Genomic DNA, 922,746 nt, shown 5'->3' with positions numbered 1-922,746 from the left:
AGGAACACAGCCAGATCATCGCCAGCTTTCTGAGCCAGCCGCAGGGCGAAGCCCGCTTCAAGGAAGGCCGCTGGCACAGCAGCGAACACCAGTTGCCCGTGCTGAGCGATGCGCTGGCCAGCATGGAATGCGACATCGTCTGCACCCACACCCTGGGCACACACAAGCTGGTGGTCGGCAAGATCCGCAAGTCGTCGTGCAACAGCGCGAGCCCGGTGGTCAACTTCAACGCCAGCACCCACAAGCTGGTGCCCTTGGCGGCCTGATGCAGACCAGAAGGGCCCACGACATGGACTGGTTGCAATTGGACCAACGCATCTGCATCGTCACCGGCGGCGCCAAAGGCCTCGGCGCCGGCATCGTGCAAGCGCTGCTGGCCAGCGGCTGCCGTGTGGTGGTGCTGGACCACGACAGCGATGCGCTGGCGCAGCTCGCCGCCACCCATCCCGATGCCCGGCGCCTGCTGCCCATCCGCGCCGATGTCTCATCGCCCGCTGCCGTGGAGGCCGCCTTTCAAACGCTGCAGCAGCACTGGGGCGCCGGCCCCAGCGTGCTGGTCAACAACGCCGCCATCACCAGCGCCGCGCCGCTGGCCGAGCTGGACCCCGCTGTCTGGGAGCGCCAGCTGCAGATCAACCTGGGCGGCTACCTGCGCATGGGCCAGGCCTTCCACCGCCACTCCGACGCCAGCCTGCCGCGCGCCATCATCAACATCGCCTCGATCTCCGCCCAGAACGCCCAGCCGCTGAGCGGCGGCTACAGCATGAGCAAAGCAGGTATCCGCATGCTGACTGCGCAAATGTGCCTGGAATGGGGCCCGGAAGGCATCCGCTGCAACACCGTCAGCCCCGGCCTGTTTGTGACCCCGCTGAGCGAGCGCTTCTACCGCAACCCCGACGACCGCGCCCGCCGCGAGCAGGTCGTACCGCTGCGCCGCATTGGCCAGATCGACGAACTTGCCCAGGCGGTGGTCTTCCTCGCCAGCCCCCGGGCCAGCTACATCCATGGCGCCGATCTGGTGGTCGATGGCGGTTTCAGCCATTCGCTGATGACGCATATTTCTCGGGCTTATGGGCAAGGGGAGTGGAGCGCTGGGAAGGCGCAGCCTGGCTTGGAGCAAGCCACCAGTCCAGGTGTCAGCAACAGGTGATTCCGGTCAGGGCAGCGGGTCGCCCGCGCCCACCCGGTCCACAATCAAGCGGTAGTGCTCAGGCCTGCGGTGCTTGGCGAAATTGAAGACGTGCTGGCGGAAATGTTCACCCAGCGAGAGATCGGCGCTGACGCAAATCACCTCATCCTCTTCCGTCAACGTGCGCGCCACGATCTCACCGGTGGGAGCAACGATCACAGAGCTGCCAATCATGTGGTGGCCATCTTCCGAACCGCATTTAGCGGCCGCCGCCACCCATATTCCATTCTGGTAGGCATTGGCCTGCAATGAAACCAAATGGGTGGTTGTGCGCAAATGCACCGGCTCATTCCAATGGATATTGAGCGACGGCGTGTTGTAGCCCAGCATGACCACCTCTGCACTTTGCAAAGCCATCACGCGGTAGGTCTCCGGCCAGCGGCGGTCGTTGCACAGGCACATGCCGTACTTCACGGATTCGGACTCGAACACCCTGAATCCCAGGTTGCCCACATCGAAGTACTTTTTCTCCAGATGCTGGAATGGCGCCTCCGGCTTGTGCTCCATATGGCCTGGCAAATGGATCTTTCGGTACTTGCCGGTGATTTCTCCCTTCCGGTTGACCAGTACCGCTGTGTTGTAGGGTCGCCCGTCTTCTGCCAATTCCGCATAGCCCAGATAGAAGCCCACGCCCAACTCACGGGCGGCATCAAACAGCGGCTGTACCTCCGCGTTGGGCATCTGCGCTTCGAAGAATCTCGCTTGTGCATCCGCCTCCTCCATCCAGTAACGCGGGAAGAACGTCGTCAGTGCCAATTCAGGAAACACCACCATCTCAGCGCCACGGGCCTTGGCCTCGCGCAGCATGGCCACCAAGCGCTGAACCACAGCGCTCCGGCTATCGGACAAATGCACCGGCCCCATCTGGGCGACGGCCAAACCTAGTTTTCGTGTTGTCATTGTCCGCACTCCTTTTGCGTGTTTTGCTGAGGCGCTGCACGGCGCAGCACCTGCCCGGGCCGTGCACCGGTAGGTTGGTGGCCATCCCACACCCGGCGGCCATTGACCCAGACTTGTTCGATGCCCTGGCTGGCCTGCACTGGCGCTTCAAAGGTGGCCTTATCCGTCACACGCTGAGGATCGAACACCACCAGGTCGGCAAACCAGCCGGGGGCCAAGCGCCCGCGTTGCGCCAGCCCGTATTGCTCTGCTGCCAGACCCGTCATGCGATGGATGCCTTCCTCCAGCGACAGCAATCCACATTCGCGCACCATGCGCCGCAGCACACGGGTAAAGGTGCCCCACTGGCGTGGATGGGGATGCGGATCAAAAGGCAGGCCATCGGATCCGACCATCGTGAGTGGAAACGCAAAGATGCGGTCCACATCGTCCTGGTCCATCAAGAAATAGATGGCCCCTGCCGGTGACAGCCGCGCCAGCAGCGCTTCATCGTCCAAGTCCCATTCCTTCTGCAGGTCGGCAAAGTCCCGCCCTTTCGCTTCAGGACAAGCGCTGGACCAGGTGATCATGGAGCGGCTTGCCAGGCGAACCCGGTCGAGCCGCAGCATGGTGGACGTGGCGGGATAAGGATGGCAGTCCACACAAACGGGCTGTTTGCTGCTGGCCTCCCGGATCAGCGCCAGCGTCTCCTCCGACCGGCCGTGGTTGCGCTCCCCGGCCAGTTTGTGGTGGGAGAAAACCACCCGGCAGTCCGCCTCGCGCCCCACCGCCAATGCTTCTTGCATCGCGGGGACAATGTCATCCGCCTCATCCCGCAGATGGGTGGCATACACGGCCTGGCGGCCTCGCAGCGGCTGGCAGACTTCCAGCAGCTCACGGGTAGACGCATGGCGTGCCGGCGGATAGAAGGTACCAGTCGAGATGCCGAAAGCGCCCTCATCCAGCGCTTCCGTCAGCAGGTCACGCATCTGCGCACACTCGTCATTCGTGGCTTCACGCTGGTGGTCGCCCATCACCTTGACGCGCAAGGTCGTATGGCCCACCAAGGGAACCACGTTCACCGCCGCAGGCTGCGCTCGCAAGGCCTGCAGCCACTCCCCAAAACGCCCAAAGCGAAACAGCTCGGGAGGTCCCAGCAAGTCCAGGGGCTGCGGCAGGCTTTGCTGCACCAGCGGCGCGAGGCTGATGCCACAGTTGCCGGTGACCACGGTCGTAATACCTTGGGAGACTTTGGGCACCATGTCGGGATGCACCAACAAGTAGCCGTCGTCGTGGGTATGTGAATCGATAAAGCCCGGTGCAATGGCCAGGCCCTGCAGGTCGATAACGGTATCACCGGCTTGGGCCTCTACCGCTCCCACCTGGGCAATCCGCTCCCCATCGACCGCAAGGTCTCCGCTGAACGCCCGTTGGCCAGTCCCGTCGATCACCATCGCATTCTTGAATATCAGCACGTTTGCCTTCTCTTTCAGGGGCTGGTCAGTTCAGCTTCTCGATCTTGCTGGACTGGATGATGTCCGTCCATTTCTTCGTCTCGCGGGCAATCAGTTGCTTGAAATCTTCGGGCGTGCCCCCTACCGGCTGGGCTCCCAGGCTATTCAGGCTTTCCCGCACGTTGGATGTCTTCAACACCTTGTCCAGATCGGCCGCCAGCGCCTTGGCTTGCTCAGGTGTCATCTTGCGATTGCCCACCACGCCGCCCCAGGAGACGATCTCGTAGCCCTTGACACCCGCCTCGTCCATCGTCGGCACATCGGGCAACTGGTCGATGCGCTTGCCCAGTTGGGTGACCGCCAACGCACGCACCTTGCCAGACTTAATCAGCGGCACTGCTTCCGAGCTGTTGATGAACATATAGTCCAGGCGCCCGCCCATCAGATCCTGCAAGGCAGCCGGCCCACCTTGGTAGGGAACAAAAACCGTGTTCAGCTTTTCCAGGTGGTTGAGCAGCTCACCACTCATGTGGCCAGTGGTGCCGACGCCCGATGCCCCGTAAGAAAGCTTGCCGGGGTTCTTGCGCGCTTCGGTCAGCAAATCCTTGACGGATTGGGCGCTGGATGCCGCTGGAACGATCAGCACGTTGTAGAGGTTGAAGAGATGCGACACCGGGACCAGGTCCTTGTCTACGTCATAAGGCAAGGTGGAGAACAGGGCGCGGTTGACCGCGAGGGTGTTGATATTGCCGTAGCCCACGGTGAGCTCGTTGCCCCGGATTACCTGCACCATACCTATATTGCCTGCGGCTCCAGGCTTGTTTTCTACAATCACCGGACGGTGGGCGTTCTGCGACCATTGGTTGGTGATGATGCGGCTCAGCACGTCCGGAGAGCCGCCGGCAGCGGAGGGCACGACAAAGGTAATGGCTTGACCAGCGTTACCCTGGGCAGCGCTAGGGCCAGACTGCACAGCCCATAAAACAAGGGGCAACAGGAGGGCAAAACGGTTCAGAAGGCGGGGGTTCATGGCTTGGTTCTTTCATGGGTCTGAATATTGCTTGCAGCGTAAAGGACAAGCCGAACGCGCCCAAATTGAAAAATGTCGGTGCATTCACAAACAAAGTTATATCGACCAGGGGTTTACACCACATGCCAAGCCATTCGCCGGAAGCCAGCACGCCCGCCATCCGCGCCCGCGCACTGAACATGCGGCAGCTGGAGGTGTTCCACGCCATCATGACCACGGGCACCATCAGCGGTGCAGCCTTGGCCTTGCATGTTTCGCAGCCGGCCCTGAGCCGCGCGCTGGCACACTGCGAAGCCCGCCTGGGGTACTTGTTATTTGAGCGGCAAGGAAGGCGGCTGCAACCCACGCCCGAAGCCCAGCGCCTGCACGAGGAGGCGCGCGATCTGTACCGAGGTCTGGACCGCCTCAATACCCTGGCCCAGCGCATCGGTCAGGCGGGTGTGGCCACCTTGCACCTGGCCTGCAGCGCCACGTTTGCCAACACCTTGATTCCGCAGGCGCTGCAGCAACTGATGCGCTACAGCCCACAGTTGCGCGTTGACTTTCGCACCGCGACCTATGACGAATTGCCGGAGTATTTGCTGTCTGGGCAGGCCGATGTCGGCGTTTCCCTCGTGGAGTCTAACCATCCAGGCTTGAAATCCCGCTTGATCGGGCGCCAGCACCTGGTATGCGTACTTCCGCCACAGCATCCGCTTGCGGACAGGGCGCTGGTTGATCCCGTGGAGCTGTGCGAGACGGCATGGATCGGATACCCCCCAGACACCCCGCTGGGACGGCTTTGTGCCTCAGCGCTAACTATGGATGTCAGCTCGGCGAGTATTCAGGTACGGTCGCCCGCCATTGCACTCAGCTGCGTTCAGACCGGCTTGGGGGCCGCCATCGTGGACGCTTCGTGCATCCCACCCATTCCCCGAGACGACATCGTCGTCAGGCCGTTGACGGCTGACGTGTACTGCAACATCTGGGCCATCACCTCCGCCCGGCAGCCTTGCGCGGCAGCAGGCCAGCAGTTCATCGACGCGCTGCATGCGGTACTCAGGCAGCTGAGTGCCTCTGCAGCTCAACCGACTGCAGCCAGGAGGCCGGGCACTGCCTGAGGATTTTTTCAGGCCCCCGCGCCGGGATCGAAGGAGAGGCTCGGGGCTGGGCATCAAGAAAACGTCAAATCCAAGCCCATCGTTCGGACCAGCGTGAAAGTCAGCAGCCCCAGCAACATCAATGCCGCCATGAAAATGGCCGCCACCTTGCCACCAGCGCGCAGCACCGCGCGCGGGTTGCCGCCTTTTTTGCCCTGGTCGTAATGCCACTTGATGGCAAAGAACATGCAGGTGCTGAACATGCCCAGCTTGAAGATCACGAAGACTACGGGGATCCAATCGATCATTTTGCGAATTTCCAGCCAATGACTTGGCACTGTCCGGGCCTCTGCGAAGCAAGAGGCCTCCACGCCAGCGATTGCCATACCAGCATGGGCCGCTGCAAGTTCTGGTGCATATTACGCAAAAGCAATTTCCATACATGCGGACAAATTGTCCCAGGGACCGTTTGCAGTACCCTCGCCCAATGGGATGGATGCGGATCGCCGAGACCGCATTCAGACCGGGGCAGTGCGTTTTGCAGAGGATTCCTGCCGTCCATACATCCATACATTTCCAGAGCAAAACCATGCAAGAAGATGAGACCCTCCGCTGGCTGCCGCGATTGGCTGCGCGTGGCGGGCCGCGCTTTTTGCAGATTGCCGATGCCTTGCAGGGTGCCGTGGCCGATGGGCTGCTGAAACCCGGGGACCGGCTGCCGCCGCAGCGCCACCTGGCAGCCTTGCTGGATGTGGACCTGACCACCATCACCCGTGCTTACGACGAGGCCAGGCGCCGCAACCTGCTGGAAGGGCGTGGCGCCCGGGGTACCTATGTGGCGGCTCCCAAGGTCGAACTGACAGCGGTGCTCGACCTGGGCATGAACACCCCGCCGCCGCCAGCGGGCCTGGCTTTTGACGACCTCCTCAAGCAAGGCCTGTCGCAGGTGCTGATGGGGGCGGATGCGGCCCTGCTGATGACCTACCACCTGGGCGGCGGCAGCGAGGTGGACCGCCAGGCCGGCGCCCAGTGGCTTCAGCCGATGTTCGGGCCGGTCGATGCCGAGCAGCTGGTCGTCTGCCCCGGCGCGCAAGCGGCGATTGCTGCGTCCATCCTGGCGCTGACCGAGCCCGGCGATGTGATCCTGGCCGAGCCCGTGGGTTACCCGGGTCTGCGCTCGGCTGCCACGCAGTTGGGCCGGCAGCTCGTCGCCGTGCCCGCTGACCAGCATGGCATGCTGCCCGATAGCCTGGAACAGGCCTGCCGCCAGCACCAGCCGGCCCTGCTCTACCTCAATCCCACGTTGCAGAACCCCACCGCCATCACGATGCCGCTGGCCCGGCGCCAGGCGCTGCTTGCCGTCGCGCAGCGCTGCAAGGTGCGCATCGTTGAAGACGATCCCTACTGGCTGCTGGCCGAGGCGCCACCGCCGCCGCTGGCACGCCTGGCACCAGAGCAGGTGCTCTATATCTCCACCCTGTCCAAATGCCTGAGCCCTGGGCTGCGCGTGGCCTTTGTGCTGGTGCGCGATCCTGTGCTGCGCGAGCGCTTCCAGACCGCCCTGCGCTCCTTTGCGCTGATGGTCTCGCCGCTGTCGGCCGCGCTGGCCACACAGTGGATTCTGGGCGGCTCGGCCTACGGGCTGATGGAGGGGGTGCGCAAGGAAGCCCGCCTGCGCCACCGCATGGCGCGCGATCTTCTCGCCGGCCGCTACAGCGGCGCGGGCGATGGCCTGCACGTCTGGCTGGAGCTGCCCGCGTATTGGAGCCCTTCCCAGCTCGCGCAAGCGGCGCACAGCGAGGGCATCGCCATCACCCCGGCAGAGGCCTTCGCCACCGATCCAACCGGCACCCACACGGTCCATGCCATACGCATCTCGCTGGGCAGCATCAAAGACAGGAGCCGCCTCCAGGCCGGGCTGCAGCGCCTGTCGCAGCTGCTGGCACGGCGGCCGGATGCATTCAGCGCTGCGGTGGTTTGACGGCCTATCTATTGACATCCCATGAAGCTACGCCCCGCCAATGCCAGCGATATCTCCAGGCTCTTTGATAGCCACCGGCTCGCCGTTAAACGGATCCATCAGCTGGGCCAGCGCCCTCGGTAAATCGCCTCTGCACTGCCAACGCTATAATCCGCCCGTCGAAAAAGGCAGACTTGGTTTGGTAAGCCCAAGTCCTTCCGCACGGAAGCGCTGACTCTGCCCGCGCATGGGTCCCCGCGACGAACTTGCACCGCATCTTGATGCGGCCATCGGTTCGTCCCTGGGGTTCTCAAGACAAAGAATCACTCCGGCCGAACGGTCAACCGAGCGAGGACATGTCCATGCCTACGATCCCCCATTACGACGTCATCATTGTTGGCGCAGGCCCCGTGGGCCTGCTGCTCAGCTGCGAGCTGCGGCTCGCCCATTGCTCCGTGCTGGTGCTGGAGCAAGCGCCCGATCCGCACGCCGCCCTCAAGCAAGCGCCCTTTGGCATTCGCGGCCTCAATATCCCCTCGCTGGAGGCGCTGCAGCGCCGGGGCTTGCTGGATGCCGTTACCGCGCCCGTGCACAGCGACAGCGCCCTTGCTGCATCGCGCCCCCACTGGATGCAGCATGCGCGCCGGCCCGGCGGGCACTTTGCGGGCATGCAGTTCTTCCAGGACCAGATCGACTCCGCCGCCTGGCCCTACCGCCTGCCCAGCCGCGCCAGCGAAAGCATGCCCACGACGATGGAGCGCCTCGAATCGGTGCTGGCGCGGCGCGCGGCAGAACTGGGCGTGGAAGTGCGCCGAGGGGTTCGCGTGACCGATATGGCACAGTTGCCCGACGGCGTGCAGGTGCAAGCCGGTGGTGCGCAGCTGCAAGGCCACTGGCTGGTAGGCTGCGATGGGGGCCGCAGCCTGGTCCGCAAAGCCGCCGGTTTTGACTTTGCCGGCACCGGGCCCGAGTTCACCGGTTACTCGGTAGAAGCCACGCTGGACAACAGCACCGGCCTCAGGCCCGGCCGCCATTACACGGATACGGGCATGTACACCTTCCAGCCGCCCGGCACCATCGCGATGGTCGATTTTGATGGCGGCGCGTTCCACGGCAGCACCCCCATCACCGCCGAGCATGTGCAAACGGTGCTGCGCCGGGTCAGCGGCACTGATGTCAAAGTCCCATCGCTGCAACTCGCATCCACCTGGACCGACCGTGCCCGCCAGGCCACCCGCTACCGCCAAGGCCGCGTGCTGTTGGCGGGAGATGCCGCCCATATCCACTCGCCGTTGGGCGGCCAGGGCCTCAACCTCGGCATCGGCGATGCGATGAACCTGGGCTGGAAGCTCGGCGCCACCGTCCGTGGCGGTGCGCCAGCAGGCTTGCTGGACAGCTATACCGCCGAGCGCCACCCCGTTGGCGCCCAGGTGCTGGACTGGTCGCGCGCCCAGGTCGCCCTGATGCGCCCCTGCCCCGCCACACGCGCCCTCGCCCACATCGTGCGCGACCTGATCGCCACCCGCGATGGCTCCACCTATTTCGCCGACCGCGTCTGGGGCGCCACCCTGCGCTATGACCTGGGCGACCCCCACCCCTTGGTCGGCCGCAGCGCGCCAGACTTTGCGCTGGCCGATGGCTCGACCCTTGCGAGCCATCTGCAGACTGGTCAAGGGCTACTGCTGGAATTGGATACCGCTGCACCTTTGCGTGGCCTGGCCATGGGATGGCAGGGCCGGCTCCGCTATATCGCCAGCCGTGCCGCTGATGAACTGGGCTTGACATCGCTGCTGGTCCGCCCGGACGGTGTTGTAGCCTGGGTGGCTGACGGTGTGGCGCAGTCGGAACCAGCCGCAGCAGCTATCCAGCGCTGGTTTGGCACCACCCCATAGCACTACTGCACTGGCTGTGAGCCGGACCTCAATCCGGCTCCGGCCAGAACATCTTTCTGACTTTGTCGTTGAAGTAAGGCAGCATCAAGGTCAACCCACCCAAGGCATTGGCCAGAAAGTCCAGCACCTGGGCCCAGGACGACTCCACCGACAGCCAGTTGTTGCCGACGATGAACAGCAAGCCGCAGGCGGTCGTGACCAGGTTGAGTGCAGGCGCCCAGGGGCGAAAGCGCATGCAGCCATAAAAGCCCGCCGTCCAGCCCACAATGATCAGGCACAGCAGCACCACCATCTCCCCCTCCAGCGCCATCGGGTCCCGCAGCGGGTGTTGTGAGGACAGCAGCTCGGTGCGGAAATCCATGCGGATCGACAGCACCAACAGGAGGACGGTGGCGATGACGAGCAGGCGGTAGCGGTTTTGGGTCATGGGGTTCCAGCCAAGCGAGCAGGTTGGCCCGTGCCTCAGGCGGAGGGCGCATTCAACACCGCTTCATACTGCAGCAGATCCGCTGGCGAGAAGCAGCAGAAGACCACCTCTGCGATGGAGGTCTGTGGCGACAGGCTTTCCCGAACCGTGCGCACAGCCACTTGGGCAGCCAACGCCAACGGATAGCCATAAATGCCCGTGCTGATGCTTGGAAAAGCGATGGAAGTCACCGACTTTTCTTCGGCCAGTGCCATACAACGGCGGTAGCAAGCGGCCAGCAGCTCCGGCTCGCCATGGTCCCCGCCGCGCCACACGGGCCCCACCGTGTGGATGATGTAGTCCGCATGCAGCCGGTAGGCCTGGGTCAGCTTGGCGTCTCCCGTTTTGCAGCCCCCCAGCAGCCGGCATTCGTGCACCAGCTCCGGGCCTGCTGCACGGTGGATGGCGCCATCCACCCCGCCGCCGCCCAGCAGCGATGAGTTGGCGGCGTTCACCACCGCTTTCACATGGAGCTGGGTGATATCGGATTGGACGGCGTGCAGACGTGTGGACATGGGCGTGCAGTTCAAAGGGGAAAAATCAACGGCCTGGCAAAGGACAGAAGGCCCTGCAACAGAACAAGCCTCCTTTATAGCAATAGGCAGGGGCAGGCTGGCGCTTCGTGCCCGCCCGTGTCCCGGATCAGCGAGAAGCCATGCCCGGCACCATGCTGGCGGCCGCTATCCACGCCCCATACGCAGTAGAATGGCCCGCACTTGTTGCAAAGAAGCCGGTGACAATCCGGCACGGTCGCGCCACTGTATCGCTGCCGCAGGCCCCGGGCTCGCCCCAGGTCTGCGCTGCCAAGTCAGACCTTTGTGCCAAGCCACCCCCGAACCAGCTCCCACCGGCATCCGCCCGCTGGTTTGCCTAGGACGCGTTTTTCCTGGAGTTCCAATGCAGACACCTGCCCCCAGCCGCCGCTTGGCGCTGCCCCTTCCCCCTGCGCTTTGGCGCACCAGCCTGGCCCTGCCGCTGGCTCTGCGCTGCGGCCGCTAGGCCATCCGCGCGCCCCTTTTTTGTTCCAGACTGCCGCGCGCACCACGCCCACCGGCCCCGCCCCTGGCTTGCCCGGCAGCCCGCCCCCCTTTCCTTGGAGACCTCCCCATGCGCACCAGCCAGAAGATCCCTGCCACCATCGTCACCGGCTTTCTGGGCAGCGGCAAAACCACCTTGCTGCGCCACATCCTGTCCAACGCCAATGGCCGCCGCATCGCGGTGATCGTCAATGAGTTCGGCGAGCTGGGCATCGATGGCGAGATTCTGCGCGGCTGCGGCATTGGCTGCGATGACGACGGCACCGAGCAGGCCGGCCAGCTCTATGAACTGGCCAATGGCTGCATGTGCTGCACCGTGCAGGAAGAGTTCTACCCCGTGATGCGCAAGCTCATCGAGCGCCGTGGCGATATCGACCACATCCTCATCGAGACCAGCGGCCTGGCACTGCCCAAGCCCCTGGTGCAGGCCTTCAACTGGCCCGAGATCAAGAACGCCTGCACGGTCGATGCGGTGATCACCGTCGTCGATGTGCCCGCCGCCGCAGCCGGCCAGTTTGCCGCCAACCCCGCTGCGGTCGATCTGCAACGCAAGCAGGATCCCAACCTCGACCACGAATCGCCGCTGCACGAGCTGTTTGAAGACCAGCTCATCTCCGCCGACCTGGTGGTGCTGAGCAAGCTCGACCAGGCCAGCGCCGCCGACCGCGCCGCCGTCGAGGCGCTGGTGCGCGAAGACATTCCACCCGCCGTCAAGATCGTCGCCGCCGACCATGGCCGCATTGACCTGGATGTGGTGCTGGGCCTGTCCAGCGCGTCCGAGGAAAGCATCGAGTCGCGCAAGGGCCACCATGAGCACGAAGCCGGCCATGTGCATGACGAGCACGACCATGATGATTTCGACTCCGTCGTCGTGCAGCTGGGCGAGGTGGACCGCGAAGCACTGCTGGCCCAGCTGGCCGAGGTGGTTGCCGAGCAAACCGTCTACCGCATCAAGGGCTTTGTGGCCCTGCCCGGCAAGCCGATGCGCCTGGTGGTGCATGGCGTGGGCAAGCGCTTTGACAGCTACTTTGACCGCCCATGGCGCGCCGATGAAAAGCGCGGCAGCCACCTGGTCTTTATCGGCCATGACCTGGACGAGGCAGCGATCCGCGCCCAGCTCGCCGCCAGCCCGGTCGGAGCGCGCTGATGCATTTGCTCGCGGTCCAGCCCGGTGGTTTTGTCGACGACGAGGCCTTTGTCTCCAGCCTGGGGCAAAGCCCGGCCGACATCGTGATCCTGAGCGCCGCAGACACCACCCTGGCCCTGCTCGCGCACGCCTATGCGCAGCTGCGGGCCGGCATGGATGGCGAGCAACTGCCCAGCGTGCGGCTGGCCAATCTGATGTACCTGCGCCAGCCCGCATCGGTCGATCTGTATGCCGATGAGGTGCTGCAGCATGCCAAGCTCATCATCATCGACCACCTGGGCGGCGAGAGCTACTGGCCCTATGGCACCGAGCGGGTCATGTCGCTGTGCCGCGCCCACAAGATTGCGCTGGCCATGTTCTCGGGCGACAGCAGCGAGGATTTGAACCTGCTGCAAAAAAGCACGGTGCCGCAGCAAGACTGCCGCACCTTGTGGCGCTACCTGCGCGAAGGCGGCCTGGCCAATGCGCGTGAGCTGTTCCGTTTTGTCTGGCACGGCCTGCTGGGCGGCCCGCATGCGGCGCTGCCGCCGCGCCCTCTGCCAGCGGTGGCTGTGTACCACCCCACCAGCGACGAGGCCACGGCCGCCACCTGGCAGCAGCCGGGCCCGCTGCAGTGGCAGCCCGGCGCGCCAGTGGTCATGGTGCTGTTCTACAAGGCACACCTGCAGTCGGGCAACACCCAGGTGTTTGCCGATCTGTGCCAGGCCTTGCTTGCCCAAGGCATGAACCCGCTGCCGCTGGCCCTGCAGTCGCTCAAGGAGGCAGGTTGCCTGGCGGCCCTGCAGGCGCTGTGCGCCAGCGAAGAGGTCGCGCTGATCCTTAACACCACTGCTTTCTCGCAGGCTTCGCTCGATACCCCGGGCGACCATGCGCTGGCCGGCGATATCCCCGTGCTGCAGCTGATCCTGTCGGGCAGCAATGAGCAGACCTGGCTGGACAGCACCCATGGCCTGCAGCCGCGCGATATTGCGATGCATGTAGCAATGCCCGAAGTCGATGGCCGCATCATCACGCGGGCCATCAGCTTCAAGGGCCTGGCTCACCGCAGCGATTTGACGCAATCGGACGTCGTGCAGTACCAGGCCCATCCCGAGCGCATGGGCTTTGTCGTGGAACTGGCCCAGCGCTGGTGCCAGCTGCGCCGCAAACCCAATGCCGACAAGCGCCTGGCCTTGGTGCTGGCCAACTACCCCAGCAGCGAAGGCCGCATTGGCAATGGCGTGGGGCTGGATACCCCCGCCTCCGTGATCGAAATCCTGCGCGCGCTGGCGGCCGATGGCTATGCCGTCGATGCGATGCCTGCCGACAGCCAAGCGCTGATGGACTTGCTGCAGCAAGGCATCACTAATGCGCCCGATTCCTGGGCCACGCGCGCCGCCTGGCAAAGCCTGAGCCTGGACGACTACCTGCAGTACTTCAGCACCCTGCCAGCGGCCAACCAGCAAGCCATCACCGAGCGCTGGGGCGGGCCCGCGCAAGACCCGATGCTGCGCGAGGGCCGCTTCATGGTGTCCGGTCTGCGCCTGGGCCAGATCTTTGTCGGCGTGCAGCCGGCACGCGGCTACCAGCTCGATGCGCTGGCCGCTTACCACGACCCCGACCTGGTGCCACCGCACTACTACCTGGCCTTCTACCACTGGCTGCGCAGCCAGTGGCAGGCCGATGCGATGGTGCATGTGGGCAAACATGGCAACCTCGAATGGCTGCCCGGCAAGAGCGTGGCGCTGTCGGCCAGCTGCTGGCCCGATCTGGTGCTGGGCCCCCTGCCCCACCTCTACCCCTTTATCGTCAACGACCCCGGCGAAGGCACGCAGGCCAAGCGCCGTGCGCAGGCGGTGATCATTGACCACCTGATGCCCCCGCTCACCCGTGCCGAGAGCTATGGGCCCACGCGCGATCTGGAGCGCATGGTGGACGAGTACTACGAGGCCGCGACGCTGGACCACAAGCGCGCGCAAATCCTGCGCCAGCAGATCCTCGCCCACATCGTGCAGCACGATCTGCACCAGGACCTGGGCCTGCAAGCCCCCGGCAGCGACGAGGAAGAGCAGCAGCTGCTCAATCGCACCGATGCCTACCTCTGCGAGCTGAAAGAAAGCCAGATCCGCGACGGTCTGCATATCTTCGGCGTCTCGCCCGCCGGCCGGCTGGAGACCGACACCCTGCTCGCGTTGGCGCGCCACCCGGTGGGCGGTGGCAAGGGTGCGAACCAAAGCCTGGTGCGCGCACTGGCCCACGACCTGGGCCTGGACGTTGACCCGCTCGATGCCGACTGGGCCGCTGCCTGGACCGGCCCGCGCCCCGCCCTGCTTCAAGACCTGCAGGACCAGCCCTGGCGCCACCACGGCGACACGCGCGAGCGCCTGGAGCTGCTGGCCTTGCAGATCCTGGCCCCAGGCGCCGCCTTGCCGCCCGCACTGGCCGAGCTGGCCGATGGCCACACCCAGGCCGTGCTGCGCCGGGTGCAGCAGGATCTGCGCCCGCGCCTGGCCGCCTGCGGCCCGCAAGAGCTGCAGCAGCTGCTGCGCGGCCTGGCGGGGCGCTTTGTGCCCGCCGGCCCCAGCGGCGCGCCCACACGCGGCCGGCCCGATGTGCTGCCCACCGGCCGCAATTTCTTCTCGGTCGATACCCGGGCCATCCCCACGCAAACCAGCTGGGGCATGGGCTTCAAATCTGCGCAATTGCTGGTCGAGCGCTATACCCAGGAGCATGGCGAATACCCCGTCACCATCGGCCTGTCGGTGTGGGGCACGGCCACCATGCGCACTGGTGGCGACGATATCTCGCAGGCCTTTGCGCTGATGGGCGTGCGCCCCACCTGGGCCGATGGCAGCTGGCGGGTCAGCGATTTTGAAGTGCTGCCGCTGCATGTGCTGGGCCGCCCCCGGGTGGATGTGACCTTGCGCGTCTCGGGCTTTTTCCGGGACGCATTCAGCAATGTGATTCGCCTGTTTGACGCCGCCGTGCAAAAAGTGGCGGCGCTGGAGGATGAAGACGCCACGCAGAACCCGATCCGCGCCCGCGTGCTGGCCGAGGCCGCGCAGCTGCAGCAGCAGGGGCTGGACGCCCGGGAGGCGCGCCACCAGGCGGGCCTGCGCGTGTTTGGCGCCAAGCCCGGCAGCTATGGCGCCGGCCTGCAGGGCCTGATCGACAGCGGGCAGTGGCAAAGCGATGAAGACCTGGCCACCGCCTACCGCAACTGGGGCGCCTATGCCTACGGCCAGCACGACGAAGGCAGCCAGGTGCCCGAGACCTTTGTGCGCCGCCTGTCCGAGATGCAGCTGGTGCTGCACAACCAGGACAACCGCGAGCACGATGTGCTCGACTCCGGCGACTACTACCAGTTCCAGGGCGGCATGGCCGCTGCCGTGCGCCACTACAGCGGCCAGCAACCGGCCATGTACTTTGGCGACCACAGCAACCCCGAGTCGCCGCGCATGCGCAGCCTGCAAGAAGAGATCAGCCGCGTGGTGCGCTCGCGTGCCACCAACCCCAAGTGGATCGAGGGCGTGCAGCGCCATGGCTACAAGGGCGCGTTCGAGATTGCCGCCACGGTGGACTACCTCTTCGCCTTTGATGCCACCGCCCGCGTGGTGCGCGATGACCAATATGCCCGCGTGACCGATGCCTTTGTCGCCGATGCCACGACGCGTGCCTTTATGCAGCAGCACAATCCGCAGGCCTTCCACGGCATGTGTGAACGCCTGCTTGAAGCGATACAGCGCGGCCTGTGGCAAGAGCCTGGCGACTACCCCCAATTGCTGGAGACCCATTTGCTCGACACCGAACACCTGCTGGAGATGCGATGAGCGCCCCCACCGATCTGCATTTTCCCTTCAGCGCCATCGAAGGCCAGGCCGCACTGCAGCAGGCCTTGCTGCTGCTGGCGGTCGATCCGCAACTGGGCGGCGTACTGGTCGAAGGCCCGCGCGGTACCGCCAAATCCACCAGCGCCCGCGCGCTCGCCGAGCTGCTGCCCAGCGGCCATTTTGTCAACCTGCCGCTGGGCACCACGGAAGAACAACTGCAAGGCGCGCTGGATCTGGAGGCCGCCTTGCAATCGTCTGCCGTGCAGTTCCGCCCCGGCCTGCTGGCCCAGGCGCACCAGGGCATTCTGTATGTGGACGAGGTCAACCTGCTGCCCGATGGCCTGGTGGACTTGCTGCTCGATGTCAGCGCCAGCGGCACCAACCGCATCGAGCGCGATGGCGTCTCGCACCAGCATGCCGCGCGCATTGCGCTGATTGGCACGATGAACCCCGAAGAAGGCCAGCTGCGCCCGCAGCTGCTGGACCGCTTTGGCCTGTTTGTGCGCCTGCCCAATGTGCCCGATGTGGACACGCGCAAGCGCATCGTGCGCACCCGCATGGCCTTTGATGCCGACCCGGCCCAGTTCTGCGCCCAGCATGCGGAGGCACAGGCCCGGCTGCGCGCGCAGATTGCGGCGGCAAGGCAGCAGTTGGCCAGCGTCGTCTGGCCCGATGCCGTGTTTGATGCCGTTGCGCAGCTGTGCCAGCAATCCGGTGCCGAAGGCGTACGTGCCGACCTGGTGATGCTGCGCGCCGCCCGCGCCCAGGCAGCGCTGGCGGGCCATGACCAGGTGAGCCTGGCCGATGTGCAGGCCGTGGCCGAGTTGGCACTGGCCCACCGCCGCAGTGCCGATGCGGCGCAGCCGCCATCGCCCAGTGGCCAGGCCAACGATCCCAACGGTCAACAAGACCAACAGCAGCAGCAGCCGCAACGGCAACAGCCCAACCAGGCACCAGCCAGCAATACGGACGCCGCCAGCAGCAGTGCCAACCACAGCCAGCCCGATGGCTGGGGCGGCATGGCCGCGCCGCGCCACACCGGTATCGAGCCCGTCAAGGCCCTGCGGCCCTTTACCGCAAAAAAAGCCTGACGCGCCTCAGCCTGGCCGGCAAGGCCAAGCTGGGGCGCGCGCAGAGCACGCAGCGCGCCGGCCGCCTGCTGGCAACGGCCAGCCAGCGCATCGACTGGCCCCGCAGCCTGGCCGCCAAAGGCCAGGCGCCATTGGCGCGCCCGCACCTGCGCTACCGCAAGCAGCCGGCCGGTGCGCAGCTGATGCACTGCGTGCTGCTCGACACCTCCGCCTCCATGCTGCGTGGCCAGCAGCTCGCCCGCGCTAAGGGCTACCTGCAGGCCATTGCCGCGCAGGCCTACCGCCAACGCGACAAGCTCTGCGTGCTGGGCTTTAGCGGCGACAGCGCCTATGTGATCCAGGCAGGGGCCAAGGCGCAGGCCTTTAACGACGGCTGGATCCGCCCGATTGCCGGCGGCGGCGGCAGCCCGCTGGCCAGCGCCATCAGCCTGCTGGAGCGCCTGCTGCAGCACGCCCGCCGCCAAGGCCCCGTGCATGCCTGCGTCTGGCTGCTGACCGATGGCCGCTTTGCCCAGGTGCCCGAGCGCCCCCACGGTGCCGGGCAGATCACCGTCGTCGGTTTTGACCAGGGTGGCCTGCCCTTGCAGCTGAGCCAGCGCCTGGCAGCGCGCTGGCACGCGGATTGGGTGTCGGCCTGAGCCAGTGCGTTGCACCGCCGTAGCATCTCATTGACCTTACAAATCCTCTTGCTGCATGCGAATGGAGAACCGACGCTCACCCTGTTGTCGGTTATTTGTGCGTGTCGGTTCTCCGTGAGGTTTGAATTTTTCTCACTGAAGTTTGAACTTGGGGCGCTTTGAGCTCACCCAGAGGGCGTGCCGGAGCGACTTTCAGCCTGTCGCGACCCCTGAGCTTGCAGTGAGCTGCTGTTTCGCTTGGTCAATTTGAAGGTGGGATGGCTGCTATCGGCCAGGAGCAGACATTCATGGCTTGCCTTCACCTGCCCATTCGGAGCCAATGAGCGAAGGCGTGTAGTGAAAAATGGGGGGACGGCAAGGCAGTGCTACCTCTCGCGATTGAGAGCGCCGTGCGCACGGTATGCGAGAGCGCGATAGGACATTCTCTGGACCAACCTATTTTCAATCACTACTGCATGACCGAGATCATTTTGATCCGCAACAGGATGAACGAAAGGGAAGTTATCTGTATTTGCTTCAATATTCAGCGTGGCTACAAACTGACCTAAAACGCCTACGGTCACGCCGATGTTGACCGGGCCAGGCACGAAGTATATGCAAGAGCCACCAACCATTCCGCACAGAAACTCCTCCACAGCAACTTGCTGTAAGTCTTTTTCCTCTGGCAGGAGAAATTCCTCCACAACCTTGAGTTTGAAGGCAGAAAAATCTTGTTCTTCAGGGTTGCCGTTATAGTGCATGAGTGCGCGTACTTCAGCATGGTTTACATTGTGACGAAACCAATCACCGAACAAGAGGTATCCGGCTGCTAACGCGACTTTAGAGGCAAACCTGATTCGACTAAAGCGCTGCAAGTGAAATGAACTGATAAACGGTTGGCCAGCGGTCTCCTCTGGACCTAGGATACGGTTCTCGATGGGATCAAAAACACGGAGTCCGTTTTCCCCTTGAAACTCAATTTGGACTGGCCGCTTTTCTTCGCCCATGGTGGCATACTTACTCCGTACACTTGGCGCTCGCTTGCTGTGCCCTCGCGCATCAAAGTGACGGCGGCGAAATGCAATCAAGAAGTCGTTTGCAAGCGCACCATCAATCTTGGCCCCCGCACGAGAGTTAAAGTCTCGGGACACCGGCAGGCAGAAGTCGTCTGATCCGCCTAGTGAAAGAGGAAAAATGTGTTCCTTATTCGTTAGCGAACGCTCGACATCCTGATCTGTATAAGGGCAATAAATGGAGTCTGGCATAGGAGCTAACGTTGGATTCAAGCTACGGCGAGCCATCTGCTTTGAACGAATTTTTAGATGTTAGTGCGAAATATATCGAACGTGGCGACCGACCGCAACGGGTTGATCTGGATGCCTGCTCAAACATCAATCTGGCTAGTTAAAGGGGTATGACAGACCGCGCTATAGAGTTGATGGATGAATGTCTCTTGTGGGGCGTTCTGATGCGACTGCCTACCGGCCAAGAGTGGCTGATTTTTTACTGGAAAAGCTGAATACGAATTCGCTCAAGTGCCGCATCAACTTTATCGTTCCATCCTTCTGATAAATCCAGTACGAGACTCAGCTCAAAGCGTCCGTCTACAGGATTGGCACCAAGGGTTTGTGCAAAGAATGCAGGCAGCTTTGCTGCCTCATCAATAAATCGCCCTGCAGTTCCTGCTAATAAGTCTTGAAGCTCTTCAAATATTTGATCTAAAAATGCGAATCTTATGGACTCTTCCCATCTCAGAGCACTTTGGCACACTTCACTGTATAGCCGAGCCGTTGCGACTATTGCAGCATCATTTCCGGGAACACCCGGAGCACCCCAGGCAATAGAAAATTCCTTATTAATAATCTCAACCAAGGAGTGCGCAATAGTTCTTATTTCTTTCAGCTTTATCCCAATCCAAGAGAAGAAATCTTCTTTGGTTACTCTGGTGCTAGGGAGTGTGTAAAGCTCTTTTTTTAAAGCATTCCAGCGATGGAGCACGGGCTCCATCTCAAATCTTAAAACCTCAGCTGTTAGGCGATACTCCCAAAGGTCACCCTTCTCGAGAATCAAACGCTCGGATAGGTAGCTAAGACGACCAAATTCTTCGAGGTGGCGATCTTCAAACTTTTTTCTAATCAGCGCAGATGTTTTCCCGACCTTCTCCGCAATAACTTGCTCATGCGCACGTTGCCATTCAAATAAAAGACCTGAAGGATATTTTCCCGGGTCATCATCAATCAACTTGTGGCAGTTCCCACAAAGCCAGATTGCATTGGTGATTGCACTTCGGTCAACTGAGGTCATCGTCGGCTCGTAGCGAGCAGAGCCTGGATTAGCACCGTAGATATGGGCAGCTTCGCCTACATTGACTGAATCATGTGGGTCGTCAGATGGCCCACTGGTAAGGGCGCCGCAGTCTGGATTAGCGCACTGATTGGCTGATCGTCTCGCAAGGGTTGCAATGACAGCTTGTTTGAATCTATCTTCAGTTGCCATGCTAATGAGTTTTTATGTGGAATAAGATCGCAGTATTTTTGCAATTTGTTGATTTTATTCAATAAATTACAGAAATGTGACAGCTAAGGGGAAAAATCACGAAATCTCCCCCTATTTGAGCATCATTTGTACTCGGAGCCTGAACTCAATGACCGCTTTGGGTCGCAAGCCGCCATCGGGACGAGCTCGGCCAAGTGGGTAGGATCTTTACGCAAGCCGCCCTCCACCAGTCCGTTCGCAGAGCACGCTTGGATTGGCCTGTAGGACCTTTGCAAGAGTCTGAGAATGGCTGGATCAAACGTTATCACTGATTCTGCAAATGTCCTTGATCTACAAGGACACGCATTTGCAAGAGCCATGAGATCCTAGAGCTGAATGGCGCCGAAGCAAGGATGACGTCCTGTTGTCCACCCCGCCCGGCACCCTGCTACGAGTAGGGAGATGCCCCGCTTAGTTGCCCCAAAGCAACATACCGGCATAGGCCGCAAGTAGGTATTCACACGGGATCGCCGCTTTTTCGGCGCCAGCGGGGCCGGACGTGTAGGACAAGCCCCGCTTTTAAATACAATTCGTTCTCATTCCTAACATCCATCCCCTGGCCAACCTCGCTGCGGCGCCTCTGACTGGCGCCGTTGTGCTGTGCCCGCCTCGTTGTTCGCTGCCCTCACCATGTCCGCATTTCCCAGCACCTCGCGCAAGCCATCGGGCCCCCGTCCAGCCCTGAGCCAGATCACCGCAGCCGTCCTGATCAGCCTGGCACCCGCTGCCAGCGTGCTTGCCCAGACGGCCGATGCTGCGGCTGCAGCGGCTGCCGATGACGAGCCAGCCGCAGAAAGCACCTTGGAAACCATCCAGGTCTCCGGCGATCTGCTGGGCAGCGGTCTGCAGAACCAGCTCAAGACCTTTGCGGGGGCACGCACCATCGTCGACAAGGATGTGATCGAGAACAGCGGCGCCGCCAGCATTGGCGATGTGATGCGCCGCATTCCCGGCGTGCAAAGCAGCGACAACTCCGGCACCGCAGGCAGCGCGGTGTCGCTCAATATCGGCGTGCGCGGTTTGACCGGCCGCTACTCGCCCCGCTCCACCGTGCTGCTCGATGGCGTGCCGCTGGCCGTGGCGCCTTACGGCCAACCCCAGCTGTCGTTTGCCCCGGTGAGTCTGGCCAATATCGAATCCATCGATGTGGTGCGCAGCGGCGGCGCGGTGCGCTACGGCCCGCAAAACGTGGGCGGCATCATCAACTTCAACACCCGCGCCATCCCCACCAGCAAGGACATCACCGGCGATGTGACCCTGCGCTACAACGGCTTTGGCAAGGGCGGAGAGAACAACACGCTCTACAGCACCTTCCTGGGCTCTCAACTGGACAACGGCCTGGGCTGGGCACTGCTGTACTCGGGGATGACGGGCTCCGAATGGCGCAAGGACAGCGATGAGCGTTTGAACGACGTCGCGCTGAAGTTCCGCTATGCGCTCTCGGGTACTTCCGAGGTCTACGGCAAGCTGTCTTACTACGATGTGCGCTCCAACACGCCTGGCGGGCTGACGGTGGCCCAGTACAACGCCAACCCCTTCCAGAACACCCGCCCCACCGACATGTGGGATGGCGAGCGCAAGGGCCTGGACCTGGGCTATATCAACACCCTGTCGGACACGCAAGAGTTCGAGATCCGCGCGTACTACAACGACAGCGCGCGCTCCAGCCGCCTGATCAACGCCGCGCAGACCCAGATCAACTACCAGCCGCGCAACTACCAGACCCTGGGCATAGAGCCCCGCTACACCCAGCGCTTTGCGCTGGGCAGCAGCAGCCATGACGTGACCGTGGGCTACCGCTACATCCGCGAGCGCGGCGACGACAACAGCAGCCTGCTGAACCTTGCCACCGGCGTGATGGGTGCCACTACCTCGTTCGACAATGCCACCGATGCCCATGCCGGTTATATCGATGACCGCATCGCGATCGGCGCCTGGCGTATTACCCCCGGCGTGCGCTTTGAGCACATCCAATCCGAGCGCGATGACCGCAGTGCCGGGCAAAGCTTTGACACGCGCAACAACAAGTGGCTGCCCTCGGTCAGCGTCTCTTACCTCGTCAACCCCGCCCTCACGCTGTTTGCCAACTACACCACCTCGTTCGGCCCGGTGCAGAACCTGCAGCTGAACTCGCAAACCGCCGCCAACCCGCTGCGCCCCGAAGTCGCCAAGACCAAGGAGGTGGGTGCCCGCTGGCAAGACAAGCAGTGGCGCGCCGAGGCCACGGTGTTTGACCTGCGCTTTGACAACCAGATCCTGCAGACGCCCGGCGTCGTGCCGGTCACCTTTGCCAATATTGGCGCCACCAAGCACCAGGGGCTGGAGCTGGCACTGGAATACCGCTTTGACAAGGCCGGCGCGCTGGCGGGCACCACCGTCTACGGTAACTACACCTATACCAAGGCGATCCAGCAATCCGGCACCACCGCGGGTCTGGACGTGCCTTTCTACGCCCGCAATACCGACACCGTCGGCGTGCGCTATGAGCGCGATGCCTGGGGCTTCAACCTGTCGACCACGCACCAGAGCAAGCAATACGCGGACCTGGCCAACACCGAGGCCGAATCGGCCAATGCCAATGTGGGCCGCATCCCCGGCTTTCGGCTGTGGAACGCCCAGGTCAGCTGGAAGGTGCCGCAGTACAAGGGCAGCGAAATCATGGTCGGCGTGAACAACATCGCCGACCACCGCTACTACACCCGCAATGTCGACGGCAACCCCGGCCGCATGGTGGGCGCGCCGCGCACCTTCTATGTCCAGGGCCGCTACGCGTTCTGATCCACCCATACCCGGCCTCTGCAAAACAAGACCCTCGATACGGGTCTTTTTTGCCGGCGGCCCCGCCTGTTTGTGACCCTGTGATGACCCTTTCCCGCACCTCCGCCCGCTCCGTTTCCATCCACCCGCTGAGCTGCTTCAGCGCCATCCCGCTGGCGATCTCGCTGGCCATCGCCGCCTGGCCTGCAGCCGCCCAAACCGTGCCCGATGCAGCAGCCCCCGCCCCGGCCGCTGAGGCCGTGCTGCCCCAGGTCATCGTGCAAGAGAAGGCGCAGGAAGTGGGCTACCAGCCCAAGCGCGCCACCACGGCCACCCGCAGCGATGCCGCGCTGCGCGATGTGCCCCAGGCCATTGCCGTGGTGCCCGCGCAGGTGCTGCAGGACCAGCAGGTGCGCTCCATCGACGAGGCGCTCTACAACGTCAGCGGCATCACCCAGGCCAACACCCTGGGCGGCACGCAGGATGCGGTGATCAAGCGCGGCTTTGGCTTCAACCGCGATGGCTCCATCCTGCGCGATGGCATCCGCACCGTGCTGGCCCGCAACCTCACCTTCACGACCGAGCGGGTCGAAGTGCTCAAGGGCCCCAGCTCGGTGCTCTACGGCACGATGGACCCGGGCGGCGTGATCAACATGGTCACCAAGAAACCCCAGCTCAGCTTTGCCGGCCAGGTGGGCGCCTCGCTGTCGAGCTACGGCGGCGGCGGTGCCTCGGTCGATCTGACCGGCCCCCTCGGCGAGCAAGGCCTGGCCTACCGCTTCATTGCCGACACCAGCGATGTCGACTACTGGCGCAACTTCGGCAAGAACCGCCAGACCGTCATCGCCCCGTCGCTGGCCTGGTATGGGCGCGACACCTATGTGCGCATGTCCTACGAGCACACCGACTACGAGCAGCCCTTTGACCGGGGCACCGTGATCGACAGCCGCACCGGCCGCCCGGTGGCCACCGACCGCCGCGAGCGCTTTGACGAGGCCTACAACCGCACCCTGGGCGATTCGGACTTCTTCACCGTGCAGGCCCAGCACCGCCTGAACACGCAGTGGAAGCTCAATGCCGCCTACAGCTACAACCGCAACGGCTATGACGACTACCAGGCCCGGCCGGTGTCGCTCAACCCCACGACCGGCATCCTCACGCGCCGGCCCGATGGCACGCGCGGCGCACTCAGCCAGCAGCATGTAGGCCAGATCAACCTCGAAGGCAAGCTGCAGGCGGGCGGCATGGCGCACGAGATCCTCGCTGGCTTCGACGCCGAGGACAGCAATATCTTCCGCCGCGACATCATCCGGGGCAGCAACAGCGGCGGCTTCAATGTCTACGACCCGGTCTACGGCAACCTGCCCAACGCCACCAGCATCGACGAAGCGCAAAGCGCCCAGAGCGACAAGATCCGCCAGCAGGCGCTGTTCGCGCAGGATTCGATCCGCCTGTCGCCGCAGTGGCTGCTGCAGCTGGCCGGGCGCTGGCAGCACTACGACCAGATAGCCGGCAAGGGCCGGCCCTTTGTGGTGGGCAGCGAATCGGATGGCAGCAAGTTCGTGCCGCGCGCCGGCCTGGTCTGGCAGCCCAGTAGCGAATGGTCCATCTACGGCAGCTACAGCGAATCCTTCAAGCCGCAAAGCAGCATTGGCAATGTCATCGGCACCCTGCCGCCCGAGACCGCCAAGGCCTGGGAGCTGGGCACCAAGTGGGAGTCGCCTGCCGGCATCACCGCCACTGCGGCGCTCTACGACATCCGCAAGCGCAACGTGGTGGTCAGCGAGACCATCGACGGCCAAAGCTATGCCCGCGCCGTCGGCGGTGCCCGCTCGCGCGGCCTGGAGCTCGATGCCGCCGGCCGCCTGGGCAAGCAGTGGCAGCTGATCGGCACCTATGCCTATACCGATGCCGCCGTGACCGACGACCCGCAATACCAGGACAACCGCCTGGCCAATGTGGCCCGCCACACTGCCTCGCTCTTTGCCGCCTATGATTTTGCTGCCAGCAGCAGTGGCCGCTGGCGTGCCGGCGCCGGCCTGCGCCATGTGGGCCGCCGCGCCGGTGATGCGGCCAACAGCTTCAACAACGCCGGCTACACGGTGGCCGACAGCTTTGTGAGCTGGGAGCGCCCCTGGAGCGGCCGCATCGTCAAGCTGCAGCTCAACATCAAGAACCTGTTCGACAAGAACTATGTGAGCTCCTCGGGCAGCCCCATCTATGTGTCCCTGGGTGAGCGCCGCCAGGCCGTGCTGCGCGCGGTCGTCGATTTCTGATCCATCGCCGACAATCAGCAGCTATTGATAACAAAGACAGGCATGTGGAGTTTTAAAAATATCTGGTTCCAGATCCACTGGCTGATCGGCATCACCGCAGGCACGGTGCTGATCGTCATTGGCCTCACCGGCGCGACCTATTCCTTCCAGGAGGAGGTGCTGGACTGGGCCAACCCCGGCACCGCCAGCGTGCCGCTGCAGCCCGGTCCGGCACTGACGCCGCCCCAGCTGGTGGCAGCGCTGCAGGCCGCAGGCGAGCAGCGCCGCATCGACCGCATCACCTTGTATGCCGAGCCCGGTCGCAGCGCCCAACTGGCCTTTGTGCCAGAAAAAGGCGAGCGCCGGGGCCAGAGCGTCTACCTCAACCCCTACACCGGCGCGCTGCTGCCGGCCCAGCGCGGCCGCGAATTCTTTGAATGGAACGAACGCCTGCACCGCTGGCTGCTGCTGCCGCGCGACGATGGCAAGCCGATCACCGGCAGCCTCTCGCTGTGCCTGCTGCTGCTGTCGCTGTCAGGCCTGTACCTGCGCTGGCCGGCCAGGCCACTGTCCTGGCGCAGCTGGCTCACCTTCAACGTGCGGCGCAAGGGCCGGCCGTTTCTCTGGGGCCTGCACTCGGTGGCCGGCACCTGGGTGCTGGTCGTCTATGTGATGCTGACCCTCACCGGCATGTACTGGGCCTTTGATGCCGTGCGCACGCCAGTGGACCGCTGGATGGGCGCACCGTCCCGCGCGGCCGCCCGCGCCGAGCAATCGGCCGCGCAAGAAGCCGCCCGCAAGGCCCCGCCGCTGGAGCTGGCGCCAGCCACCCTGGAGCCTGCCTGGCAAGGCTTTGCGCAGCTGGCCAGTGGCTGGCAGTTCGTGCAGATGCGCCTGCCCCAGCGGGCCGACCAGCCGCTGCAGTTCAGCTGGTGGGCGGCCAACGCCGCGCATGACCGCGCCCGCAACCAGCTCAGCCTGAACCTCGATGGCGCGGTGCTGCGCGATGACCGCTTTGCCGACCTGCCCGCAGGCCGCCGTGCGCTGGCGGCGATCTTCCCGCTGCACACCGGCACCTATTTTGGGATCACGGGCCGCATCATCGTCACCGTTGCGGCGCTGATGATGCCGTTGTTTGCCATCACCGGCTGGCTGCTCTACCTGCAGCGGCGCCGCAGCTCGCGCGCCGCCGGCCAGGCCCAGCGCGCGCTGCTGGCGGGCGATGGCCCGCAGCCAAGCCCCGCCACCGGTGCCCCCGCTGGCGCCAGCATTGCCGTGGTCTATGCCAGTCAGGCAGGCCATGCCCAGCAACTGGCGGTGCGCACCGTCGCGCGCCTGCGCAGCGCAGGGCTTGCCGCGCAGCTGCTGCCCGCTGCCAGCCTGGACATGGCCCAGCTGCAGCCGCAGCGCCAGCTGCTGTGGGTGGCCAGCACCTTTGGCGAAGGCCAACCGCCCGACAGCGCCCGCCGCCTGGCCCGCCTGCTGCAACAAACCGAAGGCAAGCCCCTGGCCCACCAGCGCTTTGGCATGCTGGCCCTGGGCGACCGCCAGTACAGCCAGTTCTGCGGCTTTGGCCTGGCACTGGCTGCGCAGCTCGAACGCCTGGGCGCCCAGCCCGTGTTCGCCCCGATCACGATGGACGCCGAAGACGACGCCGCCTGGCAGGCCTGGCTGCAGGCCCTGGCTGCGCATTGGGGCGTGAACGCCGCGCCCGCCACGGCAGCAGACAATAACGCCGCCAGCGTGGCCGACTCCGATGCGCCCGATGCCCTCTTTCTGCCCGCCCAGCTGATCAGCCGCCACCACCTCAACCCCGGCAGCAGCGGCCAGCCGCTCTACCAGGTGGAGCTGGCCTTGGCGCCCGGGCAATCCTGGCAGTGGCAGGCCGGTGCGCTGGTCGAGGTCAAGGCCGCCCATGCGCCCGCCCAGGTCGATGCCTGGCTGCAGGCCCACCAGCTCGACGGCAACGCCGCCGTGCAGTGGCGGGGCAGCGCCAGCAGCCTGCGCGATGCGATCAGCGCCTCCGAGCTGCCCACGCTCTCGGCCCCTGCCACATCGGCCCAGGCTGTGGCCGACCAGCTGCATCCGCTGGCCCCGCGCAGCTACTCGCTGGCCTCCTTGCCCGCCGATGGCCGCATTCGCCTCTATGTGCGCCAAACCCTGCGCGCGCAGCCAGGCGCTGCGGCGCAGCTGGGCCTGGCCTCGGGCTGGCTCACCGCGCATGCGCCGCTGGGCAGCAGCATCGCGCTGCGCCTGGTCGACAACCCGGGTTTTGCGCCATTGCCCGGCGATGCGCGGCCTGCGATCTTCATGGGCAATGGCTCGGGTTACGCCGGCCTGCGCGGCCACCTGCGCCACCGCATCGCCCAGGGCCAGTTCGACAACTGGCTGGTCTTTGGCGAACGCCGCCGCGCCCACGACTCCTATGCCGAAGACGAGGTCTGCGTCTGGCAGGCCCATGGCCAGATCGCACGTGCCGACTATGCCTACTCGCGCGACGCCTGGGATGCCAGCCACCAGGCCCCCGGCCAAGGCCCGCACCGTTATGTGCAAGACGCCCTACGCGTTGCCGCCGAGCCCCTCAAGGCCTGGCTGGCCCGGGGCGCTGTCATCTACGTCTGCGGCAGCTATGACGGCATGGCCACCGGCGTAGACCAGGCACTGACCGAGCTGCTCGGTGAGGACGGGCTGAACGCCTTGATCGACGAGGGGCGGTACCGGCGGGATGTGTACTGAGCCGGATACGGCAGCAGACGGACTGCAGCGTAGATAAAAAGGCGTGGGCCCTCAGGTCCACGCCTTTGTGCTTTATGCGTACAGGTGCGTGCATGGTGCAGCGCCCACCCCGGTGCGCAGTTCAACAGCGCCGCAAGACACACATCCGTTTTCAGGTGTTTTCCCGGCCCGTCGTCCCCCAGGCGCCTTGCTCTGCCAGGTCTTCCACGATGCCGCGTAGCGCGCGCGCCACTTCTCTGGTCGCCAAGGTGGACGGCCGCTGCGTCGTCAGCTGCAACGTCAGCCAACGCTCAATGGAAGGCTGGGTGATCACACTGGCCTGCAGCTGCCCGTTTTGCAGCTGCGGCACAACCGCATGAAACGGAATGATCGTGTAGCAGCCTCCGCTGGCCACCAGCTGGAGCTGCACCTGTATCGAGTTGGCCTCGATGACAGGGTTGAGCCGTATGCGCCTGCGGTGGGCCAGGGCTTCCAATGCGACGCGCAGCGCACTCGGTGCCGAAGGGAGCACCAGCGGCAGGCCGTCGAGGCTGTCAAACGGCAGCTGCGCGCTGCTGGTGAGCGGGTCGCCGTGGCAGGCAATCAAACAGGCATCCACCGGCGCGAGCAGGTCCTGGTTCTGGGGGATACCCTTGCCATAGTGAAACACCACGGCCACGTCGATCTTGCCTTGGTCCAGCCACTCCTCCAGTTGCCCCGTATAGCCCTCATACAACGCCAGCTTGACCTGCGGAAAGCGGGACTTGACCTCGTGGAACAGCTGGTTGGCAATGACCATGGCCACTGTGGGCAGCAGGCCCAAGCGGACCTCGCCCGAGGGGATACCCGCCATCGACTGCGCCTCCGCCCGCATGCCTTCGGCTTCGGCCAGTATGCGCTGCGCGCGGGGCACCAGGCGCCGCCCCAGCTCACTGGGCACGACGCCACGGCCCGTGCGGTGGAACAAGCTCCCCGCGCATTCACGCTCGAGCTGCGCAATTCTTCTGCTCAGCAGCGAGGCGCTGGTGTCCATCACCGCAGCAGCCCGCGTCAGGCTGCCCTGCTCCAAAACCGTAAGAAAAAGTTTGAGTCCCTCCGTGTCCATCTGCCTCACTCCTTAGTAGGTGGATTCAACCAGTCTCAGGTGTGCAAATTGTGCAAATCTGATTGACGTTTCATTGCGTTGCTCGCTCTGCGCGGTTGGTTAAGACTGCGTCTATCCATCTGACGCCAGATGCAGATATCTCTACCAAGCAGGGGACTCCATGAACACAGCCGCATCGCCCGCATCCGCTTTTAGCCTCCAGGGCAAAGTCGCCATCGTCACCGGTTGCGGCGGTGGCCTGGGCCAGGGCATTGCCCAGGGGCTTGCCCATGCCGGTTGCGACGTGGTGGGTGTCGATCTGAAAGACATCACCGAGACGCAGCACCTGGTCGAATCCGAAGGCCAGCGGTTTCTGGGGCTGAGCAACGATATCTCCCAACTGCCCGAGATCGACGCCGTCATCGCACAGGCGGTTCAGGCCTTCGGCCACATCGATGTACTGGTCAACAACGCCGGCGCCATCCGGCGCGGCGATGCGCTCAGCTTCTCGCAAGCCGACTGGGACGAGGTGATGGATCTCAACATCCGCACGGTGTTCTTCTTTTGCCAGGCCGCTGCCAAGCAATTCATCGCGCAAAAGACCGGCGGCAAGATCATCAACATCGCCTCCATGCTGTCGTTCCAGGGCGGCATCCAGGTGCCGTCCTATACCGCCTCCAAAAGCGCGGTAATGGGCCTGACGCGTTTGCTGGCCAACGAATGGGCAGGCATGAACATCAATGTCAACGCGCTGGCGCCCGGCTACATGGCCACCCCGATGAGTGCCGACCTGCGCAGCGATACGGCACGCAACCAGGCCATCGTCGAGCGCATTCCCGCCGGCCGCTGGGGCACTCCGCACGACATGGCCGGGCCGGCTGTGTTCCTCGCCTCCAGCGCGGCCGACTATGTACAGGGCTACACCATTGCCGTCGATGGCGGCTGGCTGTCCCGCTAATCCACGCTGTGCACAGCCAAAGCCCAGCATGCCCATACCAAAGCCGCTCCGCCTCGCACCCTTCATCCTCGCCTGCATCATGGCCAACACCTGCCTGCCGGCGCTGGCCAGTGATTTCCCGGCGCGCCCGGTGCGCATCGTCGTGCCAGTACCTGCAGGCGGGCCGATGGACGCGATGGCACGCGCGCTGGCGACCGAGCTGGCGGCTACCTGGCAACAGCAAGTAGTGGTGGACAACCGCCCCGGCGGCAACGAGATCATTGCGGCCAACCTCGTGGCCCATGCACCCGGCGATGGCCACACCCTGATGCTCGCCAGCGACTCCACGCTGTCGCTCAACCCACAGCTCTACACCCAGCTGCCCTATGACCCCGTCAACGGCTTAACACCCGTCGGCCGGGTGGCCGTCTCACACATGGTGCTGGTGGTGCCGCCCTCGCTAGGCGTGCGGAGCCTGGATGCGTTCATTGCACACGCCAAAGCCCATCGTGGCGAAATCGCCTATGGCTCAACCGGGCTGGGCAATATCACCCACCTGTCGATGGAATGGTGGGCGCAGCAAGCAGGCATCCAAGTCCTCAACGCCCCGTACCAAGGCCTGGCGCCCGTCATCACCGGGCTGCTGGGCAACCAGGTGCAAGCGGCATTCGGCGCCGTGTCGGTCCTCGCCCCCTATGTCGACAGCGGCAAGCTGGTCGCACTCGCAGTGTCCGGGCCGAACCGCGCCCAATCCTTGCCCCACGTTCCGACCTTCAAGGACTCAGGCTTTGCCGATTTCGAAGCCAGTTTTTACATGGCCATCCTGGCGCCGGGCAAGTTGCCCACGCAGCTCAGAGACAAGATCAGCCGGGACATCCAGGCCATCACCGCCAGAGGCGATTTCCAGCAACAGCACATGGCCCCGTACGCGCTCCATGCGGTCAGCGAAACGCCAGCCCAGTTCAAGCACTACCTGCAGCAGGAGCGCGCTGTCGTGCAAAACAAGGTGAGGCTCTCGGGCGTGAAGCTGAACTGAACACCCCCACCGATTACCCCACAACAACCAGGAGCAGCATGATCGATTTCCATGGAAAAACCGTTCTGATTACCGGCGCGGGCGGGGGCATTGGCGCAGCCACTGCCCAGCTCCTGCACCGGGCGGGCGCCCAGCTGGTGCTGACGGACCTGAGCGCAGAGGTGCTCAAGCCCACACTGCAGGCCTTGGCAGAGCAAGGCGCATCCACCGACCGCATCCTGGCCTTGCCGCTGGATGTCTGCGACGCCAAAGCATGCTCCTCTGTGCTGGCCCAGGCGGCTGCCCGATTCGCCGGTATCGACAGTGTCATCCACTGCGCCGGCATCTATATCTACCGCGAAGGCCTCGTGGCCGACTTAAGCACGGAGCAATGGCAGCGCATGCTGCGCGTCAACCTCGATGGCTGCTTTCATCTGTGCCAGGCCGCCATCCCGCACCTGCGGCCCCACAGCGCCATCGTTTTGGTGGCATCCGTTGCCGCCAGCCGTGGCAGCGCCATGCATGCCGGTTATGCCGCCGCCAAAAGCGGTGTCATCGGCCTGGCCAAAAGCCTGGCGTTGGAGCTGGCCCCTGCCACCCGCGTCAACGTCATCTCTCCCGGCTTGATCAACACCGCCATGGCCAGCGCCATGGTGGCGCACCGGGGCAGTGCCGTCAAAGACGCCATCCCGCTGCAACGCTTTGGTGAGCCTGAAGAAGCCGCCTCGGTCATCGCCTTCCTCTGCTCCGGCATGGCCAGCTATGTGACGGGCGAAACCATCAACGTCAATGGCGGCATGTACATCGGCTGAATCGCCAGCCGCGCCGCCGCCTGCCCCTTGGTCCAGTTGCTCCCTACTCTGCTTTATTCCATGCCACTCCAACTCATTGGCTCCCATGCCAGCCCCTACACCCGCAAGGTCCGGGTGGTACTCGCTGAAAAAAACATCCCCTTTGAATTCACAATCGGCGACGTCATGGCGGAGGATTCCCCCATCTTCCAGTTCAACCCCTTGGGCAAGATCCCCTGCCTGGTGCTTGAAGACGGCACTCCGCTCTACGACTCTGCGGTGATCGCCGAGTACCTCGACGCCCTCTCCGACCGGTGCCCGCTCATTCCCGCGCATCCGCGCCTGCGCGCCGACGTTCGCTGCTGGGAGGCGCTGGCCAATGGCGTGCTCGATGCCGGCATCCTCGTGCGCTGGGAGGCCCATGTCCGTGAAGCGCATTTGCGCGACGCCAGCTGGACCCACCGGCAAAACACCAAGATATCCCACGCGCTGGCCACCATGTCAGAGCAGCTGGGCGAGCAGCGCTTTTGCATGGGCGATGTCTTCACCCTGGCTGATATTGCCGTGGGCTCCACGCTGGGCTGGCTGCTGTTCCGTTTCCCTGAGCTGGACTGGCCCAGCCAGCTGCCCAACCTGGCATCGCTGCACCAGCGGCTGCTGCGGCGCCCCTCGTTCTCCAACACCTTGCCCCGAGTCTGAAACATGCCCACTGTCCACCTGAACCACAGCCACATCCATTACGCGTTTGACGAGACGGCCGGCGCAGACAAGCCGGTACTCGTGCTCTCCAACTCGCTGGGCACCAGCATGGCCATGTGGGAGCCGCAGCGCCCGCTCTTCGCCCACTACCGTGTGCTGCGCTATGACACCCGGGGCCACGGCGCCTCGTCCGGCGAGCCGGGGCCTTACACGATGGCGCAACTGGGCCAGGACGTCATCGCGCTGATGGACCATCTCGGTATTGCCAAGGCGCATTTTTGCGGGCTGTCAATGGGCGGCATGGTCGGCATACACCTGGCCATCCACGCAGCCGATCGCTTTGACAAGCTGGTGCTGGCCAACACCAATGCCCATACCGCCTCGCCGCAGTTTTGGCAAGCGCGCATCACCATCCTGCGCAGCGAGGGCGGCATTGCCAACATTGCCGATGGCGTGATGGCACGGTTCTTCTCGCCCGAATTCACCCTCTTGCATCCCGATACCGTCGCACGTTTCAAGGCCGACATGCTCGCCACTTCTCTTGCGGGCTACACCGCCTGCTGCGCCGCTATTCGCGACATGGATTTTCGCGCCAGCCTGCCCAACATTGCCCATCCCGTGCTGGTCATCGTGGGCAACAAAGACCAAGCTGCCCCACCAGAGCACGGCCAGTTCCTCGCAAACCAGGTGCAAAGCGGCGCAGTGCTGGCGCTGGATGCCGCGCATATCTCCAACGTCGAAGCCGCTGACGCGTTCTCGCAGGCGGTGCAACGGTTTCTGGGTTGACACGCAGCGCTGCCCCCCACCAGGAAAGGCCCACCACCATGAGCAAATTTGCGTCCTATGCGGATCAGTATTCGATGATCAAGATGCGCCGCGAAGATGGCATCCTCGAAATGCGCTTCCACACCGATGAGGGCCCGCTGCACTGGAGCCTGGAGCCCCATGCGCAACTGGAGCAGGCCTTTCTGGATGTAGGGCGCGACCCGGACAACGAGATCATCATCCTCACCGGCACCGGTGATACGTTCAGCGGCCCGCGCGTCGGCGCCGAAGGCCACAACCACAAGCGCAAACCAGTCACCCCTACCGAGTGGTACCCGATTGGTTGGGAAGGCAAGCACCTGCAGATGAACCTGCTCAACATCGAGGTGCCCGTCATCAGTGCCATCAACGGCCCCGCCTACCGCCATGCCGAAATCCCGCTGCTGAGCGACATCACTATTGCCTCAGACACCGCTGCGTTCCAGGACTCGGCCCACTTCACCGCCGGCTTGCTGCCCGGTGATGGCGTGCATGTCGTCTTTCCCCACCTGATGGGTGCCAACCGAGGGCGCTATTTTCTGCTCACCGGGCAGACGCTGAACGCCGAGCAGGCGCTGGCCTGGGGCCTCGTCAATGAGGTCGTCGCGCCGCAGCAGGTCTTGCCGCGCGCCTGGGAGCACGCGCGCTTGCTGATGCAGCAAACCCCGTTGCTGCGGCGGCATGCCCGCGTGCTGCTGACGCATGGCCTGAAAAAAAAGATGCACGACCTGCTGGCCTACGGCCTGGCCCTGGAAGGCTTTGCCGCGTCACAGCAAAAAACTGCCTAGCCTGCAGGCCCAGCGTGCTTTCTACAACGGCGCGTTGAACCCGGCACCCACGCAGGCCCTCCGCCAAGGCCCCGCTGGTCCCCTTCTGCCAACGGCGCTGCCCTTTCACCACGGTCCACCACAAGCCCTATGCCCTTCCCCGCCACCACCGCCAAAGTCATCCATCCCGGCCCCGCCACGCTTGCCTACTTCGACGAAGGCAGTGGCCCGGCGCTGGTTCTGCTGCCATCGGTGGGGCGCGGCCCGGCGGATTTCGACCAGCTGACCCGCCTGCTGGCCGCAGAGGGCTTGCGCATCATTCGCCCGCTGCCGCGCGGCATTGGCGCGAGCCAAGGGCCCATGCAGGGGCTCAACCTGCATGACCTGGCAGCCGATGTCGCAGCAGTGATCGAGGCCGAGGCCCTGGCACCTGTGGCGGTGGCGGGCCATGCCTTTGGCAACTTTGTCGCCCGCACCCTGGCCACTGACCGGCCCGAGCTGGTGCGCGGTGTCGCCCTGCTCGCAGCATCTACCGGCAAGACGCCCGATGGCGGCTCTCCGTTCGACCCCGACGTGCTGCGCTCGGTCTACGCGAGCGGCGACCTGTCGTTGCCCACGGTGCAACGCCTCGAACACCTCCGCCATGCGTTTTTTGCGCCAGGCCATGACCCATCGGTATGGCTGGAAGGCTGGCATCCCCAGACCAAGGCCATGCAGCGGGAAGCCGAGGCCGCCACACCGGTCGATGACTTCTTTGCCTGTGGCAGCGCACCCATTCTGGATCTGCAGGCCGCGCAGGACACTGTTGCGCCGCGCCGCCTGGCGCAGTTTCTCCGGCAAAGCCTGGGCGAGCGGGTGACCATCCAGGTCATAGACAACGCCGGCCACGCACTGGTGCCCGAGCAACCCGAGCAGGTCTGCCAGGCGCTGGCAGCCTGGATCAAACGCTTGCACTGAAGCGGCTGCACCGATCCACCGTCCCCAGGAGACCACCGATGAAAACCATCCCGACATTGATTCTCAGCGCTGCATTGGCGGCGATGGCCGGCTCCGCCCTGGCGCATGCATGGCCCGCCAAGCCTGTCAGGCTGGTTGTATCCCAGCCTCCCGGCGGCACGATGGACATTGTCTCGCGCCAGATCGCCGATCAGCTCGGCAAGGTGCTGGGCCAACCCGTCGTGGTCGACAACAGGCCTGGCGCGAACGGCATCATCGCCACCCAGCAGGTTGCCCGCGCTCCCGCTGACGGCTATCTGCTGATGATGGGCACCGGGGCCACCCACACGATCAACCCCTATATCTACCCGAAGGTAGGTTATGACCCGGTCAAGGACTTCACACCCGTCGCCAACCTGGTGAGCGCGCCCAACGTGATTGCTGTCCATAGCCGTGTACCTGCCACCGGTCTCCAGGCCCTGATTGATGCGGCCAAAACCAAGCCGGGCGCACTGAACTACGCCTCCCCGGGTGTCGGCGGCACGGGCCAGCTGACGATGGAGCTGCTCAAGGCATCGGCGGGCATCGACATCACGCATATTCCCTACCCCGGCATTGCCGCATCCGTGCAAGACACCATCGCCGGCCGCACCGAGATCGTGGCGCTGCCCCCCACCGCGTTGCTGGCGCATTTTCAGTCGGGGGCGCTGCGCCCCTTGGCGGTCACCAGCCCGCAGCGAACGGCCTTGCTGCCCGATGTTCCCACCGTGGCAGAGTCTGGGTTCCAAGGCTTTGAGGGGGTCGCCTGGTTCGGTATCCTGGGCCCCGCCGAGCTGCCGCCAGAAGTTGTCAACACCCTGCAGCAAGGCCTGCGACAGGTGATGAACATGCCCGCGCTGCGCGAGCGCCTGGCATCCCAGGGCCTGGACATCATCTACTCGGAGGGCGCCGCCTTCGCCAGCTATATGCAAAAAGATGCAGACCGCTGGAAAGAAGTCATCCGCCTGTCTGGCGCGAAGGTCGAATAGACAGCGGCGACGGCTTCCCATTCACCCGCGCCGCCAAAGCCACATTGCGCGCATCGCCATACAGGCCAACGCCGGTGCAGGCCGGCAGATAACGATTGTTGGACAGCTACTTTAGCTTCAGCACAACGGGGAGGAGCCCATTGTTCGGCTATGACTTAACAAACCGTTGGCAGGTCTGTCGAAAGCAGAGACGCGCTTGCTGGCTGCCGCCGGACAGGTGCATGCCGCAGCCCATCCAGCGTGGATGCGTGGATACTCGGCCGGTGCTGAAGGCCATGGCGGGAAAAACGTAACAAACGCAGATCAGAGGCCTAGCCATGTGTTGTCCACCATCAGCCATGGCGGCTCCTCTTTGAGCCATTAGCCCACACTGAGCACCGCGGCTTCAACCTCCATGGCAAGGTACCAGCAACCCATCAGCGCCGAACCTGCCCAAGGCCTCACAGTGCTCAAACCTGACGCCCTCCCCCATACCCACCCGTCATGGGGCGGGTCAGCTGGTCAATCTTCGCATCAATCACCGACAGCCGTGCTCTGGCATGCGCATCGTCCTTGCCCGCATGCATCAACAGCTCGGCGCCTTCCGCCTTCAACGCCTTTAAATAGGAGTCCGGCGTTCCCTCATCTTCAGCAGAATCTGACATGCTTGTCTCCCAGGTCCCATGGACAGAAATGTTAACGGGCCTGCAACAAAATACAAGCATTACGCACACGAAATTTAAGCTAAATCAATAACTTATTTCATCCCTGATTGCTCGACAATCGCTACCGTTTGTCCGGTCGAAATCACTTGCTTGCGCAACAATCTGCAACGTCCACAGGCCCATCTGTAGGTATCTGCTGGCAATGGAATAGTGGCCCCTCTGGCCGCTGCAGCCCTGCACACCGTGGAGGATGTGATGGCGCATGGCATCCCAAGCCATGGACAAAGGAGACCCTTCATGTCCGACGACAAGACCAAGCCCGGCGGCCAAGACCGCACGCGAATCAATGTGAACGAAGACTACGAACTGCGAGACTGGTCGAAAAAATTCAACGTCAGCCCTGAGCAGCTGAAGGCAGCCGTTCAGGCAGTGGGAACCCGCGCAGCGGCGGTGGAGCAGCACCTGAAGCAGTCCCACAAGGGGTGACCGCTGAAGACGGCCGGTGGCCCGATGGCCGCTGGCACGCGCACGCGCATCCCCGCCCGCCCCCGCCTATACCTCTGGCGCACGCCGTCCGTTGCCGCCAGGCGGCCGCGCAGCTGGCTTCCAGGTGGCAGCGGCTCCGCGCATCAGCGCCCTGAAATGGGCAAGGATTCAGGCGTCAAAACAGCTTCAGCCACCACCATGCCCATGGGAACATGGGCTTTTTCAGGAGCATTCACCCCATGAAGGCTGTACGGATTATCGCTGTGGTGCTAGGTGCTGTTGCGCTCGTGATCGTGTCTGTGGTCGTGGTGAACGGACTGTATTCCGCATGGGCTTTGCTGGAGCTGGCCTGGTCGGCGGTTGTGCGTTTCGTCCATCTCTTGTGAGGGGAAGGCCCACAGCGGCCCGCCCTCCCGGCCCAACGCTGCCGTAGCGCAACACTGCCGTTCAACAGACCGTCGGGACATTGCTTGGCGAGCCCCTTTACTCGGCGGCAGCGCGCGCCGGCCAGGGGCACACATTCGCGATGGAGCCCACGCAACTATTGCGCTCTGGGCCTCCCTGTCACTCGCTTCGACGGCGATAGGCGATGACACCGAACAATGCCATCAGCAGACCGATGCCCCATGTGCCCAATGCCGGCACGGCCTTCACACCGCTGACGCTGGGCGTTTGCGCGGCGGTGATGGTAATGCGCTGCACCACCTGGCTGGCTGCCGGATATGTGACACCCCCCACAACGGCTCCGGGTTGGTCGGCCGCCACCGTGCAGGTGCCTGCGGCCAACGGGGTCACGATGTTGCCTGCGACGCTGCAAATGTCAGGGCTGAGGCTGGTGTAGCTGACAGGCAATCCCGCGTTGGACGTAGCGGCAAATTCGACCGGAAATGGGCCACCGTCTGTCTGGTGAGCAGTGGGTTGCGGCGGAAAAGTAAGGGTCTGGGCGCCAGAGAAGCTGATCTTCACCAGGCCCGGCTGACCCGGCTGGCCGCCCGCGCCGCCGTTGCCGGCGTCCGCACTGGGGCCTCCCGCACTGCCTCCATTGGCGCCAGCGCCATCGGCGCCGCCCAGTCCTTCACCGCTGCATGCCTCCACCGCCAGCGGCCCTGCCAGGGTCTCGCCGTCAGCGCCTGCGGTGCCAGGTGTGCCGTCCATACCTGGATTGCCGTTGGGCCCCCACCCCTCTCCTGGGGAGCCTTCACCCCCTGTCCCCCCGATCCGCCAAATCCGGCTGTTCCTCCGGCACCGCCTGCGCCGGGAACGGTACCAGCGCCCCCTGGGCCCCCATCGCCGCCATCGCTACCGTCTCCTCCATCCCCACCCGCAATACCTGGGCCTATAAACACCCCATCCCAAGGTCCGCCGTCAGACCCCTGGCCACCATTGATTCCCGCGCCACCCCTGCCTCCTGCCCCTCCGGTAGCGCCTGCTCCGCCGCCCCCGCCAGGAGCCGATTTGTACGGACCGTTGTTGCCTCCATCACCTCCTGCGCCTCCGCTCACTGCAGTTGCACCGCGTCCTGGTTGGCCTCTCCCAAAATCGTAGTCGCTCCAAACCGTGCTTCCACCACCGCCACCTCCCCCATTGGCTGTCACACCACTGACACCCACACCGGTAACGGCGGAAAGCCCGCCACCGGTACTGGAGGTGCCAGGGCGCATCCAATCACCCGTGCTGGGCATACCGGCAGTGCCGCCCGTGCCTACCCGCACCGTCAACGTGCTCCCCGGCGTGACCTGGGATGTCACCTTGCAGTAGGAGCCCCCTCCACCGCCAACACCATTGCTTGGCTGGCCAATGGAATTAGCGTCCTTCGATCCGCCCCCGCCGCCGCCGCCCCAAACCTCAAAGACGGCTGTGGTGGCGCCCGCAGGCACGGTGCAGGTGCCCGCGGCGTTCATGCCGACCACGCAATCGGCAGCCCATGCCTGGGAAGCGGCCCCCAAAGAAAGCAATATAAAAACCTTTGAGAAACTGGTATTCATCATTTTTTCCTAGCGTTTGAGTTTCGCGGCAACGAAAACAATTCAACCCTGGCGGGTTGACCAAGCCACCCACGGAGTCATATATATCAAACGCATGAAAATTTGCAACAATCATTTAGAAAATGTTGCAAACCTCGAACTGACCAGCAATAAATCCAAAGATTTTTAAATAAAAGCAAATGTTTTCCCGCCGCCGGAAGCCACGCCGATGGCGCGCATGCATGGTCACAGAGCGGTGTTCAAAACAAAGACTATCTGCATTAAACCAACGATCAATAATCTTCAGAAGGTATTGATTAAATAATATATTTCCGGTTGCGCCATAGAGAATGCACAAGGCTTCAGCGCGCCTGCCATCTGTTGTTTTCTTACTATTTTTATAGTCAGCCTCGTTAAAGCAAATCCTTTTGAATATTTCCAAACATTCACAACCCGGATTAGAAATACATATTACAGCGACAGACTATATGCGCTCAAAGGTGATGGCCAACCTGCTTTTGGACAAGAGAAATAGTCTCTGCCCCAAGCCTTTCCAAACGGGTTCTGTTTCTACCGCGAGACAGGGGCAGGAGGCCCCAGCAAGCGCCGCGATGGCTCCCGTCCGGTCTTGCGCCATCGGTTTGCAACTTTGGGCTGTCAACACTATTTTTTTCACGAGAGAGTAATGAATGAAGAATGCTCGAATCACAGGTGCGCCGACCCTGCACAAAGCGGTAGGACCGATCACGGTTACGGTTCTGGGGCTGTTCGCCATGGGGGCCGTGCAGGCCGCCACCTTGGCTTGTGGCGCACCGTTGCGGGTCAGCACCACGGCGGCATCGGGCTGGACCAGCGATGCCAAGTATGTGACTGATCCAGGCGGCAACCCCATGGCCACCGTGCTCGACAAGCGCTGGACGGGGTTGGGCACCTATTTCGATCCCACCGGTGTGACCCATGGCACGGGTGCGGGCACATTGGCCGGCCAGCCCTTGCAGGGTCACTGGCTGTCCTTCGGTACCGGCGGAGACGGGGATCCGGTCGTGAACGTCACCGGCGACACCGCCAATGGCGCCTGGACTGCCGGCCGCGTGGCATTCATCCGCACCGAACCCATTACCGTGGCCTCCGATGTGGACCTGGCCTCCATCAAGATCGTCGGCACGGGCGGCGCTGACTTTGATGGCCGCCTCCTCGTCAAACCCACGACATTGCCCGGCGGCGTCTCCAACACCACCAACTGGTTCAAGAGCACGGCCATGATCAATGGCTGGACATCGCCGCAGGCCATCAACATGGACGATGGCAACCTCGGCTTTTACTACGGTGACAACACCATTGCGATTTCTCTGGACGGCGATGGCACGACGGCGACCTGGCCCACCGGGATGATGCTCGACATGGAAATCACGGCGGACTGCCTGACTCCGCCGCCGCCGCAACCCACGGCAGCGCTGATCTGCCCTGCCGGCAATACCGCAGGCCAGACCGTTCGCGTCGGACCGTTCACCACCAACGCACGTGATTGGAAATGGACCTGGCGCACGAATGCAGCTGGCACCGCCCTGGAGAATGTCGAGCAGCCCTTGTTCGACGACTACAGCTGGGCGGGCGCCTACGTCAAGCCTTCTTCGCTGCCAGCAGGCCAGGAAACCAACGCGCGCTGGATCAGCTCTGGCACCACCAACCCGGCCGCCAGCGACGTGCCCGGACTGCCTTACCCCGCTGCGAGTGGGCAGGCCAAGGCCGGTTACCACGCCTCTGTGTTCGTGATGAACCAACCCATCAACGTAGGCAACAACGTCGATCTGGCGTCCATCAAGCTCGATGGCCGGTTTGCGTTTGACGACTATGGCAATTCCGTGTTTGTGCAGCCTGCAGGCGGCGCTCCGGTGTTCGACAACGCCAGCCTCTACCTGCCTAACGGCTATGGTTCGTTCCAAGCCACCACGACGCCTGCCATCCCCGGTTTCAGCCGTGGCCAGAACACCATCGGCTTGATGCTCGATGGTCTGCAAGCCACCAATGACTGCGCCAATGGCGTGTGCGCCATGGCGGCGATGGCCGACTTCTATGTGACGGCGGCGTGTACCGGAGAGCCGCCTGTTGCCACGGACCAGACCATCACCTTCCCCGCGCAAACCAGCCCACGCCGGATTGCCGATGGTGCTTTTCCGCTGAACCCGGTGGCCACGGCCAGCTCGACGCTGCCCGTGACCTACACCAGCTTGACGCCTGCAGTCTGCACGGTATCGGGCACGACCATCACGCCGGTGGCCGTCGGTGAATGCCAGATCGCTGCCGACCAAGGCGGTGGCACGGTAGGCTCCACCATCTATAACGCAGCTGCCCGCGTGGTGCAAAGCGTGACCTTGCAGACTGCGCCCGTGGTCTCGCCCGCTACCCCAGTCCCCACGCTGGGCGCTGCCGGCCTGGCCCTGCTGGGTCTGCTGAGCGCTGGCCTGGGCGGCCTGGCACTGCGCCGCCGCCAGCGGATCTGATCGCGCAGGTCTTCGCTAAAAAGGGAGTTGCAGGGTGCAACTCCCTTTTTTTATCGGAGGGCGGCCGGCCCGTCCGTATTCGCACTGGTACGCCAGACACTGCTGTAGGGAGGGCCAAGAAAGCGTCTACCGCCCCCTGGACACGCGCTGTTGGCGGCGCCAGGCCTGCTCTCCGGCATGCGGCAAGCCCCATAGCTTCATGGCCCCATAGCTTCATGGCCCCATGCCCCATGCCCTCATCGAGCGATGTGGGCCCGCGCTGGGCTTCCAGACAACGGCCCACCGCCCCCTCGGCGCCCTGCCCGCCTCCGCACCCCATGCGCAAGCCACCCTGCGGCGCTGCAGCCATCGCGCAGCGGCCCTGCATGGCCGGCCTCCACCCCATGGCGGCATCCAGCCGGTCTGGGCTGCCAAGATGGACCGGTCTGCGACTGCCATCACCCCCGCGCTGGCCTACCGCTGACGAACCCATAAAAAAAGAGCCACCTCAGGTGGCTCCAGAGAACTGCCCAACCCGCCCGTCCAACGGTGGGTTGCTGCATACCCGCAAGGGTTACAGCTGGCGCTGACGGCGGCGCAGTGCCAACGCACCCAGCAGGGCGCTCATGACGCCCAGCAGGCCAAGGCCCGATGCGCCCAGTGCCGGCACCGGCGTGGCAACTGTGGGTTGCTGGGGCAGCTCACCGCCCGCGCCAGACAGCGCAATGTCCGCCACCGTTTGCTGGGCCGGCGAGAACTCGCTATTGCCCGCCTGGTCGGCCGCAATCCGGCAGGTACCGGCCGCCACTGGCGTCACCACGCCTGCAGCGGTCACCGTGCAGATGCTGGGGGTCAAGCTGCTATAGGCCACGGGCAGACCCGAATCCGCCGTGGCGGGCGTGGTCAGCGGGAACGGACCTGCCGACACATCCTGCCCGGCTTGCGATGGGAAGCTGATGGTCTGGGCCTTCAGCAGCACAATGCGCAGACTTTGCGTCACCGGGGTGGCCTTGCTCACCTGGTAGGTCGTGCCACCCACCACCTGCTCGCCCGCTTCTGCATTCGCGGTGATTGTGCAATCGCCATCAGCCGTTGGCTTCGGAGTAGCCAAGGTCACCACGCCGGTATTGGCATCCACGGCACAGATGGCCGGCGTTGACGTGGTGTAGGTCACCGGCAGATTGGCGCTGCTCGTCACCGGTGGCGCAGACTGCCAATTGATCACAGCACCGGCCGCCGCCCCTTGCACCGAATACACAGAAGGCTGGGGCGCCAGGAACGGAATGACCTGGGTCGTCGGGTCCAGAGGCGCCAGACGGGCGATGCCGTGCCGCACCGTACCCGTCACCACATTGAAGGTGCCGCCGATGTAGACCTTGCCATCGTCGTTCGGCAGCACCGCCCACACCTTGGTATCGGTGCCGGCAGAGGTATCGAAGGTATCGTCCACGGTACCGTCTGCGTTGAAGCGCACAACGCCCCGGCGCGGCGAATCGGTGCCCACCACGGCGTCCGTGGCGATGGCACGCTGGCCTGCGACCGTGAAACTGCCGCCCACCAGAATTTTTTCTTCGCCGCCCACTGATTGAACGGCCACCGAGGTGCCCCAGTCATTGATGGCCGATTGGAAGGCGCTGTCTGCGGTACCGTCGCTGTTCAGGCGCGCTACGCCACGGTGCACCTCAGCACCGTATTTCAGCGTGCCGCCGGCATACAGGATCTGTCCGTTGCTCTGCAATGCCAACTGGTACACCGGCCAGCTGCCGCCATTGGCGCCATTCGGGCTCGCATTGGCGTTGAAGCTCGTATCCAGGGAGCCATCGGCCTTCAGCCGGGCGACACCCCAACGGGCGGCCGTTTGTACCGTCGTGAACCATCCGGAAATCAGAATATTGCCGGCCGCGTCCAGTTTCACATCTTCCACATAGCCATTGACGGCGGGTGTGAAACTGGTATCGAGTGAGCCATCTGCATTCAAGCGGGCGAGGTAGTTGCGCGCAACGCCATCAATCTGCGTGAAATAACCGCCAATGATGATCTTGCCGTCGGCCTGCACGGCAATACCGCGCACATTGTGGTTGGATTTGACCTTGCCTGCCGGTGCATTTTGGAAGCTGGCGTCCAAGGTACCGTCGGCGTTCAAACGGGTAATGCCCCAGAAAGTCGTATTCGTGGAGCTGCCCGTGGGGCGCACCCAATGGAACTGGCCACCAATCAGGATCTTGCCATCGGGCTGAATGGCAATGGCTTTGACGAAATCATCGGTCATTACCTTGAAAGCCGTGTCCAGCGAATCATCGGTATTGAAGCGCGCCACACCCTGGTAGCCGGCCTGGCCTTCGACGGTCGTGAACAAGCCTCCCACCATCACACGTTGGCTCGTGTCCTTGACCATGACCATCGTTTCCAGGTTGGTGCCACCGGCAGCAGCGAAGCTGTCCGGGGCATAAACCTCGCCATAGGCCATGCCGATCGAGCAGGCAAGTACGGTCGCGGTCAAGCTTTGAAGGACTGCCTTACGTCGGCGTGTGCGGTTCAAGGCATCATGCATAGTGTTTCTCCATTTTGCGTTGGTAACTAAATTCTCTGGAGATTGTGTTTGCAGGACCGGCTTTTCTCATTTTGCTTTTTTTAATTTCTCATTGGTTTTTGAAAAAGTTCTGGAAAAAAGATCAATTTAGTGAATGAAGTGGGATTTCTACCTGTTTGTTTTGGTTGACGGAAAGAATCCATGGTAGGGAGTGGCGCGCGGCAAAATGCAGCGCGCCCATGCGCAGTAATCGCTTGCGCCAACGCCAAGCCCTGGCAAGCACTGCAAATCCGTTGCCAGGGGCGTGGCTGTGTGATGAGTGGGCGTCAACCTATGGCGCACCCCGGCATGCGCCATGGACGGCGATGAGCGTTTGGCTGGATTCAGCCAGCGGCACGGCTGCGCAGCTTGGCCCACCCACCGCTGGCGGTCACTCCCAAGCACCTCTTCCCGTGACCCGCGATCCCACCCCGCCACTGACCCGGTGCAGACCGCCATCGACGCGTGTGCAGGCCAAACCTGGAGATGCCTATAATAAGAACCATTCTCATTTCGTAACCACCCGCCCCACCATGCCCTCCCGCAGCGGCCACCCGCCCTCTCCTTCCGTCGATCCGGTGCAGGCCCTGTACGAGGCACACCACAGCTGGCTGGTCGCCAGGCTGCGGCGCAAGCTGGGCTGCGCCTGGGATGCGGCCGATCTGGCCCAAAACACCTTTGTGCGCGTGCTGGGCACGCAGCGCCAGCCACTGCAAGCGCTGCTGGAGCCGCGCGCTTACCTCACCACCATTGCGCAGCGCCTGCTGTCCAACCACCTGCGGCGCCGGCAGATCGAGCGCGCCTACCTCGATGCACTGGCCCTGCTGCCCGAGCCCGTGGCCCCGCCGCCCGATGCGCAGCTGATGGTGCTGGAGACCCTGGTGGCGATGGACCGCCTGCTCGGCGGCCTGCCCGTTGTGGCTCGCCAGGCCTTTTTGCTGTGGCGGCTGGAGGATTTGACGCAGGAAGAAATCGCCCAGCAGTTGGGCATCTCGCGCACCAGCGTGCGCCGCCACCTGGCCGCAGCCGCAGAGCGCTGCTATTTTGCGGACCAGGCCTGAGATGGCCGCACCCGACGACCTGCCCGGCGCGCTGCCGCTGGGCGCAAGCCCGATGGCCGGTGCCATGCCCTCCACGATCCCCCCAGCCGTCGCCCAGGCTGCCGTGCGCTGGCTGCTGGATCTGGAGCCCGGCGACAGCTCCACCGCCCGCCGCAAGCGCCAGCAATGGCAAAGCTGGCTGGACGCGGACCCGCTGCATGCCCAGGCCTGGCAGCGCATCGCGCAGGTGGATGGCCAATTGCGCGGCGTGCCCACTTCAGTGGCGGTGCAGACCTTGGCCTTGCCCGCCTTGTCGCGCCGCCATGCAGTGCGTTTGGCGGTGGCGATCGGTGCCGGTGCCGGCGGCTTGCTGGCCCTGGGCCAGAGCCCGCTGGGTCAGCAGGCCTGGCGCAGCGCCAGCGCTGATCTGGCAACCGCCACTGGCGAGCAGCAGCGCACGGTGCTGGCCGATGGCACGCGCCTGCTGCTCAATACCGCTACCGCGGTGGACCTGCGCTACAGCAGCAGCGAACGCCTGATCGTGCTGCGCGCCGGTGAGATCCAGATTGAAAGCGCTGCCGACCCCAGCCCCGACCCGGCCACCGGCCAGGCCCGCCCTTTGCGCGTGCGCAGCCGCCAAGGCTGGGCACGGGCCATTGGCACCCGCTTTACCGTGCGCCAGTATGCGGACGACACCCTGGTGCAGGTGCAAGAGGGCCAGGTAGAACTGCAGCTGCGCAATGACATGCGCCAGACCCTGCGCCTGGCCGCCGGCGAGCAAGGCCGCATCGCCGCCGACCGATTGCTGCACGAAGCCGACGCCCCCGCTGCTGGCCTGGCCTGGACCCAGGGCATGCTGGTGGCCGACGATATGCGCCTGGGCGACTTCATCGCCGAGCTGGCCCGCTACCACTCCGGCCATCTGCATTGCACACCCGAGGCCGCCGCGTTGCGCGTATCGGGCAGCTACCCATTGGCAGATACCGGCCAGGTGCTGGCAGCGCTCAGCCGCACCTTGCCGCTACGCATCAGCAGTCGCACGCGCTGGTGGGTGACGGTCGATAAAAATTAGTGCCCTCTGCCAAACGCCCGGCCGTGGTCTGAACGTAGTCTCGGGCGATCCGCGCCCATCCCGCTTGGCAAGGGTTGCAGATGATCCCTCGCGTCCTCGCGCTGCCATTGCGCATTCAAAAAAAAAGTGGCCAATTGGCCCCGCCTGCGTGTCAAGCCCTGCAGAAGCGCCGCACAACCATTGCGGCGCGCTGTCAGCAGCTAGTACAACCCGGGACCCTCCGCATGCTCCGCCCTCGCTCCTTCGCCACCGCCCCCGCCACACTCCGTGGCACCGCGCTCTGCGCCCACCTGCTGTGCCTTGGTCTGGCCGCCCTGCCGCACACCGCGCAGGCCCAGCCCTCCGCCAGCACCTCTTCCAGCGCCCCTGCCACCCCAGCAGCCCGCAGCTACGCCATCCCCGCCGGCCCGCTGGCTGCAGCGCTCAACCGCCTGGGGCAAGAATCGGGCATGTTGATCTCCTTCGCGCCCGATACCGTTGCCGGCCTGCACAGCCCCGGCGTGCAAGGCGCCACCGATGTGGGCCAGGCGCTCGGCAGCCTGCTGGCCGGTTTGCCGCTGCAGGCTCAGCGTGATACCAGTGGCAGCTATCTGGTGCGCCGCGTGGCACAAGCCGCACCCCAGGCCGCAGCAGCCACAGCCGCTGCAGAAGGCGCAGACGGCGCGCCCAGCACCACCCTGCCCGAGCTGCGCGTGACCGCCCAGGCCGAGCGCAGCGCCACCACCGAAGGCACCGGCAACTACACCATCCGCAGCACGGCGGCGGCCACCGGCCTGCAGCTGTCGCCGCGCGAAACGCCACAATCGGTCAGCGTGCTCACGCGCCAGCAGATCGAGGACCAGGGCATCACCAGCATGGGCGAGGCCGCGCGCCACATCACCGGCATCTCGGCCATCAGCTCCGACAGCGACCGCACCGATCTGGATGCGCGCGGCTTCTACATCGACAACTACCAGTACGACGGCGTGCCGACCTATGTCGCCAATGACTTTTTTGGCGCATCGATGCTTGACCCGATCCTGTATGACCGCATCGAGGTGGTGCGCGGCGCCACGGGGCTGATGACCGGCGCGGGCAACCCCGGCGCCTCGGTCAACCTGGTGCGCAAGCGCGCCAGCAGCAAAACCTTCACCGGCTCGGCCACGGTCAGCCTGGGCTCCTGGAACGAGCGCCGCGCCACGCTGGACCTGAGCACGCCCTTGACCGACGACGGCCGCATCCGCGCCCGCGTGGCCGCTATGGCCGATGAGCGCGACTCGCATCTGGACCGCTACCACACCCGCAACCGTGCACTGCTGGCCACAGTCGAGGCCGATCTGACCCCCGACACCACCGCCTGGATCGGGCTGGAGCACCAGGCCAAGCGCCCCACTGGCGTTACCTGGGGAGGCCTGCCGATGGTCTACCAGGATGGCAGCGCCACGCACTGGCCGCGCTCCTTCAGCATTGGCGCCGATTGGACCGAATGGAACACCACCAGCAACACCACCTACGCCGGGCTGGAGCAGCGCTTTGACAATGGCTGGTCCATCAAGGCCAACGCCAGCCGGCTGGATGCCGACTACACCTCCAAGCTCTTCTACCTGCTCGACGAGCCCGACAAGAACACCGGCCTGGGCCTGGGCCCCTACCCCAACTACTCGCGCCAAAGCTTTGCGCAAAACAGCGGCAGCCTGCAGGCCAGCGGCCCGTTTGGTCTGCTGGGCCGCCAGCACGAGGCCGTCGTAGGCCTGACCGGCAGCCAGTCCACCTACGCCTATGGCAACCATGCCTACACCGCCACCCCGGTAGGCAATATCTTTGAATGGGATGGTTCCTACCCCGAGCCGGTCTGGGGCGCCTTCCGCCCGCTGGGCGATGACCGCACCCGGCAGACCGCCGTCTACGGCGCGCTGCGCCTGTCGCTGGCCGATGGCCTCAAGCTCATCATCGGTGGCCGTGAGACCCGCTGGCAAAGCCAGAGCCTGACGGAGACGCGCAAGCACAATGTCTTCACGCCGTACGCGGGCCTGCTGTATGACCTCAGCCCAACCTACACGGTCTACGCCAGCTACACCGACATCTTCCAGCCGCAGAACTACCAGGACAGCCAGGGCCGCTACCTGGACCCTGTCACCGGCAAGTCGTACGAGGCCGGCATCAAGGCCGCCTATCTGGATGGCAAGGTCAACGCCTCGCTGGCTGTGTTCCGCATCGCCCAGGACAATGTCGCCGTGCAAGACGGCGACAACATGATTGGCGGCACCGGCAACCCCGCGTACCGGGGCGAGAAAGGCGTCACCAGCAAGGGCTTTGAGGCAGAAGTATCGGGCGAGCTGACCCGGGGCTGGCAGCTGATTGCCGGCTTTGCCCGCGCCGATGCCCGCGCGGCCGACGGCTCGCGCCTGCAATCGCAGCGCCCCAACAACATGGCCCACCTCTACACCACCTACCGCCTGCCGGGCCACTGGAACGCCCTCAAGGTCGGCGGCGGCCTTACCTGGAAGGGCGGCACCTACGCCACCACCACCACCTCCACCGATGTGCAAGCACGCCGCGACCAGGGCGCAATCACCTTGGCCAGCCTGATGGCCAGCTACGACATCTCGCGCCAGCTCTCGGTGCAGCTCAATGTCAGCAACCTGTTCGACAAGACCTACTTCGACTTTGCCGGCAGCCAGATCTACTACGGCGCGCCGCGCAAGTTCACGTTGACGGCGAAGTACGAGTTTTAAAGGCCCTGCGGCCACACAACCGCCTGCGGAGAAACCAGGGGCTGAGCCATCAGCGGGCTGATGGGCTGCCGCCAAAGCACAGTTTCAGCGCAGAGTTTCTCGCGCAACGGAGCCAGCGGCGGGTCTCGGAGGCGGGATACAAATCAGAGTTTCGCAGCATTACAGTCATTTTCATAATGGACGCCACCATGTGCTGCTTGCAAAATGGCGCATACGCTGAAGATACTGGATAGCCACCGCGCCCAAGGCAGAAATATCACCAGCCGCATGCTTAAACATTTTGAATAACCAATATTCTTATAAAAATGTGCTTTGCATAAAAATCATAAGACTGACTTATTATTATCCACAAACGAAACCAATCGTTTAGCGGTTGATGCAGAAATTCCCATCCAAAATCAAGTCCTTGCAGAAATCTATAGCGCTTGCTATATCACATTGATTGCCACTGTTTTCATCTATTACACTGCAGAGGTTCAGGGTGGCATATGTTGGTATAAAACACATATCCGTTTGCCGCACCCGTACAACGCTGTGTATAAATCTAAGGCGAAGGCGACCGGGAGTGCGCAACATATACAACAGTGACCAATTATCAATATAGACAATTGATATCACCAGAACCTTGCCGCATCCCAGAATGCATGTCACCTCGATCGCAATCTTTTGAAATCTCCAAGGAAAGATATGTCATTCAACTACTTCAAAAAACATGTGCTGCTGGCTGGTATTGCATTTTTACCGGCGATCGCTTGGTCACAGTTTGTTGTACCACCCGCCTTCCGCAATGCCAGCGAGCCCCAATGGGAATTGACCGGTTCGGCGCAGCTGACGGCTGCGACGCCTCCGGGGTATGACGCCATCGGCTCGGGGTGGCTGAGGTTGACAGAGAACCTTGTATTGCAAAACGGTTCAGCGCTATACACAGGCGCAACTTTCTCTGCCGAGGAAGGCGTCATCATTGATTTTGATTACGTCATGTGGATGAAATACCCCAGTAACAACTTGGCTGCCGATGGTCTCTCCTTTTATCTTTATGACGCGGCGCTGGGTATGGGAGGGTCGAACGCGGGAGGAGACCTAGGGTATTGCGGGGGGGGAAGGCGGTTATCTGGGTGTCGGCTTCGATGCTTTTGGCTATTTCTCAACCGATGCATCTTGCGGCGGTCCCGGTGGCCAGGATGTTCAACGCATACCCAATACCATCGCAGTTCGAGGGCCGACATCAGCTGGCAACCCCTTTGTCGCCAACGTAGGGGTACCAGCCTTGAATAATCCAGATGCAACAGCACGCCCCGTGGACCGGTCTGCACGCATTATCTTGACCCCAACCGGCGACTCCAACTCTCCATTTTTAATCAGCGTGCTGGATGGCCCTTCTGGCATACCCGCTCCAGTCATTACCAACCAGCCCTTCCCCTATGCAGCACCTGAGCAGCTCAGCATCGGGTTTTCCGGCTCCACTGGAGGCGCTACCGAGATCCACGAAGTGCGCCTCAACAGTGTGGCGGTACCCGCCGATGTGCAAATCGACCTGGCCATGACCAGCCCCAGCATCCGGCGCCGGGGAGACACCGTCAGCTATTCGCTCAGCGTTAAAAACAATACTTTGAGCAATTCACCGCTGTCTGCCAAGATCGACGATCCCGCCAGTGCGCCGCTGATCAATGACCGCGTTGACGCGCTCGTCAACAAAACCTGGACCTGTACCGCTACGGGCGCTGATACCAGCTGCCCTGCAGCCAGCGGCAGCGGTGATATCGCTGACCTCGGCCATTACACGATGGGGCAGGATGGAGCGCTGAACTTTGTCTTCCAGGGCGAGGTGGTCCAGGACGCTGCCTGCAATGCATCGGTAGGCAATAGCGCCACCATCCACTTCGCAGACGACGCCGGCTTTATTGACCAGGACCTGAGCAACAACCGGTCCAGCAGCGCCGCGTTCGCGGTGGAATGCACAGAGCCACCCATCACCCTCAAACCACCCCACCGTATCCCCACCGTGGGCGCCTGGGGGCTGGGTCTGCTATCGCTGGGTCTGATGGGATGGGGTCTGCATAGCCAGCGCCGCACGCGCAATCGCTGAGTACATCCCCATGATCCCGTCGGAGAATTGAGCACCCATGAAAAAGCCCGCTGAAAAATCAGCGGGCTGTTCCGTCATGGGCACCAAACAATTGCTCAACCCATTTAGTGGGGCCAACACAGCGCTGGAGATCAGGCTTCCGGGCATAGGCCGTACGGCAAGTACAACAAGCCCGGACGACGACCTACCAAGTGCTGTCCCCCGCTACCTTAGATCCAAGGCACGCCGTAGTACTCATTGACCTTGCGGCCGTACTCGTCGTTGTAATCCTGCGTGGTTTCACGCGCATAGCGGGGGGCGCCTTCCAGCTGTTCCTTGGTCAGCGATACGACATAGCCGCCCAGGCCGGTGTCGTACTTCAGGGTTTCCCATGGCAGGGGGTACACATCGGTGCCCATGCCCAGAAAGCCGCCAAACTCCATCACTGCGTAGCGGACCTTGCCGGTCAGCTTGTCCAGCAGCAGGCTTTCCACCGAGCCCAGCTTGTCGCCATTGGGGTTGTAGACCTTGGTGCCTTGCACCTTGTCCGAAGAGATCACGCTCGATGCAGTGTTTACGGTGTTCATATCGTTCTCCTGTGTTGGAAAGAGTGATTGCAAAAGGGGCCGACTGGGGGTGCTTCGTGAAGCGGTTCCGCTGTGTACCGGCCTTGGAATCAATGCTAAACAGCTGCCTCGGTGTGGCAGGTAGTCATCGCCGTCCGATAGCCGTAGGACGGGCCGCACCCGGTTTGCAGGACGGCCAAAGCCACCCGGTGCACAGCGTTGGGGATAGACGCAGAACACGTGGGCGCCGGTAGATGCCCCCTTCGCTGAAGCTGCAAAGCCGACACGCTTGCACGCCCCATGGACCAGGCAAGCCGTGTGCCTGCGATGCTTCACGCGCGTCAGGGCACCAAGGCTGCCGTTGCCCACTGCGCCAGCCGCTGCCCTCTCGGCCTGACCCACCCCACAACGCATGGCACCACCCGCTGAATGGCCGGCTGCCCGCTCCCTACACCCCATCCCGTCTCCTGCCAGGGTGAATGGTGAATGGTCAGTGGCCAGTGGCCAGTGGCCAGTGGCCAGTGGCCAGTGGCCGTAGGTTATCGACCCGCAGAATATCCACCCGCCGACTGTTAATTCCACTGTATATATAAAAGCAGACGCCAACAATATTATTAATTCGCAGCAGAAATAATTTAACGCTAGCCCATTAAATCCACCGGTGTTATCTTGGCCTTTCACGATCCCCACCCGGTTCATAAACCATCCACTTCAAGAAAGAAGATTATTATGAATTCATACGGATTAGAGAAGAAATGCCCGGATAAACCCGAACGCCCCAAAAATACCGCCGTCATTCGCAGCGTGGCACGCCTGCCCATTTTGCTCACCAATGGCGCAGCGGCCCATGCCAAAATCATCAGCTTTCGCCACTTAAGCGATAACGGCGAGCATTTTGCACTGCAGTTTGAGCGCTTGACCACCGATGTACCGCTGGTGCGCCTGCATTCCGAATGCCTGACGGGCGACGCGCTCGGCTCTGCACGCTGTGATTGCGGGCCGCAGCTCCATGAAGCACTGCAGCGCCTGCACCAGGAGGGCGGCCTGCTGCTGTACCTGCGGCAAGAAGGCCGGGGCATTGGCCTTTACCGCAAGCTCGAGGCCTACTGCCTGCAGGAGCAAGGGCTCGATACCTTCAGCGCCAACCGTGCGCTCGGCCACAAAGACGATGAACGCAGCTACCAGGTAGCGGCCGACATGCTCTACGCGCTGGATATTCCCAAAATACGCCTGTTAAGCAATAACCCCGACAAGGCCAACCAGTTAATGGATGCCGGCATCCATATCGCCGCCTGTCTGCCCACCGGCGTTTACTGCAATGCCGACAACAGCGATTACCTGTCCTCCAAAGTCAGGTTCACATCGCATGCGATGGAATTACCCCGCATTTACAAGGACACCCCATGATTGCCCACCAATCCCCGATCAGCGGCGTTGCCGCCTATAACGGCCAATGGGTGGCCACCGCCGGTTATGACAACCAGATCATCCTGTGGGATGCAGCGCACAAAATAGCGCTGGCACGGGTGTGGCATGACCACCTCGCCAACCAGCTGGCTTTCAGCCCCGGCGGCCAATACCTCGTCAGCGCCTCCAGCGATACCAGCGCCCGGTTATGGTCGGTACCCAGCCTCAAACTCATCGCGGTATTGTCCGACCATGACGACGATGTCGAAATGGCCGCGTTCCACCCCACCGCAGCGCTGATTGCCACCGCGTCCCGGGACCACCTGGTGCGCGTATTCGACTTTGAAGGCCGGCTGGTGGCCCGCTTTGCGGGCCACACCGCCGATGTGATCTCCATCGCCTGGACCCAGGCCGGTGATGCGCTGATGTCCTCGAGCGACGACGGCACGCTCAAACAATGGTCACTGGCAACGCAAACGCTGGTCAGCGACATCGACCTGGGCGGAATCGAGACCGACACCATCGCCATCGCCAGCGGCGGCACCATCTACGCCGGCAATGACGAAGGCCAGATCATCGTGCTGCAGGGCTCCGGCACCCATAGCATCGCCGCGCATGACTCCGGCATCAAACAGCTCACCTACGACGAAGGCGAAAAACTGCTGGTCAGCCTGAGCTATGACCGCTTGCTCAAGCTATGGCACTGCGATGCGGGCCGCATCGAGCCGGTCACGCAGTCAGCCATTCCGCCACAGATATGGCCCCGGTCCTGTGCGTTCCTCGACAGAGACACCCTGGTCTTCGCCACCTTCGGATCGTCCTACGCCAGTTTTGACATAGGCAGCGGCACCTGGGACCTGCGTCTGGTCGAACCCACCCAAGGCGTCAATGCGGTGATCGCGCAGCAGGCTGACTGCATCAGCATTGGTGATGCGGGCATCCTGCGCATCAACGGCGAGCCCAGCAGCCACACCGGCAGCCTTTGCAACTTCCTCACTGCTGCCGGCGGCATGCTGTTTACGGGCGGCCAAACGGGGCAGCTGTTCAACGCCCGCACCGGGGAGGTCGTGCACCAGCACAAGTCGCCGTTGAACTGCGGCGCCGCCTTCACCCGCCACGGCGTGCCCCATATCGTCATCGGCACCTACACCGGCGAAGGCCTGGTTTTTTCCGTATCCGGGCAAGGCGGTGCATCGCTGGTGGCCCGCTTGCAGTTGCATGACAATGCCGTCAAGGCCGTCGCCGCCTCCGACAGCCTGCTTTTCTCGGTCTGCGCCGATACCAGCGCCGCCTGGTTCCAGATCGGTGATCTGCAGGAAAAAGCCAGAAAAAACCAGGCCCATGGCCGCATTGCCAACGGCTGCGCGGCCTTGCCGGGCGACCGCTTCATCAGCATCAGCCGCGACCGGCAAATGCGCATCTGGGAGGACTTCACCGCCACCGCCATCCCCACACCCCACAGCCATTCGATCAAGTGCGTGGCCGCATCGGCCGATGGTCGGTACATCGCATCGGGCTCCTACGGCGGCTGCGTGGCTATTTTCGATAGGCAGCACCGGCACTGGCTGCCCTACGCCCGCCCCACCGCTGCCGGTATATCGTCGCTGTGTTTTGATGCCGGCGGGCGGCAGTTTCTGGCAGGCTCGTATGACGGGCAGATTTACAAGCTCAAGATTTAACCAGGGCCTGCACCAGAATCTGGCCGCACCCAGGGCCAGCACCGCCACCCAGGCCAGGAGCGCAGCCGCAACCAGCAAAGGCCGCCCGCGCCACCGCGCTGCCATCCCTCACATCTACATCAACACCCACAACACCCCCCCACAACACAACGGGCAGCCCAAAGCTGCCCGTTGTGTTGGAACGGTCGTGCTGCCGGCGCGATCAATACGGCACAAAGATCGCTATCAGCAGAAAAGCCAAGATCACCGCGCCAATGATGGCAAAACGCTTGTTGGCGAATCGCCCAGCGCGGGTGTGGGAATTGGTAGGCTTGGTAGGTTTGGGGTCTGGTGGGTTCATAGCTGTGAATCTATCCAAGCGCCTGGCGCGCGTGCGTCAGACAAGGGGCAGAAAACATGCCAGCCCGGCAGTGGCTGGGCATGTCGGCAGCGGGGCCGTACACACCCGGCAGAGGACAGAGAGAATGCGCAGTTGGACGATAGCGGCAGCACTGCTGCTGGGCTTGGCAGCACAGGCAGGCATGGCGGTTGCCAGCGATGCGGCAGGCCAGCGCGGGCCGCAGGCTGAAAAGCCCGCTGCAGGCTCCGCGCCTGCGTCCGGCGCTACCCGCACCTCTACCCCCAGCTCCACTGCCCATTCCCGCTCGGATTCCCCATCCCGCCCCGATTCCGCATCCACATCCGCGTCCCATTCCGCGAGCGGCGACGCAGAGCCCGAGGCCGATGGCGCCAATAGCGCCGATGGTGCCGATAGCGCCGATGGCCGGCGGGCGCCGCGCACCGAGCGCTCCAGCCCCGCTGCCAGCCCGGCCACCGCTGCACCGCCCCCAGCGGTGTTTATCATCAGCTGCAATGCCAGTGGCTGTAATGACAACCAAGGCCGGTTTCTGACCCGCTCCGGCCCCCAGCGCCTGGTGGGGCCCAATGGCCTCAGCTGCCAGCTGATGGGCGGCAACTGGCAATGCAGCCCAGGCACCCCGCCTTGACGCTGCCTGCCTGGCAAGGTTGCTGGGGATAGAGGTCAGGCCCTCCCGGTCGCCCTGCCCGCACAGCCAGGCTCTTCTCATCAACCCATTGCGCAAGTCACGGCGCCGCCCATCGGCTGCGCCCGCACCGCGCTACGGGGCAGTACCAGCACACAGCCCCTCTCATCCGCTGTCACCCTTTCAGCCCCTCTCAGCCCCGGTTAGCGCCTGCCAGCCGCAGCGGTGGCAACAGTGGCAGCACCCCATGCTGCAGCAGCACTGCAGCGCTCTGAATTACTTCATATGCTGGGCTTTGTCTGTGGCTGTTACAGGCATTTTCATCAGCGCCTTCGCCACCACGCCTGCCCACCCCGTTGGGTGGTAGCGCATCGCATCACGCGGTTGCACCAACCGCTGCCTGGCCTGCCCTCACCCAGTTACTGGCGCAACCACGCTTTTCGTGGCGGGTCCCGCCATCGCACCAAGGCAGGTGTAAGCCTATCGCCCCGCGCTATAAACGGCCCTGTTTATAGGGATTGACACAAATTAATCCTTACAAAAAATCGCCTTATAAATCCCTACTCACCGATAGTTATAATCTATGAATATCCGCTTGGTTTGCATACAGTTGGTGCACACAGCAATTGCCGCCCGTAGCAGGGGCCGGTAAACGCTTGCCACCGCTGGTAGCAGCCTGACTGCCTCCAACAGCACCCCTTTTTGGAGGGCTGCCAGGTACGGGAATCGCCAGCATTTAGCCCCCAAGCCATGCAGCGCTTGATCCACCCAGGCGCAACACCATCATTCAATAGCCACTGGCAAAGTAAATTTCAATTGTCTATAAATCCACGCTATTTATAAAACCTCGTTAAAACCCTTATCGCGCCCCACTTTTACCCTCGCACCATCGGAGCCCCCACATAAAAAATACATCCTCTCCAAGTAATGAAACATAGTGAAACAAAATACCTGCTACCCCTACGCCATCACGCGCGCCGTTATCGGCCCCATACCACCCTCCTTTGCGATGCATACCTTGGCCTTGATGCGCATGGTTTTGACACTCCGCAATGCATAGCAAAAAATCTTCAAAAACAGCATCGCATCGCCAAAAACTATCGTTTTAAATAATCCCATATATACAACATTTGACATTTGCAAATGACATTAATTATTAATTAACGTTTATTGTTGATTTGCAGCCATTTTGCCTGGGAGGTGAAGCTGTAGGCCTCTTATAGTTCGTGCATCGATGCGATCAAATCCATAGTTTTTATTTTAAATGGAGAGAAAAATGCCAATTCCGACCTTCAACGTATTGCGCCGATATGCGGTTATCGGTTTTATGGCCTGTGCTGCATCTTGGGCGCCTTTGGCGTCGGCGCAGAGCCAGCCGCCTGTGGAGGTTATCAATAGCCTCCCGATTGATTCGCCAGCCTCTTACCAATTCACGGGTACTGAGCAGCGTGGCCCGGCGTTCCAAACGGGCACGGTGCCCACATTGATACGAGAGGTTGTATTCGGCTTCGATGTACAGGCTCTTCCCACAACTGCCACCCTCAGTCTGTACGCGCTGGACGGTACAACCAACTATCCCTCCGGTGCGGCTCTGGCTTCCGTTAGCATCAATATGCTGGGGTCGGGCGAAGCAACCACTGAGCACACTTACAACACAGCGCAATTGGGCGCCATTGCTACCACTACCCTTGAGGCCGGGCAGAAGTACGCACTTATTTTGTCCAATGCAAGCGACTATGCAGGACTGACCGACGGCGATACAGATCCAACCTATGTTTTAACGTATAGCCAAGGTTTCAGCGCTGCGGGTGCTGGCAATATCAACAGCTTTGACAGCGGAGCAACCTGGACTGACCAACCCACAACCCCCGCCTTCCGTCTGACTATCGTGCCCGTGGACCCCGTGGTCCCCCCCACCGCCACCCTCACCTGCACCCCCACCGAGCTGCTCGCCGTTGCCGGCCAGGTCTCCACCTGCACCGTCACCCTCAGCGCCCCCTCCACAACAGATACCCCCATCAACCTGACATTGCCAGCCACCAACCCGGGCTATACGACCACCTGCACCTCGCCGCTGGTGGTTCCCGCCAATGCCACCCAGGCCGCCTGCACGATCACGGCGGTGGCCAACACCACGCCGGGCGCACCCGATGTGACCGCTGACTTGGCGATTGCCCCGCCCACGACGCCTGATGCCTATACGGTCGAAGGTCCAGCCGCACAGATCACCATCCGCAGCAACGGCACTGTCGTTCCGCCCGCCAACCCGACGCCTGTTCCCACGTTGGGCGCTGCAGCGTTGGTGTCGCTGGTCTCCGTGATGGGCCTGCTGGGCCTGCGCCGCACGCGCAAATCGGCCTGATAAGGCAGGACACCACTACCCCAGGCGCATGGCGGTGGCCATGCCCCTGGGGTTTTTTGCGCTCCACGTGCGGTGCGGCAGTAGATCTGCCGGGCGGCGTCTCCGCTGGGCAGCACATGCCGGGCGGCGTATCCGCTGGGCAGCATCTGCAGGGCAGCATTCGCTGCTCGGTGCAACACACCCAGCGTGAAGCGTGAAGTGCGCAGATGTGCCCCCTACCAGTCCTTGCCCTTCCCCGGCGGCGCCCAGCAAGACGCCCTGCCGGGGGCTGAACGCCCGTTGGGGCATCCATGTCTGTTCATCCTGGTCAACCGCTGCCGCTGGGTGACACACAGGCCTGCGGCTCGGCGCGATTCACTTCCTACCGCCGGGCGGCGGTGGTGCAGAAGCACGCCCAGCATCGCGCGCCCCGGCGCCCATTGCAGGCGGCGCAACCTTAAGTGCGCGCTCGCTTAACGCACCACTCACTGCTGTGTCGCGTGCTGTTACCTGCGTTTTCATCTATGCCACTGAAGTGCCTCCCCACTTCTGGGTAGCAGCAACGGGGCCGGCATGCCTCGCGTGGGAAAGCTCATTACGGGTTCGCAGACGCCTCGCCCAGAACGCGCCGCCAGCAAGGCCTTCTGCAGCTCGCTGCAAATCAGTCCATTTCATAAAACTATAAGCACCGCTTTCAAAAAGACTCAGCGAAAGCAATATCCTATTCAAAATCCTGTTTTTATAAAAAATAACAATTCATAGTGATAGCCTATGCGAGACTTTGATCCGCTTGCATACATCAGTTGTCCGCATGCAGCATTGTGCTGGCGCATGGCGAGGTTCGATAAATATCCACAGTCCGCCAGTATCTGCATCCGATTTGATTTATAGCAATCATTCTCAATCAGGGCTTGGTCTGCAGCAGGTGCGCCCACTTTCGCAACCACCAACGTTTTCTACCGGGGAGGTCCATTGGCATTCTTAATCTCAGTAATAGCTTCGGCATAGCAACACTGGCGGCTAGATACACGTTTGTTATCAATCACATATAGGTAATTGCCCCAATCTATACACCTCATTGCTTTACATGGGCCTGCGGGGAATGGTGATTCCGCCGCAGCACACCTCGATAGGAAACATCATGAAGAAACAATTTCTCGATAACGCCTGGCGCCCCGCCAAGGGGATAGCGCGCTTTAACAGCTGGGTATGCGCCCTGGCTGGCGCTTCTGTGTAGAGCGCGCAAAGCAACTTTTAGCGTGGGCGCGCCAGCGCTCTTCTTTCAACGACTACTCCTCCCTCCAGAAGAGTGAGCGATGCAGCCAGAGAAGGCATAAGCCTCCGGTTGCATAGCTTTCTACAACAGAAGAACCAAAACATGATTAAAAACCCGATCCTCCCTCTCAGCCCCTGTGCGCTGCTGGTCGCCTGCTTTATCGCAGGCGCTGCACAGGCCCAAAGCATTAACTTCAGCGGCGATTCCACACCGGTTGGCAGCATGGCCGACCAGTACGCCACCGTCGATATCACGGTCGGCAACACCGGTACTGGCGCACTCGATGCCAACGCCAATGCCCGCTTCGGCAATACCGGGCTGGCGGTCATCGGCGCAAATGCTGGCAGCACAGGAACCGCTACATTGAGCAACGGTGTGAGCTGGGGCACCCGTGAAATCACCGTGGGCCAATCCGGCACCGGCACGGTCAATGTCAAAGATTCGTCCGTCAGCTCTTCGCTAGCCATCATTGGTCAAAACGCTGGCAGCACCGGCACGGTGACCGTGGACGGCGCCAATGCGAGTTGGAACATCCCACCGCTTTACCAGATGGACATGACGATTGGCAGCAATGGCGGCTCTGGCACGCTCAATGTGCGCAATGGCGGCATGGTAGCCACCACCGCCAGCATTACCACAGCGGCAACGGCAGGCTCTGCAGCCACCGTGCTGGTGGATGGAGCCAACTCCCAACTTAAAGCCATCTTCCAATGTTCCCTGGGCATGAAGGATGTGTCCACGGTACAGATCACCAACGGAGGCCAGGTGCAGTGCTACCAAGGCGCCTACCTGGGCTTTGGCAGCGTTTCGCTCGATGGCGCCGGCTCCAAGTGGGTCGTGGGTGCGGACCTCGACATTGGGTCTACCGAAAACGCCAGCCAGGCCGTGTTGAACATCGGCGAGGGCAGCCTGGTGGAGGTTGCAGCCCATCTGCGGCTGCCGAACGCCAGCAGCGCTGCTGCAGACAGCAGCGGCACGATCAATATCGAAGGCAGTACCACCCCAGGCGCTCTCACCGTTGGCAGCTTTGAGTTTGGCGCCAACGGTCTGGGCGTGATCAACTTCAACCATACCGATGCATCCGGCAACTACCAGTTCGCCATGCCCCTGGCCGGGACCGGCACGGTGAATGTCAGCAACGCCGGCACGACGGTCATCACAGGCAACAATACCTACGCAGGCACCACCGCTGTGAACGCTGGCACCCTGCGCGCGGGCTCGGCCACCGGCCTGAGCGCTGCCTCCGACTTTGTTGTGGCCAGCGGCGGCACGCTCGACACCAACACCTTCAGCCCCACCGTCAACAGCCTGCGCAACGATGGCCTGGTGACAATGCTGGCAGGCGGCACCACAGGGGTGTTGACGGTAGCGGGCAACTACGCCGGCAATGGCGGCAGCGTCGCGCTGAACACCGCCCTGGGCGGCAGCAGCTCGGCCACGGAGAAGCTCATCGTCAACGGCGATACCAGCGGCACCACGACGTTGAACATCACCAACCTGGGCGGCGCGGGCGCCGCCACCACCGGTGAAGGCATTCTGGTCGTGCAGGTCAATGGCGCATCAAACGGCAGCTTCAGCCTGCCAGCGCCAGGCTATGTGCAAGCGGGCAGCTTCCGCTACGACCTGGTCAAGACCGGCAGCAACTGGTACCTGGTCAGCGAATCGCGTGCCGAAAGCGCACCCACTGTCAGCGTGGTCTGCAGCCCGGCCGAGCTGAGCGATGCAGCCGCCGAGACTGCCACCTGCAAGGTCACGCTGAGTGCAGCGCTGACCACCGACCTGGGCGTGAACCTGACCCTGCCCGCCACGAGCGGACGCTACACCACCACTTGCACCTCGCCGATCGTCATTGCCGCGAACGCGACCGAGGCATCGTGCACGATCACCTCGGTGCCCAACAACACCGCCAACGATGGGGATGTGATCGCGGAACTGGGCATTGCACCGCCCACCACCGCAGATGCCTACACGCCAGGCCCTGCTGCCCAGGTTCTCATCAAGGACAAGGACAAAACCGGTGGCGACAACGGTGGTGGCGATAACGGCGGTGGCGACAACGGTGGCGGCGGCGACGGTGGCGGCACTGCCGTGCCGCACAAGGTGCCGACGATGGGCGCCATGGGCCTGATGGCGATGGCATCGGTGCTGGGCCTGCTCGGTGTGCGCCGCACGCGCCAGTCGGGGACGCCTCAGTCGGGGACGCGCCGCGCGCCCGGCACCTCGGCTTAAAGGCCTCTGTTCACCTCCCTCTCTCCTCCCTCCAGAAGAGCCCTGCTATCCGGTGCACAGAAGGCACAAGCCTCGCACCGGATAGCTTTTTACAACCTTTAAAACGTACCAATGATGAAAAAGGCGATCCTCCCTCTGCGCCCTTGCGCGCTGCTTGTTTCTTGTTTTATCGCTGGTTTGGCGCAGGCGCAAACCATCTCGATCACCGGTGATTCCACGCCGGCTGGCGAGATGGGTGCCAGCTATGACACGGCCCGCATCGTTGTGGGCAACACCAGCGCGGGGGCCTTGGCTGTGCGCGGTGGCGGCAAGCTGACATCCGCCGAAGTGTTTTTGGGTCTGGCTTCCGGCGGAAATGGAACGGCGACGGTCGATGGACCGGGGTCTTCCTGGATCATTTCATCGCCCGTTTTTGACCACAGCCTGATAGTTGGCCAGGAAGGGAATTCGGCTACTTTAAGGATTACCAACGGCGGCTCTGTGTCTAACAACAAGGCTCTTACGATGCCAAATTACCTTGATCGTAATTCATTGATCGAAGTAGATGGCGCTAACTCCATCCTGTCTAACGACGGGCATTGTGCCATAGGTGGATCGAACACTACCGCCATGCGCATTACCAATGGCGGTGTGGTCCGCTGCGGCGAGCATGGTGTTATGGGTTATGGCAGCGTAACGTTGAGCGGTGCTGGCTCGAAATGGGTGATGGGCACAGATATGTATGTGGCCGGCAGCTACGATATGCACCCCACTCTGAATATTGGAGATGGCAGCGCGGTAGAGATTGGCGGCACAATGCTGCTGCCAAGTTTCGACGACGGAACAATCAGCGCCACCGTCAATATTGAAGGCAGTACCACACCCGGCGCGCTGACCGCAGCCAGCCTGGTATTTAGTCCGAATGAAGCAGGCGTCATCAATTTCAACCACAGTGACACATCCGGCAACTACCAATTTGCGACGCCGATGACAGGCCCGGGCAGGGTCTATGTGCGGGGCGGTGGTACAACCACCCTGACCGGCAATAACAGCTACACAGGCCCCACCAGCGTGACCGAGAGCACCTTGCGCGCCGGATCAGCCACGGCGCTGAGCAGCAGTTCCGGGTTTTCTATTGGCAACCTGGGCACGCTCGATACGGGCAGCTTCAGCCCTACCCTGAGCAGCCTGCATACCGCAGGGGCGGTGACGATGCTGGCGGGCGGCACCAGCAGCAACTTGACCATCAGCGGCGACTACTATGGGCACGGCGGCAGCATGGCGCTGAACACCGTGCTGGGCGACAGCAGCGCTGCGTCGCAAAAGCTGATCGTCAACGGCAATGCGATGGGCGTGACGACGTTGAACATCACCAACCTGGGAGGCGCGGGCGCACAGACCACCGGCAATGGCATCTTGGTGGTGCAGGTGGCGGGCACGTCATTTGGCGACTTTGAGCTGCCCGAGCCTGGCTATATCCAGGCGGGCGGCTTCCGCTACAGCCTGGCCAAGGTGGGCAACAACTGGTACTTGCAGTCGGAGGAGCAGCTCGAAGCCGCCGCACCGGCCGCCAGCGTCGTCTGTGACCCTTCCGAGCTGAACGGTGCAGAGGGCCTGGTGGCTACCTGCAAGGTGTCGCTGAGCGCGGCCGCCACGGCCGACCTGCCCATCAACCTGACCTTGCCTGCCACCCACCCGCGTTACACGACGACCTGCAGCTCGCCGATCACCGTGCCGGCCAATGCCACCGAGGCATCGTGCACGATCACCGCCGCCGCCAGCGAGGGTGCCGATGTAACGGCGGTGCTCGCCATTGCCCCACCCACCGTGGCCGATGCCTACACCGTCACCGGCCCCGCTGCGGAGGTGCTTATCAAAGCCGTAGAAGGCAGAGAAGGCGGTGGCGGCGACAACGGCGGTGGTGACAACGGCGGTGGCGCCGTACCGCACAAGGTGCCGACGATGGGCGCCGCAGGTCTGATGGCGATGGCGTCGATCCTCAGCCTGTTGGGCCTGCGCCGCGTGCGCAAGGATCGCACACCGGTGTAACCGCTGCGGTGGCTTCGTCACTGAACCGCCCTGGCGCTGGTGGCTGGCTGGTATATAGCCAGCCTCTATAGCCCGCTTTTGAGCCCCGTTGGATACGGGGCTTTTCTTTTGCTTGCGCCTTGATGTCCACCCTCACCCCTGCCCTCTCCCGCCAGCGGGAGAGGGAGTTTGGGGGAGATCTGGGCTGGTTTTTTACCCTCACCCCCGCCCTCTCCCGCAAGCGGGAGAGGGAGTTTTGGGGAAGGGGGTTGGTTTTCTCCCCTCTCCCGCGAGCGGGAGAGGGCTAGGGTGAGGGTGACTGCAAGGGTGAGGGTGACTTCAAGGGTGAGTGCAAGGGCAAGCATGAGCGCAAGGCAGACCCAGTCTCTGCACTGCAGTTCAGGCTTTGGCGCACCGACCATTTATCGCACTTTCCAAACAGCAAGCACCCCGGCTGTTGCGGCCATGCCCCATGCACTAGGTTGACGCGGTTACAGCCTTTTGCAGAGATGTAAGTAATTCGCGCCGCTCCCCCTCGGTTAATCACACATTCCTGGCTGCAGACGTAGCAAATTCTTTGCAACGCCGAACCAACGATTCCAGCAATACCCTCTACAGAGGGCCCCTACACGCGCCAAGCCATATCCATTGACACCCATCAATTGATCAATATTGAATCATTTGATTTGCACTCCTTATTAGCACCAGAACCGCCTATCTCTGCACTGCGCATTAGTCCATCAAATTAGTAAAATTTATAATTTTTATCAATAACGAGTGTTAATCTTTGTCCCCATGCATGACTTGCATAGAAATGTGCATGACATGCATCAAACATATCTATATTTCCATTCAAGAAATAGAACTTTTATGATGAAAAACAAATATGTGGATGTGAGGGAAAAGGCGGTGATGGTCGGTGCAGTGCACCTAAGGAGAGGCTCGAAGTTAAGTTATTTATAAATTTATCTTAACTTTCTATAACTACTCGATAGATCATTGGACTGAGCTTATCGAACCACCTTCAGCAACTGTCCTAGAAAAACAGATTCCCGCGACGCTTTGCCGAGATCGAGGTTCTTTGACCTACATGCTGAATGCGTAGTGTTATCCAATATGCCTTGCCAGTGGAGTCCTTTTTTAGATATCTCCGCTAAATCGGTTTATTCACATTTGAGATGCAACAAAACCCCTTATATCAAGGGCTATGTCAAATGCATCGATAGCTTTTTACAACATTCAAATTAAATACGATGAGAAATTACCTATTCACCCCAACACCTATCCTGCTCGCTTGCTGGTTGATGGCCGGCAGCGCCAATGCGCAGAGTGCTCACTTCACGGGGGACACGGTTCCCACGGGAGACTTTAGAGGCGGGCAAGATTTCAATGCCAAGGTGTTCATTGGAGATTTGGGAGAGGGATCCCTGGATATCGTGTCCGACACTTTTTCCAATAGAAGGCAAGCATCTGAAATCGCGCGATCTGCAGGAAGTACTGGGACTGTTAATGTATCGTCAGGTGGCCAATGGAATACAGGACCGTTATATGTCGGCCGGGCAGGCACCGCAGTTTTTAATGTCACCAACGGGGGGAAAATAACCTCTGATCACACCTTTCTAGGGCAGTTGATGGGTGGGGTTGGAATTGCAACCGTGGATGGGCCAGGATCCGCGTGGAGTATTCCACCTGAATCCAACAGCGATTTCTGGATAGGTTCCGGCGGGGGAGCAGGTACATTGAGAATTCTTAATGGAGGTACAGTATCCACCTCCAGCGATATTTATACTTCTTATGATCTCGGCAGCTCTTCCACCATTGACATTGATGGTGCTAACTCGTCGCTCAGCGCTAATGCATGGTGCTACTTCGGAATGGCAGCTCCCAGCCATATAACGATTACCAATGGCGGGCAACTAAATTGCAATCGCAACACCTATTTAGCCTGGGGCAGCGTATCTCTTAGTGGAATTGGTTCCAAGTGGAAGGTAAACACCCACCTCGACATTGGCCGCAGCCAAATACCTACCAAAGGCACACTCAGCGTTGGAGAAGGAAGTACTGTGGAATTAGCCGGTAATTTAAGACTAGCAGCAGATAGCAATAACCGTGGTGGAAGTGGAACCTTAAATATTGAAGGTTCGCGTGCACCCGGTGTATTGCTTACCCAAAATGTGCTATTTGGAGTCAGCGGCTACAACACGATCAACTTCAAACATACTGACAGCACTGGGAATTATCAGTTCTCCCCATCCATTTCTGGCGGGGGCAATGTTAATATTCTCGGCACTGGCACCACAGTCATGATGGGCAACAATGCTTATACAGGCCACACGAGTATTCAGGCTGGAGTACTGCGAGCAGGATCAGCCACCGCACTATCCAGCACTTCTGGCTATTCTATAAGCCCCAGAGGCACACTTGATATCAATCGCCACAGCTCTACGTTATATAATCTAACCAATGCTGGCAATTTAATCATCGGAGCAGGTGATACCAACGCCACAGTTACCACAACCTATGACTATTCGGGCCTGGCGAGCACGATTCACATGAATGCGGCATTGGGTGGCAATAATTCTCCAACACAAAAGCTGATAGTTAACAGAAGCACCAATGGCTCGTCCACCCTCAATATCCGCAATCTAGGCGGCACCGGCGCCCAAACGACCGGCAATGGCATTTTGGTCGTGCAAGTGGGCTGGGAATCCAACGGCCAGTTCACCCTCCCGGCACCTGGCTATATCCAGGCAGGCGCTTACCGCTATACCTTGCACAAGGTCGGCCGCAACTGGTACCTGCAATCGGCGCCCGCCAATGCCAAAGCGGCAGCGGCCGATGACAGCGCTGCCTGCATAGCTGACCCGCTGGCACAGGGCTGCGCGTTGGCAGCAGGCCAGGGCGCAGTGGCAAAGGCCCAGCCGGCAGCATTGAAGGCGGGCACCGCGAACGCGGCGGCGGCTGCAGAGGCAGCAGCGCCTGCGGCCGATGCCTCGGCGCAGCTGGAGGCTACGCTGGGTGCGGACGACCTCAAAGACGATGGCGCCGTGGGCTTTGCCGGGGCGGTGCCGGTGCCCGGTTTGGGCATGGTGGGGATGGTGTCGCTCTCGTCCCTTATCGGCGTGGCGGGCCTGCGCCGCGGCCGCAAAGCGGTGTAAGCCACCCAAGGTGACAGTGATCTGATCACCGCGATAGCGGGCCAGGCCAGCTGGGGCGATGGCCCCGCTGGCCGGTGGCCCCCAACAAAAGCTGGCTGCATCTGCAGCCCGCTTTTTTTTGTGGCGTCAGCATGGCTGAACAGGCTGTTGCACCACGGGGGACGGTTCTGCGCTTCAATGCCTGGTGCCAGCCGTTTCCTTTTCACTTTGCCTGTGCCTTGGTTGGCACGGCTGCTGCTTGCACCAGGCAGCGATCCGGATGCCATAACCCCCCCGCCACGCATGCGCACAATGCCTTCGCTTTTGTACCCCTCACCACGGGCGTTACTGCTGGTCGTTCAGCTGCTCATTCCGCTGCTGGAGCCGGGCACTGCCCATGGCCAGGCGCTGGTGCTGGCAGGCGATACCCGCCCAACCGCCTTTGTGGGCACCATTGGCAGCGCGGGCAGCGTGGGCGCCCCCTTCAACGCCGAGCAGCTGGTGGTGGGCAACACCAGCAGCGGCAGCTTGCAGATGCACTCGGCTGCGGGGGTGTTGCATACCGGGGAGGCAGTGGTAGGCGCCCAGGCGGGCAGCAGCGGGCTCGCGACCCTCGCCACCGGGGCGCAATGGCATTCCCCTCTGATAACGATGGGCGATGTGGGCAGCGCCACGCTGCACATCCACAGCGGTGCCCAGCTTGTCTCGCGCGAGGCCATCATCGGCCACCGCGCCGGCAGCCAGGGCCTGGTGACCGTGGCGGGCCGCGCATCGGCCTGGCATAGCGATGCGCGGGCGGGCTTATTGGTGGTGGGCGATGCGGGCCAGGGCACGCTGCGGGTGCTCGATGGTGCGGCCGTCTCCAGCAGCCACCATCTCCGCACCGCCGAGCTGCCAGGCGCCACCGCCCGCGTCGACGTCGATGGCGCCGGTTCAACCCTGGCTGCCGGCTACTGTTTTTTCAGCACCCAGGGGGTATCGGCGGTGCGGGTCAGCCGTGGCGGGCGCATCCACTGCCGCAGCGAAGCCTGGCTGCGCTTTGGTGATTTTTCTGTGCAAGGCGCGGGCGCGGCATGGGCCGCGGGCACGCAGCTGACGGTGGGGGCCGACAGCGGCCCCGCCGCTGCGGTGCTCCGCATTGGACAAGGCGGCGTGGTGGAAGCGGGCACGGCCCTGCGGCTGGCGCACAACCCGGGCCACCGGCCGGCTGGCCGGGGAGCCATCCATCTGGAAGGCACGACCGCACCGGGCCGGTTGCTAACGCCCCAGGTGTTGTTTGGTGCGGATGGGCTGGGGGCGGTGCACTTTGACCATCACGATAGCTCGGGCAGCTATGTGTTTGCGCCCTCACTATCGGGTCCCGGCAGGGGCGAGGTATCGGTCAACCAGCCCGGCATGACCACGCTGACGGGCGATAACGATTACACGGGTGTGACGCGCGTCCAGGCCGGGGTGCTGCGTGCCGGCGCTGCCACGGGCTTGAGCCATGCATCGGACTACACCGTTGCCCGCGGGGCCACGCTGGACACCCAGGGCTACAGCACGCGCCTGAACAGCCTGGCCCATGCGGGCACCGTCACCACCGGGGCCAGCGGCACCAGCGCTACGCTGACGGTGCGCCACCACTACCGGGGCGACGGGGGCAGCCTCGCCCTGGGTACGGCCCTGGGCGGCAGTGATGCAGCCACCGAACGGCTGCAGGTGCAGGGCGATACCAGCGGAACCACCACCTTGCACATCCGCAACCTGCGCGGCAGCGGCGCCCCAACGACGGGGGCCGGCATCCTGGTGGTGCAGGTAGACGGGGCGTCGAATGGCAGGTTCCGGTTGCCCAACCCGGGCTATCTGCAAGCCGGCGGTTTTCGCTACCGGCTTGTTCAGCAAGGTAAAAACTGGTACTTGCAGTCCGAAGCCGTGGCACCCCGGCCTGCTCCGCATCACGGCGCCCACTGAGACCCGTCTGCCGATCCGGTGGGCCGCCCCGCCCCGGCTCGCGCGCTACCCGTGGAACCGTGCCCCAGGCTCACCTTTGCTTGCATACCCAGGTAGCGCGTCTACAACAGTCAGTTTGCAATTGCGCTGCAGGGGCAGCTGCTGGTCTAAGGCCTTGATCCGCAAACGTTTGCGGGCCCCCAGGAAGGGGCTTTACGGGGCGGGGGCGGCATTCTAGGCCGTTTACCTTACAAAAAACTTACATAATTCATAGCTATTGCCCGTGGTTAGTAATAATTTTAATTTATGATCGAACTTCCTCTGGAGGGAGGAAAAGTGCTTCTTAGGAAGACGACCTTTGGGCCCGCCTTGTGCGGGCCCCTTTTTTGCCGACTTGGTTGCGCATACAACTAGCTACATCCGTACATCTGCATACGGCTCGGCCGCCTGGCAGATGCGGTAGGCTCGGACAGCCCCGCAAAAACACCTGCGCGATACCGCCCGCGTGCCGTGCTGGATGGCCGCTTGCCGATAGGTGCATGGCACCGGCACCTATGCAGCGCAGCTGCAAAGCGCGGGTGTGCCTGCGGCCGAGGAGGTCCGGCCGGGCAGGTCCGGCCGGGCAGGTCCGGCCGGGTAGGTCCGGCCGGGTAGGCCCCGCCGGGCAGTCCCACGCGGTGGGAGCACCTGCTGGTTTGTAGGAACTCACTGACATCTTTGTAAACAATGGTACAAGTACAATTTGCGCGGCCCGCCCGCGCTTTGCGGCGGCCTGTTCCTGCCTTACTTCCTCCCTCCTCCCTCCTTCCATGCCCCATTCTTCTTCTCCGCAGCCGCGCAGCCTGTTCCCCTTGCCGCTGCCGATGCTGCTGGGGTTTGCCGCTGCAGCCATCGCCGCGCTGGTGATCGCCATCGTCAATGTCTACTCGGCCGATGTGCGCGCCCAGGCGGTGACCAGTATTGGCCGCATGACGGCGGCGATGCGCCAGCTCAATGAGTTTTCCGCATCGCTCAAGGATGCAGAAACCGGGCAACGGGGCTTTTTGCTGACCGGCGATCCTTCGTACCTGCAGCCCTACCGCCGCGCGCAGGATGCGCTGGAGAGCCAGTTGCGCGGGCTCGCGGCCAGCAATGACAATGCGCCGCTGCGCCAGGAGCGCGTGCAGGCCATCGATACGCTGGCGCACCAGAAGCTGGCCGAGCTGGAGGCCACGATCGACCTCAAGCAGGCCGGCCGGGGCGATGAGGCGCTGGCGCTGGTGCGCACCGACAAGGGCAAGCAGGTGATGGACAACCTCAACAACGAGGTGGCTGACCTGTACCTGCTGCAAAACAATGAGCTGGACCTGCGCCGCCGCGCCTGGGAGCAGGCGGCCACCACGTCGACCTATATCACCTGGGGCGGCTCGCTGGTGATGCTGGCGCTGGTGCTGGCGTCGGCGGCGGTGTCGATGCGCGAGTTCCGCGCCAAGGCGCGCCAGACCTGGGTGTCCGACGGGCTGTCGGGCCTGGGCCAGCGCCTGCAGGGCGACCATGGCCTCGAAGAAGTGGGCGCGCGGGCGCTGGATTTTCTGGCGTCGTACACGGGCGCCAAGGTGGGCGCCGGCTATGCGCGCCATGGCATGGATGACCGCTACCAGCTGTTTGGCGGCTATGCGCTGCCCAAGGATGCATTGCAGGAGCATCTACTGGCCGGCGAAGGCCTGGCCGGGCAGGTGCTGCGCAGCGGCAAGCTGCTGCGCGTGGGCGGGCTCGACCAGAGCCACTTGAAGATCAGCTCCAGCACCGGGCAGTCGCAACCGCTGGAGCTGGTGCTGGCGCCGGCCGTCGAGAACGGCAAGGTGCATGCGCTGATCGAGCTGGGCTTTGTGCGGCCGACCACGCAGGCGGAGCTGGAGCTGCTCGAAGGCGCGTCGTCGATCCTGGCGGTTGCAGTGCGCTCGGCGCTGGACCGCACACGCCTGGAGAAATTGCTGGAAGAGACGCGCCAGCAATCGGAAGAGCTGCTGGTGCAGCAAGAGGAAATGCGCGCCAGCAATGAGGAGCTGGAGCAGCAAAGCCAGGCGCTGCAACGCTCGCAGGCGCAGATGGAGCAGCAGCAATCGGAGCTGGAGCAGACCAATGCCTACCTGGAAGAGCAGACGCAGAAGCTGGAGCACCAGCGCGAGCAGCTGCTGCGCGCCAAGGATGCATTGACCGACAAGGCGCGCGAGCTGGAAGTGGCCAGCCAGTACAAGAGCGAGTTCCTGGCCAACATGAGCCATGAGCTGCGCACGCCGCTGAACTCCACGTTGATCCTGGCCAAGCTGCTGGGCGACAACAAGCCGGGCAACCTGACGGCCGAGCAGGTCAAGTACGCGCACACGATCTATGCCGCCGGCAACGACCTGCTGGCGCTGATCAACGACATTCTGGACCTGGCCAAGATCGAGGCCGGCCAGGCGACTGTGGTGCTGGAGCCGGTCAACCTGGGCACGGCGATGCAGTCGCTGATCGAGCCGCTGCGCCCGATGGCCCAGCAAAAGGGGCTGGCGCTGACCTGCCATATTGCGCCAGGCGTGCCGGCCTACACGCAAACCGATGGCCAGCGCCTGGGCCAGATTCTGAAGAACCTGCTGTCCAACGCGATCAAGTTCACCGACCGGGGCAGCGTGAACCTGCAGCTGACGCAAAACCAGCCCGGCACGTTGACATTTGCGGTGCATGACACCGGCATCGGCATTCCCGAGCATCAGCAGCAGCTGATTTTTGAAGCGTTCCAGCAGGCCGATGGCAGCACCCACCGCAAGTACGGCGGCACGGGCCTGGGCCTGTCGATTGCGCGCGACCTGGCGCAGCTGCTGGGCGGCCAGATCACCGTGCAGAGCACGCCGGGCCAGGGCAGCGTGTTCAGCTTCCACATGCCGCTGGTCAAGGCCGGCACCCCCGCAGCAGAGGTGCCGATGGCACCGAAGGCGGCCGATGCGCTGCGCCCCACATCGCCAGCGCTGGCGGCAGCCGGAGCTGCGGCAGCCGGAGCGGCGGCAGCTCCGCTGGCGGCGCCGGGCAAGAGCGGCGCGGCCGCTGTGGCCCCCCGCGCCACGGCGGCGTTCCAGCCCGCCAACACCGCAGATACTGCCACGGCCTTTGCAAGCACATCGGCCACCGCCAGCACGGCGGCCTTGGATGCGGCCGCGCACAGCATGCCTGCCAGCGCCCCGGCCACGGCAGCGGCGGCGGTGCTGGAGCTGCCAACGATCATCCAGGGCCGCCACCTGCTGGTGGTCGAGGACGACCCGCGTTTTGCCGACATCCTGCAGGAGCTGGCGCGCGAGATGGGCTTCAGCTGCCAGGTGGCGCGCAATGCGGCCGAGGGCCTGGCCGCTGCGGTGCAGTTTCTGCCCAATGCGATCGTGCTGGACATCAACCTGCCCGATTTCTCGGGCCTGGGCGTGCTGGACCAGCTCAAACGCAACCCGGCCACGCGCCATATCCCCGTGCATATCGTCTCGGTAGCCGATTACTCGCAAGAGGCGCTGGTGCGCGGCGCGCTGGGCTACGCGCTCAAGCCCGTGCAGCGCGAGGAACTGGCCCAGGCCCTCAAGCGCCTGGAGGCCAAGTTCACGCAGAACATCCACCGCGTGCTGCTGGTGGAAGACGACGAGCGCCAGCGCGACAGCGTGCACAGCCTGCTGGGCAACAGCGAGGTCGATGTGGTCTGCGCCGGCACCGCCGGCCAGGCGCTGGAGTACCTGGCCCAGGGCACCTATGACTGCATGATCATGGACCTGAACCTGCCGGACATGAGCGGCTTTGCGCTGCTCGAGCGCATGTCGGAGCAAGATGGCGTGTCGTTCCCGCCGGTGATCGTCTACACCGGCCGCGCGCTGTCGCGCGACGAGGAGACGCAGCTGCGCCGCTTCTCGCACTCGATCATCATCAAGGATGCGCGCTCGCCCGAGCGCCTGCTCGACGAGGTGACCCTGTTCCTGCACCAGGTCGAGTCGCGCCTGTCGCCCGAACACCAGCAGATGCTGGCCCAGGCGCGCAGCCGCGAGGCGGCGCTCGAAGGCCGCAAGGTGCTGGTGGTGGAAGACGATGTACGCAACGTGTTTGCGCTGACCAGCATTCTGGAGCCCACCGGCATCAGCGTGGACATTGCGCGCAATGGCCGCGAAGCGCTGGAGGCGCTGGACCGCGAGGACAGTGCCGTGGACCTGGTGCTGATGGACATCATGATGCCGGAGATGGACGGATATACCGCCATGCGTGAAATACGCGGCCGCCCGCACTTGAAGCGCCTGCCGATCATTGCGCTGACCGCCAAGGCCATGAAGGACGACCAGGAAAAATGCCTGGCCGCCGGTGCCAACGATTACATTGCCAAGCCGCTGGACGTGGAGAAACTGCTGTCCCTGGTGCGGGTGTGGATGCCCAAGTAAAACGCCGATGCCATTACGCAAGAAGGCCGAGATTGCCGAGATTGAGCAGCGCCTGCTGCTCGACGGTATTTATTACCGTTACCACTATGATTTTCGCGGTTATGCGCAGGGCTCGATCAAACGCGGGCTGGAGGCAGCGCTGGTCTCCTTTGGCTGCAAGACCCTGTCGCAGCTGCAGGACCGGATCATGCATGACCCGGCGGCGTTCACCGCGCTCCTGGGTTATCTGACGGTGCAGGTCAGCGACATGTTCCGCGACCCGGCGTATTTTCTGGCGCTGCGCCGTGAGGTGGTGCCGCTCTTGCGCACCTACCCATCGCTGAAGATCTGGGTGGCCGGCTGCAGCACCGGCGAGGAGGTGTACTCGCTGGCGATCCTGCTGCACGAGGAAGGCCTGCTCGAGCGCAGCCTGATCTATGCCACCGATATCAACTCGCAGGCGCTGCGCATCGCCGAGCAAGGGATTTTTGCGATCGAGCGCGCCGAATCATTCTCGCAAAATTACCTGCGCGCGGGCTGCAAGCATTCGCTCGCCGATTATTACACCGCGCACTACGGCCATATTGTGCTGGACAAGGAATTGCGCAAGAACATGGTGTTTGCCGACCACAGCCTGGCGACCGACAGCGTATTTGCGGAAATGCATTTGATATCCTGCCGCAATGTGCTGATTTATTTTGATTCGGATTTACAGAACCGGGCGCTGGACCTTTTCCGGCAGTCGCTGTGCCACCGCGGTTTTCTCGGCCTGGGGATGAAGGAATCGCTGCGATTCTCAAACCAGGCAGCAGCATTTGAAGATGTGGCGACGGTTGAAAAAATATACCAGAAGAAACCAGCCATCGAGTAGTTTATAAAATATCCCCCGGAGCGGTCGGCAGGCGCCGCAGGGTGCACCGGGGACTGTTTTGAGTTGTAGTTCATGAACACCACTGACGGCATCAAGTGCCTCATCGTTGACGACATTCCGCAGAACCTGGTTGCGCTGGAAGCGCTGCTGCAACGCGACGGGGTGCAGTTCCTCAAGGCGCACTCGGCCCGCGAGGCGCTGGAGCTGCTGCTGCAGCACAGCGATATCGCGCTGGCGCTGCTGGATGTGCAGATGCCCGAGATGAACGGCTTTGACCTGGCGGCGCTGATCCGGGGCAGCGAGCGCACGCGCCATATTCCGCTGATCTTCATGACGGCGGGCACGCACGAGCAGAACTGGCAGTTCCAGGGCTACGAGAGCGGCGCGGTCGATTTTCTGTACAAGCCGATCGACCCGGACATGCTCAGTGCCAAGGTCAGCATCTTCTTTGAGCTGCACCGCCGCAAGCAGGAGCTGGCCCAGCAGTTGCAGGAGCGTACCGAGGCGCTGCGCGTCAACGAGATGTTCATGGCTGTGCTCAGCCACGACCTGCGCACGCCGCTGCAGTCGATCAAGGTGACCGCCAGCCTTCTCAAGCGCCAGCCCGATGCCAGCAGAAACGAGGAGCTGGCCGAGCGGCTGCTGAGCAACAGCCAGCGCATGGGACGCATGGTGGAGGATCTGCTCGATGTGACCCGCATCCGCCAGGCCGGTGGCCTGCGGCTGACCTTGACCGACATGGACCTGGCCAGCCTCTGCGCAGCGGCGGTGGATGACGCGCGCCACAGCGCAGCAGACCGGGTGCTGCACTACGAGGCGCTGGGCAGCACCGAAGGCCGCTGGGACAGCGAGCGCCTGGCGCAGGTCATCGGCAACATTCTGGGCAATGCGCTCAAGCATGGCACGGCAGATGAGCCGATCTCCGTGACCATCGATGGCAGCGCAGCGGCCGAGGTGGTCGTGGGCATCGAGAACGGCGGCACGATCCCTGCGGCCTTGCTGCCCGACCTGTTCAAGCCGTTTCGCGGCGGGGAGCGCCAGCCCGGTCAACGCGAAGGTCTGGGGCTGGGCCTCTATATTGCGCAGCAAATTGCGCGGGCGCATGGGGGCGGCATCCAGGTGCAGTCCGCAGACGGGCGGACCCGCTTTGAGCTGCGGCTGCCACGCCAGCCGCTGGCATCGCACCGCCAGGCGCTGCTGTAAGGCGCCTGGACCCTAGGCGCTGCGCTGGCCTGAACAGGGGTTCGGGCCAGCGGCGGTCATTCGGGAGGGGGAGCAGGCGGCTGGGAGGCGGCAGGTCCGTGGCGGGTACCGCCCTCCGGGCGGGCGCCCGGCCGCAGCACCGGAGCGGTGCGCTCCGGCGGGTACTTATTGGAGGGTACCGGTGTGCTGGGTCTGGATGTGGCCGAGCAGATCCTCCAGCTCTTCGATCTCAAACGGTTTGAGCAAGGTGCGCACGTTCGGGCCCCACTGGCTGGGGTAGTGCCCCAGGTCATAACCGCTGCACAGCACAATCCAGCGCTGGGGCGCCTGCTGCAGCAGACTTTGCGCCAGATCGGTGCCCGACTGGCCGGGCAGGCTGACATCGGTGACCACCAGGTCAAACGGCGCCTGGCCATCGAGCTGCAGCGCTTCTTCCGCATTGGCGCAGCAGGTCACGCTGCGGCCAGGCCCTTCCATGAGACAGCCAATGGTCTCTCGCAGCTCGTCGTTGTCTTCTATGTAGACTATTCGCATTGCAAACCCAATAATCAATGTTAATTGCAATAAAAGCTATTGCCGACTGAGATTTGCATGAAGAAATTTATCCATGTAGGACATTTTCTTTTTATGCCGCTGGAATATAGCACAGGACGGTTTCAGAAAATATGCGTGGTACCACGAAAACCCCTGGCAAAAATCGGATTTGGCACTGTAGTCCTATTCTGACAATGACCGTATATGCGCACCCACAAACGGTTTGCAAACCATCGTTAAAATGAAGTCCTGGCCATTGAGGCTTTTGAAAAAAGGGTATGTAGCTGACCATTGCGGCCAATCCATACCCGGCATCAAATTAATAAATAAGCAATACGGCTCTGGATATTCTCGCAGCGCATTTTAGTCGCATTATCTGCAGGCCGAAATTACCAGGTCTGCGGCTCCCCATCTGCGGTTATCCGGTCCGGTTGCGCCGTTTCAAAGAAGACCGCGAGCAAGCCAGCCAACGCTGTGCTGCCGCCACCAAGGAAGACCAATGATCAACGTAGGACTTGTCGATGACCACGCTATCGTTCGCTCGGGGCTGAAGCAATTTCTGGCGGATTTCGTAGATATCCGCGTCGTAGGAGAGGCTTCCAACGGACGGGAAGCCATTGACCTGGTACGCAACGAATCGATTGACGTGCTGGTAATGGATTTGTCGATGCCGGGCCAAAGCGGTATTGATGCGCTGACGATGTTGCGCGCCAAGGAGCCCGACATGGGCATCCTGATCCTGAGCGGCTACCCGGCCGAGCACTATGCGATCAACCTGATACGCCAGGGTGTCAACGGCTACCTGAACAAGGAATGCGACCCGAGCGAGATTGTCGAGGCGATTCGCACCATCTCGCTGGGCAAGCGCTACCTGACGCCGATGGTGGCCAACCTGCTGGCCCAGCAGCTGGGCCGCAAGGACGATGCGCCGCCGCATGAGCACCTGTCCGAGCGCGAGTTCCAGGTGTTCCTGAAGCTGGCCCAGGGCGAAACCGCCAGCAATGTGGCCGAGCAGCTGTCGCTGAGCGTTAAGACCGTCAGCACCTACCGCACCCGCCTGATGGAGAAGATGACCCTGAACTCCAACAGCGACCTGACCTACTACGCGCTGAAAAATGGTTTGATCAGCTGATCGCCTTCCCCACCCCGTTCCAACACACGCCACCTTCGGGTGGCGTTGTCGTTGGTGGGGCGCGGCGCTTGCTTGGCCCTGTGCCGCACGCTGCCTTGCAGAGCGGCATAAAATGCGATTAATTCTCATTTGACATTGCTTGGTGCTGCGCGCATGCCCTCCCCGGATCTCTCCATCGACGATGACTTGAGCGGCCTCTATGCCGCGCACAGCTCCTGGCTGCAGCAGTGGCTGCGCAGGCGTCTGGGCGACAGCTTTGCAGCGGCCGATCTGGCGCAGGACACCTTTGTCAGCCTGCTGTGCAGCGCCACCCCCCGCGAAGCGATCCGCGAGCCCCGGCCTTTTCTGGCGACCATTGCCAAGCGGCTGGTGGCCCACCGCCACCGCCGCCAGCTGCTGGAGCGCGCCTACCTGGAAGCGCTGGCCTGCCTGCCCGAAGCGCTGGCCCCGTCGCCCGAGACCCAGCTGATTGCAGTGCAAAGCCTGCAGGAGATAGACCGGGTGCTGGACGGCCTGCCCCCCAAGGTGCGCGAGGCCTTTTTGCTGGCCCACCTGGCCGGGCTGAGCTATGCCGAGATTGCCGGCAAGCTGGCGGTGTCCGCCAGCTCGGTCAAGCAGTACCTGGCCCGGGCCAACCGCGAATGCCTGTTTGCGATCGCGCTGTAGCTGCATGCCTGCCTCCCCCACCGTAACCCTGCCCGGCGGCCGCGTGATCAGCCGGGCCACGGCCGATGCCGCTGCCGATTGGCTGACGGTGTTGATGTCCGGTGATGCCGGCGCTGAAGAGCAGCAGCAGTGGACCGCCTGGCGCCAGGCCCATGCCGACCATGAGGCGGCCTGGCAGCATATCGAAGCCGTGACCGGCCGCATGCAGGCCTTGGGCCCGCACCCGGCCTACACCGCGCTGACGGCCCGGGGCGCGCGCAAGCCGGTATCGGACGCGCGCCGGCGTGCCACGCGGCTGCTGCTGTGGGGCGGGCTGGCGACCGGTGCGGGCGTGCTGGCATCGCGCACCACGGCCTGGCAGCGCCAGGTGGCCGATTACCGCAGCGCCACCGGCGAGCAGCGCCGCCTGGCGCTGGACGATGGCACACAACTGCTGCTGAACACCGGCAGCGCGCTGAACCTGCGCTTTGACGCAACAGAGCGCCGCTTGGTGCTGGTGGCCGGGGAGATCATGGTGACGACCGCCCATGCGCTGGGCGCTCCCGCCGATCCGCGCCCGCTGCTGGTGGAGACGGCGCAGGGCAGCATCCGCGCGCTTGGCACCCGGTTTACCGTGCGCCAACAGGCAGCGCACACGGAGGTGGCGGTGCTTGAGAGCGCGGTAGAGATCCGCTGCCGCGATGGTGCGGGCAGCACGCGCTTGCTGCAGGCCGGCACGCAAACCCGGTTCAGCCACAGCGCCATCGATGCACCCAGCGCGGTAGATGCGCAAACGCAGGCCTGGACGCGGGGCCAGCTGATGGCCGATGCACAGCGCCTGGACGACTTTCTGGCGGAGCTGGGCCGCTACCGGCCGGGCGTGCTGCGGGCCGATCCGCAGGTGGCGGGGCTGCGGCTGTCGGGGGTGTTTCCGCTGGGCGATACCGACCGCATTCTGTCCACCCTGCCCAGCGTGCTGCCGGTGCAGGTGCGCACGCGCAGCCGTTACTGGGTGACGGTGCTGCCGGCCAACGCGCCCGCTTGAGAAAAAATATTTGCGCTCCACCCTGCCCGATTCGCTGGCTTGCGGCACCTAGCTGATGAGGGACCTGCATTTGCCCAGGCCCGCCCAGAGGAACCACATGCCGACATTGCCATCCGCCCGCCATGCAGGGCGCCCCCACCCCACCCCGATCGCCCTCGCCTGCCTGGCGCTGGCATTGGGCTTGAGCGCTGGCGCGCCCAGCCTGGCGAGCGCGCAGCCCAGCACAGCGAACGCCCCTACAGACAGCAACACCGCCGCCACGGCCACCGCCGAGCTGCGCATCCCCGCCGGCCCCTTGGCCCCTGCGCTGCGCCAGCTGGCCAGCAGCACCAACACGATGCTGAGCTTTACCGCAGCGCAAAGCGATGGCAAACAGACCGCAGGCCTGAGCGGCCGCCACACGGTGGCCGAGGCGCTGGCGCGGCTGCTGGCGGGCACGGGCCTGCAGGCGGTGCAGCTGGACAATGGCGCCTATGTGCTGCGGGCCAGCAGCACGGCAAGCGCGCCAGCGGCTGCCACCAGCGCCGATGCAACTGCCAGCTACACCTTGCCGCAGATCACCGTGACCAGCACGGCCCCGGGGCTGGGCAGCAGCGATGGCCGCACCGAGGGTACGCAGTCGTACACGACAGGCAGCATGCGCACGGCAACGCGCCTGGACCTGTCGATGCGCGAGACGCCGCAGGCGGTGACCGTGGTCACCCGCGAGCGCATCCAGGACCAGGGGCTGGCAACGGTCAATGATGTGGTGCAGACGGCGCCCGGCCTGACCTACCGGCGCTTTGGGCCCGAGCGCGCGTCGTTCTTTGCGCGCGGCATGTATGTGGACAACATCATGTACGACGGCCTGCCGGTGAGCCTGGACAGCTCCAACCTGTCGCAGGACCTGCTGGCCACCGACATGGCGATTTACGACCGGGTGGAGATCGTGCGCGGCGCCACCGGGCTGTCGCAGGGGGCAGGCAACCCGTCAGCCGCGATCAACCTGGTGCGCAAGCGGCCCACCCGGGAGCGGCAGATATCGGCCAGCGTCAGCGCCGGCAGCTGGGACCGTTACCGCGCCGAGCTCGATGCCGCTGGGCCCCTGTCGGACGACGGCAGCCTGCGCGGCCGGCTGGTGGCGGCCACGCAGGACTACGGCAGCTACAAGCGCGGCGAAAGCAGCCAGGGCCAGACCTTGTACGGCATTGTGGAGAAGGACCTGACGGCCCGCACCACCTTGACCCTGAGCGCGCTGCACCAGGAGAGCAAGCTGCATGGCAACGGCTTTACCGGCCTGCCGGTGGCCAGCGATGGCAGCGACCTGGGCCTGCCCCGCTCCACCTCGTACGCCAATGACTGGGAGCACTGGGACAAAACCACGAACTCGGCGTTCCTCGGTCTGGACCACCGCTTTGACAATGACTGGCGCCTGCAGCTGTCAGCCTACTACGCACAGGCCGAGATGGACATGCAAGGCCACTACCTGAGCCACAACCTCACCACCGGCCTCTACAGCCAGCTGGGCGCGCGCAATGCGCACCAGGAAAAGCAATCGAGCATCAACCTGTATGCCAACGGCCCGTTTGCGCTGCTGGGCCGCAAGCATGAGCTCGTGCTGGGCGCCAGCTACCGCCATATCGACTTTGATGGCAATAGCCGCCAAGGCCTGGTGCTCAACAGCAACCTCGATCTGCGCCACTTCAACCCCGGCGCCGTGGCCGACCCGCAGATTCCGCTGCGCGACTGGATGGACGCCAAGATCACCCAGCAAAGCCTGTATGCGACCACGCGGCTGAACCTGGCCGACCGCCTCAAGCTCATCGTCGGTGGCCGGGTGGACTGGTTTGACTACCGGGACACCGTCAACACCTACCCGAACTTTGCCGCCAACATGCCATCCGTCAGCGCCCACAACCGTTACGAGATCGAACACCGCCTGAGCAAGTACGCCGGCCTGGTCTACGACCTGAACGACCAGCATGCGCTGTACGCCAGCTACACCGATATCTTCAAGCCGCAGAACTACCTGGATGCGAACAACCAGCTGCTGAGCCCGGTGGTGGGCCGCAACTATGAGCTGGGCATCAAGGGCGAGTACTTCAACGGCAGCCTGAATGCGTCGGCCAGCGTCTTCCGCATGGACCAGCAAAACCGCGCCTACCGCGCCAGCGACCAGACCCAGTGCGCCAGCTACCCCGCCACCACCTGCTACGCCGCTGCTGGCGAGGTGCGCAGCCAGGGCGTGGAGCTGGAGCTGCAAGGCGCACTCACGCCGGACTGGCAGCTGGGCGCCGGCTACACCGTGGCCATTGCGCGCTACCGCAAGGATGCCAATGCCGCCAATGTGGGCGCGCTGTTTGATACCGACACGCCCCGGCATTTGTTCAAGCTCTCGACCATGTACCGACTGCCCGGCGCGCTGCAGGGCTGGCGCATTGGCGGCACGGTCTACCGCCAGGGCGGCATCTACAACCAGGGCACCACCAGCGGCGTGCCCTTTAACATCCGCCAGCATGCCTATGCCATTGCCGACCTGGTGATTGGCTGGCAGGCCACGCCACAGCTGGACCTGCGCCTGAACATCAACAACCTGTTTGACAAGACCTACTACAACGCCTTGTCCGGCACGGCGACGTTCCCCAGCAATGTCTATGGCGAGCCGCGCCATGTGATGCTGACTGCGCGATACCAGTTCTGAGGCTGGCGGATAGGCGGTCTGCGCTATGCTGCCCCGCATGACCCGCGCACCTGACAGCTCCTGCACCACGACGATTGACCTGCTCCTCTCCCGCCCGCTGCAGCCGGCGTTTGTAGCATTGGTAGAGGATGCGCTGGCCAGCCTGCAGCAGGCGCTGGGTCCATTGCTGCACAGCGTCTACCTCTACGGCAGCGTGGCCCGGGCGCAGGCCAGGCCTGGCGTCTCAGACTTGGATCTGACCTTGGTGTTGACCCGGCCGCTGGCAGCCGACGAGGCGGCTTTGCTGGAGCAGCAACGTCTGGCGCTGCAAGCGCGCCACCCGGAGGTGAGCAAGGTCGATTTCGATATCGGCGTGCTGGCCGATATACGCAATCCCGCCCATTTGTATAGCTGGGGCTACTGGCTCAAGCATGAATGCCGCTGCATCCATGGCGCGGATCTGGGCCTGCAGTTTGCGGCTTTTACGCCATCTGCTGCAGTGGCCCGGGCCGTCAATGGCGACTATGTGCAGGTACTCCAAGGCTACATCGCCAGCATCGCTGCCGCGCAGGAGCTGGCGACCCTCCGGCGGCTGCAAAAGGAAGCTGCCAGAAAACTGGTCCGCGCCACCAACGTGCTGCGCCCTGCAGAGGGTGGCGGCTGGCCGCGGTCGCTGGAGGACTATGTGCGGTATTTCTCGGAGCGCTTTCCGGCCATGGCCGAGCGGGCCGCGTTCTTTTTGCGGCAGGCCGAGGCGCCGACCGCATCGGCGGAGGACTTCAATGCGCAGTTGGAGGCCTTCATCGCGTGGATGCAAGGGCAGGCGCAAGCACCTGCTTCTGCCTGATCTGACCTGCAGCCGCCTGGCTCAGCGCATGCGCCAGGCGCGCAGTTCGCTGTTGACCAGCAAGCCATGGTCCGCCCCGTGCTTGGCAGCATCCAGCAGACTGCGCAAGGGCCAGTCAGCCTCGCCTCCATCCACCATAAAGAGCTCGGCTCCGTTGGGGGATGTAGAGCGGTGTGGCTCGGCGTTATCGGCCACTTGGCAGCCCATGCCTGGGTGTTAAGGACCCTCTGCAAAACTCCCTGCCGTGGTCTGAACGCGTGCTCAGGCGATCCGCATCCGTGCCGCTTGGCGAGGGGCCGGCAGCGCATCCCCAGCGCTGTGATTTATGCTGCGCTGCCTTTGTGCGCTTGGGCAGCTTTCTCATGGGCACGGTGCAGCACCGCCTGGGCATCCTCGGTCAAGGCATACAAAGCGCTGTGCAGACCCCCTTGCAGCCACCGGCTCAGCTTGAATGCGCCCTCCTCATCGGCGCCCACCAGCAGCGCCGATATCGCACTCATGCCATACAAGCGCGTGTTGATCGCTTGGGCTTCGCACTCGGTCAGTGCCAGGTCTTCCGTCAAGCCGCAGGCCCTGCGGCGCCTGCAAATGTCGTGAATGTCCAAAGGCGGCTCGCCCTGGTCTGCGATGGCCTGGAGGGCTTCGGCATGCGCCGCATCCATGCGGAAGGTATCCGAGCTGGCATCCGCACATGCGGCGGTTTTGGTCGCGCTGTTCATGAGGACGCCTCCATCAGCCACAGGTTGCGGCGTGCAGGCAGTGGGCGTACAGCCAAGTTCCGCGCGTGGTGCGCGTCGGCAGTCAGCTGGATATGGGCGGGTCCGCCTAGGGGGGAGGTGGGCGCAGAGATGCGCGCGGGGAAGGACTGAGTCATGAGGGATTCCAGGTTGTTCGGAAAGCCGCAGACGCTGCGAAACAGAGACCACGGCTTACGTCGCAGAGGATTCAACGGGAGACCAATCCCGGCTGCGCTTTACCGGCGCAGCGCCATGACTGTAGCACGGCAGAAATGGCATGGCTTAGCCAGGTCTGCATGCAGCGGCTGGGCGTTTTTGGTCATGCCTGTGCTCCCTTGGCTTCAGCCTGCGCCAGCAGATGGATGGCCAGTTCGCGCAGGCTGGATCGGGAAGCGGCATGGTGTTGGTGGGTGCGGGCGTCCACCTTACACCTTTGTGTAAATTTTGTCATTAAATGTGATTTTTGTTTTAAAATTGCTTTTTTCGATGGGCCTCACCCTTCGCGCATAGCCGCTGGCGCCCGCCAGCCCCGTGTTGGTGATGCCGCTTTTAACCGGATCCGGCGCCCCGCTGGTTCGGCCACCCCACCCCTTAGGCACCCTATTGACGATCGCTCGCCTGCCTCGGCGCGAGCGGGTTTTTTTCGCCCACATCGATACACATAAACGATCAGCACCGGGTGCTCTCTTTTTAATAATTTATGCGTTCTATCAGAAAAGTTTGCCAGGCTTCGTCCCTGGCCTGCGTTGCAGCGCTGGGCCTGAGCAATGCCCTAGCCAGTGAATTGACCCTCTACATTTCCCAGCCCGTTCGCAACGCAGCCCTCAACGCCGCCGTGCCCGAGGGCGCGCTGCCGTGGTCAGACACTTATGGCGAGTCCTACACCATCGAGACCTTCAACGGCGAGACGCTGGGCGCGAAAACGTCCGGCAACTGGGCCATCGGAACCTACCAGGTGGGCACCGGCGGCAACACCAATGTGGCCGCTGCCAATGTGTATGGCGGCGCAGGCACCGGTACGGCAGTGGGCAGCGGGGGTTCCAATTTCCTCAATGCAGGGACGACCGGCAACCCGTTAGGTGTCACGGTCACGTTGACCAACCCGGCGCGCTATGTCGGTTTCTGGTGGTCGGCAGGCTCGAACGGCAACAACGTCGAGTTGCTCGATGAGAACGACAACGTGCTGACGGCGATGACCACCGACGGTCTGATGGCGTTTTTGAATTCGCCCTCCAACCGCACGATGAAGGCATTGGACGGTACCACCACCTACAGCCGCGCCCAGTACAACGGCAATCCCTTTATCGAGGGCAACAACGGTGAGCCCTATGTCTATCTGAACTATGTGCTGAAGGACACCACGGCATTCGGCTCCACGACGATCAAGAAGATCCGTTTCTGGGGGGCGGGCTTTGAGCTGGACAACATTGCAGTGCGGGCAGAAAAGCTGCCCGGTCTGCCGGCAGAAACCGGGCTGCCGCCCAGCTGGGTGCCGACCGAGATCAAGAATGTTTTTGCCGATCCGCCGGCTACCGCCGACGACAACGCGAGCACGCGCATCAACACGCCCTCTGCGCCATTGGACCTGACCGCCAACGATCCCCATGCGCCAGCGGGCAGCTCGGTGACGCCACAGGCGTCGTCTGCCCACGGCGGCACGATTGCGGCCGATCCCGCCCATCCTGGCCAGTTCATCTATACGCCTGCCCCGGGTTTTGTCGGCACCGACACCTTCAGCTACCAGGTGTGCCTGGCGGCGCCTGACCAGACCAAGTGTGCGACTTCGTTGGTCACGATGACGGTCACCGCACCCGATCTGGCGATCGACCTGAGCGGCATCGGTGCTACGGCGACGGTTGGCATGGCTTACCAGGGCAGCTTCACTTGCAGCAACGTGGGCAATGCCGATGCGCTGACTGACACGGTTTGCACTACCGGCCCACTGCCAGAAGGCCTGAGCGTGCAGGCCTGCACCGTGAGCCCCGGCAATACCGCCTGGAGCGCAGGCAACCGCATTGCGCAAGGCGAAGTGGTGACCTGTGAAGTGGCGGGCACACCCGCCAACGTGAAGAAGACCACGACCACAACGGGCACGGCCGGCACTGCGGACGACAGCGATCTGCGCAACAACCTGGCGACCAAGGACATCACGGTCGTGGGCGCCCCAGATATCGCCATCGACCTGGGCGGTTTGCCAGCCACCGGCACCATCGGCACGCCCTACAAGGGCAGCTTTACCTGCACCAACCAGGGCAGTGCCGACCAGCCCGATGCGGCTTGCACGGTCTCGGGCCTGCCAGCGGGCATCCGCCAAGGCGCCTGCACCATCGTGACGCCAGCGGTACCCGCTGCCAGCAGCTGGACATCGCCCTCTGCGATCCCCGAAGGCGCGGTGGTGACCTGCCCTGTGGAAGGCAAGCCGACCGAAGCCGGAACGTCGTTGGTCAGCGGCTCGGGCCTGACGAGCAAGGCGAGCCGGGACATCACCATCACGGCCGTCCCCGTGCCCACCCCGGTTCCATCGCTGTCCATGTGGGCGCTGATGCTGCTGGCCGCCTGCCTGGGCGTTACCGGCATCGGACGCGCACGCAAGCAGCGCTGACCCCCGCGCCGCTGCCAGAGACACGCCAGTCAGTGCAACGCTGACTGGCGTTTTTTTGCGCGCTATGGGCTGGCTGCACTGCACACGTCATGCCGCTAACTGCGAGCCCCTTCCACCTGGCAAGAAACCGGGCGGACAACGCGATGCACGGGGTTTTTGCAAAAAAGCAAAGCTTTTTCAGATAAACCAAAGACAACATCGACGGGCTCCAACAGCGGGCCACAAGCGTCGTTGAACGCCCGCTGCAGCGCGCCCCCGAGAAGCGCACCTGGACGCCGATCCCGGAACACGCGGCGGCTCACCCCGCTCAGGCTGAATCGTCGCCAGGGGCGCCATCGCGGTTGTCCTCGGCGGGCGGCTGGGCAGCAGCGCTGCGGTGCCAGGCCACACGGTACTGCTTGGGTGACTTCTGCCAGAACTTCTTGAACTCGGTCGAGAAATTGGCCGAGTTCGGGTAGCCCACCTCGGTCGCGATATCGGCAACACCCAGCGTGGTTTGCTCCAGCATGCGCGCTGCCCGGGTCATGCGCTCGTTGCGGATGAACTCGAACACGGTGATGCCGTCGACCGCTTCAAACACCATGTTCAATCGGTGCATCGACAAGCCCAGCGTCGCCGCGACACCGCTGCCTTTGAGCGCCGAATCACTGATGCGGCTCAGGATGAATTCCGTCGCGATTTGCTTGATGGTCAGGTTGGCGGGCAGCAGCTCCGACACCGGCTGCGGCGCGGTGGGGCTGGCATCGCGCAAAGCCGCCGCACGTTTTTGCGCCAGGGTGATGTGGATGTGAATGCGCTCCTGGACTTCCTCGACATAGTAGGGCTTGAGGATGTAATCCACCGCCCCGGCCCTGAGCCCCATGACCCGGTCGTTTTCTTCATAAAGCGATGACAGAAAAATAAGGGGTATGTGGGCGGTCGCGGGGTTTTCCTTCAGCATGCGGGCGACTTTGAGGCCCTGGCGCTCCGGCAATCGCAGATCCAACACGATCAGATCCGGAAGCTGGTACTGCGCACGGCTATAGGCCTGGTTTTCATGCTCCAGCACCGTGATGTCATAAGGAATACTGCGAAGCGCCGCGACCAAAGGACGCAGCTGCTGCAAATCACGGTCAACGATCAGTACATGGGGTATTTTCCCCGCGCTATTACTCATATATGTTTTTACAGAACCATGGCTACAACTACAGCCATCCTCTGAAATCAATATCTGAGTCTCCAACCCCCTGCGCCAGATTCGAATCCATTCCGTTTCAGCGCCATCCGATGGCGCATATAAAACCGGTTCGGCACATAATAACCACCACCTTTTCAGCAGATGGCCAATTAATCATGGCGGTTTCAATAGCGAAAACGACGAAAGCGAGGCGAGTGCACACCGGCGAGCCATGCACTGGCGGGAGGGGGGGGCTGACCGGCAAATCAGAAGAGGTGCAGCGATTCGCGGTCAATATAGAGGGAGTCAGGCCACTAACATTACTATTTTAAAAATTACAATCAGAGACAGTCACCCATCGAATAATTAAATAGCAATAATCAAAAATGCGGCAAGAAACCAAATTGATTTAGATTTAAACAAAAAAACATTCCAGATTTAAATGCTAGATTGGGATGCGTTTATGCATATCTACACGCTCGATAGACATTTTAAATGATCACATTTTGATGATTGTTTGGATTGATATGGAGCGGCAAGTTTCCGTTTACTTGTCCTGGCGATGGAGTTTTATAGATGAGAGCAATGAATAAACAAACTGCATTTTTTTCGGTGTCGGTACTGGCGCTGGCCGCTGCCAGCAGCGTGCAGGCGGCCACGCTGGCCTGCGGCACGCCATTGCGGGTCAGCACCGCCAATGTGGCGAACTGGTCCACCGATGCACGCTATGTGAGCGCTCCCGCTGGCGCACCCGCGACCATCCGTGATGACTACAAATGGAACGGCTGGTTTGATCCCGCCACCCAGACGCATGGAACCAGCTCCGGCTCGCTCAATGGCCAGCCGTTTGCGGGCAAATGGTTGTCCTTTGGTGATTCTTCGTTTGTGGATGGCGCTGCCAACGGTGGCAATACCGGCAGTGGCACCTATCCGGCCGTGATTACCAACGGCGATACCGACAACGGAGCGTGGGTTGCGGGCCGCGTGACCTTTATCTACAACGAGCCCATCAATATCGCCAGCAATGTTGACCTGTCGACTATTCGTATCCGGGGTGCGGGCGGCTTTGACGACAATACTCAGTTGGTGGTGCGCCCTGCCACCCCGCCATCAGGCGCTACCGACTGGCTGAGAATGCAGAACCTGGGCGGCTCCTACGCTGCGCCTGGTATCGTGAATGAGGATGGCAGCCAAGTAGGCTTGGGCTTTTACTACGGCGACAACACCCTTGGTTTTGCGGTACAGAATACTTTTTCGGCCCCCACCACTTCGCAAGGCAATCCCACCGGTCTGATGGCCGATATTGAGATCACCGCCGATTGCGCGGCCGAGCCCGCTCCTCAGCCCACCACCATTCTGGCCTGCCCCGCAGGCAGCCAGGCCGGCGATGAAGTGCGCGTGGGCCCGTTCACCACCAATGCACGCGACTGGAAATGGCTCTGGCGCACGAACGCGGCGGGTACCGCGGTGGAGAATGTCGAGCAGCCCTTGTTCGATAACTACAGTTGGGCAGGTGCCTATGTCAATCCGGCTTCGCTGCCGGCGGGTCAGGAAACCAATGCACGTTGGATCAGCCCTGGCACGACCTCCCCGAGTGCAAGCGATATCCCTGGCGTGCCCTACCCTGCAGCGTCTGGTCAGTCCAAATCTGGGTTCCACGCTTCTGTCTTCGTGATGAACCAGCCCGTGACCGTGGGTAGCAACGTGGATCTGGCATCCATCAAGGTAGATGGCCGGTTCGGGTTTGACAACTATGGCAATTCCATTTTTGTGCAACCTGCAGGAGGAGCGCCCGTGTTTGATAATTCGGGTCTGTACCTGCCTAACGGCTGGACCTCACTCCAAACGGCCACGACCCCTGCCATTCCAGGCTTCGCGCGCGGCCCGAACACCATTGGGTTGATGTTGGATGGCGGGGAAGCTACCAATGACTGTGCCAATGGCGGCTGCGCGATGGCTGCGATTGCCGACTTCTATGTAACCGCAGCCTGCACCGGCGAGCCACCGAGCGCGGACCTGTCCATCACCAACACCAGTGCCTCCACCAGTGTGGCCCCGGGTGCCACGGTGACCTACACCATCACTGCAAGCAATGCCGGCCCGACGGATGCCACCGGTGCCACGGTGACCGCCACACTGCCAGCCGCATTGACCGGCGCCACGTGGACCTGCGCCGGCGCGGGCGGCGGCACCTGCGCCGCATCGGGCAGCGGCAATATCAGCGACACGGTGAACCTGCCGGTGGGTGCCACCGTGACCTACACGGTGACCGCCAAGGTGGCTGCCACTGCATCGGGTTCGCTGACCAGCACCGCCAGCATTGCCGCCCCCGCAGGCGTTGATGACCCCACCCCTGCCAACAACAGCGCGACCGCCAGCAGCGTGGTGGCCACGCCGGGCGCTGCAACGCCCGTGCCGGCCCTCGATCTGGCCGCGTTGGCCCTGCTGGGCAGCCTGAGCGCAGGTATCGGAGCCTTCGCGCTGCGCCGCCGCCAACGCGGACAGTGACCACGCTGATGTACGGGCCGGCCAGCCCGTAATGCCGGCCGCGAACCGCTTCCTTCGGGAGGCGGTTCTTTTTTTATACTCGCCGGTGGTGGGCCAACTCTGGCCCCAGAAAGGCAAACCATGCAGCGCAACGGCCAGGCCGTCGTCGGGTCTCCGATCGCCGATGTGATTTTTGAAGACAAGCGGGTATTGCTGCTGCTGGACGATGGCCGCCAGCTGGCCGCACCGCTGTCCTGGGTGGGGCCCAAGGTAGTCGCGATGAACGCGCGAGAACGGTCGCAATGGGTGGCTACCGCAGACCGGCGCGGCGTCAACTGGCCCGGCGCCGGCCAGAGCTCTGCCGATGGTGCGCTCCATGTCTGGATGCTGGAGCAGGATGCACTGTTTGAAGCGGCGCTGGCGGAGCTGAAAGCCTTGGACTGGAAGGCGGACCAGCTCCCTCACCGCAGCCGGGCGCTGGTGGCGCTGTGGCGGCTGGTAGCCGATGGCTATAACGGCGGGCTGCTGCAGTTTCTGGGCAACTGGGGCATCGCGGAGATGGAGCTGGCGCTGGCCGCGCTGGCGGAGATTCAGGCCAGCGCGACGCTCGATGTGGTGACGGAGTTCTGGCGGCTGGTGGGCCCCATCGCTCAGTCCGAAGAGGTCAACAGCATCGATGATGTGTACCGCGCCGTGACCGGTGCGCTGTCGGAGCGGATCGAGGCGCTGGACGAACAGTTCTGGGAGGCGGCTGAGGAGCTGGTCCAACGGGTGCCGGCGTTTTTTGGGCCCGCGCCGTCGGCTGCCTGATTCGCGACCAAGCACAAACCCACAGCCCTCAACGTGAAGTGAGGGCTGTTGTGCGCCTGGGCGCTAGTTGTCGTGGTTGGCGCTCAGGTTGTCCAGCAGGTCATCGAGCGACTTGAATTCGATGGTCTCCACACCGTCGTCCTCGTCGATGGAGATATCTTCCAGCGCCAGTTCTTCGCACAGCTGCGCGCGTACCCAGCACTGCGGAAACTGCTTGGGCGCGACAAAGGACAGCAGCACGGCATCGGCGAACACGGCCACCGAATGCAGGCTCAGGTCATCGCGCAGGTCGGTAGGCTCTTCGACCTCGTCTTCTTCCACGGCCTCTTCCACCTCCACCGCAATATCGTTGATCAGCCGCTTCCAGTCGTCGGCCGGCATGGCCAGAAAACGCTGGGTATTGGCGATCAGGGCCTCCACATCCATCTCGGGGTTGTCGGCCAGCTCCGGGTCGACATTGACATGGATATCGGCACCGGCCGCCTGGAAGTGCACGCTGCCAACCACAAAGCCGTCGTCGGCCTGCACGTCGTTGAGCAGCTGGCTCGCTGCCATGGCGTCACGAAGATGGGCAATCTGGTTCATGGGGGCCGTCCTTGCGTTGGAGTGAAGGGCCATCATAAGCGGCGGCTGGCGATGTAGCCACCGTGACCGTGAATGACTGTCATCCGGCGCACTGGCATCGGCCGCAAGGCCGTTATCTGGATCTCGTTCCTGGGCGTCGCGCCGTTTGCGCTGGCCCTGGCCTATGTGGCCCTGGTCTGGACCGCTGTGCTCGCCATCGTCATCGGCCTGGTGATGTCGTCGGCCTTTGCCGCGCTGGTGGTCTACGCGCAAGAGGCCTTGCCCGGCCGTGTGGGCCTGGTTTCTGGCTTGATGTTTGGGCTGATGTTTGGCATGGGCGGCGTCGGTGCCGCAGGTCTGGGTGAGCTGGCCGATGCGCATGGCATCGTCTGGGTCTATGGCCTGACCTCGTTCCTGCCGCTGCTGGGGCTGGCGACGGCGTTCTTGCCGGATACGCGGAAGATGCGGCGCTAAGGTATGGGCGCGCGCCCGGCATCGGGGGCGAGGGGCTGGTCGCCCGGCCCCTCATCGCAGGCACTAATCCAAAAGAATGTCGCCCAGCCCCATCAGGTTGCCGTGGCGGTCGCAGACCTGCAGCGCATAAGATCCGCGGTTGCCTGCTTGCTGGAACAATGACGTGCCGTAGACCTTGCCGTCGCGGTTCCACACGCGACTGCCCTGGGCGAGAAACCGTGGGTTAAACCGCGAGCAGCGCCCCGCCCCATCAGTTTGCGGGACAAATACTCTCGCATCAATCCATCAAGACAGCGTTGATTTGCTGCGACTACAGGTAAGACCAATCATGAACAAGATCAATTTTTCGCTGGATAGCCAAACGAATGATTTTGTGTCCGTCGTGCTGCCGAGCTTCCGCCCTGGGCACAACACCATACGCACCGGTAAGGCAAAGATCAATGTTGGTCGTCTGGTTTGTGCGGTGGATGTGGAGCTGTCCATAGATGCATTGACCTCATTCAGGATTGCGCTTCAAGAGTGTGCGACTCATTTGCGAGGGCGTTTCTCGCTCATATCCCTGGATCAAAACTTCATTCTGGAAGCGGAGATGGCGCCGCACGGGCATGCACGGATATCGGTACGTACAAGCTTTACGCTGCATCGTCAGCGCGATGAGCCTCAATGGTCTACATCAGCGCACTTTGCCTGTCCGGCCGACTCGCTGCAGAAAGCGGCGGCCGCCTTACAAGGCGAGCAGTAATAGGTTATTCATATTGATTGAGGACTCATTGGTCTCCGCAGTTAGAGCGCGAGCCTCCCCCGAAGAAAAACTCCCCTTCTTGCCCCACCCAGGGTCATGCCCGAAATACAACAAAAAGTTGCAGACGTAGTAGTTGACGAATACGATTGAGAATGATTCTTGTTTATTTTCTACAGCATCGTCACTCTCATGTCACAGCACCACCAACCTCGACACCAATCCAACCTGATCGTGATGGCCTTGATGGCGGCAGCCGCCGCTACCAGCGCCTCCGCCCAACAGGCCCAGCCTGCCGAGGCAACACCGGCGGCCGGCAGGGCTGACGAAGCAACCGCCAACGCCCCGGTCAACCTGCCCCAGGTAACCGTGCGCGATCGCTATGAGCGCGAAGACCTGCCCGCACTGGCCCCCGGGCGCAAGGCGGCCAAGGGGGCGCGGCTGGGCATTCTGGGGGCGACCTCGATCATGGAAGCGCCGGTCCATGTCAATGCCTATACCCGCGAGCTGGCCGAGGACTGGTCGGCGCTGTCGCTGCAGGATGTGCTGGAGAATGATGCGGCAGTGGTCTTCACGACCAACAAGGGCCACTTGCTGCAGAACTTCAACCTGCGCGGGCTCGATGTGACGGCGATGGACATAGCGACCAACGGGCTCTACGGCATTGCGCCAGCCAACTCGGTGCCGATCGAGATGTTTGAGCGGGTCGAGGTGATGCGCGGCCCCAATGTGCTGCTGTCCGGCATGCCGCCGCTGGCCAGCGTGGCAGGCTCGGTCAATATGGTGACCAAGCGCGCACTGGCCCAGCCGATTGCCGACTTGACCGCCACCTATGTCTCCGATTCCTACTACCAGCTGCATGCCGATGTGGGCAAGCGCTTTGGGCCGGAGCAGCGCCTGGGCCTGCGTTTCAATGGCGTTTACGGATCGGGCGATATGGGTGCCGAGGACGAAAGGCAGAAACGCAATGTCGGCGCGCTGGGCCTCGATTACCTGGGCGATAACTACCGCCTCTATGTGGATGTGTACAACAGCGTCAACAAGATCGACGGTGGCAGCCCCGGCATGTTCAGCTTTCTGGGCAGTGCGGCCATCCCTGGTGTGGGTTACCTGCTGCCGCCGCCCGATGGCGATGTGAACCTGTTCAAGGGCACGCATGGCAAGTACGACAACAGCGGCTTGCTGGCGCGGGCGGAGTTCGATTTCAACAAGGATTGGCAAGGCTATGTGGCGGCCGGCGGCTCGGAGGCCGAAGGCCAGGGCCTGCTGTTTGGCACGCGCGCCATCGTGACCGGCGCTGACGGCACCACGCGCGGCGCGATCTACAACGTACACACCAAGTCGGAGCGCCGCACCGCCGAGGCGGGCGTCATCGGCAAGTTCGGCACCGGCAGCGTGCAGCACCGCCTGCAGCTGTCCTTCAACATCCTCAAGCACAAGGAAGGCACGGTCAACACCGCCTGCAACTACTGCTACACCACCAATATGTACCGGCCAACCGAGCCGGCCTTCCCCGCTGCTCCCACCTTCAAGGACTACACGACGGAGAACGAATTCCGCTCGTTCGCGATTGCCGACACGATGGGCTTCTGGGAGGAAAAACTGCTGCTGACCCTGGGCCTGCGCCACCAGACGGTGAAGACCCCGCTGGTCAATGGCGTGGCCTCCAACTACAGCGAAAACCGCGTCTCGCCGATGGTGGCCGCCGTGGTGCGCCCCTGGGGTGACAACATTGCGCTGTTTGCCAACTACACCGAAGGCCTGGAGCCCGGCCGCACCGTGGGCGCGGGCTATGCGAATACCGGCGACACGCTGGCCCCCATGCAGACCAAGCAGGGCGAAGTGGGTGTGAAGCTGCAGGCGGGCGAGACCACGCACACCGTCAGCGCATTCCAGATCAAGAAGCCGTCGATCGTGACGAACAGCGCCAACTTCCAGGTGCTCGATGGCGAGCAGCGCTTGCGCGGCCTGGAATGGAGCGCCTTTGGCAAGCTGAGCGAGACGGTGGCCTTGCTGGGCGGAGTGGAATACATCCAATCCAAGCAGATCAACACCGGGCTGGAGAACTACGGCGTGCCCAAGCTGCGCACCCGCATCGGGCTGGACTGGGACACCCCCGTGCAAGGCCTGTCGGTGGGCGGGCGCCTGTTCCACACCGGCTCGCAATGGGCCGATTCGGGCAACCGCCTCAAGGTGCCATCGTGGAACCGCATCGATGCAATGGCCCGCTATGCCACCAAGTTCGGATCAACGCCTGTGCGCTTCAACGCCAGTGTGGAAAACCTGACCAACAAGAACTACTGGATCGGCATGTTCAACGATGGCTTTGTGATGCCCGGCGCGCCGCGCACCTACCGCCTGTCGGCCACCGTGTCGTTCTGATCACCACCAAGGCTCTGGCCGTGGCCAGGGCCCACCAACACCACAGCCCGCTGGCATGTACGTGCCAGCGGGCTGTTTTTATCAGGGGTGTGAAGCGCTTTACTTGGTCAGGATCAGCTTGCCCAGCTTGGTGGCCTGCAGGGTGTAGACCGAGCCGTTATGGGCGATCTGCACGGTCTTGTGGCCGGCCAGCAGGCTGGCGCTGTCCACGCTGCGCACCTGCAGGTTGGCATCGTTCAGCGGCCGGGACTGCAGCGCGATGGTGAGGGGCTCGGCAGCATGGGACCCGGCCTCGCAGGCAGCGGGCGTATCGGCTGCGTGCTGCGGCTGTGGCACAGCGGGGCGGCGGAGTTGCAAGGTACGGCGGGCGCTGGTGGCGGCATGCAGAGTGGTCATGGTGGCGCTCATGGCGGGTTGGAAGGTGGTCAGGCAAATTACTGGGAGCGAGTCTAGCATCAAATGAGATTGATTATCATTCATAACCATGCCAACGAAGCAGTTTGAGGTCCCACCCATCCCCTCGGCGAGACCCGGCAGCCCGCTGCGCCAAATCTTGCGGATCACAGGGTCTGTCGTAGACCGACGCCGAACTTGCGTTCCGCCGCAATGCGCCTATGGAATCAGGTAAAGATGCTCAGGTGCCTGACCTTCGCTGCTCCACCAAGGCAAGCGTATGAATTCCTGCAAAGTCGAACTGATCTAACAGCTCATGGAGCAAGGTCGCGAATTGGGATGCGGCAATCTCCTTGGCATGGCGTTCCATCCAGTTTTCTATGTCCGTCAGACGTCCGTGAAGCGCATAGCTGGCCAGTTCCTCGAGCGATTCATTGCCTACGTGGTCCTTGATATCAGTGGGGCTGAGAGATCTCGTTTCTACGGCATGTGCAGGGAACGGATCGGTCGGTTGAGGGGTACTTAAGCTGGCGTCAGGCCGGTAAGAACCAGTGCTGGAGACAGGAACGCGAAGGTCGAAGGAGAACCTGCAGCCATGACCGGGACTACTCTCCACGCTCAGAGTCCCTCCCATTTCTGAAACGATGCGCTGGGCAATAAATAGCCCCAGTCCGGTGCTATTGCTAGTGGCCTGGATTTGTTGAAAAGCTCCAAAGATATCGACCCCTTGTGTGAGATCGATTCCTGGGCCTGTATCACTGACAGCGAAGTAAAGCCTGCAATACCCACTGGTAGTTTCGGAGGTGACCGATAGCGTCACGGCCCCATCATGCGTGAATTTAGCGGCATTCGATAGTAAATTCAGGAGCACCTGTTGCAAACGATTGCCATCCATTTGGACTGCAACCGGAAGGCCTGGAAATGGTTCATAGTGGTAGCTATTGCGCTGTTGAGAGCACAACGCCAATGCATATTCCGAAATCTCGTTTAATAGACGTGGCAAATCCGTAGGTATAGGTTTGAGATGTAGCGGCTGCAGCTCTACCTTTGAGAATACCTGCAATTCATCGACCAAGCCGAGCTGATAATCAATACTGCGTTGGATGGACAGCAGCGACTTTCGCTGCTCATCGTTGGCATCCTTGAGGAGCATCGCTGTATAGCCAGATATCGTAGCCAGCGGAGCTCGTAAATCGTGGCTGATAAAACCAATCGTTTCCGTTTTTTGCTGGCTCTTCTTTTTTTCTTCAGAGATATATTTTTCTTGTAGCAAGTGGGCGCCATTGATCATCAAGCATATAGCTGTGAGGGGCACCACCGCAGAAAAAACGAAAATATAAGATATCTGGATAATTGAAAAAGCAACGGGGCTACTTGGAACCAGATGGGCAATAAATAAGGTGCTGAAGCGGATTAAATATACTAGAAACTCTATGCCCAGCGATGCCGACAAAAGCCGGTTTGTAAATGATTTACTACCATACCGAATGACAGTATAAAATTGAATAAAGACAAAAATCGCCAGGAAGAAAGTGAAACATTTCAACCGACTCGGATAGTGGGGATCTATACGGAAAAAATAGAAACCCAACACTTCAGATGCCAGGGTGCAGGGTACTATCAGCAACCACAGCGACGATTGGTTGTAGAATTTTCTAATACCGATAGTTTGTATAGCCACCCCCAGCGTTAAAAAATAGTTTCCCAATGAAAAAACAGAGTGGTCATTAAAAAAATTTGCGTAAAGAAAAAGCGCGAACGTTACGATGAAAAATCCTAATGCATAAATACCTATTTTCTTGATTCCGATCGGCCGAACGGAAAAAAGCAATGGAACAAGCACCAAGGATGAAACGAACGCGGATACTGCAAAAAATAGCTTGTGATTGATGACGATCATTTTGAGTTCATCGTTATTTTTGGAATTGCAATATCATAGGTCATGCCCCCTTTCACATGCCTATTCGATATCACAATTATTTGGGTGACCACACTACTTAAGTCGGCGCGCAGTAATTACACAGTAGGAGCCTGACTTTGGCAAAAGCTACCAATGCTAACGCTTCATGCAATGTATTTCTTACTCGGTTTCCCTCGGTCGCCAGGGTTTGACTGCGGATTGGTAGAGTGATGGCTATTGGCACAGGGCGACCACCACCCCTCCAATTTCGTCCAAATACCAGCCAAATCCCGCTACACCGCCCCGCAGCACCTAGCATGGACTACGATTCAGCCGCCATCCCCCCTGCCCGTGCAACCCACTGACCGACCGTGCAACATCCAAGATGTAGCCCGCGCGGCGGGCGTGTCTGCGATGACGGTATCGCTGGCGATCAACCACCCCGAGCGGCTCAACCCGGAGACCTTGCAGCGTGTGCGCGATGCCATCACCAGCATGCGCTGTGTGCCCAATGCGCAGCCCATGGCCTGGGCGTGATCCTGGGGCCCTTAGTGGGCACCCTGGTCTATGACCTGCACCCCGGCGCGCCTTATTTGCTGGTGGCGGTGCTGCTGGTGTTGGTAGCGCTGTGGCCGACGGATGCGCCGGAGTCGGCGCTGGAGGCGGGGCGGGTGGGCTAAACCGTCACGGCGTTTGAGACTCCGGCTGGATAGCGGTAAAGCAGCTACTGGTAATCGCTTTCCAGCTGGTGCCGGATGGCACCGATGATCACCGTGGTTGCATCGTGGATCTCGAAAAGCGCTACGTAGCCAGCGCCACCAAACGCAATGACTAACTCGCGCAAAAACGCGCTAGACCCGGCTTTGCGACAGCTGAACGGACTGTGCTCCAGGAAGCGGAAGGCGCGCCTGATTGCGTCAAGCGCACGTGCAGGTGTATCCAGGTCTCCTGTCGCACTGGCCAGCTCCCGCTCCAGGATGTGGTCAAACAAGCGTTCCAGATCTTCTGCCGCTTCCGGGCTGAATATCACCTGGTACTGGCTCATGCGCGTTGCTTGGCTGCTGCGAGTTTGGCCTCCAGCTTGGCGATCACGCTGTCGGCAGGGATGCCGCTGCCTGCCGCAACCGTGCTCTGAATCGATGCGAGACCGCGCCGCATGAACTCCGATTGGACTTGTCGGCGCTTGACCTCATTGCGGACAGCTGTTTCTACCAGCGAAGCCAGGCTTTCGTTGGTCTCCAGAGAACGCTCCATTTCCTGGCGGAACGAAGGTTCTACGCGGACGGGTGGGATGGTAGCGGTTTTCATCGGCAAATTGTATTGCATTTGTGATTCAGACCACAAGCCTGAGAAACCAGATCGCTGTAGGCATTGGGGGACTCTGGCCCGCTAAACGCGAGAGGAATCCCGCTGCACCGCCCCGCAGCCCCTGGCATGGACTACGATAGCGGCACTTTCAGCCACCATCCCCACCAGCCCGTGCAAGACAGCAACCGACCGTCCAAGATCCAAGATGTAGCCCGTGCTGCGGGCGTGTCTGCGATGACGGTGTCGCGGGCGATCAACCACCCCGAGCGGCTCAACCCGGAGACCTTGCAGCGTGTGCGCGATGCCATCGCCAGCATGCGCTATGTGCCCAATGCGCTGGCCAGCGGGTTGCGGCTGTCGCGGGCGCGGCTGGTGGCGGCCTTGCTGCCGACCTTGGTGGGGCCCGTGTTCCAGGAGCTGATCCAGTCGCTGGACCATGCGCTCAACCAGCACGGCTACCAGCTGATGATTGGCCGCACCGGCTATGACGCAGCGCAGGAGGCGGACCTGATCCGCGCCATCATCCAGCGCCGGCCCGATGGCATTGTGATGATCGGCATGGCGGCATCCGAAGAAGGCCGGGCGCTGTTGCAGGCCTCGCGCATTCCGGTGGTGGAGACCTGGGACCTGACCGATTCGGCCATCGACATGCTGGTGGGCTTTTCGCACAGCGCCATTGGCCAAGCGGTGGCGGCGCATTTCATTGGCAAAGGGCACCGGCAGCTGGGCATGGTCAGCGGTGACGATGCGCGTGCCCGGGTGCGTGTGGCGGCCTATGCACAAGCAGCGCAAGCGGCCGGCCTGCCCGAGGTAACGGTGGCCTATACCCCAGCCCCCAGCACCTTGGGTGGCGGGCGGCGTGGGCTGGCCGAGATCCTGGCCCAGCGCCCCGAGGTGACTGCCGTTTTCTGCAGCTCGGACACCCTTGCCTTGGGCGCCTTGATCGAGGCGCAGCACCAGGGCCTGCAGGTACCCCAGCAGCTGGCCGTGGTCGGCCTGGGCGACCAGGAGTTTGCCAAGGACACCGACCCGCCGCTGACCACCGTGCGGCTGGATGGCACGCGCATTGGCCAGTTGGCCGCCGACATGATCGTCGCCCGCACCTTGGACCAGCCGGTGGATGCGCCGCGTGTCGATATCGGCTTTTCCATCACCCAGCGCAGCAGCGGCTAGACAGCTCCCCGACACAATTCCCTGCCTCGCCCCACCGGAAATTTCGGGTAATTACTGATTTCTCAGCCAAAGTTAACGTTAACAATACGGCAAATTCAAATGTTAACGTTAACTATACGAAGCGAACCATCGCTCAGCCAGATTTCAGCAACGCCTTGAAAGCAGGAGACAAACATGACCACCACCCCCACCACCGGATGGAGAAAAATAGCGGCACTCGTCTGCGCCAGCGCTGCGGCCCTGGCCGCCAGCCCGAGCGCCTGGGCCTGGCCGGACAAGCCGATCACCATCATCGTGCCCTTCCCCGCAGGCGGCGCGACCGACACGGTAGCCCGCGCGATTGGCAACAACCTGGGCCAGCAGTGGGGCCAATCGGTGGTGGTGGAAAACAAGGCCGGAGCCACCGGCAGCATTGGCGCCGCGCAGGTGGTGCGCGCCCCGGCCGATGGCTATACCTTGCTGGTCTCGTCCTTGGCACCGCTGGTCGTCGCGCCCCATCTGATCAAGGGCCTGCCCTATGACCCGACGCGCGACTTCAGCTACATCACCGTGGCGGTACAAACGGCCAATGTGCTGGTGGTCAACCCCAGTCTGGCGCCCAAGGTCAACAACGTGCAGGACGTCATCGCGATGCTCAAGGCCAAGCCCGACACGGTCAGTTTTGCGACCTCGGGCGCGGGCTCGTCGGACCATCTGACCGCCGAGCTGTTCTGGCAGAAGACGGGCACCAAGGGCCTGCATGTGCCCTACAAGGGCGGCGCGCCGGCCACCGCCGATCTGCTGGGCAGCCAGGTGGACATGTCGTTCCAGAACGTGAACAGCGTGTTCCCGCATATCAAGTCGGGCAAGCTCAAGGCGATTGCGGTGACGGGCAACAAGCGCTCGGCCGTGCTGCCCGATGTGCCGACGATGGCTGAGGCCGGCATCGATGGCATGGACGTCTATGCCTGGCAGGCCTTTGCCGCCCCCAAGAATCTGCCGGCCGATGTCAAGGCCAAGCTCTACGACGGCATTGTCAAAGCGCTGCATGACCCTGCCGTCAGCAAGCAGTTCACCGACATGGGCCTGGAAGTGGTCGGCAACAGCCCCGAGGTCTTCACCGAGTTTCAGCGCAAGGAGTTTGCGCGTTGGAAGCAGGTGATCACCACCGGCAACATCACCGCACAATAAACACGGAACTGCCCCCGCAGCGGGCCAGCCCATCCGCCCGCTGCGCAACTCCCAACTTTTCATCTTTGCCCACCATGCAAGCCACCCCCACCGCCTCCCCCAGCTACACCCCCCGCATCACCGGCTACCGCGTGGTGCCCGTGGCCGGGCATGACAGCATGCTGCTCAACCTGAGCGGCGCCCATGCGCCGTTCTTCACCCGCAACCTGCTGATCCTGACCGACAGCGAAGGGCACACGGGCGTGGGCGAGGTGCCCGGTGGCGAGAGCATTCGCAACACCCTGGAAGATGCACGCGAGCTGATCCTGGGCCAGCCGGTGGGCCACTACAACGCGATGCTGAACGCGATGCGCAGCAACTTTGCGAACCGCGACAGCGCTGGCCGGGGTCTGCAGACCTTTGACCTGCGCACCACCATCCATGCGGTGACCGCTGCCGAATCGGCCCTGCTGGACCTGCTGGGCCAGCATCTGGGCGTGCCGGTGGCAGCGCTGCTGGGCGAAGGCGTGCAGCGCACCTCGGTGCAGATGCTGGGCTATTTGTTTTACGTGGGTGACCGCAACCTGACCGATCTGCCCTACCAGAGCTTTCCCGACGAGGCCGACGACTGGAAGCGCCTGCGCCATGAAAAAGCCATGGACCCTCAGGCCATCGTGCGGCTGGCCGAAGCCGCCTATGCACGCTATGGCTTTGAAGACTTCAAGCTCAAGGGTGGCGTGCTGCGCGGTGAGGACGAGGTCGAGGCGATCCGCGCGCTGCACGAGCGCTTTCCCAAGGCCCGCATCACCCTGGACCCCAATGGCGGCTGGTTGCTCAAGGATGCGGTGCGCATCACCCGCGATCTGCACGGCATCCTCGCCTATGCCGAAGACCCCTGCGGTGCCGAAGAAGGTTTCTCCGGCCGCGAGGTGATGGCCGAGTTCCGCCGTGCGACCGGTCTGCCGACGGCGACCAATATGGTTGCCACCGACTGGCGCCAGATGGCGCATTCGCTGTCGCTGCAATCGGTCGATATTCCGCTGGCCGACCCGCATTTCTGGACCCTGTCGGGCTCGGTACGCGTGGCCCAGCTCTGCCAGGCCTTTGGGCTGACCTGGGGCTCGCATTCGAACAACCATTTCGATGTGTCGCTGGCCATGTTCACCCATGTGGGCGCCGCCGCGCCCGGCAAGGTCACCGCCATTGATACGCACTGGATCTGGCAGGACGGCCAGGGCCTCACCAAGCAGCCGCTGCAGATCAACGGCGGCTACATCGCGCTGCCGCAAAAGGGCGGCCTGGGCATCGAGCTGGACATGGATGCCGTCGAACGCGCGCACCAGCTCTACCGGCAGCACGGCCTGGGCGCGCGTGATGATGCGATCGCGATGCAGTACCTGGTGCCCAACTGGCGCTTTGACAACAAGCGCCCTTGCATGGTGCGCTAAGCCGCTGCGGCAATCCCCCGTTCGGCAGGCAGCACGGGGGACGCGCCACGGGCATGCGCGCGGGACTCAGGGGTGCCAGTGGCTGGCCCGGACCAGGCTTGCCGAAGGCCCCGCATTGCCGGCCAATTCGTAGGAGATCTGGTTGGCGGCCGCGATGACGGTCTTGGACATTTCCTCCAGCTTGTGCTGCGGCAGGCGCGATGCAGGACCGGACACACAGACGGAGCCCAGCAGCCGCCAGTGCTTGCCGAACACCGGCGCAGAAATGGTGGCCACACCCTGCTCGCGCTCGCCAATCGACCAGTGGTAGCCGCGCTGGCGTATCGCTTCGTACAGATCCCCCGGCTCACCGGAGAACGCCAGAATCACCCGCCCGGGAGAGCCTTTGTCCAACGGCAGGCCCTCGCCCATGCGCGCATGGTGGCGCAAGGCCTGCGGGCCTTCTACCCGCACCAGGCAGGTGCGCACATTGCCTTCGCGCACATAGAAGGCAGCGCTTTCGCCGCTCGCCATCGTCAATGCGCGCAGCGCCGGCTCCAGCACGTTCTGCACATCAAAACCGGCCTGGTAGCGCGCGCCCAGCCAGCCCGCTGCCGGGCCCAGGCGCCAGTCGCCATCGTCGCGCTGCACCAGGTAGCCCGCCTGCGCCAAGGTGCGTGCAATGCGCAGCGCCGTGGTCTTGTGCAGGCCGCAGCGCCGGCTCATCTCGGCCAGTGGCAGATGGGATTCGCCCAACGCAAAGGCGTCTATCAATTGCATGGCACGCAGCACCGCCGTGACGGTGCTGGTGGACGAGGCACCCTCTTCCGGCAGTGCCTCGGCAGGGGCCGATTCCAGCACCGGCGGCGGCGCAGCAACAGGCGCGGTTTTGGCCTTGGGCCGGGGGCTTTTGGGGCGCTGAGAAGGGTTGCTCATCGTGCAATGTGTTTCATTGGTTGAAACGGCATTGTATCCCTTGAAACTTTTTTTTAAAGTGGCGCACCGATTGGTCATCGAGGCTTTGAACAGGTTTTGAACCAAAAGGAATAAATCAACAGAACGATACGGAGACAAGGTATGACGATCACGACACGAGCGATTTCGATCTCGGCGCGCCTGGGCAGCCTGGTGCTGGGTACGGCAGTGCTGGCGGCAGCATCCACCTGCGCCTACGCCCAAAGCAACTACCCGGCCAAGCCGATTCGTTTGCTGGTGCCCTTTCCGCCCGGCGGCGGCACCGACATGATCGCGCGCGCCGTCGCCCAAAAGATCACGGAGAAAAACGGCTGGAGCATCGTCGTCGACAACCGGCCCGGCGCCGGTGGCAACCTGGGGGTGGATGCCGCCGCCAAGGCCGCCCCCGATGGCTACACGCTAGTGATGGGCCAAACCAGCAACCTGGCCATCAACCCGGCGCTGTACAAGAAGCTGCCCTACGACCCGCTGAAGAACCTGACCCCGGTGGCCCTCGTCTCCTCGTCGCCGATCCTGATGGTCAGCGGCGCCGGCACCTCGCTGCATACGATTGCCGAAGTGCTGAAGGCCGCCAAGGCCAAGCCCGATACCGTCACCGTCGGCTACTCCGGCAATGGCACCGTCGCCCACCTGGCCGTCACCCAGGTTGAGCAAGCCGTGGGCATCAAGCTGCGCCATGTCCCCTACAAGGGTATTGCGCAGGCCATCACCGACCTGTCGGGCGGGCAGATCGACCTCTTTGTCGGATCGATCCCCTCGCTCATCGGCCAGGTGCGCAACGACAAGCTCCAGCCCTTGGTGGTCACCTCCAGGCAGCGCTCGGGCGAGCTGCCCTCCACCCCGACGATGGCCGAATCCGGCAGCGCGGGCTTTGAGGCCATTACCTGGTTCGGCATCCTGGCCCCTGCCGGCACGCCTGACGCCGTGGTGCAAAAGCTGAACCAGGCGATCAATGCCGCGCTGGCCGAGCCGGACGTCAAGGAAAAGCTGCGCTCCGAAGGCGGCGACATCCTGGGCGGCAGCTCGGAAGACTTCGGCAAGCTGATGCGCGCCGAAGTACCCCGCTGGGCCAAGATCGTCAAGGACTCGGGCGCCAGCCTGAACTAAGACTGCCGCACAGCCGGTCCGCACCACCGTCCTTTCCACCCTAGCCGCTGAGAGACCGCGCCATGCACTGCGCCAGCTTGGCTGTGCCCGTCCGTTTCTCGGCGGGCAGCACAGCGCCCTGCCCCCAAGCGCTGTGTGCGCTGCAAACGCCGGCTCCGCCAACGCAGTGCAGGCCATCCACCACGGAAAGACCCATGCGGCGCCCAGCGCCAGCCCAACCCCTTTTTTCTCCATCCCTCCCAACGGACCCACACCATGAGCCAACTTCCCGACATCATCCGTGACATCGAGCGCGTCAGCGCCGAGGTCGTTGCCAAGGCCGGCAGCTTCCAGGCCGCCATTCTGGCCGACGTGGCCGGCCGCCGAGGCACCATGCATGCGCGGGTTGCACCGGTGCAGCACAACATGCAGGTCGCCGGCCCGGCCTTCACCGTCGAAGTGCGCCCCGGCGACAACCTGATGATCCACGCCGCCATTGCACTGGCCCAACCCGGCGACGTGCTGGTGATCGATGGCAAGGGCGACCAGACGGCCGCGCTGATGGGCACCTTGATGCTCAGCGCCTGCAAGAAGCGGGGCCTGGCCGGCGTCATCGTCGACGGCGCCATCCGCGACAAGCTCGAGATCCTGGAGCTGGACTTCCCGGTGTTCAGCGCCGGCTTCAACCCCGCCGGCCCCACCAAGTTTGTGCCTGGCCGCATCAACCACCCCATCTCGGCCGGCGGCACCACCGTCAACCCCGGTGACCTGGTCGTCGGCGACGCCGATGGCGTGGTCGTAATCGAGCGCGCCAAGGCGCCTGCGATGCTGGCGCTGGCCGACAAGAAGGTCGCCGATGAAGCCGCCCGCATCGACGCGATTGCCCGTGGCGACACGGCATCGAAATGGCTGCCCGCTGCACTGCGTGCGGCAGGCGTGCTCAAGGAAGGAGAATCGCTGTGAACCCCCGCATCATCGTGACTGGCGCCGATCTGGCGCAGCAAGCGCTGGACCTGCTCGGCGGCTACGAGATCATCTACGCCGGTAAAACGCCGACCGAAGACGACCTGGTCGCACTGGCCAAACAGCATGACCCGGCCGCCATCATCGTGCGCTACGGCAAGGTGGGTGCGGCGGTGATGGATGCGGCGCCGTCGCTCAAGGTGATCTCCAAGCACGGCAGCGGCACCGACACCATCGACAAAGTCGCGGCCAAGGCGCGTGGCATTGAAGTCGTAGCCGCCGTGGGCGCCAATGCCGCCGCCGTGGCCGAGCAGGCCTTGGCGCTGCTGCTGGCCTGCGCCAAGTCGGTCGTGGCGCTGGATGCGCGCATGCATGCCGGCCACTGGGACAAGGCCACGCACAAGAGCCTGGAGCTGGGGGGCCGCACCGTCGGCCTCGTGGGCCTGGGCGCCATTGGCCTGCGCTTTGCCAAGATGGCCGATGCGCTGGGCATGCGCGTGATCGGCTTTGACCCCTTTGCCAAGAACCTGCCGGCCTATGTGCAGAGCGTGGACCTGGACACGATCTGGCGCGAGGCCGATGCGATCTCGCTGCACTGCCCGCTGACCGACGAGAACCGGGGCATGCTCAACGCCTCCACCTTGGCGCAGTGCAAGCGCGGCGTCATCGTCGTCAACACCGCGCGTGGTGGCCTGATCGACGAGGCCGCCTTGCTCGATGCCGTGCGCGCGCGCCAGGTAATGGCTGCCGGCCTGGACAGCTTTGCGGTGGAGCCGATGGCCGCCGGCCATCCTTTCCAGCGCGAGCCGCACTTGATCCTCAGCCCCCACATCGGCGGTGTGACCAGCGATGCCTACGTGAACATGGGCGTGGGCGCTGCCCAGAACCTGCTGGCGGTGCTGGCCAAGGCGCCATCCACCGCCTGAAGCGCTGGCGGGAGCACGGGCAAGCCAGCGTTGCTTGCCCGTAGCAAAGCGGGCCGGGCATGCACCCGGCCCCAGCAAATACCAAGAGGCCGCATGCATGCGGCCCGCTACCGAACCCCTGAGCAAGACAGGAGACAACCATGAAGCAGGTTTTTAACCGCCGCTGGCCGATGGCGCTAGCGGCCCAGGCGCTGGCCGCCGCCGCCGTCACAGCAGGCATTGCCGCTGCGCTGCCTGCCCAGGCGCAGAGCCCCTGGCCCGACAAGCCCATCAAGCTCGTCGTGCCCTACCCGCCCGGCGGCAATGCCGACAACACCGCGCGCCTGTTGGCCACCCAGCTGGGCAACCGGCTGGGCCAGCAGGTCATCGTAGACAACCGCCCCGGCGGCAGCGGCACCATTGGCGCGGCGGCGGTGGCCAAGGCTGCGCCCGATGGCTATACGCTGCTGCTCGATGCGACGGCCTTTACCGTCAACCCCAGCCTGTTCGCCAAACTGCCCTACCAGCCGGCCAAGGACTTCGCGCCCATCTCGCTGATCAACCAGGTGCCCTTGCTGCTGGTGGTGCCGGCCAACTCGGCACTGCATTCGGTGGCCGACCTGGGCCGCGCTGCGCAGGCCGCACCGGGCAAGCTCAGCTATGCGTCGGCCGGCAACGGCGGCGCACAGCATCTGGCCGCCGAGCTGTACAAGCAAGGCGCCAAGCTGGAGATGACGCATATCCCCTATCGCGGTGGCGCACCGGCGCTGACCGACCTGATCGGCGGCCAGGTGGATGTGATGTTCAGCGCCACCACGGCCAGTGGCCCCTTTGTCAAAGGCGGCAAACTGCGCGCGCTGGCCATCACCTCGGCCCAGCGCAGCGAAGGCTGGGAGCCAGTGCCGACGATGGCCGAATCCGGCCTGGCCGGTTTTGAGGTGAACGAGTGGAACGGCCTGTTCGCCCCGGCGGGCACGCCCCAACCGGTGCTGCAGCGGCTGGAGGCGGAAACCCGTGCCATCGTGGCCAGCCCCGAGATGCAGAAACGCTTCGCCGAACTGGGGGTACAAGGCGTAGGCTCCAGTGCGCAGGCATTCACGAGCTTTGTGCAGGCCGAGACCGCCAAATGGGCCGGTGTGGTCCGCGCCAGCGGCATTCGCATGGATTGAGAAAGAGACAAGCACATGTTCAAGAAGAAAAATCTGCCAGCACTGGCGCTGCCTACGCTGGTGGTAGCGGCAGCGCTGGCGGCCGGCGCCAGCTTTGCGCAAACCCCTGCCTACCCGGCCAAGCCGGTGCGGCTGGTGGTGGGCTTTGCGGCCGGCGGCCCCACCGATGTGGTGGCCCGCGCCTTTGCCGACTACGCCGGCCGCAGCTTGGGCCAGCCTTTTATCGTCGACAACAAGCCCGGCGCCAACACCATCCTGGCCGCGCAAGCGGTGGCCAGTGCGCCGGCCGATGGCTATACCCTGCTGTTTGCTGCGACCAACCACACGATGATTCCGGGCCTGTACAGCGGCCGGGTCAAGTTTGATGCGGTCAAGTCGTTCCAGCCGCTGTGCACCGTCAGCACCAGCCCGACGGTGCTGGTGGTGCCGCCGGGCTTGCCGGTCAAGAGCCTCGCCGATTACATGGCCCGCGCCCGCAAGGAGCCCGGCCGCACGACGGCAGGCACCGCCGGCATGGGCAGCTCCGGCCACTTTGCGACCGAGATGTTTGCCCGCGCCAATGGCCTGCAGCTGAACCATGTGCCCTACAAGGGCGCCGCCCCGGTGGTGACCGATCTGATGGGCGGGCAGCTCGACAGCTCGTTTGCCACCCTGGGCTCGGTGCTGCCGCAGATCAAGAGTGGCAAGCTGACCGCGCTGGCTGTGGCATCGCCCAAGCGGTCTTCGCTGCTGCCCGATGTGCCCACGTTTGCCGAGGCCGGTGGCGGCAAGTATGCAGCCGATGTCTGGTACGGCGTGATGGCGCCTGCCGGCCTGCCCGCCGCCATTGCCCAGCAGCTGGAAAAAGCCGCCCGCGACTTTGCCGGCAACGCCGCCACGGTGGAGAAGCTGCACAGCCTGGGCCTGGATGCCGACTCGACCTGCGGCCAGGCCTTTGGCAGCCAGGTGGCGCGTGAAGTGACGACCTATACCCAGATTGCCCGCGACCTGGACCTCAAAGCCGATTGACCCAGATCTCGTACCCCAGACACACCTAGACCCCTTCAGGAGACAACATGCCCCGCTTTATCCAACCGCTGATCGCCGCTTGTGCGCTGGCCGCCAGCATCGCCCATGCCGCCTTCCCCGAGCGCCCGATCACCATCGTCGTGCCCTACGCGCCGGGCGGCGCAGCCGATGCGGTGGCCCGCGTGCTGGCCACCCGCATGGGCGCCAAGCTGGGCACCAGCGTGATCGTCGAGAACAAGGCCGGCGCCAGCGGCACCATTGGCGCGAGCTTGGTGGCCAAGGCCAAGGCCGATGGCTACACCATGCTCTATGACGCGACGCCCTACTCGGTCAACCCGCACCTCTTCGCCAAGATGCCCTACGCCGCCAATGCACTGCAACCGCTGTCGCTGGTGCTGCTGGCGCCCAATGCGCTGGTGGTGAAGGCAGAGTCGCCGCTGAAGAACGTCAACGACCTGATCGCCAAGGCCAAGGCCGAACCGGGCAGGATCAACTTTGCATCGGGCGGCAGCGGCACGGTGCAGCGCCTGGCGGCCGAGCTGTTCCGCCAGAAGCTGGGCCTGGACATGGTGCATGTACCCTACAAGAGTGGTGGCCCGGCGATTGCCGATGTGATGGGCGGGCAGGTGGACTTCATGTTCGCCACCGTGGCCGCCTCCTCCCCATTGGTGAGCGGTGGCAAGCTGCGTGCGCTGGCCGTCTCTTCGCCCCAGCGCTCGGCCCGCCTGCCCGAGGTGCCCACGGTGGCCGAGTCTGTCATCCCCGGCTACGAAGCCTATGAATGGAATGGCGTGCTGCTGCCCGCTGGTACGCCAGACGCCATCTCCCAGCAACTGCACCAGGCGGTTGCCGAGGTGTTGAAGGAGCCTGAGGTGCAGCAGCGCCTGGCAGACCTGGGCGCGCAGCCGGTGGGCTCGACGCCGGCAGAGTTCAGCGCCTTTCTGAAAAAGGAAGATGCCAAATGGGGCGACGTGGTGAAGAAGGGCCATATCCAACTCGACTGAGCCACAACCCCTGCCACTGGCCGCCGCTGCTGCAGCGGCCAGCGCCGCCTTCATGAAACGCCTGCACTGCGATGACCTTGCCTGATCTCTCCACCCCTGTCCCGCATTCGGTCGGCCTGAACCGGCCCGCGCGCAGCCTGCCGGCGCTGGCCTGCGACAGCCATATGCATATCTTCGACACGCGCTTTGCGCCGTCGGCACATTGGCCGCGCAGGCCGCCCGATGCGCCGGTAGCAGCCTACCGCCAGCTGCAGCAGCGCCTGGGCACCTCGCGCACAGTGGTGGTCACGCCCTCCACCTATGGCACCGACAATGCCTGCACCCTGGATGCCCTCGACCAACTGGGCGACAGCGCGCGCGGCGTGGCCGTGGTCGATGCCGATGTGAGCGATGCCGAGCTGGCCCGCCTGGCCACGCGGCGCGTCTGCGGGCTGCGGGTGAACTTTGTCTCGCCCCAGTCCTGGGGCACCACCACACCCGGGATGCTGCAGACCTTGGCGCAGAAGCTGGCGCGCCATCCGGACTGTGCCGGCTGGCATATCCAGGTGTTTGCCGAGGCGGCGCAGATCATCGAACTGCAGCCGGTGCTGCAGCAGCTGCCGGTGCCCTTGGTGATCGACCATATGGGCCGCATGGATCCGGCCGAAGGCCCATCGGCCGAGGCCTATGGTGTGCTGCGCCGTTTGCTCGATGGTGGCCGGTGCTGGGTCAAGCTCTCTGGCGCCTATATGCGCTCCCAGGTGCAGGGCCCCAGCTATGCCGATACCGTGCCGCTGGGCCGCGCCCTCGTGCAGGCCGCGCCCGAGCGCCTGGTGTGGGGCTCCGACTGGCCGCACACCACCGAGCGGCCGGGCACCGTCAACGATACGGACCTGGTCAACCTGCTGCAGGCCTGGTCGGCTTCGGATGCGATGATGGACCGCATTCTGGTCGACAACCCCGCCCAGCTTTACGGCTTTCAGTCTTGAGTCGCTAACACAACCCTTGATACGTCGTTGCCTCGCCGGCCGCGCCAAGCCTTGCCGTACGCCTATACTGCCTGCGGCTTGGCGCCTAGTCGGGGACGCCTAGTCTCAACCGCAAACCTTCGGTTTGCTGGGCCGTGTTAGCGACTCTAAACTCTTGCAAGATCCTGCACACACCCCTCCCGTTTTTGATGCCAGGAAGGCCGCCCCATGTTTTTGCTGCAATCCCCTGAAGTCCGCACCCTGGACACCTTCAGCGCCATGCCCGAGTCCTTTCGCCGCCGTGAGCGCAGCGCCTGGGCCGATGCCAACCGGGCCGGCACGATTACCGATTCGTTTCTGGAAGGCCCGGTGTTTGACGAGGCCGGCAACCTCTATGTCAGCGATATCCCCTGGGGCCGCATTTTTCGCATCGATGCGCAAGGCCAGTGGAGCTTGGTAGCCGAGTATGACGGCGAGCCCAATGGCCTGAAGTTTCTGGCCCCCGGCAAGCTGCTGATCACCGACTACAAGAACGGCCTGATGCAGCTGGAGGTGGCCAGTGGCGCGGTGACGCCCTATCTGGAGCGGCGCAACAGCGAGCGCTTCAAGGGCGTGAACGACCTGATTTTTGATGCTGACGGCAACCTGTACTTTACCGACCAGGGCCAGAGCGGCCTGCATGACCCGAGCGGCCGCCTATACCGCCTGCGGCCCAATGGCCAGCTCGATCTGCTGCTGAACCATGTGCCCAGCCCCAATGGCGTGGCGCTGTCACCCGATGGCCGCGTGCTGTATTTGGCGGTGACGCGGGGCAACTGCGTCTGGCGTGTGCCCCTGCTGCCCGATGGCAGCGTTGCCAAGGTGAGCCAGTTCTTCACCTCGTACGGGCCCAGCGGCCCCGATGGCCTGGCCGTCGATGCCCAGGGCCATGTGCTGGTGGCCAACCCGGGTCTGGGCTATGTCTGGGTGCTGAACCACCTGGCAGAGCCGGTGCAGGTTCTGTGCGGCATCAAGGGCAGTTCCACCACCAACCTGGCCTTTGGGGGTGCGGAGCGCAAACAGCTGTTTGTCACCGATTCCACCTATGGGCGCATTTTGACGACGACCTTGGCCACCGCTGGTATGCCCATTCACCAAGGGGTCTGAACGCGGCCTCGGGCGATCCGCTGCGTTGTCTTTCTTGTCAATAGCGGGCTATTGACTGCAAAAGACGCCTTGCGGCTCATCCCGATCCGCGTCCATCCCTATGCGTGCAGGTTTGACAGAAGCGCCCTAACGCAAGGTAAACGCAAAGCGCATCGTGTCATTCGCCGCCTGCGCCGGCACGCTGGCATGTACTTCATTGGGATAGCGCTGCAGCCGCACGCGCAGGCCCCAGCCGGACAGCGCTTCCAGGCGCTCGGCCAGCATGCGGGCCGATTCGGGATCGCCATCGGCATCGCGGTCGCCCACAACCACCATCAGGCGGCTGCTGGCCCCCACCTTGCCGGCCTGCACCTTGTCGCGGAACACGCGCTCCTCGTCCAGAATGCTCTGGCCGTTCCACTCCATCGAGGGGCTGGCGGCCACAATCGCCTCAAAGGCCTGGGGGCGCTCGTACAGCGCATGGAGCGCAAACAGCCCGCCAAACGAATGGCCGAACAGCGACTGGCGCTCCAGGTTGACGGGGTAGCGCTGGGCGATCTCGCGGCGCAGCTTGCCGGTCAGGAAATCCAGAAACGGCGCGCGCGCACCGCTCTTGTATTGGGCAAAAGGGCGCACTTCGGGCGACAGCGGCTCGCGCAGCTGCGCCGTGTAGTCGGCCATGCGGCGCACATCCCAGGGCTTGTCGCCCGGGTAGCCCACGCCGACGATGATGGCCTTGCCAACAGGCAGGTAGTCCTGCACCCAGCGCGCCTGCGCGAACGAGCCAAAGTAGGCATTGCCATCGAGTACATAGAGCACCGGGTAGCCCCCCTTGGGGGGCTCGCCTTTCTCAGGCGCGGAGACAAAGATGCGGTAGACCTCGCCGTTGTCCGATGGCATGTCCCAGACCTGGGTGGCGGGCATCACATAGGGGCTGGCCGGGGTGGCAGCAGTGCTGGGCGTGGCCGCAGCGGCTGCATCGGCTGCAGCGCCCTGCTGGGCGGTTTGCGCCCTCGCCTGCGGCGCCGTGGCCAGCAAGCCGGCCAGCAGCGCCGCGCAGGCGCTTGGGTAGAGGGTAGTCAAGCGCATGGGAGCCTTAGAAATCATGGCGCAGGTTAGCACTGAACTTGCGCGGCTCGCCAAACGGCGCGTACTCGCGGCCATAGAGGTGGCGGTAGCTGCGGTCCGTCAGGTTGCTGACGACCAGGTTCAGCTGGGTCTTGGGGGTAATGCGGTACTTGGCGTTCAGGCCCAACAGCACCAGCGCGCCCTGCTCGATGGTCCAGGCATTGGCGCCCGAGCCGCCGTTCTTATAAGCCTTGCTGGTGGCAGACACATTGCCGCCAAACGACCATTGGGTGCCCGGCAGCTGGTAATTGGCGGCCAGGCGCATGCTGTGGCGCGGCTGCTCGGTGCGGAAGCGCTGGTCCTTTTGCGGGCCGGCCACATACTCGGCCGAGGTATAGGTATAACCCGCTGCCAGGTTCAGCTCGCGGCTGACCTGGCCGTTCACGCCCAGGTCAATACCTTGGCTGACGACCTTGCCCGCTGCGGTATAGCAAGCACCACCGCAGGCATTGCTGGGGTTGTTGGGCACCGAATCATCGAGCACCGCCAGGTTGGACTGCGCCAGGCGGAACAGCGCGGCCGACACATTGAGGCGCTTGTTCAGCAGCTCGCCCTTGATACCCACTTCGTAGTTGGCGCCGACCACCGGGTCGAGCACATTGCCATCCTGGCTGCGGTTGGTCTGGGGGTTGAAGATGTCCGAGTAGCTGAAGTAGGCCGAGTACTGGGAATTGATGTCATAGACCAGCCCGGCATAGGGCGTGACCACGCCCTTCTCCTTGGGCGCAACCACACCGGTCAAGCTGTTCTTGCGCTCGTAGTTACTGATGCGGGTGCCGGTGATCAGCTTGAGCGAGTCGGTCAGGCTCCAGCGCGCGACGCCATAGACGCCCATATTGCTGGTCTTGGTCTTGCTGGTCGATGCGCGCAGACCATCGGGGATGGGGCCCAGGCCTTCGGGGTCAAAGGTGTAGACATTGATCGGCGTGGTGGACGAATAGCCGGTGCCGGCATTCTCGTCGCGGTAGCTGGTGCCGTTGACGCCCAGGGTCAGCGCATGGCGGCGGCCCAGAAAATCAAAGGGGCCGGTGGCATAGACATCAACCACATTGGCATGCATCACCGAGGTGTAGTTGCGCTGGCGGCTGCCGATGAAGAGGCCATCGCCAGTCACAGGGTTCAGGCTGCCCGAGAGGCTGCTGAAGTTCTCGATGTCATTGTTGGTCTTCTGCCAGGCGTAGTTGGCCTTCAGGCTCCAGTCGCCGGCCAGCTGCTGAGCCAGGCCCACGGTGTAGATGTTGTAGTCGCGCACCGAGCGGTGGTCGGCATCGCCCCAGAAGGACGAGCGGGGCAGGCCAGCATCGCTGCCATCGGCCGCCAGCGGCACGCCAAAATGGCCCCGGCTGGTGTCCTTTTGCAGCTGCACGCTGGCGCTCAAGGTGGTCGTGGGGCCCAGGTCGGCCTCGACAATGCCGTAGCCCGCATAGCGGTCGCGGTAGACATAGTCGGTAAAGGACTCGCTGTTGTCCGACACGGCCACCAGACGGCCCCGGATCACGCCTGAGTCGGTCAGCGGGCCGGACACATCGCCCACCAGGCGCCGCTCTTTCCACGAGCCCAGCTGCACCTCGCCCTGCGCCTGGAAGGTATCGGTCGGGCGCTTGAGCACCATGTTGACCGTGCCGCCCGGGCTGCCGGCACCCGCCAGCAAACCGGCCGCGCCTTGCAGCACCTCGACCCGGTCGACAAAGGCACTGTCAAACTTGGGCGAGCGGTTGCCGCTGTCGATGCCCGAAGGCGTGGCCATGCCATCGACCTGGGCCTGCATGCTGAAGCCCCGGCTGTAGTAGTTGCTGCCAATGCTGCCGCCATCGACCGCAAACACACCGCTCACTGCGCGCAGCGCATCATCGACCGAGGTCATGCCGGCATCGTCCATCTGCTCGCGGGTGATTACCGTCAGGGTCTGCGGGGTTTCACGTTGGCTCAGGTTGAGTTTGGCGCTGGTGCTCGACTGGGTTGCCGCATAGCTGCCGGTACCTTCGGTGGTGCCGCTGCGGTGGGCCGCAGCCGTCACGGTGACCGTGTTCAGGGTCATGTCCGATGCCGCCGTGCTGGCCGCTGCCGCAGGGCTGGCCGCCGGCAGCTTGCGCAGCACATAGGTAGCGCCACCTTGCTTGACCACCTCAAAGCCGCTGCCGCGCAGCAGCTGGGCAAAGCCCTCCGCCTCGCCATAGCTGCCTTGCAAGCCGCTGCTGCGCAGGCCCGCCAGGGTGGACTGCTCAAACACCAGCTGCACACCGGCCGTTGCCGCGTACTGCGCCAGCACATCGGACAGCGGGCCCGCTGCAATCGCATAGCTCTTGGCGCCGGCTGCCGGCTCGGCCGCCAGGGCAAATGGCGCTGCCAGCGCCAGGCCTGCAGCGCTGCCCCCGACCAGGGTGGCGCGGATCGCGCCATGCAGCAAAGCCAGCGCAAAGCGCTCGCGGTGCCGGCTGCGGCGTTGAGAAGAGAGAGTCATGGTTCATCGTCCTGGTGATCTGGGAAAAGAAAGCGGCACTGCATGGCGCCATTGCCCTGTACACCGAACGAGATCCCAAAAGTGATCACCTGCACTGAAAAATAGTTGAAAAAATTTTCCCATCCCCAACACCAGCCGTCGTTGCGCCCCCTGTCCCCCAGGCGATGCCCCAGGCCAGCGCGTCAGCCAAGCGTAAGACCACAAAGATACATTTTGTAATACAAGGCATCTGGTGGTCTGCACTCAGCGTTTCACGCCACGCACGCCCATCCAGACAGGCATCCATCAGCAAACAACGACAGGGGGACACCATGGCAAGACGCAAGAAAAGCAGCGGGTTCGAAGACATGCTCGATCTGCTGGCGCGGCTTCCCTGGTGGATCTGTGTGGCACTGGCGGGGGCCAGCTATGTGTTTCTGCACGGTCTGGCGGTGGTGCCGCCAACGGCAGAGCTGGCAGGCCGCCCCAGCGACATGGTGGTGGCTACCGTTCAGAAGGGCCTCATCTTTGGGCTCGCTTCGATCGGCCAGTACCTGCTGCCCTTGATGTGTTTGATAGCGGCCGCGATGTCGGCCTGGCGCAGAAAGCAGCGCAAGGCCCTGGTCAGCACGGTGGCACAGGCGCAGGACGCCGCCGCGCTGGACGGCATCAGCTGGCGCGAGTTTGAATTGCTGGTGGGCGAGGCCTACCGCCTGCAGGGCTTTCGCATCATCGAGCTGGGCGGCAACGGGCCCGATGGCGGCGTGGACCTGGTACTGCTCAAGGGCAGCGAAAAATTTCTCGTGCAGTGCAAGCAGTGGAAGGCCCAGCGCGTGGGCGTTGCCACCGTGCGTGAGCTGTATGGTGTCATGGCGGCACGGGGCGCGACAGGCGGCTTTGTGGTCACCTCCGGGCGGTTCAGCAACGATGCGCGGGACTTTGCACGGGGCCGCAATATCAGCTTGGTCGATGGCCACCAGCTGTTTGCGATGGTGCAGCAAGCGCGGCAATCGCTGGTGAATGGGCCCAGGGCGGCCCATGCCAGCAGCACCCCGGCCGCTGCGCCCGCAAGCGCCGCCGTTGCGACTGCCGCTGCCACTGCACCTGCAGCGCCCCCAGCGCCAAGCCTGGCGCCGGCCCCACCGGCCTGCCCGCGCTGCAGCGCCGCGATGGAGTTGCGCACCGCACGCAAGGGGGCCCATGCCGGTAAATCCTTCTGGGGCTGCTCGACCTTCCCGGGTTGCCGTGGCACGCTTGCGGCGGCATGAAGGCTAGCTAAAGGTCTATCGATGCGCTTGTTGTCCAACCGTCGCCATGCAAGCCTTGGCCAATCCACGCGCTCGCTGCTATTGCTGGCCCTGGTCTGCTGCTCCGCCCCTGCCTTCGCGCAAAAGCCGGTCTACCGCTGCGAGACGGCCGGGCGCGTGGGCTACTCGGATGCGCCCTGTGTAGGCGCGAAGGAAATCGATGCCACTCCCACCCAGGGCATGGACAAGATGACCGGCAAGAGCCGCAAGGGCGAGGACGTGCAGCGTGCCGAACGCAACGCTGCCTTTGCGGAGGCCTTCCAGCCCCTGACAGGAATGAACGCCGATGAGTACCGCGTCTACCAGCGCCGCTTCAAGCTCAGCCCCGCAGACAAGCTGGAATGCGCGCGTTTGGACAGCCGCCTGCCCGGGCTCAAACAGGCCGTGCAAACTGCGGCGGCCAACGACCTGGCCCAAGCCGAGGTCGATCTGTACAAGGCGCGCAAGCGCTTCCATGATCTGAACTGCTAGCCGCCAGGACCTAGTTGCTGAGCGTCCGGCAAAACTGGGCAATGGCCTCGCCCGCCTGCCGCAGTGCCGCATCATCCAGCGCATAGGCCACACGGATATACGGCCCCATGCCAAAGGCACTGCCATGCACGGCCGCCACGCCGGCCTCATCGAGCAGCGCGTTGACAAGGTCTTCATCGCTGCGCAGCAGGGTGCCAGCGCGGGTGGTTTTGCCGATCAGCGCCTCGCAGGAGGCAAAGGCATAGAACGCACCCTGCGGTACGCCACACTGCAGGCCCGGGGCCTGGTTCAGCATCTCCACCACCAGGTCCCTGCGCCTTTGGAACACCGCACGCGCGCTGCGCACAAAGTCCTGCGGCCCCGTCAACGCGGCCAGCGCCGCATGCTGGGAGATGCTGCAAGCGCCGGAGGTCTGCTGGCCCTGCAGCTTTTCCATGGCCTCGATCAGCCAGGCCGGGCCCGTGCAAAAACCGATGCGCCACCCCGTCATCGCATAGGCCTTGGAGACGCCGTTCATCGTCAGCACCCGGTCGCGCAAACGCGGCTCCACCTGGGCCATGGTGTGAAAGGCGATGCCGTCAAACACCAGGTGCTCGTAGATATCGTCGGCGATCACCAGCACTTGCGGGTGGTCCAGCAGCACTTCTGCCAGGGCCTGCAGCTCGGCACGGCTGTAGACCGCACCGGTGGGGTTGGAGGGCGAGTTCAGGATCAGGCAACGGGTACGGGCGGTGATCGCGGCTTCCAGCGCATCGGCGCTGAGCTTGAAACCGGTCTGCGCCGTGCAGGGCACTGCTACGGCCTTGCCGCCACAGAGCTGCACGATTTCGGGGTAGCTGACCCAGTACGGTGCAGGGACGATGACCTCATCGCCCTCGTTCAACGTGGCTGCCAAGGCGTTGAAGATCACCTGCTTGCCACCGCTGCACACCAGGGTGTTGCGCCGCCAATCCACGGCCAGTCCGTTGTCCTGCTTGAACTTGGCAGCCACCGCTTCGCGCAGATCGCGCAGGCCAGCCACCTGCGTATAGCGGGTGTGGCCGGCACGGATGGCGGCAATGCCTGCCTCGCAGATATGGGCCGGCGTGTCGAAGTCGGGCTCACCGGCGCACAGCGATATGACCTGCGCGCCGGCGGCCCGGCGCATTGCCACGCGGTCCATGACCCGGTAGGTGGCCGATGGTTTGGCCTGGGCCAGGAAGCGATTCAAACCATGCGCAGGGGTATTCATTGCTGCATCCTCCAGCGGGTAAGGCCCATCAGCTCCAACGTGGATTGCCCGCCTTGCAGCGCCTGCATCATCCGCGCTTCCTTGTCGGCACGCAATTGGCCCTGGGCCAGGCAGCGCTCGGCGTGGGCAGCCGGTATCACCAGCACCCCATCGTCATCGGCCACGACCAGGTCACCGGCTGCCACCGGCGTGCCGGTAAAGCTGATGGGCTGCCCGACCGAAGGCGCACTGGCCTTGATGGTGCCGCGCATCGAGATGCCGCGCGAAAACACCGCGAAACGCCGGGCTGTGAGGGCTGCAATATCGCGTACGCCCCCGTCAATGACCAGGCCGGCAATACCTGCAGCCTCTGCCGCGACGGTCAATACCTCCCCCCAATAGCCAGCGACAAAGCCACTGGTAGAGATCACCAGGATGCTGCCACGCGGCGCCTGCTCCATCGCAATATGGATGGACAGGTTGTCGCCGGGTGCGCATTCCAGCGGATACGCGGGGCCGGCCACCGACGCACCCGCCCATATGGGACGGATGGCGGCATCGGCGGCACTGGTGGTCAGGCCCGAGGCCTCGAACAACGTAGAGGTTCCCAGCGTGCAGGCCTGGGCCAGTTGCTCTGCTGCGTAAAGCGTGGTCATGGCTCAGTCCTTGGTTTGCAGTTGGTGGTAGCCCAGCGCAGCACGCGCCTCGCGCAAGGACGTGCCCCCTGCGATCTGCGCGCGGATGCGCGATTCGCTCTCCTCGATCTTGCGGGCTGCAGCCGCCACATCCCGGGCGCGGTGGCGCGGCACAATGACGACACCATTGGCATCGGCGACCACGATGTCGCGCGATGCCACCCGCACCGTCCCGATGGCCACCGTGGTGTTCAGCGACTCGACCTGCACCCGGTCCTTTCCTGTGCGCATAAAGCGGCCCACGCTGAAAATCGGGTAGTTATCGCCCAGGGCCTTGCCCACATCGCGGCATACGCCATCGATCACCGTCGCTGCAATACCGCGCAGGCCGGCGTACTGGGTCATGATGTCGCCCCACACGGTACAGTCGCTGCGGCCATCGTTGTCGATCACCACCACATCGCCTGGAGCGACGTCATCGATGAAATCACCCACGGTGCCAGGCGGGTGGCTGGCCGGCACGTATTTGACGGTAAAGGCCGGGCCGACCACCGTTTTGCTGTAGTTCGCCAGCGGCATGATGCCCAGGGCCTGGCCGTGCAGGCCCAGCTTGTCCATGGCATCGGATACGCCGGGCGTATCCAGTCCTTCAAACAGGGCAACCAGTGCCTGGTCTTCCGGGCGCATCTTTGGGGGAAGGTTCATGGTGTGTATCGCTCGATAAAGAAAAGGGCCATCGCCCGGTGCTCACTGCGGCTGCGCGGCAATGGCTTCAAACTGCCGGTCGTGCATGACCTCGGCCACGGAGCGACCCGCGCGCACGGCGGCCACCATGCCCTGCTGGCGAAGGGCAATGCGCTCGCCCAGGCCCAGCACCTCGCCGATGCGCCCCGCCGGGATGAAGACCGTGCCACAGCGGTCGGCAATCACATAGTCGTCCTGCTGCACGGTGACACCGGCCATCTGCACAGGCTGGGCCGCATGCAACTGCACCACGCGGTTGCGGGCGCTGACCATGGTCAGCCCCCGCCCATAAACGGGATAGCCAATGTCTGCGCTGCCATCGATATCACGGCTCAAGCCATCGATGACCGTGCCGCGCACCTGCCTCGCAACCGCCGCATTGGCCAGGATGTCGCCCCAGCAGGAGATGCCATCGGCCCCGCCGGCAACCACGAGCACGCGGTCGTCGGAGACCACGGCATCGATGACCGGAGAGATCAAGTGCACGGCAGGCGCGGCATCGCTCTTGGGGCCCAGCTGGATGGTGCTGGCCAGGCCGACGATCTTGGGGCAGTGCCACAGCGGCAGCAGGCCAACGGTGGCACCGGGCAGGCCGAGGAAATCGAGCGCATCGGAGACGGTATTGGTGTCCAGCGCGCTGAGGCGTTCAAGGTGGAGATGGGAGTGGGTCATCGCGTGCATTCCAGGAAAGTGCTGGCATCATCACGGCCGCCTTCTGATATGTGAAATACTTATCAGATATCTCTGTGATACGAATACCAGAACAGCCACCTCTCCCCAGGAAATGCACCATGAGCCATATCGACTTTCGCCTGATTCGCCAGCTGTGGATGTTCCTGGCCGTCGCTGAGGAGCAGAACTTTGGGCGCGCCGCCGCCCGCCTGTCCATGTCGCAGCCGCCGCTGACCGAGCAGATCAAGGTGCTGGAGCACTCGCTCAAGCTGCAGTTGTTCGAGCGCTCCCGGCGCGGCACCAAGCTCAGCGCTGCGGGCGCGGCCATCTTGCCAGCGGTTCGGCAGTTTGCGCTGCAGGTCGAGCAGCTCGAGCGCGTGGTGCGCGAGGTGGCGGCCGGGCAATCGGGCGTGCTGCAGGTCGGCGCCATTACCTCAGCGATGCTGGACACCGTACCGCCGTTGCAGGACTACATGCGCCGCCAGCACCCGCATGTCACCGTATTTGTACGCGAGATCGACAGCGCCGATGCCATTCCTGCGCTGCAGGCCGGCGATCTGGACCTGGCCTTTGTCCGGCTGGAGGGCGATGTAGGCCAGGGCATTGCCACTTTGCCGATGATGGAAGACCGCCTGGCCGTCGCGTTGCGCAAGGACCACCCCCTTGCGGGCCAATCCCAGGTCCGCCTCAAGTCACTGAGCCATGAGCCGATGGTGATGCCGTCGCGCCAGGTCAGCCCGGACTACTTCGACATGCTGGTGGGGCTGTGCCGCGCCCAGGGCTTTGCGCCGCGCGTGATGCATGAGGTGCGCTCGGTCTCCTCACAGATCGCCTATGTGAGCTGCGGCCAGGGCGTGGCCCTGGTGCCTGCCTCCATGCGGCGCCTGGCACCCGAGAACGTAGTCGTCCGCCCGCTGCGTGAGAAAACCATGGTGGTCACCGCAGCCGCAGCCTGGAATGCGGAGCGCCACCATCCGCTGCTGGACGAGGCAGTCGCCTGGCTGCAGGCGCAACGCCCCTCCAGGATGACCCATGCAGCCTAGGCGGCCTTGTCAGCGCGTCACCTGGCTGCGCGGTGGCCCGTCAAAAGCCGCTGACGCAACACCGCGAACCAAAGGGTTGTAGGGCGAGGCTTCCAGCAGGCGCCAGCGTTGGGGCAGGGTTAGCGGCGTGCTGCGCCAGCTGTGCACCTGGAACTCGATCCAGCGCCCGGTTCCTCCTGTCTGGTCGATGTCGGCCTCGACACCAAAACGGGCGCGCGCATGGCCGGTGAGCTGCAACTGGCGCGCGCCTTCAAAGTCCGGAAAGACCAGGCCACAGCGCGGCTCCAGCTCCAGATTGCCCAGGGTGTTGAACATGCTGTTGCCGTTGAAATCAGGAATGCGCAGCACCTGGCCCTGTTGTTGCACAAAGCCAGGCCGGCCACCCCGGTGCGATACATCGGCGTCCCCGCTGGGGCCCAGGCTGGCGATGAACAAGGTGTCGGCGCCAGCAATCCAGGCGGATGTGGCCTCGTCCAGCACCGTGCCGGTGTTGGCATCCGTACCGGTGCTGCTGTTGGAAGTGGGTTCTGCCTCCAGCGGCAGCAGTTCGCGCTTTTGGATATAGCGGGGGCAGACCGGAAAGGCCTGGCCCACCGCCACCTCCAGCGCCTGCGCGGATGCCTGTGCCACATGGCCATTGATGCGCAGGCGCCTGCGGGTCTGCAGCTCGATCAACAGCACGGCGATGGATTGCTCGGGCTGCAGATCTGCTATGGGGGCCATGCGGGCCAGCACACCCTGCGGGTCGCTGCTGGTCACCTGCAGGCTGCGCAGGTCATCGCTGGCCTGCACAAAGCCGGGCTCGCCACTCAGCAGGCAAGCCCACATGGCGCCTGCCGCATCGGCCGCGCCCACTATGCACCAGCGCTGCTGGCCGACAAAGTTGCGTGCGGCCGCTGGGATGCCGGTGCTGATGCTGCGGCTGTTGATGAGCGCCGTGCCGCGCTCGCCCGTGCGCTCCTGCACCAGGCGTTCGCCAGCGTGAAAGATGTTGTCGTCCATAGGGGCTCCTGGTCAGGTACAGGCTCGCAACAGGTGTCAGCAAGCGGGCTTAGAAGGTGACCAGGGTGTGGCCCGCGTCCAGGTGGCGCGACAGATCCAGCACGCCGGTGGTGCCAGGGATGGTCTTGTCGCGCACCAGCGCAATGCCGGTGGGAGCCAGGCCTGCGCCCGCACCAAACACATCGGCGCAGCCGCCGCAGGCAACGATGTGGTCCAGCACGGCTTCGTACAGCGCATGGCCGGGGTGCTCGGGCTTGACCAGCTCGGCAGGCCAGCGCACGCCCGTGCCTTGGAACACCAGGTCGAAGTCCCGGCTCTTCTCCTTGAGCTCGTAGGCCAGGAACAGCGCGTTCACGACGCGGCCCAGCGCTTCTTGCGTGCCGGATTGGGGATCGGAAAAAACAACGATGACGGTTTTCATAAATAGTCCTTTCGAGGACGGCGTAGTGACAAAACTGGAGTTGCCGTCTCGGAAGTAAATTTATCTATTTACTCAAACGTGATAAATGCCAGAGAATTGATTTGATTCTTCCAGTTTTTGCAGCAATCACCCGCACCATGGACCGCCTCCACGCCATTGATGTCTTTCTTGCGATTGCCGATTTGGGCAGCCTGACCCGCGCTGCCGAAGCGCTGGAGCTGTCCCTGCCCAGCGTGGTGCGCACCCTCGCTGCGCTGGAGAAGCACCTGGGCGTGCGCCTGTTCAACCGCAATACCCGGCGCCTGGCCATCACCGATGAGGGCCGGGCCTACCGCGTGCATGCGCTGGCCATCCGCTCTGCGGTTGCCGATTCGGAGCAGGCGATGCGCCGGGCCCAGGCCGAGCCCTCGGGCAGCATCAGCCTGACGGCCTCGGTCAAATTTGGCGAGCTGCATGTGGCCCCGCTGGTGGCCAGCTACCTGCAGCGCTATCCGCAGGTGGAGGTGCAGCTCTTGCTGCTGGACCGCGTGGTCAATCTGGTCGAAGAAGGCCTGGACCTGGCCGTGCGCATTGCGCCGCTGCCCGATTCAAGTCTGGTGGCGCGCCATGTTGTGGACATCCACCAGGTGATTGCAGCCAGCCCCGCCCTGGTCGCCGCCTGCGGCATGCCCCAGCAGCCGCAAGACCTGGCCGCCCTGCCCTGCATAGAGTTTGGCGGGGTGGGTGATGCCAACCTCTGGGAGTTTGTCAGCAAGGGCCGGCTGGAACGGGTCAAGGTGCAGGGCCGCATGCGCTGCAACACCGTCGGCGGCAATATCGCCGGCTGCATCGCCGGCCAGGGCTTTGGCCGCTTTTTGCACTACCAGGTGATGGACGCGATTGCCCGTGGCGAGCTGGTCCGCATCCTGCCCGGCCTGGAGCCTGCGCCGCGCCCGCTGTCGCTGGTCTACCCCAGCAAGCAGCATGGAACGGCGCGGGTGGCAACGCTGGTCGAGCATCTGGCTGAGCATTTGCATGCGCGGCTGGGGGAGTTTGCGCTGCCTACAGAACCGCGCTAGCTGACGTGGCTGAAGCGCCACGGCTAGTTCGCCGTTGCGGTATCGGCCAGCTCCCCCTTGAAGCGCCCGGCCAGATGCTCGATAAACGCCCGCACCACCGGCGGCAAGCCCCGCCTGGTGGTGAACACGATGTGCACAATGCCGGTCTCCGTGCGCCACTGCGGAAACACATGGACAAGGCTTCCACGCTCGAGCTCCTTGCTGCAAAAGTGCTCGGGCAACAGCGCAATGCCCAGGCCAGCCAAGGCCGCTGAGCGCAGCGCGCCAAAATCGGCGCAGGTCATGCGGGGCGCGTGGCTGATGGCACGGGGCTGGCCATCGCCATCCCAAAACTCCCAAGTGATGGAGCCGGTCTGCTCGGTGCTGGCCAAGGTGGGCAGCTCAGCCAGCAGCTGCAGATCGCCCTTTTTGCACTGCTTGGCCAGGCTGGGGGCAGCCACCAGAATACGGCTTGAATGGCCCAGCGTGCGCATCACCAGCGCGGCATCGGTCGTCAAGCTGGTGCGCACGCGGATGGCCACATCGATGCGCTCATCGATCAGGTTGACGGGCCGGTCGGCGGCCACCATTTGCAGCTGCGCCTTGGGGTAGGTCTGCAAAAAATCGGTCAGGGTGGGCGAGAGGATTTCCATCAGCCCCAAGGGGCAGCTGCAGCGCACCACACCATGGGGTTCGCCCAGCGCATCGGACACCACAGCATCGGCCTGCTGCACATCGAGCACGATGGTGCGGCAGCGCTCGTAAAAGGCTTGGCCGACCTCGGTCACCCGAAAGCGCCGGGTGGACCGCTCGATCAAGCGCACACCCAAGCGCGACTCCAACGCTGCAATGCGCCGGCTCAACGTGGACTTGGGCATGCCCAGCGCACGGCCTGCTGCGGCAAAGCCGCTGTGCAGCACCACCTCGGCGAACAGCGCGTAGTCGTTGATATCTCGCATCGGCCTCGCTCCTGTTTTTTGTCTCAATATTGGAACAATGATATCCATTTTGGCCATCTACTCAAAACTTTGTTCCACCTGCATCATTGCACCACTGCGGCGAACGGTTCGGCGCACAACCCAAGGAGTAGGAAAAATGGAACGCAAGTTTGACAACAAGGTCGTCGTCGTCACCGGTGGCACCAGCGGTATTGGCCTGGCCACCGCCAAGAAATTTGCCAGTGAAGGTGCCTATGTGTTTGTGACCGGCCGCCGCCAGGAAGAGCTGGACAAGGCCGTCAGGGCGATTGGCCCACGCGCTACCGGTGTGCGGGCCGACATGTCCAAGCTGGCCGACATTGACCGCCTCTACGACGCCGTGCAGCAAAGCCACCCGCAAATCGATGTGCTGTACGCCAACGCCGGTGGCGGCTCGATGCTGCCCCTGGGCGCCATCACCGAGGAGCATTTCGACACCACCTTTGGCACGAATGTGAAGGGCCTCGTGTTTACCGTGCAAAAGGCCTTGCCGCTGCTGCGCGATGGTGCCTCCGTCGTGCTAACCGGATCAGTCGTCGGCTCCACCGGCACCGCTGCTTTCAGCATCTACAGCGCCTCCAAAGCCGCCGTGCGCAATCTTGCCCGCAGCTGGACGCTGGATCTGAAGGAGCGCGGCATCCGCGTCAATGTCGTCAGCCCCGGCCCCATCCGCACCCCTGGCCTGGTGGAGCTGGCCGGCAACGATGCCGCGCAGCAGCAAGGCCTGCTGGACTACATGGCCAGCCAGGTGCCGATCGGCCGTGTCGGTGAAGTCGATGAGATCGCGGATGCGGTGCTCTTCCTGTCCTCGCCTCAGGCAAAGTTCATCGCCGGTACCGAGCTGTTTGTCGATGGTGGCTTGGCGCAGGTCTGAGCCGCTTCTCTGAGACCCACCCGCGAACTCCAGACAAAAAAATGCCACCTCGGTTGGCTGAGGTGGCATAAGGCCGGTAAGCGAGAGAGCGCTTGTTCCACCGGCGAGGAGTCGGGCAAGCGGGCACCGGCCGCGCTTGCATAAGGGTCAGGTCAGGGCATCAGAAGGCGGCAGGCCGCCATTTGAGCAGGCGTTTTTCCAGGCGGGTCAGCAAGAAGTCGGCGCCCAGGGCCACCACGGCCAGCACGATCATCGCGGCGAACACACCGCTGGCGTTGAAAGCGCCCTGCGCGGTGGAGATCAGCAGGCCGATGCCCTCCTTGGCGCCGAGGAACTCGCCCACCACGGCGCCGACCAGCGCAAAACCAAAGCTCACATGCAGGCTGGCCAGAATCCAGGACATGGCAGAAGGAATCACCACCGACATGGTGACCTGGCGCGGCGATGCACCGAGGATTTGGGCATTGGCGATCATGTACTTGTCGGCCTCACGCACGCCCTGGAAGGCATTGGCAAACACCACAAAGAAGACCATCACGACAGCCAGTGCCACCTTGGACGCCATGCCCAGGCCCAGCGCAATGACAAACACCGAGCCCAGCACCACACGGGGGATGGAGTTGGCGATCTGGATGTAGATGGAGAACACATCGGACAGCAGCTTGTTGCGGCCCAGCACAATGCCGCAGATCACGCCGGCGATGGAGCCGATCAGAAAGCCGATGACCGTCTCTTCCAACGTGACCAGCACCTGCTGCCACAGCGGGCCTTGCGATGTGCCGTCGCGCACCCATTCCACAATCTGGTTCCAGATCATCGAGGGCATCGAGTAGAAGAAGGGGTCGATCCACTTCATGCGGGCCGAGACTTCCCAGCCGCCCAGCACGGTGACCAGCACCAGCAGGCGCAGACCAATGATGACGGCCTTGCGGCGTTTGATGGCCGCCTGTGCGGCCACCGATTCCTGCGCGAGCGCGGCATCGCTCACGGCAGCGGGGGTGTGGTCTGGCGCAGCCGGTGCGGGTGGCGGGCTGCGGGTGGCAGCGGGGTTCAGGGTGAGTTCAGACATGGTGTATTCCTTGCCTTGTATTACTGGATATGGACTTCTTCGCGCAGGTCATCCCAGATGCGCTTGGACAGGTCGATGAACTGCGGGTCGTAACGCACCTCGCTCATCACGCGGGGGCGTGGCAGGTCGATCTCGTACACGCGCTTCAACGTGGCGGGGCGGGCCGTCAGCACAAACACGCGGTCGGCCAGCGCAATCGCCTCTTCCAGGTCATGGGTCACAAACACCACCGAGCCGCCGGAGGCCGACCACAGGCGCAGCAGCTCGTCCTGCATCAGGGTGCGGGTCTGCATGTCCAGCGCCGAGAAAGGCTCGTCCATCAGCAGGATTTCCGGCTGGTTGATAAAGGTCTGCGCCAGCGCCACGCGCTTGCGCATGCCGCCCGAGAGCTGGTGCGGGTAGTGGTTGCCAAAGTTGGCCAGGCCCACGCGGTGGATCCACTCGTCGGCCAGCTTGAGCGCCTGCTCACGCGGAGTGCCGCGAAAGATGGGGCCGGCGGCCACGTTGTCGCGCACCGATTTCCAGGGGAAAACGGCATCGGCCTGGAACACAAAGCCGATGCGCGGATCGATCTGCTCGACCTTCTTGCCCATCACGCGCACCTCGCCCACCGTCGGTTGCAGCAAGCTGGTGATCAGGTTCAACGTGGTGGATTTGCCGCTGCCGGTGGGGCCGACGATGGCGATGAACTCGCCCTTGGCCACCGACATCGAAAAATTGCGCAGCGCCAGGGTGGCCGTGCCGTCTGGCGCAATAAAGCGCAGCGACACCTTGTCGAATTCAATGGCCGCATCGGCTGATTTTGCAGAGGCAGCGGCGTTTTTGGGCTGCAGGCTGCTGGACGGTTGCTGGCTGGCAACCGCCTGGGTGGCATAGGACATGGTGGTCTCCCGGATGTGGGTGGTGGGGCGCGCGGGCTGCAGCACGGCGGGGCCGCGCTGCGGGGCGGGTTGCGCCGCTTTTTTACTTGGCGCTCAGGTAGGCGTTGGAATAGGTCTTGGCCAGGTCAATGTGCGCGCTCTTCACATTGGGCTTGTAGGCCGACAGCACCTTGAGCACCGTCTCGGGGCCGCCTTCGGGCATCTTGCCGTCCTTGGTGTACATCGGCAGCGAGGCCTTCAGCGCCGCCACATACAGCTCCTTGTCATTGCCGTAGTAGTCCTTGGGCATCTTGTCGGCGATGTCTTCGGCGCTGTGGCTGCTGATGTACTGCATGGTCTTGCCAAAGGCGCGGGCCAGCTTGGCCGCCTGGTCCTTGTGGCTGGCGGCCCATTCGTTGCGCACATACAGGCTGGCAGCAGGGTACAGGCCGCCCAGTGCTGCCTGGGTGCCCTCTTCGCTGCGCATGTCGACGAGCACCTTGGCGTCGCCGGTCTTGAGCATTTGCGACACGGTTGGCTCGGTGGTCATGCCGGCCTGGATGCGGTCCTGCTTCATGCCGGCGATGAAGGAGTTGCCAGCGCCCACGGGCAGCAGCGAGTAATCCTTGCTGGCCACGCCCTGCTTGTCGACCAGGTAGCGGGTCAGGAACTCGGTCGACGAGCCCAGGCCGGTGACGCCCAGGGTCTTGCCCTTGGCATCGGCCATCGACTGAAAGCCGCCTGCGGCCGCCTTGGTGGACACCAGCTCCACCTCACCGGGCACCTTGCAGAACACCGCAATGGCCTGGATCTCCTTGCCCTTGGCCTGCAGGTCGATGGTGTGGTCATAGAAGCCCACCACGCCTTGCACGGCCCCTGCGATCAGCTGGTTTTCCGCATCCACGCCGGCCGGCTGTGATTGCAACTCGACCTTCAAGCCCTCTTCCTTGAAGTAGCCCAGCGACTCGGCCAGCTTGGCGGGCAGGTAGATGATCTTGTTGATGCCGCCCACCATGATGGTGACGGTGTCGTCGGCCGCCTGGGCAGCCGTGCTGGCCATGCAGCAGACAGCGGCAGCGGCAATGGCGGCCAGCGCGTTGCGGCGGGTAGCGCGGAATGGGGTCATGCAGTGTCTCCTTGACGTTGTGGTCCTGGCACCTTCAGCACAGCCGCCCTGGGCGACCGCATAATGCACCGGATAGGAACAGAGTCTAGAAACTGCACCCTTTCAGTGCGCTTTCGCTGCACTGCAGCATTTTTAGTGGTTATCCCTGATCTTTTTTGCTGGCCTTTGGTGCGCCACCCCCTCCGATGAAGATCCTTCTGGTCGAAGACAACCTGGAACTGGCCCAGTCCCTGGCCGGGCTGCTGCGCCAGCATGCCTTTGTGGTGGACCATGTGGACCGTGGCGACGCCGCTGACCAGCTGCTGAGCCAATCGCACTATGACCTGCTGCTGCTGGACCTGAACCTGCCCCAGCTCAGCGGCAAGGCGCTGCTGCGGCGCCTGCGCGAGCGCGGTGACAGCCTGCCGGTGATCGTGCTGACGGCGAGTGATTCGCTCGACCAGAAAGTGCTGTGCCTGGAGATTGGCGCCGACGACTACCTGGTCAAACCGGTGGAGGTGCGCGAGCTGCTGGCGCGCATGCAGGCCATTGCCAGGCGCCAGATGCCCGGGCGCGAGAACCATGTGCGCTGCGGCAACCTGCAGCTCGATCTGCGCACCCGTTTGTTCAGCGTGGCGGGCGAGGAGCTGGCCCTGCCCCCGCGCGAGCGCAGCGTGCTCGAAGCGCTGATGCTGCACAACGGCAGCGCGCTGCCCAAGCAGCGCTTGATGGACGTGATCTACGGCATGGACGAAGAGGCCAGCGCCGACGCGGTGGACCTGTACGTGCACCGGCTGCGCAAGAAACTGCAGGCGAGCGACACGACGATCATGACCTTGCGCGGCGTGGGCTACCTGCTCAAGCAAAAACTGGCCGGCGGGGACTGAATGCTGCACAGCCTGCGCGCACGCCTGGCCCTGTGGCTGCTGCTGCCGCTGGCGGTGCTGGTGGGCCTGTGCGGCTGGTTTGCCCATGAGCATGCCGAGGATGCCGCAGACTATGTGCAGGACCATGACCTGCTGTCATCGGCCAAGATCCTGGCCGACCGCCTAATCTGGGAGGACGGCGATGTACGCGCCAGCGTGCCGCCCTCGGCGCTCAGCCTGTTCATGTCGCCGGCGCGCGACCATGTCTACCTGAGCGTGATGGACGCGCAAGGCCAGCTGCTGGCGGGCCAGCAGAACTTTCCGCAGCCGCCGCAACTGACGCTGAGCGGCAGCGACAACGCCCAGTGGTATGACGCCCTGTGGCAAGGCCAGCCGATCCGTGCTGTGATCACGCGCCGGGCCATGTATGACGTGGCCGGCGCGCGCGAGATCACCATCCTGGTCGGCAAGACCACGCACAGCCGTGACAACATGGTCCAGACCTTGTGGTGGCCGACGATGGAGTACCTGCTGTGGGCGCTGGCCGTGGCTGTGCTGGTGAGTGCCACCGCGTTGACCCTGGAGCTGCGCCCGCTGCTGCGCATGGCGCGCCAGCTGGCCGGGCGCCCGGCTGGGGATGTGGATTTTCACCTCGACTCGCGCCAGCTCCACCAGGAGCTGCGGCCGCTCGCCGATACCGTCAACCAGTTTGCCCGCACCATCCGCGCGCAGGTGGCGCGCCAGCGCCAGTTCATCTCGGATGCAGCGCACCAGCTGCGCACGCCGCTGGCCATCCAGGCCCATACCTTGGAGCAGGCCTTGGGCCAGGCGCCCGCTGAGTTGGCGGCCTTGTCGGTTGCGCAGCGCCTGGCCGTGCTGCAACGGCTGCAGCGCAGCAACCAGCAATTGCTGAATGTGGCCAACCAGTTGTTGACCTTGGCACAGGCCGAGGCCGGCAATGCCGCACACGCGGCCCAACCGCCGCAATGGGTGGACCTGCGCGCGCTGTGCCTGCAGTGCCTGGAGGCGATGGCGCCGGCGGCCGACCTCAAGCAGATCGACCTGGGCTGGGAGGAAAGCCAGGCAGCTGCTGCTGCACCGGCAGATGCGGCCACCCGCGCTGCCGACCCGCATGTGTTTTCGCTGTACACCAGCAGCCGCCTGCTGCCCGAGCTGATTGCCAACCTGGTGGACAACGCCATCCGCTACACCCCGCCGCAAGGCCAGGTCACGCTGGGCCTGGAGGCGAGCGCCGACAGCCTGCTGTTGTCGGTGCAGGACAATGGCCCGGGCATACCGGCCCAAAGCCGGGATCGGGTGCTGGAGCGCTTTTACCGCCTGGCCCACGACACGGCAGGCACCGGCCTGGGCCTGGCGATTGTGCAGGAGGTGGCGCAGGCGACCGGCGCCAGCCTGCAGCTGACCGATGCCCAGCAGCGCTATACGCCGCCCTTTGGCCCGGGCCTGCGCATCAGCGTGCGTTTTGTGCGGGTGGCCGGCCCCGGCTAGGCTTTGTTGGTTGTAGCAGAAGCGGTGGTAGCACGCGGCTGGCGCGCCAGTTCGATAAAGGCGCGCACATAGTCGATGGCCACATCCGATTCCCGCGCGCCCAGAAAAATCTGCTTGGCAATGCCGTGCGGGCCCAGCCGCACCGGCACCACGTCCATCTTGGCGGCGTACTCCTCGACCAACCAGCGCGGCAGGGCGGCTACGCCACGGCCGCTGGCGACCATCTGAACCATGATGTCGGTGGTCTCAATCGCCTTGTGGCGGCGCGGCGTGACCCCGGCGGGCAGCAGGAACTGGTTGTAGATATCGAGCCGTTCGATGTCCACCGGGTAGCTGATCAGCACCTCTTGCGTGAGTTGCTCGGGCTTCACATAGGTGGCAGAGGCCAGCGCATGGCCACGGGGCACCACCAGCACCTGTTCATAGTCAAACACCGGCTCAAACCGCAGCCCGGGTTTGAACAGCGGATCGGGCGTGACCAGCAGGTCGATCTCGTAGCCGAACAGCGCACCAATGCCGCCGAACTGGAATTTCTGCTTCACGTCCACCTCCACATCCGGCCACGCGGCCAGATACGGCGAGACGACCTTGAGCAGCCACTGGTAGCAGGGATGGCATTCCATGCCAATGCGCAGCGCCCCCCGCTCGCCCTGCGCAAACTGGCCCAGACGCTCTTCGGCCAGATCCAGCTGCGGCAGCACGCGGTTGGCCACCGCCAGCAGGTACTGGCCGGCCTGAGTCAGGCGCAGGCTGCGGCCCTCCCGCAGCCACACCGCTGTGCCCAATTGCTGCTCCAGCTTTTTCATGCTGTGGCTCAGCGCGGATTGGGTCAGGTTCAGCACACCTGCAGCGGCCGTGAGCGAGCCCTGCTTTTCGACCTGCTGGACGATGCTGAGATGGATACGTTCAAGCATTCAAATGAACCATATTCATGGATATATGAGATAAAACCATTTTACTTCATGGATTGAGCGTTCTAACATCCGGCCCATCGACCTGAGCGGCGTGGGCTGAAACAGCCCATACGGCCCGAAGGCCCGCAGACATCCACGATCGGACCCGCATGAGCAGCGACTTTTCCTTCAGCATCGAGCGCCTGCGTTTTGATGAGCACTACCGGCCATCGGACAGCACGCGCATTACCACCAACTTTGCCAACCTGGCCCGGGGCGAGAACCGGCAGCAGAACCTGCGCAACACCTTGCGGATGATCGACAACCGCTTCAACGCGCTGGCGCACTGGGACAACCCGGAGGCCGACCGCTATGCGGTGGAGCTGGACATCGTTTCCGTGGCACTGCACTGGGACACGCAGCAGCACGGCGAGGCGTTTCCGCTGATCGAGATGCTGCAGACCCACATCCTTGACCAGCACACGGGCCAGCGCAGCGACGGCATCGTCGGCAACAACTTCTCGTCCTATGTGCGGGATTACGATTTCAGCGTGCTGCTGCCTGCGCACAACCTGAACCGGACCGGCTTCAGCACGCCCGCGCATTTTGGCCTTCTGCATGGGCAGCTGTTCCAGCAGTTCATCAGGTCAGACACGTACCAGGCCAGTTTCCGCAAGGCGCCGGTGATCTGCATCAGCGCGTCGACCAGCAAGGTCTACCAGCGCACCGGCAACCAGCACCCGGTGCTGGGCATCGAGTACCGGCAAAACGAGGCCTCGCCGACGGACCACTACTTTGCCAAGATGGGCATGCAGGTGCGCTTCTTCATGCCCGCCCACAGCGTGGCGCCGCTGGCCTTCTACTTCCACGGCGACCTGCTGGGCGACTACAGCAACCTGGAGCTGATCGGCACCATCAGCACGATGGAGACCTTCCAGAAGATCTACCGCCCGGAAATCTACAACGCCAATGCAGCCGCCGGCGCGCGCTACCAGCCCAGCCTGAAGCATGAGGACTACTCGCTGACGCAGATTGTCTATGACCGCGAAGAGCGCAGCGCGCTGGCCGTCAAGCAAGGCCGATTTGCCGAAGAGCACTTCATCAAACCCTACCAGCGCATGCTGCAGCAAGCGAGCGCTGCGGCAACGGTCTGACGGCAGGCCCCGGCGCGCTGGACCAGCCGCATCGCCTTGCCCTGCCTCGCCCTGCCCGGTGTCACCTATGGCACCCGGTTGCGCGACCGGGTCAGCACAATGCGCTGCACACAGGCCTGCCTGACTCCCCATTTTTTGAAAGGAAATCCTCCATGTTCGAAACCTCCATTGCCGGCAGTCTGCCCAAACCCGCCTGGCTGGCCGAAACCAACAAGCTCTGGCCCCAGTGGATGGCAGAAGGCGATGCGCTGCGCCAGGCCAAGGCCGATGCAACCTTGCTGTGGATCAAGGCCCAGGAAGATGCCGGTCTGGACATCGTTGGCGACGGCGAGCAGGCACGCCAGCACTTTGTGCATGGCTTTCTGGAGCAGGTCGAGGGGATCGACTTCGACAACAAGGTGAAGATGGGCATCCGCGACAACCGCTACGACGCGATGGTGCCGCAGGTGGTAGCGGCCTTGCGCCTCAAGGGCCGCGTGCATGCGTTCGAAGCGCAGCTGGCACGCGCCCATACCCAAAAAAAGCTCAAGTTCACCCTGCCCGGCCCGATGACGATTGTGGACACCGTGGCGGACCGCTTCTATGGCGACAAGGTCAAGATGGCCATGGCCTTTGCCGAGTTGCTCAACCAGGAGGCGCTGGCCCTGCAGGCCGATGGCGTGGACATCATCCAGTTCGACGAGCCGGCGTTCAACGTCTATATGAAGGACGCAGCCGACTGGGGCGTGCAGGCACTGGAGCGCGCCGCGCAGGGCCTCAGCTGCACCACCGCCGTGCACATCTGCTACGGCTACGGCATCAAGGCCAATACCGACTGGAAGAGCACCTTGGGCGATGAATGGCGCCAGTACGAGACGGTGTTCCCCGCCCTGGCGCGCAGCAGCATCGACCAGGTGAGCCTGGAATGCATCCACTCGCATGTACCGCCTGACCTGATGAAGCTGCTGGCCGGCAAGGATGTGATGGTCGGGGTGATCGATGTTGCCAGCGACACCATCGAGACGCCCGAGGAAGTGGCCGACACCATCGCCCGGGCACTGGAATTTGTGCCCAAGGAACGCCTCTTTCCCTGCACCAATTGCGGTCTGGCACCGATGTCCCGTGACGTGGCCTGGGCAAAGCTCAAGGCGCTGGCGGCGGGCACACGGCTGGCCAAGGAGCGCTTGGCCGCCGCTTGACCCCAGCCTAGCCTGCCGATGTAGGCCGGGCGATAGCGCAGCAGACACCAAGCGGGTTTTGGAGGCAGTGAAGCCCAGCCTCGTCCTACAGACGCTGGCAGGGCAATTGGCGAAGATGGCGGCCCACCATCACCGGGGAACCGCATGGATACCATCAACAACAACACCGCGGCCGATCCGACGCCTCCTTCGCCGCCCCTGATACCGACACAAAGCGGCACCCTGGAGCTGCACGACATCACCATCGTCGACAAGGTCAAGCTCAAGAAAGCCATCTCTGCAGCCGCATTGGGCAATGCGATGGAGTGGTTCGACTTCGGCGTCTACGGCTTTGTGGCCTTTGCACTGGGTAAGGTGTTCTTTCCCGATGCCTCGGCCAGCGTGCAGATGATTGCCGCGCTGGGCACGTTCTCGATTCCGTTTTTGGTGCGGCCGCTGGGCGGTCTGTTCTTTGGCGTGATGGGTGACAAGTTCGGCCGCCAGAAGGTGCTTTCGGTCACCATCATCATCATGGCCGCCAGCACCTTCTGTATCGGCCTGATACCGTCCTATGCCAGCATAGGCATCTGGGCGCCCATCCTGCTGCTGCTGTGCAAGCTCGCGCAAGGGTTTTCGGTCGGAGGGGAATACACCGGCGCTGCTATTTTTGTCGCCGAGTTTGCGCCGGACCGCAAACGCGGCTTTCTGGGCAGCTTTCTCGACTTCGGCTCGATCGTCGGCTTTGTCACCGGTGCCGGCGTGGTGGTCTTGCTGCAAAGCCTGCTGAGCGAAGCGCGCTTTCTGGAATGGGGCTGGCGGGTGCCCTTCTTCCTGGCAGCACCGCTGGGGCTGGTAGGCCTGTATCTGCGCCATGCGGCCGAAGAGACCCCTGCGTTTCAGCAGCAGCTCGACCAGATGGAAAAGGATGACCAGGAGGATGTGGAAAACCGCCCCCGCATCTCGTTCAAGGAAATCGCAACGCGTTACTGGCGCCCGCTGCTGGTGTCCGTGGGTCTGGTGCTCACCACCAACATCACGTACTACATGCTGCTGACCTACATGCCCAGCTACCTGTCGCATAACCTGCAGTACTCGGAGGACCACGGGGTGCTGATCATCATCGCGGTGATGATCGGCATGCTGTTTGTGCAGCCGGTCATCGGCCTGGCCAGCGACCGCTTCGGACGCAAGCCCTTTGTGATCTTCGGCTCCATCGGCTTGCTGGTGCTGGCCATCCCTGCATTCAAGCTGATCATCAACGGCCAGATCGCGCTGATCTTTGTCGGCCTGTTCATGCTGGCCATTGTGCTGAACTGCTTTACCGGCGTGATGGCGTCGACCTTGCCGGCCATGTTCCCCACCCGCATCCGCTACAGCGCGCTGGCGGCATCGTTCAACATCGCCATCATCGTCGCCGGTCTCACGCCCACGATCACCGCTGCGCTGGTCGATACCACCGGTAGCCTGTACCTGCCGGCCTATTACCTGATGTTCGTTGCGGTCATCGGTATCATCACCGGCATCTTCATGAAGGAAACCGCCAACCGCCCGTTGCGCGGCGCCACCCCGGCAGCCTCCAGCAAAAAAGAGGCCAAGGAGCTGCTGATCCAGACGCTGGACCATATCGAGCAAAGTGTCGAGGAGATCGATGGCGAGATCGCGAAGCTGCAAGCGCAGATCGCTGAGCTGGAGTTGCGCAAACAGAAGTACATCGACCTGCACCCTCGCCTGGATTGACAGCAGGCACTGCGCGTGGCGCGCAGTGGCCCGGTACCGCTGGTGGCAGATGCGGCGGTCGCTCAGCGATGGCGGCCTGATGGCCAGCATGGGCAATGGCTGCGGCAACCGCTTTGACGGCGGCGTGCCGCCAATCATCATGCGCCGCGCAGATGTTAGGTATCGTCGCCAACGCCCCTAGGCCGCAAAGGCGCGCGCCTGCTGCACCATCAGTCCGGCGCACCCAGCCCCGTCGCATTGCCAAATCGGTCGCGCAGGCGCAGGAATGGTCCTGAACGCCCCATGTCTGGCAGGTAGGTGGAATAGTGCGAACGCCACTGGTTGCCATCCGGCTCGCCACAGCTCATGTTGGCGCCGGGTGTCAGGCCCACAGGCAGACAAAGAAGTTTTCCATCCGCAGTGATGACACCCTCGCCTTGCACACGATCAAACCGGGTAACGACCTCGCCGCTTCGGGCATACCAGTCACCAAACATGCGTTCAGCAAAGCTGGCTGGCACATCGGTTTGCAGACGCCGGATCTTGACGGGCGGCTCACCGGGCAGTTGCAACTGCCCCTGCGTCCACCAGACATTGCGGTCTATGGCTCCGCTCTCCAAGGGGGGCTGTAGAACTCCACAATGGCATTGCCAGCCTCGGCCTCCAGCTCGGCCGCCTTTGCTGGGCCGCCCAGGCTGCGCCCGCCACGATATTCCCGCAAGGGAATCGTTGCCACGCTCGCCCGGCTGCCTGCACCTTTGCCCTGATAAATGGCGCTGCCCATGTGGAAAGTAGGCTGGCCATCTGCACGGTAATGGAACAGCTGCAGGATGACGGTATCACCTTGCACATCCAGCGCAATGCCACGACCGGGCTTACCCGTCAATTCATCTTCCACCACCCAGGTACCGTTCATCGGCATCAGGATGTTGGTAGTGACGGACGCATCACAGTACACCTGGCAGACGGGACCGTACCCGAAATTGGAAGCCAAATAGCTATGGTGCTGCACCGGAGTGATCGTGGTGCGGCCTTCAACGTAGGAGGCTTCACTCAGGGAAGCGCCCAGATCAAAACCAGTGATGATCCGGGTATGGGGATGGCTGCCGCCCATGCGCAACACGCCTTGGATATCAAAGCCCGCAAACTGCAACTCCATGCTCTCGATATCAGCGATGTCGGCAGGTCTTTGAGCGTCCTTTGGCGTGCATTGCATGCGAGCCGTTCCTGGCAGCACATCACATTGGAACAGGGGTTGGTAGTCAACCATCCCAATGACGCTGGGCTTGATCCATCCCATATGCGTGATGCCATCATCGGTTCGCCAAAGCTGCGCCTGGGTGGTGTAGTCAGGCTGCCCTTGTGCATCCAGCGTAAACAGCCGCAATGAGCGCCCGCCTTGTTGTGCCAGAGGGTTGGTGACGCTCGCTGCATCACTGGTCACTAAGAGGCGCTCAATCGCCACCGCTGACTCGCCCGGGAACTGTAGCGTTCCCCTCAGGCCATTGCGAAAGCTGACGGTTACCTGCCCTACGCTCCGGTCTTCCACGGCTTCCTGCATCGGCCCGGCGAGGCTGCGGCCATTCTTGTAGCGCATCAGCGGAGCGGTAATGCTATTGCCCTCCATCTGGCCCGTCGCAGTGTAAAAGGTCGCGTCGCCATTTTTCTCGTATCCGAAGACCTGCATAAAGAAGGTATTGCCCTGCACATCGATGGCTAAACCTCGGCCGGGTTTGCCATTGATTTCACTGCTCACGATCCAGGTGCCTGATTGCGGGGTGAAATCCCGTGCGGCCCAACTGCTCATGCAGGACAGGGCCAGCAATGACGCTATCAGCGTCGGGCGCCAGGATTGCAATAAACCAAATTTCGTCACTTCATCTCCTTGTATATGCATCCAAGCATGGATGCCGTTTCTGTTTAATCAAAAACGCCCTGAGTAATTAATGCAAAACGCCCGCCTAGCTGCTAGAGCGCGGATAGGCTTTGGCCGCCCGGCTCTTAAGACAAAGTAAAACGTTTTATGCAGCGGATCCTCAGTCGAGCGGAACCTGGCCCAGGCCCAGCAGATTCCCATAGCGGTCACGCAAACGGACGTAAGAGTTGGAAATGGCAAACGCATCTTGCAGCGCTATCGAACCTGAGGAACCTGACGTACCCGTGGCCGTGGGCCACTGACATTCGCCTCGCAGCAACTGCGTATTGAACTGGCACCGCACCGAGCCATCGTCGTTGGTCACAAACTCACCCTCTCTGCGGTTGAGGGTCACGGTCAAAGGCCTTCCTGCATACGGCAAGCCCTGGAAATACCATTCACCAAAGAACTGGTCTTCCAATGTCTGCCAAGGCTGAAGGGGCAAGCGGAGCATCCGTTTGGCGGGCTCGCCCGGGAATTGCACCATCGCCTCTGCCAAGCTGCCAGCCGGCATGCCGGATCCACCCGAGAGGCCGGATACCTGAACCACGACTTCGCCTTCGTCCCGAACCAGCTCGCCACTGGCAGCGGCACCGCCCACACTGCGCCCACCCCGGTACTGTTGCAAGCGAAAACGGGCACTGCTGACATCTCTCAATTCTGGATCGGGTCCGAAGTCGCCCACTCCCATAGCGAAGGTCGGCTGTCCATCGGCCCGGTAAGCAAATACCTGCATGACCATTTTTCCGCCCTGCACATCCAGACTCACGCCACGCCCGGGCTTGCCCGTCAATTCGTCCGCCATCACCCAGGTGCCATTGCTGGGCTGGTAGGCAGGCCGCTGCGCATAGCCAAACGTTCCTGGCATAAACGATTCAAGCCCATTGGCGCAGCAGCCGGTGATGACCCCCCCGCGGTACGGATAATCCGCGCGCGTATTGAGGCCCAATAACTGCAATGGCGCAGCACCTTCGGCTTGCAGGCTGACGGCGCCAGCAACTTGAGCGCCCAGCAGGCGGAACTGCACCTCTTTCACCACGGGCGTTTGCGCAGCATCTGCAGCATTCGCAGCAACGCAGCGGATGCTGTCGCTTGGCGTAGCGAGGCTGCACTCCAGCGTCTCGCTCGTCTGGTCGCCGGACAGCGTCAGACGCATGGGTTCAGTGGGACTGGTCTTGAGCATCGCGAACCAGCTCTTCTCGACCTGGCCCTGCGCGTTCAATCCAAACCAACGCGCCATCCGTGACGAAGTCTTCCACTGCTCCGTCTGGTAATAGGCGGCATCTGGTGCGGTAAAAACAAAGCGCTCGATGTCCTTGGCTGGCTCGCCAGGCAGCTGTATCGTTCCCTGCAAACCATTGCGAAAGCTGAGCGTGACATTGCCCATGCTTTTGTCTTCTTGCGCATCGCGCGGCTCGCTGCCAAAACTGCGGCCGCCTTGGTAGCGCATCAACGGGGCGGTGACGGTATCGCCCTCCATCTGGCCCGTGGCGGCATAGAAAGTGGCATCGCCATTTTTCTCATAGCCAAATACCTGCATATAGAAAGTATTGCCCTGCACATCGATCGCAAAACCTCGGCCTGGTTTGCCGTCTACTTCATCGCTGATGACCCAGGTGCCTGCTTGAGGGGTAAAACTGCGAGCTGCCCAGCTGGGAGATATGGACAGTGCCAATGCAGATACTGCGAGAATGGATGCCAGCTTTGGAATGCGCCTCTTGTGTGCCACTTTATCTCCTTGGATTGAATCAGCTTCAGATGCAAGTTGTTTGTACATACCATTTGGACGCCAGCGAACCGGATGAAGCCGGCTTCCATGACTACCATTATGAGTATTACATCTACCAATTTTCTGATGGCGAAGAAAGTTTTTTTGCACGCAGTTATAGCGATGAGCCCCACAGGGCGCACTTTCTCAGTGCGGAAAAATCCGGCAGACCGCGCCCATTGACCAACAAGGATTTAGACTCGCCACTATTCCTGGAGGCGCAGGCTTATTTGAGGCAAGCGGGAAAAACCGCGCTGAGTTGGCTCAGTGGCAGGGGCAATGGCTATGAGCCGCTGCCGAATCCGATAATTCAGCATCCCACCAAGCCGCGCTGATTCTCTCAGAGTGCACAGCGGGAATTGAATAAAGCAATTGAATGAAATGCCAGTTGCCAAAATAGGTAGACCGCGTATTCGCAAAACAAGTCAGGGGGCGATTCAAAGCGATGCATACCGCAGAGCTACCGCCCTATTCAACGCCCCACCACCCTCACCACCCCATGCGCCTCTCGCTCGATCCGCACCGGCAGCGATTGCGCCAGCAGCGCCAGGCTGGCATCTGTGTCTTTGAGCGACAGGGCGCCCGATAGCCGCAGTTGGGCCACCGCGGGATCGCAGTGCACACGGCCCATCCGATACCGGGCGATCTCGGCCACAACGTCGGCCAACGGCATGTTCTTGGCCAGCAGCATGCCCTGCTCCCACAGCGCGGCGCTGGCTTGCACATCGGTTGGCGGGCCGATGCTTTTGTTGCTGAAGTCAGCGGTGTGTCCCTCTTGCAGCAGCTGGGTGGCGCCTTGCTGGTTGGTGATGGCGACGGTGTGGCTGAATACGGCGACGCGGCTGGTGTCCGCATCCAGCCGGCGCACGCTAAAGCGCGTGCCCAGCGCCTGCACGGTGCCTTGCCGTGTTTCCACGACAAAGGGGCGGTAGCGGGGCGAGGGGTCGGCATGCGTCGTTACCAAAATCTCGCCCCCCAGCAGCCGCACCCGGCGCTCTTGCGCGTTGAAGCGGATGGCGACCGCGCTGGCGGTGTTGAGCGTCAACGTAGAGCCATCGGGTAGCAGCAGCGAGCGTGATTGCCCCACGGCGGTGGCCTGGTCGGCCATCCAGTCGCGCCAGGACAGCTCACGCCAGGCCAGCCAGCCGGCGGGGACCGCCACCAGCAGGCTACCCAGCCAGGCCAGGCTTTTGCGCCGGTCGGGCCGCTGCACGGCATTCAAGGTTTGCTGGCAGACCTCGGCAGGCACTTGGGCAAACACGCCCAGCATGGCTTCGGCCTTGTGCCAGGCCGCCTCATGCGCAGGGCTTTGGCTGCGCCATTGTTCAAAGCGCGCCTGCTCCTTGGCAGTGGGCGTTTCATAGCGCAGCCGGATCAGCCAGTCGGCCGCTTCGCTGAGCAAGCTGTTTTGCGCGGCAACGCCTGCCATCACGCGGCCTCCAGGCAGCGCAGCAAGGCCTTGTGGATATGGCGGCGCACGGTGATCACCGGCATGGCGACCTGGTCGGAGATCTGCTGCAAGCTCAGGCCATCGAGCTGCGCCAGCAAAAACACCTGGCGCGTGCGGGGCGCCAGGCCTGCCAGCAGCCGGTCGATCTGCACCAAGGCCTCGATGACCTGCAGCTGGGTCTCGGGCGATGGCGCATGCGGCTCGGGCAGGGCCTGCAGGGTCTCCAGGTAGGCGCGCTCGATCTCGCGCCGGCGCCATAAATCCACCACCAGGCCTTTGGCGACATGGGTCAGGAAGGCCCGCGGTTCATCAGCAGCGTCCACGTTGCGGGGTGCCAGCATGAGCCGCAAAAAGGTGTCGTGGGCCAGATCGGCCGCATCGCCCGCATGGCCCAGACGGCGCCGCAGCCAGGACTGCAGCCAGGCATGGTGGTTTTTGTAGAGCGCTTCGATGGGCGAAGCCAAGTATCCGGGAGATGCCATGCGATGTCCACGCCCTGCTGCCACAGTCAATAGTTGAGAATGACTCTCAATTATATTCAATGGCAAAGACCGTCTTTACACAGGACTTTCGAGGCCATCCGGCGCGCCCCATGCGCCCGGCAAATCAGCGTTGCGGAGCAGGCGGCGCGGGCAGCACGTACTGCCCTGTCCAGCCAACCAGACGCAGCGCCATCTGCGTCATCTCCTGGCACAGCGCCTCGATGGACAGCTTGCCGTTGGGCTGGTACCAGCGGTGCGTCCACTGCACCATGCCGCTGATGGCAAAGGCCGTCACCTTGGGATTGCTGACGTTGAAGACGCCGGCTTCCACGCCATTGACGATGAGCCGCGTCACCAGCGCATCAAAGCCGTGGTATTTGCTGCGGATATCGCTGATTTTTTCCGGGCTCAGGCTTTTTTCCTCTTCGAGCAGGATGGCCGAGAAGCTGCTCAGCTCGATCTTGCGGCGCGTATAGGTGTCGATAAAAAACGCAAAGCGCCGCACGGGATCCTTGTCTTCCAGCTGTTCGCACTGGCTCACGGCTTCATACAGGCCAGCAAACACCTTGTCGAAAAGCCGCTCCAGCAGCTCGTGCTTGGACTTGAAGCGCTTGTAGATAAAGGGCTTGGTCACGCCGATCGAGGCCGCTATCTCATCGAGCGTCGCGCTCTTGAAGCCGCGCTTGTAGAACAGCTCGGCAGCGGCATTGATGATCAAGGTGTCCTTGTATTCCTGGATCTGGTTCTTGGCATCGCCTGCGTTGGTGTCGGTGGGTGGTAGCTGCACTGCTGAAGGTCTCCTGGTGGGCGTGGGGCTGCGGCCGTAGCGCGCGCCGGCACGCTGTACACATGGCCCCAGCATAGTGGAAAGGCGGGCCGTTTTGCACAAGATGCGATTGCGTCAACCATGCGTGAAATCCCCAATGGTACCAAATGATACTGATCAGTATCTTTGGGTTTTTCCAACGCGCTGCAGCGTTCTGCGGCCCCTGCCGAAGCGCCGCGCCAGCAGCCATTGAGCCCCGTTGATTGAGGAGACAAGCGCATGTCGAACGCAACCGCCAGCCCTGGCGAACAGCTGAGTTACCAGGTCGTCGATTTTGGCCAGCCGCTGCAACTGGCGCGCCGCGCCATTGCTGCGCCTGAGGGCAGCGAGGTGCTGGTACGCATCAGCGCCTGCGGCGTCTGCCACAGCGACCTGCACATGGCCGAGGGTTTTTTTGACCTGGGCGATGGCCGCCATTTCGGCCTGGAAAAAGTGCTCAAGCCGCCCCGCACCCTGGGCCATGAGATCGTCGGCACCGTGGCCGCCAACGGGCCCGGCGCCGAAGGCGCGCTGGGCCGCTCGGTGATCGTCTTCCCCTGGATTGGCTGCGGCCAGTGTGCGCTCTGCGCCCGGGGTGATGAACACCTGTGCGCCCGCCCCGAGAGCCTGGGCACCACGCGGGATGGCGGCTTCAGCACCCATGTGCGCGTGCCCCACCCGCGCTACCTGATCGACCATGCCGGCATTGACGCCGCCTTTGCCGCCACCCTGGCCTGCTCGGGGCTGACGGCCTACTCGGCCCTCAAAAAAGTGGCACCCGCAACCGAACAGGCGCCGCTGGTCATCATCGGTGCGGGTGGCGTGGGCCTGGCTGCGGTGGCGCTGGCCAAGGCCTTGCATGGCCTGGGGCCCATCGTTGTCGATATCGACCCGGCCAAGCGCCAGGCCGCGCTGGAGGCCGGCGCCAGCCGCGTGGTGGACCCGGCCGAGGCCGATGCCGCCAAGACCCTGGCGCGCTCCAGCGCCGAAGGCGTGTCGGCCGTGCTCGATTTTGTCGGCTCCACACGCAGCTTCGAGTTTGCCCATGCCGTCGTCGGCAAGGGCGGCAAGATCCTCATCGTGGGCCTGTTTGGCGGCAGCGCCAGCATCCAGCTGCCGCTGATCCCCATGCGCGCCATCTCCATCGGCGGCTCCTATGTGGGCTCGCTGGCCGAGCTGCGCGAGCTGGTGGCGCTGGCCCAGCAAGGGGTGTTGCCGCCGTTGCCGCTCAGCAGCCGCCCGCTGGGCGAGGTGCAGACCGTGCTGGACGAACTGCGTGCCGGCAAGGTCACCGGCCGCGCCATTTTGCAAAGCTGACGCCAGAAAAACCAGGAGCACCGCATGAACTACCAAGTACCATTGCTGATCGACGGCCAGTGGCGCGACAGCAGCAGCCAGGAATGGCTGGACATCATCAACCCCGCCGATGAAAGCAGCATTGGCCGCGTGGCCAAGGCCAGCCGCGCCGACCTGGATGCCGCGCTCGCCGCGGCCCAGACCGGCTTTGCCGCCTGGCGCAAGACCTCGGTGATGGAGCGCTCGGCCTATCTGCGCAAGGCCGCGGCGCTGGTGCGCGAGCATGCCGAAGAGATGGCGCTGATGCTGGTGCACGAGCAAGGCAAGCGCCTGACCGAGGCGCGCATCGAGCTGTCGGGCGCCAGCGAGGTACTGGAATGGTTTGCCGAAGAAGCACGCCGCTGCTACGGCAGCATGATCCCCCCGCGCTCGCCCGAGCTGCGCCAGTATGTGCAGCATGAGCCGGTGGGCCCGGTGGCAGCGTTCACGCCCTGGAACTTCCCGATCAACCAGGCCGTGCGCAAGATTGCCGCCGCACTGGCTGCCGGCTGCTCGATCATCGTCAAGGGGTCGGAGGAAACGCCCGTAGCGCTGGCCCGCTTCATCCAGGTGCTGGAGCAGGCCGGCCTGCCTGCCGGCGTGCTGGGCCTGGTCTATGGCGAGCCAGGTGATATCTCCGAGCACCTGATTGCCTCCCCCGTGGTACGCAAGATCTCGTTCACCGGCTCGACCTCGGTGGGCAAACTCCTGAGTGCCCAAGCGGGCGCCGCGATGAAGCGCGTGTCGATGGAGCTGGGCGGCCATGCACCCGCCATCGTCTGCGACGACGCCGACCTGGCGCGCAGCCTGAAATTGCTGGGCGTGCAGAAGTTCTGGAACGCCGGCCAGGCCTGCATCTCGCCGTCGCGCTTTCTGGTGCAGGCGCCGTTGTATGACGAAGCCATTGCCGGTTTTCAGCGCATTGCCGAAAGCTATGTGATGGGCAATGGCCTGGACAAGGCCACCCGCATGGGCCCGCTGGCCAACCCGCGCCGCGTGGCCGCCATGCAGGCCCTGGTGGATGACGCAGTGGCCAAGGGCGCCCGCGTGGTGACGGGCGGCAAGGCGCCTGAGGGCAAGGGCTACTTTTTTGCGCCCACGGTGCTGGCCGATGTGCCGCAGGATGCGCGCATCTTCAACGAAGAGCCCTTTGGCCCGATTGCCGCGTTTGCGCGCTTTGACAGCGATGCGCAGGCGCTGCAAGAGGCCAACCGCCTGCCCTGGGGCCTGGCCGCCTATGTGTTCACCGGCTCGGCCACGCGGGGCGAGTGGTTCAAGAACGAGATCGAAAGCGGCCTGGTCGGCATCAACTCGATCGCGATGGGCTACCCCGAGCAGCCGTTTGGCGGGGTCAAGGAGTCGGGCTATGCCAGCGAGGGCGGCGCCGATGCGCTGGCCTTCTACCTCAGCAGCAAGTTCGTCAGCCAGACCATTTGAACGCGCAGGCCGGCGCCCAGGGCATGCCGGCCCGCTGCCGCGCCGATGTGGGGCAGCGTGATCGACGAGAGAGAAGGATTTCCATGCACAAGGTATTGATTGCCAACCGGGGGGAGATTGCGGTGCGCATTGCGCGCACGGCCGCAGACCGGGGCATCGCAAGCGTTGCGGTCTATGCCAGCGACGATGCAGCCAGTCTGCACCGCCGCACTGCCGACCAGGCCCGCGCGCTGGGCGCCCAGGGCGCAGCGGCGTATTTGAATGGCGCGCAGCTGATCGAGATTGCGCACCAGGAAGGCTGTGATGCCATCCACCCCGGCTATGGTTTTTTGAGCGAGAACGCCGCATTTGCGCAGGCCTGCACGGCCGCCGGCCTGCGCTTTATCGGCCCCTCGGCCCAGGCGCTGGAGACCTTTGGCGACAAAGCCCGGGCGCGCGCCTTGGCCCAGCGTGAGCAGGTACCGGTGGCACAAGGCACGCACAGCGCCACCAGCCTGGCGCAGGCCCAGGCCTTCATGCAGCAGCTGGGCGGGCCGGTGATGCTCAAGGCTCTGGCGGGTGGCGGTGGGCGGGGCATGCGCGCGGTGCTGCATGCCGCAGACCTGGCAGCAGCCTTTGACCGCTGCAGCTCCGAAGCGCTGAGCGCCTTTGGCCGCAGCGATCTGTATGTGGAGCAGCTCGTCAGCGGCGCCCGCCATATCGAAGTGCAGATCGTGGGCGACGGCAGCGGCGCGGTGCAGCACCTGTTTGAGCGCGATTGCAGCTTGCAGCGCCGCCACCAGAAGCTGCTGGAGATTGCGCCCAGCCCCTTCATCAGCCCCGCGCTGCGCGCGCAGCTGCTGCAGCATGCCTGCCGCCTGGGCGCCGCGATGCACTACCAAGGCCTGGGCACGGTGGAGTTCCTGGTCGACAGCCGCAGCGGCCAGTCCATCTTTATCGAATGCAATCCGCGCCTGCAGGTGGAGCACACCATCACCGAGGCCATCACCGGGCTGGACCTGGTGGCGCTGCAGTTTGCGCTGGCCGACGGCGCCAGCCTGCAGGACCTGGGCCTGGACCAGGCACTGCCGCTGCCCCGCCAGCTGGCGCTGCAGGCGCGTGTGAACATGGAAAGCATGCAGCCCGATGCCCAGGCTCTGCCCACGGGCGGCACCCTGGCACGCTTTGAGCCGCCCACCGGCCCGGGCGTGCGGGTGGACAGCTTTGGCTATACCGGCTACGAGACCTCGGGCAACTACGACTCCTTGCTGGCCAAGGTGGTCGTCAGCGGGCCCAGCCAGTTCGAGATGCTCTGCGCCAAGGCCGATCGCGCGCTGGCCGAGTTCCATATCCAGGGCGTGGAGACCAACCTGGACTACCTGCGTGCGCTGCTGCGCGACGCACAGGTACAGCACGGCAAGATCGACACCACCTATGTGGAACGCCAGGGCCCGGCACTGCATGCGGCAGCCACAGCGCTGGCAGCACAGCGCCAGCCTGGTCCTCAGACCGCCGGCCAGAACCCTGTGCCCAGCAGCGCCAACGACGAGCCCGCGCTGCCCGAAGGCGCAGATGCGGTGCGCGCTGCGATGCGCGGGCGCGTGATTGCGCTGGAGACCGATGCCCATACCGTGCTGGCCAAGGGCGCATCGGTGGCGGTGCTGGAGGCCATGAAGCTGGAGCACAGCGTGGCCTTGGGCCAGGGCGGCCGCTTTGTGGCGCGCAGCGCGCTGCTGGGCGAGGTGGTGGCGACAGGCACCCTGCTCGGTTGGGTGCTGCCCGATGCATCGGCCGATGCGCTGGCCAGCGGGCAGCAGCAAGCTGACCTCGATGCGATACGCCCCGATCTGGCCAAGGTGCTGCAGCGCCAGCAGGGCTTGATGGATGCGGCCCGCCCCGAAGCGGTGGCCAAGCGCCGGCGCCATGGCAAGAACACCGCACGCGAGAACCTGGACCAGTTGCTGGATGCCGGCAGCTTTGTCGAATATGGCGGCCTGACCCTGGCGATGCAACGCGGCCGCCGCAGCGAGGAAGAGCTGATTCGCCTGAGCCCGGCGGACGGCACCATCACCGGCCTGGGCCGCATCAACGGCCTGCAGTTTGGGCCCGAGCAGTCGCGCTGCGCAGTGATGGCCTATGACTACACGGTGTTTGCCGGCACGCAGGGCTTTATGGCCCACCGCAAGATGGACCGCATCGTGCACACCAGCGAACGCCTGGGCCTGCCCTTTGTGCTGTTTGCCGAAGGCGGCGGTGGCCGGCCCGGTGACACCGACTACGTGGGCGTGTCGGGGCTGGAGTTCACCACCTTCACGCACATGGCGCGGCTGTCGGGCAAGGTGCCGACGATCGGCGTGGTCTCGGGCCGCTGCTTTGCCGGCAATGCCGCCTTGCTGGGCTGCTGCGATGTGATCATTGCGACGCAGGATGCCAGCATCGGCATGGCCGGGCCGGCAATGATCGAGGGCGGTGGCCTGGGCGTGGTGGCAGCCGACGAGGTGGGGCCCGTGGCCGTGCAGACGCGCAACGGCGTGATCGACCTGCTGGCCCGCGACGAGACCGAGGCGGTGGCCCTGGCCCAGACCTACCTGGGCTTTGTGCAGGGCAAGCTGCCGCCCGGCGAGCATGCCGACCAGCGCCTGCTGCGTGCGCTGGTGCCCGAGAACCGGGTCAAGGGCTACGACATCCGTGCCGTGGTGCAGACCTTGTTTGACAGCGGCAGCTTTCTGGAGCTGCGCGCCCAGTTTGGCCGCAGCGTGGTCACCGGCTTTGCGCGGCTGCAGGGCCAGGCCGTGGGCGTGCTGGCCAACGATGGCAGCCACCTGGGCGGCGCACTCGATGCCAATAGCGCCGACAAGATTTCGCGCTTTCTGGAGCTGTGCGACAACTATGGCCTGCCGGTCGTATCGCTGTGCGATACGCCAGGCTTCATGGTCGGGCCCGAGAGCGAGAAGGCGGCAGCCGTGCGGCACTTTGCCCGCATCTTTGTCACGGCCAGCCACATCAAGGTGCCGGTGCTGGCGATTGTGCTGCGCAAGGCCTACGGCCTGGGCGCGCAGGCCATGCTGGGCGGCAACCTGTTGGTGCCGGTGGCCACGGTGGCCTGGCCTACCGGCGAGCTGGGGCCCATGGGCATCGAAGGCTCGGTGCGCCTGGCCTACCGGCGCGAGCTGGAGGCGCTGGAGGACGCTGCCGAGAAGGCAGCCTACTTCCAGGCCAAAACCGATGAGATCTATGCCCAAGGCAAGGCGCTGAACGTGGCCAGCTACAACGAAATCGACGATGTGATCGACCCGGCGCAGACACGCGGCTGGCTCGCCAGCATGCTCGCCAGCCTGCCGGCGGCCAGCCCGGGGCGGGCGGCATCGGGCGTATCGCCCTGGTAGGCACCAGGCACCCACCCAAAGACTGCGACCGAGACCCCAAAAAACACCAGGACCGTAGGAGACACCATGACCCCCATCGCGTACCGGCAACAAGAAAAGCCCTTGCATGAGTACCTGCGCCAGCATGCGCGCAGCCAGCCCGACAAGCCCGCCTTCATCTGGTATGGCAGCGCCCTCAGCTGGGCGCAGCTGGACCAGATGAGCGATACCTTTGCGCACCAGCTGCAGCAGCGCGGCGTGGTCAAGGGTGACCGGGTAGCGCTCTTCATGCAGAACTGCCCGCAGTACGTGATTGCGCATATCGGCATCCAGAAGCTAGGAGCGGTGGTAGGCCCCTGCAGCCCGCTGTTCAAGGGCCATGAGCTGGAGTACCAGCTCTCCGACCTGGGCGCCAAGGTGATCGTCGCGGCCGATGTGCTCTACGAGATCGTGCAGGCGGCGCGCCCCAAGACGGCGATTGAACATGTGTTCCTGACCCACTATGCCGATCTGCTGCCGGCCCAGCCAACGATCGACCTGCCCGCAGAAATAGACACGCCCAAGCGCTACATCGAAGGCACAGCCGACTTGCTGGACTGCCTGCGCATACCATTGCCCGCGCCCGATGTGGGCCCGCTGGACATGGACGATGTGGCGCTGATGACCTATACCTCAGGCACCACCGGCCTGCCCAAGGGGGCCATGCTGACCTACCGCAATGCGCTGTTCAAGGCCCATGCAGCGGCAGACAACAACCCCATCTGCGATGACGACACCATGCTGGCCGTGGCGCCGCTGAACCACATCGCGGGCATGCTGATCGGCCTCAATGTCACGCTCTACACCGGCATCACCTGCGTGCTGCTGTACCGCTTTGACCCCGTGCAGGTTCTGCAGGCGCTGGCGCGTTACCGGGTGACCTGGTGGTACAGCGTGGCCAGCATGAATGCGGCGGTAATGCAGGTCGAAGGCGCGCGCGGCTATGACCTCAGCGCGCTGCGCATCAACCCCAGCACCAGTTTTGGCATCACCATCAACCAGGCGCTGGCCGAGCAGTGGCGCGGCTTTGCACCGCAGTGCCAGCTTTTCGAGGTGACCTATGGCATGTCCGAGACCCACACCTGGGACACCTCGATGCCCGTCGATGCCATCAAATGGGGCGCGCACGGCATTCCTATCGAGGGGGTGGAATGCCGCGTGATCGATGCAAGCACCGGCCAGGATCTGCCCGCCGGCCAGGTGGGCGAGCTGGTCTTGCGCAGCCCGGGCAACTTCAAGGGCTACTGGAACAAGCCCGAGGCCACGGCCAGCACCTTGAAGGACGGCTGGGTGCATACCGGCGACATGGCCAAGATCGACAGCGATGGCTACCTGACCTTTGCCGGCCGCTTCAAGGAGATGATCAAGGTATCGGGCTACAGCGTCTTCCCGGAAGAGGTCGAGTCCATCATGATCAAGCACCCCTCGGTGGCGCAGGTGGCGGTGATTGGCATTGATGATCCGCACAAAGGCCAGGCGGTCAAGGCCGTCGTCATTGCCCGCAAGGGCGCGCCGGCGGTGAGCGCGCAGCAGCTGATCGACTGGTGCCGCGAGCAGATGTCGGTCTACAAGGCGCCCCGGGAGATCGAGTTTCGGGACGCGCTGCCTACCACGGGCACCGGCAAGGTGCTGCGGCGGCTGCTGAAGGAGCCGCAGAAAGCGAGCGCCGCATGACCGCAGCTGCCCACCCCGTGGCCGCACTGGAGAGGCAGGCCCTGCTGGAGCTGTTGCAGCGCGATGGCGAACTGGTCACCGAGCGCCTGGCGCACTGGGCGCGCACCAAGGGCGACCAGCTCTTCTACCTCTATGGCGAAGACGATGTGCGCCTGAGCTATGCCGAGTTTGACCGCATCACCGATGCCATCGCCGGCAACCTGGCCGCTGCCGGCATCGGCCGGGGCATGCCGGTATCGGTGTTCATGCGCAACCAGCTCATCAGCGCCTTGGCCATGTTTGGCATCTGGAAGGCCGGCGCCGTCTTTGCGCCGATCAACTTTGCGCTGACCGAGCGCCTGCTGGCCTACCAGATTGGCGACACCCAGCCGGTGATGCTGCTGGCAGAGCGCGCGCTGGTGCCGGCCCTCAATGCGATCCGTGACGAGCTGGGCCGGGTCGCAGCGCTGGCCCATGTGGTGGTCTACGAGCCGCCGGATGGCAGCCATGATGCGGTGGCGGACTGCGTGGCCTACAGCGGCCCGCATGCGGAGACGGACTGGGCCACGCTGCTGCAGCCCGCGCCCAAGCCGGATCTGGCGCTGGCCTATGACGACCTGTGCAACATCATCTACACCTCCGGCACCACCGGGCCATCGAAAGGCGTGGTGCAAAGCCACCGCTGGATGAACCAGTACACCTACCTGTTCCGCCAGATGCTCAATGGCCATGACGTGGTCTACAACGACCTGCCGATGTACCACGTGGGCGGCGCAGTGTTCAATGTGGTGCGGGCGGTGTGGGCCGGCAGCGGTCTGGCCTGCTGGGACCGCTTCAGCCCCCATGACTTCTGGCGCCGCATTGCCGTCAGTGGCGCAACCAGTGCGGTGCTGGTGGACACGATGATCTCCTGGCTGGCCAAGGCAGCGCCGGCAGCCACGGACCACCACAACAGCCTCAACAAGGTCTACATGCAGCCGCTGCCCCAGCGCCATGCGGAGATTGCGCGCCGCTTTGGTTTTGACTTTGTGACGGCCGGCTTTGGCCAGACGGAGTCCGGCATGTCCTGCTTCACGGTCATTGAAGAGACGGACGCCAGCTGCGAATCCCCGCCCGCCTACCGGCGCGGGCAGACGCGCGAGGCGATCCGTGCGCAGGCAGCCGCCCTGGGCCTGGAGCTGCTGGGCCCGGCGCAGGCCGGCCAGGTGGGCAAGGGCTACCTGGGCCACCCGAGCCTGTTTGTGGAGGCCGCCGTGCTGGACGAGCGCGACGGCGAATGCCCTGTGGGCGTGGCCGGGCAGCTGGCCTTTCGGTCGAAGCTGCCTTATTACCTGTTGGTGGAATACCTTGGCAAGCCCCAGGCGACTGCCAAGGCCTTTCGCAACCTCTGGTTCCACACTGGCGACTCGGCGCTGCGCCATGCCGATGGCAGCCTGAGCTTTGTGGACCGCATGGGTGACCGCATCCGGGTGCGCGGCGAGAACATCTCGTCCTTCCATATCGAGGACCTGGTCAACCAGCACCCGGCCGTCGAGATGACGGCCGCGTTTGCCATCCCCGCGCACGAGGGCGATGAGGACGATGTGGTGGTCTATGTGGTGGCGCGCGAGCAGCAGCAGATCGACCGCCAGGCGCTGCATGACTGGTGCGACCGCAAGATGCCCAAGTTCATGCGGCCGCGCCATATCCGCGTGGTCGAGCAGTTCCCGCGCACGCTGACGCAGAAGATCGAGAAGTTCAGGCTCAAGGCCATGATCCTGGCCGAGCTGCAGGGCCAGCCTGCCAACGAGACAGCTGCCACGCCAGCCACGAAGGAGCGCCGCATGACCTGACACCTCCGCCCTGCCCCAGTTTGCGCCAACCCCTTTGTGCGATCCGTTACACCGTGCCCACCAGGCTACCTGGCCGAGGCCCACGATAACAATACCAGGAGACCCGTTCCATGAAGTTCAGAACCACTTGTTTGACGACCCTGTTTGCATCTGCTGGCCTGGCCTCTGGCGCCTGGGCACAGGGCATATCCGACAACGCCGTGCGCATAGGGGTGATCAGCGACACCTCCAGCGCCTACGCCGATATTGGCGGCAAGGGCACGGTCGCGGCGGCCACGATAGCGATCAAGGATTTTGGCGGCACGGTGCTGGGCAAGCCGATCGAGCTGCTGTCGGTGGACCACCAGAACAAGGCCGACATTGGCGCCACTCGCGCGCGCGAATGGTTTGACCGCGAGAACGTGGACATGGTCATCGGCTTGGGCAATACCGCCGTGCACAACGCGGTGGCCACCGTGGCCAAGGAAAAGAACAAGGTGCTGATCAACACCGAAGCGGGTTCCAGCTCGATCACCGGCGAAAACTGCGCGGCCAACATCGTGCACTACACCTACGACACCTATGCCACCGCCAACAGCACCGTGAAGGCGGTGACCGAGGGCGGCGCCAAGAGCTGGTACATCGTGGCGGTGGACTACGCCTTTGGGCAGGCGCTGTCCAACGACATCACGGCGGCCGTTGACAAGAACGGCGGCAAGGTGATCGGTACGGTCAAGCACCCGCTCAATGCGCCCGATTTCTCGTCGTACATGCTGACGGCGCAGGCCTCCAAGTCCGATGTGATTGCGCTGGCCAATGGCGTGAACGACACCATCAACTCGATCAAGAGCGCGCGCCAGTTCGGCATCACCGACAAGCAAAAGGTGGCCGCTGCGCTGATGTTCATCTCGGACGTGCATGCACTGGGCCTGAAGACCGCCCAAGGCATGTATGCGACGACCGCCTTCTACTGGGACCGCACGCCCGAGAGCCGCGCCTGGTCGCAAAAGTACTTCAAGGTCATGAACAAGATGCCAACCATGGCCCAGGCCGGCACTTACTCGGCGGTCATGCACTACCTCAAGGCGATCGAAGCGGCGGGCACCGACGAGACCGGCGCCGTGATGACCGCGATGAAGAAGATGCCCATCAAGGACTTCTTCAGCGACGACGGCAAGATCCGCGAGGACGGCCGCATGGTGCATGACATGTACCTGGTGCAGGTCAAAAAGCCAGAGGAATCGAAGGCGCCCTGGGACTACTACAAGATCATTGCCACGGTTCCGGGGGAGCAGGCCTTCCGGCCGCTGTCCGAAGGCAAGTGCCCGCTGGTCAAATCCTGAGGGTGAGCGCGGCGCTTGAAAGAAGGAGCGCTTCTGCACCACGGCTTGCCCCGCGCTGGCCGCTGGCAACGCCATAAGCCACCCGAGCTGGGGGAACCGCGCACTCCGCCGGTGACCCCCGCCCGCTGCTCCTGCCCGAGCGGGATGCCCGCAGCGTTCTTTACAGGCAGTACAGCAGCCTTGCCACCCGCTCTGCTGGCGCAAGCAGGCTAGCGCTACGGGTTTGAGAGAGCTGGCCGAAGGCACCCTCTGCGGCGCCAGGCTTGTCCGGGGCCGGGTGGATCGGTCTCCTGCTGGTGCAAAAACCCGGGCAAGGATCGAACGGCATGCTTCCGGCATCGCAGATTGCCCCGTTTTGCCGCGCATGGCCGTGGCCGATTTTCTTCGCCGGATGCCCAAGTGCAATCGGAAGGGCGGAAGCGGCGGCCTTTCAGCGCCTCATCCGTATTCAGGGCAACGCACACCCGCAGCCAGTGCTGCTGTATTGCTGATGGTGGGTCGCGCCTTATGAGATTCTCCCCAAGCCACCATGCGTCCATAAAAAGGACAGCTTTAAAAGAAACCAAAAGTTTAAATCTGCTTGATCTGCGACATGGGCTGGACCCTCCGCACTGCCTTTGTCAACAATAGGGCACATGCCGATTTGGCAAGGGCAATGTAAGGATTAGTTATTAGAATGTAAAGATCTACAACGGAGCAATGATGATCTTGAAGAAATTTGCAGTGGTGGGCGCTTTGCTCGGTACAAGTTTGGCTTACGCGTTCGCGCCTCAGACCGGCACCTGGATCATGACCAGCGAGGTCAATGGCAAACCCGGCCGCGGCCTGGCCATTGATGTGCAAGACAACACCTTGGTCATGCAAATGTATGCCTACGATGCCAGCGGCAATGCCACGTTCTATATGACGAGCGGCACCTTGGCCAATGACCGCTACTCTGCGCCTTTGAACAAATACCGTGGTGGCCGTTATTTGGGCAGCGGCGATCTGTCGGGCAAGGAGGACGGCAGCGCAGGTACTGTATCGATCCGCTTTGAATCGGGCACCAAGGGCTATATCACCTTGCCTGGAGAGGCAGAGAAAGAAATTTCGCGATTCAACTTTGCCTATGGCAACAATCCCGAGGGCCTCAAGGGAATCTGGATTTTCAGCCCCCTGAATTCATTGACACCCACTTCGGACTTTTTCAGGCTCGAAAAGATGCAAGCGGCAACGGCCAACGGCAATGGGCTGATCACCACTGCCGCAGGCACCTTTGGCTGTGAATACCAGGTGTCTGGAGCCGCCGTGGGCACGGTGATTTGCGCAAAGGTGAGCACAGCGGGCAGATTGCTCGGCGGCTATCAATTCAGCTTCAGCGTGAATGAGGGAGAAGGCTACTACCTCAATAGCACTGGTGCACGAGCATCCATCGCAACCATGCACCGCTTGGCGAATCGCGCAGATACCGGAACGGGCATCGTCCTCAAGACCGAAGCCAATGACGACACCGTCGCTCCTGCGGTTAGCCCTGAACAGCTCCGCCTGGCGATCGAAAGCGTGGCTGCACAAGCTGAGTAAATGCCCTGGCTGGCCCAGGCTTTAGAACCAAAACCGTCTCAGGGCCAATGCCAGTCAGTTAAGCCCTGACTGGCATTTTCTTTGGTGGGTACTTGCCGCGTGTAGAGCGCTTGACTTCACGAGGAAAGCTGCGGCCGTGCCTGCGTGGCGGCAGCACGAAGTGCCGGGCCTCGTCCATCAGCCATTGCAGGTGTTGAGGGACCACACCCACACGGGCTAGGTGCACGCTGCGCAGTGCGCCCACGATGGCGTGGCGCGCCGTGTGAAAGCTGATGCGCACGGGCTCCACTTGCACATGCTGGGCCATCAGCCGCATGCACCGGCGCAGCAACGTGTGGGCGATCAAGACGCCCCAGACCTCCTGCATGACCAACTCGGGCTGGCGGCTGCGCAGCACGCTATGGCCTTGCTGCAGTGATTGCTTGATCTCCCGAAACCCCAGCTCGATCTCCCAGCGCTGGCGGTACAACTGCGCCAACTGTGGTGCTGCGAACCTTTGGGCATCGAGCATGGAGGTGATGAAACGCCTGGGCTTGCCATCGACCTGCGTCTGGATCATCCGGGCCTGCCAGTGGCTAGGCAGTTCCGCGCGCAGTTGCCTGGCCCGCTGCGAGACGGGCATGCGGATCAGCCAGTCGTCCTCTCCCAGCGTCTGCACCACCTCATGGCGCAGGTTGTCCCGCGCGCGCATGAGCCAATGGCGCTCTGCGCCGCCTTGCTGCCAGTCCAGCAGAAAAGCCGAGGAGAAGTAGGCCCGGTCGAACAGCGTGATCGAGTGGTCCAGCCCGCGCAAACCTGCAGCCAGCGTCAGCTCGCCACAACTGTAATCGCCCAGCTTGGCGTCGAGCAGCTCGTGGCTGTCGGTGTCCAGCAAGCACACGGCTCGCACCATGGGCCAGGGCTGCGGGCCGTACTGCGTCTGGCCACTGCCCAGCACCTGGCGGTTGTCCGTGCTGTCCGGGGCTGACCAGACCACGCCATCGACTGCCAACACCCGCAACGTCTCCTCGTGCACCGGGTGGACCCGTCCCCAGGCCTGGGTGAGCAGTCCGAACAGATGCTCCAGCGGCTCAGCACCCAGTCTCTGACGGGCCTGCACACTGGCGCTGGGGACGGGCAGCTCTTTGCCCTCCAGCGTCAGTGCCATCTCCTGCACAACTTGCCACAGAGGCATCTGACGGAACAGGGCCAGCCCGATCACCAGCCACACCGCGTGTTCGGCCGGCAGCTTGCGACGCCGGATGGACGCTTTACCGGTGGCACATAGAGCTTGTTCGATCCAGGCTGGATCAATCAACGCGCTCAACTCGGACACGCCGCCAGCAGGCAGGTCGGCCAAGGTCTCATTCAGGGTGGTTTGCAGCAGGCCGGCCAAAAGAAAAAGGGAACGCGTTGAACACGTTCCCTTTGTAGCCGCTATTAGCCTCGCCTGAGCTTAACTGATTGGCATTGGTCTCAGGGCGGTTTTTTCATGCCTTTATGGCAACGCTCAACCAGATACACCAACGACGGGTTTGCGCCGGAACGGCAGCGAGAAATCCTTTTTGCTCCATGTCTTGAACAGCTTCAAAGCAGGCTCTTCCACCAGCTTCCAGGACATCAGCGCGACGACCCAGGTCAAAGGTATCGCGATCACCGTCATCTGCAGCGGCGTGGCGGCAGGATAGAACTTGGCGATCAGCTGCTGTATCGGCCAGCCATACAAATAGGTGCCATAAGAGATATCCAGCAGCCAGCGCGGGGATGGCAGGCGTGGAACATAGGCGAGCCAGAAAACAAAATAAATGAGCGCGGCGGAACAGGCCAGCTCATAGTGAACCGTATGCCGGCAGGCCCATGCCACCACAGCCAATACGGCCACGATGGACAGATGCAAGGGGATGCGCGTTTTATGGATGTAGAACAGCGCGCCACAGGCAAAGAACAGGGTCAACCGGGCAGCCTCTTGCAAGGGGACGGATTGGAGCTGGGCAGACTGGTAGGTCCAGATCGCAAAACCCGCTATCAAGGCCGTGGTCAGCCAGCGCCAGGAAAAAATGCCCAATAGCCCGAGCAGGCCCATATAGAGGTACATGCTGCCTTCAATCGGCAGTGTCCACAGGGAGCCGTTAACGGCAGGGCTATAGCGGTTGCCTTCAAAAACCCCGGGCAGCAGCCACTGTATCTCCGCCAAAGAAGCGTTCGACCAGACATAGGTCCACGTCTGCGGAGACGACCAGTAATCGGCCTGCGATTGCACGGTAATCAGCGGACCCATCACCAGCGCGCAGACCAGCACGCAAACCCATAGCCCAGGGAACAGACGCATCGCGCGCGCCAGTGCAAACCGAACAATGGACTTGCTGCGCTCCAGACTGCCCGCAACCAGAAAGCCGCTGATCAGAAAAAATACCGCCACCGCGACATCACCGGAATAGCGGTAGCCGAGGTACTGGGTAAAAAAGTCGCGCTGGCCACTGCCCAAGGCCGCAAGCGCAAAGCCATGGCCGTAAATCACCAGCGTTGCAGCCACCAGCCGGATCAACAGGAAATTATCCTTGCGCCCCTCTGCGCCGCCGGCTGCCTCCAGGTAATGTCCGATGCTGTGTCTCATAGATATTCATAGTTCAGCCAAGCCGCGTTGGCATGCGTATTGATAGGGTGGTTCACCAAAAAGAAACCGGCCCAGGGACAGACCATTGACCAGCTTCCTGACACGCACTCCCGGCGTCGGCTGCACATGGCATAGGCAGCCATTCAGTCACTGGAGAGAGCGCCACCCAGCGCGACCCACGCAACTATGCCATGTTTACACCGCCTTTACAGGCTTATTCATGCGAATGCCACGGAGCCAGCCATGAAGAGATAGCCAGCTGCACTGGTGATGGGGCATATAACACGCAGCATGTGCACAAAACTTGGCGGCGGCACGGAGCCAGTCCCATCATCGCGCCACGCAAAAGAGGTGCTCCAGCCGAAACGAGGGGTTGCGCGTACAATCCGGCGCATGCGATTCATTCGGGTCTTTTTCATCACGCTGCTGTGCATGGTGCTTCCCATCAGCGGGATGGCGGCCACCGGCCTGGTGATGGACTGCCCGATCCCATCTGCCATGCAAATGCAGATGGCCGCAAAGATGGACGACAACGCCCAGATGGATTGCATGCAGGCCATGGACGAGGCCGCTGATGCGAGCGCATCGGCAGAACACCCACACGCCCCCATTGGCAAGAACGTGCATTGCAAGCTGGTGGTGCAGTGCCAGGTGAGCAGCCAATACGTTCCCGCACCCGCCACTGGCCTGGATGCCCCTCTGGTGCAGGCCCGCAAGGTCGTTTTCCATTACGCGCGCACCCTGTCAGCCCTGCCGCTGAACGATCTCTGGCGCCCTCCCCAATCCGCCTGACTCCCCACTGAAGAGCTTGCCGTCTGCACGGCAGGCGCCCTTTCATTCGGTCATCCAGAACGCCTGGCCCACACGCGGCCGCGTTCGGGGAGTTGGAATCATGTACACAGGTTTTTTTCGCGCGCCGAAGCACGGGCTTCAGCGCGCAGCATGGCGCGCATCCGCACTGGCTGCGGCGCTGATGATGGTTTTCCACGCGCATGCCGGTGAAGGCCGGCTGACACTCGAGACTGCACTGCGCGAAGCCACGACCCATTCGGCTTTGGCACAGGCAGCGCAGGCCGGCGAGCGCGCCAGTGCCCAGGCGGCCGTGCGCGCAGGGCAACTGCCCGACCCGATGTTCAAGGCAGGCATCGACAATCTGCCCGTCACCGGGCCGGGGCGCTTTTCCCTGCGCCGCGACGACATGACCATGCAGCGCATTGGCATATCGCAGGAATGGGTGTCTGCGGACAAACGCCGCCTGCGTTCGCAGCAGGCACAGCAGGTGGTGAAGCGCCAGCGCGCAGCCTTTCTGCAGCAGATCGCCAGCGTGCGCCAGCAGACAGCCAGCGCCTGGCTCACCGCCAGCTACGCGAGCCAGGCGCTGGGTCTGCAGCAGGCGCTGGTCGATCACATGCAGCATGAGCTGGAAGTCACACAGGCCGCTTACAAGGGCAACGCCGCACGCTCCTCTGACGTGGTGCAGTCCCAGGGCATGCTGGTGCAAACGCAGGACGACACGCTCAAGGCGCGCCAGCAATGGCAGAACGCACTGATCGCGCTGCAGCGCTGGACGGCAGGCGCCGTGGACGATGTACAGGGCGATCCACCCGCTCTGCTCTCCAGCGTGGAGACCATGGGCGCGGACCAGTTGCGCGAACGCCAGCCGGCATTGATTGCCGCAGCTGACGACGTTGCCGTGGCCCAGGCCGACACCGCCGTGGCCGACAGCGAACGCCATGCCAACTGGAGCTGGGAAGTGGCCTACCAGCGGCGCAGCCTGGGGTCGGACATGGTCTCGGTGGGCGTGTCGATTCCGCTGCAGTCCAACCAGGCAAACCTGCAGGACCGCTATGTGGCGGAAAAGGCCGCGCGGGCCACCCAGGCAGAGTTCACGCTGGACGACATCGAGCGCCAGGTGCTGGCCGACATTCGCAGCCAGGCCAACACCTTGAGCAGCGCCCGCGCACGCCTGGATTCGCTGCGCAAGCGCCTGCTGCCGCTGGCACAGCAGCGCGTGCAACTGGCCGAAGCCGCCTACCGTAGCGGTGCGGGCGCGCTCGCAGACGTGTTCGCAGCGCGCCGCGCCGATCTGCAGGCGCAGTTGCAGGTGCTGGATCTGCAGCGCGAAGCCGCACTCGTCTGGGCTCAGCTGGAATACCAGGTGCTGCCCATGGACGACATCACCACCGCACGGGCCGGCAGCGCGCTGCCAGCACCCCCATCCAACACCCCCTGATCCCCGAGGGAATGAACATGAACAACACATCGATGCGCACCTGGAGCGCAGCGCTGGGCGTGGTCGCGGCCGCCGTGGCGCTGCTCGCAGGCGGCTATCTGCTCGGCACACGCCACACAGCGCAAGGCGCGCCCAACTCCAGCGCAGCGCCCACGGATCAACCGGCCCGCAAGGTGCTCTACTGGCACGACCCGATGGTGCCGCAGCAGCATTTCGACAAGGCTGGCAAATCGCCTTTCATGGACATGCAGCTTGTGCCCGTCTATGCCGATGGAGACGGCGGTGACGGCGAAGCCGGCCACGGCGTGAAAATCGACGCCACCATGGCCCAGAACCTGGGCCTGCGGCTTGCCAGCGTGCGCCGCCAGCAGGTGAGCACGGGCTTTGACGCCGTCGGCTCCACGCAATGGGATGAATCGCAGAGCGACGTGATCCAGTCGCGCGTGGCCGGCTATATCGACCGCCTCTACACCAGCGCCCCGATGCAGCGCGTGACGCGCGGCGCGCCCGTGGCATCGCTCTTCGTGCCGGACTGGCTGGCCGTGCAGCAGGAATACCTCGCACTCAAGCGCAGCCAGATGAACATGGGCCATGGCCTGGATCTGCTGGACGCCGCGCGCGAACGCATGCGCGCCATGTCGATTCCTCCCGGCCTGATCGCGCAGCTGGACCGCACGGGCCAGGCACAGACCCATCTCACACTCACCGCGCCACGCACGGGCGTGCTCAGCGAGCTCAATGTGCGCAACGGCGCCATGGTCACCCCCGGGCAGACCCTGGCCAAGGTCGCGGGCACCGGCAAGCTCTGGCTCATCGTGGACATTCCCGAGGCGCAGGCGCTGCAGGTACGGCCCGGCATGCGGATACAGGCCAGCCCCGCAGGCGACGCCAGCACCGTCCTTCAGGGCCATCTGCGAGAGATACTTCCCGGCATCGACACTACCAGCCGTACGCTGCAGGCACGCCTGGAGATCGGCAATCCCAACGGTGTGCTCACCCCCGGCATGCTCATGCGCGTGCATGTGGCCAGCACCGAGCAGGCAACGCGCCTGGTGATTCCTTCGGAAGCCGTGATCGCCACGGGCAAGCGCTCCATCGTTATCGTGAAGAACGCGCAGGGACGGCTGCAGCCCGTGCAGGTACGCACGGGCCAGGAACTGGGCAGTGACACCGAAGTGCTCGAAGGCCTGAACGAAGGCGACACCGTGGTGGCCTCGGGCCAGTTCCTGGTGGACTCCGAAGCCAGCCTCAGATCCGTGCTGGCGCGCATGCTGCCCGAGGCTGGTGCCAGCAAGGAGATGCAGGGCATGCAAGGCATGCAGAAGATGGACAAGCCGGCCGGTCCGCCCGCGGCGACTGCTGCTGCACAGACCTACTCCACCACCGGCAGGGTCGAACAGGTCACGCCCGGGGAAATCATCTTCTCGCACCAGCCCATTGCCGCACTGAAGTGGCCGGCCATGACCATGGGCTTTGCCAAGCCCTCCGCCAACGCCTTCGCAGGCGTGGCAGCGGGGCAGACCGTGCAGTTCAGCTTCCGGCAAACGCCTGGCGGTTATGAGCTCACCGACGTGAAGCCAGCCACCGGAGCCGGCCAATGATCGCACGCACCATTCGCTGGTCGATCCAGAACCGCCTGCTCGTGCTGCTCGCCACCGTGGCGCTCGCTGTGTGGGGCGTGCATGCGCTGCGCCAGACGCCGCTCGATGCGCTGCCCGACCTCTCGGATACGCAAGTCATCATCAAGGCGTCATGGCCCGGCAAGGCGCCGCAGGTGATGGAAGACCAGGTCACCTACCCGCTCACCACCACGCTGTTGGGCGTGCCCGGCGCAAAAACCGTGCGCGCCTATTCCTCGTTTGGCGATGCCTTTGTGTATGTGCTGTTCGATGACCACACCGACCCGTACTGGGCGCGCTCGCGCGTGCTGGAGTACCTCAACCAGGTACAAAGCCGCCTGCCCCAGGGCGCCACGCTGGCGTTGGGGCCGGACGCCACGGGCGTGGGCTGGGTGTATGAATACGCCCTGGTGGACCGCTCGGGCCAGCATGACCTGGGCCAGTTGCGCGCGCTCAACGACTGGTTTCTGAGGTTCGAGCTCAAGGCCGTTCCAGATGTCTCGGAAGTCGCCAGCATCGGCGGCATGGTGCGCCAGTTCCAGGTGGTGCTCGATCCGGACAGACTGCGTGCCTACGGCATCACGCCGGCACAGGTGGCCGACGCGCTCAAGCAGTCCAACCAGGCAACGGGCGGCTCCGTCCTGGAGCAGGCCGAAGCCGAATACATGGTGCGCTCCACAGCCTATCTGCGCACCGAAGAGGACTTCCGCCATGTCGTGCTGCGCAGCAACGCGGCCGGCACGCCCGTGCTGCTTTCCGACGTGGCGCGCATCCAGATCGGTCCCGAAGCCCGACGCGGCATTGCCGAGCTCAATGGCGATGGCGAAGTGGTCGGCGGCGTGGTGGTGCTGCGCGCAGGCAAGAACGCGATGGCGGCCATCGAAGGCGTCAAGCAGCGCCTGGCAGAGCTCAAGTCCTCTTTGCCCCAAGGTGTGGAAGTGGTGACCACCTACGACCGCTCGCAGCTCATCGCGCGCGCCGTGGACAACCTGCGCGACAAGCTCATCGAAGAGTTCATCGTCGTGGGTCTGGTCTGCGCGGTGTTCCTGTTCCATCTGCGCAGCGCGCTCGTGGCCATCATCTCGCTGCCGCTGGGCGTGCTGGCGGCCTTCATCGTCATGCAGTGGCAGGGGGTGAATGCCAACCTCATGTCGCTGGGCGGCATTGCGATTGCCATCGGCGCCATGATCGATGCGGCCATCGTGCTCATCGAGAATGCGCACAAGCATCTGGAGGAATACGAGCAGCAGCATCCCGGCATACCGCTCAACGCCGAAGCACGCTGGCGCCTCATGGGCGATGCCGCGGCCGAGGTGGGGCCAGCGCTCTTTTTCTCGCTGCTCATCATCACGCTGTCCTTCATTCCCGTGTTCTCGCTGCAGGGGCAGGAGGGCAAGCTGTTCGCGCCACTCGCCTTCACCAAGACCTACACCATCGCCGCGGCCGCGGGCCTGTCGGTAACGCTGGTGCCCGTGCTCATGGGCTATCTCATACGCGGGCGTATTCCGCCCGAGCAGAGCAATCCCATCAACCGCATGCTGGTCACGCTGTATCGCCCGCTGCTGAATGCCACGCTGCGCAGTCCCTGGGCAGCCATCGGTATCGCGGCCATCGCGCTGGCACTCACCGCCATTCCGCTGATGCGCATTGGTGGCGAATTCATGCCGCCGCTCGATGAGGGTGATCTGCTCTATATGCCCACAGCGCTGCCCGGTATCTCCGCACAAAAGGCGTCAGAGCTGCTGCAGCAGACCGACCGGCTCATCAAGACCGTGCCGGAAGTGGCCACCGTCTTTGGCAAGTCCGGCCGTGCGGATTCGGCTACCGATCCCGCGCCGCTGGAAATGTTTGAAACCACCATCCAGTTCAAGCCCCGCAGCGAGTGGCGCCCGGGCATGACGCCGGAAAAGCTCACGCAGGAGCTGGATCGCACAGTGCGCGTGCCGGGCCTGTCCAACGTCTGGGTGCCACCCATCCGCAACCGGCTCGACATGCTCTCCACCGGTATCAAGACGCCCGTCGGCATCAAGATCAGCGGGCCGGACCTGGCCCAGATCGACCGCATTGCCACGCAGGTGGAAGCCGCCGTCAAACCCGTTCCCGGTGTGACGTCGGCGCTGGCCGAACGGCTCAACGGCGGCCGCTACATCGATGTGGACGTAGACCGGCTCGCCGCAGCGCGCTATGGCCTCACCGTCACCGAGCTGCAGTCCGTCGTGTCATCCGCCATTGGTGGCGAGGACATCGGCGAAGTGATCGCGGGCCGCGAGCGCTATGCCATCAACCTCCGCTACCCCCGCGAAGTGCGCGATTCGCTGGCGCGCCTGCGCGATCTGCCCGTGCTCACCAGCCGGGGGGCGCAGATCCGCCTGGGTGATGTGGCGCGCATCGCCATCAATGACGGGCCTCCGATGATCCGCAGCGAAAACGCACGCCTGGCAGGCTATGTGTATGTGGATCTGCACGGCGTGGACCTGAGCAGCGCCGTGCGCAACATGCAAAAGGCCGTGGCCGACCAGGTGGTGCTGCCGCCTGGCTATTCGCTGGGCTGGTCGGGCCAGTTCGAGTACCTCGAACGCGCCTCCGCGCAACTGCGCCTCGTGGTTCCGGTGACGCTGGTCGTGATCTTTGTGCTGCTGATGCTCACCTTCCATTCCGCACTCGATGCGCTGATGCTCATGAGCACCGTGCCGTTTGCCATGGTGGGCGGCTTCTGGCTGATCTGGCTGCTGGGCCACTCCATCTCGGTCGCATCGGCCGTGGGCTTCATTGCGCTGGCGGGCGTCGCCGCCGAGTTCGGTGTGGTGATGCTGCTGTATCTCAAGGGATCGCTGCAGCGGCGCATCGGTGCCGGCGCGCCCCTGACCGAAACACTGCTTCTGGAGGCCATTCGCGAAGGTGCCGTACAGCGCGTGCGTCCCAAGGCCATGACCGTGGCAGTGGTGCTCGCCGGCCTGCTGCCCGTCATGCTGGGCCACGGAGCCGGCTCCGAGATCATGCAGCGCATTGCCGCGCCCATGGTCGGCGGCATGGTGACTGCGCCGCTGCTGTCCATGTTCGTGATTCCCGCGGCCTGGCTGCTGCTGCAGCGCCATCAGTTGCGTCGCAGCAATCGGTCACAGGCACTACCCTTTTCCCCCAACGGCACGTCCGTGCCACTTCTTTCCATCCCTGGAGAAAAACCATGAAAGCACCCTCCCTGATCCGTACCGCGCTCGCATGCGCTGCGCTGGCATTTGCCTCTTCCGGCGCCTTTGCCGCCGACAGCATGGCCGGCATGAACATGCAACACATGCCATCCATGCCCGCCGCAAAGGAAAAGCCCATGGCATCGGCCTCTGCCACCCAGCAGCCCGTGCTCAGCAACGCCGTGATCCAGCAGATCGACAGCGCCACGGGCATGATCACCCTGAACCATGCAGCACTCGACAACATGGGCATGCCCGCGATGATGATGGCCTTCAAGGCGGGCGAGCCGTCCATGCTCACGCAGTTCCACGTTGGCGACAAGGTGCGCGTTCGCGTGGAGCCCGTCAACGGCAAGGCCACGATCGTCACACTGGTAAGGCAGTAAGCCTTCCAGACGGCGTTGCTGCCTGACCAAGCAATAGACCGGCGCGCCCCAAACCCCAGACGGATTTATGCAGCAGCGACCGTCTGGGGCGTGCCCGGAGCGGTAAATGGTTGAGGATTGACGTTCCGAGCGTGAGCGCAGCCGCGTGGCGCTCCAACGTACTGGCTATCAACGGGATGGCCGCACCTGCGAACTTCTGGCCCTGACCACGCTTGCCCCTGCCGGGCCAGCCGCTGCATGTTCCTGCCGAGCCAGATCGTCAGAGGTCGCCTCTGGCTTTACACGCTGCGTTGCAGGCCTTCCAGTTCGCTGTTCCCGACTTATTACGGCCCCGGCTGGTGTCACGCTTTTTCGCAAACCAAACCACCTCGGACCGGCATTTGTGCCATAGCGCCCTATGGATATCACAAAGAAAAAAGGCATTCACTGGATTTCAGTGAACGCCTTTAGACAGTATGGTGGTGGAGCTGGCGGGAATTGAACCCGCGTCCGTCAGCCTTCGTCGAGCAGATCTACATGTTTAGTGTTCTGGTTTGAATCTCGCCTGCAAAGCCGCGCAGACACACGCTGCATTGCAAGCCAGTACCCTTAGATCTTGCCATCTACCAAGGTACCCGGTAGACGGCCAGCTGATGTAAATTCCCTTGCAGCCGGGAGGTATTGCTACCCCCTTGCCCAGCCCATCAACATACTGTTGCAAGGCTCACCGGATTTAAGCGGCGAGTGCGAAACGTTCGTCGTTTGCAGTTAGTTTTTTGAACGGAGATTTACGAGCATCATTCAAGCTCGACATGCACCACACCGATCCCGAACCCACGTCGAAACCAGGACAGCCCCATGGCATCTATTTTAGGCCAGTTTCAGACGTTTCAAGAGCTCGTGTGGAGAATTGAGGACATCGTCGGCTTCCCAGTGCGCAACCGACTGCTTTTCGCCCAGGTAGCCGTACACGGCTGCCACGGTATGCATGCCGGCCGCCTTGCCGGCAATGATGTCGCGCTCGTCGTCGCCGACATAGACGCAGTCCTGCGGAGCCACGCCGATGCGGCGCGCTGCTTCCAACAGCGGCTCCGGATGGGGCTTGGCATGCGGCGTCGTGTCGCCGCTCACGACGGCACCGGCGCTGGCAAACAAGGCCATCTGGCGCGACAGCGGCTCGGTAAAGCGCTTGGACTTGTTGGTCACCACGCCCCAGTGCAGCTGGCGCGCCACAATGCTGGCGAGCATGTCGGAGACGCCGTCGAACACGGTCGTGTCCTGCGTCATGCGGCGTTCGTAGTTCTGGAAGAACTCCTCGCGCATCGTGGGAAACTCGGCATCCTCGGGCTGCATGCCAAAGGCCACGCGCAGCATGCCCCTTGCGCCCGATCCGGCAAACGGCCGGTAGTCGGCCATCGGCAACGACGGCAAGCCCCGGGCTACCCGCATCTGGTCTGCTGCGGCGCCCAGGTCGGGTGCGCTGTCAATCAAGGTTCCGTCCAGGTCGAACAGAATGGCGCGTATCGATCTTTGCATCAGCCGGGCTTTCGGGTAGCGATCATGTAGTTGACGCTGGTGTCTTCATTGAGCCAGTAGCGCTGCGTCAGCGGATTGAACTGCAGGCCCTTGCTGTGCTGCTGCACCAGGCTGGCACTGCGGCAGTAGTGGGCCAGCTCCGAGGGACGGATGAACTTGGCAAACTCATGCGTGCCCTTGGGCAGCATTTGCAGGATGTACTCCGCACCCACAATCGCCAGCGCAAAGGCCTTGGCATTGCGGTTGATCGTGGAGAAGAACACCCAGCCACCGGGTTTGACCAGGTCATGGCAGGCCTGGACTACCGATGCCGGATCGGGCACATGCTCGAGCATTTCCATGCAGGTGACGGTGTCAAAGCTCTCGGGCTGCAGCTGTGCCAGGGTTTCGACAGCGATTTCCTGGTAGCTGATATTGGGAGTCTGCGCTTCCAGTGCATGGAGCTGGGCCACGCGCAGCGCCTTGGTGGCCAGGTCGATTCCGGTCACGGTGGCGCCTTTGCGCGCCATCGAGTCACTCAGAATGCCGCCGCCGCAGCCCACATCGAGCACCTTCTGGCCATTCAACGGACTGATGCCATGGATCCATTCCAATCGCAGTGGATTGATCTGGTGCAAGGGTTTGAAGTCACTGTCCGGATCCCACCAGTGCATGGCGAGTTCGGAAAACTTGGCCAATTCGGCCGGATCGGCATTCACAGTCTGGTTCATGGCCTGATTGTCCACCATCTGCAGCCGGATTCGGGCATAAAAAAAGCCCCACGAATGGGGCTTTTTGCGCAGGGGCAGAAGAATTACTTCTGGGTGCCCACCACTTCGATTTCCACGCGACGGTTCTTGGCGCGGCCAGCTGCAGTCTTGTTGTCTGCCACTGGTTGCTTTTCGCCCTTGCCTTCGGTGTACACGCGGCTCTTGTCGATGCCCTTGGACACCAGGTAAGCCTTCACAGCTTCAGCGCGACGCACGGACAGCTTCTGGTTGTAAGCATCGGAACCGATGGAGTCGGTGTGACCCACAGCGATGATCACTTCCAGGTTGATGTTCTTCACCTTGGAAGCCACATCATCCAGCTTGGCCTTGCCTTCTGGCTTCAGCACCGACTTGTCGAAGTCGAAGAATGCGTCAGCAGCGTAGGTAACCTTTTGGGTCTGAGCGACTGGAGGAGCCACTGGAGCAGGTGCAGGAGCAGCTGGAGCAACAGCAGGTGCTGGAGCAGGTGCAGGAGCAGCCTTCACCAGGGCACCGTCGCAGCCTTCAGCAGCGGTAGCAGGGGTCCAGTTAGCATCGCGCCAGCACAGTTCGTTGGTACCGTTCTTCCAGACCAACTCACCGCTGCCGTTTTGCCAGTTGTCAACAACGTTGCCGCCGTCAGCAGCCTTAATTTGTGCTCCAGCGGCGGTTGCAAGCGCTGCAGAGGCAAACAACATCGCCACTTTGTTCAGTTTCTTCATGGTTCTCCTCTTGGGGAAAAAGCCGCAGCCGCGCTGCGAATCAAGACGTCGTCAGTGACCATCACCAAAAACGTTCTTACTTATTGTGCCATAGGCGTACCGGATCGCCATAGTTATCTGTAGCGCCAACGGTAAGACAAAAGCGCTTTGGGCCTAGAATGTTGCCGACATGCAACATCAGCTTGCGCCTAAAATGCCTCTTGTACTTCGTCACCCTATGCCAGCACTATGACCCAGTTTGCTAAAGAAACATTGCCGATCAGCCTGGAAGAGGAAATGCGCCGCAGCTACCTCGATTACGCGATGAGCGTGATCGTCGGCCGGGCTCTGCCAGATGCCCGAGACGGCATGAAACCGGTGCACCGCCGGGTTCTCTATGCGATGCATGAGCTGAACAACGATTGGAACCGCCCTTATAAGAAGAGTGCGCGTATTGTCGGTGACGTCATTGGTAAGTACCACCCGCACGGTGACAGCGCGGTGTACGACACCATCGTGCGCATGGCCCAGGATTTTTCGCTGCGCCATATGCTGGTCGACGGTCAGGGTAATTTCGGGTCGGTGGACGGTGACAGTGCTGCGGCCATGCGTTATACCGAAATCCGCCTGTCCAAGATCGCCCACGAGATGCTGGCCGATATCGACAAGGAAACCGTCGACTTTGGCCCGAACTATGACGGCTCGGAGAGCGAGCCGCTGGTGCTGCCCGCTCGCGTACCCAATCTGCTGATCAATGGATCGGCCGGTATTGCGGTGGGTATGGCCACCAATATTCCTCCGCACAACCTCAATGAAGTGGTGGATGCCTGCCTGCATCTGCTGCACCACAGCGATGCCACGGTCGATGACCTGATGGAAATCGTGCCCGCGCCCGACTTTCCAACGGCCGGCATCATCTACGGCATCAATGGCGTCAAGGAAGGCTACCGCACCGGCCGGGGCAAGGTGGTGATGCGCGCCAAGGTGCACTTTGAAGATATTGACAAGGGCCAGCGCCAGTCGATCATCGTTGACGAGCTGCCCTACCAGGTCAACAAGAAGACCTTGCAGGAGCGCATGGCCGAGCTGGTGCATGAGAAGAAGATCGAAGGCATCAGCCACATCCAGGACGAGTCGGACAAGTCCGGCATGCGCCTGGTGATCGAGCTCAAGCGCGGTGAAGTACCTGAGGTGGTGCTCAACAACCTGTACAAGCAGACCCAGCTGCAGGACACCTTCGGCATGAACATGGTGGCCCTGGTCAATGGCCAGCCCAAGCTGTGCAACCTGAAGGACCTGATCAAGGTCTTCCTGGAGCACCGCCGCGAAGTGGTGACGCGCCGTACCGTCTATGAACTGCGCAAGGCACGCGACCGTGGCCATGTGCTCGAAGGCCTGGCCGTTGCCCTGGCCAATATCGACGACTTTATCGCCATCATCCGCAACGCCCCCACCCCACCGGTGGCCAAGGCCGAGCTGATGGCCAAGAGCTGGGACAGCAAGCTGGTGCGCGAGATGCTCACCCGCACGCGCACCGATGGCGGCGTCGTCAATGCCGACGACTACCGCCCGGAAGGCCTGGAAGTCGAATTCGGCATGCAGCAGGACGGCCTCTACCGCCTGTCCGAGACGCAGGCGCAGGAAATTCTGCAGATGCGTCTGCAGCGCCTGACCGGCCTGGAGCAGGACAAGATCGTCGCCGAGTACAAGGACATCATGGCGGTCATCGAAGACCTGCTCGACATCCTGGCCAAGCCCGAACGTGTCTCGACCATCATCGGCGAAGAGCTGGTGGCCCTGAAGACCGAGTTCGGCCAGACCAAGCTGGGCGCACGCCGCAGCCAGGTGGAATACAGCGCGCAAGACCTGTCGACCGAAGACCTGATCACCCCGACCGACATGGTGGTGACCTTGTCGCACACCGGCTATATCAAGAGCCAGCCGCTAAGCGAGTACCGCTCGCAAAAGCGTGGCGGGCGCGGCAAGCAGGCCACGGCGACGAAGGAAGACGACTGGATCGACCAGCTCTTCATCGCCAACACGCATGACTACCTGCTGTGCTTCTCCAACCGCGGTCGCCTGTACTGGCTCAAGGTCTGGGAAGTGCCTGCCGGCTCGCGCGGCTCGCGTGGCCGCCCCATCGTCAACATGTTCCCGCTGCAGGACGACGAGAAGATCAACGTGGTGCTGCCGCTGACCGGCGAGTACCGCAGCTTCCCGGCCGATCACTATGTCTTCATGGCCACCCGCATGGGCACCGTGAAGAAGACCTCGCTCGACGAATTCAGCAACCCGCGCAAGGCCGGCATCATTGCCGTGGGCCTCGATGATGGCGACGTGCTGATCGGCGCGGCACTGACCGAAGGCCGGCATGACGTGATGCTGTTCAGCGACGGCGGCAAGGCCGTGCGCTTTGATGAAAACGATGTCCGCCCGATGGGCCGCAATGCCCGTGGGGTGCGCGGCATGAACATCGACGAGAACCAGAACCTGATCGCGATGCTGGTCGCAGAGCAGCACCCTGCAGAAGTCGAGGCTCGCAAGGCCAAGGATGCGCTGGACAATCTGCAGATCCGCGACAAGGAGCTGCAGGACGCCCAGGCCCCGGCCGCCGATATCGAAGCACTGCGCAAGCAGATCGACGAGGCACGCGCTGCGCTGGAAGCGGCTGACCTCGCCGCCATTGCGGCACTGGGCGAGATGCCGCGTGAGACGCTGCACAGCGTGCTGACTGCCACCGAAAACGGCTACGGCAAGCGCACCTCGATCGCCGAGTACACGCGCCACGGCCGAGGCACCAAGGGCATGATTGCGATCCAGCAGTCGGAGCGCAACGGCAAGGTCGTGGCTGCCACCCTGGTGAGCCCGGATGACCAGATCATGCTGATCACCGACACCGGCGTGCTGGTGCGCACCCGGGTGGCCGAGATCCGCGAGATGGGCCGCGCCACGCAGGGTGTCACCCTGATCGGGCTGGACGCTGGTGCCAAGCTGAGCGGCCTGCAGCGCATCGTGGAGAACGATGCACAGGCTGACGAAAACGCCGAAGCTGCCGATGGTGCAGAAGCGGCGGACGGCAACGACGCCCAGAACCCCGCAGACGGCTCCTGAGCCCCCACCGAAAAAGCCATGTTGCGACATGGCTTTTTCCTGCCCATTTTTGCTCCTTTTTTCATAGCTATCACTGCTCGCTGCGCGAGCCAACGAGGCCTTCCATGCAACGCCCCTATAACTTCTCGGCCGGTCCGGCCGCCATCCCTGAAGACGTGCTGCAGCAAGCAGCCAGCGAGATGCTGGACTGGCGCGGCAGTGGCATGAGCGTCATGGAGATGAGCCACCGGGGCAAGGAGTTCATCTCGATCTGCGAGAAGGCAGAGGCCGACTTCCGCCAGCTGTTGGCAGTGCCGCAGAACTTCCACATCCTGTTCATGCAGGGCGGTGGCCTGGCGGAAAACGCCATCGTGCCGCTGAATCTGTCGCAAGGCGGCGCGGTCGATTTTGTCGTCACCGGCAGCTGGAGCCAGAAGTCGACCAAGGAAGCGGCCAAGTTCTGCAACGCCGCCGTGGCTGCGACCGACGAAGCCCAGGGCTTTACCCATATCCCGGACCCCGCCAGCTGGAAGCTGCGCAGCGATGCGCGCTATGTGCACATCTGCAGCAACGAGACCATCAATGGCGTGGAGTTCCAGCAACTGCCCGATCTGGCCAGCCTGGGCTGCCAGGCTCCGCTGGTGATCGACTTCTCGTCGCATGTGGCGTCGCGCACGGTGGACTGGAGCCGCGTGGGCCTGGCCTTTGGTGGCGCGCAGAAGAACCTGGGCCCGGCAGGCCTGACCCTGGTCGTCGTGCGCGATGACCTGCTCGGCCACGCGATGGCCATGTGCCCCAGCGCGTTCAACTACCGTCTGGTGGCAGACAACCAATCGATGTACAACACGCCGCCAACCTGGGGCATCTACATCGCCGGTCTGACCTTTGAATGGATCTTGCGCCAGCAGGAAGGCGGCGCCAGCGGCGTTGCCGCGCTGGAGGCCCGCAACACCGCCAAGGCCGAGCTGCTCTACCAGGCCATCGATGGCTCGCAGCTCTACGAGAACCGCGTCGCACGTGTTTGCCGCTCGCGCATGAATGTGCCCTTCTTCCTCAAGGACGAATCGCGCAACCAGGCTTTCCTGGATGGCGCCAAGGCGCGTGGTCTGCTGCAGCTCAAGGGCCACAAGTCCGTGGGCGGCATGCGCGCCAGCATCTACAACGCCATGCCACTGGCCGGCGTGCAGGCGCTGGTGGACTACATGCAGAGTTTTGAAAAACAAGGCTGATCCCCAGCGTCCCCGGTTTGTACCGGGAAACACTCTTACGTTATCCTTACTGGTTGGCAGCCTTCTGAGGCGCTGCCCGCACTGCACACCCAGGCCACCATGAGCACTTCACCCCAAGCGTCCCCTGAACTCGCCGCGCTGCGCGTCCAGATCGACAACCTCGACACGCAACTGCTGACCCTGCTGAACCAACGCGCACTGGTCGCCGAACGGGTGGGCGAGCTGAAAAAACGCGAAGGCACGCCCTTCTTCCGCCCGGACCGGGTCGCCCAGGTCATCCAGAAGATCGAGAACGCCAACCCCGGCCCACTGAAGGCGGCCCATGTCTCGGCCATCTGGCGCGAGATCATGTCCGCCTGCCTGGCGCTGGAGTCCCCCCAGCGTGTGGCCATCCTGGGCCCGGCAGGCACCTTCTGTGAAGAGGCAGCGATCCAGTACTTCGGCGGTGCCGCCGATATCAAGTACTGCAACAGTTTTGAAGAGGTCTTCCACTCCACTGCCGCCGGCAGTGCGCAGTTTGGCGTCGTCGGTGTGGAGAACTCGAACGAAGGCGTGGTCACCCGTTCGCTGGACATGTTCCTGCATACACCCTGCCACGTCGTGGGCGAGGTGAGCCTGCTGATCCGCCACAACCTGATGCGCACGAGCAACTCGCTCGATGGCATCGAGGTTGTGGCCGCGCACCCCCAGGCGCTGGCCCAGTGCCAGGGCTGGCTGTCCAAGCACCTGCCCCATGCCGAGCGCCGCCCGGTCGAGAGCAATGCCGAAGGCGCGCGCCTGGCGGCGCTGCACCCCCACATTGCCGGCATCGCCAGCGAGCGTGCCGCCCAGCAATACGGCCTGCACATCATCAGCCACGCGATCCAGGATGACGCCTACAACCGCACGCGTTTTGCGATCATCTGCCTGCCCCACACCTTGGCCACGCCTGAGGCCAGTGGCAAGGACTGCACCAGCCTGGTCGTCTCGGTGCCCAACCGCCCAGGCGCCGTGCATGAGCTGCTGATGCCGCTGAGCAAGCACGGCGTGTCGATGACGCGCTTCGAATCCCGCCCGGCCCGCACCGGCCAGTGGGAATACTATTTCTATATTGATCTGGACGGCCACCCGTCGCAGCCCCATGTGGCCAAGGCCCTGGAAGAGCTGCGCGCGCTGTGCGCGTTCTACAAGGTGCTCGGCGCCTACCCTGTCGGGAGTTGAACCGGTGAAAAAGTTTGAACATATGGCGCTGATCGGCTGCGGGCTGATGGGCGGCTCATTTGCCCTCGCAGCCAAGCGGGCCGGGCTGGTCAAACGCATTGTCGGCTACAGCAAGTCGCCATCCACCACCAGCCGTGCGCGCCAGATGGGCGTCATCGATGAAGAAGCCAGCTCGGCGCTGCAGGCCGTCTCGGGCGCCGATCTGGTGCTGCTGGCCATCCCGGTCGCATCGACCGAATCCACGCTGGCCAATATCAAGCACCTGATCAACCCCGACACGCTGGTGATGGATGTCGGCTCCACCAAGATGGATGTCGTGGCAGCCGCGCGCCGTGCGCTGCGCGACCGCTTTGGTTGCTTTGTGCCGGCCCACCCCATTACCGGCAAGGAAGTGTTTGGCGTCGACCATGCCGATGTCAACCTCTACCGCGATGCCCAGGTGGTGCTCACCCCGACCGAGTTGACCAAGGTGGCCCAGCTGCGCCAGGCCGAAGCCATCTGGAAAGCGATTGGCAGCCATGTCACCAGCATGGCGCCCGAGCAGCATGATGCAGCGCTGGCCGCCAGCAGCCACGCGCCGCATCTGGTGGCCATGGCCTACATCAACTCGCTGCTGTCGCAAGACGGTGCGCACCGCATGCTGTCGCTGGCCGGACCGGGTTTTCGCGATTTCACCCGCATTGCTGCGGCCGAGCCGCAGATGTGGCGAGACATCTTCCTGGCCAATCGCAGCGAGATCCTCAAGCAGATCCAGTCGCTGCAGCATATGCTGGGCAGCTACGAAGCGGCATTGCTGACCGACGATCAGCCCGCACTCGAGCAGCTGCTGCGCGAGGCCAGCAGCACGCGCGCCCAGTGGAAGCAAGGCAAGCTCTACACCCCCGAGTCGCTCTCCAAGCACAAAACCACCGTCTGATCCGCCTACCAAAGGTGCCGGCGCAGCCGGTGGACCGATAATAGCCAGTGGCGCTGCCTGAGGACACGGGTAGCGCCACCTTCTTTTTGTGACACCGCGCCGCCTGCACTGCAGGCCAGGCGCCACCATCCCACCGCAGAGCCCGCCATGTTCTCCACTGCATTTCTCGATATCCCCGCCTTGCAAAGCGCCCATGGTGAAGTGCAGCTGCCCGGCTCCAAGAGCATCTCCAACCGGGTGCTGCTATTGGCCGCATTGAGCGCGGGCACGACCACCATCCATGACCTGCTGGACTCCGACGACACCCAGGTGATGCTGCGCGCGCTGGAGCAACTGGGCTGCGCCGTGGTGCGCAGCACCGATCCGGCCCACCTCAACAGCTACCACATCACCGGCATTGCTGGCCAGCTGGCGCCCGCGCTGGCGGCCCGCAGCACCGCGCTGTTCCTGGGCAATGCCGGCACGGCCATGCGGCCGCTGACCGCTGCGCTGGCCCTGCTGGGCGGCCACTTCGAGATGAGCGGCGTGCCCCGCATGCACGAGCGCCCCATCGGCGACCTGGTCGATGCGCTGCGCCAGCTGGGCTGCCAGATCGACTACCTGGGTAACGACGGCTTTCCGCCGCTGCGCATTCAGCCGGTAACAGCCGCGCAGCTGCAGCTGAACACGCCCATCACCGTGCGCGGCGATGTCTCCAGCCAGTTCCTCACCGCGCTGCTGATGGCACTGCCCTTGGTGGCCACGCGCCAGGACATCGTCATTGAAGTGGCCGGCGAGCTGATCTCCAAGCCCTATATCCATATCACCCTGGAGCTGCTCAAGCGCTTTGGCATCCAGATCAAGAACGAGCAGTGGCAGCGCTTTACCGTGCTGGCCGGCAGCCGTTACCAGTCCCCGCACGAGATCCATGTCGAGGCCGATGCCTCGTCGGCCAGCTACTTCATCGCGCTGGGCGCCATTGCTGCCAGCAAGGGCAGCAAGCCCAATGCGCAGGGCGGCACCTCCACGGTGGACCGGGTCGTCAAGGTCATGGGCGTGGGCGCGCAATCCATCCAGGGCGATATCCGCTTTGTCGATGCCGCGCGCGCGATGGGCGCTGCCATCACCAGCGGCCCCAACTGGCTGGAGATCCGCCGGGGTGCCTGGCCGCTGCAGGCCATCGACATGGATTGCAACCACATCCCCGATGCGGCGATGACCTTGGCGGCAATGGCGCTGTATGCCAACGGCACCACCACCTTGCGCAATATTGCCAGCTGGCGCGTCAAGGAAACCGACCGTCTGGCGGCGATGGCCATCGAGCTGCGCAAGCTCGGCGCCGTGGTCGAAGAAGGCGCGGATTATCTGCGCATCACGCCGCCGGCCAACCGCGAGGCCTGGAAGCCCGCCAGCATCCACACCTATGACGACCACCGCGTGGCCATGTGCTTCTCGCTGGCCGCCTTCAACCCGGCCGGCCTGCCGGTGCGCATTGAAGACCCCAAGTGCGTGGCCAAAACCTTCCCCGGTTACTTCGAGGCCATGTTCTCGGCCGTGCGCGCCGTGCCCGGCTCGGTCCCGGTGATCTGCATCGACGGGCCCAGCGCCTCGGGCAAGGGCACGGTGGCCTCGGCCGTGGCACAGCAGCTGGGCTACCACCTGCTCGACTCGGGCGCGCTCTACCGCATCACCGGGCTGGCGGCCCTGCGCGCCGGCATTCCGATCGATGCCGAGCATGCCAGCCAGATTGCCGCGTTGATTTCGCAGATGGATATCCAGTTCGGCGCCGACCAGCGCGTGCGCCTCGATGGCGAGGACATCAGCCTGGCCATCCGCAGTGAAGAAGCGGGCACCAACGCCTCCCTGGTCTCCGCGCTGCCCGCCGTGCGCCAGGCGCTGGTGCAGGCCCAGCACGATTTTCGCCAGCTGCCGGGCCTGGTGGCCGATGGGCGCGACATGGGCACCGTGATTTTCCCGCTGGCCCCTTTGAAGGTCTACCTGACGGCCAGTGCAGCCAAGCGCGCCGAGCGCCGCCATAAACAGTTGATTGAAAAAGGAATACCGGCTACAATAGCCGACCTTCGTGCTGACTTGGAGGCCCGCGATGCGCGCGACATGAACCGCGCCACCGCCCCCTTGCATGCTGCGCAGGATGCATTCTTGCTGGACAACTCCGAGATGAGCGTGGACAACGCGGTCGCTCAGGTGCTGTCCTGGTGGGAAAAGCGACAGCCGTTTGGCAAAGAACAGGCCTGAAGCGCCCCGTGCGCCTCGCACCTGCCTTTGGCGCCGGTGTTACCCGCCCCTGCAGCCTTCTACTGGTGGATCTAGCCGCCATGGGTTGCCGGGTTGTTTAACTTTGAACCCCGTGGCGTCACAACCACACAACCTGCACGGCCAGCCTTAAAAACGTCAGCAATGGTGCTGCCGGAAACCTGCCCGTGTCTAAGGAAATACATGTCTGAATCTTTTGCCGCCCTTTTTGAAGAGTCGTTGACACGCACCGAAATGCGTCCTGGCGAAGTGATCACTGCTGAAGTCGTGCGCGTTGAGCACAACTTCGTGGTGGTGAACGCCGGCTTGAAGTCCGAAGCCTATGTGCCAATCGACGAATTCAAGAACGACCAGGGCGAAATCGAAGTCCAAGTGGGCGACTTCGTGTCCGTGGCCATCGGTTCCATCGAAAACGGCTACGGCGACACCATCCTGTCGCGCGACACCGCCAAGCGTCTGGCTTCCTGGCTGGCCCTGGAAAAGGCGCTGGAATCGGGCGAATTCGTGACCGGCACCACCTCCGGCAAGGTCAAGGGCGGTCTGACCGTTCTGGTCAACGGCATCCGCGCCTTCCTGCCAGGCTCGCTGATCGACACCCGTCCGATCAAGGACCTGACCCCTTACGAAAACAAGACCCTGGAATTCAAGGTCATCAAGCTCGACCGCAAGCGCAACAACGTGGTGCTGAGCCGCCGCGCTGTGGTGGAAGCCTCGATGGGCGAAGAGCGCGCCAAGCTGATGGAAACCTTGAAGGAAGGCTCCATCGTTCAAGGCGTGGTCAAGAACATCACCGAATACGGTGCGTTCGTGGACCTGGGCGGTATCGACGGCCTGCTGCACATCACCGACATGGCATGGCGCCGCGTGCGTCACCCATCCGAAGTGGTGACCGCTGGCCAGGAAATCACCGCCAAGATCCTGAAGTTCGACACCGAAAAGAACCGTGTCTCGCTGGGTCTGAAGCAAATGGGCGACGATCCATGGATGGGCGTGTCGCGCCGTTATCCATCGAGCACCCGTCTGTTCGGCAAGGTCACCAACATTGCCGACTACGGCGCGTTCGTGGAACTGGAACCAGGCATCGAAGGTCTGGTGCACGTGTCCGAAATGGACTGGACCAACAAGAACGTTGCTCCTTCCAAGCTCGTGACCCTGGGCGACGAAGTCGAAGTCATGGTTCTGGAAATCGACGAAGACAAGCGTCGTATCTCCCTGGGCATGAAGCAGTGCAAGGCCAACCCATGGCAGGAATTCGCGCAGAACACCAAGCGCGGTGACCGCGTCAAGGGCCCGATCAAGTCGATCACCGACTTCGGCGTGTTCGTGGGCCTGGCCTCCGGCATCGACGGTCTGGTGCACCTGTCTGACCTGTCGTGGAACGAAACCGGCGAAGCCGCGGTTCGTAACTACAAGAAGGGCCAGGAAGTGGAAGCCATCGTGCTGGCCGTGGACGTGGACCGTGAGCGTATCTCGTTGGGCATCAAGCAGCTCGACAGCGATGCATTCACCACGTTCGCTACCGTGAACGACAAGGGCCAGATCGTGACCGGCAAGGTCAAGTCTGTGGATGCCAAGGGCGCTGAAATCGACCTGGGCGACGACATCGTCGGCTACCTGCGTGCTTCCGAAATCTCGGTGGACCGCGTGGAAGACGCACGTTCCGTGCTCAAGGAAGGCGATGAAGTGACCGCCGTGGTGACCAATGTGGATCGCAAGAGCCGCAGCATCTCCCTGTCCATCAAGCAGAAGGACCACGCTGAACAGCAAGAAACCATGGCTTCGCTGTCGCAGCAATCGTCCAAGGAAAATGCTGGTACCACCAGCCTGGGCGCACTGCTGCGCGCCAAGCTGGACGCCGACAAGTAATTGACGGCTCCGCTACCGGCTCATGCCTTGCCAGCCTTGGTATAGTCGGTAGCTTGCAGACAAGGTGGGCGCCCAGTGCGCCCACCAACGCTTTGACTATTTGATTCACGAAGATTCCACATTCGTATGACCCGATCCGATCTGATTGAAGAGCTTGCCGCTCGCTTCCACCAGCTGACACAGCGGGATGCGGAGCAGGCCGTCAAAACGATTCTGGAGGCCATCGAAGACTCGCTGGTACGCGGACAACGCATCGAGATCCGTGGCTTTGGCAGCTTCACCATCACCCACCGCCAACCCCGCCTGGGCCGCAACCCACGCAGCGGCGAAGCCGTGCAGGTGCCCGCCAAGCGCGTTACCCATTTCAAGCCCGGCAAGGCCTTGCGCGAATCGGTGGACGACCCCAGCAACATCCTGACCTCGACCGCCAGCCTCAAGAACAACGACGAATAAGCGCTGGCTGAACCACCCGGATGGCCCATCTGCCCCAGGCAGTTAAAAGCCAAACCAACGAACGCTCCTTAAGGAGCGTTTTTATGCCCGCCATTCCCCACGCTGCACTGATGTCACCGAGGTACCTGTGCAGCATGCTGCGGATCGGTGCCAGCGCTATGCTGCGCTACCAACCGTCACCTTATGCTGCAGCAACCACCACCCGGCCACCCGACCCAAGATGGGCACCCAGACCTGGCCCCGCACCCCAACCGGCGCCAATGGCTGCAAGGCCTGGGCGCCTTGGGCCTGGCCGCCCAGTTGCCGGCCATCGCGCAGGCGGGTAGCGATGCCCCGCTGCCCATGGCGCCTTGGCCGGTCTCGGAGCAGCTGTTTGGCCTGGGCGTGGCCAGTGGCGAGCCCGATGCCAGCAGCGTGGTGCTGTGGACGCGGCTGCTGCCCAGTGCCAGCACACCCCTGCTGCGCCCGATGGAGGTGCACTGGGAATTGGCCCATGATGCGCAGTTCCGCCAGATCCTGCGCCGGGGCGAGGCCATGGCCAGCCCGGACGGCGGCCACAGCGTGCATGTGCTGGCCCAGGGCCTGGAGGCCGGCCGCTGGTACTACTACCGCTTTCACTGCCAGGGCCAGACCAGTGCTACCGGCCGCACCCGCACTGCGCCTGCCGCCGGTGCTGCGGTGGCGCAGCTGCGCCTGGTCTATGCCTCCTGCCAGCGCTGGGAACATGGCTACTACGCCGCCTGGCGCCATGCCCGCGAGGACGATCCCGATCTGGTGGTCTTTCTCGGCGATTACATTTACGAATATGCCTCGCCCGCATCTGCGGCCAAGCAAAAAAGCAGCCACCTCGCGCGGCTGCAGCCGCTTGTCCATGCCGCAACACTACAGGATTACCGCGACCGCTATGCGCTGCACAAGAGCGATCCGGATCTGCAGGCCATGCATGCCCACTGCCCCTGGCTCGTGACCTGGGACGACCACGAGGTCGAAGACAACTATGTGGGCGACTATGGCGTGGGCAAGACCCAGGCCTTTGCCGCCAAGCGCATGGCCGCGTACCAGGCGTTTTACGAGAACATGCCGCTGCGCGCCTCGGTGGCCTGCAAACAGGCGGGGCTGGCTCTGCCCCCTGCCCACACGCCGCTGTACCGCCAGCAAAGCTGGGGCGCGTTGGCCGATATGTGGGTGCTCGATGCACGCCAGTACCGCGATGCCCAGGCCTGCCGCGCAGCGACAGAAAAAAGTCCGGCCTCGGTCAAGGCCGCAGACTGCGCCGATCTGGCCCGCAACAGCCGCAGCTTTCTGGGCTGGGAGCAAGAGCGCTGGCTGGCGGCGCAGCTAGCGGGCAACCGGGCGGACAAGCCCCAGAGCCGGCGCTGGAGCGTTATCTGCCAACAAACCCTGTTTGCCGCGCGTAACTTTGCCAGCGGCCGCAGCAGCGCCGATACCTGGGATGGCTACCCCGCCGCGCGCCAACGGCTGCTGCGTGCGGTGGCTGAGGCGCAGCTGCGCAACACCGTGCTGCTGGGGGGCGACATCCACCAGAACTATGTCTGCCGCATCCAGGACCTGGAGAGCGCCACCCCCGAGCGCGTGCTGGCCAGCGAATTCTGTGGCACCTCGATCAGCTCGCACTCCGGCACCACCCAGGCCCGGGTCGACGCCATCGTGGCCCGCAACCCCCATGTCTTGCTGGCCCGCTGCGATGAACGCGGCTATGGGCTCTGCGATATCACCCCCAAACTCTGGACCACCCAGCTGCGCGTCATTGACCAGCCGCAGTACGCGAACAGCGGCGCACACACCTTGGCCCGCTTTGTGGTGGAGGATCAGGTGGCTGGGCCGCAATGGGCCTGATCCTGTAGTCCTGCGCGGCCAACATTCTGCAACGTCCCAGCCGCTCTGTCCGCTACGCCTGCGGCGGCAAAGCGGTTAGCATGCCAGACATTGCCGCCACAACAAGGAGATCGCCATGCCACGACTGTCCCCGGGGTCACGCACCCGCCGCCCGCATCTACTGCCATCCCGCACGACGGCCAGCCGCTGGTCGCTGTCTCTGGCAGCAGTGGCAACGGCAGCGCTGCTGGCCGCCTGCAGCAGCCAGCCCCAGCTGCAATACCAGCCCCCGTCCGCATCTGACCAGCCCGAAGGCAGCTCCGGCTGGACCGACAAACCCGGCTGGGCCACCGAGCAGTACGCGGTAGCTGCTGCCAACCCCTTGGCCACCGATGCCGGCTACCAGGTGCTGCAGGCCGGGGGCTCGGCGATCGATGCAGCCATTGCGGTGCAACTGGTGCTGGGCCTGGTCGAGCCCCAGTCGAGCGGCATCGGTGGTGGTGCCTTCTTGCTGCATGCACAAGGCAGCCAGGTCGAGGCCTATGACGGCCGCGAGGTCGCGCCGATGGCGGCCGATGAGAACCTGTTCATGCGTGACGGCAAGCCCATGGCCTTCCACGACGCCGTCGTGGGCGGCCGCTCGGTCGGCGTGCCCGGCGCCATCCGCATGCTGGAGATGGCGCACAAGGAGCATGGCAAGCTGCCCTGGGCGAGCCTGTTCGAGCCCGCCATCCGCCTTGCTACCGATGGCTTCAAGGTCAGCGCACGGCTCAACGCGCTGACTGCGCAGGAAAAGTTTCTGGGCCAGGACCCGGTGGCCAGCGGCTATTTTCTGGATGCCCATGGCAAGCCCTGGCCCGTAGGCCATCTGCTGAAGAACCCCGAGTACGCCGCGGTGCTGCGCGATATCGCCCAGCACGGCTCCAAGGCCTTGCTGGAAGGCCCGGTGGCCGAAGCCATCGTGCGCAAGGTGCAAGGCCATGCCACCAATCCCGGCAAGCTCAGCCTGGCCGATCTGGCCGCCTACCAGCCCGTCAAGCGCCAGGCGCTGTGCAGCGATTACTCGCCCAGTGCCGCTGGCGCCCCGGCCAGCCAGCCCGCATCCACCCGCAGCTACCGGCTTTGCGGCTTTCCGCCCCCCAGCTCGGGCGGCATCGCGGTGGCGCAGATCCTGGGCATCATGGCCAACACGCCGGCCGGGCAAATGGGTCTGGACGCCGACGGCCTGCCCAGTGCCGACTGGCTGCATCTCTATGCCGAGGCCTCACGCCTGGCCTTTGCCGATCGCAACCAGTACGTTGCCGACCCGGCCTTCGTCGGCGCACCCGCCGGTGACTGGTCCAGCATGCTGCGCCCCGATTACCTGGCCCAGCGCGCCCGGCTGATTGGCGCGCGCAGCATGCAGCAAGCCCAGCCCGGGCGGCCAGGCAGCGTTCAGCTGGCCTATGCCAGCCAGCCCTACCAGCAGGAATACGGCACCAGCCACATCAGCATCGTGGACCGCTACGGCAACGCCATCGCGATGACCACGACCATCGAAGACCAGTTCGGCTCGCGCCAGATGGTCAACACCGGGCGGGGTCTGGCCGGCGGCTTCCTGCTCAACAACGAACTGACCGATTTCAGCCTGGCACCGCGAGATGCGCAAGGACAGCCCATCGCCAACCGGGTCGAGCCCGGCAAGCGCCCGCGCTCGTCGATGGCACCCACCCTGGTGTTCGACAAGGCAACCGACCGTCTGGTGATCAGCGCGGGCAGCCCAGGCGGCGCCTGGATCATCCACTACACCACCAAGACCTTGTACGGCATGCTCAACTGGGGCTTGATGCCGCAGCAAGCCATCAACCTGCCCAACTTTGGCAGCCTCAACGGCCCCACGGTGCTGGAGGAAAAGCGCTTCCCCGCTGCCACCGTGCAGGCCCTGCAGAACCGTGGTGCCGAAGTCAAGGAGCAGAACCTGACCAGCGGCCTGCAGGCCATCTCGCGCGGCGAGGCGCATGGCAAATCCTGGTGGTTTGGTGGTGCTGACCCACGCCGTGAGGGCATTGTGATGGGCCAGTAAGCGGGCCGCATGGGGTGGACAACGGGCCGCTTGCGGCCCGTTGGGGTGTCTGGCCATCGAGGATCGCAACACCTGGTCACATTGGCTGCGGGCTGTGCATTGCCGGGGTTGCGAGCCGCCCTCTACAATGCGGGCTCCACGCAAGACGCAGCATCCAAGCACTACACAAGCTGCGCCAACACAGTTTCAAACCGCAGAGGGGAAATACATGAAAAAACTAGGCATCGGCATTGCCGCAGCCGTGGCCGTGCTGGCCGCGGGCGGAGCCACCACCGGCTACCTGGTGGGCAACCGTATCGAAGAAGGCTTTGCCACCGCCGCCAAGGAGTGGAGCAAGCCGCCGCTGCTGGTGCAGGTGCAGGATTACCAGAAGGGCATCTTCTCATCGACCGCCCATACCTTGTGGACGGTGGATACCGGCGAAGAAAAGCTGCAGTTCACCGCCCAGCATGACATCAGCCACGGCCCGCTCCCGATTGCGCACCTGGCCGAAATCGTCTCCACCTTTGCGATCAATCCCGATGCCCCGCCTGAGTGGGTGGTGGCCTTCAAGGACAAGGCACCGCTGGTCTGGAAGAGCAAGGTGGGCTGGTCCAAGAGCACCCAGAACGAGGTGACCTCGCCCGCCTTCAATGGCGAATTCGGTGGTGACAAACTCGCATTTGGCGGCTTCAAGTCCGATTTCGAGATGTCCTCCGATTTCAGCCGCATCAAGGGCGATGCATCGATGCCCAGCCTGCTGGTGCAGCCCAAGCCCGGTGAAGAAGATGACGGCCAGACCGCCGATATGCTGATGAGCGGCAACACCATGCGCTTTGACATGCACCAGCCCAAGGGCCAGGAGTTCATGGTGGGCAGCATCGAATGGGCGCTGGCCAGCCTCAAGCTCACCCCCAAGAGCGGCGAAGGCCCGGCCGAGCTTGCCGACCTGAAGCTGGCCGCAGACACCCAGCTGCAAGGCGAGGTGGTCAACACCACCATCAACACATCGATCAAGTCCTTTGTGCAGAAGGACCACAAGATCGACGACATGGTGATGGACCTGGGCCTGCACAACCTCGATGCCGGCTGGCTGAACCAGTTCACCAAGGAGTCGCAGAAGACCCAGGGCGATCCGCAGGCCATGCAGATGCTGCTGATGCAGGGCATGCAGCAGCTGCTGGCCCGCAAGCCCGAGCTGGAGGTCAAGCGCATCAGCTGGCGCACCGCCGAAGGAACGGCCGAGGTGGCCGCATCGCTGTCCTACCAGGGCGATGCCGCCAAGCCGCTCAACCCGATGACCGATTTCAAGGCGCTGCTGCGCCTGGACATGCCCAAGCCCGTGCTGCAGTCGCTCTACGCCAGCAAGGTGCGCGAGACCTATGTGCTGGAGAACGAAGGCTCGGACGACATCGATGACAAGCAGATCGATAGCGCCGTGCAGCAGGATGTGGACGCGCGCCTGGCCGGCCTGGTGGACGCGGGCTTGTTGGTGGACAACAAGGACCGCATGGCCAGCGAGCTGCAATGGGCCGATGGCAAGCTGCAAGCCAATGGCAAGCCGCTGGACCAGAACGGCATGATGGGCCTGCTGTCCGCGATGCCCTGAGCGGCGGCAAACGGCGAAAATCAGCGAGGCCAGCAATGGCCACTGCAAAAAGACAAGCCCGCCATCTTCCACGATGGCGGGCTTGTCTTTTTGCTGCTTTGGCGACGCGGCACACCGGCCGCTGCGCCGGATTACTCGACGAACTCTTCGTCGCCGGTCAGGCTTTGCTGGCGCAATTCATCGTCTTGGCGCAGGTAGGATTTGATCAGGTCAAAAAAACTGTCGTAGAAGGTGGCTGAGCTCACGGTCTCGCTGGCCACCTTCACCATCGAATCGTTGCCGGCGGAAAAAGGCAGCGACAGCGAACCCAGGGCGCCGACTCCCACGCTGGCAGAGTTGCTGCTCTTCTTGAGGTTGTAGGTGTCCTTGAGCGCCGACACAAAGCCCAGGGTCACCTTGCCGTCCTTGCTGTCGGCTGCGCAGACCACGCGAATGGTGATGATCTGGTGGTTGTCCGTGGCGGGCTGGAAGCTCTTCTGCCCCTCCACCTCTTTGCCCTTGGCCACGTTGATCAGGTAGCCCTGGCTCAGCAGCGCACGGCGGGCGGCCTCGCAGGCCCGCTCGGGCGGCGCATCAAAAAGGCGCGAATAGGTGGACGACGATCCGAAGGTTTCGTGGGCTACGACGTTGTAGCGATGGCTGTCGGTGTCGCGGTCGAGGCTGCCACAACCCGAGACCGCGAGCGCCAGTGCCGCCACCAACGACCAGCCCGCCAAAGGGCGTTGAAGTTTGCAGCGGGTGGATGCAGCAAGTAAAAGTAGGTCTGAATGCTTGCCCAACATGAACGAAACGAACTCCCGAAACAACATGATGACCTGGATGACACAGACAGGCCCAAGCGCACCACTGTAATGGATAGAGCCGGTGCAGCCTGTCAGCCAACGTCTGTATAGCACGCCCGGTGCGAAGGGCAAAGCGGCATGCTACCAGCCGTGTCCCAGGGCGCTTATAGCGGCGCTCTGGTTTACCAAATTTTGCATATTATGCGCGGCATTTGCCCAGGATGGAAAAGCACAACGCGCTATGCTTTTAAAAGCACATGCCACCACCTAGAACAACACCGATGCCCATGCCAGAACCTGCCCGCCCTACCGAGTCACCGCGCCTGCAGCGCCGCCTTTTGCTGCAGGCCGGCAGTGGCCTGGCGCTGTTGCCCTGGCTGCCCAGCGCACAGGCTGCGGCAACCGATGGCTGGCCTGCCGACTCCCGCGTTCCCGGGGGTGTGACGCGCCTGTCGCTGGGCCCTGCGGCTGAGCGGCCGCAGGCCTATGCAGGCGATATTCCGCTGCTGGTGCTGGGCGATGCCATCGAGTGGACGGCGCTCGTCGGCATACCGCTGTCGGCCCCCACGGGCCCAGCAGAGATCAAGCTGCAAACGGCCAGCGGGCCACGCAGCATCGCCTACACCGTGCGCGACAAGAAATACAGCGAGCAGCGCCTGAAGGTTGCCCCCAAGACGGTCGACCTGTCTGCCGCCGACAATGCCCGCTATGAGCGCGAACGTGACCACCAACAAACGGTGATGGCCACGTTCAGCACGCCGCTGCCCGCGCAGATGCAACTGCCGGTGCCGGTGCCCGGCCGGCGCTCGAGCTCCTTCGGGCTGCGCCGGGTGTTCAATGGCCAGTCACGCAATCCGCACAGCGGCATGGACATCGCAGCGGCCACCGGCACGCCGGTCAAGGCGCCCATCGATGGCAAGATCATCGATGTGGGCGACTACTTCTTCAACGGCCACACCATCTGGATGGACCACGGGGGCGGCTTTCTGACCATGTACTGCCACCTGAGCGCCACCCAGGTGACCGTGGGCCAGAGCGTACGAGCCGGCGAAGTCATTGGCAAGGTCGGCGCGACCGGCCGGGTGACCGGCCCGCACCTGCACTGGGGTGTGATGCTCAACCGCAGCATGGTCGACCCTGCGCTCTTCCTGACGGCCTGACAGCCCGCCTGTGGTTATCCCAGATATCTGTGGGTCAGCATGTGGACAAGGCTCTGGACAAGATGGCAACCCATTGACTGGCTTGGATATTTTTCATGCGCCTAAGTTTTAGGCAGACACGGCTGCGACAGCCCGCATGGACTGGCTGCCAAGCGACAAGCTTGGCCTACATCCGCGCCTGCAGGCAGCCTCTACGATAGCAAGCTGAGATCGTAAACACGTTCAAGGTTTGCGTTCACCCACTGCAGCGCGCGCCCAGTGCGCTGCCTCTAATAAGGAAAACTTCATATGCAACGTTGGAAACTGATGAGCCTCAGCGCCGCGGCTGCCATGGCCCTGGCCGCCTGCAGCAGCAACCCATCGTCCACGCCTGCGGCACCTGCCCCAGGCAGCACCGCACCCGCCATGAACGCATCCTCCGCTGAAAAGACCCTGCAGGCCTACCACTGGGATCTGGAGCGTGCCGAAGACCAATCCGGCCGCCCACTGCCTGCCTTCACCGCATTGGCACCGAAGAAGGTGCTGCGCCTGGGCTTCAGCGGCGATGCCAAGACGGCGCACCGCGTGAGCATTGGCAACCTCTGCAATGTCATGGGCGCTGGCTACCAGCTCGATGGCGACAAGATCAGCATCACCAACCCGATCGGCACAATGATGGCCTGCGAGCCACCCCTGATGCAGCTGGAGCAAGCGGTGAGCGCACAGATCACGCGCGCCGAGAGCCTGCGCATCAGCCAGGACAACAACGCACCGCGCCTGACCCTGCAGTTCAACGATGGCAGCCGCTGGCTGTTGAAGTCGGTGCCCACCAACGAAACCAAATATGGTGGCGCGGGTGAGACCATGTTCTACGAAGTCGGCCCCCAGACCAAGCCATGCAACCACGGCGTTGCCAAGGGCGTGCAATGCCTGCAGGTGCGCGAGCTGCGTTATGACAGCAATGGCCGCAAAACCGTGGCCGGCGATTGGCAGCATTTCTACGGCAACATCGAAGGCTACCAACACGAACCCGGCTACAGCAATGTGCTGCGTGTGAAGCGCTACACCATTGCCAACCCGCCTGCCGATGCCTCGCGCTACGCCTACGTGCTGGACATGACCGTCGAGACCGCCAAGGCCCCCTGATGGGGCAAGCGAGTGCTGCTGACAGCGCTCGCTTACTCACCTGACATGGAGGTTTGGCAGCCCGCAGCTATCGCAGGTTGAAAGCGTCAAGCTCCATCTTCATCCCCCGCCCCCAGTCGCCCAACAGCGGTGACTGGGGGTTTGGTTTTTGCAGGCCGCATTGATTGGCGCGATGCCTGCACCACAACGCCCGCACATCCATGCCCCGCTTTTGGGCATGGCCTGCTTGCCGCATGGATAAGCCCAACTCTTATATAAGAGTTGGGCAGGCATGGCAGAATGGCGCCACAAACACCTATAGCCACTCAGCGGTTGCAGCAGCTGTATCTCTGCAGGCTGCGCCCCACTCCATGCCAGCGACCACTCACCCTGCCCCTCCGCCGCTGCTGCGCGACCAGCACAGCGGCTTTCTTATTTTTTTGATAGCGCGGGTCTTCGCTGTCGGCGCCACCCAGATCCAGGCCGTGGTCGTGGCCTGGCAGGTCTATGACCTCACGCGCAACCCCATGGCGCTCGCCTTTGTCGGCCTGGCGCAGTTCATTCCGATGCTGCTGCTGCTCTTGCCTGCAGGCGAGCTGATTGACCGGCTGCCGCGCAAGAAGGTGCTGGCCACCAGCTGGGCGCTGGGCAGTGTCTGCAGCGCGCTGCTGCTGTGGCTGTCGGGCCATGGCAACGCAGGGGTGGCCGGCATCTATGCGGTGCTGGTACTGTATGGCGCCACACGGGCCTTCTCGGGCCCGGCGCTGCAAAGCCTGTTGCCGCAATTGGTGCCGATGGCGCTGTTGCCCAAGGCCATCGCCACCAACAGCGTGGTGATGCGCTGCTCGGCCATTGGCGCGCCGATGCTGGGCGGGTTTTTGTATGCGGCTGGCGGGGCGGTGTGGACCTATGGCGTCTGCATGCTCGCATTTGCGATCGGCACCGGGCTGCTGCTGCGCGTCAAGGTGCTGTATGCGGCACCCAAGGCCGCCACCGAGCCGGGCGCTGCACGCGACACGATCTGGCAGCGCTTTGGCGCGGGCATCCGCTTTATCTTTGGCCGCCCCATGGTGCTGGGCACCATCTCGCTCGACCTGTTCGCTGTGCTGCTGGGCGGCGTGGTGGCACTGCTGCCCATTTATGCCCATGAGGTGCTGCACACCGGCCCCGAGGGCCTGGGCCTGCTGCGCAGCGCCATGGCCATCGGCGAAGTTTGTGCAGGCCTTTACCTGAGCAGCCGCCCCTTTGGCACCCACGTGGGCCGCCGCATGATGCTGGCGGTGGCCGTGTTTGGCATCGCCAACCTGGTGTTCTCGCTGTCGCACTGGCTGTGGCTGTCCTGCCTGGCGCTGGCCATCGCCGGCGCTGCGGACATGGTCAGCGTCTATGTGCGCGGCTCGCTGCTGCAATTTGCCACACCCGACAACATGCGCGGCCGGGTCAACGCGGTCAACATGCTGTTCATCGGCTCGTCCAATGAGCTGGGCGAATTCCGCGCTGGCAGCAGCGCCGCCCTGCTGGGCGCCGTGCCCGCTGCGGTGGCGGGTGGTCTGTGCTCGCTGGCGGTGGTGGCGTTGTGGACGCGGCTCTTTCCCAGCCTGTGGAAGGTGAACCGCTTCGAAGATGCGCAATACCAGTCTGCGGGCCGCTAAGACCGGACGCCACTGCCCCCTCAGAGCGCATCGACCGGCAGCTTGAGAAAACGCCGGCCCTGTGCATCGGCATCGGGCAGGCGGCCTGCGCGGATATTGACTTGCACCGAGGGCAGCATCAGCTGCGGCATCGCCAGGGTTGCATCGCGCGCCTCGCGCATCGCCACAAAGGCCGCCTCATCCACGCCATCGTGCACATGGATGTTGTGCGCACGCTGCTCGGCCACCGTGCTGCACCAGGCAGCGGCACGGCCGGCAGGCGGGTAATCATGGCAAACATACAGAGTCGTTTGCGGCGGATGCGCCAGCAGCCGGCCAATGGACTGGTAAAGCGCACGCGCATCACCGCCGGGAAAGTCACAGCGCGCAGTGCCCACATCGGGCATGAACAAGGTATCGCCCACAAAAATGGCGGCCACTGCACCTGCAGCCTCTACCGCATAGGCCAGGTCCGCCGGGGTATGGCCAGGCACACCGAGCGCGCGGATGCGGGTTGCGCCCAGCGCCAGCACATCGCCATCGCTGAGCAGGCAGTCAAAGTCAGCGCCTTGCGGGGCAATGCAGTCTTCCATGCCATAGATACCGCCAAATACCTTCTGCACCTGCGTGATCTGACGGCCAATGACCACCGGCGCGGCGATGCGCACTGCCCCTGCGGGCATTCGTGTGCGCAGCCACTGCGCGGCAGACAGGTGGTCGGCATGCGCATGGGTTTCCAGCACCCAGCGCAAGGTCAATTGCTCGGCATCCAGGTAGTCAGCAAGGCGCTGGGCCGATGCCGTGCTGGTACGGCCACTCTTCGCATCAAAGTCCCAGACCGGGTCGATGACGGCGGCCTCACGGCTGGCCGCATCGTGCAGCACATAGCTGACGGTGCCGGTCACTGCGTCAAAAAAGGCCTGAACACCAAAAGAAGTGGCAGAGTGCATGGTCAAACACATTCACACAAAACAATATATCTTTTAATATAATAAAAACCACCCTGTTCGGCAAGCCCGCTGTACCAAGTCTTCTGCCCATGTCTGTAAATACCAAGGCCGCCCCTTCCCCAGAGGCCATGCGCGAGGCCGCGCAGCATGCCGTATCCGCCCTCAAGCTGCTCGGCAATGAAGACCGCTTGCTGCTGCTCTGCCACCTCAGCCAGCGCGAATGCTGCGTCAGCGATATGGAGGCACAGCTGGGCATTCAGCAACCGACCTTGTCGCAGCAACTGGCGGTGCTGCGGCGAGAGAACGCGGTCAGCACCCGGCGCGAGGGCAAGAACATTTTTTACCAGGTGGCCGATGCGCGCCTGCTGGCGCTGCTGCAGACACTGTATGCACAGTACTGCCCGGCAGCCTGAGGCGGCGCCTTCACCCTCGTCTCCAGAAAGCCTTCCTATGTCGATCGATCTGTCTGCCTTTACGCCCTGACCGCCCTCGCTGGCGGTGCCTTGATTGGCCTGGCTGCCGTGCTGCTGGTGCTGTTCAACGGCCGCATTGCCGGTATCAGCGGCATCGTGGGCGCGCTGCTGCCACCGCGCCCCCAGCGCGGCGCCTGGCGCCTGGCCTTTGTGCTTGGCTTGCTGGCGGCCTCTTGGCTTTACCAGTGGTTTGCACCGCTGCCAGCGGCCGCCAGCCCCGCCGCTTGGCCGCTGCTGGTGCTGGCCGGCCTGCTGGTGGGCTTTGGCACGCGCCTGGGCTCGGGCTGCACCAGTGGGCATGGCGTTTGCGGGCTCTCGCGCCTGTCGCTGCGCTCCCTGGTTGCCACCTTGGTCTTCATGGCCACCGGTTTTGCGACGGTGTATGTGGCGCGCCATGTTCTGTAAGGAGAGAACGATGACTATCATGATGGCAGCCCTCGCAGGCCTGGTCTTTGGCCTGGGCCTGCTCGTGTCCGGCATGGCCGATCCGCAGAAGGTGCTGGGTTTTCTGGATATTGCCGGCGCCTGGGACCCTTCATTGGCGCTGGTGATGGGCGGCGCAATCGCACTGGGGTTGCCCGGTTTTGCACTGGCCCGCAGGCGCAGCCGCAGCCTGCTGGGCGCGCCCATGCAATTGCCCGCGCGCCAGACAATAGATGCCCCGCTGCTGTTCGGCTCTGCGCTGTTTGGCATTGGCTGGGGCCTGGCCGGCTACTGCCCCGGCCCGGCGCTGGTGGGCACGGCGGCGGGCCTGGGTTCCGCAGCGATTTTCAGCTTGGCCATGCTGGCAGGCATGCTGTTGTACGGGCTGTGGTCAAACCGGTCTTGAAACCCAGCCACTATAAAATCCATAGCTGAACACCCCAGCACCATCGCTCCACCTTCCCCCTCCCCGCGCTCCCATGTCTCTCGCCATCGACCCTGCTGTTGCGCATGCCCATGCCCAGGACTGCCCCCTGCCCGTGTTGTGGCGCGACGAGCATCTGGTGGCCATCTACAAGCCCGCCGGATGGCTGGTACACCGCACGGGCCTGGATGCGGGCGAGATGCGCTTTGTCGTGCAGACCCTGCGCGACCAGATGGGCCAGCATGTGTTTCCGCTGCACCGGCTCGATAAGGGCACCTGCGGCGTGCTGCTGCTGGCGCTGCATGCCGAGGCAGCCAGCCGCACGCGCCGCCAGTTTGAAAACCACCAGATGGACAAGCGCTACCTGGCCATGGTGCGCGGCTGGGCGCCGCTGCATGCGGAGGTGGACCACGCACTGCGCCCCGACGATGCCCCGCAAGACGCGCCCGCCCAGCCGGCCCAGACCCGCTTTGCGCGCCTGGCCACGCTGGAGCACCCCGAGGCTTACGATGGCCGCTTTGCCGGCACGCGGCTGTCCTTGGTGCAGGCCGAGCCACTCACCGGGCGCCGCCACCAGATCCGCCGCCACCTCAAGCACATCGCCCACCCCATCATTGGCGATGCCACGCATGGCAAGGGGCCGCTGAACCGCTGGTGGGCCGAGCGCCTGGGCCTGCAGCGGCTGTGGCTGCATGCCTGGTCGCTGTCCTTGCTGCACCCCTACACGCAGGCGCCGTTGCATATCGACAGCGGACTGCACTGGCCGAACGCAGAGCCGGCAGCGGGCACCTCCGAGCCGCAGTCTCACCCCAGCCTGCAGCAATGGCAGGCGCTGCTGCGCAGCCCGGACTGGTTGCACGACGACCCGGGAATGGCGCGATAGCCGCTGCGCCAAGACCAAGGGCGCACATTGTTTTTCTGATGCGCGCACACTCACGCTGTGCAAAATCAACGAACAACAACTTCTCCCGCCCGCCCCGGCACAGCCGCTTCCGCCACAACGCTCAGCCCTGCCGTGCTGCTGCTGATGGCCACCGCCTGCGGCCTGTGCGCAGGGGCCAATTACTTCAACCAACCGCTGCTCAACTCCATCGCCCATGCGCTGCAGGTGAGCGAGAGCACGGCCGGCATTCTGGTCACCTGCGCCCAGGTGTCGTATGCCATCGGCCTGCTGTTTCTGGTGCCGCTGGGCGATATGCTGGAGCGCCGCAAGCTGACCGTCGGCCTGATGCTGCTGGCCGCGCTGGGCCTGCTGGTCAGCGGGTTTGCCGGCCTGATGCCCTCGCCCTTCATCGCGCTGGTGCTGGGCACCTTGGTGACCGGCCTGTTCTCGGTCGCCGCCCAGGTGCTGGTGCCGATGGCCGCCAGCCTGGCGCCGCGTGAATCGAGTGGCCGCGCCGTGGGCCTGGTGATGAGCGGCCTGCTCACCGGCATCCTGCTGTCACGCACCGTTGCCGGTCTCCTGTCGGCCGTGGGGGGCTGGAGCCTGGTCTACAAGGTCGGCGGTGTCGCGATGGTGCTGGTGGCGCTGGCTCTGTACCGGGTGCTGCCCAAGGTGGCGCATAGCGGCGCACGCCTGCCCTATGGCCAAGTGCTGGGCAGCATGGCCACGTTGATCCGCACGCAGCCCCGCCTGCGCACCCGCACCTTGCTGGGGGGCCTGGCCTTTGCGTCGGTCAGCGTGCTGTTTTCTACGATGGCCTTGATGCTCGGCGGCCCGGAGCACGGTTTGAGTGATTCGTCGATCGGCCTGATTGGCCTGTCCGGTGTGGCCGGTGCGTTGATGGCCAATGCCGCAGGCCGGCTGGTCGACAAGGGCCTGGAGCGCCCGACCACCGCCTTCTCGGTGCTGCTGCTGGTCGTCAACTGGGCGCTCTTGTGGTACAGCCAGCACTCCGTATTTCTGTTCATCGCCGGCATGCTGGTCATCGAGCTGGCGCTGCAAGGCACCCATATCTGCAACCAGAACGTCATCTACCGGCTGGCCCCCGAAGCGCGCTCGCGCATCAATGCCTGCTATATGACGGGCTACTTCATCGGCGCATCGGCTGGCTCGGCCATCGGCGCCTGGGCCTGGCACCACGGCGGCTGGACGGGCGCCTGCATCGCCGGCGCGGTGCTGGCCCTGCTCAATGTGGCGGCCTTGCTGGCGGACCGCAGGCTGTCCCATCCGGGCGCAACGGCATCCCCGGCCAGCGCAGCGTGAAGACTCGCCTGCGACTGTCCGTTCGGCCATGTTGCCGGCAAGCGCTGGACTGATACGAGGACAATGGTAGGCTTGCAGTCCCTGCATGGCGGTCCGTCGCCGCCCGCATCGATACGAGAGAGAGACCATGTACCTCGACCAGCAACAAGCCCCCAATATCAACCAGCTCACCGCATTCCGCCGCGATCTGCACATGCATCCGGAGCTGAAGTACGAAGAGAACCGCACCGCCGACAAGATCGCAGCCTATCTGACGGCGCTGGGCATCCCGATGGTGCGCGGCCTGGGCACCACCGGCATTGTGGCCAGCATCCATGGCCAGGGGCGCGATGCCAGCAACCCCGGGCCTGCCATCGGCATCCGTGCCGACATGGACGCGCTGCCGGTGCAGGAGACCAACCAGTTCGGCCATATCAGCCAGTACCCGGGCCGCATGCATGCATGCGGGCATGATGGCCACACGACGATGGTGATGGGTGCGGCCGAGCTGCTGGCCGGCCAGCGTGATTTTGACGGCACCGTGCACCTGATCTTTCAACCCGGCGAAGAAGGCGGTGCCGGCGCCCGCGCGATGATGAACGACGGGCTGTTTACCCGGTTTCCCTGCCAGGCCGTGTTTGCGCTGCACAACTGGCCCGCTCTGCCGCAAGGCCAGATGGGGGTGCGCGTGGGGCCGATCATGGCGGCCGCGCTGCGCTTTGAGATTGTGGTGCGCGGCCGGGGCGGCCATGCGGCCCTGCCCCACACCACGGTGGACCCGATTCCGGTCGCCTGCTCCATCGTCGGCCAGCTGCAGACCCTGGTCTCGCGCGGCACCGATCCGCTCGATGCGGCCGTGCTGACCGTCGGCAAGATCGAATCCGGTACGGTGGAGAACATCATCCCGGATGAGGCGCGCATCTATGGCACCTGCCGCAACCTGACCCTGGCCTCGCAGCAGTTCCTGATCGATGGGCTGCACCGGGTCTCCAGCCACATCGCCGAGGCGCACTTTGCCAGCGCCGAAGTCATCATCAAACCCGGCTACCCCAACACCACCAACCACCGCAAGGAAGCGCTCTTCATGGGCGAGGTGATGCGCGAGATGGTGGGCGCCACCCATGCCCACACCGACGTGCTGCCGGCCATGACGGCCGAGGACTTTGGCTTCATGCTTGAAGAAGTGCCCGGTGCCTATGGCTGGATCGGCAATGGCGCCGATGGCCAGCCTGGCGTGGGACTGCACAACCCGGGCTATGATTTCAACGACAACAACATCGCCCTGGGCGCCAAGTTCTGGGATCGCCTGGCACGCCGCTGGTTCGATACCCAGGCGCAGCGCTAAGGTCCCATCGCTGCAAGGGCGCGCACATCCGCAAGCCCTTGCGGCCATGATCTGGAGCCCGTTTTGCAGCGTTCAGCCACCCTCTCGCCCCTCCCCCACCGCCGCGCACGCGGCCTGCGCCTGCTGCCGCCGCTGCTGCTGGGCCTGGCCTTGCTCGCCGGCGGCCATGCCGCCCAGGCCCGCACGCCGGCAGCAAGCTCGGCCACGCCAGCACCGCAGCTGGCACCAGCGGACAACCCCTCGTGCCCGGCGCCAGCCGCCAAAGATCCTGCGGTCTACCAGGCGGAATCGCGCGAGCCCCACCCGGACCGGGGTGTGCTGTGGGAACTGCGCAAAGGCGATGATCTCGCCTATCTCTGGGGCAGCATCCATGTGGGCCAACTGCCCTGGATCTTTCCCGGCCCGCGCACCGCGCAAGCGCTGCGCGCAGCCCCCGCGATTGCGCTGGAGCTGGACCCGCTGGACCCCGCCACCCTGAAGGCGCTGACCGAGGCGATGCGCGAAGACAATGACCGGCAAAAGCTGGTCATGCGCCAGAACCCCGAGCTGCAGACACGCATGGGCCGCATGGCCTTCGAATCCTGCGTGGACCAGACGACCTGGCACACCAATGCCGCCACCCTGGCCCGTCTGATCGCGCTGGGCATGCAGGACATTGCGCGCAGCGGCTACCACCCGGCCTACGGCATCGACCTGAACCTGGCAGCGATGGCGCATGCCGTCGGCAGACCGGTGCAGGCGATCGAGACGGCGCAGGAGCAGTTGCTGGCCATGGGCCTGGGCGGCGGCGGGGTGCCCGCGCAGCTGGCCACGCCCGATGACATCCGCAAGGCGCTGAACGACATCGACAGCGGCAAGAACCGTCAGGTCGCCCAGCAGCTCGCGACCTATTGGGAAAGTGGCGACCTCGCTGGCCTGCAGCAGCTGATGCAGGACTGCCAATGCCTGGGCGACGTGGGCATGCAAGCGGCGCTGCTCGATACCCGCAACCAGCGCATGGCCGAGCGGCTGCCAGCGATGATTGCCGCGCAGCCCAAGCTCTTCATCGCGGTGGGCATGCTGCATATGGTGGGTGACAACAACCTGCTGCAGCTGCTGCAAAAGCAAGGCTTTACGGTGCGGCAGTTGACGGGCAAGGGAGCCGATACTGCAGCCGTTGCCGGCACGCCAGCCAAGGCCCGGTAAGCGCAGACCAGCGCCCATAAAAAACGCCACCTGCTTTGCAGCGGGCGGCGTAAAAACATCTGCGTCAATGCTGGCGTACTCAGGCCATGTGGGGGCGCTGATCGTGCGTGGCCAGCATCTCTGCATAGGGCTCCAACACCCATTTTTGTTCGGCAGCGTCCGGGATCTGCGCCGCACTGGCGAGCACCACCTGGCCATGCTCGGCACACAGCTGCGCCATCGCGGCCGGGCTGATCAGGCCCTCCCGCAGCAGCAAGGCGGTCATTGCCATCAGCAAGGCGTTGTGCTGCACCAGCAGATCCTGCGCACGCAGCATCTGCGCTTGCAGCAAGGCTTCGATACCGGTATTGGTGGGTGCCACTTCGGTATTGGTGTTGTCGCCCGGCTCCTGGGCCACATCGGTGCGCGACAGGCGCGCACCAAAACCCAGGTGGCGCAGATAGCGTGCCGCGTCCGCCGTGGCCTGCCGGATGTCCTGCTCGGCGCCCGTGGTACAGGCCTCCTGGCCGAACACATGGCGCTCGGCCGCACGGCCGGCCAGACCCACGCAGACCATGTCCAGCATATTGCGCCGCGAGGTGGCCTGTAGCTCGGTAAAGCTGTTGTAGCCGCCTTCGAAGGTCGCGATATTGATCTTGAGCTCCTGCGGGGTGCGGCCAAACAGCAGCGCATAGACAAGACCGTGGCCCGCCTCATGCACCGCCAGCAGCGCGCGGAAATCCGCGCTGGTGCGCTGCTTGACCTTGTTCAGATCCAACGGCACCGCAAAGCACTGCTGCAGCACCTCGGGCGCATCCGGCAGCGCCAATTGCACCTGCAGCTGGGCCGCGCCAGCGGCCATCTGCACCTGCAACGGCTGGCCGGCCTGCGCGCCCTGCTCCAACGCCCACAGCGCCGCATCCACCAGCGCACTCGAGAGGATCGTGTGCACTGACGAGAACAGCGGCCGCGTCCCCTGGGTGGGGAAGACGGCGTTCTGGTAGATCTGCGCCAGCACATCGTGGCCGATGACAAAGCGCAGCCCGCAGTTGGCCTCGATGCCCTGCACATAGTTGTGCACCGTGGTCGCAATCAGCTGCTCGTAGGCCGCACGGCTGAACGACGGGTAGATTACATGCTGGTTGCCCAGCCGCGCGATCTGCTCGGGCTTGAAGCGCTCGGCCAGCGCACGCTTGACATCGATCAGCGACAAGCGGCTGGTGAGCCGGTGAAAAATGTCGGCGTCGGTGTCGCAGTCCTCGACGCGGCTGGCCGTCTCCGTGTACATCTCATCGAGGTTGCCACAGACAAAGACCAGCAGCTTGCTGTAATCGGTCTCCCAGGATTGCTGGGAGCTGCGAAACTGGATCAGCAATTGGTGAATGTAGTCATTGCTCCACTGCATGATCTCGAGCAACGGCGCATCGAGCTTGAGGCTGCGCTTGAGTGCCTGCGCGTCCCAGGCATCGATCTTGTAGCGCATCTTCTGCTTTTTGTGCCGCTCCTGCGCATCGTCCTCGTCGGCCCGTTCGGCGTCGTAGAGCGCGTCCGCCAGCTTGCGCTCGATGCTGTGCAACTCCGACAAGGCAGGCGGCAGCTTGCCATCCGACAACAAGGCCCAGACATCCTGGTAGCGCTCGACCTTGCTGTCATCGCCACGGCTGCTCACCGTGCGGTAACGCTGGAACTCATCGAGCACCAGGATGCCGGGCGCAGCTTCCACCAGCCCGGCACTCTCGAGCGTGCCGGAGATGGTCGATGCGCCATAGCTGTCACCGTTCTGGCTGAAGCCGTCCATCTGGACTTCGACAAAGCGATCATAAAAACCCAGCAGCTGCGCCAGGCGGCGCGTCAGCTGGGTCTTGCCCGTGCCTGTCAATCCCCACAGGCACACGATCACGGGGCGGGTAATGAGCTGGGGCATCACATACCAGGCGCGCACAGCGCCCGTCACACGGTCAATCACGTCATCAATACCGATCAATTCGGTTTTCAGCTGGGCCGCAATGGCCTGCAGGTTTTGCTGACGCTCATGCATCTGTACGCGAAGCAATAGCTCCGGGGAGGTTTTCATTTCTTTCATCTGATGGTTCTCTTCATCCGGCGCGGCCGCTCAATCCCCGCAGTCGGCGCGGCGCGTCATCTGTTGCAAGGCCATCCGGTCGGCACGGCGCTGGGCGCCTTGGCTGCGGATGTGCTTGCCCGCAGCGCCGGACAGACGCCGCTGGGCCATGGCCTTGGCAACAGGGTTGAAAGGAGTGGCATCGGCCACGATCAGCAACGCAATTGGTTGCTTCATGCGGCGCAAGGCCTTGACCCGGCCCTCTTCAAAGGCGCGGGAAACAGTTTTTGCACTCATCTGTGCGGTTCCTCAGGGGCCCCGCGCGCCAATGGCCTGGTGGCTGGCGCAGCAAAACCCCAAAACAAAAAGCCCCGGCGCAGTAGCCAGGGCTTTTGTCGATCCCGGCTGCAGTGTGCAGGCGGCGATCTGGGCCAAGGCTAAACCATATGAACATGGTTTAGCCGGGGCAGAAACCGTGTTCAGTGGAGAGGGTTGAACATGAAACAGGACATAGCAAAAACTCCCAATGGTGCGCTGCAGAAGGTCGTTCGTTACTGCAGCGATAAGAAGACGAAGGGTGGACTATAGCGGTAATTTGTTAATTACGCAAGCCCCATATGCAGACTGTTGCATAAAACTGACCGCCAACCGCTGGCTTCGGCCTCTTTTGCGCGGCTTTTTGCGCATAAAACGCGGCAACGCGTCAACGGCGGCCAAAACCGCCGCTGGAGCGATACGCGGATTAGTAGCGCTTGCGGCCAGCCTTGCGGTGCTTGGCGTGCTCGGCCTTCTTGGCCTGCTGCAAGGCCTCGGCCGCCTCGCCGGCCGCGCGCCATTGCTCAAACTCTGCCGGGGTCTCCACCGTGATGCGGCCCAGCATCTGGGTGCGAAAGTCGGTGATCAGCAGCTCAGCCGCCTTTTGCATGTTGATGCGCCCGCCGCTCATCACTGCGCCGCGCTTCTTGCCAATCAGCGTCAGCAGCTCGTCATCCGCGAGCGCCGCCATTTCCTCGTCACTCAGGCCCAGCTTGTAGCGCTCGTCCAGCTGGCGCGCATAGTGCTTTTGCAGGTACAGCAGCAACTCCAGCGCCACCAGCTCGTCGTCATAGGCATTGCGGCCCACCGACCCGCAGGCAGCGAGGTTGTAGCCCGACTCCGGCACGATGATCTTGGGCCAGAGCATGCCGGGGGTGTCCCAGAGGTAGAAGTCATCGGCCAGCACAATGCGCTGCTCGTCCTTGGTCACACCAGCCTCGTCGCCGGCCTTGGCCTGGCCCTTGCCGCTCATGCTGTTGATCAACGTGGACTTGCCCACATTGGGCACGCCGCAGATCAGCACACGCATGGGCTTGGCCAGGCCGCCGCGCCCGGGCGCCAGCTGGCGGCAGGCTTCCACCAGGCGCTTGGCCGGAGCCGGCTCGCTGGCATCGAGCGGCAAGGCCTTGGTTTCGTGCTGGGCCTCGTACCAGGCCACCCATTGCGCGGTGCGGCTGGCATCGGCCATGTCCTGCTTGTTGATGATCTTGAGCGTCGGCTTGTGGCCGGTCAGCTCGGTCAGCGCCGGGTTGGCGCTCGATCCTGGCATGCGCGCATCCAGCACCTCGATGACGACATCGATGTCTTTGATGCGCTCGGCAATCAGCTTGCGCGTCAGGTGCATATGCCCGGGGAACCATTGGATACTCATACTCTTGCTTTCGGGGGGAATGGCAGGCAGGCGGTGCGCAGGCAGGCGCGCTGTGCCGGATAATGCTGCCATGTCTTCTTTATCTCAACGCCAGTGGGATGCGCAGCGCAAATCCGATCAGGACCTGCTCATCAAAGGCATCATCTTGGTCTTGATAGGGCTGGTGATCGTGGTCTCGCCCTATGTCGCTCAGGGCGATATTGTGCAGGGAGTTTTCGCCAAGGCGCCGGCAGTGGGTTGGTTTTCCCTGGTATTGGGCGCGGCTTTTGTGCTGCGCTTTGGCCTGCGCCGCAAGGCCGTGCCACCCCGGCCCGAGCAGTGAACACTGCCCTTCCCAGCATCCAGCCACTGAGCAGCTTGCGGCAGGCACGCCAGTGCTTTGCCGCGCTGCAGGCCAGTGCCAGCGCGCGGCAGATCAGCCTGCGCGAGCCGCCTGCAGCGCCCACCACCTGCTGCGGCCGGGGCTGCAATGGCTGCGTCTGGGAAGGCTTTTTTGCGGCGGCGATGTACTGGCAGGAATGCGCGCTGGAAGCGCTGCAGCCCTAACGCCGCTGGTCCGCTAGAACCCTCAGGTCGATGAGGCCTGCGCAGGCTCGGCCTGCACAGGAGGCAAGGTCTCCTCACGCGCCAGCAACTGGCGGATCTGCGCTGCATCCTGCTGCAGCTGGCCGGCCAGGATGCGCGCAGTAGCCAGGCGCCGCATCAGCCAGGGAATGAGCTGGTCGCGGTCTTCGGGGCCCGGCACACGCTCGGGCGCCGGCATCTTGGCGGGGCGCTGGGCCTCGCCTTCGACAACGGCCGGTTGCTGAGGCGCCTGCAGCAGGCAGGCGTCGATGGTGGCCGCCGTGTCCTTGAGCTGCTGCACCGCAAACGGCGAGGGAGTCTGACCCCGGCGCATCATCAGCATGATCTTGACCGAGGACATCTGGCCCAGCAGCTGGTAGCAATGGGCCTGGAACAGCTCCAGCGCCTGCAGCGGTGGCTGCACGGCGCGCGGCTCCTTGAGCGAACGGTCCACGGCCTGGATCAGTGCAGACAGGCTGTCGTAGGCCTCGCGCCGGGCCAGGCGCCAGGCCAGCTCGGGGGCATTGTCGACGGCCTGCAGCTGGTCCACCGCCAGCGAGGTGCTCGCATGCGCCGCCTGGGCCTTGAGCACGCGCTGCACCAGCGCCGGCAGCTGCGAGCGCTCCCAGGACGGCAGCACGTAGGCGAAGGCCCAGGCAATGCCGGTGCCGATCAGGGTATCGACCACGCGCTCGAACATATGGAAGGTGGTGCTGCCACCGGCATGCAGCATATGGGCCTGCACCAGGCCCAGCACCGTGGCGCCCATCGCGGTGAACAGGTAACGGCGCAGCGCAAAGCCGTGCGACACGCCCTGGGCCAGGGTCAGGCACAGAATCAGGCCCAGCGGTGACAGATGCGCCGACAGAATGGCCAGTGCCGCTACGCAGCCCAGCAAGGTGCCCAGCACCCGCACCGTGCGCCGCTCCAGGGTCTGCGCCAGGCTGCCGCGCAGCACCACGACAATCGTCAGCAGCACCCAGTAGGCATGGGCATTCCAGGGCAGGACCTGCACGACCAGGTAGCCCACCGCAATGGCCAGCGCCGCACGGATCGCATGGCGCAGCGGAGGCGCATCCCAGCTCATCAGTCCCTTGAACGGCGTCCAGGACCAGGCAGTGGGGCTGACAAACATCTGCCAGCTGGCGCGCACCACGGCCAGATCGGGCTCGATCTCGTCGCGGCCCAGGCCGATCAAACGGTTGACCTCTTCATGGATGCGCACAATGCGTTCGCTCAGCTCACGCGACAGCGCCTGGGGCGACACATCCGTGTCGTAGTGGTCGGGCAGCGATTCCTCCAGCCGCTGGGCCGGCAGCTGGCTGGCCATCTGCATCGGGCGCAGCAAGGCATCCAGATTGCTCATCGGCCGGGGCTTGCGGCCCAGCAGCAGGCTGTCGGCCAGGTGCACCACCTCCATCGCCAGCGCACGCAGCATGGCCTGCTGGGCCAGCAGCATCGGCGCCTGCTCGGGCGCCTTGCGCAAATGCTCCAGATCCAGCTCGCAGGCCAGCAGGTGGTCGCGGATCTCCAGCATCTGCATCAGCATGCCGGCCAGGCGCTGGCGGCGTGGCGTGCGCGGGCTCTCCAGCACAATGTCGCGGGCGGCCTGCAACTGGTCTGCAAAGGCCGCGTGCCGGGCCATCAACTGGCCCATGTGCTGCAGGGGTGCACTCCCCCGCGAGAACTTGCCAAAATTGCGGTCCGCCAGGTTGTCGCCATAGGCCTCGCCGTCGACCGTCTCGCCTTCCAGGCCGACATGGCGGGCCGCCTCGGGCAGCACCATGCGGGCCTGCTCCAGCATCAAGGCAGCGAGCGACAGCACGGTATCGGCAATGAACTGCACGCGGTAGCGGAAATTGAGCAAGGTGTTGGCGATGACCGCATACACCAGGAACATGCCGGCACCGATGCTGAAGAACATCGTCGATTCGGCCGCTGCGGCCAGCAGCTGCCCCTCGGCTGGCTTGGGCACCGACATGCCCAGCACCATGGCCAGCACCACCGCAATCGCAATCGGCGCACCGCGCTTGCCCCAGGCCATCCACAAAAAGCCCAGAAAGGTCGACACCACGGCCACCAGGCCCAGCAGCACCAGGTGCTGGTGCATCAACTGCACCATGAAAAACAGCGGCGCGCCCAGCAAGGGCGCGGGCAGCATGCGCCAAAACTTGCCCCGGCGCGGGGCCGGATTGTCGACGACGATGGTGACGATGACCCCAACCGAGGCCGCCGCCGCATGCTGGGTGCCCCAGATCAGTTGCACCAGGGTTGTGACCAGAAAGAGGCCCAGCGCCACTTCCAGCCCGTTGAGCACATAGTGGTTGAGCAGGCCACGCTTGAAGGTGCGCCAGCTGCGGTCGGAAGAGAAATGCGCCATGGAACAACAATACGAGAAATCAATACCGAATGATGTCGGACAAATGATAGCCAACGCGGGAAGCTATCAAATCAGAAGCACCCAGACTCATGCAAACGTTTGCATTCTGACCGCATCCGCTGCGGTATGCCAGCCACAAAAAAGCCCGCATCAGCGGGCTCTGGGGCAGCAGACCGGTCAGGACACGACCAGGTGCTCAGGCGACATATAGCACTGGCGCCATTCCTCAAACGGACCCGTGTCGGCCGCTTCCATGTCTCTTTGGGCCTGGATCGATTCGGCCGCCCGCTGCTGGTACTTGGCTGTCAGTGCATCGTTCCAGGGGCGGGCCAAGGTCTGCTCGCGGGCCCATTGCGACTGGGCAGCGCCAAAGGCCTTGAACGAGGCGCCGAACTGTTCGCTGACCGCCGCCAGCACCTGGGCCGAGGGTGTTTGCTCAGGGTGGGCCAGCAGATGCTGGGAGTGCTTGAGCGCCTGGCTGTAGTCGGTGGTGCCATGGGCCTGGTCCAGCGCCGCGGCAATCGGCTGGCAGGCTTGCAGAACCTCCTGGGCCCAGTCGGTCAGCAACACCTCCTTGCCTTGGCGCTGCAGGTGCAGGCCAGGCTCGCGGCCGCGCTCGGCCACCATGTGCTGGTTGTGCTTCATCTCGGCGATTTCAGCCGGCGAATCGGGCGGGCTGTCGCTCAGCAGGCAGTGCAGCAGGAAGATGTCGAGCAAGCGCATGGTGGGGGCGGAGATGCCCATGCTGTCGAACGGATTGATGTCCATCAAGCGCACTTCGACGTATTCAACCCCACGCTCGCGCAGCGCATGCAGCGGGCGCTCGCCGCGCTGCACGGTGCGCTTGGGGCGGATGGTGCCGTAGAACTCGTTCTCGATCTGCAGCAGGCTGGTGGCCAACTGGTTGTACTCGCCACCGGGATTGAGGATGCCCACCTTTTCATAGGCCGGGTAGGGCTGGGTCAATGCACCGTAGAGCGAATCGGCATAGCCCTTGAGGTGGTTGTAGCTGACGTTGATGGATGCCTGGGCATCGCTCTGGTAACCCAGGCGCCCCATGCGCAGCGAGGTGGCATGCGGCAGGTGCAGCGCGCCCTGGCCGTCGCCCAACGGCTGCAGCTGGTGCGGGCGGCCCTGCACGAAACAGGGACAGAGCACCGGCGAGGCACCAAAGAGGTAGAGCAGCAAAAAGGCCTGGCGGCGGAAATTGCGGATCAGTCCGAAGTATTCCTCACTGCCGACGCCGGGCAGCGACCAGTTGTAATGGATGCCCGAGATGGTCTGCATGCGGCGGCCATAGCGGTGGCCCAGGCCCATGCGGTAGATGCTTTTGGAGCGGCCGATGTGCGAGGTGCCGAAACGGCCCAGCGGAATGTTCTCATCCGACGGCAGCGAGCAGGGCATGCTCGAGATCCACAGGCGCTCGTCGTTGGTCAGCAGCACCTGGTAGACGTACTGGTGCACCTCGGCGAGCTCGTCGAGGCAGGCCTGCACCCCTTGGTGCACGCCGGTGATGATCTCGATCTGCGACTCGCTGAAATCAGTCGTGATGCTGCTGTGCGTGAGCGCCGAGCCCAAGGCAGCCGGGTGCGGCGTGAGGGCCAGCGCGCCGTCATCGTTCACGCGCAAGCCTTCTTTCTCGATGCCGCGACCCATCTGCAGCAGGCGCTGCGCGCCAATGGCATCAATACGTTGTTGGATATGGTTCATCTGCGTTGTTCTTGTCAAAGCCGGGCTGCACGATAGCAGGTTGCCCGGCGACTGGCAGAGTATTGCACGCTCAGCCTGACCGGCCTTCGGGATTTAACCCAGGGACTGACGCATGCCCCGGCAAGTCATAGTAAGAAGCTGTTGCAATCGCGCTATCTGTTGCTTTATGCGCAAGCTCAGTGCAGCTTTTGCTGTGCCTTGCGGATTTCCAGATCGCCTTGCACAAAACCGTTGTCCGGCACGATGTCGCCGCGGCGGTCGGTCAGCTCGGCCCACTGCTGGGCCAGGTGGCTGTCCATCTCATCCACCGGCACACTGTCGGCGCTCAGGTGGACCCCGCGTGTCATCGTGATGTGCGCGGCCTCGAAACTGCCCGCGCCCGCGCAGACAATGGCCCGTGTCGGTGCGCTCTCGTGCACCAGGGCCAGCATCGCGGGGCTGACCAGCTCGGGCCGCAGCGCACGCAACATCTCGGGCGCCAGCAGGCCATCGGTCATGCGCGTGGCAGCCGTCGGCGCCAGCGCATTCACATGGATGTTGTACTTGGCCCCTTCCAGCGCCAGGGTCTGCATCAGGCCCACCAGCGCCATCTTGGCGGCGGCATAGTTGCTCTGGCCAAAGTTGCCGAACAGGCCCGACGACGAGGTCGTCATCAAGATGCGGCCATAGTTGGCCGCCTGCATATGGGACCAGACGGCCTTGCAGCAGTGCACGCTGCCCATCAGATGCACTTCCAGCACCGCGCGGAAGTCGTCCATCTCCATCTTGGCAAAACTCTTGTCGCGCAAGGTGCCGGCATTGTTGACCAGCACATCCACCTGGCCCCAGCGTTCCATCACCTGGGCAACCATGGCCTGCACGGCCGGCCAGTCGGTCACCGAGGCATGGCTGGCCATGGCGATGCCGCCCAGCGCCTCAATCTCACGCACCACTTTTTCAGCGGCGGACGAGTTGCCCTGGCCATCCACCGCGCCGCCCGGGTCGTTGACCAGCACCTTGGCCCCGCGCCGGGCCAGCGCCAATGCATGTTCACGCCCCAGCCCGCCGCCGGCCCCCGTCACAATCGCTACCTTGTCGCTGAAATCCAGACCCATACATTCGCACCTTTACGCCATGCGGGCGCTTTTGGCGCCCAATATTGGAAGAGGCCTGCTGCCTCTGATGCATTCGCACTGTACGTGTTCACATTTGCTTTGCACGGCGCTTGGGCGACAGACGCGGGGGAGACAACGCCGGCCGAGGCCGGCTACACGCTAGGGTTATCCCGAAAATGGCTGAACAACCATGTGGATAAGTGGCCATCGCGGGCCATTTAACCCGCTAAGCCCATGTTTTTATTAGCCACGTGTTACATTGCCCGCAATTTCAGCAAAACTGGCCTCATCCTTGCTTTCCAGCATCCATGCTTACCACACATGGCTGGGCAGCTATGCTTTTGATACAGGCCCGACTTTCCACACCGCCATGCCCATCACCCCCGAGCTCTACAACGCCCAGATCGACAACGAAGACATCCAGGTCGATGCCTGGGCAGATACGCCGCTGCTGCAGTCGCTGGAAGAAGGCGGCGTGGACTGGCCCAGCTCCTGCCGCAATGGCACCTGCCGCACCTGTGTCGGCCGGCTCAAATCGGGCAGCGTCCACTATGAGATCGAGTGGCCCGGGCTCAGCGCCGAGGACAAGGAAGCGGGCTGCGTCCTGCCGTGCGTGGCCTATCCGGATGGCAATGTCGTGCTCTTGCGCGGCGAATACTGAGCGCTGCCCGACAGCCAGGCTCGGCCGCAATTGACCCGGCACGCTACTCCCCAGAAGCGGCAAAGCCGCCCAGCAGGGGAGCAGCTGGTCTAAAATTGGGGTTTTTACTGTCTGACCTGCTGCAGATCTGCGGCCAGACATGACACAAGTTCTTTAAAGGCATTCCATGAGCAGCCCCCTGATCCCTGCGCCGATCTCTCCGGTGGAGGACATTGTTGCCGAGATGCGCGCTGGCCGCATGGTCGTTCTGGTCGATGAAGCCGACCGCGAAAACGAAGGTGACCTGGTACTGGCGTCCGACCATGTCACGCCGGAAGCCATCAACTTCATGGCCAAGTGGGGCCGGGGCCTCATCTGCCTGACCTTGACCCGCGAGCGCTGCGAGCGCCTGCAGCTGCGCCAGATGACCGCCAACAACGGTGCGCCGCTGTCCACCGCGTTCACCGTCTCCATCGAGGCGGCCGAAGGCGTGACCACCGGTATTTCCGCCGCCGACCGCGCCCGCACCGTACAGGCTGCGGTGGCACCCAATGCCCAGGCCAGCGATCTGGTGCAACCTGGCCATATCTTCCCGCTGCAGGCAGTCGATGGCGGCGTGCTGATGCGTGCCGGCCATACCGAAGCCGGTTGCGACCTGGCGCGCCTGGCAGGCTGCTCGCCCTCCTCCGTCATCTGCGAAGTGATGAAGGACGACGGCACGATGGCCCGCCTGCCCGATCTGCAGCTGTTCTGCGCAGAGCATGGCATCAAGATCGGCACCATCGCCGACCTGATCGAATACCGCAGCCGCCACGAATCGCTGGTCGAGCGCATCAGCAGCCGCCCGCTGCAAACGGCGCATGGCGAGTTCACCGCCCACCTCTACCAGGACCATGCCAGCCACGCCGTGCACATGGCCCTGGTCAAGGGCAGCGTGCAGGCCGACAGCGATGTGCCCGTGCGTGTGCACGAGCCCCTGTCGGTGATGGACCTGCTCGAGACCGGCCGCGCGATGCACAGCTGGACCCTGGACGCCAGCCTGGCCTACCTGCAGCAGCAAAGCTGTGGCGTCGCCGTGCTGCTCAACTGCAATGAAAGCGCCTCACAGCTGATCCGCCAGTTCGACGGCAAGGCACGCGCCGCGCAAGCCCCCGAGCGGGGCCGCATGGATCTGCGCACCTACGGCATTGGCGCGCAGATCCTGCGTGACTGTGGCGTGCAGAAGATGCGCCTGATGGGCGCGCCCCGACGCCTGCCCAGCATGGCCGGTTACGGGCTTGAGATCACCGGATACATCAACAAGGAATAACACATGTTTGGAGCAGAAAAAGGCAGCGCAGCAAACCTGGACGGCAGCGCGCTCGCCATCGGCATTGTGCAGGCCCGGTTCAACGAAAGCATCACCGACAGCCTGGCCCAGGCCTGCCTGCAGGAGCTGGCCGCGATGGGCGTGCAAGCCGAGAACATCCGCCATGTCAAAGTACCCGGCGCGCTGGAGGTGCCCATTGCACTGCAAGCCATGGCCGAATCCGAAGAATTCGATGCGCTGATCGCGCTGGGCTGCATCATCCGCGGCGAAACCTACCACTTTGAACTGGTGGCCAACGAATCGGGCGCAGGCGTCACGCGCATCGGGCTGGATTTCCAGATCCCCGTTGCCAACGCCATCCTCACCACTGAAAACGAAGCCCAGGCCATTGCCCGCCAGGTCGACAAGGGGCGCGATGCCGCCATCGTCGCCGTCGAGATGGCCAATCTGCTGAAAACACTATGAACGAAAACGACCAGAGCGAGTCCTCCTCCAGCCAGCGCCCTCCGCGCCAGGCCCGCAAGGGCCTTACCTCCACCGGCGCGCGCAAGGCTGCCTCCAAGTCCACCCGCAGCCGCTCGCGTGAGTTCGCGCTGCAGGCGCTTTACCAGTACATCCTGAGCGGCAACAGCGCCACCGAGATCGACCTGTTCACGCGCGACCTGGCTGGCTTTCACAAGGCCGATGCCGCCCATTACGACGCACTGCTGCACGGCTGCATCGAATCGGCCGAGCAACTCAATGCGCAGATCGTCCCGCACCTGGACCGCAAGATGGACGAGATCTCGCCCATCGAGCATGCCTGCATGTGGATTGGCGTCTATGAGTTCCAGCACTGCCTGGATGTGCCATGGCGCGTGGTCATCAACGAGAGCATCGAGCTGGCCAAGGAATTTGGCGGCACCGACGGCTACAAGTATGTGAACGCGGTGCTCAACGCGCTGGCCCCGAGCCTGCGCGCCGTTGAGGTGGCGGCCGACCGCAACAACGCTGCCTGATCGCGCTGACAACCGATGCCCATGCCTGCGCGCTGGCATCGGTTTTTTCTAGGGGCTTAGCCGCCGCCAGTTATACTTTTGATAGCACACTCTGTGCTGGCCCATATGCCGCCAACGCTGTGGGTGCCCTCTGATCCAAGCCGAAGACCATGAAAATCGCCACCCGAGCCGAGCGCATTGAGCCGTTTTATGTGATGGAGGTCGCCAAGGCCGCCCAGGCACTGGCGGCCCAGGTGGCGGGCAGCGCGGAGCCGATGATCTTTCTCAACATCGGCGAGCCGGACTTCACCGCACCAGCGCTGGTGCAGCAAGCCGCCGACCGCGCCATCCGCGAAGGCCGCACCCAGTACACGCCGGCGCTCGGGATCGAGCCTTTGCGCCAGGCGCTGTCCGATTGGTACCAGCAGCGCTTTGGCGTCGATGTGCCGGCGCGCCGCATCGTCATCACCGCCGGCGCATCGGCTGCCTTGCAGCTGGTCTGCCTGTCGCTGATCAACGCCGGCGACGAGATCCTGATGCCCGACCCCAGCTACCCCTGCAACCGCCACTTTGTCAGTGCGGCAGAAGGCCGGGCCGTGCTGCTGCCCACCACGGCCCAAGAGCGCTTTCAGCTGAGCGCCGACAAGGTGCAGGCCGCCTGGAGCGAACAAACCCGTGGCGTGCTGCTGGCCTCGCCCTCCAACCCCACCGGCAGCTCGATTGCGCCGCAAGAGCTGCGCCGTATCCATGAGGTGGTCAAGGCCCGCGATGGCGTGACCATCATCGACGAGATCTACCTGGGCCTGTCCTATGACGAGGCCTTTGGCCAGACCGCACTGGCGATCGATGACAACATCATCTCGATCAACAGCTTCAGCAAGTACTTCAACATGACCGGCTGGCGCCTGGGCTGGGCGGTGGTGCCCGAAGCGCTGGTGCCCGTGGTCGAGCGCGTGGCGCAGAACCTGTTCATCTGCGCCAGCACCATTGCCCAGCATGCGGCACTGGCCTGTTTTGCGCCCGAGAGCATGGCCGAGTACGAGCGCCGCCGCGCCGAGTTCAAGGCCCGGCGTGATTACTTCATCCCGGCGCTTGAAGCACTGGGCCTGCCCGTGCCGGTCGCACCCGATGGCGCCTTCTACGCCTGGGCCGACTGCAGCGAGGCTGCCAGGAAGCTCGGCGTTGAAGGCTCCTGGGACTTTGCCTATGCGGTGATGGAGCGGGCCCACCTGGCGATCACCCCGGGGCGCGACTTTGGCAGCCATGACACCGGCCGCTTTGTGCGCTTTTCCACCGCCAACTCGATGGAGCAGCTGCAAGAGGCCATTGCCCGGCTGCGCAAGCTGCTGGCCTGATGATGACCGCTGCGCGCCGCTCTCTGCCAGCATCCTCGCACGAGGATCCGCGCGGCACTGCGCTGTTTCTTCGTTATAGAGCCAATTTGAAAGGCTATATCCATGGCCTTTGAGTTCCCCATCCGCATTTACTGGGAAGACACCGATGCCGGCGGCATCGTCTTCTACGCGAACTACCTCAAGTTCATGGAGCGGGGCCGCACCGAATGGCTGCGCTCGCTGGGACTGGAGCAGCAGCGCCTGCGCGAGCAGGTCGGCGGCATGTTCGTGGTCAGTGAAGCGACTATCAAATATTTACAACCTGCTCGCCTGGACGATGAACTCATCGTCACCGCAGAACTCCAAGATGCGGGGCGCGCCTCCATGCAGATCACACAGCGGGTGCTCTTAAAACAGAAGCAACCAACAGATACACCTCAACTGCTGTGTGAGGGCACAATTCGTATCGGCTGGGTCGACGCTGTCAGCATGCGCCCGGCAAGAATTCCTCAAACCCTGATCCAAACCATCTCATGAATTCCCAAGAAATGTCCATTGCCAGCCTGGTCTTGCACGCCAGCTGGGTGGTGCAACTCGTGATGCTGATCCTGGTGGCCGCCTCGGTCGCCTGCTGGGCAACGATCCTGCGCAAGGTCGGCATGCTCAAAGCCATCAAGAACAAGAATGAGACCTTCGAGAGCGACTTCTGGTCCGGCTCCAGCCTCAACGAGCTCTACCAGAACGCGATGCACAACGTCAAAGCCTGCGGCCCGATGGAACGCATCTTTGCCAGCGGCATGCGCGAGTACCAGAAACTGCGCGAGCGCCACATCACCAACCCCGACACCTTGCTGGACGGCACCCGCCGTGCCATGCGCGCGAGCTTCCAGCGCGAGATGGACGAGATCGAATCGGGCCTGTCGCTGCTGGGCACGATCGGCTCCGTCTCTCCGTACGTCGGCCTGTTCGGCACCGTCTGGGGCGTGATGCACGCCTTCACCGGATTTGCCAGCATGGAGCAGATCACCCTGGCTACCGTTGCGCCCGGCATTGCTGAAGCCCTGGTGGCCACTGCGATGGGTCTGTTCGCGGCCATTCCCGCCGTGACCGCCTACAACCGCTTCTCCAGCGGCATTGACCGCATCGCCAGCCAGCAGGAAACCTTCATCGAAGAGTTCTCCAACATCTTGCAGCGCAACCTGGGCGCCCAGCCGCTGCACGCAGCGCACTAAATACAAAGGAAACAGCCATGCCGGCCGTAGCCTCCCGCGGTAAACGCAACCGCCGCACCGTCAACGAGATCAACATGGTGCCCTTCATCGACGTGATGCTGGTGCTGCTGATCATCTTCATGGTCACCGCCCCCATGCTGACGCCGGGCGCCATCAACCTGCCCAAGGCAGGCAAGAGCGAGCGCCCGCCCACCAAGAACATCGCCCATGTCCTGCTGGACAAGGACGGGTCGATCCAGCTCAAGACCGGCAATGTCACGCAGACCGTGGCCGCTGGCGATCTGGCCGACCGGGCCAAGGCCTGGCAAGCGGACAACCCGCCTGAGGACAGCGCGATGCTGATCGTGGCGGACAAGGACCTGACCTACCAGAAGGTGATCGATACGATGTCGACCCTGCAGAAGGCCGGTGTCAAACGTGTTGCCTTGCAAGTGGCAGGCGGCAGCCAGTAAGAAGAGTCGCCATGTCCCCTCGTCAAGAGCGCGATCAGCTTGCTCCACCCCGTCCACCGTCCCGGACCAAATCCTGGGCAGTGGCGACTGCCGCCCACCTGCTGGTGGTCGTCGCCCTGCTCTGGACCGTGCGCAACCCGCGCGACAGCGACCAGCCCTCGGTCGAGGCCGAGCTATGGGCGCCCACCAATGAGCAGGCTGCGCCCGCACCACTGACGCCGCCCCCACCGCCTCCGCCCGTGGCACCGCCACCACCGGCACCGGTGCCGCCGCCTCCCCCGCCCGCACCTGCCCCGGCCGTGACCACGCCCAAACCCGTGGCCGCCGTGCCGGACGAGGATGACCGCGAGTCCGAGATTGCGCTGCGCAAGAAAAAGGAGCAGGAAGCCAAGCAGCGCGAGCAAAAGGAGCGTGAACTGGCCCAGCGCAAGGAAGCCGAGCGCAAGAAACAGGCCGAGCAGGACAGGAAGGAGCGCCTGGAAGAAGAGCGCCAGGAACGCCTGCAAAAGGAAAAGGACGCCCGCGAAAAGGCCGAAAAGGCGGAGCGGGACCGCAAGGAAGCCGACCGCAAGAAGCAGGCCGAGCAGGACAAGAAGGACCGTCTGCAGAAGGAAAAGGACGCCCGCGAGAAGGCGGAGAAGGACAAGGCCGAACGCGAGAAGGCAGAAAAAGCCAAGGCAGAAGCCGACGCCAAAGCCAAAGCTGCAGCCGACGCGAAGGCCAAGGCTGCCGCCGATGCCAAGGCCAAGGCCGCGGCAGACGCCAAAGCCAAGGCCGCCGCCGATGCCAAGGCCGCCGAGGCCCAGCGCCAGGCCAATCTGGCACGTATGGCGGGCATGGCCGGTGCGGCAGGCGCCAGCGGCAGCAGCCAGGGCGGCTCGACCTCGGGCACCGCCAGCGGCCAGGGTGGCCCATCGGCCGGCTATGGCGGAAAGGTGGCCGCCAAGGTGCGCCCCAACATCACCTTCCCGGATGACATTCAGGGCAATCCGCGGGCCGAGCTGGAAGTGCGCGCCGCCCCGGATGGCACCATCGTGGGTGTGCGCGTCACCAAGTCCAGCGGCAACAAGGCCTGGGACGATGCCGTCGTCCGCGCCATGCACAAGACCGAGACCCTGCCGCGCGACACCGATGGCCGGGTGCCTTCCAGCCTGGTCATTGGCTTCCGCCCCAAGGACTGAAGACCTGTTCGTCTTCCTGAAAAAATGCCCTCGGCCACCTTGGCCGAGGGCATTTTTCCTTTCAAAGAGAGCGTGCAGCCACCGCCCTTGCGGGCGCCCGCCAGGGAAGGTGTTTACGCGCTCAGGTCACCATGTAGCCGCCATCGACCGGCAGCACCACCCCGGTCATGAAACTGGCCGCCGGCGTGCAGAGGAACACCGCTGCCTGCGCCACATCCTGCGGGGTGCCCCAGCGCCCCAGGGGCGTGCGCGCGAGGATGGGGCCTGAACGGGCCGGGTCGTCCTGCAGCGCCTGGGTCAGCGGCGTCGCAATCCAGCCTGGGGCAATCGCGTTCACCCGGATGCCGTCGGCCGCATAGGCAATCGCGAGCGACTTGGTCAGCTGGCCAATACCCCCCTTGCTGGCCGCATAGCCGGGCACCAGGCCGCCGCCGAAGAAAGTCAGCATCGATGCGGTGTTGACAATGCAGCCGCGCCGGGCACGCAGCTTGTCGCGCGTGGCGGTGCAGACCCGCATGGTGCCGGTCAGGTTCACCTCCAGCACGCGCTGGAAAACCTCCACATCGTGCTCCAGGCCGCGCTTGATGATGCCCGCGCAGTTGAAGACGATGTCGAGTTCGTCCAGATCGGCCAGCGCCCCATCCAGATCGGCCTGGCGGGTGACATCGGCCTGGCGCACTTCCACCCCGGCATCGAGCGTGCCGTCGCCGTCGCCCAGGCCCAGCGCAATCACACGCGCGCCCAGCGCGGCCAAATGGTTGGCAATCACCGCGCCAATGCCTTGGGTGGCACCAGCCACCAAGGCAGTCTTGCCTGTCAACAGGTCTTTCTGGTAGGTCGTAGTCATCACTCGCATCACTCGCTTGGGGCTCAGTTCTTCATGTCCAGCAGTTTGATCAGGTCTGCGAAATAGCTCGCATCCTTCATCATCTGGTTGCGGAAACCCTGGTCGTCGGCATAGACAAAGCCCAGGTTCTGCTTGGCCAGCACCTCCTGGAAGGCGGGCTCATCCACCGTCTTCTTGGCGGCCGTCTTGAGGTAATCCAGCACATCGGCCGGCAGCTTCTTGGGGCCGGCAATGCCGCGCCAGGTGCCAATGCTCAGGTCGATGCCCTTTTCCTTCAACGTGGGCACCTTGTCAAAGTTCTTGACGCGCTGGTCGGCCATCACGGTCAGCATCTTGAGCTTGCCGGCCTGCAGCTGCTGGGCCACTTCGGCCGGGCTCACCGCCACCGCATCGACGTGGCCGCCCATCAGCGCCAGCACGGCCGGGCCTGCTCCCTGGAATGGAATGTGGTTGAACTTGATGCCGATCTTGTCGCCCAGCGCGGTGGCTGCAAAGTGCCAGATCGAGCCATTGCCGGCATTGCCCACGCCCATCTTGCCGGGCTCCTTCTTCGAAGCGGCGAGGAACTCCTCAATCGTGTTCCACGGCGCATCGGCACGCACGGTGATCGCGGCCGGGTCGGCGTTGAACTGGATGATGGGCTGCACATCGTCGTACGAGAACTTGGCCAGTCCCATCGGCTTGAGGGTGACCAGCTCCACCGTCACCACGGCCAGCTTGTAGCCGTCGGGCTTCGCATTGATCATGTCGGTCCAACCGATGGCGCCGCTGGCTCCGGGTTTGTTGATCACCACCACGCTTTGCGGAATGTGCTTGCGCGCCGCCTCACCAAAGGCGCGGGCCACGCCGTCGGTGCCGCCACCAGGCTGGAAGGGCACGATCAGCTCGATCTGGCGCGCCGGAAAGTCCGCCGCCGCCGCCCAGCCGCTGATGCCCATCAGCACAGCGCTGGCACCGGCGGCGACAAAGCCCATGGCGCTGCGGCGCGTTTTGTTCATGTTCATACCGTCTCCTGCTTTTTACTTTGTCGTGCAGTTTCAATAGGTCGCACGTCCACCGGATACATCAAACACCGCGCCTGTGCTGAATGAGCAGGCATCCGACGCCAGCCATAGCACCTGGGCGGCAATCTCCTCGGGCTCGCCCAGGCGCCCCATCGGACTCTTGGCGACCATCGTGGCCACATGCTCGGGGGCCATCTGCTCCAGAATCGGCGTGCGCACCGCCGCCGGCGCTACCGCATTGACCAGCACACCACTGCCCGCCAGCTCCTTGCCCAGCGACTTGGTCAGCGCCAACACCCCGGCCTTGGCCGCGCTGTAGGCCGATGCATTGGGCGTGCCTTCCTTGCCCGCGAGCGACGCAATGTTCACCACCCGGCCATAGCCCTGGGTGCGCAGCACCGGCACCACGGCCTTGCAGACGTTGTAGACGCCCACCAGGTTGATCGCAATCACCCGCTGCCAGACAGCATCGTCAAACGCATCCAGTGCCATCGTGGGCCCGGTGATGCCGGCGCTGTTGATCAGCATGTCCACACGGCCCAGGCGGGCCAGGGTCTGCGCCAGCGCAGCCTGGATGCTGGCTGGCTCGGTCACATCGACCCGGCAGAACAGCGCGTCGCCGGCGCCTGCTGCGGCAGGCGGCTGCAGATCCCAGACCGCCGCCCGCGCGCCCGCCTGCTGCAGGGCCTGCACCAGGCTGGCACCAATGCCGCTGGCGCCGCCGGTCACCACGGCCACCCGGCCGCCAAATTGGTAGCTGCAATCGGCCATGTCAGCGAATGAACTGGTTGGTGTAATCCGCGCCCAGGCCAACGGCCTCGAAGTGCTTGCGGCACATCTCTATCTTGGTGAACACGTCCTCAAAGCCCATGCCCTTGCCCCAGGGATCGGTGTAATACATGACACCGTTGACCTGGAAGTAGGTGATCATTTCCTCGCAGTCTTCGGGCACGTACAAGGTGTGGGTCTCGCCGGGGGGTTCGAACACATAGCTGCCTTCCTTGGCCCACCAGTCGTGTTCCAGGTATTTCCAGCGGCCCTTGAGCACAAAGCCATGCACCGCCTGCGGGTGGCGGTGGCGGCTGAGCACGCCGGACTTGCGCACCTTGAGCAGGTTCATCCAGTAGCCCTGGCTGGCATTGAGGCACAGGGGACGGAACCAGACATTCTCCGCCTGCGGCACCCACAGCCGGTCATCGGTGGGGATGGCGCTCTCCACCACGATCTCGGGCAGCGCATCGGGCGGGTTCGGGTACTGGTAGGGCATCAACGGGGTCTGGTCGGGGCTTTCTACGGGCATTTATCCACCATATGGACAGAAGTTCATAATATGGATAATTGTAGAGATCACCGCAAGACCTGCAGCCCAGGCAAACCCCAGGCCTTGGAGGGCACAGACATGTTGGCGACACAGACCCGACTGCATCAGCGAGCAAACGGGCACAAAAAAGCCCGGCTGTGGAGCCGGGCTTCAGTGTGAAGAGGTGCAAGCCATTGCGCGATCAGGAATCCACCCAATTGACCATGCCGCTGAAGGCCGTCACCAGCACGATGATGCCAAACACGATGCGGTACCAGGCAAACGGCACAAAACTGTTGGAGGCGATATAGCGCAGCAGCCAGCGCACGCACAGCCAGGCGCTGATGAAAGAGAAGATGAGACCAGTCGCGAACATGGGGATGTCGGCCATCGACAGCAGTGCGCGCTCCTTGTAAAGGCTGTAGACCCCTGCGCCGATCAAGGTAGGGATCGCGAGGAAGAACGAAAAGTCGGTGGCCGCCTGGCGCGACAGGCCCATCAGCATGCCGCCGATGATGGTCGAGCCGCTGCGGCTGGTGCCGGGGATCATCGCCAGACACTGCACCAGGCCCACCTTGAGCGCATCGAGCGGCGTCATCTCATCGACGGTCTGCACCCGCACATGGGCGGACTGGCGCTTTTCGGCCCAGAGAATGACAAAGCCGCCCAGGATAAAGGTGGTGGCCACCACGACCGGCGTGAACAAATGCGCTTTGATGTACTTGCCAAACAACAGGCCCAGCACCACCGCCGGCAAAAATCCGATGAAGACATTGAGCGCAAACCGCTGCGCCTGGCGGCTCGATGGCAGGGCCACCACGGTGCTGCGGATCTTTTGCCAGTACACCAGGATCACCGCAAAGATGGCACCGGTCTGGATCGCAATGTCGAACACCTTGGCCTTGGCATCGTCGAATCCCAGCAGGCTGCCCGCCAAAATCAAATGCCCTGTCGAGGAGATCGGCAAGAACTCGGTCAGCCCCTCCACCACGCCCATGATGGCGGCTTTGATCAACAGCAAGGTGTCCACAACAGTCTTTCCAAAAAATCGGTGTGCCGATTATCCAGCGGCCCAACACGCGTCACAGCGCTGGCCCCGTAGCGCGCACGAAAATTTACACAATGCAGCGCCCTCCCCTGCCTGCCTGCTATGGCGCCGGCAACGCCACGACCTGCACGGCCCCGCCTGCCGGCAGCAAGGGCTCGTAATGCGCCAGAACCAGGTAGCGGCACTGCGCGGCCAGTGGTGGGGCTGCCGCTTGCAAGGCCTCGCGCAGAAAACTCAGCGCCGGTTTGTCCAGCCCCGACGTAGGCTCATCGAGCAGCACCAGCCGGGCGCCACTGGCCAGGCCCAGCGCGATGACCAGCTTGCGCAGACTGCCGGTGGACAGCGCCAGCAAAGGCTTGGCGCCATGCGGGGCCAGATCAAAGCCCGCTTGCCATTGCCCAAAAAGTGCCTCATCCCAGCCCGGGCAGTCGCGGCGCATCTGCGCGATCCAATCCGCCACCACCGTCGTTCCGGCTGGCATCGTGGCAGGCAGGCGCGGCTCATGCCAGAACACCAGGCCAGCGCTGTTGAGCGCCTGCGCTGTCTGGCCATCGATCCGCAGACTGCCGCCGCTGGCCTGCAACTGCCCGGCCAGCAATTGCAAGGCGGTGGTCTTGCCGGCGCTCAAGCCGTCGACCAGCTGCACCAGGCCGGGGGCGGCCTGCCAGTGCCAGCCGGCCAGCAGCGGGCCCGCTTGCGGGTATGAAAAATCCAGCGCATTCCAATCCAGGCTCATAGGGGTATCCGGCTTGCTTGCTTAACTCCTAAAAACATAGCATAAAATCCCGCCATATCGATGAAAAACCCGCACATGCTCGACTATTTGGACTTTGACACCAGCGATGACGGCGAGGGCATCAGCAGCCTGGATGCGATGGCCTATGCCAAGGCCGCCCAATGGCCCGCGCTGGCGGCTGAAGTCACGCAGTTGCTGGCCTGGTGCAGCGATGCCTTTGGCGCCCCCGGCGCGCTGGAAGAGGGCCATGCCTGGGATCTGGACCTGCAGCTGCAAAACGATGCCGGTGATGCGCTGGCCTTGCACTGGGATGCGCGCCAACGCCAGCTGCTGGCACCCCAGGCCGCGCAGCAGCCCGCACTGCAACTGAGCCTGACCCTCAGCGGCCCCGATCCCTTTGCCCAACAGGTAACCGAGCAGTTTCTGGGCGATAGCGCGTAAATACGCGACGCGGACCTAGGCCGCCAGCATCAGGTCCAGGTTCTGCACCGCCGCACCCGATGCGCCTTTGCCCAGGTTGTCAAAAATAGCCGCCAGCAGCACCTGGCCCTGCGCCTCGTTATGGAAGACGCTGAGCTGCATGGCATTCGTGCCGTTGAGCCGTTGCGGATCCAGCTGCGTGAGCGCTTTGGCCTCGTCCAGCGACAAGACCTGCACATCGGCCGCCTGCGCATAATGCCGCGCCAGGCAGGCCTGCAGCGCAGCGGCATCCACACCGGGCGGCAGCAGGCGCAAGGCCAACGGCACCGTCAGCACAATGCCTTGGCGGTAGGCGCCATAGGCTGGCACAAACAGCGGGCGCGCGGCCAGACCGGCGTGCAGCGCAATCTCCGGCGCATGCTTGTGCGCCAGCTCCAGCCCATAGACCTGGAAGGCCGGTGCCGGGGTATCGCCACCGCCCTCATGCGCCTCCACCCCAGCGCGCCCGCGCCCGGAGTAGCCCGATACCGCATGCACGCTGATGGGGTAGCTGGCAGGCAGCAGCCCGGCCTGCACCAACGGCAGCAGCAGGCCCACCGCGCCGGTCGGGTAGCAGCCCGGGTTGCTGACCCGGCTGGCTTGCGCAATGCGCGCTGACTGCGCTGCCGACATCTCCGGAAAACCATATACCCAATCGGCCTCGGTGCGGTGCGCCGAACTGGCATCGATCACCCGCACGGCAGGGTTGACGATGGACTGCACCGCTTCGCGAGCGGCTGCATCCGGCAGGCAGAGGATGGCGATGTCGCAGGCATTGATGGCTTCGGCCCGGAGCTGGGCGTTCTTGCGCTCCGCTGCAGGCAAGGTCAGCAGGCGGATACCGGAGCGCCCGCGCAGCCGCTCATGGATCTGCAGGCCGGTGGTGCCCTGGTCGCCGTCGATAAAAACAAGAGGAGTGCGCATATGCAGATGACTTCCGTGAATGCGGGCGCTGGCCCATCGATGAAGCCGCTATGTTCCGCCGCGCTCTAGAATAATGAAAGTTGAATTTCATAAACCAGACATTCAGCTTTTCTGAATTTGGAGCCGCGATGCGAGAAATCAGCCTGGACCGTTTGCGCACCTTGGTGGCGATTGCCGACCAGGGATCGTTCATCAAGGCCGCCCACCGCCTGCACCTGGCACCCCCCACGGTCAGCCTGCATATCGCCGAGTTGGAGGAGCGCATTGGCGCGCCGCTTCTGTCGCGCAAGCGTGGCCAGGTCAGGCCCTCTGCGATTGGAGAAGTGCTGGTCGCACGCGCCCGCCGTCTGCTGGGCGATGCCGAGCAGGCGTTGAGCGACATACAACGCCAGGTGCAAGGGCTGGAAGGGCGGGTGCGGCTGGGCGCCTCGACCGGCGTCATCGCCCATCTGCTGCCGCAGGCGCTCGCCGTGCTGCGCGACCAGCATCCCGGCATTGACGTACAGATCAGTGTCCAGACCTCGGAAGAAACACTGGCGCGGCTGGTCGATGGCAGCCTGGATGTGGGGGTGACGGCCCTGCCCCAGCCGGCCGTGGCTGGCCTGGTGATCAAACCCTGGCGCCGCGATCCTGTGATGGCCTTTGTGCCTGCCGATTGGAAAAGCCCAGCCCGTATCACGCCCCAGTGGCTTGCCAGCCAGCCCCTGATCCTCAACGATGCCAGCACACGCCTGTCAGGCCAGACCAGCGAATGGTTTGCCGCCGGCGGCCACCACCCGGTGCCACGCATTGCACTGAACTACAACGATGCCATCAAGAGCCTGGTCGCCGCCGGCTACGGCGCCACCTTGCTGCCGCACGAGGCCACTGCCCCTGCGCCGGATGCGCGCATCGCCATGCGCCCGCTGCGCCCAGCGCTGTGGCGCCGGCTGGGCATGGCCCACCGCGCCGGCTATGTGGAGCCTTCCACCCAGCATGTGCTGGATGTGCTGTGGGGGCTGCGCCTGCGGTGAGCGGCACACCGGCAAGGCCGGGCTGAAAAGCCAGGCCTGTGCAGCGGCCCAGCCGCCAAGTCACTCGCGCGATCAACCGGTCCTTGCACTGCCTGGCGCGATGCGCTTTGGGCGCTGCGCCATCCGCATGCGGCCCGCATTCATCAGCAGCATCCCGGCAATCGCCGCGCCACCGCCACGCAGCAAGGAAGCCGTGACCGGCTCAGCCAGCCACAGGCTGGACAGCAGCATGCCAAACAAGGGCACCAGCGACATATAGGCGGCCGCTGCCCCGGCGCCCAGCTCCTGCACGCCCTTCAGGTACCAGGCATAGGCCAGCGCGGTGGCCCCCAGCGCCAGCGCGACCAGGCTGTACCACACCTCGGCGCGCACATGCACCAGGCCTGCCCAGGCGCTTGGCCCCTCCGCCACCAGACTGGCGCCCAGCAGCAACAGCGCGCCGATACTGGCGGTCGCAGCCGTCGTGGTGAGCGGATCGATGCTGGCCAGCACCAGGCGGCCCAGCAAGGTATAGCCCACCCAACAGGCCGCGCAGCCCAGCAGCAGCCACTCTCCAGCCCCCGCAGCGCTAACCTGGGCCCAGCCCCTATGGCCACCGCTCAGGGCATACAAGGCGCCGCCCACCGCCAGCCCCAGGCCGATAAAAATGGGCAGATTGATGCGTTCACGAAACAGCAGCACCGCAAACAGCATCGTCAGCACCGGGTTGAGCGCAACCACCATCGCCGCCTTGCCTGCGGGCACGGTTTTGAGCGCCAGCAAGAAGAACAGCGAGTAGCCCAGTACGCCCACCGCCGACGCAGCCGCCAGCCCTAGCCACTGGCGCCCGGCCAAATTGCGCAAACGGCCCATGCGCCCGGTGCGGCCCAGCCACAGCAGCAGCACGGCACTGGCCAGCAAAAAGCGCAGGCTGGCCGCAGCCAGCGGCTGCATGGCCTGCGCCACAACGCGGCCCCAGGGCCAGGATGCGCCCCACAGCGCCGCCATGCCGATAAGACCCAGATGGGTGGAGTATTTGGAGGAGTTCATGCGCTGTTACTATCCGCTAATCACGATTGATGGTCGAATGAGCAAATACTCATAGGCCATGTACCCGGTTTCCGCCATGACCTTCACCCAGCTCCACGTGTTTGCCACCCTGGCCAAGGTGGGCAGTTTTTCCCGCGCCGCAGCGGCGCTCGGCATCTCGCAAAGCGGGGTGAGCCATGCGATCAAGCAGCTCGAGGCTGCTTGGTGCGTCAGCCTGTTCAGCCGCGACGGCGCAGCGGTCAGCCTGACGGAGGTCGGCAGCCGCCTGCTGGTGCGCGCCCAGGACATGCTGCAGCAGCAAGAAGCACTGCTGCAGGAAGCACAGGCTGCGCAGGGCGTGGCACGCGGGCGCCTGCATATCGCGTCGTTTGGCGCAACCTCCTCGCTGCGCCTGCTGCCGCAGTTGCTGACAGCCTTTCGGCAGGCGCATCCGCTGGTCGAGGTGCATATCGAAGAAGCGGTGGACAGTGTGGTGCTGCAGTGGCTGCTGGAGCGCCGCGTGGAGCTGGGCTTTGTGGTCTTGCCCGATGAGCGTTTTGACACCGTAGCGCTGCTCGAAGACGAGCTGGTGGCCGTGCTGCCTGCGGCGCACCCCCTGGCCCAGAAGGCCCGCATCAGCGCGCTGGATTTCCATGGCCAGCCCTTTATCCGCACCTCCGCAGGCTCGGGGCCCCGGGTCGATGCCTTTCTGGGCGAGGAGGGCTCGGTACCCAACACCTTGTACCGGTTTGAACAACTCAGCTCGATGATGGGCTTTGTCGCCCAAGGCGATGCGCTGACGATTGCCGCGCGCCTGGCACTGCCTGCGCCACCGGCCGGCGTCGTCTACCGCCCGCTGGCGCCGCGCAACCACCGCCACATCGCGCTGGCGGCGCTGCGCTTTGACCGGCTATCGCCCGCAGCGGCAGCCTTCGTCGAGTCCACCCGAAAAGCCCGCAAGCGCCTGGTGATGGAATAAAGCGCCTGGGTGCCAGAAGCAGGCCAGTTACTCCCCGCTCAGCGCAATCACCACGGCCGAGGGCTCCACCGTCACCTGCACCGCAGAACGCACACGCAGCGACGATGCCTGGCGGCTGAAACCCACCAGCTGCACGCCGGACTGCAGGCGCACGGCCAGCTCCTGGACCGTGCCACCCCGCGTGGCACGCGTGACGGCGCCCTGCCAGCCATTGCCGCCCGGCGCCAGCGCGGTGGCCCCGGATGCGGCCTGCACCGTCACTGCGGTGGCCTTGCACATGGCCAGCACCGGTAAGCCCTGGCGCAGGCCCAGCAGCTGCGCGCTCTCGTCGGTGATGTGGGATTGCAGCCCAAATTGCGCCCCGGCAGCGGCGCCCTGCAGCTGGACTTGCACCAGCGGGCCGCTGCGGCTGAGCTGGGCCACCACGCAGGGCCATTGGTTGCGCATGCTGGTCATCACCTGCAAACGCGCCAAGGTGGTGGCGACGGAGATGCCTGCAGCCCCGGCAGTGCGCGCCTGGGGGTCTGCGGCCACCGGCAGTTGCCGCGCATGCTCCAGCTGCACATGCAATTGCTCGCGGGCCTGGCCCATGGCATTGGCCGCTTCGAGCAGCAGCAGGGCATCGGCCGTGAGCTGGGCGCCCCCTCCCCCCTTGCCGCCCACGCTGCGCTGCACCAGCTCCACGCCTGCCAGGTTGGACAAGGTATCCAAGGCTTGCCAGGCCGCCTTGTAGCTGATGCCCACGCGGCGCGCGGCCTCCGAGATGGAGCCGCAATCCTGGATATGGCGCAGCACGTCGATGCGGCGGTCAGAGCGCTTCTCGGAGAGCGCGGCGGCGAGCGATGCTTGGGGAATCATGGCGCGAATCTTCGCATGCTTTACCACCCGGTGCAGATGCCCATATCGCCACACCAGACATGCAGCGCGCGCAATAGCGTGGCAACGCGGCGGCCTATGCCCCCCACCATTTGGCAGGTCCCCGCAATCTCGTTACACTCGCGCTATTCATTAACAGAATAGCGACCTGATGACTGCCATGACCGCACACCGCCTTGCCCCTCTCGCCCTGTCCCTGTTGGCAGCCTTCGCAACCGGTGCCCATGCCGACGAAGTCTCGGTGGCCGTCGCTGCCAACTTCACCGCGCCGATGCAAAAGATTGCCGCCGCGTTCGAAAAGGACAGCGGCCACAAGGCGGTGCTGTCGTTTGGTGCCACCGGCAAGTTCTATGCGCAGATCAACAACGGCGCGCCATTTGGCATTTTGCTGGCCGCCGACGACACGACACCGGCCAAGCTGGCCCAGGAAGGCAAGGGCGTGGCCGCCAGCCGCTTCACCTACGCGATTGGCCAGTTGGTGCTGTGGAGCAAGCAGGCCGGCTATGTGGACGACACGGGCGCCGTGCTCAAGACTGGCGACTACCGCCACATTGCCATCGCCAACCCCAAGCTGGCCCCCTACGGCCTGGCCGCGATGGAAACGCTCCAACACCTGGGCCTGACCGACGCGGTGACGCCGAAGATCGTGCAAGGCGAGAACATCGGCCAGACCTACCAGTTCGCAGCCAGCGGCAATGCCCAGCTGGGTTTTGTGGCACTGTCGCAGGTGATGGAAGACGGCAAGCTGCGCGAGGGCTCGGCCTGGATCGTTCCATCGGCCATGCATGAACCCATCCGCCAGGACGCGATCTTGCTCAACAGCGCCAAGGACAATGCTGCCGCTACTGCCTTGATGCAATACCTCAAGGGTGACAAGGCGCGCGCGATCATCCAATCCTACGGCTACGCGTTTTAAGAGACGGGCGGAGAACGCAGCCCGCCCGCACGCTGGCCGGTCCTGGTCAGCCAGACGGAAGCTGAGCGGCCAGCCTTTATGCCACCCGCGAGCCAGCGGCTTCAGCGCGTTGGCCCAGCTACACATTCCGCTTGCCGCGGCCGCGCTGTGCGTGCACCATGGGCGCAGCGCCCTCCCCCTTGTTGCCACCTTGCCAGCCCCCGCCTGCCGTGAGTACTTCCTTTCTCAGCCCCGACGATTGGGCCGCCATCTGGCTGACGCTTGAGCTCGCCAGCTTCACGACGATCTTGCTGCTGGTGCTGGCCACGCCGCTGGCCTGGTGGCTGGCACATACGCCATCGCGCTGGCGCGGCCCCATCGGCGCGGTGGTGACGTTGCCGCTGGTGCTGCCCCCCACGGTGATTGGCTTCTACCTGCTCATCACGATGGGCCCCAACGGCCCGCTGGGCCAGCTCACCCACGCGCTGGGCCTGGGCTATCTGCCGTTTACCTTTACCGGGCTGGTGGTGGGTTCGCTGGTCTATTCGCTGCCCTTCGCAGTGCAGCCGCTGCAGCGGGCATTCGAGGGCCTGGGCCGCCGCCCATTGGAAGTGGCCGCCACCCTGGGCGCAAGCCGCATCGACAGCTTCTTCAGCGTGGCGCTGCCGCTGGCGCGCCCCGGCTTCATCACCGCTGCCGTACTGACCTTTGCCCATACCGTCGGTGAGTTCGGCATCGTGCTGATGCTAGGCGGCAATATCCCTGGCAAGACGCGCGTGGTTTCGGTACAGATCTATGACCACGTGGAAGCACTGGAATACACCCAGGCGCACTGGCTGGCGGGTGGCATGGTGGTGTTTGCCTTTGTGGTGCTGGTGGCGCTGCAATGGCTGCAACCCCGGGACAAGAACCACGCGAGCCCGCTATGACGCACGTCCAGAACACTGATAACGGCATTCACGCGCGCCTGCAGCTGCAGCGCGCCTCGTTCCAGCTGCAGGTCGATCTGCAGCTGCCCGGCCAGGGTGTCACCGCGCTGTTTGGCCCCTCGGGCTGCGGCAAGACCAGTTGCCTGCGCGCCATCGCCGGGCTGGAGCGTGCCCAGGGCGAGGTCTCTGTCAATGGCGAGCGCTGGCAGGACGACGACAGCGGCCACTGGCTGCCCACCCACCAACGCGCGCTGGGCTATGTCTTTCAGGAGGCGAGCCTGTTCCCGCACCTGAGTGCCCATGACAACATCCGCTACGGCCTGCGCCGCACACCGGCGGCGCGCCAGCGCGTGCAACTGGAACGGCTGGTGGAGCTGCTGGGCATCGGCCCGCTGCTGGCGCGCAAGCCCGCGACCTTGTCGGGTGGTGAGCGTCAGCGGGTGGCCATTGCCCGTGCGCTGGCCACCAGCCCGCGCGTGCTGCTGATGGACGAGCCGCTGGCCGCGCTGGATGCCGAGCGCAAGGCCGAGGTGCTGCCCTACCTGGACCAGCTCAGCGCGCAGCTCCAACTGCCGATTCTTTATGTCAGCCACTCGATCGACGAAGTGGGCCGCCTGGCCGACCAGGTGGTGCTGCTGCAGGCGGGCCGTGTGGTGGCACAGGGGCCGGTGGCAGAGCTGCTGAGCCAGCTCGATACACCGCTTGCGAAAACCTTGCCCGATGCACAGCAGGCCAGCATCCTGGAAGGCCTGGTCTGCGGCCACGATACGCAGGACCACCTGTGGTCGATGCAGATACCGGGCACCCCCCCACAGCAATTGCACTGGACGCAGGCCGATGCCCACTACCAGCAAGGTGAGCGCCTGCGTCTGCGGGTCATGGCACGCGATGTCAGCCTGTCGCTGATGCCACAGGCGGGCAGTTCCATCCTCAACAGCCTGCCAGCCGTGGTGACGGCAATGCAGGCCAGCAGCCCGGGCCAGGTGCTGGTGCAGTTGCGCCTGGCGCCCGGTGGCGCCGACGGCGCGCCCCATCTGCTGGCACTGGTGTCTGCCCGCTCGGCGCGCCTGTTGCAGCTGACGCCGGGCCTGCTCGTGCATGCCCAGCTCAAGGGCGTTGCGGTCTTGCGCTGACCGCCAGAGCCTCTGGCGCCTGGCGCCAACAACAAAAAAAAGCCCGGACGCATCCGGGCTTTGTCGTTCCAGGTGGGCCGTTTAAGGGGCCAGCACCACTTCCACGCGGCGGGCTTGGGCATTGTTGCCAGCGTTTTCCACCGCTTCGGGCTTCTTCAGCTCCAGCTTGTCTTCGGTCACGCCCAGGGCCAGCAGCGCATCACGCACGGCAAAGGCGCGTTGCTTGGCCAGCTCGGCGTTCTTGTCAGCGTCGCCGGTGGCATCGGTGTAGCCCGAGATAACCGCACGTTGACCGGCTTTGACGCCAGCGATCACGTCCACCAGCGCTTCGTTGGCGCCCGCAGCCAGCTCGGCCTTGGCCGTGGCGAAGTAGAACTTGACCACACCGTTTTCGATGACCACGGCGGCGGCGTCGTCGGCAACCACGGCAGCGCCGTTGGCAGCAGCAGCGCCAGCCGCGCCAGCGGCATTGGCCGCCTCAGCAGCACGTGCGGCGGCTACGGCTGGAACGGTACCGCCCAGCACCGCACCGCGCTTGGCGCCATCCGCCGTGGCGGTCACGGCGGCGTTGCCGGACTTGGCACCATGGATGCCCTTGTAAGCACCGAACCAGACGACACCCAACACCACCAAAATGATCAGGGCAAAAACCAGGCCCAAGGCAAAGCGCTCATCACCGTCATTATTTTGCGAAGAACTCACGGTCAGACTCCAGGCACCCGTAGTGCGTAAAAAGACAGAAAAGGAAAATGTTTTGGCAGCAGGCCAGGCCCCCAAGAGCTCCGCCGCTACTGCCAGGTACGCGCGAGATTGTACATGGCGGCACCCCGCCTGCGTGTCGAACCGGCAGCGGCGGCGAACGCCCCCTGCGCCCGCGATCTACGGGTCTGACCGGTAGCGAACGCCCGCCAGTCGCTTGAAAATAGATAGCAGCACATGCCGACACCATGCCGCTCCACTAGTAGTTACCCTTGATTTTGCGGCAGGCGCACAAAAAAATTTTCTTCCTTGCTCCTGTTCACAACATCGACGCGTCAATTTGTAGGGCAAAAGGCATAGTTATTCGTAAAATCAGTGCTTTTCGAAAAAGTGCATTTGCTTACCAGCATTGAGCACTTATTACAGGACTAGCCAACCATTGGAGACACCATGCAGGCTTTACTCGCCCTATCCAGGGCCATAGACAGGCTCAACGCCTTCGTCGGCAAATATTCGATATGGCTGATCTTTGCCGCCACCTTCATCAGCGCGGCCAATGCCATTGTCCGCAAGGCCTTTGACGCCAGTTCCAACGCTTTTCTGGAAGTGCAGTGGTACCTGTTCGCGTGGTCCTTTCTGCTGGCCGCCGGCTACACCTTGCTGCACCGGGAGCATGTCCGCATCGATGTGATCAACTCGCGCCTGTCCAAGACCAAGCAGGTCTGGATCGACATCATCGGCTTTGCGCTGTTCCTGACGCCGCTGTGCCTGACCATTCTGTGGCTGAGCATGCCCGTGGTCATTCAGATGTACCAGTCCGGTGAAATGTCCGGCAACCCGGGCGGCCTGATCCGCTGGCCCGTATGGGCCGCCATTCCTGTCGGGATCACCTTGCTGATGCTGCAGGGCCTGTCCGAGCTGGTCAAGCGCATCGCTTTTTTGACCGGCGACGGCCCCGATCCAATGGGCAAGCTCAGCGACAAGAGCGCCGAGGAAGAGCTGGCAGAGGCACTGCGTGCCGAAGCTGAAATCAAGCAGGCGCAGGCCGCCGCAGCCCAAGCTGCCGCGCGCCAGGTCTAAGGCCGGCCAGAGGACCTCACATGGACTTTATCGTTACCAACTACGCCCCGATCATGTTCGCGGGCCTGATCGTCTTCCTGCTGCTCGGCTTCCCGGTGGCGTTCAGCCTGGGCGCTGCCGGCCTGATGTTCGGCTTTATCGGCATTGAGCTCAATGTCTTTCCCTCGTCGGTGATGGCCTGGCTGCCCCAGCGCCTGATCGGTATCATGGCCAACGACACCTTGCTGGCCGTGCCCTTTTTCACTTTGATGGGTTTGATACTGGAGCGCAGCGGCATGGCCGAGGACTTGCTCGACACGGTGGGCCAGGTTTTTGGCCCGATCCGGGGCGGTCTGGCGCTCGCCGTGATCTTTGTCGGCGCACTGCTGGCCGCCACCACCGGCGTGGTGGCCGCATCGGTCATCTCGATGGGCCTGATCTCGCTGCCCATCATGCTGCGCTATGGCTATGACCGGCGCCTGGCCTCGGGCGTGATTGCCGCCTCGGGTACGCTGGCCCAGATCATTCCCCCATCGCTGGTGCTGATCCTGATGGCCGACCAACTGGGCAAGAGTGTGGGCGACATGTACAAGGGCGCCTTCATCCCCGGCTTCATGCTGATGGGTCTGTATGTATTGTGGGTCGCGTGTTTGGCGATCTTCAAACCCAAGATGGTGCCAGCCTTGCCTGTTGAGGCCCGTATCTACCGCGAAGCCAATGGCAACGCCGGCTACACCTCGCTGATCGTCGTGATGGGCCTGTCGACCATTGTGGCGATCTTCCTGGCCAACCATATGGCTGACATCCACACCTGGTGGGAAGGCAAGCTGGTCACCGATGTGGCCACCGACGAAAAGATCGTGACGGCCATGTGCGGCGGTACGTTCATTGCGTTCGTGATCGCGTCGATCAACCGCATCTTCAAGCTGGGGCTGCTGTCCAAGCTGGCCGAGCGCGTGACCTTTGTGCTGATCCCGCCACTGCTGCTGATCTTCCTGGTGCTGGGCACCATTTTCCTGGGCATTGCAACGCCCACCGAAGGCGGCGCGATGGGTGCGATGGCTGCCCTGATCATGGGCTTTGCCCGCAAGCGCCTGAACATGAACCTGCTCAAGCAGGCGCTGGGCTCAACCACCAAGCTCGCCAGCTTTGTGATGTTCATCATGATTGGCGCGACGACCTTCAGCCTGGTGTTCCAGGCCGCTGACGGCCCCAAGTGGGTGGAACATCTGCTGACCAGCCTGCCAGGCGGCCAGACCGGCTTCCTGATCGTGGTCAACATCATGATCTTCTTCCTGGCGTTCTTCCTGGACTACTTCGAGCTGTCCTTCATCGTTGTGCCGCTGCTCGGCCCGGTGGCCGACAAAATGGGCATCGACCTGATCTGGTTCGGTGTGCTGCTGGCGGTCAACATGCAGACTTCGTTCATGCACCCGCCCTTCGGCTTTGCACTGTTCTTCCTGCGTTCGGTGGCGCCTGACAAGCAGTATGTGGACCGGGTCACGCACAAGGTCATCGAGCCGGTGACCACGATGCAGATCTACAAGGGTGCCGTGCCGTTTGTGCTGATCCAGCTGGTCATGGTGGGTGTGCTGATCGCCTTCCCCGGCATCGTCACCGGCGCATTGGATAAGCCGGTAGCCGTCGATATGCAGAAGGTCAATGAGCAGATGATGAACCAACTGGGCAATGCGGACGGCGGCTACGGGGACAACCCGTTTGCCACCCCGGATGCCCCTGCCGATGCAGGTGCAGCAACCGGTAGCGATGCAGGTGCAGTGCCAGCACCTGCCGCAGAAGGCTATGGCTCGGACGACCCGGCCAAGGCCCTGCAGGACTCGTTGGGCACCGCCCCCGCTGCCGAAAGCAAATAAAGGGCTCCCAGCCCATCCCCCCGAACCCTGGCTTGCCAGGGTTTTTTTTATGGCTGCCTGCAGCGGGGCCCAGCCTCTTCTATGCGCCGGCTGCCCGCCCCCCTGCAGCCCCTCTGAATACGCCAGCGGAGCACCAGCACCTGCCTGTGCCCCACAGACGCAAAAAAGCCGCAGCAAGCTGCGGCTCTCACCTTGCACTGCCAAGCCTCAAAAGGCCCGGCGCCAGTGGCTATCAGGGGAGTTTGACCTGGGCCATGTACTGGTTGAATGGGTACTCGGAGAAGCGGTTCCACAGGATCTGGTCCTTCTGGAAGGCGCGCATGTCCTGGTGGATCTTCTTGAACTCGGGCGAGCGCGCTTCGTGCTCGGCAAAGGTTTCCATAGAGGCCTTGAAGCCAGCGTCCATCAGCTCCTTCGAGAAAGGCTTGAGCTGGGTCTTGTTGGCCACCAGGTTCTTCAGCGCGATGGGGTTGAGCACCTGGTACTTGGCGGTCATGTCGGCCGCTGCCACGCGGGTGGCGGCATCCAGGATGGCCTTGTTCTCGGGCGACAGCGCGTTGTACTTCTTGATGTTGATGAAGAACTCCAGATCGGCCGAGCCTTCCCACCAACCGGGGTAGTAGTAGAACGGCGCGACCTTGTTGAAGCCCAGCTTTTCATCGTCGTAAGGACCGACGAATTCCACGGCGTCCAAGGTGCCCTTTTCCAGCGCCTGGTAGACGTCGCCGGCCGGCATGTTCTGCGCCACCACGCCCAGCTTGGCCATGGCCTCGCCGAACACGCCGCCGCCCATGCGCATCTTCAGGCCCTTCAAGTCGGCCACGGTCTTGATTTCCTTGCGGTACCAGCCGCCCATCTGGGTGGTGGTGTTGCCGGCCGATGCGGTCTTGAAGTTGTACTTTTCAAAGAAGGCATCAAGCAGCTTGCGGCCATTGCCATGGTCCTTCCAGCCCGCCATCTGCAGGGTGGTCAGGCCAAAGGGCACCGCGCAGCTGAATGCGAAGATCGGGTCCTTGCCGGTGAAGTAGTAGGCGGCCGTCTGGGCCATGTCGATGGTGTCGCCCTGCAGCGCATCAACCACGCCGAACGCGGGCATCAGCTCGCCTGCGGGGTGGACCGAGATTTCAAACTTGCCGCCCGACATGGCCTTGACGGCCGAGGACAGCTTTTCGGCAGAGCCGAAGATGGTGTCGAGCGACTTGGGGAAGCTCGACGCCAGGCGCCAGCGCACTGCTGCCTGCGCATGCACCGCCGGCGCTACGCCAGCAGCCAGCACGCCAGCAATACCGGCATTTTTGATAAGCGAACGACGATCCATGTATGTCTCCAATTATTTGTAGAAAGTAAAGGTAGCTATCCTGCCATAGGCGCATGCCGCTTTTAGCTTTGCAAATTGTAGAAATGGTTGCAGAAGTGACTTCAGCGGGTTTTCCCCAGCGTAGGACCCTGGATTTTGTTCGCATTGCGCCACAAGCGAGGCAGAACCAGCAGCGGTGCCGGCGCAGCGCTTTCGCAGGCAACAAAAAGCCCGGTACGCCATGACCGGGCTTGCCGCGATGCGCCAGGCGCGGGCCTGGCGGCAGATCAGGCGGCTGCGCTCTGGCCGGATGCGGCCTGCGGCACCGCAAAGCGCTCGCGAATGCTGCGCTCGATACCGGCGGCATCGAGGCCCTGCATGGCCATCAGCTTGACGGGGTCGCCATGCTCGATAAAGACATCAGGCAGACCCAGCTGCAGCACCGGCACATCGATGTGCAGTTGCTGCAGCGCCTCGAGCACGGCGCTGCCGGCACCGCCCATCAGGCAGCCATCCTCGACGGTGACCAGGGCCTCATGGCTTTGCGCCACCTGCTGCAGCAGCTCGGTATCGAGCGGCTTGGCCCAGCGCATGTTCACCACGCTGGCGTTCAGCGCCTCACCCGCCTGCAAGGCCGGGTAGAGCAAGCTGCCAAAGGCCAGGATGGCGATGCGCGGACGGCCCGCAACGGCCGGCTGGGCCTGGCGGCGGATTTCGCCCTTGCCAAAGGGCAGGCCCTCCAGTGATTCGAGCGGGGCCACACCGGCCCCGGCGCCGCGCGGGTAGCGCACCGTCACCGGATGGTTCTGGGCAAAAGCGGTGCTCAGCAGCTGGCGGCATTCGCGCTCATCGGCCGGGCAGGCCACGCTCATGTTGGGAATGGCGCGGGTAAAGGCGATGTCGTAATTGCCGGCATGGGTGGCGCCATCGGCACCCACCAGGCCGGCACGGTCCAGCGCAAACACCACGGGCAGGTTTTGCAGTGCCACATCGTGGATCAGCTGGTCATAGCCGCGCTGCAGGAAAGTCGAGTAGATGGCAACCACGGGCTTGAGCCCTTCGCAGGCCAGACCGGCGGCGAAGGTCACGCTGTGCTGCTCGGCAATGCCGACATCGAAATAGCGCTTGGGAAAGCGCTTTTCAAACTCGACCATGCCCGAGCCTTCGCGCATCGCCGGCGTGATCGCCACCAGGCGCTCGTCCTGCGCTGCCATATCACACAGCCATTGGCCAAACACCTGGGTGAAGGTCGGCTTGGGTGGCGTCGCGGGCTTGACCAGGCCGATGGCCGGGTCGAACTTGCCCGGGCCGTGGTAGGCCACCGGATCGGCCTCGGCCAGCTTGTAGCCCTGGCCTTTTTTGGTCACCACATGCAGAAACTGCGGGCCCTTGAGCTGGCGAATGTTTTCCAACGTCGGGATCAGCGAATCGAGGTCATGGCCATCGATGGGGCCGATGTAGTTGAAGCCGAAGTTCTCGAACAACGTGGCAGGCACCACCATGCCCTTGGCCTGCTGCTCCAGGCGCTTGGCCAGCTCCAAGAGCGGCGGTACCTGCTTGAGCACGCTCTTGCCCACGTCGCGCGCCTTGGCATAGAACTGGCCGCTCATCAGTTGCGCCAGGTAGCGGTTGAGCGCGCCCACCGGCGGGCTGATGCTCATGTCGTTGTCGTTGAGGATCACCAGCAAGTTGGCATCACTGACCCCGGCGTTGTTCAGCGCCTCGAAGGCCATACCGGCGGTCATCGCCCCGTCACCAATGATGGCGACGGCCTGGTGATCGCTGCCCTTGATCTTGAAGGCCTCGGCCATGCCCAGTGCCGCCGAGATGCTGGTCGACGAGTGGGCCGTGCCGAACGCGTCGTATTCACTTTCGCTGCGCAGCGGGAATCCCGAGATGCCGCCCCACTGGCGCAGCCCCTGCATGCGGTCGCGCCGGCCCGTCAGGATCTTGTGCGGGTAGGTCTGGTGGCCCACATCCCAGACAAAGCGGTCGTGGGGCGTGTCATAGACGGCATGCAACGCGATCGTCAGCTCCACCGTGCCCAGGTTGGAGCTCAGGTGCCCCCCGGTCTTGGACACGCTCTCGAGCACAAACTCCCGCAGCTCACGCGCCAGCGTCTTGAGTTCGGCGCGCGACATCTTGCGCAGATCCGCCGGATCGTTGACGGTGGCTAGCAGGGGAAAGGTCTTCGTGGACATACTATGGTTTGGTCACTTGCTACGCATACCTCGGAAGCATCCGCGCAGTTTTTTTACTGGAATGGCAAGGGGCTATGTTAGCGCCTTGACGCCGGTTAAGCGGTCACAGGCGCATTTGGCCTACTCAATGGCTGCGGCGCACCACCATGTCGGCGAGCGCCGCCAGCGCAGCCGTCTGCGGCAGGCCGCTGCCCGCCAGCGCCTGCTGGGCCTCGGCCAGCAACTCATGGGCGTAGTCACGGGCAGCCTGCAGGCCCATCAGCGACACATAGGTGGGTTTGCCGTGGTCGGCATCCTTGCCGGCCGTCTTGCCCAGCGTCGCAGAGTCGGCGACCACATCGAGCACATCGTCGATCACCTGGAAGGCCAGCCCCAGCGCGGCGCCGTATTGCTGCAGCGCGACCAGGGCCGCGCCCTGGATACCTGCGCAGGTAGCGCCCATTTCGACGCTGGCCTGGAGCAGCGCACCTGTCTTGAGCTTGTGCATTTGCTGGAGCTGCTCACGGCTGAGCTGCTTGCCGACGCTGGCCAGATCGATCGCCTGGCCACCAGCCATGCCGTTGTAGCCTGCCGCCAGCGCCAGCTGCCGGCACAGGCGCGCCTGCACTGCATCGGGGATGGCACTGCCCTCGGGCACCAGCAGTTCAAAAGCCAGCGCCTGCAATGCGTCGCCGGCCAGCAGTGCCTGGGCCTGGCCGAACTGCACATGGACCGTTGGCTTGCCTCGGCGCAGCACATCATCGTCCATGCAGGGCATGTCGTCATGCACCAGCGAGTAGGCATGGATCAACTCCACCGCACAGCCAGCGCGCAAGGCCGCCTCGGCGGGGCCTGCGGCCAGGCTGCCAGCGGCCTGGGCCGCTGCCAGCACCAGCAGCGGGCGCAGGCGCTTGCCGCCATCGAGCACAGCGTAGCGCATCGGCTCGCCCAGGTTGGCCGGGGCATCGGCAGCAATCCACAGTGTGAGGGCATCCTCCACGCGGGCAAGTTCCTGGCTGCACCAGAGTGCAAAATTATCGTGCGGTGATGTCATTGTTAGCGCTTATTCCTCGCTGGTCCAGGGCTTGAGCTGGCCCTCATCCAGTACTTTGATCTGGTCCTGCACCGCTTCGAGCTTGCCCCGGCAAAAGGCCAGCAGCACAGCGCCCCGCTGGTAGGCGGCCAGCATGTCGCCCAATGGCAGCTGACCCGATTCGATGCGGGCGACCAGGCCTTCGAGCTCCTGCAGCGCACTTTCGTAGTTGTCGGGTTCGGGCAGGTCCGGCGTGGCAGACGTCTTGGGAGCAGTGGCCTTGGGCATGGGCAAAGAGGGCAAACAGCTTGCCCTGGTGCATGGATGTAAAGGCTCGATTTTAGGCGCAGCAGAAGCACACGCGGGCGCAGCCGCCGCCGCCCGCCTGGCGGCGGACCCCAGGCCGGGGCCAATTCCCACAAAAGATCCCGGCGATCTATTGTGAAATATGAGGCCACAGCTATCAATTTGATAATATTGCCAGCCTGTCGATGGGAGGATGAGCCGTGGCCGACCCAGGTCACCATGGCTCAATTCACGCATGGACGGAACGGGAATAACCCCACTGGGTATAATCCCTTTTTTCGCGAAACCGGCCATCCTTTGTTGTTGCTGCCGGTTTTATTTTTTCTCAGCGTGCGCACACGCACCCTCCCTGTGGGGAGTCTTTAGGTCAGGTCACCCATGTCTGATTTAAGTCTTCAACTGCAGCAGGCCGCAAGCCAACTTCCAGTTTCAAGCTACTTTGATCAAGCGCTGTTCGAGCGCGAGATGCAAACCATCTTCCAGAACGGCCCCAAGTACGTGGGCCACCAGCTGGCGATTCCCGAGATTGGCGACTACTACGCCCTGCCCCATGAGAAGGAAGGGCGCGCGCTGGTGCGCAATGCTGCGGGCCAGGCCGAGCTGATCTCCAACGTCTGCCGCCACCGCCAGGCGGTGATGCTGAAGGGCCGTGGCTCGCTCAATCACCAGCAAAAAGGCAGCGCCGGCGGCAACATCGTCTGCCCGCTGCACCGCTGGACCTACAGCCCCAGCGGCGAGCTGCTGGGCGCGCCGCATTTTGCCCAGGACCCCTGTCTCAACCTGAACAACTACAAGTTGCAGGAATGGAATGGCTTGCTGTTCGAGGACAACGGCCGCAACATCCAGGCAGACCTTGCCAACATGGGCCCGGCCGCTGCACTGAATTTTGACGGCTTTGTACTCAACCATGTCGAGATGCATGAGTGCAACTACAACTGGAAGACCTTCATCGAGGTCTATCTGGAGGACTACCATGTCGGCCCCTTCCACCCCGGACTGGGCAATTTCGTCACCTGCGACGACCTGAGATGGGAGTTTGCCAAGGAGTACTCGGTGCAGACGGTGGGCGTGGCGCCCACCTTTGCGAAGCCCGGCTCGGATATCTACAAGACCTGGCATGAGGTGCTGCTGAACTACCGTGACGGAAAAATGCCCGAACACGGCGCAATCTGGCTGACCTACTACCCGCACATCATGGTGGAGTGGTACCCGCATGTGCTGACGGTCTCGACCCTGCACCCGCTGAGCGTGGACCGAACCCTGAATGTCGTGGAGTTCTACTACCCTGAGGAAATCAGCGCCTTCGAGCCTGAGTTTGTGCAGGCCCAGCGCGCCGCTTATATGGAAACCGCCATCGAGGATGACGAGATTGGCGAGCGCATGGATGCCGGCCGCAAGGCCTTGTATGAGCGGGGCGACAACGAAGTGGGCCCCTACCAGAGTCCTATGGAAGACGGCATGCAGCACTTCCACGAGTGGTATCGGGGTATGATGCAGGCCGCTGTTCCAGACAAGTGATCTGCCACAGCCAGGCACTCCCAACTGTCTAGACCGCTCTAGACTTATATAGCTGTCAGGGACGCTTTGCATAACCCTCGCCAAGCGGGATGGATGCGGATCGGGATGAGACGCTAGGCGTCTTTTGCAGTCAATAGCCGTAGCTATTGACAAGAAAGACAACGCAGCGGATCGCCCGAGACCGCGTTCAGACCACGGCAGGGAGTTTTGCAGAGGGTCCCTTCCGCTTTGCGATAGCAGCTTTTTTATTTAGAAGTTTCCCATGCAAGCCCTTTGGATGGTGGCCGCCGCGTTCATGTTTGCACTCATGGGCGTGTGCATCAAGTTCGCCTCTGTGTATTTCAATGCGGCCGAGATCGTGTTCTACCGGGGGCTCATCAGCATGGCACTGATCTGGTGGCTCACCCGGCGCCAGAATATCTCCCTGACCACCCGCTACCCCCGGATGCATGCCTGGCGCAGCTGCATCGGCGTCACGTCGATGGGCATGTGGTTCTATGCGATCGGCAAGCTGCCGCTGGCCACCGCGATGACCCTGAACTATATGAGCAGCCTCTGGGTAGCGGCCTTTGTTGTGGGCAGCGCCCTGCTCACCTGGCGCCCCAAGGGCGAGGGCGACCAGCCCGCGCTGAATATTCCGCTGGTACTGACGGTGATCAGTGGCTTTTGCGGCGTCATCCTGATGCTGCGCCCCAATATCGAGGCCGACCAGATGTTTGCCGGTCTGGTGGGGCTGATGTCCGGGCTGATCTCGGCCTTTGCCTACATGCAGGTGGTGGCCTTGTCGCGCATGGGCGAGCCCGAGCAGCGCGTGGTGTTCTACTTTGCCGTGGGTTCGGCCATCGCTGGCGGCCTGGCCACCTTGTTTGTCGGCACCTCCAGCTTCCCCGGCTGGCCCGCGCTGTGGCTGATCCCCGTCGGCATTCTGGCCGCCGGTGCGCAACTGGCGATGACGCGCGCCTACGGATCGGCCACGACGCGCCGCGCCACACTGGTCGTCGCCAACCTGCAGTATTCAGGCATCGTGTTTGCGGGCCTGTTCAGCATCGTCGTCTTTGGCGACCAGATTCCGGCCATCGGCTGGATGGGCATGGCCTTGATCGTCGGCAGCGGCATCGTCGCGACGGTACTGCGCAAGCGCTGATCCAGGCAGACGCCCTGCGGCATGGTAATGCCACCCAGGTTGGCTGCAGCGGGCGCGGCACTGCCACATAATGTTTGCAAGATTCTTCCTGGAGCTCTGCCATGGCCACCACCCCCCTTACCGCTGCCTACACCACCCTGATCACGGTCACCCAGTTGCAGGCGCTGCAGCAGTCCAGCCCGCAGCAGGTGATGGTGTTTGACTGCAGCTTTGACCTGACCAAGCCAACCGCTGGCGCCGAGCAGTTTGCCCAGGCCCATATTGCGGGCGCCGTCTACGCCAATCTCGACAAGGACCTGAGCGCCCCGCATGGCGCCCTGAGCCACGGCCAAAGCATTGCGGCCACCGACCTGGGCCCGCCAGCCTCCGGCGGCCGCCATCCGCTGCCCAGCCGGGAGCGCTTTGCGGTGTGGCTGTCGCAGGTCGGCTTTCGCAACGACATGCAGGCGGTCGTCTACGACCGCAATGGCGTGAACTATGCTGGCCGCCTGTGGTGGATGCTCAAATGGGCCGGCCACGATGCCGTGGCCGTGCTCGACGGCGGCCTGCAGGCCTGGCAGGCGGCGGGTGGTGCGGTGGAGGCGGGCGAGCCTGCCAGCCATTTTCAAAGCAATTTTGAACTGCGCCCGGCGCTGCGCACGCTCAAGACTGCCAGCGAGGTGCAGCAGGCGCTGGGCGCACAGCAGACTGTGATCGATGCGCGTGCGCCGGCGCGTTACCGCGGGGAAGTCGAACCGCTGGACCCGGTGGCCGGCCACATTCCTGGCGCGCTCAACCGCCCGTTCACAACAAACATCGGACCTGACGGCCGCTTCAAACCTGCTGCCGAACTGCGCGCCGAGTTCGAGGCACTGCTGGCCGGGCACGATCCGCAGACGGTGGTGCACCAGTGCGGCAGCGGGGTCAGCGCATTGCCCAATTTGATGGCGATGGAGATTGCCGGCTACGCGCCGACGGCGCTGTTCGCCGGCAGCTGGAGCGAATGGTGCAGCGACCCATCGCGCCCCGTCGAGCGAGGCTGATGAATCGCTGCTGATTCCCAGCCTTGACCACCCTCCAGCCGGCGGTCAGGCGCGGTCGGTGCAGCCGCCTTACTGGCTGCCCCAGACGTAGTAGGCCACGCCCTCGAACCTGAACTGTGGATAGGTCCGCTCCACAAAATCACGCTCTGCGCTATTGGTGGTGTAGAAGTGCGCACCGGTGAGGATATTGTTGAAACGGTACATGGGCACCGAGCCCTCTCCCGCTGCCTGGCGCGCATACCAGGCCTCCCCTTCTGCATTGAACTGCGGATAGTTCGCGATCACAAACGCCCGCTCGTCGGCGTTGATGGTATAGAAGTGCGAGCCCGAGAGGGTGTTGTAGAAGCGGTAGACCGCCTGTGGCGCTGCAGCCGTCTGCGTGGACGCATAGAAGCCGATATTTTCATACTGGAAGCTCGGGGCACCTTGGATCAAGGCGTCACGCTCCTGCGCGTTGGCAGTGAAGAAGTGCGTGCCATTTTGCGTGTTGTAGAAGCGGTAAACCGGAATGCGGCCCGATGCGGGAGGGGTGGTCGCGCCACCACCGGCATCCACCAGCCACTTGCGCAAGGCAGGCATCACGCTGTTCAGACTGGGGTAGAAGCTGTAGGCACCGGCACCATTGGCGCGGCAGCTCGCTTCCGATGCGCCGGTCAACACACCGGTCACGGCGCCGTTGTTGAACAGCGGCGAGCCGCTGCTGCCCTGCTGGGTCAGGCCCATGGACCAGGGCACATAGTAGTAGTTGCCGGAATTGGGCGCAGAGGTGCAGAACACACTCTTGCCATCGAGGTGGCAGTCATAGCGCGAGGACATGACCCCCATGCTGATTTTCTGCAAGCCGCCATCGGGGTGGTGCACACCGACCACAGGCGTGTTGTTCGGCACGATGCTGCTGTCCCAGCCCAGGAACACGGCGCCAGCCGGCGGTGTGTCATGGAGCTTGAGCAAGGTGACATCCGGGTTGGCGCTGCTGTAGAGCAGCTGGGCCCCATTGCGCAGGTTCACGCTGCTCGGGGAGAGGCTGTTGCTGGAGCAGCGGGTGGAGGTATAGAACCAGTCAGTCTCCAGCGCCGATGCCAGCGTCTGGGTCGACATGCAGTGCGCCGCCGTCAGGAAATACGGCGTCCTCGAGCTCTGGGCGTCATTGAGCAGGCTGCCGGTGCACAGCCCATAGTAGTAGCTGCCATCGGCCATGCGTTCGGTCACATAGGCCATGCGGGCCACGCCTTTGCGCTCCAGCTGCAGCTGGGGATAGCAGTTCACATCCAGATGGCAATCCACCGGATTGCCCAGCGGCAGGGACTTGGCGTCCTGCTGTGCAGCATCCACCTCATCCGTGCCCAGCGGCAGCGACAGGTTCTCGTAGATGTGCATGACCTGCGGCAGCGACACCTTGAGCTGCGCTGGCGAGGTGCCTGGAGGCAACTCGATCTCCAGGGTGACTTGCTCGCCGGAGCTGCTGGGTGTCCACCAGGTGCGGCCTGCTTCGCTGTGGTCACCCGCGTCCAGGTTGGCCTGTAGGATTTGCATGACGCGCTGGCCCGCGATCTCGAAAACCGCCGAAGGCTGGTGGTCGGTATAGAGGCGCAGCATCGCGCTGCCAGGCAACTGCTCCACCACCAGGCCCAGGCGCATGCCCTGGGCACCGCCAGAGCGCACGCTCAAGGCCGCCACGGCGCCGCCGTTGGCCGATGTGCGCCATTGCAGCAGCTGCGCCGTCTGCGTGGCCGACTGGGCTTGCGGCACGGTGCGCGAGGCCCCCATGATCCGCACAGGTAACTCAGGGGTGGATTTCAGGCCTGCCCACTCACCCAGGTCAATCGCAACGGGCTGGATGGCCAGACCGGCCTCCATGCTCTTGGTACGTACGAACTCCTGCGGCACACCCGCTGGCTGCTCCAGCGCCGGCACCTTGAAGACCTGATCGGTCGGGCCCGGCGAACCCGCCGCAGCAGCCAATCCCGCCATCGCGCCGCAGCTGACCAGACTGGCCACGCTTATTTTTGCCATCCGCCCCATGCCGGTACCCCTTCAGTGCTATCGATACAAAACCAAGCATTCTAAGATTTATTTTAGAAATCGCTAATGAAGTTTGCGAGTCAATAGCTGCGACCAGCGTATCCATGGACAACAAGCATCAATGCCCTGCCGACTTCGAGAACAGATTGATCACCAGCACCCCGGCAATGATCAAGCCCATGCCCGCCATCGCTCCGGCATCGAGCTTTTGCCCATGCAAGGCCCAGGCGATCAGCGAGATCGCCACAATCCCCACGCCCGACCAGATCGCATAGGCAATGCCGGTGGGCACCGTCTTCAAGGTCTGCGCCAGCAGGTAGAACGACAGCACATAGCCAATGCCGCAAATCAGGCTGGGCACCAGGCGGGTAAAGCCCTCGGACGACTTCATCGCGGTGGTGGCCATCACTTCCAGCGCAATGGCCCCACCCAGGTAGACATAGGCATTCATCACGATTCCTTTTTCGTTTCTCTTTCTGGTGGGCAGCTGCGCTGCAAAGGCAGACAAGCCAGCCGCCCCGTCAAAATAACAAAGGCCCCGGCGTGGCGCCAGGGCCTCGTCACGCTGGGGCAGACGCTTGCCAATGGCAAGGTGCCCCGCCCGGATCACCTCAACCGGTATTGCGCAGCGCAGCCGCGATTCCATTGATGGAGATATGGATACCGGTCTTCACCCGCTCATTGTCCTCGCCATTGCGCCAGCGGCGGATCAGCTCGACCTGCAGGTGGTGCAGAGGATCGATGTAGGGAAAGCGGTGGCGGATCGAGCGCTCGAGCGCCGGGTTGTTGGCCAGGCGGTTGGCCTCCCCGGTGATCAGCGCCAGCGCTTCGGCGGTGCTCTTCCATTCGGCCTCGATGGCCTGGAACACGCGCTTGCGCAAACGCGTATCTGCCACCAGTTCGCTGTAGCGCAGCGCCAGCGCCATATCGCTCTTGGCCAGCACCATGTCCATGTTGGACAGCAGGGTGCGGAAGAAGGGCCACTGCCGGTACATCTTCTGCAGCAAGGCCCATTGCAGCTTGGCGGTCTTGCCCTCCTGGTTGACAAAGGCCTGCACGGCCGAGCCAAAGCCATACCAGCCCGGCAAGGTCAGGCGGCACTGGCCCCAGCTGAAGCCCCAGGGAATGGCGCGCAAATCCTCGATGCGCTGGCTGGCCTTGCGCGATGCAGGGCGCGAGCCGATATTGAGCTCGGCAATCTCGCGGATCGGCGTGGAGCTGAAGAAATAGCTCTCGAAGCCCTTGGTGCCGTACACCAGATCGCGGTAGGCAGCCATGCTGGCGGCCGACAGATCAGCGGCCGCATCCAGAAATGCCTGGCTGGCAGGCTTGGTGGGCTGCAGCAACGTGGCCTCCAACGTGGCGGCCACGAGCGTCTCCAGATTGCGCCGGCCGATCTCGGGGTTGGCGTACTTGGAGGCAATCACCTCGCCCTGCTCGGTCAGGCGGATCTGGCCGCGCACGGTGCCTGGCGGCTGGGCCAGGATCGCCTGGTAGCTGGGGCCGCCGCCACGCCCGACGGTACCGCCCCGGCCATGGAACAGGCGCAGCTGCACCGGGTTGGGCTGGCTCAGCTCGTCAAACAGCGCCACCAGCGCCAGCTCGGCCTGGTACAGCTCCCAGTTGCTGGTGAAGATGCCGCCATCCTTGTTGCTGTCGCTGTAGCCCAGCATGATGTCCTGCTCGGCACCACTGCGCTGGATCAGCGCGGCGATATGGGGCAGCGCATAGTACTCGCGCATGATGGTAGCCGCATGGCGCAGGTCGTCGATGGTCTCGAACAGCGGACTCACGATCAAGGTCGCGCGCGACTGGCCATCGTTGATGCGGCCACTCAGCAAGCCCACCTCTTTTTGCAGCAGCAGCACCTCAAGCAGGTCGCTGACCGACTCGGTGTGGCTGATGATGTAGTGCCGGATGGCGTCCTGGCCGTAGAGCTGCACCGACAGGCGTGCACGCTCGAAGATCGCCATTTCGCTGAGGCAGCGCTCGCTGTAGCTGGCACCCACCACGCGCAGCGGGCGGGCATCGCTGAGCAACTGCAGCAGCAGCTCGCGCTTGGCTGTCTCGTTCAGCTGGCTGTAATCGGCCTGCAGCCCGGCCGTAGCCAGCAGCTCGCTGATCACGGCCTCGTGCTGGTCCGAGCTTTGGCGCAGATCGACCGTCGCCAGGTGGAAGCCGAACACCTGCACCGCACGGATCAGCGGTGACAGCCGCTGCTCGGCCAGTGCGCGGCCATGGTTGTCGCGCAGCGAGTCTTCGATGACGCGCAGATCGGCCAGGAACTCCTCGCTCGCCAGATAGGGGTTTTGCGGCGCCACCGCATGGCGTGCGGCCTCTCCGCCGCTGAGGTTCTTCAAGGTCGCGGCCAGGCGCGCATAGACGCCGATCAGCGCGCGGCGGTAGGGCTCGTCCTCGCGGTGCTGGCTGGTATCGGGGGAGCGTGACGCCAGCGCCTGCAACGCGGCGGTGGTGCCAGCCAGGCGCTGGGACATCGACAGCTCACCGCCCAGGTAGTGCACCTCGGTCAGGTAGTGGCGCAGCACCAGGTCGGACTGGCGGCGCAGCGCCTCCTGCAGGCTCTTGGCGGTGACATTCGGGTTGCCATCGCGGTCGCCACCAATCCACTGGCCCATGCGCAAGAAGGTGGCCAGGTCGCGCTCGCCCAGCTCGCGCTCCAGCGCGGCGTAGAGCTTGGGGATCTCGGTCAGGAACGTGGCCTGGTAGTAGCTCAGCGCGTTGTCGATCTCGTCCTCGACCGTCAGCTTGGAGTAGCGCAGCAGCCGCGTCTGCCACAGCTGGGTGACCTGCGCGCTCAGTTGCAGCTCGTTGTCGGCCAGCTGGCGCGGCGTCAACGTATCCTTGCTGCTGTTGAAGAGCTGGGCGCGCTGGGCAATATCGTCGCGCTCCACCAGCAACGCGGCAATCGCACGCTCGGCATCCAGAATGCTCTTGCGCTGCACCTCGGTCGGGTGGGCGGTGAGTACGGGCGAGATCAGGCTGTGCGCCAGTGTCTGTGATACCGCCTTGACGGGAATGCCCGCCCAGCGCAGGCGCGCCAGCGCCACCTCGATGCTGCCTTCTTGCGTGTTACCGGCGCGCTCATGGATCTCGCGCCGGCGGATGTGGTGGCGGTCTTCGGCCAGGTTGGCCAGGTGCGAGAAATAGGTGAACGCGCGGATCACGCTGACCGTCTGGTCGCCTGACAGGCCTTTGAGCAGCGATTTGAGCGATTTCTCCGCATCCTGGTCGTCATTTCGGCGGTAGGCCACCGACAGCTGGCGCACCTGCTCGATCAGATCGAAGGCGGCCTGGCCCTCCTGCTCACGGATGACATCGCCCAGAATCCGGCCCAAAAGCCGGATGTCGTCCATCAAGGGCTGGTCCTTGTCGGCGCGGCGGGTGACGGCCTGGGTGGCGGCAGTGCTGCCCGCCTTGGTTTTGCGCGCCGGGGGCTTGGCGACTGCAGGGGTGTCTTTTTTGCTGGCAGTGGTCATGGGCGAAGAAGCAAAGGGCTGAAAGATCCACGCCGCCCCAAAGTCGCACTGCGCCAAAGAGCGGCGCTGCACATGCTAGCATCAGCCGCCTGTTGTGAACCGCTTGTTGACCACGTATCGTGCCCGCCGCCTGTAAAGCGCAGACCGGCCAGGCGTGGCGCCCCATCCCATGAGCTCCTTGTCCCTGACCATCGCCACCCGCGAAAGCCAGCTTGCCCTGTGGCAGGCTGAACATGTGCAACATATCCTGCAACGCCTGGGCCACCAGGTCGGCCTGCTGGGGATGACCACCCTGGGCGACCAGATTCTGGACCGCACCCTGTCCAAGGTCGGCGGCAAGGGCCTGTTCGTCAAGGAGCTGGAGACGGCGCTGGAGACCGGCCGCGCCGATCTGGCCGTGCACTCGCTCAAGGATGTGCCGATGGAGCTGCCCCCGGGTTTTGCGCTGGCCGCCGTGCTCAAACGCGAAGACCCGCGTGATGCCTGGGTCTCCAACCACTACGCCAGCCTGCAGGATCTGCCCCAGGGTGCGGTCGTCGGCACCTCCAGCCTGCGCCGCCAGGTGCTGCTGCGCGCGCTGCGGCCTGACCTCGATGTCCAGCCGCTGCGCGGCAACGTCAACACCCGCTTGCGCAAGCTCGACGAAGGCCAGTACGACGGTATCGTGTTGGCGGCGGCCGGCCTCAAGCGCCTGGCGCTGGATGGACGCATCCGCCATGCTTTTGGCACCGACACCATGCTGCCGGCCGCCGGCCAGGGCGCGCTGGGCATTGAGGTGCGCAGCGACCGGCAGGATCTGCTGGACCTGTTTGCCGGTCTGGCCGACCAGGCCACCTGGCAGACGGTGACGGCCGAGCGCGCCGTCAGCCGCTGCATGGGCGGCAGCTGCTCCATGCCGCTGGCGGCACACGGCGAATGGCAAGGCGAACAGCTGTGGCTGCGCGCCGCCTGGGGGGATGAAATCAACCCGAATGCGCCGCTGGTGTCTGCCCAGGCCAGCGCCGCCGTGACGGACCTGGCCAGCGCCGATGCACTGGGCCAGCATGTGGCGTCCCTGCTGCAGCAAGCAGGTGCGCAGGTGCGCCGCTGAGCGCCGGTCCCGATTGCCATGGGTCAGCCGCAGCGCCGCATCATCATCACCCGCCCGCAGCCTGAAGCGGACGGTTGGGTGGCCCAGCTGCGCCAGCGCGGATGGGCGGCCGAGGCGCTGCCGCTGATCGACATTGCTGCGGCCGACAGTCCGGCCCACCAGGCAGCCCGCATGGATGCGCGTCAGCACTGGGCACGCTATGGCGCGCTGATGCTGGTCAGCACCAATGCAGCCCGTTTTTTTCTGGATCCGGCGCTGGTGCAGGCGCTGGCCGGGCAGCCGCGCAGCGCCTCCGCTACCCGGCTGTGGTGCCCCGGGCCCGGTACGGCACGCGCAGCCCAGGCACTGGGCATTCCCAGCGCGCTGATCGACCAGCCAGCGACCGATGCGCCGCAGTTCGACTCTGAATCGCTATGGGCCGAGGTGGGGCCCCAAGCCACCGCGATGGCGGCATCGGGCCGGCGCGTGCTGGTGGTGCGGGGTGCCAGTGCGGGCACTGCCATCGACCAACTGGTCACCGGCTCGGGCCGCGAATGGCTGGCCCGCCAATTGCAGAAGGCCGGTATCGGCGTGGATTTTGTCGGCGTGTACCAGCGCCAGGCGCCCGCGTGGACAGCGGCACAGCTGGCACTGGCCACCCAGGCGTTGGCCGATGGCAGCATCTGGCTGTTCAGCAGTTCCGAGGCAGTGATGCATTTACGCAACAGATTCGGCGTTGCCGCTCTGGCACCTGCCCAGGCGCTCGCCACCCATGCACGCATCGCCCAAGCCACCCGCGCGGCAGGATTTGTCCACATTCAGCAGTGCAGGCCTTCGTTGGAAGACGTGGTGGCGTCGTTAGAATCTGCGCTATGACGCTGCCCGAGCACGCACTGAACCCCACGCCTTCCCCAACGACCCCCGCCCCCAGCCCGGTCAGCCCTGCTGGTAGCCGCCTGCCGCAAGCCTGGGTCTGGACGTCCGTGGCCCTGGGCGTTGCTGCAGCGATAGCGATCATCAGTGCGGCCATGCTCTGGCAACGGCTCAACAATATCCAGCAGCAGCTGGCACTGCAAAGCGCCGACTCACGCTCCCAGGCGGTGGAAGCCCGCACCCTGGCCCGCCAGGCTGATGACGTCTCACGCGATACCGCCTCACGCATGTCGGTGATGGAAGCGCGTGTCGGCGAAGTCGCGCTGCAGCGCGGCCAGCTGGAAGAGCTGGTGCAAAGCCTCTCGCGCAACCGCGATGACACGATGGTCGGCGACATCGAAAGTGCCGTGCGCTTTGCGATGCAGCAAAGCCAATTGAGCGGCAGCCCCGACCCGCTCGTCAGCGCGCTGAAGATCGCCCAGCAACGCGTGAGCGTCTCCGCACAACCAAGGCTGGCCCCGTTGCAGCGCGCCATTGCCCGTGACCTGGACCGCATCGCCACCAGCAAATCGCTCGACACCGCCGGTCTGCTGGCCCGCATGGATGATGTGCTGCGCCAGATCGATGATTTACCGCTGCAAAACGATGTGCTGGATAAGAACGCGCGCCGTTCCGCACCTGCCCGGGGCCGGACGGGCCAGCCAGCGCCCGCCGCAGCCGCGACGGCCTCTGCCAGCGCCAATGCGACCGCGGACGATCCCGCCGCGCCTAGCTGGTGGCTTTCTGCGCTGTCCACCGCATGGGGCGTGGTGCATGAGGAAGCCCGCAGCCTGGTGCGCGTGCGCCGCATCGACTACCCCGATGCCGTGCTGCTCTCGCCTACCCAGGCATTCTTTGTCCGCGAAAACCTCAAACTTCGCATCATGAATGCCCGCATGGCCTTGCTGGGCCGCCAAATGAATGCGTCGCGCAATGACCTGGCCGCTGCCGCCGATGCAGTGCACAAGTATTTCGATGTCTCGTCGCGACGTGGCCAGCAGGCGGCCCAGCAGATCAACCAGCTCCAGCAGGCGATGCAGGATGTGGAAGTGCCCCGCGCCAATGACACCCTGGCGGCGCTGGCCACCGCTGCCGCAGGACGTTAAGCGATGAGAGCCGCAATTTGGTTGATCGGTTTGTTTGCCGTTGCAGTGGCGGCGGCGCTGTTTGCCGGCAGCAACCAGGGCAGCGTCACCCTGCACTGGCCCCCCTACCGCATAGACTTTTCGCTGAACCTGGTCGTTGTGCTGCTGCTGCTGGCCTTTGTACTGGTCTATGGCGCGCTGCGCGGCGTCAGCGCGATGTTCGAGCTGCCGCGCCAGGCCAAGCGCTGGCGCATCCAGCAGAAGGAGCGGGCGATGCATGGCGCCGCGCTCGATGCCGTCACCCAGTTGCAGGCGGGCCGCTTTGTGCGGGCCCGCAAGGCCGCGCTGTCGGCGCTGGCCCAGGAGCAAGCCTTGCAGGACAGCGGCGCCGCGATCCCCAATGGCCTGCAACTGCGTGTGCTGGGCCATGTGCTGGCTGCCGAAAGCTCACACGCGTTGCAAGACCAGGCCCAGCGCGACCAGCACTGGGAGATGGCGATGCAGGAAGCCACCGCCCCCCGCGCCAGCCACTTGCCTGAGCTGGCCGAAGGCACCCAGCTGCGCGCCGCCCAGTGGGCGCTGGATGACCACAACGCCCACAGCGCGATCGAACAACTGGCGCGCCTGCCGCAGGGCGCAGCGCGCCGCACCCTGGCATTGCGCCTCAAGCTCAAGGCCGCGCGCCAGCTGCGCCAAGCCTTGACCGCGCTGGACACCGCCCGGCTGCTGGCCAAGCACCGCGCTTTTTCTGCGGCTGCAGCGCAAAGCATCATCAAGGGCCTGGCTACCGAGCTGATCAACGACGCCCATGACCCCGAGCAGCTGATGCAGGCCTGGCGCAGCCTGGACACCGCCGAGCGCAATCTGCCTGAAGTTGGCATCCATGCGGCGCGGCGCCTGCAGCAACTGGGTGGCGACCCGCAGCAGATGCGCGAATGGCTGCTGCCCGCCTGGGAGCGTTACACCAACAGCAACAACGGCCTGCCCAGCCTGCAGGCCGAGCGTCTGGTGCGGGTGCTCGAAGACAGCATGGGTGCGCTCGAAGACAGCATGGGTGCGCTCGATGCCAGTTGGCTGGCCCGCATCGAAGCGGCCCAGCAGCGCCGCCCGCACGATGCGTATCTGCAGTACCTGGCCGGATGCGCCTGCCTGCAGCGCCAGCTCTGGGGCAAGGCGCAGCAATGGCTGCAGCAGGCAGCGCCTTCGCTGCAGGAGGAGTCGCTGCGCCGCCGCGCCTGGCAGCATCTGGCCCGGCAGGCCGAATACCGCGGCGATGCGGCGGCCGCCGCCCAGGCCTGGAAGCAGGCGGCACTAGCGGGCGAGCAAAGCTGAGGCACCGACCCTGCCGGGGCCGGTTTGCGCCGGCCGATGTACAAGGCGATACAAACTACCCGGTCTTAACTGTTGTAAGGACCGCGTTGAGAACTGCCTGTTTTAGCCTGCTCAGCATATGCTTATGAGGATTGGTTCTGGAACCATCCAGGGCAAGGTCGATCAATTCAATTAATTTGAACTTCGCCATCAATCGGGCTGAACTTCTACCGGTTGATCCGCTCCTACACTCGCTTCAAACAATTCCGCTGCATCCTTCGCTGCAGCGTTTTTTATGGCTACCACGACCAATAACACCCGCTATACCGGCACCGCGATTGCACTGCACTGGATTCTGGCCCTGGCCCTGATTGGCATCTTTGCCTTTGGCCTGTACATGACCAGCCTGCCCTTCTCCCCCACCCGCCTCAAGTACTTCAACTGGCACAAATGGGCCGGCATGACGATCCTGATCCTGTCGGCTGTGCGCATTCTGTGGCGCTTTACCCACCGCCCACCGGCACTGCCCGAAGCGACCGCCCGCGCGATGCCCGCCTGGCAACATGTCGCCCACCACGGCGTTCACCACCTGATGTATGCGCTGTTCTTTGCCGTACCGCTGGTCGGCTGGATCTACAGTTCTGCAGCCGGCTTTCCGATCGTGCTGTTTGGGGTGATGCCGCTGCCGGACCTGGTGAGCAAGAGCCCGGAACTCGCCGAGACACTCAAGCCCTGGCATGCTTACCTGGCCTACACGTTGGCGGCGCTGGTGGTCATGCATGTGGCTGCGCTGCTCAAGCACCAGCTGATTGACCGAGACGGCCTGCTCTCCCGCATGCTGCCCGGCCGCGCTTCTTGATTCGTACCGTTTTTTTACTGGAGTCTGATCCGATGTCCAAGCTCTCCCCAACCGCCCTGTTCGCTGCCGCGCTGACTGCGGCTGCCTTTGCCGCCCCGGTGATGGCCCAGCAAGCGCTGGTGCCTGCGCAAAGCGCCGTGAATTTCGAAGCCAAGCAAATGGGTGTGCCGATCAAAGGCCACTTCCAGAAGTTTGATGCCAAGATTGCGTTCGACACCGCCAAGCCCGAAGCCAGCAAGATCCATTTCTCGGTCGATACCGGCAGCGCCACGATGGGCGTCAAGGAAACCGATGCCGAGCTGCCCAAGGCAGAATGGTTCAATGTCGCGAAGTTCCCGCAAGCGACCTTTGACTCCACTGCCGTCAAGGCACTGGGCGGCGGCAAGTACCAGGTCGATGGCAACCTGACGATCAAGGGCAACGTCCAGAAGGTCAGCCTGCCCGTGACGCTGACCCAGTCGGGCACGACCACGACGGCCGCCGGCACCTTGCCGCTGAAGCGCCTGACCTATGCCATCGGTGATGGCGACTGGAAGGACACCTCGATGGTGGCCGATGAAGTGCAGGTGCAGTTCAAGCTCGCGCTGACCGGTGTTGGCAAGCTCTAAGCTTTTTTGTGTTTCCCTGTTCCTTTACCCCTTTAGGAGAAATCTGATGCGCACATCCCTGTTGGCCCTGGCCGCTGCTTCCCTGTTTGCCGGTGCTGTGCACGCGGCTCCAGCCACCTACGCGATCGACCCTACGCACACTTTTGCGACCTTCGAAATCGACCACAACGGCGCCACCACCAACCGTGCACGCTTCGACAAAAAAGAAGGCACCCTGACCTTGGACCGCGAAGGCAAGACCGGCTCCGTCGATATCAGCATCGACATCGCCTCGGTCAACTCCGGCACGCCCGGCTTTGACAAGCACCTGCAAAGCAAGGACATCTTCAACGTGGCCGAGCATCCCAAGGCGCGTTTCCAGTCCACCAAGTTCGTGTTTGACGGCGACAAGCTGGCATCGGTGGAAGGCAACCTGACCCTGCTGGGCAAGACCCAGCCCATCACCTTCAAAGCGAGCAAGTTCAACTGCTACCCCAACAAGATGCTGCAAGACCGCGAAGTCTGCGGTGGCGATTTCGACACCACGTTTGACCGCACCGCCTTCGGTCTGGACTACGGTGTGAACTGGGGCGCTGCGAAGAATGTGCGCCTGGTGGTACAGATCGAAGCGGTGAAGCAGTAAGCACGACGCGCGCGCACCCCTGTGCGCCACCGCACAGACTGCCAGCAGCCGATGGACGGCGGCTGGCAGTTTTTTTATGGGCGCGCCAGAGGCGCGGGCGGCGGAGATCGGTGCGACAAGCCCTCGCAGGCCAGTCATCGCTGCAGCCGGGCTAAAATCAGCTTATTCATTCCAAGCTATTCAACGGCATCCCGATCTGTGGTGCCGTTTTCCATTGATCACACCATGAGCGACACCAACAGCCAACCGATTTCCCAACCAGGTCTCGATAGCCTGTCCAAGTCTTTTGAGCCTTCGGCCATCGAGGCCCAGTGGGGCCCGGAATGGGAAAAGCGCGGCTACGGCAACGCCGGCTATCGCGGCACCGGTGCGTCCAATGCAGAATCGGTGGCGGCACACCGGAACTTCTCGATCCAGCTGCCGCCCCCCAATGTGACCGGCACCTTGCACATGGGCCATGCGTTCAACCAGACGATCATGGATTCGCTGACCCGCTACCATCGCATGAAGGGCTACAACACGGCCTGGATTCCGGGCACCGACCACGCCGGTATCGCCACGCAGATCGTGGTGGAGCGCCAGCTGCAGGCCGCCGGCCAAAGCCGCTATGACCTGGGCCGCGAGAACTTTGTCGCCAAGGTCTGGGAGTGGAAGGAACAGTCGGGCAACACCATCACCACGCAGATGCGTCGCATGGGCGATACCGTGGACTGGAGCCGCGAGTACTTCACGATGGACGACAAGCTCTCCAAGGTGGTGACCGATACCTTCGTCAAGCTCTACCAGCAAGGCCTGATCTACCGAGGCAAACGCCTGGTGAACTGGGACCCGGTGCTGCAATCTGCGGTGTCCGACCTCGAAGTGGAAAACCAGGAAAAAGACGGTTCGCTCTGGCACATCGCCTACCCGCTGACCAGCGGTGAAGGCCAGCTGGTGGTGGCCACCACCCGCCCCGAGACCATGCTGGGCGACGTGGCCGTGATGGTGCACCCCGAAGACACGCGCTACCAGCACCTGATCGGCCAGACGGTGACCCTGCCGCTGGTGGGCCGCCAGATCCCGATCATTGCCGACGACTATGTGGACCGCGAGTTCGGCACCGGCGTGGTCAAGGTCACACCTGCGCATGACCAGAATGACTACCAGGTGGGCCAGCGCCACAAGCTGCCGATGATCGTGGTGCTGACCCTGGAGGCGAAGATCAACGACGAGGCGCCAGAAAAATACCGTGGCATGGACCGCTTTGTTGCGCGCAAGGCCATCGTAGCCGACCTCGAAGCCCAGGGCCTGCTGGTCGAGACCAAGAAGCACAAGCTGATGGTGCCCATCTGCGACCGTACCGGCCAGGTGATCGAGCCCATGCTGACGGACCAGTGGTTCATCGCGATGAGCAAAGTCAGCGACCAGGATCCCACAGGCAAGAGCATTGCACAAAAGGCCATCGATGCCGTGGCGTCGGGCCAGGTGCAGTTTGTGCCCGAGAACTGGGTCAACACCTACAACCAGTGGATGAACAACATCCAGGACTGGTGCATCTCGCGCCAGCTGTGGTGGGGACACCAGATTCCCGCCTGGTACGACGAGGAAGGCAACATCTATGTCGCCAAGAGCGAAGCCGAAGCCCAGGCCCAGGCGCCGGGCAAGACGCTGCGCCGCGATGCGGACGTGCTCGACACCTGGTACTCCTCGGCCATGGTGCCGTTCAGCACGATGGGCTGGCCCGACCAGACGGACGCCGCCGATGACAACTACAACCTGTACCTGCCCTCGTCGGTGCTCGTGACCGGCTACGACATCATCTTCTTCTGGGTTGCCCGGATGATCATGATGACCACGCACTTCACCGGCCGCGTGCCGTTCACACATGTCTACATGCACGGCCTGGTGCGCGATGCGCTGGGCAAGAAGATGTCCAAGTCCGAAGGCAATGTGCTGGACCCTGTCGATCTGATTGACGGTATTGCACTGGAGCCACTGCTGGACAAGCGCACCGTGGGCCTGCGCAAGCCGGAGACCGCGCCGCAGGTGCGCAAGAACACGCAAAAGGAATTCCCCGAAGGCATTCCTGCCTATGGCGCCGATGCGCTGCGCTTTACCTTTGCCGCGCTGGCATCGCTGGGCCGCTCGATCAACTTTGACAGCAAGCGCTGCGAAGGCTACCGCAATTTCTGCAACAAGCTGTGGAACGCCTCGCGCTTTGTGCTGATGAACTGCGAAGGCCATGACTGCGGCCTGCTCGAGCACAGCAAGGACCAATGCGCCGCTGGCGACTACCTGCAGTTCAGCCAGCCGGACCGCTGGATCGTCTCGCAGCTGCAAAAGGCCGAGGCCGACGTGGCCAAGGGCTTTGCCGAGTTCCGCCTGGACAACGTGGCCAACACGATCTATGACTTCGTCTGGAACGAGTTCTGCGACTGGTACCTGGAAATCGCCAAGGTACAGATCCAGACTGGCAACGAAGCCCAGCAACGCGGCACGCGCCGTACCCTGATCCGCACCCTGGAAACCATTCTGCGCTTGGCCCACCCGATCATCCCGTTCGTGACCGAGGCACTGTGGCAAAAGGTCGCCCCGGTGGCCGGCCGCGAAGGCGCATCGATTGCGATTGCCGCCTATCCCCAAGCCCAGCCTGAAAAGATCGACAACGAGGCCATCGCCTATGTCGAACGCATCAAGCAGATGGTGGACGCCTGCCGTGCGCTGCGCGGTGAAATGGCTGTCTCGCCTGCCCAGCGCCTGCCTTTGCTGACGGTGGCCGGCACTGCCGATGGCGCTGCCTTCCTGCGCGCCAACGCCGACGTGCTCAAGAACCTGGCCAAGCTGAGCGAAGTCAAGGTGTTTGACGACGAGGCCACCTGGGCGGCAGAAGCCCAGCATGCACCGGTATCGGTGGTGGGCGATGCACGCCTCGCACTGTTTGTCGAAGTGGATGTGGAAGCCGAGAAGCTGCGCCTGGGCAAGGAGATCAAGCGCCTGGAAGGCGAGATCACCAAGGCCAACGCCAAGCTGTCCAACGAGGCTTTCTGCGCCAAGGCACCGGCTGCCGTGCTGGACCAGGAGAAAAAGCGCGTGGCAGACTTTGGCGCTTCGCTGGGCAAGCTGCAAGAGCAGCTCCAGCGCCTGGGCTGAAACGGCCGGGGCCGTGCAAAAATCAGCACATAATGCCCCTTGGCCCTGCACACAAAGGCGCAGCTTGCTGCGCCTTTGTCACATCCAAGTCCTGGAACCCAAGTATTTATGACTACACCGACCCGTGTCCGCAAAGCAGTTTTCCCAGTCGCTGGCCTGGGCACCCGTTTTTTGCCAGCCACCAAGGCATCTCCCAAGGAGATGCTGCCCGTGGTGGACAAGCCACTGATCCAGTACGCGGTGGAAGAGGCCTACGAGGCCGGCATCCGGGACATGATCTTTGTCACCGGCCGCAGCAAGCGCGCGATCGAAGACCACTTCGACACCGCCTACGAGCTGGAAAACGAGTTGGAAAACGCCGGCAAGCAGGCCATGCTGGACTTGGTGCGCAGCGTCAGCCCCGATGACATGAACTGCCTGTTTGTGCGCCAGCCGCGTTCCCTGGGCCTGGGCCATGCGGTGCTGTGCGCCGAGCCGCTGGTAGGCAACGAGCCTTTTGCCGTGCTGCTGGCCGATGACCTGATGACTGGCGCGCCAGGCGGCCCGGGCGTGATGGCCCAGATGACGGCTGCGTTCTCCAAACAAGGCCGCTCGCTGCTGGCCGTGCAAGAGGTGCCGCTGGAACATACCAAGCGATACGGCATCGTCAAGGGCGAGCCTGCCGGCGGCCCGCTGATGCGCATTGACGAGATCGTCGAAAAGCCCGCTCCGGAAAAAGCCCCGTCGCGCATGGGCGTGGCCGGGCGCTATGTACTGACCCCCGGCATCTTCGACGAGATCCGCAACCAGCCCAAGGGAGTGGGTGGCGAGATCCAGTTGACCGACGCCATCGAGCGCCTGATGCACAGCGAGACGGTGTACGCCTATCGCTACAGCGGCAAACGCTATGACTGCGGCAGTAAGGAAGGCTTCCTGCAGGCGACCGTGGAGCTGGCGCTGCAGCACCCTGATGTGGGCGATGATTTCCGAGCCTTTCTGAAAGAGCTGCAGATCTGAGTCTGCGCGGAACCTCACGCACTAAAAAGGCCTGCTGATGCAGGCCTGTGTTTGGGAATGCGCGAGCGCCAGGCTAGCGGCGGCGCAGAATATGGATGAACTCCTCACCCACGGTCTGCTGCTCCACCAGCTCATTGCCGGTCTGCTTGGCAAAGGCCTGGAAATCCCGGATCGAGCCGGTATCGGTCGCCACCACCTTGAGCAGTTGCCCGCTCTGCATCGTGGCCAAGGCTTTCTTGGCCTTCAAAATCGGCAGCGGGCAGTTCAGCCCGCGCGTATCCACTTCCTGGTCAATATCCATCGTGCTCATTCGTTGTTGATCGCCAGACTCAGTCCAGGCGGGGTGCCACCACAAAGCGGGCATCCTCTTCCCAGTAGTTCACCGGCCATTTGGCGGGATCGGGATCCGGGTTGGGATTGTTGGGGCGGAAGGCGCCAAAACGCACCGGCTCGCCCTTGCTCTTGACCCACTCAGCCATTGCATAGCCGGTGCCCGACGGCCAGCACAGCACGTCCTGCGCGGTCTTCCACTGGTACTCCACGAGTTCGGGCGACAGGCGCACGTCCTCTGGCCGACCTGCCACGCGCACATGGTAGGCAATCAGCACCTGGTTCATGCGCAAAAACTCCCAGCAGCCAATTAGGCGCAGGGCCTTGGTCTGCAAACCGGTTTCCTCGAGCACCTCCCGCGCAATGCCGGCCTCGGGCGATTCACCCGCCTCCATAAAGCCGGTGATCAGGCCAAACATGCCCGGCTGCCACATGGCGTTGCGCGCCAGCAGCACCTGGCCCTGGTCATTCTCGACGACGGCAGCCAGTACCGGCGTGGGGTTGCCCCAGTGGGTCCAGCCGCAAGCGGGGCAACGCAGCCGGCTGACCTCTCCGCTGTCCTCGGTCATCACTTTCCATTGCAGCGCCGTGGCGCAGTTCACGCAAAATTTCGTTTCGTATTGCATAAGGCTTTCGTGCCGGCACTCGCCGATCGGCGTGCGCGTTAGGCGGGAAATACGCCAGTGGACAGATAACGGTCCCCCCGGTCGCAGACGACGAACACAATGGTAGCGTTGCGTTCACGGCGCGCAATTTCCTGAGCGACATGGCAGGCGCCTGCAGCGGAAATGCCGGCAAAAATGCCTTCTTCGCAGGCGAGGCTGCGGGCCATGTCCTCGGCATCGTTCTGGGTTACGTACACCATCTCATCGACCGCGCTGGGGTCATAGATCTTGGGGAGGTACTCTTCAGGCCACTTGCGGATACCCGGGATGCGCGAGCCCTCGGTCGGCTGGGCACCGATGATGCGCACCGCCGGGTTCTTTTCCTTCAGGTAGCGGGACACACCCGTGATCGTGCCAGTCGTGCCCATCGCACTGACGAAATGGGTGATCTGGCCACCCGTCTGCTCCCAGATCTCGGGGCCGGTGGTCTCATAATGGGCGCGCGGGTTGTCCGGGTTGGCGAACTGGTCCAGCACAATGCCCTTGCCTTCGGCCACCATCTTGTCGGCCAGATCGCGCGCATATTCCATGCCACCACTCTTGGGCGTCAGGATCAACTGCGCGCCATAGGCCTTCATCGTCTGTGCACGCTCGATGGACAGGTCCTCGGGCATGATCAGCACCATGCGGTAGCCCTTGATGGCGGCAGCCATCGCCAATGCAATACCGGTGTTGCCCGAGGTGGCCTCGATCAAGGTATCACCAGGCTTGATCTCGCCACGCTCCTGGGCGCGCTGGATCATCGACACCGCCGGCCGGTCCTTGACCGAACCGGCCGGGTTGTTGCCCTCGAGCTTGCCCAGCACTACATTGCCATTGGCCTCGTTGTAGTCAGCACCAATGCGCTGCAGGGCCACCAGGGGGGTCTTGCCGATCGCATCTTCAATCGTTGGGTATTTCTTGGAGCTCATTATTTGTGCCATAATTGCGAGCTGCGATACAGACACAGCCCGGGTGGTGAAATTGGTAGACGCAGGGGACTCAAAATCCCCCGCCGCAAGGCGTGCCGGTTCGATTCCGGCCCCGGGCACCACACTCAAAGCCGTTAAGTTTAAACAACTTAGCGGCTTTTTCTTTGTCTGGTGTGGAGTGCTGCATGGCTAGGCGTTCGCGGTTGAAACAGGTTGCGCTTGTATAAAAACTATAGCAGCCGACATTCTAACCAGAGGGCAAGCCCCTTGTTACGTTGGTGTTGGGGGGTGCGGTGAGCGGCAGCCTTGACACGGCACCAACGGAACCCACTCCTCCCCCTCCGAATCAGTGGGGTCATCGATCTTTGCGCCCCCTCAACGCAAAAAAGAGCCTCCCCGGCAGCCGATGGCGCCAGAGAGGCTTTTTGCATGGGGGATCAAGGGGCAGCGCAGGCTTTGTCGGTATCGTCGCCTTCCAGCCGGCGCTCCGTATTGACCTGGCTGCACAGTGCAGCTACTTCTGCATCACGTCGCCTAAGATGGCCTCCGAGTTCTGCGACCACGCCGAGGCCTTGTGCAAGCTGTCGGTCGAGGGCTGCCGCTTTATCTGCAAGATCGCTGCGGGCAGCGGCGTCGGCCTGGGCTTGCGCACGATAAGTGGCGGCTCGGCTGTCGGTGTCGCGGTGCAGGCGCTCAGCGCGGGCAAGCTCAGCGCGCACATCCACATCAATGCCAGTCTTGAAGGCTGCCAGCTGGTCGGCGTTGTAAATCGTATCTTGGGCATGTTTGCGCTCCAGTTGGACGGTATGGGCCTCGTCTTTGCGTGCAGCCTCGGCCCGCGCCGCCAGCGCTCGCATATGGTCTGCACGCAGCTCGGCAACGCGGGCGCTTGTCTGCCAGCCTTTGGCGATCCAGCCCGTCGAAAAGGCCAGCGCGGCCATGATGGCCGCCAGCAACAGCTTGATCTGCAAGGTCATAAGCCCTCCTCGCAGATCTCGCCGTTGGCATTGCCGCGGCTTTGCAGGCCAGGCAGCACTACCGACACGCCATGGACCGTGCCGCGGCTCCAGCGCAGGTTTTCTCGGCAGGCACCGGCCACATCACCGGCATTGGCCTTGCGCAGCAAGGTCGATCCCGCCAACGCGGCCTCGCCCTTGTTGTGGATGAAGTCGATAAACACCGCTTGCTGCAGCACCGTGTACCGGTCCCAAAAACGAAAAAGCCGCTTTGCAGCGGCTTCTGATGCCAGGTAGCGGCTTTTTTCCAGTCCATAGCAGTCCACCGGTGAGTAATAGCGCCCGGCCACCACATCGGGCCCGGTGAGGCCATTGCAGACCGTCAGCGGCGCCCCCTTGCCCAGCCGGTCCACATACGGCCTGCCGATATGGCGGTAACTGCTTTCGTAAAAGCTGCCCATGACCAGAGCGATCTTGGCGGCATCCGAGGTGCCCGTGTCGGCCGCCACGGCCTGGATATAGGGGTTTTGCGCAGCCATCGTCTGGGCGGCCACTAGGTCGCGCTCAGCCACCACATAGCTGCCACCACCGGCCAGCAGCACACCCAAGGCCATCAAGCCGGTGCGCAGCGCATGGGGCACCCGGCTCATGGCTCCATCCTTGGTGTGTCACTCAGGTGCTGGAAGTCGTCGAGGGTCATGGTCACCAAGGGCTTGCGCGGCGCCAACCACCCCCAGCGCTCGAAAGCCGGGCGCCAGAGCTTTTTCCAGAACCACTCACAGATCAACAGCGAGGTGTAGAGCGCCGCCACGATCGAGGCGATCGCGCCCCAGGGTATTGCATTGACCCAGTGCCAGGTCTGGGCACTGGTGTTGACAGTGGCGGCCTGAACCAGCTTGTCCGCCATGTCCGTTTGTGCTGCGGTGGCCAACGTGACCGCACTGGTCGCCTTGGCCATCGGCATGCTGATGTCTGTGCTTTGCATCAGGCCTCCTAGAAATAAAAAGACCCGCCGAAGCGGGTAACGAATAGCTGATAACCCCTAGCTTTATACAAACGGAAGGATTCTTGTAGGGACGCAAAGTGATACTCAGTCTCGGACATTCATTGACTGCAAAGCTTGTGCGATGCTCGACCTAGAGCGCAGGGTCGCTGGCCACAGAAGACGCAAGGCAAACCGATGTTTTCCAAGCTTATCCACAATACTCAAGGCACCTAAGAAGGTTCGATCAGGACCCAATCGATTCAATGAATGCAGGCAGGGAAGATGATAATCACCTCAGAAAATTCCGCCTTGATAAGCGTAAACCAAGAGATTACTTACTCCATCCAAATTACGCGGCAATATCCAGAGCCACCGTTTCCGCCGTTAGAAGAACCTAAACTCACCCCACCACCACCTCCTCCAGTATTATTACTACCTACCCCACCGTTAGTACTAGCATTGCCGCCTAAACCACCACCTGGTCCGGATCCGCCGCCGGGATTCACGGATGAGGATCCGCCCCCGCCCCCGCCTGCAAAACCGTCTACACCTGATCCGCCAAGCCCTCCTAACGATCCACCAACCGCAGCCCCACCAAAATAGCCCAACATAGCTCCACCGCCTCCACCGGGAAAACCAGCTCCAGAGAAACCAGGCCCTCCGCCTCCGCCTCCGCCACCACCACCGCCGTTACCACCACTCCCGCCACCGTTACTACCAATGCTTCCCGTGGAAGCTCCGCCACCACCACCTCCACCGCCAGCAGAAGTAGAGCCAAAGTAAGTCGGAGAACCGTTGCTTCCATTGGTGCCTGCTGCGGTCGCACCAGCTCCACCGACCCCGATGACCACAGAGGTGTTTCCGGCCACAGACACAAGCTTTCGCACAACGCCACCACCGCCACCACCGCCACCTGCATTTGCATTCGCGTTACCTTTGCCTCCGCCACCTCCTCCACCAACAAGAAAAATCTCAACCACCCCACCATTATTCAAAAGCTTGTTGCTCGGTATAAATGTGCCGTTTGAGAAAAATTCTTGATAGCGCATTTTCCCACTGCCGCCAATGATCATGTTAGATAAATTTTGCATATAATGTCCTATTACGAGATGGTCAGCGTCCAAGCACCTGGTGCAGTGCAAGAGGCAATAATTCGGCGCGCAGAATCGGAATCGAACAACACGTTATCTGCCACGCCGTTGATGGTGTGCGCCGCGTTCGCACGGCCCAAAGTAAATAGGCTCGCGGCCCAGCCACCGGTGCTGTTGAGCACAATCTGATTTCCCGCGACACCTACGGGTAACGAGCGGCTATATGCGGAACCTGCGGAGAGGGCATACTCCGATCCCACTAGCAGTGGCTGCCCATTGTCTGCAGCTGTGGAGACACGTTGGATCAAGGCCTCCTGAAGACCCACCACAACACCATTGCGCCCGTTAACGGATGCAACGGGACCTGCCTTGATAGCATCCAATGCCTCTCTCACATCATTGACGGCTTCATCTACAGCAACACGGCTGGCATGGGCGTTGCTGGCTGACTGGCTCGCCGCCATGGCGGAGTCCTGCGCCTCCTGCGCTTTGGATTGCGCCCATTGGGAATTGGCATGCACTTGGTCCAGGGCGATGTTAAACGCCACCCGCTGCGGCTCATAAGAAGCCGCCAGCGCAAAGGCCTTGGTGCTGAAGCTGACACGGTCATCCGTGGGCTGTGGCGCAGGGGGATAGGCGGGAATGGGGGTTGGAACGACTAAAGGCATCACACCTCCTCAAGTTGAATTGCAAACATCGAGTAGTCGTGGTACTCGATCGCGACGGACCAATCCTTGGCGATCCCGAACACGTTCAAGGCCTCAATGTCTTGAGAGCCTAGAAACAGGATGGGCTTGGCCCGGTTTTTGGTCATATAGTTTTTGATGGCCATGATTTCCGTGCGCCTGATGGGCACGGACATATCTGCCCATCCGATGTAGGTGCGCTCAACCAGCACGCGGTTGCCGAACTCATCGAGCTCCTTGCGGGAAAAGTCCTGGATGCCCACCGAGGCACCGATCTCGACACCCAGGCCCCACTCCTTGGCATTGCCCAGAATGAGGTTGCCGACCTCCATGCCGGTCGTACCGACGAAGTCCACCAGCACATCCGCTTGCGGGAATGCCGGCAGCCCGGTAAAGAGCCCCAGCACACCTGTTGGCGTCCACTCGCCAAAGTGCCATTCCCACCAATCGGCGGTCTCTGGCGCAAGGCCGACCGTGAGCGCCTTGTCATAGACAGTGCCGTAAGTCGGGTCCAACACACGCACCCGCACAGAATGCACGTCGGCCATACCTATGGCACACACCGCATCCACCGCGCGTCCAAATCGGAACCGGTAGGATGCCGTCGCATTGAACTTGGAGCTCTGCGACGTGCGCCCATTAAAAAGGGCCCACGTATTGGTGGGCCCGACCTTGATCCAGAGCGTTGGGTTGTCCGGCGGCGGAATGCTGTCGTTGACATCGGCACCCGCCTGGTAGACGAGGTGCTGGTAGCGCACCCTGGCCCCTCTGGGCCAGGCCCCCGCCACCCAGACAGCCGCCGTGTCCTCCACAGGCGGCTGCGCAACGATCACGCCATCGCTGATCTCCAGCGGGCTGACGGTTCTCAATCCTGTCATGCGTTTTCCTCCTGTTTTCGCGTTGCAGGCATTCCATCGGCGTCCCACATGCGCAGCGTCTTGTTGAGTTGCTGCACCGCAGGCACGACCACTGTCGCCTCGGCCTTGCGGTTGGCGTCATGGTTGTCCAGCGACAAGCGCAGGGCCCGCACTTCCGCCACCAGTACCGGGTTGTCACTCGATGCCTGCAGCGCGCTCAGCAAAGCGGTGTTGCCACTCGCCTGAACCACACGCCCGGCAGTGGCAGCGCCCACCTCTGCGGTTTTCACATCGCCGATATCGACGCCGTATTTATGGGCGAGGAAGTTTCTCGTGTCCGCCAGCGATGCCAGCCAGGCTGACTGCTTGAGCAAGACATCGGCCTGGGACGTTGCACTGGCTTTTGCAAGCGCTTCCAGTGCCTGGATGATCGAGGGCAGCTCGTCAGCCGCGTCCTGATTGCCAGATCGGGCCTGGGCCGTCTTGATGGCAAAAAGAGACTCGTAGTAAGCCGCTCCCTGGTCCGGGCCAGACCCCAGCAACTGCCCGCGCAGCCGCTTCATTTCATTGGCCATGGCGTCAATGGTTTTGGACCACTGGTCAGCCAGCTTCTTGGCAGCATCAGCCGCGGAGTTGGCAGCCTTGGCGGACGAGTCGTATGAGCTACCCAGATTGGATACGCCTCCCTGGTAGCTGCGCATCTTGGGAACGCTCACGCCAATCGAGTTGCCCAACGATTTGACCGAGACCTTGAGCTTCTCCATGCCCTCCACGAACTCGGTGCTGGTGAGCAACGTGTTCAACGCCTGGATCGCCGCATTGGCATTGGAAATCATGTTGTCTATGGCTGCACCACTTACCGCATCCGCCACATTGGCTCCAGTAAGTGCCGCAGTCAGCATCGGCGTGATCATCCCATCGATCATGGACGACAGAATGGTGTTGATCGCCTGTTCGTACACGGCCTGTTCAAAGCCTGCCGAGATTTGGTTGGCCAACCAGCTGCCGGCTTCTGCACCCCGTCCCTCGTTGATCTCATTGATGAATCCATCAACCAGGCCGTCCATGGACAGCCCCAACGTCGACAGCGTCTCCTCACGGATCTGCTGAATCTCTTGCAGCTTCGCGGCAAGCGCGTTAGTTCCGTCTTCCAAGCTGGCAGTGACGGCATCAACCCCATTGGCAAAGTCATCCGCAAACTGCAACAGCCAGGCGAGCAGCTCCTCGTCCCTGTCAGCGATGGCTTTGTCTACCAGGGCGCGGTATTTCTTCTTCGCATCGACATCGCCGACACGCAGATCCAGCCCGCGCTCTTCCATACCATCATTGGCCACCTTGCTCGCACGGCTACGCTTCTCGTCATCGCTGTAATACAGATCGTAATAAGTGCTTGCGGCCTGTGTCAGCGCGTCCATGCTGCCGACTGCATCCACCAGCTTGCTGGCCCAGTCACCTGCCGAAAGCGAGCCTTCGAGCAATGTGGAGCCAAACAGCTCAAAGATCTGATTGACACCCACCAGGCTGGAGGACATGCGGGTCAAGGCATCCACGGCCTTCTCACCTGTGCGCACATACTCGCTCATCACGAAGATCTGCTCAGTGACCGTCTCCGTCACCTGGCGGCCGACACGAGCCCATTGCTCGGTGTCACTGTCGCCAGCAACTTGCACGTTGTCCCATACCATGCGGGTCACTTCGCGCGTCTGCTCCTGCCAGCTGCCGAGCACACTGCGTGCCAGCTCCTCATTGGCTTGCGCGAGCGCCTGCTGAATCTTGGCCGATGCTTCCTCCTGCGACAGGCCCGTCAACTGCAAGCCCTTGCCACCCGTATCCGGATGGATCTCATCGAGCCCCAGCGCCACCTTCATGGCACGGATGGCGTCTCCATTCAAGCCCAGGGTATCGGCCTTTTTGGCCGTATCCTCCCGCATGTCCTTGAAGGCATCCTGCAGCACCTTAATGGGGCCTTTGGAGCCTTCAATCGCCGTGCCATAGTTCTCCTGGAGCATCTCGACGCGCGAATACAGCTGCTGCAGCTGGCGCTCACGGTAGCCATTTTCCTTGGCCTCCGGGTTGGCCGCGATCTGGCCTTGGAGCGTTTCGATCTGCGCATTGGCCTTCTCGATCTCCTTCTCCGCCGCCAGATACCGGTACTTGGGCCCCCCAAACAAGCTGCCGCTTTCGCGCATCAGTTGGTAGCCGTACATGTCTCCGCCGAGCTCACCCATCAGGCCGCTGCCGACCTGCTTTTCTTCCTTGAACATACCACCCAGATAGGCTGCAGCCATGACCGCCGCCGCTGCCCAACCAGCCCCATATCCCAAACCTGCTCCACCTCCTCCAGCGGATGCAGCGGAGCTACTCCCGGTCCCCAGAAGCATGTCCAGGGTCGGCTTTGCCGTACCCCAATTGAGGTAATTGCCGATGGAAGTAGTCAGATTGCCGACCCCCAGATAGTTAGCTCCGGAGGCTATAGGCCCTTGCAGAAAGTAATTACCGAGGGAACCGGCATATGCGGCAGACCCTACGCTATAGATAGTGTTAATGTTCGAAGCAGTGCCAAGAAGATTCCCTCCACTGCTGTCATCTGAAGCGAAGCCACCTAGTAACCTGCCTACGCCACCCATCACTCCCATGAAGGAGCCTACCAACTGAACAACGAAAGGCTTGGCAAACATCGCATAGATCTCCTTCGCCACCATCGTGGAAAAAGAGGATTTAAGCGATTTGCAGAATGAATCCCAGCCTGACTTACCGTTATTCAGCATACCGGTGAGCCCAGAGACAAAAATATCTTCCACTTTTTGAACGGTAGAGCTCCATTCTTCGATGTAAGCTTGGCCTGCAATATTTGCTGCCTTTTGCGCGTAAATTTCTTCTACATTTGCTTCTTCTACTGCGCGAGCTTTCCTGGCATCTTCCACAGACCCCGGATAGGAAACATTGCGAACCAAGTCGAGCTGTTTTTGCTTCTCGATCTGTAAGTCGTAGAGCTGGATTGCGACCTTCCTTTCGGCATTTGAAGCTCCAATCAGGGACGCTTCTAGCTCCAGACGTTTTGTGTCATTCTCCGCAGCTTTTCGCAAATCATTTACGGCAAGACGAACTCGCGTTGCCTCATCGTATTGTTTGGCATAGGCCTTTGCGAGCTCTTCTTGGACTGCAAGCTGCTCTTTGTAGGCTTCAACATCACGCTTTATTTGCGCGCTCGTATCCTTGGTCGCATCCTTGAGTCTGGCCGCAACCTCAATATCATTTTCGCTGGCCTCAGTCTTCGACTGAATTGAGGTGCGCAAGCGCTGATATGCTACCTGCGCGTTTTTAGCAGCATCTGTTGATGCAGTGGCCCCTTGGGTAACAGCTCGACTGCTCGCCTGAGCAGTAGCCCCAAGTTGCGCAGCATTTTTGGTGACGGCCTCCGTCTGCGCTTGCACTGCCCTAGTCCCAACTTCAACGGCAGGCACGTCGATGCTAGGGATGATGGCGACGCCAGCTTGCTTGGCCATGCTGGCAGTGATTTTTTGCATCTCCAGACTTGCGCGGACCATGGTATCGCGCAAGCGCTTTGCTTCCTCCTGAAGCTCAACATTGTTTTTTCCAGGGTCCAAACGCAGTCGCGACTGCAGTCGATCGAGCTCGGTCTTGGCAAAATCAAATTGCCGCTCAAGAGATGCATGCTGAGCACCCTTAATGTTCATAGAGATGGCGTTAGCAAATTGGCCAATGACACTGATACCAGTGGCCGCGAGCTCGACAATGCCCGCAAGTCCGCTAATCACCGTTTGAAAGCCTGCGCGCGTCGCTTCGGAGGACAAGGTTTCGTTCAATGACTCAATGCTCTCGCGCATCCCTTGCAGGCTGCCGCTGTCACCCGTCATTGCAGTCGCAAAGCTGTTCTGCAGCGCCTCCAGGGCACCACCCAGCGTATCCCTTGCAGCAACCGCCGCACCACCATACGAGGTTTGCAGCGCATCCAGGATAACGGCCTGCGCCGCACCGACCTGGCCGGTTGCTTCCAACTGCGCAACCATCTCCTTTTGCTGGTCGGTGAATTGCACCCCCTTGTCCGCCAGCGCCTTGAGCCCTTCGGAAGGGGAATTCAACGCCTGCCCGATGGTCTCCGCAGAGCTGGTCACCGATGTGCCCATGCGCGACGACATATCCACCACGGCCTGCATGGCCTGCGGGAACTGTTGCCCCACGACATTGGAGTAAGTCAGCAGCTGCGTTTGCGCCTGGGTGATTTCCCCCGACGAGAACACGCTCGACTTCGACAGCGATGCGGCCATGCCGTTGAGCCGCTCCTGCGACCAACCCGCAGCCTCGCCGGTGGACTTCAACATGGCGGAGAGCTGGGCCTGCTGCTTTTCGGCGTTGATGGTTTCCGTAATGAATTTGCCAAAGAACGCAGGCGCCCCTTGCGCCAGGAGGCCGAACACCACCTTGGTGGACTCCGCCCAACGCTTGGCAGCGCCGTTCGCGTTCTCTTGCTCTTTCTGCACCGTCGCCAGATCCCGGGTGTAGGAGGTGAGGGCAACCTGGCTCGTTTGCTGCACCTGAACAAAGGTTTCGGAGAAGCGCTGGGTATCCCGGATCCCCACCTGGATCACCGATGACTGGCTCTGAAACGCCGAGGTCATCATCTCGAACGATTGTGCGGAATTTCTGGAGCCGGCCTCGACCGAACTCCAGAAGCCCTGAATGCTGTTGATGGCCTCATGGACACCCAGCTGGAGGTCCGAGAGGTCAACACCAATCTTGATATTTTTTTCTAGATCAGCCATAGCAGCACCAATAGAAATGGCCCGCCGAGGCGAGCATAGAAAAAGGAAAGCCCACCGAAGTGGGCTATTTCTGGCGGGATCGATCCTGTGCTTCCCTGCGCGCCTGCAATGCTTCGAGCGCGCCGCGCTCGAGCAGGCCCACTTCGCGCAGCACCTGGTTGCGTTTGCGCTTGTTGATGCCCTCGGCATCCAGCCAGCGGTAGATCACGTTGTAGTCCAGGGCATAGATACCGCCCATGCCTGCTCGCCACTGGCTGGCGTTGTCGATGAAGCAGCGGTAGGCCAGCTCGTGGTCGGGGTAGCACACCAGGGGCTCGCGTTCCTTGATCATCTCGGCAGGAAAGCCCATGGCCACCAGTTGTTGGGGACTGGACCGTTCGCCAAACAGCGCCCGGCCCAGCTCCATCAGTTTTTTGTCTTGGCGCCCGAATGAGCCTGGAAGAAGCCAGTCACGATCGCACCGAAGGCGAACGCATGGGTCACAAAGAACTGCGTGATGTTCTCGACGCTGAACTCATCGGTGAATTCCCAGGCAGACACGATTTTCATCACCAGCTTGGCCTGGTCGGTACGCATGTCCTTTTCTTGCTCATCGCTGAGAGGGGCCTCGGCCGTCGCCTTGTACTTGTCCTGCAAGGCGGTGAACTCGGCGGACAGCGCCTTCATCGCTTCGGTATCGTGGAAGCGGAAGGTCAGGCCCAGAGGCTGCGGGCCCTTGCCGGCGACGGGCACGTCGGCAGTGCCTTTGAAAGTGGGAGTGGGTGCAAACGATGCGAGAGACTTCGCCATGGTGGATATCCTTCTTCTGAAACAAAAAAGCCCGTGCAGGTGCTACCTGCCGGGCATGGAAAACCCGCCTTGGGTCAACCAAGGCGGGCGTGGCGACCTTTACTTGTAGGTCTTGATGGGGCGCAGCATGGACAGGGTCAGCTTGCCGGTGGTCACGGCGTTGGAGGCGACCACAGGGGTCTCCTGCACGCTGATATAGCCGTAGGCATAGCTGATCGAGCCACCGTTGGGCAGGGCCATGCGAATCGCCACCAGCCGGTTGGCACGCGATGCCTGGACAGCGGCCTTGTAGCCTGGCAGGGTGGGATCCCAGCCAAAGGTCAGCTCCCAGCTCATCGCCGAGCGGGTCGTCGGGATCTTGATGCCGTACTTTTGCGACAGGGGCGCGAACTCCGCGTACTGCTGTTCGCCGCCGGTAGGGCTGATTTCGCTGACCTGCTGCAGCTCGGTCCAGCCAGTGATGGGGCGGACCGTGCCGGCGCTCGAACCGCTGGGGAACTGGATCAGGTCGGTGGTGTCCTCGTCTTCCAACGTGATGGCACCCGTGGTCGCCGAGCCAACCCGCAGGATGGAGTCGTTCATGTCTTCCCAGCCGGTATTGAGCAGGAAGGGGTCTTTGGCGCTCAGGCCATGGGCTGCCGCTGCGATCACGGGAGGTGCCGCATTGGAGATCGTGGTCACGGAGACGGGAGCGCCAAAACCGGTCGAGATTGCAAAACGGGTGCCGGTCGATACTTCATAAGCCATGGTTGGGCCTTTCAAAAAAAGAAAATCCGCCTGCGTTGAGCCAAGGCGGATCGGTTTCGCCCTCGTCGGGCACAAAAAAACCGCCTCTCGGCGGAATGCAATGGTTGAAAAAGTCACAGCTGCTGGCGGCGTAGTGCACACCGGCAGTCTGTGCTCTCTCCTCAAGGGCTGCGGGGCCGGAGTTCCAGCGGCATGGGTACGCATGCGCGCCGAACCTGCCCTGCAGTCACTGACCAGGACAGCGCAAACACTGGCCTTCAGATCCATGCCCCATCAGACAACCCAAGCGGGCTGGGGCGGCTGTTCGCTTCTGCAAGCACTGGGAAGCTCTCAGCAGGAGATACCGCACCGTCAAACCACTCGGGTGCGGACTGCGCTTGCTGCAGCTGATATGCCAAAGCCCGCATGCAGCGGGCATCGACGTTGGAAAAAACCTGCAATGGCATGCGCCAGCAGGCAAGAGGAACTGCAGTTATGGCTGACGTGGTGCCACCACCTGATGGCAGCGCGCACAGCGCGGATGCCAACCTGCCCGGACATACCCCCGGCATGTTGACCCACGCCAGAAACGCAAAAGCCCCGCACGGGGCGAGGCTTGAAAAGGCTGGTGGCATAGCTCTGCCATCAAAGGCCTTGCGCTGCCACAACAGCAGCGCAAGTGATTCATGGTTAAGGACATGGACGGGCTTGCTTTCGCACCCTTCTCATCAATGTCTCAACGATTACGAGAATACCACACTTTTAGTCGGTTCGCAACAACTTATTCAAGTTATTGCTGTGCGTTCTTTTGCAGTCCATCACATAGTCGATCAGGAGCTGCACGTCCTTTCGGCTGGGCTCCTGGGCCAGCATCGCACCCTTGCATTTGAGGCATTTGTAGGTCTTGCCCTCCTTGGCCGTCAGGCCCGTTCCTTGGCATGGCTTGCATTTCTGGTCCAGCAACCAGGCCATGGCCTCCAACGCAGCATCCTGGGGGTCTGCCAGCTTTCCGGCCACGCCGTACTGGACCAACGCGTTGTACATCCGCTCCATATCCACCCTGCTGGGCTTGGTGATGATCCGCAGGTAGTGCAAAGCCACATTGGCTTTGCTCATCCCGCTGGCCTTGATCAGGTCCACCTGTCCCATGCGGTGCGACTCATCGGACAGATCGCGGGCGCTCAACGCGACCGTGTATCGCTCTGCTGTCATGCTCATGCTTGCTCCTTCAATGCCTTTGTGCTGGCAGGATTCCGTTGTCTGTGTCTGTCCGCGTGCCATCGCATGCCGCCACGCCTAACCGGTCCGCCCTGGGTGGCATGCAACCGGCCTTGGCTTTTGCCCCCATGTTGACGGCGAGCTGGTGCATCCCCAAAGGACCGGCATCAAGCAGAACGCCGCGCCCCTTGCGTCTGGGCAGTGGCATGCTCATACCGCCTCCCATACGCGGTAGCCGTCGCGCAGCAGATCCGCCCCCTCAAACTGCACCACCTGCGCGAGGCCGGTGCGCGCCAACTCGGGCAGGCGGCGGCAGATTTGCTCGACCGTCATGCCCGTGCATTCGGCCATCTCGCCCGCCGTCAGCGATTTCTCATCGTGCAGGGCCGCGAGGATGCGGGAAGCATGTCCGCCTGCAAGCCGGGCCGAATGCTCCGGGACACCGAAGCTGCTCAGAGGGTCACAGGTGCGGGCAAAGTTCATCGCAGTGTTCCTTTCAAAATACGTTGGGTTTTGTCGTGGGAAGCCTGGGCCTGGGTCCCGCTTTCGATGACGTAGCCGAGATACCGGGGATGGCGTTCCGTGCTCCGGGATATCCGCTGCGGGCCGAACTGAGACGCAATGGATTGCACCGGACGGCTAAATGCATTGGGTGGCTGCCCGTTGCTCTGAGGCGCAGCGAACGCGAGCCGATGGCTAGGGGCCCCGCCAACGCGCTCCGCCCTGCCCTCTTGGCGGCCCATGTTCGAACCCGCCGCCGCCGGGCTTGCCGCATCTGGCAGTGCCGCAGCGTCGAGGGCGCTCAGACCGGGGCTGGGTTGTGACTTTCGTATGAACATGCAATAATTAAACCATAGTTCAGACCACAAAGCAACTATAGTTATCAAAATTTCCGCGAGAATTTAAACCATGGTTGAATACAAAGACCGCCTGGTTCAGGCGATGACGGCAGCAGAGATGAAAACCGCGGACCTGGCCGACCGGCTGGGGCTGTCCTACCAAGCCATCAAGAAGGTGGTGGACGGAAATACCAAGGCATTGACGGCAGAGAACAGCGCCCGCGCGGCGCAGTTGCTCAATGTGTCTTCGGACTGGCTGGCCCTGGGGGAAGGAACCATGGCGCGCTCCAGTACCGTGATGCCCTACAGCGACCTGTCCCCTGCGCCCATTCCGGGGCGCCCCTCGATCGCAGTGCCCGTGTTGTCCAACAGCGCATCGATGGGATCAGGGGCCGAGCTGCTGGAGCACGACGTGCTGACCGGCGATCTGAAGCTGTCGCAGGAATGGGTCACACAGCGGGTCAAACCCTCCAACGTCCAGGCGCTGCGCTTCATCCATGCCTATGGCGATTCGATGAAGGGCACTTTCAATGATGGCGATATCTTGCTGGTCGACACCGGTATCCGCCTGGTCGACATCGACGGCGTCTATGTGCTGTGCGCACATGACCGGCTCTTTGTAAAGCGCGTGCGCCAGCGCTGGGATGGGCAGTTCGAGATCAGCAGCGACAACCCCAGCATCAAGACCTCTGACCTGCTCGATGGACGAGAGCAACTGGATGTGCGAGGCCGGGTCCTCTGGGCCTGGAACGGCCAGAAGCTCTGACGCCCTTCCGGGGCATCTGCAGTGAGGGCACGCGGGCCGGCGCAGGCATCTATCACTACGGTAACGACAGCATCATCCTGGAAGCAACAGGACGCGACGCCCTGCGCGAACCGGGATGCTTCAAGATTGCGGATATGAAGATAAGTTCAGCCTTCAACCTAAACCATAGTTATATACCCATCTTAACTATGATTTAAGTGGATGCAGCGGACAGGTTACAAGGCGGAACAGCGCAGCCACTTCACCGCCGGCCGGGCAACAGGGGACGGCAATCACAGACGCATTTCGCAGTCCGCAGCTCCACGCGAAGCCTGCTGCGCTTCTGCCCATAGCTCATCAATCGGATTAGACGAAGCAAAAAGATATCTTAAATGATCTTCTAATGGTTTTTGATATCTATAGTACTCAAATACTAGCAAGCATTGCTAGGCTTTCCGCCCGCTAATCCGGCTTTTTTGCGGGCGAGCCGCCACCGTACAGGCCCGTTGCAACAAGGGGCTATGCTGAGGGAGACCTTCCGTCAATCCGAAGCGGTGAAGGCATAGCAATGCAGACCCCAGCGCCACCCGAGAAACATGCCGTCACATCAACAAACGCAATATGTTATGAAAGGTTTCCTCTTGCGCGTGCACTGCTGTGCAACGCTCCACGGATACCTGCCCATTTCCAACTGGGCTCTCGTGGAGCCTAGCCTGGCAAGTAACAACACAGGCGGTGCCTATGCTGCTCCGCTTGACCCTTGAGAGCGCATGCGTGTGCGCCCGCCCCCCGATAACAATACCCCCACACCACCCTCGGAGTTACCTGCCCCGCGCGTACCGATCTGCGCGTGCTCCGCATGCGCATCTCAATTCAGTACCGGTGTTTGCCAGGTAAGCCAGCCAAGCCGCATCAAAACAGGCGCTGCATTATCTCTGTGCAGGCTGCGAGCCATCAGATCCGGCCCGAATTACTCATTATCGGCAGGTTTGGAGCGTCCACCCATTTGCTCCTCATAGAACTGCCCCAGACCCAGGCTACCTACATCACGTCGCAATTGAATATCGTAGATGAATATCTTGTTGAATACCCGGTCCAGACGCACATACTGGTAGGTCGCCACCGTCGCTTCATTGACAACCAGCTTGATGGGATCGGTTCGGTACACACCAAAATGGCTGGTAGGCCTCAGTTTGATCTTGGAAAAAGGCTCCGACGACAAATACACATAGAAGGGGGTGTACATGGGAATAACTAATGTCCTTGCAAAGTATCGGCGGCCAACCCATTCACCCGAGCATTATCCGCATCGGCCATCAAACCCACTGTGATACAGCGGCCTATTCGATGCACTCCCGTTATTCAATCGCACTCGTACAATGCATGCCGCGCCAAAACTTAGCCATAATTGATAGCTATATCATATTCGATTAAATCTATTTGACCTTGTCAATAATTATTGGTTTGCAGTTGTTTGCTATCTGCGTCGCCGCTGGCTGTTTTTCTTGACGGCGCACGTTGCCCCGCAATGCAGATGCGGATCAGCCACTCGCGAAGCATCGCGAGCCGGACGCAGGCATCCGCTGCGCAACTTGTGCCATATTTTTATACAGTACCTGCGATCCAAGCCGCCTCCAGGCATACAGACAGTATCCATCTACACTGCTTGGTGAATAGCTAAAAAATTCATAGCATCCAGCAAGCCAAAGGTAGCAATTTGCGCCACAATAGAACGGTTGTTATGCGTGCTGGCTGACGCCAGCACACCCCGGTTGTCAAAGTTCATGGCCTGCCCTCCTTCCCGTTCTGCCAAGCGCTCAGCCCAAAAGAAAAAAGCATCCAAATCAGCCCCCGGCCTGCTGCGTGGCTTGTTGCGCAAGTTGGTAGGCCGGGGCGCACTCGCAGGCTACAGCGCAGTGGCGGCGCTGGGCTCGGCCGCCTATGTTCCCCAGCTGGACCACGTTCGCCAATGGGCCATCCACAGCACCACGCAGTGGCTGCAGCAACAAGGCCCCGTCCAGACCGCGCAGCAGTGGTGGGGCGAGCTGCAATCCACTGCCGCAGACTGGCAAGCCCGCTTTGAAGACATTGCCCGGCAAAGCCGAGGCGGTGGTGCAGCGTCAGGCACTGGTCACGCGCCCTCTTCTGCACCGCCCTCGCCTCCAGTTGCAGGCTCATCCAGCCCAGCCGCTTCGGACAAAGCCAGCCAGGGGTTTGCCGACTGCGCCGAGCAATTGCCGCCGGACGCCCCGCTCAGTGCGGCCAGCGTGGGCCGCAGCTGGATGCCCGTGACCTTGTGTTCCACAGGGTTCGCGGTGCTGTATTCGGGGCTGTCCAAAACGCCCATTGTCACGGTGGAACGCCTCAGCCGCCAGCGGCTGCAAAGTGCTGCCGGACTGCCCCGCACCGACCATTTTTATGCCGATGCGCGCCTGCGCGCTGCCTACAAGGCGGAGCTGTCCGATTACCAGGCCAGCGGCTATGACCGCGGGCACATGGCGCCGGCAGCGGACCAGAGCACCGCCACGGGCATGGCCCAGTCGTTTGCGCTGTCGAACATGGTGCCGCAGGACCCCACCCACAACCGCCAGGTCTGGTCCAAGCTCGAAGCCGATGTGCGCAAATATGCCAAACGCGCGCGCGGCAATGTGTTTGTCTACACCGGCCCGCTGTTCGAAGGCCAGACGCCGACGATTGGCCGCAACCAGGTCTGGGTACCCAGCCATTTGTACAAACTGGTGTTTGACGAACAGCAGCAGCGGGCCTGGGCCTGGGTGCTGCCCAACCACGCCGACGTGCAACTGGGCGCGCCGATGAGCTATGCGCAGTTTGTGCAGCGAACGGGGCGCAATTTTCTGCCGCATCTGCACTGACGACGCGGGGAGACGTCCTCAGCCCGAAGCCAGAGCTAGGGCCAGGCCCAGCCTTCAGGTGCCGGGGTTCATCCAATCGGCATGCCAGCCGCCACCCAACTCCTGGATGAGCTGGGCCGCCGCCAGTTGCTGGTTCAGCTGCAACTGGATCAGCGAGCGGCGCGCTGACAGCGCCGTAGCCTGGGCGGTCACCACATCGGTATAGGGCACCTGTCCTTCCTTGTAGCGGTTGAGCATTTGCTGCTCCACCTTTTCGGCCGAATCCAGGCTTTGCTGCAGCAGCGGCTTTTGGGCATTGAGCGCGGCCACATTGCTCAACACATCTTCGACCGCCTGAAAAGCCGCCAGCACCGACTGGCGGTAACTCGCGGTTCGGGCCGCATGGGCGGCGCGCGCAGAATCGACCTGAGCCGTGGTGGCACCGGCGTTGAAAATGCTCTGGCTCAGCGATGCGCCCAGCGACCACAGCAAACCGGAGGCACTGAACAGGTTGCCCAGGTTCGAGCCGGATCGGCTGAGCGAGCCGCTCAGGCTCAGGCTCGGGTAATAAGCGGCCTGGGCCACACCGATCTGGGCATTGGCCGCAGCCACCGCCCGCTCGGCCGCTGCAATATCGGGCCTGCGCTCGAGCAAGGTCGACGGCACTACCACCGGGACCTCGGGCACCGTCACATTCCAGGCTTCAGGCGGCAGGTCAAACTGGGCCGGTGCCTGCCCGGTCAGCACCGCAATCGCATGCTCATAGGTCTGGCGCGACTGGCGCAGGGATTCGACACTGGCTTGCGTATTCGTCAACGTCGTCTGCGCCTGCAGCACCGCCGTGCGCGCCTCCACACCGACGTCGTAGCGGTTCTGGGCAATCTGCAGGCTGCGCTGGTAGCCCTCGATCGACTGCTGCAGGATCTGCATCTCGGCATCGGCCTCGCGCAGCCTGAAGTAGTTCTGCACCAGGCTGCCTACGGCCGACAGGCGCGCGGCGGCCAGATCGGCCTCGCTGGCCTGGGCGCTGCTTTGCGCAGCACTGACCGATTCGCGCAGGCGCCCCCACAGGTCTGCATCCCAGGCGGCACTGATGCCCAGCGAGGCACTGCCATTGCCACTGGATTGGCCGCCACCCTGGCGCGTCTGGCCCAGCGTGCCATTGACGGTCGGCAGCAGGCCGGCCTGCTCCACGCGCAGCGCCGCCTGGGCTTGTTGCACGGCCGCTGCGGCCGCTGCGATGTTCTGGTTGTCCACCTGCACCCGGGCAGCGAGCTGGTTGAGCTGCTCGTCAGCAAACAGTGTCCACCAGTCGCCCCGGTCCACGGCATCGTTGGGTTGGGCGCTTTGCCACAGCGCGCCGGCTTCCTTGAAGCTGGCCGGCGCGGGGGTGCTAGGTACCTGGTAGACGGGGGCCACCGAGCAGGCACTCAACAGCCCGGCGCAGCACAGCGCCAGTGCCAGGCTGCGCAGCACAGGCGCCGTCCGGGTCGGACGAAGGGAATGGGAAAAGGCGAGGGTTGGCATCATGGCGTATCAGTGTTCCAGGGTGGGCATGCCGTCGTTGGAGGCACGGCCCAGGTCGCGCTCGTTAGGGGCGCGGCGGCGCAGCTTGTCCAGCAGCACATAGACCACCGGCGTGGTGACCAGGGTCAGCACTTGGCTGGCCAGCAGGCCACCAATGATGGCAATGCCCAGCGGCTGGCGCAGCTCCGAGCCCTGGCCAAAGCCTATGGCCAGCGGCAAGGCGCCCAGCGCGGCGGCCAAGGTGGTCATCAGGATGGGGCGGAAGCGCAGCAGGCAGGCCTCGCGCACCGCGTCGATGGCAGACAGGCCCCGCGATCGCTCGGCCTCCAGCGCAAAGTCGATGATCAGAATCGCGTTCTTCTTCACAATGCCAATGAGCAAGAACACCCCGATGAGCGCAATCACCGTGAACTGCATGTTGAACAGCATCAGCGCAATCACCGCACCCACACCAGCCGATGGCAGGGTGGACAGCACCGTGATCGGGTGCACCAGGCTTTCATAGAGCATGCCCAGCACGATGTAGATCACCACGATTGCGGCGAGGATCAGGTAGAGCTGCTGGTTCTGCGATTTCTGAAAGCTCAGCGCCGTACCCTGGAAGCTGCCGCGCACATTGATGGGCATGGCGATATCGGCCTCGGCCTGGGCAATCACCTGCTGGGCTTCGCTCAGCGCCACGCCATCGTCCAGGTTGAACGAGATCGTCGTTGACAGCTCCCCGTCCTGGTGGTTCACGCTGGTGGGCGCGGGGCGTTCCACCACCTTGGCAAAGCTCGACAGCGGCACCATGGTAGCGACGCTGGTACTGATCACATTGCCGGTCGATGCGCTGCGCTGCGCCGGGTTGGCGGCCGTGCCCTCGGTGCCCGTCAGGTTGGAGGGCACATAGATATCCTGCAACGCCGGTGGGCCGCGCGTGTACTCCGGCGCCCATTCCATGATCACCGAGTACTGGTTCAGGTCGCTGTAGATGGTGGCCACCGAGCGCTGGCCAAAGGCGTTGTAGAGCGCGTTGTTGATGGACTTGGAGTTCACCCCCAGCCGCGCTGCGGCCTGCTTGTCCACCTCGACATACACCTCCACGCCGCTCTCCGACTGGTCGGTGTCCACGTCCTGCAGCAAAGGCTCCTCTTTGAGGCGCTCGGCCAGGCGCGTGGCCCATTTCTTCATGTCGGCGGTGTTGTCGCTCTTGAGGGTGTACTGGTAGGTCGAATTGGACGAGCGCCCGCCCATGCGCAAGTCCTGCACCGGGTTCAGGAACACGCGCAGACCGGTGATCTGCGACAGCTGGGGGCGCAGGCGCGCGACCACCTGCAGGCTGGTCACATCGCGCTCGCTGACCGGCTTGAGGTTGATGAACACAAAGCCCCCGCCCGAGCGGCTGCCGCCGGCAAAGCCCACCACCGTGTCGATGGCCGGGTCCTGCTGGATGATCGACAAGGCCTCCTTGAGCTTGCCCGCCATCGCGGTCGACGAGATGCTCTGGTCCGCGCGCAGGCCGCCCGCCAGCTGGCCGTTGTCTTGCTGCGGGAAGAAGCCCTTTTGCACGTGCATGAACAGATAGCCGTTCATGCCGATGACGATCACCAGGATCAGCATCACGACAAGCTTGGCATGCAGCGCCCAATCGAGGCAGCGCTCGTAGACCCTCAGCATCGCGTTGTAGCCGTTCTCCAGCGCGCGGGCAAAGCGGCCGCGCGGTGCCGTCTCGATGGCATCCTCGTTGCGCAGAAACCAGGCGCACATCATCGGCGTGGTCGTCAACGAGATGACCAGCGAGATCATCACTGCCACCGACAAGGTCACGGCGAATTCCTTGAACAGGCGGCCAATCTGGCCTTCCATGAAGAGCAGCGGTATGAACACCGCCACCAGGGACAGGCTGATCGACAGCACGGTAAAGCCCACTTCGCGCGCGCCCTGCAGCGCGGCGGCCATCTTGTCCATGCCCTGCTCGATATGGCGGCTGGTGTTTTCCAGCACCACAATCGCGTCATCGACCACAAAGCCGGTGGCCACCGTCAGCGCCATCAGGCTCAGGTTGTTCAGGCTGAAGCCCAGCAGGTACATCACGCCAAAGGTGCCCAGCAAGGACACCACGGTGGCCACGGCCGGAATCACCGTAGCGCGCGCCTTGCGGATAAACGCCCCCACCACCAGCACCACCAGGATCACCGAGACCAGCAAGGTGGTCTCGATCTCGTGCAGCGACGAGCGGATGGAGTTGGTGCTGTCGCTGGCCACCTGGATCTTCACATCCTTGGGCAGCTGGGCCTGCAGCTCGGGCAGCAGCTTGCGGACGTTGTCCACGGTGTTGATGATGTTGGCGCCCGGCTGGCGCGTGATCAGCACCAGGATGGCGGGTTGGCCATTGAACAAGCCCATCGTGTAGACATTGGCCGGCCCGTCGATGACGCGTGCCACATCGCCCAGTTTGACAGCGGCGCCATCGCGCCAGCCCACCACCAGGCCCTGGTACCAGCTGGCCTTGCGCTCGGGCGCCGGGGTGTAGATCTGCAGACGGTTGCCACCACTCTCGATAGCCCCTTTGGGCCGGTTGGCATTGGCGGCCTGGATGGCGGCGCGCACATCCTCGGTCGCAATGCCGTAGTGGCTCAGTGCCTGGGGCAAGAGCTCCACCCGCACCGCCGGCAGCGAGCCGCCGCCGATTTCGACATCGCCCACGCCATCAACCTGGGAGATGCGCTGGCTCACCACGTTGGAGACCTCGTCATACAGCTCGCCGGGCGTGCGCGTGGGCGAGGTCATCGCCAAGATGATGATCGGCGAATCCGATGGGTTCATCTTGCGGTAGGTAGGGTTGCTGCGCAGGTCTGACGGCAGGTCACTGCGCGCAGCATTGATGGCCGCCTGCACCTCGCGCGCAGCGCCATTGATGTCGCGGTTCAGGTCGAACTGCAAGGTCACATTGGCCGAGCCGGTCGAGCTGCGCGAGGTCATCTCATTGACCCCGGCGATCACGCCCAGATGGCGCTCCAGCGGCGTGGCTACGCTGGAGGCCATGTTCTCCGGGCTCGCACCCGAAAGGCTGGCCGTGACCGAGATGACCGGGTAATCCACCTGCGGCAAGGGCGCCACCGGCAGCGCAAAGAACGCGGCAATGCCCGCCAGTGCCATGCCGATGGTCAGCAGGACCGTCGCGACCGGGCGTTTGACGAAGGGCTCGGACAGGTTCATGCCTGCACCTCGGCATGGCTGCCATCGGCATTGCCGGCTTGGCGGCGGCCAAAGCGGGCACCCAGGCGGTCAAACACCAGGTAGATCACCGGGGTGGTGAACAGGGTCAGCAACTGGCTGAGCATCAGCCCGCCAAAAATGGCCAGGCCCAGCGGGCGGCGCAGCTCGGCGCCCTCGCCCCAGCCAAACATCAGCGGCAGTGCAGCAAACAACGCGGCCAGGGTCGTCATCAAGATGGGTCTGAAGCGCAGCAAGGCCGCCTGGTGGATGGCCTCTTGCGGCCCCATGCCCTGGTTGCGCTCGGCATCGATCGCAAAGTCGATCATCATGATCGCGTTCTTCTTGACGATGCCGATCAGCAAGATGATGCCGATGATGCCGATCACACCCAGGTCGTTGCCGCTGATCATCAGCGCCAGCAAGGCACCCACCCCCGCCGACGGCAAGGTAGACAGAATGGTCATCGGATGCACATAGCTCTCATACAGCACGCCCAGCACGATGTAGACGCAGACCAGCGCCGCCAGGATCAGGACCAACTGGCTGGTGAGCGAGTTCTGGTAGGCGGCTGCCGCGCCCAGAAACTCCATGGTCAGCGACGCGGGCATGCCAATATCCTTGGCCGCCTGCTTGATGGCATCGACTGCGTGGCCCAGCGATACGCCGGGAGCGGTGTCAAAGCCCAGGGTCGCGGCGGGGTACTGCGACACGCGGGTCACCTGCAGCGGTGCCATCTGCTCCTCGATATTCGCTATGGCTGACAGCGGCGTGGCCCCCGTGCTGCTGGCACTGATGGCCAGGTTGCCCAAGGTCTGCACGCTGTTGAGCTGGTCTTGCTGCGCCTCCAGAATCACGCGGTACTGGTTGGTCTCGGTAAAGATCGTCGAAACAATGCGCTGGCCAAAGGCGCTGTAGAGGCTGTCATCAATGCTGCTGGCGCTGATGCCCAGGCGCGATGCGGTATCGCGGTCCACATTGACATAGGCCGACAGGCCCTTGCGCCCGGCATCGCTGGTGGCATTGCGCACCTCGGCCACGTTCTGCAGCTGGCTGACGAGCTTCTGCGTCCAGTCATTGACCTGGTCGGTGTTCACGCCGCCGATCGACAGGCGGTATTCGGTGGGGCCGGTTTGCGAGTCGATGGTCAGGTCCTGCGAGGGTTGCAGAAAAATGCGCACCCCCGCCACCTGGCTCACCCGCTCGCGCAGGCGCTGCATCACCGCATCCTGCGCATCATGCGGCCGGGTCAGGTTGATCGACAGGCTGCCGGTGTTGAGCATGGTGTTGTTGGCGGCATCCACCCCCACCACCGAGCTGACCGAGGCCACATCCTTGTCCTGCAGGATGGCGCTGACGGCCTGTTGCTGCAGATCGCTCATGCGGGCAAAGGAGACCTCTTGCGCGGCCTCGATCTGCGCCTGCAGCTGGCCGGTGTCCTGCGTTGGGAACAAGCCCTTGGGAATGGCGAGATAGAGCAGACCCGTCAACACCACGGTAGCCACCGCCACGACCAGGGTCAGCGCCTGGTGGCGAAACACCCAGTGCAGGCCACGGTCGTAATGGTGGATCACCTTGTCAAAACCGCGCTGCACCGATGCCGCCCAGCCGCGCGTGTGCGCACTGGTGTCCTCTTGCTTGAGCCAGCGCGCCGACATCATCGGCACCAGGGTGAGCGACACCACGGCCGAGATCAGAATGGTGATGGCCAGAGTCACCGCAAATTCGCGGAACAAACGGCCCACGATATCGCCCATGAACAGCAGCGGAATCAGCACCGCAATCAGCGACACGGTCAGCGAAATGATGGTGAAGCCGATCTGCGCTGCACCCTTCAAGGCGGCAGCCATCGGCGTCTCGCCCTCTTCGATGTAGCGCGCAATGTTCTCGATCATCACGATCGCATCGTCGACGACAAAGCCGGTCGCAATCGTCAGCGCCATCAGGCTCAGGTTGTTCAGGCTGTAGCCCAGCAGGTACATGGCCCCGCAGCTGCCGATCAGCGAGATGGGTACGGCCAGGCTGGCGATCACCGTGGCACGCAGGCTGTGCAGGAAGAAGAAGATCACCAGCACCACCATCACCACAGCCAGCGCCAGCTCCATCTGCACATGCTCGACCGACGCGCGGATGCCGGTGGTGCGGTCGGTCAGCACCTTGACCTCGACCGACGCAGGCAAGGACGCAGTCAGCTCAGGCAGGCGCTGCTTGATCGCATCGACAGTCGCAATCACATTGGCGCCGGGCTGGCGCTGCACATTCAGGATGATCGCGGGCGTCTCATCGACCCAGGCGGCGAGCCGGTCGTTCTCGGCGCTGGCCACCACACGCGCCACGTCCTTCATCAGCACCGGGGCATTGCCCTTCCAGGCCACGACCAGGTTCATGTAGTCATCGGTGGTCAGCAGCTGGTCATTGCTGTTGATCGAGTAGGAGCGCTTGGGTCCATCGAAACTGCCCTTGGCGCTGTTGGAATTGGCATTGCTGATGGCGGTGCGCAGGCTGCTCAAGGTAATGCCATTGGCCGCCAGCGCCTGGGTGTTGGCCTGGATGCGCATTGCAGGCTTTTGCCCGCCTTCCAGGCTGACCAGACCGACGCCCGAAACCTGGCTGATCTTCTGCGCCAGGCGGGTGTTGACGATGTTCTGCACCTCGGTGAGCGGCAGCTCTTTGGAGGTGATGGCCAGGCTCATCACCGGCGTGTCGGCCGGGTTCACCTTGGCATAGATCGGGGGGGCGGGCAGGTCGGCCGGCAGCAGCGCACTGCTGGCGTTGATTGCGGCCTGCACCTCCTGCTCGGCCACATCCAGCGACAGCCCCAGCTGGAACTGCAGGGTCACGATGGACACACCGGCAGCGCTGGTCGAGGACATGCGATCCAGTCCGGACATCTGGCCGAGCTGGCGCTCCAGCGGTGCGCTCACCGTGCGGCTCATCACCTCGGGGCTGGCGCCGGGGTACAAGGTCTGCACCTGGATCGTCGGGTAATCCACCTCGGGCAGCGCCGACAGCGGCAGCAGCCGAAAGCCCACCAGACCGGTCAGCACGATGGCCAGCATCAGCAAGGCCGTCGCCACCGGCCGCTGGATAAAGGGGCGGGAAGGACTCATCGCTCAGCCCGCCTTACTGGTTGGCGCGCTGGGCGGGTTGCACCGTCGTGGCCGCTGGTGCCATGCCCTTGGGTGCTTCCTCCGGCTTGATGGCGGGTGCGGTCTGGCCTGATCCGGAGGAAGGGGTGGATCCGCTCGAGCCACCCGAGCCGCCAGAACCACTGTTGCCAGCGGCAGACGGGTCCGGGTTCACCGCAGGGGCTGCGGCGCTGGGCTGGCCGGCATTGGGCTCGACCGCTACCCCGCCGCCACCACCACCGGCGGGCGCGCCATTGCCGGCCGCAGTTCCGGGTGCCGTTGCACCATTGGCCCCCCGGCCTTCGCTGTTGCCACGGCGTCCACCGCCCTCACGCGGGCCGCCCTCACGCGCACCGCGCCGGCCACTGCTGGCGCCATGCGCCTGGGTGGGGGTATCGCCTTGCAGCGCCACCACGGCGCCATCCTTCAAGCGGTCGGCGCCCTCGGTCACCACCAGCTCGCCCTCTTTCAGGCCGGAATTGATGGCCACCCATTCGACCGTGCTCATGCCCCGGATGACGGTGCGCTGGGTCACCGTGCGGTCCGCATTGATCACATAGACAAAGTCGCCATTGCCGCCAGTGCGGATGGCGGTGACGGGCACCACCAGCGCGCTTTCGTCCTTCAAGGTCAGGCGGGTGTTCACAAACTGGTTGGGGAAGAGCGCGCCATCGGTATTCTCGAAGCGCGCCTTGGCCTTGACGGTGCCGGTGGCCGTGTCCACCAGATTGTCCAAGGTCAGGAACACGCCTTGGGCCAGTGTCTTGCTGCCTGCGCGGTCCAGCGCTGCGACCGGCAGGCGGGGGTCGGCCTTCTGCGCACCCAGCACCGAGGGGATGTGGTCCTGCGGCACGGTGAAGCTCACATCGATCGGTGCGACCTTGGTGATGACGGCGATGCCGGTAGTGCCCCCCGCACTGATGTAGTTGCCCGGGTCCATCGTGCGCAAGCCAATGCGGCCATCGATGGGCGAGGTGATGCTGGCATAACCCAGATTGAGTTGCGCGGTCTGCACCTGGGCCTGGTCGGCAACCACCGTGCCTTCGAGCTGCTTGGCCAAGGCCGCCTGCGTGTCCAGGTCCTGGCGCGCAATCGAATCCTGGTCCCACAAGGTCTGGTAGCGCTTGAGCGTCACGCGCGCTGCATCAAGCTGCGCCTGGTCGCGCGCCAGCTGCCCCTTGGCCTGTTGCAGCGCCTGCTCAAATGGGCGCGGATCGATCTGGGCCAGCTTCTGGCCCTTCTTGACCATCTGCCCCTCGGTGAACAGCACATCGCGCAATATGCCTGAGACCTGGGTGGTCAAGGTCACGGTGGTGGTGGGCACAACGGTGCCCATCGCCGTCAAGGTGACCGGCAAGGTCTGGCGCTTGGCAGCGGCACTGCCGACAGTGACGGCCATCGCGCGCATCCCCCCGGGACCCATGCCGGGAGGACCTCCCATGCCGGGCGCACCGCCCGCCATGCCTGCGGGAGTCTTCTTGCTTTGCACCAGATACCAGGCGCCGCCCGCCAGGGCCGCCACCAACGCAATCGCGATGGTGGAACCCAGCCAACGGCTCCGCCGTTTGGGCGTTGTCGCGGCACGCGCATCAGGCAGCGGTGCGCTGGCAGGCTGGGGGGTGGGACGGGTTGAATTATTGGAGTTATGGTCCATGGCAGCAATCGGTCTGAGGTGTGTTACAGCGGCGGGCTTCAGCGATCGATCACCATCGGGCACCGGCCTGTAAAGAATGACCGCATCCTAGTGCAGCCATGTTGCACCAGGCCTGTACCGACTGCGAAGATAAGTAAAAGCGGCCGCCGCCTGCCCCAGAGTCTACTGAGATTCCGCTGCGTCAGAGGGTTTGCGGGGCAGTTGAGCGCGTAGGCTGTGACGCCAGCTTTTGTTGGCGTCGAAAGCCATCGGCCGCAGCATATTGCGTTGTTTTCTTCAGCGAGGTAGCGCCTGCATCTGGACCCGCACCTGGACAGGTAGCTGGGCCGCTGCCTCCATCCGCCGGGCTGCGACTTCCACTCGCCAACACGCCAAGAGCCTTGTCCCCATTGCACGGGCACAATACTGTGGAAAGCTGTGAAGAATCTTGTAGATAAGGAAGTCAATTTACTGATTTATAAGAAAAATTATGAAATTGCTGAAAATTGAGGCATCGCGGGTCCTGACAGGGCATTTGGGCAGCTACAGGCCTGCTCGGCAGCGGATGCGCTGCTGGGCAAGCGCAGACAAGCGCCCTCTTTCAGCCCCTCGCACGGTTGTCCCCAGTCCATGGGCACAATCTTGTGGAAAGTTCTGTGCACAGCTGTAGATAAGCACTCCAAGCTATTGAAACCATGGCACAAAGTGATCCATGATGAAAAAAAAGGCAGCCTGCTGGGGCTGCCTGGGTGCGGTGGTCAAACGCGGGCCGGGTTTCAGGCGTCGTCGCGCTTGATCTGCTGCAGGCCTTGCGCAGTAATGGTCATGTAGCCGTCGCGCTCCACCACCATGCCACGCTCCAGCAGGCGCTTGGAGACATGCGCATGAGCAGCATCCTCCAGCGAAATCCTTTCTCCCAGTTCGAGCTTTTCAGAACAGCCAACTCATCGACCGTAGGTTCAAACACGGGAGCGTGGTAAGCGGTGTGGGTGGTATTGGTAGACAACATGGCAACTCCTTGCATGGTTGCGATACGTGCGTGTAGGCCTCGGGCTTGCTCGGGGTCTGCGCTTGGCGCATCTGGTAAATGAATGCCACGAAGCGTAAGACCGTTTTTCGAAAGCGCCTGTAGGCGAATACCGCCAGCCTATCGCGCTGCACAGGCACATTGCATAACTTTACGACCGCAATGCCCGGTGTTTACAAGCGTTGCAGTTCAGCGCGTCGGCCAGCTGCCCAATTGGTAGGCACTGTCCCAGAACATCCATTCCAACTCGGCGCTGTAGCGGTAGGCCTCGGCCATCCGCGTGCGGGTAGCAGTGTCAGCGCCTTCGGCCAGCCGGTCGATGGTGGCAATGACAGCGCGCACCGCAGCATGAAACTCCTCGCTGGCATAGGTATCCACCCAGGCCTGGTAGGGATTGCCGGGCTGCGAGCGGGCATGGATATCTCGCCCCACTTCGGCATAGATCCAAAAGCAGGGCAACAGGCCAGCCAGCGCCACCGGGTAGCTTTCCGCCCAGCTGTTGGCCAGCAGAAAGCTGGTGTAGTGGTGGCAAGCGGGCGTCAGTGGCGTGGCGGCAAAGTCCTGGGCGCTGATGCCAAAGTCGCGCATGAAGCCATCGTGCAGCTTGCGTTCCTCGACCACGGCCTCGTTCGCCGCATTTGCAAACTGCACCACGCCATCGGCATGGTCGGCCTTGGCTGCAGCCACCGCCAGCGCACGGCCATAGGCCACCAGGTAGTGCGCGTCCTGAATCATGTAATGGCGAAAACGCTCGACCGACAAACTGCCAGCCGCCAGTTCGCGGTTGAAGGGATGGTCCAAGGTGCGCTGGTACAGCGCCTGGTTGGCTTGCCACAAGCCCTGGCAAAACGACATGCAAACTCCTCAAGAGTGGGGAACAAGCACTGATTGTCGGCCAGCAACACAAGGCCCGGCGCCATCCGACCCCATGGCAGCCAGGGCATGCATGCAGCGCAGAACCGGCTACGATCCATCCACTGCATTCTGCGCAATCCCTAGCGAACCTGCCATGCCCATGCCAAGCCCCGCGCCCATGTTGACCAACGCCCAGCAGCAAGCGCTGCAGGCCGTACAGAGCCGAGGCGGGCCGGTGCGCGAGCTCGCGCCTGCACCCGCATCGATCCATGTGCACTTTCATCCCGACTGGACAGCGCAAGACCAGCCGCTGCTGGCGCTGCTGTGCCAGCAGGGCCGCTACCAGTCGCAGTTTGAAAGCGGCAGCAGCAATGGCAGCTACAGCCCGCATCCCCAGGGCGAACGCTGGCAGTGGGAGAACCAGTGGTTTGCGGGGGCTTACAACCAGGCCGCCCCTGCTGAGCGGCCCGTGTACGGCGCGGTGGATCTGGAGCCTTTGGGGTATCCGAGCCACCAAGGTTATGGCGCCGCACCCCGCTTTGGATCGGCGTATCTGCAGTTGCACAGCTCTGCCACGGCACGCAGCAGCTTTTGCGACCCCGACAGCTACTGGCAGCCCCGCCATGTGGGCCTGTGGCAGCAGATGGATTGGCAGCAGCTGCAATGCCTGCAACTGGCCGACCCGCTGGACCACTATGTGGAAGCGCAAGTGCATGGCGGCCTGCTCCTGGCGCGCGACGTGGCTGCCCTCTGGCTGGACCCTTGCTACCGCGATACCCCGCTTGCGCAGACCGCACAGAACTCCGGTTGGCCCTTGCGCTTTCACCCCGGTTACCGCTTGCAGGAGAACCAGTTGGCGCAGGCCAGCCAGTACCGGGGCGCCGAGGTGGCCGAGGTGCTGGCCCATATGCTGCAGCTGGCGCCCGGCGGGCTCACGCCAGCTGATCTGGGCCAGGCCCAGGCCTGCCACCGCTACCCGGCACCGCTGCTGAAAAAGGCCTGGCATTGCATCGCCCACCTGGGCCGGCACTGCGTCGGCGAGCCGCATCACCGATAATCGCTGCTTTTGCCGGCGCAGGCACGCCACGCGCTGCCCGCCCATCACCCGGATCCGCATGTCTTCTCCCGCTCCCACCCACCGGTTTGATACCGTCATCCTTGGCGCAGGCGCAGCCGGCCTGTTTTGTGCGGCGCAGGCCGGGCAGCGCGGGCTCAAGGTCCTGCTGATCGACCATGCAGCCAAGGTGGCAGAAAAGATTCGCATCTCGGGCGGCGGGCGCAGCAACTTCACCAACCGCGATCTGGATGTGCGCCAGCCGCACAAGCATTTTGTCGGGCAGAACCCGCAGTTCTGCCGCTCGGCGCTGTCGCGCTTTGGGCCGGCCGATTTTGTGGCGCTGGTCGACAGGCACGGCATCGCCTACCACGAAAAGCACAAGGGCCAGCTGTTTGCCGACCACTCCGCTGAAGACATCATCGCGATGCTGATGGCCGAGTGCCGCGCCGGCCAGGTCACCCACTGGCAACCCTGCGCCGTCAGCGCTGTCGCGGCACTCGATACCGATGCCCATGGCCAGCGTTTCCAGGTCAGCACCGCCCAGGGCACAGTGCACTGCCGCCACCTGGTGATCGCCACCGGCGGCCTGTCCATCCCCAAGATTGGCGCCACCGACCTGGGCTACCGCCTGGCCCAGCAGTTTGGGCTGGCGCTGGTGCCGCGTGTGCCGGGCCTGGTGCCGATGACTTTTGATGGCAGTGCCTGGGCACCCTATGCACAGCTGGCGGGCCTGGCCTTGCCGGTGGTGATCGGCACTGGCAGCAAGAAAACCCGCATGACTTTCAACGAAGACCTGCTGTTCACGCACCGGGGTCTGTCCGGGCCGGCGATCCTGCAGATCTCCAGCTACTGGACACCAGGCACGTCCATCGACATCAACTTGGTGCCCGAGGTGGATGTGGCCGCGCACCTGCTGGCGGCCAAGCAGCGCTCACGCAAACTGATCGCCAATGAGCTGGCCGGCCTCGTGCCCTCTCGCCTGGCCGATGCCTGGGTGGCGCAGGATGCCGATTGGCAGCGCCCGATTGCCGAGGCCAGCGACAAGGCCTTGCTGCGCTTGGCCGAGCGCCTGACGCGCTGGGAGCTGACCCCCACCGGCACCGAAGGCTATAAAAAAGCCGAGGTCACTGTCGGCGGTGTGGACACCAAGGAGCTGTCTCAGCAGACGATGGAAGCCAAGAAAGTGCCGGGTCTCTACTGCATTGGCGAGGTGGTGGACATCACCGGCTGGCTGGGTGGCTACAACTTTCAGTGGGCCTGGGCCAGCGCGGCGGCCTGCGCAGCGGGCATGGCAGACGGTCAGTAACGGACCGCGCACAAAGGCGCATTGAAACAACAGTTCAGGCGCTGGCCCCGCGCTCCCGGCCGGCATCCCTATTGCCGTTGGATAAAAAACTGGTTATAATCCCACCTCTTTGCTGGCAAAGCCCTGTCTGCCAATACTAGTCAATATGACAGGGCAAAACCGCCATTCAAGGCTTTGGGGCCCGATCTTCCCCAAAACCCGCTGTTGGCACCAATGGAAACATTAGCTAATGACGACTATCCGTGTAAAAGAAAACGAACCCTTTGACGTTGCGCTGCGCCGCTTCAAGCGCACCATCGAAAAGCTGGGCCTGCTGACCGACCTGCGCGCTCGCGAATTCTACGAAAAGCCTACCGCTGAGCGTAAGCGCAAGAAGGCCGCTGCCGTGAAGCGCCACTACAAGCGCGTTCGCAGCATGCAACTGCCCAAGAAGCTGTACTGATCGCAGCTCTCACAGGCCTGACGCACATTGCCCAGGCTGTGACACCACCCGCGCTCGGGACGCCAGGCGCGGGTTTTTTGTTTTCTGGCCATCGCCAGATTTTTTCAGGCAGACCGCTGCTTGCTTGGACGGCCTGCCAACAGGAGCATGTTATGAGCTTGAAAGCACAAATCACCGAAGACATGAAGAACGCGATGCGCGCCAAGGACACGGAACGCCTGGGCACCATCCGCTTGCTGCAAGCTGCGATGAAGCAGAAGGAAGTCGATGAGCGCGTCGAGCTCGACGACGCGATGGTGATCGCCATCGTCGACAAGATGATCAAGCAGCGCAAGGACAGCATCGCCGCCTTTGAAGGCGCAGGCCGCCAGGACCTGGCCGACAAGGAAAAGTCGGAAATCGAGGTCATCAAGGGCTACCTGCCAGAGCGCCTGTCCGCCGAAGAGGTGACGGCCGCCGTCAAGGCCATCGTGGCCGAACTCGGTGCCTCGGGCCCTGGCGATATGGGCAAGGTCATGGGTGCGGTCAAGACCCAGTTGGCAGGCAAGGCGGACATGGGCCTGGTGTCTGCCGCCGTGAAGGCCGCCTTGGCCCCCTGATCGGATCGATCGCACGGGTCCCCATTCCGGGCGCCCGCTGCGGGGGGCCGCGATAAAAAACCACTGCGGCATCGCGCTGCAGTGGTTTTTTTGTGGGTGCGCAGCGCTCAGCGGCGGCTGCGTTCGCGCCTTCTACGCAGTCCCAGTACCGCGGCGCCACCCAGCAGCAGCGACATCAGCCACTGCCCCGCCATCGTGAGCGTGGGCACCGCAACCGGCGCGGGCAACGGGCTGGGGTCAGGATCGGGCGTCGGCTCAGGCGTTGGATCCGGCGTCGGAGGATCCACATCGATGCCATGGCGGTAGACCAGGTCCTCATCCTCACTGCTGCAAGGCGCCGCGCGGCTGCACTGCGCCGCCTCGGTCACGCGGGCCAGGTTGCGAACACGTGCAGGCGCGGCGGCTGTCACTTGGGCCAACACTGCATAGTGGATGGACTCGCCGCCCGCCAGCGTAACCCCGGTACAGCCCGTAACGCTGCAGATGCCGGCCACGCTGCCCGCGCCCACGTCGATTGCACGGATGTCCGTCACCTCCATGCCGCTGGGCACATCGTCCCACTGCAGCTGCACCGGCATGCCGCCCTGGTTGCTGAGCGTCACGACATAGCGCGTGGTGCCGCCTTCAGGCAGCTGGTCCACGCCATTGCTTTTGAGCACGGTGATGTGCGCGGGAGCCAGCACCTCGGTACGCGCCTGGGCACAACCATCCGTAGGCAGACAGGCCGCACCCGGCACCGGCGGCTCGCGCCTGCCCTGCGGATCCATCGCCGCATGGTTGGTGATCGCACCTGCCACGGCTGGCGCCATCGTATGCAGGGTAAAGGCGGCGCCAGCACCCTGCTCCAGCGCTGCATCCAGCACCACCTCGCACAGCAAGGGCTCCCCATTGCAGACCACCGATGCCACGCCAGCACCCGGTGTGGCGCCCGTCAAGCGCATCCCCTCGGGCAGAGCCTCGGCCACCGTCAGCGTTTGCCCGGCTGCAACCGCCGTCTGGCCACTGTTGGCAATGCGGAACTGGTAGTCCAGCGCATGGCCCACTTCCACCGTTGCCTCAGCTGTCTTGCTCAAGGTCAGATGCACGGGCGTGCGCAGAGCGTCGGTATCGGTGGCTGTGCAAGGGGCTGCCGGGCTGCAGTTCGCGCCCGTCACCGTTGCCGTATTGCGGACCACCGCATCGGCACGCCCCTCTACCAACGCAATGACACGCGCCAGCACCTGGTAGCTGATGCGGGCATTGGCGGCAACCGTGATGCCGCTGCAGCCGACGGGCGCTTGCAGGCTGCAGTTGCCGGTATCACTGGGAGCGGTAGCCGCCATCGGCGTGATCGCCTCGATCTCCATCCCCTCGGGGCTGTCGAGCCATGCCAGGCCGTTGGCAGGCATGCCGCCGCTGTTGCTGATGGTGACGGTGTAGGTGCTGCGCGCGCCTTCGCTCAGCGCATCCACGCCATTGCTCTTGGAGATGCTGACAGCAGCGGGCAGCACGATGGCATCACGGTCCTCGGCGCTGCAGCTGTTGCCGCCGCTGCAGGCAGCACCCGTGAGAGTCACCGTATTGCGCGCATTGTCGGCGCCGACCTCGCCCGTGACGGTCGCCTGCACCGCATACACAATGGATTCGCCAGCAGCGACTGCGATGTCCGAGCAACCACTGACGGTGCACAGGCCCGCCTCGCTGTTGGCCCCCACTGCCGTTGCGCTGATGCGGTCAATCCGCAAGCCCACCGGGCTCTCGGCCCAGCGCAGACCTGCAGCCGCACTGCCACCGGTATTGCGCAACACCACCTGGTAGACCGTGCTCGCACCCTGCGCCAGCACATCCACCCCATTGCTTTTGCTGATGTGCAGGTTGGCCGCTGTCACCACCAGGTCGGTGTCAGTGCTGGCACAGCCGGTCACCAGTTCGCTGCTGCAGGTGCCGCCCTGCACGACAGCCTTGTTGCTGACCGATGCACCCGCGGTCACGCCAGCGTTGACCTTTGCGCTGACGAGGTAGACGATGGATTGACCGGCAGCCAGCGTGATGCCCACACAGCCCGACGTAGAGCAAGTGCCCGCGACACTGTTGGCACCCACACTGCCGACACGTATGCCAGTGATGCTCAGACCGCTGGGGGTATCGGTCCAGCGCAGACCCGAGAATGCACTGGCCGCGCTGTTGCTCAGCGTCACGCTGTAGGTGGTCTCTGCAGCCACCGCCAGGCGATCCACACCATTGGTCTTGACAATACTCACCGAGTCGGAGGCCACGATCAGATCCGCATCGGTGCTGGTGCAACTGCTGGGGCTGCCGCCGCTGCAGTTGGCGCCTTCCACCACGGCAGTGTTCGACGCCATGGTGCCTACGCCACCGGTGACCTCCGCCTCTACCTGGTAGCTGATCGACGCACCTGGCGCCAGACGCAGACCTGTGCAGCCCGTGCTGCTGCAGACGCCGGCATCGCTGCCAGCAGTCACTGCAGCCACCGCAATACCCAGCACGCGCAGGCCTTGTGGCCGGTCCAGCCAGGAGACATCGCTGGCCAGCGTACCGCCAGCGTTGCTGACCGTCACCGTGTAGAGCGTGCGTGTGCCTGCAGTCACGGTGGCCTGCGCATTGGTCTTTTGCACACTCAACGCAGCCGGGGTACTCACGGCCTCCTGGTTGTACGCCACGAAGGCAATGTCCGAGTCGCCGCTGAGCGATTGCACAAAACCCGCCACCCGCGCCATGTTCTCGGGCGTGATGCCAAAGTCCGAGAAGTGGTAGGCACGTATGCGCAGATCGCGGCTGCCATCGGCCACGCTGGCTTTGGTGTGGTTGGGGTTCCAGAACTGCCAGTTCTGCCGCGCGACGACCGACACACTGTTGAGCGCGATGGTGACGGAGTTGCCCACCAGCGCGCCGGTGTCATCGATGAAATAAAACTGGTCCGTCCTGGTTGAAGGCTGCCCCACCTGGGTCACCAGCACATCGGGCACATCATCGGTGGTGGATTCGGGGTTGCCCACGCTGGCGCTGAAACGCAGCGACGTCGCAGGGATATTGAACAGCGCAGTACTCAGGTCCAGACCACGCACGCCATCTGAAAGATAGGACGCACGCGATTTGGAGATGTCATAGCTGCCGCTTTGGGCAATCGCATTGAGCCCGCCAGTGGCCGGCAGCGAGCTGGGGTTGGGCGTGAAGGCCTGGAACACCGCCGGCTGAAAACCCCCGACCAGCGCCGCATCGTTGACGCCTGTCGAGTAGCGAATACCGTTGGCCGTAAAAGCCAGCAAGTCGTTGTGCCCATTGGCCGCTGGCGCGCTGGCCGCATTGCCGGTGTTGGCCGTCCAGCTGTTGTTGTTGAAACTGCCCCAAACGGCGGTCACATCATCGGCGGCATGGGCCGATGCCCACCCGGCCAGACCACCCAGAACCACCATGCCGCGCGCCCATCGAGCAGCGGACGCCCATCTGTTCACTGAACCCATCACACCTTTCCCGTTGTTGTTGGAACACCCAGGCCCACATGCCAACGCCCTGCCTGCTTGCGCAGCCACAGGGCGTGAGTTCCATCGTTTGAATGACAAAAAATATATTAACTTAATCAATTATCAAAATTACGCATTCGAATCCCTGTATTCACGTTGTTTAACAAAGAGTGAAGCCGGGATGCAGAAAAATCTTGACGCACATCAACAAATGTCAAGGCGTTAGATTTGTATCATAACATTTCATAAAATCCATTCCTCTGCACCGGTATATAGTTTCTATCAGGCGTGTAGTTCCACCCTTGCCCTGCGCAACTCCGACCATGCTGGTCCGACGCATGGCTCTCTGTCTTTGGCACTGATGGGACAGCAATGCTCATCCCGTCACCGGCGTATGAGGTGCGTACCACATACGTCCTCTGATCTGCACGGTGGGTAGCCTCACCCTCTTCCGCCATGACCCGGACTCCCTCGTTGCAATGGGACTTCCGGCCCCATGCCCTCTGCCTTCCTGAGCCATGCACCACACCTACGACTCCACCGCACCGAACACCCCCTCCCACTCGCCGCCCACGAGCGCTGGCTGGAGAACCCACACCTGCTGGTCAGCGGTGGTCTCGCACCCGTGCATCTGAGCGATGGCGAGCGCAGGGCAAACGGCGCCCACCAACTTGCTGCCGCTGCGCATGGCAGGCAAACGCCTGGGTGTGCACATGGACCCGCCCCAACCGGGACAGCACACGCAGGAGCTGCTGCGCAGCCTGGGTTACGGCGATGACAGCATTGCTGCTTTGCGGGACAGCCAGGCCATTGCAGGCTGGGCAATTGCAGCGCCAAATGTGAATATCGATGAACCAGGGCGAATGCGGCAGCCTGTCCTACAAGTCCATGCCCTTCCGCCACCTACGCTGTGGCTCTTTGTCGCAGCAGTGGGGGATAAGCTTGGCCATCCGATGCGGCTTGCCAGCGTTGCTGAAACTTGCAGCCCGCGTGGCACTCCAAGCCCGGTGACCTGGGCTCCCGCCATTTATTGGCAAGCCCTCCGCGACTGTTTTGAAGAAGGAGAATTTGATGAAAAAAATGCGCATGCTGGCGACCGCTGCCCTGATCGCCGCCACCCCTTTTGTAGCTTCTACCGCCATGGCCCAGAACCCCGCCCCCGCCGCTGCCAACATCGACAAGCGCCCCAGCCTGAACCTGGATGCCGAAGCGACCACCCGTGTGCCGGAAGACACGGCCTGGGCCCAGTTCAGCGTCGAGAAGGAATCCAAGGACCAGGCCCAGGCCCAGCAACTGGGCAAGACCGCGCTGGCAGATGTGCTGGCCACCGCCAAGAAGTCATCGACCTTGCAGGTCACGACCGAGAACCTGTTCACCAGCCCCGTCTACAACAAGGATGGCAAGGTGACCAGCTGGCGCACCCAGTTCAATGTGCAGCTGGAGTCAACCGACACTGCCGCGCTCGGCCAGACGATGGCTGCGCTGATGGACAAGGCCCGGCTGACCGGTTCGGGCTTCCGCCTGTCGGATGCGGCACGCAACAAGGCGCAGGACCAGTTGATCGCTGAAGCCGTCAAGAACTTCAACGCCAAGGCCAAGGTCACCGCCAATGCAATGGGATACGCACAGTACGAGTACGACACCATCCACCTGAACCAGAGCGGCACGAGCCAGCCGATGCCCCGCATGAACCGCGGCGTGACCATGATGAGCAAGATGGAGGACAGCAGCGCCCCCGTGGGCCTGGAGCCCGGCTACACCACGGTGTCGGTCAGCATGTCCGGCGCGGTGCGTTTGATCAAGTAAGCCGCACCTGTTGAAACGCAGGGGCCCAGCGGATCAGCGCTGAGCCACACCAGAGCCAGGGAATGCCTTGCATCCCTGGCTTTTTCACGCCCATGCTCTGGGCTGTCGCGGCTCAGCTCAGCCGCGCCAGAATCAGCACCACGCCGGCAACCGTGAGCAAGGCACCGGCCATCGCGCCCAAGGTGGGCGGTACCTTGGTCTTCCACCACAGCAGCGGCAGCAGCAGAATGGGCGAGACAGAGGACAGCATGCCCACCAGCCCGGCACTGCCGTACTTGAGGGCGGCCAGGATCAGGGTCATGCCCATGGCCATCGACAAAAAGGCGCTGCCCGCCAACAGCTGCCAGTCGCGCGGCTCCATCACGGCGGTCAGGCGTGCTGGCTTCCAGCCCACCAGCAGCAGCACCGCATGAAAGCCAAAGCCCGCCGCCATGCGCACGGCCGATGCGGCCACCGGGTCCACATCGGGGCCCATCACCGGCTTGACCACCAGGGTGCCCAACGCCTGGCCCAAGGCGGCTATCAGGCCCAGGCTCACACCCACCGCCAGCCGGCCACGCGTGGCCTCCAGGCTCGATTCGCTGCCAGCGCGCTTGCCAAAGGCAATGGCGCACATCACGCCGCTCAGCACCAGTGCACAGCCCAGCATCGCCACTGCGCCCATGCGCTCACCCAAAAAGAGCGCTGCCAGCACGGCCGACATCATCGAATGGGTGGCAAACAAAATGCCCGATCGGCGTGGGCCCAGCCGGTTCATGCAGGCAAACAGCACCGTGTCGCCAATGAAGATGCCGATAAAGCCCGACAGCACCAGCACGCTCACCAGCGACAGGTTCAGGCTGCCCCAGGTGCCCGCCACGGTGGCCCAGCCGCCCAGCATCACGGTGGCAAACACCATGCGCCAGCGGGTAAAGGCAAAGGCGCCCATCTTGCGCGCCACCGGGGCGGAAAACAGCGCGGCCAGCGCCCAGCAGGCGGCGGCCAATACGGCCAGGGACTCAGGGGGAAAAGGAAAAGGCGACACGGCAGGCGGCAAAATGAGGCGCCAGCGGTGCAAGCTGTCTCGCACCATGCTGCGCAGCTGCCCCAACAGCGCTAGGATGCCCATCCAGACACCCCAGCCCCGGCACCAGGTGCGAGGACGAGCGATTGTAGAGCCCAGCGATGGCCTTTGCGAGCGCTGCCAGTCACCCGGGCGGCCACCCTCCCCTTTTGACCAGACATTCAGGACCAGCATGAGCAAGAAACTACGTATCGCGGTATTGGCCGGCGACGGCATCGGCAAGGAAGTGATGCCCGAAGGCATCCGCGTGCTGGAGGCCGCTGCCAAGCGCTTTGACCTGCCGCTGGAGATGCAGCACTTTGACTGGGCGCATTGCGACTACTTTGCCGCGCACGGCCAGATGATGCCCGACGACTGGAAGGCACAGTTGCAAGGCTTTGACGCCATCCTGTTCGGCGCCGTCGGCTGGCCGGCCACCGTGCCCGACCATGTCTCGCTCTGGGGCTCGCTGCTCAAGTTCCGCCGCGAGTTCGACCAGTACATCAACCTGCGCCCGGTGCGTCTGTTTGACGGCGTGCCCTGCCCGCTGGCGGGCCGCAAACCGGGCGATATCGACTACTACGTCGTGCGTGAGAACACCGAGGGCGAATACACCGCGCTGGGCGGCATCATGTTCGAAGGCACGGACCGCGAGATGGTGCTGCAAGAGGCGGTGTTCACCCGCAAGGGCGCCGACCGCCTGCTCAAGTTCGCCTTTGACCTGGCCCAGAGCCGCAGCAAAAAGCATGTGACTCTGGCCACCAAATCCAACGGCATTGCGATCAGCATGCCCTGGTGGGACAAATGTGCTGAAGCCATGGCCCAGAACTACCCCGACGTGGTGCTGGACAAGCAGCACATCGACATCCTGACCGCCCGCTTTGTGCTGCAGCCCGGCCGCTTCGATGTGGTCGCCGCCACCAACCTTTTTGGCGACATCCTGAGCGACCTGGGCCCTGCTACCACCGGCACCATCGGCCTGGCGCCGTCGGCCAACCTGAACCCCGAGCGCAACTTTCCCTCGCTGTTCGAGCCCGTGCATGGCTCGGCGCCCGACATCTATGGCCAAAACATTGCCAACCCGATCGCGATGATCTGGTCGGTGGCGCTGATGCTGGACTTCCTGGGCAACGGCCAGGGTGCCTGGCGCAGCGCCCACGATGCCATCGTCGATGCCATCAGCCAGACCATTCTGAGCGGCCCGCGCACGCCCGACCTGGGCGGCCAGGCCAAGACCCCGGACGTGGGCAAGGCAATTGCACAAGTGCTGGCCTGAACGCCTGCCGCCTCAGGCAGCGCTTGCAGCGCTGGCCAGCGCCATGCTGGCCTGGGCGCCGCTGGCGCATGCCCGGGGCTATACGCCCCAGGGCCGCTGCGGCGGCTATGAAAAGGTCAGCATAGCCAGCCCGGCCGGCACCTGCGTGGCCTTGGTAGCCGATGAGCGCGACGGCCTGCGCGCGCCCCGCCGGGTGCTGGAAATCAGCCCCGGGCGCCTGTGGATCATCGACATGGGCAGCTGGATGCCGCGCCAGGGCCGGCTGCTGGAGCTAAGCCTGCCGGCGCAGCCGTCTGCCAACTCCGCACAGCGCCCCCAGGTACAGGTGCTAGCCGACAAACTCGACCGCCCGCTAGCCCTGGTGCGCGGGCCCGATGCCCTGATCTACATTGGCGAGGCCAGCCGTATCTGGCGCACGCACGTGCCCGCTGCAGGCCAGCCGATCCAGGCGCAAGCGGTGCTGGACCAGCTGCCCGACGACGGCTCCCACCCGCTCAAGGAAATCACGTTCGGGCCCGATGGCAGCCTTTACGTCAATATCGGCTCGCTCACAGACCGCTGCCAGGACGCGCAAGGCGCGCTGCTTTATCCCTGCCCCGAGCGCGGGGCGATGCAGTTCCGGGGCGCGGTATGGCGTGCGGTCCTGCGCAGCCCTGCGGTGCAAGGACAAGCGCCTGTGCAGCAGTTCGCGCCGTTTGCGCTGGGTCTGCGCAACTCCGTGGCCCTGGCCACCCTGCCCGACGGCCCCGCCAAAGGCAGCCTTTGGCAGGCCGAGAACAACATCGACTACCGCGACAGGAACGAGCCGCCCGAAGAACTCAACGAACTGCTGGAAGGCGCCGACTACGGCTGGCCCTATTGCGTGGGCGCACAGCGCCCGGCGCGCGGCTATGAGCAACGCGCGCGCTGCGCCGCCACCAAGGCGCCCCATATGCTCTGGCCCGCGCACACGGCGCCGCTGCACCTGCTGGCCACCCCACAGGCCAGCCCCTTCCAAGGCCAGTTGCTGGCCGCCTGGCATGGGCCGCAAGGCCACCGCGTGGTGGGCTTTGCGCGCCAGAAGGATGGCAAACCCGGCGGCAAGCCGATCGAGTGGCTGGGCAACTGGACGGCAGATGGCAAGACCCGGCCCCTGGGCCGCCCCACCGGGCTGGCACTGAACCATGCCGGCCAGCTGATGGTGGTGGAGGACTACAACCGCAGCTTGCTGATGCTGCTGCCCGATACCGCCAGCGCCCGCTCGCCGCAGCGCTGACGTGTGCGCCGGCAGGCCTGCCGCCAGCGCGACATCCAGCCGCTCGCCCCGCTTGCCGTTCCTGCGCGCCGGCCTATCATCGGCCCTACTACATCCTTGTTGCGCAGGCCTTTTGACGAGCGCCTCGCGGCCACCGCGTCATGACAGCGCTCCCCACCTCTCTGCCTCCGGGCCCCACCCCACCGTCCGGCCTGTATTTCGGCTGGGTGATCGTCGCCGCTTCCACCATCCTCACCTTGCTGACGGTGGGCATGCGCATGGGGATCGGACCCTTCATCGTGCCGCTGTCGCAGGACCTGGGCTTCAGCCGCAGCCTGCTGTCTTCCATCGTCGCGTTTGGCATGTTGTGCTACGGACTGGGCATGCCGCTGGCCGGCTGGCTGGTGGCGCGCCAGGGCACGCGGCGGGTGCTGCTGCTGGGCACCGTGATCGTGGTGCTGTCCTGCATCTGGGCCGTCAACGCCCGCACGCCCTGGCTGTTCTTCTGGTCCTATGGCGTGGCGCTGTCGCTGGGCCTGGCCTTTACCAGCCCGGTGGCGGTCACGCCGATGATCAGCAGCTGGTTCACGCGCCAGCGCGGCATGGCGCTGTTCTTTCTGTCCACCGGCTCCATGGCGGGCATTGCAGTGATGACGCCGGTCTTCACCTTCACCATTGCGCGCTGGGGCTGGCAGCACACCTTGCTGGGCTTTGCGCTGGTGTTTGCGCTGATCGTCAGCGCGATGGCGCTGTGGATTGTGCGTGATGACGCGCCCGAGCACACCGACCTGACGCCCGCCGAGCAAGCCGCCCGCCAGGAGCGCCTGCGCGCCATGGCCGGCCAGCCCGCCGCGCCCTCGCTGCGCTTTGCCCAGGCAGTGGCCACCGCGCCCTTCTGGCAGATCTTTCTGGGGCTGTTCGCCTGCGGCTTCAGCATGAACCTGCTGGGCACCCATGGCGTACCCATGCTGATGGACCATGGCTTTGATGCCGGCAGCAGTGCCGGCGGCATTGGCCTGATCGGCCTGGTCGCCATCTTCAGCACCTTGGGCCTGGGCAAGCTGTCGGACATGGTGCCGCGCCGCTACATCCTGGCCGTCATCTACCTGGTGCGGGGCCTGGGCTTTGTCGGGCTGGTGGCCGTCATCCACCATTGGCAACTCTATGCCGTGGCCGCGCTGGGCGGCATTGTCTGGGCCGGCTCGATCGCCGCATCGTCGGCCATCCTGGGCGATCTCTACGGCATCAAGCTGGTCGGCATGCTCTACGGCTGCGCCTACCTGGGCCACCAGATTGGCGCGATGATCAGCAGCTGGCTGGGCGGCTGGGCCTACGAGCAGTTCGGCACCCACTGGATCGCCTTTGGCGCCGCCGCAGCGCTGCTGGTGCTGGCCGCCGGCGTATCGCTGCTGCTGCCCGCGCGTCTGGCATCCAGCGCGCGCTAAGAACCTGTTCCAAGGCAGCCTGGGTCTCAGTCGATCTTCAGGCGGGTGGCCTGCGCCACCTCGCCCCAGCGCTTGATCTCGCTGTTGAAGAAGCGCTGAAAACTGGCGGGTGAATTGGGCGCTGGCGGCAGCATGAAGCCATTGCTCTGGTACTTGGCCCGCACATCGGGGTTGGCATTCAGCGCGCGGTTGATGGCCTTGTTGACGGTCTCCACCACCTGGGCAGGCGTGCCAGCTGGCGCAAACACGCCAAACCAGGCGGCGACCTCAAAGCCGGGCACCCCGGACTCGGCCACGGTCGGAATGTCCGACGCAAAATCGACGCGTTCTGCGGTCGTCACCGCCAGGCCCTTGAGCTTGCCGGCACGGATCTGCGCCAGCAGCGGCGGCAGGTTGTCCATCATCGAGTCCACCTGCCCGCCCAGCAGATCCGACACCGCCGGGCCGCTGCCCCGGTAAGGCACATGCAGGATGCTGGTGCCTGTCTTGAGCTTGAACAGCTCGCAACCCAGATGGGCCGAAGAACCACTGCCCGGCGATGCGCAGGTCAGCTTGTCCGGATGTTGCTTGCCATAGGCGATGTACTCGGCCACCGAGTTGACCGGCAGCTTGGCGCTCACAGCCAGGATATTGGGCACCACGTTGAGCTGGGCGACCGGCACCAGGTCCTTGCCGGCATCAAAGGCCAGCTTGGTGTAGAGGCCCTGGTTGATCGCCGTCGAGATGGATCCGACAAACAGCGTGTAGCCATCGGCGGGCGCGCGCACCACATACTCGGCACCGATATTGCTGTTGGCGCCCGGGCGGTTTTCGACGATGAAGGACTGGCTTAGGTCCTTGCCCAGCGCATCGGCGATCAGCCGCGCGCCAATGTCGGTGGCGCCGCCGGGGGCATAGCCCACGACCAGTTTCACGGGCTTGCCGGGGTAGCCCGTGCCTTGGGCCTGTGCGGCGGGCAACAGCGCCCATGCGGCAGCCACGGCCAGCGCGGCCTTGCTCAGTGTCATCATTTTTTTGTCTCCTTGATTGCAAATAGGTGCAGCGCTTTAGCGCTGACTGGGGGGCAGCGAAAAATCGCCCTGGATGCGCAGACAGTCCGCCGTCAGCTCCTGCGGGCGGTTGATGCCCAGCAGCGCCAGGTTGGTCATCAGCTCCTGGCGGAACAGCTGCACGGCATGGGCAATGCCCGCCTCGCCCGCTACCGCCGCGCCAAACAGCTGCGGCCGGCCGGTAAAGACCAAGTCGGCGCCCAGCGCCATCGCCTTGAGCACATCGCTGCCCCGGCGAAAGCCGCCGTCGATGAACACCGGATAGCCGGCAGGCACGGCCTGCCGAATCTCGGGCAGCGCCTGCAACGGCGAGATGCAGGCATCGAGCTGGCGCCCGCCATGGGTGGAGACGATGACCGCATCGGCGCCATGGGCCACGGCAAGTCGGGCATCTTCCGGGTGCATGAGGCCCTTGAGCACCAGCTTGCCCTTCCAGGCCGCGCGGATCTGGTCTATGCAGTCCCAGTCGAGCTGGTCGCGCTCGCCCCGAAAGCCATGGGGCGGGTCGGCGGTGATGGCCGGCCCTGCCTCATGGGCCAGGTTGGCAAAGCGGGGCACGCCCTGGCTCAACACGGTGCGCAAAAACACATCGCAGCTCCAGCGCGGGTGGCGCAGGCCGTCGAGCAACAAGGTCCAGCTGGGGCGAAACGGCACGGTAAAGCGCAGGCGCTGCAGGTTCTCGCGGTTAGCGCCCACGCAGGTGTCGATGGTGACCACCAGCACGGGGATCTGGGCACGTTCCAGGCGCTGCAGCAGCGGCAGGATGCGCGCCATATTGCCCGGCAGGTAGGCCTGGTACCAGCAGCGCTGGTCATGCGCGCTTTGCAGCTGTTCCAACGGCACGGTCGATGCGCCGCTGATGATGAAGGGCAGCGACTGCGCCTGCGCCACCTTGGCCAGCGCCGCGTCGCAGTCCTTCATCACGATGGCGGCAAAGCCGGTGGGCGCAAAGCCCATCGGCATCGCATAAGTCTGGCCCCACAAGGTGGTGGCCGTGCTGCGCTGGGCCACATGGCGCAGGCCGCGTGGCACAAAGCCCAGGCGCGAGAAAGCCTGCAGGCTTTGCTGCAGCGAGACGCCGTCTTCCGTGCCGCCGCAGACATAGCCGCGCACACAGGCGGGCAAGCGTTTGCGGGCAGCACGCTCCAGGTCGGCAATCGAGAGGTAGTGGTGCAGCGCGGCCATGTGCGCGGTCTCCGTGGTTATTGTTTTTCCAACCACGCATTGTTGACAGCCGCCCGGCCCGGGGCAAACGAAATTAAATGATCGGGCTATTCCAAAATTTCATGCGGATGGCGGGCTGGCATGCGCCTGTGCCAGCACCCAATCGACAAAATGGCGGATCTTGGGCAAGGCCGCGCAGGGGCTGGCATGGGCCACGTAGTAGGCGCCGTCGCTGGGCTGCACAAAGGGCCAGGGCTGCACCAGGCGGCCCTGGGCGAGCGCCTGCTCGGCAAACATGCGCGGCATGATGGCCAAGCCAATGCCCTCTTGTGCGGCCTGCAGGCACATCGAGAACGTGTCAAAACGCGGGCCCCGGTAGGCATCGGCCGGCACAAAGCCCTGGCAGGCAAACCAGTCGCGCCAGATCTCGGGCCGAAACGAGCACTGGACCATGGGCAACTGCTCCAACTCAGCGAGCGAGGCCAGGCCCTGGGCAGGCAGGATCTCCGGCGCGCACACCACTGCCACATCGGCCTCGAACAGGCGGTGGCAGTCCGCGCCTGGCAGGCTGCCTTCGCCATAGAACAGCGAGATATCGATGCGCGACTGCATCAGGTCAAAAGGCCGGGCATCGCCCTTGGTGACGACCTGGATATGCGGGTAGGCCTGCAGAAACAGCCGCAGGCGCGGCACCAGCCAGGTGATGCCAAAGGTGGGCTGCACGGCAATCGTCAGGGTTTCGTCCGCCTCGCCGTAGCCCATCACATAGCGGGCCGAGGCATCGACCTGGTTCAGGATGCTGCGCACTTCGCCCAGGTACATGCGCCCGGCCGGGGTGAGCGACAGCCCGCGCGCCGAGCGGTGGAACAGCGCCTGGCAGACGGTGGCTTCCAGCTGCGCAATCTGTTTGCTGATGGCGCTCTGGGTCAAGAACAAATCCTGGGCCGCCAAGGTAAAGCTCATGTGGCGCGCCACGGCCTCAAAGCACTGCAGGGCCGTCATCGACGGCATGATACGTTTTTGCATGTCAGGCGCCCCCCTTGCGCGGCCGCTGCAGCGCCAGCTGCTGGTCCAGAATGCCGCCCAGGTGCTGGAGCAGCACGCGGGCCTGCGCCTCGGGGCGGCGCTGGCTGACCAGGATCAGCGGCGCCACCAGGCCGGGCGCACCGCTCAGCCGCCGGTAGGCCAGCCCATCGCTGCGCAGGTGCTGCAGGGAGGCCGGCACGACGCTCAGGCCCAGGCCGGCGGCTACCAGGCTCAGCGTGGCAGTCAGGCGCGGGGCCTCTTGCACCACCTGCGGATGAAAGCCCGCGCCCACGCAGGCAGCGACGATGCCATCGTGCAGGCCCGGGCCCGCTGGCCGCCGGTACAGCACCAGCGGTTGGCCCCGCAATTGCACCAGTGGCAAGGGGCGGCGCGACTGCATCAGTGCATGGCCCAGCGGCCCGGCCACGACCATCGGCTCGCTCAGCACATGCCGGCTGCTGAGGCTGGGCTGCGCCTCCCAAGCCGAGCGCACCAGCGCCGCATGCAGGCGCTGCGCCAGCAGGCCGTCCAGCAGCTCGCCCGATCCCGCCTCCTCCAACGTGACCTTCACGCGCGGCCACTGTGCCCTAAAGGCCCGCAGCACCTGTGCCACCAAGGGGTGCAGCGCTGCCGAGCTGGTAAAGCCAATGGCCACATGGCCGCGCCCGCCCTGGGCGGCATCCTGCACCAGGCCGGCCATGGCCTCCACCCGGGCCAGCACCATGCGCGCCTCCTGCACCAGCGCCAGACCGGCGGCGGTGGGCCGCATGCCTCTGGGCAGCCGCTCCATCAAGGGTGTACCCATCTCGGCCTCCAACTGCTGCAACAGGCGCGTCAGCGGTGGCTGCTGCATACCCAGTTGCTGGGCAGCGCGGGTCAGGTTGCCACACTCGGCAATGCAGACCAGGGCCCGCAGCTGTCTCAACTCCATCAAGCAATACCTCAAAAGTATGGTTGTGGTTTTTATAGCGTATTTGTCAGCATGGGTAAAGCGCACTACAGTGCCTGGCAAGACAGAAGGAGAACCCCATGACCTGGTCCGCCCAGCAGTACAGCCAGTTTGAAGCCGAACGCACCCGCCCCGTGCGTGATCTGGTAGCCGCCATTCCGAACACCGAGGTGCAGACTGCCATCGACCTGGGCTGCGGCCCTGGCAACTCCACCGAAGTGCTGCAGGCGCGCTACCCCGATGCGGCAGTGACGGGGCTGGACAATGACGAAGACATGCTGCGCGCTGCACGCGAGCGCCTGCCGCAGACGCCGTTTGCGCTGGCCGATATTGGTAACTGGCAGGCCGCACCGGCCGTGGATGTGATTCTGGCCAATGCCAGCCTGCAGTGGCTGCCCGACCATGCCCGCCTCTACCCGCAATTGCTGCAGCAACTGCGCGCTGGCGGCAGCCTGGCGGTGCAGACACCCGACAATCTGCAAGAGCCCGCCCATGTGCTGGCGCGGGAGGTAGCCGCGCAAGGCCCCTGGGCTTCGCGCATCGGCGCGGTGCGTCACCCTGATCGGCATAACCTTGACTGGTACTACGCGCTGCTGCAGCCGCTGTGCAGCCGGGTCGATGCCTGGCGCACCACCTATATGCACCCACTGGCCAACCACGAGGCGGTGGTCGAATGGTTCAAGGGCTCGGCGCTGCGGCCGTTCCTGGCGCAGCTCGATGCACAGGAGAAGACGCAGTACCTGGCCGACTACCTGGCCGCCATCCGCCAGGCCTACCCGGCGTTGCCCAGCGGCACGGTGCTGCTGCCCTTCCCCCGGATCTTTATCGTCGCCACCCGCTAGGGATCCTCTGCACAACTCCCTGCCGTGGTCTGAACGCGGTCTCGGGCGATCCGCTGCGTTGTCTTCCTTGTCAATAGCTACGGCTATTCACTGCAAAAGACGCCTTGCGTCTCCTCCCGATCCGCGTCCATCCGATTGGGCGAGGGTCATGCAGAGGACCCCTGTCCACGCCTTGGCCATCAAGCCTTGGGCAGTTGCGGCGGTGTGACCAGGTCTTCCAGGCTCAGGCCCTTTTCGCGCAGCAGCGCTTCGAGCAGGGGCTTAAGCTTGCCCAGGCTCTCGTCCACTGCCTCGCGCACGGTGTCCACCACCACCTGGGTGCTGCGCTCGATCTCGATGTTCAGGCGGTCACCGGCGCGCTTGTCGCCAAACACGGTCATGCGCAGCGTCTCGGGGATGAGCCAGACCTCGAACCAGCCTTCCTGGCGGTTGACCTCGGCAACAGTCAGGCTGGCGCCATTGATGGCGATATAGCCCTTGGCGAATACATAGCGGCGAAAGGCCTGGGGCACTGCGACCCGCATCACATGGTTGTTGTCGAACTGGCGCACCTGCACCAAGGTGCCGGTAAAGTCCACATGGCCCGACAGCGGGTGGCCGCCAATCTCGGCGCCATCCTTGGCCGCGCGCTCCACATTCACTGGCGAGCCGAGTTCCAGCCCGCCCAGGGTGGTGATGTTCAGGCTCTGCTGCATCACATCAAAGCGCGCGTGCGTGGGGTCCAGCAGCTCGGTCACCGTCAGGCATACGCCGTCGTGCGACACACTGGCCCCTATCGCCAGGGCATCGCAAAAGCCATCGGGAAAGGCCACGGTAAAGCTCCGCAGCCCCGGTTGGTCGTCAATCGCGCTGATGCGCGCCACTGCCTGAATAATGCCGGTAAACACAGCCCACTCCTTACAGTGCCGGCCCGCTTTGGCCAGCTGCTCAGTCAAAAAATAAAACCCGCCCGCCGCCCCTGGATTGGATGGCTCTGAGCGGGCTGGATGCTATTGAGCGGCGAGGGATCAGGACCCTGCCACCTTCATGCGGTTGATCAGGATACTGCCCAAGGTCTTGGAGCCGGCGTTGTAGGCATCGGCGCCCACGGCCTCGATTCCCTTGAACATGTCCTTGAGGTTGCCGGCGATCGTGATCTCTTCGACCGGAAAGGCGATCTGGCCGTTTTCCACCCAGAAACCACTGGCGCCACGCGAATAATCGCCGGTGACCGGGTTCACGCCCTGGCCCATCAGCTCGATGACGAACAGACCCGTGCCCAGCTTTTGCAGCATGGCGTTGAGGTCGTCCGATGGGCGGGTCTTGGTCGAGTAGAAATGCAGGTTGTGGGCGCCGCCGGCATTGCCGGTGGTGCGCATGCTCAGCTTGCGGGCCGAATAGGTGGACAGGAAATAGCCGGCCACCTTGCCGTCTTCGATCACCGAACGCTTGGACACGCGCACGCCTTCGTCGTCATAAGGCGCACTGCCCTTGCCGCCGATGATGAAGGGGTCTTCGACCAGCTGGATGTGCTTGGGGAACACCTTCTTGCCCAGCGAATGCAGCAAAAAGGAGCTGCGGCGGTAGAGCGCGCCGCCGCTGATGGCCTGCACCAGCGAGCCCATCAGGCCGGCGGCCAGCGGGGCATCGAACAGCACCGGGCATTCGGTCGTGGCAATCTTGCGGGCGCCCAGGCGCGAGAGTGCGCGCTCGGCAGCATACCGGCCTACCACGGCAGGATCGGCCAGGTCGCTGGCGCGGCGCATGCTGCTGTACCAGGCATCGCGCTGCATGTCGGCGCCCTTGCCGGCAATCGGTGCCACCGACAGGCTGTGGCGCGAGCTGGCATAACCGCCGGCAAAACCGTTGGTGTGGGCGCTGTAGAAATGGCTTTGCTGGGCCGACACACCGGCGCCTTCGCTGTTGGTGATGCGCTTGTCGGTGGCAAAGGCCGCCGCCTCGCACTGCAGGGCCAATTGGGCCGCCGCTTCGCTGTCAATGGCCCAAGGATGGAATAGCTCCAGTTCGCGGTGCTCGGCTGCTGGCACAATATCGGCTGCGTCGGGCAGACCTGCGATAGGGTCCTCGGCGGTGAAGCGTGCAATGTCATAGGCCGCCTGCACGGTGCGCTGCACTGCTTCGGCAGAGAAGTCGGACGTGCTGGCATTGCCACGGCGCTTGCCCAGATACACCGTCACTCCCAGTGATTTGTCCCGGTTGCGCTCCACCGTCTCCAGCTCGCCCTTGCGCACACTCACCGACAGACCTGAGCCTTCGGAGGCATCGGCCCCGGCATCGGTCGCACCGAGTTTTTTGGCATGCGAGAGCGCCTGCTCGACGAGATCTTTGAAAAATGCGCGGCTGTAGCTGAAGCCGGACTCAGCCTTGGCATCGCCTTGGCTGTTGGAGCTGGATACGGATTTATTCATACTGCCCGCTATGATACTGATAACCGCCATCGCCCAGGCACTGCGCCGGGCGATGGCCTTTTGAACAAAAGCATTTAACCATGTCACGCAAACCCAAAAAAGGCTATTTCGTTCGCGGCAAGTTCGTGGCCGAAGGCAGCGAGCTCGATATCGAACTCAAGGCCGAGCTCAAAGGCACCACCGAGTCGAGCAAGTCCGACCTGAAAAAGGAAATGGATGACCTGCAAGACCTGGGCAAAGAGCTGCTGACCTTGCGCAGCGACCTCTTCAAGCGCCTGGAATTGCCTGAAATCCTGGCCAACGCGCTGGCCGAGGCCAAGCGCATCACCAATTTCGAAGGCAAGCGCCGCCAGATGCAGTACATCGGCAAGCTGATGCGCAAGCTCGAAGACAGCGAAATCGCCGCGATCAAGGCGGCCCTGTCCGAGCAAAAGGAAGGCTCCAGCCTGGAAAAGGCCCTGCTGCATGCCGCCGAGCAGTGGCGCGACCGCATGATCGTCAGCGACGATGCGGTGGCCCAGTGGATCAACGAAGCCCCCGATACCGACATCCAGCAACTGCGCTCCCTGGTGCGCCAGGCCCGCAAGGACATGCCAGGCGCCCACGAGGCCCATGTGCAGGAATCCACCGGCCAGGCACCCCGCAAGGGCCGTGCCTACCGCGAGCTGTTCCAGCTGGTGCGTGACCATGTGATGGCCGCCCACAGCGCCAGCCGCAGCAGCACGAGCGCCGCCGAAGACGGCGACGACGACGATGACCAGGCCTGATGGCAGCGCAACAGGGCAAGCGATGAGCAGCACCTACGACACCGTCAAGATTGGCCTCGTGTCCATCAGCGACCGCGCCAGCACCGGCGTTTACGAAGACAAGGGCCTGCCTGCCTTGCAGGACTGGCTGGGCCGCGCGCTGCGCAACCCGTTGCAGTACGAGACGCGCTTGATCGCCGACGATCAGGCGCTGATCAGCCAGACCCTCATCGAGCTGGTGGACCTTGGCTGCGCGCTGGTGCTGACCACTGGCGGCACCGGCCCTGCACCGCGCGATGTGACGCCCGAAGCAACTCTGGCCATCGCAGACAAGGTGATGCCCGGCTTTGGCGAACAGATGCGCCAGATCAGCCTGCAGTTTGTACCGACCGCGATTCTGTCGCGCCAGGTGGCCGTCATCCGGGGCAGCAGCCTGGTCATCAACCTGCCCGGCCAGCCCAAGGCGATTGCCCAGACCCTGGAAGGCCTGAAGGACGCCGAAGGCCAGCAGCAGGTGCCGGGCATCTTTGCCGCGGTACCCTACTGCGTGGATCTGATCGGCGGCCCCTATCTGCAGACCGACGAAGCCGTTTGCAAGGCATTTCGCCCCAAGGGCGCCGAGCGGCCCAGCACGAGCTAGGCGTTCGACACCGCTGATAACCGCCCAGAGCGTGAAATGTGTACACAGTTTCGCGCTCTTTGCATTGCGGGCAGCCAATGTCCCAGCGCGTTTTGGCGGCGCCCGCGGTTGGCACAGGCAGCGGCAATTTTTGGTTAAATGCCTGCTTGCCGCCTAGCCTCAGCCATCTTCAGAGGGGCGGTGGTTCTTCATTTCGGCGCCCTCGCCCCACCCGCTTCTTCCTCCATCCAAGCCATAGGCCCGCAGGGCCAAGCAGCGCTTGGTGTCGCGGCCCGGGCAGCGCGCCCAGCGTCCCATGCAAAAGTCACCCGTTACGCTCACCCTGCTGTTTGCCCTGTGCACCATGATTGGTCCGCTGGGCATCGATACCTACCTGCCTTCCTTCCATGCCATCGGGCAGGAGTTTGGCGCCTCACCCATTGCAGTTCAGCAAACCCTGAGCGTCTACGTGTTTGCGATGGCCAGCACCATGCTGTTCTACGGCACACTCAGCGATACCTTCGGCCGCCGCCGCGTGTTGATGGTCTCGGCCATCGGCTACGGCATCACCTCGCTGGCAGCGGCCTTTGCCGGCTCGATTGAATCGCTGGTGCTGATGCGCCTGGTGCAGGGCCTGTGCGCCGGCTCGGGCATGGTCATCGTGCGCGCGATGGTGCAAGACCAGCACCAGGGTGCCGAGGCGCAGCGCATGATGGCGCTGGTGATGATGGTGTTTGGCCTGGCCCCTGCGCTGGCGCCCGTGCTGGGCGGCTGGCTGCAAAGCCATGGCGGCTGGCGCTACAGCTTCTATTTCCTGTCGGGCTTTGGCGTCTTGCTGGCGCTGCTGATCTGGCGCCAGTTGCCCGAAACCCTGCCGCCCGAGCGCCGCACGCCGCTGAAGCTGCGCATCATTGCCGGCAACTACCTGCAGGCACTGCGCAACCGCAAGTTCCGCACCATGCTGATCGGCCTGGCGCTGATGGCCGGTGCCAACTCGATCTACATCAGCTCAGCCGCCGAGTTTGTGATGACCATCCTCGGCATGGACGAAACCGCGCTGGGCTGGCTGTTCATCCCATTGATCGCCGGCACCATGCTGGGCTCGGCCATCTCCAGCGTGTTTGCCCGCCGCATTCCGCCCGCCGTGCAAAAGCGCATCGGCTACGCCTGCCTGCTGGTCGCCTGCGCCTGCAACCTGCTCTACAACAGCCTGACCCAGCAGCCCACCGTCCCCTGGGCCGTCCTGCCCATCACGCTCTACACCTTTGGCATCTCGCAGCTGATGCCCATCCTGACGCTGGAAGCCATGGGCCAGTTCCCCCAGATGCGCGGCCTGGCTTCTTCGTTGCAGGGCTTTAGCCAGATGATGGTCTTCACCATCATCTCCGGCCTCGTGGCGCCCCAGCTCTTCCACAGCGGCCTGCTGCTGGCGCTGGGCCTGGCGGTGACGGTGCTGCTGGGGATGGCGGTGTTTGCCTGGGCATCGCGCATGCCGGATGCGCGGGGGGTGGGACAGGTGGCTTGAGGGTTCGAAACCCAAGGATGGCGCCGCAGCGACATCTGTCCAGGCTGCAACTATAGATGGTCGGGTACCCAAAATGGCCATTTAATAACATGGCCTTGATTGACAACATGGCCATGTTAAATAAAATGGCCATGTTAGGAGCAGCCATCATGCCAAAAAACTCTTCCGTTGCCCCCACCGGATCGCGTGCTGAGCAGCATGTGGCTGAGATCTTCCAGTCTCAGGGTTGGGCGGTGGAAATGCCACCTGCAGAGTCACCATACGCGCATTTGGTGGTTCGACACGGCACTGCGCGCTTCATCATAGAAGTCAAGGCGCTGTCCGAAAGCCGCCCAGACCGCGTGTTGCCCCTGCTGTCGATGGCCATTTTGCAGGCCAGAGAGGCGGCTGAGCGCTCCAGCGGCGCTAGCCCCCTGGCGGTCATATGGGTGCCCGAGGCACCCCTATCGCTGATCAACCATGTGCAGGCGTTTGCGCAGCGTTTTGCCAACGATACGCCGGTAGGCATTGTCTCTGCAAGGGGTGAGCGCTATTTCAGTGCGGAGGCATTACAGCCACTGAATCATCTGCCCGAAGAGCCCCGCAAAGGACGCTTACCCCGTCCTGCACCGACTATCAATCTGTTCTCCGATCTGAACCAGTGGATGCTAAAGCTGCTGCTGGCATGGGAGCTGCCTGACGGCCTTCTCAATGCCCCCAGAAGAAGGTTCAAAAGCGGCTCCGAGCTTGCAGAATGCGCCCAGGTGTCTGCCATGAGCGCATCCCGGTTCCTGCAACAGCTGCGTAACGAGGGCTACCTGAGCGACTCCTCGGTGCACCTGAAGCTGGTTCGCTGTGAGGAGCTTTTCAGCCGCTGGAGCGCTGCTGCCATGCGGCCCAGTTCAGAGATTCCTTGCCGCTTTCTTCTGCGACTGCCGGCCGATCAGCAAATTCGAAGTCTGCTCAGCAAACATACAGACTACGCTTGTCTGGGGTTGTTTGCTGCAGCGGATGCACTAGACATTGGGCATGTCAGTGGCGTCCCGCCCTACATCTACGTCAACAAGGCTCCAGACCTGGAAGCTCCGGCATGGGCTGGGCTGATGGCTTTCCCCTCGGAGCGGCCAGATGTGATACTCCGACAAACCGCTTTTCCGCAATCCACCTTCAGAGCTGCGGTGAACCAGGATGGAGTCTTGGTCGCAGATATATTCCAGGTTTGGTTGGATGTTAAAAACCATCCCACAAGGGGTGCTGAACAGGCCCAGCTGATCTACGACAAGTACTTACGGCCACTCACTGGGAGCTGATTGAATGAATGACCTTGAAGCGTTCGCAAAGTTGGTCCAGGCACTGGAGCCATGGCGGCAGCAACTGGTCATCATTGGCGGCTGGGGCCACCGCCTGCACAGATGGGACTCCCGGGCGAATTTGCCTGACTATCAGCCGGTTTCGACAAGAGACACCGACCTGGCCTTTGCCAACAAGGCGCCTATCGAGGGCGACATCAAGCAAGCGCTTGCGCAGCAGGGGTTCAAAGAAAATTTGAGCGGCGACCATCGACCACCAGCGGCACATTACACACTCGGAGATGAGTCCAACGGCTTTTATGCAGAGTTTCTAACGCCTCTGCAGGGCAGCGGTAGAAAACGAAACGGGGAAACCGATGCGACGATGGAGAAAGCCGGCATCTCCGCGCAGAAGATCCGCCACCTGGACATTCTGCTGATCGATCCATGGAGTATCAGTCTCCATCAGGGAAACGGATTTCCGCTGCCTCGGCGAATGGATGTACTGGTGGCCCATCCGTTGTGCTTCATGGTGCAAAAGCTCCTGATCCAAAAAAATCGCAGCGCGGGCAAACGCGCCCAGGACGTTCTGTATATCTACGACACCATCGAGCTCTTCGCCGCTCTGCTGGAAGAGTTCAATGCGCACTGGACATCTCGCATTGCGCCAGCCCTGGGCAACCAGGCGGAGGAAGTGCAGACGCTCAGCCTGCAATCGTTTGCCCAAGTCAACGACATGGTCCGCAACGCTGCCCAGATTCCGGTAGACAGAAAGCTGTCACCCGAGCAAATCCAGGCTACTTGCAGCTATGCCTTTGCCCAGATACTTCGCGCCTAGTGTTGAGGCAGATAAGTTGCGTACACGGACAAAGACAAAAAACCGCCAGGGCACCCTAAGGCACCACTGGCGGTCAACTACCTATCCAAGACTACAGCACTAGATCAAACCTGCCCCTCGCGCTTGCGGCGCCAGGCCAGCAGCCCCAGGCCGCCCGACAGCAGCGCGAGTGCTGCATGGCCCAAGGTAGGCACGGGGGTGGCGGTAGCGCCAGGGGAGCCAGGTGTGCCGGGGTCATCGGCCAGCACGGCCACACCGCCCGGATCGCGGATGACGCCGTTGGCCTGCAGATCGTCATCGCCGGTCTGGCCGTCGGTCAGGGTCAGGACCACCTTGTTGCCGCTGATGCTGGCATTCGGGTAGACATACCAGTGGGGCTGGTTGTTGTCGACGGTCTTGCCGTACTTGTAGTACTTGGCGTTGGCGGGCAAGGCTTGCGGGTAGGTCATCTCCACCGTGGCGCTCTGCCCTGCCTGGCCGCCGGTCAGCTGCAGGCTGACGACGCCAAACGGAAAGCTCACGCCGCTGGGCGCCGCTGCTGCAGGGCTCACGGCCACCGCTTGCGCGGCATCGAAGGCCCAGAGACCGGTGCCGCCGCCGCGCACGGTGGCTTGCATCTCGCCTTGCTTGCCGACAGGCGCCAAGGATGCGCTGGCGGGCTTGGCTTCAAAGTCAAAGCGTAGCTGGCATTGCGCGGAGATCGTGCCGGTGGTGTAGGCCGTTTGATCGGCATTCCACTGGCCTGCCGGGCAGCTGCTGTCTGCAGCCAGGCCCACCAGCTGGTAGCCGGGTTGGGGCACGACCGCGCAGGTGCTGGTCTGGCCGGGCACCGCGCTGCTGCAGCTCACCTGGCCGGCTGCCGGTGCATTGGGGGTGCCTACCACGCCGTCGCTGCCGTCGCCCACCACCAGGGTCACCGGTTGGCCAATGATCACGTAGCTGTAGGTGGCATCCATCTGGTGGCGGTAGCCGGGCATGACGATGGCGGTGCCGGCACTGCTGAAGCTGAGCGCCCCATTGCTACCGGGTACCGCGGTCGCAGTGCCGCCCAGGTAGACCAGCTCCGTGGCAACGGCATCGCGCTGTGCGCGCAGTTGGGTGGTCAGGGTCACACCCAGGCTCAGTGGCACATTCAAAGCCAGCGCAGCAGTTTGCGGCTTGGCTGCGATCTCGACCGGGAAGTTGCTGGCCAGGTAGGCATCGTTAGTGGTGATGCCATGGGTTCCCCAGCTGTAGTACTTGTAGAAGGTGGCCGGGTCGTTCACCGTCCAGGGCCAGAAGGTCACGCCACGGTGCTTGGCCGCTTCCATCGTGCTTTGGCGAATGGCGCCGTAGCTGGGATTGAAGGTGGAGGAGTTGGCCTGTGTGGCCTCCAGCACATTGCGCACGCTGGCGGGCACATCGGCGCTGTCGGCGATGCTGTTGAGGAAGCCCCCCGTCAGCTCGGGCATCTGCTCGCCGCTGCGCTTGAGCTGGTCGGCAATGAAAGAGATGGCCACCGACTGGTCCGCCACGCCCTCTTCGGCCATTTCCTTCTTGAGCTGGGCAATGATGCGCGGGTTGCTGCTCTTGAGCTCGATCACATGGGTGATGGGATCGTTCTTGAACGCCTGGAAGTACTCACGCATCGTGGGCACCTGGTAGCCCTTGGTCTTGCTGGCAAGGGCCTTGACCTGTGCCAGGGTCATGCTCTCGATGGTGCCCGTGCCATTGGTGGTGCGGTCCACGGTGTCGTCGTGCATGATGACCAGGTGGTCGTCGGTGGTGATGTAGATGTCGTTCTCCACGGCATCGGCTCCCACCGCCACCGCCGCCTTGGCGCTCTCCAGCGTGTTCTCGTCCTCGCGGCTGGGCATGCCCCGGTGGCCGATCACCAGCGGCTTGCGCAGCAAGGTGTTGGCAGGCAGCTTGCGCAGCACCTCGGCATAGGCCGCGCTGTTGGCAGAGACGACACCGTTGACACCGCTGACCAGCACCTTCGCCGCTTGCTCAGGGGTTGCAGCCTCGGCATTGGTCCACACCGTGATCAGCAGGCGCTGCAGATGGGCCACAAACGCGCGGTCGGTCAGGCGCTCGGGCAGGATGGCGATCTTGGCGCCTGCCCGGTTGGTATCGCCCACAATGGTCAGCAGATCGGCCTTGGACGTGGTCAGGTTGCGCTCGCTGAAATCCACCGCAGTGCGCAGCTTGGGCAACGCGGCACGGGCTTGCTTGAGCAGCGCCACATCGCTGGACAACAAGGTCAGGTCGGCCAGATTATGCACCTGGTCGGAGAAGGTCACCAACGCGTTCAAGGTGGCCTCGTCCTGGATGCGCAGCAGCGGGATGGTATTGCGCTTGGGCTGGGCAAAATAGGCGGCGAGCGTGCCCACGTCGGCCCCGCTGGCATCGCGCAGATGGAGGCTGCTGTCCAGCGTCCACAGTGCATTGCTGGCGCCGCTGCCGTCCAGCGATTGCAGGCCTTCTGCGGCCTGCACGAGGGTAGGTGCCATTGCAGCAGGGCTGCCAGCGTCCTGCACCACCACGGGCATGTCCAACTCGGGCAGCGGCGTGATCTGCTCGGTCACCTTGATGCTCTTGACGCGCATGATCAGGCCTGCGGTCTGCATGCCGATTCCGCCCTTGGCCAGGTCTGCGCTCAGCAGGGCATCGTGCAACAAGACGCCATCGAGGTATTGGCGCACACGCTTGCCATGCACCACCACGCTGGCGACGTAGGTCTTGGTGGCACTGATGGCCTCGGTATAGGGCTTGGTGCCTTGCACCGACCAACCACCGCCACTGCGGTACGCAAACTCCGTGCCGTTGTTGGCAGTGGCGGTCTGGCGGATCGCGAACTGGTAGTAGGGCTCATGTGCCGGCGTGGCACTGGACGGCGACGTGCGGTACATCACGCTGCCCCAACGGGCCGAGTTGTTCGGCTGCTCGAAGCTGAACGCCATGTCCACACGGTAGTTGGAGAGGTTCTCGAACTCCGCAGGCAGAAGCACGGCAGTCATCGCAGTGCTGTCCGCCTTGCCATTGATCAGCAGATTGCCGGTGCTGGCCTCGATGGAGGCCGTGCCCTTGTTCCATGCAGCGGTGCGCCAGCCCGCAGGCAGGGTGGTCGCAGCCGTGTCGTTGAAGACATGCTCGACGTAGACCTGGCCCTGGGGATCGGCAGCAGCCAGCTTGGCTTCCAGCGCCTGGCGTGCGGGGGTATGGGTGGCCTGGTCGGCCGCTCGCGTAGTGTGTGTCGTGAGGATCAGCAAAGAGGCCATGGCGGCCACAAGGGGTAAGCGTCGCATAGGGTTCCCAAAAGAAAGGCGGAAGTGTTGCAACTGCAGGTGACAGCCTGATGAAAAAACTTGACTTCCCCTCTGCATCTGAGCGTGTCTCCTGGGCCAAAATCTCTGTTTGTTATTTGGAATTTGTTTTTATTTATCTATTTATTAAATGCGCTTCGGCGCCACAGGCTCGGTAACGTGGGTGACAAACGCCGTGTGCTTGGGCGGTTTGCCCGCTGTCGCCCGGAAGCATCTGCTCTTAGCATGGGCTTTGCTGAACTCAGGCAAGCCACATAACAAAGGAGTCAACATGCCCCAGCCCTTTTCCCAGCACCGCCGCGTACATGCTTTCAGCGCCTGCGCGCTGGCTTGCAGCGCCATTGCCGGCGTTGCCCATGCACAGGCACCCGCCCCCGTGCGCCTGGGTTTTCTGACCGATATGTCCAGCCAGTATTCGGACGGCGATGGCAAGGGCGGTGTGACCGCCATCCAGATGGCCATCGAGGACTTTGGCGGCAAGCTGCTGGGCCGGCCGATCGAGCTGCTGTCAGCCGACCACCAGAACAAGGCCGATATCGCCTCGACCAAGTCGCGCGAATGGGTCGACACCCAGGATGTGCAGCTGCTGATTGCCGGCACCAACACCGCGACAGCGCTGGCCATGGGCCAGGTGGCCAATGAGAAAAAACGCGTGCTGCTGATCAACGGCGCCTACTCCTCGAACCTGACGGGCAGCCAGTGCTCGCCGTACTGGGTGCACTACAACAGCGACACGACGGCCATTGCGCGCGGCACGGGCCGGGCGGTGTCCGAGCAAGGCGCCAAGACTTGGGCGCTGCTGGTGGCCGATTACACCTTTGGCCACACCTTGGAGGCCGATGTGACCCAGGTGGTGCAGGCCCAGGGCGGCCAGATCGTCAAATCGGTGCGTGCGCCTTTCCACGCGAATGATTTCTCGTCCTACCTGGTGCAGGTGCAGGCCAGCAAGGCCGAGATCCTGGGCCTGGCCAATGCGGGTGGCGACTTCATGAACTCGCTCAAGGCCGCGCGGGAGTTTGGCGTCACGCCCAAGATGAAGCCGGTGGCGCTGATGGTGTTCGCCAACGAGGTCGAGAGCCTGGGCCTCAAGCTCGCCGGTGGCCTGATGTTCACCGACAGCTGGTACTGGGACCGCTCGCCCGAAGCCCGTGCCTGGACCGACCGCTACTACGCCCGCACCAAGAAGATGCCCACCTCGCTGCAGGCTTCCGACTACTCCTCGGCGATGAGCTACTTCAAGGCCGTGGAAAAGGCGCAGAGCCTGGATGCCGACAAGGTGATGCAGACCCTCAAATCGATGCCGCTGAACGACATGTTCGGCAAGGGCAAGATCGAGCCCAACGGCCGCTATGTGCACGACATGTACCTGCTGCAGGTCAAGACGCCCGAAGAGTCCAAGGGCAAGCATGACGCGTTCAAGCTGATCAAGGCACTGCCGGGCGAGACGCTGTTTGCCAGCAAACAAGAGGCCCAGTGCCCAATCTGGAAGTGAGCCTCTGAACCGGGGAGGCAGCCCGCAGCCGGGCTGCGCCAATCCTTGGCAAGGTCTGAGGGATAAGGGTTAGCCCTATATTGCAGGGCTATCTCGCCTTTGCCAGGGCATGGGGCGCATGCACGGCGCCCAAGCTGGCAGGACTCTTGCTTGCCCTTTCCCCATGACCCGATACCGCCTCTCCGCCAGCGCAGGCTTTGCGCGCGTGACCCAACTGACCTCCGGCAAATTCCGCTGGGCACTCAAGACCGGCTCCTCCGGCCATTCCTGGCTGGAGGATGGCATCGCGATGGCGGTCGGCATCTTGCTGATCTCCACCGCCTTGGTGCTGTATAAAAGCGCGGGGCTGCTGACGGGCGGCATTGCCGGTATTGCGCTGCTGGGGCACTACGCCACCGGCACGGATCTGGGCCTGCTGTTCTTCTGCCTGAACCTGCCCTTCTACTGGCTGGCGGCCAAGCGCATGGGCACCGCCTTCGTGGTCAAGACCTTTATCGCGGTGGTGGTCACGTCCTGGCTCACCGGGCTGCTGCCGGCGCTGCTGTCCATCGCTTATGTGTCCCAGCCACTGGCGGCCATTCTCGGCGGTGTGCTGCTGGGCACGGGCTTTCTGATTCTGTTCCGCCACCGGGTCAGCCTGGGCGGCTTCGGCATTCTGGCGCTCTACCTGCAGGAGCGCCGTGGCTGGTCCGCCGGCAAGGTGCAGATGGGGCTGGACTGCACCATTGTGGCCTTTGCGCTGTGGCTGGTGCCGGCCGTGTCGGTCGCCTGGTCGATTGCCGGGGCGGTGATCCTGAACCTGATCGTGGCGATGAACCACCGCAAGGACCGCTATATCGCGGTCTGATCCCTTGGTTGTAAAGCCTTAGTCAAACCCGCGCATCTGCGCCCAGTCGCCAAAGGGCGCGCGGTCGGCACGCAGGCTGTTGATCGGCGCAGACGGGTCTTCGTACCCCAGCGCAATACCATAGGCCACCTTGTAAGGCTCAGGGGCCTTGAGCACCCGCTCCACGGTGTCACCATAGCGGCGCCAGTAGCCCTGGGCACAGGTGGCCAGGCCGCGCTCGGTGGCCAGCAGCATCAGGGACTGCAGGTAAATGCCCAGGTCCACCCACTGCGCATAGCCCATGCGCTCGTCGGCAAACACCAGCAGACCCACCGGGGCACCAAAGAAACGGCCATTCTTGGCCAGCTGCTCCAGGCGCGCGGCCTTGTCCTCGCGCGGAATGTCGATGGTCTTGTACAGGTCCTCGCCATTCTTGAAGCGGCGCGTGCGGTACGGCTCCCAGAGATTGGGCGGGTAGGTGTAGTTGTTGCCGCCCTCGGGCAGCGGCTGCGCATCCGCGATCGCATCGGTCAGCTCCTGCAAGGCATGGCCCGCCAGCGCCACCACCCGCCAGGGCTGCAGATTACCGCCCGATGCCGCCTGGGCCGCGTCGGCAATCAGGCTGTGTACTGCCTGGGCAGACGGTGCTTTGGGCAAAAAGGCGCGCACGGAGCGGCGCTCTTTCATGGCTTGCGTAACGTTCATGGCAAAGGGCTTTCTGGCGTGGAACGGGGCTGACACACTGCAGCCCGAAGTTTAGTGCAGCGCAGCAAACATCGCTGACACCGACGCGCCAATGCGGCCGCCGGGTGGCGGCCGCATCGTGCGTCAAGCGCTGCCTGCCCTTACCTGGCCGTGGTGTCGCTGGCGATCGGGATGTAGAAATCGCCCCCTGCCCGGTTGAACTCCGCGGCCTTGGCCTGCATGCCCAACGCAATGCCCTGCTCCTCGGCCACGCCCTGGTGCTTCGCAAACTCGCGCACCTCCTGCGTGATCTTCATCGAGCAGAACTTGGGCCCGCACATCGAGCAGAAATGCGCCACCTTGGCACTGTCCTTGGGCAGGGTTTCGTCATGGAAGGCGCGGGCCGTGTCCGGGTCCAGCCCCAGGTTGAACTGGTCCTCCCAGCGAAAATCGAAACGCGCCTGGCTCAATGCATCGTCACGCGCGCGCGCACCGGGGTGGCCCTTGGCCACATCGGCCGCATGCGCGGCAATCTTGTAGGCAATGATGCCCTGCTTGACGTCATCGCGGTCGGGCAGGCCCAGGTGCTCCTTCGGCGTCACATAGCAGAGCATGGCGGTGCCAAACCAGCCGATCATGGCCGCACCAATGGCACTGGCGATATGGTCGTAGCCCGGCGCGATGTCGATGGTCAGCGGGCCCAGGGTGTAGAACGGCGCCTCGTGGCAGTGCTTGAGCTGCTCGGTCATGTTCGCCTGGATCATGTGCATCGGCACATGGCCCGGGCCTTCGATCATGGTCTGCACATCGTGCTTCCAGGCCAGTTGGGTCAGCTCGCCCAGTGTGGCCAACTCGGCAAACTGGGCTTCGTCATTGGCGTCCGAGGCGCAGCCCGGGCGCAGGCCATCGCCCAGCGAAAAGCTCACGTCGTACTGCTTCATGATGTCGCAGATGTCTTCGAAATGTTCGTAGAGGAAGCTCTCGCGGTGGTGGGCCATGCACCACTTGGCCATGATGGAGCCGCCGCGCGAGACAATGCCGGTGCGGCGCTGGGCCGTCAGGTGGATATAGGCCAGGCGCACGCCGGCGTGGATCGTGAAATAGTCCACGCCCTGCTCGGCCTGCTCCACCAGCGTGTCGCGGAAGATCTCCCAGGTCAGGTCCTCGGCAATGCCGCCCACCTTCTCCAGCGCCTGGTAGATCGGCACGGTGCCAATGGGCACTGGCGAATTGCGCACAATCCAGTCGCGCGTGGTGTGGATGTTCTTGCCGGTGGACAGGTCCATCACATTGTCGGCCCCCCAGCGGATGGCCCAGACCAGTTTCTCGACCTCTTCCTCGATGCTGGAGGTCACCGCCGAGTTGCCGATGTTGGCATTGATCTTGACCTTGAAGTTGCGGCCAATGGCCATCGGCTCGATCTCGGGGTGGTTGATGTTGGCCGGGATGATGGCCCGGCCCCGCGCCACCTCGTCGCGCACAAATTCCGGCGTGATGATCTTGGGGATCGCCGCCCCCAGGCTGTTGCCCGCCAGGCGGGCCTCGCGCGCGGCATCGCGCTGGTACTCGGCCATCCATTCGCGGCGGCCGTTCTCGCGCAGCGCGACGTATTCCATCTCGGGGGTGATGATGCCCTTGCGTGCATAGTGCATCTGGGTCACGTTGGCGCCGCTCTTGGCGCGGCGCGGCTGGCGCTGCAGTGCGGCGGCCTCGGCACGCAGCTGGGCCACGCGCAGGTCTTCTTCGCCGCGCTTGCCGCCATCGTCGAGGGCCACACGCTGGCGCCCCACGTAGTATTCGCTGTCAGCACGCACGGCAATCCATTCGGCGCGCAGCGCGGGCAGGCCCTGGCGCACATCGATGGCCACGGCCGGGTCGGTGTAGGGCCCGGAGGTGTCGTAGACGCTGACCCGCTCCCCGTTGGTCAGTGCAATATCGCGCACCGGCACCTGCAGCTGCGGGTGGATGGCACCGGGCAGGTAGGATTTGGTCGACGCAGGAAAAGGCTGGCGCGATCGGGCCAGCAGTTCGCTAAAGCGGGCGGCATCGGGGGCATCACCGGTGGCGGGGATGAACAGGGACTCAGGGGCGTTCATGGCAGTCTCCTCAAAGCGGTTGATTTCATCGAACGCTCCGGGACGTGCCGGCCCTGCTCTGTTGCAACACGCCCATCGACTGCACCCCGGCCCGGCCGTGCTGTGCGTTGCGCCAGGGCCGCTGTGGGGTGGCCATGGCGGCACCTGTTGCGCGCTGACAGGTGCCGTCCCCAAAAAGACAAAACCCCAGTGCGCGAGGCGCCTGGGGTGTGCGTGGCGGAGGGCTGCAAGCGCGTGCCATGCAACGCTGCCTGCCTTCCACCGCTGTGCTTTCAGGGTCCCGCTCTTCTTCCGCCGGCATGAACCGGATCAAGTTCGTCGGGTTCGCTAATCAGCAGTCTTGCAACTGCCTTTCGCATCTCAGCGCTTTCGCACACCCCGGAGCTGCGAGCAGTATAGCCGGTTCGTGCGGCGCCTGCAGACGCGTTTTTGCCGCGCTCTGGTGCTTACCCCAGTAGGCGCGCGCGAAGCAGCCTGCAACCATCGGGGCGCAGCCGCCCACCGGTGCGCCGCACCTGACCGTCACGCTGTACGCCTGTCTATTTGAACAAGGAGACCTCCCGATGCAAGTTCCTGCAATGCCCTCTTTGCGTTCTGCCCGACCGCACCGGCGACGAGCGATTGCGGCCGCTGCCGCTGGCTGCGTGCTGGCCCTGCTCAGCCAAGGCGCGCTGGCGCAAGACAAGGTGCGGATCGGCTTCATCACCGACATGTCCAGCGTCTACGCCGATGTCGATGGCAAGGGCGGGGCCCTGGCCTTGCAGATGGCGATTGACGACTTTGGCGGCAAGCTGCTGGGCAAGCCGGTGGAGCTGATGGTGGCCGACCACCAGAACAAGGCCGACCTGGCCGCATCGAAGGCCCGCGAATGGTTCGACCAGCGCGATATGCAGATGCTGGTGGGCGGCACCACCTCCAGCACCGGCCTGGCGATGGCCAAGGTGGCCGAGGAGAAAAAGCGCCTCATCATCGTGAACGGCTCTGGCACCTCGGCGCTGACCAACGACCAGTGCAGCCCCTACACCGTGCACTACGCCTACGACACCGTGGCACTGGCCAAGGGCACGGGCGGCGCGATTGTGGGCCTGGGCGACAAGGACTGGTTCTTTCTGACGGCCGACTACGCCTTTGGCCATGCGCTGGAGGCAGATACCACCAAGGTCATCAAGGCCGCCGGCGGCCGCGTGGTGGGCGCCGTGCGCCACCCGATCAATGCCTCGGATTTCTCATCCTTCCTGCTGCAGGCGCAGAACTCCAAGGCGCAGATTCTGGCCATGGCCAACGCGGGCGGCGACACCATCAACACCATCAAGGCTGCGCGCGAGTTTGGTGTCACCAAGACCATGAAACTGGCTGGCCTGCTGCTGTTCAGCTCGGACATCCACAGCCTGGGGCTCAAGCAGACCGAAGGCCTGATGTTCACCGACAGCTGGCATTGGGATTTGAACCCCGAGAGCCGCAAGTTCTCGGACCGCTTCTTCGAGAAATTCAAGAAGATGCCGACCTCGCTGCAGGCGGCCGATTACTCGGCCATGATGACCTACCTGAAGACAGCGGACCGCATCAAGTCGACCGATTCGGACAAGGTGATGGCTGCGCTGAAGGCCGAGCCCCTGTCTGACTTCTACGCCAAGGGCGTTGTCCGCCCCGATGGCCGGTATGCGCATGAGATGTACCTGATGCAGGTGAAGACCCCGGCCGAATCCAAAGGCGCCTGGGATTATTTCAAGGTGCTCAAGACGCTCAGCCCCGATGAGGTCTGGACCACCAAGGCCGAAAGCACCTGCAAGCTCTGGAAGTAAATCTTCCCGCTGCTGCCCAAAAAACAAAGGCCTGCGCAATGCAGGCCTTTGACTTGGGCGGGTCTGCGACCCTCCGCTATTTCTTCTTGCGGTCCATGAAGGCGATCAACTCGCCCATGATGCCGCGGCGGAATGCCAGCACACAGATCACAAAAATCAGCCCGGTCACGATCGTCACCGACTCACCCAAGGTGTTGAACCATTCGACGCCCGTCAAGCGCGACAGCGAGGTGCCGATATCGCCGATCTTGTTCTCCAGCGCGACGATCACCGCCGAGCCGACGATCGGGCCGGACAGCAGGCCCAGGCCGCCCACCAAGGTCATCAGGATGACCTGGCCGGATGCCGTCCAGTGCACGTCCGTCAACGTGGCGAAGCCCAGCACCACCGTCTTGAGCGAGCCCGCCAGGCCAGCCAGCGCGGCCGAGATGACAAAGGCCAGCAGCTTGAAGCGGTTGACGTCGTAGCCCAGCGAGATGGCACGTGGCTCGTTTTCTTTCAGGGCCTTGAGCACCTGGCCGAAAGGCGAATGCACCGTGCGCATGATCAGCAGGAAGGCCAGCACCACGATGACCAGCGCCACGTAGTACATCGTCCAGTCGCTCTCCAGGCTCAGCAGGCCAAACAGCTTGCCGCGCGGTACCGCCTGCAGGCCGTCCTCACCCCCGGTAAAGGGCATTTGCAGGCAGGCGAAGAACAGCATCTGCGCGAGCGCCAACGTGATCATCGAGAAATAAATCCCCTGGCGGCGAATGGCCAGCCAGCCGAACACCACGCCCAGCAATGCGCCGAACACCACACCGAACAAAATGCCCAGCTCCGGCGTCAGGTGCCAGACCTTGATCGCATGGCCGGTGACATAGGCCGCGCCACCAAAGAAGGCGGCATGGCCAAAGGACAGCAGACCGGTGTAGCCCAGCAGCAGATTGAAGGCGCAGGCAAACAGTGCAAAGCACATCAGCTTCATCACGAACACCGGGTAGGCCCCCATGAACGGCGCCGCAATCAGGCCGAGCAGCAGCAAGCCGTATCCCAGTTTGGCAAACTTCTTGGAATTCATCCCCTCACCTCACTTCGCTTTGCCAAACAGGCCAGCCGGGCGTACCAGCAGCACGATGACCATGATCACAAACACGACGGTGGCCGAGGCCTCTGGGTAGAAGACCTTGGTCAGCCCTTCGATCACGCCCAGTGCCAGACCGGTGATGATGGCGCCCATGATGGAGCCCATGCCGCCGATCACGACCACGGCGAACACAGTGATGATCAGGTTCTGTCCCATCAGCGGCGTGACCTGGTAGACCGGAGCGGCCAGCACGCCGGCAAAGGCGGCCAGGCCCACGCCAAAGGCATAGGTCAGCATGATCATCAGCGGCACGTTGACACCGAAGGCCTCGACCAGACGGGGGTTCTCGGTGCCGGCGCGCAGGTAGGCACCCAGGCGGGTTTTCTCGATCACGAACCAGGTGGCAAAGCAGACGACCAGGGAGGCTGCGACGACCCACATGCGGTAGTTGGGCAGCAGCATCACGCCGACATTGGTGGCGCCTTCGAGCAGCTCTGGCGTGTCGTAACCCAGGCCGGAGACACCATAGATCGAGCGGAACACACCTTCGATCAGCAACGACAGGCCCAGGGTCAGCAGCAGGCCGTAGAGGTGGTCGAGCTTGTAGATATGGCGCAGCAGGAAGCGCTCTATCAGCACCCCGATGATGCCCACCAGAATCGGTGACAGCAGCAGCATCACCCAGTAGTTGATCTGGAAGTAGGAGGCCGCCATCCAGGTGAACATGGCCCCCAGCATGAACAAAGCGCCGTGGGCGAAATTGATCACGTTGAGCAGGCCGAAGATCACGGCCAATCCCAGACTGAGAATGGCATAGAACGAGCCATTGACCAGACCCAGCAGCAGCTGGCTCATCAAGGCCGGTAATGAGATACCAAAGATTTCCATGAAAGGCTCACGAGTCGGTGAATGAACACAACACGCCTGGCGCCGTGCCAATGCTGCTTTTGGAACCCGGCCCATCAGCGATGGACGGGTGCCGCAGCAGGAGGCAAGGACGCAGGTTACGTGTGAGCGGTGCTTACTTCCAGAGCGCGCACTTGGATTCGGCCTTGGTCGTCCAGACCTGGTCTGCAGGCAAGGTGGACAGGACCTTCAGGTAATCCCAGGGCTTCTTGGATTCGGCGGGCGACTTGGCTTCGACCAGGTACATGTCGTGCGCGTAGCGGCCATCGGGACGGATGACACCCTTGCCGTAGAAATCGTTCAGTGGCGTGCTCTTGAGGTACGCCATGACCTTGTCGGCATCGGTGGTCTTGACGGCTTCAACGGCCTTCAGGTAGTTCATCGTGGCCGAGTAGTCCGCCGCATGCAGATCGGTCGGCATGCGCTTGGTCTTGGCAAAGAACTTGTCGGCGAACTTGCGTGTCTCGTCGTTCAGGTCCCAGTACCAGCTGGTGGTGTGCAGCAGGCCTTCGGTGTTCTTCAGGCCCATGCTGTGGATGTCGGACAGGAAGACCAGCAAGCCAGCGGTCTTCATGCTCTTGTTGATGCCGAATTCACGTGCAGCCTTGATGGCATTGATGGTGTCGCCGCCGGCATTGGCCAGACCCAGGATCTGGGCCTTGGAGCTTTGCGCCTGCAGCAGGAAGGACGAGAAGTCGGAAGCGTTGAGCGGATGGCGCACCGAGCCGACGACCTGTCCGCCCTTGGCCTTGATGACGGCAGTGGTATCTGCCTCCAGCGAGTGACCGAATGCGTAGTCGGCCGTCAGGAAGAACCAGGACTTGCCACCACGGTCCACCACGGCGCCGCCGGTGCCCTTGGCCAGGGCCACGGTGTCATAGGCGTAGTGCACGGTGTAGGGGCTGCATTGCTCATTGGTCAGCGCCGACGAGCCTGCGCCGCTGTTGAAGTAGACGCGCTTTTTCTCCTGGGCCACCTTCGCAGCGGCCAGCGCCGTGCCGGAGTTGGTGCCGCCAAACAGCATCGTCACGCCGGCGGTGTCGATCCACTCACGCGCCTTGGAGGCGGCAATGTCGGCCTTGTTCTGGTGGTCGGCCGAGACCATCTCGATAGGCTGACCCAGCACCTTGCCACCGAAGTCGTCGATGGCCATCTGGATGGCGACAGCGCCGTTCTTGCCTTCCACGTCGGCGTAGAGGCTGGACATGTCCGTGATGAAGCCGATTTTCACCTTCTCCTGTGCCTGGGCAGCGCCTGCGGACAGGGCGACCAAACATGCCACTTGGGCAATGGCTTTGAGCTTTGCTTTCATCTTGTCTCCTAAAAAATATCTGTTCTCAATTCATGGCGGCAGTCTGCGCTGTGCCAGCGTTGCAAAAAGTGGGAGGCTAGACCCCCAGCAAGGTGTTGAGCAAAGGCATCTTGCCTTCGAGCTCGTCGGCACTGAACTGTTCGACGATCTGGCCGTGTTCCATCACATAGAGGCGATCGGCCAGCGGCGCAGCAAAGCGGAAGTTCTGTTCGACCATCACCACGGTGTAGCCCTTGGTACGCAGGCTTACGATCATGCGGGCCAGCGCCTGCACGATGACCGGTGCCAGGCCCTCGGAGATTTCATCGAGCAGCAGCAGCTTGGCGCCGGTGCGCAGGATGCGGGCCACCGCCAGCATCTGCTGCTCGCCGCCCGACAGGCGCGTGCCCTGGCTGTGGCGGCGCTCGGCCAGGTTGGGGAACATCTCGTAGATCTCTTCGACCGACATGCCGGCCGAGCCGGTTTTCAGGTCCGGCGGCAGCATCAGGTTTTCTTCGCAGGAGAGGCTGGCAAAGATGCCGCGCTCTTCCGGGCAGTAACCCAGGCCCAGATGCGCAATCTTGTGCGTAGGCATCTGGATGGTCTCGACGCCGTTGATCTTGATCGAGCCCTTGCGCGACCCCGTCAGGCCCATGACGGCACGCATCGTCGAGGTGCGGCCTGCGCCATTGCGGCCCAGCAGGGTCACCACCTCGCCCGGCATCACACGCATGTTCACGCCATGCAGCACATGCGATTCGCCATACCAGGCGTGCAGATCGCTGATCTCCAGTGCTGGCACTCCATTGTTCTCGTTCATGTCAGTGCGCTCCCTGCAGCTGGCCGTCGGTGGTTCCCATATACGCTTCCATCACCTGGGGGTTCTGCGACACCGTCTGGTAGTCGCCCTCGGCCAGGATGGCTCCGCGCTGCAGCACCGTGATGCGGTCCGCAATCGTCGAGATGACCTTCATGTTGTGTTCGACCATCAAGATGGTGCGGCCGGCCGACACCTTCTTGATCAGCTGGGTGACGCGCTCGACGTCCTCATGGCCCATGCCCTGGGTGGGCTCGTCAAGCAGCATCAGCTCGGGCTCCATCGCCAGCGTGGTCGCGATCTCCAGCGCACGCTTTTGGCCGTAGGGCAGGTTCAGGGTGATCTCGTCGGCCAGATGGGCCAGGCCCACTTCTTCGAGCAAGGCCACCGCGCGGCCGTTGAGCTTGTCCAGCGTGCGCTCGCTGCTCCAGAAGTGGAAGGACGTGCCCAGCTTGCGCTGCAAGGCGATGCGCACGTTCTCCATCAGGCTCAGGTGCGGGAACACCGCCGAGATCTGGAACGAGCGGATCACCCCACGGCGGGCAATCTGCGCCGGCTCCTCGCTGGTGATGTCGGTGCCGTTGAAATGGATGATGCCCTTGGTGGGCGTCAGGAACTTGGTCAGCAGGTTGAAGCATGTCGTCTTGCCGGCACCATTGGGGCCGATCAGCGCATGGATCGAGCCCCGCTGCACCGACAGATTGACATTGCTGACTGCTGTGAATCCCCGAAACTCCTTGGTGAGATCTCGGGTTTGAAGAATGACATCACTCATGGGCACCGCACCGCTTCGCTGGAAAAAAGCGCGGCGCCTATTCCGGGTTGGAAATGCACGCCGCTTCGATGCTGCCAATACTAGGAAAGAATACTGCGATGCAACACTGGGGAAAGCCTGTAGGTGAGGCTGCGTACGCGTTAACCCGTGGGCTTTATGCGCTCACTTTTTGATAGTCGCCTGAGGGACAAGCGGCCGTCTTTTTGTCATCAGAATCAAAGACGGACGACAATGCAGACGCCCTGCCCTCAGCCATCGATAGGGGCTGTGCATCCTCAGTGCGGCAGCATGCAAGCCCACCCGGGCTGCTGCCAAGGCGACAGAAGCGCCCTATTGCAGGCGGTGCTTGCTGGCTTCGGGCAGCAGCAGTGGCAGTACATCGATGCCGTCATCGGCCAGCGCGCGCTGCTCTTGCGGGGTGGCGGTGCCCCGGATGGGCCGGACATCGACCTCACCCTCGTGCATCTGCCGGGCCAGGTCGGCAAAGTCACTGCCTACATCGTCGGTGTTGGCAATGACCTGGCGCGACAGTTCCAGCCAGGCCTGTTGCAGGCGCTGGGCATCGCTGAGCGGGTTATGAGAAGGCTGGGATGGCGAGGACGCGGCCGGCGTGCTGCCGGGATGTGCGGCGGCTGCGGCCGATGAGGCCGGCGTGGCGGGCGCCGCTGCAGAGATGGAATTAGATTTGCGTGCCAGATGCGGGGCGCTCAGACCTTTGACGATCTCGCGCGAATTGCACATTGGGCAGCTGAGCCAGCCTTGGCTCTGCTGCTGCTCCAATGCGGCATCGGAGGCAAACCAGCCTTCAAAGACATGGCCCAACGGGCAGCGCAGGTTGAAAACCTTCACAGGCTCACCCCGCTCGGCTCACCTTGCGCAGCAGGTACTGGTAGGCAAAACCGGGGAAGGCAAAGGTCAGGAACAAGGTGCCGGTGACGGCATAGAACTCCCAACCCTGGCTGCTGCGCTGGCCGGCACGGCCTTCGAGCAGCATGGCAACAGCGCCGACCAGGAAATACAGCACCACCAACTCGACCAGACGTATCCACAGCGCCTTGCCAACGCTGCCGCCGTCCTGGCAGACCGGCCCAGCGGCCAGAATGCGTTGGTTCAGAAACGGCAGATTGGCCGCGACAAAGCCCGCCACGATCACCAGCCAGATGGATGCGGTGATAGACATGCGGGCTTTGCAGAGTTGGAGGGCCGACGATTTAGCTGGCGAGCGCGCGCAGCACGGCGTCAGAGCACAGCTTCATCAGACCGCCGGGCATGATACCCAGGATCAGCACCAGCGCGCCATTGACGACCAGAACGGCACGCACGTCCAGCGGTGCATGCACCTTGGCGGCAGTGATGGGCTTGTCAAAGTACATGACCTTGACCACGCGCAGGTAGTAGAAGGCGCCGATCAGCGACATGACCACTGCGAACACGGCCAGCGCAATGTACAGGCCACTGCCCGATGCCACCAGCGCTTGCAGCACGGCCAGCTTCGAGTAGAAGCCCACCAGCGGAGGAATACCAGCCATCGAGAACAGGCAGATCGCCATCACGCCGGCGTACAGCGGGCTGCGCTGGTTCAGACCGGCGAAGTCAGCGATCTCTTCGCTCTCGAAGCCTTCGCGGGCCAGCAGCAGCACCACACCGAAGGTGGCCAACGTGGTCAGCACATAGCTCACCACGTAGAACATCGATGCGCTGTAGGCGTTGCCAGCCGTTGCGGCTTCCACATTGCCATTGACCACGCCAGACATCAGACCCAGCAGCACAAAGCCCATTTGCGAGATGGTGGAGTAGGCCAGCATGCGCTTGATATTGGTCTGTGCAATAGCGGCCAGGTTACCGATCAGCAGCGACAGGATGGCCAGCACGGCCAGCATCTGTTGCCAGTCGATGGCCAGCGGCAGCAGGCCGTCGACCAGCAGGCGGATCACGATCGCGAAAGCTGCCAGCTTGGGCGCGCCGCCGACGATCATCGTGATGGCGGTTGGTGCGCCTTGGTAGACGTCAGGCACCCACATGTGGAAAGGCACCACACCCAGCTTGAACGCGAGGCCCGCCACCACAAACACCAGACCGAACACCAGCACCTGATGGCGGATCAGGCCGGAGTTGACCGCCTTGAACACTTCACCGATGTCCAGCGAGCCAGTGGCACCGTAGATCATCGACAGGCCGTACAGCAGGAAACCCGACGCCATCGCGCCCAGCACGAAGTACTTCATGCCCGCTTCCACCGCAGCAGTGTTGTCACGGCGCAGGCAGACCAGCGCGTAGCTCGACAGGGTCAGCAGCTCCAGGCCCAGGTAGATGATCAGGAAGTTGTTGCCCGCGATCATCACGTTCATGCCCAGCAGGGCCAGCAGCGACAGGATGAAGTACTCGCCGCCCTTGAGCATGCCACGGTCACGCGAGTAGCCACGGCCATACACCAGGGTGACGGCCATGGCGATGGCCGCCGCGCACTTGAGCCAGTTGCCCATGGCGTCGGAGACGACCATGTTGCCGAAGGCGTAGAAGGTATTGCCATTGCTGGCGTAGATACCGGTGATCACCGCCACGACCACCAGGGTCAGCAGCGACAGAATGTAGGTGAGCGTGCGCCCTGCGCTCTTGACGCCCAGGTCCACGAGGGTGATGACGCAAGCCATCACCAACAGCACGATTTCAGGATAGATAGCCAGCCAGCTGATGTTATCAATCATCTCAAGTCTCTCAATTCTGTCCGACCATCACAGCTTGGACGCAGCGACATGCTTGAGCAGGTCGGCCACCGAGGCACCCATCACATCGGTGAACGGTGCGGGGTAGACACCCATGATCAGCACGGCAGCAGCCAAGATGCCCAGGATTAGGAATTCGCGGCAACCGATGTCCTTGAGCTCACGCACATGGTCATTGGTCACGGGGCCGAAGTACACGCGCTTGTACATCCACAGCGTGTAGGCCGCACCCAGAATCAGCGCGGTGGCTGACAGCACACCAATCCAGAAGTTGAACTTGGTGGCGCCCAGGATCACCATCCACTCGCCGATGAAACCGGCGGTGCCTGGCAGGCCGCAGTTGGCCATCGCAAACAGCAGTGCAAAGGCAGCAAACTTGGGCATGGTGTTGACCACACCGCCGTAGGCAGCGATGTCACGCGAATGCACGCGGTCATACAGCACGCCGATGCACAGGAACATCGCGCCCGAGACGAAGCCGTGGGCAATCATCTGTACCAGGCCACCCATGACACCGATGTCATTGAAGATGAAGAAGCCCAGGGTCACAAAGCCCATGTGTGCGACGGACGAGTAAGCCACCAGCTTCTTCATGTCCTTCTGCACAATCGCCACCAGACCCACATAGATCACGGCGATCAGCGACAGCGCGATGATGAGCCAGGCCCATTCATGCGACGCATCGGGAGCGATCGGCATCGAGAAACGCAGGAAACCATAGGCACCCAGCTTCAGCATGATCGCGGCCAGCACCGCAGAGCCACCGGTAGGCGCTTCGACGTGCACGTCGGGCAGCCAGGTGTGGACCGGGAACATCGGCACCTTCACGGCAAACGCAGCGAAGAAGGCAAAGAAGATCAAGGTCTGCTCGGTCATCGTCAGCGGCAGCTGGTGCCAGGCCAGAATCTCAAAGCTGCCCGACTTGCTGTACAGGTACAGCAGCGCGATCAAGGTCAGCAGCGAACCCATCAGCGTGTACAGGAAGAACTTGAACGCTGCGTAGATGCGGTTCGGGCCACCCCAGATACCGATGATCAGGTACATCGGAATCAGGGTCGCTTCAAAGAACACGTAGAACAGCAGACCGTCCAGTGCGGAGAACACACCGATCATCAGACCCGACAGGATCAGGAACGCGCCCATGTACTGGTTCACGCGCTCGGTGATCGACTCCCAGGAAGCCAGCACCACGATCACCGTGATGAAGGCGGTCAGCGGCACGAACCAGAAGGAGATGCCATCGACACCCAGGTAGTAGTTGATACCGAAGCGTGGAATCCAGGACGCCTTCTCGACGAACTGCATCGCCGACGTACCCAGCTGGAAGCCGGTGTACAGCGGCAAGGTGACCAGGAGGCCTATCAGCGCACCGACCAGTGCGATCCAGCGCACCATCTTGGCTTGCTCCTGCTTGCCAAAGGCCAGCAGGACCGTACCAAAGACGATGGGCGTCCAAATTGCAAGACTCAACAATCCCATTTTTCTTCTTCCTTACTTGTTGAGCAGCACGAAGTACGTCATGGCCAGGAAGATACCCAGAATCATGACCAATGCGTAGTGGTACACATAACCCGTCTGCAGCCAGCGCACCAGCGCGGAGATGCGGCCAACCACCTTCCAGGAACCATTGACGATCAGACCATCGATCAGGCCTTGGTCGCCCACCTTCCAGAACAGGCTGCCCAGCACGCGCGAGCCGCGGGCGAAGATGTTTTCATAGACCCAGTCCACACCGTACTTGCCCTCCAGCACCTGGTACAGGCCGACCTTTTCGCTGACGCGCTTGATCGCAGCAGGAATTTCGGGCTTGAGCATGTAGAACACGTAGGAGGTCACCACGCCGGCCAGGGCCAGCCAGAACGGCGCAGCGGTGAAGCCGTGCAGTGCCATCGGAATCCAGCCGTGGATCTTCTCGGCCAGCTCGGCCATCGCGCCGTGCTTGCTGCCATCGACATAGATGACGCCCTTGAAGAAGTCACCGAACAGCATCGGCATCAGCGCGATCGCACCGATCACCACCGAAGGAATGGCCAGCAGCACCAGCGGCAGGGTCACCACCCATGGCGACTCATGCGGCTTGGCATCGTGGCCATGGCCGTGGTGGTCGTCGTGAGCATGGTGGTCGTCGTGGTGGGCATCGGGGTTCTGGTCGTAGCGCTCTTTACCGTGGAACACGATGAAGTACAGGCGGAACGAGTAGAACGCGGTGATGAACACACCCGCCAGCACGGCAAAGTTGGCAAAGCCGGCGGCAGGCAGGTTCGAGGCGTGCACCGCTTCGATGATCGCATCCTTCGAGTAGAAGCCCGAGAAGAACGGCGTACCAATCAGCGCCAGGTTGCCCAGCAGGAAGGTGATCCAGGTGATGGGCATGTACTTGCGCACGCCACCCATCCAGCGGATGTCCTGGTTGTGGTGCATGCCCATGATGACCGAGCCCGCGCCGAGGAACAGCAGCGCCTTGAAGAACGCGTGCGTCATCAGGTGGAACACCGACACCGAGTAGGCCGACACGCCCAGCGCGATGGTCATGTAACCGAGCTGCGACAACGTGGAGTACGCGATCACGCGCTTGATGTCGTTCTGGATGATGCCCAGGATACCCATGAACAGCGCGGTGATCGAGCCAATCACGAGGATGAAGTTCAGCGCTGCGTCGGACAGCTCATAGAGCGGCGACATGCGTGAAACCATGAAGATACCGGCGGTCACCATGGTAGCCGCGTGGATCAGTGCCGAGATGGGGGTAGGACCTTCCATCGAATCGGGCAGCCAGGCGTGCAGCGGGAACTGGGCCGACTTGCCCATCGCACCGATGAACAGGCAGATGCAGATCACCGTCATCAGCGACCAGGTCGAGCCTGGCAGGGTCATGCCGCTCAGCTCCTGGGTCTTGGCGAAGATTTCGGTGTAGTTCAAGGTGCCGGTGTAGGCGGCGATCAGGCCGATACCCAGGATGAAGCCGAAGTCACCGACACGGTTGACCACGAAGGCCTTCATGTTGGCGAAAATCGCGGTTTCCTTCTTGAAGTAGAAACCGATCAGCAGGTACGACACCAGGCCCACGGCTTCCCAGCCGAAGAACAGCTGCAGCAGGTTGTTGCTCATCACCAGCATCAGCATCGAGAAGGTGAACAGCGAGATGTACGAGAAGAAACGGTCATAGCCGTCGTCTTCCGCCATGTAGCCGATGGTGTAGATGTGCACCATCAGCGACACGAAGGTCACTACGCACATCATCATCGCGGTGATGGAATCGATCATGAAACCGATCTCCATCTTCAGCGACCCGACGGTCATCCAGGTGTAGAGCGTCTGGTTGAAGGTCGCGCCTTCAAACACCACGCTCTGGAACGTCATCGCAGAGATGACGAAGGCAATGAACACAGCCAGGATGGTGAGCGTGCGGCTGCCAACGCGGCCGATGCGGTTGCCGCCCAGGGCGGTACCGAAAATGCCTGCCAGCAAAGATCCTGCCAGGGGCGCCAGAGGCACCGCCAACAGTGTTGAAGCAGAAAGGGTTTGACTCATTCTTCTTAACCTTGCAAGTATTGGTCCCTCAACCCTTCAGGGAGTTGAGATCTTCCGCATCGATGGTGGACTTGTTACGGAACAGCAACACCAGGATTGCCAGACCAATGGCCGACTCTGCCGCAGCGACGGTCAGGATGAAGAACACGAAAATCTGGCCGTGCATGTCTCCCAGGTAATGGGAGAACGCGACAAAGTTCGTGTTCACTGCCAGCAGCATCAACTCGATGGCCATCAGCAGCACAATCAGATTGCGGCGGTTCAAGAAGATCCCGACCACGGACAGGGCGAACAGCATCGCGCCCAACGTCAGAAAATGACCCAGAGTGAGCGTCATACCTTCTTCTCCTCAGCAGCAGCCGGTGGCACCACAGGTGCGGGGGGCTTGCTGGCCTCGACTTTGACCAATTGCAGGCGATCCGAAGCACGCACGCGCACTTGCAGGGATGCATCGATGGCCTTGGAATCCTTGCGCTGGCGCAGGGTCAGGGCAATCGCGGCAATCATCGCCACCAGCAAGATGACCGCAGCCACTTGCACAGGGAACAGATACTCGGTGTAGAGCATGGTGCCCAGCGCCTTGACGTTGCTGTAGGGCACTACCTTACCGGCCGCATCCACCACCGCCGGGATGGCCTTGGGCGCATCGATGGCGCTGAAGCCGCCGATCAGCACGACACCCATCTCGAATGCAACGATGGCAAAAATCACCGCAGCGAGCGGGAAGTTCTTCCAGAAGCTCTTGCGCAGCTGGTCGATGCGGATATCCAGCATCATCACCACGAAGAGGAACAGCACCATCACGGCGCCCAGGTAGACCATCACCAGCACGATGGCCAGGAACTCAGCCTTGAGCAGCAACCAGATACCGGCTGCCTGAGAGAACGCCAACATCAGGTGCAGCACTGCGTGCACCGGATTTGGAGCAGTAACCACTCGGAATGCCGCATACAGCAGCACTACCGAGAACAGATAGAAAAAACCAGTTGTGACATCCATGTGGGGCTCTTTTCGATCAGTCTCCAAGTGCCGCGTTAGCGGTACTTTGCGTCCGCAGCCTTGGCTGCAGCAATTTCAGGTTCGTAACGGTCGCCCACGGCCAGCAGCATTTCCTTGGTGAAGTACAGGTCGCCGCGCTTTTCTCCGTGGTATTCCAGAATCTGGGTTTCCACGATGGAGTCCACGGGGCAGCTTTCTTCACAGAAGCCACAGAAAATGCACTTGGTCAGATCGATGTCGTAACGGGTGGTGCGGCGCGAGCCGTCATCACGCACATCCGACTCGATCGTGATCGCCATGGCAGGGCAGACGGCTTCGCACAGCTTGCAGGCGATGCAACGCTCTTCACCGTTTTCGTAGCGGCGCAGCGCGTGCAGGCCACGGAAACGCGGCGACAGCGGCGTCTTCTCTTCGGGGAACTGGACCGTGATCTTGCGCGCAAACGTGTAGCGGCCGGTCAGGGCCATGCCCTTCATCAATTCCCAGAGCATGAAGCTCTTGAAGAAATCCTTCACCGAGAAAGAGCGGGGAGAAACTGCAGTAGTCATGTTGTATTCCTCCGCTTATTTCCAGATGTTCCATGGCGACAGCAACCAGCCGCCGACAAAGACCAGGTACACCAGAGTCACGGGGATGAAGATCTTCCAGCCCAGACGCATGATCTGGTCATAGCGGAAACGTGGGAAAGTAGCGCGAATCCAGATGAACATCGACACCACCAGGAAGGTCTTGGCTGCCAGCCAGATCCAGCCCGGAATGAAGGACAGGAAATCGAATGGTGGCAACCAGCCGCCCATGAACATGATCACGGCCAGGATGGACACCAGCCACATGCTCGCGTACTCCGCCAGGAAGAACACAGCAAAGCCCATGCCCGAATACTCCACCATGTGACCGGCCACGATTTCCGCTTCGCCTTCGACGACGTCGAAGGGGTGGCGGTTGGTCTCGGCCACGGCAGAGATCAGGTAGACGATGAACATCGGCAGCAGTGGCAGCCAGTTCCACGACAGGATGCTGGCACCCGACGATGCCATCATGCCCTTGCCCTGGGCCAACACGATCTCGGTCAGGTTCATGCTGCCGGTGACCATGATCACCACCAGGAAGCAGAAGCCCATCGCGATTTCATAGCTCACCATCTGGGCCGATGCGCGCAGCGCGCCCAGGAAGGCGTACTTGGAGTTCGATGCCCAGCCGGCGATGATCACGCCATAGACTTCGATCGACGTGATGGCCATCACCAGCAGCAGGCCGACGTTCACATTGGCCAGCGCCACATCGGGGCCGAAGGGGATGACCACCCAGGCTGCCAGCGCAGGCATGATGGCCATGATCGGGCCCAGGCGGTAGAGGCCCGAGCTCGCCGCCGTCGGCGTGATGATTTCCTTGGTCATCAGCTTGAGGCCGTCGGCCAGAGGCTGGAGCAGACCGAAGGGGCCGACCCGGTTGGGGCCGTAACGCACTTGCATGAAGCCCAGGAGCTTGCGCTCCCACAGGGTCAGGTAAGCCACCGCGCCCATCAGAGGCAGAACGATGCACAGGATCTTGATCAGGTTCCAGATCACCGGCCAGACCAGGGTCGCCCACCAGTCGGCTGCGATCAGGGTTAGACCGCCGTTGTAGATTGCGTCGATCATGCTGCAACCACCTCCGAGGATTGGCGGGCATCCGCCGTCATTTGCAACGAAGGCGCGCGACGCACGATGCCATCGAGTTGGTAGATGCTGGCCACTACCGGCTCCTGGCTTGCAGGCGCCGACACAGCCATGTTGGTCTTGGTGCTGTTGGACAGCAGCTCGGCAGGCACCTGGCCTTGCGAGCCCGTGGCCACGGCCAGCACATCCTGCGAGGAGTCAAAGGCCATGCCTGGCACATCCAGCAGGTTGCCCAGCACGCGCAGCACCTTCCAGCCCGGACGGGTATCGCCCAGTGGCTTGACCACGGCGTGGAAGCTCTGCACACGGCCTTCGGCATTCACGAACGAGCCCGAGGTCTCGGTGAACGGCGCGATCGGCAGCAGCACATCGGCGATGTCCATGTTGGCCTTGAACGGGCTCAGGCTCACCACCATCTCGCAGCCTTGCAGCGCCTGGCTGCCAGCGGCCGTGTCGAATGCAGGTTCGCAGTTGAGCAAGATGGCAGCCTTGACGCCACCGGCGAGCATCTCGCCAGCGTGCATGCCATGGGCCTGGGGCACAGCGCCCACCCATTGCGCGCCCACGGTGTTGGCCGCTTCAGTCAGGAAGCCCACGGTCGCACCGGTCTGCGCGCCAATCCAGTTGGCGATCGACAGCAAGGTGCTCGCTTGTGCATGGTGTGCCACGGCATTGCCCAGCAGGATGGCCTTTTGCTCGCCGTTTTGCAGCGCGCGGGCAATCTCGATGGACTCAGGCGTCACCGTACCGGCATTGTTGGGCGCTTCCACACCCTTGGACTGGGCGATGGCCGCTGCCACGGAGGACAGCGTATAGGCCCACTGCGCAGCAGGTGCGATCAACTGGTGGGCCAGCGGAATCGCCAGATCAAAAGCCTTGGACTGGATGGCCGTCACCACCGCACCCTTGCGGGCGGCCTGGCGGATACGCTGGGCAAACAGCGGATGCTCCTTGCGCACGTTCGAGCCGACGATCAAAGCGGTGTTCAGATCCGACAGCGAGGCGATCGAGCGGCCCAGCCAGCGCACGCCTTCTGCCTTGGCAAAATCGGCATTGCGCAGACGGTAGTCCACGTTCTGGCTGCCCAGCGAGCGCACCAGTTCGCCCGCCAGGAACAGCTCCTCAAGGGTGCTGTGCGGGCTGACCAGCGCACCGACGGCGCTGGCGCCGTGGTCGCGTTGCACGCTCTTGATGCCATTGGCCACGTATTCCAGCGCAGCTTGCCAGCTCACTTCGAGCCACTGGCCGCCTTGCTTGATCATCGGCGCGGTCAGGCGCTCTTCGCCGTTGAGCGCTTCGTAGGAGAAGCGGTCGCGGTCGGCAATCCAGCATTCGTTGACAGCCTCGTTCTCGAAAGGCACAACGCGCATCACCTTGTTGTTCTTGACCTGAACGATCAAGTTGGCACCGGTGGAGTCATGCGGCGAGACCGACTTGCGGCGCGACAGCTCCCAGGTGCGGGCGCTGTAGCGGAAAGGCTTGCTCGTCAGTGCGCCCACGGGGCAGATGTCGATCATGTTGCCCGACAGTTCCGAGTCCACCGTATCGCCCACGACCGTGGTGATTTCGGCGTGCTCGCCGCGGTTGACCATGCCCAGCTCCATGATGCCCGAGACTTCCTGTCCGAAGCGCACGCAACGGGTGCAGTGGATGCAACGGCTCATCTCTTCCATCGAGATCAGCGGGCCCACGTTCTTGTGGAAGACCACGCGCTTTTCTTCTTCGTAGCGCGAGCTGCTGGCACCGTAGCCCACAGCCAGATCCTGCAACTGGCATTCACCGCCCTGGTCGCAGATCGGGCAATCCAGCGGGTGGTTGATGAGCAGGAACTCCATCACCGATTGCTGGGCCTTGACCGCCTTGTCCGAGGTGGTGCGCACAATCATGCCTTGGGTCACCGGCGTGGCGCAGGCGGGCATCGCCTTGGGCGCCTTCTCGACATCCACCAGGCACATACGGCAGTTCGCCGCGATCGACAGTTTCTTGTGGTAGCAGAAGTGAGGGATGTACTTGCCCGCCGCATCGGCCGCGTGCATGACCATGCTGCCTTCCGCGACCTCGACCTTCTGACCGTCTATTTCAATTTCAACCATATGCTCACTCGCGATCAGGAAGAAGCAGCGGTCTGCTTTTCAGCAGCGTTGATCTTTGCTTCGAATTCATGGCGGAAATGCTTGATCATCGCGCGCACCGGCATCGCTGCCGCATCGCCCAATGCGCAAATCGTGCGCCCCATGATGTTGCCGGCTACCGAGTCCAGCTTGTCCAGATCCTCGGCGCGGCCATGGCCGTGCTGGATGCGGTCAACCATGCGCCACAGCCAGCCCGTGCCTTCGCGGCAAGGGGTGCACTGTCCGCAGGACTCGTGCTGGTAGAAGTAGGACAGGCGCAGCAGGCTCTCGACCATGTCGCGCGAGTCGTCCATCACGATGACGGCACCCGAGCCGAGCATCGAGCCGGCCTTGGAGATGGAGTCATAGTCCATCGTGCAGGCCATCATGATGTCGGCAGGCAGCACAGGGGCCGACGATCCGCCAGGGATCACGGCCTTGAGCTTGCGGCCGGTGCGCACACCGCCCGCCAGCTCCAGCAACGTGGAGAACGGCGTACCCATCGGCACTTCGTAGTTGCCGGGCTTGTTCACGTCACCGCTGACCGAGAAGATCTTGGTGCCGCCGTTGTTGGGCTTGCCGCATTCCAGATATGCCTGGCCACCGTTGCGGATGATCCAGGGAACGGCCGCAAAGGTTTCGGTGTTATTGATCGTCGTGGGCTTGCCATACAGACCAAAGCTGGCCGGGAATGGCGGCTTGAAGCGGGGCTGGCCCTTCTTGCCTTCGAGCGATTCGAGCAAGGCGGTTTCCTCGCCGCAGATGTAGGCGCCAAAACCATGGTGGGCATGCAGCTGGAAGCTGAAGTTGCTGCCCATGATGTTGTCACCCAGGTAGCCCGCAGCACGCGCCTCTTCCAGCGCTGCCTCGAAGCGTTCGTAGACCTGGAAGATTTCGCCGTGGATGTAGTTGTAACCCAGCGAGATGCCCATCGCATACGCGGCGATGGCCATGCCTTCGATCACGATGTGCGGGTTGAACATCAGGATGTCGCGGTCCTTGCAGGTGCCAGGCTCGCCCTCGTCCGAATTGCACACCAGGTGCTTTTGGCCGGGGAAGTTGCGGGGCATGAAGCTCCACTTCAGACCGGTGGGGAAGCCGGCGCCGCCACGGCCGCGCAGGCCCGATTCCTTCATCGTGGCAATGACCTGGTCCTGGGTCAGACCCTCGCCACCGTCCTTGCCCAGCAGCTTGCGCAGGGCCTGGTAGCCACCGCGAGCCTCGTAGTCCTTGATCGACCAGTTCGTGCCGTCCAGACCTGCATAGATCTGGGGCTCGATGTGGCGGTCGTGGAAGCAGGTTTCCACGCCGGTGGCCTGGAACTGCGACAGAATTTGAGCGGCTGTAGTCACTTGGTGTCCTCCGCTGCGCGCAAGCCGGTCACCAGCTGGTCCAGCTTTTCGTTGTCCATGAAGCTGCACATGTGGCGGTCATTGACCAGCAGCACCGGTGCATCGGCGCAGGCACCCAGGCATTCCGATTGCTCGATGGTGAACACGCCATCGGCAGTGGTATCACCCATCTTGATGCCCAGCTTGTCTTCCAGGTGCTTGAGCGCCTCGCGGCCACGGCGCAGCTGGCAAGGCAGGTTGGTGCACACGCTCAACTTGTACTTGCCCACCGGATGCTGGTTGTACATGTTGTAGAAGGTGGTCACTTCATGCACGGCGATCTCGGGCATCTCCAGGTACTCGGCGATCACCGCCTCGCTCTCCTGGCTCACCCAGCCCTGCTCCTGCTGCACGATAGACAGGCAAGCCATCACGGCCGACTGCTTCTGCTCTGCCGGATACTTGGCAACTTCGCGGGCAAAGCGTGCTTTTGTTGCTTCGGTAATCATCGGTCAACGTCTCCAAACACGATGTCCAAGGTGCTCAGCACCATCACGGCATCGGCCAGCATGTGGCCACGGCTCATTTCATCGAGCGCCGAGAGATGCACAAAACCTGGTGGACGAATCTTCAGGCGGTACGGCTTGTTGGCACCATCGCTGATCAGGTAGATGCCGAACTCGCCCTTGGGGTGCTCCACCGATGCGTAAGCCTCGCCCTCGGGCACTTTGAAGCCTTCGGTGAACAGCTTGAAGTGGTGGATCAGCTCTTCCATGTTGGACTTCATGGCTTCGCGATCGGGAGGCGCCACCTTGTGGTTGTCGGTGATGACAGGACCGGGGTTGGCACGCAGCCAGTCCACGCATTGCTTGATGATGCGGTTGGACTGGCGCATCTCGGCAATGCGCACCAGGTAGCGGTCATAGCAATCGCCGGTCTTGCCCACGGGAATGTCGAAATCCATGCGGTCATAGACTTCGTAGGGCTGCGACTTGCGCATGTCCCAGGCCAGACCGGAGCCGCGCAGCATCGGGCCCGTCAAGCCCAGGTTCATCGCACGGTCGATATCGACCACGCCGATACCCACGTTGCGCTGTTTCCAGATGCGGTTGTCCGTCAGCAGGGTTTCGTATTCGTCCACGCACTTGGGGAAGCGCGCGGTGAAGTCATCGATGAAGTCGATGAGCGAACCTTGGCGGTTGCGGTTCATCTGCTCGATGGCCTTGGCATTGCGCACCTTGCTGGCCTTGTACTGCGGCATGGTTTCGGGCAGGTCGCGGTACACGCCGCCAGGACGGAAGTACGCCGCGTGCATGCGCGCGCCGGAGACGGCTTCGTACATGTCCATCAGGTCTTCACGCTCGCGGAAGCTGTAGATCAGAATGGTCGAGCTGCCGCCGTCATTGCCCGACGAGCCCAGCCACATCAGGTGGTTCATGATGCGGGTGATCTCGGAATACATCACGCGGATGTATTGCGCGCGGATCGGCACTTCCAGGCCCAGCAGCTTTTCGATAGCCAGGCAGTAGGCGTGCTCGTTGCTCATCATCGAGCAATAGTCCAGCCGATCCATATAGGGCAGCGACTGGATGAAGGTCTTGCTCTCCGCCAGCTTCTCGGTGGCGCGGTGCAGCAGGCCGATATGCGGGTCTGCACGTTGCACCACTTCGCCATCGAGCTCCAGCACCAAACGCAGCACGCCGTGTGCTGCAGGATGCTGGGGACCGAAGTTGAGTGTGTAGTTTTTGATTTCAGCCATGGTTCTTCATCGTGAGGTCAGAGCGCCTCAGTGCAGGCCTCCGTAATGGTCTTCACGAATAATGCGGGGCGTGATCTCGCGCGGCTCGATCGTCACGGGCTCATAGATCACGCGTGCCTGCTCGGCGTCGTAGCGCATTTCCACATGGCCCGTCAGCGGGAAATCCTTGCGGAAGGGGTGACCGATAAAGCCATAGTCGGTCAGAATGCGGCGCAGGTCGTCATGGCCTTCAAAGACGATGCCGAACAGGTCAAATGCTTCACGCTCCAACCAGTTGGCCGAGGCCCACAGCTGGCTGAGGGTGTCGAGCACCGGGAAATCATCGTCCTGGCAGAACACGCGCACGCGCACGCGCTGGTTCAGGCTGATCGACAACAGGTGGGAGACCACGGCAAAACGTGGGCCATCGGTGCCCACGTCCTTGTATGCGGAGTAATCCACTCCGCACAGGTCCATCAGCATCTCGAACTTGCATTCGGGCGCATCGCGCAGCAGCTGCATCGCTTGCAGGTAGTTCGAGGCCGAGACTTCAACGGTCACTTCACCCAGCGCCAGGGTTACCGAGCGCGCCTTGTCGCCCAGCACGCGGGCGATCGTCTCTTGCAGCACGCTAGGCTGTATCAGTTCTACACTCATTCCAACTCCTAGGCGCGCGCGATCGTGTGGGTGCGGCGGATTTTTTGCTGCAGCTGGATGATGCCGTAGATCAGTGCTTCTGCCGTGGGCGGGCAGCCTGGCACATACACGTCCACCGGCACGATGCGGTCGCAGCCGCGCACCACCGAATAGCTGTAGTGGTAGTAACCACCACCGTTGGCGCAGGATCCCATCGAGATCACCCAACGCGGCTCAGCCATCTGGTCATACACCTTGCGCATGGCCGGGGCCATTTTGTTGCACAGGGTACCGGCCACAATCATCAAGTCAGCCTGGCGCGGGCTGGCACGAAAGACTTCGGCGCCGAAACGGCCGATGTCATAACGCGCAGCGGCTGCGTGCATCATCTCGACGGCGCAGCATGCCAAACCAAAAGTCATGGGCCAGATCGACCCGGTCTTGGCCCAGTTCACCACCGAGTCGTAGCTCGTGGTGACAAAGCCTTTCTCCAACACACCTTCAATCATCGTGTACCTTTTTGATTTCCGGTTATTCCCAGGTCAGCGCGCCCTTTTTCCATTCATAGGCGAAACCCACCACCAGAATGGCCAAGAACACGAGAACCGCGATAAAACCAGGCATTCCCACTTCATGCAGCGAAACCGCCCATGGGAAGAGGAACGCAATTTCCAAGTCGAAGAGAATGAAAAGAATGGCGACGAGGTAGTAGCGCACGTCGAACTTCATGCGCGCGTCTTCAAAGGCCTCAAAGCCGCATTCGTAAGGGGAGTTTTTCGCCGCGTTCGGGCGATTGGGTCCGAGGATGTAGCCTATGACCAGTGGGCCAAGGCCAACGCCTGCCCCCACCAGGATAAACAAAAGGACCGGGAGGTATTGTTCGAGGCTCATCTTGATGTCTACTCACCGCAGGAGCCAACCCAGGTAAGCACAAGACGCGACCCAGGCAGGCCTTTTATTGTGTTGGTGCCGTCGGCGAGACTCGAACTCGCACAGCTTTCGCCACTACCCCCTCAAGATAGCGTGTCTACCAATTTCACCACGACGGCTGATTTGACTTATCTGGCAAGCACCGATTGCTTTTACTTGCAATCTGCTCACCAGACAGACTCAGATTCTACTCTGGAAAAACCCTGCCTCCAGGGATTCCTTTCAAATAGTTGAGTTATTTGTCAGCAGGCTGCGCTGGCTCAGCAGGGGCGGCGGGAGCCGCTGCAGGTACGGACGCATCGGCAGCGGGAGCGGCAGCAGGCGCAGCAGCACCTGCGGCAGGCACCGAAGCATCAGCGCCAGCGGCGGGAGCGGCGGGGGCGGCAGCCGGTGCAGGCGTCGAAGCAGGAGGAATGGTCGCGTCCACGGGGGCACTCGACTGCGGGATCGCCGCAGCAGGGCCTTCGAGCACGCTACCGGCCGAAGTCGGGCGGGCATTGCCCAGATAGGCCAGGCCCAGGGTCGTGACAAAGAACACCGCCGCCAGCACGCCAGTGCTGCGCGAGAGGAAGTTGGCGCTACCGGAAGCACCGAACAGGCTGCCAGCGCTGCTGCCGCTGCCAAAGGCAGCGCCCGCATCGGCACCCTTGCCATGCTGCACCAGCACCAGGCCAATCATGACCAGTGCTGCCAGCATTTGAATCGTCAACAGAATCGTTACCATCATCTACCCTTTTATCAAACTTGGTCGTCGCCAGCAGCCGCTTGTCTATCAAGCAGCTGCAGCAATAATTTTCAGAAAATCCTGGGCCTTCAACGAAGCGCCACCGATCAGTCCACCATCAATATCGGGCTGGGCCAGCAGCTGCTCGGCGTTGCCCGCATTCATGCTGCCACCATACAGCACCGGCACCTTCGCCGCCTGCGTACTGGCTGCCGCCAGTTGCGCGCGCAATACAGCATGTACCGATTGCGCCTGCTCGGGGCTGGCCGTCTTGCCCGTACCAATCGCCCACACAGGCTCATAGGCCACGACGATTTCCGTCACGCAGGCGCCGACCGCATGGATCACTGCAGCGAGCTGGCGCTTGACCACCGCTTCGGTCTGGCCGGCTTCACGCTCCGCCAAGGTCTCGCCGACACAGACAATCGGCGTGATGCCGGCAGCCAGCGCCTTTTGCGCCTTCGTAGCCACCAGCGCGTCGGTTTCGCCATGGTACTGGCGGCGCTCGGAGTGGCCCACCAGCGCGTAGCGCACCCCAAAGTCACGCAGCATCGCAGCCGACACCTCCCCGGTGTAGGCCCCGGCGTCGTGCGCCGACACATCCTGCGCAGCCAGCGCGATCGCCGAGCCCTGCAGCAATGCCTGCACCTGACCCACATAGACAGCAGGCACCGCCACGGCCACATCGCAGCCCGGCTGGCCCAGGCCTTGCAGCAGCTCGCCCAGCAAGGCTTCATTGGCAGCCAGGCTGCCGTTCATCTTCCAGTTTCCAGCAATCAGTTTTTTCACAATTGATCCCAGGTCAGCACGATCTTGCCGATATGTTGGTTGGATTCCATCAGTGCATGGGCCTGACTGGCGTGGGCAGCCGTGAACTGGCTGTGGATGATGGGACGCACCTTGCCCGCTGCCAGCAGCGGCCAGACCTTGGCCTGCAAAGCCTGGGCAATCGCTGCCTTGAAGGCCACCGGACGCGGACGCAGGGTCGAGCCCGTGATCTGCAGACGGCGGCGCAGCACCAGACCGGCATTGAACTCGGCCTTGATACCACCTTGCACGGCGATGATGACCAGACGGCCATCCTCGGCCAGCGCCTCGACCTCGCGGGCCACATAGTCGCCCGCCACCATGTCCAGGATCACATCCACACCCTTGCCAGCGGTGATGCGCGCCACTTCGGCGACAAAATCCTGGCTGCGGTAGTTGATCGCCTCGTCAGCACCCAAGGCCAGGCAAGCCTGGCACTTTTCATCCGAACCTGCGGTCACGATGACCTTGGCGCCAAAGGCCTTGGCCAGCTGGATCGCCGTCACACCAATGCCGCTGCTGCCGCCCTGGACCAACAAGGTCTCACCGGCTTGCAACGCTCCCCGGTCAAACACATTGCTCCAGACGGTAAAGAAGGTCTCGGGCAGGCAAGCGGCCTCGACATCCGACAAGCCCTCGGGCACCGGCAGGCACTGGGCCACCGGGGCCACGCAGTACTCGGCATAGCCACCACCGGCGACCAGCGCGCATACGCGGTCGCCCAGCTTCAGGCCCTGCCCGGCCATCGCCACAGCGTCACCAGCCACCACCACACCAGCCACTTCCAGACCGGGCAGGTCCGAAGCACCCGGCGGCGGCGCGTAATGGCCCTTGCGCTGGATCACATCGGGGCGGTTCACGCCACTGGCGACCACACGAATGCACAACTCGCCCTGCCCCGCCTGCGGCACAGCGCGCTCTCCCAGCTTCAATACCTGCGGATCACCAAAGGCGGTGATCTCGACTGCACGCATCTTGTCCACGCTTGTTTCCTCAGCCAATCACAATCAGCACACGCTTTTCAGCAGAAAAACGCACCCAGCGCCAGGCGCATGGGTGCGTCACACAGCAGATTATTGCTGTTGTTGTTGCTGCTGGTCGGCAGCACCGTCCACGCGGGGCTCGCGTGGTTCGCGGTGCTGGCGAGGCGCGCGATCGCCGCGGTCACCCCGGTCGCCGCGTGGCTCACGGAACTCGCGTGGCTCACGCTCGGGCATGCCGGCCGGACGGTCCAGCAGCGCCTTCATCGACAGCTTGACACGGCCCTTTTCGTCCGTCTCCAGCACCTTGACCTTGACGACCTGGCCTTCGCTCAGGTAGTCGGTCACCTTTTCCACGCGCTCGTGGGCGATCTGGCTGATGTGCAGCAGACCGTCCTTGCCGGGCAGCAGGTTCACCAGGGCACCGAATTCCAGGATCTTGACGATCGGGCCTTCGTAGATCTTGCCGATTTCGACTTCGGCGGTGATCTCTTCGATGCGGCGCTTGGCTTCGTCCGCCTTGGCGCCATCGGTGGCGGCGATGGTGATGGTGCCATCTTCCTCGATGTTGATCTGGGTGCCGGTCTCTTCGGTCAGCGCACGGATGGTGGCGCCGCCCTTGCCGATCACATCACGGATCTTCTCGGGGTTGATCTTCATCGTGTACAGCTTGGGCGCAAACGACGAGACTTCCGCCTTGGCTTCGCCCATCGCTTCTTGCATCTTGCCCAGGATGTGCATGCGCGCTTCCTTGGCTTGCGCCAGTGCCACTTGCATGATTTCCTTGGTGATGCCCTGGATCTTGATGTCCATCTGCAGCGCGGTGATGCCGTTGGTCGTACCGGCCACCTTGAAGTCCATGTCACCCAGATGATCTTCGTCACCCAGGATGTCGGTCAGCACGGCAAACTTGTTGTCTTCCTTGATCAGACCCATGGCGATACCGGCCACGTGGGCCTTCATCGGCACGCCGGCGTCCATCATCGACAGACAGCCGCCGCAGACCGAAGCCATCGACGAGGAACCGTTCGATTCGGTGATTTCCGACACCACGCGGATGGTGTAGGGGAACTCTTCCTTCGACGGCAGGCACGCGGCCAGCGCGCGCTTGGCCAGACGGCCGTGGCCGATTTCGCGGCGCTTGGTCGAGCCCATGCGGCCCACTTCGCCGGTGGCAAAGGGAGGCATGTTGTAGTGGAACAGGAAGCGGTCTTCAAACTCGCCAGCCAGGGCGTCGATACGCTGTGCATCGCGCTCGGTGCCCAGGGTGGAGATCACCAGCGCCTGGGTTTCACCACGGGTGAACAGGGCAGAGCCGTGGGTGCGTGGCAGCACCGACGAGCGGATCTCGATAGGACGCACGGTGCGGGTATCGCGGCCATCGATACGGGGCTCACCCGCCAGAATCTGCGAGCGCACGATGCGCGCTTCGATGTCGAACAGCATGCCGTCGACCTTGACGCCGTCAAACGCCACGCCTTGCTCGGTCAGGCCAGCCTTCACAGCGGCGTAAGCCTGGCGGCAGGCCAGCGTACGGGCTTGCTTGTTGCGCAGCTGGTAAGCGTCGCGCAGGGCGGCATCGCCCAGCTCGCCCACCTTGGCGATCAGCGCTTCGTCCTTGGCAGGAGCAGCCCAGTCCCATGCGGGCTTGCCGGCTTCGCGCACCAGTTCGTGGATGGCGTTGATCGCGATCTGGCCTTGCTCGTGGCCATAGACCACGGCGCCCAGCATCACTTCTTCAGGCAGTTGCTGGGCTTCGGATTCGACCATCAGCACAGCAGCTTCGGTGCCTGCCACCACCAGATCCATCAGCGAATCCTTGCGCTGGGTCTGACCGGGGTTGAGCACGTATTCGCCGTTGATGTAACCCACGCGGGCAGCACCGATAGGGCCGTTGAAAGGAATGCCCGAGATGGACAGTGCAGCGGACACGGCGATCATCGCAGCGATGTCGGCATCCACTTCAGGGTTCAGCGAGATGGTGTGGATGACCACATGCACGTCGTTGTAGAAACCTTCGGGGAACAGCGGACGGATCGGGCGGTCGATCAGACGGCTGGTCAGGGTTTCGAGTTCGCTGGGCTTGGCTTCGCGCTTGAAGAAGCTGCCAGGGATCTTGCCTGCAGCGTAGGTCTTCTCGATGTAGTCAACGGTCAGCGGGAAAAAGTCCTGACCGGCCTTGGCGATCTTGGAGCCCACCACCGTAGCCAGCACCACGGTGTCGTCGATGTTGACCAGCACCGCGCCGGAAGCCTGGCGGGCGATTTCACCGGTTTCCATGGTGACCGTGTGCTGGCCCCACTGGAAAGTCTTGGTGACCTTGTTGAATATGGACATAGATTGCTCCTGGTTAAACAGCCAAAAACCTGTCGGTTTTCAGCAGGAGCCGGCATGCAGAACACGATGCCATTCCAGGGAGGTTGAAGGCCTGGAACCCGGGGTTCAGCCCCCTTGGAATGACACAGCTTCGCTCTGTTTGCGCGGCGTTGAAGTAAAAAACGCCTGAGCTAGCGGACTAACTCAGGCGTCTCCATCTCACCCTGGGCTTACTTACGCAGGCCCAGCTTAGCGATCAGTGCAGTGTAACGGTCAGCGTCCTTGGACTTGAGGTAGTCCAACAGCTTACGACGACGGCTCACCATGCGCAGCAGGCCGCGGCGACCGTGGTGGTCCTTGGCGTGCGTCTTGAAGTGAGGGGTCAGTTCGTTGATGCGGGCGGTCAGCAGAGCCACTTGGACTTCTGGGCTGCCCGTATCGGTAGCGGAACGTGCGTTGGCCTTTACAACTTCGGCCTTGATAGATGCGGCGATCATGTGTTTTCCTTCATAGGAACACCGGCTTGCGCTGGCATTCTGGTTACTTGCGCCGCAGCCGGAAAAGCTTGCGACGTGCGTCTTGCACCATGCAAAACCCTGCAATTATACCCAATAACTTCTTTTAGGTTTTCAGCCCCAAAACCGCACCAAGGCCGATGCCGCCGCGCCCAGCACCACCACCAGCAAAAACGGCGCGCGCAGCGCCAGCGCGATGATGGCCACCGCCAGCGCAGCCAGGCGGGCATCCAGCACCAGTTGCTGGCCGCTGACGAGGGTGTTCATGGCGGTCAGGGCGGCCAGCAGCGCAATCGTCAGCGCGCCGGCTACCCGGGCCATGCGCGGGTGGCGCAGCCAGTGCGCCGGCACACTGTAGCCCAGCAGCTTGGTGCCATAGGTCACGGCGCTGGCCAGCAGCACCCAGATCCACCAGTGGTTGCCCATGTCTGCCATCACGTTCATCGTGCGGCCTCCTGCGTACCGGCGCCCTGCCCTGCGGGGCCGCTGCTGCGCGAGTGATAGCCCCAGACGGCGCCCACCACCGCTGCAATCAAGATAGGCACGCCCGGCGCCACCCAGGGCACCGCCAGCATCGCAATGCTGGCAGCCACCACTGCCAGCGCAATGGGCTCCCTGTGCGTCAGGCGCGGCCACAGCAGGCCCATGAAGGCGGCCACCGCTGCACCGTCCAGTCCCCAGCGCCCCGGGTCGCCCAGGGCATTGCCCAGCAAGGCGCCCGCAGCGGTGAACAGGTTCCACAGCACGTAGACGCCCACGCCGGCGGTCCAGAAGCCCCGCTTCTGCTCTTCCTTGTCCGCCTGCCCCAGCGCGGTGGCGGCCGATTCATCGATCGTCAGCTGCGCCGACAGCAGGCGTGCCAGGCCGCGTGGGCCCAGCAAGGCGGCCATCTGCATGCCGTAGACCGCATTGCGCACCCCCAGCAGGCTGGCCGCGCCCAGGGCTGCAGCGCCCGCGCCGCCGCCTGCAACCACGCCGACAAACGCAAACTGCGAGCCGCCGGTAAACATCAGCAGGCTCAAGGCGCAGGTCTGCCAGACCGACAGGCCCGCCGCCACCCCCAGCGCGCCAAAGGAGATGCCATATAAACCGGTTGCCACGCTGATCGACACGCCCATGCGCACGGCAGGCGAGGACCACAACCCTGAACTGTTAGAAGCCATGGGCGGCGATTTTAGAGCGTGTTGTGTCTGGCGCGCGCCACTGCCAGTACTTTGCGGCACATAGGCGCATAAAAGCCCGCAGGGCCAGGGGCCTTGCGGGCTTCAGTACTGCCAAGGCGGAGCTCAGACGCTTTGCAGGCTGGCGCTGTCAATGCCACGCGCCGCCTCGCGGGCGCTTTCACGGGCCGAAGCCAGTGCCGGCACGCAGACACCGGCCACCAGGTGGATCAGCGCCTCGGGCACATCGTTGTAGGCGCCGCGCGGGCCCAGGATATTGATGGAGCCCAGCACCTCACCGCCATACCAGACGGGAATGTTCAGCACCGCATGCAGGCCCCGGGCGACCAGGTCCTCGGCTTCGGAGAAGACGGTGCGGATGTCGGCCTCGTCCCGCCCGATATAGGGCAGGCCCTGGTCCAGCACCCGGTCCGACCAGGGGCCCTTGCCGGTGGCCTTGAAGCCGCCCAGCGGGCTGATGGCCTCGTTGGACGAATAGATGCGGCGCATCAGCTTTTCCTGCTGCAGATAAACCAGGCCAGTCAGCAGGCCGTAGCCAAACAGCTGCTGGCAGGTCTCGGCAATCGCGGCCCAGTGGTGCCCGGCATCGCTGCTCTGGCCCAGGGTATGGGCCAGGCGGCCCAGGACATGGGTGGTGCTCATTGCTGAATCCCTTCCAGGGACACGCCATGGGTGTTCTTGCCGAACAGCAGGATGCCCATGCCGCCGACAAACAGCACGCCGGTCATCAGCGCAAACACGCCGCCAAAGCCCAGCACCGGATAGGCGGCTCCCACGATGGTGGGCGAGGCAATCGAGCCAACCCGCGCCAGCGCCGAAGCCGTTCCCATGCCGGTGGCACGGATGGAGGTCGGGTAGATCTCCGAGGTGTAGGTGTACTGGCCGGCGATCACGCCGTTCATGCCAAAGGACAGCAGCATGCTCAGCAGGATGATCTCCTGGTCGGCACCGGCAAAGGCCAGGCCCAGCGCTGCCAGGCAGGACACCAGCATGTAGGCCAGGATGGTGTACTTGCGGCCGATCTTGTCATTCAGGTAGGCAGCCGAGTAGTAACCGGGGATCTGCGCCAGGTAGATCAGGATGGTGAAGGAGAAGCTCTTGGTCACCGCAAAGCCACGCGCCACCAGCAGGCTCGGAATCCAGACCAGGAAGGCGTAGTAGCAGAACATCACCGTGATCCAGAACACCCAGACCACCAAGGTGGTTTGCAGGTACTGGGGCTTGACCAACGTGGCCAGCTTGGCCCATGCGCCTTGCACGGCGGAGTCAGCTGCTTTTGCAGCCAGGCTCATCTTCACCGGTTCGGGCAGCGGCTTGCCGCTGCTGCGTTGGACCTGCGCTTCAATGGCGGTACAGATCCGGCTGGCCTCTTCATGGCGGCCCATCTCTTCCAGCCAGCGGGGCGATTCGAACAGCGCCCGGCGCATCCACAGCAGAAACACCACCGGCACCGAGGCGATGACCATGATCCAGCGCCAGCCATCGGCACTCATCGGCACGATGAAGTAACCCAGCAGTGCCGACATCACAAACCCAAAGGAGAAAAAGCCCGCCAGCGCGCCGGTGAAGCGGCCCCGGTAGCGGCTGCTGACAAACTCCGCCAGGTAGGGGGCGACGATGGCACCCTCGGCGCCCATGCCCACACCGGCAATCATGCGCAGGATGTAGAACTCATGGAAATTGGTGGCAAAGGCATTGATGAAGGTGGCCACGCAGAACAGCACCAGCGCCCACATCATCACGACCTTGCGGCCAAAGCGGTCGCCCAGCATGCCCGACAGCAGCGCCCCCACCAGAAAGCCCACGTAGGTGCTGCTGGCAATCCAGCCTGCCTGGATGCCGGTCAACCCCCATTGTTCGCGCAGCGACGGCAGGATGAAGGCGATGATGCCCGCATCCAGCGCCTCGAAGGCCAGGCCCAGGCCGCCAATGATGAGCAAGGTGAAATGGAAGCGGCTGAAAGGCAGCCGCTCCAGACGTTCGGAAGCGTTATACATAGAGTGGTGCTCGCTCAAAGGCCCATCAGCAGGCGTTCTTGTGGATGAAGCCGTCGCGCATGATCAGCTTGATCGCCGTGTCATGCCGGGTCAGCACCGATACATCTTCCAGCGGGTTGCCATCGACCAGCAGCAAATCGGCATAGGCGTTCTCCACCACTTCGCCCAGCAGGCCTTCGTGGTTCAGAATCTCGGCGCCGATGAGCGTTGCCTGCTGCACCACCTTGGCATGGCCCAGCACCTTGGCGCGCAGCACCAGTTCGTCCGATTGCATGTAGTGCGTCTCGCCCAGCAGATCGCTGCCAAAACCCATCTTCACGCCGGCGGCGTCCAGCACTTCCAGCGCCTTGAGGCCGTTGGTGCGCACCTTGGCAATCTTTTGCACCGACTCGTCGGGCAGACCGTACTTAGCGCCGTCGTTGGCCAGGCCTTCGTAGGTGATCAGGGTCGGCACCATGTAGGCACCCTTTTCCTGCATCAGCTTGGCGGTGGGTGCATCGACCAGGTTGCCGTGCTCGATGGTGCGCACGCCGCACTCGATGGCACGGGTGATGGCCTGGGGCGTATAGGCATGGGCCATCACATAGGTGTTCGCATTGTGGGCCTCTTCGACGATGGCGGTCAGCTCCGACACCGAAAAGCCCAGGTTGTTGATCGGATCGTTGGGTGACGCCACACCGCCCGAGGCCATCACCTTGATCTGGGTGGCACCCTTCAGGATCTCTTCGCGCACCGCCAGGCGGCAGGCGTCAACACCATCAACCACCTTGCCGATATTGCCGATCTTGTAGGCGCAGGAGCAGGGGTCGAGCGTGTCATTGCGCGCCCGGAAATCGCCATGGCCGCCGGTTTGCGACAGCGCCTTGCCGGCGCAGAACAAGCGCGGGCCGGCCACCTGGCGGGTACGCACGCCTTCGGCCAGCGCCCAGTCGGCACCACCGGCATCGCGCACCGAGGTAAAGCCCCGGTCGATCATGCCCTTCATGATGGGCAGCGCGCGCAGCAGCGCCAGCGCATTGGGCAGATTGGCAACCGCACCCAGGTTGAAGCCCGAGGCCATCACGTGCACGTGGCAGTCGATCAGGCCGGGCATCAGGGTCATCCCCTTGGCATCGATGACGGTGGCATCGGCCACCTCGAAGTCTTCGGCACTGATCTTTTCGATCAGACCGTTGCGCACCCAAATGGTATGAGTAGAAGTCAATACGAGATGCCGGGTGTCGAGAATCTTGGCATTGCGGATCAGGGTGGATTGCATAATCGGTTTTGGCGTTCACAGCGCCATGGTTGCCTCTAATGCCCCGAACTCTAGCCAAGCTGCAACAATATGTGGCAATGACATGAGGTCATGCATCTGCCAATTTTTTCTACCGTCATGAGTGGAGCTCATACCCCATGCGCCGTCGCTGCCCCACGATCTCCGAGCTGAACGCCTTCCTGCTGTCGGCGCAGCACCTGTCGTTTTCCAAGGCCGCCAAGGAGCTGTTCGTCACGCAAAGCGCCATCAGCCGCCACATTGCGGGCCTGGAGGCCTACCTGGGCCACCCGCTGTTCATGCGCCGCAGCCATGGGTTGGCGCTGACCCATATCGGCGAGAACTACCTCAAGCTCGTGCGCCCGGCGATGGAATCGCTCGAACGCGCCACCACCCAGGTCATCTCCACGGCGCAGAACGCCCATCTGCTCAGCCTGTCGGTCGCGCCTACCTTTGCGGCCAACTGGCTGTTTCCCCGGCTGGAGAGCTTTCGCGCCAGCAACCCGCACATCGCCATCCACTTTGTGCGCTACAGCACCACCGACAGCGCCGAGACCGGCGATGGCTTCGATGCATCCATCCAGTACGGCTACGGCGACTGGCCGATTGCCGATGCCCAGTACCTGATCGGGCGCGAGACCAGCATCGTCTGCTCGCCCAGCTACCTGCAGCAGCACCCGATCGTGCATTTCAGCGACCTCAAGCAGTGCAGCCTGCTGCAGCACATCGAGCTGCCCACCTCCTGGGACGACTGGTTCACCGCCTATGCCGGCCCCTATGAAGGGGCACGCATCGGCCCCGGCTTCAACCTCTTTACCCTCATCATCCAGGCGGCCATTGGCGGCCTGGGCGTGGCTTTGGTGCCCAGCTGCCTGCTGCAGGAGTCGCTGGCATCGCACAAACTGGTCGAGCCCTTTGGCCAGCGCTTTGAAAGCCCGCTGGGCTACTACCTCTGCGCGCCCACCTGGCGCAGCGACATGGAGAGCTACCAGCGCTTTGGCGAATGGCTGCAGCAGGAATGCCGCCGCCCTCCTACAGCCACTTGATCTGCTGAGGCAGCCTCGCCCTAGCCGCTTGGTTCTATGCTGGTCGCCATCTGCGATCGAAGGAGTTCTCCCATGAAAACCAAGCATTCCGCCTTCAACAAAATTGCCCGCGCCGTCGCCAAGTTCAGTGGCCGGCCGGTGTGCTTTGTCGGTGCTGTCCTGGTGATTGTGCTGTGGGCGGTCAGCGGTCCGTTTTTCGGCTTCAATGACACCTGGCAGCTGGTGATCAACACCGGCACAACCATCGTCACCTTCTTGATGGTGTTCCTGATCCAGTCCACCCAGAACAGCGACACCGAGGCCATGCAGATCAAGCTGGATGAACTGATCCGCGCCATCGAGCCGGCCCGCAACTGCATGCTGTCGCTCGAAGAGCTGGATGAAGAGGAGCTGGACGCCTTGCGCAAGGAGTTCGACATCCTGGCCGAAAAAGCGCGCCAGAAACAGGATGCACAGCAGCATCCCAGCGCTGGCTGATATCCCCGCCCTGCGCTACGCAGGGCGGTGAGCGGCCTGCATTCGTCGCTTCCGCTGCGCGCATGGGCCGCGGCCCATGCAAAGCCTGGGCGTCTCAGCGCTTGTGCTTGTTCTTTGCCCCACCCTGGCGCGCCTTGAAGCGGGGGTTGGACTTGCAAATGACATAGATGCGGCCACGCCGCTTGACCACCTGGCAATCACGGTGGCGCTTCTTGGCTTCCTTGAGGGACGACAGAACTTGCATGCAGTGCTTCTCCAAAACGGCAACAGACGCTTAAATGATAATGCATTCTCATTATCAATTCAAGCATCCGTGGCTTGCAACAAGCAAGCGCCACCAGGTGCCTGCGCCAACACCTGGGCCAACACCATGCCGGGTGCAGGCCAACAGGTTGCCAGCGATCCTGCGCCCGTGGTCAGGATGCACCCACGCTGCCCGTTACCGGCAGCACAATGCCGGAGATATAGCTGGAGCACACCTGCGACGCAAGAAACACATAGGCGGGTGCCAGCTCCTCGGGCTGCGCGGGGCGGCCCATCTGGGTGTCGGCACCAAACTCGCGCAGGTCCTCCGCGTCCTTGTCGGCCGGGTTCAAGGGCGTCCACACGGGGCCAGGAGCCACCGCATTCACGCGGATGCCGCGCTCCATCAGGTTCTGGGCCAGCGCCTTGGTGAACGCATGGATGGCACCCTTGGTTGCGGAGTAGTCCAGCAACTCCTTGCTGCCGCTCAGGCCCGTGACCGAGCCGGTGTTCACGATGGCATCGCCCCGCTGCAGATAAGGAATGCTCGCCTTGACCATGTGGAAGTAGCCAAAGATATTGGTGCGGAAGGTCTCGTCCAGCCGCTCGATGTTCAGGTCTTCAATGTCGGCCGCATGCTGCTGGAATGCCGCGTTGTTGACCAGCACATTGAGCGCACCAAATTTCTTCAGCACCTGCTTGACCGCCTGCTCGCAAAATTGCGGGTCCTGCACATTGCCGGAAATCGCCAGACTCTGCTGGCCCTCCTCCTCGATCAGGCGGCAGGTTTCCTTGGCATCGTCGTGCTCGTTCAGGTAGAGGATCGCCACATTGGCGCCCTCGCGCGCAAACAGCACCGCCACCGCCCGGCCAATGCCCGAGTCTCCGCCGGTGATGACCGCCGTCTTGCCCTCCAGCTTACCGCTGCCCCGGTAGTTTTCTGCCAGATAGAGCGGCTGCAGATCCAGCGCTTTCTCAAGGCCGGGCTTGGCCAGCTTTTTGCCGGGCATCGGTGGCGTGGGCACCTCATGGCCGGGGCCGGGTGCGGTCTTTTTGCTGGTTTTATCGTCCTTGCTGCTCTTGGCTTTTTTGGACGCTTTGGCCGCCTTGTCCCGCGCGTCGTTTTGGCCTTGCTCTTGCTGGATGCGCTGCTGCGCAGCCACCACTTCCTCGACCGAGCGCTTTTCTGGCGAAGGCTTCTTGCTGACGCTCTTTTGGGATGGACTGTTGGATGGGCTCATGCTGAAACTCCTTGGATCTTGAACTTGGAAAAAATGAAACGGCATCGCGCAGCGGCAGACCACTGCAACATCAACCTCGACAGCCCTACATGCACTTACCCGCTGACAAGCTTGTCCGACATACGGCCGCCACACCGCGCAGTACAAAGAAGGCAGAAAGGAGGCCGCCATGCCAACCCCTACCACGCCCCCTCAGCCGCCGGTGGCGCCACCGCCACCGGATCTGCCCAAGCCCGAGCCCATCGATCCGCCCGACAGCACCTTGCCGATCGAGGAACCCGGGCATGAGCCACCGGTGAAGGATCCGGAACCGGTCTAGACCGGCAACGCAACAGGCCAGCACACCACCCGGTGGCTGGCCTGTTCTTAGTTCTTCTTGGCAGCGGCGTTGCGCTTGCGGGTGGCCGCTGCTTTTTTAGCCGATGCGGATCGTGCCTCGGGGCTGCGGCTGGCGGCGGCTTTCTTGGCGGCTGCCGAGCGCGCGGCTGCGAGCTGCGAGCCCGGCCTTGTTGCCTTGCCCCGGCCGGATCCGGAGCGCTTGCCGCCACCGGTTTCCTTGTTCACCGTGGCCCAGGCGCGTGAGGCAGCCTCGTCTTCCGAGACGCCTTTTTTCTCGTAGCTTTTCTCGATATGGCGAGCCATGCGTTTTTGCTTATCGGTATAAGCGGATTTATCTCCTTGGGGCATCACAAAACTCCTTGGGTGGGTGCAGGCAGGGATGAGGACGGAGGCGGTACGGGCGGCCCGTGGTCATGGCCCCACCGCGTTGCAGGGCTCCGTCATTGGGAAGGGTCACCATCGGCGGGCGGGCCACCGCCGCCTGGCCGTGGCTTCTTGGGGGTGGTGGGAACGGGCTTCTGGGCCTGGGCCCCTACCAGGGCGAGAAACATGGGGTGCAGGTGGCGCATGGCGTCCTCCAATCGCTGAACAGGCTTTCAGAGTAGCCCTGGCGCACAGCGCTGCCTGTCGGAAAAACGCTTCCCAATACATTGTTCCGCTTCACACATGGCGTAACGGCACTGGGCGTACCCCCGCGCGCTACGCAGACCTACACGGCCTGGCCCCTGCGCTTGCAACACTGGGCTTTTGCCCCATGCTGAATCCAGCCGTATGCGCCGGTGCGCCAGCGGCTCCACCAGCTGCACCAGGAGAGCCACCATGCCCCAACCCTACGAGCCCAGTCCGTCCCCTGCCCAGCCCCCCATTCCCGGCCAGCCGCAGCCGGCGCCTGGTGAGCCGGGCACGTATGAGCCCAGCCCTTTGCACCCCTACCCAGGCAACCCGCAGCACCCCTATCCCAGCGAGCCGGCGCACCCCTACCCCGGCAACCCCGAGCACCCTTACCCCGGCACGCAGCCAGAGCCAGCGCCCGATACGACGACGAGCCAGTCAGTCTGAGTGGATGCAGCGCTGTAGCGGCTGCTGGCTTACTTCTGCGTGGCCTGCAGCAGGTCCAGGCGGCGCTGCACTTGGTCGGCCAGTGCCGTATCGCCCAACGCGCGCGCCAGGCGCTGCTGGTTGATCAGCCAGGCCATCACGGCACGGCGCCACCCTTGGGCCGAGGCGGTATCGACCGCCTGGGTGACGACCGCCATCGGCACCGGTCCGCGCACCGCCAGCACGCCGGCCGCGACCAGGCGCGACAGTGGGTCTTCCATAGCGGCCAGCGCAGCGGCTGCTTGCTCAGGCGCCAGCGGCGCCACTGCCTGCTGGGCCTTGGGCAGCAGCGCCACATCGCCAGCAGCCAACTGGCCCTGCAGATAGCGGGCATAGGCCTGCTCGGCATCGGCAGCATCCTGGGCCACGGCTTCAAAGCCCGTGCAAGGGGCAGCCTCCAAGGCGGCTACCTGTGCAGCGCAGCGCGCCAGCTCCAGCCGGGCCAGCAGATCGGGCCGGGCCGTGCGGCTCACCTCGTCACGCGCACGCCGCCATTCGGCCTCCGCCACCCGTTGGTTGCCTGACAGGTAGGCATCGGTCGCGCGTTCGGCAGCACCCTGTTCGTTGACCGCCCAGTCGGGCGCCTTCTTGCCGCTGGCGCAGCCGCCCAGCACAGCGGCGGCCAGCAAGGCTGCGGCCAAGCGGGCGGTGATGGCAATCGCGGTACTCATGGCAGTCGCACCTCGGCATCCTTTTTGGCAAACGGCCATTTGCGGTTCAGTTCGGTCAGCATGCCTTCGACCTTGCGCAGATTGGCCTCCACATCGGCACGCAAATCACCCAGCTGGCTGGTGGCATCCTTGGCATTGGCGCCCACGGCCTGGGCCTCTACCAGCACCGCATCCACCTTCTTCAGGCTGCCGCGCACATCGCCGAGCACGGCATTGAGTTGCTGCACCGTGGCGCGCACTTCGGGCATCACGCCATCGGCACCAAACACCTGCTTGTCGGCATTCTTGGCCAGGCCATCGAGGCGCGCCAGCAGCTGGTTGGTGCGGTCCAGGGTCTGCGATATCTTGCGCGCCTCGGCATCCCCACCCATCACCACGCCCAGCGCGCCGCTGGGGCCGTTGAGCTTGGTGCTCAGATCACGCAGCTGCTCCAGGGTGCCACCCAAGGCCGAGCCGGCCGAGGTCATCATGTTCAGGTTCTCCAGCAGCTGGCGTGCATTGCTCATCAGCTGCGGCAGCTCGGCCGTCGCATCGCCCGACAGCACCGCGCGCACCGCGCCATCCTCCAGCTGCGGGTCGTCCAGAATGCCCGAGTAGGCCTTGATCGTCGTGCCCCCCACCAGGCCCTTGACCAGCGTGAACACACTGCTGCTGCGCAACCAGTGCGCATCTTTCTCGGGCACATCCACATGGATGCGCACCGTGCCATCGGGCGCCAGCTCGATCTTGCTGACCTTGCCAATCGCAAAGCCGGAGAAGGTCATGTCCAGACCGATGGAGACACCCTCGGAATCATCGGCCGTCAGGATCAGCGACTGCTTGGGCTCGAAGACGCCGCGCGCATACATCAGATAAAAGGCCGAGCCCAGGATCAGCAGCAGGGTAAACAGCAGCAATGCCCCGGCCTTGCGCTCCAGATGCGGCACTGGCGTCAGGCCATCGACGGCCACCCCATCGACCACCGCCGCACGCCGTGCAGAGGCGGCAGAAGACGGCGGCGCAGGGCGGTCGGCAGAGTCGTGGGGTTCTGGTATTTGCATGTACCGCGATCTTACCCGGGCTGGCTGTCAGCTTCAAAAGAAAGCTGCAGGGGGTTGTTTTGAAAGGCAGACACTCACTTTCCAGCCCAGTCGCCCACGGCTTGCCCGGCGCTTGTTACACATTGCCGCTGCGCTAGCTCTTATACTGTACATATATACAGTTATTTGCCATGCCCAAACTCGATGCCCTGTCCTTGCCGCCCGCGGTGAACGCCCAGCTCTGGCGGGGCGATCACATGGTGCGCGCGCCGATGGCGGGCATCCCCACCGGCTGGGATGCACTCGATGCCGAGCTGCCTGGCAAGGGCTGGCCCAGCCAGTGCCTGACCGAGGTGCTGCAACCCCAGGCCGGCACCTTGGAGTGGCGCCTGACCGGCCGAGGCCTGCAGCAGTGCCCAGCGCACAAGCCCGTCATCGCGCTGGGCCCGCCACTGCCGCCCCACGCCAGCGGGCTGGCCCAGAGCGGCCTGGCGCCCGGGCAACTGGTATGGATACACAGCAGCCGCCCGCAAGACCAGCTCTGGGCGCTGGAGCAACTGCTCAAAGCCAATGCCGCAGCGGCCTTGCTGGCCTGGCTGCCCCAGGTGCAGCCCGAGCAGATACGCCGCTTGCAAATCAGTGCCCAGCAGTTTGAAGGGCCCGTCTTTGTCTTTCGACCCGAGAGCAGCCAGCACCAGGCCTCCGCCGCCCCGTTGCGGCTGCTGGTGCGCAGCAGCCAGCCGTGGTCACTGCAGCTGCAGCTGCTCAAACGCCGGGGCCCCGTGCACCAGGGCACGCTGGAGCTGCCTGCCGTGCCGCCCAGCCTGCAAGCCGTGCTGCCCGCCCGGCTGTGGCCTGGCACCGTGCCGCTGCCCCAACCGGCCACCGCTGCCGTTTCCGTTTCATCCTCCAACACTGCCCTTAGCTTGCCATACCATGACACCGATCTGGGCCGCCCTGCTGCCCCACTTCCCCTGCCCCGCAGCCAGCGCGCGCGCCAGTCCAGCCTGCTCCACTGAAGCTGCCCACGCCACACCCTTGGCCGATATGCAAGGCCTGGCGCTGTGGGCGCAGCAGTTCACGCCGCGCCTGGCCTGCGTGCCATCGGACACGGTTTTTGGCGATGCACTGGTGCTGGAGCTGTCGGCCAGCGAGCGCCTGTTTGGCGGACGCCAGCCACTGGCCCGGCGCCTGCTGCGCGAGAGCCGCGAGCTGGGCGTGCAAGCCATCAGTTGGGCCCCCACCAGCCTGGCCGCGATTGCGCTGGCGCGCTGCGGTATCCGCCACGGCATGGGCCAGCCGCTGCCGCAGGTGCTGGCCCCTTTGCCGCTGCATTCCATCGATGCGGTGGCCCGGCATGCCGAGCTGCTGAGCCAGCTGGGCTGCCAGAGCCTGGGCGCCGTCCATGCACTGCCCCGGGGGGCGCTGGCCCGGCGCATGGATACCGGCATCCTGACCGCCCTCGACCAGGCCCATGGCCTGCTGCCCGACCGCTACTCCTGGATCAGCCTGCCTGCCCGTTTCGATGCCCGGCTGGAGCTGCCCATGCGCATCGACCAGGCCGATGCGCTGATGCAGGGTGCGCGCCACCTGCTGCTGCAGCTGTGCGGCTGGCTGGCGGCGCAGCGTGCAGGCGTGCGCAGCTTCCGGCTGCGCTGGTGCCACGATGCGATGCGCTCCCGCCATGTGGGCGATGGCGGCGAGCTGACCATCCATACCGCCAGCACCACGCGCGATCTGCAGCACCTGTGCCGCCTGCTGCAGGAGCACCTGGCCCATGTGGAACTGCAAGCCCCAGTGGGCGAGCTGAGCCTGCATGCCGATACGCCCGAAGCGCTGCAAGAGCGCAGCGCCAGCCTGCTGCCTGACAAAACCGCCGATGGCGAAAGCCTGGAGCAGGTGCTGGAACGCATCACCGCCCGCCTGGGTGCCGACCAGGTGCAGCGCCCGCTATTGCGGCCCGACCACCGCCCCGAGTGGCAGGTGCAGTGGCTGCCCGCGCAGCCCGCCGGCAAGGCCAAGGCCGCCCCACCCGCTGCACAGCCCCATGTACCACTCCATGTGCCGCCCCTTGCCCAACCCAGCTTCTTGCTGCCCACGCCGCTGCAACTGCTGCAGGACAAGCAGAGCCGGCCGCTCTACCACGGCCCCTTGCAATTGCTGCTCGGCCCGCAACGCATTGAAGGCGGCTGGTGGCACCGCAGCCCCGGCTTTTTGCCGGTGAGCGATGCGGATGGAGACACCCACATCGACGAGGCGGCCCCCGGCAGCGACCACCGCGATCACCGCGATCACCGCAATGACCGCGAAAGCCCGCCCAAACCCGCCCCCATCACCCAAACCGCCCACACCGCGCTGCGCGATTACTGGGTCGCCCACAGCCCGCATGCCGGCTTGCTGTGGATCTTCCACACCCGCTTGTCCGCCAACAGCGGCGCCTGGTTTCTGCATGGCCGTTTTGCCTGAGCAGCGCTGCACCCGTCTAGAGCCATGGCCACGCGTCCCAAACTCACCATCCCCCACTACGCCGAGCTGTGGTGCCTGAGCAATTTCAGCTTTCTGCGCGGCGCCAGCCACCCGCATGAGCTGGTCGAGCGCGCCCACGCCCAGGGCTACCGCGCGCTGGCCCTGACCGATGAATGCTCGCTCGCCGGCATCGTGCGTGCCCATGTCGCAGCGAGTGACTGCGGGCTGCCGCTGATCGTCGGCGCGCAGTTCGAGGTGCAGCCCAGCGATGCGGCTGCGCCCCCCTTCACCCTGGTGGCACTGGCCTGCAACCTGCATGGCTATGGCAACCTCTGCGCCCTCATCACCCAGCTGCGGCGCAAATCGCCCAAGGGCAGCTATGCGCTGGCGCAATCGGCCATCTACCCGCGCGCGCTGCAAGACTGCCTGCTGCTGCTGGCTCCCAGCCGCCAGGCCAGCCCAGCGCAAATCCAGGCCCAGGCCGCCTGGCTGCAGCAGCACTTTGCCGGCCGCTGCTGGCTGGCCGTGCAGCTGGACCGCAGCCTGGGCGACGAGGCCTGGCTGGCGCAGATGCGCGCAGCGGGCAGCAGCAGCGGCGCGCCGCTGGTAGCCGCCGGCAATGTGCACATGCATGTGCGCTCGCGCAAGCCCATGCAGGATGTGCTGACCGCCATCCGCCTGCGCACACCGCTGACCGACTGCGGCTACGCGCTGCAGCCCAATGCCGAGCAGCACCTGCGCAGCCGGCTGCGGCTGGCGCAGATGTACCCGCCCGATCTGCTGGAGGCTAGCTTGGGCATTGCAGCGCGCTGCCAGTTCTCGCTGACCGAGCTGCGCTACCAGTACCCCGACGAGGTGGTGCCGCCCCAGCTCACACCGGCGGCCTACCTGCGCCAGCTCAGCTACGAAGGGGCGGCCCGCCGCTGGCCGCAAGGCACGCCACCGAAGGTGCAGGCCACCCTGGAGAAAGAACTGGCGCTGATCTCCGAGCTGCAGTACGAGCACTACTTTCTGACCGTCTACGACATCGTGCGCTTTGCCCGCAGCAAGAACATCCTCTGCCAGGGCCGGGGCTCGGCCGCCAACTCGGCGGTCTGCTATTGCCTGCACATCACTGAGGTCGATCCAGACAAGACCCGGGTGCTGTTCGAGCGCTTCATCAGCAAGGAGCGCAACGAGCCGCCCGATATCGATGTGGACTTCGAGCATGCCCGGCGCGAAGAGGTCATCCAGTACCTGTACAAGAAATACGGCCTGCACCGCGCCGGCCTCACCGCCGTGGTCATCCGCTACCGGCGCAAATCCGCGATCCGCGATGTGGCCAAGGCGCTGGGCTTTGCGCTGCCCAGCATTGACCTGCTGGCACGCGACCATTCGCGCTGGGACGACGAGCTGCTGCGGACCGAAGCGCTGGCCCAGTGCGGCCTGCAGGCGGGCGACCTGGCCGTGCGCCAGCTGCAGGAGCTGGTCGAGACCCTGCGCGATTTCCCGCGCCACCTGTCCCAGCATGTGGGCGGCTTTGTGCTCACCCGGGGCCCGCTCTCGCGCATCGTGCCGATCGAGCGCGCCAGCATGGAGAACCGCACCGTCATCCAGTGGGACAAGGACGACCTCGATGCCGTCGGCCTGCTCAAGGTCGATGTGCTGGCGCTGGGCATGCTCACCGCGCTGCAAAAAATGCTGCACCTGGTGGGCGCACGCCAGGGCCGCAGCTTTGCGCTGGGCGATATCCCGCACGGCGACGAACCCACCTACGACATGATCTGCGCGGCCGACACGATCGGCGTCTTCCAGATCGAGAGCCGCGCCCAGATGAGCATGCTGCCGCGCCTGCGGCCGCGAAAGTTCTACGACCTGGTGATCGAGGTCGCGCTGGTGCGGCCCGGCCCCATCCAGGGCGGCATGGTCCACCCCTATCTGCGCCGCCGCCAGGGGCTGGAGAAAGTGCAGTATGAAAGCGAGCTGCTGCGCCCGGCGCTGGAGCGCACCCTGGGCGTGCCCATCTTCCAGGAGCAGGTGATGCAGATCGCCATCGATGCGGCTGGCTTCAGCGCCGGCGAGGCCGACCAGCTGCGCCGCTCGATGGCGGCCTGGCGCCGCACCGGCACCCTGCAAAAGTACTACGACAAGATCATCAACGGCATGACCGGCAACGGCTACTCGCAGGCCTTTGCCGAGTCGATCTTTCAGCAGATCCAGGGCTTTTCGGAATACGGTTTCCCTGAAAGCCATGCCGCCAGCTTTGCGATCCTGGTGTACTTCAGCGCCTGGATCAAATGCCACTACCCGGCCGAGTTTCTGGTGGCCATGATCAACAGCCAGCCGCTGGGCTTTTACAGCAACAGCCAGCTGATCCAGGATGCCAAGCGCCATGGCGTGCAGGTACTGCCCGTCGATGTGATGCACAGCGGCATGGACTGCAGCACCGAGCCTTCCAGCGGCCCCTATCCCGCCGTGCGCCTGGGCCTGCGCCTGGTCAAGCAGCTGCAGCTGACGCAGGCCGCGCGCCTGCTGCAGGCCCGCGAGGCCGCCCCCTTTGTCAGCGCCCAGGACCTGGCACGCCGCGCCCAGCTCGATGCCCCGGCGATGAAGTACCTGGCCGCCGCCGACGCACTGGCCAGCCTCGAAGGCCACCGCCGCAACCAGCTCTGGCAGGCCTCCGCGCCGCTGCACCACAGCCGCCTGCTGCGCGCCGCCCCCATCGACGAAGACGAACTACAGTTGCCCGCCGCCAGCGAGCAGGAAGACATCCACTGGGACTATGCCGCGCTGGGCCTGAGCCTGCGCCGCCACCCCATGGCCTTGCTGCGCGAGCGCCTGCAGCGCCACCGCTTCCAAACCCAGGCAGAGCTGCGCGAAGCCCGCGACGGCAGCTGGGTGCGCGCCTGCGGCATCGTCACCCTGCGCCAGCAGCCGCCCACCGCCAAAGGCGTCATCTTCATCACCCTGGAAGACGAAACCGGCAACCTGCAAGTCATCTGCTGGCCCCACCTGCGCAGCGCCCAGCGCGACGCGCTGCTGCACGCCCAGTTCCTGGCCGTGCAAGGCCGCTGGCAGCGCAGCGGCGAGGTCGGCAACCTGATCGCGCACCAGCTGCGGGATGTGTCGGATTGGTTTGACAGCCTGCGGATTCGGAGCCGGGATTTTCGGTGAGTATTTTTTAATAATGCATGCGGCATCCCGCCGCATATTTTCATCTTGACGACATACAACGGTATTGAGAAATTCTCCGCGTGCTTTTTCAACATAACCCAGGGTATTCCCTTTCACTGATTTAAGCGATTGACAACAGGAATGGGCGGAAAGAAAATTCAAAGTTACATTTCCAAACAAAGTCCATCAAGGATTCTGGCCAAGTCATGACACCGATCTCAAAGTCCATCGCTGTATCAGCACTCTTCGTTTTCGGCACAGCGTCAAATGCACAGACGTTTGTCTCGGAGCCATTCAGAAGTGACCAGGCTGCCGCATGGTCTTTGTTGGGCTCAGCCAGGCTCACAGCGTCACCAACACCGTCTACGGCAGTAGGGGCAGACAATGACAGTGCAGGTAACGGCTGGCTCGAAATAACACCAAATGCGGGGAGCCAAATCGGGGCCGCAGTATTCAACTCCCCCGTTAGCAGTGCTGCCGGCCTGGATGTCGAATTTGATTACGCCATGTACCTATCGACCAACAATGGCGGCTCTCTGACACCGGCATTTGGTCAAGGAGATGGGTTCACGGTGTTCCTGATGGATGGGAGCAAAGCCGCCAATCTGGGACTCGGCGGCTCACAGCTGGGCTACAACACCATGCTGGGTGCCTATGTCGGTTTGGGATTTGACCGCTATGGTGGAGGTTTGGGAAATTCCGGCTTCGGCACATCGTCAAACCATCTGGGTATGCGTGGCTCCAGCAGCAGCAACCCGTGGCTGGGAGAGATGCCCTACAGCGGAAACCTATCTGCCAACCGATCCGCGCCCAAGCATGTCCGTGTGACGATCACGCCTGCACCCGATATCCGCTTGACGGTTTCCATCGATGGCGTCGAAATCTGGAGCAAAGATATTGTCATTGGCGGAACACCCATTAATGGCATCAATGCCGTCCCCGCAAGCTTCAAACTGGGACTGAGCGCATCAACCGGGGGGGCCAGCCAGAATCAACAGTTCCGGGATATGGTCATCACGGGCCTCACTCCGATAACGGCCGCCGACGACGAGTTCGTGGTGAATGGCGTGATCAACGACAGTGTTCGCCTCAATGACCCCCATGCCTTCAGCGATGCTGAATACACGCTTGTGTCTGCACCGGCACCATCGCAAGGCAACGTCTCCCTCAACCCTGACGGAAGCTTCAGCTTCACTCCGGCCGCCGGCTTTTCAGGTACTGGCTTCGAATACCAAGTCTGCGCCGGGCCCGGCGGAGCATTGCCATGCACACAGGCACAGGTGGTCTTGAGGCTTGCCGCAGCAACGGCACCGACCATCACCAGCGCAACGGCCAGCGACAAAACCATCACGTTGGCCATCGACCCGCCGGCCCCGTTGATGGCGGGAGTAAGCGTGTTGAACTACGACGTGCAATGCACCTCATCAGCGGGGAACATACAGGCACAGGCGGTAACTCCACCAGTGGCATTGAATGGGCTCGCCAATGGCGTCAGCTACTCTTGCCAGGCCGTGGCCCACCTCTCCAACGGCGAAACCACGCCCCCATCGTCAGCCGTTGAGGTGACGCCCCGAGCCCCCACACCCCAAGCGGTCCCGGTGCTCAACCAATGGCTCGTGGCTTTGCTGAGTGCAGCATTGGCGGCCGTGGGCTGGTTTGGCGCACGCCGATCACCTCGAAAGCATCCATCGGCCTAAGGCCAGACGTTTTTTGGGTACTGGTAAAGGGCCACAGCCGGCACTAAAGCGCGCATGGGCTACAGAAACCAACCAAGCCGTGCCCACTATCCGGCGGGGCACGGCCTTTTTTAAAAACGGGAGCTGTTGTGCTGGCCTTGTCAGGCCGGAGGCAACAAACAGCTTCAATGCGGGCTCGCCGTAGGCCGCATGATGATTTCGCTGGTATCCACATCCGCCGGCTGCGAGATCGCAAAATGGATGGCCCGTGCGATCGCCGATGCGCTGATCGCCACCTTGCGAAACTCCTTCATCTCTTCGCGGCCAGCGGCATCCGTGATGGTTTCCGCCAACTCCGACTCCGTCACCCCGGGGCTGATCGTGGTCACGCGGATGTCGCTGCTTTCCTGCCGCAGGCCTTCCGAGATGGCCCATACCGCGTACTTGGTCGCGCAGTAAACGGCGGCAGTGGGCGACACCGCATGCGCACCGATGGAGGCAATGTTCACGACATGCCCAAAGCCCTGCTGGCGCATGGCGGGCAGCACACCGCGAATGTTTACATCAATCATCCAGTCCCACTCGTCCACCCGCAATGCGGCAAGCGGTGACAAGGGCATCACGCCGGCGTTGTTGATGATGGCGTCGATGCGCCCATGGCGATTCAGCGCATGGTCGGCAAAGGCTTGCAGCTGCGCACGCTGGGTCACATCCAGCGCCAGCGCTTCGGCCACACCGCCTGCGTTCTGAATATCGGCCACGATCTGGTCCAGTTTGTCGACCCGGCGGGCGCCGAGCACAACGGTGGCGCCGTGCGCGGCCAGCAGCTTGGCGGTGGCTTCACCGATACCGCTGCTGGCACCAGTGATCAAAATGACTTTGTCGAGCAAGTTTTTCATGGAGAACTTTCTGCAATGGCGTTGGAAAGTTCAAACTGTAGGCAGCTTGTCTTGATCAGAGAAGTGCGCCAATGCTCCACAATTTGGTTAGACTTTCTAACCAATGAAAGACGAACTCCAGTTGCTCCACTGCTTTTTGGCGGTGGCCAACGCACAAAACTTCCGTGCAGCGGCTGACCAGCTCGGCGTGACGCGCTCTGCCGTCAGCCAGGCCATGCGCAAGCTGGAAGACCAACTGGGCATTGCGCTGGTCCACCGCACCACCCGCCATGTGCGCCTGACCGAGGCTGGCCAGACGCTGCACCAGCAAATCAGCGGCCCCTTGGCCGCCGTACAGGTGGCGCTTGAAGAAGTATCTGAAGAAGGCCCGGCGCGCGGGCTGTTGCGCGTGGCGGTCACCTCCATCGCCGAGCGCTTTCTGTCCGGCCCCTTGATCAGCACCTTTGCCGCCGCCCACCCGCATATCACCTTGGATGTCACCGTCACCGATGACGAATCCGACATCATCGCCGGTGGCTTCGATGCCGGCCTGCGCCTCGGCGAAGTCATCGAGCAGGACATGATCGCCATCCCGCTGACGGGGCCGCAACGCCAGGTGGTCGTCGCCACCCCTGCCTACCTGTCCGCACACGGAACGCCCCAGCACCCCCATGACCTGCTGGGCCACCGCTGCATCGGCTGGCGCGCCGAGCTGGAGCTCGCCCCCTACCGCTGGGAATTCCAGGAAAACGGCCGCGATTTCAGCCTCGCGGTCGCCCCCCGTGTCACCACCAATGACATGCTGCTGATGGTGCGCACCGCGCTGGCCGATGGCGGCATCACCATCGGCATGGAGGAGACCTTTGCGCCCTACCTGGAACGCGGAGAGCTGGTCTCGGTGCTGGACAGCTACCTGCCCTACTTCCCCGGTTTTTACCTCTACTACCCCAGTCGCAGAAACCAGCCGCGCAAGCTGCGGGCCTTGGTGGAGCATGTCAAAGGATGGGCGCCGGTGGCTGGATCATCACCTGCAACAAAACCAGCTTGAACGAGAGCTTGGACTTCCATAGCCACTCAACCAAAGGCAGCGCTTTGAAAATTCCATGCCGAGCAAAGCACATTAACCCCTGACCAGATTCTATTTGGCGTATTAGATACAACCGCTTCTAATCGATATTTTTTCTCTCGCGATGATCCAAACCAAAAGGCAAAAGGCCTTGCATTCGAAGATCCCACAATTTCGACTCCAGACTTTTAAAGTCCTTCAATTCATCGTGGCTAACTTCTGCTGTTATCACAGCGCCAGGATCACTACTTCGGCGCAGCATTACAGAGAATTTTATATTAATTTCTGTACGATCAAATTCCGAACCCAGCCTTGAATAGAGAGCTTCAAATAGAATAAACGGCCATCCAACGAAGGAGTATACATATGCACCTCCACCCTTCAATGACTCAATCTCTTGATGACTAGAAAGGTACACCAAGCTAGAATCTTTAATCATGGCCTTCCATAACGGCTCCTCATCTCTAGAGAACCTGAAAGAATTAGAAGCTGCAAAATACTGATCTAAGCGATGCGTGAAAGCATTTCTTTTCTCGTACAAATGCTTTAGCCTAAGACCCCGCTCCCGCGAATCATCATCAAGGGGATAGCTCGGCGATGATACATTTGTCCCAAGCGTTCCGTATAAGGGATTGAAGGAAACCGTAATACTATCCAACACCTTTTTCTGCCATTCTTCTGACAGACTTTCTATTCCCCTATAAAAGGAATTACGAACCCCGTAAATTTCTTGATGATGCTCAGCTAGCGATGCAGCAATCACCAGCGGAGAAGTTGAGCTTTTTAAAGTCTGAAGAGCCTTCTCACGCTCGTGTATATGTTCTTTACGCTTACTGCTCAACCAGTCCTTAAAAGTTGTGAAACCGCGCGTCTGACCTAAGCGGTCAAAGCAAGTTAACAACAAATAGTTGACCAAAGACTCCCGCTCGTGACGAGGGTGTGGCCACCACTCATTCTCGCTGGCAAGGTCATAACCAGACCATCCAGGCAGCCTATCAGATTCTTCCAAAAGGGATTGTGCAAGCTTAAGTCTTGCCAAGACAAACTTGGCGTTTTCTTCATGCACCGATTCAAGATTCATATTTAGAAATTTGCAATGAGAGCAGTGCCAGACAAATCATTCTAGTATCTCTCATTTCAAAAACAAGTGAAAAATAAAAATCGATGCAGAACTCCCTTCAATCATCAGCAACATCCAACCAGGTCATCCTTGACACCGATCGTCCTTGGTCAGGTGTTCCTTGCGGACCATCAGCACCAAGGACCCATCGGGAAACCTCATCCCGCCGCGCCTCCCCTCACACCCGCACCGCCACCGCTGCATCCTTGAAAACCGGCGTTTGCACCACAGCAGCCATACGTCCAGCGGGCAACTGCAGGGCTTCGCGTATCGATGCGCGTTGCGCCCGCGCATGGGCTTCGAGGGGCCAGGCGAGGACGGCGTCCAGCGATGGCGCTCCGGTGCGCAGGCTTACGGGGCCGCTCACGAAATGGCCTGACCCCGACGCGGTCTCGTTGAGCTGAAGGTCCACCGAAGGGTCGGTACAAGCCTCCGCGCCGTGGGGCGAGAGCAGCAGCAGCGGGGGCTTGCCGGGGATATCGGTGGGCAGCGTGAGCGGGCCGCCGATATGGGTGTAGACGGGGTCCGCGATGCGCACGATGCGGTCGGCATCCACATAGCGACCGCCTTCGGTATCGCCAATCAGCGCGTCCATGGGCCAGCTGTCCCAGAGCGAGGAGACCAGGCGCAAATAGTCGGCAGCGCTGGCGGGAGAGGCCGCATCCTCGGGCCGAAACCAGCCAGCGGTGGGCGCCTCTGCGTGCAAGGCCAGGCCGATGCGCGGGCCATGCAGTGCGTTGAGCGTCGAGAGGTTGCGTGCCAGATTGATGGGGTGCTGCTGCGCGGGATGGGTACTGGCAATGAAGCGGCTGCTGCGCGTAAAGGCGAGCAGAAAGGACAGCGCCACGGAGGTATCCCGCGCGCTGGCGGCCGCTGCGCCCAGGCCCAATGCGTAGGCTGCAACAGGCAGGGCATCCAAGGCCTTGCCCAGTGCGGTGGCAGGCGCGCCGCCGCCGGCGAGGGTGATGAGAATGTCTTCCAGCGCCTGGCCGGAAAGGTCCAACACGGTGTGTACCGTCATGCAGAAAGCTCCTGAAGGCGTTGGGCGAAAGCAAGGGGGGTGGCCACTGGCTCGGGCGGCACAATGCCGCGCTGGCGCAGCACGGGCATGGCATGGTCCACGAACTCGCGCAGCCCGATGGGGTTGGCGTCGAACAGCAGGTTGAAGCCATCGGCGGCACCGCCGCGCCACCAGCGCTCAGCCACGTCGGCGAACTGCTCGGGCGTGCCCACAAAGAACTGGTGACCAAACCCGGAAAAATGCCGGATGAGCTGACCGATCGTGAGGCCGTTGGCCACACCATAGGCGGTGATGGATTTGCGAAAACCCGCAGAACCACGCTCCGTGGAGCCGGCCTGTTGTTCCAGGGCCGAGGCCGGGGCCTGCGGATCGAGCCGGTCAGCGGGAATGTCGAGCAGGCTGGAGAAACGCTGCAGCACATAGTCCTTAGGGCCACGCTGGTGCACACGCTGAAAGCGCGCCTCGGCCTCCGCTTGCGTAGAGCCGATCACCAGATGCACGCCGGGCAGCACCACGGGCGGCCTGCGCCCGGACTCGCGCGCCATCGCATGCAGCTCCAGCCGGTTTTTGCGTGCCACCTCGAACACCGTCTCGGCGGAGAACACGGCATCGGCGCTTTGCGCGGCAAGGCGCCGGCCCTGCTCCGATCCACCGGCCTGCACGATGAGCGGGCGCACCTGTGTGCTGAAGCGCGCTGCCGCCCCCTGGGTGGGCAATTCATCGCGCTTGAGTGAATACTGAAAGCGCTCGCCCGAGTGGTGGAAATCCCTGCCCTCGCGCACCGCATCCAGATAGCCGGCATAGACCTGCAAAAACTCGGTGGCGCGGGCATAGCGGTCGGCGCGCTCGGGCGTTTTAGGCACCTTGAAGTCCTGGGCGGAGAGCTCTGGCAAGCCCGTCACCACATTCCAGCCAAACCGGCCTTGCGACAGCAGGTTGTAGTCCAGCAGGCGGCTGGCAAGCTCCACCGGATCGTTCGAACCTGTGGACACCGTGGCGATCACGCCCAGCCGGCTGGTCTCCGAGAGCACCACAGCCAGCGTGGCCAGCGGCTCCACCATGCGGTTGGGGCGGATGGCCGGGTTGGACGACAACCCCGGCCCATCGGCCAGAAAGATGCCGTCAAGCCCGCCGTCTTCGGCGGTGCGGGCCACGGTGCGCCAGAACGCTTCGCTCAGGTTGTCACGGGGGCCGGTGCCCGGCGCACGCCAGGCGCCCGCGTCCGTGCCGAAGTCGTAGATGTTGGCATTGAGGATGAAGCTGCTCATGGCTGCGACTCCACCGCCAGCGTTGGCGCTGGGGCTGCGGCGTTGGCCGGTGCTCCAGCTGCGGTGCCGGCATACCAGATGGTCGGCAGCGGAACGCCGTTGAGCGCTTCATGGCCCAGCACGCGTGCCTTCTGCGGCGACGGGTTGTGCGATGCCAGTGTGCGTGCATTGCGCCAGTGGCGATCCAGCCCACGCGCGGCCACCACCATGGAGCCGCCGCCAATATCAAACAGCGCCTGCGTCGCGTCAAGAACCAATGCGGGCAACACCACCTGCAGCTGCGTGACGGCGCGATGCCCATCCGCATACGGATCGCCCAACGCATTGTCGCGGGGCGTCTGCAGCTGCAGCGCAGCGGAGCGCACCGCGAGCATAGCCGTGCCCGCCACCGCCTCCAGGCGGCCGACCTGCTCCTGCACCAAGGGGTCGTCGGCAGGCACCGAGGCGGCTGCATGGCTGAAGTGGCGCTTGCGGCCATGCAGCCACGCGGCAGCATCTTCAAAGGCGCGAATGGCAATGCCGGTGAGCGTGGCCAGGTGCGTGAGCTGGGCCATCGCGTCCTGCAAGCCAGAAGGCGTGTCTTCCGAGCGCGCTCGCGGCCGCACACGGGCGGGATCGACCAGCACTTGCTCGAACTGCATCGTGCCGCTCATGGTCAGGCGCTGACCGACACCGTCCCAGTCATCCACCACAGTCACGCCCTGGTCTTCACGGGCCACGGTGGCAAGAATGTGCGTGCCTTCGGTGTCGGCTGCGAACACATTGACCCAATCGGCATAGCCAGCACCCGTGGTGTAGAACTTCGAGCCGTTCAGACGCAGACGGCCCTGTCCATCAGGCGCAACCGTGGTGCCGACAGCGCCCACGGCGATAGGGCCGATCTCGGTGGTCGCACTCGCAAAGAGCTTGCCGCCCGCCACCTCGGCAACGCCAAAGGCATTGCCCGGCAGCGCAGGATGGCGCACAAGATGCTCCACGTAGAGGAAATGAGACCGCAGGCTCTGCGCGGCACTCGAGTCGGCGCGCGCCAGAGCGATCAGCAAGTCCACATTCTGCGCATAGCTCCATCCCAGCCCGCCCTGCGCCGTAGCCAAACGTGCAGAAGTCACGCCGAGCTCGGCCAGCGCTCGCAGCTCTTTTGCCAGGGAGCCGCCATCCCGATCGCGCCCGGCCGCACGGTCCCCCAATGTCTCCAACACCGCATCGACCTTGGGGGCCAGCGAAGGCGGCAGACCCAATGCCTGCGCGGTGAACAAAGGGGCGAAGCGAAAAGAAGATTGAAGCGCCGAGGTCACGAGAACTCTCCATCAAGAAAGCGAAGATTGATATTCATAAATCGAATAACGAAAAAGATTTTTATACATGATACTAGTAGTACTTCAAAATTGATACGAATAAATTCTTCTAATGACTTACGAAAAAGCACCTCAACACTTCACGGCCCCGGTGTCGCGCAGACTGGCTTTGACGCTGGGCGGGGGCCTAGTCGGTCTGGTTCTGGCCGCCTGCTCCAAGACGGAACCGGCGCCCGCCCCGGCGGCATCCGCAGCGGGCGCATCCGCTGCTCCGGCCGCACAGGCCGAGCCGGTGCGCGGTGGCCAGCTCGTGGTCGCCATCCGTGCCGAGCCCGCTCAGCTCAATCCGCTGGTGGACCAGGGCTCGGGCGCGCATTCGGTGCGCCCGGCGCTGGATTCCCTGGTCTGGGACAACGGCGACGGCACGCACGCGCCGTGGCTGGCATCGAGCTGGGAGGTGTCGGACGACGCCACCACCTACGTCTTCCACCTGCGCAAGGATGTGCATTTTCACGACGGCACGCCCTTCAACGCGGCGGCCGTCAAGGCCAACTTTGACTATGTGAACAACCCGGCCAACAAGTCGACCGGCTCCACCGCCAAGCTCAAGCCGGTGGCGACGGTCATCGACGAATACACCGTGTCGGTGAAGCTGGGCACCCCCGAGTCGAGCTTTCTCACGTTGATTGCCGCGCCCTACTTCGGCATTCTTTCGCAGCAGCAGATCGAGCAGGACCCCAAGTCGCTGGCCACCAAGCTCATCGGCACCGGCCCCTTCAAGTTCGACAGCTGGGTCAAGGGCCAGAGCCTGACCTATGTGCGCAACGACGACTACCAATGGGCCCCCGCACAGTTCCACGCTGGCGCAGCCTACCTGGACAGCGTCAAGTACGTCTTCCTGCCCGAAGACCAGACGCGCTACAACGCGCTGACCACCAAGGAAGCGCATGTGGTGGACTACATCGCCCCCGAATATGCCAAGAGCGTGAAGCAAAGCGCGGATTACCAAAACGAAGAATTCCTGCTGCCTGGCGTGGGCTACAGCCTGCATTTCAACACCCGCCGCGCGCCTTTCGACAAGCTCGAAGTGCGCCAGGCCCTGCTGCATGGCCTGAACCGCGAAGAGATCGTCGCCAGCGCCACCTTCGGTGCCTACCCGGTGCAGGAATACCTGGCCAGCACAACGCCCGACTTCAACAAGGAGCTGAAGAACAAGATCAGCTACGACGCGGACAAGGCCAACCGGCTGCTGGACGAAGCCGGCTGGGGCACGCGCGATGCGCAGGGCTACCGCAGCAAGGACGGCCAGCGCCTGAGCGCCTCCATTCCCTACGCGGACAACGACCAGCTGGCACAGCGCACGTTGGAGCAGGTGCAGATCGATGCGCGCAAGCTCGGCTTCGAGATCAAACTGCAGCCCGTCACCGATCTGCCCGAACGCCTCTACAACGGCAACTATGGCCTGCTGGGCACGTTCCAGTCCGAAGCCACCGGCATGCAGCTGTGGCGCCTCTACGGCAGCGACAACATCAGCGATGGCAGCACCGTGGGCTCCAACGCCTCGTTCCTGAGCATTCCCGAACTTGACGCCCTGCTGGCCAAGGCGCGGGCATCGGGCAAGTCACCCGACCGCGCCCGCTACTACGCCCAGGCGCAGGAGATCCTGCCCAACTACGCGCCCTCGGTGCCGCTGTACTCGCGTGCCCGCCTCGTCGCCATCCAGAAGAACGTGCACGGCGTGGCCTGGGACAAGGCCTGGCCGCAGCCCTACCTGTTCGATGCCTGGATCGGAAAGTAAGCGGTGACGCCCGCCTCGCTGCGCCCTCTCTCCCGCCGGGTCCTCCACCGTGTGGGCCTGAGCGCGCTCACCGTGCTGGGGGCCATCACCGCAGCGTTTTTCGCGCTCAGACTGGTGCCGGTGGATCCGGCCTTTGTCATCGCAGGCGCAGGGGGTGACGCCGTGGCCATCACGGCCGAAGTGCTGGCCGCCATCCGCAAGGAATACCATCTGGACGAGCCGCTGGTGATGCAGTACCTGTTCTACCTGTCGCGCCTGGTGCAGGGTGACATGGGCATGTCCTATGTGCAGGAGCAGCCCGTTGCCACCCTGATTGCCGAGCAGGCCCGTCCCACCTTGGCACTGGCCAGCCTGGCCTGCGGCCTGGCGGTGCTGCTGTCGCTGGCCGTGGGCATTCTGAGCGCCGGGCGCCGCCGCACCAGTGCCATCGCCGGCGCCGTGGAACTGGTGCTCGCCTCCACGCCCGTGTTCTGGATCGGCTTTCTGCTGATGCTGCTCTTCACCGTGAACTGGCAGCTGTTCCCCTTGCTGGATACCGGGGGGCTGCGCTCGCTCATCCTGCCCGCGCTGACCATTGCCCTGCCTACAGCCGCACCGCTCGCACAGGTGCTGCGCCGCTCCATGGACGATGTGCTGGAGCAGCCCTTCATCACCACGGCCCGCGCACGCGGGCTGTCAGTGCTGGCCACCAAGCTGCGGCATGGCCTGCGCCACGCGGTGATTCCCTACCTGACCATGGCGGGCTACAGCTTTGGCGCGCTGCTGGGCGGCGCCGCCATCACCGAAACCCTGTTTGGCCGCCCCGGCCTCGGCCGCCTGCTGGTCAATGCCGTCACCCGCCAGGACATGCCACTGGTGCTGGGCCTGGTATCTCTTGCCACACTGGCCTTTGTGGTCATGAACCTGCTGATCGACTTCGCCTACCTCCTTATCGACCACCGCCTGCAGACAGAGTCGCCGCAGCCATGAACCAGACGCTTTCGATCCCCCTTGATGCCCACCGCGGTCCTAACGCCCCTGGCATCCCAAGCACCCATCACGCGCCCGCAGCGGCAGCCGCAGAACGCACAGAGCCCCGGTTTTCGCGCTCAACCTGGCGCCTGCCGCGTGCGGGCACGGTGGCCGCCGCACTCGCGGTGGCCGTGCTTCTGTTGCTGCTGTGTGCGGTGATTGCTCCGAACCTGCTGGCTCCGGGCGATCCCCTCGCAGCCGACCGCAGCCAGCTGCTGCAGCCCCCCTCGCTGCACCATCCTATGGGCACGGACCAGATCGGCCGCGATGTCTACACGCGCGTGGTGCACGGCGCGCGGCCGTCCATTCTGCTGGGCCTGAGCGCGGTGACGCTGTCGCTCGCGGTGGGCACGGTGCTTGGCCTGCTGGCTGGGCTCACGCAGCGCGTGGTGCCCACGGTGGTCATGCGGCTCACCGATATCGGGGCCGCGTTTCCGGAGTTGCTGCTCGCCGTGTTCATCGTCTCGCTGTTCGGCAGCGGCATCTTCAACGCGGCCATTGCCATCGGCATCGCCGGCATCCCCTACTACACCCGCATCGTGCGCGCCGAGACCTTGCGCGTGCGTTCGGCCAGCTACATCGAGGCCGCACAGGCACTGGGCCTGAGCCGTGCCGAGGTCGTGTTGCGCCATATCGTGCCCAATGCACTGCGGCCCCTGATCGTGGTGGCCACCATCGGCCTGAGCAGCGCCACGCTGGCGGGCGCCGCGCTGAGCTTTCTGGGGCTGGGCAACCCGCCGCCATCGCCCGAATGGGGCGCCATGCTCACCAATGCCCGCAACTTTCTCAGCATGGGCTGGTGGGCGGCAGTGTTCCCGGGGCTCGCCATCACCTTGTTCGTGATGAGCACCACCTGGCTGGGCCGCTGGCTGCAGCAGCGTTCGGAGGGCCGGCTGTGAGTTTGCTATTCAACACCCCGTCAGCGCCCCTGCTGCGCGTGCGCAACCTGTCGGTGGCGTTTGAAGAGCGTGGGCGCATGCGCCAGGCCGTATCAGGCCTGAGCTTTGAGGTGCAGCCGGGCCAGTGCGTCGCGCTGGTGGGGGAATCCGGTTCCGGCAAAAGCGTGAGCGCGCGCTGCCTGGTGGGGCTCAATGGCCCGAACGCCCGCATCACCGCCGATGCGCTGGAGATCGATGGCCAGAATGCTCTGCGCCTGGGCGAGCGGCAGTGGCGCAGCCTGCGCGGCCGCAAGGTCGGCTACATCCTGCAGGATGCGCTGGTCTCGCTCGACCCCTTGCGCACCATTGGGCAGGAGCTGCAGGAAGCCATCCGCGCAACCGGATCCGCCACACGCGAGCAGGAGCACGCGCGGGCCCTGGAACTGCTCACCCGGGCCCACATGCCCGATCCGGCGACACGCATCCACGAATACCCCAGCCAGCTCTCGGGCGGGCTGCGCCAGCGTGCGCTGATCGCCACCGCCATTGCCGGCAACCCGCCCATCCTGATTGCCGACGAACCCACCACGGCGCTCGATGTGTCAGTGCAAAAGGAAATCCTCGCGCTCTTTGGCGAGCTCAAGCGCCAGGGCATTGCCCTCATCCTCATCAGCCACGATCTGGGCGTGGTGTCGCAGCTGGCCGACCAGGTGCTGGTGCTGCGCCAGGGCCAGGTGGTGGAGAACGGCCCGGCGGACCAGGTGCTGCGCCAACCCACGCATGCCTACACGCGCAGCCTGATGGCCGCCATCCCCCGGCTTGATGACCCAGCGCCCGCCACTGCGACGGGCCATGCGCCGGTGCTGCTGCGCGCCGTCCATATCCGCCAGCGCTTTGCCGGGCGTGAAGCCCTGCGCGGTGTGGACATTGAACTGCGCCACGGCCGCACGCTGGGGCTGGTAGGGGAATCGGGCTCCGGCAAGACCACGCTGGCCCGCATCGTGGCCGGCCTGCAAAGCGCGACCGAAGGACAAATCCACGCGGATACGCTGCGTGCCCCACCGCCGCGCAGCCGCGCACGGCCCATTCAGTTTGTGCACCAGGACCCGCTGTCTGCATTTGACCCGCGCTACACCGTGGGCCGCGTGCTGGCAGAGGCGCTGTGGCTGCGCTTTGGCCGCGAGCCCGCCGCGCGCAGTGACGAGCGCGTAGCCCAGTGGCTGCACAAGGTGGGGCTCGATCCCGCGCTGGCGGCACGCAGGCCGCTGACGCTGTCGGGCGGACAGCGCCAGCGCGTGGCCATTGCCCGGGCGCTGGCGACCGAGCCGCAGATCGTGGTGCTGGATGAGCCCGTCTCCGCACTCGATGTGTCGGTGCAGAAGCAGATTCTCGAACTGATCACCGCACTGCAGCGTGAAACCGGCGTGGCCATGCTCTTCATCTCGCACGACCTGGGCGTTATCCGCCAGGTGAGCCACGATGTGGCCGTACTGCGCCATGGCGAGCTGCGCGAGTACGGCGATGCGCGCCAGGTGCTGGAGCATCCCCGGGACGACTACACGCGCCAGCTCATTGCGGCCGTTCCGCATCTGGGCATGGCGCCCCTCGCGGCATCAGCGCAATGAGCGTGCGGAGCCCCGCACCACCAGGTGCGGGGGCTGCAGCGGCTCGGGCGCCTGCGGCACGGCCGCATCCAGCGTCATCAGCAGCGCTGCGGCACGGCCGATGGCCGTGGCATTCTGGTGCACCGTGGTGAGGCCGGGCGAGAGCAGTTCGGCAAACACCGCATCGTCGTAGCCCACGACGGACAGATCACCGGGCACGGCAATGCCGCGCTCGTGCAACCCCTTGAGCACGCCCAAGGCCAGCATGTCATTGGTGCAGAAAACTGCGGTGATCGGGGGGTGCTGCTTCAACAACTCCAGCAGCACATCCACGCTTTGCCGGCCCTCTTCTACCGTCATCGCCGTGCGGCTGATCTCATGGATACGCGCATCGGCCACACCCGCGAAGCCCGCATGAAAGCCGCGCGACCGGCTGGCACACCAGGAGATATCGGGCGAGCCATTGACCAATGCCACCTCCCGGTGGCCACCATCACGCAGATAGGCTGCTGCCAGTTCAGCGCCAGCGGCATGGTCCAGACTGATGGAGGGAAACTCGCCCTGCGGGTCTTCGCTGTCGAGCAGCACCACCTGGATACCCTTGGCCCGAAAACGGCGCAGCAGCGGCAGATTGGACGGCGTGGGTGCCACCAGAATGCCGCGCACGCCCTGTGATTCAAACGACTGAAAAATCGCGCTCTCGGTCTCGGCATCCTCGTTGGAGCTGCCGATGATGAGCGGAATGCGCCCGGGCGCCGTCACCGTCTCGATGCCCTTGACCACCTCGCCCCAGAACGGATTGGCCACATCGAGCACCACCACGCCCAGTGCCTTGCCGATGCCGGACTTAAGCGCGCGGGCCGAGCTGTTCACGCTGTAGCCATGGTCGGCCATCACCCGCTCGATGGCCGCCAGCGTGGCAGGCGCGACCAGATGGGGCCGGTTGATGGCATTGGAGACGGTGGCCTGGGACACGCCCACCAGGCGGCCAATGTCCTTGGACGTCAGCCGCACCACGCCGCCATCTGGCAGCGGATGCTCGGCTGGAGAGGCCGGACAGTAATCGTCATCGGGGTGCGGTGGGGTCGGGGTCACGTCAGTGTGGATGGCGCAGGGCTGGAGGGCTGGAGGGCTGATCACTCCGAGTCTAAGGCTTTCCATCGCCCTGCGGGCACAGCGCCCAGCTCATTGGATGCCGCTGGGCACGGGCGGCTCGCCCGTCAGAAACCAGTAGCCCACATTGCGGGTCTTGTACTCTTCGGGGTTGTGCAAGGTATGCGTGCGCACATTGCGCCAGAAGCGGTCCAAGCCCAGCTCGTTCGATGTGGAGCGGGTGCCCGTCACCTCGAAAATCTTGCTGGTCACCTCCAGCGCGGTATTGCCGGCAAAGGCATTGGCCGCCGCCAGCGGAATCGCGGCTTCGCCGCGCTCGGCGGCCGTCAATGCCTCGCCACGCGCCCACACCCGGTCCAGCACATCGAGTGCCTGGTCGGCCAGCGCGGTAGCGGCCAGCGTGCGGGTGTACAGATCGCCATACACGCGCTTGACCCAGGGATCGTCCACATGCCGCTCCACGCCCGAATGCACCCAGGGGCGGCTGTCGTTGAGAGAGTACGCGCGCGCCCGCAGCAGCGCACCCTGCGCGGTACCCAGAAACACATTGAGCAGCACACTTTGCTGCACAAACGGAATCAGTGTGCGGTACGGAGCGCGCGGCGTGGCGCTGCGGCGCTCGTAGACCTCATGGGCTTCGACCCGCACGTTCTCATAGCTGCAGGTGCCACTGCCCGTCTGGCGCTGGCCAAAGGCATCCCAATCGTCCAGCGCCTTCCATCCTGCGCGGCCTGCGGGGATAGCGGCATCGATGGTCTCACCGCTGTCCTCGTCCACCCAGGTGATATGCAGATGGTCTGCCACATGGCTGCCCGAGGTATAAGGCTTGCTGCCATTCAGAACCCAGTGGTCACCCTGCCAGCGCCCCGTCAGGCTGCGCGCTCCGGCATTGGAATTGTTGGCCCAGAACCAGTTGCCCTCCGCCGAGGCCGCATACAGCTGCGCGGCCTGCTGGGGACTGCTGAGCACATGCGCAGAGTGCAACGACGATCCATGGTAGCCAAACAGATGCGCCACCGAGCTGTCGGCCTGGGCGAACTCGCGCACCACCCGCAATGCGGTGGACCAGGGCTGGCCAGCGCCGCCGTGCTGCGCGGGAATGCCCAGCCGCAGCAAGCCACTGTCCTTGATCTGCTGATACTGCTCCAGCGGCTTTCCGCCTGCCTTGTCGCGCTCGATCGCATCGCGCGCAAATACATCGCGCAGCTCGACAGCCTGGCGCAGGAAGGGGTTGGAGAGATCGGCTTGAAAAGTCATACCAACAATATAGCCACCGGGCGCTGGGCGCTGCCGTTTTGCATAGACGAAATATGCATCTCCATATCTGAAATGCTTCCAACCAATTCTCTGGAGAGACAGGACACTTTGAAGTTTCAGGATGAACGCGTTGTCATTGCCATCGCTTCATCCCAGCCACTACCACCTAGAGAGAATCAAGATGAACGCTCGCACACCCACCGCCTCGTCTGCGGTGGACACCAGCATTGGCAACCTGCAGATCCGACGTGTCGCGGGCACCCTCGGCGGCGAGGTGCAGAACATCCAACTCTCACCCGATCTGCCGGAGCAGACCATTGCCGACCTGACCCGCGCGCTGGTGACATACAAGGTGCTCTTCTTCCGTGGCCAGGGCCATCTCGATGACGCGTCCCACCAGGCTTTCGGCGCGCGTCTGGGCAAGACCGTCGCCCACCCCACCGTGCCTGCGCCATCAGGCACCAAGATCTTCGAACTCGATGCCTCCAAGGGTGGTGGCCGCGCGGACTCCTGGCACACCGATGTCACTTTCCTTGACGCCTTTCCCAAATACTCGGTGCTGCGCGGCGTGGTCATTCCGCCCTACGGCGGCGACACGGTGTGGGCCGACACCACGGCGGCCTACCGCAATTTACCGCCCCAGCTCAAGGCCCTCGCCGACAGCCTCTGGGCGCTGCACAGCAACGACTACGACTACGGCGCCGAACGCACACAGGTGGACAGCAGCCGCCTCGACCACCAAACCAAGGTGTTCACCTCCGCCATCTATGAAACCGAGCACCCCATCGTCCACGTGCACCCGGTATCGGGCGAACGCGGCTTGCTGCTCGGGCATTTCGTGCGCCGCATCCTGGGCGTCACCGGCAGCGAATCCGCCCGCATCTTCGAGCTGCTGCAAAACCGCGTGACGCGCCTGGAAAACACTGTTCGCTGGTCATGGCAGCAAGACGACGTCGCCATCTGGGACAACCGCTCCACCCAGCATTTCGCCATCAACGACTACGGCGACCAACCCCGCATCGTGCGCAGAGTCACCGTCCATGGCGACCCGGCGGTCTCCATCGATGGGCAGCACAGCCGCACCATTCGCCGCCCAGAGGCCTCCAGCCAGGAGACCCTGGACCGGCTGATTGCGACAACCGCCTAGTGCACCATGGCCGCCTGCGCGATGCACGGGTCGGCAGCGCCACGTCCATCCATGCCGAGCGATCTCGGGTGGCGATGCGGCTGCAGCGGATGAAGTAAGCACCGGCGCGCGTCATCGCGGCACGCCGATGCCGCGCGCCTGGCATCAACGGCTCAAGGCCGTTTCATGCAGGTAGTGCCAGCGTACGTCACCATCGGCGCAGTCCACAATCGCCGTCGCCCAGCGCGCCGTGGCGCTGCCGTTCAGATGGTGGGTCTCCTTGTAGCGCAGCGCCACGCTGCTGGCGGCTTGCCAGACAGTGGCCACCTCGCTGATCTCAATGCGCAGCCCGGGCCGGCCGCCAGCGGCCTGCTGGAACATCGCAGCCACCTGCGGCAGCTGCACCACGGCACCCGCAGTGGTCACCATGCTGAAGCCTTCGGCAAACACGGGCATCAGCTGGCCCATGGCGGCCCGCGCCATGCCCGGCTCGCCGGCAAAAATGGTCTGGATCAGTTCGTGCACTGCGTGGACGCTGCGCTCGGCAGCCTGGGTGTAGGTCTTATCCATGGTGGGTATTTTCTGCAGGCAAGCTGCGCAGTTGAAGAAGAGGAAGCAAGCCCAGCAAGGCGGCGATGGCAAATGTGAGATGGTAGGCCTGGGGCGCCGGCCAGTGCTGGGCGAGCCCATTGAAAAGCATCAGCAGCAGTGCCGCCCCCACGCTGAAGGCCATTTGGCGGTTGATGTTCCACAGCACGCTGGCCTTGTGGGTCTGGGCGCCGTCAAAATCCATCAGCGCCGTGGTCTGCGCGGTGTTGGCGCCCAACCCGCCACCCATGCCCATCAGCGCATAGGCCAGGATGAGGACCGGCAGATCCAGATTGGAATCGACCACTGCCAGCGCTGCAATGCCCAGGCTGTGCAGCAGCATCGCCAGCAGAAACAAGCGCCCTGCCCCCACCCGGTTGTATAGGCGCCCGCACAGCAGCATGGTTGCCAGGGCCCCAGCGGCATACACCACCATGAAGCGCCCCGTTTGCGCGGCCCCCAGGTGGAGCAGGTCTTGCAGATAAAAGATATTGAGCAGGTTCACCCCGGTAAAAACGCCGGGGATCGCGTAGTACACCCAGATCGACAGCGCGAGACGGGGACTTTTGAGCAAACGCACATCCACAATGGCATCGGCCACCTGGCGGAAATGCCGGGCATAGAGGTAGGCAAACCCCAGCGCAGTCCCCAAACAAGCCAGCGCCACCACACCGGCTTGGCCGGCACCATAGAGCGACATGCCCAGCAGGGCACTGGCCAGCGCGGCGATGATCAGCAGCAGGCCAGGCAGGTCCGGCCTTGCCTGCGCTGGCGAGGGCTCGTCGCGCAGCCACAGCCAGGACAACGCAGCAGCAGCCAGCGCCAGCGGAATGTTGGCATGAAAGACCCAGCGCCAGGACGCCTGGTCCACGATCCAGCCGCCCAGGCCGGGAGACAGTGCAGGCGCCAGCAGCGCCACCGCCATGACCAGGGTTGAGATACGGGCCCGCTCGCTGCCTTGGAAGCGGTTGAAGGTCATCGCCTGGCCGACGGGGATCAGCAGGCCGCCCGCCATGCCTTGCACGAAGCGCCAGCCCACCATCTGGCCAAAACTGCTGGCCTCGCCGCATACCCAAACGGCCACTGCAAAGACCAGCATCGATGCGGCCAGCAAGCGCCGGGCGCCCCAGCGGCTGGCCAGCCAGGGGCTGAGCGGAATGACCAGGGTCAGCCCCAGAATGTAGGCGTTCGCCACCCAGGCGCTGGCAGCGCTGCCGATCTCGAACGCAGCGGCCATGCGCGGCAAGGCCACGGCAGGCATGAAGATGTTGATGCAGTCAATGAAAAATCCCAGCAGGAACACGGTGGCAATGCGGTAGCGGTACGTCATCTTGGATCCCTTTGGCCCAGCATGGTAGGCAGCGCTGCGCAGCCCGTCGATACCGCTATGCTTGAATCTTTGTTTGGCCAGATTGAACAATGAACCGCATCGCCCTCTCCACCCAGCTCCACCGCGTGCAGACCTTTCTAGCCGTTGTCGAGCTGGGCTCATTCACCAAGGCGGCTGATTACCTGTCCATCAGCAAGGCCATGGCCAGCCTGCATGTCAAAGCGCTGGAAGAGGTTCTGGCGGTAACGCTGCTGCTGCGCAGCACGCGCAGCATTGCGCTGACCGAAGCGGGCCAGGACTTCTACGATGCGTTCAAGGAGCTGGTCGGCCAGCTGGAAGACAAGTTTGACAGGGCCATGCAGGGGCGCAAGCGGATCGCCGGCACCCTGCGCCTGAGCACCACCGGCGAATACGGCGAGCGCTTCATCCTGCCGCTGGTGGCCAAGTTTGCGCAGCAGTACCCGGCCCTCTCCATCCGCTACGACACCAACTCTTCGCTCAGCGACCTGATTGCCGAAAAGCTCGACCTGGTGGTGCGCCTGGGCAGCCTGGCCGATTCCGATTTCAAAAGCCGCAAACTGGACGACTACGACATCCTGCTCGTCGCCTCGCCCGCGTTGCTCAAAAAACATCCCGTGCGGCAGCCCGCGGATCTGGCCCAACTCCCCTGGATCGCCAACAGCAACCTCCAAAGCCCCACGCACTGGACCCTGCGCGGCCCCCAGAACAAGACCTCCGAGGTCAAAGGCAGCGCCGCCCACCAGGCCAACACCTCCGCCGCCATCCGCCTGATGGCGCTGTCGTCGATGGGCGTTGCGGTGCTGCCGGCCTGGTTGATTGAGCAGGACCTGCACAGCGGCGCATTGCAGCAGCTGCTGCCAGGCTACAGCCTGCCCCGCCAGTCGATCAGCGTCGTCTTCCCCAACAGCAGCCACCTGCCGCCCAAGACCCGCGCCTTTATCGACTTTCTCAGCAAGCACCTGGGACAGCGGCGCACAGGCTAGGCCAGTCGCACCTGCGCATGTCGGCGCCAAGAAAAATGCACCACCGGCCCTTCCAGACCGTGGCGCATCGCTTGAAAACAGCAGCGCTTAGAACTTGTACTTCAAGCTCACGTTCACGGTCCGTGGCTCGCCCCAGGTGTAGGTGCTGTACCAGCTAAAGATGGTGTAGTACTTCTTGTCAAACAGGTTCTTGACGCTGAGCGAGGCGGAGAGCTGTTTGTTGAAGTCGTAACGGGCCATGGCGTCCCAGACCCAGTAATTGGGCACGGTGTGCACGGCATTGCCGCCGGTGGGCACGCTGATGGTGCCCCAGGTCTTGTCCTGCCAGCGGGCGCCGCCGCCAACGGTCAGACCGCTCAGGCTGCCCGCCATTTTGTAGCTGGTGTACAGGTTGAACTGGTTGGAGGGCGTGAGGGTAGAGACGCGCTCGCCATCCTTGCGGGCAATACTGTGTGAGTAGCCGGCCTGGATCTGCCAGGCAGGGGTGATCTGGCCGGAGACCTCGGCTTCCCAGCCTCGGGTTTTCACGCCTTGGATGGCACGGTAAGCCGGGTTGCCGCTGGGAGTAATGCCCCCGCTCTCCACGGCAAAGTTGTCCTGCAAGGTCTGGAAGATGGCGGCGCTGGCATTAAGGCGGCCACCCAGGAACGAGGCCTTGGCGCCCAGCTCATAGTTCTTGCCTTCCAGCGGATCCAGGGTGCGGCCCTGCTCGGTCTGGTAGGACTGTGGTTTGAAAATGCCGCTGTAGCTGGCATAGACCGAGTAGTTCTGGTTCAGGTCATACACGGCGCCCAGGTAGGGAGTGAAGACATTCTTCTCCTTTTGCTCCTGCACCCGGTTCTTGTAGTTGGACAAGCGCCCGCCGGTGATGAGCTTCAGGTCGTCACGCAGGTTCCACCGGGCCGTTGTGTAGATGCCGCTCTCGTAGGTGCTCTCGTCATTGCTGTAATCCGGCGTGCTGTTCCAGACCGGTGCGGGCACCTTGCCATTCCACTGGTAGTAGTTGCTGACCGAGCCATCAAAGCCGCTGTTGTCGTTGTAGTAGCCATCGTTCTTCCAACGGCTTTTGGCCAGGCTGCCACCCACCACCAGCTCGTGGCTGCGCCCCAGCAGCGAAAACGGGCCGCTGGCGTACAGGTCCGCCGCATCGCTGGTGGTGCGGCCAATGTACTGGCCCCGCCACAGGCTCACGCCGGTGCCAGTCACCGGATCAGGGTTGCCGCCCGCTGCTGCGCCCAGGTTGGCGTTGTAGCCATTGATCTGGTGGTTGAGCTGCAGCTTGGTCACCCAACCGCTGTCAAAGTTGTGCTCCAGGGTGGCAAAGGCAGTGCGCGTGTACTGGTCCCAATGGCTCCAGTCGGCACCGTTGTTGAACGAGCGCGGCATGGCGTTGAAGTTACCCTTGGCATCGAGCAAGGGGATGCCGCCCCAGGTCGATGCGGTGGGCTTGTTGTCCTGGCGGTCGGCGCCCACTGTCAGCAGGGTTTGGGGCGTCAGGTCCATCTCGACGATGCCGTACAGCACGCCCGTCTTGCGCTCATAGCGGTCCAGTTGCGAATGCTTGTCCTGGTAGCTGGCTACGCCGCGCGCGCGGATGCTGCCGCTGTCGTTGAGCGCGCCGCTGATGTCCAGCTCACCCCGGTAATTCTGGTAGCTGCCCGCGCTGATCGTGGCATGGCCGCTGAATTCCTTGGTCGGCTTTTTGCGCACCAGATTGATGGTGGCGCCTGGGTCACCGCTGCCGGTAAGCAGGCCGGTAGCGCCCTTGAGCACTTCCACGCGGTCGTAGATGGCCATATCTGTGAGCGTATTGCCGGCGGAGTAGGCCGAGTTGCGCGACATCGGGATGCCGTCGTACTGGAAGTTCTGGATCGCAAAGCCGCGCGCATAGTACTCCGTGCGCTCGCTGTCATAGGTCACGATGCTCACGCCCGGCGTGTGGTTGATCACATCGTCGATGGAATGGAGCTGGAAATCGTCCATCACCTGGCGGGTGACAACGCTGACGGACTGTGGCGTCTCGCGCGGCGTCAGCACCAGGCGGGTCGCCGTCGCAATCGCCCCCGGCGTGTACGAGCCCGAGCCCTCGGTGATCTCGCCCAGCTGGTTGGTGCGCACCGTCACCTCTGACAGCGTGACTTCGGACCCCGTTGCGGGTGCTGCCGATGGTGCGGCCACAGCGGCTGCGGCCTGCGCTGGGGCGGTAGCCTGCACTGTCAGCACGCCCCCCTCCACCCGTCCTTGCAAGCCCGATCCTTGCAGCAGCATATTCAAGGCCTGCGACACCTCCTGCACGCCTTGTAGCGCCGGCGCCTGGCGGCCCTGCGCGGCATCGGGTGCAGCTGAAAAGCTGAGGTTCGCCTGGCGGGCTAACTGCGCCAGCGCGCTGGCCAGCGGTTGTGCAGGAATATCAAAGCTGGCGGTTTGCGCCATCGATGCCTGCAGGTGCAAGGCCAGACCCAGGCAGACAGCCGCATGCGCCAGCGCGGTGTGGCGCGGCTTGAAAGTGAATGAAGACATGAAAGATGCTCTCGTCCGATAAGTAGCAATGACGGGACGAGACAGCGCCGCTTATCGCGTGCTGCACGCTGAAAGCAAGCCACCAGGGCTAAGCGCATGCGGCGCTGTCACCGTCCGATGGATTTCTGCGTGGATGGCGTGGGCTGGTCAGCGCCGGAAATCCTCAAAGCCTTGCAGCCGCCAACCCGCTTGGATCATGGGTGGCAACCTGCAAAAGGCGGTCCCCATGGTACTTATCAAATACGAATCAGTCTCATACTCAATATTATTTTGTACCTTATTAGCAACAGTTATGTGACCCTGCGGGCCGTTCCCATCGTTGATGCGCGGAGCAGCGCCGCTGCCTAGCAAGCGCCAGCCACCGTGTGCTGACAATGCAAGCGCCCCAGCGATGCCGCTGCCATAATGGCCCGCCATGACCATCGCGCTCACCACCCTGCTCATCTACGCCAAAGACATGCAACGCACGGCGCGCTTTTATGTCGAGCATTTTGGCTATGCCTCTGACTGCAAGGTGGTCGATGGCCTGATCAGCCTCCAGCCTCTGCACGGCGGCGCGGAGATCCTGATCCACCAGGCCGCCAAGAGCCTGAAGTTTGGCTCTGCAGTGCTCAAGCTCAGCTTTAGCGTGGCAGACGTTGAGCAGTTTGTGGCCCAGGCCGCTGCCAAGGGGCTGGCATTTGGCAGCCTGCACCAGGCCCATGGCTATGCCTTCGCTAACACCAAGGACCCGGATGGCAACGCGATCAGCGTGTCGAGCCGCCAGTACCGGACCATTTGAGTACAAGCGACCGGCATCGTGACCGGCAAGCTGCGCTATTCCAGGCCAAGGGTTTGGCTAGAATCCCCCCTCTTTGCCCGCGAGCAGCACAGCGGGCCACAACCGGGCAAAGGATGGAGATGCGCTATCTGGTGGTAGGCACAAGTGGTGCAGGCAAATCAACCCTTGCCCAGGCGCTGGCAGGCCTGACGGCGTCCCGCTATATCGAGCTGGACGCGCTGTACTGGGGACCGGACTGGCAGGCCGTGCCGACGGAGCAATTCCGGCAGCGGGTGGCGCAGGCCACGCAAGGCGAGCGCTGGGTGGCCGATGGCAACTACAGCGATGTGCGCGATATCCTCTGGCCGCAAGCCACCCATGTCGTGTGGCTCAACTACAGCCGCTTCACGGTTTTCTCGCGCCTGCTCTGGCGCACGCTCCGGCACAGCATCACGCGCCAGCGCCTGTCGCACGGCAACCGGGAGTCGCTGGCGATGGCCTTGTTCTCCAAGGATTCCATCCTGCTGTGGGCCTGGACCACCTATGCCAACAACCAGCGCAAGTTTGCGGCGCTGCGCAATGATGCGCAGTTTGCGCATCTGCAATGGCTGGAGATCCGCAAGCCTTCAGAGACCGCACAGCTGCTCCAGGCCATCGCGGCACCGCCACGGCGCTGACGCAGCGCGGCATTGGCAAGCGCCGACGCCGCCGCGCACCGCCTTACTGCAACCCCAGGAACTTGAACGGCGCCGAAGGCTGGAAAGCCCCGGTCGCATCGCCGGCAAACGCATGGTTCTGGTTGGGGCCCAGATCCAGCTTCAGCACCTTGCCGGTGTCGCGGCTGAAGTTCAGTGCCTTCAGGTCCACCCAGAAGGTATTGGGTGTCAGCGCCGATTCAAAGAAGTAGAGCTTGCGCTTGTGGTCGAAGACCGTGCGCCAGCGCGTCGATGAGATATTGGGCTGGTCCGGGGTCGTGATGCCATAGGGCACGGAGACATTGCGGATCACGCTGAACACGCTGGCCAGCGCCTTGTTGGGCTCCTGGTCCTGGGGCACGGCATTGACGTAGAAGGAGGCGCGCGCAAAACGGTCGGCAGCGCGGTTGGTGCCGGGCAGCATGACGGTGCCGCCAATCTGTTTCCAGTAGCTGTTCAGCGCCAGCTGTTCGTCAAAGGTGGGCGAGTTGGTCATCACCTGGTAGCTGCGGCTGTGGTGGATGACCTGGCGGCCGCCGATGTACTCGACGATGGCGCTGTCGCCACTGGCGTCCGACATCGACAGGTGCAAGGTGGTGAGCCGGTCTTCGCCGGGCACGTTGTCCGAGACGATGGTGAAGGGCTGCTGCTCCAGCGCCTTGACGGCCTCGGCCACGGTCGCAAAGTTGTCGAGCACATACTGCGCCCAGGCGGCAATCGTCAGGCCGGGCTTGCTCTTGTCATTAAACGGGGGGTACTGCGACTCGGCCAGCCACAGCAGGTTGGCGCTCAGCCCCGCCTCGTTGACGCCATCGGTGGTCGAGACGTCATAACCCGAGGTCACCAGGCTGCCGTAGCGCGAGGTCCAGCGCAGCGAGTTGGGCCCCGCCTGGCCCGTGCGTTCCATGCCGCGTGGCAAGACCCAGAGGTTGCTGGTGATGTCGTTTTTCCAGTCCATCGAGCGCGCTGTGATGACCTGGTCGTTCGCACCCAGGTAGACCACCCGCGTGCAGGCGATGGCGCTGCTGATGCTGCTGATGCCCAGCACGCCCGCCAACATGGCCGCAGCCAGCTTGCGCGCAGTCGGCCGATTCATCTTGTTCGTCATTGGTCTCTCCCTCCCATCGCCAGATGGGCTCTGTCAGACAAGCCAGCGGGCCGCGCCTGCCGCACCGGGCAGGGGCGACCCGGCTGCGTGTTTACTGGGCGCTGGCCTTCCAGGTGCCGTCGGCCTGTTTGCAGAACCAGAACTGCCACTCCTCTTTGCGCTTGCCGGTGGGCCGGCTGGCTTCCACATTCAGCAGGCGGCAGGTATCGGCCTTCTGGGTCTGGCTGGTTTGCAGCGGGGTCAGCGCCATTTGCACCTGGCGCTGGCGCGGGCCGTGGCTGCTGGTCCATTGCGTAGTGCTTTTGTCAGCGGCATGGTTCAGCACATCGCCCACCGCCTTGCGCAGCGCGGGCACATCCTTGGCGGGAACGCTGGCGGTGATGGTCTGGTTCAGAAACGTCAGCGGCGCGGCAGAAGCGGCACAGGCCAGCCCCCCCAGAACGGTGGCCAGCACGAGGGCGGACAGGGGGCGAGCAGCGGGCTTTTTCATGGTGGCATATCCTCTCATTGAATTTCTCGGTGCGGTCCTGCGCGGCTGGGCAGGCCTGCACAGCGAGCGTCCTCGGGACCGCGTTATCAGCGAGATGATCATATTCCATATAGCCTGATCCACCCACCCAATGAAGGCGATGAGGGCGTTCAGCAGCGCTGCCAGGTCCCCCGCCGGATCCCGCCCTGCGCTGCAAACACATCAATGACTCGCGGGCCTGGGCGGTAGCGCGGCAAGGCAGTTTCACCAGAGTGGCCGGGCATCGCAAGTGCCGCTGCCGGTGCCCAGCGGCTGCGGAGTGGTCAGGCCAAACGGGGGCAGGTGCCGGGACACTGCCGGTTCCCTCTGCTGGGACCAGCTCAGCAGGTCCACTACCCGCACCGGCACTGCTTGAGGTCTGCGACGCGCGTGGGCGGGATGCAGGGCGTTAGCAGCAGCGCTGACCCCGTCCATGCCACCGCAGCACGAGGCTTGCCAACAAGGCGATGCCAAGAAACAACGCAAATGATAATCATTTTCATATAAAATGGCATTTTTCAGGCGCCAGCAATAACAACACCTTGCCTTGAGCCTGCATCCTCCGCATGCAGCACGGGTCAGTAGCCAGCAGTCTTTCCTTCCCCTTTTGCATTAACTGGCTGGACCCTATGGCTTCTCGCACCTCTGACAAGGCGCAGCGCATGGCTGCGCGCGCCACTTCCACTTTCCAACCCCGTTGCCTGGCCGCCGCCGTGGCCGCGCTGGTATCCAGCGGTGCCTGGGGGCAGCAGACCGCGCCGGAGCCGGCTGTGCCACTGGCACAGACGGAATCGACGATGCCGCAAGTCACGGTGCAGGGCAAGGCAGAAAAGGCCCCCGGCACGATCACCGTGATCAGCAGCGAGGAGCTGGAAAAAGCAAACAGCATGGCCGACATCTCGCGCTACCAGCCGCTGGTGTCGGCCCCCGGCACGGCATCGGGCACCAGCCGCAACCGCAGCAGCTTTGACCGCTCGGGCACCACCGGCTACAACATTCGCGGTATCGAAGGCAACCGCATCGGCATGGATGTGGACGGCATCGAAATGCCCGACGCGAGCACCCGCCCCTATGTCAGCCGCGCCGGCAACAACACCTTTGGCATTGGCCGCGACTTTATCGACCCCGAGATGTTCTCCTCGGTCGGTATCCAGTCGGGCACCACCACAGCCCGGCGCGCCGCTGGCGGCATTGGCGGTGCCGTCAGCTTCAAGACCAAGTCGGCCAGCGACTTTCTGCGCAATGGCAACACCAGCTACTTCGGTGGCAAGCTCGGCTTTGATTCCGCCGACCATTCCTGGAACGAAAGCATCACCGCAGCGGGCAAATCGGGCAGCCTCGACGGCCTGATCGCCTTCTCGCGCCGCGATGGCAAGGAGACGCAGAACAACAGCGCGCTGGGCATCAAGGCATCGCCGGAAGACTGGCATTCCAACGCGCTGCTGATGAAGGGCGGCCTGCAGATCGATGCCGAGAACCGCATGGAGCTGTCTGCCGACCTGTACCGGCGCAGCAACCAGAACCAGTTCTATGGCTGGAGCAGCGACAACAGCACCATCACGCAAAACAATAGGCAGGACAGCGACACCAGCCGCAACACGCTGCAGCTGTCGCACCTGTGGACGCCCACCAACGCCGTGGTGGACCAGTTGGACACGCGCCTGTTCTTCCAGAACACCGATACCGAAGACGTGACCGACACCACCACGTTGGCGGGCGGCGCCACCACGCGCAACCTGTCGCAAAACAAGACCAAGGCCTGGGGCCTGTCGACGACCGGCGACAAGCACATCGGCCGCCATCGCATCAGCTTCGGCTTCAATGCACAGGCGCAGAGCCAGGAGCGCCCCTGGAACGTGCCGGGCTACATGAAGCCACAGCCCGACACCGACACTACGCGCCTGGGTGCCTTCATCCAGGATGACATCGGTTTTGACGTCGGCGGCAAGCGCCTGGGCGTGATTCCAGCGCTGCGCGTGGACCGGGTCCAGGTGGAGCCCAAGCATCTGGGCGATTTTGCCGAAGGTGCGTTGACCGAAGAGGCCGCCTCCAAGCTGTACAGCAACCTCAGCAGCACCATCTGGAGCCCGAGCCTGGGCCTGACCTATGCGCTGACGCCCCAATTCATCGCCTACGGCCAGTACAAGCGCAGTGGCCGTGCACCGACCGCTGGCGAGGTGTTCGGCTCCTGGAACATGGACCAGAACTATGCCGGCTCCGCCCAGTACGCACTGATCGGCAACAGCAACCTCAAGCAAGAGACCAGCAACGCCTTCGAGATCGGCGTCAAGGGCTCACCGGCGGACGGCGTGCTGTTCAATGCATCGACCTTCTACACGCGCTACAAGGATTTCATCGGCTACACCCGCTACACCCGCGCCAGCGCACCGGACAAGTTCAGCAATGTGCCGGCGCACATCGGCACCATCTACCAGGCCGAGAACCGCGACGAGGCCACGATCTATGGCCTGGAAATGAGCGCCCGCCTGGACCACGGACAGTGGGAACCCGCCGTCAAGGGCCTGTACTCGACCTGGGCGCTGGGCCTGGCCCATGGCAGCTCCAAGTCCTACTATGCCGGTGACAAGGACGTGCCGCTGGATACCATCCAGCCGCGCAAGGCCGTCATCGGCGTGGGCTATGACGCGCCGATGCGCGCCTGGGGCGTGAACATGACCGGCACCTTTGTGGCCGGCAAGCAGGCCCAGGCCACCAACCGCGACAGCTACACCAATGCCGGCAGCAACCTTGCCGACTCCAGCATCGAGCAGTTCCGCGTGCCCGGCTATGCGCTGTTCGACCTGTCGGGCTACTGGCAGATCAACAAGAATGCCCGCCTGAATGTCGGCATCTACAACCTGACGGACAAGCGCTACTGGGATTACGCCAGCAGCCGCAGCCTGCAGCCCTCCGTGGCCAAGGACCAGCGCGACATCCAGCTGCTGACCAACCCGGGCCGCACCTACGCCGTCTCGTTGAACGTCAATTTCTAAGCTCTTCTCCCACCAAGAAAGGACCCCGGCATGAACCGCTTTTCCGCCACCATGGCCGCACTCGCAGCCGCCGCGCTGCTGACGGCCTGCGCCAGCAACGACAGCAAGACCGCAGCCCCCGCCGCTGCTGCCAAGACCGCAGCCCAGGGCCCAGTCGCCCCCGTGGGCGGCCACGGCCACAATGCCTTCATCGGCAGCTATGACGCCAACCGTGACGGCGTCGTCACCCGTGAGGAATACGACACGCTGCGCAAGCAGCGCTTCGTCGCCGCCGACACCAACAACGATGGCTGGCTGAGCGAGGACGAATACGTGGCCGAGTTTGAAGGACGCCTCAAGGCCCAATATGCTGCTGCAGGCAAGAAGCCCGACCAGCAGTACGAAGGCAGCATCAAGCAGGCCCATGTGCGTTTCCACATCCTCGATACCAACAAGGATGGCAAGCTGAGCCTCGAAGAAGAAATCGACATTGCCAACAAGACCTTCAAGAACGCCGACCGCAACGGCGACGGTGTGGTCAACGCAGCCGACATGGCAGGGCAGTAAACCATGCAAGCGCGCCATCTGTTTGCTGCGCTTGCGGCGACGTTCAGCCTGAGCGCTGCCCAGGCCCACATGCCCTTTCTGCTGCCCAGCGTGTTCGATGTGCAGCCCGAATCCACCATCAGTGTGGATGCGGGCTTTGCAGAAAAACTGTTCCTGTCCGAGGTCCAATTTGGCGACACGCCGTTCAGCGTCACCACGCCCTCGGGCACCACGCTGCCCTTTGGCGATGTGCACCAGTTCAAGACCCGCACGGTGGCGGAGCAAAAACTGCCTGACGAGAAAGGTACCTACCGCCTCTCCACTGGCCCGCGTCTGGGCGCCATCTTCCGCAGTTGGGAAGTGAATGGCAAAACCACCGTCGTGCGCGACCCCCAGGCCGCCATGCCCGAGGGTGGCGTGATGAAGCTGCACTACCAGTCGCTGTCGGTCTCCGAGGCCTATGTCACCGCCGGTGCGCCCACCCCCATCAAGCCCTATGGAAAGGGGCTGGAGATCGTGCCCAGCACACACCCCAGCGATGTGTTCGCCGCAGAGAGATTCAACTTTGCGGTGCACTTTGATGGCAAGCCACTGGCAGACCACAAGGTCAGCATCTACCGCTCGCCGATGGACCTGCAAGGCCAGAACAGCGTGGATGAACTCAGCACCGATGCGCAGGGCGACATCAGCTGGACCCCGGGCAAGCCTGGCATCTACATGGCCCTGGTACGCCACCGCGCCCCGGCCCCCGAAGGCGCTGCCGCGCCGACCTATGGCTACAACTACACGCTGACCTTCCGGGTGCTGGCGCAGTAGTGTTGCTCAGGGCTGTGGCACTCGCAGGGCTTGCTCCATCCCGAGCAAGCTCCCCGCAGGGCCATGGCCCGCCTTCCATCACCCATCACCAGTTGGCATCCGCCCTCCCCGGCGGGCGCTGCGGCGCGAACACCTCAACCAGGTGGTCCACCAGCGCCTTGGTCTTCGCGGGCAGATGGGCTCCGCCGTGGAACTGCAGATAGATATCGGCGGGCGGCAGCCGCCAATCCGGCAGCACCGGCAGCAGTTGACCCGCGCGCAGCAGTGGGCCGACCTCCCACTCCGAGCGCATCAGGATGCCGTGCCCCGCCAACGCCCAGGCGGTGGCCGACTCGCCATCGTTGGCGCTCAGCGGCCCCCTCACCTTCACCGTTTCTGTCTGTGTCCCGTTGCGCAGATGCCAGGTGCCAAACGCCTCGTCGCCCTCGCGGATGAAGAGGCAGGCGTGGCGCGTCAGCGCTTGCGGTGACGATGGCGCGCCCCTGTCTTGCAGATAGCCTGGCGAGGCACAAAGCACACGGCGGTTGCGGGCCAGCACCCGGGCTGTCCAGCGCGAATCGGGCATGTCACCCATCCGGATGACCACATCGAAACGGTCCTGAGCGAGATCGGCAGGCCGGTCGCTCAGCTGCAGCTGTACCTCCACCTCTGGATAGCGGCGTGCAAACGTTCCCAGCGCTGGCGCAATATGCCGGCGGCCAAAGCCGAAGGTGGCATTGACCCGCAACAGGCCCTGCGGCACGGCGGCCGCCCCGCCAATGGCGCGCTCCAGCGAGCCCAGCTCGGAGAGCAGACGCGCACCCTCGACCAGGTAGCGCTCGCCCTCAGGCGTCAAGCCCATGCGGCGGGTGGTTCTCTGCATCAGCCGGGCACCGAGCCGGGCTTCGAGCGCCGCCAGGCGCTTGCTGACGGCCGGACCGGTGACACCGAGCTGCTGGGCCGCACTGCGCATGCTGCCCTCTTTGCTGAGCAGCGCAAAAAAGGCGATGTCGGAAAATCCATCCATTCGTAACTCCAGCGACCGAAAGTCGTGCTCTGGCGCGCATTGTATATTTTTCACTCAGCGGTGAGACTTGGAGCCATCAGTACACAGAGCTCCCCACATGCACCGCACCCTTTACCGCAAGCTGGTCGACAGCCATACCGTCGCCCAGCTCGATGCGCAGAACGTCCTGCTGTTCTGCGACCTGCACTTGATGAACGAGTACACCAGCCCGCAGGCCTTTGCCGGCCTGGACGAGCAAGGGCGCCAGGTGCTGATGCCAGGGCAGAACATGGCCGTGGTCAGCCACGTGATTCCGACCGACCCAGGCGTCATCCGCGTCATCCGCGATGCTGCGCCCGCGCTCCAGGCCAGCAACCTGCGCAAGAACTGCGACCAGCATGGCATTCCCCTGTTCGACACCCAGGATGCGCTGCAAGGCATCGAGCACGTGGTGGCGCCTGAGCACGGCATGGTCCGGCCTGGCATGGTGGTCATTTGCGGCGATTCGCACACGACCACCTACGGGGCATTGGGCGCGCTGGGGTTTGGCATCGGCACCTCGGAGGTCGAGCACGTACTGGCCACGCAGACCTTGGTCTACCGGCTCGCCAAGGACATGCGCATCCAGGTCGATGGCCTGCTGCCGCTGGGCACCACCGCCAAGGACCTGATCCTCATGGTCATCGGCCATATCGGCGCCCAGGGCGCGCGGGGCCATGTCATCGAGTTCTGCGGCACCGCATTCGATGCGATGTCGATCGAAGCGCGCTTTACCGTGTGCAATATGGCCGTCGAGGCAGGCGCCCGTGGCGCCTTGATCGCGCCCGACCAGAAGGCCGCAGACTATGTGCTGGCGCGCTCCGCAGACCTGAGCGGCGCCGTACAGCAGGCCGCCCTGCAGCACTGGGCCGGCCTGCGCAGCGATGCAGGCGCGGTGTTTGATGTGGAGCACCGTTTTGATGCCAGCGACGTGCCCCCGCATGTGACCTGGGGCACCAGCCCGGACCAGGTCGCGCCCATTGGTGGCGCGGTTCCTGACCCGGCGATGCAGGCCCCTGGGCCCCTGCGCCGCAGTACCGAGCAGGCACTGCGCTACACCGGGCTCGCAGCAGGTATGCCGCTCGAAGGCATCGCCATCCAGCATGTCTTCATCGGCTCCTGCACCAATGCCCGCATGGAAGACCTGCGGGCCGTGGCCGAGGTGGTGCGCGGGCGGCAGGTGGCCCAGGGGGTCCGTGCGATGGTGGTGCCGGGCTCCGGCGCGGTCAAGCAACAGGCCGAAGCAGAAGGCATCGCCCGCCTGCTGCTGGATGCCGGCTTTGAATGGCGCGAACCGGGCTGCTCCATGTGCCTGGCGATGAACGGCGACATCCTGGCCGATGGTGTGCGCTGCGCCTCCACGACCAATCGCAATTTCGAGGGGCGCCAGGGACGCGGCGCCATCACCCACCTGATGAGCCCTGCGATGGCGGCTGCTGCCGCCATCACCGGCACCATTACCGACGTTCGGCGTCTGGAGACCATGCATGCGTGAGCAACACATCCTGAGCGGCAAGATGGCCCCTCTGGCGATCGAGAACCTGGACACCGACCAGATCATGCCCAAGCAGTTTCTGCACGGCATCGACAAGGCCGGGCTGGACAAGGGCCTGCTGTACGACCTGCGCTTTGACGCCGCAGGCCGCCAGCGCCCCGGCTTTGTGTTGAACCAGCCCGAGCGGGCGGATGTGGAAATCCTGGTGGCCGGTGCCAACTTTGGCTGCGGCTCCAGCCGCGAACACGCGGTATGGGGGCTGCAGCAATACGGTATCCAGGCCATCATCGCACCCAGCTTCGGAGAAATCTTCTACTCCAACGCGATGAACAACCAGTTGCTGCTGGTCATGCTCCCCGAGACGGACATCGCCATGCTGATGGCCGATGCCGGCAGCCTGGAGACCTCACATGTCCATATCGACCTGCAGACCCTCCGGGTCAAGAGCCGGAGCGTGGATGCCGCCTTCAGCCTGTCGGAGCGCCACCACCGCATGCAGCTGGAGCGCAGAGACCTGATCGGCATGTCGCTGACGTACCAGGCCGACATCACGCATTTTGCGCAGCGCCACTGGGCAGCCTATCCTTGGCTCAAAGACGTGGCGCTGCGCACCCGCCAACATCTTGGCGATACGCCACGTACACAGCAACCGGCAAGCTTTGGAGGAAAAGCCTGATGTTCGAGAGTTTTGACACCCGCGATGTGCCCGTCAATGGCACCGTGATTCGTTGCCGCGTCGGGGGCAGCGGCCCCGCACTGCTGCTGCTGCACGGCCACCCGCAGACCCATGTGATGTGGCACCGCGTGGCGCCGGCGCTGGCCGAAACGTTCACCGTCGTCTGCGCCGACCTGCGCGGCTATGGCGACTCTGCCCGCCCCGGGGCCAGCCCGCACAGCGCCGCCTACAGCAAGCGCACGATGGCCCAGGACATGGCCGATCTGATGACCAGCCTGGGCCACCAGCAGTTCCGCCTCACCGCCCATGACCGGGGCGCCCGTGTGGCCCACCGGCTGCTGCTGGACCACCCGGGCCGGGTGCAGCGCGCGATGCTGCTCGATGTAGCGCCGACCCTGGCCATGTACGAGCAAACGACGGAAGCCTTTGCCAAGGCCTACTGGCACTGGTTCTTCCTCATCCAGCCCGCACCGCTGCCGGAGCGGCTGATCGACGCCGACCCCGCCGCCTACATCCGCGATGTGATGGGCCGCCGCCATGCGGGCCTGGCCGCCTTCGCGCCGGAGGCGCTGCAAGAGTACCTGCGCTGCATTGCCATCCCGGGGACCGCCACCGCCATCTGTGAGGACTACCGCGCATCCGCAGGCATCGACCTGGAGCACGACCGGGCCGATAGGGCCAAAGGCCACCAGGTAACGGCCCCGCTGCGCGTGCTCTGGGGCGCCGAAGGCGCCGTGGGGCGCTGCTTCCCGGTGCTGGACCTGTGGCGCGAGGCGGCTACTGACGTCAGCGGCAAGGCGCTCGGCTGCGGCCACTACATTGCCGAGGAGCAGCCGGCCAAGTTGCTCGAGGAGATGCGGGAGTTCTTTGCCGTCTGATGACACATGATGGCGGCGGTTATCGCGAAGCCTGCTGAGGGTAGCCACGGGCCTTTTTTGGCGCAGAAGGCCAGCTACTGGATTTGCACCAAGATGCACAGCCCGCCAGCCCCGTCTGTCAGATGCTGCGTTGATTGACCCGATCTGACAGCTGTTGGGCACTTTCACGGCGCTCGCTATAGCGGCTCACCAGATAGTCCGAACAGTCTCGGGTAAGCAGTGTGAATTTGACCAGCTCTTCCATCACGTCCACCACCCTTTCGTAATACGACGAAGGCTTCATCCGGCCAGCCTCATCGAACTCCGCAAAGGCCTTGGCCACGGATGACTGATTGGGGATGGTGACCATGCGCATCCAGCGGCCCAACACGCGCATCTGGTTGACGGCATTGAAGGACTGCGAGCCGCCCGAGACCTGCATCACGGCCAATGTCTTGCCTTGGGTCGGACGAACCACACCCACTGACAAAGGTATCCAGTCGATCTGTGCTTTGAGAACACTGGTCATCGCACCATGGCGCTCCGGTGACGTCCAAACCATCCCTTCTGCCCATTGCGCCAGTTCGCGCAGCGCTTTGACCTTGGGATGGTCTTCTGGCGCACCATCAGGTAAAGGCAAACCACGCGGATCAAAAATCCGGGTCTCGGCACCCATCGTGCGCAGCAATCGCGCCGCCTCTTCGGTCAGCAGCCGGCTGTAGGAGCGTTCACGAACGGAGCCATACAGCAGCAGAATGCGAGGCGCATGCGTGGCGCGCTGGGCGGGCAACAAGCGGTCCAGGCAGGGCTTTTCGAACGCTTGTTCGTCGAGGTTCGGTAGATCAGCGCTTGTCAATTCGATGTCCATTCGCGTCAATGACGGCTTCCCCGTCTTCCTTGCAGAATGCGGCCTGCTGGGGCTGCGGCAGGATGTCCAGCACAGCCTCTGAGGGGCGGCACAGGCGGGTTCCCAGCGGGGTGACCACGATGGGGCGATTGATGAGGATCGGGTGCTGAAGCATGAAGTCCATCAACTGCGCATCCGTCCATTGGGGCTCGCCCAGGCCAAGTTCGTCATACGGCGTACCTTTTTGGCGCAACAGTTCGCGCACTGGCGTGCCCATGGCTAGGATCAGGCCTACGAGGGTGGCGCGATCAGGCGGGGTCTTGAGGTATTCAATGACGACCGGATCCTCCCCGCTGTTGCGGATCAGCGCCAAGACATTGCGGGAAGTGCCGCAGGCCGGGTTGTGGTAAATCGTGATGTCGCTCATCGCAGTTGCTCTCCCGTTGCAAAGGTTCATGAGGCCAGGCTGAGCCGCAGCGCCAGCGCCGCCAGTGTGATGAGCAGCACCGGCATGGTCAGCACCGCACCCACCTTGAAGTAGTAGCCCCAGCCAATGGTTGTGCCCTTCTTGGCGAGCACATGCAACCACAGCAACGTGGCCAGGCTGCCAATGGGCGTGATCTTGGGGCCGAGATCGCAGCCGATCACATTGGCGTAGACCATGGCCTCCTTGACGGTTCCGCTGGCCGTCGACGCATCGATGGACAAGGCTCCGATCAACACCGTGGGCATGTTGTTCATGACGGATGACAGAACTGCAGAGAGCACTCCTGTTCCCAGCGATGCTGTCCATATGCCACCAGCTGCAAATTGGTTCAGCAGCATCGCGATGTAATCCGTCAGACCCGCGTTACGCAGCCCATAGACCACCAGATACATGCCTAGCGAGAACACTACGATCTGCCAAGGCGCACCGTGCAACACTTTCCGGGTGCTGAGCACAGGGCTGCGTGCCGCCACGGCCAACAAGATCGCAGCACCGACCGCTGCCACCGCGCTGACGGGAACACCCAAGGGCTCCAGGGCGAAGAAACCCAGCAGCAGCAAGACCAGGACGACCCAGCCCGCGCGGAAAGTGGCCATGTCCTGGATGGCTGCCGAAGGCTGCTTGAGTTGGCCAAGGTTGTAGCTCGCAGGAATGCTTCCCCGGAAGAACAGCAGCAGCACACCAAGGCTGGCCAGGACCGATACCACCGTGACCGGCACCATCACCGATGCGTAGTCGCTGAACCCGATCTTGAAAAAGTCGGCGGACACGATGTTGACCAGGTTGGAGACGATCAGCGGGAGGCTGGCTGTATCGGCAATGAAGCCAGCCGCCATCACAAATGCCAGCGTTGCGGCTGCCGAGAAGCCCAGCGCGACCAGCATGGCCAGCACGATGGGAGTGAGAATGAGGGCCGCTCCGTCGTTGGCGAACAAGGCTGACACGGCAGCGCCCAGCAGCACGATGAGGGCAAACAGCTTGACGCCGCTTCCGCCTCCCCAGCGTGCACAGTGCAGCGCGGCCCATTCAAAGAATCCGGCCTCGTCCAGCAACAAGCTGATGATGATGACGGCGACAAAGGTCGCCGTGGCATTCCAGACAATGTTCCAGACCACCGGTATATCGGTCCAGTGCACGACACCCAGCAGCAATGCGATACCGGCTCCCAGCGAGGCGCTCCAGCCAATGCCCAGGCCGCGTGGCTGCCAGATAACCAGGGTCAGAGTGAAGATGAAGATCAGAATCGCCGTCAACATGATGAACTGCACCTAGCAAAGACAGCTTCAGCAAGGGCACGAAGCCGAGGCATTTGGCGTGCAAGCCTGGCCCTGACAGCAGTTGTCGACGAGGTACGCGAGCAGGCCATTCATCGCGGGAAACGCCGCGCGATAAAGCACATTGCGCCCCTGTCTCTCCTGGCTCACGAGCTCAGCGTGAGAGAGCTCCTTGAGGTGAAACGACAGCGCATTGGGGGCTATGCCCAACTGCTCGGCCAACGCACTGGGGGTCAGGCCTTCAGGCCCGGCGACCACCAATGCACGAAACACGCGCAGGCGTGCTTCATGGGCCAGGGCAGAGAGGGAGCGGATCACTTGGGCTTCTTGCATTTATCAATGATACAACAATTGTTGAATAATTGATCTAAAAACGCTGGATCCGACCAAGGGAATGACCGCCTTGGCGGATAGCCCTTGAACGGCCGCTTGTGGTCGCCACCACCCTCCACAACGCCTCGACAGCCTGATCCCAGCCCCCAAGCATGCCCCCGCTCATGGCGGCATGCGCGCTAAGGGGCTTGATCAAAAGCGGCTCCATCTCCGGCATGCAAGCCATGGACCAACCGGGCGCGTCACCACCGCACTGGCCACCACCTTGGCGGCATTGGCCAACCAGAAGCGTTAAAGCGCTAGCCCTTGGTGGGCTCGCCCTGCACCTGCCCCCAGCCGCCGCCCAGCGCCTTGTACAAGGCCACGCTGGCGCGCAGGCGCTCCTGGTGCAGCTGCACCGCCAAGTCCTGCGCCTGGTACAGCGAGCGCTGCGTGTCGAGCAGCACCAGCTGGGTCTCGGCGCCGGCGCGGTAACGGGCCTCGGCCAGCGCCAGCGCCTTGCGGGCCTGGCGCAGTTCCTCCTCTTGCGCCAGCGCCTGCTGCTGCATACCGGCAACGGCGTTCAGGGCAGTCTGCACATCGCTGAAGGCCTGGACAATGCTCTGGCGGTAGGCCAGCAGCAGCTCCTCGCGCTGGGCGATCACCAGGTCGCGGTTGGCGGCCAGGCGGCCGGCATCAAAGATGGGCGCAGCCAGGCCAGCGGCCAGCGAGTACAGCGGGTTGTCCAGCACGCGGTGCAGTTGCCGGCCTTGTGCGCCCAGCTCGGCCGTCAAGCTCAGGCGGGGCAGCATCGCGGCGCGTGCGGCTTCCAGGTCGGCATCGGCCGCCTGCAAGCGGGCCTCGGCGCGGGCAATGTCGGGCCGGCGGGTGACCAGCTCGATGGGCTCGCCCTGGTCGATGCGGGGCACCTGCAAGGCCAGCACACTGCTTTGGCTGACGGCAGGGCCTTGCGCCTGGCCCAGCAGCAAGGCCAGGCTGCGCTGGGCATCGGCCTGCTGCTGGTCCAGGGCCGCCAGCGCGCGGCGTTGCGCCGCCACCAGGCCGCGTTGTTGTGCCAGCTCCAGCGATGTGGCCGCGCCAAAATTGGCCTTGGATTCGACCAGCGCCAGCAGGCGCTCGGCGGTTTGCAGATTGCGCTGGGCAATCTCGCCGCGCTCACGCAGGCCCACGTTCAGCAGCCAGGCATCTGCGACTGCGGCGGTGACCGACAGGCGCACCGTGTCGTGGTCAAAACTGCTGGCGCGCAGTGCAGCGCCTGCCGCATCGCGCTGCGACTGCAGACGGCCCCAAAGGTCCAGCTCATAGCTGGCAGCCAGGCCGACGGACAGGTTACGGCCCGTCGTCTCGGCATGGCCGCCCAGCCGGCCCTGGTGCCCGGCCTGGGCCGTGGCATTGACGGTGGGCAACAGCTCGGCCCCGGCATAGCGGGCGCTGGCCTGTGCCTGCTGCACCCTGGCCATGGCGGCGGCCACATCCAGGCTGTGCTGCTGGGCATCGGCCACCAGCGCATCCAGCTCCGCGCTGCCAAAGCTGCGCCACCAGCCCTGGCTGACGGCATCGCGCTGGCCAGTGGCGCCGTCGCTGCGCTGCCATTGGGCGGGCACATCCAGCGCCTGCCACTGCGACTGCTGCACCTGGGGCGGCGCAGACACACAGCCAGCCAGCACCAGGGCTGCTGCCAGCGCGCTGGCGATTGGGAAGATCTGCATACTCACTCTCCTGCCAGGGCCCGTACCGGGTCCAGGCGCGCGGCCGTCTTGGCCGGCATGTAACCAAACACCAGACCGGTGACCACCGCACAGGCAAAGGCACCGGCCATGGCGCGGATGGAAAACACCACGGGAACACCGGCCAGCACCAGCACGGCGCCTACCAGCGCGCCCACCACCAGGCCCACGGTGCCACCGGACAGGGTCACCAGGCTGGCCTCGGTCAAGAACTGGCGCAGGATGTCGCTCTGCCGCGCACCCACCGCCATGCGGATGCCGATCTCCCGCGTGCGCTCGCGCACCGTCATCAGCATCACATTCATCACGCCAATGCCGCCCACCACCAGCGACACCGCGGCAATCAGCCCCAGCATCACCGCCATGCTCTGGCGCGTGGCCGCCTCGGCCTGGATGCGTGCGGCGGCATTGCCGATGCCAAAGTCCTCGCGGCCGCCATGGCGGGCCAGCAGCACGCGGTGAATGGCCGCCTCAGCCTCGTTGACCACCTCGGAGGACATGGCCTCCACCACCACATAGTCTGGCTGGGTCTGCGCCTGGTAGACGCGTGCCCGGCCCGATTGGTAGGGGATGAAGACCATGTCGTCATAGTCCTGCGCGCCCGAATCCGCCCCGCGCTCGCTCATCACGCCAATCACCTCGAAGGCCGAGGTGCCGATGATCAGCTGCCGCCCCAGCGGGTTGGGCGTGTCGGGGAAGAAGTGCTTGTGCGCCTTGTGGCCCAGCACCACCAGCGGCGCCAGGTCGCGGTCCTCGGTGTCCGTGTAGTAGCGGCCCAGCTTGGGCTTCCAGTGGTGCACCAGCGGCATTTCTTCGCTGGCGGCAAACACATAGACCTGCTTGTCGGCATTGCCATAGCGCACCGTGACGGGGTCGCCAATCACCGGCATCACGCGCCGTATCTCGGGCAGCTCACGCAAGGCGTCCAGGTCTTCCTCTGTTATCTGGCCAGCGGGCCCGCCGGTCGCTGGCGGCTTGCTGCCCATGTAGAGGATCGCCGTGCCCATGGTGCCCATCTGCTCGACCACCTTGCGCCGCGCGCCTTCGCCAATGGCCAGCATCACGATCACCGACACCACGCCGATCACAATGCCCAGCAAGGTCAGGCTGGTGCGCACCCGGTTGAGGCGCATGCCCCGCCAGGCCGAGCGCGCGGCCTCCAGCAGCTCGGCCCACAGTGGCGTGGCCGACGCACTGCCGCCCTGGGGCACCGGCGCCAGCTGCATGCGCGTGCCCTCGCCTGTGCTTGCACTCGCAGTTGCAGTTGCGGCGGCGGGCGCTGCTTCGGGCTGGCTGGCGCTGTCGCCCACAATGCGGCCGTCGCTGATCTCGATGACGCGTTGCGCCTGCGCCGCCACTTCGCGGTCGTGGGTGATCAGGATGATGGTGTGGCCGGCGGCGGCCAGCTCGCGCAGCAGCGCCATCACCTCGGCACCGCTGTGCGAATCAAGTGCTCCCGTGGGCTCGTCGGCCAGGATGATGTGGCCGCCATTCATCAGCGCCCGCGCAATCGACACGCGCTGCTGCTGCCCGCCCGAGAGCTGGTTGGGCCGGTTGCCCAGGCGCTCGCCCAGGCCCAGGCGTTGCAGCAGAGACTGCGCGCGCTGCACCCGCTCGCCCTTCGGCAGGCCGGAGTAGATGGCCGGCATCTCCACGTTCTCACTGGCGCTTTCGCTGGCAATCAGGTGGTAGCCCTGGAAGACAAAGCCAAAGGCCTCGCGCCGCAGCCAGGCCAGCGCGTCCGAGTCGAACTGCGCCACATCCTGGCCCTGGAAGTGGTAGCTGCCGTCGCTGGGCCGGTCCAGGCAGCCCAGGATGTTCATCAAGGTGGACTTGCCCGAGCCCGAGCTGCCCACGACGGCCACAAATTCGCCCGCGTAGATATCCAGGTCAATGCCATGCAGCACGGTCACCAGCGGCTGGCCGCTGGCGGGGTCGCCATAGTGTTTGCGAATGCCCCGCAGTGCGATCAGTGGCTGGTTTGCGTCAACCGGGCCGCTCACCATTGCAGCCACCTGGGGCCACGCTCCAGCGCGGTCTCGCCGGTGACGACCTTCTCGCCTTCGGCCAGGCCCTCCAGCACCTCCACCTGGTGGCGGCTGCGTATGCCCAGCTTCACCTTGCGGGTCTGGGGTTGGCCACCGGCATCCAGCACCCGGGCCACATGGGCGCCGTCGCGGGCCTTGTCTTCTTCCACCGCCGTCAGCGCCACCGCCAGCGCCTGGCTGGCACGGGCGCTGACAAACACGACCTGCGCCGTCATCTGCGGCATCAGCTCGGCGTCGTCGTTGCCCACGTCAAACAGCACGGTATAGGCCACGGCCTTGGTGGCGGGTGCCGGCGTCTGCGCATTGCCGGCCGGCTGGGCCTGGCTGGCAGCGGGCGCGGGCAGCACCTGGCGCACCTGGCCCTGCCAGCGCCGGGGCTTGGTCTGGCCCGCGCCCCCCAAGGTGGTGAAGTAGACCGGCATGCCCTCCTTGACCCTGCGCACATCGGCCTCGGACACCTCGGTCCAGACCGTCATCGCCGACAGATCGGCAATGCGCAGGATATTGGGCGTCTGGTAGGTCGCGTTCAGCGTCTGGCCCTCACGTGCCTCGACCGACACCACGGTGCCCGCCATCGGCGCATAGATGCGGGTGTAGCCCAGGCGTGCCTCGTCGGCCTTCAGCGATGCCTGGGTCTGGCTGATCTGGGCCTTCAAGTGGTCCATGCGCGCCACGGCCATGGCCAGGTTGGCCTGGGCAGTCTGCAGGTCTTCCTCGCGTGTGGCCTCGTGCGCGCTCAGCTGCTGCTGGCGTTGCAGCTGCTGGCCCGCCAGCCGGTGCTGGGCCTGCTGCTCGGCCAGCTGGGCACGCAGGCCCGCCAACGAGGCACGGCCCGCATCCACCGTCGCACGCTGCACGCTGGGGTCAATCTCCACCAGCAGATCGCCCTTGGCCACCTCGGCACCGGGCGCCACCTTCAGCTTCAGGATCTGGCCCGAGACCTGGGCACCCACATCCACATAGCTGCGCGGCTGCAAGGTGCCAATCGCCGTCACCGTGGCCTCGATATCCTGGCGCGCCACCGGCTCGCTCTGGTAGGCCATCGCCGGGCGGCCCGACCACCACAGCACCGCCGCTGCCACTACCGCCGCAACGGCCACCACGGTCACTCCTACGCGCGAGGCCTTCATGAGATCTCTCCCTCGGCCACGTTCTTCTGCATACCCTTCATTGCTTCCCCCACCATAGCCCCCCAGTTATTCATTTGCAGGCCGTCAGGCCCACCACCACAAACCCAACAAGGCCAGCGGCGCCAGCGCAGCCGCTGCACGCGCCGCCCAGCGCGGCGCAGCCGCAATCCACAACACTGCTACCAGTGCCCCGGCCGATATCCAACCCAGCCAGGCCACCACCCCCACGGTGGCGCCCCAGCCGCCCACACTGGGCAGCACGGCGGCTGCCAGCAGCAAGCTGCCCAGCAGACGCAGCAAGCGGCTGCGCCGCAGCGGTATGTCTCGCTCGCCCGTCAGTTGCTCATGGTGGCGGTCCATCGCAAAGGCCAGGGCCGTCATGCCGGAAAAGGCCAGCGCCAATGCGTATCCAGATGCTTGCCAACTGGTCATGCGCCCACCTGTACTTTGTTTGCGGTTGAAGATGCCGCCTTGCCCGCCACCAACGCGCGGCGGCGCCACAGCACACGGCAGGCCCAGACGGCGGCCAGGCCAAAGGCCCAGGCGCCCAGCTCCACGCCGGCGCTTTCCCAGTCGCCACGCAGCAGCTGCGCGGGCCAGTGGTCACCCACGCTCAACGCATTCAGCACCGGCAGCAGCAGGCAGAGCGCAGCCAGCAGTGCCATCTGCTCCAGCCAGGCCTTGGCCGGGGCGCGCACAAGGCCATGCAGCAGCGCGGCCAGCCACAGCCCAAAGAAGACGCCCAGCTCCCACTGCGCGCGCTGCGGCAGCTCCAGCGGCAGCAGGCGGTTGGCCCAGAGGTAGCCAATGCAGGCCACACCCAGGCCTGCAATGGCCGCCACATTCAGCCCCTCGATCAAACGGTAGACGGCGGCCGTGGCGCTGCCAAACTCGCCCATGTGCTTGCTGCGGCGTTTGACGACAAACAGGATGGCGCCGGTGGCCATCATGGCTGTGCCTGCCAGGCCGCAGACGAAGTACAGCCACTTCATCACCCAGCCGCCGAACTTGACCATGTGCAGCCCGCCCATCACCGACTGTGCGAGCGAGGCGCCACCGCCTTCGGCTTCACCCGGCATGCGCAGCTGCAGCAGTTCGCCGCTGGCGGCCGAGAACATGGCCATGCCGGTATTGGGGCTCAGGCGCTTGTCGGCATCGGCATCGCTGTTCCAGCCATAGATGCCAACGCGCGCGGCCGCATCACTGGGATGGTCTACCACCACCGCACGCACCGGCTGGCCGATCAGCGCCTGGCCGCGTGCGGCAAAGCTCTCCAGATCGGGGACAGCCATGGCCTCGCCCGAGCGCGCTGGTTTGCCCGGCTCAGCCAGCTCGGCCGCAAAAGTCTGGCGGTCATGGGGCGCCGTGCCGTACTGGCTCCAGATGCCGGCGGGCATAAAGGTCAGGGCCGATATCGCCACGCCGGTGTAGGCAATCATCAGCTGAAACGGCAGGGTCAACACCGCCACCGCGTTGTGCGCATCCAGCCAGCTGCGCTGGCCCTTGCGGGCGCGGAAGGTGAAGAAGTCCTGAAAAATCCGCTTGTGCGTGACCACGCCGCTGATCAGCGCCACCAGCATGGCCATGCCGGCAACACCGACCACCCATAGACCGGCCTGGCCGGCATGCAGCTCGTAGTGGAAATGCACAAAATGCTCGCCACCCATCGTGGCCCGCATCGCGCCATGGTGGCCCTCGGCCAAAGGCTCACCGGTGCGGGTGTCCAGCTCGGCATCGGCGTACTGGCGCTTCTGGTCAAACCAGTAGACCTTCAGGTCGCCGCCGCCTTTGGCGTCGGTCGGCCAGATCTCCCACATCTCAGCGCCCTGGTGGTACTTCTCCATAAAGGCCACGCCCCAGGCCAGGCGCTGGCCCCGGCTGGAGGCCAGGCCGGCGGCCTCGGCCGCAACCTGCTCCGCCTCATGTGCCGCTTCTTCGGCATGGTGCTCGGGCGTCATCCAGTGGCCAATGGCCTCCTGGAACACGGCCAGGGTGCCGGTCAAAAACACCGCATACAGCAGCCAGGAGAACCACAGTCCACACCAGGTATGCAGCCAGGCCTGCGCCTGCCGAAACCCGCCCCGCCCTGCGCCGCTGCCCGGCCGCTTGTCGATCACGGTCTTGCCCATGTCAGCGCCCCAACACCAAGGCGCCGGCTGCCAGCAGCGCGCTGGGCAGTGCAATCCCCAGCCAGACCTTGCCCGGCGAGACCGGCGAGAACGCCCACACCGCCGCCAGCGCATGCAGCGCAAAGCTCCACTGCATGCCGGCCAGCACGGCCTCGGCCCGGGCAGCCGGCAGCACGGCCGCCAGGAAGACGGCCAAGGCGCTGGCCAGCAGGTAGCCGCCGAACACGGCGGCCAGCAGGCGGCTCAGGACGGACAGGCCCGGGTGGGCGCTGGGGGCATTAGGAATGGGGTTCATGGATAGGGGCATCGTGGTGGTTGCGGAGTAAACAATTTTTGAGGTCGCCAATGGGCCTTTTCAGGCCCCTCCTCTTACATGACAAACGAGATGCAAAAAAGGGCCATTTGGTTTGTAAGCACCTGTCGAGGATCCCCCCGCCTGTCGCAGCGGGTGGGCCCTCAAACGGTACTGGTTCAAGCCAACGCCCCGGCGCTTTTTTGTTTAGAAGGTCCCCCGCAAAGTCAGCATCGCGCTGCGCGGGCTGCCGTAGTAGTTGCTGCCGCTCGCATAACCCACCGACTGGTAGTAGGTCTTGTCGAACAGGTTGTTGATGTTCAGGGTCACCGTCCAGCGCGGGTCGACCTTGTACTGCAGCATGGCATTCCACACGGCGTAGCCGCCTTGGGTGAAGTCATAGCTGCGCACCGGGTTCCAGTCCGCGTCATACAAGGTGTCCTTCACATAGTGCTTGCTCTGGATGTGGGCGCTGGTCCCCACGCGCCAAGCAGATAGCTCGCCCGGCAAGGTATAGGCCGTGCTCAGCTTGAGCAGATGGCGCGGCGTGATGCTGCTGAAAGGCGCACCTTCGGTCTCATCGCGGGTGGAAACATAGGTGTAGCCCGCCGAGGCTTGCCAGCCCGGACGCAGCTCGCCGCCCACTTCCACATCAAAGCCCCGGCTGGTGACCCGGCCCTGTGGCAGGTAGCAGCAGTTGCCCGACCATTCCTCGTGGTTGCTGGGGTAGCGCGTGTCGAGCACCGCCGTGCCCGTGCGCGCTACATGGAAGACACTGAAGGTGGCATTGAGCTTGCCCTCCATCAGTTCACCCTTGAGGCCGGCCTCATAGCTCTTGCCCTTGACAGGCGCCAGCGAATCACCGGGCGGCGGGCCCGACTTGGACAACGCCTGCGGCTTGAGGATGGAGGCATAGCTCAGGTAGGCAGACCATTGGCCATTCAGGTCATAGATCACGCCGCCATAGGGGCTGAACTTGCCCGGCTCACTGAAGCGGCTGCCCGATGCCAGCTCCCAATTGCCGGCCGCATCCATCGACTCATACACCTGGTTGAACTTGTACTTGGCATAGCGCCCACCCAGGATGACATGCAGCCGGTCGGTGGGATGCAGGCGCAGCACGCCATAGCCGCCCAGCTGCTTTTGCCCCCAGGGGTTGTAGCGGCGCGAGACCGGGCCCGCCGCCGCTGGCTGCCAGCTGCCGGGGTTGAACACATCAATCGGCACCACACCTGATGGATCGCTGGAGTAACCCACATTCCAGAAGCTCTCAACGCTCTGCCGGTCCACACCCAGCACCAGCTCATGCGTGCGGCCCAGCAGCGAGAAGTTGCCCGAGAGACTGGCATCCACCACGGTCTGGGTGTTCTTGTACAGGTAGTGTCCGCCGCCATTCCAGGTCACGCCGGTGCCGGTTTCGCGGTCCAGTGCGCCATAGCCAAAGGCAGTGGTGCCGTCGTAGTCGGACGAGGTACGGGTCACGTTCAGCTTGGCGCGCCAGTTCGGGTTCAGCCTGTGCTCCAGCGCGGCAAACAGCTCGGAGTTCTGGGTGAAGCCGGTGGACCACGGCTGGGTCAAGCTGGTGTTGCGCGGCAGGCCGATGTCGCTGCCATCGTTGTAGCGCGGCACATCGCCACCGCCCTCGCCGCGCCTGCGGATGTTGGCGCGGCTCAGGCCCGCCGTCAGCAAGGTGTCGGGGCTCAGATCGGCCTCGATGATGCCGTAGAAACTGGGGCGAGCGTTGGTGCTTGATATCGATGAAGGAGTCACTGTCGGTATAGGACAGCACCGCCCGGCCACGCACCCGGCCTTCCAACGCCAGCGGCCCGGTCACATCGAGCATGCTGCGGTAGTTGTTCCAGCTGCCCAGCGACTGCTGCACCGTCACACGCGGCTCGGCCAAGGGCTTTTTGCGCACGATGTTGATGATGCCGCCCGGATCACCCACGCCGCCCAGCAGGCCGGATGCGCCCCGCATCACCTCGACCCGGTCGTAGAAATCCATGTTCTGCGCGGCGCTGTAGGTGAAGTTGGAGATGTTCAGCGGCGCGCCACCATCGACCTGCATGCTGTCAATCTGGAAACCGCGCGAGAAGAAGTTCGCAGCCTCGGCATTGGTCAAGGTCGTCGTGATGCCCGGCGTGGCAGCCAGCGCATCGCGCACCTCGGTCAGGCGGCGGTCATCGAGCTGCGCCCGCGTCACCACCGATACCGACTGCGGAATCTCGCGGAAAGCCAGGTCGGACTTGGAGGCAATGCTGGTCACCCGGCTGGTGTAGGAGCCGGTGTCTTCGGTGGTGCCGTCCACCGCGCGGCGCGCCTGCACCCGCACCTCGGCCAAGGTGCTCTCGCGCGTGGGCGCCGTCTCTACCGTCAAGGTGCCATCCTGCATGCGGCCCTGCAGGCCGCTGTTCTTGAGCAGGCTGTCGAGCGCCTCGCGCAGCGGCAGCTGGCCATGCAGCGCTGGCGCCTGGCGGCCGGCGGCCAGCTCGGGGGCAAACACCAGCTGCAGGCCGGCTTGGCGGGCAAACTGGTCCAGCGCAGCGGCCAGCGGCTGGGCGGCCATGTCAAAGCGCTGGGTCTGCGCCGGGGCGCCGGTTTGCGCCAGTGCGCCTTGCAGCGGCAGCGCCAAAACCAGCAAGAGTGCGGCATGGGCCAGCGGTGTGTGCCGGGCACGGAAAAGCAATGAAGGCATGAAAATCGTCCTTGTGAAGAGGGGGTGAAAGCAAACGCTCACCACAAGGACGATTGGCCCTGAAAGTTCCTGAAAAATAATTCGATCGCGGCTGCCGTAGCCCGCGTAGTGCAGTGCCATACCGTGCCCTGCTCCATCAAGACCGGCTGCGGCGGCTGAGCAGCAGGCTGCCATCGCTTTGCTGCTGCACCTGCACCGGCAAGGCCCGGGGCAGTGCCTGTATCCAGGCCTGGGCCTGCGCAATACGCACCCGGCCGCTGAGCGGCAGGCGCGCTGCATCCGGCGTGGCCTCCATCGCAAAGGGCGCATAGCGCGCCAGCCGCTCCAGTGCCTGGCCCAGAGTGGCATGCTGGAACACCAGCTCGCCATGGCGCCAGGAGGCGGCCGACTCCACCGACGACAGCTCGGGGCTGCGGTCGCCCGCCGCCCACTGCAGCGCCTGGCCGGCCTCCAGCGTATGCGCAAAGCCATCATCCTGCGGCGTTTCTATGGTGTCGCCCTCGGCCATCGGCTCCACACGCACCCGGCCGGATTCCACCTGCACGCTGACCCTGCTGGGCCCCCGGCCCATCGGCGTGATCTCCACACCAAAGCGCGTGCCCAGCACGGTGATGCGCAGGCCGGCCGCCTGCACCTCAAACGGCCGGTTCTCATCACGCGCCACCTCAAAAAAGGCCGCGCCCTGCAGCAGCTGCACCGACCGGCGCGCCGCAAAATACTGCAGCTGCGCCTGGCTGAGGGCATCGAGCAGCAGGCTGGAGCCATCGGGCAGCGCATGCCGCACCTGCTGGCCGCGCGGGCTCTGCCAACGGGCCTGCCACTGCACATGCTGCTGGCGGTAAAGCTGCCACTGCTGCCAGCCCAGATGGCCGCCCAGGCCCACACCGGCAAAACTCAGCAGCGCGGCCAGGCTGCGGCGCCGGCCGGCACGCCGGGCGCTGCCCTGGTGGCTGCCGCGCCAGCGCTGCAACGCATCTTCCACACAGGCACTGGCCTGGATCAGATCGCGCTCGATGGTGTTCAGCGATACGCCCAAGCGCTCGGCAATCAGCGGCTGCTTGTCGCCATGGATGCGGTGGGCCACAAAGGCGGCGCGGCTGCGCTCGGGCAGGCCGGCCAGTGCCGTCTCCAGCACTGCCAGCGCCTGGCGGTACATCACGGAATCGGCCACATCCGGTGCATGGCTGGGCGCCAGCTGCTCCTGCAGCACAGCGCCTTCCACATAGCGGCCGTGGCGCTGGCGGCGGCGGTGCGCATCCAGCGCCAGGTGCTGGGTCATCACCGCCAGGTAGGCCGTCGTGTCATCGGGCTGGTCGCCAGCGGCCTCCGCCTGGCCACTGGCCTGGGCATGCTCGGCCAGCTTCAGCCAGGTCTCATGCACCAGCTCACCCGCCTCGTCGCGGCTGCCGGTGCTGCGCGTCGCCACCCGCACCAGGTCGGCATAGGCCCGGTCAAAGCCGGTCAATAGCGCGCGGGTGAAGGAGGCGGACAATTCCATGGGGCTGGATCATAAGCCATGTAAAGAGAATCATTCTCAATAGCCATACTGATTTTCTGTCCTCTGGTCCCAGGAGCGGCGCTTTTATCACTAAACGTACTTAGAAGAAGTACTTGAAGCTCACAGTCGCCTCACGGTCCACGCCACGGAAGATGCCCGCGTAGTAGGTCTTGTTGAAGAGGTTGTTGACGTTGAGCGCCACGCGGTACTGGGGCGTTTCATAGGCCAGCGCCAGATCGGCCACGGTCACCGCGTCGTTGTAGTTCAGGCTGCCATTGGAGGCCAGGTTATAGGGCGAGCGGCCCTTATAGCGCAGGCCGGCCCCTACCATCACGCCCGGCAGGCTGCGCGGGCGGTAGTCCAGCCAGAGGCTGGCCATGTGGCGCGAGGTCTGCAAGGTTTGCTGGCCGATCTCAGCTGGCCGGTTGCTTTGGGTGGTGCGCGGGTCCAGGTAGGTGAAGCCAAGCATGCCCTGCACTTCTGGCGTGAGGGCCATCTGCGCTTCCAGCTCAAAGCCGGTCGAGCGCACCTCGCCGGTCTGCACGCTGAAGCGCGGGTGGACCGGGTCCTGGGTGGTCACATTGGTCTGGCGCAGGTCAAACACCGAGGCGGTGACCACGCTCTTGCTGCCGGGCGGCTGGTACTTGATGCCGACCTCGTACTGCTTGCCCTTGCGTGGCGCAAAGGCACTGCCATCAAAGGCCAGGCCGGTGGTCGGGTCGAACGAGCTCGCGTAGCTGGCATACGGCGCCAGGCCATCGGCCATCTGGTAGAGCAGGCCCACGCTGCCGGTGGTGGCGTTGTCGCGCATGCGTGGCTGGCTGCTGCTGTTCTGCGTGGTGCGGGCCACATCATGGCGCAGGCTGAGGTTGGCAATCCAGGGCCCGCGCTTGAACTGGTTCAGGGTGTAGATACCGGTCTGGCGCAGGTCGCTGTTGCTGTCTTCGAGCTCAGGCACCGCAATCGACTGGCCATAGACGGGCGCGCTCAGGCTGAGGTTGGGCACATCCCAGCCAAAGCCCAGGCCGCCGCGCTCCTTGTACTTGGTGATATCGACGCCCCACGCCATGCGGTGCTCCACATCGCCCCAGCGCAGGTCCTTCTGCGCCCGGCTGTCCATCGCCAGGGTCTTGCCCTTGGTGCGCTGGGCCAGGTTGGCGCGGGTCACGCTGTCGCCATCGGCCAGCACATCCATCGCATAGATGTGGCGGTAGTCGATGTCGATCGTGGAGTAGCGCAGGTTCTGCGTCAGCGTCCAGCCGCTGTCGGTCTGGTGCGAGAACGCATAGCCCAGCGAGCGCGTGTCGCGGTCAAAGCGGTCAAACGCCGGGTCGCCTGCTGTTAGCTTGGGCGACAGCTGCTTGATCTGCGGATAGGTGAACAGGCTGGGCCACCAGGGCTTGGGCGTGCTGCGCTCGCGTGAGTAATTGGCCAGCACCGTCAGCTGGGTCTGGTTGGAGATATTCCACAGCAAGGATGGCGCAATGGCCAGGCGGTCGTCGCGCGATCCGATGGAGCGGCCATCGCTGTCCCGGCCCTTGAGGTTCAAGCGGTAGAGCAGCTTGCCGTCGGCATCCAGCGCACCGCCCAGATCGGCCGTGAGCTGGGCGCGGTGGTAGCGTCCATACGAGGCGCCCACGCTGTTGACATGGTCCGCCTCGGGCCGTTTGGACAGCACATGGATGACACCACCGGGCCGGCCCTGGCCAAACAGCATGGAGGCGGGGCCCTTGATGACCTCCAGGCTCTCGATCTCGTCGATCTCGTCGTTCCAGGAGCCATAGGTGCCGGCGGCAAACTGGCGCAGCCCATCCTTGTAGTACGAGCTGCCATCGCTGAAGCCCCGGATGATGGCGCCCGTCATGCGCACATCGGCGCCGGTGACCTCGGTGGCCACGCCAGGTGTATAGGACAGCGCCTGCTCGATGCTCTTGGGCGCCTGGGCCTGCAGCTGCGCCTGGCTCACGACCGAGATGCTGCGCGGCGTCTCCATCAGGCTGGCGCCCAGCTTGGTGGCAGACACGGGGCCGGGGCTGGCATAGCTCTGCTGCGCCTGGCCGCGCTGCGAAGTCACCGTGACTGCCGGCAAGGTGGTATCGCCCGCCTGGCCGGCGCTGGCGGGTGCCACGGCCGGGCGCGGCGCGGCTTGCAAGATATAGGCGCCAGCGGCGGTGCGCTGCAGGGCCAGGCCGGTGCCGGCCAGCAGCCGCTGCAGTGCCTCATCCGGCGCATAGCTGCCCTGCAGGCCCGCGCTGCGCAAGCCCTGGACCTGCGCTTGCGTGAAGGACAGCAGCAGGCCCGATTCGCGCCCAAAGCGGTTCAGCGCATCTTCGAGTGCGCCGGCCGGGATCTGGTAGCTGCGGCTGGCCCCCACGGCCTGCGATGCAGCAGCGGGCTGGGCATGGCTGCTGGCCATGCCGGCACAGGCCAGCGCCAGCACCAGGCTGCGGCAGGCCCAGACATGGGTTACGGAAGAAGCGCTCAACGCAGACAGCCCGGCAGCGGGACGCGGGTGGACAGAAGACTTGGCCATGGTGATCACAAAGAAAAGAGGACGGGTGGCAGGAGCGCCGTGCAAGACGGCGCCATGCCGCTTTCCTTTGACATGTCCCGCGAGAACGAAAAACAGACCAGGCTGGCTCGAAATTTTTAGAAATTTTTTTTGGCAGTTAGACCGCCTTCTCTACCACCACCTCGCGCTGGCCCCACCAGCGCACCAGATTGCGCACCCGCAAACCTGGCAAGGCATCGAGTGTGGCCAGCACCCGCGCCACATCGGCCAGCGGGTAGCTGCCCGACATGCGCAGGCCCGCCACTGCCGGATCACAGACCAGGCGCTCCACGCTATAGGGCTGCAGCGCGGCCAGCATGTCGGCCAGCGGCATGCCGCGCGCCACCAGCATGCCGTCCGTCCAGGCCAGGCTTTCTTCGTACACCGCCTGCGGTGTCGATACCGACGCGGCTTGCAATACGGCGCTAAAACCGGCCTGCAGCACAGGCCCGGCCCCGGCACTGTGGGCCGAGGTCAGCCGCACGGCGCCATCAAACACGCTGACCAGGCTGCCCCCACCCGCCAGGCTGCGCAGCGAAAAACGGGTGCCCAGCGCCTGTGCCAGGCCTTCGCGTGTCTGCACGACAAAGTCGCGCGCAGGCTGTTGGTGATCGGCTGCCGTGGTGATCAGCACCTCGCCCTCCACCAGCTGCAGGCGGCGCAGGCCTGCGCTGTAGTCGATGTTCAAGGCCGTTGCGCCGTTCAGCACCAGCTGGGTGCCGTCTTCCAGACGCATACGCTTGCGCTCGGCACGGACCGTGCGCACATCGGCGCTCCAGCGCCGCCAAGGCAGCTGCTGCTCGGCCTGCCAGACGATGCCCGCACCAAACACCAGCAGCGCCAAGGTCTGCACCACCTGGCGGCGGCGCGCCGATTCCCGGGGCGCCAACGCCGCCCGCGCCACCTCGGCCGCGCCGCTGCTGCCGGGCGCCGCCAGCGCGCTGAGTTTGTCGTTGACCCGGGCCAGGTGCTGCCAGGCCGTTTCATGCAAGGGGTCCGCACCGCGCCAGGCCAGCCAGGCCTGGTGCTGGCCTTCCGTCAGCGCGCCCTCTTGCTGCTGCAGCCACCACTCCACCGCGCTGCGCGCTACCTCGGGCGGTACGGCCAAGGCACCAGGGGTCGTCATGGCGCCACCGCAAAAAAGCAGCGCATGCCCGCCTGCAGCAGGTAGCGCTTGACAGTGGTGAGCGACAGGCCGAGCGCCTGCGCAATCTCGGCCTGCTTCATGCCATCGAGCTGGGCCATCAAGAACGCGCGGCGCACCGCGGGGGGCAGGCCATCGAGCATGCGGTCGATCTCGTCGAGCGCCTCCAAGAGCAACGCCCGCTCTTCCGGCGAGATGGCCGTGGCCTGCGGCACCTGGGCCAGCGCCTCCAGATAGGCGCGCTCCAGCTGCTGGCGGCGATAGTGGTTGGCCAGCACACGCTGGGCCACCGTCGTCAACAAGGCCCGGGGTTCGCGCGCCTGCACCGGATCCTCGCGCGTGAGCAAGCGCATGAAGGTGTCCTGCGCCAGATCGGCCGCCTGGTGCACATCGCCCAGCTTGCGGCGCAACCAGGCCTGCAGCCAGCCATGGTGGTCGGCATAGAGCGTGGCAACTTCTGAATGCACAGGGGGTTCGGCGCTGGACATAGGGCTGGGGCATGCAGAGATACCCAGAGACAATGCAAATAGGAATTAATCGCATTGTAACCAGTGGTATTTGACCCCTCTGGCCTCAGCGCCGTCTTGGCCCAAACCCGCAATGCCACGCAGGGAAGGCCGGGTCGCGACAATATCAGCCAAATTTGGCTATTCAAAGATTTCGATAAGCATGCGAGATATCAAGAAAATGGACCTCAACCTGCTCAAGGCGCTGGACGCACTGATCGATGAGCGCAGCGTGACCCGCGCCGCTGGCAGGCTGGGGCTGACCCAGCCGGCGATGAGCGGCATGCTGCAGCGCCTGCGCGAGAGTTTTGCCGACCCCTTGTTTGCACGCGCCCAGCGTGGCATGGTGCCCACCCAGCGGGCGCTGGATCTGGCCTTGCCGATCAAGCAGATGCTCTGCGAGATCGATGCACTGCTGCAGCCACCGGTGTTTGACCCCAGCACCGCCCGGCTCACCTTCCGCATTGCCGCCACCGACTATGCGCTGCGCGCCATTGCCGTGCCCTTTTTGGCGGCCTTGAAGCGCCAGGCGCCGAGCATCCGCGTATCACTGATCCCGCTGGAGCCGCGCCTGGTGCAGGGCCAGCTGGAGCGCGGCGATATCGACCTGGCGTTTTTGACCGGCGACAACACGCCGCAGGACATGCATGCGCGCCAGCTGTTCCAGGAGCACTATGTCTGCGTGATGCGCGAAGGCCACGCCGCTGCGGGCCGCAAGCTCAGCGTCAAGCAGTTCTGCGCGCTGGACCATGCGCTGGTGTCGTATGAGGGCGGCGGCTTCCACGGCGTGGTGGATGAGGCGCTGGAGAAGCTGGGCCAGCGCCGTGAGGTGAGCCTGTCGCTCAAATGCTTTGTGGTGTTGCCCGACATCCTGCGCTCCAGCGACATGGTGGCGGTGCTGCCCAGCCGCCTGGTGGCAGGCATGGATGGGCTGTCGGTCTGCAAGCCGCCGGTGGAGGTGCCAGGGTTCAGCCAGTTGGCCGTCTGGCATGAGCGCAGCCACCACGACCCGGCACAGCGCTGGCTGCGTGAGTTGCTGTTTGCATCGATGCCGGCGATGCAGTAGCCCCGCAAACGAGGGGTCACAGAGGTAGCGCAGGAAGGGGCTGATATCAGCCAGCCAGATGGCTGCCATAAAAAACCAGCATTTGGTTTATGGCCAGGGCGCCTCAATTGCGAGCGGTGGACGGCCTGCGCAGAGCCTTGCCCGGGACAGCCAATGCCTGCCCTGGCAGATGCCAAACAGTCTGCGGCGCGGCAGGCTGCACGGCCGACCCATTCCCTCTTTTCTTTTGTATATCCAGCATATCCATGTCTGCCCTGTTTACCCCCTTCACCCTCAAAGACGTCACCCTGCGCAACCGCATTGCCGTGCCTCCGATGTGCCAGTACAGCGCCACCGATGGATTCACCAACGAATGGCACCAGGTGCACTACCCGTCGATCGCCCGGGGCGGCGCGGGCCTGGTGATTGTCGAGGCCACCGGCGTCTCGGCCGACGGCCGCATCAGCCCTGGCTGCCTGGGCCTTTGGGATGACGCCCATGTGCCCGGCCTGGCACGCATTGCTGCCGGCATCGAGGCCGCAGGCGCTGTGCCCGGCATCCAGATTGCCCACGCCGGCCGCAAGGCCAGCGCCAACAGCCCTTGGGAAGGCGACGACCATATCCCCGAGAGCGACCCGCGCGCCTGGCCAACCATTGCCCCCTCGGCCATTGCCTTTGGTGGTGATCTGGACCGCGTGCCGCGCGAGATGACCCTGGCCGATATCGCGCGCGTCAAGGCTGACTTTGTCGCCGCCGCCCGCCGCGCACTGGCCGCCGGCTTCAAATGGCTGGAGCTGCACTTTGCCCATGGTTACCTGGCCCAGAGCTTTTTCTCGGCCCATTCCAACCAGCGCCAGGATGCCTATGGCGGCAGCTTTGACAACCGCGCCCGCTTTGCGCTGGAAACGCTGGCCGCCGTGCGCGAAGTCTGGCCCGAGAACCTGCCACTGACTGCCCGCTTTGGTGTCATTGAATACGATGGCCGCGATGAAGAGACGCTGGCCGAATCCATCGAGCTGGTGCGCCGCATGCGCGAAGGGGGCCTGGACCTGCTCAATGTCAGCGTGAACTTTGTCATCCCCGGCGTGCAGATCCCGTGGGGCGAGCCCGCCTTCCTGGCCCCGATTGCCGCCCGCGTCAGCCGCGAAGCCGGCCTGCCCGTCGCATCGAGCTGGGGCATTGACGACGCCGAGCTGGCCGAGCGCGTCGTGGCCGACGGCCAGATGTCGCTGGTGATGATGGGCCGCTCGATGCTGGCCAACCCGCACTACCCCTACACGCTGGCCCAGCAACTCAAGGCAGCGCGGCCTGACTGGGTACTGCCGGCCCCCTACGCGCATTGGCTGGAGCGCTACCGGGGTGCCGGCAAACAGGCAGCCACTGCCTGATCGCTGCATCCCTGCGCGGCCGTGGCCGCGCAGGCCTTTGCCCGCTTAACGGGTACAGCGGGCGCAGCACAGGGCGCAGTTGCCGCCCGTCCAACGCAATGCCCGCCGGGCTGTACAGCGGGAACTGCTGGCGCCATGATGCAGCCGGTGTGCGGGGAGACCGGGGGCCAAAGCGCGGCCTGGGGCGCACCGCGCCGCGCGGCCTTCGATGGCGCTCTCCTCGCCGGCGATTTATCCAAAAGCCATTAAAGCCAATCCAAACGACACATAACCATCGCCATTGATGTGGCAAGAATGCATCGGCACCGCACTATTTCCTCGCCCCCCGGTAAGCCGGGCCAACACCGGCATGCGTTGCCTCTCGACCCTTGGACCCGCCGAGGTGTCTGCTTACTGCGTGTTCCAGCCTCCGTCTTCGCGCATGGCAGGCCGGCGCTGCACCGGACCTGGCGTCTGGGCCATGGCAAGGCGCTATTTGATCTGTATCAACAACGGGCCGCTGAAAGATTTTGCCTGTGCTGTCCTACATGCAGATTTTTTCCGTCTCAGTTAATGTGGTCGGCGCCCAATGCAAACAATTCTTAACACGCTGTACGCCGCTTTGATGGCTTCGGGCGGTAGGGCAGCCTTCTTTTGACCTGAAAGGCTCGTATGGATTGGCTCAGAGGTATCTTGCACCAGGCGCCGGAGATTGCGCTGTTTGCAGCGCTCGCACTAGGCTACGGCATCGGCAAGCTGCGGTTCGGCTCGTTCCAGCTGGGGGGTGTGGCAGGGTCGCTGTTGGCAGCGGTGCTGATCAGCCAGGTGGGGGTCCAGATCGATTCGGGCATCAAGGCGGTGCTGTTTGCGCTGTTCATCTATGCGGTGGGTTTCGAGAGCGGGCCCCAGTTCTTCCGCTCTCTGGGGCGGCAGTCGATCAAGGAGATCCTGATGGCGGCGGTGGTCGCCATCTCGGGCCTGGTCACCGTCGTGGTGCTGGCACGGGTCTTCCACCTGGACAAGGGCCTGGCAGCGGGGCTGGCCGCTGGGGGCATGACGCAGTCGGCCATCATCGGCACGGCAGGCTCGGCCATCGAGAAGCTGGGCCTGGCGGCCGATGAGGTGCAGCGCATGCAGGCCAATGTGGCCATCGGCTATGCGGTGACCTATATCTTTGGCTCGTTCGGCGCCATCTTGCTGTGCGTGAATGTGCTGCAGTGGCTGACCGGCCGCAAGATCCATGACGACGCCATCCAGGCCGAGCAGGAAATGCTCAAGGGCGTGCACGTCTATGGCGCAGGTGAATCGCCTGCGGCGCCCGATCTGGTGGGCCGCATCTTCAAGGTCCGGCAATCGGGCCGCACCGTGGCCGAACTGGAGGCCAGCGCGCCGCAAGGCTCGGTCACCATCGAGCGTATCCGCCGCAAGAATGCCTTGGTGGGGGTGGACCCCCAGCTGGTGCTGGAAGCGGGCGACATAGTGCTGCTGGTGGGCCGGCGCGCAGCGGTGGTGGCGCTGGGCGCCAACATCGGCGATGAGCTGCAAAGCGCCGAAGACATGGACGTGGTGATGGTGCGCCGCGATGTGTCCATCACCAACAGCCAGTACCTCAACCGCAGCGTCAAGGACATCCTCGACAGCCTGACGCCCGAGTTCAAGCACGGCGTCTATGCGGTAGCGCTGACCCGCTCGGGCTCGCCGTTGCCGATCACCCCCGCCACCTTGATCGTGCCCGGCGATGTGGTGACCTTGTTTGGCACACCACAGGATGTGCAGAATGCCGCGCAGTCGGTGGGGCCCATCCTCATCCCCAGCGACAAGACGGACTTTGTCTTCCACGGTCTGGGCATCACCGTCGGGCTGCTGATCGGTCTGCTGGTGCTGCGCATCGGCTCGATCCCGATCACGCTGGGCAGCGGCGGTGGCGCCCTGCTCGCGGGGCTGCTGTTTGGCTGGTGGCGCAGCCGCAAGCACACCTTGGGCAATATGCCGACTGCGGCCTCTACCCTGCTGCGTGATCTGGGCCTGGCCGGCTTTGTGGCCATGGTGGGCCTGCAATCGGGCCAGCAGGCGGTGAGCACGGTGATGGAGCAAGGCCTGAGCCTGTTCCTGATGGGCATGGTGGTGACCATCGTGCCGCTGCTGATTGCGATGCTGTTTGGCAAGTATGTGCTGCGCTATGAGAACGTCGCCATCTTTGCAGGGGCCCTGTCGGGCGCACGCAGTGCCAACCCCGCCTTTGGCGAGGTGCTGGACAAGGCGGGCAACGCCATCCCCACGGTGCCGTTTGCTATCACCTATGCGCTGGCCAACGTGTTTCTGACACTGCTGGGTCCGCTGGTGATCGCTTTTGCCTGAGCGGCGCTGCGCCCTCTCACGGATCCATTGACACACCGGCGGCACCGTGCCGCCTCCCCGTTTCCCGTTTATCCCGTTTTTCAACGACTGCAAGGAGTTGCACCATGTCTCAGGACTACCAGCGTCTGGCCCATTTGAGCCCGTTCGAGCTCAAGGATGAATTGATCAAGGTGGCATCGGGCAAGGCCAACCGGCTGATGCTCAACGCCGGGCGTGGCAACCCGAACTTTCTGGCGACGACGCCCCGGCGCGCCTTCTTCCGCCTGGGGCTGTTTGCAGCGGCCGAGTCCGAGCTGTCGTACTCGTACATGACAGCAGGCATCGGCGGGCTGGCCAATATCGAAGGCATCGAAAACCGCTTCGAGCGCTACACCGCCGAACACCGCGACCAGGAAGGTGTGCGCTTTCTGGCCAAGTCGCTCAGCTATGTGCGGGACCAGCTCGGCCTGGACCCGGCCGCCTTTCTGCATGAGATGGTGGACGGCATCCTCGGATGCAACTACCCGGTGCCGCCACGGATGCTGACCGTGAGTGAGAAGATCGTGCGCCAGTACATCGTGCGCGAGATGGCCGGCGGCGCCGTGCCGGTGGAGTCGGTCGATTTGTTTGCGGTCGAGGGTGGCACCGCCGCGATGGCCTATATCTTCGAGAGCCTGCGCATCAGCGGCCTGCTCAAGGCCGGCGACAAGGTCGCCATCGGCATGCCGGTGTTCACACCGTATATCGAGATCCCGGAGCTGGCCCAGTACGCGCTGGAGGAGGTACCCATCCATGCCGATCCGGACAATGGCTGGCAGTACTCCGATGCGGAGCTGGACAAGCTGCGCGACCCGGCCGTCAAGATCTTCTTCTGCGTCAACCCCAGCAACCCGCCGTCGGTCAAGATGGACCAGCGCAGCCTGGAGCGCATCAAGACCATCATTGCCGACCACCGGCCCGATCTGATGGTGCTGACCGACGATGTCTACGGCACCTTTGCCGATGACTTCCAGTCGCTGTTCTCGGTCTGCCCGCACAACACCTTGCTGGTCTACTCCTTCTCCAAGTACTTTGGTGCCACCGGCTGGCGCCTGGGCGTGATTGCCGCGCACAAGGAGAACGTCTTCGACAAGGCGCTGGCCCAGTTGCCCGAGAGCGCCAAGCTCGAGCTGGACCACCGCTACCGCTCACTGCTGCCCGATGTGCGATCGCTCAAATTCATCGACCGCCTGGTGGCCGACAGCCGTGTCGTGGCGCTGAACCATACGGCCGGCCTGTCGACCCCGCAACAGGTGCAGATGGTGCTGTTCTCGCTGTTTGCGCTGATCGATGAAGCCGACGCCTACAAGCAGGCGCTCAAACAGCTGATCCGCCGCCGCGAGGCCACCCTGTACCGCGAGCTGGGCATGCCGCCGCTGCACAATCCCAACTCCGTCAACTACTACACCTTGATCGACCTGCAGAGTGTGACCTGCCGGCTCTATGGCCAGGAATTTTCCGACTGGGCGGTCAAGCAGTCCTCGACCGGCGACATGCTGTTCCGCATTGCCGATGAGACCGGCATTGTGCTGCTGCCGGGCCGGGGGTTTGGCTCAGACAGGCCATCGGGCCGGGCATCGCTCGCCAACCTGAACGAGTACGAGTACGCCGCCATCGGCCGTGCGTTGCGCAAGATGGTGGATGAACTGTATGCGCAGTTCCAGGCCCAGGCGGGCGGCAAGGGCGGAGCCGCTTAAGCGCGGCGCAGGCGCAGCGCAGGCCCGCACTGCGCTGTCCTCACCTGCCCCACCTCCGCTGCAGCAGACCGCTGCAGCAGGCCGCTAGAACAGCTCCTGCTGCATCGAGGTCAGGCTGCTGAAGTCCTCCCCCAATGGCTGCAGGATCGAATCGGCAATCGGCTGCAGCTGCTTGCTCAGGTAGTGCTCGTAGTCGATCGGCGACTGGCGCACCTCCAACGGCTCCGGTCCGCTTTTGCCCATCACATAACGGATCCAGCCCCCGCTTTGGTATTGCAGCGGGCGGCCCAGGCGCCGGTTGTAGTCATCGGCCATGCGGGCGGCACGCACCTGCGGCGGCAGGTTGGCCACATAGGCATCGAGCCGGTGGCGCAGGCGCTTGCGGTAGACGAGCAAATCATCCTTCTGGCCCGCCAAGGTGGCCTGTGCATAGCCGGCGACAAAGTCGCGGTAGGGCAGCCCCTGGAAGACGCGCGAGAGCAGCCCTTCCTGGAACTGGCGCGCCAGCGGCGTCCAGTCGCTGCGCGCCATCTCCAGGCCACGGTAGACCATGGCCTCCTTGCCATCGGCATCCACACTCAGGCCTGCATAGCGCTTTTTGCTGCCCACGTCCGAGCCCCGGATGGTGGGCATGAAGAACTTCTTGTAGTGCGTGTCGAACTCGATCTCGAGAAAGCTCTCCAGGTTCTGTTCCTGGCGCAGGCCTTGCGTCCACCAGGCATTGATATCGTTGACCAGCGATGTGGCGACCGCATGGGCCTCCTGGTTGCTGTGGGCGCGCCCCAGCCAGATGAAGATCGAATCCGTATCGCCGTAGATAACCTCGTAGCCACGCTGCTGCACCAGCGCCTTGGTGCGCTTGACCATCTCATGGCCGCGCAGGGTGATCGACGAGATCAGCGCCGGGTTGAAGAAGCGGCATTCGGTCGCACCCAGCACCCCGGCAAAGGAGTTCATCACCAGCTTGAGCGCCTGCGACAGCGGCTCGTTTCTGCTGCGCTTGGCCTCATCGCGTGCGCGCCAGAGCGTGGTGACGATCTCGGGCAGGCAGTGCTTGTCGCGCGAGAAGCGCGTGTCCATCGGCCCGTGGATCAGTGACGCGGTATCGCTGGCATGCAGGCCTTCGGCCAGGCCTACCGGGTCGACCAGGTAGGTGCGGATGATCGAGGGGTAGAGACTTTTGTAATCGAGCACCACCACCGAGTCATAAAAGCCCGGCCGCGAATCCAGCACATAGCCGCCCGGCGAGGACTTGCCGCGCACATCGCCCACATTGGGCGCCACATAACCTTGGCGGTGCATGCGCGGCAGGTAGTGGTGGCTGAATGCCGCTATCGAGCCGCCAAACTGGTCCAGCTGCAGGCCGGTCGCATGCGCCCGCTCCATCGCAAACTGTAGCAGTTGGGCCTTGTCAAAAATGCGCAGCACCAGCTCGCAATCGCGGATGTTGTAGACCGCCAGCGCAGGCTTGTCCTCTTGGTAGCGGCGCTCGATCTCGGCCATCTTGTCGTACTCGTCGCCAATGTCCTTGCCCTCGCCCAGCAAGGCCTGGGCCACGTTCTCCAGGCTGAACGACGGAAAGCTCCACACCGCCGCCCGCAAGGCCTCGATGCCATCGATGACCGCGCGGCCGGGCATCGGCGCAAACCAATAATCTTGCTTACCCGGATGCGCCCGCCAGGCAATGGGCCGGCCCTCGCGCCCCAGCAGCAGCGGGGTGGCGCAATCGTCTGCGGTCTTTTGCAGCACCCGCAGGTCGAACTGGACCACATTCCAGCCGACGATGACATCCGGGTCATGGCGCGCAAACCAGTCGTTGAGCTGCTCGATCATCGCCTTGCGGCTAGCGCAATAGATCAGCACGAAATCGCGGACGGGTTCGGGGGGTTCAGCCTGCCCACCGGGCGCCGGTGCATCGCCGAGCATGAACACTACCCGCTGGCCTGCGCCATCCAGCGCAATCGAATACAGATCCTGGTGCTGGCTGGTTTCGATATCGAGCGACACCAGCTTGAGCGCCGGCCGGTACGCCGCTGCGGGCTGCAGCTTGCAGTCCACCACCGTGCTGCCCTGCAACAGCCCGCCTTCGACCTGCACGCCAGCGGTGATAAAGCGCTCCATCAAATAGCGCTCGTGGGGGCGCACATCGGCCTCCAGCAGCGATACCCCTATCTGCTTCAAGCCTCGCGCGAGCTTGCCCAACTGCCGGTAGTGCTTTGCATAGACGCCCAGCACCGGCTCCTGCTGAAAACTCCTGAGGGCCAGCTCACGCAGATCCGTATCGGGCATCGCCAGCAACTGCGTCTGCACCACTACCCGGTGCCGCGCCTCGACAAACGCCACCGAGGCCTGCCGCGTCAGCAGCACTTTCAGCGGACCGCCATCGGTCGCCAGCCAGTACTCAATCTCGGTCCCCGCAGCCGTGTCCCGCCAATGGCGGGTCAGGATGAAACCTTGGAGGGGGGTGGAGGGCACGGTAGATCAGGCAAAGCAAAAAGATGCGGACCACAGCGACCGACGTTGCATGGCTTCAAGAGCCAACAACCTCGCGTGGCTTGCGCACCGATGATATCGCCGTAGTACCGCCGCGCTTGCACATGGGAGCAGATATTGGCGTCACGCCTGTCTGGACAAAAGAAAAAGGACTTAGCTCTCTCGAGCTAAGTCCTTGTCTTTTTGGTCGGAATGGCGGGATTCGAACTCGCGACCCCTTGCACCCCATGCAAGTGCGCTACCAGGCTGCGCTACATTCCGAAGACTTGAATTATATACCTAGTTTTCCGGGTCTCCGGAAAGAATGCGACGAATTTCTTGCAACTCGACCGCGGCCTGCTGCCAGCTCAGCGGTTCAGCGCTTTCGGGCATGCCGGCAGCCAGCGCATCGGCGCCCTCTTCCTGCAGCGCGAACATGCTGTCGTCTTCCAGCGCATCAAGCATGGCCTGGCCGCGCGGCAGCGACTGGAGCTGGTTGCGCGCGCCGCTGATCGTGAAGCCGCGCTCATAGAGCAGCTCACGAATGCGGCGGATCATCAGCACCTCATGGTGCTGGTAGTAGCGGCGGTTGCCCCGGCGCTTGACCGGGCGCAGCTGCGTGAACTCCTGCTCCCAGTAGCGCAGCACATGCGGCTTGACGTCGCATAGCACCGATACCTCACCGATGGTGAAGTAGCGCTTGGCAGGGATGGGGGGCAGCTGTTTTTCCATGGATAAATTGTAAACAGCCGCGAAAGCGGCCGTGTTGCATATAGGCGAAAGCGGGCGACGGTTTGACCTTCAGTGCCAACGCACTGCAGGGAGCCGAGCGCCCAGGGCCTGCGTCATCCCATGTCGGCGGGGGCCTGCACCGAATCCTTGAGTTTGCCGCTGGCATGGAAGGTCACCACGCGGCGCGCCTCGATCGGCACCTCTTCTCCGGTGCGCGGATTGCGGCCGGGGCGGGCCTTCTTCATGCGCACCTGGAAGTTGCCAAAGCTCGACAGCTTCACATCTTCGCCCTTGATCAAGCTCTCCGAGATCAGGTCGAAAAAGGCATCGACCATGTCCTTGGCTTCGCGCTTGTTCAGTCCGATGTTGTCAAACAGCATGTCGGCCAGTTGCGCCTTGGTCAGCGCAGGTTGTTCCAGGCTTTCAACGGTGAATTCCATATAGCAATCCTCGCGTATGGGATCAGCGCAGACGCGCACCCAGGCTTTGTGTGAGTTGTTCCACCACGGCCTGCACGGCCGCTTCGATCTCGGTGTCTTCCAGCGCGCGCTCGTCATGGCCCAGGCTCAGACGCACGGCCAGGCTCTTCTCGTCCTGGGCCAGGCTGCCGGCGGCGGCCTCTTCACCGGCCTTGAGCTTCTTGGGCCGGAACACGTCGAACAGCACGGCACTGCGCAGGATAGCACCTGCGCTGGCAGCCATGATGGCCTGCATGACCTGGGCGTGGGTAACGGCTTCCTTGACCACGACGGCGATGTCGCGCTCGACCACCTGGTGCTTGGCCACTGGCGCGAACACCGGTACCTGGCGTGCCAGCACGGCATCGAGGGCCAGCTCGAACATCACCGGCGCCTGGGCCAGATCCCATTGCTGGCGCCACTGGGGGTGCAGCTCGCCGACAAAGCCGATGGCCTTGCCGTCCAGCAGCACGCGGGCGCAACGGCCGGGGTGCAGCGCGGGGTGCTCGGCCGCTTCAAACACCGGCTTGAGCGGCGCGAGCAGCGCCTCGACATCGCCCTTGACGTCGTAGAAATCGACCTTGGTCTCGTCGCGGCCCCATTGCAGCTGCTCGGCTGCGCCGTAGGCCAGGCCGGCCACGCGCATGGGCTGGTGGAAGCCCTTGACGGTGGTGTCGGACTCGGCGACCGAGTCGTCCTTGAAGAACACGCGGCCCAGCTCGAACACGCGCACGCGCTGTGCCTTGCGGTCCACATTGAACTTGAGCACCTGCAGCAGCGAGCCCAGCAACGAAGAGCGCATCACGCTCAGGTGGCTGGCGATGGGGTTGAGCAGCTTGATGGCATCTTGGTTGCCGGCCAGCTCTTGCTCCCACTTCTCTTCGACAAAGCTGAAGTTGATGGTCTCCTGGTAGCCCAGGCCGGCCAGCACATGGCGCACGGCGTAAGGGCTGCGGGAGTTTTCGGCACGCAGCTTGGGCGAGATCGGCGCCAGCGGCTTGCTGGTGGGCAGGTTTTCGTAGCCAATCATCCGCGCGATTTCCTCAACCAGGTCTTCTTCCAGGTTGATGTCGAAGCGGAAGGTAGGCGCGGTCACACTGATCACACCTTCTTGCACCACGGTGGCAGGCAGGCCCAGGCCGTTGAGCGCATCCAGGCATTGCTGCTGGGTCACCGGCATGCCGATGACCTTGGCAGCACGTGCCACGCGCAGCTGCACCGTCTTGGGCGCAGGCATGTTGGGCTGCTGGTCGTCCATGGCAGCCACCTGCGTCTCAGACGTGCCGCAGATCTCCAGCACCAGCTGGGTGATGCGCTCGATATGCTCGGTGGTGAACTGGGGGTCCACACCGCGCTCGAAGCGGTGGCCCGCGTCGGTCGAGAAGTTGAAGTGGCGCGAGCGGCCGGCCACCGCCTTGGGGAACCAGAAGGCCGCTTCGATGTAGATGTTCCTGGTGTCATCGGACACGGCCGTGGCGTCGCCACCCATGATGCCGGCCAGCGACTCCAGGCCGTGCGCGTCCGCGATCACGCCGACCTTGAGGAAGTCGTCGATCGTGATGGTGTTGCCGTTGAGCAGCTTGAGCGTCTCGCCCTGCTTGCCCCAGCGCACGCTCAGGCCGCCGCTGATCTTGTCCAGATCGAAGATGTGGCTGGGACGGCCCAGCTCGAACATCACGTAGTTGGAGATGTCGACCAGGGGGCTGACAGCGCGCTGGCCGCAGCGGGCCAGGCGGTCCACCATCCACTGCGGGGTCTTGACCTGGGTGTTGACGTTGCGCACGATGCGGCCGGAGAAACGGCCGCACAGGTCGGTCGCCTCGATCTTGACGGGCAGCTTGTCTTGCGAAGCCACCGCAGCGGCCGGGAAGGACAGCGCCTGGAGCGGCGTGCCGGTCAGTGCCGACAGCTCGCGCGCCACGCCGTAGACCGACAGGCAGTGCGCCAGATTGGGCGTGAGCTTGAGGGTGAACAAGGTGTCGTCGAGGTTCAGGTACTCGCGCACGTCCTGGCCCAGCGGCGCATCGGCGGGCAGCTCCAGCAGACCGCCGTGGTCATCGGCAATGCCCAGCTCCTTGGCCGAGCACAGCATGCCAAAGCTTTGCACGCCGCGCAGCTTGCCGATCTTGATCTTGAAAGGCTTGCCGTCTGCGCCGGGTGGCAGCTCGGCGCCCACGGTGGCGCAGGGGATGCGGATGCCGACGCGCGCATTGGGCGCGCCGCAAACGATGTTCAGCAGCTCAGGGCCGCCCACATCGACCTGGCAGACACGCAGGCGGTCGGCATCAGGGTGCTGCACGGCTTCTTTGATCTCACCGACAACGATGCCGGTGAACGGAGGCGCGACAGGGTCGAGCTCTTCGACCTCGAGACCCGCCATGGTCAAGGTATCGGCCAGCTCTTGGGTGGTCAGCGACGGGTTGCAGTATTGGCGCAACCAGGATTCAGGAAATTGCATAGTCGGACTCTTTGGCGTTCAGGCCTGCAGTGCCATGTCGGGCATCGGCAGGCAGGGCGTTCTTGCGTTTCAATGGGGAGCGGGTGGCAGCACCTGCTGCCCGGGCGCTGGGGATGGCATCGCCCATCTGCAGCACCGCACGCTCCGTTTTCATGACTGGAACTGCGACAGGAAACGGATGTCGCCGTCAAAGAACAGGCGCAGGTCATTGACGCCATAACGCAGCATGGTCAGGCGGTCAGGGCCCATGCCAAAGGCAAAGCCAATGTATTTCTCGGGGTCCAGGCCCATGTTGCGCACCACGTTGGGGTGCACCTGGCCAGCGCCCGAGACTTCCAGCCAGCGGCCGGCCAGCGGCCCGCTCTGGAACTGGATGTCGATCTCGGCCGAGGGCTCGGTGAACGGGAAGAAGCTGGGGCGGAAGCGCAGCACCAGGTCATCCTGCTCGAAGAAGGTCTTGCAGAAGTCGGTGAACACGACCTTGAGGTCCTTGAAGCTCACGTTCTCGCCAATCCACAGGCCTTCGCACTGGTGGAACATCGGCGAGTGGGTGGCGTCCGAATCCACGCGGTAGGTGCGGCCCGGGGCGATCACGCGAATCTCGGGCATGGTCTGGCCCGCGTCGATCAGGTTGCGGTAGCGCTTGACGTGCTGCACGGCATGGCGCACCTGCATCGGGCTGGTGTGCGTGCGCAGCAGATTGGGCGCGTGCTGCGTGCCGCCTTCCACATAGAAGGTGTCGTGCATGGAGCGCGCGGGATGGTCTTCCGGCGTGTTGAGCGCGGTGAAGTTGAACCAGTCGGATTCGATCTCGGGGCCTTCGGCCACATCGAAGCCCATGGAGCCGAAGATGCCTTCGATGCGCTCCATCGTGATGGACACCGGGTGCAGACCACCGCTGCCACGGCGGCGGCCGGGGAGGGTTACATCCAGCACTTCGGCCTTGAGGTGGGCTTGCAGCTCGGCATCGGCCAGCGCCTTGCGGCGCGCCGTCAAGGCCGCCTCAATCGCCTGCTTGGCCACATTGATGGCGGCGCCGCGCGATTTTTTCTCTTCGACGGAAAGCTGTGCCATGCCCTTCATGAGCTCGGTCATCTTGCCCGACTTGCCCAGAAACTGCGCCTTGGCGTTTTCCAGATCAGCGGGGGTATGGGCCTGCGCAAACAACTGTTGCGCGCTTTCGACCAGAGAATCCAACTCGTTCATATCGACTCTTATCGACTTTGGTGCCGGGCCGCAAAAGACAGCCTGGCGATAAAAAAACAAGGGCTAGCGCCTTTTCAAGCCCTAGCCCTTGCTGTGTGTGCACCAGCAGCTACCAAATCAACAGTAACTACCGATCGTGACCTTAGGCAGCCAGCTTGGCCTTGACTTGGTCGACGATAGCTGCAAAAGCAGCCTTGTCGTGCACGGCGATATCGGCCAGCATCTTGCGGTCGATTTCAATGGCGGCCTTCTTCAGGCCGTTGGCGAACTGGCTGTAGGTCAGGCCCAGTTCACGGGAAGCGGCATTGATACGGGCGATCCACAGTTGGCGGAACACGCGCTTCTTGGTACGACGGTCACGGTAGGCGTACTGGCCTGCCTTCATTACCGCTTGCTTGGCAACGCGGAAAACGTTACCACGGCGACCGCGGAAACCCTTAGCAAGGGCCAGAACTTTTTTGTGACGGGCGCGTGCCGTTACACCACGTTTGACGCGAGGCATGTGTTTTCTCCTAGTTCGTCAGTGAATTACAGGCCCATGCCGGGCAACATTTGTGCCATGTGACCCATGTTGGTCTCATGCACAGCGGTTGCACCACGCAGATGGCGCTTGTTCTTGGTGGTCTTCTTGGTCAAGATGTGACGCTTGAAGGCTTGACCGCGCTTGACGGTGCCACCTGGACGAACGCGAAAACGCTTCTTCGCGCTGCTTTTGGTCTTCATTTTGGGCATGTGAATGCTCCTTATGTTTGTGCTCGTGAGGCGTTCCATCGCCATGACGGAACTTGTTTTGGCCCCGAGCCACTTCTGTGACAGACCTAGATTACATCTACTCTATCAATGCGCAGAGTGTTGACTGCACCCCTCCGAGGCACCAGGGTCAAGACCCCGGACTCCGGCAGGCGCCGCCGCTGCTCTGCTAAAAACCGAAAGCGGCCTAAGCCGCTTGTCGGTAATCCGGTATTCTAACCGCTTCTTTAAGCTGTGGCTACTGGGGAGGAATTTCCCTCCACCGGCTTGCCAGCGGCAGCGCCACCGGGCTTCTTGCGCGCCGGGGCGATCATCATGATCATCTGGCGGCCTTCCAGCTTGGGGAACTGCTCGACCTGGATCAGGTCGGCCAGCTCGTCGCGGATGCGGTTGAGCAGGTCCATGCCCAGGTTCTGGTGGGTGATTTCACGACCACGGAAGCGCAGGGTCACCTTGACCTTGTCGCCGTCAGCCAGGAAGCGGCGGATATTGCGCATCTTGACGTTGTAGTCGCCATCATCAGTACCGGGACGGAACTTGATTTCCTTGATTTCGATGACGGTTTGCTTGGCCTTGGCCTCGGCCGCCTTCTTCTGCTCCAGATACTTGAACTTGCCGTAGTCCATCAGGCGGCACACTGGAGGCGTGGCCGTGGCGACGATCTCGACCAGGTCAACATCCAGCTCTCCGGCCATGCGCAGCGCTTCCATCAGCGGCACGATGCCCAGGGGTTCATTATCAGGACCGGACAGACGCACTTCAGGTGCCTGAATCTCACGGTTCAGACGGTGTTTGCGCTCTTCGCGGTGGCGGCGATCACGGAATTCAGTAGCTATGGCTTTCACCCTAAAAATTTAAAAGCTACGACAGCGTAGCTGCTATTAACGCAGTCCACGCTGTCCAAAGCCTTTCAGTGCCTGGGTAGGCTTGTTACGCTTTAGCGGCGATGTCCTGGGCAATCAGTTCTACGAATGCATCTACGGACATCACACCGAGGTCTTTACCGCCCCGGGCGCGCACTGCTACGGCTCCGGCTGCCTTTTCCTTGTCGCCGGCGACAAGAATATAGGGCAGCTTTTGCAACGAATGCTCCCGTATTTTATACGTAATCTTCTCATTGCGCAGATCGGTAACCACACGCAGCCCTTGGAACGGCAAGGCCTTACGCAGTTTGTCGGCCACTTCCTGCACGTAGGCGCCTTGTGCGTCGGTGATGTTGAGCACCGCCACTTGCGTGGGCGCCAGCCAGGCGGGCAGCGCGCCGGCGTGCTGCTCGATCAGGATGCCGATGAAGCGCTCGAGCGAGCCCACGATCGCACGGTGCAGCATGATGGGGCGGTGGCGCTCGCCGTCTTCGCCGACGAACTCGGCATCGAGACGCTCGGGCAGGTTCGGGTCGACCTGGATGGTGCCGCACTGCCATTCACGGCCCAGTGCGTCCTTCAGGGTGTACTCGATCTTGGGGCCGTAGAACGCGCCCTCGCCCGGCAGGTATTCGAACTCGCAACCCGAGGCGCGCAGGCCTTCGGCCAGTGCCGCTTCGGCCGCATCCCAGCTCTCGTCGGTGCCGATGCGCTTTTCAGGGCGCGTCGACAGGCGGTAGAGGATGTTGGTGAAGCCAAAGTCTGCATAGACCTTTTGCAGCAGCGCCGTGAACGCGGTCACCTCGGCCTGGATTTGCTCGGGCAGGCAGAAGATGTGGCCGTCATCCTGCGTAAAGGCACGCACGCGCATGATGCCGTGCAGCGAGCCGGTGGGCTCGTTGCGGTGGCAGGCGCCAAACTCACCAAAGCGCAGCGGCAGATCGCGGTAGCTCTTGATGCCTTGCTTGTAGATGAGGATGTGGCCGGGGCAGTTCATCGGCTTGAGCGCGTATTCGCGCTTTTCCGACTCGGTCGTGAACATGTTCTCGCGGTACTTGTCCCAGTGGCCGGTCTTCTCCCACAAGGTCTTGTCCAGAATCTGCGGGCCCTTCACCTCCTGGTAGCCGTTGTCGCGGTAGACCTTGCGCATGTACTGCTCGACCTCTTGCCAGATCGACCAGCCCTTGGGGTGCCAGAACACGGTGCCGGGCGAGTGCTCGTCGATGTGGAACAGGTCGAGCTCGCGGCCCAGCTTGCGGTGGTCGCGCTTTTCGGCCTCTTCCAGCATCGTCAGGTACTGCTGCAGATCGTCCTTGCTGGCCCAGGCCGTGCCGTAGATGCGTTGCAGCATCTCGTTGTTGTGGTCGCCACGCCAGTAGGCGCCTGCCACCTTCATCAGCTTGAAGTGCTTGAGCTTGCCGGTGCTGGGCACGTGGGGGCCACGGCACAGGTCTTCAAACGCGCCTTCGCGGTACAGGCTCACATCTTCATTGCTGGGAATGGAGGCGATGATCTCGGCCTTGTAGTTCTCACCCAGGCCCTTGAAGTAGGCCACGGCTTCGTCGCGCGGCAGCACGCGGCGCACCACGGGCTCGTCCTTGTTGGCCAGCTCGGCCATGCGCTTTTCGATCGCCACCAGGTCTTCGGGCGTGAAAGGGCGCTTGTAGGCGAAGTCGTAGTAGAAGCCGTTGTCGATCACCGGGCCGATGGTGACCTGGGCTTCCGGGAACAGCTCCTTGACGGCATAGGCCAGCAAGTGGGCGGTGGAGTGGCGGATCACTTCCAGGCCGTCAGCGTCCTTGGCCGTCACGATGGACAGCGGCATGTCGCGGTCGATGACAAAGCTGGTGTCCACCACCTTGGCGTTGTCGCCCAGACCCACCTTGCCAGCCAGCGCAGCCTTGGCCAGGCCGGCGCCAATCGATGCAGCGACATCGGCCACCGACACGGGGCCCGGATAGTCGCGCTTGGAGCCATCGGGAAGCGTAATTTGAACCATGAGAAATCCTAAATAATCGTGCTGTACAGAGCCGCGCCGCCCAGAAAAGCAAAAAGCGCGGAGCTTGTCCGCGCTTTGGTGTGAGGAGACGAAATCGTCGTACAGGCGCGAACCACCGGCCTTAATGGCCAGTCAAACCCCAAGTGGTTGTAGTTCGCGGTGTCATAACCGATGTTGCCTTTCTCGCTCTTACCAGTGGATGAAATCTAAAACGACTGTCATTTTCCCACATTCTGATGCAATCTGCTGGTCTTCCCGCAATCCAGCCGCCACCGCGCTTGCCATAATCAAAACGATAGCAGACCTTGACGATTAGATATGCCCTATCGCTACGCCCGATCTGTTGGAATGTCCGCCTGCCTGGCTGCGCTATTGCTGCAAGGGGGCTGCACCAGCACCCCCGCCACCCGTGGCAAAGTCCCTGAACGCGACATGCAGGCCCAGGAATGGGGCCAGTCCGATGTGAACCGCATGGCCACGTTGAGCATGCGCGCCAACCTGCAAAGCCTGTATGTGCTGATGGACAAGCTCTACCGCCGCAATCCTCAGGAGTGGCGCAAGGGCGGTTTCGACAACCGGGAAGCAGCGATGAAGGCCGTGCGCGAAGCGATAGAAAACCAGCAACCCTGGCCGGATTTGTTGGATCAACGCGACATTGCCGGCATGAGCATGGCGCTGGCACCCGAATTCGCGGGCGACCGGGTCGCCGCCTTCACCTGGGCCACGGCCGACATGCTGATCACCGCCTATGGCGGCCGCACCACCTTTTATTTGATCCATGGGCTCGATGCCCAGGCGGTGTACAACGCCTCGCGCAATCTGGAGATTGCCAACTGGATGCTCACCCACCGCAAGCTGGGCAATGGCCAGGCGATGCTGCTGAGCAACGAGCTCAATGCCAACGAACGCAACCTGAGCTTCGAGCGCGAGTTTGGCAAGATGATTGCCCGCAATGACCTGATGGCCGATGTCGTCTCCGAGAAATACCGGCGCGCGGTGATTGGCTATGTGCAGGGGCTGGCCGGCGGCAGCCTGCTGCAGTTCCTGCCGGTGCAGGCGGTGGCGCATTAAGGACCCTCTTCGCGTCGCTGCGCCCCACCCTGCTCGCCCAAAACAGCCGATTCAGCGCGCAGGCAGCGGCAAATGCAGGCTGCGTTTGAGGGTGGCCAGCGCAATCGAGGTGTTGAAGCGCTGGATATTCTGGTCGCCACCGAACAGCCGCTGGGTGATGGCCTGGTACTCCTGCATGTCGCGGGCCGTCACCACCAACAGGTAATCGGTCTGCCCGGTGACCATGTAGCACTGCTGCACAGCAGGCTCGGCCGCCACGCGGGCGCGAAAGCCCTGGGTCAACGCATCGAGCTCATTGACCAGCTGCACCTCGATAAAGATGGTCAGCGGCCGGCCCACGGCCTCCGGACTGAGCTGCGCCGTGTTGGTGGCGATGACCCCGCTGTCCTGCAGGCGGCGAATGCGGCGCTGCACAGCCGCCGGCGACAGGTTCACCAGCTCGGCCACCTCACGCTGGGGCCGCAGGTTGTCGCGCTGCAGGATGCCCAAGATAGCCAGGTCGAAAGCATCGAGTTCAGTGTTCATCGCAAAAGCCTGGAGGAGAAGCGCACAGCAAGAGCGAAACTTGCATTTGGCATCGAATTTTCGAGCAATTTACTTCGCTCAGCTGCAATATTATCTCGGCCATGCAAGATTCTCTCTGGCAGCGCCTGCTGCCCTCGTTGGCGGTATTGGGCTCGGTCAGTGCGCTGTGCCTGGGTACCAGCTTTGCCAAACACCTGTTCCCGGTCGTCGGCGCCCAGGGCACTACCGCCTTGCGCGTGGGCTTTTCCGCGTTGCTGCTGCTGCTCATCTGGCGCCCCTGGCGCTTTGGGCCCACCAAGGCCAACCTGGGGCAGATTGCCATCTTTGGCGTGGTGCTGGGTCTCATGAACCTGCTGTTCTACATGGCCATCAAGCGCCTGCCTTTTGGCGTGACAGTGGCCATCGAGTTTGTCGGCCCGTTGTCGGTGGCGGTCTGGACCTCGCGCCGCGTGCTGGACCTGGTCTGGCTGGGGCTGGCGGCGCTGGGCTTGTTTTTGCTGCTGGTGCTGCCGATGTTTGGCGTGCAGACCGCCGCGCTCGACCCGGTGGGCCTGTGCTATGCGGTCATGGCCTCCGCCTGCTGGGCCGGCTACATCGTGCTGGGCAAACGCGCCGGCCATATGCATGGCGGCATGGTGGTGTCGCTGGCGCTGCTGACCGCCGCCATCGTAGTGGTGCCGTTTGGCATTGCCGAGGCGGGCGCCAAGCTGCTGCAGCCCTCCATCCTGCTCTATGGGCTGGCGGTGGCCGCTGTCTCCAGCGCCATTCCCTATACCTTGGAGATGTTCGCGCTCAAACGCCTCAGCTCGGGCGCCTTCTCCACGATGCTCGCCACCGAGCCGGCCATTGCAGCGATTGCCGGCATGCTGGTGCTGGGCGAGCTGCTGACCGCCACCCAGTGGTCGGCCATCGGCCTGATCATGGTGGCAGCAATGGGCAGCGCGCTGACGGCCAAGCCCTCTGCACCGCCGCAGGCAGCAGCGCCCAAACCTGAGGGCCAGGCTGTCGCCTGATTGCAGCAGCCACCCGCCATGCAAAGAGCGCTTGCCGCATAGACGGCAAGCGCTCTTTTTTTAATGCGCAGCAGAAGGCTTAGTTCTCTCCCGCCCACTCCACCTTGGCGCCCAGGCTCTGCAGGTTCTCCACAAAGCGGGGGTGGGCGCGCTTGATGGGCGCGGCATTGCGGATCTCGGAGCGGCCCTCGATGCTGGCAGCCACCATGAACAACGCAATGGCCACGCGGATGATGTAGGGGCTCTCCACCACCGCAGGGCTCAGCGGGTTGCCGCCGAGGGTGACGATGCGGTGCGGATCGGACGAGAACACATGGGCGCCAAACTTGGACAGCTCGCCCGTCCAGCCCAGCGCGCCGTCATAGACCTTGTTCCAGAACATCGCATTGCCCTCGGCGCGCACGCCCAACGCGATGAAGATCGGCAGCAGATCCACCGGGAAGTAAGGCCAGGGCGCCGCCTCGACCTTGGTCAGCACATTGCGGGTAAACGGCGTCTCGACCTTGAGCGGGCCCTTGCGGATGGCGCGTGACCAGCCGTCCTTGTGCTCGATCTGCACGCCAAACTTGGCAAAGGTGCGGTCGATCAGCGGGAAGTTGTCGGGCGTGCGGTTGCGCACCTGTACATCGCCACCCGTGATGGCACCCAGCGCCAGAAAGGTGGTGATCTCGTGGAAGTCTTCCTCGAAATGGAATTCACCGCCGCCCAGCTGCTCGACGCCATGCACCGTCAGGCGCGAGGTGCCGATGCCCTCGATCTTGGCGCCCAGCATCACCATGAAGCGGCAGAACTCCTGCACATGCGGCTCGCAGGCGGCATTGGTCAGCACCGAGCTGCCCTTGCCGGTAGCGGCACACAGCACAAAGTTCTCGGTCGTGGTGACCGAGGCATAGTCCAGCCAGTGCTGGGTGGCCTGCAGCGGGCCATCGCAGCGCACGATCAGCGAACCCTCGCCATGCTCCACCCGGCCGCCAAAGCGGCGGAACACCTCGATATGCGGATCGATCTCGCGCACGCCCAGGGTGCAGCCCTTGACGTTGTCCTCCAGCCGCGCCACGCCAAAGCGGGCCAGCAGTGGCGGCACCAGCATGATAGACGAGCGCATTTCTTCGGGCAGGTGGTGCTTGCAGGCATCAAAGTGCGTATCCCGGTGGTGCAGCTTGAGCACGCCGCTGGCGTAGTCCATCTGCACGCTGGAGCCCAGCTTGCCGAAAATGTCCAGGATCTTGCGCACATCGGTGATGTCCGGAACCCCATGGAGCACGAGCGGCTGCGCCGTCAACAATGTGGCGCACAGCACAGGCAGAACGGCATTCTTGTTGGACGAGGGAATGATGCGGCCCTGCAAAGGGGTGCCGCCGTGCACGATGAGTTTGGACATGGATGGGGGGAGGTCGCGAATTCTGGAGTGGCCCGTGGCAGTGTGCGCCATCGGGGCCGACCCTGCATGTTACAGCGTCAAAAACAACAAAAGGCACTCGGGTGGAGTGCCTTTTGTAAATACCCGTCAACAAATGCTGCGGGATGGTGTTATGCGCTGCCCGGGCAGCTTCTTAGCCCATCAGAACGCAGGAACCACCGCGCCCTTGTACTTGTCCAGAATGAATTTCTTCACATCGTCGCCATGCAGCGCACGGGTCAGCTTGGCAATGGCCTCGTCATTGGCGCGGTCGGCACGGGCGGCAATGATGTTGGTGTAGGGCGAGTCGGCACCTTCGATGAACAGCGCATCCTTGGTGGGGTTGAGCTTGGCTTCGATCGCGTAGTTGGTGTTGATCAGCGCCAGATCGACATCACCCAGCGCACGCGGCAGCAAAGGCGCTTCGAGTTCCTTGAACTTAAGCTTCTTGGGGTTCTTGGCGATATCCAGTGGGGTGGAGGTCAGCTTGGACGCGTCCTTGAGCTCGAGCAGACCGTTCTTTTGCAGCAGCAGCAACGCACGGCCACCGTTGGAAGGGTCATTGGGGATGGCCACGGTGGCGCCGTCCTTCAAGTCCTTGATGTTCTTGATCTTGCTGGAGTAGGCGCCAAAGGGCTCCACATGCACCTTGCCATTGGGCACTTGCACCAGCGAGCTCTTGCGGTCCTTGTTGTAGCTGTCCAGGTAAGGCTGGTGCTGGAAGAAGTTCGCATCGAGCTGCTTGTCTTCCACGGCCGCATTGGGCTGGATGTAGTCGCTGAACTCGCGCACTTGCAGATCCACCCCTTCAGCCTTCAGCTTGGGCTTGATGAAATTGAGAATCTCGGCATGTGGCACCGGCGAGGCCGCCACTTTCAGCACTACATCCGCCGCATGGGCAGACACGGCCAGGGCCGCAACAGCAAGAACGGAAAGCGTTTTTTTGAACATGGTGTTTTGACAAATGAGAAAGACCAGCCCCGGCAACTACTTGGATTTCTCTTGATGGGACTGAACCAAGATGGTGCAAGTCTAGCCTTATTTGGCATATCACCCAAAGAAAATAAAGAGATTTGGTTATAAAGAATTTGATCTTTATGCCAGCCCGCTACAGCCTGCGCCCGCACCGGCGGGCTATGCTTGGGCCATGTCTACCCCGTTCGACCCCGATCAGCTGCTGCGGCTGCTCACCACCACCATGCCTTTTGGCAAGTACCAGGGCCGCGCCATCGCCGACCTGCCCGGCAACTACCTCAACTGGTTTGCCCGTGAAGGCTTTCCCAAAGGCGATCTGGGCCGGCTGCTGGCACTGATGCACGAGATCGACCACAACGGCCTGGGCGAGTTGCTGCGCCCGCTGCGCGCCAGCCTGCAAGCGAGTGGGCAGGCGGCTGTCCAGCCACCGCGACAATAAAAAAAACCCGCAGGCTGCAAGCAGCTGCGGGTGGGTTCAGGTTGTTGAGACGCTGATTACTTGACGGCGGAGCGGGCTGCGTCAGCCTTGGCCTTGGCTTCATCGGCCTGCTTTTGCAGCGCGGCGGCTTCGGCTTCTGCCTTCTTGGCTTCCGCTTCCTTGGCGGCGGCTTCTTCCTTGCCCTTGTCACCGCCCATCGCGCCAGCCATCGCACTGCCGGCCATCGTGCCAGCGACGGCGCCCACGGCGGCTGCGCCCATGGTGCCCATCATGCCGGAGCCGCCGGCGGCCGGTGCCGCGGCAGCCGGTGCTGCTGCGGCAGGGGCTGCGCCCGCTGCTGGAGCGGCGGCAGGTGCAGCAGCGGCTGGCGTCGCAGGCTTGGCTGCAGGCGCGGGAGCTGCCTTTTGGGTCGCTGCTGGACGCTTGACACCGCCACCCAGGCGCTTGGCATGGGCCAGGCCTGGCAGAACCAGACCGGCAATGGTCACAGCAAGAACGGATGCAGAGGTGCGAAAAGAGGGGTTCACTACGGTATTTCCAAATAAAAGGCCGGGGCTACAGGCCGATTGCCTGCTTGCCTACCCTTGGTACATGAGGGGAAACGCTGCAAATTCAAGTGCTTGGCAGCACGGCTTGCAGCGGTATGGCTCGGCTTTGGTTATTCGTTATGCGTAGCGCGCAGCTACAAATATTGTAGAGCAGCGCTGGCATGCACCGGGTGTACAAGACCTTGGGCACCGTCAGCCATCGCGGGCATCAGGCAGCGCCTATGTTCTCCAGCCCGCTGTACACCCACCAGGCCAGGGCCAGCATCATCACGCCGGTAAAGCCATCCATCACGCGCCAGGCCTGGGGCTTGGCAAACAGGGTTTGCAGGCGCCGGCCGGCGCTGGCCAGCATCACAAACCAGGCCAGGCTGGCACAGGCAGCACCCAGCACAAAGATCCATTTCAGGCTGCCATCCTGGCGCGCACCGATCGAGCCCACCAGCACGACGGTATCCAGGTACACATGGGGGTTGAACAAGGTGATGACGACCAGCGCCCCCAGCACGCGCCACAGGCCGCGCCGGGCGGCGGTGGCGGGCGCAGCCCCGTCATCAGCATCGGCAGCGGGCACTGCGCCAGCGGGCATTGCAGCCCGCCACAGCGCCATCAGCCCATAGCCCAGCAGGAACAATGCGCCGCCCAAAGTCAGGTAGTAGGCCAGGGTGGGCGAATCTCCCAGCACCTGGGCCATGCCGGCCACGCCGATGCCGATCAGCAGTGCATCGCTGAACACACACCAGGCGACGCAGGCGCGCACATGCTCGCCGCTCACGGCCTGGCGCAGTACATACAGGTTCTGCGCGCCGATCGAGACGATCAAGGAAAGGCAGACGGTAAAACCGGCCAGCCAGGTAGAAGTCATGCTTGTTGTCCACATGGCAGCTATTGTGCGGCGCACCAATAAATAAGTAAAATTAAACAATCTTAGTCAAATGAAGTAAAACTAAATGCTGGACTACCTGGGACTGGCCGCGCTGGCGGCCGTGGTGCGCGAAGGCAGCTTTGAACGCGCCGCCAAGAAACTCCATGTCACCCCGTCGGCGGTGTCGCAGCGCATCAAGCAGCTGGAAGAGCGCACCGGCCAGGTGCTGGTGCAGCGTGGCAACCCCTGCACCGGCACCGAGGCCGGCCAGCGCCTGTGCCTGCATCTGGAGCAGGTGGCCTTGCTCGAAAACGCCCTGCGCCGCAGCAACCCCGACCTGCTGCCCGATGCACCGGTGGCGCCGACGATCAAGCTGGCGGTCAATGCCGATTCGCTCTCCACCTGGTTCATGGAGGCGATGGCCGAGTTCACCGCCTCGGGCAATGAGCTGCTGGACCTGCGCGTCGACGACCAGGACCACACCGCCCAGGCGCTGCGCGAAGGGGCGGTGCTGGGCGCCGTGACCGGCACCAGCGGCCAGATCCCCGGCTGCAACAGCTGGCCGCTGGGCACGATGCGCTATGTGGCCGCAGCCAGCCCCGGCTTCATGGCGCGCTACTTCGCAGAGGGCGTGAACACGCAGACCCTGGCCCAGGCGCCCATCATGACCTTTGACCGCAAGGACCGGCTGCAGGACCAGTGGCTGCAAGCCCAGGGCATGGCCCCCCGGGGCAGCGGTCCCCGGCATTTTCTGCCGTCCAACCAGGGCTATGTGCGGGCCTGCGAGATCGGCATGGGCTGGGGCATGCACCCCACGGTGCTGATTGCCGACCAACTGGCACGTGGCAGCCTGGTGCCGCTGGTGCCCGATACACCGCTGGACCTGCCACTGTACTGGGCGCTGCCGCGCAGCGCGCAGGCCAGCCTGGCCCGGCTGACCGACTGCGTCATGCGCGCGGCCAGCCGCGTGTTGACGCCAGCCGCTTGAGCGTTTCTGCCCTAGTGTTGTCCGCAAAGCGGGGACCGGTGCGCCTATGATGCGAGCAGCTGCAGCGCCAGATAAGCAACTGGTGCGCTGCTGCAGAGGGAGGTATCCATGGTTTTCATCAGAAAGAGCACAGCATGATTGAGGTGCAGGATCTCATCGTCGACTACCCCGGCCACCGCGCGCTGCATGGCGTCAGCCTGCAGATCGAGGCCGGCACCGTCACCGCCCTGGTGGGCCCCAATGGCGCCGGCAAATCCACCTTGCTGCGCTGCATTACCGGGCTGGAAGCACCGCTGAGCGGCAGCACCCGGGTGGCGGGCATCGATGTGCAGCAAGAGCCCCGCCGCGCCCACCAGTACATGGGCTACCTGTCGGATTTCTTCGGACTCTACGAGACCCTGAGCGTGGCCCAGTGCCTGCAATACGCCGCAGAAAGCCAGGGCCTGAGCCGCAAGGACGCCACCGCGCGCGTGCATGCGGTGGCCGAGCAGCTCGCGCTCAGCAGCAAGCTCGGCCATGCCACGCGCAACCTCTCGCGCGGCCAGCGCCAGCGGGTCGCCATTGGCCAGGCTATCATCCACCAGCCCCAGGTGCTGCTGCTCGACGAGCCCGCCAGCGGGTTGGACCCGGAGGCGCGCAGCAGCCTCTCGACCTTGTTCCGCCAGCTGCAGGCCCAGGGCATGACGCTGGTCGTCTCCAGCCACATCCTGAGTGAGCTCGATGAGTACTGCAGCCATATCCTGTCGATCCGCGAAGGCCGCATCACCAGCCACGGGCCGTTGAATGCCGCCAGTGGCCCGGGCGGCAACGGCGCGCTGCCGTCCGAGCTGGTGATGCAGGTCGAGCTGGCCGTCCCCCTGCCCCAGCCGGATGGGGCGCTGGCCGGCTACCGCCTGGTCGACATGCGTGCCGGCCGGGACGCCGGCGCTGCCCACCTGCTGTGGATTGCGCTGCCCGCGCAAGACCGTGCTGCCCGCGTGCAGTTGCTGCAGCAGCTGGTGGCCCATGGCGCGCAGGTGCTGGGCTACCAGGAGGCGCGCACCAGCCTGCAGGAGCGCTACCAGCAAAGTCTGGAAGCACCCGTCGATCCCCAAGCGCTGTTTGCCAAGGAGTGGCCATGAATCCGGAATTTCGCCGCCAGCTCAGCCTGGAGCTGAGCCCTGCGCGTTTGGTGCTGATGCCCGCCATCTTGCTGATGCTGGCCATCTGCGTGTTTGTCATCGAGGGCAAGCAGCCGCTGCTGTACCTGCACAAGGGCGCCCTCAGCCTGGTGGGCCTGCTGGCCGCCTGCGTGGGCACCTTCACGGCGCTGTCCAGCATCAATGACGAGCTGAACGAGCGCACCTGGGACCAGCAACGCATGAGCGCCATGGGCCCCTGGCGCATGGCCTGGGGCAAGCTGCTGGGTGGCCCCAGCTATGCCTGGTATGGGGCTTTGCTGTGTACGGCTGCGGCACTGCTGTGCGGCTTCTGGCTCGGCGAGCTGGCAGATACGGTGCTGGTGCTCGTACTCACCATTCTGGGCGCCTGCGCCTTGCACTGCGCGATGATGGCCAGCCGCCTCTACAGCATGGACCCCAACAAACCCGCTACCAGCCGCAATGTCTGGGTGCTGGTGGTGCTGGTGTTCCTGCTGCTGCAACTGGTCAGCAGCGTGGTCGTGGGACTTGACAGCCTGCTGGGCGGCAGCGGCGGCGGCGCTTGGTGGGGCCTGCCGCTGAACGCGGCCAGTCTGCTGCTGGTCTTTGCCATAGCGGGCCTGCTGCTGGGCCTGCTGGCACTGTGGCGGGCGATGTCGATGCAGCTGTCGGTACCCACCACACCCTGGGCCTGGGCACTGGGCAATGCGGCTGGCTGTTTGCTGCTGGTGGGCCTGGTGCCCACCGGCACCGGCCGGGCGCTGACCGCGATGATGCTGTTCGCCCTGGTGACCTACTATGCCGCTGCGCTGGAAAGCCAGGTCGCGCAGCGCTGGCGCGCCCTGCTCTACAGCGCGCGGCACGGCCAGTGGCGGCGCTTTTGGCAGAACATGCCGCTGTGGCCCATCAGCTGGTGCATGGCCTTTGCGGTGCTGCTGCCGGCCTATTTGCTGTGGAATGCCGACCCGCTGTCCAACCGCTCGCAGCTGGGCCCCCTGGCCTTCATGGTGCTGCTGCATGTGCTGCGCGACTGCGGCATCTACCTGGTGTTCTCGCTGCGCAAGAGCAGCCGCTCACCGCTGGGCATGACCTTGCTGGTGGTCTTTGTCCTCAGCGCCCTGTTGCCGGCCATGTTCTGGTCGCTGGGCCTGGCGCCGCTGTTCGAGCCCCTGTTTGGCGCGTTTGACCCGCGCCTGTCGTCCAACTTTGCGCATGCACCGGCCCTGGGCTGGCTGGCCTGGGTGGGCATGCTGCTGCAGCTGGCGGTGCTTGCCGTCGTGCTGGTCTGGCGCTTCCAGGCCATCACCCCCCAGGCGGGCGGCAAAGACCTGTTTGCGCGCTAGCCAAACACCCAGGCGCCGACCCAGGGTGCAGCCAGCACATTGAGAGCGCCGGCAATCATCATCACCAGTGAGGCGGCCACACCTTGCTGGGGGCCGGCCATCTGCGCCTTGGCAACCCCCGAGCCGTGGGCCGATCCGCCCAGCATGGCCCCCGCTGCGACCCGGCTGCGCAGCCGGGGCAAGAGGCGCAGCACCAGGCCACCGATCAGCATGCCGGTCACTCCGGTGAGCAGCACAAACAAGGCAGCCAGGTCCAGCGGGCCGCCGATGGCACGCTCGGCCTCCACCGCAAAGGGCGTGGTCACGGAGCGCATTGCTAGCCCTTTTTGCAGCAGCGGCGACAGGCCCAGCCAGCGCGCCAGCCACACCGACGTCAGGATGGATACCGTGCTGGCCACCAACACGCCGGCCAAAATGGACATCCAGTGCTTGCGCACCATCTGGCGGTAGTCATACAACGGCAGCGCGAAGGCGACGGTCGTCGGCCCCAGCAGCCATACCAGCCAATGGGTATGGGTGCGATAGTCGTCGTAGCCAATGCCCAGCAGCAGCAGTGCGGCCACCAGCACCAGGGGCGTGCCGATGATGGGCATCAGCACCGTATGCGGATGGCGCTGGTACAGCCGCTTGTTGAGGTAATAGCACAGCAGGGTCAGCAGCAGTGACAGCAGCGCTGCGCTGCCATGGCTCAGCGGCCACAGCGGCAACGACGAGGGCAGGGTTGCAGGCGCAGCAGTCATCGCACCCCTCCGGCAGCGGCCTTGGCGCCACGCTCCTGGCGGCGCTTGCGCTGGGCCAGGCGCAGCTCCAGCCGGTAGACCGCATCGACCACCAGCGCGGTGGCCACCATCACACAGGCAGTGCTCAGCACAATCACGAGCACGATGCGCAGCCCCTGGCTGCGTACCAGGTCGCCATAGTTGATGATCACCAGCATCGCGGGGATGAAGAACAGCAGCATGTCCGACAGCAGCCAGCGCGTGCCCTGTGCCAGCCAGCGGCCGGGCACGGCGCGGCTGAACAGCCCCAGCGCCAGTGCGGCAAAGCCAATCAGGCCCGCCGGAATACGCCAGCCCATATGGCTGCGCAGTGCCTCGGCCACCAGCCAGATGGCGCAGAGCACTGCCACCTGCCACAGCGTGCGTGCCGCCTGGCGGGCCTGCCTGGGCAGCCCCTTGTCTGTGGATCTGCCCTCGCCCGCCACCCATTTATCGCTTGTCATGCCATCCTTGTGCTGGCTCGTGGGCCAGCGGCAGTGGCGGCGGTGCGGCCCCTTGCCTCACCATGCTGCACTGCACAAAACGGATTGTAGAAACGGCATAATCATTCGTAAAATGACTTATTTTTATAAATTCCATTCCATCTAGGAATTCACCATGGACCTGCGAGCGCTGCGCTACTTTGTCGAGGTGGTCCACCGCAACAGCTTCACCCGTGCGGCAGAGGCGCTGTATGTCACCCAGCCCACCATCAGCAAGATGGTGAAGGGTCTGGAAGACGAGCTCGGCGGCCCCTTGCTGCTGCGCGAAGGCCGCAAGCTGCAGCTGACCGATGCCGGGCGCGTGGTGTTTGAGCGGGGCCAGGCGCTGCTGCAAGAGGCCAGCCGCCTGCGCCAGGAAGTGGCCGAGGTGGACGGCATCGCGCGCGGCACGCTCAGCGTGGGCGTGTCCCCGACCACGGGCCACTACATGGCGCCCATCTTTGCGCAGTACCGCAAACGCTACCCCGGCGTCCAGTTGCAGTTGCATGAGCGCGGCGCCCGGGCGCTGGAACAGGCGGTGGCAGAGGGCGAGATCGATGTAGCCATGGGCCTGCTGCGTGCCGGCAGCCCCCTGGCCAGCCTGCGCATACAAACCCACCATACCGTGGCCGTTTTTGCCCATGCGCGCGCGCCCCAGGGGCAAAGCCAGGTGCGCTGGCGGGAGCTGGCTGCCCTGCCCTTTGTGATGTACGAGAGTGATTTTGCGCTGTACGAAGGCGTGCAAAGCTGCTGCGCGCAAGCGGGCTTTGTGCCGCAGATCGCGCTGCAAAGCCGTTACTGGGACTTGATTGGCGACCTGGTCGCCGCCGATGCAGGCATTGCCATCATGTTCGACCATGTGGCCAGCCGCTTTGACCCGGCCCAGGTGCGCTGCCTGCCCGTGGCTGAGCCCACGCTGAGCCATGATTTCGGCCTCACCTGGCGGCCCCAGCACCTATCCAAGGCCGCCAGCGCCTGGCTGGCGCTATGCCAGGCGCGCTATCCGCAGACCCCGGCATAGACCCAAGGCCTCAGACCTGGGGCATGAAGGCATCCTGGCGGCCGGGCTCGGCAACCACTTTGCGGGGTGCCGCACTGGGCGCGGTGGCCGCGGCTTGGGCCGCTGCCATACAGGGAATCGTGGCCGGCTGGCGCAGCGGGTGGAAGTTCAGCAGCTGCGTGGCCATCATGGTCTCGACCATGAAGCAGCACAGCGCCGAGACAAAGCTGACCACGCCCAGCCCGAAGCTGAACATCGCCGCCAGCGACCAGCTGTTGGCGTCGATCTCGGTCTTGGTGGTCTGGCCGACGAAGAGCAAGATGATGGTCAGCGCAATCAGCGCGCCGCACAGGGTCAGCAGCCCGATGCAGAGGTTGGCCAGGCGTCCGCGCCGGCGCAGAAAGCTGAGCTCCAGCAAGGACCGCTGCACATAGTCCTCGTCCTTGGAGGCCATCATGCGGTCTTCCAGCACACGGCCCCGGTCGATGATGCGCGCCAGCCGGCCGGCGACGGCACCGATCATGCCCGCCACGCCGGTGAGAAAGAAAACGGGAGCCACAGCCAGCTGGATGCTGTGGGTGATGTTGCTGACGTCGATGGACATGGTGTTGGAGCAGAGAGGTTGGACAGACTGCGCTGCAGCACACGCCTAGGGACCCTCTGCAAAACTCCCTGCCGTGGTGTGAACGCGGTCTCGGGCGATCCGCTGCGTTGTCTTCCTTGTCAATAGCTACGGCTATTGACTGCAAAAGACGCCTTGCGGCTCATCCCGATCCGCGTCCATCCCGCTTGGCGAGGGTTTTGCAGAGCATCCCTAGTGCAGGCTGCGACGCCTGCGATGAACACTGCAAAATTCAAGCCAACATTCTCGCACCAAATAGGTGCAAACCCTAATACCTTTTTTGCCCTGTTTCCGGGCTGATTTGAAGCAAATTGTGTGCTTCCTGAGGCAGAGGCCTGCGTTCAGTAGTGGGGCGGCAGCTCGTCGCGTGCACCTGGCGCAACAGCTCCGGTCTCGGGCATGCGCTGCTGCAGGTCCTTGACCAGGTGCAGCAAGCGGTCGATCTGCTGCTGTTGCTTGTAGATCGTCAGGTTGAGCTCTTCGAGCAGGTCGTCGGCATAGGCCGCCTTGATCTCCAGGGCTTCAAGGCGCTGCTGCAGGGGTTCGGGCATTGTCGTCATGGCGTCTCCTGGCATCGGATGGGGAGGGAGGGGAAAGAATAACGCCGGCATATGACAGCGCATATGCCGGCGTGGAGAGCGGGAAGGCGGGCTTACAGCGCCTTGGCCAGGCGGGCAATGCCCTCTTCGATGCGGGCGATATCAGCGGTGGCAAAGGACAGCCGCAGGGTCGAGGCATCGGGGTTCTGGGCAAAGAATGGCGTGCCCGGCACAAAGGCCACCCCCTGCTCGATGGCGCGCTTGGCCAGCGCATTGCCATCCTTCTCCTGGCCCCGGGCGCCCGTCAGCTGCACCCAGATGAACATGCCGCCCTGGGGCTGCACAAAGCGCACCGCATCGCCCAGCTGGCTGCGCAGGCCGTCGCCCATGGCCTTGCTGCGCGCCGCGTAGGTGGTGCGCACGCGGTCCAGGGTGGCGGGCATGCGGCCGGCCTTCAGGTACTGGGCGGCAGTGGCCTGGCTGAAGGTGCTGGTATGGGCATCGCTGAACTGCTTGCACATGACGCACTTGCCCAGCAGCTCGGCCGGCGCAATCAGCCAGCCCAGGCGCAGGCCGGGGCTGAGCACCTTGCTCATGCTGCCGCAGTGGGCCAGGTAGTCACGGCTGCCGGGTACGCTGTCCGACAGCGCCAGCAGGCTGGGCGGTGGCGGTGCGTCAAAGTACAGGTCGCCATAGGGATCGTCCTCGACGACCAGGGTCTGGTGGCGCACAGCCATCTCGAGAATCTGGCGGCGGCGCTCCAGGCTCAGCAGCACACCGCTGGGGTTGCCAAAGGTCGGGATCAGGTAGACCAGCTTGGGCTGGTGTTCGGCTATCAGCTGCTCCAGCGCTTCGGGGATGACACCGTTCTCATCGGTGGGGGCGCTGATGACTTCGGCGCCGTAGAGGCGGAAGCACTGGATGGTGGCCAGAAAGGTCGGGCCCTCGACGATCACCTTGTCACCGGGCGAGATCATCGTCTTGCCCAGCAGGTCGAGCGCCTGCTGGCTGCCGGTGGTGACGATCAGCTGATCGGGCGTCAGCGACTGCACGCCCTTGGCCGCCATCAGGCCCACGATCTGCTCGCGGAAGGGCTGGTAGCCCTCCGTCGCGCCGTACTGCAGCGCAGCGCCCGGCTCCTCTTTCAACGCCGCATTGGCCGCTGCCTGCACACCGTCCACGTCGAACATGGCTGCATCCGGAAAGCCCCCGGCAAAACTGATGATGCCGGGCTTGCCCAGCAGCTTGAACAGTTCACGGATGGCGGACGTCTCGACATTGTCGAGGCGGGAGGCAAAGCGCAGTGTCATGGAATGTTCTCTCAAGTCAAAAAGCGCAGCCCGGTCGATCGCCGGGCCGCACTGGCATTTTGCTACTTTTTACCGGCCCCATGCGTCGCTCTGGCATCCCTGAGCCCGCCATTGCCCCCCGCTATCGACTATGCTTGCGCCCTAAAGGACTGGGTCACCATGCGCATCGCCGCTTTCTTCATTGTTTTGGTCAAATTGCTGGCCTCGTTGCTCATGCTGCTGGGCGTGGTCTGGGCCTGTGGCGCGCTGTGGTTTCAGCTCGCGCAATCGGTCAAGTCGGGCTCGGCCCGGGGGCTGCTGCTGGGGGTCTGGGTGGGGGTGGGTCTGTACTGCATCTACCTGCTGTGGCAGCAGCGCATGCCCAAGGGCCTGCTGATCTATGGGCTGCTGTTTGCCGCGATCCTCGCCTGGTGGGCCAGCATCCAGCCCTCCAACACGCGCAAATGGGCGCCGGATGTGGCCCAGCAGCTGTCAGGCACCGTCCAGGGTGATCTGGTGCAGCTGCACAATGTGCGCAATTTTGACTGGCTGACCGACAGCAAGGCCACCGTGCGCTGGGAAGACCGGGACTACGACCTGCGCCAGCTTGTGTCGGTGGACATGAGTACCTCCTACTGGATGGGGCCGGCCATTGCCCACACCTTGGTGTCCTTCGGCTTTGACGACGGCAAGAGCCCGCGCCGCTATGTGACCTTCTCGGTAGAGATCCGCAAGGAACAGGGCGAGCAGTTCTCGGCCGTGGGCGGCTTCTTCAAGCAGTTCGAGCAAAGCCTGGTCGCTGCCGATGAGCGCGACATCCTGCGCGTACGCAGCAATATGCGGGGAGAAGAAGTCTACCTGTACAGCGTGGCCATGCCGCGCGCTGCGATGCGCTCACTGTTCATCGCCTATGTGGACAAGGCCAATGCGCTGGTCGAGACGCCGCAGTTCTACCACACGCTGTTTGCCAACTGCACCACCATTGTGTTCGACATGGTGCGCCGCATTGTGCCGGGCCTGCCGATGGACTGGCGCCTGCTGGCCAGCGGCTACCTGCCCCAGTATGTGGACAGCCTGGGCGCCCTCGCCCGCCCGAACGACTTTGAGGCCATCCATGCGGCAGCGCACATCAATGCCCGCGCCAAGGCGGTGCGGCCGGGCGAGGATTTCTCGGCCGCCATCCGCCAGGGTGTGCCGCAGGCGCCGCTGCTACCTTGATGCAGGGACCCAGGCTCAGGCCTTGCCAGATAATGGCAGCCGAGCCTGCACCACCACACGATGAAAACCGCTGATATCCAACCCTTCTTCGCCACCTTGAAGGCGGCCAACCCTTCGCCCCAGACCGAGCTGGAATACACCTCGGTGTTCGAGTTGCTCGCCGCCGTGCTGCTGTCTGCCCAGGCGACCGATGTGGGGGTCAACAAGGCCACCCGCAAACTGTTCCCGGTCGCCAACACGCCCCAGGCCATTCTGGCGCTGGGGCTGGAAGGCCTGGAGGGCTATATCAAGACCATCGGCCTGTACCGCAGCAAGGCCAAGCACCTGATGGAGACCTGCCGCATCCTGGTGGAACGCCATGGCGGCCAGGTGCCCGACACGCGCGAGGCGCTGGAAGCGCTGCCCGGCGTGGGCCGCAAGACCGCCAATGTGGTGCTGAACGTGGCCTTTGGCCAGCCGACGATGGCGGTGGACACCCATATCTTCCGCGTCAGCAACCGCACCGGCCTGGCACCCGGTAAAAATCCGCTCGAAGTGGAAAAGCAACTGATGCAGCGCGTACCCGGCGACTATGCCGTCGATTCGCACCACTGGCTGATTTTGCTGGGCCGCTATGTCTGCCAAGCGCGCAAGCCGCGCTGCTGGGAATGCCTGGTCAGCAGCTACTGCGATTTCTCGCCCAAGACACCGCCACCCCAAGGCGCGCTGCGCTGATCGCGGCGGCAAGGCATCACGTGCTGCTCTGGGTGCTGACCCCCGCCGAGGCAAAGCTGGCCATGTCACGCAGCATCGCGCAGGCCGATTCCAGCAGCGGCCAGGCCAGCGCCGCACCGGAGCCCTCGCCCAGGCGCAGCTGCCAGTCGAGCAGCGGCTGGGCCTGCAAGGCCGCCAGCAAGTGGCTGTGGCCCGGCTCGCCCGAGCGGTGGGCATAGACGCAGCGCTCCAGCACCGCGGGCTGCAGGCGGGAGGCCACCAGCACTGCGGCACTGGTGATGAAGCCGTCGACCACAATCACACGCCGCTCCAGCGCGGCCTGCAACACGGCCCCTACCATCGTCGCCACTTCCAGCCCGCCCATCGCAGCCAGCACGGCCAGCGGCTCCTGCACACCGGCATGGCGCGCCAGCACCCGGCGCAGCACCGCGGCCTTGCGGGCCACGCCCTCGCCGCTCAAGCCCGTGCCTGCGCCGGTGACGGTTGCCACATCCAGATTGCAGAGCCGCGCCAGCAGCAGCGATGCGCTGGAGGTGTTGCCAATGCCCATCTCGCCCAGCAGCAAGGCATTGCCAGGCAAGGCCTGCAGCAGCGCGCGGCCATTGGCAATGGATGCCTCGCACTGCGCCATGCTCATCGCAGGGCCGAGGCTGCTGTCCTGGGTGCCGGGGGCGATCTTGCGCAGCCACAGGCGCGGCGCGCCTGCGGGCAGCGCATCGCTCTGCGGTGCAAAATCACGGGCCACGCCGCAATCGACCACATTCAGCGCCACGCCATGCTGGCGCGAGAGCACGCTTACTGCCGCGCCACCGGCGAGAAAATTGCCCACCATCTGCCAGGTCACATCGGCCGGGAAGGCTGACACGCCCTGCGCTACCAGGCCATGGTCAGCCGCAAACACGACCATCTGGGGATCGGCCAGGCGGGGCTGGCTGCTGCCCAGGATGCAGGCGATGCGCAAAGCCAGCGCTTCGAGCAGGCCCAGCGAGCCCAATGGCTTGGTCTTGTTGTCCAGCAGCTGCTGCACCTGCTGGCGGAAGGCGGCATCGTCGATCGATGCGATACAGGGAATAAGCGGAGAGAACGAGGATTCGGACATGGTCAGGGTACGGAGCGGGAGCACGGCGATACGCCAAGCCGCCAGTATCGCGCTGCCTGCCCCGGTTTGCAGCGCCCTGCGCGCAAACCAATGAAAAACGCTCTGCACAGCCAAAGCTGGGCAGAGCGTGGATCAGCTAAATCAGTCAGCTTACTTGGCAGGCACCGTGTAGGTGTACTCACGCAGGATGCCACCGCCTTGCACCGAGCCGCTGTCCTGGCCCTGGGCCACGCGGCCCACGCAGGCACGGCGGTCCTCTTCGGTCTTGAAGACTGCGCAGCGTGCGGTGGCATTTTCGCGGAAGCTGGAACCTGGATCCGTCAACTGGCCCTGGCGCGCGGCCTGACGAGCGGCTGCCGCTTCGCGGGCGCTGGAGCTGCCTTCGGCCACATCGGCATTGGCGCGGGCATCGCCACGCGCTTCACCACGCTTGTGGTGGGCACCGTGCGGGCCATGGGGCATGGGCTTCACATGCTTGGCAGGGGGTGGTGGGGGTGGCGGTGCGGATTGGGCGCTGGCATAGCCTGCGGTGCCCAAGGCGAGGGCCATCGCGGCCATTTGCAAAGACTGGCGGAACATGTTTTTCATAGCGATCATCCTTATCGGTGATGAGAAGCAACACGAACAGCATGCCTGCGCAGCAGGCGCGACCCTATCGGCCCAATCCGCCAGTGCTTGCAATATTTGGCCTACAGGCAAAGGTGTTGGTCATTCAGGGCAAGCGGTCCCCAAACCACTCGTCCACCCCTTGGGCCATGCGCGCAAATACCTGGTCCAGGCTCGGCGCATCGTGGCCAAACAGCGCATGGATGACGGCCGCGTTCTCGAACAGCCCATGCACATAGGTGCCCAGCACCTGCGGCGCGCCGCCCTGCCACAGCAGGCCCGGCAGCAGCTCTTGCGCCGGCTCGGCTGCACCGGCCTGCATATCGGGGCGCAGTTCGGTCTGCCCATGGTGGATTTCATAACCGGTCACCACCAGGCCGCTCAGTGCCTGCCAGGGTGCCTGTACCTCAGGCAGCTCCAGGCGCGCAGGCTGCACATTCTTTTGCGGTGCAAACAAGGTCACCAGCGGCAGCAGTCCCAGGCCGGCGGCATTGCCGTCCACCCCATGCAGATCGACCAGCGCCTCGCCCAGCATCTGCAGGCCGCCGCAAATACCCAGCACCCGCTTGCCGGCCTGCGCATGGCGGGCGACAGCGGCATCCAGGCCCTGCTGGCGCATCCAGCCCAGGTCGGCAGCGGTGGCCTTGCTGCCCGGCAGGATCACCCAGTCCGCATCGCTCAGCTGCGCGGGCGTGCGCGCCCAGACCACGCGCACACCAGGCAGCTGCAGCAGCGGCTGGAACTCATCGAGGTTGCTGATGCGCGGGTAGGCCACGATGGCGATGCAGGTGTGCACGGCCTGCCCCTGGCCGCCACTGCCCCGGTCGTCAAACACACCGTCTTCCTCGGGCAGGCCGTGCTGGAACTGCATCGGAATGCAGGCCACCGTCGGCACACCGGTCTTGTCTTGCAGCATCTGCGGCGCCGGCGCCAGCAAGGCCGCGTCGCCCCGGAACTTGTTGAGCACAAAGCCCTTGATCAGGCCTTGCTCCTCGGGCGGCAGCAGCGCCCAGGTACCGTAGAGGTGAGCAAAGGCCCCTCCCCGGTCGATATCGGCCACCAGCAGGCAGTGGGCACCGCAGTGGTGCGCCACGCGCATATTGACCACATCGCTGCTGTGCAGGTTGATCTCGGCGGGCGAGCCCGCGCCCTCGATCACCACCACATCGTTCTCGGCGCGCAGTGCATCGAGCGCCTGCGCGATCTGTGGCCAGACCTTGAGGCTGCGGCCGCGCCAGGGCATGGCCGACAGCGCCTCGTCCACCTGGCCAAACAGCACCACCTGGCTGCGGGTATCGGCCTCGGGCTTCAGCAACAACGGGTTCATGCGCACATCGGGCACGGCGCCTGCGGCCAGCGCCTGCAGGTACTGGGCCGTGCCGATCTCGCCCCACTGGCCATCGGGCGTGGCTACCACGCGGGCGTTGTTGCTCATGTTCTGCGCCTTGAAGGGCGCCACCTTGTAGCCCTGGGCCCGGTACCAGGCACACAGTGCCGTGGCTACCCAGCTTTTGCCGGCGCCACTGCTGGTGCCCAGCACCATGATGCAGCGCGCGCTCATCGCGGTGCACTGCCCAGCGGCAGCACCATGCGCGCCATGATGCGCTCCAGCGCCGAGCCCGCATCGCTGCACAGGCCCGTGTGCACCGGCGAGGTCTGGATCATGCTGCTGCGCTTGGCCGTGAGCCAGTGGAAGCGCGCGCGGTACGGCAGCTGGCCGATGGGCCCGGCCTCGGGCACGCCAGCGCAGATCGCGACGATGCTGCCCAGGTGGCGGTAGACGGCTTGCAGATCGACTTGCGGATCCAGCGCCAGCAGGCGCGCCTCATCGAGCGCCATCGCTGCCTGCAGATAGCCGCTGCGCTGGCAGGACACGATCACGCCAGCGTTGATGAACTCCTCCCGCTCGACCCGGGGCACCACGCGCACGATAGCGTAGTCATACACATCATGCGCGTGCATCGATGGCTCCTTGCAACCAGCGGCCACGCGTTTGCAGGCGGGCCAGAAAATAGTTCACATACGCGGCGCGGTGCGCCTGCGGATCGGCCAGCAGCGGGCTGTTGCGGTCCTCTGCGGCCTTGGCCAGAAAGCAGTCCGGCACCGTGGCCAGAATGGCGGTCAGCACCGGCTCGGTCAGCTGCGCGGCCAGCGCTTCGTCCACCTCGGCCAGCTGGCTGGCCTGGGCCAGCAGCACATGGTCGGCAATCGGCGCAAAGGGCTTGCCCGGGTCGGCCACCGTGCCATCCCAGGCATGGTGGAAGGTCAGGGTCGCGCCATGGTCAATCAGCCAGGGCTTGCGCTGCCACATCAGCATATTGGTGTTGCGGGCCGTGCGGTCCACATTGCTGACCAGCGCATCGAACCAGACCAGGCGCGAGGCGAAATCATCGCTGACCGCATCCACGGCCGGGTCAAAATTGACCGAGCCGGGCAGGTAATCGAGGCCCACATTGAGGCCGTCGCTGGCGCGGATCAGGTCCTGGATCTCGGGATCGGGCTCGGTCTGCGCGAGCTTGGCGTGCAGCAGGGCAAGCACCAGCTCGGGCAGCGGCAGGCCCAGCGCGCGGGCGATGCCGCCGCAGATGAGCTCACCCATCAGCGCGCGCACGCCCTGGCCAGCCCCCCGGAACTTGAGCACATACATGCCCAGATCGTCCGCCTCGACGACGGCCGGCATCGAGCCGCCCTCGCGCAGCGGCGTCACATAGCGCTCCACCAAGACGGTGCGCAGTTGCAAAGTTTGTAAATCCATACCAAATGGTAGCGGTTGCCGCATGCCCTCGCTAAGTATCTGACAGCGACAGCCAGGCCCGCTCCAGCGCCGCCTGCGCCACCGGCGCCATCACCCCCAGGCGCACATGGCCGGGCAGGCCAAAGCTGCGGGCATCGCGCAGCTTGATGCCCTGGCTGCGCAGTGATGCCAGGCGCGCGGGCAGGTCCGCCGGGTCCAGCGGCAGGCGCGCGACAAAGTAATTGGCCTGGTGGCCGGGCAGCACCGCCCAGCCCAGGCGCTCGCACAGCGCCAGCTGCCGGCCCTTCCAGTGGCGCAGCGTCTCCAAGCTGCGGGCCAGCCAGGCCTGCACCTCGGGCGTGACCCAGGCCTGCAGCATCGCCACACCATGGGCGCCCACCACCCACGAAGGCGCCAGTGCCCGCAGCGCATCGATCTGCGCCTGCGGGGTGCCCTCGGGCGCAATCGCATAGGCTGCGCGCACCCCCGTCATGCCCAGCGCCTTGTTGGGCGTCCACAGCTGCCACTGCGCGGCCATGTCGCGCTGCGGCGCAGGGCCTTCCAGCCACAGCGGCCGGTAGGCGCAATCGAGCACCAGGCCATGGTGGCTGGCAACGGCGGGCAAGGCTTGCCAGATGTCCTCTTGCGCACCCAGCGGGCTGGAGGGCTCGCAGGCCCAGTGCAGGCCTTCGCCCCAGGCCGGGCTGCGGGCGCCGGTGCGCAGGCCCCATACCTGCGCCGCCTGGGCGTAGTCGCCATAGCAATGGTTGGGCAGGCTGACACGGGTGGCCCCCTGGCGCAGCGCATGCTGGGTCAGGCGGTGGATCAACTCACTGCTGCTGCCGCCGATGACCAGGCGCTCAGGGGCGACCGCATGGAAGTCCGCCAGCTGCAGGCGCAGCGCTGTGTAGTGCGGGTCGGGGTACTGTGCCAGGTGCGCCGCCTGCAAGGCCGCCACGGCCTCCGGGCAGGGGCCGCAGGCATTGCGGTTGGTGGAAAAATCATGCGCCGGCACGCCCAAGGCGTCGGTACCACCATGCTCGTTATCAGCCATGGGCCAACACTCCTTGCGCCATCGAGGCGATTCCTATCTTTGCCGCCAAACCCAGGGCCAGCAACAAGGCACACAGCGCCTGCACCCACACCACGCGGCCCGCTAGGGCCAGTGCCCGCTGCACATCCGGGGCCTGCGGCGGCCGGCCTTGCGGGTGGAGCTGGTACACGCCGGGTTTGGACAGATGCACGCCCAGCGCTCGCGCCATTGCGCCCATGGGCCAGCCGCCATTGGGCGACGGCGTGACTGCCGCATCGCGCCGCAGCCCGGACCAGGACAGGCCCCCCGCCAGCAGCGCCAGCCAGGCCGCTGTGATGCGGGCAGGCACCCAGTTCAGCACATCATCGGCCCGGGCCGCCCATTTGCCGGCCCATTGCCAATGGCGGCGCTGTGCACCCTGGCCGCGCCAGCCGGGGTAGCCCCACATCGCATCGGCCGTGTTGGCCATCCGGTACAGTGCCGCTCCCGGCAGGCCGGCCACCGCAAACCAGAACAACGGCGCCAGCACCGAGTCGCTCAGGTTCTCGGCCAAGGTCTCGATCGCGCTCTCACGCACCGTGGCGGCATCGAGCTGTGCGGTATCGCGGCTCACCAGCCAGGACAAGCGGGCCCGGCCCGCCTGCAGTGATTCGCCGAGCGCGGCCTCCACGGCCAGCACCTCGCTGCGCAGCATGCGCCAGGACAGCAGCGGCTTGAGCAGCAGCCCAGCCACAAGGCCATTCAGCCACCAAGGCACTGCCTGCAGCAGATACATGAGGGCCGCATACACCAGCCAAGCGCCGCCCGCCAGCAGGCACCAGGCCAGAGCCGCCAGCACAAAGCGCCCATAGGCGCGCTCGTCCGCCTGGCGCGGTGCAATCGCCTGGCCGAGCAGGCCCAGCAGCTTGCCCATATAGACAACCGGGTGCAGCCGCAGCGGCGGCTCGCCCCAGAGCCAGTCCACCAGCAACGCCACCAACACGGCCAGCAAGGCCGCCATCGGTGCCTGCCAGTGCAGCGCAGGTCCAGCATCCATCAAGGCCTGAACCAGGTGCAGCAGCGGGCTGCCACCGGCCAGCACCAGCGCCCACAGGCCGCCATCGCTCATGGCTGCGGTCCTGGGTCTGGCTGCCAGCACTCATCCATCAGCATGTCCTGCAAAGGCGCACGGCGGGCCCAGCGTTCCTGCTGCAGCATGGGTTCGGCATAGTAGGCCTCCACAGGGCCCAAGCACAAAACAGCCAGCGGGTGCGCGCCGGCAGGCATGGCCAGCAACTGCGCCAGCGCCTGGGGATCGAACAGCGATACCCAGCCCATCCCCAGCCCTTCGGCACGCGCAGCCAGCCACAGGTTCTGGATCGCGCAGGCGGTGCTGGCCACATCCATCTCGGGCAGGGTGCGACGGCCAAACACATGGGCTTCGCGCCCGGGCGGCATAGCGACGACCAGCACCTCGGCCGCCTGCAACACGCCCTGCACCTTGAGCTTCATAAAGTCGGCCTCGCGCTCACCCATCGCCTGGGCAGTGCGCAGGCGCTCATCCTCCACCAGCGCATGGATGCGGCTGCGCATCTGCGCATCGCGCACGCGGATGAAGCGCCAGGGCTGCATAAAGCCAACGCTGGGCGCATGGTGCGCGGCCCGCAGCAGGCGCAGCAGCACCGCCTCGTCGACCTGGCCGCCGGCAAAGTGGCGCATGTCGCGCCGCTCGTGGATGGCGCGGTAGACCGCCGCGCGCTCAGCCTCGCTGAAGGCCGTGGCGGCGATGGTGGGGGCGTTGAAAGGGGTATCGCTCATGCCAGCAATCGGCTGCCCTGCCTCAGTCTTCAATGCCGCGCTGCGCCGGGATGCCGGCCTTGAACGCATGCTTGACCATCGTCATCTCGGTGACGGTATCGGCCATGTCAATGATCTCCTGCGGACAGCGCCGGCCAGTGAGGCAGACATGCACCTCCTTGGGCCGGGCGGCCAAGGTGTCCAGCACCTCCTGCAGCGGCAGCCAGCCATAGATCAGCGGGTAGGTGATCTCGTCGAGCACCACCAGAAAATACGCGCCTGACAGGATCGCCGCCCTCGCCTTTTCCCAGCCCTCGCGCGCCAGCTGGCCGCTGTGCTCGAGGTCGCGGCTCTTCCAGCTGAAGCCATCGCCCAGCCCTTCGACCGGCAGGCCCACCTGCTCGGACAGGCGGTGCTCGCCAAAACGGGCGGTCGGCACCTTCATGAACTGGTAGACCTTGACGGCCTTGCCCCGGCCGGTTGCGCGGAACGCCAGGCCAAAGGCTGCCGTGGTCTTGCCCTTGCCGTCACCGGTGTTGACGATCACCAGGCCACGGCGCTCGCCCTCGGGCTTTTCATAAGGCTTTTCGCTGGGTGGCGTTTCAATCTGCATTGCAATCTTTCCTTGTTTCGTTGTGTTGTTGAAAGCGGGGCCAGGCCCGGTTTCGCAGGGGTTCAGCGCCCGCGCTGGCCGGCCTGCGCGGCAGTGGCGGTACGCGGCAAGGCCATCCACACGCCATCGATGGCGCGCACCTGGATGCGGTGGTCAAACACCGCCTCCAGCGCGGCATGGGTCGCCGGGTCATCGCAGCGGCCCTGGTGCAGCACCCGGCCCGCCTGCAGCACCAGCATATGGTCGGCCAGCAGCGCCACCGATATTTCATGGAGCACGCTGACCACCGTGGTGCCCTGGGCCGTCAAGGCCCGCATGCTGTCCACCCAGTCGGTCTGGTGCGGCGGGTCCAGGTTGGCCAGCGGCTCGTCCATCAGCAGCACGGAGGCCTGCACAGCCATCGCGCGGGCCAGCAGCACCCGCTGGCGCTCGCCGCCCGAGAGCTCGGCCACCGGCCGGTGGCGCCAATCCCAGGCATGCGCCGCCCGCAGGCATTGCTCCACCACCGCATGGTCTTCGCCGCTGGGTGCTGCAAACCAGGGCTGGTGCGGCAGGCGGCCCAGCATGGCCACGTCCATCACCGTCAGCTCCTGCGTCACCACCTCCCCCTGGCCCAGCCAGGCCAGCGCCTGGGCGCGCTGCTTGCGCGGCCAGCGCTCCAGGCTTTTGCCCAGCAGTGCCACATCGCCCTGCAGCTGTGCCGCCGGCCACAGGCCGCCCAGCACCTTGAGCAGGCTTGATTTGCCCGCGCCGTTGGGGCCGACAATGCTGGTCCAGCGGCCTTGCACAAACTGGGCGTTGACGCCTTGCAGAATCGGCCGCGCATGCACAGCAGCATGGATATTGGTGGCAGTCAGCGCAGCCGTGGTCGCAGTGCCGGGCATCACAGGCCTCCTGCCGAACGGGTGCTGCGGTGCATGCGCCACAGCAGATAGGTGCCGCCCAGTGCCGCAGTGAGCACGCCCACCGGCAGCTCTTGCGGGGCGACCAGCCAGCGCGCCAGGATATCGGCCGCCAGCAGCAGCACGCCGCCCATTGCGGCGGCCAGCACGGTGCTGCGGCCATGGCCCACCTGCACCAGGCTGCGTACCAGGTGCGGGGCAGCCAGGCCCACAAAGGCAATCAACCCGGTCTGCGCGACCGAGGTGCCGGTGGCCAGCGCCAGCACTGCCACCAGGCCATAGCGCAGCGGCGCCAGCGGCAGGCCCAGGCTGGCGGCCGTCGCCTCGCCCAGAGTCAAACCATCGAGCACCCGGGCGCAGCACCAGGTGGCCAGCACACAGACCAGCAGCACGCCGGCCATCAGTGCGCAGCCTTCCCAGCCGACAAAGGCCGAGGTGCCCAGCGTAAAGGCCTGCATGGCCTGCAGGATATCGGGGTGGCGCAGCTCCAGCAGATCGCGCATGGCGCCCAGCACCACACCGACGATCACGCCGGCCAGCAACAGGCGCAAGGTGTTTTGCACATTGCGCGCCAGCACCACCGTCAACGCCACCGCACAGGCCGCGCCGACAAAGGCCATGCCGGTCATCCCCAGGCGGTAGAGCAGATCGAGGCTGGTGACGGACGAGCCCAGCAGCACCAAACCCAACGCACTGCCCAGCGACGCGCCGGAAGCACTGCCCAGCAGATAGGGATCGGCCAGCGGGTTGCGGAACAGGCCCTGGGCGACGGCCCCGGCCAGGCCCAGCAGGCCACCGGCGAGCCAGGCGCCCAGCGAGCGCGGCAGGCGGATATCGACTACGATCTGCCACGAAGTGGGGTCATCGCGCATGCGCAGCACACTCTCCCAACCGGTGCTGCCGACACTGGCGCCCACCAGCAGCAGCACGGCACTGAGCACCAGCAGCACCAGCGCCAGCCAGGCACTGCGGCGCAGGCCGGGAGCCGCTTCGCGCCGCGCTGCCGGTGCAGAGGTGGGCAGAGCAGCCATCAGCGCGCCACCGCCGCCTTGCCTGGCGCCTTGTCGGCCAGGCAGCGTGCCATCAGCGCCGCCGCCTGGGCCATGCGCGGGCCGGGCCGCACGATGGCATACGACTCGTCATCGCTGAACACGCAGACCCTGCCCGCCTTGACGGCCTGGAGGTTGTGCCAGCCCGGGTAGCTGGTAGCAGCCTGCATGCTGCGGTTGCCGAGCATGATCACCTCGGGCTGGGCGCGCAGCAAAAACTCCGGGCTCAGCCGGGGAAAGGGCCCCAGCTCGGCTGGCACGACATTGTCGGCGCCCAGCTGGGTCAGGGTCTCGCCGATAAAGGACTGGGGGCCGGCCGCATAAGGGCCCCGGCTCACCTCAAAGTAGACCCGGGTATGCCGCGTGCGCTCGGGCAGCTCGCGCACCACGGCATCAATGCCCGACTCCAGCTCGCGCCAGACCCGCTCTGCGCCCTGCGCCTGCGGCACGCCCAACAGCTGGCCCAGGGTGCCCAGCACGCGGTGGATGTCGGCCTTGGACTTCACATCCAGCGCCACCACCTTCAGGCCCAGCGCCTGCAGCCGCTCGGCCGCCTTGGAGGCATCGGACAGCAGCACCACATCGGGCTTGAGCGCCACGACCGATTCAACGCTCGGGTCCAGACCGCCGCCCACCACCGGCAGCTTCTTGACCGAGGCAGGCCAGTCCGAATAGCGGTCCACCCCCACCAGGCGCTCGCACAGGCCCAGCGCGCAGGTGCTCTCGGTCAGCGATGGCAACAGGCTCACGATGCGCTGCGGCGGTTGGGCCAGCCGCACCTGGCGGCCCCGGTCATCGACGATGGCCACGGGCGTGACCAGGTCCTGGTCCTTCCAGACCGGCGCATTGGCAAAGGGTTGCAGGCGCAGTTCATCGATGCTGGCAGACGGCGCCGCATGCGCCATCGGCCATGCGGCCACCAGCGCCATGCAGGCCAGCGCTTGCCGCAGACGGGGTCGGAGAGCAAAAGACAAAGCCATCATTTCATCTGCAGCGGCAAGCCGGCCGCCATCAGTTGCACGCGGTTGCAGGCCGCTGCCGCTTGCTGGTTCAGCAGACCGAGCGCATCGACAAACGCGCGCACCTCGCGGCCCATCGGAATCACGCCCAGGCCAATCTCATTGCTGACCAGAATGACGGGGCCAGTGGCCGCCTGCAACGCAGCGATGAAGGCATCGCACTGCGCCTGCCAGGCTTGCGCAGGCGCTGGCGCAGTGGCGGGCGCTGGGGTTGGCGGCTCCATCGGCATCAGCCAGTTGGTGAGCCACAGGGTCAGGCAATCGACCACCAAAAGGTGCTCTGGCCGGCTGTGGGCCTGCAGCAGCTGGGCGACGTCGCGCGGCGCTTCCAGGGTCGCCAGTTGCGGCACGCGCTCGCGGCGGTCACGCTGGTGGCGCGCAATGCGCTCGTGCATCTCGAGGTCATACGCAGTGCCGGTGGCGACCAGGCTGGCGCTGCGGCCGGCATCGGCCTGCAGCCAGGCGCGCGCCAGCAGCTCGGCCTGGCGCGATTTGCCCGATTTCTGCCCGCCCAGCAGCAGCAGCTTCAGCGGAGCTCCATCGATATGGAATATAGATTGATCCATGCCGCGCATCTTAGGCGTTCAGCGCCCCGCTGTGCCAGGCCTGCGGATCGACCACCGGCATCTCCACCCCGAGCAAGGCGGCCACCGCCTGCGGGCAGGAAGGGAACCAGGCATGGAAATAGCTGGCATGGATGCTGCCCTGCTGGTAGACGGCTTCGCCCTTGCCGCTGTCGGCCGCTTGGCCCGGGCGGCTGCTGCGCGCCACTTGCTGGGCTTCGCTTTGCAGCTTCGAATAGTGAAAGGTGTGGCCGCGCAGCATGCCCCAGGGCGTCAGCAGCTGCTGCATGCCCAGGCCGGCCAGGCGCTGCTGCATCACGGCCTGCGCCGGCAGCAAGCCCCACAGGCTGTGCCAGCGGCTGTCCAGATCGGTCAGGCCTTCGGCCAGCGCCACCATGCCGCCGCATTCGGCCCAGACCGGCTTGCGCTGCTCTACGTGCGCCTGCAGATCGAGCTGCAGACCGGCATTGGCCTTGAGTGCCTGCAGGTGCAGCTCCGGGTAGCCCCCGGGCAGCCACAGCGCATCGCAGGCGGGCAGACGCTCCCCGGCGACCGGCGAGAAAAAGGCCAGCTCGGCCCCCATGGCCTGCAGGCATTCCAGATTGGCAGTGTAGATAAAGCTGAAAGCGGCATCGCGGGCGACTGCAATGCGCCGCCCGGCCAGCCAGGCGGGCACCGGGGCGGTGGGCGCAGGCGCGGTAAAGGCCACCGTCCAGCGCTGCTGCCACTGCTGCCAGGCCAGCTGGCCCAGCGGCGTTTGCGCCAGCACATCGGCAGCAGCATCCAGGCGCTCGGCGGCGTCGTGCAGCTCATGGGCTGCCACCAGTCCCAGATGGCGCTCGGGCAGCAGGTTGGCGCGCGGCTTGGCGGCATCCAGGCTGACCTGGTTCATCGCGCCCAGCCACAGAGCCGGGTCGCGCAGGCCACTGCGCAGCATCTCGCCATGGTGGGCGGTGGCCACCCGGTTGGCCAGCACGCCGGCCAGCTGCAGGCCCGGGTCATAGTGCTGCAGGCCATGGGCAATGGCGCCAAAGGTAGCGGCCATCGCCGATGCATCGACCACCACCACGGCAGCGATGCCCAGCGACTTGGCCAGCTCGGCGGCGCTGTTGGCGCCATCGAACAGACCCATTACGCCTTCGATCAGCAGCACATCGTTGCACTGCGCGGCCTGGAACAGGCGCGCGCGCACATCCGCTTCACCGTTCATCCAGCGGTCCAGCGCATGCACTGGCTGGCCGCTGGCCAGGCGCAGCCACTGCGGATCAAGAAAATCCGGACCGCACTTGAACACCTGCACCCGCCGGCCCTGGCGGGCATGCAGGCGGGCCAGGGCCGCTGTCACCGTAGTCTTGCCCTGGCCGGATGCGGGCGCCGCAATCAGCAGCGCCACACAAGAGGCCGTTGGGCGGTCCTGAACCGTCATCTCTGTCATGGCTCGCTTATCCCCTCTGCGCTCAGCGCGGCATCCACTTCACACCCACATACACGCTGCGCCCTTCGGTGGCGTAGGTGCGTGCGGTCTGATAGCGCTTGTCCGCCAGGTTGTTGATCCGGGCGATCAGGTTCACATCCTTGGCCACCTCGGTCTGCGCCGACAGGTTGAACAAGGTGTAGCCGCCCAGCACATTGGTGTTGGCGGCATTGTCAAAGCGCTTGGCGCTGGTCTGCAGGTCGGCGGCCCAGGTCCAACCTGCGGCACGCGTCTCGGCGCCCAGAGTGGCATAGCGCTTGGCGCGGCGCGCCAGCAGCTTGTCGTTTTCGGTGTCGCGCGGGTTCTGGAAGTCGACCGAACCATGCAGGTTGAAGGCGCCCAGCTTGGTGGTGCCCGCCAGGGTGATGCCTTCCAGGCGTGCCTTGCCCACATTGGCATAGCAGCCGAATGGGCTGTCGCAGCTGCCGGGTGACGAGAAGTTGATCAGGTCGGTCACCCGGTTGCGGTAGGCCGTGGCCGAGAAGCTGTGCGCACCTTGCGCCCAGCGCAGGCCCAGCTCGGCATTGCGGCTTTTCTCGGGCTGCAGTGAGGCATCGCCGTATTCGCTGAAGCGCTGGTAGAGCGTGGGCACCCGGAAGGCGGTGCCCACCGTTGCCGTGGCGCGCCAGTGGGTCGCAAACGCATAGCCGTAGGCGGCGCTGCCGGTGGTCTTGCCGCCAAACTCGCTGTCGTCATCCCGGCGCAGGTTCAGTTGCACCGTGTGCGGGCCGGTGTTCAGGCCATAGCCCAGCGCCAGCGCATTCTGGTGGCGGTCGCGGTCAATGCCGCCATTGGTCAATGCGTCGTCACGCCGCTCCAGCGCAGCTGTGAACGTGTGCACGCCCAGGCGCCATTCGTTCTGGAACAGGTAGTTCTGCAGGCGGGTGTCCGTCTGGTAGGGCGAGGGCCGGGTTTCGTAATAGTCGCGCGACTGGGTGAACTGCAGCTTGGTGCTGTATTGCGCGGTCCACTGCGCCTGCCAGTTCAGGCCCAGCGCATACATCTTGTTGAGGCTGCGGTCGTCCTCGGTCAGGCTGTTGTCATAGCCCGAGTTCACATCGCTGGCCAGCAAGGTAGCCTCCAGCCGGTGCTGGCGGTTGAGCTGGTAGCCCAGGCGGCTGCTGACCGCATTGCTGCGGTAGTCGTCCTTGTCCGGGTTGGCGGTGGCGGCCGTACGTGCATTGAAGCCATCGGTCTGCGAGCGGTTGAGGCCCAGCGCGTAGTCCCATCCGCCCGCGCCGCCGGAGATACCCGCCTCTGCAGTGAACGTGCCCCGGCTGCCCACCCCCAGGCCGGCATAGGGCTGGGCGGGGCCGTCGCCCTTCTTCGTGAAGATCTGCACCACACCGCCCATGGCGTCCGAGCCGTAGACGGCAGCAGCCGGGCCGCGCAGCACTTCGATGCGGTCGATCAGCGCCAGCGGAATCGATTGCCAGGAGGCGCCGCCAGTCGATTGCGAATCCATGCGCACGCCGTCAACGTAGACGGCGGTGAAGCGCGAATCGGCGCCGCGCAGGAACACGCTGGTGGCCGTGCCGGGCCCGCCGTTGCGCGTGATCTGGATACCCGGCACCCGCGCCAGCACATCGGCGACACTGCCCGGGCCCTGGCGCTCGATGGTTGGCGCATCGATGATGGACATATCGGCCACCAGATCGGACAGCGGCTGCGCGATGCGGTTGGCGGTCACCACCATCTCCTGCAGGTTCTTAACCGCTGTTTCCTGGCCGGAGGGCAGCTGCTGCGCCTGCGCGGACAGCGCCACGCAAGGCAGCGCTGCGCTCACCGCCCAAGCGATGGCGGAGCGGGAGGGGAACAACCGGGAACGGGGCGTGCAGACGGGACGCGCGCAGCGGCGTGTCGTGAAAGGCGAGAAAAACATGGACTGAGCTGGCGATGAACCACCCCGCGCCAGCCTCCCCGCCGGCAATGGGGAACACGGAAGCTGTGGCAGCACCTGGGCCACGCACCTCCACTATGTTGGCCGGTATCCGGGCTGGCGATGACACAGCACACGCCTTCCCAAACACTTGTTCAAGGTATTCAGTGGCATAGTGGTGGCTGTGGATGGCGCAAAAGCCAACCATCGCTTACCGTTGCGGGGGCAGCGCAGGTTGCGCAACGCTTGTAGGGCACAAGCAGCGCTCCTGCTTCCCGTTGAACTGCCCCCATGTGAACCACTGGGGCGAGCACCAACGGGTACAATTTTAGCGTTAAACCCATTGCGCACTTAAGAAGACTGTCTCTCTATGGCCACTACGCCTTCTATGGATCTGATGCTTGAGCGGGTGGAAGCACTGCTGAGCCGTCATGAGGCTTTGCAACGCGCCCACGCCCAACTGCAAGAGCAGGTCACCACCCTTACCCAGGAGCGCGACTCCCTCCAATCGCGCCTGACTGCGGCCCGCGCCCGCGTGGACGCACTGATCGAACGCCTGCCCAAGACCTTTGACCAGGACGAATGATGAAACAGCTGGAAGTACACATCATGCAGCAAAGCTATATGCTGGGCTGCCCCGAAGGCCAGGAGGCACGCTTGCTGGCCGCCGTCAAGCATGTGGATGAGGCCATGAGCGGCATCCGCGACGCGGGCAAGATCCGTGGCCGCGAGCGCATTGCCGTGCTGGCGGCGCTCAATGTGGCCTTTGATCTGCTCGACCTGCAAGTGCAAAACAGCCAGTTGAGCCAGACGGCCGATGCATTGCAAGCGCAGGCCGCCGCCCAATCGGCTGCAATGGCCGAGGCCCAGACCCAGCCCGCCGCCGCTGCGCAGGCCAGCCTGGACTGGGACGAGCCCCGTCTGCAATCGGTGCTGCAACGGCTCGATGCGGCACTGGCTCCCGCCCCCTCCGCGGGTGCCGAAACGCTGGCCGCCAGCGCCTGACAGCAGCGTGTTAGCAGCCGCTAACACCAAATACTGGCGCCATGCAATGCATTGGCTAAAAATACCGTTCCATGCGTTCTACGAGCTGTGTAGGACGCTATCTTTTTTGACCAATCTCAGCACATTGAATTGCGATTTTGGGGGGTGCAGCAGGTGCGAGCGATTACAATGGAAGCGTTCGCAGCCCTGCTGGACTTTATAGTTCCTTGAACCAATGCTCTACGAGCACGGGCTTGGTACATTACCTATTGAGCGTGATCGTCTCGCGTCAGATGAACCCAACGATAGGTTGCCCTCGCCCACCTGAACCCCCGGTTCAGGATGACGGTCCAGTGGATCCGCTGCGAACACCTGATTTTTTCGGGCAGGCTGCCCAACCTGTCTTCTCCTCTCCGCGACAGCGGGGTTTCAGGCCACCTGTTTCAGGTGGCCTTTTTACTGCGCACCATGGCTGATCCTCTCGTTCTGCTGCCGCTGTCGCTGCTGGGATTGATCGGCGGCTTTCTGGCAGGCCTGCTGGGCATCGGCGGCGGCATGGTGCTGGTGCCCTTCATCACCTATATCCTGGGCACCCAGGGCGTGGCGCCTGAGCTGGCGATCAAGATGGCGATCGCCACGTCGATGGCGACCATCGTGTTCACATCGATGTCCAGCGTCCGCGCCCACCACCAGCATGGTGCGGTGCGCTGGGATCTCGTCAAACGCCTGGCTCCTGGCATCGTGCTGGGCGGCCTGTTGGCCAGCCTGGGCATTTTTGCTGTGCTCAAGGGCAGCTACCTGGGCTTGTTCTTCGGCCTTTTCATTGGCTACTCGGCACTGCGCATGTTCCGCAGGCCCAACAGCCAAGGGACGCGCCCGATGCCGGGCACCGCCGGGCAGCTGGCGGCCGGCGGCGTGATTGGCTGCCTCTCGGGTCTCGTCGGTGCCGGGGGCGCCTTCATCAGCGTGCCCTTCATGACCTGGTGCAGCGTGCCGATGCACAACGCGGTGGCAACCAGCTCGGCACTGGGCTTTCCGATCGCCGTCACCAATGTCGCCGGCTTCATGGTGGCCGGCCTGCATCTGCAGGGCCTGCCACCGCATTCGCTGGGCTACATCTGGCTGCCGGGCCTGGCCGCCATCGCCACCTGCAGCGTGCTGACCGCACCGCTGGGTGCCCGCGCCGCGCACCGCCTGCCGGTGGCACAGCTCAAGAAGATCTTTGGCGGCATCCTGCTGTGCCTGGCGCTGTACATGCTCTACAAGAGTCTGGCAGCGTGGCAGGTCTGAGACGGGCCACAGCAGGCTAGATGATGCGCGAGAAGCGCGCGCGGTTGCGGTCGGCCTGCAGGTTCTTGTCGAACACCATGGCCACGCCGCGCACAAAGTACCAGCCCAGCTCGGTCACGTTGATCACATCGTCTCGCACGTCCACCAGGCCCTGCGCCTGCAGCTCGCGCAGCTGGGCCAGCTCGGCGGCAAAATACTGCGCAAAGTCGATCAGCCAGGCCTGCTCCAGCGATTCGATCGCCAGGCTGCCCTGGCACATCAGACCCATGATCACCGCGCGGCGCAGCAGGTCATCGCGCGTCAGCGCCAGCCCGCGCACCACGGGGATCTGGCCCTGGTCGATCAGGTCGTAATACTCCTCCAGCGTCTTGGCATTCTGGCTGTAGGTGGCGCCGATGCGGCCGATGGCCGAGACGCCCAGTGCCAGCAGATCGCAATCGGGCTGCGTGCTATAGCCCTGAAAATTGCGGTGCAGGCGGCCCTGGCGCTTGGCCACCGCCAACGCATCCTCGGGCAGCGCGAAATGGTCCATGCCCACGTAGACATAGCCGGCACCCTCCAGCGCGGCCAGCGCCTGGGCCAGCATCGCAAGCTTGTCCGCCGGGCTGGGCAGGTCCTGCGTCAGAATGCGGCGCTGGGGCTTGAAGCGCTCGGGCAGATGCGCATAGGCGTAGAGCGCAATGCGGTCAGGCCGCAGCGCATTGACCTGCTCCATCGTGCGGGCGAAGCTGGCCGGGGTTTGCAACGGCAAACCATAGATCAGATCAATATTGATGGATTCAAAGCCGATTTCGCGCGCCTGCTCGACCAGCGCAAACACCTGGTCGGCGGGCTGCTCGCGGTGCACGGCCTTTTGCACCAGCGGGTCGAAATCCTGCACGCCAAAGCTCAGGCGGTTAAAACCCAGTTGGTAGAGGTGCAGCAGGCGCTCGCGGCTCACGGTGCGCGGGTCAATCTCGATCGAGTACTCGCCGCCCGGCTGCAGATGGAAGCGCTGTTTGACCATGTCCATCAGGCGGCTGAGACCCGCATCGCTCAGGAAGGTCGGTGAGCCCCCGCCCAGGTGCAGCTGGCTGATGGTCGAGCGTGTGCTGAGGTGGGCGAGCTGCAGATCCAGCTCGCGCTCCAGGTAATCCAGGTATTCGTCGGCCCGCTCGGCATGCTTGGTGATGATCTTGTTGCAGGCGCAGTAGTAGCACAGCGAGGCACAGAACGGCACATGCACATACAAGGACAGTGGCGCCAGCCTGGCCGCCAGGCCACTGCCGCGTTGCGCCAGCGCCTGCTTGTACTCATTCGCAGCAAAGGCTTCAACAAATCGGTCTGCGGTAGGATACGACGTGTAACGGGGGCCGGGGACGTCAAAACGGCGCAGCAGTTCGGGGGTCAGGGAAATCATGGGCTTTATCCTTGCGGACCCCCAATGTGCCCCAAGGCTCGCCACCCGTCCTTGATATACATCAAGAACCCATTTGGCGCCTGCACGCACAATAGGCGCATACAAGGAACGCCGTTCCTACACGAATATTTGTTCACGGGTATTGATACATGACATCCAACTCCATCAAAGTGGCGTGCTCCAACTGCAATCTGCGCGAGCTGTGCATGCCCGTGGGTCTGTCGGCCGAACAAATGGAGCGTATTGACGAGATCGTTGCCACCCGTCGCAAGATCAAGCGCGGCAGTGCGCTGTTCCGCAATGGCGAGACGTTCACCTCGCTGTATGCGATTCGCACCGGCTTCTTCAAGACCAGCATCGCCACAGAAGACGGGCGTGACCAGGTCACCGGTTTTCAGATGGCCGGTGAGATCATCGGCCTGGACGGCATCGTCAATGACCGCCACTCCTGCGACGCGATTGCGCTGGAAGATGCCGAGGTCTGCGTGATGCCCTACTCGACACTCGAGGACCTGTCGCGCGAAGTGACCGCCTTGCAGCACCATGTGCACAAGGTCATGAGCCGCGAGATCGTGCGCGAGCATGGCGTGATGCTTCTGCTGGGCAGCATGCGTGCCGAAGAGCGTCTGGCCGCCTTCCTGCTGAACCTGGTGCAGCGGCTGCACGCCCGGGGCTTTTCGCAGCATGAACTGATCCTGCGCATGACCCGCGAGGAAATCGGCAGCTACCTGGGCCTGAAACTCGAAACGGTGAGCCGCACCTTCTCCAAGTTTGCCGAGGAGAACATCATCGAGGTCAAGCAGCGCCATGTGCGCATTCTCGACACCGACAAGCTCCAGGGTCTGATCAACACCCAGGCCTGCTCGGCCTGAAAAGTGCAGGCCAGAGACACGAACGCGGCCTGATCCGACATCGTTCCGCGCGATAAGCGGCGATGCTTGGAGATGAAACCAGGGCAAGGCAGCAGCCTGTGGCCCTGTCCGGAGTCTGACCCGAAAGGAGCCTGTCATGTACCAACATATCCTGCTTGCCACCGATGGCTCTGAGCTGTCCGAGAAAGCGGTCCGCCATGCGCTGGCGCTGGCCAAGCTGAGCCACGCCACCGTCACCGCCGTCAATATCTCGCCGAACTACCCGCGCAGCTACTTCGAAGGCAGCACGATGCAGAACCCCGATGACATCGCACGCATCGAAGAAGGCTGGCAGCGCGCTGCGCAGAGCGTGGTGGACAAGGTCGTGGCCGAAGGGGCCGCAACGGGCGTGCCGATCAAGACCTTGGTGATCAAGTCCGACCTGATTGCCGAAGCCTTGCTGGAGACGGCCAAGAAGGAAAACTGCGACCTGATTGTGATGGCCTCGCACGGCTACCGGGGCCTGAAGCGTTTGCTGCTGGGCAGCGAAACCCAGCATGTGCTGACCCATGCGACGATACCGGTGCTGGTGCTGCGCTGACCGCCGCATAACTTCAACCCCGATAAAAAACCCTCGCTTGCGGCAGCGGATGCGCTGCAACAAGCGAGGGTTTTGTCATGGCGGCTCCAAACCGCCACTGCAGAGTATCAGCCCTTGAACAGGCCCTGGTACTGGTCGCGCAACAGGTTCTTCTGCACCTTGCCCATGGTGTTGCGGGGCAGCTCGGCCACGACAAAGCAGCGCTTGGGTATCTTGAAGTTGGCCAGCTGCTTCTTGAGGGTCGCAATGATGGCTTCGGCGTCCAGTTGCTGGCCTGCCTTGGCTATGACCACCGCCACACCGACCTCGCCAAAATCCGGGTGTGGCACCCCCACCAGCGCGCTTTCGGCAACGCCCGGCAGCTCGTTGATGAAGCCTTCGATCTCGGCCGGGTAGACGTTGTAGCCGCCGGAGATGATCAAATCCTTGCTGCGGCCCACAATGGTCACGTAGCCACGCGCATCGATCTTGCCGACATCGCCGGTCTTGAACCAACCATCAGCGGTGAACTCCTGGGCGGTTTTCTCGGGCATGCGCCAGTAACCGCTGAACACATTGGGGCCTTGCACCTGGATATGGCCGATCTCGTCGGCGCCCAGTGCCTGGCCATCATCGCCCTGCACCCGCACGCCCACACCCGGCAGCGCAAAGCCCACCGTGCCGCCCCGGCGCTCATCCTGGCCGCCATGGCGGGCATCGGCCTGGTAGGGGTTGGAGACCAGCATGATGGTCTCACTCATGCCATAACGCTCCAGGATGGTGTGGCCGGTGCGGGTCTGCCATTCGCGGAAGGTCTCGATCAGCAACGGCGCCGACCCCGAGATGAACAGGCGCATGTGCCGGGTGGCCTCCTTGGTCAGGCCGGGCTCGGCCAGCAGGCGCACATACAGGGTCGGCACGCCCATGAAGACCGTTGCCCGTGCCATCGCGGCAATCACCGCCTTGGGCTCGAACTTGGCAAACCAGATCATCTTGCTGCCGTTGAGCAGCGCCGCATGGATCGCGACAAACAGGCCGTGCACATGGAAGATCGGCAGCGCATGGATCAGCACATCGCCCTTCTTCCAGCCCCAGTAGTCCTTGAGCATCACCGCATTGCTCAGCAGGTTGCCGTGGCTCAGCATCGCGCCCTTGCTGCGGCCCGTGGTGCCGCTGGTGTAGAGGATGGCGGCCATGTCGCCGGCGGATTTCTGCGCCGGCGTGTGGGTATCGGCACAGTGCACCGCGCGCTCCAGCAAGGTACCGCTGCGGTCATCACCCAAGGTGAACACGCTTTGCGTGCCGCACTGGAAGGCGATCTTGGAGACCCAGCCAAAGTTGGCGGGCGAGCAGACCACGACTGCTGGTTCCGCATTGGTGATGAAGTACTCGATCTCGGCACTTTGGTAGGCGGTGTTCAGCGGCAAAAAGACATGGCCTGCGCGCAAGGTGGCCAGGTACAGCGCCATCGCCTCGACCGATTTTTCCACCTGCACCGCGACCCGGCTGCCGGAAGGAATGTTCAGCGAATCGAGCAGGTTGGCGATGCGCGCACTCATGCGATCGAGGTCACGCCAGCTGTAGTGCAGCGGCGCGCCGCTGGCCGAGGTGGTCTCCACCGCGATGGCATCGAGGTCGTCAGGAAAGGCTGCGCGCAGCGCGCAGAACAGGTTGTCGTTGGTCATGTTGGTCTACGTGGTTGGTGGTTTCCTTGGCGCCTGCAGCCGGGCCGCTGGCCCGCGCAGGCAGCGTCAAAACTGGGGACTTCTCTTGGCTACAAAGGCGGCAATGCCTTCGCGGTGCTCTGCAGAATCGGCATAGGCATAGGGCTGCTGCAGCACCCGCGCCTGGGCATCGCCGTCGGCCAGCGCACGCAGCAGTTGCTTGGTCATGCGGGCGGCCTGGGGGGCCAGGCCACAGATGCGGGCAACCGTGCGCGCCAGCTCGGCCTGCAGCTGGGCGGCCGGGAGGACCTGGCTCAAAAAGCCCGAGGCCTGCATCTGGTCGGCACCAAAGACCGCCGCCTCCAGCAGCATCTGCCGCGTCTTCGCAGGCCCCACCTCGCTCAGCACCAGCGCCGCCTCCCTGGGCGCCATCGGAAAGCCGAGCTTGGCAATGGGCGCGCCAAACTGGGCCGTGTCTGCCGCCAGGCGGCTGTCGCAGCAGCTGGCCAGCTCCACGCCCGCGCCCATGCAGGCCCCTTCAATGGCGGCGACCAGGGGCACATCGCATTGCAGCATGGCATGCAGTGCAGGCCATACCTCGCCTTCATGAAAGGCGGCCAGGCTCTCGGGGTGAAAGCGAAAGTCCGCGTATTCCGAGATATCGCCGCCAGCGCAAAAGGCCTCGCCCTCGCCCTGGAGCACGATGCAGCGCAGGCCTGGCCGGTGCTGCAAGTCCTCGAACACGCTGCGCAGCTGCCGCCACATCGCCCGCGACATGGCATTGCGCTTGCCCGGATGGGCCAGCACCACGCGCACCGCCTGTGCGTTGGCTGCGTCCTCGCCCGCCGTCCACGATTCCAAACGAACCTGCCCCGCCATCACATCGCTCCTGCTGTCATTCAATCTTCGCGCCCGAGACCTTGACCACCTCGGCCCAGCGCTTGACCTCATCGGCCACAAAGGCCGCAAACTGCGGCTGCGTCATGCTGCCATATTCCGCGCCGTTCTTGGCCCAGATGGCCTTGATCTCTTCCGAGGTGCCCATGCGCTTGACCTCTTCGAACATGCGCGCCTGCAGCTCGGGCGACGTGCCCTTGATGGCCCAGAGGCCGTACCAGGTGGTCACGTTGTAATCGGGCAAGCCCACCTCCGCGGCGCAGGGCACATCGGGCAACGAGGGGTTGCGCTGGCTGCCCGAGACCATCAGGCACTTGATGCGCCCGGCGGCAATATGCGCGGCGGACGAGCCGAGGCCATCGAACAGCATGTCCACATTGCCGGCAATCAGGTCCTGCAGCGCCGGGCCGGCGCCCTTGTAGGGCACATGCAGGATGTCGGTCTGGCTCTGGATCTTGAACAGCTCGCCGGCCAGGTGGTGGCTGGTGCCGGCGCCGGCCGAGGCAAAGCTCATCTTGCCGGGGTTGGCCTTGAGCTGGGCCAGCAGCTGCTGCATATTGGCCGCCGTCACCCGCTTGGGGTTGACGACCAGCACCTGCGGCACCGTGGCCAGCAAGGCCAGCGGCACCAGGTCCTTCTGGATGTCGTAATCCAGCTTGGGATAGACCGAGGGCGCAATCACATGGTGGGTGCCGCCCATGAAGAAGTGGTAGCCATCGGCGGGCTGGCGCGCCGCAAAGCTGGCCCCCAGGGTGCCGCCGGCGCCGCCTTTGTTGTCGATCACCAGCGTCTTGCCCGACAACTTCGAGAATTGCGAGGACAGCGGCCGCGCGAAGGCATCGGTGCCGCCCCCCGCAGGAAAAGGCACGACCCAGGTTACCGGCTTGGCCGGCCAGTCGCGTGCCGCAGCTGCACTGGCCCAGCTCCAGGCGGGCAGCGCCGTGCCCGCCATGCCGGCAGCCAGGCCCAGCAAGGTTCGTCTTCTGGACGGCGAAGGTGTTTTGCTCTTGGTCATCTTGTCTCCTAACGTTTGTTTTTTAAGATCCACGCACACCCGCCTGCGCGCGCCGACAGCAACGCGCGGGCCCTGAATGGTCAGCAAAGCCTGCCCACCACCCAGGCTGCGGCCCTTATGGGAGCCTGCAGTTCTCTCCAGGCCAGCGCAGCACCCGGGGGCGCCATGCTGGCCTGCCATCCATCAAAACAGGTTCAGACCTTGGCCAGCGCCTCGATGCCCGAAGACACCGGAATCTTGCCCTGTGCCAGCAGGTTGCGGTGCTTGTCCAGTCGTTTGAGGTCGTACAGGTAGTTCACCATCAGGCCGTAGGACTGCTTGATGCCCTTGGTCGAGGTGTCCCCCGCCCAGTTCAGGCGCTCGACCCGCGAGCCATTGCCCAGGTGAAAACGCGCGACCGGATCCACCGGCTTGTCCTTGACCAGGCTCTTGCCCAGGTAGCGGGCAGCGGCATGCATCAGCAGCTTGGCAGCCGGGTCGCCCGGCTGCCATTGACCGGGTTGCTCCAGCGCTGCGATCCAGTCGTCCGCCGTGGGGTCGGCCTTGTCCAGCGCCTTGCCCAGCTCGGCGCGCAGGCGCTTGTCGGCGCTCTCCCAGACATCGGCTGCGTTCTTGCCCAGCCAGCTGCGAAAGCCAGGGATCGGCGACAGCGTGGCAAACTGGCGCAGCTTCGGAAACTCCTGCAGCAGCTGCTCCACCACGGTCTTGATCAGCGAATCGCCAAAGCTCACGCCGCGCAAGCCGGTCTGGGTGTTGCTGATCGAGTAGAAGATGGCCGTACTGGCCTTGTTCACGTCGGCTGCGGCAGCGGCCTCGTCCAGCAGCGGCGCAATACTGTCCGACATCTTGTCGACCAGCGCCACCTCGACAAAGATCAGCGGCTCATTGGGCAGGCGCGGGTGGAAGAAGCCGTAGCAGCGGCGGTCGCTGTCGAGGCGGTTTTTCAGGTCGGTCCAGCTGCGGATGTCATGCACCGCCTCGTACTTGATGAGTTTTTCCAGCAGGGATGCGGGCGAATCCCAGCTGAGGCTGCGCAGCTCCAGGAAGGCGATATCGAACCAGGTGGAGAACAGGTACTCCAGATCGGCATCGACCGCGACCAGCCATTCATGGCTTTTGATCTGCGGCAGCATCTGCGCACGCAGATCCAGCAAAAAGCGCATGCCCTGCGCCGGCACCGCAAAACGCTGGAACAGCCGCATGCGCGGCGTCTGCAAGGCCTTGCGCAACTGGCGCTCGGCAGCGGCCATGCTTGCAGTGCCGATGGCGTCTTCATAGCGCTGGCGGGCCTGGCCGATCTTGGCCACGTCGGGCACAAACTGCTCGCACAGCAGGCGCCAGCAGTCCAGGCGCTGCTCGGGCTGGGCAGCGGCATACCACTGCATCACCGGCTCGGCCAGGCGCCCGCCTTCGGCATCGCTCACTTCACTGGCCGCCACCGCCTGCAGGTCGGCCAGCAGGCGGCGCAACTCGCGCGGCGACAGCGCTTCATTGCCGCGGCGCAGGGTCGCCTTCAGGCGCTCGGTCGTGTCACGCTCGCCATCGGCAGCGCTGCTGCTGCCCAGCTCGGTAGGAATGCCGACCGAGCGCAGCCAGGCCGCACTTTTTTGCAGCCAGCTGTTGGCAGCGCTGTCCACCCCGGCAGCGGGCGAAGTTTCAGTAGCGGTGGTCATAAAGCAATCCTCGACGGTGATAGTGGAGTGGTGCGCAGCAGCGCCTTGCGCTGCTGCAGCAAATGGTTGCGCATGGTCTGCTCGGCGGCATCGGCGTCGCCGGTCAGCATCACGGCGTAGATATCCAGGTGCTCCTGCAAGCTGGCCTGCAGGCGGCCCGGCGCGCGCAACTGGTGCAGCCGCGCCAGGCGCAGAATGCGGCGCAGATCGGCAATCGCCTGGGCCAGCCAGCGGTTGTCGGCCAAGGTAATGAAGGCCTCGTGGATCTGGTGGTTCATGCGGTAGTAGGCGGCAATGTCGCCCGCCTCGGCGTAATCGACCAGCTGCTCGTGCATCACATCGAGCACCGCACGGTCGGCGCTGCTGAGTTTTTTGGTGGCCTCGTAGGCGGCACGCCCCTCCAGCAAGGCGATGACCGGAAAGATATCGTCCAGGTCACGCTCGGTCACGGTCTCGACGAAGCAGCCGCGCCGGGGCTCATGGCGCAGCAGGCCTTCGGAGACCAGCAACTTCAGGGCTTCGCGCAACGGCGTGCGCGACACGCAGAGCTGGTCGCACAGCGCCTTTTCGTCCAGCAGTTCGCCCGCCGCCAACGTGCCGGCAAAGATCAGATCCCGTACCTGGATCGCCACCGTGTCGTGCAAAGGCTGTCCGGCAACTGCCATCCGCTTGCTCCTTTGTAAAGGCCATCGTTCTGCGCGGGCCAGCAGCCCCATCTGCAGTGCGTGCCTGTAATTATGAGAAATTACAGCGCATTTTGGCACCCGTGTTAATACCCGGTTCGTAGTCCGCAATCACTGTTACCGGTGCAAACGCTCACCTCAGGCATCTTGGGTAAAAAAAAAGCAGGCACCGGTTCCACCGAGCCTGCCTGCTCTTGCGCTGAGGCCATGGGCCCGCAGCATCTGGCGAGGTTCTCAGTCCTTGCCGTAGGGGTCAAAGTCAAAGTACTTGTCGGCAATCTTCTTGTAGCGGCCATCAGCGCGGATGGCGGCAATCGCATCATTGAGCGACTTCTTCAGCTCAGGCTGGCCCTTGCGCATCGCAATGCTGGCGCCTTCGCCAAAGATCTTCTTGTCCACCAGGGTGTCGCTGACAAATTCAAAGTTCTGGCCTTCGGGCTTCTTCAAAAAGCCATAGGCAATCTCGACGCTGTCAGCCACCGAGCCATCGAGACGGCCGGAGTTGATATCCAGGTACACCGGGTCACGGCCCGGGTAGGACACCACATCGACGCCGGCAGGCTTGAGGTAGGTCAGCGCCCATTTTTCCTGGATGCTGGCCTTGAGCACGCCGATTTTCTTGCCCTTCAGCGATTCGGGACCGGTGTATTTGAAGCCTTTGGGCATCACGATGCGCGCACCGGTGTGGTAGTACTTGTTCGTGAAGTCCACGACACGGGCGCGGTCCTCGTTCTTGGCCATCGAGCTGATGATGACGTCGTATTTCTTGGCCTGCAGACCGGGGATCATGCCGTCCCAGACCTGCTCGACGAAGACGCACTTGCGCTTGATCTCGGCGCACAGCGCATTGGCGATATCCACGTCGAACCCGGCAGGCTGGCCTGTAGGCAGCTTGTAGGTAAAGGGCTCATAGCTCAGGTCCACGGCCACTTTCAGATCGGGCAAGGCCTGCTGCGCGGACACCGCCGCACCGCCCAGCATGCACACACCGGCCACCAGGCCCAGCACCCATTTTCTTGTCATATCGTCCTATCTCCGCTCAGGCAAAAAACAAAGCCGCTGGGCCAGACGAACCCGGCACAGCGGCTGATCAGTATAGCCCTATAAAACCAGGGATATAAGCGGTTTACGGCGTGGCCAGCACCGGTTGGCTGCGGCCCCGGTTCCACAGGTAGATACCCAGCAGCACCATCGGCAGGCTGAGCCACTGGCCCATGCTGAGGTTCAGCGACAGCAGGCCCAAGAAGTCATCGGGCTCGCGGAAGTACTCGGCAATGAAGCGCAGCAAGCCGTATCCGATCAGGAAGACGCCGGCCACCTGGCCCTCACCACGCTGCTTGCGCGAGTACAGCCACATGATGACAAAGAGCAGCACGCCTTCGAGCAGGAACTGGTAGATCTGCGAGGGGTGGCGCGGCAGCATCGAGCCGCTTTGCGGAAACACCATGCCCCAGGGCAGGTCGGGGCTGGAGAAGCGGCCCCAGAGCTCGCCATTGATGAAGTTGCCCACGCGCCCCGATGCCAGGCCCAGCGGAATGCAGGGCGCGACGAAGTCGGCCACCTGCAGCCAGGGCCGGCCCTTCAACCTGGCAAACAGCACCATCGACAGGATCACCCCGACCAGACCACCATGGAAGCTCATGCCGCCTTGCCAGACCGCCAGGATCTCCAGCGGATGGCTGAGGTAGTACCCGGGTTTGTAAAACAGGCAGTAGCCCAGACGGCCACCGACGATGACTCCGAGCACGCCGTAGAACAGAATGTCCTCGACATCCTTGCGTTGCCAGCGGGTGGGCGTGGTAACCGAGGCAAAAGGCTGGTCCTTGAGGCGGCGAATGCCCAGGAACAGAAACAGGCCAAAGGCGACCAGATAGGTCAGTCCATACCAGTGCACGGCCAGCGGGCCGAGCTTGATGGCAATCGGGTCAAATTGGGGATACATCAGCATGGCAGGCATTGTGCCGCAGTTCGCAGCGGGCAGCGCCAACCCGGGTGGTGGCACAGGACTTACCCGCGCCCATGCGCATTCGATTACACAATCGATATCATCGCGTTCAACAAAAATTTACGTCGAATTAACCAAATAACCAAGACAAAACATTCAATATGACCAAAGCAAAAAGGAATTTGCGATCAATATGACAGCAATCGCCTTGGGTCACGCTATACTGCCAGCGGCGGCAGCAGTCCAGCCACCGCTAGAATCTTCCATCCAGCTTTCAATCCACGCTATGACTTCCACCAGTGTTCCATTGACCGGTAGTATTGTTGCCCTGATCACCCCCTTGCATGCCGATGGCAGCGTGGACTATGCAAGCCTGCGAAAACTGATCGACTGGCATATCGCCGAGGGCACCAACTGCATCGGCGTGGTGGGCACCACCGGCGAGTCGCCCACAGTCACCGTCGAAGAACACATGGAGATCATCCGTGTTGCCGTCGAACAGGCCAACAAGCGCGTGCCCATCATGGCTGGCTGTGGTGCCAACTCCACCCACGAGGCCATCACCCTGGCCAAGTACGCCAGGAGCGTGGGTGCCGACAGCCAGTTGCAGGTCGTGCCCTACTACAACAAGCCAACCCAGGAAGGCCAGTTCCAGCACTTCAAGGCGATTGCCGAAGCGGTGGGCGACCTGCCTATCTTCCTCTACAACGTGCCCGGCCGCAGCGTGGCCGACATGCAGCACGACACCGTCCTGCGTCTGGCCGAAGTGCCCGGCATCGTCGGCATCAAGGAAGCCACCGGCAACATCGAGCGCGCCCAGTGGCTGATCAAGGATGCACCAGCTGGCTTTGGCATCTACTCGGGCGATGACCCCACCGCAGTGGCGCTGATGCTGTGCGGCGGACACGGCAACGTCAGCGTTACCGCCAACATCGCGCCGCGCCTGATGAGCCAGCTATGCCAGGCAGCAATTGCCAAGGATGTTGGTCGGGCTATGGAAATTCAGAATAAACTGCTGCCGCTGCATAAAGCCCTCTTCTTGGAGGCCAACCCCATTCCGGTAAAGTGGGCGGCCAACAAGATGGGCCTGTGTGGCCCAACCCTGCGCCTGCCGATGACCGAGCTTTCCGCCGGTCTGCATGGCACGGTGGAAGCTGCCATGCGCGGAGCCTCCTTGCTCTAAAGCAATCATCCGCGCGTTGCCTCTGTTAAGGATTTGAACGTGAATTCCCTCGCAAAACTCAGCGTGCTGAGCCTGTCTGTCACTTTGGCCGCTTGCGGTACCGGCAATATTCTCGAAGGCGACAAGATCGACTACAAGAGCGCCTCCAAAGGACCAACGCTGGAAGTCCCTCCGGACCTCACCCAGCTGTCCAAGGACTCGCGCTATGTCGTGCCTGGCGGCACCGTTTCGGCTGCGGCCTACCAGGTGCAAAAGGATGCTGCACCCAAGGGCACGGCCAACACGGCTGCCTCGCAGATTGGCGACGTGCAGATCGAGCGCGATGGCAACCAGCGCTGGCTGGTGATCGACCGCCCCGCAGACAAGATCTGGGAGCCGGTCAAGGATTTCTGGCAGGAAAATGGCTTTGCACTGACCATTGAGCGCCCCGATATCGGCATCATGGAAACCGACTGGGCCGAAAACCGCGCCAAGCTGCCGCAGGATTTCATCCGCCGCTCCATTGGCAAGGTGTTCGACTCGATCTACTCGACCGGCGAGCAGGACAAGTTCCGCACCCGTATCGAGCGCCGCCCTGATGGCAAGACCGAAGTCTATGTCAGCCACCGCGGCATGGAAGAGGTCTACTCCAACAAGGAAAAGGACAGCACCATCTGGCAGCCCCGCAAGGCCGATCCCGAGCTGGAGACCGAATTCCTGCGCCGCATCATGGTCAAGCTGGGCGTGAGCGAAGAGCAGTCCAAGGCGATTGCTGCTGCGCCGCTGGCCCCTGTCAGCACCTCCAAGATCGCCACCGCAGCCGACGGCTCGCCACTGCTGCAGGTCAGCGATCCGTTTGACCGCACCTGGCGCCGCGTGGGCCTGGCGCTGGACCGCACCGGCTTCACCGTCGAGGACCGCGACCGCAGCCAAGGCGTGTACTTCGTGCGCTACATCGACCCGACCGATCTGAACAAGAAGCCCGACGGTTTCTTTGCCAAGATTTTCAACCGCAACCCGGATGCACCGGACCCGATCAAGTACCGCATCCAGGTCAAGAGCGAGGCCAATACCAGCAACGTCACCGTGCTCAACGAGAGCGGCAAGGCAGATACCTCGGCGAATGCACAGCGCATTCTCAAGGTACTGGCAGACGACATGAAGTGATGCCCTGCCCGGCCCGTTGGGCCGTGTACAGCCTCCGAGGCCACTGCGCATGCGCAGTGGCTTTTTTCATCGGCGCCGGCGGCCGCTGAAGGGCCTTAGCAGCAGGCCCCCCAGCCCCGCGCCCCCACAAAAAAGCCCGTGCAAAGCACGGGCTCGTTCAGGCGGATCAGCAGCGCCGGCCCGGTGGTCACCCCAGGCCAGCGGCTCAGCGCTTACTTGCTCACCGATTCCTTGGCAGCGGTAGCAGCGTTGGAAGCAGCATCGGCAGCGGCCTTGGCAGCATCCGCAGCGGCAGCGCCCGCATCCTTGGCAGCGTCAGCTGCGTTGTGGGCAGCGTCCTTGGTCGCATCAGCAGCATTGCCGGCGGCTTCCTTGGTGGCATCTGCGGCCTTCGAAGCAGCAGCGCTGGCATCGGCAGCAGCATCCTTGGCAGCGTCAGCAGCAGCGTTGGCGGCGTCCTTGGCAGCTTCAACAGCGGGGGCAGGTGCCGGTGCTGGCGCTTCCACGGGCGCAGGTGCTGGTGCTGGCACAGCAGCTTCTTCCTTCTTGCCGCAAGCAGCCAGAGCAACAGCAGCCATCAACGATGCGATAACAAGGGATTTCTTCATTTCGGTATTCCTAACGACGGTGGATTCTTGTGGAACGGGCCGGAGCAAGCAAAGCGCTCCGGCCAAGGGTGCGTAGCACAAAGTAATAACGCCTCAGCGTCTGGAATGAATTATAGGGATTACCCGGGCCGCATGCCTATGCTAACAGCCCCTGCAACGTTGCCGGCCAGCAACGAAAGACACGGTTGTCAACAATGGCCTACAAACCCAGTACGGTCGCCGCAAAATCCGGCGTGCTGGCGGAGCGAATCCACTCCTGCAAACGCTCGCCCACCGGCACGATGGCACTGCGCTCGGCGCTGGCCACACCCACACAGCGCGCCACATCCAGGCGCTGCACCGCCCACTGCGGCGACCACAGCGCACTGGGGACTTGCGCCACATCGCGGCTCAGCAGCCGCCGGCACTGCAGGCGGTGGTCCCAGGTCTTGCGCCATTGCACCCAGCGCGGGTGGCGCTGCACCAGCCGGTCAAAGCGGTGGGCCAGCACCGTCATCTGCCCGCCCTGCCGTGCCCACTGGTGCAGCAGCTCCACTGCATCGGCGCTGCCCCAGGCCCAGTCGGCAAAATCCGCATCGGCCACGATGATCTGGCGCCAGCCCTGCGCGGCCGCATTCTGCAGAAAGTACTGCAGCTGCGCATCAAAGGCTGCCCGGCCCTCAAAGCGGCCGCTCAGGCCTTCGGCGGGCTGCCACGCCGCAGGTGCAGGGACGCCGCTGCCCATCACTGCGGCACCGCGTGGGCCCAGCCGTCCTCGCACCATTGCGACAGCAGCTGCAAGGCATCGTCACTGGCACCGCTGATATCGCGGCGGTCCAGGTGGCGGCCATCGGCCAGCTTCTTCATCAGGCTGAAGTCACGGCCAGCGGCGCGGTAGCTTTCGCCATTGATGAACACATGGTGCTCGTCGTACATCATGCGGGTCTTGCGGTCCAGGGCCACGGCTTCGAGCATCGCCGGCGAGTCCTCGGGCTCGAACCAGACGTTGGCCTTGGGCTCGGTCAGTGACTCGCCCAGCGCGCGGGCCAGCGCCAGCGGCTCGGCCAGGCGCTTTTCGATGGCCGCGCGGGCAAAGTCCAGCATTGCTGGCGGAATGGCGCCCGGTGCCTGCACCGCCGTCTGCTTGGGATCCTGGTAGATCGGCGAGGCGGCCTTGGCATTGACCTCGCCATCCATCTCGTCACCCTCGGACATGCGCATCAGCAGCTCGCCGGCCAGCTCCTGCTGCGCCGGGGAGCGAAAGCCGATCGAGTAGGTCATGCACTCGCCTTCGGCCACGCCGTCATGCGCGTAGCGCGGCGGCAGGTAAAGCATGTCGCCGGGCTCAAGCACATACTCCTCCTGGGCTTCGAACTCGGCCAGGATCTTGAGCGGTATGCCTTCCTTGAGCGCCAGGTTCTTTTGCTTGCCGATGCGCCAGCGGCGCTTGCCATGGGCCTGCAGCAGGAATACGTCATAGCTGTCGAAATGCGGGCCCACGCCGCCGCCATCGCTGGCATAGCTCACCATCAAGTCGTCCAGGCGTGCGGCCGGCACAAAGGCAAAACGCTGCAGCAGCGCATGGGCGGCGTCGCTGTGCAAATCGAGGCCTTGCAGCAGCAAGGTCCACTCCGGCGTCTTGAGCGAGGGGATGGCGCGGCGGCTGAACGGGCCGTGCTTGACACTCCAGGCGCCCGCCTTGTGCTGGATCAGGCGCGACTCCACACCCTCCTCGCCGGCCAGCTCAAACAGCTGGGCGCGCGGCAGCGGCAACTGCAGGTCTTTCCAGTCGCTGACGGCACCGCGCACCAGCAGCGGCTTTTTCTGCCAGTAACGGCGCATGAACTGGGCCGGAGAGATGCCCCCCAGCAGAGGCAGTGCTTGTTCGATTTGCATGGCTTTCTCGGTGATCCTCTGGGCACCCGGGCCCAAACTGCGACAATTGTCCTATGGAAATCACTGATCAATGCGTGGTCGCACTGACCTGGACGCTGAAAGACACCTTGGGCGAAACCCTGGACGTGCTCGACGAGCCCGTGGAGTTCCTCGTCGGAGGCCAGGATTTGCTGGCCCGCGTGGAGCAGGCACTGCAAGGCCATACCGTCGGTAGCCGCGTGCAGCTGCACCTGGAGCCCGAAGACGCCTTTGGCGACTACGACGAGGAAAAGGTCTTCCTCGAATCGCGCTCGCTGTTCCCGCCGGATCTGGAAGAAGGCATGACCATCGAAGGCCATGCGCTGCCCCAGGGCACCAACCCTGATGCTCCGCGCGACATGATCTACACCGTCACCGAGCTCTACCCCGAGCATGTGGTGCTGGACGGCAACCATCCGCTGGCCGGCATCGCCATTCGCCTGGACATCCAGGTGGCCGGTGTGCGCGAGGCGACGGAAGAAGAGATTGGCACAGGCACCTGCGGCACCGGCTTCTTCCGCGTGCAGCCCCAGGCCCCGGCAACAACCTGCTGCACTGACGACGGCGCTGGCTCCACCTGCGCCCAACCCGCCAGCCAAGCACCCCGACCAAGGCCATCCCACCGCGATGGCCTTTTTCATGGCCTGTTTATTTCTGTCTTGACAGAAATAAATGAAACCCTAGAATCCACACCATGCAAATGACCGACATCCAACAACAATTTGTGCTGCACTGGGGCGAGATGGGATCGATGTGGGGCGTCAACCGCACGGTGTCGCAGATCCATGCGCTGCTGTTTGTGCTGGGCAAGCCGCTCAATGCCGAGCAGCTGAGCGAGACCTTGAACGTGGCGCGCTCCAACGTCAGCAACAGCTTGAAGGAGCTGCAATCCTGGCAGCTGGTGCGGGTCACGCATGTGCTGGGCGACCGGCGCGATTATTTCGAAACCAGTGTCGATGTCTGGGAGCTGTTCCGCACCATCGTGCGGGAGCGCAAGGAGCGGGAGTTCGACCCTACCACCCGCCTGCTGCAGTCCCTCGTCAACAGCCCCGACTTTGCCCGCGAGAGCGCCGATGGCCAGGACCGCATCATGGCAACCCTGGAGCTGATGCAAAAGCTGGGCGCCTGGAGCGACGAAATGCTGCGCCTCTCACCTGCGACGCTGGACAAGATTTTGACCCTGGGCGCCACCGTGCAGCGTTTTGTGCGCGGCAGCCCTGCGGCGCACGAGCCCGAAGCGCTGCACAAGTCCTGAGAACACAGCGGCTGTACTCTGAACGAGAACGGCCTTTTTTGGGCACCATTATTTCTGTTGTGACAGAAACATCGAAAGGAATGCATATGCTGAGCCGTGACACTGCCGATACCCGCTTCCCGCTGACCATTTACTACGACGCCAGCTGCCGCATGTGCAACGCCGAGATGCGCCACCTGATGCTGCGCAACCAGGCGGGCAAGCTGATCTTTATTGACGCCAGCACCGCCGACCTGAGCGAGGCCCCGGCCGACAAGGCCGCGCTGATGCAGGCCATCCACGGCGTGGACGCCGATGGCAAGGTCTACACCGGGGTCGACTGCCTGACACGCGCCTACCTGGGCGTGGGCTGGGCCTGGGTGCCCCGGCTGGCCGGGCTGCCGCTGGTGGCGGATGCACTCGACAAGCTCTACCCGCTGCTGGCCCGCAACCGCTACCGCCTGCCCCTGGCCCCGATGGCCTGGGTGCTGGAGCAAGGCCTGCAATGCACGGTACGGCGCCAGGCGCGGCAGGCTGCAGCGCGCAGTGCGGCCTGCGCACGCGGCAGCGATGCCTGCGACATCGACCACCCGCGCTGAAAGCGCTGCAAGCACCCAGGCCCTTGCCTACCAGGAGAGACCATGCACAACACCAACGCTCCCCAACCCACCGTCTTGCTCTGCGGCGGCCAGGGCTTTATCGGCCAGGCGCTGGCGCGCCAGTTGCGTGCCCAGGGCATGCGCGTGATAGCGGCCAGCAGGCGCTCGCAGCCGCCACTGCAATTTGCCAGAATGCAGCAGCCCGCCGACTGGCTGCCCCATCTGCAAGGCGTGGACCTGGTCATCAATGCCGTGGGCAGCCTGCGCGACCAGCCGGGGCCCAATGGTGCCAGCCTGGAGGCTCTGCACCAGACCAGCCCGCAAGCACTGTTCGAGGCCTGCGCCCAGGCGGGTGTGCGGCGCGTGATGCAGCTCTCGGCCCTGGGGGTGGACGACAACGACACCGCCTATGCGCGCACCAAGCGCACAGCAGATGCCCGTTTGCTGGCATTGACTGCGCAAGGCCAGCTCGACGGCATCGTCGTGCGGCCCAGCATTGTCATTGGCGCACAGGGCGCCAGCACCCAGCTGTTCATGCGCCTGGCACTGCTGCCGGTGCTGGTGCTGCCGGCGGTGATGCAGCAGCGCCTGATTCAGCCGGTCGCGGTCGACGAACTGGCCGAGGTGATGGTGCGGCTGCTGCAGTCCCCCACCACCGGCATCGTGCCGCTCGGCGGGCCGCGGCGCCTCAGCATGGCACAGATGATTCTGAGCCTGCGCCAGCAGGCCGGCCGCAGCAGGGCCCTGCAGCTGCGCCTGCCCGGCTGGGCCACCCAGGCCAGCGCGCGGCTGGGCGATGCGGTGCCCAGCAGCCCCTGGTGCAGCGCCTCGTTGCAGCTGGCATCGCTGGACAACTGCTGCGATCCGGCGCCGATGGCGCAGTGGTTGGGCCGTGCGCCCACCGACCCTGGGCAGATGCTGGCGCTGATCCGCAACCCGGCAGCTCCCCCCTCGCCCGAAAGCCGCGCATGAGTACCACGCCACGCGCACAGTCCACGCAGCAGCCTTTGCAGCTGCTGCGGCTGAGCCTGGTTGCCGTCTGGTTGTGGACCGGCATCGCCAGCCTGCTGCACTGGCAGCGCGAAAGCACTGCGTTGCTGGTGGCGGGCGGCATTCAGACACCCGGCATTCACGCCTGGCTGATAGGCGGCGGCGCGGCGCTGGATCTGCTGCTGGGCCTGTGGCTGCTGTGCCGGCCCGGGCGCGCGGCCTATGGCGCGTCGTTGGCCGCCATGCTGGTGATGACCCTGGCCGCCACCGCCTTGCTGCCTGGCCTGTGGCTGCACCCGCTGGGCCCCTTGTCCAAAAACCTGCCGATTGCTGCTGCCCTGTGGCTGCTGTGGCACAGCAGTACCCGCGACGGACGGAGTGGATGATGAACACCTATCTGCTGCTCAAAACCCTGCACATCCTGTCGAGCGTGCTGATGGTCGGCACCGGCTTTGGCTCGGCGTTCTATATGTTCTTTGCCAACCGCAGCGGCAATGTGGCGGCACAGGCGGTGGTCAGCCGCCTGGTGGTGCGGGCTGACTGGTGGTTCACGACGCCGGCGGTCATCATCCAGCCGCTGAGCGGCTGGGCCCTGATGACAATGGCGGGCTGGCCCTGGCATACGCCGTGGCTGCTGCTGTCAATGGCGCTGTATGTGCTGGCGGGCCTGTGCTGGTTGCCGGTGGTCGCCATGCAAATCCGCATGGCCCACATGGCCGCCCAGGCCGATGCCCAGGGCCAACCGCTGCCCGACGCCTACCGGCGCCTGGCCGGGCGCTGGGAGGCACTGGGCTACCCGGCCTTTGTGGCGATGCTGGGCGTGTACTACCTGATGGTCAACAAGCCCTCACTTTGGAACTAGTGTTTTACAAACCCAATGCGCGCAGGTCAACACGGCCGTTCAGCATCGGCGGGCACCAGTAGTAGGCGTTGGTAACGGGGTTGGACATCTGGAACAGGCCATCGGCAATGCCGTCTTCCTCGCCCGCCATGCGGCGCATCTGCGCTTCAAAGGCGTCAAAGCTGCGGCCAAAACCGGCAAAGATGGCGCCCACGGCGTCGCTGCCATCGGGCTGCACCTTCCACCAGGGCATATTGCGGCGCAGGATAAAGGCTTCGGGGCTGAAGCTCTCCTGCGCGGTGCGCTTGACGTGGGCCGACGCAGGCGCATCGTCCAGCTCTTCGTTGTCGCTCAGGCGCCGGCCAATCATGTGGTCCTTCTGCATGGCGCTCATGCGGGCAAAGGCATCCATGTCATGCTGCCACTGCTGCACGGCAAAGTAGCTGCCGCCGTCCAGCCCCGCGCCCATGCCGTCGGCAATGGCGGCATGCACCGCGTCGTCGTCCTTGGGGTTTTCGGTGCCGTCTTCGTAGCCGGTCAGATCGCGCACCGCATCCTTGCCGTTCCAGCCGTGGCGGAAGCAGTCCACCACCTTCTCGCGGCTGAAGGCCGGCGCCAGCAGCGCTGCGGCCTCGCGCGACAGGCGCAGCACATCGCCCCGGTCATTGCCGCGCAGCCACAGGCACAGCGCATGGGGCGTCAGCGCCAGCGGCCCCTGTGGGCCGGTGATGGCCGGAAAGTTGCGCAGACCCGGCACCTGCACGCCCAGCAGATCGGCCACCGGCTGGCCGATGCAGACGACCACCTGCTCGCCATCGGCCCATTGCTGCAAGCGCGCCAGCGCGGCGCGCACGGCCGGTGCATCGCCTGCGAGTTTCCACAGTTGGTAGCGGCTGGCGGCGGGTAGCGCCAGCAGGATTCCTGGTTGGTTCAAAGCGGTCATCGTGTTCGGGACGCGCAGCTGTGCCGCTGCGTCTTGGCTGTTGGATTGCAATCAGCTATTGTCGCGCAGCTGTCCTACAAACAAAGTCCTTGGCCATTCGCATTCCCCAATCATGGCCATAGGTGTTGCGCTTTCACTGCAGCTTGGCAGAATCTGTGCGATCAATGTCATTGCTGCCAGATTGCCGTGCGTGCACACTGGGCGCATGCCTCCATCCCGCACCACCGCCGCCCACAGCGCCCAGCCCGGCCACCGTGTCATCTGCATTGCCTACCCGCGTGCAATGAGCCTGGACATCACCGGGCCCATGCAGGTGTTTGCCACGGCCAACGATGTGCGCGAGCGCCAGGGCCTGCCCGCCTTCTACCAGCTGGTCTTCGCCGGGCTGGAAGCCGGGCCGGTGGACTTGTCCTGCGGACTGCAGAAGGTGGCCACCCAGGGTTTGGCCCAGCTGCGCCCGCCCCCCAACAGCACCGTGCTGGTACCCGGCGGCGACGGCGTGGTCGAGGTGCAGCACCACAGCGGCCTGCGCCAGTGGCTGCAGCGCACGGCGCCCAAGGTGTTGCGCCTGGGCTCGGTCTGCTCGGGTGCGCTGATCCTGGCACGCGCCGGCCTGCTCGACGGCCTGCCTGCCACCACCCACTGGTGCCGCCTGGCCGAACTGGCGGGTATGGAGCGCCCCATCCAGGTCGATGGCGACCGGCTGCACACCTTTGATGCCAGCCATCCGCAGCAGCGCCATATCTTCACATCCGCCGGGGTGACCTCGGGCATCGACCTGGCGCTGAGTTTGATCGAGGCCGACCTGGGCCGCAGCATGGCGCTGGCCGTCGCCCGGCACCTGGTGATGTTTGTGCGCCGGCCCGGCGGCCAGGCGCAGTTCAGCCCGCTGCTGGCCGCAGAGACCACGCAGGCGCCACGCCTGGCCGGGCTGCTGGAATGGATTCCCGGCCACCTGGGCGAACGCCTCAGTGTGGAGCAACTCGCAGCGCAGGCCTGCCTGCCGCCGCGCACCCTGGCGCGCGTGTTCCAGCAGGAGCTGGGCACCACGCCGGGCCGCTATGTGGAGCGCGTGCGGCTGCAGGCCGCCACCACCTTGCTGAGCCAGCGCCAGGCCTCTGTCTCCACCGTGGCACGGCTGTGCGGCTTTGGCCACCCGGAAAACCTGCGCCGCAGCTTTCACAAGACCTTGTCCATCAGCCCGCAGGCCTTTGCCGAGCGCTTTGGCGCCGGATAGCGAAGGCCAGCCGCACAGAGGCTGACCCGCTCAACCAGATACCCCACGCGATCCGGACAGCCTGTGCTGCCCGGCGGCACCCACACGTCCCACCATTCCCTGATCCCCGCCCATGCTGCTACAAAACCACCCCCAACTGCTCACCCTCAGCATCGCGCAGGCGCTGTACTGGTCCTGCTCCATCATCGGCATCGCCCTCACCGGCCTGGTGGGCCGGCAACTGGCGCCCTGGCCGGTGCTCGCCACCGTGCCGCTGACCTTGCTGGTGGCAGGCAACCTGCTGTCGATTGGCCCCCTGGCCCGCTGGATGCAGCAGCATGGCCGCGCCCGGGGCCTGCAATGCGGCGCGCTGCTGGGGGTAGCCGCCGGCCTGCTGGCCGCCTGGGCGGTGGTGCAGGCCAGCTTTGGCTTGTTCTGCCTGGCGATGCTGCTGCTGGGCGGCTACCAGGCATCGGCCGGTTTTTACCGCTTTACCGCGCTGGATGGCATGCCGGCCGAGCACAGTGGCCGTGCCGCAGCCTGGGTGCTGGCCGGTGGCATCGCCGCGGCCCTGCTCGCGCCCAGCCTGGCCATCCATGCGGCCAGCGCCCTGACCACACCGCTGGCAGGCGCCTACCTGGCGATTGCCGTGCTGGCCTTGCTGGCCTGCGCGCTGCTGCAATGCCTGCCAGCGCGCCTGCACCTGCCGATGCAGGCCAGGTCAGCCGCCCCGCCGGTGGTATCGCGGCGCCAGCTTTGGCAGCGTCCCGCGCTGCGCCAGGCGATCATGCTGAGCGCCTGCGGCCATGGCTTGATGGTGCTGGTGATGAATGCCACCCCGCTGGCCATGCATGGTGCGGGCCACTCGCTGGCCAGCTCCACCCAGGTCATCCAGTGGCATGTGCTGGGCATGTTTGCGCCCTCGCTGTTTGCGGGCCGCGCGGTAGACCGTTTTGGCGCGCGGCGCCTGGCCTGGCTGGGTGCCGCCCTGCTGGCCGCCAGCGCGGCGGTGGCGCTGAGCGGCCCGCAGTTCCTGCCCTTCTTGATCAGCTCCTTGCTGCTGGGCGCCGGCTGGAACCTGATGATCCTGGCAGGCACCAGCCTGCTGAACCAGGCCAGCACCCCGGAGGAACGCCCCCAGGCCCAGCCGATGATGGAGTGGACCAACAACGGCAGCGCCGCGCTGATGTCGCTGAGCTGCGGCGTACTGATCCAGACCCTGGGTTGGCAGGCGGTGAATGTGGCAATGCTATTGACCCTGGCACTGCTGGCCTGGCAAGGCGGCCGCGCGGCCTGGGCGGCGCGCGCGCAAGCCTGAATCACAGAGTGCTTCAAGCAGGCTTGCGGGCCAGCCGCTCGCGCCAGATGCGCTCCACCCAGGGCGCAAATCCGCCATCCACTGCTGTCAGCAAGGGCAGGCTTGTGGCGGTCACGGCATCTGCCAATGCTGCGGCCCAACCTGGGCTACCCCACCCTGCCTGCAAAGGCGCAGCCAGCACCCACTCCTGGCCCCAAAAGTACAGTTGCGCCGCATGCACATGCGCCTGCATCTGCTGCACCTCGGCCAGCGCCTGGGGCTCGGCCAGCTGCAGCCAGATATCGGAATACAGAAAGTCCACCGGCTGCTGCGGCGCAGGGCGCCACTGCAACGCATCGGCTTGCACGATCTGGATCTTGGCCGCCGCCTCTGCCGGCAAGCCCTCCAGCACCTGCATGTGCTGGAACAGCGCGATCACTTGCGGATCCCGCTCGACGACGGTGACCCGCTCCACGGCCGGGTTCAAGGCCATATTGGCCGTCGCCCAGCCCATCCCCAGGCCCATGACCACCGTGTGCCCCAGCGCATGTCGGCAGGCCAGCTCCTGGCTCTCGATCTCGAAAGGCGACAGCGACATCCAGGTGTCCCATCCGCCTTCGGCGTTCTTGCGCAACAGCGCGGTTGTGCCGCCATAGATACAGGCACCGCTGTAATAGCCCCTGTCCAGTCCCATACCGCCGCGCAGCAGCCGCCAGGCGCCCTGCTCGCCCAGCTGGTATTGGGGCATGTGCCAGGGCGTCTCGAACACCGGTACGCCCAGCGCCTGCGCCAGCACGTGGATATCCAGACCACCGGCCACAAAGCCTTCGCCTGGCTGGGACTTGGCGGTCAACGACTGCATGGGCTCTGATGGCATAGCTATCCCCACGAAAAGGCATAAACAGCCAGTGTAGATGCACAGAGCCCGCATCACTGCGGGCTCTGCAACAGGCAAGCGTCGGGTTGGCGCTTACAGATTGCCCACCATGTGCTCGGGCACCACCCACTGGTCAAACTGCTCGGCGGTCACATGGCCGCTGGCCACAGCGGCATCGCGCAGGCTGCTGCCTTCCTTGTGCGCCTTCTTGGCGATATAGGCCGCCTTGTCGTAGCCGATATGGGTGTTCAGGGCGGTCACCAGCATCAGCGAGCGGCTCACCAGCTCGGTGATGCGCTCGCGGTTGGGCTCGATGCCCACGGCGCAGAGGTCGTTGAAGCTCACCATGCCATCGGCCAGCAGGCGCACGCTCTGCAGGAAGTTGTGCGCCACCATCGGGCGGAACACATTCAGCTCGAAGTTGCCGGAGGCGCCACCCACGTTGATCGCAGCATCATTGCCGAACACCTGGGCGCAAAGCATGGTCATCGCTTCGCACTGCGTGGGGTTGACCTTGCCCGGCATGATCGACGAGCCCGGCTCGTTCTCAGGGATGGAGATCTCGCCCAGACCGCTGCGCGGGCCCGACGCCAGCCAGCGCACATCGTTGGCGATCTTCATCAGGCTGGCGGCCAGGGTCTTGAGGGCGCCATGACCGAACACCAGCGCATCGCAGGAGCCCAGCGATTCGAACTTGTTGGGCGAGGTCACAAAGGGGTAGCCGGTCAGCTTGGCCAGCTCTTGCGCCACACCTTCGGCGTAGCCCTTGGGCGCGTTCAGGCCCGTGCCCACGGCGGTGCCGCCCAGCGCCAGCTCATACAGATGGGGCAGTGCCGACTTGAGGTGCTTGGCGCCATGCTCCAGCTGGGCCACCCAGCCGGAGATCTCCTGGCCCAGCGTCAGCGGCGTGGCATCCTGCAGGTGGGTGCGGCCGATCTTGACGATGTCGTTGAAGGCCTCGCTCTTGGTCTGCAAGGTGCGGCGCAGCTTTTCCAGCGCGGGCAGCAGCTTGCGCTCGATGGCGGTGACCGCCGCCACATGCATGGCGGTGGGGTAGACGTCGTTGCTGGACTGGCTTTTGTTCACGTCGTCATTGGGATGCACCAGGCGCGACTCGCCGCGCTCGCCGCCCAGCAGCTCGCTAGCGCGGTTGGCCAGCACTTCATTGACGTTCATGTTGGTCTGCGTGCCCGAGCCGGTCTGCCAGACCACCAGCGGGAACTCATCGGGGTGCTGGCCGGCAATCACCTCGTCGGCGGCCGCATTGATGGCCTTGGCCTTCTTCTCGTCGAGCAGGCCCAGCGCGTTGTTGACGGTGGCACTGGCCTTTTTCACCTGCGCCAGCGCATGGATGATCTCGCCGGGCTGCTTCTCGCCACTGATGTCGAAGTTCTGCAGCGAGCGCTGCGTCTGGGCACCCCAGAGTTTGTCGGCGGGCACATCGATCAGGCCGAAGGTGTCTTTTTCCTGGCGGGTAGCTGTCATGTCTGGATCACTCCTTGTATCTCAACAATTGCAACGCGGCTCGTCTGGCTGGTAAGCGTTTGGCTGGTGGGCCGCAGGATTCGTCAATAGGGCGCCGCCCGCCTTGCGGCAAAGCGGGCGCGGCACCGCATCCTAACGCAGTCAATGACAGCCGTTCTCATCTGCGCCGAGCAGCCATGCTGCGCGCATGCTCATAGCGCAGACCGACACCTGAGCGACACCTGAGTCTTCTAGAAGACTTATCAGGCATTTGCCACCACCGGCCTGGCGAAAGGCCGATAATCGCTGCCGTGATACCGAGCGCCAACGGCACCATAGCCTTGCGCAATCCAAAACCCACCCCACAAGCACGATGACCACCTCCATCCGTCAGCAGGACCTGATCGACTCGATCGCGGGCGCCCTGCAGTACATCAGCTACTACCACACACCGGATTTCATCCAGCACCTGGCACGGGCCTACGAGCGCGAGCAAAGCCCGGCGGCCAAGGATGCGATGGCCCAGATCCTGACCAACTCCAAGATGAGCGCGACCGGCCAGCGTCCCATCTGCCAGGACACCGGCATCGTCAACGTGTTCCTGAAGGTGGGCATGGATGTGAAGTGGGAAGACTTCACGATGGGCCTGGAAGACGCCATCAACGAAGGCGTGCGCCGTGGCTACAACCACCCCGACAACACCTTGCGTGCCTCGGTGGTGGCCGACCCTCAGTTCGCCCGCAAGAACACCAAGGACAACACGCCTGCCGTCATCAATGTGCAGATCGTGCCGGGCGACAAGCTGGATGTGACCGTGGCGGCCAAGGGCGGCGGCTCGGAGAACAAGTCCAAGATGATCATGATGAACCCCAGCGACAACATCGTCGACTGGGTGCTCAAGACCGTGCCGACCATGGGGGCGGGCTGGTGCCCACCGGGCATGCTGGGCATCGGCATTGGCGGCACCGCTGAAAAAGCCGTGCTGCTGGCCAAGGAAAGCCTGATGGAGGACCTCGACATGTACGAGCTGCAGCAAAAGGCTGCCAGCGGTGCCGAGCTCGATGAGGTGGAAAAGCTGCGCCTGGAGCTGTTCGAGAAGGTCAATGCGCTGGGCATCGGCGCCCAGGGCCTGGGTGGCTTGACCACCGTGCTGGACGTGAAGATCAACATGTACCCCACGCACGCGGCCTCCAAGCCTGTGGCGATGATCCCCAACTGCGCCGCCACCCGCCACGCCCATTTCGTGATGGACGGCTCCGGCCCCGTGTACCTGGACCCGCCATCGCTGGACACCTGGCCCAAGATCGACTGGGCTCCCGACTACAACAAGTCCAAGCGCGTGGACCTGAACACCCTGACCAAGGAAGAAGTGGCCAGCTGGAAGCCCGGCGACACGATATTGCTCAACGGCAAGATGCTGACCGGCCGCGATGCTGCGCACAAGCGCATCCAGGACATGCTGGCCAAGGGCGAGCCCCTGCCCGTCGACTTCACCAACCGCGTGATCTACTACGTGGGCCCGGTGGACCCGGTGCGTGACGAAGTCGTAGGCCCTGCCGGCCCGACCACCGCCACCCGCATGGACAAGTTCACCGACATGATGCTGTCGCAGACCGGCCTGATCGCGATGATCGGCAAGTCCGAGCGCGGCCCGGTCGCCATCGAAGCCATCAAGAACCACAAATCGGCCTACCTGATGGCCGTGGGCGGCGCCGCGTATCTGGTCTCCAAGGCCATCAAGCATGCCAAGGTGGTCGGTTTTGCCGATCTGGGCATGGAAGCCATCTATGAATTCGATGTGGTCGACATGCCCGTGACCGTGGCCGTGGATGCCGGCGGCACCAGCGCCCACATCACCGGCCCCGCGATCTGGAAGGAAAAGATCGCCACCGGCCAATTCAAGGGCATTGAAGTCGCAGGCGCCTGATTTGCTCCCCGCCCTGCCCCGGGGCGAGCGACCCACGAAACCGCCTCCGGGCGGTTTTTTGCTGCGCTGGAGGCCAGCTTTACCCTTCCCAGCCCTCAAACATGACTATGCTTGGCCCCCAGGTACGGCGCATGCTGTATCGTGGAGGCTGAACACCGCTAAGGAACAAAAACATGGCCAAGCCGAATTACCAGTACGAGAAGCGCCAGCGCGAGCTGGAAAAGAAGAAGAAAAAGGAAGAAAAAGCCCAGCGCAAGGCCAGCGGACACTCTGCGTCCGACACCCCCGACCACACCGAAGACGGCGCGCCCTCGCAGCCAGATGCAGACAACAGCGCTGACGCAGGCGACGCAGCAGCCGACCAAGCCAAGTCTGCCGACTGAGCACGGCGCGCCTTCAACGGCAAAAAAAACGGGCCGCCAGCATTGCTGCTGCGGCCCATTTGCATTTCTGGAGCGCTGCTATCCGCCCAGCGCCGGCAAGGTGTTGAACAGCAGCACCATCAACAGACCCACGAACGAGACGATGGACTGCACCACGGTAATGGTGCGGGTCGCCTCGCCCATCGTCATGCCAAAGGACTCCTTGACCATCCAGAAGCCGGCATGGTTGGCATAGTTGAAGAACAGCGAGCCGCAACCAATCGACAGCGCCAGCAAAGGCAGGTTCAGGCTGGGGTCGGCAGCGGCGAGCGGGGCCAGCAAGCCGGCTGCGCCCACAATGCCCACGGTGGCCGAACCGGTCGACACCGACAGCAGCATCGCAATGAGCCAGCCCAGCACCAGCGGCGGGAACGCAAACTGGTGCGTCAGGTGCACGATGGCATCGCCCACCTTGGCGCTGGTCAGCACCTGCTGGAAAGCGCCACCGCCGGCAATGATCATGATGATGCCGGCAATCGGCTTGAGGCTGGCACCCAGGGTGTCACGCAGCTTTTCGGCATCGCCGCCACGCAGGTAGACCATCGTGAAGGCCGCAAACAGCACACCCAGCAGCATCGCAATCAGCGGGTTGCCCAGGAAGCTGGCGACCTGCAGCAGCGCCGAACCCTTGGGCAAGGCCATCTCGGCCAGCGCATGGGCCAGCATCAGCAGCGCGGGCAGCAAGGCCGACAGCACGCCCATGGCAATGCCGGGCTGGTTCTTGCCGCTGTCGGTCTTGGTCTCGGTAAGTTGGTCCAGCAGCGCCTGTTCGGGCCGGGTCGTCATGCGCGGGGTGATGAAAGCGCCGTACAACGGACCGCCCAGCACCATCGCGGGCAACGCAGCCAGGAAGCCGTAGAGCATTGTCGGGCCGACGGTGGTCTTCAAGGTCGCAATGGCGGTCAGCGGGCCCGGATGGGGCGGCACCATGCCATGCATCGCCGCAAGCGCCGCAATCACCGGCACGCCGACATAGACATAGGCCGAGCCCTTGAAGTTCTCGCGGCTTTCGAGCTTGCGCGCGACGCTGAAGATCAGCGGCAGCATCACCACCAGACCCACCTCGAAGAACATCGGAATCCCGATGATGAACGCCACCAGGGTCATCGCCCAGGGAATCATGCGGTCCGAGGTATGGCGCAGAATGGCGCTGGCCAGGCGCTCGGTGGTGCCCGAATCGGCCAGGATCTTGCCGAGCATCGCACCCAGCGCTATCACCACGCCGACGGCACCCAGGGTCTTGCCTGCGCCGTTGGTGATGTTCTTGGCAATGTCGCCGGGCGCCATGCCGGTGGCAAAACCCACGCCGATACAGACGATCAGCAGGGCCAGCAACGGGTGCATGCGGATGCGCGAAACAATCAGCGCCACCAGCACCAGCACACTCACCAAGGCGGTCAGCAGCAATTGGATATCGAAATTTGACATGCGAGAAGATGTGGATTTGTGACACGCATCCCCAGCCGCCCACCGCAAGCAGGGGCTTGGGCATGCCCCAACCTTCCCATCCTACGCCGATCAGCCACCCCAGGCTGTAGTCGGATTTCTCCGGGCCGGGCGCCAGCCCAGCCCGCCGGCGCTGGCCATCAAGGCGCCGTCGATGCCCGGACTCGAACCAGCGCTTGACCAGATCGCGCTCGTCGGCGCTCAGCCCCTCGGGGTTGCCAAAGGGCATCTTGCGCAGCACGACGACCTGCTGGTAGATCTGCTGCGTGTGCTGGGCCACCTCTTGCGGGCTGTCGAGCTTCACATTCTTTTGCGCCAGGCCGGTGGCGCTGTGGCACAGCACGCAATGCTGGGCAAACACCTTGGCTACTTCGCCGTACGGTACGGCGCCGGCAGCGGGCTGGCTGGCAGGGGCAGGTGTTGCCGCCACCGCAGGCTGGGGGCCGGGGCGCAGCCAGGCAATCACGCCCAGAATCACCAGCACACCGATCAGCGCATAAGGCCAGGGGTGCTTGTTGCGGCCCAGCTTGTGGCCATGGCGCAGCACAAAGAACTGGCGAATGGCCGCGCCGGCAAACATCATGCCGATGAGCACCAGCCAGTTGTACTTCTGGTTGTAGAGCCAGCCGTAGTGGTTGGACAGCATCGCAAACAGCACCGGCAACGTGAAATAGGTGTTGTGCACGCTGCGCTGCTTGCCGCGCTTGCCGTAGACGGGGTCCACCGGGTCACCATTCTTCAAGGCCCGCACCACGGTGCGCTGGCCAGGAATGATCCAGAAGAACACGTTGGCGCTCATCGACGTGGCCAGCATCGCCCCCATCAGCAAGAAGGCCGCCTGGCCGGGGAAGATATGGCAGGCCAGGTAGGCGGCGATGCAGACCAGCACCAGCACCATCGCGCCCACGATCGCATCGCCATGCTTTTTGAAGCCGAACACGCGGCAGATGCCGTCGTACAGCAGCCAGAACACCGCCAGAAAGCTCAGCGCCGTGAACACCGCCAGCGGGGCGCTCATCGCGTTGGGATCGGCCGGGTTGACCAGGTAGATATTGGCGTTCCACAGGTAGGACACCGTCAGCAGCGCAAAGCCCGACAGCCAGGTGGTGTAGCTCTCCCAGTAGAACCAATGCAGGTGGTCCGGCAGCTTGGGCGGCGAGACATTGAACTTGACCGGGTGGTAGAAGCCGCCGCCATGCACGGCCCACAGCTCGCCGCTGACGCCCTGCTTTTTCAGGTCTTCGTCCTCCGGCGGGGTCAGACTGCTGTCGAGAAACACAAAATAGAACGAGGAACCCACCCAGGCAATGGCCGTGATCACATGCAGCCAGCGCAACAACAGGTTCGCCCAATCGAGGATATAGCCTTCCATTGCTCTCATCCTTGGCAGCGTAGGGGGCTGCCAGTGCGAGGGAGGGGTGATGCCCCGCTCTCCTCCTCAAGCCGCCAGTGTGGAAGCACCGGCCACTTGTTGAACCTGCTCACCACGGCGGGCGATCTGAGCAGCAGACAGGCCGCAATCCACAGCCATCATCGACATGACCGGGGCACCGCTGCGACCTTTTGTAGACTTAAAGTGTATGCAATTTCTGCCGCCCAAAGGTCGGCAAAAAGCTGCACAGCCCCTAGATAAAACCCTGATGCAACGCAGCAAAACCGCTGCAGGCCGCCTCCGCACCGCCTGCGCCGTGCCTGCCCGCTGTGAAAAACGCATCAGGCATGCTGCGCGCGTTGCAGGTGCTGCAGCAGCTGCGCGGCCACCGCAATCGCAATCACCTCGGGCTCCTTGCCATGGATGCCCGGCAGCCCGATCGGGCAGGTGATGCGGGCAAACTCCGCATCGGCAAAACCCCGCTCGGCCAGCCGGTGCGCAAAACTGGCACGCTTGGTGGCGCTGCCAATCAAGCCGATCAGGTCCAGATCGCCGTGCTGGCGCTGGCGCTGCAGGCAGGCCTGGGTGATCTGCAGGTCCTGCTGGTGGTCGTGGGTGAGGATGAACACACTGCTGCCCGGCGGCAGGTCTGCCACCGCCATCTCGATCGGGTCGGAATACTCGGTCTGCACCTGGGCCGGCAGCCCGGGCGGAAACAGCTGCTCGCGGCTGTCGACCCAGGTGATGTGCAGCGGCAGCGTGCCCAGCAGCTGCACCAGGGCTGCGCCCACATGACCGGCACCAAACACCGCTACCGGGCTGCACACCGGGGCCAGGGACTGCGCCAGCCGTGCGCTGTCGGCCTGGGCAATCCGCTCAAAACGCAGCTGCACCACGCCGCCGCAGCACTGGCCGAGGCGCGGGCCGAGCGCAAAACGCTCACTCAACGGCGCGCCGCCACGGGCCAGCAGATCGCGCGCCTTGCTGGCAGCCTGCCACTCCAGGTGGCCGCCGCCAATCGTACCGAGCTGGTCCTGGGCAAACACGGCCATCCAGGCCCCGGTATCGCGCGGCGCCGATCCCTGTGTAGACTCCACCTGAACCAGACAGGCATCCTGCGTCGCCAGGCGAGCCAATAATTGCTGCAGTACGGGCATGCCTTGTTCCATGATGAAAAGCGGCCTGCGATACTGCAGGGCCGCTGTAGACGGATTTGTACCATGAGTGATCGACCCTCTCCCTCCCTGCTGTCACGACTTTGGCATACGCTTTTTCGTATACCGCGCAAGGCGCCAGCGCCGACCAATGCAGCGGCGGGCCGGGATACGAACGCAGCCCGCCCCGCCGAGCAGGATGACGACCAGGACAGCTACCTCTCGGTGCTCACTGAATTGCCAGGCATGCGCATGCCCGCCTGGTCCCCGCAAGCCGATGGCCAGGACTCGGTGCTCAACCCGGTTGCCGATGAGGCCTACCGCAAGCGCTGCGCACAGCACCTGTATGACCGCTATGCCGAGCGCATCTACCCCGGCATGCTGCCGCCCATGCTCTACGCCATCGGCGTGCTGGAGCTGCTGCTGGATGAAGACGGCCATATCCAGGACATGAACTGGATGCGCGAGCCCGCGCAGGCCCAGGAGGTGCCGCCACAGATCGAGGCGCTGGTGCAGGCCGCTGCCCCCTTCCCTGCCCCGCAGCATTTACGCCATGGCGAGGTCATGGTCTCCTATACCGAGACCTGGCTCTGGGATGCCTCCGGCAAGTTCCAGCTGCACACCTTGAGCGAAGGCCAGCAATAAGCCGCTCGCACAAGGCGCAGGCGCAAAAAAACCGGCCAGTTAAAGCTGGCCGGTTTCTGCTGAGCAGCCGCTGTGGGCGCTGCTTTATTCCTTGATCTTGGTGATCTTGGCGCCTTGCAGCGACACGCCCGCTTCCAGGCCTGCGTTGTTCAGCACAAAGCTGGTCACAGGGGCCTGGGCCGAGGTGGTGTCGATGCTGCCGTTGGCGCCGATGCGGCCGGCGGCCACGGTGGCGTCTGCACCTACCGACCAGCCATTGCTGTCGCGGAACTTCGCCAGCGCTTCAGGCGTGTTGAACACATAGATGACGGCCTTGGACTGGCCACCGGCCTGCCAGCCGATCGACGCGCCGGTGGTGCTGTAGTAGCTGTCGCTGCGGTTACCCACGCGCAGCACGCCACGGCCATGCTCCACACCGATCACAAAGCTGCCGCCAATGACGGATGGGAACACCAGCACGCCCTTGGAGCGCGCGACCAGGTCCTTGGAGCCAGGAGCGGTCTGGTACAGGCGCTCCAGCGCAGCGTTGGCGCGGGCATCGACGGATGTTTCGTCTGCGCGCGGCGCATTGCTGGTCTCAGGCTTGGTGACCGTGCAGGCCGCCATCGACAGAGCGCCGGCAACCACGGCCGCCGCAACACCCAGGGTGCGCATGGAAAAACGTTGCATACCTACTCCTTTGAAATTTGCTGTTATGGCAATCAGGTCTGCACCGCCGTCTATTCGGCGGTACCCCTAGGAGAGAATGGTAGCCACACCCCGTGACGCTGGAAGCCTGCAGATACAACTTGCGGCGTCGGCCTACAGGCTGGGTGATGCGTGCCTGAGACAGGTCAAACGCGGCCGCGTGCATGCGCCCCGCCTCACGACCCCCGGTAGGTCGAATAGCTCCAGGGGCTGACCAGCAGCGGCACGTGGTAATGCTGGTCGGCATGGGCGACGCCAAAGTCCAGGTTCACCTGGTTCAGAAAGTTGGGGCTGGGCAGCTCCACGCCCTTGGCGGCAAAGTAGGCCGCCACCTCAAAGCTCAGGCGGTAGGTGCCGGGGCGCAGCGATGCATTGTCAAACAACGGGGTCTGGGTGCGTCCGTCGTGGTTCAGCGTGTCACGCCGGATCAGGCGCAGCTCGCCGCCATCGGTGGCATACAGTGCAATGTCCATGCCCGCTGCGGGGCAGCCGTGCATCGTATCGAGAACGTGGGTGCTCAGGCCCATAGGTAAATCTCCTGATGATTCTGGGTAAGATCGGACTGGTGATGTGCACTAAAAGTGTATACACTTTTTGTCATTCGGCCTACTATCCTGACATGGAAACCACCTCAACGTCCACCATTGCCCAATCCCTGACCCGTGCCATCGTCGAGCACCGGTTGCTGCCGGGCACCAAGCTGGCCGAGCAGAAACTCGCGGACCACTTTGGCGTGTCGCGCACCCTGGTGCGCCAGGCGCTGTTCCAGCTCTCGCAGAACCACCTGGTCACGCTGGAGCCGGCACGCGGCGCCTTTGTGTCGACCCCGTCCGTCACCGAAGCGCGCCAGGTCTTTGCCGTGCGCAAGATGCTCGAAGCGCAGATGACCCGCAGCTTTGTCGAGACCGTCACGCCCAAGCAGATCAAGGTCTTGCGTGAGCATGTGCGGCAAGAGGCCGCCGCCGTGCACCGCGCCGATGTCACCGAGCGCACCGAGCTGCTGGGCGACTTCCATGTGCGCATGGCCGAGCTGATGGGCAACGATGTGCTGGCCCAGCTGCTGGGCGACCTGATCTCACGCTGCGCGCTGATCACCCTGATGTACCAGTCGGCCAGCGCTGCCGCCCATTCGCACGAGGAGCACGAAGAGATCGTGCAGGCCCTCGCCCGCAAGGATGCAGAAGGCGCTGTGCGGCTGATGATCGCGCACCTGGAGCATGTCGAGCAAGGCCTGCAGTTCGAACGCGAGATTCCCAGCAACGATTTATCCATGGCTCTGTCCTCGATCACGCTATGACCTACGACGCTACCACCCCCTACCCCCGCGACCTCATCGGCTACGGCCGCGATGTGCCCCACGCCCAGTGGCCCCAGGGCGCGCGCATTGCCGTGCAGTTTGTGCTGAACTACGAGGAAGGCGGCGAAAACCATGTGCTGCACGGTGACCCGGGCAGCGAGCAGTTCCTGTCGGAAATGTTCAACCCGGCCTCGTACCCGGACCGCCACATGAGCATGGATGGCATCTATGAATACGGCTCGCGCGCCGGCGTATGGCGCCTGCTGCGCGAGTTTGAGAAGCGCAGTCTGCCGCTGACGGTGTTTGGCGTGGCCTCGGCACTGCAACGCCACCGCGAACTGGCCCAGGCGTTTTCCGATCTGGGCCATGAGGTGGCCTGCCACGGCCTCAAATGGGTGCACTACCAGAACACGCCCGAAGACGTGGAGCGCGCCCACATGCAGCAGGCGATGGACATCTTCCACAGCCTCTACGGCAGCCGCAGCACCCACGGCCTGGGCTGGTACACCGGCCGCGACAGCCCCAACACCCACCGCCTGGTCGCCGATTTTGGCGGCTTCGCCTATGACAGCGACTACTACGGCGACGACCTGCCGTTCTGGATGAAGGTCGGCAAGAGCGATGGCAGCGCCGCCCACCAGCTGATCCTGCCCTACACGCTGGACTGCAACGATATGCGCTTTGCGCTGCCCCAGGGCTATTCGCATGCCGATCCCTTCTTCCAGTACCTCAAGGACAGCTTCGATGTGCTGTACGCCGAAGGCGATCCCGCCGGTGAGAACCGCCCCAAGATGATGAGCATCGGCATGCACTGCCGCCTGCTGGGCCGCCCGGGCCGCATCACCGCACTGCAGCGCTTTCTGGACCATATCCAGCAGCACCAGAACGTCTGGGTCTGCCGCCGCATCGACATCGCCCGCCACTGGGCCGAGCGCTTTCCCGCGCCCACGCTCTGAAAGACGACACCACCGCGCGCGTGCGCAAACGGCACCCATCCATTCGATAGGAAACACATGGCCCTGACCCTGGAACAACTCAACCAAGCCACGCCCGATGCGGCACTGGCCATGCTCGATGGGCTGTACGAGCACTCGCCCTGGATTGCCCAGGCCGCGCTGGCCCAGCGGCCCTTTGCCTCGCTCGCCCAGCTCAAGCACGCGATGGTGCGCGTACTGGCGCAGGCCCCGGTCGATGCGCAGCTCGCGCTGATCCGCGCCCACCCCGAGTTGGCGGGCAAGGCCATGGTGGCCAACACCTTGACGGCAGAGTCCACCTCGGAGCAAAACCGCGCGGGTCTCACCCAGTGCACGCCCAAGGAGTTTGCGCAGATCCAGCAGCTCAATGCGGACTACAACGCGCGCTTTGGCTTTCCGTTCATCCTGGCGGTGCGCGGGCCCCGGGGCCTGGGCCTGCCCAAGCAGGAGATCATCGCCACCTTTGCGCGGCGCCTGAACCACCACCCCGATTTCGAGCGCGAGGAGGCGCTGCGCAACATCCACCGCATCGCCGAGATCCGCCTGAACGACAAGTTCGGCTACGAGCCGGTGCTGGGCAACGACGTCTGGGACTGGCAAGAGCGCCTGGCCCAGCACAGCGACGAGGGCTTTGCCGAAAAAGGCCAGCTTACCGTCACCTACCTGACCGATGCCCACCGCGCCTGCGCCCAGCGCATCAGCCACTGGATGCGCGACAGCGGCTTTGACGAGGTCGAAATCGATGCGGTCGGCAATGTCGTGGGCCGCTACCGCCCTGCGCAAGAAGGCGGCAAGTACCTGCTGACCGGCAGCCATTACGACACCGTGCGCAACGGTGGCAAGTACGACGGGCGCCTGGGCATCTTTGTGCCGATGGCCTGTGTGCGCGAGCTGCACCGCGCCGGCAAACGCCTGCCCTTCGGCATCGAGGTGGTGGCCTTTGCCGAGGAGGAAGGCCAGCGCTACAAGGCCACCTTCCTGGGCTCGGGCGCGCTGATCGGCCACTTCAACCCGCAGTGGCTGGACCAGGCGGACGCCGCCGGCATCACGATGCGCGAGGCCATGCAGCACGCCGGCCTGTGCATTGACGACATCCCCAAGATCCAGCGCGATGCCTCGCAGTACCTGGGCTTTATCGAGGTGCACATCGAGCAGGGCCCGGTACTGACCGAGCTGGATATTCCGCTGGGCATCGTCACCTCGATCAATGGCAGCTCGCGCTTTGTCTGCGAGATGCAGGGCATGGCCAGCCATGCCGGCACCACGCCGATGGACCGCCGCCGCGATGCCGCCTGCGGCGTGGCCGAGCTGATGCTGTACGCCGAGCAGCGCGCCGCGCAGGATGGCGACTCGGTCGCCACCGTCGGCATGCTGGAGGTGCCCAGCGGCTCGATCAACGTCGTACCCGGCCTGTGCAAGTTCAGCATCGACATGCGCGCCCCCACCGATCCGCAGCGCGATGCGCTGGTGCGCGACGTGATGGGCCAGTTGGAGGCGATTGCGCAAAAGCGTGGCCTGCGCTACCGCGCCGAGCAAACCATGCAGGCCGCAGCGGCCCCCAGCGCTCCGGCCTGGCAGCAGCGCTGGGAAAAGGCCGTGGCCGCCCAGGGCGTGCCCTTGTTCCGCATGCCCAGCGGCGCCGGCCATGATGCGATGAAGCTGCACGAGATCATGCCCCAGGCCATGCTCTTTGTGCGCGGCATCAACAGTGGTATCAGCCACAACCCGCTGGAATCCTCGACCGCCGATGACATGCAACTGGCGATCGACAGCTTCAGCCACGTCCTTCAACAACTAGAAAACGAAACCGTATGACCACGAACAACGCCACCTACGCCGCCCTGGACCAGTGGATCGACCAGCACTTTGACGAGCAGGTGCAGTTCTTCCAGAAGCTGGTGCAAGTCCCCACGGACACGCCGCCGGGCGACAACACGCCGCATGCCGAGCGCACTGCCGAGCTGCTGCAGGCCATGGGCTACACCGCTGAAAAGCATGAGGTACCCCAGGCCGATGTAGAAGCCTATGGCATGACCTCGATCACCAACCTGATCGTGCGCCGCCCCTTTGGCGCAGCCGGCTCGGGCCGCACCATTGCACTCAATGCCCATGGCGATGTGGTGCCGCCTGGCGAGGGCTGGAGCCATGACCCCTATGGCGCCCGCATTGTCGACGGCAAGCTCTACGGCCGGGCTGCCGCCGTGAGCAAGTGCGATTTCTCCACCTTCACCTACGCGCTGCGCGCACTGGAGGCCGTGGCCAAGCCCAGCAAGGGCGCGGTCGAGCTGCACTTTACCTATGACGAAGAGTTTGGCGGCCTGCTGGGGCCCGGCTGGCTGCTGGAAAAAGGCCTGACCAAGCCCGACCTGATGGTCGCCGCTGGATTCAGCTATGAAGTGGTCGTCGCCCACAATGGCTGCCTGCAGATGGAGATCACCGTGCACGGCAAGATGGCCCATGCCGCCGTGCCCCACACCGGTGTGGATGCGCTGCAGGCCACCGTTGCAATCATGAACGACCTGTATGCGGAAAACACCGCCTACCAAAAGGTCTGCTCTAAAGTTGCAGGCATCAAGCACCCCTACCTGAACATTGGCCGCATCGAAGGCGGCACCAACACCAATGTGATCCCCGGCAAGGTGCTGCTCAAGATCGACCGCCGCATGATCCCCGAGGAAAACCCGGTCGAGGTCGAGGCCCATATCCGCCAGGTGATTGCCAACGCGGTGGAGCGCTTTAACAGCGAGCGCGGCTACCAGGGCGAAGACGCCGTGCGCATCGACATCAAGCGCCTGCTGCTGGCCAATGCAATGACGCCGCTGGCCGGCAACCAGCCGCTGGTCGATGCCATCCAGACCCATGGCGAAGCGCTGTTTGGCGAGAAGCCTCCGGCCGTCGGCACGCCGCTATACACCGATGTGCGCCTGTATGTCGAGCGCGGCATTCCCGGCGTCATCTACGGCGCAGGCCCCCGCACCGTGCTGGAAAGCCATGCCAAGCGCGCCGACGAGCGCCTCGACCTGGAAGACCTGCGCCGCGCCACCAAGGTCATCGCCCGCTCGCTGGTCGATCTGTTGGCCTGATCCAACGCGGCGCTCCAGCACGCCGCCGAAAACATCCTTTTACCAACTGCCCCCTGGCCCGGCGCCCGGGGGCAGTTTTGCTTGTGTCTGCAAGCTTTGCGGGGGGGCGGGCCGCTCATCGGCCACGGGGTTTGAAGCCGCAGCAACGGCGCTGCTTGAGGGTAATCAGGGGGGTGCTGTTGCAGTGCATGTGTATACACTTTTTGTATGGATTCCTAAGCAATAACACTGGCTTATTCAGTCAAATTCCCCCGCATGAGGAGTGATAAAGATGCAATCTGACAAACACCCCGTTGACCAGGTGCTGCCCCTGGGGCGCCTCACCACCTTGGGCTTGCAGCATGTACTGGTCATGTACGCGGGGGCCGTGGCGGTGCCGCTGATCGTGGGCCGCGCGCTCAACCTCGATTCCCACCAGATAGCCAAGCTGATCTCCGCTGATCTCTTCGTCTGCGGTCTGGTTACCCTGATACAGGCCTGGGGCGCGACCCGCTGGTTTGGCATCAAGCTGCCGGTGATGATGGGCGTGACCTTTGCCAGCGTGGCGCCGATGATCTCGATGGCGCAGACCAATGGCGGCGTCTATGGCGCAGGCCTGATCTTTGGCTCGGTCATCGGGGCGGGGGTCATCTCGATACTGATCTCGCCGCTGGTCAGCCGCATGCTGCGGTTCTTCCCGCCGGTCGTCACCGGCACCATCATCACCGTCATCGGCATCAGCCTGATGCGCGTGGGCATCAACTGGATCTTTGGCAACCCCGCCGGCCCCACCGCGCCTTCGGTGCCCAATCCCGAGCATGTCAAATGGCTGCAGAGTGCGCAGGTGGCCGCTGGCGCGCCCGGCTCGGCGCTGCCCCCCATCCCCCATGGGCTGGCGATTCTGCCGTCGGTCCCCAACCCCCGCTATGCGGACCTGAGCGGCGTGGGCATCTCTGCGTTGGTGCTGGTCTCCATCCTGCTGATCACCAAGTTCGCCAAGGGCTTCATGGCCAATATCGCGGTGCTGGCCGGCATTGTCATTGGCGCCATCGTCGCCTCGGCGATGGGCCTGATGACCTATGAAAAAGTGGCGCATGCCGAATGGTTTGATTTTGTGATGCCGTTCGAGATTGCGATGCCGGTGTTCGACCCCATCCTGATCCTGACGATGACCCTGGTGATGATCGTCGTGATGATCGAATCGGTCGGCATGTTCCTGGCGCTGGGCGATATGACCAACAAGGAGGTCACCCCGGCCGACCTGACCCGGGGCCTGCGCACCGATGGCCTGGGCACCTTGCTGGGCGGCATCTTCAACACCTTCCCCTACACCAGCTTCTCGCAAAACGTGGGCCTGGTCGCCGTCACCGGCATCCAGAGCCGCTTTGTCTGCGTGGCCGGCGGCTTCATCCTGATCATTCTGGGCGTACTTCCCAAGCTGGGCGCGCTGGTCGAATCGCTGCCGACGATGGTGCTCGGCGGTGCGGGGCTGGTCATGTTCGGCATGGTCGCTGCCACCGGCATCCGCATCCTGTCGAACGTGGACTTCCGCCATAACCGCTACAACGCCATGGTGGTGGCAGTGTCCATCGGCGTCGGCATGATTCCGCTGATTGCACCGCAATTCCGCCAGTGGATGCCCCACGCCATCCACCCGCTGATCGAATCGGGCATCCTGCTGGCCTCCATCTGTGCGGTGGCGTTGAACCTGTTTTTCAACGGCGCCAAACTTGACCAGGCCCAGATCATCAAGGCTGCGCAGCAAGCAGATGCCCACTGACAAGATTGCTGCGGTGCAGCATCGAAACTTAGGCCCACTGCCCCATAGGGGTGGGCCTGCGCCTTTATCATCAGCTGGGTTCACACTGGATTGATTCACTCTTATGGCACAACAACTGTCCGCCGCCGAACAGGCACTGCGCGAAGCCGCACTCGAATACCATCGCAGCCCCAGCAAGGGCAAGATCTCCGTCACCCCCACCAAGCCGCTGTCCAACCAGCGTGACCTGTCGCTGGCCTATTCGCCAGGCGTGGCCTACCCTTGCCTGGACATCGAAGCCGATCCCAGCCTGGCAGCCGACTACACCTCGCGCGGCAACCTGGTCGGTGTGATCACCAACGGCACCGCCGTGCTGGGCCTGGGCGATATCGGCCCGCTGGCCAGCAAGCCGGTGATGGAAGGCAAGGGCTGCCTGTTCAAGAAGTTCGCCGGCGTCGATGTGTTCGACATCGAGCTGGCCGAGCGCGATCCAGACAAGCTGATCGACATCATCGCCAGCCTCGAGCCCACGCTGGGCGGCATCAACCTCGAAGACATCAAGGCACCCGAGTGCTTCTACATCGAGCAAGAGCTGTCCAAGCGCATGAACATTCCGGTGTTCCATGACGACCAGCACGGCACGGCCATCATCTCCAGCGCTGCGCTGCTCAACGGCCTGGAACTGGTCGACAAGCAAATCGGCAACGTGAAGATCGCCGTCTCCGGCGCGGGCGCTGCAGCCATTGCCTGCGTCGATGTGATGGTGGGCCTCGGCGTCAAGCGCGAGAACATCTTCATGGTGGATTCCAAGGGCGTGATCTACGAAGGCCGCCCTGGCAACCTCGATGCCTCCAAGGCGCGCTACGCGCAAAAGACCGAAGCCCGTACCCTGGCCGATGTGGTCAACGGCGCTGACGTGTTCCTGGGTTGCTCCGCCCCTGGCGTGCTGACGGCCGACATGGTCAAGACCATGGCCGACAAGCCCATCATCCTGGCGCTGGCCAACCCCGAGCCAGAAATCCGCCCCGAGCTGGCCAAGGCCGTTCGCCCTGATTGCATCATCGCCACCGGCCGTTCGGACTACCCGAACCAGGTGAACAACGTGCTGTGCTTCCCCTACATCTTCCGTGGCGCGCTCGATTGCGGCGCCAGCAAGATCACCGAGGCGATGAAGCTGGCCTGCGTGCGCGAAATCGCCGCGCTGGCCAAGCAGGACGTCAGCGACGAAGTGGCTGCCGCCTACCAGGGTAAGGAGCTGAAGTTCGGCCCCGACTACCTGATCCCCACCCCGTTCGACACCCGCCTGATTCTGCGCATTGCGCCCGCCGTGGCCAAGGCTGCGCAAGAATCCGGCGTGGCTGCACGCCCGATCGAAGACATCGACGCCTACCGTGAGAACCTCACCCGCTTCGTCTACCAGACCAGCATGTTCATGCGCCCGGTGTTTGCTGCGGCCAAGAGCCATGTGCAACGCGTGGCCTACGCCGAAGGCGAAGACGAGCGCGTGCTGCGCGCCGTGCAGGTCGCCGTGGACGACGGCCTGGCCAAGCCGATCCTGATCGGCCGCCCTGCCGTCATCGAAGCCCGCATCGCCAAGGCCGGTCTGCGCCTGCAACTGGGCAAGGATGTGGACATCGTCGATCCGGAAGATGACCCCCGCTTCCGCCAGTACTGGGAGGCCTACCACGCCCTGATGGGCCGCAATGGCGTGACCCCCGAGGTCGCCAAGTCTGCCGTGCGCCGCTCCAACACCGTGATCGCCGCGCTGATGGTGCACCTGGGCGATGCCGACGCGATGCTGTGTGGCGTGATGGGCCGCTTCGACAAGCACCTGGGCCATATCGAAGACGTGCTGGGCCACCAGACCGATGCCAACCGCCTGGCCACCGTGAACGCGCTGATGCTGGAAAACCGCACGCTGTTCATCGCCGACACCTACATCAACGAAGACCCGACCGCCGAAGAGCTGGCCCAGATTGCCAAGCTTGCCGCGCAAGAGGTGCAGCGCTTTGGTCTGCCACCCAAGGTGGCCTTCCTGTCGCACAGCAACTACGGCTCGTCCACCCGCAAGTCGGCGCTCAAGATGCGCGCTGCCCGCGACCTGTTTGCCGCCGCCAATCCCGACATCGAATGCGATGGCGAGATGCATGGCGACGCCGCGCTGGACGAACACGTGCGCGAGCGCACCCTCATCGAGTCGAGCCTGACCGGTGAAGCCAATGTGCTGATCTGCCCGAACCTGGACGCAGCGAACATTCTGTTCAATGTGCTCAAGACCACGGCATCGCACGGCACCACCATCGGCCCGATCCTGCTGGGTAGCGAGGCACCCGCCCATGTGCTGACCCCCTCGTCCACCGTGCGCCGCGTGGTCAACATGACGGCCCTGGTCGCCGCCCAGGCCCAGGCCCGCAAGGAAGGCAAGTAAGCCCGGGCGCGGCACCCGCCGCGCCTTGGTTTGGTTTGCACGGATAGCCCAAAGATAGCCCCAGGCACAGCGCCTGGGGCTTTTTTACGTCTGCCACTCAGCCACGGCGGCTTTCAGCACGCCCCCGTCACCAGCCGGTCAAACAGCTGCGCATCGCCCATCTGCCCCCCTTTGAGCATCAGCTCCAGCCCATCGATGCGCGCATCATCGCTGCGTGCCACACTCATGGTCACGCCAGGCGCCAAGGTGCTGTGGAAGGCCAGCCCCCACAGCCCCAACGCCTGCGTTGCCAGGCTGGAGGTATCGCCGCCTGCAATGCCCAGGCGCCGCAAGGGCTGGCCCTGTGCGGCCAGCAGGCGCAAGGTCTCTGCCACCAGCTGCGCGCTGCGCTGTGCCACTGCTGCCGTCGTGGCCGCGTCCACCGCTTGGCTGGGCCGGCTGGTGTGCGCCAGCATAGGGCGCCCCTCGTGCAGGCCCTGGGCCAGCTGAGCCGCGCAATTGCTCAGATAGCCCTCCTCGGCCAGCAGCCGGCCCACCTCCACCTCCCGCTTGTCAAACTGCTGGCTGGCCGCGATCTGCTGGCGGGAGACCGGCGACAAGCTGCCGACCAGCACCAGCACCGGGCCCTGCGCGGGCGCCAGCGGTTCAGCCGCTGGCACATCGCCCAACCATCCCAGTTGGCGCCAGCCTGCTATCAAGCACTGCTCCACGCCGCTGGGCCCCACGGCCAGCAACGGCGCTTGCTGCGCACGCGCCCACAGCAGCGCGCCAATCTGCGGCAGCTGGGCTTCGTGCACCAGGTCGATCAGCAAGGCATCTGGCAAGAGGCGTTCTCCCTCTTGTACTTGCATCCAGCGCAGCAGCACCTCGGTATCGCTGCCCGCCAGCTCCAGCTGCCGCGTGCTCAGCAACCGAATATCGGCCAGCCCCTGTTTGGCCAGGTGCAGGCGCAGATCGGCCTCGTCCATCGGGGTGACGGGGTGCTGCCGCATCGTGGGGTGGCGGTCAAGGCGCTGCACCGCGCCGCCCGGCCCGGCCTGCGCAAACAGGTTGCCAAAGGCACAAAAGCGCCCGATATTGGGCTGCCCGCCCACGATGACCGCTGGCGATGCGGGAGCCACCTTGCGCAATGTCGCCACCGCCGCGCCAATGCTGCCCACATACGGGGCGCTGTCAAAGGTGGAGCAGCATTTGTAGTGCAGCAGCGGCGCGCCGCTGGCGGCCATGAACTGCGCCACCGGCGCCAGCACCTCGGCCATTGCGTTGGGGCTCAGACTGCGGGCCGCACCGGCGATGCCCATGGCCTGCAAGGGCCCGGCCTTGGCCCGCTGCGCCCCGGTCGGCACATCCAGAAAAAGCAGAGAACGCAGGCCCGCCTGCGCCACCGTGGCCAGGGTGTCGGTCGCACCGGTAAAGTCATCGCCATACCAGACGACGGCGGGTTTGCCGCGCAGCAAGGTGTCCAGCATGGCGCCTATCCGCGCTTGCCAAAAAACTGCAGCGCGCGCGCCAGCTCCGGCGCATGCCCGGCATAGTCGTCCAGGCTGCTGCCAGCGCGCACGGCAGCCCAGGCCTGGCGAATGCTCAGCACGCCAGCAGCCGGGCCATCGGGGTGCGCCAGAATGCCGCCGCCCGCCATGAACAGCAGGTCATCGCTCTGCAACGCCGCCCAGGTGGCAGGCACCGTACCCGCCCACTGGCCCGATGAGAAGGCCGGCAGCACCCGGTCGTCCTGCACGGCAGACAGGTGCCGCTGGCAGTCCTGCGCGGACTCCACCACCTCGGCATCGGGCTGGGCAAACTTGCCCTGCAGCCCATGCACATGCACATGGTCCACACCGGCCAGGCGCCACAGGGTCTGGTAGGCTTGGTAGCCCATGCCCAGCATCGGGTCGCGCGACAGCGCGCCATAGCCATTGCGGTGCGCATGCAGCGCTAGCGGGGTGTGGCGCCGCAGGCTCTGGATGCCAGACAGCCCGCACCAGTTGATGCTGGCCATCACGCAGTTGCCGCCCTCCTGCTGCACCAGATCGGCGTGGCGCAGCATGGCGCTGGTTTCATCGCTGATGTTGAAGGCCACCATCACCCATTTGCCGGTGCGCTCCCGGTGCTCGCGGACCACGCGCATCACCGCCGGAATACGCTCCCGCAGCGGTGCATGCGCGGGGTTGGCCGATACCTCATCGTCCTTGATAAAGTCCACGCCCGCATCGCAGAGCTGCCGCACCAGGTCAGCCGTTTGCTGGGCAGACAGGCCCACATTCGGCTTGATGATGGTGCCCACCATCGCGCCCGCGCTGGCCCCAATGCTGCGCCGCGTGCCAGCCACGCCCAGGGTCGGCAGATCGAACTGGTCGCGGTAGTCCGGTGGCAGGTCCAAGCTCTCCAGCCGCAGGCCCGATACCTCTCCCAGGTCATACAGATTGCCGCTGACGGTGGCCGCCAAGGTGGGCAGGTTGGCACCCACATTGGCAATGGGGAAGGCAATGCGCACACGGGCACGCTGCCAGTGGGCGCCCGCGCCATAGCCTTGGCGCGCCAGCCAGGCATTGGGCAGGCTGGGCCGGTCCACCGTGCCCAGCGGCTGCACCTGCAGCACCTGGGCACGCGCGCGTGCCCGCAGGTCATCGGTCTCGCCCGCCACGCGGGCAAAGGTGCCGCAGGATTGCTCACCGGCCATTACCTCGGCTACGGCCTCGGGCGCCAGTGGGGTCTCGATCAGGTAGCTGGCTTCAAAATGGGTAGATGTCATCGCATGTCCAGGCCCAGCGCGGGCCGGCCTTCACAGGGTGTTGAGGTCAGGGAATGGGCGCACGGGGTTCTGGCCATCCCAGTCCTGGGAGGCCGCGCGGATCAGGTCAAACATCTTGCCCTTGGGGCCCATCACCTCGGACAGCTCGATCACCGTGCCCGGGTGGTACTCAGTGTCAAAGTAGATAAAGCGGCCGTTCTTGCCCACCTCGCCACTCATCTGCGGCTTGAAGCCCTGCGCCAGCAAGCGCTGCAGATCGGCGTCGTAGTCGGTGGTCCAGTACGCCACATGCTGCAGGCCCGTGCGGCCGGCGCGCAGAAAGTCGCGGTACATCGACGGCACATCGTTGCGCACCTGGATCAGCTCCACCTGCACAAAGCCCGAGTTGGCCAGCGCCACCGAGTTGTGCGGTTGGTAGCTTTCACCCGCGTACTGGTAGTTCTCGATCGGCACCTTCGGGTTGTAGAACCAGGGGCCCACGCCCAAGGTCTCACTCCAGTACTTCATCGCGGCCTCGATATCGTTGACCACATAGCCCAGCTGGCGGATTTCTCCTAAAAAGCGACTCATAGCTTGTCTTTCGTTTGTTGTAGGGTTGGTTGTTGCGTTGGTGGCATAGGCGCTGCCTCACGTGGCGCGCACGCGATGCAGACCCAGACCGGGAAGCAGGCCGCAGGGCTGCCGCCCGCTTATAAAAATCCGGTGGAAATCCAGGGAATGGCCGCGACAAAGAGCAGCCCGACGAACAGCGCCAGCATGTAGCCGCCGATGGGCCGAATGCCCTCGTTGGGGTTGACCTTGCTGATCGCGCAGGCGCCGTAGTAGCCCACGCCAAAGGGCGGCGCAAACAGGCCGATGCCCATCGAAAAAATAACGACCATCGCGTAATGCACCTCGTGCACGCCCACCGCTTTGGCGATGGGGAACAGCAGCGGGCCAAACAGCACGATGGCGGGGATGCCTTCGAGCACACTGCCCAGCACGATGAAGCAGACGATGGAGATCGCCAGAAAGCCCCAGCTGCCGCCGGGCATGCTGGTCATCGCCTTGGCCAGGTCGGCCGAGAAGCCCGACTGCGTCAGCCCCCAGGCCATGCCGGTGGCGCAGCCCACAATCAGCATGATCGCGCCCGACAGCGAAGCAGTCTCCACCAGCATGGGTTTGAGGCGCCGCCAGTCAAAGCAGCGGTAGATGAACAGGCCCACCAGCACCGAATAGACCACGCCGATGGTGGAGACCTCGGTCGCCGTCGCGATCCCCTCCACCACCGCGGCGCGGATCACAAAGGGCAAGGCCAGCGCCGGCAACGCAATCACCAGCAGGCGGCCAATCTGCTTGCCGCTGAAGCGCTCCACACCACCCAGATCCTCTTTGCGGTAGCGCCACCACACGACGCAGCACAGCGCAGCGCCCAGCACCACCGCCGGCAGCATGCCGCCGGTAAACAGCGCGGCAATCGATATGCCGGTGACCGAGCCGATGGTGATCAGCACGATGGACGGCGGAATGGTCTCCGTCTGCGCGCCGGTAGCAGACAGCAGCGCGACCAGATCGCCCTCCTTGGCGCCGCGCTTTTTCATCTCGGGGAACAGCACCGGCGCAATCGCGGCCATGTCGGCCACCTTCGATCCCGAGATGCCCGAGACCAGGTACATCGCGCCAATCAGCACATATGACAGGCCCCCGCGCACGCGGCCCAGCAAACTGGCCAGAAACTGGATCATCGCCTTGGCCATGCCGGTCATCTCGATCAGCGAGCCTAGAAAAATGAACATCGGCACCGCCAGCATGATCAGGTGCGACATACCCTCATCGAGCCGCCCCACCATCACCACCAGCGGCGTGCGTGTGGTCAGCGCCAGGTAGCCAAAGGTGGCCAGCGCAAACGAGAACGCAATCGGCACACCCGCAAACACCGTGCCCGCCACCACCAGCACAAAGAAGATCACCAGGTTGAACTTGCCCAGGCTCTTGAACAGCGGCTGGCACAGCCAGAACAGCAGCACCAGCGCGGCCACCAGCGCCACCGCAGCCAACGCCTTTTGCCAGCTGCTCTGCGTCAGCAGCCGCAGCAGGGCCACCACGGCCATCAGGCCCATACCCGCCGGCAGCGCAGCAGCCCGCCAGGCATTGCTCAGCTCCATCGCCGGGGTGGTGATAAAGGCCTCTTCCTCCGCATATTCGTAGGCGGGGCCCAGCACCATCAGCAAAAAGGCCAGCGATGCGGCCAGCGCAAAAGCTTCCAGCGCTGCGCGCAGGCCCGGCCGCACGTTGTTGATGAATGCCGTCATGCGCATGTGCTCGCCCCGGCGCAGCGCCACCACGGCACCCAGCATGGACAGCCACAGAAACATCAGCGAGGCCAGCTCATCGGACCAGACCAGCGGCTGGTGGAACACATAGCGCGCCACCACGCCGGCAAACAGCACGATGATTTCGGCCAGCACCAGGGCGGCGGCTGCCGTCTCGACGATGGCGCCCAGGCCATGGTCAACTCTATGGGCCAGCGAGGCCAAGGCGTTGTCGGGCGGCGCAGCAGAGAGCCCCGCCAGCGCGGGGGTTGCAGGGTGGGACATGGCAATGCTCTTTCAGGGCGTGAATCAGTGCATCGCTCAAGCGAGCTTGCCAACGGCGCCTTCGAGCAGGCTCCACACGTCCTTGCCAAAGCGGCCTTGCCAGTCCTTGTAAAAGCCCGAGCTGCGCAGCGCGGCGCGAAAGCTCTCCGCATCGGGCTGGTTGAACTGCAGGCCCTTGCTCGCCAGATCGGCCTGTACCGAGGCATTGAGCTGGCTGATATCCGCCCGCTGCGCCATGCCGGCATCGTTGATCGCCGTGGCCACGATCTTCTTCAGATCGGCCGGCAGGCTCTCCCACATGCGGCCGTTGGCGATGAACCAGTAGCCATCCCAGATATGGTTGGTCAGCGAGCAGAACTTCTGCACCTCGTAGAGCTTGGCCACCTGGATGATGGGCAGCGGGTTCTCCTGCGCATCCACAATCCGGGTCTGCAGCGACGAGTACACCTCGGAGAACTGCAGGCTGGCCGGTGCAGCGCCCAGGCCCTTGAACATCGCAATCGGCATCGGGCTCACCGGCACGCGGATCTTGAGGCCATCCATATCCTTGGCGCTGTGCACCGCACCCTTGCTGCTGGTGGTCTGGCGGAAACCGTTGTCCCACATCTTCTCGAACGCATAGAGCTTGCGCTTGGCAATCTCGGCCCGCACCATCGCGCCCAGCGGGCCATCCATCGCCTTCCAGACCTGGTCGTAGTTGGTAAACGCAAAACCCACTGCATTGATGGCCGCAGCCGGCACCAGGGTCGCAATCACCAGCGCCGATGGCGTGAAGAAATCGATACCGCCCGAGCGCACCTGCGCCAGCATGTCTGTATCGCCGCCCAGCTGGTTGTTGGGGTAGATGGCCAGCTCGACGCGGCCATTGCTTTCCTTGCGGATGCGGTCCGCCGCCTCTTTCGCGCGGATGTTGAGCGGGTGGCTCAGCGGCAGGTTGTTGCCGTATTTGAGCGAGAACTCGGCGGCACGCGCAACCAATGGAAAGCCCGACACCATGCCTGCGGCAGGCAAGGCGGTCAGTCCCTTGATGAGGGAACGGCGGCTGAGTTCGTTCATGCTTGTCTCCTAATATTTGATTTGAATTGATGCAATGGCACAGATCTCATACTGGAAGATAGGCAAACGGCTTGCTATAGTCAAACGCACAAAATGATTGAATTTGATGTTTTCTGATGCCTCATAGCCCCGCAGCGCCGACGCAGCGCCTCACGCTCAAGACCGTGGCCGCCCTGGCGGGCGTCTCTACCGCCACCGCGGACCGGGTGCTGAACCAGCGCCCCGGCGTACGCCCCATCACCGTGCAGAAGGTGCACCAGGCCGCCCAGGCGCTGGGCTACCTGCCCGATGCGCTGGCCGATGCCGCGCCGCAGTCCGCGCCCTGGAAGCTGGCCTTTGTGCTGCCCCAAGGCCAGAACCCCTACCTGCGCATGCTGGGCGACACCATTGGTTTTTCCGAAAGCCACCAGGCGCCCTTCAACGTCAAATGCCAGGTGGAATATGTGGAGAGCTTCAACCCCGAAGCGCTGGCCGCCACCTTGCTGCGCCTGGGCAAACGGGTGCAGGGCATCGCCTTTATGGCCATCGAGCACCCCGCAGTGCGCGAAGCGGTGCAGCAACTCGCCGAGCGGGGCGTGCCGACGTTGACCGTTATCTCCGACCTGGACAACAGCGCCCGCATCGCCTATGTGGGACTGGACAACCGGGCCGCCGGCCGCACCGCCGCCTACCTGCTGGCCCGCTTTATCGGCAGCCAGCGCCGCGATGCGCAAATCGCGCTGATTGCAGGATCGCGCAGCTACCTGGCGCATGAAGAGCGCGAAGGCGGCTTTCTGCAACTGCATGCCGAGCAGTTCCCCGACATGCAGATCCTGGGCCTGCGCGAGAGTTACGACGACTCGTCCCGCAACTACCAGCAGACCAAGGAGCTGCTGCAGCGCCACCCGCATATCGCCGGCATCTACAACATCGGGGGGTCATCGGATGGAGTAGGCCGCGCGCTGCAGGAAGCCGGCCGCGAGCACCAGGTCGTCCTCATCGGCCACGGCCTCACCCCCGACACCCGCGCGCTGCTGATCAACGGCACGATGGACGCCGTCATCACCCAAAGCCACCTGGGCATCATCATGAGCTGCATCCGCATGTTCAGCAATCTGCGCGACCAGCTCGACACGATGACGGCGGTGGACATCGTGCGCAGCCAGGTCATCTTTCGGGAGAATTTGCCTTGAGGGGCCTGGCCCTGCCCCTCAATCGGCGGCGATGACCGCGCCCGTTTTACGTTTGGGTCTGGCCGCCTTCGCGCGCTCGCGGGCCAAGGTCTCGTGCGCATGCGCCGTCAGCAGGTCCAGCGCCCGGTCGAAGACCTCGCGCTCCTCGCTGCTGAGCACCGAGAGCAGTTCCTCATTGCGCTTGACGGCCTTCGGGAACACCTTGCGGTAGAGCTGCTTGCCCTTGGCCGTGAGGCTCAACTGCACGCCCCGTCCGTCCGACAGGTCCGCGCCGCGCTGCAGCAGGCCCCGGTCAATCATCAAAGACACCGCACGGCTGGCCAGGCTCTTGTCGATATTCACCTCCCGCGCCAGGCCTTGCAGCGACATCGGCGCATTCGCCCCCAGCATGCCCAGAATCCGCCATTCCCGGGGGTCCAGCTCGAAATCACGTTGGTTCGACTCTGCAGCCAGGCGGCTCCAATGGCTGGCAAGCATGTTCAGGCGGAACGACACCAGCTCCTTGAAATGGCTGGCGGTCCTGGGCTCCTGAGCCTCTGCGGAAGGCATGCGGTCTGTTTTGGGCATTCCTGAAGTATAGAAAATCACGGAGACCATTGGCCCCGTTTTCGGCGAATTCTGAGCGACGCGGTGCCTGAAGCCACCAGGCGGTCGGCCGCATCGCGGATCTCGGCCCGGCAAAACACCAGGGTTTGGGCCGCATGCGCCACCCAGGCGCTGACCTTGAGCTCGCCTTCTGCCGGCTGCATGTACTGCACATGCAGGTCAGTCGTGCCCCCCAGCTCCTCCACCCCGTCCAGCGTGCGGCTGGCACGTGCCATGGCACTGTCAAGCATGCTGGCGAGCACCCCGCCATGGATGGCGCCCCGCCGGTTGAGCAGCTCCTTGTGCGGCGCAAGCCGGAGCAGGGCGCGCCCTTCGGCGGCCGTCTCGGTCTCCAACCCTAACCATTGGGCAAACGGCGCCACGTCCGGCAAGGCGGTGGGCGCTGGCACAGGGTCGGCAGCAGTCATACCCGTGGACTGGGGCGGCATCGGTCCTCCAAAAATACCTGCGCTACTCATCGCACTGCACTGCGCAAAGGGTTCAAGCCGCTGCGCACGACGCGGGCATGCAGCTCCCGCCCCAGTACCGCTTCGCACCGCTCGGCGGTCTCCAGCAAGGCCTGCATGTCGATGCCGGTCTTGACTCCCATGTTTTCGAACAGGTCGATCAGGTCCTCGCTGCTGACATTGCCCGTGTGGCCGCCGCCGTATTTCACCTTGGCAGGATGGCCCCCCACACCGCCCATCGCGCAGTCAAAGTGCCGCACACCGGCATCCAGCGCAGCCACGTAGTTCACCAGGCCGGTGCCCCGCGTGTCATGGAAATGCGCAACCGGCGTCACATCGGGGTAGGCTACGCGCATGCGCCGGAACAGCTCTGCCGTCATACGCGGCGTGGCCGTGCCGGTCGTGTCGCCCAGGGTCACATGGCGCACCCCGGCATCCCGGAAGCGCCCCACATCCGCCAGCACACTGTCCGGGTCGACCCCGCCTTCGAAAGGGCAGCCAAAGGCCATCGAGATCGTCCCGATCAGCCGGAACTGCCCTCCAGCGGCTGCGGCCATCTGCGCAATGTTCTGCCATTGGTCGGCCCGGCTGCGGGCCAGGTTCTTCAACGAATGCGTGTCGGTGGCCGATACCAGCAGGCTGATCTCGTTGGCGCCATGGCCGGCCTCGCGGTCGGCCAGTGCCCGCTCCACCGCGCGCAGATTGGCACAGGTCGCCTTGTAGAACGTACCCGCCGCACGCGGCAGCGCCTGCAGCAGCTCGCTGGCATCGGCAAACTGGGGAATCACCTTGGGGTTGGAATACGAGGTCGCCTCGATGCGCGCGAACCCGAGGTCGGCAAAGCGCCGGATCAGGTCCACCTTGGTGGCGGTGGACAGCATCGCCGCCTCATGCTGCAGGCCATCGCGTGCAAAGCATTCGCACAGGACCACATCGCGCCCATCGTCTTCGCGGGGGATAGAAGCGTTCAGCGTCATGCGGCCACCGTGTCGGCTTGGATCTTCCACAGCTGCAGTGCGTGCGCGCGCAGCTTGTTCTTCTGCACCTTGCTGCTGCCCGTCATGCCGATGTGCTCGAAGCTGTCGACCAGCTCCAGGTAACGAGGCACCTTGAAATTCGCACAGCGCGCCTTGCACCAGGCGATGAGCTCATCGCCACTGGCCTGCTGGCCGGGTTTGAGCAGCACAAAGGCACCGGTCACTTCCCCCAGGCGGGCATCGGGCACACCAATGACCTGCGCCTGCTGCACCGCAGGGTGGGCGTGCAGCACCTCTTCGACCTCGGCCGGTGCCACGTTCTCGCCGCCCACGCGGTACATGTCCTTGAGCCGCCCGACCATGCGAAAGCGGCCATCGGCACGCTGCTCCCCCATATCGCCGGTGCGCAGCCAGCCGTCCCCGGTCATCGCCTTGGCGGTGGCCTCGGGCATGTTGTAGTAGCCACGCATCACGTTCCAGCCGCGCACCTGGATCTCGCCCTGCCCCTGGCCAGGCGCCACCAGCGCGCCCGTTTGCGCATCGGCAATCCGAACTTCCACCCCCGGGTGGGGCAGCATGAAGCCATCCCGGCGCAGCTCAAACGCATCGTCGTGGTCGCTCAGCAGCACGTTGGGCGAAGCCTCCGACTGGCCATAGGCATTGCAGACATGCGGCACCGCCATCACATCGCGGATCTTCTGCATCACCTCCGGCCCCGCCGCCGCCCAGCCGCCTCTCAGATGCAGGCGTGAGGCATCGAACGCCGCATGCCCCATCGGCATCAGAAAGATCGTGTCGTTGCCCGATGTCAGCGTGCAACGCTCGCGCTCCAGCACCTCCAGCGCCTGTGCCACATCAAACTTGGGCAAGCTGAGCAGGCAGCAGCCCGACACCAGCGACACCAGCACCGACAAGGTGCTGCCCGCCACATGGAAAAACGGCCGGATGCTGAAGTAGCGGTCATCGGCCGTCACACCCATGCGCCGGGCCACGCAGGCCGCGTCGCCCAGCATGTTGGCATGGGTCAGCATCACGCCCTTCGGGAACGAGGTGGTCCCCGAGGTGTACTGGATCAGCAGAATGTCGTCCGGCTGCACCTGCGCTGCCAGCGCGTCCAGCGCCGCACCGCCCACCGGTGCGCCGGCTGCCAGAAATGCCTCATACGAGGTCACCCCCGCAGCATGGCCATTGCCGCCGATGCACACCACCTGGCGCAGCTGGGGCAGCGCCGCACCGGGCAACTGCGTATCGATGGCGGGCTCCACCTGGCGCAGCAGGCCCGTGAAGTCGATGCCCAGAAAGCTGTCCGCATGGACCAGGAGCCGGACATCGGCCTGCTTCAGACAGAACTGGAGCTCATCAGCCTTGAAGCGGGTATTGACCGGCACCGTCACCGCCCCCACCGTGGCACAGGCAAAAAAGGCAGCGATCCACTCGCCGGAGTTTCCCAGCATCAGGCCCACATGGTCACCCTTGCCAATGCCGGCAGCATGCAAGCCGGCTGCGATGCGCCGGCTCTGTGCGCTGATCTGCGCCCAGCTCCAGCATTCGCCCGGCCCCCCATAGGCCTGTGCCTGGCCGCGCTGCTGGCACAGCGCATTCAACACCTGTGCCAGGGTGACGGGTACCGGCACCAGCGCGTCATTGAGCAGCTGCATCGCCATCTCCTTTCTTGCCAAAGCCTGCGATGGCCTTCTTCCAGTCGCTGCGGCGCAGATTCTTCTGGATGGCGAGCAGCTCCACCGCCATCGCCCCTTCGCGGGTGGTGTCCAAGCCGGCATCAATGCTGTGCTTGGTCAGCGCCACGGTGAGCGGATGGGCGGCCGCGATCTGCAGCGCCATTGCCTTGACCTGCGCGTCGAACGCATCGCTGCTGAACACATGGTTCACCATGCCCAGTTGCAAGGCCTCCTGGGCGCCGACCACGCGACCGGTGAACAGCAATTCCTTGGCCATGCGCCGCCCCACCATGCGCGGCAGGCGCTGGGTCGCACCCACCGTGCCCCAGCCCACTTCCGGGTACTTGAAGGCGGCAGAAGTATCGGCCAGCACAAAGTCGCAGGCCGCCGCAATCTCGCAGCCCGAGCCATAGGCCGGTCCCTGGATGGCGGCAATGACGGGTTTGGACAGCGCTTCGATCGCCGCATAGGCGGTGAATCCATTGACCCGGCGCGCGATGATCTCTGCGGGGCTCATGCCCTGCCGCTCTTTGAGGTCGGCCCCCGCGCAGAACGCGACGCCTTCACCGCGCACCACGATGACGCGCACCGTATCGGCCTGCTCCAGGGCATCGCAGGCCTCGACCAGCTCCTGGCACATGGCCACATTCAACGCATTGCGGCTTTCAGGCCGGGCCAACCAGAGGGTGGCAACCGCAGCATCCACGTCTATGCGCAGGGTGCTGAACTCAGGAAATGTCTGCATACTCAACAACCTCGGTCTCAGTTTTGCAATTTCATGCCGGTGGCCTGCACCAGCTCGGCCAGGCGTTTTCCGTCCACCCGGATGAACTCGGCCGCCTGCGCCTTCATTTGCGGCATGGGCTCCGCGTTCTGGGCCAGCAGCAGCTTCTTGAACTCTGGCTTGGACTGCACCGTCTGCAACGCGGCTGCCAGCTTGTCCACCACCGCCGCTGGCGTCTTGGCCGGCGCGGCGAGCGAATACCAGCTGCCCATTTCGCTGTTGGCAACACCTGCCTCTGCAAAAGTCGGCACATCCGGCATGTCCGGGGAGCGCTTGCTGCCGCCATAGGCCAGGGCGCGCAAGCGGTTGGATTTGACAAAGGGGAGCACCGCCGAGATGTTCAGAAACCCGACCTGGGCCACGCCCGCCACCATGTCGTTCACCGCCGGGGCTGCGCCCTTGTACGGCACATGCAGCAGTTCCACCCCGGCTGCATGCTTGAAGGTTTCCGCACCGATGTGGGGCGACGAGCCCATGCCGGCAGACGCATAGCTCAGCTTGCCCGGCTCGGACTTGGCCAGCGCAATGAACTCCTTGAGCGTCTTGACCGGCACCGAAGGATGCACCGTCAGCACATTGGGCACATTCGCCACCATGCCGATGAACTCAAAATCGTCGACGCCGTGGTAGGCCACCTTGGTCGCGAGCGGGGTCACGGTATGCGCCGCCGCCGTGCCCAGCAGCAAGGTGTAGCCATCCGGCGCCGCCTTGGCCACAAAGGCCGCCCCGATCGATGCACCTCCGCCCGCCTTGTTCTCCACAACCACCGACTGGCCCAGCAGATCGCCCAGTTCCTTGGCCAGCGCCCGCCCCAACAGGTCGGCAGAGCCGCCCACGGCATAGGGGTTGACCAGGACGATGGGGCGCGACGGGTAGTCGCCCTGGGCCATCGCCCCCGGTGCCGCCAGGCCGGCAGCGGCAAGCACCGCCACCCCGATCAGCGCACGACGAAATTTCAACATGCTTGTCTCCTTGATTTTTTGATGTCACCTAGTTACCTGGCTGAGTCTCAGATCGCGCCGTCTGCACGCAATCGCTCAATCTCGTCCGCACCCATCGCCAAGCGCTCGCGCAGCACCTCCTCGGTGTGCTCACCCAGCAGCGGCGGGCGCTGAACCTCGGGGTCGTCCAAGCCGTCAAAGCGGAATGGAATGCGCAGGCCACGGAAGCTGCCAATCTGCGGATGCGGGTACTCCACCACCATGCCGCGTGCGGCAACATGCGCATTGCCCAGCACCTCATCGACTTGCAAGATGGGGCCGGCGGGCACCCCCACCGCATCGCAGCGGCGGCACAGCTCATCGCGGTCAAGCTGCGCAATGGCCGCCTGCAGCCCCGCCATCACCTCTTCGCGGCGCGCCAGGCGCTCCGCATTCCTGGCAAGTGCGGCATCGGCGGCCCAGGCTTCCAGGCCCAGCAGGTTGCACAGCGGCGCCCAGTGCTGGTCGCTGCCGGTAATCTGCACCCACTTGCCGTCGGCGCAGACAAAGGCCGCAGAAGGGATGCGCCCCGGGTGCTCCGTGCCCAGCCGCTCGGGCACCTCGCCCAGCGCAAACCAGCGAGCAGCGGCCAGCGACAGCAAGCCCACCTGGCCGTCAAACATCGAAAAGTCCACATGGCTGCCCTTGCCCGACTTGGCGCGGCCCGTCAGCGCCGACAGCACCGCAATCGCCACCCACAGCCCGGAACTCAGGTCGGCCACCGGCAAACCGGGTTTGACGGGGCCGCCACCGCGCTCCCCGGTCAGGCTCATGATGCCGGCCATGGCCTGGAACACCGTGTCATAGCCCTTTCGCTGGGCATAGGGCCCCGTCATGCCAAAACCGGTGCAGCTCACGTAAACCAGCTGGTCGTTGACGGCGCGCAGCGCGGGGTAGTCCAGGCCATACTTGCGCAGATTGCCGACCGGAAAGTTCTCCAGCACCACATCGGCCTGTGCGGCCAGCTGGCGCACCACCGCCTGCCCCTGCTCGGAGCGCAGGTTCACCGTCACTGACCGCTTGCTGCGGTTGAAGGCCAGGTAGTAGGCAGAGACCTCGCCGCCCTCCCCGGCAACCTTGGGCTCGAAGGAGCGGGTTTCGTCCCCGGCGACGGGCTGCTCGATCTTGATGACCTCCGCCCCCAGCTCCGCCAGAATCATCGACGCGAAGGGGCAGGCGAGCACCCGCGACAGATCCAGAATGGTGATGCCTTCCAACGGACGCATGTTCAGGCCTCCTTCGCTTTGCGAAAGCCGCGCATCATCACATTGGCGTCACGCCCCACTTCCAATGCGGGCCCCAGAGCCAGATCGGCGGCCCGGTGAAAGCTGCGCTTGGTCGTGGCCATGGCCACCGGGCTCCAGCCTGCCATGGTGTGCGCCATCTGCAAGGCCGTGTCCAACACCTGCGCATCCGGCACCACGCGGTTGCACAAGCCCATGGCCTTGGCCCCCTGGCCATCCAGCGGCTCGGCCAGCGCCACCAGCTCAAAAGCCTGCTTACGCCCCACCTGGCGCACCAGATTGGCCATCACCACCGCCGCAACGATGCCGTGCTTGAGCTCCGGATACCCAAAGCGCACCGTCTCCGACATCACCGCCAGATCGCAGGCAATCGCCAGCCCGGCCCCGCCGCCCAGCGCATTGCCCCGCACGGCCGAGATCACCGGCTTGTTCATCTGCGAGAACACCAGATGCAAGGCCGTCGTCAGATCTGCCCGGGCGGTCACCGCCTGCGGGTCTTCGGGGGTGAGTGCAGAAAACTCGGTCGTGTCGGCCCCTGCGCAAAACGACTTGCCCGCCCCGGTGAGCACCACGGCATGGATAGCAGGATCACGGTCTGCCGCGCGCAGGCCATCGAGCAGTTCCTGGGTCAGCACGGTGTTGAGCGCATTGTGCTTTTCAGGGCGGTTCAACTTGAGGATGCGAACGGCACCACGGTCTTCCATCAAGAGATGTTGCATAGCGGATCAGAGCGGTTGGTTGTCAAAGTGGTTGTGGGGGGCGGCCAGTTCCATGCCCGCCAGGCGCGTGCTGGCCTGCGCCAATTCCTGCACCAGTTGCGCCATCACCTGCGCAGCGGGTTGGATCTGCGAGACCAGGCCAGCCGACTGCCCCAGCTCGACCTTGCCCCATTCAATATCCCCGTCCAGCGCTGCTTGCTTGAGCGAGCTCTTCTTGAACAAGGCGTCGTAATCGTCCTGCGCGATCTGGTCGCGCTCGGCATTAAAAATGGCCTGGGCAAAGGCATTGCGCAAGCCCCGCACCGGAAGGCTTCTGCGTCCGATCAAGGCCGTGTCGTGCACATCGGCTGCCAGCACCGCCGCCTTGTAGTGGTCATGCACGGCCGCTTCGTCCGTCAGCAAAAAGCGTGTACCCAACTGCACCGCATCGGCACCCAGCGCGAGCAAGGCAGCAATGCCCCAACCATCGGCCACCCCGCCACCGGCAATCACCGGAATCGACACCTCCTGCAGCACACGGCGTACCGTCACCAGCGTGCTCACCTCATTGGCAGGCGGATGGCCACCGGCTTCAGCGCCCACCACCACCAGCGCGTCCACACCTGCAGCCTCGGCCTTCCTGGCGTGCTCCAAGGTCGATACCACCTGGATCCACACAGCGCCATAGTCCCGAAAACGCGGCAGCTGCGCCTTGGGACCCCCTTGCGAGGCAATCACCACCGGCACCTGGCGTGCCACCATCACATCCAGAATCTCTGCCGCCTGGGGCCGGTACAACGGAATGTTCACCGCATAGGGCTTGTCGGTCGCGCCCGCCAGCGCATCGAGGATGCGGATGAAGTCCTCCAGGCGCAGCGGGCCTGCCGCCAGCACCCCCAGCCCCCCCGCGTTGGAGACCGCCGCAGGCAGTGCCGCATTCGATGAAGCCCAGCTCATGCCCGCCTGCAAGATGGGATGCCGTATACCCAGCAGGCGGGTGATCCGATTCGCCATGAGAACTCCGTGAAATTCAAAAGTAGTTGAAACTTTAAACTACTTTTATGCAGGCTACAAGACCCTTTCCAACAATCGATCTGAAAAAATTCTCCGACTTCTCTCCAATGAAAAACACTCAACAAGTTGATAAATGAAACTAGATGCTGGATATCATCAACTTTTTTGACGAGCCTTTATTCCGGGAAATGGCACTTGCACCGGGGTCCGAAAGATCTGCGCGTTCCATGCAGAGAACATGCGGGCGCCGCCATGCCGAGGCGTGCATCGCCGCCCCCCGCAGATGCTCTGCGCGGCACACCGCAGGCTCGGTGCTATGTCAGTAGATGGGCTTTGAAGGAAGCTGCGTTGATGCAGCCGGTCTGCGCATTGCGGGAAGGGGACGGGCAGAACACACCCGGTTGAAGGCCGTAACGATGGCGGCGGTGGACACTGAGCGCAGCCACCCTCTCTGGTGAGGGCGTGCCCCGATGGTAGGATGCCTGTCGCACCCGGCCCAAAGCCCCCGGACCCGTGTGCAGGTCTTCAGTGCGAGAACTGTCTGCGCTCGAGGGTGCACATCGCCAGGCTGCGAATGCCTGGAAAGTCAAAGCACTCCAGCAGATTTTTTACCTCGGTCGCAAACACATTTTCGGGGGTGCCCTCGGCGTGGCGTTCAAGCCAATCGCCAATATCGCTGAGGCGCCCGTGCAGTGCCAAGTCGGCCAACTCACTCAGCGCACGGTCATCGAGCTCCGTCTGGCCAGCCAGAACCGACTGCAGTGTCTGCTCTCGAAGCGCCACCCTGCTTGGCCGGGACACCGTCCAGTCCGCCTCGGATGCAGGGATCGCGCGCACCGCCAGCACAAAGGAAAAGCGAGACCCTTTGCCCGGGGTGCTGGCAACGCTCAGGCTGCTGTTCATCGCCACGAGAATACGCTGTGCGATGAACAAACCCAGACCGGTGCTACCGCTGGTGGCCTGTAGCTGCTGGAATGCAGCAAAGATGTCCGTCCCCTGGTCGAGATCCATACCCATGCCGGTGTCGATGACCGCAAAATGCAACTCGCACACATCGCCATTCGCCTTGGCCTTCACATCCAGGGTCACTGAGCCGTCGCGCGTGAACTTGGCAGCATTGGCCAGCAGGTTCAGCAGCACTTGCTGCAGACGCCTGCCGTCCAGCGTGGCAAGTGGCGGTATGCGGTCAGGCGCGTGGTAGTGAAAGGCATTGTTCTGCTGCAGGCACAACGCAGTGGCGTATTCATGCACGTTGTCCAGCAGCAAGGGGAGATCGGTCGTGTCAGGGTGAATGGTCAAGGGCTGGAGTTCAGCCTTTGCATATTCCAGTAGCTCATCGATCAGCGAGAGCTGGTATTTGACGCTGCGCTGAATGGTTTGAATCAGCTTTTTTTGGTCCTCCGACGCCTGCGCCAGCAAGACGGCTGAATAGCCATCGATGGTCGCAAGGGGAGCGCGCAGATCATGGCTGACATAGCCCAGCACTTCGACTTTTTGGCGCTCGTTGTTTTTGGCGTCTTGCAGGGCAGCATTCAAGCTGGCATTCAGCGCCGATGCGTGCATGTTGCTGAACGCCAGCGCGTAACTGGTGTGAATCACAATCATCCCAAAAGCGAGCAAGGTCTGGACATTTCCCGAGTCCATAAAGATTTTCGGCATCGGGAAAAAGGGCGTGAAGATGATGCGTGCACTGTGAAACAGCAGGGACAGCACCGTGATCACCAGCACCTCGGGGTTGACGCCCGCGCCTCGCTCTCGGCGGACCTCCATCAGCACCAGGAGCGTTGCCGACACCAACAGCGCCTGGGCTGCGCTATACACGTAGACACGTGCGGACGTGCTGTAGTCAATTTGAGAAAAATACAGAATCAGGACAGTTTCGACCGCCAGCACCAGCAGCATCCAGGTCTGCCACAAACGGCGCCTGTCGAAAAACAGGCATATACCGATGTGAAACAGAAAAGTGCTGAGCGTGGTACAGAGATTCCCGATCGAGATCGCAAAGAAATCCGGGATGAGCTTCTGCGACGTCAACAGCAACGCGCCCGTACCGAACGCAAAAAAACCGGCACTCCAAAACAGCAGATACCGCAATCTTTCCCGGTTCCACAGCAGCCACATGCCGATGCCGAGCGCCAGATTGACGAGGGCGCAAAAGATTGCTGCCGTGGGGAGATTCAGATTCATCAGGGGACCTGCTTGTGCAAAGGGGCTGCAGGGCACGCCGTCAAGGACTTGGTCATACGGGCAGGCCGAAGGAATTTCAATCGATGAGGGCCATCCTCAGCCGCCTCGCCAACGTGGAACATGTCTTTTCGGAGAGCCCTCTGGGCGTTGCAGAACCCATCCAAAGGGCAGGCATGGGCTCGGCACAGCGGCAAAGGCCAACCCTCTTATGCAGCGCAGAGGGTCATCCGCCGCTCATTGTCACCGCGCGCCGAAAATTGCGCTGTCATGAAACGCACACACCGCCCGCCCCCGGGGGTTGCGCGCAGTCTGCGCGCGGCGGCAACCACCATGGCGCTGGTGTCGTAGTCGCCGGGCAGCCTGTTACGAGCCACCTGATCGCTCCCCCTCACATCTCATCAATCGCCGTACTCCCCACCCCGCTCTGCGCGGCTGCCAATCCTTCCCCCGCCTCAATCGCAAAGCGCTCGCGGCAGTTGATGTAAAAGCTCGCGCCAAAGCGCCCGACCGGGAAGAACGCCTGCAGGCGTACCCGCCATTTTTCGGTGTCGACCAGGCCGTCGCGCACGGCCAGCCATTGCACCCGGCCGATGAAGACGTAGCGGCTGGGGGTTTCCAGCGTTTCGTGCAGCACGCATTCGAAGGCGACGGGGGCTTGCACGATGCGTGGGGGGTGCACGCTTTGGGAGGGGGTGGCAGTCAGGCCCGTGTGATCCAGTTCGCTCTCGTGCGGGGCCAGGCGGTCGCCGCAGCGGTGCATGGCGGCGGCCATCGCTTCGTCGGCGATGTGCACCACAAACTCCTTGTCGCGCAGGATGTTGGTGGCAGTGTCTTTCTGCGCGGTGTCCTGCAGCTTGTTCACGCTCAGCATCACCACCGGCGGGTCCTCGCCCATCATGTTGAACATGCTGAAAGGGGCCGCATTGACGGTGCCGTCTGCGCCCAGGGTCGTTACCAACGCAATCGGGCGCGGCACGATCAGGCTGGCCATCAGCTTGTAGCGTTCGTAAGTGCCCAGCTGGGCAAAGTCGATCTCGGTCATGGTCGTTTTCTCATCGTCTGGATGGCGCATTTTGCTTGCAATTGCCATGCCGGGCCGCCCGCGCGCCAGTAGCCGATCAAGCATGTATACAAGCTGCACCAAGCGGATGCGCGGCCATGCATCGGCGCGTGCACGCGGATCCATTCACCACCCTGCATTTGCACCAGCCTGGTGCAAAAAAGCCCGCCTACAGGAGCTTACAAACTGGCACCGATCTTGCAAACGACCTTGTATGCAACATCGGAGGACCCCCATGCACAAGCGCAGTTTTCTGAAGACCACCGTCGCCGCCTTGGCGCTGTCCTGGGGTGCGGCCCAGGCGGCAGATACGCCCATCAAGTTCCAGCTCGATTGGCGCTTTGAGGGGCCAGCCGCTTTCTTCCTGCAGCCGGTCGCACAAGGCCTGTTCAAGACCCAGGGGCTGGATGTCACGGTGGATGCCGGCAATGGCTCGGGCGGTGCGGTGCAGCGCGTGGCATCGGGCACCTACGACATGGGTTTTGCCGACCTGGCCTCGGTGATGGAGTTCCATGCCAACAACCCCGACGCGCCCAACAAGCCGGTCGCCGTCATGGTGGTCTACAACAACACGCCGGCCTCGGTGATGGCGCTCAAGAAGTCGGGCATCAAGACCCCCGCCGATCTGAGCGGCAAGAAGCTGGGCGCGCCGGTGTTCGATGCCGGCCGCAAAGCCTTCCCGATTTTTGAGAAGGCCAATGGCGTCAGCACCGTCACCTGGACGGCGATGGACCCGCCCCTGCGCGAGACCATGCTGGTGCGCGGCGATGTCGATGCCATCACCGGCTTTACCTTTACCAGCCTGCTGAACCTGGAGGCGCGCGGCGCCAAGGCCAGCGATGTGGTGGTGATGCAGTACGCCGACTATGGCGTCAAGCTCTACGGCAACGTGATCATCGCCAGCCCCAAGATGATCCAGGAGCGGCCCGAGGCGATCAAGAAGTTCCTGACCGCCTTTGCCCAGGGCGCCAAGGGCGTGATCGCCAACCCGGCCCAGGCGATCCAGTCCGTCAAGGCGCGTGATGGCATTGCCAATGTGGCGCTGGAGACGCGCCGCCTGCAGCTGGCGATCGACACCGTCATCAACAGCGCCGATGCCCGCAAGGAAGGCTTTGGCCGCCTGGACAGCAGCCGCCTGAGCCTGATGGCCGCCCAGGTCTCGGACGCCTATGGCACGAAGACCCGCGTCAAGGCCGAAGACGTCTGGAACGGCAGCTTTCTGCCGCCCGCCAACGTGCTCGATGTGCTCCCCAAAAAGTAAGCCATCCCAAGCCACCTTTACCCCATTGCCCCCCACCACCTGACGAGACCATCCCGTGAAAAAACGCAGCTTTCTCCACGCATCCCTGGCCCTGCTGGCCGCCGCCAGCACCTGCAGCGCACTGGCCCAGCCGCTGACGCCGCTCAAGTTCCAGCTCGACTGGCGCTTTGAAGGCCCGGCCGCCCTCTTTGTGCACCCCGAGCAAAAGGGCTACTTCAAGCAGGCTGGTCTGGATGTGACGGTGGAAGCGGCCAGTGGCGCGGGCGCCATCCAGCGCGTGGCATCGGGCACGCATGATTTGGGCTTTGCCGACCTGGCCGCGCTGATGGAGTTCCATGCGAACAATCCCGATGCGCCGATCAAGCCGGTGGCCATCATGGTGATCTACAACACCACACCCGCATCGGTGATGGCACTGAAGAAATCCGGTATCACCAAGGCCAGCGACCTGACGAGCAAGAAGATGGGCGCGCCGATTTTTGATGCGGGCCGCCGCACCTTCCCGATCTTTGCGCAGGCCAATGGCGTGGGCGCCGTGCAGTGGACCACGATGGACCCACCGCTGCGCGAAACCATGCTGGTGCGCGGCGATCTGGATGCCGTCACCGGCTACACCTTCACCAGCCTGCTCAACCTGGAAGCGCGTGGCATCAAGGCCGAAGACGTGGTCGTGCTGCCCTATGCCACCCATGGCGTGCAGCTCTACGGCAATGTCATCATCGCCAGCCCCAAGCTGATTGCCGAGAAGCCCGAAGCGGTGCGCGCCTTCCTCAAGGCGTTTGCCAAGGGCGCCAAGGAGGCGATTGCCGATCCGCAGGCCGCCATCGCCTCGCTCAAGGCCAAGGATGGCCTGGTCAATGTGCCGCTGGAGGTGAAGCGCCTCAAGCTCACGATCGACACCGCGATCGACAGCAAGGGCGCGCGCGAAGAAGGCTTTGGCCAGCTGCGTACCGAACGCCTGGGCCTGATGGCCGAGCAGGTTGCCAAGGCCTACGAGACCAAGAACCCCGTGCCCGCCCAGGCGGTGTGGAACGGCAGCTTTCTGCCCAGCGCTGCCGAGCTGGACATTCTTCCCAAGCGCTGACCCCGCCGCCTGCAGGGCGCTGGCTGCGCCCTGCCCTTTTGAAGACGATTGCACCCTATGACGGCCTCCCTCCAAGACCCTGCCTTTGTTGAGTTTCGCGATGTCTGGCTGGCTTACAACGACGAGTTGCAGGCCAAGAACCAGTTCGCCGTCGAAGCCATTGACCTGCAAGTGCGCCGTGGCGAGTTCATCGCCATCGTCGGCCCCTCGGGCTGCGGCAAATCCACGTTCATGAAGCTGGCCACCGGCCTGCGCATGCCCAGCATCGGCAAGATCCGCATCGATGGCCAGCCCGTCACCGGCCCGCTCAAGATATCGGGCATGGCCTTCCAGTCGCCATCGCTGCTGCCCTGGCGCACCACGGTCGACAATGTGCTGCTGCCGCTGGAGATTGTCGAGCCCCACCGCAGCCAGTTCAAGGCCCGGCGCCAGGAGTACGAGGAGCGCGCCCGCCGCCTGCTGCAAAAAGTCGGCCTGGCCGGCTATGAGGACAAGTTTCCCTGGGAGCTGTCAGGCGGCATGCAGCAGCGCGCCAGCATCTGCCGCGCGTTGATCCATGAGCCCAAGATGCTGCTGCTCGACGAGCCCTTTGGCGCCCTCGACGCCTTCACCCGCGAAGAGCTCTGGTGCATCCTGCGCGATCTGCATGCCGAGCAGCAGTTCAACGTCATTCTCGTCACGCATGACCTGCGCGAATCGGTGTTCCTGGCCGACTCCATCTACGTGATGAGCAAAAGCCCCGGCCGCTTTGTGGTGCGCCGCGATATCGACATCCCCCGCCCGCGCGATCTGGAGCTGACCTACACCAAGGAGTTCAGCGACATCGTGCATGAGCTGCGCGGCCACATCGGCGCCATGCGCAAGACCGGCACCGTGATCAACCAGTAAGCGCCCAGGCCAACCACCTATGTACAAGCTCAACAACCCCAAGCTCGAACGCTGGTCGCCCTGGCTGCTGCTGGCCGCCGTGGTCATCGTCTGGCAAATCATCTGCTCGGCCTTCCAGGTGTCGGAGTTCATATTCCCCAGCCCCTTGCTCATCTGGCAGCAATTTCTGGAGTTCCACACCACCATCGCCGCCCACGCCTGGCGCACCTTCTGGGTGACGATGGCCGGCTTTGGCGTCGCCATCGTCGTCGGTGTTTTGCTGGGCTTTTTGATTGGCAGCTCGCGCCTGGCCTATGCCGCCGTCTACCCGCTGATGACCGCCTTCAACGCACTGCCCAAGGCCGCCTTTGTGCCCATCCTGGTGGTCTGGTTCGGCATCGGCATTGGCCCGGCCATCCTCACCGCATTCCTGATCAGCTTCTTCCCCATCATGGTCAACATTGCCACCGGCCTGGCCACGTTGGAGCCCGAGCTGGAAGACGTCCTGCGCGTGCTCGGCGCCAAGCGCTGGGATGTGTTGATCAAGGTCGGCCTGCCCCGCTCGCTGCCCTATTTCTACGGCTCGCTGAAGGTCGCCATCACCCTGGCCTTTGTCGGCACCACCGTGTCCGAGATGACTGCCGCCAACGAAGGCATTGGCTACCTGCTGATCTCCGCCGGCTCGTCGATGCAAATGGGCCTAGCCTTTGCGGGCCTCTTGGTGGTGGGCGCGATGGCGATGGTGATGTATGAGCTGTTCAGCTTGGTAGAAAAGCGCACCACGGCCTGGGCGCACCGAGGTGCCAACAACCACTAAAGCGGATCGCGGCCCTCGGGTTGAATCACAGTAAGCAAAACAAAGGGGCCCGTTCCATGAACGGGCCCCTTGCTGTTTGGCAGCAGCGGCTAAATCTGCACCGCCCGGCCAATGAACTGGATCGGACCGGTCGGCTTGCCGATCGGCGATCCGCCTGCCGGCTCCAGGGTCAGCTCAAACAGCTGGTTGGGCTGCAGCGGTGGCAGCTTGTCGACGGGCACCTCAATCGCCTCACCCGGCTTGACGAGGCCCAGCGATACCGGGGCGCTCCAGCCATCGGCCTTGGTCCAGAACTGCAAGGATTTCTCGGCCGGCACCACATCGCTGCCCAGCGGCACCAAGCGCAGCCGGCCGGCGGCCTGGGCCTGCACCAGCCAGCCAGGGGCCTGGCTTTGCGGAGCGGCCAGCACCACAAAGTAGCGGGCGGGGCCAGGTGCCGGGGCGGGGCCCAGCACCAGCACACCGGCCAGCACCGCAGCGGCGGCAAAACCGCTGCCTGCCAAACCGCGCCACAGCGCCAGGCTGTCCCAATCCCACCAACGGCGCGGGGCTGCAGCAGTGGCCCGTTGCGGCTCGGCCGCTGGCCACAGGCTGGCGGCAATGCGCGGCCACAGGCCCATGCTGGGCTCTTGCGGTGGGGCAAGGCTAGTCAAGGGCTGCAGGCGCTGCTCCCAGGCATCCACGGCGGCGCGCAACGCAGCATCCCGCGGCAGCCGCTCTTCAATTGCGCGGCGCTCTGCAGCATTCTGCGTGCCCAGCACATACTGGCCGGCCAGGGTCTGCAGGTCGTCCGGGCTGTCGCCTTCGGGCGGCAAGGTATTGGGGGTATCGGCGCTCATTGCATGCATTCCCGCAGGGCACGCAGGCCCCGCTGTATCCAGGCTTTGACGGTTCCCAGCGGGGCCTGCACCCGCGCTGCAATCTCACTGTGGCTGCAGCCATCCACATAGGCATGCAGCAGGCATTCACGGCGCTGCGGCTCCAGCCCTTCCAGGCACTGGCCCAGGCGGCCCAGCTGCGCCTGGCGGCTCAGCGCATCGCCCTCTTCCTGCCAGGCGGCCATTGCGGCGCTGGCTTCATGCGCTGCGGCGGCCGGCTCATCCAGCGCAGTCTCGCGGGCGCCGCTGCGCACCCGGTTCAATGCTGCGTGCCGAACAATGCTATAAATCCAGCCTCTAGCCGCGCCCCGCGCCGCATCAAAACTGTGGGCCTTGCTCCAGATCGCCACAAAGGCATCGTGCAGCACATCCTCGGCTGCCGCCCGGTTGCGCACTATGCGCAAGGCCACCCCCAGCAGATAACGCGATTCTTGCTCGTAAATACGCTGCAGCGCATCGCGGTCGCCACGCGCGCAAGCTTCTAGCGCCAAGGCATGGTCAAAACTGTCGTCGGTCACAAAAGCGGCTGGCGGCATGTAGATTTACGGGGGAAGAAGGAGCAAGACGTCCTTCTTCCAGTGTAGCCGCTAGAAAACAAAAATTTACACAGGCTTCCAGAAGATGTAATCCGCCTGGTACTGCACCACGGCCTTCTGGCCCTTCTGCGCAGCGGTGCAAGGCTTGTCAGCAGGTGCCACGCCGCCCTTCAATGCCACGCGCTGGATATGGCTCACGCCCACCAACGCGCCACTGCCGGTCGCAGGGTTGGCCTTCACCAGCTGGTAGGGCAGATTGCCGGCACCCGATGGGGCCACGGCCAGCTGGGTTGCCGTCAGCTTGGAGCCATCATTCGCTTCCCAGGTAGCGGGTGGGCCATAGTAGCGGCCCACCGTCTTGCCAGCGCGGTCCTTCAGCACGGCATCCGGGCCCACAAACACCCATTCGGTCTGCCCGGGGGCATTCGCCTTGTCACGGCATTCGTAGGTGATGTCACCGCTGCCTACCGTCTCCCAGGCCACCTTGTGGCCCGCTGGCACCTGGATGGCCGCTGGCAGGGATTCCTGCGAGAAAGCCGTGTCCTTTTTATGCATCGAACCGCAGGCGGTGAGCAGGCCGAGGGTGGCCACTGCGGTGGCGATGGCGGCGATACGGGGAGCTGTGCGAGAGGTCAACATACGAGTTCTCCTAAGTGAGGGGGACAGGACGGGAGTAAAAACAGCGCTGTTTGGTGTGTGCTGTCAGGACCCTCTGCAAAACCCTCGCCTGGTGGCATGGACGCGGATTGGGATGAGGCGCAACGCGTCTTTCACAGTCAATAGCACGCTATTGACAAGGAAGACAACGCAGCGGATCGCCCGAGACCGCATTCAGGACAAGGCAGGGAGTTTTGCAGAAGGTCCTTGGCTGTACTAGTCGCCAGCTACTCGTATGGATGCAGTGGATGCAAAATTTTTTTTCGCTGCCTGCATCGCCCCTGCGCCACCCCGCTCAAAAATTTTTTACCACCGGTTGAATCCACTGCGCCATCCGCTGCGTATTCCAAGCAGCCGCAACGTTTTTCGGCTGTTCATCCACATGCAAGGAGCATCTCATGGCCTCGATCCAAAGTACGCGCAAACTGGTCTCTTATGGCATGGCTTTCATGGTCGCAAGCACCTCCATGGCAGCGATCGCTAAAGACGTGATGGTGGGCGGCGCGCCCATGCTGCCCACCAAGGACATCATCGACAACGCCGTCAACTCCAAGGACCACACCACCCTGGTCGCAGCCGTCAAGGCAGCGGGCCTGGTAGAGACCCTTAAGGGCCCCGGCCCCTTCACCGTGTTTGCCCCCACCAATGCTGCCTTTGCGGCCCTGCCCGCCGGCACTGTAGACAACCTGCTCAAGCCCGAGAACAAGGGCACGCTGACTACCGTGCTGACCTACCACGTCGTCGCCGGCAAGTGGGATGCCGCCGCGATCAGCAAGATGATCAAGGACGGCGGCGGCATGGCCAGTATCAAGACCGTCAGCGGCGGCACCCTGGTCGCCAAGGCCCAGGGCGGCAAGGTCACGCTGACCGACGAGAAAGGCGGCAGCGCCACCGTCACCATCCCCGATGTCTACCAATCGAATGGCGTGATCCATGTGATCGACAAGGTGCTGCTGCCTCAATAAGGCTGGTATGCACTGATGGGGCCGCAGCCGTTGCAGCACATGCAGGGCTGCGGTAACCAGACACCACCCCGCTGCAGGCCGCCGATAAGGTCCTGCGGCTTTGGCGTTGGTGTGTTCTGCTTGTGCAGGCTTGCGGCAAGCCGATGGCCCCGCTGCAGCAAATGCCGCCAGCGCATCTACAGCATCCCAGCACCAGGCCAAACACCCGGCATAGCCATCCATGGCGCCTAAGGCGCAGGCAGCGCCCCTGGGCTGGAGTACAGTAAGCGCCATCTTGCGGCCCGGCAGCAGCCAGCGCCCACTCCCCACAACCTGCTCCTCTGCCCACGCATGCCGATCTACTTCACGCCCGTCAAGGCCGCCAACTCCCTCGCCGACCAAGTGGCCCAGGCGCTGGAGGCCAGCATTCGGCAAGGGCAAATGCAACCCGGCGACCGCCTGCCCACAGAGCTGTTGTTGGTGGCGCAGTTTGGCGTGAGCCGAACAGTAGTGCGCGAAGCGTTATCCCGCCTCAAATCCAGTGGCCTGGTCGCCTCCCGCCAAGGCAGCGGCGTCTTCGTGCAAGCGCCCCGGGCTGAACCGCTGGACCTGGAAAAAGGCCATGCCGCCTCGCAAGAGGCCGTCATCCAAATCGTAGAAGTGCGCCGCGCGCTGGAGGCCGAAGTGGCAGAACTAGCGGCCGCCCGCCGCAGCACCGCCGATCTGCGCCGCATCCGCGCTGGCGTCAAGGCCCTGGCCAAGGCGGTGGCCAATGGCCAAGACGGTGTAGCCGAAGACGTCGCCCTCCACCGCGTCATCGCCCAGGCCTCCGGCAACCCTTTCCTGCTCAGTACCTTGGATTACCTGGCGCAGGTCCTGGCGGGCGCCACGCGCATCACCCGCGCCAATGAGGCGCGGCGGCAGGATTTTGCCGCTGCGGTGACGCAAGAGCATGCGCGGATTGTGGAGGCGATTGAGGCGGGGGACTCGGCGGCTGCGCGGGCGGCAGCGACCGCGCATATGAATAACGCGATCGACCGGATCCGGCAGGCGGATCCGGCGTTTTGGCGGCAGGATGGGGAGCGGTTGGCTCGGGTGTTGTTGAAAAACGGAGCGCTAGACACCCGTGACGAACAAAAGCAGCTGAAATAATTTGTGCAACTAATATTAGTAAAGCACAGTATATATCCATCATCCAGCCACGTTGATTCGGAAATTGCTAAATCTACCACTGCCTGCGGGTCCACACCAGTAGTCGACAGTAGTAATTTAGGCTTTTATACCCTTACTTTACAACCTGATGGATTTAAATCGCATGCGTCTTGTGGACCATAGTCCGCAGCCATTGCCTCTCACCTGAGAACTGGCTAGGTTGACATCAAATTAATTTGCCTGTTTTCGACAAATAATCAAGCTTATAAGCCACCCCGTCAGCGCGAGCTGCTGACCAAATCAGCAAACATAATACCCCACCCAAATAAGTATATTTAACTTAAATTAACACACTTATTTGGACGATAAAGGTCATGCAACAAAACCCTCATCAATACTTCAAAAGTAATCCACACAAAAAAACAATTAGCATAATAAAATCCATAATTATTTCCCGACCATCAAATATGGCCACCAACTCTTGCTTTAAGAGACCAGTCGCTTTCAAAACAGTCCAATGAAGTCCCTTTGTATGCATTAACTAGTCGTTCACGCATATCTAAGTCATCATGAAAAACAGAGATCCACACACTAAAAAAACCAGATTCCTTCATGACGCTTTCAATTAACTCTCGAGATAATTTATTATCCTGCTGACCTAATATCTCCTTAGAGCGCATTGCAAGCTTCCATTTCTCCTCTCGCTCCAAATAGCGCCTATCCCGCTCTGATGGCAGTTTATTCGGGGGTTGAGCTGGATTTCTATCTAATCCCACCAAGTCTATTAAAGCCGCACATTTCAATTGAACTACTGGCAAAATTTTCGAAGATACTTTAACCAACCCTCCCGCCTCATACTCAATAGCCATTAGAGTATTATCTTTATCGGGCCAAAGAAAATCAACATCATTCGTGGGGGTGTTACCTTTTACGGAATTGCAATTAACGCATGCCAGAAGAAAATTTGACCAATCGGTTTCCCGTGCCGGATCAATACTTTTAGGTGATACATGTTCTACTGCAAGGAGCACTGGAATACGCCGTTCACAGTAACTGCAATATGTTCCAAAGCACTCTTCTAAATCACCCAAGGCATCCTGATAAATTCCATATATAGATGGCGCGGCTGGTCTATTAATAGGTCTCATCTATTATCCCCCGATTTAATTACTAGTAGTTTTAGCAATGCGTGTGTGGCAGGATCTGAAGTGAATGGCTCACTCGCCTCCCGATATCTTTGCTCCACCACTCGCAATCTTTCAAGATCAACCACATCGTTATCACGTTGCCGTCCTAGTAGTGTGAAGTACTCATTAGCAGCTTCACTCAAAGCCTCTGCACGAACACTGCGCTGAGGCAAGTCAATTCCCTGAACCTCTTCAAGGATGTCTTCAATACTATTTCCTCCGTCTGACACATGCATTGCCGAGCCGGTACTAATACAGTGTATTTTTTCTCGACTTGTAGCTTGAATTACGAATGGAGAATGAGTTGTTGCAATGAATTGACAATTCGGGAACAAATCCTCCAGAGCAGGAACGATAATGCGCTGCCATTTTGGATGCAAATGCACGTCGATTTCATCTATTAGAACAATAGCGTCACCTTCGCCCAAATTATAGTTAGTGTTTTTAAGATACAACTGTCGTGCAATATCTACAAAAAGGGAGAAAAGTCGCTGCTCCCCATCTGATAGCTGATCCAAACTCAGAGGGCCAAGTTTATGCATAACCATTATTCGAGGCGTCAGTCTAATTTCCAATGAAGCTGACATAACGATATTTCTGTCTTCCTCAGATAGAAAATCCACACCATCCATAATTTCGTGAAAACTAGGGATGTTAAATCCGTAATCCTCGCTCGATATAGGTTCCGGGTGCAGGACAACTTTAGTCCTATCTGGCCACCTGAATGGTTTTTTTTGCATTTGGTTTTTATCTAGCTTACGCATAACATATTCGCAGATGTTTTGCTCCAGTCTAGAATCTAACTGCCTATTACTTTTCCCAGTAACTATCATGCAAGAATATGGCTCAAAAATCCAATAAAATGAACTTATTCCCGGGGAAAAAGATGATAATATTTTTCTTACAAAATCACGAATAGGACCACTATTTCCGAAGTCTTGGCTATTTGAAATTCTCAATTTATTTGAAATATTCTCCTCAAATCTATATAGAAAATTTTCATTATCAAAATCCAAATTATCATCAGTATGCTTACGCCGCCCGATTCGCTTGCTTTTCATCGCGATACATATGGACTCGCTAGAAGGATAATGCAAGACCAAGGGGTATTTTTTCTTATCGCCTAAGCGCTTTAAATTTTGCCAAAGTTTTTTCTCAATCGAATATTCCAAAACTTCTTCATATCGAGAATATGTTAGCAAATAAATTTCAGAGCTTTCAAAGCCTAGTTTAATATCCGCATCCTCAAGAAATTTTGATTTAATTGAGCCGCGAGGCCTACCTAGCACAGCCATGATCGAACGCAAAATGGTTGTCTTCCCAGCACCATTTTCACCAACAAGCAAATTAAAACCAGGTTTAAAATTAAAATTCTGCAGATCAAAACCGCGAAAATTTTTTATTTGGAGTTTTTTAATATACATCTACGCGTCCCACAAAACGTTTATCAACTAACAAATTAATTATAAAAATCCTTTTACTCGCTTTATTTATCAATTTCGCGCTCCTCATCGAAATCCAAAAATTTATTTTACTTACCGCAGATGAAATTCAAAAATAATGCTTAAATAAATAACTCGAAGACAATAAATCAAACAGATTGTATCAAGGTGAGACCAAATATATCATTCGAATAAGGTTGCAAGCCCTCCCGCACCCCAACAAGGCAAACTCTGACGCCCACCCCCTCCCCCGCAGCCGCAGAATTTGCCCATGCTCGCTGCTTCTGCATCTGCCAACTCCCCACCCGCTGACGTCATCACGCTGACCGACAAAGGTCTGTACTGCGCGGCTGGGGATTTTTATATTGATGCCTGGAAGCCGGTACACCGCACTTTTGTCACCCACGGCCACTCGGACCATGCGCACATTGGGATGGGCGAGTACTACTGCAGCACGACCAGCGAGCCAATACTCCGCTGGCGGCTGGGGGAGCAGAACATCCATGCGCTGCCGTTTGGGCAGACGATCACGATGGGGGAGGTGCAGGTGTCGCTGCACCCGGCGGGGCACATATTGGGATCGGCCCAGGTGCGGGTGCAGCACGGCGATGCGGTATGGGTGTTCACGGGCGACTTCAAGCGGGAGCCGGACCCCACCTGCGAAGCCTTTGAGCTGCTGCGCTGCGATACCCTGATTTGCGAGGCAACGTTTGCCTACCCGGTGTACGCCTGGCCCACGATGGCCCATGAGGTGGAACGCATAGAGCGCTGGGTGGCGCATTGCAAGGCGCAGGGCAAGGCGGCTGTGCTGTATGCCTACAGCCTGGGCAAGGCCCAGCGGGTGCTGGCGGGCTTGGCTGGCAAGCTGGATGCGCCTGTATTGCTGCATGGCGCAATGGCGCGCGGCACCGATATTTACCGGCAGGCAGGCATTGCGCTGGCCGCTACCGAGATGGTGGCCGATGTGCCCACCGATACCGACTTTGCCGGCCGCATGGTGCTGGCGCCCCCTTCTGCGCAAGATTCCGCCTGGCTCAAGCGCTTTAAACAGGTGGAGCAAGGCTTTGCCTCGGGCTGGATGCTGCTGCGCGGCAACCGGCGGCGGCGCAATATGCAGCGCGGCTTTGTCATATCAGACCATGCCGATTGGCAGGAACTGGTCGACACGATTACCGAAAGTGGTGCCCAGCGGGTGCTCGCTACCCATGGCAATACCGATGCACTGATCCCCTACCTGCAGAGCCTGGGCATACAGGCGGAGCGGCTGCGCACCGCCTACGGCGATGAAGAGGAGGCGGCCGAATGAACCGCTTTGTGGCGCTGTACCAGCTGCTGGATGAGGCATCCGGCACCCGCGACCGCGAGCTGGCCTTGCAGCAGTACTTTGCCGGCGTGACTGCTGCTGAGGCGACCTGGGCCGTCTATGTGCTGAGCGGCGGCAAGGTGAACACTGGCAAGAACCGCCTGGCCACCACCACCGAGCTGCGCAGCTGGGTGAGCGAGTTGACCGCCCTTCCGCTGTGGCTGGTGGAAGAGAGCTACCGCCAGGTGGGCGATTTGGCGGAGACTTTGTCGCTCTTGGTGGCGGCCTGGCAAAAACAACGTACCCACCACCCCGAGCTGGTGGATGCGCCCGGCGCCGCGCTGCCACCCGATGCCGATGCGCCCTGGCATGCAAGCTTGCTAGGCGCCACCTTTAAAACACCGGACAACGACAGCCGGCTCGACGAATGGACCGAGCAGTTTTTGCTGCCGCTGGTCGCCGCCGATGCCGAGCAGCGCAAGCGTGCGATACAGCAGGCCTGGCAGCAGCTCGATACCCCCTCGCGCCTGGTCTTCAACAAACTGCTGACCGGATCGCTGCGTGCCGGTGTCAACAAGCGGAGTCTGCAAAACAGCCTGGCCCCCTTGGTGGGCATATCTGCCGCCGATATGGCGCACCGCATGGTGGGCGAATGGTTGCCCAGCGCCCAGGCCTATGAGGCCTTGATGGACCCGGAAACCAGCGCGCAGCTGCTGGACAAGCCCTATCCGTTCTACCTCGCCTCGCCCCTGCCGCAAGAGCCAGATGCGCTGGGCGACCCCAAGGACTGGCTGGCCGAATGGAAGTGGGATGGCATACGGGTGCAGCTGGTGCGGCGCCAGGGCCATGCGCCTTATCTGTGGTCGCGTGGCGAAGAACGGCTGGATGGCCGCTTTCCCGAGCTGGAGACGGCCGCCGCACTGCTGCCGCGCGACATGGTGCTCGATGGCGAACTGCTGGCCTGGGATTACGAACAGAACAAGCCGCTGGGCTTTGTGGCGCTGCAAAGCCGCATTCAAAAGCGCAAGCCTTCTGCCAAGCTGATGCAGACCGTGCCTGCGCGCATTCTGTTTTATGACCTGCTGGAGTGCGATGGCGAAGACCTGCGCGCGCAGCCGCTGGCGCAGCGCCGTGCCAAGCTGGAGCAGGTCATCCGGCATGCGGATTTGCCGGCGCTGGGCATATCACCCCAACTGCCGTTTGACAGCTGGGATGCGCTACCCCCACTGCGCACTACCGCTGCCGAGCACAACGCCGAAGGGCTGATGCTGAAGGCGCTCGCCTCACCCTACAAAGAAGGCCGGCGCCGGGGCGATTGGTGGAAGTGGAAGGTGGACCCGTTCAGCATTGATGCGGTGCTGATCTATGCCCAAAGCGGCAGTGGCCGGCGCAGCACCTTGCACACCGACTACACCTTTGCGGTGTGGAGCGGCGATGCGCTGGTGCCCGTCGCCAAGGCCTACTCAGGCCTCACCGATGTCGAGATTTTGCGGCTGGACAAATGGATACGCAGCCACACGGTGGAGCGCTTTGGGCCGGTGCGCTCAGTCACGCCCAGCCTCGTGTTTGAGATTGCGTTTGAAGGCGTGAACCGCTCGACCCGCCACAAATCCGGCGTGGCGGTGCGCTTTCCGCGCATCTTGCGCTGGCGCGAGGACAAGACCCCGCAGGACGCCGACCAGTTGAGCGCCTTGCTGGAGTTGGCCGATGGCTGAGCTGGACCACAGCCCGGCCCCCAGCGACCGCGCAATGCAGCGCGCGGCCAAGCGCTGGCGCGACTGGCTGAAGGCGCAGGACATCGGCGCGGCCGTGTTCCAGCAACAGGCCTGGCGCACGTATGCAGACGGGCACAGTGGTTTGATATCGGCACCCACCGGCCGGGGCAAGACCTTGGCGGCGCTGGGCGGGCCGTTGATGCAGGCGATGGCCGAGGCTGAAACGCCCGAAGGCCGCGCCAGCCATGGCCCACGCATGCTCTGGGTAACGCCGTTGCGCGCACTGGCCAGCGACACCCGTGAACGCATCACCGGCCCGGTAGCGGCGGTGCTGCCCCATTGGCAAGTGGCCATGCGCACGGGCGACGCCACATCACGCGACAAGCGCCTCACCGACACCGGCAAGGCGCAGCTGGTGGTGATAACGCCCGAATCTTTGGCGCTGCTGCTGAGCCATGAGCGCAGCCGCGAGCAGTTCAGCCAGCTGCGCTGCATTGTGGTGGATGAGTGGCATGAGCTCTTGCCCAGTAAGCGCGGGGTGCTGCTGCAGCTGAACCTGGCGCGCATCCAGGCGCTGGCACCGCAGGCGCAGGTCTGGGGCCTGTCGGCAACGATTGGCAATCTGCAGGAGGCCAGCGATGTGCTGCTGAGCGCCTGGCAGGTGCAGGCGCCGGCAATGATCCAGGACATGCGGCCCAAGCCGTTTCATCTGCACAGCATCACGCCGCCGCTGGGCACGCGCATGCCCTGGGCGGGGCATTTGGGCCTGGCCAATCTGGGCGAGGTGGCCAAGCTGGTGTTCAGCGCGCCCAGCACGATTGTGTTTACCAACACCCGCGCGCAGGCCGAGCTGTGGCATACGGCGCTGGCGAGCATCTGGCCGGAAGATGCCGAGACCTTGGCGATCCACCATGGCTCGCTGGACCAGGGTGTGCGGCAGTCGGTGGAGCAGCGCCTGCGCGCAGGCACTCTGCGCTGCGTGGTGGCAACCAGCAGCCTGGATTTGGGCGTGGACTTCCCGGCAGTGGAGCGCGTGATCCAGATTGGCGGTGCACGCTCTGTCGCCCGCATGGTGCAGCGCGCCGGCCGCGCCAAGCACCGGCCCGGTGCTGCTGTGCATGTGGAAGCGGTTGCCACCCAGGCGATGGACCTGGCCGAGTTTGCCGCCGTGCGCGAGCTGGCCGAGGCCCAGGTGTATGAGCGGCGCGAGCCACTGCGCCTGTGCTTTGATGTGCTGAGCCAGCATGCGATGAGCGCGGCGCTGGCAGGAGGCTTCAGGCCGCCGGAGCTGCTGGCCGAGGTGCGGCGCACTGCGGCTTTTCGTGATCTGAGCGATGCGCAGTGGCAGGCGGTGCTGGCGTTTTTGGAGCATGGCAGCGATTCGCTGGTGCAGTACCCGCAGTATGAACGCCTGCACTGTGCAGATGGCATGTGCCAGCCGGCCAACACCGGCGTGGTGCGCATGCACCGCATGTCGATCGGCACAATCACCGCGCACGGCGCAGTCAATGTGCAGTACCTGCGCGGCGCGCGGCTGGGCTCGGTCGAAGAGGCGTTTATTGCACGGCTCAGCCCTGGCGATGTCTTCAACTTTGCGGGCCGCAGTCTGGTGCTGGTGCGGCTGGAAAACCAGACCGCCTGGGTGCGCCGCAGTGCCGAGGTGGGCCTGCTGACCCCTGCCTGGGCAGGCTCGCTGATGCCAATGTCGTCATCATTGGGTGAGCGCATGCAGCAGCTGCTGAGCACGGCCGCTGCCAGCCCCGCCGCCGATGACGCACCGCATGCCCGTGAGCTGCAATGGCTGCAGCCGCTGCTGCAGCTGCAAAGCCAGCGCTCGCTGGTGCCGGGGGCCGACCAGCTGCTGATTGAGCAGGTCGGCAACACCCAAGCCAGCCAGGCCGCCAAAGCCGCACCGCTGTTTGTCTACCCCTTTGCCGGCCGGGTCGCGCATGAGGGGCTGGCGGTGCTGATCGCGACGCGCCTGGCGCATCTGCAGGCCAATACCTTTGCCTGGGCCTGCAATGAGATCGGGCTGATGATCCAGCCGACCTTGCCCATCGATGCGAATGCGGTGGACTGGGCAGAAATCTTCAAGCTTGACGGGCTCGACACCGACCTGCGCTCAGCGGTCAACTTCAGCGAGCTGGCACGCAAGCGCTTCAAGGAGATTGCGCAGATTGCCGGCCTGGTGCAATCCAAGGTGCCGGGCAAGAAGAGCCGCGCCAGTGACCGGCAATTGCAGGTCTCCGCCAGCCTGTTGTTTGATGTGCTGAGCAAGTACGACCCCGAGCATTTGCTGCTGCGCCAGGCCCGGCAGGAGGCGCTGGACCAGGAGCTGCACCTGCCCACCATGCAAAGGCTGCTGGCCAGCATTGCGGGGCGGCAGATGGCCTTGCGCTTTCCGGCCAGGCACACGCCCTTCTCGTTCGGGCTGTGGGCCGAGAGCTTTCGCGGCCAGCTCAGCAATGAGACCTGGCAGGACAAGGTGCGCCGCATGGCCGCGCAGCAGGAGCGCCAGGCCGCAGGCGAGCCTGGACCGCGCACGGGCGCGCCTCGCACCCGCCCATCCCGCAGCGGCGCCCTAAGCCGTGGCGCTGCACCCCAGCGCCCCCGCTCCAAGGGCACCCCACCGCAGGGGACGCGTACTGCAGCGCGTCGCACCCCACAACTACAGGATCGATCTTGATGGCAGGAACGCAATCGGCAGAGTTTTTCTCCCCCATTCAACTGTCCCCGTCTCCGCAGGACCATGTCGCGGCCAGCATGGCCGGCATGGAGTTTTTGGTGCTGGCCGAGCGCGCGCTGTTCTGGCCGCAGGAGAGCATGCTGATCCTGGCCGACCTGCACCTGGGCAAGAGTGATATCTTCCGCCGCCGGGGCGTGGCCGTGCCGCTGGAGGTGCAGCGCCAGGACCTGCTGCGCCTGCACCAGATTCTGCAGAAGTGGCAGCCGCAGGAGCTGGTGATTCTGGGGGACTTTGTGCATGGCCGCTTTATCGGCGAAGACACCTTTCAGCTATGGCAGATGCTGCGGCGCGCCAACCTCAAGACCCGCTTTGTGCTGACCCGGGGCAACCACGACCGCTACCTGCAGACGGAGGCGCTGCTGCTCGATAATGTGCACACCCACCTGGCGCGCCACCAGGTGCTGCTCAGCCATGAGCCACTGGGGACCGGTGTGCACCATTTCTCGCTCAACATCCACGGCCATATCCACCCGACATTGCGTGTGCCCCAGATGCGCAAGCGCCTGCCCTGCCTGGCGTACTCCGCCCCGTACCTGAACCTGCCGGCATTTTCCGAATTCACCGGCTCGGGACCGGTCCCCGTACAGCCGCTGCACGCCTGGGTGTTTGCAAGCGATGGCAGTGCGCCTGTCTCCGTCTATTGAGCCCCTGACCACGGCATGCCGCAGCGGCGGCCGCGTGGCGGCCCGGCCCTGAAGCAGCAGGACGGACATCTGACTCGGTCTGCCTAATCGCCTGCCTGATCGCCTGCCATCTCCGCTTGCGATTCCGCTTGCGATTTCCGCCTGCCATTTCAGCCTGCCGCTTCGGACCGCGCTCCAGCCCTGGCGCGGCTTTGCGCAGATCGGCTGATGGCGCTAACAGTGAAGCGCGCACGGGCGCGTTCGCGTTTGGACTACAAACTTTTCAAGGTCCAAAAGCAGAATAAAGGCGTCATCTAACAAGGAATAGCCATGGTCACCACATATGTAGAGGAAGAGCGCGTCGTCACCGGCGCAGTACCGCGCGCGATCGCGGGGAACAGTGAAAGTGCGGTCTCCTGGGCTGCCATTTTTGCAGGTGCATTGGCGGCAGCCGTGCTGTCGCTGCTGCTGTTCATGCTGGGCGTCGGCCTGGGGCTGTCATCGGTCTCGGTCTGGTCCGGCCGGGGCGCCGATGGCGAGACGATTGGCTGGGGCGCAGTCGCGTGGCTGGCATTCACGCAGCTCGCTTCTGCTGGCGTCGGTGGCTACATCGCCGGCCGCCTGCGCACCAAATGGCAAGGCCTGCACACCGATGAGGTGTACTTCCGCGATACCGCCCACGGCTTTCTGTCCTGGGCGCTGGCAACGATGCTGATGGTGGCCGTGGCCGGATCGATGGCCGGTGCTGCGATCTCCGGCACGGCCAAGGCTGCCGGTGCCGTGGTCAGCGGTGCAGCCCAGGTGGTGGGCGGCGCTGCCAGCGGTGCCACCGGTGTGATCGGCGGTGCAGCCTCTGCCGCGCTGACCGGCGCCGCGGGCGTGACGGCCGGCAAGGCCAATGAGCCGGGCTCCGATTTGAACTACTGGATCAACAGCATGCTGCGCCAGGGCGGCCCGACCGAGCAGCAAAAGCAGGACATCAAGGATGGCGCGCAGAACGCCGTCCAACAGGCCCGCTCCGCCGCCGATGACGCCAGCGAGATGAGCAGCGTGTTCATGCACTCCTTGCAAGCTGGCTCGCTGTCGAACGAAGACCGCCAGTACCTCGGCCGCCTGGTTGCACAGCGCACCGACATGAGCCAGGAAGAGTCGGAGAAGAAGGTCCAGGCCACCTATGACCAGGTCAAGCAACAGATCGACAAGGCCAAGCAAGCCGCCCAGGACGCTGAAGTGAAGGCCAAGCAAGCGGCTGAGCAGGCCCGCAAGGCCACCGCCTATTCGCTGATGTGGATGTTCGTGGTGCTGCTGATTGGTGCCTTTGTCGGCAGCCTGTCTGCCACCTTCGGCGGCCGCCAGCGCGACGCGTAACTGACCATCGATTTCATCTGAACACCCACTTTGCCTGCGGGCAGACCTAGAAAGGAAACACCATGCGATCCATCCTGCTTTGGCTGATTGGCGTGCCAATCCCCATCATCATCCTGATTGCGCTGTTCTTCCACTGATACACGCTGCCAGCACATCACCAGGCCGCTCACCGAGTGGCCTTTTTGCTGCGCGCCTGCCAGGGCGGTGCAGCGCAGTGCAATGCGGCGTCTCAGCCCGTGCATGACAAGCAAGTCCTCCAAATGCCTACAAGGCCGGGAACGGGCTGCTGGCATTCTTGAACCGCCAAGCGTCGCTCCACAACCCTCGCTGCCTCCTTCGCCGGCCGCCCGCCCGATGCCGTGCCACAGGCCACTGCCTGCGGCGCGGTGCCAGGTCTGCGGCGCCCGGCAGCCAGGGGCGCACAGAGGTATTCCAGGTTGTGGAGCACCTGCCAGCCCCCAGGCCAACCCTGAACCAACCATCTGGAGATCCACGATGACCACTCGCAAATCGCCCGCATCCGCTGCCAACCAAGCCAGTACCGGAGGCGAGCGCCATGACCAGGCCGGTGATGGCCACCCGGTGATGACCACCCAGCAGGGTATCCCTGTCTCGGACAACCAGAACTCATTGCGCGCCTACGGCCGGGGACCGACCTTGCTCGAAGACTTTGTGCTGCGCGAGAAGATCACCCATTTCGACCATGAGCGCATTCCAGAGCGCATCGTGCATGCTCGCGGCACGGCCGCGCATGGCTACTTCGAGCTGAGCCATTCGCTGAAAAAATACACGACCGCCAAGGTGCTGACCGAGGTCGGCAAGAAGGTGCCGATCTTTGCGCGCATGTCCACAGTGGCCGGCGGTGCGGGCTCGGTCGATACACCACGCGATGTGCGTGGCTTCGCGATCAAGCTCTACACCGAAGAAGGCAACTGGGACCTGGTGGGCAACAACATTCCGGTGTTCTTCATCCAGGATGCGATGAAGTTCCCCGACCTGGTGCATGCCGTCAAGATGGAGCCCGACCGGGGCTTTCCGCAAGCGGCGTCTGCGCATGACACCTTCTGGGATTTCATCTCGCTGATGCCCGAGTCCATGCACATGATCATGTGGGCGATGAGCGACCGGGCGATCCCGCGCAGCCTGCGTATGATCGAAGGCTTTGGCGTGCACAGCTTCCGCCTCATCAACGACAAGGGCGAGAGCACCTTTGTGAAGTTCCACTGGCGCCCGCAACTGGGCATCCAGTCAACGGTCTGGGACGAAGCAGCCAAGCTGCAGGCGGCCGACAACGACTTCCACCGCCGCGACCTGTTCGAGGCCATCGAGGCCGGCCATGCCCCTGCCTGGGACCTGTTCGTGCAGCTGTTCACGCAAGAGGAAGCCGACGCCCTGCCCTATGACCACCTGGACCCGACCAAGATCATTCCCGAAGAGGTGATTCCGCTGACCAAGATCGGCAGCTTCACGCTGGACCGCTGGCCGGACAACTTCTTTGCCGAGACCGAGCAGGTCGCCTTCTGCCCGGCCAATGTGCCGCCCGGCATTGATTTCTCGAACGATCCGCTGCTGCAAGGCCGCCTGTTCTCGTACCTGGACACGCAGCTGTCGCGCCTGGGCGGACCGAACTTCACGCAGATCCCCGTGAACGCGCCCAAGTGCCCGTTTGCCCACACCCAGCGTGACGGCCATATGCAGACCCAGGTGCCCAAGGGACGCGTGGCCTACGAGCCATCGAGCCTGGACCCGAACTCGCCACGCGAATCGCGGGTCCAGGGTTTCAAGTCGTTTGCCCAGCCGTCGGAAGGCGATGCCAAGAGCCGCATCCGCCCGGAAAGCTTTGCCGACCACTACAGCCAAGCGCGCCTGTTCTACACCAGCCAGAGCGACATCGAGCAGGCCCATATTGCGTCCGCGCTGGTGTTTGAGCTCTCCAAGGTGCAGACGCCCCATGTGCGCGAAGCGGTGGTGTCCCATCTGCTGGTGATTGACAACGATCTGGGCAAGCGCGTGGCCAAGGGCCTGGGCCTGGCGGCCTTGCCCAAGCCCGCCAAGCCTGCGGTGCCGGTGCAAGACCTGCCACCCAGCCCCGCGCTGCGCATCATCGACCGCATGAAGCCCACCCTGGAAGGCCGCTGCGTCGCGATTCTGGTGGACGACGGCTCCAACGCCGAGAACGTGGCTGCGCTGCAAAAGGCCATCCTTGCCGAAAAGGCCATGGTCAAGATTATCGCCCCCAAGATTGGCGGCGCCACGTTGAGCGACGGCAAGCACATTGCTGCCGATGCGCAGCTGGCCGGCGCGCCCTCGGCGCAGTTCGATGCGGTGGCGTCCGTCATTCCGATGGCATCGGGCGAGACGCTGGCCAAGGACAGTGCCGCGCAGGACTGGTTCCGCGACGCGTTTGGCCACCTGAAGGCGATTGCCGCCTGCAAGGCCACGCACCTGATCCTGGACGCCGCTGGGGTGAAGCCGGACGAAGGCGTCTTCGAGCCCAAGGATGTGGCCGGTTTCATCGAAGGCGCGAAAACCCGCTTCTGGGACCGCGAGCCGACATTGCGTACGCTGGCTTGATGCCAGCGCGGATTGCAGGGGTCACCGCCCGCTGCTATCCCAGCCAACGCCAAGGCGCTGCAGACCACTGCAGCGCCTTTTTTGACGCCCATGTCCGGGATGCGAGGGCTTTGCGGGCAGGCGCCCCGGCCTGCAGTGTGCAACCTAAAAACCTTGCCCCGCCTCGGGAAAGTACCGCGCAAGGCCAACTGTGCGCAGTGCTATGATCGCGCAAAATTTGTATGATAACAATATAAGCTGTCAGTGGCACCGCGCCATTTGGCCCCTTTGATAACCGAGTGAGACAAGTCCTTCGCCATGACGACCTTTGCCCTTCTGAGCATTGCGGGCGCCAGCATTGCTGCGCTGCTGCTGCTGATCATCCGATTCGAAGTCCATGCCTTTGTGGCGCTGATGCTGGTGAGCCTGCTGGTGGCGCTGGCCACGGGCATCCCGCTCGCTGAGATCATTCCCACGTTGATATCCGGCATGGGCGGCACGTTGGGGTCGGTGGCCATCCTGGTGGCGCTGGGCGCGATGCTGGGCCGAATGATCGAGGTATCGGGCGGCGCCAATACCTTGGCGCAGCGCTTCAGCCAGCTGCTGGGCCCCAAGCGGGTGCCGGCAGCGCTGACGGCGGCCGCGCTGGTGCTGTCGATCCCCGTGTTCTTTGATGTGGGTTTCATCATCCTGATCCCCATCATTTATGGCTTTTGCAAGGCTGCAGGTGTCAGCCCCATCAAGTACGGGCTGCCGGTGGCCGGCATCATGCTGGCCACCCATGTGGTCGTACCGCCGCACCCGGGCATTGTCGGCGGCGCAGCGGTGCTGTCGGCCGATGTGGGCTGGATCACGCTGATCGGGCTGGGTATCTGCATACCGCTGGCCTTTGTGGCGCAGTGGGTGGGCGGCTATTTGAACCGCCGCCATTACACGATGCAGCCGGATGCAGAAGCCCAGTTCCGCAACTTTGGCAGCGGCGATGCCGCCGATGCGCCTGCCGCCAGGCTGCCGGGCGTGGGTGCCGTGCTGACCTTGATCCTGGCCCCGCTGGCCCTCATCATGCTGGGCACGACGGCGGCGACCATGCTCCCCAAGGGCGATGCGCTGCGTGATTTTCTGGCCTTTACCGGCGCGCCGGTGTTTGCGTTGATGGTAGCGATTGGCCTGGCCTTTGTGCTGCTGGTGCGCCCGCTGGGCTGGACGCGCAAGCGCACCAATGAGGTGATGGAATCAGCGCTGCCCGCAGCGGCCACGGTGATTCTGGTGACCGGCGCTGGCGGCGTGTTTGCCAAGGTGCTGACGGTGAGCGGCATCGGCACCGCGCTGTCGCAGGCACTGTCGGGCACCGGCCTGCCTCTGATCCTGCTGGGCTTCGTCATCTCTTTGGCCTTGCGCGCCGCGCAGGGCTCGGCAACGGTGGCCATTCTCACCACCTGCGGCCTGCTGGCCGAAAGCATTCAGGGCGGCGGCTACAGCACGGTGCAGATCGCCGTGCTGACGGTGGCCATCGGCTTTGGTGGCCTGGGGCTGTCGCATGTCAATGACTCGGGCTTCTGGATTGTGACCCGCTACCTGGGCCTGAGCGTGGCCGATGGGCTGCGCAGCTGGACGGTGTTGACCACCGTGCTGGGCGTCGCCGGCTTTGCACTGACCTGCCTGGTCTGGGCGCTGGTGGCCTGATCCGCAGCCTGGTTGATCGCTTGCCTATTTGTTGCTTGCCTAATTTGTCGCTTGCATTCTTGTGCCCCGCCACCCGGCCGGGCATTCTCTACCTCTGATTCACGGGAGCATCTCCAATGACTACACAAGCACAGCACGCCAAGGTAGGCGTCATCGGCCTGGGCGCCATGGGCCTGGGCATTGCCCAAACCTTGCGCAACCGGGGCTACCAGGTCCATGTCTGTGATGTGCGCCCCGGCGCAGCGGCCGACTTTGCCAGCGCCGGTGGCGTAGCCTGCGCCCACCCGGCCGAGCTGGCCGCCCAGGTGGATGTGGTGGTCTCCGTTGTCGTTAACGCCGCGCAGACCGAGGCCGTTCTGTTTGGCGAGCATGGCGCCGCTGCGGCGATGCGCGCTGGCAGCACCTTTGTGATGTGCTCCACGGTGGACCCGAACTGGTCCATCGCGCTGGAGGCGCGCCTGGCCGAAAGCGGTGTGCTGTATGTGGACGGCCCCATCTCCGGCGGGGCGGCCAAGGCAGCGGCCGGTCAGATGACGATGATGACCTCGGCCACACCAGCGGCCTACGCCGCAGCGGGCGATGTGCTCGATGCGATGGCCGGCAAGGTCTACCGCCTGGGCGACAAGGCCGGCGCGGGCAGCAAGGTCAAGATCATCAACCAGCTGCTGGCCGGTGTGCACATTGCCGCCGCTGCCGAGGCCATGGCCCTGGGCCTGCGCGAAGGGGTGGACGCTGCGGCGATCTACGAAGTCATCACCCACAGCGCCGGCAACAGCTGGATGTTTGAGAACCGCATGGCCCATGTGCTGGCGGGCGACTACACGCCTCTGTCCGCCGTCGATATCTTTGTGAAGGACCTGGGCCTGGTGCTGGATACCGCACGCGCCAGCAAGTTTCCGCTGCCGCTGGCGGCCACCGCGCACCAGATGTTCATGCAGGCCTCCACGGCCGGTTATGCCAAGGAAGACGACAGCGCGGTGATCAAGATCTTCCCCGGCATCACCCTGCCCCAGGCGGCCAATGACGGAGGCCAGCGATGAGCGGCGCCGCCTTGAAGCTGGGCTGCATTGCCGACGACTTTACCGGCGCCACCGACCTGGCCAACAACCTGGTGCGTGCCGGCATGCGTGTGGTGCAGACCATTGGTGTGCCCAGCGGCCCGCTCGATGCTGAGGTGGATGCCGTCGTGGTGGCCCTCAAGTCGCGCACCATCCCCGCCGGCGAAGCCGTGGCCCAGTCGCTGGAAGCGCTGCGCTGGCTGCAGGGCCAGGGCGCGCAGCAGGTCTATTTCAAATACTGCTCCACCTTTGACAGCACGCCGGCCGGCAATATCGGCCCGGTGACGGACGCGTTGATGGATGCGCTGGGCAGCGACTTCAGCATCGCCACCCCTGCCTTTCCGGACAACAAGCGCACCGTCTTCAAAGGCTATCTGTTTGCCGGCGATGTGCTGCTGAACGAAAGCGGCATGCAGAACCACCCGCTGACCCCCATGACCGACCCCAACCTGGTGCGCGTGCTGCAGTCGCAAACCCGGCGCAAGGTGGGCCTGATCGACCACAGCGTGGTTGCCCAGGGCGCAGACGCCATCCGCAGCCGCATCGCGGCGCTGAAGGCCGACGGCGTCGGCATTGCCATTGTTGATGCGGTATCGAACGGCGACCTGCTGCGAATGGGCCCGGCGCTGGCCGATCTGCCGCTGGTGACCGCGGGCTCGGGCGTTGCGATTGCGCTGCCCGCCAACTTTGGCCTGCAGGCCAGCCACCAGGCGGCCGCCTTGCCTGCGGCCAGCGGGCTGCAGGCAGTGGTGTCGGGCAGTTGCTCGGTAGCGACCAATGCCCAGGTGGCGCACTTCATCGCCAGCGGCCGCCCGGCACTTGCCTTGGCGCCGCAGCGCATGGCCGCCGGTGACGATGTGGTGCGCGAGGCGCTGGACTGGGCCCGCCCGCATCTGGCCAACGGGCCAGTACTCGTCTACTCCACCGCCGAGCCCGACGCGGTGCGCAGCATCCAGGCACAGCTGGGCGTGGAGCAGGCGGGGGCCTTGGTCGAGCAAACCCTGGCTGCCATTGCGCGCGGCTTGGTGGCGCTGGGCGTGCGCCAGCTGCTGGTGGCCGGCGGCGAAACCTCGGGCGCCTGCGTGCAGGCGCTGGGCATTGCGCAGATGCGCATTGGCGGCCAGATTGACCCGGGTGTGCCTTGGTGCCATGCGGCCAGCCCTGCCGCGCCCGAGGGCTTGCACATTGCGCTCAAATCGGGCAACTTTGGCAGCACCGATTTCTTCACCAAGGCATTCACCTCCTTGCAAGGCTGACAACGATGGTCTTTATGGACGAACCCAGCGCCCGCGCCGAGATCTGCCGGGTCGGCGCCTCGCTGTACACACGCGGCTATGTGCATGCCAGCGCCGGCAATATCAGCGTGCGCCTGGCCGATGGCTACCTGATCACCCCGACCGATGCCAGCCTGGGCCAGTTGGTGCCCGAGCGCCTGGCCAAGCTCGATCTGCAAGGCCAGCAGCTGAGCGGTGACCGCGCCAGCAAGACCATCGTGCTGCACCGGCGCATTTACGAGGCCAGCGCCAACACGCCAACGCCCGCCGGCTGCGTGATCCACACCCACAGCCGCCAGCTGGTGGCCTGCTCGCTGCAGGCCACTGCCGTGCCGGGGGTGGCGCCTGCTGCCGAGCTGCTGCCCGCACTGACGCCCTACTTTGTGATGAAGGTGGGCCGTGTGCCGCATATCCCCTACCACCGCCCCGGCTCGCCCGATGCGGCGCAGGCCGTGGCTGAGGCGATCGCGCAGTACGCGGCAGCGGGCCGGCCGATACGCGCGGTGATGCTGGCACGCCTGGGCCCCAATGTCTGGCACGAGAGCCCGGCTGCGGCGATGGCCGTGCTGGAAGAGCTGGAGGAAACGGCGCTGCTCTGGAACCAGTGCCGCCTGCAGCCACCCGCGCCGCTGAGCGACGCCCAGATTGACGAGCTGCGCCAAAGCTTTGGCGCCTACTGGTAAAACCCTAGGGACCCTCTGCAAAACTCCCTGCCGTGGTCTGAACGCGGTCTCGGGCGATCCGCTTCGTTGTCTTCCTTGTCAATAGCTACGGCTCGACTGCAAAAGACGCCTTGCGGCTCATCCCGATCCGCGTCCATCCCGCTTGGCGAGGGTTTTGCAGAGCATCCCTAGCCCTGCCTGCCGCGCTGATCACTTGCCTGCCGGCGGCCCCTTTTTTGGAAAGCACCCATGCCCCGTTTTGCTGCCAACCTGTCCATGCTCTACAACGACCTGGACTTTCTGGACCGCTTTGCCGCCGCTGCGCGCGATGGTTTTACGGCCGTCGAGTACCTCTTCCCCTACGCCTACGCGCCCGAGCAACTGGCAGCCTTGCTACAGCAGCAAGGGCTGCAGCAGGTGCTGTTCAATGCACCGCCGGGCGACTGGGACCGGGGCGAGCGCGGCATCGCCTGCATTCCTGGGCGGGAGGCCGAGTTCCGCGATGGCATCGCGCAGGCGCTGCGCTATGCCCAGGCGCTGCAATGCCCGCGTCTGCATGTGATGGCCGGCCTGGTGCCTGCGGGCGCCGATGCTGCTACCGTGCGCGCCACCTACATCGCCAATATCCGCCATGCGGCCGAGCAGGCGGCGGCGCAAGGCGTACGCATTCTGCTGGAGCCCATCAATGGCCGCGATATGCCCGGCTTCTTCCTGAGCCGCCAGGACCAGGCCCATGCACTGGTCGCAGAGATTGGTGCCGCCAATGTGCAGGTGCAGATGGATCTGTACCACTGCCAGATTGTCGAGGGCGACCTGGCGATGAAGATCCGCCAGTACCTGCCCACGGGCCAGGTCGGCCACATCCAGATTGCCGGTGTGCCCGAGCGCCATGAGCCCGATGTGGGCGAACTGAACTACCCCTATCTGTTTGCGCTGCTGGACAGCCTGGGCTACGACGGATGGATGGGCTGCGAGTACAAGCCCGCACGCGGCGCAGCACCCCATGCCACCAGCGATGGCCTCGGCTGGCTCAAGCCCTATCTGGCCAAGGCCCACTAAGCGGCTCTACGCACCGCCGTGGTGGATGGGATGAATCGGCTGGCCTAGAATCCCCTCATCCCCTTTCAGCTGCAGGCCCACCGGCCCGCCGCCATGCGATGCGACCACCAGCGACCGAATCCTTTTTGCAGCGGGTGCGCCAGCACCTGCAGGCATTGCCGGCCACCGAGCGGCAACTGGCCGACTTTGTGCTGGAGTTCCCCGGCGAGCTGGCCAGCTACGCTGGCAATGAACTGGCCCAGCTGGCGAAGGTGTCGCCCTCGACAGTGAGCCGGTTTATCCGCCGCCTGGGTTATGAGAACTACGAAGAAGCGCGCCGCCAGGTGCGCGAGGACAAGCAAAGCGGCTCGCCGCTGTTCCAGTCGGCGGCCCAGGCTTTTCAGCGCGGGCAGATGCTGGCGACCCACCGCGAGCGCTCGCTGGCCAACCTGACAAACACCCTGGACCAGCTGCGCGAGCCGCAGCTGAGCGAGATCGTGCAGGCCATCATCGCCGCGCGCCAGGTGCTCATCTTTGGCAGCCGCAGCAGCCATGCCTTTGCCCAGTACCTGCGTTGGCAGATCATCCAGGTGGTGCCCCAGGTCATCAGCCTGCCTGGCCCCGGCGAGACCCTGGCCGAATACACCGCCCAGCTGGGCAAGAACGACTGCGTCATCCTGTTTGGCATGCGCCGCCAGACCCGGCAGATGGCCGCACTGCTGGCCAGCGCCAGCAAGGCTGGTGCGTCGGTGCTGCTGGTGAGCGACCAGGCTTCCCCCCACTATGCCGCCGCCACCTGGTCCATCCAGTGCGACTGCCATGGCCCAGGCCTGTTGGACAACCATGTGGCCGTGATGGCCGTCTGCGACCTGCTGGCCACCATGGTGCTGGAGGCCGCCGGCGCGCCCGGCCGCAAGCGCCTGGCTGCCATTGAGCAGCAGCATGAGCAGCACCAGGAGTTCTAGCCGACCGGCATAGACGCGCCAACTGCCCGCCGGTTGGTACATAGCGCAGATACGCTGTAGCGATCTGGACCGGACCTGCTTAGCGGTGGTTGGGGCGCGCCTGATCGGTCTTGGGCCGCTGCAGTCCACGAACGGTGCGCACCCATCGCCATCCTGCGGGCTCTGACAACCAGGTGGGCGTGCGGAACTGCGCGAATGCGGCTCTTGGCGGATGCGCCATGCCTGGCGAGCCTGGCAGAGCCGCCTCTGGGCTTGGAACGCTAGGGGTGGCCCGGACGGGCCTTGGGTGATCCACCGTCAACTGGCCTGCGCGCGGTGTCCCTGTCGCTTGGCTCTGTTGGCGATGGGCAAGCTCGTGGCCCCGTGATTGTGCTTGCGCGGGCATGGAGAGGGACATGATCGCCAGGGCTTGGGCTACGGTACCCAGGCACAAGGCGATGGGCCTGATCTGCTTGAAAAGCATGAGGGGTAGTCCTTTGGATGTGTTGTGTTCCTTGGCAGTGGACCATTTCCACATTGCCTCAACATGGCGCCAACCGACACATTCATCTGCGGTGCTACGAGGGTGCACATTGAAGGACGGCTACCTGGGCCCACTGCCCCGACCACCCCCCCGTTCATCCCTTTCACGGACGCTGGGATAAATCAGATGCAGCCGCCTCGCCTGACCACAGCGGCGCATCTTGACGAGGGATGCAAGAAGTACAGGACCTGTATTTGGACTTCAGCAAGGTTGCCGGAACATTGCGTCCTGAAGTGCGCAGATGTGGTACTTTCCTGCGCTTACCCAATACAAGAACCGAGCGCTCTGCATGCGAATACTGATGGTGGAGGACGAACCGGAAATGGCGTCGCTGATACGGCAGGCGCTGGAGGCGCAGGGCATGGTGGTCGATGGGGCCGTATCCATCCTCCAAGCGCGGGCCGCTTTGCAGCAACCTCTGCATGACCTGGTGTTGCTGGACCGCCAGTTACCGGATGGGGATGGCGCCAGTCTTATCGTGGAGGCGCGCAGCAGTCGCCCGCACTTGCCCATCATCTTGCTGACCGGAAAAAGGGATGTTGCCGAGCGCGTGCACGGCCTGGACTTGGGTGCGGATGACTATCTGAGCAAGCCCTTTGCCGTGGAGGAGCTCATGGCCCGCATCCGGGCGATCGGCCGTCGTCCTGCCCAGGTGAGCATACCCACGGTGAGTGTGGGGCGCCTCACCTTCAACTTCAGCACCCGGGAAGCGCTGGTGGACAACCTGCCTGTGCCCCTGCCGCGCCGCCAGCTTCTGGTGCTGGAAGCGCTGTGCCTGCGCGCCGAGCGCACGGTGCTGCGCGAATGGCTAATTGAGCGCGTCTACGGCTTTGAAGACGAGATCCAATCCAATGCGCTCGATGCGCACATCTCCAAACTGCGCCGCCAACTGGAAGCGGTAGAGGCCGGGGTCACCATCCATGTGATCCGGGGCATAGGCTACCTGCTCAAGGCGAACTAGGATGAGGAGGTTGCGCAAATCGCTGGTCCTGAAACTGAGCCTGAGCCTGATCGGTTTTCAACTGGTCATTTTCATGGTGGTGCTGGCCGGTTTCTCATGGATCGTCGCGCTGAAATCCTCGGGCACGGTGGACGAAGGCGTGGTGGGCACCGTGGCGAATTCGATCCAGCGCGATGCCCAGGGCAGGCTGGTGCAGGCAGACACCGAGGAGGTCCGTCGGCTGGCCGCCCTCTCCACACTCTGGTTTGTCGCCTCAGACGGGAAAGGACAGGAGCTCCGCCATGGGCCGGTGCCAGCCCATGTTCAGGGGTTGGTAGCGGCCTTGCCCTCTTTGGGCGAATCGGGCCTGTGGGCGCGCCATGATCCGGCGGTGTTCGCCTTGCGTGTCGTCATCCACGAGGCGCCCTTCGGGCAGCTGTACTTGCTGGTAGGCGGCGCCCCTTCGCAGGGTTTTTGGGCGGCCTTCAGCATCATGCTGGCCGTGTTCGCGCTGCCGCTTTTGCTGCCCTTGGTTCTGGTGACCCTTGCTGTCGTTCCTTGGCTCACCCGGCGGGCGCTAGCGGGTGTGTCTCGCACGGCGCGGCAGGCCGAGGCGATCAATATCCGCGAGCGCGACGCTCGGCTGGAGGAGGATGGCTTGCCTGCAGAGGTGCAGCCCCTCGTCAAAGCGGTGAACGATGCGCTGGCACGCCTTGGCCAGGGCTACGACGCGCGGGATCGCTTCCTGGCCGATGCGGCCCACGAACTGCGCGCACCCATCGCCATCCTGGAGCTCCGGGTCGGCATGCTGACATCCGGAACGGCGCGAACGCGCCTGCTGGCCGATGTGGCACGCCTGTCGAACCTGGCCGAGACGCTGCTGGATCTGCAGCGCCTGGGGCGCCAGGGCCAGGAACTGAATGCGCTGGCCGCTATCGACTTGCGCGCAGTGGCGCTGCAGGTAGGGGCCGACATGGCACCCCTGGTGATCGACGCGGGTTATGCGTTCGAGGTCAACAGCGTTGACGCGCCCATCCATGTCGAGGGCGACGGGCTGGCCTTGGGACGTGCCCTGGTCAATCTGCTGCAGAACGCGATCGTGCATGGTGGCGGCCAAGGGCTTATTGCTCTTGACGTGGAGGCCAGCGCCACGCATGGCTGCTTGCGTGTGCACGACCAGGGACCGGGTGTGCCCCTTGAAGAACGGGAACGCATTTTCGAGCCCTTTTACCGCCTGCACCCGAGCGACCAGGGCACCGGCCTGGGCCTGCATTTGGTGCAGGAGATCATCGATCTGCACCATGGCTCGGTGGAGGTCACGGAGGTACCGGGCGGTGGGGCCTGCTTCGAGATTCGTCTGCCACTGCTAACGAATTCCCGAACGCTGCCTGCCGGCTGAAGACGGCACTGGTCATCCGCCCAAGGCGCAGGAACCTTACGCCCGAGGGCGAGATCAAGCTCGTGCATGCGCGTTGCATCCTCGGCGAGTTTGACAATATGGAGCGCCTGCTAAGCCATGAAAAGGCGCCGCCCAAAGGGCTTCTGCGGGTCAGCGCGACACTGGGCTTTGGCCGGACGCAGCTATCGCCGCTGATATCCAAGTTTGTTCCAACCTTCCCAGGTCGACGTGCAGCTGCAGCTATCGGTGAACCCGTCTGCGCTGAAGGACGACAGTTTTGATGTCTGCTTTCGATTCGGCCCGCCGCCAGATGCGAGAGTGATTGCCAAACGCTTGGCAGCCCATCGCCATCTGCTGAGTGCATCCCCCACCTATCTCGCGGCTCACTGCCCCCCCCAAAGTACCCGAGGACCTGAAAGGGCACCACTGCATTGGCATCCGCCAAGGTGAGGATGCCTAGGGCGTGTGGAAGCTCACCCCTGGGCGCGGCAGCAGTGCAACAGTGAACACCATCAAGACCCAAGGAAACCTCAGCACCAACGACGGAGAAACTGCCTTGGCGCCCACCACCACCCTGATCCCCACTGCCACCCTGGATGGCACGTTGCTTGCTTAAGCATGCCTGGCGCATGAAATTTCAATTTCACATGCACCATATTAGTGAAATACCTATACCAAACTTCGATGAACTGCCCAACACTGGCGCAGCGATCCGAATCGAGCAAGTACGACTCTTCTCAAGGAGCTTTCAATGGCTGGTGGACCTGCACTTTCCTCTGCACCCGACTCTCCCAAGGTGGCCGAACTCGACCAAGCCCTGGACAAGATAGGGGTGACCCGCTCGCACCACACGATCATCTTTCTGATCCTGATTGGCTGCCTGTTTGACAGCTTCGAGCAGAATGCGGTCGGCATCATCGGGCCCATGCTCAAGGAGCAATGGGGGCTCACGGCGTCGGACATCGGCATGCTCAACTCGGTGACCTTTGCCTGCGCGGCGATTGGCCGCATCGTCTCGGGCTATATCGCAGACCGCTATGGCCGCCGCGTGATGCTGTCGGTGGACTTGTTGCTGTTCACGATTGGTGCGGGCATCTGCGCGATGGCGCCCAACCTGGCGGTGATGGCACTGGGCCGCGCGGTGGTGGGCTTTGGCCTGGGGGGCGAGATTGCGATTGCGGTCACGATGCTGTCGGAGTTCTGCTCGTCCAAGTTCCGGGGCACGGCGGTCGGCCTCGTCAATGTGGGCGCGGGCGGGCTGGGCAATTTTCTGGCGCCGGCCTTTGGCTTGCTGGTGTTCTGGATCTTCCCCGGCGACAACGGCTGGCGCTGGCTCTTTGTCTGCCTGATGGTGCCGGCGCTGCTGGCTGCGTTCTACCGCCGCTATATCCCCGAGACGCCGCGTTTTCTGCTGTCGCAAGGCCGTATTGCCGAGACCAATGCGGTGCTCACGCGCCTGGCATCGGGCAAGCTGGCGGGCGCTGCGCAAGCCAGCCACCCCTATATCAGCGATGACGGCAGCAGCACCACGGCGGCCAAGATCAAGGTGCGCATCACCGAGATTTTCCGGGGCGCGCTGGGCCGCCGCACCGTGCCGCTGTGCATCACCATCTGGATGACCTATGGCGCGCAGATCTCGGTGCTGACCTTGATGCCGACGATTCTGGTGGGCCTGGGCTACAGCATGTCCAAGAGCCTGCTGTTCACGATGGTGATGCAAAGCGGCAGCCTGCTGGGCGCGATTGCGGCCTCGGCGCTGGGCTTTCACTTTCCGCGCAAACGGGTGCTGACCGCCGGCGCCATCTGCGCCTGCCTGGCAGCACTGACGATTGGCTTTGCCGCCAAAAGCATTGTGGTGCTGCTGATGGCCGGTGCCACCTTCCAGTTCTTTGTGCTGCTGCTCAATACCACCATCTGGATCTATGCGCCCGAGCTCTACCCCACCCGTGTGCGCGCCTTTGGCACTGCCTTCATCCTGGCCACCGGTACGGCAGCCGGTGCGCTGATGCCGCTGGTCGCAGGCCGTCTGTTTGATGGCTTTGGCCTGGGCGGCGTGTTTGGCCTGGCCGCTGCGATGTACCTGGCGTTCATCATCAGTGTGCAATGCGTACCCGAAACCTATGGCCGCTCCCCCGATGCCGAGCCCCTGGCTGGCACGTCTGCCGCGGCCCAATCCTAGTTTTGCTGCATGCCCAAAATCCTGCTGATCAACCCCAATGCGTCCGAGGCCACCACCGCGATGATGGCCGATATTGCCCAGCGCGCGGCGCCCGCGCAGTGGCAGATTCTGCCCCGCACCGCCGGCAAGGGCCCGCCAATGATCGTCAACGCGGCCGAGCTGGCGCAAGCCGCGCTGGAGGTGGAAGACTGCTGGCGCGACGCGCCCAGCGACTGCGCCGGCACCATCATCAGCGCCTTTGGCGACCCGGGGCTGGAGCGGCTGCGGGCCTTGAGCCGCATGCCAGTGGTGGGCATTGCCGAGGCCTCAATGCTGGAAGCGGCCAGCGGTGGCCGGCGCTTTGGCGTGGCCACCGTCACGCCCGATTTGGTGGAGCCGATTGCCGGGCGGGTGGCTGCGGTGGGTTTGACCCATCTTTACACCGGCATCCGCCTGACCGAGGGCGACCCGCGCGCCTTGAGTGGCGATGCCCCGGCACTGGAAGCCGCACTGGCACAAGCAGTGCAGCGCTGTGTGGACGAGGATGGCGCGCAGGCCGTGATCATTGGCGGCGGCCCGCTGGGCCAGGCCGCCATTGCGCTGGCCGAGCGCCTGCACCTGCCGGTGATTGCGCCGATACCGGCGGCGGTACGCAGGCTCGCGCAGCTGATGGGCTGAGCGCGCCTGCGATCTGCCAAGCGGCTGTTAATTAGTTAATTAGCCCGCAGTACGCAGTTGCCAGAACGGCAGCGCCTGCGGCCCGCACATGCCGGTTGCAATGCGCTGGGCCGTGGGCAGCGAGCCGGTCAGCCCCAGATGGCCATGGCCCACGGCCAGCCACAGGCCCTGGATCGCATCGATATGACCCACCACCGGCACGGAGCCCGGCAGGCAGGGGCGGTGGCCCATCCAGTGCTGGGCCTCCAAGCCGGCCAGCGCCGGAAAGGCCTCGCGGGCGATGCGCTCGATGCCGGCGGCGCGGCGCGGGTTGGGCGGCGCCGTCAGGCCGGCGATCTCGACCGTGCCGCCTACGCGCAGCCCGCCTTCCATCGGTGCGATAAACACCTTCTTGTCGGCCAGCACCACGGTGCGTTCCACCAGGTGCTGGGCACCGGCAAACTGGGCGTGGTAGCCGCGTTGTGATTCGATCGGCAGCAGCATGCCCAGCGGCTTGAGCAGCGCGGGTGCCCAGGCGCCAGCGGCCACCACCACATGTGGCCAGCGCTGCGCATCCAACGCGGCTTCGCCCGTGCGCACGGCCCAGCCCTTGTCATCGGGGCGGATGGCCTTGACCTCTGCGCGCACCAGCTTGCCGCCGCGCTGCACAAAGGCATGCAACATGCTTTGCACATAGCGCAGCGGGTTCAGGATGGTGCCGTGGTCGGCCAGGTAGCGGCCATGGGCATAGCCCTGGGGCGCATGGGGCTCCAGCGCCTCGATGCCGGCGCGGTCCAGCTCATCGACCTGGTAGCCGTATTGGGCGCGCAGCTGCCAGCCGGTGGCATCCTTTTGCGCATAACCGGCATCGGGGTAGAGGTGCAGATGGCCGCGCCGCATGAACAGCTCGGACACGCCCAGGTTCTGCGCCAGCGCCGCATGCGCATCAACGGCGCCCTGGTACAGATCGTTGAGGCGCTCGGCCGCAGCGGCCACGCGCTTGGGCTCGGCCGATTGCGCAAAGGCCACCAGCCAGGATGCCGCCTTGGGCAGGTGCTTCCAGCCAATCGACAGCGGGCCGTCCTGGTCCATCAGCATGCCGGGCACGGTCTTCAAGATGCCGGGCAGGGCCAGCGGCGCGACCGAGCCGGGGCTGATCGCGCCGGAGTTGCCGTAGCTGCATTCCATGCCAGGCTCGCCCCGGTCGATCAGGGTGACGGCCACGCCATAGCTTTGCAGCGCCAAGGCCGTGGCCACGCCGACCACACCGGCACCCACCACTACCACCTGCTTGGGCGCCTGCACCGGGGCGCCCTGCTTGTTCGCTGTCTCTGTCATGTCATCCAATCTGCAAAACCGGCCCAGACCAAGGCGGCCTCGGGCGTGAATCGTGCCTGCGCCAGCTGCTGCTCGACCTCGCCGGCCTGCCACAGCGCAAACTGCGCCACCTCGCCATCCTGGTTGCGCGGCGCCATGCCGTCAGGCACGGTGGCGGCATACCAGTGGATGTCTTCGTACATATAGCCCAGGTCGCCGCCGCCATCGCTATCGGGCTGGCGAAAGCGCAGCACGCCGCCATGGCGCAGGCCTTGCAGGTCGGCGATCTGCAGACCGGCCTCTTCCCAGGTTTCGCGGGCCAGCGCTTGCTCCAGGCTGTCCTGGGCCGAGACCATGCCGCCCATCAACGTATCCCAGTGCAGCGGGTAGTTGGCCTTGTTGGCCGCGCGCTGCTGCACCCACAGGCGCCCATCCGGGGCTATGCCCACCAGGTGCACCGCCAAGGTGGCAATGCCCAGCACGCGCACTGCCCCGCGCTCCACCGTACCAATGCGGCTGCCATCGACCGCCTGCACAGCCAGCTGCTCATTGCGCCAGGGGCCGCTGCGGCCCGCATCGCGCAACGCATCGGCCAGCCGCCCCATCAAGGTGGTGGCATCTTGCGTGGGCGATTCCAGCAGCCACACCGCCGTGCCCGAGCGCTCGCGCTTGGACAGCAGTGCATCACCGCCCAGGCGCCCTGCGATGCCGGTCTCGATCAAGAAATGCTCGACCAGCGAGCCGACCGCCTGGCCGTTGACCCAGAGCGGCAGCCTAGCCTTGCGCGGTGGCGACTGCATGGCCGTGCGCGCAGCGGCCAGCCAGGCGGGCGGCTGGGGCGCGAACGGCGGGGGAGATACAGGGGACATGGGGCACTATCAAAATAAAAGCAGATGGATGTTAGTCCATCTGCACCGGGGGGCCACCAAGCCCCGCCCCAAAACCCGATGCGGGCATCGGCTACGGAAATATCAAGGCAGCAGGATGCTGCTGCCCGTGGTCTTGCGTGCCTCCAGCGCGCGGTGCGCGGCCTGCACTTCGGACAGTGCAAAGCGCTGCGCGATGTGGATCTTGACCTGGCCCGAGCCGACGACGGCGAACAGGTCATTGGCCATCGCCTGGCAGGCCTCGCGCGAGCGCAGGTGGGTGAACAGCCCCTGGCGGGTGACATAGAGGCTCTTGGCCGCCAGGATGGCCGGCGCAAAAGGTGGCACCGGGCCGGAGGCGTTGCCAAACGAGACCATCAGGCCAAAGGCGCGCAGGCATTGCAGCGAGCCATCCCAGGTGTCCTTGCCGACCGAGTCATAGACGACCTTGACGCCCTTGCCGCCGGTGATGTCCTTGACCCGCTCGGCAAAGTTTTCCGTGCGGTAGTTGATGGCCACCTCGGCGCCATTGGCCAGCGCCAGCTGGCATTTTTCATCGGAGCCGGCGGTGGCAATCAGGCGCAGGCCCAGCGCCTTGGCCCATTGGCAGGCGATCAGCCCCACCCCGCCAGCGGCGGCATGGAACAGCACAAAGTCGCCCGAATGCAGGCCTTCGGCCGGCTTGGCCTGGCGCAGCAGGTACTGGGCCGTCAGGCCCTTGAGCATCATCGCCGCGCCGGTTTCAAAATCAATGCTGTCGGGCAGCTGGCAGACATAGGTGGCGGGCATCACCCGCACTTCGCTGTAGCTGCCCGGCGGGTTGCTGGCATAGGCGACCCGGTCGCCCGGCTGCAGGTGCTGCACGCCATCGCCCACGGCCTCGACGACACCAGCGCCTTCCATGCCCAGGTTCAGCGGCATCGGCAAGGTGTAGAGGCCGGTGCGCTGGTAGACGTCGATGAAATTGAGCCCGATCGCATGGTGGCGGATGCGCACCTCGCCCGGGCCGGGCGCGCCGACGTCCACGTCGACCAGCTTCATCTCCTCGGGTCCGCCATTGCGGGCAATCTGTACTGCCAAAGACATGGAAATTCTCCTGTGTGAACTGGATTGGGTCTGGCCAGGTTCCTGGTGCCGTCAGTCACCATGCTGCCACGCTTTCAGGCGGACCGCTGTCACGGGGATGTACAGTCTGGCGATGCAACAAAAACTGACACCTTCGACGATGGCGCTGCTGACCACCGCGCCGCTGATGTGGGCCGGCAATGCCGTGGTCGGCCGGCTGGTGCATGAGCTGGTCTCCCCGATGCTGCTGAACTTTGTGCGCTGGCTGCTGGCCTTTGCGATCATGCTGCCGCTGGCCTACCCGCTGCTGCGCCGGGGCAGCCCGCTGTGGCCGCACTGGAAGCGCTGGTCCGTCATCGGCCTGCTGGGCATTGGCTGCTACAACGCTTTCCAGTACATGGCGCTGAAGACCTCGGGCCCCATCAATGTGACCTTGGTCGCATCCAGCATGCCGCTGTGGATGATGGCTTTTGGCGCGCTGTTCTTCCAGACCCGCATCACGCGGCCGCAGATGCTGGGCGCGCTGTTTTCGGTCAGCGGCGTGCTGCTGGTGCTCAGCCATGGCGACTGGCAGCAGCTGAGCCAGCTGCGCCTGGTGCCGGGGGATCTGTTCATGCTGCTGTCCACCGCCTGCTGGTCGCTCTACAGCTGGCTGCTGGTACGCACCCATGAGCCCGCCGGCATCAAAAGCCAGTGGGCGCTGCTGCTGATGGCCCAGCTGGCGTTTGGCCTGCTGTGGTCGGGCCTGTTTGCCGGCACCGAATGGGCGGTTGGCGCCAGCCAGCTGCAGATGAACAGCACCCTGCTCTGGGCGATTGCCTATATCGTCATCGGCCCGGCAATCCTGGCCTACCGCTGCTGGGGCATCGGCGTGCAGCGGGTCGGCCCGACGGTGGCGGGCTTTTTCACCAACCTGACGCCGCTGTTTGCCGCCGTGCTATCGGCCGCATTTCTGGGCGAGCCGCCCCGGCTCTACCACGGTGTGGCCTTTGTGCTGGTCGTCGCCGGCATTGTGATCTCGTCGCGCCGGGCGTGATGCGGCCCTACGCCGCTTACAACCTGCTACCGATAGAACGCAGGCTTCACACTGGCGCCCTTGTGCAGGCGCACAGTGCATCCCATATGCGGTGACACCACCATCGCAAGGATGCCGAGATGAATGCGCAAGAACAAACCCTGATCGAGAACCTCTTCCAGCAACTGCGCCAGCGCGATGGCCAGCCCAAGGATGGCCAGGCAGAAGCCTGGGTACGCCAGCAGGCTCAGCAAACCCCGGATGCGCTCTATTGGCTGACCCAGCGTGGCCTGCTGCTGGAGCAGGCGTTGCAGCAGGCCCAGCAGCAAGAGGCGCAGTTGCAGGCACAACTGGTCGAGGCCCGGGCTGCTGCCGCCCCACCGGCCAGCGGCAGTGGTGGCAGCTTTTTAGGTGCCGGGCTGGACACGCATTTTGGCCGTACCCCCGATGCCAATCTGGCCAGCCGCAGCCCAGCGGGCTATGCGCCGAGTTATCCGCCCCACAGCGCTGCCCCTGCTGGCTATGCCGATACGCCCGCCCCAGCCAGCAGTGGGCGCTGGTTTGGTGCAGCCCCGGCAGCGCCTGCGCCCATTCCCGCCCCGATGCCGCAGCCCAGCGCTGGATCGGCAGCAGGTGGCTTTCTGGGCCAGGCTGCTGCCTCGGCCGCCGGTGTGGCGGGCGGCATGCTGCTGTTCAATGGCCTGAGCCACCTCTGGAGCAACCCCGCCCAGGCAGCGACCACCCCCAGCCATGCGGCCAGCAGCAGCGGCCCGGCCGCAGACAACGCCAGTACGGCCAGCGCCAGTTCCACCGGCAGCGGCGATAACAGCGGCCTGGACCAGCTCGCCCAGCAAGCCGGGCGCGACCATGTGGACTCCTCCGTCAACCGCTGGATGCCCGAGCAGGACAGCCGCAACAACAGCAGCGACAGCAACAGCCAGGACATCGCCGACTATGACAGCGGCGACGATGGCTTTGACTTCTTTGACGACGACCAGGCTTGATCGCCGCCAGCCTTCATGTCAGGCGTAAAAAAACCGCCCGGGCATCTGCCCGGGCGGTTCTGCTTTGGGTGACAGGTGCTTAGAAAGTACCTGTGTAGGAGCCGCCATCCGGCAGGATGTTCTGGCCGGTGATATAGGCGGCCTGCTGGCTGCACAGGAACGCGCAGATCGCGCCAAACTCATCGGCGGTGCCGTAGCGGCCGGCAGGAATCTGCTTTTGCTGCGCCTCGCGGATATCGGCTTCGCTCTTGCCGGTCTTGCTGGCAGTGGCGGAGATGGTGGCCGCAATGCGGTCGGTGTCGAACTTGCCGGGCAGGATGTTGTTGATGGTCACGCCCTTGGCGGCAATGGCGCTGCGTGCCACACCGGCCACAAAACCAGTCAGGCCGCTGCGCGCGCCGTTGGACAGACCCAGGATGTCGATGGGTGCCTTCACGGAGCTGGAGGTGATGTTGACGATGCGGCCAAAACCGCGCTCGGCCATGCCGTCGATCAAGGTCTGGATCAGCGCAATTGGGGTGAGCATGTTGGCGTCCAGTGCCTTGACCCAGGCTTCACGGTCCCAGTCGCGGAAATCGCCGGGTGGTGGGCCGCCGGCGTTGTTCACCAGAATGTCAAAGCGCTGGCCAGGGCCGCCTTCGGCACTCAGCACGGCGGCACGGCCGGCTTCGGTGGTGATGTCTGCGGCCACGGCAATCACCTGGGGTGCCACGCGGCCAGGGGCGGCTGCGGCCCACATGGCGGCCATCACCTTGAGCTGGCGGGCGGTGTCCTTCAGCGCTTCTTCGCCGCGGGCGTTGATGACCACGTTGACGCCTTCATTGACCAGCGCCTGCGCGCAACCACGGCCCAGGCCTTTGCTGGCCGCGCAGACCAGGGCCCATTTGTTGGCAATTCCAAAATCCATATTCAAATCTCCTTGTGGGTACCGATGCTATGCGACAAATGGCAACGGCGTTGGCGCGAACGCCCATGCCCTTTATGGCCTCTTGACTTGGTGGGTGAATACGTAGATGCCGGTCAGCACCAAGGCTGTGCCGCCCACCATCACCGGGGTCAGCGGCTCGCCGAGCAGCCACACGCCCATCAGGATGGTGGACAAGGGGCCAATCATGCCGGTCTGGGCCACGGTGGCAGCTCCCAGGCGTTCGACCGCCAGCATCACCAGCAACACGGGCACGGCAGTACACAACGTGGCGTTCAAGACGGACAGCCAGATGACGGCCGCATCCACCTGCGCGGCCTGCAGCGGCCGGGTCAGCAGAAACTGCGCAATGCAGAACAGGCAGGCAAAACTGGTGGCCAGGCCCACGAGGCGCAGGGCACCCAGGCGCTTCACATACTGGGCGCTGTAGACCAGGTAGATGGCATAGCTCACGGCGCTCAGGAACACCAGGGTGGCGCCCCAGCCGACCTGCTGGCCGGCGCCGTGGGTGTACAGCTCCATGCCGAACACCAGCATCACGCCGGCGTAGCTGATGGCCAGGCCCAGCAGCTGGCGGCCGCTGGCCACCTTGCGGTACAGCAGCCAGCCCAGCGCCAGCACCAAGGTGGGGTTGAGGTAGAGGATCAGCCGCTCCAGCCCCGCGCTGATATAGCTCAGCCCGGCAAAATCGAGGTAGCTGGAGAGGTAGTAGCCGCAAAAGCCCAGCGCGATGACGGCGAGCCAGTCACGCAGCGACAGCGCCGGTTTGCCCCGCCCGGCCCACCAGGCCATGATGACGAACAGCGGCAGCGCAAACAGCATGCGGTACATGATCAGCGTGACCGCATCGACGCCATGGCGGTAAGCCAGCTTGACGATGATGGCCTTGCCGCTGAAGGCGATGGCGCCGACGACGGCGCAGACCATGCCGGCGCGGCGCACGCTGGGCGTGAGCACCGCAGCCGGTGCAACAGAAACAGACAAGATAACTCTCCAACAATCAGTGCTGGTCCGCCGCGCCGTGGAACAAGCGATGGTGCATGCGGCGAATCGACCACCAGACGCCCAAGCCTATCACCGGGATGGCCAGCGCCGCCGTCGTTTCTGGCGACAGTGGCCACCCCCATTTCTGCAGGCCCTTGGCCAGGTAGCTGATGAGGCCGGTGAAATAGTAGGTGATGGCCGCCACCGACAGGCCCTCGACCGTGGACTGCATCTTGAGCTGCAAGCCCTGGCGCTCGTTCATCGCCTTGAGCACCGCCTGGCGGCCCTGCTTCTGGCTGATGTCGACCCGCGTCTGCAGCAGGTTGCTGATGCGCGAGACGCGCTGGGACAGGGCCTCCAGCCGCTGGTGCGCCGACACGCAGGTATTGCGCGCGGGGGTCAGGCGCCGGTCCATGAAATCGCCAATGGTCTGGTAGCTGCCCAGGCGGGTTTCCTGGATATCGCCCACACGCTGGCGCACCAGCGCAAAGTAGGCGCTGCTGGCTGAGAAGCGCGAGTGGTGGGCGGCGTACTGGCTCTCCACCTGGGCCGCCAGGCGCGTGAGCTGGTCGAGCAGTTGCGGCTCGCTGGCGGCACCGGCGCTGCGGATGGCCGATGACAGCTCGGCCAGCTCGGACTCGGTGCTGGCGAGCTTTTCCATGGTCTCCCGCGCCGCAGGCAGGCCCAGCAAGGCGGCCATGCGGTAGGTCTCGATCTCGAGCAGGCGCTGCACCAGGCGGCCATTGCGCGCCGCCGACAGGCCCTGGTTCAGCACAAACAGGCGCGATGCGCCATCCGAGTGAATGGAGAAATCGGTGTAGATCTGCGCTTTCTGCTCGGAGGCCCTGGATGCCACGAGCTTGTCCTCGTACAGCCAGCGCTGCTCGACCTTTTTCTCCAGCGCGGGCGATGCGGGCAGCACCCAGGCGTTCATCGCCAGCAGGCAGCGGCCCGGCAGTCCCGCCAGCCACTGGGCGGGCACCAGGTCGCTGGCAGAAGGCAGCTCAGCCTCATCGAGCGCCTCAGGGCGGATGGGCACCATCCAGGTCCAGGAGACAAACTCGGTGTGCAGCTCCCAGCGCAACCGGCCATTGCCCAGGTCCAGGCGCAGGTGGTTGGCCTCGGCATCGGGCACGGGCAGCTGCAGATCGCGCAGCAGCTGGTGCAGCCACTGGCGGCTGGCTGCGCGCTCGGCGGCATCGGCCCACATCACCGTGCAGAACACGGCGGTGTGGTCGGGCAGCGCTTCAGGCGGGCGGGAATGGACTTCGTTGTGCAGCGCACGGCGCAGGTCGTGCTGCTGCAGCAGGGGCAGGTTTTTCATGAAGGACAAAATGCGGCAATCACCAGACGGCAAGCCGTCGAACTGCCGCAATTGTCGTGCCAAGCCAATACTTGTGCAGGCGCCAGCGCAAAAGCGGCGCACCTGCCGCTGCGGGCAAGGGCCGCCTTATGGCCTTACTGCGGCACCTCAAAGCTCAAGGTGGCGGTGTGGCGCACCTCGTCGTACTGCTTGCCGTTCAGCTTCACGCTGCCGTTGTCAACCCTGGCCGTGACCTCCATCACATAGAGGCCGGGGAACGAGGGCGTAAAGCGCACCGTGCCATCCTTGGCGGGCAGCAGCACCCGGCGCCAGCCTTCGCTGGTGTCCACATTCACCTGGCTGGCCGCTACTGGCCGGCCCTTGAACATCAGCTGGTAGGTATTGCCCTGGGGCGTTGTCGGCACCAATTCCAGGTCATGGACGGCCCGGGTCTCCTGGCGGCCAAAGCGGGCCTGGTAGTAGGTCAGCACACCATCGCTGCCGGCACGGGTGGCCGCAAAGCGCTGGTCGGCCGGTGCGCCCTCTTCCTTGGCCAAGACAAAGGGGTCGGCCGATGCCGGCACGGTCTTGCCTTCTGCCACCACTTGGCGCGGCTCGCTCAGTTCGCTGAGTTGTCCTGGCGTCTTGTGCAGCTCGCCCACTTGGGCGCGCGTCTGGCCGTTCTCGGTTTGCAGCCACAGGTAATCGGCCTGCGCCGGCAAGACAGCGCCGACGCTGGCGGACACGGCCAAGGCCGCTGCTAGCAGTGGGCGAAACAGGGTGGATGGTGGGGTGGTTTGGCTCATGAGCGCCTCCTAGGGGGTTGGATGGGATAGCTGGCGGGTTCCCCTGGGGTGTGCCGTGCGCAGCGGATGCACATCTGATGGGCGGGGAATAGCTGGCGCTGGGGGGGGGCCATTGCGATCCACTGCTGGCAGGCCCCGGTGCACGAGGCGATGGGCCCGGCCCTGCAGGGCCCGCCCCTTTCGCTTGCGGATCGCAGCCTAACCCAGTTTGCGCAATGCAAAAGCCAAAACTGCTGTTTTTGGACAAGGCCGGGTTGTGCAGATGCGGGCGGGGCGGCCCTGCGTCGATCACAGCTTGGGCGTGTACTTCAGGGTCAGCATGGCATTGCGCGGATCGCCATAGCTGCCGCCGGTGTAGCCGACAAAGCCCGGCAGGATGTAGTGCTTGTCAAACACGTTGTTCACGTTGAGGGCAACGCTGACCTCGGGCGTCGCCTGGTAGGCCAGCCGCAGGCTGGTGATGGTGTTGCCGGCAACCTGGAAGGAGCGGTCATAGCTCAAGGTATGGCTTTGCGCGACGACGCCAGCGCCCACACTCATGCGGTGCCAATCGCCAGGCAGCTGGTAGGACAGCCAGGCACGCAGCATGTGCTTGGGCGTCCAGGTGCTGAAGACCTGGCCCTGGTTGGTCGGGTCGTTCAGGAATTTGCTGGTGTTGAAGGTGTAGCCCACCATGGCCTGCAGGCCGCGTGCCACTTCGCCGCTGACTTCGGCCTCCACCCCCTGGCTGCGCACCTTGCCGGCTGAGGTGGAGCAGTACCAGCCGTCGCAGGCATAGCCGGAGGCCAGGTCGTTGACGGCGCGGTTCTTGTGGTCGTAACGGAACAGCGCCAGCGAGGTGTTGAGCTTGCCGTTCATCAGCGCGCCCTTGATGCCCAATTCGTAGTTGGTGCCGGTGATCGGATCGAGCACCTTGCCGTCGACGGTGCGCTCGGATTGGGGCTCGAACACGCTGGTATAGCTGCCGTACAGCGACCATTCGGGGGTGAGTGCATACACCAGGCCCGCATAGGGCGTGATCTCACCGGAGGTGGTGGTGAGCTGGCGCTCGTCGTTGAGCGCATTGGTGTAGAGCGAGTCATACCAGCTGGAGCGAGCGCCCACAATCGCCGTGAGCCGCTCGGTCAGGCGGGTGCGCAGGCTGCCATAGATGCCCTTTTGCCGCACATCGTAGGCAGACTTCCACTGCCGGCCACCGGCGGCCAGCAGGCTGGCCAGGCTGGGCTCGGGCCGGTGGTGGTCGATGTTGAAAATATCGGCCCCGGCTGTGAAGGTGCGGGCATAGACATCGTTGGAGCGGTACTTGGAATAGTTGGCGCCCACTGTCACATCGTGGCGCAAGCCCGCCAGCTCAAAGCGGCCGTTGATGAAGGCATCGAAGGCGAACTTCTTCAGGTCGAAATCGGTGTACCAGTCGTCATAGGTCACATCGCCACCACCGGCTGCCACCGTGCCGGTCATGCGCTGGTGCAAGGAGGCATTTTGCTCGCGCACCTGCAGCGCCGAGACCTTGAGCTTCCAGTCGTTGTTGATGCGGTGGTTCAGGTCGGCATAGACCGTCGTCTGCTTCACGTTCGAGCGGTTCCAGTCGGAGCCGGTGAAGGTGGAGCGTGGCAGGTCGGGCATGCTGCCGTCGGCATACAGCGGCAGGCCCATGATGAAGGGGCGGCCTTTGCTGTCGAGCTGGCTCACGCCGAAGCCGACCGTCGTGTCGGGGCTGATGTCGTAATCCAACGCGGCATAGAGCGAGCGTGTGCGCTCATTCACATAGTCGACAAAGGAGTGGCCACGCGACTCGTCCACCACCAGGCGGCCCCGCAAACCGCCCTCGTCGTTCAGCGGGCCGCCGGCATCGAGCTGCAGGCCATAGCGGTCCCAGGAGCCGGCACGGGCGGTGACGGTGATGGTCTTCTCACGCTGGCCGCGCTTGCGCACCAGGTTGACGGCGCCCCCGGGGCTGCCGGTGCCCTGCAGCAGGCCCGAGGCACCGCGCAGCACCTCCAGCCGGTCATAAAAGACCATGCCCTCGGTCCCCCAGTTGCCCAGCGAGTAATGGTTGCGTGGAATGGCCACGCCATCGTACTGCCAGGCATCGATCTGGAAGCCGCGTGCGGACAGCACCATGCCCTGGCCCACGCCCTGCACTCCCATCGTGCCGGTCACCTTGTTCATCGCATCGCGCAAGTCGCTCACGCCCTGCTCATCGAGCTGCTTGCGCGTCATCACGCTGATGGACTGCGGAATGTCCTTGAGCGACTGGTCGCCCTTGTTGAGGCTCACGGCCGAGGCCGCCAGCGAGCCCGAACCTTCGCTGGTCGCGTTGCGCTCGCCTTGTGCGGTGACCGTCACCGTCGGCAAGGTGCTGGTGTCGGATGCCGCAGGCATTGCCTTGATGACCATGGCCTCGCCTTGGCGCACTGCCATCAGGCCGCTGCCGGCCAGCAGGCGGTCGGCCGCCTGCTGCGCGGTGAGCATGCCGGAGACGGCGGGGGCCGTCTTGCCCTCCACCAACGCGGGGGCAAAGCCGATGGACACGCCGGTGGCTGCCGACAGCGCCTGCAGCGCCGGCCCCAGCGGCTGGGACGCAATCGAGAGGCTGCTGGCCTCGTTGGCCTGATGGGCCGGTGTGGCCGATTGGGCATAGGCAGCCAGCGGCACCGCCAGCACCAGCGCGGCGGCCAGCGCCAGCGGTGCGGGGTGGAAGCGGGCGTTTCGGGATACCGCGCGATTGTGCAACGCTGAGCGCGAAGAGAAGGACAAACGGGTTGGGGACATGGTCAGCCAAAGCAGTAAATAAATCTCATTACCTTCTATGACGCACCGTAGGCGCAGAACTGCACCCCGCTTGTCGCATTTTTTGGAATTTTTTTTCCCAGGCAGGCTCTGCCACCCTCGCCCAGGCCCGAGTTCAGCCGGCCTAATGTCTGGCCACAATCTCGGCCCGGCCATCGGCGCTCGGCACCAGGCGCACCGGCAGCACCAGGGTCAGCATATGGGCGAACTCGGCCGGCTTGGCGGTCGCGTAGCTGCCGCCCATCGGCAGTGCGGCGACGGCCGGGTCGTGCACCACCAGGCCGGTGGGGCCGTAACGCTCCATCTCCTGCAAGGCCTGGGCAAGGGGGGTGTGGTCAAAGCGCAGCAGGCCCTTGCGCCACAGGCCCACGCTGTCGGGGGCAACCTGGCCCACCGGCGACAGCAGACCATTGGCCGCCACCTGGGTGGCTTGGCCAGCGGTCAGCAACTGCGCGGCCGCTGGCATTTGCACGGCGGCCACGCGCACCCGCCCCTCCTGCACCTCCACCCGCACCTGGCCCGCATCGATGCCATCGTGGCGAAAGCGCACCGCAAAGCGCGTGCCCACGACGGTGACGCGGGCCGGGCCGGCCTGCACTTCAAAAGGCTTGCTGGCATCGGGGGCGACGCTGAACATGGCCTGGCCATGCGCCAGCTGCACCTCGCGCCGGTGGCGGTACAGGCGCACCTGGGCATCGGTGTCGGCGTCGAGCTCCAACGTCGAGCCATCGGGCAACTGCAGGCTTTGGCGCTGGCCGCGCTCGGCGACATAGTGCGCGCTGTAGACCGGCTGCGTCCACTGGTGCCAGCCCAGGCCCAACGAAAGCAGCAGCACGGCGCACAGGGCCAAGCCACGCGGGCCGGGCAGCAGCGCTTGCAGCCAGCGCCGGAGGCGCGTTGGCCTTGCTGGGGCCCGTGCAGGTCTGGACCATGCAGCTGCGGACTTGGGCTGGTCTGCCGCTTGGCTGGCGCGCCACTGGGCCACCGCGTCTGCAGGCAGCGCGCGCAAGCGGGCAACGCCTGCATCCATGCGGGCAAAGGCCTCGGCATGCTCGGTGCTGGCTTGCAGCCACTGCGCCAGCTCCGCCTGCTCGCCCGCATTCAGGCCCTGCTCCTGGCGCGTATGCCACTGCGCCGCCAGTACCTCCACAGCATCCTGCCCGCCAAGGAAGGCCTGCAGCGCGCGCGCCTCCGCCGCCTCGTCAAAAGGCGGGGCGGATGCATCGGAGGGCGTGGTGGAAAAACGGCTCATCTCAAAGCTATAGACGCATGGGCGCGGAAAAACTGCAGGTCGGCCCCGCGCTGGAACGGCTCAATCACCATGGTCCAGCTCCTGTTTGCGGGCCGCGCAGGCGATCTTGCCACGGCTGATGTACTGGTTGACCATGCTGATCGAGACGCCCATGCGTTCTGCAATCTGCTGGTTGGACAGCTCGTCGAACAGGTACATGCAAAAGGCCTCGCGGCAGCGCGGTGGCAAGGCCTCGATGGTCGCCAGATAAGCCTGCACGTTTTGCGACGAGGCATAGGCCGCCTCGGGCTGCAGGCGCTGGGGGCTGGCCGGTTGCTGGGTTTCATCGAGCGCGTCGATGTCCTCGTGCTGGCGCAGCTGGGCGCGCCGGTCCAGGTCGATCTTGGCGTTCAAGGCCACCTGCTTGAGCAAGGCAGCCGGCTGGTCGATCACCTTGCCGGCGCGCTGCATGCCGAGCACGCGCGCATAGCTCTCCTGCGCCAGGTCGGCCGCAGTGTCGCGGTCTCTGACCTTGCGCAGGCAGAAGTTCAGCAGTTCTCGGTAATAGCGCTCAAGCACGAACGGGCAACGCCCCATGGAAAGCAAGGGTCTCCATCGGCGGTCCAGCTTTCGCGCCTCAGATGGGAATAACTCTCATTATCACCGATAAGCCCCTGCCCTCCTGGGCCGCAGACATAGAAAAAGGCATCCGAAGATGCCTTTTGCAGGGTGCAGTCTGGCTGCGGGCGATCAGTCTTCTTCGACGAAGGCTTCCTCGCGCTTCTTGCTCACCGCTGGCAGGCAGACCACCACCAGCAGGATGGCAGCTGCGATCAGCAGGCCGGCAGAGATCGGACGGGTGACGAACACCGACCAGTCACCCCGCGAGAGCAGCAGCGCACGGCGCAGGTTTTCTTCCATCATCGGGCCCAGGATGAAGCCCAGCAGCAACGGAGCAGGTTCGGTACCCAGCTTGTGGAACACATAGCCCACGAAACCGAAGATACCCACCATCCACACGTCCCAGCTGTTGTTGTTGGTACCGTACACACCGACAGCGCAGAACAGCACGATCGATGGGAACAACCAGCGGTAAGGCACGGTCAGCAGCTTGATCCAGACGCCGATCAGCGGCAGGTTCAGAATGATCAGCATCAGGTTGCCGATCCACATCGAGGCAATCAGACCCCAGAACAGTTCCGGGTTGCTGGTCATCACCTGGGGACCAGGCTGGATGTTGTGGATGGTCATCGCACCCACCATCAGTGCCATCACGGCGTTGGGTGGAATACCCAGGGTCAGCAGCGGAATGAACGAGGTCTGCGAGCCGGCGTTGTTGGCCGATTCAGGCGAGCACACGCCACGGATATTGCCTTGGCCGAAAGGAACTTCACCAGGACGCAGCTTGGTCTTCTTCTCGATCGTGTAGGCCGCAAAAGCCGACAGCATCGCACCGCCACCAGGCAGGATACCCAGGGCCGAACCCAGCGCCGTACCACGCAGCATGGCAGGGAACATCAGCTTGAAGTCTTCCTTGGTGGGCAACAGGCCGGTCACCTTGGCAGCGAACACTTCGCGCTCATCGTCAGGCTTGGACAGGTTGGCGATGATTTCACCGTAGCCGAACACACCCATGGCGATCACGACGAAGTCGATACCGTCGGTCAGCTCAGGAATGTCGAACGAGTAACGGGCCACGCCGGAGTTCACGTCGGTACCCACCAGGCCCAGCAGCAGACCCAGCACAATCATGCCCACAGCCTTGAGCAGCGAGCCCGAAGCCAGCACCACGGCGCCAATCAGGCCCAGGGTCATCAGCGAGAAGTACTCGGCAGGGCCGAACATGAAGGCCACTTCGGTCAGCGGAGGTGCGAACGCAGCCAGAATCACGGTGCCCACGCAGCCGGCGAAGAACGAGCCAATGCCCGCTGCTGCCAGTGCCGGACCGGCGCGTCCCTTGCGGGCCATCTGGTAGCCGTCGATCACGGTCACAACCGATGATGATTCCCCCGGGAGATTCACCAGGATCGCCGTGGTAGAGCCGCCGTACTGGGCGCCGTAGTAAATACCGGCCAGCATGATCAGCGCAGCCACGGGAGGCAGCGCGTAGGTGGCAGGCAGCAGCATGGCGATGGTGGCCACAGGGCCGATACCAGGCAACACGCCGATCAGGGTACCCAACAGACAGCCGACAAAGCAGTAAATCAGGTTTTGAAAGGTAAAGGCAACACCGAAACCGGTGGCCAGGTTGTCAAACAATTCCATGGTCCTGGCCCCTCTTAACCGGTAATAAAGCTAGGCCACACGGGGAACTGGAGATTCAGTGCCCACACGAAAGCGACATAACTGCCAACGGCCAGGATGGTGGCCAGAATGAAGACCGACTTGGCACGGAACTCCGAACCCGCCATGCTGGCGATGAAGACCAGTGCGTAGATGGCGACGATCAGGCCCATGGCCGGGATGCCGATGCTGGGCACGCCCACGAGCAGGATGCCGAAGGCAAAGTTGGCCAGCAAGATGAAGAACACCTGCTTCCAGGCCCATTTGCCGATGGGGTCCCCATCTGCAGGGCCTGCCGTCAGGCCCTTGAAGGCCACTGCAGCGCCGATCAGCGTCAGCAGGACGCCGAGAATCAACGGGAAGTACCCCGGACCCATGCGAGCACCTGTACCGATCGAGTAGTTCTGGGCGCCAACGGCGAACCCAAGACCCACTGCCATGTACATGATGCCCGCCCAGAAGTCTTTCTGGCTTTTGAGCTTCATTACCTTTGTCTCCAAACAATTTTAGGGATGCAGCGCATTGTCAACGCTGACGGGCAGCTGACGCATGTGGATTCCACTTACGATTCCACACAGGAAAACCCCTATGGTGACAGTTGACCCTGCAGCGCCGAAACCCAAGCTGGGCGCGGCTTGCAGCCCGGTGGCAGCCCTGTCACTGCTGAAGACTGGACAGGGTGATCCCTTAGTCTGGAGGAACCTTGCCCGCGCCCTGGCGTTGGGGCAGCGGGCGGCGCAGCCGCTTTTTAGCGGTCGCCCATTTAGATGGGCGGCGTGTTGGCCATCACTTCTTCGATGGTGGTCAGGCCTTCGGACACGCGCAGCGCACCCGCCAGGCGCAGCGGGTGCATGCCGTCCTTCACTGCCTGGCGGCGCAGCACCGACATCGATGGCGAGGCGTGCACCTGGTCCTTGAGCGCCTCGGATACGGTGAGCAGTTCGTACAAGCCCATGCGCCCGCGAAAGCCGGTGTCACGGCACTCCTCGCAGCCCACCGGTTTGTAGGGGCGGTAGTCACGCTTGATCTTCCAGGGCTGGATGGCGCTGGTCAGCGCCTCAGTCGATGCCTCCTCATCGGGCTGCTTGCACTGCGGGCACAGGGTGCGCACCAGGCGCTGGGCCAGCACGCCCAGCAAGGTGGCATTGATCAGGTACGGCGGCACGCCCAGTTCCATCAAGCGGCTGATGGCGCTGGGCGCATCGTTGGTGTGCAGGGTCGAGAACACCAAGTGGCCGGTCAGCGCGGACTGCACCGCCATTTCAGCGGTTTCCAGATCGCGGATTTCGCCGACCATGATGATGTCCGGGTCCTGGCGCATCAGCGCGCGCAGGCCCTCGACAAAGCTGAAATCGAGCGCCGGCTGCACCTGGGTCTGGTTGAAGGCCGGCTCGATCATTTCGATCGGGTCCTCGACGGTGGAGACATTGACCTCTTCGGTGGCCAGGCGCTTCAACGTGGAGTACAAGGTGGTGGTCTTGCCCGAGCCGGTCGGGCCGGTGACCAGAATGATGCCGTGCGGGCGCTCGACCAGTGTCTCCCAGCGCTGCGCATCGTGCGGGGTAAAGCCCAGCGCCGACAGGTCCTTGACGGTGTTTTCCGGGTCAAAGATACGCATTACCATCTTTTCGCCAAAGGCGGTGGGCAACGTGGACAGGCGCATTTCCACCTCGTCGCCCAAGGTGTTGCGGGTCTTGATGCGGCCGTCCTGCGGGCGGCGCTTTTCGACCACGTCGATGCGGCCGAGCAGCTTGACGCGCGAGACGATGGCGTTGTGCACCCCGAGCGGCATCTGGTAGACCTTGTGCAGCACCCCGTCAATGCGGAAACGGATCACCGACTGGTCGCGGCGCGGCTCCAGATGGATATCGCTGGCGCGCTGCGCAAACGCAAACTGCCACAGCCAGTCGACCAGGCGAATAATGCCCTGGTCGTTGGCATCGAACTGTTGGTTGCTGTTGCTGAGGTCGACCAGCTGCTCGAAGTTGCCGAGCGAACTGAGCGAGCCGCCCAGCTTGCTGGCGGCCTTGACCGATTTGGCCAGTGCAAAGAATTCGCTGCGGTAGCGGTCGATGTCCTTGGGGTTGGCCAGCACCCGGCGCACCTTGCGCCGCGCCTGGCGCTCGACCTCGCCGACCCACTCGTCAATCCAGGGCTCCTTGACCGCAATCACCACCTCGTGCGGCGTCACCTGCACCGGCAGAATGCCGTGGCGCTGCGCATACGGCGCACCCATGGTTTCGGCCACCTTGGCGGCATCGACCTTGAGCGGGTCGATCTTGTAATACGGCAGGCCACAGTGCTTGGCGACGAACTCGGTGAGCAGCTCCACATCGAGCGCCTTGCCATCTTGCAGGCGTGGCACGACCACGCTGGCCAGGCGCACGATCGGGTGCTGGCTGCTGGCCGCATGGCTGCAACGGTCAATGGTCGCCTGGGCCAGCTCGGGGCTGATCCAGCCATCGGTCTGCAACCAGTGGATGACCTGGGTGAGTTCCAGCGGACGCTGCATCAGCGCGGGCAGGCCGCTGCGCGCAGTGGGCGCCGATGCCGGCGCGGGTGCGCCAGGCGTGGCGGGCACCGAGGCCGGGCCACTGGACCTGGACGGCGCAGGACCGTCTTCGACATGGCCGGGCACAAAGACCGCCGAGCGCCGGATCGGTGCCGCAGCGCCCGGCATGCCGCTGCCACCCGCACTGCTGGATGAACGGCTCCGGGTGGCGGTATCGCCGGGCGAGGCATCGCCCCGGCTCTGGTGGTGTTTGCTGGGCTGGTCAGGCGCTGCCATGGTCGATTCCCTCTGTCTTTTTATCTTCTGGCTTTATACCTGATCGCTCCATGGATGCCAGGTAAAGTCAGTCCAAGGTCGGCTGCACAGGTTTAAAAACCTTTAACCACTTGAGCGCCGGCAAGCCGGTCTGCTGCTGCACCAGGTCGGCACGCTGGCTGAGCAGCTCGCGGCTGGGGCGGCTGGCGCTGCGCTGGGCCAGCACGACGGTATTGCCCTCCTTGGTCGCCGCAAAGCGCCAGACGGCCTCAGGCCCAAAGGCCTCCTGGATATGGGCAAGGCTGCGGGCAAAGCTGTTGGTGCGGCCAAACAGGTTGACGGTCATGCAGCCGTCCTCGGTCAGCAGGTTGCGGCAGTGGTGGTAGAAGTCAGGGCTGTCCAGCACCGGCGCAGCGGCCTCATGGTCGTACAGATCGACCTGCAGCGCATCGACGGTCTGCAGGTACTGGGATTTCTGAATCTCCACACCCGCGTCACCCAGCACAACCTGCAGCTTGTCGCTGTCAGGCGGCAATTTAAACCACTGGCGGCAGACCGTGATCACCTGGGGATTGAGCTCGATCGCGGTGGTGCTGGCCATGCCCAGCTTCTGCGCACAGAACTTGGTGGCAGCGGCAGCGCCCAGACCCAGTTGCATCGCGCGGCGCTCGGGCACCGTGGCCCAGTCCATCAGCAGCAGCCAGGCCATCATGCGCTGCACATATTCCAGGTCGATGTCGAACGGCTTCTTGATGCGCATCGAGCCTTGCACCCATGGCGTGCCCAGGTGCAGGTAGCGGGTGCCGTCAAAATCGGAGATCGTGACTTCAGGCAGCGGCTGCGCCAGCTGCGAAGATTTTTTTCTAGTCGTCATGCGGGGATTATCTGCCGTTGACCGCTGGGGTTCTGTGCATTTGCCTGTTGCAGCCAGTGGCGCGCGGATTCAGCGCAGCGCGCCACCGCGTTGCCTAGGTAATTGATAGTTTTTGAGTATTAAAAATAGACATTGATAGCCATCTGTAGCATGCAGACCACGCAGAGAAGCCGGACCGGGGATGCCTGGCTTTAGACTGCGCGATTGATTTTTCTGGAGCCTCCATGTCTCATGCCATCAAACAACGTCTGTTGTCATCCTTCATCATGTCCTTGCTGCTTTCGGGGCTGATGAGCGCCTGGGTCACCTGGCTGAACCTCGGGCTGGTCGGGGATTTTGTCTCCCGCTGGCTGCATGCCTATCTGCTGGCCTGGCCTGCCGCATTCACCATCGTGGTGCTGCTGGCCCCTGCGGTGCAAAGCCTGTCCTGGCGCATGCTCGGCGGCAGCCCCGGCGCGCCCCGCGCTGCCCAGGCGGGCATGCCAGCGGCAGAGGCTCAGGCCAGCAATCCGCTCTGACGCATCACATCGCGCCAGCCAGCGAGCTTGCGCTCAAAGCTCCATGACGCATTGGCCGGGCTGCTGGAGGGCAGCCGGTAACTGGGCAGGCCCAGCACGGCCTGCACCCGGGCCGCATGGCGGAAGCTCTCGCCGCCGTTGTGTGCAGCGGCCACCAATTGCGGACACTGCTTTTTGAGCGCCCCAAAATCGTTGAGCTGGGCATTGCGGATGCTGGTGTCCAGGCTGCCTTCGCGCTCGCAGGCGGCATAGACGTCCCACAGGCCCAGACCGCGCTCCAGCAGCCAGGCGCAGCGCTCGGCATAGGTGCCGGGCTGCGGATGCTCGGGCCACAAGGCCGCCAGCAGCGGCCACATGTGGTTGCGCGGATGGGCATAGTACTGCTGCAGCTGCAGTGATTGCACACCCGGAAAACTGCCCAGTATCAATACCTTGGTGTCCGGGCCCACGACGGGGGCGAGCCCGCACAGCAGCGCATCAGCCATGTTGCGGCTCCTTTTTTCCATGCGGCAGCAAAGGCTGCAGACGGGGCAGCACCCGGGCGGCATTGGCACTGGTGATCCGTTGCCAGTCTGTCGCGGTCAAGGCCTCATCGGCGGGAGCCTGGGCCCGCAGCGCCACCATCACCTGCGCGATGCGCGGAATCTCGGCCGGCTGGTTGCGGCCCTGGGCCTGGCCGGCGGCGCGCTGCTCGGCCGTGGTGTAGAGCCAGTGCGGCGGAATATCGGGGGCATCGGTTTCGACGACGAGGGCCTCCATCGGCAGCTGCTGCAACAGGCGGCGCAGGTGCAGCGCGCGGTCATAGGTGACGGCACCGCCAAAGCCCAGTGCAAAACCGCGCTCGACAAACTGCTGCGCCTGCTGCAGGCTGCCGTTGAAGGCGTGCGCTATGCCACCCTGGACCGGCCAGCGGCGCAGGGCACGCAGCAACTGGTCCGACGAGCGGCGCACATGCAGGATGACGGGCAGGTCAAAGCGCCGCGCCAGCTGCAGCTGCTGCTCGTAAAACCAGGTCTGCCGTTCGGCATCCAGCCCGGGCACGAAAAAATCCAGGCCGATCTCGCCGATCGCGACCAGACGCGGGTCATCGCGGCAGTCTTCGAGCATGGTGACCAGGGCCTCGATGTCGCCTTCGGCAGCACGTCCGGTGTAGAGCGGATGGATGCCCAGCGCATAGCTGTCGCCCCAGCGGTGGGCCAGGTCGCGCACGGTGGCCCAGTTGCTGCGCTCCACGGCAGGAATCACGCAGTGCGCCACGCCGGCCGCCTGCGCAGCGGCGCGCAGTGCATCGCGGTCTGCGTCGAACTCCGGCGCGTCCCAGTGGCAGTGGGTGTCAATCCAGAAGGGCATGCGGCTCCAGCGCGCCTTTACCGCTCAAACTGCCCGTTCACCATGCGCACCGCGCGGTCGCAGCGCTGGGCCAGCTCACCATCATGGGTGACCATGACGAAGGCCGTACCCCGGTCGCGCGCCAGTTGCAGCATCAGCGCAAACACGGTGTCGGCGGTGGCGCGGTCCAGGTTGCCGGTGGGCTCGTCGGCCAGCACGCAGGCGGGCTGGGTGACCAGCGCGCGCGCAATGGCCACCCGCTGGCGCTCGCCACCGGAGAGTTCGGCGGGGCGGTGCAGCACGCGGTCCTTCAGGCCCACCGAGGCCAGCACCTCCCGGGCACGCTCGGTGCATTCGGCATAAGGCATGCGGCGGATGCGCAGCGGCATGGCCACATTGTCCAGCGCGCTGAACTCGGGCAGCAGATGGTGGAACTGGTAGATGAAGCCCAGGTGCTGGTTGCGCAGCTCGCCCTGGCGCGCGGCACTGAGCGTATCGAGCCGCTGGCCCAGGAGGCTGACGGTGCCGCTGCTGGGCGCATCCAGCCCGCCGAGCAGATGCAGCAACGTGGATTTGCCCGAGCCCGAGGCGCCAACGATGGCCAGGGTTTCGCCGGCCCGCACCTGCAGGTCGATGCCATGGAGCACCTGCACATCGAGCAGGCCTTCGGAAAAGCGCTTGGTCAGGCCCGAGGCCTCCAGGACGATGGACGAATCATTCATAACGCAGCGCCTCGGCGGGGTTCACGCGGCTGGCGCGCCAGCTGGGATACAGGGTGGCCACAAAGGCCAGGATCAGGGAAATGACGGTGATCGGCACGATGTCGCTGCGCTGGGGCTCGCTGGGCATCTGGCTGATCAGGTAGATATCCTTGGGCAGGAAGCTGGTGTGCAGCGCGCGCTCGATGGCCGGCACGATCACATCGATATTGCAAGCCACCAGCAGGCCCAGAGCCAGACCGGCCAGGGTGCCGATCACGCCCACCAGCGCGCCCTGCACCACGAACACGCCCATGATGCTGCGCGGGCTGGCGCCCAGGGTGCGCAGGATCGCGATGTCGGCGCGCTTGTCGGTCACCGTCATCACCAAGGTGGTCACCAGGTTGAAAGCCGCCACCGCGACGATCAGGGTCAGGATGATGAACATCATGCGTTTTTCCACCTGGACGGCGGCAAACCAGGTCTTGTTCTGCTGCGTCCAGTCGCGGATCAGCAAGTGGCCGCTCAGGCTGTGGGCCAGCTGCTGGGTCACCTCAGGGGCCTGGTGCAGGTCCTTGAGCTTCAGACGCACGCCGGTCGGGCCTTCGAGGCGGAACAGGCGCTCGGCGTCCTCATGGTGCATCAGCACCAGGGTGGAGTCGTACTCGTAGTGGCCGGAGTTGAAGGTGCCCACCACCTGCATCTGCTTGAGGCGGGGCACGGTGCCAGCAGGCGTGACCTGGCCGCTGGGCACGATCAAGGTGACCTGGTCGCCCTGGCCCACGCCCAGAATGCGCGCCAGCTCCGAGCCCAGCACGACGTTGAAGCTGCCCGGTGTGAGTGCCTGCAGACTGCTTTGGTCGATGCCGGTGGTCATGTCGGTGACCTCGGGCTCCAGCGCCGGGTCAATGCCGCGCAGCAAGGCGCCGCGCATGTCTTCACCCCGGGCAACCAGCGCCTGGGCCGAGACAAAAGGCGCTGCGCCAATCACATGGGGGTTGGCCTTGGCCTCGGCAATGGTGCGGGCCGGGTCGGGCAAGGCATCGCCGCCAGGCGTGAAGATCTCGATATGCGAGACCACGCTGAGCATGCGGTCGCGCACCTCCTTTTGAAAACCGTTCATCACCGACAGCACGATGATCAGCGCCGCCACCCCCAACGCAATGCCCAGCATGGACACGCACGAGATGAACGAAATAAACCCATTGCGCCGGGTTGCCCGGCCCGCACGGGTGTAGCGCCAGCCCAGCGCCAATTCATAGGGAATCTGCATAAATCGTTCTAAAAATATATTCGGTGCCTGGTCACCGCCCATACAGCGCCATAAACCACTGCACCGCAAACCGCATTGTGGCATCGCCGACAATAGACCCATGTCGGAAAACCAGCATTTGATCATCTCCTACGCAGCCACGGACGAGCCGGGCTGCCAGCAAGCCCTGCAGACCCTGGCGCTGCCGCAGCTGCAACGCCTGCTCAAGCAATGGTCTGCGCGCACCACCGACAGCGGCGCGCTGGAAGATTTTGCCCCGCCGCATGAACGGGCCCTGGCCCAGGCGCTGGGCCTGCCCCGCCAGGCGACACCGTGGGCAGCCCTGCATCAGCTGCAAAACGGCCAGGCGCCGGGCGGTGACGCCTGGGCCTTTCTCACTCCCTGCCACTGGCAGATCTCACCCGACCAGGTGCGCATGAGCGCGCTGTCGGCCGCGCAGATGAGCGATGAGGAATCGCGCAGCCTGCTGGCGATCATGGCGCCCTGGTTTACCGAAGACGGGATCGAACTGGTCTACGACCGGCCCGACCGCTGGCTGGCGCGCGGCCCGGTCTTTGCGCAGCTCGACACCGCGGCGCTGGACCGCGTTGCACTGCGCGATGTGCGCCCCTGGCTGCCCAACAAGGCGCAAGCCGCCGCGTTGCAGCGCCTGCAGACCGAAATGCAGATGCTGCTCTACACCCATGCTTTCAGCGATGCCCGCGAGGCCAGCGGCCGCGCGCCCATCAATTCGTTCTGGGTGCACGGCGCGGGCGCCCTGCCTGCCGGCTACCAGCTCCCAGCGGACCGCCCCGTGCTGAACACCACGCTGCGCGACAGCGCGCTGGAGGGCGACTGGGCCCGCTGGAAGCAACACTGGCAGCAGCTGGACGCCACGCTCGCAACGGCCGGCCTGGCCAAGCTGACGCTGTGCGGCGAAAAAAATGCCATCACCCTGGAGCCGCAGGCCCGGGGCTGGTTATCGACCATCAAGCAATGGCTGGGCAATCCCCAGCCAGCTGCGCTTCTGAGTTCCTTATGAAAATTCTGGCGAGAGATATTCCCCCGCGTACCGTCTGGGCGCTGGAGCAGGCGGGTGTGCACCCGCTGCTGGCCCGGCTGTTTGCGGCGCGGGGCGTGCAGGCTGCGGACGAGCTCGACGACGGCCTGGGGCAGTTGCTGCCGCCTGCAGGCTTGCTGGGCACGCGCGAAGCGGCCCTGCTGCTGGCCGATGCCATTGGCCAGCAGCTGCGCATCTGCGTGGTCGCCGACTACGACTGCGACGGCGCCACCGCTTGCGCCGTGGCCTTGCGCGGCCTGCGCATGCTGGGCGCCCGGCAGGTCAGCTACCTGGTGCCCGATCGTGTCGTCGATGGCTATGGCCTGACCCCGGCGATTGCCGAGCGCGTGCACCAGCAAGGCGCGCAGGTGCTGGTCACCGTGGACAACGGCATCGCCAGCGTGGACGGCGTGGCGCGTGCCAAGGCGCTAGGCATGACGGTGATCGTGACCGACCACCACCTGCCTGCGGCCACCTTGCCGGCGGCCGACGCCATCGTCAACCCCAACCAGCCCGGCTGCGGCTTCGCCAGCAAGGCGATGGCCGGTGTCGGTGTGATGTTCTATGTGCTGATGGCGCTGCGTGCCGAGCTGCGCGAGCGCGGTGCCTTTGCCGATATGGCCCAGCCGCGCCTGGACAGCCTGCTGCCGCTGGTGGCGCTGGGCACGGTCGCCGATGTGGTCAAGCTCGATGCCAACAACCGCCGGCTCGTGGCCCAGGGCCTGCGCCGCATCCGCGCCGGCCATATGCCGCCCGGTTTGGGTGCGCTGTTTGCAGCGGCCAGCCGGCGTGCGGCCACTGCCAGTACCTTTGACTTCGGCTTTGCGCTAGGCCCCCGCATCAATGCAGCCGGCCGTCTGGCGGACATGACCATCGGCATCGAATGCCTGCTGACCGACGACACCTTGCTGGCCGACACCTTGGCACGCCAGCTCGATGCCATCAACCGCGAGCGCCGTGACATCGAGACGGGCATGCGCGAACACGCGATGCTGCTGGCCGAGTCCCTGTTTGAAGAAGGCACCGAGCCGCCACCGGCCGTCAGCGTGTTTGACCCGGATTTCCACGAGGGCGTGGTCGGCATTGTCGCCTCGCGCATCAAGGACAAGCTGCACCGCCCGACCTTTGTGTTTGCTGCCAGCAGCGCACCGGGCCATGAGCATGAGCTGAAAGGCTCGGGCCGTTCGATACCCGGTTTCCATCTGCGTGATGCGCTGGACCTGGTGGCCAAGCGCCACCCGGGCGTTCTCATCAAGTTCGGTGGCCATGCGATGGCAGCGGGCTGCACGATTGCGCTGGACGATTTTGAGGTGTTTGAGCAAGCGCTGGCCCAGGTCGCGCAGGAATGGCTGGATGAGCGCACGCTCACGCGCCAGCTGGAGACCGACGGTCCGCTGCCCGTACAGTTCCGCCATGCCGAGACCGTGGACACGCTCAACAGCCAGGTCTGGGGCCAGGGCTTTGCGCCACCGACCTTCAGCGAAGAGCTGGAGATCGTCAGCCAGCGCCTGGTCGGCGAAAAGCATTTGTCGCTGAAGCTGCGCCACCATGGCGAGATGGTGGACGGCATCTGGTTTGGCCACACCGAGCCCTTGCCGGCCAAGGTGCTGCTGGCCTACCGGCTGGACATCAACGAATGGCAGGGCCAGCGCAAGCTGCAGTTCCTGGTCGAAGGCGCGCAGTTGCCCGGTGGAGCAGGGTCCAGCGCTTGAGGGACCACAAGACTTTACGAAAAGTTAAGGAAATAGCGGGAAAACGGATGCGCCTGGGCACCGCAATTTTCTAAAATATGCGCCAGGGGCTCTTTGCAAAACGCCCTGCCGTGGTCTGAACGCGGGGCCGGGCAATCCGCGCGCATCCCCTTGGGCGAGGATTTTGCAGAGGATTTCCAGAGGAGCCGGGGCCGAAATCTCCTTTCTGCCCAGGCGTCCTGGCCACCGCTGGCGGATGGCGCTGGCAGGCTTGCCCGGGCCCAACGGCCCCGGCGCCGGCGCTTTCAGACGCCTGTGGTTTTGATCGTTAATTTAATATCAGTCACAAGCTAGATATTCTCCAAATAGCTGTGATGCACCTGAACATTCCATGAGCAATATTTCCGTGGCCGTGCTGGGCGCCGGCATGGTGGGCGTGGCCAGCGCGTTGGCGCTGCAGAAAAAGGGCTTCCGCGTGACCTTGCTGGACCGGTTGGCCCCTGGTGAAGAGACCTCGTACGGCAACGCGGGGGTGATCGCGCGCAGTTCGCTGATGCCCTTCAACAACCCCAGCCTCTGGGCCAATCTGCCGGTGCTGCTGAAGAACCAGAGCGCCGGCTTTCGCTACCAGGCCCGGTTTCTGCTGCAGAACCTGGGCTGGGCCGCGCGGTTTGTCGCCCGGGCCCGCACCCCGGTGTTTGAGGAGACCACGACGGCGCTGGACAGCCTCATCCGCCTGTCGATGAACGAGCATGCGCAGTTGCTGCGCGCCAGTGGCGCGGCCCACCGCATGCGCGACAACGGCTGGATGTTTCTCTACCGCCAGTCTGGCGCCTTTGCCGGTGGCGCGCTGGCGCGCGAACGCATGGCCCACTTCGGCGTCGCCACCGAGGTGCTGGAGCGCGACCATATCCGCCAGCTGGAGCCGGCACTCAACCCCATCTTCGAGCGCGCGCTGTGGATCAAGGACACCTGGTCGGTGGACAGCCCCGGCGATGTCGTCAAGGCCTATGCCGAGCTGTTCCGCAAGCAAGGCGGCCAGTATGCGCAGGCCCGCATCAAGACCGTGGAGCCACTGGCCGGCAGCCGCTGGCGCATCCGTGCCGACGGCGCGCAGGATGGCCTGGAGGCCGACCGTGTGGTGGTGGCGCTGGGCCCCTGGAGCCGCCAGTTCATGGCCACCTTGGGCGTGAAGGTGCCGATGGCCTATGAGCGCGGCTACCACATGCACTTTGCGCCACCCGCTTCCTGCAATATCTCGCGCCCGGTCTACGATACCGCCGGCGCCTATGTGCTCAGCCCGATGGAGCAAGGCCTGCGCCTGACCAGTGGCGTGGAGCTGACCGATATCGACGCGCCCGCCAACCCGGTGCAGCTGGGCCTGGCCGAGGCGGCGGCACGCGAGGCGATAGACATGGGCCAGGCGCTGGAGCCCGCACCCTGGATGGGCAGCCGACCCACCCTGCCGGACAGCCGCCCCATCATTGGCGCGATGCCGGGCCAGCGCAATCTCTGGCTGGCCTTTGGCCACCAGCACATCGGCTTCAGCACCGGGCCGGGCACCGGCGCGATTCTGGCAGCGCTGATGCGCGGCGACGATGCACCCGTGGATGCGCGGCCATTCCGCGCCGAGCGTTTCCTCAAGGGTTGAATCAAAGGCTGACGCCCTCTTGCGCCCACCCCCGGGTCGCATGGCCGGGCTTGTCAGGCGTGATGGGGATCAGGCTGGCAGTGCGGCCCAGCGCTGCGCCAGCAGGCTCACGACATCGTGCACCGGCAGGCCCGTCGCACGTGCCACCGCATCGCGGTAAACGGGCATGTTGGTGCACTCCAGCACGATCGATTGCAGCTGCGGATGGGCCTGGCGCAGCGCAACGGCGGCAGCGACCACATCGCGCTCGGCCTGGGCGATGTCCATCTCCCGCTCATTGCCGAGGATGCGCGTGGCAAATTCTCCGTCCGGCGCCACGCCTTGCACGGGGGTGCCTTCAGGCACGCCGGCGGCGGCCAGAATGCGCGGCGTCAGGCTGGCCGCGGCGATGGTGACGATGCCAGGCTGCGGCAACTGTGCGCACTGCAGCAGGCTGGAGCTGACCACCGGTACATCAACACTGCTGGCCAGCAGCTCCTGGTAGGCGGCCAGAAAGCCGCAGCTGGTGGTGATCAACGCGGCGCCCTGCGCCTGCATCGCACGAGCGGCATCCACAAAGGGCTGCACAAAACGGGGATCGGCCTCGCGCACGATCTTGGCCGGCGACGCGCCTTGCACCTTGTGCATCCGCACGGGGATGCCCAGCGTTGCCCAGGTCTGCAGATTGCCGATGTCGCCGGGCGGGCGCGGAAACTGGGTGTCCAGCATCAGGATGCCGATAAACGGCGGGGACGCATCGGCAGCAGTAACAGCAGCGTTGGGCGGCATCGCAGAGACTCAGTCGAGCAAGGGCAGCGCAGGCAGCGCGCCACGGCGGTCGATCTTGCGGCTCAGCACCACCGAGGTGTAGGTCTGGCGAATGCCTTCGATCAGGCCGATGCGGTCCAGCAAGGCATCGAGCTTCTCGTTGGAGTCGCAGCGCAGAAAGATCATGTAGTCATGCTGGCCGGAGACGGCCGAGACCTCTTCGACCTCGGGAATGCTTTCGAGCACCTGCATCACGGCCTGCGCAGTCTTGGGCATCACGCTGATACCGCAGTAGGCGCGCACGGCCGACTGCTCCAGCTTGGAGCCCAGGCGCACACCGTAGCCGGCGATGACGCCTTCCTTCTCCAGCCGCGCAATGCGGGCCACGACGGTGGTGCGCGCCAGGTTGAGCTTGCGCGCCAGCTTGGCCGTGGACTCGCGGGCGTCGGCCTGCAACAGCGCCAGCAGCTTGCGGTCAATATCGTCGAGTCGAAAATCCATGGTTGTCCTCCCTGCTGTTTATACGGCGTGGCCGATGATGCGGCCCAGAAAGCTGCGTGTGGCCTCGTGCTGCGGGTTGTCGATCACCTGCGATGGTGGGCCCTCCTCGACCACCACGCCGTCGCGCATGAAGACGACCTTGTCGGCCACCTCGCGGGCAAAGGCGATCTCGTGGGTCACCAGGATCATCGTCATGCCGTCGCGCGCCAGCGACTGGATGACCTGCAGCACCTCGCCGACCAGCTCGGGGTCCAGCGCAGAGGTCGCCTCGTCAAACAGCATCACACTGGGCTGCATGGCCAGCGCGCGGGCGATGGCCACGCGCTGCTTCTGGCCGCCCGAGAGCTGGTCGGGCATCATCTGCGCACGCTCGGCCAGGCCCACCTTCTGCAGCAGGGCCGTGGCGCGGGCCTCGGCCTCGGCCTTGCCAATGCGCAGCACGGTGATCGGGCCTTCCATGACGTTTTGCAGCACCGTCATGTGCGGGAACAGGTTGAAATGCTGGAACACCATGCCGGTGCGCGCGCGAAAGCCTGCCAGCACCTTGTCCTTGGGCAGCTGGGTCTGCTTGCCGCTGAAGGCCAGCGACTGCGCATCGACGCGGATATCTCCACCATCGGGCACGGTCAGCAGGTTGATGCAGCGCAGCAGGGTGGACTTGCCCGAGCCCGAAGGCCCGATCAGCGCCACCACCTGGCCCCGGTTCACATCAAGGCAGATGTCCTTCAGAACATCGAGCTTGCCAAAGGACTTCTTGAGGCCACGAATACAAATGAGCGGTTGGTCTTGCATCTCAGGCCTCCTTGGTGGCCGATGTGCCATGCTCCAGGCGCTTGGCCCACAAGGTCACAGGGAAAAGAATCACGAAATAGGTGATGGCGATGAAGGTGTAGACCTCCAGCGGGCGGTAGGTGTCATGCGCGATGACCTGGCCCTGGTAGAGCAGATCGGGCACGGCCAGCACCATCAGCAACGAGGTGTTCTTGAGCTGCAGGATCGACTGGTTGACCAGTGGCGGAATCATCTTGCGGAATGCCTGGGGCAGGATCACGCGGCGCATCACCTGCCCGCGCGTCATGCCAATGGCCTGGCCCGCTTCGGTCTGGCCGATATCGGTGGAGATGATGCCGCCCCGGATGATTTCCGAATAGAAGGCACCGCCGTACAAGGACAGGCACAGCGCCGCCGCGACAGGTGCGCTCATCTCGATGCCGGTGAGCACCGGCAGCGCGTAGTAGAACCACACCAGCTGCACCAGCACCGGTGTGCAGCGGAAGACCTCGACAAAGGCGCGCAGCGGCGCGGTCACGATCTTGTTGCTGGACAGGCGTCCCAGGCCCGCGACCAGGCCGACCGCGAGGCCGCCCAGGATACAGATCACCGTGAACAGCAATGTGTAGCCCACACCGCCGACCAGCAGCATGCGGTACTTCCACAGGAAGCTAAAGTCCCACTCGTACATAAATCAATCTACCTTTAACGCATACACCCCGGAGGCAGCACGCGGCTGCATCCGGGGTGTTTCACATGGGATAAGAGCGTGTTTACGATCCAGGCGCCCATGTGGACCCACCATCAGAACTTGACTTCCTTGGGGAAGGAATCGGCCTTTACGCCGGCGAGCTTTTCCATGTTCTTGAGCACCACGGACTGGATCTCGCCCTTGGCGCGGGCCTCATCCAGCCAGGCATTGACGGCGTTCTCGAAGTCCTTGTTGGGCTCCTTGCGCAGACCTACATTGGTGTTCGCGGTCTCGACCGGGGTCGGCACATAGACCGTGCCCACGTCCGGGCGCTTGGCCACCAGCGGCTGCGACAGCAGCACCACCAGCACCTGGCAGTCGGAGCGGCCGGTCTGCACCGACATCGTGGCTGCGCCCGAGCTTTCCAGGCGCGAGATATTGGCCTTGGGCAGTGCGCGGGTGGCAAACTGGTCCTGGTTGGAGCCGATATCGACCACCACCTTGGCATTGGGCGTATTCAGCTGTTCCCAGGTCTGCACCGGCGCGTGGCCTTTTTTGCAGACGGCCGTGAAGGTGTTGTTGAGCAAGGGCTTGGAGAAGTTCACCACTTCCATGCGCTGGGGGGTGGGCGCCATCGCGAACATCAGGTCGATCTTGTTGGCCTGCAGGTCCAGCACGGCATTGCCCCAGGTGGTCTCGACGAATTTCACGTTCACGCCGAGCTTCTTGGCGAGGCTCTCGCCAAAATCGGGGCCAAAGCCTTCCCACTTCTGCGTGACCAGGTCCTTGTTGAAATAGGGAATGGCACCGGCGACGGTGCCCACGCGCAGTTCCTTGGTGCGCTTGACGCGGTCCATCGTCGACTCAGCGCCTTGCGCCAGTGCCGCACCGGTCACCGATACCCCTGCGACCACCAAGGCGGCTGCACCCATCAACTTTTTGACAGAAAACATCTACGTATCCTCTAGACGCAGCGAAGCCGGGCTGCGCGACCGTGAAAAACCGACAGTGTATTCCTGTTAAAAACCCTAGTAAAAAACGCAAAACGTCGAGATGCACTGTTATTTTCGTCAAATCGGCGAAACAATGACAATTTAAGGGTTAATACTGACATTTCAGAGACAGTACGCCCGGCAGCGGCGGGATAGCCCGGATGCTGCGCCGGGTCTGACACGCTGCGCACACCACGCGGCCTACAATGAAAGCAGGTATTGCCGCGCTGCTGCGCTGTGAATTGCCTGCCCCCCCTTACCACTAGCCAAATTCATGCCAGACATGCTGAACGCCGATCTGCACTGCCACTCCACGTTTTCCGATGGCACCCTGAGCCCGGAAGCGCTGGCCCAGCGTGCCCGCGAGCGGGGGGTGCAGCTGTGGGCGCTGACCGACCATGACGAAGTCAGCGGTCTGGACCGGGCGAGTGCTGCGGCCGCGCAGCAGGGCCTGGCATTTCTGAGCGGTGTGGAGGTGTCAGTGAGCTTTGGCGAAACCACCGTGCATATCGTCGGCCTGGGTTTTGACTGGCACCACGCCGGCCTGCGCGAAGGTCTGGCGCGCACGCGGGGCGGCCGCGAGCAGCGCGCTCGCGAGATGGCCGCCGGCCTGGAGAAGGTCGGTATCGGCGGCGCCTATGAAGGTGCGCTGCGCTATGTGGGCAACCCGGATTTGATCTCGCGCACGCATTTTGCCCGCTTTCTGGTCGAAACCCGGGTCTGCCGCGATCCGGCGGAGGTGTTCCGCCATTACCTGGTCGAGGGCAAGCCCGGCTTTGTGCCCCACCGCTGGGCGCGGCTGCAGGATGCCGTGCAGTGGATCGTGCAAGCGGGCGGGCTGGCCGTCATCGCCCACCCTGCGCGCTACCACCTCAATGGCGGGGAAGAGCATGCGCTGTTCTCCTCGTTCAAGGACTATGGCGGCCAAGGGGTGGAAGTGGTCACCGGCAGCCACTTTCCGCACGAATACGCCATCTACGCAGACCTGGCCAACAGCTTTGGCCTGTATGCCTCACGGGGCTGCGATTTCCACAGCCCGGGCGAATCGGGTACCGATTTTGGTGCCCTGCCCTCGCTGCCCAGCGGCGTCCCACCCGTGTGGCAGGCGCTGAAGGGGCGCATCCTGCACCCGGGTGCGCCGCAGCACACCGCTGTTCATTGAGCCAGCCCCAACCGCCACACCCACGATAACCAGCGCACCACCAACACATCCATGGCCCAATATTTCGAGGTTCACCCCGACAATCCCCAACCCCGCCTGCTCAAGCAGGCCGCCGCCATGCTCAAGGACGGCGGCATCCTGGCAGTGCCCACCGACTCCAGCTACGCCTTTGTCTGCGCGCTGGACAACAAGCAAGTGGTGGACCGGCTGCGCCGCATCCGCCAGATCGATGACAAACGCATGCTCACGTTGCTGTGCTGCGATCTGTCCCAGCTGTCGAGCTATGCAATGGTGGACAACCACCAGTTCCGCATGCTCAAGCTGGGCACGCCCGGACCGTTCACCTTTATTCTGGCCGCCACCAAAGAGGTGCCCCGCCGCATCAGCCACCCTTCGCGCAAGACCATTGGTCTGCGCGTGCCCGACAACAAGGGCCTGTTGATGCTGCTGGAGTTGCATGGGGAGCCGCTGCTGTCCACCACCTTGATTCCGCCGGGCGAGACCGAGCCGCTGAATGACCCCGAAGAAATCCGCGAGCGCTTTGAATCGCAGATCGAACTGGTGGTCAATGCGGGGCCCTGCCCGCTGGAGCCGACGACGATCGTCGACCTGACGCCGATGGGCACCGGGGGTGCGCCCGTGGTGGTGCGCGAAGGCCGCGGGCCACTGGCGCAACTGGGTCTGTAAGCGGGCCGCCAGGCACGGCTGGCGCACTGGGGCGGGCCCTGCTGAGGCGGCCTGCGCAAACGTTTGCCATGGCCATTGCCATCGCTGCGCAGAGGCCACCGGCAAATCTGATAGGCTCGCCACTGCCTGGTGCGCTGTGGCGCGCCCTTTCTCACCTTACTGACGACCCGCCTTCTCCGTGAATGCTGACCTGATACAAACCGTTCTGATCTATGCACTGCCGGTGCTGTTCTCCATTACCGTGCACGAGGCAGCGCATGGCTATGCTGCGCGCCATTTCGGGGACAACACGGCGGCCATGCTGGGCCGCCTGACGCTGAACCCGCTCAAGCACATCGACCCCATCGGCACCATCCTGATGCCGCTGATGCTGTATTTCATGACCTCGGGCGCCTTTGTGTTTGGCTACGCCAAACCCGTGCCCGTGGCCTTTGGCAACCTGCGCAACCCCAAACGCGACATGATCTGGGTGGCGCTGGCCGGCCCTGCGACCAATTTTGTGCAGGCCCTGCTCTGGGCTGTGGTCTACGGCATTCTGGTCGCCTCTGGCGTCGATGAGCGCTTCTTCCTGAAGATGGCGCAGGCCGGTGTGCTGGTGAACCTGGTGATGTGGGCCTTCAACCTGTTTCCGCTGCCTCCGCTGGATGGCGGGCGTGTGCTGGTGGGGCTGCTGCCCTACAAGCAGGCGGTGGCCGTCTCCAAGATTGAACCTTATGGATTTTTCATCGTCATGGGCCTTGTCATTGCAGGGGTCGTCAGCACCTTCTGGATGCGCCCCCTGATGAGCCTGGGCTACGCCGTTGTCAGCGTGGTGCTGATGCCCTTCAGCTGACCGCCTGCACCGCCCGCCCTGCGCCGCAACGCATATTGATGGATCGTTATGACTAAGACACGTTATCTCACGGGTATCACCCCCTCTGGAACGCCCCACCTGGGCAACTACGCCGGCATGATGCGCCCGGCCATCGCCGCCAGCCGTGCCGGCGATGTCGAGAACTTCTATTTCCTCGCCGACTACCACGCGCTGATCAAGTGCCAGGATCCCGAGCGCGTCAACCGCTCGACCTTGGAGATCGCGGCGAGCTGGCTGGCCGCTGGCCTGAACCCCGAGCACGTGACCTTCTACCGCCAGTCGGATATCCCGGAGATTCCCGAGCTGACCTGGTTTCTGACCTGCGTGACCGGCAAGGGCGTGCTCAACCGCGCCCATGCCTACAAGGCCGCGCAGGACAAGAATGCCGAATCCGGCAAGGAAGGCGATGACGGCGTCACCGCAGGCCTTTTCATGTACCCGGTGCTGATGGGCGCAGACATTCTGGTATTCAACGCGAACAAGGTGCCAGTGGGCCGTGACCAGATCCAGCACATCGAGATGGCCCGTGACATGGCCTCGAGCTTCAACCACCTGTATGGCGAGCATTTCGTGCTGCCCGAGGCAGCAGTGGACGACCATGTGGCAACCCTGGCCGGCCTCGATGGCCGCAAGATGAGCAAGAGCTACGACAACACGATTCCGCTGTTCTCCACGCAGGCCCAGCTCAAGAAGTTGATCGGCAGCATCGTGACCGACTCGCGCGCCCCCGGCGAGCCCAAGGAGGTGGAAGGCTCGGCTCTGTTTCAGATGTACCAGGCGTTTGCCACCCCCGAGGAAACAGCGGCCTTGCGCCAGGCCTATGCAGACGGCATTGCCTGGGGAGATGCGAAGGCCTTGCTGTTCGAATGCATTGACCGTGAGCTCGCTCCGTTGCGTGAGCGCTACAACTACCTGATGGCCCACCCCCAGGAAGTGGAGGCCATTTTGCGCCAAGGTGCAGAAAAAGCACGAACATATTCAGGCCCTTTACTACATAAGTTACGTGCCGCTGTTGGCCTGCGGCCACTGACCGCGGCCAGCCATGCCGATACGCCGAAGGCGGCAACCCGGCAGGCCGGCGCTGCATTCAAGCAGTACCGCGAGAAGGACGGCAAGTTCTACTTCAAGTTGGTGCGGGCCGATGGCGCCGTGCTGCTGCAGAGCCTGGGATTCGATGCGCCCAGGGACGCGGGCGCGATGATTGCACAATTGCAGGCGCAGCCACAGAGCCTCCCCGAGGCCATGGACAACCTGCAATTGGGTGACAGCTGCTCCCTGTCGGATGTGCAGTTGGCGCTCAAAGAGATAGCCGAGAGTTAAGAGACTGCCTATACTGCATTTGCAACTAATTGTTGAAGCTGTCACCGCCGTGGCAACTTACCCGTTTAACGCAGTGTGGAGCGAGTGATTCAATTTGCTTTTATTATTGAGCCATCGAATAAAAGCAAGCTATTGAGCTTTGTGGGAGTGAGCTGTTATGAGAATTGTGGCACTGGATGATGATCTGGTGGTGTTGGATATGCTCTCCAAGACCATGGAGGCGGAGGGCCACGCCTGTACGACCCATTCCTCTGGCGCCTCGCTGATCAAGGACATGCGCCGCGAAACCTATGATCTGCTGATCCTGGACTGGCAATTGCCGGACACCACGGGACCGCAGGTCGTGCGCTGGATACGGGAGAACGTCAACCAGGAGTTGCCGGTGCTCTTCATCACCAGCCGCCATGGTGAGGCGGACATCGTCGAGGGACTGGAGGCCGGAGCGGACGATTTCATGATCAAACCGCTGCGGGTGGCCGAGCTGGTCGCGCGTGTGCGTGCGCTGCTGCGCCGCGCCTACCCTGCGGCCACCAAGGGTACGCTGGAGTTTGGCCGCTACAAGTTCCTGTCCGATTCGCGGGCCTTGGAAGTTGACGGCAAGCTGGTGGAGTTGAAGAACCGCGAGTACGATCTGGCGCTGTTCCTGTTTCAGAACATGGGGCGCCTGCTGTCGCGTGACCATTTGCGCGAAATCATCTGGGGCCAGAACTCCGATGTCATCTCGCGCTCGCTCGATACCCATGTATCGCGGCTGCGCACCTTGCTGGATCTGCGTCCGGAGAACGGGTTCATCATCACCGCTGTGTATGGAGTGGGCTATCGGTTTGAGGCCGTCAAACCGCTGTCCGAGACGCAGCCCGACTGAATGTCTGCAGGGAAATGCAGCGCGTCATACGGCCAACACGCCACACGTGTTGGCCGTATTTACGCTGATGCATCCCGACCACCTGCCCGGCCTGGCCGCCGGGCTTGAAGGAGAGCCATCTTGTTTCGTTCCCGTCTGCCATTGTCTACTGCCATCTGGCTGGCCATTGGCGTGGCCGCCCCTGGTCTCGCGCTGGCGGCGTCGGCAGACCAGTTGCCCGATATCCGCCATACGGTCGTCAGCGGCGACACGCTTGAAGGCGTGGCCCAGCGCTATCTGAAGGACCCGCAGCAGTGGCGCGCCGTCGGCACGCTCAATGGCGTCAAGGATCCATTGCGGCTGCGGGTGGGCTCGGTCATCGTCATTCCTGCCCACATGGTGGGCTACCAGGAAGTGACGATCACCCATGTCAAGGGCGTTGCACGCATGCGCTCGCCGCAGTCCGGCAGCGACTGGCAGAGCGCAGCGTCGGGCACGATCCTGACCGAGGGCGATGAGCTGCAGGTGCCTGCGGGCAGCTATGTGAGCCTGCGCTTTGCCGATGGCAGCTCGGTGCGCATCAATGAGAACTCGCAGCTCAAGCTCAGCGAGCTGCGCAAGAACAGCCGCACCGACGAGCAGCAGTCGGTGCTCGATCTGAGCCAGGGCGGTCTGGAATCCCATGTGACGCCCGTGGTGGACCAGCGCCGCAAGCGCAAGTTCGAGATCAAGACGCCGATGGCCACCACCAGCGTGCGCGGCACGGTGTTCTCGGTCAGCGTGACGGATTCCGGCAAGGCCATCACCGCCGTCGACAAGGGCGTGGTGCAGGTGCAAGGTTACACGGCAAAGCGCCAGCCGGCGCAGCAGGCCCTGGTACCGGCGGGATCGGGTGTGGCAGTGCAGGCAAGCGGCCAGGTGGGCACGCCGGTGGCCCTGCTGGAGGCACCCAGCCTGGAGCGCAACCCCGCCGTTTTTGAAGACGCCAATTTTCTAACACTGCAAGTGGGCGAGGTGCCGGGCGCTCGGCAGTATGCCGTGCTGCTGGCACTCGACGCGGATCTGTCCCGCGTGATCCTGCGCCAAAGCCATGCCAGCCCCAGCTTCCGATTCGAGGCCGTACCGGACGGCACCTACTACCTGAGTGCACGCGCCCTCGACGCGCAGGACATACCAGGCAAGCCGGCGGTGCAGACCATCAAGGTCAAGGCGACTCCCATCCCGCCGCTCTATTCCAGCCCTGCCCCGGATGGCTTGATCGGCTTGTCCGATGGCGAGCTGCTCTGCACCGAGGGCGGCTCGGGCATTGCGGGCTACCGCATCCAGGTCTCTGCCAGCCGGGATTTCTCGCAACCCTTGCAGGACTCCGGCGTGGTGGACAACTGCCAGGCCAGCGTGACCGGCTTGGGCGAGGGCCACTATTTCTGGCGTGCGGCCAGCGTGCGCCGGCTGGCGGACGGCAGCCTGGACCAAGGCCCGTTTGCGCAGCCACAGGCTTTCAAGACCGGCAGCAACCCGGCGGCACTGGGCGCCGATGCGCTGAATGCGGCAGAGCCCAGCGCCCCCAACCTGCTGCAGCTGTCCTGGCCGGCCGAGCCCAACCAGCGTTTCAACCTGCAGCTGGCCAAAGACGAATCCTTTGCCAGTCCGCTGGTCAGCACGCAGCTTGACCAGCCGCAGTGGACATCGGACCCCCTGGTCGCGGGCGACTACTATGTGCGCATCCAGGTGCTGGACCCTTCGGGCCTCAAGAGCCGCTACTCCGATCCGCGCAAGCTCACTGTCGAGCCCTCGGTCGTCACCGGCGCGGGTACCGTCCTCAGAACCGGTGAAGGCAAAGCTGTTCTCAGCCCGCGCTAAGGGTACGCCGACCTGGACAGCGCCCCTGACGGTGCGCTGTCCGCGTTCACTGAACCGCCCATGGCCGTACCCTCTTTCTCATTGAGCCGAACCCAGCTGCGCTGGCTGGAGTGGCTGACGCTGTCTGCGCTGCTGCTGGGCCTGGTGGCCTGGGCCAGCCTGCGCGAGCAGCCCCGTGTCATCAATACCTTTGTGCAGGACATCACCGGCTGGCTCAGCGCGCCGGTGCCCCGCGATGACATCGTCATCGTTGCGATTGACGATGCGAGCCTGCAAAGCGTGGGCCGCTGGCCGTGGCGCCGCTCCGTGCATGCGCAGCTGATAGATCGCATCGCCGCCCAGCACCCCAAGGCCCTGGGCGTGGACGTGCTGTTCAGCGAACCCGACCTGCAGCACCCTGAGGACGATGTCCAGCTGGCGCAGGCGATTGCCCAGGCAGGCCATGTCGTGCTGCCGGTGGACTGGCGCATGGCCAATGTGGACATCGGCGCCGAACTGCCGCTCGCCCGCCTGCGCGAGGCGGCGCGCCAGCTCGGGCATGTGAACGTCACCGTCGATGACGACGGAGTGATACGCCGCTACTCCGGCGCGCAAGGCGAGGACACCGGGCCCTGGCCCCATTTCAGCATTGCCATGCTGTGTGCCAGCGGCCAGAGCCATGCGCTGTGCCAGGGCACGCGCCCCCCCGAGCCCGGAGAGCAGTGGGTGCAGCGCTCGCCCGAGATCTTCAACTTTGCCCGAGGAGACCGGCCCTACACCATGTACTCGGCCGAAGATGTGCTGACGGGACGCATACCCGCCGACAGCTTTCGCGGCAAGTATGTGCTGCTGGGCGCCACCGCCTCGGGCCTGGGCGATTACTTTGCCAGCCCCGCGCGGCCCGCATCGCGGCATATCGCGGGCGTGGAGCTGATCGCCCATGCACTCGACTCCCAGCTGTCCAACCAGCATGTGCATGCCGTATCGCTGCAGAGCAATATGGCCGTCAACCTGGCCGCGATTGTGCTGGCGCTGCTGGCCATTGCACTGCTGGGGCCGATGGCCGGCCTGCTGGCGCAGATGACCGTGGCTGCGGGCCTGCTGGCGCTGTGCCTGGCACTGCGCAGCTGGGCCGGCTTGCAGCTGGCGCCCGGGGCGGCACTGGTGGGCCTGCTGGTCATCTACCCGATCTGGAGCTGGCGGCGCCTCAGCGCGGCCGCGCGTTTCCTGCAGCAGGAGATGCACAACCTGCGCGCTGCGCTGGACACCACCAGCGCCCCGCAGCGCAATGGCCTGCTGATGGACGACTTTCTGGAGCGGCGCATCAAGGCGGTGGAGACCGCCACCGACACCCTGCGCCAGATGCACGGCTTTGTGCGCGATACGCTGCGCCAGATCCCCTCGCCCACCTTTGTGGTCGATCCGTTGGGCATGGTCAGCCTGCACAATGCCGCCGCCGTGCGCTACCTGCAGAACCTGGGCGTGCCCAGCCAGGGGTTGATCGCGATCCAGTCGGCGCTGCAAGGCATGCGCACCAAGGACTCGGGCCAGGTGCTGTCGTTTGCCAGCGCCGAGCAGTTGCGCGCCCTACCGCCTGAGTGCGAGGTGCTCGACCGCGAGGACCACCCCTGGCTGCTGCTGGCCGAGGCCTTTCGTGCACCGGCGCCTGCGGGCTGGCTGTTGATGCTGGTGGACCTGACCGAGCTGCACAAGGCGCAGCAGCAGCGCGACCAGGCGCTGCGTTTCATCTCGCATGATTTCCGCTCACCCCAGTCCTCGATCATCACCTTGCTGGAGATGTACAAGGAATTCCCCGGCCAGATGAGCGAGGCCGAGCTGCACCGCAAGATCAACCGCCTGGCGCACCAGTCGCTGGAGATGGCAGAGAGCTTTGTCCAGCTCGCCTCGGCCCAGTCGCAGGCCATGCAGCCGCAGCTGCTCAACCTCGATGTATTGCTGCAGGAAGCCGTTGACGACTGCTGGGCCAAGGCCTCGGAGAAGAAAATCCAGGCACGCTACCTGCCCGGAGCGCTGGAGGCCGCCGAGACCGACATCGTCTGCGTCGGAGACCGGTCCTTGCTGCAGCGCTGCTTTGTCAACCTGCTGGGCAACGCGATCAAGTACAGCCCCAGCGGCACGGTGGTGGAGGCCAGCATTGCCGATGATGGCGAGTACTGGCAGGTGGAAGTGCGCGACCAGGGCTTTGGCATGACGCAGGAGCAGCTGGACAAGCTCTTTCAGCCGTTCCAGCGCTTCCACCAGAACAGCCAGCCGCAAATCTCGGGCATCGGCCTGGGCCTGAGCTTTGTGCAGACGGTGGTGCTGCGCCACCAGGGTTTTGTCAGCGTCACCAGCGGGGTCAACGAGGGCTCCTGCTTCAGCCTGCACATTCCGAAGGCGCCGGCCACCTACCCAGGCGTGCAGCAGCCGCAGTCCTAGCCGCTTGGGTCCTGGGGCCTGGGCTCAGTGCAGTTCTTTGCCCCGGAGTTCCGGGATCAGCCACACCGTCGCCAGCGCATCGAGCACATAGATGGCAGCCAGCAGGCCAATGGCCATCTGGAACGAATACTGGGCCGCAATGGCGCCGATCACCACCGGACCTGCGCCGCCGACGGCGCGGCCAATGTTGAACAGCACATTCTGGGCGGTGGCCCGGGCCTCGGTCGGGTAGGCCTCGCTCATCAACGCGCCAAAGCCGCCCATCATGCCGTTGACGAACATGCCCATCACCGCACCGGCCCAGAGCATGGTGATGGGGTCGTTGAGCTGCGAGTAGAACAGCACCATCAGCGCCGCCCCCGCCTGGAACAGCAGAAAGCTCGGCTTGCGGCCGATGCGGTCGGCCAGTTGGCCAAAGATCCAGATGCCGGCCATCATGCCCAGGATGGTGACGGCGGTCCACAGCGCGGACTTGGTCAGGTTGAAGCCCAGCTTGTTGGCCAGGAAGGCGGGCATCCAGATCATGATGCCGTAGTAGCCAAAGTTCTGCACCGAGGTGAGCACGGCAATGCCGACGCTGATGCGGGTGGTGGCGCGGTCCTTGACCAGCAGCTTGAAGCACTGCAGCACGGACTGCTTTTTCTCCTGGCTGCGCACAAACACCTCGGGCTCATGCAGACGGTTGCGGATGAACCAGGCCACAAAGGCCGGGATCACGCCCACCAGGAACATGCCGCGCCAGCCGATATACGGCAGCAGCAATGGCGTCAGCAAGGCGGCGCCCAATACCCCCACCTGCCAGCCCAGCGCCACATAGGACGAGACACGCGCCCGGTAGCGCGCCGGCCAGGCCTCCGCTGCCAGCGCCATGCCAATGCCGAACTCGCCCCCCAGGCCGATACCGGCGATGGTGCGGTAGACCAGCAGGTCCCAGTAACCCTGCGCAAACGCACACAGCCCGGTAAACACGGCAAACAGCACGATGGTCCAGGTCAGCACGCGGATGCGGCCATAGCGGTCGCTGAGCATGCCAAACACGATGCCGCCCACGACAGCGCCGATCAAGGTCCAGGTGACCAGCGATCCGGCCTGCGCCGTCGTCAGCCCCAGATCCTCACGGATGGCGCTGAGCATGAAGCCCAGGATCAGCAGGTCAAAACCGTCCATGGCGTAGCCCACGGCCGAACCAGCCAAGGCCTTCCAGCCATAGCGGTTGACGGTATCGGAAGAGGAGGAGGCAGTGCCTGTAGCGGCAGACCCGGCAGCGGATGAAGACATGAAATGCGCTTTGTAGTAGGTTTTATGACCGCTGCGCGCACAAAAATGCCGCACGGATGGCGGCATGGTTGCTCAGCAGCGGGCGCTATTGTGCGCGATATCTATACGCTCTGCGTAGAGCCTGCGCAGTCCACATATTGACTAGTCGGTAAAAAATGGGGCATTGGGCGCCCCACCTTCAGGCCAGGAACAGCTCCTGCAGATCGCTCAGAAAGTCGAATCCACGCTCTGTGGGGGTGACTTTCTGGAAATCCAGCTTGATCAGGCCCTTGGCCTCGGCCTCGTGCAAGGCCTTGGCGATGGCGCTGAGCGGCAGGCCCGTGCGGTCCAGGTAATCCTGCAGTGCAAAGCCCTCGCGCAGGCGCAGCGCATTGAGCATGAACTCGAACGGCAGATCGGCGCGCTTGACCTCGTCGTCCTGCGCCAGCGCATTCCCCTGCAGCGCCTGGGCCATATAGCGGGCCGGATCACGCAGCCGCACCTGGCGCACCACGCGGTGGGCAAAGCTCAGCTTGCTGTGGGCGCCCGCCCCGATGCCCAGGTAATCCCCAAACAGCCAGTAGTTGCTGTTGTGCACGCAGGCATGGCCCGGCTTGGCATAGGCCGACACCTCGTAGCGCTGCATGCCGGCCTGCGCGGTGCGCGCCGTGATCTGGTCCAGCATCGCATAGGCCACATCGTCCTCCGGAACGGCCGGCGGGTACTTGGCAAAAAAGGTGTTGGGCTCGATGGTCAGGTGGTAGATCGAGATGTGCGGCGGCGCAAAGCCCAGCGCCGTATCCAGGTCCCGCGCCAGGTCCTGGGCAGTCTGGCCCGGCAGCGCATACATGATGTCCAGGTTGAAGGTCTCGAAGCTGCTGGCGGCCTCTTCAACCGCAGCCATTGCCTGCGCGCCGTTGTGCACGCGGCCGATGGCTTCCAGAAAGCGGTCGTCAAAGCTCTGCACGCCAATCGACAGACGGGTGATGCCCGCACCGCGAAACGCCCGAAAGCGGTCCTTCTCGAAGGTGCCGGGGTTGGCCTCCATCGTGATCTCGCAACCGGCCTCCACACGCAGACGCGCACGGATGGCCGAGATCAGCCGGTCAATCGATTCCGGCGAAAACAGGCTGGGTGTGCCGCCCCCCAGAAAAATGCTGTGGATGCTGCGCCCCCAGATGAGCGGCAAGGCCTGCTCCAGGTCGGCAATCAGCGCATCGATGTAGCGCTCTTCGGGCACCGCATGGCGGCCGTCGCGCGCCTCATGCGAATTGAAATCGCAGTACGGGCATTTCTTGATGCACCAGGGCAGATGCACATACAGCGACAGCGGCGGCAGGCTGGGCAGCTGCAAGGTGCCCGGGCGCATGTAGTGCTGGATATCGCGCTGCACCACCTGCTCTGGCGCTTGCGCCGATTGCAGCGGAATATGCACCGCCATCTCAGTCCTTGGGCGCCGCCGCCACCAGCGGCGTGCCGGCCAACCAGCTGTCGCGCAGCAGTGCCATCATCTGGCGCGACGAGCGGCCACGGTGGCTGTGCGCATGCTTGACCTCGGTGGCCATTTGCCCAAAGGTCATGCCCAGCTCGGGGATCAGCAGCACCGGGTCGAAGCCGAAGCCGCCCTCGCCCAGCGGCGCGGTGGTGATCTCGGCAGCCACCCGGCCCACCGCGACCAGCGGCTCCGGATCCTTGGGGTGGCGCACCGCCACCAAGGTGCTGACCATGGCCGCACGGCGGTCGGTCACGCCCTGCATCTGTTCCAGCAGCGCGCGCACATTGTTGGCATCGCTTTTCTCGTAACCGAACTGGGTGCAGTAGTAGGCGGTATCCACCCCCGGCAGACCGCCGAAGGCCGCCACGCACAGACCGGCATCATCGGCAATGGCGGGCAGGCCGGTGTGCTCGGACGCAAAGCGGGCCTTGGTCAACGCATTTTCCAGAAAGGTGCCATAAGGCTCGGGCGCTTCGCCCTGCATCAAATCGCCCTGGGGGACCAGGGTGACGCCCAGCGGCTCGAACATGGCCTGCAGTTCGGCGAGTTTGCCCGGGTTGTTGGAAGCGAGAACGATTTTCATGGATCGACACCAGCGGCCGCGGCAGGCTCACCTGCACAGCCCGCTGCTTTTTGGAGAAAAGTAAAAACAGGCATGGCGGCCTTGCGCCGCCATGCAGGACAGGCTGAATTATCGGCGGAGCGACAAAACGCAGTGCATGCCGGGCTTATGCGGCGGGCGCATCCGGCCGAGGCTCGGCCTTGCCACCGGCATCGGGCTCGAGCGGTGGCGGCAAGGTGTCACTCACCGGCTCGTCCGACTCGAAGCGCTCGGCACCGGGCATTTCCCACTCCATCGCCACTGCCGTGACGTTGTCGCTGGTGGCACCGGCCTTGCGCAAGGCCGCATCGATCAGGTCGGGGATGGCGCGGGAGACCGACTTGTTGGCCAGCTCACGCGCAATTACCGTCTCGGAGACGCTGCTCCACAGCCCGTCGGAGCACAGCATGATGCGGTCGCTGCGGTGCATCTCGGTGGGACCGGCCACATCAAAGAACGGGCGCGAAGGGCTGCCCAGGCAGGTGAACAGCACATTGCGGTTGAAGCGGTCGGGGTTGATGCTGGTCACCCCGGAACCACGCAACTCCATGTAGGAATGGTCACGGGTGCGCGCCAGCACCTTGCCACTGCGCACCAGGTACAGGCGCGAGTCGCCACAATGCACCCACCAGATATTGCCATCCTGCACCACCGAGGCCACCAACGTGGTGCGGGGCGGGTCTTCCATCTGGTTGGCGATCGCGTATTTCAGGATATTGTGGTGCGCCGACAGCAGTGCATTCTCGAGGAATTCGGCCGGGTCCTCCAGCTTGGGGCGCGCCAGACGCTGAAAATCGAGCGACACGGTCTGCAACGCCAGTTGCGCGGCCACTTCCCCTTCCGGATGCCCTCCCATGCCATCGGCCACGACAAACAGACAGGCTTCCTTGGTATAGCTATACCCCATCCTGTCTTCGTTTTTTTCCCGCCCGCCCTTGCGGCTGAGCTGGAAGACCGAGAACTTCATTTGGTTTGGCCTCCGCCCACGCGCTTTTTGGTATCGCTGACCAGCGAATCAATCGACATACGAACCTTCTCGGAGACAGTCAGTTTGGTATAGCGGCGCTCATCTTCGCGCGCCAGCTCTTTTTGCAACAGGAACACCGACTGAGGCCGGGCCTGGGGATCCAGTGCCATGCACCACTCCACCAGTTCGATCAGGTTGTCCGAGTAAACGCCGCGCACCTTGGACATGGCCAGGCTCAGGCGGTCCTTTTCCTGGCGCTTGGGTGCGTCGTTGGGCGGAATGCCCTGCATGCAGGCATAGATGCAGGCGCCAATCGCATAGATATCGGTCCAGGGGCCCAGCGCCATGTCACGGCGGTACATCTCGGGGGCGGCAAAGCCGGGCGTGTACATCGGACGGACAAAGTTGCCTTCCTTGCTCAGCACTTCGCGGGCCGCGCCAAAATCGATCATCACCGCCTTGTTGTCGTCGGTGATGAAGATGTTGGCCGGTTTGATATCGAGGTGCAGCATCTTGTGCTGGTGCACGATGCGCAGACCGCGCAGCACCTCGTCGAACAGCGAGCGGATCGTGGACTCGCGGAAGACCTTGGCTTCCTTCAGATCGCGGGCGGTCACGACGAAATCCTGCAAGGTGGCCCCTTGCAGGTAGTTCATCACCATGTAGACGGTGTCGTTCTCGCGGAAGAAGTTGTAGACACTGACGACCGAGGAGTGCGAGATCTGGGCGAGCGCGCGGCCCTCTTCAAAGAAACTCTTGAGACCCAATCGGTACAGAGACAGCTTGTCGGGCTCGATGCTCGGAGACAGCGAACCCGGCGCACGGGTGGCCAGGCTGGACGGCAAATACTCCTTGATGGCGACCTGCTGGCCATCGGGCGCCAGCGCCAGATAGACCACCCCGAACCCCCCTGCCGATATGCGCCGCACGATACGGTAGCCACCGATGACGGTATTGGCTGGCAGCGGCGCTGGCTTTACTTTTGACATAGTTTGATGAACAACGCAGGTATATGAGAAGCCTGATAATGAGCGCGATTGCAAGCAACCTCATACAGTCCTATGCCAGTTTACAGCATGACAGGCTATGCCTCTGTCCAGCAAAGCATCCCACCTGACGGTGACAACAATGCTCCCTCCCTCTGGCGCGTCGGACTGGAAATTCGCTCGGTTAACAGCCGTTTTCTCGATTTATCTTTTAAGCTTCCGGAAGACCTCAGAAGCTGCGAACCTCAGTTACGCTCTCTGGTAGATAATAGTCTGAAGCGTGGCAAGGTGGAAGTGCGGGTACTGATCAACAGTGAACACGCGTCCAGCGTGCCGGTCGCATCGCCCCGCCTGCTGCAGCAGCTGGGCAGCTTCCAGGACACCGTCAAGGCCTGGATGCCGGCAGCCCAGCCCTTCTCTGTCGCAGAAGTGCTACGCCTGAGCGGCAGCGGCAGCATCGAGTTGCCCGAGAACTGGGCTGAGAACGTGGCCGCGCTGTGCCAGCAAGCCCTCAAGACCCTGCTCGACGCCCGCCAGCGCGAAGGCAAGCGGCTCGCCGACATGCTCCAAGACCGCATCAAGCAGCTGCGCCAGCTGGCCGACCAGGCCGAGCCGCTGATTCCCGAACTGGTCAAGCAGCAAAAGCAGCGCTTTTTGGAGCGCTGGCAAGAAGCGATGGCGCTGAGCGCCGGCAGCGTCTCACCCGAAGCGGCCCAGGATCGTGCGCTGACCGAGGCCACGTCTTTTGCGATCCGCATCGATGTCGCAGAAGAAGTGACACGCCTGCGCTCGCACCTGGAAGAGATCAGCCGTCTGCTGACCAAGGGTGGTGATATCGGCAAGCGCCTCGACTTCCTGATCCAGGAGCTGCACCGCGAGGCCAACACCTTGGGCTCCAAATCTGCAGCGCTGGACCTGACCCGCATCAGCGTCGACATGAAGGTGCTGATCGAGCAGATGCGCGAACAAGTGCAAAACATCGAATAAGAAGCCAGAACTCCCATGGAATACCCCGGAAACCTCTTTGTCGTCTCTGCCCCCAGCGGTGCAGGCAAGTCGTCCCTCGTCAAGGCCCTGCTGGAGCTCGACTCCCAGGTCTTTCGCTCCATCTCCCACACCACGCGCTCGCCGCGCGGCCAGGAAAAGCACGGCCGCGAGTACTACTTCGCCTCACGCGACGATTTCGAGCGGATGATTGCCTCCAACGCGTTTGTCGAGTGGGCCAATGTGCATGGCAATTTGTACGGCACCTCCAAGAAGGCGATCGAAGAGCGCCTGGCCAAGGGCACCGATATCGTGCTGGAGATCGACTACCAGGGCGCTTTGCAGATCAAGCAAAGCTTTCCCCATGCCGTGTTGATCTTCATCCTGCCGCCCAGCTGGGAAGAGCTGCGCTCGCGGCTCGAGAACCGCGGCGAGGATGCCTCCGATGTCATCGAAAAGCGCCTCACGAACGCCAAAGAGGAGATGGCCCAGGTCCACAAATTCGACTTCGTTATAATTAATGAATTGTTCGAACGCGCGCTGTTCGATTTGAAGGCCGTTGTACATTCACAACGCTTGCGCTATTCGGCCCAAAAGCGCGTTCGCAGCGAAATTTTCTCGTCACTCGACATCCCTGTTACCCTGGAGAACTCCTGATGGCCCGCATCACCGTAGAAGACTGCCTCGATAAAGTCCCCAACCGCTTCCAACTGGTTCTGGCCGCTACCTACCGTGCGCGCATGCTGAGCCAGGGCCACACCCCCAAGATTGAAAGCCGGAACAAGCCAGCCGTCACCGCGCTGCGCGAAATTGCCGCCGGCAAGGTGGGCCTGGAAATGCTGAAGAAGGTTCCGGGCTAAGCCCCTGCACCTTGCGCCAAATGGCACCGAATGTCGGTGCCATTTTTCTTGGTATTCACACAAATTTGTCATCGCACGCTACAGTTAAGGCGTGAAGTCCGTGACCATCCCCTCCGCACCTGCCCAAGTCTCTGGCGTCATCGCTACCGCCGCAGCCAAGCCTGCCATGTCGTATCCGGTCGTGGTGAGTGCCTACGCCGAATTTTTGGAGAAGCTCGACTACCTCGGTGAGGCCGACCTGGCCCTGGTCGAGGAAGCATTCGAGTTTGCCGCCCAGGCCCATACCGGCCAGTTCCGCAGCAGCGGTGATCCCTACATCACCCACCCGATTGCGGTGGCGGAAATCTGCGCGAGCTGGAAGCTCGACGCCCAGGCGCTGATGGCGGCGCTGATGCATGACGCGATGGAAGACTGCGGCGTCACCCGCGATGACATTGCCCGCCAGTTTGGCGACACGGTGGCCGAGCTGGTCGATGGCCTGACCAAGCTGGACAAGCTCCAGTTCAACTCGCGCGAAGAGAACCAGGCCGAATCATTCCGCAAGATGCTGCTGGCGATGGCGCGCGATGTGCGCGTCATTCTCGTCAAGCTCGCCGACCGCACGCACAACATGCGCACGATGTCCGACATGCCGCGCAGCAAGTGGGGCCGCATCTCGACCGAGACCATGGAAATCCATGTACCGATCGCCAACCGCCTGGGCATCAACCGGGTCTACCGCGAGCTGCAGGACCTGGCCTTCAAGCACCTCTACCCCTGGCGCCATGACACCCTGGTCAAGGCGCAGGGCCGCTCGCGCAACCGGCGCAAGGATGTGGTCCAGAAGATCCATGCCGAGGTCGATTCGGCCTTTGCCAAGTCCGGCATCAAGATCCGCCTGGGCAACCAGGAAAAAACGCTTTACGCCATCTACAAGAAGATGGATGGCAAGCGCCTGTCGTTCGCACAGGTGACCGACTCCTACGCGGTGCGCGTTATCGTGCCCAACCTCATCGACTGCTATACCGCGCTGGGCGTGCTGCACCAGGTCTTCCGCCCGGTGCCTTCCAAATTCCGCGACTACATCGCCAACCCCAAATCGAACGGCTACCAGTCGCTGCACACTACCCTGGTCGGCCCCTCGGGCGTGAGCATGGATTTCCAGATCCGCACCGAGGACATGAACCTGGTCGACGAATACGGCGTGCTCACCCACTGGATGATCCAGGCGCGGGCCATGCCCAATGGCGAGCAGCCGGGCAACAAATGGGTGCAATCGCTGCTCGACATCCAGGACGAGACCCGCGATGCCCATGAGTTCTGGGACAACGTGCGGGTGGACCTGTTCCCCGACTCGGTCTATGTGTTCACGCCCAAGAACCAGATGCTCACCCTGCCCCGGGGCGCGACCGTGCTGGACTTTGCCTATGCCATCCACAGCAATGTCGGCGAGCGCACACAGGGCGCACGCATCAACAACGAACAGGTGCCACTGAGCACGGTGCTCAAGAGCGGCGATGTGGTGGAGGTATCGACCTCGCCCGATGCAGCGCCCCACCCTTCGTGGCTGTCCATCGTGCGCACCGGCCGGGCCAAATCCAAAATCCGCTATTACCTCAAGACCCAGGGCCAGAATGAAACCGCTGCGCTGGGCGAGCGCCTGCTGCTGCAAGCGCTGCGCGCCGAAGGCATCCCCCAGCTTCCCGAGGACAAGGCCGTCTGGGAACGTCTGCTGACGCGCCTGGAGGCACGCAACAAGGTCGAGTTGTTCAATGACATCGGCCAAGGCAAGCGCATCGCGGTGTTTGCCGCCAAGCAGGTGGTGGACCTGCTGGCCGAGCAAGGCCAGCGCCCCGATGCGGTGCTGCTGAGCCAGGAGCGTTTCAAAACCGGCACCAGCACGACCACCACTGCTCTGGTGCTAGACGGCTCGCCCAATGCTGCGGTCAAGTACGCCAAATGCTGCCGCCCGGTGCCGGGAGACCCGATTGCCGCCCACCTCGACCGCAATGCCGGCCTCGTCGTGCACAACGCGCAATGCGCCGTCTGCAAGCGCCTGCTGGCCAAGGATGCCGAGCATTTTGTCGATGTAGAGTGGGCCGATGAACCGGCCAGCGAGTTCGATACCGGCGTCGTGGTCACGATCAACAATGGCAAGGGGGTGCTGGGCAAGATTGCGGCAGAGATCGCGGCGATGGGCTCGGACATCACCCACATCACGATGGACGACGAAGTGGCGATGGACACGATGGCGCTGCGCTTTGTGCTGACCGTCAGGGACCGCGCGCAGGTGGAGCTGCTGCTGCGCCAGCTGGTCAAGCTGCCGTATGTGCTGCGGGCACACCGGGTGCTGCCGGCCGCCTGATGGAGGCCCGACAACGTTCGGGACGCTCTCGCCACAACAGCGCGCCTTGATGGCGCGCTGTAGTTTTGGGGCTCCGCTCTTTCAGGAAGTCCCCGGTCCCGGGTACTGCACATCCAGCACTTCTAGCACCCGCACACCGCCCGGCGTGGGCAACTGCACCTCGTCGCCTATGCGGGCCTTGAGCAGCGCGCGCGCAATGGGCGCCACCCAGCTGACCTGGCCCCGGCTGGCGTCAGCCTCGTCAATGCCCATGATGGTGATCGACTCCTCGCTGCCCTGCTCATCGCAGTAGTGCACCGTCGCTCCGAAGTACACCTGGTCGCTGCCATGGTGCACGCCCGGGTCCACCACCTCGGCCGCTTCCATGCGCTTGGTCAGAAAGCGGATGCGCCGGTCAATCTCGCGCAGGCGCTTCTTGCCATACAGGTAGTCGCCATTTTCCGAGCGGTCGCCATTGCTGGCGGCCCAGTGCACCACCTCCACCACCTTGGGCCGTTCGTCATCGATCAGCTGCAGCAGCTCCTGCTCCAGCGCGCGGTAGCCCCCGGGCGTGATGTAGTTCTTGCCGCCAGCGATTGTCGGCAGTTGCGGCAGATCGTCATCGTCGTCGTTGTCCGTCTCTTTGGTAAAGGCCTTGTTCATGCCGCTATTTAAACAAAGATTGAGGGGGCTCCCTGCCAGAAAGAAAAAAGCCTGCCACCGCCATGGCAGGCTTGCCTTCAGCGGAAAGACTTCCGTGCTTACACGGCCTGGCCCACAGGGGCCTGCGCGGCGCCACCCAGCTCTGGCGGGTGGGTGACGATGCTGCGCAGCGCGGGCCGGGGCTGGGCCAACGCAGCCAGGTCGGGGCGGGGGCGGGCAAAGCCGGTGTTGTGCAGGCCCAGCTTCTCGACCGCAGCGGCCATCGCCAGCAGGCGGCCGTCCTGGTGCAGCGGGCCGATCATCTGCAGGCCAAAAGGCATGCCCGCCTCGTCACGGCCGCAGGGCAACGACAGCGCCGGGTTGGTCGCCAGGGTCACCACATAGGTCAGGCTCAGCCATTCGTAGTAGTTGCGCTGGGTGTGGCCATCCACCTCCTGCGCATAGAGCTGCGTCCAGGGGAAGGGCGACAGTGGCGTCACCGGCGCCAGCACCAGGTCGTATTGCTCAAACGTGCGCTGGAACAAACGCTGGATGCGGGTCTGCGCCAGGTGCGCCCAGGCCCGGTCGCCCAGGCTGATGCTGGCGGCCATCTCCACATTGGCCAGCACATTGGGGCCCAGGGTTTCGGGGGCCGTTCGGTAGGTATCGGCAAACGCGGCGACAAAGCTCTCGGCGCGGATGATGTCAAAGCAGCGGTGCGCCTCTTCCAGGTTCCAGGGCAAGGCGTCCATGCAGGCCACCTCGCCGGCCAAGGCCTGCACCCGCTGGCGAAAGGCGCGGCGCACCAACGGGTCGACCGCGCAGGTGCCAAAGTCCTCGGTGTAGGCCACGCGCAGGCCGCGCAGGTCCATCTCGGGCACAGGCCAGACGGGTGCATGGCGCACGCCCATGCTCAGCGGATCCATCGGGTGCGGGCCCATGCTGGCCTGCATCATCAGCGCGGTATCGGCCACATCACGGCCCATGGGGCCGAGCACCGAGATCGCCGACCATCCCAGCGGGCGGTCATCATTGGCAATCAGGCCCGGCGACGGGCGCAGGCCGACCACGCCACACAGCGCCGCCGGAATGCGCAGTGAGCCGCCGGTGTCCGAGCCGGTGCAGAGCGGAAACATGCCGGTCGCCAGCGCTGCGGCCGAGCCGCCCGATGAGCCACCGGCATTCAGATCCGGGTTGAAGGGGTTGCCGGTAGCGCCCCAGACCGGGTTGCGGCTGTTGGCACCGGCGCCCATGTCCGGCGTATTGGTCTTCGCCGTCACGATTGCGCCCTGGGCACGCAGCCGGGCCACGAAGGCATTGTCTTTGACGGGCACATGGCCGCGCAGCCGCACATTGCCGCTGGTGGTCAGCAGGCCTTCGGTGGCCTGCAAGTCCTTCACACCCAACGGCAGGCCGTGGAGCAGCGGCAGCTGGCTGCGCCGCCCCACTTGCGCTTCCGCCAGCTGGGCGGCGGTGCGGGCCCGCTCGAAATCGGTCGCGCAGAGCGCATTCACCGCCGGGTTGATGGCCTGCATGCGGGCGATGCAATCATCGAGCAGTTCGACCGGCGAGATCTGCCGGCTCTGGATCAGGCTGCGCAGCTCAACGGCGCTGTGTTCTACCAGACTCATTGCGTTGCCAATCCCAGTTTGTCGATCAAAGGCTTCCAGACGGCAATGTCGCGCTCGGCAAAGCCCAGCACATCGGCAGGCTGGCTGCGCATCAGGGTCACGCCCATCTTGTCCATGCTGTTGGCATAGACCGGGTCGCTGTAGCACTGGTTGGTGGCGTCGTTCAAGGTCTTGATCACCTCTGGCGGCGTGCCCTTCTTGGCCACCACCGCAATCCAGGACGGCCGCGCCAGCACGGCCGGCCCACCGGCCTCGGCAATCGTCGGCACCTCGGGCAACACAGCCGAGCGCTGGCTGGCAAACACAGCCAGCGGTACCAGCTTGCCGGCCTTGACCTGGGGCGCTGCCGTGTTCAGCACCAAGGTCATCGCCTGGATCTGCTGGCCCATCAGCGCCGTCAGGCCTGCGCTCTCACCGACAAAGGGCACATGGGTGGCGGGCCAGTGCATCGCATCGGTCAGTGCGGTGGTCAGCAGATGCGCGGGGCTGCCCTTGCCGGGCGAGCCAAAGTTGAGCCCGCCGGCCTGGGACCGGGCCACCTTTTCCAGATCAGCCAGCTTGCTGATGCCCGCCCCCGCCGGCACCACCAGCACCAGCGGCGACGAGCCAATCATCGCCACACCGGCAAAGTCCTTCAGCGGGTCATAGGGCATCTGCGTGTGCACATAAGGGGTGATCGTCATCTGCGACATGCCGATCGTCATTGCAAACGAGCCATCGGCCGCCTGGCCCTTGAGGTAGTTGATGGCCAGGATGCCGTTGGCACCCGGCTTGTTCTGGACCACCACCGGACGCCCCATCAGCCGCCCGGCGCATTCGCCCCAGGCGCGCGTCATGGCGTCCGAGCCGCTGCCTGGCGGCTGCTGCGCAATCACCTGCAGGGGGCTTTGTGCGGCGGCACCGAGTGCCCAGGCTGACAGGCCACAGGCAAGAAGGGATGCTCTGATCAAGGGGACACCTCGCTGGAAAATGATTGAAGTAGCAGGGACAGCTGCTGCAGTTGCTGGTCAATCGCAGCCGGGCTGGAAAACGGCGCGACGACACCCAGGCCGCGCAGGCAGGACAGCACCAGCTGGCAGCGCGCTGCGCCATCGGGCGCCGCTGCCCATTCAGGAAAGCTACCGCACAGGCGCTGCTGCAGCTGCTCATTGATGAGGGCGCGCTCGGCGCGGATATGGGCGACGATGTCCTTGTCAGCACGCACGGCCAGATAAGCCTCCCAGGCCACCGCAAAGCGCGGCTGGCCATAGAGCCGGTGCCAGGCCTCGTGCACAAAATGGTCGGCACGCCGCCGCATGGACCAGCGCGGCGATGGCCAGAAGCTGTCGTCGGTATCGATCTTCTGCACCAGCCGCCGGATGATCTGCAGCATCAGCTCGGCCTTCGACGAGAAGTGGTGCTGCACCGCCCCGGTGGTCATCCCCGCCATGCGGGCCACCTCATGCATCGACAGGCTGGCAATGCCTTTGGCCTGCATCACATCGAGTGCAGCATCCATCAGGCGCTCACGCGTCTGTTCGCTTTTGATTTGGTGCAGGTTCGGCACAACAGGTCTCCTGAAATACATTATGTGTGTAATGTAATTTCGGAGAAATCCGGGTTTGGCCTAGGAGCGCGGCCTTGCACCGTGCATCGGGCGCTTGCAAGCTCGCGCGGGTGTCACCGCTTCACTGCGCCGGCCGCACAAGCGATGCGGGCAGCATCGCTGCACAGCGCTCAGAAAAGATCGGTGAGCAAGGCCAGTTCCGCCAGAAACGCCTGCATCTGCGGGCTCGCCTCTTCGCCTGGCGCCAGCAAGCCATGCTTGTGCGCCAGTTGCCGGAACACCGAGGCGGCAGCCAGCTGCGGCAACGCGGCAGCGCCCTCTCCCCCATCCCCGGCATCGCTCAGGTTGTCATGGACCACTTCAATCATGCGAACTCCTCTCTTCTTATCGGATGCCAGCGCGCACGGCGCAGGCCATGGCTGGTCTTTAAACTGTATAAATATACAGTATCAGAGAAAGATTGCGCACCACATTGGCAGCCATCCAGCGCTGCATGGGCGGGCACTGCCCCTCAGCGCCTGCAGAGCGCGCTAAGAATTTTCAAGGGGCGGGAATAAAGCGGCACTGCCATTCGTCCATAGCAGTGTTCTTCCACCCCCACTTGAAAGATCTTTGCGATGAAAAACCTCCAAGTCTCCCTGATCGCCCTGTCTTTGGCTGCACTGCTGGCGCCTATCGCACAGGCCGAGCCGGTGGCCAGGATGGCCAATGGCATGCTGGTCAATGCCAGCGGCATGACGCTCTACACCTTCGACAAGGACGTTGCCGGCAGCAACAAGAGCATGTGCAACGGCCCCTGCATTGCGCTGTGGCCCGCAGTGGCGGCAGCGGCCGGTGCCAAGCCGGAAGGCGACTACAGCATCATCACCCGCGATGACGGCAGCCTGCAGTGGGCGTACAAGGGCAAGCCGCTCTATACCTATACTGCGGACAAGAAGGCAGGCGACGCCACCGGCGACAACTTCAAGGACGTCTGGCACGTCGTCAAGTAAGCGCCCGCTGCTGCCGGCCACCCACCCACGCCCCCAAAGCTACAGCACCCATGCGCGCACAGGACGAAGCGGAGATCGTCGCCTGCATCCCCAGCCTGCGGCGCTATGCGCGCGGCCTGGTCTCCGACCCCGACCGGGCCGACGACCTGGTGCAGGACACATTGGAGCGCGCCTGGTCGCGCTTTTCCATGTGGCAAAAGCGCAATGAGGTGCGCGCCTGGATGTTTGGCATCATGCACAACCATTTCATCGACCGCCTGCGCGCCCAGCGCAGCCGGCCCGAGGACAGCGCGGGCGACGACCTGCCCGAGCTGCCCCAGCGGCCCCAGCAGGCCGATGCGCTCGAAGTGCGTGACCTGGATCGCCTGCTGCAGCGCCTGCCGCCCGAGCAGCGCGAAGTGCTGCTGCTCATCAGTGTCGAGGAGATGAGCTACCAGGAAGTGGCACAGATCACCGGCGTGCCGCTGGGCACGGTGATGTCGCGGCTCTCGCGGGCACGCGCCCGGCTGCGCGACGAGATGGCCAGCCAGGGCCAGAGCAAGGAGCAGGACAAAGTCAGCCATGCAGCGCAAAGAATCCAACGGGTGAAGTGACCATGGACAAGCCCTCTCTCCAAACCCTGGACGCCAGTCCCCTACCGCCGGTGACCGAAGCCGATCTGCATGCCTATGTGGACCGGCAATTGCCCAGCGCACGCCGCCTCCAGGTTGAGCACTACCTGCACGAGCACCCGGAAGAACGCGCCCGTGTGGAGGATTGGCAGCAGCAGAATGCGCGGCTGCGCGACATGCTGGCACCCGTGATGGACGAGCCCTTGCCGATGGGCCTGCCCTTGCGCGCTGCGCACAGCGCAATGCCCTGGCGCAGCCTGGCCGCCGGCTTGCTGGTGGCGGTCATCAGTGCCGTCGCTGCCTGGTCGGTCCGGGGCGCCGTCGATGCCAAGGCCATCCAGCTCGCCAACGCTGGCCGGCCCGCATCCCCCACCCCGGAATCCGCCCAGCTGCTGCCGGCCAGCGGCACGGCCTTGAGCGGCTTTGCCCAGCGCGCCGCGATTGCCCATGGCGTCTACAGCCCGGATGTGCGGCGGCCGGTGGAAATCGGGGCCGAGCAAGAGCAGGCGCTGGTGACCTGGCTGACCAAGCGCACCGGCGCGAACGTACGCCCTCCTGCGCTCCAGGCGCTGGGCTACCACCTGATGGGTGGCCGTCTGCTGCCCGGCGGCAGCGGTCCGGTCGCGCAGTTCATGTACGAGAGTGGGTCAGGTCTGCGCCTGACGCTGTATGTGACGCGCGAAGTGGCGCTGCAGAACGACGCACAGTTCAGGTTTGGCCAGGAGGGGCCGGTCAATGTCTTTTACTGGGTGGAGAACCACCTGGGTTACGCCATTGCGGCAGAGGCAGACCGGACCGAGCTGATGCGCGTGTCACAAGCGGTCTACCAGCATTTGCAGCAGGATTGACCCAGGCGCCGCAGAACCTCCAGCGCGGTCAGGGCCGCGCCCGGACTGCACCAGGTGCGCCGGGCCGCGTCACGCTGCTGCGCCACGCGGCGCAGCAACCGTTGTAATAAAGCCGTTGCCCGCGTGGGCGGCGCATGCAAGAGGTCTGTGGGACTGGGAGTGAGCCACATGCGCCCGGCATGAAACCGAATCAACCACCCAACGGCTTGGGGTGCTGCATCGCCGCCAGCCGGCGGTACTTCTCGAAAGTCTTGCTGATGTCGGTGGAGACCGAAGGCACATAGCGCTTCGCTTTCTCGCCGCGATGGGCCACCAGCGGCCGCGTCGGCATGGTCAGCATCGGAAATGAGGGCTGGTTTTGCATACCCAACTCCTTTCACAAAGGACTTATTCATCGATTCAGTCAATGATTTAAGAATGTAAGCCTTGGTTGCGCAAAGTCAAGAAGTCCCCCGCTATCGAGGCGCGCTTGGTTGTAATTAATTGCAAACCAGCCGCCCTGCTCTGCGTACCGCCCATCTCAAACCGCGTCGCTGCCGCCATGCGGCTGCAGCCGCCCAACCCCGGCAAGGAGCGTGCCCAGCGGTACGGTGTCCCGTTCACCGCCCCCAAAAATCGGCTGGTTGCAACGCGTGGCGCAAGCCCGGGTCCGCAGGCCATCCCTGCATAGGCCACGTGGGCTCGCGCAGCGCCTCCGGCATTTTTTGCCTGTATTCCGATTAGAAATTGCTGACAATCCATTTGAATAAATTCATAGAGAATTCTTCTATCCAGATGCCGTTTCGCCCCGTTCCCGGGGGGAGTCTTTGGGGAGAGGAGGTGCACCATGCAGCCGGTTATTCAGCTTCGGTCGTCGAGGACCTCAGCGTCCAGCCTGCTGCAGCTCGGCAAGGGCCGCACCCAGATCGGGCGGGGTGCCGGTTGCGGGCTGCGGCTGCAGTACCAGGGAGTCAGCCGGGACCATGGTGCCTTCACCTACTACATCGGATTGTTGATGGTCGAGGACCATGACAGCACCAACGGCATCTTTGTCAACGGCGTGCGGGTCAAGCGCCAGGTGCTGTACGCAGGAGATTGCGTCACCGTCGGGCCCATCGGGATCTATATCCAGAAAGGCTCGGCAGCGCCATCGACGGCCACCGCATGACGGCGCCAACAACCCGCTAAACCAGCTGGTGAACAGATACCCGCCACCGTATCCGTTGGTATATCGGATCCCCCTATTCAGCGCCAGCCTTAGGCATGTTGGGTCCGCCCGCTTCGGCATGCTATCGGCGCCCGACTAGCCGCCGCCCCCCCATGCTCGACTTTCCCAGAGTTGCCAGAGCCGCCGGTCCAGCGCGCAGTGATGGCGCGGTGCGCGGCGCTCAACGGGTGGCGCCCGAGAGCGCCAGCAGCACCCCAAATACCACCAGCAAGCCGCCAAACGCGCGGTCGATCCAGTGGCGCGCCGCCAGCAGGCGGCTGCGCACCGCACCGGCAGAAAAGCACAGTGCCACCAGGCTGAACCAGGCGACATGTGCGGCCGAGATGAACGCGCCATAGCCCAGTTGCAGCGACAGCGGCGTGCCGGGCCGCACCACCTGCAAAAACAGGCTCACGATGAAGACCGTAGTCTTCGGGTTCAACGCATTGGTCAGAAAACCGGTACGCAAAGCCGCCCCATCGGACAACGGCGCACTTGCGGCCTCAGGCACCCCGTGCGAAGGCTGGGTGCGCAGCATCTTGACACCGAGATAGACCAGATAGGCGGCCCCGGCAAGCTTGATCGCATGGAACAACCACAACGACTGCTGGATCAGCAGCCCCAGGCCCAGCAAGGTGTAGCCCACATGGACCAGCACGCCCAGCCCGATGCCCACGGCTGTCAGCACGCCTGCGCGGCGCGACAGCAGCAGGCTGTTGCGTGACACCATCGCAAAATCCGGCCCCGGGCTGATCACCGCGAGCAAGGTGATGGTGATAACAGCTAACAGTTCGGTCATCGCGTATCCTGTACAAAATCAAAAAACAGTCCGCATGGTGCCTGCAATGGCGCGTGATGAAAAACGATGATTTCTGACAAGTTTGGTGAGCCTGCCTCACATACCCAGCAACGCCGCCTGCCGTCGCTGCTGGCGCTGCGCTGCTTTGAAGCGGCCGCCCGGCTGGAGAACTTCAGCCGCGCTGCCGACGAGCTGCATGTGACCCATGGCGCCGTCAGCCGGGCCGTGCGCCTGCTGGAAGAGGACCTGGGCCGGGCGCTGTTCGAGCGGCGCAGCCGCCGGGTCTACCTCACCGCCGACGGGCGCATGCTGGCCCATGCCGTCAGCCAGGGGCTGGACCTGATGCGCCATGCCGTGGCTGAACTGCGTGCCCGCGCGCGCCAGCACCAGCGCTGGGTGCTGTCCTGCGAGCCCACGCTGCTGATGCGCTGGCTGATCCCGCGCTGGCCGGATTTCCAGGCCCGCCACCCCGGGCTGGAGCTGCACCTGGTGGCTGGCGGTGGCCCCTTCTCCTTTGCCAGCGGCATCGATCTGGCAATTCGCCGCGACGACTTTGCCTGGCCCGCAGGCTGCCACGCCGAGCCGCTGTTTGCAGAACGCACAGGCCCGGTCTGCCGCCCCGACCGGCAAGCGGCATGGTTCCGCACCGGCAAGGGCAGCCCCCGCCTTCATGCCCAGGCACCGCCACTGCATACGCACACCCGACCCGGCGCATGGCAGGATTGGGCACAGGCTTCGGGACAGCCGCTGCCCCCCGCAAGCGGGCAGAGCTTCGAGCATTTCTATTTCAGCCTGCAAGCCGCCGTTGCGGGCCTGGGGGTGGCCATCGGTCCCTGGCATCTGGTGCAGGACGACATTGCCAACGGCCTGCTCGTCGCCCCGATGGGCTTTGTGGACGACGGCTCCCGGTACTGCCTGCTGTCACCGCAGCCATGGACGCCGGGCAGCGTGCATGCTGATTTGCTGACCTGGCTGCGCGCGGCGGCTTAGCCTGGCCGGCATGGTCCGCCAGCCAGCGCGGCGGCCCCCTGGCGGCGTAGCCGAAGAGCCCGCCCACTGATGGGAATGACTGGCGCCAACCGCACCAGCAGGCGTCGAATGCAAAAAAACAATGGCTTTCCGTCCAGTTAGCAAAAACTTTATCGGTTTAGCAAATTCGATTGATTGAATAAGACAATAAAAATCTCCACTGTGATACCACCGATCCACATCACTTTTTGGAGATGAACCATGCGCAAAGCCCACACCGTCCAAGACAAGGTTGTATTGATTGCCGGCGGCGGAAAGAACCTGGGCGGCCTGATCGCGCGCGACCTGGCAGGCCAGGGTGCGAAAGCGGTTGCCATCCACTACAACAGCGCAGCCAGCCGTGACGAGGCGCTGGCCACCGTGGCCGCCGTCGAAAAGCTGGGCGCCAAGGCGGTTGCACTGCAAGGCAATCTGAGCAGCGCAGCGGCCGTGCACAAGCTGTTTGCCGATACGGTGACAGCGCTGGGCCGCCCCGATATCGCCATCAACACGGTCGGCAAGGTGCTCAAAAAGCCGATGGTCGAAATCTCCGAGGCGGAATTCGACGAGATGTCCAATGCCAACAGCAAGGCGGCATTCTTCTTTCTGAAGGAAGCGGGCCTGCACCTCAACGACAACGGCAAGATCGTCACGCTGGTCACCTCGCTGCTGGGGGCCTTCACCCCGTTTTACTCCTCCTATGCCGGCACCAAGGCGCCGGTGGAGCACTACACCCGTGCTGCGGCCAAGGAGTTTGGCGCGCGTGGCATCTCGGTCACTGCCGTAGGCCCCGGTCCGATGGACACCGCCTTCTTCTACCCCGCCGAAGAGTCCGACGCGGTGGCCTACCACAAGACCGCAGCCGCGCTGTCGGGATTCAGCAAGACCGGCCTGACCGACATCGAGGATGTCGTCCCCTTCATCCGCCACCTGGTCACCGACGGCTGGTGGATCACCGGGCAGACGATTCTCATCAACGGCGGCTATACGACCAAGTAAGACCCGGCTGCCGTGGGGGCGACCGCGCCTCCCCGGCGGTAATCCGCACGTTGCCGTGCACGCGGGGTCCCCTTTCTTCCAACGCTTGAAAGTCTCGATATGCATGTACTGATGGTGACCAGTGGCGGCCTGTTGCTGCTCGGGGTGTTTGTGCTGTTTGGCTGGCTGTGGTCGGCCAGTGCTGTTGGCATGGTCGTGGCGGCCAAGCTGTTCATGCCGGTATGGCTGGTCCTGGCCTGCACCAATATGTGGGTGGGCGTCACCCAGGCCGGGTACAGCGTGCGCGATGAGGCGCTGATCCTGCTCATCGTGCTGATAGTGCCCGTGCTGCTGGCAGTCTTTGTGACCCGCATCTTTGCACCCAGCTGACACGCTGATCAAAGGAATTCCATGCCCATCACACCCGCCTTCGCCCAAGGATTGCTGCGCCAGCGCGACGGTCACCACGCGCGGGTGACCTATGAGGAACTGTTTTTCGACCTGGTCTACGTGTTCGCCGTGACCCAGCTGAGCCACCAGCTGCTGCACCATCTGACGTTCAACGGCGTGGCGCAGACCCTGGTCCTGTGGTTTGCCGTATGGCTGGGCTGGCAGTACACCTGCTGGGTGACGAACTGGTTCGACCCGGAAACCTTCCAGATCCGAGGCATGCTGTTTTGCACAATGCTGCTGGGCCTGCTGATGGCCTCCAGCATTCCCGAGGCCTTTGGCGAGCGGGGACCTGTCTTTGCACTGGCCTATGCCGCCATGCAGGTGGGGCGCACGGCATTTATCTGGCGCCAGCTGCCCGCAGGTGACCCGCTGGCGCTGAACTACCGCCGCATGCTCGGCTGGGTCTGCATTTCTGCGGTGTTCTGGATAGCAGGCGCCCTGGCCGCGCCTGATACGCGGCTGCTGCTGTGGCTGCTCGCGGTGCTCTGCGAGTACGTGTCGCCGATGTTTGGCTTTGCGCTGCCCGGCCTGGGCCGCAGCCACACGCAAGACTGGACCATCGAAGGCGGCCATCTGGCCGAGCGCTGCCAGCTGTTCGTCATCGTGGCGCTGGGCGAGACACTGCTGGCCAGCGGCGCCACGTTGGCCGACACCGGGATCTGGAGCTGGGAGGTGCTGATGGCGCTGGCCGCCACCTTTATCGGCACCTTGGCGATGTGGTGGCTGTACTTCGGCACCTCCAGCAAGGACGCGACCGCGGCCATCACCCATGCCGAAGACCCGGGCCGCATCGGCGCCTATTTCCACTACGTGCATGCCATCCTGATCGCGGGCGTCATCGCCACGGCCGTCGGCAACGACCTGGTATTGGCGCATCCCCATGCACAGGCGGCTGTTCCGCAGATTGCGATCCTGCTGGCCGGACCTGCGATCTATCTGCTGGGCAGCGCCATCTACAAGAGGGTGGTCTACGGCAGCCTGCCCGCGTCGCACTGGATCGGCGCGCTGCTGCTGCTGGCGCTGGTGCCGCTGAGCGAGTTCTTCAATCTGCTGGTGCTCGGCTGGCTGACCACGGCGCTGATCCTGGGAATCGCATTCTGGGATACCTACGACGCCTAACCTGCCGCGCAAGCCGTATGCGCCTGCCAATGGGCGGGCGACAACCTGGCGGTGTCACAGACCCGGCGCTGGCTGATGTCGGAGACCAGCCGCCCACCCCATGTCCAGACGCTGGTAGCCGCCGGCAGTGCCTTGAACACCATCGATCACTGGCGACCTTTAGGGGGATGCGGCCGTCCGCCGCTGCAGTGACCGAAGCGTCATTGTTCGCTGTCCGAACCCGGGCCATAGACCTGCGCAATCAGCTCCGTTATTTGGTATTTCTATAAATCTTTTGAATTTTTATCATTACCAAAGGAATGTCTTTATAACAAATACTTCCTAAAGCTTTACACAGCCATTTCACTCCGCTTTTCACCACCGTTTGTCGCATTTGCCTGCCGCCGGCACGCCGCCGCCATGGCCGCTGGTGCGCCATCCTGGCGCGCAGTGATGCCTGGGTTGCGTGGCTGTGTAACTCCTCAAACCCAAAGGGCATGCGGGTTTCGCGCCATGTCCGATCTGCTGGCAACGCGCGGATGAGGCGGCTTTCCGCCGCGCCAACGCAGCGGCTAGCAGTGCCCCGTTGCAGCTGCAAGCAGCGGACTAGCAAGCTCACGTAAATTGACATTGATGCAGCGCAACAAATTGAAAGCTGGCACCACCATGTGTGACAATTCACAACGAAAACAGGTGATTAAAGGCTTCCAAAAACTATGAGTCACGGTGATATTCAATCTCCACATATATTGATCGTGGACGATGATCCCGACCAGTTGCGTTTGCTGGTCGCTGCACTGCGCAATAGCGCCTACCGGGTCAGCGTGGCACTCAATGGAGACCAGGGCTATGCACGGGCAGCGGTGCTGCTGCCCGATCTGATTTTGCTGGACGTGCGCATGCCGGGGCGCAACGGCATCACGATCGCGCGCCTGCTCAAGACCAACCCGGCGACCCAGCATATTCCGATCATCTTCCTGTCGGCACTCGTTGACCAGGACGACCGGCTGTCCGGGCTGCGCGCCGGCGGCGTGGACTACATCACCAAGCCCTTTTTCGTCGAAGAGATCCAGGAGCGGATCCGCATCCACCTGACGCTGTCAAAGCCCGCCGTGCTGCAGGGCGCCCCGGCTGCACAGCCGGGCCAGGCTGCGCCACTGGCACTCCCCCCGGGCCAATCTCCGGCCAACCTGACCCTCAAGCAGGTGGCCACGGAATTCATCCTCAGCCATATCCAGGATCCGGCGTTGAAAAGCTCCGACGTGGCGGCCAGCCTGGGGCTGTCCATCAGACGCCTGAACATGGTGTTCGAGGCCTGTGATGGCCTGTCGGCCTTTGAATTCATCCGGCAGGAGCGCATGCGCCGGGCAGCGCTGATGCTGGCACAAAGCACGTTGAGCATTGCCGATGTGGCCCTTGAAGTGGGCTACCTGAACTCGGCCAACTTCTCCACCGAGTTCAAGAAGTTCTGGCAGAAATCCCCGACGCAGCTGCGCGCCGAATGCCAGGCCAACCCTGAAGTCCTGCAGAACCTGGTGGCCTCCAAGTTCCACTGACACCAGGTCTTCTGCCTCTGTCTGCGGGCTGCCCCTCGGGCGGCCCGCCTGTAACCTCCTGCACCCCACTGCACTCTCCTGCACCCTGCGGCCCCTTGGGCGACTGAAGAACAAAGAATGGATCAACCGGAACAAGGCCCGCAACCCCCGTATACCGACCGCCGTACAGCCAGCCCACATGCGATTGCGATGAAGCGGGGAAAAGAGATGCTTCCCCAGGTGCGCAGAGCGACCTTCGCGCTCGTACTGTTCTGGTGGTGCGTGGTCGCTGCGCTGGGATGGTGGCTGTCGCAACGTCTGGTTTCGCAATGGATACAAAGCCAGGCTGCGAGCGCGGCTTATGAAGCCGAGACCACGGCCCGGGTGGTCGACCGGCTCTTTACCCAGATGGTGAGCGTGGCCAACATGGTCGCCAACCAGAGCCAGGTGATCCAGCTGGCCTCCCGTTACCGCGAGGACCCGCCCGGCCTGGACGCGCTGACCCGCCAGCAGCGCGCAGCGCAGTTCACCGCCGATCCCTTGGTGCGCAAGGTGGGCGACTTCATGGATGCGCTGGCGGCGGACCTGCGCTATGCACGCATCTACCAGAACAACCTGTCCGACGACACCATCACGGCCAGCAACTGGGCCGCGCCCGACAGCATCGTCGGCATGATCTACGCAGGGCGCATCTACCTGAACACGGCCTTGCGCGACGGCAGCGGCCACTCCTTCGGCATTGCACGCATCAACAAGACCCCTTCGTACTTTGTGGCCAGCCGCATTGAAGACGCCCAGGATGTCGTGCAGGGCTCCGTCACCGTCAAGTTCGATGCGCCCGATATGGCGCACTACCTGACCGGCAGACATACCGCCTTGATCGTCAACCGCCAGGGGCGCGTGACCACCAGCGCATCCGAGCCCTTCATGCTGCGCAATGTGGCGGCCTTGCTGCCGCCTGGTCTGCTGCATCCGCCGGACGATGAAGATGGCGAGGAACTGGGCGATGCAATGGATATCCGCGCTATCAAAGCCCATGGCGTGGCCGACCAGTGGCTGATCGACGGCATACCGTATGTGATGAAGCGCCAGCCGCTGAACAACCGGCAGTACCAGCTGCTGACCTTGGCGTCGCTGGAGCCGTTGGCAGAGCTGCGTGACCAGCACCTGTGGACGGCCGTGCTGATCGCCGCTGTCGGTACCGTGCTGATCCTGCTGTCCTGCCATATTCTGGGCCAGATGGTCGTGCGCCGGCAGGACGAGAAATACGCCACGATGGTCACCTCGGCACTCAATGCCGACCTGAGCACGGCGCTGAGCGATGCCCAGACCAAGGAGCGCCAGAAGGTGGAAGTGCTGGGCTACATCGGCCATGACCTGCGCGCGCCGCTGGCCACCATCAAGGGCTACTCCGAGATGCTGCTGACCGAGTCTCCGGAAAAGCAGCAGGGCCTGGTCAAGACCATCCAGCGCAGCGTCAAATACCAGCTCGACCTGATCGACGAGCTGCTCGAATATGCCAAGTCCGAGTTGCAGCCGCTGGCCGTGCGGCCAGCGCCCATCGATCTGCAGGCGCTGCTGGACGATATCGCCGACTACGCCATCTCGCTGTGCTCGCAGCAGCACAACCACTTCCACTGCCATATCACCGGCACCCTGCCCGGGCGCATGGCGATGGACGGCAAGCGGCTGCAGCAGGTGCTGCTGAACCTGGTCTCCAATGCCGCCAAGTTCACCCGCGATGGCGTCGTGACCCTGTCGGTCAACGCCCGGCATGCCGGAGAATTCTGTGAGCTGCATATCTCCGTCAGCGACACCGGCATTGGCATCGACCTGGCGCAGAAGCCCGATATCTTCGACGCCTTCCAGCAAATCCAGACCGAGGGCGGCAGCACGGGCCTGGGCCTGTTCATCTCGCAGCGCATTCTGATGGCCATGGGCGCCAGCCTGGACGTCAGCAGCGCGGCGGGCCAGGGCACCACCTTTTCGTTCGCGCTGTCGGTACCGGTCATGGAAGGTGCCGGGGAGACGCCGGGCAGCCGGCCAGCCTCGCCAGCACCGCGCCACCGCACTGCGGCGGCGCTGGTGGCAGCCATCGCAACCCCCGCCGATGCGGCACTGGATGAACTGGCCGAGCTGGCCTTGCATGGCCGCTTGACCGATATCGAAGGCTGGATCAGCCGCCACACCGATCACAGCGTGCATGCGCAATTCACCGCTCAGCTGCTGGACCGTCTGGAGCAGTTCGACTTTGCCGGCATCCACAAGCTGGCGCTGCAAAGCAGGCGCGGCACCAGCAGTACCCGCCGCTGAAAGGCCGCCCGGGCCGCACTCAGCCCGGCTTGCCGCGCTGCGTCCAGCGGCTGCTCACGGTGCGGGCCAGCCAGTCCAGCACAAAGCCCAGGCAGCCGATGACGACGATGCCGGCCATCAGCTCGTCATAGGCCAGGCGGTCGCGCGTGTCCAGCACAAAATAGCCCATGCCGCTGGAGACACCCAGCATCTCGGCGGGCACCAGCACGATCCAGCCAATGCCCACCGCCAGCCGAAAGCCGGTCAGGATATGGCTGGTGCAGCCGGGCAGCACTACCCGGGCAATAGTCTCCCAGCGCGTGGCCGACAGGCTGTGGGCCAGCCGCATCCAGGCCGGGTCCAGCGCCGCCACGCCGGCTGCGGTGTTCAGCATGATCGGCCAGACCGTGGCAAAGCCCAGCAGGAAGATCACCGGTGCCTCGCCCACGCCCAGCGCCATCACCGCCAGCGGCATCCAGGACAGCGGCGAGACCATGCGCAGAAACTGAAAAGTCGGCCCGCTGATGCGCGCAAACAGTGGCGACAGACCCAGGCACAGGCCCAGCGGCACACCAATGGCCAGGGCCAGGACCAGCGCGATCGCCATCCGCTCCAGGCTCATGCGGATATGCGGCCACAGCTCGCCACTGCCCAGCAGCTGCACCAGCGCCTTGAGCCCGGCCTGCGGCGCAAAGGCGGCACGGATCGCCTCCACATCGGAGATATGCCGGGCCGCCAGCGCCCACAGCGCGAGGGTGATGGCCATGCCCAGCAGCGGCCAGGCCAGGCGCGCCGCCCAGCGTTGTCCCCCGTGCATCATGCTTCGATCACTTCCTTGCGGCTGAAGTCCTCCGCATGGCCAAAGGCTTTCAGCCCGCCCACCTGGCTGAGTGCCTGCTTGACGAAGCGGTCATCCACCAGGTCCCTGGCGGCAAAGGCCGGATCAAGCTCGCGGATGAAGTCCACATTGCCTTCCATCAACGTGCCCTGCATGGCCTTGACCAGCTCCTGCGTGTAGCTGGGGAAGGGATAGGGCTGGAAGTCGATGCGGCGCTGGTTCCACGCGGGGTGCTGCAGCACGCCCTTGGTGCGGTACTGTTCGAAGTCCTTCAGGTCAAACACCTTTTGCAGCACCGGCAGCGGGTGCGGCGTGTATTTGTTGGCGCCGTCCTTGGACATCAGCTCGGCCGTCTCGCCCATATGCTCACGCGTCCACAGCTGCGCCTTGACGATGGCCGTGGTCACGCGCTGCGCCCATTCGGGGCGCTCGGCAATGTCGCGCTCGGACAGGGTCACCAGGCAGCAGGCATGGTCCTTCCAGATATCGCCCAGGAAGCGCGCCACCTTGCCCACGCCCATGGTCTCGGCCACGGCATTGAACGGGTCGGCGACGATAAAGCCCGAGACCGATTTGGCGGCCAGCGCCGCCACCATCTCGGCGGGCGGCACGATGACCAGGTTCACCTCCTTGGCGCCCAGTGCCGTGCCCTTGGGCTTGCTGACCGGCGTGAGCCCGTTCTTGCGCAGCACCTGCTGGATCAGGATGTTGTGGATCGAGTACCAGAACGGAATCGCAAACGTCGTGCCGGCCAGATCGGCCACGCTGTTGATGTGCGGCGCCACCGTGATGGCCGAGCCGCTCATATGGTTCCAGGCCACCACCTTGGCGCCAAACTTGGAGCCATAGCGCACCGACAAGGTGGTGGGCGAGAGCAGATGCACCACATTCACCTGCCCGGCAATAAAGGCCTCGATCAGCTGCGCCCAGCTGCGGAACAGGCGGGGCTTTTCTGCCTGCAGGCCTTCGGCCTCGAACAGCTTGCGGCTGTGCGCCACAAAGAAGGGGGTGGCATCGGTGATCGCCAGGTAGCCAATGCGCACGGGTACATCGTCGCCCTTGAACTTCTGCGCCAGCGCGTCGCCCGCGCGCAGCAAGGGGCTGGCCGCCACACCGCTGATGGCGGCAATGCGCAGCCAGTCGCGGCGGCTGATGCCGCAGTCGCAGTGGCTCGATGGGCAGATGTGCTGGTAGGTCATGGTTCTCTCTCTTCGGGGGTTATCTAGGGGTGTCTGTGAACGCGTCAAACGGCAGCCGCCTGGCCGCGCAGGCTTTGCAGCGCATGCAAAATCTCCAGCCGCATCGCGGCGATGCGCTCGTCGTCGATGCGCCGGGGGTGGGCGATATCGATGCGCCAGCTCTGCACGATGCGGCCTGCACCGGCCTGCACACCCGGCGAGCTGCCCATCAGCAGCACCCGGTCTGCGACCAGCAGCGCCTCGTCAATATCGTGGGTGACCAGCAGCGCGGCGGTATGCCAGCGGTGCACCACCTCGACCAGCAGCGCCTGCATGTCGCTGCGGGTCAGCACATCGAGCGCCGAAAACGGCTCATCGGCCAGCAGCAAGCGCGGCTCACGCGCCAACGCCCGGGCCAGCGCCGCACGCTGGGCCATGCCGCCCGACAGTTGCGCCGGAAAAAGCCGCTCCTTGCCGGCCAGGCCCACCGCGCCGATGCTGGCCTGCACGCGCTGCGCAATCGCCTGTTGCGTGGCCTTGGGCTGGTGTTTGAAGTCCAGGCCAAAGGCCACGTTGTCCTGCACATTCAGCCAGGGCAGGAGGCTGGCCTGCTGGAACACCACGGCCGCACGCGGGTGCGGCGCGCGCAGGGGCGCATCCAGAAACTGCAGCGTTCCGGCATCGGGCGGCTGCAGTCCCGCCAGGGTGCGCAGCAAGGTCGATTTGCCGCAGCCACTGCCGCCCAGCAGCGCCACAATTTCCTGGCTGTCGATATCGATGTCGATGCCGGCAAACACCGGCCGGTCTGCCTGGTAGCCATAGGCCAGGCCGCGTCCCTGCAAGGCTTGGCGGGGTGCAAGGCTTGCCGTCATACCGCCACCTGCGGTGCATGCTGGGCCAGCTCACCTTCCAGCTGGGTCAGGCTGGGCGTGACGATGGGGATAAAGGCCGACTCGCGCCAGCGGCGGCCAAAATCGGGCTGCCGGTCCTGCAGGTAGGCGCGGCCCCCGGTGGCCTGCAGCTCCAGCTGCAGCGCTTGCTGCACCAGGCCTGCCAGACGCATGCGCAGCGCAAACAGGGGGCTGACATCGGCGACCCAGCGGTCACCCAGCACGCCGCCCAACAGTTCTGCCTCCACCTGGCCCAGTGTCGTCTGCGCCTCGGTCACGCGGCAGTGCAAGGGGCCACGCGCGCCCGCATCCTGGGCGGCAGCCTGCAACGCTGCCCGCGCCAGGCCAATCGACAACGCACACTGCATGCCCAAAAACCCGGGCCGCGCGGCTTTGAGATACGGCGGCCCGGCCTGGGCCAGCAGCGCCTGGGCGGGCACCGTCACCTGGTTCAACTGCAGCGCCGCAGTATTGCTGGCACGCATGCCCAGCAGGTCCAGATCGGGCGAGCGCACCAGGCCCGGCAGGCCGCTCTCCAGCGCCATCACCATCGGCAGGCCGCCCCCTTCGGGCTGCACCGCAGCGGCCACCACAAAACCCTGGCTGCGCACGTTGGACACCCAGGGCAGCACGCCATCCAGGCACCAGCCCTGCGCCACCGGCCTGGCCTGCACCTGCAAGGCCTCGATGCGCGACAGAAACTTGATGACATTGGAGAGGCCCACCGCGCCCGCGATATCGCCACGCAGCAACGCATCCCACCAGCGCTCACGCGCGGCCTCATTGCCGCTGGCCTGCAGGTAGTGGATGAAGGCGCGCTGGCTCCAGAACACAAAGGCCGTTGTCAGCGACACGCTGGCGACCTCGGTGATCGCGGCCATCGCATCGCGCACATCACCGCCATGGCCGCCTTGCGCGGCAGGCAGGCCCATGCGCAGCAGGTCATGGTGGGCCAGCATGGGCAACACGGTGCTGGCCAGCTCGGCCTGGGTATCCAGTGCATGGGCGCGCTGCGCGATGTCCGCGCGCGCGCTCTCGGTCAGCAAAGGGTATGGGGTGGTGCGCATGGTGCAAGGCCGGCGGCCCCTTTGACATGAACGCAATGGCAGCCATTGCCGGGCCACCAGAGGGCGGGCATGGAAAGCATCCGTCGCATGGTCAGTTGCCGGACCGGCAAAAAGTCATGGTGGAAGCGCGGGCAGGCCCCGCGCGAGGATGCTGCAGTCTAACGCAACTGCCTTATAGGCTTATTTGACCGAGCGCAGGTGCTTCCCACAGCAGCGCAGCCATTGCTCGCGCATCTGCGCCTCCAGCGCCAGCAGGCTCTCGGGCGGGCCGCCACCGCCGACGGCCTGCACATCCTGCAGCTGCTGCTGGACCTCGGGCCGGGCCAGCACCTGGGCCACGGCCTGCTGCAGTTCGCGGTTGGCAGCAGGGTCGGAGTGGGCCGCTGCCCAGAGGATGTAGTGGTCGTAGACCGCCAAACCCGCCAGCGCGGCATGGGCGCCCAAGGTGGGCCAGGTAACGCCATCAAGGCTTTGCGGATGGTCCGGGTCCGCTGTGGTGCCCAGCACCCGCAGCTGGCCACCTCGCACCGCCGTGGCCACGCCATTGACGGGCGCCAGCACCAGCTCCACCGCATGCGCCTTCGTCACCACATCGGAGTCGGGGTACATGCCGCGGAAGACCTGGCGCTTCATGTCCACACCGCCGCGCGCCAGCAGCTCGGCCAGTGCCAACTGGCCGATCCAGCCATCGTCCCCGGTGCCCACGCGCAGCCGGCCCGGGTGGGCCCGCGCATAGGCCAGCAGGTCGTCGGTGTTGCCAATGCCCAGCGCATCGGCCTGCGTACTGTCGATGGCCAGCACCAAGGGCTGCGATGCGACCAGGGTCACCGGCAGCAGCGATCGCAGCGCGGTATCGATGGCAGGCCCTTGGTGCAGGCCCGGGATTCCGCCCCGCGGCAGGGTCATGGCTGTGAACAGCAGTTGCCGGTCGCCCCCGTCGGCGGCCAGCCGCTCATAGTCGGCCACGCTGGCATCGGGCACATGCCTGATCTCGACATGGCGGCCCAGCAGCTGCGGCAAATGGGCGGCCACCATCCGGGCATAGTGGCCATTGCGGCCACCAGCTGGTGACGGCACGGTGATCTGCAGCGGCAGCTGCGCCTGCGGCGCCAGCCACTGGCCGGCATCGTTCATCACGCCATAGCGGATGGCCCACTGGCCGGCGGTCGATGGATTGCGCACCAGCGCCTCGGCCACCCAGTAGCGGCCCATGCGCCAGTACTGCCGGACCATCGGCCATTCGTCCCGCCAGCCGGGCGGCCGCCAGTCCTCGGCAAACAGCGCCGACACCACCGCGTAGCCATGGCGAAACCGGCGCGCCTCGTGGAACTGCGGCGCAATCACCCAGTGGCCCCGCGCATTCTGGTAGCCCCAGCGCCCGGTGGCAGCATCGTGGACGGGGCGCAGCGCCTCGCCACCCTGGCTGCGCTGCAGGCGCTGCCAGCGGCAGACCCGGGGCGTGCCGGCATCCCGCTGCAGCCGCAGCCCGGCATTGCTGCACAGCTGGATGCGGCGCTGTGCCGTCGCATCGGGCAGTTGGCCAAAGGTGAACGGAATCACCATGCGCCCCTGCGGATCAATCAGACCAGCGCCCAGCGAGCCCGGTGTCACGATCTGCTTTTTGTAGTCCATCCACTGTGCAGTCGTGATATCGCGGGGCGGCACCGGCGCCAGCCAGCGGCCTCCCGCATCGCGCAGGCCCGGCTGCGCATACACCAGGTCCAAGCGCAGCGCCGACGGCAAGGGCTGGGCGTCACCCGGCACCAGGTAGGCGACCGCATCGGGGGAGTACACCCCGTTCGTGGTGCCGCCATCGCAGGTAACCGGTGGCACGGCCCAATGGCCTTGCGCATCCAGGTGCCCATAGGCGGTGGTTGCTTCTCGCCGGCCATTGGGCTTGTGCTGCACCAGCCAGACCTTGGTAGCGGGCTGCAGCACGTTGTTTACCTTGGAGTTGTTGTGCGAATCCACCCGCACCACCTGCCAGCGGCCATCACAGAAGCTGCGTGCGGAAGGCGCCAGAAAAAGCGTCTTCCCCTCCAGCGCATCGAACAACGCGGGCGCCAGTGCCGTGTTCGGGTCCGGGTTCAGGCTCAGCCAGCGCAGGCGATCGATGTGTCGAGGATCAGCGCCGATCTGGAACATGAAAATCTCTGCCCAGGGCGGCGCAGACGACGACACAGGCCGCAGCTGCCAGTGCGGCTGCATCGGCATCGCGCGCTCGGGGTGGGCATACAGCTCCTGGTAGTCAGGCGGCGCAGCCTGGGCGCTGGCCACGCCGAGGCCGCATGCCAGCAGCGCCAGCCAGGCGCGCAAAAGCTGCAGGGCTTTCATACCGGGGCCCCGGCCGGCCAGTTGGGCGCCGATGGCAGCTGCGGCGAGCCGCTGCGAGAGATGCAGAAGAAGGAGCATGGAGGCCATGGACCGAAGGGGATACAGCGCCAAAGTATCCGCTTTTTCTGCGCCCGCCCGGCAGCGGCCTCGCCCAGAAAAACCCTGGGGCCTGCGCGCTGTTGCACCGGGCCGGCGCCCAGAGCTCGGCCGGCTCAGGCCTGCGCAGTCTCCAGCGCCGGCTCACCCAGGCTCAGCATCAGGCGGTTGGCCCAGTTGAAGAAGGCCGCGCCTTGCAGCGCATCGGCAATCGCATAGTCGTCCAGCCCGTTCTGGCGCAGGCCGTCGATATGGCCGGCATCCAGCGCCAGGGGCGTCTCGGTCAATGCCACCGAGGCGGCAACGATCGCGTTCCAGCGGGGGCCCAGATCGGCCTGCACGCCTTGGTCCAGCAGCTTTTGCACATCCTCTTCACGGCGCGAGAAATGCGACGCAAAGCGCGCATGCACCGAGGCGCAGTAAATGCAGCCGTTGAGCCGGGAGGTGGCCGCAGCGGCCAGCTCGCGCTCGGCGCGGGGCAGGCCACCCTCGGGGTTGTAGAAGATGTCCTTGTCGGTGCGGGTGCGCGCACCCAGGGTGTCGGGGTCGCGGGCCAGCAGCCGAAAGTACGGCGACTTGGCGCGTGACGCATCCACCAGACCGTCAAAATGCCTGGGGGTCAGCTCCGCCTCCGGCAGCGGTTCAATCCAGGGCAGCCAGTCCAGCTGGGCCTGGGTGAAGACCTGGGGTTCGGTGCTGTTCGGGTAATGCAAGGTTTGCTCGCTCATGCGGCGTTCTCCTCGGCGGTGGGTTGTGGGGCGGATGCGGATGGGGCAGGATGGGCCTGCAACAGGCGCAGCCCCGCCACCACGCGGATCTGAAAGGCCAGGAAGGACACCAGCTGCGACAGCACCACGATGTCGGTCGCACTCCAGCCCGCATCCAGCAAGGCTTGCAGATGCGCGGGCTTGGCATCGCGGGGGTGGAAGGCGAGCAGATGCGCATGCGCCAGGCCGGCAGACAAGCGCTCGCCCAGCACGGCACGGTTCTGCGCGGCCACCGCGTAGACCGGGCCGGCCTGGTCTTCGGCGCTCAAAGGGCCTTGCGGGTACTGGCCATAGGGCCCACGGGCCAGGCCCTGTGCCGCTTCGCCATCAATGGCTTTGCCCAGCGCCAGGCTCGCCTGGGTGGCCAATGCATCGCGGTAAAAACGCTGCACCTGCGGCTGTTGGTGCAGAGCGGCCACAAAGGCGGCCACTGCCAAACGCTCGTTCAGCGGCCACTGGCTGCTGAGCGGCGCGCGGGGCGCCAACAGTGCCAGGTAGCTTTGCTGTGCCTGCGCGCGTGCCTGCAGGCGGTGGCGGCGCACGGCATCCAGGTGGCTGCCCGGCTGTATGCCGGCGAGCTGGTCAATCACATCATCGGTCTCCGATGGGTTCCATGCAGAAGTCATCAGTGCATCACTCCAAAAAAATCGGGCCAGTGCCGGCACCGGCACGGGGGCAGAGGCGGTTGCGGGCGGCACTGGCGCGTCGTCGCGCCACCAGCCCAGCGCCGGCGCCACATACTGCGCGGTCAGCGCGATCGAGCGCAGGATGTCGGCATGCGGCGGGTCGATCGAATGCACTTGGAAGGAGATGTCGGTCACCCGCGCCAGCGCGGTATCGGCACGCAGCGAGGCAATCACCTCATCGGGCGTACCCACATGCACGTCGTAGGCGGCCAGCAGCTGCGCCAGCGGAGCATCCGGCCCCCATTGGCTGGCCGGGCCGCCCGGATTCGCAGCGGCGGCACGCGCCAGGCTGCGGCGCAGGCCCACATCGGCCAGCTGCAACGCACGCTGGCGGTCTTCGGCCACAAACAGGGTGCGCGACCCCAGGATGCGCGGCGCCGTGCCAGCCGGCAACGCCGCCAGGTAGGTGTCGATCAAGGGGTTCTGGATGTCGGCCAGGCTGGCATCCGGCGCCTCGGCGCTGCGCGGCTGGGTGCGCGACAGCATCAGCCCATCACCGGCCAGGCCGGCGCGCTCGGCCCCGGCGGCGGAGAACGTGGCCTGCCAGATGCGCGGCAACAGCTGCGGCCCGGCAGGGTAGAGGCGATCACCGCCAGGCAATGGCAGCCCCGCCCAGGCATTGCGCAACACCGCCAGGTGCTGCGCATAGATGCGGGCGCGGTCGTCGCTGCGCAGGCCAAAGGCGGTAAAGGATTCGGGCGTGCCACCGGTGCCCACGCCAAACTCCAGGCGGCCACCGGACAGCAGATCCAGCACCACCGCGTCTTCGGCGACCCGGATCGGGTTCTCCATCGGCAGGGTCACGATGCCCGTGCCCAGGCGGATGCGCTGCGTGCGCGCCGCCACATGGCTCAGGAACACCAGCGGCGCAGGCAGGCCGCCTTCGGCTTCATGAAAGTGGTGCTGCGCCACCCAGGCCGTGTCAAAGCCATGGGCCTCGGCATGCTGGATCTGCTCGGTCACCAGGCGGTAGCGCTCGGCAGCGCTGGCCTGGTCCAGCAGGCGGCTGAAAAAGCCCAGGCGTTTTCTAGGCGGCGAGTGCAGGAATGGGCTCTGGTTCATGGTGGTGTTTTTGTCCGGGAATGGCAGCGATCAGCTCGCGCGTATAGGCACTGCCGGGGCGCGAGAACACCTCGTCCACCGGCCCGGCATCGACCTGGCGGCCGCCCTGCAGCACCGAGACGGTATCGGCAATCTGGCGTACCACGGCCAGGTCGTGCGAGATGAAGAGATAGGTCAGCTGCAACTCGCGCTGCAGCTGGTCGAGCAGTGCCAGAATCTGCGCCTGCACGGTCACATCGAGGGCCGACACGGCCTCGTCCAGCACCAGCACACGCGGCTGCAGGATCAGCGCCCGGGCAATGGCCACCCGCTGGCGCTGGCCGCCCGAGAGCGCGCGCGGGCGGCGCGTCAGTACTGCCGGCGGCAGGCCCACGCGGGCCAGCATGTCATGCACGCGGCGCTCGCGCTCGGCCGGCGCCAGGCGCTCAAAGTTCAGCAGCGGCTCTTCGATGATCGCGTAGATGCTCTGGCGCGGATCGAGCGAGCTGAACGGATTCTGGTAGACCAGCTGCACCGTTTTGCGGAACTGGCGCAGCGCCTCGCCGCGCAGCGATGTCACATCGACGCCTTCGACCGTGATGCGGCCCGCCGTCGGTTTGCCAAAGCCCACCACGTCGCGGATGGTCGTGGTCTTGCCCGAGCCGGACTCGCCCACGATCGCATGCGTGCTGCCCCGAGGCACTTCGAACGAGATGCCATCGACCGCGCGGAACAGGCCGCGCTGGCCCGCCACTGCAAAGTCATGCACCAGGCCCTGCACCACAATCGCTGGCTCTGCCACCACCGTCCGTGGCGCCCGCGCCCGCGCCGTACCCAGCGATGGCGCATCGGCCAGCAGCTGGCGCGTGTAGCGGCTTTGCGGGTTGCGCAGCACATCGGCCGTGGGCCCCTGCTCCTGGATGCGGCCGGCCTGCAGGACGACCAGACGGTTGGCGCGGTCGGCAGCCACGCCCAGGTCATGCGTCACCAGCAGCACGGCGGTGCCAAACTCGCGGCGCAGGTCGTCAATCAGATCCAGAATGCGGCGCTGCACCGTCACATCGAGCGCGCTGGTGGGCTCATCGGCAATGATCAGTGCAGGCTGCAGTGCAATCGCGATGGCGATCAGCACGCGCTGCTTCATACCGCCCGAGAGCTCATGCGGAAACTGGCGTGCGCGCAGCTCGGGCTGCGAAAGCCCCACTTTTTGCAGCAGCTCCAGCACACGCTGGGCAATCTGCTTTTTGTCGCGCCAGCCGTGCAGGCGCAGCATCTCGCCGACCTGGTCACCCACGGTGCGCACCGGGTTCAGCGAGGTGGTCGGATCCTGCGGAATCAGGCTCACCACCTTGCCGCGCAGTGCCTCCAGCTGGCGCTGCGACCAGCCCGCCACGTCGGTGCCGTTGATGCGGATGCTGCCGCCCTGTACCCGGCCGTTGTCGGCCAGCAGGCCAATGATGGATTGCGCGGTCGTCGTCTTGCCCGAGCCGGACTCGCCCACCAGGGCCAGCACCTCGCCGGCGGCAATGGAGAACGAGACCTCGTGCACGGTGCGCTGCTCGGCCTGGCCGTCGTGGTAGGCGATCGACAGGTTCTCGACCTGCAAGACGGGAATGGCGGCCTCGGTCATGCGCGCCTCCGGGTCAGATCGGCACTGATATGGTTGGCCGCCAGCACCACCGCTGCCACCAGCAGGCCGGGCGCGGCGGTCAGCCACCAGGCGGTGGAGATGTAGTTGCGGCCTTCGGCAATCAGCAGGCCCCATTCGGGCGTCGGCGGCGGCGCACCATAGCCGAGAAAGCCCAACGTCGAGATCGCCAGAATGGCCGAGCCAAACTGCAGTGCCGCCAGCGCGATCACCGAGGTCAGCGAATTGGGCAGCACATGGCGCCAGAGCACGGCCGCAAAGCGCCCGCCACTGCCCAGTGCCGCTTCCACATAGTCAGAGCGGCGCACCCGCACCACTTCCGAGCGCACCAGGCGCGCAAAGCTAGCGACCGAGACAATCCCCACCGCCAGCGCCGCATTCACGGTGCCAAAGCCCAGGATGATGATCACCGACAGCGACAGCAGCAACGAGGGCACCGACAGCAGCACGTCGACGAGGCGCATTACCGCGTCTTCCACCCAGCCGCCTGCTGCGCCGGCAACCAGGCCCAGCAAGGTGCCCAGTACCAGGCCGACGCTCACCGCCACAAAGGCGCCGCTGAGCGAATGGACGGCGCCGTAGACCAGGCGCGCATAGCTGTCACGGCCCAGCGCGTCCGTCCCCAGCCAGTGGGCGGCGCTGGGCGCCTGCAGCTGCTGGCCGGCCGTGCCCAGCACCGGGTTGTAGCTGGTGAACCAGCCCGGCGCAATGGCCCACAGCGCCACCAGCGCCAGCACGCCCCAGGCCAGCAGCAGGCCCAGCGGTGCGGCACGCAGGCGTTGCAGGGCCTTGGCAAAGAGGGCAGGCAGGCCTGGCGCAGCCAGCCGCTGCTGCGGCGCCTGCACCGCAGCGCTGTCCGTGGCTCGGGCCCCGGTCAGCAGGCCCGGCTCGGCGGCCAGGGCGCCCAGCCCGGCGGTGGAAGAAGTGCTTGCAGACATGGTCAAACTCCCAAACGGTTGCGCAAACGCGGGTCGAACAGCGGGTAGAGCAGGTCCACCGCAAGGTTGATCAGCACAAAGGCGGTGGCCGAGATGACCACGACCGCCTGCAGCACGGCGCTGTCCTGGTTGCCGACGGCTTGCTGCGTGAGGCTGCCCAGACCGTTGAGCCCAAAGACGGCCTCGGTCACCACGGCGCCGCCCAGCAGCTCGCCAAACAGCACGCCGGCCATCGTCAGCATCGGCAGCGCGGCATTGCCTGCCACATGGCGCAGCAGCAGCCACAGGCGCGGCGCGCCCTTGGCACGTGCCACGGCCACAAAGGGCTGGGTCAGCACCTCGTCCACATTGCGCAACAGGATCTGCGCCAGCGGCGCGGCAATCGGTATCGCCAAGGTCAGCGTCGGCAGCACCAGGCCTTGCCATTTGCCGGGGTTGATCACGGGGATCCAGCCCAGGCGGAACGACACCAGCTGGATCAGCACAATGCCCAGCCAGAACACCGGCACTGAGACAAACACCGACGGCAGCGCATAGAGCGCGCCGCGCAGCCAGCGCCACGGTGCCAGCTGGGCCAGCAGCGCCAGCACCAGAGCCAGCACAACGGCCAGCGCAAAGCCCAGGCCGGCCAGCCGCAAGGTGGGCGGCAGGCTGGTGGCCAGCCCGTGGCTGACCGGCACGCCGGCCTGCAGCGAGTAGCCAAAGTTGCCGCTGACAAAGCCGGTCAGGCTGTGCCAGTACTGCTGCCACACGGGCTGGTCTGCGCCATAGGCGGCGCGGATATCAGCCACCTCCTGCGGGCCCAGGCCCAGCTCGGGGCTGAGGAACTTGATCAGCAGCGCATCGCCCGGCAGCAGCTGCAGCAGCACGAAGGACGCGGTGAACGCCGCCCACAGCACCAGCAGCGCCTGGGCACTGCGCCGGGCCAGATAGGGATAGAAGGACATCGGGGTGCTCCTTGACGCTCAGCAGGGCTGCGCCTCAGCGCTTGGCCAGCCAGGTGCTGTAAAAGCTCGGGCGCCCTACGGCCTCAAACCCCACTTCGCGCACCCAGGGTGCAGCGGCGAAGGCCTGCGGCTCTTCAAAAATGGGGATCACATATGCCTGGTCGATCAGGTAGTTCTGCACCTCGGCGGTCAGCGCCAGGCGCTTCTGGGCGTCCGTCTGCGCGGCAATCGCTTCCAGCAAACCGTTGAGCTGCGGATCGACAAAGCCCTTGACCTTCTGGCTGACGCCGCCTTGCTGCAGCAGCACGTTGCGGTTGGTCGGGTAGTAGTTGCTCTTGATCACATCGGGATCGGCGCGGCCGACCATGCCGGGGGCGACTGGCGTCTTCTCCGGGTCGAGGTTGTCGACAATGCGCACGCCAGCATCACCGCTGAGCACCTGCAGCTTGACCCCTACCTTGGCCCACTGCTGGGCCACCAGTTGCAGGGTTTCCTTGTTCTGCGGCTGGGGCAGCGAGTCATAGGCAGCCAGCGCCAGCGCGCGGCCGTCCTTTTGGCGGATGCCGTCCGGCCCCGGTGTCCAGCCTGCGCTCTCCAGCAGCTGCTGCGCCTTTTGCGGGTCATAGGCCAGCTTGCTGGCCAGGTTGACATAGCCCAGCGCGCTGGACGCAATCACCGAGGTGGCCTGCGGGTAGTTGTGCGAGAACAGCGTCTGCACGACCTCCTGGGTATTGGTGGCATGCAGCAGCGCCTGGCGCACCTTCAGATCGGCGACCAGCGCGTTGTCGGGCCGGAAAACAATGCTGTTGTTCACCCCCCGCGTGGATGGCGCATAGATGACGAACTTCTGCTCCTCCACCCGCTTTTCGTCATAGGCCTGCACCTGGCGGATCACACCAGCCTGGCCCGACAGCAGCGCGCCAATGCGCACGCTGTCCTCCGGGGTGACGATAAAGCGCACTTCATCCAGGCGCGCGCGGCCCTGGTGCGCCAGCTGCGCCGGGCCCCAGTTGTAGTCCTTGCGGGCCGACAGCACCAGCTCCTTGCCCAGGGTCTCGCTGGCCACCACAAAAGGGCCCGAGCCGATGATCTTGGTGGCATCGCCCAGCTCATCAAACGGGCGCTCCAGGGTCTGCAAAGCCACCAGGCCCGAGCCGATCACCGAGGTACCTTGGAGAAAGCCCGGAGACGGCTTGCTGAAGTAGAACTTCACCGTCAGCGGGCCCAGCACCTCACTGCGCTCGTAGTTGTTGATGACTTCGGACACCGGCAGCTTGAGTGCCTTGTTGCCGCGCCCGTAGGTGTCAAAGTTCTTGGCCACGGCTGCGGCATCCAGCGGCGTGCCATCGGAGAAAGTCACGCCCGGGCGCAGCTCGAATGTGAACTCGGTGGCGCTGTCGTTGATGGTCCAGCTCTTGGCAATCCAGGGCTGGATCTCCAGCGTCTTGGGGTCCTGGTAGGTGAGCTTGTCGGTGATCTGGTTGAGCACGCCGCCATTGGGGTAGAAGCCACCGGCTGGCGGGTAGAGATTGGTATGCGCCTGCTGCTCCAGGTACACGAGGGCGCCGCCGTTGGCCGGACCCGTGTCGGCCTTGGCCTCGGCCACACTCTCGTTCTTGGAGCAGGCCGACAGCAGCCCGCCCAGCGCCAGCACTGCCGCGCTCCATACCGCCAGTTTTTTGAATTTATTCGCTTTCAACACCACGCACCACCCTCGCTAGCCACGGGCAACCTTGCCTGCACCGGCACGCCAACCTCGGCTGCCGGGCAGCGGCACCCTTGCAGAAAGTGCCGCCATCTGGGTGTGTCATGCTAGGCATTCGGCGGCCGGCGAGAAGGTATTTTTCAGAGCATCGATATGCGCAAACCAAGGAAGCAAGCGGCCGCCAGGCCTGGCGCCGCATAGAGGGTTTGCGTATAAGCACATGCGCAGCAGCCGCATATGCACATGCGATCTGCGCAGTTCACGGATGGGGCATGCGTGCCAACAATGGCCTGAGAACGTGTTTTCGTTCGTAGGCACGCATCACCTCCCGCCGATGCAGCACATTTCCCAATGACTCCATGAGTGCAAGCCCTGCTACCTTGAATGACTACCTGGCTGAAAAGCGCGGCGCCGTATTGGCGCGCGATGCCCAGATCGATGCCGGCACCGCCCAGGCCACGGCGCTGCGCGCCAACGTGAGCGCCGAAGGGCGCAGCGGCGTGCGCCGCATCCGTATCCGCGAGCACCAGGTCATCAGCGACAGCCCGCCGAGCTTTGCCGGCTACAACCTGGGCCCCAGCTCGCCCGAGCTGCAGCTGGGTGTGCTGGGCAGCTGCGTCACCCATATCTTTCTGATCCAGGCCGCCGCCCAACAGGTGCCGCTGACCAGCCTGGACGTGGAGGTGAGCGGCGTGATCGACCCGCGCGCCGGCAAGCCCGGCCACGAGACCACGCCCATCTGGCCACACGACATTGCCTACACCGTGCATATCGATTCGCCCGCGCCGCGTGCCGACATCGATGCGCTGTTTGCCGCCGTGGAGCGGACCTGCCCGATCCTGAACCTGCTGCGCCAGCCGCAGACCATCCGCGCGAGCGTCGAGCACAGCAATTCGCTGGCCCAGACGCACAAGCAGGCGGCCTGACCCCCGTCCCTCCCTCCTTTTTTTACGGAACTATCCCATGGCACTGACACTTGACCATATCGTGATCGCGGTCCACGACCTCGACAAAACCATTGACGACTACGCTGCACTGGGCTTTACCGTCGTGCGCGGCGGCGAACACCCCGGCCGCCCCACCCACAATGCGCTGGTGGTGTTTGAGGATGGCGCCTATTTCGAGCTGATCGCCTGGCGCAGCCCGGCACCGCAAGACCGCTGGTGGCAGCTGCTGGACCAGCATGGCGAAGGCATCATCGACTTTGCGCTGCTGCCCCCCAGCACCGCCGAGGTGATTGCTGCGGCCAAGGCGCGCGGCCTGGACCTGCAAGGCCCGCTGGATGGCGGCTGGCTGCGCCCCGATGGCGAACGCCTGCAATGGCAGACCGGCCGCCCGCACACGCATGACCTGCCCTTCCTCTGCGGGGATATCACGCCGCGCAAGCTGCGCGTACCTGAGGGCGAAGTGCGCCAGCATGCCAACGGTGCCACCGGTGTGGCACGCCTGACGGTGGCCGTCAGCGATCTGCTGCAAAGCCTGGAGCGCTACCGCGCGCTGCTGGGCGACAAGGCCCACATCCACGCCGCCGACGGCGGCAACAGCGCCACCATTGCATTGGGCAACAGCGTGCTGGAGCTGACGCAGACGGCGCCGCAGTTGCAAAGCAAGGGCGAAGGCCCGTTGGCGATTGTGCTCCAGGGGGCTGGTACCTGGGACCAGGCCTCGGCCAAGCTCTCGCATGGTGCGCCGATTGCGTTTGTGAAGGCGGAGCTGACGAGCAAGGCCGACAGCAGCCTGGCCACCGCTTAGGCTTTCTGGGCCGGCCAGGCCTCAGTACACATCCCGGCGGTAGCGCCCGGCCAGCGCCAACGCATCCACCGCGGGGGCGCCCAGCACCTGGCGCAGCACCGCATCGACGCCTTGCGCCATGCCCTGCTGGCTGCCGCAGACATAGATCGCAGCGCCGCGCGCGACCCAGCCCTGCAGCCGCTGCGCCTGGCGCTCCAGCAGCTGCTGCACATAGCAAGGGTCGGTCGCATCGCGGGACCAGGCACGGTCCAGACGCTCCAGCTGACCAGCGGCCAGCCATTGCTGCAGTTGCGCATCCAGCAGCGCATCCTGGTCAGGATGGCGCTCGCCAAATACCAGCCATTGGTCCGAACGGCCTTTGGCCACGCGGGCGCGGATATGGCTGCACAGGCCCGCCAAGCCGGTGCCATTGCCGATCAGCAGCAAAGGGCGCTCGGCGTTGTCACCCAATCTAAAACCGCTGTGCGCACGCAGCCGCATCGGCAGCACATCGCCCACAGCCATGCCCTCGCACAACCAGCCCGATGCCAGGCCCGGTGTGCCATCGGCACGCGTGCTTTGGCGCACCAGCAATTGCAGCTGGCCGTCCTCGGGCACCGACGCAATCGAGTAATCCCGGCTGCGCTGCGGATCGGCGGGCACCGCCAGCGATACCAGGTCGCCTGATTCCCAGCGCGGCAAGGCGCCGGACTGCGGCTGCCAGTCGAGCAGGTATACCGGGCCGCCCTGGCTGCCGGGGTTGAGCAACTGGCGGCGGCGCAGCACCCAGGGCTGGGCGGCTTGCGGCTGGCGCCAGCCCTCGCCGGCCTGGCCGGTCAGTGTCTGCAGCAACTCGGCCGTCTGGCCCTGCCAGGCCATCAGGCTGGCCTCATCGCCGTTGTCCATGCACAGCACATCGGCCTTGGCGCCCTGCTGTTGCAGCCACTGCTGCACGCGCAGACCAAAGGCGCAGAAGGCCGCGTATTCGCTGTCGCCCAGCGCCAGCACCTGGGCACTGTGCCCGGGCAGCGGCTGCGCCTGCTCCAGCACCTGGCGCACAAATGGCAGCGCATCGTCGGGCGCATCGCCCTCTCCGGTGGTCGACAGCAGCCACAGGCTCTGCGTGCAGGCCTGCAAGTCGGCCAGCCGCAGCGCCTGCACCGGCCGCAGCTGCACCGCGCAGCCGCCCGCATGCAGCACCCGCGCGGTCTCATGCGCCAGGGCCTCGGCCCTGCCGGTCTGGCTGGCATAGGCCACCAGCACCGGCGCGCCCTGCTGGCTGCCCGCTTGCAGCGCGAGCTGCTCCTGGCGCTCAGCCCGGCGCTGGCGCCACAAACGCCCTGCAATGCCGGCACACAACAGCGCATACCCCGCCACCAGGCCTGCTGCGCCTGCCAACCGCGCAGGGCTTGCTATCCAATCAATCATGGCTTCATGCTGCCTGCAAAACGCTGTTCCCAGGCCGGCGTGCTGCGGCGCAGGCCTTGCGGCTGCCCGGCATCGGGATGGGTGTGGAACACCGCCGCTACCTGGTGCTGCAGCGCAAACCGCCAACCGTCCTCGGGCCCCAGCACCGTGAGTACGGTGGCCAGCGCATCGGCATGCATGCATTCGCGGTGGTAGACGGTGACGCTGGTCAGCGCGTGGGCCACGGGCTGGCCGCTGCGCGGGTCCAGGCTGTGTGAAAAACGCTTGCCACCGTGCATGAACACATGCCAGTGGTCGCCCGAGCTGGCCAGCGCGCCATCGCCCAGCGACACCACGAGCGGCTCATCGCCGGCAACACCTGCCACCGCTACCCGCCAAGGCTGGCCGCCGGGTTTCTGGCCCCAGGCCCGGATCTCTCCGCCAATCTCCAACAGCGCATGCGGCCAGCCGGCCGCGCGCAGGCGCTCGGCGACCCAGTCCACCGCATAGCCCTTGGCGATGCCGCTCAGATCCAGCTGCAGGCCACCGGGCTGCAGCAAACGCCGCCGCTGCGGCTGCCACTGCAGGCGCTGGTGGCCGCAGACCTGCAGCGCACGGTCGATATCGGCCTGCGCAGGTGGCTGGCCGCTGTGGGGCGCCTGCGGGTTTGCACGCGGGCCAAAGCCCCAGAGCGACACCAGCGCGCCCACCGTCGGGTCATAGGCGCCATCGCAGGCGCGGGCCCAGTGGAGGGCCGCATCCAGCACCTGTGCCAGCTCGGGTGGCAGCACGTGCCAGCTGCCTGCATCGGCGGCGTTGAAGCGCGAGACGCAGGAGTCCGCCTCCCAGTTGCTCATCTGCGCGATGACGGCATCCAGCGTTTGCTGCACCAGTGCCTGTACAGGCGCCAGCGGGGCGTAGTCCGGGTTGGCCAGGCGCAGTGACCAGGTGGTGCCCATCGTCACGCCCTGCAGGCTGTGCAGGCTGCCGTCCTGCGCAGCGTGCATCGCTGGCGCCTTCCAGGCGGGGGATGCAAAGGAGCCGCCGGCCAGCGCAGGGCCTGCCGGGGCCGGCTGGCTTTCTCTCCGCGCCTGGGTCTGGGGGATTTGCCAGATGCCGGCGCCATAGTGGATGCGCGGCGCCGTGCTCACAGCGGCTCCGCGATCAGTCTGGCGTGGGTGCGTTCTGCCGTCACAGCCTGCGGTGCATCAAGGCAGCACTTCCAGGGTGGCGACATAGGCCAGGCGGCGTTCCTTGGCGATGGGGTTCGAGGTCTTCTCGTCCTTGACGTCGGCATCCAGCCAGTACATGCCAGCGGTGGGGAACTTGACCTTGACCTGGCCCTGGGCATCGGTCTTGAGCTTGATCTCGTTGACGGCATCGCGGTAGCGCTTGCCGTCGGGCACCAGCACCACTTCAACGTCGGCAGCAGGCTTGCCATCGACGTGGAAGGCAAAGGTGGCTTCTTCGCCCGCCACCAGGTCATTGGGGTGGGTAACGGGCACCAGCTCCAGACCCTTGCCGCTCAAGCGCAGCGGGCTGGGCTTGCCCATGGTCACAAAAGTCTCGATGCGGCTGATGCTTTCTGCCACGCGCACTTCCTTGGCATCGGCGGGGATCTGCTTGGCGATCTCTTCGGCGCTGCCGCGCAGGCGCTTCATCTGGCCGGCGGCATCCTTGTAGGAGCCCATGACGCCGCTGTTGACGATGGCCAGCTGGTAGGTGCCGGCTTGCTCGGGCTTGAGGTCAAAGACGCTGCGCAGCTCGCCCTTGTGGGCATTCTTGGGCTCCACCGTGCTGCCATCGGGCGCCGTGATCACCAGCTTGTCCAGGCCCAGCGGGCGGTGGTTGAAGAAAAACATGTCATTGGACACGGCGGCATCGACCGTGACCCAGTCCGCCTTGGACAGCACGGTGCTCGAAGGCTTCATCCAGACGCTGTGGGCCTGGGCGCCAATGGCGGCAAAGCTCAGCGCCAGCGCGGCGGCAATACGGGTGGCAGAAAACATGGTGACTCTCCTCAAAAATAGGGGTGTGTGGGATCAGGGCTTGAGTTCGAGCTTGATCTCGCCCAGCTCCGTCTTGCCCTGGGCAGACAGGCTGGTGGCCTGCTTGGCGGGCCATTCAAACGGAATGCTCACCAGCTCGCGGCCACCGACTTCGCGTGCGGCCTCGATCTGCAGCTTGTACTGGCCCGGCTCCAACTTGGGCAGCGGGTTGCTGCCTTCGGAGAACGACAGTGCATGCGTGCCTGCCGGCTTGGTGGGCTGGGTCACGCCATCGATGGGCACACTCAACTCGCGGCCACTGCGGCGCCACCACTGGCGCATGTCCTTGAGCCATTTCGCGCCTTCGGCATCGCGCTTTTTCAGCTCATACCAGACCGACAGATTGGCGGCCACGCTGCCGTCGGCGCGCTCCAGCCAGACGGCGACATAGGGGCGGTGGTATTCGGCCACCTCCAGACGTGGCAGCTCAACGCCGACATTCAGCCCACCGGCGACGGCCGGCAGCCCGGCCACCGCCGTCAAGGCCACGGTGAAACGCGAAACAGTGCTAGTCATGTGTTCTCCTCGGAATAAAAAGACGGTGGCCGCGCGCTCAGTGCACCAGCAGCAGCGCGAGCAGCGCAGGGACCAGCAGGCCCAGGCCCACCATGGGCCAGGTCATCGGGCGGCGGCCGGCGTGCATCTGCAGAATGAACAGACCGGTGATGCAGAACACCAGGCAGGCGCCGGCAAAGATATCGATGAACCAGGTCCAGGCCAGGCCCGCATGGCGGCCCTTGTGCAAATCGTTGAAGTAGGAGATCCAGCCCCGGTCGGTCGATTCATGCTCGGCCTGCCCGTCGCTCAGCGCAACGCGCACCCAGGCATCGCCGCCGGGCCGGGGCATCGCCACATAGACCTCGTCGTCATTCCATTCCACCGCACGCTGGCGCGTGTCGGCACCCAGCTCCGTGCGCAGCCAGCGCTGCACATCGTCCGGCAGCGCCTGGGCTGCGTCTGCGGCCTCCTTGTGGCTTGCGGCTGCCTGCTGCAGGCCTTGCAGCAGCGGCGCGGGCAAGGTTGCTTCGCGCAGCACCACGGCGGGCTTGGCCTCAATCTGGCCGGCATGGTTGAGCGTGAAGCCCGTCACCGCAAACAGCAGCATGCCCACCAGGCAGATGGCGGAGCTGACCCAGTGCCATTCATGCAAGGTTTTGAGCCAGTAGGCCCGCTGCGAAGAGGAAGACGCGTTGGCTTTCATGCGGAGGCAAGCAGGTGGAGGGCTCCGGAACGGGAGGCGGGACCGGGCAGGTGGAAAGCAGCGATTTTAAGGAAAATAAATGCTAATGACTCTCATTTTCAAATAATTTACCAGCGGAGACATGGGCAGAGCTTGGATCGCAGGCCTCAGGTCTCCGCCCACATGCGCAACAGGTTGTGGTAATGGCCGGTGAGGGAGACGGTGTCTTCCGTTTCGCCCAGCTGGCTGCGCAGCCGCTGAATGCTCTGGTCCAGCTCAAACAGCATCGCGCGCCGGGCATCGTCCCGCACCAGGCTCTGGGTCCAGAAGAAGGAGCTGACCCGCTCGCCCCGGGTCACCGGCTCGACCCGGTGCAGGCTGGACGAGGGGTAGAGGATCAGGTCGCCCGCAGGCAGTTTCACCTCGTGCATGCCATAGGTATCGACCACCACCAGCTCGCCACCGTCATAGTCCTCGGGGTCGGACAGGAACAAGGTCGACGACACATCGGTGCGCAGCCACTGGGCCACGCCCGCCTCGCGCCGCGCAGCGCCGTCCACATGCAGGCCATAGGTTTCTGATTCGGCATAGCGGTTGAACAGCGGCGCCATCGTGCGGGCCGGCAGTGCGGCCTGGAAAAACAGCGTATTGGCCGCCAGCGCACGCTGGATGATGCGGCCCTGCTCCAGCGCCACGGGTGAGGTCTCGGGCAGTTGGCGGTTGCGCTTGACCTGTGCGCCCTGGCTGCCAACGGTGGCACGGCCGTCTATCCAGTCGGCCGCATCGATGGCCGCGCGCATGGCGGCGACCTCGTCGCGCGTGAGTACATTGGGAATGTGCAGCATCATCGCTTGATCTCCTCCATGAAAAAAAGCCCCGGCAGACGCGGGGCTGGCTTCCAACCAAGGATTAGAAACTAAAGTTCGCCGTCACGCGCGCCGAGCGTGGAATGCCGGGGAAGTAGCGGTAGCCGCTCTTGTTGATGGCCGCCACATAGCGCTTGTTGAACAGGTTGTAGACATTCAGCTGGATATCCACGTTCTTGTTGATGCGGTAGCTGGCCAGTGCGTCAAACACCCAGTAGGACTCGGTGAAGTTGGGCGTGCCCACGGCGCCATCGGTGCCGCGCTTGAGGCCGCTGGCGTAGCGCGCGCCGCCGCCCACCGCCAGGCCCGAGGAGAACTGGTAGCTGCTCCACAGCGACAGCGCGTTCTTGGGCGTGTACGTCAGCCCGCTGGAGCCGTCCTGCGCCACGTTGGCGCCCGTGTCCACCTTGGTGTTCTGGATGGTGTAGCCCGCAGTCACCCCCCAGGCGGGGGTGATCTGGCCGGTGGCGCCCAGCTCCAGGCCTTGCACCGTCTTCTTGCCGGTCTGGCTGATGGTGCCGTCCGAGTCGGTCACGATTTCGTTGGTGATTTCGGTACGAAACAGCGCACCCGTCAGCAGCATCCGCTTGTCCATCAGCTCCCACTTGGTGCCCACTTCGGCCGTCTTGGCCTTTTGCGGTGCCATGTTGGGGTTGCCAGCATTGTTGGCTGCCGCAGACAGCGCAAAGTTGCTGCCGCCCGGTGGTTGCTGCGACAGCGCATAGTTCACGTAGACGCTGCCGTTGGGTGCCGGCTTGTACAGCAGACCGGCCTTCCAGCTCACCAGATTGCCCGAGGCCTGCAAGCCATCCGAGGTCGTGGGCACCACGGTGCCAGCCGGGTTGGTGCCGCAAGGCTGGGTGGTGGATGTCGCCGTACAGACGGCCATCGCGTTGTACTTGGTCTTGTAGTGGTCCCAGCGCAGGCCCATGTTGGCCTGCCACTGGTCATTGAACTGCAAGGTGTCAAAGGCATACAGCGCGACGGTATCGGTCGTGCCCTTGCTGTCTGCACCGTTGCGGGCATAGCTCGGCAGCGACACGCTGGAGTCCGGGTGGTAGATGCTGACCGTGGGCACCACGCCCGTCGTCGCCAGGCCGTAGTTGGTCTGCTCTTCGCGCGTCAGTTCCAGGCCAGTGCTCAGACTGTGCTTGATGGAGCCGGTCGCAAAGGCGGTGGTCAAATTGGTCTGGTTGGTCAGGATGCGGTTGACCTGGTCCTTGGTATTGATGTTGCGCGACATCGTCCAGGTGGAAGGGTCGGCCGGATTGGGCGTCAGCAAGGAGCCTGGCGTCCAGGCGCCGGTGGTGGCGTTCTGCGAATAGCCGGTAGCCATGAAGGCCGACAGCAGGTAGTTCTGCTTGGTCTGTCCCCAGCGTGTGGTGTTGCGCACCGTGGTGCCGGGCGCAATGTCGTGCTCCAGGCGCAAGGTGGCCATGTCGGCGGTCACATCGTCGTGGTCCGAGGCCGTGCCATAGAAATTGCTCGAATCCACGCGCGATGCGCTGTTCAGAAAGCTGCGGTAGCCGGGGTAGTTGCTGCGGTCGGGCGCACTGTAGCCGGGCAGGCCCAGGGTCAGCACACCGCCATCGGGCACATTGCTTTGCTTGACATGCAGCAGGTTCAGGAACACGCGCGTGTCGGTGTTCAGACCAAAGGCAAACGACGGCGCCAGGCCCCAGCGGTCGTTCTTGACCTGGTCGCGGCCGGCCACACCGGCATCCTGCACCATGGCATTGAGGCGGAATGCGGTGCCGTTGTCGTGGCTCAGGCTGCGGTTCAGGTCGATGGTCGTGCGCTTGTAGCTGCCACTGCCAAAGCCCAGCGAGCCGCCAAAGCTGTCGGTCATGTTGGGCTGCTTGGTAACCATGTTGATTGCGCCGGTGGGCGCGCTGCGGCCGTAATCGGTGCCGGCGGGGCCCTTGGTCACTTCCACCTGGTCGGTGTTGAACACATCGCGCGACAGCGCGCCCACATCGCGCACACCGTCCACATAGATGCTGCTGGACGTGTCAAAGCCGCGCATGTAGATGGCGTCGCCCGTGCTGGTGTTGCCGTTCTCGCCCGCGTAGAAAGTGCCCACACCGGGCACATTGCGCAGTGCTTCGGTCAAGGTGGTGGCGCCCTGCTCCTTCATCACCTGCTCCTTGACCACGGAGATCGTCTGCGTGGTGTTGACCAGGGGCTGGGTGAACTTGGGCGAGGACAGCTGGCTGGGCTCATAGCCGGTTTCGCGCGGTGCCTCCACCGTCACTTCTTTCAGCGTGACCGTCGGTGCGGGTGCGTTCTGCGCCAAAGCCGGCATGCCCAGTACCGCGATGGCAGTCGCTGCCACCAGGCCGGCCTTGGGGGCGGGAGCGGCAGCACCATGTTTGCGACTTTTGATATAGGTTTGTTGTGTCATAAACGAGGAAAGCAGAGTAAAGAAAACGCTTGCAGATTCATCGACTTGGAGGGCAAAAAACCGTCCAAACCGCAGAGCATGAGCAAGCGCTAACTCGCAATGATAACGATTCTCGTTATTAATTTCACTTAGCTTTCGCCAAACCCGGGCTTCTGTCGCGAAGTGGCAACAGGCGGCTGACCCGGCATCGCTGCGGGCGACGCCAGCCGTTCCATCGCACGGGGCCGGGCGGGTGGGTGATGGGCCGGTCGCTGCCATGCGAGAATCGCCGGCGGGCTCAGCCCCAACCCTGTCAAAGCCATCGCATGCCTGCCCCAACGCCCATCACGACGTCCACCAGCCAGCCGGCCCAGGCGTTCTGGTGCGACCCGGCCCTGCCCTTCGTCGAAAGCCGCCGCGCCAGCCAGAGCCGGGCCTGCTACAAGCCGCACCACCACTCGAGCTTTTCCATCGGCGCGGTCGATGGCGGCCACAGCGTCTTCACCGGCGCAGAGGCCGGCCTGGTCCGGCTGTCACCCGGCGCCCTGGTCTTTGTGCCGGCCGAGCGCGTGCATGCCTGCAACCCGGCGCCCGATAGCGCCTGGAGCTACCAGATGCTGCACCTGGATGCCGGCTGGCTGCAAGCGCTGCGTGCGGAATATGCGGACCCGGCTGCGATGGCCAACGAGCCGGTGCGCATCGTCGAGGACCCTGCCCGCTACCGGGGCTTCTGCCAGCTCAATGCCCAGCTGTTCTCCCAAGCCGACGCGGCCGACAAGGAAGCCAGCCTGGTCGAGTTCATCGGCGACCTCGACACCCAGCAAGGCCTGCACATCCACGCCCCCGATCTGCCATCGCAGTTGGCGCAGCGCATCCGACCGGCGCTGGACTGCCTGCGCGCCCGCCCCTGCGCCAACGTGCCACTGACCCAGCTGGCCGACCTGGCGGGCATGAGTCGCTACCAGACCATCCGCGCCTTTCGCAAGCTGACGGGCCTGGCGCCCCATGCCTGGCAGCTGAACCAGCGTATCAACCTGGCCAAGCAGCTGCTGCGTGGGCAAGACGGCATAGCCGCAGTGGCGCTGCAGTTGGGCTTTGCCGACCAGGCGCATTTTCAGCGGGTGTTCAAGGCGCATACCGGCGTCACGCCAGGCTGCTTTCGCAAGGGGTCCTCTGCAAAACACCCTGCCGTGGTCTGAACGCGGCCTCGGGCGATCCGCTGCAATTTCGTTCAATACAAGGCATGCGGCAGCCGCCACCATGCAAGGCCCTTCCCCGCCTGGTCCTTTTGCATGCAACCGTTTTTGCTGATCGCCGCCGCCCATTTTCTGGCGCTGCTGTCCCCCGGTCCTGATTTCTTTCTGATCGCCCGCACCTCGCTGGCCAGCGGTTGGCGCAGCGCTGGCGCGGCCTGCCTTGGTATCGCGCTGGCCAATGGCGTTTTTATCGTCACCGCCTTTGCCGGTGTCGCCGTGCTCCAACCGGGCAGCCGGCTGTTCATCACGCTGCAGTTGGCCGGCTGCGGTTACCTGCTCTACCTGGGCCTGCTGTTTATCCGCCATGCGGGCAAAGGCGCGCTGGGCGTTGCAGCCAGCCCGGGCCAGGCGGCCGCAGCCCGCACCAGTTGGCGCCGCGCCGCCGGCATGGGTTTTCTCTCGGGCATTCTCAACCCCAAGAACGCGCTGTTCTATGCCAGCCTGGCGGCCATGCTGACGGGCCCGCATGCCAGCGTGGGCTGGAAGCTGGTGTACGGCAGCTGGATGTTCAGCATCGTGCTGCTCTGGGATCTGCTGATTGCCGCACTCATCGGCAACCCCGCCGTGCTGCGGCGCTTTGCGCGGGCATTGCCGTGGCTGGAGCGCATCTCGGGTGGGCTGCTGATCGCACTGGCCCTGGGGCTGATCGCAGCAATGTGGCTGCGTTGAGGCCTGCGAATCGACGGGGTTGCCGTCCTCTGTGCCTGGCAATTTCGCGCAGTATTTTTTTCGTGTCTGCACCTCTGCAAAACACGGCTGGATTGGGGATTTGAAAGCAGCGCTCAACGTGCATTGGGTATGCTCGCGCAATGGCAAGGCAATGCTGCCCTGCACATCACCAGGAGCACATATGTTTGATCATCTGGGCATCGGCGTCTCCAACATCGCCGCAAGCAAGCGTTTTTTTCTCCAGGCGCTGGAGCCGCTGGGGGTCTCGCTCGCAATGGAAGGGCCTGGCAGCCTGGGTTTGGGCCGCGATGGCAAGCCCTCGTTGTGGATCTCGGAGTCCACCGACAAGCCCGCTCGCCTCCATATCGCCATCAGCGCCCCCACGCGCGCGCAGGTGGATGCCTTTTATGCAGCGGCGATGGCGGCGGGTGGGCGTGACAACGGCGCTCCGGGCCTGCGCCCCCATTACCATCCCCATTACTACGCAGCCTTTGTGCTGGACCCGGACGGCAACAACATCGAAGCGGTTTGCCACCATCCGGCGCCCTAGCCATCGCACTGGCATCTTGAGGCTGCGGGCATCGGGGTTGCGGAGTGCAGCGCTCCAGGGCGTGGCCTCAGCCTGGATGACCCGCTCCTCGATACAGACGCGCCCTAACGCAGCACCGTGGCGCCTCCAAGGATCAACAGCAGCTCGCGAGGCGGTGGCTGCGCCAGGTCTTGCCGGGCGAGAGGGCCAGCCACCTGGGCGCTGGCCGGCAACGGCTACCCGGTCCACGGCCTCCCCCACCTCTTGGGCCCGATGCAGCCCCCCATAGACCGGCCGCGCGCAGTACCCTGGCTGCGCACTTATGCGCACGGGTGCGCCACCCTGTCTACCGTATCGGCCTCTGGAGTATTTTTGATGCGACGACTTCGCCACCTGACCAACCGCCACCGCGCCCAGTCCACCAATGTCGCGCTGGGCTGGGTGCTGGCGTTCAATGCGGGAGCGGTCAACGCGGGCGGCTACCTGGTTTTGCAGATGTACACCTCGCACATGACCGGCTTTGCCTCGCAATTGGCCGATGGGCTGGTGCTGGACAACCTGAAGATGCTGCTGAATGCGTTGGGCGCCATCCTGTCGTTCATGGTGGGGGCGGCGGTCTGCGCCATCCTGGTGAACTGGGGACGCGAGAGGCGCCTGTACAGCGTGTATGCGCTACCGCTGATGCTCGAGGCGCTGATGCTTTTGCCGTTCGGGCTGATGGGCGCCGCCACGCTCAGCTGGCAGACGCCTTTTGCGGTGCCGCTGACCGTGCTGTGGCTGTCTTTCATGATGGGGCTGCAGAATGCGGTCGGCTCCAAGACGTCGGGGGGCAGCATTCGCACCACCCACATGACCGGCAACATCACCGATCTGGGGATGGAGCTGGGCAAGCTGCTGTGGTGGCAGCGCCGCCGCCGGGGCACCCCAGCGCCGCTGCAGCCCGTACCGCACCACCGGGGCCGCATGCGCATTGCGGCAGGCCTGATCGGCATGTTTGTGCTGGGCAGCATTGCAGGCGCGCTGGGTTTCAAGTTCATCGGATTTTTTTGCGTCGTACCGCTGGCAGCCTGCCTGCTGGCCATCTCGCTGCCGCCGTTTCTGCGCGATGCCCAGCACTCCGAGGAGCTGCGCGGATTTTTCCGCAAACGCGGGGGGCGCTGACGCCGCGCTTGCAGCTGGACCATGCATGGCCCGGCCCTGCGTGTTGGGCCGTGGCGGGCGGCCCCGGGTCGGCATGCGGGGCTGCAGGATGCCGTCTCGCCGGTTCAGCGTGCGGCGGCAGGCTCCATCCCGGTGCTGCGAACCAGCGGTGCCGCCGCAGCAGAAGCGAGAAAGCGGATGAAATGCCGTGCCACATCGGGCTCCGCCGCCGCCGCCGCGATCCCCGCCGAGAAAAACACGCGCTGCTGCACCTCGTCGGGCAGCGGCCCGACAAACTCCAGCTCCTTGAACGGGAGCAGTTCACTCACCTGCTGAAAGCCAATCTCCGCATCGCCCCGCAATACGACCGCGCCGACGCGTTCGCTCAGAATTCTGCTGGCCTTGTCCTTGATCTGCTCGGCAACACCCAGACGCGGAAACAGCTCGCTGGCGAGATAGGTTCCACTGGCGCTGGCCGAGTAGGCAATGCTTTTGGCATCCAGCAAGGTCTGCCTGAGCGCCTCGACCGAGCTGATGTCGGGTTTGGGCGTGCCCTTGCGCACACTCATGCCAATCATCGAGCGCGCCAGATCCACACGCGAGCCCTGCTGGACTTTGCCTTCGGCGATCAGCTGTTCCAAGCCGGCGTCCGCCAGAATCACGATGTCGAACTGCTCACCCCGCGCCAGGCGGCTGGGAATGGCGTCCTGTGCATTGCCCATCGAAGCGCCACGCGCAGTGATCACTCGGTGACCGGTGGCCTGCTCGTACAACGGCACCAACTGGTCATAGGCCGCCGAGAACCCGCCGGAGGTGACGACGCGAATATCGGCTGCATGGGCGGTGGAAGGCTGTACTGCGCCAGCTAGCAGCCCCAGGCTCAGCCAGCTGGCCGCCAGGCCGAGCAGCGCACGGCGTTGCCAGCGCATGGCACAGGCGCTGCGAAGAAGATGGGATATGGACAAGGCTTGTCTCCTTATGGGTGATGGTTGATTCCCCAGCCAGGGCTACTCGATCGTGATCTTGCGGTCCTGGATGATGCGGCCCCACTTGGCATACTCGTCGGCGATGAACCTGCCCAGCTCCTCGCGCTTGCCCGGTGCCGTGGTCTGGCCGTGCTTGAGCAGGTTGTCATGCACCTCAGGCGCGTTGAGGGCCTTCACCAGCTCCAGGTTCCACCGGTCCAGCAGAGGCTGGGGCGTTTTGGCCGGTGCCAGAAAGGCATACCAATTCGTCGCGTTGAAACCCGGGAAGCTCTCGGCCACCGTCGGCACATTGGGAAGGTAGGCGGGGCGGGTCAGGCCAGTGGTCGCCAGCGGGATCAGCTTGCCCGATTCGATATGCGGCAGTGCGGTGGGAGGCGCGGCATAGAACGATGCGACGCGGCCGCCCAAGACGTCCTGCAAAGCAGGCGCGCCGCCCTTGTACGGGATGTGGACGGTGTTGATATGGGCCACATCGTTGAGCAGCTCGCCGGCCAGGTGGGAGGCCGATCCCGGTCCGGTGGAGGCGAAGTCCAGCTTGCCAGGCTCGCGCTTGGCTTTCGCGACATAGTCCGCCAGCGTCTTGATGCCGGTGCCGGCCGGCACCACGAGCACATTGGGAAAGACGACGCCCATCGTGATGGGTGCCAGATCCTTCAGCGGGTCATAGCGCAGCTTCATCAAATGCGGCGATATGGTCAGCGGACCGATCGAGCCAAACAGCAGCATGGAGCCATCGGCGGGACCATGGGCCACCTGCCCATGCGCCAGGTTCCCCCCGGCGCCGGGCTTGTTGTCCACGACCACGTTCTGACCGATGTTCTCACTCAATTTCTTGGCGATGACACGTGCAGCAATATCGGCCGATCCTCCAGCGGCAAAGCCGACGACCATGGTCACGGGCCGTTTTGGCGGAAAGTCCTGCGCATGGCTGACCGCCATGGACAGGCCAAGTCCAGCCGAGACAAGGCCCAGCACGGCCCATCGTTTCTTTGTCATGTTGTCTCCTGCGCACGCCGCGCGTGCCTGCCTTTGTCGATACCCGCGATCCTAGGCAGGCAGTGTTATTCTGTAAATTGCAATTTAATGAGGAACTATTGCATGGGGCGCATCAAATTCGACATGGGTGAGCTGGAGGCATTTGTGATGACGGCCGAGAAAGCCAGCTTTCGCATGGCGGCCGAGGCGCTGTTTCTGTCACCCCCCGCGCTCAGCAGACGGGTGGAGCGCCTGGAGGCGGCCCTGGGCGTGCGGCTGCTCGAACGCACCACGCGCCATGTTCAGCTCACACCGGTCGGCCAGGAGTTTCTGCAAGAGGCGCGCAGAGCGCTTTCTGGCCTCGAAGATGCCGTTCAGCGGGTGGACGACCAACGCATGCTTCGCCGGGGACGGGTGGTGATCGCGTGCATCCCGTCGGTCGCCACCCAAGTGCTGGCCCCGGTATTGAAAGCATTTGCCACGGACCTGCCGGAGGTCCAGGTGCATGTGATGGACGAGAGCGCCAAGCGGGTGCTGGACGCCGTCGTGCAAGGCGAGGCCGATTTTGGACTGAGCTTTACCGGCAGCCAGGAGCCCTCGCTGCATTTCGAGGCGCTGACCAGCGAACGCTATGTGCTGGCGATGCCCAGAAACCACCGCTGGGCCAAGCGGGAGAGCGTTGCATGGATGGAGCTGGCGGGCCAGCGGCTGGTCTCCGTCTCCCGGCAAAGCGAAAACCGCTTGCTGCTGGACCAGATCGTTGCCCAATTGCCGGACCAGCCTGTCGCATGGTATGAATGCAACCATCTGTCGGGCGCCTTGGCTTTGGTCGAGGCCGGACTGGGGTTGGCGGTCATGCCCCAGCTCGCGCTGCACCCCCAACCCGCACAGATTCGCGGCGTGCCGCTGGTCTCCCCTGAGGTGTGGCGCACCATTGGCCTGCTACAACGCCGTGACCGCAGCCTCAGCCCTTCCGCAGAGACATTGCGCAGCCGCCTTCTGCATCGCTATGGGGAACACTGAGCCCGCCGCTGCGGCTCGCAGCGCGCTGGCCTCTGCGCTGCGGGCGATGCCAACCCTGGCGCAGGCAAAGCCGCTGGGCTGCTGGCGGTTTCGATGACAGCGGGTGGACGTGGAAGATGACCACCAGGCGGCCCGGCGGAGAGAGGACCGCATAGCGGCGATGCCGCACACGGACGACCGCCACCATCGGCTTGCGCATCGCTGCGTTCAGCCACCCACCGTCTGCTGTGCATGGTGGTTTTGCCAGCCCAGCGCAGGCGCAATGCGCTCCGTGAAATCACTCAGGATCTGCAGGTAGTCCTCATGCGGCAGGTTGTAGGGCAGCTCCAGCCGCAGCTCGTCCACCAGGGGCAGAACCGGGTCCACCAGGAGCGACTCCAGAATCTGCGCACTGCTTCCGACCAGATCGCGGGCAAACAGCACCCGGCGCTCGCCCTGCGGGGCCAGCGTGCGTGCATGGCGGCTCTGTGCAAAGGCCTCATAGCGCTTGCGGCTGTCACTGCCGGCGCTGTCGGTGGGCACGATCACCCGGCCCAGGGCGACCCGCGGGGCGTGTGGCGCCGTCCAGTGGTTGCGAAAGCGCTGCAACTGGGCCAGTTGCGTCTCGAAGAAATGGTCGCTGTGCTCGCCCCGGTTCAGGTTGCCGATCAGCAGATGCAAGCCGTTGCGACCCGCCCATTCCGCCGAATGCAGCGAGCCGCCGCCATACCACAGCCGATGCGCCAGACCTGCTGCGTGGGGATAGATGCGGGGAATGTGCTGGCCGGCCGGCGATTGCACCACGGCGCCTTCGGGCCCCAGAGGCTGCCCCTGCAGCTTGCTGCGCAGGCGCGTGACGCGCGCATGCGAGAAGTCGATGTGTGCGGGATCACCGTCATACAGGTGCGCGCCCAGCAGGTCTCCATGGTTGGGCGCCCCGGCGCTCACGCCGACCTGCAGCCGGCCCTGCGAGAGCACATCCACGGTGGAGAGGTCTTCCGCCAGCCGGAAAAGGTTTTCGTATCCCAGCTGAATGACGGCGCAACCGAGCTCCATGCGTTCAGTGCGCTGGGTGGCTGCGGCCAACAATGTGGAGGCAGACGACACAGCAGGCTCCAGATGGCGCTGCCGTACCCAGCCCCCGTCAAAGCCCAGTTGCTCCCCGTATTCCAACAATTGCAAGGTGTGCTCAAGCCCGGACCAGGGCGCGTCCTCCGCATGGTTGCCCGGCGTGAGGAAAGCGATGCGGGAGATATGGATGCGCATGAACAGGCCTATGGGAAAAAGGTGGCGGGCGCCGATCAGAACTTGGGCAGTCCCGGCGGATTGGTCTCCGAGCGAGGCAGCGCTTCTTCGGCGAGTTTCCAGCGGTCCAGCACCTGCGCGTACTGGCCGCTCTTGATCAATCCGTTGGCAGCTTGCGTCACCGCATCGGCCAGGCCACTGCCCTTGCGGGTGGTGATGGCGACATCCGACTTGTTGGGCCAGCCGGCGTTGACCGTGCCCACAAGCCGGATCTGCCCGTCCCTGGCCGCCTGGTAGGCCTGCGGCGCGTTCGGGTTGAAGTTCACATCGGCGCGGCCGGACACCAGCGCGAGCGTGCGGGCCGTTTCATCGTCGTAGTACTGCAGCTCGGCCGGTTTCAGGCCTGCAGCAATGTTCAGGCGGTTCCATTCCAGCGCGATGCGCTCCTGGTTGGTGCCCGAGGCTGATATCAAACGCAGGCCGGCAATGTCCTTGGGCTCCTTGATCGAGGTGATCTTGCTGCCCGTCTTGACATAAAAGCCGTGCAGGCCCAGCCGGTAGGTGGAGAAGTCGAACTTCTCCTTGCGCTGCTCGGTGACGCCGACGTTGGAGATCACCGCATCGTATTTGCCCGAAGTCAGACCCAGCGGCCAGTCCGCCCAGGCAATTGGCTGCAAGTCGAGCTTCAGCCCCAGCGCATCGGCGATGAGCAGGATGAAGTCGGGATCAAAGCCGACGATGGTTTTGGCATCGGTGGCATAGGTCCCTGTCGGTGGCGCGCCAGGATGGATGGCCACGGTCAGTACGCCGGGCTTGACGAATTTGAAGTCCTTGGAGATCGCGGCAATCGCCGCTTCGTCCCGGGGCGCGCGCAGGCGCCCCTTTTGCTCCGGGCTCAGGTCGACCACGGTCTGCGCATGTACGGCGCCGCAGAGGGACAGAACGGCCAACAGGGCCAGGCGGCGGAGGCTCTTGAGGGTGGACATGGTGTGTGCAGTCTTCATTTTTTGGGCAGGCCGGGCGGGTTGGTACGTGATGCCGGGATGGCCTCGGACTGCAGGCTCCAGCGCTCCAGCGCCTTGGCGTAGTTGCCGTTGCCGATCTGCGCATTGAGCGCAGCGGTGATGGCATCGGCAATGCCCGATCCTTTGCGCGAGGTCACTGCGATTTCGGCGGATTGGGGCCAGCCGCCCGAGAAAAGGCCCACCAGGCGTGTCTTGCCGTCGCGGGCGTTGTAGGCCGCAATGCCATTGGGTGCGAAATACGTATCCGCGCGGCCCGAAGCCAGCGCCAGATACAGCACCACGTCATCGTCGTAGTACTGCACTTCCACCGGTTTGAGGCCTGCCTTGATGTTCTGCTCGTTCCAGCGCAGCAGCACCTGCTCCTGGTTGGTGCTGGCGCCGACGATCACCTTGAGGCCGGCAACGTCCTTGGGTTCCTTGATGGCCTGCACCTTGCTGTTCTTGGCGACGTAGAAGCCCAGCGTGTCATTGCGGTAGGTAGAGAAATCGAATTTCTCCTTGCGCTCCTCGGTCACCGTGACGTTGGATATCACGACATCGAACTTGCCCGATTGCAGGCCCAGAGGCCAGTCGGCCCAGGCCACCGAAACCAGCTCCAGCCTGCGGCCCAGGCTGTCGGCCACCAGTTGCGCAATATCGGGCGCGTTGCCCACCGGGGTCTTGTTGTCCGTGGCGTACGCGCCAAACGGCAGGCGGCCCGTGGTGGTGCCCACCACGAGCGCACCCTCCTTGGCAAACTTGAACTGGGGGTTGAGGAGGCGGATGGCTTCGTCCACCTTGCCGGACCGAGGGCGGCCTGCCTGCTCGGGGCTGAGGTCGGGGGCGGCGGACTGCGCCCAGGACGGCAGCGCGAGCAGGGACAGCGCGGCGACTGCAGTGTGGATCAGATGACGACGTTGCATATTCTCGATTCTTCGATGTCAGTGGGAGGGAGGGGTTGTGCGGTCTACAGCACCTTGGCAAGGAACTCGCGCAGGCGCGGCTGATCGGGCTGCTGCAGCACCTTGTCGGGGTGGCCGCTTTCGATGATGCGGCCCTGGTCCATGAAGACCACCTGGTCTGCCACCTCACGGGCAAAGCCGATTTCATGGGTGACGATGAGCAAGGTGGTGCCGGTGCGGGCCAGCTCCTTGATCACGTCGAGCACCTCGTTGACCAGCTCCGGATCCAGGGCCGAGGTGGGCTCGTCAAACAACAGCACTTTGGGTTTGAGGGCCAGCGCCCGGGCAATGGCCACGCGTTGCTGCTGACCGCCGGACAGTTGGCGGGGGAAGGCGTCTGCCTTGTGCGCCAGGCCAACACGCGCCAGCAGTTCCCGGGCCAGGGCCTGGGCTTCGGCCCGGGGCAGGCCCCGTACCGAGACAGGCGCCTCCGCCACGTTGTCGAGCACGCTCAGGTGCGGGAAGAGGTTGAAGTTCTGGAACACCATGCCCACATCGGCGCGGCGGGAGAGGATGTCCTTTTCCTTCAGTTCATACAAGGTGTCCCCCTCCTGGCGGTAGCCCACCAGCTCACCATCGATGGCGATGAACCCGCTGTCCACCCGCTCCAGATGGTTGATGGAGCGCAACAAGGTGGACTTGCCCGAACCCGACTGGCCCAGAATGACTGTCACGCTACCCGAAGGGACGTGCAGCGACACATGGTTGAGCACGCGAACGCCGTTGTAGCTTTTGGAGACCGCCTGTACCTCGACCTGCCCACCCCGGGAGTGGGAGTGGGTCCATGCAGCGGCGCGCGCCGGGGGCTCGTCTGCGGCGGCCGGGGCTGCGTCCACCGAGGGCACTGGCGCAGGACGCAGCCAGGCCCAGGCACGGCCCAGCAAGGTGGGCGGCAACTGGCGCAGCGCGCCGCGTGCATAGTGGCGCTCGACTTGCGCCTGAATGATGGAGAGCACCGAGAGAATGATCAGGTACCAAACGGTTGCCACCATCAGCAGGGGGATCACTTCCAGGTTGCGGCGGTAGATGATCTGGATCGTGTAGAACAGCTCGGGCAAGGCCAGGATGTAGGCGTTGGAGGTGCCCTTGGCCAGGCCGATGATGTCGTTGAATGCAGACGGCAGGATGGAGCGCATGGCCTGGGGCAGCACAATGCGGAAGGCCTGGTGGCGGCGCGGCAGCCCCAGTGCGGCAGCGGCCTCATGCTGGCCCTGGTCCACCGACAGGATGCCGCCACGGATGATCTCGGAGGAATAGGCCGCCTGGTTCAAGGTCAGGCCGATCACCGCAGCCAAAAACGGTGTGACCAGCTGGGTGGTACTCCACTCGGCCCAGGTGATGTTGGTGAAAGGCACGCCCAGCCATACCGTCTCGTACAGGTAGCCCAGGTTGTTCAGTATGAGCAGCAGCACGATGAGCGGGATGGAGCGGAAGATCCAGACAAAGGTCCAGGCCAGTGCGCGCAGCAGGGGCGAACGCGAGACGCGGGCCAGTGCCAGACCGGTGCCCAGCGTGAAGCCCAGCGCCGCCCCCAGCGCGGTCAGCACCAGGGTGCGGCCCAGACCCACCAGCACCGGTTCGGCAAAAAACCATTCTGCAAACACCGGCCAGCCCCAGCGGGGGTTGCCGAGTACCGAGTTAAGGACGGCGCCCATCAGCACCAGCGAAATGATGGTGCCAACGGTGCGTGCAGGGTAACGCGCCGGAACAATGCGCAGCGAAGCATAGTCGCGGCGGCGTGACGCAGGCGCCGGTGCTGGCGCGGCGGGCGCTTGCTCGATGGCGACGTTGGGCGGAGCCAGGGTGGTGGTGTTCATGGTGCAGTTCTTTTCAAGTGGGCTCAAACACCGGAGAGCATGGGCGCTTGCAGTGGGTGGGGGGAAGGCAGCGGTGGATGGTTGCGAGGCGCCAATGACAGCTGCTTCTCAAAAGGCAGTTTTCGCAACGCCTGCAGATCTGCAGTGGGGTCGAACAGACGCCGGTAGCCATGTCCCAGGTACAGTCCCACCGCTTCCGGCTGACGAAAGCCGGTGGTGAGATAGACCCGTTGGTAGCCCTGGCGCAAGGCCTGCGCTTCGAGCTCGACCAGAACCGATCTCGCCAATCCCTGCCGGCGCAGGCTGCTGTCCGTCCAGATACGTTTGAACTCTGCGGTATCCGCATCCAATCGCTTGAAGGCGCCGCCTGCGACCGCGCGCCCCTTGCGCAGCAGCAACAGGAAATTGCCCCCCTGGGCCGGTGTGAACACCTCGGCCGGGTAACGCTGGATTTCCGGAACGGCGGATTCCTGCAGGTAGAAATCGCCATAGCGGCTTTCATACTCCCGGCCCAGCTCTTCAATCAAAGGCAGGGCACGCGGGTCTTGCAGGCTGGTGTAGACAAAGAGGTCAGAGCGCATGAGAACTCCTGAAATCATGGGGCGAGAAAGCGCTCTACCAGGTGCACCCAGTAAGCGGCGGCCGGCGCCAAAATGGCGTCATTGAAGTCATACCGGGGGTTGTGCAGAGACGCGCTTTCGCCATTGCCCAGAAACAGGAAGCTGCCGGGCCTGGCCTGCAGCAGGTAGGCAAAATCCTCGCTGGCAGTGCGGGGGCGAAAGTGCGAATCCACAAAATCCTCCCCCAGCGCATCCTTGGCCACATCGCGCGCAAACCGTGTTTCCTGCGGATGGTTGATGACCGGTGGAAAGCCATTCTTGAAATCCACATGGGCCTGCGCCCCGAGGCTTTCCGCCTGGGCTTGCGCCACGGCCTGCAAGCGGTTTTTCAGCGTGCTGCGCACCTCGGGCTTGAACGAGCGCGCCGTCAGCTGCAACTCCACCTGATCGGGGATGACATTGGCCGCATGGCCGCCGTGGATGGAGCCCACCGTGACCACGCCCATCTCCAGCGGATCGACGTTGCGGGAGACCACGCTTTGCAAGGCGGTGATCACATGTGCGCTTGCCAGGATCGGATCGACGGCCTGGTGCGGCTCGGCGCCATGGCCGCCCTGGCCGGTGATCGTGACCTTGGCGTAGTCGATCGACGCCATAGCCGGACCCTCCACGCAGCCCAGGTGTCCGGCGCGCACGCCCGGCCAGTTGTGCAGCCCGTAGATGGCGTCGCAGGGAAAGCGCTCGAACAGGCCTTCGCTGATCATCTTCTTGGCGCCTGCACCCAACTCTTCTGCGGGCTGAAAAACCAGGTGCAACGTGCCATCGAATGCGCCCTGCTCTGCCAGAAAGCGAGCAGCCGCCAGGAGGATGGCAGTGTGGCCGTCGTGACCGCAGGCGTGCATCACGCCGGCATTCTGGCTGGCATAAGGCAGGCCGGTGGCCTCCTGGATCGGCAGCGCATCCATGTCGGCGCGCAGGCCGAGGGTTTTACCGCCCCCGCCCTTTTTCAGACGAGCAACCACCCCCGTCCCCGCGATGCCGGTGAACACCTCATAGCCCCATTCGGCCAGCGCCTTGGCCACCAGCGCTGAGGTCCGGTGCTCCTGGAACGAAAGCTCGGGGTGTTGGTGGATATCGCGGCGCAGCGCAATAAAGCTCTGCGCATGGCGGGCGATGCCGTTTTCCACCCGCAAGCGGTATGCGCTGTGCGGCTGGACGGCGGGTTCGGTGATGGCGGCGCTGCTCATCAGGCGACCCGCCGGGATTCAACAGCGTCGTGTGCCACTTCGTACCGGCTGGCCTTGCGCGGCAGGCCGAGATGGTCGCGCAAGGTCCGGCCTGTCAGGTTGCGTTCATAGCGGCCGCTGGCTTCCAGTTCGGGCAGCACATGCGCGATGAAATCGTCAAGACCTTCGGTGCTGACAGGGAACTGCAGGATGAAGCCATCTGCGGCGCCCGCGTCCACCCAATCGATGATCTGTTCGGCAATTTTCTGGCCCGAGCCCACGAAGTTGGATTTGGGCGTGGCTGCCTGCAAGGCCACTTGCCGCAGGGTCAACCCCTGCGCCTTGGCATCGGCCTTGATGCGGTCGGTGGTGGAGCGGAAGCTGTTGCGGCCGATATCACCCAACTCGGGGAACGGTGCATCCAGCGGGTACTGGGTGAAATCATGGTGGTCGAAATAGCGGCCCAGGTAGGCCAGCGCTTCATCAATGCCGAGCAGGTTGCGCACGCGCTCGTATTTGGCGTTGGCTTCTTCATCGCTGGCGCCGGTCACGACGTTGATGCCCGGAAATATCTTCACATCGCTGGCCAACCGGCCGTGGCTGATCGCACTGGCCTTGACCTTGCGCGAGAACTCGCGCGTCTCATCCAGCGATGGTGAATGGGTGAACACAGCGTCTGCGTATTTGCCTGCAAGATCAATGCCGGCATCGGAGGAACCGGCCTGAAAGATCACGGGCTGGCCCTGGGGCGAACGCTGGATGTTGAGCGGCCCGGCCACCTGGAAAAACCGGCCTTCGTGGTCGAGCGTGTGCAGCTTGCTGCGGTCAAAGAACTGGCCGCTGTCACGGTTGCGGACAAAGGCATCGTCGTCCCAACTGTCCCACAGGCCTTGCGTGACATGCAGGTATTCATCGGCAATCTGGTAGCGCAATGCGTGCTCGGGGTGCTTGCGGCTGTAGTTCAGGGCCGAGCCTTCAAGCGGCGTGGTCACCACGTTCCAGCCTGCACGGCCGCCACTGATCAGATCGAGCGAGGCGAACTGCCGGGCGATGGTGAAGGGATCGCTGTAGGAGGTGGATACGGTGCCGGCGAGCCCGATCTTGCTGGTGACGGCCGCCAGCGCCGAGAGTATGGAGATGGGCTCGAACCGGTTCAGAAAGTGGGGAAGGGATTTTTCGTTGATGTAGAGGCCGTCAGCCACAAAGGCAAAGGCAATGCCATGGTCCTCCGCCTTCTGGGTGATACGGATGTAGTGCTGCAGATTGACGCTGGCATCGGCCGGTACGCTGGGGTGGCGCCAGGCATTCATGTGTGCGCCTGCGCCATGCAGCATCAGACCAAAACGGATGGGGGATTTGCTCATGGTGAACTTTCGGTCAGGGTTCAGGCGGCCGTCAGCTCGGCCGTTGCGGGTTGCGCGTTGGCAATCAGCTCTATCGATGCCAGGCGCTCTTCGAAAAAGGGAACCGGGGTATCGATGACGAATTCATCGATGCCGTGTTGCAGGTGCAAGGCAGTCAGCGCCGCATGCACGTCGTCAGCGGTGCCCGCAATGACATGGGGGTGGGTCTCCTCCAGCCGGTAGTCGCTGACTCCGGCTTGCTGCGCAAACTCTGCGGCGGCTTCGCGGCTTGGCAGGTTGAAGCTCTGGCCCGTGGGCAAATGCAGCTTGAAGATGCGCACATTCGCGACCAGCGCTCCAGCCTTGGCCCGGTCATCGGCGGCAAAGGCATAGACGGCCATCGATGGCGCCTGGCCGCTGAGGGGGCGGTAGGCAGCGGTGGTGCTGGCAAGCAACGCAGGGTCATCATTGAAATGCCCGGCATAGGAAAAGCCCCAGCCCAGGCGCGATGCCAGCTGTGCGCTGTCGGGAGAGGCCCCGAGCAGCACGCATTGGGGCAAGGTGCTGGGTTTGGGCAACGCGCGCGAAGCAGCCAGCGGGTGCCCGGCGGGCAGGTCGTCTCGCAAAAAGCCGTTCAGATCGCTGAGCAGGCTGGCGAAGTTGATGGGCTGTGACGGGTCGTGACGCGCTTGCAGGGCACGTGTGGACTGCGGCAGACCACCGGGCGCCTTGCCAATACCCAGATCCACCCGGCCCGGCGCCAGCGCCGATAGCAGCTTGAACACCTCGGCCACCTTGTAGGGGCTGTAGTGCTGCAACATGACGCCGCCTGAGCCGATGCGGATGCGCTTGGTATGCGCCAGCAGCCAGGCAACCAGGATCTCTGGGGCGGAACCTGCGACCTGGGGGTTGCCATGGTGCTCTGCCACCCAGAAGCGGTGGTAGCCCAGCGCTTCGGCGCGCTGCGCCATGGCCAAGGTGGAGCGAAGCGCCTGGGCGGTTGAAACGCCCGGCGGAATGGGGCTTTTGTCGAGCAGCGAAAGGCGGTAGGTCATGAATAGTAGCGCTGGGCTGGCACCGGTGAATATGCGAGAAATAATATCTCTCGCCATTTCGGGCGGTTGCTACTTATTTGCAGATCGTCATGCGTAATTCGTTGCGCTATTCCGGTATTAAATAGTTTTTCGTATTTGATAATTTCTCAATGTTTTATGAGTTTCTTCTAATCAAAAAACTATTGAAAAATATCCAGGGGCCTGGCTTCGCCTAGCGCAGAGTGAGGTGGGGTGAACGGCCGCAAAACATGCCCATGTAGCCCCATGCATCGGGCTCGATCCATCGGTCAGAAGCGCTTTTAAGGCGTATCTTGCCTGGCGGGCCCGTGGCGTCAGCCTGCAGTTCGGCGTGGGCCCAGCGATATCGAGACGCCTGCGTTGGAAAGCATGGGTAGTGGGGGCTCGGTCATGGGCGACTTTGTTGCGTTTGCCCAAAGCGGTCACGCAGTCGGAAAACGTCCTAAGGCAAGCCGTCCCCGATGGCGTTGGCGAATGGGACAGGGTGTGGGGGACGGGGCCTTTCACCCCATTAACCAGCCTTGGCTGGCTAGCCGGTTTCCATGGGCCTGCCAGGCAGCAACTTTAAGTTGGCAAACCCGTCTTGGTCACTGGTATCTGCAGACTGGAGACGCTGACTGAATAGCGCCAATGGATGGATTAATGAGAAACCGAATGACACCCACGCTCCTTGCATGAGGCATCCAATGGAATATTGGCAGACGCAGGTGCATGTTCTTGGTCAAGCGCTCGCTCGCAGCGATGCGGTCCCAAAAGGGAGAGGCCATGAACTGCATCTGCCCGCACCCCGCCCTACCCTCCCCTGGCCCCTGGCCCCTGGCGGAGGCAGCATGGCACCGTTCGGTCATGGCCTCGTCCGCCGTTGCGGGCTGGTAAATAGGATGGGATGCCAACGGTAGCCGATGCGCGCCCACTCTTTCAGAGACCCACTGTTGGGTCCATTCTGTTGCGGTGCAGGCAAGAGCCGTGCGCGCGCAGATCACCATTCAGCAGTGGCAGCCTGTGGTGGAATACAGCAAAAACGAAAAAGCCTCAGAGCATTTCTACTCTGAGGCTTGACGTTTGGTGCGGCTGGCAGGAATCGAACCCACGACCCCTTGGTTCGTAGCCAAGTACTCTATCCAGCTGAGCTACAGCCGCTAATTTTCGATGCTATGGCGGAGAGGGAGGGATTCGAACCCTCGGTACGTTTGCACGTACGCCTGATTTCGAGTCAGGTACATTCGACCACTCTGCCACCTCTCCGCAGCGCCGAAGCTGAAATTATAGCAGGCAATTTGAGGGTCTCGGGAAGAATCGCAGATTTCTGAAAAAAGGATGGCGGGGTGGTGATTGATCGGGGTGAGCACCTCGCCTGCTACCGACGGACCAACCTGGAACAGCGGGCAAGGGGACTGCCCTGCAGGGGTAGACGGCAAGGTAGGGACTGACGGCCGCAAAGGCAGCACGTGAAGTCCCTACCCTAAATGCATCAGTTCATTCTGGAGCGGCGAACACTAATTACAGCGCACCCACCCAACACCAGCGACAACAGTGCGAGCGCCCATTGGCTCATAGTTGGCACCGGCTTGGCAGCTTCGGTTGGAGGAACGGCAACTGCTTTGAAGCTAGCTGTTACCGTGCAATCCTCGCGAACAGCCGCAGTCGTATAAACATTGCCCGACAGCGTCCCACCACAGCCAGTGACGGTGTCGATCAAGAATCCTGCGGCAGGCGTGTAGTTGATCGACAGAACGCCGTCTGCATTCACCGTTTGCAATGCACCTCCAGCTGGATCGGAAGTGCCATTAGGGCCAGTATTTACGTTGACTTGAAATGTAGTCGGTAACACTTCAAAGTTAGCATCAACCGATGCCTTGCTGCCCGACAACTTAATATTGTCCGCAGCGCCCAGGAAAGTGGTGCCCCAACCACCAGACCCAAAGCCCACCTCGACCGCACGTACGGTTAGCCCGCCAAGTTCACTGCTTGCTTGCGCTTGGGCAAATGTCATCTTGGTGTTAGGTAAAGGACCTGCACTGCGGATCTGAAAGACTGTACCGCTAATGACGTTAGCAACTTGCCAACTGTTGGTAGACGCCGAGGCCCCATTGTCACCACCGAGCCAAATTAGTGTGCCCACGTGGGTGTTGGACGCATTGAACAGAAACAAACGCATGACGGGTGGTGCATCGGTGGAAGCACTGCTGGAGTCGCGCAGCCACTCAAAAGAAGCCTCTGTAATACTGTTCAAAGGGCCAAAGCCCTCGCTGCTGGGCGGATAGTAGGCAACACCCGCTTTGGCACTCGTTCCACCGTTTGCAGCCAATCGCAGAGATCCATTTCCGTCTTTAGCGAAATCACCAGTCACCGAGGCAGTACCATTATTTTTAAGATCTATCTGCCCCCATTTGTCATAGAGATCATCACCGGTGTTATAGACCCCATCAGGTCCCGAAGCCCAATTGAATGTACTTTCAGGCACAACGTCAAGATTGTACACAGGAGCCGCCTGCGCACCAAAGCAAGCCATTGCAGACACCAACCCCGTGATTAGTAGCTTTTTACTCAAAATGCATCTCCTGGATAATGAAATAGGTTCTACAAATATAACATAAATATACACATAGTTGCAAAATTATGCTGTATGTGTAGCATGGCGTTGTTGCACAAATGCCGCTCGGGGTTGAGGTAGGTTCGGGGGGATGAGTGAGACTCGCGTGGGTCAGGTTAAGCACCGCACAACGAATTGGAAGACATACAACGCAGCGTTGAAGACGCAACCTTACCTGACCATTTGCCTAGATAGGCATCTATCAGTAGCACTTCCGGGTTGAATCCTCAACCAATGGCTCAAGTTAATGATTGCAGTCTGGGCACCGAGCAATCACCGAGCGGAACCCAAGCATCAGGGCCGTAGAGGCGCAAAAATAGGTCAATCCGTTCCGAACCCGATGCTCGCCTGGCGACAGCCAACGTGCCGCCCCACCTGCGGTACCACAGTCTCGAGGTAATCAAGCAACCATCATCACCGCTCAGCAGCCGTGCTCCTGCATGCATCCAGGCTCACGAACACACCCTACCCATCGCCCTATCCGCAGCCATCGGAATAGGCCAAATTGCGTCAGCAGTTGATTACATATAGTTTCAATCTAGCCAGATGCCCTAGAGGTAGCGCGCTCCACAAACGCCGTCTAGATAGTGTGGCCTCGGAATTGTTTCGGGATCGCACAAAACGACTGTTTACCTAACGGAGTTACTACCTATGAAACGCAATCCAACCAACCTCGCTGCTGCAGCCGATTTCTCTCAAGTCTCCGGACAGCACGAATTTGTATCTGGGTGTAAGCTCAATCCCGACCAGATCGCCCTTGCACTCCTGGTGGGCCACGTCGCCACGCAGCAGCAGTCCATTGCGCAAATGGGTGCCATGTTGCGCGAAGTCCTGGACGCAATCGCCACCGTTGACGACCGCGTTGACATGGTTGCTGATCGCACCTGGAAGTCCCGCTTCTTGATCCTCGACGCAATCAATAAGGCCAAGAGCCAGCCTCACAAGCGCAATCGCTCTCTTGCCAAGAAGGCCTCTGCCATCAAGCGCCCGCGCAAGCTGTAAGCCCAATCAAAGGACGGGTTTCGCCCCGTCTCCTGTGCGTGCGACAGGGCCTATGCCTCGTACCCTGCCACGCACCTACCGAACCAATTCAGAGACGCCTCAAATGACTACCTCGAATATCCACTCCAACATCCCAAAATCTCTGGAAATGGATCGCCTCCAGACTGCTGCCTTGAAGATCCTCGCTATGCGCCAAGAAGAAGAGGCAAATGAGCGTGCGCCCGCCCACAAGTCCCCGACCCACCCAGTCGACACGGTCGCGCCCTCAATGGCGGCAGAAATGATCGACCAAACTGAGGCCGAGCCGGGCGAAACCAGGATCACGGCTAACTGCGACGTATTAGCCATCTCCGGAGCAGCGCAGGTCCAAACCTCGCATGTTCATTGGCAGCGCCTTGGAAACGAGCAAGAGGTTGCCCCATTTCCAGTGATCCATATGGCCTATATGGAGCCGACACATGGCTGGTTGGCAGATGTTGTCGCAGACACCATCCGTATGGAGCCTGAAGTCCTCGCGTCATCCATTGACAGCCCGGATGACGTAGGTCTCGCTGCCAAGCAAGAGCGGCGCCTGCCCGACCCCACGCTACCACCCCCAGTCGATGTGTCGCGAACGCTGCCAACACATACCTCTGAAGACTTTGAGCACATGCCGCGTCTCGAATGGCTAGTGCGTGATGTCTTCCACGGCGGGGAGGTCATTATCTTGTGGGGAGAGTCTCAAGCGGGAAAGACTGCATTGCTGCTCGACATGGTAGCGGCGGTAGCCAGCGGCTCTGACTGGGCTGGCCACCCGGTCACCCAGACCAACGTGATCTATGTTGCATTGGAGGGCCAACTGGGGCTGCGCGCACGCGTCCAAGCTCTTGAGCATGACCGGGGTGGCGTCTATCAGAAGGGTATTCGCTACGTCTTTGATGCCTGCAATGTTGCTAGCGCGGAAGGCGTCGACGCATTGGCAGTGACTGCCTTGAAGCACCAAGCCAAGTTCATTGTGATTGATACCCTGTCAGCCTCACTGGCCGGGACTGCGGAGGAAAACAGCAACTCCGCGATGGCAGGCATGATTGCTAACGTCCAGCGCCTGACCAGGATGACTGGTGCCGCAGTATTGCTCGTTCATCATTCGGGAAACGATCCTCGTCGTGGTGCGCGAGGAGCATATGCCCTGCATGCGAACCCTGATGTGTCTATCGAGGTTGGCCGCAATGGCGACGAGCGCTACTGGCGCCTCGATAAGGGCCGCGACGGCAACCATACTAATGGCTGGTTTCGGATCGAGCCCATCGAGTTTCAACCTGCGTATGAGACGGAGCCCCTCCAATCCATCGTCATCCGGCATGTGCAAGATTCAGAAGACATGCAAGCGAGCAAGGACCTGGTATTCGCAGGCCCCAAGCCCAAGACCCAGGAGCGAACGGATGTAGCACTGCAGGCAATTCGTCAGCATCTCCGCCAACTCGATCCGAATGGCAATGAGCAGCCGAATCCGGGCGAGGCGACCGAGGAGACTATTAGCAAGGTTGTTTCACAAGCGTTCAAGGAGATGCACGATAGCGGGGCAGAGGGCTATGGCAGTAACCATCGCGCAAAGAACGTCCGCGAGGCAATTCAATCCCTCATCTCAACTGGACTGCTACTCCGGGAAGGAGGCAAGGTACGCATGTCGCTGTAACGGCAACTCACTCGTAGGCGGTGGAATGGACTCCATCCAAGAACCTATGAGAGGCAGCCTCGCTGAATTGCCCCCCACTCCCCAGTCCCCCTCCCCTAAAGGGGGAGAGGGGGACGGGGAGCCGGGGGAGTCAAGTGTCAGCCTAGGCAAATGCATCTCTCGCGGATCAGATCTGGAGGCTAGGCATTCTAAGGACCGACCCGGCCTGCAAGATCGAAACCGAAATGGCGATCCGTCAGGCCGCGATATACCCGAAGTGGTACGGAGAGGTACCAAAGCGCAGCACGAAAGATCCAGTCGCTACCCCCATAGTCCAAACTCCAACGAAACTCGTCTCGGTACCGCCTCGTATGCCGGGACGGTAGTGACGGTCAGGGGTCAGACAGCCAAACAGGTGCTGCTCGGAAACGTCGCTATAAAGATACCCCGCGTTGCATCACAGCATTCTTGCGCTAATATCCTCACATTGGTTTTGCCGACGCCGTGCCCTCCCACACCCTCCCTCATTGAAATTGCACGGCATCCCTGCCCCACCAGGGTCGGCCTTCTTATCGACAGCCTTTGCCACCCTCACGGGTGGCTTTTCTTTGTCACGGTCCTAAGAGAACGCGCACCAGCAGTCCTAGCCCATACCACCAGTGTCATATGCATCATCGCCCTGCACGACGATTAAAATTGAAGCTTGCATATGATGGGAACTGCCATCCATGATGCCAGACATGCCCAATACTCAGAAGTCAATATCCGAAACACCTATAGGCGACCTACTGCCGCTGCGAGTGAAGACGATTCTCGAACGGAATGGCATTCATACCATTGAGGGCGTTCGTAGTGCCTATCCAAACCAACTGCTGAAGATGCGGGGGATGGGGATGTTCCGGTTCAAGCAGATTGAGGCCGCACTATTCCCGGGCAAGTCTTTCACTCCAGCGCGGATCTACTCGCCCATACGCCACATCAAAGGCTCATCGCTTAACGGCATTTTGGCTCCGGCAACTGTTCAAGTCTTGTGTCATGGTGGAATCACTACCATTGAGCAACTGCTTGTGACGGAGAGCAAGGAACTGCTAAAAATTAGGGGCCTGGGCATACATAAGCTCCGGGAGATCGAGGATACCCTTCATGAGCGTAGAGAGGACTAGGCAGAACGCACCTCAGCTAGCGCACAGAACATCAGTCCTGAAAGTCAGCAGACGACCCAAAGCGGCCATATCGCACGAGCCCCTTCAATCAAGATGAACGATGGGGAAATCCGGCTCAGGATAATTGCGCCCTCGCATGCAGATGCATAGCATTCCAGCATGGGCACCATGAACCTACCCGGAGCAATGGAGCTCAGAGCACTATATAGAGATTGCCAAATCGGCAAGTAGCAGGCTCAGTACGTACACACTAATGCCCACCACACCCGACTACTGATATGCCCATCCGTATACCTCCTGGCACCAGGGCGTGCCCAATGACAGCCAGCCATGACCCCCATAGTGGCCGAACACGCCGAGCTCAAGAAGATATGTCTCCACATCCCGGAGCACGCACACCGGCCGCGCACTAGTAGCTTGCAGTGCAAATCCCGCAAATATCTTCAGCACACCAGGGCCGAACAATGGCCGCAGCAGGGCCCGAACTCAGATCGAGGGCCCTAGTATGAGAATCATCAAACCGCGATAGCCCCGAAGTGGCACGGGGAGGTACCGAAGAGATGCAGGGAAAACCTGGCCGCTACCCCCATAGTCCAGGCACCTACGAAACTCGCGTAGATACCACCTCGAATGCCGAAGCCCAACCACGAGCAGCGCAGCATAGGCAAGCCAACCCTACACCCCGGAAACGCAGACCTCGATCCCACAACCCGAACTCCCCCCCGCCCTCCACCCCTAAAAGGGGTGGGCGGGGGGGGCTCGGGCAGGGGCGGAGTCTACCGGATAGGTAGCTACCATGCAGGGATGCGAACGGGTAGCAGCAGGAACCCAAGCTCAGATCAAGGGCCCCAGCATAGGAGCCATCGACCCGCGATAGTGCCAAAGTGGCACGGAGTGGTACCAAAGCGCTGCACGGAAAAACTAGCCGCTACCCCCATAGTCCAAGCGACCACGAAGCTCACCTCGGTACCACGTCGCATGCCGAAGCTATGAAGCAGGCGCCCAGCATCGGCGAGCCAATCCCATATCCCGGAGAAGCAACTCCAATCCCATGCCCAATACCCGCGCCCCGCCCGACAGTCCCCTACGGGGGCATCGTGGCGGGCGGGGCGCAGGGGTATCGGGCGCAGACCATGGGATGGCTGGAAGCCAGCTAGCGAGGCCTGGCACCAAGCCGAAACGGAAACAGACCCTCCCGAATTTCGGGGTAGCCGGGCGGGGGCCGCATAGCAGCACCTAGGAGTGCGTCACGCACCGAAATTATGAATCAGCCACAGAAGCCTGCAATTCTGCAGAAAACTCAAGCAACGCAGAGGGCGGAACTTCCAATGTCTCCGCCAATTTCATGATGTTGACGATTGCGATATTCCGATGGCCACGCTCAACGCCACCGAGGTAACTGCGTGCCAAACCACTCTCTAGGGCAAGTCGCTCTTGAGACCATCCTTTGGCTTTCCTCAGCTCAATCAGCCTCACACCGAAAAGCCTCCTAGGGTCCACAAGCATCCATCACTCCTTAATTGCGTGAATGCTATGGGTACCCACGATATAAGGCCACGCTCTATAGGAACACTCACTATGAGTGACATAAAATGAATGGACCACTATGAGTGACAAAGATAGTCCAAGACAACCTTCGTCGGGAGAACACTATGTACAACCTCTACCACGCAGACCAAAACGACCAATGGCGCTACACCCTGGGCACATCAGGCAAACGTCCATTGATCACCATCGGCCTCAACCCCAGCACGGCAACACAGGAAAAATCTGACCCCACCGTAGCCAGGGTGCAGAAGGTCGCCGCGCTCAACGGATACGATGGATTCGTGATGCTCAACCTCTACCCCGTGCGAGCCACGGTCTGGAGCGCCCTGCCCACCCGAGCTGATGCCCAAGCTTATGCGCGCAATCTCGATGAGATGGAGAAATTGATCGCGCAGTACGAGACCCCAACGCTATGGGCTGCGTGGGGTGAGACTGTGGTGCAGCGCTCGTATTTCCTGAGGGCCCGAGACGAGCTGCATGCGCGGGTCGCAAAGTACTCGCCGCAGTGGAGCATGTTCGGCGAGCCCACCGCCAGCGGCCATCCAAGACACCCCAGCCGCCTCAACTACGACTGGAAGTTCCAACCCTACACGCTGGACTAGTCCGCGGCGCACGCCCTGCATCCCCGGTCGGCCTCGTACCGAATCCTCGCAAGAAAACTCCTGCAGCGCCATCGTCCGCATAGGGCGCGGCACGCCCGCGGCTACCCCCTTCCGACCTCTGCAAACGCTGCTGAAAATTTTGTCCATCTACCCATCACAACACGCGAGAAGGACAAGAAGGACATGCCCATTGAGATTGCAAATACCCTATCCGGAGGTGGTACGTATGGCCGCTAAGGAACTAGGAGCCCAGCAGGTGGCCAACATCTGGCGAAGGGGGTCAACACACGTCGGAGGCGTGCGCGGCCTGGTGCTGAACGTCACCATGTACGGATCGCGTAGCTGGCTGCTGCGCTACCAAGTGGGTGGCCGCCGCCGGGACCTGGGTCTGGGGTCCTATCCCTCGGTCACCCTCACCCAAGCTAGGGACCTGGCACGCGAAGCTCGCCTCAAACTGGCACGCGGTATCGATCCAGTAGCCGACGCACAGCGCCTGCGTACCCAACTGGCCCAGGAGATGCAGCGAGCCATAACGTTCGCAGACGCCGCTACCAAGTACATCGACGCCCACGAGAAAGGCTGGAAGAACGTCAAGCATGTGGCGCAGTGGCGCTCATCCCTCGCTACCTACGCCAATCCTGTACTGGGCAGGGTACCAGTGGCAGCAGTCGACGTAGAGATGGTGCTGCGGGTGATCGAGCCCATGTGGACCACCAAGACGGAAACAGCCAATCGCGTGCGGGGCCGGATCGAATCGGTACTGGACTGGGCGGTGGCCCGGGGCTATCGCAAGGATGCCAACCCGGCGCGCTGGAAGGGACTTCTGGACAAGCTACTACCGGCACCAGCAAAGGTCACCAAGACCGTGCATCACCGTGCCATGCCCTATGCCGATCTACCTGCGTTCATGGTGCAGTTGCGAAGCCAAGAAGGCAATGGGGCGCTGGCGCTGCAGTTCCTGATCCTGACGGCAACCCGCTCGGGCGAAGTGCGGGGAGCAAGGTGGGATGAGATCGATATAGCCAACCGCGTATGGACGATTCCAGCCGAGCGGATGAAAGCCCATAAGGAGCACCGCGTACCCCTGTCGGATGCAGCAATTGAGATCCTCAAGAACCAACGTGAGGTCGTACCTGCATCGTGCCTCTATGTGTTCCCGGGCTACCGGGCAAGTGCCGATCCCGAAACGGGTGCACCGCTCTCAAACATGACGCTAACTGCCGTATTGCGTCGCCTGAATGTGGACGCCGTGCCGCATGGATTTCGCTCTACGTTCCGCGACTGGTGCGCAGAGAAAACACAGTACGCCAATGAGGTCGCGGAGATGGCCCTCGCACACACCGTCGCGAGCAAGGTGGAAGCCGCGTATCGACGCGGAGACATGCTGGAAAAGCGCCACGCACTCATGCAGGACTGGGGCAGCTACGCCATGACCGACGGTCATACCCGCGGGCAACCTGCGGCAATAAAGCATCCACAACGCGTACCCAACACCCAATAAGCAAACGGAGGAACCGAATATGCAAAATCAGAATTCAGTCGCTAAGTCCAACACCATCAGAGCATGGCATGCTCGCACGTGGCAATCGGGCTCGATCGGGAAATTGAAGGTGGCAGGTTCATGGTGCCTGATAGCGCTGGCCATCGCAGTTCCAGTAGCAGCGCTGCAACCCGATGTCCAGCTTGAATTGCGCACCGATCTCAAGGAACCGGCACTGCTGTGCCTTCAACAGAAATCCATTGATACCATCATTAATGTACAGGATCCTACCAACGAAGCCCTCGTAAAGAAATACCGTAGTCAGCCGGAAATCTTGACCCGGATAATGACCAACGACGGCTACATGCAACGCAGCATGTGGGCATACCAGCAAGAGACCCTGCGTCAACTTGCACGGGGCAATTGCGTCCAGGTATCTCATTCCGACCCGGTAACGGCACGTGGGCTTGACTGGCCCCCACGAAAGGACGAAGGACTCGGTAGCGAACCCGAACGTATGCAGGTCACATATAAGGGGCAGAAATACTGGACATATGCTGGAGAGTGGCAGGAGGCAACCGCTACCGTCGTGCCCGTAGAAAGCCGTGCACCACTACTGGTATCTCGCAAGTCCGGAGCAGATGCAGGCGCCCTTACGACTGTCGCTCCAGCAGCCCGGGAACCAGCCGTAGCGAACAAGAAAGGGCGCCCCATCCCACCGTTCAGTCGTAACGAAACCTATGCCGCAGTACGTACGGTACTAATGCGCGATGGATGGCAACCGGTGCTGTCAAAAGATGCAGACACATGCATGGATGGTGACAGCCGTTGCGAAGGTCGCCCTGAAATGCTGACATGCAGTGGATCGGGACTTGCGATGTGTAGATTTGGATGGCAACGCGATAGCGAACAGTTGACCATATGCACAGCGGGCGAAGAACAGGCGATGTTCCACAGCGTCTGCAACTAGGAAGGACCCGTGGCCATGAACTCAATAGCGAGAAATATCCTCCTAGCCCTCCCGTGTGCTGCCGCGCTATTGGCCATGGGGGAGGTCATGGCTGCATCCTCAGATTGCTACGCGATCAAAGATGGAGACAAACGGGCGCACTGCCTGGCGGTGGTCAAGCGGGACTATGGGTACTGCCATCGAATCAAGGAAGGCGACAAGCGTAACCAGTGCATGGCAGAGGTCAAGGGGACGCGCAGTAACTGCTACGCGATCAAAGGACAGGATGCGCGCAAGGCCTGCCTCGCTATGAAGTAACATACTGTAATCAAACCCGCCGCCAACCGCAGCCTATTCACCAAGCGAGTACATCTTGAAAGACTTGATCAACAAAGCAAAAAACTCCGCCGGTCAAATAGTGGAAGTCGGCAGCCAGACAGTGTCCAAAAGCGCGAAGCGGTTGAACATCAACAGCGTGAGTATCAAACGCGGTAGCGCAACATTGCTAGATGGTGTGTCGGATGCATCTAAGCAAGTGTATGAGCTGGGCAAGGGTGCCATAAAAACTGATCTTGCCAAAGATGCAGCAGCAGGAGCCGCAATTGGCGCTGCTATAGCGCTACCGCTCCCGATCATTGGACCTGCATTTGGGGCTGCCGTTGGCGCTGGCCTCGGCCTATATAAAAATATTTCCCAAGGCCCTCGCCCCCAAAACTCATCGCCCGCAGCGACAGACAAGGTGATCGAAGTAGAGGCGGTGGAGGTGAAGACCCCCACTATCAGCATCGACAAATACGAAGAACTTGAGACGCTGTTCGCCCTAAAAGAAAAGGGCGTACTGACCGATGAAGAATTTACTGTGGAAAAGCAGAAGATCCTTGCACGCTAGTCAGTCATCCGTACTGCCTTGATCGAATCGCAAGACGCCAGCAGCTAGGCCCCTTGACCCCAAATCTGAAGAGCAACGTCATGGTCAACAACCTCAATAGACTGCTGCGATGTGTCGCTGGTATGGCTCTCATCCTATCCTCCGGAGCCAATGCCAATCCACTCTACAAATGCGAAGTAGATGGAAGAACCGAGTATCAAGACAAGCCTTGCGCAACAGTCAAACAGCAGGTGGCCTGCATCCAGGGAGAGGCACAGCCGATAAGATATTCGAACGAACTTACCGAGCCGTGCCAATCTAAACCATCAGAGTCCGTAGGCTATGGCGGGTACTCAACGAGCGGGTCCTACGCCAGTAGGGCTTACAAGAGCAGTTCCGCAGGAACAGACGTTCATGTCCGAGGGTATACCAAGTCAAACGGAACCTACGTGAGCGGGCACACCCGAAGCGCACCTGGACGCGGAAGAAGTCGGTAGCCAATATTCGCTAAGAGCTAGCAAGATAGCCTAGAAGGTAGCCCAGGACAGCGCGAAAGCCCCTGCCATATTAAGAGCAAATATCGCGAAAGCCATACCAGCACATACCGCTAACGCGGGGTATGTACCCAGCAGAACAGTGGGTAAGCTGGAAGGTAGAAATGCAAAACGGGCCACATGGGCCCGTATTTCATAAATTCTTAACTAGGAGGGAGGGATTCGAACCCTCGGTACGTTTGCACGTACGCCTGATTTCGAGTCAGGTACATTCGACCACTCTGCCACCTCTCCGCAGCGCCGAAGCTGAAATTATAGCAGGCAATTTGAGGGTCTCGGGAAGAATCGCAGATTTCTGAAAAAAGGATGGCGGGGTGGTGATTGATCGGGGTGAGCACCTCGCCTGCTACCGACGGACCAACCTGGAACAGCGGGCAAGGGGACTGCCCTGCAAGGGTAGACAGCAAGGTAGGGACTAACGGCCGCCAAAGGCAGCACGTGCAGTCCCTACCCTATATGCATCAGTTCATTCTGGAGCGGCGAACACCCATTGCAGCGAACCCGCCCAACACCAGCGACAACAGTGCGAGCGCCCACTGACTCAGCGATGGCACAGGGGTCGGTGCAGTTGCCGCAATGGATTGGATAAAGGCTTCGCTCTGGCCTGCCGGGTAGTTGGCATCGCCGCTGTAATTGGCAACGAGGCTATGGGTCACCGCAGTGCCAGGCAGTACCGCAGTGATGGTGGCCACGCCATTCACGAGTCCCGCACTCCCCAACGATGTGGCACCGTCCATGATCTCAACGGTTCCCGTAGGCACCGGTGCGGCCTTTGCTTGCAGCGCAGCGCTCTTGTTGGGATCGAAGGCTACCGACACCGTGAATGTCACGGCCTGACCGGGCTGTGAGGGGTTCTGGCTGGAGCTGATGCTGACGCCCGATCCGCCTTGGCCGATGGAGACTGTCTGTTGCACCTGGATAGCATCGCTGTAATTGGCATTGCCCAGCTGGTTCGCGTTGATACTGCAGTTGCCAGCGCCATTGAACGAGACCAAAGTGCCGCTGATGCTGCATACCGACAGGCTGCCACTATCGACGGAGAAGCTGATGGCATTGCCGGAGGCACCACCATTAGCTGCGACGTTGTAGCTGCCACCCACCTGTGCATTGGGAGGTGGGAAGGAGCTGAAGGAGATAGTCTGCGAGGCCTTGTCAATCGTGACGCTCTGCGATTGGGACGGCGCAGCAGTGTAGTTCGCATCGCCGGCTTGTAGTGCGACTAGCGTGCAGATGCCGGCGCTGTTTATGGAGACGTTGCTGCCTGCCACCGTACAGACCGCTGGCGTGCTACTGTCGTAGCTCACAGGCAGGAGCGTGCTTGCAGTTGCCTGCGGATTGATTGAGAAGCTGCCTCCGGGGGTGTACAGCTGACTAGCAGGGCTTTGCGATGGGAAGCTAATAGATTGACCCCCCTGATCCACCGAAATCGAATAGGACTGCGACCCACTACATCCACTTGCGTCACTGACCGTGGTCGTAAAGCTGTAAGTTCCGACACTTGTTGGAGTACCTGAAATAAGTCCTGAAGATGACTGGGTCAATCCAGGTGGAAGCGCGCCAGCAGTTATCGCAAAGCTAGGAGTACCTAAAGCTCCCGTTTGACTAAGTGTTGAGCTAAAGGCTTGACCCACGATGCCACCACTGATCGCTCCACCGGAGGTCATGGTGAACGTAGGGCAAACGTATGGCGTGTAGACCACGTTATCAATGCCAATGTAGTCAGAATTCGAGCCCGCCGACCCAGCACCAGTGACGAAATAGCGAAATGCTGCGCGACCTGATGTGGGTGCAGGAAGTCCGGAAATGGTGATCGAGTATTGCGTCCAGACTTGAGGATATACGTTCGCAATCAGTGTCGGATTGATGCTCAGTAGCAATGTCGAAAAATCTCCGACTGCAGTCGCGCCTGCACCAACGCTTGTACTCGCCCCATTAGTGCTGAGGCGTACCTCAAGTCGATCGGGATAGTCAGTTTGCCCACCACCAATCGTCGGCTTTCGTGTGTAGAACGTCACTACATCACCGTTACGCAAAGTTCGATTCGGCGCAATCAACCAATTGCTGATTGTGCCAGTGCTTCCCGTGCTACTAAAGTTAGCTGCAATATAAGAGTTAACTGGTCCATTATAGGAATTGAATGGCCCTGGAGTGGGCGTGGCGTTGGTGGCTATGCCCTGAAACCAGCCAAGGCTGCCGACCGGTGCACTACTGTTTTGCATAACCCAGCCCAACCCAGAAAGCAGACTAATGTCGTCGAAATTCTGCGTGAATGCTTGGGAGAAAGCGCTTGTACTAACTGCAGTCAAAGCCACAGTCGCTAGAGTGCTCGCACAGAGCGTCTTAAATTTCATTTGCGTACGCCTCGTAAATTTTACAAAAAATCACATTTAATGTGGCGCGCACAGCAGAATCTGTCAATCCCTGAAACACGGTATAGAGATAACCCTAGTATGAAGTTGTTGAAGAATTTACGACCGAACCGAGTTGGACTGGAGAGATGAGAGAGTCAAGATGGGGGGGGCAGATACCTGACAAAGAACTGGAAGGTGTACAACGCAGCGTTGAAGGCACGAGGGAACCTGACCATCAAGCCCGATAGAGAACTATCGGTAGTCTCGGCTCGATATATCAAACTGCTGCACATCTTGTGGATTCAGTCGTGCTCGCAACGAGCATCAGGCAGCCCTCGAGTTACCCAAATCGAGGTACAGAGCCCGGTCAATCAGAGCCACACCAGTTGCCCGCCTGACTAAAACCCTCCACAAGCCAGCGTCCGCCTGGTGAAGCCCTGCCCAGCGCAAGTCAAGCAGCCATCCTCGCCCATTAGAGCCCGTTTTCAGCATGTGCACTGCCCACCTCAGTGCGCGTGATGAGGGGATTGCATGGGTGAAAGCCAATGCATCGTCAGCAACTAGTCTCGATCTAACATAGGCAACGAGCCTGAATCTTGCTAGATAACAGGCAATGAAGTGGGGAGACGAATGCAACTAACAGCAGACGTCAGCCCCATTCCCTTGTGTGCCGCAAAGCCATCAATGCGTTCGCGTACGGCGAACAGTGAACCTGCGCATGTTCAGCTTCCAGGCGCGCAAAAAACCTCAGCTAGAAAGACCGTTCTAAAATGACATCGTGCCGAATGTCATCAACGCGTTAAGGTCTACATAATCCAGCTGCACCTTAATGATCACGCTGCGGATAAGAACATGCGGTTATAGCGATTGATAATGTTTCGCATTCAAATTCTCACCTGTTTAAGGGGCTATTGAAATAGAATGCAGCACATCCCCTATAGTCTGGACATATCTGCCAGCATTCCTTTTTCAATTGAGTCACCGGAGATGCTTGACATGAGTATTAAAAATTCGCAACATAAATATAGCCAGTGGGTTATATTTGTGCATTGGCTAACCGTAATTCTCATCGTTGCAGTGTATGCAAGCATGGAACTACATGGACTATTTCCCAAAGGGAATATTGCACGAGATGTCATGAAGTCATTGCACTTTCTTTTGGGCCTGAGCGTATTAGCGGTGGTTTTTATAAGAATTCTTGTTCGCAGTCAAGCTGGGGCAGGGCCTGATATTGTGCCTCCACCATCTAAATGGCATAGCAGGCTTGCGAGTGCGATGCATTACGCTTTGTACTTATTTATGTTTGCTATGCCACTACTGGGATGGCTCACTTTGAGCGCGTCAGGAAAGCCAATCGTCCTCTTTGGCTTATCTATACCTAGCTTAATTAATACAAATATCCAACTATCTCGCCAGTTGAAAGATGTACACGAGACGATTGGCAACCTAGGTTATTTCCTTATTGCATTGCATGCAGCAGCAGCTTTGATTCATCATTATATAATGCGAGATAACACTCTCACTCGCATGCTTCCAGCGAATCGCACATAAGCTCGCAAATAGAATTACACAACCTTATATTTGACTATGAGCAAGCTTTACTATCGCACCCATCCTGAAGCTCATCGCACTGAACATATTGGCTGGCTCCGTGCTGCCGTATTAGGCGCAAATGATGGCATTATTTCCACTGCCAGTTTGATCGCCGGAGTAACTGCAGCCAGTGCGAGTCATGCCAGCATCATCACCACGGCGATTGCGGCTCTAGTTGCAGGTGCTATGTCCATGGCTGCAGGTGAGTTCGTATCTGTTTATTCTCAGGCTGATACAGAAAAAGCAGATCTTTCACGAGAGTCGGAAGAGCTATTAAACAATCCAGAAGCAGAGCACAAGGAGCTCACAGCAATTTACATTCAACGTGGTCTTGATCAGCAGCTTGCGGATCAGGTTGCTACACAACTAATGGCTCACGATGCATTGGGCGCTCATGCGCGAGATGAATTAGGTATATCCGAGACCTTGAATGCTCGTCCAGTGCAAGCGGCATTGGCATCAGCGGCAAGTTTTGCCGCAGGCGCCGCCATGCCTTTAGTAGTGGTGCTGCTCGCACCTCAGAGCAGCCTGCTTTATTGGATTGTCGCGACAGCCATAATTTTCTTAGCAATGCTCGGAGCTGCGGCTGCCGCTGTGGGAAACACACCAGTCCTCAAGAGCGCTATCCGGGTATCGTTCTGGGGCACCCTTGCTATGGCCGTGACAACCGGGGTAGGAGCAATGTTCAGTACCAGTGTATAGAGCAATGACTACCGTACTGCAGCTAGGCACCCACAGCGAGCAATCTGACAATTTGAAGTTCACAAAGTAGCCATCCTCGCCACTAAGAAGCAGCAGCCGGCATGGGAGAGCCGCAATCGGTCAGACGCTACCCATTGCGCTACCCATGTCATATTGGCATTCGCCCGCAATGCAGTGACAAAGATCACCCACGAAGCGCGCAAGCTCCATCAAAATACGCAATGACCTAGCCGCGCCGCGGCAAATTCGGAGATGTAGATGGACAAACTAGAGGCGCAAGAATATCAAGCACTAACGAAGGTCTTCGCAGACGCAGGGATGACCTTAACCATGAACAGTGGCCCCCCAACCGAAAACGAGCTCGCCATGCTCTCTTCCATCATTCGTGGCCTAGAAAACGCACCGAGTAGAGACTACAGCGAATTAATTCCGGCATCTAATGACGGTGCTCCCAATGACAGCGGTCAGTGGGATCTACACAACGCGATAAGAATGATCCGTTTTAACGCGAGTCTCAAAAATCCACTCATTGGCAAGTCTGTCGTGCGCCCCACCCTCGATGACAAAGAGTATTACGAAGCGCTTCAGAATGCGTGTGAGAAATTATCAAAATTGCTCACCAGATCCAGCACTGACCACAAAGATGACCCTTACATCAAGCTAGGCCAGCTGATGTCCGCGGAGCTACAACGTCCAGCAGATGAGTCTGCCGATGTGGCATGGAAAAATCATTGCATAGACCTAAGGCACCAGATCAACACCATAGCTCGCAAGGCGTCAATACTGCGGAATGATAAACAAGAGGTCAGCCGAAAAGACCTGCAAGGCTACATGATTGAGTTGATTTACATCCGGATCGCAAATGCTTATAAATGTGTACCGATCAAAGGCGGCACAATTAAGTACAAGTATTTTAGCAAAAATGAGCTAAAAGCTATCACTCATCAAATCTGGATGATCTACTTCTCCGAAAAACCGGTAACAAAGACTAAGGTGAACGGAGTCATCAAGAGAATTTAGTCCATTTGAGGTCACAAGCACAAGTGGCCACGCAACCGCATCGTTGGCAAAGGGCAAGCTAACGCGGAAATGTGGCTATGGACTTGTCCTAAATTTGCGATGTAGGCGTGTGGTGAGATGATCGGTCGCATCTGAACCAGAAAGCGCACGATGACTCACTACTCCCGCCACCTCGCCGCCGTCCAACTTCCATCTGTATCTACGTACGCGAAGCCACCGCCATAGCGGTGCAGTAGCTGTACGTAGAGCTCCTTCCTCTGACTCAATCACATTCGCGCATGAGCAGCGGAGGGTTTGTTACGCGCAAATCTTGATGGAATTTCTATGCCTAAGAGCAAAAAGCACCAATCATTGAAGACGTCAGAACGCCTGCCTCCTCTGCAGCGTCGTGTCGCACCTGGAGTAGCCAAGCTAGCAACGCACGTGGGCACAACGGAAGCGGTTATGGTCTCAGCGGAACCATTGAACGTCTGTATGCCCCCTTGGCAGGCCGGTGCAATCTGGAAGCGCCGCCGCTATCTGCCTAATGGCGACACGGCAAAACGGCCCATCTACCTGCCTCCTTTGCAGCGGGCTCCTTCGCGCTTGAGCCAAACGATACATGAGGTATTGGCGGATTGCGCTCCACATGAGCAAGCCCACCTGCCAGCCATCCGCCATGCAGCGGTAGGTTCGCTCTTCGGTACTGTCAGCGATCCTGACCCTGAGATCCGTAGTCACATGCGAGCAATCTTGCAGCCGCTCTCCAGCACTACGCCGAGCGCGGCAGCGCAGTTCGCATCGTAAATCTGTGCCTACCGGGCTGCTTCGCAGCCGAGTGTCGCTGCACGCCGCAATCTCTTTAAGCGGTGTTCCAGAAACTAAGGAAACATCATGACAACAGACCAAATCTTCTTGGCCATCTTGGCGAATCGTGTGGCCTCTCAACATCAGACTATTGAGCGCATGGACTCAATGCTGAGCAAACTCATGCACCGCACGGATGCATTAAGCGACATCGTCTGGCAGATGGATCGTCGTGACAAGGCGATAGCGCAAATTCGCAATGTCGCATCGCCAAACCAAACCAAGAGTCGCCGTACAGCTCGCAAAACGACTACGACACGGCGGGCTGGCAAGCGAGCCTGATCAGCCGGAGTTTCGCCCTCCTTGTAATTGCATGACATAGGACGCTGGCCCCAGTTGTTCAAGCCACTGGGGCTCAGCAAGCGCGTGACCAAGACGATTGATCACATCTAATCCATGAAGCGAACTATGACTTACCTCTCCCTATTAGTTGTCTCTCAGACTACATCCATACCTACGTATGCGAAGCCACCGCCATAGCGGTGCAGTAGCTGTACGTAGCGCTCCTTCCTCTTACTCAATCACATTCGCGCATGAGCAGCGGAGGGTTTATCACGCACTTGAGAAAGTATCACATGATCAAAGTTATCAACGACCACACCGTAATTTTCACCTCAAGCTTTGACGAGGACCATTCAAGCCCTGATGCTCAAGAATTGGAATATGAAACTGAAGATTGGGATTCTCCAGAACAAATTGCGCTGGAATTGCTAGCAGGCGATATCGCGAGGCAAGCAGAAGCCTTGCAACGCTTAGAAAAGAAGCTTGACCATCTCATTGACAACATGGACATGTTAGCGGATCGCGCACGGCGGACTAGGCACATTATTCCGAAGGCAATCGCGCTTAAGCACACTGCGGCGAGCGCACCGCCAGTAGTTACGCAGCCAAACGACACGGACCTGAATTGATAGAGCAGCATCTCCATCATTACCAGTGAAATAGGACACCTGCACCTAGCAGTTTATGACCATGGACTGGCCAGACTAGGTCGGGTGTCCTGCAATTATCAGGATTCGTTCGGAAAGCTAATTATGACGAATACACACAACAACACCCGCAAAGATCCGGAAATGGGTCGCCTCCAAGCCGCAGCATTCAGGTTCCTTGCCATCCGACAAGAGGAGGAGGCAAACGAGCGGGCACCCGCTCACAAGTCCCCTACCCACGCAGGCGCCCGGAGCACGCCCTCAACAGTTGCTGAAATGCTCGACCAAACTGAGGCCGAGCCAGGCGAAACCAGGATCACTGCTAACTGCGACATCTCAACCAGCTCCGGAGCAGCGCAGGTCCAAACCGCGCATGTTCATTGGCAGCGCCTTGGCAAAGAGCAAGAGGTTGCCCCATTTGCAGTGATCCATATGGCATACCCGAAGCCGACACATGGCTGGCCGACAAAGGTTGCGGAAGACACCATCCGTATGGAGCCTAGTGTCCTCGCATCGTCCACTGACAGCCCGGATGACGTAGGTCTCGCCGCCAAGCAAGAGCCGCGCCTGCCCGACCCCACGCTTCCACCTCCAGTAGAGGTGTTGCGAACGCTGCCAACGCATACCTCTGAAGATTTTGAGCACATGCCGCGTCTCGGATGGCTGGTGCGTGACGTCTTCCACGGCGGGGAGGTCATTATCTTGTGGGGAGAGTCTCAAGCAGGCAAGACTGCATTACTGCTGGACATGGTAGCGGCGGTAGCCAACGGCTCTGACTGGGCTGGCCACCCGGTCACCCAGACCAACGTGATCTATGTTGCATTGGAGGGGCAACTGGGGCTGCGCACACGCGTCCAAGCTCTTGAGCATGACCGCGGTGGTGTTCATCAAAAGGGCATTCGCTACATCTTTGATGCCTGCAATGTTGGGAGTACGGCTGACGTCAACGCATTGGCAGTGACGGCCTTGAAGCACCAGGCCAAGTTCATTGTGATTGATACCCTGTCAGCCTCACTTGCCGGGACTGCGGAGGAAAACAGCAATTCAGCGATGGCAGGCATGATTGCTAACATACAGCGCCTGACCCGTATGACTGGGGCTGCGGTACTGCTCGTTCATCATTCGGGAAACGATCCTCGTCGTGGTGCGCGAGGAGCATATGCCCTGCACGCTAATCCTGACGTGTCTATCGAAGTAGGCAACAGCGGCGAGGGTCGCTACTGGCGTCTTGATAAGGGGCGCGATGGCAACCACACAAAGGGATGGTTCCAGATCGAGCCCATCGAGTTCCAACCGGCGCACGAGCCCCAGCCACTTCAATCCATCGTCGTGCGGCATGTGCGGGAGTGCAATGACACGCAAGCGAACACGATCGCGGCATTCGCAGGCCCTAAATCCAAGGCTCAAGAGCGAACAGATCTTGCCCTGAAGGCCATCCGCCAGCATCTGCGCCCCATTGATGCGAATGAAAGTGAGCAACCAACTCCGGGCGAGGCGACCGAGGAGGTCGTCAGCAAGGTGGTCGCGCAAGCCTTCAAGGAGATGCACGATAGCGGGGCAGAGGGCTACGCGAGCAACCACCGCGCAAAGAACGTCCGCGAGGCAATCCAGTCCATGCTGGCAACAGGAGTTCTCGTCCGGGATGAGGGCATGGTACGCCTGTCGTCGTAACTCCAAACGCTCAGTGGCAATCGACTGTACACCATCCAAGAATCTCGGCGGGCAGCCTCGCTCAAACGCCCCCCACTCCCCAGTCCCCCTCCCCAGTCCCCCTCCCCTAAAGGGGGAGAGGGGGACGGGGAGTCGGGGGAGTCAAGTGGCAGACCAGGCAGATGCATCTCGCGCGGTGAAGATCTGGATGCTAGGCAGTCGAGGAATCGGTCTGGCCTGCGAGACCAAAGCCCAAATGGCGGTCCGTCAGGCCGCGATAGCCTCGAAGTTGAGCAGAGGGATATCGAAGCGAGGCGCGGAAAACCTAGCCGCTACCCCCATAGTCCAGGCACCCAGCAGACCCGCCAGCGGAACTTAAAGCCGAGAAAAATGAGTCCAGGCTGTGCCCATAAAGGGCGGTGCAATACATCCACCTATAGTTAGCCCGGGCTCAAGCCTTTTTCACAAATGTAGACTTGAGTTGCATGCTACCGATCCCATCGATCCGACAATCAATATCATGATCTCCTCCAATGAGCCGGATATTACGAACTTTGGTTCCAACTTTCACCACCTGAGAAGATCCTTTGATCTTCAGATCTTTGATGACAGTTACGCAATCTCCATCTTGCAGGATGTTGCCAACCGCATCCTTGATGACTGTAGGAGCATCTTCAGTTTCTTGATCAATATCTTCTGACCATTCATGAGCGCACTCAGGACAGATTAGCAGATCATCAGCGGCGTAAACGAATTCAGAATTGCACTTGGGGCATGGTGGAACTAGTTGGATTGACATTATGAATTTTTATGAGCTATGAGCCCCGTATTGTAGTTGCGCCTCTACAGGCAATCGACCTACCCATCTGAATGCCTCCTGGACGTAAGGCATGCTAATGGACATGCGGCCATGACCCTTATAGTCACGGAATAGACCAGCTGCAGGACGCAAAACATAGCTAGGACAGATGCGCCAGGGCCGACATTGGAGTTCAACCTCGGGAACCATCAAACCGCGGTAGCCCCGAAGATGCACGGTGAGGTACCAAAGCACAGCGCGCGACACTTAGCCGCTACCCCGATGGTCCGAACACCCGAGAAAATTGCCTAGGTACCACCTCGGATGCCGAGGCTCAGAGAGGCTAACATTAGCGAAATGAACTAGCACTCCGGGAGTGAAAACTTCGATCTCATACCCGTCCACAGCCCGACGGGATGTATGTTATTTCGGAAGCCTGAACGTGCAGACTTACCCAGAAGTGCAAACCAGTCGGTTGATTACATCCAAATGAGATACCTATCAGGCAATACTATCACAGCATTGATTTGCCATAGATATTTACCCCCACATAGTACTATGTTACCCAAATGCCACTGGCACAAAGGAAGATTTTTGCAAAATAAATTTCTAATACGTCAATGGCTACTAAGGACTATGACGACATTGCCCGCTCGAAGTAGGCTGGCTAGTAGAGATGCACTCGCAGCCTCCATGGCTTGCGCTTTATCATGGTATCTGTCACAGCAAATTTTTGGTCATCAACACCCTACGTTTGCTGTTGTTACAGCTGTAGTATGTCTTGCGCCTGGCGTTCCGAGTCACCTTAAACAAACAACTAATCTACTAATAGGTTGTACGCTCGGAATAGCTTTGGGTGAACTACTCTGGCAAATTCCGGATGCGCATCCACTGGCAAGACTCGCCATTGGCATCTTTACTTCAGTTCTGCTAGGCTCCGCAATCGGGCCGGTACCTATGGTACCAATACAGTCAGGCGTCTCTATGATATTAGTGTTGGCAATGGGCCCATCCAGCGCTGGAGGAACACGCATGCTAGACGTATTAATGGGCGCATCAGTCGGATTGTTATTCAGTCAAGTATTGTTTACATCAGATCCTCTAAAGGATATGGAGCGAGCCTCTAAAGTATTTCTGAAGCAGATATCAAATGGCCTTGATCTTGTCGTAAAGTCCTGTGAGACAATGGATGCGAAAGCTACAGAGAATGCAATGGGTCAATTAGCAATAGCTTCCGACTCTCTCTCTGCTCTTCGAGCGGCAGTCAATGAAGCAGAGTCTTCGCGGCGCTGGTCAGTGAGAGGTAGACTTATAAATAGTAGATTGGCATTTGTCTGTCGTCGGTATGACCGCCATGCGCTAAGAGTATATGCAACATCTTTACTTCTTGCGGAAAGCATGAGCAGAGCCACTTCTCACATGCATAGCCCTCCCCCAGAATTTGTTGCTGGATATACCCGCTGGATAGTTGATTGCTGCAATCAACTAGCAAATAATCCTTCAATAGTCGCTCTAAGCACACGCACTCCTTTAGCAACTATTCCAAAGCTACCACTAAAGCTGAAAGAAATGATTGCCATGCACAATAGCGATCCGACCGAATGGACTCAAGTTAGCAACAACGCTTATCAACTTGAGCAATCAATCCGCGCACTTATCGCCTCACGCGACAAATAAAAGCCTCTTCAATTGAACACCTTTCAGTAAAATAAATAATAAACAAAGAGGAAAAGCAAAATCAACTCCGTTTAGCCACGCATGACCATCGGAGTCAGCCTTAAATTCCAATAATCAATTCGACTGTTCGATACGGCGTTGTTGCACAAATCCAGGCCTGAGCTGCGGTAGGCTAGGGAGATGAGAGAGACGAGCTGGGGTCGGGACAAATACCGCACAACGAACTGGAAGGCGTACAACGCAGCGTTGAAGGCGCGTGGGGACCTGACCATCTGGCTCGATAGGGACATGCAGTGGCTGGCCCCGCCCACAGGCAAGCGTGGTCGTTGCCAGAAGTTCTCAGATGCGGCCATCCAGTTTTGCCTGACCAACAAAATGCTTGTTTGGCCAGCCCTTGCGCCAGACGCTGGGCCTGGTGCAGTCTCTATTGCGTATGGCGGGCCTGCCATGGAGCGCTCCCGACTACAGCACCGTGTGCCGCAGGCAAAAGAGCTTGGAGGTGCAAGTTCACTACAAGGCAAGCACCAAGGGCTTGCATATGCTGGCTGACTCCACGGGCATCAAGTTCCTGGGCGAAGGTGAGTGAAAGACCAAGAAGCACGGCGCAGAGCGCCGCCGCCAGTGGCGCAAGGTGCATCTGGGTATTGATGCCCAGACAATGCAGATTCGGGCCATTGCTGTGACCACCAATGAAGTGGGCGACTCGCCCATGGCCGCTGTCCTGCTGGACCAAATCCCCAGCCATGAACAGGTAGTCAGCTTTACCGGTGATGGGGCCTATGACACCAAAGATGTACATGAGGCCTGCTACCTGCGGGGAGCCATACCCGTCATCCCGCCGCGCAAAGGAGCGAAGCTACGCAAAGGCCTAGCGTTTGCTCATCGCAATGAGGCAGTCAAGGCGTGCAGGCAGTTGGGGCGGGCTATCTGGAAACGCTGGAGTGGATACCACCGAAGGTCACTGGTGGAGACCAAGATGAATTGCTTCAAGCGCCTGGGCGAGAAAGTGATGGCCAGGACGTTTGAGCGGCAGGTCGCCGAGCTCAATATCCGTGCATCTATCCTCAATCAATTTACCGCGCTGGGCACGCCCCTGACGGTCGCTGCTGCATAAATGCTCTGGGGCCGGGGATACCTCGGCCTATGGCCGATTTATGCAACAACGCCGTCTTGACCAATCGGACATGCTTGTTTGTCAAAAGAATTCCGGCCAGTGCTTGCATTCATGGGAACTCCCTGTAGTGCAACAACGCCGACTCAGGCCGTACGACGAAGCAGATGACCAGGCCGCTTGCCTGTTGTGCTCGAATTTCGCCATACTGGCGCTCCATTGGTCCATACCGTGTTGATTCCCATCGCTGGTCGCATGGGGTGCTCGAACGTTGCCTGGTCAGCCACCGTCAGCGGATTGAAGAGTACCATGTCTGCCGCATACCCCTCGCGCAAAAAACCGCGGCCAGCCAGACCGAAGCGCGTCGCGCTCAAGCCGGTCATCTTGTGTACTGCTTTCTCCAATGGAAACAGCCCCATGTCCCGGCTGTAATGTCCAAGTACACGCGGGAACGTGCCCCAAAGGCGCGGATGCGGCACTTCGTCGTGCGGCAAACCGTCAGAGCCGATCATGGTCTCCTCAAACTTGAGAATACGGTTCACGTCACGGTCTTCCATGCGGAAATAGACAGCTCCCGCGGGTTGGAGCCTGGTGACGGCCTCTTCCCTGCTACACCCCAACACACTCGCCACATCATCAAGGTCTCTTCCCGCGAACTCCGGCAGCGAACGGGACCAGGTCACCACGGTACGCTTGGAGGCATTGAGCAGCTTCAGGGTCAGTATGGTGGACGATGCTTCATAGGGATAGCAATCCAGACAGACAGGCTGCTTTTGCATTTGCTCGGCAATGAGCTGTAGCGTTTCCTCCGAGCGTCCAAAATTTGCCTGACCCACGACCTTGTGATGCGAGATCAGTACGGGAACCTGAAGAGCGCGACCGATAAGGAATGATTCCTCCAGTGACTCCATCACCGTGTCGCCCTCATCCCTCATGTGTGTGCAATACAAGCCTTGGTGCAAGGTCAATGGACGACAGACTTCAATCACCTCCTCGGTGGTTGCGCACGCCGCCGGCGCATACGCAAGCCCCGTTGAAGCGCCAATGGCTCCCGCCTCCATGGCTTCTTCCACGTGACTTTGCATACGGGAAATTTCGGCAGCCGATGCGGGTCTGTTTACGTCGTCCATTTCAATCACACGCAAGGTCGTGTGTCCGACCAGCATGGCACAATTCGTCGCCGCGGGCTGGCTGCGCAGCGCACTGAAATACTCCGTAAACCGCTTGTAGCGATACCAAGTTCCTTCAGCATCCAGCAGGTCCAGTGGTGGTACGGGCACCGACTGAGGCCGAGGCATCGGTGCCAGTGATATGCCGCAGTTGCCGCCGATAACGGTTGTCACCCCCTGGCTCACCTTGGGCATCATCTCGCCATGGGATAGCAGCACACGATCATCGTGGGTGTGCGTGTCAATGAACCCCGGCGCAAGGCAAAAACCTGCAGCGCGGACTTCTTCACGCCCCGACACCCCCGCCAGATCTCCAATGCGCGCAATGTGCGCCCCATCTACGGCAACATCCGCCCGAAATCGCGGCGCACCACTTCCATCCACAACATCCACGTCGCGAATCACAAGGTCGAAAGTGACTGACATATGTTTCTCCAGAGAAGTGACTCAATGCAATGAACGGAAGTTCTGGAAATCCCAGTGACGCCCCGGAGCCGCATCCAACAGCGCCCGCGTGTAGTCATCACTCGGTGCGGTAAGCACTTGATGCGCGGGGCCGTTTTCCACCACCCTTCCCTGCTTCATGACGATGATGTTGTCGCAGATCTGTGCTGCAACGCGCAGGTCATGTGTCACAAACAGCACGGCGATGCCCGTGGTGGCACGCACATCATCCAGCAGCCTCAGCACCTGGGCCTGTACAGACACGTCGAGAGCGGAAACTGCCTCATCGGCAATCAACAGATCGGGCTCCAGCATCAGCGCGCGCGCTATGCAGATGCGCTGGCGCTGACCGCCTGAAAACTGGTGTGGGTAGCGTGACATGGCAGCACCATTCAGGCCCACCAGTTCCAGCAGCTTTTGCGCCTTGCCCAGTGCCTGGGCCTTGGACATGCCAAAATTGGTCACGCCTTCAATGAGAGAGTCACCCACGCGCACCCTCGGGTTCAGCGAACGATAGGGGTCCTGGAACACCATCTGAATGTGACGGCGTGACTGCCGCAAGGGCTCTCCCTTTTTCGCAGCAATATCTTCGTTGTGAACCTGGATAGTGCCCGCACTCGGCTCCTGAAGCCGAGCGATACACCGCGCCAGCGTGGACTTGCCAGAGCCTGACTCCCCCACTACACCCAATATTTCTCCACGACGCACTTGCAGATTCACATCATCCGCAGCCAACACAGTGCGACGCTTGAAGAGCTTTTTCGAGTCATACCGCTTGCACAGCCCCGCAACCAGCAACACCACCTTCTCTTCATTTCGCGCACGCGCAGGCGGCACCAGACTCGGAACCGATGACACCAGCATGCGTGTGTAGTCCTTCTTTGGATGGGCCAATATCTGCTCGCGCGTGCCGGATTCCACGATCTGCCCGGTTTTCATGACCACTACGCGATCTGCGATTTCGGCCACCACGCCAAAGTCGTGCGTGATGAAAAGCACGGCTGTATCGTTCTTCAACTGCAACTCGCGGATCAAGGCGAGAATCTGCTTCTGCGTGGTCACATCCAATGCCGTCGTTGGCTCATCTGCGATCAGCAAACGCGGCTTGAGAATTAGCGCAAGGCATATCACCACGCGCTGTCGCTGACCACCGGATAGCTGATGCGGGTACGAGTCGTAGATCCGCTCAGGTTCAGGCAGATGCACATCCGCCATCATCGCCAATACGCGCGCGCGGCGGGCCGCACCGTGCAGCGGCGTATGCAGCCGCAGCACCGATTCAATCTGCCGCCCCACCGTCTCTACCGGGTTTAGCGCCGTCATCGGCTCCTGAAACACCATGGACATGCGCGTGGCTCTGAGTTCCCGCAAGCGCGCTGGTGTAGCCTGCACAACATCTTCCCCCTCAAGAAGAATGCCGCCACCACTGCAACGCAGGCTATCCGGCGGCAACAGTCCCATGATGGCGAACGAGGTCAGCGATTTGCCAGACCCAGATTCGCCGACAATGCACAAAGTCTCGCCAGGATGAATGCTGAAACTCACTGAACGCACCAGTTGTCTGGGCTCCACTCCCACGGTCTGGATGAAGAGATCGTTCACCTGCAACACCGGGGCCGCTGCTGATTTATTGGATTCAATCACGACTCATCTCCTCACTTCGCAGCCAGACGTGGGTCCAGGACATCGCGGAACACGTCACCAAGCACATTCACCGACAACAACGTCACGGCCAGCATCAGGCCCGGAAACATGACCAAATCCGGCTTGAGCTGAAAGTACATGCGCCCGTCAGCCATCATGTTGCCCCAGGATGGAATTTCGTTGGGCAGGCCCGCACCCAGAAAGCTCAGGGTCGCCTCCGTCAGGATGGCCGAGGCGAAAATGAATGTGCCTTGCACCACCAGCGGAGCCAGCGTACTGGGCACCATGTGCCGCCACAACAGGCGCGGTGTGCGGGTGCCCATGGAGACGGCGGCCTCCACATAGGCCTCGTCACGCACGCTGAGAATGACACCCCGCACCAGCCGCACCACCCGGGGGATCTCCGGGATGATGATGGCAATCAGCACCGTCCAGAGCGTTCCACCCGTGAGCGACACCAGGGCAATGGCCAGCAGAATGCTTGGAATGGCCATGATGCCGTCCATCACCCGCATGATGACGGCATCCGCACTGCGGAAGTACCCTGCGACCACGCCGATCAGCATACCGACCAGTGCACTGGCCAAGGTCGCACCTGCGCCAATGATCAAAGACACACGTGCACCATAGAACAGCCGGGCAAACGTGTCGCGGCCAAAGCTGTCCGTTCCAAGCCAATGCGCCGCAGAAGGGCTCGCGAGTCTGGCGGATGGATCAATCTCCACCGGATCTATCTGAATGAGCATCGGCGAGAACACGCCTATGCACACTACCAACAGGAAGACCACTGCGGCGATTGCCACTGGAATACTGCGCAGCTCTCGCTTCCAGCGTTCCCACCACAAACCTTGTGGATTGCGAGGCGGCTCGGTGCGAACGGATTCCTGCAGGGAATTTGTCTCTGCCGTCATGTTGTAACCTCAAGTTGTGACGCGCGAAATCAGTAGCGAATGCGCGGATCGAATACGGTATAGAGCACGTCTACTGCGAGATTGATCAGGATGTAGACGAAAGAGAAAAACAGCGTCACCCCTTGAATGACCGGATAGTCCCGCGCCAGCACCGCTTCAACGACCAGGCGACCCAGGCCCGGCAGATTGAAGACGGACTCCGTCACCACCACGCCCGTGATCAGCGACGCAACGCCAATACCCACGACAGTGACGATGGGCACAGCCGCATTGCGCAAACCCTGTCTGAGCAGAATGGAGCTTTCTTTCGCACCCTTGGCACGCTCGGTACGAATGAAGTCTTCACCCATTACTTCAACCAGACTGCTGCGCGTGATGCGTGCTACAAGCGCAATGTACAAGCCACTGAGCGCGATGGCAGGCAACAGTAGATGTTGCAAGGTCTTTGCGATACCCGAGCCTTCAGGCGCAAAGCCCTGCACCGGAAACCATCCCAGCTTGAGCGCAAAGAAGTAAATCAGCATATAGCCGATCACGAACGACGGGAGCGAAAAGCCGAGCACCGAGACCGTCATCACCATCCGGTCAATCCACTTGCCACGCTTGGCCGCAGCGAACGTACCCAAGGGAATGGCCACCACCAGGGTCAGTACGATCGTGAACAGGGCCAACATAGCGGTAGGCCCCACCCGATCAGCGATCATGGAGCTCACCGAAGTGCCCGACAACAATGACTCCCCAAAATTGCCCCGCAGCAATTGCATGATCCACACAGCGAACTGAACATGGATGGGTTTGTCCAGCCCCATGTTGACTCGGATTTTTGAGAGTTGCTCCTCGCTGGCGTCATCCCCGGCCAGGATAGCAGCCGGGTCACCAGGGGTGAGGCGCAGCAGTGAGAACACGACCACCGCCACCATCAGGATCACGGGAATGGTGGCAACGATTCGGCGTAGCAGGTAAGCCAACATGATTGCCTTACTTCTGTGCTTTCTTCAGTCCCCAATACAGAGTGACTGGAGCTTCCACTATATCGGTGACTTTGCTGCTAAAGGCAGCTGGAATCTGGAATTGCCCCAACGGCGCAACAATCCCCTCATCAATGGCCAGCTTCTGAATCTGCTCTGCCAATTGCTTGCGTTCAGCCGCATCGGTCACTTGGGCATATTTCATGCGCAGTGCCTCTATCTCCGGCACATTGGGCCAACCCGCCCAGGCCTTCTCACCATTGGAGGCGATCGTCGTGTTATTGAACGGGTCACCACTGGTCGCAAGAATGCTGTAGGTCGAAAAGATGTTCCAGCCACCGTCATTGGGGGATTTTCGATTGCCTTGTTGGGTGACGACCGTCTGCCAATCCATGGTCTTCATCTTGACATTGAAGCCCGCTTTACGCAAAGCTGCCCCCACAACCACCGGCTGCGCAGACAACATGGCAATGTCAGTTGGCTGCAGGATGACCACAGGCGTTCCGTCGTAGTTGGCCGCTTTCAACAATTCTTTGGCTTTGTCGATACGTCCAGGGATCACCCAATCAGCACCATAGTTATCTCCGTTCGGATTGCCGCAACCCATCACCGCCGCGCAAGTCTTGTAGTACTTGGGATTGCCTACCAGCGCCTTGAGCACATCCTCTTGGCTCACCGCTGCAATGGCTGCCTGACGCACCAACTTATTATCAAAAGGAGCATGCAGGTGGTTCATTCGGAAATAGGTCCAGCTACCAAGCTTGTCTATCACCTTAACCTGTAATCCGGGTTTGTTCTCCACCATCGGCAATAGGTCAAATGGCACTTGCTGAATGAAATCCACTTCTCCGTTCTGCAATGCGTTTACGGCGGTCATCTGATCCGGCATGGTGACCCATTCCACGCGATCCACATTGACAACCTTGCCGCCAGCAGTCCAGCTCGCAGGCTCTGCGCGCGGTACATAGTCGGTGTTCTTGAGGTAGACCGCCTTCAGACCGGGTTTGAACTCGGATGTCGCAAACTTGAAGGGCCCTGACCCAATGAACTCGGTGATGGCGACCGTCGCAGGGGTGTCAGCGATACGCTTGGGCATCATGAATGCGGGGCGTGAACTGATCTTGGCGAGTCCATCCAGCAGCAAAGTGGTAGGCTGCTTGAGCTCCACCTTGAATGACTTGTCATCTACCGCCTTGATGCTTTGCACCATGCTCATCAACACCTGGCCAGTCACATCCACTGAGCCCCAGCGATTAATGGATGCAATGCAGTCTTCAGCGGTCACGGGCTTTCCGTCATGCCACTTGAGGTCGCTGCGCAGCGTGAACGTATAGCTTTTCTGGTCGCTGCTCACCGTCCAGCTCGCCATTTGGGGCTGCACCTTGAACTGGCTGTCCACTCCCAACAAGGTGTCATAGATCATGTACGCATGGTCGCGGGTCAGGAAGGCTGTGGTCAATTCAGGATCGAGCACCCGAAGACCAGACTGCATCACCGCGGTAAGCTTAACCTCCGCATGCGCCTGCATCGGAATGAATCCTGAAAACGACAACCCGGCTGCAAGATAAATACTGCTTGCCAAGGTTCTTGATTTGCTTTGCATGACTGCCCCTTCTTCACCAACTAAGACAACCGACTGCCCTGCCGGAAACTTCGGATCGAGTGACCCAGGCTACAACTGAAACATCGCCGGAGGTACGGCAGATTGCCTACCCGCGATTCGGTCGACCAACACCGCTGCACTCGCAGCGGCCAGGGTGAAACCCAATGCACCATGCCCGCCGTTGATCCACAGATTGCGCAACCGGGTCTTGCCTATCAAAGGCTTGCTGTCAGGTCTTGCAGGCCTCAGTCCCGCCCATTCCAGCGGGGGTTCCGCCGCATTCAGGCGCGGCAGGTAGTCCTGCACTTGAGACTTCAGCAAAGACAAGCGCTGCGGTACCAAGATGGTGGATCGGTCCCCTATGTCAACCATGCCCGCCACTCTGAGGCGATTGCCTAATCGGGCATAGACCACCTTGTTATGCACGTCACTGACGCTCAGTTGCGGTGCACGGCTTTGAGGTGTCAGGGTATAGGTCAGGCTATAGCCCTTGAGGGGATAAATCAGCGGATTCATTCCCAAGTCGGAAAGCAATTTCTGTGCCCCCGTGCCGTTGGCGACCACATAAGCATCTGCCTGTAGATCACCTTCGGACGTCAACGCGGCCGCTATCCGGCCCGCCTCTGTCCTGAACCCCTCAACCGCCGTGTTGAAATGAAAGCCCACACCGTAGCGCGTGGACAGGGCCCTATGCAGTTCCATGCACAAGGCATGACAATCACCGGAGTCCTCACTGGGTGTGAAGACACCACCAACGACACGCGCAGAAATATCCTCAAGTGCCGGCTCCAAGGTCAGACACTGAGCGGCAGACAGCTCGCGTTGCTCACAACCCAGACCGGCTTGCTTGCCCATCTGCGCACGCGCGCCAGCCAAAGCCTGCTCGTTCTGATACACAAGCAATTTGCCTTTGGATTCAAAGTCAAAATCAAAGGCTTCGCGCTCTTGCATCTCATGCATCAACAGCCGACTGTGCAAACCCAGAAGCAATAATTCCTGTGTGGTTTGCAACGCAACACTTCGTCGACACGCTTGCAGAAAATGCAGTGACCAACGCACCAAGGCAGGATCGAGCGTAAGCATCAAACGAAGTGGCGAATCTGCGGAGGTCAACCACTGCGGCAGCTTGCCCAGCACCTCCGGGTCTGCCAATGGCGCAACGAAGTTGTAGCTAAGCTGCGCACCGTTGGCGAAGCTGGTCGCGGAGCCTGGAGCTGCCGCACCATCCACCACACTCACATCATGACCCTCGCGGGCCAGCGCGTATGCGGTACTCAGCCCCACGATACCCGAACCGATGACCAGGACCTTCATGGTTCAAGCACCTTTGCGCAGCTGATCAATGGAGGCACCCACGGAGATTTGCGTGAGACTGGTGCAAACGTTGATCACCACCGGCCCGTCTGCGGCCAGAGCCTGCGCAAGCACTGATGGAATCTCGGAACTATGCTGCACAGACAGGCCCAGTGCACCGAACTCACGAGCGAGTCCCGCAAAGTTCGGATTGCGCAGAGCGGTCGCACTCTCCCGATGCGGAAAGTGCTTTTCCTGGTGCATGCGGATGGTGCCGTAAGCTGCATTGTCAGAGACAATGATGATGGGACAAGCACCCTTTTGGATCGCCGTAGCAAGCTCATTGCCTGTCATGAGAAAACCGCCATCGCCTACAAAGCAAACCACCTTGCGATCGGGATAACGAAGACTCATGGCAACGGCAGCAGGTACGCCATAACCCATGGCTCCCGAAGATGGCGCAATCATCCTGCGACCACAACCAAACCGCATGATCCGCTGCACCCAGCCGCCGAAGTTGCCAGCATCTATCGTGATGATGGCATCGTCAGGCAATCGCTGATCAGCCTGCTGAACCATGGCCCCGAAGATCACACCGTCTTCAGCATCAAGCGGACCATCCCAGCGCTGCAAATCCGATTGCAACGAATGCAGACGCTCTGCCCATGTTTGCGTGCGCTCGGAGACCTCGTGGGTTGCCAGCTTGGCGAGGTCACGCAAAAAAGCCTCCGGTTCGGCAGTCAGCCCCATGGCCAACCCACGCACATTTCCGACAACCGCTGCATCGGGCCATACCTGTACAACTGGTTGCTCAGTAACGGGAGCCGCGGGAAAATGATATCCCTGCGTTGTCACGTCGCCCAGGCGGGTGCCTACCGCCAGCACGAAGTCGGCTTGCTCCAACGCTTGCGTGAGTGCCCTGGGCGCACCATAGGCCAGATGCCCCGCGTACAAAGGGTGTTGATTGGGCAATAGATCCGCATGTCGTACGGAAGCCACCACCGGTACGCCGTAGGCTTCGGCAAACGCCATTAGCGCCGCCTCTCCAGCAGCGCCCTTGAGAAGCCCGCCCGCAATCACCAACGGGCGCTGCGCTGCCACCAGTTGTTGGCGCACTCGCGCAAGCTGCTCGCCAGACGCGCCGCCCTGTGCACGAGCCAGGGGCATGGCGGCATCTCCCGCCACCATATTGTCCAGCATGTCTTCAGGCAATGCGACTACGACCGGCCCGGGCGTACCGCTCGACGCCGTATGAAATGCACGCGCTACAGACTCGGCCAGCCGATCAGCATCCTGCACTTCGACAACCCACTTCGCGATACTGCCGAACACGCTGGCGTAATCCACCTCCTGAAACGCACCCATGCCGCGATGAGCGCGCTCCACCTGTCCCACGAATAATACAAAGGGAACGGCATCCTGCTGCGCGGAATGCAGCGCAATGCTCGCGTTCATGGCACCCGGCCCCCGGCTGACGAAGGCCACCCCCGGTTTTCCCGTCGCACGTGCATCGGCAATCGCCATGAACCCTGCGCCTCCTTCGTGGCGACAAGTCACCACGTCCACCTGTGGCTTGTTCACCAGCGCATCCAGCACGGCCAGATAGCTCTCTCCAGGCACGCAAAACACACGGTCCACGCCATGGTGAATCAACGTGTCAACCAGCACATCCGACGCTCGACTATTCATGCTTGTGAATCCTTGTGTTCGCGGACCGCTTCCAATTCCGCCAGTGAATGGGTCTTCAGATCAGTCGGCAGTTGCCCCACAATGCCCTCAAGCGCCGCGTAAATGCGCGCCCATCCCTCATTGGTACGCAGCTCCACGCCCAGAAAGTGGCTCTCCGTTTTGGATCGCAGCATCAGATACAGGACCCCTGCCAGCATGATGCTGACATGCGCAGGCACATCGACACCATTGGCCAGGCCATCGACCCGCGATATAAAGCCGCGCGCTGCGCGCTCACGCCGGTCCGCGAGTTGGGCGGTAACCTCATTTCGTTCCATCAATTCCCAACGCCGGATTTCGCGAAGCGTTTCATTAGCTCCGAGCGCTTCGATCTGCTCTCGCAACATCGACAAAATCAGATCCGCCGGCGTGCGCGTGGAAAACTCTGCTTCCACAAGATGTTTGGAGTGACTGGTCCAGTAGTCCTGCTCACTCATCCACGCCATCATCAGTCCCGGCATGCCATTGAAATAGCGGTAAATAAGCTCTTTGCTGACGCCGGCGCGCTTGGCAATGGCGTTGACCCCAACGCCTGCCATGCCGGTTTCGCGAATCTGCTCCTCCAGCGCGTTCAAAATGGCCTTTTGAGTCTCCAAGCGTTTAATCATGTTCCGTTCGCATCACAAATATGTTTTGAGCACGCTGTAGAGACGGAACGACCGTTCCGGCCTCAACATTCAAATACAGTTCAGTCACCGCCTTGCCAAGCACTACATCAGCGCGTTTGACCGAGGCGCTCAGATAGACCACCGTAGTTCGTCGATTCATATCCAGCAGCCGGGGATTTGCTGTTTCCAGCCGCTCAATTTCGTTGTGCTCATTTATATGCACAACATCGTGGGAACCAGGCTCTAAACTGACAGCGCGACTCAGCGTCACAAACACGTCCCGACTCTCCATGCCCAGCAGGCGGCTCCAGGCTATATCTGCGATGCCTTGAGTCAGGTCTCCCACGCCATAAATCGAATTGAACATGAAGGCGAGACTGCGCCCGGATTCACTGCACTGAAACACACCCAAATCATCCCGACGCGATACTCGCGTGCTGTTTCGCAAACCAATTCGCCCGCGTAGATCCATCGCGATCAGACCGGCATCCAGTTCCGCAGCGCGTTGCAAAACACGGTCCACCGCACTCTGGGGATCCTGACCGAACGCTATCTCATCCAACACTGAGCAGTTCAATGGCACGCCCTCTGCGCCCATTGAATTGGGTAGCCGATGCCCGGTCACAAACCCCACAGCAGGCGATGCAGGAAGAAATTGAGTTAAGGGCTCGGGCCGATTCGGGCCGCTGGAAATCACGGCCGCTGCCTCAGCACGCCAACACTCATCACAGAGCCCCAGCGCACTCACACCGCCCTGCTGCGTAGTCAGATACTGCACGTCACCGTCAGCATCCACATACGCGAACACAGCGAACCCGCCTATCGCCCCGCGCCCGAACAGCTCAGCTGCCAGGAGCGCATCAAGGACAGCGGCACCTGCGTCAGTTCCACTCGCAACGATTCCGATAGTCATCACCCCTCCGATGTGACCACGTGGTCACATTTGAATTCTAACACTGGACCCAACGGGTAGGTAACGCTCTTTATCGGTAAATACCCGAAACGAACTCTATTAATTGCAAGGTTGATTCGATCAGCGAAAAATCAGGGTGTCGATTTCCATGGGCGTTGTTGCATAAATCGGCCATAGGCCGAGGTATCCCCGGCCCCAGAGCATTTATGCAGCAGCGACCGTCAGGGGCGTGCCCAGCGCGGTAAATTGATTGAGGATAGATGCACGGATATTGAGCTCGGCGACCTGCCGCTCAAACGTCCTGGCCATCACTTTCTCGCCCAGGCGCTTGAAGCAATTCATCTTGGTCTCCACCAGTGACCTTCGGTGGTATCCACTCCAGCGTTTCCAGATAGCCCGCCCCAACTGCCTGCACGCCTTGACTGCCTCATTGCGATGAGCAAACGCTAGGCCTTTGCGTAGCTTCGCTCCTTTGCGCGGCGGGATGACGGGTATGGCTCCCCGCAGGTAGCAGGCCTCATGTACATCTTTGGTGTCATAGGCCCCATCACCGGTAAAGCTGACTACCTGTTCATGGCTGGGGATTTGGTCCAGCAGGACAGCGGCCATGGGCGAGTCGCCCACTTCATTGGTGGTCACAGCAATGGCCCGAATCTGCATTGTCTGGGCATCAATACCCAGATGCACCTTGCGCCACTGGCGGCGGCGCTCTGCGCCGTGCTTCTTGGTCTTTCACTCACCTTCGCCCAGGAACTTGATGCCCGTGGAGTCAGCCAGCATATGCAAGCCCTTGGTGCTTGCCTTGTAGTGCACCTGCACGTCCAAGCTCTTTTGCCTGAGGCACACTGTGCTGTAGTCGGGAGCAGTCCACGGCAGGCCCGCCATACGCAATAGCGACTGCACCAAGCCTAGTGTCTGACGCAAGGGCTGGCTAAACAAGCACTTAATCGTCAGGCAAAACTGGATGGCTGCATCTGAGAAGGTTGGACTGCGCCCACGCTCGCCAGTGGCCTGGGCCAACCACTGCATGTCCTTATCCAGCCAGATGGTCAGGTCCCCTCGCGCCTTCAACGCTGCGTTGTACGCCTTCCAGTTCGTTGTGCGTACTTACCCCGGCCCCAGCTCGTCTCTCTCATCTCCCGAGCCTACCCCAGCTGGAACATGGATTTATGCAACAACGCCCAGCACAGCCTCGCATGCCGGGGTAACAGTGACATGCAGCGGTCAGACAACCATTGCAGCGACAGAAGATAGAAACACATCAATCCAACATAGAAAAATTACTAAATACTCGGCAGAATCAGTAAAAATGAAGTACTGGCATATTGCGAATCAAAACCGGAGAACCGTATTAATCTTCATAAATCGTGCTTTGTCTCCGGAAAAAATACACGCTCTATCTCCTTGAGAGTCCCTGGTCCAATGGTTCGGATCTGCAAAAGCTTATTAGGATAAGCCTCGCGAAGTTGTTCAGACCTCTTTATTCCTTCGCGAGCCAGCGCGCGTACCGTTACAAGCGGGAGCTTGTTATTCAAAGATGAGTCCCGGGCAAATTGGATAGGAGGTGCTGCAAATTTGGGCTCGAAAAAATGACCAGGAAAGAAGACCATCTCAATCCTACGAAACCTCTCCAAACCTATGCCACTCAATTTTAGCAGTGCTACCGGGTAGGCTCGCCTGACCGCCTCGACCGAAACGATGTCATTCTTTGCCAGGATACGTATAAGCCGCACGGGAAGCAAGCCTGTCAACGGCGTCTCTGATGATGAAGGCGTATTGCATTGCATATTGCAAATCTATAGTCCCGAAATTGTATAGAGGAGTACTGAAGCGATGCACGGAAACTATACGACATCTCTATGATCGGGACACACAATAGACGTACCTACGGAACTTTAGCCCCAAATAAATGAATCTATTCTATGCAACTAAAGACTTGTGTATGATCTCGCACCATGGCGAGGCTAAGGAGTTTACGCCTTTTTGACAAATGCAGACTTGAGTTGCATGCTACCGATCCCATCGATCCGACAATCAATATCATGGTCGCCGCCAATGAGCCGGATATTACGAACTTTGGTTCCAACTTTCACCACCTGAGAAGATCCTTTGATCTTCAGATCTTTGATGACAGTTACGCAATCTCCATCTTGCAGGATGTTGCCAACCGCATCCTTGATGACTGTAGGAGCATCTTCAGTTTCTTGATCAATATCTTCTGACCATTCATGAGCGCACTCAGGACAGATTAGCAGATCATCAGCGGCGTAAACGAATTCAGAATTGCACTTGGGGCATGGTGGAACTAGTTGGATTGACATTATGAATTTTTATGAGCTATGAGCCCCGTATTGTAGTTGCGCCTCTACAGGCAATCGACCTACCCATCTGAATGCCTCCTGGACGTAAGGCATGCTAATGGACATGCGGCCATGACCCTTATAGTCACGGAATAGACCAGCTGCAGGACGCAAAACATAGCTAGGACAGATGCGCCAGGGCCGACATTGGAGTTCAACCTCGGGAACCATCAAACCGCGGTAGCCCCGAAGATGCACGGTGAGGTACCGAGGCGATGCACGAAAGACATTGTCGCTACCCCCATAGTCCAAACCCCAAAGAAGCCTCTCTCAGCACAGCCTCGCATGCCGGGGTAGCAGTGACACCCAGCATTCAGACAACCATTGCAGCGACAGAGGAATGAGCTTAAATAAGTGCTGCGCGGAAACGTCGCTAAGGAGATACACCGCGTTGCACCGCAGCATTCTTGCGCTAATATAGTTTGACTGGTTATGCCGACGCCGTGCCCTCCCACACCCTCCCTCATTGAAATTGCACGGCATCCCTGCCCCACCAGGGTCGGCCTTCTTATCGACAGCCTTTGCCACCCTCACGGGTGGCTTTTCTTTGTTCCTGCCCCCAAGAAAACGCGCACCAGCAGTCTTGACTTGGAGAGTCAACTCCGCATGCACCGCTATACTCCCCGCCATAGACTAAGCGCTCCCCCGCGTTCCTGTACACCGGTATGGTGGCCCTTTCTCATTCGTACCTATCTGACTGACTTGTAAACAACTAGGCATCCATGAGCTCCACCCCCTCTGCCACCGCTGAGACTCGCGTTGCTGTTCTTGTTGATTGTGACAACGTCCCCCCAGATATACTCGACCACGCCCTTAGGATGATGGCGCAATTTGGGCGTGTTGTCATTCGACGTGGCTACGGCAACCATGGCACCCTAGCCAATAAATGGCAAGATGCGATGGTGAGGCTCGCGTTCACACCATGCCTTCAGTACCAATACACATCCGGGAAGAACACTGCAGACATTGCATTGGCACTGGACGCACTAGAAGCATTGTTCGATCATCGAGCAGATACGTTCTGTCTCGTGACAAGCGATTCAGACTTCGCGTATCTGTGCCGCAAGCTACGAGAGCGCGGAGCAACTGTTTGCATTGTTGGTGAGCCCAAGACCCCGGAAGCGTTGAGGAACGCAAGTGACCAATTCTTCGAATGGACTCGTCCGGACATACAGCCCGAGGAAGTCACCGATCTCGCATCCAAAAATTTGGCAAAAGCGGAACAAGTTAAAGTCGATCCCTCGAAGCAGGAAGCGCTCAAGCCGCTACCTAAACGACGCCCTCGATTTCTCGTAGATGCGGTGTCCCTCCTTGCTGGAGATACGTCTGAAGGGAAGGTTGGCTTGGGACTATTAGGGCAATATCTCAAACGGATGGACCCTGGCTTCTCTCCACAAACTTACGGGCATTCAGGTCTACTAAGTATGGTTAAGACATATGACCTTCTAGCGCCAAGCCAAGACGAAAGCGGTCATTGGTCTGTCAGCCTGGTGACGAAAGTAGAAAGCTCGTCTGAAGCAAGATAGATCGGATATGAATGAGATGGTCAGCATCAGCATAGATAAAACCTCGGCCCGGATGTGCCCTTAAAATTTAGGCATGCATATATATTCGCTGACCAAACAATCCTCGCTAATGCTACATCCTGCCTAGTCTTCATACTGCCCTCCAATAAAACTTCGATGAGAGGTTATATATGATTGAGGACTGCCCTCCATGATGTTAGACATGCTCAATGCTCAGACGTCAATAGCCGAAACTCCCATAGGCGACCAACTGCCGCTGCGAGTGAAGACGATTCTCGAACGGAATGGCATCCATACGATTGAGGGAGTTCGTAGTGCCTATCCGAACGAACTGCTGAAGATGCGCGGGATGGGTATGTTCCGATTCAAGCAGATTGAGACAGCTCTGTTTCCGGGCAAGTCCTTCATCCCAGCGCGGATCTACTCGCCCGTACGCCACATCAAAGGCTCATCTCTTAACGGTGTCTTCGCCCCAGAAACGGTTCAAGCTTTGGCTCGTGGTGGGATCACTACCGTTGAGCAACTGCTTGCAAGGGAGCCCAAGGTGCTGCTAAAAATTAGGGGTCTCGGCATCCATAAGCTCCGGGAGATCGAGGATACCATTCATGAGCGTAAAAAGGACTAGGCAGAACGCATCTCAGCTAGCTAACAAACATCAGTGCTTAAAGTCGGCTGCCGACCCATAGCTGACACTCATCTCCAATTAGCATGCGTTGGCTTCGGAGCAATTGCCGCAGATCGAGGTAAGCCACTAGAGCTCCCTGCTATTCCAGAAACATGTGCCTCAAAGCCCATCGTTCGAGCTACGAGATGCGAGGTTTGCATTAATCCAAGAAGACACATCCGTCACCGGAATGCCGTGGATCTGGTTGAAGGTACCACTTTTGTCCCACGCCATGCCTCGGCCCTGGGCAAAGGCAGCACGGTACTTGCTCATCATGTTTTGTGAATCGCGCGCCAACTCATCCAGTAGGTACTGCACAGTCCATATCGACCTGGTGAAAGAGCGGTTAAGACCTGCTTCTAATTTGTCCGCTACCTCGCCATAAGTAACCGTGTCACCTGCCAAATACACGATCTCGTTGCGGATACGCGGTTGTGCGAACATCACTTCCGCTGTCAGTGCGCCGATATCATCGGGTGTGGTCAAAGTTACAGCGGTATCGAGGCTGCCCAGCGCGTGAACTACATCTTTTTGCAAGTCAACCACGCCGAACTCGGGCTCGAACAGATAACTCATGAACATGCCAGTGGAGATAATGACCCACTCCATTTGGTTCTGGCTACGCAGCAGCTCGCGCACGTCGAGCTGAGCGTCAAAAATATCCTGTGGACCACCGCGACCGATCACGTCGAAATCGACCCCGAACTGCCAGGGGAAGTATCGAGGAATGCCAGACTGTAACGCTGCTCGCGCCAGTTTCATCGGTGTGTTGATACCGGCGGCATAGCCCACGCAGCCGATCACTGTGTCGTAGCGCGCGAAAACCAAGGCAAGCTCATCGATGGAGCTATTCACAAGATCTCCCAGGACGATTTCGATGCCAAGACTTCGAATTTCCGCGATATCTTGCTGCTTGGCAGGCTCAGAGGATTCCACAGCACTGTTGCGCAGTAGCACGCTGATCTTGGCACCAGCCACGGTCTTTGCGCGGCGCGCTAGGTTGCGGAGCACCGGCATGCCGAGTTCACCGGCACCGAGGACGAGGATGTTTTTAGAATTGGCGTTAGGATCTGCTTGGTTCATCGTGTACCCAAAAAGCTGTTAGTTGGGCCAGTCTAGCCACACACCGCAGACAATGTAAGAAGGCACACGCGTGATACCGGGAGCAAAACCACAGTGAATAGAGACGAAATTCTGCAACACGCGCAAGCCGTTTGCGACGGTCTACGGGACGATGACGATGGAGTACGACGCGAGCTGCTAGCACACGCCGGAAACCGCTGGTCACTTGGCATCCTTCACACGCTGGGCGTGTATGGCAAATTGCGCCACGCGGAGATCGGCAGACGTATGCACGGAGTCACCCAACGCATGCTGACGCTGACACTGCGATTACTGGAACGTGATGGCTTGGTGCTCCGCCATGACTTTCAGGAGGTGCCACCGAGAGTGGAGTACGAGTTGTCGGAAACCGGCATGGAGCTTCTCTTGCGCATGGTGCCGCTGTGGACATGGATCGTCGAAAATGCAGACCACTTTCGAGAAGCTAGGCAAACGTTTGACACCCTTCACGGCGATGCAGATGCATAGAATGCTAGGCTGCTATTCCAATGTCTGCTCCTGGCCGTTACCGAACAGCCCGCCCCGCCCTCAACCCCTGCGGGGTCGGGCGGGGCGAACAGTTCGAATGTCGCAATATATTCCGGGAGTGTAGGCCCACTGCAAGCAACTATCAAACTGCGATAGCCCCGAAGTCGCACGCAGAGGTACCAAAGCACAGCGCGCGAGAGCTAGCCGCTACCACCATAGTCCGTACACTCAAGAAAATAGCCTAAGTACACTCTCGCATGCCGATAAGCTATAAATAACGGCCAGTGAGACAGCACTAACAGTCACTAATGGTCAGAGACCTCGACTTAGGCGGATAATAGAATTTCCCATCATTACGCTGTTAGGGACAATTAACTCATGACCATCCGCATTAACCAACTGGGTAAACCCTAGAGAGATAACTTCAACCTTAGCCGTCACAACCCCCAGAGGGGAATTAATTTGAATAGTGTCTCCCACGCGAATTTGTCTGTATAGCACTAGTGAAAAGCCAGCAATTACGTTGCCCAGCGTACTCTGAGCTGCCATCCCGACAACTACAGACACCACGCTTACTCCTGCAAGTAGCGCTGTACCTAAAGCTCTCAACTCCGGTATCAAATGCGCGTAGAGAACAAACCCAAAGACGCAAGTTAATAGCTGTGCAAACTCGCTAACAAATTGCAGTGCCGTAGTGTCTGATAGATGTAGTGCCACGTGTCGCACACTTCTACGGATCAGCAATATGACGACAAGTATCAATCCCAGAATCAAAGCACCGATTAACAGCGCCCCCACAGGAGATCTGGGAGATAAAGCGGTACCGAATGACCCCAAGAAAGCACTCATACAAATCAACTCAGTGTTCGATACATGAAGTGTACCTTGCAGTACAGCTATTGGTACGAAGACGGTCATAGCGACCTCACCCCAAACCTCAGGAACTGCGAAACATACTCGAGTGAAGCCGGAGCAGGCACATAGGTCGCATGCAGTGCAATCCAGCATCTATCGCCATGACCCTAGACCCCTCACAAGCAGCGAACTCGAACCTCCTACACCCGATATCCCCCCCGCCCTCCACCCCCAAAAGGGGTGGGCGGGGGGGTATCGAGTCGGGTGGAGGCTACAAGGATAGTGCGCATGCATCCCGGGATGCGGACCGGCTGCAGGACGCAACACCTAGCTAGGACACATGCGCCAGGCAGGCCTGGAGTTCAAGCAAGCGAGCCATCAAACCGCGATGGCCCCGAAGTGGCGCGGGGAGGTACCGAAGAGATGCAGGGAAAACCTGGCCGCTACCCCCATAGTCCAGGCACCTACGAAACTCGCGTAGATACCACCTCGAATGCCGAAGCCCAACCACGAGCAGCGCAGCATAGGCAGCCCACTCGAAACCCACGACCCGAACTCCCCCCCCCGCCCTCCACCCCTAAAAGGGGTGGGCGGGGGGGCTCGGGCAGGGGCGGGGTCTACCGGATAGGGAGCTACCATGCAGGGATGCGAACGGGTAGCAGCAGGAACCCAAGCTCAGATCAAGGGCCCCAGCATAGGAGCCATCGACCCGCGATGGTGCCGAAGTGGCACGGAGTGGTACCAAAGCGCTGCACGGAAAAACTAGCCGCTACCCCCATAGTCCAAGCGCCCACGAAACTCACCTCGGTACCACGTCGCATGCCGAAGCTAGGAAGCAGGCGCCCAGCATCGGCGAGCCAATCTCACATCCCGGAGAAGCAACTCCAATCCCATGCCCGACACCCGCGCCCCGCCCGACAGCCCCCTACGGGGGCATCGTGGCGGGCGGGGCGCAGGGGTATCGGGCGCAGACCATGGGATGGCTGGAAGCCAGCTAGCGAGACCTGGCACCAAGCTAAAACGGAAACATACCCTCCCGAATTTCGGGGAAGCCGGGCTGCGGCTCGGGCATCTCAATTACGAGCTGGAGGTGGACGTCTGCGACGTCTCGCCAAGACGCTATTTAGGAAATCGGGCAACGGGACTGCCAGAGCTACCGCGACCGCCTGCAGCACTGTAAGTGTCGGTTGATTCTGCGCAAGTTCTAGCTTGGCCATATAGGTGCGATTGACTCCAACCAAATGCGCAAACTCCTCCTGGGACAGCTCAAGCGCATTACGCCGAGCCCGCAGCTCGTCCGCAAATGCCACTATCAAAGCCTCGTCTCGTTCCATAGCCGGAACTATCGATAGACAGCCGCATTTACGCACCCGCATATATGGTACAAATTAAGCGAAGGAAATTTGCCCCCAACCAATCGAACCACAAAGGCAACAGATGTACGACCTCTACCACGCAGACCAAAACGACCAATGGCGCTACACCCTGGGCACATCAGGCACACGTCCATTGATCGCTATCGGCCTCAACCCGAGCAAGGCAACACAGGAAAAATCAGACCCCACCGTAGCCAGGGTGCAAAAGGTCGCGACCCTCAATGGATACGACGGATTCGTAATGCTCAACCTCTACCCCGTGCGAGCCACGGACTGGAGCGCCCTGCCCACCCGAGCTGATGCCCAAGCCTATGCGCGCAATCTCGACGAGATGGAGAAATTGATCGCGCAGTACGAGACCCCTACGCTATGGGCTGCGTGGGGTGAGACTGTGGTGCAGCGCTCGTACTTCCTGAGGGCTCGCGACGAGCTGTATGCGCGGGTCGCAAAGTACTCGCCGCAGTGGAGCATGTTCGGCGATCCCACCGCCAGCGGCCATCCAAGACACCCCAGCCGCCTCAACTACGACTGGAAGTTCCAACCCTACACGCTGGACTAGTCCGCGGCGCACGCCCTGCATCTCTGGTCGGCCTCGGACCGAATCCTCGCAAGAAAACTCTCGCAGTGCCATCGTCCGCATAGGGCTCGGCACGCCCGCGGCTACCCCCTTCCGACCTCTGCCAAGGCTGCTGAAAATTTTGTCCATCTACCCATCACAACACGCGAGAAGGACAAGAAGGACATGCCCATTGATATTGCAAATACCCTATCCGGAGGTGGTACCTATGGCCGCTAAGGAACTAGGAGCCCAGCAGGTGGCCAACATCTGGCGGAGGGGATCGACACACGTCGGAGGCGTGCGCGGCCTGGTGCTGAACGTCACCATGTACGGATCGCGTAGCTGGCTGCTGCGCTACCAGGTGGGCGGCCGCCGCCGGGACCTGGGCCTGGGGTCTTATCCCTCGGTCACCCTCGCCCAAGCGAGAGACCTGGCACGCGAAGCTCGCCTCAAACTGGCACGCGGTATCGATCCAGTAGCCGACGCACAGCGACTGCGTACCCAACTGGCCCAGGAGATGCAGCGAGCCATCACGTTCGCAGACGCCGCTACCAAGTACATCGACGCGCATGAGAAAGGCTGGAAGAACATTAAGCACGTCGCGCAGTGGCGCTCATCTCTCGCTACCTACGCCAATCCTGTACTGGGCAGGGTACCAGTGGCAGCAGTCGATGTAGAGATGGTGCTGCGGGTGATCGAGCCCATGTGGGCCACTAAGACGGAAACAGCCAATCGAGTGCGGGGACGGATCGAATCGGTACTGGACTGGGCAGTGGCCCGAGGCTATCGCAAGGATGCCAACCCGGCGCGCTGGAAGGGACTCCTGGACAAGCTACTACCGGCACCAGCAAAGGTCACCAAGACCGTGCATCACCGTGCTATGCCCTATACCGATCTACCCGCGTTCATGGTGCAGTTGCGAAGCCAAGAAGGCAATGGTGCTCTTGCCCTGCAGTTCCTGATCCTGACGGCAACCCGCTCGGGCGAAGTGCGGGGAGCAAGGTGGGATGAAATCGATATAGCCAACCGCGTATGGACGATCCCAGCGGAGCGGATGAAAGCTCATAAGGAGCACCGCGTACCCCTGTCGGATGCAGCAATTGAGATCCTCAAGAACCAACGTGAGGTCGTACATGCATCGTGCCTCTATGTGTTCCCAGGCTACCGGGCAAGTGCCGATCCAGAGACGGGAGCGCCGCTATCGAACATGACGCTAACTGCAGTCCTCCGCCGCCTGAATGTAGACGCCGTGCCGCATGGATTCCGCTCTACGTTCCGCGACTGGTGCGCCGAGAAAACGCAGTACGCCAACGAGGTCGCGGAGATGGCCCTCGCACACACCGTCGCGAGCAAGGTGGAGGCCGCGTATCGACGCGGAGACATGCTGGAAAAGCGCCACGCACTCATGCAGGACTGGGGCAGATACGCCATGACCGACGGTCATACCCGCGGGCAACCTGCTGCAATAAAACCTACCGCCAAACCTGCCGCCGCTTGTAACAGAGCCAACTAAGACCCCGTGCCACAACACCGATCAATCAACAAATCCGATCCCAATATAGAAAAGGAAACACCATGCGATTTCGTAACTCTGCCAGCGGACACATTGAAGAATTCGGGGAAGCCACGTGGCTATGGATGCTGCTCCTGGGCCCCATCTACCTGGCCTACAAACAGATGTGGCTGCAAGCGGCGATTGCGGCAGTCATCGCGGTATTCACGGGTGGCGTGTCATGGGTGTTCATCTACCCGTTCATAGCTAAGCGCATCGTCCGAGCACACTATGCAAAGGCGGGATGGACCGAGGTGGCGGACGGCGCCGTCGTCACAAACGCCAGCGGTGCGCGAACGATAGATGTCCAGATCCTGCCCAAGGCGCCAGATGGTTACTACCGCACGCTATCGGAAGTACATATCAAACTGGTGCGATGGACGCCATTCGAGCAGAAGTTCACGCAAGAAGATGCCGCGCAACGCCTGAAAGAGCAGACGCTGGCACTAGGCGGCAACGCCATCATCAATGTGCGCTATGAGCAAAAGGACAAGACGCATTCGACAGCGGGCTATGTCGAGGCATGGGGTACTGCCATCATCAATGAGTCAGACTCCATTGCATGCCCCTACTGCGCCGAGACGATCAAGCGGGATGCGGTGCGCTGCAAGCATTGCACGGCAGATCTAGCTGGTACCCGGATATGAGGATAGCCCGAATCTCCGGTATAGCGAGAAGTACCCTCCTGGCCCTACCGTGTGCCGCCGCGATATTGGCCATGGGGGAGGTCGTGGCTGCATCCTCAGATTGCTACGCGATCAAAGATGGGGACAAACGGGCGTACTGCCTGGCGGTGGTCAAGCGGGACTATGGGTACTGCCATCGCATCAAGGATGGCGACAAGCGTAACCAGTGCATGGCAGAGATCAAGGGGACGCGCAATAACTGCTACGCAATCAAGGAGCAAGATGCGCGCAAAGCTTGCCTGACCCTCACAATTGAGAAGATGTGATCTCAATTAAATCGCTGACCGTCTACCGATCGCTTTCATAAAATCGCGCCCAGGGACGGTCTTGTTAACGTACTTGAAAATTTCTCCTCCGCCCCAGCTTGGCCCATAGCTGAGAAGTCCAAGTCGTTCAAGATTGGCCAGCGAAAGCACAATTTCCTCGCTCGGCTCAAGGATGTCCGCCTTGTCCAATCCGTCCGCCCTAAACGCCTTTTGGGGCAGTTGGTAGGTCACAATCGGCTTGCCATTGGGGACATCGGGAACGCTATAGATCAACTCAAAAACGAGCGCATCCAAGGGAGACAGGTCCTTAATCAAGGAAATGTAGGCCCGCCTCGGAGAAACCCCCACCCCTGCATCCGCGACATTAGCTAGCAGCCGGGCCCAGAGATCTTGGAGGTCATCATCCTCTTCCAAGCTACCTTCCTCCAGCACAGACAACGCAAAGTTAATAGGAAGACGCTTTACATCAATCTTTGTACCGTTCGCTTGCAGCTCTTCCTGAAATCTTTTCTCCAGACGAATTAGCCGCACTCCCCGTCGATACCGTAAGGTGTCCTCTAGTAGGCCGGACATCTGGACGAGAGGGCCGTCAAGATACTTCGCTAAAAAACTCCCGGCATCACGAGTAGCCTCGATAGCTGAGCGAGTGGTCTTCGCAACTTCCTGAACTGCCACTGCGGACTCAGAAACTGGATCACTATCTCCCATAAGTCATCCCTTCAAGGTGAGAAGCACATCTTCCACAAATAGTACAGTTAAAGAGGTGAGACTTATCACTTCTGCAATTAATCGCAGATCTTCTTATCTACGGAGGTCTCAATCTTGCCATCGGGAAGACGATGTCTGCATCCTCAGACTACCACCCAGAATGCGTGCAAGACATGTCCGGTATTGAAGTAACATACTGTAATCAACTCCACCGCCAAGCGAGTACATCTTGAAAGACTTGATCAACAAAGCAAAGAACTCCGCCGGTCAAATAGTGGAAGTCGGCAGCCAAACAGTGTCCAAAGGCGCGAAGCGGTTGAACATCAACAGCGTGAGTATCAAACGCGGTAGCGCAACATTGATAGATGGTGTATCGGATGCATCTAAGCAAGTGTATGAGCTGGGCAAGGGCGCCATAAAAACTGATCTTGCCAAAGATGCAGCAGCAGGAGCCGCAATTGGCGCCGCTATAGCGCTACCGCTCCCGATCATCGGACCTGCATTTGGGGCTGCCGTTGGCGTTGGCCTCGGCCTATATAAAAATATTTCTCAAGGCCCTCGCCCCCAAAGCTCATCGCCCGCAGCGACAGACAAGGTGATCGAAGTAGAGGCGGTGGAGGTGAAGACCCCCACGATCAGCATCGACAAATACGAAGAACTTGAGAAGCTGTTCGCCCTAAAAGAAAAGGGCGTACTGACCGATGAAGAATTTACTGGGGAAAAGCAGAAGATCCTTGCGCGCTAGTCAGTCATCCGTACTGCCTTGATCGAATCACAAGACGCCTGCAGCTAGGCCCTCCGACCACAAAATCTAGAGAGCAACGTCATGGTCAACAACCTCAATAGACTGCTGCGATGTGTCGCTGGTATGGCTCTCATCCTATCCTTCGGAGCCAACGCCAATCCACTCTACAAATGCGAAGTAGATGGAAGAACCGAATATCAAGACAAGCCTTGCGCAACAGTCAAACAGCAGGTGGCCTGCATCCAGGGAGAGGCGCAACCAATAAGATATTCAAACGAACTTACCGAGCCGTGCCAACCCAAGCCATCAGAGTCCGCAAGCTATGGCGGGTACTCAACGAGCGGGTCCTACTCCAGCAGGGCTTACAAGAGCAGTTCCGCAGGGACAGACGTTCATGTCCGAGGGTATACCAAGTCAAACGGAACCTACGTGAGCGGGCACACCCGAAGCGCACCTGGACGCGGAAGAAGTCGGTAGCCAATATTCGCTAAGAGCTAGCAAGATAGCCTAGAAGGTAGCCCAGGACAGGGCGAAAGCGCTGCGATATTAAGAGCAAATATTGCGAAGGCCATACCAGCACATACCGCTAACGCGAGATATGTGCCCAGCACCACAGTGGGTAAGCTGGAAGGTAGAAATGCAAAACGGGCCACATGGGCCCGTATTTCATAAATTCTTAACTAGGAGGGAGGGATTCGAACCCTCGGTACGTTTGCACGTACGCCTGATTTCGAGTCAGGTACATTCGACCACTCTGCCACCTCTCCGCAGCGCCGAAGCTGAAATTATAGCAGGCAATTTGAGGGTCTCGGGAAGAATCGCAAATTTCTGAAAAAAGGATGGCGGGGTGGTGATTGAGCGGGGTGAGCACCTCGCCTGCTACCGACGGACCAACCTGGAACAGCGGACAAGGGGCTGCACGTGGATAGGTAGACGAACTCAGCCCATCTTTTGAGCATAGGAGGTCATCATCGGTGGACTGAAAGAGACGGGCGGCTACCCAGCATGAGTCGCAGGGGCAATTGCTAGGCCCATGCCGCCATGGAATCGCTCTCCAGCAGTCTGAAGAAAGAGCGTATCCCCAAGCGGATCTAAAAGACCCGGGACATGACCCAGACCAATGCATTCGACCACAACGAGGCGTTCTCCAACTGATCAGGCTACCACCGTCCTCATAGACCGGGGCAGCCCGCAGGCGTTTGACCGCGCGCGGGCGTGAGGCTGGCATTTGTCCACTTGACCAAGGGCAGTCCAATGCAGGGTCTGTGCCCCCTCAAAGATTCCTACCGACTATGGGGTATCGATGCCCATGGACACGAAACCAATAGCAATAGTGCGCGCGTCGTGGTTGTTTTTGTCCACCTTGTGCGGCGCAATGGGCGCCGGGGGGATGAAGGTGATGCGGTCGGCGTTCTCACCCTGCAGGTCGACGTCTAGTCGTATTTCTGAATCACCCGCAGTCAGTTGAATATCGTAAGCATGACTTCCGATTTTGACCTTTGTCGGTTTGCTGGCGTTGGAGGCAAACGCGTGAGCCTTTAGCACCAAGGTGAACCGCTGCGGCAGCGACTGGACGAACTCGAAGGTGGTCTTGCTCTGATCGGACCAGCGTCCCCACGGCTCGACGCCGGAAAGCCCGCTGGTGCTCGCAATGAAGTCGGGCAGGCCGGGCTTGGAGAAGTCAATGCCGCTGGCCATGTCACCGGGGTAGCGCGGCCCGAATGCGTCCGCAAAATATTGGGCTTGTGCCATGATCTGCTTCGGCGTCAGACCAGAGATGGGCGGATGTGCACGGCCGTCGATCTTGAAAAACACGATCTCCTTGCTGGCATGCTCAAGTGTTGGCGGCATGTGCAGCAACTGCGTCAGCTCTTCGGTCACGGCATGGCCGTTATCCTCATAGCCCCGGCGATCGATGTAGATACCATCAAATCCAAGCCGGCGAATGACCTCAAGCTGGTGCGACAGCGGCTCTTTGGCCAGGGAGCGATAGAACAGGTCCCCTGGGCGGCCTTTCATACCTCCGAAGCTCCAGTGCAGTGCCGAGGAATGCAGCACGCCGGTCATCATCTGATAATTGAGCAGCCGGTGCATGAATGGCACTTCCGGGAAGCCGATGTAGGGCAACTGGTAGATGGCGGCGCCTGCCGGCAGCGCCTTCTCGATGTTTTGGACAAACTGCTGGTCTTTTTCGAATGCGGCCTTCTGGTTGGCATTGCAGTCCTGGCACACAGAAGCGGTTTGGTCATACAGGCCAAACAGCACCAGCACAGAGGCAATGCCCACGCTATAGCGCGCATAGCGTGGGCGTTTGAGCAGCACCGACTGCAGGGCCACGAAGAAGAACAGTATCGACCCGCAGGCGATGAAGATGCTGATCCTGTTCCAGCCCCGGATCAACGGCGACACCACCAGCGCGAACAGCGAGCCCAACCCCCCAATGGTGGCAAACATGAACAGCACAAAGATGATGGCCGCGAGCAAACGCAGCCGTTCATCGATCTTCAGGCGTGCGGGGGCGAGCGCTACCAGCAGCAAGGAGAGCATGAATCCTGCTGAGCCAATCATGCCCAGGGAGGATGTGGAGTTTTCGTTGTTCAGTGGCGAGCTGCTGTAATCCCGGGCCACGTCTCGCAGCGTCGAAGAACGGTGGTCTCCCCTGGGCATCAGCAAGTGCATCAACTTCAGACCGTAAATTTCGGACTCCAGCGGCAAGCGTTGGGCAGTCTCCGGGTTGCGGCCTTCGGTGAAGTTACCGACCAAGTTCGGTGCAACGTTGAGCAGTACCCCCGCCACGGCAAAGGTGCACAGCAGCACGGCTTTCTTCGTGCCTTGAAGGTGTCCGGAGCGCACCGCGCTGAGGATGCCAGCGAGTGCCAGCATGATGATGCCGAACAGCGCGTAATAGACACCGAACGATGCCAGCACCACCATCCCGCAGGCAGCCAGAGCCAGCCTGCCCCATGTTGTGCGGCTGCCGGGCACCTTGGCAGGGGTACGGTAGATGGTCAACGCCAAGTAGAAGAACAAAGGCGCAACGAAATACCAGGTATAAAAAAGATGCTGCAGGCGCAGGAAGTGAAACGGCACGAACGAGTAGAGTGCACCGGCCGCCATCGCAAAACTGCGGTTCAGTCCGAAACCTCGCGCCGTTACATAGGTGGCGATGAAACAGCTGACAAACCCGAGCAGGTAGAAGAGGTTGACGCCGCCCACCCAGCCTCCAGTGAGCAGGGCTGTCAACTTGATGATCAAGTGATCTCCGCCGTCGGAGCCTGGGAAGTCGAAGAAGTTGGAGCCGAACGGATAGCCGCTGCGAGCGTTCTCGAACAACCAGCCTTCATGAACGCGCTGGGCCATCCAGGCATGGAACAGTCCATCGCCGCCATAGCTGTATGGCGCCGAGAGATTGGGGACCAGCCCTTCGGGTATGCCGCTTGTCAGAATGCTGGCGAGGAAGAAAGAGGCCAGCGCACCCAGCACGATCAGCTTCCAGTCAGCTGCCACTATCTCGCGCAAGGTCAGTGGTGCTGCGGCTTCAAGGGTCTCGTCTGCAGGTACCGGATTACGCGCGGTCATGGTCTTCAGCTCCGCCCGGCTGGTCAAAGTTCAAGCGCTCGGCTTCCACCACCAACGGCATGTTGCGCATTTTCGTATGCACCGACCCCAGATATTCGCCCAACATGCCAAGAAACAGGATTTGCACCGAGCTGAAGAAGAACAGTGAGATCAGCAACGGTGCGATGCCCATTTGGAACGAGTTCCAGAACACCAGCTTGGCCAGCAGGAAGCCAAACGCGGCCAGCAGGCTCAGACCCGCCAGCAGGCCACCGCCCATCACCATCAGGCGCAGGGGCACCTTGGAGTGATTGGTGATGCCCAGCATGGCGATGTCGTACAGGGTGTAGAAGTTGTTCTTGGTGATGCCGCGCTGGCGGCGAGGCTGCTTGAACGGCACGGTCGCGATCGGGAAGCCGATCTCGCACAGCAGGCCACGGAAGTATGGGTACGGGTCGTCGATCTTCTTCAGGATATCCAACACCGCACGGTCAAACAGGCCGGCACCGGTAGCGTTCTGCACCAGAGGCACCTCCGAGATGCGCGTGACGAAGCGGTAGTAGGCGCGTCGCACCAGGAACATCATGCGCGACTCTTCGCTCTCCGGTTTAACCGCCATGACGGTCTTGAAGCCTTCTTCCCACTTCTTGACGAACTCTTCGATCATCTCGGGAGGGTCTTGGAGGTCGGAGGCGATCAGCACGGCACAGTCGCCATTGACCTGCAACAGGGCATGGTAAGGCGAGCGGATATGGCCGAAGTTGCGTGCGTTGAAGATCACCTTGACGCGTTTGTCCTGCGCCGCCAGGCCGCGCAGCTTGGCGTGGCTGCCGTCGGTGGAGCAGTTGTCGATGAATACATGTTCGTAATCGTAATCAAGGCGTGCCATGACTTCGACGATGCGTTGGTATAGCTCATCGATGTTGGCTTCTTCGTTGTAGCAGGGAGTTACTATGCTGATCAGCTTACGCATCATTGAAAACGAACCTGTTATTGATGACAAAGGAGAGCAGGGCCATGGGCACGATCAATGCCATGCCGGCCAGGTAGGGCTCGACACCCAGCAGCTTGAGGGCTGCAATGCCGGCCACGTTGGCGCCATAAACCACGCCATAGCCGGCCACGAACCTGAAGATCAGTTTGTTGTTCTTCGAGCCGAACACCAGGGCCCCTGTGCTTTTGAAATTGAAGGCAACGCCCAGTACGGTGGCCAGCAGCAAGGCCGCACTGTAGTGCAGACCCAGATACAGGAAACCGGCAAAGCAGCCATACCCGAACGCCGCGTTCAGCACGCCCACCAGCAGGAAGCGGAGCAGCTTCACCTGCATCAGCTTGCGCATCCAGGGGAGCGAGGGCTTAGTCTCTTGCATCGAGTTGCTGCCTGATCTCGCGTACTACACCGCTAAGCGACGAGTCGCCCGGTACATAACCGAACAACTGCTCGGCTTTACGGTTGCGCGAGTAGTAATGGGCCTTGGGGCCGGTAGCGTTGACGCGCGCCTGGTCGCCGGCGACGCTGTGCCGCAGGCCGAAGGTTTCACCCAGTGCTGCGAGCAATTCAAACTTGCCCACCGGCGACTGGCTGTAGCAGTCGATGACGGCATTGCACGGCGGCGCTTGCAGGATGCGGTCGATCAACTGCAGGAAGTCCGACGGCGTCAGGTAGTCCCGGATCATGTCATCAGCTGCCACTTCCAGCACACTGCCGTTGTGTAGCGCACGCAGAATGTCGCTGAGGAAGAAGCGCGCTTCGGGTGCCTGACGATGGCTGAAATAGCTGAATACTCGCACATCGACGATCGCCGCCTCGGGCAGTGCGCGGTGGCGACATTCGGCCTGGAACTTAGCCGCACCATACCAGTCCTGCGGGCTCAGGCCGTTGATCGGGAACACTGCGTGGGAGGCCTCCGTCACCGGTACCGCGAAATTGCTACCGTAGGCTGCGCCGCTGCTCAGGTAGATGTAGCGGCACGCAGGGTGGCTGCGCAGGTAGTCCAGCGCCAGGTTGTCGTATTGCTCGGTGACCGTGAAGATTGCCTTGCCCATCTGTACGGCGCGGGCCGGGTCTCCAACGCCGACGAAGTTGATGATCGCATCGAACTGGCTACTGGCGTCGAAGCCGGCATAGTCGCTGACGGCAAAGCCCTTGCGTGCTGCGATGGCTTGCAGCTCGGGGTCCAGCGCGTCAGGGGCGCGGACGAACAAGGTACAGGCGTAAGCGGTGTGCGCGGCTATGCTGGCAACCAGGTCCTTCGCAATGTGGCTGCTGGCCCCGAGAATTGCCAGCCTCATCGGCCCAGGTCCATCAGCGGCGACTGCTCATCAATCGGCCGGCCAAACTCCAGGCGCGGGCGGCATTCGCGGGCGTCTGGCATCAACACCTCGATCAACATCGGCTTGCCGTTAGCGAGGAATTCGGTCACTGCGGCGTTGAAGGCAGTCTGGTCGATGACGCTGTGAGAGGGGATGCCGTACGCCTCACCCAGGGCCTTGAACTGAGAGGTGTAGCCGTTCCAGTAGCTCGACGAGTTGCGCCCCTCGAAGTACATTTCCTGGAAGCCACGCACCATGCCCAATGAGTGGTTGTTCATCACAATGGTCAGTATGGGCAACTGGTCGCGGGCAATGATATCCAGTTCCTGAATGTTCAGCTGCGCACCACCGTCACCGGTGATGACGATGACCGGCTTGTCACCGGCGATGCTCACCCCGACTGCGGCAGGGATGGCGAAGCCCATGGTGCCCAGGCCACCCGAATGGTGCATGGCCTGGTTAGGGCCCAGGCGCAGGGTATGCGCTGCCCACATCTGGTTGTTGCCGACGTCTGCAACGTAGTCCAGCGCGCGGTCAGCGGTCAGTTCGTTGAGCGTGCTGAACAGGGCAAACGGGCTGATGCTCCAGCCCGCGTATTCATCAGTGAACGACTGCGCGAATACCTGGCCCAGGTGCGTGCGCCAGGCCGCTAGCGCCGTCGGCAGCGTGGCGGCATGGGTGATGAAGTCTGCGAATACGCTATCGAGTTCGGCCTGAATCGACTGATGTGCCTTGACCCGGTTGTCCAGCTGCGCGGCATCCAGGTCAAACTGGATGATCTGTGCATGGGCGGCGAAGGTATCGGTCTTTGCGCCGGTCTGGCGCACGTCCATGCGGCTGCCGAACACCACCAGCAGGTCACAGTTTTGCACTGCATGGTTCGCGGCGCGGGTGCCATAGGCCCCGAGCATGCCCAGGTAATGCTCGCTGGCGGTGAGCTTTTCAGCGCCTTTGAGGCTGGCGACGTGAGGGATACCCAGTTTGCCAACCTGGTTCAGCCAACGGCTGAAGTGAGGGCAGTTGACCGCGCCTCCGCCGATCAGGAACAACGGCTTTTGTGCCTTGGCCAGCGCGGCCCAGACCTCGCTGTACGAGCCCTGGGACTGAGCCACGGGGACGGCCAGGCTGGCTTTGATCAATTGGTCCAGCACCCTGTCATCGATTTCGGCCCGCTGGATATCCATGGGGATGTCCAGCAGGACCGGGCCCGGACGGCCTTCTCGCGCGATACGCAGCGCTTTGAGCAGGCTTGGAATGAGGTCGTCGACGTGGGTGACCTGGTGCGCATACTTGGTGATGCTGCTCACCAGGGCCACGCTGTCGAGTTCCTGGAAGCCTTGCTGGCGGATAGCGCGGTCGCCCTTGAGCTCATGGGTGTTCACTTGTCCAGTGAGAAACACGCACGGATGGCTGTCCAGCCAGCAATCAGCAATGCCGGTGATCAGGTTGGTGGCGCCTGGGCCGCTCGTGCCCAGTGCCACGCCCATGACCTTGTGGTGGGTCGCGCGGGCGACCCCAGATGCAGCGAAGGCCGCCCCTTGCTCATGGTGCATGGATACCAACTTGGTCTTGCCGAGCAAGTTAATACTGTCCACCAGATGGGCGATCATTCCACCGATAAGCTCAAAACCATGGAGGACGTTGTGGTCCGCCAGAACTTTTGCTACTGCATCTGAAGCTTTCATAAGTTAGAAACCGATCCCGAAGAATTCTTCCAGTTTTTCACCGACGAAGTCAAAGTGTTCCTGCCCCAGCGAAGGCTGCACGCCTAGCCAGAAAGTCTGGTTCATGGTTCGGTCGGTGTTGGTCAGCTCGCCGACCACCCGGTATTCCACGTTGTGGAAGTACGGCTGTCGGGTCAGGTTGCCAGCGAACAGCAGGCGGGTACCGATCTTATGCTGGTCGAGGAATTTCAGCAGGTCGACACGCTTGACCCCGGCGCTTTCCTTCAGCGTGACCGGGAAGCCGAACCAGGACGGTTCGCTGTTCGGTGTTGGTTCGGCGATTTCCAGGAAGTCGCTCAGGCTCGACAGACGTTCTTTGAGCAGCTTGAAGTTGCGCTTGCGGGTTTCGATGAACTCCGGCGCACGGTCCAACTGGGCCAGGCCACAGGCGGCCTGCATGTCGGTGATCTTCAGGTTGTAGCCCAGGTGGGCGTACACATACTTGTGGTCGTAACCGTGCGGCAGGCTGCCGAACTGCTGGCCGAAGCGTTTGCCGCAGGTGTCATCACAACCCGGTGCGCAGTAGCAGTCACGACCCCAGTCGCGGAACGACTCGGCGATCAGCTTGAGCTGGGCGTTGTTGGTGAACACCGCGCCGCCTTCACCCATCGTGATGTGGTGGGCCGGGTAGAAGCTCAGGGTGGCGATGTCTCCGAAGGTGCCGACCATCTTGCCGTCGTAAGTGGCGCCCAGGGCGTCACAGCAGTCTTCGACCAGCCACAGGTTGTACTTCTCGCAAATCGCCTTGACCTTGGCCAGGTTGAACGGGTTGCCCAGCGTGTGGGCAAGCATGATGGCCTTGGTTTTCGGTGTAATGGCGGCCTCGATCAGGTCGGCATTGATGTTGTGGGTGGCCATGTCGACGTCGACGAACACCGGGATGGCACCGAATTGCACGATCGGGTTGACGGTCGTCGGGAAGCCGGCAGCCACCCCGATCACTTCGTCACCTTTCTGGATGGCGCGCGTACCCAGCTTGGGCGAAGTCAGAGTGCTGAAGGCCACCAGGTTGGCTGACGAGCCGGAGTTGACGGTGATCAGGTGTTTTACGCCGAGGAATTCCGCCAGTTTTTTCTCGAATTGGGCGTTGAAACGGCCGGTGGTCAGCCAGCCGTCCAGTGACGCCTCGACCATCAACTGCAGTTCACGGGCGCCGATCACCTTGCCCGAAGGAGGGATGACGGATTCGCCCCCAACAAAAGGTTTGGGGGCCAGGGCCATCTGAGCGTAGCGCTCGACGAGCTGGCTGATTTCCTGACGGAGCATATCGGGGGTCATAGTAATTCCTGCTCAAGCTGATATTTGTTTAGGCGCCAGAAGCCATGGCAGCCATGTAGTTGTTGATTTCGTCCACGCAGCGGGAGCGCATGTCGGCGCCTTCAAGCCAGGCGCGGTGCCAGTTGACGATGTGGGTCAAGGTGGTTTCAAGGTCCCAGGTCGGTTCCCACTTCAGGTGGGTGCGTGCCTTGGAAATGTCCAGTTTCAGATAACGGGCTTCGTGCGGCTGCGGGTCGTTGTCCAGCCGCCAGCTAGCTCCATTACCCCAGGCCTGGACCATGTGGTCAAGGATCCATTCGACGGGACGGGCATCCTCGTCGCGTGGGCCGAAGTTCCAGCCTTGCGCAACGTCGTGGCCATGCGCCCATAGCTGCTGGGCCAGAACCAGGTAACCGCTCAGCGGTTCCAGCACATGCTGCCAGGGGCGTGTAGCCTTGGGGTTGCGTACTACCACCGGCTCGCCCTGTGCCACGGCGCGCAGGATGTCGGGAATCAGCCGGTCAGCAGCCCAGTCGCCGCCACCGATCACGTTGCCAGCGCGAGCCGAGGCCAGGGCCGCAGCATGCTCGGTGTTGAAGAACGAGCTGCGGTAGGCACTGGTGACCAGCTCGACACAGCCCTTGCTGTTGCTGTAGGGGTCGTGGCCACCCATGGGTTCATTTTCACGGTAGCCCCATTCCCATTCCTGGTTTTCGTAGCACTTGTCGGTGGTGACATTGACGATCGCACGCAGGCTTGGGCACTGGCGCGCGGCTTCCAGCACGTGAACGGTACCCATTACATTGGTGGCGTAGGTGTCTACTGGCTCACGGTAAGACAGGCGCACCAGTGGCTGCGCCGCCATGTGGATCAGGATGTCAGGGTCGAACGCCGTCATGCTCTGGGTGATGGCCGCCAAGTCGCGGATGTCGCCGATCTGCGAAGCGTGCATACCGCGCTCGACCTGCGCCTGTTCGAACAGCGAAGGGGAAGTCGGTGGTGCTAGGGCGAAGCCCTTTACTTGCGCCCCCATGCCCTGCAACCACAGTGCCATCCAGCTGCCCTTGAACCCGGTGTGGCCGGTAAGAAAGACCTTCTTGCCTTGCCAGAAGGCGGGAGAGACGGAAGCTTTCATGTTCGCGTTATTCCCAGGATTTCCATGGAGCGGCGCCATTCTGCCACAGCTTTTCCAGCAGGTTCTTGTCGTGCAGGGTGTCCATCGGCTGCCAGAAACCGGCATGCTCAAAGGCCATCAGCTGACCGTCGTTGGCCAGGCCCATCAGCGGATCCTGCTCCCACACGGTGCTGTCGGCACTCAGGCGGTCAAGCACCTTGGGCGAAAGCACGAAGAAGCCGCCGTTGATCATGGCACCGTCGCCCTTGGGCTTTTCCTTGAAGTTCAGGACTTGGCCGTTGCTGATGTCCAGCGCACCGAAACGCCCTGGAGGGTAAGTGGCGGTCAGGGTCGCGTCCTTGCCATGGCGCTTGTGGAAGGCGATGGTGGCGCTGATGTCCATGTCGCCGACACCATCACCGTAGGTAAAGCAGAAGGCTTCTTCGTGCCGCACATAGTCGGCCACGCGGCGCAGACGGCCGCCGGTCATCGACGTTTCGCCGGTGTCGACCAGGGTCACGTTCCAGTCTTCGGCACGCTTGTCGTGCACTTGCATGCTGTTGTCACGCATGTTGAAGGTGACGTCCGAAGTGTGCAGGAAGTAATTGGCAAAGTATTCCTTGATCATGTAGCCCTTGTAGCCACAGCAGATGATGAAGTCATTGATGCCGTGGGAGGAGTACATCTTCATGATGTGCCAGAGGATCGGTTTACCGCCGATTTCGACCATAGGCTTGGGACGAGTACCGGTCTCTTCGCTCAACCGCGTGCCCAGGCCACCTGCCAAAATAACTGCTTTCATGTCTTCCCTTGTTAGTTTGAGCTTACAAAAGCATCGGAGAAAAAGTGTTTCGCCGGCAAGCCGGCGGCGGTCAGTGCAGTGCGGGCGGAATGGATCATATCCTCCGAGCCGCAGGCATAGATGACCGCATCGGAAAGCTCGATGCCATCATCGAGCAGCGCCTTTTGTACGTAGCCGGTGCGCCCTGGCCAGTCGGCAGGGGCGCGCGACAGTACCGGGATGAATTCGGCGTTGAGCCCTTGGAGCTGAGGTGTCCAATAGATATCTCCGGGATGGCGCCCACCCCAGTAGACATAGATTTTCTTGCCAGCGGCCAGTTCCGGGTTGCCCAGCAATTGCTCAAGCATGGCTTTGACGGGTGCAATACCGGTGCCGGTGGCAAGGAAGACGATAGAGGCTGCGTCTTTCTCGCGCAGGCAAAACGTGCCCAGTGGGCCCTCCAGGCGCAACAGGTCATTGTGCTTAGCGCTGCGGAACCAGTACTGCGACATTATGCCTTGCTCGACTTCGCGAATCTGCAGCTCCAGCTTGCCGTCTTCGCGCTGGGCGTTGGCGATGGAGTAGCTGCGGCGCAGTCCGCCTTCGCCGATCACGTCCAGGTACTGGCCGGGCAAGTAGTTAAGCTTGCCAGTGGGTGGCACGCGCAGCACCACCTCGACCACGTTGTCTGCCAAGCGGGTGAGACTGTCGATACGACAAGGAACGGTCTTGACCACGATGTCGCTGAGGGCGCCGAGGTCTTCAGCGTCGATTTCCAAGTCACCGACGGCGTGACGGCAGCAGGTCAGGATCATCCCGGCAGCCCGCTCTTCGGCGGTCAGCGAGGTCTCTCCACGGAATGCTTCAGTCTTGCCGCAGACGACGGTGGTTTTACAAACACCGCAACGGCCGGTGCGGCAGCTGTATTCCAGGGTGATACCCACGGCCTTGGCACTGTCGAGCAGTGAGGTGCCAAATTCGGAACTGAATGTCTTACCGTTTTGAAGTTTTACTAAAGCCATTTATCGCGCTGAACTGCTTGCCTATGCTGAATACGGTAAGTCGCCAGGCCGCAGGCGACGCGCTGTCAGTTGCGGACATGGTGACTGACGCGCGGGGTTCCTGAACTCCTGGATATGTAGTTTGCAACCTGCGAGGTGATAATGGCACCAGGTCGCAGCAGGGAGTTCATTCTATAAACATAAATTATATGCTGCGGGGCATCACCTTTTCTGCATGCTTTCGCCATCTGGCGCATCCTTGCCCCCGCAGGCGACCCGCAGAACGCATCGGCGGTGTTGTATAAATGCCAGTTTAAGGTGGAGAAACCTCCAGGTAGACAAATGCCAACATCGCCTCTGGGCACGCTCAAATGGCTCAGGGCGAACTCCGCCCAGGAAACTGGGGCGGCCTGACCGCTTGTAGAAAACCTCGATGCAGTCATCTATCGGCCCGTGCTATGTCCCGGGTCTTTTTAGATCCGCTCGCAGATACGCTCTTTCTTCAGACTGCTGAAGAGCGATTCCGTGACGTCATTGGCCTAGCGATTGCCCCTGCAACTCCTGCCTCCAGTCCCTCTTGGAAATGCTGCGCAGATTGACCAGGAGAGCCTGTCTTCAACCACTTATACAAGCTGTGTGTCGATATGCCCAGACGGGCTGCGGCCTCGGCCACCCAATAGCCGCGCTCGATTGCTTGCCTGACTGACTGACTGACTGACTCCTCCTTGAGTTTTGGCGTCACGCTCAGTCCGCTCATGATGACCTCCCATGCTTAAAAGCCAGGCTGTCTTCGTCCACCTGACCAGGATCGCTCCAAGGTGGTAGTCATTGCGTCACCGAAACTGAGGCCAAACTTAAAGGAAGGCATGGCTTGGCTGAAAAAGCGCCTGGCGGACGCCCGGCCGTCAACGGCGCCCGCACCATTGCGTTGTGCAGACATGCGGTGGGTGGTGCAGCGACTGGTATGCACAGGGCCCCTTGGAACCACCGCCGCCCTTCAGGAGAGCACCATGTTCCATGCCGTTGACCGCCTCGACCCCGTTCATTCATCCGTGTTGCCGCCGCGTTTGCTGGCCGCTGGCTTCCGGACGGGGCTGGTGGCGCTGGCCGCAGCACTGGCCTTGGCGGGATGCAACGATGATGGCGATGCCCACAAGGCGGCCAGTGCCTCTGCCGAGAACTCTGCTGCCAACCCAGCGCCGGCCGCGCAGCCCGCCGAGGTGCAAGCTGCCTACACGCCGCCATCGGCAGACATCCTCTACCAGATGGTGGCCCCCATCGCGCTGTACCCGGACAAGCTGGTTGCGCAAATCCTGGCAGGCTCCACCTATCCCGATCAGGTCAGCGCGGCGGAAGCCTGGCTGGCACAGAACCCGGGCCTCAAAGCGGGTGCGCTGAGCAATGCAGCCCATACCCAGCCTTGGGATCCATCGATCAAATCGCTCACGCTTTTTCCTAACGTACTGGGGCAAATGGCATCGAACCTGCCCTGGACGACCGCGCTCGGCAAGGCCTATTACAACGATCCGGCCGATGTGATGAACGCCATCCAGGTGATGCGTGGCCGCGCCTACAAGGCAGGCTCACTCAAGGACTCCAGCCATCTGAAGGTCAAGCTGGTGACCGACGCCGCGCCCCCCAAAAGCTATACCCCCAGCGATGCAGCGCCTGAAGTGCTGGTGAGTGCGCCGGTCATCGAGCCACCACAGCAATTCATCGAAATCGCCCCTGCTGAGCCCTCTACCGTCTACGTCCCGCAGTACAACCCCAGCGTGGTCTACGGCACATCGATGCCGGTCTACAGTGGCTACAGCTATGCCGTGGCTCCGCCTCCCCCACCACCCGTCGTAGTGGGAGGTTTCGCGACGCCAGCGGTCAGCGGGCTCATGGGCTTTGGCGTCGGCGTTGCCGTGACCGAGGTCATCAGCCGCCCATGGGGCTGGAATGCATGGCACGTCCATTGGGGCGAGCCTGGTCAGCCTGGCAACTGGGTCCGAGGTAACCGGCCACCCCCACCGTTGGCGCGGCCAGCCGTTGTTTACAACAACCAAACCTACATCTCTAACTCCCGCACCGTTGTGGAAAATATCCACAACACCACCCATGTGCATGTCGTCAACAATGCGCCAGCGGCCGAGTCAGCCCGACCCGCGATGACCACGGGCGTGTTCCCCGGCAGCCACGGACCTGCCTTGGCTGCCGGCGCAGCGACGGCAGCGGCAGCAGCAGGCGCCTACGCATTCCGCCAGCGCCAGGCGGGTGACATGCCCAAGACGCCGAGCAGCGCGGGCATGCAGCCTATGGTGCGCCCCAGCGCCGTGGCATCCATGCAGCCGCTTCCAGACCCCCATGTCCAAATGGCTCCGGCAGCAGCCCATCAACGGCCAGGCGGGTTGACCATCGCCCAACCGCCCGAACACGGCCAGCCCATGGAAGCACAGCACGCACAGCAAGCGCAAGCGCAAACACGCCAGCAACAGATGGCACAGCAGCGCGCGCAGCAAGACCAGATGCACCAACAACAGATGGCGCAGCAGCATGCGCAACAGGAGCAAGCACGCCAGCAGCAGATGGCGCAACAGCGCGCACAGCAAGACCCGATGCACCAACAGCAGATGGCACAGCAGCATGCCCAGCAGGAGCAAGCACGCCAGCAGCAGATGGCGCAACAGCGCGCACAGCAAGACCAGGCGCACCAGCAGCAGATCGCACAGCAGCACGCGCAACAAGAGCAAGCACGCCAGCAGCAGATGGCGCAGCGCGCCCAGCAAGACCAGGCGCACCAGCAGCAGATCGCACAGCAGCGCGCGCAACAAGAGCAAACACGCCAGCAACAGATGGCCCAACAACGCGCCCAGCAAGACCAGGTGCACCAACAGCAGATGGCGCAGCAGCATGCCCAGCAGGAGCAAGCACGCCAACAACAGATGGCCCAGCAGCGCGCACAGCAAGAACAGATGCACCAACAGCAAATGGCGCAACAGCATGCCCAAGCAGCGCAAATGCGCCAGCGGCAGATGCAGCAGCAGCCAGACGCCCACCGGCAACCGCGTGAAGGCCAACATGGCGAACGCCGCGACCGCCAGTGAGTCCGCGTAGCCTCGTCTGGCGCAGCAGTGAAGGGGACTTGAGCGGGCGGTACCGCAGGGCTTGATTACCCTACTGGGCGCCATCTGCTGCGCGCACCCGAACGGGAAGCCGACGAGACAGGCGCCCATCGAATCACGGTGTGATCCCAGAGGGGCATGACGATGCAAACGAGGGCGAGGCGCGCCTTCGTTGCCCGACTCGGGCCTTCTGCTTACAACTCAGGTGAAGGAAGTTGTCCGCACTCCAGGACGGCTACGATCAAAGCAGCGGACGCGTGAACCTGTCGCCGGGCCTTGGTGCCGCAGGACCATGGGTTGCCATCGCTGCAGCAGCGCGGTCAGTGCGGTAACAGTGCTGGCGCGGCCCCGGATGGACCGGTGCGAGACAGGGCGGGCAAAGGCCGCAGCGCTTGTCTCAGCCGTGACCGCCTTGGCGGGGTGCGGTTCTTATGCTTGCATCCGTCGCATGACAATCCCGTGACGCTTTCAGGGATTCCCTCCCACCCAATGACTACTATGAAAAAAACCTTGCTGGCCATTGCCGCTGCTGCGGCCCTTTCCTTGACCGTATCGGGCTGCTCCGACAGCAGCGCCTCTTCGCTGCGTTACAACGCCGTGCTCGACCAGGCTTCGCAGGCCGAGAAAGCGGCAGTGCTGCAGACGCTGCAGGAGCTGGTCAACATCGAGACAGGCACCAATGACGCCATCGGCATTCCGCAGATGGGCAACTACCTGGAAGCCCGCCTGCAGGCGCTGGGCGCCACCGTGGTGCGCCACAAGGCCGAGGCCGGTGTCGTGGGCGACAACATTGTCGGCACCTTCCAGGGCAGCGGCACCAAGAGCCTGCTGCTGATGGCGCACATGGATACCGTCTACACCCGAGGCATTCTGGCCTCGGCGCCATTCAAGGTAGAGGGCGACAAGGCCTATGGCGCAGGCATTGCCGATGCCAAAGGCGGCATCGCGGTGATTCTGCACAGCCTGGGCTTGCTCAAGGCACAGAACTTCAGCAAGTTCAAGACCATCACGGTGATGTTCAACACCGATGAGGAAAAGGGCTCCTTCGGCTCGCGCGATCTGATCCAGCAGCTGGCCGCGTCCCATGACTATGTGCTGTCCTACGAGCCCTCGGGCCTGGAAGAAGGCTTTGGCACCGCCACCTCGGGCATTGCCTATGTGCAGGCCGTGGTGCACGGCAAGGCATCGCATGCGGGCGTGGCGCCAGAGGCGGGCATCAATGCGCTGACCGAGGCCTCGGCGCTGGTGCTGCGCACGCAGGACATCCAGGACAAAGCCAAGGAACGCGGCTTCAACTGGACCACGATGACCGCCGGCGGCACCGCCACCAACATCATCCCGGACAAGGCGGTGGTCAACGCCGATGTGCGCTATGGCAAGAATGAAGATCTGGATCTGATGAAGGGCATGCTGGACAAGGCCGCATCGGTGCCCCATGTACACGGCGCCACCATCGACATCAACCTGACCCGTGGCCGCCCCGCTTTCAACGCCACCGATGAGGGCGTCAAGCTGATCCAGAAGGCCATCACCATCTATGCCGATGTGGGCGGCAAATCGCAGATGTACACCACGCGCGGTGGTGGTGGATCCGATGCGGCCTACGCCGCGCTGTCGGGCAAGCCGGTCATCGAAGGCCTGGGCCTGCCCGGCGCCAACTACCACTCCAACCTGGCCGAGTATGTGCTGACCGAGCCCATCGCCCGGCGCCTGTACCTGTCGGCGCAGCTGATCTCCGATCTGGGCCAGGGCATGTAAGCGGCCCAGCCCCCTCCCCCCTTCCGGGCGCCAGCACACACTGGCGCCTTTTTTATCCATGGGCTTGCCGCGTGCAGGCACCGGCCCGCTGCGCCAGCGCAACTAGCGGCAAAAGACGACGATGTGCGAGCCTGCCAGCGTACGCGGCCACAGCGCGCCGGGCGGCCGCTGCGGACTATCATTGCCCAGTCAGCGGGCACATCCGGCATGTGTGCAGGCGCCGCCCGCCCCCCCCCGTTTGCGAGGAGTGATGCCATGTTCTCTATGAGTGTTCCGTGGTGGGAGTTTGTCGTTCGCGGCTTTGTCGTCTACGCGTTCTTGCTGGTGTTTCTGCGGCTGACGGGCCGGCGCCAGATCGGACAATACGACCCCTTCGATCTGATCTTGCTGCTGATCCTGTCGAACGCGGTACAGAACTCGATGAACGCGGGCGACAACTCGCTGATCGGCGGACTGATATCGGCCACGACCTTGATTGCTTGCCACTCCATCATGGCGCAGCTGAGCTACCGCAGCCGGCGGGTGTCGCGCTGGGTCGATGGCATTCCCAAGCGGCTGATCTCCAACGGACAGGTCAACCAGAAAGTGATGGATGCGGAACTCATCACCGGCGACGACCTGAAGGCCGCGCTGCGCGGAGCAGGCTGCCTGCACACCTATGAGGTGGAACAGGCCACGATAGAGACCAACGGCCAGATCACCATCGTGCTGCGCAACCGCGACAGCTCTTCGGGCGCATCGGACGCGGTCTAGCTATGAAGGGAGGCCTTGAGCTGCTCGCGCAGCTTGAACTTCTGGATCTTGCCTGACGGCGTAGCCGGCATTTCTGGCAGCACCACCAGACGCTCGGGCAGGTAATGGGGCGCCAGCTTCTGCGCCCGCAAGAAGCCGGTCAGATCGGCCAGCACCGGCTCGGCGGCGCCGGGCTTGAGCACGATCACCGCGCAGGCCCGCTCGCCCAGGCGCTCGTCCGCATAGGCCACCACCGCTGCCTGCGCCACCGCCGGGTGCTTGTAGAGCAGGGATTCCACCTCCACCACCGGAATGTTCTCACCGCCGCGGATGATCACATCCTTGCTGCGGCCGGTGATGCGGATGTAGCCCTGCGCATCCATGCGCGCCTGGTCCCCAGTGTCGAACCAACCGTCCTGCGTGGTGGCATTGAGGTGGGGGCGTTTCAGATAGCCGCCAAAGTTGGAAGGGGCACGCACCCACAACTGACCGGTCTCGCCGCGTGGGCACTCCTGACCCAGGTCATCCACCACCTTGACCTCGGCACCGGGCAACGGAAGGCCATCGGTCTCGACTGCGCGCTGCGCGCCATCTCCAGGCAAGGTCGTGGTCACAGCGCCGTTCTCCGACATGCCCCATGCCGAGATGATCTGCGCGCCCAACGCCGTCTGCGCCTGCTCCACCAAGGGCCCGGGAATGGGCGCGCCAGCGCACAGAAAGGTGCGCAGGCTGGGCACGGCCCCGCTGGTCGCCACCTCACGCGACAAATCCGCCAGAAATGGCGTCGATGCCATTGTGAAGGTACAGCGCCACTGCCGGATCAGCTGCGCGGCCGTGGCGGCGTTCCACACATCCAGCAACACCGCCGCCGCGCCCAGCATCACCGGCATCATCAGTCCGTACATGAAGCCGGTCTGGTGCGCCATCGGCGAGGCCATCAGCACCACCTCGTCGCGGCCCAGGGCCAGGCGCTCGGCGTACGCATGGATGTTGGCCATCAAGGTGTTGGAAGAGTGCATCACCCCCTTGGGCTCGCCCGTGGTGCCGCTGGTGTAGATGAGCTGGGTGATGGCATCGGGCGGGATCCGGTGGCACCCCAGGATCTGCGCGGCGTCGGCATCTCGCTCCCATGCGGGCTCGGCAAGCAGCGCCTCAAAGCTGTCTGCACCGGCACCCCCGATGGCGACCACATGCTGAAGCTGGGGCAATTGGGGCTGAATGCCCTTGAGCATCGCCTCGTAGTCCACACTGCGAAAGTCCTTGAGTACCACGATGAGCTTGGCCTCCCCATGGCCGAGCATGAACAGCAGCTCACGCTCGCGAAAGATCGGCATCAAGGGATTGAGCACTGCGCCAATGCGTGCGCATGCCAGGTACAGCACCGTGAACTGCCAGACATTGGGCAACTGGCAGGCCACCACATCGGCAGAACGCACACCGAGCCGCCACAAACCGATGGCCACGCGGTCGGCCATGCGCGCCAGCTGCGTGTAGTTGAAGGACTGCGCAGCACCTTCGCCGGTGCGCTGCGCCACCAGCGCCAAGCGGTCGGGCCACTGCTGCGCCGCCTGGTCCAGCGCTTCGTTGATGGTGGTGTCGCGCCACCAGCCCTGGCTGCGCATCTGCGCGCGGCGCGGCGCCAGCAATACGGCATCAAATTCCATTCTTGTCTCCTGTGGGTTGGGGCTCCGCGCTTGTGGCTGCGCTCGGGAGCACATCAAGATGGCTATGCGGGCACCGCCTGCCTGCCCGCCCGGTCGCGGGCAATGATGGTTTTCATGATCTGGGCCGTACCGTCACCGATCTGAAAGCCCAGCACATCGCGCAGGCGCTGCTCCATCACACCCCGGTCGTAGCCGCCATGGCCAAACATCAAGAGGCACTGGTGGATGCAGTCATAAGCCAGCTTGGGCGCCCACCATTTGCACATGGCCGCCTCGGCACTGTGGGGCTTGCCCTGGTCCTTGAGCCACAGCGCCTGCAGGCACAAAAGGCGTGCGGCGCTGACCTGCGTATCAAAATCCGCCAACGGGTGCGACACGCCCTGGAAGGCCGACAAGGGTTTGCCAAAGGCCTGGCGCTGGGTAACGTACTGCCAGGCATCATCGAGCGCTGCACGTGCCACGGCCAGCACCTGCAAGCCAATCAGCGCGCGCGAATAGTCAAAGCCCTGCATCACCTGCACAAAGCCCTGGTTCTCGTCACCGAGGCGATGCGACAGCGGCACACGCACGTTGTCGAAAAACAGCGAGCCCCGGCCAATGGCACGCTGGCCATGGCAGTCGAAACGGCTGCGTGTGATGCCGGGCAAGTCCATAGGTACCAGCACGGCCGTTACACCATGCGCGCCCGATTCCACCGTACCGGTACGGCCAAACACCACGGCGATATCGCACTGGTCTGCGGCGGAGATGGAGGTTTTCTCACCGTTGAGCACGTAGCCTTCTGCATCGCGCTCAATGCGCAGGCGCAGGCTGGCGGCGTCGGAGCCGCCGCGGGGCTCGGTCAGCGCAATGGCGCACAGTGCCTCGCCCGCTACCATTTTCTGCAACCAGGGCCGCGCCACATCGGGTTGGCCATGGGCCGCCAGAATCTGCGCATTGAGCGATGCCAGCAGCGGTACATAGGACATGCTCAGGTCGGCACGCGCCAGCTCCTCATGCACCACGCCGGCAGCCAGGCAACCCAGGCCCTGCCCGCCAAGGGGCTCGGGCAGCTCGGGGGCAATCAGGCCCATCGCGCCCATCTCGCGCATCAGGCTGCGGTCCAGCACACGGGTCCGGTCGCGCTCCAGAAAGCCCGGCGCCACGCGCGCGTCAGCAAACCGGCGCACTGATGCGGCCAGGGTCATCAAGTCATCGTTCAGGTACGGATTCATGGACACCTCTTGCAGCAGGCTGCGTTACTTGGCGTGTTTGCGAAAATCGGGCTTGCGCTTTTCCTTGAGCGCAGCCACGCCTTCGCGCGACTCGTCGGTGTCGTAATACAGCTTGAGCGCATACATCCCCATGCCGGCAATGCCCGCCTGGTGCGCCGTGTCCATGTTGAAGCTGCGCTTGGCAATGGCAATCGCGGTGGGGCTGCGCTCGCAGATGGTCTCGGCCCATTCCTGCACCGTGGCATCGAGCTGCTCTGGTGCCACGCAGAGATTGGCCAGGCCCATCGCAACGGCCTCTTCGCCGGAATAGCGCTTGTTCAGGTACCAGATCTCGCGCGCCTTTTTCTCGCCCACCACGCGCGCCAGGAACGCCGTGCCATAGCCGGGGTCGACCGAGCCCATCTTGGGCCCTACCTGGCCAAAGATGGCCTTGTCGGAGCAGATCGTCAGATCGCAGATGGTGCACAGCACATTGCCGCCGCCAATCGCATAGCCCTGCACGCGGGCGATCACCGGCTTGGGCACATTGCGGATGGCGTCGTGCAGCTCTTCCATCGGCAGGCCGATGGTGCCACGGCCATCGTAGTTGCCGTCGTGCGCCGATTGGTCGCCACCGGTGCAAAATGCCTTGTCGCCCGCGCCGGCCAGCACGATGCAGCCCACACTCCGGTCGTAGCCGGCCTTGTTCAGTGCGCGGATCAGCTCGTCACAGGTGGTGCCGCGAAAGGCATTCATCTTCTCGGGCCGGTTGATGGTGATCCAGGCCACGTGGTTGCGCACTTCGTAGAGGATGTCTTCGAATTCCATGTCAGTCTCCTTGTGATTGGGGGGCCTTCAACCGGCCATCGTGAGGCCGCCCGATACGCTGATGACCTGACCGGTCACATACGCCGCATCGCTGGAGGCAAAGAACAGGATGGCGCCGGGCAAGTCCTCGGGCTGGCCGATGCGGCCCAGCGGGATCGCGCGGGTAAAGGCGTCGAGCAGCTTGTCGGGGTTGCCCGCGCCCTCCTTGTAGCTGGCAAACAAGGCGGTATCCGTCGGGCCGGGGCAGACCACGTTCACGGTGATGTTGTGGCGGGCATGCTCGCGCGCCAGGGTTTTGGACAGCGCCACCAGCCCGCCCTTGCAGGCGGCATAGACGGCCTCGCCCGAAGAGCCCACGCGCGCCGCATCAGACGCGATGTTGACGACCCGGCCCGCCTTGCGCTCTGCCATGCGCGGCAGCACCGCGTGGTGCATGTGCAAGGCGCCCACCAGGTTGATGGCAATGAGCTGCTGCCATTCCCGTTCATGGGTCTTGGTAAAAGGTTTGAACACATCCCAGCCCGCGTTGTTGACCAGTACATCGATGGCCGCCCACTGCTCGGCCTGCTGCACGGCCGCATCCACACTGGCGCGATCCGTGATGTCGCAGGCCACCGCCTGCGCCAGGCCGCCGGCAGCTGCAATCGCATCGGCCACCGCCTGCGCGGCGCCCAGCTGCTTGTCGAGCACGGTCACCCGGGCGCCTTCACCAGCAAAGCGTTTGCAGGTCGCACCCCCAATGCCGCCACCGCCACCCGTTACTACAACATGTTGCCCATCAAAACGTGCCATGATTCCACCTTTCTTGCGCGCTGCACCGTTTAATTAGACAATATATTTACACAAATGCCGTGCCATGGCAATATCCGAATCATGAGCAAAACCGCCAAAAATCCTAGAGAAAACCCGAACCAGCTGCGCACCGACCTGGCCAACCGGCTGTACTTCAAGCTCTACCAATGCGCCAACATGTTGCATAAAACAGGTACCAAGGCAGTGGAAGCCCAGGGCCTGACCACACAGCAATGGGCGGTGATGGGTGCCCTGTCACGGCCAGAAACCGCAGAAGGCATGGGTATGGGGGAGTTGGCGCGCTATTTGTTGGTGAGCCGCCAGAACCTGACCGGTCTGCTGTCGCGCATGGAGGCCGCAGGCTATGTACACAGCGTGCCCGACCCGGCGGACAAACGCTCGCGCCTGGTGCAGCTCACCGCTGCCGGGCAGCAGGTGTGGCAGCACGATGCGGCCGAGTCGATTGGCCGCTATTACGAGCAAGCGCTGGAGGGTTTCTCGAGCAATGACATGGTGCACACCCTGCACTACCTGCTCAAGCTGCTGGACAACATGAAAGCGATCGATGCGCAGCAGAATGCGGGCAAGGAGGAGAGTTGAACGGAAAACGGATACGGCTGAACCAGCGCAATCGCGAGTTAGAGGATAGGCTCCATCGTGCAGATCATCTCGACTGCATGGCTCATTCGAGACTTCAATAATCAACTGTGATTACAGCCACTTCTCCCCGCATCCGGCTCTGGAAATCGCGCGCGGGGCAATAAACAATCAGTAACCATAGCAACGAGCAATAACCGTCATCGCCTCCCAACCCCATGCCACACTCTCGGGTTTTGAAAATTGATGAGAGATGGAATAAATGCTCGGAAAAATAGAAAGTGCGCTGCTGTACCTGATGCGGCTGGTGATGGTGGTACTCGTGTTGTTCACCTTGTTCAACTTTGCGCTGTGGAGCTGGGGAGCTGCCCACAAACCCTCCTCCGAGACCGCCGCAGAAGACATGCACAAAGGCCGCGACTGGGCCGCACTCAAAATCAGCGACGAAGAGCTGAAGAAGATCACCTATTCCGACTTTGGCTATGGTGACTCCAGCCAGGTCGTACACGATGACAAGCTGGCAGCAGACACTGCCGCAGTGGCAGCATTTGCAGAAGTCGATGCACTGGTACGTGCGGCCATTGAACGCAATCCGGTACAGCGCAAGAAACTTGAAGACGACAACAGCGAACGAGGCCTGGCACCCGCGCGTCCGCTGCCCGCACTGGTAGAGGCCATGCATGCCAAGGAGCGGGCCGGCAACGACATCGCCGCGCTGGACGCGGCCACTGCGGCATCTGCCGCTGCCGAGGCAGCCGATGGCGATGGCTGGGAGCCCCAGCCCACCAGCATTGGCGAGGTGCTGCTGAACCAGACCCGCAGCATCATCAGCAGCTACAACTATGAGGCAGGCCGCGCCTTCGTGCTGGGCGCGCCTGCCGCGCTCAAGACCCTGCTGGCGGACCCTCAGGTGCAGGCTGGCATCAGCAAGCAGACCGCATCCATTGCCGTGAGCAATCTGCTGCTCAACTACAACATGGTGTTCAGCGCCAAGGCGGGGGAGAGCGATGTGCAGACGGCGACGTCCGACTGGCTGCAGCGTCTGATTGAACCCAGCAACCTGCTGGTATTCACCGTGTTGCTGTGGTCATTCGTTTTCTTGATGATGATCGTGGTTTTCCTGCGTGTGGAGCGCCATCTGCGTGCGATGTCGCAGGACGGTAAGGCGCTGGCTCAGCGCTAGCCTTAAATCCATGGGCCTGCATGTCTGCACCCAGTCAGTGAAAACTGGCGGCAAAAGTGCATACCCATGGCAGCGTACAAAGACAAGATGCAATAACAACTATTTAACCGGCTTGAGGCTATTTTAAAAATAGAGCGTCATCTAAAAATATGCGCCACCCCATAGCCAAAATATTAACAAAGGGATACATAAAACTGGTAATTTAGTGCGCATGAACTATTTGCCCATATCTGTAGGAGTTCCTTTTCACTGGGGACTCAAGGCTTTTGTAGCAACAGCATATGGAGCATTTGCGCTGCCCTTGACCAGCTGGGCCGCATGCTCACCGCCCTCGCCCATGGGCACCGCAGGGGGCTCGGTTTTGTGCAGCGGCACAACGACAGGCCAGTACCAGATCAATGCGGCAAACGTTCAACTCACCAACGACGCCACAGGTGATATGACGCTGAATGGCGCCAGTGTTGGATTGATCTATGCGGTTGAGACAGCGGCGAACGGTGTGTTGGTTATCAATCAAGGCAAGATGACCTGGGATAATGCGCTCTATCTAATACCGGCGGGAGGCGGCAGAGCACTGGCCAATATTGGCTACCTGACCCACAACAATTTCAGCGCCGCCCGCTTCCGCAATGAAGCGGGCGCCAGCCTCGTCATGACTACCGCTAGCCCTGCGCTGACCGATAGTGGATTGGATGTGGTGGCGGTAGCAGCAAGCGCCGCAAATAGCCAAGCGACGGTGACCAACGCTGGCAGTATTACGTTTACCAATACGGCGACCGGCGCGAGTGTTTCGAACAATGTGATAGAGGTGCTGGCGCAAAATTTCACCGTAACCAATACGGGCTTGGTGAATTCCCAGTCTTCGGCAGACGCTTTTACCAACGGCTTTCAGCCGCGCATGTGGGCCCCTGCAAGCGGTGGCAGTGGCAGCACCATCAATGCCGGGCAAATCCATGTCACCAACACCCATCCAACACGTACATTAGGCAGTACCGGAATTTACCAGCGCGCAACGGCCAGTTCCCTGGTACAAAATAGCGGCAGTGTCAGCGTGGTCAATACCAGTGCTGGGGCCACGTCGGCGATAGGGGGCATAGCCGTCATTGGTTACGCCAATAGCACCGGTCTCTCTCGCATCAACAACACCGGCAGCGTGATCGTCGACAGCCCCAGCAATTATGTGTATGCCGCCCAATCGGGTGCTGCCAGTAACACCAATCCAGCCACGATTGACAACAGCGGACTGTTGGAGATCAAGTCCAGCACCGCCATTCCGGACCCTGCGTTCAGAGCTACGGTGATGGTGCTTCCTTCCGCAGCCGGCTTGACGGCCTTGCAAACCATCAACAACAGCGCCAGTGGCATCATTCGCTCGGATCCACAAAGTTACGCCGTACTGGCCTATCAGGACGTGCCCGTGCATCTGAACAACGCAGGAACAGTGAGCGGATCCGTGTTTTTAAGTGGCGGCGCCGATACGCTGGTCCACACCGGCGGCTCGATAACCGGCAGAATCCATATGGGCGCAGGCAATGACAGCATGCAGGCGAGCGGGGGGACACTCGTCGGCATCACGGCCATGGATGAGGGTGACGACGCCCTCACCTTGCTTGCAGGCGTGGATGTGTCGCAAGCTCCCCAGTTTGATGGCGGTGCGGGTAACGACATCTTGACCTTGGATGGTGTAGCCATGCGCGGTTTCACCGGCAGCAATAATCTTGCCAACGGAAGCAACCTGACCCTTTGGGAAACGATCCACCTCGCCAATGCGGCAAACTTGCAGCTCCGCGGCTCGCTGTTCGAAAGTGGCGCAGCGGCCCAGCTCAATATCGATGGTGCAGCCACACTCAATGCCAGCGCTGCCCAAGGTACCTTCAGCGTGTATGGCAGCATCGCGAGTGCGGGCACCATCCGCCTTGCGGATGCCAGCGCGGCTGCGGATGATCGCCTGACGCTCACAGGCAACTTCAGTGGCACAGCCAGCAATGTGGTGGTCCTCGACACGGTACTCGGCGACAGCAACTCTGCGTCTGATGTGCTGGAAGTCAACGGCAGCACCAGCGGAGCCAGCACCTTGCGCATCGTGAATGCCAACGGATTGGGCGCCGTCACCAGCGGCAATGGCATTCTGGTGGTCAAGGTCGATGGCGCATCCGATGCCGTGTTTAGCTTGGAGGGCGGCAGCATCAGTGCTGGTGGCTTCAGCTATACCTTGAACAAGGTAGGCAATAACTGGTATCTGCAATCCATGTTGCTGGCTCCTACCGTCAGCGTTGCCTGCACGCCTGCCGAGCTGTTTGATTCTGTCAACCAGGTCAGCACCTGCACCTTGACGCTCTCGCAAGCGGCTCCGGCGCAAGGGCTCAGCGTGAACTTGAATCTTCCCGCCGCCAATCCACGATACAGCACCTCCTGCCTTCAGACCATCACCATACCAGCGGGCGCTTCGACCGCGACTTGCACCATCGTGGCAACCCCCAATACCGACCCGAATGACGGCGACGTCCTTGCAGAGCTGTCAATCGCGCCAGCCACTGCTGCGGGCAGCTATGAGCCAGCAGGCACTCCCGCACAGGTGCTGGTCAGAGACGACGACAACCGGGGGGCCGCCGTCAAGGCAGTTCCTTCCTCTGGGTACGGCAACTTGCTACTGCTGTCTCTCAGCCTTAGTGGGGCAGGCATGCTGCTGGCTCGCCGCCAACAACAGCAGGCAGTAGCGCACCAGAAAACGCATTAGGGATCCACAAAACGCGGTCACATTGCCGGTATCGCCCTCCCCGCAAAGGCCACCCTTTCGGCAAAACCTGAATCGATCCGGAAGTCTGAGAAAGGTCGCCGCATGCTGGAGTCCAAGCCACCTGGTACGGCATTGCGCCCCCGCCATACGATGCACGGGCACACAGCCGCTTCAAAAACTGAAGGGCATCATTGATCCACCATGCAAACGGATCTTTTGGTGATTGGGAAGATGCTTGGCATGGTATCTCCCGGGTCATTGCGCTGTTTCGCGGTGCCAGCGCAGGCTTAAAAAGCCTAGCACCAGTGCGAACACTGTCAGCAAGACGAGCACCAACCCGCCCAGCTTCGGAGTGGGCCTGGACCAAACGCCGACCGCTTGCTCGCTCACCGCACCCATGCTGTGTCGTACACGGTGGAAAACCGTCTCGTCATCTTGCGCAGTGCCAAGCGGAGGGGCATGCGCATCGGTGCCAGGCAAAGCCACACCCTGCGCCCAGGCACTGGCCAGACGGCTTGCATGGGGTCCAGGGCTAACAGCCGACACTTGCTGCAAGCGCAGCAGGTTGTAGTTCTCTGGCGCATCTCTGGTCGATGCAGCAGCAGGCAGGGCATGCATCAGCACGCAGCCCAAAGCCAGCAACCACCCCAAGATCGAAAGCCTGTACAACCTCATTTCAGCAGCCATATACAGAAATTAACAATATGGCTAACTATCGGACTGCGCCTACCAACGGTCAATCCCCAAAAATAGTGAATATGTACTACGTTCACTCGGAGCGCTACAGGCCGTTCGCTGTGATATCTGCATGCCATCAACGGAGAGGATGACCAAGAGCTGACTGGCCCAACCAGCCCCTGGTCCAGTCCGCTTGGTTCAACGGACCAAAAAAATCTGTAAATGGTTCAAGATTGCGTGCTACAATCGATGGCTTAGCGGCTGTAGCTCAGCTGGATAGAGTACTTGGCTACGAACCAAGGGGTCGTGGGTTCGATTCCTGCCAGCCGCACCAAACGTCAAGCCTCAGAGTAGCAATGCTCTGAGGCTTTTTCGTTGCTGGGGCGGGCGCCTCCTTGGATCCAACCGCCCCATGAAAAAAGCCGATCTCCATCCAGGAGACCGGCTTGAGACCCGCACAGCGACAGTGCGCGGACGGTTTATTTGGTCGGGCGAATCAGCACATACTGCGTCCACTCACCCCGGCGGAACAGCACATTGACGGGCTTGGACTTGTCAGCCTTGGCAACAGCCGCGTCGAACTGCTTGACGTCATTGATTTCCGTATTGGCAATACCCAGGATCACATCGCCCTGCTTCAGACCCGCGCGGGCAGCGGCCTCATCAGCCGACACAATCTGCACACCGCCCTTGAGATGCATGGACTTGCGCTGTGCATCGGTCAGGTCGGTAACCACCAGACCCAGTTGCTGCGCTGCAGTCGAAGGCTTGGCCTTCTCTGGCTCCTTGCTCGAAGCAGCAGCATCTGCATTGGCGTCCGACGGAATTTCGATGATGGTGATCGGCAGGTCCAAGGTCTTGCCACGGCGGAATACGGTGACCGTGCTCTTGGAGCCTGGCTTGGTGTTACCCACCCAACGCGGCAGATCGGCCAGCTTCTCCAGCGGCTTGCCGTCGAACTTGGTGATGATGTCACCCGCCTCCACACCAGCCTTCTCGGCAGGCGAGCCGCTTTCCACGCCGGTCACCATCGCGCCTTGGGCCTTGCCCAGGCCAATCGATTCGGCCACATCCTTGCTGACGGTGGAAATCTGCACCCCAATCTTGCCGCGCACCACGCGGCCGGTGGCGCGCAACTGGTCGCTCACGCGCACCGCTTCATCAATGGGAATCGAGAACGAGATGCCCATAAAGCCGCCCGAGCGTGAGTAGATCTGGCTGTTGATACCCACGACCTCGCCACGCATGTTCAGCAGCGGGCCGCCGGAGTTACCGGGATTGATGGCCACATCGGTCTGGATAAAGGGCAGGTAATCACCAGTGTCGCGCTGCTTGGCAGACACAATGCCGGCGGTCACCGAGTTCTCCAGCCCAAACGGCGAGCCGATCGCCATGACCCACTCACCCACGCGCAGGCGGTTCACGTCGCCAATCTTGACGGCAGGCAGGGCCGTGGCCTCGATCTTCACCACCGCCACATCGGTGCGCTTGTCGGCGCCGACGATCTTGGCCTTGAACTCGCGCTTGTCGGTCAGGGTCACGATGACTTCATCGGCGCCATCGACCACATGCGCATTGGTCATCACATAGCCGTCTGCCGTCAGGATGAAGCCGGAGCCCAGGCCGCTGGGCACCTCATCGCCATCCGCGCCTGGGCGCTGAGGGCGTTGTTGCTTGGGGATGCTGGGGACAGGCAGGCCAAAGCGCTTGAAAAACTCCAGCATCTCGGGATCGAGACCACTTTGCGCTTGGCGGCTGGAGACCTTTTCCATCGTGCGAATATTGACCACCGATGGCCCGACCTGGTCGACCAGGTCAGTGAAATCAGGCAAGCCACGCACGACCGCAGGCGCGGGGGTTTGGGCTGCCGCTGGCAGCATCATCGCGCTGCTGACGGACAGGATGGCCGCCAGTGCGCTGATCTGAAAAGGCTTCCAACGCTTTAGAGACATATCACTCCTCAATTTGACAATGGGGGCGGCGCAGCATCTGCAGGGACCCAAGCCACTTGCAATGGCGCCGTGCCGCAATTGGAGGGGCCATCTGCCTCAAGGTTCCAAGCGTGCATCACCATCAGATAGGCAGCAAACCACAGGTTTCAAGCCTCTGGCGCTAAAAGTCATAAAAAAACACCTGCACAGCAGGTGTTTTTGGAGGAAATCAGCGCCTGATCAGCACAGGCGCGAGGCCTTGTCGGCACAGCCATCACTGCGCTTTTCTGCATTGAAGGTGGCATTGCGCAAGAAGCCAGCCGGCATTTGCAGGTTGGCAGTAACGCCAATCTGACCGCGTGCCGCCAGCAACTCGTCAAGGCGCGGATCACGCAGCATGATCGTGGAGTTCTGGCCGACCGTCACTTGCTGCTGGACCAGCCCCTGGGCATTAGACCCCGCTGCAGGCCGGCCAGAAGCTGCTGAAGCGACCACCTGGGGAGCAGCGGCTGACGCGATCTGCTGGCGTCCATCATTGCCCGAGCCGTTCGACAGCAGGCCCACACTGTTCCAGCCCACCATGGCGACAGCAGCCACCGTGGCAAAGCCGGCCACCATCTTCCAGCGGAAGACCGAATGGTTGGCAGCATCCTGCACGGCGGCAGGTTTGACAGCCTGCGCAGTGGCCGTGGCCACTGCGGGCACGGCCACATCGCCTGGTGCGGGCTGTCCCTGGGCCACCAACGGTGGCTCCAGCGCAATCTTGGCATTCAATGCATTCAGGAATGCCAGGCTGTCAGAGCACGGCGCATGCGCCGTGCGCATCAGGTCGCCAATGACCTGGTAGGACTGCACCGAGGCGTAGCAATCCGCATCGTCTGCCAGATCCGGCAACGCGGCCAGCAGCTGGCTCAGCGTCTGGTCATCCAATTCACCGTCGATCCAGGCGGACAGCTGCTCACAGGCAGCCTGTGTGCTCTTGTTCAATGCTTGGTTTTCGAGATTCATAGCCATATTCCTAGCGGGCCCCAGGCCCTTGCAGCCAGTCATCACACTCATATCAGCTACCAACGCTTGCCAGACTGGCGTTCAAGCATGGGCTTTACCTTGGCGGAAATCGCCTCGCGGGCACGAAAGATTCGCGACCGCACGGTACCGATGGGGCAATCCATCGCAGCGGCGATGTCTTCGTAAGACATGCCTTCAATCTCACGCAGCACGATCGCCTGGCGCAGGTCCTCGGGCAACGCGTCCATCGCGGTATTGACCGCCTGGGCAATTTCCTGGGCGGCAATAACCGTTTCCGGCGTTTCATCTGTGGTTAGTTCGCGCCCAGGCACATAAGTTTCATCGTCATCGTCTTTTCCGCGCAGCGCGCTTTCGGTCATCACCGGATTGCGGCTGAGCTCGACCATCGCCTTCTTGGCGGTATTGACGGCAATCCGGTACAGCCAGGTGTAGAACTGCGCGTCTCCCCGAAACTGCGGGAGTGCACGATAGGCACGCAAGAAAGTCTCCTGGGCCAGGTCAGGCACCAGATCCACATCGCGCACCATGCGCCCGATGAGGCGTTCAATGCGTCGCTGGTACTTGAGTACCAGCAGGCCATAGGCTTTTTGATCTCCTGCCACCGTGCGCTGCACCAGGTGCAGATCGCTGTCATTTGCATTCGGGGTACTGGCCGTTGGCGTTCCCGTCATAAAAGAGGCCCTCTTGGCTACAAGCTTGCAGCTATTGTTGTGGTTGTTCAGCTGTAGGCTTACACCTGATGGATGTTCTGCGGTTCAGCGGCAAGGGACGAGTATAAAACCCGACGAATATCCGGCCAACGCTCTGGATTAGAGGCTTTCACCACCAGCAGCCACTGACTGCGTCCATCGTTTTGCAGCGGCCAGGCCTGCAGCAAAATCCAGCTTTGCCCATCCATCAGCACGGCCAACTGTGCCAGCGCTTGGCGGTGTGCCGATGCCAGCGGGCCTTGCCCGAGGCACCACTGAGAGCCTGTCCAGCACAAACAAGTTCCCTGCGGCCACAGCGGCATACGACAGGCGATCGCCATGGCGAGTACCAACACAGCCACGGCCAGGGCACGCTGCCAGGCAGAAGGGGCGGCCACATGCATCCAGACGAGACCCAACACCGCCGTGAGCCCCACCCAGCACGCCAATAGCAGACGGATGCGCGAAGGACTCGCCAGCACCCATGTCTGCGGCGCCATCATTGCGCGGGAGCCGTGATGCTGTCCCATGAGGAGGCGCTGAATAGAGACATCACCCCATTGTGCAATACGGCGCTCCGGCATGGCGCAGGGCAAACCCCTGCGGGGAGCACGCGACGCCCTTGCGTTGCCCATGCCCGCCAAAAACGACAAAGGCCTCTGCAGCAGAGGCCTTATCGAGGCATATCAGAAGTGGCGCCGAGACGGCCGCCTCATCACACCCGTTTGAACACCAGCGTACCGTTGGTGCCGCCAAAACCGAAGTTGTTCTTGACGGCGATGTCCAGCTTGGCGTCACGCGCCGTGTTCGCACAGTAGTCCAGATCACATTCCGGATCCTGGTCCACCAGGTTGATGGTCGGGGGAATCTTCTGGTCCTTCAATGCCATGACGGTAAAGACGCTCTCCAGGCCGCCAGCACCACCGAGCAAATGCCCGGTCATCGATTTGGTCGAGCTGACCACCATCTTCTTGGCATGGTCACCCATGGCCGCCTTGATGGCATTGGTTTCGTTGAGGTCTCCCAGCGGCGTGGACGTGCCGTGGGCATTGAGGTAGTCCACCTGGTCGGCATTGACGCCTGCATTGCGCAGGGCAGCCAGCATGGCGCGGCGTGGGCCGTCCATGTTGGGCGCGGTCATGTGACCGGCGTCAGCGCTCATGCCATAACCCAGCAGCTCGGCATAGATCTTGGCACCACGGGCCTTGGCGTGTTCGTACTCTTCAAGCACCACAATACCGGCGCCCTCACCCAGTACAAAGCCGTCACGGCCCTTGTCCCAGGGGCGCGATGCCGCCTTGGGATCGTCATTGCGTGTGGACAGTGCACGCATCGCTGCGAACCCTCCCACACCCAACGGGGAAACAGTGGCTTCGGAGCCGCCTGCAATCATCACGTCGGCATCGCCGTACTCGATCATGCGGCCAGCTTCACCGATACAGTGCAAGCCGGTCGTGCAAGCGGTCACCACCGACAGGTTCGGGCCCTTGAAGCCAAAACGCATCGATACATGACCTGCGACCATATTGATAATGGACGCGGGAACAAAGAAAGGCGTGATGCGACGCGCACCACGGCGCTCATATTCACCGTGTGTGTTCTCGATCAGCGGCAGGCCACCGATACCCGAACCGATCACACAGCCAATACGAGTTGCGAGCTCTTCATCCAGTGCCTCGCCCGAAGGCAGGCCGGCGTCTTTCACAGCCTCTTGGGCTGCGGCGATGCCGTAGTGAATGAAGGAGTCCATCGTGCGTGCTTCCTTGGCACTCATATAGGACTCAAGATCGAAACCCTTCACCTCACCCGCAATCTTGCAGCTGAAATCCGTGGTGTCGAACTTGGTAATGAGGTCAATGCCGGATTGACCGGCCAAAATGTTGGACCAGGCTTCAGCAACCGTGTTACCCACGGGGCTGATGCAACCCAGACCAGTCACGACGACGCGACGGCGACTCATGCGTTACAACTTTCTTGTTGATCTCTCGGAAGATTGGCAGCAAGACACTTGCGCCCCAGGGGCGCCAAGTGCATGCGCAATCAATTAAGCCTTTTGGTGGCTGTTGGCGTAGTCGATGGCGTTCTGCACCGTCGTGATCTTCTCTGCGTCTTCGTCAGGGATCTCGATCTCGAACTCATCTTCCAAAGCCATCACCAGTTCCACGGTGTCCAGCGAGTCAGCGCCCAGGTCGGCCACGAAGGCCTTTTCGTTCGTTACTTGAGACTCTTCCACGCCGAGTTGTTCGGCGATGATTTTCTTGACACGTGCTTCGATATCGCTCATGGTTTCCCTCTGGGGGTTGTGAATGAACCCGCGATTCTAGCTGCTTCAGCAATACCTGAGTGCAACTTGCCGTCGCGAGGAAACGGCATTCAACTTTCGTCAAATCTACATATACATGCCGCCATTGACATGCAACTCCTGTCCGGTCACATAACCGGCACCGTCTGAGGCCAAATAGACCACAGCGTTGGCAATGTCTTGCGGCTGTCCCAGCTTGCCCAGGGCAATCTGCGACTGCAGTGCTTTCTTCTGCTCTTCGGGCAACTGGGCCGTCATATCGGTCTCGATGAAACCAGGCGCCACGCAGTTGACCGTGATGCCGCGGCTGCCCAGTTCCTTGGCCAGCGAGCGCGTCATACCTGCCACGCCCGCCTTGGCGGCCGCGTAGTTGGCCTGACCGGCATTGCCGGATGCGCCCACCACACTGGTGATGCTGATGATACGGCCAAAACGCTGCTTCATCATCGGACGGATGGCAGCGCGGCTGGCACCGAACACGGCCTTCAGATTGGTACCCAGCACGGCATCCCAGTCGTCATCCTTCATGCGCATGGCCAGGGTGTCGCGGGTGATACCGGCATTGTTGACCAGCACATGCAGACCGCCCTGGGTCTTGACCAGGCTGTCGATCAGCGCTTCGACGGCAGCGCCATTGTTCACATCCAGCGCAACGCCGCGCGAGCCGGCAAAGGCCGACAGCGCTTGCGAGATCTTGGCAGCGCCGTCTTCGGTCGTTGCCGTGCCGATCACCTGGTAGCCGGCTGCGCCGAGCGCCTGGGCAATGGCTGCGCCAATACCGCGCGATGCGCCGGTAACCAGGGCGACTTTGGCTGTGGAGGTGGTTTCAGTCATGCGATGGCTTCTTTGGTTTCTTGCAAGGTGGCGGGGTCGTACAGAGCCACACCGACGAGTTCAGGGTCAATGCGCTTGGTCATGCCGGTCAGCACCTTGCCCGGGCCGCACTCGACCAGATGGGTGGCGCCCAGCGCACGCAGGCGCTGCACACATTCAACCCAGCGCACGGGGCCAAAGGCCTGGCGGTACAGCGCATCACGGATGGCATCGGCCTCGCTGGGCATCGCCACATCGATATTGTTGAGCACAGGAATCTGGGGCGCAGCCAGTTGCAGCTCGGCCAGCGCCAGCTTGAGCTTTTCAGCAGCGGGCTTCATCAGGCTGGAATGGAAAGGTGCCGACACCGGCAGCGGCAGCGCGCGCTTGGCACCCGCTTCCTTCACGGCCAAGCTGGCCGCTTCCACCGCGGCCTTGGAGCCGGCGATGACGGTCTGGCCGGGGTCGTTGAAGTTCACCGCCTCGACGACCTCAGCGCCACCCAGCTGGGCAGTCACCTGGGCGCACACGGCCTTGACCTTCTCGGCATCCAGACCCAGCACCGCAGCCATGGCACCGGCGCCGACGGGCACGGCCTCCTGCATCGCAGCACCACGCAGGCGCACCAGCGGTGCGGCCTGGCTCAAAGTCAATACACCAGCAGCCACCAGTGCCGAATACTCGCCCAGCGAGTGGCCTGCAACGGCCATCGGCTGTGGGCCGCCTTCGGCCTGCCAGACACGCCATGCGGCAACACCCGCGACCAGCATCACCGGCTGGGTGTTGGCGGTCAGTGCCAGCGTTTCCTTGGGGCCGTTCTGGATCAGCGCGCCCAGGTCCTCACCCAGCGCATCCGAGGCTTCTTGCAAAGCCTGGACAACGGCGGGGTGGCCACCCCAGGCATCGAGCATGCCCACGGACTGCGAGCCTTGGCCCGGAAATACAAATGCAAAAGCGCTCATGTCTCGGTTCAAATCAGTTTTTTATCAATCGGCGGATGGCAGCAGTCTCGGCAAAGCCGAGCCATGCTACATGGTCAGCAGCACGGCGCCCCAGGTGAAGCCACCGCCCACGCCTTCCAGCATCACATTCTGCCCAGGCTTGACCTGGCCGCTGCGCACCGCATGGTCCAGCGCCAGCGGGATCGAAGCTGCCGAGGTGTTGCCATGCTGGTCCACCGTGACGACGACCTTCTCAGGCGCAAGCTTGAGCTTGCGCGCCGTGCTCATCATGATGCGCAGGTTGGCCTGGTGCGGGATCAGCCAATCGATATCGGCTTCCTGCATATCGGCTTTTTCGAGCGCAGCGCGCGCGGCCTTGTCCAGCACACCAACGGCGAGCTTGAACACGGCCTGGCCATCCATGCGCAGCAGCGGCGAGCCAATCACCTGGCCGCCCGAGACATTGCCCGGCACGCACAGAATGTCGACATGGCTGCCATCGGCATGCAGCTCGGTGGCCAGAATGCCGGGCTTGTCAGAGGCTTCGAGCACCACGGCGCCGGCACCATCGCCAAACAGCACACAGGTGGTGCGGTCATTGAAATCAAGAATGCGGCTGAACACCTCGGCACCCACCACCAGCACACGCTTGGCGCTGCCGGACTTGATCATCGAGTCCGCCACCGTCAGCGCATAGACGAAGCCGCTGCACACCGCCTGCATGTCAAACACCGGGCAGCCATTGGCGATGCCCAGCTTGTTTTGCAGAATCGCGGCGGTCGACGGGAACACCATGTCCGGCGTCGAAGTGGCGACGATGATCAGGTCGATATCGGTGGCCTGGATGTTGGCAGCCTGGAGGGCGTTCTTCGACGCCTCCAGCGCCAGATCGCTGGCTACCACATCGGGCGCTGCAAAATGGCGCGCCTTGATGCCAGTGCGCTCCACAATCCACTCGTCGGAGGTTTCCAGACCGCGCGTGGCCATTTCAGCGGCCAACTCATCATTGGTGACACGACGGGGCGGCAGGTAGCTGCCAGTGCCGATAATGCGGGAATAAATACTCATCGAATTCAGGTAGGAGACGTCACGGTTTTGGCAGCAGCAGCGCTGTCTGCCGACATCAGCAGGGGCGCTGCCGTCTGAATCTTGGTCTGCACACGCCCCAGCAAATCATTGCGGGCGGCATCATAGGCGCGCCGCAAGGCATGCTCATACGCCACCGCGTCGGCCGAGCCATGGCTTTTGAAAACCAGGCCGCGCAATCCGAGCAATGCAGCCCCATTGTAGCGGCGGTGGTCCACCCGCTTCATCAAGCGCGCCAGCACCGGGTAAGCGATCACTGCGGCGATCTTCGTGAGCAGGTTGCGCTTGAACTCCTGCTTGAGCCCGTTGCTGATCATGCTGGCCACGCCTTCGCTGGCCTTGAGCGTGACATTGCCGACAAAGCCATCACAGGTCACGATATCCACCGTGCCCTTGAAGATGTCATTGCCTTCGACATTGCCGTAAAAATTGAGATAACCCGATTGGCCAGCCGTGCGCAGCAGCTCGCCGGCGCGCTTGATGACCTCGCTGCCCTTGATGGCTTCTTCACCAATATTGAGCAGGCCGACGGTGGGGTTTTCGGTGTTTTCGAGGGCGCTGACCAACGCAGAGCCCATGACAGCAAACTGCAGCAGATGCTCTGCCGTGCAGTCCACATTGGCGCCCAGGTCCAGCACCGTTGTGGCGCCGCCCTTGGCATGGGGAAGTTGGGTGGCGATAGCCGGGCGGTCGATGCCCTCCATCGTCTTGAGCACATAACGGGCAATGGCCATCAGCGCGCCGGTATTGCCCGCCGATACGGCCGCCAGGGCTGCACCCGTCTTCACCTGGCTGATGGCTACTCGCATCGAAGAATCCTTCTTCTTGCGCAGCGCCACTTCCACCGGGTCATCCATAGTGACCACTTCGCTGGCAGGCACGATGGTCGCACGCTCGTGCTGAAAAGACTGCAATGCCTCCGCCTGCCCGACCATCAGCAGATGGGCATCCGGGTGGCTATCCAAAAACTTCCTGCATGCGGGCAGCGTGACACGGATACCTGCGTCCCCACCCATGCAATCGACGGCCAGTGTGATCATTCGTTCGGTAATTCTTTGACGTTGTTCGCACCGAGTTCCAGTCCGCCGCGCCCCGCGCCGCTTCCTGGCAAGCAATAAAAAAGGCCCGCGCTACTATGTAGCTGCGGGCCTTTTTTATACAGCTATGGCTTAGGCTTCCGACTTGTTCTTCAGCACTTGGCGGCCACGGTAGAAACCGTTGGGGCTGATGTGGTGGCGCATATGGGTTTCGCCGGTGGTAGGCTCCACAGCGATACCAGGCACGTTCAGTGCGTTGTGCGAACGGTGCATGCCGCGCTTGGAAGGGGATTTCTTGTTTTGTTGAACAGCCATGATGGCTCCTGAGTCTTGAAAGGGTTGGTGACATGGCCTGCGCAATCACAAACGCATGCCCTAAATTTACGCGACTAGCCCATTAAAGACACGAGGGATTCGCGCGAAGCCTCAAATTATAGCAAAGATCGCAAGCAGGCTTCAAGCCACCCACACTAGGATTGGTTTTTATCGATACGCAGCGATGCCAGCGCCGCAAAAGGATTGGCTTTTTCCGCAGGGCGGTCGTCGAAATCCTGGGTGGCGGACTCCAGCTTCACATCGACCGGGCAGACGTCGTGCATCGGCACCATGGGCAAGGCCATCAGCAGCTCGTCCTCGATCAGCTCCAGCGCATCGATCTGGGGCGCCAGCACCAGCACGTCCTCTTCGCTTTCATCGTCCAGCGCGGCCGCCGTGGCCTCGTCCTTCACAAAGCGGAAGGAGCGGCTGCTCTCGACGGCCACATCCACCGGGCGCATGCAGCGCTGGCACTGCAGCTGCATCCCGGTTTCGGCATGCAGATGCAGCCAGGCCTGGCCTGCGCCACCAGCCGATTCCACCCATTCACCATCCAGCACCCAGCGCACAGGCTCGGCCGCAGCGGCCTGGCCGCGCTGGTCTTCAGCCAGCAAACGTGCCAGCTGCCCCAGGGGCAGCTCGCCTTCCAGCGCCGCGTTTTGGTGGGCAAAGGCCTTGATCTCAAGGCGATTGACTGAAAATTCCTTTGTCATGCGCGCCAGTGTAAGAGAATCTGGGCATGTCTGAATCCCTGATGCCCCGCGCCCTTGTACTGGGCTCCACCTCCCGCTACCGGCGAGAGCTTCTGTCGCGTTTGCGCCTGCCCTTCGAGGCGGCCGCCCCCGATGTGGACGAAACCCCACAGCCCGGCGAGAGCCCGGCCGCGCTGGCGCTGCGCCTGGCGCTGGCCAAGGCCCATGCGGTGGCCGCCCAGTACCCCGATGCCATCGTGATCGGCTCGGACCAGGTGGCCGACCTGCATGGCCAGCCCTTGGGCAAGCCGATGGTGCATGACAAAGCCGTAGAGCAGTTGCGCGCAATGAGCGGACAAAGCATGCAGTTCCACACCGCCGTGGCCGTGGTTTGCAAGGCCAGCGGCTTTGCGCAGGCCGATACCGCCGTGGTGCGCACCGTGTTCCGCCCGCTCGATGATGCCGAGATTGAGCGCTACCTGCTTGCCGAAACCCCTTATGACTGTGCCGGTAGCGCCAAGAGCGAAGGCCTGGGCATCACCCTGCTCGACGCCATCGAAAGCGACGACCCCACCGCCTTGATCGGCCTGCCCCTGATCCGCACAGCCCGTTTGCTGCGCGCTGCCGGATTGCTGTTGCCATGACCCAACAAACCACCAAAGGCCGCCTCTTCCTGGTGCCCACTCCCCTCGATTTCGGCTGCGCCACCGAGGCGCCGCTGACCGATGTACTGCCGCTGCACACCGTGCAAGCCGCCGCCCGCATCACCCACTGGGTTTGCGAGAACGCCAAAAGCTGCCGCGCCTTTCTCAAGCGGGTGGATGCCGTGGCGCCCCTGGCCCTGCCACTGCAGCAGCAAAACATTGCCGAGCTGCCGCGCGAAGCCCATAAAAAAGGCGACCACAACCCGCAGACCACCGCCAGCAGCGACAGCAGCAGCCTGATTGCCGCCGCGCTGCAAGGCCATGATGTGGGCCTGGTCAGCGAGGCGGGCATGCCTGCGATTGCCGACCCCGGCAGCTCGGTGGTGCGCGCCGCCCATGATGCGGGCATCGACGTGGTGCCGCTGGTCGGCCCCACCTCGCTGCTGCTGGCACTGGCCGCCAGTGGCCTCAATGGCCAGAACTTTGCGTTTGTCGGCTATGTACCCAGCGATGCCTCCGACCGCAGCGCCCGCCTGCGCGAGCTGGAGCAGCTGGCGCTGCGCCAGGGCCAGACGCAGATCTTCATCGAGACCCCCTACCGCAACCAGGCCCTGCTGGGCGCGCTGCTGCAAACCTTGCAGCCCAACACGCGCCTGTCCATCTCCAGCGGGCTGACCTTGGAGAGCGCCAACACACAAAGCCGCCTGGTCAAGCAGTGGAAGCCGCTCAACACCAGCCTGGACAACCGCACCCCGATGGTATTTGCGATTGGCCGTTGAAGGCCGTTAAAGGCTGCAGCCCTTGCGGCTGCGACCATGAAAAAAGCGGTGCCAAGGCACCGCTTTGTCATTCAACCATGGACCTTGTCAGCGCACACTGGGCAGCAGCGACATGGAGCGCAAGGTACCCACGGCCCCCGCGCCCACCGAGGCACCAAAACGCTTGGCAAAGCGCTCGGCCACATTGTCGCGGCGCGTGTAGTCGACGACCTCTTCCGCACCAACGACATCGCGGGCCACCTGGTCGAGACTGCCCAGGCCATCGGCCAGGCCCAGCTTCACGGCCTCTTGCCCGGTCCAGAACAGGCCGCTGAAGGTGTCATCGGTTTCCTTGAGACGGTCACCCCGGCCCTGGCGCACCACCTGGATGAACTGCTGGTGGATCTGGTTGAGCATCTGCTGCGCATAGGCCTTTTGCTTGTCATTCATCGGGCTGAACGGGTCCAGCATGCCCTTGTTCGCGCCAGCGGTGAGCAAGCGGCGCTCCACACCCAGCTTGTCCATCGTTCCGGTAAAGCCAAAACCATCCATCAGCACACCAATGCTGCCGACGATGCTGGCTTTGTCCACATAGATGCTGTCGGCCGCAGAAGCGATGTAGTAGGCGGCCGACGCACAGGACTCCTCGACCACGGCGTACATGGGCTTCTTGTACTGGGCCTTGAGGCGCACGATCTCGTCATTGATCATGCCCGCCTGAACGGGGCTGCCACCAGGCGAATTGATCAACAGCACCACGGCCTTGGCGCCATCGTCCTCGAAAGCGGTGCGCAGCGCGGCAATGACAAATTCGGCACTGGCGTCCGCACCGGAAGCGATCTCACCCTTGAGTTCCACCACCGCAGTGTGCTCGGAGGAGGTTTTGGCGGCCGAGCCATCCGAGCCAAACAGGTAGCTGCCCAATGCAATCACCAAACCCAGCCAGACCAGGCGGAAGAAAATCTTCCAGCGCCGAGCGGCGCGCTGCTCCTTGAGCGTGTCAAAAGCCAGGCGCTCCAGCACCGAGCGCTCCCAGCCCGGGCTGGGAGCTGCGGCAGCGGCGGGCGCCGCAGCGGCCGTCTGCCCCCACAGGTCGGGCGCCGGCGGCGGATTGTGCTGAGGATGGTTATCCATGGGGTTCATCTTAAAAATCAACAGGTTGGAGACGGTTATCCGGGTGCCAATAGACCACGCCATCGCTCTCACTCAGCGCAACCTTGACCAAACCGCCACGACAGGGACCGCCGGCACAGGCTCCAGTATCGGGCACATAGGCCGCGCCGTGGGTAGCACAGAGCAACCAGTTACCTGTGTCGTCGAAAAAACGCCCCGGCTGGTAGTCCATCTCCATCGCCACATGGGTGCAGCGGTTCAAGTAGGCGTGCACGCCATCGTGGTAGCGGATCGCAAAGGCCTGGCAGGCCTGACCGGCGTACAGAAGATCAAAGGCAACCGCCCGTCCGCCGTGCACCAGCGCATCGCTCTGGCACAGGGCCAGCATGGGGGCCGGAACTTCTGCCATCACCACACCTGTTCACCGCGTCTCATCTGACTGTACATACAGACAGTGATTGCACCATAGCTAGGCATGATCCGCCATCCATTGTTGCAATTCAGCAACGGAATGGGCCACATACAAAGGCTTGAAAGCCTCAAACCCACCGTAATGGTGCGCCCCATAGCTCACACCCACGCTGGCACAACCGGCATTGACGGCCATTTGCAGGTCATGCGTGGTGTCGCCCACCATCAGCAGCCGCTCAGGCGCCACATCCAGCTCGGCCATCAGCTCCTGCAGCATCAGCGGGTGGGGCTTGCCTGCTGTCTCGTCCGAGGTGCGCGTCGCATGGAAGCGCCCCTTGAGCAAGGTCGTATCCAGCACCCGGTCCAACCCATGGCGGTTCTTGCCGGTGGCAATGGCCAGCAAGTGGCCGCTGGCGGTCAGCTGGTCCAGCAGTTCCAGAACGCCCTCGAACAAGGTCACCTGCTCCTGGCGCTTGAGGAAATGCAGTCGGTAGCGATTGGTCAGCGCCACCATCTGGTCTTCCGGCACATCGGGCGCGGCATGGCGCAGCGCGCTTTGCAGGCTCATGCCGATGACATACTGGGCCTCTACCAGACTGGGCACCGTACCGCCCACATCCCGCACCGCATCCTGGATCGACAGCGCAATCGCCGCCGTCGAATCAAACAAGGTGCCATCCCAGTCAAAGGCGATCAGGTCAAATTGGCGGGCCATCGGGTATTCTTTCTATATCTGTCACAAAACTGATTCACCGGCCGCCGAGGCTGCCGCCACAAAATCCGCCAGCTCCGGCGGTAACTCTGCGCCCAGTTGCACACGCTCTGCCGTCTGCGGGTGGTTGAACTGCAGGCGCCAGGCGTGCAGAAACATGCGCTTGAGGCCGTGCTTGGCCAGGCGCTTGTTCAGATCGAAGTCGCCATATTTCTCGTCGCCGGCAATCGCATGGCCACTGCTGGCCAGGTGCACGCGAATCTGGTGGGTGCGGCCGGTCTTGATCGTCACCTCCAGCAGGCTCATCGCCGGCAGGCCCAGCGGGTGCCGGGCTGCAAACACCTGCTGCACCTTGACCAGCGAGACCGAGCGCATACCCTCGGGGTCGTCGGCCGTCGTGGCGCGCACGCGGCGCTCGCCGTCGGGCAGCAGGTATTTGCGCAGCGGTGTATCGATCACCTTCTTGTTGGCTGGCCATTCACCGATGACCAGGGCCAGATAGGTCTTGCCCGTCTCGCGCTCACGGAACTGGTCCTGCAGATGGGTCAGGGCCGAGCGCTTCTTGGCCACCAGCAAAATGCCCGAGGTTTCGCGGTCCAGCCGGTGCACCAGTTCCAGAAAGCGGGCATCCGGGTGGGCACGGCGCAGCTGCTCGATGACGCCAAAGCTGACGCCCGAGCCGCCATGCACCGCCACACCGGCGGGTTTGTTGATCGCCAGCATGACATCGTCATCGAGCAACAAGGGAAACTCCCTAGCTGGCACGGCGCGCTCGGCTTCCTCGGGCTTGGCCGCGACGCGTACCGGTGGAATCCGGACCACATCGCCCGGTTGTACGCGAGTGTCCGCTGTCGTGCGGCCCTTGTTGATACGGACTTCACCCTGGCGGATGATGCGGTAGATATGGGTCTTGGGTACGCCCTTGAGGTGGCGCATCAAAAAATTGTCCAGGCGCTGGCCTGCGTCGTCGGGGTGGACCTCGACCAGCCTTACAGCCACTGGGGGTGCTTGTGGACTACGGGGCTCGCCCGGTTTGCCCCCTATAATATGTTTCACCTGCGCGATAGAGTTATTGGTTTACCGGTGAGCAGTTTAATTCACCCACCAGTACCCGCACAGGCCGGTCGATGTCTGGCTGATCGCCTTGCCGCCCCACCTGCATACCAAAAGATTGCGCAGGGGACGCCAAGTGAATCAGGCGGACAGACACATTGAAACAACGAAAAAACAGATTTTTGGCGACCGCTGTCGCAAAGGCCTGCAACCAGGCCCCGCTCAGCTGATCGTCTTCACACCAACATGTTGATTTTGTGGGCTTGGATGGCAACTCTCTGGCACAGCAGCAGCTGTGCGCCAGTGCGTCTTGCCGTGCCCGCTGTGCGCATGTTCTCAGGGCAGATATCCCAGCCGGAGGCAGCCCAGCGCTGGCTGGCCGGGTATTTACATGCCCTCTCCCGCGTGCCTAGATCCTCTGTGCTGACATAAGTATTACCAGCAAACATGACACGCTCTGTGAATTCTTTCGTTTCTCTGCGTCTGTCCCGGCATCTGTGGCTCCAGTAAGAGCCTGTTTATTGTTGGGATTGGAGACAGGTGCCTGACTGACAAAGGCAGCCTGTCCCGCATTACGAAGGACGCGCATCATGAAACGGATGCTGATCAACGCCACGCAAGCTGAAGAGCGCCGCCTCGCCATTGTTGATGGCCAAAAGCTGCTGGACTACGAAATCGAAATCGAAGGCCGCGAACAACGCAAAGGCAATATCTACAAAGCCGTTGTTACCCGGGTCGAACCCTCCCTGGAAGCCTGCTTTGTCGACTACGGCGAAGACCGCCACGGCTTTCTGCCCTTCAAGGAAATCTCCAAGCAGTATTTCGCCGAAGGCGTCTCCCCCAGCCAGGCCCGCATCAATGATGTGATCAAGGAAGGCCAGGAGCTGATCGTTCAGGTCGAAAAGGAAGAACGTGGCAACAAGGGCGCGGCCCTGACCACCTTCATCTCGCTGGCCGGCCGCTATGTGGTGCTGATGCCCAACAACCCCCGTGGTGGTGGTGTCTCGCGCCGCATCGAAGGCGACGAGCGCGCCGAGCTCAAGGAGGCGATGGACCAGCTGGACTACCCCAAGGGCATGTCCATCATCGCGCGCACCGCCGGCATCGGCCGCAGCGCACCCGAGCTGCAATGGGATCTGAACTACCTGCTCAAGCTCTGGGGCGCCATCGACGGCGCAGCCAAGTCGGGCAAGGGCGCCTTCCTGATCTACCAGGAATCGAGCCTGGTGATCCGCGCGATCCGCGACTATTTCCACAATGACATCGGCGACATCCTGATCGACACCGATGACATTTATGAACAAGCCCAGCAGTTCATGGCCCATGTGATGCCTGAGCATGCTGCCCGCGTCAAGCGCTACCGCGATGACGCGCCGCTGTTCAGCCGCTTCCAGATCGAGCATCAGATCGAGTCGGCCTACTCCCGCACCGTGACCCTGCCTTCGGGCGGCGCCATCGTGATCGACCACACCGAAGCGCTGGTCTCCATCGACGTGAACTCGGCCCGCGCCATCAAGGGGGGCGACATCGAGGAAACCGCCACCCGCACCAACCTGGAAGCGGCCGACGAAGTGGCCCGCCAGATGCGCCTGCGCGACCTGGGTGGTCTGATCGTGATCGACTTCATCGACATGGAAGAGTCGAAGAACCGCCGCGATGTGGAAAGCCGCCTGCGTGACGCGCTGCGCCAGGACCGTGCCCGTGTGCAATTCGGCACCATCAGCAAGTTCGGCCTGATGGAAATGAGCCGCCAGCGCCTCAAGCCTGCGCTGAGCGAAGGTGCCCACATCAACTGCCCACGCTGCGGCGGCTCCGGCCACATCCGCGATGCGGAAAGCTCGGCGCTGCAGATCCTGCGCATCATCCAGGAAGAGTCGATGAAGGACAACACGGCAGCCGTCAACTGCCAGGTGCCGGTCGAAGTCGCCTCCTTCCTGCTCAACGAAAAACGTACCGAAATCCAGAAGATCGAGCTCAAGCAGCGCGTGTCCGTCACCATGGTGCCCAACAAGGCGCTGGAGACCCCGCACTACAAGCTCGAGCGCATGAAGCACGACGACCCCCGTCTGGACTCGATGGAGGCGAGCTACAAGCTGGCTGACCCCGAAGAGGAAAGCCTGGGCTTCACCCGCCGCTCGCAAGAGCCGACCAACAAGCAGACCCCGGTCATCAAGGGCGTGCTGCCCGATGCACCGGCGCCGATTGCCGAGCCACGCCCGGCACCTGCTGCCCGTACCGCCAATCCGCAAAACGGCAAGCCGGCAGGCGCCCCCGCCGCAGCGCCCGCTGCAGCTCCTGTGGCCGCACCGCAAAAGGGCTTCTTCGCCTGGCTCAAGCGCTTCTTCGGCATGGCCCCTGAGCCCGCACCGGCTCCCGTGCCTGCACCAGCAGCAGCACCGGCTGCCGACGCCCGCCGTGAAAACCGCGATGGCCGCAACGCCAACAACCGTGGCGGCCGTGGGGACCGTGCAGAGCGCGGCGACCGTGGTGACCGCAAGGACGGCAACCGCCCGGCCCGTGGCGAGCGCGCCGAAGGCGAACAACGCGGTGAGCGCAATGGCCGTGGCAACAATGGCTCGGCCGACGGCAGCCGCAGCCCCCGTGGCGGCGACCAGGAAGGCCGCAACCGCCGTGGTGAGCGCGGTGACCGCCAGGAGCGCAGCCGCCGTGACGACGCCCCGCTGAACCCGCAAGCCGGCGACAACGCCGCCGCCAACGGCGAGCGCCAGGAACGCGCACCCCGCCCCGAGCGCGCTCCCCGCGAGCCGCGTGAAGGCCGCCGCGACCGTGGTGAGCGCCAGGACCGCCGCAACAACAACGGTGAAGAGGCGGCCCAGCCCCTCAACGCCGTCGCACCGGCACCCCTCAACGCTGATGCGGTGATTGCCTCCCTGCCCTCGCTGGACCTGGATACCGGCAACCAAGCCGCACCAGGCGCTGCTGATGCAGACGGCGCAACGCCAGAACGCCGTGAGCGCCGCTCGCGTGACCGCTATGGCCGCGACCGCCGCAACCGTGGTGAGCGCGAGCGCAATGGCCGTGACGAGCAGGCCGAAGGCGACAACGCCGCCGCCGACTCGGGCTTTGGCGCCGATGCCGCCCCTGCCGTGCCGCAAGACACCGACGAGGCACCACGCCGCAGCTACTTCAACGCAGCGCCTGCCGCCGCACCGGTAGAAGCCCCAGCGCCCGCCGTGGCCGATGTGGTACCGGCTCCTGCCGCTGTGGCGCAAGCCGAGGTACCGGTTGCGGCCCAGGAAGCTGCACCCGTGGCCGCTGTGGCTCCAGCCGTGCCTGCCGCCCCCGTCGCAGCAGCACCGGTGGTTGCAGCCCCTGCGCCCGTCGCTGCCGAGCCAGCCAAGGCCGGTCTGCCAGCGATTGCCAGCTACAGCCTGCCGCTGGATGCACTGCACCAGATCGCCAGCACCGCAGGTCTGCAATGGATCAACTCCGATGCCGACAAGATCGCCGCCGTGCAAGCGGCCATCGCCGCCGAGCCCAAGCCGGTGCATGTGCCGCGTGAGCGCCAGCCCGTGGTGCAGATCGACCAGGGCCCGCTGATCCTCGTCGAGACCCGCAAGGATCTGACCGACCTGGTCCTGCCCTTTGAGCGCGAAACCGCTTAAAAAACGCTGACCCAGCAACCCTCAGGCCGGAGCGATCCGGCCTGTTTCATTGATGGAGCCCCTGATGCTGTTTCTGCTCTCGCCCGCCAAATCTCTGGACTATGAAACCCCGCTGCCTGCCGGCCTGCCCAGCACGCAGCCCCAGTTCATCCCCCAGTCCAAGGCCTTGATCGCGGTGCTGCGCACCCAGTCGCCGCAGCAGATCGCCAGCCTGATGGACATCAGCGACAAGCTGGCCGCGCTGAATGTGGCCCGCTATGAGGCCTGGTCGCCCAAGTTCAGCAGCAAGAACGCGCGCCAGGCCATCATGGCCTTCAATGGCGATGTCTATGACGGCCTGCAGGCCTCCACCTTGAGCGCCAAGCAGCTGGACTGGGCGCAGTCCCATCTGTGCATGCTCAGCGGTCTCTACGGCGTGCTGCGCCCGCTCGATCTGATGCAGCCCTATCGGCTGGAGATGGGTACGCGCCTGGCCACCGAGCAGGGCAGCAACCTCTACCATTTCTGGGGCACGCAGATCGCCGACTACCTCAATGCGCAGCAGGCCGGCCAAGATAAGCCGGTGGTCGTCAACCTGGCCTCGCAGGAGTACTTCAAATCGGTCGACCGCAAGGTGCTGCGCGCCCGCGTCATCGACTGCAGCTTTGAGGACTACAAGAACGGCCAGTACAAGACCATCAGCTTCTTTGCCAAGAAGGCCAGGGGCATGATGGCGCGCTACGCCATCGAGCACCAGACCAAGACGCCGGCGGCGTTGAAGAAGTTCGGCACTGCAGGCTACGCCTTCACGCCCGAGGCCTCGAGCGAAGACCATTTCGTGTTCAGGCGCAAGGTCGATTGATGGGACTTTGATGCACAATGGGCCGCGAAAGGAATCTGATGACAGCCTCGCAACCCCTCACCCCGGAACTGCGCGCCTGGATCATTGATCAGGCGAGCGCAGGCGTCAGCGCCGACCGCGTGTTCAAAGCCATGTGCGATGCCGGCTGGAATGCCGATGTCGCCGAGTCTGCGATGGAATCGGTGCTGACCGAGCACCTCGCGCAGTTGCAGGCGAGCAGGGAGACCGTAGCGGCTGCCTCTGCGCCTGCCGTCTCGTCCCGTCCGCTGCCCGAACCCAATCTGGCGCAATCGCCCTCCACCATTGATGTCGGTGACCGCGAAGTCAGCGTGCTGCTGTCTCTGCAGCACCCGCGTGTCGTCGTCTTCGGCAACCTGCTGTCCGACGAGGAGTGCGATGCCATCATCGCCGCCGCTGAGCCGCGCATGCAGCGCTCGCTGACCGTCGAGACGCAGACCGGCGGCGAAGAAGTCAATGCCGACCGCACCAGCGATGGCATGTTTTTTCAGCGTGAGGAAACACCTGCCGTCGCTGCGCTGGAGCGCCGCATCGCCAAGCTGGTCAACTGGCCCGAGAACCATGGCGAAGGCCTGCAGGTGCTGCACTACCGGCCCGGTGCCGAGTACAAGCCGCACTACGACTACTTCGACCCGACCCAGCCCGGCACGCCGACGATCCTCAAACGTGGCGGCCAGCGCCTGGCCACCCTGGTGATCTACCTGAACAACCCGCAAGCCGGCGGCGGCACCAGCTTCCCCGATGTGGGGCTGGAAGTCGCACCGCGCCGTGGCAATGCCGTGTTCTTCAGCTACCCCGCGCCCGACCCTGCAACCAAGAGCCTGCATGGCGGCTCGCCAGTGATCGCCGGCGAGAAATGGATCGCCACCAAGTGGTTGCGCGAGGGCGAATTCAAGTAAACCGCAGCCGCCGCCTGGCCCCGCGCAGGCAGCGGCCGCTTTTTGTTCCACAGCATGACCGTCTCCCCTTCGCCCGAGCAATCGCCCCTGGGCCAGCGCTCCGCCTACATCGACCAGTACGACCCTACCCTGCTCTTCCCGCTGCCCCGCCAGGCCAAGCGCGACGAGATCGGCCTGCAGCCCGACAAGCTGCCCTTTTTTGGCGCCGACCTGTGGACGGCCTATGAAGTCTCCTGGCTCAACCTGCGCGGCAAGCCCCAGGTCGCGCTGGTGAGCTTCACGATTCCCTGCGAAACACCCAACATCGTCGAGAGCAAGTCCTTCAAGCTCTACCTCAACAGCTTCAACAACAGCCGCTTTGCCTCGGCCGATGAGGTGCGGGCCAAGCTGCTGGCCGATATCAGCGAAGCCGTATGGCGCGGCGCGCCCTACCAAGCCTCGGTCGGCGTGCAGATGATAGACCCCGAGGTGTTCGACACCCTGCCACTGCAGGAGCTCGACGGCCTGAACCTGGACCGGCTGGACATCGACTGCGAGCACTACCAGCCCCAACCGCAGTTGCTGCGCGCCGCCTTTGACGAGGCGCCCGTCACCGAGACCCTGTGCAGCCGCCTGCTCAAGAGCAACTGCCTGGTCACCGGCCAGCCCGACTGGGGCAGCGTGCGCATCAGCTACACCGGCCCGGCGATCGACCAGGAGCGCCTGCTGCAGTACATCGTGAGCTTTCGCAACCACAACGAGTTCCACGAGCAGTGTGTCGAGCGCATGTTTGTCGACATCTGGAAGCACTGCAAGCCGATCCGCCTGACGGTCTACGCCCGCTACACGCGCCGGGGTGGCCTGGACATCAACCCGCTGCGCACCAGCCAGCCGATGGCCCTGCCGGCCAATATCCGCACAGCCCGGCAGTAAGCGCGCCTCAATCCAGATCGTCGAACAGCGGCAAGGTGTAGGGGTCGGCCTTTGGCTCCGCAACACCCAGGCGGCCTTGGGCTTGGCGCATTGCCTGCCCGTCGCCCACCAGCCCTTGGGCCAAGGCCTGCTCCAGCGGCAGCAGGCCGCCTACCCGCACCCCCAAGAGCCGCAGGCGCTGGTCCAACGGTGCGCGCTTGAGGCACTGGCCCGCCGCATACCGGATGGCGGCGGCGTCCTGGGTGTAGAGCGGCAGGCTGTGGTCGCGTGTGGCAATCCGAAAGTCCGGGTAGCGCAGCTTGATGCCAATCGTGCGCCCCACATAGCCCTTGCGCTGCAAGTCGGCGGCCACCATCTGGCACAGCTCGGTAAAGATGGCCCCCAGCTCGGCCTTGTCGCGCACGGCATGCAGATCGCGGTCAAACGTGGTCTCGCGGCTCATCGATACCGGCTCGCTCTCGGTCACCACGGGCCGGTTGTCCCGTCCCCAGCTCGATGCATGCAACCAGGCGCCGTAGCTGCGGCCAAAGTGTTCCACCAACCAGGGCAGGTCCTTGGCGGCCAGATCGCCCAGCGTGTGGATGCCCAGCGCCTGCAGCTTGGCATCGGCCTTGGGGCCCACGCCATTGATCTTGCGGCAGGCCAGCGGCCAGATCATCGTTTGCAGATCGCTCTCGAGCACGATGGACACGCCATTGGGCTTGTTGAACTCGCTGGCCATCTTGGCCAGTTGCTTGTTGGGGGCCACCCCCACCGAGCAGGTCAGCCCGGTGGCCGCATGGATGGCCGCCTGCATCCGCAGCGCCAGGCTGCGGCCATGGTCGTCCTGACCGCCCTCGACATGGGTGAAGTCGATGTAGACCTCGTCCACGCCCCGGTCCTCCATCTGCGGCGCCATCGCGGTGATGATGGCCTTGAACTGGCGCGAAAAATGCCGGTAGCGCGCAAAATCCACCGGCAGCAAAATGGCCTGCGGACACAGCTTGGCCGCCTTCATCATGCCCATCGCCGAGCCCACGCCAAAGGCGCGCGCCGGATAGGTGGCCGTGGTGATCACGCCCCGGCCCACATAGTCCTTGAGCTGCGGAAAAGCCTCGGGCGGGATGGCGTCGAGCCGGTCGCCATAGCGCGCTTTCAGCGCCTCATCTTCGGCCCGGCGGCCCCCGCCGATGATGACCGGCAGGCCCTTGAGCTGCGGGTAGCGCAGCAGCTCGGCCGAGGCATAGAAGGCATCCATGTCCAGATGCGCAATGCGGCGGCGCGGGGGCAGAACAGGCGGCGATGGCGGGGGGGCGGAGCACACCTGGCTATTGTCCCCCAGCGCGGCGCGGCTTGCAGCCGCCCCCGGTGCAGATGCCGCCGCTGTGGGGCTATCGTGTGGCTCAGTGGTCGTGGTGCAGATAGGCGGCCTGCTTGGGCAGGCGCAGACTGAACAGGAAGGCAATCACCATCATCACCGTCACATACCAGAAGAAGGCATTTTCATGGCCGGCATTCTTCAGTGCCAGCGCGACGAACTCGGCCGATCCACCAAAAATCGCATTCGCCACCGCATAGGCCAGGCCCACGCCCAGCGCACGCACTTCCGGCGGGAACATCTCCGCTTTGACGATGCCCGAGATCGAGGTGTAGAAGCTCACAATCGCCAGCGCGACAAGGATCAGCAGCCCGGCCGTGACCGGCGACGAGGCCTGGTGCAGGGTGGTCAGAATCGGCACTGTGCCCAGGGCACCCAGCGCGCCAAACAGCATCATGCTGGTGCGCCGGCCAATGCGGTCGGACAGCGCGCCAAACAGCGGCTGCATGCACATGTACACAAACAGGCAGACGGTCATCACATAGCTGGCCGTCTTGATCGGCAGGCCCACGCTGTTGACCAGGTACTTCTGCATGTAGGTGGTGAAGGTGTAGAAGATCAGCGAGCCGCCGGCGGTATAGCCCAGCACGGTGACAAAGGCGCGCCAGTGGTGCTTGAAAAGGTTGCCCAAGGTGCCGGTTTCCTTGTTCTGCATGGCCTCGGTGGACTGGGTCTCATGCAAGGTGCGGCGCAGCAGCATCGCCACAACCGCCGCAGCAGCACCCACGACAAAGGGGATGCGCCAGCCCCAGGCACGCAGCTCGGCGTCGCTCAGTACGGCTTCCAGAATCACGATCAGCAGCACGGCCAGCAACTGGCCGCCGATCAGGGTGACATACTGGAACGACGAGAAAAAGCCGCGCTGGCCCTTGAGGGCCACTTCGCTCATATAGGTGGCCGTGGTGCCATATTCACCGCCCACCGACAGGCCCTGGAACAAGCGGCAGAGCAGCAGCAGGAACGGCGCCCAGGCGCCAATCTGTGCATAGGTCGGCAGGCAGGCAATCACCAGCGAGCCGGCGCACATCATCGTCACCGAGATCAGCATCGATTTCTTGCGGCCGTACTTGTCGGCAATGCGGCCAAACAGCCAGCCGCCGATCGGGCGCATCAAAAAGCCGGCAGCAAAGACGCCGGCGGTGTTCAGCAGCTGTACGGTGGGGTCACCCTTCGGAAAGAAGGCCGCGGCAAAGTAGATGGCCGAGAAGGCATAGACATAGAAGTCAAACCATTCCACCAGGTTGCCCGACGAGGCCGCCATGATGGAGAAAATGCGGTGGCGCTTTTCTTCCGGGCTGTAATGGGGCGGCGTAGTGGCCGAAGCCTGGGCGGCCGACGGCCCAGCGCTTGGCGTGGAGGGTGTTGTCATTGGAGTGGTCCCGTATAGCAATGCAGACCATGATGCGCCGCCCGCGAGACCCCCTGATGTCAGACGGGCGCTGAATTTCCAGCGCGCAGCCCCTCCAGGATTAAAGTTGAGTGCAGATCACCACAATGCCGACCAGCATCAGCGCAATGCCCCACTTCTCGTTGCGGCGCAGCTGCTCCTTGAGCACCCGGCGCGAGACCAGGTAGCTGAACACCACCTCAACCATACCCAGGGTGCGCACCGAGGCGGCGCTTTGCAGCGCATAGGCGCTGAACCAGGCGAGAGACGCGGCACTGCCCATGCAGCCCGCCAACAGCGACACGCGCCAGGCCTTGGCAATGCGCAGCAGCACGCCGCGGTCACGCCAGAGGAACCAGGCGCCCATCGCCAGGGTCTGCATGCACTGCGCAATGAACACGCCCCAGGCGCCCGACAGCAGCGCGCTGGGCGCATTGAGCGCCAGCGCGGCACCCCGAAATCCCACGGTCGCGATCGCAAAGCAGGCGCCGCAAATGAGGCCATACATCGCGGCCTTGCTGCGCCAGTCGAGCTTGGCGCCGATCTGGCGCGGCGGCAGGGACAGCAGCGCCACGCCCAGGGTGGCAATGGCCATCGCCGCCAGCGCCCAGTAGGTGGGCAGCTCGCCCAGAAAGACCGCGCCAAACAGCGCCACCTGCAGCACCTCGGTTTTGGACAGGGTCACGGCGACGGCAAAATTGCGCTGCTGCATCGCCAGCAGCAGGGCGCCGGTCGCGGCGATCTGGAAGAACGCGCCCAGCGCCAGCCAGCCAAAATAGGCGCCCGTCCAATGTGCAATCTCAGGCGCTTTTGCAGGCAAGGTGTAGAGCAGCACCAGCGCCAGCGCGGCCAGCGGCAGGCCATAGAGAAAGCGCACCAAGGTCGCAGCCCAGGTGCCCAGGTCGCGGGTCAGCGAGCGCTGCGCCGCATTGCGCGCCGTTTGCGCGATGGCGGCAAATACCACCAGTGCCATCCACCAGCCACCCCATTGCATTCCCGCTCCGTCAGCCATCACCGCATCCACTTCATCACTAGGGCCCCGATGGTAGGCGATCACTGCCCTTTGTGCGCCTGCATTTGGCGATGCGAGCCTGCGGCATCAAGAGGGGCCAGCACCCGGCCTGCTCCTGCCTCACTCAATAAGGCTGGGGATAGGTGCCGGGCACCAGAATCCGCTGGTCCACGTTGTTGATGTTGGTGTGGCCGCAGAAGGCCATCGACACATCCAGCTCCTTGTGGATGATCTGCAGCGCGCGCGTCACCCCTTCCTGGCCATAGGCACCCAGGCCGTACAGAAAGCTGCGGCCGATCAACGTGCCCTGGGCACCCAGCGCGCGGGCCTTGAGGACATCCTGGCCACTGCGGATACCGCTGTCCAGCCAGACCTCGATGTCCTTGCCGGCAGCCTGCACGATCGATGGCAGTGCATCGATGGTCGCCGGTGCGCCATCGAGCTGGCGGCCCCCGTGGTTGCTGACGATCAGCGCGTCCGCGCCGGTCTCTGCAGCCAGCCGCGCATCCTCGGCTTCCATCACGCCCTTGAGGATCAGCTTGCCGCCCCAGCGTTTCTTGATCCACTCCACATCGCCCCAGTTCAGGCAGGGGTCAAACTGGTCAGCCGTCCAGGACGACAGCGAACTCACATCGGCCACGCCATCGACATGGCCGACGATATTGCCAAAGGTGCGGCGCTTGGTGCCGAGCATGCCCATGCACCAGCGCGGCTTGGTCGCCAGGTTGAGGAGGTTCTTCAAGGTGGGCTTGGGCGGGGTGGACAGGCCGTTCTTGATGTCCTTGTGGCGCTGGCCCAGGATCTGCAGATCCAGGGTGAGCTGCAAGGCCGAACAGTTCGCCGCCTTGGCCCGGTCGATCAGGCGCTCCATGAAGCCCCGGTCGCGCATCACATAGAGCTGGAACCAGAACGGGTGGCGGCCGGTGTGCTCGGCCACATCTTCGAGCGAGCAGATGCTCATCGTCGACAGGGTGAACGGAATGCCAAAGGCCTTGGCCGCGCGGGCCGCCAGGATCTCGCCATCGGCATGCTGCATGCCGGTGAGGCCCGTCGGCGCCATGGCCACCGGCATGCTGACCTCCTGCCCCACCATCGTGCTGCGCGTGCTGCGGCCTTCCATATTGACGGCCACACGCTGGCGCAGCTTGATCTTGTGGAATGCTGCCTCGTTGTCCCGGTAGGTGCCCTGGGTGTAGGAGCCCGAGTCCGCATAGTCGTAAAACATCCGGGGCACGCGCTTTTCAGCCAGCACGCGCAAATCTTCAATACATGTGATTTTGGATAAATCAGCCACAAATCTTCCTTGTTATCAAGCCACTGCAGCGGCGCTGGCGGCCAGGCCACTGTGTAACGCGCCCTTCGCTGCGTCCCTGTCGCCCAGGGGGCACAGCCGCCGTCATAGGCGTGTGGACTACGGGTTTTACAGGACTGCAGGCAAACAGTTAGGCCGACATTATGTCGATGTTCTATCCATCCAGGTGTTTTTGTAATAACTGCAGTCTATAGCCCGACCATCCGCCGGCGCTTGCGCTGCGCTACAACGAGGAGTCAGGCATGGTTTGGCAACAGATCTACAACCCGGTGGGCAATATGGTGCTCTCCACCCTGCTGGCGGCGCTGCCGGTGGTCGTCATGCTCGTCGGGCTGGGCTTCTTGCACCTCAAAGCCCATATCGCGGCCGGCGCCGGCCTGGTCTGTGCCTTGCTCATTGCCATCGTGGTCTATGGCATGCCGGCCGATATGGCCGGCCGCGCAGCGGTCTTTGGGGGCCTCACGGGGCTGCTGCCCATTGGCTGGATCGTGCTGAACATCATCTTTCTGCACCAGCTGACCGAGCACAACGGCAGCTTCAAGATCCTGCAGGACTCGATTGCCGGCATCACCGAGGACCGGCGCATCCAGCTGCTGCTGATCGCCTTTGCCTTTGGCGCCTTTTTCGAAGGTGCAGCAGGCTTTGGCACGCCGGTGGCGGTCACGGCGGCGATCCTGATTGGCCTGGGCTTTTCGCCGCTGGCCGCCTCGGGCCTGTCGCTGATTGCCAATACCGCGCCCGTCGCCTTCGGTGCGCTGGGCACGCCGGTGATCACCTTGGCCAAGGTCCATGGCTATGACGTGATGGAGGTCACCGCGATGGTGGGCCGCCAGCTGCCGTTCTTCTCGGTGCTGGTGCCCTTCTGGCTAATCTGGGCCTTTGCCGGCCGCAAGGCGATGATGGAGATCTGGCCGGCCATCCTGGTCACCGGCCTGTCGTTTGCGATCCCGCAGTACCTGGTGTCCAACTTCATCGGTCCGGAGCTGGTCGACATCATTGCCGCCATCGTCTCGATGGGCTGCCTGATCGGCTTTCTGCGCGTGTGGCAGCCCAGGACCATCTGGCGCAGCACCTCGCTCAAGGGCCGCGACACCAGCGAAGACACCACGGCCCAGCCACGTGCCGTGGTGGCACATGCCCGCGCCGATGTGATCCGCGCCTGGACGCCCTGGGCCATCCTGACCGTGTTCGTGTTCATCTGGGGCCTGCCGTCGGTCAAGGCCGCGCTCAACGGCCTGTTTGCACCGTCCTTCCCGATGACCGGCCTGCACAACATGATCGAGAAGGTGCCGCCCGTCGTGCCCCAGCCCACCAAGGAAGGCGCGGTCTATGTGCTCAACCTGCTGTCGGCCACCGGCACCGGCATTCTGCTGTCGGCCATCGTCGGCGGCCTGGTGATGAAGTACAGCCCATTGGGCCTCATCAAGCAGTTCTTCAAGACGATCTGGCTGGTGCGTTTTTCGCTGCTGACCATTGTGCTGATGCTGGCGCTGGGCACCCTCACCCGCTACTCCGGCACCGACACCACCTTGGGTCTGGCCTTTGCCAACACCGGTGTGCTCTACCCCTTCTTTGGCACGATGATGGGCTGGCTGGGCGTGGCGCTGACCGGTTCGGACACCGCGTCGAACGTGCTGTTTGGCGGCATGCAGAAGGTCGCTGCCGAGCAGCTGGGCCTGTCGCCCAACCTGATGGGCGCGGCCAACAGCTCGGGCGGCGTGATGGGCAAGATGATCGATGCCCAGTCCATCGTCGTGGCCTCCACCGCCACGCGCTGGTTCAACCATGAAGGCGACATCCTGCGCTATGTGTTCTTCCACTCGGTGGCTCTCGCCACCTTGGTGGGCATCTTTGTCACCTTGCAGGCCTATGTCTACCCCTTCACGTTGATGGTGGTGAAGTAAGGTCAGCAAAACGGGGCTCGCCAAGGAGCCCCGTTCACCGCATCCGGTCCGTTAAACGGCAGGCACCGCAGGGTTGAGGCTGTACAAGCCGGTGATGCTGGCCTGGCCCAGCACGGAGGCCTGGGCCAAGGCCGCGCGCACCCGGGCGCCGGTCAGTTCGCCCTCGATGGCCAAGGTCGGCGTGGCCAGCGCATAGACCGTGAACACATAGTGGTGCACCAGGCTGTCGTTCCACGGTGGGCAGGGGCCGTCATAGCCGTAGTACTCGCCTTGCATCTGCGCATCCCCGGCAAACCAGCCGGTGTAGTCGTTGATGCCATGGCGCAGGCCCTGGGGCGCAGCGGGGCCGGGCTTGCCATGGGCGGTGATGCCGTCCGACTGCGCACCAGCGGCGATCTCGGTGGTGGTGGCTGGAATGTCCAGCAGCAGCCAGTGGTAGAAATCGACCCGTGGCAGATCGGCTGGCACGGTGCGGCCTTCCTGGTTCACATCGTCGCCCCGGCTGGGCACATCGGGGTCATGGCAGACGATGACAAAGGACTGGGTGCCGGCGGGCACATCGCGCCAGGCCAGGTGCGGGTTGCGGTTGGACGACAGCAGGACATGGGCGGTGGCGTCGGGCACCGCAAAAGCGAACTCGCCAGGAATGGCCTGGCCGTCTTGAAAGCTGTGGCTGCTGAGCTGCATCTGATAAATCCTTTGCGGGTATGAAAAAAGCCAAAGGGCCTCGGCCGGGACCGGGACGCTTTGGCAAATTCTAGGTTGCTGCCGCGCAGCTGTCAGTCAGGCGGCCTCTGACAGGCGAGGCTCAATGCCCGCCGATATAGGCGAACTTGAACAGGAACAGCGCCGCAATGATCCAGACCATCCAGTGCACCTCGCGGGCCCGGCCGGTGAACAGCTTGATGGCGGCGTAGGAGATGAAGCCAAAGGCCAGGCCGTTGGCGATCGAGTAGGTAAAGGGCATCATCACCGCAGTGATGGCGGCGGGAATGGCCTCGGTGGTGTCGGCCCAGTCGACCTCGGTCAGCTCCTTGAGCATCAGGCAGGCCACAAACAGCAGCGCGGGCGCGGTGGCGTAAGCGGGCACCGAGCCGGCCAGCGGCGCGATGAACAAGCAGGCCAGGAACAGCACGGCCACCGTCACGGCGGTCAGGCCCGTGCGGCCACCGGCCTGCACGCCCGATGCGCTCTCGACATAGGCGGTCGCGCTGGACGTGCCCAGCAGCGAGCCGGCAAAGATCGCGCCACTGTCGGCCAGCAGCGAGCGGTGAAAGCGCTCCATCTTGCCGGGCACCAACAGGCCTGCGCGCTTGGCCACACCCATCAAGGTGCCGGTGGCATCGAACAGCTCGACCAGAAAGAACACCAGCACCACGTTCAGAAAACCACTGGACAGCGCCGTCTTGATATCGAGCTGCAGGAAGGTCGGCGCAATCGACGGCGGAGCCGAGAACACCCCTTGGAACTGGTTGCCGCCAAAGATGAACGAGGCCACAGTAACGGCCAGGATGCCGATCAGGATGGCGCCGGGCACGCGCAGGCGATCCAGCACGACGATCAGGAAAAAGCCCAAGGTGAACAGGATCACCGACGGCGAATGCAGATCACCCAGGGTCACCAGGGTGGCCTTGGATTCCACCACCACGCCGGCGCTCTTGAGCGCAATCAGCGCCAGAAACAGACCGATACCCACGGTGATGGCCACGCGGATGGAGGCCGGTATGCCGTTGATGATCTGATCGCGTATGCGAAAGATGGTCACCAGCAGGAACAGGCACCCGGAGACGAAGACCGCCCCCAGCGCTGCCTGCCAGGTGTAGCCCATGCCCAGCACCACCACATAGGCGAAGTAGGCGTTCAGCCCCATGCCGGGCGCAATCGCAATCGGGTAATTCGCATACAGGCCCATCAGCACCGAGCCCAGCGCCGCGATCAGGCAGGTGGCGACAAACACCGATCCCTTGGGCATGCCCGCATCCCCCAGGATGGAAGGATTGACGAACATGATGTAGGCCATGGTGAGAAAGGTCGTGAGCCCCGCCAGCACTTCGGTCCGTACCGTCGTGCCATGCTCACCCAGCTTGAAATAGTTATCCAGCACACTCATGGCTGCTCCTTGTGGTTATGCATCGTTCAATGGAAGCTGATTCAGATCGAAGGCGGCGAGTATCGCAGTTGCGGGCGCAACCTGCCGGACACCGCCGTCAAAGCCCTGCCTGCACGGCCGCGATGGCGTCCAGCACCGCCTCGGCCGTGGCCGGTGCCCGCAGCGGCGGGCAACAGCCGGGCGCGCCGGTCGCGGCCACCGCATCGCGTATCGCAAACAGCACCGAGAACGGCAGCAGCAGCGGCGGCTCGCCCACCGCCTTGCTGCGGTGGATGGTCTCGTGCGGGTTGGCACCGTCGAACAGCTGCACGTTCAGCACCGGCGGGCAGTCGTTGGCGGTCGGGATCTTGTAGGTGCTGGGGGCATGGGTCATCAAGGCACCGGTCTTGGGGTGCCAGACCAGCTGCTCCATCGTGAGCCAGCCCATGCCCTGGATAAACGCGCCCTCGACCTGGCCGATGTCCACGGCCGGGTTCAGCGACTGGCCCACATCATGGATCACATCGGCGCGCAGCAGCTTGCTCTCGCCGGTCAAGGTGTCCACCACCACCTCGCTGACGGCTGCGCCGTAGGCAAAGTAGAAGAAAGGCCGGCCACGCATCGCCGCGCCATCCCAGGACAGTCCGGGCGTCGCATAGAAACCATCGGACCAGAGCTGTACCCGCTCCAGATAGGCCTGTTTGACCAGGGCCTCAAAACGCAGGGTCTGGCCCGCACAATGCACCTCGTCATTGACAAAGCGTACCGATGCCGGGTCTGCCCCATGCCGGGCCGCCAGGCAGGCGGCCAGGCGCTCGCGAATCTGGCGCGCCGCGTCCTGCGCGGCCTTGCCGTTCAGGTCGGTGCCGGTCGATGCGGCCGTGGCCGAGGTGTTGGCCACCTTGGTCGTGTCGGTGGCCGTCACCCGCACCCGCTCAAAGGCCACGCCCAGCTCATGCGCCACCACCTGGGCCACCTTGGTGTTCAGGCCCTGGCCCATCTCGGTGCCGCCATGGTTGACCAGGATGGAGCCATCGTTGTAGACATGGACCAGTGCGCCAGCCTGGTTGAAATGCTTGACGTTGAACGAGATGCCGAACTTGACCGGCGTCAGCGCCAGGCCGCGCTTGAGCACCGGGCTGCTGGCATTGAAGGCATCGACCTGCGCGCGCCGCGCCCGGTAGTCGCTGCGCGCCTCCAGCTGCGCGACCAGTTCGTCGATGATGTTGTCGTCCACCTCCTGGCCATAGGGCGTGCACTGCCCGCTGTCCTTGGCATAGAAGTTGGCGCGGCGCACATCGAGCGCATCCTTGCCCAGCTGCCGCGCGATGGAGTCCATGATGTTCTCCATCACGATCGCGCCCTGCGGCCCGCCAAAGCCGCGAAATGCGGTATTGCTCTGCGTATTGGTCTTGCCCATGAAGCCGCGCATGCGCACATTGGGCAGCCAGTAGGCATTGTCGAAATGGCACAGCGCGCGGGTCATCACCGGCGCCGACAGATCGGCCGAATGCCCGGCCCGCGAGACCATGGTCACCTCGGCCCCCAGGATGCGGCCAGCATCGTCATAGCCGATGTCGTACTCGTACCAGAAGCAATGGCGCCGGCCGGTGACCATGAAGTCATCGTCGCGGTCCAGCCGCAGTTTGACGGGCCGGCCCAGCTTGCGCGCCGCCACCGCAGCCACGCAGGCAAACAGCGCCGATTGCGATTCCTTGCCGCCAAAGCCGCCGCCCATGCGCCGGCATTCGACATGCACTGCATGGGCCTGAACGCCCAGCGCATGGGCTACCAGGTGCTGCATCTCGCTGGGGTGCTGGGTGGAGCAGAACACATGCATCGCGCCCCCCTCCTTGGGGATCGCGTAGCTGATCTGGCCTTCGAGGTAGAACTGCTCCTGGCCGCCCACTTCCCAGCTGCCCTGCAGCCGGTGCGGAGCCTGGGCGATGGCCTGGCTGGCGCCGCCGGCATCGGTCTCGCGCACCAGCTGCATCGGTGGCATCACATACTGGCCCAGTGCATGGGCCTGCTGCGGCGTCAGCACCGGCTCGGCCTCTTCCACCGTGGCCAGCTTGCGCGCCATCGCGGCCACGCGCCGCGCGGTGTACCGGTCGGCGGCCAGCACCGCAAACATCGGCTGGCCCAGGTAGCGGATCTCGCCATCGCAGAGGATGGGGTCGTCATGGATGATGGAGCCGCAGTCATTGACGCCGGGAATATCGGCGGCCGTCAGCACCGCCACCACCCCGGGCTGCGCACGCAGCGCGTCCAGGTCCAGCGACAGCAGCCGGCCATGGGCCACGGGCGACAAGCCCAGCGCGCAGTGCAGGCTGCCGGCCAGCTCGGGCATATCGTCAATGTAGGCGGCTTCGCCAGCCACATGCAAAGGCGCCGATTCATGGCTGCGGCTGATGCCGACCTGGTGGCCCTGCTGGCGCGCCCGGGCTTCCTGCGCCACATCGATGCGCGCCTTGTGGTTGTCGCGGTAATCGGCAAAGGCTTTGGCGCCGGCCAGTACATGCTTGGGGATCGAGGTGTTCATATCAGGCTCCAGTGGCTGCGGCCTGCGGGGCTGGGGCGCTGCTGACGAGGTGCGGCATCGCTGCCCAGACGCTGGTGGCATCGGCATTCAGCGGGGCGTCGGCCCGGGTCTCCAGCCACAGGCGCTGCAGCAGGTTCTGCGCCACCTTGAGGCGGTAGGCCGCGCTCGCCCGCATATCGGTCATCGGTTGAAAATCCTCGGCCAGCGCGGCCTGGGCGCGCTGCACAGCCTGCGCCGTCCAGGCCTGGCCCAGCAATGCGGCCTCGGCCTTGGCGGCGCGCCGCACGGTGGCCGCCATGCCGCCAAAGGCCAGGCGCACGGTCTCCACCTGGCCCTGGGCGTCCAGCTGCAGCGAAAAGCCGGCGCACAGCGCCGAGATGTCACAGTCAAAGCGCTTGCTGATCTTGTAGGCCCGCACCTGGCGCGCCTGCACCGCCAATGGCACGCGCAGGCCTTGCACCCACTCGCCGGGCTCCAGCTGGTTCTTCATGTAGTCCAGGTAGAAGTCGGTCAGCGGCATGCGCCGCAGGCGCTCACCCAGGCGCAGTTCGATCTCGGCATCCAGCGCCATCAGCACCGGCGGGGCATCGCCAATCGGCGAGCCATTGGCCACATTGCCGCCCATGGTGCCGGCATGGCGCACCGGCGGCGATGCAAAGCGCAGCCAGACCTCCGTCAGCGGCGGAAAGCGCTGGGCCAGTGCGGCCCATGCCGATTCCAGCGACGCACCGGCGCCGATGCAGAGCATGCCATCGCGCTCTTCGATGCGGCGCAGCTCCGCGACCCGCCCGACGGCGATCAAATCGCCCAGCGGCCGGAACTGCTTGTTGATCCACAAGGCCACATCGGTGGTGCCGCCGATCATGCGGGCATCGGGCAGCGCGGCGCGCAACTGCGCCAGGCTGGCTATGCTGGCCGGCGCATGGAAGTGCTGGGGCTGGCCGCCGCCGGGGCTGTAGGCATAGCTCCAGTCGGCATCGCTGCGCAGCGCCTGCAGGGCCGACACCACGGGCGCCGCATCCAGTTGGCGGGCGGGCAGGTCCAGCATCTGCTGGCCGGCATCCAGAATGGGCCGGTAGCCGGTGCAGCGGCAGAGATTGCCGGACAGCGCATCGGCCAGCTGCTGGCGGGTGGGTGCGGGGCCGGGGTGCGCCTGCTGCCGCTCGTACACGGACCACAGCGACACCACAAAACCGGGCGTGCAAAAGCCGCATTGCGAGCCGTGGCAGTCCACCATGGCCTGCTGCACCGGGTGCAGCGCGTTGCCGGGCTGGCCGGCATCCTTGGGGCGGCAGCTGGTCTTGAGGTCTTCGACCGTGAACAGCGCCTTGCCATGCAGGCTGGGCAGCAGCTGGATGCAGGCATTGACGGTCTGCAGCTTGAGGCCTTGCACGGCCTGGGGATCGCCGGGTTCGGCCAGCTCGGCCAGCATCACCGTGCAGGCACCGCAATCGCCTTCGTTGCAGCCCTCCTTGGTGCCGGTGCAGCGCGCGTCCTCGCGCAGCCAGTCCAGCACACTGCGCGTGGGGGCCAGGCCTTGTACTTCGGTGATACGGCCTTGGTGGTAGAAACGGATGGCTTGTGGGGCGGTCATGGGGCTCATGGTGGGGCCCGGTCGCGCATTGCCGCGCCGGGTCTTCAAAACTGTGTACAAGCGTAGTGTGCCGCGCAGCGCCAGCCATAACAAGCCAGCGATAGGCGCTATGGTGCAGCGCATATATTTTTGGGTTTACCCGCATCTTGCGCCCGCCAAAAACGTAAGCAATGGTCGTGACTTGCGGGTTTACCAGGGCTGCGGCCATGGCAAGCAGGTATATTGCCTGGATGATGTTCCGCCGCCCCCACCCTGCGATGCGCCAGCTCGCCACCGCCGTCAGCCTGGGCCTTGCCGCCTGCGCCGTATTTGCCCAGACCAGCGCGCCGCAAGAGCCGCCGAACCTGAGCCAGGCCGAGTTCCAGTCCTGCCTCAGCGAGCTGCGCAGCAGCAAGGCCTTTGCCGCGATCACCCCCGCCACCTTCCACCAGTACACCGACCAGCTCCAGCCCGATGCCACGGTGCTGCCCCTGCTCAACCGCCAGCCGGAGTTCACGATGCCCGTCTGGGACTACATCGCCGTGCTGGTCGACGAGCAGCGCGTGGCCGAAGGCCGCGCCGCCTATGCCAAGTGGAAGGACACCTTGGACAGGATCGAACAGAGCACCGGGGTCTCCCCGCAGATCGTCATCGGCGTCTGGGGTGTGGAGAGCAACTTCGGCCAAAACCTGGGCGGGCGCTCGCTGGTGCAGTCGCTGGGCACCTTGTCGTGCTTTGGCCGCCGCCAGGCCTATTTCCGCGGCGAGTTCGCCAGTGCGCTGCGCATTCTGCAAGAAGGCCATATTGCCGAGTCCAAGCTGGTGGGCTCCTGGGCCGGCGCCTTTGGCCAGACCCAGTTCATGCCCTCGACCTTCTTCCGCAGCGCGGTGGACTTTGACGGCGATGGCCGCCGCGACATCGTCGACAGTGTGCCCGATGCACTGGCCTCGACCGCCATGTTCCTGAAGAACGCCGGCTACCGCCCGGGCCAGCCTTGGGGCTTTGAGGTCAAGCTACCCAGCGGTTTCAGCACCGCCGATGCCGGCCGCAAGAACAAGAAGCCGCTGGATTTCTGGCGCTCGGCTGGCGTCACCCTGGCCAATGGCGATCCGCTGCCGGATTCGCTGCCATCTGCCGGCCTGATGATCCCTGCCGCCGGCGGCCCGGCTTTCCTGGTGGGGCGCAATTTTGATGCGCTCTACAGCTACAACGCTTCGGAAAACTATGGCCTGGCCATTGCGCAGCTGTCCAACCTGGTGGCCGACACCTCACAAAGCCGGATCAGCTTTGTCACCCCCTGGCCCACCGATGACCTGGGCCTGTCGCGCGCGCAGAACAAGGAGCTGCAGCAGGCGCTGTTGACCCGTGGCTATGCGATTGGCGAGCCCGATGGAATGATCGGGGCCAAGACGCGCGAGGCCATCAAGGCCGAGCAAAACCGCCTGGGCATGAAGGCCGATGGCCGCGCTGGCCAAAAGCTGCTGCGCGCGCTCGGCAACTGATAGCGCTGGAGTCACACCATGATTGTCACGACCACCCCCAGCGTTGAAGGCAAGCGCATCAGCCGCTACTGCGGCATCGTCAATGGCGAGGCCATCCTGGGCGCCAACTTTTTCAAGGACTGGTTTGCCGGCATCCGCGACATCGTCGGTGGCCGCTCGGGCACCTACGAGAAAGAGCTGCAAAAGGCCAGAGACATTGCGCTGGCCGAGTTGCAGGAGCGCGCCAAGGCGCTGGGCGCCAATGCCGTCGTCGGCATCGACTTGGACTATGAAGTGCTGGGCAAGGACAACGGCATGCTGATGGTGTCAGCCAGCGGCACCGCGGTCGTCGTCGACTAAAAGCCCCTGCCGGTATTGCTGCAGCCCCCTCGCGGATGGCTGCAGCCCCTGCTCAGCGCTTGGCCTGTTTGACACCGGCGCCGCGCACTTCCAGGCGGATGCTGTCCAGCACCTCGCCCTGCGCATTGACCAGCTCCACCTGGTGGCGCCCCGGCCAGGGCAGCCAGGCCCAGCGCGCGCCGCGCGCGACGTCCTTGCCATCGATGCGCCAGCGTGCAGCGGCCGAATCGGCGACAAACTGCAGGCGCTGGCGGTCGGGTGGAATGTCCGGGTCCACCGCGACAATCGTGCCATTCGCGGGGGCCAGAATGCGCACCGCAGCCGGTGCATCGGCGCCACGGGCCTCGGTGGGCCGCCCGGCAAAGCTGCGGCCGCCCACCATCTCGTCGACCCCGGTCGCCTGGCCATCCAGCGCAAAGCGGGGCTGCCCGGTGCCGGCCAGGAACCACTCCTCACGCCGCGCCTCCAGCGCAAAGCCGGCGCCCGATTGGCCCGCCGGTGCGGGGCCAAAATCCACCCATTGCTCATGCAGCCCGGGCGGCGGCTTGGGCGCGCGGCTGGGCTGGCCCTGGTGCAAAAAGGCCATGATGCTGGCCCAGACCGGCGCCGCACCGCTGGTGCCGCTGACCGAGTGCATGGCTTCGCCACTGGCATTGCCCACCCAGACGCCGACCGTGTAGCGGTCGGACCAGCCGACTGCCCAGTTGTCGCGCATGTCCTTGCTGGTGCCGGTTTTCACCGCCGCCCAGCTGCGGGTGCCCAGCACGCTGTCCAGCCCAAAGGTGCGCACGCGGGCATTGCCATCGGCCAGCATATCGCCCACCACATAGGCGGCGCCCGCATCCATCGCCTGGCGGAACTGCGGCTTGCCGCCACGCGCATAGGCCACCGGGCTGTAGCGCCCGCCATTGGCCAGTGCGCGGTAGGCATTGGTCAGCTGCACCAGCGGAATGTCGGGGCTGCCCAGCGCCAGGCTGTAGCCAAAATAGCTGCCGCTCTCGCGCATCGGCATGCCCAGGCGCACCAGCTGGTCAAAGAAGTCGTCGACACCCACCATCACCAGGGTGCGTACCGCCGGCACATTGAGCGACGCGCCCAGCGCCGTGCGCACCGACACCCAGCCCTTGAAGCTGCGGTCGTAGTTCTGCGGAATATAGAGGCCGCTGGCCGTCGGAATGCGGGCCGGCGAATCCTCGATCAAGGACGCAGCGGTGAGCTTGCGCTCGGCAATCGCCTGGCCATAGAGAAAGGGCTTGAGGGTGGAGCCTGGCTGGCGCGGCGCCAGCACCGCATCCACCGCATGGGCCTGGCTCAGTGCGCCCGATGAGCCCACCCAGGCCAGCACCTCGCCGCTCGCGTTGTCCAGCACCAGCACGGCGCCATCTTGCACATTGCTGCTGCGCAACGCCTGCAGGTGCTGGCCCAGAATATCGACCGCATAGCGCTGCAGCGGCGCACTCAAGGTAGTGCGCAGGCTGGCCATGGCCGCCGGCTGGTTTTTTCCATCCGCGCCATGCCGTGCCTCGCGCAGTGCAATGCGGCTGAAGTGCGGCGCAATGCCTTCGCTGGCATCAAAGGCGCGCTTTTTCAGCGCGATCTCGGTGAAGAACACGATCGCTTCGCAGTCCACCTTGGGATCACGCCGCATCTCCCTGAGCACGCCGCAGGCGCGCTGGCCCACCTGGCTGGGCCGCGCATTGGGCGCGCGCACCAGCGCGGCGGCCACCGCCGCCTCACGGTCATCCAGCCCATGGGGGGCCTTGTCGAACAGGGTGCGTGACAGCGCATCAATGCCCACCAGCTCGCCCCGGAAAGGCACCAGGTTCAGGTAGGCCTCCAGGATCTGGGTCTTCTGCCAGCGCCGGTCCAGCACCTGGGCGGCCACCGTCTGGCCGACCTTTTGCACCACCGAGCGGCCACCATTGCTGCGCCGCCAGTCGCCGTCGAGCAAGCCCGCCAGCTGCATGCTGATGGTGCTGGCCCCGCGCGTGCGCTGGTTCCAAAGATTGCCCCAGGCCGCAGCGGTCACCGCCGCCCAGTCCACGCCACTGTGCTCGTAAAAGCGCTTGTCCTCGCTCAGCAGCATAGCGGTGCGCAGCGCGGCCGATACATCGCCCAGCGCCACCCAGTCGCCCCGGCGCACCGTGCTGTCGGTGCGCACCCGCTGCAGCAGCTCCCCTTCGCGTGACAGCACCCGCGTCTCCGATGAGCTGAAGTCCTGGCGCACCTCGCCAAAGCTGGGCACAGCCTGGGCCAGTGGTGCATGCACCAGGCAGGCCAGGGCCAGCAGCCGCGAGCGGGCTATAGCGCGCAGCCTCATGGCGCCACGGGCACAACCGTCACCTTCGGATTGGGTGCCATGCCGAACATCTCGGGCGCATACAGCGCCTCGACGCGGGTCGATGGCAGCGCAAACTCACCGGTGTTGTTGACGCGGTAGCTGTACTGCAGGCTGAGCTTGCCCTGCGGCAGGTAGCCGTAGTAGGCGCGGTAGCTCTCGAAAGAGCGCTCCTCGAACGCCTTCCAGCCCCAGCCGGTCGATTTCTCGCCGGCGGTGGACAGCGCCGAGTCCCGGCCCAGGCCGCTGCCCAGGATGGTGGCGCCGCCCGGGATCGGATCGGTGATCGCCACCCAGGTCATGTTGGCGCTGGCATTCACCTCCAGGGTCACACGCAGCACATCGCCCCGGGTGTACTGGCCAGCGGGCAGGTTCTTGTTGGCCTGCTCCACGGCCACCACCGTCTTGCTGATGGTGTAGCCGGCCGACAGCGGCTGCTTGAGCGGCACGGCCGCCTGCGACTGCACCGTCAACCAGGGCTTGCCGGTGCCCTTTTGCTGCACCTTCAGGCTCTGGTTGCCACTGGCCCAAGGCAGGTCAATGGTGTTGTTCAGCCACTGCGCCACCTGCTCGGTCGGGCCGGGCGTGCGCTTGCCGCCCTGCGCCAGCAGCTCGATGGCGTCCTGCGCCTTGGTCACGCGGCTCCAGTCCACGGTGCCGGACTTGCCGGCCATGCTGGCCTCGGTCGTGCCGGTCACCGGCGTGGATTCATAGGTGCGCGAGAAGCGCTCCAGCGCCAGCGCGCCCCAGAGGTTGGCCGTGGTCGTCGTCCAGGCACCGCTCTTTTGGCGGCCGATGAAGCTGCTGGCCAGGCGCGGCATGTCGTCCTTCCAGGCCGGATCGTCCATCACCACCAGCAGGAAACGCGCCAGGGTGGTGTCGCCGTTTTGCATCAGCCACCACCAGTAGTCGTTGTTCTCGTTGGCGAACAGCACCTTGGTGCCCTGGTAGCTCAGGCGCGCACGCAGGATCTGGTTGGCCTCTTCGAGCAGCTTGCTGCGGTTAGGCACATCCTTCATGTGGCCCAGGATGGACAGCCAGTCCACCACCGTCTGGGTGGGCCAGTCGTTAGGCGCAATCTGGATGCTGGTCAGCATGCGCGGCTGCGCCTTGCCATACAGCGCCAATGCGTTGATGGCAGCGAGCTTGCGCACTTCCAGGTCGGAGCGTGGGCTCCAGAACTTGCGCTCGATGCGGCCATCGATGAAGCGGGCCAGCGCATCCTGCATGCGGCCCAGCGGCGCGGCGGGGATCGCGAAGGCTGGGTCGATACGCTTCATCTCGAAAGCGGCCTGCAGCAGGTGGGCGGTCAGCGCATCGCTGCCGGTGTTGCTGCTGCCCGGTTGCGGCGGGAAGTAGTTGGCCAGGCCATCGCCATCCAGATAGGTGGGCAGGCGTTCCATCGTGCTCTTCCACAGCGCTGCATCCTGCATGCCGATGGATTTGCTCGTGGTCTGCTCGAGGCAGGCGTAAGGGTAGGCACGCCACCAGTCACGCACCCCGGGCAGGCCTTCTGCCAGGCGCGGCACCAGCGACAGCTTCAGGCCGCCACGGCCGGGCAAGGCATCGGCCGGCGCACTCACCGGCATATCCAGGCTGCCATCGAGCTGCAGCAACGTGGCCTGCAGGGTCTCCACCGCCACGGCGGGCACCACCCGCTGGCTGACCTTGAGCGCGTCGGCGGCATCGCCCTGCTTGTCCTTGGCGCTGATCTCCCAGAGCAACTCGCCCTGGCGGCTTTGCGACATGTCGGCAGGTGCCGTCACGCTCCAGCTCACGGTGCGGGCCTCGTTGGCGGCCACTTCCACCGTCTGCGGCTCCAGCTGCAGCAACGTGGCCTTGGGGGTCACCAGCACCTGCATGGGCTTGCTGGTGGTGTTGCGCAGGGTGACCTGGGCGTCATAGCGGTCGCCGTCGCGCACCAGCGGCGGCAGGCCGCTGATGATCTGCAGCTCCTGCGTGGTGCGGATCTGGGTGGTGCCGGTGCCAAACAGCTCCAGCCCGCTCTCGGCCACGGCGACGATCTTGAAGCTGGTCAGGGCGTCGTTGAGCGGCACATCCACTTCGGCGCGGCCATTCGCATCCAGCACCACATTGGGCTGCCACAGCAGCAGGGTGTCGAGCAGCTCGCGCGTCTGGCCATTGCCACCGCCCCCGCCTGCCGCCACCGCCTTGCGGCCGTAGTGGCGCCGGCCGATGATTTCCATCTGGGCGGTGGAGGTCTCCACACCCCAGGAACGCTTTTGGTACATGGCTTCGAGCAGCGCCCAGGTGTCATTGCTCTTTAGCTCCAGCAAGGCCTGGTCCACGGCCGCCACCGACACAGCCGCGCCCGCAGCCGGCTTGCCATTGGGCAGCTTGGCTTCGATCGTGACCTTGGCGGTGTTGCGGATGCGGTAGCTTTCCTTGTCGCTCTTGACGGTCACGGCCAGCTGGCGGTCGGCAATGCCGACGCGAATCTCGGCCGCGCCCAGGCGGTAAGCGGGCTTGGACAGGTCCACCAGCGCGGTGGGCGCCACATATTCCTTGCCCTCGTACCAGAACGAAGTCCACCATTCACGCGGCGACTTGAAGCCCCAGGTGAAGAAGCTGTACCAGGGCACTTCGCGCAGGCGGCCACGCAGCGCCATCACGCTGACGTAGACATTCGGGCCCCAGCCCTCTTGCACCTTCAGGTTGACCGTGGGGTCATCGCCGTGCAGGGTGATCACCTGGCTGGACAGCACGCCTTCGCGCTCCACCGTCACCAGCGCCGTTGCCTCGCGGAAGGGCATGCGCACCTGGAAGCGCGCGGTGTCGCCCACCTTGTAGGATTTCTTTTCCGGCAGCAGGTCCATGCGGTCGGTGTCTTCTCCGCCAAACCACAGCTCGCCCTGCTTGGTCACCCAGACCGAGGTCGCGGCCTTGGAGCTGCGGTTCTTGTCATCGGTGGCCTCGGCGATCAGCTCGGTCTCGCCGCCTTCGCTCAGTTGGGTGCTGCAATCGAGCAGGCCCTTGGCATCGCTCTTGCCGCTGCAGACCACGCCCAGGTCCTTGTAGCTCTCATGGTTCTCGTAGCTGTAGAAGCCGCCCACCATGCGCTTGCGCGTGGAGGTGACAATACGCGCCACTGCCCGCACCTGCAGCTTGACGCCGGAGACGGGTTTGCCCGACGGCGTCAGCGACAGCGCCTGGAAGCTCAGCTTCTTGTCGGTGGAGGCCCAGTTCTCGGCCTTGATGCCGGCGACCACCGACGCAGGCCAGATCACGCTGTGGTTGCTGATGGTCTGCACCTCGCCATTGGGGTCGGAGAAGCTCGCCTCCAGCAGCAGATCCTGCGGCGCCACGGAGCTGGGCACCTGCGCGATTTCGGCCTTGCCCACGCCATTGGCATCCAGGGTCAGCGCCAGCTTGTCGGCAATCACGCGGCGGTCATTGCTGTAGTCTTCTCCGTCGTTACCCGCGCCGGGCAGCTTGCGGCTCAGATAGGGCCGGCCGAACGAGAACGTGTCGTAGTCCTCAAAGCTCACCGCATGCGACTGGATCGCGGCCGACACCTTGACGGCCTCCTTGGCCGCTGCGCCGCCCGAGAGGTAGGACAGCTGCACCTGGGCACCGAGCTTGCCCGGTTGCACGATAGGCGCTGGCTGGTCCGGCGTCACACTGCCCTTGAACACTGGCAGGCGGTACTCTTCCACCCGGAACGAGCCGGTCTGCATCTCGGTCGGTCCCCACTTGCCCTTGCCGCCCTTGAGCGTGATGCGGTAGGTGCCCAGCTTGGCAGACTTGGGAATCTTGAACTCCGACACGGCCGACAGGCCCTGGCCCGGGCGCTGCCAGCTCAGCGGCAGCTCGAACTCGTCATTGCTGCCCACATGGGTGATGACCACCTGGTCGGGCAACTGCTCCTTGCCGGGCAGGCCCAGGCCGCCCATGGTCTGGCTGCGGATCAGGTGCTTCATCGACACCGTTTCGCCGGCGCGCAACAGGCTGCGATCGAGCACGGTATGGGCGACCACATCCTGCACCGGGCTGCTGTCGGTCTCCAGGTTGAAGCGCCAGCTCTCGATGCCACGCTGCCAGTCGCTCCAGACAAAGGCCATGTCCTGCTTGCCATCGACCGTCGCGCGCGCGCTCACAAAGTAGGCCGAGCTGGTGTCGCTGTCAGCGCCACCCTCGCAGCGCACCTGCGCCTGGGTGTCGAGCTTGTCGAAGCGGGCCACGCCGTCCTTGTCGGTGGTGCCCTGCACCAGGGTCTTGCCGTCGCAGGTGGAGATGCGCACCTGGGCATTGGCCACCGGCTTGCCCTTGTCGAGGCTGGTCACCCAGGCCATCGCGTTCTCACGGCCGAGCTTGAAGTGCACGCCCAGGTTGGTCACCAGCGCCGAGCTGCGCACATACATCACGCGGCGGGCGCTGTCGTAGTCGGTGTTGAGCAGCGCATCGCCCAGCATCGGCGAGGCAATCTCGACCACATGGAAACCGGTCTCCAGCGGAATACCCACCACCTCGAACGGGCGCGGGTCCTTGCTGTCCGTCTTGGGCAGGGCCAGCTTCTTGCCGGCGGCCTGGCCTTCGAGCAGCGACAGCATGCGGGTTTCGACATTGTTCTTGTCGCCATCGGGCAGCACATTGGGCAGCGGGATCTTGCTGTCCTGCGCCGCCTGCTTGCGGCTGACCTGCCAGTTGTCATAGCGCTGCAGCTTGCGGTACCAGCGGATGATGTCGGCATCGCTTTGCAGCTGCAGGGTTGCGACGGTGCCCTTGTCCTCGATCGACAGGCCCTTGATCTGCAGGTCCTGCTCCACATTGCGCAAGGTCACCGGGAACATGGCCGGTCCCTTGTCGCCTTCGGCAAAGCGCTCGACCACGCCGAAGGGCGAGGCGGCAAACTTGGCCAGCGGCGGCATCAGGCCGCTTTGCACTTTCAGCGGGAACAGGTTGGCATTGGCCAGCGGCCGGTCGGACTCGTCCTTGAAGCCCTGGGGCAGCACGATGCGCATCGTCTCCTTCTCGGCAAACGGCGGCGCAAACTGCAGGCGGTTGACTTCGCCGGCATCCCCGTCATCGGGAAAGCTGGGCTGGACCCGGCCCTTGGACGTCTCCAGGAACACGCCTTCGGCCAGCTTGCGGTCCACCCCGGCGCTGAAGAACACATTCAGCGGGCGGATCGGCAGGCAGCCCGCCTGCGCATTGGCGCGCTCGCAGCTGAACTCGGCAGTGAACGGCTGGCGCACCTGGTAGTCAAAGCGGCGCTCCCGGGTCTGCTTGACCCCGTTGTCCGTGCTCACCCCTGCGCCCACCACCAGGCTCATCTGCGCACCCTCGGGCAGCGCGCGCTGGCACTGCAGGGCCACATGGCGGCGTGGCCGCTGCTGCAAGCTATCGCGGCCAAACTGGCTTTGCATGAAGTCGTCGGACTCCGAGGCGCTCAACAGGCGCACCGGAATGCGCTCACCAATGCCCTTGACGGTGCACCAGGTGCTGGCCTCTACGGTCGAGGTCACGACATCGGCATTGAACTGCAGGCCGAAGAACTGGCGGCTGTCCAGCGCCTGGTAGCTGCCGGGAACAATGCGCGTCACCGACGGGCCACCGGTGCCAAAGCTGTACCTGGCCGCGCCTTTGACGGGCTCGCCAGCGGCATCCTTGAGGTTGGCGACTTTCTCGACGGTGCAGCGCACCCCGGGCGGCAGGTCATCGGCCAGGTCGAACACCCATTCGCGGGGCCCCGTCCAGCGGCCGGTGCCCTGGTTCTGGGCCTGCTTGTTGTCGCAGTCCAGCTTGACCGGCGCGGCCGCGCGCAGATCGCCCATCGGCACCACGGCCGCATCGAACTTGACCACGATTTGCCGGACCCGGGCCACCTCGCCCTGCGGTGACACCGATGTGATGCTTGTGGCATGGGCCGACAGGCCCAGCGCAGCCCAGCCGGCGCCCGCCAGCCAGCGTTGTAATGTTGTATTCACGGAGCTCTCCCCTAGGATGGTGAGAGCGTACCAAAATTAGCCTGCGCCAGTGTTGGCTGGCCGCCCAGGGCAGCCAGGTGTTTCATTTGGCAACAAGAAGATGCTATTTATTAGGCTAATGGCTTGCCGGGGCTCTGCCGATGGATGCCTTGCTGTCCAGCAACGCCAGCGAAGGTCACTGCGGCTGAAAGCCGCTGTCGCGGATGATGCGGGCCCAGACGGCCGAATAGGCGCGCTCGCGTGCCAGCAGCTGCTCGGGCGTCATATAGCCCACGCTCAACCCCATGCCGACCAGCTGCTCCTGCACATCGGGGGCGGCCACGGCCTTGGCAACCGCCTGCGATACAGCCTGCACCATATCGGGGGGCGTGCCGGCGGCAGCGTACATGCCGTAATAAGGCATGTCTTCGAGGCCCGGCAAGCCCAGCTCGCTGAAGGTGGGCACATCGGGCAAGGCCTGCTGGCGCTTGCCGCCCAGTACCGCCAGCACACGGATCTTGCCGGCCCTGTGGCTTTCGATGAAATCCTGCACCGAGCCAATGCCGGCGGGGATCTGGTTGCCCATCATGTCGGCCAGCATCGGCGCGCTGCCCCGGTAGGGCACGGACAGCAGATCGGTCTTGAAGCGCTGGTTCAGCACCCGCACCAGGAACTCCGGCGTCGATGCCGGGGCTGGAATGCCCACCGCACTCTTGCCGCCCTGCTTTTTGAGCCACTGCAGATAGGCCTCGAACGTGCGTACGCCCAGGCCGTCGGAGACCGCAATCGCATTGACAAAGCTGGCAAATCCCGCCACTGGCACAAAGTCCGCATGCGGGTCAAACCCCGGGTTCTTGACGACCTGGGGCAGGATGGAGATGGTGTGGTCGTGGGTGACGAAGAAGGTGGCGCCATCCGCAGGCGAGGCCTTGAGGATCTGGGCCGCAATCTGGCCGCCCGCGCCGGGCTTGTTCTCCACCACCACCGAGGTGCCCAGGCTGTCCTTCATCTTCTCGGCCAGCAGGCGTGCGATCACGTCGGTGCCGCCGCCCGGTGGAAAGCCCACCAACAGCCGCACCGGCTTGCCCTTGTTGTAGCCCGCCGCCCAGCTGGGGCTGGCCAGCCACCCGGCCGCAGCAGCGGCCAGCAGTTGTTGGGAGAAATGGCGGCGGCGCAGGGACATGCTCAGCTTTCAGGAATCGAAGAAGAACCGTTCAAGCAAGGCTTATGCCAGACGTGTGCGGTGCTTGGCCAGCTGCGTGCGCACCTGGGCAGGCGCCGTGCCACCCAGCGTATTGCGGGCGTTCAGCGAACCTTCCAGGCTCAGCGCCTCGAAAACATTGGCTTCGATGTTGGGGTTGAAGGCCTGCAGCTCGGCCAGCGGCAGCTCGGTCAGGTCCACACCCTTTTGCGAGGCGAGCTTGACGGCATGGGCCACGGTCTCGTGGGCATCGCGGAAAGGCAGGCCCTTCTTGACCAGGTAATCGGCCAGGTCGGTGGCGGTGGCATAGCCCTTGAGCGCCGCGGCACGCATGTTGTCGGCGTTGACGGTGATGCCGCCCTCCTTGGCGCCGGTCGCAGGGTTCACTTGGCCGCCGATCATCTCGGCGAAGATGCGCAAGGTGTCCTTCAAGGTGTCGACGGTGTCGAACAGCGGCTCCTTGTCTTCCTGGTTGTCCTTGTTGTAGGCCAGCGGCTGGCCTTTCATCAACGTGATCAGGCCCATCAGGTGGCCGACCACGCGGCCGGTCTTGCCCCGTGCCAGCTCGGGCACATCGGGGTTCTTCTTCTGCGGCATGATCGACGAGCCGGTGGTGAAGCGGTCGGCAATACGCACAAAGCCGAAGTTCTGGCTCATCCAGATGATCAGTTCCTCGGACAGGCGGCTGATGTGCACCATGCACAGCGACGCCGCTGCGGTGAATTCAATCGCGAAGTCGCGGTCGCTGACGCCGTCCAGCGAGTTCTGGGACACGCCTTCCATGCCCAGCGTGCGGGCCACACGCTCGCGGTCCAGCGGGTAGGTGGTGCCGGCCAGCGCGGCGCTGCCCAGCGGCAGCACATTGACGCGCTTGCGCACGTCCAGCATGCGCTCGGCATCGCGCTTGAACATTTCCACATAGGCCAGCAGGTGGTGGGCAAAGCTCACCGGTTGGGCCACCTGCAGGTGGGTAAAACCGGGCAGGATCACGTCGACGTTCTTTTCGGCCACTTCCACCAGGGACAGCTGCAGCTCGCCCAGCAGGCCTTCGATCAGGTCGATCTCGCCGCGCAGCCACAGGCGCACATCGGTGGCAACCTGGTCATTGCGGCTGCGGCCGGTGTGCAGGCGCTTGCCGGCATCGCCCACCAGCTGGGTCAGGCGCGCTTCGATGTTCAGGTGCACGTCTTCCAGGTCCAGCTTCCACTCAAAGCTGCCCGCTTCGATTTCCGAGGTGATCTGCGCCATGCCCTGCTCGATGGAGGCCAGGTCCTGCTCGCCGATGATCTTCTGGGCACACAGCATTTGTGCATGGGCCAGACTGCCCTGGATGTCGGCCTGCCACAGGCGCTTGTCGAAAAACACACTGGAGGTATAGCGCTTGACCAGATCGCTCATGGGTTCGGAGAACAGCGCCGACCAGGCTTCGGACTTGGAATCGAGCTGGTTGTGCGAAGGAGACGAAGCGTGTGGTGTAGACATGAAGGTCGCAGTATTCGGGTTAAGCTGCCAGTTGCGCTGCGGAAACACAGCCTCCGGTGCTGTGCCTGTGGCCCGCCGAAGCCCTGGGCGAAAACCAGGATTTTATCGACCCTGCACGACCATGCCAGCAACATCAACTAATCCAGCACCGCGCGAAGCCATCGTCGGCACGGCCTATGTGTTTGATGCCTGCACCGCCAGTGTGATCGGCCGCACGGTGGCCCTGGTCGAGACCGTGGTGGCGATTGCTGCGGCCTTTGGCACCAGCAGCCTGCTCGATTGGTTCTTTCAGCTGGCACTGCTCACCGCCGTGGTGCTGCCGGCCAGCCTGCTGTGGCTGGTGCTGGCCTGCCAGCAGAAAAAGCAGCTGCAGCGCTGCAGCACGCGCGTGCAGTACCTGGCCGGCGCCGCGCTGGGCGTGGCCTGCGGGCTGCTGGCGGCCATGCTCTACCAATGGGCGACGTTGTCGTCACACACCGCCTGGCTGGCCAGCGCTGCGGCGGGCGGCTTTTTGGCGGCGATGGTCGTGGTGGGCCTGCAGTGGCGCGCCCAGGCCCGCACGCCGGCGGCCACCACCGCGCGGCTGGCCGAGCTGCAGGCGCGCATCCGCCCGCATTTCCTCTTCAATGCGCTCAACAGCGCCATTGCGCTGGTGCAGGACCACCCGCACAAGGCCGAAGCCATGCTGGAGGACCTGAGCGACCTGTTCCGCCATGCGCTGACCGAAAAGCGCGAGGCCTCGACCCTGGCCGAAGAGGTGATGCTGGCGCGCCGCTACCTGTCGATCGAGCAGATCCGCTTTGAAGACCGCATGGCCGTGCGCTGGAACCTGGATTCGCGCGCCGATGACGCCACCGTGCCGCCGCTGTTTCTGCAGCCGCTGGTGGAGAACGCCGTCAAGCACGGCATCGAGCCCAGCCACGGCCATGGCCGCATCAGTATTGCCACGCGCAGGCGGGGCAATATGGTGCAGATCCAGATCATCAACACCACCCCGCGCCCGTTCAGCGCCCCGCAGCCGGAGCGGCGTGCCGGCACTGGCACCGCCATCCTGAATGTGAAAAAGCGGCTGCGCCTGCTCTATGACCTGGAGTACGACTTCAAGGCGACCAGCAAGGACGGCATCTACATGGTGCGCATCAGCATCCCCGCTTGAGCGGGCGCAAATACACGACGGCCGGTGTTGGCAGCCAGGCCCCGCCTCCGCTAGCATAGGCGCCCATGCGAGTATTGATTGTGGATGATGAAGCCCTGGCCCGCAGCCGGCTGCGGCGCTTGCTGGTCGAGATGACACCAGCGCCAACCGCTGTGCACGAGGCCGCTAATGCGCCCGAGGCGCTGCAGGCGCTGGCCAGTGCCGCGGCAGTGGGCCAGGCCTTTGATGTGCTGCTGCTGGACATCCACATGCCTGGGCTGAGCGGCATGGAGCTGGCGCGCCAGCTGCAGCAGCAGCCCCCGGCGCCGGCCGTGGTCTTTGTCACCGCCCACCCCGAGCATGCGCTGAGCGCCTTCGAGGTCAATGCCGCCGACTACCTGACCAAGCCGGTGCGGCGCGAGCGCCTGGCAGCCGCGCTGCACAAGGTGGCCCTGGTCGCCCAGGCCCATGCACTGCGCCAGGCCCCTGCCCTGCCCGAGCCTGACCTGGACGCCGACACCTTGCTGATCACCGACCGGGGCCGTACCGAACGGGTGCGCCTGGCCGATGTGCTGTATTTCAAATCCGAGCTGAAATATGTGACTGTGCGCACCGGTTCACATGAGTATCTGTGGTCGGGCAGCCTCAACGATCTGGAGACGCGCTTTGCCAAGCGCTATCTGCGCGTGCACCGCAATGCGCTGGTGGCACCGTCCGCCATCCGCTGCCTGGAAAAGGCCTGTGATGCAGACGACAGCGAGGGCTGGCAGCTGCGTCTGTTTGGCATCCCGGATGTGCTGCTGGTCTCGCGGCGCCAGCTGCCGGTGGTGCGTGCCTTGCTGGCCAACAAGCTCAGTGGCCTGCGTGCAGGCTGACAGCTGCCGTCCTCACCCGTCTCAGTGCTTGTGCCCGTCGTGGTCGCCATGCGCGTCATCGGCGCCATGGGCCTCATGCTGCCCGGCCGGGCCGTGTGCATGGCCAGGGTGGTCATGGTCGCCATGCGCCCAGGTGCTGACCGCGCTCACCACCACCATGCCGATGGCCAGCCAGACCACCTGCTGCACCGTCTGCTTGGCCGACAGCTGGCGCTGCAGCTGCGGGATCAGATCGGCCAGCGCCACATAGATGAAGCTGCTCGATGCAATGGCCAGGAAGTACGGCAGAAAATCGGCCAGTGAGCTGACCAGGAAATAGCCGACCACACCGCCCAGCGCGGTCACCGCACCGGCCAGCGACAGCTTGAGCAGCGCCACCTTGCTCTGGCTGCGGCTGCCATTGCCCGACAGCACCACCAGGTCTCCCATATGGTGCGGCACCTCATGGGCCAGCACCGAGATGGCCGCCACGATGCCCAGCCACCTATCGGCCATGAAGGCCGACGCAATCAGGATGCCATCGCCAAAGCAGTGCACGCTGTCACCGGTCAGCAGCGACCAGCCGCCTGCACTGTGGTTGTGCGTGTGGCCGTGGTGGTGGTGCGCATGGCCATGCTGGCCATCGGCGTGCTCGCCATCCGCACGGTCGCCTTCCGCATGGCCGCCATGGGCATGGCCGCGCTCTTCAGGCAGCGCATGGCGGTGCTCATGGCCGTGGTGCCAGAGTTCGGCCTTGTCCAGCAAAAAGAAAAATACCAGACCCAGCAGCAGCACCACAAACAGGGCCTTGGGGTTGATCTGGCTCTCGAAAGCCTCGGGCAGCAAATGCACAAAGGCGGTAGCGAGCAAGGCGCCTGCGGCCAGGCTCAGCAGGTGCTGGGCACCAAAGCGGCTGCCCTGGCCGCCGATACCCGTGCGCATCAGCGCTGCGGCCACCCACACGCTGCCCAAACCGGCAGCAAGGGTCGCCAGCACGATTGCGATCAAAGTCATGAAACCATCCTTCAGCGGGGCCGGCTCAACAAACAACGCCATCACCCCAGTGCAGCACCGCGCGCCTGCGCAGCCACCGGGCACCCTGCCCCATCCAACATGCCGCGCATGGTAGCACTTAGTTGCAACGCAGTTGCATTAACCGCCCCAAATCCTGGGCGCATGCCGGGGCTTGGGGCGGTCCATCTGGAACCTCAGCGGCTGCCCTTGCCAGGCAGCGCTGGGTATCCGCATCAGTGCGCTTTTTCCCAGTTCGGGCCAAAGCCGATCTCGGCGATCAACGGCACCTTCAGGTCGGCTACACCGGCCATGATGGCCGGGATCTCCGTGCGCACCCAGTCCTGCTCGGCCGCCGGCAGCTCGAACACCAGTTCATCGTGCACCTGCATGATGACCAGCACCTCGGGCTTCTGGGCATCGAGCTTGGCCTGCACGGCCACCATGGCCTTCTTGATCAGATCGGCTGCCGTGCCCTGCATCGGCGCATTGATCGCGGCGCGCTCGGCCGCTTTCTTGCGCGGGCCGTTGCCGCCATTGATCTCGGGCAGCACCAGGCGCCGGCCAAACACGGTCTCGACATAGCCCTGCGTGTGCGCCAACTCGACGGTCTGGTCCATGTAGCGCTTGACGCCGGGGTAGCGCTGGAAGTACTTGTCGATATAGGCGGCAGCGGCCTTGGTCTCGATGCCCAGGTTCTTGGCCAGACCAAAGCTGCTCATGCCGTAGATCAGGCCAAAGTTGATGACCTTGGCATAGCGGCGCTGCTCGCTGCTGACCTGGTCCAGTGCCACGCCAAACACCTCGGCGGCGGTGGCGCGGTGGACATCTAGCCCATCGCGGAAGGCATTCAGCAGCGCCTCGTCGCCCGACAGATGCGCCATGATGCGCAGCTCGATCTGCGAGTAGTCGGCGCTGGCAATCAGCTTGCCTTCGGGCGCGACAAAGGCTTCGCGGATGCGGCGGCCTTCGGCGGTGCGCACGGGAATGTTCTGCAGGTTCGGCTCGTTGCTCGACAGGCGGCCGGTGACAGCCACCGCCTGCGCATAGTGGGTGTGCACGCGGCCATCGCTGGGCAGCGCCATCTGCGCGAGCTTGTCGGTGTAGGTGCCCTTGAGCTTGGACAGCGAGCGGTGCTCCAGGATCTTGGCCGGCAGCGGGTAATCCTCGGCCAGCTTTTCCAGCACTTCTTCGTCCGTGCTGCGCGCGCCGGTGGCGGTTTTCTTCACCACCGGCAGGCCCAGCTTGTCAAAAAAGATCTCGCCGAGCTGCTTGGGGCTGCTCAGGTTGAACTGCTGGCCGGCGATCTCGTAGGCCTCGGCTTCCAGCGCCAGAATGCGGCGGCCCAGGTCGTTGCTCTGGCGCGCCAGCTCGGGCGCATCAATGCGCACGCCATTGCGCTCGATGCGGAACAGCGCTTCGCTGGTCTGCATCTCCAGCGCGTAGATATGCGCCAGGCCAGGATGGGCTTCGATGCGCGGCCACAGCACGCGGTGTACACCGAGGGTCTGGTCGGAATCCTCACAGCTGTACGCGGCGGCCTTGTCCACCGGTACCTGGGCAAACGGTATCTGGCCCTTGCCCTTGCCGCAGAGGTCCTCATAGCTGATGCCCGTGCGGCCGGTGTGGCGCAGTGCCAGGCTGCCCAGGTTGTGGGGGCGGTCGGCCTCCAGCACATAGGACTGCAGCATGGTGTCATGCGCATAGCCTTGCACGCGAATGCCGTGGTTGGCCAGCACATGCTGGTCATATTTGACATGCTGGCCCAGCTTCTTTTTGCTGGCGTCTTCCAGCCAGGGCTTGAGCTTGGCCAGCACCAGATCCATCGGCAGCTGCTCGGGCACGTCCATGCCTTCGTGGCGCAGCGGGATGTAGGCCGCCTCGCCCACCTGCACGCTGAACGAGATGCCGACGATGCGGGCCTGCATTTCATCGAGCGAATCGGTTTCGGTATCGAGCGCCGCCAATTCGGCCGTTTGCAGCTTGAGCAACCAGGCATCCAGATCGGCCTCGGTCAGGATGGTGTGGTAGACCACATCGCGCTGCTGGGCCTCGATGGCGACCTCGGTCACCGCGGCATCGGCACTGTCAAACAGACCGGCCTGGCCGGCAAGGCCGGCTGCGGCCTTGCCCGCAGCGGGCGCTGCGGCAGAACCCAGCGACCGTGCCAGGCCCTTGAAGCCGTACTGCTCATAGAACGGTGCCAGGCCGGCGGCATCCGGCTCGCCCAGCGTAATGCCATCGAAGGCGGGCAGGCCCGGGATGTAGTCGTCCAGCGCGCAATCGGTCTTCATCGTCACCAGCTGGCGGCTCAGCGCCAGCTGGCCGCTGGCAATCGCATCGCGCAGGTTCTGGCCGGCAACACCCTTGATCGTGTCGGCTTTGGCGATCAGCTGGTCCAAGGAGCCGTGTTCCTCCAGCCACTTGGCAGCCGTCTTGGGGCCTACCTTGCTGACGCCGGGCACGTTGTCCACCGTATCGCCCACCAAGGCCTGGTACTCGACCATCTGCGACGGCGGCACGCCAAACTCGGCCGTGACCCCGGCCACATCGCGGCGCTTGCCGTTCATCGTGTCGATGATGGTCACATGCTCGTTGACCAGCTGGCTCAAATCCTTGTCGCCGCTGGAGACGATGACCTGAATGCCCTGCTGCGATGCCATCCGGGCCAGGGTGGCGATGACATCGTCGGCCTCGACCCCGGGCACCGCCAGAATCTTCCAGCCCAGCAGCTGCACCACCTCATGGATGGGCGCGATCTGCGAGCGCAGGTCATCGGGCATTGGCGAGCGCGTGGCCTTGTACTCGGTGTAGAGATCGTCGCGGAAGGTGGGGCCGCTGGCGTCGAAAACACAGACGGCGTAGTCGGCCTGTATGTCTTTACGCAACGCCTGCATCATGTTGATCATGCCCCGGATGGCCCCGGTAGCCGGGCTGGCAGAGTCGCCGGGAACCGCACGAAGGTCGGGCATCGCATGGTAGGCACGGTACAGATAGCTGGAACCGTCCACCAGCACTAAAGTAGGAGGATTACGCATATTGACATTGTGCCCGGTACGCAAACACCGGGCGACAACTTACAATTGAGCCATGCGCGCAATTACCACTTCTTTCATCGCCCAGGCCCTGGCACTGGTGCTGGCAGCCCCTGCGCTGGCCCAGCAACCCGCCGCTCCTGCCGAGCAGCCTGCAGCCCAGCCCGCTGCACAGCCTGCGGCCCCTGCCGACGCGGCGCCCGCGAACGACAAGTACAACCAGAAGGCCGAATACATCCGGGTGGAAGATGCGGGCAGCCGTATCGACGAGGTGCGCATTGGTGGCCAGACCCAGAGCATCCATGTGCAGCCCAAGATGGGCAACATGCCCGGCTATGAGGTCAAGCCGACCGACGGCGCCCGCGCCCGCCCCGATGGCTTTGGCGACACCCAGAGCAAGAAGCGCGTCTGGAACATCGGCAATTTCTGAGCGCGATACCAGAGCGAACAGCCCGGCGCCGCCCGGGCTTGCGATAATCGCCTCTTTGCACCCGCCTTGCGGGCCAGGCCAGCCACAGAGGCTGGCCTTGTTTTTGTAGCGACGATATACATCCATGGCTGTTTTCACCGAAGTATCCGACAAGGCTGCCAAGGCCTTGCTCAAACGCGTCCCGCTGGGCGATTTCGTCTCGTTGCGCGGTATTGAAGGCGGTATTGAAAACACCAACTACTTTCTGACCACCAGCCAGGGCGAGTACGTGCTGACCCTGTTCGAGCGCCTGCGCGCCGACCAGCTGCCGTTCTACCTCTACCTGATGAAGCACCTGGCCAAGGCCGGCGTGCCGGTGCCCGAGCCCCAGGCCGATGGCAAGACCGGCGACATCCTGCTGCAGGTCGAGGGCAAGCCGGCGGCCATCGTTGGCAAGCTGCCCGGCAAGAGCCAGCTGGCGCCCCAGGCGGCGCATTGCCAATCGCTGGGCGAGGTGCTGGCCCGAATGCACCAGGCCGCGCTCGACTACCCGCGCCAGCAGCCCAATCTGCGTGGCCTGCCCTGGTGGAACGAGACCGTGCCGGTGGTGCTGCCCTACCTGGACACCGCCACCGCCGAACTGCTGCGCAGCGAGCTGGCCTACCAGAACCATGTGGCACAAAGCTCGGCCTATACGGCGCTGCCACGCGGACCCGTCCATGCCGACCTGTTCCGCGACAACGCCATGTTCGAGGGCGACACCCTGACGGGCATCTTTGATTTCTATTTCGCCGGTGTCGATACCTGGCTGTTTGACCTGTCCGTGGTCATCAACGACTGGTGCATCGACCTGGCCACCGGCGCCATCGACAAGGCCCGTGCCGATGCGCTGCTCGCCGCCTACCAGGCGGTGCGCCCGCTGCAGGCCTGCGAGCGCGAGCTGCTCAATGCCATGCTGCGCGCAGGCGCGCTGCGCTTCTGGATCTCGCGCCTCTGGGACTTCTACCTGCCGCGCGAAGCCTCGCTGCTCAAGCCCCATGACCCGACCCATTTCGAGCGTGTGCTGCGCGAGCGCTTGGCCACGCCATACCAACTGGTCTAAGAACCGGTTCCAAGCCACCGGGGCCCGCCCGCGCACGCCATGCCCACATGGGCACCTGCCCCTTGGGCGCATGGGTTACAGTGCGCCATCCCCTTTGATTTTTATCGCTGCAGCCCGCGCTGCAGCGCGCTGGTGCATGAAACTTCGTATCGCCACTGCCCGCCAGGGTGTGACCTGGGTGCAAGACGGCTTCAAAACCTTCAAGACCCAGGCGCTGGCCCTGACCTCGCTGTTCTTTCTGTCGATGATGGTGATGTCGCTGATCGGGGCCATCCCGATTGCCGGCACCTTCATCGCGCTGGCGCTGCTGCCGGTCTCCACCTTGTGCATGATGATTGGCGCCGCGCTGACGGCCCAGGGCACGCGCCCTACGTTGCCGGTGGTACTGGCAGAGCTGCGTGTCGACAAGGAACGGCGCAATTCCTTTGTCGTGCTGGGCGTCTTCTATGCGCTGTCGTTCCTGTTGGTGCTGGGCTTTTCGGCGCTGTTCGACGGCGGCCAGTTTGCCCGCCTCAACCTGATGGGCGGCGAGATCACCCGTGAGATCGTCGAGCAACCGGCCTTCCAGCAGGCCATGTTCGCCACCATGCTGCTGTACATCCCGCTGTCGCTGCTGTTCTGGCATGCGCCGGGCCTCATCTACTGGCACCGTGTGCCTGCCATCAAGGCGGTGTTTTTCAGCCTGATTGCCTGCAGCCGCAATATCGGCGCCTTCACGATGTTTGGCCTGGCCTGGATGGCTGTCGGCATTGGCTTTGGCATTGCCATGGCCTTGCTGTCTGCACTGCTGGGCACCTTGCTGGGTGCCTGGGCAGCGGCAGCCATCGCCATTGCCGGCTCGCTGATGCTGGCAACGATGTTCCTGACCTCGGTGGTGTTCAGCTTTCGCGACTGCTTTGAAGCACCGGAGCAAGCGGACAGCGTCGCGCTCTGAGATTTACCGAATAACCCAAGCCCGGTCTGTGCCCCACAGCCCGGGCTTTTTTCATGGTTGCGGGCCTTCGCCGTGGTGCAGGCGGTGCAGATGCGTCCGGTCTTCCAGGCTGGACAGCGCCAGCGCAAACAGGATGCCCAGTGCCGCGCCCAGCACGGTATCCAGCACCCGCTCCAGCGGCATCGCCAAAGGCGCCAGCGGCGATGAGGCCAGATGCGTCATCAGCAAGGCCATCGGCGTGACCGTGATCTGGCCCAGCGCGTAGTTGTAGCCAATGCTCACCTCGGTGATGAACTGCAGCACGACGATGCTGGCAGCGATCCACCAGAAGGACGGCTCCAGCGACAGAATCAGACCCGCCACCAGCGCGCCGAGCATCGTACCCACCATGCGCTGCAGCGCGCGGTTCATCGTGATGTGCAGGTGGCTGCCCTGCATCACCGCCGTCGCGCCGATTGCCGCCCACGCCGGATGCTGCCAGCCCGCCGCCTGGGCCACCCAGGCCGCCAGACCGGCACCCAGCACCATGCGGCCGGCAGCAGCCAGCTCGGCGGGCCAGGGCCGCAGCGGCTGCGCAGGAAGCTGCACCCGCTGCACCGCCTGGTGGCGCAGGCCATCGGTGGCCCAGCAGACCAGGGCCGCCAACAGGCCACCGGCCAAGGTGCCCAAGGTGCGTTCCAGCAGCTGCTGCCCGCTGTGTACCGGCGCCAGCGAGGCACCGGCGGCGAACACCACAATCACCGCGCCCGGCCCACCCAAGCGCCAGTGGCTGACCGCCAACGTGGCCGCGCCGGCCACCAGGGCGAGCACCCAGACCATGCCCTGGGCGGGCAGCCCGGCCCAGGACGCGAGGGACGGCAGAAACACCGCTGCACACAGCATGGCCGCGCAGATGCCGACGATGCGCATGTGCCGGCCCGGCGCCGCAAAGCGGCCAAACAGCGCCGCCAATGCGCCCAGCCCCAACGGGCCGACCAGTTGGGGCCAGGGCGACAGACGCGCCACCACCAAGGCCAGCAGCACCGCCAGCGCCGCCTGCATGGCCGCGATCAGCGCAATATGCAGCGACGGCAGCGGCTGCAGACGCGCGCTGTCGCGCAGCTGGCGCGGCGACAGCAGATGGCGCAGCGCCTGGGGGCGGCCTACGGAAGGGGTGGAAACGTCAATCTTGCGGACAGGGGTCATGGGCATTCTCGTCTACCCAGCGACTGGCGAACGCGCAGACCGGCCGGCGGTGCGGCCAGCGCATGTGGCTGGGACATGGAAGTGGCGACTCACCCGCCGGCAAGCAGCACGGGCGCCGCCCCCTGCGCGGATGGAGGACGGCCAGCGCCGCCTGGGCAGCAGGGGTGCACCAGAATGCGGGGGGGCTGCTCAAGCGGATGAGCAGCCCATATAGTATCCTATGCAACTATTAAATGCAAGCCCGAGGTTGGCGCCCACTATCACCCCAACACCTGCCAGGCTTGCACTGCGGGCTGAGACCCGCGCGCAGCTCAGACCACCGTGAGCTTGGCCACCGACAGCGCCAGCCACTTGGTGCCATGGCGCGGAAAATTCACCTGGGCACGGGCATCGTCGCCCGTGCCTTCGACCGCCAGCACCTTGCCTTCGCCAAACTTGTTGTGGAACACATTGGCGCCCTTCTTGATGCCATGCGCTGGCTCGGCCTTTTGCACCGGCACGGGGGTTTTGCCCCACATGCTGGGCGCGGAATCACCATAGCCACCGCCCGACGAGCGACCGCCGCCGCCGCCCCCGCCGTAAGCCAGGCTGCCCATGCCACTGCCAAAACCCGAATGCCTGGGCGTGAGCCATTTGAGTGCTGTCTCGGGCAGCTCGTCCAGAAAGCGGCTGCGCACGTTGTAGCGCGTGGTGCCGTGCAGCATGCGCGTCTGCGAGGTGCTCAGGTAGAGGCGCTTGCGCGCCCGCGTGATCGCCACATACATCAGACGGCGCTCTTCCTCCAGCCCGCCGGTGTCGGTCATCGCATTCTCGTGCGGGAACAGGCCCTCTTCCAGCCCGCCGATGAACACCACGTCAAACTCCAGACCCTTGCTGGCATGCACGGTCATCATCTGCACGGCATCCTGGCCCGCCTGCGCCTGGTTATCGCCCGCCTCCAGCGCCGCATGGGTCAGAAAGGCCACGAGCGGCGACAAGGTCTCGCCGGTGTCCGGGTTCACGATGGCCGGATTGGCCGCATCGGGCAGCGGAGTGTCGAGCAGCGGCGCATCCGGGTCCAGCCCCTGGCTGACGGGGCTTTGGCCGCTGCCGGGCACGCCCATGGCCTGTTGCTCATCGAGCGGAATGGCCACGGCATCCCTGCCAAAGCCCTCCTGGGTGACAAAGCTTTCGGCAGCGGTCACCAGTTCGCCCAGGTTGTCGATGCGGTCGGCGCCTTCCTTTTCGGTCTGGTAGTGCTCGATCAGGCCGCTCACCACCAGCATGCGCTCGATGGTCTCGCGCAGGGTCTTGCCCTGGGTTTCCTCGCGCAGCACATCGATCATCGCGACAAAAGACTGCAGCTTGGTGCCCGCCTTGCCGGCCACGGCCGTCACTGCGTCGTACAGCGAGCAACCGGCGGCCTGCGCCCCTTCCTGCAGTTGCTCGGTGGTGCGGGCGCCAATGCCGCGCGGCGGAAAGTTCACCACCCGCATGAAGCTGGTGTCGTCATGCGGGTTCTCCAGCAGGCGCAGATAGGCCAGCGCATGCTTGATTTCTGCACGCTCGAAAAAGCGCAGGCCGCCATACACGCGGTAAGGCACGCCGGCGTTGAACAGGCTGGTTTCCAGAATCCGGCTTTGGGCATTGCTGCGGTAGAGCACGGCGATCTCGCTGCGCGCAAAGCCATCGCTCTTGATCAGCGACTTGATCTCCTCGACCATCCACTGCGCCTCGGCCATGTCGGTGGCGCTCTCGGACACCCGCACCGGCTCGCCCGGGCCCTGGTCGGTGCGCAGGTTCTTGCCCAGCCGGTTGCTGTTGTGGCTGATCAGCGCGTTGGCGCTGTCGAGGATATTGCTGTAGCTGCGGTAGTTCTGCTCCAGCTTGATCTGCTGGCGCACCTCGAACTCGCGCACAAAATCCTGCATGTTGCCCACCCGCGCGCCACGGAAGGCATAGATGCTCTGGTCATCGTCGCCGACGGCAATCACGCTGCTGTGGGATTGGAATTGGCCGCCCACCATCTCGCCCGCCAGCTGCTTGAGCCACAGGTACTGCAGGCGGTTGGTATCCTGGAACTCGTCGACCAGCATGTGGCGAAAGCGGTGCTGGTAGTGCTGCCGGATGGGAGCGTTGTCGCGCAGCAGCTCATAGGAGCGCAGCATCAGCTCGCCAAAATCCACGACACCTTCGCGCAGGCATTGGTCTTCGTAGAGCTGGTAGAGCTCGACCTTCTTGCGCTCGGCCATGTCGCGCGCCTGCACGTCGGAGGGGCGCAAGCCCTCTTCCTTGCAGCCGCTGATGAAGTACTGCAGCTGCTTGGGCGGCAGCGCTTCCTCATCGACCTGGAACTGCTTGCACAGGCGCTTGATCGCCGAGAGCTGGTCCTGCGTGTCCAGGATCTGGAAGGTCTGCGGCAGATTCGCCGACTTGTAATGCGCGCGCAGCATGCGGTTGCACAGCCCGTGGAAGGTGCCGATCCACATGCCGCGCACATTGATGGGCAGCATCGCCGACAGGCGGGTCAGCATCTCCTTGGCCGCCTTGTTGGTAAAAGTGACCGCCAGAATGCCCCCCGGCGTGGCGCGGCCCGTCTGCAGCAGCCAGGCAATGCGCGTGGTCAGCACCCGGGTCTTGCCCGAGCCGGCACCGGCCAGGATCAGCGCATGGCCCCCTTCCAAGGTGGCAGCGGCCAGTTGCTCGTCGTTGAGGCCATTGAGAAGCGGCAAATGCCCATCGCCGCCCGCATCGGACGGCAGTGCAAACAAATCATTCGAATCCATCCCCCCATTGTAGGGAGAACGTCAAGCTGGCGAGCTGCCGGCACGCGATGCGCCCAGGGGCCGCGCGCAGCGAGGGCACATACTGCAGCGGCCGGCAAGGCTTTTGCAAAGCCGGTGCTTGCTGCTAGAATCAGTCACCGGGCCCAAGTTTCTTGTGACCCGGTTTTTTTGTGTCTGCAACAGCGCAAAAGAGGGTCTTCCAACGCGAAGCGCCCTGCCCGACCGGTCTCCAAGCCAAGCGCCCCATCGCCGCGAAATGGTTCGCTGCGACCTTTTATGGAGCTTGGAATCAAATGGAAATCTTCGACTACGACAACATTCTTCTGCTGCCCCGCAAGTGCCGCGTGGAAAGCCGCTCCGAATGTGACACCAGCGTGGTCCTGGGCAACCGCACCTTCCGCCTGCCGGTGGTGCCTGCCAACATGAAGACGGTGCTGGACGAGAAGATCTGCAAGTTTTTGGCGCAACACGGCTATTTCTATGTGATGCACCGCTTTGACATCGACAATGTGGCCTTCACCAAGGCCATGCAGTCGCAAGGCCTGTTCGCCTCGATCTCGCTGGGCGTCAAGCAGGCGGATTACGAGGTGGTGGACCGCTTTGTTGCCGACGACATCTGCCCTGAATACATCACCATCGACATCGCCCATGGCCATGCCGACAGCGTGAAGAACATGATCATCTACCTCAAGGACAAGCTGCCCGAGGCCTTTGTGATCGCCGGCAATGTGGCCACCCCCGAGGCGGTCATCGATCTGGAAAACTGGGGCGCCGATGCCACCAAGGTGGGCGTGGGCCCGGGCAAGGTCTGCATCACCAAGCTCAAGACCGGCTTTGGCACGGGCGGCTGGCAGCTGTCGGCGCTCAAGTGGTGCGCACGTGTGGCGACCAAGCCCATCATTGCCGACGGTGGTATCCGCAGCCACGGCGACATCGCCAAGAGCATCCGCTTTGGCGCGACGATGGTGATGATCGGTTCGCTGTTTGCCGGCCATGAAGAATCGCCCGGCAAGACGGTCGAGCTCGATGGTGAGCTGTTCAAGGAGTACTACGGCTCGGCCAGCGATTTCAACAAAGGCGAGTACAAACACGTCGAAGGCAAGCGCATCCTCGAACCCATCAAGGGCAAGCTGCAGGACACGCTGACCGAGATGGAGCAGGATGTGCAGTCCTCCATCAGCTACGCAGGCGGCAAGCACCTGATGGACATCCGCAAGGTCAACTATGTGATCCTGGGCGGCGACAATGCGGGCGAACATCTGTTGATGTAAACCGCGCGCCGCAGACAGGCACGGCCCGGCAGCGTACGGGCCGTTTTTGCCTCTGCGGCACCCGGCCTGCCGGAAAAAATCAGGGTTGATATGGGGATTTTTCCGAGCAGGCGTAAAAATTAGTGCATAATACAAGGCTTGCTGCAGCGCACTGCTGACAGCAGAAAATGTGGGCTCTTAGCTCAGTTGGTAGAGCAGCGGACTCTTAATCCGTTGGTCGAGTGTTCGAATCACTCAGGGCCCACCACATTTTTCTGGCTTGCGAAGAACCCGCAGGCACACGAAACAAAGCATTTCCAAGGTGCGACAGTTTCGGGCTCTTAGCTCAGTTGGTAGAGCAGCGGACTCTTAATCCGTTGGTCGAGTGTTCGAATCACTCAGGGCCCACCATTCTTGACGGCCTAGGCTTCTCGCCTAGGCCGTTTTTTATTGCCTCCCCGCCCCCGCTGCCTGCCGTACTACCGCAGCGGCTGGAAGCGCCCATTCAGCTGCACTTGTAGAATGCAGCCATCATTCATCCCCCCTGCCACTTCTCTCCGTCCTCTACCATGCGCCCCCTGCCCCCCTCCCTGCTCGCCGCCTTCGCGTTTGCAACCGCTTCCAGCGCCTTTGCCCATGTCACGGTCAGCAATCCCTGGTCGCGCGCGACCGTCGCACAGCAGCAGGCCTCCGGCGTGTTCCTGGAGCTGCGCTCTGCGCATGACGACGCCCAGCTCGTCGGCGTGAAGACGGACGCCGCCAGCAGCGCCGAAGTGCACGAAATGCGCATGCAGGACAACGTCATGAAGATGCGGGCAGTGCCCAGCGTCAACCTGCCCAGCGGCCAGACCGTGACGCTGAAGCCGGGCGGCTACCACATCATGCTGATGGGCCTGAAAAAGCCGCTGGTCGCTGGCGAGAATGTCGAGCTGACGCTGGACGTGGTGCACGCCGACGGCGCCAAGGAGAGCATTGCCGTTACCGCCCCGGTACGCGCGCTGGCCCCGGCAGCCGCAGGCCAGCCCGCGCCAGGCGGCCACCAACACCAGCACTGACCGGCGACCACAGCAGGCCAGCACTGGCCTGTTGTTTATTTGAATACTAAATAAGCCTTGCCAAACATCTCTGTCGCGTTGCCAACGCTGGGCCACAGAGCTGCCCGGAAAGGCAGTTACACTTTTCAGGCATCCCCCGCCTAATCTGGCACCGAGATCAAACTATAGTAGCTATTAATTAATTACCGATTATTAATAGATCTACAACATTGACATATTATTACAAGCTTTGAAAATGGAACAGCGTCCACGCCAAGCAAATGCCTGGCGCGAACTGCGGTTTCGCAACGCTTGAAGGTGAATGTGCCAGGGAGAGTTGTTATGTCCGAGTTGATCCTGCATGCCGCCCATTTGAGTGAAGCCCATCAACTGCGCTTTAGCTATTTGTTCGAGGTCGCGGCCAAGCACTGGCGTGACAAACAGCCTTCTCAGACCGCCAAGCCTGCTACCGAATTGTGGGTGATCGACGCCCATAGCGCGCCCGACGCCATCCAGAACCGCTCCCACGGTTCGTTCGTGCTGCTGATTGCGACCGACGACCAGGCCCAGGCGGCACGCGCCCAGTGGCCCGACCAGATCGATGCCCAGTTGCCACCCGATTACAGCGTGGGACGCCTGACCCAGGTGCTCGAACACCTCAGCGTGCAAGCCCATGGCAAGCGCCTGCGCGAGACGCTGAAGAACCGCCGCCAGCACAGCATGACCCTGGGGCATGACGTACAGCTCAAGAATGCCGATGCGGCCTTCCTCAAGGCCACCGACCTGAGCCTGCCGACCGTGGTCGCCGAGCCGCTGCCGGAGCCGGCGGCCGATGTGCCGGTGGCGAACGCCACGGCCGTGCCTGCTGCGCCGGGCAACCTGCCGGCGGCCGGCACCCGGTTTCGCATCAAGCGCTGGACCCAGCTGACCGGCAGCATGGCGGGCCAGGCGCACCGGCAGTTGCTGGCAGCGATGATCTCCGGTGACCGTGACCTGGACGAACTGGCCGATCGCACGCAGCTCGAGCGCGCGGAGATCCTGCGCGTGCTCCAGGTCCTGCGGGGCAAGGGCGTGCTCGTGGAGACAGCGCCACCCCCAGCCACCCCAGCCGTTGCCTTGGCCACCCCCGCGCCCCCAGCAGCCCACGCCGCCGAGCCCGGCCCGGCGGCAGCCAAGCTGGGCCTTTTCCGACAACTGAGCCGCTGGATCCACCAGAACCGCGCCAGCGACCCGCATTAACACCTGACGGGAGGACCGCATGCACCACCCCATCAAACGCATCGTGCTGCTGGGCCCCATGGGTATCGGCAAGACCACGGCGATCCGCAGCCTCTGCGGCAGCCTGGCGATCGAATGCGACGTCCCCAACCTGGACAAGCAAGCCCATGCGAAAGAGACCACCACGGTGGGCCTCGACTTTGGCGAAATCAAGCTCGACGATGAGGACACCTTGCAGGTCTACGGCTGCCCCGGCCAGGAGCGCTACGACTTTGTGCGCGAATGGGCGCTGTCCCTGGCCTTTGGCGCTATCGTCATGGTCGATATCCATGATCCACAGGCGATGGAGCAGACCATCAACCTGATACAGCAATGCCATGCGGCACCCAACATCCAGGCCATCGTGGTGCTGATTGCGCGCCCGGCATCCGCCGCGCAGCAGGAGATGTTCACGGTGCGGCTGTCGGCCCATGCCGAGTGCGTGGTGCCCGTGCTCAGCGCCGATCCGCGCAACCCTTCGCAAATGCTCGACACCCTGGACATCATCGCCGCGATGCTGCCCGACGAAGTGCAGCCCCGTTGAGCGGCTCGCCCAGCGCTCCCCTATACCGCAGCGACTGCAGCACCCCGGCGCTTGAGGTAAGCTCGGCGCCTGTTGCCTGCGCACCGGGCAGGCCCCAGGCTGCAGCGCAGCCCTGTCTTCACCTCTATTTGACGACGCCCCCTGCCTCTGGGCCGGTGGCGCGCTGGCCATGAACCCACCACGCCCTGCAGACGCCTCCACACCGCCCCCGCCCCAATGGATCCTGGCGGTCATGCTGGCCCTGCTGGGCATGCTCGGCCCGTTCTCGATCGACACCTACCTGCCCGCCTTTGATGGAATTGCGGCATCGCTCAACGCCTCGCCGCTGCAGATGCAGCAGACGCTGTCGGCCTATCTGTTTGGCTTCGCGTTCATGAACCTGTTCCACGGTGCGCTGTCGGACAGCTTTGGCCGCCGCCCCGTCGTGCTGTGGGGCCTGGCCGCCTTCGCGCTGACATCGGCCGGCTGCGCGCTGGCCCAGACGCCCGCGCAGCTGATTCTGTTCCGTGCGCTGCAGGGCTGCACCACCGGCGCCGGCATTGTGGTCTCGCGTGCGGTGGTGCGCGATCTTTTCCCGCCTGCCCAGGCCCAGCGGGTGATGAGCCAGATCACCATCTACTTCGGCATCGCGCCTGCAGTGGCGCCGATGATCGGCGGCGTCTTCATCGCCTATGCCAGCTGGCAATCCATTTTCTGGCTGCTGACGGCCATCGGCGCACTGCTGTGGGCCTTCAACTGGCGCCTGCTGCCCGAGAGTCTGCCGCCCGAAAAACGCCAGGCCTTTGATGTGCGCAACCTCATGCGCGGCTACTGGCAGCTGTGCAGCAGCCCGCGCTTTTTGCTGCTGGCTGCCGCCAGCGGTGTGCCGTTCAATGGCATGTTCATCTACATCCTGTCGGCCCCCACCTTTCTGGGCACCCACATGCACATGCAGCCGACCCAGTTCTTCTGGTTCTTCATCTGCACCATCGGCGGCATCATGCTGGGCGCCTGGGTCAGCGGCAGGCTGGCGGGCAAGATACCCCCGAAGCGCCAGGTACGCCACGGCTTTCTGATCATGTTCCTGACCTCCTGCATCTACCTGCTGCTGAACCTGGTGCTGCCCCCTCACCCGGCCTGGGCCTTGCTGCCGCTGGGCATCTATTCCTTCGGCTGGGCGTTGATGACCCCGGTGGTCACCCTGCTGGTGCTGGATCTGCACCCGGAGCGCCGGGGCCTCGCCTCCTCGCTGCAGGCCGTCGTCACGTCGGTGGCCAATGGCATCGTCGCAGGTGTGCTCGCGCCCCTGGTCATGCATTCGACCGTGGCACTGGCCATCGCGTCGATGGGCTTGATGCTGACCGGCCTGGTCAGCTGGATCTATTTTCACCACCGCTGGCCCGATATAGGCCGCCACAACGCAGTCTGACGTCTGACGGATGCGCCACACCAGGCGCCAAGGTCCTGCCATCCACCAGCCGCCTTGCGCGGCAGGCACAAAAAAAGAGCTTCCCTTGGGAAGCTCTTTGTCATTGCGCGATGCGCTGATTAACGGCTGCGCTCGGTGCGCTTGCGGTCACCACCGGCGGGGCTGTAGGGACGGCCACCGCGCTCACCACCAAAGCGGCTTTCACCACCTGGGCGGCGCTGGGCGAAGTCACCACCACCGGCATGGCGGGGGCCTGCGCTGCGTGGGCCACGGCTGTCAGCGCCACGGTTGTCGCCGCCAAAGCGGTCGCCACGGCGCTCAGGCGCGCGGTCGAAGCTGCGGCCTTCGGGGCGGGGTGCGCGGTCCTGGAAGCGATCAGCGCCGCGATCCTGGAAACGGTCCGGGCCACGGTCCTGGAAGCGGTCGCCGCCACGGTCAGGGCGCTGCTCAAAGCGTGGTGCGCGGTCATCGCGCTGCTCGAAACGCGGACGGCTGTCGCCACCGCGTGGAGCACCACCAAAACCAGCGTTCTCGCCAAAGCCTGGCTTGCGGCCATAGCCTTCGCCATCACGGCGGGCACCGAAACCACCACGGTCGGCACCAAAGCCGCCACCGCCACGGCGCTCGCCACCACGGCCAGCACCTGGACGGCCACGGTCACCACCACGGCCTGCGCCACGCGCGCCTTCGCTGCGTGCAGGGAAGCGTTGCTGCGGCTCCATGCCTGGAATCACTTCCGGCTTGAACTGCTGCTTGGTGTAAGCCTCGATATCGAACACACGGCGGCGGTCACGGAACTCGGCGAAGGTGATCGCCAGGCCCGAGCGGCCAGCACGGCCGGTACGGCCAATGCGGTGGGTGTAGTCTTCGGCCTTCATCGGCAGACCGTAGTTGAACACGTGGGTGATCGTGGGCACGTCGATACCACGGGCAGCCACATCGGTTGCCACCAGGATCTGCACCTGGCCATTGCGCAGCGCCATCAGGCGGCGGTTGCGCAGGCCTTGGCTCAGCGCGCCGTGCAATGCCACAGCGGAGAAGCCTTCTTGCTGCAGGTCGTTGGCCAGGCCGTCACATTCCACCTGGGTGGATGCAAACACGATGGCCTGGTTGATCGAGGCATCACGCAGCCAGTGGTCCAGCAGCTTGCGCTTGTGCTGGGAGTTGTCGGCCCAGAACAGCACCTGCTTGATGTTGGCATGCTTTTCCTGGGGCGAATCGATGGTGATCTTCTGCACGCCAGAGCCGTTGTCATGCATCACGCGCATGGCCAACTGCTGGATGCGGGGCGCGAAGGTCGCGCTGAACATCATGGTCTGCTTGCGCTGTGCGGTCAGCTGGTTGACTTCGGCCAGGTCGTCCGAGAAGCCCAGATCCAGCATGCGGTCGGCTTCGTCAACCACCAGGAACTGCACCTTGTCGAGCTTGATCTGCATCGAGCGCTGCAGGTCCAGCAGACGGCCAGGCGTTGCGACGACCAGGTCGGCGTTTTGCAGCTTGGCGATTTGCAGCTGGTAAGGCATGCCGCCCACGATGTTGGCAACGCGCAGACCACGGCAGTGGCGCACCAGTTCAATCGCGTCGTGGGCCACCTGCTGGGCCAGCTCACGGGTGGGGCACAGCACCAGCGCGCCAGGTTGGGCGGCCTTGAAATTGCGGGGGCTCAGCGGGTTCTTGCGCTTGGCGCGCTTGGGCGCTTGCTCGCCACGGGCCAGGGCTTCTGCCACCAGGCGTTCGTGTTCAGCGCGCTCAGCAGCTTCGGCCTGGCCTTGCTGCTGGATCAGCGTGTGCAGCACGGGCAGCAGGAAGGCAGCGGTCTTGCCGGAGCCCGTCTGGCTCGACACCATCAGATCGGTGAAATGCTGGTTGTCGTTGCCTTCGTCAATCATCGCCAAAGGAATGGCGCGCCGTTGCACAGCGGTGGGCTGGGTGTAGCCCAGGTCCTTGACGGCCTGCACCAGCTCGGGCGCCAGGCCCAGCTCGACAAAGCCATTTAGCTCTTCAGGCAGCGCTTCGGCTTCGGCCTCAGCCACCAGCTCGGTATTGCCTTCTTGCGAAGCGCCGATGGCTTCAGCGGACAGGGGGGAGGTATTGACGATCTCTTGGGTAGCGTCAACAGTGTTTTGCGCAGGCGCGGTTTCGCCCTGCAGATGGAGGTCTTGCGTCATTTTTGAACAATAGCAATAGGCCGGCCGCTGCGCGTTTCGCGACGCAGTTCCGTACCGTTCATGGTTTAAAAACATCAACCATCAAACGGTAACGGCCATACAGATTGCCGCGGGCTTGTTCAAATCGGCCATGCTGCGAATCGCATGACCTGGACGCCCAGAGAATGAAGGGAGATGTACGTATCAACCGCCAGTTTTGGCGGGGAAGCGCAAATTATCGCACGTTTCGGGTTTTCCCGCATCAAGCGTAGGACATCTGTGCAACAAAAGCGCTGCTGGACACCCAAGCCCAGACCTAGGGGAAAACGCAACAACCCAAGCCATTGTGATTGACCAGCGCTCCATGGCCTCTACGATGTTTCGGGATACACCCCTACAAGGAGACCGCATGACCCGCCATCCACGAACTTTCATCGCGCTGACCGGCCTGCTCAGTGCAGCCCTGTTGGCCGCTTGTGGCGGTGGCGGAGACAGTTCAGAAGAAGCCAAGAATTCCAGCGACTGCTTCAATGTCGGTTTTTACCGCAAGGACACGCAAATCTATGTCAGCCAGAGCAGCCGTTTGAATGATGCGCCGGCTTTGACCTCCCTTGTATACCACTGGGTCACCAGCCAGGCGGAGGAAAACGGCATCAACAACATTTATGTCAATCCCGCACCCAGCAGCGGGCGCACCAGCCTGCACTACAGCATCGAAGGGGGAGCGCTGCTGTACCACGGCTACAACGCATTCAATATCGGCTCCACCAGCCGGCAAAGCCTGGCCCCGCCGCGCCAGTCAGTCATCGCGATGGAGCCCGGCCAGACCACCTCACAAACCATCGTGCAAACGGAGAGCTTCTCGAATGCAGACGGAGAAACAAAGACCGTGACCACGCTGGCCGAGACGCGAACCTACGCAGGCCGGGAAACCATCACGACCGCTCTTGGAACCGTGGAGGCATGCCGCTTCGTCAGCACCGTGGCAGCCAGCCAGGAAGGCCAACCCGGTGCGAGCCGGGAGACGCGGACCACGACCTGGGTGGCAGCGGCAGGCCCCTACCGTGGGCTCACCCTCCAAGAAATCGCCGTCACCCACCAGGCCGGAAAAACCGATACCCTGGTGACCGAAACCAGCCAGGTCAACCGTTTCGACCTCAGGTAGCTGCTGCGGGCGCCAGCTGCAGAAAATGCTGGCGGTAGTACCGCATCTCGTCAATCGACTCATGCACATCGGCCAGCGCAGTGTGCTTTTGCGCCTTCTTGAAGCCGGTGACCAGCTCGGGGCGCCAGCGGCGTGCCAGCTCCTTGAGCGTGCTCACGTCGACATTGCGGTAGTGGAAATAGGCCTCCAGATCGGGCATGTAGCGCGCCAGAAAACGGCGGTCCTGGCCAATGCTGTTGCCGCACATGGGCACCTTGGCCTTGGGCACATAGCGCTTCATGAAGCGCAGCACCTCGGCCTGCGCAGCGGCCTCGTCAATCACCGAGGCCTTGACCCGCTCGGTCAGTCCGCTGCGGCCATGGGTGCCCCGGTTCCAGGCATCCATCTTGGCCAGTTCCTCATCACTTTGGTGGATCGCAATCACCGGGCCTTCAACACGCACGCTCAGGTCGGCATTGGTGACCACCAGCGCGATCTCGATCACACGGTGCTCCTGCGGGTTCAGACCGGTCATTTCGCAGTCCAGCCAGACCAGGTTCAGATCGGACTTGGCCAGCTCAGGCACGGGCTCGGCCTGTGTATCCAGGGTGTTCTTGTTTTGCATGGGGGCGATTGTCGCCTATGCCCTACACTGTCCGGTATTCCCCCACCAACACCCCCACTTGTGACTCCATCGCTGCTGCTCACCCTGATATTCGCGATCGCACTGGCCGCCAGTGTGCTGACCAAACTCTGGCTGGCCAGCCGCCAGATGCGCCATGTGGCAGCGCACCGCGACGCCGTCCCCGCCCTCTTTGCCGACCGCATCAGCCTGGCGGCGCACCACAAGGCGGCCGATTACACCATCGCCAAAACGCGCTTTGGGCTGCTGGGCCTGGCGATAGGCACCGCCACATTGCTGGGTTGGACCTTGTTGGGCGGGCTCGATCTGCTCAACGCCAGCCTGCTGGACGCACTGGGCGGCGGCATGTGGCAGCAGCTGGCCCTGGTCGCCGCGTTTGCGCTGATCAGCGGCCTCATCGATCTGCCAGCCAGCTACTACCAGACCTTTGTGCTGGAGCAGCGCTTTGGCTTCAACAAGATGACGCCCGGCCTGTGGCTGGCCGATCTGCTCAAGGGCACGGCCATGGGCGCATTGGTGGGCCTGCCCATCCTGGCCGTCATTCTGTGGCTGATGGGATCGGCCGGCCAGTGGTGGTGGCTCTGGGCCTGGGCCTTCTGGGTGGGCTTCAACCTGCTGCTGATGGTCATCTACCCGGCTTTCATCGCACCGCTGTTCAACAAGTTCCAGCCGCTCGAAGACGAGAGCCTCAAGGCCCGGGTGCAGGCCTTGATGCAGCGCTGCGGCTTTGCGGCCAAGGGCCTGTTTGTGATGGATGGCAGCCGCCGCAGCGCCCATGCCAATGCCTACTTCACTGGCTTTGGCGCCAGCAAGCGCGTCGTGTTCTTCGACACCTTGCTTCAAAAGCTCAATGGCGGCGAGGTCGAAGCCGTGCTGGCCCATGAGCTGGGACACTTCAAGCACAAGCACATCATCAAGCGCATGCTGGGCCTGTTCGGCCTGACCTTGCTGGGCTTTGCGCTGCTGGGCTGGCTGTCGCAGCAGGGCTGGTTCTATACCGGCCTGGGCGTCACGCCCAACCTGAACATCCCGGGCCTGCCCGGCTCCAGCCCCAACGATGCGCTGGCCTTGCTGCTGTTCATGCTGGTGATTCCGGTATTCAGCAGCTTTGTCTCACCGCTGATGGCGCAGTCCTCGCGCAAGCATGAATTCGAGGCCGATGCCTATGCCGTCCAGCAGACGCGCGCGGCCGATCTGCAGTCCGCCCTGCTCAAGCTCTACGAGGACAATGCCTCCACGTTGACGCCCGATCCGGTCTATGTGCGCTATTACTATTCGCACCCGCCTGCCGTAGAGCGCATCCGCCACATGCAACAATTGGCCCATGACTGAAACCCATCTGCCCAAACAAGACTGGTCCACCCAGAGCCGCCGCGCGCTGTCCGCCTCCGAGGTGGTGACACAGCTGAGCCAACTGACCGGTTGGGTGCTGAGCGGTGATGGCGCCGACGTGGCCATCGAGAAGACCTTCCGCTTTGCCAACTACTACGAGACCATGGCCTTTGTGAACGGCGTGGCCTTGGTGGCCCATACGCAGGACCACCACCCGGACCTGTCGGTGCACTACAACCGCTGCGTGGTGCGCTTCAACACCCATGATGTGCATGGGCTGTCGGTCACCGACTTTGAATGCGCGCGCCGCATCGAAGCCCTGCTGCAGCTGGCCTGAGAGACATGGCAAAACCTGCAAGACGCGCCAGCGCCCCCAGCCACAGTGGTACCCAGACCGGCCTGGTCGTCGCCAGCTATGGCCGCCACTGCGTGGTGGAGACGCCTGACGGCGTGCGCCGCATCTGCCACCCCCGGGGCAAGAAGAGCCAGGCCGTCGTCGGCGACCAGGTGCGCTGGCTGGCCCCGCCGCCGGGCCAGGGCGATGAGGGTACGATCGAGAAAGTGCTGGAGCGGCGCAATGTGTTCTACCGCCAGGACGACATCCGCACCAAGACCTTTGCGGCCAACCTGGACCAGCTGCTGATCCTGATCGCGGCCGAGCCGGTCTTCAGCGAGGTGCAGCTGGCACGGGCGCTGATCGCGGCCGAAGCGGCGCATATCACGCCGATCATTGCGCTCAACAAGATGGACCTGGGCGAGCCCTTCTTGCGCGCCTGGGAACGGCTGGAGCCCTACCGCACCATGCGCGACCAGGCCGAGGACCCGCCGCACTACACGGTGCTGCCCTTCGCACTGGAAGGCGCCGATGAGCAAGACCGCGACGCCATCTATGGCCTGCTCGAAGGCAAGACCACCTTGGTGCTCGGCCCCTCGGGCGTCGGCAAGAGCACCTTGATCAACCTGCTGATACCGGATGCGAATGTCGCGACCAACGAGATCTCGCAGGCGCTGAACACCGGTAAGCACACGACCACCAGCACCACCTTGTACTGGGTGGATGAGGCGCGCAAGACGGCGCTGATCGACTCACCCGGCTTCCAGGAGTTTGGCCTGTACCACATCGCGCCCACGCAGCTGGCCGCCTGCATGCCCGACATCGGCGCCCATGCCAAGGAATGCAAGTTCTACAACTGCACCCATCTGCATGAGCCCGGCTGCGGCGTGATCAACGCGGTACAAAACGGCCATGCCGAACTGCCGATCAGCGAAAACCGCTACCGCATCTACAGCGAGCTGTTTGACGAGCTCAACCTGAGCGCGTACTGAAGCTTTTAATCCAGGCTTCAGCCCCGGCACCACTGCTTGGGCAGGGTCTCGGCATGGCCCAGGTCGACATGGGCTTTCAGAAAATCAAGCACCGCCCGCGTGCGCGACGGCAGGCGTTCGGGCTTGCCCAGGTAGACCGCATGGATGGGCTCCAGCACGCCGGTGTTGAAGGCCTCCAGCACCACCTGCAGCCGGCCTGCAGCAATATCGTGCCAGGCATGGAACAGCGACAGCCGCGCCAGGCCCACGCCTTCGACCGCCAGGTTGCGCATCACATCGCCATCGTTGACGCGCAGCAGCTCGCCAATCGGCACCTCCACATCCTGCCCCGCCACCCGGAACGGCCAGTGCGGCACCGTGCGCTGGTAGTTCCAGCCAATGCGCACATGGCCGCCCAGCGCATTAGGGTGCGTGGGCACGCCATGCGCATCCAGATAGGCCGGTGCCGCCACCATCACCTGGCGGGTATGGCCCAGCAGCCGCGCCACCATGTCCGAGGCCGGCAGCTTGCCCCAGCGGATCGCGATATCGGCCCGCGCCTCCATCAGGTCGACCACCTCGTCGGTAAAGCTCAGGTCCAGCACCAGGCCGGGGTACTGCTGCATCAGCCGGGCCATCAGCGGCACCAGGATGGCCTGCCCCGTCGATGAACTGGAGTTGATGCGCACGACCCCCTTGGGCGTGCTGCGCAGCGATGCAGCCGCTTCGGCCTCCTGCAGGTCAGCCAGCACGCGCTGGCCGCGCTCGTAGAGCTGGCGGCCCTCCGGCGTCAGCTGCACGCGGCGGGTGCTGCGCAGCAGCAGCTGCGCGCCCAGCCGCGCCTCCATGCGGGCCACGATCTTGCTGGTGGCCGACGGCGACACGCCCAGGTGGCGGGCCGCAGCCGAGAAGCTGCCGTGCTCGGCCACTTGCACAAACACCTCCAGCTCACCGGAGCGGTTGGTTTCGAAAGTCGGGCTGGCGGCAGAGGCAGGGTTGCGCATGGTCAAAAGCGTCATGGTGGTCGATGGTGACCGCAAATTCTGCACCCATTTATTCCATTTGGGAACAAATACCTTTCCGCTGTTCCGGCTACACAAGAATGCGGCTGCGCTTCACAATCCATCTCCTCAACGAGGCCACCGGCCATCGCATCACACAAGGAAACCTCTCATGCCTGTCTCATTGCTGGCGCTCGCCGCCGGTGCCTTTGGCATTGGCACCACTGAATTCATCATCATGGGCCTGCTCACCCAGGTCAGCCAGGACCTGGGCATCAGCATCCCGACGGCCGGCACCCTGATCTCCGGCTATGCCTTTGGCGTGGCCATTGGCGCACCCGTGCTCACCCTGGCCACCCGCAGCTGGCCGCGCAAATGGCTGCTGCTGGGCCTGATGCTGATCTTCATCGCCGGCAACATCGCCGCAGCGATGGCCCCCAGCTACGGCTGGCTGATGGGCGCGCGCATGCTGACCTCGCTCACCCACGGCACCTTCTTTGGCGTCGGTGCCGTCGTCGCCACCGGCCTCGTGGCCAAGGACAAGCAGGCCTCGGCCATTGCGCTGATGTTCTCGGGCCTGACCCTGGCTACCTTGCTGGGCGTGCCGGCCGGCACCTGGATCGGCCAGCATTTTGGCTGGCGCATGGCCTTTGCGGCCGTAGCGGGTGTCGGTGTCGTAGCCCTGGGCATTCTGGCCGCCTTTGTGCCCAGCAAGCTCCAGCAAGCTGCGCCTGCTGCACTGCGCGATGAGCTCTCCATCCTGGCGAGCACGCCGTTGTGGCTGGGCCTGGGCATGACGGTCTTCGGCTTTGGTGGCGTGTTTGCGCTCTACACCTATGTGGAGCCGCTGCTGTCGCAGATCACCCAGATGGGCAACACCGGTGTGGCCGTGAGCCTGCTGCTGTTTGGCGCCGGCTCGGCCGTAGGCAATATTGCCGGCGGCAAGCTGGCCGACCGGGGCGTGGTGCGCGCGCTGTGGATCACCCTGGGCGCCCTGGTGGCCGTGCTGCTCGCAGGCCGCTGGGCCTTTGGCATCTCGGCAGGCGTGGCCATGGCCTATGTGACGGTGCTCGGCGTTGTCGCGTTCGCCACCGTTGCCCCCATGCAGATGCGGGTGATGCAAGGTGTGGGCAGCCAGGGCGCCACCTTGGCCTCCAGCCTGAACATCGCCGCCTTCAACCTGGGCAATGCGCTGGGTGCCTGGGTAGGCGGCAGCCTGATTGCCGGCGCAGGCCTGCTGTCGATCATCTGGGGTGCTGCAGCGCTGTCGGCCGTCGGCCTGGTGCTGGTGGCGATGGGCCAGCGCCGCAGCCCAAGCGCTGCGCTGCAGACTGCCTAGTAGCCGTTAACACGGCCCAGCAAACCGCAGGTTTGCGGTTGAGACTAGACGCCAAGCCGCAGGCAGTACAGTAGTACGACAAGGCTTGGCGCGGCCGGCCAGGCAACGACGTATCAAGGGTTGTGTTAGCGGCTCAGCCCAACAGGCGCGCCAGGGTGAGCAGCGCGAGCAGCAACATCCAGACCACGACGGAGCGCCACACCAGGCCCACCACACTGCGCAGGTGGGCCACTTCCGGGTCACGGCCCGGGGTGGTGGCGCCATCGCCCTGGATCTGCAGCGGCGCAGCGGCATCGATATCGACACTGCGGGCACGCAAGGCCACGCCGCCCAGGCGAACGTCGATGGCGCCGGCGGTGGCGGCCAGAATCACGCCGTCGTTGTCATTGGGGAAATGCTGGGTCTGAAAGCGCCAGCCGTCGATGGCCTCTTCGAAATTGCCCACCACGGCAAAGCTCAGCGCGGTCAGCCGGGAGGGCAGCCAGTCCACCACCGTCCAGGCCTTGGCGGCGACCGTCTCGAAAGCGCCTTGCACCAGGGCGGCCGGCTCGGGCGACTTGCGCGCAAAGCGCGACGCATATTCAGCCATGCGGAAAAACACCGCGCCGGCAGGCCCCAAGCCCAGCGCCGAGCCGATGGAGTAGCAGGCCAGCACGCCAAACACATGGCGGTGCGCGGCCAGTACCGAGTATTCGATGACATGGCGGACGATCTCGCGCCGCGGCAGATCATCGGCGTTGACCTGCTGCCAATCGGCCAGGTACTGGCGGGCCTGCTCTTCGTCGCCGGATTCCAGCGCATGGCGGATACGGGTGAAATGGTGGCTGAACTGGCGAAAGCCCAGGGTCACATAGAGCACCAGCACATGCCAGGCCATCGCCAGCGGCCAGCCCACCAGTGCGACCAGCAGCCAGTGCATGCCCATGGCCAGCGCGGTGGGCAGCAGCACCGCGACGCTCCAGGCCAGCCAGCCGTGGCGTTGCTCGCCAGCATCCAGGTTGCGGCTGAGCCATTGCACCCATGCGCGCACGCCGGCATAGACCGGGTTGTCACGAGACAGGGACTTGGCCTGCTCCAGCAGCAGGGCCATCAGCGTGGCGAAAAAACTCATGGACGGTGATCATACCGGCTGTGATGTATCACACAAGCCGTTACAAACTACAACGCGGGTGGAAACGCCAAAAACCGGTACAAATTGCGCAGCATGCTGGCCGTAGCCCCCCAGATGAAGCGCTGGTGGCCCGACGCAGGGTCGTCATAGGGCATCGACAGCCAGCGGCGGCTGAACTCCGGCGTGTCCAGCTGCTGCCAGCGGTGGTGTGCAGGATTCATCAAGAAGGACAGTGGCACCTCAAACACCTCATCCACCTCGCCCGGGTTGGCCTGCAGGTGAAACGGTGGCTGCACCAGCCCGACGATAGGCGTCACCTCAAAGCCCGAGCCGGTGGCGTACTCGGGCAGGCGGCCAATGATCTCGACGCGCTCACGCGCCAGCCCCACCTCTTCCCAGGCCTCGCGCAGCGCGGTGTCGTTGATATCGCGGTCCTCCGGGTCCTGGCGGCCGCCCGGAAACGCAATCTGCCCCGAATGGTTGCTCAGGCTGGCGCTGCGCTGGGTCAGCAGCACATGCATCTCCTGGCGCTGCACCAGCGCCACCAGCACGGCGGCCTTGGCGGGGGGGCGGTCCGTCCAGCTGCGCTCGCGGAAGATCTCCGGCTCCCCACCATGGGGATGGGCGGCAAAAGCCTGGCGCAGGGAATCTGCCAGCAACATGCGCGGAGCGACCGCCGGCAGGGCCGAATCGATCTGCACCACCGGCGCGCGGCGCGGGTCCAGCACGGACGAAACCCGGGTAGCGGCGGCGGGGGATGACGAAGGCGAGGGAGAGGATAGGTGGGACATAGACGGAGGCAGCAAGCAGCGGCCCATGTAAAAAAGCCGCCACAGCTTGCACTGTAGCGGCTTTCAGCACTGGGCTCTGTCGCAGCGTTATTACGCAGCTGCCACAGGTGCTGCCTTGCGTGCTGGCAGCTTTTCCTTGATACGAGCCGACTTGCCGCTGCGCTCACGCAGGTAGTACAGCTTGGCACGGCGCACATCGCCGCGGCGCTTGACTTCGATACCGGCGATCATGGGGCTGTAGGTTTGGAACGTACGTTCCACGCCTTCGCCGCTGGAGATCTTGCGCACGGTGAAGCCGCTGTTCAGACCGCGATTGCGCTTGGCAATCACCACGCCTTCGTAAGCCTGCACGCGCTTGCGCGTACCTTCCACAACGTTCACGCTCACGATCACGGTGTCGCCAGGGGCAAATTCAGGAATGGTCTTGTTCAGGCGAGCAATTTCTTCTTGCTCGAGAATCTGGATCAGGTTCATGGTTTCATCCAACGATCATACGCGCGCCATGAATTTGGCAGCCGCGCCCAGCACGGTGTACGGGGCAGTTGCGGCGTGTTGCTTCTCTCACCATTGAAAAAAGCGGCCGTGTAGAGGATCGTAAAACCCGCAATTATAGCGGTTTTGCCAAATTCACCAAATCGGCACTGGCCAGCAGCTGCTCATCCTTGCGGCTGAGCTGGTTGCGGCTGCGCGCCTGGTCCAGCAGTTCAGGGCGGTGCATGGCCGTGTTGCGCAGGCTTTGCTCACGGCGCCAGCGCTCGATATTGGCATGGTGGCCCGACAGCAGCGCCGCAGGCACCGGCTCACCTTCCCAGACCTCCGGGCGGGTGTAGTGGGGGCAATCCAACAGGCCATCGAGCGCGGGGTTGAAGCTGTCGAACTGGTGGCTGCCCTCGTCATGCAGCACACCCGGCTGCAGGCGGGCCACCGCATCGAGCAGGGCCATCGCAGCGATCTCGCCACCGGAGAGCACAAAATCGCCCAGGCTCAGCTGCACATCGACATGGCGATCGATAAAGCGCTGGTCCACACCTTCATAGCGGCCGCACAGCAAAATAGCGCCCTGCGAATCGGACCAGCGCTGCACCTGGGCATGGTCCATGCGCTCGCCAATCGGCGAGAACAGCACCAGCGGCGCAGGCTCGGCCTCGGCACGCGCAGCGCGGATGGCGGCCAGGCAATCGGCCAGCGGCTGGGCCATCATCACCATGCCGGGGCCGCCACCAAAGGGGCGGTCATCGACGCGGCGGTAGTTGCCCGGGGCGTAGTCGCGCGGGTTCCAGCACTGCACTGCCACCTGGCCGCTGCTGTAGGCACGGCGCGTCACGCCCACCTCGACAAAGGGGCTGAACAGCTCGGGGAACAAGGTGATGATGTCAAAGCGCATGGAAATTCTCCCCGCTGGCGGCCAGTGTGCCCGGCACGATCAGTAGTCCGGCTGCCAGTCGACCGTGATGCGCTTGTTGGGCAGCGAGACCTCGTCGACAAAGGCGTCGACAAACGGGATCAGGCGCTCCTGCGTCTTGCCGTCTTCTTCGTAGTTCAGCACCAGCACGGTCTGCGGGCCGGAGGCCATCAGGTCGCTGACGGTGCCCAGCGCAATACCTTCGCGGTTGACCACGGCCAGACCGAGCAGGTCCACCCAGTAGTACTCGCCGTCTTCGGTCTTGGGGAAATCGGCGCGCGAGATGAACACCCGCGCACCCTTGAGTTTTTCCGCCTGGTCACGGTCGTCCACGCCCTGGGCCCAGCCCACCATGCCATCGCCATGGAACCGCGCCTGGCGCATCTCCAGCTGGGCCACGCCCTGGAAGTGGCGCGCGCCCTTCTCTGGGGGCTGGATGAACCACAGCTTGGACTTGAGCAGCGCCTGCGGGTCGGGGCTGAGGGCAATCACCTTGAACCATCCCTTGACGCCCCAGGCATCGGCGATGCGCGCCACTTCAATGGCGTCATCGGGCAAGGTGGCAGGGCTTAACAACAACTCGGTAGCGGGCATGGCATTTCAACAGGGCAATAAAAAACGGGCCGCAGTGCTCATCGCAGCAGCGGCCCGCATGCACGGACGGTACCGGAGCACCACCCGTGACGAGAGAGGCAAATTAAGCAGCCTTGGCAGCAGCTTGCTTGACCAGACGGTCCACGGTGGTGGAAGCCTGAGCACCAACGCTCTTCCAGTAAGCCACGCGGTCCAGAGCAACGCGCAGACCTTCAACGCCTTCCTTGGCCAGTGGGTTGTAGAAACCCACGCGCTCGATGAACGCGCCGTCACGGCGCACGCGCTTGTCAGCAACGACGATGTTGTAGAACGGACGGGCCTTGGAGCCGCCGCGGGAGAGTCGAATTACGACCATAATAATCCTTCGGGTGGTTAGTTTTCTTACCACGTTTGAGACACGCAACTAGCCACCCGGCCAGCGACACGCAGTAAAGCCGCAGATTATACAAACTTCTTTCAATCATGCCAAGTGTTCGTGCCAGTACCCCCCAGGACCTTCCCGCCATCACCCGCATTTATGCCCACCATGTGCTGCATGGCACAGGCAGCTTCGAGACCGAAGCCCCCAGCGAAGAGGAAATGACCCGGCGCCGAGACGAGGTATTGTCGCGCCAGCTCCCCTACCTGGTGGCCGAGGATGCCGACGGCCAGATCCTGGGCTTTGCCTATGCGAACTGGTTCAAGGCGCGGCCAGCCTACCGTTTCTCGGCCGAGGACTCGATCTATGTGGCGGATGGCCAACATGGCCGGGGTCTGGGGCGCCTGCTGATGAACGCCTTGATCGCGCACTGCGAGGCTGCCGGTGTGCGCAAGCTCATCGCTGTGATCGGTGACTCCAACAACCTCGGCTCGGTCGGCGTGCACCGCGCAGCCGGTTTTACCCAGGTGGGCGTGATGCGCTCGGTGGGCTGGAAATTTGGCCGCTGGTTGGATATCGTGATGATGGAAAAAACCCTGGGCGACGGAGACCACAGCGCCCCCACCACCTAACCCACCCTACCCGCCTTATGAGCCAGCCCCTCACCCACGCAATGCCGCGCAGCAAGAGCAAGACCTTGGCCACCTGGCTGGCTTTTCTGGGGGGGCCGCTGGGCCTGCACCGCTTCTACCTGTATGGCCTGGGTGACATGATCGGCTGGATGCTGCCCATTCCTACCGCGCTGGGCCTGTATGGCATGGAGCGCATTGCCAGCCATGGCATTGACGACCAGGTCAGCTGGCTGCTGGTGCCGCTGCTGGGCTTCACCATTGCGGCCTGCGCGCTGGTGGCCATCATCTACGGGCTGATGGCGCCCGAGAAGTGGAACGCACGCCACAACCCCGGGCTGCCCGAAGACGCACTGCCCGGCCGCACCCGCTGGCTGACGATCTTCGGCATTGTGGCGTCGCTGCTGATCGGCACCACGATCCTGATGGCCAGCCTGGCCTACAGCTTTGAGCATTACTTCCAGTACCAGATCGAGGAAGCGCGCAAGATCTCGCAGTAAGGGAATGGGCGGCGCGAGGCCCTCAGCGCGTGTGCAGATGCGCCTGCAAGAAGCCAAACACCTGTTCCTCATAGGCCTGCGGCGCGAACTGGTGCAAGTCCACATGGGCTGCGCCCGGCACCAGCCATAGCGGCTGCGGCGATCGCCTGGCCTGGTTTGCAGCCTCTGCCATCTGCCGGGTCTCGGCAGGCGGGGTGTAGCGGTCTTCCGTGCCGCCCAGCACCATCACTGGCAGGGTCCAGCTCGCCAGGTGGTCAATGGGCCGCAGCTTATTCGGCTCCAGGCCCAGGCGCAGCGGCATCTGCCACAGCAACAAAGGCGTGGCGATCCGCGCCAATGGCGCCAAGGGGCCCAGCACAGCGCGCACCCGGTTGTCCACTGCCGCCCGCAGGGTGGGAAACACGCCTTCCAGCACCACGGCATCGGGTGATTGCGGCAGCTCGGCCATCAACAGACTCGCACCACCCAAGGACACGCCGATCACCGCTACTTTTTCGGCCGGCAGTTGCTCCTGCAGCCAGGTCAGTGCCTGGGCAGCCCCCAGACCCTCGCGGGGGCCGAACGACAGCATGCCGCCGTCGCTCTCGCCATGCGCGGGCAAATCCATCAGCAATACGCCATGGCCCAGGCGCTGCAGGGCCAGCGCCCGTGGCAGCATCGCACGGCGGTCGGATCGTATGCCGTGCAGCAGCAGCACGGCGCCCCGGCCGGGCTCACCGGGGGCATACCAGCCCCGTACCGCACCGTCTGCAGATGCGATCTCCACCGCTACGGCGCGTAGCTCCGGGGGCGCTGCACCGATGTGCTGGCGGTGTGGCTGAGCCAGCCACCCTGCCAGCAACCAGGCCACCGCAACGCCCCCCAAGCACAGCAAGGCCATGGCGGCAGCCACCCAGCCCAGGGGATGCAGCGGGAAAAATAACGGAGTCAAAGGCAAATCGCGCATGGCCATGGTGATGTCCAAAGTAAAACGGCTGGCAGATCATATCCGCCAGCCGCCTTTTGGCTATCAACCATCCGCCATCAATAGATTTGCAAACTTACCCAGTAAGCAAACGCTGCTACAAAGGCGCTGGCCGGAATGGTCAGCACCCAGGCCCAGACGATGTTGCCCGCCACACCCCAGCGCACCGCGCTCATGCGCTGGGTAGAGCCGACACCGACGATGGCACCGGTGATGGTGTGCGTGGTCGAGACCGGAATGCCCAGTGCCGTGGCAATGAACAAGGTCATCGCGCCACCGGTTTCGGCACAGAAGCCGCCCACGGGCTTGAGCTTGGTGATCTTCTGGCCCATGGTCTTGACGATGCGCCAGCCGCCGAACATCGTGCCCAGGCCAATGGCCGCATAGCACGAGACGATGGCCCACAACGGTGGGTCGGCATCGTTGGGCGAGGCATAGCCCGTGGACAGCAGCAGCAGCCAGATGATGCCGATGGTCTTTTGCGCATCATTGCCGCCGTGCCCCAGGCTGTAGGCACCGGCAGAGACGAGCTGCAGGCGGCGGAACCACTTGTCGACCCGGCCCGGCGTGGTGCGGCGGAACAGCCAGGCCACGATCACCATCATCACCGAGCCCAGCAGGAAACCCAGCACCGGCGACACGAAGATGAAGGCCACGGTCTTCCAGATACCGCTGGCCACCAGCGCACCGGAGCCCGCCTTTGCAATCACCGCGCCCACGATGCCGCCGATCAGCGCATGCGAGGAGCTGGACGGAATGCCGTAGTACCAGGTGATCAGGTTCCAGGCGATCGCGCCCACCAGCGCGCCAAAGATCACATGGGTGTCGACAATGCCCGGGTGAACAATGCCCTTGCCGATGGTGGCCGCCACGCTCAGGTGGAAGACAAAGATCGCCACAAAGTTGAAAAATGCCGCAAACACCACCGCCTGGGTGGGTTTGAGCACGCCGGTAGAGACAACGGTCGCAATCGAGTTGGCCGCGTCATGAAACCCGTTCATGAAGTCGAACAAGATGGCCAGCGCCACCAGCACGACAATCACCCACAGGGCTGTTTGCATCGGTTCCATGGAAGTTCAGTCTCCTGCTTGCTGCAACGGATCAGGAGTTTTCCAGGATGATGCCTTCGATGTGGTTGGCCACATCCTCGCACTTGTCGGTGATGGTCTCGAGCAGCTCATAGATGGCCTTGAGCTTGATCACCTCGCGCACATCGGGCTCTTCGCGGAACAGCTTGCTCATCGCCGAGCGCATCACGCGGTCGGCGTCGCTCTCGAGGCGGTCAATCTCTTCGCAGGTCTTGATGGCCGCTTCGGTGGTGGCCGGATCGGCAATGCGGTCGAGCATCTTGACGGCATCACGCACGCGCTCGCAGCACTTGACGCTCAGGTCCGTCAGGCGGGTGATTTCTTCGGTCATATGGCGCACATCGTAGAGCGCCATCGTCTCGGCCGAGTCCTGGATCAGGTCGGCCACATCGTCCATCGTATTGATCAGCGAGTGGATCTGCTCGCGGTCGATGGGGGTGATGAAGGTCTTGTGCAAGGTGCGGTTGACCTCATGGGTGACGCGGTCGGCAGCGCGCTCGGCGTTGTCCACGTCCTGGTTGTATTTTTCGCGCAGGTGGGGGTCGTTGTAATTGGCGACCAGTTGGGAAAACGCGTGGGCCGCTTCTACGATGCGGTCAGCGTGCTGGTTGAACAGTTCGAAGAAATTGCCTTCGCGCGGCAAGAGTTTGCCAAAGAGCATGGGTGCACCTATTCGGTTTCAATGCAAAAAAGGAAAAGAACCTGCGCACTCCCGGCCGGACACTGGCTTGCCAGCCCGGCCCCCGGGCCCCGTCACGACCCTGCAACCCCTTGAATTGTCAGCGGTGTCAGCGGTTGGCCGTGCGCAAAATCTGTCATTCACGGCGCATTGCTGCACTGCAAAATTCACCAATTTTAAATGCAATTGTCATTTCTTTGTCGCACTTGAGGCCGCCGTGCCTCAAACAGCGCTGGCTGCGCCCTGCCCTTTGCACCTTTTCCAGAGCGAACCAGGCGCGCTGGCGCTGCCCTCCAAAACGCGCCACCCCGCCCTTGCCGCCCGGTGCTTGCGCACGGCCTGGGGCTGCCGGCTGGATGCGTATCCCCAATGCGGCAGCGATAAAAAAAGCACTGGCATGCAGTGCTGTGGGGAGCGCGGATCGGGCCGGCGGCTATTCGCCCAGGTAGGCGGCGCGCACCTTGGGGTCGGCCAGCAGCTGCTGGCCCGGGCCGGTCATCGTGATGATGCCCGACTCCATCACATAGCCCCGGTCGGCAATGGCCAGCGCACGGCTGGCGTTCTGCTCGACCAGCACGATGGTCACGCCCATCGCATAGACATCGCGCACCACCTCGAAGATCTTGTCTACCATGATCGGCGACAGCCCCATCGACGGCTCATCGAGCAGCAGCAGCTTGGGCTGCGCCATCAGCGCGCGCGCCATCGCCAGCATCTGCTGCTCACCGCCGGACATGGTGCCGGCCAGCTGGTCCTTGCGCTCGCGCAGACGCGGGAAGATGTTGAACATCTTCTCGATGTCGGCCTGGATGCCTGCCTTGTCCTTGCGCAGATAGGCGCCCAGCATCAGGTTGTCGGTGATGGTCTGGCGCGTGAAGACGCCCCGTCCTTCGGGCACCATCACCAGGCCCTTGGCCACCAGGTCCCAGGCGCCCCGGCCCTTGAGGTTCTCGCCCAGAAACTCGATCTGCCCGTCATTGATCGCCTGTGTGGCCGTCGCCGCCTTCATCGTCGTGGTCTTGCCCGCGCCGTTGGAGCCGATCAGGGACACCAGCTCGCCCTCATGCACCTCGAAATCGACGCCCTTGACGGCCTGAATGCCTCCATAGGCCACTTTCAGCCCACGCACCTTCAGCAGTACGGGGTTGGATGTCTTGTCAACCATGCTCAGTGTCCTCCGGTGCCCAGATAGGCCTCAATCACTTTTTCGTCTTTCTGCACCTCGGCCGGCGAGCCCTCGGCCAGCCGCTTGCCGTAGTCGAGCACCGTCACCCGGTCGCACAGGCCCATCACCAGCTTCACATCGTGCTCGATCAGCAAGATCGTGCGGTTGTCGTTGCGGATGCGGTCGATCAGCTCGCGCAGCTGCACCTTTTCGGTCGCATTCATGCCGGCGGCGGGCTCGTCGAGCGCAATCAGCTGCGGGTCGGTGGCCAGCGCGCGGGCAATCTCCAGGCGGCGCTGGTCGCCATACGACAGCGTGCGCGCCTTGTAATCGGCATAGCGCTCGATGCCCACATAGGCCAGCAGCTCGCGGGCGCGCTCTGCAATCGCCCGCTCCTCGGCCTTGAAACCCGGTGTGCGAAAGATCGCTCCCAGCAGACCCGAATGGCTGCGCACATGGCGGCCTACCATCACGTTCTCCAGTGCCGTCATGTCGGAAAACAGCCGGATGTTCTGGAACGTGCGCGCAATGCCGGCCTTGGCCACCAGGTGCACGGCCTTGGGCTCGTAGGGCTTGCCTGCCAGCTCGAAGCTGCCGCTGTCCGGTGTGTACAGCCCGGTGATCACATTGAAGAATGTCGTCTTGCCCGCGCCATTGGGGCCGATCAGCCCATAGACCTGGCCGCGCTCGATGGTCAGACCCACATCCGAGAGGGCCTGCAAACCGCCAAAGCGTTTGGAAATACCTGCCACCTTCAGTGCAGGAGCTTGTGTGTTCGTCATGCTCGTCTCTCCTGCTCAGTCCTTCTGGATCGCGCTCTTGCCATGCTCGGGTGCGGGCCACAGGCCGCGTGGGCGCAGCAGCATCACCACGATCATCGCCACGGCAATCAGCAGCTGGCGCAGGATGGACGCATCCAGGCGGCCGTCGGTCATCTGCTGCAGCGGGCCGGCCACATAGCGCAGTACCTCGGGCAGCGCCGACAGCAGCACGGCACCCAGAATGACACCGGGGATGTGGCCCAGCCCACCCAGCACCACCATGGCGACGATCATGATCGACTCCATCAGGCTGAACGATTCGGGCGAGACAAAGCCCTGAAAGCCCGCAAACATCGCGCCGGACACACCACCAAATGTCGCGCCCATGCCAAAGGCCATCAGCTTCAGATTGCGGGTGTTGATGCCCATCGCCTTGGCGGCAATCTCGTCCTCACGGATGGCCATCCAGGCGCGGCCAATGCGCGAATCCTGCAGGCGGTAGCAGATCACCACGCTGGCCACGACCAGCAGCAGGAACAGGTAGTAGTACAAGGTGACCGAGGAGACCGTGTAGCTGCCGATCTCCAGCGGCTTGGCAAAGTCAAAGCCGAGGATCTTGATCGAATCGATCTGGCCCAGACCCTTGGGTCCGTTGGTGATGTTGACGGGCTGGTCCAGGTTCAGCATGAAGATGCGGATGATCTCGCCAAAACCCAGGGTCACAATGGCCAGGTAGTCCCCGCGCAGCTTGAGTACCGGGAAGCCCAGAATCATCCCCGCGACCGCCGCCAGCAACGCGGCCAGCGGTATCACCAGCCAGATGGACGTGTGCAGGCCATTGGGGAACATGGCCTTGAAGCCTTCAAAGGTCTCGGCCAGGTGCGGCGACGCCATCAGGCCCAGCATGTAGGCACCCACGGCGTAGAAGGCCACATAGCCCAGGTCCAGCAGGCCGGCAAAGCCCACGACGATGTTCAGGCCCAGCGCCAGCATCACGTAGAGCAGCGCCAGGTCGGCAATGCGCACCCAGGCGTTTCCGAAGGACTGCAGGATCAGCGGCAGTACCAGCAGCGCAATCGCGCCGACAATCCATTGTGCTTTGTTGTTCTTCATGCAGTGTTCCCCTTAAGCCCGATCGGCCACCCGCTCACCCAGCAGGCCCGAGGGGCGCAAGGTCAGCACGATGATCAGCACGATGAACGAGAAAATGTCGACATACTGGCTGCCCAGCACACCGCCGGTGAGCTGGCCGATGTAGCCCGCACCGATGGCTTCCACCAGGCCCAGGATCATCGCGCCCACCACGGCGCCCGCCAGGTTGCCGATGCCGCCAAACACCGCAGCGATAAAGGCCTTGAGGCCGGGCAGGAAACCCATCGTGTGCTGCGCCGTGCCGTAGTTCGACGCCCAGAGCACGCCGGCAATCGCCGCCAGCACCGCACCGATGACAAAGGTGGCCGAGATCACCATGTCGGGCTTGATGCCCATCAGCGCCGCCACGCGGGGGTTCTCCGCCGTTGCCCGCATTGCGCGGCCCAGGCGGGTGTAGTTCACCAGGTACATCAGTACCGCCAGCACCACGGCCGTCACGCCCAGCACCAGGATCTGCGTCGGCGTGATCACCGCGCCGGCCAGGTCAAACGGCTCCATTGGCAGCAGGGTCGGGTACGGCTTGTAGTTGGGCTTCCAGATGATCATGGCCAGGGTCTGCAGCAAGATCGACATGCCGATCGCGGTGATCAGCGGCGCCAGACGCGGGCTGTTGCGCAGCGGCCGGTAGGCCAGCTTCTCGATCGTGAAATTGAGCACCGCCGCCACCACACAGGCAATCAGCGTTGCGATCAGCAAGATGACCCAGCCCGGCGTTCCCGGCATGGCCTCCTGCATCACGCCGATGATGCTCCAGCTGGTCAGCACCCCGATCATCAGCACTTCGCCGTGCGCGAAGTTAATCAATTGAATAATGCCGTACACCATGGTGTAGCCCAAGGCTATCAAAGCGTACATGCTGCCCAATACCAGACCATTGATGATCTGCTGCAGCAAAATATCCATACAACCAACCCTTCAGCTTGGAACCACTACAGCGAAAACTGCATGAAACAGGGGTGTCCCGAGATGCAGCCGCCTCTAACCGCGATAACAGTTTTATGCGGATCGAAACAATTTTATAGACGCCCCTTCGGTTTTTTGGCGACTATCGCTCTAGCGCTTTCCCTAGGGACCTATGCGCAAATCGCATGAATACGGGGGAGGCCATCGTCGACACCTAGGGAATTTACTAGGTATCGATTCAACGAATGGCCACGCGTTTCTAATAATTAATGCAGCAAGCTCAATAATCAAAACTCGCCCGTCTCAGCGCGGGGACACTGGTGCAAACACCTATACCGGATTCGGTTGCATAAACAACCAAATAACCGCCGCTTCGGGCAGGCATAAAAAAACGCGGCCTGGGCCGCGTTTTTTGCAAGGGTGGGTCAGCGCTTACAGCTTGCTGGCCATCTCGGGCACGGCGTCGAACAGGTCAGCCACCAGGCCGTAGTCCGCCACGCTGAAGATCGGCGCTTCTTCGTCCTTGTTGATCGCCACGATCACCTTGGAGTCCTTCATGCCCGCCAAGTGCTGGATGGCGCCCGAGATGCCCGCTGCCACATACAGCTGGGGCGCGACGATCTTGCCGGTCTGGCCCACTTGCAGGTCGTTGGGCGCGTAGCCCGCATCCACCGCGGCGCGGCTGGCACCAATGGCCGCGCCCAGCTTGTCGGCCAGCGGCGTCATCACTTCGCTGAACTTCTCGGCGCTGCCCAGCGCGCGGCCACCGGAGACGATGATCTTGGCGGCCGTCAGCTCCGGGCGGTCGTTCTTGGTCACTTCGCGGCCCACAAAGCTGCTCTTGCCGCTGCCCTCAACCGCTGCGGCGTTCTCGACCGTGGCCGAGCCACCGGTGGCCGCGGCGGCATCAAAGCCGGTGCCGCGCACGGTGATGACCTTGGTGGCATCGATCGATTGCACGGTGGCAATGGCGTTGCCCGCGTAGATGGGGCGCTCGAACGTGTCGGCGCTCACCACCTTGGTGATGTCGCTGATCTGGGCGACGTCGAGCTTGGCGGCCACGCGCGGGGCGACGTTCTTGCCCGAGGCGGTGGCGGGCGCCAGGATGTGGCTGTAGTTGCCGGCAAGGGCCAGCACTTGCGCGGCCAGGTTTTCAGCCAGGCCATCCTTGAGCGCCGGGCCTTCGGCCAGGATGACTTTGGCTACGCCTGCGATCTGCGCAGCAGCTTGGGCTGCAGCTGCTGCGCCTTCGCCAGCGACGAGCACATGCACATCGCCGCCGCAAGCCAGCGCTGCGGTGACGGTGTTGAGCGTGGCGGTCTTGATCGTTTGGTTGTCGTGTTCTGCAATAACGAGAGCGGTCATTTGTAGGTTTCCTTTTGAGCGGCAGGCTTAGATTACTTTTGCTTCGTTCTTGAGCTTGTCGATCAAGGTGGCCACATCGGGCACCTTCACACCGGCGCCGCGCTTGGCGGGTTCTTGCACCTTCAGGGTCTTCAGGCGCGGGCTCACGTCCACACCCAGCTCTTCTGGCTTGACGGTGTCGAGCTGCTTTTTCTTGGCCTTCATGATGTTGGGCAAGGTGACGTAGCGCGGCTCGTTCAGGCGCAGGTCGGTGGTGATGACGGCGGGCAGCGACAGCGACAGGGTCTCCAGGCCCCCGTCCACTTCGCGCGTCACGCTCACCTTGTCGCCAGCGAGTTCGATCTTGGAGGCGAAGGTGGCCTGGGGCAGGTCGCCCAGCGCGGCCAGCATCTGGCCGGTCTGGTTGGCGTCGTCGTCAATGGCTTGCTTGCCGCAGATCACGAGGCCGGGCTGCTCCTTGTCGACCAGCGCCTTCAGCAGCTTGGCCACGGCCAGCGGCTGCAGCTCTTCGGCGGTTTCGACCAGGATCGCGCGGTCGGCTCCAATGGCCATCGCCGTGCGCAGGGTCTCCTGGCACTGGGTGACACCGCAGCTGACGGCGATGATCTCGGTCACGACGCCCTTTTCCTTCAATCGCACGGCCTCTTCCACCGCGATTTCATCAAAGGGGTTCATTGACATCTTCACGTTCGCAATGTCCACACCCGAGCCATCGCTCTTGACGCGCACCTTGACGTTGTAGTCCACCACGCGTTTGACGGGTACCAGTACTTTCATAGTCTCAGCTTTCTAACAATAAACTCTGGGACCGCTGCGGCGTCGTTCGCCACGGGCGGGCCTCGGTATCAATCGGGCAAGGTCAACACACCTTGCGCCTGGAGCGACTGCAATTGCGAATCACTCAAACGCAGCAGATTTTGCAGCACTTCGCGTGTACCCTCACCGAGTGTGGGTGGCGCGCGGCGAATCGGCAGGCGCTCACCATCCATGCGGATGGGCGGCGCCAGCACGGCGGTCTGGCCGGCCACCGGGTGGGGCATGTTCTGCACCAGACCGGCTTGCTGCACGCGCTCGGAGGTCAGCGCCTCATGCAGGCCCAGCACCTCGCCGCAAGGCACACCACAGGCATTGAGCCGCTCGATCAGCAGCGCACGCGGAAAGCTGCGGATGGTCTCGATCATCAGCGGCAGCAGCAGCTTGCGGTCCTTGGCGCGCTCCACATTGGTGGCGTACTTGGGGTTGTCGGCCAGGTCGGGGCGCTCGATCACATCGCGGCAGAAGCGCTCGAACTGCGCGTTGTTGCCCACTGCAATAATCAGCGGGCCATCCGCCGCCTCGAACATGCCGTAGGGCACGATCGACGGATGGGCATTGCCAAAGCGCTCCGGGTCCTTGCCCATGAACAGCGCATCGAGCCCGTAGTAGCCGGTGATGCTGACGCCGTTGTCGAACAGCGCCATATCGATCTTGCGGCCCTGGCCGGTGCGCTCGCGGGCAAACAGCGCGGCCAGCACCGCCTGAGCGGCGCTCATGCCGGTCATCAGGTCGACGACGGCGACGCCAAACTTCAGCGGCGGCTGCGATGCCTCGCCGTTCATCGCCATCAAGCCGGCCTCGCCCTGCACCAGGATGTCATAGCCCGGGCGGGCGGCTTCATCGGTGTCGGTGGCATAGCCGGTCACGCTGCAGTAGATCAGGTCCTGCTTCAAGGCCTTCAGCGCCTCGTAGCCCAGGCCCAGCTTGTCGGCGCCGCCATGCTTGAAGTTGTGGATCACCACATCGAACTGCGGCAGCAACTCCAGGATCAGCGCCAGCCCTTCGGGCTTTTGCAGATCAACGGTGATGGACCGCTTGTTGCGGTTCATGCTGTTGTAGTAGGTGGTCTCGGTCTTGCCAATGCGCAGGCCCCAGTCGCGGGTGTCGTCACCACGCTTGGGGTGCTCCACCTTGATCACCTCGGCACCCAGGTCGCCCAGCACTTGGCCGCACAAGGGGCCGGCAAAAACACGGGACAGGTCCAGCACCTTGACACCCGCCAGCGGCAGGGCCGTGGCTTTCTCTTCCTCACGCATACTTGTCTCCTTGGATCACCTGGCCGGCCAGCTTGCAGGGCCGGCCCCCGGTGCCATTTTTCTCAGTCCCTGTCAGCGGCGCAGCTGCAGGTAGTTGGCGGGGCGCTTTTCCAAAAACGCGGCAATGCCCTCGGCCGATTCCGGTGTGGCCTGCGCCCGCACCATCAGCTCGGCTTCCATGTCCAGCTGCGCTTCCAGGCCGTTGTCATAGGCCGCGCGGCACAGCGACTTGATGCTGGCCATGGCCTGCAACGGCCCATCGGCCAGCTGCGCAGCCAATGCGACGGCCTGGGCCAGCGCATGGCCCGGCTCGGCCAGGCGGTTGACCAGGCCCAGTTGCTGCATGCGCTCGCCGCTCACCCGGTCGCCGGTCAGGCACAGCTCGGTCAGCAGCTGGCGCGACAGGTGCTCGGCCAGAAAGGCCGTGGCGCCACCGTCGGGCGACAGCCCCACCTTCACATAGGCGACCGAGAACGCGGCATTGCGCGCTGCCACCAACATGTCGCAGGCCAAGGCCAGCGACAGGCCGGCACCGGCGGCCGCGCCCTCCACCGCCGCCACCACGGGCTTGGGGCAGTCGCGCAGCGCACGCACCAGGTCATGCAGGCCTTCGAGCAGCTCACGGCGCTTTTCCAGCGGCTGGTCACGGCGCGTCGCAATGCGGCGCAGATCGCCACCGGAGCAGAAATGCCCACCCGCCCCGGTGAGCACAATCGCGCCCACGGCCGGGTCGGTCGCTGCGTCTTGGAGCGCTGCTGTCAGGCCCAGGTAGAACTCGGGCGACAGCGCATTGCGCGCCGCCTCATTGTTGTTGGTCAGCACCAGCACGCCGCCTTCGCGGCGCGCCAGCAGCGCGGGGTTTGCGTTGCTGGCGGCCGTCATCAGACGGCCTTGGCTGCAGCGCGTTCCCGGGCCTGCAGCGCCATGTAGCGCGCCAGGTGGTGGTCCATGTCGCCCAATTGGTGGTCGATCATGATGATGCGCTTGGCGTAATGCGCCAGCGGGAGCTCCCAGGTCACGCCGATACCGCCATGCATCTGGATCGCCTCTTCGGCCATCAGGGTGCCAATCTGGCCCACGCTGTACTTGGCCGCCGACAGCGCTTTTTCACGTTCGACGTAGTCGGGGTTGTCGATGGCCGCTGCCGCGTTGATGACGGCAGAGCGCGCCTGCTCGGCTTCGAGCAGCAGATCGGCCATGCGGTGCTGCAGCGCCTGAAAGCTGCCGATCGGCACGCCAAACTGCTTTCGGGTGCGCAGGTACTCCAGGGTGTGGTTCTTGGCCACATCCATCGCGCCCAGCGATTCGGCCGCCAACGCAAGCAGGCCAAAGCCGCTGATGCGTTCGAGCAGCGCATGGCCCTCTCCGAGCTTGCCCAGCAAGGCATCGGCATCAACCTTGACGTTGGCCAGCACCAGCTCGGCGGCATGGCCGCCATCGATGCGGCCATAGCCCCGGCTGCTGATGCCGGCGGCATCGCCCGGCACCAGGAACAGCGAGATGCCGGCCTCATCGCCCACGGCGCCTGCCGTGCGGGCGGAGACCAGCAGCAGCTGCGCCTGGTCGCCGAACAGCACCACGGCCTTGCTGCCGTTCAGCACCCAGCCATCGCCCTCGGCTTGGGCGGTGGTCGCCACGCGGTTGAGCTCATAGTGGTTGGCCGGCTCGTCATGCGCCAGCGCGGCAATCGTCTCGCCACCGATGATGCCTTCGAGCTGCGCCTTCTGGGCATCGCTGCCGGCCTCGGTCAACGCACGGCCCACCAGCAAGGCGCCCAGCAGCGGCTCTGCGACCAGGTGCGTGCCCAGCGCCTCGAACACCACGCTGATATCGACGCCATCGCCACCAAAGCCGCCATCGGCCTCCTTGAACAGCGCGCCAATCGCCCCCAGTTCGGCCAGCTTGGCATAGGTCTCGGCGCTGAAGCCCTGGGCGCCATAGGCGGCCTTGTTGCGGTACTCGGTGCTGTACTGCTCGCTCAGGTAGCGGCCCAGCGCGTCCGCCAGCATGCGGCGGTCTTCATCCAGTTGAAAATCCATAAAAATTCTCCTTACAAGCCGAGGATCATCTTGGAGATGATGTTGCGCTGGATTTCGTTCGAACCGCCGAAGATCGACAGCTTGCGGTAGTTGAAATAGGCCGCAGCGGCCGTGGCCGCCTCCTTGGGGCCCACGGGCTCGTCGGCGTATTCGGCAAACTGGGCCTCTTCGATGAACGGCAGCGCATAGGGGCCCATCGCGCGGCGGATCAGCGACAGCAGCTCCTGGCGGATGACGGTGCCCTTGATCTTGAGCATCGAGCTCTCGGCGCCCGGCACACCGCCACCCGCGACCGACGCGATCACGCGCAGGTTGGTGGTGGCCATGTTCAGCAACTCGATCTCGACCTTGGCCATGCGGGTGGCAAACTGCGGGTCTTCGATCAGCGGCTTGCCATTGCGCTGCACGCGCTGGGCGATGACCTTGAGCTTTTCCAGCCCGGCCATCGAGAAGCCCACGCCGGCGATGCCGGTGCGTTCATAGGTCAGCAGGTACTTGGCGTAGGTCCAGCCCTTGTTCTCCTCGCCCACCAGGTTTTCCAGCGGCACCTTCACATCGGTTAGAAAAACTTCGTTGACTTCCTTGTCGCCGTCCAGGGTGCGGATGGGGCGCACTTCGACGCCGGGCTGGTTCATATCGATCAGCACAAAGCTGATGCCCTGCTGCGACTTCACCTCCTTGTTGGTGCGCACCAGGCAGAACATCATGTTGGCGTGCTGGCCCTGGGTGGTCCAGGTCTTCTGGCCATTGACGATGTAGTGGTCGCCGTTGCGCACGGCCGTGGTCTTGAGCGAGGCCAGGTCGGAGCCGGCGCCTGGCTCGGAGTAACCCTGGCACCACCAGTCGTCGCCATTGAGGATGCGCGGCAGCCAGTGGCTTTTCTGCGCCTCGTTGCCGTACTTGATCAGCACCGGGCCGAGCATCGACAGACCAAAAGGCACCAGGCGCGGGCCACCGGCCAGGGCGCACTCGTCGTCAAAAATGAACTTTTGCACCGGCGACCAGCCGGTGCCGCCAAATTCCTGCGGCCAGTGGTAGGCCAGCCAGCCCTTCTTGTTCAGAATGGCATGCCAGTTTTCCTGGTCAAAGCGCGTCAGGCGCTGGCCAGCCTTGACCTTGGCGGCCAGTTCCTGGGGCAGGTGGTCTTTCAAAAACGCACGTACTTCGGCGCGGAACGCTTCTTCTTCGGGACTGAATTGCAAGTCCATGGCTATCTCCTCATTAACGTGGGCAGGCAAGGCCTGCGCATCTCAAACTCGGCGCTGCGCGATCTGAGTGACGACCAGCAAGGGCCGCCCCGCAGCGGCGGCGTCGTCCCCTGGGGGAAGGCGCGCAGCGCCTCAGGGGGGGTCAGAAAATCTCGAACAGGCCAGCAGCACCCATGCCGCCACCCACACACATGGTCACCACGCCCCACTTCACTTTCTCGCCCCGGGCCTTGCGGCGCTGGCCTTCGAGCAGGATATGGCCGGTCAGGCGCGCGCCGGTCATGCCAAAGGGGTGGCCGATGGAGATCGCGCCGCCGTTGACGTTGAGGCGGTCCATCGGGATGCCCAGCTTGCGCTGGCAGTACAGCGCCTGCGACGCAAAGGCCTCGTTCAGCTCCCAGAGGTCGATGTCCTGCACCGTCAGGCCGTGGCGCGCCAGCAGCTTGGGCACGGCAAACACCGGGCCAATGCCCATTTCGTCGGGCTCGCAACCGGCAATCGCCAGACCGCGGAAGGCGCCCAGTGGCGTCAGGCCGAGCTTGGCCGCTTCCTTCGCTTCCATCAGCACGCAGGCGGCCGAGCCATCGGACAGCTGCGAGGCATTGCCGGCCGTGACGAAGTTGCCCGCGCCCTTGACGGGTTCGAGCTTGGCCAGACCTTCGAGCGTGGTCGAGGGGCGGTTGCAGTTGTCCATGGTCGCGGTAACGTCCTTGTAGCTGACCTCACCGGTTTCCTTGTTCTTCTCGGCCATGCGCGTGGCGCAGGGCACGATCTCGTTGTCGAAGGTGCCATTGGCCTGCGCCGCAGCGGTGCGCTGCTGGCTTTGCAGCGAGAAGGCATCCTGGTCCTCGCGGCTGATGCCGTAGCGCTTGGCCACTACATCGGCGGTGTCGATCATGGCCATGAACAGGTCGGGCTTGTGCTCCACCAGCCAGGGATCGGCATCCGAGGGGTTGGTATTGCTCGAACGGATCAGCGAGATGCTCTCGACACCACCCGCTACCATCGCCGGTGCACCATCGACAATGATGCGGCCGGCCGCAAACGCAATCGCCTGCAGGCCCGAGGCGCAGAAGCGGTTGACCACGGTGCCACCCACGCTGATGGGCAGACCGGCACGCACAGCTGCCTGGCGGCCGATATTGCGGCCGGTCGTCCCTTCGGGGTAGCCGCAGCCCAGCACCACGTCTTCGATCAGCGCCGGATCGATGCCGGCGCGCTGCACCGCTGCGCTGATGGAAAAGGCCGCCAGTTGCGCACCGGGCGTGACATTGAACTCCCCACGGTGGGATTTGGCCAGCGGCGTACGCGCTGTCGAAACGATGACGGCTTCACGCATGCATGTCTCCTTGGGTCTGAGCGACCGTTGATTGTGATTTTTGGGGCCGGCCGCGCTTGTCACCCAAGCGCTAACCGCCATTTTTGATCGTGCAACCCGGGCTTCGCCTGCATGGAAGCCATGGGTTGTCTCAAGCCTGACGCTGCGTCAGGCTGCCTTGTTCAGGCTCTCGAAGTTCTCGCCCTTCTCCACCAGCTCCACCAAGAGCGGCGATGGCGTCCAGAACAGCGCGTCTTCCTTCGCGAACTCGCGGATGTCGGCCAGGATCTTGTCCAGGCCCACCATATCGGCCCACTTCATCGGGCCGCCCCGGAAGCGCGGGAAGCCGTAGCCGTAGAGGAAGGTGACATCCACATCCAGCGGACGCAGCGCAATGCCTTCGCGCACCACATTGGCGCCTTCGTTGACCATCGCGGCCATGTAGCGGCGCATGATCTCGGCATTGCTGAAGCTGCGCGGTGTGACACCGGCGCGCTGGCGCTCGGCATCCACAATCGCCAGCACTTCGGGGTCTTGCTCGCCCACGCGTGCGCCTTGCGGGTACAGGTAGTAGCCGCGCTGGGTCTTCTGGCCGAACCAGCCCTTTTCGGCAATGCGGTCGGCAATCTGCACATAGCGGGCCTTGGGGTCGCGCGTGGCGGCCTTGCGCTTGCGCGTGGCCCAGCCAATGTCGCCACCGGCCAGGTCGGCGACCTGGAAGGGGCCCATCGGGTAGCCAAACTCGCGCACCGCCTCATCGATCTGGTAGGGCGAGGCACCGTCTTCGAGCAGGTAGTTGGCGGCCTCGCGGTATACGGCCAGAATGCGGTTGCCGATAAAGCCATCACAGACACCGGCGCGCACGGGCACCTTCTTCATGCGGCGGGCCAGCTCGAAGGCAGTGGCCACCACATCGGCGCTCACCTTGGCGGGCACCACGATCTCCAGCAGCTTCATGATGTTGGCGGGGCTGAAGAAGTGCAGACCGATGACATCCTGCGGGCGCGAGATGCTCGCGGCAATCGCATCGATATCCAGGTAGGAGGTGTTGGTGGCAATCACGGCGCCGGGCTTGCAGACCTTGTCCAGCTCGGCAAACACGGCCTTCTTGACACCCATCTCTTCAAACACGGCCTCGATCACCAGGTCCACCTGGGCGAGCGCGGCGTAGTCGGTGCTGCCGCTGTAGCGCGCCATGATGGCGGCCTTTTTCTCGGCCGTCATGCGGCCCTTGGCGATCAGGCCGTCGTAGACCTTTTCCACATTGGCGCGGCCCCGGGCGATGGATTCCTCATCGCGCTCGACCATCACCACCGGCAGGCCGGCATCCAGCGCCGCCACGGTGATGCCGGCACCCATGGTGCCACCGCCGACCACGCCGATGCTGTTCAACGCACGCGGTGCGGCGGCCTTGGCTTCGGGGATCTTGGCGGTTTCACGTTCGGCAAAGAAGGCATGGATCAAGCCGGCGCGCTGCGGGCTCTCCAGGCACTGCACAAACAGCTTGCGCTCGTTTTGCATGCCTTGCTCGAACGGCAGGTCCAGCGCGCCCTGCACGCATTCGATGATCTTGCCGGGCGAGAACAGGCCCCGGCTTTTCTTGGCCGATTCGGCCTTGGCGGCATCGAGTTCGGCCTGCGACGCGGCCTTGTCGGCCAGCGCCGTGGCTTCGCGGGTGCGGCGCACCGGCGCGTTCTGCGCCAGCAGTGCGTTGGCATAGGCCAGGCCCGCCGTGCGGGCATCGCTGCCTGCGGGCTCGACCTTGTCGACCAGGCCCATGGCCAGCGCTTCTTCGGCACTGGCGTGGCGGCCCGAGAGCATCAGGTCCAGCGCGGCCTTGACGCCGATCAGGCGCGGCGTGCGCTGCGTGCCACCGGCGCCGGGCAGCAGGCCCAGTTGCACCTCGGGCAGGCCCAGCTTGGCGCCGGAGACAGCCAGGCGGTAGTGGCAGGACAGCGCCACTTCCAGACCACCGCCCAGCGCCGGGCCATGGATCGCGGCCACGACGATCTTGTCGCTGTTTTCCAGCTGCACCAGCACATCGGGCAGGCTCGGCGGCATCGCGGGCTTGCCGAACTCACGGATATCGGCACCGGCAATAAAGGCCTTGCCACTGCCCACCAGCAAGATGGCCTGGACCTGCGCATCGCTGCGCGCCTGGGCCACGGCATCGGCCAGACCTTGGCGTACGGCCTGGCTCAATGCGTTGACGGGGGGATTCTGGATCGTGACGACCAACACCTGCCCTTCGCGGGCAATGTTCACCACAGCGGCGTTCTCAGCGCTCATGCATGTCTCCTGGTAGATCAATCGAAAGCTTGTTTCGAACCATTGTCAGTGCAACTAGGCTTATTTGACAATCACATAGAGGATTGACAGACTGTCAAAGGAATTTAGACAATCGCATCCCATGGACCACAACGCCCTCACCTTGCTGGTGGAAATCATCGATTCCGGCAACCTCAGCCGCGCCGCCGCCAAGCTGAAGATGAGCCGCGCCAATGTCAGCTACCACCTGGCCCAGTTGGAGAAATCGGTGGGCGTGCAGCTGGTGCGCCGCACCACGCGCCGGGTCGAACCGACCGAGGTGGGCCTGCGCCTGTATGAGCATGGCCGCAGCATCCGCAACGAGCTGGCCGCCGCCAGCGAAACCATCCGCAGCCTGGGCAAGGGCCTGCAGGGCCGGGTCGGGCTGGCGGTGCCCAGCGGCTATGGCCAGCTGGTGATGAGCGACTGGCTGATCGCCTTCAAGCGCCTCTACCCCGACATCGTGCTGGATGTGATCTTCGAGAACCGCGTCGACAACCTGGTGCGCGACGAAGTGGACATTGCGGTGCGTGTGCTGCCTACGCCGCCCGACAACCTGGTGGCCCGCCACATGGGGGAGATGAACTATGTCGCCTGCGCCAGCATCGACTACGCGGGCCAGAACATGCTGCCCCAGCAGCCCGAGGACCTGCGCCATGTGCCGCTGATCACCAGTGGCGTGGTCGGCAAGCAGCTGCTGGTGCGCGCCTACCAGGGCGATGTGCGCAAGGAGATCCGGCTGGAGCCCAGCCTCATTTCCGAGCATTTTCCATTCCTGCGCCAGGGCATCATGGCCGGCCTGGGCGTGGGCATCGTGCCGGATTATGTGATCCGCGCCGAGGTCGAGCGCGGCGAGGTCGTCACCACCTTGCGCGACTGGCGCCTGAGCATTTTCGGCAACCACATGTACCTGCTGTGGATGCCCAACCGCCACCAGACCAAGGCGGTGCGCACGATGATCAGCTTCCTGCTGGAGCAATCACAAAAGGCCGGCAGCCTGCCTGCGCTGAGCTGAGCAGCGCCCCTTCATTCGCATTCCAACGCCGAGTCGCCCGCAGCACGCCTGCCAGTGCGGCTTGCGCCCTGCAATCAGGTTCCCGTCAGGTAAGCGCCCTTAAGGTGGCGGCGCCTGCGTGCGTGCCCATCCTGGCCCAGATGCGCGCAGGCATGGAACCACACAGGATTGAACCGAATGAAAATGACAAGAGACATCCATGACATCGTCGGCGGCCTGCTGATGTCAGCAGCAGGCCTGTTCTTTGCGCTCTATGGGCGCGAATACAACTTTGGCAGTGCAGACCGCATGGGGCCGGGCTACTTCCCGGTGGTGCTGGGCTGGCTGCTGTTTGGCCTGGGCCTGCTGCTGGCAATACCCGCCTGGTGGCGCCAGGGCAGCCCCATCGTGCTGCAGTGGGGCAACCTGTTCTGGTCCGTGGCCAGCCTGCTGGCCTTTGCACTGCTGCTCTACCCGCTGGGCGTGGCTCTGGCGGCACTGGCCGCCAGCCTGGTCGCACTGATCGCCACCAAGATGCGCCTGCGCACGCGCCTGCTGGTCAGCCTGGCCGTGGCTGCGCTGACCACGGTCATCTTTCCCATTGGTCTGCGCATGACCCTGCCCATCTGGCCCTGAGCCCGGCACTGACAAAGGATCTCTATGGATTTGCTTGGAAACCTCTGGATGGGCCTCAATGTGGTGGCCGATCCCTCAACGCTCTGGTACTGCTTCCTGGGCGTATTTTTGGGCACCGTCGTCGGCGTGCTGCCCGGCATCGGTGCGCTGGCCGCCATCTCGCTGCTGCTGCCCTTTACCTACCATATGTCGCCCACGGCGGCCATCATCATGCTGGCCGGCGTCTACTACGGCGCGCAGTACGGCGGCTCCACCGCCTCCATCTTGCTGAACCTGCCGGGCTCACCGTCATCGGCGGTGACCTGTCTGGACGGCTACCCGATGGCGCGCAAAGGCAAGGCCGGGGTGGCGCTCTTTGTCACCACGATTGCCTCGCTGGTCGGCGCCATGTCGGGCCTGATCCTGCTGGTGCTGTTCTCGCCGGCGATCTCCAAGATCGGCCTGCAGTTCGGCCCCACCGAGTTCTTCTCGATGATGCTGCTGGGCCTGGTCGCCGCCTCGTCGATGAGCGCCGGCTCGGCCACCAAGGGCCTGTGCATGGTGGTGTTCGGGCTGCTGCTGGGCATGATCGGCACCGATGTGAATTCGGGCGTCGCGCGCTACTCGTTCGACATCCCCGAGCTGATGGACGGCATCAACCTGGTGGCGCTGGCAATGGGCCTGTTCGGGGTGGCCGAGGTGATCCGCTGCATCAACCTGGCCGATGCCAACCAGAAGCCCGACAAGGTCACCCTGCGGTCGATGGTGCCCGAGCGCCAGGAGTTCCGCGACACGATCAAGCCGATGCTGCGTGGCTCGGCGCTGGGCTCTTTCCTCGGTGCACTGCCGGGCGTAGGCCCGTCGATCGCGTCCTTCATGTCCTATGCGATTGAAAAGCGCGTGGCCAAGGACCCGAGCCGCTTTGGCCATGGCGCCATCGAAGGCATCACCGCGCCCGAGTCGGCGAACAATGCCGCTGCGCAAACCGCCTTTGTGCCCTCGCTGTCCATCGGTATTCCGGGTGACGCGGTGATGGCTGTGATGCTGGGCGCGCTGATCATCCACGGTATCCAGCCCGGCCCGATGCTGATGACCGAGCAGCCCCAGCTGTTCTGGGGGCTGATCGTCAGTTTTGCGATCGGCAATATTTTCCTGGTGATTCTGAACCTGCCCACCATCGGGCTGTGGGTTGCGCTGCTGCGCATTCCCTTTGCCTGGATGTACCCGGCGATCCTGGTGTTTGTCGCGCTCGGCGTCTACAGCGTCAACAACAACCTGTTCGACATCTACATGGTGGCCGTGCTCGGCGTCATCGGCTATGTGCTGATGGTGCTGCGCTTTGAGGCCGCGCCGCTGCTGCTGGGCTACATCCTGGGGCCGATGCTCGAAGAGAACCTGCGCCGTGCGATGCTGCTGTCTCGTGGCGATGCCTCGGTGTTCTTCAACCGGCCGATCAGCGCTTCGTTGCTGGCGCTGACCGGTGCGATCCTGCTCTGGGCCATCTGGTCGGGCGTGCGCAAATCGCGCAAGGAAGCCCGCGATTTTGCCGTTGCGCAAGAGAACGCGGCACCCGCTACCGCTGCGTCTTAACCCTGTTGCACTCCAGTGCGCCTGTTCTCGCCACCCGGCCTGAACAGGCTTTTTTCTGGCCGCTGTGTTGTGCTTTTGCTAGGCTTGAGCCATGCGAATTCTTGTGATTGAAGACGATGCCGTGCTGCGCGACGTGGTGGTCAGCAGCCTGCGCGATGCGGGCCACCATGTGGACCAGGCGGCCGACCTGGGTGCGGCAGAGCACTGGTGGCGGGTGCAGCGCTTTGATGCCATCCTGCTCGACCTGAACCTGCCCTGCAGCGCCGTGCGCGGCAGTGCGATGGGCAGCGGCCTGGCCCTGCTGCAGCAGGCGCGCAGGCGGGGCGACAACACCCCGGTGCTGGTGCTCACCGCCCGCAACCAGACCCCCGACCGCATCGCCGGCCTGGACAGCGGCGCCGATGACTACCTGGGCAAACCCTTTGCGCTGGCCGAGGTGGAAGCCCGGTTGCGCGCGCTGGTGCGCCGCGCCATTGGCACGCAGGATGTATCGACCGTGGGCCAGCTCAGCCTGGAGCGCAACAACCGGCGCTTTCGCGTCGGCATGCAGCCGCTGGATCTGCCGGCGCGCGAATTCGAAGTGCTGTGGGAGCTGATGAGCCCGCCCGGCCGCGCAGTGAGCAAGCGCAGCCTGTCGGACAAGCTCTCGGGCTATGACGACGCGCTGGGCGACAACGCGCTCGAAGCCTTTATCTCGCGGCTGCGCAAGAAGCTGCAGCACAGTGGCGCGGCGATCCGCACCCTGCGCGGCATTGGCTACCTGATCGAGGCCGACAGCGGCGATGCCGCATGAGCGCCGCCACTACCGCCACCACCCGCCCCGGCCCGCTGCCATCGCTGCGCATGCGCGTGCTGCGCCATGTGCGCGGGCCGCTGGTGTGGACCTGGTTGCTGGGCACCGTGTTCATGATGGCGCTGGCCAACCATTTCACCCAAAGCGCCTTCGACCGCGCACTGCTCGACGATGCCTATGCGATTGCCTCGCACCTGCGCGCCGATGACGAGGGCAAGGTGGCCCTGCAGTTGACCGACAGCGAGCTCAAGGCTGCCCTCTTCGACCAGGCCGAGTATGTGTACTACGCCGTCTACCGCAGCGATGGCAGCCAGCTGGCCGGTGAGCCGCTGCCGCTGCTGCCCTGGGACGAGAGCGAGCCGGTGAGCTACCGCGAAACCCTCTACAACGGCCAGCTGGTGCGGGCGGTGGCGCTGCGCAGCGCCGTGGGCGAGCAGCAGCTCAGCATCGTGATGATGCACACCACGCGGGTGCGAGACAGCCTGATCCAGCACCTGTTCCTCTATGCCGCGATCCCGCAGCTGACCTTGCTGGTGCTGCTGCTGTGGTGGCTGCACCACCGCATCGGCCAGGACATGGCACCGCTGGCCGCGCTGCAAAGATCGCTGTCGCGGCGCGATGCGCAGGATCTGGCGCCGATCCCGCCCAGCGCGCCGGCGACCACGCGCGAGATCGAGCAACTGCACCAGACCACCAATGCGCTGCTCGCCCGCATTGCCGATAACGTCGAGGCCCAGCGCGAGTTTGCCGGCAATGTGGCGCATGAGGTGCGCACGCCGCTGGCCGGCATCAAGGCGCTGGCCGACTATGGCCTGGGCCATGCCGACCCTGCGGTGCAGCAGCAGCAACTGCAGCGCATCTCCGACAGCGTGGCGCGTGCCAGCCACCTGGTGGACCAGTTGCTGCTATTGGCGCTGAGCGACGAGGCCAGCGCCGTGCACCTGGCGCCGGTGGCCGCTGCCGAGCAGGTGCAGCAGGCGGTGCTGCGCCACTGGGATGCCGCCAGCCGCGCCCGGATCGACCTGGGTGCCGAGGGCCTGGACACGGCCGAGGCCGAGCAGCTGCGCATCGCCGCCGATGCCAACCTGCTCGCCGCCATGCTGGACAACCTGATCCTCAATGCGCTGCGCTATGGCGGCCAGTCGGTCACCGTGGCCTTGCAGGCCGCTGACGATGGCGGCAGCGTCGAGCTGGCCGTCATCGACGATGGCCCGGGCATGAGCGAGGAACAATGCCAGGCCGCGATGCAGCGCTGGCAGCAAGGGCCCAGCGGCCAGTCACTGGGCCAGGGCGCCGGCCTGGGGCTGGCGATTGTGGCCAAGCTGGCCCATCTGCAGCAGGCGCGGTTTCAGCTGGCGCCGCGCTCAGAGGGATCAGGATTGCGCGCCAGCCTGGTGTTCAGTGCAGTACAAAATCGCGCACCTGGGGAGCCTTAGCCAGCGGCGCCTCGCCCAGCATCTCCAGCACCGAGGACTCAATGCCGTAGACCATCGCGTCGAGCGCCAGGTCATTGGCCTCCATGCCAAAGGGGTGCTCCAGCTCTGCGCCCAGCGCCTCCAGCGCGAAGAAGGTGTAGGCGACAAAGCAGACGATCACCGGCGTCATCGTGCCGATGGAGTCGAGCAGGCCAAAGGGCAGCAAAAAGCAGTAGATATAGATGCTGCGGTGCAGGATCACAGAATAGGTGAACGGAATGGGCGTGCTGGCGATGCGCTCGCAGCCGCCCAGCGCACTGCCCAGCCGCGCCAGTGCCTGCTCGAACACGGGCACCACGGCCGGCGCAATATGGCCTTGCAGGCACTGCGTGCCGACCCAGCGCTGTACCAGCAGCAGTGCGACGGCCGCCGGATAGCGCGCCTGGCTGATCTGCTGCACCTCGCCCTGGGGCAGGAACAGCGCCAGATCGGCCCGCGCATCGCTGCCGCGCAGCTGGTGCTTGAGCGCATAGGCAAAGGCGCAGAGGCGCAGCACCAGCATGCGCGCCTGTGCGCGGTCCTGGGTCAACGTCAGCGCCTGGGCCGCCAGGTGCCGGCTCTCGACCAGCAACACGCCCCAGAGCGTGCGTGCCTCCCAGAAGCGCGCATACGAGGTGCTGTTGCGGAAGCCCAGAAAGATCGCCAGGGTCAGGCCGATCAGCGAAAACGGCACAAAGTTCAGCGGCACTTTCCAGCTCAGGATGGAGCCGTGCAGCATCGTGGCCACCACCGCGAGGATGGTGATGAGGACCAGCTGCGGCGTGATCGCCGGCAGGATGGAGCCACGCCACACAAACAGCATGCGCAGCCAATGCAAGGGAGGACGGACGATCATGGCCGGTATTGTGCGGCCAGGGGTATATCCGACGGGCTTGCTGGCCTCGCGATGCCAGCGTGCCGGAGCCTCCCGGCGGACGCCGCTCGGGAACGGGCTACCGCAGCGAGGGGCAGCAGGGGACGCAAACGCCTTGCCGGCGGCCGCAGGCATGCACAGCCGCCGCCCGGCCACCGGCCCGGATCAGTCCTGCCCGGCCTCGTCATCCCAGCGCTTGAGCTGCGCCAGCTTTTCGCCAATCTTCAGCTCCAGGCCCCGGGGCACGGGCTGGTACCAGCCGGGCTCGTCTATCCCTTCCGGGAGATAGGTTTCTCCCGCCGCGTAGGCGTTGGGTTCGTCATGCGCGTAACGGTACTCATGCCCATAGCCCAGCTCCTTCATCAGCTTGGTCGGGGCGTTGCGCAGGTGTACAGGCACTTCGCGGCTCTTGTCCTGCTTCACAAAGGCCTTGGCCAGGTTGTAGGCGTTGTAACCGGCATTGCTCTTGGCGGCCATCGCCAGGTAGATGACGGCCTGGCCCAACGCCAGCTCGCCTTCGGGGCTGCCCAGGCGTTCATAGGTCAGCGCGGCATCATTGGCGATCTGCATCGCGCGCGGGTCGGCCAGGCCAATGTCCTCCCAGGCCATGCGCACAATGCGCCGGGACAGGTAGCGCGCATCGGCGCCGCCGTCGAGCATGCGGGTGAGCCAGTAAAGCGCGGCATCCGGGTGCGAGCCGCGCACCGACTTGTGCAACGCGGATATCTGGTCGTAGAAGTTGTCACCGCCCTTGTCAAAACGGCGGCTGTTCAGGGTCAGCGCGTTCTGCAGGAAGTCTGCAGTGATCTTGGTCATGCCCGAAGCCTGCGCTGCCGTGCTGGTCTGCTCGAGCAGGTTCAAAAAGCGCCGGGCATCGCCATCTGCATAGCCAATGATGGTGTCGGTGGCCAGGTCATCAAACGCAAGATGGCCCAGTGCGATCTCTTGGGCACGCTTCAAGAGCAGGCGCAGCTCCTCGTCTGTGAGCGACTTGAGCACATAGACCTGGGCGCGCGACAGCAAGGCCGAGTTCACCTCGAACGAGGGGTTTTCGGTTGTCGCGCCAATGAAGGTGACCAGGCCGCTTTCGGCATAAGGCAGCAAGGCATCCTGCTGCGATTTGTTGAAGCGGTGGATTTCATCGACAAACAGGATCGTGTGTTTGCCCATCGCCAGGTTCTGCTGGGCCTGCTCCATCGCTGCGCGGATGTCCTTGACGCCGGAGAACACGGCAGACAGCGCAATGAACTCGCACTTGAAAGCGGTGGCCGTCAGCCGCGCCAAGGTGGTCTTGCCGACACCGGGCGGGCCCCAGAAGATCATCGAATGGGGTTTGCCGGACTGGAAAGCGAGCCGCAACGGCTTGCCTTCTCCCAGCAAGTGGGACTGGCCCACCACCTCATCCAGCGTCTTGGGGCGCAGCGCCTCGGCCAGCGGCGCGGCCGGTTCCTGGCTAAACAAATCAGCCATGCAGGCCTCCGGAACCACGGTGGGCTGTCCCGGCACACCGCAGCCATGGGCCGTCGGGGCAGGACGCTTGCCTACTACGTTTATGCACTGCAACCCTACTAATCCCTGGGGTGCATATGCCTTTGCTGATCTGGGTCACGATTTTTCGCAGAAAATAAGGGTTTATACGGATTCACGTCGCATCAGATATTACAGGGCTCTCATTGGCCCAGCCTATAACACCAGCCCCGGCATGGACGCCGCGCGCTCGAAGCCTTTGCACCGAGCCAGCAGGAACGCTATTTGCCGCGCATGCACCCAGGGGGTTTTTTTCTGATGCCCGTTTCCGCGACTCCATGCGCTGATGGCCTCCCCTCCAAGTGGGCGCTGACCAGCAAGAACCAAGAGCCTTTATGAAATCACTGAAAACCAGGGACATTATCGCCCTCGGCTTCATGACCTTTGCCCTGTTCCTGGGGGCCGGAAACATCATTTTCCCGCCGCTGGTCGGCCTGTCTGCAGGAGAGAACCTGCTGGGCGCGACAACCGGCTTCCTGCTGACGGGCGTGGGCCTGCCGCTGCTGGGTGTGGTTGCACTGGCCCGCGTGGGCGGTGGCCTGGACCAGCTGACCCACCCGATTGGCCGCATCGCCGGCCTGGTGCTGGCCACGACGATCTATTTGACGATCGGCCCCTTCTTTGCCACGCCGCGCACCGCCACCGTCTCGTTCGAGATGGGCATTGCGCCATTTGTCGGCAATACCTCGATTGCACTGCTGGTGTTCAGCATCGTCTATTTCTCGCTGGTGCTGCTGCTGTCGCTGTTCCCCGGCAAGCTGATGGACACCTTGGGCAAGCTCATCACCCCGCTGCTGATTGCTGCGCTGCTGGCGCTGGGCGGCATGGCGGTGCTCGCACCCGTAGGTGGCTACAGCACGGCCAGCCCGGACTATGGCACGCAACTGGCTGCCTTTGCCCAGGGCTTTGTGCAGGGTTACCAGACCATGGACGCCCTTGCCTCGCTGGTGTTCGGCATCGTCATCGTCAACGCGATCAAGGACGCGGGCGTGACCGATACACGCCTGCACACCCGCTACGCCGTCTATGCCGGGCTGATTGCCGCGGTGTGCCTGAGCCTGGTCTACATCTCGCTGTGCTACCTGGGCGCCACCAGTGGCGAGCTGGCGCAGAACACCGTCACCGGCGTGCAGATCCTCACCGCCTTTGTGCAGCACCGCTTCGGCAGCGCCGGCATCTGGCTGATTGCCGCAGTGATCCTGCTGGCCTGCCTGACCACCGGCGTGGGCCTGGTCAGCGCCTGCAGCAGCTTTTTCAGCCAGCTCACCGGGTTCTCCTACCGCAGTGTGGCGCTGTCCTTGTGCATCTTCAGCGCCGCCGTGGCCAACCAGGGCCTGGCGCAGCTGATCGAGATCGCCGGCCCGGTGCTGGTCGCCCTCTACCCCCCTGCGATTGCGCTGGTGTCGCTCAGCCTGCTGCAGCGCTGGCAGCAACCCACACGGGTCTATATCCCGGTGATGCTGGTGGCGCTGGTATTTGGCCTGGTCGATGGCGCCAAGGCGCTGCAATGGACCAGCGCCCTGCCCGCCTGGCTGGACCACCTGCCCGGCGCCGCGCTGGGCCTGGGCTGGGTCACCCCGGTGGCGGCCACCATGGTCTGCGCTGGCCTGGCCGACTGGTTTTTGGCACGCCGCCAAATACCGGTGCGCCCGTGATCGCGTATGAACCACTTTCTGCCCAATGGATATTCAGTACCACCGTTAATATCGGCACTGGATATTCATTGGCAGCCTTATCTAGAACCGCCTAAGCCAAGCAGCTCAATACCGTCAGAACAGGCACCCAAGAATCGGAGAGACATTGAGCCTGCTTAAACCATGGTTATTCATGGTCCTTAATGACAATACTGTCAAAATCCAAAAATTTGTGGAGTTTCAGCAATGACGAATCCAACAGAAAATCCCCAAGCGGCCTCCGCTGCCAAAGCGCCCAAGAAGGGCTTCACCCGCCGCAAGTTCGTCGCCTCGGCGGCGGCCGTTGGTGCTGGCGTCGTGGGCTACCAGTATTTCTTCGGTAGCCAGTACCGTGCAGAAAAAGCAGACCGCCAAGTCGATGTACTGCTGATTGGCGGCGGCATCATGAGTGCCACCTTGGGCGTTTATCTGCAGGAGCTGGAACCCGGCTGGACCTATGAATTGTTCGAGCGCCTCGACCAGGTCGCCGAAGAAAGTTCGAACGGCTGGAATAATGCCGGCACCGGCCACTCGGCGCTGTGCGAGCTCAATTACACACCGATGGATAAAAATGGCAATGTGCAGATTTCCTCTGCCATTAACATTAATGAAAACTTCCAGGTGTCGCGCCAATTCTGGTCGCACCAGGTGCGTACCGGCGTATTGGGCAATCCCCGCGAGTTCATCAACTCCACGCCCCACATGAACCTGGTGTTCGGCGAAGAAAACCGCGCCTTCATCCAAAAGCGCCTCAAGGCCCTGGAAGCCTCGCCGCTGTTCACCGGCATGGAGTCGTCCACCGATCCGGAAAAGATCAAGGAATGGATTCCGCTGATGATGGAAGGCCGTGACCCGGCCGAAGTGGTGACGGCCACGCGCTCGCCGCTGGGCACCGACGTGAACCTGGGCGAGATCACGCGCCAGTTCTACAAGAACCTGTCGTCCAAGCCCAATTTCAAGCTCCACACGGGCCAGGAAGTGCGCTCCATCACGCGCAACAGCGATGGCTCCTGGCGCGTGTCGGCCTTCGACATGAAGGATGGCAGCAAGATCCAGACCGTGGATGCACGCTTCATCTTCATCGGCGCCGGTGGCGCGGCGCTGCCGCTGCTGCAGCTGTCGGGCATCCCCGAGTCCAAGGTCTACGGCGGTTTCCCGGTGGGCGGCGAGTTCCTGGTCACCGAGAACCCGGCGATCACCGAACGCCATCTGGCCAAGGTCTATGGCCTGGCCGACACCGGCTCGCCTCCGATGTCCGTGCCCCACCTGGACACCCGTGTGCTGGACGGCAAGCGCGTGCTGCTGTTCGGGCCATTCGCGACCTGGTCGAGCAAGTTCCTGAAGAACGGCTCCTACTTCGACCTGGCCAAGGCCACGACCTTTGCCAATGTGATCCCGCAGCTGCAAGTGGGCGTCAACGAGTTTGCGCTGGTCAAGTACCTGGCCCAGCAGCTGAGCCTGAACAAGGAGCAGAAGATGGATGCGCTGCGCCATTACATGCCCGAGGCCAAGGATGCCGACTGGCGCCTGTGGGAAGCCGGCCAGCGGGTGCAGATCATCAAGAATGACCCGGAAAAGGGCGGCATCCTCAAGCTCGGCACCGAAGTGGTGGTCGCCCAGGACCGTTCGCTGACCGCGCTGCTGGGTGCTTCGCCAGGCGGCTCGACCTCGCCAGCGATCATGCTGACCCTGCTGGAAAAGGCTTTCCCCGAGAAGGTCAAGAGCGCCGAATGGCAAGAGAAGATCCGCAAGATCGTGCCAAGCTACGGCGTCAAGCTCAACGAGAACCCTGCGCTGCTGCAGCAGGAATGGCAGGCCACCGAGCAGGCGCTGAACCTGGCGATTGCCTCGCCCAGCCTGCAAGGCGTCGAAGCCGGTGTGCAGCCCAATGAAAACATGAAGGACCTGAAGAAGGTGCCGGACATGGCACTGTAAGCCACAGCCGCAGCCGTCCACTGCGGCGGCCGCCCAGCAAAAAAGGTGTTCACCGCGATGGTGAACACCTTTTTTTATGGCCGCGCGGTGGGTCACCGCTCTTGAAGCACCGCTTACTGGCGAATCACTTCCGCACCAGAAGGAATCGCAAACTCGAACGTCGCGCCGGGCAGCGAAGGCAAGGCCTTGAAGCCGACAAAGCGCAGCACCGAGCGCTGGCCAAAGCCGTCCTCGATCTCCAGGGTCTGCAGCTCATCGCCCTTGAAGCCGACCTTGACCTGCTTGATCTGGCCGTCCTTGTTCTTGGGGATGGCCTGGGCCCATTGCTGGCCATCGGCCTCGGGCAGGCTGCTGACATCGAACTCGGCCTTGAGCGCCTGCAGGCTCGAAGCCGACGCCAGCAGCGCGGCAGGCGTCTGGCCCAGGGCCTTGCTCTGCTGGCGCTGGGTGACCTGGTTCAGGTCCGCGTCGTAGACGGTGAGCACCGAGCCATCGGCAACGATGGTCTGGTCAAACGGCTTTTGGTAGATGAATTTGAACTTGCCCGGCCGCTGGAATGCAAAGCTGCCGCTGGAGGTCTTGACGCGCCCTGCCTGGCCCTGCTTGGCAGGCGATGTCACCGTCTGCGTGAACTGGGCTTCGCCCGCCTGCGAGCTGGTCATGAACTTTTCCAGGCTTTGCAGGCCATCCGCCTGGGCCCAACCGGCCAGGCTGACCAGGGCTGCTGCTGCGATCCATTGTTTCATCGTGAATCCTTTCGGGCTTTGCGAACAAAGCCAATGCATGGGCCTTTTCAGGCCAACAAGGGGTTTGGAGTGCCGCAGCGGGCTACAAGTGCCCGCCGTTGGCCGCAAAGGCGCTGGCTTTGCGAATGTTTACCGGCGATGGCGCTATTCTTCACCGCCAGGGCGGTGGGCGACCAGCACTTCGCGCTGGCCGCTGCCGGTCAAGGCGCTCACCAGGCCGGCGCGCTCCATCTCTTCGAGCAGGTTGGCCGAGCGGTTGTAGCCGATGCGCAGCTTGCGCTGCACGTAGGAGATGCTGGCCTTGCGGTCCTTGAGCACGATCTCGACCGCCTGGTCGTACATCGGGTCCTTCTCGCCACTGCCGCCGCCTTCCTCATCGCCAAAGCCGGAGTCGCCCTCGCCGGTGCCGCCTTCGAGCACACCGTCGATATAGTCGGGCTCGCCCTGCTCCTTGAGGTAGCTGACCACGCGGTGCACTTCCTCGTCGGACACAAAGGCGCCGTGCACCCGTACCGGGAAACCCGTGCCGCTGGCCATGTAGAGCATGTCGCCCATGCCCAGCAGCGCCTCGGCGCCCATCTGGTCCAAAATGGTGCGGCTGTCGATCTTGGAGCCCACCGAGAACGCGATCCGCGACGGGATATTGGCCTTGATCAGGCCGGTGATCACATCGACGCTGGGGCGCTGGGTGGCCAGGATCAGGTGAATACCGGCAGCACGCGCCTTTTGCGCCAGGCGCGCAATCAGCTCTTCGATCTTCTTGCCGACGACCATCATCAGGTCGGCCAGCTCGTCGATCACCACGACGATGTGCGGCAGGCGCTGCAAGGGTTCGGGCGATTCGGGCGTCAGGCTGAACGGGTTGGGGATGCTTTCCTCGCGGGCCTTGGCCTCGTCGATCTTGGTGTTGTAGCCCGCCAGGTTGCGCACGCCCAGCTTGCTCATCAGCTTGTAGCGGCGCTCCATCTCGGCCACGCACCAGTTCAGGCCATTGGCGGCCTGCTTCATGTCGGTCACCACCGGGCACAGCAGATGCGGAATGCCTTCGTAGACCGACATTTCCAGCATCTTGGGGTCGATCATCATCAGCCGCACATCCTTGGCCTCGGCCTTGTAGAGCAGCGACAGGATCATGGCATTGATACCCACCGACTTGCCCGAACCGGTGGTACCGGCAACCAGCACATGCGGCATCTTGGCCAGGTCGGCCACCACCGGCTTGCCGATGATGTCCTTGCCCAGGCCCATGGTCAGAAGGCTCTTGGCATCGTGGTACTCGTGCGAGCCCAGGATTTCGGTCAGGCGGATGGTCTGGCGCTTGGCATTGGGCAGCTCCAGCGCCATATAGGTCTTGCCGGGGATGGTCTCGACCACGCGGATCGACACCAGGGACAGCGAACGCGCCAGGTCCTTGGCCAGGTTGACGATCTGCGAGCCCTTGACGCCGGTGGCCGGCTCGATCTCGTAGCGGGTGATCACCGGGCCGGGCGCGGCCTCGACCACGCGCACCTCGACGCCAAAGTCCTTGAGCTTTTTCTCGATCAGGCGGCTGGTCATCTCCAGGGTTTCGTAGGAGACGCTCTCCTGCGTCTTCGGCGCAGCATCGAGCAGGTCCACCTGCGGCAGACGGGTGTCGCGCAGCTCGTTGAACAGCGGTTTCTGCCGCTCCTTGACCACACGGGCGCTGGGCTGCGCCTGGGGCTTGAGCGGCTGGGCGATGTGCAGGCCCGCATCGGCGGCCGCGCTGCGCGGCGCTGCGGGCAGCATGCTGTCCAGGCCATCACCGGTCGGATCCATGCGCGAGGCCATCGGCGCGGGGGCTGCGCTGCTGACCTCGGCCTCACGCGCCTGCGCTGCCTTCTTGCCGACAGCCTTGTCGGCAGCGGCTTCACGCCGCAGCATCAGCTTTTGTAACGTGCGCTCGATCCCGGCGCCCACCTTCTCGGCAATCTGGCCCCAGGAGAAGCCCAGAATCCAGGACAGGCCCAGCAGCAGCAGCATGACGCCGACAATGCCCGAGCCGGTAAAACCCATCCAGCGCTCGGCCAGCGGGCCCAGCAAAAAGCCCAGCACGCCGCCGGCAGCGCCGGGCAGGATGGGCTCAAAACGGTAGAGACGCGACCACTCCAGCGCCGCGCTGGCCAGCAGCAGCACCACCAGGCCACCCCAGAACACAATGCGGCGCAGCCACAGCGGGCGCGGGTCGTTGGGGGGAGCCTCGCCAGCGCGCAGCCAGCGCGCCAGCGAAGAGAACCAGGCGAGCACGGCGGCGACCACCAGCCACCAGACCGAAAAGCCGACCATGAAATAGCCGCCGTCAGACACCATCGCACCCAGGCGCCCCATCCAGTTGCTGACGTCACCTGCGACCTGGGTGCCCGAGGTGGACCAGGCCGGATCCTTGGGTGAGTAGCTGACCATCGCCGCGACGCAAAATGCCATCAGCAGAAAACTGATGATGAGCACCAGCTCATGCCCAAAACGGCGAACCCCCATCACCAGCGAGTGGCCAGCATGGGGTGGTGTCTTTGATTTCTTTGAAGAGTAAGCCATAACCTAGGAGCCAGAGCTTACCCTAAGCGGATTGCAAATTCGATAGCAGACCAGGTGCCTGGAGCCGGGTGATGCCCTGCTGCGACGCGGTGGTTCAGGCAAAGGCGGGGCAGCTTGCAGCAGCCCCCCGCCCGCCAGCGCCATTGCAGCGCCTGGTGATTGGCAAAAATACACAATAAAAACATCGATCTCATGCGCCTGAAGCATGGGCTTGTGCGGCCCTCGCACCCCTGCCATCCGGCAATACGCAACATTTTGTAATCTACCTATCTTCCTACAATCCCACCCCTTGCGCCAGCGCGCCGCAACGATTGTTGTCATTGAGGCGGGGCGGTGGTGCCAGCCGGCGGCCGGCCCGGCGATGACTTGCAACAATCAAGGACATTGACACAAGCCATCCCCAAGCGGGCCGCAGTGTTTGATACTCTTTCATGTTTTGCTGCGCACACGCCAGCCCTTGATTGATTCGCAGATGCCCTGCATCTGCCCCCATGAATGCGATAGGAGTTCTATGTCTGCCGTCCAACAACATGCCAAAGTACTGATTCTGGGCTCGGGCCCTGCGGGCTATACGGCCGCCATCTATGCGGCACGCGCCAACCTCGACCCCGTCCTGATCACCGGCATGGCCCAGGGCGGCCAGTTGACGACCACGACCGAAGTGGACAACTGGCCTGCCGACGTGATGGGCGTGCAGGGCCCCGCGTTGATGCAGCGCTTCCTGGAGCACGCAGAGCGCTTCAAGACCCAGATCATCTTCGACCACATCGACAAGGTGGATTTCAGCAAGCGCCCCTTCACACTGACCGGCGGCAGCGGCACCTACACCTGCGACAGCCTGATCATCGCCACCGGCGCATCGGCCAAGTACCTGGGTCTGCCCACCGAAGAGGCCTTCATGGGCCGTGGCGTGTCGGCCTGCGCCACCTGTGACGGCTTCTTCTACCGCGAGCAGCCGGTGTGCGTTATCGGCGGTGGCAACACGGCCGTGGAAGAGGCGCTGTACCTGTCCAACATCGCCAGCAAGGTCACCCTGGTGCACCGCCGCGACAAGTTCAAGGCCGAGCCCATCCTGGTCGACAAGCTGATGGAGAAGGTCCAGGAAGGCAAGATCGAGCTCAAGACCCACTTCACCCTCGATGAAGTGCTGGGCGACCAGTCGGGCGTCAACGGCATCCGCATCAAGAGCACGCAAGACGGCCACACCGAAGACATCGCGCTGCAAGGCTGCTTCATCGCCATTGGCCACCACCCCAATACCGATATCTTCCAAGGCCAGCTGGAGATGGAAAACGGGTACCTGGTGACCCAGATGGGCCGTGGCGGCTTCGCCACACAAACCAGCGTGCCCGGCATCTTTGCTGCCGGCGACGTGCAAGACCATGTCTACCGCCAAGCCATTACCAGCGCGGGTACCGGCTGCATGGCCGCGCTCGATGCCCAGCGCTTCCTGGAACAGGAATAAGCCGACCAGCGATGGGGATAGCCCCATTTTTGCTTTCGGGCTATAATCCTTGGCTTTGCTGCTTGCCGCCTTTTGCTATTTCGCAATCCCCGGCGCGTGAACAGGAAACTACGGCAGGTTGACCCACGGTCTTGCACCACGGACAGACCTGCTGTGAACATGGGCTACCGCCACCCTTTGACTGGCGAGGTGAGGCTGCAAGCCGCGCTGCCTTTTACGAGGCAGACAGGGCAAGCAGCTGTTAAAACTTTCGGAGTGTCCTGATGGCACGCGTTTGCGAAGTAACGGGCAAGAAGCCCATGGTGGGAAACAACGTTTCCCACGCCAACAACAAAACCAAGCGCCGGTTCCTGCCGAACCTGCAATATCGCCGTTTCTGGGTGGAAACTGAAAACCGCTGGGTTCGCCTGCGTGTTTCCAGCGCCGCTCTGCGTCTGATCGACAAGAACGGTATTGATTCTGTGCTCGCAGACCTGCGCGCACGTGGCCAAGCTTAAGGAGTATCACCATGGCATCCAAAGGCGGACGCGAAAAAATCAAGCTGGAATCGACTGCCGGCACCGGTCACTTCTACACGACCACCAAGAACAAGAAGACAATGCCTGAAAAGATGTTGATCACGAAGTTCGATCCCAAGGCTCGCAAGCATGTGGATTACAAGGAAGTGAAGCTGAAGTAATCAGCCTGTACGCCGCCATTCATAGGGCGGCATGCAAACACCACAAAGGACACCTCGGTGTCCTTTGTGTTTTTCTGCGTCCCGCATCAGGCCCGGGGCGGCAGGCCCAGCTGCGCATGCATCATACGCCCCAGGCTGCGGTAGGCCTCGTCCACCACCTCGGTAAACGGCATGCCGCAGCTCAGGCGCAGAAAGTGGTCATAGTGACCGGTATTGCTGAACATGTCGCCAGGCGCCACGCGGATGCCGATGGCCAGCGCCTCGTCATAGAGGCGGCTGGACGAGATTTGCTCAGGCAGCTCCAGCCAGATGCTCAGGCCGCCGGCCGGCAGGCTCAGGCGCGTGCCAATCGGGAAATAGCGCGCAACCGCCTGCGCAGCGGCCTGGCGCTGCACGCGCAGCTGCTGGCGCAGGCGCACCAGGTGCCGCATGTACGACGGCGAGCCCACGGTGCGCGCACCCAGCAGCTGGGGCCAGACCGGCAGGTTGCGTGAGCGCGCGAACTTGATCATCTGCACGCGCTCCTGCCAGCGCCCGGCATTCATCCAGCCCAGGCGCAGGCCCGGCGCATAGCTTTTGGACAGCGAGGAGCAATAGATCACCGAGCCGTCGGTGTCCCAGGCCTTGCAGGGCTTGAGCACCTCGTCGGATTCGACAAATTCGCGGTAGATATCGTCCTCGATCAGGGCCACCCGGTACTCGCGGCACAAGGCCACCAGGCGTTTTTTGTGGCTGTCGGGCATCGTCGCGCCCTGGGGCATCTGCAAGTGGGGCACCACCACGACAGCCTTGAGGTTGGGATGGGTGCGCAGCGCCAGCTCCAGCGCCTCGATCGACATGCCGGTATGCGGGCTCGACGGGATCTCCAGCGCCTGCAGCTTCTTGGCTTCGATCGCCTGCAGGATGCCGTAGAAGGTGGGCGATTCAATCGCCACCATGTCGCCCGGCTGGGTCAGCGCATCCAGCGCCAGGTTCACCGCCTCGGAATTGCCAAAGGTGGCGGCAATGTCCATCGGCGCCAGGCGCACGCCAAAACCCAGCGCATAGCGCGCCATCGAGGCCTGAAAATCCGGATGGGTGAACGGCGCGGAAGGCCCGTGCACGAGGATCTGGGGCTGCTCGCGCAGCAAGGCCACGGCCAGCTGGTTGAGCAGCTTGGCATCAAACAGCTCGGGCGCCGGCATCGCGCTGCCCAGGTCCACCTTCAGCGGCCCCTTGAGGCGCGCCTTGTTCAGGTACTCGGCCGCGCGCTCGCCGATGCCTTCAAAACGGTGGTCCTGCATCGGGAAGGGGCCCAGCTGCTGGGGCTCGCGCGCGGCCGGCATCTGCAAGGCCGTATCGCTGACGAAATAGCCCACGCGGGGCCGCGCCTCGATCAGCCCGCGCGACTCGAGCACGCGCAGCACCTGCAGCGCGGTGCTGTGGCTTACGTGGTGCTGGCGCCGGATATCGCGCACCGAGGGCATGCGCGCGCCTACGCCCAAGGTCTGCTGGGCAATGGCCTGCTCAAAATGCGCTGCGATGCGCTCGTACAGAAACGCATCGTCGGCGGGCGGGTGGCCGGCCGCATCCGCAGCATGGCTTTCGGGGATCTCACACAGACTTTCTTCTAACAGCGGCACAGCAGGACTCCTGGTTCCGGGAACCTGTCCATCGCCTTGTGCGCCACCGCAGTGGCAGGACCCGATTCCCCTACGCAGCGCTATGGTCTCAGGTTCAACCCTGACAGAACAGATACAGAAACTGCGATTTTGAACCAGAACAGCCGCTTTGTGCCTGCGCTGTTCTGCCCGACCCTTGCCGCGACTGTGTCTGTTGCGTTAGGCGGCGTTTTTTTACGCTAGAGCCCTGTTCTGAAACGCCCAGGAAAGCGCAACAATGACCACCAGCACCACCGCCCGCCTCGCCACGGCCCTGCCTGGCACCGCCACCACCCCGGCCCAGACCAGCGTACCGGCACAGCCCTGCACGCACAGCAGCAGCCTCGCCTTGCGGGCAGGCCAGGGCCAATGGCTGTATCTGGAGGCCGGCAGCAGCCTGTACTGCCGCGCCGGGCAGCTGCAGATCAGCTCGCCCTGGCACAGCGCACTGCGCTTGCAGGCGGAAGACGCCCCGCACTGCAATGGCGCGCATGCGGGCTGGTACTGGCTGCAAGCAGAAGGCCTGCAGCCCGCCCAATTGCTGGTGCAGGTGCAGGCCTATGCGGGCTGGCGTGCCGGTTGGCGCAGTGTGGCCGACTGGCTGGGCTGGAAGGACTGACTTAGAGCCGCTAACACGGCCCAGCAAACCGCAGGTTTGCGGTTGAGACGAGACGCCAAGCCGCAGACAGTACGGTAGTACGGCAAGACTTGGCAACGATGTATCAAGGGTTGTGTTAGTGGCTCTTACTTGCGTTGCCAGACGGCGGCAAAGAAGCCGTCTGTCTGGTGCAGATGGGGCCACAGGCGCAGGTACAGGCTGCCGCTGTCGCCGCCGCTGCACAGGCTGGCGGCTTGCTCGACCTTCAGGCCTGCCAGCAGCTCGCCAGCATCGAGCGGCACAAAGTCCGGGTGGGCGGCAGCAAAGGCCTCGGCGATCGCCTCGTTCTCAGCGGGCAGGATGCTGCAGGTGGCATAGACCAGGCGGCCGCCGGATTTCACCATGCGGGCGCTGCTGGCCAGAATGGCGGTCTGCTTGGCCGTCAGCTCCTCGATCGCCTTGGGGCTCTGGCGCCATTTCAGATCGGGATTGCGGCGCAGGGTGCCCAGACCCGAGCAGGGGGCATCGACCAGCACGCGGTCCATCTTGCCGGCCAGGCGCTTGACCCGCTCATCGCGCTCATGCGCAATCGCAGCCGGATGCACGTTGGACAGGCCCGAGCGGGCCAGGCGCGGTTTGAGCGCCTCCAGGCGGTGGGCCGACACATCAAAGGCATAGAGACGCCCGGTGCTGCGCATCATGGCGCCAATGGCCAGGGTCTTGCCGCCAGCGCCGGCGCAGAAGTCGGTCACCATCTCGCCGCGCTTGGCATCCAGCAACAAGGCCAGCAGCTGCGAGCCCTCGTCCTGCACTTCAACACGGCCTTTGACAAAGGCGTCCAGGCGCGACAGCGCAGGCTTGTCCGCCACGCGCAGGCCCCAGGGCGAGTACGGGGTGGGCTCGGCCTGGATGCCCGCCTGCTTGAGTTCTTTTTGCAGCTCGCTGCGCTTGGTCAGCAAGGCATTGGCGCGCAGGTCCAGCGGTGCCATCTCCAGCATGCTGGCGGCCAGCTGCTCGAACTGCTCACCCACCTGGGCCTGCAAAGGCTCCACCAGCCACTCGGGCAGGTTGTGGCGGTGCTGGGGCATGAGGCTGTCGGGCGCAATCGCGTCGCAGTCATCCAGCCATTGCACTTCCTGGTCGCTGAGCGCGCTTTTGACAAAGCTGCGCGGGCCGGCAAAGCCCAGAATGGCCAGGCGGCGCTCGCGCGCGCCGCTGCCCGAGCGTGCCAACGATTCAAACAGCGTTTTCTTGCGCAGCACGGTGTACACCGTTTCTGCCAGGGTGCCACGCTCGCGCGGCCCCAGGCTGCGGTGTTCACGGAAATAACGCGACACCACGGCGTCGGCCGGGTGTTCAAAAGTAAGGGCCTGCGCAACCAGCTCGGCGCAGGCATCTAAAAGGGCTTTGGGATGCATAGCCGCTATTGTCCCATTGCGCCAGTATCCGGGCACCAGGCCCGGCTTAGAAGCTGTTCTAGGTGCCGATGGGGGCAGCACCGCTGCGCGCGCCAGCGGGCTGCTCCGCGCGGTCATGGACCAGGCCCCAGGGCATGGCCGCCAGCTGCCGCAGGCCTGTAGGACCCAGCGCATCGACATGGGTGATCCACAGCGGCATCAGCTTGCACAGCAGCAGCTCGCGCTCCAGGTAGCCGCGCCACTGCAGCTCCAGGCGCTTGTTGTCTTGGTAGTGCACGCCGGGCCGGTCGAGTACCAGCACCAGCGCATAGGCGCCTGCCAGGCTGCGCAGCGGCCGTGCCAGCAGCCAGGCGCGGCGCAAGCGCGGGCAGTGGTGCAGGTGGATTTGCAGCGCAGCCAGCTCGCTGGCCCACAGCGGATGCGGCAGCGCGGTGCAGGCGCGCGCGCCCAGCAGGCTGCCGTGTGCCAGCCGCTCATCGCGCAAGGCCTGTAGCTGCGTGCGGGCGAGCACCTCGCGCTCGCGCCAGTCGCTGCGCAGCTGGCGCACCGAGGCCTCGTCAAAATCCTCGTCTTCGAGCACATCGAGCACGCCCATGGCCAGCCGGCACCAGGCCGCGCCCATGGCCGGCAGCTGTGCAAAGGCCTGTGCCAGGTACTGCAGTTGTGCCTCCCAGTCCATGCCCATGTGCAGGCTGGCGCAGGCGGCCAGCGCGCGGGCATTTGCAGGCTCCAGCTCCAGCGCGCGCTGGTAGATGGGCAAGGGGGCATCGTGGTGCTGCAAGGCCGTGCTCTGCAGTTGCCAGCCCAGCTCCACCAGCTGGTCGGCATCGAGGTAGGGCTCGCGCGGCATCAGCGCAGCCACGCGTGCGGCCGAGGCGCTCAGGATCTTGCGGTAGGCCAGCCAGTCATGGCCATGGCGTACACACCAGCGCTGGTCGAGCAGCTCGATCCAGCGCTCCGAGCGCTTGCCCAGCCAGGCCAGGCAGTTGCTGCTGGACATCGGCGTGAGGCCGGGAGGCACATCGAGGCCCCGCAGCCGCTCGCGCAGGCTGGGGGGCGTGCCCTGGTAGCCGGTGGGCGCATGGTATTCCTGTTTCCAGCCCTGGTAGACCCAGTTGACATCCATGCGGTGGTTCATCACGCCAGCCATCAGGCTGAACGGCCCCATCGGCGAGGCCAGTTCGCGGGCGCGCAGCCAGTGCATGGTCCAGAACTGCTCGCGGAACCAGCGCCCGCGCACCGCCACTTCGGACAGCGCCTCGCCCATCAGCGGTTTGCTGACCCAGCGGGCCGCCATGCGGTCGGCCACTGCCTCGTCCTGCCGCGCCACGACAAAGCTGGCCGCCCACCAACGCGGCAGATACCAGCGCATGAAGCGTTCATTGGCCCAGCCCAAGCGCGTCATCTGGCGCGCATCGGCCAGCCGGTCATGCAGGCCTTGCAGGCGGCGGCGGGCGCGGTAGACCGCCGCCTGCAGCCATCCCTGGCGGCGGCGCAGATGGCTGTATTCCTGCGCAATCATCGCCACCAGACGGGGCCGGTCAATCGCCATCGCCAGCGGCAGGCCCAGCAGCAGGTGGTAGCGTGCCGGCAGCAGACCGCCCAGCCGCATCTGCTGCGCTATGCGCAGGCCGTAGTCCTCGGTGATCACCAACTGGGAAATGTGCGGGCCGCGCACCTTCTGGCGGATGCGCTCCAGCGCCTCGAACAAGCGCGGGCATTCGGCAGCGGGCACGGCGATGCCCTCGGGGTCGACCCAGTCGGAACGGGTCAGGCGCAGCACACTGATCAGCAGCGCCACACCCGCGAAAAAACCAAAGATCTGCAGGCCGTAAAAGCCCTGGTAGACATAGGACAGTACTGACCAGGCCAGCAAGGCCAGGCCCAGCAGCAGACCGCCCCACACCCACAGTCCTGCCAGCAAGGCCATGCCCAGGACATGGCGGTCAAATCTGGCCGGGTCGTTCGCAGCGGCCTGCACATAGGCATCAACCCGCTGCACAAAATCGATCTGCTCCACCCCACCCTCCGAATAAGTTCTTGCCCAGCGATGCCATTCGGTCTGCTAGGCTTGTTTATTTTTCGGATTATGGAACAGCACCCTATGCCAGCACCAGCTATTTCGCCCGGGCTCTACCGCCACTACAAGGGCCGGCTCTACCAGGTCTGGCAACTGGCGCAGCACAGCGAGACACGCGAATGGCTGGTGGTCTACCAGGCCTTGTATGGCGATTACGGCTGGTGGGTGCGGCCGGCGGCCATGTTCAGCGAGGACGTGGAAGTCAACGGCCAGCGCCAGCCCCGGTTTGCAGCTTATACGCCACACACCGAAACGCCTGACCGGGTTTGACAAAGCGGGTTCGTGCTCAGCGCGCCTGCAGCAGCGCGCGCACGGCCTTGGGGTAGATCTGGTGCTCCTGCACCAGCACCCGCGCAGCCAGCAGCTCGGCCGTGTCACCCGGCAGCACGGGCACCAGGCCCTGCTCCAGGATGGGGCCGGCATCCAGATCGGCGGTGACCTGGTGCACCGAGCAACCGGCAAATTTGCAACCCGCATCAATCGCGCGCTGGTGGGTGTGCAGCCCGGCAAAGGCCGGCAGCAGCGAGGGGTGGATATTGATGAGCCGGCCGCTGTAGTGCGCGACAAAGCCAGGGGTCAGAATGCGCATGAACCCGGCCAGCACCACCAGCGAAGGCGCGTGGGCGTCGATGCACTGCACCAGTGCCGCGTCAAAGCTCTCGCGGCTGTCATAGGCCTGGTGGTCCACCACGGCGGTGGCAATGCCCTGCGCCTGGGCAAACTGCAGGCCGCCGGCCTGGGCCTTGTTGCTGATGACCGCCGCCACCCTCGCTCCCAAGGTCTCCTGCCAGCGCTCTTGCTGCGCGGTTCGCACGATGGCCGCCATATTGGAGCCGCTGCCGGAGATCAGGATGACGATGTTTTTCATGGAGGCGGCATTATCGCAGGGCGCAGAACGTCCCGAAACACGTTGCACCGTCAAATGGCGGATAATCAAAGGCTTTACTGAATTCACAGCCACGTTTACGGGCTCGCCCGCAGTTACTCCATGAGCGCAAAAGCACCTGTCGATCCGATTCGCAAATTCCTCGAAACCGCCCGCCACCAGATTTCCGTGGGCAATCTCACCGGTGCAGCCCAAACGCTCAACGATGCTCGGCATCGCGCCCCGCGTGATCCGCGCCTGTTCATGCTTGCAGGCCTGATGGCCGAGAAGTCGGGCAACCTCCCAGGCGCATTCGATGCGATGCGGCGCAGCGAGACGCTGGCTCCTGACTGGGCGCCCGGCATTCTGGAGCAGGCGCTGCTGTATGCCCGCCACAACCGCGAGCACGAGGCCATGGCCGCGGCAGAGCGGGTGATTGCGCTGGAGCCCAATAATGCCCGCGTGATTGCCGGCGTCATCGATATCGCCCACCGCGTGGGCAATACCGAGATGGCCATCCGCCACCTGCGCCGCGTGCTGGAACTGACCCCTGAGGACCGCATCCTGCGCCGCTATCTGGCCATCGATCTGGGGGCCGTGCGCCAGTACGACGAGGCATTGGCGGTGTTTGGTCCGCTGATCGATGAAAAGCCGGACGACCATCTGGCACGCATCGGCCGTGTGCAGATGCTGCAAGCGCGGGGCACCATGCAAGAGGCCTTGCCCGATACCGAAGCCTTGCTCGCCCTGCAGCCAGACGACAAGATCTACCAGTACTACCACCAGCTGGCCCAGGGCCAGGTGCCCGCACATGTGCCGGTCGAGCTGACCACCCACATGTTCGATGACATGGCTTCGGTCTATGACATGCACATGGTGCGCCACCTGGCCTACAGCCTGCCCAAGCAGGTGGCTGACCAGCTGCTGCAGATCTACCCGAACCGCCGCTTCAACCTGCTGGACCTGGGCTGCGGGACCGGCCTGCTGGGTGCGTCGCTGGGCGCCATTGACGGCTACATCATGGGCGTCGATATGTCGGGCAAGATGCTGGAGCAAGCGGCCAAGCACAAGGTCTACTACAAGTTCCACCAGGTCAACCTGCTCGAAGCGCTGGCCGCCACGCCGGCGAACACCTTCGAGGCCATCACCGCGCTGGACGTGCTGATCTATGTCGGCGACCTGCAGCAGACCCTGGCCGATGCCTACCGGGTGCTGACCCCTGGCGGCGTGCTGATCTTCTCCTGCGAGCACGGCGACGTCACCGGGCCCGATACCCAGCTGCAGCCGTTCGGCCGCTACACCCACACCCTGAGCAGCACCGTGCGCCTGGCCAAGGCGGCCGGCTTTGACCGTGTTGACACCCGCGACGTGGAACTGCGCATGGAAGCGGGCCAGGTCGTGGACGGCTTTGTGGTCACCGCCTACAAGCCCCAGGAAGCCTGATAGCCGCCTCCTGAAAGCTCGCCCAAAGAAAAAGGCCTTGTCGCACGACAAGGCCTTTTTACTGGGATGGCGAGAAGTGCCATCAAGCCGTCAACCTCGAACTCTTGGGCACATGGGCCATCAGAAACTCCATCTGGTCCGTCAGAATGCGCCGGTTGCGCAGGATGAAATCCTCCCAGAGGCTGGGCGTGTAAGGCGCATAGAGCAGCGGCATATGCGCCTGCTCGGGCGTGCGGCCAGCCTTGTGGTGGTTGCACGAGGCGCAGGCCGTCACCACATTCATCCAGGTATCGGGCCCCTTCTGGGACACCGGGATCACGTGCTCACGCGTCAGATGTTCTTCGTCGAAATGCTCGCCGCAGTAGGCGCAGATATGGCGGTCCCGGCCAAACAGCTTGCTGTTGGTGAGCGTCATGCGCATCGCAAAGGGGTCAATGCCGGGCTTGCCACGTGTGCCGATGATGCTGGCGACCTCGATGCGCGACTGCAGGCCGGTGATGGCGTTGTGGCCGCCACGGAAGCAGGCCACACTCGAGCCCGCCTCCCAGCGCACATCGCCTGCTGCGTAGTGCGTCACCGCCTCCTGCAGACTGATCCAGGATTGCGGAACGCCACTTGCCGATAACTTCAACACCTTCACAATGGGCCTCCTGCGCATTGGGAATTGAACCGAAATACCGTTGACCCGCGCGGCGCCTGGCCACGAAAAATGCCACTGCCCACGCACATGCCGCACGCAGACCCGGGCACCAAGTCATAATGGCCAATATACACTTTTATCGTGAAATTGCACACCAGCGCTCGGATCGAAAGCGCAAGCCGCTACAAAAAACAAAGCAAAGATGAAGATCTTCAGAGGACTTGACCACCCCGAGGTCACCAGGCATTGCGCGCTGACCATCGGCAATTTTGATGGGGTGCACCGGGGCCACCAGGCCATGCTGGCGCTGCTGCGCAGCGAAGCGCAGCGCCGGGGACTGGCCAGTTGCGCACTCACCTTCGAGCCCCATCCGCGCGACTATTTTGCCCAGCTGCTGCACAAGCCCGATCTGGCGCCCGCCCGCATCTCCACCTTGCGCGACAAGCTCGACCAGCTGGCCCAATGCGGTATCGACCAGACGATTGTGCTGCCCTTCAATGCACGCCTGGCGGCGCAGGCCCCGCAGGCCTTCATCGACGATGTGCTGCTCCAGGGGCTGGGCACGGGTTACCTGCTGGTGGGCGACGACTTCCGTTTCGGCCACCAGCGCGCGGGCGACTACGCCAAGCTGGTCGACGCCGGCCGCAAGCAGGGCTTCGATGTGGCAAGAATGAACAGCTACGAATCCGATGGCCTGCGCGTGTCCAGCACGGCGGTGCGCCATGCGCTCAGCCAGGGCGACATGCCGGCGGCGGCCAAGTTGCTGGGCTACCCCTATGCGATATCCGGCCATGTGGTGCATGGCCGCAAGCTCGGCCGCCAATTGGCCGAAAGTCGCGCGGGCGCAGGCGATGGCTTTCGCACGTTGAACCTGCGTTTTGACCACTGGAAACCCGCTGCCAGCGGCATTTTTGTCGTGCTGGTGCACGGCCTGTCGGCAGAGCCGCTGCCCGGCGTGGCCAATCTGGGCGTGCGCCCCTCGCTGGACCCCAATGACGTCAACGGTGGCCGCGTGCTGCTGGAGACCCATTGCCTGCAATGGCCCGCCGAACTGGGTGGTGACGGGGCATACGGTAAAATTATCCGAGTGGAACTCCTACACAAACTGCACGACGAGCTCAAATACGACAGTCTGGACGCCCTGACCACAGGGATTGCCAAGGACTGCGCGGATGCCCGTGCCTTCTTTCATACGGCCAGCCACGCCGAAACCCGTCGCCAGACCACACGCGACCGAATTTGACGCTGACCTGACTGCGCCGTGCCGCGCAGAAGTCAGCCGTCGCCTGCACGCCCGTGCACGTCAGACAACGCTTCTGCGCTATACATTTTTCCACTGACCGGCATGATCACCCCGCCCGGATCAGGACCATGTTTTGCTTTGAAGGTATTTATGTCCGACAAATCGTCTCCCGCAGAAAAGGCCTCTGCGTACCGCGCCACCTTGAACATGCCCGACACCCCGTTTCCGATGCGGGGCGATCTGCCCAAGCGCGAACCGGCCTGGGTGCAGGAATGGGAAGACAAGGGTATCTACAAGCGTCTGCGTGCTGCCCGCAGCGGCGCGCCCAAATTCATCCTGCACGATGGCCCGCCCTACGCCAACGGCAAGATCCACATCGGCCACGCCGTCAACAAGATCTTGAAGGACATGATCGTCAAGAGCCGCCAACTGGAAGGCTATGACGCGCTGTACGCGCCGGGCTGGGACTGTCACGGCCTGCCGATCGAGAACGCGATCGAAAAGCTCCATGGCCGCAACCTGCCCCGCGACGAGATGCAGGCCAAGAGCCGTGCCTTCGCCACCGAGCAGATCGGCCAGCAGATGGCGGATTTCAAGCGCCTGGGCGTGCTGGGCGACTGGGACCACACCTACAAGACCATGAACTATGCCAATGAGGCGGGCGAGCTGCGCGCACTCAAGAAGGTCATGGAGCGTGGCTTTGTCTACCGGGGCCTGAAGCCGGTCTACTGGTGCTTTGACTGCGCCTCGTCGCTGGCCGAGTTCGAAATCGAATACGCCGACAAGCAAAGCCAGACCCTGGATGTGATGTTCCCGGCGGCCGACCCGGCCAAGCTGGCGGCCGCCTTCGGCCTGGCCAAGCTGGACAAGGAAGCCTTCATCGTCATCTGGACGACCACCGCCTGGACCATCCCGGCCAACCAGGCCCTGAACGTCAACCCCGATCTGGAATACAGCCTGGTCGATACCGGGCGCGGCCTGCTGGTGCTGGCCAGCGCGCTGGTGGACAAGTGCATGGAGCGCTGGGGGATCGACGGCAAGGTGATCGCATCGGCGCCCGGCAAGGTGCTGGACCACATGCCCTTCAAACACCCGCTGGCCCATGTGGACAAGGGCTATGACCGCATTTCGCCCGTCTACCTGGCCGACTATGCGACGGCCGACGACGGTACCGGTATCGTGCACTCGGCGCCCGCCTACGGTCTGGATGACTTCAACTCCTGCGTCAGCAATGGCATGGACTACAAGGACATTCTCAACCCGGTGCAGGGCAACGGCGTCTATGCGCCCGAGCTGCCGCTGTTCGGTGGCCAGCATATCTGGAAGGCCGTGCCGGTCATCCTGGACGCGCTCAAGGTCGCCGGCCGCCTGATGGACACCAAGACCATCACCCACAGCTACCCGCATTGCTGGCGCCACAAGACGCCGGTGATCTACCGCGCCGCCGCCCAGTGGTTCATCCGCATGGACGAAGGCGAAGGCGTGTTCACCGACCCGGCCCAAAAGCCGGCACAGACTCTGCGCCAGATCGCGCTGGACGCGATCGAGCACACCAGCTTCTACCCGGAAAACGGCCAGGAGCGCCTGCGCGCGATGATCGCCGGCCGTCCGGACTGGTGCATCTCGCGCCAGCGCAGCTGGGGTGTGCCCATCCCCTTCTTCCTGCATGTGGACACGGGCGCGCTGCACCCGCGCACGATGGAGATCCTGGACCAGGCGGTCGAGATCGTCGAAAAGGGCGGCATCGAAGCCTGGAGCCGCGTGACCAGCGAAGAGATCCTGGGTGCCGAAGAAGCCAAGCTCTACACGAAGAGCACCGACATCCTGGAAGTCTGGTTCGATTCGGGCTCGACCTTCTGGCATGTGCTGCGCGGCACCCACGCCGAGCACCACCACGACAGCGGCCCTGAGGCCGACCTGTACCTCGAAGGCCATGACCAGCACCGGGGCTGGTTCCACAGCTCCCTGCTGCTGGCCTCGGCCATCTTTGGCCGCGCGCCCTACAAGGGGTTGCTGACCCACGGCTTCACCGTCGACGGCCAGGGCAAGAAGATGTCCAAATCGCTGGGCAACACCGTCGCGCCGCAGGATGTGAGCGGCAAGATGGGCGCCGAGATCATCCGCCTGTGGGTGGCTTCGACCGACTACTCGGGCGACCTGGGCATCGACGACAAGATCCTCGCCCGCGTGGTCGACGCCTACCGCCGCATCCGCAATACCCTGCGTTTTCTGATGGCCAACATCAGCGACTTCGACCTGGCCAAGGATGCGGTCGGCTACGACGACATGCTGGAGATCGACCGCTGGGCGCTGGCACGCTCGGCGCAGTTCCAGGCAGAGCTGCTGGCGCACTACAAGGTCTACGAGTTCCACCCGGTGGTGGCCAAACTGCAGCTGTTCTGCTCCGAGGACCTGGGTGGCTTCTACCTGGATGTCCTCAAGGACCGCCTCTACACCAGCGCCGAAGGCAGCCTGGCACGCCGCTCGGCCCAGACCGCGCTGCACCAGATCACCCAGGCGATGCTGCGCTGGATGGCGCCTTTCCTGTCCTTCACCGCCGAAGAGGCCTGGAAGATCGTCGGCAACAGCGAAACCATCTTCCTGGAGAAATTCTGCGACCTGCCCGCTGGCGACGAAGCCCTGCTGGCCAAGTGGGCCCGCATCCGCGAGATCCGCGATGTGGTTAACAAGGACATCGAAACCCTGCGTGCCGATGGCAAGGTGGGGGCATCGCTGCAGGCCGAGGTGGCCATCAGCGCCCAGCCGGAAGACCTGGCGCTGCTGCAGACCCTGGCCGACGACCTGAAGTTTGTGCTGATCACCTCGGCCGCCACGGTGGCCGCCGGTGATGCGCTGAGCGTGGCCGTCAACCCATCGGACAAGGCCAAGTGCGAGCGCTGCTGGCACTACCGCGACGATGTGGGCCAGAACCCTGCCCACCCCACCTTGTGCGGCCGCTGCGACAGCAATCTTTATGGCGCGGGTGAAACCCGCCGGATGGCCTGATGAACGCCGCCGCCCCCGCTGCCGTGGGCAGCGCCGGCAAAGGCCGGTTCGTGCTGTGGCTGGTGATTGCTGCGGTGATCTTCTGGCTGGACCAGTGGAGCAAGGAATGGATCCTGGCCCACTACCAGCTGGGCGAATACACGACCATTACCGGCTTTTTCAACATCGTCCGGGCCCACAACCCTGGCGCGGCCTTCTCCTTCCTGGCCAGCGCCGGCGGCTGGCAGCGCTGGCTGTTCACTGGGATTGGGGTCGTCGTGACGGCAGTCATCGTCTGGCAGCTCTACCGCCATAGCCACAAAACCCTGTTCTGCCTGGCGCTCACCTGCATCATGGGCGGCGCTATCGGCAATGTGGTGGACCGCATGCGCCACGGCTATGTGGTCGACATGCTCGACTTCCACTGGATGGGCAGCCATTTCCCGGCCTTCAACCTGGCCGACTCGGCCATTTGCCTGGGCGCGTTTCTGCTGATCCTGGATGAGCTGCTGCGCATGCGCCGGGGCGAAAAAAGCTGATCAGGCAATTCAACGCCTCGATAGGCAACACGCAAACACCGCCCTCGCCCCGCGACGGCGGTGTTTTTTTCGGTGGTCCACACGCCACCAGGGCAGCGCGGCCAGGGGCCAAACACCGCTGGCCTGCATAAAAAGAGACACAATGGCATTCGCCCTACAGCGCGGCGCGCTTATCAGGGGTATAGTGTCCGGTTCGCCTTATGAAACACTTGCTCAATCTTCTTGCCGCCATTGCGCTGCTGGTTTGGGGCTCTCATATGGTGCGCACAGGGGTGCTGCGCGTCTTTGGCGCCAACCTTCGCAACCTGCTGGCGCGCAGTATGAGCAACCGTTTTACCGCGATGCTCTCGGGCATCGGGGTGACGGCCCTCGTCCAGTCCAGCAGTGCCACCTCCCTGATGACCGCCTCCTTCGTCGGCCAGGGCCTGATACCGCTTACGGCCGCGCTGTCGGTCATGCGTGGTGCCGACGTGGGCACCGCCTTGATGGCGGTGCTGTTCTCGACCGACCTGTCCTGGTTGTCGCCGCTGCTGATCTTCTCCGGCGTCGTGCTGTTCATCTCCAAGCAGGATTCCACGCCCGGGCGCGTGGGCCGCGTCTTCATCGGCCTGGGCCTGATGCTGCTGGCGCTGCGCCTGATCGTCGAAGCCACCGAGCCGCTGCTCGCATCGGAGGCCGTGCGCACCTTGCTGGTCAGCGTCAAGAGCGACTTCTTCATGGAGCTGCTGCTGGGCGCCATCCTGGCTGTCATCGCCTATTCCAGCCTGGCCATCGTGCTGCTGATTGCGGCCATGGCCGCATCGGGCGCCATCACCGGCGACATGGCCCTGGGCCTGGTGCTGGGCGCCAACCTGGGCAGCGGTGTGCTGGCCGTGCTGCAAACGGCCAAATCCAGCATCGAAGTGCGCCAGGTCACCATCGGTAACCTGGTCTTCAAGATCATGGGCGTCGCCATCGTCGCGCCCTTCGTCGGTCTGTGGTCGACCTATGCGATGCCCTACATCAACGATGCGGGCCGCTCGGCGGTGCTGTTCCACCTGGCCTTCAACATCCTCAACACACTGGGTTTCATCTGGTTCACCGGCGTGATCGGCGACTGGATGCGCAAGCTGCTGCCCAAGGAAGAGGCGAACAAGGGCCCCCAGCGCCCGCGCCACCTCGATGCCTCTGCGCTGTCCACCCCGTCGCTGGCCATCTCCTGCGCCGCACGTGAAGCGCTGCACCAGGCCGATGTGGTCGAGTCGATGCTGATCGGCCTGCACAACGTGGTGCAGACCGACAACCAGCAGTTGTCACAGGACCTGCGCAAGCTCGACGATACGGTCGATGAGCTGTACTCGGCCATCAAGTACTACATGACCAAGATCTCGCGCGCCGAACTGGACGAACGCGAGAGCCAGCGCTGGACCGAAGTGATCAACTTCACCATCAACATGGAGCAGATCGGCGACATCATCGAGCGCGTGCTCACCGATGTGGAAAACAAGAAGATCAAGAAGCGCCGCCAGTTCAGCAAGCAGGGCATGGAAGAGATCAACGAGCTGCATTCGCACCTGCTGGACAACCTGCGCCTGGCGATGAGCGTGTTCCTCTCGGGCAATGTGCGTGATGCACAAAAGCTGCTGGAGGAAAAGGCGCGCTTCCGCGACCTGGAACTGGCCTATTCCGCCTCGCACCTGGAGCGCCTGTCGCACAACACCGTCCCCAGCATCGAGACCAGCTCGCTGCACATCGACCTGATCAGTGACCTCAAGCGCATCAACTCGCTGCTGTGCTCGGTCGCCTACCCGATCCTGGAAGCGGCCGGCGCGCTGGCCCACAGCCGCCTCAAGGACGATCCCGAACCCGCCCGCCACTGAGGCGGCGGGCCGGAATTCGCATACAATCCCTGATGCTGCCAGGCGAGCACTCCGCCCAGCAGCCTCCAGGAAGTTTGGCAGAGTGGTCGATTGCACCGGTCTTGAAAACCGGCAACCCGAAAGGGTTCCAGGGTTCGAATCCCTGAGCTTCCGCCAGAACAGCAAAAGCACCCCACCGAGGGTGCTTTTTCGTTGGCAACTCCAGCACTCCCGCCCAGATCACCAGTTGTGCGTATAGCTCGCCGTCAAGGTCGCACCGGCTGCCGGCAGGCGGCTGTCGTTCTTGCCGCTGCGCATCAGCTGGCTGTAGAGCGGCAGGTAGTAGCGGTTGAAGAGGTTCTGCACCCCGATGGTCAGCTGGTTCTTGTTGTCGAACTGGTAGCGGCCCACCACATCGACGCTGTAGTAGCTTTTGACATCGGCCCGGGCGAACTGGGTCTTGCCATCGGCCAGGCGGTAGTCGCGTGCGCCAAACCAGTTGAACTGGGTGCGCAGGCTCCAGCGGCCGCTGGGGTTGTACTGCACATAGCCGGTGATCTTCAGCGGCGGGATGCGGTAGCCCGTCATGCGCTGATCGCTGCTGGCGCCTGGGGGCGTCTCGCGGCCCTGCATCCAGGTGACGGTGCCGCCGGTGGACCAGTGGTCGGCATAGTGGTCTGCGGTCAGCTCGACACCCCGAATGCGTTCGCGCGTGCGCGTCAGGTGCAGGCCGTTATTGAAGGACTGGACGGCGCCCAGGTCCGAGCGCGAATGGAACAGCGCCAATGTTGCCATGGTGTCGCCGAAGCTGCCGCGCCAGCCGATTTCATAGTTGTCGGTCTTGACCGGTTCCAGCTCGGAGGCATTGATATCGAACTTGGCCCCGGCATTGCGCAGCTGCAGGCCCACATCGGGCAGGTCAAAGCCCTGGCTGAACGAGGTGTAGAACTCGTGGTTCTTCCAGGGCTTGAAGGCCAGACCGAGGTTGTAGAGCACCGCGTCGTAGGAGACCTTGCCGCCCGCCACCGTGGCCGGGTTGGGCAGGCGCGACTGCGACAGTGGCTGAAAATCGTCAAAACTGGCCTGCGATCTCTCATAGCGCAAGCCGCCTTCGGCGGACCACTGGTCGCTGAACTTGTGCTGCAGCTGACCAAAGGCGCCCGCGCTTTTGACGGTGACCCAGGGCATGTAGATGCGCTGACCGGTGGGCTGGAACACCAGACCGCCACTGGCGTCATAGACGGAGGCGTCAAACGTATCGAGCGGCATGTTGCTGCGCTCCTGGATGTAGTCTGCGCCCCAGACCAGCTTGGTGGTCTTGTCTTCGCCGATCGGCGTGGTGATGGTCAGGCGGCTGCCAAACACCTTATTGTTCTGCATCACCTGGTCGACAAAATTGCCCCGGTTGGTATTGCTGCGGGCATCGAAGGGCGCAAAGCGCACGTAGTTGTCACGGCCATAGACCATCGCACTCAGGGTGCTGCCCCCCAGGTCCTTGTGTTCGTAGCTGGCGCTCAGCAAGGTGTTTTCCACCTGGTTCTGGTCTGCCAGTTTCAGCCCCCGGATGGCGCGGGCCGCCACCGAACCCAGTGGCGCCTGGTTGACGCTGGGGTCGTTGGCATAGTCCGACTTCTGGTGCGCACGCAGGTGGCTGGCCGCCAGCTGGATGCGCTGGTCCCCATCGATGCGAAAGCCGATCTTGCCGCCCAGGCTGTGGGTGTTCGAGTCGAACAGATCGCCCTGGCTGGCATCCGGCGCGATACGGTCGCCGTGGCCGTCAAAGGCACCACCGATGCGGCGTGCCGAGATATCGACCTCGTAATCGACAACATCGCCGGCCCCCGACAGATAGTGCTGCACCTGGCCGCCCAGGCCGTCACCACTCAGGCGCGAGAGCGAACTGTCAAAACCCACCGTGGTACGCGCCACCGGCTTGCCCCCCACCGGGCGGGTGGTGACCGATATCACGCCCCCTGTCGCACCGCTGCCATAGATGGCATTGCTGCCGCGCAACACTTCGACCCGCTCGATGCGGCTCATCTCCACATTGACCAAGTTGCGCGCCGTGTCGCGGTTGGTGTTGAGCGGGATGCCATCGACCAGCACCAGCACATTTCTGCCGCGCAGGGTCATGCCGAAATCACTCAGATTGCGGCTGGCGTCCGCCATGCCCGGCACGCTCTTGGCCAGCAGGCTGTTCAGGTTGGCCGAGGTGGCGCGCAGGTCGTCCAGCTCCTCCCCCTCGATCACCGTGACCTGGCGGGTCGGCTGCATCAGCGAGCTGTCGGAGCGCTGGTCGGTCACCACCACGACGGGCAGCTGGTGGCTGGCCTCAGCGGCTGCCGCTACGGCGCCGACTGGCGCAACAACCTCCGCTGCCGGTGCAGTGCCTGCCACCGGAGGCTGAGGGGCCGCTGGCTTGCGGACCTGCAGCGCCCCACCGGTCAGCGTCTGCACCTGCAGCGCCGATCCCTCCAGCGCCTTGCGCACCGCCTGCTCCGCCGTCCAACTGCCCTGGATAGCGGCACTGCGCTGGCCTTGCAGTACGGCGGGGTCGGCAACGACGCTGCGCCCGGTCTGCTGGCCAATGCGGGTCAGCGTATCGGCCAGGCTGCCCGCCGGAATGTCAAGCTGCACCGCAGCGGCCTGGGGTGCATCGTCCGCCCGGCTGGTGGCAGGCGCCAGCGTGCAGGCCAGCACGGCAGCCAGGGCCAGCGCATGGAGGGGCGAGTGTGCGGCGCAGCTTCGCACGGTCAATGGGGCGCCGTCATGGCGGCGTTGGAGAGGGGAAGTCGTCACGGCAGAAGTTCCTTTTCGCTGGGTACTGTTTAACCAGTGCGCCGAGACTAAAAAACCCCTCATCTATTTGCACCAGGCACCGCATCGGGGTTGGCCGCGATCTGCGCGTCAGACCTTCTCGCCAATGCGGATCAACGGCCCCCAGCGCTGGATCTGCAGCGGCAGCATCTGGCTGAGCGTGGTCAGCAGCGCATCCACATCCAGCCGGAAGATGCCAAACACCCGCAGCTCCGCCACCGCAGGGGCCACGCGGATATACCCAGAAAAATAGGCCTGCAGCGCCTGGGCTACATCGGCCAGCGGCCAGTCATCGACGGCGAGCATGCCCTGCTGCCATGCGGCGCGCTGCACCGCATGGCCGCCCAGCGCCTGGAGCCGATGGGCAGTGAAACGCGCACCCTCCCCGGCATGCAGCAGCGTCTGCGCTGACTCACGGGGCCGCAGGGTCAGCCCCTGGTCCAGCGCCACCATTTCCGTCCGGTCCGCATACAACCTGCCCATCATGCGGCCGGCATCGAGCAGTGCCACGCCATCGCGGGTGTGGATCTGCAACGGGGACGCGCCTGCAACGGCGCACGTGGCGATCAGGGCCCCGGCCCGCAGCTGCAGCACGGTCACGCCGGCCGCATCGTGCACATCGACGGCGGAGCGGGCATCCAGCAACACGCTGGTGCCATCGGCCAGCATGAATTCACGGCGCTCACCGGTGCCGGTGCGCCAATCGGCCATCAGCTCGCCCAACGGCGCCAGCCGGTCTGCGACCAGTGCGGTGGCCACGCCGAGACCGCCCAACGCCAGCGCGCCGCGCAGGACCCGGCGGCGGCGGGTCCGGACCAGCGCCTGCATGGCCGCCTGTGCATGCAGGCCCTGGGTATGGGCCTGCAGATGGCGGACGGCGGTCAGCGGTTCGGCCAATGCCGCGCGCACACGCTCCCATGCGGCCTGGTGCTGCGCGTCCTGCTGCAGCCAGCGCGCAAAAGCCTGGTGGTCGGCCGCACTCATCGTTTCGGCCTCATGGCGCACCAGCCAGTCGACCGCGGCGTGCAGTGCGGGGCTGGGGAGTGGGGTGGCGCTCATGGCACGCTGCGCACGCATTGCAGCAGGGCCCGCCGCATATGGCGCTCGACAGTGGCCAGCGAGATGCCCATGTGCGCGGCAATGTCGGGGTAGCGCATGCCCTCCAGCCGCGACAGCAGAAACACCGTCTTGACCGGCAGCGGCAGCGCAGCCAGCGCCCGGTCGATCTGGCAGATGGCCTCAACCAGCATCGCATGGCTTTCGGGAGACAGCGCCACCGCCTCTGGCAGATGGCGCAGCGTGTCCTCGTAAGCGGCTTCCAGATCCTGGCGCTGCCAGAGCTTGATGAGGATGCGTTTGGCCACCGTCGACAAAAAGGCACGCGGATGGTGGATATCCAGCGTCTCGCCTTCAGCCGCGCTCCCTTTTTCCGTCAACTGCAAAAAGGTTTCCGACGCCACATCCTCGGCCTCGCTGTGGCTGGATGTGCGCAGCATCAAGCGCCCACGCAGCCATGCGTGGTGCTGGCGAAAGATGGTTTCCACCTCGGTGTGGAGCGGAGGCTGTGGCATGGGCAACCCGGTGAGGAACGCGAACAACCGCAAGATCATAATTGATAATGATTCTTCTTTCCCCAAGGAGGCAGTGCCTTCAGTGGCAGCTGGCACCACCGCCTCCCCGCACCTGCGCCCCGCGCTGCGGTGTGGCTGCTGTTTCGTTGCAGCCCACACCTTGAGCGCCGTCAATCGCGTCAACTGAAGCAAGTCTTTTCATAAAAAATGTCAACCATGTGCCCGCATGAAGATGTTTGACATTGCCCTGTTTTCGCTGCGATTTCGCCCTACTACGATGCATATCTATATTGAATAAATTTATTTCAAATAGGAATGCAATGAACGGCTTCAGAATATCGATGGCCCATTCTCTGGGCCTGGGATGTGCGGTCGCAGCACTTCTCAACCCCTTGGCGGTCCAGGCGCAAACGGTGCCGGTTGTGTCATGCAGCACGGACCCCGCCATATTCAATACCGGGATTGACGGCAGCAACGGCTACAGCATCAACAGCCCCAAGCTCCCGCTGGGGAGTCTGGATGCGCACTGGTCCATCGCCCCGGCACCTGGCGATATCACCACACCTGCCGCCGCTGCAGCGCTGAGCTATGCCCAAGGCCCGGTCGACCGCCCCGGTGCCGGCAATGGCGCCTGGGTGCAATCGCCGTTTGGCAACGCCCAGTGGATCGGGGTGCAGTATGGCCGAAGCTACTACGTCTACCAATACCGCTTCACGATGGATCCAGCCGTGGACCCGGACAGTTTCAACCTGAGTTTGAGTCTGTATGTGGACAACCAGGTCAAACGCGTTTTGGTCAACGACACCGTCTTCGATTACACCAACAATGGCGCCATTCTGGGCGTCGGTGGTTTCACGGCTGCAGGCAGTGTGCCGGTCGTTCTCAATAATGGCTGGAAGACCGGCACCAACACCATCTACGTCGTCGTCGGCAACCAGGGAGACCCCTCGGGTCTTCTGGTGCAGTCGAGCGGCACCGCCTCTTGCTCGCCGCCGCTGTCGGTGGCCAAAAAAGCGGTCAATAGCGACGGCAGCGCCTACACCGGCCTGGCCAGCGCCAATAGCCCGGTGTTCTACGACATCACGGTGACCAATGCCAGCACGCGCGACGCCAGTGGCACCCGCCTGCGCGATACCCTGCCCGCTGGACTCCAAACAGCGGGAAGCACCTGGAGCTGCAGCCGCCCTGCGGGCAGCGCTGCCGTGTGCCCCGTGCCTGCGAGCGGCGTCTTTCCGCTCGACACCGTCCTGCCGGCCCTGCCGGCAGGCAGCGCACTGGTGTTCCGCGTCAACTCGCGCTTCAGCAACCCGCTGCCCGCAGGCGCCACGGTCATCACCAACACCGCCACGATCGAGCCGCCGGCCACCAGCACCCTCAGCTGCGATGCCCGTGAAGGCTTTCCAACGCCTTGCAGTGCCTCGGCATCGGTGGCCACCAGCCCGCTGCTCAGTGTGACCAAGACGGTGGACGCCACCGGCCCGCTCTACCCGGGGCAAACGGCCACCTACACCGTGACGGTCAAGAACGAAGGAGCAGCCGATCTGACCGGCGTTGCACTTAATGACACGTTGCCGGCCGGATTTGCGTCGGCCACCTGGAGCTGCCAGTCACCGGTCGGCAGCCTTGCGGTCTGCCCACAAGCCAGCGGCAGCCTCGCGGCAGGCGGTGTGCTGAGCCAGACCATCGCCAGCATGCGCGCCAACGCCAGCCTGGTCTACACCGTGGTTGCCACGGTGGACAGCATCGCCACCCGCATGGACCAGGTCCTCAACACTGCCGGCGTGGCAGCCAGCAATGCCGAGTGGCTGTGCTACAACCCAACCAGCGCGCAGACCCAGGCCAAGCCCTGCAGCGCATCGGCAGCGGTGGATCTGTGGCCCAACGCCTTGCTGCAACTGAGCAAGACGGCGCAGGCAAGTGCTGCGGTGTATGCTGGCCAGCCGGTGAACTACACGATCACGGCACTCAATGCAGGCCAGGTGCCCGTCACCCAGGCCCATATCACCGACCCGCTGCCCGCCGGCCTGGACAACGCCAGCTGGACCTGTACCAGCAGCGGCGCCGCTCCTTGCGTGCCCGCCAGCGGCACCGGTGCAGTGGATGTGACGGTCGCATCGCTTGCCGCCGGTGACAGGGTCACGATCGAGCTGGCCACCACCGTCAGCGCGCAGCCCCCTGCCAGCCTGGTCAACACAGCCTCGTTGGCGGTGGGCGAAGCCAATGCGCAATGCAGCGGCGGCAGTGCGCAGCCCTGCAGCGCCACCGCGACTGTCGCCACCACCACCCCGCCCCTTCCCCCCAAGGCGACCGCAGTGCCCAGCCTGCAGCAATGGAGCCTGGTGTTGCTGACCTTGCTGACCGGCGGCCTCGGCGCCTGGCGCATGCGTTCGCGCGGCCAGCGCATTGGCTAAGCGCTTAACCGATGATCGGGGTGCGCAGGCGCAGCGCCCCCGCCTTCTCCCTTCTGGAACCTTTGGACCTGACCCACCACATCCTGGGTCGTCTTATTGGAAATGAGATTCATTTCTATTTTTTGATAAGATCGCGCCTTCGCTGCAAGCCAGCCCCTGTCCCGCACCATTGCCGGGCGCATTGTTGGGGCCCCTTTCTGCAGCCCCATGGCCAAGGTGTCCTCTCGTGCTTGCGAGCTATTACGCAGAACTGCTGAACTTCTTCTCCCGCTCGCTCAATGACCGGCAGGCGGCGGCCGATGTCGTGCAGGAAAGCTATGCCCGTGTTTTGGCACTGCAGGCGCGCGAAGTAGCCGTCAGAGACCTGCGGGCACTGCTGTTTCGCACCGGCAAGAACATCGTCATCGACGACGCCCGGCGCCGCCAGGTCGATGCCCAGCTGCTGCAAACCCTGGCGCTGGTGGCGGCTGACGACGCCCCGTCCACCGAGCGCGTCATCGCCAGCCGCCAGCAGCTGGAGCTGCTGGTACGCCGCCTCACTGCCATGCCGCGCAAGCGCCGCGAGGTGTTTGTACTGGTGCGCATCTATGGCTTCAGCCATGCCGAAGCGGCCGCGCACATGGACATCAGCATCGCCTCGGTGGAAAAGCATGTGGTGCGCGCCGTCTGCCACTGCATGGGGCTGGACACCTGATGGCAGCGGCCAGCACCGGGGCAGACCCCCACCGCAAACACCTGGAATACGCCTTGCTGCTGATCGCCCGCCAGCACGCGGGCGATGCTGCCACTGCCGAGACCGCCAGCCAGACCTTTGCGCGCTGGCGGGCCCAGTCGGCCGAACACGAAGCCGCCGCCCAGCGCGCGCTGCAAGGCTGGGGCGCGACCGAAGCCCATGCGCTGCAAGCCGACTTTGCGCTGCCCGCCAGCCAGGCCGAGCGCAGCCGCCAGCAGCGCCGCCGCAGCCTGTCGCTGCTGGGCACGGCAGGGCTGGCCAGCCTGCTGGGCCTGGGTGGGCGCTGGTACTGGCAGCAGCCGCTGGCACGCATGGCGCTGCATACCGGCCATGGCCAGATGCTGGCCCAGAACCTGCCCGATGGCTCGCACCTGGATCTGGCGCCCGCCACCTCCGTAGAGGCCGTGCTGTACCGCGACCGGCGCGTGCTGCAACTGGCGCGCGGTGAGATACGCCTGGATGTGGTCCACGATGCCCAGCGCCCCTTGGAAGTGCAAACACCGCTGGGCAGGGTGCGGGTGCTGGGCACCGTGTTCTCGGTGGCATTGCGCCCATCGGGCCTGCAGGTCAGCGTGGCCCAGGGCCGCGTCGCCGTCTGGGGCCTGGACAGCGATGCCAGCCAGGCCGCCGATGTGGTGCTGGCCGCTGGCGAGGCCGCGCGCCTGGATGCGCAAGGCGGCCTGCACACCAGCAGCGTCAACCGCCAGGATGTGGGCGCCTGGCGCGATGGCTGGCTGGTGTTTGACCACACGCCGCTGCCGGAGGTACTGAGCCGCTGGAACGACTACCTGGAGCGCCCGCTGCAGCTCGATGCTGCCGGCGGCCTGCAGTCGCTGCACCTGACCGGCAGCTTCCAGCTGCGCGACCCGGCCACCTTTGTCGCCAGCCTGCCGCGCTCGCTGCCCGTGCGGGTGGAGCGCCTGCCCGATGGCAGCAGTCTGATTCGCCGCCGCTAGTCGGGTTGCCATGCGCGTGGATGAACAGCGCCCAACAGCCTGCCACCCACCTCTCTCAAAATTTTTGTTCGGTATATCGCCGCTGCTACGTCTTCACTGGGACAACACCCTAGAAAGCATTCGCATGTACCGAGATCTGCCACTTCCCTGCAGCCCGTCCCGCCGCTCCGCAGCGCCAGCCACTGCCCAACGCCGCCAGCCTGTCATCGCGCTGGCCTGCAGCCTGGCCTGTGCCGGCTCGCTGGCCCTGCTGGCCTTGCCCGGCCCGGTGCAGGCGCAGCCGGCAGCCGCCCAGACGGCCATGGCAGCCACCCAGAGCTTGAACCTGCCGGCGCAGCCGCTGGGCCAGGCCCTCAATGCACTGGCGCGTACCTGGGGCGTGGCCATCTCGGTCGATGCCGCCTTGGTGCAAGGGCGCCAGGCACCGGCGCTGCAAGGCAGCCTGAGCCTGCAAGCGGCGCTGGCCCAGGTGCTGGCCGGCAGCGATCTGGAGGCTATGGCCGCCGGCGCGGCCATCACCGTGCAGCGGCGCAGCATCGCTTCCCACACCTTGCAGGAGGTGCTGGTTACCGCCCAGGCCGAGCGCACGGAGGCCACCGAAGGCAGTGGCTCCTACACCAGCGGGCGCGTGTCGCTGGGCAAGGGCCAGGATGTGCGCGAGACACCGCAGTCCATCACCGTGATGACCCACCAGCTGATCGAGGACCAGGCACTGAGCACGGTTGGCGAGGTGATGCAGCAGGCCACCGGCGTGACGGTGGACTACGCCGGTGCCGGCGGCCTGGGCGGTCAGGCCACGCGATTTCTCTCGCGTGGCTTTGAGATTGGCAATGTGCAGATCGATGGCGCCAGCGTCGATGCCTTCAGCCAGCAGCTGTTTGACCCCAACCTGGCGATGTACGACAGCGTGCAGATCGTGCGCGGCGCCAATGGCCTGTTCAGCGGCAATGGCGAGCCCGGTGGCGCCATCAACCTGGTGCGCAAGCGCCCCACGGCCCAGCGCCAGATCCAGGCCTCGGCCAGCCTGGGCAGCTGGAACCGCAAGCAGCTGGAGCTGGATGTGGCCGGCCCCTTGAACAGCGATGGCAGCGTGCGCGGCCGTGCGGTGCTGGCCCATACCGACAAGGATTTTTTCTACCGCAGTGCCGATTCCAAGAACAGCCTGCTCTACGGCATTGTCGAAGCCGACCTCAGCCGAGACAGCAAGGTCACCTTAGGCGCCAGCTACGACAAGCTCAGTGCCACGCCCTGGCGCGAAGGCATTCCGCGCGCCCCCAATGGCGATGACCTGCACCTGCCGCGCAACACCGCACTGATGGCCGGTTGGAGCCACTACGACAAAAGCGCCAAGGAGCTGTTTGCCCAGCTCGACCAGCAGCTGGCCGGCGGCTGGAAAGCCAAGGCCCAGCTCAATTACCAGAAGGTGGACAGCGACAGCCGCCTGGCCAGCCTGAGTGGCGCCGTCGATCCCGCTACCGGCCTGGGCGCAAGCTGGACCGGCTTCTCCAATGACTTCCGCTCGGACAAGAAGAGCGTGGACCTGAATATCAGCGGACCCTTCTCGCTGCTGGGCCGCAGCCACCAGCTGCTGCTGGGCGCCGACTGGGCCAAGATCCGCGATGACCAGGACACCTACTACTCCGAGATGGAGACGGACGAGTCGCTCACCAATGTCTATGGCTTTGATCCCGACAAGATTCCGCATGCGGTCAGCGAGCGCAAGACCCGCAGCTACCCCGGCTATGGCGCCACGCAAAAAGGCCTGTATGGCCGCGTCAACCTGAGCCTGACCGACAAGCTCACCGCCATCGTAGGCGGGCGCTATGCCAACTACTCCAACGTCACGCCCTACTTCAACTACAACGCCGATGGCTCGCTGCGCTCCAGCGGCAAAATCTACTACCAGGAAAGCGGCATCCTCACGCCCTATGCCGGCCTGGTCTATGACCTGGACAATCGCTGGACGGCGTATGGCAGCGTCTCCGAGATCCACAAATCTCAGGCCAGCAGCCTGCAAGGCCCGCTGCCGGGCACGCCGCTCGATCCCATCAAGGGGCGCAACTTCGAGCTGGGTGTCAAAGGCGAGCTGGCCGGCGGCAAGCTCAACACCGCCTTTGCGCTCTACCGCATCGAGCGCACCGGCGAGGCCGCGCGCGACCCGCGCTACCCCGACACCGATGTGGGCGATCTGGGTCTGAGCTGCTGCTACATCGCCCAGGGCAAGATCATCAGCCAGGGGGTGGACATGGAGATCTCGGGCCAGCTGGCGCGCGGCTGGCAGCTGTTTGCCGGCTATACCTACAACCACAACCGCAACAAGAGTGATGCCGAGCAGCTGGTCTACAGCACCATCACCCCCAAGCACCTGCTCAAGCTCTGGAGCAGCTACCAGCTGCCCGGCGAATTCTCACGCTGGACGGTGGGCAGCGGCGTGACCGTGCAAAGCACCACCTATGCCAGCGGCACCGCCTACCCTTACAACCCGGCCACCGGCAAGTTCGACAGCGAAGGCGTGCCCTACAAGTTCACCCAGGCCGGCTACGCGGTCTGGAACGCCAGCCTGCAGTACCGCATCGACCGCCACTGGTCGGCCACGCTCAACCTGAACAACCTGTTCGACAAGACCTACTACAAGACCGTGGGGAGCTCGGGCAGCGGCAACTGGTATGGCGAGCCCCGCAGCGTCAAGCTGACCTTGCGCGGCAGCTTCTAAATGCACGGTACCGTCCCCGGTACGGCGCGCCAGCCAGGTTGGCGCCAGACCATGTCCTGGCTGCACACCTGGGGTGGCCTGGTCTGCGGCTGGCTGCTCTGCGCCATCTTTGTGACCGGCACCTTGAGCGTGTTCCGCGAGCCCATCACGCGCTGGATGCAGGCAGCGCCTGCCAACGGGCCACCTGGCGCCGCGCTGGGCTTGCAGGACCGGCTGCAGGCCCTGCGCACGGCTGAGGACTATCTGCAGCAAAGGGCGCCGCAAGCCCGGCAGTGGCAGATCGATCTGCCGGCCCGCGCGGGCGATGCCCTGCAGCTGTCTGCACGCGGTCCGGACGGCGTGATGCAGGCTGCACTCGACCCGGCCAGCGGCGCACCCCAGGCGCTGCCACCCATCCGCCAGACCGAAGGTGGTCGGCACTTCATGTCCTTCCACTACTCGCTGCAAGGCGGCCTGGCGGGCTTTTGGGTGGTGGGTGTGGTGTCCATGGGCATGATGGCGGCGCTGGTCTCGGGCCTCATCGTGCACCGGCGCATTTTTCAGGATTTTTTCTGCTTTCGCCCCGGCAAGGGCCAGCGCTCCTGGCTGGATGCGCACAACGCCTCGGCCGTGCTGACCCTGCCCTTTCTGTTCATGATCGTCTACACCGGGCTGGCCTACTTCTACACCAGCTACATGCCGCATGCGCTGCAGTCGCTCTATGGCGAAGACCGCCAGGCCTACAGCCGCTACCAAACCGATCTGAACGCGGGCACACAGGCCGCGCGCCCGGATCTGCCACCAGCCGGCCCCCGGCTGGCCCAGCAGCTGCAACTGGCGCAGTCGCTGCTGCGCCAGCCAGTGGCATCCATTGCGTTGCAGCACCCGCCGCAAGGCCCGGCCAGCCACCGCTTTACGGCACAGCTGGCGGATAGCGCCGATTCCAGGCGTATGCATAACCTTGCCGAGCATGTCAGCATCGCTGCCGACACCGGTGAGGTGCTGCAGGCGCCGCCTCGGTCCGAGCCAGCCGCCAGCGCCCGCGATGTGCACCCGGTCATCGAGGCGCTGCACATGGCCCGCTTTGGCGGCTGGACCATGAAATGGCTGTACTTTGTCTGCGGGCTGGCCGGCACCGCCATGGTGGCTACAGGCCTGCTGCTGTTTGCCAGCAAACGCCGAACCCGCAGCGACCATGGCTGGGGCCGGGCCACACCTGCCGTCTACCGCTGCATCGATGCGCTGAACATCGCAGCGCTGGCCGGCACCTCGCTGGCCTCCATCGGCTACCTCTACGGCAACCGCCTGCTGCCACTGGCCATCGAGGCCCGGGCCAGTGCCGAGATACGGCTGTTTTTTGCGCTGTGGGCTCTGAGCCTCTTGCATGCGCTGCTGCGCCCCGCGCGCTCGGCCTGGCAGGAGCAGCTCTGCGCCCTGGCTTTGCTGTGCATGGCCCTGCCGCTGCTCAACGCCGCCACCACGGGCCAGCACCTGCTGCTCTACCTGGCCCAGGCCGATGGCCTACGCGCCGGGGTGGAGCTGACCAGCATCGCGCTGGGCCTGCTCGCCGCCTGGGGCGCCTGGCGCCACCGGCTTTCAACACACACCACGCCCCCCGCCCGCGCCGCCCGGCCCGGGCCCCGCCAAGGAGCACGCGCATGAACGCCCCCGCCAAAGTGGTCACCGCTCCACAGCCCTGGCGTCATGCCATGCGGCTGGGCTTGCGCATCAGCCTGGCGGCCGGTGGTGGCTACCTGCTCACCGGCCTGGGCTGCGCGGTGCTCGCGCAAGCCCTGGTGCTGGCGGGCCTGCTCGCGCCGGCGCATGCGGTACTGCTCAGCACCCTGCTGGGTTTTGTGCTGTACACCGGGCTGCTGCTGTGGGCCTTTCATGTGCAGCGCCTGGCCCGGCTGGCACTGCAGTTTGCCGCTGCCGCGCTGCTGCTGGCCAGCTTGCGCGCGCTGCTGGAGTGCTGCGGATGAACGCCTTCAGCCACATCACCCAGATCAGCACCATCGCCTTGCCGCTGGCACTGTGCCTGCCAGCCATGCTGCTGCTGAGCCAGGCCATGGACCGCCACTGCGAACAGATCCTGCGCCGGGGCGAACCTGGCGGACCCTTGCGCTGGGCCTTGCGCCTGGCGGCATGCCTGCTGCTGGCCCTGGCGCTGCAGCGCTGCATGGCGGCCTCGGGCGCAGCATTGGGTGCGGTCGCCTGGCTGGGCTGGCTCAGCGTGGCGGCGTGGTGCCTGGTGCTGATCTTGAGCTATGCGCCCCGGCGCGGCACGGCAGCAGCACTGCTGGCCTGCTGCGCGGTGCTGCTGTGTGGTAGCTGGGCGGATCAGCAACCGGGCATTGACACAAATTGCCACACTTCGACAAACCGCCTCCAAACTGCCATGCCAGGATGCGCCCATGAATGATGACCACGCACCCCGCAAGGCAGCGCCGGCCCTGCCTGCTGCCCACTGGTTCAAGCGCAGCCGCCATGTGCGCATACGGCCCACGCCGGCCCGGCTGCGGGTGCTGGAGGCCATCGTCCAGCTCGGCCGCTCGCGGGTCAAGTGCGCCGATATCTCCTCCCACCTGGCCCTGAGCGGCGCGCCCCTGCCAGCGGCCACCATCTACTGCGTGGCCAAGGAGATGGCCCAGGCCGGCCTGCTGATGCGCGACCGCGAAGATGGCGGTTTGACGGTCTACAGCCTGGCGGCGGGCATCTAGAAACACCGCGCCAAGATCACAGCCTGGCGCCTGCCATCTCCGTGCCTAGGCGCCAGCCCGGCGCCATCTTCTGGATCGACGAGACCAGCAACTCGATCAGCGCCAGGGTCGCCGCTGAGGGTTGGCGATTGGGCGCACGCACCACATAGAGCGCATCGCCGACACCCTTGACGCCAAAGCCGTCCAGCACCTGCACCAGGCTGCGCTGGGCCATGGCCTCACGCACCGCGTAGTAGGGCAGCAGCACCACACCCAGGTCCGCCATCGCAGCGTTGAACAGGAACTGGTAGTCGCCCGACTGGATCGACGGCGTGCTCTGCACCTGTTCATGCACACCATCGCTGTGCCGCCAAAACTCCAGCCGGTGGTGGATGTTGAGAGGCGCCAGCAGCCGGGCGTGCTTGATGTCCTGCGGGGTTTGCAGCGCCAGGCCCAGGGTCTGCAGATAGGCCGGGGTGGCAAACAGCCCCCATTCGATGCCGCAGACGCGGGTGGCGACATGGTCTTCCAGCGGCGCCGAGGTGATGTGGATCGCCAGGTCCACCTTGGAGGCCACCAGGTCATGGATCTGGTCGTTGATCACCAGGCGCAGCAGCAGATCGGGATGCGCCTGGCAAAAGTCCAGGATCAGCGGCTTGAGGTGGAAATGCCCCAGGCCGGTGGGGATGCGCACGCGGATCTCGCCGCTGATGGTCTGGTGGATCTGGTCGATCTGCAACTGGGCGCTTTGCAGCGCATTGAGGGCCTGCAGGCATTGGCCATGCAGGATGCAGCCGGCCTGGGTCAGCTCCATATGCCGGGTGGTACGGCGCAGCAGCTGCGCGCCAAACTGCTTTTCCAGCAGCGCCAGCCGGCGCGACACATTCGAGCGCGTCACGCCCGAACGCTGGGCCGCATCGCTCAGGTTGCGCGACTCGGCAATCGCCACAAACAAACGCACCAGGTTCAGGTCCATGGCCGGCATCCCCTTTTGATTGTTGATTTTGAATCACCACTGATGGCTGTGCTTTGGCAGTTCCCAAAGCGGCTTCGCGTTTTTAACATGGGTCTCACAACAAATGTTCGGGCTGGTGTCGCATAGCCCGGGCCATGCAAGGAGACAATACGTGACGCCAGAGTCAACACTGGGGTTTACCCCGCTCGCCGGTTTCAAGGTCCTGGATTTGAGCCAGGGCGTGGCCGGCCCCTACTGCGCCCAGCTGCTCGCCCACCAGGGCGCCGAGGTCATCAAGGTCGAGCCCGCCCAGGGCGACTGGGGCCGCCATGTGGGGGTGGCCCGCAACGGCCACAGCACCTTGTCCAGCACCTACAACGCGGGCAAGCAAAGCCTGGCGGTCGATGCGAAGCACCCCGAGGGCAAGGCGCTGATCCTGCAGCTGGCGCGTGATGCCGATGTGGTGGTGCAGAACTTTCGCCCCCAGGTCGTAGAACGCCTGGGCCTGGACTTTGCCGCGCTGCAGGCGCTGGGGCTGGAGCCGGTCTATGTATCGATCAGCGGCTATGGCGCAGACGGCCCCTTTGCCGACAACCCGGCGACCGACTCGGTGATGCAGGCCGACACCGGGCTGATGAACAGCAACCGCGATGCCCAAGGCGCGCCGCAGCGCATCGGCTTCTTGCTGGCCGACATTGCCACCGGCGTGTATGCCGCGCAGGCCTGCACTGCCGCGCTGCTGCAGCGCCTGAAGACGGGCAAGGGCCAGCATGTGGAGCTGAACCTGTTCAACGTCTGCTGCGCGCTGCAATCGACGGCGCTGTCTGAAGAGGTGCTGGGCGGCCAGACCGTCAAGGCGGCCGTCAGCGCGCCCAATGGCATCTTTGATGCGGCCGATGGCCGTTTGACGATTCTGGCGCTGAACAACGAGCAGTTTCTGCGCATCGGCAAGGCGCTGGACCTGACCAGCTGGGACAGTGACCCGCGCTTTGCCAGCAATGCGCTGCGGCTGCAGCACAAGGCGCAGCTGCATGCCGACCTGGCCCGCGCCGTGGCAGACCGATCGCTGGCCGAGCTGCGCGCGCTGTTCCACCAGCACAGCGTGCTGCATGCGGTGGTGCATGGCGCGGCCGACGTGGTGCAGCACCCGCAGGCCCGGCACCTGGGCACGTTCAAGACCGTGCAGCAGCCCAGTTTTGGCGAGGTGCTGATGGCCGCCACCCCCTGGCCAGCCAAGCCCGATGCACCGCTGCCCGCACCGCGCATTGGTGCCGACAGCCAGCAGATTCTGCGCAGCCTGGGCCTGGCACCGGACGAGATCGACGCACTGGCGGCCCGCCAGGTGGTAGGCCTGTGAACGGAGCCGCACCCATGAAAGCCATTGTCTGCCGCAGCTTCGGCCTGCCCCGCGATGTGACCGCCGTCCAGACCACCGAGCCCCCCTCCGCCTTGGCTGCCGACGAGGTGCTGATCGACGTGCGCCATGCCACCGTCAGCCACGCCACCGGCCTGCTGATCGAGGGCAAATACCAAAAGACCCCGCCGCTGCCCTTTGTGCCCGGTACCGAAGGCGTAGGCCAGGTGCTGCAATGCGGCAGCGCCGTGCGCCATGTCCAGGTGGGCGACCCGGTCGTGTTCATCTGCGACTGGGGCGCCTATGCGCAGCTGGCCAAGGTGCATGCCAGCACCGTGTATGCCGTGCCGGCGGGGCTGGATCCGCTGCGTGCGCTGGCGCTGCCGATCTCCTACGGCACGGCCTATACCGCCTTGCACTGGCGTGCGGCGCTGCAGGCGGGCGACAGCCTGCTGGTGCTGGGTGCCGGCTCGGGCGTGGGCGCGGCGGCCGTGGAGCTGGCCGCCCAGGTGCCTGGCGTGCAGGTCATTGCCTGCGCCAGCAGCGAAGACAAGCGCCAGGCGGCCCTGCGCCATGGCGCACAGCACGCCGTCGATCCGCAGCACCTGATCGAGCAGGTCAAGGCGGTGACCGCTGGCAAAGGCGCGACGCTGGTGTTTGACCCGGTGGGTGGCGACCTGCTGCTGCAGGCGCTGCGCTGCACCGCGCAGAACGGGCGCATCGTCATCATCGGCTTTGCCAGCGGCACGATCCCCAAGGTGCCGATGAATATTGCGCTGGTCAAGAACCTGACGATCCATGGCTTTTTCTATGGCCAGTACATCGGCTGGACGCCCGCCAACGAGCGCCAGCGCCATGCCGCCGCCATGCAGGCCATGATGGCCGCGCTGTTTGAGATGGCCCACCGCGACGCCATCCATCCCGACATCTCGCGGGTGTATGCCATGGACCAGCTCTGCGATGCGCTGGATGCGCTGCACAGCCGCGAGGTGCTGGGCAAGGTCGCGCTACAAATACAAGGAGACAAGACATGAGACAACGCCATTCAGCGCAGCGCCGCCAGGCCCTGCAATCGCTGCTGCATTCCGGCCTGGGCATTGCCCTGCTGGGCAGCGGCCTGCCCGCCGCCAACGCGGCATCGGCGGCCGACTACCCGGCCTCGACCATCCGCATGGTGATCCCCTACCCGCCCGGCGGCCCCACCGACCTGGTCGGCCGCCTGGTCGCGATCTCGATGGGCGAGAGCCTGAAGCAGACCATCTTCATCGACAACAAGCCCGGTGCCAGCGGCATGGTGGGCGCGGCCCAGGTCGCCAAGGCCCAGCCCGATGGCTACACCTTGCTGGCCAATGCCTCGCTGCAGGTGATCAACCCCTCGGTCTACGACAAGGTGCCGTATGACTCCTTCAACGATTTTGCGCCGATCACGCAGATTGTCGATGTGCCGCTGGTGCTGGTGGTCAACAGCGAGCTGCCGGTGTCGAACGTGCAGGAGCTGGTGGCCTACCTGAAAAAGAGCAAGGGCACGGTCAACTTTGGCTCGGCCGGCAATGCCTCGTCGCAGCACCTGTCGGGCGAGCTGTTCAAGCTCAAGACCGGCATCGCGATGCAGCATGTGCCCTACAAGGGCAGCTCGCCGGCGCTCACCGATCTGATGGGCGGCCAGATCCAGCTGATGTTCGATTCGATGCCCTCGGCGATGCCCTTTATCACCTCGGGCAAGCTCAAGGCGCTGGCCGTCACCACCGCCAAGCGCTCCAGCTCGCTGCCGCAGATTCCGACGATGCAGGAGTCGGGCATTGCCGACTATGCCACCAGCACCTGGTACGGCCTCTGGGCCCCCAAGAACACGCCGCCCGAGATCGTGGGCAAACTGGCCCAGGCTGCGCAGCAGGCCTTGCGCAAGCCCGAGGTGGCCGCGCAGTACCAGCGCATGGGCGCCGAGCCGGTCGGATCGAGCCCGCAGGAGTTTCTGGCCTATATGCGCAGCGAAGAAAAGAAATGGGCCGAGATTGTGAAACGCTCGGGCGCGCGGGCGGATTAACCCACGGCACGCATCGCCATCGCTGGCTTGCGCACCCACAGCACCGCCGCTGCCGCCACCAGGCAGGCAGCGCCTGCGACAAACAATGCGGGCGAGTACGACGACAGCACCGAGCGCGCCAGGCCTGCGCCATAGGCGGCCACCGCAGCACCGAGCTGGTGGGCGGCAAATACCCAGCCAAACACCAGCGCTGCGCGCTCGGGCCCGAACTCGCTGGCCACCAGCTTGACGGTGGGCGGCACGGTCGCAATCCAGTCCAGCCCATAGAACACCGCAAACAGCGACAGGCCGGCGACCGTGAACTCGGAGTACGGCAGCCAGAACAGCGACAGCCCGCGCAGGCCGTAGTACCAGAACAGCAGCTTGCGGCTGTCATAGCGGTCCGACAGATAGCCCGACAAGGTCGTGCCCACCAGATCAAAAATGCCCATCATCGCCAGCACCGAGGCGGCTGGCACCGGGCCGAGGCCATAGTCACCGCAGAGCGAGACAAAGTGGGTCTGGATCAGCCCATTGGTGCTGAGCCCGCAGATGAAGAAGGTGCCCGCCAGAATCCAGAAGGCCGGCACGCGCGCGGCAGCGGCCAAGGTGCTGAACGGCAGGCCCCAGCTGGCGCGGGGTGCAGGCGCGGCAGGCGCTGCAGCCGGGTCAGCACCATAAGGGGCCAGCTGCATCTGGGCCGGGCTGTCGCGCATGAACAGCAGCACCAGCACCAGCACCACGGCCGATGCCGCCACCACTGGCAGCAAGGCCCAGCGCCAGCCGTACTGCGCAATCAGCCAGGCAGCAGCCGGCAAGAACAGCAGCTGGCCGGTGGCACTGCTGCCCGCCAGCAAACCCATGACTAGGCCCTTGCGCTGCACAAACCAGCGGTTGGCCACCGTGGCACCCAGCACCATCGCAGTCAGGCCCGTGCCCATGCCCAGCACAATGCCCCAGAGCACAAAGGCCTGGCCCAGGTTGTGCATGAACAGGCCCAGCAGCAAGGCACTGGCAATCACCGCCGCAGCCAGCGCCACCACACGCGATACGCCATAGCGCAGCAAAATGACGGCTGCAAAGGGCCCCAGCAGGCCATACAGCGCAAAGCGGGTGGCGAACACCGAGGACAGATCACGCACGCTCCAGCCAAACTCGACGGCCAGCGGCTGCATGAGCACCCCCGGCAACCCCAGCGCCGCCGAGGTGACCAGCATGGCCAGGAAGGTGATGGCGGCAATCACCCAGGCGTAATGGATGCCATGGCGCTGGAGCAGCACGGCGAGTCGGGAAGCGAGCATGTTATTGGACTTTATCGACGGAGGGGCTACAATGATAGCGATCACAATCAAAAACTGTCAAGCACAGGTTCAAGCAGGGTATTTGCGATGAAAGTCACCAAGGAACAAGCGCAACAGAACCGCCAGGCACTGCTGGATGCCGCCGCTGCACTGTTCAAGGAACGCGGCATTGATGGCACGGGCGTGGCCGATATCTGCCAGCAGGCGGGCCTGACGCAGGGCGCCTTGTACAAGCATTTCAGCGACAAGCAGGACCTGGCCGCCCAGGCGCTGGCCTATGGGTTTGGGCAAGGCTTTGGCCGGGTCAAGCAGGCCAGTGAAAAGAGCGACCATGCAATGACCACCTACCTGGACAGCTACCTCAACCCCCAGGTGCGCGATGACATGACCCGGGGCTGCCCGCTGGTCTCCACCGCCTGCGATGCGGGCCGCCAGAGCGAGGCGGTCAGCCGCAGTTTTAGCGATGGCTTTGCCGAGCTGCGCGCCGGCATTGAGGCGGCCTTGCCAGCCAGCGCCGACCCGCAGCAGCGCCAGGCGCTGGCCAGCACCCTGGTGGCAGCACTGGTGGGCGCGATGGCCATCTCGCGCGGCGTCGTCAAGTCCGATCCGGCACTCGCCGACGAGGTGCTGCAGCAGGTGCGTGCGGTGGTGGAAGGGCTCAGCGCCAAGCCCTGAACGCCGCAATGCCAAAAGCAAAAGGCCGCCAACCTGGCTAATCCGGGTTGGCGGCCTTCTTCGTCGCGGGTAGCTGGGGCTCAACACCTCAGCGTCAGCGTTCCCTCATGACTGCAGGTACACCACATGGCTATGGGTGTACTCATAGAGCCCATGCTTGCCATCGGCACCCCCGACACCCGACTTGCGCACACCGGCATGGAAGCCTTGCATGGCCTCGAAGTTCTCGCGGTTGATGTAGGTCTCGCCAAAGTCGATCTCGCGCATCGCCTGCATGGCCTTGGACAGGTCGCGGGTGTAGAGCGAGGACGTGAGGCCGTATTCGCAGTCGTTGGCCAGCGCAATCGCCTCGTCCAGGTCTTCGACCACCTGGATCGGCAGCACCGGGCCGAAGATTTCCTTGCGCATGATCTCCATGTCGGCGCGGCAGCCGGCCAGCACCGTGGGCTGGTAGTGGAAGCCGGCACCCAGATCGGCCACCTGGCCACCGGTCACCAGCTGCGCGCCATCGGCCAGCGCACGGCGCACCTTGGCGTCCACACTGTCCAGGCCCTTCTGGTTGATCAGCGGGCCCATCTCCACATCGGCCTGCGCAATCGGGTCGCCATAGCGGGTGGCGGCCATCGCCTTGGCGATGCGTGCGGTGAACTCGTCGGCCACCTGGCGCTGCACATAGACGCGCTCGGCACAGTTGCAGACCTGGCCGGTGTTGATGATGCGCGAATCACGGATGGCCTTGACGGCCAGGTCCAGGTCGGCATCGGCCAGCACAATCGCGGGCGCCTTGCCGCCCAGCTCCAGGTTGAGCTTGGTGATGTGCGGCGCAGCGGCTGCAGCAATGCGCTCGCCGGTGCCCACGCTGCCGGTGAAGCTGATCATGTCCACCCCGGCATGGGCCGACAGCGCGCCACCGGTGCCGCCCTGGCCATAAACCACGTTGAACACGCCGGCCGGCAGCTCGCATTGGGCCAGCAGTTCAGTGAAGGCATGGCAGTTGATAGGGGTCTCTTCGCTGGGCTTGATGACGATGGTGTTGCCGGTGAGCAGCGCCGGCGCCATCTTGCGTGCGATCAGGAAGAAGGGGAAGTTCCAGGGCAGGATCCCGGCCACCACGCCCATCGGCTTGCGCAGCAGAAAGATCTGCTCGTTGGCCCGGTCGCTGCTGATGACTTCGCCTTCGATGCGGCGCGCCCATTCGGCCATGTAGTCCAGGTAGTCGGCCGTGAAGTTCACCTCCACCTCGGCCAGGCCCAGCACCTTGCCCTGCTCTTCGGTGATGGTGCGCGCAATGCGCGCGACGTTCTCGCGCAGGCGGGCGGCAATGCGGCGCAGGTACTGCGCACGCTCGATCGCAGGGCGGCGCGCCCAGGCCTTTTGCGCGCCGCGCGCTGCCGCAATCGCGCGGTCCACATCGGCCTGGGTGGACAGCGGCGACTGCGCCAGCAGCGCGCCGGTGGCAGGGTTGCGGACCTCGTGCAGCTCGGCGCTGTCGCTGAACGCACCGGCCATGTAGTTGCGCAAAACAGGGGTGGTGGGCATGGGTTCGTCCTCAGTAGGTGGTAGAGACAATGGCCGGCTGGCTGGGCGCACGGTAGCGCGCCAGGTTGGCCACGGCGGCCTGGCGCATCAGGCTGATATCGATGGCCACCGCCACAAAGCGGCAGCCCCATTCGGTGTAGCGGCGGGCATCTTCTTCACGCGGCGCCAGAATGCCGCAGGCCTTGCCATGGGCCATGGTGGTCTCGACGGTGCGGCGTATGCAGTCCTGCACCTCCGGCTGGCTGGCATCGCCGGCATGGCCCATGCCGGTGGACAGGTCTGCCGGGCCGATGAAGACGGCATCGACACCGTCGACGGCGGCAATCTCGGCCGCGTTCTCGACGCCCAGGCGCGACTCGATCTGCACGACCAGGCAGAGCTGCTCATGCGCGGTGCGGATGTAGTCAGGCACCGCATCCCAGCGCGTGGCGCGGGTCAGGCCGCCGCCCACACCCCGGATGCCATGCGGCGGGTAGCGCATGGCCTGCACCAGCGCGCGGGCCTGCTCGGCCGTCTCGACCATCGGCACCATCAGGGTCTGCACGCCGGCATCCAGCAGCTGCTTGATCAGCACCGCATCGCCATGCACAGCGCGTACCACCGGGTGCGTGGCATAGGGCGCCACGGCCTGCAGCTGCGCGAGCAGGGTCGGCACGGTATTGGGCGCATGCTCGCCATCCACCAGCATCCAGTCGTAGCCGGTGGTGGCGATGATCTCGGCCGCATAGGGCGTGGCAAAGCCGGCCCAGATACCGTAGAGCGGCTCGCTGCGGCGCAGCGCGGCCTTGAAGGGGTTCAATGGCAAATCCATAGGATGTCTCCTGGCTGGCCCGTCGGCGCGGGCCCATCAATGGCTGATCAATGGCTGATCAATGGCTGATCAATGGCTGATCAATGGTTGATCAATGGGTATAGGGGCGGTGCAGTTCGCAGGCGGGGTTCAACTCCACACCAAAGCCGGGCTTGTCCAGTGCCGACAGGCGCATGCGGCCCTGCACCGGCACCGGTTCGCCCAGCAGCTGCGGGTGGAACATCGGCACGACCTCGTCGGCCTTGGGGGCCATCATCAGGAACTCGGCAAAGGGGCTGTTGTGGCGCGTGGCCACAAAGTGGTAGCTGTAGACGCTGGAGCCATGCGGAATCACCAGCGCCTGGTGGGCATCGGCCAGCGCCGAGATCTTGAGCAGCTCGGTGATGCCGCCGCACCAACCAACATCGGGCTGGATGATGTCGCAGCAGCCCATCTCCAGCAGCTGGCGAAAGCCCCAGCGCGTGGCCTCATGCTCGCCGGTGGTCACCAGCATGCCGGTGGGCACGTTCTTCTTCAGCGCGGCATAACCCCAGTAGTCATCGGGCGGCAGTGCCTCTTCGATCCACTTGAGGCCGTACTCCTGCGCACCTTGGGCCAGGCGGGTGGCGTAGTTCAGGTCCAGGCTCATCCAGCAGTCCAGCATCAGCCAGAAGTCCGGACCCACGCGCTCGCGCATCGTGGCCAGTTCCTCCAGGTTGCGGCGCAGGCCTTCTTCGCCTTCGGCCGGCCCATGGTGCAGGGGCATCTTGCCGCCGATAAAGCCCATCTTCTGCGCCAGATCGGGGCGCGCACCGGTGGCGTAGAACTGCAGCTCATCGCGCACCGCGCCGCCCAACAGCTGGTGCACCGGCTCGCCGCGCACCTTGCCCAGCAAATCCCACAGCGCCAGGTCCACCCCGGAGATGGTGTTGATCACGATGCCCTTGCGGCCGTAGTACAGGGTGGACCAGTACATCTGGTCCCAGATGCGTTCGATGTCGGTGACCTTGGCGCCTTCCAGAAAACGCGCCAGGTGCTTCTCGACGATATAGGCTGCGGGCTCGCCGCCGGTGGTGACGGCAAAGCCGACGTTGCCAGCGCTGTCTTCGATTTCCACGACCAGGGTGCCCAGCACATTGATGCCGAAGCTGCGGCGGCTCTGGCGGTACTCCGGGTACTTGGCCATCGGCGTGGCGATGTGGTCGTCGATCCAGTGGCCATCGGCCTGGTCGTGGTAGTCGGCACCGCCCCCTTTCAGGGTATAGGCGCGCACTTGCTTGATGGTGGGGATCTGGCTCATGGTGTTGTTTGCTCCTTATGCAATTTAGGCAGCGGCCTGGGGCTGCAGCGCAGCGGGCGCCAGGCGGGCCCGGATGCCCAGCACCAGCAGCGCTGCCAGTACCGTTGTGCCTGCCAGCAGGTACAGGCCTGCGGCGGGTGAGTGGAAATGGCCCTCGGCCCAGTTCTTGACGATGGGGGCGACAAAGCCGCCGACAGCGCCCAGTGAATTGATCAGCGCAATACCACCCGCTGCGGCAGCGCCGGCCAGCGTGTTGGCAGGAAAGGTCCAGAACACCGGCTGCACCGCGATAAAGCCTGCCGCCGCAAAGCACAGGGCTGCGACACCCAGCAGCGGGCTGGAGAAACTCACCGAGGCGGCCATGCCGATCGCAGCAACGAGCAAGGTCATGCTGGCCACGCTGCGGGGCTTTTGGCTGCGCTGGGCAAGGCCGGGTACCCACCAGGCCGCCAGCAGCGCGCACAGCCAGGGGATGGCCGAGACCAGGCCCACCTGCAGACCCACCTTGGTACCCAACAGGCCCGCCACCTGGCTGGGCAGGTAGAACACCACGCCGTAGACGCTGGCCTGGATCAGCAGATAGACCAGCGCCAGATACAACACGCGTGGCTGGCACATGGCAGTGAGCAGGCTGTGCTGGTGGCCGCCCTTGGCGCGCTCTTCGCTGTCGATGATCTCCTGCACCTGGCGGCGCTCGTCGGCCGTCAGCCACTGGGCGTCGGCCGGGCGGTTGGTCAGGTAGAAATACGACCAGATACCGACGGCCACGGCCATCAGGCCTTCCACGGCAAACAGCCATTGCCAGCCGTGCCAGCCGCCCATGCCATCGAGCTCCAGCAGCAGGCCCGACAACGGGCTGCCAAAGATGAAGGCCAGCGGCGCGCCGAAGTAGAAAAAGCCCATCGCCTGCGCCCGGTGCGCAGCGGGGAACCAGTAGGTGAGGTACAGGATGACGCCGGGGAAGAAGCCCGCCTCGGCCACGCCCAGCAGGAAGCGCAGCACATAGAAGGTGGTCTCGTTATGGGCAAACATCATCGCGGCCGACACCAGGCCCCAGGTGACCATGATGCGGCACATCCAGATGCGTGCGCCGATGCGGTGCATGATCAGATTGCTGGGCACTTCGAGCAGCGCATAACCGACAAAGAACACGCCGGCACCAAACGCAAAGGCAGCGTCGCTGATGCCGGTATCGGCTTGGAAGGCCACCTTGGCAAAGCCCACATTGGCCCGGTCCAGAAAGGCCATGATGTACATCAGCAGCAGGAAGGGCAGCAGGCGCCAGGAGATCTTGGCGAGCAGGGGAGCGGGAAGTTTTTTCACGACAAATCCTTAAAGACAATGCGCGGCCAGCACGCCTGCGAAAGAGCAGGCGCTGCAGGAGCGAGAAAGGAGAAGCTGGCGTAGCGGTTGCTGCGCCGGTGGGGCGCGGCTAGCGCTAGCGCCGTCGTGGGGCGGGGGGTCTGAAAAAAGTGTGCGCGAAGGCGTTCATGTTTGTCTCCTGGAAGGGATATTCGTTCTTGTGTGGAGCTGAATGTACGCGCATGATTGATGCCTAACAAATCAAATTTCAGTCATATCCGATACCTTTTATTTATGTCTGCAAAACCCGCTTTACCGGCCACCCCACCGCTGCAACGCAGCCTGCTCAACCGGCTGCGCTACAAGCACCTGCACATGCTGGTGGCGCTGGGATCGAGCCTGAATCTGCACCGCGCCTCGATCAGCCTGTCGATGTCGCAACCGGCTGCCACGCGCATGCTGCGCGAGATCGAAGACATGTTTGGTTGCCAGCTGTTTGAGCGGCTGCCGCGCGGCATGCGCCCTACCGCGCTGGGCTTGCAGCTGGTGCGCTTTGCCGAGGCCTCGCTCAACAGCCTGGACCGCTGCGCCGAGGACCTGGCGGTGCGCCGACAAGGCGGTTATGGCTACCTGGCGATTGGCACCATCATGGGCGCGGCGCCCGACCTGGTGATGACGGCCGTGGCCGAGATGAAAGCGCAGAACCCGCAGCTGCGCCTGCGCATCATGGGCGACACCAGCGACCAGGTGCTGCGCCTGCTGGACCAGCGCCGCATTGACCTGGCCATTGCCCGCCGCCGCATTGCCGGCGACAGCGAGGCCTATGACTTTGAAGCGCTGGGCAATGAGCGCCTGCTGGTGGTGGTGCGCAGCGGCCATGTGCTGGCGCGGCGCCGCAAGCTGAGCTGGGAAGAGTTGGTGCGCAACTGGCCCTGGATACTGCAGCCGGCCAGCACGCCGGCACGCATCGCGCTGGACCAGCTGCTGCAGCAGCTGGAGCTGCCGGTGCCGGCCGACGTCACCGAGTGCAGCTCCGTCTATTCGATGCAGCAACTGGTGCAGCTGACCGATGCGGTGATGCTGCTGTCCGACTCGGCATTGAAGGACTATTTGCGCATGGGCCTGGTGAAGACCTTGCCGGTGCAGATCGATGTGCCGATGGCCCCGTTTGGCATGCTGACGCGCAAGGACCAGGAGGCCTCGCAGGAGCAGCAGCGCTTTATGGATCTGCTGCGCGAGCAGGCCCGGCACATGGCGGTTTGAGTGCGGCGCGGGCTCAGGCCAGATCAAGCGTTTTCAGCATCGCGGCCAAGGCCTCGCGGTCGGCCCCTTGCAAGGCGTGCAACGGCAGCGGCAGGCAGGGCGAGCGGACCAGGCCCATCAGCTCGGCCGCAGTCGCGACCGAGCGCAGGCTGCCGCCCTTTTGCTGGAACCAGGCCCACAGCGGCGCCAGGCGGTTGGACAGCGCCAGCGCCTGCTCTGCCTGGCCCGACAGCGCAGCGCGGGTGATCGCCAACGTGGTCTGGGGCCAGAGGCCGCCGATGACTGAATACCAGGCATCGCAACCCGCCACCAGGCCCTTGGCGCCTAAGGCATCGCCACTGACGCCAATGCTGACATGGGCCGGCACGACAGCGCGCAAGCGCTGCACACGTGCCTGGGCCTCGGCCGCATCTGCCGGCACGCCGGGGATCTTGATCGAGGCGATATGGGGCAGCTGCGCGATGCGGCCATGCAGCGCGTCGCTGAATTCAAAGCGCGTGGTGCCCGGGTTGTCATACACCACGATGGGCACCGACACCGCACGCGACACCGCCTGGAAGAGGCCATAGACCTCGTCGTCGGTCAGCTTTTGGTACGAGACCGGGGCCAGCAGCAGGCCGCTGGCACCGGCTTTTTGCGCATCATCGGCCAAGGCCAGCACATCCCGGGTGCGCAGCGCGCCAATGCCCACGACCACCGGCACGCCCTGGGCCTGCTCGACCGCCAGCGCTGCGACCTGCGCGCGTTCCGCCCGCGAGAGATAGGCATAGCTGCCGGTGGAACCCAGCGCGCCGATGGAATCGACACCAGCGGCCACCAGGCGCTGCACCAGTTGCGCCAATGCCGGCATATCGATGCCGTGCTCATCCATGGGGGTCAGTGGAAACGCACTCAAACCTTTGAACATTCTTTCATCCTGTCAAAACAGCTGCCGCACCCGAGCTGGGTCACGGCCAAGCCCGGATTGTGCGGCTCCAACTTCTGGTTAAAAATAGCCAGTTTTCAACAAAATCACTGGTCCAGTTGCCCGCGATGCCAGCACCTTCGTCCACCCGCCCCAGCAGCCGCAGCCTGTACCGCGACATCCGCGCGCGCATTGGCGATGGCAGCTACGCGGCCGGCATGGCCCTGCCCTCGACCCGGGTGCTGGCCGCTGAGCGGGGGGTGTCGCGCGGCACCGTGAGCCTGGTCTATGAGCAGCTGGCCTCGGACGGCTTTGTCGATACCCGGCCCGGGGCGGCCACGCGTGTGGCCGCAGGGGCTGCTGACCGCATCCGCGCCCAGGGCCGGGGTGCCGCGGCCTCCGAGCCCCAGCGCCAGCAGCCCGATAGCGGCCGCCTGTCCGCCTTTGCCCAGCGGCTGCAGGCCATGCCGCTGCGCCCGGCTGCGCCCGGTCCCGCTGGGGTGATCGACTTTGTCTACGGGCCGCTGGCGGGCCGCGACTTCCCCACCCTGCCCTGGCTCAAGGCCTTGCGCCGGGCAGAAGGCCTGCGCAGCCAGCGGCTGGAGTACGCATCGCCGCTGGGTGCGCCCGAGCTGCGCCAGGCGCTGCAGCAGCACCTGCACCAGACGCGCGGCCTGGCTTGCTCGACCGCGCAGATCCTGGTCGTCAACGGCTCGCAGCATGCGCTGGATCTCTGCGCGCGGCTGCTGCTCAACCCGGGCGATCCGGTGGTCGTCGAGAACCCCGGCTACCGCATGGCGCACCAGGTGTTTGAGGCCTATGGCGCGCAATTGCTCTGCGCCGATGTGGATGACGATGGCCTGCAGACCGCGCAACTGGCCGCGCTGACAGCGCAGGCGCCCGCCAGGCTGGCCTATGTGACGCCGGGCCACCAGTTTCCGCTGGGCGGCTACCTGCCGATGGCCCGCAGGCATGCGCTGCTCGACTGGGCCCATGCGCAGCGCTGCTGGGTGATCGAGGATGACTACGACAGCGACTACCGCTACGGCGTGCGGCCCGAGCCCAGCCTCCTATCGCTGGACAGCGCGGACTGCGTGATCCACGTGGGCACCTTCTCCAAAACCTTGTCGCCCCAGCTGCGCCTGGGCTATATGGTGCTGCCCCCGGCGCTGGCCAGCCTGTTTGCCCAGGCCAAGCTGCTGACCGACCGCCACACCGCCACCGGCCCCCAGCGCGCGCTGGCCCAGCTGATCGACGACGGCAGCTATGCCCGCCATGTGCGGCGCATGCGGCGCAAACAGCATGCGCGCCAGCAGGCCTTGCTGCAGGCGCTGGAGCGGCATCTGGGCACCCAGGTGCGCATACAGGGTGCGGCCAGCGGCCTGCATCTGTCGGTATGGTTCCCTGGTCTGGCCGCCAGCCAGGAGGCGCAGCTGGTGCAAGCGGCAGCGCAGCGCGGCGTGCGCGTCTACCCGATTAGCCCGCTGTACCGGCAGCCTGCCGGGCACGCCCAAGCCGGCGTGGTGATGGGCTATGCGCTGCTGGACCTGCCCGAGATTGAGCGGGGCGTGCAGCGCCTGGCCGAAGCGCTGCAGAGCCTGCGCTGATCAGGCATCCCACTGCAGGCAGCGCATGCTGATGGTGCCCGACTGAAAGCCCTCGAACACCTGGCGCGCCGGACCACTGCCGTGGGCGGCGCCCAGCGCATACAACAGGGGCCAGTAGTGGTCCGGCGTGGGCACGGCCATCCGGGCGGAAGCATGCAGCTGCTGGTAGGCCACCAGGGCCTCCTGGTTGCCTGCCAGCAAGGCCTGCTTGGCCGCTTCGTCAAACTGCTGGGCCCAGTCGCGGGCGGCCATCAGCCCTTCGGGCGCGCCGCGCACCGTTGCCCGCAGGTTGTGCACGATATTGCCGCTGCCGATGATCAGCACGCCCTGTGCGCGCAACGCAGCCAGCTCCCTGCCCACCGCATAGTGGTAAGGGCCGGGCTGGTTGTAGTCGATCGAGACCTGGAACACCGGCACGTCAGCCTGGGGATAGAGGTGGTGCAGAACCGTCCAGGTGCCGTGGTCCAGCCCCCATTGGTCCGTCAGCTGCGCCTGGCCGCTGCGTACCAGCGCGGCCGCCTTCGCCGCAAGCGCCGGGTGGCCGGCGGCCGGGTACTGCATCGCATGCAGCTCGGCCGGAAAGCCGGAGAAATCATGGATCGTGGCGGGCTTGTCGTTCACCGTCACCCCCGTGCTGCCGCGCGTGAGCCAGTGGGCCGACACCACCAGGATGGCGCTGGGCCTGGGCAGGCTGCTGCCCCAGTTTTGCAGATGCTGGGTAAAGGGGTTGGCGCTGATGGCATTCATCGGGCTGCCGTGGCCGATGAACAGCACCGGCATGTTGCGCGGCGGCTGTGGGCTGCGTGCCAGCGCTTCGCCCATCGGCAGCAGCGCAGCCATCACCGCAGACAGACTGCCAGACATAACCAGGGAGCGACGTGACAACATAGCGGCGAATACCAAAAAACAAAAGGCCGCTGTCTGAGGCGGCCCCGGGGCACAAGTTCCGCCGCAACCCACAAGAAAAATGCAGTGCTTGCCGGTAGGCATGCACTGCATGGGCTTAGATCGTCAGGCTATCAACGGATCAGATCGTGGCGTTGTCGATCACAAAGCGGTAGGCCACATCGCCGCGCAGCATGCGCTCGTAGGCGTCGTTGATCTCCTCGGCCTTGATCAGCTCGATGTCCGCCACAATTCCGTGCTCGGCGCAGAAGTCGAGCATCTCCTGGGTCTCGGGGATACCACCGATCAATGAACCTGCCAGGCTACGCCGCTTCATGATCAGACCAAACACGCCGGGCGAGGGATGCGGGGTCGACGGCGCACCCACCAGGGTCATCGTGCCATCGCGCTTGAGCAGATGGAAAAACGGGTCCAGGTCATGCGGCGCGGCGACGGTGTTGAGGATGAAGTCCAGGCTTTGCGCATGGGCGGCCATCTCATCGGCATTGCGTGAGACCACGACCTCGGCGGCGCCCAGCGCCCTGGCCGCATCGCGCTTGGATTCGGACGTGGTGAACGCCACCACATGCGCGCCCATCGCGTGCGCCAGCTTGATGCCCATATGGCCCAGCCCGCCAATGCCCACCACGCCCACCTTGTGGCCGGGCCCCACGCGCCAGTGGCGCAGAGGCGAATAGGTGGTGATGCCGGCGCACAGCAGCGGCGCCACAGCGGCCAGCTGTTCCGGTGGATGGCTGACCCGCAGCACATAGCGCTGGTGCACCACAATGCTTTGCGAATAGCCGCCCAGGGTATGGCCCGGCGCATCGGCGGTAGGCCCGTTGTAGGTGCCGACCATGTGGTTGCAGTAGTTCTCCAGCCCCATGCCGCAGTCCACACAGTGCTGGCAGCTGTCGACGATGCAGCCGACCCCGACCAGATCGCCCGGCTTGAACTCGGTGACGTCAGCCCCCACGGCCGCCACCTCGCCGACAATCTCATGCCCCGGCACACAGGGGTAGAGCGTGCCGGCCCATTCGGAGCGCACCTGGTGGATGTCGGAATGGCAGACACCGCAGTAGGCAATGCGAATCTGCACATCCTGGGCGCCTGGCGTTCGCCGCTCGATATGCAGCGCTTCAAGAGGTTGGTCACCCGCGTGGGCGCCATAGGCTTTGACAGTCATGATGAAGGTCCTATTCCGTTCGAGAAGTACCTCGCATGGCGCAGCGATGGCAGCACCAGCCGGCAGATGCACGGGGGCTGCCACGCTGCAGGGGCACCAACCGTGATGCGCACAGCGAGGCGCAGCCATCTTACGCCGCAAGCGTGGCAAATCGGTACGCAGTCGGGGAGCCATCGCCTCCGCCTTGATCTGGACCAACGCGCCACCGCCGCCCGGCGGGGTGCGACGGTGCGTGCCGCAGGTGCCGCGGCGCAGGATTGCCCTGGTACGCAAGTGGTTATTTGCGAATAATTCTCATTTGCGAATATGATCAACCCCAAGGTACAGCGATTGCCGCGGTTCCTTGTTTCATCGTGGGGCGACCTACTGGGTTTTCACTCCAGTGGTCGTTTTTGCTAGCCAGCGGTTTTCCATGTAGCCAGGCATTTTTTTCACGTTGAAGCGCTCCCTCCGTCTTTGCGACGCGCTCCGCACCAGCCCTTCCCATGGACCTTGCCAGGTCTGTGTTCCGGAAGCAGGCATCTGCCCTCGCGGCATGGCGATACTCTCTCTCCCTTCTGATCCATCGCGCTGCTGATGTACTGGCAGGGCCGCTGCTGCTACCGCCATCGGGCTATACCCGATGATTCAGAAAAGTAGGCAAGTGCTAACATCCAACCCAATTATCTGGAGTTGGCATGAAAATATTCATTTCATGGATCACCAAGTCGCTGCTTGTTTTGATGGCCACGCTGGGCTTGCAGGCGGTGCAGGCGCAGGGCCTTAACTTCAGCAGAGGCAGCATCGATTTCGACAATACGGTGGCAGGCAGCATCTCGCCAGAGGAAACCGTGACGGTGCAATTCTTCGGCCCTATTCCACCCTTATTGAACGTCAACAGCATCACGCCCCCCGCCAACCCCGCTTTTACAGTCGTTAACAACAGTTGTCTTGAAGGCCTCTACCCGCAATTTGAGCCTTGCACGATCACATTCACGTTCACCGCACCCACTATGGCTGGCCCGGTGTCCGACACCTTCAGTTTTGAAAGTACGGAGTTGGGCGTCGAGTCCATCATCCTGCGGGGCTCATCAGACGGCGCCATCCCTCAGACCATTACATTTACCTCTACCCCGCCCGATCCCGCGCCAGTGGGAGGCAGCTACGACATCGCGGCGACCGGTGGTGAGTCTGGAGAGCCGGTGGTCTTCTCGATTGACGCTTCGGCAGCTGAGATTTGCTCCGTCACGAACAGCACGGTGAGCTTCCTCAGCGTGGGCACCTGTATGGTCAATGCGAACCAGGCAGGCAATGGTGCTTATTTCGCTGCACCCCAAGAGCAGCAAAGCTTTGCGGTGACCGCAGCCCCGACCGCCAACCCCGGCACGCCCGAGCCAGTCCCCGCACTGGGCACCTGGGCAGCAATGCTGCTGTCAGCCTTGCTGGCTGGGGCCATGGCCGTGCTACAGCTGCGCCGCAAGGGCCGCAGGCCTTCAGGGTCCTAGGTCACCGACAGCACTTCCAACTGCTGCTCGACCTGTGCCACTTCCAGCGTCACTTCATCCCCCTCAGCCTTGCCCAGCAGCGCCTTGCCCAAGGGCGCTTGGCTGTTGATGACCTGGATGGTTTCAGCACCGATGAGCAGCTTCATATTTCCCCCTTCAGGGCCGAGAAAGATCTGCTGCTGTTTCTCATCCGCACCCAGCAGACAAACCAGCGCACCCAGCTGTATGCCTTGGCTGGCGCTATAGGGCTGCGGGCGAAAGAGCCGCCACTGGACCAGCGCCTCGCGGATGGCTTCTGCGCGGCGCGCCTGGCCCGTCGCCAGGTAGGCCGCTTCCAGGCCCAAGGTGTCGTACTTGTTTTCGGCAATGTTTTCCTCATGCGTTGCCGCTTCATGCGCAACGCTCACTGCCTGCTCGACCTGCAACAGGTCCGCCGCAAGCCGCTCCAGCACCTGCTGCTGCAACCAGGATTTGTCCACCATGAGAAATGGGCCTCTCGAACATATTGGGGGCTGATTATGAACGGCTCCTTCCCGTTGGATACCAACTCTACCGAGCTTGCGCTGAAATTTGGATTGTAATAACATAGTTATAACCAAGGAGTGACTATGCAGCTCACCATTCGCGCATTCGGCAACAGCAAGGGAGTCGTGTTACCGAAAGCCTTGCTGGCTCAGGCCGGCCTGGACACAGCACAGGTAGCTGACGTCGAAGTCATCGATGGATCGATCGTCATCAAGGCTCAGCCTGCTTTACGCAGCGGCTGGGCAGAGGCTGCGGCTGCCATAGCTCAATCGAATGATGACCGTCTTGTCATGGGCGAGTTCGGCAACGCAGCGGATGCAGATCTTGTTTGGGGAGAAGAAACCTCCAGCCCGCAACTTACCGGGGGACCTGTCGAATGGTGAACGCAAGCCACTGTGTCAAGCGCGGTGAAATCTGGCTCATCAATCTTGATCCCACACAGGGCAAGGAAATCCAGAAGACGCGCCCTTGCGTGGTGCTGTCGCCCGATGAAATGAACCTCGCATTGGGCATCGTTACGGTCGCACCGATGACAACCGGCAGCCATGCTGCCCCATTCCGCATTCCGGTGACATTTCAAAGCAGCAAGGGACTGATTCTTTTGGACCAGATGCGAGCAGTAGACAAGTCACGCCTCATTGATAAACGGGGCGATCTGAAAACCCACGTAACGCAAGCTTGTCTCAAGGCACTGCAGGAGATGTATTCCTGACGCCCCTTGCAATGGACCAGGCCCAGGGCGAGGCCTGAGCTCTACCAGGCAATCGGCGCCGCTTTGCCAGCAAGACAGCGCACAAGCTATGCACATAAGCACCAATAAAAAAGCCGCACAGCATCAAAAATGATAGCTGTGCAGCCAATGAATATGGTAGGGCGTGAGGGACTTGAACCCGCGACCAAAGGATTATGAGTCCTCTGCTCTAACCAACTGAGCTAACGCCCCGGCACCACCACTTGCCGGGATCCCCGGCGAGTGAAGCTTTGCATTCTAGCGTTTATTTCGGATGGCTCAGTGCGTTGGAGACGAGCTTTGAGGTGATTCCAACGATCTGGATCATCTTCTCGTAAGGCATGCGTTTGGGGCCGATGACGCCCAGGGTGCCGACCACTTTGCCGTTGACCTGGTAGGGGGTGCTGACCACCGAAAGCTCCTCGACGGACAGCAGCTGGCTCTCGCCGCCGATGTAGATTTGCACTCCTTCGGCGCGGTTGGAATTCTCCAGCAAGTGCAGGATCTGGGTCTTTTGTTCGAACAGGTCAAAGGCCCGGCGCAAGTTGGTCATGTCGTTGCTGAAATCGCTGACGGCCAGCAGGTTGCGCTCGCCGGCAATCACCAGTTCATGCGGGGCGGCTTCGGCATCTTCATCCACATTCACCGCCGCCAGCATCAGCGCGGCAATCTCGTCGCGCAGGCTGTCGACTTCCTTGCGCAACAGCTGGCGCACCTGCTCCATCGCCAGTCCGGCGTAATGGGCATTGAGGTAGTTGGCGGTCTCGATCAGCTGGCTCTGGGAGTAGTCCGATTCGGTGAAGATCACGCGGTTTTGCACATCGCCTTCGGGCGAGACCAGGATCAGCAGGATGCGCTTTTCCGACAGGCGCAAGAACTCGATATGCCGGAACGAGGAGCTTTTGCGCGGCGCCTGCACCACACCGACAAACTGCGACAGCTCCGACAGCACGCCTGCGGCGCTGGTGATGACCTTTTGCGGCTGCTCAGGCGCAATTTCGGCGGCGACGACCTGGTCCGCGTCCACCGTCAGCATCGTGTCGACAAACAGGCGGTAGCCCTTGGCGGTGGGAATGCGGCCGGCGGAGGTGTAGGGGCTGGCGATCAGGCCCAGGCTTTCGAGGTCGGCCATTACGTTGCGGATGGTGGCCGGCGAAAAATCCAGCCCGGGCTCCTGCGTGAGTGCACGGGATCCCACCGGATGGCCATCCGCAATATAGCGTTCCACCAGGGTTTTGAGCAGCAGCCGGGCACGGTCATCGAGCATGGGCGCATTTTATCCGTGTCCGCCGGTCCTGGCGGCAGGTATTGCGCGGACCAAGGGTAATGCAGGGGCCGGGGCAGTGCCGGATGCCCGAACGCCGGAACGCCGGAACGCCGGAAGGGCTGCGCTGCTCTGGATTTTTGTAGCCATGCAACAATGGCGCTGTGGCTGCCCGGTGCGTCTGCCTGCACACGCCCGAGTGGCTTCAGGCCCAGCCCTGGCTACCGGCGCGGCATGCCTTCGCAGGGCAGGCAGCAGCTGCAACCTGGGGCTGCTCAAGAAATTCAAAAAGATTGCGTCACTTTGGTGATGTAATTTGCGTATGCAGTCTCGCTTTCAACACATTGCCCTGATCGGCAAACACCATGCGCCCCCCACTGCCGAGGTGCGCCAGCAGTCCTATGCGGCCTTCAGCCAGATCGCCTGCTATATCGAGGCCCAGGGCGGCACTGCATTCCTGGAGAAGGAAACCGCCGCCTTCACCGGCATGGAACACTACCCCACGCTCAGCATGCAGCAGATCGGTGAGCGCTGCGACCTGGTCATCGTGCTGGGCGGTGACGGCACCATGCTCGGTGTGGGACGTGAGTTGGCCCAGTACAACACGCCGTTGGTCGGCATCAACCAGGGGCGCCTGGGCTTTGTGACCGACGTGCCGCTGCAGACCTTCATGGGCCCGCTGTCGGCCATTCTGGCCGGCGAATACGAAGAAGAAGTGCGCTCGATGATCCACGCCCGCGTGATGCGCGAAGGCCAATGCGTCTTCGAGGCCCTGGCCTTCAACGATGTGGTGGTGAACCGGGGTGGTACCTCGGGCATGGTCGAGCTGCGGGTCGAGGTCGATGGCCAGCTGGTCGCCAACCAGCGTGCGGACGGTCTGATCATTGCGACGCCGACGGGCTCGACCGCCTATGCGCTGTCGGTCGGCGGCCCCATCGTGCACCCGACGGTGCCTTGCTGGGTGATGGCGCCGATTGCGCCCCACATGCTGTCCAACCGGCCCAGCGTGATTCCGGACACGCAGGAAATTTCGATCGAGGTGATTGGCGGGCGCGATGTCGCTGCCAATTTCGACATGCAGTCGCTGGCCTCGATCCTGCGCGGTGACAAGATTCTGGTGCGCAGCGCGCCGCACAAGGCGCGCTTTCTGCACCCCCGGGGCTGGAACTACTACGCCACCTTGCGCAAAAAGCTGGGCTGGAACGAAGGGGGCATCACGCCATGAGCCTCAGACGCATTGGCTTGCGTGATTTCGTCATCGTCGAGCAGCTGGAGGTGGATTTCCAGACCGGTTTCACGGCGCTGACGGGCGAGACGGGCGCCGGTAAATCGATCCTGATCGATGCATTGCAGCTGGTGCTGGGGCACCGCGCCGACACCGGCTTTGTGCGCCAGGGCGCCAGCCGCGCCGAGTTGATGGCCGAGTTCGATACGCCCGCCACGCTGGAAGGCTTTCTCAGCGACAACGACATGCCGGGCGAAGAAACCCTGCTGCTGCGCCGCGTGATCGATGCGCAGGGCAAGAGCAAGTTCTGGATCAATGGCGTGCCCGCCACCGCCACGCAGCTGCGCAGCATTGCCGGCGCGCTGGTCGATATCCATGGCCAGCATGCCTGGCAGGGGCTGACCCAGCCCGAATCGGTGCGCCAGCTGCTCGATGCCTATGCCGGCGCCGACAGCACGCCCACCCAGCGCGCCTACGCGCAGTGGCGCAGTGCCGACAAGGCCTTGCAGCAGGCCCGCAGCATGGAAGAAACCCACCAGCGCGAGCGCGAACGCCTGCTCTGGCAGATTGCCGAAATCGACAAGCTCGCGCCCGGCCCGCAGGAATGGGAAGAGCTCAACACCCAGCACGGACGCCTGTCCAATGCCCAGGCCTTGATGGATGCGGCCAACAACGCCATCGCCAGCCTGGAAGGCGAAGACGGTGGCGCCATCACGCAGGTCAACCGCAGCCTGCACGCGCTGCAGGACCAGGCCCATGTGGAGCCCGGTTTCTCCGCGATGGCCGAGTCGCTGGAGTCGTGTCTGGCCCAGCTCGAAGACGTGATGCGCTCGCTCAACGGCTACCTGCGCCATGCGGAGCTGGACCCGGACAAGCTCGAACAGCTGGACCAGCGCCTGGGCAGCTGGATATCGCTGGCGCGCCGCTACAAGCGTGCGCCCGAAGACCTGCCCGCGCTGCTGCAGGGCTGGCATGCCGAGCTGCTGGCGCTGGAGGCCTCGTCCGACATGGTGCAGCTCACCAAGAATGCCCAGCAGGCGCAGGAGGCCTACCAAAAGGTAGCCGCCACGCTGAGCCAGGCGCGCCAACAGGCGGCCAAGCGCCTGTCCAAGGCCATCACTGCGGCGATGCAGGACCTGGGCATGGCCGGCGGCCGTTTTGTGGCCCAGGTCAGCCCGGCGCGCGAACCGCGCAGCGATGGCATCGACGATGTGGAGCTGCTGGTGGCCGGCCACCCGGGCACCGACCCCAAGCCGATCGCCAAGGTGGCCTCGGGCGGCGAGCTCTCGCGCATCTCGCTGGCAATTGCGATCTCGACCAGCCAGCTCGGCCAGGCACCCACACTGATCTTTGACGAGATCGACTCGGGCATTGGCGGCGCCGTGGCCGATTCGGTCGGCCGTGTGATGCGGGCACTGGGGCGCGACCGACAGGTGCTGGCCGTGACCCACCTGGCCCAGGTGGCCGCGCGCGGCGACCACCATCTGCTGGTGGCCAAGCAACGCAGCAAGGGTGGCACCACCAGCCATATCCGCACCGTGGCCGATGACGAACGGATCAATGAAATTGCCCGCATGCTCGGCGGCGAGAACCTGTCTGCGACGAGCCGGGCCCATGCCCAAGAGATGATTGCCGGAGGAATGAATGACCGTTAAGACATCCCTCTCACAGCCGCTCGAAGTGGTGGTCATTACCGGCATGGCCGGCTCGGGCAAGTCCGTGGCGCTGCACGCGCTTGAAGACGTGGGCTACTACTGTGTGGACAACTTTCCGCCCGAGCTGCTGCAGGCGCTGGTGTCGCTGGAGCAGTGGCAGCATGGCAGCCGCGTGGCCATCGCCATCGATGCGCGCAGTGCCAAGGGCCTGTACCTGGTGCCTGCGCAGCTCGACCGCCTGCGCGCCGCTGGCGCCCAGGTTCGGCTGATCTACATGGACGCGCAGCGCGATACGCTGATGCGCCGCTTTTCCGAAACCCGCAGGCGCCATCCGCTGACCAACGAAAAACTGCAGGAAGGCCCGCGCGCGCTGGTGCAGATGATTGAGGAAGAGCGCGCGTTGCTGGCCGATCTGCGCGAACAGGCCCATGTCATCGACACCAGCAATATGCGCGGCTCGCAGCTGCAAGCGCAGATCAAGGACTGGATCCAGGCACCGCAATCGAGCCTGACCTTGCTGTTCCAGTCCTTTGGCTTCAAGCACGGCATTCCGATCGACAGCGATTACATGTTCGATGTGCGCATGCTGCCCAACCCTTACTACGAGCCCGAGCTGCGACCGCACACGGGATTGGAAGCGCCGGTCGCCAACTTTCTGGCTCAGCAGCCCAAGGTGCTGCAGATGCAAAACGACATCATCAACTTTCTGGACAACTGGCTGCCGGAGCTGGTGAAAAACCACCGCAGCTACGCTACGGTATCGGTGGGCTGCACCGGTGGCCAGCACCGCTCGGTCTACCTGGTCAATGCGCTGGCCCAGCACTTTGGAGACCGCTGGACCACCTTGCAGCGCCACCGCGAACTGGGCGCCAAGCACAGCGGATAAAGCCTTGGCTATTCGGTGCGCAAAGCGACGCTGAGCTGGTCCACCACGTTCGCCCAATCGGCATCGGCGGTGATGCTCTCCCGCAAAAAGCGCGCCTGTGCCGGTGACCAGAACGGAGCGTCTGCCATCAGCAAGGTGTCGGGCAGCGGGCGGTGCGTTTCGATGAACGCGCGAATCGATGCATCGTCATCGGGCAGGCCCAGTTGCTGGAACAGGGACGAGAACGGATGGACAGTGGGTTCCATGGCGCACTTTCAAAGCAAAAAGATGGCTGCAGTCTAAGCGCCGCCCAGCGGTGCCCATTGCAGGACAAGCACTGCAATCGACGCCAGTGCCTGCTGCCCCGGCCCGCCTCAGAACCCGCGCTGCAGCAGACTGCGAACCGGTGCAGGCAGGCCCACATCGGGCCACTGTGCAGGCAGCACCCACTGGCCCGGTTGTGCCGGCACAAAATCGGCAGCAACGGGGACCCGCACTGGATGCAGATGCAGATCCTTGTGGGTGAGCACATGCAAAAAAGCGGCGCCATGCACTGGCGCTGACGTGGCACCGTGCTGGGCCGCCTGCTGGAACAGTGCCTCTTCGCTGTCGCAGACCGGCATGCAGAACAGGCCGGCCCAGATGCCCGGTGCCGGGCGCTTTTCCAGCCAGATGGCGCCATCGGGCCGTTGCCAGCACAGCAGCCACCAACTGGCGGCGCTGCGCTTGAGTTTCTTGGTCTTGACGGGATAGCGCTCGGGCTGGCCCTGGCGGTGCGCCACGCAATCACCGTGCACCGGGCACAGCAGGCAACTGGGCTTTTTGGCGGTGCAGATCGTGGCCCCCATGTCCATCATGCCCTGCGTGTAGCGCGGCATGTTGCGCGCCAGGTCGGTGGTGGGCAGCAGGTCTTCGGCCAGCGCCCAGAGCTTTTTCTCGGCAGCGCTGCTGGCCAGGTCGTCCTCAAAGCCCAGCACGCGGGTGAGCACCCTTTTGACATTGGCATCCAGAATGGCAGCCCGCTGCGCAAAGCAGAACGAGGCGATCGCGCCTGCGGTCGAGCGGCCAATGCCGGGCAAGGACGAGAGCTCTTCCACCGTGTGCGGGAACGCACCGCCAAAGCGGTCCATCACCTCCTTGGCGCAGCGGTGCAGGTTGCGTGCGCGGCTGTAGTAGCCCAGGCCGCTCCACAGCGCCATGACTTCTTCATCGCTGGCCGCGGCCAGATCGGCCACCGTGGGGCAGCGCTGCAAGAACCGCTCGTAGTAGCCCAGCACAGTGCTGACCTGGGTTTGCTGCAGCATGATCTCGGACAGCCAGACGCGGTAGGCATCCTGGGTGTTCTGCCAAGGCAGGTGGTGTCTTCCGTGGACTGTCTGCCAGGCCACGATCTGTTCGGAAAATCGGCTCACAATCGCTGTTCTCGGGGGATGGAATAGTTATCGGGGGCTGTGGGGGCGGCCGCGCTGGAGCGGCCCGCCAGCCCTGTGTTTATCTGTGTTTATTTCTGGCAGCGCTTGCAGAAATAGGTGCTGCGCTGCCCTTGCTTGATGACCTGCACCGGCTGGCCGCATCGCGGGCAAGGCGCTCCGGCCCGGCCATAGACGCTGGCCTGCGCCTGGAAAGCACCGGCATAGCCATTGACCTGGACAAAGTCGCGCAAGGTGCTGCCGCCCAGTGCAATCGAGCGGGTCAGCACTTCGACAATCGCCGCATGCAGGCGTCGTGCCTGGGGCCGCGTGGTCTGGTTGGCCGGTTTGGTGGGCGCTATGCCGGCCAGGAACAGCACCTCACTGGCGTAGATATTGCCCACGCCGACGACCACCTGCCCGCCCAGCAGCAGCTGCTTGACCGGCATGCGCGATTTTTGCAGCCCGGCCCACAGGTGCTCAAAGCTGAAGCCGGCGCCCAAGGGCTCCACGCCCAGGTTGGCCAACAGCTTCGCGGCCATGCCCGATTCGGTGTCGGGCGACCACACCACCGCACCAAACCGGCGCGGATCATGCAGGCGCAGCAGATGCTGGTCGGTGAACAGGTCAAAATGGTCATGCGGGCCGGCAGGCGCATCCATCGGGCTGACCTGCAGGCTGCCGGACATGCCCAGGTGTATCAGCACCACACCCTGGTCCAGCGCCAGCACGATGTACTTGCCCCGGCGCTGCACATCGGTGATGGTGCGGCCAGCCAACGCTGCGGTCTCGATACCCAGCGGCCAGCGCAAAGGTTTTCCGATCCGCACGGACGCAATGCGCGCGCCTTGCAGCGGCGCAATCAGTCCTCGCCGCGTGACTTCCACTTCTGGTAACTCTGGCACTTTCTTCCTTCTGCAAGGCCCTTGGGCATCGTTTATTATGGGCCGATGACGCAAAAACTTCGTTTACTGGCTTATTTTCTGGCCTCCGGCCTGATGGCACCCGCGTTTGCAGCGCCTGCCCAAGCACCGCAGCCCGGCGCTGCCCAGCGGCAGCTGGCGCTGGCGGCAGCCCAGCGGGCCGACGACGCCAGAGTCGAGCTGGATGCGGAGCTTTTTTACGAACTGCTGCTGGGCGAAATGTACGCCTACCGTGGTGATGCGGCGACCAGCGTGGAATTGCTGCTCGACGCCGCCCGCCGCTCGGGCGACGAAAAGGTCTACCAGCGCAGCGCGCAGCTGGCGTTGCTGTCGCGCTCTGCCAGCCGCGCCACCGAGGTGGCCGAGGCCTGGAAAAGCGCCTTCCCGCAATCGCGCGCGGCCAGCCGCTACATGCTGCAGGTGATGCTCTCGACCAACCATGGCGAGGAAACCGGTCCGCTGCTCAAGCAGGAAATCGCGCTGGCCAAGCCCGATGAAAAGCTGGAATGGATTCGCGCCATTCCCAGCATCTACCGGCGCCTCAGTGACCAGGCCCTGGCCGCCCGCATCGTGCGCGAGGCACTGACCCCCGAACTCGAAAACCCGGCCACCGGCCCCGAGGCCTGGGCCGCCATCGGCCGCATGGAGCTGGCCGCAGACCAGAAGACCGAGGCACTGGCTTCTGCCCGCAGATCGCTGCAACTCAATCCCGACAACGAGAGCGCGGCCAAGCTGGCGGCCGACCTGGTCAACGCCGGTGTACCAGGCGCTGAATCGCTGGTGGTGGATTTTCTGAACAAATCCAAGAGCGGCGAAGCCCACCTGGCCTATGCGCGCAGCCTGATGAACGCCGAGCGCTTTGCCGAGGCCAAGACCCAGCTGGAAAACGCCACGCGCCTGAGCCCCGAATCCGCCGATGCCTGGATGCTGAAGGCGGCGCTGGAAGCCCAGCTCAAGCAGTACACCGAGGCCGATGTCTCGCTGCTCAAGCTCGACACCCTGATCGACAAATTCCCCTCGGCGGTGCTGCAGCGTGAAGTGCGCATCCAAAGCCTGATGCTGCGCGAGCAGATGGCCGAGGCCCAGCAGAAATGGGCCGAGGCCGACCGCTGGGCCGATGAGATCGCCAAGGCCGGCAACACCGCGCTGGCCACCTTGCGCAAGGCCTCCATTCAGATGCAGCAGGGCCACTACGATGCTGCGGCGGTCTTGCTGGACCAGCTGCCCGAAGGCAATGCCGGCGAAGCGCGCGCCAAGCTGGCCGCGCAGGTGCAGCTGCAAAAGACCGCGAAGAACTATGCACAGGCGCTGGAGCTGCAAGGCCGCCTGGTCGCACTGCAACCGCAGGACCCGGACGCGCTGTACGAGCAAGCGATGCTCGCCGAGCGCATGAACAACATGGAGCTGGCCGAGACCCAGCTGCGCAAGCTGATCGAGCTGCAGCCCGATTTTCACCATGCCTATAACGCGCTGGGCTACTCGCTGGCCGATCGCGGCCTCAAGCTCGACGAAGCCAAGCGGCTGATCGAGAAGGCGCTGAGCATGTCACCCGGCGACCCCTTCATCACCGACAGCCTGGGCTGGGTGGAGTTCAAGCTGGGCAACCTCGATCGCGCCGCCGAACTGCTGGAGCAGGCTTACACCAAGCAACCCGATGCCGAGATTGGAGCCCATCTGGCCGAAGTCTGGTGGAAACAGGGCAAGAACCGGCCCGCCGAAGAGCTGTTGCGCACCGTTCTGAAGACAGCGCCGAACAACGACATGGTCAAGAAGACCTTCGAGCGCCTGGGTATCCAACCATGAAGGTGCAGCGCAGACACCTCTGCCTGGCCGCAGCAGGCGCTGCGCTGCTGCCCATGCTCTCGGCCTGCAGTACCGCAGCGCGCCAACTCGAGGCCGCACCGGGCGTGACCTACTGGTCGGGCCGCATGTCGGTGCAGGTGCTCGACAGCCCACCGCAGAGCACCAGTGGCAGCTTCGAGCTGTCCGGAAGCCCCGCATCGGGCGAACTGGTGCTGCTCAACCCGCTGGGCAATATCGTCGCCCGCGTGCAATGGTCGCCCGGCCAGGCCAGCGCGCAGCAAGGCACGCAGACGCGCCAGGCCAGCTCGCTCGACGAGTTGACCCAAAGCTTGCTGGGCACCAGCTTGCCGATTGCCGCGCTGTTTGACTGGCTGCAGGGCAAGCCCACGGCCGCGGCCGGCTGGCAGGCCGACCTGGAGGCCCACAGCGAGGGGAAAATTCTGGCCCGCCGCATCGATCCACGGCCCGAGGCGAGCCTGCGCATCGTCCTCGACGCGCGATGATTTTTTTGTGAGACCGAGATCCATGCGTACGCTGTACGACGTTCCTGCGCCTGCCAAACTCAACCTGTTCCTGCATATCACCGGCAGACGTGCCGATGGCTACCATCTGCTGCAGTCGGTGTTCATGCTGATCGATTGGGCCGACACCCTGCACTTCGAGCTGCGCAGCGGCGGCCAGATCAGCCGCGAAGACCTGAACACGCCGCTGCCTGCCGATGACCTGATCACCCGCGCCGCCAGAGCTTTGCAGCAGGCCACTGGCTGCCGCCAGGGTGTGCACATCGGCGTGCACAAAAACCTGCCAGCCCAGGCTGGTATGGGCGGCGGCTCATCGGATGCGGCCAGCACCTTGCTGGCGCTCAACCAGCTCTGGGATCTGAAGCTCTCGCGCAGCGAACTGCAGCGCATCGGGCTGACCTTGGGCGCCGATGTTCCTTTTTTTATTTTTGGAAAGTCGGCTTGGGTCGAAGGAATCGGTGACATAATACGTCCACTCGAAAACGAGCAGCAACTAGCAGACACCGCGCTGGTAGTTGTGAAGCCGCAAGAGGGTCTGGATACGAAATTAATTTTTTCAAGTCCGAACCTAAAACGCGATTCAGAAGCTGCTACAATGACGAGCTTCGCTGCAGAGAACTTTGACTTCGGTCGAAACGACTTGCAGCCGGTCGCAGAAAGCCTGTGCCCTTCGATAAAAAAAGTTTCTGACTTTTTGAAATCACAAGGATTACATGCTAGAATGACGGGCTCAGGTAGCGCAGTTTTCGCAGTGAAGAAAATGCAAGCTAATAGCTGCCAGAGCAGTTTTTCACAAGACTGGACAGTGAAAGATTGCACAAGTCTGATGGAACACCCTCTCAGAGGTTGGACCCAAGACTGAAAGTTTTAAAGGATTGGTGATGCTTAGCACCAATTCTTGTAGGGGAGTCGCCAAGCTGGTTAAGGCACCGGATTTTGATTCCGGCATGCGAAGGTTCGAATCCTTCTTCCCCTGCCATATTTCTTACCGCGTACAAGCAACGCACACAGCTAACCCATACCCACTGGGACGCTATGCAAGACCATCATCCAGACTTCATGGTTTTCACAGGCAACGCCAACCGCGAGCTTGCCTCTGAAATTGCACAACACCTCCATACCTCCCTGGGTAACGCCGACGTAGGCCGTTTCTCTGACGGTGAAGTCACCGTCGAGATCAAGCAAAACGTTCGTACCCGCGATGTGTTCGTGGTGCAGCCCACCTGCGCTCCCACCAACGACCACCTGATGGAACTGCTGGTGATGGTCGACGCGTTGAAGCGCGCATCGGCCGAGCACATCTGTGCCGTGATCCCCTATTTCGGCTATGCCCGCCAGGACCGCCGTGTCCGCTCGACCCGCGTGCCCATCACGGCCAAGGTCGTTGCCAACATGCTCCAAGCCGCTGGCGTCAGCCGCGTGCTGACCATGGACCTGCATGCCGACCAGATCCAGGGCTTTTTCGATATTCCTGTCGACAACATCTATGCATCACCTGTGCTGTTGGGTGACCTGCGCCAGAAGAACTACGAAGACCTGATCGTCGTGTCGCCGGACGTGGGTGGTGTGGTGCGTGCACGCGCACTGGCCAAGCAACTCCATTGCGATCTGGCCATCATCGACAAGCGCCGCCCCAAGGCCAATGTCTCCGAAGTCATGCACGTGATCGGTGACATCGATGGCCGCAACTGCGTCATCATGGACGACATGATCGATACCGCAGGCACCTTGGTGAAGGCGGCTGAAGTGCTGAAGGAACGTGGCGCCAAGAAGGTCTACGCCTATTGCACGCACCCCATTTTCTCGGGCCCGGCCATCGAGCGTATCGGCAATGGCGCGGCTCTCGACGAAGTTGTCGTGACCAACACCATCCCGCTGTCGCCCAATGCCCGCAACTGCAGCAAGATCCGCCAGCTGTCGGTGGCGCCGCTGATCGGTGAGACGATGCACCGCATTGCCACCGGCGAATCGGTGATGAGCCTGTTCCAGGAAGCCGAGTGAACCAAGGGCCCGCAAGGCCCTTTTTCTGCTTTCTGCTAAAATAGATAGTTTTCGCTGGCCGCTGCAATTTGCAGCGGCCTTTTTAACCGGGTGAACTGGTCGCGGTTCATCCCCCATTGGAGTAATGAAATGAACGTTGTCGCTTTTGCGCGCGCTAAGCAAGGTACGGGTGCGAGCCGCCGCCTGCGTAATTCTGGCCGTACGCCTGGCATCATCTACGGTGCTGCTGCTGAGCCTCAGTTGATCGAAGTGGACCACAACAGCCTGTGGTACGCACTGAAGAAGGAAGCCTTCCACGCATCCGTGCTGGAACTGGACCTGGACGGCGCCAAGAGCCAAGTGCTGCTGCGCGACGTGCAATACCACCCCTACAAGCAGCTGGTGCTGCACATCGACTTCCAACGCGTCGATGCCAACACCGCGCTGACCATGAAGGTGCCCGTCCACTTCAGCGGTGCTGAAGAGTCCCCAGCTGTCAAGATCGACAAGTGCCTGGTGACCCCGGTTGTGACCGAAATCCAGGTGATCTGCATGCCCAAGGACCTGCCCGAATTCATCGCGGTGGACCTGAGCAAGCTGGAAAAGGGTTCGACCGTCCACCTGAAGGACATCGCTCTGCCCAAGGGCGTGAAGCTGGCTGCACAAACCAACCCTGCGCTGGTGTCCGTGGCCGCTCCTGCTGCTGCTGAACCCGCAGAAGGCGAAGCGCCTGCTGCTTAATTGCACGGCAAGCTGCTGACGCCTCTGGCGTCTGCAAGCCAGAGGCTGCATTGCTGGTCAATGCAGCCTTTTTTCATTCCTCCCCCCACTTCACTCCATCCGCCCATGATCAAGCTGTTTGTTGGCCTCGGCAATCCCGGCCCTGAATACGAAGGCACGCGCCACAACGCCGGCTTCTGGTGGATCGATGCACTGGCCCGCGACCTGCGCCTGCAGCTGGTACCCGACCGCAATTACTACGGTCTGGTCGCACGCACCTCAGTGCAAGGCGAGTCGGTCTGGCTGCTGGAGCCCCAGACCTTCATGAACCTGTCGGGCAAATCGGTCGGCGCGCTCGCACGCTTTTTCAAGATCAAGCCCGAAGAGATTCTGGTCGTGCACGACGAACTCGATCTGCCGCCGGGCCAGGTCAAGCTCAAGCGAGGCGGAGGTCACGGCGGCCACAACGGCCTGCGCGACATCCATGCGCAGCTGGGATCATCCGATTACTGGCGCCTGCGCATCGGCATTGGCCACCCCGGTGACAAGCAGGAGGTGCCCAACTGGGTGCTGCGCAAACCCGCGCCAGACCAGCGCAGCTTGATTGAAGACAGCATCATCCATGCGCTGCAGGCATCGCCCGAGCTGTTGGCCGGCGACATGGACAAGGCCACGTTGAAGATCCACACCACCAAGCCCCAGCGGCCCAAGCTGCCACGCCCTCCCGCTGCCTGAGTGCAGGCAAAGGTCAGCGCAGCGGCCAGGCCCCGCCCATCGCCTGGGGCAGCCAGGGCCGCTGACCTGTCACAACGCCTTGTCGGCCTGCAAGCGCAGATAGCGCTGCATCAACGTGGGCTTGTCTTCCTGAAAATCGGGGTGCACCGGAATGCAGGCGACCGGGCAGATCTGCACACACTGGGGCTCATCGAAATGGCCCACACATTCGGTGCAGCGGTGCGGATCGATCTCGTAGTAGTCCTCCCCCATCGAGATGGCATCGTTGGGGCACTCGGGCTCGCAGACATCGCAGTTGATGCACTCGTCGGTAATCATCAAGGCCATGGCGGCGTCTCCAAGATTCCAGCACGGGGGAAGAAGTGTGACATGAGCGACATTATCCCGCGTGCGCCTTAGCCATACTCGTGGCACTGCGAGTAAGCATGTATGGTGTGTCGGAATTGTTCGCGTTATGCTTGCCGCTGCGAAAAAATACAACCAGCACCTGCAGTCTGCGCGCCTTTCCTAACCACGATGGCTATCCATGGGCTTATTCATTCTCAAGCGCACACTCACCTTGCTGCTCACGTTGCTGGGCACCTCGATTGTCGTCTTCCTCGTGCTGGAGATCCTGCCCGGCAACGCCGCCCAGATGCTGATGGGGCCCGATGCCGCTCCCGAAGCGGTGGCGGAACTGGCCGAGCAGCTCGGGCTCAACCAACCTGCGTGGGAGCGCTACGTGCACTGGATCTCGGGACTCGTGCACCTGGACCTGGGCAACAGCTACAGCTACGGCACCCCCGTCATTGAACTGATTGCCGAGCGCATGGCGCTCACCTTGCCACTGGCCTCGATGGCCATGGCCATCACCACCGTCGTCGCACTGGCCGCCGGCATCTATGCCGCCAGCCGCCACAACAAGATCGGTGATGTCAGCGTCATGGGCCTCGCCCAGCTGGGTATTGCGATTCCCAATTTCTGGTTCGCCATTTTGCTGATCCTGCTGTTTTCGGTGCAGCTCAAATGGTTCTCGGCGGGCGGCTTTCCGGGCTGGACCGAGGCTTCGGGCGGCTCGCCCTGGGCAGCGGTCAAGTCGCTGTTGCTGCCAGCGCTGTCGTTGGCGGTGGTGCAGGCCGCCATCCTGGCGCGCATCACCCGCTCGTCGGTGCTCGAGGTGCTGCGCGAGGACTTTGTCCGCACTGCACGGGCCAAGGGACTGTCGCAGCGTGCAGCGCTGTATGGCCATGTGCTGCGCAATGCACTGGTGCCGGTGGTCACCGTGATGGGCCTGCAGTTTGCCGAGCTGATGGCCGGCACGATCGTTGTCGAGAACGTGTTTTACCTGCCCGGCATGGGCCGCCTGATCTTTCAGGCCATTGCCAACCGGGACCTGATGGTGGTGCGCAACTGTGTGATGCTGTTGGCAGCCATGGTGGTGATCGTCAATTTCGTGGTGGACCTGCTCTATGCCTGGATCGACCCCCGCACCAAAGCCAGCGATATCTGAGCACGCCATGCAGCCACCTACCTCCGTCGCCCCCACCCTGCCTACGCCCCCGGCCAGCACAGCACCGGGCCATACCGCACCCCGCAACGCGCTGTGGCACCGCGCCACACGCAACCCCAGCTTCATGATCGGACTGGTGCTCACAGCACTGCTCCTGCTCGCGGCTGGCCTGTCCTATGTCTGGACGCCCTACTCGGCCTTCGAGATGAACATGGAGGCCAAGCTGCAAGGGCCTTCGCTCGCCCACTGGCTGGGCACCGATGCCTATGGCCGCGATGTCGCATCGCAGCTGCTGCTGGGCGCCCGGGCTTCGATCCTGGTCGGCGTCATTGCCGTGGGCATCGGCGTCGTGGTCGGCACGGCGCTGGGCCTGCTGGCCGCTGCCAAACGCGGCTGGGTCGAAGAAGCCATCATGCGCCTGGCCGATTTCTCGCTGGCCTTCCCCGCGATTCTCTCGGCCATCATGCTGACTGCCGTCTTCGGCCCGGGCATCGTCAACGCGATCGTGGCCATCGGCATCTACAACATTCCGATGTTCGCCCGCATTGCACGCGGCTCGGCCAACACCATCTGGGGGCGCGAATACGTCACCGCTGCGCGCGCCTGCGGCAAGGGCGCCTGGGCCATCACCTGGCAGCATGTGCTGCCCAATATCTCGGCCACGTTGATCGTGCAATGCACCATCCGCTTTGCGATTGCGATCCTGGCAGAAGCCGCGCTGTCCTACCTGGGCCTGGGCACCCAGCCACCGCAGCCGTCCTGGGGCCGCATGCTGAGCGAGGCGCAGACCTTGATGTTCCAGGCGCCGCTGCTGGCCGTCTTCCCCGGCGTGGCAATTGCGCTGTCGGTGCTGGGCCTCAACCTGCTGGGCGACGGTCTGCGCGACCTGCTCGACCCCCGTCTCGCCCGCAAGCGCTAAGAACGTGTTGACGTTCTAAGGAGTGTCCATGGCATTGATTGATGTACAGCAGCTCGAGATCGTGCTGCAAACCCACCGGGGCCCTGCCCGCGCCGTGCGCGATGTGAGCTTCCAGATCGAGCGCGGCCAGGCGCTGGGCCTGATTGGCGAATCGGGTTGCGGCAAATCCATCACGGCCATGGCCTTGATGGGCCTGCTGCCGGAATCGGCCCAGGTCAATGGCAGTGCCACGCTGGATGGCCAAAGCCTGGTGCAGCAACCCGACCGCTGGTGGCGCAGTGTGCGCGGCAACCGCATTGCGATGATCTTCCAGGAGCCGATGACGGCACTGAACCCGGTACACACCATCGGCCGCCAGATCAGCGAACCGCTGCGGCTGCACAAGGGCTGGAGCGCGCGCCAGGCCCGTGAAGAAGCAATTGCGCTGCTCGATCGCGTCGGCATTGCCCAGCCGGCGCAGCGCTTTGATGCCTATCCGCACCAGTTCTCGGGCGGACAGCGCCAGCGCATCACGATCGCGATGGCGCTGGCCTGCGGCCCGGATCTGCTGATCGCCGACGAACCCACGACGGCGCTGGACGTCACCATCCAGCAGCAGATCCTGGACCTGATCAATGGCCTGGTCGAAGAGCGCCAGATGGCCCTGCTGCTGATCTCGCACGATCTGGGTGTGATCTCGCAGAACGTCGACAAGATGGTCGTGATGTACGGCGGCACCGTCGTCGAATCGGGCAGCACCGAGGCCGTGTTCGAGCACATGGCCCACCCCTACACCCGGGGCCTGCTGGCCGCGCGCCCCAGCATGCAGCCGCGCCTGCAGGGCCAGCCCCAGCGCCTGCACACCATTGCCGGCTCGGTGCCCGAGCTGGTCGACCTGCCCGCTGGCTGCACCTTTGCCGGGCGCTGCAGCTTTACCCAGGCCCCCTGCTTTGTGCAAAAGCCGCCCAGTGTGGCGCTGCCATCGACCCATCCGCACGAGACGCACCAGGTGCACTGCCTGCGGCCCGAGGCCTACGCCATCGCCACCGAGACCCCTGACGAGACCCCCGCATGACGGCAGCCTCCCACGACACCCCCTTGCTGCAAGTGCGCGACCTGGTGCGCACCTACACGCTGCCCCGCGAAAAGCTGTTTTCCGCGCCTCCGACGGTGCGCGCCCTCAAGGGCGTGAGCTTTGACCTGCATGCCGGCCAGAGCCTGGGCATCGTCGGCGAGTCGGGCTCGGGCAAGTCCACCCTGGCGCGCCTGGTGATGGCGCTGGACCAGCCGACCGCCGGCCAGGTGCTGCTGGAAGGCCAGGACCTGCACCGCATGGAAGCGGAGGCGCTGCAACGCGCGCGCAAGGATTTCCAGATGGTCTTCCAGGACCCCTATGGCTCGCTCGACCCGCGCCAGACCGTCGAGCGCATCGTCAGCGAACCGCTGCAGGCCCAAAACACCAGCTCGCGGGCCGAGCAGCGCGAGCGCGCCAGCCAGGTGCTGCAGCAGGTCGGCCTGCGCGCGCAGGATGTGGACAAGTACCCGCATGAGTTCTCCGGCGGCCAGCGCCAGCGCATCGCCATCGCCCGCGCACTGATCACCAAGCCCCGGCTGATCATCGCCGATGAACCCGTGAGTGCGCTGGACGTTTCGGTGCAGGCCCAGGTGCTCAACCTGATGCAGGACCTGCAGCGTGAGCACGGCATCACCTACCTGCTCATCAGCCACGACCTGGCCGTCATCAACCACCTCTGCGATGCGGTGGTGGTGCTCTACCAGGGCGAGATCGTCGAGCGCGGCACGCCCGCCCAGCTGTTCCAGCATGCCCAGCACCCCTATACACAAAAACTGGTGCAGGCCGTACCCCAGGTCAGGCCCCGGCGTCACCGCATGCCAGCAGGGATTGGCGCAAGTCCTGTATAACCGTGCTTGAGCTTCCCGGCGCGCCCGGCAACGGCGGCGCCACTGCCCAGCTTTCCCCATAAATTGAATAAACCCCTATCCAAGGAGTCCCGGATGCTGAACCGTAGACACCTGCTTGCTGCAGGCACCCTGGCACCGCTGCCGCTGTGGCTGCCTGGCATCGCCCAGGCGCAGGCCAAGAAAGACACCGTTGTGCTGGGCATGACCCTGGAGCCGCCAGGGCTGGACCCCACCGCCGGCGCCGCCTCGTCGATTGCCGAGATCACCCACTACAACCTCTACGAGACGCTGACCAAGATCAATTCGGACGGCAGCGTCTCGCCGCTGCTGGCCGAGAGCTGGGAGGTCTCGCCCGATCTGAAGACCTACACCTTCAAGCTGCGCAAAGGGGTGAGCTTCCACAATGGCGAGCCCTTCAACGCCAACAGCGTCAAGTTCTCCTTTGACCGCGCAGCCGGTGAGAAGAGCACCAACAAGGACAAGCGTACCTTCGCCAACCTCACGGCCCAGGTGGTGGACGACCACACGGTGGTGATCCTCAACAAGGAAATCGACCCGGACCTGCTGTTCGTGCTGGGCCAGGCCACCTCGATCATCGTGGAGCCCAAGAGCGCCGACAGCAACGCGACCAAGCCCATCGGCACCGGCCCCTACAAGCTGGGCAACTGGAGCAAAGGGGCATCGATCACCTTGGATGCCTGGCCGCAGTACCGCAACCCCGGCAGCATCCGCATTCGCCGCGCCACCTTCCGCTTCATCTCGGATGCCGCCGCGCAAGTGGCCGCCTTGCTGGCCGGTGATGTGGACATCTTCGCGCGTGTCTCGGCCCGTGGCATCGACCAGTTCAAGACCAACCCGCGCTACCAGGTGGTCATCTCCGGCTCGCGCGCCAAGACCATCGTCGCCATCAACGAGCGCCGCAAGCCGCTGGACGATGTGCGTGTGCGCCGCGCACTGTCTGCGGCCATCGACCGCAAGGCCGTCATCGCCGGTGCGGCCGAAGGCCTGGGCGTGCCGATTGGCAGCCACTACGTGCCCGGCGCCTATGGCTATGTGGACACCACCGGCATCAACCCCTTTGATGTGGAAAAGGCCAAGAAGCTGATGGCCGAGGCTGGCGTGAAGACGCCGCTGAGCCTGAGCATGACCCTGCCGCCCACGCCGTATGCGCGCCAGGGCGGCGAGATCATTGCCGCGCAACTGGCCAAGATCGGCGTCGAGGTCAAGCTGCAGAACGTGGAATGGGCGCAGTGGCTCTCGGGCACCTACACCAACAAGAACTACGACCTGTCGCTGATCTCGCACGTCGAGCCTTTCGACCTGGAGAACTACACCCGGCCCGATTACTACTGGGGCTACAAGTCCGAGAAGTTCAACAAGCTTTTCGAACAGATCAAGCTCGAAGCCCGCCCGGCCGACCGCTCGCGCCT

Annotated in this window: 799 protein-coding genes, 13 tRNA genes, 1 other RNA gene, 15 pseudogenes and 2 riboswitches (2 of these 830 running past the window's edge); of the genes and pseudogenes, 389 read left to right on the top strand and 439 right to left on the bottom strand. The window is 63.6% G+C overall.

Annotated elements, in window-relative coordinates; all coding sequences use genetic code 11:
• Together MJ205_RS05420 and MJ205_RS05415 are read left to right on the top strand one after the other, a co-directional pair.
• Positions 1-266 carry the final stretch of a flavin reductase family protein gene (locus tag MJ205_RS05420; protein ID WP_239811533.1) on the top strand. It extends 529 nt beyond the left edge of the window, so the window shows 266 of its 795 coding nt (coding positions 530-795); its start codon lies off the left edge, out of view; it ends in the stop codon at positions 264-266.
• Between the two features lie 23 nt (positions 267-289).
• Positions 290-1,150 carry an SDR family NAD(P)-dependent oxidoreductase gene (locus tag MJ205_RS05415; protein ID WP_239811532.1) on the top strand — a complete coding sequence of 287 codons (861 nt, stop codon included), beginning with the start codon at positions 290-292 and terminating at the stop codon, positions 1,148-1,150.
• A gap of 6 nt (positions 1,151-1,156) precedes the next feature.
• On the opposite strand, the gene MJ205_RS05410 is transcribed toward MJ205_RS05415, so the two are convergent.
• From MJ205_RS05410 to MJ205_RS05400, 3 genes are read right to left on the bottom strand one after another with little or no spacing between them, the layout of a single operon-like run.
• Positions 1,157-2,089 (bottom strand): N-carbamoyl-D-amino-acid hydrolase, encoded by a 933-nt coding sequence (locus tag MJ205_RS05410; RefSeq protein ID WP_239811531.1) that lies wholly within the window; start codon positions 2,087-2,089, stop codon positions 1,157-1,159.
• Entirely contained in the window at positions 2,086-3,522 is a 1,437-nt protein-coding gene (locus tag MJ205_RS05405; RefSeq protein ID WP_239812670.1) for an N-acyl-D-amino-acid deacylase family protein, read from the bottom strand. Before MJ205_RS05405 ends, MJ205_RS05410 begins: the two co-directional genes overlap by 4 nt.
• Positions 3,523-3,568: 46 nt before the next feature.
• Positions 3,569-4,552, bottom strand: a complete 984-nt coding sequence (locus MJ205_RS05400; RefSeq protein ID WP_239811530.1) for a Bug family tripartite tricarboxylate transporter substrate binding protein — start codon at positions 4,550-4,552, stop codon at positions 3,569-3,571.
• 14 nt (positions 4,553-4,566) lie between these two features.
• Here MJ205_RS05400 and MJ205_RS05395 point away from each other — a divergent pair, with 14 nt between their 5' ends.
• Entirely contained in the window at positions 4,567-5,652 is a 1,086-nt protein-coding gene (locus MJ205_RS05395) for a LysR family transcriptional regulator (protein ID WP_239811529.1), read from the top strand.
• Positions 5,653-5,705: 53 nt separating this feature from the next.
• Here the strand turns inward: MJ205_RS05395 and MJ205_RS05390 are convergent, their stop codons facing one another.
• On the bottom strand, positions 5,706-5,939 hold the full coding sequence (locus MJ205_RS05390; protein WP_239812669.1) for a hypothetical protein: 234 nt from the start codon (positions 5,937-5,939) through the stop codon (positions 5,706-5,708).
• A gap of 281 nt (positions 5,940-6,220) precedes the next feature.
• Between MJ205_RS05390 and MJ205_RS05385 the strand changes: the two genes are divergently transcribed.
• Together MJ205_RS05385 and MJ205_RS05380 are read left to right on the top strand one after the other, a co-directional pair.
• Complete coding sequence (locus MJ205_RS05385) at positions 6,221-7,612, top strand: aminotransferase-like domain-containing protein (RefSeq protein WP_239811528.1); 1,392 nt, start codon at positions 6,221-6,223, stop codon at positions 7,610-7,612.
• Between the two features lie 335 nt (positions 7,613-7,947).
• Positions 7,948-9,483, top strand: a complete 1,536-nt coding sequence (locus MJ205_RS05380) for an FAD-dependent monooxygenase (protein ID WP_446715060.1) — start codon at positions 7,948-7,950, stop codon at positions 9,481-9,483.
• A 28-nt stretch (positions 9,484-9,511) separates the two neighbouring features.
• Here MJ205_RS05380 and MJ205_RS05375 read toward each other — a convergent pair whose 3' ends face one another.
• Positions 9,512-9,910 (bottom strand): hypothetical protein, encoded by a 399-nt coding sequence (locus MJ205_RS05375; RefSeq protein WP_239811526.1) that lies wholly within the window; start codon positions 9,908-9,910, stop codon positions 9,512-9,514.
• Between the two features lie 35 nt (positions 9,911-9,945).
• On the bottom strand, positions 9,946-10,464 hold the full coding sequence (locus tag MJ205_RS05370; RefSeq protein ID WP_239811525.1) for an O-acetyl-ADP-ribose deacetylase: 519 nt from the start codon (positions 10,462-10,464) through the stop codon (positions 9,946-9,948).
• A gap of 592 nt (positions 10,465-11,056) precedes the next feature.
• Here MJ205_RS05370 and cobW point away from each other — a divergent pair.
• The 4 genes from cobW to MJ205_RS05350 all read left to right on the top strand — a co-directional run bounded on the left by cobW (position 11,057) and on the right by MJ205_RS05350 (position 17,671).
• On the top strand, positions 11,057-12,133 hold the full coding sequence (gene cobW / locus MJ205_RS05365; protein WP_239811524.1) for a cobalamin biosynthesis protein CobW: 1,077 nt from the start codon (positions 11,057-11,059) through the stop codon (positions 12,131-12,133).
• Complete coding sequence (gene cobN / locus MJ205_RS05360; RefSeq protein ID WP_239811523.1) at positions 12,133-15,942, top strand: cobaltochelatase subunit CobN; 3,810 nt, start codon at positions 12,133-12,135, stop codon at positions 15,940-15,942. Before cobW ends, cobN begins: the two co-directional genes overlap by 1 nt.
• Positions 15,939-17,033 carry an ATP-binding protein gene (locus tag MJ205_RS05355; RefSeq protein WP_239811522.1) on the top strand — a complete coding sequence of 365 codons (1,095 nt, stop codon included), beginning with the start codon at positions 15,939-15,941 and terminating at the stop codon, positions 17,031-17,033. Before cobN ends, MJ205_RS05355 begins: the two co-directional genes overlap by 4 nt.
• A 131-nt stretch (positions 17,034-17,164) precedes the next feature.
• Entirely contained in the window at positions 17,165-17,671 is a 507-nt protein-coding gene (locus MJ205_RS05350; RefSeq protein ID WP_239811521.1) for a vWA domain-containing protein, read from the top strand.
• A 365-nt stretch (positions 17,672-18,036) separates the two neighbouring features.
• Here the strand turns inward: MJ205_RS05350 and MJ205_RS05345 are convergent, their stop codons facing one another.
• On the bottom strand, positions 18,037-18,915 hold the full coding sequence (locus tag MJ205_RS05345) for an HNH endonuclease (RefSeq protein WP_239811520.1): 879 nt from the start codon (positions 18,913-18,915) through the stop codon (positions 18,037-18,039).
• Between the two features lie 238 nt (positions 18,916-19,153).
• Positions 19,154-20,146: an HNH endonuclease gene (locus tag MJ205_RS05340; RefSeq protein ID WP_239811519.1), complete on the bottom strand. Its 993-nt coding sequence runs from the start codon at positions 20,144-20,146 to the stop codon at positions 19,154-19,156.
• A gap of 669 nt (positions 20,147-20,815) precedes the next feature.
• Here MJ205_RS05340 and MJ205_RS05335 point away from each other — a divergent pair.
• The 3 genes from MJ205_RS05335 (at position 20,816) to MJ205_RS05325 (ending at position 27,933) form a co-directional block, all read left to right on the top strand.
• Positions 20,816-22,963, top strand: coding sequence for a TonB-dependent receptor family protein (locus tag MJ205_RS05335; RefSeq protein ID WP_239811518.1), 2,148 nt, complete (start codon positions 20,816-20,818; stop codon positions 22,961-22,963).
• 83 nt (positions 22,964-23,046) lie between these two features.
• Positions 23,047-25,218, top strand: a complete 2,172-nt coding sequence (locus tag MJ205_RS05330) for a TonB-dependent siderophore receptor (protein WP_239811517.1) — start codon at positions 23,047-23,049, stop codon at positions 25,216-25,218.
• A 42-nt stretch (positions 25,219-25,260) separates the two neighbouring features.
• On the top strand, positions 25,261-27,933 hold the full coding sequence (locus MJ205_RS05325) for a PepSY domain-containing protein (protein WP_239811516.1): 2,673 nt from the start codon (positions 25,261-25,263) through the stop codon (positions 27,931-27,933).
• 151 nt (positions 27,934-28,084) lie between these two features.
• Here the strand turns inward: MJ205_RS05325 and MJ205_RS05320 are convergent, their stop codons facing one another.
• Positions 28,085-29,017: a LysR family transcriptional regulator gene (locus MJ205_RS05320; protein WP_239811515.1), complete on the bottom strand. Its 933-nt coding sequence runs from the start codon at positions 29,015-29,017 to the stop codon at positions 28,085-28,087.
• A gap of 160 nt (positions 29,018-29,177) precedes the next feature.
• On the opposite strand from MJ205_RS05320, the gene kduD reads away from it, so the two are divergent.
• From kduD to MJ205_RS05280, 8 genes are all read left to right on the top strand, one after another.
• Positions 29,178-29,954: a 2-dehydro-3-deoxy-D-gluconate 5-dehydrogenase KduD gene (kduD, locus tag MJ205_RS05315; protein ID WP_239811514.1), complete on the top strand. Its 777-nt coding sequence runs from the start codon at positions 29,178-29,180 to the stop codon at positions 29,952-29,954.
• A gap of 28 nt (positions 29,955-29,982) precedes the next feature.
• Positions 29,983-30,969: a Bug family tripartite tricarboxylate transporter substrate binding protein gene (locus MJ205_RS05310; protein WP_239811513.1), complete on the top strand. Its 987-nt coding sequence runs from the start codon at positions 29,983-29,985 to the stop codon at positions 30,967-30,969.
• Between the two features lie 38 nt (positions 30,970-31,007).
• The gene (locus tag MJ205_RS05305) at positions 31,008-31,760 is read left to right on the top strand and encodes an SDR family oxidoreductase (RefSeq protein ID WP_239811512.1); all 753 of its coding nucleotides are present in this window, start codon (positions 31,008-31,010) and stop codon (positions 31,758-31,760) included.
• Positions 31,761-31,820: 60 nt separating this feature from the next.
• Positions 31,821-32,438 (top strand): glutathione S-transferase family protein, encoded by a 618-nt coding sequence (locus MJ205_RS05300; RefSeq protein ID WP_239811511.1) that lies wholly within the window; start codon positions 31,821-31,823, stop codon positions 32,436-32,438.
• A gap of 3 nt (positions 32,439-32,441) precedes the next feature.
• The gene (gene pcaD / locus MJ205_RS05295) at positions 32,442-33,224 is read left to right on the top strand and encodes a 3-oxoadipate enol-lactonase (protein WP_239811510.1); all 783 of its coding nucleotides are present in this window, start codon (positions 32,442-32,444) and stop codon (positions 33,222-33,224) included.
• Positions 33,225-33,262: 38 nt separating this feature from the next.
• Positions 33,263-34,030, top strand: coding sequence for an enoyl-CoA hydratase/isomerase family protein (locus tag MJ205_RS05290; RefSeq protein ID WP_239811509.1), 768 nt, complete (start codon positions 33,263-33,265; stop codon positions 34,028-34,030).
• A gap of 129 nt (positions 34,031-34,159) precedes the next feature.
• Positions 34,160-34,966: an alpha/beta fold hydrolase gene (locus MJ205_RS05285; protein WP_239811508.1), complete on the top strand. Its 807-nt coding sequence runs from the start codon at positions 34,160-34,162 to the stop codon at positions 34,964-34,966.
• A 38-nt stretch (positions 34,967-35,004) separates the two neighbouring features.
• The gene (locus tag MJ205_RS05280) at positions 35,005-35,973 is read left to right on the top strand and encodes a Bug family tripartite tricarboxylate transporter substrate binding protein (RefSeq protein WP_239811507.1); all 969 of its coding nucleotides are present in this window, start codon (positions 35,005-35,007) and stop codon (positions 35,971-35,973) included.
• Positions 35,974-36,422: 449 nt separating this feature from the next.
• On the opposite strand, the gene MJ205_RS05275 is transcribed toward MJ205_RS05280, so the two are convergent.
• A complete protein-coding gene (locus MJ205_RS05275) occupies positions 36,423-36,617 on the bottom strand; it encodes a hypothetical protein (protein ID WP_239811506.1) in 195 nt (64 codons plus the stop codon).
• 297 nt (positions 36,618-36,914) lie between these two features.
• Here MJ205_RS05275 and MJ205_RS05270 point away from each other — a divergent pair, with 297 nt between their 5' ends.
• Positions 36,915-37,103: a DUF3606 domain-containing protein gene (locus tag MJ205_RS05270; RefSeq protein ID WP_239811505.1), complete on the top strand. Its 189-nt coding sequence runs from the start codon at positions 36,915-36,917 to the stop codon at positions 37,101-37,103.
• A gap of 564 nt (positions 37,104-37,667) precedes the next feature.
• Here the strand turns inward: MJ205_RS05270 and MJ205_RS05265 are convergent.
• Entirely contained in the window at positions 37,668-38,258 is a 591-nt protein-coding gene (locus MJ205_RS05265) for a hypothetical protein (protein WP_239811504.1), read from the bottom strand.
• Positions 38,259-38,687: 429 nt separating this feature from the next.
• On the opposite strand from MJ205_RS05265, the gene MJ205_RS23670 reads away from it, so the two are divergent.
• Positions 38,688-38,861 carry a hypothetical protein gene (locus MJ205_RS23670; protein WP_256460965.1) on the top strand — a complete coding sequence of 58 codons (174 nt, stop codon included), beginning with the start codon at positions 38,688-38,690 and terminating at the stop codon, positions 38,859-38,861.
• Between the two features lie 342 nt (positions 38,862-39,203).
• On the opposite strand, the gene MJ205_RS05255 is transcribed toward MJ205_RS23670, so the two are convergent.
• Complete coding sequence (locus tag MJ205_RS05255) at positions 39,204-39,509, bottom strand: hypothetical protein (protein ID WP_239811503.1); 306 nt, start codon at positions 39,507-39,509, stop codon at positions 39,204-39,206.
• A 247-nt stretch (positions 39,510-39,756) separates the two neighbouring features.
• On the opposite strand from MJ205_RS05255, the gene MJ205_RS05250 reads away from it, so the two are divergent.
• Positions 39,757-41,568, top strand: coding sequence for a hypothetical protein (locus tag MJ205_RS05250; protein ID WP_239811502.1), 1,812 nt, complete (start codon positions 39,757-39,759; stop codon positions 41,566-41,568).
• Positions 41,569-41,791: 223 nt separating this feature from the next.
• Entirely contained in the window at positions 41,792-42,031 is a 240-nt protein-coding gene (locus MJ205_RS05245; RefSeq protein WP_239811501.1) for a hypothetical protein, read from the top strand.
• A 90-nt stretch (positions 42,032-42,121) separates the two neighbouring features.
• Here MJ205_RS05245 and MJ205_RS05240 read toward each other — a convergent pair whose 3' ends face one another.
• On the bottom strand, positions 42,122-44,047 hold the full coding sequence (locus tag MJ205_RS05240) for a delta-60 repeat domain-containing protein (protein ID WP_239811500.1): 1,926 nt from the start codon (positions 44,045-44,047) through the stop codon (positions 42,122-42,124).
• A gap of 602 nt (positions 44,048-44,649) precedes the next feature.
• On the opposite strand from MJ205_RS05240, the gene MJ205_RS05235 reads away from it, so the two are divergent.
• The 4 genes from MJ205_RS05235 (at position 44,650) to MJ205_RS05220 (ending at position 51,028) form a co-directional block, all read left to right on the top strand.
• Positions 44,650-45,177 carry a sigma-70 family RNA polymerase sigma factor gene (locus tag MJ205_RS05235; RefSeq protein WP_239811499.1) on the top strand — a complete coding sequence of 176 codons (528 nt, stop codon included), beginning with the start codon at positions 44,650-44,652 and terminating at the stop codon, positions 45,175-45,177.
• A gap of 1 nt (position 45,178) precedes the next feature.
• The gene (locus tag MJ205_RS05230) at positions 45,179-46,228 is read left to right on the top strand and encodes a FecR domain-containing protein (protein WP_239811498.1); all 1,050 of its coding nucleotides are present in this window, start codon (positions 45,179-45,181) and stop codon (positions 46,226-46,228) included.
• A 224-nt stretch (positions 46,229-46,452) separates the two neighbouring features.
• Positions 46,453-48,942, top strand: coding sequence for a TonB-dependent siderophore receptor (locus MJ205_RS05225; protein ID WP_239811497.1), 2,490 nt, complete (start codon positions 46,453-46,455; stop codon positions 48,940-48,942).
• Positions 48,943-50,263: 1,321 nt separating this feature from the next.
• Positions 50,264-51,028 carry an IPTL-CTERM sorting domain-containing protein gene (locus MJ205_RS05220; RefSeq protein WP_239811496.1) on the top strand — a complete coding sequence of 255 codons (765 nt, stop codon included), beginning with the start codon at positions 50,264-50,266 and terminating at the stop codon, positions 51,026-51,028.
• 209 nt (positions 51,029-51,237) lie between these two features.
• Here the strand turns inward: MJ205_RS05220 and MJ205_RS05215 are convergent, their stop codons facing one another.
• The gene (locus tag MJ205_RS05215) at positions 51,238-51,594 is read right to left on the bottom strand and encodes a PRC-barrel domain-containing protein (RefSeq protein WP_239811495.1); all 357 of its coding nucleotides are present in this window, start codon (positions 51,592-51,594) and stop codon (positions 51,238-51,240) included.
• Between the two features lie 708 nt (positions 51,595-52,302).
• Between MJ205_RS05215 and ribA the strand changes: the two genes are divergently transcribed.
• From ribA to MJ205_RS05160, 11 genes are all read left to right on the top strand, one after another.
• Positions 52,303-52,980 carry a GTP cyclohydrolase II RibA gene (gene ribA / locus MJ205_RS05210; RefSeq protein ID WP_446715074.1) on the top strand — a complete coding sequence of 226 codons (678 nt, stop codon included), beginning with the start codon at positions 52,303-52,305 and terminating at the stop codon, positions 52,978-52,980.
• Positions 52,977-54,659 (top strand): WD40 repeat domain-containing protein, encoded by a 1,683-nt coding sequence (locus MJ205_RS05205; protein WP_239811493.1) that lies wholly within the window; start codon positions 52,977-52,979, stop codon positions 54,657-54,659. Before ribA ends, MJ205_RS05205 begins: the two co-directional genes overlap by 4 nt.
• Positions 54,660-55,123: 464 nt before the next feature.
• On the top strand, positions 55,124-55,645 hold the full coding sequence (locus MJ205_RS05200; protein ID WP_239811492.1) for a hypothetical protein: 522 nt from the start codon (positions 55,124-55,126) through the stop codon (positions 55,643-55,645).
• Positions 55,646-57,545: 1,900 nt separating this feature from the next.
• The gene (locus MJ205_RS05195) at positions 57,546-58,004 is read left to right on the top strand and encodes a hypothetical protein (RefSeq protein ID WP_239811491.1); all 459 of its coding nucleotides are present in this window, start codon (positions 57,546-57,548) and stop codon (positions 58,002-58,004) included.
• 1,357 nt (positions 58,005-59,361) lie between these two features.
• A complete protein-coding gene (locus MJ205_RS05190; RefSeq protein ID WP_239811490.1) occupies positions 59,362-61,488 on the top strand; it encodes an autotransporter outer membrane beta-barrel domain-containing protein in 2,127 nt (708 codons plus the stop codon).
• Positions 61,489-61,599: 111 nt separating this feature from the next.
• Positions 61,600-63,516: an autotransporter outer membrane beta-barrel domain-containing protein gene (locus MJ205_RS05185; RefSeq protein ID WP_342395177.1), complete on the top strand. Its 1,917-nt coding sequence runs from the start codon at positions 61,600-61,602 to the stop codon at positions 63,514-63,516.
• Between the two features lie 1,232 nt (positions 63,517-64,748).
• A complete protein-coding gene (locus MJ205_RS05180; protein WP_239811488.1) occupies positions 64,749-66,653 on the top strand; it encodes an autotransporter outer membrane beta-barrel domain-containing protein in 1,905 nt (634 codons plus the stop codon).
• 291 nt (positions 66,654-66,944) lie between these two features.
• Positions 66,945-68,585 carry an autotransporter outer membrane beta-barrel domain-containing protein gene (locus MJ205_RS05175; protein ID WP_239811487.1) on the top strand — a complete coding sequence of 547 codons (1,641 nt, stop codon included), beginning with the start codon at positions 66,945-66,947 and terminating at the stop codon, positions 68,583-68,585.
• 788 nt (positions 68,586-69,373) lie between these two features.
• Positions 69,374-72,985 carry a response regulator gene (locus MJ205_RS05170; protein ID WP_239811486.1) on the top strand — a complete coding sequence of 1,204 codons (3,612 nt, stop codon included), beginning with the start codon at positions 69,374-69,376 and terminating at the stop codon, positions 72,983-72,985.
• Positions 72,986-72,992: 7 nt separating this feature from the next.
• Positions 72,993-73,835, top strand: coding sequence for a CheR family methyltransferase (locus tag MJ205_RS05165; RefSeq protein WP_239812668.1), 843 nt, complete (start codon positions 72,993-72,995; stop codon positions 73,833-73,835).
• Between the two features lie 72 nt (positions 73,836-73,907).
• Complete coding sequence (locus MJ205_RS05160; RefSeq protein WP_239811485.1) at positions 73,908-75,038, top strand: hybrid sensor histidine kinase/response regulator; 1,131 nt, start codon at positions 73,908-73,910, stop codon at positions 75,036-75,038.
• A 165-nt stretch (positions 75,039-75,203) separates the two neighbouring features.
• Here MJ205_RS05160 and MJ205_RS05155 read toward each other — a convergent pair whose 3' ends face one another.
• Positions 75,204-75,572 carry a response regulator gene (locus tag MJ205_RS05155; RefSeq protein WP_239811484.1) on the bottom strand — a complete coding sequence of 123 codons (369 nt, stop codon included), beginning with the start codon at positions 75,570-75,572 and terminating at the stop codon, positions 75,204-75,206.
• Between the two features lie 499 nt (positions 75,573-76,071).
• On the opposite strand from MJ205_RS05155, the gene MJ205_RS05150 reads away from it, so the two are divergent.
• From MJ205_RS05150 to MJ205_RS05130, 5 genes are all read left to right on the top strand, one after another.
• Complete coding sequence (locus MJ205_RS05150) at positions 76,072-76,704, top strand: response regulator (RefSeq protein WP_133855691.1); 633 nt, start codon at positions 76,072-76,074, stop codon at positions 76,702-76,704.
• Between the two features lie 153 nt (positions 76,705-76,857).
• Positions 76,858-77,370 (top strand): sigma-70 family RNA polymerase sigma factor, encoded by a 513-nt coding sequence (locus tag MJ205_RS05145; RefSeq protein ID WP_239811483.1) that lies wholly within the window; start codon positions 76,858-76,860, stop codon positions 77,368-77,370.
• Positions 77,371-77,374: 4 nt separating this feature from the next.
• Positions 77,375-78,394 carry a FecR domain-containing protein gene (locus tag MJ205_RS05140; RefSeq protein WP_239811482.1) on the top strand — a complete coding sequence of 340 codons (1,020 nt, stop codon included), beginning with the start codon at positions 77,375-77,377 and terminating at the stop codon, positions 78,392-78,394.
• Between the two features lie 97 nt (positions 78,395-78,491).
• Entirely contained in the window at positions 78,492-81,074 is a 2,583-nt protein-coding gene (locus MJ205_RS05135; RefSeq protein WP_239811481.1) for a TonB-dependent siderophore receptor, read from the top strand.
• Between the two features lie 37 nt (positions 81,075-81,111).
• The gene (locus MJ205_RS05130) at positions 81,112-81,900 is read left to right on the top strand and encodes a nucleotidyltransferase domain-containing protein (protein WP_239811480.1); all 789 of its coding nucleotides are present in this window, start codon (positions 81,112-81,114) and stop codon (positions 81,898-81,900) included.
• 323 nt (positions 81,901-82,223) lie between these two features.
• Here the strand turns inward: MJ205_RS05130 and MJ205_RS05125 are convergent, their stop codons facing one another.
• Positions 82,224-82,619, bottom strand: a complete 396-nt coding sequence (locus MJ205_RS05125; protein ID WP_239811479.1) for a hypothetical protein — start codon at positions 82,617-82,619, stop codon at positions 82,224-82,226.
• A gap of 802 nt (positions 82,620-83,421) precedes the next feature.
• Here MJ205_RS05125 and MJ205_RS05120 point away from each other — a divergent pair.
• Positions 83,422-85,239 carry an IPTL-CTERM sorting domain-containing protein gene (locus tag MJ205_RS05120; protein WP_239811478.1) on the top strand — a complete coding sequence of 606 codons (1,818 nt, stop codon included), beginning with the start codon at positions 83,422-83,424 and terminating at the stop codon, positions 85,237-85,239.
• A 307-nt stretch (positions 85,240-85,546) separates the two neighbouring features.
• On the opposite strand, the gene MJ205_RS05115 is transcribed toward MJ205_RS05120, so the two are convergent.
• Complete coding sequence (locus MJ205_RS05115; protein WP_239811477.1) at positions 85,547-86,395, bottom strand: response regulator transcription factor; 849 nt, start codon at positions 86,393-86,395, stop codon at positions 85,547-85,549.
• Between the two features lie 585 nt (positions 86,396-86,980).
• Between MJ205_RS05115 and MJ205_RS05110 the strand changes: the two genes are divergently transcribed.
• Positions 86,981-88,903, top strand: coding sequence for a DUF11 domain-containing protein (locus MJ205_RS05110; RefSeq protein WP_239811476.1), 1,923 nt, complete (start codon positions 86,981-86,983; stop codon positions 88,901-88,903).
• Between the two features lie 120 nt (positions 88,904-89,023).
• Positions 89,024-89,692, top strand: a complete 669-nt coding sequence (locus tag MJ205_RS05105) for a DMP19 family protein (RefSeq protein ID WP_239811475.1) — start codon at positions 89,024-89,026, stop codon at positions 89,690-89,692.
• Positions 89,693-89,755: 63 nt separating this feature from the next.
• Here MJ205_RS05105 and MJ205_RS05100 read toward each other — a convergent pair whose 3' ends face one another.
• The gene (locus MJ205_RS05100; protein ID WP_239811474.1) at positions 89,756-90,277 is read right to left on the bottom strand and encodes a hypothetical protein; all 522 of its coding nucleotides are present in this window, start codon (positions 90,275-90,277) and stop codon (positions 89,756-89,758) included.
• A gap of 96 nt (positions 90,278-90,373) precedes the next feature.
• Here MJ205_RS05100 and MJ205_RS05095 point away from each other — a divergent pair.
• Positions 90,374-90,730: pseudogene (locus tag MJ205_RS05095) on the top strand (MFS transporter); the annotation flags it as partial.
• A gap of 63 nt (positions 90,731-90,793) precedes the next feature.
• Here the strand turns inward: MJ205_RS05095 and MJ205_RS23665 are convergent.
• Positions 90,794-90,925 (bottom strand): hypothetical protein, encoded by a 132-nt coding sequence (locus MJ205_RS23665; protein WP_256460964.1) that lies wholly within the window; start codon positions 90,923-90,925, stop codon positions 90,794-90,796.
• A 133-nt stretch (positions 90,926-91,058) separates the two neighbouring features.
• Between MJ205_RS23665 and MJ205_RS05090 the strand changes: the two genes are divergently transcribed.
• Positions 91,059-91,472: a hypothetical protein gene (locus tag MJ205_RS05090; RefSeq protein ID WP_239811473.1), complete on the top strand. Its 414-nt coding sequence runs from the start codon at positions 91,059-91,061 to the stop codon at positions 91,470-91,472.
• A 189-nt stretch (positions 91,473-91,661) separates the two neighbouring features.
• Complete coding sequence (locus MJ205_RS05085) at positions 91,662-93,851, top strand: TonB-dependent receptor (protein ID WP_239811472.1); 2,190 nt, start codon at positions 91,662-91,664, stop codon at positions 93,849-93,851.
• 99 nt (positions 93,852-93,950) lie between these two features.
• Here MJ205_RS05085 and hemP read toward each other — a convergent pair whose 3' ends face one another.
• Positions 93,951-94,259, bottom strand: coding sequence for a hemin uptake protein HemP (gene hemP / locus MJ205_RS23765; RefSeq protein WP_446715059.1), 309 nt, complete (start codon positions 94,257-94,259; stop codon positions 93,951-93,953).
• A 226-nt stretch (positions 94,260-94,485) separates the two neighbouring features.
• Positions 94,486-96,144, bottom strand: coding sequence for a sensor histidine kinase (locus tag MJ205_RS05075; protein ID WP_239811471.1), 1,659 nt, complete (start codon positions 96,142-96,144; stop codon positions 94,486-94,488).
• A 351-nt stretch (positions 96,145-96,495) separates the two neighbouring features.
• On the opposite strand from MJ205_RS05075, the gene MJ205_RS05070 reads away from it, so the two are divergent.
• The gene (locus MJ205_RS05070) at positions 96,496-96,681 is read left to right on the top strand and encodes a LacI family DNA-binding transcriptional regulator (protein ID WP_256460963.1); all 186 of its coding nucleotides are present in this window, start codon (positions 96,496-96,498) and stop codon (positions 96,679-96,681) included.
• 14 nt (positions 96,682-96,695) lie between these two features.
• Entirely contained in the window at positions 96,696-96,824 is a 129-nt protein-coding gene (locus MJ205_RS23660; RefSeq protein WP_256460962.1) for a hypothetical protein, read from the top strand.
• A 44-nt stretch (positions 96,825-96,868) separates the two neighbouring features.
• On the opposite strand, the gene MJ205_RS05065 is transcribed toward MJ205_RS23660, so the two are convergent.
• A complete protein-coding gene (locus tag MJ205_RS05065; protein WP_239811469.1) occupies positions 96,869-97,189 on the bottom strand; it encodes a type II toxin-antitoxin system RelE/ParE family toxin in 321 nt (106 codons plus the stop codon).
• The gene (locus MJ205_RS05060; RefSeq protein ID WP_239811468.1) at positions 97,186-97,452 is read right to left on the bottom strand and encodes a YlcI/YnfO family protein; all 267 of its coding nucleotides are present in this window, start codon (positions 97,450-97,452) and stop codon (positions 97,186-97,188) included. The genes MJ205_RS05065 and MJ205_RS05060 overlap by 4 nt, the downstream gene beginning before the upstream one ends.
• Positions 97,453-97,578: 126 nt before the next feature.
• Here MJ205_RS05060 and MJ205_RS05055 point away from each other — a divergent pair, with 126 nt between their 5' ends.
• The 3 genes from MJ205_RS05055 to gudD all read left to right on the top strand — a co-directional run bounded on the left by MJ205_RS05055 (position 97,579) and on the right by gudD (position 101,222).
• Complete coding sequence (locus MJ205_RS05055) at positions 97,579-98,625, top strand: LacI family DNA-binding transcriptional regulator (RefSeq protein ID WP_239811467.1); 1,047 nt, start codon at positions 97,579-97,581, stop codon at positions 98,623-98,625.
• Between the two features lie 174 nt (positions 98,626-98,799).
• A complete protein-coding gene (locus MJ205_RS05050) occupies positions 98,800-99,795 on the top strand; it encodes a Bug family tripartite tricarboxylate transporter substrate binding protein (RefSeq protein ID WP_239811466.1) in 996 nt (331 codons plus the stop codon).
• Positions 99,796-99,869: 74 nt separating this feature from the next.
• Complete coding sequence (gudD, locus tag MJ205_RS05045) at positions 99,870-101,222, top strand: glucarate dehydratase (RefSeq protein ID WP_239811465.1); 1,353 nt, start codon at positions 99,870-99,872, stop codon at positions 101,220-101,222.
• Positions 101,223-101,288: 66 nt separating this feature from the next.
• On the opposite strand, the gene MJ205_RS05040 is transcribed toward gudD, so the two are convergent.
• Positions 101,289-102,137 carry an IclR family transcriptional regulator gene (locus MJ205_RS05040; protein ID WP_256460961.1) on the bottom strand — a complete coding sequence of 283 codons (849 nt, stop codon included), beginning with the start codon at positions 102,135-102,137 and terminating at the stop codon, positions 101,289-101,291.
• A gap of 141 nt (positions 102,138-102,278) precedes the next feature.
• On the opposite strand from MJ205_RS05040, the gene MJ205_RS05035 reads away from it, so the two are divergent.
• The 8 genes from MJ205_RS05035 to MJ205_RS05000 all read left to right on the top strand — a co-directional run bounded on the left by MJ205_RS05035 (position 102,279) and on the right by MJ205_RS05000 (position 110,404).
• Entirely contained in the window at positions 102,279-103,283 is a 1,005-nt protein-coding gene (locus MJ205_RS05035) for a Bug family tripartite tricarboxylate transporter substrate binding protein (protein ID WP_239811464.1), read from the top strand.
• A 255-nt stretch (positions 103,284-103,538) separates the two neighbouring features.
• On the top strand, positions 103,539-104,225 hold the full coding sequence (locus tag MJ205_RS05030; protein WP_239811463.1) for an RraA family protein: 687 nt from the start codon (positions 103,539-103,541) through the stop codon (positions 104,223-104,225).
• Positions 104,222-105,151: an NAD(P)-dependent oxidoreductase gene (locus tag MJ205_RS05025; protein ID WP_239811462.1), complete on the top strand. Its 930-nt coding sequence runs from the start codon at positions 104,222-104,224 to the stop codon at positions 105,149-105,151. Before MJ205_RS05030 ends, MJ205_RS05025 begins: the two co-directional genes overlap by 4 nt.
• 140 nt (positions 105,152-105,291) lie before the next feature.
• Positions 105,292-106,299 (top strand): tripartite tricarboxylate transporter substrate binding protein, encoded by a 1,008-nt coding sequence (locus MJ205_RS05020; RefSeq protein ID WP_239811461.1) that lies wholly within the window; start codon positions 105,292-105,294, stop codon positions 106,297-106,299.
• 15 nt (positions 106,300-106,314) lie between these two features.
• Positions 106,315-107,307, top strand: coding sequence for a Bug family tripartite tricarboxylate transporter substrate binding protein (locus tag MJ205_RS05015; protein WP_239811460.1), 993 nt, complete (start codon positions 106,315-106,317; stop codon positions 107,305-107,307).
• A gap of 47 nt (positions 107,308-107,354) precedes the next feature.
• Positions 107,355-108,311: a tripartite tricarboxylate transporter substrate binding protein gene (locus tag MJ205_RS05010; RefSeq protein WP_239811459.1), complete on the top strand. Its 957-nt coding sequence runs from the start codon at positions 107,355-107,357 to the stop codon at positions 108,309-108,311.
• Positions 108,312-108,382: 71 nt separating this feature from the next.
• A complete protein-coding gene (locus tag MJ205_RS05005; protein ID WP_239811458.1) occupies positions 108,383-109,279 on the top strand; it encodes an amidohydrolase family protein in 897 nt (298 codons plus the stop codon).
• 207 nt (positions 109,280-109,486) lie between these two features.
• The gene (locus MJ205_RS05000) at positions 109,487-110,404 is read left to right on the top strand and encodes an SMP-30/gluconolactonase/LRE family protein (protein ID WP_239811457.1); all 918 of its coding nucleotides are present in this window, start codon (positions 109,487-109,489) and stop codon (positions 110,402-110,404) included.
• Between the two features lie 126 nt (positions 110,405-110,530).
• Here the strand turns inward: MJ205_RS05000 and MJ205_RS04995 are convergent, their stop codons facing one another.
• Together MJ205_RS04995 and MJ205_RS04990 are read right to left on the bottom strand one after the other, a co-directional pair.
• Positions 110,531-111,472: an alpha/beta hydrolase gene (locus MJ205_RS04995; protein ID WP_239811456.1), complete on the bottom strand. Its 942-nt coding sequence runs from the start codon at positions 111,470-111,472 to the stop codon at positions 110,531-110,533.
• Between the two features lie 7 nt (positions 111,473-111,479).
• Complete coding sequence (locus tag MJ205_RS04990; RefSeq protein WP_239811455.1) at positions 111,480-113,972, bottom strand: TonB-dependent siderophore receptor; 2,493 nt, start codon at positions 113,970-113,972, stop codon at positions 111,480-111,482.
• Between the two features lie 311 nt (positions 113,973-114,283).
• Between MJ205_RS04990 and MJ205_RS04985 the strand changes: the two genes are divergently transcribed.
• Both MJ205_RS04985 and MJ205_RS04980 read left to right on the top strand, forming a co-directional pair.
• Positions 114,284-115,219 carry a restriction endonuclease gene (locus MJ205_RS04985; RefSeq protein ID WP_239811454.1) on the top strand — a complete coding sequence of 312 codons (936 nt, stop codon included), beginning with the start codon at positions 114,284-114,286 and terminating at the stop codon, positions 115,217-115,219.
• Between the two features lie 21 nt (positions 115,220-115,240).
• Positions 115,241-115,729 (top strand): DUF4124 domain-containing protein, encoded by a 489-nt coding sequence (locus MJ205_RS04980; protein WP_239811453.1) that lies wholly within the window; start codon positions 115,241-115,243, stop codon positions 115,727-115,729.
• A 10-nt stretch (positions 115,730-115,739) separates the two neighbouring features.
• Here MJ205_RS04980 and MJ205_RS04975 read toward each other — a convergent pair whose 3' ends face one another.
• Genes MJ205_RS04975 through MJ205_RS04960 form a run of 4 tightly spaced genes read right to left on the bottom strand, consistent with a single transcriptional unit; the run spans position 115,740 to position 118,990 of the window.
• Positions 115,740-116,960 carry a pyridoxal phosphate-dependent aminotransferase gene (locus MJ205_RS04975; RefSeq protein WP_239811452.1) on the bottom strand — a complete coding sequence of 407 codons (1,221 nt, stop codon included), beginning with the start codon at positions 116,958-116,960 and terminating at the stop codon, positions 115,740-115,742.
• On the bottom strand, positions 116,957-117,595 hold the full coding sequence (locus MJ205_RS04970) for an RraA family protein (protein ID WP_239811451.1): 639 nt from the start codon (positions 117,593-117,595) through the stop codon (positions 116,957-116,959). The genes MJ205_RS04975 and MJ205_RS04970 overlap by 4 nt, the downstream gene beginning before the upstream one ends.
• A gap of 3 nt (positions 117,596-117,598) precedes the next feature.
• On the bottom strand, positions 117,599-118,261 hold the full coding sequence (locus tag MJ205_RS04965; protein WP_239812666.1) for an RraA family protein: 663 nt from the start codon (positions 118,259-118,261) through the stop codon (positions 117,599-117,601).
• 60 nt (positions 118,262-118,321) lie between these two features.
• The gene (locus tag MJ205_RS04960; protein ID WP_239811450.1) at positions 118,322-118,990 is read right to left on the bottom strand and encodes an RraA family protein; all 669 of its coding nucleotides are present in this window, start codon (positions 118,988-118,990) and stop codon (positions 118,322-118,324) included.
• Positions 118,991-119,109: 119 nt separating this feature from the next.
• Between MJ205_RS04960 and MJ205_RS04955 the strand changes: the two genes are divergently transcribed.
• The gene (locus MJ205_RS04955) at positions 119,110-120,033 is read left to right on the top strand and encodes a LysR substrate-binding domain-containing protein (RefSeq protein WP_239811449.1); all 924 of its coding nucleotides are present in this window, start codon (positions 119,110-119,112) and stop codon (positions 120,031-120,033) included.
• A gap of 9 nt (positions 120,034-120,042) precedes the next feature.
• On the opposite strand, the gene MJ205_RS04950 is transcribed toward MJ205_RS04955, so the two are convergent.
• Positions 120,043-121,035 (bottom strand): pyridoxamine 5'-phosphate oxidase family protein, encoded by a 993-nt coding sequence (locus MJ205_RS04950; RefSeq protein WP_239811448.1) that lies wholly within the window; start codon positions 121,033-121,035, stop codon positions 120,043-120,045.
• Positions 121,036-121,084: 49 nt separating this feature from the next.
• Complete coding sequence (locus MJ205_RS04945; RefSeq protein WP_239811447.1) at positions 121,085-121,456, bottom strand: DsrE family protein; 372 nt, start codon at positions 121,454-121,456, stop codon at positions 121,085-121,087.
• Between the two features lie 137 nt (positions 121,457-121,593).
• On the opposite strand from MJ205_RS04945, the gene MJ205_RS04940 reads away from it, so the two are divergent.
• Positions 121,594-122,514, top strand: a complete 921-nt coding sequence (locus MJ205_RS04940) for a LysR substrate-binding domain-containing protein (protein ID WP_239811446.1) — start codon at positions 121,594-121,596, stop codon at positions 122,512-122,514.
• Positions 122,515-122,537: 23 nt separating this feature from the next.
• On the opposite strand, the gene MJ205_RS04935 is transcribed toward MJ205_RS04940, so the two are convergent.
• Complete coding sequence (locus MJ205_RS04935; RefSeq protein WP_239811445.1) at positions 122,538-123,452, bottom strand: LysR family transcriptional regulator; 915 nt, start codon at positions 123,450-123,452, stop codon at positions 122,538-122,540.
• Between the two features lie 136 nt (positions 123,453-123,588).
• On the opposite strand from MJ205_RS04935, the gene MJ205_RS04930 reads away from it, so the two are divergent.
• Positions 123,589-124,344, top strand: coding sequence for an SDR family oxidoreductase (locus tag MJ205_RS04930; RefSeq protein WP_239811444.1), 756 nt, complete (start codon positions 123,589-123,591; stop codon positions 124,342-124,344).
• A 160-nt stretch (positions 124,345-124,504) separates the two neighbouring features.
• Here MJ205_RS04930 and MJ205_RS04925 read toward each other — a convergent pair whose 3' ends face one another.
• From MJ205_RS04925 to MJ205_RS04915, 3 genes are all read right to left on the bottom strand, one after another.
• The gene (locus tag MJ205_RS04925; RefSeq protein WP_239811443.1) at positions 124,505-125,413 is read right to left on the bottom strand and encodes an ABC transporter permease; all 909 of its coding nucleotides are present in this window, start codon (positions 125,411-125,413) and stop codon (positions 124,505-124,507) included.
• A gap of 20 nt (positions 125,414-125,433) precedes the next feature.
• On the bottom strand, positions 125,434-126,294 hold the full coding sequence (locus MJ205_RS04920) for an ABC transporter ATP-binding protein (protein WP_239811442.1): 861 nt from the start codon (positions 126,292-126,294) through the stop codon (positions 125,434-125,436).
• An 82-nt stretch (positions 126,295-126,376) separates the two neighbouring features.
• Complete coding sequence (locus MJ205_RS04915; protein ID WP_312410630.1) at positions 126,377-127,333, bottom strand: ABC transporter substrate-binding protein; 957 nt, start codon at positions 127,331-127,333, stop codon at positions 126,377-126,379.
• 251 nt (positions 127,334-127,584) lie between these two features.
• Between MJ205_RS04915 and MJ205_RS04910 the strand changes: the two genes are divergently transcribed.
• A complete protein-coding gene (locus tag MJ205_RS04910) occupies positions 127,585-128,265 on the top strand; it encodes a response regulator transcription factor (RefSeq protein ID WP_239811440.1) in 681 nt (226 codons plus the stop codon).
• A complete protein-coding gene (locus tag MJ205_RS04905) occupies positions 128,266-129,753 on the top strand; it encodes a sensor histidine kinase (protein WP_239811439.1) in 1,488 nt (495 codons plus the stop codon).
• Here the strand turns inward: MJ205_RS04905 and MJ205_RS04900 are convergent.
• Positions 129,750-130,667 (bottom strand): LysR family transcriptional regulator, encoded by a 918-nt coding sequence (locus MJ205_RS04900; protein ID WP_239811438.1) that lies wholly within the window; start codon positions 130,665-130,667, stop codon positions 129,750-129,752. The two genes, MJ205_RS04905 and MJ205_RS04900, sit on opposite strands and share 4 nt — an antisense overlap.
• Before the next feature lie 149 nt (positions 130,668-130,816).
• Here MJ205_RS04900 and MJ205_RS04895 point away from each other — a divergent pair, with 149 nt between their 5' ends.
• From MJ205_RS04895 to proP, 3 genes are all read left to right on the top strand, one after another.
• Positions 130,817-131,800, top strand: coding sequence for a DUF1852 domain-containing protein (locus tag MJ205_RS04895; protein WP_239811437.1), 984 nt, complete (start codon positions 130,817-130,819; stop codon positions 131,798-131,800).
• A gap of 152 nt (positions 131,801-131,952) precedes the next feature.
• Positions 131,953-132,978 (top strand): methionine synthase, encoded by a 1,026-nt coding sequence (locus MJ205_RS04890; protein WP_239811436.1) that lies wholly within the window; start codon positions 131,953-131,955, stop codon positions 132,976-132,978.
• Positions 132,979-133,122: 144 nt separating this feature from the next.
• Positions 133,123-134,694: a glycine betaine/L-proline transporter ProP gene (gene proP / locus MJ205_RS04885; RefSeq protein ID WP_239811435.1), complete on the top strand. Its 1,572-nt coding sequence runs from the start codon at positions 133,123-133,125 to the stop codon at positions 134,692-134,694.
• Positions 134,695-134,903: 209 nt separating this feature from the next.
• On the opposite strand, the gene MJ205_RS04880 is transcribed toward proP, so the two are convergent.
• The 3 genes from MJ205_RS04880 to MJ205_RS04870 all read right to left on the bottom strand — a co-directional run bounded on the left by MJ205_RS04880 (position 134,904) and on the right by MJ205_RS04870 (position 138,365).
• The gene (locus tag MJ205_RS04880; RefSeq protein ID WP_239811434.1) at positions 134,904-135,245 is read right to left on the bottom strand and encodes a hypothetical protein; all 342 of its coding nucleotides are present in this window, start codon (positions 135,243-135,245) and stop codon (positions 134,904-134,906) included.
• Positions 135,246-135,274: 29 nt separating this feature from the next.
• Positions 135,275-136,549, bottom strand: coding sequence for a hypothetical protein (locus MJ205_RS04875; RefSeq protein ID WP_239811433.1), 1,275 nt, complete (start codon positions 136,547-136,549; stop codon positions 135,275-135,277).
• 160 nt (positions 136,550-136,709) lie between these two features.
• Entirely contained in the window at positions 136,710-138,365 is a 1,656-nt protein-coding gene (locus MJ205_RS04870; RefSeq protein ID WP_239811432.1) for a hypothetical protein, read from the bottom strand.
• Between the two features lie 5 nt (positions 138,366-138,370).
• On the opposite strand from MJ205_RS04870, the gene MJ205_RS04865 reads away from it, so the two are divergent.
• On the top strand, positions 138,371-138,691 hold the full coding sequence (locus MJ205_RS04865) for a hypothetical protein (protein ID WP_239811431.1): 321 nt from the start codon (positions 138,371-138,373) through the stop codon (positions 138,689-138,691).
• Positions 138,692-138,828: 137 nt separating this feature from the next.
• On the opposite strand, the gene MJ205_RS04860 is transcribed toward MJ205_RS04865, so the two are convergent.
• The 3 genes from MJ205_RS04860 to MJ205_RS04850 all read right to left on the bottom strand — a co-directional run bounded on the left by MJ205_RS04860 (position 138,829) and on the right by MJ205_RS04850 (position 141,075).
• Positions 138,829-139,785, bottom strand: a complete 957-nt coding sequence (locus MJ205_RS04860; protein WP_239811430.1) for a FecR domain-containing protein — start codon at positions 139,783-139,785, stop codon at positions 138,829-138,831.
• Entirely contained in the window at positions 139,785-140,288 is a 504-nt protein-coding gene (locus MJ205_RS04855) for a sigma-70 family RNA polymerase sigma factor (protein ID WP_239811429.1), read from the bottom strand. Before MJ205_RS04855 ends, MJ205_RS04860 begins: the two co-directional genes overlap by 1 nt.
• A gap of 124 nt (positions 140,289-140,412) precedes the next feature.
• Positions 140,413-141,075, bottom strand: a complete 663-nt coding sequence (locus MJ205_RS04850) for a TetR/AcrR family transcriptional regulator (protein ID WP_239811428.1) — start codon at positions 141,073-141,075, stop codon at positions 140,413-140,415.
• A gap of 258 nt (positions 141,076-141,333) precedes the next feature.
• On the opposite strand from MJ205_RS04850, the gene MJ205_RS04845 reads away from it, so the two are divergent.
• The 7 genes from MJ205_RS04845 (at position 141,334) to MJ205_RS04815 (ending at position 153,615) form a co-directional block, all read left to right on the top strand.
• The gene (locus MJ205_RS04845; protein WP_239811427.1) at positions 141,334-142,410 is read left to right on the top strand and encodes an alcohol dehydrogenase; all 1,077 of its coding nucleotides are present in this window, start codon (positions 141,334-141,336) and stop codon (positions 142,408-142,410) included.
• 24 nt (positions 142,411-142,434) lie between these two features.
• The gene (locus MJ205_RS04840; RefSeq protein WP_239811426.1) at positions 142,435-143,865 is read left to right on the top strand and encodes an NAD-dependent succinate-semialdehyde dehydrogenase; all 1,431 of its coding nucleotides are present in this window, start codon (positions 142,435-142,437) and stop codon (positions 143,863-143,865) included.
• A gap of 83 nt (positions 143,866-143,948) precedes the next feature.
• Complete coding sequence (locus MJ205_RS04835; RefSeq protein ID WP_239811425.1) at positions 143,949-147,230, top strand: carboxyl transferase domain-containing protein; 3,282 nt, start codon at positions 143,949-143,951, stop codon at positions 147,228-147,230.
• Positions 147,231-147,296: 66 nt separating this feature from the next.
• Positions 147,297-148,922: an AMP-binding protein gene (locus MJ205_RS04830; protein ID WP_239811424.1), complete on the top strand. Its 1,626-nt coding sequence runs from the start codon at positions 147,297-147,299 to the stop codon at positions 148,920-148,922.
• Positions 148,919-150,733 (top strand): class I adenylate-forming enzyme family protein, encoded by a 1,815-nt coding sequence (locus MJ205_RS04825; RefSeq protein WP_239811423.1) that lies wholly within the window; start codon positions 148,919-148,921, stop codon positions 150,731-150,733. The genes MJ205_RS04830 and MJ205_RS04825 overlap by 4 nt, the downstream gene beginning before the upstream one ends.
• Positions 150,734-150,843: 110 nt before the next feature.
• Positions 150,844-152,055 (top strand): ABC transporter substrate-binding protein, encoded by a 1,212-nt coding sequence (locus MJ205_RS04820; protein WP_239811422.1) that lies wholly within the window; start codon positions 150,844-150,846, stop codon positions 152,053-152,055.
• 702 nt (positions 152,056-152,757) lie between these two features.
• Entirely contained in the window at positions 152,758-153,615 is an 858-nt protein-coding gene (locus tag MJ205_RS04815; RefSeq protein WP_239811421.1) for a hypothetical protein, read from the top strand.
• Positions 153,616-153,673: 58 nt separating this feature from the next.
• On the opposite strand, the gene MJ205_RS04810 is transcribed toward MJ205_RS04815, so the two are convergent.
• Both MJ205_RS04810 and MJ205_RS04805 read right to left on the bottom strand, forming a co-directional pair.
• Positions 153,674-154,954 (bottom strand): IS4 family transposase, encoded by a 1,281-nt coding sequence (locus tag MJ205_RS04810; protein WP_239811420.1) that lies wholly within the window; start codon positions 154,952-154,954, stop codon positions 153,674-153,676.
• 150 nt (positions 154,955-155,104) lie between these two features.
• The gene (locus MJ205_RS04805) at positions 155,105-156,208 is read right to left on the bottom strand and encodes an acyltransferase family protein (RefSeq protein ID WP_239811419.1); all 1,104 of its coding nucleotides are present in this window, start codon (positions 156,206-156,208) and stop codon (positions 155,105-155,107) included.
• A gap of 239 nt (positions 156,209-156,447) precedes the next feature.
• On the opposite strand from MJ205_RS04805, the pseudogene MJ205_RS04800 reads away from it, so the two are divergent.
• The 6 genes and pseudogenes from MJ205_RS04800 to MJ205_RS04775 form a co-directional block, all read left to right on the top strand.
• A pseudogene (locus MJ205_RS04800) lies at positions 156,448-156,555 on the top strand (IS5/IS1182 family transposase); the annotation flags it as partial.
• A 211-nt stretch (positions 156,556-156,766) separates the two neighbouring features.
• Entirely contained in the window at positions 156,767-157,000 is a 234-nt protein-coding gene (locus MJ205_RS04795; protein WP_239811418.1) for a hypothetical protein, read from the top strand.
• Positions 157,001-157,181: 181 nt separating this feature from the next.
• The gene (locus MJ205_RS04790; RefSeq protein WP_305852717.1) at positions 157,182-158,441 is read left to right on the top strand and encodes a TolC family protein; all 1,260 of its coding nucleotides are present in this window, start codon (positions 157,182-157,184) and stop codon (positions 158,439-158,441) included.
• A gap of 11 nt (positions 158,442-158,452) precedes the next feature.
• On the top strand, positions 158,453-160,042 hold the full coding sequence (locus tag MJ205_RS04785) for an efflux RND transporter periplasmic adaptor subunit (RefSeq protein ID WP_446715058.1): 1,590 nt from the start codon (positions 158,453-158,455) through the stop codon (positions 160,040-160,042).
• The gene (locus MJ205_RS04780; protein ID WP_239811415.1) at positions 160,039-163,248 is read left to right on the top strand and encodes an efflux RND transporter permease subunit; all 3,210 of its coding nucleotides are present in this window, start codon (positions 160,039-160,041) and stop codon (positions 163,246-163,248) included. Before MJ205_RS04785 ends, MJ205_RS04780 begins: the two co-directional genes overlap by 4 nt.
• The gene (locus MJ205_RS04775; protein ID WP_239811414.1) at positions 163,245-163,634 is read left to right on the top strand and encodes a copper-binding protein; all 390 of its coding nucleotides are present in this window, start codon (positions 163,245-163,247) and stop codon (positions 163,632-163,634) included. The genes MJ205_RS04780 and MJ205_RS04775 overlap by 4 nt, the downstream gene beginning before the upstream one ends.
• 459 nt (positions 163,635-164,093) lie before the next feature.
• Here MJ205_RS04775 and ssrA read toward each other — a convergent pair.
• The 4 genes from ssrA to ompA all read right to left on the bottom strand — a co-directional run bounded on the left by ssrA (position 164,094) and on the right by ompA (position 166,599).
• Positions 164,094-164,471, bottom strand: a transfer-messenger RNA (tmRNA) gene (gene ssrA, locus MJ205_RS04765).
• A gap of 12 nt (positions 164,472-164,483) precedes the next feature.
• Positions 164,484-165,149, bottom strand: coding sequence for a phosphoglycolate phosphatase (gene gph, locus MJ205_RS04760; protein ID WP_239811413.1), 666 nt, complete (start codon positions 165,147-165,149; stop codon positions 164,484-164,486).
• A complete protein-coding gene (ubiG, locus tag MJ205_RS04755) occupies positions 165,149-165,859 on the bottom strand; it encodes a bifunctional 2-polyprenyl-6-hydroxyphenol methylase/3-demethylubiquinol 3-O-methyltransferase UbiG (RefSeq protein WP_239811412.1) in 711 nt (236 codons plus the stop codon). The genes gph and ubiG overlap by 1 nt, the downstream gene beginning before the upstream one ends.
• An 83-nt stretch (positions 165,860-165,942) precedes the next feature.
• Positions 165,943-166,599: an outer membrane protein OmpA gene (gene ompA, locus MJ205_RS04750; RefSeq protein WP_305852716.1), complete on the bottom strand. Its 657-nt coding sequence runs from the start codon at positions 166,597-166,599 to the stop codon at positions 165,943-165,945.
• A 228-nt stretch (positions 166,600-166,827) separates the two neighbouring features.
• On the opposite strand from ompA, the gene gyrA reads away from it, so the two are divergent.
• The 10 genes from gyrA to MJ205_RS04700 all read left to right on the top strand — a co-directional run bounded on the left by gyrA (position 166,828) and on the right by MJ205_RS04700 (position 183,071).
• A complete protein-coding gene (gyrA, locus tag MJ205_RS04745; RefSeq protein ID WP_239811411.1) occupies positions 166,828-169,689 on the top strand; it encodes a DNA gyrase subunit A in 2,862 nt (953 codons plus the stop codon).
• Between the two features lie 104 nt (positions 169,690-169,793).
• Positions 169,794-170,897, top strand: coding sequence for a 3-phosphoserine/phosphohydroxythreonine transaminase (gene serC, locus MJ205_RS04740; protein WP_239811410.1), 1,104 nt, complete (start codon positions 169,794-169,796; stop codon positions 170,895-170,897).
• A 99-nt stretch (positions 170,898-170,996) separates the two neighbouring features.
• Complete coding sequence (gene pheA / locus MJ205_RS04735) at positions 170,997-172,097, top strand: prephenate dehydratase (protein ID WP_239811409.1); 1,101 nt, start codon at positions 170,997-170,999, stop codon at positions 172,095-172,097.
• 22 nt (positions 172,098-172,119) lie between these two features.
• Positions 172,120-173,013 (top strand): prephenate dehydrogenase, encoded by an 894-nt coding sequence (locus MJ205_RS04730; protein ID WP_239812664.1) that lies wholly within the window; start codon positions 172,120-172,122, stop codon positions 173,011-173,013.
• 147 nt (positions 173,014-173,160) lie between these two features.
• Entirely contained in the window at positions 173,161-175,248 is a 2,088-nt protein-coding gene (locus tag MJ205_RS04725; RefSeq protein ID WP_239811408.1) for a bifunctional 3-phosphoshikimate 1-carboxyvinyltransferase/cytidylate kinase, read from the top strand.
• Between the two features lie 201 nt (positions 175,249-175,449).
• Positions 175,450-177,132: a 30S ribosomal protein S1 gene (gene rpsA, locus MJ205_RS04720; protein ID WP_021027334.1), complete on the top strand. Its 1,683-nt coding sequence runs from the start codon at positions 175,450-175,452 to the stop codon at positions 177,130-177,132.
• A gap of 126 nt (positions 177,133-177,258) precedes the next feature.
• The gene (locus MJ205_RS04715) at positions 177,259-177,585 is read left to right on the top strand and encodes an integration host factor subunit beta (RefSeq protein ID WP_239811407.1); all 327 of its coding nucleotides are present in this window, start codon (positions 177,259-177,261) and stop codon (positions 177,583-177,585) included.
• 183 nt (positions 177,586-177,768) lie between these two features.
• Complete coding sequence (locus MJ205_RS04710; protein ID WP_239811406.1) at positions 177,769-179,442, top strand: alkaline phosphatase D family protein; 1,674 nt, start codon at positions 177,769-177,771, stop codon at positions 179,440-179,442.
• Between the two features lie 115 nt (positions 179,443-179,557).
• Positions 179,558-181,483: a gamma-glutamyltransferase family protein gene (locus MJ205_RS04705; RefSeq protein ID WP_239811405.1), complete on the top strand. Its 1,926-nt coding sequence runs from the start codon at positions 179,558-179,560 to the stop codon at positions 181,481-181,483.
• Positions 181,484-181,691: 208 nt separating this feature from the next.
• Complete coding sequence (locus MJ205_RS04700; protein WP_239811404.1) at positions 181,692-183,071, top strand: YdgA family protein; 1,380 nt, start codon at positions 181,692-181,694, stop codon at positions 183,069-183,071.
• A gap of 131 nt (positions 183,072-183,202) precedes the next feature.
• On the opposite strand, the gene MJ205_RS04695 is transcribed toward MJ205_RS04700, so the two are convergent.
• Complete coding sequence (locus MJ205_RS04695; protein WP_239811403.1) at positions 183,203-183,787, bottom strand: DUF2242 domain-containing protein; 585 nt, start codon at positions 183,785-183,787, stop codon at positions 183,203-183,205.
• Positions 183,788-184,134: 347 nt separating this feature from the next.
• Between MJ205_RS04695 and MJ205_RS04690 the strand changes: the two genes are divergently transcribed.
• The 3 genes from MJ205_RS04690 (at position 184,135) to MJ205_RS04680 (ending at position 187,769) form a co-directional block, all read left to right on the top strand.
• Positions 184,135-185,013 carry a peptidoglycan DD-metalloendopeptidase family protein gene (locus MJ205_RS04690; protein WP_446715057.1) on the top strand — a complete coding sequence of 293 codons (879 nt, stop codon included), beginning with the start codon at positions 184,135-184,137 and terminating at the stop codon, positions 185,011-185,013.
• Positions 185,014-185,301: 288 nt separating this feature from the next.
• A complete protein-coding gene (locus MJ205_RS04685; protein ID WP_239811401.1) occupies positions 185,302-186,138 on the top strand; it encodes an META and DUF4377 domain-containing protein in 837 nt (278 codons plus the stop codon).
• A 350-nt stretch (positions 186,139-186,488) separates the two neighbouring features.
• Positions 186,489-187,769 carry an MFS transporter gene (locus tag MJ205_RS04680; RefSeq protein WP_239811400.1) on the top strand — a complete coding sequence of 427 codons (1,281 nt, stop codon included), beginning with the start codon at positions 186,489-186,491 and terminating at the stop codon, positions 187,767-187,769.
• A 20-nt stretch (positions 187,770-187,789) separates the two neighbouring features.
• Here the strand turns inward: MJ205_RS04680 and MJ205_RS04675 are convergent, their stop codons facing one another.
• A complete protein-coding gene (locus MJ205_RS04675; protein WP_239811399.1) occupies positions 187,790-188,698 on the bottom strand; it encodes an MBL fold metallo-hydrolase in 909 nt (302 codons plus the stop codon).
• Positions 188,699-188,787: 89 nt separating this feature from the next.
• Between MJ205_RS04675 and MJ205_RS04670 the strand changes: the two genes are divergently transcribed.
• The 7 genes and pseudogenes from MJ205_RS04670 to MJ205_RS04640 all read left to right on the top strand — a co-directional run bounded on the left by MJ205_RS04670 (position 188,788) and on the right by MJ205_RS04640 (position 194,733).
• On the top strand, positions 188,788-189,111 hold the full coding sequence (locus tag MJ205_RS04670) for an ArsR/SmtB family transcription factor (RefSeq protein ID WP_239811398.1): 324 nt from the start codon (positions 188,788-188,790) through the stop codon (positions 189,109-189,111).
• A 37-nt stretch (positions 189,112-189,148) separates the two neighbouring features.
• Positions 189,149-189,576 (top strand): annotated as a pseudogene (locus tag MJ205_RS04665) (YeeE/YedE family protein).
• Between the two features lie 10 nt (positions 189,577-189,586).
• Entirely contained in the window at positions 189,587-190,000 is a 414-nt protein-coding gene (locus tag MJ205_RS04660; RefSeq protein WP_239811397.1) for a DUF6691 family protein, read from the top strand.
• Positions 190,001-190,073: 73 nt separating this feature from the next.
• Entirely contained in the window at positions 190,074-190,901 is an 828-nt protein-coding gene (locus tag MJ205_RS04655; protein ID WP_239811396.1) for a pseudouridine synthase, read from the top strand.
• Between the two features lie 57 nt (positions 190,902-190,958).
• Positions 190,959-192,224, top strand: coding sequence for an MFS transporter (locus MJ205_RS04650; RefSeq protein WP_446715056.1), 1,266 nt, complete (start codon positions 190,959-190,961; stop codon positions 192,222-192,224).
• A 127-nt stretch (positions 192,225-192,351) separates the two neighbouring features.
• Positions 192,352-193,548 (top strand): M20 aminoacylase family protein, encoded by a 1,197-nt coding sequence (locus MJ205_RS04645; protein ID WP_239811395.1) that lies wholly within the window; start codon positions 192,352-192,354, stop codon positions 193,546-193,548.
• Positions 193,549-193,611: 63 nt separating this feature from the next.
• On the top strand, positions 193,612-194,733 hold the full coding sequence (locus MJ205_RS04640) for a TraB/GumN family protein (protein WP_239811394.1): 1,122 nt from the start codon (positions 193,612-193,614) through the stop codon (positions 194,731-194,733).
• Between the two features lie 79 nt (positions 194,734-194,812).
• Here MJ205_RS04640 and MJ205_RS04635 read toward each other — a convergent pair whose 3' ends face one another.
• From MJ205_RS04635 to ylqF, 3 genes are all read right to left on the bottom strand, one after another.
• On the bottom strand, positions 194,813-196,786 hold the full coding sequence (locus MJ205_RS04635) for an ATP-binding protein (protein ID WP_239811393.1): 1,974 nt from the start codon (positions 196,784-196,786) through the stop codon (positions 194,813-194,815).
• 39 nt (positions 196,787-196,825) lie between these two features.
• Complete coding sequence (locus MJ205_RS04630) at positions 196,826-197,071, bottom strand: hypothetical protein (RefSeq protein ID WP_239811392.1); 246 nt, start codon at positions 197,069-197,071, stop codon at positions 196,826-196,828.
• A 445-nt stretch (positions 197,072-197,516) separates the two neighbouring features.
• Positions 197,517-198,461, bottom strand: a complete 945-nt coding sequence (ylqF, locus tag MJ205_RS04625; RefSeq protein WP_239811391.1) for a ribosome biogenesis GTPase YlqF — start codon at positions 198,459-198,461, stop codon at positions 197,517-197,519.
• A 70-nt stretch (positions 198,462-198,531) separates the two neighbouring features.
• Between ylqF and MJ205_RS04620 the strand changes: the two genes are divergently transcribed.
• Both MJ205_RS04620 and MJ205_RS04615 read left to right on the top strand, forming a co-directional pair.
• On the top strand, positions 198,532-198,783 hold the full coding sequence (locus tag MJ205_RS04620; RefSeq protein ID WP_021027316.1) for a hypothetical protein: 252 nt from the start codon (positions 198,532-198,534) through the stop codon (positions 198,781-198,783).
• Positions 198,780-199,007, top strand: coding sequence for an oxidoreductase-like domain-containing protein (locus tag MJ205_RS04615; protein WP_239811390.1), 228 nt, complete (start codon positions 198,780-198,782; stop codon positions 199,005-199,007). Before MJ205_RS04620 ends, MJ205_RS04615 begins: the two co-directional genes overlap by 4 nt.
• Before the next feature lie 22 nt (positions 199,008-199,029).
• On the opposite strand, the gene MJ205_RS04610 is transcribed toward MJ205_RS04615, so the two are convergent.
• The 3 genes from MJ205_RS04610 to MJ205_RS04600 all read right to left on the bottom strand — a co-directional run bounded on the left by MJ205_RS04610 (position 199,030) and on the right by MJ205_RS04600 (position 204,209).
• Positions 199,030-201,405 (bottom strand): FUSC family protein, encoded by a 2,376-nt coding sequence (locus MJ205_RS04610; protein ID WP_239811389.1) that lies wholly within the window; start codon positions 201,403-201,405, stop codon positions 199,030-199,032.
• A 177-nt stretch (positions 201,406-201,582) separates the two neighbouring features.
• Complete coding sequence (gshA, locus tag MJ205_RS04605) at positions 201,583-203,115, bottom strand: glutamate--cysteine ligase (protein WP_239811388.1); 1,533 nt, start codon at positions 203,113-203,115, stop codon at positions 201,583-201,585.
• A gap of 176 nt (positions 203,116-203,291) precedes the next feature.
• Positions 203,292-204,209, bottom strand: a complete 918-nt coding sequence (locus MJ205_RS04600; RefSeq protein ID WP_239811387.1) for an SDR family NAD(P)-dependent oxidoreductase — start codon at positions 204,207-204,209, stop codon at positions 203,292-203,294.
• Positions 204,210-204,579: 370 nt separating this feature from the next.
• Between MJ205_RS04600 and MJ205_RS04595 the strand changes: the two genes are divergently transcribed.
• The 9 genes from MJ205_RS04595 to tolA all read left to right on the top strand — a co-directional run bounded on the left by MJ205_RS04595 (position 204,580) and on the right by tolA (position 211,334).
• A complete protein-coding gene (locus tag MJ205_RS04595) occupies positions 204,580-204,870 on the top strand; it encodes a 2Fe-2S iron-sulfur cluster-binding protein (RefSeq protein WP_239811386.1) in 291 nt (96 codons plus the stop codon).
• A 166-nt stretch (positions 204,871-205,036) separates the two neighbouring features.
• Positions 205,037-206,158 carry a bifunctional 3,4-dihydroxy-2-butanone-4-phosphate synthase/GTP cyclohydrolase II gene (gene ribBA, locus MJ205_RS04590; RefSeq protein ID WP_239811385.1) on the top strand — a complete coding sequence of 374 codons (1,122 nt, stop codon included), beginning with the start codon at positions 205,037-205,039 and terminating at the stop codon, positions 206,156-206,158.
• 3 nt (positions 206,159-206,161) lie between these two features.
• Positions 206,162-206,623 carry a 6,7-dimethyl-8-ribityllumazine synthase gene (ribH, locus tag MJ205_RS04585; protein WP_239811384.1) on the top strand — a complete coding sequence of 154 codons (462 nt, stop codon included), beginning with the start codon at positions 206,162-206,164 and terminating at the stop codon, positions 206,621-206,623.
• Complete coding sequence (gene nusB / locus MJ205_RS04580) at positions 206,620-207,156, top strand: transcription antitermination factor NusB (protein WP_230771410.1); 537 nt, start codon at positions 206,620-206,622, stop codon at positions 207,154-207,156. Before ribH ends, nusB begins: the two co-directional genes overlap by 4 nt.
• A gap of 149 nt (positions 207,157-207,305) precedes the next feature.
• On the top strand, positions 207,306-208,490 hold the full coding sequence (locus tag MJ205_RS04575; protein ID WP_239811383.1) for a pyridoxal phosphate-dependent aminotransferase: 1,185 nt from the start codon (positions 207,306-207,308) through the stop codon (positions 208,488-208,490).
• Between the two features lie 102 nt (positions 208,491-208,592).
• On the top strand, positions 208,593-209,006 hold the full coding sequence (gene ybgC, locus MJ205_RS04570) for a tol-pal system-associated acyl-CoA thioesterase (protein WP_239811382.1): 414 nt from the start codon (positions 208,593-208,595) through the stop codon (positions 209,004-209,006).
• Positions 209,003-209,701, top strand: a complete 699-nt coding sequence (gene tolQ, locus MJ205_RS04565; RefSeq protein WP_133858039.1) for a protein TolQ — start codon at positions 209,003-209,005, stop codon at positions 209,699-209,701. Before ybgC ends, tolQ begins: the two co-directional genes overlap by 4 nt.
• A gap of 17 nt (positions 209,702-209,718) precedes the next feature.
• The gene (locus MJ205_RS04560) at positions 209,719-210,153 is read left to right on the top strand and encodes an ExbD/TolR family protein (protein ID WP_133858040.1); all 435 of its coding nucleotides are present in this window, start codon (positions 209,719-209,721) and stop codon (positions 210,151-210,153) included.
• Between the two features lie 11 nt (positions 210,154-210,164).
• Complete coding sequence (gene tolA, locus MJ205_RS04555; RefSeq protein WP_239811381.1) at positions 210,165-211,334, top strand: cell envelope integrity protein TolA; 1,170 nt, start codon at positions 210,165-210,167, stop codon at positions 211,332-211,334.
• 121 nt (positions 211,335-211,455) lie between these two features.
• Here tolA and MJ205_RS04550 read toward each other — a convergent pair whose 3' ends face one another.
• The 6 genes from MJ205_RS04550 to MJ205_RS04525 form a co-directional block, all read right to left on the bottom strand.
• Positions 211,456-212,181 carry an SDR family NAD(P)-dependent oxidoreductase gene (locus MJ205_RS04550; protein ID WP_239811380.1) on the bottom strand — a complete coding sequence of 242 codons (726 nt, stop codon included), beginning with the start codon at positions 212,179-212,181 and terminating at the stop codon, positions 211,456-211,458.
• 23 nt (positions 212,182-212,204) lie between these two features.
• Complete coding sequence (locus tag MJ205_RS04545; protein ID WP_446715073.1) at positions 212,205-213,179, bottom strand: Bug family tripartite tricarboxylate transporter substrate binding protein; 975 nt, start codon at positions 213,177-213,179, stop codon at positions 212,205-212,207.
• Positions 213,180-213,218: 39 nt separating this feature from the next.
• The gene (locus tag MJ205_RS04540) at positions 213,219-213,956 is read right to left on the bottom strand and encodes an SDR family NAD(P)-dependent oxidoreductase (protein WP_239811378.1); all 738 of its coding nucleotides are present in this window, start codon (positions 213,954-213,956) and stop codon (positions 213,219-213,221) included.
• Between the two features lies 1 nt (position 213,957).
• On the bottom strand, positions 213,958-214,485 hold the full coding sequence (locus MJ205_RS04535) for a 2,4'-dihydroxyacetophenone dioxygenase family protein (RefSeq protein WP_133858044.1): 528 nt from the start codon (positions 214,483-214,485) through the stop codon (positions 213,958-213,960).
• Between the two features lie 202 nt (positions 214,486-214,687).
• Positions 214,688-215,515 carry an undecaprenyl-diphosphate phosphatase gene (locus MJ205_RS04530; RefSeq protein ID WP_230771421.1) on the bottom strand — a complete coding sequence of 276 codons (828 nt, stop codon included), beginning with the start codon at positions 215,513-215,515 and terminating at the stop codon, positions 214,688-214,690.
• A gap of 118 nt (positions 215,516-215,633) precedes the next feature.
• Positions 215,634-216,269: an ABC transporter ATP-binding protein gene (locus MJ205_RS04525; protein ID WP_239811377.1), complete on the bottom strand. Its 636-nt coding sequence runs from the start codon at positions 216,267-216,269 to the stop codon at positions 215,634-215,636.
• A 75-nt stretch (positions 216,270-216,344) separates the two neighbouring features.
• Here MJ205_RS04525 and MJ205_RS04520 point away from each other — a divergent pair, with 75 nt between their 5' ends.
• Positions 216,345-216,710, top strand: a complete 366-nt coding sequence (locus tag MJ205_RS04520; protein WP_239811376.1) for a hypothetical protein — start codon at positions 216,345-216,347, stop codon at positions 216,708-216,710.
• 15 nt (positions 216,711-216,725) lie between these two features.
• On the opposite strand, the gene argC is transcribed toward MJ205_RS04520, so the two are convergent.
• The gene (argC, locus tag MJ205_RS04515) at positions 216,726-217,652 is read right to left on the bottom strand and encodes an N-acetyl-gamma-glutamyl-phosphate reductase (protein WP_239811375.1); all 927 of its coding nucleotides are present in this window, start codon (positions 217,650-217,652) and stop codon (positions 216,726-216,728) included.
• 128 nt (positions 217,653-217,780) lie between these two features.
• Between argC and MJ205_RS04510 the strand changes: the two genes are divergently transcribed.
• Positions 217,781-218,665, top strand: coding sequence for a LysR family transcriptional regulator (locus MJ205_RS04510; RefSeq protein WP_239811374.1), 885 nt, complete (start codon positions 217,781-217,783; stop codon positions 218,663-218,665).
• A gap of 72 nt (positions 218,666-218,737) precedes the next feature.
• On the opposite strand, the gene MJ205_RS04505 is transcribed toward MJ205_RS04510, so the two are convergent.
• A complete protein-coding gene (locus MJ205_RS04505; RefSeq protein WP_239811373.1) occupies positions 218,738-219,694 on the bottom strand; it encodes a DMT family transporter in 957 nt (318 codons plus the stop codon).
• Between the two features lie 76 nt (positions 219,695-219,770).
• Here MJ205_RS04505 and MJ205_RS04500 point away from each other — a divergent pair, with 76 nt between their 5' ends.
• Positions 219,771-220,652: a LysR family transcriptional regulator gene (locus MJ205_RS04500; RefSeq protein WP_239811372.1), complete on the top strand. Its 882-nt coding sequence runs from the start codon at positions 219,771-219,773 to the stop codon at positions 220,650-220,652.
• A gap of 27 nt (positions 220,653-220,679) precedes the next feature.
• Here MJ205_RS04500 and MJ205_RS04495 read toward each other — a convergent pair whose 3' ends face one another.
• Positions 220,680-221,510, bottom strand: coding sequence for a TOBE domain-containing protein (locus MJ205_RS04495; RefSeq protein WP_239811371.1), 831 nt, complete (start codon positions 221,508-221,510; stop codon positions 220,680-220,682).
• Positions 221,511-221,688: 178 nt separating this feature from the next.
• On the opposite strand from MJ205_RS04495, the gene modA reads away from it, so the two are divergent.
• The 3 genes from modA (at position 221,689) to modC (ending at position 224,485) form a co-directional block, all read left to right on the top strand.
• Complete coding sequence (gene modA / locus MJ205_RS04490; RefSeq protein ID WP_239811370.1) at positions 221,689-222,444, top strand: molybdate ABC transporter substrate-binding protein; 756 nt, start codon at positions 221,689-221,691, stop codon at positions 222,442-222,444.
• Between the two features lie 209 nt (positions 222,445-222,653).
• Entirely contained in the window at positions 222,654-223,352 is a 699-nt protein-coding gene (gene modB, locus MJ205_RS04485) for a molybdate ABC transporter permease subunit (protein WP_239811369.1), read from the top strand.
• Positions 223,349-224,485 (top strand): molybdenum ABC transporter ATP-binding protein, encoded by a 1,137-nt coding sequence (gene modC / locus MJ205_RS04480; protein WP_239811368.1) that lies wholly within the window; start codon positions 223,349-223,351, stop codon positions 224,483-224,485. Before modB ends, modC begins: the two co-directional genes overlap by 4 nt.
• An 81-nt stretch (positions 224,486-224,566) precedes the next feature.
• On the opposite strand, the gene MJ205_RS04475 is transcribed toward modC, so the two are convergent.
• Positions 224,567-225,187 (bottom strand): OmpA family protein, encoded by a 621-nt coding sequence (locus tag MJ205_RS04475; protein WP_239811367.1) that lies wholly within the window; start codon positions 225,185-225,187, stop codon positions 224,567-224,569.
• A 447-nt stretch (positions 225,188-225,634) separates the two neighbouring features.
• Here MJ205_RS04475 and MJ205_RS04470 point away from each other — a divergent pair, with 447 nt between their 5' ends.
• Positions 225,635-226,264 (top strand): TRAP transporter small permease subunit, encoded by a 630-nt coding sequence (locus tag MJ205_RS04470; RefSeq protein WP_230771442.1) that lies wholly within the window; start codon positions 225,635-225,637, stop codon positions 226,262-226,264.
• Positions 226,265-226,284: 20 nt separating this feature from the next.
• The gene (locus MJ205_RS04465) at positions 226,285-228,117 is read left to right on the top strand and encodes a TRAP transporter large permease (protein ID WP_239811366.1); all 1,833 of its coding nucleotides are present in this window, start codon (positions 226,285-226,287) and stop codon (positions 228,115-228,117) included.
• 232 nt (positions 228,118-228,349) lie between these two features.
• Here MJ205_RS04465 and MJ205_RS04460 read toward each other — a convergent pair whose 3' ends face one another.
• The 4 genes from MJ205_RS04460 to MJ205_RS04445 form a co-directional block, all read right to left on the bottom strand.
• Positions 228,350-229,435, bottom strand: coding sequence for a TRAP transporter substrate-binding protein (locus MJ205_RS04460; protein ID WP_133858059.1), 1,086 nt, complete (start codon positions 229,433-229,435; stop codon positions 228,350-228,352).
• 266 nt (positions 229,436-229,701) lie between these two features.
• Positions 229,702-231,615 (bottom strand): 1-deoxy-D-xylulose-5-phosphate synthase, encoded by a 1,914-nt coding sequence (gene dxs / locus MJ205_RS04455; RefSeq protein WP_239811365.1) that lies wholly within the window; start codon positions 231,613-231,615, stop codon positions 229,702-229,704.
• 124 nt (positions 231,616-231,739) lie between these two features.
• Positions 231,740-232,648 (bottom strand): polyprenyl synthetase family protein, encoded by a 909-nt coding sequence (locus tag MJ205_RS04450; protein ID WP_239811364.1) that lies wholly within the window; start codon positions 232,646-232,648, stop codon positions 231,740-231,742.
• A gap of 9 nt (positions 232,649-232,657) precedes the next feature.
• The gene (locus tag MJ205_RS04445; protein ID WP_239811363.1) at positions 232,658-232,915 is read right to left on the bottom strand and encodes an exodeoxyribonuclease VII small subunit; all 258 of its coding nucleotides are present in this window, start codon (positions 232,913-232,915) and stop codon (positions 232,658-232,660) included.
• Between the two features lie 396 nt (positions 232,916-233,311).
• On the opposite strand from MJ205_RS04445, the gene MJ205_RS04440 reads away from it, so the two are divergent.
• From MJ205_RS04440 to MJ205_RS04430, 3 genes are all read left to right on the top strand, one after another.
• The gene (locus MJ205_RS04440; protein ID WP_239811362.1) at positions 233,312-234,451 is read left to right on the top strand and encodes an aromatic ring-hydroxylating oxygenase subunit alpha; all 1,140 of its coding nucleotides are present in this window, start codon (positions 233,312-233,314) and stop codon (positions 234,449-234,451) included.
• Positions 234,452-234,713: 262 nt separating this feature from the next.
• Positions 234,714-235,595, top strand: coding sequence for a DMT family transporter (locus tag MJ205_RS04435; RefSeq protein ID WP_239811361.1), 882 nt, complete (start codon positions 234,714-234,716; stop codon positions 235,593-235,595).
• Positions 235,596-235,696: 101 nt separating this feature from the next.
• The gene (locus MJ205_RS04430) at positions 235,697-236,617 is read left to right on the top strand and encodes a sulfurtransferase (protein ID WP_239811360.1); all 921 of its coding nucleotides are present in this window, start codon (positions 235,697-235,699) and stop codon (positions 236,615-236,617) included.
• A gap of 69 nt (positions 236,618-236,686) precedes the next feature.
• Here MJ205_RS04430 and MJ205_RS04425 read toward each other — a convergent pair whose 3' ends face one another.
• The 3 genes from MJ205_RS04425 to ppc form a co-directional block, all read right to left on the bottom strand.
• A complete protein-coding gene (locus MJ205_RS04425) occupies positions 236,687-238,630 on the bottom strand; it encodes a trypsin-like peptidase domain-containing protein (protein ID WP_239811359.1) in 1,944 nt (647 codons plus the stop codon).
• Between the two features lie 127 nt (positions 238,631-238,757).
• The gene (locus tag MJ205_RS04420) at positions 238,758-239,090 is read right to left on the bottom strand and encodes an SMR family transporter (RefSeq protein WP_133858066.1); all 333 of its coding nucleotides are present in this window, start codon (positions 239,088-239,090) and stop codon (positions 238,758-238,760) included.
• Positions 239,091-239,250: 160 nt separating this feature from the next.
• Positions 239,251-242,136, bottom strand: a complete 2,886-nt coding sequence (ppc, locus tag MJ205_RS04415; protein WP_446715055.1) for a phosphoenolpyruvate carboxylase — start codon at positions 242,134-242,136, stop codon at positions 239,251-239,253.
• Positions 242,137-242,305: 169 nt separating this feature from the next.
• On the opposite strand from ppc, the gene hemC reads away from it, so the two are divergent.
• The 9 genes from hemC (at position 242,306) to galU (ending at position 252,727) form a co-directional block, all read left to right on the top strand.
• Positions 242,306-243,226: a hydroxymethylbilane synthase gene (gene hemC, locus MJ205_RS04410; RefSeq protein ID WP_239811358.1), complete on the top strand. Its 921-nt coding sequence runs from the start codon at positions 242,306-242,308 to the stop codon at positions 243,224-243,226.
• Positions 243,227-243,244: 18 nt separating this feature from the next.
• Positions 243,245-244,081, top strand: a complete 837-nt coding sequence (locus MJ205_RS04405) for a uroporphyrinogen-III synthase (RefSeq protein ID WP_239811357.1) — start codon at positions 243,245-243,247, stop codon at positions 244,079-244,081.
• Positions 244,078-245,223, top strand: a complete 1,146-nt coding sequence (locus tag MJ205_RS04400) for a uroporphyrinogen-III C-methyltransferase (RefSeq protein WP_239811356.1) — start codon at positions 244,078-244,080, stop codon at positions 245,221-245,223. Before MJ205_RS04405 ends, MJ205_RS04400 begins: the two co-directional genes overlap by 4 nt.
• A 3-nt stretch (positions 245,224-245,226) precedes the next feature.
• Positions 245,227-246,534, top strand: a complete 1,308-nt coding sequence (locus MJ205_RS04395) for a heme biosynthesis HemY N-terminal domain-containing protein (RefSeq protein ID WP_239811355.1) — start codon at positions 245,227-245,229, stop codon at positions 246,532-246,534.
• A 274-nt stretch (positions 246,535-246,808) separates the two neighbouring features.
• Positions 246,809-247,372, top strand: coding sequence for a cytochrome b (locus tag MJ205_RS04390; RefSeq protein WP_239811354.1), 564 nt, complete (start codon positions 246,809-246,811; stop codon positions 247,370-247,372).
• 32 nt (positions 247,373-247,404) lie between these two features.
• Complete coding sequence (locus MJ205_RS04385) at positions 247,405-247,980, top strand: YceI family protein (RefSeq protein ID WP_239811353.1); 576 nt, start codon at positions 247,405-247,407, stop codon at positions 247,978-247,980.
• A gap of 46 nt (positions 247,981-248,026) precedes the next feature.
• Positions 248,027-248,602, top strand: a complete 576-nt coding sequence (locus tag MJ205_RS04380) for a YceI family protein (RefSeq protein WP_239811352.1) — start codon at positions 248,027-248,029, stop codon at positions 248,600-248,602.
• Positions 248,603-248,827: 225 nt separating this feature from the next.
• A complete protein-coding gene (locus MJ205_RS04375) occupies positions 248,828-251,731 on the top strand; it encodes a valine--tRNA ligase (RefSeq protein WP_239811351.1) in 2,904 nt (967 codons plus the stop codon).
• A gap of 108 nt (positions 251,732-251,839) precedes the next feature.
• Positions 251,840-252,727, top strand: a complete 888-nt coding sequence (gene galU / locus MJ205_RS04370; RefSeq protein ID WP_230771474.1) for a UTP--glucose-1-phosphate uridylyltransferase GalU — start codon at positions 251,840-251,842, stop codon at positions 252,725-252,727.
• Between the two features lie 73 nt (positions 252,728-252,800).
• Here galU and MJ205_RS04365 read toward each other — a convergent pair whose 3' ends face one another.
• Genes MJ205_RS04365 through cysM form a run of 3 tightly spaced genes read right to left on the bottom strand, consistent with a single transcriptional unit; the run spans position 252,801 to position 254,633 of the window.
• Positions 252,801-253,028 (bottom strand): sulfurtransferase TusA family protein, encoded by a 228-nt coding sequence (locus MJ205_RS04365; RefSeq protein ID WP_027010629.1) that lies wholly within the window; start codon positions 253,026-253,028, stop codon positions 252,801-252,803.
• Between the two features lie 28 nt (positions 253,029-253,056).
• Positions 253,057-253,683: an NUDIX hydrolase gene (locus MJ205_RS04360; protein ID WP_239811350.1), complete on the bottom strand. Its 627-nt coding sequence runs from the start codon at positions 253,681-253,683 to the stop codon at positions 253,057-253,059.
• A 38-nt stretch (positions 253,684-253,721) separates the two neighbouring features.
• Positions 253,722-254,633, bottom strand: coding sequence for a cysteine synthase CysM (gene cysM, locus MJ205_RS04355; RefSeq protein WP_239811349.1), 912 nt, complete (start codon positions 254,631-254,633; stop codon positions 253,722-253,724).
• Between the two features lie 37 nt (positions 254,634-254,670).
• On the opposite strand from cysM, the gene MJ205_RS04350 reads away from it, so the two are divergent.
• Positions 254,671-254,755 (top strand) — tRNA-Leu (locus MJ205_RS04350).
• Between the two features lie 315 nt (positions 254,756-255,070).
• Here the strand turns inward: MJ205_RS04350 and MJ205_RS04345 are convergent.
• The 12 genes from MJ205_RS04345 to MJ205_RS04290 form a co-directional block, all read right to left on the bottom strand.
• Entirely contained in the window at positions 255,071-255,610 is a 540-nt protein-coding gene (locus MJ205_RS04345; RefSeq protein ID WP_239811348.1) for a hypothetical protein, read from the bottom strand.
• Positions 255,607-256,239 carry a lysozyme gene (locus MJ205_RS04340; protein ID WP_239811347.1) on the bottom strand — a complete coding sequence of 211 codons (633 nt, stop codon included), beginning with the start codon at positions 256,237-256,239 and terminating at the stop codon, positions 255,607-255,609. The genes MJ205_RS04345 and MJ205_RS04340 overlap by 4 nt, the downstream gene beginning before the upstream one ends.
• Entirely contained in the window at positions 256,236-256,574 is a 339-nt protein-coding gene (locus tag MJ205_RS04335; RefSeq protein WP_239811346.1) for a hypothetical protein, read from the bottom strand. The genes MJ205_RS04340 and MJ205_RS04335 overlap by 4 nt, the downstream gene beginning before the upstream one ends.
• 335 nt (positions 256,575-256,909) lie before the next feature.
• The gene (locus MJ205_RS23740) at positions 256,910-257,623 is read right to left on the bottom strand and encodes a glycine-rich domain-containing protein (RefSeq protein ID WP_342395182.1); all 714 of its coding nucleotides are present in this window, start codon (positions 257,621-257,623) and stop codon (positions 256,910-256,912) included.
• 53 nt (positions 257,624-257,676) lie between these two features.
• The gene (locus MJ205_RS04325; protein WP_239811344.1) at positions 257,677-258,333 is read right to left on the bottom strand and encodes a hypothetical protein; all 657 of its coding nucleotides are present in this window, start codon (positions 258,331-258,333) and stop codon (positions 257,677-257,679) included.
• Positions 258,333-259,229, bottom strand: a complete 897-nt coding sequence (locus tag MJ205_RS04320) for a hypothetical protein (RefSeq protein WP_239811343.1) — start codon at positions 259,227-259,229, stop codon at positions 258,333-258,335. The genes MJ205_RS04325 and MJ205_RS04320 overlap by 1 nt, the downstream gene beginning before the upstream one ends.
• Positions 259,226-263,992 (bottom strand): phage tail length tape measure family protein, encoded by a 4,767-nt coding sequence (locus MJ205_RS04315; RefSeq protein WP_239811342.1) that lies wholly within the window; start codon positions 263,990-263,992, stop codon positions 259,226-259,228. Before MJ205_RS04315 ends, MJ205_RS04320 begins: the two co-directional genes overlap by 4 nt.
• Positions 263,993-264,056: 64 nt before the next feature.
• A complete protein-coding gene (locus MJ205_RS04310) occupies positions 264,057-264,398 on the bottom strand; it encodes a DUF1799 domain-containing protein (protein ID WP_239811341.1) in 342 nt (113 codons plus the stop codon).
• Positions 264,398-264,781, bottom strand: a complete 384-nt coding sequence (locus MJ205_RS04305; RefSeq protein ID WP_239811340.1) for a phage tail assembly chaperone — start codon at positions 264,779-264,781, stop codon at positions 264,398-264,400. The genes MJ205_RS04310 and MJ205_RS04305 overlap by 1 nt, the downstream gene beginning before the upstream one ends.
• Positions 264,782-264,880: 99 nt before the next feature.
• Positions 264,881-265,528 (bottom strand): phage tail protein, encoded by a 648-nt coding sequence (locus MJ205_RS04300; RefSeq protein ID WP_239811339.1) that lies wholly within the window; start codon positions 265,526-265,528, stop codon positions 264,881-264,883.
• Between the two features lie 741 nt (positions 265,529-266,269).
• Positions 266,270-266,725: a hypothetical protein gene (locus tag MJ205_RS04295; RefSeq protein ID WP_239811338.1), complete on the bottom strand. Its 456-nt coding sequence runs from the start codon at positions 266,723-266,725 to the stop codon at positions 266,270-266,272.
• Between the two features lie 210 nt (positions 266,726-266,935).
• Positions 266,936-267,208, bottom strand: coding sequence for a helix-turn-helix domain-containing protein (locus tag MJ205_RS04290; protein WP_239811337.1), 273 nt, complete (start codon positions 267,206-267,208; stop codon positions 266,936-266,938).
• A gap of 426 nt (positions 267,209-267,634) precedes the next feature.
• On the opposite strand from MJ205_RS04290, the gene MJ205_RS04285 reads away from it, so the two are divergent.
• Entirely contained in the window at positions 267,635-268,330 is a 696-nt protein-coding gene (locus MJ205_RS04285) for a LexA family transcriptional regulator (RefSeq protein ID WP_239811336.1), read from the top strand.
• A gap of 949 nt (positions 268,331-269,279) precedes the next feature.
• Here the strand turns inward: MJ205_RS04285 and MJ205_RS04280 are convergent.
• Positions 269,280-269,555, bottom strand: a complete 276-nt coding sequence (locus MJ205_RS04280) for a hypothetical protein (protein WP_239811335.1) — start codon at positions 269,553-269,555, stop codon at positions 269,280-269,282.
• 411 nt (positions 269,556-269,966) lie between these two features.
• On the bottom strand, positions 269,967-270,095 hold the full coding sequence (locus tag MJ205_RS23655; protein WP_256460960.1) for a hypothetical protein: 129 nt from the start codon (positions 270,093-270,095) through the stop codon (positions 269,967-269,969).
• A gap of 82 nt (positions 270,096-270,177) precedes the next feature.
• Here MJ205_RS23655 and MJ205_RS04275 point away from each other — a divergent pair, with 82 nt between their 5' ends.
• Positions 270,178-271,182 (top strand): DNA/RNA non-specific endonuclease, encoded by a 1,005-nt coding sequence (locus tag MJ205_RS04275; RefSeq protein WP_239811334.1) that lies wholly within the window; start codon positions 270,178-270,180, stop codon positions 271,180-271,182.
• Between the two features lie 54 nt (positions 271,183-271,236).
• Here MJ205_RS04275 and MJ205_RS04270 read toward each other — a convergent pair whose 3' ends face one another.
• The 6 genes from MJ205_RS04270 to tenA all read right to left on the bottom strand — a co-directional run bounded on the left by MJ205_RS04270 (position 271,237) and on the right by tenA (position 282,529).
• Positions 271,237-272,691 (bottom strand): efflux transporter outer membrane subunit, encoded by a 1,455-nt coding sequence (locus MJ205_RS04270; RefSeq protein ID WP_342395176.1) that lies wholly within the window; start codon positions 272,689-272,691, stop codon positions 271,237-271,239.
• A gap of 6 nt (positions 272,692-272,697) precedes the next feature.
• Positions 272,698-275,889: an efflux RND transporter permease subunit gene (locus MJ205_RS04265; protein WP_239811333.1), complete on the bottom strand. Its 3,192-nt coding sequence runs from the start codon at positions 275,887-275,889 to the stop codon at positions 272,698-272,700.
• Positions 275,886-278,996, bottom strand: coding sequence for an efflux RND transporter permease subunit (locus MJ205_RS04260; protein ID WP_239811332.1), 3,111 nt, complete (start codon positions 278,994-278,996; stop codon positions 275,886-275,888). Before MJ205_RS04260 ends, MJ205_RS04265 begins: the two co-directional genes overlap by 4 nt.
• A 13-nt stretch (positions 278,997-279,009) precedes the next feature.
• On the bottom strand, positions 279,010-280,668 hold the full coding sequence (locus tag MJ205_RS04255; RefSeq protein WP_239811331.1) for an MdtA/MuxA family multidrug efflux RND transporter periplasmic adaptor subunit: 1,659 nt from the start codon (positions 280,666-280,668) through the stop codon (positions 279,010-279,012).
• Between the two features lie 802 nt (positions 280,669-281,470).
• Positions 281,471-281,656, bottom strand: coding sequence for a hypothetical protein (locus MJ205_RS04250; protein ID WP_239811330.1), 186 nt, complete (start codon positions 281,654-281,656; stop codon positions 281,471-281,473).
• 207 nt (positions 281,657-281,863) lie between these two features.
• A complete protein-coding gene (gene tenA, locus MJ205_RS04245; RefSeq protein ID WP_239811329.1) occupies positions 281,864-282,529 on the bottom strand; it encodes a thiaminase II in 666 nt (221 codons plus the stop codon).
• 178 nt (positions 282,530-282,707) lie between these two features.
• Between tenA and MJ205_RS04240 the strand changes: the two genes are divergently transcribed.
• The 4 genes from MJ205_RS04240 to MJ205_RS04225 all read left to right on the top strand — a co-directional run bounded on the left by MJ205_RS04240 (position 282,708) and on the right by MJ205_RS04225 (position 285,933).
• On the top strand, positions 282,708-283,586 hold the full coding sequence (locus MJ205_RS04240; protein ID WP_239811328.1) for a DUF3626 domain-containing protein: 879 nt from the start codon (positions 282,708-282,710) through the stop codon (positions 283,584-283,586).
• Between the two features lie 58 nt (positions 283,587-283,644).
• On the top strand, positions 283,645-284,892 hold the full coding sequence (locus tag MJ205_RS04235; protein WP_239811327.1) for an NAD(P)/FAD-dependent oxidoreductase: 1,248 nt from the start codon (positions 283,645-283,647) through the stop codon (positions 284,890-284,892).
• Positions 284,893-285,121: 229 nt separating this feature from the next.
• Complete coding sequence (rpsU, locus tag MJ205_RS04230; protein ID WP_007833691.1) at positions 285,122-285,334, top strand: 30S ribosomal protein S21; 213 nt, start codon at positions 285,122-285,124, stop codon at positions 285,332-285,334.
• Positions 285,335-285,486: 152 nt separating this feature from the next.
• Positions 285,487-285,933 (top strand): GatB/YqeY domain-containing protein, encoded by a 447-nt coding sequence (locus MJ205_RS04225; protein WP_239811326.1) that lies wholly within the window; start codon positions 285,487-285,489, stop codon positions 285,931-285,933.
• A 107-nt stretch (positions 285,934-286,040) separates the two neighbouring features.
• Here the strand turns inward: MJ205_RS04225 and MJ205_RS04220 are convergent, their stop codons facing one another.
• Positions 286,041-289,346 (bottom strand): DUF11 domain-containing protein, encoded by a 3,306-nt coding sequence (locus tag MJ205_RS04220; RefSeq protein WP_239811325.1) that lies wholly within the window; start codon positions 289,344-289,346, stop codon positions 286,041-286,043.
• On the opposite strand from MJ205_RS04220, the gene MJ205_RS04215 reads away from it, so the two are divergent.
• Together MJ205_RS04215 and MJ205_RS04210 are read left to right on the top strand one after the other, a co-directional pair.
• Positions 289,345-289,620, top strand: a complete 276-nt coding sequence (locus MJ205_RS04215) for a hypothetical protein (protein WP_239811324.1) — start codon at positions 289,345-289,347, stop codon at positions 289,618-289,620. The two genes, MJ205_RS04220 and MJ205_RS04215, sit on opposite strands and share 2 nt — an antisense overlap.
• 845 nt (positions 289,621-290,465) lie before the next feature.
• Entirely contained in the window at positions 290,466-291,200 is a 735-nt protein-coding gene (locus tag MJ205_RS04210; protein WP_239811323.1) for an SIMPL domain-containing protein, read from the top strand.
• Between the two features lie 112 nt (positions 291,201-291,312).
• Here the strand turns inward: MJ205_RS04210 and MJ205_RS04205 are convergent, their stop codons facing one another.
• On the bottom strand, positions 291,313-292,224 hold the full coding sequence (locus MJ205_RS04205; RefSeq protein ID WP_239811322.1) for a DMT family transporter: 912 nt from the start codon (positions 292,222-292,224) through the stop codon (positions 291,313-291,315).
• Between the two features lie 211 nt (positions 292,225-292,435).
• On the opposite strand from MJ205_RS04205, the gene MJ205_RS04200 reads away from it, so the two are divergent.
• The 3 genes from MJ205_RS04200 (at position 292,436) to MJ205_RS04190 (ending at position 296,197) form a co-directional block, all read left to right on the top strand.
• Positions 292,436-293,518, top strand: coding sequence for a tartrate dehydrogenase (locus MJ205_RS04200; RefSeq protein ID WP_116925931.1), 1,083 nt, complete (start codon positions 292,436-292,438; stop codon positions 293,516-293,518).
• Positions 293,499-294,773, top strand: coding sequence for a PQQ-dependent sugar dehydrogenase (locus MJ205_RS04195; protein WP_239811321.1), 1,275 nt, complete (start codon positions 293,499-293,501; stop codon positions 294,771-294,773). The genes MJ205_RS04200 and MJ205_RS04195 overlap by 20 nt, the downstream gene beginning before the upstream one ends.
• Positions 294,774-294,913: 140 nt before the next feature.
• The gene (locus MJ205_RS04190) at positions 294,914-296,197 is read left to right on the top strand and encodes an MFS transporter (RefSeq protein WP_239811320.1); all 1,284 of its coding nucleotides are present in this window, start codon (positions 294,914-294,916) and stop codon (positions 296,195-296,197) included.
• A 26-nt stretch (positions 296,198-296,223) separates the two neighbouring features.
• Here the strand turns inward: MJ205_RS04190 and MJ205_RS04185 are convergent, their stop codons facing one another.
• From MJ205_RS04185 to MJ205_RS04170, 4 genes are all read right to left on the bottom strand, one after another.
• Entirely contained in the window at positions 296,224-297,207 is a 984-nt protein-coding gene (locus MJ205_RS04185; protein ID WP_239811319.1) for a tripartite tricarboxylate transporter substrate binding protein, read from the bottom strand.
• A 36-nt stretch (positions 297,208-297,243) separates the two neighbouring features.
• Positions 297,244-298,431, bottom strand: coding sequence for an alpha-hydroxy acid oxidase (locus tag MJ205_RS04180; protein ID WP_239811318.1), 1,188 nt, complete (start codon positions 298,429-298,431; stop codon positions 297,244-297,246).
• A gap of 99 nt (positions 298,432-298,530) precedes the next feature.
• The gene (locus MJ205_RS04175) at positions 298,531-299,436 is read right to left on the bottom strand and encodes a LysR substrate-binding domain-containing protein (RefSeq protein ID WP_239811317.1); all 906 of its coding nucleotides are present in this window, start codon (positions 299,434-299,436) and stop codon (positions 298,531-298,533) included.
• Position 299,437: 1 nt separating this feature from the next.
• The gene (locus tag MJ205_RS04170; protein WP_239811316.1) at positions 299,438-300,367 is read right to left on the bottom strand and encodes a LysR family transcriptional regulator; all 930 of its coding nucleotides are present in this window, start codon (positions 300,365-300,367) and stop codon (positions 299,438-299,440) included.
• 98 nt (positions 300,368-300,465) lie between these two features.
• On the opposite strand from MJ205_RS04170, the gene tam reads away from it, so the two are divergent.
• A complete protein-coding gene (gene tam, locus MJ205_RS04165) occupies positions 300,466-301,227 on the top strand; it encodes a trans-aconitate 2-methyltransferase (RefSeq protein WP_239811315.1) in 762 nt (253 codons plus the stop codon).
• 179 nt (positions 301,228-301,406) lie between these two features.
• Here tam and MJ205_RS04160 read toward each other — a convergent pair whose 3' ends face one another.
• Positions 301,407-302,114, bottom strand: a complete 708-nt coding sequence (locus MJ205_RS04160) for a riboflavin synthase subunit alpha (RefSeq protein WP_239811314.1) — start codon at positions 302,112-302,114, stop codon at positions 301,407-301,409.
• A gap of 120 nt (positions 302,115-302,234) precedes the next feature.
• Positions 302,235-303,635: a metalloprotease PmbA gene (gene pmbA / locus MJ205_RS04155; RefSeq protein ID WP_239811313.1), complete on the bottom strand. Its 1,401-nt coding sequence runs from the start codon at positions 303,633-303,635 to the stop codon at positions 302,235-302,237.
• Positions 303,636-303,715: 80 nt separating this feature from the next.
• Between pmbA and yjgA the strand changes: the two genes are divergently transcribed.
• The 5 genes from yjgA (at position 303,716) to MJ205_RS04130 (ending at position 308,631) form a co-directional block, all read left to right on the top strand.
• Positions 303,716-304,402 carry a ribosome biogenesis factor YjgA gene (yjgA, locus tag MJ205_RS04150; RefSeq protein WP_239811312.1) on the top strand — a complete coding sequence of 229 codons (687 nt, stop codon included), beginning with the start codon at positions 303,716-303,718 and terminating at the stop codon, positions 304,400-304,402.
• Positions 304,403-304,424: 22 nt separating this feature from the next.
• Positions 304,425-305,021: a molybdopterin adenylyltransferase gene (mog, locus tag MJ205_RS04145; RefSeq protein WP_239811311.1), complete on the top strand. Its 597-nt coding sequence runs from the start codon at positions 304,425-304,427 to the stop codon at positions 305,019-305,021.
• A gap of 295 nt (positions 305,022-305,316) precedes the next feature.
• On the top strand, positions 305,317-306,525 hold the full coding sequence (locus MJ205_RS04140; protein ID WP_239811310.1) for a multidrug effflux MFS transporter: 1,209 nt from the start codon (positions 305,317-305,319) through the stop codon (positions 306,523-306,525).
• An 89-nt stretch (positions 306,526-306,614) separates the two neighbouring features.
• Positions 306,615-307,814, top strand: a complete 1,200-nt coding sequence (locus MJ205_RS04135) for an RpiR family transcriptional regulator (protein WP_239811309.1) — start codon at positions 306,615-306,617, stop codon at positions 307,812-307,814.
• A gap of 4 nt (positions 307,815-307,818) precedes the next feature.
• The gene (locus MJ205_RS04130; protein WP_239811308.1) at positions 307,819-308,631 is read left to right on the top strand and encodes a GSU2403 family nucleotidyltransferase fold protein; all 813 of its coding nucleotides are present in this window, start codon (positions 307,819-307,821) and stop codon (positions 308,629-308,631) included.
• Between the two features lie 104 nt (positions 308,632-308,735).
• Here MJ205_RS04130 and MJ205_RS04125 read toward each other — a convergent pair whose 3' ends face one another.
• Positions 308,736-311,891: an IPTL-CTERM sorting domain-containing protein gene (locus tag MJ205_RS04125; protein ID WP_239811307.1), complete on the bottom strand. Its 3,156-nt coding sequence runs from the start codon at positions 311,889-311,891 to the stop codon at positions 308,736-308,738.
• A gap of 316 nt (positions 311,892-312,207) precedes the next feature.
• Here MJ205_RS04125 and MJ205_RS04120 point away from each other — a divergent pair, with 316 nt between their 5' ends.
• Positions 312,208-313,428 carry an ABC transporter substrate-binding protein gene (locus MJ205_RS04120; protein WP_239811306.1) on the top strand — a complete coding sequence of 407 codons (1,221 nt, stop codon included), beginning with the start codon at positions 312,208-312,210 and terminating at the stop codon, positions 313,426-313,428.
• A 163-nt stretch (positions 313,429-313,591) separates the two neighbouring features.
• Positions 313,592-314,275 carry a YitT family protein gene (locus tag MJ205_RS04115; RefSeq protein ID WP_239811305.1) on the top strand — a complete coding sequence of 228 codons (684 nt, stop codon included), beginning with the start codon at positions 313,592-313,594 and terminating at the stop codon, positions 314,273-314,275.
• An 18-nt stretch (positions 314,276-314,293) separates the two neighbouring features.
• On the opposite strand, the gene MJ205_RS04110 is transcribed toward MJ205_RS04115, so the two are convergent.
• On the bottom strand, positions 314,294-314,959 hold the full coding sequence (locus tag MJ205_RS04110; RefSeq protein WP_239811304.1) for a nitroreductase: 666 nt from the start codon (positions 314,957-314,959) through the stop codon (positions 314,294-314,296).
• Positions 314,960-315,099: 140 nt separating this feature from the next.
• Positions 315,100-317,034, bottom strand: a complete 1,935-nt coding sequence (thiC, locus tag MJ205_RS04105) for a phosphomethylpyrimidine synthase ThiC (protein ID WP_239811303.1) — start codon at positions 317,032-317,034, stop codon at positions 315,100-315,102.
• 269 nt (positions 317,035-317,303) lie between these two features.
• A riboswitch (TPP riboswitch) is annotated at positions 317,304-317,425 on the bottom strand.
• Positions 317,426-317,612: 187 nt separating this feature from the next.
• Here thiC and MJ205_RS04100 point away from each other — a divergent pair.
• Entirely contained in the window at positions 317,613-318,836 is a 1,224-nt protein-coding gene (locus MJ205_RS04100; protein ID WP_239812660.1) for an ABC transporter substrate-binding protein, read from the top strand.
• A gap of 76 nt (positions 318,837-318,912) precedes the next feature.
• Here MJ205_RS04100 and MJ205_RS04095 read toward each other — a convergent pair whose 3' ends face one another.
• The 32 genes from MJ205_RS04095 to MJ205_RS03940 form a co-directional block, all read right to left on the bottom strand.
• Positions 318,913-319,896, bottom strand: coding sequence for a branched-chain amino acid ABC transporter permease (locus MJ205_RS04095; protein ID WP_239811302.1), 984 nt, complete (start codon positions 319,894-319,896; stop codon positions 318,913-318,915).
• Positions 319,897-319,905: 9 nt separating this feature from the next.
• Positions 319,906-320,790 (bottom strand): branched-chain amino acid ABC transporter permease, encoded by an 885-nt coding sequence (locus MJ205_RS04090; RefSeq protein ID WP_239811301.1) that lies wholly within the window; start codon positions 320,788-320,790, stop codon positions 319,906-319,908.
• 133 nt (positions 320,791-320,923) lie between these two features.
• Positions 320,924-322,120, bottom strand: a complete 1,197-nt coding sequence (locus MJ205_RS04085; RefSeq protein WP_230771658.1) for an ABC transporter substrate-binding protein — start codon at positions 322,118-322,120, stop codon at positions 320,924-320,926.
• Positions 322,121-322,196: 76 nt separating this feature from the next.
• Positions 322,197-322,919 carry an ABC transporter ATP-binding protein gene (locus MJ205_RS04080; RefSeq protein ID WP_239811300.1) on the bottom strand — a complete coding sequence of 241 codons (723 nt, stop codon included), beginning with the start codon at positions 322,917-322,919 and terminating at the stop codon, positions 322,197-322,199.
• Between the two features lies 1 nt (position 322,920).
• Positions 322,921-323,691 (bottom strand): ABC transporter ATP-binding protein, encoded by a 771-nt coding sequence (locus tag MJ205_RS04075; protein WP_021028573.1) that lies wholly within the window; start codon positions 323,689-323,691, stop codon positions 322,921-322,923.
• Positions 323,692-324,021: 330 nt separating this feature from the next.
• Complete coding sequence (locus tag MJ205_RS04070; protein WP_239811299.1) at positions 324,022-324,540, bottom strand: DUF1178 family protein; 519 nt, start codon at positions 324,538-324,540, stop codon at positions 324,022-324,024.
• Positions 324,541-324,544: 4 nt separating this feature from the next.
• On the bottom strand, positions 324,545-324,871 hold the full coding sequence (locus MJ205_RS04065; protein ID WP_239811298.1) for a DUF2818 family protein: 327 nt from the start codon (positions 324,869-324,871) through the stop codon (positions 324,545-324,547).
• Positions 324,872-324,902: 31 nt separating this feature from the next.
• A complete protein-coding gene (gene nuoN / locus MJ205_RS04060) occupies positions 324,903-326,396 on the bottom strand; it encodes an NADH-quinone oxidoreductase subunit NuoN (protein ID WP_239811297.1) in 1,494 nt (497 codons plus the stop codon).
• Between the two features lie 27 nt (positions 326,397-326,423).
• Positions 326,424-327,893 carry an NADH-quinone oxidoreductase subunit M gene (locus MJ205_RS04055; protein WP_239811296.1) on the bottom strand — a complete coding sequence of 490 codons (1,470 nt, stop codon included), beginning with the start codon at positions 327,891-327,893 and terminating at the stop codon, positions 326,424-326,426.
• Positions 327,894-327,905: 12 nt separating this feature from the next.
• Positions 327,906-329,945, bottom strand: coding sequence for an NADH-quinone oxidoreductase subunit L (nuoL, locus tag MJ205_RS04050; protein ID WP_239811295.1), 2,040 nt, complete (start codon positions 329,943-329,945; stop codon positions 327,906-327,908).
• Between the two features lie 28 nt (positions 329,946-329,973).
• Positions 329,974-330,282: an NADH-quinone oxidoreductase subunit NuoK gene (gene nuoK, locus MJ205_RS04045; protein WP_021028567.1), complete on the bottom strand. Its 309-nt coding sequence runs from the start codon at positions 330,280-330,282 to the stop codon at positions 329,974-329,976.
• The gene (locus MJ205_RS04040; RefSeq protein WP_239811294.1) at positions 330,279-330,944 is read right to left on the bottom strand and encodes an NADH-quinone oxidoreductase subunit J; all 666 of its coding nucleotides are present in this window, start codon (positions 330,942-330,944) and stop codon (positions 330,279-330,281) included. The genes nuoK and MJ205_RS04040 overlap by 4 nt, the downstream gene beginning before the upstream one ends.
• 35 nt (positions 330,945-330,979) lie before the next feature.
• Positions 330,980-331,492: an NADH-quinone oxidoreductase subunit NuoI gene (gene nuoI, locus MJ205_RS04035; protein ID WP_021028565.1), complete on the bottom strand. Its 513-nt coding sequence runs from the start codon at positions 331,490-331,492 to the stop codon at positions 330,980-330,982.
• A 15-nt stretch (positions 331,493-331,507) separates the two neighbouring features.
• Positions 331,508-332,584 (bottom strand): NADH-quinone oxidoreductase subunit NuoH, encoded by a 1,077-nt coding sequence (gene nuoH / locus MJ205_RS04030; protein ID WP_239811293.1) that lies wholly within the window; start codon positions 332,582-332,584, stop codon positions 331,508-331,510.
• The gene (nuoG, locus tag MJ205_RS04025) at positions 332,581-334,695 is read right to left on the bottom strand and encodes an NADH-quinone oxidoreductase subunit NuoG (protein WP_239811292.1); all 2,115 of its coding nucleotides are present in this window, start codon (positions 334,693-334,695) and stop codon (positions 332,581-332,583) included. Before nuoG ends, nuoH begins: the two co-directional genes overlap by 4 nt.
• A 14-nt stretch (positions 334,696-334,709) precedes the next feature.
• Entirely contained in the window at positions 334,710-336,065 is a 1,356-nt protein-coding gene (gene nuoF / locus MJ205_RS04020; RefSeq protein ID WP_239811291.1) for an NADH-quinone oxidoreductase subunit NuoF, read from the bottom strand.
• Positions 336,062-336,553 carry an NADH-quinone oxidoreductase subunit NuoE gene (gene nuoE, locus MJ205_RS04015; RefSeq protein WP_230771676.1) on the bottom strand — a complete coding sequence of 164 codons (492 nt, stop codon included), beginning with the start codon at positions 336,551-336,553 and terminating at the stop codon, positions 336,062-336,064. Before nuoE ends, nuoF begins: the two co-directional genes overlap by 4 nt.
• A complete protein-coding gene (locus MJ205_RS04010; protein WP_239811290.1) occupies positions 336,550-337,803 on the bottom strand; it encodes an NADH-quinone oxidoreductase subunit D in 1,254 nt (417 codons plus the stop codon). The genes nuoE and MJ205_RS04010 overlap by 4 nt, the downstream gene beginning before the upstream one ends.
• Positions 337,804-337,830: 27 nt before the next feature.
• Positions 337,831-338,439, bottom strand: a complete 609-nt coding sequence (locus MJ205_RS04005) for an NADH-quinone oxidoreductase subunit C (RefSeq protein ID WP_239811289.1) — start codon at positions 338,437-338,439, stop codon at positions 337,831-337,833.
• A gap of 8 nt (positions 338,440-338,447) precedes the next feature.
• Positions 338,448-338,927 (bottom strand): NuoB/complex I 20 kDa subunit family protein, encoded by a 480-nt coding sequence (locus MJ205_RS04000; RefSeq protein WP_021028558.1) that lies wholly within the window; start codon positions 338,925-338,927, stop codon positions 338,448-338,450.
• Positions 338,928-338,949: 22 nt separating this feature from the next.
• Positions 338,950-339,309, bottom strand: coding sequence for an NADH-quinone oxidoreductase subunit A (locus MJ205_RS03995; RefSeq protein WP_021028557.1), 360 nt, complete (start codon positions 339,307-339,309; stop codon positions 338,950-338,952).
• A 73-nt stretch (positions 339,310-339,382) separates the two neighbouring features.
• Positions 339,383-339,467, bottom strand: a tRNA-Leu gene (locus tag MJ205_RS03990).
• Positions 339,468-339,583: 116 nt separating this feature from the next.
• Complete coding sequence (gene secG / locus MJ205_RS03985; protein WP_239811288.1) at positions 339,584-340,075, bottom strand: preprotein translocase subunit SecG; 492 nt, start codon at positions 340,073-340,075, stop codon at positions 339,584-339,586.
• A 45-nt stretch (positions 340,076-340,120) separates the two neighbouring features.
• Positions 340,121-340,864, bottom strand: coding sequence for a triose-phosphate isomerase (gene tpiA / locus MJ205_RS03980; RefSeq protein WP_256460979.1), 744 nt, complete (start codon positions 340,862-340,864; stop codon positions 340,121-340,123).
• The gene (locus tag MJ205_RS03975; protein ID WP_239812658.1) at positions 340,858-341,853 is read right to left on the bottom strand and encodes an NAD(P)H-quinone oxidoreductase; all 996 of its coding nucleotides are present in this window, start codon (positions 341,851-341,853) and stop codon (positions 340,858-340,860) included. The genes tpiA and MJ205_RS03975 overlap by 7 nt, the downstream gene beginning before the upstream one ends.
• Positions 341,854-341,952: 99 nt before the next feature.
• Positions 341,953-344,196: a polyribonucleotide nucleotidyltransferase gene (gene pnp, locus MJ205_RS03970; RefSeq protein WP_239811287.1), complete on the bottom strand. Its 2,244-nt coding sequence runs from the start codon at positions 344,194-344,196 to the stop codon at positions 341,953-341,955.
• Between the two features lie 209 nt (positions 344,197-344,405).
• Positions 344,406-344,672 (bottom strand): 30S ribosomal protein S15, encoded by a 267-nt coding sequence (rpsO, locus tag MJ205_RS03965; protein WP_116925902.1) that lies wholly within the window; start codon positions 344,670-344,672, stop codon positions 344,406-344,408.
• Between the two features lie 132 nt (positions 344,673-344,804).
• Complete coding sequence (locus MJ205_RS03960) at positions 344,805-345,134, bottom strand: AzlD domain-containing protein (RefSeq protein WP_239811286.1); 330 nt, start codon at positions 345,132-345,134, stop codon at positions 344,805-344,807.
• The gene (locus tag MJ205_RS03955; RefSeq protein ID WP_239811285.1) at positions 345,131-345,853 is read right to left on the bottom strand and encodes an AzlC family ABC transporter permease; all 723 of its coding nucleotides are present in this window, start codon (positions 345,851-345,853) and stop codon (positions 345,131-345,133) included. Before MJ205_RS03955 ends, MJ205_RS03960 begins: the two co-directional genes overlap by 4 nt.
• A 123-nt stretch (positions 345,854-345,976) precedes the next feature.
• The gene (locus tag MJ205_RS03950) at positions 345,977-346,513 is read right to left on the bottom strand and encodes a GAF domain-containing protein (protein ID WP_239811284.1); all 537 of its coding nucleotides are present in this window, start codon (positions 346,511-346,513) and stop codon (positions 345,977-345,979) included.
• The gene (locus tag MJ205_RS03945; RefSeq protein WP_239811283.1) at positions 346,510-347,868 is read right to left on the bottom strand and encodes an MFS transporter; all 1,359 of its coding nucleotides are present in this window, start codon (positions 347,866-347,868) and stop codon (positions 346,510-346,512) included. Before MJ205_RS03945 ends, MJ205_RS03950 begins: the two co-directional genes overlap by 4 nt.
• A 25-nt stretch (positions 347,869-347,893) precedes the next feature.
• On the bottom strand, positions 347,894-349,126 hold the full coding sequence (locus tag MJ205_RS03940) for a metal-dependent hydrolase family protein (RefSeq protein ID WP_239811282.1): 1,233 nt from the start codon (positions 349,124-349,126) through the stop codon (positions 347,894-347,896).
• A gap of 137 nt (positions 349,127-349,263) precedes the next feature.
• Here MJ205_RS03940 and MJ205_RS03935 point away from each other — a divergent pair, with 137 nt between their 5' ends.
• Positions 349,264-350,169, top strand: a complete 906-nt coding sequence (locus MJ205_RS03935; RefSeq protein ID WP_239811281.1) for a LysR substrate-binding domain-containing protein — start codon at positions 349,264-349,266, stop codon at positions 350,167-350,169.
• Between the two features lie 72 nt (positions 350,170-350,241).
• Entirely contained in the window at positions 350,242-350,646 is a 405-nt protein-coding gene (locus MJ205_RS03930; protein WP_239811280.1) for a low affinity iron permease family protein, read from the top strand.
• Positions 350,647-350,740: 94 nt separating this feature from the next.
• On the opposite strand, the gene ykgO is transcribed toward MJ205_RS03930, so the two are convergent.
• Both ykgO and MJ205_RS03920 read right to left on the bottom strand, forming a co-directional pair.
• Positions 350,741-350,890: a type B 50S ribosomal protein L36 gene (gene ykgO / locus MJ205_RS03925; RefSeq protein ID WP_116925897.1), complete on the bottom strand. Its 150-nt coding sequence runs from the start codon at positions 350,888-350,890 to the stop codon at positions 350,741-350,743.
• A 172-nt stretch (positions 350,891-351,062) separates the two neighbouring features.
• Positions 351,063-352,130: an SDR family oxidoreductase gene (locus tag MJ205_RS03920; RefSeq protein ID WP_239811279.1), complete on the bottom strand. Its 1,068-nt coding sequence runs from the start codon at positions 352,128-352,130 to the stop codon at positions 351,063-351,065.
• Between the two features lie 169 nt (positions 352,131-352,299).
• Here MJ205_RS03920 and MJ205_RS03915 point away from each other — a divergent pair, with 169 nt between their 5' ends.
• Positions 352,300-352,449: a hypothetical protein gene (locus MJ205_RS03915; RefSeq protein ID WP_165841178.1), complete on the top strand. Its 150-nt coding sequence runs from the start codon at positions 352,300-352,302 to the stop codon at positions 352,447-352,449.
• A gap of 47 nt (positions 352,450-352,496) precedes the next feature.
• Here MJ205_RS03915 and MJ205_RS03910 read toward each other — a convergent pair whose 3' ends face one another.
• Positions 352,497-352,817, bottom strand: a complete 321-nt coding sequence (locus tag MJ205_RS03910; protein WP_239811278.1) for a plasmid stabilization protein — start codon at positions 352,815-352,817, stop codon at positions 352,497-352,499.
• A 92-nt stretch (positions 352,818-352,909) separates the two neighbouring features.
• Entirely contained in the window at positions 352,910-353,038 is a 129-nt protein-coding gene (locus MJ205_RS23650) for a hypothetical protein (RefSeq protein WP_256460959.1), read from the bottom strand.
• A gap of 250 nt (positions 353,039-353,288) precedes the next feature.
• Between MJ205_RS23650 and MJ205_RS03905 the strand changes: the two genes are divergently transcribed.
• Positions 353,289-353,528 carry a hypothetical protein gene (locus tag MJ205_RS03905; protein ID WP_239811277.1) on the top strand — a complete coding sequence of 80 codons (240 nt, stop codon included), beginning with the start codon at positions 353,289-353,291 and terminating at the stop codon, positions 353,526-353,528.
• Positions 353,529-353,557: 29 nt separating this feature from the next.
• Here MJ205_RS03905 and MJ205_RS03900 read toward each other — a convergent pair whose 3' ends face one another.
• Both MJ205_RS03900 and MJ205_RS03895 read right to left on the bottom strand, forming a co-directional pair.
• Positions 353,558-354,238 (bottom strand): hypothetical protein, encoded by a 681-nt coding sequence (locus tag MJ205_RS03900; protein WP_239811276.1) that lies wholly within the window; start codon positions 354,236-354,238, stop codon positions 353,558-353,560.
• On the bottom strand, positions 354,235-355,278 hold the full coding sequence (locus MJ205_RS03895) for an MlaD family protein (protein WP_239811275.1): 1,044 nt from the start codon (positions 355,276-355,278) through the stop codon (positions 354,235-354,237). Before MJ205_RS03895 ends, MJ205_RS03900 begins: the two co-directional genes overlap by 4 nt.
• A gap of 170 nt (positions 355,279-355,448) precedes the next feature.
• Between MJ205_RS03895 and imuA the strand changes: the two genes are divergently transcribed.
• The 4 genes from imuA (at position 355,449) to MJ205_RS03875 (ending at position 362,573) form a co-directional block, all read left to right on the top strand.
• The gene (gene imuA, locus MJ205_RS03890; protein WP_239811274.1) at positions 355,449-356,276 is read left to right on the top strand and encodes a translesion DNA synthesis-associated protein ImuA; all 828 of its coding nucleotides are present in this window, start codon (positions 355,449-355,451) and stop codon (positions 356,274-356,276) included.
• 28 nt (positions 356,277-356,304) lie between these two features.
• Complete coding sequence (locus tag MJ205_RS03885) at positions 356,305-357,723, top strand: Y-family DNA polymerase (RefSeq protein WP_239812657.1); 1,419 nt, start codon at positions 356,305-356,307, stop codon at positions 357,721-357,723.
• Between the two features lie 24 nt (positions 357,724-357,747).
• Positions 357,748-360,876 (top strand): error-prone DNA polymerase, encoded by a 3,129-nt coding sequence (locus tag MJ205_RS03880; protein ID WP_239811273.1) that lies wholly within the window; start codon positions 357,748-357,750, stop codon positions 360,874-360,876.
• 506 nt (positions 360,877-361,382) lie between these two features.
• Positions 361,383-362,573 (top strand): Ig-like domain-containing protein, encoded by a 1,191-nt coding sequence (locus MJ205_RS03875; RefSeq protein ID WP_446715054.1) that lies wholly within the window; start codon positions 361,383-361,385, stop codon positions 362,571-362,573.
• A gap of 164 nt (positions 362,574-362,737) precedes the next feature.
• Here MJ205_RS03875 and MJ205_RS03870 read toward each other — a convergent pair whose 3' ends face one another.
• The gene (locus tag MJ205_RS03870; RefSeq protein WP_239811271.1) at positions 362,738-363,451 is read right to left on the bottom strand and encodes an SDR family oxidoreductase; all 714 of its coding nucleotides are present in this window, start codon (positions 363,449-363,451) and stop codon (positions 362,738-362,740) included.
• 103 nt (positions 363,452-363,554) lie between these two features.
• On the opposite strand from MJ205_RS03870, the gene MJ205_RS03865 reads away from it, so the two are divergent.
• Complete coding sequence (locus tag MJ205_RS03865; RefSeq protein ID WP_239811270.1) at positions 363,555-364,478, top strand: LysR family transcriptional regulator; 924 nt, start codon at positions 363,555-363,557, stop codon at positions 364,476-364,478.
• Between the two features lie 118 nt (positions 364,479-364,596).
• Here the strand turns inward: MJ205_RS03865 and MJ205_RS03860 are convergent, their stop codons facing one another.
• The 4 genes from MJ205_RS03860 to MJ205_RS03845 form a co-directional block, all read right to left on the bottom strand.
• Positions 364,597-365,577 carry a hypothetical protein gene (locus MJ205_RS03860; protein ID WP_239811269.1) on the bottom strand — a complete coding sequence of 327 codons (981 nt, stop codon included), beginning with the start codon at positions 365,575-365,577 and terminating at the stop codon, positions 364,597-364,599.
• 217 nt (positions 365,578-365,794) lie between these two features.
• A complete protein-coding gene (locus tag MJ205_RS03855) occupies positions 365,795-366,637 on the bottom strand; it encodes an LLM class flavin-dependent oxidoreductase (RefSeq protein WP_239811268.1) in 843 nt (280 codons plus the stop codon).
• Positions 366,634-367,905 (bottom strand): LLM class flavin-dependent oxidoreductase, encoded by a 1,272-nt coding sequence (locus MJ205_RS03850; protein WP_239811267.1) that lies wholly within the window; start codon positions 367,903-367,905, stop codon positions 366,634-366,636. Before MJ205_RS03850 ends, MJ205_RS03855 begins: the two co-directional genes overlap by 4 nt.
• Positions 367,902-369,200, bottom strand: a complete 1,299-nt coding sequence (locus MJ205_RS03845) for an acyl-CoA dehydrogenase family protein (protein WP_239811266.1) — start codon at positions 369,198-369,200, stop codon at positions 367,902-367,904. The genes MJ205_RS03850 and MJ205_RS03845 overlap by 4 nt, the downstream gene beginning before the upstream one ends.
• Before the next feature lie 112 nt (positions 369,201-369,312).
• Between MJ205_RS03845 and MJ205_RS03840 the strand changes: the two genes are divergently transcribed.
• The 4 genes from MJ205_RS03840 (at position 369,313) to MJ205_RS03825 (ending at position 374,512) form a co-directional block, all read left to right on the top strand.
• The gene (locus MJ205_RS03840; protein ID WP_239811265.1) at positions 369,313-370,998 is read left to right on the top strand and encodes an ABC transporter substrate-binding protein; all 1,686 of its coding nucleotides are present in this window, start codon (positions 369,313-369,315) and stop codon (positions 370,996-370,998) included.
• 3 nt (positions 370,999-371,001) lie between these two features.
• A complete protein-coding gene (locus tag MJ205_RS03835; RefSeq protein ID WP_239811264.1) occupies positions 371,002-371,967 on the top strand; it encodes an ABC transporter permease in 966 nt (321 codons plus the stop codon).
• Between the two features lie 149 nt (positions 371,968-372,116).
• Entirely contained in the window at positions 372,117-372,908 is a 792-nt protein-coding gene (locus MJ205_RS03830) for an ABC transporter permease (RefSeq protein ID WP_239811263.1), read from the top strand.
• Complete coding sequence (locus MJ205_RS03825; RefSeq protein ID WP_239811262.1) at positions 372,905-374,512, top strand: dipeptide ABC transporter ATP-binding protein; 1,608 nt, start codon at positions 372,905-372,907, stop codon at positions 374,510-374,512. The genes MJ205_RS03830 and MJ205_RS03825 overlap by 4 nt, the downstream gene beginning before the upstream one ends.
• Here MJ205_RS03825 and MJ205_RS03820 read toward each other — a convergent pair.
• Together MJ205_RS03820 and MJ205_RS03815 are read right to left on the bottom strand one after the other, a co-directional pair.
• A complete protein-coding gene (locus MJ205_RS03820) occupies positions 374,501-375,586 on the bottom strand; it encodes a LacI family DNA-binding transcriptional regulator (protein ID WP_239811261.1) in 1,086 nt (361 codons plus the stop codon). The genes MJ205_RS03825 and MJ205_RS03820 overlap by 12 nt on opposite strands.
• Positions 375,587-375,676: 90 nt before the next feature.
• The gene (locus MJ205_RS03815) at positions 375,677-376,861 is read right to left on the bottom strand and encodes an acyl-CoA dehydrogenase family protein (protein WP_239811260.1); all 1,185 of its coding nucleotides are present in this window, start codon (positions 376,859-376,861) and stop codon (positions 375,677-375,679) included.
• 181 nt (positions 376,862-377,042) lie between these two features.
• On the opposite strand from MJ205_RS03815, the gene MJ205_RS03810 reads away from it, so the two are divergent.
• Complete coding sequence (locus tag MJ205_RS03810; RefSeq protein WP_239811259.1) at positions 377,043-378,008, top strand: TauD/TfdA dioxygenase family protein; 966 nt, start codon at positions 377,043-377,045, stop codon at positions 378,006-378,008.
• A 144-nt stretch (positions 378,009-378,152) separates the two neighbouring features.
• Here MJ205_RS03810 and MJ205_RS03805 read toward each other — a convergent pair whose 3' ends face one another.
• Both MJ205_RS03805 and MJ205_RS03800 read right to left on the bottom strand, forming a co-directional pair.
• Positions 378,153-378,557 carry a DUF4440 domain-containing protein gene (locus tag MJ205_RS03805; protein ID WP_239811258.1) on the bottom strand — a complete coding sequence of 135 codons (405 nt, stop codon included), beginning with the start codon at positions 378,555-378,557 and terminating at the stop codon, positions 378,153-378,155.
• A complete protein-coding gene (locus MJ205_RS03800) occupies positions 378,550-379,905 on the bottom strand; it encodes an MFS transporter (protein WP_239811257.1) in 1,356 nt (451 codons plus the stop codon). Before MJ205_RS03800 ends, MJ205_RS03805 begins: the two co-directional genes overlap by 8 nt.
• Before the next feature lie 89 nt (positions 379,906-379,994).
• Here MJ205_RS03800 and MJ205_RS03795 point away from each other — a divergent pair, with 89 nt between their 5' ends.
• Positions 379,995-380,909 (top strand): LysR family transcriptional regulator, encoded by a 915-nt coding sequence (locus MJ205_RS03795; protein WP_239811256.1) that lies wholly within the window; start codon positions 379,995-379,997, stop codon positions 380,907-380,909.
• Between the two features lie 87 nt (positions 380,910-380,996).
• Here MJ205_RS03795 and MJ205_RS03790 read toward each other — a convergent pair whose 3' ends face one another.
• On the bottom strand, positions 380,997-383,429 hold the full coding sequence (locus MJ205_RS03790; protein WP_239811255.1) for a TonB-dependent siderophore receptor: 2,433 nt from the start codon (positions 383,427-383,429) through the stop codon (positions 380,997-380,999).
• Positions 383,430-383,844: 415 nt separating this feature from the next.
• Here MJ205_RS03790 and MJ205_RS03785 point away from each other — a divergent pair, with 415 nt between their 5' ends.
• Together MJ205_RS03785 and MJ205_RS03780 are read left to right on the top strand one after the other, a co-directional pair.
• Positions 383,845-384,210, top strand: a complete 366-nt coding sequence (locus MJ205_RS03785) for a VOC family protein (RefSeq protein WP_239811254.1) — start codon at positions 383,845-383,847, stop codon at positions 384,208-384,210.
• A gap of 80 nt (positions 384,211-384,290) precedes the next feature.
• Positions 384,291-384,866, top strand: a pseudogene (locus tag MJ205_RS03780) (ATP-binding cassette domain-containing protein); the annotation flags it as partial.
• Positions 384,867-384,909: 43 nt separating this feature from the next.
• Here the strand turns inward: MJ205_RS03780 and MJ205_RS03775 are convergent.
• Both MJ205_RS03775 and MJ205_RS03770 read right to left on the bottom strand, forming a co-directional pair.
• Positions 384,910-385,944, bottom strand: coding sequence for a linear amide C-N hydrolase (locus tag MJ205_RS03775; protein ID WP_239812656.1), 1,035 nt, complete (start codon positions 385,942-385,944; stop codon positions 384,910-384,912).
• Between the two features lie 139 nt (positions 385,945-386,083).
• On the bottom strand, positions 386,084-386,482 hold the full coding sequence (locus MJ205_RS03770; protein WP_239811252.1) for a hypothetical protein: 399 nt from the start codon (positions 386,480-386,482) through the stop codon (positions 386,084-386,086).
• Positions 386,483-387,129: 647 nt separating this feature from the next.
• On the opposite strand from MJ205_RS03770, the gene MJ205_RS03765 reads away from it, so the two are divergent.
• From MJ205_RS03765 to MJ205_RS03755, 3 genes are read left to right on the top strand one after another with little or no spacing between them, the layout of a single operon-like run.
• Positions 387,130-389,493, top strand: coding sequence for a TonB-dependent hemoglobin/transferrin/lactoferrin family receptor (locus MJ205_RS03765; RefSeq protein ID WP_239811251.1), 2,364 nt, complete (start codon positions 387,130-387,132; stop codon positions 389,491-389,493).
• 30 nt (positions 389,494-389,523) lie between these two features.
• Positions 389,524-390,039: an EF-hand domain-containing protein gene (locus MJ205_RS03760; protein ID WP_239811250.1), complete on the top strand. Its 516-nt coding sequence runs from the start codon at positions 389,524-389,526 to the stop codon at positions 390,037-390,039.
• A gap of 3 nt (positions 390,040-390,042) precedes the next feature.
• On the top strand, positions 390,043-390,834 hold the full coding sequence (locus tag MJ205_RS03755) for a DUF4198 domain-containing protein (protein ID WP_239811249.1): 792 nt from the start codon (positions 390,043-390,045) through the stop codon (positions 390,832-390,834).
• Positions 390,835-390,919: 85 nt separating this feature from the next.
• Here the strand turns inward: MJ205_RS03755 and MJ205_RS03750 are convergent, their stop codons facing one another.
• On the bottom strand, positions 390,920-391,840 hold the full coding sequence (locus MJ205_RS03750) for a LysR family transcriptional regulator (RefSeq protein WP_239811248.1): 921 nt from the start codon (positions 391,838-391,840) through the stop codon (positions 390,920-390,922).
• A gap of 97 nt (positions 391,841-391,937) precedes the next feature.
• Here MJ205_RS03750 and leuC point away from each other — a divergent pair, with 97 nt between their 5' ends.
• From leuC to MJ205_RS03735, 3 genes are read left to right on the top strand one after another with little or no spacing between them, the layout of a single operon-like run.
• A complete protein-coding gene (leuC, locus tag MJ205_RS03745; RefSeq protein ID WP_239811247.1) occupies positions 391,938-393,353 on the top strand; it encodes a 3-isopropylmalate dehydratase large subunit in 1,416 nt (471 codons plus the stop codon).
• Positions 393,346-394,029: a 3-isopropylmalate dehydratase small subunit gene (leuD, locus tag MJ205_RS03740; RefSeq protein WP_239811246.1), complete on the top strand. Its 684-nt coding sequence runs from the start codon at positions 393,346-393,348 to the stop codon at positions 394,027-394,029. The genes leuC and leuD overlap by 8 nt, the downstream gene beginning before the upstream one ends.
• Entirely contained in the window at positions 394,029-394,907 is an 879-nt protein-coding gene (locus MJ205_RS03735) for an alpha/beta fold hydrolase (RefSeq protein WP_239811245.1), read from the top strand. Before leuD ends, MJ205_RS03735 begins: the two co-directional genes overlap by 1 nt.
• 118 nt (positions 394,908-395,025) lie before the next feature.
• On the opposite strand, the gene arsH is transcribed toward MJ205_RS03735, so the two are convergent.
• The 16 genes and pseudogenes from arsH to MJ205_RS03655 all read right to left on the bottom strand — a co-directional run bounded on the left by arsH (position 395,026) and on the right by MJ205_RS03655 (position 413,529).
• Entirely contained in the window at positions 395,026-395,742 is a 717-nt protein-coding gene (gene arsH, locus MJ205_RS03730; RefSeq protein WP_239812655.1) for an arsenical resistance protein ArsH, read from the bottom strand.
• A complete protein-coding gene (gene arsC, locus MJ205_RS03725; protein ID WP_239811244.1) occupies positions 395,729-396,160 on the bottom strand; it encodes an arsenate reductase (glutaredoxin) in 432 nt (143 codons plus the stop codon). The genes arsH and arsC overlap by 14 nt, the downstream gene beginning before the upstream one ends.
• Positions 396,161-396,186: 26 nt before the next feature.
• On the bottom strand, positions 396,187-397,476 hold the full coding sequence (locus MJ205_RS03720; RefSeq protein WP_239811243.1) for an arsenic transporter: 1,290 nt from the start codon (positions 397,474-397,476) through the stop codon (positions 396,187-396,189).
• A 27-nt stretch (positions 397,477-397,503) separates the two neighbouring features.
• A complete protein-coding gene (locus MJ205_RS03715) occupies positions 397,504-397,827 on the bottom strand; it encodes an ArsR/SmtB family transcription factor (RefSeq protein WP_239811242.1) in 324 nt (107 codons plus the stop codon).
• Between the two features lie 299 nt (positions 397,828-398,126).
• A complete protein-coding gene (locus MJ205_RS03710) occupies positions 398,127-399,536 on the bottom strand; it encodes an efflux transporter outer membrane subunit (RefSeq protein WP_239811241.1) in 1,410 nt (469 codons plus the stop codon).
• Between the two features lie 2 nt (positions 399,537-399,538).
• A complete protein-coding gene (locus MJ205_RS03705) occupies positions 399,539-401,557 on the bottom strand; it encodes an ABC transporter permease (protein WP_446715053.1) in 2,019 nt (672 codons plus the stop codon).
• The gene (locus MJ205_RS03700; RefSeq protein WP_239811240.1) at positions 401,554-402,732 is read right to left on the bottom strand and encodes an efflux RND transporter periplasmic adaptor subunit; all 1,179 of its coding nucleotides are present in this window, start codon (positions 402,730-402,732) and stop codon (positions 401,554-401,556) included. Before MJ205_RS03700 ends, MJ205_RS03705 begins: the two co-directional genes overlap by 4 nt.
• A gap of 84 nt (positions 402,733-402,816) precedes the next feature.
• Positions 402,817-403,164, bottom strand: a complete 348-nt coding sequence (locus MJ205_RS03695) for a DUF3325 domain-containing protein (protein WP_239811239.1) — start codon at positions 403,162-403,164, stop codon at positions 402,817-402,819.
• Entirely contained in the window at positions 403,161-404,861 is a 1,701-nt protein-coding gene (locus MJ205_RS03690; RefSeq protein WP_239811238.1) for a PepSY-associated TM helix domain-containing protein, read from the bottom strand. The genes MJ205_RS03695 and MJ205_RS03690 overlap by 4 nt, the downstream gene beginning before the upstream one ends.
• A gap of 1 nt (position 404,862) precedes the next feature.
• Complete coding sequence (locus MJ205_RS03685) at positions 404,863-405,156, bottom strand: DUF3649 domain-containing protein (protein WP_239811237.1); 294 nt, start codon at positions 405,154-405,156, stop codon at positions 404,863-404,865.
• A 204-nt stretch (positions 405,157-405,360) separates the two neighbouring features.
• Complete coding sequence (locus MJ205_RS03680) at positions 405,361-406,782, bottom strand: TonB-dependent siderophore receptor (RefSeq protein ID WP_239811236.1); 1,422 nt, start codon at positions 406,780-406,782, stop codon at positions 405,361-405,363.
• Between the two features lie 358 nt (positions 406,783-407,140).
• Positions 407,141-407,719 (bottom strand): annotated as a pseudogene (locus MJ205_RS03675) (secretin and TonB N-terminal domain-containing protein); the annotation flags it as partial.
• A gap of 265 nt (positions 407,720-407,984) precedes the next feature.
• Positions 407,985-409,346 carry a sigma-70 family RNA polymerase sigma factor gene (locus MJ205_RS03670; protein ID WP_239811235.1) on the bottom strand — a complete coding sequence of 454 codons (1,362 nt, stop codon included), beginning with the start codon at positions 409,344-409,346 and terminating at the stop codon, positions 407,985-407,987.
• A 100-nt stretch (positions 409,347-409,446) separates the two neighbouring features.
• On the bottom strand, positions 409,447-411,762 hold the full coding sequence (locus tag MJ205_RS03665) for a TonB-dependent siderophore receptor (RefSeq protein ID WP_239812653.1): 2,316 nt from the start codon (positions 411,760-411,762) through the stop codon (positions 409,447-409,449).
• Positions 411,763-412,015: 253 nt separating this feature from the next.
• Positions 412,016-413,023, bottom strand: a complete 1,008-nt coding sequence (locus MJ205_RS03660) for a FecR domain-containing protein (protein WP_239811234.1) — start codon at positions 413,021-413,023, stop codon at positions 412,016-412,018.
• Entirely contained in the window at positions 413,020-413,529 is a 510-nt protein-coding gene (locus MJ205_RS03655) for a sigma-70 family RNA polymerase sigma factor (protein WP_239811233.1), read from the bottom strand. The genes MJ205_RS03660 and MJ205_RS03655 overlap by 4 nt, the downstream gene beginning before the upstream one ends.
• 181 nt (positions 413,530-413,710) lie before the next feature.
• Here MJ205_RS03655 and MJ205_RS03650 point away from each other — a divergent pair, with 181 nt between their 5' ends.
• The 4 genes from MJ205_RS03650 (at position 413,711) to MJ205_RS03635 (ending at position 420,032) form a co-directional block, all read left to right on the top strand.
• Positions 413,711-414,613, top strand: a complete 903-nt coding sequence (locus MJ205_RS03650) for a LysR family transcriptional regulator (RefSeq protein WP_239811232.1) — start codon at positions 413,711-413,713, stop codon at positions 414,611-414,613.
• A 245-nt stretch (positions 414,614-414,858) separates the two neighbouring features.
• Positions 414,859-415,980, top strand: coding sequence for an NADH:flavin oxidoreductase/NADH oxidase (locus tag MJ205_RS03645; protein WP_239811231.1), 1,122 nt, complete (start codon positions 414,859-414,861; stop codon positions 415,978-415,980).
• 651 nt (positions 415,981-416,631) lie between these two features.
• Positions 416,632-418,317: an aspartate-alanine antiporter gene (gene aspT, locus MJ205_RS03640; protein WP_239811230.1), complete on the top strand. Its 1,686-nt coding sequence runs from the start codon at positions 416,632-416,634 to the stop codon at positions 418,315-418,317.
• Between the two features lie 104 nt (positions 418,318-418,421).
• A complete protein-coding gene (locus MJ205_RS03635; protein ID WP_239811229.1) occupies positions 418,422-420,032 on the top strand; it encodes a bifunctional aspartate transaminase/aspartate 4-decarboxylase in 1,611 nt (536 codons plus the stop codon).
• An 84-nt stretch (positions 420,033-420,116) separates the two neighbouring features.
• Here MJ205_RS03635 and MJ205_RS03630 read toward each other — a convergent pair whose 3' ends face one another.
• The 11 genes from MJ205_RS03630 to thrS form a co-directional block, all read right to left on the bottom strand.
• Entirely contained in the window at positions 420,117-422,507 is a 2,391-nt protein-coding gene (locus MJ205_RS03630; protein WP_239811228.1) for a DNA polymerase II, read from the bottom strand.
• A gap of 202 nt (positions 422,508-422,709) precedes the next feature.
• Positions 422,710-422,786 (bottom strand) — tRNA-Pro (locus MJ205_RS03625).
• A gap of 18 nt (positions 422,787-422,804) precedes the next feature.
• Positions 422,805-423,236, bottom strand: a complete 432-nt coding sequence (locus MJ205_RS03620) for a MerR family transcriptional regulator (RefSeq protein ID WP_239811227.1) — start codon at positions 423,234-423,236, stop codon at positions 422,805-422,807.
• Positions 423,237-423,349: 113 nt separating this feature from the next.
• Positions 423,350-423,676: an integration host factor subunit alpha gene (locus MJ205_RS03615; RefSeq protein WP_239811226.1), complete on the bottom strand. Its 327-nt coding sequence runs from the start codon at positions 423,674-423,676 to the stop codon at positions 423,350-423,352.
• Between the two features lie 22 nt (positions 423,677-423,698).
• The gene (gene pheT / locus MJ205_RS03610) at positions 423,699-426,152 is read right to left on the bottom strand and encodes a phenylalanine--tRNA ligase subunit beta (protein WP_239811225.1); all 2,454 of its coding nucleotides are present in this window, start codon (positions 426,150-426,152) and stop codon (positions 423,699-423,701) included.
• Positions 426,139-426,306 carry a hypothetical protein gene (locus MJ205_RS03605; RefSeq protein WP_230771775.1) on the bottom strand — a complete coding sequence of 56 codons (168 nt, stop codon included), beginning with the start codon at positions 426,304-426,306 and terminating at the stop codon, positions 426,139-426,141. Before MJ205_RS03605 ends, pheT begins: the two co-directional genes overlap by 14 nt.
• On the bottom strand, positions 426,303-427,358 hold the full coding sequence (gene pheS, locus MJ205_RS03600) for a phenylalanine--tRNA ligase subunit alpha (protein ID WP_239811224.1): 1,056 nt from the start codon (positions 427,356-427,358) through the stop codon (positions 426,303-426,305). The genes MJ205_RS03605 and pheS overlap by 4 nt, the downstream gene beginning before the upstream one ends.
• Positions 427,359-427,500: 142 nt before the next feature.
• Complete coding sequence (gene rplT / locus MJ205_RS03595) at positions 427,501-427,860, bottom strand: 50S ribosomal protein L20 (RefSeq protein WP_021025157.1); 360 nt, start codon at positions 427,858-427,860, stop codon at positions 427,501-427,503.
• A gap of 26 nt (positions 427,861-427,886) precedes the next feature.
• On the bottom strand, positions 427,887-428,090 hold the full coding sequence (rpmI, locus tag MJ205_RS03590) for a 50S ribosomal protein L35 (protein ID WP_021025158.1): 204 nt from the start codon (positions 428,088-428,090) through the stop codon (positions 427,887-427,889).
• A 245-nt stretch (positions 428,091-428,335) separates the two neighbouring features.
• Positions 428,336-428,953 carry a translation initiation factor IF-3 gene (gene infC, locus MJ205_RS03585; protein WP_239811223.1) on the bottom strand — a complete coding sequence of 206 codons (618 nt, stop codon included), beginning with the start codon at positions 428,951-428,953 and terminating at the stop codon, positions 428,336-428,338.
• A gap of 85 nt (positions 428,954-429,038) precedes the next feature.
• Positions 429,039-430,970 carry a threonine--tRNA ligase gene (thrS, locus tag MJ205_RS03580; protein ID WP_239811222.1) on the bottom strand — a complete coding sequence of 644 codons (1,932 nt, stop codon included), beginning with the start codon at positions 430,968-430,970 and terminating at the stop codon, positions 429,039-429,041.
• Positions 430,971-431,318: 348 nt separating this feature from the next.
• Between thrS and MJ205_RS03575 the strand changes: the two genes are divergently transcribed.
• Complete coding sequence (locus MJ205_RS03575; RefSeq protein ID WP_239811221.1) at positions 431,319-432,041, top strand: hypothetical protein; 723 nt, start codon at positions 431,319-431,321, stop codon at positions 432,039-432,041.
• A gap of 51 nt (positions 432,042-432,092) precedes the next feature.
• On the opposite strand, the gene MJ205_RS03570 is transcribed toward MJ205_RS03575, so the two are convergent.
• Positions 432,093-432,566: an Lrp/AsnC family transcriptional regulator gene (locus tag MJ205_RS03570; protein ID WP_239811220.1), complete on the bottom strand. Its 474-nt coding sequence runs from the start codon at positions 432,564-432,566 to the stop codon at positions 432,093-432,095.
• Positions 432,567-432,667: 101 nt separating this feature from the next.
• Here MJ205_RS03570 and MJ205_RS03565 point away from each other — a divergent pair, with 101 nt between their 5' ends.
• The gene (locus tag MJ205_RS03565; RefSeq protein ID WP_239811219.1) at positions 432,668-433,579 is read left to right on the top strand and encodes an EamA family transporter; all 912 of its coding nucleotides are present in this window, start codon (positions 432,668-432,670) and stop codon (positions 433,577-433,579) included.
• Between the two features lie 79 nt (positions 433,580-433,658).
• Here MJ205_RS03565 and MJ205_RS03560 read toward each other — a convergent pair whose 3' ends face one another.
• Both MJ205_RS03560 and MJ205_RS03555 read right to left on the bottom strand, forming a co-directional pair.
• The gene (locus MJ205_RS03560) at positions 433,659-434,960 is read right to left on the bottom strand and encodes a UDP-N-acetylglucosamine 1-carboxyvinyltransferase (protein WP_133854716.1); all 1,302 of its coding nucleotides are present in this window, start codon (positions 434,958-434,960) and stop codon (positions 433,659-433,661) included.
• 180 nt (positions 434,961-435,140) lie between these two features.
• Positions 435,141-435,929, bottom strand: a complete 789-nt coding sequence (locus MJ205_RS03555) for a MetQ/NlpA family ABC transporter substrate-binding protein (RefSeq protein ID WP_239811218.1) — start codon at positions 435,927-435,929, stop codon at positions 435,141-435,143.
• Positions 435,930-436,125: 196 nt separating this feature from the next.
• Between MJ205_RS03555 and MJ205_RS03550 the strand changes: the two genes are divergently transcribed.
• Positions 436,126-436,392: a DUF3820 family protein gene (locus MJ205_RS03550; protein WP_239811217.1), complete on the top strand. Its 267-nt coding sequence runs from the start codon at positions 436,126-436,128 to the stop codon at positions 436,390-436,392.
• A gap of 56 nt (positions 436,393-436,448) precedes the next feature.
• Here the strand turns inward: MJ205_RS03550 and MJ205_RS03545 are convergent, their stop codons facing one another.
• Positions 436,449-436,919: an ABC transporter substrate-binding protein gene (locus tag MJ205_RS03545; protein ID WP_239811216.1), complete on the bottom strand. Its 471-nt coding sequence runs from the start codon at positions 436,917-436,919 to the stop codon at positions 436,449-436,451.
• A gap of 229 nt (positions 436,920-437,148) precedes the next feature.
• The gene (locus MJ205_RS03540; protein ID WP_239811215.1) at positions 437,149-437,817 is read right to left on the bottom strand and encodes a LysE/ArgO family amino acid transporter; all 669 of its coding nucleotides are present in this window, start codon (positions 437,815-437,817) and stop codon (positions 437,149-437,151) included.
• 70 nt (positions 437,818-437,887) lie between these two features.
• Between MJ205_RS03540 and MJ205_RS03535 the strand changes: the two genes are divergently transcribed.
• From MJ205_RS03535 to MJ205_RS03525, 3 genes are all read left to right on the top strand, one after another.
• Positions 437,888-438,790 carry an HTH-type transcriptional regulator ArgP gene (locus MJ205_RS03535; RefSeq protein ID WP_239811214.1) on the top strand — a complete coding sequence of 301 codons (903 nt, stop codon included), beginning with the start codon at positions 437,888-437,890 and terminating at the stop codon, positions 438,788-438,790.
• Positions 438,791-438,924: 134 nt separating this feature from the next.
• Positions 438,925-439,911: an ABC transporter ATP-binding protein gene (locus tag MJ205_RS03530; protein ID WP_239811213.1), complete on the top strand. Its 987-nt coding sequence runs from the start codon at positions 438,925-438,927 to the stop codon at positions 439,909-439,911.
• Positions 439,908-441,272, top strand: coding sequence for a hypothetical protein (locus tag MJ205_RS03525; RefSeq protein ID WP_239811212.1), 1,365 nt, complete (start codon positions 439,908-439,910; stop codon positions 441,270-441,272). Before MJ205_RS03530 ends, MJ205_RS03525 begins: the two co-directional genes overlap by 4 nt.
• Here MJ205_RS03525 and MJ205_RS03520 read toward each other — a convergent pair.
• Positions 441,269-442,012 carry an LrgB family protein gene (locus tag MJ205_RS03520; protein ID WP_239811211.1) on the bottom strand — a complete coding sequence of 248 codons (744 nt, stop codon included), beginning with the start codon at positions 442,010-442,012 and terminating at the stop codon, positions 441,269-441,271. The genes MJ205_RS03525 and MJ205_RS03520 overlap by 4 nt on opposite strands.
• Entirely contained in the window at positions 442,009-442,494 is a 486-nt protein-coding gene (locus MJ205_RS03515) for a CidA/LrgA family protein (RefSeq protein WP_239811210.1), read from the bottom strand. Before MJ205_RS03515 ends, MJ205_RS03520 begins: the two co-directional genes overlap by 4 nt.
• A gap of 154 nt (positions 442,495-442,648) precedes the next feature.
• Between MJ205_RS03515 and MJ205_RS03510 the strand changes: the two genes are divergently transcribed.
• The gene (locus MJ205_RS03510; protein ID WP_239811209.1) at positions 442,649-443,533 is read left to right on the top strand and encodes a LysR family transcriptional regulator; all 885 of its coding nucleotides are present in this window, start codon (positions 442,649-442,651) and stop codon (positions 443,531-443,533) included.
• Positions 443,534-443,543: 10 nt separating this feature from the next.
• Here the strand turns inward: MJ205_RS03510 and MJ205_RS03505 are convergent, their stop codons facing one another.
• From MJ205_RS03505 to MJ205_RS03495, 3 genes are all read right to left on the bottom strand, one after another.
• Positions 443,544-444,116: a DUF2721 domain-containing protein gene (locus MJ205_RS03505; RefSeq protein WP_239811208.1), complete on the bottom strand. Its 573-nt coding sequence runs from the start codon at positions 444,114-444,116 to the stop codon at positions 443,544-443,546.
• Between the two features lie 359 nt (positions 444,117-444,475).
• On the bottom strand, positions 444,476-444,694 hold the full coding sequence (locus MJ205_RS03500; protein ID WP_239811207.1) for a SlyX family protein: 219 nt from the start codon (positions 444,692-444,694) through the stop codon (positions 444,476-444,478).
• A gap of 92 nt (positions 444,695-444,786) precedes the next feature.
• Complete coding sequence (locus tag MJ205_RS03495; RefSeq protein ID WP_239811206.1) at positions 444,787-445,983, bottom strand: aminotransferase-like domain-containing protein; 1,197 nt, start codon at positions 445,981-445,983, stop codon at positions 444,787-444,789.
• A gap of 159 nt (positions 445,984-446,142) precedes the next feature.
• Here MJ205_RS03495 and MJ205_RS03490 point away from each other — a divergent pair, with 159 nt between their 5' ends.
• Positions 446,143-447,180, top strand: coding sequence for an Lnb N-terminal periplasmic domain-containing protein (locus MJ205_RS03490; RefSeq protein WP_239811205.1), 1,038 nt, complete (start codon positions 446,143-446,145; stop codon positions 447,178-447,180).
• Positions 447,181-447,240: 60 nt separating this feature from the next.
• Positions 447,241-447,894 carry an endonuclease III gene (gene nth, locus MJ205_RS03485; protein ID WP_239811204.1) on the top strand — a complete coding sequence of 218 codons (654 nt, stop codon included), beginning with the start codon at positions 447,241-447,243 and terminating at the stop codon, positions 447,892-447,894.
• 16 nt (positions 447,895-447,910) lie between these two features.
• On the opposite strand, the gene cobT is transcribed toward nth, so the two are convergent.
• The 15 genes from cobT to MJ205_RS03410 all read right to left on the bottom strand — a co-directional run bounded on the left by cobT (position 447,911) and on the right by MJ205_RS03410 (position 462,644).
• Positions 447,911-448,993, bottom strand: a complete 1,083-nt coding sequence (gene cobT, locus MJ205_RS03480) for a nicotinate-nucleotide--dimethylbenzimidazole phosphoribosyltransferase (protein WP_239811203.1) — start codon at positions 448,991-448,993, stop codon at positions 447,911-447,913.
• A gap of 150 nt (positions 448,994-449,143) precedes the next feature.
• Positions 449,144-449,581 (bottom strand): hypothetical protein, encoded by a 438-nt coding sequence (locus MJ205_RS03475; RefSeq protein ID WP_239811202.1) that lies wholly within the window; start codon positions 449,579-449,581, stop codon positions 449,144-449,146.
• 124 nt (positions 449,582-449,705) lie between these two features.
• Positions 449,706-451,160 (bottom strand): cobyric acid synthase, encoded by a 1,455-nt coding sequence (locus tag MJ205_RS03470; RefSeq protein ID WP_239811201.1) that lies wholly within the window; start codon positions 451,158-451,160, stop codon positions 449,706-449,708.
• Positions 451,157-451,561, bottom strand: coding sequence for a DUF3037 domain-containing protein (locus MJ205_RS03465; RefSeq protein ID WP_239811200.1), 405 nt, complete (start codon positions 451,559-451,561; stop codon positions 451,157-451,159). Before MJ205_RS03465 ends, MJ205_RS03470 begins: the two co-directional genes overlap by 4 nt.
• Positions 451,548-452,333, bottom strand: a complete 786-nt coding sequence (locus MJ205_RS03460) for a HipA family kinase (RefSeq protein ID WP_312410657.1) — start codon at positions 452,331-452,333, stop codon at positions 451,548-451,550. Before MJ205_RS03460 ends, MJ205_RS03465 begins: the two co-directional genes overlap by 14 nt.
• A gap of 52 nt (positions 452,334-452,385) precedes the next feature.
• A complete protein-coding gene (locus MJ205_RS03455; protein ID WP_239811198.1) occupies positions 452,386-453,387 on the bottom strand; it encodes an aminotransferase class I/II-fold pyridoxal phosphate-dependent enzyme in 1,002 nt (333 codons plus the stop codon).
• A complete protein-coding gene (gene cbiB, locus MJ205_RS03450; protein WP_446715052.1) occupies positions 453,380-454,474 on the bottom strand; it encodes an adenosylcobinamide-phosphate synthase CbiB in 1,095 nt (364 codons plus the stop codon). Before cbiB ends, MJ205_RS03455 begins: the two co-directional genes overlap by 8 nt.
• Positions 454,471-455,163, bottom strand: coding sequence for a 5,6-dimethylbenzimidazole synthase (gene bluB, locus MJ205_RS03445; RefSeq protein ID WP_239811197.1), 693 nt, complete (start codon positions 455,161-455,163; stop codon positions 454,471-454,473). Before bluB ends, cbiB begins: the two co-directional genes overlap by 4 nt.
• 22 nt (positions 455,164-455,185) lie before the next feature.
• Complete coding sequence (cobO, locus tag MJ205_RS03440) at positions 455,186-455,755, bottom strand: cob(I)yrinic acid a,c-diamide adenosyltransferase (RefSeq protein WP_239811196.1); 570 nt, start codon at positions 455,753-455,755, stop codon at positions 455,186-455,188.
• Positions 455,756-455,817: 62 nt separating this feature from the next.
• Positions 455,818-456,639, bottom strand: coding sequence for an ABC transporter ATP-binding protein (locus tag MJ205_RS03435; RefSeq protein WP_239811195.1), 822 nt, complete (start codon positions 456,637-456,639; stop codon positions 455,818-455,820).
• Positions 456,639-457,616 (bottom strand): FecCD family ABC transporter permease, encoded by a 978-nt coding sequence (locus tag MJ205_RS03430; protein ID WP_239812651.1) that lies wholly within the window; start codon positions 457,614-457,616, stop codon positions 456,639-456,641. The genes MJ205_RS03435 and MJ205_RS03430 overlap by 1 nt, the downstream gene beginning before the upstream one ends.
• Positions 457,617-457,687: 71 nt before the next feature.
• Complete coding sequence (locus MJ205_RS03425; RefSeq protein ID WP_239811194.1) at positions 457,688-458,686, bottom strand: ABC transporter substrate-binding protein; 999 nt, start codon at positions 458,684-458,686, stop codon at positions 457,688-457,690.
• Positions 458,686-459,291: a bifunctional adenosylcobinamide kinase/adenosylcobinamide-phosphate guanylyltransferase gene (locus MJ205_RS03420; protein WP_239811193.1), complete on the bottom strand. Its 606-nt coding sequence runs from the start codon at positions 459,289-459,291 to the stop codon at positions 458,686-458,688. The genes MJ205_RS03425 and MJ205_RS03420 overlap by 1 nt, the downstream gene beginning before the upstream one ends.
• Before the next feature lie 10 nt (positions 459,292-459,301).
• Positions 459,302-460,723, bottom strand: a complete 1,422-nt coding sequence (locus tag MJ205_RS03415) for a cobyrinate a,c-diamide synthase (RefSeq protein ID WP_239811192.1) — start codon at positions 460,721-460,723, stop codon at positions 459,302-459,304.
• Positions 460,724-460,745: 22 nt separating this feature from the next.
• A complete protein-coding gene (locus MJ205_RS03410) occupies positions 460,746-462,644 on the bottom strand; it encodes a TonB-dependent receptor domain-containing protein (protein ID WP_446715051.1) in 1,899 nt (632 codons plus the stop codon).
• Between the two features lie 83 nt (positions 462,645-462,727).
• Positions 462,728-462,973: riboswitch (cobalamin riboswitch) on the bottom strand.
• 38 nt (positions 462,974-463,011) lie between these two features.
• Here MJ205_RS03410 and MJ205_RS03405 point away from each other — a divergent pair.
• The 3 genes from MJ205_RS03405 to MJ205_RS03395 all read left to right on the top strand — a co-directional run bounded on the left by MJ205_RS03405 (position 463,012) and on the right by MJ205_RS03395 (position 464,915).
• Complete coding sequence (locus MJ205_RS03405; RefSeq protein WP_021027064.1) at positions 463,012-463,227, top strand: hypothetical protein; 216 nt, start codon at positions 463,012-463,014, stop codon at positions 463,225-463,227.
• Positions 463,227-463,646, top strand: coding sequence for a cell division protein ZapA (locus tag MJ205_RS03400; protein ID WP_239811191.1), 420 nt, complete (start codon positions 463,227-463,229; stop codon positions 463,644-463,646). The genes MJ205_RS03405 and MJ205_RS03400 overlap by 1 nt, the downstream gene beginning before the upstream one ends.
• Before the next feature lie 447 nt (positions 463,647-464,093).
• Positions 464,094-464,915, top strand: coding sequence for a sulfite exporter TauE/SafE family protein (locus MJ205_RS03395; protein WP_239811190.1), 822 nt, complete (start codon positions 464,094-464,096; stop codon positions 464,913-464,915).
• Between the two features lie 16 nt (positions 464,916-464,931).
• Here the strand turns inward: MJ205_RS03395 and hemN are convergent, their stop codons facing one another.
• Positions 464,932-466,314: an oxygen-independent coproporphyrinogen III oxidase gene (gene hemN / locus MJ205_RS03390; RefSeq protein ID WP_239811189.1), complete on the bottom strand. Its 1,383-nt coding sequence runs from the start codon at positions 466,312-466,314 to the stop codon at positions 464,932-464,934.
• A gap of 149 nt (positions 466,315-466,463) precedes the next feature.
• Here hemN and fnr point away from each other — a divergent pair, with 149 nt between their 5' ends.
• Together fnr and MJ205_RS03380 are read left to right on the top strand one after the other, a co-directional pair.
• Positions 466,464-467,186: a fumarate/nitrate reduction transcriptional regulator Fnr gene (fnr, locus tag MJ205_RS03385; protein ID WP_239811188.1), complete on the top strand. Its 723-nt coding sequence runs from the start codon at positions 466,464-466,466 to the stop codon at positions 467,184-467,186.
• Positions 467,187-467,322: 136 nt separating this feature from the next.
• Positions 467,323-467,766 carry a universal stress protein gene (locus tag MJ205_RS03380; protein WP_239811187.1) on the top strand — a complete coding sequence of 148 codons (444 nt, stop codon included), beginning with the start codon at positions 467,323-467,325 and terminating at the stop codon, positions 467,764-467,766.
• Between the two features lie 107 nt (positions 467,767-467,873).
• On the opposite strand, the gene MJ205_RS03375 is transcribed toward MJ205_RS03380, so the two are convergent.
• The 7 genes from MJ205_RS03375 to lgt form a co-directional block, all read right to left on the bottom strand.
• Positions 467,874-469,430 (bottom strand): malonate--CoA ligase, encoded by a 1,557-nt coding sequence (locus MJ205_RS03375; protein WP_239811186.1) that lies wholly within the window; start codon positions 469,428-469,430, stop codon positions 467,874-467,876.
• A gap of 66 nt (positions 469,431-469,496) precedes the next feature.
• A complete protein-coding gene (locus MJ205_RS03370) occupies positions 469,497-470,288 on the bottom strand; it encodes an enoyl-CoA hydratase/isomerase family protein (protein ID WP_239811185.1) in 792 nt (263 codons plus the stop codon).
• A gap of 16 nt (positions 470,289-470,304) precedes the next feature.
• Entirely contained in the window at positions 470,305-471,321 is a 1,017-nt protein-coding gene (locus tag MJ205_RS03365; RefSeq protein ID WP_394681569.1) for a Bug family tripartite tricarboxylate transporter substrate binding protein, read from the bottom strand.
• 194 nt (positions 471,322-471,515) lie between these two features.
• A complete protein-coding gene (locus tag MJ205_RS03360) occupies positions 471,516-472,994 on the bottom strand; it encodes a malonyl-CoA decarboxylase (protein WP_239811184.1) in 1,479 nt (492 codons plus the stop codon).
• Complete coding sequence (locus MJ205_RS03355; protein ID WP_239811183.1) at positions 472,991-473,659, bottom strand: GntR family transcriptional regulator; 669 nt, start codon at positions 473,657-473,659, stop codon at positions 472,991-472,993. Before MJ205_RS03355 ends, MJ205_RS03360 begins: the two co-directional genes overlap by 4 nt.
• A 252-nt stretch (positions 473,660-473,911) precedes the next feature.
• Positions 473,912-474,700: a transporter substrate-binding domain-containing protein gene (locus MJ205_RS03350; protein ID WP_239811182.1), complete on the bottom strand. Its 789-nt coding sequence runs from the start codon at positions 474,698-474,700 to the stop codon at positions 473,912-473,914.
• Positions 474,701-474,803: 103 nt separating this feature from the next.
• A complete protein-coding gene (gene lgt, locus MJ205_RS03345) occupies positions 474,804-475,634 on the bottom strand; it encodes a prolipoprotein diacylglyceryl transferase (RefSeq protein ID WP_239811181.1) in 831 nt (276 codons plus the stop codon).
• Positions 475,635-475,908: 274 nt separating this feature from the next.
• Here lgt and dapA point away from each other — a divergent pair, with 274 nt between their 5' ends.
• The gene (gene dapA, locus MJ205_RS03340; RefSeq protein WP_239811180.1) at positions 475,909-476,805 is read left to right on the top strand and encodes a 4-hydroxy-tetrahydrodipicolinate synthase; all 897 of its coding nucleotides are present in this window, start codon (positions 475,909-475,911) and stop codon (positions 476,803-476,805) included.
• A gap of 39 nt (positions 476,806-476,844) precedes the next feature.
• Positions 476,845-477,951, top strand: coding sequence for an outer membrane protein assembly factor BamC (gene bamC / locus MJ205_RS03335; RefSeq protein ID WP_239811179.1), 1,107 nt, complete (start codon positions 476,845-476,847; stop codon positions 477,949-477,951).
• Between the two features lie 344 nt (positions 477,952-478,295).
• Here the strand turns inward: bamC and MJ205_RS03330 are convergent.
• From MJ205_RS03330 to MJ205_RS03320, 3 genes and pseudogenes are all read right to left on the bottom strand, one after another.
• Positions 478,296-478,559: pseudogene (locus MJ205_RS03330) on the bottom strand (hypothetical protein); the annotation flags it as partial.
• A 199-nt stretch (positions 478,560-478,758) separates the two neighbouring features.
• Complete coding sequence (locus tag MJ205_RS03325; RefSeq protein WP_239811178.1) at positions 478,759-479,283, bottom strand: hypothetical protein; 525 nt, start codon at positions 479,281-479,283, stop codon at positions 478,759-478,761.
• Positions 479,283-480,434: a cupin domain-containing protein gene (locus tag MJ205_RS03320; RefSeq protein ID WP_239811177.1), complete on the bottom strand. Its 1,152-nt coding sequence runs from the start codon at positions 480,432-480,434 to the stop codon at positions 479,283-479,285. Before MJ205_RS03320 ends, MJ205_RS03325 begins: the two co-directional genes overlap by 1 nt.
• A 53-nt stretch (positions 480,435-480,487) precedes the next feature.
• On the opposite strand from MJ205_RS03320, the pseudogene MJ205_RS03315 reads away from it, so the two are divergent.
• The 6 genes and pseudogenes from MJ205_RS03315 (at position 480,488) to MJ205_RS03290 (ending at position 484,137) form a co-directional block, all read left to right on the top strand.
• Positions 480,488-481,011: pseudogene (locus MJ205_RS03315) on the top strand (FKBP-type peptidyl-prolyl cis-trans isomerase).
• Positions 481,012-481,146: 135 nt separating this feature from the next.
• Entirely contained in the window at positions 481,147-481,707 is a 561-nt protein-coding gene (locus MJ205_RS03310; protein WP_239811176.1) for a GbsR/MarR family transcriptional regulator, read from the top strand.
• An 86-nt stretch (positions 481,708-481,793) separates the two neighbouring features.
• A complete protein-coding gene (locus MJ205_RS03305) occupies positions 481,794-482,285 on the top strand; it encodes a thiol-disulfide oxidoreductase DCC family protein (protein WP_239811175.1) in 492 nt (163 codons plus the stop codon).
• Between the two features lie 42 nt (positions 482,286-482,327).
• The gene (locus MJ205_RS03300) at positions 482,328-483,257 is read left to right on the top strand and encodes an NAD-dependent epimerase/dehydratase family protein (protein WP_239811174.1); all 930 of its coding nucleotides are present in this window, start codon (positions 482,328-482,330) and stop codon (positions 483,255-483,257) included.
• Positions 483,254-483,661 (top strand): DoxX-like family protein, encoded by a 408-nt coding sequence (locus MJ205_RS03295; RefSeq protein WP_239811173.1) that lies wholly within the window; start codon positions 483,254-483,256, stop codon positions 483,659-483,661. Before MJ205_RS03300 ends, MJ205_RS03295 begins: the two co-directional genes overlap by 4 nt.
• Entirely contained in the window at positions 483,661-484,137 is a 477-nt protein-coding gene (locus MJ205_RS03290; protein WP_239811172.1) for a DUF2269 family protein, read from the top strand. Before MJ205_RS03295 ends, MJ205_RS03290 begins: the two co-directional genes overlap by 1 nt.
• Positions 484,138-484,141: 4 nt before the next feature.
• Here the strand turns inward: MJ205_RS03290 and MJ205_RS03285 are convergent, their stop codons facing one another.
• Positions 484,142-485,059, bottom strand: a complete 918-nt coding sequence (locus tag MJ205_RS03285; protein WP_239811171.1) for a Dyp-type peroxidase — start codon at positions 485,057-485,059, stop codon at positions 484,142-484,144.
• Between the two features lie 205 nt (positions 485,060-485,264).
• On the opposite strand from MJ205_RS03285, the gene MJ205_RS03280 reads away from it, so the two are divergent.
• Positions 485,265-486,296 carry a GlxA family transcriptional regulator gene (locus MJ205_RS03280; RefSeq protein ID WP_239811170.1) on the top strand — a complete coding sequence of 344 codons (1,032 nt, stop codon included), beginning with the start codon at positions 485,265-485,267 and terminating at the stop codon, positions 486,294-486,296.
• A 112-nt stretch (positions 486,297-486,408) separates the two neighbouring features.
• On the top strand, positions 486,409-487,593 hold the full coding sequence (locus MJ205_RS03275) for an MFS transporter (RefSeq protein WP_239811169.1): 1,185 nt from the start codon (positions 486,409-486,411) through the stop codon (positions 487,591-487,593).
• A gap of 13 nt (positions 487,594-487,606) precedes the next feature.
• Here MJ205_RS03275 and MJ205_RS03270 read toward each other — a convergent pair whose 3' ends face one another.
• Positions 487,607-488,434, bottom strand: coding sequence for a hypothetical protein (locus MJ205_RS03270; protein ID WP_239811168.1), 828 nt, complete (start codon positions 488,432-488,434; stop codon positions 487,607-487,609).
• Positions 488,435-488,542: 108 nt separating this feature from the next.
• Positions 488,543-489,934 (bottom strand): class II fumarate hydratase, encoded by a 1,392-nt coding sequence (gene fumC / locus MJ205_RS03265; protein ID WP_239811167.1) that lies wholly within the window; start codon positions 489,932-489,934, stop codon positions 488,543-488,545.
• Positions 489,935-490,286: 352 nt separating this feature from the next.
• Here fumC and MJ205_RS03260 point away from each other — a divergent pair, with 352 nt between their 5' ends.
• Positions 490,287-491,840, top strand: a complete 1,554-nt coding sequence (locus tag MJ205_RS03260; protein ID WP_239811166.1) for a fumarate hydratase — start codon at positions 490,287-490,289, stop codon at positions 491,838-491,840.
• 173 nt (positions 491,841-492,013) lie between these two features.
• The gene (locus MJ205_RS03255) at positions 492,014-492,223 is read left to right on the top strand and encodes a hypothetical protein (protein ID WP_239811165.1); all 210 of its coding nucleotides are present in this window, start codon (positions 492,014-492,016) and stop codon (positions 492,221-492,223) included.
• Positions 492,224-492,301: 78 nt separating this feature from the next.
• Here MJ205_RS03255 and MJ205_RS03250 read toward each other — a convergent pair whose 3' ends face one another.
• The 3 genes and pseudogenes from MJ205_RS03250 to xdhC form a co-directional block, all read right to left on the bottom strand.
• On the bottom strand, positions 492,302-493,690 hold the full coding sequence (locus MJ205_RS03250) for a GntP family permease (RefSeq protein WP_239811164.1): 1,389 nt from the start codon (positions 493,688-493,690) through the stop codon (positions 492,302-492,304).
• Positions 493,691-493,865: 175 nt separating this feature from the next.
• Positions 493,866-495,080: pseudogene (locus MJ205_RS03245) on the bottom strand (urate hydroxylase PuuD); the annotation flags it as partial.
• A 341-nt stretch (positions 495,081-495,421) separates the two neighbouring features.
• Positions 495,422-496,237 (bottom strand): xanthine dehydrogenase accessory protein XdhC, encoded by an 816-nt coding sequence (gene xdhC, locus MJ205_RS03240; RefSeq protein ID WP_239811163.1) that lies wholly within the window; start codon positions 496,235-496,237, stop codon positions 495,422-495,424.
• Positions 496,238-496,300: 63 nt separating this feature from the next.
• Between xdhC and MJ205_RS03235 the strand changes: the two genes are divergently transcribed.
• Complete coding sequence (locus MJ205_RS03235; protein WP_239811162.1) at positions 496,301-496,879, top strand: hypothetical protein; 579 nt, start codon at positions 496,301-496,303, stop codon at positions 496,877-496,879.
• Positions 496,880-496,963: 84 nt separating this feature from the next.
• On the opposite strand, the gene MJ205_RS03230 is transcribed toward MJ205_RS03235, so the two are convergent.
• Positions 496,964-497,548, bottom strand: a complete 585-nt coding sequence (locus MJ205_RS03230; protein WP_230771885.1) for a BPSL1445 family SYLF domain-containing lipoprotein — start codon at positions 497,546-497,548, stop codon at positions 496,964-496,966.
• Between the two features lie 194 nt (positions 497,549-497,742).
• Positions 497,743-498,093: a hydroxyisourate hydrolase gene (gene uraH / locus MJ205_RS03225; protein WP_230771886.1), complete on the bottom strand. Its 351-nt coding sequence runs from the start codon at positions 498,091-498,093 to the stop codon at positions 497,743-497,745.
• Positions 498,094-498,185: 92 nt separating this feature from the next.
• Between uraH and MJ205_RS03220 the strand changes: the two genes are divergently transcribed.
• The 6 genes from MJ205_RS03220 (at position 498,186) to MJ205_RS03195 (ending at position 507,086) form a co-directional block, all read left to right on the top strand.
• Positions 498,186-498,863, top strand: coding sequence for a GntR family transcriptional regulator (locus MJ205_RS03220; protein ID WP_239811161.1), 678 nt, complete (start codon positions 498,186-498,188; stop codon positions 498,861-498,863).
• Positions 498,860-499,819, top strand: a complete 960-nt coding sequence (gene puuE / locus MJ205_RS03215) for an allantoinase PuuE (protein ID WP_239811160.1) — start codon at positions 498,860-498,862, stop codon at positions 499,817-499,819. Before MJ205_RS03220 ends, puuE begins: the two co-directional genes overlap by 4 nt.
• A 57-nt stretch (positions 499,820-499,876) precedes the next feature.
• Complete coding sequence (gene uraD, locus MJ205_RS03210) at positions 499,877-501,652, top strand: 2-oxo-4-hydroxy-4-carboxy-5-ureidoimidazoline decarboxylase (protein WP_239811159.1); 1,776 nt, start codon at positions 499,877-499,879, stop codon at positions 501,650-501,652.
• Positions 501,649-502,920: a M20/M25/M40 family metallo-hydrolase gene (locus MJ205_RS03205; protein WP_239811158.1), complete on the top strand. Its 1,272-nt coding sequence runs from the start codon at positions 501,649-501,651 to the stop codon at positions 502,918-502,920. The genes uraD and MJ205_RS03205 overlap by 4 nt, the downstream gene beginning before the upstream one ends.
• A gap of 271 nt (positions 502,921-503,191) precedes the next feature.
• The gene (locus tag MJ205_RS03200; protein WP_239811157.1) at positions 503,192-504,679 is read left to right on the top strand and encodes a nucleobase:cation symporter-2 family protein; all 1,488 of its coding nucleotides are present in this window, start codon (positions 503,192-503,194) and stop codon (positions 504,677-504,679) included.
• Between the two features lie 103 nt (positions 504,680-504,782).
• On the top strand, positions 504,783-507,086 hold the full coding sequence (locus MJ205_RS03195) for an NADP-dependent malic enzyme (protein ID WP_230771898.1): 2,304 nt from the start codon (positions 504,783-504,785) through the stop codon (positions 507,084-507,086).
• Between the two features lie 113 nt (positions 507,087-507,199).
• Here MJ205_RS03195 and MJ205_RS03190 read toward each other — a convergent pair whose 3' ends face one another.
• From MJ205_RS03190 to MJ205_RS03170, 5 genes are all read right to left on the bottom strand, one after another.
• Entirely contained in the window at positions 507,200-508,555 is a 1,356-nt protein-coding gene (locus MJ205_RS03190) for a four-carbon acid sugar kinase family protein (RefSeq protein ID WP_239811156.1), read from the bottom strand.
• Positions 508,556-508,560: 5 nt separating this feature from the next.
• The gene (locus tag MJ205_RS03185) at positions 508,561-509,838 is read right to left on the bottom strand and encodes a ribulose-bisphosphate carboxylase large subunit family protein (protein WP_239811155.1); all 1,278 of its coding nucleotides are present in this window, start codon (positions 509,836-509,838) and stop codon (positions 508,561-508,563) included.
• 30 nt (positions 509,839-509,868) lie between these two features.
• A complete protein-coding gene (locus MJ205_RS03180) occupies positions 509,869-510,408 on the bottom strand; it encodes a VOC family protein (RefSeq protein WP_239811154.1) in 540 nt (179 codons plus the stop codon).
• Between the two features lie 119 nt (positions 510,409-510,527).
• Positions 510,528-512,414 carry a TRAP transporter large permease gene (locus tag MJ205_RS03175; protein WP_239811153.1) on the bottom strand — a complete coding sequence of 629 codons (1,887 nt, stop codon included), beginning with the start codon at positions 512,412-512,414 and terminating at the stop codon, positions 510,528-510,530.
• A gap of 36 nt (positions 512,415-512,450) precedes the next feature.
• Complete coding sequence (locus tag MJ205_RS03170) at positions 512,451-513,470, bottom strand: TRAP transporter substrate-binding protein (RefSeq protein ID WP_239811152.1); 1,020 nt, start codon at positions 513,468-513,470, stop codon at positions 512,451-512,453.
• A 116-nt stretch (positions 513,471-513,586) separates the two neighbouring features.
• Between MJ205_RS03170 and MJ205_RS03165 the strand changes: the two genes are divergently transcribed.
• A complete protein-coding gene (locus MJ205_RS03165) occupies positions 513,587-514,642 on the top strand; it encodes a LacI family DNA-binding transcriptional regulator (protein WP_239811151.1) in 1,056 nt (351 codons plus the stop codon).
• Positions 514,643-514,660: 18 nt separating this feature from the next.
• Here the strand turns inward: MJ205_RS03165 and MJ205_RS03160 are convergent, their stop codons facing one another.
• The 11 genes from MJ205_RS03160 to MJ205_RS03110 all read right to left on the bottom strand — a co-directional run bounded on the left by MJ205_RS03160 (position 514,661) and on the right by MJ205_RS03110 (position 526,299).
• On the bottom strand, positions 514,661-515,209 hold the full coding sequence (locus MJ205_RS03160; RefSeq protein WP_239811150.1) for a MarR family winged helix-turn-helix transcriptional regulator: 549 nt from the start codon (positions 515,207-515,209) through the stop codon (positions 514,661-514,663).
• 17 nt (positions 515,210-515,226) lie between these two features.
• Positions 515,227-515,655, bottom strand: a complete 429-nt coding sequence (locus tag MJ205_RS03155) for a PaaI family thioesterase (protein ID WP_239811149.1) — start codon at positions 515,653-515,655, stop codon at positions 515,227-515,229.
• 47 nt (positions 515,656-515,702) lie between these two features.
• Positions 515,703-516,671 (bottom strand): hydroxymethylglutaryl-CoA lyase, encoded by a 969-nt coding sequence (locus MJ205_RS03150; protein WP_239811148.1) that lies wholly within the window; start codon positions 516,669-516,671, stop codon positions 515,703-515,705.
• A complete protein-coding gene (locus MJ205_RS03145; protein WP_239811147.1) occupies positions 516,668-518,329 on the bottom strand; it encodes an AMP-binding protein in 1,662 nt (553 codons plus the stop codon). The genes MJ205_RS03150 and MJ205_RS03145 overlap by 4 nt, the downstream gene beginning before the upstream one ends.
• Positions 518,313-519,095: an enoyl-CoA hydratase/isomerase family protein gene (locus MJ205_RS03140; RefSeq protein WP_239811146.1), complete on the bottom strand. Its 783-nt coding sequence runs from the start codon at positions 519,093-519,095 to the stop codon at positions 518,313-518,315. The genes MJ205_RS03145 and MJ205_RS03140 overlap by 17 nt, the downstream gene beginning before the upstream one ends.
• Before the next feature lie 17 nt (positions 519,096-519,112).
• A complete protein-coding gene (locus MJ205_RS03135) occupies positions 519,113-520,096 on the bottom strand; it encodes a Bug family tripartite tricarboxylate transporter substrate binding protein (protein WP_239811145.1) in 984 nt (327 codons plus the stop codon).
• A gap of 47 nt (positions 520,097-520,143) precedes the next feature.
• Positions 520,144-521,340 (bottom strand): CaiB/BaiF CoA transferase family protein, encoded by a 1,197-nt coding sequence (locus MJ205_RS03130; protein ID WP_239811144.1) that lies wholly within the window; start codon positions 521,338-521,340, stop codon positions 520,144-520,146.
• Between the two features lie 2 nt (positions 521,341-521,342).
• Positions 521,343-522,077 (bottom strand): enoyl-CoA hydratase/isomerase family protein, encoded by a 735-nt coding sequence (locus MJ205_RS03125; RefSeq protein ID WP_239811143.1) that lies wholly within the window; start codon positions 522,075-522,077, stop codon positions 521,343-521,345.
• Between the two features lie 6 nt (positions 522,078-522,083).
• Positions 522,084-523,070 (bottom strand): NAD(P)H-dependent flavin oxidoreductase, encoded by a 987-nt coding sequence (locus MJ205_RS03120; protein ID WP_239811142.1) that lies wholly within the window; start codon positions 523,068-523,070, stop codon positions 522,084-522,086.
• Positions 523,071-523,595: 525 nt separating this feature from the next.
• The gene (locus MJ205_RS03115; RefSeq protein WP_239811141.1) at positions 523,596-525,257 is read right to left on the bottom strand and encodes a sensor histidine kinase; all 1,662 of its coding nucleotides are present in this window, start codon (positions 525,255-525,257) and stop codon (positions 523,596-523,598) included.
• Between the two features lie 388 nt (positions 525,258-525,645).
• Positions 525,646-526,299 carry a flavin reductase family protein gene (locus MJ205_RS03110; RefSeq protein ID WP_239811140.1) on the bottom strand — a complete coding sequence of 218 codons (654 nt, stop codon included), beginning with the start codon at positions 526,297-526,299 and terminating at the stop codon, positions 525,646-525,648.
• 253 nt (positions 526,300-526,552) lie between these two features.
• Here MJ205_RS03110 and MJ205_RS03105 point away from each other — a divergent pair, with 253 nt between their 5' ends.
• Genes MJ205_RS03105 through MJ205_RS03090 form a run of 4 tightly spaced genes read left to right on the top strand, consistent with a single transcriptional unit; the run spans position 526,553 to position 530,346 of the window.
• Complete coding sequence (locus MJ205_RS03105; RefSeq protein ID WP_239811139.1) at positions 526,553-527,578, top strand: ABC transporter substrate-binding protein; 1,026 nt, start codon at positions 526,553-526,555, stop codon at positions 527,576-527,578.
• Positions 527,579-527,633: 55 nt separating this feature from the next.
• Positions 527,634-528,662, top strand: a complete 1,029-nt coding sequence (locus MJ205_RS03100) for an ABC transporter substrate-binding protein (protein WP_239811138.1) — start codon at positions 527,634-527,636, stop codon at positions 528,660-528,662.
• A gap of 57 nt (positions 528,663-528,719) precedes the next feature.
• The gene (locus MJ205_RS03095; protein ID WP_021027056.1) at positions 528,720-529,550 is read left to right on the top strand and encodes an ABC transporter ATP-binding protein; all 831 of its coding nucleotides are present in this window, start codon (positions 528,720-528,722) and stop codon (positions 529,548-529,550) included.
• A 19-nt stretch (positions 529,551-529,569) separates the two neighbouring features.
• Positions 529,570-530,346, top strand: a complete 777-nt coding sequence (locus MJ205_RS03090; RefSeq protein WP_239811137.1) for an ABC transporter permease — start codon at positions 529,570-529,572, stop codon at positions 530,344-530,346.
• Positions 530,347-530,435: 89 nt separating this feature from the next.
• Here MJ205_RS03090 and MJ205_RS03085 read toward each other — a convergent pair whose 3' ends face one another.
• The 3 genes from MJ205_RS03085 to MJ205_RS03075 form a co-directional block, all read right to left on the bottom strand.
• Positions 530,436-531,185: an anti-sigma factor gene (locus MJ205_RS03085; RefSeq protein ID WP_239811136.1), complete on the bottom strand. Its 750-nt coding sequence runs from the start codon at positions 531,183-531,185 to the stop codon at positions 530,436-530,438.
• Positions 531,182-531,760, bottom strand: coding sequence for a sigma-70 family RNA polymerase sigma factor (locus tag MJ205_RS03080; RefSeq protein ID WP_239811135.1), 579 nt, complete (start codon positions 531,758-531,760; stop codon positions 531,182-531,184). Before MJ205_RS03080 ends, MJ205_RS03085 begins: the two co-directional genes overlap by 4 nt.
• 66 nt (positions 531,761-531,826) lie before the next feature.
• A complete protein-coding gene (locus MJ205_RS03075) occupies positions 531,827-532,399 on the bottom strand; it encodes a DUF3455 domain-containing protein (protein WP_239811134.1) in 573 nt (190 codons plus the stop codon).
• 416 nt (positions 532,400-532,815) lie between these two features.
• Between MJ205_RS03075 and MJ205_RS03070 the strand changes: the two genes are divergently transcribed.
• Positions 532,816-533,382 carry a fasciclin domain-containing protein gene (locus MJ205_RS03070; RefSeq protein ID WP_239811133.1) on the top strand — a complete coding sequence of 189 codons (567 nt, stop codon included), beginning with the start codon at positions 532,816-532,818 and terminating at the stop codon, positions 533,380-533,382.
• Between the two features lie 330 nt (positions 533,383-533,712).
• A complete protein-coding gene (locus MJ205_RS03065; RefSeq protein WP_239811132.1) occupies positions 533,713-534,513 on the top strand; it encodes a FadR/GntR family transcriptional regulator in 801 nt (266 codons plus the stop codon).
• Positions 534,514-534,974: 461 nt separating this feature from the next.
• Here MJ205_RS03065 and MJ205_RS03060 read toward each other — a convergent pair whose 3' ends face one another.
• Together MJ205_RS03060 and MJ205_RS03055 are read right to left on the bottom strand one after the other, a co-directional pair.
• The gene (locus tag MJ205_RS03060; protein WP_239811131.1) at positions 534,975-535,661 is read right to left on the bottom strand and encodes an HNH endonuclease; all 687 of its coding nucleotides are present in this window, start codon (positions 535,659-535,661) and stop codon (positions 534,975-534,977) included.
• Positions 535,658-537,124: an AAA family ATPase gene (locus MJ205_RS03055; protein WP_239811130.1), complete on the bottom strand. Its 1,467-nt coding sequence runs from the start codon at positions 537,122-537,124 to the stop codon at positions 535,658-535,660. Before MJ205_RS03055 ends, MJ205_RS03060 begins: the two co-directional genes overlap by 4 nt.
• Before the next feature lie 289 nt (positions 537,125-537,413).
• On the opposite strand from MJ205_RS03055, the gene MJ205_RS03050 reads away from it, so the two are divergent.
• From MJ205_RS03050 to MJ205_RS02970, 17 genes are all read left to right on the top strand, one after another.
• Entirely contained in the window at positions 537,414-538,448 is a 1,035-nt protein-coding gene (locus tag MJ205_RS03050; protein WP_239811129.1) for a ligase-associated DNA damage response exonuclease, read from the top strand.
• Positions 538,445-540,160, top strand: coding sequence for an ATP-dependent DNA ligase (locus MJ205_RS03045; RefSeq protein WP_239811128.1), 1,716 nt, complete (start codon positions 538,445-538,447; stop codon positions 540,158-540,160). Before MJ205_RS03050 ends, MJ205_RS03045 begins: the two co-directional genes overlap by 4 nt.
• Entirely contained in the window at positions 540,153-542,846 is a 2,694-nt protein-coding gene (locus tag MJ205_RS03040) for a ligase-associated DNA damage response DEXH box helicase (protein WP_239811127.1), read from the top strand. Before MJ205_RS03045 ends, MJ205_RS03040 begins: the two co-directional genes overlap by 8 nt.
• Positions 542,846-543,550 carry a ligase-associated DNA damage response endonuclease PdeM gene (pdeM, locus tag MJ205_RS03035; RefSeq protein WP_239811126.1) on the top strand — a complete coding sequence of 235 codons (705 nt, stop codon included), beginning with the start codon at positions 542,846-542,848 and terminating at the stop codon, positions 543,548-543,550. Before MJ205_RS03040 ends, pdeM begins: the two co-directional genes overlap by 1 nt.
• Before the next feature lie 309 nt (positions 543,551-543,859).
• Complete coding sequence (locus tag MJ205_RS03030) at positions 543,860-544,897, top strand: hypothetical protein (RefSeq protein WP_239811125.1); 1,038 nt, start codon at positions 543,860-543,862, stop codon at positions 544,895-544,897.
• 495 nt (positions 544,898-545,392) lie between these two features.
• On the top strand, positions 545,393-547,471 hold the full coding sequence (locus MJ205_RS03025) for a catalase (RefSeq protein WP_239811124.1): 2,079 nt from the start codon (positions 545,393-545,395) through the stop codon (positions 547,469-547,471).
• A 297-nt stretch (positions 547,472-547,768) separates the two neighbouring features.
• Positions 547,769-549,133 (top strand): GntP family transporter, encoded by a 1,365-nt coding sequence (locus MJ205_RS03020; RefSeq protein WP_239811123.1) that lies wholly within the window; start codon positions 547,769-547,771, stop codon positions 549,131-549,133.
• 116 nt (positions 549,134-549,249) lie between these two features.
• Positions 549,250-550,173, top strand: a complete 924-nt coding sequence (ltnD, locus tag MJ205_RS03015; RefSeq protein WP_239811122.1) for an L-threonate dehydrogenase — start codon at positions 549,250-549,252, stop codon at positions 550,171-550,173.
• Positions 550,170-551,447: a 3-oxo-tetronate kinase gene (gene otnK / locus MJ205_RS03010; protein WP_239811121.1), complete on the top strand. Its 1,278-nt coding sequence runs from the start codon at positions 550,170-550,172 to the stop codon at positions 551,445-551,447. Before ltnD ends, otnK begins: the two co-directional genes overlap by 4 nt.
• 14 nt (positions 551,448-551,461) lie before the next feature.
• Positions 551,462-552,148 (top strand): class II aldolase/adducin family protein, encoded by a 687-nt coding sequence (locus MJ205_RS03005; RefSeq protein WP_239811120.1) that lies wholly within the window; start codon positions 551,462-551,464, stop codon positions 552,146-552,148.
• Positions 552,149-552,376: 228 nt separating this feature from the next.
• Positions 552,377-553,186, top strand: a complete 810-nt coding sequence (otnI, locus tag MJ205_RS03000; protein ID WP_239811119.1) for a 2-oxo-tetronate isomerase — start codon at positions 552,377-552,379, stop codon at positions 553,184-553,186.
• Positions 553,187-553,284: 98 nt separating this feature from the next.
• Positions 553,285-554,130 carry a MurR/RpiR family transcriptional regulator gene (locus tag MJ205_RS02995; RefSeq protein ID WP_239811118.1) on the top strand — a complete coding sequence of 282 codons (846 nt, stop codon included), beginning with the start codon at positions 553,285-553,287 and terminating at the stop codon, positions 554,128-554,130.
• 812 nt (positions 554,131-554,942) lie between these two features.
• The gene (locus MJ205_RS02990) at positions 554,943-555,614 is read left to right on the top strand and encodes a response regulator transcription factor (protein WP_239811117.1); all 672 of its coding nucleotides are present in this window, start codon (positions 554,943-554,945) and stop codon (positions 555,612-555,614) included.
• A 10-nt stretch (positions 555,615-555,624) separates the two neighbouring features.
• Positions 555,625-556,992, top strand: a complete 1,368-nt coding sequence (locus MJ205_RS02985; RefSeq protein ID WP_239811116.1) for a sensor histidine kinase — start codon at positions 555,625-555,627, stop codon at positions 556,990-556,992.
• Positions 556,993-557,220: 228 nt separating this feature from the next.
• Positions 557,221-557,442, top strand: coding sequence for a hypothetical protein (locus MJ205_RS23760; protein WP_446715072.1), 222 nt, complete (start codon positions 557,221-557,223; stop codon positions 557,440-557,442).
• A gap of 301 nt (positions 557,443-557,743) precedes the next feature.
• Complete coding sequence (locus MJ205_RS02975; protein ID WP_239811115.1) at positions 557,744-559,171, top strand: MFS transporter; 1,428 nt, start codon at positions 557,744-557,746, stop codon at positions 559,169-559,171.
• Between the two features lie 9 nt (positions 559,172-559,180).
• Positions 559,181-559,828 carry an aspartate/glutamate racemase family protein gene (locus MJ205_RS02970; protein ID WP_239811114.1) on the top strand — a complete coding sequence of 216 codons (648 nt, stop codon included), beginning with the start codon at positions 559,181-559,183 and terminating at the stop codon, positions 559,826-559,828.
• A gap of 39 nt (positions 559,829-559,867) precedes the next feature.
• Here MJ205_RS02970 and MJ205_RS02965 read toward each other — a convergent pair whose 3' ends face one another.
• The 3 genes from MJ205_RS02965 to MJ205_RS02955 form a co-directional block, all read right to left on the bottom strand.
• Complete coding sequence (locus tag MJ205_RS02965; protein WP_239811113.1) at positions 559,868-561,145, bottom strand: NAD(P)/FAD-dependent oxidoreductase; 1,278 nt, start codon at positions 561,143-561,145, stop codon at positions 559,868-559,870.
• Positions 561,142-561,993 (bottom strand): NUDIX hydrolase, encoded by an 852-nt coding sequence (locus MJ205_RS02960; RefSeq protein ID WP_239811112.1) that lies wholly within the window; start codon positions 561,991-561,993, stop codon positions 561,142-561,144. The genes MJ205_RS02965 and MJ205_RS02960 overlap by 4 nt, the downstream gene beginning before the upstream one ends.
• Positions 561,994-562,095: 102 nt before the next feature.
• Complete coding sequence (locus tag MJ205_RS02955; protein ID WP_239811111.1) at positions 562,096-563,076, bottom strand: quinone oxidoreductase family protein; 981 nt, start codon at positions 563,074-563,076, stop codon at positions 562,096-562,098.
• A 112-nt stretch (positions 563,077-563,188) separates the two neighbouring features.
• Between MJ205_RS02955 and MJ205_RS02950 the strand changes: the two genes are divergently transcribed.
• A complete protein-coding gene (locus tag MJ205_RS02950; protein ID WP_239811110.1) occupies positions 563,189-564,091 on the top strand; it encodes a DMT family transporter in 903 nt (300 codons plus the stop codon).
• 119 nt (positions 564,092-564,210) lie between these two features.
• On the top strand, positions 564,211-565,074 hold the full coding sequence (locus MJ205_RS02945) for a DUF2076 family protein (protein ID WP_239811109.1): 864 nt from the start codon (positions 564,211-564,213) through the stop codon (positions 565,072-565,074).
• Positions 565,075-565,153: 79 nt separating this feature from the next.
• On the opposite strand, the gene MJ205_RS02940 is transcribed toward MJ205_RS02945, so the two are convergent.
• From MJ205_RS02940 to MJ205_RS02890, 11 genes are all read right to left on the bottom strand, one after another.
• Positions 565,154-565,981: an SDR family oxidoreductase gene (locus MJ205_RS02940; protein ID WP_239811108.1), complete on the bottom strand. Its 828-nt coding sequence runs from the start codon at positions 565,979-565,981 to the stop codon at positions 565,154-565,156.
• 72 nt (positions 565,982-566,053) lie between these two features.
• Entirely contained in the window at positions 566,054-566,926 is an 873-nt protein-coding gene (locus MJ205_RS02935) for a DMT family transporter (RefSeq protein ID WP_239812648.1), read from the bottom strand.
• Between the two features lie 73 nt (positions 566,927-566,999).
• Positions 567,000-568,307 carry a DUF3422 family protein gene (locus MJ205_RS02930; RefSeq protein WP_239811107.1) on the bottom strand — a complete coding sequence of 436 codons (1,308 nt, stop codon included), beginning with the start codon at positions 568,305-568,307 and terminating at the stop codon, positions 567,000-567,002.
• A 134-nt stretch (positions 568,308-568,441) separates the two neighbouring features.
• A complete protein-coding gene (locus tag MJ205_RS02925) occupies positions 568,442-569,092 on the bottom strand; it encodes a DUF4198 domain-containing protein (RefSeq protein ID WP_239811106.1) in 651 nt (216 codons plus the stop codon).
• A gap of 288 nt (positions 569,093-569,380) precedes the next feature.
• Positions 569,381-571,867 carry a TonB-dependent siderophore receptor gene (locus MJ205_RS02920; RefSeq protein ID WP_239811105.1) on the bottom strand — a complete coding sequence of 829 codons (2,487 nt, stop codon included), beginning with the start codon at positions 571,865-571,867 and terminating at the stop codon, positions 569,381-569,383.
• 142 nt (positions 571,868-572,009) lie between these two features.
• A complete protein-coding gene (locus tag MJ205_RS02915; protein WP_239811104.1) occupies positions 572,010-573,137 on the bottom strand; it encodes a FecR family protein in 1,128 nt (375 codons plus the stop codon).
• A 60-nt stretch (positions 573,138-573,197) separates the two neighbouring features.
• Positions 573,198-573,713: a sigma-70 family RNA polymerase sigma factor gene (locus MJ205_RS02910; protein ID WP_239811103.1), complete on the bottom strand. Its 516-nt coding sequence runs from the start codon at positions 573,711-573,713 to the stop codon at positions 573,198-573,200.
• Between the two features lie 153 nt (positions 573,714-573,866).
• Positions 573,867-575,381 carry a tripartite tricarboxylate transporter permease gene (locus MJ205_RS02905; RefSeq protein WP_239811102.1) on the bottom strand — a complete coding sequence of 505 codons (1,515 nt, stop codon included), beginning with the start codon at positions 575,379-575,381 and terminating at the stop codon, positions 573,867-573,869.
• Between the two features lie 14 nt (positions 575,382-575,395).
• A complete protein-coding gene (locus tag MJ205_RS02900; protein ID WP_239811101.1) occupies positions 575,396-575,884 on the bottom strand; it encodes a tripartite tricarboxylate transporter TctB family protein in 489 nt (162 codons plus the stop codon).
• Positions 575,885-576,162: 278 nt separating this feature from the next.
• A complete protein-coding gene (locus MJ205_RS02895) occupies positions 576,163-577,911 on the bottom strand; it encodes a GspE/PulE family protein (RefSeq protein WP_239812647.1) in 1,749 nt (582 codons plus the stop codon).
• A 343-nt stretch (positions 577,912-578,254) separates the two neighbouring features.
• Positions 578,255-579,040: a spermine/spermidine synthase domain-containing protein gene (locus tag MJ205_RS02890; protein ID WP_239811100.1), complete on the bottom strand. Its 786-nt coding sequence runs from the start codon at positions 579,038-579,040 to the stop codon at positions 578,255-578,257.
• A 224-nt stretch (positions 579,041-579,264) separates the two neighbouring features.
• Between MJ205_RS02890 and MJ205_RS02885 the strand changes: the two genes are divergently transcribed.
• Positions 579,265-579,558 carry a DUF2798 domain-containing protein gene (locus MJ205_RS02885; protein ID WP_239811099.1) on the top strand — a complete coding sequence of 98 codons (294 nt, stop codon included), beginning with the start codon at positions 579,265-579,267 and terminating at the stop codon, positions 579,556-579,558.
• On the opposite strand, the gene MJ205_RS02880 is transcribed toward MJ205_RS02885, so the two are convergent.
• From MJ205_RS02880 to MJ205_RS02865, 4 genes are read right to left on the bottom strand one after another with little or no spacing between them, the layout of a single operon-like run.
• On the bottom strand, positions 579,537-580,043 hold the full coding sequence (locus MJ205_RS02880) for a DNA-deoxyinosine glycosylase (protein ID WP_342395175.1): 507 nt from the start codon (positions 580,041-580,043) through the stop codon (positions 579,537-579,539). The two genes, MJ205_RS02885 and MJ205_RS02880, sit on opposite strands and share 22 nt — an antisense overlap.
• Complete coding sequence (locus MJ205_RS02875; RefSeq protein WP_239811097.1) at positions 580,036-580,908, bottom strand: TatD family hydrolase; 873 nt, start codon at positions 580,906-580,908, stop codon at positions 580,036-580,038. Before MJ205_RS02875 ends, MJ205_RS02880 begins: the two co-directional genes overlap by 8 nt.
• A 17-nt stretch (positions 580,909-580,925) precedes the next feature.
• Entirely contained in the window at positions 580,926-581,609 is a 684-nt protein-coding gene (gene lolD, locus MJ205_RS02870; protein ID WP_239811096.1) for a lipoprotein-releasing ABC transporter ATP-binding protein LolD, read from the bottom strand.
• The gene (locus MJ205_RS02865) at positions 581,602-582,858 is read right to left on the bottom strand and encodes a lipoprotein-releasing ABC transporter permease subunit (protein WP_239811095.1); all 1,257 of its coding nucleotides are present in this window, start codon (positions 582,856-582,858) and stop codon (positions 581,602-581,604) included. The genes lolD and MJ205_RS02865 overlap by 8 nt, the downstream gene beginning before the upstream one ends.
• A gap of 100 nt (positions 582,859-582,958) precedes the next feature.
• On the opposite strand from MJ205_RS02865, the gene MJ205_RS02860 reads away from it, so the two are divergent.
• The 3 genes from MJ205_RS02860 (at position 582,959) to MJ205_RS02850 (ending at position 587,239) form a co-directional block, all read left to right on the top strand.
• Entirely contained in the window at positions 582,959-583,879 is a 921-nt protein-coding gene (locus MJ205_RS02860) for a phosphoglycerate mutase (protein WP_239811094.1), read from the top strand.
• Entirely contained in the window at positions 583,876-585,609 is a 1,734-nt protein-coding gene (gene recJ / locus MJ205_RS02855; RefSeq protein ID WP_239811093.1) for a single-stranded-DNA-specific exonuclease RecJ, read from the top strand. Before MJ205_RS02860 ends, recJ begins: the two co-directional genes overlap by 4 nt.
• A gap of 370 nt (positions 585,610-585,979) precedes the next feature.
• Positions 585,980-587,239: an NAD(P)/FAD-dependent oxidoreductase gene (locus MJ205_RS02850; protein WP_239811092.1), complete on the top strand. Its 1,260-nt coding sequence runs from the start codon at positions 585,980-585,982 to the stop codon at positions 587,237-587,239.
• Positions 587,240-587,308: 69 nt separating this feature from the next.
• On the opposite strand, the gene MJ205_RS02845 is transcribed toward MJ205_RS02850, so the two are convergent.
• The 5 genes from MJ205_RS02845 to MJ205_RS02825 form a co-directional block, all read right to left on the bottom strand.
• Entirely contained in the window at positions 587,309-588,007 is a 699-nt protein-coding gene (locus MJ205_RS02845) for an aspartate/glutamate racemase family protein (RefSeq protein ID WP_239811091.1), read from the bottom strand.
• A gap of 9 nt (positions 588,008-588,016) precedes the next feature.
• The gene (locus MJ205_RS02840; RefSeq protein ID WP_021026316.1) at positions 588,017-588,487 is read right to left on the bottom strand and encodes an Lrp/AsnC family transcriptional regulator; all 471 of its coding nucleotides are present in this window, start codon (positions 588,485-588,487) and stop codon (positions 588,017-588,019) included.
• 18 nt (positions 588,488-588,505) lie between these two features.
• The gene (locus MJ205_RS02835; protein ID WP_239811090.1) at positions 588,506-589,279 is read right to left on the bottom strand and encodes an amino acid ABC transporter ATP-binding protein; all 774 of its coding nucleotides are present in this window, start codon (positions 589,277-589,279) and stop codon (positions 588,506-588,508) included.
• A 1-nt stretch (position 589,280) separates the two neighbouring features.
• Positions 589,281-589,949, bottom strand: coding sequence for an amino acid ABC transporter permease (locus MJ205_RS02830; RefSeq protein ID WP_230772003.1), 669 nt, complete (start codon positions 589,947-589,949; stop codon positions 589,281-589,283).
• A gap of 113 nt (positions 589,950-590,062) precedes the next feature.
• Complete coding sequence (locus tag MJ205_RS02825) at positions 590,063-590,902, bottom strand: transporter substrate-binding domain-containing protein (RefSeq protein WP_239811089.1); 840 nt, start codon at positions 590,900-590,902, stop codon at positions 590,063-590,065.
• Between the two features lie 313 nt (positions 590,903-591,215).
• On the opposite strand from MJ205_RS02825, the gene MJ205_RS02820 reads away from it, so the two are divergent.
• The 7 genes from MJ205_RS02820 to MJ205_RS23725 all read left to right on the top strand — a co-directional run bounded on the left by MJ205_RS02820 (position 591,216) and on the right by MJ205_RS23725 (position 600,085).
• A complete protein-coding gene (locus MJ205_RS02820) occupies positions 591,216-592,103 on the top strand; it encodes a 3',5'-nucleoside bisphosphate phosphatase (RefSeq protein ID WP_239811088.1) in 888 nt (295 codons plus the stop codon).
• 51 nt (positions 592,104-592,154) lie between these two features.
• Entirely contained in the window at positions 592,155-592,790 is a 636-nt protein-coding gene (locus tag MJ205_RS02815; protein ID WP_239811087.1) for an L-threonylcarbamoyladenylate synthase, read from the top strand.
• Positions 592,791-592,968: 178 nt separating this feature from the next.
• The gene (locus tag MJ205_RS02810) at positions 592,969-593,622 is read left to right on the top strand and encodes a site-2 protease family protein (protein ID WP_239811086.1); all 654 of its coding nucleotides are present in this window, start codon (positions 592,969-592,971) and stop codon (positions 593,620-593,622) included.
• A gap of 48 nt (positions 593,623-593,670) precedes the next feature.
• Positions 593,671-594,963 carry a tryptophan--tRNA ligase gene (locus MJ205_RS02805; RefSeq protein ID WP_239811085.1) on the top strand — a complete coding sequence of 431 codons (1,293 nt, stop codon included), beginning with the start codon at positions 593,671-593,673 and terminating at the stop codon, positions 594,961-594,963.
• A 157-nt stretch (positions 594,964-595,120) separates the two neighbouring features.
• Positions 595,121-595,828, top strand: coding sequence for a response regulator transcription factor (locus MJ205_RS02800; protein ID WP_239811084.1), 708 nt, complete (start codon positions 595,121-595,123; stop codon positions 595,826-595,828).
• A 120-nt stretch (positions 595,829-595,948) separates the two neighbouring features.
• Complete coding sequence (locus MJ205_RS02795; protein ID WP_239811083.1) at positions 595,949-597,667, top strand: FecR domain-containing protein; 1,719 nt, start codon at positions 595,949-595,951, stop codon at positions 597,665-597,667.
• Between the two features lie 60 nt (positions 597,668-597,727).
• Positions 597,728-600,085: a CHASE2 domain-containing protein gene (locus MJ205_RS23725; protein ID WP_305852714.1), complete on the top strand. Its 2,358-nt coding sequence runs from the start codon at positions 597,728-597,730 to the stop codon at positions 600,083-600,085.
• A 24-nt stretch (positions 600,086-600,109) separates the two neighbouring features.
• On the opposite strand, the gene MJ205_RS02780 is transcribed toward MJ205_RS23725, so the two are convergent.
• The 5 genes from MJ205_RS02780 to MJ205_RS02760 form a co-directional block, all read right to left on the bottom strand.
• A complete protein-coding gene (locus MJ205_RS02780; protein ID WP_409411491.1) occupies positions 600,110-601,252 on the bottom strand; it encodes an MFS transporter in 1,143 nt (380 codons plus the stop codon).
• Positions 601,253-601,541: 289 nt separating this feature from the next.
• Entirely contained in the window at positions 601,542-602,783 is a 1,242-nt protein-coding gene (gene hemW, locus MJ205_RS02775) for a radical SAM family heme chaperone HemW (RefSeq protein ID WP_239811081.1), read from the bottom strand.
• 1 nt (position 602,784) lies between these two features.
• Positions 602,785-603,420 carry a non-canonical purine NTP pyrophosphatase gene (locus tag MJ205_RS02770; RefSeq protein ID WP_239811080.1) on the bottom strand — a complete coding sequence of 212 codons (636 nt, stop codon included), beginning with the start codon at positions 603,418-603,420 and terminating at the stop codon, positions 602,785-602,787.
• Positions 603,421-603,565: 145 nt separating this feature from the next.
• Positions 603,566-604,405, bottom strand: coding sequence for a PP2C family protein-serine/threonine phosphatase (locus MJ205_RS02765; RefSeq protein ID WP_239811079.1), 840 nt, complete (start codon positions 604,403-604,405; stop codon positions 603,566-603,568).
• Entirely contained in the window at positions 604,402-605,394 is a 993-nt protein-coding gene (locus MJ205_RS02760) for a serine/threonine protein kinase (RefSeq protein WP_239811078.1), read from the bottom strand. Before MJ205_RS02760 ends, MJ205_RS02765 begins: the two co-directional genes overlap by 4 nt.
• Before the next feature lie 72 nt (positions 605,395-605,466).
• Here MJ205_RS02760 and MJ205_RS02755 point away from each other — a divergent pair, with 72 nt between their 5' ends.
• The 4 genes from MJ205_RS02755 to MJ205_RS02740 all read left to right on the top strand — a co-directional run bounded on the left by MJ205_RS02755 (position 605,467) and on the right by MJ205_RS02740 (position 609,579).
• Positions 605,467-606,378, top strand: coding sequence for a YicC/YloC family endoribonuclease (locus MJ205_RS02755; RefSeq protein ID WP_239811077.1), 912 nt, complete (start codon positions 605,467-605,469; stop codon positions 606,376-606,378).
• A gap of 15 nt (positions 606,379-606,393) precedes the next feature.
• Positions 606,394-607,032, top strand: a complete 639-nt coding sequence (gene gmk, locus MJ205_RS02750; protein WP_239811076.1) for a guanylate kinase — start codon at positions 606,394-606,396, stop codon at positions 607,030-607,032.
• Complete coding sequence (gene rpoZ / locus MJ205_RS02745) at positions 607,032-607,235, top strand: DNA-directed RNA polymerase subunit omega (protein ID WP_239811075.1); 204 nt, start codon at positions 607,032-607,034, stop codon at positions 607,233-607,235. Before gmk ends, rpoZ begins: the two co-directional genes overlap by 1 nt.
• Before the next feature lie 91 nt (positions 607,236-607,326).
• On the top strand, positions 607,327-609,579 hold the full coding sequence (locus MJ205_RS02740; protein WP_394680123.1) for a RelA/SpoT family protein: 2,253 nt from the start codon (positions 607,327-607,329) through the stop codon (positions 609,577-609,579).
• Between the two features lie 81 nt (positions 609,580-609,660).
• On the opposite strand, the gene greB is transcribed toward MJ205_RS02740, so the two are convergent.
• The 5 genes from greB to MJ205_RS02715 form a co-directional block, all read right to left on the bottom strand.
• Positions 609,661-610,221, bottom strand: a complete 561-nt coding sequence (gene greB / locus MJ205_RS02735; RefSeq protein WP_239811074.1) for a transcription elongation factor GreB — start codon at positions 610,219-610,221, stop codon at positions 609,661-609,663.
• A 98-nt stretch (positions 610,222-610,319) separates the two neighbouring features.
• Positions 610,320-611,831, bottom strand: coding sequence for an amidase (locus MJ205_RS02730; RefSeq protein ID WP_239811073.1), 1,512 nt, complete (start codon positions 611,829-611,831; stop codon positions 610,320-610,322).
• The gene (locus tag MJ205_RS02725; protein ID WP_239811072.1) at positions 611,828-612,781 is read right to left on the bottom strand and encodes a Bug family tripartite tricarboxylate transporter substrate binding protein; all 954 of its coding nucleotides are present in this window, start codon (positions 612,779-612,781) and stop codon (positions 611,828-611,830) included. The genes MJ205_RS02730 and MJ205_RS02725 overlap by 4 nt, the downstream gene beginning before the upstream one ends.
• Positions 612,778-613,377, bottom strand: a complete 600-nt coding sequence (locus MJ205_RS02720; RefSeq protein ID WP_239811071.1) for a TetR/AcrR family transcriptional regulator — start codon at positions 613,375-613,377, stop codon at positions 612,778-612,780. Before MJ205_RS02720 ends, MJ205_RS02725 begins: the two co-directional genes overlap by 4 nt.
• A 170-nt stretch (positions 613,378-613,547) precedes the next feature.
• Positions 613,548-613,745 carry a hypothetical protein gene (locus MJ205_RS02715; RefSeq protein ID WP_239811070.1) on the bottom strand — a complete coding sequence of 66 codons (198 nt, stop codon included), beginning with the start codon at positions 613,743-613,745 and terminating at the stop codon, positions 613,548-613,550.
• Positions 613,746-613,994: 249 nt separating this feature from the next.
• Here MJ205_RS02715 and MJ205_RS02710 point away from each other — a divergent pair, with 249 nt between their 5' ends.
• From MJ205_RS02710 to MJ205_RS02700, 3 genes are read left to right on the top strand one after another with little or no spacing between them, the layout of a single operon-like run.
• Complete coding sequence (locus MJ205_RS02710) at positions 613,995-614,369, top strand: COG4315 family predicted lipoprotein (protein ID WP_239811069.1); 375 nt, start codon at positions 613,995-613,997, stop codon at positions 614,367-614,369.
• Between the two features lie 50 nt (positions 614,370-614,419).
• Entirely contained in the window at positions 614,420-614,962 is a 543-nt protein-coding gene (locus tag MJ205_RS02705) for an RNA polymerase sigma factor (protein WP_239811068.1), read from the top strand.
• 2 nt (positions 614,963-614,964) lie between these two features.
• On the top strand, positions 614,965-615,828 hold the full coding sequence (locus MJ205_RS02700) for an anti-sigma factor family protein (RefSeq protein ID WP_239811067.1): 864 nt from the start codon (positions 614,965-614,967) through the stop codon (positions 615,826-615,828).
• A gap of 190 nt (positions 615,829-616,018) precedes the next feature.
• On the opposite strand, the gene MJ205_RS02695 is transcribed toward MJ205_RS02700, so the two are convergent.
• Positions 616,019-616,192, bottom strand: a complete 174-nt coding sequence (locus tag MJ205_RS02695) for a hypothetical protein (protein ID WP_239811066.1) — start codon at positions 616,190-616,192, stop codon at positions 616,019-616,021.
• Positions 616,193-616,654: 462 nt separating this feature from the next.
• On the opposite strand from MJ205_RS02695, the gene MJ205_RS02690 reads away from it, so the two are divergent.
• Entirely contained in the window at positions 616,655-616,975 is a 321-nt protein-coding gene (locus MJ205_RS02690) for an FHA domain-containing protein (RefSeq protein ID WP_239811065.1), read from the top strand.
• A 220-nt stretch (positions 616,976-617,195) separates the two neighbouring features.
• On the opposite strand, the gene MJ205_RS02685 is transcribed toward MJ205_RS02690, so the two are convergent.
• Complete coding sequence (locus tag MJ205_RS02685) at positions 617,196-617,813, bottom strand: LysE family translocator (RefSeq protein WP_239811064.1); 618 nt, start codon at positions 617,811-617,813, stop codon at positions 617,196-617,198.
• A gap of 66 nt (positions 617,814-617,879) precedes the next feature.
• Here MJ205_RS02685 and MJ205_RS02680 point away from each other — a divergent pair, with 66 nt between their 5' ends.
• The 7 genes and pseudogenes from MJ205_RS02680 (at position 617,880) to MJ205_RS23750 (ending at position 625,198) form a co-directional block, all read left to right on the top strand.
• A complete protein-coding gene (locus MJ205_RS02680; RefSeq protein ID WP_239811063.1) occupies positions 617,880-618,803 on the top strand; it encodes a LysR family transcriptional regulator in 924 nt (307 codons plus the stop codon).
• 240 nt (positions 618,804-619,043) lie between these two features.
• A complete protein-coding gene (locus MJ205_RS02675) occupies positions 619,044-619,820 on the top strand; it encodes an SDR family oxidoreductase (protein WP_239811062.1) in 777 nt (258 codons plus the stop codon).
• Between the two features lie 99 nt (positions 619,821-619,919).
• Positions 619,920-620,189, top strand: coding sequence for a hypothetical protein (locus MJ205_RS02670; RefSeq protein WP_239811061.1), 270 nt, complete (start codon positions 619,920-619,922; stop codon positions 620,187-620,189).
• A gap of 21 nt (positions 620,190-620,210) precedes the next feature.
• Positions 620,211-621,371 (top strand): low temperature requirement protein A, encoded by a 1,161-nt coding sequence (locus MJ205_RS02665; RefSeq protein ID WP_239811060.1) that lies wholly within the window; start codon positions 620,211-620,213, stop codon positions 621,369-621,371.
• Between the two features lie 734 nt (positions 621,372-622,105).
• Complete coding sequence (locus tag MJ205_RS02660) at positions 622,106-622,906, top strand: response regulator transcription factor (RefSeq protein ID WP_239811059.1); 801 nt, start codon at positions 622,106-622,108, stop codon at positions 622,904-622,906.
• A gap of 189 nt (positions 622,907-623,095) precedes the next feature.
• Positions 623,096-624,403: pseudogene (locus MJ205_RS23755) on the top strand (sensor histidine kinase); the annotation flags it as partial.
• A 150-nt stretch (positions 624,404-624,553) separates the two neighbouring features.
• The gene (locus tag MJ205_RS23750; protein ID WP_446715071.1) at positions 624,554-625,198 is read left to right on the top strand and encodes an ATP-binding protein; all 645 of its coding nucleotides are present in this window, start codon (positions 624,554-624,556) and stop codon (positions 625,196-625,198) included.
• 19 nt (positions 625,199-625,217) lie between these two features.
• Here the strand turns inward: MJ205_RS23750 and MJ205_RS02645 are convergent, their stop codons facing one another.
• The 12 genes and pseudogenes from MJ205_RS02645 to MJ205_RS02590 form a co-directional block, all read right to left on the bottom strand.
• A complete protein-coding gene (locus tag MJ205_RS02645) occupies positions 625,218-625,997 on the bottom strand; it encodes an ABC transporter permease (RefSeq protein ID WP_239811058.1) in 780 nt (259 codons plus the stop codon).
• Complete coding sequence (locus MJ205_RS02640; RefSeq protein ID WP_239811057.1) at positions 625,994-627,214, bottom strand: ABC transporter substrate-binding protein; 1,221 nt, start codon at positions 627,212-627,214, stop codon at positions 625,994-625,996. Before MJ205_RS02640 ends, MJ205_RS02645 begins: the two co-directional genes overlap by 4 nt.
• 44 nt (positions 627,215-627,258) lie before the next feature.
• The gene (locus MJ205_RS02635) at positions 627,259-628,065 is read right to left on the bottom strand and encodes an ABC transporter ATP-binding protein (protein ID WP_239811056.1); all 807 of its coding nucleotides are present in this window, start codon (positions 628,063-628,065) and stop codon (positions 627,259-627,261) included.
• A complete protein-coding gene (locus MJ205_RS02630; protein ID WP_239811055.1) occupies positions 628,062-629,150 on the bottom strand; it encodes an acyl-CoA dehydrogenase family protein in 1,089 nt (362 codons plus the stop codon). The genes MJ205_RS02635 and MJ205_RS02630 overlap by 4 nt, the downstream gene beginning before the upstream one ends.
• A gap of 180 nt (positions 629,151-629,330) precedes the next feature.
• Positions 629,331-631,571 (bottom strand): tripartite tricarboxylate transporter substrate-binding protein, encoded by a 2,241-nt coding sequence (locus tag MJ205_RS02625; RefSeq protein ID WP_239811054.1) that lies wholly within the window; start codon positions 631,569-631,571, stop codon positions 629,331-629,333.
• A gap of 125 nt (positions 631,572-631,696) precedes the next feature.
• Positions 631,697-632,308, bottom strand: coding sequence for an alkylhydroperoxidase domain protein (locus MJ205_RS02620; protein ID WP_239811053.1), 612 nt, complete (start codon positions 632,306-632,308; stop codon positions 631,697-631,699).
• Entirely contained in the window at positions 632,305-632,973 is a 669-nt protein-coding gene (locus MJ205_RS02615; protein WP_239812643.1) for a CMD domain protein, read from the bottom strand. The genes MJ205_RS02620 and MJ205_RS02615 overlap by 4 nt, the downstream gene beginning before the upstream one ends.
• A 45-nt stretch (positions 632,974-633,018) precedes the next feature.
• A pseudogene (locus tag MJ205_RS02610) lies at positions 633,019-634,095 on the bottom strand (putative FMN-dependent luciferase-like monooxygenase); the annotation flags it as partial.
• Positions 634,061-635,704 (bottom strand): dipeptide ABC transporter ATP-binding protein, encoded by a 1,644-nt coding sequence (locus tag MJ205_RS02605; protein ID WP_239811052.1) that lies wholly within the window; start codon positions 635,702-635,704, stop codon positions 634,061-634,063. The gene MJ205_RS02605 and the pseudogene MJ205_RS02610, both read right to left, overlap by 35 nt.
• A complete protein-coding gene (locus MJ205_RS02600) occupies positions 635,701-636,660 on the bottom strand; it encodes an ABC transporter permease (protein ID WP_409450100.1) in 960 nt (319 codons plus the stop codon). The genes MJ205_RS02605 and MJ205_RS02600 overlap by 4 nt, the downstream gene beginning before the upstream one ends.
• Before the next feature lie 2 nt (positions 636,661-636,662).
• Complete coding sequence (locus MJ205_RS02595) at positions 636,663-637,607, bottom strand: ABC transporter permease (protein ID WP_239811050.1); 945 nt, start codon at positions 637,605-637,607, stop codon at positions 636,663-636,665.
• A 34-nt stretch (positions 637,608-637,641) separates the two neighbouring features.
• Positions 637,642-639,306, bottom strand: coding sequence for a TIGR04028 family ABC transporter substrate-binding protein (locus MJ205_RS02590; protein WP_373448800.1), 1,665 nt, complete (start codon positions 639,304-639,306; stop codon positions 637,642-637,644).
• 365 nt (positions 639,307-639,671) lie between these two features.
• On the opposite strand from MJ205_RS02590, the gene MJ205_RS02585 reads away from it, so the two are divergent.
• The gene (locus tag MJ205_RS02585) at positions 639,672-640,238 is read left to right on the top strand and encodes an OsmC family protein (protein WP_239811048.1); all 567 of its coding nucleotides are present in this window, start codon (positions 639,672-639,674) and stop codon (positions 640,236-640,238) included.
• A 37-nt stretch (positions 640,239-640,275) separates the two neighbouring features.
• The gene (locus MJ205_RS02580) at positions 640,276-641,064 is read left to right on the top strand and encodes a VOC family protein (RefSeq protein WP_239811047.1); all 789 of its coding nucleotides are present in this window, start codon (positions 640,276-640,278) and stop codon (positions 641,062-641,064) included.
• Between the two features lie 21 nt (positions 641,065-641,085).
• On the opposite strand, the gene MJ205_RS02575 is transcribed toward MJ205_RS02580, so the two are convergent.
• The 7 genes from MJ205_RS02575 to MJ205_RS02545 all read right to left on the bottom strand — a co-directional run bounded on the left by MJ205_RS02575 (position 641,086) and on the right by MJ205_RS02545 (position 648,948).
• On the bottom strand, positions 641,086-642,471 hold the full coding sequence (locus MJ205_RS02575; RefSeq protein ID WP_239811046.1) for a sulfite reductase subunit alpha: 1,386 nt from the start codon (positions 642,469-642,471) through the stop codon (positions 641,086-641,088).
• Positions 642,468-643,601, bottom strand: coding sequence for an FAD:protein FMN transferase (locus tag MJ205_RS02570; protein WP_239811045.1), 1,134 nt, complete (start codon positions 643,599-643,601; stop codon positions 642,468-642,470). The genes MJ205_RS02575 and MJ205_RS02570 overlap by 4 nt, the downstream gene beginning before the upstream one ends.
• Positions 643,602-643,658: 57 nt before the next feature.
• A complete protein-coding gene (locus MJ205_RS02565) occupies positions 643,659-644,459 on the bottom strand; it encodes a DUF4198 domain-containing protein (protein ID WP_239811044.1) in 801 nt (266 codons plus the stop codon).
• A gap of 33 nt (positions 644,460-644,492) precedes the next feature.
• Positions 644,493-645,014: a DUF2271 domain-containing protein gene (locus MJ205_RS02560; RefSeq protein WP_239811043.1), complete on the bottom strand. Its 522-nt coding sequence runs from the start codon at positions 645,012-645,014 to the stop codon at positions 644,493-644,495.
• 37 nt (positions 645,015-645,051) lie between these two features.
• Positions 645,052-645,699: a PepSY-associated TM helix domain-containing protein gene (locus MJ205_RS02555; protein WP_239811042.1), complete on the bottom strand. Its 648-nt coding sequence runs from the start codon at positions 645,697-645,699 to the stop codon at positions 645,052-645,054.
• A gap of 146 nt (positions 645,700-645,845) precedes the next feature.
• The gene (locus tag MJ205_RS02550; RefSeq protein WP_239811041.1) at positions 645,846-646,526 is read right to left on the bottom strand and encodes a Fe2+-dependent dioxygenase; all 681 of its coding nucleotides are present in this window, start codon (positions 646,524-646,526) and stop codon (positions 645,846-645,848) included.
• Positions 646,527-646,587: 61 nt separating this feature from the next.
• Positions 646,588-648,948: a catecholate siderophore receptor Fiu gene (locus MJ205_RS02545; protein ID WP_239811040.1), complete on the bottom strand. Its 2,361-nt coding sequence runs from the start codon at positions 648,946-648,948 to the stop codon at positions 646,588-646,590.
• Positions 648,949-649,253: 305 nt separating this feature from the next.
• Between MJ205_RS02545 and MJ205_RS02540 the strand changes: the two genes are divergently transcribed.
• From MJ205_RS02540 to MJ205_RS02525, 4 genes are all read left to right on the top strand, one after another.
• A complete protein-coding gene (locus MJ205_RS02540; RefSeq protein WP_239811039.1) occupies positions 649,254-650,126 on the top strand; it encodes an AraC family transcriptional regulator in 873 nt (290 codons plus the stop codon).
• Positions 650,127-650,219: 93 nt separating this feature from the next.
• Positions 650,220-650,852 (top strand): LysE family translocator, encoded by a 633-nt coding sequence (locus MJ205_RS02535; protein ID WP_239811038.1) that lies wholly within the window; start codon positions 650,220-650,222, stop codon positions 650,850-650,852.
• Between the two features lie 181 nt (positions 650,853-651,033).
• On the top strand, positions 651,034-651,402 hold the full coding sequence (locus MJ205_RS02530; RefSeq protein ID WP_239811037.1) for a VOC family protein: 369 nt from the start codon (positions 651,034-651,036) through the stop codon (positions 651,400-651,402).
• Positions 651,403-651,756: 354 nt separating this feature from the next.
• Positions 651,757-652,542 carry a YoaK family protein gene (locus MJ205_RS02525; RefSeq protein WP_239811036.1) on the top strand — a complete coding sequence of 262 codons (786 nt, stop codon included), beginning with the start codon at positions 651,757-651,759 and terminating at the stop codon, positions 652,540-652,542.
• Positions 652,543-652,646: 104 nt separating this feature from the next.
• On the opposite strand, the gene MJ205_RS02520 is transcribed toward MJ205_RS02525, so the two are convergent.
• On the bottom strand, positions 652,647-653,450 hold the full coding sequence (locus tag MJ205_RS02520) for a substrate-binding domain-containing protein (RefSeq protein ID WP_239812642.1): 804 nt from the start codon (positions 653,448-653,450) through the stop codon (positions 652,647-652,649).
• A gap of 78 nt (positions 653,451-653,528) precedes the next feature.
• Positions 653,529-654,446, bottom strand: coding sequence for a Bug family tripartite tricarboxylate transporter substrate binding protein (locus MJ205_RS02515; protein ID WP_239812641.1), 918 nt, complete (start codon positions 654,444-654,446; stop codon positions 653,529-653,531).
• Positions 654,447-654,605: 159 nt separating this feature from the next.
• On the opposite strand from MJ205_RS02515, the gene MJ205_RS02510 reads away from it, so the two are divergent.
• The gene (locus MJ205_RS02510) at positions 654,606-655,505 is read left to right on the top strand and encodes a LysR family transcriptional regulator (RefSeq protein ID WP_239811035.1); all 900 of its coding nucleotides are present in this window, start codon (positions 654,606-654,608) and stop codon (positions 655,503-655,505) included.
• Between the two features lie 207 nt (positions 655,506-655,712).
• Here MJ205_RS02510 and MJ205_RS02505 read toward each other — a convergent pair whose 3' ends face one another.
• From MJ205_RS02505 to MJ205_RS02450, 11 genes are all read right to left on the bottom strand, one after another.
• Positions 655,713-656,750 carry an LLM class flavin-dependent oxidoreductase gene (locus MJ205_RS02505; RefSeq protein ID WP_239811034.1) on the bottom strand — a complete coding sequence of 346 codons (1,038 nt, stop codon included), beginning with the start codon at positions 656,748-656,750 and terminating at the stop codon, positions 655,713-655,715.
• A gap of 35 nt (positions 656,751-656,785) precedes the next feature.
• Positions 656,786-657,715, bottom strand: a complete 930-nt coding sequence (locus MJ205_RS02500) for an ABC transporter substrate-binding protein (RefSeq protein ID WP_239811033.1) — start codon at positions 657,713-657,715, stop codon at positions 656,786-656,788.
• A gap of 14 nt (positions 657,716-657,729) precedes the next feature.
• Positions 657,730-658,656, bottom strand: a complete 927-nt coding sequence (locus MJ205_RS02495) for an ABC transporter substrate-binding protein (RefSeq protein ID WP_239811032.1) — start codon at positions 658,654-658,656, stop codon at positions 657,730-657,732.
• Positions 658,657-658,700: 44 nt separating this feature from the next.
• A complete protein-coding gene (locus tag MJ205_RS23720; protein ID WP_305852713.1) occupies positions 658,701-660,512 on the bottom strand; it encodes an amino acid ABC transporter permease/ATP-binding protein in 1,812 nt (603 codons plus the stop codon).
• Between the two features lie 23 nt (positions 660,513-660,535).
• On the bottom strand, positions 660,536-661,093 hold the full coding sequence (locus MJ205_RS02480) for a GNAT family N-acetyltransferase (RefSeq protein ID WP_239811031.1): 558 nt from the start codon (positions 661,091-661,093) through the stop codon (positions 660,536-660,538).
• Between the two features lie 14 nt (positions 661,094-661,107).
• Positions 661,108-662,319 carry a M20 aminoacylase family protein gene (locus tag MJ205_RS02475; protein ID WP_239811030.1) on the bottom strand — a complete coding sequence of 404 codons (1,212 nt, stop codon included), beginning with the start codon at positions 662,317-662,319 and terminating at the stop codon, positions 661,108-661,110.
• Positions 662,319-663,662 carry an LLM class flavin-dependent oxidoreductase gene (locus MJ205_RS02470; RefSeq protein WP_239811029.1) on the bottom strand — a complete coding sequence of 448 codons (1,344 nt, stop codon included), beginning with the start codon at positions 663,660-663,662 and terminating at the stop codon, positions 662,319-662,321. The genes MJ205_RS02475 and MJ205_RS02470 overlap by 1 nt, the downstream gene beginning before the upstream one ends.
• A 20-nt stretch (positions 663,663-663,682) precedes the next feature.
• Positions 663,683-664,696 (bottom strand): LLM class flavin-dependent oxidoreductase, encoded by a 1,014-nt coding sequence (locus tag MJ205_RS02465; RefSeq protein ID WP_239811028.1) that lies wholly within the window; start codon positions 664,694-664,696, stop codon positions 663,683-663,685.
• Positions 664,697-665,777: 1,081 nt separating this feature from the next.
• Positions 665,778-665,854 (bottom strand) — tRNA-Arg (locus MJ205_RS02460).
• Between the two features lie 15 nt (positions 665,855-665,869).
• Positions 665,870-665,959 (bottom strand) — tRNA-Ser (locus MJ205_RS02455).
• Positions 665,960-666,185: 226 nt separating this feature from the next.
• Positions 666,186-667,265 (bottom strand): IPTL-CTERM sorting domain-containing protein, encoded by a 1,080-nt coding sequence (locus MJ205_RS02450; protein ID WP_239811027.1) that lies wholly within the window; start codon positions 667,263-667,265, stop codon positions 666,186-666,188.
• Positions 667,266-667,398: 133 nt separating this feature from the next.
• Between MJ205_RS02450 and MJ205_RS02445 the strand changes: the two are divergent.
• From MJ205_RS02445 to MJ205_RS02430, 4 genes and pseudogenes are all read left to right on the top strand, one after another.
• Positions 667,399-667,509: pseudogene (locus MJ205_RS02445) on the top strand (IS5/IS1182 family transposase); the annotation flags it as partial.
• A 449-nt stretch (positions 667,510-667,958) separates the two neighbouring features.
• Positions 667,959-668,309, top strand: coding sequence for a hypothetical protein (locus tag MJ205_RS02440; RefSeq protein ID WP_239811026.1), 351 nt, complete (start codon positions 667,959-667,961; stop codon positions 668,307-668,309).
• Between the two features lie 103 nt (positions 668,310-668,412).
• Positions 668,413-669,984 (top strand): AAA family ATPase, encoded by a 1,572-nt coding sequence (locus MJ205_RS02435; RefSeq protein WP_239811025.1) that lies wholly within the window; start codon positions 668,413-668,415, stop codon positions 669,982-669,984.
• Positions 669,985-670,703: 719 nt separating this feature from the next.
• The gene (locus MJ205_RS02430; protein WP_239811024.1) at positions 670,704-671,126 is read left to right on the top strand and encodes a helix-hairpin-helix domain-containing protein; all 423 of its coding nucleotides are present in this window, start codon (positions 670,704-670,706) and stop codon (positions 671,124-671,126) included.
• A gap of 1,260 nt (positions 671,127-672,386) precedes the next feature.
• Here MJ205_RS02430 and MJ205_RS02425 read toward each other — a convergent pair.
• Positions 672,387-672,632 carry a helix-turn-helix domain-containing protein gene (locus MJ205_RS02425; protein WP_239811023.1) on the bottom strand — a complete coding sequence of 82 codons (246 nt, stop codon included), beginning with the start codon at positions 672,630-672,632 and terminating at the stop codon, positions 672,387-672,389.
• A 146-nt stretch (positions 672,633-672,778) separates the two neighbouring features.
• Here MJ205_RS02425 and MJ205_RS02420 point away from each other — a divergent pair, with 146 nt between their 5' ends.
• The 5 genes from MJ205_RS02420 to MJ205_RS02400 all read left to right on the top strand — a co-directional run bounded on the left by MJ205_RS02420 (position 672,779) and on the right by MJ205_RS02400 (position 676,594).
• Complete coding sequence (locus tag MJ205_RS02420) at positions 672,779-673,276, top strand: DUF1643 domain-containing protein (RefSeq protein ID WP_239811022.1); 498 nt, start codon at positions 672,779-672,781, stop codon at positions 673,274-673,276.
• A 226-nt stretch (positions 673,277-673,502) separates the two neighbouring features.
• On the top strand, positions 673,503-674,777 hold the full coding sequence (locus MJ205_RS02415; protein ID WP_239811021.1) for a tyrosine-type recombinase/integrase: 1,275 nt from the start codon (positions 673,503-673,505) through the stop codon (positions 674,775-674,777).
• Positions 674,778-674,796: 19 nt separating this feature from the next.
• Complete coding sequence (locus MJ205_RS02410; RefSeq protein WP_239811020.1) at positions 674,797-675,726, top strand: hypothetical protein; 930 nt, start codon at positions 674,797-674,799, stop codon at positions 675,724-675,726.
• An 87-nt stretch (positions 675,727-675,813) separates the two neighbouring features.
• Entirely contained in the window at positions 675,814-676,023 is a 210-nt protein-coding gene (locus MJ205_RS02405) for a hypothetical protein (RefSeq protein ID WP_239811019.1), read from the top strand.
• Between the two features lie 55 nt (positions 676,024-676,078).
• The gene (locus MJ205_RS02400; RefSeq protein WP_239811018.1) at positions 676,079-676,594 is read left to right on the top strand and encodes an SHOCT domain-containing protein; all 516 of its coding nucleotides are present in this window, start codon (positions 676,079-676,081) and stop codon (positions 676,592-676,594) included.
• 682 nt (positions 676,595-677,276) lie between these two features.
• Here MJ205_RS02400 and MJ205_RS02395 read toward each other — a convergent pair.
• Together MJ205_RS02395 and MJ205_RS02390 are read right to left on the bottom strand one after the other, a co-directional pair.
• Positions 677,277-677,361: transfer RNA gene (locus MJ205_RS02395), tRNA-Ser, on the bottom strand.
• A 227-nt stretch (positions 677,362-677,588) separates the two neighbouring features.
• The gene (locus MJ205_RS02390) at positions 677,589-679,478 is read right to left on the bottom strand and encodes an IPTL-CTERM sorting domain-containing protein (RefSeq protein WP_239811017.1); all 1,890 of its coding nucleotides are present in this window, start codon (positions 679,476-679,478) and stop codon (positions 677,589-677,591) included.
• Between the two features lie 146 nt (positions 679,479-679,624).
• On the opposite strand from MJ205_RS02390, the pseudogene MJ205_RS02385 reads away from it, so the two are divergent.
• The 7 genes and pseudogenes from MJ205_RS02385 to MJ205_RS02355 all read left to right on the top strand — a co-directional run.
• A pseudogene (locus MJ205_RS02385) lies at positions 679,625-679,733 on the top strand (IS5/IS1182 family transposase); the annotation flags it as partial.
• 666 nt (positions 679,734-680,399) lie between these two features.
• Positions 680,400-681,029, top strand: a complete 630-nt coding sequence (locus tag MJ205_RS02380) for a cytochrome b (RefSeq protein WP_446715050.1) — start codon at positions 680,400-680,402, stop codon at positions 681,027-681,029.
• 36 nt (positions 681,030-681,065) lie between these two features.
• Positions 681,066-681,773, top strand: coding sequence for a VIT1/CCC1 transporter family protein (locus tag MJ205_RS02375; protein WP_239811016.1), 708 nt, complete (start codon positions 681,066-681,068; stop codon positions 681,771-681,773).
• Between the two features lie 258 nt (positions 681,774-682,031).
• Complete coding sequence (locus MJ205_RS02370; RefSeq protein ID WP_239811015.1) at positions 682,032-682,793, top strand: hypothetical protein; 762 nt, start codon at positions 682,032-682,034, stop codon at positions 682,791-682,793.
• Between the two features lie 873 nt (positions 682,794-683,666).
• Positions 683,667-683,921 (top strand): hypothetical protein, encoded by a 255-nt coding sequence (locus MJ205_RS02365; protein ID WP_239811014.1) that lies wholly within the window; start codon positions 683,667-683,669, stop codon positions 683,919-683,921.
• A gap of 293 nt (positions 683,922-684,214) precedes the next feature.
• Complete coding sequence (locus MJ205_RS02360) at positions 684,215-684,550, top strand: hypothetical protein (protein WP_239811013.1); 336 nt, start codon at positions 684,215-684,217, stop codon at positions 684,548-684,550.
• A 123-nt stretch (positions 684,551-684,673) separates the two neighbouring features.
• The gene (locus MJ205_RS02355) at positions 684,674-686,239 is read left to right on the top strand and encodes an AAA family ATPase (protein ID WP_239811012.1); all 1,566 of its coding nucleotides are present in this window, start codon (positions 684,674-684,676) and stop codon (positions 686,237-686,239) included.
• A gap of 430 nt (positions 686,240-686,669) precedes the next feature.
• Here the strand turns inward: MJ205_RS02355 and MJ205_RS02350 are convergent, their stop codons facing one another.
• Positions 686,670-687,011 carry a zinc ribbon domain-containing protein YjdM gene (locus tag MJ205_RS02350; protein WP_239812638.1) on the bottom strand — a complete coding sequence of 114 codons (342 nt, stop codon included), beginning with the start codon at positions 687,009-687,011 and terminating at the stop codon, positions 686,670-686,672.
• A gap of 426 nt (positions 687,012-687,437) precedes the next feature.
• On the opposite strand from MJ205_RS02350, the gene MJ205_RS02340 reads away from it, so the two are divergent.
• Together MJ205_RS02340 and MJ205_RS02335 are read left to right on the top strand one after the other, a co-directional pair.
• Complete coding sequence (locus MJ205_RS02340) at positions 687,438-688,694, top strand: FUSC family protein (protein ID WP_342395174.1); 1,257 nt, start codon at positions 687,438-687,440, stop codon at positions 688,692-688,694.
• Between the two features lie 180 nt (positions 688,695-688,874).
• Positions 688,875-689,808: pseudogene (locus MJ205_RS02335) on the top strand (IS5 family transposase).
• Between the two features lie 143 nt (positions 689,809-689,951).
• Here the strand turns inward: MJ205_RS02335 and MJ205_RS02330 are convergent.
• The 11 genes and pseudogenes from MJ205_RS02330 to MJ205_RS02280 all read right to left on the bottom strand — a co-directional run bounded on the left by MJ205_RS02330 (position 689,952) and on the right by MJ205_RS02280 (position 703,401).
• A complete protein-coding gene (locus MJ205_RS02330; RefSeq protein WP_239811011.1) occupies positions 689,952-691,400 on the bottom strand; it encodes an N-acyl-D-amino-acid deacylase family protein in 1,449 nt (482 codons plus the stop codon).
• A gap of 21 nt (positions 691,401-691,421) precedes the next feature.
• Positions 691,422-693,062, bottom strand: a complete 1,641-nt coding sequence (locus MJ205_RS02325) for a dipeptide ABC transporter ATP-binding protein (protein WP_239811010.1) — start codon at positions 693,060-693,062, stop codon at positions 691,422-691,424.
• 11 nt (positions 693,063-693,073) lie between these two features.
• Positions 693,074-693,973 (bottom strand): ABC transporter permease, encoded by a 900-nt coding sequence (locus MJ205_RS02320; RefSeq protein WP_239811009.1) that lies wholly within the window; start codon positions 693,971-693,973, stop codon positions 693,074-693,076.
• A gap of 29 nt (positions 693,974-694,002) precedes the next feature.
• A complete protein-coding gene (locus tag MJ205_RS02315) occupies positions 694,003-694,944 on the bottom strand; it encodes an ABC transporter permease (protein ID WP_239811008.1) in 942 nt (313 codons plus the stop codon).
• A 7-nt stretch (positions 694,945-694,951) separates the two neighbouring features.
• Positions 694,952-696,544 carry an ABC transporter substrate-binding protein gene (locus MJ205_RS02310; protein WP_239811007.1) on the bottom strand — a complete coding sequence of 531 codons (1,593 nt, stop codon included), beginning with the start codon at positions 696,542-696,544 and terminating at the stop codon, positions 694,952-694,954.
• A 69-nt stretch (positions 696,545-696,613) separates the two neighbouring features.
• Positions 696,614-697,858 (bottom strand): D-amino acid dehydrogenase, encoded by a 1,245-nt coding sequence (locus MJ205_RS02305; protein WP_239811006.1) that lies wholly within the window; start codon positions 697,856-697,858, stop codon positions 696,614-696,616.
• A gap of 3 nt (positions 697,859-697,861) precedes the next feature.
• Positions 697,862-699,526, bottom strand: a complete 1,665-nt coding sequence (locus MJ205_RS02300; protein ID WP_239811005.1) for a thiamine pyrophosphate-dependent enzyme — start codon at positions 699,524-699,526, stop codon at positions 697,862-697,864.
• The gene (locus MJ205_RS02295) at positions 699,523-700,173 is read right to left on the bottom strand and encodes a TetR/AcrR family transcriptional regulator (protein WP_239811004.1); all 651 of its coding nucleotides are present in this window, start codon (positions 700,171-700,173) and stop codon (positions 699,523-699,525) included. Before MJ205_RS02295 ends, MJ205_RS02300 begins: the two co-directional genes overlap by 4 nt.
• On the bottom strand, positions 700,166-701,086 hold the full coding sequence (locus tag MJ205_RS02290) for a DUF6963 family protein (protein WP_239811003.1): 921 nt from the start codon (positions 701,084-701,086) through the stop codon (positions 700,166-700,168). The genes MJ205_RS02295 and MJ205_RS02290 overlap by 8 nt, the downstream gene beginning before the upstream one ends.
• 204 nt (positions 701,087-701,290) lie before the next feature.
• A pseudogene (locus tag MJ205_RS02285) lies at positions 701,291-702,157 on the bottom strand (IS5 family transposase).
• Positions 702,158-703,059: 902 nt separating this feature from the next.
• Positions 703,060-703,401, bottom strand: a complete 342-nt coding sequence (locus tag MJ205_RS02280; RefSeq protein WP_239812637.1) for a zinc ribbon domain-containing protein YjdM — start codon at positions 703,399-703,401, stop codon at positions 703,060-703,062.
• Between the two features lie 767 nt (positions 703,402-704,168).
• Between MJ205_RS02280 and MJ205_RS02275 the strand changes: the two genes are divergently transcribed.
• Together MJ205_RS02275 and MJ205_RS02270 are read left to right on the top strand one after the other, a co-directional pair.
• On the top strand, positions 704,169-704,972 hold the full coding sequence (locus MJ205_RS02275) for an NYN domain-containing protein (RefSeq protein ID WP_239811002.1): 804 nt from the start codon (positions 704,169-704,171) through the stop codon (positions 704,970-704,972).
• A 190-nt stretch (positions 704,973-705,162) separates the two neighbouring features.
• Entirely contained in the window at positions 705,163-705,597 is a 435-nt protein-coding gene (locus tag MJ205_RS02270) for a DNA-directed RNA polymerase subunit alpha C-terminal domain-containing protein (RefSeq protein ID WP_239811001.1), read from the top strand.
• A gap of 159 nt (positions 705,598-705,756) precedes the next feature.
• Here MJ205_RS02270 and MJ205_RS02265 read toward each other — a convergent pair whose 3' ends face one another.
• Positions 705,757-706,719, bottom strand: a complete 963-nt coding sequence (locus tag MJ205_RS02265; RefSeq protein ID WP_239811000.1) for an aromatic alcohol reductase — start codon at positions 706,717-706,719, stop codon at positions 705,757-705,759.
• A gap of 93 nt (positions 706,720-706,812) precedes the next feature.
• Between MJ205_RS02265 and MJ205_RS02260 the strand changes: the two genes are divergently transcribed.
• A complete protein-coding gene (locus MJ205_RS02260) occupies positions 706,813-707,226 on the top strand; it encodes a winged helix-turn-helix transcriptional regulator (RefSeq protein ID WP_239810999.1) in 414 nt (137 codons plus the stop codon).
• A gap of 312 nt (positions 707,227-707,538) precedes the next feature.
• Here the strand turns inward: MJ205_RS02260 and MJ205_RS02255 are convergent, their stop codons facing one another.
• Positions 707,539-708,075, bottom strand: a complete 537-nt coding sequence (locus MJ205_RS02255; RefSeq protein ID WP_239810998.1) for a mechanosensitive ion channel family protein — start codon at positions 708,073-708,075, stop codon at positions 707,539-707,541.
• A gap of 1,079 nt (positions 708,076-709,154) precedes the next feature.
• Positions 709,155-709,415, bottom strand: a complete 261-nt coding sequence (locus MJ205_RS02250) for a helix-turn-helix domain-containing protein (RefSeq protein ID WP_239810997.1) — start codon at positions 709,413-709,415, stop codon at positions 709,155-709,157.
• A 103-nt stretch (positions 709,416-709,518) separates the two neighbouring features.
• Between MJ205_RS02250 and MJ205_RS02245 the strand changes: the two genes are divergently transcribed.
• The 4 genes from MJ205_RS02245 to MJ205_RS02230 all read left to right on the top strand — a co-directional run bounded on the left by MJ205_RS02245 (position 709,519) and on the right by MJ205_RS02230 (position 712,520).
• A complete protein-coding gene (locus MJ205_RS02245) occupies positions 709,519-710,016 on the top strand; it encodes a DUF1643 domain-containing protein (RefSeq protein ID WP_239810996.1) in 498 nt (165 codons plus the stop codon).
• Between the two features lie 226 nt (positions 710,017-710,242).
• A complete protein-coding gene (locus MJ205_RS02240; RefSeq protein WP_239810995.1) occupies positions 710,243-711,529 on the top strand; it encodes a tyrosine-type recombinase/integrase in 1,287 nt (428 codons plus the stop codon).
• Positions 711,530-711,591: 62 nt separating this feature from the next.
• Positions 711,592-712,215 carry a heavy metal-binding domain-containing protein gene (locus MJ205_RS02235; protein ID WP_239810994.1) on the top strand — a complete coding sequence of 208 codons (624 nt, stop codon included), beginning with the start codon at positions 711,592-711,594 and terminating at the stop codon, positions 712,213-712,215.
• An 83-nt stretch (positions 712,216-712,298) separates the two neighbouring features.
• Positions 712,299-712,520: a hypothetical protein gene (locus MJ205_RS02230; RefSeq protein ID WP_239810993.1), complete on the top strand. Its 222-nt coding sequence runs from the start codon at positions 712,299-712,301 to the stop codon at positions 712,518-712,520.
• 6 nt (positions 712,521-712,526) lie between these two features.
• Here MJ205_RS02230 and MJ205_RS02225 read toward each other — a convergent pair whose 3' ends face one another.
• Entirely contained in the window at positions 712,527-713,228 is a 702-nt protein-coding gene (locus tag MJ205_RS02225) for an Abi-alpha family protein (RefSeq protein WP_239810992.1), read from the bottom strand.
• 229 nt (positions 713,229-713,457) lie between these two features.
• Between MJ205_RS02225 and MJ205_RS02220 the strand changes: the two genes are divergently transcribed.
• Positions 713,458-713,973: an SHOCT domain-containing protein gene (locus MJ205_RS02220; RefSeq protein WP_239810991.1), complete on the top strand. Its 516-nt coding sequence runs from the start codon at positions 713,458-713,460 to the stop codon at positions 713,971-713,973.
• Between the two features lie 682 nt (positions 713,974-714,655).
• On the opposite strand, the gene MJ205_RS02215 is transcribed toward MJ205_RS02220, so the two are convergent.
• The 12 genes and pseudogenes from MJ205_RS02215 to MJ205_RS23640 form a co-directional block, all read right to left on the bottom strand.
• Positions 714,656-714,740: transfer RNA gene (locus MJ205_RS02215), tRNA-Ser, on the bottom strand.
• Between the two features lie 523 nt (positions 714,741-715,263).
• Complete coding sequence (locus MJ205_RS02210) at positions 715,264-717,552, bottom strand: DUF7024 domain-containing protein (RefSeq protein ID WP_239810990.1); 2,289 nt, start codon at positions 717,550-717,552, stop codon at positions 715,264-715,266.
• Positions 717,539-718,504 carry a glycosyltransferase family 2 protein gene (locus tag MJ205_RS02205; protein ID WP_239810989.1) on the bottom strand — a complete coding sequence of 322 codons (966 nt, stop codon included), beginning with the start codon at positions 718,502-718,504 and terminating at the stop codon, positions 717,539-717,541. The genes MJ205_RS02210 and MJ205_RS02205 overlap by 14 nt, the downstream gene beginning before the upstream one ends.
• Entirely contained in the window at positions 718,497-718,871 is a 375-nt protein-coding gene (locus tag MJ205_RS02200; RefSeq protein ID WP_239810988.1) for a GtrA family protein, read from the bottom strand. Before MJ205_RS02200 ends, MJ205_RS02205 begins: the two co-directional genes overlap by 8 nt.
• 16 nt (positions 718,872-718,887) lie before the next feature.
• The gene (locus MJ205_RS02195) at positions 718,888-719,823 is read right to left on the bottom strand and encodes an NAD-dependent epimerase/dehydratase family protein (protein ID WP_239810987.1); all 936 of its coding nucleotides are present in this window, start codon (positions 719,821-719,823) and stop codon (positions 718,888-718,890) included.
• On the bottom strand, positions 719,820-721,529 hold the full coding sequence (locus MJ205_RS02190; RefSeq protein ID WP_239810986.1) for a thiamine pyrophosphate-binding protein: 1,710 nt from the start codon (positions 721,527-721,529) through the stop codon (positions 719,820-719,822). The genes MJ205_RS02195 and MJ205_RS02190 overlap by 4 nt, the downstream gene beginning before the upstream one ends.
• 3 nt (positions 721,530-721,532) lie before the next feature.
• Complete coding sequence (gene rfbH, locus MJ205_RS02185; RefSeq protein ID WP_239810985.1) at positions 721,533-722,846, bottom strand: lipopolysaccharide biosynthesis protein RfbH; 1,314 nt, start codon at positions 722,844-722,846, stop codon at positions 721,533-721,535.
• Positions 722,847-722,874: 28 nt separating this feature from the next.
• Complete coding sequence (gene rfbG, locus MJ205_RS02180; protein ID WP_239810984.1) at positions 722,875-723,960, bottom strand: CDP-glucose 4,6-dehydratase; 1,086 nt, start codon at positions 723,958-723,960, stop codon at positions 722,875-722,877.
• A 7-nt stretch (positions 723,961-723,967) separates the two neighbouring features.
• A complete protein-coding gene (gene rfbF / locus MJ205_RS02175; protein WP_239810983.1) occupies positions 723,968-724,741 on the bottom strand; it encodes a glucose-1-phosphate cytidylyltransferase in 774 nt (257 codons plus the stop codon).
• Positions 724,742-724,752: 11 nt separating this feature from the next.
• Positions 724,753-725,742, bottom strand: coding sequence for an FAD-binding oxidoreductase (locus MJ205_RS02170; RefSeq protein WP_239810982.1), 990 nt, complete (start codon positions 725,740-725,742; stop codon positions 724,753-724,755).
• Positions 725,743-726,081: 339 nt separating this feature from the next.
• Positions 726,082-726,257: pseudogene (locus MJ205_RS23745) on the bottom strand (IS3 family transposase); the annotation flags it as partial.
• Entirely contained in the window at positions 726,224-726,478 is a 255-nt protein-coding gene (locus tag MJ205_RS23640; protein ID WP_256460956.1) for a transposase, read from the bottom strand. The gene MJ205_RS23640 and the pseudogene MJ205_RS23745, both read right to left, overlap by 34 nt.
• A 253-nt stretch (positions 726,479-726,731) precedes the next feature.
• Between MJ205_RS23640 and MJ205_RS02160 the strand changes: the two genes are divergently transcribed.
• The 3 genes from MJ205_RS02160 to MJ205_RS02150 all read left to right on the top strand — a co-directional run bounded on the left by MJ205_RS02160 (position 726,732) and on the right by MJ205_RS02150 (position 731,339).
• Positions 726,732-728,810: a DUF3300 domain-containing protein gene (locus MJ205_RS02160; protein WP_239810981.1), complete on the top strand. Its 2,079-nt coding sequence runs from the start codon at positions 726,732-726,734 to the stop codon at positions 728,808-728,810.
• A gap of 516 nt (positions 728,811-729,326) precedes the next feature.
• Positions 729,327-730,586 carry a glutamate carboxypeptidase gene (locus tag MJ205_RS02155; RefSeq protein WP_239810980.1) on the top strand — a complete coding sequence of 420 codons (1,260 nt, stop codon included), beginning with the start codon at positions 729,327-729,329 and terminating at the stop codon, positions 730,584-730,586.
• A gap of 255 nt (positions 730,587-730,841) precedes the next feature.
• Positions 730,842-731,339, top strand: a complete 498-nt coding sequence (locus MJ205_RS02150) for a DUF421 domain-containing protein (protein ID WP_230772382.1) — start codon at positions 730,842-730,844, stop codon at positions 731,337-731,339.
• On the opposite strand, the gene aliA is transcribed toward MJ205_RS02150, so the two are convergent.
• From aliA to MJ205_RS02130, 4 genes are all read right to left on the bottom strand, one after another.
• The gene (gene aliA, locus MJ205_RS02145; RefSeq protein ID WP_239810979.1) at positions 731,336-732,982 is read right to left on the bottom strand and encodes a cyclohexanecarboxylate-CoA ligase; all 1,647 of its coding nucleotides are present in this window, start codon (positions 732,980-732,982) and stop codon (positions 731,336-731,338) included. The two genes, MJ205_RS02150 and aliA, sit on opposite strands and share 4 nt — an antisense overlap.
• A 62-nt stretch (positions 732,983-733,044) precedes the next feature.
• Positions 733,045-734,196, bottom strand: a complete 1,152-nt coding sequence (aliB, locus tag MJ205_RS02140; RefSeq protein ID WP_239810978.1) for a cyclohexanecarboxyl-CoA dehydrogenase — start codon at positions 734,194-734,196, stop codon at positions 733,045-733,047.
• 24 nt (positions 734,197-734,220) lie between these two features.
• Entirely contained in the window at positions 734,221-735,003 is a 783-nt protein-coding gene (badI, locus tag MJ205_RS02135) for a 2-ketocyclohexanecarboxyl-CoA hydrolase (protein ID WP_239810977.1), read from the bottom strand.
• A 27-nt stretch (positions 735,004-735,030) separates the two neighbouring features.
• Positions 735,031-735,795: a glucose 1-dehydrogenase gene (locus tag MJ205_RS02130; RefSeq protein WP_239810976.1), complete on the bottom strand. Its 765-nt coding sequence runs from the start codon at positions 735,793-735,795 to the stop codon at positions 735,031-735,033.
• Between the two features lie 81 nt (positions 735,796-735,876).
• Between MJ205_RS02130 and MJ205_RS02125 the strand changes: the two genes are divergently transcribed.
• The 3 genes from MJ205_RS02125 (at position 735,877) to MJ205_RS02115 (ending at position 740,312) form a co-directional block, all read left to right on the top strand.
• Positions 735,877-736,395 carry a MarR family winged helix-turn-helix transcriptional regulator gene (locus MJ205_RS02125; protein ID WP_239810975.1) on the top strand — a complete coding sequence of 173 codons (519 nt, stop codon included), beginning with the start codon at positions 735,877-735,879 and terminating at the stop codon, positions 736,393-736,395.
• Between the two features lie 259 nt (positions 736,396-736,654).
• Positions 736,655-737,575, top strand: a complete 921-nt coding sequence (locus MJ205_RS02120; RefSeq protein WP_239810974.1) for a hypothetical protein — start codon at positions 736,655-736,657, stop codon at positions 737,573-737,575.
• A 337-nt stretch (positions 737,576-737,912) separates the two neighbouring features.
• Complete coding sequence (locus MJ205_RS02115; protein ID WP_239810973.1) at positions 737,913-740,312, top strand: autotransporter outer membrane beta-barrel domain-containing protein; 2,400 nt, start codon at positions 737,913-737,915, stop codon at positions 740,310-740,312.
• 255 nt (positions 740,313-740,567) lie between these two features.
• On the opposite strand, the gene MJ205_RS02110 is transcribed toward MJ205_RS02115, so the two are convergent.
• A complete protein-coding gene (locus tag MJ205_RS02110; protein WP_239810972.1) occupies positions 740,568-740,999 on the bottom strand; it encodes a hypothetical protein in 432 nt (143 codons plus the stop codon).
• A 248-nt stretch (positions 741,000-741,247) separates the two neighbouring features.
• On the opposite strand from MJ205_RS02110, the gene MJ205_RS02105 reads away from it, so the two are divergent.
• Positions 741,248-741,324: transfer RNA gene (locus MJ205_RS02105), tRNA-Arg, on the top strand.
• 145 nt (positions 741,325-741,469) lie between these two features.
• On the opposite strand, the gene MJ205_RS02100 is transcribed toward MJ205_RS02105, so the two are convergent.
• From MJ205_RS02100 to MJ205_RS02045, 12 genes are all read right to left on the bottom strand, one after another.
• On the bottom strand, positions 741,470-742,942 hold the full coding sequence (locus MJ205_RS02100) for a DegQ family serine endoprotease (protein WP_446715049.1): 1,473 nt from the start codon (positions 742,940-742,942) through the stop codon (positions 741,470-741,472).
• A 219-nt stretch (positions 742,943-743,161) separates the two neighbouring features.
• Positions 743,162-743,929: a sigma-E factor negative regulatory protein gene (locus MJ205_RS02095; protein ID WP_239810971.1), complete on the bottom strand. Its 768-nt coding sequence runs from the start codon at positions 743,927-743,929 to the stop codon at positions 743,162-743,164.
• A gap of 56 nt (positions 743,930-743,985) precedes the next feature.
• Positions 743,986-744,621 carry an RNA polymerase sigma factor RpoE gene (gene rpoE, locus MJ205_RS02090; RefSeq protein WP_182343191.1) on the bottom strand — a complete coding sequence of 212 codons (636 nt, stop codon included), beginning with the start codon at positions 744,619-744,621 and terminating at the stop codon, positions 743,986-743,988.
• 59 nt (positions 744,622-744,680) lie between these two features.
• Positions 744,681-745,223, bottom strand: coding sequence for a hypothetical protein (locus tag MJ205_RS02085; RefSeq protein WP_239810970.1), 543 nt, complete (start codon positions 745,221-745,223; stop codon positions 744,681-744,683).
• A gap of 131 nt (positions 745,224-745,354) precedes the next feature.
• Positions 745,355-746,599: a beta-ketoacyl-ACP synthase II gene (gene fabF, locus MJ205_RS02080; protein ID WP_239810969.1), complete on the bottom strand. Its 1,245-nt coding sequence runs from the start codon at positions 746,597-746,599 to the stop codon at positions 745,355-745,357.
• 84 nt (positions 746,600-746,683) lie between these two features.
• Positions 746,684-746,923, bottom strand: coding sequence for an acyl carrier protein (gene acpP / locus MJ205_RS02075; RefSeq protein WP_021027954.1), 240 nt, complete (start codon positions 746,921-746,923; stop codon positions 746,684-746,686).
• 105 nt (positions 746,924-747,028) lie between these two features.
• Complete coding sequence (fabG, locus tag MJ205_RS02070; protein WP_239810968.1) at positions 747,029-747,775, bottom strand: 3-oxoacyl-ACP reductase FabG; 747 nt, start codon at positions 747,773-747,775, stop codon at positions 747,029-747,031.
• A complete protein-coding gene (gene fabD, locus MJ205_RS02065; protein ID WP_239810967.1) occupies positions 747,772-748,716 on the bottom strand; it encodes an ACP S-malonyltransferase in 945 nt (314 codons plus the stop codon). Before fabD ends, fabG begins: the two co-directional genes overlap by 4 nt.
• Positions 748,717-748,782: 66 nt before the next feature.
• On the bottom strand, positions 748,783-749,763 hold the full coding sequence (locus tag MJ205_RS02060) for a beta-ketoacyl-ACP synthase III (RefSeq protein ID WP_239810966.1): 981 nt from the start codon (positions 749,761-749,763) through the stop codon (positions 748,783-748,785).
• A gap of 5 nt (positions 749,764-749,768) precedes the next feature.
• The gene (gene plsX / locus MJ205_RS02055; RefSeq protein WP_239810965.1) at positions 749,769-750,821 is read right to left on the bottom strand and encodes a phosphate acyltransferase PlsX; all 1,053 of its coding nucleotides are present in this window, start codon (positions 750,819-750,821) and stop codon (positions 749,769-749,771) included.
• Between the two features lie 129 nt (positions 750,822-750,950).
• Positions 750,951-751,133 carry a 50S ribosomal protein L32 gene (gene rpmF / locus MJ205_RS02050; RefSeq protein WP_021027949.1) on the bottom strand — a complete coding sequence of 61 codons (183 nt, stop codon included), beginning with the start codon at positions 751,131-751,133 and terminating at the stop codon, positions 750,951-750,953.
• Positions 751,134-751,288: 155 nt separating this feature from the next.
• Positions 751,289-751,846, bottom strand: coding sequence for a YceD family protein (locus MJ205_RS02045; RefSeq protein ID WP_239810964.1), 558 nt, complete (start codon positions 751,844-751,846; stop codon positions 751,289-751,291).
• A 26-nt stretch (positions 751,847-751,872) separates the two neighbouring features.
• Between MJ205_RS02045 and MJ205_RS02040 the strand changes: the two genes are divergently transcribed.
• Complete coding sequence (locus MJ205_RS02040; protein ID WP_239810963.1) at positions 751,873-752,469, top strand: Maf family nucleotide pyrophosphatase; 597 nt, start codon at positions 751,873-751,875, stop codon at positions 752,467-752,469.
• Entirely contained in the window at positions 752,466-753,248 is a 783-nt protein-coding gene (locus MJ205_RS02035) for an SAM-dependent methyltransferase (protein WP_239810962.1), read from the top strand. The genes MJ205_RS02040 and MJ205_RS02035 overlap by 4 nt, the downstream gene beginning before the upstream one ends.
• 87 nt (positions 753,249-753,335) lie before the next feature.
• Here the strand turns inward: MJ205_RS02035 and MJ205_RS02030 are convergent, their stop codons facing one another.
• The 4 genes from MJ205_RS02030 to MJ205_RS02015 are packed head-to-tail and all read right to left on the bottom strand — an operon-like array spanning position 753,336 to position 756,519.
• Positions 753,336-754,370 (bottom strand): S49 family peptidase, encoded by a 1,035-nt coding sequence (locus MJ205_RS02030; RefSeq protein WP_239810961.1) that lies wholly within the window; start codon positions 754,368-754,370, stop codon positions 753,336-753,338.
• Position 754,371: 1 nt separating this feature from the next.
• Entirely contained in the window at positions 754,372-754,749 is a 378-nt protein-coding gene (locus tag MJ205_RS02025; RefSeq protein WP_239810960.1) for a Rieske (2Fe-2S) protein, read from the bottom strand.
• 60 nt (positions 754,750-754,809) lie between these two features.
• A complete protein-coding gene (locus MJ205_RS02020; protein ID WP_239810959.1) occupies positions 754,810-755,466 on the bottom strand; it encodes an HAD-IA family hydrolase in 657 nt (218 codons plus the stop codon).
• A 21-nt stretch (positions 755,467-755,487) separates the two neighbouring features.
• Entirely contained in the window at positions 755,488-756,519 is a 1,032-nt protein-coding gene (locus tag MJ205_RS02015; RefSeq protein ID WP_239810958.1) for an RluA family pseudouridine synthase, read from the bottom strand.
• Positions 756,520-757,106: 587 nt separating this feature from the next.
• Here MJ205_RS02015 and MJ205_RS02010 point away from each other — a divergent pair.
• From MJ205_RS02010 to queF, 4 genes are all read left to right on the top strand, one after another.
• Entirely contained in the window at positions 757,107-760,142 is a 3,036-nt protein-coding gene (locus tag MJ205_RS02010) for an Rne/Rng family ribonuclease (RefSeq protein WP_239810957.1), read from the top strand.
• 64 nt (positions 760,143-760,206) lie between these two features.
• Positions 760,207-760,983: a peroxide stress protein YaaA gene (gene yaaA / locus MJ205_RS02005; protein WP_239810956.1), complete on the top strand. Its 777-nt coding sequence runs from the start codon at positions 760,207-760,209 to the stop codon at positions 760,981-760,983.
• Between the two features lie 38 nt (positions 760,984-761,021).
• Positions 761,022-761,900 (top strand): 2OG-Fe(II) oxygenase, encoded by an 879-nt coding sequence (locus MJ205_RS02000; protein ID WP_239810955.1) that lies wholly within the window; start codon positions 761,022-761,024, stop codon positions 761,898-761,900.
• A gap of 54 nt (positions 761,901-761,954) precedes the next feature.
• Positions 761,955-762,812, top strand: a complete 858-nt coding sequence (gene queF / locus MJ205_RS01995) for an NADPH-dependent 7-cyano-7-deazaguanine reductase QueF (protein ID WP_239810954.1) — start codon at positions 761,955-761,957, stop codon at positions 762,810-762,812.
• A gap of 7 nt (positions 762,813-762,819) precedes the next feature.
• On the opposite strand, the gene MJ205_RS01990 is transcribed toward queF, so the two are convergent.
• The 4 genes from MJ205_RS01990 to MJ205_RS01975 all read right to left on the bottom strand — a co-directional run bounded on the left by MJ205_RS01990 (position 762,820) and on the right by MJ205_RS01975 (position 767,862).
• Positions 762,820-764,049, bottom strand: a complete 1,230-nt coding sequence (locus MJ205_RS01990) for a Y-family DNA polymerase (protein ID WP_239812635.1) — start codon at positions 764,047-764,049, stop codon at positions 762,820-762,822.
• A 145-nt stretch (positions 764,050-764,194) separates the two neighbouring features.
• On the bottom strand, positions 764,195-765,538 hold the full coding sequence (locus tag MJ205_RS01985) for an MFS family transporter (RefSeq protein ID WP_256460955.1): 1,344 nt from the start codon (positions 765,536-765,538) through the stop codon (positions 764,195-764,197).
• Between the two features lie 100 nt (positions 765,539-765,638).
• Entirely contained in the window at positions 765,639-766,568 is a 930-nt protein-coding gene (locus MJ205_RS01980; RefSeq protein ID WP_239810953.1) for a DMT family transporter, read from the bottom strand.
• A 124-nt stretch (positions 766,569-766,692) separates the two neighbouring features.
• Positions 766,693-767,862: an alpha-hydroxy acid oxidase gene (locus MJ205_RS01975; RefSeq protein WP_256460954.1), complete on the bottom strand. Its 1,170-nt coding sequence runs from the start codon at positions 767,860-767,862 to the stop codon at positions 766,693-766,695.
• A 260-nt stretch (positions 767,863-768,122) separates the two neighbouring features.
• Here MJ205_RS01975 and MJ205_RS01970 point away from each other — a divergent pair, with 260 nt between their 5' ends.
• Positions 768,123-769,784, top strand: coding sequence for an L-lactate permease (locus tag MJ205_RS01970; RefSeq protein WP_239810952.1), 1,662 nt, complete (start codon positions 768,123-768,125; stop codon positions 769,782-769,784).
• Between the two features lie 51 nt (positions 769,785-769,835).
• Here the strand turns inward: MJ205_RS01970 and MJ205_RS01965 are convergent, their stop codons facing one another.
• The 4 genes from MJ205_RS01965 to xdhA form a co-directional block, all read right to left on the bottom strand.
• Entirely contained in the window at positions 769,836-770,471 is a 636-nt protein-coding gene (locus MJ205_RS01965; protein ID WP_239810951.1) for a YbhB/YbcL family Raf kinase inhibitor-like protein, read from the bottom strand.
• A gap of 121 nt (positions 770,472-770,592) precedes the next feature.
• Positions 770,593-771,894: an NCS2 family permease gene (locus tag MJ205_RS01960; RefSeq protein WP_230772563.1), complete on the bottom strand. Its 1,302-nt coding sequence runs from the start codon at positions 771,892-771,894 to the stop codon at positions 770,593-770,595.
• 97 nt (positions 771,895-771,991) lie between these two features.
• Positions 771,992-774,415 carry a xanthine dehydrogenase molybdopterin binding subunit gene (xdhB, locus tag MJ205_RS01955; RefSeq protein WP_239810950.1) on the bottom strand — a complete coding sequence of 808 codons (2,424 nt, stop codon included), beginning with the start codon at positions 774,413-774,415 and terminating at the stop codon, positions 771,992-771,994.
• Between the two features lies 1 nt (position 774,416).
• On the bottom strand, positions 774,417-776,018 hold the full coding sequence (xdhA, locus tag MJ205_RS01950; RefSeq protein ID WP_239810949.1) for a xanthine dehydrogenase small subunit: 1,602 nt from the start codon (positions 776,016-776,018) through the stop codon (positions 774,417-774,419).
• A 197-nt stretch (positions 776,019-776,215) separates the two neighbouring features.
• Between xdhA and MJ205_RS01945 the strand changes: the two genes are divergently transcribed.
• Together MJ205_RS01945 and MJ205_RS01940 are read left to right on the top strand one after the other, a co-directional pair.
• Positions 776,216-777,490, top strand: a complete 1,275-nt coding sequence (locus MJ205_RS01945) for a lytic murein transglycosylase (RefSeq protein ID WP_239810948.1) — start codon at positions 776,216-776,218, stop codon at positions 777,488-777,490.
• A gap of 18 nt (positions 777,491-777,508) precedes the next feature.
• The gene (locus tag MJ205_RS01940) at positions 777,509-777,829 is read left to right on the top strand and encodes a heavy metal-binding domain-containing protein (RefSeq protein ID WP_230772580.1); all 321 of its coding nucleotides are present in this window, start codon (positions 777,509-777,511) and stop codon (positions 777,827-777,829) included.
• 52 nt (positions 777,830-777,881) lie between these two features.
• On the opposite strand, the gene pbpC is transcribed toward MJ205_RS01940, so the two are convergent.
• The 4 genes from pbpC to argH all read right to left on the bottom strand — a co-directional run bounded on the left by pbpC (position 777,882) and on the right by argH (position 788,777).
• Positions 777,882-780,149, bottom strand: coding sequence for a penicillin-binding protein 1C (gene pbpC, locus MJ205_RS01935; RefSeq protein ID WP_239810947.1), 2,268 nt, complete (start codon positions 780,147-780,149; stop codon positions 777,882-777,884).
• A complete protein-coding gene (locus MJ205_RS01930) occupies positions 780,146-786,115 on the bottom strand; it encodes an Ig-like domain-containing alpha-2-macroglobulin family protein (protein WP_239810946.1) in 5,970 nt (1,989 codons plus the stop codon). The genes pbpC and MJ205_RS01930 overlap by 4 nt, the downstream gene beginning before the upstream one ends.
• 175 nt (positions 786,116-786,290) lie before the next feature.
• Positions 786,291-787,277 (bottom strand): Bug family tripartite tricarboxylate transporter substrate binding protein, encoded by a 987-nt coding sequence (locus tag MJ205_RS01925; RefSeq protein WP_239810945.1) that lies wholly within the window; start codon positions 787,275-787,277, stop codon positions 786,291-786,293.
• A gap of 42 nt (positions 787,278-787,319) precedes the next feature.
• Positions 787,320-788,777: an argininosuccinate lyase gene (argH, locus tag MJ205_RS01920; protein WP_230772600.1), complete on the bottom strand. Its 1,458-nt coding sequence runs from the start codon at positions 788,775-788,777 to the stop codon at positions 787,320-787,322.
• A 121-nt stretch (positions 788,778-788,898) separates the two neighbouring features.
• On the opposite strand from argH, the gene MJ205_RS01915 reads away from it, so the two are divergent.
• Together MJ205_RS01915 and MJ205_RS01910 are read left to right on the top strand one after the other, a co-directional pair.
• The gene (locus MJ205_RS01915) at positions 788,899-789,933 is read left to right on the top strand and encodes a sensor histidine kinase (protein ID WP_239810944.1); all 1,035 of its coding nucleotides are present in this window, start codon (positions 788,899-788,901) and stop codon (positions 789,931-789,933) included.
• Between the two features lie 65 nt (positions 789,934-789,998).
• Positions 789,999-790,787 (top strand): LytR/AlgR family response regulator transcription factor, encoded by a 789-nt coding sequence (locus tag MJ205_RS01910; RefSeq protein WP_239810943.1) that lies wholly within the window; start codon positions 789,999-790,001, stop codon positions 790,785-790,787.
• A gap of 21 nt (positions 790,788-790,808) precedes the next feature.
• Here MJ205_RS01910 and MJ205_RS01905 read toward each other — a convergent pair whose 3' ends face one another.
• Positions 790,809-791,780, bottom strand: a complete 972-nt coding sequence (locus MJ205_RS01905) for a ZIP family metal transporter (protein WP_239810942.1) — start codon at positions 791,778-791,780, stop codon at positions 790,809-790,811.
• A gap of 233 nt (positions 791,781-792,013) precedes the next feature.
• Positions 792,014-794,815 (bottom strand): DNA polymerase I, encoded by a 2,802-nt coding sequence (gene polA / locus MJ205_RS01900; protein WP_239810941.1) that lies wholly within the window; start codon positions 794,813-794,815, stop codon positions 792,014-792,016.
• Positions 794,816-794,867: 52 nt separating this feature from the next.
• Here polA and MJ205_RS01895 point away from each other — a divergent pair, with 52 nt between their 5' ends.
• From MJ205_RS01895 to MJ205_RS01885, 3 genes are all read left to right on the top strand, one after another.
• Positions 794,868-795,242 carry a hypothetical protein gene (locus MJ205_RS01895; protein WP_239810940.1) on the top strand — a complete coding sequence of 125 codons (375 nt, stop codon included), beginning with the start codon at positions 794,868-794,870 and terminating at the stop codon, positions 795,240-795,242.
• A 124-nt stretch (positions 795,243-795,366) separates the two neighbouring features.
• Entirely contained in the window at positions 795,367-796,323 is a 957-nt protein-coding gene (locus MJ205_RS01890; protein ID WP_239810939.1) for a homoserine kinase, read from the top strand.
• Between the two features lie 136 nt (positions 796,324-796,459).
• Positions 796,460-797,257 carry a BPSS1780 family membrane protein gene (locus tag MJ205_RS01885; protein ID WP_239810938.1) on the top strand — a complete coding sequence of 266 codons (798 nt, stop codon included), beginning with the start codon at positions 796,460-796,462 and terminating at the stop codon, positions 797,255-797,257.
• 51 nt (positions 797,258-797,308) lie between these two features.
• Here MJ205_RS01885 and MJ205_RS01880 read toward each other — a convergent pair whose 3' ends face one another.
• Both MJ205_RS01880 and MJ205_RS01875 read right to left on the bottom strand, forming a co-directional pair.
• The gene (locus MJ205_RS01880) at positions 797,309-798,442 is read right to left on the bottom strand and encodes an FUSC family protein (RefSeq protein ID WP_239810937.1); all 1,134 of its coding nucleotides are present in this window, start codon (positions 798,440-798,442) and stop codon (positions 797,309-797,311) included.
• Positions 798,443-798,753: 311 nt separating this feature from the next.
• The gene (locus MJ205_RS01875; protein WP_239810936.1) at positions 798,754-801,207 is read right to left on the bottom strand and encodes a UvrD-helicase domain-containing protein; all 2,454 of its coding nucleotides are present in this window, start codon (positions 801,205-801,207) and stop codon (positions 798,754-798,756) included.
• A 293-nt stretch (positions 801,208-801,500) separates the two neighbouring features.
• Between MJ205_RS01875 and MJ205_RS01870 the strand changes: the two genes are divergently transcribed.
• The 7 genes from MJ205_RS01870 to MJ205_RS01840 all read left to right on the top strand — a co-directional run bounded on the left by MJ205_RS01870 (position 801,501) and on the right by MJ205_RS01840 (position 806,700).
• Positions 801,501-802,478 carry a GMP reductase gene (locus MJ205_RS01870; RefSeq protein WP_239810935.1) on the top strand — a complete coding sequence of 326 codons (978 nt, stop codon included), beginning with the start codon at positions 801,501-801,503 and terminating at the stop codon, positions 802,476-802,478.
• A 171-nt stretch (positions 802,479-802,649) separates the two neighbouring features.
• Positions 802,650-802,725, top strand: a tRNA-Lys gene (locus tag MJ205_RS01865).
• A 67-nt stretch (positions 802,726-802,792) separates the two neighbouring features.
• Positions 802,793-802,868: transfer RNA gene (locus MJ205_RS01860), tRNA-Lys, on the top strand.
• 158 nt (positions 802,869-803,026) lie between these two features.
• Positions 803,027-803,512: a copper chaperone PCu(A)C gene (locus MJ205_RS01855; protein WP_239810934.1), complete on the top strand. Its 486-nt coding sequence runs from the start codon at positions 803,027-803,029 to the stop codon at positions 803,510-803,512.
• A 321-nt stretch (positions 803,513-803,833) separates the two neighbouring features.
• Entirely contained in the window at positions 803,834-804,730 is an 897-nt protein-coding gene (locus tag MJ205_RS01850) for a hypothetical protein (RefSeq protein WP_239810933.1), read from the top strand.
• 19 nt (positions 804,731-804,749) lie between these two features.
• Positions 804,750-805,292: a GTP-binding protein gene (locus MJ205_RS01845; RefSeq protein WP_239810932.1), complete on the top strand. Its 543-nt coding sequence runs from the start codon at positions 804,750-804,752 to the stop codon at positions 805,290-805,292.
• Positions 805,293-805,461: 169 nt separating this feature from the next.
• Positions 805,462-806,700 carry a multidrug effflux MFS transporter gene (locus MJ205_RS01840; protein WP_239810931.1) on the top strand — a complete coding sequence of 413 codons (1,239 nt, stop codon included), beginning with the start codon at positions 805,462-805,464 and terminating at the stop codon, positions 806,698-806,700.
• Positions 806,701-806,819: 119 nt separating this feature from the next.
• On the opposite strand, the gene MJ205_RS01835 is transcribed toward MJ205_RS01840, so the two are convergent.
• Positions 806,820-808,868 (bottom strand): DEAD/DEAH box helicase, encoded by a 2,049-nt coding sequence (locus tag MJ205_RS01835; RefSeq protein ID WP_239810930.1) that lies wholly within the window; start codon positions 808,866-808,868, stop codon positions 806,820-806,822.
• A 388-nt stretch (positions 808,869-809,256) separates the two neighbouring features.
• Between MJ205_RS01835 and MJ205_RS01830 the strand changes: the two genes are divergently transcribed.
• A complete protein-coding gene (locus MJ205_RS01830; protein ID WP_239810929.1) occupies positions 809,257-810,012 on the top strand; it encodes a hypothetical protein in 756 nt (251 codons plus the stop codon).
• Here MJ205_RS01830 and orn read toward each other — a convergent pair.
• Complete coding sequence (gene orn / locus MJ205_RS01825; protein ID WP_239810928.1) at positions 810,005-810,616, bottom strand: oligoribonuclease; 612 nt, start codon at positions 810,614-810,616, stop codon at positions 810,005-810,007. The two genes, MJ205_RS01830 and orn, sit on opposite strands and share 8 nt — an antisense overlap.
• Before the next feature lie 36 nt (positions 810,617-810,652).
• On the opposite strand from orn, the gene MJ205_RS01820 reads away from it, so the two are divergent.
• The 3 genes from MJ205_RS01820 to rsgA are packed head-to-tail and all read left to right on the top strand — an operon-like array spanning position 810,653 to position 813,292.
• On the top strand, positions 810,653-811,966 hold the full coding sequence (locus MJ205_RS01820; protein ID WP_239812632.1) for a M48 family metallopeptidase: 1,314 nt from the start codon (positions 810,653-810,655) through the stop codon (positions 811,964-811,966).
• Complete coding sequence (locus MJ205_RS01815; RefSeq protein WP_239810927.1) at positions 811,959-812,303, top strand: 4a-hydroxytetrahydrobiopterin dehydratase; 345 nt, start codon at positions 811,959-811,961, stop codon at positions 812,301-812,303. The genes MJ205_RS01820 and MJ205_RS01815 overlap by 8 nt, the downstream gene beginning before the upstream one ends.
• Positions 812,304-812,308: 5 nt before the next feature.
• Positions 812,309-813,292, top strand: a complete 984-nt coding sequence (gene rsgA, locus MJ205_RS01810; RefSeq protein ID WP_239810926.1) for a ribosome small subunit-dependent GTPase A — start codon at positions 812,309-812,311, stop codon at positions 813,290-813,292.
• A gap of 17 nt (positions 813,293-813,309) precedes the next feature.
• Here the strand turns inward: rsgA and MJ205_RS01805 are convergent, their stop codons facing one another.
• Positions 813,310-814,290 carry a LysR family transcriptional regulator gene (locus tag MJ205_RS01805; protein WP_239810925.1) on the bottom strand — a complete coding sequence of 327 codons (981 nt, stop codon included), beginning with the start codon at positions 814,288-814,290 and terminating at the stop codon, positions 813,310-813,312.
• A 154-nt stretch (positions 814,291-814,444) separates the two neighbouring features.
• Between MJ205_RS01805 and MJ205_RS01800 the strand changes: the two genes are divergently transcribed.
• A complete protein-coding gene (locus MJ205_RS01800) occupies positions 814,445-815,611 on the top strand; it encodes an MFS transporter (protein ID WP_239810924.1) in 1,167 nt (388 codons plus the stop codon).
• A 133-nt stretch (positions 815,612-815,744) separates the two neighbouring features.
• On the opposite strand, the gene MJ205_RS01795 is transcribed toward MJ205_RS01800, so the two are convergent.
• The 6 genes from MJ205_RS01795 to rpsP all read right to left on the bottom strand — a co-directional run bounded on the left by MJ205_RS01795 (position 815,745) and on the right by rpsP (position 819,864).
• Positions 815,745-816,722 (bottom strand): CobD/CbiB family protein, encoded by a 978-nt coding sequence (locus MJ205_RS01795; protein ID WP_239810923.1) that lies wholly within the window; start codon positions 816,720-816,722, stop codon positions 815,745-815,747.
• A 47-nt stretch (positions 816,723-816,769) separates the two neighbouring features.
• Complete coding sequence (locus MJ205_RS01790) at positions 816,770-817,513, bottom strand: CoA pyrophosphatase (protein WP_239810922.1); 744 nt, start codon at positions 817,511-817,513, stop codon at positions 816,770-816,772.
• A 90-nt stretch (positions 817,514-817,603) separates the two neighbouring features.
• Positions 817,604-817,987 (bottom strand): 50S ribosomal protein L19, encoded by a 384-nt coding sequence (rplS, locus tag MJ205_RS01785; RefSeq protein ID WP_027011119.1) that lies wholly within the window; start codon positions 817,985-817,987, stop codon positions 817,604-817,606.
• Between the two features lie 133 nt (positions 817,988-818,120).
• Positions 818,121-818,897: a tRNA (guanosine(37)-N1)-methyltransferase TrmD gene (trmD, locus tag MJ205_RS01780; protein WP_239810921.1), complete on the bottom strand. Its 777-nt coding sequence runs from the start codon at positions 818,895-818,897 to the stop codon at positions 818,121-818,123.
• Positions 818,898-818,936: 39 nt separating this feature from the next.
• Positions 818,937-819,509, bottom strand: a complete 573-nt coding sequence (rimM, locus tag MJ205_RS01775) for a ribosome maturation factor RimM (RefSeq protein ID WP_239810920.1) — start codon at positions 819,507-819,509, stop codon at positions 818,937-818,939.
• A 103-nt stretch (positions 819,510-819,612) separates the two neighbouring features.
• Positions 819,613-819,864, bottom strand: coding sequence for a 30S ribosomal protein S16 (gene rpsP / locus MJ205_RS01770; RefSeq protein ID WP_239810919.1), 252 nt, complete (start codon positions 819,862-819,864; stop codon positions 819,613-819,615).
• 107 nt (positions 819,865-819,971) lie between these two features.
• Between rpsP and MJ205_RS01765 the strand changes: the two genes are divergently transcribed.
• On the top strand, positions 819,972-820,499 hold the full coding sequence (locus MJ205_RS01765) for a GNAT family N-acetyltransferase (protein ID WP_239810918.1): 528 nt from the start codon (positions 819,972-819,974) through the stop codon (positions 820,497-820,499).
• A 17-nt stretch (positions 820,500-820,516) separates the two neighbouring features.
• Entirely contained in the window at positions 820,517-820,996 is a 480-nt protein-coding gene (locus MJ205_RS01760; protein ID WP_239810917.1) for a hypothetical protein, read from the top strand.
• 22 nt (positions 820,997-821,018) lie between these two features.
• On the opposite strand, the gene MJ205_RS01755 is transcribed toward MJ205_RS01760, so the two are convergent.
• The 15 genes from MJ205_RS01755 to MJ205_RS01685 all read right to left on the bottom strand — a co-directional run bounded on the left by MJ205_RS01755 (position 821,019) and on the right by MJ205_RS01685 (position 837,999).
• Complete coding sequence (locus MJ205_RS01755; RefSeq protein WP_239810916.1) at positions 821,019-821,948, bottom strand: alpha/beta hydrolase; 930 nt, start codon at positions 821,946-821,948, stop codon at positions 821,019-821,021.
• Between the two features lie 71 nt (positions 821,949-822,019).
• A complete protein-coding gene (locus MJ205_RS01750) occupies positions 822,020-823,030 on the bottom strand; it encodes an inorganic phosphate transporter (RefSeq protein ID WP_239810915.1) in 1,011 nt (336 codons plus the stop codon).
• Positions 823,031-823,061: 31 nt separating this feature from the next.
• Entirely contained in the window at positions 823,062-823,709 is a 648-nt protein-coding gene (locus MJ205_RS01745; RefSeq protein WP_133854979.1) for a DUF47 domain-containing protein, read from the bottom strand.
• 451 nt (positions 823,710-824,160) lie between these two features.
• Positions 824,161-824,892: an ABC transporter ATP-binding protein gene (locus MJ205_RS01740; RefSeq protein WP_239810914.1), complete on the bottom strand. Its 732-nt coding sequence runs from the start codon at positions 824,890-824,892 to the stop codon at positions 824,161-824,163.
• A gap of 2 nt (positions 824,893-824,894) precedes the next feature.
• The gene (locus MJ205_RS01735; protein ID WP_239810913.1) at positions 824,895-825,674 is read right to left on the bottom strand and encodes an ABC transporter ATP-binding protein; all 780 of its coding nucleotides are present in this window, start codon (positions 825,672-825,674) and stop codon (positions 824,895-824,897) included.
• A 15-nt stretch (positions 825,675-825,689) separates the two neighbouring features.
• Positions 825,690-826,766 (bottom strand): ABC transporter permease subunit, encoded by a 1,077-nt coding sequence (locus MJ205_RS01730; RefSeq protein ID WP_239810912.1) that lies wholly within the window; start codon positions 826,764-826,766, stop codon positions 825,690-825,692.
• A 12-nt stretch (positions 826,767-826,778) separates the two neighbouring features.
• Positions 826,779-827,708, bottom strand: a complete 930-nt coding sequence (locus MJ205_RS01725; RefSeq protein WP_021027913.1) for a branched-chain amino acid ABC transporter permease — start codon at positions 827,706-827,708, stop codon at positions 826,779-826,781.
• A 432-nt stretch (positions 827,709-828,140) separates the two neighbouring features.
• Entirely contained in the window at positions 828,141-829,073 is a 933-nt protein-coding gene (locus MJ205_RS01720) for an electron transfer flavoprotein subunit alpha/FixB family protein (protein WP_239808950.1), read from the bottom strand.
• 27 nt (positions 829,074-829,100) lie between these two features.
• On the bottom strand, positions 829,101-829,850 hold the full coding sequence (locus MJ205_RS01715) for an electron transfer flavoprotein subunit beta/FixA family protein (protein WP_239808951.1): 750 nt from the start codon (positions 829,848-829,850) through the stop codon (positions 829,101-829,103).
• Positions 829,851-829,918: 68 nt separating this feature from the next.
• Complete coding sequence (locus MJ205_RS01710) at positions 829,919-831,145, bottom strand: CaiB/BaiF CoA transferase family protein (protein ID WP_239810911.1); 1,227 nt, start codon at positions 831,143-831,145, stop codon at positions 829,919-829,921.
• 72 nt (positions 831,146-831,217) lie between these two features.
• Positions 831,218-832,027 (bottom strand): oxepin-CoA hydrolase, alternative type, encoded by an 810-nt coding sequence (locus tag MJ205_RS01705; protein ID WP_239810910.1) that lies wholly within the window; start codon positions 832,025-832,027, stop codon positions 831,218-831,220.
• Positions 832,027-833,184: an acyl-CoA dehydrogenase family protein gene (locus MJ205_RS01700; RefSeq protein WP_239810909.1), complete on the bottom strand. Its 1,158-nt coding sequence runs from the start codon at positions 833,182-833,184 to the stop codon at positions 832,027-832,029. The genes MJ205_RS01705 and MJ205_RS01700 overlap by 1 nt, the downstream gene beginning before the upstream one ends.
• Before the next feature lie 11 nt (positions 833,185-833,195).
• Positions 833,196-834,392: an acyl-CoA dehydrogenase family protein gene (locus tag MJ205_RS01695; RefSeq protein WP_239810908.1), complete on the bottom strand. Its 1,197-nt coding sequence runs from the start codon at positions 834,390-834,392 to the stop codon at positions 833,196-833,198.
• Between the two features lie 142 nt (positions 834,393-834,534).
• Entirely contained in the window at positions 834,535-835,731 is a 1,197-nt protein-coding gene (locus MJ205_RS01690) for an acetyl-CoA C-acyltransferase (RefSeq protein ID WP_133858690.1), read from the bottom strand.
• Positions 835,732-835,878: 147 nt separating this feature from the next.
• Complete coding sequence (locus MJ205_RS01685) at positions 835,879-837,999, bottom strand: 3-hydroxyacyl-CoA dehydrogenase NAD-binding domain-containing protein (RefSeq protein ID WP_239810907.1); 2,121 nt, start codon at positions 837,997-837,999, stop codon at positions 835,879-835,881.
• Between the two features lie 121 nt (positions 838,000-838,120).
• Between MJ205_RS01685 and MJ205_RS01680 the strand changes: the two genes are divergently transcribed.
• The 5 genes from MJ205_RS01680 (at position 838,121) to MJ205_RS01660 (ending at position 843,445) form a co-directional block, all read left to right on the top strand.
• Positions 838,121-839,032 carry a LysR family transcriptional regulator gene (locus tag MJ205_RS01680; protein WP_239810906.1) on the top strand — a complete coding sequence of 304 codons (912 nt, stop codon included), beginning with the start codon at positions 838,121-838,123 and terminating at the stop codon, positions 839,030-839,032.
• A gap of 177 nt (positions 839,033-839,209) precedes the next feature.
• The gene (locus tag MJ205_RS01675) at positions 839,210-839,647 is read left to right on the top strand and encodes a tripartite tricarboxylate transporter TctB family protein (protein ID WP_239810905.1); all 438 of its coding nucleotides are present in this window, start codon (positions 839,210-839,212) and stop codon (positions 839,645-839,647) included.
• A 24-nt stretch (positions 839,648-839,671) separates the two neighbouring features.
• On the top strand, positions 839,672-841,216 hold the full coding sequence (locus MJ205_RS01670; protein ID WP_239810904.1) for a tripartite tricarboxylate transporter permease: 1,545 nt from the start codon (positions 839,672-839,674) through the stop codon (positions 841,214-841,216).
• Between the two features lie 91 nt (positions 841,217-841,307).
• Positions 841,308-842,009 carry a response regulator transcription factor gene (locus MJ205_RS01665; RefSeq protein WP_239810903.1) on the top strand — a complete coding sequence of 234 codons (702 nt, stop codon included), beginning with the start codon at positions 841,308-841,310 and terminating at the stop codon, positions 842,007-842,009.
• Entirely contained in the window at positions 842,006-843,445 is a 1,440-nt protein-coding gene (locus MJ205_RS01660; RefSeq protein ID WP_239810902.1) for a sensor histidine kinase, read from the top strand. The genes MJ205_RS01665 and MJ205_RS01660 overlap by 4 nt, the downstream gene beginning before the upstream one ends.
• Here the strand turns inward: MJ205_RS01660 and MJ205_RS01655 are convergent.
• Positions 843,408-844,319: a bestrophin family protein gene (locus MJ205_RS01655; RefSeq protein WP_239810901.1), complete on the bottom strand. Its 912-nt coding sequence runs from the start codon at positions 844,317-844,319 to the stop codon at positions 843,408-843,410. The two genes, MJ205_RS01660 and MJ205_RS01655, sit on opposite strands and share 38 nt — an antisense overlap.
• Positions 844,320-844,502: 183 nt before the next feature.
• Entirely contained in the window at positions 844,503-845,807 is a 1,305-nt protein-coding gene (locus tag MJ205_RS01650; protein WP_239810900.1) for a replication-associated recombination protein A, read from the bottom strand.
• 392 nt (positions 845,808-846,199) lie between these two features.
• On the opposite strand from MJ205_RS01650, the gene brnQ reads away from it, so the two are divergent.
• A complete protein-coding gene (gene brnQ / locus MJ205_RS01645) occupies positions 846,200-847,519 on the top strand; it encodes a branched-chain amino acid transport system II carrier protein (protein ID WP_239810899.1) in 1,320 nt (439 codons plus the stop codon).
• Between the two features lie 225 nt (positions 847,520-847,744).
• Positions 847,745-849,472 carry a malate dehydrogenase (quinone) gene (gene mqo, locus MJ205_RS01640; protein ID WP_239810898.1) on the top strand — a complete coding sequence of 576 codons (1,728 nt, stop codon included), beginning with the start codon at positions 847,745-847,747 and terminating at the stop codon, positions 849,470-849,472.
• 113 nt (positions 849,473-849,585) lie between these two features.
• On the opposite strand, the gene lolA is transcribed toward mqo, so the two are convergent.
• A complete protein-coding gene (gene lolA, locus MJ205_RS01635; RefSeq protein ID WP_239810897.1) occupies positions 849,586-850,218 on the bottom strand; it encodes an outer membrane lipoprotein chaperone LolA in 633 nt (210 codons plus the stop codon).
• 144 nt (positions 850,219-850,362) lie between these two features.
• Positions 850,363-852,771 (bottom strand): DNA translocase FtsK, encoded by a 2,409-nt coding sequence (locus MJ205_RS01630; protein WP_446715048.1) that lies wholly within the window; start codon positions 852,769-852,771, stop codon positions 850,363-850,365.
• A gap of 511 nt (positions 852,772-853,282) precedes the next feature.
• Between MJ205_RS01630 and trxB the strand changes: the two genes are divergently transcribed.
• The 3 genes from trxB to rpmG all read left to right on the top strand — a co-directional run bounded on the left by trxB (position 853,283) and on the right by rpmG (position 854,915).
• Positions 853,283-854,236 carry a thioredoxin-disulfide reductase gene (trxB, locus tag MJ205_RS01625; protein ID WP_239810895.1) on the top strand — a complete coding sequence of 318 codons (954 nt, stop codon included), beginning with the start codon at positions 853,283-853,285 and terminating at the stop codon, positions 854,234-854,236.
• Between the two features lie 263 nt (positions 854,237-854,499).
• Positions 854,500-854,733, top strand: a complete 234-nt coding sequence (rpmB, locus tag MJ205_RS01620) for a 50S ribosomal protein L28 (protein ID WP_021026859.1) — start codon at positions 854,500-854,502, stop codon at positions 854,731-854,733.
• Positions 854,734-854,744: 11 nt separating this feature from the next.
• A complete protein-coding gene (rpmG, locus tag MJ205_RS01615; protein WP_021026858.1) occupies positions 854,745-854,915 on the top strand; it encodes a 50S ribosomal protein L33 in 171 nt (56 codons plus the stop codon).
• A gap of 86 nt (positions 854,916-855,001) precedes the next feature.
• Here the strand turns inward: rpmG and MJ205_RS01610 are convergent, their stop codons facing one another.
• A complete protein-coding gene (locus tag MJ205_RS01610; RefSeq protein WP_446715047.1) occupies positions 855,002-856,537 on the bottom strand; it encodes an aminotransferase-like domain-containing protein in 1,536 nt (511 codons plus the stop codon).
• Positions 856,538-856,793: 256 nt separating this feature from the next.
• Between MJ205_RS01610 and MJ205_RS01605 the strand changes: the two genes are divergently transcribed.
• Positions 856,794-857,174, top strand: a complete 381-nt coding sequence (locus MJ205_RS01605; RefSeq protein WP_239810894.1) for a hypothetical protein — start codon at positions 856,794-856,796, stop codon at positions 857,172-857,174.
• Between the two features lie 125 nt (positions 857,175-857,299).
• On the opposite strand, the gene MJ205_RS01600 is transcribed toward MJ205_RS01605, so the two are convergent.
• Together MJ205_RS01600 and MJ205_RS01595 are read right to left on the bottom strand one after the other, a co-directional pair.
• Entirely contained in the window at positions 857,300-858,571 is a 1,272-nt protein-coding gene (locus MJ205_RS01600; protein WP_239810893.1) for an RsmB/NOP family class I SAM-dependent RNA methyltransferase, read from the bottom strand.
• Positions 858,572-858,629: 58 nt separating this feature from the next.
• Entirely contained in the window at positions 858,630-860,591 is a 1,962-nt protein-coding gene (locus tag MJ205_RS01595; protein WP_239810892.1) for a M48 family metallopeptidase, read from the bottom strand.
• Between the two features lie 84 nt (positions 860,592-860,675).
• Here MJ205_RS01595 and MJ205_RS01590 point away from each other — a divergent pair, with 84 nt between their 5' ends.
• Positions 860,676-860,921, top strand: coding sequence for a DUF1653 domain-containing protein (locus tag MJ205_RS01590; RefSeq protein WP_239810891.1), 246 nt, complete (start codon positions 860,676-860,678; stop codon positions 860,919-860,921).
• A gap of 16 nt (positions 860,922-860,937) precedes the next feature.
• Here the strand turns inward: MJ205_RS01590 and purN are convergent, their stop codons facing one another.
• Positions 860,938-861,519, bottom strand: coding sequence for a phosphoribosylglycinamide formyltransferase (gene purN / locus MJ205_RS01585; protein ID WP_239810890.1), 582 nt, complete (start codon positions 861,517-861,519; stop codon positions 860,938-860,940).
• Between the two features lie 120 nt (positions 861,520-861,639).
• Between purN and MJ205_RS01580 the strand changes: the two genes are divergently transcribed.
• Entirely contained in the window at positions 861,640-862,959 is a 1,320-nt protein-coding gene (locus MJ205_RS01580; protein ID WP_239810889.1) for a methyltransferase domain-containing protein, read from the top strand.
• 82 nt (positions 862,960-863,041) lie between these two features.
• On the opposite strand, the gene MJ205_RS01575 is transcribed toward MJ205_RS01580, so the two are convergent.
• Positions 863,042-863,599, bottom strand: a complete 558-nt coding sequence (locus MJ205_RS01575) for an HNH endonuclease (protein WP_239810888.1) — start codon at positions 863,597-863,599, stop codon at positions 863,042-863,044.
• Between the two features lie 202 nt (positions 863,600-863,801).
• On the opposite strand from MJ205_RS01575, the gene MJ205_RS01570 reads away from it, so the two are divergent.
• The 5 genes from MJ205_RS01570 to MJ205_RS01550 all read left to right on the top strand — a co-directional run bounded on the left by MJ205_RS01570 (position 863,802) and on the right by MJ205_RS01550 (position 870,381).
• Complete coding sequence (locus MJ205_RS01570) at positions 863,802-864,842, top strand: bifunctional riboflavin kinase/FAD synthetase (RefSeq protein WP_239810887.1); 1,041 nt, start codon at positions 863,802-863,804, stop codon at positions 864,840-864,842.
• Between the two features lie 150 nt (positions 864,843-864,992).
• Positions 864,993-867,848: an isoleucine--tRNA ligase gene (ileS, locus tag MJ205_RS01565; protein ID WP_239810886.1), complete on the top strand. Its 2,856-nt coding sequence runs from the start codon at positions 864,993-864,995 to the stop codon at positions 867,846-867,848.
• Positions 867,848-868,366: a signal peptidase II gene (lspA, locus tag MJ205_RS01560; protein ID WP_239810885.1), complete on the top strand. Its 519-nt coding sequence runs from the start codon at positions 867,848-867,850 to the stop codon at positions 868,364-868,366. Before ileS ends, lspA begins: the two co-directional genes overlap by 1 nt.
• Before the next feature lie 200 nt (positions 868,367-868,566).
• Complete coding sequence (locus MJ205_RS01555; RefSeq protein WP_239810884.1) at positions 868,567-870,225, top strand: Na/Pi cotransporter family protein; 1,659 nt, start codon at positions 868,567-868,569, stop codon at positions 870,223-870,225.
• A 68-nt stretch (positions 870,226-870,293) separates the two neighbouring features.
• Positions 870,294-870,381 (top strand) — tRNA-Ser (locus tag MJ205_RS01550).
• A gap of 63 nt (positions 870,382-870,444) precedes the next feature.
• Here the strand turns inward: MJ205_RS01550 and MJ205_RS01545 are convergent.
• The 4 genes from MJ205_RS01545 to MJ205_RS01530 form a co-directional block, all read right to left on the bottom strand.
• Positions 870,445-873,003: a TonB-dependent siderophore receptor gene (locus MJ205_RS01545; RefSeq protein WP_239810883.1), complete on the bottom strand. Its 2,559-nt coding sequence runs from the start codon at positions 873,001-873,003 to the stop codon at positions 870,445-870,447.
• Positions 873,004-873,111: 108 nt separating this feature from the next.
• Positions 873,112-874,080 carry a DUF4880 domain-containing protein gene (locus MJ205_RS01540; protein ID WP_239810882.1) on the bottom strand — a complete coding sequence of 323 codons (969 nt, stop codon included), beginning with the start codon at positions 874,078-874,080 and terminating at the stop codon, positions 873,112-873,114.
• Entirely contained in the window at positions 874,077-874,592 is a 516-nt protein-coding gene (locus MJ205_RS01535; protein WP_239810881.1) for a sigma-70 family RNA polymerase sigma factor, read from the bottom strand. Before MJ205_RS01535 ends, MJ205_RS01540 begins: the two co-directional genes overlap by 4 nt.
• Before the next feature lie 79 nt (positions 874,593-874,671).
• Positions 874,672-875,028, bottom strand: coding sequence for a hypothetical protein (locus MJ205_RS01530; RefSeq protein ID WP_239810880.1), 357 nt, complete (start codon positions 875,026-875,028; stop codon positions 874,672-874,674).
• Between MJ205_RS01530 and MJ205_RS01525 the strand changes: the two genes are divergently transcribed.
• The 8 genes from MJ205_RS01525 (at position 875,015) to MJ205_RS01490 (ending at position 884,104) form a co-directional block, all read left to right on the top strand.
• Positions 875,015-877,003 (top strand): IPTL-CTERM sorting domain-containing protein, encoded by a 1,989-nt coding sequence (locus MJ205_RS01525; protein WP_239810879.1) that lies wholly within the window; start codon positions 875,015-875,017, stop codon positions 877,001-877,003. The two genes, MJ205_RS01530 and MJ205_RS01525, sit on opposite strands and share 14 nt — an antisense overlap.
• 226 nt (positions 877,004-877,229) lie before the next feature.
• Positions 877,230-877,697, top strand: a complete 468-nt coding sequence (locus MJ205_RS01520; RefSeq protein ID WP_239810878.1) for a sigma-70 family RNA polymerase sigma factor — start codon at positions 877,230-877,232, stop codon at positions 877,695-877,697.
• Positions 877,697-878,692, top strand: coding sequence for a FecR family protein (locus tag MJ205_RS01515; RefSeq protein ID WP_239810877.1), 996 nt, complete (start codon positions 877,697-877,699; stop codon positions 878,690-878,692). Before MJ205_RS01520 ends, MJ205_RS01515 begins: the two co-directional genes overlap by 1 nt.
• A 124-nt stretch (positions 878,693-878,816) precedes the next feature.
• A complete protein-coding gene (locus tag MJ205_RS01510) occupies positions 878,817-881,405 on the top strand; it encodes a TonB-dependent siderophore receptor (RefSeq protein ID WP_239810876.1) in 2,589 nt (862 codons plus the stop codon).
• Positions 881,406-883,046, top strand: coding sequence for a PepSY-associated TM helix domain-containing protein (locus MJ205_RS01505; RefSeq protein WP_239810875.1), 1,641 nt, complete (start codon positions 881,406-881,408; stop codon positions 883,044-883,046).
• Complete coding sequence (locus MJ205_RS01500) at positions 883,043-883,366, top strand: hypothetical protein (RefSeq protein WP_239810874.1); 324 nt, start codon at positions 883,043-883,045, stop codon at positions 883,364-883,366. The genes MJ205_RS01505 and MJ205_RS01500 overlap by 4 nt, the downstream gene beginning before the upstream one ends.
• The gene (locus MJ205_RS01495; RefSeq protein ID WP_239810873.1) at positions 883,363-883,806 is read left to right on the top strand and encodes a DUF3325 domain-containing protein; all 444 of its coding nucleotides are present in this window, start codon (positions 883,363-883,365) and stop codon (positions 883,804-883,806) included. The genes MJ205_RS01500 and MJ205_RS01495 overlap by 4 nt, the downstream gene beginning before the upstream one ends.
• Positions 883,799-884,104, top strand: coding sequence for a hypothetical protein (locus MJ205_RS01490; protein WP_239810872.1), 306 nt, complete (start codon positions 883,799-883,801; stop codon positions 884,102-884,104). Before MJ205_RS01495 ends, MJ205_RS01490 begins: the two co-directional genes overlap by 8 nt.
• A gap of 16 nt (positions 884,105-884,120) precedes the next feature.
• Here the strand turns inward: MJ205_RS01490 and MJ205_RS01485 are convergent, their stop codons facing one another.
• Positions 884,121-885,059: a LysR family transcriptional regulator gene (locus tag MJ205_RS01485; protein ID WP_239810871.1), complete on the bottom strand. Its 939-nt coding sequence runs from the start codon at positions 885,057-885,059 to the stop codon at positions 884,121-884,123.
• Positions 885,060-885,210: 151 nt separating this feature from the next.
• Here MJ205_RS01485 and MJ205_RS01480 point away from each other — a divergent pair, with 151 nt between their 5' ends.
• Genes MJ205_RS01480 through MJ205_RS01470 form a run of 3 tightly spaced genes read left to right on the top strand, consistent with a single transcriptional unit; the run spans position 885,211 to position 888,436 of the window.
• Complete coding sequence (locus tag MJ205_RS01480) at positions 885,211-886,395, top strand: CaiB/BaiF CoA transferase family protein (RefSeq protein WP_239810870.1); 1,185 nt, start codon at positions 885,211-885,213, stop codon at positions 886,393-886,395.
• Positions 886,396-886,409: 14 nt separating this feature from the next.
• Positions 886,410-887,426 (top strand): NADPH:quinone oxidoreductase family protein, encoded by a 1,017-nt coding sequence (locus tag MJ205_RS01475; protein ID WP_239810869.1) that lies wholly within the window; start codon positions 886,410-886,412, stop codon positions 887,424-887,426.
• Positions 887,423-888,436: a Bug family tripartite tricarboxylate transporter substrate binding protein gene (locus MJ205_RS01470; protein ID WP_239810868.1), complete on the top strand. Its 1,014-nt coding sequence runs from the start codon at positions 887,423-887,425 to the stop codon at positions 888,434-888,436. The genes MJ205_RS01475 and MJ205_RS01470 overlap by 4 nt, the downstream gene beginning before the upstream one ends.
• On the opposite strand, the gene MJ205_RS01465 is transcribed toward MJ205_RS01470, so the two are convergent.
• Positions 888,433-889,716 (bottom strand): MFS transporter, encoded by a 1,284-nt coding sequence (locus tag MJ205_RS01465; RefSeq protein ID WP_239810867.1) that lies wholly within the window; start codon positions 889,714-889,716, stop codon positions 888,433-888,435. The genes MJ205_RS01470 and MJ205_RS01465 overlap by 4 nt on opposite strands.
• Positions 889,717-889,803: 87 nt before the next feature.
• Here MJ205_RS01465 and MJ205_RS01460 point away from each other — a divergent pair, with 87 nt between their 5' ends.
• Positions 889,804-890,391, top strand: coding sequence for a TetR/AcrR family transcriptional regulator (locus MJ205_RS01460; RefSeq protein WP_239810866.1), 588 nt, complete (start codon positions 889,804-889,806; stop codon positions 890,389-890,391).
• A gap of 105 nt (positions 890,392-890,496) precedes the next feature.
• Here the strand turns inward: MJ205_RS01460 and aldA are convergent, their stop codons facing one another.
• The 4 genes from aldA to MJ205_RS01440 all read right to left on the bottom strand — a co-directional run bounded on the left by aldA (position 890,497) and on the right by MJ205_RS01440 (position 895,343).
• Positions 890,497-891,930, bottom strand: coding sequence for an aldehyde dehydrogenase (aldA, locus tag MJ205_RS01455; protein WP_239810865.1), 1,434 nt, complete (start codon positions 891,928-891,930; stop codon positions 890,497-890,499).
• A 10-nt stretch (positions 891,931-891,940) separates the two neighbouring features.
• A complete protein-coding gene (locus MJ205_RS01450) occupies positions 891,941-892,741 on the bottom strand; it encodes an HpcH/HpaI aldolase family protein (RefSeq protein ID WP_239810864.1) in 801 nt (266 codons plus the stop codon).
• Between the two features lie 91 nt (positions 892,742-892,832).
• The gene (gene rhmD / locus MJ205_RS01445; RefSeq protein ID WP_239810863.1) at positions 892,833-894,020 is read right to left on the bottom strand and encodes an L-rhamnonate dehydratase; all 1,188 of its coding nucleotides are present in this window, start codon (positions 894,018-894,020) and stop codon (positions 892,833-892,835) included.
• A 24-nt stretch (positions 894,021-894,044) separates the two neighbouring features.
• Positions 894,045-895,343, bottom strand: coding sequence for an MFS transporter (locus MJ205_RS01440; protein ID WP_239810862.1), 1,299 nt, complete (start codon positions 895,341-895,343; stop codon positions 894,045-894,047).
• A 273-nt stretch (positions 895,344-895,616) separates the two neighbouring features.
• On the opposite strand from MJ205_RS01440, the gene MJ205_RS01435 reads away from it, so the two are divergent.
• Positions 895,617-896,585, top strand: a complete 969-nt coding sequence (locus MJ205_RS01435; protein WP_239810861.1) for a LysR family transcriptional regulator — start codon at positions 895,617-895,619, stop codon at positions 896,583-896,585.
• Positions 896,586-896,598: 13 nt separating this feature from the next.
• Here the strand turns inward: MJ205_RS01435 and MJ205_RS01430 are convergent, their stop codons facing one another.
• Positions 896,599-897,492, bottom strand: coding sequence for a dihydrodipicolinate synthase family protein (locus MJ205_RS01430; RefSeq protein ID WP_239810860.1), 894 nt, complete (start codon positions 897,490-897,492; stop codon positions 896,599-896,601).
• A 125-nt stretch (positions 897,493-897,617) separates the two neighbouring features.
• On the opposite strand from MJ205_RS01430, the gene pdxR reads away from it, so the two are divergent.
• Positions 897,618-899,096: a MocR-like pyridoxine biosynthesis transcription factor PdxR gene (gene pdxR, locus MJ205_RS01425; protein WP_239810859.1), complete on the top strand. Its 1,479-nt coding sequence runs from the start codon at positions 897,618-897,620 to the stop codon at positions 899,094-899,096.
• On the opposite strand, the gene ygiD is transcribed toward pdxR, so the two are convergent.
• On the bottom strand, positions 899,097-899,960 hold the full coding sequence (gene ygiD, locus MJ205_RS01420) for a 4,5-DOPA-extradiol-dioxygenase (RefSeq protein WP_239810858.1): 864 nt from the start codon (positions 899,958-899,960) through the stop codon (positions 899,097-899,099). It abuts the gene before it with no gap.
• A 163-nt stretch (positions 899,961-900,123) separates the two neighbouring features.
• A complete protein-coding gene (locus tag MJ205_RS01415) occupies positions 900,124-901,167 on the bottom strand; it encodes an NAD(P)-dependent alcohol dehydrogenase (protein ID WP_239810857.1) in 1,044 nt (347 codons plus the stop codon).
• A 677-nt stretch (positions 901,168-901,844) separates the two neighbouring features.
• Between MJ205_RS01415 and MJ205_RS01410 the strand changes: the two genes are divergently transcribed.
• On the top strand, positions 901,845-902,651 hold the full coding sequence (locus MJ205_RS01410) for an IPTL-CTERM sorting domain-containing protein (RefSeq protein WP_239810856.1): 807 nt from the start codon (positions 901,845-901,847) through the stop codon (positions 902,649-902,651).
• On the opposite strand, the gene MJ205_RS01405 is transcribed toward MJ205_RS01410, so the two are convergent.
• Positions 902,648-903,130: a GreA/GreB family elongation factor gene (locus MJ205_RS01405; RefSeq protein ID WP_239812630.1), complete on the bottom strand. Its 483-nt coding sequence runs from the start codon at positions 903,128-903,130 to the stop codon at positions 902,648-902,650. The genes MJ205_RS01410 and MJ205_RS01405 overlap by 4 nt on opposite strands.
• Positions 903,131-903,259: 129 nt before the next feature.
• On the opposite strand from MJ205_RS01405, the gene MJ205_RS01400 reads away from it, so the two are divergent.
• Together MJ205_RS01400 and MJ205_RS01395 are read left to right on the top strand one after the other, a co-directional pair.
• Positions 903,260-903,559 carry an AbrB/MazE/SpoVT family DNA-binding domain-containing protein gene (locus tag MJ205_RS01400; RefSeq protein WP_239810855.1) on the top strand — a complete coding sequence of 100 codons (300 nt, stop codon included), beginning with the start codon at positions 903,260-903,262 and terminating at the stop codon, positions 903,557-903,559.
• Entirely contained in the window at positions 903,553-903,888 is a 336-nt protein-coding gene (locus MJ205_RS01395; protein WP_239810854.1) for a type II toxin-antitoxin system PemK/MazF family toxin, read from the top strand. The genes MJ205_RS01400 and MJ205_RS01395 overlap by 7 nt, the downstream gene beginning before the upstream one ends.
• Positions 903,889-904,042: 154 nt before the next feature.
• On the opposite strand, the gene MJ205_RS01390 is transcribed toward MJ205_RS01395, so the two are convergent.
• Both MJ205_RS01390 and hrcA read right to left on the bottom strand, forming a co-directional pair.
• A tRNA-Ile gene (locus MJ205_RS01390) sits at positions 904,043-904,119 on the bottom strand.
• 52 nt (positions 904,120-904,171) lie between these two features.
• Positions 904,172-905,173 (bottom strand): heat-inducible transcriptional repressor HrcA, encoded by a 1,002-nt coding sequence (gene hrcA / locus MJ205_RS01385; RefSeq protein ID WP_239810853.1) that lies wholly within the window; start codon positions 905,171-905,173, stop codon positions 904,172-904,174.
• A 319-nt stretch (positions 905,174-905,492) separates the two neighbouring features.
• Here hrcA and MJ205_RS01380 point away from each other — a divergent pair, with 319 nt between their 5' ends.
• Genes MJ205_RS01380 through rapZ form a run of 3 tightly spaced genes read left to right on the top strand, consistent with a single transcriptional unit; the run spans position 905,493 to position 908,936 of the window.
• Positions 905,493-906,395, top strand: coding sequence for an NAD kinase (locus MJ205_RS01380; protein WP_239810852.1), 903 nt, complete (start codon positions 905,493-905,495; stop codon positions 906,393-906,395).
• The gene (gene recN / locus MJ205_RS01375; RefSeq protein ID WP_239810851.1) at positions 906,392-908,050 is read left to right on the top strand and encodes a DNA repair protein RecN; all 1,659 of its coding nucleotides are present in this window, start codon (positions 906,392-906,394) and stop codon (positions 908,048-908,050) included. The genes MJ205_RS01380 and recN overlap by 4 nt, the downstream gene beginning before the upstream one ends.
• Positions 908,040-908,936 carry an RNase adapter RapZ gene (rapZ, locus tag MJ205_RS01370; protein ID WP_239810850.1) on the top strand — a complete coding sequence of 299 codons (897 nt, stop codon included), beginning with the start codon at positions 908,040-908,042 and terminating at the stop codon, positions 908,934-908,936. The genes recN and rapZ overlap by 11 nt, the downstream gene beginning before the upstream one ends.
• 8 nt (positions 908,937-908,944) lie before the next feature.
• Here the strand turns inward: rapZ and MJ205_RS01365 are convergent, their stop codons facing one another.
• The 3 genes from MJ205_RS01365 to mutM form a co-directional block, all read right to left on the bottom strand.
• Positions 908,945-909,181: a DUF2789 domain-containing protein gene (locus MJ205_RS01365; RefSeq protein ID WP_239810849.1), complete on the bottom strand. Its 237-nt coding sequence runs from the start codon at positions 909,179-909,181 to the stop codon at positions 908,945-908,947.
• A gap of 108 nt (positions 909,182-909,289) precedes the next feature.
• The gene (gene mutY, locus MJ205_RS01360; protein WP_446715046.1) at positions 909,290-910,327 is read right to left on the bottom strand and encodes an A/G-specific adenine glycosylase; all 1,038 of its coding nucleotides are present in this window, start codon (positions 910,325-910,327) and stop codon (positions 909,290-909,292) included.
• Between the two features lie 89 nt (positions 910,328-910,416).
• The gene (gene mutM / locus MJ205_RS01355; protein WP_239810848.1) at positions 910,417-911,229 is read right to left on the bottom strand and encodes a bifunctional DNA-formamidopyrimidine glycosylase/DNA-(apurinic or apyrimidinic site) lyase; all 813 of its coding nucleotides are present in this window, start codon (positions 911,227-911,229) and stop codon (positions 910,417-910,419) included.
• A 45-nt stretch (positions 911,230-911,274) separates the two neighbouring features.
• On the opposite strand from mutM, the gene MJ205_RS01350 reads away from it, so the two are divergent.
• The 7 genes from MJ205_RS01350 (at position 911,275) to pth (ending at position 917,006) form a co-directional block, all read left to right on the top strand.
• Positions 911,275-913,050 (top strand): tetratricopeptide repeat protein, encoded by a 1,776-nt coding sequence (locus MJ205_RS01350; protein WP_239810847.1) that lies wholly within the window; start codon positions 911,275-911,277, stop codon positions 913,048-913,050.
• Positions 913,047-913,553: an outer membrane lipoprotein LolB gene (locus MJ205_RS01345; RefSeq protein ID WP_239810846.1), complete on the top strand. Its 507-nt coding sequence runs from the start codon at positions 913,047-913,049 to the stop codon at positions 913,551-913,553. Before MJ205_RS01350 ends, MJ205_RS01345 begins: the two co-directional genes overlap by 4 nt.
• Positions 913,554-913,575: 22 nt before the next feature.
• Positions 913,576-914,433, top strand: a complete 858-nt coding sequence (gene ispE / locus MJ205_RS01340) for a 4-(cytidine 5'-diphospho)-2-C-methyl-D-erythritol kinase (protein WP_239810845.1) — start codon at positions 913,576-913,578, stop codon at positions 914,431-914,433.
• A 40-nt stretch (positions 914,434-914,473) separates the two neighbouring features.
• A tRNA-Gln gene (locus MJ205_RS01335) sits at positions 914,474-914,550 on the top strand.
• Positions 914,551-914,606: 56 nt separating this feature from the next.
• On the top strand, positions 914,607-915,572 hold the full coding sequence (locus MJ205_RS01330; RefSeq protein ID WP_239810844.1) for a ribose-phosphate pyrophosphokinase: 966 nt from the start codon (positions 914,607-914,609) through the stop codon (positions 915,570-915,572).
• Between the two features lie 129 nt (positions 915,573-915,701).
• Positions 915,702-916,292, top strand: a complete 591-nt coding sequence (locus tag MJ205_RS01325) for a 50S ribosomal protein L25/general stress protein Ctc (RefSeq protein ID WP_116927040.1) — start codon at positions 915,702-915,704, stop codon at positions 916,290-916,292.
• Positions 916,293-916,397: 105 nt separating this feature from the next.
• Positions 916,398-917,006 carry an aminoacyl-tRNA hydrolase gene (gene pth, locus MJ205_RS01320; RefSeq protein ID WP_239810843.1) on the top strand — a complete coding sequence of 203 codons (609 nt, stop codon included), beginning with the start codon at positions 916,398-916,400 and terminating at the stop codon, positions 917,004-917,006.
• A 69-nt stretch (positions 917,007-917,075) separates the two neighbouring features.
• Here pth and MJ205_RS01315 read toward each other — a convergent pair whose 3' ends face one another.
• Entirely contained in the window at positions 917,076-917,333 is a 258-nt protein-coding gene (locus MJ205_RS01315; RefSeq protein ID WP_239810842.1) for a YfhL family 4Fe-4S dicluster ferredoxin, read from the bottom strand.
• 199 nt (positions 917,334-917,532) lie between these two features.
• Between MJ205_RS01315 and MJ205_RS01310 the strand changes: the two genes are divergently transcribed.
• The 5 genes from MJ205_RS01310 to MJ205_RS01290 form a co-directional block, all read left to right on the top strand.
• A complete protein-coding gene (locus tag MJ205_RS01310) occupies positions 917,533-918,495 on the top strand; it encodes an ABC transporter permease (protein ID WP_239810841.1) in 963 nt (320 codons plus the stop codon).
• 7 nt (positions 918,496-918,502) lie between these two features.
• Positions 918,503-919,414, top strand: a complete 912-nt coding sequence (locus MJ205_RS01305; RefSeq protein ID WP_239810840.1) for an ABC transporter permease — start codon at positions 918,503-918,505, stop codon at positions 919,412-919,414.
• A gap of 28 nt (positions 919,415-919,442) precedes the next feature.
• Positions 919,443-920,468, top strand: coding sequence for an ABC transporter ATP-binding protein (locus MJ205_RS01300; RefSeq protein ID WP_239810839.1), 1,026 nt, complete (start codon positions 919,443-919,445; stop codon positions 920,466-920,468).
• The gene (locus tag MJ205_RS01295) at positions 920,465-921,316 is read left to right on the top strand and encodes an ATP-binding cassette domain-containing protein (RefSeq protein ID WP_239810838.1); all 852 of its coding nucleotides are present in this window, start codon (positions 920,465-920,467) and stop codon (positions 921,314-921,316) included. Before MJ205_RS01300 ends, MJ205_RS01295 begins: the two co-directional genes overlap by 4 nt.
• A 93-nt stretch (positions 921,317-921,409) precedes the next feature.
• A protein-coding gene (locus MJ205_RS01290; RefSeq protein WP_239810837.1) for an ABC transporter substrate-binding protein crosses the window boundary here: on the top strand, positions 921,410-922,746 show its 5' portion. 154 nt of this gene lie beyond the right edge of the window; only the first 1,337 of its 1,491 coding nucleotides appear in the window; it begins with the start codon at positions 921,410-921,412; its stop codon lies off the right edge, out of view.

The sequence above is a fragment of the Comamonas sp. B21-038 genome (assembly GCF_022387135.1).
Classification (GTDB): Bacteria; Pseudomonadota; Gammaproteobacteria; order Burkholderiales; family Burkholderiaceae_C; genus Comamonas; species Comamonas sediminis.
The sequence above is the reverse complement of the archived record's forward strand: the minus strand, read 5'-3'. Positions and strand labels throughout refer to the sequence as shown.

Coding starts and splice junctions, on each gene's coding strand:
- MJ205_RS05415 (WP_239811532.1), top strand. CDS start 290: ATGGACTGGTTGCAATTGGACCAACGCATCTGCATCGTCACCGGCGGC.
- MJ205_RS05410 (WP_239811531.1), bottom strand. CDS start 2,089: ATGACAACACGAAAACTAGGTTTGGCCGTCGCCCAGATGGGGCCGGTG.
- MJ205_RS05405 (WP_239812670.1), bottom strand. CDS start 3,522: ATGGTGATCGACGGGACTGGCCAACGGGCGTTCAGCGGAGACCTTGCG.
- MJ205_RS05400 (WP_239811530.1), bottom strand. CDS start 4,552: ATGAACCCCCGCCTTCTGAACCGTTTTGCCCTCCTGTTGCCCCTTGTT.
- MJ205_RS05395 (WP_239811529.1), top strand. CDS start 4,567: ATGGGTCTGAATATTGCTTGCAGCGTAAAGGACAAGCCGAACGCGCCC.
- MJ205_RS05390 (WP_239812669.1), bottom strand. CDS start 5,939: ATGATCGATTGGATCCCCGTAGTCTTCGTGATCTTCAAGCTGGGCATG.
- MJ205_RS05385 (WP_239811528.1), top strand. CDS start 6,221: ATGCAAGAAGATGAGACCCTCCGCTGGCTGCCGCGATTGGCTGCGCGT.
- MJ205_RS05380 (WP_446715060.1), top strand. CDS start 7,948: ATGTCCATGCCTACGATCCCCCATTACGACGTCATCATTGTTGGCGCA.
- MJ205_RS05375 (WP_239811526.1), bottom strand. CDS start 9,910: ATGACCCAAAACCGCTACCGCCTGCTCGTCATCGCCACCGTCCTCCTG.
- MJ205_RS05370 (WP_239811525.1), bottom strand. CDS start 10,464: ATGTCCACACGTCTGCACGCCGTCCAATCCGATATCACCCAGCTCCAT.
- cobW (WP_239811524.1), top strand. CDS start 11,057: ATGCGCACCAGCCAGAAGATCCCTGCCACCATCGTCACCGGCTTTCTG.
- cobN (WP_239811523.1), top strand. CDS start 12,133: ATGCATTTGCTCGCGGTCCAGCCCGGTGGTTTTGTCGACGACGAGGCC.
- MJ205_RS05355 (WP_239811522.1), top strand. CDS start 15,939: ATGAGCGCCCCCACCGATCTGCATTTTCCCTTCAGCGCCATCGAAGGC.
- MJ205_RS05345 (WP_239811520.1), bottom strand. CDS start 18,915: ATGCCAGACTCCATTTATTGCCCTTATACAGATCAGGATGTCGAGCGT.
- MJ205_RS05340 (WP_239811519.1), bottom strand. CDS start 20,146: ATGGCAACTGAAGATAGATTCAAACAAGCTGTCATTGCAACCCTTGCG.
- MJ205_RS05335 (WP_239811518.1), top strand. CDS start 20,816: ATGTCCGCATTTCCCAGCACCTCGCGCAAGCCATCGGGCCCCCGTCCA.
- MJ205_RS05330 (WP_239811517.1), top strand. CDS start 23,047: ATGACCCTTTCCCGCACCTCCGCCCGCTCCGTTTCCATCCACCCGCTG.
- MJ205_RS05325 (WP_239811516.1), top strand. CDS start 25,261: ATGTGGAGTTTTAAAAATATCTGGTTCCAGATCCACTGGCTGATCGGC.
- MJ205_RS05320 (WP_239811515.1), bottom strand. CDS start 29,017: ATGGACACGGAGGGACTCAAACTTTTTCTTACGGTTTTGGAGCAGGGC.
- kduD (WP_239811514.1), top strand. CDS start 29,178: ATGAACACAGCCGCATCGCCCGCATCCGCTTTTAGCCTCCAGGGCAAA.
- MJ205_RS05310 (WP_239811513.1), top strand. CDS start 29,983: ATGCCCATACCAAAGCCGCTCCGCCTCGCACCCTTCATCCTCGCCTGC.
- MJ205_RS05305 (WP_239811512.1), top strand. CDS start 31,008: ATGATCGATTTCCATGGAAAAACCGTTCTGATTACCGGCGCGGGCGGG.
- MJ205_RS05300 (WP_239811511.1), top strand. CDS start 31,821: ATGCCACTCCAACTCATTGGCTCCCATGCCAGCCCCTACACCCGCAAG.
- pcaD (WP_239811510.1), top strand. CDS start 32,442: ATGCCCACTGTCCACCTGAACCACAGCCACATCCATTACGCGTTTGAC.
- MJ205_RS05290 (WP_239811509.1), top strand. CDS start 33,263: ATGAGCAAATTTGCGTCCTATGCGGATCAGTATTCGATGATCAAGATG.
- MJ205_RS05285 (WP_239811508.1), top strand. CDS start 34,160: ATGCCCTTCCCCGCCACCACCGCCAAAGTCATCCATCCCGGCCCCGCC.
- MJ205_RS05280 (WP_239811507.1), top strand. CDS start 35,005: ATGAAAACCATCCCGACATTGATTCTCAGCGCTGCATTGGCGGCGATG.
- MJ205_RS05275 (WP_239811506.1), bottom strand. CDS start 36,617: ATGTCAGATTCTGCTGAAGATGAGGGAACGCCGGACTCCTATTTAAAG.
- MJ205_RS05270 (WP_239811505.1), top strand. CDS start 36,915: ATGTCCGACGACAAGACCAAGCCCGGCGGCCAAGACCGCACGCGAATC.
- MJ205_RS05265 (WP_239811504.1), bottom strand. CDS start 38,258: ATGGACGGCACACCTGGCACCGCAGGCGCTGACGGCGAGACCCTGGCA.
- MJ205_RS05250 (WP_239811502.1), top strand. CDS start 39,757: ATGAAGAATGCTCGAATCACAGGTGCGCCGACCCTGCACAAAGCGGTA.
- MJ205_RS05245 (WP_239811501.1), top strand. CDS start 41,792: ATGCCCCATGCCCTCATCGAGCGATGTGGGCCCGCGCTGGGCTTCCAG.
- MJ205_RS05235 (WP_239811499.1), top strand. CDS start 44,650: ATGCCCTCCCGCAGCGGCCACCCGCCCTCTCCTTCCGTCGATCCGGTG.
- MJ205_RS05230 (WP_239811498.1), top strand. CDS start 45,179: ATGGCCGCACCCGACGACCTGCCCGGCGCGCTGCCGCTGGGCGCAAGC.
- MJ205_RS05225 (WP_239811497.1), top strand. CDS start 46,453: ATGCTCCGCCCTCGCTCCTTCGCCACCGCCCCCGCCACACTCCGTGGC.
- MJ205_RS05215 (WP_239811495.1), bottom strand. CDS start 51,594: ATGAACACCGTAAACACTGCATCGAGCGTGATCTCTTCGGACAAGGTG.
- ribA (WP_446715074.1), top strand. CDS start 52,303: ATGAATTCATACGGATTAGAGAAGAAATGCCCGGATAAACCCGAACGC.
- MJ205_RS05205 (WP_239811493.1), top strand. CDS start 52,977: ATGATTGCCCACCAATCCCCGATCAGCGGCGTTGCCGCCTATAACGGC.
- MJ205_RS05200 (WP_239811492.1), top strand. CDS start 55,124: ATGCGCAGTTGGACGATAGCGGCAGCACTGCTGCTGGGCTTGGCAGCA.
- MJ205_RS05190 (WP_239811490.1), top strand. CDS start 59,362: ATGATTAAAAACCCGATCCTCCCTCTCAGCCCCTGTGCGCTGCTGGTC.
- MJ205_RS05185 (WP_342395177.1), top strand. CDS start 61,600: ATGATGAAAAAGGCGATCCTCCCTCTGCGCCCTTGCGCGCTGCTTGTT.
- MJ205_RS05180 (WP_239811488.1), top strand. CDS start 64,749: ATGAGAAATTACCTATTCACCCCAACACCTATCCTGCTCGCTTGCTGG.
- MJ205_RS05175 (WP_239811487.1), top strand. CDS start 66,945: ATGCCTTCGCTTTTGTACCCCTCACCACGGGCGTTACTGCTGGTCGTT.
- MJ205_RS05170 (WP_239811486.1), top strand. CDS start 69,374: ATGCCCCATTCTTCTTCTCCGCAGCCGCGCAGCCTGTTCCCCTTGCCG.
- MJ205_RS05165 (WP_239812668.1), top strand. CDS start 72,993: ATGCCATTACGCAAGAAGGCCGAGATTGCCGAGATTGAGCAGCGCCTG.
- MJ205_RS05160 (WP_239811485.1), top strand. CDS start 73,908: ATGAACACCACTGACGGCATCAAGTGCCTCATCGTTGACGACATTCCG.
- MJ205_RS05155 (WP_239811484.1), bottom strand. CDS start 75,572: ATGCGAATAGTCTACATAGAAGACAACGACGAGCTGCGAGAGACCATT.
- MJ205_RS05150 (WP_133855691.1), top strand. CDS start 76,072: ATGATCAACGTAGGACTTGTCGATGACCACGCTATCGTTCGCTCGGGG.
- MJ205_RS05145 (WP_239811483.1), top strand. CDS start 76,858: ATGCCCTCCCCGGATCTCTCCATCGACGATGACTTGAGCGGCCTCTAT.
- MJ205_RS05140 (WP_239811482.1), top strand. CDS start 77,375: ATGCCTGCCTCCCCCACCGTAACCCTGCCCGGCGGCCGCGTGATCAGC.
- MJ205_RS05135 (WP_239811481.1), top strand. CDS start 78,492: ATGCCGACATTGCCATCCGCCCGCCATGCAGGGCGCCCCCACCCCACC.
- MJ205_RS05130 (WP_239811480.1), top strand. CDS start 81,112: ATGACCCGCGCACCTGACAGCTCCTGCACCACGACGATTGACCTGCTC.
- MJ205_RS05125 (WP_239811479.1), bottom strand. CDS start 82,619: ATGAACAGCGCGACCAAAACCGCCGCATGTGCGGATGCCAGCTCGGAT.
- MJ205_RS05115 (WP_239811477.1), bottom strand. CDS start 86,395: ATGAGTAATAGCGCGGGGAAAATACCCCATGTACTGATCGTTGACCGT.
- MJ205_RS05110 (WP_239811476.1), top strand. CDS start 86,981: ATGAATAAACAAACTGCATTTTTTTCGGTGTCGGTACTGGCGCTGGCC.
- MJ205_RS05105 (WP_239811475.1), top strand. CDS start 89,024: ATGCAGCGCAACGGCCAGGCCGTCGTCGGGTCTCCGATCGCCGATGTG.
- MJ205_RS05100 (WP_239811474.1), bottom strand. CDS start 90,277: ATGAACCAGATTGCCCATCTTCGTGACGCCATGGCAGCGAGCCAGCTG.
- MJ205_RS05090 (WP_239811473.1), top strand. CDS start 91,059: ATGAACAAGATCAATTTTTCGCTGGATAGCCAAACGAATGATTTTGTG.
- MJ205_RS05085 (WP_239811472.1), top strand. CDS start 91,662: ATGTCACAGCACCACCAACCTCGACACCAATCCAACCTGATCGTGATG.
- hemP (WP_446715059.1), bottom strand. CDS start 94,259: ATGAGCGCCACCATGACCACTCTGCATGCCGCCACCAGCGCCCGCCGT.
- MJ205_RS05075 (WP_239811471.1), bottom strand. CDS start 96,144: ATGATCGTCATCAATCACAAGCTATTTTTTGCAGTATCCGCGTTCGTT.
- MJ205_RS05065 (WP_239811469.1), bottom strand. CDS start 97,189: ATGAGCCAGTACCAGGTGATATTCAGCCCGGAAGCGGCAGAAGATCTG.
- MJ205_RS05060 (WP_239811468.1), bottom strand. CDS start 97,452: ATGAAAACCGCTACCATCCCACCCGTCCGCGTAGAACCTTCGTTCCGC.
- MJ205_RS05055 (WP_239811467.1), top strand. CDS start 97,579: ATGGACTACGATAGCGGCACTTTCAGCCACCATCCCCACCAGCCCGTG.
- MJ205_RS05050 (WP_239811466.1), top strand. CDS start 98,800: ATGACCACCACCCCCACCACCGGATGGAGAAAAATAGCGGCACTCGTC.
- gudD (WP_239811465.1), top strand. CDS start 99,870: ATGCAAGCCACCCCCACCGCCTCCCCCAGCTACACCCCCCGCATCACC.
- MJ205_RS05040 (WP_256460961.1), bottom strand. CDS start 102,137: ATGAGCAACCCTTCTCAGCGCCCCAAAAGCCCCCGGCCCAAGGCCAAA.
- MJ205_RS05035 (WP_239811464.1), top strand. CDS start 102,279: ATGACGATCACGACACGAGCGATTTCGATCTCGGCGCGCCTGGGCAGC.
- MJ205_RS05030 (WP_239811463.1), top strand. CDS start 103,539: ATGAGCCAACTTCCCGACATCATCCGTGACATCGAGCGCGTCAGCGCC.
- MJ205_RS05020 (WP_239811461.1), top strand. CDS start 105,292: ATGAAGCAGGTTTTTAACCGCCGCTGGCCGATGGCGCTAGCGGCCCAG.
- MJ205_RS05015 (WP_239811460.1), top strand. CDS start 106,315: ATGTTCAAGAAGAAAAATCTGCCAGCACTGGCGCTGCCTACGCTGGTG.
- MJ205_RS05010 (WP_239811459.1), top strand. CDS start 107,355: ATGCCCCGCTTTATCCAACCGCTGATCGCCGCTTGTGCGCTGGCCGCC.
- MJ205_RS05005 (WP_239811458.1), top strand. CDS start 108,383: ATGACCTTGCCTGATCTCTCCACCCCTGTCCCGCATTCGGTCGGCCTG.
- MJ205_RS05000 (WP_239811457.1), top strand. CDS start 109,487: ATGTTTTTGCTGCAATCCCCTGAAGTCCGCACCCTGGACACCTTCAGC.
- MJ205_RS04995 (WP_239811456.1), bottom strand. CDS start 111,472: ATGCGCTTGACTACCCTCTACCCAAGCGCCTGCGCGGCGCTGCTGGCC.
- MJ205_RS04990 (WP_239811455.1), bottom strand. CDS start 113,972: ATGACTCTCTCTTCTCAACGCCGCAGCCGGCACCGCGAGCGCTTTGCG.
- MJ205_RS04985 (WP_239811454.1), top strand. CDS start 114,284: ATGGCAAGACGCAAGAAAAGCAGCGGGTTCGAAGACATGCTCGATCTG.
- MJ205_RS04980 (WP_239811453.1), top strand. CDS start 115,241: ATGCGCTTGTTGTCCAACCGTCGCCATGCAAGCCTTGGCCAATCCACG.
- MJ205_RS04975 (WP_239811452.1), bottom strand. CDS start 116,960: ATGAATACCCCTGCGCATGGTTTGAATCGCTTCCTGGCCCAGGCCAAA.
- MJ205_RS04970 (WP_239811451.1), bottom strand. CDS start 117,595: ATGACCACGCTTTACGCAGCAGAGCAACTGGCCCAGGCCTGCACGCTG.
- MJ205_RS04965 (WP_239812666.1), bottom strand. CDS start 118,261: ATGCGCCCGGAAGACCAGGCACTGGTTGCCCTGTTTGAAGGACTGGAT.
- MJ205_RS04960 (WP_239811450.1), bottom strand. CDS start 118,990: ATGACCCACTCCCATCTCCACCTTGAACGCCTCAGCGCGCTGGACACC.
- MJ205_RS04955 (WP_239811449.1), top strand. CDS start 119,110: ATGAGCCATATCGACTTTCGCCTGATTCGCCAGCTGTGGATGTTCCTG.
- MJ205_RS04950 (WP_239811448.1), bottom strand. CDS start 121,035: ATGGACGACAACATCTTTCACGCTGGCGAACGCCTGGTGCAGGAGCGC.
- MJ205_RS04945 (WP_239811447.1), bottom strand. CDS start 121,456: ATGAAAACCGTCATCGTTGTTTTTTCCGATCCCCAATCCGGCACGCAA.
- MJ205_RS04940 (WP_239811446.1), top strand. CDS start 121,594: ATGGACCGCCTCCACGCCATTGATGTCTTTCTTGCGATTGCCGATTTG.
- MJ205_RS04935 (WP_239811445.1), bottom strand. CDS start 123,452: ATGCGAGATATCAACGACTACGCGCTGTTCGCCGAGGTGGTGCTGCAC.
- MJ205_RS04930 (WP_239811444.1), top strand. CDS start 123,589: ATGGAACGCAAGTTTGACAACAAGGTCGTCGTCGTCACCGGTGGCACC.
- MJ205_RS04925 (WP_239811443.1), bottom strand. CDS start 125,413: ATGTCTGAACTCACCCTGAACCCCGCTGCCACCCGCAGCCCGCCACCC.
- MJ205_RS04920 (WP_239811442.1), bottom strand. CDS start 126,294: ATGTCCTATGCCACCCAGGCGGTTGCCAGCCAGCAACCGTCCAGCAGC.
- MJ205_RS04915 (WP_312410630.1), bottom strand. CDS start 127,333: ATGGCCAGCACGGCTGCCCAGGCGGCCGACGACACCGTCACCATCATG.
- MJ205_RS04910 (WP_239811440.1), top strand. CDS start 127,585: ATGAAGATCCTTCTGGTCGAAGACAACCTGGAACTGGCCCAGTCCCTG.
- MJ205_RS04905 (WP_239811439.1), top strand. CDS start 128,266: ATGCTGCACAGCCTGCGCGCACGCCTGGCCCTGTGGCTGCTGCTGCCG.
- MJ205_RS04900 (WP_239811438.1), bottom strand. CDS start 130,667: ATGCTTGAACGTATCCATCTCAGCATCGTCCAGCAGGTCGAAAAGCAG.
- MJ205_RS04895 (WP_239811437.1), top strand. CDS start 130,817: ATGAGCAGCGACTTTTCCTTCAGCATCGAGCGCCTGCGTTTTGATGAG.
- MJ205_RS04890 (WP_239811436.1), top strand. CDS start 131,953: ATGTTCGAAACCTCCATTGCCGGCAGTCTGCCCAAACCCGCCTGGCTG.
- proP (WP_239811435.1), top strand. CDS start 133,123: ATGGATACCATCAACAACAACACCGCGGCCGATCCGACGCCTCCTTCG.
- MJ205_RS04870 (WP_239811432.1), bottom strand. CDS start 138,365: ATGTACAAACAACTTGCATCTGAAGCTGATTCAATCCAAGGAGATAAA.
- MJ205_RS04860 (WP_239811430.1), bottom strand. CDS start 139,785: ATGGCAGGCGTTGCCGCGCAAAACAGCTTGCTCAGCGAAGCGGCCGAC.
- MJ205_RS04855 (WP_239811429.1), bottom strand. CDS start 140,288: ATGGCATCTCCCGGATACTTGGCTTCGCCCATCGAAGCGCTCTACAAA.
- MJ205_RS04845 (WP_239811427.1), top strand. CDS start 141,334: ATGTCGAACGCAACCGCCAGCCCTGGCGAACAGCTGAGTTACCAGGTC.
- MJ205_RS04840 (WP_239811426.1), top strand. CDS start 142,435: ATGAACTACCAAGTACCATTGCTGATCGACGGCCAGTGGCGCGACAGC.
- MJ205_RS04835 (WP_239811425.1), top strand. CDS start 143,949: ATGCACAAGGTATTGATTGCCAACCGGGGGGAGATTGCGGTGCGCATT.
- MJ205_RS04830 (WP_239811424.1), top strand. CDS start 147,297: ATGACCCCCATCGCGTACCGGCAACAAGAAAAGCCCTTGCATGAGTAC.
- MJ205_RS04825 (WP_239811423.1), top strand. CDS start 148,919: ATGACCGCAGCTGCCCACCCCGTGGCCGCACTGGAGAGGCAGGCCCTG.
- MJ205_RS04820 (WP_239811422.1), top strand. CDS start 150,844: ATGAAGTTCAGAACCACTTGTTTGACGACCCTGTTTGCATCTGCTGGC.
- MJ205_RS04815 (WP_239811421.1), top strand. CDS start 152,758: ATGATCTTGAAGAAATTTGCAGTGGTGGGCGCTTTGCTCGGTACAAGT.
- MJ205_RS04805 (WP_239811419.1), bottom strand. CDS start 156,208: ATGAGACACAGCATCGGACATTACCTGGAGGCAGCCGGCGGCGCAGAG.
- MJ205_RS04795 (WP_239811418.1), top strand. CDS start 156,767: ATGGACGAGGCCGCTGATGCGAGCGCATCGGCAGAACACCCACACGCC.
- MJ205_RS04790 (WP_305852717.1), top strand. CDS start 157,182: ATGATGGTTTTCCACGCGCATGCCGGTGAAGGCCGGCTGACACTCGAG.
- MJ205_RS04785 (WP_446715058.1), top strand. CDS start 158,453: ATGAACATGAACAACACATCGATGCGCACCTGGAGCGCAGCGCTGGGC.
- MJ205_RS04780 (WP_239811415.1), top strand. CDS start 160,039: ATGATCGCACGCACCATTCGCTGGTCGATCCAGAACCGCCTGCTCGTG.
- MJ205_RS04775 (WP_239811414.1), top strand. CDS start 163,245: ATGAAAGCACCCTCCCTGATCCGTACCGCGCTCGCATGCGCTGCGCTG.
- gph (WP_239811413.1), bottom strand. CDS start 165,149: ATGCAAAGATCGATACGCGCCATTCTGTTCGACCTGGACGGAACCTTG.
- ubiG (WP_239811412.1), bottom strand. CDS start 165,859: ATGAACCAGACTGTGAATGCCGATCCGGCCGAATTGGCCAAGTTTTCC.
- ompA (WP_305852716.1), bottom strand. CDS start 166,599: ATGAAGAAACTGAACAAAGTGGCGATGTTGTTTGCCTCTGCAGCGCTT.
- gyrA (WP_239811411.1), top strand. CDS start 166,828: ATGACCCAGTTTGCTAAAGAAACATTGCCGATCAGCCTGGAAGAGGAA.
- serC (WP_239811410.1), top strand. CDS start 169,794: ATGCAACGCCCCTATAACTTCTCGGCCGGTCCGGCCGCCATCCCTGAA.
- pheA (WP_239811409.1), top strand. CDS start 170,997: ATGAGCACTTCACCCCAAGCGTCCCCTGAACTCGCCGCGCTGCGCGTC.
- MJ205_RS04730 (WP_239812664.1), top strand. CDS start 172,120: ATGGCGCTGATCGGCTGCGGGCTGATGGGCGGCTCATTTGCCCTCGCA.
- MJ205_RS04725 (WP_239811408.1), top strand. CDS start 173,161: ATGTTCTCCACTGCATTTCTCGATATCCCCGCCTTGCAAAGCGCCCAT.
- rpsA (WP_021027334.1), top strand. CDS start 175,450: ATGTCTGAATCTTTTGCCGCCCTTTTTGAAGAGTCGTTGACACGCACC.
- MJ205_RS04715 (WP_239811407.1), top strand. CDS start 177,259: ATGACCCGATCCGATCTGATTGAAGAGCTTGCCGCTCGCTTCCACCAG.
- MJ205_RS04710 (WP_239811406.1), top strand. CDS start 177,769: ATGCTGCAGCAACCACCACCCGGCCACCCGACCCAAGATGGGCACCCA.
- MJ205_RS04705 (WP_239811405.1), top strand. CDS start 179,558: ATGCCACGACTGTCCCCGGGGTCACGCACCCGCCGCCCGCATCTACTG.
- MJ205_RS04700 (WP_239811404.1), top strand. CDS start 181,692: ATGAAAAAACTAGGCATCGGCATTGCCGCAGCCGTGGCCGTGCTGGCC.
- MJ205_RS04690 (WP_446715057.1), top strand. CDS start 184,135: ATGCCCATGCCAGAACCTGCCCGCCCTACCGAGTCACCGCGCCTGCAG.
- MJ205_RS04685 (WP_239811401.1), top strand. CDS start 185,302: ATGCAACGTTGGAAACTGATGAGCCTCAGCGCCGCGGCTGCCATGGCC.
- MJ205_RS04680 (WP_239811400.1), top strand. CDS start 186,489: ATGCCAGCGACCACTCACCCTGCCCCTCCGCCGCTGCTGCGCGACCAG.
- MJ205_RS04675 (WP_239811399.1), bottom strand. CDS start 188,698: ATGCACTCTGCCACTTCTTTTGGTGTTCAGGCCTTTTTTGACGCAGTG.
- MJ205_RS04670 (WP_239811398.1), top strand. CDS start 188,788: ATGTCTGTAAATACCAAGGCCGCCCCTTCCCCAGAGGCCATGCGCGAG.
- MJ205_RS04660 (WP_239811397.1), top strand. CDS start 189,587: ATGACTATCATGATGGCAGCCCTCGCAGGCCTGGTCTTTGGCCTGGGC.
- MJ205_RS04655 (WP_239811396.1), top strand. CDS start 190,074: ATGTCTCTCGCCATCGACCCTGCTGTTGCGCATGCCCATGCCCAGGAC.
- MJ205_RS04645 (WP_239811395.1), top strand. CDS start 192,352: ATGTACCTCGACCAGCAACAAGCCCCCAATATCAACCAGCTCACCGCA.
- MJ205_RS04635 (WP_239811393.1), bottom strand. CDS start 196,786: ATGAAAACCTCCCCGGAGCTATTGCTTCGCGTACAGATGCATGAGCGT.
- MJ205_RS04630 (WP_239811392.1), bottom strand. CDS start 197,071: ATGAGTGCAAAAACTGTTTCCCGCGCCTTTGAAGAGGGCCGGGTCAAG.
- ylqF (WP_239811391.1), bottom strand. CDS start 198,461: ATGAGTATCCAATGGTTCCCCGGGCATATGCACCTGACGCGCAAGCTG.
- MJ205_RS04620 (WP_021027316.1), top strand. CDS start 198,532: ATGTCTTCTTTATCTCAACGCCAGTGGGATGCGCAGCGCAAATCCGAT.
- MJ205_RS04610 (WP_239811389.1), bottom strand. CDS start 201,405: ATGGCGCATTTCTCTTCCGACCGCAGCTGGCGCACCTTCAAGCGTGGC.
- gshA (WP_239811388.1), bottom strand. CDS start 203,115: ATGAACCATATCCAACAACGTATTGATGCCATTGGCGCGCAGCGCCTG.
- MJ205_RS04600 (WP_239811387.1), bottom strand. CDS start 204,209: ATGGGTCTGGATTTCAGCGACAAGGTAGCGATTGTGACGGGGGCCGGC.
- MJ205_RS04595 (WP_239811386.1), top strand. CDS start 204,580: ATGCCCATCACCCCCGAGCTCTACAACGCCCAGATCGACAACGAAGAC.
- ribBA (WP_239811385.1), top strand. CDS start 205,037: ATGAGCAGCCCCCTGATCCCTGCGCCGATCTCTCCGGTGGAGGACATT.
- ribH (WP_239811384.1), top strand. CDS start 206,162: ATGTTTGGAGCAGAAAAAGGCAGCGCAGCAAACCTGGACGGCAGCGCG.
- nusB (WP_230771410.1), top strand. CDS start 206,620: ATGAACGAAAACGACCAGAGCGAGTCCTCCTCCAGCCAGCGCCCTCCG.
- MJ205_RS04575 (WP_239811383.1), top strand. CDS start 207,306: ATGAAAATCGCCACCCGAGCCGAGCGCATTGAGCCGTTTTATGTGATG.
- ybgC (WP_239811382.1), top strand. CDS start 208,593: ATGGCCTTTGAGTTCCCCATCCGCATTTACTGGGAAGACACCGATGCC.
- tolQ (WP_133858039.1), top strand. CDS start 209,003: ATGAATTCCCAAGAAATGTCCATTGCCAGCCTGGTCTTGCACGCCAGC.
- MJ205_RS04560 (WP_133858040.1), top strand. CDS start 209,719: ATGCCGGCCGTAGCCTCCCGCGGTAAACGCAACCGCCGCACCGTCAAC.
- tolA (WP_239811381.1), top strand. CDS start 210,165: ATGTCCCCTCGTCAAGAGCGCGATCAGCTTGCTCCACCCCGTCCACCG.
- MJ205_RS04550 (WP_239811380.1), bottom strand. CDS start 212,181: ATGACTACGACCTACCAGAAAGACCTGTTGACAGGCAAGACTGCCTTG.
- MJ205_RS04545 (WP_446715073.1), bottom strand. CDS start 213,179: ATGAACAAAACGCGCCGCAGCGCCATGGGCTTTGTCGCCGCCGGTGCC.
- MJ205_RS04540 (WP_239811378.1), bottom strand. CDS start 213,956: ATGGCCGATTGCAGCTACCAATTTGGCGGCCGGGTGGCCGTGGTGACC.
- MJ205_RS04535 (WP_133858044.1), bottom strand. CDS start 214,485: ATGCCCGTAGAAAGCCCCGACCAGACCCCGTTGATGCCCTACCAGTAC.
- MJ205_RS04525 (WP_239811377.1), bottom strand. CDS start 216,269: ATGAGCCTGGATTGGAATGCGCTGGATTTTTCATACCCGCAAGCGGGC.
- MJ205_RS04520 (WP_239811376.1), top strand. CDS start 216,345: ATGCTCGACTATTTGGACTTTGACACCAGCGATGACGGCGAGGGCATC.
- argC (WP_239811375.1), bottom strand. CDS start 217,652: ATGCGCACTCCTCTTGTTTTTATCGACGGCGACCAGGGCACCACCGGC.
- MJ205_RS04510 (WP_239811374.1), top strand. CDS start 217,781: ATGCGAGAAATCAGCCTGGACCGTTTGCGCACCTTGGTGGCGATTGCC.
- MJ205_RS04505 (WP_239811373.1), bottom strand. CDS start 219,694: ATGAACTCCTCCAAATACTCCACCCATCTGGGTCTTATCGGCATGGCG.
- MJ205_RS04500 (WP_239811372.1), top strand. CDS start 219,771: ATGACCTTCACCCAGCTCCACGTGTTTGCCACCCTGGCCAAGGTGGGC.
- MJ205_RS04495 (WP_239811371.1), bottom strand. CDS start 221,510: ATGATTCCCCAAGCATCGCTCGCCGCCGCGCTCTCCGAGAAGCGCTCT.
- modA (WP_239811370.1), top strand. CDS start 221,689: ATGACCGCACACCGCCTTGCCCCTCTCGCCCTGTCCCTGTTGGCAGCC.
- modC (WP_239811368.1), top strand. CDS start 223,349: ATGACGCACGTCCAGAACACTGATAACGGCATTCACGCGCGCCTGCAG.
- MJ205_RS04470 (WP_230771442.1), top strand. CDS start 225,635: ATGCAGGCTTTACTCGCCCTATCCAGGGCCATAGACAGGCTCAACGCC.
- MJ205_RS04465 (WP_239811366.1), top strand. CDS start 226,285: ATGGACTTTATCGTTACCAACTACGCCCCGATCATGTTCGCGGGCCTG.
- MJ205_RS04460 (WP_133858059.1), bottom strand. CDS start 229,435: ATGGATCGTCGTTCGCTTATCAAAAATGCCGGTATTGCTGGCGTGCTG.
- dxs (WP_239811365.1), bottom strand. CDS start 231,615: ATGTCCACGAAGACCTTTCCCCTGCTAGCCACCGTCAACGATCCGGCG.
- MJ205_RS04450 (WP_239811364.1), bottom strand. CDS start 232,648: ATGACATCACCGCACGATAATTTTGCACTCTGGTGCAGCCAGGAACTT.
- MJ205_RS04445 (WP_239811363.1), bottom strand. CDS start 232,915: ATGCCCAAGGCCACTGCTCCCAAGACGTCTGCCACGCCGGACCTGCCC.
- MJ205_RS04440 (WP_239811362.1), top strand. CDS start 233,312: ATGTCTGATTTAAGTCTTCAACTGCAGCAGGCCGCAAGCCAACTTCCA.
- MJ205_RS04435 (WP_239811361.1), top strand. CDS start 234,714: ATGCAAGCCCTTTGGATGGTGGCCGCCGCGTTCATGTTTGCACTCATG.
- MJ205_RS04430 (WP_239811360.1), top strand. CDS start 235,697: ATGGCCACCACCCCCCTTACCGCTGCCTACACCACCCTGATCACGGTC.
- MJ205_RS04425 (WP_239811359.1), bottom strand. CDS start 238,630: ATGGCAAAAATAAGCGTGGCCAGTCTGGTCAGCTGCGGCGCGATGGCG.
- MJ205_RS04420 (WP_133858066.1), bottom strand. CDS start 239,090: ATGAATGCCTATGTCTACCTGGGTGGGGCCATTGCGCTGGAAGTGATG.
- ppc (WP_446715055.1), bottom strand. CDS start 242,136: ATGACCACTGCCAGCAAAAAAGACACCCCTGCAGTCGCCAAGCCCCCG.
- hemC (WP_239811358.1), top strand. CDS start 242,306: ATGAGCTCCTTGTCCCTGACCATCGCCACCCGCGAAAGCCAGCTTGCC.
- MJ205_RS04405 (WP_239811357.1), top strand. CDS start 243,245: ATGGGTCAGCCGCAGCGCCGCATCATCATCACCCGCCCGCAGCCTGAA.
- MJ205_RS04400 (WP_239811356.1), top strand. CDS start 244,078: ATGACGCTGCCCGAGCACGCACTGAACCCCACGCCTTCCCCAACGACC.
- MJ205_RS04395 (WP_239811355.1), top strand. CDS start 245,227: ATGAGAGCCGCAATTTGGTTGATCGGTTTGTTTGCCGTTGCAGTGGCG.
- MJ205_RS04390 (WP_239811354.1), top strand. CDS start 246,809: ATGGCTACCACGACCAATAACACCCGCTATACCGGCACCGCGATTGCA.
- MJ205_RS04385 (WP_239811353.1), top strand. CDS start 247,405: ATGTCCAAGCTCTCCCCAACCGCCCTGTTCGCTGCCGCGCTGACTGCG.
- MJ205_RS04380 (WP_239811352.1), top strand. CDS start 248,027: ATGCGCACATCCCTGTTGGCCCTGGCCGCTGCTTCCCTGTTTGCCGGT.
- MJ205_RS04375 (WP_239811351.1), top strand. CDS start 248,828: ATGAGCGACACCAACAGCCAACCGATTTCCCAACCAGGTCTCGATAGC.
- galU (WP_230771474.1), top strand. CDS start 251,840: ATGACTACACCGACCCGTGTCCGCAAAGCAGTTTTCCCAGTCGCTGGC.
- MJ205_RS04365 (WP_027010629.1), bottom strand. CDS start 253,028: ATGGATATTGACCAGGAAGTGGATACGCGCGGGCTGAACTGCCCGCTG.
- MJ205_RS04360 (WP_239811350.1), bottom strand. CDS start 253,683: ATGCAATACGAAACGAAATTTTGCGTGAACTGCGCCACGGCGCTGCAA.
- cysM (WP_239811349.1), bottom strand. CDS start 254,633: ATGAGCTCCAAGAAATACCCAACGATTGAAGATGCGATCGGCAAGACC.
- MJ205_RS04345 (WP_239811348.1), bottom strand. CDS start 255,610: ATGACCTTGCAGATCAAGCTGTTGCTGGCGGCCATCATGGCCGCGCTG.
- MJ205_RS04340 (WP_239811347.1), bottom strand. CDS start 256,239: ATGAGCCGGGTGCCCCATGCGCTGCGCACCGGCTTGATGGCCTTGGGT.
- MJ205_RS04335 (WP_239811346.1), bottom strand. CDS start 256,574: ATGCAAAGCACAGACATCAGCATGCCGATGGCCAAGGCGACCAGTGCG.
- MJ205_RS23740 (WP_342395182.1), bottom strand. CDS start 257,623: ATGCGCTATCAAGAATTTTTCTCAAACGGCACATTTATACCGAGCAAC.
- MJ205_RS04325 (WP_239811344.1), bottom strand. CDS start 258,333: ATGCCTTTAGTCGTTCCAACCCCCATTCCCGCCTATCCCCCTGCGCCA.
- MJ205_RS04320 (WP_239811343.1), bottom strand. CDS start 259,229: ATGACAGGATTGAGAACCGTCAGCCCGCTGGAGATCAGCGATGGCGTG.
- MJ205_RS04315 (WP_239811342.1), bottom strand. CDS start 263,992: ATGGCTGATCTAGAAAAAAATATCAAGATTGGTGTTGACCTCTCGGAC.
- MJ205_RS04310 (WP_239811341.1), bottom strand. CDS start 264,398: ATGGAGCTGGGCCGGGCGCTGTTTGGCGAACGGTCCAGTCCCCAACAA.
- MJ205_RS04305 (WP_239811340.1), bottom strand. CDS start 264,781: ATGGCGAAGTCTCTCGCATCGTTTGCACCCACTCCCACTTTCAAAGGC.
- MJ205_RS04300 (WP_239811339.1), bottom strand. CDS start 265,528: ATGGCTTATGAAGTATCGACCGGCACCCGTTTTGCAATCTCGACCGGT.
- MJ205_RS04295 (WP_239811338.1), bottom strand. CDS start 266,725: ATGAGCATGACAGCAGAGCGATACACGGTCGCGTTGAGCGCCCGCGAT.
- MJ205_RS04290 (WP_239811337.1), bottom strand. CDS start 267,208: ATGAACTTTGCCCGCACCTGTGACCCTCTGAGCAGCTTCGGTGTCCCG.
- MJ205_RS04285 (WP_239811336.1), top strand. CDS start 267,635: ATGGTTGAATACAAAGACCGCCTGGTTCAGGCGATGACGGCAGCAGAG.
- MJ205_RS04280 (WP_239811335.1), bottom strand. CDS start 269,555: ATGTACACCCCCTTCTATGTGTATTTGTCGTCGGAGCCTTTTTCCAAG.
- MJ205_RS23655 (WP_256460960.1), bottom strand. CDS start 270,095: ATGAACTTTGACAACCGGGGTGTGCTGGCGTCAGCCAGCACGCATAAC.
- MJ205_RS04270 (WP_342395176.1), bottom strand. CDS start 272,691: ATGATGCCAACCCTCGCCTTTTCCCATTCCCTTCGTCCGACCCGGACG.
- MJ205_RS04265 (WP_239811333.1), bottom strand. CDS start 275,889: ATGAACCTGTCCGAGCCCTTCGTCAAACGCCCGGTCGCGACGGTCCTG.
- MJ205_RS04260 (WP_239811332.1), bottom strand. CDS start 278,996: ATGAGTCCTTCCCGCCCCTTTATCCAGCGGCCGGTGGCGACGGCCTTG.
- MJ205_RS04255 (WP_239811331.1), bottom strand. CDS start 280,668: ATGGACCATAACTCCAATAATTCAACCCGTCCCACCCCCCAGCCTGCC.
- MJ205_RS04250 (WP_239811330.1), bottom strand. CDS start 281,656: ATGTTGTCTACCAATACCACCCACACCGCTTACCACGCTCCCGTGTTT.
- tenA (WP_239811329.1), bottom strand. CDS start 282,529: ATGTCGTTTTGCCAGGGCTTGTGGCAAGCCAACCAGGCGCTGTACCAG.
- MJ205_RS04240 (WP_239811328.1), top strand. CDS start 282,708: ATGTTGACCAACGCCCAGCAGCAAGCGCTGCAGGCCGTACAGAGCCGA.
- MJ205_RS04235 (WP_239811327.1), top strand. CDS start 283,645: ATGTCTTCTCCCGCTCCCACCCACCGGTTTGATACCGTCATCCTTGGC.
- rpsU (WP_007833691.1), top strand. CDS start 285,122: ATGACGACTATCCGTGTAAAAGAAAACGAACCCTTTGACGTTGCGCTG.
- MJ205_RS04225 (WP_239811326.1), top strand. CDS start 285,487: ATGAGCTTGAAAGCACAAATCACCGAAGACATGAAGAACGCGATGCGC.
- MJ205_RS04215 (WP_239811324.1), top strand. CDS start 289,345: ATGCCGCGCGCCCATCGAGCAGCGGACGCCCATCTGTTCACTGAACCC.
- MJ205_RS04220 (WP_239811325.1), bottom strand. CDS start 289,346: ATGGTGGTTCTGGGTGGTCTGGCCGGGTGGGCATCGGCCCATGCCGCC.
- MJ205_RS04210 (WP_239811323.1), top strand. CDS start 290,466: ATGAAAAAAATGCGCATGCTGGCGACCGCTGCCCTGATCGCCGCCACC.
- MJ205_RS04200 (WP_116925931.1), top strand. CDS start 292,436: ATGAGCAAGAAACTACGTATCGCGGTATTGGCCGGCGACGGCATCGGC.
- MJ205_RS04190 (WP_239811320.1), top strand. CDS start 294,914: ATGACAGCGCTCCCCACCTCTCTGCCTCCGGGCCCCACCCCACCGTCC.
- MJ205_RS04185 (WP_239811319.1), bottom strand. CDS start 297,207: ATGATGACACTGAGCAAGGCCGCGCTGGCCGTGGCTGCCGCATGGGCG.
- MJ205_RS04180 (WP_239811318.1), bottom strand. CDS start 298,431: ATGGCCGCGCTGCACCACTACCTCTCGATTGCCGACCTGGAGCGTGCT.
- MJ205_RS04175 (WP_239811317.1), bottom strand. CDS start 299,436: ATGCAAAAACGTATCATGCCGTCGATGACGGCCCTGCAGTGCTTTGAG.
- MJ205_RS04170 (WP_239811316.1), bottom strand. CDS start 300,367: ATGGAGTTGAGACAGCTGCGGGCCCTGGTCTGCATTGCCGAGTGTGGC.
- tam (WP_239811315.1), top strand. CDS start 300,466: ATGACCTGGTCCGCCCAGCAGTACAGCCAGTTTGAAGCCGAACGCACC.
- pmbA (WP_239811313.1), bottom strand. CDS start 303,635: ATGAATAAATCCGTATCCAGCTCCAACAGCCAAGGCGATGCCAAGGCT.
- yjgA (WP_239811312.1), top strand. CDS start 303,716: ATGTCACGCAAACCCAAAAAAGGCTATTTCGTTCGCGGCAAGTTCGTG.
- mog (WP_239811311.1), top strand. CDS start 304,425: ATGAGCAGCACCTACGACACCGTCAAGATTGGCCTCGTGTCCATCAGC.
- MJ205_RS04140 (WP_239811310.1), top strand. CDS start 305,317: ATGCAAAAGTCACCCGTTACGCTCACCCTGCTGTTTGCCCTGTGCACC.
- MJ205_RS04135 (WP_239811309.1), top strand. CDS start 306,615: ATGGCCTTGATTGACAACATGGCCATGTTAAATAAAATGGCCATGTTA.
- MJ205_RS04130 (WP_239811308.1), top strand. CDS start 307,819: ATGAATGACCTTGAAGCGTTCGCAAAGTTGGTCCAGGCACTGGAGCCA.
- MJ205_RS04125 (WP_239811307.1), bottom strand. CDS start 311,891: ATGGCCTCTTTGCTGATCCTCACGACACACACTACGCGAGCGGCCGAC.
- MJ205_RS04120 (WP_239811306.1), top strand. CDS start 312,208: ATGCCCCAGCCCTTTTCCCAGCACCGCCGCGTACATGCTTTCAGCGCC.
- MJ205_RS04115 (WP_239811305.1), top strand. CDS start 313,592: ATGACCCGATACCGCCTCTCCGCCAGCGCAGGCTTTGCGCGCGTGACC.
- MJ205_RS04110 (WP_239811304.1), bottom strand. CDS start 314,959: ATGAACGTTACGCAAGCCATGAAAGAGCGCCGCTCCGTGCGCGCCTTT.
- thiC (WP_239811303.1), bottom strand. CDS start 317,034: ATGAACGCCCCTGAGTCCCTGTTCATCCCCGCCACCGGTGATGCCCCC.
- MJ205_RS04100 (WP_239812660.1), top strand. CDS start 317,613: ATGCCCTCTTTGCGTTCTGCCCGACCGCACCGGCGACGAGCGATTGCG.
- MJ205_RS04095 (WP_239811302.1), bottom strand. CDS start 319,896: ATGAATTCCAAGAAGTTTGCCAAACTGGGATACGGCTTGCTGCTGCTC.
- MJ205_RS04090 (WP_239811301.1), bottom strand. CDS start 320,790: ATGGAAATCTTTGGTATCTCATTACCGGCCTTGATGAGCCAGCTGCTG.
- MJ205_RS04085 (WP_230771658.1), bottom strand. CDS start 322,120: ATGAAAGCAAAGCTCAAAGCCATTGCCCAAGTGGCATGTTTGGTCGCC.
- MJ205_RS04080 (WP_239811300.1), bottom strand. CDS start 322,919: ATGAACGAGAACAATGGAGTGCCAGCACTGGAGATCAGCGATCTGCAC.
- MJ205_RS04075 (WP_021028573.1), bottom strand. CDS start 323,691: ATGAGTGATGTCATTCTTCAAACCCGAGATCTCACCAAGGAGTTTCGG.
- MJ205_RS04065 (WP_239811298.1), bottom strand. CDS start 324,871: ATGTCTATCACCGCATCCATCTGGCTGGTGATCGTGGCGGGCTTTGTC.
- nuoN (WP_239811297.1), bottom strand. CDS start 326,396: ATGATTGATAACATCAGCTGGCTGGCTATCTATCCTGAAATCGTGCTG.
- MJ205_RS04055 (WP_239811296.1), bottom strand. CDS start 327,893: ATGGGATTGTTGAGTCTTGCAATTTGGACGCCCATCGTCTTTGGTACG.
- nuoL (WP_239811295.1), bottom strand. CDS start 329,945: ATGAGTCAAACCCTTTCTGCTTCAACACTGTTGGCGGTGCCTCTGGCG.
- nuoK (WP_021028567.1), bottom strand. CDS start 330,282: ATGACGCTCACTCTGGGTCATTTTCTGACGTTGGGCGCGATGCTGTTC.
- MJ205_RS04040 (WP_239811294.1), bottom strand. CDS start 330,944: ATGGATGTCACAACTGGTTTTTTCTATCTGTTCTCGGTAGTGCTGCTG.
- nuoI (WP_021028565.1), bottom strand. CDS start 331,492: ATGACTACTGCAGTTTCTCCCCGCTCTTTCTCGGTGAAGGATTTCTTC.
- nuoH (WP_239811293.1), bottom strand. CDS start 332,584: ATGATCGACGCAATCTACAACGGCGGTCTAACCCTGATCGCAGCCGAC.
- nuoG (WP_239811292.1), bottom strand. CDS start 334,695: ATGGTTGAAATTGAAATAGACGGTCAGAAGGTCGAGGTCGCGGAAGGC.
- nuoE (WP_230771676.1), bottom strand. CDS start 336,553: ATGATTACCGAAGCAACAAAAGCACGCTTTGCCCGCGAAGTTGCCAAG.
- MJ205_RS04010 (WP_239811290.1), bottom strand. CDS start 337,803: ATGGCTGAAATCAAAAACTACACACTCAACTTCGGTCCCCAGCATCCT.
- MJ205_RS04005 (WP_239811289.1), bottom strand. CDS start 338,439: ATGAGTGTAGAACTGATACAGCCTAGCGTGCTGCAAGAGACGATCGCC.
- MJ205_RS04000 (WP_021028558.1), bottom strand. CDS start 338,927: ATGATTGAAGGTGTGTTGGAGAAAGGCTTTGTCACCACGAGCTACGAC.
- MJ205_RS03995 (WP_021028557.1), bottom strand. CDS start 339,309: ATGAGCCTCGAACAATACCTCCCGGTCCTTTTGTTTATCCTGGTGGGG.
- secG (WP_239811288.1), bottom strand. CDS start 340,075: ATGATGGTAACGATTCTGTTGACGATTCAAATGCTGGCAGCACTGGTC.
- MJ205_RS03975 (WP_239812658.1), bottom strand. CDS start 341,853: ATGCGTGCAGTCGAGATCACCGCCTTTGGTGATCCGCAGGTATTGAAG.
- pnp (WP_239811287.1), bottom strand. CDS start 344,196: ATGTCCATATTCAACAAGGTCACCAAGACTTTCCAGTGGGGCCAGCAC.
- rpsO (WP_116925902.1), bottom strand. CDS start 344,672: ATGATCGCCGCATCTATCAAGGCCGAAGTTGTAAAGGCCAACGCACGT.
- MJ205_RS03960 (WP_239811286.1), bottom strand. CDS start 345,134: ATGAACGTGATGGCAGACATGGGCAACCACTGGTGGATCTGGGTGCTG.
- MJ205_RS03955 (WP_239811285.1), bottom strand. CDS start 345,853: ATGGCTTCTAACAGTTCAGGGTTGTGGTCCTCGCCTGCCGTGCGCATG.
- MJ205_RS03950 (WP_239811284.1), bottom strand. CDS start 346,513: ATGAGCACCACCCATGTCCTGGGCCGCCTGGCCCATACCCTGGGCCAG.
- MJ205_RS03945 (WP_239811283.1), bottom strand. CDS start 347,868: ATGTATAACGCTTCCGAACGTCTGGAGCGGCTGCCTTTCAGCCGCTTC.
- MJ205_RS03940 (WP_239811282.1), bottom strand. CDS start 349,126: ATGCAATCCACCCTGATCCGCAATGCCAAGATTCTCGACACCCGGCAT.
- MJ205_RS03935 (WP_239811281.1), top strand. CDS start 349,264: ATGCGCCGTCGCTGCCCCACGATCTCCGAGCTGAACGCCTTCCTGCTG.
- MJ205_RS03930 (WP_239811280.1), top strand. CDS start 350,242: ATGAAAACCAAGCATTCCGCCTTCAACAAAATTGCCCGCGCCGTCGCC.
- ykgO (WP_116925897.1), bottom strand. CDS start 350,890: ATGCAAGTTCTGTCGTCCCTCAAGGAAGCCAAGAAGCGCCACCGTGAT.
- MJ205_RS03920 (WP_239811279.1), bottom strand. CDS start 352,130: ATGAGCCCATCCAACAGTCCATCCCAAAAGAGCGTCAGCAAGAAGCCT.
- MJ205_RS03915 (WP_165841178.1), top strand. CDS start 352,300: ATGCCAACCCCTACCACGCCCCCTCAGCCGCCGGTGGCGCCACCGCCA.
- MJ205_RS03910 (WP_239811278.1), bottom strand. CDS start 352,817: ATGCCCCAAGGAGATAAATCCGCTTATACCGATAAGCAAAAACGCATG.
- MJ205_RS23650 (WP_256460959.1), bottom strand. CDS start 353,038: ATGCGCCACCTGCACCCCATGTTTCTCGCCCTGGTAGGGGCCCAGGCC.
- MJ205_RS03905 (WP_239811277.1), top strand. CDS start 353,289: ATGCCCCAACCCTACGAGCCCAGTCCGTCCCCTGCCCAGCCCCCCATT.
- MJ205_RS03900 (WP_239811276.1), bottom strand. CDS start 354,238: ATGAGTACCGCGATTGCCATCACCGCCCGCTTGGCCGCAGCCTTGCTG.
- MJ205_RS03895 (WP_239811275.1), bottom strand. CDS start 355,278: ATGCAAATACCAGAACCCCACGACTCTGCCGACCGCCCTGCGCCGCCG.
- imuA (WP_239811274.1), top strand. CDS start 355,449: ATGCCCAAACTCGATGCCCTGTCCTTGCCGCCCGCGGTGAACGCCCAG.
- MJ205_RS03885 (WP_239812657.1), top strand. CDS start 356,305: ATGCAAGGCCTGGCGCTGTGGGCGCAGCAGTTCACGCCGCGCCTGGCC.
- MJ205_RS03880 (WP_239811273.1), top strand. CDS start 357,748: ATGGCCACGCGTCCCAAACTCACCATCCCCCACTACGCCGAGCTGTGG.
- MJ205_RS03875 (WP_446715054.1), top strand. CDS start 361,383: ATGTACCTATCGACCAACAATGGCGGCTCTCTGACACCGGCATTTGGT.
- MJ205_RS03870 (WP_239811271.1), bottom strand. CDS start 363,451: ATGAAAAACTTGCTCGACAAAGTCATTTTGATCACTGGTGCCAGCAGC.
- MJ205_RS03865 (WP_239811270.1), top strand. CDS start 363,555: ATGAAAGACGAACTCCAGTTGCTCCACTGCTTTTTGGCGGTGGCCAAC.
- MJ205_RS03860 (WP_239811269.1), bottom strand. CDS start 365,577: ATGAATCTTGAATCGGTGCATGAAGAAAACGCCAAGTTTGTCTTGGCA.
- MJ205_RS03855 (WP_239811268.1), bottom strand. CDS start 366,637: ATGACGGTACACACCGTGTTGGACCTTTCCGGCCAGGCGCTGGAAGAC.
- MJ205_RS03850 (WP_239811267.1), bottom strand. CDS start 367,905: ATGAGCAGCTTCATCCTCAATGCCAACATCTACGACTTCGGCACGGAC.
- MJ205_RS03840 (WP_239811265.1), top strand. CDS start 369,313: ATGACTTACGAAAAAGCACCTCAACACTTCACGGCCCCGGTGTCGCGC.
- MJ205_RS03815 (WP_239811260.1), bottom strand. CDS start 376,861: ATGACTTTTCAAGCCGATCTCTCCAACCCCTTCCTGCGCCAGGCTGTC.
- MJ205_RS03810 (WP_239811259.1), top strand. CDS start 377,043: ATGAACGCTCGCACACCCACCGCCTCGTCTGCGGTGGACACCAGCATT.
- MJ205_RS03805 (WP_239811258.1), bottom strand. CDS start 378,557: ATGGATAAGACCTACACCCAGGCTGCCGAGCGCAGCGTCCACGCAGTG.
- MJ205_RS03800 (WP_239811257.1), bottom strand. CDS start 379,905: ATGACGTACCGCTACCGCATTGCCACCGTGTTCCTGCTGGGATTTTTC.
- MJ205_RS03795 (WP_239811256.1), top strand. CDS start 379,995: ATGAACCGCATCGCCCTCTCCACCCAGCTCCACCGCGTGCAGACCTTT.
- MJ205_RS03790 (WP_239811255.1), bottom strand. CDS start 383,429: ATGTCTTCATTCACTTTCAAGCCGCGCCACACCGCGCTGGCGCATGCG.
- MJ205_RS03785 (WP_239811254.1), top strand. CDS start 383,845: ATGACCATCGCGCTCACCACCCTGCTCATCTACGCCAAAGACATGCAA.
- MJ205_RS03775 (WP_239812656.1), bottom strand. CDS start 385,944: ATGTTGGCGGGCGTGCTGGGCATCAGCAGCATCAGCAGCGCCATCGCC.
- MJ205_RS03770 (WP_239811252.1), bottom strand. CDS start 386,482: ATGAAAAAGCCCGCTGCTCGCCCCCTGTCCGCCCTCGTGCTGGCCACC.
- MJ205_RS03765 (WP_239811251.1), top strand. CDS start 387,130: ATGGCTTCTCGCACCTCTGACAAGGCGCAGCGCATGGCTGCGCGCGCC.
- MJ205_RS03760 (WP_239811250.1), top strand. CDS start 389,524: ATGAACCGCTTTTCCGCCACCATGGCCGCACTCGCAGCCGCCGCGCTG.
- MJ205_RS03755 (WP_239811249.1), top strand. CDS start 390,043: ATGCAAGCGCGCCATCTGTTTGCTGCGCTTGCGGCGACGTTCAGCCTG.
- MJ205_RS03750 (WP_239811248.1), bottom strand. CDS start 391,840: ATGGATGGATTTTCCGACATCGCCTTTTTTGCGCTGCTCAGCAAAGAG.
- leuC (WP_239811247.1), top strand. CDS start 391,938: ATGCACCGCACCCTTTACCGCAAGCTGGTCGACAGCCATACCGTCGCC.
- leuD (WP_239811246.1), top strand. CDS start 393,346: ATGCGTGAGCAACACATCCTGAGCGGCAAGATGGCCCCTCTGGCGATC.
- MJ205_RS03735 (WP_239811245.1), top strand. CDS start 394,029: ATGTTCGAGAGTTTTGACACCCGCGATGTGCCCGTCAATGGCACCGTG.
- arsC (WP_239811244.1), bottom strand. CDS start 396,160: ATGAGCGACATCACGATTTACCACAACCCGGCCTGCGGCACTTCCCGC.
- MJ205_RS03720 (WP_239811243.1), bottom strand. CDS start 397,476: ATGTTGACGGCGATTCTGATCTTCATCTTCACTCTGACCCTGGTTATC.
- MJ205_RS03715 (WP_239811242.1), bottom strand. CDS start 397,827: ATGCAAGAAGCCCAAGTGATCCGCTCCCTCTCTGCCCTGGCCCATGAA.
- MJ205_RS03710 (WP_239811241.1), bottom strand. CDS start 399,536: ATGCAGATCTTCCCAATCGCCAGCGCGCTGGCAGCAGCCCTGGTGCTG.
- MJ205_RS03700 (WP_239811240.1), bottom strand. CDS start 402,732: ATGAAGGCCTCGCGCGTAGGAGTGACCGTGGTGGCCGTTGCGGCGGTA.
- MJ205_RS03695 (WP_239811239.1), bottom strand. CDS start 403,164: ATGACCAGTTGGCAAGCATCTGGATACGCATTGGCGCTGGCCTTTTCC.
- MJ205_RS03690 (WP_239811238.1), bottom strand. CDS start 404,861: ATGGGCAAGACCGTGATCGACAAGCGGCCGGGCAGCGGCGCAGGGCGG.
- MJ205_RS03685 (WP_239811237.1), bottom strand. CDS start 405,156: ATGAACCCCATTCCTAATGCCCCCAGCGCCCACCCGGGCCTGTCCGTC.
- MJ205_RS03670 (WP_239811235.1), bottom strand. CDS start 409,346: ATGGAATTGTCCGCCTCCTTCACCCGCGCGCTATTGACCGGCTTTGAC.
- MJ205_RS03665 (WP_239812653.1), bottom strand. CDS start 411,762: ATGGCCAGCAGCCATGCCCAGCCCGCTGCTGCATCGCAGGCCGTGGGG.
- MJ205_RS03660 (WP_239811234.1), bottom strand. CDS start 413,023: ATGACGACCCCTGGTGCCTTGGCCGTACCGCCCGAGGTAGCGCGCAGC.
- MJ205_RS03655 (WP_239811233.1), bottom strand. CDS start 413,529: ATGTCCAGCGCCGAACCCCCTGTGCATTCAGAAGTTGCCACGCTCTAT.
- MJ205_RS03650 (WP_239811232.1), top strand. CDS start 413,711: ATGCGAGATATCAAGAAAATGGACCTCAACCTGCTCAAGGCGCTGGAC.
- MJ205_RS03645 (WP_239811231.1), top strand. CDS start 414,859: ATGTCTGCCCTGTTTACCCCCTTCACCCTCAAAGACGTCACCCTGCGC.
- aspT (WP_239811230.1), top strand. CDS start 416,632: ATGGATTGGCTCAGAGGTATCTTGCACCAGGCGCCGGAGATTGCGCTG.
- MJ205_RS03635 (WP_239811229.1), top strand. CDS start 418,422: ATGTCTCAGGACTACCAGCGTCTGGCCCATTTGAGCCCGTTCGAGCTC.
- MJ205_RS03620 (WP_239811227.1), bottom strand. CDS start 423,236: ATGGAAAAACAGCTGCCCCCCATCCCTGCCAAGCGCTACTTCACCATC.
- MJ205_RS03615 (WP_239811226.1), bottom strand. CDS start 423,676: ATGGAATTCACCGTTGAAAGCCTGGAACAACCTGCGCTGACCAAGGCG.
- pheT (WP_239811225.1), bottom strand. CDS start 426,152: ATGCAATTTCCTGAATCCTGGTTGCGCCAATACTGCAACCCGTCGCTG.
- MJ205_RS03605 (WP_230771775.1), bottom strand. CDS start 426,306: ATGAAAACGGAGCGTGCGGTGCTGCAGATGGGCGATGCCATCCCCAGC.
- pheS (WP_239811224.1), bottom strand. CDS start 427,358: ATGAACGAGTTGGATTCTCTGGTCGAAAGCGCGCAACAGTTGTTTGCG.
- rplT (WP_021025157.1), bottom strand. CDS start 427,860: ATGCCTCGCGTCAAACGTGGTGTAACGGCACGCGCCCGTCACAAAAAA.
- rpmI (WP_021025158.1), bottom strand. CDS start 428,090: ATGCCCAAAATGAAGACCAAAAGCAGCGCGAAGAAGCGTTTTCGCGTT.
- thrS (WP_239811222.1), bottom strand. CDS start 430,970: ATGGTTCAAATTACGCTTCCCGATGGCTCCAAGCGCGACTATCCGGGC.
- MJ205_RS03575 (WP_239811221.1), top strand. CDS start 431,319: ATGTCCGCCTGCCTGGCTGCGCTATTGCTGCAAGGGGGCTGCACCAGC.
- MJ205_RS03570 (WP_239811220.1), bottom strand. CDS start 432,566: ATGAACACTGAACTCGATGCTTTCGACCTGGCTATCTTGGGCATCCTG.
- MJ205_RS03565 (WP_239811219.1), top strand. CDS start 432,668: ATGCAAGATTCTCTCTGGCAGCGCCTGCTGCCCTCGTTGGCGGTATTG.
- MJ205_RS03560 (WP_133854716.1), bottom strand. CDS start 434,960: ATGTCCAAACTCATCGTGCACGGCGGCACCCCTTTGCAGGGCCGCATC.
- MJ205_RS03555 (WP_239811218.1), bottom strand. CDS start 435,929: ATGTTCAAAAAAACGCTTTCCGTTCTTGCTGTTGCGGCCCTGGCCGTG.
- MJ205_RS03550 (WP_239811217.1), top strand. CDS start 436,126: ATGTCTACCCCGTTCGACCCCGATCAGCTGCTGCGGCTGCTCACCACC.
- MJ205_RS03540 (WP_239811215.1), bottom strand. CDS start 437,817: ATGTGGACAACAAGCATGACTTCTACCTGGCTGGCCGGTTTTACCGTC.
- MJ205_RS03535 (WP_239811214.1), top strand. CDS start 437,888: ATGCTGGACTACCTGGGACTGGCCGCGCTGGCGGCCGTGGTGCGCGAA.
- MJ205_RS03530 (WP_239811213.1), top strand. CDS start 438,925: ATGATTGAGGTGCAGGATCTCATCGTCGACTACCCCGGCCACCGCGCG.
- MJ205_RS03525 (WP_239811212.1), top strand. CDS start 439,908: ATGAATCCGGAATTTCGCCGCCAGCTCAGCCTGGAGCTGAGCCCTGCG.
- MJ205_RS03520 (WP_239811211.1), bottom strand. CDS start 442,012: ATGACTGCTGCGCCTGCAACCCTGCCCTCGTCGTTGCCGCTGTGGCCG.
- MJ205_RS03515 (WP_239811210.1), bottom strand. CDS start 442,494: ATGACAAGCGATAAATGGGTGGCGGGCGAGGGCAGATCCACAGACAAG.
- MJ205_RS03510 (WP_239811209.1), top strand. CDS start 442,649: ATGGACCTGCGAGCGCTGCGCTACTTTGTCGAGGTGGTCCACCGCAAC.
- MJ205_RS03505 (WP_239811208.1), bottom strand. CDS start 444,116: ATGTCCATCGACGTCAGCAACATCACCCACAGCATCCAGCTGGCTGTG.
- MJ205_RS03500 (WP_239811207.1), bottom strand. CDS start 444,694: ATGACGACAATGCCCGAACCCCTGCAGCAGCGCCTTGAAGCCCTGGAG.
- MJ205_RS03495 (WP_239811206.1), bottom strand. CDS start 445,983: ATGACACTGCGCTTTGCCTCCCGCCTCGACAATGTCGAGACGTCCGCC.
- MJ205_RS03490 (WP_239811205.1), top strand. CDS start 446,143: ATGCGCATCGCCGCTTTCTTCATTGTTTTGGTCAAATTGCTGGCCTCG.
- nth (WP_239811204.1), top strand. CDS start 447,241: ATGAAAACCGCTGATATCCAACCCTTCTTCGCCACCTTGAAGGCGGCC.
- cobT (WP_239811203.1), bottom strand. CDS start 448,993: ATGTCCGAATCCTCGTTCTCTCCGCTTATTCCCTGTATCGCATCGATC.
- MJ205_RS03475 (WP_239811202.1), bottom strand. CDS start 449,581: ATGAAAAACATGTTCCGCCAGTCTTTGCAAATGGCCGCGATGGCCCTC.
- MJ205_RS03470 (WP_239811201.1), bottom strand. CDS start 451,160: ATGAGCGCGCGCTGCATCATGGTGCTGGGCACCAGCAGTGGCGCCGGC.
- MJ205_RS03465 (WP_239811200.1), bottom strand. CDS start 451,561: ATGCACGCGCATGATGTGTATGACTACGCTATCGTGCGCGTGGTGCCC.
- MJ205_RS03455 (WP_239811198.1), bottom strand. CDS start 453,387: ATGGCTGATAACGAGCATGGTGGTACCGACGCCTTGGGCGTGCCGGCG.
- cbiB (WP_446715052.1), bottom strand. CDS start 454,474: ATGAGCGATGGCGGCCTGTGGGCGCTGGTGCTGGCCGGTGGCAGCCCG.
- bluB (WP_239811197.1), bottom strand. CDS start 455,163: ATGAGCGATACCCCTTTCAACGCCCCCACCATCGCCGCCACGGCCTTC.
- cobO (WP_239811196.1), bottom strand. CDS start 455,755: ATGCAGATTGAAACGCCACCCAGCGAAAAGCCTTATGAAAAGCCCGAG.
- MJ205_RS03435 (WP_239811195.1), bottom strand. CDS start 456,639: ATGCCCGGCACTGCGACCACGGCTGCGCTGACTGCCACCAATATCCAT.
- MJ205_RS03425 (WP_239811194.1), bottom strand. CDS start 458,686: ATGGCTTTGTCTTTTGCTCTCCGACCCCGTCTGCGGCAAGCGCTGGCC.
- MJ205_RS03420 (WP_239811193.1), bottom strand. CDS start 459,291: ATGGATCAATCTATATTCCATATCGATGGAGCTCCGCTGAAGCTGCTG.
- MJ205_RS03415 (WP_239811192.1), bottom strand. CDS start 460,723: ATGACAGAGATGACGGTTCAGGACCGCCCAACGGCCTCTTGTGTGGCG.
- MJ205_RS03410 (WP_446715051.1), bottom strand. CDS start 462,644: ATGTTTTTCTCGCCTTTCACGACACGCCGCTGCGCGCGTCCCGTCTGC.
- MJ205_RS03405 (WP_021027064.1), top strand. CDS start 463,012: ATGGCCACTACGCCTTCTATGGATCTGATGCTTGAGCGGGTGGAAGCA.
- MJ205_RS03400 (WP_239811191.1), top strand. CDS start 463,227: ATGAAACAGCTGGAAGTACACATCATGCAGCAAAGCTATATGCTGGGC.
- MJ205_RS03395 (WP_239811190.1), top strand. CDS start 464,094: ATGGCTGATCCTCTCGTTCTGCTGCCGCTGTCGCTGCTGGGATTGATC.
- hemN (WP_239811189.1), bottom strand. CDS start 466,314: ATGATTTCCCTGACCCCCGAACTGCTGCGCCGTTTTGACGTCCCCGGC.
- fnr (WP_239811188.1), top strand. CDS start 466,464: ATGACATCCAACTCCATCAAAGTGGCGTGCTCCAACTGCAATCTGCGC.
- MJ205_RS03380 (WP_239811187.1), top strand. CDS start 467,323: ATGTACCAACATATCCTGCTTGCCACCGATGGCTCTGAGCTGTCCGAG.
- MJ205_RS03375 (WP_239811186.1), bottom strand. CDS start 469,430: ATGACCAACGACAACCTGTTCTGCGCGCTGCGCGCAGCCTTTCCTGAC.
- MJ205_RS03370 (WP_239811185.1), bottom strand. CDS start 470,288: ATGGCGGGGCAGGTTCGTTTGGAATCGTGGACGGCGGGCGAGGACGCA.
- MJ205_RS03365 (WP_394681569.1), bottom strand. CDS start 471,321: ATGACCAAGAGCAAAACACCTTCGCCGTCCAGAAGACGAACCTTGCTG.
- MJ205_RS03360 (WP_239811184.1), bottom strand. CDS start 472,994: ATGACCACCGCTACTGAAACTTCGCCCGCTGCCGGGGTGGACAGCGCT.
- MJ205_RS03355 (WP_239811183.1), bottom strand. CDS start 473,659: ATGGCAGTTGCCGGACAGCCTTTGCACGACACGGTGGCGATCCAGGTA.
- MJ205_RS03350 (WP_239811182.1), bottom strand. CDS start 474,700: ATGACAAGAAAATGGGTGCTGGGCCTGGTGGCCGGTGTGTGCATGCTG.
- lgt (WP_239811181.1), bottom strand. CDS start 475,634: ATGCCTGCCATGCTGATGTATCCCCAATTTGACCCGATTGCCATCAAG.
- dapA (WP_239811180.1), top strand. CDS start 475,909: ATGACTTCCACCAGTGTTCCATTGACCGGTAGTATTGTTGCCCTGATC.
- MJ205_RS03325 (WP_239811178.1), bottom strand. CDS start 479,283: ATGGGCAGCGGCGTCCCTGCACCTGCGGCGTGGCAGCCCGCCGAAGGC.
- MJ205_RS03320 (WP_239811177.1), bottom strand. CDS start 480,434: ATGCAAATCGAACAAGCACTGCCTCTGCTGGGGGGCATCTCTCCGGCC.
- MJ205_RS03310 (WP_239811176.1), top strand. CDS start 481,147: ATGCAAATGACCGACATCCAACAACAATTTGTGCTGCACTGGGGCGAG.
- MJ205_RS03305 (WP_239811175.1), top strand. CDS start 481,794: ATGCTGAGCCGTGACACTGCCGATACCCGCTTCCCGCTGACCATTTAC.
- MJ205_RS03300 (WP_239811174.1), top strand. CDS start 482,328: ATGCACAACACCAACGCTCCCCAACCCACCGTCTTGCTCTGCGGCGGC.
- MJ205_RS03295 (WP_239811173.1), top strand. CDS start 483,254: ATGAGTACCACGCCACGCGCACAGTCCACGCAGCAGCCTTTGCAGCTG.
- MJ205_RS03290 (WP_239811172.1), top strand. CDS start 483,661: ATGAACACCTATCTGCTGCTCAAAACCCTGCACATCCTGTCGAGCGTG.
- MJ205_RS03285 (WP_239811171.1), bottom strand. CDS start 485,059: ATGACCGCTTTGAACCAACCAGGAATCCTGCTGGCGCTACCCGCCGCC.
- MJ205_RS03280 (WP_239811170.1), top strand. CDS start 485,265: ATGCCTCCATCCCGCACCACCGCCGCCCACAGCGCCCAGCCCGGCCAC.
- MJ205_RS03275 (WP_239811169.1), top strand. CDS start 486,409: ATGCTGCTACAAAACCACCCCCAACTGCTCACCCTCAGCATCGCGCAG.
- MJ205_RS03270 (WP_239811168.1), bottom strand. CDS start 488,434: ATGCAGTCGTTGACCGCCAAGTCCCAGCCAGGCGAAGGCTTTGTGGCC.
- fumC (WP_239811167.1), bottom strand. CDS start 489,934: ATGACAGCTACCCGCCAGGAAAAAGACACCTTCGGCCTGATCGATGTG.
- MJ205_RS03260 (WP_239811166.1), top strand. CDS start 490,287: ATGACCACCTCCATCCGTCAGCAGGACCTGATCGACTCGATCGCGGGC.
- MJ205_RS03255 (WP_239811165.1), top strand. CDS start 492,014: ATGGCCAAGCCGAATTACCAGTACGAGAAGCGCCAGCGCGAGCTGGAA.
- MJ205_RS03250 (WP_239811164.1), bottom strand. CDS start 493,690: ATGTCAAATTTCGATATCCAATTGCTGCTGACCGCCTTGGTGAGTGTG.
- xdhC (WP_239811163.1), bottom strand. CDS start 496,237: ATGCCCGTACTGCAGCAATTATTGGCTCGCCTGGCGACGCAGGATGCC.
- MJ205_RS03235 (WP_239811162.1), top strand. CDS start 496,301: ATGAGTGATCGACCCTCTCCCTCCCTGCTGTCACGACTTTGGCATACG.
- MJ205_RS03230 (WP_230771885.1), bottom strand. CDS start 497,548: ATGCAACGTTTTTCCATGCGCACCCTGGGTGTTGCGGCGGCCGTGGTT.
- uraH (WP_230771886.1), bottom strand. CDS start 498,093: ATGGGCCTGAGCACCCACGTTCTCGATACGATGCACGGCTGCCCCGCA.
- MJ205_RS03220 (WP_239811161.1), top strand. CDS start 498,186: ATGGAAACCACCTCAACGTCCACCATTGCCCAATCCCTGACCCGTGCC.
- puuE (WP_239811160.1), top strand. CDS start 498,860: ATGACCTACGACGCTACCACCCCCTACCCCCGCGACCTCATCGGCTAC.
- uraD (WP_239811159.1), top strand. CDS start 499,877: ATGGCCCTGACCCTGGAACAACTCAACCAAGCCACGCCCGATGCGGCA.
- MJ205_RS03205 (WP_239811158.1), top strand. CDS start 501,649: ATGACCACGAACAACGCCACCTACGCCGCCCTGGACCAGTGGATCGAC.
- MJ205_RS03200 (WP_239811157.1), top strand. CDS start 503,192: ATGCAATCTGACAAACACCCCGTTGACCAGGTGCTGCCCCTGGGGCGC.
- MJ205_RS03195 (WP_230771898.1), top strand. CDS start 504,783: ATGGCACAACAACTGTCCGCCGCCGAACAGGCACTGCGCGAAGCCGCA.
- MJ205_RS03190 (WP_239811156.1), bottom strand. CDS start 508,555: ATGCTGGACACCTTGCTGCGCGGCAAACCCGCCGTCGTCTGGTATGGC.
- MJ205_RS03185 (WP_239811155.1), bottom strand. CDS start 509,838: ATGACATCTACCCATTTTGAAGCCAGCTACCTGATCGAGACCCCACTG.
- MJ205_RS03180 (WP_239811154.1), bottom strand. CDS start 510,408: ATGAGTCGCTTTTTAGGAGAAATCCGCCAGCTGGGCTATGTGGTCAAC.
- MJ205_RS03175 (WP_239811153.1), bottom strand. CDS start 512,414: ATGTCCCACCCTGCAACCCCCGCGCTGGCGGGGCTCTCTGCTGCGCCG.
- MJ205_RS03170 (WP_239811152.1), bottom strand. CDS start 513,470: ATGAACGAACTCAGCCGCCGTTCCCTCATCAAGGGACTGACCGCCTTG.
- MJ205_RS03165 (WP_239811151.1), top strand. CDS start 513,587: ATGCCTCATAGCCCCGCAGCGCCGACGCAGCGCCTCACGCTCAAGACC.
- MJ205_RS03160 (WP_239811150.1), bottom strand. CDS start 515,209: ATGCCCAAAACAGACCGCATGCCTTCCGCAGAGGCTCAGGAGCCCAGG.
- MJ205_RS03155 (WP_239811149.1), bottom strand. CDS start 515,655: ATGACTGCTGCCGACCCTGTGCCAGCGCCCACCGCCTTGCCGGACGTG.
- MJ205_RS03150 (WP_239811148.1), bottom strand. CDS start 516,671: ATGACGCTGAACGCTTCTATCCCCCGCGAAGACGATGGGCGCGATGTG.
- MJ205_RS03145 (WP_239811147.1), bottom strand. CDS start 518,329: ATGCAGCTGCTCAATGACGCGCTGGTGCCGGTACCCGTCACCCTGGCA.
- MJ205_RS03140 (WP_239811146.1), bottom strand. CDS start 519,095: ATGCAGACATTTCCTGAGTTCAGCACCCTGCGCATAGACGTGGATGCT.
- MJ205_RS03135 (WP_239811145.1), bottom strand. CDS start 520,096: ATGTTGAAATTTCGTCGTGCGCTGATCGGGGTGGCGGTGCTTGCCGCT.
- MJ205_RS03130 (WP_239811144.1), bottom strand. CDS start 521,340: ATGCGTCCGTTGGAAGGCATCACCATTCTGGATCTGTCGCGGGTGCTC.
- MJ205_RS03125 (WP_239811143.1), bottom strand. CDS start 522,077: ATGCAACATCTCTTGATGGAAGACCGTGGTGCCGTTCGCATCCTCAAG.
- MJ205_RS03120 (WP_239811142.1), bottom strand. CDS start 523,070: ATGGCGAATCGGATCACCCGCCTGCTGGGTATACGGCATCCCATCTTG.
- MJ205_RS03115 (WP_239811141.1), bottom strand. CDS start 525,257: ATGAATCTGAATCTCCCCACGGCAGCAATCTTTTGCGCCCTCGTCAAT.
- MJ205_RS03110 (WP_239811140.1), bottom strand. CDS start 526,299: ATGACCGAGATCGACTTTGCCCAGCTGGGCACTTACGAACGCTACAAG.
- MJ205_RS03105 (WP_239811139.1), top strand. CDS start 526,553: ATGCACAAGCGCAGTTTTCTGAAGACCACCGTCGCCGCCTTGGCGCTG.
- MJ205_RS03095 (WP_021027056.1), top strand. CDS start 528,720: ATGACGGCCTCCCTCCAAGACCCTGCCTTTGTTGAGTTTCGCGATGTC.
- MJ205_RS03090 (WP_239811137.1), top strand. CDS start 529,570: ATGTACAAGCTCAACAACCCCAAGCTCGAACGCTGGTCGCCCTGGCTG.
- MJ205_RS03085 (WP_239811136.1), bottom strand. CDS start 531,185: ATGAGCGCCGATACCCCCAATACCTTGCCGCCCGAAGGCGACAGCCCG.
- MJ205_RS03080 (WP_239811135.1), bottom strand. CDS start 531,760: ATGCCGCCAGCCGCTTTTGTGACCGACGACAGTTTTGACCATGCCTTG.
- MJ205_RS03075 (WP_239811134.1), bottom strand. CDS start 532,399: ATGTTGACCTCTCGCACAGCTCCCCGTATCGCCGCCATCGCCACCGCA.
- MJ205_RS03070 (WP_239811133.1), top strand. CDS start 532,816: ATGGCCTCGATCCAAAGTACGCGCAAACTGGTCTCTTATGGCATGGCT.
- MJ205_RS03065 (WP_239811132.1), top strand. CDS start 533,713: ATGCCGATCTACTTCACGCCCGTCAAGGCCGCCAACTCCCTCGCCGAC.
- MJ205_RS03060 (WP_239811131.1), bottom strand. CDS start 535,661: ATGAGACCTATTAATAGACCAGCCGCGCCATCTATATATGGAATTTAT.
- MJ205_RS03055 (WP_239811130.1), bottom strand. CDS start 537,124: ATGTATATTAAAAAACTCCAAATAAAAAATTTTCGCGGTTTTGATCTG.
- MJ205_RS03050 (WP_239811129.1), top strand. CDS start 537,414: ATGCTCGCTGCTTCTGCATCTGCCAACTCCCCACCCGCTGACGTCATC.
- MJ205_RS03045 (WP_239811128.1), top strand. CDS start 538,445: ATGAACCGCTTTGTGGCGCTGTACCAGCTGCTGGATGAGGCATCCGGC.
- MJ205_RS03040 (WP_239811127.1), top strand. CDS start 540,153: ATGGCTGAGCTGGACCACAGCCCGGCCCCCAGCGACCGCGCAATGCAG.
- pdeM (WP_239811126.1), top strand. CDS start 542,846: ATGGCAGGAACGCAATCGGCAGAGTTTTTCTCCCCCATTCAACTGTCC.
- MJ205_RS03030 (WP_239811125.1), top strand. CDS start 543,860: ATGGTCACCACATATGTAGAGGAAGAGCGCGTCGTCACCGGCGCAGTA.
- MJ205_RS03025 (WP_239811124.1), top strand. CDS start 545,393: ATGACCACTCGCAAATCGCCCGCATCCGCTGCCAACCAAGCCAGTACC.
- MJ205_RS03020 (WP_239811123.1), top strand. CDS start 547,769: ATGACGACCTTTGCCCTTCTGAGCATTGCGGGCGCCAGCATTGCTGCG.
- ltnD (WP_239811122.1), top strand. CDS start 549,250: ATGACTACACAAGCACAGCACGCCAAGGTAGGCGTCATCGGCCTGGGC.
- otnK (WP_239811121.1), top strand. CDS start 550,170: ATGAGCGGCGCCGCCTTGAAGCTGGGCTGCATTGCCGACGACTTTACC.
- MJ205_RS03005 (WP_239811120.1), top strand. CDS start 551,462: ATGGACGAACCCAGCGCCCGCGCCGAGATCTGCCGGGTCGGCGCCTCG.
- otnI (WP_239811119.1), top strand. CDS start 552,377: ATGCCCCGTTTTGCTGCCAACCTGTCCATGCTCTACAACGACCTGGAC.
- MJ205_RS02995 (WP_239811118.1), top strand. CDS start 553,285: ATGCGACCACCAGCGACCGAATCCTTTTTGCAGCGGGTGCGCCAGCAC.
- MJ205_RS02990 (WP_239811117.1), top strand. CDS start 554,943: ATGCGAATACTGATGGTGGAGGACGAACCGGAAATGGCGTCGCTGATA.
- MJ205_RS02975 (WP_239811115.1), top strand. CDS start 557,744: ATGGCTGGTGGACCTGCACTTTCCTCTGCACCCGACTCTCCCAAGGTG.
- MJ205_RS02970 (WP_239811114.1), top strand. CDS start 559,181: ATGCCCAAAATCCTGCTGATCAACCCCAATGCGTCCGAGGCCACCACC.
- MJ205_RS02965 (WP_239811113.1), bottom strand. CDS start 561,145: ATGACAGAGACAGCGAACAAGCAGGGCGCCCCGGTGCAGGCGCCCAAG.
- MJ205_RS02960 (WP_239811112.1), bottom strand. CDS start 561,993: ATGTCCCCTGTATCTCCCCCGCCGTTCGCGCCCCAGCCGCCCGCCTGG.
- MJ205_RS02955 (WP_239811111.1), bottom strand. CDS start 563,076: ATGTCTTTGGCAGTACAGATTGCCCGCAATGGCGGACCCGAGGAGATG.
- MJ205_RS02950 (WP_239811110.1), top strand. CDS start 563,189: ATGCAACAAAAACTGACACCTTCGACGATGGCGCTGCTGACCACCGCG.
- MJ205_RS02945 (WP_239811109.1), top strand. CDS start 564,211: ATGAATGCGCAAGAACAAACCCTGATCGAGAACCTCTTCCAGCAACTG.
- MJ205_RS02940 (WP_239811108.1), bottom strand. CDS start 565,981: ATGGATTTTGGAATTGCCAACAAATGGGCCCTGGTCTGCGCGGCCAGC.
- MJ205_RS02935 (WP_239812648.1), bottom strand. CDS start 566,926: ATGGTCTGCGCCGTCGTCGGCGCCATCGCCTTCAGCGGCAAGGCCATC.
- MJ205_RS02930 (WP_239811107.1), bottom strand. CDS start 568,307: ATGAAAAACCTGCCCCTGCTGCAGCAGCACGACCTGCGCCGTGCGCTG.
- MJ205_RS02925 (WP_239811106.1), bottom strand. CDS start 569,092: ATGAGCCAAACCACCCCACCATCCACCCTGTTTCGCCCACTGCTAGCA.
- MJ205_RS02920 (WP_239811105.1), bottom strand. CDS start 571,867: ATGTCCCCAACCCGTTTGTCCTTCTCTTCGCGCTCAGCGTTGCACAAT.
- MJ205_RS02915 (WP_239811104.1), bottom strand. CDS start 573,137: ATGAGCCGTTTTTCCACCACGCCCTCCGATGCATCCGCCCCGCCTTTT.
- MJ205_RS02910 (WP_239811103.1), bottom strand. CDS start 573,713: ATGGGGCGTTGCCCGTTCGTGCTTGAGCGCTATTACCGAGAACTGCTG.
- MJ205_RS02905 (WP_239811102.1), bottom strand. CDS start 575,381: ATGGAATTGTTTGACAACCTGGCCACCGGTTTCGGTGTTGCCTTTACC.
- MJ205_RS02900 (WP_239811101.1), bottom strand. CDS start 575,884: ATGAAGCTCAAAAGCCAGAAAGACTTCTGGGCGGGCATCATGTACATG.
- MJ205_RS02895 (WP_239812647.1), bottom strand. CDS start 577,911: ATGCAGCGTCCGCTGGAACTCACCCAGGTCATCCACTGGTTGCAGACC.
- MJ205_RS02890 (WP_239811100.1), bottom strand. CDS start 579,040: ATGACGACTAGAAAAAAATCTTCGCAGCTGGCGCAGCCGCTGCCTGAA.
- MJ205_RS02885 (WP_239811099.1), top strand. CDS start 579,265: ATGTCTCATGCCATCAAACAACGTCTGTTGTCATCCTTCATCATGTCC.
- MJ205_RS02880 (WP_342395175.1), bottom strand. CDS start 580,043: ATGGCTGATGCGCTGCTGTGCGGGCTCGCCCCCGTCGTGGGCCCGGAC.
- MJ205_RS02875 (WP_239811097.1), bottom strand. CDS start 580,908: ATGCCCTTCTGGATTGACACCCACTGCCACTGGGACGCGCCGGAGTTC.
- lolD (WP_239811096.1), bottom strand. CDS start 581,609: ATGAATGATTCGTCCATCGTCCTGGAGGCCTCGGGCCTGACCAAGCGC.
- MJ205_RS02865 (WP_239811095.1), bottom strand. CDS start 582,858: ATGCAGATTCCCTATGAATTGGCGCTGGGCTGGCGCTACACCCGTGCG.
- MJ205_RS02860 (WP_239811094.1), top strand. CDS start 582,959: ATGTCGGAAAACCAGCATTTGATCATCTCCTACGCAGCCACGGACGAG.
- recJ (WP_239811093.1), top strand. CDS start 583,876: ATGAAAATTCTGGCGAGAGATATTCCCCCGCGTACCGTCTGGGCGCTG.
- MJ205_RS02850 (WP_239811092.1), top strand. CDS start 585,980: ATGAGCAATATTTCCGTGGCCGTGCTGGGCGCCGGCATGGTGGGCGTG.
- MJ205_RS02845 (WP_239811091.1), bottom strand. CDS start 588,007: ATGCCGCCCAACGCTGCTGTTACTGCTGCCGATGCGTCCCCGCCGTTT.
- MJ205_RS02840 (WP_021026316.1), bottom strand. CDS start 588,487: ATGGATTTTCGACTCGACGATATTGACCGCAAGCTGCTGGCGCTGTTG.
- MJ205_RS02835 (WP_239811090.1), bottom strand. CDS start 589,279: ATGCAAGACCAACCGCTCATTTGTATTCGTGGCCTCAAGAAGTCCTTT.
- MJ205_RS02830 (WP_230772003.1), bottom strand. CDS start 589,949: ATGTACGAGTGGGACTTTAGCTTCCTGTGGAAGTACCGCATGCTGCTG.
- MJ205_RS02825 (WP_239811089.1), bottom strand. CDS start 590,902: ATGTTTTCTGTCAAAAAGTTGATGGGTGCAGCCGCCTTGGTGGTCGCA.
- MJ205_RS02820 (WP_239811088.1), top strand. CDS start 591,216: ATGCCAGACATGCTGAACGCCGATCTGCACTGCCACTCCACGTTTTCC.
- MJ205_RS02815 (WP_239811087.1), top strand. CDS start 592,155: ATGGCCCAATATTTCGAGGTTCACCCCGACAATCCCCAACCCCGCCTG.
- MJ205_RS02805 (WP_239811085.1), top strand. CDS start 593,671: ATGACTAAGACACGTTATCTCACGGGTATCACCCCCTCTGGAACGCCC.
- MJ205_RS02800 (WP_239811084.1), top strand. CDS start 595,121: ATGAGAATTGTGGCACTGGATGATGATCTGGTGGTGTTGGATATGCTC.
- MJ205_RS23725 (WP_305852714.1), top strand. CDS start 597,728: ATGGCCGTACCCTCTTTCTCATTGAGCCGAACCCAGCTGCGCTGGCTG.
- MJ205_RS02780 (WP_409411491.1), bottom strand. CDS start 601,252: ATGGACGGTTTTGACCTGCTGATCCTGGGCTTCATGCTCAGCGCCATC.
- hemW (WP_239811081.1), bottom strand. CDS start 602,783: ATGGCGGTGCATATTCCGCTGCAATCGGCGCAAGCGCCAGAGCAGGTG.
- MJ205_RS02770 (WP_239811080.1), bottom strand. CDS start 603,420: ATGAAAATCGTTCTCGCTTCCAACAACCCGGGCAAACTCGCCGAACTG.
- MJ205_RS02765 (WP_239811079.1), bottom strand. CDS start 604,405: ATGAAGTTCTCGGTCTTCCAGCTCAGCCGCAAGGGCGGGCGGGAAAAA.
- MJ205_RS02760 (WP_239811078.1), bottom strand. CDS start 605,394: ATGTCAAAAGTAAAGCCAGCGCCGCTGCCAGCCAATACCGTCATCGGT.
- MJ205_RS02755 (WP_239811077.1), top strand. CDS start 605,467: ATGCCAGTTTACAGCATGACAGGCTATGCCTCTGTCCAGCAAAGCATC.
- gmk (WP_239811076.1), top strand. CDS start 606,394: ATGGAATACCCCGGAAACCTCTTTGTCGTCTCTGCCCCCAGCGGTGCA.
- rpoZ (WP_239811075.1), top strand. CDS start 607,032: ATGGCCCGCATCACCGTAGAAGACTGCCTCGATAAAGTCCCCAACCGC.
- greB (WP_239811074.1), bottom strand. CDS start 610,221: ATGAACAAGGCCTTTACCAAAGAGACGGACAACGACGACGATGACGAT.
- MJ205_RS02730 (WP_239811073.1), bottom strand. CDS start 611,831: ATGAGTCTGGTAGAACACAGCGCCGTTGAGCTGCGCAGCCTGATCCAG.
- MJ205_RS02715 (WP_239811070.1), bottom strand. CDS start 613,745: ATGATTGAAGTGGTCCATGACAACCTGAGCGATGCCGGGGATGGGGGA.
- MJ205_RS02710 (WP_239811069.1), top strand. CDS start 613,995: ATGAAAAACCTCCAAGTCTCCCTGATCGCCCTGTCTTTGGCTGCACTG.
- MJ205_RS02705 (WP_239811068.1), top strand. CDS start 614,420: ATGCGCGCACAGGACGAAGCGGAGATCGTCGCCTGCATCCCCAGCCTG.
- MJ205_RS02700 (WP_239811067.1), top strand. CDS start 614,965: ATGGACAAGCCCTCTCTCCAAACCCTGGACGCCAGTCCCCTACCGCCG.
- MJ205_RS02695 (WP_239811066.1), bottom strand. CDS start 616,192: ATGCAAAACCAGCCCTCATTTCCGATGCTGACCATGCCGACGCGGCCG.
- MJ205_RS02690 (WP_239811065.1), top strand. CDS start 616,655: ATGCAGCCGGTTATTCAGCTTCGGTCGTCGAGGACCTCAGCGTCCAGC.
- MJ205_RS02685 (WP_239811064.1), bottom strand. CDS start 617,813: ATGACCGAACTGTTAGCTGTTATCACCATCACCTTGCTCGCGGTGATC.
- MJ205_RS02680 (WP_239811063.1), top strand. CDS start 617,880: ATGATTTCTGACAAGTTTGGTGAGCCTGCCTCACATACCCAGCAACGC.
- MJ205_RS02675 (WP_239811062.1), top strand. CDS start 619,044: ATGCGCAAAGCCCACACCGTCCAAGACAAGGTTGTATTGATTGCCGGC.
- MJ205_RS02670 (WP_239811061.1), top strand. CDS start 619,920: ATGCATGTACTGATGGTGACCAGTGGCGGCCTGTTGCTGCTCGGGGTG.
- MJ205_RS02665 (WP_239811060.1), top strand. CDS start 620,211: ATGCCCATCACACCCGCCTTCGCCCAAGGATTGCTGCGCCAGCGCGAC.
- MJ205_RS23750 (WP_446715071.1), top strand. CDS start 624,554: ATGGCGATGGACGGCAAGCGGCTGCAGCAGGTGCTGCTGAACCTGGTC.
- MJ205_RS02645 (WP_239811058.1), bottom strand. CDS start 625,997: ATGATGCACGGGGGACAACGCTGGGCGGCGCGCCTGGCCTGGCCGCTG.
- MJ205_RS02640 (WP_239811057.1), bottom strand. CDS start 627,214: ATGACCTACCAGCACATCTGCCCATCGAGCCACTGCGACTGCGGCATC.
- MJ205_RS02635 (WP_239811056.1), bottom strand. CDS start 628,065: ATGACGGCAAGCCTTGCACCCCGCCAAGCCTTGCAGGGACGCGGCCTG.
- MJ205_RS02630 (WP_239811055.1), bottom strand. CDS start 629,150: ATGCGCACCACCCCATACCCTTTGCTGACCGAGAGCGCGCGCGCGGAC.
- MJ205_RS02625 (WP_239811054.1), bottom strand. CDS start 631,571: ATGGCCTCCATGCTCCTTCTTCTGCATCTCTCGCAGCGGCTCGCCGCA.
- MJ205_RS02620 (WP_239811053.1), bottom strand. CDS start 632,308: ATGAGCGAGCAAACCTTGCATTACCCGAACAGCACCGAACCCCAGGTC.
- MJ205_RS02615 (WP_239812643.1), bottom strand. CDS start 632,973: ATGACTTCTGCATGGAACCCATCGGAGACCGATGATGTGATTGACCAG.
- MJ205_RS02605 (WP_239811052.1), bottom strand. CDS start 635,704: ATGACCGAGGCCGCCATTCCCGTCTTGCAGGTCGAGAACCTGTCGATC.
- MJ205_RS02600 (WP_409450100.1), bottom strand. CDS start 636,660: ATGTCTGCAAGCACTTCTTCCACCGCCGGGCTGGGCGCCCTGGCCGCC.
- MJ205_RS02595 (WP_239811050.1), bottom strand. CDS start 637,607: ATGTCCTTCTATCCCTATCTGGCCCGGCGCAGTGCCCAGGCGCTGCTG.
- MJ205_RS02585 (WP_239811048.1), top strand. CDS start 639,672: ATGAGTGCAAGCCCTGCTACCTTGAATGACTACCTGGCTGAAAAGCGC.
- MJ205_RS02580 (WP_239811047.1), top strand. CDS start 640,276: ATGGCACTGACACTTGACCATATCGTGATCGCGGTCCACGACCTCGAC.
- MJ205_RS02575 (WP_239811046.1), bottom strand. CDS start 642,471: ATGATTGATTGGATAGCAAGCCCTGCGCGGTTGGCAGGCGCAGCAGGC.
- MJ205_RS02565 (WP_239811044.1), bottom strand. CDS start 644,459: ATGTTTTCTGCCACCCGTATTGCCGCCGCGCTGGCGCTGAGCTTTGCC.
- MJ205_RS02560 (WP_239811043.1), bottom strand. CDS start 645,014: ATGACTAGCACTGTTTCGCGTTTCACCGTGGCCTTGACGGCGGTGGCC.
- MJ205_RS02555 (WP_239811042.1), bottom strand. CDS start 645,699: ATGAAAGCCAACGCGTCTTCCTCTTCGCAGCGGGCCTACTGGCTCAAA.
- MJ205_RS02550 (WP_239811041.1), bottom strand. CDS start 646,526: ATGATGCTGCACATTCCCAATGTACTCACGCGCGACGAGGTCGCCGCC.
- MJ205_RS02545 (WP_239811040.1), bottom strand. CDS start 648,948: ATGACACAACAAACCTATATCAAAAGTCGCAAACATGGTGCTGCCGCT.
- MJ205_RS02540 (WP_239811039.1), top strand. CDS start 649,254: ATGCCTGCCCCAACGCCCATCACGACGTCCACCAGCCAGCCGGCCCAG.
- MJ205_RS02535 (WP_239811038.1), top strand. CDS start 650,220: ATGCAACCGTTTTTGCTGATCGCCGCCGCCCATTTTCTGGCGCTGCTG.
- MJ205_RS02530 (WP_239811037.1), top strand. CDS start 651,034: ATGTTTGATCATCTGGGCATCGGCGTCTCCAACATCGCCGCAAGCAAG.
- MJ205_RS02525 (WP_239811036.1), top strand. CDS start 651,757: ATGCGACGACTTCGCCACCTGACCAACCGCCACCGCGCCCAGTCCACC.
- MJ205_RS02520 (WP_239812642.1), bottom strand. CDS start 653,450: ATGCGCTGGCAACGCCGTGCGCTGCTCGGCCTGGCGGCCAGCTGGCTG.
- MJ205_RS02515 (WP_239812641.1), bottom strand. CDS start 654,446: ATGGCGGTCAGCCATGCGCAGGACTTTCCGCCAAAACGGCCCGTGACC.
- MJ205_RS02510 (WP_239811035.1), top strand. CDS start 654,606: ATGGGGCGCATCAAATTCGACATGGGTGAGCTGGAGGCATTTGTGATG.
- MJ205_RS02505 (WP_239811034.1), bottom strand. CDS start 656,750: ATGCGCATCCATATCTCCCGCATCGCTTTCCTCACGCCGGGCAACCAT.
- MJ205_RS02500 (WP_239811033.1), bottom strand. CDS start 657,715: ATGTCCACCCTCAAGAGCCTCCGCCGCCTGGCCCTGTTGGCCGTTCTG.
- MJ205_RS02495 (WP_239811032.1), bottom strand. CDS start 658,656: ATGCAACGTCGTCATCTGATCCACACTGCAGTCGCCGCGCTGTCCCTG.
- MJ205_RS23720 (WP_305852713.1), bottom strand. CDS start 660,512: ATGAACACCACCACCCTGGCTCCGCCCAACGTCGCCATCGAGCAAGCG.
- MJ205_RS02480 (WP_239811031.1), bottom strand. CDS start 661,093: ATGCGCTCTGACCTCTTTGTCTACACCAGCCTGCAAGACCCGCGTGCC.
- MJ205_RS02475 (WP_239811030.1), bottom strand. CDS start 662,319: ATGAGCAGCGCCGCCATCACCGAACCCGCCGTCCAGCCGCACAGCGCA.
- MJ205_RS02470 (WP_239811029.1), bottom strand. CDS start 663,662: ATGAGCAAATCCCCCATCCGTTTTGGTCTGATGCTGCATGGCGCAGGC.
- MJ205_RS02465 (WP_239811028.1), bottom strand. CDS start 664,696: ATGACCTACCGCCTTTCGCTGCTCGACAAAAGCCCCATTCCGCCGGGC.
- MJ205_RS02440 (WP_239811026.1), top strand. CDS start 667,959: ATGAAACGCAATCCAACCAACCTCGCTGCTGCAGCCGATTTCTCTCAA.
- MJ205_RS02435 (WP_239811025.1), top strand. CDS start 668,413: ATGACTACCTCGAATATCCACTCCAACATCCCAAAATCTCTGGAAATG.
- MJ205_RS02430 (WP_239811024.1), top strand. CDS start 670,704: ATGCCCAATACTCAGAAGTCAATATCCGAAACACCTATAGGCGACCTA.
- MJ205_RS02425 (WP_239811023.1), bottom strand. CDS start 672,632: ATGCTTGTGGACCCTAGGAGGCTTTTCGGTGTGAGGCTGATTGAGCTG.
- MJ205_RS02420 (WP_239811022.1), top strand. CDS start 672,779: ATGTACAACCTCTACCACGCAGACCAAAACGACCAATGGCGCTACACC.
- MJ205_RS02415 (WP_239811021.1), top strand. CDS start 673,503: ATGGCCGCTAAGGAACTAGGAGCCCAGCAGGTGGCCAACATCTGGCGA.
- MJ205_RS02410 (WP_239811020.1), top strand. CDS start 674,797: ATGCAAAATCAGAATTCAGTCGCTAAGTCCAACACCATCAGAGCATGG.
- MJ205_RS02405 (WP_239811019.1), top strand. CDS start 675,814: ATGGCTGCATCCTCAGATTGCTACGCGATCAAAGATGGAGACAAACGG.
- MJ205_RS02390 (WP_239811017.1), bottom strand. CDS start 679,478: ATGAAATTTAAGACGCTCTGTGCGAGCACTCTAGCGACTGTGGCTTTG.
- MJ205_RS02380 (WP_446715050.1), top strand. CDS start 680,400: ATGCAGCACATCCCCTATAGTCTGGACATATCTGCCAGCATTCCTTTT.
- MJ205_RS02375 (WP_239811016.1), top strand. CDS start 681,066: ATGAGCAAGCTTTACTATCGCACCCATCCTGAAGCTCATCGCACTGAA.
- MJ205_RS02370 (WP_239811015.1), top strand. CDS start 682,032: ATGGACAAACTAGAGGCGCAAGAATATCAAGCACTAACGAAGGTCTTC.
- MJ205_RS02365 (WP_239811014.1), top strand. CDS start 683,667: ATGACAACAGACCAAATCTTCTTGGCCATCTTGGCGAATCGTGTGGCC.
- MJ205_RS02360 (WP_239811013.1), top strand. CDS start 684,215: ATGATCAAAGTTATCAACGACCACACCGTAATTTTCACCTCAAGCTTT.
- MJ205_RS02355 (WP_239811012.1), top strand. CDS start 684,674: ATGACGAATACACACAACAACACCCGCAAAGATCCGGAAATGGGTCGC.
- MJ205_RS02340 (WP_342395174.1), top strand. CDS start 687,438: ATGTTATTTCGGAAGCCTGAACGTGCAGACTTACCCAGAAGTGCAAAC.
- MJ205_RS02330 (WP_239811011.1), bottom strand. CDS start 691,400: ATGTCAGTCACTTTCGACCTTGTGATTCGCGACGTGGATGTTGTGGAT.
- MJ205_RS02320 (WP_239811009.1), bottom strand. CDS start 693,973: ATGACGGCAGAGACAAATTCCCTGCAGGAATCCGTTCGCACCGAGCCG.
- MJ205_RS02315 (WP_239811008.1), bottom strand. CDS start 694,944: ATGTTGGCTTACCTGCTACGCCGAATCGTTGCCACCATTCCCGTGATC.
- MJ205_RS02310 (WP_239811007.1), bottom strand. CDS start 696,544: ATGCAAAGCAAATCAAGAACCTTGGCAAGCAGTATTTATCTTGCAGCC.
- MJ205_RS02305 (WP_239811006.1), bottom strand. CDS start 697,858: ATGAAGGTCCTGGTCATCGGTTCGGGTATCGTGGGGCTGAGTACCGCA.
- MJ205_RS02300 (WP_239811005.1), bottom strand. CDS start 699,526: ATGAATAGTCGAGCGTCGGATGTGCTGGTTGACACGTTGATTCACCAT.
- MJ205_RS02295 (WP_239811004.1), bottom strand. CDS start 700,173: ATGATTAAACGCTTGGAGACTCAAAAGGCCATTTTGAACGCGCTGGAG.
- MJ205_RS02290 (WP_239811003.1), bottom strand. CDS start 701,086: ATGACTATCGGAATCGTTGCGAGTGGAACTGACGCAGGTGCCGCTGTC.
- MJ205_RS02275 (WP_239811002.1), top strand. CDS start 704,169: ATGAGCTCCACCCCCTCTGCCACCGCTGAGACTCGCGTTGCTGTTCTT.
- MJ205_RS02270 (WP_239811001.1), top strand. CDS start 705,163: ATGATGTTAGACATGCTCAATGCTCAGACGTCAATAGCCGAAACTCCC.
- MJ205_RS02265 (WP_239811000.1), bottom strand. CDS start 706,719: ATGAACCAAGCAGATCCTAACGCCAATTCTAAAAACATCCTCGTCCTC.
- MJ205_RS02255 (WP_239810998.1), bottom strand. CDS start 708,075: ATGAGTGCTTTCTTGGGGTCATTCGGTACCGCTTTATCTCCCAGATCT.
- MJ205_RS02250 (WP_239810997.1), bottom strand. CDS start 709,415: ATGGAACGAGACGAGGCTTTGATAGTGGCATTTGCGGACGAGCTGCGG.
- MJ205_RS02245 (WP_239810996.1), top strand. CDS start 709,519: ATGTACGACCTCTACCACGCAGACCAAAACGACCAATGGCGCTACACC.
- MJ205_RS02240 (WP_239810995.1), top strand. CDS start 710,243: ATGGCCGCTAAGGAACTAGGAGCCCAGCAGGTGGCCAACATCTGGCGG.
- MJ205_RS02235 (WP_239810994.1), top strand. CDS start 711,592: ATGCGATTTCGTAACTCTGCCAGCGGACACATTGAAGAATTCGGGGAA.
- MJ205_RS02225 (WP_239810992.1), bottom strand. CDS start 713,228: ATGGGAGATAGTGATCCAGTTTCTGAGTCCGCAGTGGCAGTTCAGGAA.
- MJ205_RS02210 (WP_239810990.1), bottom strand. CDS start 717,552: ATGACCGCGCGTAATCCGGTACCTGCAGACGAGACCCTTGAAGCCGCA.
- MJ205_RS02205 (WP_239810989.1), bottom strand. CDS start 718,504: ATGCGTAAGCTGATCAGCATAGTAACTCCCTGCTACAACGAAGAAGCC.
- MJ205_RS02200 (WP_239810988.1), bottom strand. CDS start 718,871: ATGCGCAAGCTGATGCAGGTGAAGCTGCTCCGCTTCCTGCTGGTGGGC.
- MJ205_RS02195 (WP_239810987.1), bottom strand. CDS start 719,823: ATGAGGCTGGCAATTCTCGGGGCCAGCAGCCACATTGCGAAGGACCTG.
- MJ205_RS02190 (WP_239810986.1), bottom strand. CDS start 721,529: ATGAAAGCTTCAGATGCAGTAGCAAAAGTTCTGGCGGACCACAACGTC.
- rfbH (WP_239810985.1), bottom strand. CDS start 722,846: ATGACCCCCGATATGCTCCGTCAGGAAATCAGCCAGCTCGTCGAGCGC.
- rfbG (WP_239810984.1), bottom strand. CDS start 723,960: ATGAAAGCTTCCGTCTCTCCCGCCTTCTGGCAAGGCAAGAAGGTCTTT.
- rfbF (WP_239810983.1), bottom strand. CDS start 724,741: ATGAAAGCAGTTATTTTGGCAGGTGGCCTGGGCACGCGGTTGAGCGAA.
- MJ205_RS02170 (WP_239810982.1), bottom strand. CDS start 725,742: ATGGCTTTAGTAAAACTTCAAAACGGTAAGACATTCAGTTCCGAATTT.
- MJ205_RS23640 (WP_256460956.1), bottom strand. CDS start 726,478: ATGAGCGGACTGAGCGTGACGCCAAAACTCAAGGAGGAGTCAGTCAGT.
- MJ205_RS02160 (WP_239810981.1), top strand. CDS start 726,732: ATGTTCCATGCCGTTGACCGCCTCGACCCCGTTCATTCATCCGTGTTG.
- MJ205_RS02155 (WP_239810980.1), top strand. CDS start 729,327: ATGAAAAAAACCTTGCTGGCCATTGCCGCTGCTGCGGCCCTTTCCTTG.
- MJ205_RS02150 (WP_230772382.1), top strand. CDS start 730,842: ATGTTCTCTATGAGTGTTCCGTGGTGGGAGTTTGTCGTTCGCGGCTTT.
- aliA (WP_239810979.1), bottom strand. CDS start 732,982: ATGGAATTTGATGCCGTATTGCTGGCGCCGCGCCGCGCGCAGATGCGC.
- aliB (WP_239810978.1), bottom strand. CDS start 734,196: ATGAATCCGTACCTGAACGATGACTTGATGACCCTGGCCGCATCAGTG.
- badI (WP_239810977.1), bottom strand. CDS start 735,003: ATGGAATTCGAAGACATCCTCTACGAAGTGCGCAACCACGTGGCCTGG.
- MJ205_RS02130 (WP_239810976.1), bottom strand. CDS start 735,795: ATGGCACGTTTTGATGGGCAACATGTTGTAGTAACGGGTGGCGGTGGC.
- MJ205_RS02125 (WP_239810975.1), top strand. CDS start 735,877: ATGAGCAAAACCGCCAAAAATCCTAGAGAAAACCCGAACCAGCTGCGC.
- MJ205_RS02120 (WP_239810974.1), top strand. CDS start 736,655: ATGCTCGGAAAAATAGAAAGTGCGCTGCTGTACCTGATGCGGCTGGTG.
- MJ205_RS02115 (WP_239810973.1), top strand. CDS start 737,913: ATGGGCACCGCAGGGGGCTCGGTTTTGTGCAGCGGCACAACGACAGGC.
- MJ205_RS02110 (WP_239810972.1), bottom strand. CDS start 740,999: ATGGCTGCTGAAATGAGGTTGTACAGGCTTTCGATCTTGGGGTGGTTG.
- MJ205_RS02100 (WP_446715049.1), bottom strand. CDS start 742,942: ATGTCTCTAAAGCGTTGGAAGCCTTTTCAGATCAGCGCACTGGCGGCC.
- MJ205_RS02095 (WP_239810971.1), bottom strand. CDS start 743,929: ATGAATCTCGAAAACCAAGCATTGAACAAGAGCACACAGGCTGCCTGT.
- rpoE (WP_182343191.1), bottom strand. CDS start 744,621: ATGACGGGAACGCCAACGGCCAGTACCCCGAATGCAAATGACAGCGAT.
- MJ205_RS02085 (WP_239810970.1), bottom strand. CDS start 745,223: ATGCCGGAGCGCCGTATTGCACAATGGGGTGATGTCTCTATTCAGCGC.
- fabF (WP_239810969.1), bottom strand. CDS start 746,599: ATGAGTCGCCGTCGCGTCGTCGTGACTGGTCTGGGTTGCATCAGCCCC.
- acpP (WP_021027954.1), bottom strand. CDS start 746,923: ATGAGCGATATCGAAGCACGTGTCAAGAAAATCATCGCCGAACAACTC.
- fabG (WP_239810968.1), bottom strand. CDS start 747,775: ATGACTGAAACCACCTCCACAGCCAAAGTCGCCCTGGTTACCGGCGCA.
- fabD (WP_239810967.1), bottom strand. CDS start 748,716: ATGAGCGCTTTTGCATTTGTATTTCCGGGCCAAGGCTCGCAGTCCGTG.
- MJ205_RS02060 (WP_239810966.1), bottom strand. CDS start 749,763: ATGAGTATTTATTCCCGCATTATCGGCACTGGCAGCTACCTGCCGCCC.
- plsX (WP_239810965.1), bottom strand. CDS start 750,821: ATGATCACACTGGCCGTCGATTGCATGGGTGGGGACGCAGGTATCCGT.
- rpmF (WP_021027949.1), bottom strand. CDS start 751,133: ATGGCTGTTCAACAAAACAAGAAATCCCCTTCCAAGCGCGGCATGCAC.
- MJ205_RS02045 (WP_239810964.1), bottom strand. CDS start 751,846: ATGACAAAGGAATTTTCAGTCAATCGCCTTGAGATCAAGGCCTTTGCC.
- MJ205_RS02040 (WP_239810963.1), top strand. CDS start 751,873: ATGTCTGAATCCCTGATGCCCCGCGCCCTTGTACTGGGCTCCACCTCC.
- MJ205_RS02035 (WP_239810962.1), top strand. CDS start 752,466: ATGACCCAACAAACCACCAAAGGCCGCCTCTTCCTGGTGCCCACTCCC.
- MJ205_RS02030 (WP_239810961.1), bottom strand. CDS start 754,370: ATGAACCCCATGGATAACCATCCTCAGCACAATCCGCCGCCGGCGCCC.
- MJ205_RS02025 (WP_239810960.1), bottom strand. CDS start 754,749: ATGGCAGAAGTTCCGGCCCCCATGCTGGCCCTGTGCCAGAGCGATGCG.
- MJ205_RS02020 (WP_239810959.1), bottom strand. CDS start 755,466: ATGGCCCGCCAATTTGACCTGATCGCCTTTGACTGGGATGGCACCTTG.
- MJ205_RS02010 (WP_239810957.1), top strand. CDS start 757,107: ATGAAACGGATGCTGATCAACGCCACGCAAGCTGAAGAGCGCCGCCTC.
- yaaA (WP_239810956.1), top strand. CDS start 760,207: ATGCTGTTTCTGCTCTCGCCCGCCAAATCTCTGGACTATGAAACCCCG.
- MJ205_RS02000 (WP_239810955.1), top strand. CDS start 761,022: ATGACAGCCTCGCAACCCCTCACCCCGGAACTGCGCGCCTGGATCATT.
- queF (WP_239810954.1), top strand. CDS start 761,955: ATGACCGTCTCCCCTTCGCCCGAGCAATCGCCCCTGGGCCAGCGCTCC.
- MJ205_RS01990 (WP_239812635.1), bottom strand. CDS start 764,049: ATGGATGCCTTCTATGCCTCGGCCGAGCTGCTGCGCTACCCGCAGCTC.
- MJ205_RS01985 (WP_256460955.1), bottom strand. CDS start 765,538: ATGACAACACCCTCCACGCCAAGCGCTGGGCCGTCGGCCGCCCAGGCT.
- MJ205_RS01980 (WP_239810953.1), bottom strand. CDS start 766,568: ATGGCTGACGGAGCGGGAATGCAATGGGGTGGCTGGTGGATGGCACTG.
- MJ205_RS01970 (WP_239810952.1), top strand. CDS start 768,123: ATGGTTTGGCAACAGATCTACAACCCGGTGGGCAATATGGTGCTCTCC.
- MJ205_RS01965 (WP_239810951.1), bottom strand. CDS start 770,471: ATGCAGCTCAGCAGCCACAGCTTTCAAGACGGCCAGGCCATTCCTGGC.
- MJ205_RS01960 (WP_230772563.1), bottom strand. CDS start 771,894: ATGAGTGTGCTGGATAACTATTTCAAGCTGGGTGAGCATGGCACGACG.
- xdhB (WP_239810950.1), bottom strand. CDS start 774,415: ATGAACACCTCGATCCCCAAGCATGTACTGGCCGGCGCCAAAGCCTTT.
- xdhA (WP_239810949.1), bottom strand. CDS start 776,018: ATGAGCCCCATGACCGCCCCACAAGCCATCCGTTTCTACCACCAAGGC.
- MJ205_RS01945 (WP_239810948.1), top strand. CDS start 776,216: ATGGCAAGCAGGTATATTGCCTGGATGATGTTCCGCCGCCCCCACCCT.
- MJ205_RS01940 (WP_230772580.1), top strand. CDS start 777,509: ATGATTGTCACGACCACCCCCAGCGTTGAAGGCAAGCGCATCAGCCGC.
- pbpC (WP_239810947.1), bottom strand. CDS start 780,149: ATGAGGCTGCGCGCTATAGCCCGCTCGCGGCTGCTGGCCCTGGCCTGC.
- MJ205_RS01925 (WP_239810945.1), bottom strand. CDS start 787,277: ATGTCCCTGCGCCGCCGCCATTTCTCCCAACAACTGCTGGCCGCTGCT.
- argH (WP_230772600.1), bottom strand. CDS start 788,777: ATGTCTACACCACACGCTTCGTCTCCTTCGCACAACCAGCTCGATTCC.
- MJ205_RS01915 (WP_239810944.1), top strand. CDS start 788,899: ATGCCAGCAACATCAACTAATCCAGCACCGCGCGAAGCCATCGTCGGC.
- MJ205_RS01910 (WP_239810943.1), top strand. CDS start 789,999: ATGCGAGTATTGATTGTGGATGATGAAGCCCTGGCCCGCAGCCGGCTG.
- MJ205_RS01905 (WP_239810942.1), bottom strand. CDS start 791,780: ATGACTTTGATCGCAATCGTGCTGGCGACCCTTGCTGCCGGTTTGGGC.
- polA (WP_239810941.1), bottom strand. CDS start 794,815: ATGCGTAATCCTCCTACTTTAGTGCTGGTGGACGGTTCCAGCTATCTG.
- MJ205_RS01895 (WP_239810940.1), top strand. CDS start 794,868: ATGCGCGCAATTACCACTTCTTTCATCGCCCAGGCCCTGGCACTGGTG.
- MJ205_RS01890 (WP_239810939.1), top strand. CDS start 795,367: ATGGCTGTTTTCACCGAAGTATCCGACAAGGCTGCCAAGGCCTTGCTC.
- MJ205_RS01885 (WP_239810938.1), top strand. CDS start 796,460: ATGAAACTTCGTATCGCCACTGCCCGCCAGGGTGTGACCTGGGTGCAA.
- MJ205_RS01880 (WP_239810937.1), bottom strand. CDS start 798,442: ATGACCCCTGTCCGCAAGATTGACGTTTCCACCCCTTCCGTAGGCCGC.
- MJ205_RS01875 (WP_239810936.1), bottom strand. CDS start 801,207: ATGGATTCGAATGATTTGTTTGCACTGCCGTCCGATGCGGGCGGCGAT.
- MJ205_RS01870 (WP_239810935.1), top strand. CDS start 801,501: ATGGAAATCTTCGACTACGACAACATTCTTCTGCTGCCCCGCAAGTGC.
- MJ205_RS01855 (WP_239810934.1), top strand. CDS start 803,027: ATGCGCCCCCTGCCCCCCTCCCTGCTCGCCGCCTTCGCGTTTGCAACC.
- MJ205_RS01850 (WP_239810933.1), top strand. CDS start 803,834: ATGTCCGAGTTGATCCTGCATGCCGCCCATTTGAGTGAAGCCCATCAA.
- MJ205_RS01845 (WP_239810932.1), top strand. CDS start 804,750: ATGCACCACCCCATCAAACGCATCGTGCTGCTGGGCCCCATGGGTATC.
- MJ205_RS01840 (WP_239810931.1), top strand. CDS start 805,462: ATGAACCCACCACGCCCTGCAGACGCCTCCACACCGCCCCCGCCCCAA.
- MJ205_RS01835 (WP_239810930.1), bottom strand. CDS start 808,868: ATGACGCAAGACCTCCATCTGCAGGGCGAAACCGCGCCTGCGCAAAAC.
- MJ205_RS01830 (WP_239810929.1), top strand. CDS start 809,257: ATGACCCGCCATCCACGAACTTTCATCGCGCTGACCGGCCTGCTCAGT.
- orn (WP_239810928.1), bottom strand. CDS start 810,616: ATGCAAAACAAGAACACCCTGGATACACAGGCCGAGCCCGTGCCTGAG.
- MJ205_RS01815 (WP_239810927.1), top strand. CDS start 811,959: ATGACTGAAACCCATCTGCCCAAACAAGACTGGTCCACCCAGAGCCGC.
- rsgA (WP_239810926.1), top strand. CDS start 812,309: ATGGCAAAACCTGCAAGACGCGCCAGCGCCCCCAGCCACAGTGGTACC.
- MJ205_RS01805 (WP_239810925.1), bottom strand. CDS start 814,290: ATGACGCTTTTGACCATGCGCAACCCTGCCTCTGCCGCCAGCCCGACT.
- MJ205_RS01800 (WP_239810924.1), top strand. CDS start 814,445: ATGCCTGTCTCATTGCTGGCGCTCGCCGCCGGTGCCTTTGGCATTGGC.
- MJ205_RS01795 (WP_239810923.1), bottom strand. CDS start 816,722: ATGAGTTTTTTCGCCACGCTGATGGCCCTGCTGCTGGAGCAGGCCAAG.
- MJ205_RS01790 (WP_239810922.1), bottom strand. CDS start 817,513: ATGTCCCACCTATCCTCTCCCTCGCCTTCGTCATCCCCCGCCGCCGCT.
- rplS (WP_027011119.1), bottom strand. CDS start 817,987: ATGAACCTGATCCAGATTCTCGAGCAAGAAGAAATTGCTCGCCTGAAC.
- trmD (WP_239810921.1), bottom strand. CDS start 818,897: ATGCGCTTTGACATCATCACCTTGTTCCCCGAGCTGTTCAGCCCCTTT.
- rimM (WP_239810920.1), bottom strand. CDS start 819,509: ATGCCCGCTACCGAGTTGTTGTTAAGCCCTGCCACCTTGCCCGATGAC.
- rpsP (WP_239810919.1), bottom strand. CDS start 819,864: ATGGTCGTAATTCGACTCTCCCGCGGCGGCTCCAAGGCCCGTCCGTTC.
- MJ205_RS01765 (WP_239810918.1), top strand. CDS start 819,972: ATGCCAAGTGTTCGTGCCAGTACCCCCCAGGACCTTCCCGCCATCACC.
- MJ205_RS01760 (WP_239810917.1), top strand. CDS start 820,517: ATGAGCCAGCCCCTCACCCACGCAATGCCGCGCAGCAAGAGCAAGACC.
- MJ205_RS01755 (WP_239810916.1), bottom strand. CDS start 821,948: ATGGCCATGCGCGATTTGCCTTTGACTCCGTTATTTTTCCCGCTGCAT.
- MJ205_RS01750 (WP_239810915.1), bottom strand. CDS start 823,030: ATGGAACCGATGCAAACAGCCCTGTGGGTGATTGTCGTGCTGGTGGCG.
- MJ205_RS01745 (WP_133854979.1), bottom strand. CDS start 823,709: ATGCTCTTTGGCAAACTCTTGCCGCGCGAAGGCAATTTCTTCGAACTG.
- MJ205_RS01740 (WP_239810914.1), bottom strand. CDS start 824,892: ATGGTTGACAAGACATCCAACCCCGTACTGCTGAAGGTGCGTGGGCTG.
- MJ205_RS01735 (WP_239810913.1), bottom strand. CDS start 825,674: ATGACGAACACACAAGCTCCTGCACTGAAGGTGGCAGGTATTTCCAAA.
- MJ205_RS01730 (WP_239810912.1), bottom strand. CDS start 826,766: ATGAAGAACAACAAAGCACAATGGATTGTCGGCGCGATTGCGCTGCTG.
- MJ205_RS01725 (WP_021027913.1), bottom strand. CDS start 827,708: ATGGATATTTTGCTGCAGCAGATCATCAATGGTCTGGTATTGGGCAGC.
- MJ205_RS01720 (WP_239808950.1), bottom strand. CDS start 829,073: ATGACCGCTCTCGTTATTGCAGAACACGACAACCAAACGATCAAGACC.
- MJ205_RS01715 (WP_239808951.1), bottom strand. CDS start 829,850: ATGAAAGTACTGGTACCCGTCAAACGCGTGGTGGACTACAACGTCAAG.
- MJ205_RS01710 (WP_239810911.1), bottom strand. CDS start 831,145: ATGCGTGAGGAAGAGAAAGCCACGGCCCTGCCGCTGGCGGGTGTCAAG.
- MJ205_RS01705 (WP_239810910.1), bottom strand. CDS start 832,027: ATGACGGCCGCCAGCAACGCAAACCCCGCGCTGCTGGCGCGCCGCGAA.
- MJ205_RS01700 (WP_239810909.1), bottom strand. CDS start 833,184: ATGGATTTTCAACTGGATGAAGACCGCCGCATGCTGGCGGACGCGCTG.
- MJ205_RS01695 (WP_239810908.1), bottom strand. CDS start 834,392: ATGGACTTGCAATTCAGTCCCGAAGAAGAAGCGTTCCGCGCCGAAGTA.
- MJ205_RS01690 (WP_133858690.1), bottom strand. CDS start 835,731: ATGCGTGAAGCCGTCATCGTTTCGACAGCGCGTACGCCGCTGGCCAAA.
- MJ205_RS01685 (WP_239810907.1), bottom strand. CDS start 837,999: ATGAGCGCTGAGAACGCCGCTGTGGTGAACATTGCCCGCGAAGGGCAG.
- MJ205_RS01680 (WP_239810906.1), top strand. CDS start 838,121: ATGGACCACAACGCCCTCACCTTGCTGGTGGAAATCATCGATTCCGGC.
- MJ205_RS01675 (WP_239810905.1), top strand. CDS start 839,210: ATGAAAATGACAAGAGACATCCATGACATCGTCGGCGGCCTGCTGATG.
- MJ205_RS01670 (WP_239810904.1), top strand. CDS start 839,672: ATGGATTTGCTTGGAAACCTCTGGATGGGCCTCAATGTGGTGGCCGAT.
- MJ205_RS01665 (WP_239810903.1), top strand. CDS start 841,308: ATGCGAATTCTTGTGATTGAAGACGATGCCGTGCTGCGCGACGTGGTG.
- MJ205_RS01660 (WP_239810902.1), top strand. CDS start 842,006: ATGAGCGCCGCCACTACCGCCACCACCCGCCCCGGCCCGCTGCCATCG.
- MJ205_RS01655 (WP_239810901.1), bottom strand. CDS start 844,319: ATGATCGTCCGTCCTCCCTTGCATTGGCTGCGCATGCTGTTTGTGTGG.
- MJ205_RS01650 (WP_239810900.1), bottom strand. CDS start 845,807: ATGGCTGATTTGTTTAGCCAGGAACCGGCCGCGCCGCTGGCCGAGGCG.
- brnQ (WP_239810899.1), top strand. CDS start 846,200: ATGAAATCACTGAAAACCAGGGACATTATCGCCCTCGGCTTCATGACC.
- mqo (WP_239810898.1), top strand. CDS start 847,745: ATGACGAATCCAACAGAAAATCCCCAAGCGGCCTCCGCTGCCAAAGCG.
- lolA (WP_239810897.1), bottom strand. CDS start 850,218: ATGAAACAATGGATCGCAGCAGCAGCCCTGGTCAGCCTGGCCGGTTGG.
- MJ205_RS01630 (WP_446715048.1), bottom strand. CDS start 852,771: ATGGCTTACTCTTCAAAGAAATCAAAGACACCACCCCATGCTGGCCAC.
- trxB (WP_239810895.1), top strand. CDS start 853,283: ATGTCTGCCGTCCAACAACATGCCAAAGTACTGATTCTGGGCTCGGGC.
- rpmB (WP_021026859.1), top strand. CDS start 854,500: ATGGCACGCGTTTGCGAAGTAACGGGCAAGAAGCCCATGGTGGGAAAC.
- rpmG (WP_021026858.1), top strand. CDS start 854,745: ATGGCATCCAAAGGCGGACGCGAAAAAATCAAGCTGGAATCGACTGCC.
- MJ205_RS01605 (WP_239810894.1), top strand. CDS start 856,794: ATGACCACCAGCACCACCGCCCGCCTCGCCACGGCCCTGCCTGGCACC.
- MJ205_RS01600 (WP_239810893.1), bottom strand. CDS start 858,571: ATGCATCCCAAAGCCCTTTTAGATGCCTGCGCCGAGCTGGTTGCGCAG.
- MJ205_RS01590 (WP_239810891.1), top strand. CDS start 860,676: ATGCCAGCACCAGCTATTTCGCCCGGGCTCTACCGCCACTACAAGGGC.
- purN (WP_239810890.1), bottom strand. CDS start 861,519: ATGAAAAACATCGTCATCCTGATCTCCGGCAGCGGCTCCAATATGGCG.
- MJ205_RS01580 (WP_239810889.1), top strand. CDS start 861,640: ATGAGCGCAAAAGCACCTGTCGATCCGATTCGCAAATTCCTCGAAACC.
- MJ205_RS01570 (WP_239810887.1), top strand. CDS start 863,802: ATGAAGATCTTCAGAGGACTTGACCACCCCGAGGTCACCAGGCATTGC.
- ileS (WP_239810886.1), top strand. CDS start 864,993: ATGTCCGACAAATCGTCTCCCGCAGAAAAGGCCTCTGCGTACCGCGCC.
- lspA (WP_239810885.1), top strand. CDS start 867,848: ATGAACGCCGCCGCCCCCGCTGCCGTGGGCAGCGCCGGCAAAGGCCGG.
- MJ205_RS01555 (WP_239810884.1), top strand. CDS start 868,567: ATGAAACACTTGCTCAATCTTCTTGCCGCCATTGCGCTGCTGGTTTGG.
- MJ205_RS01540 (WP_239810882.1), bottom strand. CDS start 874,080: ATGAGCGCCACCCCACTCCCCAGCCCCGCACTGCACGCCGCGGTCGAC.
- MJ205_RS01535 (WP_239810881.1), bottom strand. CDS start 874,592: ATGCCACAGCCTCCGCTCCACACCGAGGTGGAAACCATCTTTCGCCAG.
- MJ205_RS01515 (WP_239810877.1), top strand. CDS start 877,697: ATGGCAGCGGCCAGCACCGGGGCAGACCCCCACCGCAAACACCTGGAA.
- MJ205_RS01510 (WP_239810876.1), top strand. CDS start 878,817: ATGTACCGAGATCTGCCACTTCCCTGCAGCCCGTCCCGCCGCTCCGCA.
- MJ205_RS01505 (WP_239810875.1), top strand. CDS start 881,406: ATGCACGGTACCGTCCCCGGTACGGCGCGCCAGCCAGGTTGGCGCCAG.
- MJ205_RS01500 (WP_239810874.1), top strand. CDS start 883,043: ATGAACGCCCCCGCCAAAGTGGTCACCGCTCCACAGCCCTGGCGTCAT.
- MJ205_RS01495 (WP_239810873.1), top strand. CDS start 883,363: ATGAACGCCTTCAGCCACATCACCCAGATCAGCACCATCGCCTTGCCG.
- MJ205_RS01490 (WP_239810872.1), top strand. CDS start 883,799: ATGAATGATGACCACGCACCCCGCAAGGCAGCGCCGGCCCTGCCTGCT.
- MJ205_RS01485 (WP_239810871.1), bottom strand. CDS start 885,059: ATGGACCTGAACCTGGTGCGTTTGTTTGTGGCGATTGCCGAGTCGCGC.
- MJ205_RS01475 (WP_239810869.1), top strand. CDS start 886,410: ATGAAAGCCATTGTCTGCCGCAGCTTCGGCCTGCCCCGCGATGTGACC.
- MJ205_RS01470 (WP_239810868.1), top strand. CDS start 887,423: ATGAGACAACGCCATTCAGCGCAGCGCCGCCAGGCCCTGCAATCGCTG.
- MJ205_RS01465 (WP_239810867.1), bottom strand. CDS start 889,716: ATGCTCGCTTCCCGACTCGCCGTGCTGCTCCAGCGCCATGGCATCCAT.
- MJ205_RS01460 (WP_239810866.1), top strand. CDS start 889,804: ATGAAAGTCACCAAGGAACAAGCGCAACAGAACCGCCAGGCACTGCTG.
- aldA (WP_239810865.1), bottom strand. CDS start 891,930: ATGCCCACCACCCCTGTTTTGCGCAACTACATGGCCGGTGCGTTCAGC.
- MJ205_RS01450 (WP_239810864.1), bottom strand. CDS start 892,741: ATGGATTTGCCATTGAACCCCTTCAAGGCCGCGCTGCGCCGCAGCGAG.
- rhmD (WP_239810863.1), bottom strand. CDS start 894,020: ATGAGCCAGATCCCCACCATCAAGCAAGTGCGCGCCTATACCCTGAAA.
- MJ205_RS01435 (WP_239810861.1), top strand. CDS start 895,617: ATGTCTGCAAAACCCGCTTTACCGGCCACCCCACCGCTGCAACGCAGC.
- MJ205_RS01430 (WP_239810860.1), bottom strand. CDS start 897,492: ATGTTCAAAGGTTTGAGTGCGTTTCCACTGACCCCCATGGATGAGCAC.
- pdxR (WP_239810859.1), top strand. CDS start 897,618: ATGCCAGCACCTTCGTCCACCCGCCCCAGCAGCCGCAGCCTGTACCGC.
- ygiD (WP_239810858.1), bottom strand. CDS start 899,960: ATGTCTGGCAGTCTGTCTGCGGTGATGGCTGCGCTGCTGCCGATGGGC.
- MJ205_RS01415 (WP_239810857.1), bottom strand. CDS start 901,167: ATGACTGTCAAAGCCTATGGCGCCCACGCGGGTGACCAACCTCTTGAA.
- MJ205_RS01410 (WP_239810856.1), top strand. CDS start 901,845: ATGAAAATATTCATTTCATGGATCACCAAGTCGCTGCTTGTTTTGATG.
- MJ205_RS01400 (WP_239810855.1), top strand. CDS start 903,260: ATGCAGCTCACCATTCGCGCATTCGGCAACAGCAAGGGAGTCGTGTTA.
- MJ205_RS01395 (WP_239810854.1), top strand. CDS start 903,553: ATGGTGAACGCAAGCCACTGTGTCAAGCGCGGTGAAATCTGGCTCATC.
- hrcA (WP_239810853.1), bottom strand. CDS start 905,173: ATGCTCGATGACCGTGCCCGGCTGCTGCTCAAAACCCTGGTGGAACGC.
- MJ205_RS01380 (WP_239810852.1), top strand. CDS start 905,493: ATGCAGTCTCGCTTTCAACACATTGCCCTGATCGGCAAACACCATGCG.
- recN (WP_239810851.1), top strand. CDS start 906,392: ATGAGCCTCAGACGCATTGGCTTGCGTGATTTCGTCATCGTCGAGCAG.
- rapZ (WP_239810850.1), top strand. CDS start 908,040: ATGACCGTTAAGACATCCCTCTCACAGCCGCTCGAAGTGGTGGTCATT.
- MJ205_RS01365 (WP_239810849.1), bottom strand. CDS start 909,181: ATGGAACCCACTGTCCATCCGTTCTCGTCCCTGTTCCAGCAACTGGGC.
- MJ205_RS01350 (WP_239810847.1), top strand. CDS start 911,275: ATGACGCAAAAACTTCGTTTACTGGCTTATTTTCTGGCCTCCGGCCTG.
- MJ205_RS01345 (WP_239810846.1), top strand. CDS start 913,047: ATGAAGGTGCAGCGCAGACACCTCTGCCTGGCCGCAGCAGGCGCTGCG.
- ispE (WP_239810845.1), top strand. CDS start 913,576: ATGCGTACGCTGTACGACGTTCCTGCGCCTGCCAAACTCAACCTGTTC.
- MJ205_RS01330 (WP_239810844.1), top strand. CDS start 914,607: ATGCAAGACCATCATCCAGACTTCATGGTTTTCACAGGCAACGCCAAC.
- MJ205_RS01325 (WP_116927040.1), top strand. CDS start 915,702: ATGAACGTTGTCGCTTTTGCGCGCGCTAAGCAAGGTACGGGTGCGAGC.
- pth (WP_239810843.1), top strand. CDS start 916,398: ATGATCAAGCTGTTTGTTGGCCTCGGCAATCCCGGCCCTGAATACGAA.
- MJ205_RS01315 (WP_239810842.1), bottom strand. CDS start 917,333: ATGGCCTTGATGATTACCGACGAGTGCATCAACTGCGATGTCTGCGAG.
- MJ205_RS01310 (WP_239810841.1), top strand. CDS start 917,533: ATGGGCTTATTCATTCTCAAGCGCACACTCACCTTGCTGCTCACGTTG.
- MJ205_RS01305 (WP_239810840.1), top strand. CDS start 918,503: ATGCAGCCACCTACCTCCGTCGCCCCCACCCTGCCTACGCCCCCGGCC.
- MJ205_RS01300 (WP_239810839.1), top strand. CDS start 919,443: ATGGCATTGATTGATGTACAGCAGCTCGAGATCGTGCTGCAAACCCAC.
- MJ205_RS01295 (WP_239810838.1), top strand. CDS start 920,465: ATGACGGCAGCCTCCCACGACACCCCCTTGCTGCAAGTGCGCGACCTG.